Annotated in this window: 818 protein-coding genes, 7 tRNA genes, 11 pseudogenes and 4 riboswitches (1 of these 840 cut by a window edge); of the genes and pseudogenes, 331 read left to right on the forward strand and 505 right to left on the reverse strand. The window is 71.5% G+C overall.

Features of this window, described 5'->3' with window-relative positions:
* Nucleotides 1-501, forward strand: the 3' portion of a protein-coding gene (locus tag OG276_RS10475; RefSeq protein ID WP_266904209.1) for an NADP-dependent oxidoreductase. It extends 423 nt beyond the left edge of the window; the window shows 501 of its 924 coding nt (coding positions 424-924); the start codon falls outside the window, past its left edge; it ends in the stop codon at nucleotides 499-501.
* A 13-nt stretch (nucleotides 502-514) separates the two neighbouring features.
* Here the strand turns inward: OG276_RS10475 and mnmA are convergent, their stop codons facing one another.
* On the reverse strand, nucleotides 515-1,666 hold the full coding sequence (gene mnmA, locus OG276_RS10480) for a tRNA 2-thiouridine(34) synthase MnmA (RefSeq protein WP_266904211.1): 1,152 nt from the start codon (nucleotides 1,664-1,666) through the stop codon (nucleotides 515-517).
* Between the two features lie 70 nt (nucleotides 1,667-1,736).
* On the opposite strand from mnmA, the gene OG276_RS10485 reads away from it, so the two are divergent.
* Nucleotides 1,737-2,414 (forward strand): N-acetylmuramoyl-L-alanine amidase, encoded by a 678-nt coding sequence (locus tag OG276_RS10485; RefSeq protein ID WP_266904213.1) that lies wholly within the window; start codon nucleotides 1,737-1,739, stop codon nucleotides 2,412-2,414.
* 23 nt (nucleotides 2,415-2,437) lie between these two features.
* Here the strand turns inward: OG276_RS10485 and OG276_RS10490 are convergent, their stop codons facing one another.
* From OG276_RS10490 to OG276_RS10540, 11 genes are all read right to left on the reverse strand, one after another.
* Nucleotides 2,438-3,601, reverse strand: a complete 1,164-nt coding sequence (locus tag OG276_RS10490) for a cysteine desulfurase family protein (protein WP_266904215.1) — start codon at nucleotides 3,599-3,601, stop codon at nucleotides 2,438-2,440.
* Nucleotides 3,602-3,961: 360 nt separating this feature from the next.
* Nucleotides 3,962-4,828, reverse strand: a complete 867-nt coding sequence (locus OG276_RS10495) for a thioesterase family protein (protein WP_266904217.1) — start codon at nucleotides 4,826-4,828, stop codon at nucleotides 3,962-3,964.
* A 77-nt stretch (nucleotides 4,829-4,905) separates the two neighbouring features.
* A complete protein-coding gene (locus OG276_RS10500) occupies nucleotides 4,906-5,562 on the reverse strand; it encodes a trimeric intracellular cation channel family protein (RefSeq protein WP_266904219.1) in 657 nt (218 codons plus the stop codon).
* 314 nt (nucleotides 5,563-5,876) lie between these two features.
* On the reverse strand, nucleotides 5,877-6,986 hold the full coding sequence (locus tag OG276_RS10505; protein WP_266904221.1) for an ABC transporter ATP-binding protein: 1,110 nt from the start codon (nucleotides 6,984-6,986) through the stop codon (nucleotides 5,877-5,879).
* A 5-nt stretch (nucleotides 6,987-6,991) separates the two neighbouring features.
* Nucleotides 6,992-8,113 carry an ABC transporter ATP-binding protein gene (locus OG276_RS10510; RefSeq protein WP_266904223.1) on the reverse strand — a complete coding sequence of 374 codons (1,122 nt, stop codon included), beginning with the start codon at nucleotides 8,111-8,113 and terminating at the stop codon, nucleotides 6,992-6,994.
* Nucleotides 8,110-9,108: an ABC transporter permease gene (locus tag OG276_RS10515; RefSeq protein WP_266904225.1), complete on the reverse strand. Its 999-nt coding sequence runs from the start codon at nucleotides 9,106-9,108 to the stop codon at nucleotides 8,110-8,112. The genes OG276_RS10510 and OG276_RS10515 overlap by 4 nt, the downstream gene beginning before the upstream one ends.
* Nucleotides 9,109-9,234: 126 nt before the next feature.
* The gene (locus OG276_RS10520) at nucleotides 9,235-10,998 is read right to left on the reverse strand and encodes an ABC transporter substrate-binding protein (protein WP_266912678.1); all 1,764 of its coding nucleotides are present in this window, start codon (nucleotides 10,996-10,998) and stop codon (nucleotides 9,235-9,237) included.
* 117 nt (nucleotides 10,999-11,115) lie between these two features.
* Nucleotides 11,116-12,111 carry an ABC transporter permease gene (locus OG276_RS10525; protein WP_266904227.1) on the reverse strand — a complete coding sequence of 332 codons (996 nt, stop codon included), beginning with the start codon at nucleotides 12,109-12,111 and terminating at the stop codon, nucleotides 11,116-11,118.
* A gap of 462 nt (nucleotides 12,112-12,573) precedes the next feature.
* Entirely contained in the window at nucleotides 12,574-13,314 is a 741-nt protein-coding gene (locus OG276_RS10530) for an enhanced serine sensitivity protein SseB C-terminal domain-containing protein (RefSeq protein WP_266904229.1), read from the reverse strand.
* A gap of 67 nt (nucleotides 13,315-13,381) precedes the next feature.
* Entirely contained in the window at nucleotides 13,382-14,092 is a 711-nt protein-coding gene (locus tag OG276_RS10535; RefSeq protein WP_266904231.1) for an enhanced serine sensitivity protein SseB, read from the reverse strand.
* Between the two features lie 144 nt (nucleotides 14,093-14,236).
* Nucleotides 14,237-14,923: an AAA family ATPase gene (locus OG276_RS10540; RefSeq protein ID WP_266904233.1), complete on the reverse strand. Its 687-nt coding sequence runs from the start codon at nucleotides 14,921-14,923 to the stop codon at nucleotides 14,237-14,239.
* Nucleotides 14,924-15,125: 202 nt separating this feature from the next.
* A riboswitch (glycine riboswitch) is annotated at nucleotides 15,126-15,229 on the forward strand.
* 184 nt (nucleotides 15,230-15,413) lie between these two features.
* Between OG276_RS10540 and gcvT the strand changes: the two genes are divergently transcribed.
* The 8 genes from gcvT to OG276_RS10580 all read left to right on the forward strand — a co-directional run bounded on the left by gcvT (nucleotide 15,414) and on the right by OG276_RS10580 (nucleotide 23,522).
* Nucleotides 15,414-16,529, forward strand: a complete 1,116-nt coding sequence (gcvT, locus tag OG276_RS10545) for a glycine cleavage system aminomethyltransferase GcvT (RefSeq protein WP_266904235.1) — start codon at nucleotides 15,414-15,416, stop codon at nucleotides 16,527-16,529.
* Between the two features lie 104 nt (nucleotides 16,530-16,633).
* A complete protein-coding gene (gcvH, locus tag OG276_RS10550; protein ID WP_266904237.1) occupies nucleotides 16,634-17,014 on the forward strand; it encodes a glycine cleavage system protein GcvH in 381 nt (126 codons plus the stop codon).
* Nucleotides 17,015-17,028: 14 nt separating this feature from the next.
* Nucleotides 17,029-18,285, forward strand: a complete 1,257-nt coding sequence (gene glyA, locus OG276_RS10555; RefSeq protein ID WP_250746311.1) for a serine hydroxymethyltransferase — start codon at nucleotides 17,029-17,031, stop codon at nucleotides 18,283-18,285.
* A gap of 167 nt (nucleotides 18,286-18,452) precedes the next feature.
* Nucleotides 18,453-20,102 (forward strand): APC family permease, encoded by a 1,650-nt coding sequence (locus OG276_RS10560; RefSeq protein ID WP_266904242.1) that lies wholly within the window; start codon nucleotides 18,453-18,455, stop codon nucleotides 20,100-20,102.
* 154 nt (nucleotides 20,103-20,256) lie between these two features.
* Nucleotides 20,257-21,639: an L-serine ammonia-lyase gene (locus tag OG276_RS10565; RefSeq protein ID WP_266904244.1), complete on the forward strand. Its 1,383-nt coding sequence runs from the start codon at nucleotides 20,257-20,259 to the stop codon at nucleotides 21,637-21,639.
* A 282-nt stretch (nucleotides 21,640-21,921) separates the two neighbouring features.
* Complete coding sequence (locus OG276_RS10570; protein ID WP_266904246.1) at nucleotides 21,922-22,236, forward strand: hypothetical protein; 315 nt, start codon at nucleotides 21,922-21,924, stop codon at nucleotides 22,234-22,236.
* Between the two features lie 227 nt (nucleotides 22,237-22,463).
* A complete protein-coding gene (locus OG276_RS10575; protein WP_266904248.1) occupies nucleotides 22,464-22,871 on the forward strand; it encodes an SsgA family sporulation/cell division regulator in 408 nt (135 codons plus the stop codon).
* A 126-nt stretch (nucleotides 22,872-22,997) separates the two neighbouring features.
* The gene (locus OG276_RS10580) at nucleotides 22,998-23,522 is read left to right on the forward strand and encodes a hypothetical protein (protein ID WP_266904250.1); all 525 of its coding nucleotides are present in this window, start codon (nucleotides 22,998-23,000) and stop codon (nucleotides 23,520-23,522) included.
* A gap of 31 nt (nucleotides 23,523-23,553) precedes the next feature.
* Here the strand turns inward: OG276_RS10580 and OG276_RS10585 are convergent.
* A pseudogene (locus OG276_RS10585) lies at nucleotides 23,554-23,664 on the reverse strand (flavodoxin family protein); the annotation flags it as partial.
* Between the two features lie 71 nt (nucleotides 23,665-23,735).
* Between OG276_RS10585 and OG276_RS10590 the strand changes: the two are divergent.
* A complete protein-coding gene (locus OG276_RS10590; protein ID WP_266904252.1) occupies nucleotides 23,736-24,017 on the forward strand; it encodes a hypothetical protein in 282 nt (93 codons plus the stop codon).
* Between the two features lie 225 nt (nucleotides 24,018-24,242).
* Here the strand turns inward: OG276_RS10590 and OG276_RS10595 are convergent, their stop codons facing one another.
* A complete protein-coding gene (locus tag OG276_RS10595) occupies nucleotides 24,243-25,124 on the reverse strand; it encodes a winged helix-turn-helix transcriptional regulator (RefSeq protein WP_266904254.1) in 882 nt (293 codons plus the stop codon).
* A gap of 138 nt (nucleotides 25,125-25,262) precedes the next feature.
* Between OG276_RS10595 and OG276_RS10600 the strand changes: the two genes are divergently transcribed.
* Complete coding sequence (locus tag OG276_RS10600) at nucleotides 25,263-26,519, forward strand: MFS transporter (protein WP_266904256.1); 1,257 nt, start codon at nucleotides 25,263-25,265, stop codon at nucleotides 26,517-26,519.
* A 31-nt stretch (nucleotides 26,520-26,550) separates the two neighbouring features.
* On the opposite strand, the gene OG276_RS10605 is transcribed toward OG276_RS10600, so the two are convergent.
* The gene (locus tag OG276_RS10605; RefSeq protein ID WP_266904258.1) at nucleotides 26,551-27,267 is read right to left on the reverse strand and encodes a flavodoxin family protein; all 717 of its coding nucleotides are present in this window, start codon (nucleotides 27,265-27,267) and stop codon (nucleotides 26,551-26,553) included.
* Between the two features lie 281 nt (nucleotides 27,268-27,548).
* Nucleotides 27,549-27,743, forward strand: a riboswitch (cobalamin riboswitch).
* A gap of 28 nt (nucleotides 27,744-27,771) precedes the next feature.
* Between OG276_RS10605 and OG276_RS10610 the strand changes: the two genes are divergently transcribed.
* Genes OG276_RS10610 through OG276_RS10635 form a run of 6 tightly spaced genes read left to right on the forward strand, consistent with a single transcriptional unit; the run spans nucleotide 27,772 to nucleotide 31,996 of the window.
* Entirely contained in the window at nucleotides 27,772-28,467 is a 696-nt protein-coding gene (locus OG276_RS10610) for an energy-coupling factor ABC transporter permease (protein ID WP_266904260.1), read from the forward strand.
* Nucleotides 28,468-28,475: 8 nt separating this feature from the next.
* Nucleotides 28,476-28,805, forward strand: a complete 330-nt coding sequence (locus OG276_RS10615; RefSeq protein ID WP_266912680.1) for an energy-coupling factor ABC transporter substrate-binding protein — start codon at nucleotides 28,476-28,478, stop codon at nucleotides 28,803-28,805.
* 3 nt (nucleotides 28,806-28,808) lie between these two features.
* Nucleotides 28,809-29,558, forward strand: coding sequence for a cobalt ECF transporter T component CbiQ (gene cbiQ / locus OG276_RS10620; RefSeq protein WP_266904262.1), 750 nt, complete (start codon nucleotides 28,809-28,811; stop codon nucleotides 29,556-29,558).
* Nucleotides 29,555-30,412, forward strand: a complete 858-nt coding sequence (locus tag OG276_RS10625; RefSeq protein ID WP_266904264.1) for an energy-coupling factor ABC transporter ATP-binding protein — start codon at nucleotides 29,555-29,557, stop codon at nucleotides 30,410-30,412. Before cbiQ ends, OG276_RS10625 begins: the two co-directional genes overlap by 4 nt.
* A gap of 15 nt (nucleotides 30,413-30,427) precedes the next feature.
* Nucleotides 30,428-31,432: a hypothetical protein gene (locus OG276_RS10630; RefSeq protein WP_266904266.1), complete on the forward strand. Its 1,005-nt coding sequence runs from the start codon at nucleotides 30,428-30,430 to the stop codon at nucleotides 31,430-31,432.
* 9 nt (nucleotides 31,433-31,441) lie between these two features.
* The gene (locus OG276_RS10635) at nucleotides 31,442-31,996 is read left to right on the forward strand and encodes a PadR family transcriptional regulator (protein ID WP_266904268.1); all 555 of its coding nucleotides are present in this window, start codon (nucleotides 31,442-31,444) and stop codon (nucleotides 31,994-31,996) included.
* Between the two features lie 45 nt (nucleotides 31,997-32,041).
* Here the strand turns inward: OG276_RS10635 and OG276_RS10640 are convergent, their stop codons facing one another.
* On the reverse strand, nucleotides 32,042-32,254 hold the full coding sequence (locus OG276_RS10640) for an EF-hand domain-containing protein (protein ID WP_266904270.1): 213 nt from the start codon (nucleotides 32,252-32,254) through the stop codon (nucleotides 32,042-32,044).
* Nucleotides 32,255-32,508: 254 nt separating this feature from the next.
* Here OG276_RS10640 and OG276_RS10645 point away from each other — a divergent pair, with 254 nt between their 5' ends.
* Both OG276_RS10645 and OG276_RS10650 read left to right on the forward strand, forming a co-directional pair.
* Nucleotides 32,509-33,303 carry a tRNA-dependent cyclodipeptide synthase gene (locus OG276_RS10645; protein WP_266904272.1) on the forward strand — a complete coding sequence of 265 codons (795 nt, stop codon included), beginning with the start codon at nucleotides 32,509-32,511 and terminating at the stop codon, nucleotides 33,301-33,303.
* Nucleotides 33,284-34,522, forward strand: coding sequence for a cytochrome P450 (locus OG276_RS10650; RefSeq protein ID WP_266904274.1), 1,239 nt, complete (start codon nucleotides 33,284-33,286; stop codon nucleotides 34,520-34,522). Before OG276_RS10645 ends, OG276_RS10650 begins: the two co-directional genes overlap by 20 nt.
* Before the next feature lie 89 nt (nucleotides 34,523-34,611).
* Here the strand turns inward: OG276_RS10650 and OG276_RS10655 are convergent, their stop codons facing one another.
* From OG276_RS10655 to OG276_RS10690, 8 genes are all read right to left on the reverse strand, one after another.
* Nucleotides 34,612-35,799, reverse strand: a complete 1,188-nt coding sequence (locus OG276_RS10655) for a YncE family protein (RefSeq protein WP_266904276.1) — start codon at nucleotides 35,797-35,799, stop codon at nucleotides 34,612-34,614.
* Nucleotides 35,796-36,662: a polysaccharide deacetylase family protein gene (locus OG276_RS10660; RefSeq protein ID WP_266904278.1), complete on the reverse strand. Its 867-nt coding sequence runs from the start codon at nucleotides 36,660-36,662 to the stop codon at nucleotides 35,796-35,798. Before OG276_RS10660 ends, OG276_RS10655 begins: the two co-directional genes overlap by 4 nt.
* Before the next feature lie 378 nt (nucleotides 36,663-37,040).
* On the reverse strand, nucleotides 37,041-37,544 hold the full coding sequence (locus tag OG276_RS10665; RefSeq protein WP_266904280.1) for an anti-sigma regulatory factor: 504 nt from the start codon (nucleotides 37,542-37,544) through the stop codon (nucleotides 37,041-37,043).
* Nucleotides 37,545-37,817: 273 nt separating this feature from the next.
* Nucleotides 37,818-38,585: an enoyl-CoA hydratase/isomerase family protein gene (locus OG276_RS10670; protein ID WP_266904282.1), complete on the reverse strand. Its 768-nt coding sequence runs from the start codon at nucleotides 38,583-38,585 to the stop codon at nucleotides 37,818-37,820.
* A gap of 101 nt (nucleotides 38,586-38,686) precedes the next feature.
* Entirely contained in the window at nucleotides 38,687-39,907 is a 1,221-nt protein-coding gene (locus OG276_RS10675) for an Ig-like domain-containing protein (protein ID WP_266912682.1), read from the reverse strand.
* A gap of 133 nt (nucleotides 39,908-40,040) precedes the next feature.
* The gene (locus tag OG276_RS10680; RefSeq protein WP_266912684.1) at nucleotides 40,041-40,757 is read right to left on the reverse strand and encodes a L,D-transpeptidase family protein; all 717 of its coding nucleotides are present in this window, start codon (nucleotides 40,755-40,757) and stop codon (nucleotides 40,041-40,043) included.
* Nucleotides 40,758-40,929: 172 nt separating this feature from the next.
* Entirely contained in the window at nucleotides 40,930-43,119 is a 2,190-nt protein-coding gene (locus OG276_RS10685; RefSeq protein ID WP_266904284.1) for a choice-of-anchor A family protein, read from the reverse strand.
* A gap of 204 nt (nucleotides 43,120-43,323) precedes the next feature.
* Nucleotides 43,324-44,544, reverse strand: a complete 1,221-nt coding sequence (locus OG276_RS10690) for an Ig-like domain-containing protein (RefSeq protein WP_266912686.1) — start codon at nucleotides 44,542-44,544, stop codon at nucleotides 43,324-43,326.
* A 405-nt stretch (nucleotides 44,545-44,949) separates the two neighbouring features.
* Here OG276_RS10690 and glgX point away from each other — a divergent pair, with 405 nt between their 5' ends.
* Nucleotides 44,950-47,163: a glycogen debranching protein GlgX gene (gene glgX, locus OG276_RS10695; RefSeq protein ID WP_266904286.1), complete on the forward strand. Its 2,214-nt coding sequence runs from the start codon at nucleotides 44,950-44,952 to the stop codon at nucleotides 47,161-47,163.
* 204 nt (nucleotides 47,164-47,367) lie between these two features.
* On the forward strand, nucleotides 47,368-48,111 hold the full coding sequence (locus OG276_RS10700) for a CDP-alcohol phosphatidyltransferase family protein (RefSeq protein WP_266904288.1): 744 nt from the start codon (nucleotides 47,368-47,370) through the stop codon (nucleotides 48,109-48,111).
* Nucleotides 48,112-48,139: 28 nt separating this feature from the next.
* Here OG276_RS10700 and OG276_RS10705 read toward each other — a convergent pair whose 3' ends face one another.
* Nucleotides 48,140-48,613 carry an adenylyltransferase/cytidyltransferase family protein gene (locus OG276_RS10705; RefSeq protein WP_266904290.1) on the reverse strand — a complete coding sequence of 158 codons (474 nt, stop codon included), beginning with the start codon at nucleotides 48,611-48,613 and terminating at the stop codon, nucleotides 48,140-48,142.
* Between the two features lie 172 nt (nucleotides 48,614-48,785).
* Here OG276_RS10705 and OG276_RS10710 point away from each other — a divergent pair, with 172 nt between their 5' ends.
* From OG276_RS10710 to OG276_RS10720, 3 genes are read left to right on the forward strand one after another with little or no spacing between them, the layout of a single operon-like run.
* Nucleotides 48,786-49,991, forward strand: coding sequence for a glycosyltransferase (locus OG276_RS10710; RefSeq protein WP_266912688.1), 1,206 nt, complete (start codon nucleotides 48,786-48,788; stop codon nucleotides 49,989-49,991).
* Complete coding sequence (locus OG276_RS10715) at nucleotides 49,988-51,757, forward strand: lipopolysaccharide biosynthesis protein (protein WP_266904292.1); 1,770 nt, start codon at nucleotides 49,988-49,990, stop codon at nucleotides 51,755-51,757. The genes OG276_RS10710 and OG276_RS10715 overlap by 4 nt, the downstream gene beginning before the upstream one ends.
* Nucleotides 51,754-52,998 (forward strand): hypothetical protein, encoded by a 1,245-nt coding sequence (locus OG276_RS10720; RefSeq protein ID WP_266904294.1) that lies wholly within the window; start codon nucleotides 51,754-51,756, stop codon nucleotides 52,996-52,998. Before OG276_RS10715 ends, OG276_RS10720 begins: the two co-directional genes overlap by 4 nt.
* Before the next feature lie 59 nt (nucleotides 52,999-53,057).
* On the opposite strand, the gene OG276_RS10725 is transcribed toward OG276_RS10720, so the two are convergent.
* Both OG276_RS10725 and OG276_RS10730 read right to left on the reverse strand, forming a co-directional pair.
* Entirely contained in the window at nucleotides 53,058-53,639 is a 582-nt protein-coding gene (locus tag OG276_RS10725; protein WP_266904296.1) for a TetR/AcrR family transcriptional regulator, read from the reverse strand.
* A 78-nt stretch (nucleotides 53,640-53,717) separates the two neighbouring features.
* Nucleotides 53,718-55,208: a hypothetical protein gene (locus OG276_RS10730; RefSeq protein WP_266904298.1), complete on the reverse strand. Its 1,491-nt coding sequence runs from the start codon at nucleotides 55,206-55,208 to the stop codon at nucleotides 53,718-53,720.
* Between the two features lie 393 nt (nucleotides 55,209-55,601).
* Here OG276_RS10730 and OG276_RS10735 point away from each other — a divergent pair, with 393 nt between their 5' ends.
* From OG276_RS10735 to OG276_RS10750, 4 genes are all read left to right on the forward strand, one after another.
* On the forward strand, nucleotides 55,602-57,518 hold the full coding sequence (locus OG276_RS10735; protein WP_266912690.1) for a zinc ribbon domain-containing protein: 1,917 nt from the start codon (nucleotides 55,602-55,604) through the stop codon (nucleotides 57,516-57,518).
* Nucleotides 57,519-57,606: 88 nt separating this feature from the next.
* Nucleotides 57,607-58,146, forward strand: coding sequence for a WcaF family extracellular polysaccharide biosynthesis acetyltransferase (locus OG276_RS10740; RefSeq protein ID WP_266904300.1), 540 nt, complete (start codon nucleotides 57,607-57,609; stop codon nucleotides 58,144-58,146).
* Entirely contained in the window at nucleotides 58,143-59,261 is a 1,119-nt protein-coding gene (locus OG276_RS10745) for a glycosyltransferase (protein WP_266904302.1), read from the forward strand. The genes OG276_RS10740 and OG276_RS10745 overlap by 4 nt, the downstream gene beginning before the upstream one ends.
* Before the next feature lie 97 nt (nucleotides 59,262-59,358).
* A complete protein-coding gene (locus tag OG276_RS10750) occupies nucleotides 59,359-59,763 on the forward strand; it encodes a hypothetical protein (protein ID WP_266904304.1) in 405 nt (134 codons plus the stop codon).
* 14 nt (nucleotides 59,764-59,777) lie between these two features.
* Here the strand turns inward: OG276_RS10750 and OG276_RS10755 are convergent, their stop codons facing one another.
* The 4 genes from OG276_RS10755 to gmd form a co-directional block, all read right to left on the reverse strand.
* Nucleotides 59,778-59,990 carry a hypothetical protein gene (locus OG276_RS10755; protein WP_250744801.1) on the reverse strand — a complete coding sequence of 71 codons (213 nt, stop codon included), beginning with the start codon at nucleotides 59,988-59,990 and terminating at the stop codon, nucleotides 59,778-59,780.
* 132 nt (nucleotides 59,991-60,122) lie between these two features.
* On the reverse strand, nucleotides 60,123-60,806 hold the full coding sequence (locus OG276_RS10760; protein ID WP_266904307.1) for a hypothetical protein: 684 nt from the start codon (nucleotides 60,804-60,806) through the stop codon (nucleotides 60,123-60,125).
* Between the two features lie 79 nt (nucleotides 60,807-60,885).
* On the reverse strand, nucleotides 60,886-63,663 hold the full coding sequence (locus OG276_RS10765) for a LamG-like jellyroll fold domain-containing protein (protein ID WP_266904309.1): 2,778 nt from the start codon (nucleotides 63,661-63,663) through the stop codon (nucleotides 60,886-60,888).
* A gap of 251 nt (nucleotides 63,664-63,914) precedes the next feature.
* Nucleotides 63,915-64,928 (reverse strand): GDP-mannose 4,6-dehydratase, encoded by a 1,014-nt coding sequence (gmd, locus tag OG276_RS10770; RefSeq protein WP_266904311.1) that lies wholly within the window; start codon nucleotides 64,926-64,928, stop codon nucleotides 63,915-63,917.
* Between the two features lie 451 nt (nucleotides 64,929-65,379).
* On the opposite strand from gmd, the gene OG276_RS10775 reads away from it, so the two are divergent.
* Complete coding sequence (locus OG276_RS10775) at nucleotides 65,380-66,357, forward strand: GDP-L-fucose synthase (protein WP_266904313.1); 978 nt, start codon at nucleotides 65,380-65,382, stop codon at nucleotides 66,355-66,357.
* A 25-nt stretch (nucleotides 66,358-66,382) separates the two neighbouring features.
* Here OG276_RS10775 and OG276_RS10780 read toward each other — a convergent pair whose 3' ends face one another.
* Nucleotides 66,383-67,858, reverse strand: coding sequence for a sugar transferase (locus OG276_RS10780; RefSeq protein WP_266904315.1), 1,476 nt, complete (start codon nucleotides 67,856-67,858; stop codon nucleotides 66,383-66,385).
* A 380-nt stretch (nucleotides 67,859-68,238) separates the two neighbouring features.
* On the opposite strand from OG276_RS10780, the gene OG276_RS10785 reads away from it, so the two are divergent.
* Nucleotides 68,239-70,503: a M4 family metallopeptidase gene (locus OG276_RS10785; RefSeq protein WP_266904317.1), complete on the forward strand. Its 2,265-nt coding sequence runs from the start codon at nucleotides 68,239-68,241 to the stop codon at nucleotides 70,501-70,503.
* A 223-nt stretch (nucleotides 70,504-70,726) separates the two neighbouring features.
* The gene (locus OG276_RS10790) at nucleotides 70,727-72,187 is read left to right on the forward strand and encodes a nitronate monooxygenase (protein ID WP_266904319.1); all 1,461 of its coding nucleotides are present in this window, start codon (nucleotides 70,727-70,729) and stop codon (nucleotides 72,185-72,187) included.
* Nucleotides 72,188-72,335: 148 nt separating this feature from the next.
* Here OG276_RS10790 and OG276_RS10795 read toward each other — a convergent pair whose 3' ends face one another.
* Together OG276_RS10795 and OG276_RS10800 are read right to left on the reverse strand one after the other, a co-directional pair.
* The gene (locus OG276_RS10795) at nucleotides 72,336-72,845 is read right to left on the reverse strand and encodes a hypothetical protein (RefSeq protein WP_266904321.1); all 510 of its coding nucleotides are present in this window, start codon (nucleotides 72,843-72,845) and stop codon (nucleotides 72,336-72,338) included.
* A 199-nt stretch (nucleotides 72,846-73,044) separates the two neighbouring features.
* Entirely contained in the window at nucleotides 73,045-74,598 is a 1,554-nt protein-coding gene (locus OG276_RS10800) for an MFS transporter (protein WP_266904323.1), read from the reverse strand.
* 179 nt (nucleotides 74,599-74,777) lie between these two features.
* On the opposite strand from OG276_RS10800, the gene OG276_RS10805 reads away from it, so the two are divergent.
* Nucleotides 74,778-75,788 carry an Lrp/AsnC family transcriptional regulator gene (locus OG276_RS10805; protein ID WP_266912692.1) on the forward strand — a complete coding sequence of 337 codons (1,011 nt, stop codon included), beginning with the start codon at nucleotides 74,778-74,780 and terminating at the stop codon, nucleotides 75,786-75,788.
* Nucleotides 75,789-75,814: 26 nt separating this feature from the next.
* Here OG276_RS10805 and glgP read toward each other — a convergent pair whose 3' ends face one another.
* Both glgP and OG276_RS10815 read right to left on the reverse strand, forming a co-directional pair.
* Nucleotides 75,815-78,466 carry an alpha-glucan family phosphorylase gene (gene glgP, locus OG276_RS10810; protein ID WP_266904325.1) on the reverse strand — a complete coding sequence of 884 codons (2,652 nt, stop codon included), beginning with the start codon at nucleotides 78,464-78,466 and terminating at the stop codon, nucleotides 75,815-75,817.
* Between the two features lie 165 nt (nucleotides 78,467-78,631).
* Nucleotides 78,632-79,138 carry a hypothetical protein gene (locus tag OG276_RS10815; protein WP_266904327.1) on the reverse strand — a complete coding sequence of 169 codons (507 nt, stop codon included), beginning with the start codon at nucleotides 79,136-79,138 and terminating at the stop codon, nucleotides 78,632-78,634.
* A 324-nt stretch (nucleotides 79,139-79,462) separates the two neighbouring features.
* On the opposite strand from OG276_RS10815, the gene OG276_RS10820 reads away from it, so the two are divergent.
* The 5 genes from OG276_RS10820 (at nucleotide 79,463) to OG276_RS10840 (ending at nucleotide 88,116) form a co-directional block, all read left to right on the forward strand.
* Nucleotides 79,463-81,457 carry an alpha-1,4-glucan--maltose-1-phosphate maltosyltransferase gene (locus OG276_RS10820; protein WP_266904329.1) on the forward strand — a complete coding sequence of 665 codons (1,995 nt, stop codon included), beginning with the start codon at nucleotides 79,463-79,465 and terminating at the stop codon, nucleotides 81,455-81,457.
* Nucleotides 81,454-83,148: a maltose alpha-D-glucosyltransferase gene (treS, locus tag OG276_RS10825; RefSeq protein WP_266904332.1), complete on the forward strand. Its 1,695-nt coding sequence runs from the start codon at nucleotides 81,454-81,456 to the stop codon at nucleotides 83,146-83,148. Before OG276_RS10820 ends, treS begins: the two co-directional genes overlap by 4 nt.
* Before the next feature lie 171 nt (nucleotides 83,149-83,319).
* Complete coding sequence (locus OG276_RS10830) at nucleotides 83,320-84,774, forward strand: phosphotransferase (RefSeq protein WP_266904334.1); 1,455 nt, start codon at nucleotides 83,320-83,322, stop codon at nucleotides 84,772-84,774.
* Nucleotides 84,771-87,095, forward strand: coding sequence for a 1,4-alpha-glucan branching enzyme (gene glgB, locus OG276_RS10835; RefSeq protein ID WP_323182326.1), 2,325 nt, complete (start codon nucleotides 84,771-84,773; stop codon nucleotides 87,093-87,095). The genes OG276_RS10830 and glgB overlap by 4 nt, the downstream gene beginning before the upstream one ends.
* 397 nt (nucleotides 87,096-87,492) lie before the next feature.
* The gene (locus OG276_RS10840) at nucleotides 87,493-88,116 is read left to right on the forward strand and encodes a helix-turn-helix domain-containing protein (protein ID WP_266904336.1); all 624 of its coding nucleotides are present in this window, start codon (nucleotides 87,493-87,495) and stop codon (nucleotides 88,114-88,116) included.
* A gap of 185 nt (nucleotides 88,117-88,301) precedes the next feature.
* Here OG276_RS10840 and OG276_RS10845 read toward each other — a convergent pair whose 3' ends face one another.
* Nucleotides 88,302-89,327, reverse strand: a complete 1,026-nt coding sequence (locus OG276_RS10845; protein WP_266904338.1) for an ATP-dependent 6-phosphofructokinase — start codon at nucleotides 89,325-89,327, stop codon at nucleotides 88,302-88,304.
* A 298-nt stretch (nucleotides 89,328-89,625) separates the two neighbouring features.
* Between OG276_RS10845 and pta the strand changes: the two genes are divergently transcribed.
* From pta to pyk, 3 genes are all read left to right on the forward strand, one after another.
* Nucleotides 89,626-91,707 carry a phosphate acetyltransferase gene (gene pta / locus OG276_RS10850; RefSeq protein ID WP_266904340.1) on the forward strand — a complete coding sequence of 694 codons (2,082 nt, stop codon included), beginning with the start codon at nucleotides 89,626-89,628 and terminating at the stop codon, nucleotides 91,705-91,707.
* A gap of 75 nt (nucleotides 91,708-91,782) precedes the next feature.
* Nucleotides 91,783-92,997 (forward strand): acetate/propionate family kinase, encoded by a 1,215-nt coding sequence (locus OG276_RS10855; RefSeq protein ID WP_266904342.1) that lies wholly within the window; start codon nucleotides 91,783-91,785, stop codon nucleotides 92,995-92,997.
* A gap of 63 nt (nucleotides 92,998-93,060) precedes the next feature.
* On the forward strand, nucleotides 93,061-94,491 hold the full coding sequence (gene pyk / locus OG276_RS10860) for a pyruvate kinase (protein ID WP_266904344.1): 1,431 nt from the start codon (nucleotides 93,061-93,063) through the stop codon (nucleotides 94,489-94,491).
* A 124-nt stretch (nucleotides 94,492-94,615) separates the two neighbouring features.
* Here pyk and OG276_RS10865 read toward each other — a convergent pair whose 3' ends face one another.
* The 4 genes from OG276_RS10865 to OG276_RS10880 form a co-directional block, all read right to left on the reverse strand.
* Nucleotides 94,616-95,851, reverse strand: a complete 1,236-nt coding sequence (locus OG276_RS10865; protein WP_266904346.1) for a hypothetical protein — start codon at nucleotides 95,849-95,851, stop codon at nucleotides 94,616-94,618.
* Complete coding sequence (locus OG276_RS10870) at nucleotides 95,841-96,425, reverse strand: DUF6114 domain-containing protein (protein ID WP_266904348.1); 585 nt, start codon at nucleotides 96,423-96,425, stop codon at nucleotides 95,841-95,843. Before OG276_RS10870 ends, OG276_RS10865 begins: the two co-directional genes overlap by 11 nt.
* A gap of 126 nt (nucleotides 96,426-96,551) precedes the next feature.
* Entirely contained in the window at nucleotides 96,552-97,181 is a 630-nt protein-coding gene (locus tag OG276_RS10875) for a DUF6230 family protein (protein ID WP_266904350.1), read from the reverse strand.
* A gap of 589 nt (nucleotides 97,182-97,770) precedes the next feature.
* On the reverse strand, nucleotides 97,771-98,775 hold the full coding sequence (locus OG276_RS10880) for a tetratricopeptide repeat protein (RefSeq protein WP_266904352.1): 1,005 nt from the start codon (nucleotides 98,773-98,775) through the stop codon (nucleotides 97,771-97,773).
* 238 nt (nucleotides 98,776-99,013) lie between these two features.
* On the opposite strand from OG276_RS10880, the gene OG276_RS10885 reads away from it, so the two are divergent.
* A complete protein-coding gene (locus OG276_RS10885; protein ID WP_266904354.1) occupies nucleotides 99,014-99,676 on the forward strand; it encodes a TetR/AcrR family transcriptional regulator in 663 nt (220 codons plus the stop codon).
* Here the strand turns inward: OG276_RS10885 and OG276_RS10890 are convergent.
* The 5 genes from OG276_RS10890 to OG276_RS10910 form a co-directional block, all read right to left on the reverse strand.
* Complete coding sequence (locus OG276_RS10890; RefSeq protein WP_266904356.1) at nucleotides 99,618-100,169, reverse strand: hypothetical protein; 552 nt, start codon at nucleotides 100,167-100,169, stop codon at nucleotides 99,618-99,620. The two genes, OG276_RS10885 and OG276_RS10890, sit on opposite strands and share 59 nt — an antisense overlap.
* A 53-nt stretch (nucleotides 100,170-100,222) precedes the next feature.
* Nucleotides 100,223-101,923 (reverse strand): methylmalonyl-CoA mutase, encoded by a 1,701-nt coding sequence (locus OG276_RS10895; RefSeq protein WP_266904358.1) that lies wholly within the window; start codon nucleotides 101,921-101,923, stop codon nucleotides 100,223-100,225.
* 98 nt (nucleotides 101,924-102,021) lie between these two features.
* Nucleotides 102,022-102,351 carry a DUF3817 domain-containing protein gene (locus OG276_RS10900; RefSeq protein ID WP_266904360.1) on the reverse strand — a complete coding sequence of 110 codons (330 nt, stop codon included), beginning with the start codon at nucleotides 102,349-102,351 and terminating at the stop codon, nucleotides 102,022-102,024.
* 112 nt (nucleotides 102,352-102,463) lie between these two features.
* Nucleotides 102,464-102,973: a MarR family winged helix-turn-helix transcriptional regulator gene (locus tag OG276_RS10905; RefSeq protein ID WP_266904362.1), complete on the reverse strand. Its 510-nt coding sequence runs from the start codon at nucleotides 102,971-102,973 to the stop codon at nucleotides 102,464-102,466.
* Between the two features lie 21 nt (nucleotides 102,974-102,994).
* A complete protein-coding gene (locus OG276_RS10910; RefSeq protein WP_266904364.1) occupies nucleotides 102,995-104,290 on the reverse strand; it encodes an MFS transporter in 1,296 nt (431 codons plus the stop codon).
* A gap of 153 nt (nucleotides 104,291-104,443) precedes the next feature.
* Between OG276_RS10910 and OG276_RS10915 the strand changes: the two genes are divergently transcribed.
* From OG276_RS10915 to OG276_RS10925, 3 genes are all read left to right on the forward strand, one after another.
* Nucleotides 104,444-105,430: a DUF5937 family protein gene (locus OG276_RS10915; RefSeq protein WP_266904366.1), complete on the forward strand. Its 987-nt coding sequence runs from the start codon at nucleotides 104,444-104,446 to the stop codon at nucleotides 105,428-105,430.
* A 202-nt stretch (nucleotides 105,431-105,632) separates the two neighbouring features.
* Nucleotides 105,633-106,667, forward strand: a complete 1,035-nt coding sequence (locus OG276_RS10920; protein ID WP_266904368.1) for a glycoside hydrolase family 6 protein — start codon at nucleotides 105,633-105,635, stop codon at nucleotides 106,665-106,667.
* Nucleotides 106,668-106,703: 36 nt separating this feature from the next.
* A complete protein-coding gene (locus tag OG276_RS10925) occupies nucleotides 106,704-107,057 on the forward strand; it encodes a DUF6232 family protein (protein ID WP_266904370.1) in 354 nt (117 codons plus the stop codon).
* Here the strand turns inward: OG276_RS10925 and OG276_RS10930 are convergent.
* The 7 genes and pseudogenes from OG276_RS10930 to OG276_RS10960 all read right to left on the reverse strand — a co-directional run bounded on the left by OG276_RS10930 (nucleotide 107,054) and on the right by OG276_RS10960 (nucleotide 113,568).
* Complete coding sequence (locus OG276_RS10930) at nucleotides 107,054-109,066, reverse strand: kelch motif-containing protein (RefSeq protein WP_266904372.1); 2,013 nt, start codon at nucleotides 109,064-109,066, stop codon at nucleotides 107,054-107,056. The two genes, OG276_RS10925 and OG276_RS10930, sit on opposite strands and share 4 nt — an antisense overlap.
* A gap of 3 nt (nucleotides 109,067-109,069) precedes the next feature.
* Nucleotides 109,070-110,833 (reverse strand): cellulose synthase catalytic subunit, encoded by a 1,764-nt coding sequence (locus OG276_RS10935; RefSeq protein WP_266904374.1) that lies wholly within the window; start codon nucleotides 110,831-110,833, stop codon nucleotides 109,070-109,072.
* Between the two features lie 159 nt (nucleotides 110,834-110,992).
* Nucleotides 110,993-111,619, reverse strand: a complete 627-nt coding sequence (locus OG276_RS10940) for a C39 family peptidase (RefSeq protein WP_266904376.1) — start codon at nucleotides 111,617-111,619, stop codon at nucleotides 110,993-110,995.
* Nucleotides 111,620-111,679: 60 nt separating this feature from the next.
* Nucleotides 111,680-112,435, reverse strand: a complete 756-nt coding sequence (locus tag OG276_RS10945; RefSeq protein ID WP_266904378.1) for an excalibur calcium-binding domain-containing protein — start codon at nucleotides 112,433-112,435, stop codon at nucleotides 111,680-111,682.
* 319 nt (nucleotides 112,436-112,754) lie between these two features.
* Nucleotides 112,755-112,902: pseudogene (locus OG276_RS10950) on the reverse strand (thiamine-binding protein); the annotation flags it as partial.
* Between the two features lie 28 nt (nucleotides 112,903-112,930).
* Complete coding sequence (locus OG276_RS10955) at nucleotides 112,931-113,227, reverse strand: MTH1187 family thiamine-binding protein (protein ID WP_266904380.1); 297 nt, start codon at nucleotides 113,225-113,227, stop codon at nucleotides 112,931-112,933.
* Nucleotides 113,224-113,568 (reverse strand): DUF3817 domain-containing protein, encoded by a 345-nt coding sequence (locus OG276_RS10960; RefSeq protein ID WP_266904382.1) that lies wholly within the window; start codon nucleotides 113,566-113,568, stop codon nucleotides 113,224-113,226. The genes OG276_RS10955 and OG276_RS10960 overlap by 4 nt, the downstream gene beginning before the upstream one ends.
* 194 nt (nucleotides 113,569-113,762) lie before the next feature.
* Here OG276_RS10960 and OG276_RS10965 point away from each other — a divergent pair, with 194 nt between their 5' ends.
* The 5 genes from OG276_RS10965 to OG276_RS10985 all read left to right on the forward strand — a co-directional run bounded on the left by OG276_RS10965 (nucleotide 113,763) and on the right by OG276_RS10985 (nucleotide 117,080).
* A complete protein-coding gene (locus OG276_RS10965; RefSeq protein ID WP_266904384.1) occupies nucleotides 113,763-114,401 on the forward strand; it encodes an AIM24 family protein in 639 nt (212 codons plus the stop codon).
* A complete protein-coding gene (locus OG276_RS10970) occupies nucleotides 114,401-115,051 on the forward strand; it encodes an AIM24 family protein (RefSeq protein ID WP_266904386.1) in 651 nt (216 codons plus the stop codon). Before OG276_RS10965 ends, OG276_RS10970 begins: the two co-directional genes overlap by 1 nt.
* A gap of 11 nt (nucleotides 115,052-115,062) precedes the next feature.
* The gene (locus OG276_RS10975) at nucleotides 115,063-115,860 is read left to right on the forward strand and encodes an AIM24 family protein (protein WP_266912696.1); all 798 of its coding nucleotides are present in this window, start codon (nucleotides 115,063-115,065) and stop codon (nucleotides 115,858-115,860) included.
* Between the two features lie 69 nt (nucleotides 115,861-115,929).
* Nucleotides 115,930-116,406, forward strand: coding sequence for a MarR family winged helix-turn-helix transcriptional regulator (locus OG276_RS10980; protein WP_266912698.1), 477 nt, complete (start codon nucleotides 115,930-115,932; stop codon nucleotides 116,404-116,406).
* Nucleotides 116,407-116,522: 116 nt separating this feature from the next.
* Nucleotides 116,523-117,080 carry a PepSY domain-containing protein gene (locus OG276_RS10985; RefSeq protein ID WP_266904388.1) on the forward strand — a complete coding sequence of 186 codons (558 nt, stop codon included), beginning with the start codon at nucleotides 116,523-116,525 and terminating at the stop codon, nucleotides 117,078-117,080.
* A 190-nt stretch (nucleotides 117,081-117,270) separates the two neighbouring features.
* Here the strand turns inward: OG276_RS10985 and meaB are convergent, their stop codons facing one another.
* Entirely contained in the window at nucleotides 117,271-118,275 is a 1,005-nt protein-coding gene (gene meaB / locus OG276_RS10990) for a methylmalonyl Co-A mutase-associated GTPase MeaB (RefSeq protein ID WP_266904390.1), read from the reverse strand.
* Nucleotides 118,276-118,333: 58 nt separating this feature from the next.
* Nucleotides 118,334-119,530 carry an acetyl-CoA C-acetyltransferase gene (locus OG276_RS10995; protein ID WP_266904392.1) on the reverse strand — a complete coding sequence of 399 codons (1,197 nt, stop codon included), beginning with the start codon at nucleotides 119,528-119,530 and terminating at the stop codon, nucleotides 118,334-118,336.
* Nucleotides 119,531-119,667: 137 nt separating this feature from the next.
* Between OG276_RS10995 and mce the strand changes: the two genes are divergently transcribed.
* From mce to OG276_RS11030, 7 genes are all read left to right on the forward strand, one after another.
* Nucleotides 119,668-120,096, forward strand: a complete 429-nt coding sequence (mce, locus tag OG276_RS11000; RefSeq protein WP_266904394.1) for a methylmalonyl-CoA epimerase — start codon at nucleotides 119,668-119,670, stop codon at nucleotides 120,094-120,096.
* A gap of 181 nt (nucleotides 120,097-120,277) precedes the next feature.
* A complete protein-coding gene (gene scy, locus OG276_RS11005; protein ID WP_266904396.1) occupies nucleotides 120,278-124,867 on the forward strand; it encodes a polarized growth protein Scy in 4,590 nt (1,529 codons plus the stop codon).
* Between the two features lie 202 nt (nucleotides 124,868-125,069).
* Nucleotides 125,070-126,008, forward strand: coding sequence for a cellulose-binding protein (locus OG276_RS11010; RefSeq protein ID WP_243336252.1), 939 nt, complete (start codon nucleotides 125,070-125,072; stop codon nucleotides 126,006-126,008).
* A 113-nt stretch (nucleotides 126,009-126,121) separates the two neighbouring features.
* Nucleotides 126,122-127,144 (forward strand): ATP-binding cassette domain-containing protein, encoded by a 1,023-nt coding sequence (locus OG276_RS11015; protein WP_266904398.1) that lies wholly within the window; start codon nucleotides 126,122-126,124, stop codon nucleotides 127,142-127,144.
* Nucleotides 127,145-127,146: 2 nt separating this feature from the next.
* Nucleotides 127,147-127,926 (forward strand): ABC transporter permease, encoded by a 780-nt coding sequence (locus OG276_RS11020; RefSeq protein ID WP_266904400.1) that lies wholly within the window; start codon nucleotides 127,147-127,149, stop codon nucleotides 127,924-127,926.
* A gap of 155 nt (nucleotides 127,927-128,081) precedes the next feature.
* Complete coding sequence (locus tag OG276_RS11025) at nucleotides 128,082-129,269, forward strand: ABC transporter ATP-binding protein (RefSeq protein ID WP_266904402.1); 1,188 nt, start codon at nucleotides 128,082-128,084, stop codon at nucleotides 129,267-129,269.
* Nucleotides 129,266-130,132, forward strand: coding sequence for an ABC transporter permease (locus OG276_RS11030; RefSeq protein WP_266904404.1), 867 nt, complete (start codon nucleotides 129,266-129,268; stop codon nucleotides 130,130-130,132). Before OG276_RS11025 ends, OG276_RS11030 begins: the two co-directional genes overlap by 4 nt.
* A 12-nt stretch (nucleotides 130,133-130,144) precedes the next feature.
* Here the strand turns inward: OG276_RS11030 and OG276_RS11035 are convergent, their stop codons facing one another.
* Nucleotides 130,145-130,486 carry an ATP/GTP-binding protein gene (locus OG276_RS11035; protein WP_254384262.1) on the reverse strand — a complete coding sequence of 114 codons (342 nt, stop codon included), beginning with the start codon at nucleotides 130,484-130,486 and terminating at the stop codon, nucleotides 130,145-130,147.
* 242 nt (nucleotides 130,487-130,728) lie between these two features.
* On the opposite strand from OG276_RS11035, the gene OG276_RS11040 reads away from it, so the two are divergent.
* Nucleotides 130,729-131,760: an LLM class flavin-dependent oxidoreductase gene (locus tag OG276_RS11040; RefSeq protein WP_266904406.1), complete on the forward strand. Its 1,032-nt coding sequence runs from the start codon at nucleotides 130,729-130,731 to the stop codon at nucleotides 131,758-131,760.
* Nucleotides 131,761-131,897: 137 nt separating this feature from the next.
* On the opposite strand, the gene OG276_RS11045 is transcribed toward OG276_RS11040, so the two are convergent.
* Nucleotides 131,898-132,290: an SCO5389 family protein gene (locus OG276_RS11045; RefSeq protein ID WP_243336246.1), complete on the reverse strand. Its 393-nt coding sequence runs from the start codon at nucleotides 132,288-132,290 to the stop codon at nucleotides 131,898-131,900.
* Nucleotides 132,291-132,510: 220 nt separating this feature from the next.
* On the opposite strand from OG276_RS11045, the gene nucS reads away from it, so the two are divergent.
* The gene (gene nucS, locus OG276_RS11050; RefSeq protein WP_266881159.1) at nucleotides 132,511-133,182 is read left to right on the forward strand and encodes an endonuclease NucS; all 672 of its coding nucleotides are present in this window, start codon (nucleotides 132,511-132,513) and stop codon (nucleotides 133,180-133,182) included.
* Between the two features lie 156 nt (nucleotides 133,183-133,338).
* Here the strand turns inward: nucS and OG276_RS11055 are convergent, their stop codons facing one another.
* From OG276_RS11055 to OG276_RS11065, 3 genes are all read right to left on the reverse strand, one after another.
* Nucleotides 133,339-136,323: an ATP-binding protein gene (locus OG276_RS11055; RefSeq protein WP_266904409.1), complete on the reverse strand. Its 2,985-nt coding sequence runs from the start codon at nucleotides 136,321-136,323 to the stop codon at nucleotides 133,339-133,341.
* Nucleotides 136,324-136,545: 222 nt separating this feature from the next.
* Nucleotides 136,546-136,869, reverse strand: a complete 324-nt coding sequence (locus OG276_RS11060) for an STAS domain-containing protein (protein WP_243336243.1) — start codon at nucleotides 136,867-136,869, stop codon at nucleotides 136,546-136,548.
* A gap of 159 nt (nucleotides 136,870-137,028) precedes the next feature.
* On the reverse strand, nucleotides 137,029-137,877 hold the full coding sequence (locus OG276_RS11065) for a 3-hydroxyacyl-CoA dehydrogenase family protein (protein WP_250744745.1): 849 nt from the start codon (nucleotides 137,875-137,877) through the stop codon (nucleotides 137,029-137,031).
* 198 nt (nucleotides 137,878-138,075) lie between these two features.
* Here OG276_RS11065 and OG276_RS11070 point away from each other — a divergent pair, with 198 nt between their 5' ends.
* Entirely contained in the window at nucleotides 138,076-138,648 is a 573-nt protein-coding gene (locus OG276_RS11070; protein ID WP_266904412.1) for a cob(I)yrinic acid a,c-diamide adenosyltransferase, read from the forward strand.
* A gap of 16 nt (nucleotides 138,649-138,664) precedes the next feature.
* Here OG276_RS11070 and OG276_RS11075 read toward each other — a convergent pair whose 3' ends face one another.
* Nucleotides 138,665-139,225: a hypothetical protein gene (locus OG276_RS11075; RefSeq protein WP_266904414.1), complete on the reverse strand. Its 561-nt coding sequence runs from the start codon at nucleotides 139,223-139,225 to the stop codon at nucleotides 138,665-138,667.
* Between the two features lie 157 nt (nucleotides 139,226-139,382).
* On the opposite strand from OG276_RS11075, the gene OG276_RS11080 reads away from it, so the two are divergent.
* From OG276_RS11080 to OG276_RS11090, 3 genes are all read left to right on the forward strand, one after another.
* Complete coding sequence (locus OG276_RS11080; protein WP_266904416.1) at nucleotides 139,383-140,636, forward strand: sensor histidine kinase; 1,254 nt, start codon at nucleotides 139,383-139,385, stop codon at nucleotides 140,634-140,636.
* Nucleotides 140,633-141,274 carry a response regulator transcription factor gene (locus tag OG276_RS11085; protein WP_266904418.1) on the forward strand — a complete coding sequence of 214 codons (642 nt, stop codon included), beginning with the start codon at nucleotides 140,633-140,635 and terminating at the stop codon, nucleotides 141,272-141,274. The genes OG276_RS11080 and OG276_RS11085 overlap by 4 nt, the downstream gene beginning before the upstream one ends.
* 287 nt (nucleotides 141,275-141,561) lie before the next feature.
* Nucleotides 141,562-143,325: a glycoside hydrolase family 18 chitinase gene (locus tag OG276_RS11090; RefSeq protein WP_266912700.1), complete on the forward strand. Its 1,764-nt coding sequence runs from the start codon at nucleotides 141,562-141,564 to the stop codon at nucleotides 143,323-143,325.
* Between the two features lie 160 nt (nucleotides 143,326-143,485).
* Here the strand turns inward: OG276_RS11090 and OG276_RS11095 are convergent, their stop codons facing one another.
* The 25 genes from OG276_RS11095 to OG276_RS11215 all read right to left on the reverse strand — a co-directional run bounded on the left by OG276_RS11095 (nucleotide 143,486) and on the right by OG276_RS11215 (nucleotide 169,972).
* Entirely contained in the window at nucleotides 143,486-143,932 is a 447-nt protein-coding gene (locus OG276_RS11095) for a DUF2550 domain-containing protein (protein ID WP_266904420.1), read from the reverse strand.
* A gap of 154 nt (nucleotides 143,933-144,086) precedes the next feature.
* Nucleotides 144,087-144,461: a F0F1 ATP synthase subunit epsilon gene (locus OG276_RS11100; RefSeq protein WP_243336233.1), complete on the reverse strand. Its 375-nt coding sequence runs from the start codon at nucleotides 144,459-144,461 to the stop codon at nucleotides 144,087-144,089.
* 129 nt (nucleotides 144,462-144,590) lie between these two features.
* Nucleotides 144,591-146,030 carry a F0F1 ATP synthase subunit beta gene (atpD, locus tag OG276_RS11105; protein WP_266881151.1) on the reverse strand — a complete coding sequence of 480 codons (1,440 nt, stop codon included), beginning with the start codon at nucleotides 146,028-146,030 and terminating at the stop codon, nucleotides 144,591-144,593.
* A complete protein-coding gene (locus tag OG276_RS11110; protein ID WP_266904423.1) occupies nucleotides 146,030-146,947 on the reverse strand; it encodes a F0F1 ATP synthase subunit gamma in 918 nt (305 codons plus the stop codon). Before OG276_RS11110 ends, atpD begins: the two co-directional genes overlap by 1 nt.
* Nucleotides 146,948-146,967: 20 nt before the next feature.
* A complete protein-coding gene (gene atpA, locus OG276_RS11115; RefSeq protein ID WP_266904425.1) occupies nucleotides 146,968-148,563 on the reverse strand; it encodes a F0F1 ATP synthase subunit alpha in 1,596 nt (531 codons plus the stop codon).
* A gap of 130 nt (nucleotides 148,564-148,693) precedes the next feature.
* The gene (locus OG276_RS11120; protein WP_266904427.1) at nucleotides 148,694-149,509 is read right to left on the reverse strand and encodes a F0F1 ATP synthase subunit delta; all 816 of its coding nucleotides are present in this window, start codon (nucleotides 149,507-149,509) and stop codon (nucleotides 148,694-148,696) included.
* Entirely contained in the window at nucleotides 149,506-150,048 is a 543-nt protein-coding gene (locus OG276_RS11125) for a F0F1 ATP synthase subunit B (protein ID WP_266904429.1), read from the reverse strand. The genes OG276_RS11120 and OG276_RS11125 overlap by 4 nt, the downstream gene beginning before the upstream one ends.
* 41 nt (nucleotides 150,049-150,089) lie before the next feature.
* Nucleotides 150,090-150,326 (reverse strand): ATP synthase subunit C, encoded by a 237-nt coding sequence (locus tag OG276_RS11130; protein ID WP_030153776.1) that lies wholly within the window; start codon nucleotides 150,324-150,326, stop codon nucleotides 150,090-150,092.
* Between the two features lie 81 nt (nucleotides 150,327-150,407).
* The gene (gene atpB, locus OG276_RS11135) at nucleotides 150,408-151,217 is read right to left on the reverse strand and encodes a F0F1 ATP synthase subunit A (RefSeq protein WP_266912703.1); all 810 of its coding nucleotides are present in this window, start codon (nucleotides 151,215-151,217) and stop codon (nucleotides 150,408-150,410) included.
* Between the two features lie 241 nt (nucleotides 151,218-151,458).
* Nucleotides 151,459-151,896, reverse strand: coding sequence for a hypothetical protein (locus tag OG276_RS11140; protein WP_266904431.1), 438 nt, complete (start codon nucleotides 151,894-151,896; stop codon nucleotides 151,459-151,461).
* A 275-nt stretch (nucleotides 151,897-152,171) separates the two neighbouring features.
* Complete coding sequence (locus tag OG276_RS11145; protein ID WP_266912705.1) at nucleotides 152,172-153,506, reverse strand: MraY family glycosyltransferase; 1,335 nt, start codon at nucleotides 153,504-153,506, stop codon at nucleotides 152,172-152,174.
* A 104-nt stretch (nucleotides 153,507-153,610) separates the two neighbouring features.
* Nucleotides 153,611-154,840 (reverse strand): serine hydroxymethyltransferase, encoded by a 1,230-nt coding sequence (gene glyA / locus OG276_RS11150; protein WP_266904433.1) that lies wholly within the window; start codon nucleotides 154,838-154,840, stop codon nucleotides 153,611-153,613.
* Nucleotides 154,841-155,049: 209 nt separating this feature from the next.
* Complete coding sequence (locus OG276_RS11155) at nucleotides 155,050-155,682, reverse strand: protein-tyrosine-phosphatase (protein ID WP_266904435.1); 633 nt, start codon at nucleotides 155,680-155,682, stop codon at nucleotides 155,050-155,052.
* Entirely contained in the window at nucleotides 155,679-156,326 is a 648-nt protein-coding gene (locus tag OG276_RS11160; RefSeq protein ID WP_134071127.1) for an L-threonylcarbamoyladenylate synthase, read from the reverse strand. The genes OG276_RS11155 and OG276_RS11160 overlap by 4 nt, the downstream gene beginning before the upstream one ends.
* A gap of 73 nt (nucleotides 156,327-156,399) precedes the next feature.
* Nucleotides 156,400-157,245, reverse strand: coding sequence for a peptide chain release factor N(5)-glutamine methyltransferase (gene prmC, locus OG276_RS11165; RefSeq protein WP_266904439.1), 846 nt, complete (start codon nucleotides 157,243-157,245; stop codon nucleotides 156,400-156,402).
* A 73-nt stretch (nucleotides 157,246-157,318) separates the two neighbouring features.
* On the reverse strand, nucleotides 157,319-158,398 hold the full coding sequence (gene prfA / locus OG276_RS11170) for a peptide chain release factor 1 (protein ID WP_266881142.1): 1,080 nt from the start codon (nucleotides 158,396-158,398) through the stop codon (nucleotides 157,319-157,321).
* Between the two features lie 114 nt (nucleotides 158,399-158,512).
* On the reverse strand, nucleotides 158,513-158,728 hold the full coding sequence (rpmE, locus tag OG276_RS11175) for a 50S ribosomal protein L31 (RefSeq protein WP_243336220.1): 216 nt from the start codon (nucleotides 158,726-158,728) through the stop codon (nucleotides 158,513-158,515).
* A gap of 187 nt (nucleotides 158,729-158,915) precedes the next feature.
* Nucleotides 158,916-160,019, reverse strand: a complete 1,104-nt coding sequence (locus tag OG276_RS11180) for an LCP family protein (RefSeq protein ID WP_266904442.1) — start codon at nucleotides 160,017-160,019, stop codon at nucleotides 158,916-158,918.
* A 376-nt stretch (nucleotides 160,020-160,395) separates the two neighbouring features.
* Nucleotides 160,396-162,537, reverse strand: a complete 2,142-nt coding sequence (gene rho, locus OG276_RS11185; protein WP_266904444.1) for a transcription termination factor Rho — start codon at nucleotides 162,535-162,537, stop codon at nucleotides 160,396-160,398.
* 464 nt (nucleotides 162,538-163,001) lie between these two features.
* A complete protein-coding gene (thrB, locus tag OG276_RS11190) occupies nucleotides 163,002-163,928 on the reverse strand; it encodes a homoserine kinase (RefSeq protein ID WP_243336217.1) in 927 nt (308 codons plus the stop codon).
* Nucleotides 163,929-164,319: 391 nt separating this feature from the next.
* Nucleotides 164,320-165,390, reverse strand: coding sequence for a threonine synthase (gene thrC, locus OG276_RS11195; protein WP_266904447.1), 1,071 nt, complete (start codon nucleotides 165,388-165,390; stop codon nucleotides 164,320-164,322).
* Nucleotides 165,391-165,396: 6 nt separating this feature from the next.
* Nucleotides 165,397-166,686: a homoserine dehydrogenase gene (locus tag OG276_RS11200; RefSeq protein WP_266912707.1), complete on the reverse strand. Its 1,290-nt coding sequence runs from the start codon at nucleotides 166,684-166,686 to the stop codon at nucleotides 165,397-165,399.
* A gap of 161 nt (nucleotides 166,687-166,847) precedes the next feature.
* Nucleotides 166,848-168,239, reverse strand: a complete 1,392-nt coding sequence (lysA, locus tag OG276_RS11205) for a diaminopimelate decarboxylase (protein ID WP_266904449.1) — start codon at nucleotides 168,237-168,239, stop codon at nucleotides 166,848-166,850.
* Between the two features lie 91 nt (nucleotides 168,240-168,330).
* Nucleotides 168,331-169,398, reverse strand: a complete 1,068-nt coding sequence (gene nrtL, locus OG276_RS11210; protein ID WP_266904450.1) for an ArgS-related anticodon-binding protein NrtL — start codon at nucleotides 169,396-169,398, stop codon at nucleotides 168,331-168,333.
* Nucleotides 169,399-169,501: 103 nt separating this feature from the next.
* Nucleotides 169,502-169,972, reverse strand: a complete 471-nt coding sequence (locus tag OG276_RS11215) for a response regulator (protein WP_266904452.1) — start codon at nucleotides 169,970-169,972, stop codon at nucleotides 169,502-169,504.
* A 106-nt stretch (nucleotides 169,973-170,078) separates the two neighbouring features.
* Between OG276_RS11215 and OG276_RS11220 the strand changes: the two genes are divergently transcribed.
* From OG276_RS11220 to OG276_RS11230, 3 genes and pseudogenes are all read left to right on the forward strand, one after another.
* Nucleotides 170,079-170,150 (forward strand) — tRNA-Arg (locus OG276_RS11220).
* Between the two features lie 160 nt (nucleotides 170,151-170,310).
* Nucleotides 170,311-170,647 (forward strand): annotated as a pseudogene (locus tag OG276_RS11225) (UTRA domain-containing protein); the annotation flags it as partial.
* Nucleotides 170,644-171,327, forward strand: coding sequence for a YdcF family protein (locus tag OG276_RS11230; RefSeq protein ID WP_266904454.1), 684 nt, complete (start codon nucleotides 170,644-170,646; stop codon nucleotides 171,325-171,327). The pseudogene OG276_RS11225 and the gene OG276_RS11230, both read left to right, overlap by 4 nt.
* Here the strand turns inward: OG276_RS11230 and OG276_RS40800 are convergent.
* Both OG276_RS40800 and OG276_RS11240 read right to left on the reverse strand, forming a co-directional pair.
* Nucleotides 171,300-171,866, reverse strand: coding sequence for a nuclease-related domain-containing protein (locus OG276_RS40800; RefSeq protein WP_323182327.1), 567 nt, complete (start codon nucleotides 171,864-171,866; stop codon nucleotides 171,300-171,302). The two genes, OG276_RS11230 and OG276_RS40800, sit on opposite strands and share 28 nt — an antisense overlap.
* A 770-nt stretch (nucleotides 171,867-172,636) precedes the next feature.
* Nucleotides 172,637-172,762, reverse strand: coding sequence for a hypothetical protein (locus tag OG276_RS11240; RefSeq protein ID WP_266904458.1), 126 nt, complete (start codon nucleotides 172,760-172,762; stop codon nucleotides 172,637-172,639).
* 279 nt (nucleotides 172,763-173,041) lie between these two features.
* On the opposite strand from OG276_RS11240, the gene OG276_RS11245 reads away from it, so the two are divergent.
* The gene (locus OG276_RS11245) at nucleotides 173,042-173,917 is read left to right on the forward strand and encodes an HNH endonuclease signature motif containing protein (protein ID WP_266904460.1); all 876 of its coding nucleotides are present in this window, start codon (nucleotides 173,042-173,044) and stop codon (nucleotides 173,915-173,917) included.
* Between the two features lie 1,496 nt (nucleotides 173,918-175,413).
* A complete protein-coding gene (locus OG276_RS11250) occupies nucleotides 175,414-175,590 on the forward strand; it encodes a hypothetical protein (RefSeq protein ID WP_266904462.1) in 177 nt (58 codons plus the stop codon).
* Between the two features lie 480 nt (nucleotides 175,591-176,070).
* Here OG276_RS11250 and OG276_RS11255 read toward each other — a convergent pair whose 3' ends face one another.
* From OG276_RS11255 to OG276_RS11295, 9 genes are all read right to left on the reverse strand, one after another.
* On the reverse strand, nucleotides 176,071-176,910 hold the full coding sequence (locus OG276_RS11255) for a M23 family metallopeptidase (RefSeq protein WP_266904464.1): 840 nt from the start codon (nucleotides 176,908-176,910) through the stop codon (nucleotides 176,071-176,073).
* On the reverse strand, nucleotides 176,907-178,370 hold the full coding sequence (locus tag OG276_RS11260; RefSeq protein WP_266904466.1) for an NAD(P)/FAD-dependent oxidoreductase: 1,464 nt from the start codon (nucleotides 178,368-178,370) through the stop codon (nucleotides 176,907-176,909). The genes OG276_RS11255 and OG276_RS11260 overlap by 4 nt, the downstream gene beginning before the upstream one ends.
* A complete protein-coding gene (locus tag OG276_RS11265; RefSeq protein ID WP_266904468.1) occupies nucleotides 178,367-180,163 on the reverse strand; it encodes an ABC transporter ATP-binding protein in 1,797 nt (598 codons plus the stop codon). Before OG276_RS11265 ends, OG276_RS11260 begins: the two co-directional genes overlap by 4 nt.
* Nucleotides 180,160-180,336, reverse strand: a complete 177-nt coding sequence (locus tag OG276_RS11270; RefSeq protein WP_266904470.1) for a hypothetical protein — start codon at nucleotides 180,334-180,336, stop codon at nucleotides 180,160-180,162. The genes OG276_RS11265 and OG276_RS11270 overlap by 4 nt, the downstream gene beginning before the upstream one ends.
* Before the next feature lies 1 nt (nucleotide 180,337).
* Nucleotides 180,338-181,117 carry a class I SAM-dependent methyltransferase gene (locus OG276_RS11275; RefSeq protein WP_266904472.1) on the reverse strand — a complete coding sequence of 260 codons (780 nt, stop codon included), beginning with the start codon at nucleotides 181,115-181,117 and terminating at the stop codon, nucleotides 180,338-180,340.
* 50 nt (nucleotides 181,118-181,167) lie between these two features.
* Nucleotides 181,168-181,755, reverse strand: coding sequence for a hypothetical protein (locus OG276_RS11280; RefSeq protein WP_266904474.1), 588 nt, complete (start codon nucleotides 181,753-181,755; stop codon nucleotides 181,168-181,170).
* Complete coding sequence (locus OG276_RS11285) at nucleotides 181,752-183,539, reverse strand: alpha/beta fold hydrolase (RefSeq protein WP_266904476.1); 1,788 nt, start codon at nucleotides 183,537-183,539, stop codon at nucleotides 181,752-181,754. The genes OG276_RS11280 and OG276_RS11285 overlap by 4 nt, the downstream gene beginning before the upstream one ends.
* Nucleotides 183,540-183,860: 321 nt before the next feature.
* A complete protein-coding gene (locus tag OG276_RS11290) occupies nucleotides 183,861-184,061 on the reverse strand; it encodes a hypothetical protein (RefSeq protein ID WP_266904478.1) in 201 nt (66 codons plus the stop codon).
* Nucleotides 184,062-184,115: 54 nt separating this feature from the next.
* On the reverse strand, nucleotides 184,116-184,310 hold the full coding sequence (locus OG276_RS11295) for a hypothetical protein (RefSeq protein ID WP_266904480.1): 195 nt from the start codon (nucleotides 184,308-184,310) through the stop codon (nucleotides 184,116-184,118).
* Nucleotides 184,311-184,515: 205 nt separating this feature from the next.
* Between OG276_RS11295 and OG276_RS11300 the strand changes: the two genes are divergently transcribed.
* From OG276_RS11300 to OG276_RS11335, 8 genes are all read left to right on the forward strand, one after another.
* Nucleotides 184,516-185,001 (forward strand): helix-turn-helix domain-containing protein, encoded by a 486-nt coding sequence (locus OG276_RS11300; protein WP_266904482.1) that lies wholly within the window; start codon nucleotides 184,516-184,518, stop codon nucleotides 184,999-185,001.
* A 189-nt stretch (nucleotides 185,002-185,190) separates the two neighbouring features.
* Nucleotides 185,191-185,757 (forward strand): hypothetical protein, encoded by a 567-nt coding sequence (locus OG276_RS11305; RefSeq protein ID WP_266904484.1) that lies wholly within the window; start codon nucleotides 185,191-185,193, stop codon nucleotides 185,755-185,757.
* Nucleotides 185,758-185,769: 12 nt separating this feature from the next.
* Complete coding sequence (locus tag OG276_RS11310; RefSeq protein ID WP_266904486.1) at nucleotides 185,770-186,975, forward strand: MAB_1171c family putative transporter; 1,206 nt, start codon at nucleotides 185,770-185,772, stop codon at nucleotides 186,973-186,975.
* Between the two features lie 452 nt (nucleotides 186,976-187,427).
* Entirely contained in the window at nucleotides 187,428-188,021 is a 594-nt protein-coding gene (locus OG276_RS11315; RefSeq protein ID WP_266904488.1) for a VWA domain-containing protein, read from the forward strand.
* Nucleotides 188,018-188,497, forward strand: a complete 480-nt coding sequence (locus tag OG276_RS11320) for a hypothetical protein (protein WP_266904490.1) — start codon at nucleotides 188,018-188,020, stop codon at nucleotides 188,495-188,497. Before OG276_RS11315 ends, OG276_RS11320 begins: the two co-directional genes overlap by 4 nt.
* A gap of 37 nt (nucleotides 188,498-188,534) precedes the next feature.
* Nucleotides 188,535-189,665: a Ran-binding zinc finger domain-containing protein gene (locus tag OG276_RS11325; RefSeq protein WP_266904492.1), complete on the forward strand. Its 1,131-nt coding sequence runs from the start codon at nucleotides 188,535-188,537 to the stop codon at nucleotides 189,663-189,665.
* A 173-nt stretch (nucleotides 189,666-189,838) separates the two neighbouring features.
* Nucleotides 189,839-190,822 (forward strand): XdhC family protein, encoded by a 984-nt coding sequence (locus OG276_RS11330; protein ID WP_266904494.1) that lies wholly within the window; start codon nucleotides 189,839-189,841, stop codon nucleotides 190,820-190,822.
* Nucleotides 190,823-190,881: 59 nt separating this feature from the next.
* Entirely contained in the window at nucleotides 190,882-191,286 is a 405-nt protein-coding gene (locus OG276_RS11335) for a DUF6479 family protein (protein WP_266904495.1), read from the forward strand.
* Between the two features lie 79 nt (nucleotides 191,287-191,365).
* Here the strand turns inward: OG276_RS11335 and OG276_RS11340 are convergent, their stop codons facing one another.
* Together OG276_RS11340 and ligD are read right to left on the reverse strand one after the other, a co-directional pair.
* On the reverse strand, nucleotides 191,366-192,292 hold the full coding sequence (locus OG276_RS11340; RefSeq protein WP_266912709.1) for an ATP-dependent DNA ligase: 927 nt from the start codon (nucleotides 192,290-192,292) through the stop codon (nucleotides 191,366-191,368).
* Nucleotides 192,292-193,176, reverse strand: a complete 885-nt coding sequence (gene ligD, locus OG276_RS11345; RefSeq protein ID WP_266904497.1) for a non-homologous end-joining DNA ligase — start codon at nucleotides 193,174-193,176, stop codon at nucleotides 192,292-192,294. Before ligD ends, OG276_RS11340 begins: the two co-directional genes overlap by 1 nt.
* Before the next feature lie 31 nt (nucleotides 193,177-193,207).
* Here ligD and OG276_RS11350 point away from each other — a divergent pair, with 31 nt between their 5' ends.
* Nucleotides 193,208-194,317 (forward strand): Ku protein, encoded by a 1,110-nt coding sequence (locus OG276_RS11350; RefSeq protein WP_266904499.1) that lies wholly within the window; start codon nucleotides 193,208-193,210, stop codon nucleotides 194,315-194,317.
* 204 nt (nucleotides 194,318-194,521) lie between these two features.
* Here the strand turns inward: OG276_RS11350 and OG276_RS11355 are convergent, their stop codons facing one another.
* Nucleotides 194,522-195,313 (reverse strand): nuclease-related domain-containing protein, encoded by a 792-nt coding sequence (locus tag OG276_RS11355; RefSeq protein ID WP_266904501.1) that lies wholly within the window; start codon nucleotides 195,311-195,313, stop codon nucleotides 194,522-194,524.
* Between the two features lie 221 nt (nucleotides 195,314-195,534).
* On the opposite strand from OG276_RS11355, the gene OG276_RS11360 reads away from it, so the two are divergent.
* From OG276_RS11360 to OG276_RS11370, 3 genes are all read left to right on the forward strand, one after another.
* Nucleotides 195,535-196,179, forward strand: a complete 645-nt coding sequence (locus OG276_RS11360; RefSeq protein WP_266904503.1) for a hypothetical protein — start codon at nucleotides 195,535-195,537, stop codon at nucleotides 196,177-196,179.
* A 129-nt stretch (nucleotides 196,180-196,308) separates the two neighbouring features.
* On the forward strand, nucleotides 196,309-197,094 hold the full coding sequence (locus OG276_RS11365; RefSeq protein ID WP_266904505.1) for a hypothetical protein: 786 nt from the start codon (nucleotides 196,309-196,311) through the stop codon (nucleotides 197,092-197,094).
* Nucleotides 197,091-198,344 carry a HAMP domain-containing sensor histidine kinase gene (locus OG276_RS11370; RefSeq protein WP_266904507.1) on the forward strand — a complete coding sequence of 418 codons (1,254 nt, stop codon included), beginning with the start codon at nucleotides 197,091-197,093 and terminating at the stop codon, nucleotides 198,342-198,344. Before OG276_RS11365 ends, OG276_RS11370 begins: the two co-directional genes overlap by 4 nt.
* 97 nt (nucleotides 198,345-198,441) lie before the next feature.
* Here the strand turns inward: OG276_RS11370 and OG276_RS11375 are convergent, their stop codons facing one another.
* From OG276_RS11375 to OG276_RS11385, 3 genes are all read right to left on the reverse strand, one after another.
* Nucleotides 198,442-198,717, reverse strand: coding sequence for a hypothetical protein (locus tag OG276_RS11375; RefSeq protein ID WP_266904509.1), 276 nt, complete (start codon nucleotides 198,715-198,717; stop codon nucleotides 198,442-198,444).
* A 77-nt stretch (nucleotides 198,718-198,794) separates the two neighbouring features.
* A complete protein-coding gene (locus OG276_RS11380) occupies nucleotides 198,795-199,511 on the reverse strand; it encodes a TetR/AcrR family transcriptional regulator (protein WP_266904511.1) in 717 nt (238 codons plus the stop codon).
* Between the two features lie 36 nt (nucleotides 199,512-199,547).
* Nucleotides 199,548-200,477 carry a diiron oxygenase gene (locus OG276_RS11385; RefSeq protein ID WP_266904513.1) on the reverse strand — a complete coding sequence of 310 codons (930 nt, stop codon included), beginning with the start codon at nucleotides 200,475-200,477 and terminating at the stop codon, nucleotides 199,548-199,550.
* A gap of 196 nt (nucleotides 200,478-200,673) precedes the next feature.
* On the opposite strand from OG276_RS11385, the gene OG276_RS11390 reads away from it, so the two are divergent.
* Nucleotides 200,674-201,780 carry a ferritin-like domain-containing protein gene (locus OG276_RS11390; protein WP_266904515.1) on the forward strand — a complete coding sequence of 369 codons (1,107 nt, stop codon included), beginning with the start codon at nucleotides 200,674-200,676 and terminating at the stop codon, nucleotides 201,778-201,780.
* 113 nt (nucleotides 201,781-201,893) lie between these two features.
* Here OG276_RS11390 and OG276_RS11395 read toward each other — a convergent pair whose 3' ends face one another.
* From OG276_RS11395 to OG276_RS11405, 3 genes are all read right to left on the reverse strand, one after another.
* Complete coding sequence (locus OG276_RS11395) at nucleotides 201,894-203,327, reverse strand: hypothetical protein (protein WP_266904517.1); 1,434 nt, start codon at nucleotides 203,325-203,327, stop codon at nucleotides 201,894-201,896.
* Between the two features lie 93 nt (nucleotides 203,328-203,420).
* Entirely contained in the window at nucleotides 203,421-204,881 is a 1,461-nt protein-coding gene (locus OG276_RS11400) for a penicillin-binding transpeptidase domain-containing protein (protein WP_266904519.1), read from the reverse strand.
* Complete coding sequence (locus tag OG276_RS11405; protein ID WP_266904521.1) at nucleotides 204,878-206,248, reverse strand: FtsW/RodA/SpoVE family cell cycle protein; 1,371 nt, start codon at nucleotides 206,246-206,248, stop codon at nucleotides 204,878-204,880. Before OG276_RS11405 ends, OG276_RS11400 begins: the two co-directional genes overlap by 4 nt.
* 109 nt (nucleotides 206,249-206,357) lie before the next feature.
* Between OG276_RS11405 and OG276_RS11410 the strand changes: the two genes are divergently transcribed.
* The 3 genes from OG276_RS11410 to OG276_RS11420 all read left to right on the forward strand — a co-directional run bounded on the left by OG276_RS11410 (nucleotide 206,358) and on the right by OG276_RS11420 (nucleotide 208,686).
* On the forward strand, nucleotides 206,358-206,747 hold the full coding sequence (locus tag OG276_RS11410) for a DUF6325 family protein (protein WP_266904523.1): 390 nt from the start codon (nucleotides 206,358-206,360) through the stop codon (nucleotides 206,745-206,747).
* Nucleotides 206,747-207,190, forward strand: coding sequence for an SHOCT domain-containing protein (locus OG276_RS11415; protein ID WP_266904525.1), 444 nt, complete (start codon nucleotides 206,747-206,749; stop codon nucleotides 207,188-207,190). Before OG276_RS11410 ends, OG276_RS11415 begins: the two co-directional genes overlap by 1 nt.
* Nucleotides 207,191-207,393: 203 nt before the next feature.
* Nucleotides 207,394-208,686 (forward strand): C40 family peptidase, encoded by a 1,293-nt coding sequence (locus tag OG276_RS11420; protein ID WP_266904527.1) that lies wholly within the window; start codon nucleotides 207,394-207,396, stop codon nucleotides 208,684-208,686.
* On the opposite strand, the gene OG276_RS11425 is transcribed toward OG276_RS11420, so the two are convergent.
* The 5 genes from OG276_RS11425 to OG276_RS11445 are packed head-to-tail and all read right to left on the reverse strand — an operon-like array spanning nucleotide 208,611 to nucleotide 214,512.
* Entirely contained in the window at nucleotides 208,611-209,897 is a 1,287-nt protein-coding gene (locus OG276_RS11425; protein WP_266904529.1) for a styrene monooxygenase/indole monooxygenase family protein, read from the reverse strand. The two genes, OG276_RS11420 and OG276_RS11425, sit on opposite strands and share 76 nt — an antisense overlap.
* A gap of 11 nt (nucleotides 209,898-209,908) precedes the next feature.
* Nucleotides 209,909-210,571 carry an ATP/GTP-binding protein gene (locus OG276_RS11430; protein WP_266904531.1) on the reverse strand — a complete coding sequence of 221 codons (663 nt, stop codon included), beginning with the start codon at nucleotides 210,569-210,571 and terminating at the stop codon, nucleotides 209,909-209,911.
* On the reverse strand, nucleotides 210,552-210,941 hold the full coding sequence (locus OG276_RS11435; protein ID WP_266904533.1) for a DUF742 domain-containing protein: 390 nt from the start codon (nucleotides 210,939-210,941) through the stop codon (nucleotides 210,552-210,554). Before OG276_RS11435 ends, OG276_RS11430 begins: the two co-directional genes overlap by 20 nt.
* Nucleotides 210,938-211,438, reverse strand: a complete 501-nt coding sequence (locus OG276_RS11440; protein WP_266904535.1) for a roadblock/LC7 domain-containing protein — start codon at nucleotides 211,436-211,438, stop codon at nucleotides 210,938-210,940. Before OG276_RS11440 ends, OG276_RS11435 begins: the two co-directional genes overlap by 4 nt.
* A complete protein-coding gene (locus OG276_RS11445) occupies nucleotides 211,435-214,512 on the reverse strand; it encodes a nitrate- and nitrite sensing domain-containing protein (protein ID WP_266904537.1) in 3,078 nt (1,025 codons plus the stop codon). The genes OG276_RS11440 and OG276_RS11445 overlap by 4 nt, the downstream gene beginning before the upstream one ends.
* Before the next feature lie 416 nt (nucleotides 214,513-214,928).
* Here OG276_RS11445 and OG276_RS11450 point away from each other — a divergent pair, with 416 nt between their 5' ends.
* Nucleotides 214,929-215,702, forward strand: a complete 774-nt coding sequence (locus OG276_RS11450; protein WP_266904539.1) for a protein phosphatase 2C domain-containing protein — start codon at nucleotides 214,929-214,931, stop codon at nucleotides 215,700-215,702.
* Nucleotides 215,703-215,741: 39 nt separating this feature from the next.
* On the opposite strand, the gene OG276_RS11455 is transcribed toward OG276_RS11450, so the two are convergent.
* From OG276_RS11455 to OG276_RS11505, 11 genes are all read right to left on the reverse strand, one after another.
* Nucleotides 215,742-216,182: a MarR family winged helix-turn-helix transcriptional regulator gene (locus OG276_RS11455; protein WP_243336175.1), complete on the reverse strand. Its 441-nt coding sequence runs from the start codon at nucleotides 216,180-216,182 to the stop codon at nucleotides 215,742-215,744.
* Between the two features lie 111 nt (nucleotides 216,183-216,293).
* On the reverse strand, nucleotides 216,294-218,690 hold the full coding sequence (lon, locus tag OG276_RS11460) for an endopeptidase La (RefSeq protein ID WP_266904541.1): 2,397 nt from the start codon (nucleotides 218,688-218,690) through the stop codon (nucleotides 216,294-216,296).
* A 101-nt stretch (nucleotides 218,691-218,791) separates the two neighbouring features.
* Nucleotides 218,792-220,000: an ABC transporter permease gene (locus OG276_RS11465; RefSeq protein WP_266912713.1), complete on the reverse strand. Its 1,209-nt coding sequence runs from the start codon at nucleotides 219,998-220,000 to the stop codon at nucleotides 218,792-218,794.
* A 62-nt stretch (nucleotides 220,001-220,062) separates the two neighbouring features.
* The gene (locus OG276_RS11470) at nucleotides 220,063-220,827 is read right to left on the reverse strand and encodes an ABC transporter ATP-binding protein (RefSeq protein WP_266904543.1); all 765 of its coding nucleotides are present in this window, start codon (nucleotides 220,825-220,827) and stop codon (nucleotides 220,063-220,065) included.
* Entirely contained in the window at nucleotides 220,824-222,368 is a 1,545-nt protein-coding gene (locus OG276_RS11475; protein WP_266904545.1) for a peptidoglycan-binding domain-containing protein, read from the reverse strand. The genes OG276_RS11470 and OG276_RS11475 overlap by 4 nt, the downstream gene beginning before the upstream one ends.
* Nucleotides 222,365-222,826 carry a hypothetical protein gene (locus tag OG276_RS11480; RefSeq protein WP_266904547.1) on the reverse strand — a complete coding sequence of 154 codons (462 nt, stop codon included), beginning with the start codon at nucleotides 222,824-222,826 and terminating at the stop codon, nucleotides 222,365-222,367. Before OG276_RS11480 ends, OG276_RS11475 begins: the two co-directional genes overlap by 4 nt.
* A complete protein-coding gene (locus OG276_RS11485) occupies nucleotides 222,826-223,731 on the reverse strand; it encodes a hypothetical protein (RefSeq protein WP_266904549.1) in 906 nt (301 codons plus the stop codon). Before OG276_RS11485 ends, OG276_RS11480 begins: the two co-directional genes overlap by 1 nt.
* 144 nt (nucleotides 223,732-223,875) lie before the next feature.
* Entirely contained in the window at nucleotides 223,876-224,250 is a 375-nt protein-coding gene (locus OG276_RS11490) for a hypothetical protein (protein ID WP_266904551.1), read from the reverse strand.
* Between the two features lie 427 nt (nucleotides 224,251-224,677).
* A complete protein-coding gene (locus OG276_RS11495) occupies nucleotides 224,678-225,475 on the reverse strand; it encodes a DUF4097 family beta strand repeat-containing protein (RefSeq protein WP_266904553.1) in 798 nt (265 codons plus the stop codon).
* A gap of 353 nt (nucleotides 225,476-225,828) precedes the next feature.
* Nucleotides 225,829-226,692, reverse strand: a complete 864-nt coding sequence (locus OG276_RS11500) for a sulfurtransferase (RefSeq protein ID WP_266904555.1) — start codon at nucleotides 226,690-226,692, stop codon at nucleotides 225,829-225,831.
* A gap of 562 nt (nucleotides 226,693-227,254) precedes the next feature.
* Nucleotides 227,255-228,622: a hypothetical protein gene (locus OG276_RS11505; protein ID WP_266904557.1), complete on the reverse strand. Its 1,368-nt coding sequence runs from the start codon at nucleotides 228,620-228,622 to the stop codon at nucleotides 227,255-227,257.
* A 185-nt stretch (nucleotides 228,623-228,807) separates the two neighbouring features.
* On the opposite strand from OG276_RS11505, the gene OG276_RS11510 reads away from it, so the two are divergent.
* Nucleotides 228,808-229,443: a hypothetical protein gene (locus OG276_RS11510; RefSeq protein ID WP_266904559.1), complete on the forward strand. Its 636-nt coding sequence runs from the start codon at nucleotides 228,808-228,810 to the stop codon at nucleotides 229,441-229,443.
* A 124-nt stretch (nucleotides 229,444-229,567) separates the two neighbouring features.
* On the opposite strand, the gene OG276_RS11515 is transcribed toward OG276_RS11510, so the two are convergent.
* Entirely contained in the window at nucleotides 229,568-230,224 is a 657-nt protein-coding gene (locus OG276_RS11515; protein ID WP_266904561.1) for a TetR/AcrR family transcriptional regulator, read from the reverse strand.
* A gap of 148 nt (nucleotides 230,225-230,372) precedes the next feature.
* On the opposite strand from OG276_RS11515, the gene OG276_RS11520 reads away from it, so the two are divergent.
* The 5 genes from OG276_RS11520 to OG276_RS11540 all read left to right on the forward strand — a co-directional run bounded on the left by OG276_RS11520 (nucleotide 230,373) and on the right by OG276_RS11540 (nucleotide 240,001).
* The gene (locus tag OG276_RS11520; protein WP_266904563.1) at nucleotides 230,373-231,764 is read left to right on the forward strand and encodes an MFS transporter; all 1,392 of its coding nucleotides are present in this window, start codon (nucleotides 230,373-230,375) and stop codon (nucleotides 231,762-231,764) included.
* A gap of 158 nt (nucleotides 231,765-231,922) precedes the next feature.
* Nucleotides 231,923-233,725, forward strand: coding sequence for a glycoside hydrolase family 3 protein (locus OG276_RS11525; RefSeq protein ID WP_266904565.1), 1,803 nt, complete (start codon nucleotides 231,923-231,925; stop codon nucleotides 233,723-233,725).
* A 257-nt stretch (nucleotides 233,726-233,982) separates the two neighbouring features.
* Complete coding sequence (locus OG276_RS11530) at nucleotides 233,983-234,726, forward strand: response regulator transcription factor (protein ID WP_266904567.1); 744 nt, start codon at nucleotides 233,983-233,985, stop codon at nucleotides 234,724-234,726.
* 35 nt (nucleotides 234,727-234,761) lie between these two features.
* Entirely contained in the window at nucleotides 234,762-235,817 is a 1,056-nt protein-coding gene (locus tag OG276_RS11535) for an ATP-binding protein (protein ID WP_266912715.1), read from the forward strand.
* 257 nt (nucleotides 235,818-236,074) lie between these two features.
* Nucleotides 236,075-240,001, forward strand: a complete 3,927-nt coding sequence (locus OG276_RS11540) for a multifunctional oxoglutarate decarboxylase/oxoglutarate dehydrogenase thiamine pyrophosphate-binding subunit/dihydrolipoyllysine-residue succinyltransferase subunit (RefSeq protein ID WP_266904569.1) — start codon at nucleotides 236,075-236,077, stop codon at nucleotides 239,999-240,001.
* A gap of 192 nt (nucleotides 240,002-240,193) precedes the next feature.
* On the opposite strand, the gene OG276_RS11545 is transcribed toward OG276_RS11540, so the two are convergent.
* Nucleotides 240,194-241,420 (reverse strand): HEXXH motif-containing putative peptide modification protein, encoded by a 1,227-nt coding sequence (locus OG276_RS11545; RefSeq protein ID WP_266904571.1) that lies wholly within the window; start codon nucleotides 241,418-241,420, stop codon nucleotides 240,194-240,196.
* 145 nt (nucleotides 241,421-241,565) lie between these two features.
* Between OG276_RS11545 and OG276_RS11550 the strand changes: the two genes are divergently transcribed.
* Complete coding sequence (locus OG276_RS11550; RefSeq protein ID WP_124439251.1) at nucleotides 241,566-241,751, forward strand: DUF6104 family protein; 186 nt, start codon at nucleotides 241,566-241,568, stop codon at nucleotides 241,749-241,751.
* A 117-nt stretch (nucleotides 241,752-241,868) separates the two neighbouring features.
* On the opposite strand, the gene sodN is transcribed toward OG276_RS11550, so the two are convergent.
* Nucleotides 241,869-242,264 (reverse strand): superoxide dismutase, Ni, encoded by a 396-nt coding sequence (gene sodN / locus OG276_RS11555; RefSeq protein ID WP_030709803.1) that lies wholly within the window; start codon nucleotides 242,262-242,264, stop codon nucleotides 241,869-241,871.
* Nucleotides 242,265-242,457: 193 nt separating this feature from the next.
* Here sodN and sodX point away from each other — a divergent pair, with 193 nt between their 5' ends.
* Nucleotides 242,458-242,925 carry a nickel-type superoxide dismutase maturation protease gene (gene sodX, locus OG276_RS11560; RefSeq protein WP_266904588.1) on the forward strand — a complete coding sequence of 156 codons (468 nt, stop codon included), beginning with the start codon at nucleotides 242,458-242,460 and terminating at the stop codon, nucleotides 242,923-242,925.
* On the opposite strand, the gene OG276_RS11565 is transcribed toward sodX, so the two are convergent.
* Nucleotides 242,829-243,458 carry a CGNR zinc finger domain-containing protein gene (locus tag OG276_RS11565; RefSeq protein ID WP_266904590.1) on the reverse strand — a complete coding sequence of 210 codons (630 nt, stop codon included), beginning with the start codon at nucleotides 243,456-243,458 and terminating at the stop codon, nucleotides 242,829-242,831. The two genes, sodX and OG276_RS11565, sit on opposite strands and share 97 nt — an antisense overlap.
* A 226-nt stretch (nucleotides 243,459-243,684) precedes the next feature.
* On the opposite strand from OG276_RS11565, the gene OG276_RS11570 reads away from it, so the two are divergent.
* Nucleotides 243,685-244,374, forward strand: coding sequence for a trans-aconitate 2-methyltransferase (locus tag OG276_RS11570; RefSeq protein WP_266912716.1), 690 nt, complete (start codon nucleotides 243,685-243,687; stop codon nucleotides 244,372-244,374).
* An 84-nt stretch (nucleotides 244,375-244,458) separates the two neighbouring features.
* Here OG276_RS11570 and OG276_RS11575 read toward each other — a convergent pair whose 3' ends face one another.
* The 3 genes from OG276_RS11575 to OG276_RS11585 all read right to left on the reverse strand — a co-directional run bounded on the left by OG276_RS11575 (nucleotide 244,459) and on the right by OG276_RS11585 (nucleotide 247,190).
* A complete protein-coding gene (locus OG276_RS11575; RefSeq protein WP_266912717.1) occupies nucleotides 244,459-245,211 on the reverse strand; it encodes an amino acid ABC transporter ATP-binding protein in 753 nt (250 codons plus the stop codon).
* 11 nt (nucleotides 245,212-245,222) lie between these two features.
* Nucleotides 245,223-246,173: an amino acid ABC transporter permease gene (locus tag OG276_RS11580; RefSeq protein ID WP_266904592.1), complete on the reverse strand. Its 951-nt coding sequence runs from the start codon at nucleotides 246,171-246,173 to the stop codon at nucleotides 245,223-245,225.
* A 69-nt stretch (nucleotides 246,174-246,242) separates the two neighbouring features.
* On the reverse strand, nucleotides 246,243-247,190 hold the full coding sequence (locus tag OG276_RS11585) for an ABC transporter substrate-binding protein (protein ID WP_266904594.1): 948 nt from the start codon (nucleotides 247,188-247,190) through the stop codon (nucleotides 246,243-246,245).
* Nucleotides 247,191-247,714: 524 nt separating this feature from the next.
* Here OG276_RS11585 and OG276_RS11590 point away from each other — a divergent pair.
* The 5 genes from OG276_RS11590 to OG276_RS11610 all read left to right on the forward strand — a co-directional run bounded on the left by OG276_RS11590 (nucleotide 247,715) and on the right by OG276_RS11610 (nucleotide 252,273).
* The gene (locus tag OG276_RS11590) at nucleotides 247,715-248,917 is read left to right on the forward strand and encodes an NADP-dependent malic enzyme (RefSeq protein WP_266904596.1); all 1,203 of its coding nucleotides are present in this window, start codon (nucleotides 247,715-247,717) and stop codon (nucleotides 248,915-248,917) included.
* A gap of 318 nt (nucleotides 248,918-249,235) precedes the next feature.
* Nucleotides 249,236-250,198, forward strand: coding sequence for a zinc-binding dehydrogenase (locus tag OG276_RS11595; protein ID WP_266904598.1), 963 nt, complete (start codon nucleotides 249,236-249,238; stop codon nucleotides 250,196-250,198).
* Between the two features lie 100 nt (nucleotides 250,199-250,298).
* Nucleotides 250,299-250,508 (forward strand): helix-turn-helix domain-containing protein, encoded by a 210-nt coding sequence (locus tag OG276_RS11600; protein ID WP_243336126.1) that lies wholly within the window; start codon nucleotides 250,299-250,301, stop codon nucleotides 250,506-250,508.
* On the forward strand, nucleotides 250,508-251,023 hold the full coding sequence (locus OG276_RS11605) for a Clp protease N-terminal domain-containing protein (RefSeq protein WP_266904600.1): 516 nt from the start codon (nucleotides 250,508-250,510) through the stop codon (nucleotides 251,021-251,023). The genes OG276_RS11600 and OG276_RS11605 overlap by 1 nt, the downstream gene beginning before the upstream one ends.
* Before the next feature lie 101 nt (nucleotides 251,024-251,124).
* On the forward strand, nucleotides 251,125-252,273 hold the full coding sequence (locus OG276_RS11610) for an ALF repeat-containing protein (protein WP_266904602.1): 1,149 nt from the start codon (nucleotides 251,125-251,127) through the stop codon (nucleotides 252,271-252,273).
* Nucleotides 252,274-252,300: 27 nt separating this feature from the next.
* On the opposite strand, the gene OG276_RS11615 is transcribed toward OG276_RS11610, so the two are convergent.
* A complete protein-coding gene (locus OG276_RS11615) occupies nucleotides 252,301-253,218 on the reverse strand; it encodes a PadR family transcriptional regulator (RefSeq protein WP_266904604.1) in 918 nt (305 codons plus the stop codon).
* A gap of 1 nt (nucleotide 253,219) precedes the next feature.
* A complete protein-coding gene (locus OG276_RS11620) occupies nucleotides 253,220-254,182 on the reverse strand; it encodes a DUF4097 family beta strand repeat-containing protein (RefSeq protein ID WP_266904606.1) in 963 nt (320 codons plus the stop codon).
* 146 nt (nucleotides 254,183-254,328) lie between these two features.
* Between OG276_RS11620 and OG276_RS11625 the strand changes: the two genes are divergently transcribed.
* A complete protein-coding gene (locus OG276_RS11625) occupies nucleotides 254,329-255,147 on the forward strand; it encodes a hypothetical protein (RefSeq protein WP_266912718.1) in 819 nt (272 codons plus the stop codon).
* 139 nt (nucleotides 255,148-255,286) lie between these two features.
* On the opposite strand, the pseudogene OG276_RS11630 reads toward OG276_RS11625, so the two are convergent.
* Nucleotides 255,287-255,421 (reverse strand): annotated as a pseudogene (locus OG276_RS11630) (winged helix-turn-helix transcriptional regulator); the annotation flags it as partial.
* Between the two features lie 93 nt (nucleotides 255,422-255,514).
* On the opposite strand from OG276_RS11630, the gene OG276_RS11635 reads away from it, so the two are divergent.
* On the forward strand, nucleotides 255,515-256,159 hold the full coding sequence (locus OG276_RS11635) for an NADPH-dependent F420 reductase (RefSeq protein WP_266904608.1): 645 nt from the start codon (nucleotides 255,515-255,517) through the stop codon (nucleotides 256,157-256,159).
* 30 nt (nucleotides 256,160-256,189) lie between these two features.
* Here OG276_RS11635 and OG276_RS11640 read toward each other — a convergent pair whose 3' ends face one another.
* Nucleotides 256,190-257,134: a LysR family transcriptional regulator gene (locus OG276_RS11640; protein ID WP_266904610.1), complete on the reverse strand. Its 945-nt coding sequence runs from the start codon at nucleotides 257,132-257,134 to the stop codon at nucleotides 256,190-256,192.
* A gap of 206 nt (nucleotides 257,135-257,340) precedes the next feature.
* Here OG276_RS11640 and snpA point away from each other — a divergent pair, with 206 nt between their 5' ends.
* Nucleotides 257,341-258,000 carry a snapalysin gene (gene snpA, locus OG276_RS11645; protein WP_266904612.1) on the forward strand — a complete coding sequence of 220 codons (660 nt, stop codon included), beginning with the start codon at nucleotides 257,341-257,343 and terminating at the stop codon, nucleotides 257,998-258,000.
* Here snpA and OG276_RS11650 read toward each other — a convergent pair.
* From OG276_RS11650 to OG276_RS11670, 5 genes are all read right to left on the reverse strand, one after another.
* A complete protein-coding gene (locus OG276_RS11650) occupies nucleotides 257,997-258,281 on the reverse strand; it encodes a hypothetical protein (RefSeq protein ID WP_266904614.1) in 285 nt (94 codons plus the stop codon). The genes snpA and OG276_RS11650 overlap by 4 nt on opposite strands.
* Nucleotides 258,282-258,342: 61 nt before the next feature.
* Nucleotides 258,343-258,927: a dihydrofolate reductase family protein gene (locus OG276_RS11655; protein ID WP_266904616.1), complete on the reverse strand. Its 585-nt coding sequence runs from the start codon at nucleotides 258,925-258,927 to the stop codon at nucleotides 258,343-258,345.
* A 101-nt stretch (nucleotides 258,928-259,028) separates the two neighbouring features.
* On the reverse strand, nucleotides 259,029-259,628 hold the full coding sequence (locus OG276_RS11660) for a GNAT family N-acetyltransferase (protein WP_266904618.1): 600 nt from the start codon (nucleotides 259,626-259,628) through the stop codon (nucleotides 259,029-259,031).
* Nucleotides 259,629-259,766: 138 nt separating this feature from the next.
* Nucleotides 259,767-260,813, reverse strand: coding sequence for a family 2 encapsulin nanocompartment cargo protein polyprenyl transferase (locus tag OG276_RS11665; RefSeq protein WP_266904620.1), 1,047 nt, complete (start codon nucleotides 260,811-260,813; stop codon nucleotides 259,767-259,769).
* Nucleotides 260,814-260,891: 78 nt separating this feature from the next.
* Nucleotides 260,892-262,298, reverse strand: coding sequence for a family 2B encapsulin nanocompartment shell protein (locus tag OG276_RS11670; protein ID WP_266904622.1), 1,407 nt, complete (start codon nucleotides 262,296-262,298; stop codon nucleotides 260,892-260,894).
* A 225-nt stretch (nucleotides 262,299-262,523) separates the two neighbouring features.
* Here OG276_RS11670 and OG276_RS11675 point away from each other — a divergent pair, with 225 nt between their 5' ends.
* The 4 genes from OG276_RS11675 (at nucleotide 262,524) to OG276_RS11690 (ending at nucleotide 266,126) form a co-directional block, all read left to right on the forward strand.
* Nucleotides 262,524-262,976: an Rrf2 family transcriptional regulator gene (locus OG276_RS11675; protein ID WP_266904624.1), complete on the forward strand. Its 453-nt coding sequence runs from the start codon at nucleotides 262,524-262,526 to the stop codon at nucleotides 262,974-262,976.
* Between the two features lie 168 nt (nucleotides 262,977-263,144).
* The gene (locus OG276_RS11680) at nucleotides 263,145-264,341 is read left to right on the forward strand and encodes a globin domain-containing protein (RefSeq protein WP_266904626.1); all 1,197 of its coding nucleotides are present in this window, start codon (nucleotides 263,145-263,147) and stop codon (nucleotides 264,339-264,341) included.
* A gap of 93 nt (nucleotides 264,342-264,434) precedes the next feature.
* Nucleotides 264,435-265,025 (forward strand): N-acetylmuramoyl-L-alanine amidase, encoded by a 591-nt coding sequence (locus tag OG276_RS11685; RefSeq protein WP_266904628.1) that lies wholly within the window; start codon nucleotides 264,435-264,437, stop codon nucleotides 265,023-265,025.
* A 180-nt stretch (nucleotides 265,026-265,205) separates the two neighbouring features.
* Nucleotides 265,206-266,126, forward strand: coding sequence for a 1-aminocyclopropane-1-carboxylate deaminase/D-cysteine desulfhydrase (locus OG276_RS11690; RefSeq protein WP_266904630.1), 921 nt, complete (start codon nucleotides 265,206-265,208; stop codon nucleotides 266,124-266,126).
* A gap of 43 nt (nucleotides 266,127-266,169) precedes the next feature.
* On the opposite strand, the gene OG276_RS11695 is transcribed toward OG276_RS11690, so the two are convergent.
* Nucleotides 266,170-267,747 carry a Na+/H+ antiporter gene (locus OG276_RS11695; protein ID WP_266904632.1) on the reverse strand — a complete coding sequence of 526 codons (1,578 nt, stop codon included), beginning with the start codon at nucleotides 267,745-267,747 and terminating at the stop codon, nucleotides 266,170-266,172.
* Nucleotides 267,748-267,810: 63 nt separating this feature from the next.
* On the opposite strand from OG276_RS11695, the gene OG276_RS11700 reads away from it, so the two are divergent.
* From OG276_RS11700 to OG276_RS11710, 3 genes are all read left to right on the forward strand, one after another.
* Nucleotides 267,811-268,071: a UBP-type zinc finger domain-containing protein gene (locus OG276_RS11700; protein ID WP_250750367.1), complete on the forward strand. Its 261-nt coding sequence runs from the start codon at nucleotides 267,811-267,813 to the stop codon at nucleotides 268,069-268,071.
* Nucleotides 268,072-268,307: 236 nt separating this feature from the next.
* The gene (locus OG276_RS11705; protein ID WP_214949331.1) at nucleotides 268,308-268,721 is read left to right on the forward strand and encodes an anti-sigma regulatory factor; all 414 of its coding nucleotides are present in this window, start codon (nucleotides 268,308-268,310) and stop codon (nucleotides 268,719-268,721) included.
* On the forward strand, nucleotides 268,718-269,803 hold the full coding sequence (locus OG276_RS11710; RefSeq protein WP_266904637.1) for an RNA polymerase sigma factor SigF: 1,086 nt from the start codon (nucleotides 268,718-268,720) through the stop codon (nucleotides 269,801-269,803). The genes OG276_RS11705 and OG276_RS11710 overlap by 4 nt, the downstream gene beginning before the upstream one ends.
* A gap of 55 nt (nucleotides 269,804-269,858) precedes the next feature.
* Here the strand turns inward: OG276_RS11710 and OG276_RS11715 are convergent, their stop codons facing one another.
* Nucleotides 269,859-270,293, reverse strand: a complete 435-nt coding sequence (locus OG276_RS11715) for a hypothetical protein (RefSeq protein ID WP_266904639.1) — start codon at nucleotides 270,291-270,293, stop codon at nucleotides 269,859-269,861.
* An 85-nt stretch (nucleotides 270,294-270,378) separates the two neighbouring features.
* Between OG276_RS11715 and OG276_RS11720 the strand changes: the two genes are divergently transcribed.
* On the forward strand, nucleotides 270,379-271,344 hold the full coding sequence (locus OG276_RS11720; RefSeq protein ID WP_266904641.1) for a diacylglycerol kinase family protein: 966 nt from the start codon (nucleotides 270,379-270,381) through the stop codon (nucleotides 271,342-271,344).
* 332 nt (nucleotides 271,345-271,676) lie between these two features.
* Complete coding sequence (locus OG276_RS11725) at nucleotides 271,677-271,934, forward strand: WhiB family transcriptional regulator (protein ID WP_004937597.1); 258 nt, start codon at nucleotides 271,677-271,679, stop codon at nucleotides 271,932-271,934.
* A 159-nt stretch (nucleotides 271,935-272,093) separates the two neighbouring features.
* On the opposite strand, the gene OG276_RS11730 is transcribed toward OG276_RS11725, so the two are convergent.
* Nucleotides 272,094-273,563 (reverse strand): sensor histidine kinase, encoded by a 1,470-nt coding sequence (locus OG276_RS11730; protein ID WP_266912719.1) that lies wholly within the window; start codon nucleotides 273,561-273,563, stop codon nucleotides 272,094-272,096.
* 773 nt (nucleotides 273,564-274,336) lie between these two features.
* On the opposite strand from OG276_RS11730, the gene nagB reads away from it, so the two are divergent.
* A complete protein-coding gene (gene nagB, locus OG276_RS11735) occupies nucleotides 274,337-275,122 on the forward strand; it encodes a glucosamine-6-phosphate deaminase (RefSeq protein ID WP_266904643.1) in 786 nt (261 codons plus the stop codon).
* A gap of 161 nt (nucleotides 275,123-275,283) precedes the next feature.
* On the opposite strand, the gene OG276_RS11740 is transcribed toward nagB, so the two are convergent.
* From OG276_RS11740 to OG276_RS11755, 4 genes are all read right to left on the reverse strand, one after another.
* Nucleotides 275,284-276,774: a glycoside hydrolase family 3 protein gene (locus tag OG276_RS11740; RefSeq protein WP_266904645.1), complete on the reverse strand. Its 1,491-nt coding sequence runs from the start codon at nucleotides 276,772-276,774 to the stop codon at nucleotides 275,284-275,286.
* Between the two features lie 6 nt (nucleotides 276,775-276,780).
* Nucleotides 276,781-277,617: a carbohydrate ABC transporter permease gene (locus OG276_RS11745; protein ID WP_266912720.1), complete on the reverse strand. Its 837-nt coding sequence runs from the start codon at nucleotides 277,615-277,617 to the stop codon at nucleotides 276,781-276,783.
* A 65-nt stretch (nucleotides 277,618-277,682) separates the two neighbouring features.
* Complete coding sequence (locus OG276_RS11750) at nucleotides 277,683-278,705, reverse strand: carbohydrate ABC transporter permease (protein ID WP_266904647.1); 1,023 nt, start codon at nucleotides 278,703-278,705, stop codon at nucleotides 277,683-277,685.
* Nucleotides 278,706-278,886: 181 nt separating this feature from the next.
* Nucleotides 278,887-280,164 carry an extracellular solute-binding protein gene (locus tag OG276_RS11755; protein WP_266904649.1) on the reverse strand — a complete coding sequence of 426 codons (1,278 nt, stop codon included), beginning with the start codon at nucleotides 280,162-280,164 and terminating at the stop codon, nucleotides 278,887-278,889.
* A 296-nt stretch (nucleotides 280,165-280,460) separates the two neighbouring features.
* Between OG276_RS11755 and OG276_RS11760 the strand changes: the two genes are divergently transcribed.
* The 8 genes from OG276_RS11760 to OG276_RS11795 all read left to right on the forward strand — a co-directional run bounded on the left by OG276_RS11760 (nucleotide 280,461) and on the right by OG276_RS11795 (nucleotide 289,647).
* Nucleotides 280,461-281,225 (forward strand): GntR family transcriptional regulator, encoded by a 765-nt coding sequence (locus OG276_RS11760; protein ID WP_243336098.1) that lies wholly within the window; start codon nucleotides 280,461-280,463, stop codon nucleotides 281,223-281,225.
* Nucleotides 281,226-281,443: 218 nt separating this feature from the next.
* Nucleotides 281,444-283,606 (forward strand): carbon starvation CstA family protein, encoded by a 2,163-nt coding sequence (locus OG276_RS11765; RefSeq protein ID WP_266904651.1) that lies wholly within the window; start codon nucleotides 281,444-281,446, stop codon nucleotides 283,604-283,606.
* Nucleotides 283,603-283,800: a YbdD/YjiX family protein gene (locus OG276_RS11770; protein WP_266904653.1), complete on the forward strand. Its 198-nt coding sequence runs from the start codon at nucleotides 283,603-283,605 to the stop codon at nucleotides 283,798-283,800. Before OG276_RS11765 ends, OG276_RS11770 begins: the two co-directional genes overlap by 4 nt.
* Before the next feature lie 86 nt (nucleotides 283,801-283,886).
* Nucleotides 283,887-284,384, forward strand: coding sequence for a GNAT family N-acetyltransferase (locus OG276_RS11775; protein ID WP_266904655.1), 498 nt, complete (start codon nucleotides 283,887-283,889; stop codon nucleotides 284,382-284,384).
* A gap of 91 nt (nucleotides 284,385-284,475) precedes the next feature.
* Nucleotides 284,476-284,558: riboswitch (cobalamin riboswitch) on the forward strand.
* 181 nt (nucleotides 284,559-284,739) lie between these two features.
* On the forward strand, nucleotides 284,740-287,124 hold the full coding sequence (locus OG276_RS11780; RefSeq protein WP_266904657.1) for a ribonucleoside-diphosphate reductase subunit alpha: 2,385 nt from the start codon (nucleotides 284,740-284,742) through the stop codon (nucleotides 287,122-287,124).
* Nucleotides 287,124-288,137 (forward strand): ribonucleotide-diphosphate reductase subunit beta, encoded by a 1,014-nt coding sequence (locus tag OG276_RS11785; RefSeq protein ID WP_266904659.1) that lies wholly within the window; start codon nucleotides 287,124-287,126, stop codon nucleotides 288,135-288,137. The genes OG276_RS11780 and OG276_RS11785 overlap by 1 nt, the downstream gene beginning before the upstream one ends.
* A gap of 120 nt (nucleotides 288,138-288,257) precedes the next feature.
* A complete protein-coding gene (locus OG276_RS11790) occupies nucleotides 288,258-288,428 on the forward strand; it encodes a hypothetical protein (protein ID WP_266913446.1) in 171 nt (56 codons plus the stop codon).
* Nucleotides 288,429-288,663: 235 nt separating this feature from the next.
* Nucleotides 288,664-289,647, forward strand: coding sequence for a helix-turn-helix domain-containing protein (locus OG276_RS11795; protein WP_266904661.1), 984 nt, complete (start codon nucleotides 288,664-288,666; stop codon nucleotides 289,645-289,647).
* 213 nt (nucleotides 289,648-289,860) lie between these two features.
* On the opposite strand, the gene def is transcribed toward OG276_RS11795, so the two are convergent.
* The 8 genes from def to OG276_RS11835 form a co-directional block, all read right to left on the reverse strand.
* On the reverse strand, nucleotides 289,861-290,511 hold the full coding sequence (def, locus tag OG276_RS11800; RefSeq protein WP_266904664.1) for a peptide deformylase: 651 nt from the start codon (nucleotides 290,509-290,511) through the stop codon (nucleotides 289,861-289,863).
* A 65-nt stretch (nucleotides 290,512-290,576) separates the two neighbouring features.
* Nucleotides 290,577-291,584 carry a hypothetical protein gene (locus tag OG276_RS11805; protein ID WP_266904666.1) on the reverse strand — a complete coding sequence of 336 codons (1,008 nt, stop codon included), beginning with the start codon at nucleotides 291,582-291,584 and terminating at the stop codon, nucleotides 290,577-290,579.
* A 117-nt stretch (nucleotides 291,585-291,701) separates the two neighbouring features.
* Complete coding sequence (locus tag OG276_RS11810; protein ID WP_266904668.1) at nucleotides 291,702-292,961, reverse strand: HD-GYP domain-containing protein; 1,260 nt, start codon at nucleotides 292,959-292,961, stop codon at nucleotides 291,702-291,704.
* Nucleotides 292,958-294,607 carry an HD-GYP domain-containing protein gene (locus tag OG276_RS11815; RefSeq protein WP_266904670.1) on the reverse strand — a complete coding sequence of 550 codons (1,650 nt, stop codon included), beginning with the start codon at nucleotides 294,605-294,607 and terminating at the stop codon, nucleotides 292,958-292,960. The genes OG276_RS11810 and OG276_RS11815 overlap by 4 nt, the downstream gene beginning before the upstream one ends.
* Before the next feature lie 238 nt (nucleotides 294,608-294,845).
* Nucleotides 294,846-295,184 (reverse strand): mycothiol system anti-sigma-R factor, encoded by a 339-nt coding sequence (rsrA, locus tag OG276_RS11820; protein ID WP_266904672.1) that lies wholly within the window; start codon nucleotides 295,182-295,184, stop codon nucleotides 294,846-294,848.
* A complete protein-coding gene (locus tag OG276_RS11825; RefSeq protein ID WP_008741505.1) occupies nucleotides 295,181-295,825 on the reverse strand; it encodes a sigma-70 family RNA polymerase sigma factor in 645 nt (214 codons plus the stop codon). The genes rsrA and OG276_RS11825 overlap by 4 nt, the downstream gene beginning before the upstream one ends.
* A 268-nt stretch (nucleotides 295,826-296,093) precedes the next feature.
* Entirely contained in the window at nucleotides 296,094-296,774 is a 681-nt protein-coding gene (locus OG276_RS11830; protein WP_266904674.1) for an alpha/beta family hydrolase, read from the reverse strand.
* 102 nt (nucleotides 296,775-296,876) lie between these two features.
* Nucleotides 296,877-297,692, reverse strand: coding sequence for an SOS response-associated peptidase (locus OG276_RS11835; protein ID WP_266904676.1), 816 nt, complete (start codon nucleotides 297,690-297,692; stop codon nucleotides 296,877-296,879).
* A 53-nt stretch (nucleotides 297,693-297,745) separates the two neighbouring features.
* On the opposite strand from OG276_RS11835, the gene OG276_RS11840 reads away from it, so the two are divergent.
* From OG276_RS11840 to OG276_RS11855, 4 genes are all read left to right on the forward strand, one after another.
* On the forward strand, nucleotides 297,746-298,459 hold the full coding sequence (locus OG276_RS11840) for a M50 family metallopeptidase (protein ID WP_266904678.1): 714 nt from the start codon (nucleotides 297,746-297,748) through the stop codon (nucleotides 298,457-298,459).
* A 211-nt stretch (nucleotides 298,460-298,670) separates the two neighbouring features.
* Nucleotides 298,671-300,032 (forward strand): 3-phosphoshikimate 1-carboxyvinyltransferase, encoded by a 1,362-nt coding sequence (gene aroA / locus OG276_RS11845; protein ID WP_266904680.1) that lies wholly within the window; start codon nucleotides 298,671-298,673, stop codon nucleotides 300,030-300,032.
* Nucleotides 300,033-300,040: 8 nt separating this feature from the next.
* Nucleotides 300,041-301,051 (forward strand): ribosome small subunit-dependent GTPase A, encoded by a 1,011-nt coding sequence (gene rsgA / locus OG276_RS11850; protein ID WP_266904682.1) that lies wholly within the window; start codon nucleotides 300,041-300,043, stop codon nucleotides 301,049-301,051.
* Nucleotides 301,052-301,198: 147 nt separating this feature from the next.
* A complete protein-coding gene (locus tag OG276_RS11855; protein WP_112447780.1) occupies nucleotides 301,199-301,522 on the forward strand; it encodes a multidrug efflux SMR transporter in 324 nt (107 codons plus the stop codon).
* Here the strand turns inward: OG276_RS11855 and OG276_RS11860 are convergent.
* Nucleotides 301,488-302,057 (reverse strand): TetR/AcrR family transcriptional regulator, encoded by a 570-nt coding sequence (locus tag OG276_RS11860; protein ID WP_266904684.1) that lies wholly within the window; start codon nucleotides 302,055-302,057, stop codon nucleotides 301,488-301,490. The two genes, OG276_RS11855 and OG276_RS11860, sit on opposite strands and share 35 nt — an antisense overlap.
* A 133-nt stretch (nucleotides 302,058-302,190) precedes the next feature.
* Between OG276_RS11860 and hisN the strand changes: the two genes are divergently transcribed.
* Both hisN and OG276_RS11870 read left to right on the forward strand, forming a co-directional pair.
* A complete protein-coding gene (gene hisN, locus OG276_RS11865) occupies nucleotides 302,191-302,994 on the forward strand; it encodes a histidinol-phosphatase (RefSeq protein ID WP_266904686.1) in 804 nt (267 codons plus the stop codon).
* 208 nt (nucleotides 302,995-303,202) lie between these two features.
* A complete protein-coding gene (locus tag OG276_RS11870; RefSeq protein WP_266904689.1) occupies nucleotides 303,203-303,610 on the forward strand; it encodes a cyclic nucleotide-binding/CBS domain-containing protein in 408 nt (135 codons plus the stop codon).
* Between the two features lie 69 nt (nucleotides 303,611-303,679).
* Here OG276_RS11870 and OG276_RS11875 read toward each other — a convergent pair whose 3' ends face one another.
* Nucleotides 303,680-305,131 carry a catalase gene (locus tag OG276_RS11875; RefSeq protein ID WP_266904691.1) on the reverse strand — a complete coding sequence of 484 codons (1,452 nt, stop codon included), beginning with the start codon at nucleotides 305,129-305,131 and terminating at the stop codon, nucleotides 303,680-303,682.
* 149 nt (nucleotides 305,132-305,280) lie between these two features.
* On the opposite strand from OG276_RS11875, the gene OG276_RS11880 reads away from it, so the two are divergent.
* Nucleotides 305,281-305,697, forward strand: coding sequence for a Fur family transcriptional regulator (locus OG276_RS11880; RefSeq protein ID WP_266904693.1), 417 nt, complete (start codon nucleotides 305,281-305,283; stop codon nucleotides 305,695-305,697).
* 128 nt (nucleotides 305,698-305,825) lie between these two features.
* Here OG276_RS11880 and OG276_RS11885 read toward each other — a convergent pair.
* The 4 genes from OG276_RS11885 to OG276_RS11900 form a co-directional block, all read right to left on the reverse strand.
* Nucleotides 305,826-305,899 (reverse strand) — tRNA-Met (locus OG276_RS11885).
* Nucleotides 305,900-305,958: 59 nt separating this feature from the next.
* Nucleotides 305,959-307,878 (reverse strand): tetratricopeptide repeat protein, encoded by a 1,920-nt coding sequence (locus OG276_RS11890; RefSeq protein WP_266904695.1) that lies wholly within the window; start codon nucleotides 307,876-307,878, stop codon nucleotides 305,959-305,961.
* A 202-nt stretch (nucleotides 307,879-308,080) separates the two neighbouring features.
* A tRNA-Met gene (locus OG276_RS11895) sits at nucleotides 308,081-308,154 on the reverse strand.
* Nucleotides 308,155-308,198: 44 nt separating this feature from the next.
* The gene (locus OG276_RS11900) at nucleotides 308,199-311,108 is read right to left on the reverse strand and encodes a UPF0182 family protein (protein ID WP_266904697.1); all 2,910 of its coding nucleotides are present in this window, start codon (nucleotides 311,106-311,108) and stop codon (nucleotides 308,199-308,201) included.
* A gap of 126 nt (nucleotides 311,109-311,234) precedes the next feature.
* Here OG276_RS11900 and OG276_RS11905 point away from each other — a divergent pair, with 126 nt between their 5' ends.
* A complete protein-coding gene (locus tag OG276_RS11905; RefSeq protein WP_266904699.1) occupies nucleotides 311,235-311,807 on the forward strand; it encodes a PPA1309 family protein in 573 nt (190 codons plus the stop codon).
* Nucleotides 311,808-311,837: 30 nt separating this feature from the next.
* Here OG276_RS11905 and OG276_RS11910 read toward each other — a convergent pair whose 3' ends face one another.
* The 5 genes and pseudogenes from OG276_RS11910 to OG276_RS11930 all read right to left on the reverse strand — a co-directional run bounded on the left by OG276_RS11910 (nucleotide 311,838) and on the right by OG276_RS11930 (nucleotide 315,302).
* Nucleotides 311,838-312,929, reverse strand: coding sequence for a PDZ domain-containing protein (locus OG276_RS11910; RefSeq protein WP_266904701.1), 1,092 nt, complete (start codon nucleotides 312,927-312,929; stop codon nucleotides 311,838-311,840).
* 70 nt (nucleotides 312,930-312,999) lie between these two features.
* Nucleotides 313,000-313,206 (reverse strand): hypothetical protein, encoded by a 207-nt coding sequence (locus OG276_RS11915; RefSeq protein WP_266904703.1) that lies wholly within the window; start codon nucleotides 313,204-313,206, stop codon nucleotides 313,000-313,002.
* Between the two features lie 106 nt (nucleotides 313,207-313,312).
* Nucleotides 313,313-313,387 (reverse strand): annotated as a pseudogene (locus tag OG276_RS11920) (molybdenum cofactor biosynthesis protein MoaE); the annotation flags it as partial.
* A 114-nt stretch (nucleotides 313,388-313,501) separates the two neighbouring features.
* Nucleotides 313,502-313,963 (reverse strand): molybdenum cofactor biosynthesis protein MoaE, encoded by a 462-nt coding sequence (locus OG276_RS11925; protein ID WP_266904705.1) that lies wholly within the window; start codon nucleotides 313,961-313,963, stop codon nucleotides 313,502-313,504.
* A 175-nt stretch (nucleotides 313,964-314,138) separates the two neighbouring features.
* Nucleotides 314,139-315,302 carry an SDR family oxidoreductase gene (locus OG276_RS11930; protein ID WP_323182328.1) on the reverse strand — a complete coding sequence of 388 codons (1,164 nt, stop codon included), beginning with the start codon at nucleotides 315,300-315,302 and terminating at the stop codon, nucleotides 314,139-314,141.
* Between the two features lie 192 nt (nucleotides 315,303-315,494).
* On the opposite strand from OG276_RS11930, the gene OG276_RS11935 reads away from it, so the two are divergent.
* Nucleotides 315,495-316,898: a zinc-dependent metalloprotease gene (locus OG276_RS11935; RefSeq protein WP_266904709.1), complete on the forward strand. Its 1,404-nt coding sequence runs from the start codon at nucleotides 315,495-315,497 to the stop codon at nucleotides 316,896-316,898.
* On the forward strand, nucleotides 316,895-317,419 hold the full coding sequence (locus OG276_RS11940; protein ID WP_266904711.1) for an NUDIX hydrolase: 525 nt from the start codon (nucleotides 316,895-316,897) through the stop codon (nucleotides 317,417-317,419). Before OG276_RS11935 ends, OG276_RS11940 begins: the two co-directional genes overlap by 4 nt.
* Before the next feature lie 120 nt (nucleotides 317,420-317,539).
* On the opposite strand, the gene OG276_RS11945 is transcribed toward OG276_RS11940, so the two are convergent.
* The 4 genes from OG276_RS11945 to OG276_RS11960 all read right to left on the reverse strand — a co-directional run bounded on the left by OG276_RS11945 (nucleotide 317,540) and on the right by OG276_RS11960 (nucleotide 321,360).
* Nucleotides 317,540-318,295 (reverse strand): AIM24 family protein, encoded by a 756-nt coding sequence (locus tag OG276_RS11945; RefSeq protein ID WP_266904713.1) that lies wholly within the window; start codon nucleotides 318,293-318,295, stop codon nucleotides 317,540-317,542.
* A gap of 17 nt (nucleotides 318,296-318,312) precedes the next feature.
* Entirely contained in the window at nucleotides 318,313-318,993 is a 681-nt protein-coding gene (locus OG276_RS11950; protein WP_266912721.1) for an AIM24 family protein, read from the reverse strand.
* A gap of 29 nt (nucleotides 318,994-319,022) precedes the next feature.
* Nucleotides 319,023-320,657, reverse strand: a complete 1,635-nt coding sequence (locus OG276_RS11955; protein ID WP_266904715.1) for a TerD family protein — start codon at nucleotides 320,655-320,657, stop codon at nucleotides 319,023-319,025.
* 139 nt (nucleotides 320,658-320,796) lie between these two features.
* The gene (locus tag OG276_RS11960; RefSeq protein ID WP_266912722.1) at nucleotides 320,797-321,360 is read right to left on the reverse strand and encodes a M48 family metallopeptidase; all 564 of its coding nucleotides are present in this window, start codon (nucleotides 321,358-321,360) and stop codon (nucleotides 320,797-320,799) included.
* Between the two features lie 248 nt (nucleotides 321,361-321,608).
* Here OG276_RS11960 and OG276_RS11965 point away from each other — a divergent pair, with 248 nt between their 5' ends.
* The gene (locus OG276_RS11965; protein ID WP_266904717.1) at nucleotides 321,609-322,715 is read left to right on the forward strand and encodes a TOMM precursor leader peptide-binding protein; all 1,107 of its coding nucleotides are present in this window, start codon (nucleotides 321,609-321,611) and stop codon (nucleotides 322,713-322,715) included.
* A 363-nt stretch (nucleotides 322,716-323,078) separates the two neighbouring features.
* The gene (locus OG276_RS11970; protein ID WP_266904719.1) at nucleotides 323,079-324,410 is read left to right on the forward strand and encodes an AarF/ABC1/UbiB kinase family protein; all 1,332 of its coding nucleotides are present in this window, start codon (nucleotides 323,079-323,081) and stop codon (nucleotides 324,408-324,410) included.
* 27 nt (nucleotides 324,411-324,437) lie between these two features.
* Here the strand turns inward: OG276_RS11970 and OG276_RS11975 are convergent, their stop codons facing one another.
* The 5 genes from OG276_RS11975 to OG276_RS11995 all read right to left on the reverse strand — a co-directional run bounded on the left by OG276_RS11975 (nucleotide 324,438) and on the right by OG276_RS11995 (nucleotide 328,329).
* Nucleotides 324,438-324,644: a hypothetical protein gene (locus OG276_RS11975; RefSeq protein ID WP_243336061.1), complete on the reverse strand. Its 207-nt coding sequence runs from the start codon at nucleotides 324,642-324,644 to the stop codon at nucleotides 324,438-324,440.
* 113 nt (nucleotides 324,645-324,757) lie between these two features.
* Entirely contained in the window at nucleotides 324,758-325,090 is a 333-nt protein-coding gene (locus OG276_RS11980) for a hypothetical protein (protein ID WP_254384046.1), read from the reverse strand.
* Nucleotides 325,087-325,461 (reverse strand): WhiB family transcriptional regulator, encoded by a 375-nt coding sequence (locus tag OG276_RS11985; RefSeq protein WP_266881030.1) that lies wholly within the window; start codon nucleotides 325,459-325,461, stop codon nucleotides 325,087-325,089. The genes OG276_RS11980 and OG276_RS11985 overlap by 4 nt, the downstream gene beginning before the upstream one ends.
* Before the next feature lie 168 nt (nucleotides 325,462-325,629).
* Nucleotides 325,630-325,995 (reverse strand): hypothetical protein, encoded by a 366-nt coding sequence (locus OG276_RS11990; RefSeq protein ID WP_266904724.1) that lies wholly within the window; start codon nucleotides 325,993-325,995, stop codon nucleotides 325,630-325,632.
* A gap of 168 nt (nucleotides 325,996-326,163) precedes the next feature.
* Nucleotides 326,164-328,329 carry an ATP-dependent DNA helicase UvrD2 gene (locus OG276_RS11995; protein ID WP_266904726.1) on the reverse strand — a complete coding sequence of 722 codons (2,166 nt, stop codon included), beginning with the start codon at nucleotides 328,327-328,329 and terminating at the stop codon, nucleotides 326,164-326,166.
* Between the two features lie 229 nt (nucleotides 328,330-328,558).
* On the opposite strand from OG276_RS11995, the gene OG276_RS12000 reads away from it, so the two are divergent.
* Both OG276_RS12000 and OG276_RS12005 read left to right on the forward strand, forming a co-directional pair.
* Nucleotides 328,559-328,819, forward strand: coding sequence for a mycoredoxin (locus tag OG276_RS12000; protein WP_266904728.1), 261 nt, complete (start codon nucleotides 328,559-328,561; stop codon nucleotides 328,817-328,819).
* 115 nt (nucleotides 328,820-328,934) lie between these two features.
* Nucleotides 328,935-329,804, forward strand: a complete 870-nt coding sequence (locus OG276_RS12005) for an aldo/keto reductase (RefSeq protein WP_266904730.1) — start codon at nucleotides 328,935-328,937, stop codon at nucleotides 329,802-329,804.
* 61 nt (nucleotides 329,805-329,865) lie between these two features.
* Here OG276_RS12005 and nudC read toward each other — a convergent pair whose 3' ends face one another.
* From nudC to OG276_RS12030, 5 genes are all read right to left on the reverse strand, one after another.
* Nucleotides 329,866-330,810 carry an NAD(+) diphosphatase gene (nudC, locus tag OG276_RS12010; protein ID WP_266904732.1) on the reverse strand — a complete coding sequence of 315 codons (945 nt, stop codon included), beginning with the start codon at nucleotides 330,808-330,810 and terminating at the stop codon, nucleotides 329,866-329,868.
* 106 nt (nucleotides 330,811-330,916) lie between these two features.
* On the reverse strand, nucleotides 330,917-332,326 hold the full coding sequence (locus tag OG276_RS12015) for a dipeptidase (RefSeq protein ID WP_266904735.1): 1,410 nt from the start codon (nucleotides 332,324-332,326) through the stop codon (nucleotides 330,917-330,919).
* Between the two features lie 10 nt (nucleotides 332,327-332,336).
* Complete coding sequence (locus OG276_RS12020; protein WP_266912724.1) at nucleotides 332,337-336,539, reverse strand: UvrD-helicase domain-containing protein; 4,203 nt, start codon at nucleotides 336,537-336,539, stop codon at nucleotides 332,337-332,339.
* A gap of 182 nt (nucleotides 336,540-336,721) precedes the next feature.
* Entirely contained in the window at nucleotides 336,722-340,735 is a 4,014-nt protein-coding gene (locus tag OG276_RS12025) for a UvrD-helicase domain-containing protein (RefSeq protein WP_266904737.1), read from the reverse strand.
* Between the two features lie 291 nt (nucleotides 340,736-341,026).
* The gene (locus tag OG276_RS12030; protein WP_284716292.1) at nucleotides 341,027-341,383 is read right to left on the reverse strand and encodes an MGMT family protein; all 357 of its coding nucleotides are present in this window, start codon (nucleotides 341,381-341,383) and stop codon (nucleotides 341,027-341,029) included.
* Nucleotides 341,384-341,627: 244 nt separating this feature from the next.
* Between OG276_RS12030 and OG276_RS12035 the strand changes: the two genes are divergently transcribed.
* Both OG276_RS12035 and OG276_RS12040 read left to right on the forward strand, forming a co-directional pair.
* On the forward strand, nucleotides 341,628-344,375 hold the full coding sequence (locus OG276_RS12035; protein WP_266912726.1) for a lysylphosphatidylglycerol synthase transmembrane domain-containing protein: 2,748 nt from the start codon (nucleotides 341,628-341,630) through the stop codon (nucleotides 344,373-344,375).
* 247 nt (nucleotides 344,376-344,622) lie between these two features.
* On the forward strand, nucleotides 344,623-345,855 hold the full coding sequence (locus tag OG276_RS12040; protein ID WP_266904740.1) for an acyltransferase: 1,233 nt from the start codon (nucleotides 344,623-344,625) through the stop codon (nucleotides 345,853-345,855).
* A gap of 46 nt (nucleotides 345,856-345,901) precedes the next feature.
* On the opposite strand, the gene OG276_RS12045 is transcribed toward OG276_RS12040, so the two are convergent.
* Complete coding sequence (locus OG276_RS12045; protein ID WP_266904742.1) at nucleotides 345,902-346,642, reverse strand: YwiC-like family protein; 741 nt, start codon at nucleotides 346,640-346,642, stop codon at nucleotides 345,902-345,904.
* Nucleotides 346,643-346,871: 229 nt separating this feature from the next.
* Here OG276_RS12045 and OG276_RS12050 point away from each other — a divergent pair, with 229 nt between their 5' ends.
* From OG276_RS12050 to OG276_RS12100, 11 genes are all read left to right on the forward strand, one after another.
* Complete coding sequence (locus OG276_RS12050) at nucleotides 346,872-350,585, forward strand: nitrate reductase subunit alpha (RefSeq protein WP_266904744.1); 3,714 nt, start codon at nucleotides 346,872-346,874, stop codon at nucleotides 350,583-350,585.
* 35 nt (nucleotides 350,586-350,620) lie between these two features.
* Nucleotides 350,621-352,141 carry a nitrate reductase subunit beta gene (gene narH / locus OG276_RS12055; RefSeq protein ID WP_266904746.1) on the forward strand — a complete coding sequence of 507 codons (1,521 nt, stop codon included), beginning with the start codon at nucleotides 350,621-350,623 and terminating at the stop codon, nucleotides 352,139-352,141.
* 11 nt (nucleotides 352,142-352,152) lie between these two features.
* Nucleotides 352,153-352,857, forward strand: coding sequence for a nitrate reductase molybdenum cofactor assembly chaperone (narJ, locus tag OG276_RS12060; protein ID WP_266904748.1), 705 nt, complete (start codon nucleotides 352,153-352,155; stop codon nucleotides 352,855-352,857).
* Nucleotides 352,857-353,582, forward strand: a complete 726-nt coding sequence (narI, locus tag OG276_RS12065) for a respiratory nitrate reductase subunit gamma (RefSeq protein ID WP_266904750.1) — start codon at nucleotides 352,857-352,859, stop codon at nucleotides 353,580-353,582. The genes narJ and narI overlap by 1 nt, the downstream gene beginning before the upstream one ends.
* A complete protein-coding gene (locus OG276_RS12070; RefSeq protein ID WP_266904752.1) occupies nucleotides 353,579-354,796 on the forward strand; it encodes a TIGR04053 family radical SAM/SPASM domain-containing protein in 1,218 nt (405 codons plus the stop codon). The genes narI and OG276_RS12070 overlap by 4 nt, the downstream gene beginning before the upstream one ends.
* A 69-nt stretch (nucleotides 354,797-354,865) precedes the next feature.
* Nucleotides 354,866-356,245, forward strand: a complete 1,380-nt coding sequence (hemG, locus tag OG276_RS12075) for a protoporphyrinogen oxidase (protein WP_266904754.1) — start codon at nucleotides 354,866-354,868, stop codon at nucleotides 356,243-356,245.
* Nucleotides 356,246-356,422: 177 nt separating this feature from the next.
* On the forward strand, nucleotides 356,423-357,166 hold the full coding sequence (cseB, locus tag OG276_RS12080; protein ID WP_266904756.1) for a two-component system response regulator CseB: 744 nt from the start codon (nucleotides 356,423-356,425) through the stop codon (nucleotides 357,164-357,166).
* 5 nt (nucleotides 357,167-357,171) lie between these two features.
* Nucleotides 357,172-358,419, forward strand: coding sequence for a HAMP domain-containing sensor histidine kinase (locus OG276_RS12085; protein WP_266904758.1), 1,248 nt, complete (start codon nucleotides 357,172-357,174; stop codon nucleotides 358,417-358,419).
* Nucleotides 358,420-358,543: 124 nt separating this feature from the next.
* Nucleotides 358,544-359,326: an ABC transporter ATP-binding protein gene (locus OG276_RS12090; RefSeq protein WP_266904759.1), complete on the forward strand. Its 783-nt coding sequence runs from the start codon at nucleotides 358,544-358,546 to the stop codon at nucleotides 359,324-359,326.
* A 74-nt stretch (nucleotides 359,327-359,400) separates the two neighbouring features.
* Nucleotides 359,401-361,932, forward strand: a complete 2,532-nt coding sequence (locus OG276_RS12095) for an ABC transporter permease (protein WP_266904761.1) — start codon at nucleotides 359,401-359,403, stop codon at nucleotides 361,930-361,932.
* An 80-nt stretch (nucleotides 361,933-362,012) separates the two neighbouring features.
* Nucleotides 362,013-363,590 carry an alpha/beta hydrolase gene (locus tag OG276_RS12100; RefSeq protein ID WP_266904763.1) on the forward strand — a complete coding sequence of 526 codons (1,578 nt, stop codon included), beginning with the start codon at nucleotides 362,013-362,015 and terminating at the stop codon, nucleotides 363,588-363,590.
* 91 nt (nucleotides 363,591-363,681) lie between these two features.
* On the opposite strand, the gene moeZ is transcribed toward OG276_RS12100, so the two are convergent.
* From moeZ to OG276_RS12155, 12 genes are all read right to left on the reverse strand, one after another.
* Nucleotides 363,682-364,860: an adenylyltransferase/sulfurtransferase MoeZ gene (gene moeZ / locus OG276_RS12105; protein ID WP_266904765.1), complete on the reverse strand. Its 1,179-nt coding sequence runs from the start codon at nucleotides 364,858-364,860 to the stop codon at nucleotides 363,682-363,684.
* Nucleotides 364,861-364,923: 63 nt separating this feature from the next.
* The gene (locus OG276_RS12110) at nucleotides 364,924-365,676 is read right to left on the reverse strand and encodes a spherulation-specific family 4 protein (RefSeq protein ID WP_266904767.1); all 753 of its coding nucleotides are present in this window, start codon (nucleotides 365,674-365,676) and stop codon (nucleotides 364,924-364,926) included.
* On the reverse strand, nucleotides 365,664-366,689 hold the full coding sequence (locus tag OG276_RS12115) for an NAD-dependent epimerase/dehydratase (RefSeq protein WP_243335987.1): 1,026 nt from the start codon (nucleotides 366,687-366,689) through the stop codon (nucleotides 365,664-365,666). Before OG276_RS12115 ends, OG276_RS12110 begins: the two co-directional genes overlap by 13 nt.
* Before the next feature lie 108 nt (nucleotides 366,690-366,797).
* The gene (locus OG276_RS12120; protein ID WP_266904769.1) at nucleotides 366,798-367,715 is read right to left on the reverse strand and encodes a hypothetical protein; all 918 of its coding nucleotides are present in this window, start codon (nucleotides 367,713-367,715) and stop codon (nucleotides 366,798-366,800) included.
* Nucleotides 367,712-369,553, reverse strand: coding sequence for a GT4 family glycosyltransferase PelF (gene pelF / locus OG276_RS12125; RefSeq protein ID WP_266904771.1), 1,842 nt, complete (start codon nucleotides 369,551-369,553; stop codon nucleotides 367,712-367,714). Before pelF ends, OG276_RS12120 begins: the two co-directional genes overlap by 4 nt.
* 187 nt (nucleotides 369,554-369,740) lie before the next feature.
* Entirely contained in the window at nucleotides 369,741-371,495 is a 1,755-nt protein-coding gene (locus tag OG276_RS12130) for an ABC transporter ATP-binding protein (RefSeq protein WP_266904773.1), read from the reverse strand.
* A complete protein-coding gene (locus OG276_RS12135; RefSeq protein WP_266904775.1) occupies nucleotides 371,492-372,484 on the reverse strand; it encodes an ABC transporter permease in 993 nt (330 codons plus the stop codon). Before OG276_RS12135 ends, OG276_RS12130 begins: the two co-directional genes overlap by 4 nt.
* Nucleotides 372,481-373,464 (reverse strand): ABC transporter permease, encoded by a 984-nt coding sequence (locus OG276_RS12140; RefSeq protein WP_266904777.1) that lies wholly within the window; start codon nucleotides 373,462-373,464, stop codon nucleotides 372,481-372,483. Before OG276_RS12140 ends, OG276_RS12135 begins: the two co-directional genes overlap by 4 nt.
* Nucleotides 373,461-375,200 (reverse strand): ABC transporter substrate-binding protein, encoded by a 1,740-nt coding sequence (locus OG276_RS12145; RefSeq protein WP_266904779.1) that lies wholly within the window; start codon nucleotides 375,198-375,200, stop codon nucleotides 373,461-373,463. Before OG276_RS12145 ends, OG276_RS12140 begins: the two co-directional genes overlap by 4 nt.
* Nucleotides 375,201-375,392: 192 nt before the next feature.
* A complete protein-coding gene (locus OG276_RS40805) occupies nucleotides 375,393-375,488 on the reverse strand; it encodes an Ms4533A family Cys-rich leader peptide (protein ID WP_323182329.1) in 96 nt (31 codons plus the stop codon).
* A 46-nt stretch (nucleotides 375,489-375,534) separates the two neighbouring features.
* Nucleotides 375,535-377,181: a DUF3152 domain-containing protein gene (locus tag OG276_RS12150; RefSeq protein WP_266904781.1), complete on the reverse strand. Its 1,647-nt coding sequence runs from the start codon at nucleotides 377,179-377,181 to the stop codon at nucleotides 375,535-375,537.
* A gap of 3 nt (nucleotides 377,182-377,184) precedes the next feature.
* Nucleotides 377,185-378,201 (reverse strand): alpha/beta fold hydrolase, encoded by a 1,017-nt coding sequence (locus OG276_RS12155; RefSeq protein ID WP_266904783.1) that lies wholly within the window; start codon nucleotides 378,199-378,201, stop codon nucleotides 377,185-377,187.
* 126 nt (nucleotides 378,202-378,327) lie between these two features.
* On the opposite strand from OG276_RS12155, the gene OG276_RS12160 reads away from it, so the two are divergent.
* The 4 genes from OG276_RS12160 (at nucleotide 378,328) to OG276_RS12175 (ending at nucleotide 380,281) form a co-directional block, all read left to right on the forward strand.
* Nucleotides 378,328-378,552: a hypothetical protein gene (locus tag OG276_RS12160; protein ID WP_266904785.1), complete on the forward strand. Its 225-nt coding sequence runs from the start codon at nucleotides 378,328-378,330 to the stop codon at nucleotides 378,550-378,552.
* Between the two features lie 146 nt (nucleotides 378,553-378,698).
* Complete coding sequence (locus OG276_RS12165; protein WP_266904787.1) at nucleotides 378,699-379,337, forward strand: TetR/AcrR family transcriptional regulator; 639 nt, start codon at nucleotides 378,699-378,701, stop codon at nucleotides 379,335-379,337.
* Between the two features lie 238 nt (nucleotides 379,338-379,575).
* A complete protein-coding gene (locus tag OG276_RS12170; RefSeq protein WP_250741766.1) occupies nucleotides 379,576-379,803 on the forward strand; it encodes a DUF3107 domain-containing protein in 228 nt (75 codons plus the stop codon).
* 175 nt (nucleotides 379,804-379,978) lie between these two features.
* Nucleotides 379,979-380,281, forward strand: a complete 303-nt coding sequence (locus tag OG276_RS12175) for a hypothetical protein (protein WP_266904788.1) — start codon at nucleotides 379,979-379,981, stop codon at nucleotides 380,279-380,281.
* An 83-nt stretch (nucleotides 380,282-380,364) separates the two neighbouring features.
* Here the strand turns inward: OG276_RS12175 and OG276_RS12180 are convergent, their stop codons facing one another.
* Nucleotides 380,365-381,123 carry a ferritin-like fold-containing protein gene (locus tag OG276_RS12180; RefSeq protein ID WP_243335974.1) on the reverse strand — a complete coding sequence of 253 codons (759 nt, stop codon included), beginning with the start codon at nucleotides 381,121-381,123 and terminating at the stop codon, nucleotides 380,365-380,367.
* Between the two features lie 465 nt (nucleotides 381,124-381,588).
* On the opposite strand from OG276_RS12180, the gene OG276_RS12185 reads away from it, so the two are divergent.
* From OG276_RS12185 to OG276_RS12195, 3 genes are all read left to right on the forward strand, one after another.
* Complete coding sequence (locus OG276_RS12185) at nucleotides 381,589-383,703, forward strand: DEAD/DEAH box helicase (protein ID WP_266904789.1); 2,115 nt, start codon at nucleotides 381,589-381,591, stop codon at nucleotides 383,701-383,703.
* Nucleotides 383,704-383,809: 106 nt separating this feature from the next.
* Nucleotides 383,810-384,715, forward strand: a complete 906-nt coding sequence (locus OG276_RS12190) for an alpha/beta fold hydrolase (protein ID WP_266904790.1) — start codon at nucleotides 383,810-383,812, stop codon at nucleotides 384,713-384,715.
* 100 nt (nucleotides 384,716-384,815) lie between these two features.
* Nucleotides 384,816-384,968 carry a hypothetical protein gene (locus tag OG276_RS12195; RefSeq protein ID WP_243335969.1) on the forward strand — a complete coding sequence of 51 codons (153 nt, stop codon included), beginning with the start codon at nucleotides 384,816-384,818 and terminating at the stop codon, nucleotides 384,966-384,968.
* Nucleotides 384,969-385,042: 74 nt separating this feature from the next.
* Here the strand turns inward: OG276_RS12195 and OG276_RS12200 are convergent, their stop codons facing one another.
* The 4 genes from OG276_RS12200 to OG276_RS12215 all read right to left on the reverse strand — a co-directional run bounded on the left by OG276_RS12200 (nucleotide 385,043) and on the right by OG276_RS12215 (nucleotide 388,107).
* Nucleotides 385,043-385,648 carry a MarC family protein gene (locus tag OG276_RS12200; RefSeq protein ID WP_266912728.1) on the reverse strand — a complete coding sequence of 202 codons (606 nt, stop codon included), beginning with the start codon at nucleotides 385,646-385,648 and terminating at the stop codon, nucleotides 385,043-385,045.
* Between the two features lie 67 nt (nucleotides 385,649-385,715).
* Entirely contained in the window at nucleotides 385,716-386,582 is an 867-nt protein-coding gene (locus tag OG276_RS12205) for a PHP domain-containing protein (RefSeq protein WP_266904791.1), read from the reverse strand.
* A gap of 219 nt (nucleotides 386,583-386,801) precedes the next feature.
* A complete protein-coding gene (locus OG276_RS12210) occupies nucleotides 386,802-387,443 on the reverse strand; it encodes a DUF6758 family protein (RefSeq protein WP_266904792.1) in 642 nt (213 codons plus the stop codon).
* Nucleotides 387,444-387,522: 79 nt separating this feature from the next.
* Nucleotides 387,523-388,107: a suppressor of fused domain protein gene (locus tag OG276_RS12215; protein ID WP_266904793.1), complete on the reverse strand. Its 585-nt coding sequence runs from the start codon at nucleotides 388,105-388,107 to the stop codon at nucleotides 387,523-387,525.
* 421 nt (nucleotides 388,108-388,528) lie between these two features.
* Here OG276_RS12215 and OG276_RS12220 point away from each other — a divergent pair, with 421 nt between their 5' ends.
* Both OG276_RS12220 and OG276_RS12225 read left to right on the forward strand, forming a co-directional pair.
* Nucleotides 388,529-389,653, forward strand: a complete 1,125-nt coding sequence (locus OG276_RS12220; protein ID WP_266904794.1) for a magnesium and cobalt transport protein CorA — start codon at nucleotides 388,529-388,531, stop codon at nucleotides 389,651-389,653.
* A gap of 46 nt (nucleotides 389,654-389,699) precedes the next feature.
* Nucleotides 389,700-390,218, forward strand: a complete 519-nt coding sequence (locus OG276_RS12225) for a hypothetical protein (protein ID WP_266904795.1) — start codon at nucleotides 389,700-389,702, stop codon at nucleotides 390,216-390,218.
* An 11-nt stretch (nucleotides 390,219-390,229) separates the two neighbouring features.
* Here the strand turns inward: OG276_RS12225 and OG276_RS12230 are convergent, their stop codons facing one another.
* Complete coding sequence (locus OG276_RS12230; RefSeq protein ID WP_266904796.1) at nucleotides 390,230-391,009, reverse strand: hypothetical protein; 780 nt, start codon at nucleotides 391,007-391,009, stop codon at nucleotides 390,230-390,232.
* 244 nt (nucleotides 391,010-391,253) lie between these two features.
* Here OG276_RS12230 and OG276_RS12235 point away from each other — a divergent pair, with 244 nt between their 5' ends.
* The 3 genes from OG276_RS12235 to OG276_RS12245 all read left to right on the forward strand — a co-directional run bounded on the left by OG276_RS12235 (nucleotide 391,254) and on the right by OG276_RS12245 (nucleotide 394,470).
* Nucleotides 391,254-392,561 (forward strand): CBS domain-containing protein, encoded by a 1,308-nt coding sequence (locus tag OG276_RS12235; RefSeq protein ID WP_266904797.1) that lies wholly within the window; start codon nucleotides 391,254-391,256, stop codon nucleotides 392,559-392,561.
* 190 nt (nucleotides 392,562-392,751) lie between these two features.
* A complete protein-coding gene (locus OG276_RS12240; RefSeq protein WP_250741830.1) occupies nucleotides 392,752-393,258 on the forward strand; it encodes a DUF1003 domain-containing protein in 507 nt (168 codons plus the stop codon).
* Between the two features lie 42 nt (nucleotides 393,259-393,300).
* The gene (locus OG276_RS12245; protein ID WP_266904798.1) at nucleotides 393,301-394,470 is read left to right on the forward strand and encodes an Mrp/NBP35 family ATP-binding protein; all 1,170 of its coding nucleotides are present in this window, start codon (nucleotides 393,301-393,303) and stop codon (nucleotides 394,468-394,470) included.
* A gap of 85 nt (nucleotides 394,471-394,555) precedes the next feature.
* On the opposite strand, the gene OG276_RS12250 is transcribed toward OG276_RS12245, so the two are convergent.
* The 5 genes and pseudogenes from OG276_RS12250 to sigE all read right to left on the reverse strand — a co-directional run bounded on the left by OG276_RS12250 (nucleotide 394,556) and on the right by sigE (nucleotide 399,110).
* Entirely contained in the window at nucleotides 394,556-395,269 is a 714-nt protein-coding gene (locus tag OG276_RS12250; RefSeq protein ID WP_266904799.1) for a hypothetical protein, read from the reverse strand.
* 133 nt (nucleotides 395,270-395,402) lie between these two features.
* Nucleotides 395,403-395,852 (reverse strand): sec-independent translocase, encoded by a 450-nt coding sequence (locus OG276_RS12255; protein ID WP_266912730.1) that lies wholly within the window; start codon nucleotides 395,850-395,852, stop codon nucleotides 395,403-395,405.
* 118 nt (nucleotides 395,853-395,970) lie between these two features.
* Nucleotides 395,971-397,395, reverse strand: coding sequence for a trypsin-like peptidase domain-containing protein (locus OG276_RS12260; RefSeq protein WP_323182330.1), 1,425 nt, complete (start codon nucleotides 397,393-397,395; stop codon nucleotides 395,971-395,973).
* Between the two features lie 471 nt (nucleotides 397,396-397,866).
* Nucleotides 397,867-398,334: pseudogene (locus tag OG276_RS12265) on the reverse strand (anti-sigma factor); the annotation flags it as partial.
* A complete protein-coding gene (gene sigE / locus OG276_RS12270; RefSeq protein WP_243335949.1) occupies nucleotides 398,331-399,110 on the reverse strand; it encodes an RNA polymerase sigma factor SigE in 780 nt (259 codons plus the stop codon). The pseudogene OG276_RS12265 and the gene sigE, both read right to left, overlap by 4 nt.
* Before the next feature lie 143 nt (nucleotides 399,111-399,253).
* Here sigE and OG276_RS12275 point away from each other — a divergent pair, with 143 nt between their 5' ends.
* The gene (locus OG276_RS12275; protein ID WP_243335946.1) at nucleotides 399,254-399,916 is read left to right on the forward strand and encodes an O-methyltransferase; all 663 of its coding nucleotides are present in this window, start codon (nucleotides 399,254-399,256) and stop codon (nucleotides 399,914-399,916) included.
* Nucleotides 399,917-400,132: 216 nt separating this feature from the next.
* On the opposite strand, the gene OG276_RS12280 is transcribed toward OG276_RS12275, so the two are convergent.
* Complete coding sequence (locus OG276_RS12280) at nucleotides 400,133-400,300, reverse strand: DUF3117 domain-containing protein (RefSeq protein ID WP_003966491.1); 168 nt, start codon at nucleotides 400,298-400,300, stop codon at nucleotides 400,133-400,135.
* 331 nt (nucleotides 400,301-400,631) lie between these two features.
* Here OG276_RS12280 and OG276_RS12285 point away from each other — a divergent pair, with 331 nt between their 5' ends.
* Nucleotides 400,632-401,435, forward strand: coding sequence for an enoyl-CoA hydratase/isomerase family protein (locus OG276_RS12285; protein ID WP_266904800.1), 804 nt, complete (start codon nucleotides 400,632-400,634; stop codon nucleotides 401,433-401,435).
* A gap of 457 nt (nucleotides 401,436-401,892) precedes the next feature.
* Here the strand turns inward: OG276_RS12285 and OG276_RS12290 are convergent, their stop codons facing one another.
* A complete protein-coding gene (locus tag OG276_RS12290) occupies nucleotides 401,893-402,468 on the reverse strand; it encodes a DNA-3-methyladenine glycosylase I (protein ID WP_323182331.1) in 576 nt (191 codons plus the stop codon).
* Nucleotides 402,465-402,830 (reverse strand): DivIVA domain-containing protein, encoded by a 366-nt coding sequence (locus OG276_RS12295; RefSeq protein WP_266904802.1) that lies wholly within the window; start codon nucleotides 402,828-402,830, stop codon nucleotides 402,465-402,467. Before OG276_RS12295 ends, OG276_RS12290 begins: the two co-directional genes overlap by 4 nt.
* 76 nt (nucleotides 402,831-402,906) lie before the next feature.
* On the opposite strand from OG276_RS12295, the gene folP reads away from it, so the two are divergent.
* On the forward strand, nucleotides 402,907-403,767 hold the full coding sequence (gene folP, locus OG276_RS12300; RefSeq protein ID WP_266904803.1) for a dihydropteroate synthase: 861 nt from the start codon (nucleotides 402,907-402,909) through the stop codon (nucleotides 403,765-403,767).
* Nucleotides 403,768-403,782: 15 nt separating this feature from the next.
* Here folP and OG276_RS12305 read toward each other — a convergent pair whose 3' ends face one another.
* Both OG276_RS12305 and dapE read right to left on the reverse strand, forming a co-directional pair.
* Nucleotides 403,783-404,541, reverse strand: coding sequence for a TIGR00730 family Rossman fold protein (locus tag OG276_RS12305; RefSeq protein WP_266904805.1), 759 nt, complete (start codon nucleotides 404,539-404,541; stop codon nucleotides 403,783-403,785).
* Between the two features lie 64 nt (nucleotides 404,542-404,605).
* A complete protein-coding gene (gene dapE, locus OG276_RS12310) occupies nucleotides 404,606-405,685 on the reverse strand; it encodes a succinyl-diaminopimelate desuccinylase (protein ID WP_266904807.1) in 1,080 nt (359 codons plus the stop codon).
* 87 nt (nucleotides 405,686-405,772) lie between these two features.
* On the opposite strand from dapE, the gene OG276_RS12315 reads away from it, so the two are divergent.
* The gene (locus tag OG276_RS12315; RefSeq protein ID WP_266904809.1) at nucleotides 405,773-406,777 is read left to right on the forward strand and encodes a hypothetical protein; all 1,005 of its coding nucleotides are present in this window, start codon (nucleotides 405,773-405,775) and stop codon (nucleotides 406,775-406,777) included.
* A 228-nt stretch (nucleotides 406,778-407,005) separates the two neighbouring features.
* On the forward strand, nucleotides 407,006-407,353 hold the full coding sequence (locus OG276_RS12320; protein ID WP_266904811.1) for an ATP-binding protein: 348 nt from the start codon (nucleotides 407,006-407,008) through the stop codon (nucleotides 407,351-407,353).
* A 95-nt stretch (nucleotides 407,354-407,448) separates the two neighbouring features.
* Here OG276_RS12320 and dapC read toward each other — a convergent pair whose 3' ends face one another.
* Together dapC and fdxA are read right to left on the reverse strand one after the other, a co-directional pair.
* Nucleotides 407,449-408,549: a succinyldiaminopimelate transaminase gene (dapC, locus tag OG276_RS12325; RefSeq protein WP_266904813.1), complete on the reverse strand. Its 1,101-nt coding sequence runs from the start codon at nucleotides 408,547-408,549 to the stop codon at nucleotides 407,449-407,451.
* Between the two features lie 130 nt (nucleotides 408,550-408,679).
* Nucleotides 408,680-409,009 carry a ferredoxin gene (gene fdxA, locus OG276_RS12330; RefSeq protein WP_030868357.1) on the reverse strand — a complete coding sequence of 110 codons (330 nt, stop codon included), beginning with the start codon at nucleotides 409,007-409,009 and terminating at the stop codon, nucleotides 408,680-408,682.
* Between the two features lie 117 nt (nucleotides 409,010-409,126).
* On the opposite strand from fdxA, the gene OG276_RS12335 reads away from it, so the two are divergent.
* Together OG276_RS12335 and OG276_RS12340 are read left to right on the forward strand one after the other, a co-directional pair.
* On the forward strand, nucleotides 409,127-410,119 hold the full coding sequence (locus OG276_RS12335; RefSeq protein ID WP_266904817.1) for a GNAT family N-acetyltransferase: 993 nt from the start codon (nucleotides 409,127-409,129) through the stop codon (nucleotides 410,117-410,119).
* Nucleotides 410,116-410,907: a transglutaminase-like domain-containing protein gene (locus OG276_RS12340; RefSeq protein WP_266904819.1), complete on the forward strand. Its 792-nt coding sequence runs from the start codon at nucleotides 410,116-410,118 to the stop codon at nucleotides 410,905-410,907. Before OG276_RS12335 ends, OG276_RS12340 begins: the two co-directional genes overlap by 4 nt.
* A gap of 231 nt (nucleotides 410,908-411,138) precedes the next feature.
* On the opposite strand, the gene OG276_RS12345 is transcribed toward OG276_RS12340, so the two are convergent.
* The 17 genes from OG276_RS12345 to OG276_RS12425 all read right to left on the reverse strand — a co-directional run bounded on the left by OG276_RS12345 (nucleotide 411,139) and on the right by OG276_RS12425 (nucleotide 433,148).
* A complete protein-coding gene (locus OG276_RS12345; protein ID WP_323182332.1) occupies nucleotides 411,139-413,151 on the reverse strand; it encodes a hypothetical protein in 2,013 nt (670 codons plus the stop codon).
* A 391-nt stretch (nucleotides 413,152-413,542) separates the two neighbouring features.
* Nucleotides 413,543-413,935 (reverse strand): DUF6113 family protein, encoded by a 393-nt coding sequence (locus OG276_RS12350; protein WP_266904823.1) that lies wholly within the window; start codon nucleotides 413,933-413,935, stop codon nucleotides 413,543-413,545.
* Nucleotides 413,932-414,840, reverse strand: coding sequence for an N-acetyl-1-D-myo-inositol-2-amino-2-deoxy-alpha-D-glucopyranoside deacetylase (gene mshB / locus OG276_RS12355; RefSeq protein WP_266904825.1), 909 nt, complete (start codon nucleotides 414,838-414,840; stop codon nucleotides 413,932-413,934). The genes OG276_RS12350 and mshB overlap by 4 nt, the downstream gene beginning before the upstream one ends.
* A 50-nt stretch (nucleotides 414,841-414,890) precedes the next feature.
* Complete coding sequence (locus OG276_RS12360; protein WP_266904827.1) at nucleotides 414,891-415,085, reverse strand: hypothetical protein; 195 nt, start codon at nucleotides 415,083-415,085, stop codon at nucleotides 414,891-414,893.
* A 360-nt stretch (nucleotides 415,086-415,445) separates the two neighbouring features.
* On the reverse strand, nucleotides 415,446-416,531 hold the full coding sequence (locus OG276_RS12365) for an ABC transporter ATP-binding protein (protein WP_266904829.1): 1,086 nt from the start codon (nucleotides 416,529-416,531) through the stop codon (nucleotides 415,446-415,448).
* Nucleotides 416,524-417,498 (reverse strand): ABC transporter ATP-binding protein, encoded by a 975-nt coding sequence (locus OG276_RS12370; RefSeq protein WP_266904831.1) that lies wholly within the window; start codon nucleotides 417,496-417,498, stop codon nucleotides 416,524-416,526. Before OG276_RS12370 ends, OG276_RS12365 begins: the two co-directional genes overlap by 8 nt.
* A gap of 12 nt (nucleotides 417,499-417,510) precedes the next feature.
* The gene (locus OG276_RS12375; protein WP_266912734.1) at nucleotides 417,511-418,437 is read right to left on the reverse strand and encodes an ABC transporter permease; all 927 of its coding nucleotides are present in this window, start codon (nucleotides 418,435-418,437) and stop codon (nucleotides 417,511-417,513) included.
* Between the two features lie 82 nt (nucleotides 418,438-418,519).
* Nucleotides 418,520-419,443 carry an ABC transporter permease gene (locus OG276_RS12380; protein ID WP_266904833.1) on the reverse strand — a complete coding sequence of 308 codons (924 nt, stop codon included), beginning with the start codon at nucleotides 419,441-419,443 and terminating at the stop codon, nucleotides 418,520-418,522.
* 30 nt (nucleotides 419,444-419,473) lie between these two features.
* A complete protein-coding gene (locus tag OG276_RS12385) occupies nucleotides 419,474-421,102 on the reverse strand; it encodes an ABC transporter substrate-binding protein (protein WP_266904835.1) in 1,629 nt (542 codons plus the stop codon).
* A gap of 108 nt (nucleotides 421,103-421,210) precedes the next feature.
* The gene (locus OG276_RS12390) at nucleotides 421,211-422,152 is read right to left on the reverse strand and encodes an N-acetyltransferase (protein WP_266904836.1); all 942 of its coding nucleotides are present in this window, start codon (nucleotides 422,150-422,152) and stop codon (nucleotides 421,211-421,213) included.
* Nucleotides 422,153-422,328: 176 nt separating this feature from the next.
* Nucleotides 422,329-423,378: an ABC transporter ATP-binding protein gene (locus OG276_RS12395; RefSeq protein ID WP_266904838.1), complete on the reverse strand. Its 1,050-nt coding sequence runs from the start codon at nucleotides 423,376-423,378 to the stop codon at nucleotides 422,329-422,331.
* Nucleotides 423,371-424,426 carry an ABC transporter ATP-binding protein gene (locus OG276_RS12400; RefSeq protein WP_266904840.1) on the reverse strand — a complete coding sequence of 352 codons (1,056 nt, stop codon included), beginning with the start codon at nucleotides 424,424-424,426 and terminating at the stop codon, nucleotides 423,371-423,373. The genes OG276_RS12395 and OG276_RS12400 overlap by 8 nt, the downstream gene beginning before the upstream one ends.
* A gap of 11 nt (nucleotides 424,427-424,437) precedes the next feature.
* A complete protein-coding gene (locus OG276_RS12405) occupies nucleotides 424,438-425,385 on the reverse strand; it encodes an ABC transporter permease (RefSeq protein ID WP_266904842.1) in 948 nt (315 codons plus the stop codon).
* Nucleotides 425,378-426,310, reverse strand: coding sequence for an ABC transporter permease (locus tag OG276_RS12410; RefSeq protein ID WP_266912736.1), 933 nt, complete (start codon nucleotides 426,308-426,310; stop codon nucleotides 425,378-425,380). The genes OG276_RS12405 and OG276_RS12410 overlap by 8 nt, the downstream gene beginning before the upstream one ends.
* 174 nt (nucleotides 426,311-426,484) lie before the next feature.
* Nucleotides 426,485-428,122, reverse strand: a complete 1,638-nt coding sequence (locus OG276_RS12415; RefSeq protein WP_266904844.1) for an ABC transporter substrate-binding protein — start codon at nucleotides 428,120-428,122, stop codon at nucleotides 426,485-426,487.
* A gap of 439 nt (nucleotides 428,123-428,561) precedes the next feature.
* The gene (gene typA, locus OG276_RS12420; RefSeq protein WP_266904846.1) at nucleotides 428,562-430,466 is read right to left on the reverse strand and encodes a translational GTPase TypA; all 1,905 of its coding nucleotides are present in this window, start codon (nucleotides 430,464-430,466) and stop codon (nucleotides 428,562-428,564) included.
* 318 nt (nucleotides 430,467-430,784) lie between these two features.
* Nucleotides 430,785-433,148 carry an ABC transporter family substrate-binding protein gene (locus OG276_RS12425; protein WP_266904848.1) on the reverse strand — a complete coding sequence of 788 codons (2,364 nt, stop codon included), beginning with the start codon at nucleotides 433,146-433,148 and terminating at the stop codon, nucleotides 430,785-430,787.
* 361 nt (nucleotides 433,149-433,509) lie between these two features.
* Between OG276_RS12425 and OG276_RS12430 the strand changes: the two genes are divergently transcribed.
* The 7 genes from OG276_RS12430 (at nucleotide 433,510) to OG276_RS12460 (ending at nucleotide 443,868) form a co-directional block, all read left to right on the forward strand.
* Nucleotides 433,510-433,731 carry a hypothetical protein gene (locus OG276_RS12430; protein ID WP_266904850.1) on the forward strand — a complete coding sequence of 74 codons (222 nt, stop codon included), beginning with the start codon at nucleotides 433,510-433,512 and terminating at the stop codon, nucleotides 433,729-433,731.
* Nucleotides 433,732-433,835: 104 nt separating this feature from the next.
* Entirely contained in the window at nucleotides 433,836-434,660 is an 825-nt protein-coding gene (locus OG276_RS12435; RefSeq protein ID WP_266904852.1) for a hypothetical protein, read from the forward strand.
* Nucleotides 434,660-436,573, forward strand: coding sequence for a fumarate reductase/succinate dehydrogenase flavoprotein subunit (locus OG276_RS12440; RefSeq protein WP_266904854.1), 1,914 nt, complete (start codon nucleotides 434,660-434,662; stop codon nucleotides 436,571-436,573). The genes OG276_RS12435 and OG276_RS12440 overlap by 1 nt, the downstream gene beginning before the upstream one ends.
* Nucleotides 436,570-437,343, forward strand: coding sequence for a succinate dehydrogenase/fumarate reductase iron-sulfur subunit (locus OG276_RS12445; protein ID WP_266904856.1), 774 nt, complete (start codon nucleotides 436,570-436,572; stop codon nucleotides 437,341-437,343). Before OG276_RS12440 ends, OG276_RS12445 begins: the two co-directional genes overlap by 4 nt.
* Before the next feature lie 84 nt (nucleotides 437,344-437,427).
* The gene (locus OG276_RS12450; protein ID WP_266904858.1) at nucleotides 437,428-440,859 is read left to right on the forward strand and encodes a protein kinase; all 3,432 of its coding nucleotides are present in this window, start codon (nucleotides 437,428-437,430) and stop codon (nucleotides 440,857-440,859) included.
* A 168-nt stretch (nucleotides 440,860-441,027) separates the two neighbouring features.
* On the forward strand, nucleotides 441,028-443,088 hold the full coding sequence (locus tag OG276_RS12455) for a YgcG family protein (RefSeq protein ID WP_266912738.1): 2,061 nt from the start codon (nucleotides 441,028-441,030) through the stop codon (nucleotides 443,086-443,088).
* Nucleotides 443,089-443,139: 51 nt separating this feature from the next.
* A complete protein-coding gene (locus OG276_RS12460; protein ID WP_266904860.1) occupies nucleotides 443,140-443,868 on the forward strand; it encodes a PspA/IM30 family protein in 729 nt (242 codons plus the stop codon).
* A 60-nt stretch (nucleotides 443,869-443,928) separates the two neighbouring features.
* Here the strand turns inward: OG276_RS12460 and OG276_RS12465 are convergent, their stop codons facing one another.
* From OG276_RS12465 to OG276_RS12505, 9 genes and pseudogenes are all read right to left on the reverse strand, one after another.
* Complete coding sequence (locus OG276_RS12465) at nucleotides 443,929-446,529, reverse strand: SpoIIE family protein phosphatase (RefSeq protein WP_266912740.1); 2,601 nt, start codon at nucleotides 446,527-446,529, stop codon at nucleotides 443,929-443,931.
* A 185-nt stretch (nucleotides 446,530-446,714) separates the two neighbouring features.
* Nucleotides 446,715-447,143, reverse strand: a complete 429-nt coding sequence (locus OG276_RS12470) for an ATP-binding protein (protein WP_266904862.1) — start codon at nucleotides 447,141-447,143, stop codon at nucleotides 446,715-446,717.
* Nucleotides 447,144-447,310: 167 nt separating this feature from the next.
* Nucleotides 447,311-447,781, reverse strand: coding sequence for a (deoxy)nucleoside triphosphate pyrophosphohydrolase (locus tag OG276_RS12475; protein ID WP_266904864.1), 471 nt, complete (start codon nucleotides 447,779-447,781; stop codon nucleotides 447,311-447,313).
* Between the two features lie 41 nt (nucleotides 447,782-447,822).
* Nucleotides 447,823-448,035, reverse strand: coding sequence for an SPOR domain-containing protein (locus OG276_RS12480; RefSeq protein ID WP_266904866.1), 213 nt, complete (start codon nucleotides 448,033-448,035; stop codon nucleotides 447,823-447,825).
* A gap of 160 nt (nucleotides 448,036-448,195) precedes the next feature.
* Nucleotides 448,196-448,687, reverse strand: a pseudogene (locus OG276_RS12485) (hypothetical protein); the annotation flags it as partial.
* A gap of 33 nt (nucleotides 448,688-448,720) precedes the next feature.
* Nucleotides 448,721-449,944, reverse strand: a complete 1,224-nt coding sequence (locus OG276_RS12490; RefSeq protein ID WP_266912742.1) for a transposase — start codon at nucleotides 449,942-449,944, stop codon at nucleotides 448,721-448,723.
* 91 nt (nucleotides 449,945-450,035) lie between these two features.
* Nucleotides 450,036-450,788, reverse strand: coding sequence for a GntR family transcriptional regulator (locus OG276_RS12495; protein WP_266904868.1), 753 nt, complete (start codon nucleotides 450,786-450,788; stop codon nucleotides 450,036-450,038).
* A 126-nt stretch (nucleotides 450,789-450,914) separates the two neighbouring features.
* Entirely contained in the window at nucleotides 450,915-452,132 is a 1,218-nt protein-coding gene (locus tag OG276_RS12500) for a DUF4190 domain-containing protein (RefSeq protein ID WP_266904870.1), read from the reverse strand.
* 106 nt (nucleotides 452,133-452,238) lie between these two features.
* The gene (locus tag OG276_RS12505; RefSeq protein WP_266904872.1) at nucleotides 452,239-453,813 is read right to left on the reverse strand and encodes a S8 family peptidase; all 1,575 of its coding nucleotides are present in this window, start codon (nucleotides 453,811-453,813) and stop codon (nucleotides 452,239-452,241) included.
* 220 nt (nucleotides 453,814-454,033) lie between these two features.
* Between OG276_RS12505 and OG276_RS12510 the strand changes: the two genes are divergently transcribed.
* Nucleotides 454,034-455,155: a pyridoxal-phosphate dependent enzyme gene (locus OG276_RS12510; RefSeq protein ID WP_266904874.1), complete on the forward strand. Its 1,122-nt coding sequence runs from the start codon at nucleotides 454,034-454,036 to the stop codon at nucleotides 455,153-455,155.
* Between the two features lie 124 nt (nucleotides 455,156-455,279).
* On the forward strand, nucleotides 455,280-456,170 hold the full coding sequence (locus OG276_RS12515; RefSeq protein WP_266904876.1) for an EamA family transporter: 891 nt from the start codon (nucleotides 455,280-455,282) through the stop codon (nucleotides 456,168-456,170).
* Between the two features lie 39 nt (nucleotides 456,171-456,209).
* On the opposite strand, the gene OG276_RS12520 is transcribed toward OG276_RS12515, so the two are convergent.
* From OG276_RS12520 to OG276_RS12535, 4 genes are all read right to left on the reverse strand, one after another.
* Complete coding sequence (locus OG276_RS12520) at nucleotides 456,210-457,019, reverse strand: serine protease (protein ID WP_266904878.1); 810 nt, start codon at nucleotides 457,017-457,019, stop codon at nucleotides 456,210-456,212.
* Nucleotides 457,016-458,251, reverse strand: a complete 1,236-nt coding sequence (locus OG276_RS12525; protein WP_266904880.1) for an alpha/beta hydrolase-fold protein — start codon at nucleotides 458,249-458,251, stop codon at nucleotides 457,016-457,018. The genes OG276_RS12520 and OG276_RS12525 overlap by 4 nt, the downstream gene beginning before the upstream one ends.
* Before the next feature lie 187 nt (nucleotides 458,252-458,438).
* Entirely contained in the window at nucleotides 458,439-459,761 is a 1,323-nt protein-coding gene (locus tag OG276_RS12530; RefSeq protein ID WP_323182333.1) for an alpha/beta hydrolase-fold protein, read from the reverse strand.
* A gap of 131 nt (nucleotides 459,762-459,892) precedes the next feature.
* On the reverse strand, nucleotides 459,893-460,330 hold the full coding sequence (locus OG276_RS12535) for a MarR family winged helix-turn-helix transcriptional regulator (RefSeq protein WP_266904882.1): 438 nt from the start codon (nucleotides 460,328-460,330) through the stop codon (nucleotides 459,893-459,895).
* A gap of 77 nt (nucleotides 460,331-460,407) precedes the next feature.
* Here OG276_RS12535 and OG276_RS12540 point away from each other — a divergent pair, with 77 nt between their 5' ends.
* Nucleotides 460,408-461,412: an SMP-30/gluconolactonase/LRE family protein gene (locus OG276_RS12540; protein WP_266904884.1), complete on the forward strand. Its 1,005-nt coding sequence runs from the start codon at nucleotides 460,408-460,410 to the stop codon at nucleotides 461,410-461,412.
* Nucleotides 461,413-461,447: 35 nt separating this feature from the next.
* On the opposite strand, the gene OG276_RS12545 is transcribed toward OG276_RS12540, so the two are convergent.
* Both OG276_RS12545 and OG276_RS12550 read right to left on the reverse strand, forming a co-directional pair.
* A complete protein-coding gene (locus tag OG276_RS12545) occupies nucleotides 461,448-462,137 on the reverse strand; it encodes a response regulator transcription factor (protein ID WP_266904886.1) in 690 nt (229 codons plus the stop codon).
* The gene (locus tag OG276_RS12550) at nucleotides 462,134-463,456 is read right to left on the reverse strand and encodes a sensor histidine kinase (RefSeq protein WP_266904888.1); all 1,323 of its coding nucleotides are present in this window, start codon (nucleotides 463,454-463,456) and stop codon (nucleotides 462,134-462,136) included. The genes OG276_RS12545 and OG276_RS12550 overlap by 4 nt, the downstream gene beginning before the upstream one ends.
* 109 nt (nucleotides 463,457-463,565) lie before the next feature.
* On the opposite strand from OG276_RS12550, the gene OG276_RS12555 reads away from it, so the two are divergent.
* A complete protein-coding gene (locus tag OG276_RS12555; protein ID WP_266904890.1) occupies nucleotides 463,566-465,485 on the forward strand; it encodes an FtsX-like permease family protein in 1,920 nt (639 codons plus the stop codon).
* Between the two features lie 19 nt (nucleotides 465,486-465,504).
* On the opposite strand, the gene OG276_RS12560 is transcribed toward OG276_RS12555, so the two are convergent.
* From OG276_RS12560 to OG276_RS12590, 7 genes are all read right to left on the reverse strand, one after another.
* Complete coding sequence (locus OG276_RS12560) at nucleotides 465,505-466,542, reverse strand: AfsR/SARP family transcriptional regulator (RefSeq protein ID WP_266904892.1); 1,038 nt, start codon at nucleotides 466,540-466,542, stop codon at nucleotides 465,505-465,507.
* 399 nt (nucleotides 466,543-466,941) lie between these two features.
* Nucleotides 466,942-467,940, reverse strand: coding sequence for a class I SAM-dependent methyltransferase (locus OG276_RS12565; protein WP_266904894.1), 999 nt, complete (start codon nucleotides 467,938-467,940; stop codon nucleotides 466,942-466,944).
* A complete protein-coding gene (locus OG276_RS12570; protein WP_266912746.1) occupies nucleotides 467,937-469,067 on the reverse strand; it encodes a type III polyketide synthase in 1,131 nt (376 codons plus the stop codon). Before OG276_RS12570 ends, OG276_RS12565 begins: the two co-directional genes overlap by 4 nt.
* 285 nt (nucleotides 469,068-469,352) lie before the next feature.
* Entirely contained in the window at nucleotides 469,353-470,849 is a 1,497-nt protein-coding gene (locus tag OG276_RS12575) for an adenylosuccinate lyase family protein (RefSeq protein ID WP_266904896.1), read from the reverse strand.
* A complete protein-coding gene (locus tag OG276_RS12580) occupies nucleotides 470,846-472,834 on the reverse strand; it encodes an FAD/NAD(P)-binding domain-containing protein (RefSeq protein ID WP_266904898.1) in 1,989 nt (662 codons plus the stop codon). Before OG276_RS12580 ends, OG276_RS12575 begins: the two co-directional genes overlap by 4 nt.
* 126 nt (nucleotides 472,835-472,960) lie before the next feature.
* Nucleotides 472,961-474,097 carry a DegT/DnrJ/EryC1/StrS aminotransferase family protein gene (locus OG276_RS12585; protein WP_266904900.1) on the reverse strand — a complete coding sequence of 379 codons (1,137 nt, stop codon included), beginning with the start codon at nucleotides 474,095-474,097 and terminating at the stop codon, nucleotides 472,961-472,963.
* 15 nt (nucleotides 474,098-474,112) lie between these two features.
* Nucleotides 474,113-474,670: a cupin domain-containing protein gene (locus OG276_RS12590; protein ID WP_266904902.1), complete on the reverse strand. Its 558-nt coding sequence runs from the start codon at nucleotides 474,668-474,670 to the stop codon at nucleotides 474,113-474,115.
* A gap of 820 nt (nucleotides 474,671-475,490) precedes the next feature.
* Between OG276_RS12590 and OG276_RS12595 the strand changes: the two genes are divergently transcribed.
* Nucleotides 475,491-476,594, forward strand: coding sequence for a polyprenyl synthetase family protein (locus tag OG276_RS12595; protein WP_266904904.1), 1,104 nt, complete (start codon nucleotides 475,491-475,493; stop codon nucleotides 476,592-476,594).
* A gap of 148 nt (nucleotides 476,595-476,742) precedes the next feature.
* Here the strand turns inward: OG276_RS12595 and OG276_RS12600 are convergent, their stop codons facing one another.
* From OG276_RS12600 to ychF, 7 genes are all read right to left on the reverse strand, one after another.
* Nucleotides 476,743-478,851, reverse strand: coding sequence for an MMPL family transporter (locus tag OG276_RS12600; protein ID WP_266904906.1), 2,109 nt, complete (start codon nucleotides 478,849-478,851; stop codon nucleotides 476,743-476,745).
* Nucleotides 478,852-479,056: 205 nt separating this feature from the next.
* Nucleotides 479,057-480,694, reverse strand: coding sequence for a prenyltransferase/squalene oxidase repeat-containing protein (locus OG276_RS12605; RefSeq protein ID WP_266904908.1), 1,638 nt, complete (start codon nucleotides 480,692-480,694; stop codon nucleotides 479,057-479,059).
* 138 nt (nucleotides 480,695-480,832) lie between these two features.
* Nucleotides 480,833-482,377, reverse strand: a complete 1,545-nt coding sequence (locus tag OG276_RS12610) for an FAD-binding oxidoreductase (RefSeq protein WP_266904910.1) — start codon at nucleotides 482,375-482,377, stop codon at nucleotides 480,833-480,835.
* Nucleotides 482,378-482,567: 190 nt separating this feature from the next.
* Entirely contained in the window at nucleotides 482,568-484,334 is a 1,767-nt protein-coding gene (locus OG276_RS12615) for an FAD-dependent monooxygenase (RefSeq protein WP_266904912.1), read from the reverse strand.
* Between the two features lie 96 nt (nucleotides 484,335-484,430).
* Nucleotides 484,431-485,363: an aromatic prenyltransferase gene (locus tag OG276_RS12620; RefSeq protein WP_266904914.1), complete on the reverse strand. Its 933-nt coding sequence runs from the start codon at nucleotides 485,361-485,363 to the stop codon at nucleotides 484,431-484,433.
* A gap of 228 nt (nucleotides 485,364-485,591) precedes the next feature.
* Nucleotides 485,592-487,163, reverse strand: coding sequence for an AMP-binding protein (locus OG276_RS12625; RefSeq protein ID WP_266904916.1), 1,572 nt, complete (start codon nucleotides 487,161-487,163; stop codon nucleotides 485,592-485,594).
* Nucleotides 487,164-487,458: 295 nt separating this feature from the next.
* The gene (ychF, locus tag OG276_RS12630) at nucleotides 487,459-488,547 is read right to left on the reverse strand and encodes a redox-regulated ATPase YchF (RefSeq protein ID WP_266904918.1); all 1,089 of its coding nucleotides are present in this window, start codon (nucleotides 488,545-488,547) and stop codon (nucleotides 487,459-487,461) included.
* 236 nt (nucleotides 488,548-488,783) lie between these two features.
* On the opposite strand from ychF, the gene OG276_RS12635 reads away from it, so the two are divergent.
* The gene (locus OG276_RS12635) at nucleotides 488,784-489,173 is read left to right on the forward strand and encodes a DUF6542 domain-containing protein (protein WP_266912748.1); all 390 of its coding nucleotides are present in this window, start codon (nucleotides 488,784-488,786) and stop codon (nucleotides 489,171-489,173) included.
* Between the two features lie 27 nt (nucleotides 489,174-489,200).
* Here the strand turns inward: OG276_RS12635 and ppgK are convergent, their stop codons facing one another.
* Nucleotides 489,201-489,950 (reverse strand): polyphosphate--glucose phosphotransferase, encoded by a 750-nt coding sequence (ppgK, locus tag OG276_RS12640; protein WP_266904920.1) that lies wholly within the window; start codon nucleotides 489,948-489,950, stop codon nucleotides 489,201-489,203.
* A gap of 49 nt (nucleotides 489,951-489,999) precedes the next feature.
* Nucleotides 490,000-491,049 carry a 4-hydroxy-3-methylbut-2-enyl diphosphate reductase gene (locus OG276_RS12645; protein WP_266904922.1) on the reverse strand — a complete coding sequence of 350 codons (1,050 nt, stop codon included), beginning with the start codon at nucleotides 491,047-491,049 and terminating at the stop codon, nucleotides 490,000-490,002.
* A gap of 87 nt (nucleotides 491,050-491,136) precedes the next feature.
* Here OG276_RS12645 and OG276_RS12650 point away from each other — a divergent pair, with 87 nt between their 5' ends.
* The 4 genes from OG276_RS12650 to OG276_RS12665 all read left to right on the forward strand — a co-directional run bounded on the left by OG276_RS12650 (nucleotide 491,137) and on the right by OG276_RS12665 (nucleotide 494,822).
* Nucleotides 491,137-492,588, forward strand: coding sequence for an APC family permease (locus OG276_RS12650; RefSeq protein ID WP_266904924.1), 1,452 nt, complete (start codon nucleotides 491,137-491,139; stop codon nucleotides 492,586-492,588).
* Between the two features lie 9 nt (nucleotides 492,589-492,597).
* On the forward strand, nucleotides 492,598-493,815 hold the full coding sequence (xseA, locus tag OG276_RS12655) for an exodeoxyribonuclease VII large subunit (RefSeq protein WP_266904926.1): 1,218 nt from the start codon (nucleotides 492,598-492,600) through the stop codon (nucleotides 493,813-493,815).
* 89 nt (nucleotides 493,816-493,904) lie between these two features.
* Complete coding sequence (locus tag OG276_RS12660) at nucleotides 493,905-494,132, forward strand: exodeoxyribonuclease VII small subunit (protein ID WP_266904928.1); 228 nt, start codon at nucleotides 493,905-493,907, stop codon at nucleotides 494,130-494,132.
* Nucleotides 494,133-494,231: 99 nt separating this feature from the next.
* Nucleotides 494,232-494,822 carry a malonic semialdehyde reductase gene (locus OG276_RS12665; protein ID WP_250742765.1) on the forward strand — a complete coding sequence of 197 codons (591 nt, stop codon included), beginning with the start codon at nucleotides 494,232-494,234 and terminating at the stop codon, nucleotides 494,820-494,822.
* Between the two features lie 78 nt (nucleotides 494,823-494,900).
* Here the strand turns inward: OG276_RS12665 and OG276_RS12670 are convergent, their stop codons facing one another.
* Complete coding sequence (locus tag OG276_RS12670) at nucleotides 494,901-495,419, reverse strand: DUF4245 domain-containing protein (protein ID WP_266912750.1); 519 nt, start codon at nucleotides 495,417-495,419, stop codon at nucleotides 494,901-494,903.
* A gap of 211 nt (nucleotides 495,420-495,630) precedes the next feature.
* Between OG276_RS12670 and glpX the strand changes: the two genes are divergently transcribed.
* The gene (gene glpX, locus OG276_RS12675) at nucleotides 495,631-496,662 is read left to right on the forward strand and encodes a class II fructose-bisphosphatase (RefSeq protein ID WP_243335787.1); all 1,032 of its coding nucleotides are present in this window, start codon (nucleotides 495,631-495,633) and stop codon (nucleotides 496,660-496,662) included.
* An 89-nt stretch (nucleotides 496,663-496,751) separates the two neighbouring features.
* Here glpX and OG276_RS12680 read toward each other — a convergent pair whose 3' ends face one another.
* The 3 genes from OG276_RS12680 to OG276_RS12690 all read right to left on the reverse strand — a co-directional run bounded on the left by OG276_RS12680 (nucleotide 496,752) and on the right by OG276_RS12690 (nucleotide 498,689).
* Entirely contained in the window at nucleotides 496,752-497,054 is a 303-nt protein-coding gene (locus OG276_RS12680) for a WhiB family transcriptional regulator (RefSeq protein WP_254382915.1), read from the reverse strand.
* A 243-nt stretch (nucleotides 497,055-497,297) separates the two neighbouring features.
* Nucleotides 497,298-497,897: a TIGR03086 family metal-binding protein gene (locus tag OG276_RS12685; protein WP_266904932.1), complete on the reverse strand. Its 600-nt coding sequence runs from the start codon at nucleotides 497,895-497,897 to the stop codon at nucleotides 497,298-497,300.
* Between the two features lie 120 nt (nucleotides 497,898-498,017).
* Entirely contained in the window at nucleotides 498,018-498,689 is a 672-nt protein-coding gene (locus OG276_RS12690) for a DUF1707 domain-containing protein (protein WP_266904934.1), read from the reverse strand.
* Nucleotides 498,690-498,839: 150 nt separating this feature from the next.
* Between OG276_RS12690 and OG276_RS12695 the strand changes: the two genes are divergently transcribed.
* Entirely contained in the window at nucleotides 498,840-500,507 is a 1,668-nt protein-coding gene (locus OG276_RS12695) for a fumarate hydratase (protein ID WP_266904936.1), read from the forward strand.
* A 137-nt stretch (nucleotides 500,508-500,644) separates the two neighbouring features.
* A complete protein-coding gene (locus OG276_RS12700; RefSeq protein WP_266904938.1) occupies nucleotides 500,645-501,607 on the forward strand; it encodes a hypothetical protein in 963 nt (320 codons plus the stop codon).
* Here OG276_RS12700 and OG276_RS12705 read toward each other — a convergent pair.
* Nucleotides 501,585-502,001, reverse strand: coding sequence for a hypothetical protein (locus tag OG276_RS12705; RefSeq protein ID WP_266904940.1), 417 nt, complete (start codon nucleotides 501,999-502,001; stop codon nucleotides 501,585-501,587). The genes OG276_RS12700 and OG276_RS12705 overlap by 23 nt on opposite strands.
* Before the next feature lie 146 nt (nucleotides 502,002-502,147).
* On the opposite strand from OG276_RS12705, the gene OG276_RS12710 reads away from it, so the two are divergent.
* Complete coding sequence (locus OG276_RS12710) at nucleotides 502,148-502,873, forward strand: glycerophosphodiester phosphodiesterase family protein (RefSeq protein WP_323182408.1); 726 nt, start codon at nucleotides 502,148-502,150, stop codon at nucleotides 502,871-502,873.
* A gap of 93 nt (nucleotides 502,874-502,966) precedes the next feature.
* On the opposite strand, the gene OG276_RS12715 is transcribed toward OG276_RS12710, so the two are convergent.
* On the reverse strand, nucleotides 502,967-504,514 hold the full coding sequence (locus tag OG276_RS12715) for a ricin-type beta-trefoil lectin domain protein (protein ID WP_266904942.1): 1,548 nt from the start codon (nucleotides 504,512-504,514) through the stop codon (nucleotides 502,967-502,969).
* Between the two features lie 107 nt (nucleotides 504,515-504,621).
* On the opposite strand from OG276_RS12715, the gene OG276_RS12720 reads away from it, so the two are divergent.
* The 3 genes from OG276_RS12720 to OG276_RS12730 all read left to right on the forward strand — a co-directional run bounded on the left by OG276_RS12720 (nucleotide 504,622) and on the right by OG276_RS12730 (nucleotide 509,328).
* Nucleotides 504,622-506,037 (forward strand): aspartate ammonia-lyase, encoded by a 1,416-nt coding sequence (locus tag OG276_RS12720; RefSeq protein ID WP_266904944.1) that lies wholly within the window; start codon nucleotides 504,622-504,624, stop codon nucleotides 506,035-506,037.
* A 112-nt stretch (nucleotides 506,038-506,149) separates the two neighbouring features.
* The gene (locus OG276_RS12725) at nucleotides 506,150-506,905 is read left to right on the forward strand and encodes a DUF402 domain-containing protein (protein ID WP_266904946.1); all 756 of its coding nucleotides are present in this window, start codon (nucleotides 506,150-506,152) and stop codon (nucleotides 506,903-506,905) included.
* Between the two features lie 230 nt (nucleotides 506,906-507,135).
* Entirely contained in the window at nucleotides 507,136-509,328 is a 2,193-nt protein-coding gene (locus OG276_RS12730) for an ATP-binding SpoIIE family protein phosphatase (protein ID WP_266904948.1), read from the forward strand.
* A 91-nt stretch (nucleotides 509,329-509,419) separates the two neighbouring features.
* On the opposite strand, the gene OG276_RS12735 is transcribed toward OG276_RS12730, so the two are convergent.
* Complete coding sequence (locus OG276_RS12735; RefSeq protein WP_266904950.1) at nucleotides 509,420-511,669, reverse strand: transglycosylase domain-containing protein; 2,250 nt, start codon at nucleotides 511,667-511,669, stop codon at nucleotides 509,420-509,422.
* A gap of 343 nt (nucleotides 511,670-512,012) precedes the next feature.
* Between OG276_RS12735 and OG276_RS12740 the strand changes: the two genes are divergently transcribed.
* The 5 genes from OG276_RS12740 to OG276_RS12760 all read left to right on the forward strand — a co-directional run bounded on the left by OG276_RS12740 (nucleotide 512,013) and on the right by OG276_RS12760 (nucleotide 517,037).
* Nucleotides 512,013-512,924: an SPFH domain-containing protein gene (locus OG276_RS12740; protein ID WP_266904952.1), complete on the forward strand. Its 912-nt coding sequence runs from the start codon at nucleotides 512,013-512,015 to the stop codon at nucleotides 512,922-512,924.
* Nucleotides 512,921-513,217: a hypothetical protein gene (locus OG276_RS12745; protein WP_266904954.1), complete on the forward strand. Its 297-nt coding sequence runs from the start codon at nucleotides 512,921-512,923 to the stop codon at nucleotides 513,215-513,217. The genes OG276_RS12740 and OG276_RS12745 overlap by 4 nt, the downstream gene beginning before the upstream one ends.
* Before the next feature lie 183 nt (nucleotides 513,218-513,400).
* Nucleotides 513,401-513,925, forward strand: a complete 525-nt coding sequence (locus OG276_RS12750) for a PadR family transcriptional regulator (protein ID WP_254382732.1) — start codon at nucleotides 513,401-513,403, stop codon at nucleotides 513,923-513,925.
* Nucleotides 513,922-514,608, forward strand: coding sequence for an ABC transporter ATP-binding protein (locus OG276_RS12755; RefSeq protein ID WP_266904959.1), 687 nt, complete (start codon nucleotides 513,922-513,924; stop codon nucleotides 514,606-514,608). Before OG276_RS12750 ends, OG276_RS12755 begins: the two co-directional genes overlap by 4 nt.
* A complete protein-coding gene (locus OG276_RS12760) occupies nucleotides 514,605-517,037 on the forward strand; it encodes an FtsX-like permease family protein (RefSeq protein ID WP_266904961.1) in 2,433 nt (810 codons plus the stop codon). Before OG276_RS12755 ends, OG276_RS12760 begins: the two co-directional genes overlap by 4 nt.
* Before the next feature lie 47 nt (nucleotides 517,038-517,084).
* On the opposite strand, the gene OG276_RS12765 is transcribed toward OG276_RS12760, so the two are convergent.
* Complete coding sequence (locus OG276_RS12765; protein ID WP_266904963.1) at nucleotides 517,085-518,032, reverse strand: hydrogen peroxide-inducible genes activator; 948 nt, start codon at nucleotides 518,030-518,032, stop codon at nucleotides 517,085-517,087.
* 134 nt (nucleotides 518,033-518,166) lie between these two features.
* Here OG276_RS12765 and OG276_RS12770 point away from each other — a divergent pair, with 134 nt between their 5' ends.
* Nucleotides 518,167-518,721, forward strand: a complete 555-nt coding sequence (locus tag OG276_RS12770; protein WP_266904965.1) for a peroxiredoxin — start codon at nucleotides 518,167-518,169, stop codon at nucleotides 518,719-518,721.
* 3 nt (nucleotides 518,722-518,724) lie between these two features.
* A complete protein-coding gene (locus OG276_RS12775) occupies nucleotides 518,725-519,264 on the forward strand; it encodes an alkyl hydroperoxide reductase (RefSeq protein WP_266904967.1) in 540 nt (179 codons plus the stop codon).
* Between the two features lie 94 nt (nucleotides 519,265-519,358).
* Here the strand turns inward: OG276_RS12775 and OG276_RS12780 are convergent, their stop codons facing one another.
* The 6 genes from OG276_RS12780 to OG276_RS12805 form a co-directional block, all read right to left on the reverse strand.
* Entirely contained in the window at nucleotides 519,359-520,072 is a 714-nt protein-coding gene (locus tag OG276_RS12780; protein ID WP_266904969.1) for a hypothetical protein, read from the reverse strand.
* 51 nt (nucleotides 520,073-520,123) lie between these two features.
* Nucleotides 520,124-520,894: a hypothetical protein gene (locus OG276_RS12785; RefSeq protein ID WP_266904971.1), complete on the reverse strand. Its 771-nt coding sequence runs from the start codon at nucleotides 520,892-520,894 to the stop codon at nucleotides 520,124-520,126.
* A complete protein-coding gene (locus OG276_RS12790; RefSeq protein WP_266904973.1) occupies nucleotides 520,878-522,245 on the reverse strand; it encodes an AI-2E family transporter in 1,368 nt (455 codons plus the stop codon). Before OG276_RS12790 ends, OG276_RS12785 begins: the two co-directional genes overlap by 17 nt.
* A gap of 147 nt (nucleotides 522,246-522,392) precedes the next feature.
* Nucleotides 522,393-523,091: a transglycosylase SLT domain-containing protein gene (locus OG276_RS12795; protein WP_266904975.1), complete on the reverse strand. Its 699-nt coding sequence runs from the start codon at nucleotides 523,089-523,091 to the stop codon at nucleotides 522,393-522,395.
* Between the two features lie 436 nt (nucleotides 523,092-523,527).
* Complete coding sequence (locus OG276_RS12800) at nucleotides 523,528-524,844, reverse strand: PhoH family protein (RefSeq protein WP_266904977.1); 1,317 nt, start codon at nucleotides 524,842-524,844, stop codon at nucleotides 523,528-523,530.
* Nucleotides 524,845-525,270: 426 nt separating this feature from the next.
* Nucleotides 525,271-526,044 (reverse strand): isoprenyl transferase, encoded by a 774-nt coding sequence (locus tag OG276_RS12805; protein ID WP_266904979.1) that lies wholly within the window; start codon nucleotides 526,042-526,044, stop codon nucleotides 525,271-525,273.
* A gap of 140 nt (nucleotides 526,045-526,184) precedes the next feature.
* On the opposite strand from OG276_RS12805, the gene mgrA reads away from it, so the two are divergent.
* The 4 genes from mgrA (at nucleotide 526,185) to OG276_RS12825 (ending at nucleotide 530,303) form a co-directional block, all read left to right on the forward strand.
* Nucleotides 526,185-527,222 carry an L-glyceraldehyde 3-phosphate reductase gene (gene mgrA / locus OG276_RS12810; RefSeq protein WP_266904981.1) on the forward strand — a complete coding sequence of 346 codons (1,038 nt, stop codon included), beginning with the start codon at nucleotides 526,185-526,187 and terminating at the stop codon, nucleotides 527,220-527,222.
* Nucleotides 527,223-527,549: 327 nt separating this feature from the next.
* The gene (locus OG276_RS12815) at nucleotides 527,550-527,999 is read left to right on the forward strand and encodes a DUF192 domain-containing protein (protein ID WP_266904983.1); all 450 of its coding nucleotides are present in this window, start codon (nucleotides 527,550-527,552) and stop codon (nucleotides 527,997-527,999) included.
* Between the two features lie 61 nt (nucleotides 528,000-528,060).
* The gene (locus OG276_RS12820; RefSeq protein ID WP_266904985.1) at nucleotides 528,061-528,678 is read left to right on the forward strand and encodes an SMI1/KNR4 family protein; all 618 of its coding nucleotides are present in this window, start codon (nucleotides 528,061-528,063) and stop codon (nucleotides 528,676-528,678) included.
* Nucleotides 528,679-528,989: 311 nt separating this feature from the next.
* Nucleotides 528,990-530,303 carry an extracellular solute-binding protein gene (locus OG276_RS12825; protein ID WP_266904987.1) on the forward strand — a complete coding sequence of 438 codons (1,314 nt, stop codon included), beginning with the start codon at nucleotides 528,990-528,992 and terminating at the stop codon, nucleotides 530,301-530,303.
* Nucleotides 530,304-530,523: 220 nt separating this feature from the next.
* Here OG276_RS12825 and OG276_RS12830 read toward each other — a convergent pair whose 3' ends face one another.
* Nucleotides 530,524-531,153 carry a hypothetical protein gene (locus OG276_RS12830; RefSeq protein ID WP_266904989.1) on the reverse strand — a complete coding sequence of 210 codons (630 nt, stop codon included), beginning with the start codon at nucleotides 531,151-531,153 and terminating at the stop codon, nucleotides 530,524-530,526.
* A gap of 151 nt (nucleotides 531,154-531,304) precedes the next feature.
* Nucleotides 531,305-532,138, reverse strand: a complete 834-nt coding sequence (locus OG276_RS12835) for a polysaccharide deacetylase family protein (RefSeq protein ID WP_266904990.1) — start codon at nucleotides 532,136-532,138, stop codon at nucleotides 531,305-531,307.
* A gap of 238 nt (nucleotides 532,139-532,376) precedes the next feature.
* On the opposite strand from OG276_RS12835, the gene OG276_RS12840 reads away from it, so the two are divergent.
* Complete coding sequence (locus OG276_RS12840) at nucleotides 532,377-533,570, forward strand: Ig-like domain-containing protein (RefSeq protein ID WP_266904992.1); 1,194 nt, start codon at nucleotides 532,377-532,379, stop codon at nucleotides 533,568-533,570.
* A gap of 292 nt (nucleotides 533,571-533,862) precedes the next feature.
* Here OG276_RS12840 and OG276_RS12845 read toward each other — a convergent pair whose 3' ends face one another.
* On the reverse strand, nucleotides 533,863-535,470 hold the full coding sequence (locus tag OG276_RS12845; RefSeq protein ID WP_266904994.1) for an MDR family MFS transporter: 1,608 nt from the start codon (nucleotides 535,468-535,470) through the stop codon (nucleotides 533,863-533,865).
* Between the two features lie 124 nt (nucleotides 535,471-535,594).
* Between OG276_RS12845 and OG276_RS12850 the strand changes: the two genes are divergently transcribed.
* The 3 genes from OG276_RS12850 to OG276_RS12860 all read left to right on the forward strand — a co-directional run bounded on the left by OG276_RS12850 (nucleotide 535,595) and on the right by OG276_RS12860 (nucleotide 538,230).
* The gene (locus OG276_RS12850; RefSeq protein ID WP_266904996.1) at nucleotides 535,595-536,179 is read left to right on the forward strand and encodes a TetR/AcrR family transcriptional regulator; all 585 of its coding nucleotides are present in this window, start codon (nucleotides 535,595-535,597) and stop codon (nucleotides 536,177-536,179) included.
* A gap of 131 nt (nucleotides 536,180-536,310) precedes the next feature.
* Nucleotides 536,311-537,051 carry a class I SAM-dependent methyltransferase gene (locus tag OG276_RS12855; protein WP_266904998.1) on the forward strand — a complete coding sequence of 247 codons (741 nt, stop codon included), beginning with the start codon at nucleotides 536,311-536,313 and terminating at the stop codon, nucleotides 537,049-537,051.
* A gap of 168 nt (nucleotides 537,052-537,219) precedes the next feature.
* Nucleotides 537,220-538,230, forward strand: coding sequence for an SGNH/GDSL hydrolase family protein (locus OG276_RS12860; RefSeq protein ID WP_266905000.1), 1,011 nt, complete (start codon nucleotides 537,220-537,222; stop codon nucleotides 538,228-538,230).
* Between the two features lie 8 nt (nucleotides 538,231-538,238).
* On the opposite strand, the gene OG276_RS12865 is transcribed toward OG276_RS12860, so the two are convergent.
* The 4 genes from OG276_RS12865 to OG276_RS12880 form a co-directional block, all read right to left on the reverse strand.
* The gene (locus tag OG276_RS12865; RefSeq protein WP_266905002.1) at nucleotides 538,239-538,700 is read right to left on the reverse strand and encodes a hypothetical protein; all 462 of its coding nucleotides are present in this window, start codon (nucleotides 538,698-538,700) and stop codon (nucleotides 538,239-538,241) included.
* A gap of 141 nt (nucleotides 538,701-538,841) precedes the next feature.
* Entirely contained in the window at nucleotides 538,842-539,057 is a 216-nt protein-coding gene (locus tag OG276_RS12870; RefSeq protein ID WP_266905004.1) for a DUF6243 family protein, read from the reverse strand.
* Nucleotides 539,058-539,246: 189 nt separating this feature from the next.
* Nucleotides 539,247-539,651, reverse strand: coding sequence for a DUF1992 domain-containing protein (locus OG276_RS12875; protein ID WP_266905006.1), 405 nt, complete (start codon nucleotides 539,649-539,651; stop codon nucleotides 539,247-539,249).
* Between the two features lie 81 nt (nucleotides 539,652-539,732).
* Nucleotides 539,733-540,164: a nuclear transport factor 2 family protein gene (locus tag OG276_RS12880; RefSeq protein ID WP_266905008.1), complete on the reverse strand. Its 432-nt coding sequence runs from the start codon at nucleotides 540,162-540,164 to the stop codon at nucleotides 539,733-539,735.
* A 131-nt stretch (nucleotides 540,165-540,295) separates the two neighbouring features.
* On the opposite strand from OG276_RS12880, the gene OG276_RS12885 reads away from it, so the two are divergent.
* From OG276_RS12885 to OG276_RS12930, 10 genes are all read left to right on the forward strand, one after another.
* A complete protein-coding gene (locus OG276_RS12885; RefSeq protein ID WP_266912755.1) occupies nucleotides 540,296-540,904 on the forward strand; it encodes a TetR/AcrR family transcriptional regulator in 609 nt (202 codons plus the stop codon).
* A gap of 131 nt (nucleotides 540,905-541,035) precedes the next feature.
* On the forward strand, nucleotides 541,036-542,607 hold the full coding sequence (locus OG276_RS12890) for an SH3 domain-containing protein (RefSeq protein ID WP_266905010.1): 1,572 nt from the start codon (nucleotides 541,036-541,038) through the stop codon (nucleotides 542,605-542,607).
* Nucleotides 542,608-542,865: 258 nt separating this feature from the next.
* A complete protein-coding gene (locus OG276_RS12895; protein ID WP_266905012.1) occupies nucleotides 542,866-544,359 on the forward strand; it encodes an APC family permease in 1,494 nt (497 codons plus the stop codon).
* 44 nt (nucleotides 544,360-544,403) lie between these two features.
* Entirely contained in the window at nucleotides 544,404-545,384 is a 981-nt protein-coding gene (locus OG276_RS12900; protein ID WP_266905014.1) for a hypothetical protein, read from the forward strand.
* Between the two features lie 113 nt (nucleotides 545,385-545,497).
* Nucleotides 545,498-545,926 (forward strand): hypothetical protein, encoded by a 429-nt coding sequence (locus OG276_RS12905; RefSeq protein ID WP_266905016.1) that lies wholly within the window; start codon nucleotides 545,498-545,500, stop codon nucleotides 545,924-545,926.
* A 181-nt stretch (nucleotides 545,927-546,107) separates the two neighbouring features.
* Complete coding sequence (locus tag OG276_RS12910; protein ID WP_266905018.1) at nucleotides 546,108-546,521, forward strand: YciI family protein; 414 nt, start codon at nucleotides 546,108-546,110, stop codon at nucleotides 546,519-546,521.
* A gap of 1 nt (nucleotide 546,522) precedes the next feature.
* Entirely contained in the window at nucleotides 546,523-547,671 is a 1,149-nt protein-coding gene (locus OG276_RS12915; protein WP_266905020.1) for an RNA polymerase sigma factor, read from the forward strand.
* A gap of 157 nt (nucleotides 547,672-547,828) precedes the next feature.
* Nucleotides 547,829-548,473, forward strand: a complete 645-nt coding sequence (locus tag OG276_RS12920; RefSeq protein ID WP_266912757.1) for a DUF6232 family protein — start codon at nucleotides 547,829-547,831, stop codon at nucleotides 548,471-548,473.
* Nucleotides 548,470-548,814, forward strand: coding sequence for a hypothetical protein (locus OG276_RS12925; protein WP_266905022.1), 345 nt, complete (start codon nucleotides 548,470-548,472; stop codon nucleotides 548,812-548,814). Before OG276_RS12920 ends, OG276_RS12925 begins: the two co-directional genes overlap by 4 nt.
* Before the next feature lie 303 nt (nucleotides 548,815-549,117).
* Nucleotides 549,118-550,554 carry a hypothetical protein gene (locus tag OG276_RS12930; RefSeq protein WP_266905024.1) on the forward strand — a complete coding sequence of 479 codons (1,437 nt, stop codon included), beginning with the start codon at nucleotides 549,118-549,120 and terminating at the stop codon, nucleotides 550,552-550,554.
* Here the strand turns inward: OG276_RS12930 and OG276_RS12935 are convergent.
* Nucleotides 550,534-551,052: an ATP-binding protein gene (locus tag OG276_RS12935; protein WP_266905026.1), complete on the reverse strand. Its 519-nt coding sequence runs from the start codon at nucleotides 551,050-551,052 to the stop codon at nucleotides 550,534-550,536. The genes OG276_RS12930 and OG276_RS12935 overlap by 21 nt on opposite strands.
* A gap of 219 nt (nucleotides 551,053-551,271) precedes the next feature.
* On the opposite strand from OG276_RS12935, the gene OG276_RS12940 reads away from it, so the two are divergent.
* Together OG276_RS12940 and OG276_RS12945 are read left to right on the forward strand one after the other, a co-directional pair.
* Nucleotides 551,272-552,123: a helix-turn-helix transcriptional regulator gene (locus tag OG276_RS12940; protein WP_266905028.1), complete on the forward strand. Its 852-nt coding sequence runs from the start codon at nucleotides 551,272-551,274 to the stop codon at nucleotides 552,121-552,123.
* A gap of 8 nt (nucleotides 552,124-552,131) precedes the next feature.
* Nucleotides 552,132-552,329, forward strand: coding sequence for a hypothetical protein (locus OG276_RS12945; RefSeq protein ID WP_266905030.1), 198 nt, complete (start codon nucleotides 552,132-552,134; stop codon nucleotides 552,327-552,329).
* A gap of 38 nt (nucleotides 552,330-552,367) precedes the next feature.
* Here OG276_RS12945 and OG276_RS12950 read toward each other — a convergent pair whose 3' ends face one another.
* From OG276_RS12950 to OG276_RS13015, 14 genes are all read right to left on the reverse strand, one after another.
* Nucleotides 552,368-553,003: an OmpA family protein gene (locus OG276_RS12950; protein WP_266905032.1), complete on the reverse strand. Its 636-nt coding sequence runs from the start codon at nucleotides 553,001-553,003 to the stop codon at nucleotides 552,368-552,370.
* 4 nt (nucleotides 553,004-553,007) lie between these two features.
* Nucleotides 553,008-553,364, reverse strand: coding sequence for a hypothetical protein (locus tag OG276_RS12955; protein WP_266905034.1), 357 nt, complete (start codon nucleotides 553,362-553,364; stop codon nucleotides 553,008-553,010).
* 265 nt (nucleotides 553,365-553,629) lie between these two features.
* On the reverse strand, nucleotides 553,630-554,244 hold the full coding sequence (locus tag OG276_RS12960) for a pilus assembly protein TadG-related protein (RefSeq protein WP_266905036.1): 615 nt from the start codon (nucleotides 554,242-554,244) through the stop codon (nucleotides 553,630-553,632).
* A complete protein-coding gene (locus tag OG276_RS12965; protein ID WP_266905038.1) occupies nucleotides 554,244-554,444 on the reverse strand; it encodes a hypothetical protein in 201 nt (66 codons plus the stop codon). Before OG276_RS12965 ends, OG276_RS12960 begins: the two co-directional genes overlap by 1 nt.
* Before the next feature lie 110 nt (nucleotides 554,445-554,554).
* Nucleotides 554,555-555,241: a response regulator transcription factor gene (locus tag OG276_RS12970; RefSeq protein ID WP_266912759.1), complete on the reverse strand. Its 687-nt coding sequence runs from the start codon at nucleotides 555,239-555,241 to the stop codon at nucleotides 554,555-554,557.
* Nucleotides 555,241-556,482 carry a sensor histidine kinase gene (locus OG276_RS12975; protein WP_266905040.1) on the reverse strand — a complete coding sequence of 414 codons (1,242 nt, stop codon included), beginning with the start codon at nucleotides 556,480-556,482 and terminating at the stop codon, nucleotides 555,241-555,243. The genes OG276_RS12970 and OG276_RS12975 overlap by 1 nt, the downstream gene beginning before the upstream one ends.
* A gap of 3 nt (nucleotides 556,483-556,485) precedes the next feature.
* Entirely contained in the window at nucleotides 556,486-557,376 is an 891-nt protein-coding gene (locus OG276_RS12980; RefSeq protein WP_266912761.1) for a DUF5936 domain-containing protein, read from the reverse strand.
* Nucleotides 557,377-557,389: 13 nt separating this feature from the next.
* A complete protein-coding gene (locus OG276_RS12985) occupies nucleotides 557,390-558,328 on the reverse strand; it encodes a type II secretion system F family protein (protein WP_266905042.1) in 939 nt (312 codons plus the stop codon).
* On the reverse strand, nucleotides 558,325-559,698 hold the full coding sequence (locus tag OG276_RS12990) for a CpaF family protein (protein WP_266905044.1): 1,374 nt from the start codon (nucleotides 559,696-559,698) through the stop codon (nucleotides 558,325-558,327). The genes OG276_RS12985 and OG276_RS12990 overlap by 4 nt, the downstream gene beginning before the upstream one ends.
* A gap of 7 nt (nucleotides 559,699-559,705) precedes the next feature.
* Nucleotides 559,706-560,080 (reverse strand): TadE/TadG family type IV pilus assembly protein, encoded by a 375-nt coding sequence (locus OG276_RS12995; RefSeq protein ID WP_266905046.1) that lies wholly within the window; start codon nucleotides 560,078-560,080, stop codon nucleotides 559,706-559,708.
* Nucleotide 560,081: 1 nt separating this feature from the next.
* Complete coding sequence (locus OG276_RS13000; protein WP_266905048.1) at nucleotides 560,082-560,414, reverse strand: TadE/TadG family type IV pilus assembly protein; 333 nt, start codon at nucleotides 560,412-560,414, stop codon at nucleotides 560,082-560,084.
* A 66-nt stretch (nucleotides 560,415-560,480) separates the two neighbouring features.
* Nucleotides 560,481-561,791: an AAA family ATPase gene (locus OG276_RS13005; protein WP_266905050.1), complete on the reverse strand. Its 1,311-nt coding sequence runs from the start codon at nucleotides 561,789-561,791 to the stop codon at nucleotides 560,481-560,483.
* A 7-nt stretch (nucleotides 561,792-561,798) separates the two neighbouring features.
* Nucleotides 561,799-562,500 (reverse strand): Flp pilus assembly protein CpaB, encoded by a 702-nt coding sequence (gene cpaB / locus OG276_RS13010; protein ID WP_266905052.1) that lies wholly within the window; start codon nucleotides 562,498-562,500, stop codon nucleotides 561,799-561,801.
* Between the two features lie 39 nt (nucleotides 562,501-562,539).
* Complete coding sequence (locus tag OG276_RS13015; RefSeq protein ID WP_353963459.1) at nucleotides 562,540-563,478, reverse strand: hypothetical protein; 939 nt, start codon at nucleotides 563,476-563,478, stop codon at nucleotides 562,540-562,542.
* 394 nt (nucleotides 563,479-563,872) lie between these two features.
* Between OG276_RS13015 and OG276_RS13020 the strand changes: the two genes are divergently transcribed.
* From OG276_RS13020 to OG276_RS13030, 3 genes are all read left to right on the forward strand, one after another.
* Nucleotides 563,873-565,534, forward strand: a complete 1,662-nt coding sequence (locus OG276_RS13020; RefSeq protein ID WP_266912763.1) for a chitinase — start codon at nucleotides 563,873-563,875, stop codon at nucleotides 565,532-565,534.
* A 110-nt stretch (nucleotides 565,535-565,644) separates the two neighbouring features.
* Nucleotides 565,645-566,982 (forward strand): M14 family metallopeptidase, encoded by a 1,338-nt coding sequence (locus OG276_RS13025; protein ID WP_266905056.1) that lies wholly within the window; start codon nucleotides 565,645-565,647, stop codon nucleotides 566,980-566,982.
* 134 nt (nucleotides 566,983-567,116) lie between these two features.
* On the forward strand, nucleotides 567,117-568,679 hold the full coding sequence (locus OG276_RS13030) for a serine/threonine-protein kinase (protein WP_266905058.1): 1,563 nt from the start codon (nucleotides 567,117-567,119) through the stop codon (nucleotides 568,677-568,679).
* 31 nt (nucleotides 568,680-568,710) lie between these two features.
* On the opposite strand, the gene OG276_RS13035 is transcribed toward OG276_RS13030, so the two are convergent.
* From OG276_RS13035 to OG276_RS13050, 4 genes are all read right to left on the reverse strand, one after another.
* Nucleotides 568,711-570,624 (reverse strand): serine/threonine-protein kinase, encoded by a 1,914-nt coding sequence (locus OG276_RS13035; RefSeq protein ID WP_266905060.1) that lies wholly within the window; start codon nucleotides 570,622-570,624, stop codon nucleotides 568,711-568,713.
* Between the two features lie 136 nt (nucleotides 570,625-570,760).
* Nucleotides 570,761-571,255 carry a lamin tail domain-containing protein gene (locus OG276_RS13040; protein ID WP_266905062.1) on the reverse strand — a complete coding sequence of 165 codons (495 nt, stop codon included), beginning with the start codon at nucleotides 571,253-571,255 and terminating at the stop codon, nucleotides 570,761-570,763.
* A gap of 195 nt (nucleotides 571,256-571,450) precedes the next feature.
* Nucleotides 571,451-571,864, reverse strand: a complete 414-nt coding sequence (locus OG276_RS13045) for a RidA family protein (protein ID WP_266905064.1) — start codon at nucleotides 571,862-571,864, stop codon at nucleotides 571,451-571,453.
* Nucleotides 571,861-572,628, reverse strand: coding sequence for an IclR family transcriptional regulator (locus OG276_RS13050; RefSeq protein WP_266905066.1), 768 nt, complete (start codon nucleotides 572,626-572,628; stop codon nucleotides 571,861-571,863). Before OG276_RS13050 ends, OG276_RS13045 begins: the two co-directional genes overlap by 4 nt.
* Nucleotides 572,629-572,774: 146 nt before the next feature.
* On the opposite strand from OG276_RS13050, the gene OG276_RS13055 reads away from it, so the two are divergent.
* The 5 genes from OG276_RS13055 (at nucleotide 572,775) to OG276_RS13075 (ending at nucleotide 578,352) form a co-directional block, all read left to right on the forward strand.
* Nucleotides 572,775-574,052 (forward strand): amino acid deaminase, encoded by a 1,278-nt coding sequence (locus OG276_RS13055; RefSeq protein WP_266905068.1) that lies wholly within the window; start codon nucleotides 572,775-572,777, stop codon nucleotides 574,050-574,052.
* A 4-nt stretch (nucleotides 574,053-574,056) separates the two neighbouring features.
* Nucleotides 574,057-575,643, forward strand: coding sequence for an amidohydrolase family protein (locus OG276_RS13060; RefSeq protein WP_266905070.1), 1,587 nt, complete (start codon nucleotides 574,057-574,059; stop codon nucleotides 575,641-575,643).
* Between the two features lie 31 nt (nucleotides 575,644-575,674).
* The gene (locus OG276_RS13065; protein WP_266905072.1) at nucleotides 575,675-576,685 is read left to right on the forward strand and encodes a YdcF family protein; all 1,011 of its coding nucleotides are present in this window, start codon (nucleotides 575,675-575,677) and stop codon (nucleotides 576,683-576,685) included.
* 113 nt (nucleotides 576,686-576,798) lie between these two features.
* Complete coding sequence (locus tag OG276_RS13070; RefSeq protein ID WP_250742843.1) at nucleotides 576,799-576,984, forward strand: hypothetical protein; 186 nt, start codon at nucleotides 576,799-576,801, stop codon at nucleotides 576,982-576,984.
* A 96-nt stretch (nucleotides 576,985-577,080) separates the two neighbouring features.
* Nucleotides 577,081-578,352 (forward strand): MFS transporter, encoded by a 1,272-nt coding sequence (locus tag OG276_RS13075; RefSeq protein WP_266905078.1) that lies wholly within the window; start codon nucleotides 577,081-577,083, stop codon nucleotides 578,350-578,352.
* Between the two features lies 1 nt (nucleotide 578,353).
* On the opposite strand, the gene OG276_RS13080 is transcribed toward OG276_RS13075, so the two are convergent.
* Complete coding sequence (locus OG276_RS13080; protein WP_266905080.1) at nucleotides 578,354-579,100, reverse strand: TetR/AcrR family transcriptional regulator C-terminal domain-containing protein; 747 nt, start codon at nucleotides 579,098-579,100, stop codon at nucleotides 578,354-578,356.
* Between the two features lie 120 nt (nucleotides 579,101-579,220).
* Between OG276_RS13080 and OG276_RS13085 the strand changes: the two genes are divergently transcribed.
* A complete protein-coding gene (locus OG276_RS13085) occupies nucleotides 579,221-579,928 on the forward strand; it encodes a DUF4386 domain-containing protein (protein WP_266905082.1) in 708 nt (235 codons plus the stop codon).
* 165 nt (nucleotides 579,929-580,093) lie between these two features.
* Here the strand turns inward: OG276_RS13085 and OG276_RS13090 are convergent.
* Nucleotides 580,094-580,569, reverse strand: a pseudogene (locus OG276_RS13090) (macro domain-containing protein).
* A 261-nt stretch (nucleotides 580,570-580,830) separates the two neighbouring features.
* On the opposite strand from OG276_RS13090, the gene OG276_RS13095 reads away from it, so the two are divergent.
* Both OG276_RS13095 and OG276_RS13100 read left to right on the forward strand, forming a co-directional pair.
* Nucleotides 580,831-582,093 carry a PTS transporter subunit EIIC gene (locus tag OG276_RS13095; RefSeq protein ID WP_266905084.1) on the forward strand — a complete coding sequence of 421 codons (1,263 nt, stop codon included), beginning with the start codon at nucleotides 580,831-580,833 and terminating at the stop codon, nucleotides 582,091-582,093.
* Between the two features lie 2 nt (nucleotides 582,094-582,095).
* Nucleotides 582,096-582,374 carry a DeoR family transcriptional regulator gene (locus OG276_RS13100; protein ID WP_266905085.1) on the forward strand — a complete coding sequence of 93 codons (279 nt, stop codon included), beginning with the start codon at nucleotides 582,096-582,098 and terminating at the stop codon, nucleotides 582,372-582,374.
* A 70-nt stretch (nucleotides 582,375-582,444) separates the two neighbouring features.
* Here OG276_RS13100 and OG276_RS13105 read toward each other — a convergent pair whose 3' ends face one another.
* Nucleotides 582,445-582,852, reverse strand: a complete 408-nt coding sequence (locus OG276_RS13105; RefSeq protein ID WP_266905087.1) for a hypothetical protein — start codon at nucleotides 582,850-582,852, stop codon at nucleotides 582,445-582,447.
* A gap of 269 nt (nucleotides 582,853-583,121) precedes the next feature.
* On the opposite strand from OG276_RS13105, the gene OG276_RS13110 reads away from it, so the two are divergent.
* Nucleotides 583,122-584,333, forward strand: a complete 1,212-nt coding sequence (locus tag OG276_RS13110; RefSeq protein WP_266905089.1) for a pyridoxal phosphate-dependent aminotransferase — start codon at nucleotides 583,122-583,124, stop codon at nucleotides 584,331-584,333.
* 79 nt (nucleotides 584,334-584,412) lie between these two features.
* Here OG276_RS13110 and OG276_RS13115 read toward each other — a convergent pair whose 3' ends face one another.
* Complete coding sequence (locus OG276_RS13115; RefSeq protein ID WP_266905091.1) at nucleotides 584,413-585,054, reverse strand: biliverdin-producing heme oxygenase; 642 nt, start codon at nucleotides 585,052-585,054, stop codon at nucleotides 584,413-584,415.
* Complete coding sequence (locus OG276_RS13120) at nucleotides 585,051-586,163, reverse strand: polyprenyl synthetase family protein (protein WP_266905093.1); 1,113 nt, start codon at nucleotides 586,161-586,163, stop codon at nucleotides 585,051-585,053. Before OG276_RS13120 ends, OG276_RS13115 begins: the two co-directional genes overlap by 4 nt.
* 301 nt (nucleotides 586,164-586,464) lie before the next feature.
* On the opposite strand from OG276_RS13120, the gene OG276_RS13125 reads away from it, so the two are divergent.
* The gene (locus OG276_RS13125; protein ID WP_266905095.1) at nucleotides 586,465-586,863 is read left to right on the forward strand and encodes a hypothetical protein; all 399 of its coding nucleotides are present in this window, start codon (nucleotides 586,465-586,467) and stop codon (nucleotides 586,861-586,863) included.
* 208 nt (nucleotides 586,864-587,071) lie between these two features.
* Here the strand turns inward: OG276_RS13125 and OG276_RS13130 are convergent, their stop codons facing one another.
* Nucleotides 587,072-587,605, reverse strand: coding sequence for a hypothetical protein (locus tag OG276_RS13130; RefSeq protein WP_266905097.1), 534 nt, complete (start codon nucleotides 587,603-587,605; stop codon nucleotides 587,072-587,074).
* Nucleotides 587,606-587,748: 143 nt separating this feature from the next.
* Between OG276_RS13130 and OG276_RS13135 the strand changes: the two genes are divergently transcribed.
* Genes OG276_RS13135 through OG276_RS13150 form a run of 4 tightly spaced genes read left to right on the forward strand, consistent with a single transcriptional unit; the run spans nucleotide 587,749 to nucleotide 592,245 of the window.
* Nucleotides 587,749-588,828 (forward strand): substrate-binding domain-containing protein, encoded by a 1,080-nt coding sequence (locus OG276_RS13135; RefSeq protein ID WP_266905099.1) that lies wholly within the window; start codon nucleotides 587,749-587,751, stop codon nucleotides 588,826-588,828.
* 15 nt (nucleotides 588,829-588,843) lie between these two features.
* On the forward strand, nucleotides 588,844-590,028 hold the full coding sequence (locus tag OG276_RS13140; protein WP_266905101.1) for a toxic anion resistance protein: 1,185 nt from the start codon (nucleotides 588,844-588,846) through the stop codon (nucleotides 590,026-590,028).
* Between the two features lie 5 nt (nucleotides 590,029-590,033).
* Nucleotides 590,034-591,653 (forward strand): substrate-binding and VWA domain-containing protein, encoded by a 1,620-nt coding sequence (locus OG276_RS13145; protein ID WP_266905103.1) that lies wholly within the window; start codon nucleotides 590,034-590,036, stop codon nucleotides 591,651-591,653.
* Entirely contained in the window at nucleotides 591,640-592,245 is a 606-nt protein-coding gene (locus OG276_RS13150) for a hypothetical protein (RefSeq protein ID WP_266905105.1), read from the forward strand. Before OG276_RS13145 ends, OG276_RS13150 begins: the two co-directional genes overlap by 14 nt.
* A gap of 66 nt (nucleotides 592,246-592,311) precedes the next feature.
* Here OG276_RS13150 and OG276_RS13155 read toward each other — a convergent pair whose 3' ends face one another.
* Entirely contained in the window at nucleotides 592,312-594,153 is a 1,842-nt protein-coding gene (locus OG276_RS13155) for a phosphoenolpyruvate carboxykinase (GTP) (protein WP_266905107.1), read from the reverse strand.
* A 219-nt stretch (nucleotides 594,154-594,372) separates the two neighbouring features.
* Here OG276_RS13155 and OG276_RS13160 point away from each other — a divergent pair, with 219 nt between their 5' ends.
* Nucleotides 594,373-595,059, forward strand: coding sequence for a hemolysin III family protein (locus tag OG276_RS13160; protein WP_266905109.1), 687 nt, complete (start codon nucleotides 594,373-594,375; stop codon nucleotides 595,057-595,059).
* 58 nt (nucleotides 595,060-595,117) lie between these two features.
* Here the strand turns inward: OG276_RS13160 and OG276_RS13165 are convergent, their stop codons facing one another.
* From OG276_RS13165 to OG276_RS13200, 8 genes are all read right to left on the reverse strand, one after another.
* Nucleotides 595,118-596,209: a hypothetical protein gene (locus OG276_RS13165; protein ID WP_266905111.1), complete on the reverse strand. Its 1,092-nt coding sequence runs from the start codon at nucleotides 596,207-596,209 to the stop codon at nucleotides 595,118-595,120.
* Between the two features lie 83 nt (nucleotides 596,210-596,292).
* Nucleotides 596,293-598,710: a galactose oxidase-like domain-containing protein gene (locus OG276_RS13170; protein ID WP_266905113.1), complete on the reverse strand. Its 2,418-nt coding sequence runs from the start codon at nucleotides 598,708-598,710 to the stop codon at nucleotides 596,293-596,295.
* 22 nt (nucleotides 598,711-598,732) lie between these two features.
* Nucleotides 598,733-599,908 carry a glycosyltransferase family 2 protein gene (locus OG276_RS13175; protein WP_266905115.1) on the reverse strand — a complete coding sequence of 392 codons (1,176 nt, stop codon included), beginning with the start codon at nucleotides 599,906-599,908 and terminating at the stop codon, nucleotides 598,733-598,735.
* Between the two features lie 6 nt (nucleotides 599,909-599,914).
* Nucleotides 599,915-601,492, reverse strand: a complete 1,578-nt coding sequence (locus OG276_RS13180; protein WP_266912765.1) for a phospholipid carrier-dependent glycosyltransferase — start codon at nucleotides 601,490-601,492, stop codon at nucleotides 599,915-599,917.
* Nucleotides 601,493-601,668: 176 nt separating this feature from the next.
* Entirely contained in the window at nucleotides 601,669-603,039 is a 1,371-nt protein-coding gene (locus tag OG276_RS13185; RefSeq protein ID WP_266905117.1) for a glycosyltransferase, read from the reverse strand.
* Nucleotides 603,040-603,328: 289 nt separating this feature from the next.
* A complete protein-coding gene (locus tag OG276_RS13190) occupies nucleotides 603,329-605,383 on the reverse strand; it encodes a thioredoxin domain-containing protein (RefSeq protein WP_266905119.1) in 2,055 nt (684 codons plus the stop codon).
* Nucleotides 605,384-605,503: 120 nt separating this feature from the next.
* Nucleotides 605,504-606,751 carry an RNA-guided endonuclease TnpB family protein gene (locus tag OG276_RS13195; protein ID WP_266905121.1) on the reverse strand — a complete coding sequence of 416 codons (1,248 nt, stop codon included), beginning with the start codon at nucleotides 606,749-606,751 and terminating at the stop codon, nucleotides 605,504-605,506.
* Between the two features lie 87 nt (nucleotides 606,752-606,838).
* Nucleotides 606,839-607,588, reverse strand: a complete 750-nt coding sequence (locus tag OG276_RS13200) for a DUF4344 domain-containing metallopeptidase (RefSeq protein ID WP_266905123.1) — start codon at nucleotides 607,586-607,588, stop codon at nucleotides 606,839-606,841.
* Nucleotides 607,589-607,712: 124 nt separating this feature from the next.
* On the opposite strand from OG276_RS13200, the gene OG276_RS13205 reads away from it, so the two are divergent.
* Nucleotides 607,713-611,027, forward strand: a complete 3,315-nt coding sequence (locus OG276_RS13205; protein ID WP_266905125.1) for a tetratricopeptide repeat protein — start codon at nucleotides 607,713-607,715, stop codon at nucleotides 611,025-611,027.
* Here OG276_RS13205 and OG276_RS13210 read toward each other — a convergent pair.
* The 4 genes from OG276_RS13210 to OG276_RS13225 all read right to left on the reverse strand — a co-directional run bounded on the left by OG276_RS13210 (nucleotide 611,024) and on the right by OG276_RS13225 (nucleotide 614,166).
* On the reverse strand, nucleotides 611,024-611,689 hold the full coding sequence (locus OG276_RS13210) for a hypothetical protein (RefSeq protein ID WP_266905127.1): 666 nt from the start codon (nucleotides 611,687-611,689) through the stop codon (nucleotides 611,024-611,026). The two genes, OG276_RS13205 and OG276_RS13210, sit on opposite strands and share 4 nt — an antisense overlap.
* 91 nt (nucleotides 611,690-611,780) lie before the next feature.
* Nucleotides 611,781-611,999 carry a hypothetical protein gene (locus tag OG276_RS13215; protein WP_266905129.1) on the reverse strand — a complete coding sequence of 73 codons (219 nt, stop codon included), beginning with the start codon at nucleotides 611,997-611,999 and terminating at the stop codon, nucleotides 611,781-611,783.
* A 2-nt stretch (nucleotides 612,000-612,001) separates the two neighbouring features.
* Nucleotides 612,002-612,883: a mycothiol conjugate amidase Mca gene (mca, locus tag OG276_RS13220; RefSeq protein ID WP_266905131.1), complete on the reverse strand. Its 882-nt coding sequence runs from the start codon at nucleotides 612,881-612,883 to the stop codon at nucleotides 612,002-612,004.
* On the reverse strand, nucleotides 612,880-614,166 hold the full coding sequence (locus OG276_RS13225; RefSeq protein ID WP_266905133.1) for a transposase: 1,287 nt from the start codon (nucleotides 614,164-614,166) through the stop codon (nucleotides 612,880-612,882). Before OG276_RS13225 ends, mca begins: the two co-directional genes overlap by 4 nt.
* Before the next feature lie 152 nt (nucleotides 614,167-614,318).
* Here OG276_RS13225 and OG276_RS13230 point away from each other — a divergent pair, with 152 nt between their 5' ends.
* Together OG276_RS13230 and greA are read left to right on the forward strand one after the other, a co-directional pair.
* Entirely contained in the window at nucleotides 614,319-614,732 is a 414-nt protein-coding gene (locus tag OG276_RS13230; RefSeq protein WP_266905135.1) for a DUF4307 domain-containing protein, read from the forward strand.
* Between the two features lie 196 nt (nucleotides 614,733-614,928).
* A complete protein-coding gene (gene greA / locus OG276_RS13235) occupies nucleotides 614,929-615,426 on the forward strand; it encodes a transcription elongation factor GreA (protein WP_266905137.1) in 498 nt (165 codons plus the stop codon).
* A gap of 81 nt (nucleotides 615,427-615,507) precedes the next feature.
* Here the strand turns inward: greA and OG276_RS13240 are convergent, their stop codons facing one another.
* The 3 genes from OG276_RS13240 to ilvA all read right to left on the reverse strand — a co-directional run bounded on the left by OG276_RS13240 (nucleotide 615,508) and on the right by ilvA (nucleotide 618,795).
* Nucleotides 615,508-616,359, reverse strand: coding sequence for an ABC transporter permease (locus tag OG276_RS13240; protein WP_266905139.1), 852 nt, complete (start codon nucleotides 616,357-616,359; stop codon nucleotides 615,508-615,510).
* Nucleotides 616,356-617,396, reverse strand: a complete 1,041-nt coding sequence (locus tag OG276_RS13245; protein WP_266905141.1) for an ATP-binding cassette domain-containing protein — start codon at nucleotides 617,394-617,396, stop codon at nucleotides 616,356-616,358. The genes OG276_RS13240 and OG276_RS13245 overlap by 4 nt, the downstream gene beginning before the upstream one ends.
* Before the next feature lie 166 nt (nucleotides 617,397-617,562).
* Complete coding sequence (gene ilvA, locus OG276_RS13250) at nucleotides 617,563-618,795, reverse strand: threonine ammonia-lyase (protein WP_266905143.1); 1,233 nt, start codon at nucleotides 618,793-618,795, stop codon at nucleotides 617,563-617,565.
* Nucleotides 618,796-619,126: 331 nt separating this feature from the next.
* Between ilvA and OG276_RS13255 the strand changes: the two genes are divergently transcribed.
* From OG276_RS13255 to OG276_RS13265, 3 genes are read left to right on the forward strand one after another with little or no spacing between them, the layout of a single operon-like run.
* Nucleotides 619,127-619,660, forward strand: coding sequence for a MarR family winged helix-turn-helix transcriptional regulator (locus tag OG276_RS13255; protein ID WP_266912767.1), 534 nt, complete (start codon nucleotides 619,127-619,129; stop codon nucleotides 619,658-619,660).
* A gap of 58 nt (nucleotides 619,661-619,718) precedes the next feature.
* Complete coding sequence (locus tag OG276_RS13260) at nucleotides 619,719-620,291, forward strand: sigma factor-like helix-turn-helix DNA-binding protein (protein ID WP_266905145.1); 573 nt, start codon at nucleotides 619,719-619,721, stop codon at nucleotides 620,289-620,291.
* Nucleotides 620,288-620,530, forward strand: a complete 243-nt coding sequence (locus OG276_RS13265; RefSeq protein WP_266905147.1) for a hypothetical protein — start codon at nucleotides 620,288-620,290, stop codon at nucleotides 620,528-620,530. The genes OG276_RS13260 and OG276_RS13265 overlap by 4 nt, the downstream gene beginning before the upstream one ends.
* A 36-nt stretch (nucleotides 620,531-620,566) precedes the next feature.
* Here the strand turns inward: OG276_RS13265 and OG276_RS13270 are convergent, their stop codons facing one another.
* Entirely contained in the window at nucleotides 620,567-621,724 is a 1,158-nt protein-coding gene (locus OG276_RS13270) for a cystathionine gamma-synthase (RefSeq protein ID WP_266905149.1), read from the reverse strand.
* Between the two features lie 187 nt (nucleotides 621,725-621,911).
* On the opposite strand from OG276_RS13270, the gene OG276_RS13275 reads away from it, so the two are divergent.
* From OG276_RS13275 to OG276_RS13285, 3 genes are all read left to right on the forward strand, one after another.
* A complete protein-coding gene (locus tag OG276_RS13275; protein WP_266905151.1) occupies nucleotides 621,912-623,018 on the forward strand; it encodes a hypothetical protein in 1,107 nt (368 codons plus the stop codon).
* A gap of 172 nt (nucleotides 623,019-623,190) precedes the next feature.
* Nucleotides 623,191-623,859: a peptide-methionine (S)-S-oxide reductase MsrA gene (gene msrA, locus OG276_RS13280; protein WP_266905153.1), complete on the forward strand. Its 669-nt coding sequence runs from the start codon at nucleotides 623,191-623,193 to the stop codon at nucleotides 623,857-623,859.
* Entirely contained in the window at nucleotides 623,856-624,461 is a 606-nt protein-coding gene (locus OG276_RS13285) for a hypothetical protein (protein WP_266905155.1), read from the forward strand. The genes msrA and OG276_RS13285 overlap by 4 nt, the downstream gene beginning before the upstream one ends.
* A gap of 9 nt (nucleotides 624,462-624,470) precedes the next feature.
* Here OG276_RS13285 and OG276_RS13290 read toward each other — a convergent pair whose 3' ends face one another.
* The 3 genes from OG276_RS13290 to OG276_RS13300 form a co-directional block, all read right to left on the reverse strand.
* Nucleotides 624,471-625,955: a recombinase family protein gene (locus OG276_RS13290; protein WP_266905157.1), complete on the reverse strand. Its 1,485-nt coding sequence runs from the start codon at nucleotides 625,953-625,955 to the stop codon at nucleotides 624,471-624,473.
* Nucleotides 625,956-626,122: 167 nt separating this feature from the next.
* Complete coding sequence (locus OG276_RS13295; protein WP_266905159.1) at nucleotides 626,123-628,303, reverse strand: sulfatase-like hydrolase/transferase; 2,181 nt, start codon at nucleotides 628,301-628,303, stop codon at nucleotides 626,123-626,125.
* 198 nt (nucleotides 628,304-628,501) lie between these two features.
* Nucleotides 628,502-629,548 (reverse strand): NAD(P)-dependent alcohol dehydrogenase, encoded by a 1,047-nt coding sequence (locus tag OG276_RS13300; RefSeq protein ID WP_266905161.1) that lies wholly within the window; start codon nucleotides 629,546-629,548, stop codon nucleotides 628,502-628,504.
* Nucleotides 629,549-629,714: 166 nt separating this feature from the next.
* Here OG276_RS13300 and OG276_RS13305 point away from each other — a divergent pair, with 166 nt between their 5' ends.
* Nucleotides 629,715-630,641, forward strand: a complete 927-nt coding sequence (locus OG276_RS13305) for a helix-turn-helix transcriptional regulator (protein ID WP_266905163.1) — start codon at nucleotides 629,715-629,717, stop codon at nucleotides 630,639-630,641.
* A 70-nt stretch (nucleotides 630,642-630,711) separates the two neighbouring features.
* On the opposite strand, the gene OG276_RS13310 is transcribed toward OG276_RS13305, so the two are convergent.
* The 5 genes and pseudogenes from OG276_RS13310 to OG276_RS13330 form a co-directional block, all read right to left on the reverse strand.
* Nucleotides 630,712-631,710: a GNAT family N-acetyltransferase gene (locus tag OG276_RS13310; protein WP_266905165.1), complete on the reverse strand. Its 999-nt coding sequence runs from the start codon at nucleotides 631,708-631,710 to the stop codon at nucleotides 630,712-630,714.
* Nucleotides 631,711-631,774: 64 nt separating this feature from the next.
* Nucleotides 631,775-632,490 (reverse strand): annotated as a pseudogene (locus OG276_RS13315) (ABC transporter ATP-binding protein).
* Between the two features lie 147 nt (nucleotides 632,491-632,637).
* A complete protein-coding gene (locus tag OG276_RS13320; RefSeq protein ID WP_266905167.1) occupies nucleotides 632,638-633,840 on the reverse strand; it encodes a transposase in 1,203 nt (400 codons plus the stop codon).
* Between the two features lie 269 nt (nucleotides 633,841-634,109).
* Complete coding sequence (locus tag OG276_RS13325; protein ID WP_266905169.1) at nucleotides 634,110-635,390, reverse strand: Ig-like domain-containing protein; 1,281 nt, start codon at nucleotides 635,388-635,390, stop codon at nucleotides 634,110-634,112.
* Between the two features lie 116 nt (nucleotides 635,391-635,506).
* Nucleotides 635,507-635,791: a hypothetical protein gene (locus OG276_RS13330; protein ID WP_266905171.1), complete on the reverse strand. Its 285-nt coding sequence runs from the start codon at nucleotides 635,789-635,791 to the stop codon at nucleotides 635,507-635,509.
* A gap of 164 nt (nucleotides 635,792-635,955) precedes the next feature.
* On the opposite strand from OG276_RS13330, the gene OG276_RS13335 reads away from it, so the two are divergent.
* The gene (locus tag OG276_RS13335) at nucleotides 635,956-636,243 is read left to right on the forward strand and encodes a hypothetical protein (RefSeq protein WP_266905173.1); all 288 of its coding nucleotides are present in this window, start codon (nucleotides 635,956-635,958) and stop codon (nucleotides 636,241-636,243) included.
* A gap of 82 nt (nucleotides 636,244-636,325) precedes the next feature.
* Here OG276_RS13335 and hutH read toward each other — a convergent pair whose 3' ends face one another.
* The 5 genes from hutH to OG276_RS13360 form a co-directional block, all read right to left on the reverse strand.
* On the reverse strand, nucleotides 636,326-637,867 hold the full coding sequence (hutH, locus tag OG276_RS13340) for a histidine ammonia-lyase (protein ID WP_266912769.1): 1,542 nt from the start codon (nucleotides 637,865-637,867) through the stop codon (nucleotides 636,326-636,328).
* Between the two features lie 269 nt (nucleotides 637,868-638,136).
* Nucleotides 638,137-639,255, reverse strand: coding sequence for a sensor domain-containing diguanylate cyclase (locus OG276_RS13345; protein ID WP_266905175.1), 1,119 nt, complete (start codon nucleotides 639,253-639,255; stop codon nucleotides 638,137-638,139).
* Nucleotides 639,256-639,342: 87 nt separating this feature from the next.
* Entirely contained in the window at nucleotides 639,343-640,125 is a 783-nt protein-coding gene (locus OG276_RS13350) for an enoyl-CoA hydratase/isomerase family protein (RefSeq protein ID WP_266905177.1), read from the reverse strand.
* A gap of 26 nt (nucleotides 640,126-640,151) precedes the next feature.
* Nucleotides 640,152-641,243, reverse strand: a complete 1,092-nt coding sequence (locus OG276_RS13355; protein WP_266912771.1) for an adenylate/guanylate cyclase domain-containing protein — start codon at nucleotides 641,241-641,243, stop codon at nucleotides 640,152-640,154.
* A gap of 250 nt (nucleotides 641,244-641,493) precedes the next feature.
* Nucleotides 641,494-642,354, reverse strand: coding sequence for a biotin--[acetyl-CoA-carboxylase] ligase (locus tag OG276_RS13360; protein ID WP_266905179.1), 861 nt, complete (start codon nucleotides 642,352-642,354; stop codon nucleotides 641,494-641,496).
* 88 nt (nucleotides 642,355-642,442) lie between these two features.
* On the opposite strand from OG276_RS13360, the gene OG276_RS13365 reads away from it, so the two are divergent.
* The 5 genes from OG276_RS13365 (at nucleotide 642,443) to OG276_RS13385 (ending at nucleotide 646,536) form a co-directional block, all read left to right on the forward strand.
* Entirely contained in the window at nucleotides 642,443-643,744 is a 1,302-nt protein-coding gene (locus OG276_RS13365; RefSeq protein WP_266912773.1) for an RNA-guided endonuclease TnpB family protein, read from the forward strand.
* A gap of 55 nt (nucleotides 643,745-643,799) precedes the next feature.
* Entirely contained in the window at nucleotides 643,800-645,395 is a 1,596-nt protein-coding gene (locus OG276_RS13370) for an acyl-CoA carboxylase subunit beta (protein ID WP_266905181.1), read from the forward strand.
* Nucleotides 645,396-645,414: 19 nt separating this feature from the next.
* Nucleotides 645,415-645,624, forward strand: a complete 210-nt coding sequence (locus OG276_RS13375; RefSeq protein ID WP_266905183.1) for an acyl-CoA carboxylase subunit epsilon — start codon at nucleotides 645,415-645,417, stop codon at nucleotides 645,622-645,624.
* Between the two features lie 111 nt (nucleotides 645,625-645,735).
* Nucleotides 645,736-645,870, forward strand: coding sequence for a morphogenic membrane protein MmpB (gene mmpB, locus OG276_RS13380; RefSeq protein ID WP_266880764.1), 135 nt, complete (start codon nucleotides 645,736-645,738; stop codon nucleotides 645,868-645,870).
* 57 nt (nucleotides 645,871-645,927) lie between these two features.
* Nucleotides 645,928-646,536, forward strand: coding sequence for a nucleoside triphosphate pyrophosphatase (locus OG276_RS13385; RefSeq protein ID WP_266905185.1), 609 nt, complete (start codon nucleotides 645,928-645,930; stop codon nucleotides 646,534-646,536).
* Here the strand turns inward: OG276_RS13385 and OG276_RS13390 are convergent.
* Entirely contained in the window at nucleotides 646,517-647,077 is a 561-nt protein-coding gene (locus OG276_RS13390; protein ID WP_266905187.1) for a hypothetical protein, read from the reverse strand. The genes OG276_RS13385 and OG276_RS13390 overlap by 20 nt on opposite strands.
* A gap of 441 nt (nucleotides 647,078-647,518) precedes the next feature.
* Here OG276_RS13390 and OG276_RS13395 point away from each other — a divergent pair, with 441 nt between their 5' ends.
* Nucleotides 647,519-649,273: a biotin carboxylase N-terminal domain-containing protein gene (locus OG276_RS13395; RefSeq protein ID WP_266905189.1), complete on the forward strand. Its 1,755-nt coding sequence runs from the start codon at nucleotides 647,519-647,521 to the stop codon at nucleotides 649,271-649,273.
* Between the two features lie 121 nt (nucleotides 649,274-649,394).
* On the opposite strand, the gene OG276_RS13400 is transcribed toward OG276_RS13395, so the two are convergent.
* Nucleotides 649,395-650,342 (reverse strand): DeoR/GlpR family DNA-binding transcription regulator, encoded by a 948-nt coding sequence (locus OG276_RS13400; RefSeq protein ID WP_266905191.1) that lies wholly within the window; start codon nucleotides 650,340-650,342, stop codon nucleotides 649,395-649,397.
* 175 nt (nucleotides 650,343-650,517) lie between these two features.
* Entirely contained in the window at nucleotides 650,518-651,957 is a 1,440-nt protein-coding gene (locus OG276_RS13405; protein ID WP_266905193.1) for an NAD(P)H-quinone dehydrogenase, read from the reverse strand.
* A gap of 198 nt (nucleotides 651,958-652,155) precedes the next feature.
* Between OG276_RS13405 and OG276_RS13410 the strand changes: the two genes are divergently transcribed.
* From OG276_RS13410 to OG276_RS13420, 3 genes are all read left to right on the forward strand, one after another.
* On the forward strand, nucleotides 652,156-652,593 hold the full coding sequence (locus tag OG276_RS13410; protein ID WP_112449900.1) for a gamma-glutamylcyclotransferase: 438 nt from the start codon (nucleotides 652,156-652,158) through the stop codon (nucleotides 652,591-652,593).
* Nucleotides 652,594-652,826: 233 nt separating this feature from the next.
* Nucleotides 652,827-653,633 (forward strand): purine-nucleoside phosphorylase, encoded by an 807-nt coding sequence (locus OG276_RS13415; RefSeq protein ID WP_266905195.1) that lies wholly within the window; start codon nucleotides 652,827-652,829, stop codon nucleotides 653,631-653,633.
* Nucleotides 653,634-653,703: 70 nt separating this feature from the next.
* Nucleotides 653,704-655,353 (forward strand): phospho-sugar mutase, encoded by a 1,650-nt coding sequence (locus tag OG276_RS13420; RefSeq protein ID WP_266912775.1) that lies wholly within the window; start codon nucleotides 653,704-653,706, stop codon nucleotides 655,351-655,353.
* Between the two features lie 58 nt (nucleotides 655,354-655,411).
* Here the strand turns inward: OG276_RS13420 and OG276_RS13425 are convergent, their stop codons facing one another.
* Genes OG276_RS13425 through afsQ1 form a run of 3 tightly spaced genes read right to left on the reverse strand, consistent with a single transcriptional unit; the run spans nucleotide 655,412 to nucleotide 658,285 of the window.
* Nucleotides 655,412-656,137, reverse strand: a complete 726-nt coding sequence (locus OG276_RS13425) for a hypothetical protein (RefSeq protein ID WP_323182409.1) — start codon at nucleotides 656,135-656,137, stop codon at nucleotides 655,412-655,414.
* Nucleotides 656,121-657,611, reverse strand: coding sequence for a HAMP domain-containing sensor histidine kinase (locus OG276_RS13430; protein WP_266905199.1), 1,491 nt, complete (start codon nucleotides 657,609-657,611; stop codon nucleotides 656,121-656,123). Before OG276_RS13430 ends, OG276_RS13425 begins: the two co-directional genes overlap by 17 nt.
* Nucleotides 657,608-658,285, reverse strand: coding sequence for a two-component system response regulator AfsQ1 (afsQ1, locus tag OG276_RS13435; RefSeq protein ID WP_254382550.1), 678 nt, complete (start codon nucleotides 658,283-658,285; stop codon nucleotides 657,608-657,610). Before afsQ1 ends, OG276_RS13430 begins: the two co-directional genes overlap by 4 nt.
* 177 nt (nucleotides 658,286-658,462) lie before the next feature.
* On the opposite strand from afsQ1, the gene OG276_RS13440 reads away from it, so the two are divergent.
* The gene (locus OG276_RS13440) at nucleotides 658,463-659,182 is read left to right on the forward strand and encodes a SigE family RNA polymerase sigma factor (protein WP_266905201.1); all 720 of its coding nucleotides are present in this window, start codon (nucleotides 658,463-658,465) and stop codon (nucleotides 659,180-659,182) included.
* A 120-nt stretch (nucleotides 659,183-659,302) separates the two neighbouring features.
* On the opposite strand, the gene OG276_RS13445 is transcribed toward OG276_RS13440, so the two are convergent.
* A complete protein-coding gene (locus OG276_RS13445) occupies nucleotides 659,303-660,001 on the reverse strand; it encodes a uridine kinase (protein ID WP_266912776.1) in 699 nt (232 codons plus the stop codon).
* A gap of 65 nt (nucleotides 660,002-660,066) precedes the next feature.
* On the opposite strand from OG276_RS13445, the gene OG276_RS13450 reads away from it, so the two are divergent.
* On the forward strand, nucleotides 660,067-660,423 hold the full coding sequence (locus OG276_RS13450) for a hypothetical protein (RefSeq protein WP_266905203.1): 357 nt from the start codon (nucleotides 660,067-660,069) through the stop codon (nucleotides 660,421-660,423).
* A gap of 72 nt (nucleotides 660,424-660,495) precedes the next feature.
* On the opposite strand, the gene OG276_RS13455 is transcribed toward OG276_RS13450, so the two are convergent.
* The 3 genes from OG276_RS13455 to deoC are packed head-to-tail and all read right to left on the reverse strand — an operon-like array spanning nucleotide 660,496 to nucleotide 663,795.
* Nucleotides 660,496-661,398, reverse strand: coding sequence for an aldehyde dehydrogenase family protein (locus OG276_RS13455; protein WP_266905205.1), 903 nt, complete (start codon nucleotides 661,396-661,398; stop codon nucleotides 660,496-660,498).
* The gene (locus OG276_RS13460; RefSeq protein ID WP_266905207.1) at nucleotides 661,391-662,827 is read right to left on the reverse strand and encodes an aldehyde dehydrogenase family protein; all 1,437 of its coding nucleotides are present in this window, start codon (nucleotides 662,825-662,827) and stop codon (nucleotides 661,391-661,393) included. The genes OG276_RS13455 and OG276_RS13460 overlap by 8 nt, the downstream gene beginning before the upstream one ends.
* A gap of 5 nt (nucleotides 662,828-662,832) precedes the next feature.
* Nucleotides 662,833-663,795: a deoxyribose-phosphate aldolase gene (gene deoC, locus OG276_RS13465; protein ID WP_266912778.1), complete on the reverse strand. Its 963-nt coding sequence runs from the start codon at nucleotides 663,793-663,795 to the stop codon at nucleotides 662,833-662,835.
* A gap of 160 nt (nucleotides 663,796-663,955) precedes the next feature.
* On the opposite strand from deoC, the gene OG276_RS13470 reads away from it, so the two are divergent.
* The 3 genes from OG276_RS13470 (at nucleotide 663,956) to OG276_RS13480 (ending at nucleotide 665,459) form a co-directional block, all read left to right on the forward strand.
* Nucleotides 663,956-664,573, forward strand: coding sequence for a PH domain-containing protein (locus OG276_RS13470; protein WP_266905209.1), 618 nt, complete (start codon nucleotides 663,956-663,958; stop codon nucleotides 664,571-664,573).
* A gap of 107 nt (nucleotides 664,574-664,680) precedes the next feature.
* Entirely contained in the window at nucleotides 664,681-665,196 is a 516-nt protein-coding gene (locus OG276_RS13475) for a VanZ family protein (protein WP_266912780.1), read from the forward strand.
* Between the two features lie 50 nt (nucleotides 665,197-665,246).
* Nucleotides 665,247-665,459 (forward strand): PspC domain-containing protein, encoded by a 213-nt coding sequence (locus OG276_RS13480; RefSeq protein WP_266905211.1) that lies wholly within the window; start codon nucleotides 665,247-665,249, stop codon nucleotides 665,457-665,459.
* A gap of 17 nt (nucleotides 665,460-665,476) precedes the next feature.
* Here the strand turns inward: OG276_RS13480 and OG276_RS13485 are convergent, their stop codons facing one another.
* From OG276_RS13485 to OG276_RS13495, 3 genes are all read right to left on the reverse strand, one after another.
* Nucleotides 665,477-666,292, reverse strand: coding sequence for a hypothetical protein (locus OG276_RS13485; RefSeq protein WP_266905212.1), 816 nt, complete (start codon nucleotides 666,290-666,292; stop codon nucleotides 665,477-665,479).
* 166 nt (nucleotides 666,293-666,458) lie between these two features.
* On the reverse strand, nucleotides 666,459-666,728 hold the full coding sequence (locus OG276_RS13490; protein WP_266905214.1) for a hypothetical protein: 270 nt from the start codon (nucleotides 666,726-666,728) through the stop codon (nucleotides 666,459-666,461).
* Between the two features lie 139 nt (nucleotides 666,729-666,867).
* Nucleotides 666,868-668,016 carry an adenosine deaminase gene (locus OG276_RS13495; RefSeq protein WP_266905216.1) on the reverse strand — a complete coding sequence of 383 codons (1,149 nt, stop codon included), beginning with the start codon at nucleotides 668,014-668,016 and terminating at the stop codon, nucleotides 666,868-666,870.
* A 114-nt stretch (nucleotides 668,017-668,130) separates the two neighbouring features.
* Between OG276_RS13495 and OG276_RS13500 the strand changes: the two genes are divergently transcribed.
* Together OG276_RS13500 and OG276_RS13505 are read left to right on the forward strand one after the other, a co-directional pair.
* On the forward strand, nucleotides 668,131-668,850 hold the full coding sequence (locus OG276_RS13500; RefSeq protein ID WP_266905218.1) for an alpha/beta hydrolase: 720 nt from the start codon (nucleotides 668,131-668,133) through the stop codon (nucleotides 668,848-668,850).
* A 436-nt stretch (nucleotides 668,851-669,286) separates the two neighbouring features.
* Nucleotides 669,287-670,369 carry a helix-turn-helix transcriptional regulator gene (locus OG276_RS13505; protein ID WP_266905220.1) on the forward strand — a complete coding sequence of 361 codons (1,083 nt, stop codon included), beginning with the start codon at nucleotides 669,287-669,289 and terminating at the stop codon, nucleotides 670,367-670,369.
* On the opposite strand, the gene OG276_RS13510 is transcribed toward OG276_RS13505, so the two are convergent.
* Nucleotides 670,305-671,246, reverse strand: coding sequence for a LysR family transcriptional regulator (locus tag OG276_RS13510; RefSeq protein ID WP_266905222.1), 942 nt, complete (start codon nucleotides 671,244-671,246; stop codon nucleotides 670,305-670,307). The genes OG276_RS13505 and OG276_RS13510 overlap by 65 nt on opposite strands.
* Before the next feature lie 99 nt (nucleotides 671,247-671,345).
* Between OG276_RS13510 and OG276_RS13515 the strand changes: the two genes are divergently transcribed.
* From OG276_RS13515 to OG276_RS13535, 5 genes are all read left to right on the forward strand, one after another.
* Nucleotides 671,346-672,647: an MFS transporter gene (locus OG276_RS13515; protein ID WP_266905224.1), complete on the forward strand. Its 1,302-nt coding sequence runs from the start codon at nucleotides 671,346-671,348 to the stop codon at nucleotides 672,645-672,647.
* Between the two features lie 48 nt (nucleotides 672,648-672,695).
* Nucleotides 672,696-674,129 carry a DUF402 domain-containing protein gene (locus tag OG276_RS13520; RefSeq protein WP_266905226.1) on the forward strand — a complete coding sequence of 478 codons (1,434 nt, stop codon included), beginning with the start codon at nucleotides 672,696-672,698 and terminating at the stop codon, nucleotides 674,127-674,129.
* Between the two features lies 1 nt (nucleotide 674,130).
* Nucleotides 674,131-674,424 carry a hypothetical protein gene (locus OG276_RS13525; RefSeq protein ID WP_266905228.1) on the forward strand — a complete coding sequence of 98 codons (294 nt, stop codon included), beginning with the start codon at nucleotides 674,131-674,133 and terminating at the stop codon, nucleotides 674,422-674,424.
* Nucleotides 674,425-674,498: 74 nt separating this feature from the next.
* Nucleotides 674,499-674,690 carry a hypothetical protein gene (locus OG276_RS13530; protein WP_266905230.1) on the forward strand — a complete coding sequence of 64 codons (192 nt, stop codon included), beginning with the start codon at nucleotides 674,499-674,501 and terminating at the stop codon, nucleotides 674,688-674,690.
* 104 nt (nucleotides 674,691-674,794) lie between these two features.
* Nucleotides 674,795-675,805, forward strand: coding sequence for a sigma-70 family RNA polymerase sigma factor (locus OG276_RS13535; protein ID WP_266905232.1), 1,011 nt, complete (start codon nucleotides 674,795-674,797; stop codon nucleotides 675,803-675,805).
* Here the strand turns inward: OG276_RS13535 and OG276_RS13540 are convergent.
* Complete coding sequence (locus OG276_RS13540; RefSeq protein ID WP_266912782.1) at nucleotides 675,692-676,021, reverse strand: STAS domain-containing protein; 330 nt, start codon at nucleotides 676,019-676,021, stop codon at nucleotides 675,692-675,694. The two genes, OG276_RS13535 and OG276_RS13540, sit on opposite strands and share 114 nt — an antisense overlap.
* 62 nt (nucleotides 676,022-676,083) lie before the next feature.
* On the opposite strand from OG276_RS13540, the gene OG276_RS13545 reads away from it, so the two are divergent.
* Entirely contained in the window at nucleotides 676,084-676,686 is a 603-nt protein-coding gene (locus tag OG276_RS13545) for a ferredoxin (protein WP_266905234.1), read from the forward strand.
* Nucleotides 676,687-676,759: 73 nt separating this feature from the next.
* Here the strand turns inward: OG276_RS13545 and OG276_RS13550 are convergent, their stop codons facing one another.
* The 11 genes and pseudogenes from OG276_RS13550 to OG276_RS13600 form a co-directional block, all read right to left on the reverse strand.
* Nucleotides 676,760-678,037, reverse strand: coding sequence for a thymidine phosphorylase (locus tag OG276_RS13550; protein WP_266905236.1), 1,278 nt, complete (start codon nucleotides 678,035-678,037; stop codon nucleotides 676,760-676,762).
* A 101-nt stretch (nucleotides 678,038-678,138) separates the two neighbouring features.
* Complete coding sequence (locus OG276_RS13555; RefSeq protein WP_243333749.1) at nucleotides 678,139-678,531, reverse strand: cytidine deaminase; 393 nt, start codon at nucleotides 678,529-678,531, stop codon at nucleotides 678,139-678,141.
* Entirely contained in the window at nucleotides 678,528-679,793 is a 1,266-nt protein-coding gene (locus tag OG276_RS13560; protein WP_266905241.1) for an ABC transporter permease, read from the reverse strand. The genes OG276_RS13555 and OG276_RS13560 overlap by 4 nt, the downstream gene beginning before the upstream one ends.
* Nucleotides 679,790-680,905 (reverse strand): ABC transporter permease, encoded by a 1,116-nt coding sequence (locus OG276_RS13565; RefSeq protein WP_266905243.1) that lies wholly within the window; start codon nucleotides 680,903-680,905, stop codon nucleotides 679,790-679,792. The genes OG276_RS13560 and OG276_RS13565 overlap by 4 nt, the downstream gene beginning before the upstream one ends.
* Nucleotides 680,902-682,566 carry an ABC transporter ATP-binding protein gene (locus OG276_RS13570; RefSeq protein ID WP_266912784.1) on the reverse strand — a complete coding sequence of 555 codons (1,665 nt, stop codon included), beginning with the start codon at nucleotides 682,564-682,566 and terminating at the stop codon, nucleotides 680,902-680,904. The genes OG276_RS13565 and OG276_RS13570 overlap by 4 nt, the downstream gene beginning before the upstream one ends.
* A gap of 263 nt (nucleotides 682,567-682,829) precedes the next feature.
* On the reverse strand, nucleotides 682,830-683,885 hold the full coding sequence (locus tag OG276_RS13575) for a BMP family protein (RefSeq protein ID WP_266905245.1): 1,056 nt from the start codon (nucleotides 683,883-683,885) through the stop codon (nucleotides 682,830-682,832).
* Nucleotides 683,886-684,116: 231 nt separating this feature from the next.
* Nucleotides 684,117-685,391, reverse strand: coding sequence for an amidohydrolase (locus tag OG276_RS13580; protein WP_266912786.1), 1,275 nt, complete (start codon nucleotides 685,389-685,391; stop codon nucleotides 684,117-684,119).
* A 149-nt stretch (nucleotides 685,392-685,540) separates the two neighbouring features.
* Entirely contained in the window at nucleotides 685,541-686,689 is a 1,149-nt protein-coding gene (locus OG276_RS13585; RefSeq protein WP_266905247.1) for a hypothetical protein, read from the reverse strand.
* A 127-nt stretch (nucleotides 686,690-686,816) separates the two neighbouring features.
* Entirely contained in the window at nucleotides 686,817-687,725 is a 909-nt protein-coding gene (locus OG276_RS13590) for an N-acetylneuraminate synthase family protein (RefSeq protein ID WP_266912788.1), read from the reverse strand.
* A 420-nt stretch (nucleotides 687,726-688,145) separates the two neighbouring features.
* Nucleotides 688,146-688,661, reverse strand: a pseudogene (locus OG276_RS13595) (hypothetical protein); the annotation flags it as partial.
* A complete protein-coding gene (locus tag OG276_RS13600; RefSeq protein ID WP_266905249.1) occupies nucleotides 688,658-690,067 on the reverse strand; it encodes a DUF6716 putative glycosyltransferase in 1,410 nt (469 codons plus the stop codon). The gene OG276_RS13600 and the pseudogene OG276_RS13595, both read right to left, overlap by 4 nt.
* Before the next feature lie 176 nt (nucleotides 690,068-690,243).
* Here OG276_RS13600 and OG276_RS13605 point away from each other — a divergent pair, with 176 nt between their 5' ends.
* From OG276_RS13605 to OG276_RS13615, 3 genes are read left to right on the forward strand one after another with little or no spacing between them, the layout of a single operon-like run.
* The gene (locus OG276_RS13605) at nucleotides 690,244-691,218 is read left to right on the forward strand and encodes a glycosyltransferase family 2 protein (protein ID WP_266905250.1); all 975 of its coding nucleotides are present in this window, start codon (nucleotides 690,244-690,246) and stop codon (nucleotides 691,216-691,218) included.
* Nucleotides 691,215-692,609 carry a polysialyltransferase family glycosyltransferase gene (locus OG276_RS13610; protein ID WP_266905252.1) on the forward strand — a complete coding sequence of 465 codons (1,395 nt, stop codon included), beginning with the start codon at nucleotides 691,215-691,217 and terminating at the stop codon, nucleotides 692,607-692,609. The genes OG276_RS13605 and OG276_RS13610 overlap by 4 nt, the downstream gene beginning before the upstream one ends.
* A complete protein-coding gene (locus OG276_RS13615; RefSeq protein WP_266905254.1) occupies nucleotides 692,606-693,697 on the forward strand; it encodes an acyltransferase in 1,092 nt (363 codons plus the stop codon). Before OG276_RS13610 ends, OG276_RS13615 begins: the two co-directional genes overlap by 4 nt.
* Here OG276_RS13615 and leuE read toward each other — a convergent pair.
* Nucleotides 693,690-694,370, reverse strand: coding sequence for a leucine efflux protein LeuE (gene leuE, locus OG276_RS13620; RefSeq protein WP_266905256.1), 681 nt, complete (start codon nucleotides 694,368-694,370; stop codon nucleotides 693,690-693,692). The genes OG276_RS13615 and leuE overlap by 8 nt on opposite strands.
* Before the next feature lie 92 nt (nucleotides 694,371-694,462).
* The gene (locus tag OG276_RS13625; protein WP_266905258.1) at nucleotides 694,463-696,046 is read right to left on the reverse strand and encodes a methylmalonyl-CoA mutase; all 1,584 of its coding nucleotides are present in this window, start codon (nucleotides 696,044-696,046) and stop codon (nucleotides 694,463-694,465) included.
* 167 nt (nucleotides 696,047-696,213) lie between these two features.
* On the opposite strand from OG276_RS13625, the gene OG276_RS13630 reads away from it, so the two are divergent.
* The gene (locus OG276_RS13630; RefSeq protein WP_266905260.1) at nucleotides 696,214-697,098 is read left to right on the forward strand and encodes a L,D-transpeptidase family protein; all 885 of its coding nucleotides are present in this window, start codon (nucleotides 696,214-696,216) and stop codon (nucleotides 697,096-697,098) included.
* 243 nt (nucleotides 697,099-697,341) lie between these two features.
* On the opposite strand, the gene OG276_RS13635 is transcribed toward OG276_RS13630, so the two are convergent.
* On the reverse strand, nucleotides 697,342-698,406 hold the full coding sequence (locus tag OG276_RS13635; protein WP_266905261.1) for a hypothetical protein: 1,065 nt from the start codon (nucleotides 698,404-698,406) through the stop codon (nucleotides 697,342-697,344).
* Nucleotides 698,406-699,209: an RNA polymerase sigma factor gene (locus tag OG276_RS13640; RefSeq protein ID WP_266912790.1), complete on the reverse strand. Its 804-nt coding sequence runs from the start codon at nucleotides 699,207-699,209 to the stop codon at nucleotides 698,406-698,408. The genes OG276_RS13635 and OG276_RS13640 overlap by 1 nt, the downstream gene beginning before the upstream one ends.
* Before the next feature lie 385 nt (nucleotides 699,210-699,594).
* On the opposite strand from OG276_RS13640, the gene OG276_RS13645 reads away from it, so the two are divergent.
* The 6 genes from OG276_RS13645 (at nucleotide 699,595) to OG276_RS13670 (ending at nucleotide 704,611) form a co-directional block, all read left to right on the forward strand.
* Nucleotides 699,595-700,230 (forward strand): 2-oxo-4-hydroxy-4-carboxy-5-ureidoimidazoline decarboxylase, encoded by a 636-nt coding sequence (locus tag OG276_RS13645; protein ID WP_266905263.1) that lies wholly within the window; start codon nucleotides 699,595-699,597, stop codon nucleotides 700,228-700,230.
* A 152-nt stretch (nucleotides 700,231-700,382) separates the two neighbouring features.
* On the forward strand, nucleotides 700,383-700,763 hold the full coding sequence (gene sdhC / locus OG276_RS13650) for a succinate dehydrogenase, cytochrome b556 subunit (RefSeq protein WP_266880720.1): 381 nt from the start codon (nucleotides 700,383-700,385) through the stop codon (nucleotides 700,761-700,763).
* 5 nt (nucleotides 700,764-700,768) lie between these two features.
* Nucleotides 700,769-701,251 (forward strand): succinate dehydrogenase hydrophobic membrane anchor subunit, encoded by a 483-nt coding sequence (locus OG276_RS13655; protein ID WP_250744034.1) that lies wholly within the window; start codon nucleotides 700,769-700,771, stop codon nucleotides 701,249-701,251.
* 23 nt (nucleotides 701,252-701,274) lie between these two features.
* Complete coding sequence (gene sdhA, locus OG276_RS13660; RefSeq protein WP_266905266.1) at nucleotides 701,275-703,029, forward strand: succinate dehydrogenase flavoprotein subunit; 1,755 nt, start codon at nucleotides 701,275-701,277, stop codon at nucleotides 703,027-703,029.
* Nucleotides 703,029-703,796 carry a succinate dehydrogenase iron-sulfur subunit gene (locus OG276_RS13665; protein ID WP_266905268.1) on the forward strand — a complete coding sequence of 256 codons (768 nt, stop codon included), beginning with the start codon at nucleotides 703,029-703,031 and terminating at the stop codon, nucleotides 703,794-703,796. Before sdhA ends, OG276_RS13665 begins: the two co-directional genes overlap by 1 nt.
* 203 nt (nucleotides 703,797-703,999) lie before the next feature.
* Nucleotides 704,000-704,611 carry a hypothetical protein gene (locus tag OG276_RS13670; protein ID WP_266905270.1) on the forward strand — a complete coding sequence of 204 codons (612 nt, stop codon included), beginning with the start codon at nucleotides 704,000-704,002 and terminating at the stop codon, nucleotides 704,609-704,611.
* Here the strand turns inward: OG276_RS13670 and OG276_RS13675 are convergent.
* Nucleotides 704,587-705,453 carry a hypothetical protein gene (locus tag OG276_RS13675; RefSeq protein WP_266905272.1) on the reverse strand — a complete coding sequence of 289 codons (867 nt, stop codon included), beginning with the start codon at nucleotides 705,451-705,453 and terminating at the stop codon, nucleotides 704,587-704,589. The genes OG276_RS13670 and OG276_RS13675 overlap by 25 nt on opposite strands.
* Before the next feature lie 82 nt (nucleotides 705,454-705,535).
* Between OG276_RS13675 and OG276_RS13680 the strand changes: the two genes are divergently transcribed.
* The 4 genes from OG276_RS13680 (at nucleotide 705,536) to OG276_RS13695 (ending at nucleotide 707,987) form a co-directional block, all read left to right on the forward strand.
* Nucleotides 705,536-706,309, forward strand: a complete 774-nt coding sequence (locus OG276_RS13680; RefSeq protein ID WP_266905274.1) for an alpha/beta fold hydrolase — start codon at nucleotides 705,536-705,538, stop codon at nucleotides 706,307-706,309.
* 94 nt (nucleotides 706,310-706,403) lie between these two features.
* The gene (locus tag OG276_RS13685) at nucleotides 706,404-706,826 is read left to right on the forward strand and encodes a hypothetical protein (RefSeq protein WP_266905276.1); all 423 of its coding nucleotides are present in this window, start codon (nucleotides 706,404-706,406) and stop codon (nucleotides 706,824-706,826) included.
* 5 nt (nucleotides 706,827-706,831) lie between these two features.
* Nucleotides 706,832-707,251 carry a thiol-disulfide oxidoreductase DCC family protein gene (locus OG276_RS13690; RefSeq protein WP_266905278.1) on the forward strand — a complete coding sequence of 140 codons (420 nt, stop codon included), beginning with the start codon at nucleotides 706,832-706,834 and terminating at the stop codon, nucleotides 707,249-707,251.
* A 10-nt stretch (nucleotides 707,252-707,261) separates the two neighbouring features.
* Entirely contained in the window at nucleotides 707,262-707,987 is a 726-nt protein-coding gene (locus OG276_RS13695; protein WP_266905280.1) for a TetR family transcriptional regulator, read from the forward strand.
* A 22-nt stretch (nucleotides 707,988-708,009) separates the two neighbouring features.
* Here the strand turns inward: OG276_RS13695 and OG276_RS13700 are convergent, their stop codons facing one another.
* The 3 genes from OG276_RS13700 to OG276_RS13710 all read right to left on the reverse strand — a co-directional run bounded on the left by OG276_RS13700 (nucleotide 708,010) and on the right by OG276_RS13710 (nucleotide 711,423).
* On the reverse strand, nucleotides 708,010-709,566 hold the full coding sequence (locus OG276_RS13700; RefSeq protein WP_266912792.1) for an ABC transporter substrate-binding protein: 1,557 nt from the start codon (nucleotides 709,564-709,566) through the stop codon (nucleotides 708,010-708,012).
* A 133-nt stretch (nucleotides 709,567-709,699) separates the two neighbouring features.
* A complete protein-coding gene (locus OG276_RS13705) occupies nucleotides 709,700-711,166 on the reverse strand; it encodes a metallophosphoesterase (protein ID WP_266905282.1) in 1,467 nt (488 codons plus the stop codon).
* Nucleotides 711,163-711,423 (reverse strand): SCO4848 family membrane protein, encoded by a 261-nt coding sequence (locus tag OG276_RS13710; protein ID WP_266880710.1) that lies wholly within the window; start codon nucleotides 711,421-711,423, stop codon nucleotides 711,163-711,165. The genes OG276_RS13705 and OG276_RS13710 overlap by 4 nt, the downstream gene beginning before the upstream one ends.
* A gap of 121 nt (nucleotides 711,424-711,544) precedes the next feature.
* On the opposite strand from OG276_RS13710, the gene OG276_RS13715 reads away from it, so the two are divergent.
* Nucleotides 711,545-712,795 (forward strand): D-alanyl-D-alanine carboxypeptidase family protein, encoded by a 1,251-nt coding sequence (locus OG276_RS13715; RefSeq protein WP_266905284.1) that lies wholly within the window; start codon nucleotides 711,545-711,547, stop codon nucleotides 712,793-712,795.
* On the opposite strand, the gene OG276_RS13720 is transcribed toward OG276_RS13715, so the two are convergent.
* From OG276_RS13720 to glyA (OG276_RS13735), 4 genes are all read right to left on the reverse strand, one after another.
* Nucleotides 712,743-713,777 (reverse strand): YhjD/YihY/BrkB family envelope integrity protein, encoded by a 1,035-nt coding sequence (locus OG276_RS13720; protein ID WP_266905286.1) that lies wholly within the window; start codon nucleotides 713,775-713,777, stop codon nucleotides 712,743-712,745. The genes OG276_RS13715 and OG276_RS13720 overlap by 53 nt on opposite strands.
* A 145-nt stretch (nucleotides 713,778-713,922) precedes the next feature.
* Nucleotides 713,923-714,546 (reverse strand): 2'-5' RNA ligase family protein, encoded by a 624-nt coding sequence (locus tag OG276_RS13725; RefSeq protein ID WP_266905288.1) that lies wholly within the window; start codon nucleotides 714,544-714,546, stop codon nucleotides 713,923-713,925.
* 128 nt (nucleotides 714,547-714,674) lie between these two features.
* Entirely contained in the window at nucleotides 714,675-715,688 is a 1,014-nt protein-coding gene (gene trpS, locus OG276_RS13730; RefSeq protein WP_266905290.1) for a tryptophan--tRNA ligase, read from the reverse strand.
* Between the two features lie 402 nt (nucleotides 715,689-716,090).
* Nucleotides 716,091-717,374 carry a serine hydroxymethyltransferase gene (glyA, locus tag OG276_RS13735; RefSeq protein WP_266905292.1) on the reverse strand — a complete coding sequence of 428 codons (1,284 nt, stop codon included), beginning with the start codon at nucleotides 717,372-717,374 and terminating at the stop codon, nucleotides 716,091-716,093.
* Between the two features lie 35 nt (nucleotides 717,375-717,409).
* Nucleotides 717,410-717,500: riboswitch (ZMP/ZTP riboswitch) on the reverse strand.
* Between the two features lie 108 nt (nucleotides 717,501-717,608).
* Here glyA (OG276_RS13735) and rocD point away from each other — a divergent pair.
* Entirely contained in the window at nucleotides 717,609-718,814 is a 1,206-nt protein-coding gene (gene rocD / locus OG276_RS13740; RefSeq protein WP_266905294.1) for an ornithine--oxo-acid transaminase, read from the forward strand.
* Nucleotides 718,815-718,823: 9 nt separating this feature from the next.
* Here rocD and OG276_RS13745 read toward each other — a convergent pair whose 3' ends face one another.
* A complete protein-coding gene (locus tag OG276_RS13745) occupies nucleotides 718,824-720,014 on the reverse strand; it encodes a glutathionylspermidine synthase family protein (protein ID WP_266905296.1) in 1,191 nt (396 codons plus the stop codon).
* 6 nt (nucleotides 720,015-720,020) lie between these two features.
* Nucleotides 720,021-720,332: a hypothetical protein gene (locus OG276_RS13750; RefSeq protein ID WP_266905298.1), complete on the reverse strand. Its 312-nt coding sequence runs from the start codon at nucleotides 720,330-720,332 to the stop codon at nucleotides 720,021-720,023.
* Nucleotides 720,333-720,447: 115 nt separating this feature from the next.
* Here OG276_RS13750 and OG276_RS13755 point away from each other — a divergent pair, with 115 nt between their 5' ends.
* On the forward strand, nucleotides 720,448-721,293 hold the full coding sequence (locus tag OG276_RS13755) for a hypothetical protein (protein WP_266912794.1): 846 nt from the start codon (nucleotides 720,448-720,450) through the stop codon (nucleotides 721,291-721,293).
* 252 nt (nucleotides 721,294-721,545) lie between these two features.
* On the opposite strand, the gene OG276_RS13760 is transcribed toward OG276_RS13755, so the two are convergent.
* The gene (locus tag OG276_RS13760; RefSeq protein ID WP_266905300.1) at nucleotides 721,546-722,970 is read right to left on the reverse strand and encodes a PLP-dependent aminotransferase family protein; all 1,425 of its coding nucleotides are present in this window, start codon (nucleotides 722,968-722,970) and stop codon (nucleotides 721,546-721,548) included.
* A 46-nt stretch (nucleotides 722,971-723,016) separates the two neighbouring features.
* On the opposite strand from OG276_RS13760, the gene OG276_RS13765 reads away from it, so the two are divergent.
* Nucleotides 723,017-723,505 (forward strand): carboxymuconolactone decarboxylase family protein, encoded by a 489-nt coding sequence (locus OG276_RS13765; protein WP_266905302.1) that lies wholly within the window; start codon nucleotides 723,017-723,019, stop codon nucleotides 723,503-723,505.
* Between the two features lie 13 nt (nucleotides 723,506-723,518).
* Here OG276_RS13765 and OG276_RS13770 read toward each other — a convergent pair whose 3' ends face one another.
* The 6 genes from OG276_RS13770 to OG276_RS13795 form a co-directional block, all read right to left on the reverse strand.
* Nucleotides 723,519-724,169: a hypothetical protein gene (locus OG276_RS13770; protein ID WP_266905304.1), complete on the reverse strand. Its 651-nt coding sequence runs from the start codon at nucleotides 724,167-724,169 to the stop codon at nucleotides 723,519-723,521.
* A gap of 668 nt (nucleotides 724,170-724,837) precedes the next feature.
* Nucleotides 724,838-725,257 carry a hypothetical protein gene (locus OG276_RS13775; RefSeq protein WP_266905306.1) on the reverse strand — a complete coding sequence of 140 codons (420 nt, stop codon included), beginning with the start codon at nucleotides 725,255-725,257 and terminating at the stop codon, nucleotides 724,838-724,840.
* Complete coding sequence (locus OG276_RS13780) at nucleotides 725,247-726,950, reverse strand: hypothetical protein (RefSeq protein WP_266905308.1); 1,704 nt, start codon at nucleotides 726,948-726,950, stop codon at nucleotides 725,247-725,249. The genes OG276_RS13775 and OG276_RS13780 overlap by 11 nt, the downstream gene beginning before the upstream one ends.
* A gap of 135 nt (nucleotides 726,951-727,085) precedes the next feature.
* Complete coding sequence (locus OG276_RS13785) at nucleotides 727,086-728,075, reverse strand: malate dehydrogenase (RefSeq protein WP_266905310.1); 990 nt, start codon at nucleotides 728,073-728,075, stop codon at nucleotides 727,086-727,088.
* A gap of 201 nt (nucleotides 728,076-728,276) precedes the next feature.
* Entirely contained in the window at nucleotides 728,277-728,819 is a 543-nt protein-coding gene (locus OG276_RS13790; RefSeq protein WP_266905312.1) for a DUF3017 domain-containing protein, read from the reverse strand.
* Nucleotides 728,809-729,672: a bifunctional methylenetetrahydrofolate dehydrogenase/methenyltetrahydrofolate cyclohydrolase gene (locus OG276_RS13795; protein WP_254382492.1), complete on the reverse strand. Its 864-nt coding sequence runs from the start codon at nucleotides 729,670-729,672 to the stop codon at nucleotides 728,809-728,811. Before OG276_RS13795 ends, OG276_RS13790 begins: the two co-directional genes overlap by 11 nt.
* Before the next feature lie 388 nt (nucleotides 729,673-730,060).
* Here OG276_RS13795 and OG276_RS13800 point away from each other — a divergent pair, with 388 nt between their 5' ends.
* Entirely contained in the window at nucleotides 730,061-730,699 is a 639-nt protein-coding gene (locus tag OG276_RS13800; RefSeq protein ID WP_266905314.1) for a hypothetical protein, read from the forward strand.
* Nucleotides 730,700-730,815: 116 nt separating this feature from the next.
* On the opposite strand, the gene purH is transcribed toward OG276_RS13800, so the two are convergent.
* Nucleotides 730,816-732,396 carry a bifunctional phosphoribosylaminoimidazolecarboxamide formyltransferase/IMP cyclohydrolase gene (gene purH / locus OG276_RS13805; protein ID WP_266905316.1) on the reverse strand — a complete coding sequence of 527 codons (1,581 nt, stop codon included), beginning with the start codon at nucleotides 732,394-732,396 and terminating at the stop codon, nucleotides 730,816-730,818.
* A gap of 32 nt (nucleotides 732,397-732,428) precedes the next feature.
* Complete coding sequence (purN, locus tag OG276_RS13810; RefSeq protein WP_266905318.1) at nucleotides 732,429-733,052, reverse strand: phosphoribosylglycinamide formyltransferase; 624 nt, start codon at nucleotides 733,050-733,052, stop codon at nucleotides 732,429-732,431.
* 262 nt (nucleotides 733,053-733,314) lie between these two features.
* Between purN and OG276_RS13815 the strand changes: the two genes are divergently transcribed.
* On the forward strand, nucleotides 733,315-734,010 hold the full coding sequence (locus tag OG276_RS13815) for a hypothetical protein (protein WP_266905320.1): 696 nt from the start codon (nucleotides 733,315-733,317) through the stop codon (nucleotides 734,008-734,010).
* 26 nt (nucleotides 734,011-734,036) lie between these two features.
* Here OG276_RS13815 and OG276_RS13820 read toward each other — a convergent pair whose 3' ends face one another.
* Nucleotides 734,037-735,806 carry a DUF6350 family protein gene (locus OG276_RS13820; protein WP_266905322.1) on the reverse strand — a complete coding sequence of 590 codons (1,770 nt, stop codon included), beginning with the start codon at nucleotides 735,804-735,806 and terminating at the stop codon, nucleotides 734,037-734,039.
* Between the two features lie 119 nt (nucleotides 735,807-735,925).
* On the opposite strand from OG276_RS13820, the gene OG276_RS40810 reads away from it, so the two are divergent.
* A complete protein-coding gene (locus OG276_RS40810; protein WP_323182334.1) occupies nucleotides 735,926-737,929 on the forward strand; it encodes a helix-turn-helix domain-containing protein in 2,004 nt (667 codons plus the stop codon).
* A gap of 144 nt (nucleotides 737,930-738,073) precedes the next feature.
* Here OG276_RS40810 and sucD read toward each other — a convergent pair whose 3' ends face one another.
* The 5 genes from sucD to OG276_RS13850 all read right to left on the reverse strand — a co-directional run bounded on the left by sucD (nucleotide 738,074) and on the right by OG276_RS13850 (nucleotide 745,533).
* Nucleotides 738,074-738,964 carry a succinate--CoA ligase subunit alpha gene (sucD, locus tag OG276_RS13830; protein WP_250744076.1) on the reverse strand — a complete coding sequence of 297 codons (891 nt, stop codon included), beginning with the start codon at nucleotides 738,962-738,964 and terminating at the stop codon, nucleotides 738,074-738,076.
* Nucleotides 738,965-738,985: 21 nt separating this feature from the next.
* Nucleotides 738,986-740,164 (reverse strand): ADP-forming succinate--CoA ligase subunit beta, encoded by a 1,179-nt coding sequence (gene sucC / locus OG276_RS13835; RefSeq protein ID WP_266905324.1) that lies wholly within the window; start codon nucleotides 740,162-740,164, stop codon nucleotides 738,986-738,988.
* Nucleotides 740,165-740,471: 307 nt separating this feature from the next.
* Nucleotides 740,472-741,581, reverse strand: a complete 1,110-nt coding sequence (locus tag OG276_RS13840; RefSeq protein WP_266912796.1) for a VWA domain-containing protein — start codon at nucleotides 741,579-741,581, stop codon at nucleotides 740,472-740,474.
* A 536-nt stretch (nucleotides 741,582-742,117) separates the two neighbouring features.
* Nucleotides 742,118-744,430: a DUF5682 family protein gene (locus tag OG276_RS13845; RefSeq protein ID WP_266905326.1), complete on the reverse strand. Its 2,313-nt coding sequence runs from the start codon at nucleotides 744,428-744,430 to the stop codon at nucleotides 742,118-742,120.
* Nucleotides 744,427-745,533, reverse strand: a complete 1,107-nt coding sequence (locus OG276_RS13850; protein ID WP_266905328.1) for an AAA family ATPase — start codon at nucleotides 745,531-745,533, stop codon at nucleotides 744,427-744,429. The genes OG276_RS13845 and OG276_RS13850 overlap by 4 nt, the downstream gene beginning before the upstream one ends.
* A 135-nt stretch (nucleotides 745,534-745,668) precedes the next feature.
* Between OG276_RS13850 and OG276_RS13855 the strand changes: the two genes are divergently transcribed.
* Entirely contained in the window at nucleotides 745,669-747,069 is a 1,401-nt protein-coding gene (locus tag OG276_RS13855) for an SWIM zinc finger family protein (protein WP_266905330.1), read from the forward strand.
* A 298-nt stretch (nucleotides 747,070-747,367) separates the two neighbouring features.
* The gene (locus OG276_RS13860; protein ID WP_266912798.1) at nucleotides 747,368-748,879 is read left to right on the forward strand and encodes a DUF5691 domain-containing protein; all 1,512 of its coding nucleotides are present in this window, start codon (nucleotides 747,368-747,370) and stop codon (nucleotides 748,877-748,879) included.
* Nucleotides 748,880-749,351: 472 nt separating this feature from the next.
* Here OG276_RS13860 and OG276_RS13865 read toward each other — a convergent pair whose 3' ends face one another.
* A complete protein-coding gene (locus tag OG276_RS13865) occupies nucleotides 749,352-749,759 on the reverse strand; it encodes a cobalamin B12-binding domain-containing protein (RefSeq protein WP_266905332.1) in 408 nt (135 codons plus the stop codon).
* Nucleotides 749,760-749,932: 173 nt separating this feature from the next.
* Between OG276_RS13865 and OG276_RS13870 the strand changes: the two genes are divergently transcribed.
* Both OG276_RS13870 and OG276_RS13875 read left to right on the forward strand, forming a co-directional pair.
* Entirely contained in the window at nucleotides 749,933-750,694 is a 762-nt protein-coding gene (locus OG276_RS13870; protein WP_266905334.1) for a triacylglycerol lipase, read from the forward strand.
* Nucleotides 750,695-750,829: 135 nt separating this feature from the next.
* A complete protein-coding gene (locus OG276_RS13875; protein ID WP_266905336.1) occupies nucleotides 750,830-752,506 on the forward strand; it encodes a M23 family metallopeptidase in 1,677 nt (558 codons plus the stop codon).
* Nucleotides 752,507-752,599: 93 nt separating this feature from the next.
* On the opposite strand, the gene pcrA is transcribed toward OG276_RS13875, so the two are convergent.
* Nucleotides 752,600-755,122: a DNA helicase PcrA gene (gene pcrA, locus OG276_RS13880; RefSeq protein ID WP_266905338.1), complete on the reverse strand. Its 2,523-nt coding sequence runs from the start codon at nucleotides 755,120-755,122 to the stop codon at nucleotides 752,600-752,602.
* A gap of 169 nt (nucleotides 755,123-755,291) precedes the next feature.
* On the opposite strand from pcrA, the gene OG276_RS13885 reads away from it, so the two are divergent.
* The 4 genes from OG276_RS13885 to OG276_RS13900 all read left to right on the forward strand — a co-directional run bounded on the left by OG276_RS13885 (nucleotide 755,292) and on the right by OG276_RS13900 (nucleotide 759,181).
* Nucleotides 755,292-756,356: an NlpC/P60 family protein gene (locus OG276_RS13885; protein WP_266905340.1), complete on the forward strand. Its 1,065-nt coding sequence runs from the start codon at nucleotides 755,292-755,294 to the stop codon at nucleotides 756,354-756,356.
* A 336-nt stretch (nucleotides 756,357-756,692) separates the two neighbouring features.
* A complete protein-coding gene (locus OG276_RS13890; RefSeq protein WP_266905342.1) occupies nucleotides 756,693-757,217 on the forward strand; it encodes a hypothetical protein in 525 nt (174 codons plus the stop codon).
* A gap of 113 nt (nucleotides 757,218-757,330) precedes the next feature.
* Nucleotides 757,331-757,990 carry a class F sortase gene (locus OG276_RS13895; protein ID WP_266905344.1) on the forward strand — a complete coding sequence of 220 codons (660 nt, stop codon included), beginning with the start codon at nucleotides 757,331-757,333 and terminating at the stop codon, nucleotides 757,988-757,990.
* 138 nt (nucleotides 757,991-758,128) lie between these two features.
* Nucleotides 758,129-759,181, forward strand: coding sequence for an NlpC/P60 family protein (locus OG276_RS13900; RefSeq protein WP_266905346.1), 1,053 nt, complete (start codon nucleotides 758,129-758,131; stop codon nucleotides 759,179-759,181).
* 22 nt (nucleotides 759,182-759,203) lie between these two features.
* Here OG276_RS13900 and OG276_RS13905 read toward each other — a convergent pair whose 3' ends face one another.
* Together OG276_RS13905 and OG276_RS13910 are read right to left on the reverse strand one after the other, a co-directional pair.
* Nucleotides 759,204-759,899, reverse strand: coding sequence for a response regulator transcription factor (locus tag OG276_RS13905; RefSeq protein WP_243333471.1), 696 nt, complete (start codon nucleotides 759,897-759,899; stop codon nucleotides 759,204-759,206).
* Nucleotides 759,896-761,191, reverse strand: coding sequence for an ATP-binding protein (locus tag OG276_RS13910; RefSeq protein ID WP_266905348.1), 1,296 nt, complete (start codon nucleotides 761,189-761,191; stop codon nucleotides 759,896-759,898). Before OG276_RS13910 ends, OG276_RS13905 begins: the two co-directional genes overlap by 4 nt.
* 131 nt (nucleotides 761,192-761,322) lie before the next feature.
* Here OG276_RS13910 and OG276_RS13915 point away from each other — a divergent pair, with 131 nt between their 5' ends.
* Complete coding sequence (locus tag OG276_RS13915; protein WP_266905350.1) at nucleotides 761,323-762,732, forward strand: PspC domain-containing protein; 1,410 nt, start codon at nucleotides 761,323-761,325, stop codon at nucleotides 762,730-762,732.
* Nucleotides 762,719-762,943, forward strand: a complete 225-nt coding sequence (locus tag OG276_RS13920; RefSeq protein WP_266905352.1) for a hypothetical protein — start codon at nucleotides 762,719-762,721, stop codon at nucleotides 762,941-762,943. Before OG276_RS13915 ends, OG276_RS13920 begins: the two co-directional genes overlap by 14 nt.
* Here the strand turns inward: OG276_RS13920 and OG276_RS13925 are convergent.
* From OG276_RS13925 to guaA, 4 genes are all read right to left on the reverse strand, one after another.
* Nucleotides 762,889-763,362, reverse strand: coding sequence for a DoxX family protein (locus tag OG276_RS13925; RefSeq protein WP_266912800.1), 474 nt, complete (start codon nucleotides 763,360-763,362; stop codon nucleotides 762,889-762,891). The genes OG276_RS13920 and OG276_RS13925 overlap by 55 nt on opposite strands.
* Before the next feature lie 75 nt (nucleotides 763,363-763,437).
* Nucleotides 763,438-764,694 carry a hypothetical protein gene (locus OG276_RS13930; RefSeq protein ID WP_266905354.1) on the reverse strand — a complete coding sequence of 419 codons (1,257 nt, stop codon included), beginning with the start codon at nucleotides 764,692-764,694 and terminating at the stop codon, nucleotides 763,438-763,440.
* A 102-nt stretch (nucleotides 764,695-764,796) separates the two neighbouring features.
* Nucleotides 764,797-765,579: a class II aldolase/adducin family protein gene (locus OG276_RS13935; RefSeq protein ID WP_266905356.1), complete on the reverse strand. Its 783-nt coding sequence runs from the start codon at nucleotides 765,577-765,579 to the stop codon at nucleotides 764,797-764,799.
* A gap of 124 nt (nucleotides 765,580-765,703) precedes the next feature.
* Nucleotides 765,704-767,290, reverse strand: a complete 1,587-nt coding sequence (gene guaA / locus OG276_RS13940; protein WP_266905358.1) for a glutamine-hydrolyzing GMP synthase — start codon at nucleotides 767,288-767,290, stop codon at nucleotides 765,704-765,706.
* Between the two features lie 295 nt (nucleotides 767,291-767,585).
* On the opposite strand from guaA, the gene OG276_RS13945 reads away from it, so the two are divergent.
* Nucleotides 767,586-767,897 carry a chorismate mutase gene (locus OG276_RS13945; RefSeq protein ID WP_266905360.1) on the forward strand — a complete coding sequence of 104 codons (312 nt, stop codon included), beginning with the start codon at nucleotides 767,586-767,588 and terminating at the stop codon, nucleotides 767,895-767,897.
* 322 nt (nucleotides 767,898-768,219) lie between these two features.
* On the opposite strand, the gene OG276_RS13950 is transcribed toward OG276_RS13945, so the two are convergent.
* The 7 genes from OG276_RS13950 to OG276_RS13980 all read right to left on the reverse strand — a co-directional run bounded on the left by OG276_RS13950 (nucleotide 768,220) and on the right by OG276_RS13980 (nucleotide 783,549).
* On the reverse strand, nucleotides 768,220-769,881 hold the full coding sequence (locus tag OG276_RS13950) for an LPXTG cell wall anchor domain-containing protein (protein ID WP_266905362.1): 1,662 nt from the start codon (nucleotides 769,879-769,881) through the stop codon (nucleotides 768,220-768,222).
* Between the two features lie 228 nt (nucleotides 769,882-770,109).
* The gene (locus tag OG276_RS13955) at nucleotides 770,110-771,942 is read right to left on the reverse strand and encodes a GMC oxidoreductase (RefSeq protein WP_266905364.1); all 1,833 of its coding nucleotides are present in this window, start codon (nucleotides 771,940-771,942) and stop codon (nucleotides 770,110-770,112) included.
* 100 nt (nucleotides 771,943-772,042) lie between these two features.
* Nucleotides 772,043-773,671 (reverse strand): succinic semialdehyde dehydrogenase, encoded by a 1,629-nt coding sequence (locus tag OG276_RS13960; RefSeq protein WP_266905366.1) that lies wholly within the window; start codon nucleotides 773,669-773,671, stop codon nucleotides 772,043-772,045.
* 195 nt (nucleotides 773,672-773,866) lie between these two features.
* On the reverse strand, nucleotides 773,867-775,573 hold the full coding sequence (locus OG276_RS13965) for a serine/threonine-protein kinase (protein WP_266905368.1): 1,707 nt from the start codon (nucleotides 775,571-775,573) through the stop codon (nucleotides 773,867-773,869).
* Between the two features lie 117 nt (nucleotides 775,574-775,690).
* Nucleotides 775,691-779,026: a protein kinase gene (locus tag OG276_RS13970; protein ID WP_266905370.1), complete on the reverse strand. Its 3,336-nt coding sequence runs from the start codon at nucleotides 779,024-779,026 to the stop codon at nucleotides 775,691-775,693.
* Nucleotides 779,027-779,143: 117 nt separating this feature from the next.
* Nucleotides 779,144-781,681 carry a protein kinase gene (locus OG276_RS13975; RefSeq protein WP_266905372.1) on the reverse strand — a complete coding sequence of 846 codons (2,538 nt, stop codon included), beginning with the start codon at nucleotides 781,679-781,681 and terminating at the stop codon, nucleotides 779,144-779,146.
* Nucleotides 781,682-781,830: 149 nt separating this feature from the next.
* Nucleotides 781,831-783,549 (reverse strand): glycerol-3-phosphate dehydrogenase/oxidase, encoded by a 1,719-nt coding sequence (locus tag OG276_RS13980; protein ID WP_266905374.1) that lies wholly within the window; start codon nucleotides 783,547-783,549, stop codon nucleotides 781,831-781,833.
* Between the two features lie 400 nt (nucleotides 783,550-783,949).
* Between OG276_RS13980 and OG276_RS13985 the strand changes: the two genes are divergently transcribed.
* The 4 genes from OG276_RS13985 (at nucleotide 783,950) to OG276_RS14000 (ending at nucleotide 788,746) form a co-directional block, all read left to right on the forward strand.
* Entirely contained in the window at nucleotides 783,950-785,179 is a 1,230-nt protein-coding gene (locus OG276_RS13985; protein WP_266905375.1) for a nucleotide sugar dehydrogenase, read from the forward strand.
* A gap of 138 nt (nucleotides 785,180-785,317) precedes the next feature.
* Entirely contained in the window at nucleotides 785,318-785,851 is a 534-nt protein-coding gene (locus tag OG276_RS13990; RefSeq protein ID WP_266905377.1) for a hypothetical protein, read from the forward strand.
* 244 nt (nucleotides 785,852-786,095) lie between these two features.
* Nucleotides 786,096-787,061 carry a hypothetical protein gene (locus OG276_RS13995; protein WP_266905379.1) on the forward strand — a complete coding sequence of 322 codons (966 nt, stop codon included), beginning with the start codon at nucleotides 786,096-786,098 and terminating at the stop codon, nucleotides 787,059-787,061.
* 8 nt (nucleotides 787,062-787,069) lie between these two features.
* Entirely contained in the window at nucleotides 787,070-788,746 is a 1,677-nt protein-coding gene (locus OG276_RS14000) for a pitrilysin family protein (RefSeq protein WP_266905381.1), read from the forward strand.
* Nucleotides 788,747-788,833: 87 nt separating this feature from the next.
* Here OG276_RS14000 and OG276_RS14005 read toward each other — a convergent pair whose 3' ends face one another.
* From OG276_RS14005 to OG276_RS14020, 4 genes are all read right to left on the reverse strand, one after another.
* The gene (locus OG276_RS14005; RefSeq protein WP_266905383.1) at nucleotides 788,834-789,958 is read right to left on the reverse strand and encodes a GuaB3 family IMP dehydrogenase-related protein; all 1,125 of its coding nucleotides are present in this window, start codon (nucleotides 789,956-789,958) and stop codon (nucleotides 788,834-788,836) included.
* A gap of 167 nt (nucleotides 789,959-790,125) precedes the next feature.
* Nucleotides 790,126-791,640 carry an IMP dehydrogenase gene (guaB, locus tag OG276_RS14010; protein ID WP_266905385.1) on the reverse strand — a complete coding sequence of 505 codons (1,515 nt, stop codon included), beginning with the start codon at nucleotides 791,638-791,640 and terminating at the stop codon, nucleotides 790,126-790,128.
* Nucleotides 791,641-791,765: 125 nt separating this feature from the next.
* On the reverse strand, nucleotides 791,766-792,395 hold the full coding sequence (locus OG276_RS14015; RefSeq protein ID WP_266880655.1) for a sigma-70 family RNA polymerase sigma factor: 630 nt from the start codon (nucleotides 792,393-792,395) through the stop codon (nucleotides 791,766-791,768).
* A gap of 370 nt (nucleotides 792,396-792,765) precedes the next feature.
* Complete coding sequence (locus OG276_RS14020; RefSeq protein ID WP_003948568.1) at nucleotides 792,766-793,377, reverse strand: response regulator transcription factor; 612 nt, start codon at nucleotides 793,375-793,377, stop codon at nucleotides 792,766-792,768.
* Nucleotides 793,378-793,756: 379 nt separating this feature from the next.
* On the opposite strand from OG276_RS14020, the gene OG276_RS14025 reads away from it, so the two are divergent.
* A complete protein-coding gene (locus OG276_RS14025; RefSeq protein ID WP_266905387.1) occupies nucleotides 793,757-794,092 on the forward strand; it encodes a WhiB family transcriptional regulator in 336 nt (111 codons plus the stop codon).
* A gap of 274 nt (nucleotides 794,093-794,366) precedes the next feature.
* Here OG276_RS14025 and OG276_RS14030 read toward each other — a convergent pair whose 3' ends face one another.
* Nucleotides 794,367-795,266 (reverse strand): LysR family transcriptional regulator, encoded by a 900-nt coding sequence (locus OG276_RS14030; protein ID WP_266905389.1) that lies wholly within the window; start codon nucleotides 795,264-795,266, stop codon nucleotides 794,367-794,369.
* A 79-nt stretch (nucleotides 795,267-795,345) separates the two neighbouring features.
* Here OG276_RS14030 and OG276_RS14035 point away from each other — a divergent pair, with 79 nt between their 5' ends.
* The 3 genes from OG276_RS14035 to OG276_RS14045 all read left to right on the forward strand — a co-directional run bounded on the left by OG276_RS14035 (nucleotide 795,346) and on the right by OG276_RS14045 (nucleotide 797,595).
* Nucleotides 795,346-796,023 carry an MOSC domain-containing protein gene (locus OG276_RS14035; RefSeq protein WP_266905391.1) on the forward strand — a complete coding sequence of 226 codons (678 nt, stop codon included), beginning with the start codon at nucleotides 795,346-795,348 and terminating at the stop codon, nucleotides 796,021-796,023.
* Nucleotides 796,024-796,032: 9 nt separating this feature from the next.
* A complete protein-coding gene (locus tag OG276_RS14040; protein ID WP_266905393.1) occupies nucleotides 796,033-796,806 on the forward strand; it encodes an SDR family oxidoreductase in 774 nt (257 codons plus the stop codon).
* Nucleotides 796,807-796,896: 90 nt separating this feature from the next.
* Entirely contained in the window at nucleotides 796,897-797,595 is a 699-nt protein-coding gene (locus OG276_RS14045) for an ester cyclase (protein ID WP_266905395.1), read from the forward strand.
* A 92-nt stretch (nucleotides 797,596-797,687) separates the two neighbouring features.
* On the opposite strand, the gene groL is transcribed toward OG276_RS14045, so the two are convergent.
* Together groL and groES are read right to left on the reverse strand one after the other, a co-directional pair.
* A complete protein-coding gene (gene groL, locus OG276_RS14050) occupies nucleotides 797,688-799,319 on the reverse strand; it encodes a chaperonin GroEL (RefSeq protein ID WP_266905397.1) in 1,632 nt (543 codons plus the stop codon).
* A 136-nt stretch (nucleotides 799,320-799,455) separates the two neighbouring features.
* On the reverse strand, nucleotides 799,456-799,764 hold the full coding sequence (gene groES / locus OG276_RS14055) for a co-chaperone GroES (RefSeq protein WP_008739621.1): 309 nt from the start codon (nucleotides 799,762-799,764) through the stop codon (nucleotides 799,456-799,458).
* A gap of 888 nt (nucleotides 799,765-800,652) precedes the next feature.
* On the opposite strand from groES, the gene OG276_RS14060 reads away from it, so the two are divergent.
* From OG276_RS14060 to OG276_RS14075, 4 genes are all read left to right on the forward strand, one after another.
* Entirely contained in the window at nucleotides 800,653-801,342 is a 690-nt protein-coding gene (locus OG276_RS14060) for a response regulator transcription factor (protein WP_266905399.1), read from the forward strand.
* Entirely contained in the window at nucleotides 801,335-802,735 is a 1,401-nt protein-coding gene (locus tag OG276_RS14065; RefSeq protein WP_266905401.1) for a HAMP domain-containing sensor histidine kinase, read from the forward strand. The genes OG276_RS14060 and OG276_RS14065 overlap by 8 nt, the downstream gene beginning before the upstream one ends.
* A gap of 153 nt (nucleotides 802,736-802,888) precedes the next feature.
* Nucleotides 802,889-804,118, forward strand: coding sequence for an LCP family protein (locus OG276_RS14070; protein WP_266905403.1), 1,230 nt, complete (start codon nucleotides 802,889-802,891; stop codon nucleotides 804,116-804,118).
* A complete protein-coding gene (locus OG276_RS14075) occupies nucleotides 804,106-805,521 on the forward strand; it encodes an FtsW/RodA/SpoVE family cell cycle protein (protein ID WP_266905405.1) in 1,416 nt (471 codons plus the stop codon). The genes OG276_RS14070 and OG276_RS14075 overlap by 13 nt, the downstream gene beginning before the upstream one ends.
* A 10-nt stretch (nucleotides 805,522-805,531) precedes the next feature.
* Here OG276_RS14075 and OG276_RS14080 read toward each other — a convergent pair whose 3' ends face one another.
* Both OG276_RS14080 and OG276_RS14085 read right to left on the reverse strand, forming a co-directional pair.
* Nucleotides 805,532-806,416, reverse strand: a complete 885-nt coding sequence (locus OG276_RS14080) for a polysaccharide deacetylase family protein (protein WP_266905407.1) — start codon at nucleotides 806,414-806,416, stop codon at nucleotides 805,532-805,534.
* The gene (locus OG276_RS14085; protein WP_266905409.1) at nucleotides 806,413-807,291 is read right to left on the reverse strand and encodes a polysaccharide deacetylase family protein; all 879 of its coding nucleotides are present in this window, start codon (nucleotides 807,289-807,291) and stop codon (nucleotides 806,413-806,415) included. The genes OG276_RS14080 and OG276_RS14085 overlap by 4 nt, the downstream gene beginning before the upstream one ends.
* Before the next feature lie 169 nt (nucleotides 807,292-807,460).
* Between OG276_RS14085 and OG276_RS14090 the strand changes: the two genes are divergently transcribed.
* Nucleotides 807,461-808,657, forward strand: a complete 1,197-nt coding sequence (locus OG276_RS14090; protein ID WP_323182335.1) for a methyltransferase domain-containing protein — start codon at nucleotides 807,461-807,463, stop codon at nucleotides 808,655-808,657.
* Nucleotides 808,658-808,891: 234 nt separating this feature from the next.
* On the opposite strand, the gene OG276_RS14095 is transcribed toward OG276_RS14090, so the two are convergent.
* Genes OG276_RS14095 through tsaB form a run of 4 tightly spaced genes read right to left on the reverse strand, consistent with a single transcriptional unit; the run spans nucleotide 808,892 to nucleotide 811,563 of the window.
* A complete protein-coding gene (locus tag OG276_RS14095; protein ID WP_266905413.1) occupies nucleotides 808,892-809,173 on the reverse strand; it encodes a hypothetical protein in 282 nt (93 codons plus the stop codon).
* Complete coding sequence (gene tsaD / locus OG276_RS14100) at nucleotides 809,170-810,327, reverse strand: tRNA (adenosine(37)-N6)-threonylcarbamoyltransferase complex transferase subunit TsaD (protein WP_266905415.1); 1,158 nt, start codon at nucleotides 810,325-810,327, stop codon at nucleotides 809,170-809,172. Before tsaD ends, OG276_RS14095 begins: the two co-directional genes overlap by 4 nt.
* Nucleotides 810,320-810,871 carry a ribosomal protein S18-alanine N-acetyltransferase gene (rimI, locus tag OG276_RS14105; protein WP_266912802.1) on the reverse strand — a complete coding sequence of 184 codons (552 nt, stop codon included), beginning with the start codon at nucleotides 810,869-810,871 and terminating at the stop codon, nucleotides 810,320-810,322. Before rimI ends, tsaD begins: the two co-directional genes overlap by 8 nt.
* 29 nt (nucleotides 810,872-810,900) lie before the next feature.
* The gene (tsaB, locus tag OG276_RS14110) at nucleotides 810,901-811,563 is read right to left on the reverse strand and encodes a tRNA (adenosine(37)-N6)-threonylcarbamoyltransferase complex dimerization subunit type 1 TsaB (protein WP_266905417.1); all 663 of its coding nucleotides are present in this window, start codon (nucleotides 811,561-811,563) and stop codon (nucleotides 810,901-810,903) included.
* A 146-nt stretch (nucleotides 811,564-811,709) separates the two neighbouring features.
* Between tsaB and OG276_RS14115 the strand changes: the two genes are divergently transcribed.
* On the forward strand, nucleotides 811,710-812,267 hold the full coding sequence (locus tag OG276_RS14115) for a hypothetical protein (RefSeq protein WP_266905419.1): 558 nt from the start codon (nucleotides 811,710-811,712) through the stop codon (nucleotides 812,265-812,267).
* Between the two features lie 132 nt (nucleotides 812,268-812,399).
* On the opposite strand, the gene OG276_RS14120 is transcribed toward OG276_RS14115, so the two are convergent.
* From OG276_RS14120 to OG276_RS14155, 8 genes are all read right to left on the reverse strand, one after another.
* A complete protein-coding gene (locus tag OG276_RS14120; RefSeq protein WP_266905421.1) occupies nucleotides 812,400-812,606 on the reverse strand; it encodes a hypothetical protein in 207 nt (68 codons plus the stop codon).
* Nucleotides 812,607-812,778: 172 nt separating this feature from the next.
* Entirely contained in the window at nucleotides 812,779-813,300 is a 522-nt protein-coding gene (gene tsaE / locus OG276_RS14125) for a tRNA (adenosine(37)-N6)-threonylcarbamoyltransferase complex ATPase subunit type 1 TsaE (RefSeq protein WP_266905423.1), read from the reverse strand.
* On the reverse strand, nucleotides 813,284-814,429 hold the full coding sequence (locus tag OG276_RS14130; RefSeq protein WP_266905425.1) for an alpha/beta fold hydrolase: 1,146 nt from the start codon (nucleotides 814,427-814,429) through the stop codon (nucleotides 813,284-813,286). Before OG276_RS14130 ends, tsaE begins: the two co-directional genes overlap by 17 nt.
* Nucleotides 814,430-814,443: 14 nt before the next feature.
* Nucleotides 814,444-815,580 carry an alanine racemase gene (gene alr / locus OG276_RS14135; protein WP_266905427.1) on the reverse strand — a complete coding sequence of 379 codons (1,137 nt, stop codon included), beginning with the start codon at nucleotides 815,578-815,580 and terminating at the stop codon, nucleotides 814,444-814,446.
* 222 nt (nucleotides 815,581-815,802) lie between these two features.
* Nucleotides 815,803-817,224: an NAD(P)H-hydrate dehydratase gene (locus OG276_RS14140; protein WP_266905429.1), complete on the reverse strand. Its 1,422-nt coding sequence runs from the start codon at nucleotides 817,222-817,224 to the stop codon at nucleotides 815,803-815,805.
* 26 nt (nucleotides 817,225-817,250) lie between these two features.
* On the reverse strand, nucleotides 817,251-817,619 hold the full coding sequence (locus OG276_RS14145) for a holo-ACP synthase (RefSeq protein ID WP_266905431.1): 369 nt from the start codon (nucleotides 817,617-817,619) through the stop codon (nucleotides 817,251-817,253).
* A 78-nt stretch (nucleotides 817,620-817,697) separates the two neighbouring features.
* Nucleotides 817,698-819,548 (reverse strand): glutamine--fructose-6-phosphate transaminase (isomerizing), encoded by a 1,851-nt coding sequence (gene glmS, locus OG276_RS14150; RefSeq protein WP_266905433.1) that lies wholly within the window; start codon nucleotides 819,546-819,548, stop codon nucleotides 817,698-817,700.
* Nucleotides 819,549-819,657: 109 nt separating this feature from the next.
* Nucleotides 819,658-820,416, reverse strand: a complete 759-nt coding sequence (locus OG276_RS14155) for a hypothetical protein (protein ID WP_266905435.1) — start codon at nucleotides 820,414-820,416, stop codon at nucleotides 819,658-819,660.
* 284 nt (nucleotides 820,417-820,700) lie between these two features.
* On the opposite strand from OG276_RS14155, the gene coaA reads away from it, so the two are divergent.
* Nucleotides 820,701-821,798: a type I pantothenate kinase gene (coaA, locus tag OG276_RS14160; protein ID WP_266905437.1), complete on the forward strand. Its 1,098-nt coding sequence runs from the start codon at nucleotides 820,701-820,703 to the stop codon at nucleotides 821,796-821,798.
* A gap of 43 nt (nucleotides 821,799-821,841) precedes the next feature.
* Nucleotides 821,842-822,792, forward strand: coding sequence for a DUF389 domain-containing protein (locus OG276_RS14165; protein ID WP_266905439.1), 951 nt, complete (start codon nucleotides 821,842-821,844; stop codon nucleotides 822,790-822,792).
* 81 nt (nucleotides 822,793-822,873) lie between these two features.
* On the opposite strand, the gene glmM is transcribed toward OG276_RS14165, so the two are convergent.
* The 38 genes from glmM to rfbD form a co-directional block, all read right to left on the reverse strand.
* Nucleotides 822,874-824,232: a phosphoglucosamine mutase gene (gene glmM, locus OG276_RS14170; protein WP_266905441.1), complete on the reverse strand. Its 1,359-nt coding sequence runs from the start codon at nucleotides 824,230-824,232 to the stop codon at nucleotides 822,874-822,876.
* 132 nt (nucleotides 824,233-824,364) lie between these two features.
* Complete coding sequence (gene rpsI, locus OG276_RS14175; protein WP_266905443.1) at nucleotides 824,365-824,886, reverse strand: 30S ribosomal protein S9; 522 nt, start codon at nucleotides 824,884-824,886, stop codon at nucleotides 824,365-824,367.
* 46 nt (nucleotides 824,887-824,932) lie between these two features.
* Nucleotides 824,933-825,376: a 50S ribosomal protein L13 gene (rplM, locus tag OG276_RS14180; RefSeq protein WP_112447734.1), complete on the reverse strand. Its 444-nt coding sequence runs from the start codon at nucleotides 825,374-825,376 to the stop codon at nucleotides 824,933-824,935.
* Between the two features lie 234 nt (nucleotides 825,377-825,610).
* Complete coding sequence (locus OG276_RS14185) at nucleotides 825,611-826,870, reverse strand: glycosyltransferase family 87 protein (RefSeq protein WP_266905445.1); 1,260 nt, start codon at nucleotides 826,868-826,870, stop codon at nucleotides 825,611-825,613.
* A 65-nt stretch (nucleotides 826,871-826,935) separates the two neighbouring features.
* Nucleotides 826,936-828,564: an ABC-F family ATP-binding cassette domain-containing protein gene (locus OG276_RS14190; protein WP_266905447.1), complete on the reverse strand. Its 1,629-nt coding sequence runs from the start codon at nucleotides 828,562-828,564 to the stop codon at nucleotides 826,936-826,938.
* A gap of 50 nt (nucleotides 828,565-828,614) precedes the next feature.
* Nucleotides 828,615-829,466, reverse strand: coding sequence for a tRNA pseudouridine(38-40) synthase TruA (gene truA, locus OG276_RS14195; RefSeq protein ID WP_266905449.1), 852 nt, complete (start codon nucleotides 829,464-829,466; stop codon nucleotides 828,615-828,617).
* A 104-nt stretch (nucleotides 829,467-829,570) separates the two neighbouring features.
* Complete coding sequence (gene rplQ, locus OG276_RS14200; RefSeq protein ID WP_215023458.1) at nucleotides 829,571-830,035, reverse strand: 50S ribosomal protein L17; 465 nt, start codon at nucleotides 830,033-830,035, stop codon at nucleotides 829,571-829,573.
* A 92-nt stretch (nucleotides 830,036-830,127) separates the two neighbouring features.
* Nucleotides 830,128-831,150, reverse strand: a complete 1,023-nt coding sequence (locus OG276_RS14205) for a DNA-directed RNA polymerase subunit alpha (protein ID WP_008739666.1) — start codon at nucleotides 831,148-831,150, stop codon at nucleotides 830,128-830,130.
* A gap of 173 nt (nucleotides 831,151-831,323) precedes the next feature.
* Nucleotides 831,324-831,728: a 30S ribosomal protein S11 gene (gene rpsK / locus OG276_RS14210; protein ID WP_006376016.1), complete on the reverse strand. Its 405-nt coding sequence runs from the start codon at nucleotides 831,726-831,728 to the stop codon at nucleotides 831,324-831,326.
* A 54-nt stretch (nucleotides 831,729-831,782) separates the two neighbouring features.
* Nucleotides 831,783-832,163 carry a 30S ribosomal protein S13 gene (rpsM, locus tag OG276_RS14215; protein ID WP_053682609.1) on the reverse strand — a complete coding sequence of 127 codons (381 nt, stop codon included), beginning with the start codon at nucleotides 832,161-832,163 and terminating at the stop codon, nucleotides 831,783-831,785.
* A 200-nt stretch (nucleotides 832,164-832,363) separates the two neighbouring features.
* Complete coding sequence (rpmJ, locus tag OG276_RS14220; RefSeq protein ID WP_003956441.1) at nucleotides 832,364-832,477, reverse strand: 50S ribosomal protein L36; 114 nt, start codon at nucleotides 832,475-832,477, stop codon at nucleotides 832,364-832,366.
* A 74-nt stretch (nucleotides 832,478-832,551) separates the two neighbouring features.
* Nucleotides 832,552-832,773 carry a translation initiation factor IF-1 gene (gene infA, locus OG276_RS14225; RefSeq protein ID WP_003956442.1) on the reverse strand — a complete coding sequence of 74 codons (222 nt, stop codon included), beginning with the start codon at nucleotides 832,771-832,773 and terminating at the stop codon, nucleotides 832,552-832,554.
* Nucleotides 832,774-832,953: 180 nt separating this feature from the next.
* On the reverse strand, nucleotides 832,954-833,805 hold the full coding sequence (gene map / locus OG276_RS14230) for a type I methionyl aminopeptidase (protein ID WP_266912804.1): 852 nt from the start codon (nucleotides 833,803-833,805) through the stop codon (nucleotides 832,954-832,956).
* A gap of 107 nt (nucleotides 833,806-833,912) precedes the next feature.
* Nucleotides 833,913-834,560: an adenylate kinase gene (locus tag OG276_RS14235; RefSeq protein ID WP_266905452.1), complete on the reverse strand. Its 648-nt coding sequence runs from the start codon at nucleotides 834,558-834,560 to the stop codon at nucleotides 833,913-833,915.
* A complete protein-coding gene (secY, locus tag OG276_RS14240; protein ID WP_243333373.1) occupies nucleotides 834,560-835,876 on the reverse strand; it encodes a preprotein translocase subunit SecY in 1,317 nt (438 codons plus the stop codon). Before secY ends, OG276_RS14235 begins: the two co-directional genes overlap by 1 nt.
* A gap of 186 nt (nucleotides 835,877-836,062) precedes the next feature.
* On the reverse strand, nucleotides 836,063-836,518 hold the full coding sequence (rplO, locus tag OG276_RS14245; RefSeq protein WP_243333371.1) for a 50S ribosomal protein L15: 456 nt from the start codon (nucleotides 836,516-836,518) through the stop codon (nucleotides 836,063-836,065).
* A gap of 1 nt (nucleotide 836,519) precedes the next feature.
* Nucleotides 836,520-836,702 carry a 50S ribosomal protein L30 gene (rpmD, locus tag OG276_RS14250; protein ID WP_112447741.1) on the reverse strand — a complete coding sequence of 61 codons (183 nt, stop codon included), beginning with the start codon at nucleotides 836,700-836,702 and terminating at the stop codon, nucleotides 836,520-836,522.
* Nucleotides 836,702-837,304, reverse strand: a complete 603-nt coding sequence (gene rpsE, locus OG276_RS14255) for a 30S ribosomal protein S5 (protein ID WP_008739695.1) — start codon at nucleotides 837,302-837,304, stop codon at nucleotides 836,702-836,704. The genes rpmD and rpsE overlap by 1 nt, the downstream gene beginning before the upstream one ends.
* Before the next feature lie 46 nt (nucleotides 837,305-837,350).
* A complete protein-coding gene (gene rplR, locus OG276_RS14260) occupies nucleotides 837,351-837,734 on the reverse strand; it encodes a 50S ribosomal protein L18 (protein ID WP_030008471.1) in 384 nt (127 codons plus the stop codon).
* Nucleotides 837,735-837,736: 2 nt separating this feature from the next.
* The gene (gene rplF, locus OG276_RS14265; RefSeq protein WP_243333369.1) at nucleotides 837,737-838,276 is read right to left on the reverse strand and encodes a 50S ribosomal protein L6; all 540 of its coding nucleotides are present in this window, start codon (nucleotides 838,274-838,276) and stop codon (nucleotides 837,737-837,739) included.
* Between the two features lie 20 nt (nucleotides 838,277-838,296).
* Nucleotides 838,297-838,695: a 30S ribosomal protein S8 gene (gene rpsH / locus OG276_RS14270; protein ID WP_008739698.1), complete on the reverse strand. Its 399-nt coding sequence runs from the start codon at nucleotides 838,693-838,695 to the stop codon at nucleotides 838,297-838,299.
* A 223-nt stretch (nucleotides 838,696-838,918) separates the two neighbouring features.
* Nucleotides 838,919-839,104: a type Z 30S ribosomal protein S14 gene (locus OG276_RS14275; RefSeq protein WP_003956452.1), complete on the reverse strand. Its 186-nt coding sequence runs from the start codon at nucleotides 839,102-839,104 to the stop codon at nucleotides 838,919-838,921.
* Between the two features lie 5 nt (nucleotides 839,105-839,109).
* Nucleotides 839,110-839,661 (reverse strand): 50S ribosomal protein L5, encoded by a 552-nt coding sequence (rplE, locus tag OG276_RS14280; protein WP_030388859.1) that lies wholly within the window; start codon nucleotides 839,659-839,661, stop codon nucleotides 839,110-839,112.
* Nucleotides 839,661-839,984: a 50S ribosomal protein L24 gene (gene rplX, locus OG276_RS14285; RefSeq protein ID WP_215023444.1), complete on the reverse strand. Its 324-nt coding sequence runs from the start codon at nucleotides 839,982-839,984 to the stop codon at nucleotides 839,661-839,663. Before rplX ends, rplE begins: the two co-directional genes overlap by 1 nt.
* Before the next feature lie 2 nt (nucleotides 839,985-839,986).
* Nucleotides 839,987-840,355 carry a 50S ribosomal protein L14 gene (gene rplN / locus OG276_RS14290; RefSeq protein ID WP_003956455.1) on the reverse strand — a complete coding sequence of 123 codons (369 nt, stop codon included), beginning with the start codon at nucleotides 840,353-840,355 and terminating at the stop codon, nucleotides 839,987-839,989.
* A gap of 124 nt (nucleotides 840,356-840,479) precedes the next feature.
* Nucleotides 840,480-840,761, reverse strand: coding sequence for a 30S ribosomal protein S17 (rpsQ, locus tag OG276_RS14295; RefSeq protein WP_243333368.1), 282 nt, complete (start codon nucleotides 840,759-840,761; stop codon nucleotides 840,480-840,482).
* Entirely contained in the window at nucleotides 840,761-840,985 is a 225-nt protein-coding gene (gene rpmC, locus OG276_RS14300) for a 50S ribosomal protein L29 (RefSeq protein WP_008739703.1), read from the reverse strand. The genes rpsQ and rpmC overlap by 1 nt, the downstream gene beginning before the upstream one ends.
* Nucleotides 840,985-841,404, reverse strand: a complete 420-nt coding sequence (gene rplP / locus OG276_RS14305; protein ID WP_030026326.1) for a 50S ribosomal protein L16 — start codon at nucleotides 841,402-841,404, stop codon at nucleotides 840,985-840,987. The genes rpmC and rplP overlap by 1 nt, the downstream gene beginning before the upstream one ends.
* Before the next feature lie 5 nt (nucleotides 841,405-841,409).
* The gene (gene rpsC / locus OG276_RS14310; RefSeq protein WP_112447746.1) at nucleotides 841,410-842,252 is read right to left on the reverse strand and encodes a 30S ribosomal protein S3; all 843 of its coding nucleotides are present in this window, start codon (nucleotides 842,250-842,252) and stop codon (nucleotides 841,410-841,412) included.
* Nucleotides 842,252-842,599 (reverse strand): 50S ribosomal protein L22, encoded by a 348-nt coding sequence (gene rplV, locus OG276_RS14315; protein WP_007265904.1) that lies wholly within the window; start codon nucleotides 842,597-842,599, stop codon nucleotides 842,252-842,254. Before rplV ends, rpsC begins: the two co-directional genes overlap by 1 nt.
* A gap of 43 nt (nucleotides 842,600-842,642) precedes the next feature.
* Nucleotides 842,643-842,924: a 30S ribosomal protein S19 gene (gene rpsS, locus OG276_RS14320; protein WP_023539342.1), complete on the reverse strand. Its 282-nt coding sequence runs from the start codon at nucleotides 842,922-842,924 to the stop codon at nucleotides 842,643-842,645.
* A 12-nt stretch (nucleotides 842,925-842,936) separates the two neighbouring features.
* Nucleotides 842,937-843,773, reverse strand: coding sequence for a 50S ribosomal protein L2 (gene rplB / locus OG276_RS14325; protein ID WP_112447748.1), 837 nt, complete (start codon nucleotides 843,771-843,773; stop codon nucleotides 842,937-842,939).
* A gap of 39 nt (nucleotides 843,774-843,812) precedes the next feature.
* Nucleotides 843,813-844,136: a 50S ribosomal protein L23 gene (gene rplW / locus OG276_RS14330; protein WP_030154694.1), complete on the reverse strand. Its 324-nt coding sequence runs from the start codon at nucleotides 844,134-844,136 to the stop codon at nucleotides 843,813-843,815.
* Nucleotides 844,136-844,786, reverse strand: coding sequence for a 50S ribosomal protein L4 (rplD, locus tag OG276_RS14335; RefSeq protein WP_266905461.1), 651 nt, complete (start codon nucleotides 844,784-844,786; stop codon nucleotides 844,136-844,138). Before rplD ends, rplW begins: the two co-directional genes overlap by 1 nt.
* 4 nt (nucleotides 844,787-844,790) lie before the next feature.
* A complete protein-coding gene (gene rplC / locus OG276_RS14340; protein WP_266880616.1) occupies nucleotides 844,791-845,435 on the reverse strand; it encodes a 50S ribosomal protein L3 in 645 nt (214 codons plus the stop codon).
* Between the two features lie 14 nt (nucleotides 845,436-845,449).
* A complete protein-coding gene (gene rpsJ, locus OG276_RS14345; RefSeq protein WP_003948644.1) occupies nucleotides 845,450-845,758 on the reverse strand; it encodes a 30S ribosomal protein S10 in 309 nt (102 codons plus the stop codon).
* 466 nt (nucleotides 845,759-846,224) lie between these two features.
* Complete coding sequence (locus tag OG276_RS14350) at nucleotides 846,225-847,430, reverse strand: hypothetical protein (protein ID WP_266905463.1); 1,206 nt, start codon at nucleotides 847,428-847,430, stop codon at nucleotides 846,225-846,227.
* Nucleotides 847,431-847,914: 484 nt separating this feature from the next.
* Nucleotides 847,915-848,835: a dTDP-4-dehydrorhamnose reductase gene (gene rfbD, locus OG276_RS14355; protein ID WP_266905465.1), complete on the reverse strand. Its 921-nt coding sequence runs from the start codon at nucleotides 848,833-848,835 to the stop codon at nucleotides 847,915-847,917.
* Between the two features lie 216 nt (nucleotides 848,836-849,051).
* Between rfbD and rfbA the strand changes: the two genes are divergently transcribed.
* Nucleotides 849,052-849,927: a glucose-1-phosphate thymidylyltransferase RfbA gene (rfbA, locus tag OG276_RS14360; protein ID WP_266905467.1), complete on the forward strand. Its 876-nt coding sequence runs from the start codon at nucleotides 849,052-849,054 to the stop codon at nucleotides 849,925-849,927.
* On the forward strand, nucleotides 849,924-850,523 hold the full coding sequence (rfbC, locus tag OG276_RS14365) for a dTDP-4-dehydrorhamnose 3,5-epimerase (protein ID WP_266905469.1): 600 nt from the start codon (nucleotides 849,924-849,926) through the stop codon (nucleotides 850,521-850,523). Before rfbA ends, rfbC begins: the two co-directional genes overlap by 4 nt.
* Nucleotides 850,524-850,671: 148 nt before the next feature.
* Here the strand turns inward: rfbC and tuf are convergent, their stop codons facing one another.
* From tuf to rpsL, 4 genes are all read right to left on the reverse strand, one after another.
* On the reverse strand, nucleotides 850,672-851,865 hold the full coding sequence (gene tuf / locus OG276_RS14370) for an elongation factor Tu (protein ID WP_266912806.1): 1,194 nt from the start codon (nucleotides 851,863-851,865) through the stop codon (nucleotides 850,672-850,674).
* A gap of 148 nt (nucleotides 851,866-852,013) precedes the next feature.
* Complete coding sequence (gene fusA / locus OG276_RS14375) at nucleotides 852,014-854,143, reverse strand: elongation factor G (RefSeq protein ID WP_266905471.1); 2,130 nt, start codon at nucleotides 854,141-854,143, stop codon at nucleotides 852,014-852,016.
* Between the two features lie 39 nt (nucleotides 854,144-854,182).
* Nucleotides 854,183-854,653 (reverse strand): 30S ribosomal protein S7, encoded by a 471-nt coding sequence (rpsG, locus tag OG276_RS14380; RefSeq protein WP_215023410.1) that lies wholly within the window; start codon nucleotides 854,651-854,653, stop codon nucleotides 854,183-854,185.
* Nucleotides 854,654-854,656: 3 nt separating this feature from the next.
* Nucleotides 854,657-855,028 carry a 30S ribosomal protein S12 gene (rpsL, locus tag OG276_RS14385; RefSeq protein WP_007265893.1) on the reverse strand — a complete coding sequence of 124 codons (372 nt, stop codon included), beginning with the start codon at nucleotides 855,026-855,028 and terminating at the stop codon, nucleotides 854,657-854,659.
* Nucleotides 855,029-855,785: 757 nt separating this feature from the next.
* Between rpsL and OG276_RS14390 the strand changes: the two genes are divergently transcribed.
* Nucleotides 855,786-858,257 carry a YfhO family protein gene (locus OG276_RS14390; RefSeq protein WP_266905473.1) on the forward strand — a complete coding sequence of 824 codons (2,472 nt, stop codon included), beginning with the start codon at nucleotides 855,786-855,788 and terminating at the stop codon, nucleotides 858,255-858,257.
* A gap of 107 nt (nucleotides 858,258-858,364) precedes the next feature.
* On the opposite strand, the gene OG276_RS14395 is transcribed toward OG276_RS14390, so the two are convergent.
* From OG276_RS14395 to OG276_RS14445, 11 genes are all read right to left on the reverse strand, one after another.
* Nucleotides 858,365-862,264 (reverse strand): DNA-directed RNA polymerase subunit beta', encoded by a 3,900-nt coding sequence (locus OG276_RS14395; RefSeq protein ID WP_243333344.1) that lies wholly within the window; start codon nucleotides 862,262-862,264, stop codon nucleotides 858,365-858,367.
* A 97-nt stretch (nucleotides 862,265-862,361) separates the two neighbouring features.
* On the reverse strand, nucleotides 862,362-865,844 hold the full coding sequence (rpoB, locus tag OG276_RS14400; protein ID WP_243333342.1) for a DNA-directed RNA polymerase subunit beta: 3,483 nt from the start codon (nucleotides 865,842-865,844) through the stop codon (nucleotides 862,362-862,364).
* A gap of 588 nt (nucleotides 865,845-866,432) precedes the next feature.
* The gene (rplL, locus tag OG276_RS14405; protein ID WP_266905476.1) at nucleotides 866,433-866,813 is read right to left on the reverse strand and encodes a 50S ribosomal protein L7/L12; all 381 of its coding nucleotides are present in this window, start codon (nucleotides 866,811-866,813) and stop codon (nucleotides 866,433-866,435) included.
* Between the two features lie 110 nt (nucleotides 866,814-866,923).
* Nucleotides 866,924-867,454 carry a 50S ribosomal protein L10 gene (gene rplJ, locus OG276_RS14410; RefSeq protein WP_215023401.1) on the reverse strand — a complete coding sequence of 177 codons (531 nt, stop codon included), beginning with the start codon at nucleotides 867,452-867,454 and terminating at the stop codon, nucleotides 866,924-866,926.
* 289 nt (nucleotides 867,455-867,743) lie between these two features.
* Complete coding sequence (locus OG276_RS14415) at nucleotides 867,744-868,577, reverse strand: hypothetical protein (RefSeq protein WP_266905478.1); 834 nt, start codon at nucleotides 868,575-868,577, stop codon at nucleotides 867,744-867,746.
* A gap of 40 nt (nucleotides 868,578-868,617) precedes the next feature.
* On the reverse strand, nucleotides 868,618-869,490 hold the full coding sequence (locus tag OG276_RS14420) for an LppX_LprAFG lipoprotein (RefSeq protein WP_266905480.1): 873 nt from the start codon (nucleotides 869,488-869,490) through the stop codon (nucleotides 868,618-868,620).
* A gap of 167 nt (nucleotides 869,491-869,657) precedes the next feature.
* Nucleotides 869,658-870,386, reverse strand: coding sequence for a 50S ribosomal protein L1 (gene rplA, locus OG276_RS14425; RefSeq protein ID WP_266905482.1), 729 nt, complete (start codon nucleotides 870,384-870,386; stop codon nucleotides 869,658-869,660).
* An 86-nt stretch (nucleotides 870,387-870,472) separates the two neighbouring features.
* Nucleotides 870,473-870,907, reverse strand: coding sequence for a 50S ribosomal protein L11 (gene rplK / locus OG276_RS14430; protein WP_266905484.1), 435 nt, complete (start codon nucleotides 870,905-870,907; stop codon nucleotides 870,473-870,475).
* Nucleotides 870,908-871,077: 170 nt separating this feature from the next.
* Entirely contained in the window at nucleotides 871,078-872,019 is a 942-nt protein-coding gene (gene nusG, locus OG276_RS14435) for a transcription termination/antitermination protein NusG (RefSeq protein ID WP_266905486.1), read from the reverse strand.
* 84 nt (nucleotides 872,020-872,103) lie between these two features.
* A complete protein-coding gene (gene secE, locus OG276_RS14440) occupies nucleotides 872,104-872,385 on the reverse strand; it encodes a preprotein translocase subunit SecE (RefSeq protein ID WP_243333337.1) in 282 nt (93 codons plus the stop codon).
* A 107-nt stretch (nucleotides 872,386-872,492) separates the two neighbouring features.
* A tRNA-Trp gene (locus OG276_RS14445) sits at nucleotides 872,493-872,565 on the reverse strand.
* A 191-nt stretch (nucleotides 872,566-872,756) separates the two neighbouring features.
* Between OG276_RS14445 and OG276_RS14450 the strand changes: the two genes are divergently transcribed.
* Together OG276_RS14450 and OG276_RS14455 are read left to right on the forward strand one after the other, a co-directional pair.
* A complete protein-coding gene (locus OG276_RS14450) occupies nucleotides 872,757-873,983 on the forward strand; it encodes a pyridoxal phosphate-dependent aminotransferase (protein WP_266905489.1) in 1,227 nt (408 codons plus the stop codon).
* Between the two features lie 231 nt (nucleotides 873,984-874,214).
* Nucleotides 874,215-875,234, forward strand: coding sequence for an adenosine deaminase (locus tag OG276_RS14455; RefSeq protein WP_266905491.1), 1,020 nt, complete (start codon nucleotides 874,215-874,217; stop codon nucleotides 875,232-875,234).
* A gap of 12 nt (nucleotides 875,235-875,246) precedes the next feature.
* Here OG276_RS14455 and OG276_RS14460 read toward each other — a convergent pair whose 3' ends face one another.
* From OG276_RS14460 to OG276_RS14505, 10 genes are all read right to left on the reverse strand, one after another.
* Nucleotides 875,247-875,663: a hypothetical protein gene (locus OG276_RS14460; RefSeq protein WP_266905493.1), complete on the reverse strand. Its 417-nt coding sequence runs from the start codon at nucleotides 875,661-875,663 to the stop codon at nucleotides 875,247-875,249.
* Between the two features lie 17 nt (nucleotides 875,664-875,680).
* Nucleotides 875,681-876,736 (reverse strand): UDP-N-acetylmuramate dehydrogenase, encoded by a 1,056-nt coding sequence (locus tag OG276_RS14465; protein WP_266905495.1) that lies wholly within the window; start codon nucleotides 876,734-876,736, stop codon nucleotides 875,681-875,683.
* A gap of 130 nt (nucleotides 876,737-876,866) precedes the next feature.
* Nucleotides 876,867-877,265 (reverse strand): DUF3291 domain-containing protein, encoded by a 399-nt coding sequence (locus OG276_RS14470; RefSeq protein WP_266905497.1) that lies wholly within the window; start codon nucleotides 877,263-877,265, stop codon nucleotides 876,867-876,869.
* 108 nt (nucleotides 877,266-877,373) lie between these two features.
* A complete protein-coding gene (locus tag OG276_RS14475; RefSeq protein ID WP_266905499.1) occupies nucleotides 877,374-878,861 on the reverse strand; it encodes a DHA2 family efflux MFS transporter permease subunit in 1,488 nt (495 codons plus the stop codon).
* 151 nt (nucleotides 878,862-879,012) lie between these two features.
* Nucleotides 879,013-879,567 carry a TetR/AcrR family transcriptional regulator gene (locus tag OG276_RS14480; RefSeq protein ID WP_266905501.1) on the reverse strand — a complete coding sequence of 185 codons (555 nt, stop codon included), beginning with the start codon at nucleotides 879,565-879,567 and terminating at the stop codon, nucleotides 879,013-879,015.
* A gap of 205 nt (nucleotides 879,568-879,772) precedes the next feature.
* On the reverse strand, nucleotides 879,773-880,201 hold the full coding sequence (locus OG276_RS14485) for a MaoC family dehydratase (protein ID WP_266905503.1): 429 nt from the start codon (nucleotides 880,199-880,201) through the stop codon (nucleotides 879,773-879,775).
* A gap of 1 nt (nucleotide 880,202) precedes the next feature.
* A complete protein-coding gene (locus OG276_RS14490) occupies nucleotides 880,203-880,694 on the reverse strand; it encodes a MaoC family dehydratase N-terminal domain-containing protein (RefSeq protein ID WP_266905505.1) in 492 nt (163 codons plus the stop codon).
* 109 nt (nucleotides 880,695-880,803) lie between these two features.
* Nucleotides 880,804-880,968: a 50S ribosomal protein L33 gene (rpmG, locus tag OG276_RS14495; RefSeq protein ID WP_003956487.1), complete on the reverse strand. Its 165-nt coding sequence runs from the start codon at nucleotides 880,966-880,968 to the stop codon at nucleotides 880,804-880,806.
* Between the two features lie 89 nt (nucleotides 880,969-881,057).
* Nucleotides 881,058-881,130 (reverse strand) — tRNA-Met (locus OG276_RS14500).
* A gap of 48 nt (nucleotides 881,131-881,178) precedes the next feature.
* Nucleotides 881,179-881,251: transfer RNA gene (locus tag OG276_RS14505), tRNA-Thr, on the reverse strand.
* A gap of 607 nt (nucleotides 881,252-881,858) precedes the next feature.
* On the opposite strand from OG276_RS14505, the gene OG276_RS14510 reads away from it, so the two are divergent.
* Nucleotides 881,859-883,193 carry an amidohydrolase family protein gene (locus OG276_RS14510; protein ID WP_266905507.1) on the forward strand — a complete coding sequence of 445 codons (1,335 nt, stop codon included), beginning with the start codon at nucleotides 881,859-881,861 and terminating at the stop codon, nucleotides 883,191-883,193.
* Between the two features lie 54 nt (nucleotides 883,194-883,247).
* Nucleotides 883,248-883,904, forward strand: coding sequence for an SDR family oxidoreductase (locus tag OG276_RS14515; protein ID WP_266905509.1), 657 nt, complete (start codon nucleotides 883,248-883,250; stop codon nucleotides 883,902-883,904).
* Between the two features lie 118 nt (nucleotides 883,905-884,022).
* Here OG276_RS14515 and OG276_RS14520 read toward each other — a convergent pair whose 3' ends face one another.
* The 3 genes from OG276_RS14520 to OG276_RS14530 form a co-directional block, all read right to left on the reverse strand.
* The gene (locus tag OG276_RS14520; RefSeq protein WP_266905511.1) at nucleotides 884,023-884,460 is read right to left on the reverse strand and encodes a DUF3574 domain-containing protein; all 438 of its coding nucleotides are present in this window, start codon (nucleotides 884,458-884,460) and stop codon (nucleotides 884,023-884,025) included.
* An 81-nt stretch (nucleotides 884,461-884,541) separates the two neighbouring features.
* On the reverse strand, nucleotides 884,542-884,871 hold the full coding sequence (locus OG276_RS14525; protein ID WP_266905513.1) for a hypothetical protein: 330 nt from the start codon (nucleotides 884,869-884,871) through the stop codon (nucleotides 884,542-884,544).
* 253 nt (nucleotides 884,872-885,124) lie between these two features.
* A tRNA-Tyr gene (locus OG276_RS14530) sits at nucleotides 885,125-885,206 on the reverse strand.
* A 198-nt stretch (nucleotides 885,207-885,404) separates the two neighbouring features.
* Here OG276_RS14530 and OG276_RS14535 point away from each other — a divergent pair.
* The 3 genes from OG276_RS14535 to OG276_RS14545 all read left to right on the forward strand — a co-directional run bounded on the left by OG276_RS14535 (nucleotide 885,405) and on the right by OG276_RS14545 (nucleotide 888,918).
* The gene (locus OG276_RS14535) at nucleotides 885,405-885,893 is read left to right on the forward strand and encodes a YajQ family cyclic di-GMP-binding protein (RefSeq protein WP_266905515.1); all 489 of its coding nucleotides are present in this window, start codon (nucleotides 885,405-885,407) and stop codon (nucleotides 885,891-885,893) included.
* Between the two features lie 319 nt (nucleotides 885,894-886,212).
* On the forward strand, nucleotides 886,213-887,640 hold the full coding sequence (locus tag OG276_RS14540) for a SulP family inorganic anion transporter (protein WP_266905517.1): 1,428 nt from the start codon (nucleotides 886,213-886,215) through the stop codon (nucleotides 887,638-887,640).
* A 27-nt stretch (nucleotides 887,641-887,667) separates the two neighbouring features.
* Nucleotides 887,668-888,918 (forward strand): APC family permease, encoded by a 1,251-nt coding sequence (locus OG276_RS14545; RefSeq protein WP_266912808.1) that lies wholly within the window; start codon nucleotides 887,668-887,670, stop codon nucleotides 888,916-888,918.
* Here the strand turns inward: OG276_RS14545 and OG276_RS14550 are convergent.
* The 15 genes and pseudogenes from OG276_RS14550 to OG276_RS14620 all read right to left on the reverse strand — a co-directional run bounded on the left by OG276_RS14550 (nucleotide 888,902) and on the right by OG276_RS14620 (nucleotide 902,881).
* Nucleotides 888,902-889,153 (reverse strand): hypothetical protein, encoded by a 252-nt coding sequence (locus tag OG276_RS14550; protein ID WP_266905519.1) that lies wholly within the window; start codon nucleotides 889,151-889,153, stop codon nucleotides 888,902-888,904. The genes OG276_RS14545 and OG276_RS14550 overlap by 17 nt on opposite strands.
* The gene (locus tag OG276_RS14555; protein ID WP_266905521.1) at nucleotides 889,141-889,446 is read right to left on the reverse strand and encodes a hypothetical protein; all 306 of its coding nucleotides are present in this window, start codon (nucleotides 889,444-889,446) and stop codon (nucleotides 889,141-889,143) included. Before OG276_RS14555 ends, OG276_RS14550 begins: the two co-directional genes overlap by 13 nt.
* A gap of 79 nt (nucleotides 889,447-889,525) precedes the next feature.
* Nucleotides 889,526-890,476, reverse strand: a pseudogene (locus OG276_RS14560) (glycosyltransferase family 2 protein); the annotation flags it as partial.
* A 198-nt stretch (nucleotides 890,477-890,674) separates the two neighbouring features.
* The gene (locus tag OG276_RS14565) at nucleotides 890,675-891,067 is read right to left on the reverse strand and encodes a YccF domain-containing protein (protein WP_266905523.1); all 393 of its coding nucleotides are present in this window, start codon (nucleotides 891,065-891,067) and stop codon (nucleotides 890,675-890,677) included.
* Nucleotides 891,064-891,927 carry a zinc metalloprotease HtpX gene (htpX, locus tag OG276_RS14570; protein ID WP_266905525.1) on the reverse strand — a complete coding sequence of 288 codons (864 nt, stop codon included), beginning with the start codon at nucleotides 891,925-891,927 and terminating at the stop codon, nucleotides 891,064-891,066. Before htpX ends, OG276_RS14565 begins: the two co-directional genes overlap by 4 nt.
* Before the next feature lie 303 nt (nucleotides 891,928-892,230).
* Nucleotides 892,231-893,814 carry an NADH-quinone oxidoreductase subunit N gene (locus OG276_RS14575; RefSeq protein ID WP_266905527.1) on the reverse strand — a complete coding sequence of 528 codons (1,584 nt, stop codon included), beginning with the start codon at nucleotides 893,812-893,814 and terminating at the stop codon, nucleotides 892,231-892,233.
* Nucleotides 893,811-895,379, reverse strand: coding sequence for a NuoM family protein (locus tag OG276_RS14580; RefSeq protein ID WP_266912810.1), 1,569 nt, complete (start codon nucleotides 895,377-895,379; stop codon nucleotides 893,811-893,813). Before OG276_RS14580 ends, OG276_RS14575 begins: the two co-directional genes overlap by 4 nt.
* Nucleotides 895,380-895,417: 38 nt before the next feature.
* The gene (locus OG276_RS14585) at nucleotides 895,418-897,475 is read right to left on the reverse strand and encodes an NADH-quinone oxidoreductase subunit L (protein WP_266905529.1); all 2,058 of its coding nucleotides are present in this window, start codon (nucleotides 897,473-897,475) and stop codon (nucleotides 895,418-895,420) included.
* The gene (gene nuoK, locus OG276_RS14590; protein WP_266905531.1) at nucleotides 897,472-897,852 is read right to left on the reverse strand and encodes an NADH-quinone oxidoreductase subunit NuoK; all 381 of its coding nucleotides are present in this window, start codon (nucleotides 897,850-897,852) and stop codon (nucleotides 897,472-897,474) included. Before nuoK ends, OG276_RS14585 begins: the two co-directional genes overlap by 4 nt.
* Nucleotides 897,852-898,457 (reverse strand): NADH-quinone oxidoreductase subunit J, encoded by a 606-nt coding sequence (locus OG276_RS14595; RefSeq protein WP_266905533.1) that lies wholly within the window; start codon nucleotides 898,455-898,457, stop codon nucleotides 897,852-897,854. Before OG276_RS14595 ends, nuoK begins: the two co-directional genes overlap by 1 nt.
* The gene (locus tag OG276_RS14600; RefSeq protein ID WP_266905534.1) at nucleotides 898,454-899,083 is read right to left on the reverse strand and encodes an NADH-quinone oxidoreductase subunit I; all 630 of its coding nucleotides are present in this window, start codon (nucleotides 899,081-899,083) and stop codon (nucleotides 898,454-898,456) included. The genes OG276_RS14595 and OG276_RS14600 overlap by 4 nt, the downstream gene beginning before the upstream one ends.
* Nucleotides 899,084-900,052 (reverse strand): complex I subunit 1 family protein, encoded by a 969-nt coding sequence (locus OG276_RS14605; protein WP_266905536.1) that lies wholly within the window; start codon nucleotides 900,050-900,052, stop codon nucleotides 899,084-899,086.
* Complete coding sequence (locus OG276_RS14610; protein WP_266905538.1) at nucleotides 900,049-901,869, reverse strand: NADH-quinone oxidoreductase subunit C; 1,821 nt, start codon at nucleotides 901,867-901,869, stop codon at nucleotides 900,049-900,051. The genes OG276_RS14605 and OG276_RS14610 overlap by 4 nt, the downstream gene beginning before the upstream one ends.
* On the reverse strand, nucleotides 901,866-902,483 hold the full coding sequence (locus tag OG276_RS14615) for an NADH-quinone oxidoreductase subunit B (protein ID WP_266905539.1): 618 nt from the start codon (nucleotides 902,481-902,483) through the stop codon (nucleotides 901,866-901,868). Before OG276_RS14615 ends, OG276_RS14610 begins: the two co-directional genes overlap by 4 nt.
* Nucleotides 902,474-902,881, reverse strand: a complete 408-nt coding sequence (locus OG276_RS14620; protein WP_266905541.1) for an NADH-quinone oxidoreductase subunit A — start codon at nucleotides 902,879-902,881, stop codon at nucleotides 902,474-902,476. The genes OG276_RS14615 and OG276_RS14620 overlap by 10 nt, the downstream gene beginning before the upstream one ends.
* 155 nt (nucleotides 902,882-903,036) lie before the next feature.
* On the opposite strand from OG276_RS14620, the gene OG276_RS14625 reads away from it, so the two are divergent.
* The 5 genes from OG276_RS14625 to OG276_RS14645 all read left to right on the forward strand — a co-directional run bounded on the left by OG276_RS14625 (nucleotide 903,037) and on the right by OG276_RS14645 (nucleotide 910,526).
* Nucleotides 903,037-904,230, forward strand: coding sequence for a sensor histidine kinase (locus OG276_RS14625; RefSeq protein ID WP_266905543.1), 1,194 nt, complete (start codon nucleotides 903,037-903,039; stop codon nucleotides 904,228-904,230).
* A gap of 841 nt (nucleotides 904,231-905,071) precedes the next feature.
* Nucleotides 905,072-906,370, forward strand: coding sequence for a sensor histidine kinase (locus OG276_RS14630; RefSeq protein ID WP_266905545.1), 1,299 nt, complete (start codon nucleotides 905,072-905,074; stop codon nucleotides 906,368-906,370).
* A 289-nt stretch (nucleotides 906,371-906,659) separates the two neighbouring features.
* On the forward strand, nucleotides 906,660-907,319 hold the full coding sequence (locus tag OG276_RS14635; protein WP_308313410.1) for a response regulator transcription factor: 660 nt from the start codon (nucleotides 906,660-906,662) through the stop codon (nucleotides 907,317-907,319).
* A 143-nt stretch (nucleotides 907,320-907,462) separates the two neighbouring features.
* Complete coding sequence (locus tag OG276_RS14640; protein WP_266905548.1) at nucleotides 907,463-909,466, forward strand: 2-oxoacid:acceptor oxidoreductase subunit alpha; 2,004 nt, start codon at nucleotides 907,463-907,465, stop codon at nucleotides 909,464-909,466.
* Nucleotides 909,459-910,526, forward strand: a complete 1,068-nt coding sequence (locus OG276_RS14645) for a 2-oxoacid:ferredoxin oxidoreductase subunit beta (protein WP_266905550.1) — start codon at nucleotides 909,459-909,461, stop codon at nucleotides 910,524-910,526. Before OG276_RS14640 ends, OG276_RS14645 begins: the two co-directional genes overlap by 8 nt.
* Nucleotides 910,527-910,564 lie beyond the last annotated feature (38 nt).

A 910,564-nucleotide genomic window follows, 5' to 3' on the forward strand; every position in this document is an offset into this window, starting at 1 on the left:
CGGCCGGGCCAGCGGGTCCTGGTGCACGCGGCGGCGGGCGGCGTGGGGCACTTCGCCGTCCAGATCGCCAAGGCGCTCGGCGCGTACGTGATCGGCACCGCCAGCGCCGCCAAGCACGAGGCGCTCCGCTCGCTCGGGGCCGACGAGCTGGTCGACTACCGGACCACCGCTTTCGAAGACGTGGTCTCGGACGTGGACGTGGTGATCGACGCCATCGGCGGCGACTACGGGGCGCGCTCCCTGAAGGTGCTGCGCCCGGGCGGGCACCTGATCACCCTGAACGGCCCGGACGACGTACCGGCCGACGCCGAGGGCTTCCGGACCGGCTGGACCCTCGTCGAGCCGGACCTGGCGGGCCTGAAGGCCATCGCCGCGCTCGTGGCGCAGGGCGAGCTCCGCCCGCTCATCGACACCGTCCTGCCCCTGTCGGAGGCCGCGAAGGCGCACGAGATCGGCGAGCGGGGCCGGACCACCGGCAAGATCGTCCTGACGGTGGTCTGACCGGGCGGCCCGACTAGGCCGTCGCGGTCGCGGTCGCGGACGCCGTGGCCCGGGTGGTCGCGGAGATCGTGGCGGAGCCGACCACGCGGGTGCCGTCGTAGAGGACGATCGCCTGGCCCGGGGCCACGCCGCGGACGGGCTCGGAGAAGCGGACGCGCAGTTCGCCCTCCACCAGCTCGGCGAAGACCTCGGTCTCGCCGCCGTGGGCGCGCAGCTGCGCGGTGTACGTGCCCGGGGCCGCCGCGGTGGAGCCGCACCAGCGGGGGCGGATCGCGGTGAGGGCGGTGACGTCGAGGGCCTCGACGGGGCCGACGGTGACGGTGTTGTTCACCGGGGAGATGTCGAGGACGTAGCGCGGCTTGCCGTCGGGGGCCGGGTGGCCGATCCGCAGGCCCTTGCGCTGGCCGATGGTGAACCCGAAGGCGCCCTCGTGGGTGCCGACCTTCTCACCGGTGGCCTCGTCGACGATGTCGCCCTCGGCCTTGCCGAGGCGGCCGGCGAGGAAGCCCTGGGTGTCGCCGTCGGCGATGAAGCAGATGTCGTGACTGTCGGGCTTCTTCGCGACGGCCAGCCCCCGCTCCTCGGCCTCGGCGCGGATCTCTTCCTTGGTGGTGAGGGTGTCGCCGAGGGGGAAGAGGGCGTGGGCGAGCTGCTTCTCGTCGAGCACGCCGAGGACGTAGGACTGGTCCTTGGCCATGTCGGAGGCGCGGTGCAGCTCGCGCGTGCCGTCCTCGTTCAGGACGACGGTGGCGTAGTGGCCGGTGCAGACGGCGTCGAAGCCGAGGGCGAGGGCCTTGTCGAGCAGCGCGGCGAACTTGATCTTCTCGTTGCAGCGCAGGCAGGGGTTCGGGGTGCGCCCGGCCTCGTACTCGGCGATGAAGTCCTCGACGACGTCCTCGCGGAACCGCTCGGCGAGGTCCCAGACGTAGAACGGGATGCCGATCACGTCGGCGGCGCGGCGGGCGTCGCGGGAGTCCTCGATCGTGCAGCAGCCGCGGGCTCCGGTCCGGAAGGACTGCGGGTTCGCGGACAGGGCGAGGTGGACGCCGGTCACGTCGTGCCCGGCTTCGACCGCGCGGGCGGCGGCGACGGCGGAGTCCACACCGCCGGACATGGCGGCCAGGACGCGGAGGGGGCGGGGGACGCTCGGCAGGTTCTCAGTCATAGCACCGTCCAGGGTACGGGGGAACCGAGCGGGGTCACAGCGCGTTCTCGGTGACAGGGGGTGGATCACCATGGGGAGCAAGAGCGACAAGGGCGGTACGGGCAACAAGGGACGGCCCGGGCGGACCCGCAGGGCGGTGCTGTTCGGCGGGCTCGGGGTGCTGACGGCCGCGGCGGTCGCCGGGCGCGATGAGATCGGGCGGGCCTGGTGGCTGGTGCCGGGGGTCTCCAAGCCGAGGAAGGAGGGCGAGCTGGACCACGCGGGGGCTTCCTGGACGGCGGCCTCTCCGGCGAACTGGCGGCTGGCGGACCGGCCCGCGGACTACCGGGTGGACCGGATCGTGGTCCATGTCACGCAGGGCGGCTTCAAGTCCTCGGTGGACGCCTTCAGGAATCCCTTCCACCGGGCGTCGGCGCACTACATAGTCGGCCAGGACGGCCACATCGAGCAGATGGTGCGCGAGCTCGACGTCGCCTTCCACTCGGGCAACCGCTCCATGAACGAGCGCAGCATCGGCATCGAGCACGTCGGGTTCGTGGACCGGCGAGAGGACTTCACGGACGCGATGTACGGGGCCTCGGCGAGGCTCGCCGCCGACGTCTGCAAGCGGTACGGGATACCCGCCGACCGCAAACACTTCCTCGGCCACTCCGAGGTGCCGGGAGCCGACCACACGGACCCCGGCCGCCACTGGGACTGGGGCCGCTACCTCCGCATGGTCAACGAGGCCGGCGCGGCGGCGGCGTAGGCCCTTCCTTCCCGGTCACGGCACTAGCTGAGCCCCGCCGTGCGGGCGCGGGACACGGCCGGGCCGATGGCCGCGGCGACCGCGTCCACGTCGGCTTGCGTGGAGGTGTGGCCGAGGGAGAAGCGCAGGGTCCCCCGGGCCAGGCGCGGGTCGGTGCCGGTGGCCAGCAGCACGTGGCTGGGCTGGGCCACGCCGGCCGTGCAGGCGGAACCGGTGGAGCACTCGATGCCCTGGGCGTCGAGCAGGAGCAGCAGGGAGTCCCCCTCGCAGCCGGGGAAGCTGAAGTGGGCGTTGGCGGGGAGCCGGCCGTCGGGGTCTCCGCCCAGGACCGCGTCGGGGACCTCGCGGAGCACGGCGGCGACGAGCCGGTCGCGCAGGGCGCCGATCTCGGTGGCGAACTGTTCGCGCCGCTCGGCGGCGAGGACCGCGGCCACCGCGAAGGCGGCGATGGCCGGGACGTCGAGGGTGCCGGAGCGGACGTGCCGCTCCTGGCCCCCGCCGTGCAGGACGGGTACGGGGCTCTGGTCGCGGCCGAGCAGCAGCGCGCCGATCCCGTACGGTCCGCCGACCTTGTGGCCGCTCACGGTCATGGCGGCGAGTCCGCTGTCGCCGAAGCGGACGTCGAGCTGGCCGAAGGCCTGGACGGCGTCGGAGTGCAGCGGGACGCCGAACTCGCGCGCGATGGCGGCCAGTTCGGCGATCGGCATCACGGTGCCGATCTCGTTGTTGGCCCACATGACGGTGGCGAGGGCGAGGTCCTCGGGGTTGCGCTCGATCGCCTCGCGGAAGGCGTCGGGGTGCACGCGCCCGTAGCGGTCCACGGGCAGGTACTCGACCTGCGCCCCCTCGTGCTCGGCGAGCCAGTGCACGGCGTCGAGGACGGCGTGGTGCTCGACGGGGCTGGCGAGGACGCGGGTCCGGGCGGGGTCGGCGTCGCGGCGGGCCCAGTAGAGCCCCTTGACGGCGAGGTTGTCGGCCTCCGTGCCGCCGGCGGTGAAGACCACCTCGCTCGGACGGGCCCCGAGGGCGTCGGCGAGGGCCTCGCGGGCCTCCTCGACGGTGCGGCGGGCGCGGCGGCCGGCGGCGTGCAGGGAGGACGCGTTGCCCGTGACGGCGAACTGCGCGGTCATCGCCGCAGCGGCCTCCGGCAGCATCGGGGTGGTGGCGGCGTGGTCGAGGTAGGCCATGATCCCCCGATTCTACGAGTCCCCCGCACCCGGGTTCCCCAGCCGGTCCCTTCCACCCCCCTGACGGACCCCCGGCCTCCGCGGCGACCCGTCGCTCGGGGCGGGCGAAGTCCCCTACCCGCCCTTCCACCGTTCCCAGGGCTCCGCCCTGACCCGTCGGGCCCCGGGCTGCGCCCGAGCCCCTGGGGCTCCGCCCCGGACCCCGCGCCTCAAACGCCGGCGAGGCTGGATCTTCCAGCCCGTCCGGCGCTTGAGGACCGGGTCCGGGCAGCGCCCGGGGAACGGGCGAAGGGCGGGTAGGGGAACTCCGCCCCCGCAGAGCCGAACCACCCGCACCCGCGTGGCGGTGCGCGCTCCGCGTCAGGAAGGGGCGACCACGCGGGGAGCGCTCGCCAGCTGACGGGACTGGGCCACCAGTCGGTCCTCCGAGTCCCAGACCTCCGCGTCCTCCTCCAGGAAGCCACCCGCGAGGTTCCGCGTGGTGATCGACACCCGGAGCGGACCGGGCGCGGGCCGGTGGCGGATGTGGGTGGTGAGTTCCACCGTCGGGGTCCAGCCGAGCAGGCCGAGGTCGAAGGAGGTCGGCGGGAGCGCGTCCACCGCGAGCAGCAGGGAGAACGGGTCCGCTTCGCGGCCGTCCGCGAGCTCGAACCAGGCGCGCATCTCGCCCTTGCCCGAGGGCTGTCCGATGGCCCAGCCGGCGGTCGCCGGGTCCAGGCGCAGCCGGAGCCGGTCCACGATCGCCGAGCTGCCGGGGATGGGGGCCGGGCCGGCCTCGGGGCCGAGGCAGTCCTCGTAGGCCGGGATGACGGGCGGCAGGGCCGTGGTGTGGACGGAGTCCGGGAGCGCCGCGAGGTCCCCGTAGGAGGCCAGGACGCGGATCCGCTCGATCTCGGCGCCGCTCTCGTCGAACTGGAACAGGGAGGCCTGCCCGGTGGAGAGCGTGCGGCCGACCCGTACGACCTCGGTGCGGATCACGGCGGGGCCGGGGACCGACGAGGTCAGGTAGTGCGCGGAGACCGTGAAGGGGTCCGGGTGCGGCAGGGCCGCCGACAGGGCGCGGCCGACGAGGGCCAGGAGGTAGCCGCCGTTGACGGCGGTGATGATCGTCCACCCGGCGGAGAGGTCCGCGTCGTACACCCCGGGCTCGCCCGCGCGGGCGGTGACGGTGGTGTCGCGGTCGAACTCGCTGTCGCCGATGGACGCCTTGGCAGCTGCGTGTGACATGGAACGACCGTACACCCGAGCCCTACTAAGCGGTAGCTTTCCTTGGTGTGGCGGCCGCTACGGCGCACCGGTCGGGGCTACGGCTCCTCCGACACCGACGAGCGGCGGTTCCACGCGAGGGGCGCGCGCCAGTGGTAGCGGATGGCCAGCAGCCGCAGCACGAAGGTGGTGACGATCGCCAGGCCCGTGGTGATGGCGTTCAGGTTGTCGAAGCTGATGAAGAGCGCCACCATCGAGGCGCCGATGACGGCCGGCACGGCGTACATCTCGCGGTCGCGCAGCAGCGAGGGCACCTCGTTGACGAGGACGTCGCGCAGCACGCCCCCGCCGACGGCGGTCGCCAGGCCCAGCGCGGCGGACGCGGTGAGGCCCAGGCCGTACTCGTACGCCTTGGTCGTACCCGTCACGCAGAACAGCCCGAGGCCGGCCGCGTCGAAGACGTTGATAGCGCGGTTGATGCGCTGGACCTCGGGGTGCAGGAAGAAGACGAGCGCGGCGGCGACCAGCGGTGTGACGAAGAACCCGAGGTCGCCGAAGGCCGCGGCGGGGGTGGCGCCGATGACGATGTCGCGGAACAGGCCGCCGCCGAGGGCGGTGACGAGCGCGAGGACGACGATGCCGAAGACGTCGAAGTTCTTGCGTACGGCGAGCAGGGCGCCGGCCGTGGCGAAGACGAAGATGCCCATGAGGTCCAAGGTGTGCTGGACTCCGGGCGGGAAGAGATCGTGGATCACGGGAACATTCTGCCGGTCGCCCGGCGGCGGGCCGGAACGGGTGGGGCGCGGCCCCGGTTCCCCGAGGGGGCGGGCCCCACCAGGTCGGGACCGCACCCCGTGCGGCTGCGGGCCGTGGGCCTGGTGCGGCGCCGCCGTCAGGGGCTCCGCCCCCGAACCCCCGCGCCTCAAACGCCGGCGGGGCTGATTTTGCGGGGCGGCGCCGTGAACAGTCGGCCCGCACGGGCCTCATGAGCCCCGCGGCGCCGTGCGCGGGCGGGGCTGATTTTGCCCGGCGGTGCCGGCGGGGCTGGTTCTGCCCCGCCGGCGTTCCGTCAGTCCGTCGGCTTCGCCACCGCGTCCGCCGCGCCCGGCAGGGCCGGGTCGCCCGGGGCCTGGTCGGGGGCGTTCTCCGGGTGGTGGCAGGCCACCTGGTGGCCGGTCTTCAGCGCGATGAGCGGGGGCTCCTGCGTCGTGCAGACCTGGGTCGCCTTCCAGCACCGGGTGTGGAAGCGGCAGCCGGAGGGAGGGGAGATCGGCGAGGGGACGTCGCCCTTGAGCAGGATGCGGCCGCTCTTGGCTCCGCGCCGGCGCGGGTCCGGCACCGGGACGGCCGACATCAGGGCCGTGGTGTACGGGTGCATGGGCGCCGTGTAGAGGGACTTGTTGTCCGCGAGCTCGACGATCTTGCCGAGGTACATGACCGCGATCCGGTCCGAGACGTGCCGGATGACCGACAGGTCGTGCGCGATGATCACGTACGTGAGGCCGAGCTCCTGCTGGAGGTCGTCCAGCAGGTTGACCACCTGGGCCTGGATGGAGACGTCCAGGGCGGAGACCGGCTCGTCGGCCACCACCAGCTTCGGCTTCAGGGCCAGTGCGCGGGCGATGCCGATGCGCTGGCGCTGGCCGCCGGAGAACTCGTGCGGGTAGCGGTTGTAGTGCTCCGGGTTGAGGCCCACCAGGGAAAGGAGGCGCTGGACCTCCGCCTTGAGGCCGCCCTCGGGCTCGACGCCCTGGAGCTTGAACGGGGCGCTGACGATGGTGCCCACCGTGTGCCGCGGGTTCAGCGAGCCGTAGGGGTCCTGGAAGATCATCTGCACGTCGCGGCGCATCGGGCGCATGCCGGACACGCTCAGGTGCGTGATGTCCTTGCCCTCGAACTCGACCTTTCCGCCGGTCGGTTCGAGCAGCCGGGTGATCAGTCGGCCCATGGTCGACTTGCCGCAGCCGGACTCGCCGACGATGCCGAGGGTCTCACCGGGGTAGACCTCGAAGTCGATCCCGTCGACGGCCTTCACGGCCCCGACCTGGCGGCGCAGCAGTCCCTTGGAGATGGGGAAGTGCTTGACCAGGCCGGTCACCCTGAGCAGCGGCTCCGGGGAGGCCACCGCCTGGGCCGGGACGACGGCCGTCTCGTTCTTGCTGTTGTCGGGCGCAGTCATGTCGGTCACAGCTTCGGCGCAATCTCTTCGGTCCAGATCCGGTCCCGCTGCTCCGGGGAGAGGTGACAGGCGGCCCAGTGTCGGCCGGCGCCCTCCGCGGAGGTGTCGACCAGGGACAGCTCGGGCCGTACGGTCCGCGTGACGTCGTCCTTGGGCAGGTCGGCGTACGGGCACCGGGGGTTGAAGGCGCAGCCGCTCGGGATGTTGATCAGGCTGGGCGGCGAGCCCTTGACCGGGATGAGGCGCTCGGTCTGCTCGCGGTCGATGCGGGGCATCGAGCCGAGCAGGCCCCAGGTGTACGGGTGCCGGGGTTCGTAGAACACCTTCTCCGCGCTGCCCCGCTCCACGCACCGGCCGCCGTACATCACGAGGAGGTCGTCGGCCATCTCGGCGACCACGCCGAGGTCGTGCGTGATCATGATGACCGCGGAGCCGAACTCCTTCTGCAGGTCCCGGATCAGGTCGAGGATCTGCGCCTGGACGGTGACGTCCAGGGCGGTGGTGGGCTCGTCGGCGATGAGCAGTTCGGGGTTGTTGACCAGCGCCATCGCGATCATCGCGCGCTGGCGCATGCCGCCGGAGAACTCGTGCGGGTAGCTGTCGACCCGCTTGTGCGGCTCGGGGATGCCCACGCGGTCCAGGAGCTCGACGGCCCGCTTGCGGGCGGTCTTCTTGTCCGCCTTGTTGTGGACCCGGTAGGCCTCGGCGATCTGCTTGCCCACGGTGAAGTAGGGGTGCATCGCCGACAGCGGGTCCTGGAAGATCATCGCGATCTCCCGGCCGCGCAGCTTGCGGACCTCTTCCTCGGGGCTGGACAGCAGTTCCTTGCCGTCGAGCCAGATCTCCCCGGAGATCCGGGCCCGCTGGCGGCCGTACTGGCCGACCCGGTGCAGGCCCATGATGCCCAGCGAGGTCACCGACTTGCCGGAGCCGGACTCGCCGACGATGCCGAGGGTCTTGCCCTTCTCCAGCGTGAAGGAGAGCCCGTCCACGGACTTGACCAGGCCGTCTTCCGTGGGGAAGTGGACCTTGAGGTCGCGTACGTCGAGGAACGCGGTGCCGGGCGCGCCGGAGGCGACGGGCTCGTTCAGTGCGCCCGTCACGGCGGGCGTCGTCGAATCGGTCATGACAGCCTCACTCGGGGGTCGATCACCGCGTACAAGAGGTCGACGACGAGGTTGGCCGCGACGACGAAGAAGGCGGAGATCAGGGTGATGCCGAGAATGACCGGCAGGTCGTGCTCGCTGATGGCGCGGACGGCGCTGTAGCCGAGGCCGTGCAGCGAGAAGGTGTACTCGGTGAGGACCGCGCCGCCCATCAGCGCGCCGAGGTCGAGACCCAGGACGGTCAGGATCGGCGTCATGGTCGAGCGCATCGCGTGCTTGCCGATGACGACGGGTTCCGTCAGCCCCTTGGCGCGCGCGGTGCGGATGTAGTCCTCGTTGAGCACTTCGAGCATGGTCGCGCGGGTGAGTCGCGCGTACATCGCCGCGTAGAGGAAGGCGAGCGAGATCCACGGCAGGACCATGCCGTTGAACCAGGTGCCCGGATCCTCGGCGAAGGTCTTCTCCGGCCGTCCGAACCAGCCGAGCTGGTCGGAGAAGAAGGCGATGGCGAGCATGCCGGTGAAGTAGATCGGGAGGGAGACGCCGGCGAGGGCGAGGCCCATCGCCGAACGGTCCAGGACCGTACCGCGCTTGAGGGCGGAGATGACGCCGGCGGCGACACCGCCGATCACCCAGAGCACGACGGCACCGGCGGCGAGCGAGAGGGTGACGGGCAGCCAGTCGGTCAGCAGCGGCCAGACCTCCTGCTCGCTCTTGAAGGAGTAGCCGAAGCAGGGCGCGGCGCAGTGCGTGACGTCGTTGCCGTTGGCGTACGTGCGACCCGCCACCAGCCCGACGACGAACTTGCCGAACTGGACGAGGATCGGGTCGTCGAGACCCATCTTCTGCCGGATGCCCTCGATGGCGGCGGGGTCGGACTGCTTGCCGACGAAGTACAGGGCCGGGTCCGTCCCGATCATCTTCGGGAAGAGGAAGAAGATTCCGAAGGTCACCAGCGAGATGACCAACAGCATGACGATGACGGCGAAGATCCGCCGGATGAGATATGCAAGCACTGCGCTCGGCCTGGCCGCGGCCCGGGGACGCCCTCTTCTGGAGAGCGCCCCCGAGCCGCCGCCGCGGCCATCACCTGCCCTTCGTGCCTAGCGGGTGTGGCACTGGAACTGAATCGGACGGTTTGTTTACTGGACGCCGAGCGAGGCGTAGTCGTACCGGCCGTTGTACGCGTCCGACGTGTAGACGTTCGTCAGACGGCTGCTGCGCCACGAGATCGTCTTGTCGTAGACGAAGGGCAGGTAGACCGCGGCCTCGGAGACCTTCTGGTTCATCTGCTTGTAGATGTCGCCGGCCTTGACCGGGTCGGTCTCGGCGATGGCCTGGTCGAACAGCCCGTTGATCGCCGGGTCGTTCAGCTCGGAGAAGTTGTTGTTGCCGCTCTGCAGGATGAAGCGACCGTCGACCAGCGGCTGGGAGAAGCCCTGACCGGTCGGGAAGTCGGCGCCCCAGCCCATGATGATGATGCCGTAGCCCTTCTCCTTGACCACCTTCGGCGAACCGATGATGCCGGAGGTCTGGGCGCCGTCGAACTGGTCGATCTGGGCCTCGATGCCGACCTGCTTCAGGGCGTTCTGCAGGGAGACGGCCGTGGCGACCTCGACCGGCTTGTTGTTGCGGACCGCGATGGTGGTCTTGAAGCCGGTCTCCTTGCCACAGGCCTTCAGAGCGGCCTTGGCCTTGTCGACGTTCGGCTTGCCGTCGTTCTTCAGGACCTCGTACGGGTCGTACTTGCCGTCAGCGCCCTTGATGCCCAGCGGCAGCATGTTGGGGGCGATGTCGCCACCGGCCTGCGGGCCGCCGCGGGCGGTCTGCAGGGACTTCTTGTCGGCCGCGTAGATGACGGCCTTGCGGCACTCGATGTTGTCGAACGGCGCGACGGTCTGGGGCATCACGGCGTACCGGATGAAGCCGGTCTGGCCGTTGTCCAGGTTGTCCTTGTGCTCCTTCAGCGCGGTGGCGCGGGCCGCCTGGCCGATGCCGGTCGCGTTGATGTCCAGGTCGAACTCGCCGTTCATCAGGCGCTTGTCCATGTCGTCCGCGTTCGCCATGAACGTGACGGAGATGGAGTCCGGGAGCGCCTTGCGGATGGTGTCCGACTCGGGCTTCCAGTTGGTGTTGCGCGAGAGCTTCATGCTCTTGTTGGGCTCGTACGAGTCGATCTTGTACGGGCCGTTGGAGAAGGGCTTGAGGCCGTACTTGGCCGCGGTGTCCTTCTCCTGCTTGACCGGGCTGGCGGCCGGCATGGCCAGCATCTGCTCGAAGTCACCGTTGGGCGCGGGGAGCTTGAAGATGATGGTCTTCGCGTCCGGGGTCTCGATCGCCTTCAGGCCGAGCTTGTCCGCGCTGGGGTCCTTGTACGGGCCCGGGTACTCGAGCTTCGGGTCGAGGACCTGCTGCAGGTAGACCGGGCCGCCGGAGATGACGTCCTGGGCCCAGGTGCGCTCGATGCCGTACTTGATGTCCTGGGCGGTGACGGGGGTGCCGTCCTCCCAGGTCACGTTGTCCTTGAGGGTGTACTTGTAGGTCTTGCCGCCGTCGCCGATCTCCGCGTTCGCGGTGGCCAGGTCGGGGACGAGCTCGGTGCTCTTGGAGCCCGGCTCCGCCTTGAAGCTGACGAGCTGGCGGGTGTAGTAGCGGGAGAAGTCCCACATGAAGCCGTAGTAGCCGCGCTGCGGGTCCCACGAGTCGGCTTCCTGCGTACCGACGAACTTCAGCTCGCCGCCCGCCTTGGTGGAAGCGTTGGCGACCTTGCCGATGGCGGCGTTGAAGCCGCCCGACGCTGCCGGCTTGTCTTCCTTCCCCTTGCCGTCGTCGCCGCCACAGGCGGTCGCGGACAGCATCGTCGCGAGCACGACGGCCGTGCCGGCGACGAGCCTGCGCTTGGACATGCGATGGGTAGTCACGATGCTCGCAACCCTCCGTTGTGATTCCGGTACGAAGCCGGGTTCCGGTGTGCCCTGCGGTTCTGACCTACGGGTGCCCTGCGGGATGACCTGCGGGGACGGCTAACGGGAGCCCTTCGGGTCGAGGGCGTCGCGGACGCCGTCGCCGAAGAGGTTGAAGGCCAGCACGGTGATGAAGATCGCCATGCCGGGGAAGATCATGAAGAGCGGGTCGTCCTCATAGGTCCGCACGGCCGTCGAGAGGGTCTCGCCCCAGGAAGGCGTGGGCGGCTTGACGCCGACACCCAGGAAGCTGAGCGCGGCCTCGGTCAGCACGTTGGTGGGGATCATGAGCGTCGCGTAGACGGTGATCGGCGCGACCAGGTTCGGGAGCAGCTCGCGGAAGAGGATGTACATCCGGCCCGCGCCCAGGCTCCGCGCCGCTTCGACGTACTCCCGTTCGCGCAGCGACAGGGTCTGTCCGCGGACGATGCGGCCGATGTAGGGCCAGCCGAAGAAGCCGATCACCAGGACCAGTACGGCGATCCGCAGGCCCGATCCTTCGAAGCCCCAGAGCTTGGCCGGGACGACCGAGACCAGCGCGATGATGAAGAGCAGCTGCGGGAAGGCGAGCAGCAGGTCCATGACCCGGCTGATGGCCGCGTCGACCCAGCCGCCGAAGTAGCCGGCGACGATGCCGAAGAAGGTGCCCAGCGAGACCGCCACGAAGGCGGACAGGAAGGCGACCAGCAGCGAGATGCGGGCGCCGTAGACGATGCGGCTGAACACGTCGCGGCCGTTGACCGGTTCGATGCCCAGCAGGAAGTCGCCGCTTATGCCGCCGTAGTCGCCGGCCGGCAGGCCCAGCAGCGGGTCCAGCAGGTCTTCGTGCAATTCCTCCGGGGGGTGGCCGAACGCGCTGACGATCAGCGGCGCGAACAGTGCGACGAGGATCAGCAGGAGCACGACGAAACCGCCGGCCAGCGCGACCTTGTCGCGCTTGAGCCGCATCCAGGCGATGCGGCCGGGCGAGCGGCCTTCGATGGCCTTGGCGGGGACGTCGGCTACGGACACGGGTGCGGGTGTCTCCGCGCTCATGTCGTGCAGTGGTGCCGTCATCGTGGTGGGGACCCCTCTCGGCCGACGGGTGGGCCGGCCCATGCCCGCCGCTGTGGCGGCGTTGGTGCGGAGTGGCGCTCGGAGTGCGAGGTACGGACAAGCGAATTTCCTGAGGCGGGGCAAACCCAGGCAACCGCCGGAGGACTGACCCGCTCTTGGGTGGGGAGTCTTCATCGGGCGCTCGATCAGCCGCCAGACCCGCAGGTGAATGGATGCGCAACCGTGATCTGAGGGTCGAGTTCCCGTTATCCGGACTTCACTGTCGTCTCAGCGGAGCAAGACACCCCGTTCGGTAGGGAATCGGACATGGCGCCCAACTCGGCCTACGAGCATGCCTATTGGGCGTACATCAACGTCGAAATCAGGACAACGCAAAGGCCGCACGGAACGACTGTTCCGTGCGGCCTTGGACCCTATGTCTCAACGATCGGGACGCCCCGGCGGGATGTCCCGCCGAGCGCCTCAGTAGGCGGGCGCCTGTCCCTCGCGGTCGTAGAAGGGGCGGGTCTGCGCCCGCAGCCACATCGCCACCGGATCGTGTTCGTCCGCCAGCGCGACCGTGCAGACGGGCACTCCCTCGGGGACCGCTCCGACCGACTGGCGCATCATCTCCCGTACGGATTCCAGCGCGTGCGCGGAGGCGTCGTACAGGTCGAGCCCGACGGCGAGGTACGGGGACCCCAGCGCGGGCTGCACCCAGGCGCGGCGCAGCGAACGGACGGCGGGCGTGCGGTGCGCGTGCTGCGTGAGCAGCCCGTAGAACTGCGGCAGCTCGATGGCGGGCTCGGACAGCCGCAGCGGGCCGGCCGGCATCCGGTCGAGCCCGGTGGCGATCCGGCGCAGGTCGGCCCAGGGAATGCCGACGCCGCCGCCCTGGGCGTGCGGATTGAGCCACAGCCCCCAGCGGTCGGGGTAGAGGGCGCGGGCGATGTCCCGGCCGGTGACCACCTCGTACCCGCGGTTCCAGCCGCTGACGGCCAGCTCCTGCGGGGAGGTCACGCAGGGCGCGTACCCGATGCCCTCGACCTCCATGCCGCCGTACTGGGCCTCCGGGGAGCCGGGCTGCCCCTGCCAGAGGAGCATCCACAGCCGCCCCTCGGCCAGGGCGTGCAGGAGGGACTCGTAGCTCTCGTAGCGCCCGGGAGTCACCTGGCGCAGCATGTGCTCGACCTGCCCGACCGCGGCCGTGCCTGACGCACTCACCCGGTACCCCTCTTCGTCTGTTCGTCCGCCCGTCGTCCACGCGTGTCGGCCACCAGCTTAAGCGTCACTACGGCAGGTAGAAGGGGCGTACGCGCGTGGTGATGAAGTCGACGACCGGGTCTTCGGCGGCGTCGAGCAGAATCAACTGCACAGGCCAGGGCGGCGGTACGCGGGTCAGGGCGCGGCCCAGCGCCTCCATCGGGGCGTTTCGCATGTCGGGCTCCCATCCCACCAGGTGGACTCCGACGTAGAGCTCCGGCGAGCCGCCCTCGACGCTGGCGAGGCAGCGGTGCGCGGAGGCGACGACTCCGGTGGCCCGGAACTCCTCGGCGGCCGCGGTCAGGAACTCGACCGGGTCCTCCTGCCAGTCGGGCTCGAAGAGCCGGACCCGGCCGCCGGTGGCGGTGCCGTCGAGCGGGCCGCGGCCGGTGCGGCAGAGCTCCGCGACGGCCGGAGGGGGCAGGGGCACGCCGACCGAGCCCTCGGGGTTGACCGCGATGCCGAGCTGCGGGGGCAGGCCCCGGGCGAAGTCCACGGCGGGGGCCACGGCGAAGTCCATGGCGGGTCCGACGCAGGCGCGGAACTGCTCCTCGGAGCTGTAGACGGGCACGTAGGCGGCGCCGTCGATCTCCATGGTGGGCAGGCTCAGGCTGTTCACGCCTCCGGGCAGCGGGATCCACAGGTGGCTCCGCCCGAGGACCTCCACGATCCGCCCCCCGGCGTCCGCCTGTCCGAGCGCCGCCCCGAGCACCTGCTCCAGCTCGTTACCCGGCCACATGTACGTCTCCGCTCGCTTGCGCTTGGTCTCGCCCCGAGATTAACGGGCGCCTCGGACACCCCGACCGGGGGCCGCCCGCACCGGGGTCCCGCCCGTGCCGGGGCCGCCCGTGCCGGGGCCGCCCGTGCCGGGGCCCACTGCCGCTTAGCGGAAGCCGATCGACGTCAGCCGGGACGCCGCCGGGCGGTCCAGCAGGGTCACCGAGGCGCAGCCGGCCGGCGGGCGGCCCGCCTCGGCCTCGCGCAGCAGCCGGGTCACCGCGCCCCGGTGCCGGGCGAAGGCGTACGCCGATACGCCCCGGCCCCGCGCCGCCTGCCCGGCCCTGGCTTCCTCGGGGGTGGTGTCCAGCAGCACCAGGTGCAGCGCGCGGCCGCGCCGCCGGGCCGCCGAGGCCAGCAGCGCCCGTACCCAGCTCTGCGTACCGCAGTCGTGGACGACGGCCGGGGCCCCGGAGCGGAGCACCCGCCACAGGCCCCAGTAGTGCGCGATCCGGACCGCCGGCCGGTACACCGCGTAGGGCAGGGCGGCCGGCATCCGGCGCTCCCAGCGCTCGCGGGCGTCCTGGGAGTCGATGCCGCCGCCCTCCGCGGCGCGCTTGATCAGGGTGCTCTTGCCGCCGCCGGGCAGTCCGGAGACCACCACCACGTCCCCCTGGGCGAAGCGCAGCCGCCGCGGGCCCTCGGCCCCGCGCAGGTCCCGTACCGCTCCGGGCTCCCCCGCCGCTCCGGCCGCCGCGGGATCGCGTACGAGGCCGCGCTGCGTCGGCACCCCGGTCACCGCGCCCTCGACGGTGCCGGTGCTCGTCGCCGCCAGTACTCCGAATCTCCGCACAGTGCTCGCCTCCCCCGCGACGGGTCGCCTGGACCCGGTCCCCCTGAGTGTAAAGAGACGGTAATCCGGTGTCTCCGGTTCCGCTCCGGCTTCGCTCCGGACCCGCTCCGGGCCCGCTCCGCTTGCGGACCCCCTCCCCCATTCGGCCCCACGTCGTGCAATGATGTGCGCCATCTGGACACCTAACTGCATACCGGCCGCTTGAATCCGCGCGGGAGAGTCCCGGCACGCCGCAAGGCGGTGCCCGGGCGCCGAAGGAGCAAGTACCTCCCTTGAATCTCTCAGGCCCCGTACCGCGTGGATGAGGCAGATCTGAAAAGCGAGCCGCGCCACCGCCCGTAAGGGTCCCGGCGACGGCTCCACCCAAGGTGCAAGTCGATGGCCTTCCCCTGGAAGCGGGGAACTCTCGGCGAACCTCTCAGGTTCCGATGACAGATGGGGAGGAACTCCTCCTCGTCATGTCATGCCCTGGGACCCGGGAGCCACACCCATGAGCACTGCCCCCCGCCTGACCGCCCTCGATGCGCTGCACCGTTCCCTCGGTGCGACCATGACCGATTTCGCGGGCTGGGACATGCCCCTGCGGTACGCCAGCGAGCGCGACGAGCACAACGCCGTCCGCACCAAGGCCGGTCTGTTCGACCTCTCCCACATGGGCGAGATCACCCTGACCGGCCCCGAGGCCGTCAAGGTCCTGGACTACGCACTGGTGGGCAACATCTCCACCGTCGGCGTCGGCCGCGCCCGCTACACGCACATCTGCCAGGAAGACGGCGGCATCGTCGACGACCTGATCGTCTACCGCCTGGGCGAGACCGAGTACATGGTCGTCGCGAACGCCTCCAACGCCCAGGTCGTCCTGGACGCGATCACCGAGCGCGCCGCCGGCTTCGACGCCGAGGTCCGCGACGACCGCGACGCGTACGCGCTGCTCGCGGTGCAGGGTCCGGAGTCCCCGGGCATCCTCGCCTCGCTCACCGACGCCGACCTGGACGGGCTGAAGTACTACGCCGGCCTGCCCGGCACGGTCGCCGGGGTGCCCGCGCTGATCGCGCGCACCGGCTACACCGGCGAGGACGGCTTCGAGCTGTTCGTCGCCCCCGAGCACGCCGTGGAGCTGTGGCAGGCGCTGACCAAGGCGGGCGAGGGCGTCGGCCTGGTCCCGGCCGGCCTGTCCTGCCGCGACACCCTGCGCCTGGAAGCGGGCATGCCGCTGTACGGGCACGAGCTGACCACCTCCCTCACCCCGTTCGACGCGGGTCTGGGCCGGGTCGTGAAGTTCGAGAAGGAGGGCGACTTCGTCGGCCGCGCCGCCCTGGAGGCCGCCGCCGAGCGCGCCGCCTCGAACCCGCCGCGCAAGCTGGTCGGCCTGATCGCCGAGGGCCGCCGCGTTCCGCGCGCCGGCTTCTCCGTGACCTTCGACGGGCAGGTCGTCGGCGAGGTCACCTCGGGCGCCCCGTCCCCGACGCTGGGCAAGCCGATCGCGATGGCCTATGTGGACGCGGCGCACGCCGCGCCCGGCACCTCCGGCGTCGGCGTGGACATTCGCGGTACGCATGAGGCGTACGAGGTCGTGGCCCTGCCGTTCTACAAGCGGCAGAAGTAGCCCCGTACCGCACCGCACCGCGCGTCACCGCTGGTCGGCGCTTCGCGCCGGTCCCGCACGACCACCGTTCGTATCCACTCCCCCGCATCCAGGAGAATCAGGTCATGAGCAACCCCCAGCAGCTGCGTTACAGCAAGGAGCACGAGTGGCTGTCGGTCGCCGAGGACGGCGTCTCGACGGTCGGCATCACGGAGTTCGCGGCCAACGCGCTCGGTGATGTCGTCTACGCCCAGCTTCCCGAGGTGGGTGACACGGTGACCGCGGGCGAGACCTGCGGCGAGCTGGAGTCGACCAAGTCGGTCAGCGACCTGTACTCCCCCGTCACCGGCGAGATCGTCGAGTCCAACCAGGACGTCATCGACGACCCTGCCCTGGTGAACTCGGCCCCGTTCGAGGGTGGCTGGCTCTTCAAGGTGCGCGTCACGGAGGAGCCGGCCGACCTGCTCTCCGTCGACGAGTACGCCAAGCTCACCTCCGGCAACTGACCCAGGGAACCCTGATGTCTGTACTGAACACGCCCCTCCACGAGCTCGACCCGGACGTCGCCGCCGCCGTCGACGCCGAACTCGTGCGCCAGCAGTCCACCCTGGAAATGATCGCGTCGGAGAACTTCGCTCCGGTCGCCGTCATGGAGGCCCAGGGCTCGGTCCTGACCAACAAGTACGCCGAGGGCTACCCCGGCCGCCGCTACTACGGCGGCTGTGAGCACGTCGACGTGGTCGAGCAGATCGCGATCGACCGCATCAAGGCGCTCTTCGGCGCCGAGGCCGCGAACGTGCAGCCCCACTCGGGCGCGCAGGCCAACGCGGCCGCGATGTTCGCCCTGATCAAGCCGGGCGACACGATCATGGGCCTGAACCTGGCCCACGGCGGTCACCTGACCCACGGCATGAAGATCAACTTCTCCGGCAAGCTCTACAACGTGGTCCCGTACCACGTCGACGAGACCGGCGAGGTCGACATGGCCGAGGTCGAGCGCCTCGCCAAGGAGTCCAAGCCGCAGCTGATCGTCGCGGGCTGGTCCGCCTACCCGCGCCAGCTGGACTTCGCCGCCTTCCGCCGCATCGCGGACGAGGTCGGCGCGTACCTGATGGTCGACATGGCGCACTTCGCCGGCCTGGTCGCCGCGGGTCTGCACCCGAACCCGGTCCCGCACGCCCACGTCGTCACCACCACCACGCACAAGACCCTCGGCGGTCCGCGCGGCGGTGTCATCCTGTCGACGCAGGAGCTGGCCAAGAAGATCAACTCCGCGGTCTTCCCGGGTCAGCAGGGCGGCCCGCTGGAGCACGTGATCGCGGCCAAGGCCGTCTCCTTCCTGGTCGCGGCCTCGCCCGAGTTCAAGGAGCGCCAGGAGCGCACCCTGGAGGGCGCGAAGATCCTCGCCGCCCGCCTGGTCCAGGACGACGTCAAGGCCGTGGGCGTGGACGTCCTCACCGGCGGCACCGACGTGCACCTGGTCCTGGTCGACCTGCGCAACTCCGAGCTGGACGGCCAGCAGGCCGAGGACCGCCTCCACGAGGTCGGCATCACGGTCAACCGCAACGCCATCCCGAACGACCCGCGGCCGCCGATGGTCACCTCGGGTCTGCGGATCGGTACGCCGGCGCTGGCCACCCGCGGTTTCGACGCCGAGGCCTTCACCGAGGTCGCCGAGATCATCGCGCAGGCGCTGAAGCCCGCCTACGACGCCGAGGACCTGAAGGCGCGCGTCTCGGCGCTCGCCGCGAAGTTCCCGCTGTACCCGACGCTCTAGGCACCGGGTTGAGAGGGCCCGGCCTTGTTGTGCACAGGGCCGGGCCCCTTTCATGACCAAAGCCCCAGGCGGATGCGACCTATTGCCGCTGATTCTTCCAATAAATGGCAAATAGGCTCCAAATAAAGGATCGACCGCACCCCCTGGCAGGACGGACAGCACACCCCATGGACATGAGCGCAGCGAACAAGAAGGGACTCAGTCTCTTCGCCCTGATCATGATCGGCCTCGGCTCGATCTTCGGATCGGGGTGGCTCTTCGGGGCGGGCCAGGCGGCCGCGGTCGCGGGGCCCGCGGCGATCATCGCCTGGGTCATCGGTGCCGTCTTCATCGGCATGATCGCCATGTCCTACGCGGAAGTGGGCGCGGCCTACCCGCTGCCCGGCTCGATGGCCCGCTTCGGCACCATCTCGCACGGGCCGGTGCTGGGCTTCATCACCGGCTGGGCGGTCTGGATCGCCATCGCCGCGCTGATCCCGATCGAGTCCATCGCCGGTACGCAGTACATGTCCTCCTGGAACTTCGGCTGGGCCAAGGGCCTGGTCGAGAACGGCGGCCTGACCACCTCCGGCATGGCGATGGCGCTGTTCCTGACGGTCGCGCTGTGGCTGGCCTGCTACTGGTCGGTCGCGCTGCTCGCCAAGGCGAACAACCTCCTCACCCTGGTCAAGTTCGCCATCCCGGTGCTCGCCGTGATCGCCCTGATCGCCTCCGGCTTCCACACCGGCAACTTCACCGACCACGGCGGCTTCGCGCCCAACGGCTGGTCCGCGGTCATGACCGCCGTCACCACCTCCGGCGTGGTCTTCGCCTTCAACGGCTTCCAGGCCGTCGTCAACCTCGGCGGCGCCGCCAAGAACCCGGGCCGCGCCATTCCGCTGGCCCTGGTCGGCGCGCTCTCGCTCGGCCTGGTCATCTACCTGGCCCTGCAGATCGCCTTCATCGGCGGTGTGCCGCCGGAGAAGCTGGCCGAGGCCGGCGGCTGGAGCGGCATCAACTTCTCCTCGCCGTTCGCCGACCTCGCCAAGATGCTGATGCTGCACTGGGTCGTCACGATGCTCCAGTTCGGTGCCTTCATCTCCCCGTCCGGCGCCAACATCGGCAACGTCGCCTCCGCCTCGTACATGGCGCAGAACCTCGCGGACACCGGCTTCTTCCCGAAGAAGATCCGCGAGGTCCACCCGAAGTACGGCACCGCGCGTCCCGCGATGTGGCTGAACCTCGGCTTCTCGGTCCTGCTGCTGGTCACCGTCGGTCACAGCTGGGAGGCCCTGGCCAGCGTGGTCTCCGCCGCGATGGTGGTCTCGTACCTGATCGGCCCGATCGCGGTCGGCGTCTTCCGCAAGACCAAGCCCGAGCTGCCGCGCCCCTTCCGCCTGCCGGCGGCGAGCATCCTCTGCCCGATCACCTTCGCCTTCGCCGCCTGCGCCCTGTACTGGTCCAAGTGGCCGGACACCGGCAAGGTGGTGCTGCTCACCCTGGTCGCCGCCCCCATCGCGGCCGTCGTGCTCAAGCGCAAGGGCGAGAAGAACCTGGCCGGGCAGTTCGCCCCGGCCTGGTGGATGATCGCCTTCCTCCTGTGGCTGGGCACCCTGTCGGCGCTCGGCAGCAGCGAGTTCGGCGGCAGCGGGTTCATCCCCGGCGGCGTGGACATCGCGATCGTGGCCGTCTCCGCCCTGGGCTTCTACTTCTGGGCCGTACGGTCCGGGGTCAAGGCCCACTACGCGGGCCTGCCGGGCCCGGACCCGGTCCTGGACGCCCCCGCCGGGGAGGCCGACGCGGCCGACGCACCGGAGCGCGAGCTGAGCCACGCCTGAGCATCCCCCTCCCGACCCGTCCGGCGGCCGAGCTGTTCACCTCACCGCGTTAAGCTCGGCTGCCGGACAAAATCCGCAGATCGTCCCCGATCAACCCGATCAGCCCCTCCTGCCCACGCTTCCCACCCACGAGCAGACATAGGAGTCCGCAACCGTGGCCATCTCCGTCTTCGATCTCTTCTCGATCGGCATCGGTCCCTCTTCCTCCCACACCGTCGGACCGATGCGCGCCGCGCGCATGTTCGTGACCAGGCTCAAGAAGGACGGCGTCCTCGCCCAGACCGCCTCGGTCCGCGCCGAGCTCTTCGGCTCGCTCGGTGCCACCGGGCACGGCCACGGCACCCCCAAGGCGGTCCTGCTGGGCCTGGAGGGCCACTCCCCCCGCACCGTGAACGTGGAGACCGCCGACGCCGAGGTCGAGCGCATCCGCCAGACGGGCCGCCTGCGCCTGCTGGGCACGGAAATAGGTGACGGCCACGAGATCGACTTCGACGAGCCGAACCAGCTGATCCTGCACCGCCGGCGCTCGCTCCCGTACCACGCGAACGGCATGACGCTCTTCGCGTACGACGAGGCGGGCACCCCGCTGCTGGAGAAGACCTACTACTCGGTCGGCGGCGGGTTCGTCGTGGACGAGGACGCGGTCGGCGAGGACCGGATCAAGCTCGACGACACCCCGCTGAAGTACCCCTTCCGCAGCGGTGACGAGATGCTCCGTCTCGCGAACGAGACCGGCCTGTCGATCTCCTCGATGATGCTGGAGAACGAGAAGGCCTGGCGCACCGAGGACGAGATCCGCGAGGGCCTGCTGGAGATCTGGCGCGTCATGCAGTCCTGCGTCGCGCGCGGCATGTCCCGCGAGGGCATCCTCCCCGGCGGCCTGCGGGTCAAGCGCCGGGCCGCCTCCACGGCGCGCCAGCTGCGCACCGAGGGCGACCCGATGATGCACCGCAGCGAGTGGGCGACCATCTACGCGATGGCGGTCAACGAGGAGAACGCGGCCGGCGGCCGGGTCGTCACCGCTCCGACGAACGGCGCTGCGGGCGTCCTGCCGGCGGTCCTGCACTACTACATGAACTTCGTGCCGGGCGCCGACGAGGACGGCGTGGTCCGCTTCCTCCTCGCCGCGGGCGCGATCGGCATGCTCTTCAAGGAGAACGCCTCGATCTCCGGCGCCGAGGTCGGCTGCCAGGGCGAGGTCGGCTCGGCCTGCTCGATGGCGGCCGGAGCACTGGCCGAGGTCCTGGGCGGCACCCCGGAGCAGGTCGAGAACGCGGCCGAGATCGGCATGGAGCACAACCTCGGCCTCACCTGCGACCCGGTCGGCGGCCTCGTCCAGATCCCCTGCATCGAGCGCAACGGCATGGCGGCGGTCAAGGCCGTCACCGCGGCCAAGATGGCGATGCGCGGCGACGGCTCCCACAAGGTCTCCCTCGACAAGGTCATCAAGACCATGAAGGAGACGGGCGCCGACATGAAGGTCAAATACAAGGAGACCGCCCGCGGCGGCCTCGCGGTCAACGTCATCGAATGCTGACCGGCACCAGCTGAACGATTCGGGCCCCGACGCTTGGCGTCGGGGCCTTCGTCGTTTCCCCTGCCGGACAGGCGGGTTACGCCAGTAACTTCGTTCGAGATTGGGTGGGATGTGAGGTTTGGCGGTGAGTTGATCACGCTTGAGGGGGAACAAGGCAGTCTGGGCTGGTTTCTTGATGATCAAGTGCGCCAGGGTGGGCACACGACGTCGCGTCCACACCCCCGGCGGTTCGGCCAACCGTCTTGGACCACAGCCGTTTTGCTTAACTGGAGGACTTGAAACATGGCAAGCACCCGCAGCATCCGCGTGATGGCGGCCGCCGCATCGCTCCCCCTCGCCTTCGCGCTCCTCTCGGGCGTCGCCCAGGCCGACAACGGGGCCGGTGCGGCCGGGACCGCGTCGAACGCGGCCCTCGCCGGCGTCCTCGGCAGCGGGGTGGGCGGCAGCAACCTCGGCAACTCCTCCACCGCCCAGCAGGTCGCCTCGGGCTTCGGCGCCTCGAACCAGAACAACGGTGCCCAGGCCAACGGTTCGGGCTTCACCGCGATCGGCCAGTCCAACGCGCACGAGTCCTTCATCTACAACCCGCTCCCGTAGTTCCGCTGGTTCCGCCCGGGGCCCCCGCCCCGGTCACGCACGTCCGCCGAGCCCCGCCCTCCCCCCGGAGGGCGGGGCTCGGCGCGTCGGGCGAAGTCGGGCCGAGGGGCCCGGCCGGACGGGACCTTTGGCCGCGGAAGGGGGGCCCGGGGGTGGGCTAGCTTGCCCGAGTGGGCATGTCGCGACGCGTGCGCCGGCGAGACCCACCCCGAGAGAGAGGCGCCCGCATGACCGGCTCCGAACACCGCGTCCTCCCGCTGCGGCTGGAGGCCGCGCCCGCGCCCGTCCCGGTGCGGGGCGTCTTCGCGTACCGCACCGAGCGGCCGTACGAGATCTCCCTCGACTTCGAGGGTGCCGGGATGCACCTCGCGCACTGGGTCTTCTCCCGGGAACTGCTGCTCGACGGCCAGATCTGCGCCACCGGCGAGGGCGACATCCAGGTGTGGCCGCGCTGGGAGGGCACCGAGCCTCGGGTCTTCCTCGCCTTCAGCAACGGCGAGCAGTCGTGCGTGGTGTCCGCCCGGGCCAAGGACGTACAGGCGCTGTGCCGCCGGATGACCGAGCTGGTGCCGCGCGGCCAGGAACAGCGGCACTACGACCTCGACGCCGAGCTGAACGCCCTCCTGCCCAGCTGACCGGGGCGAATCCGGCGGCACGCTGCGGGACCCGGCACACCGGGTGATCCTGGTGCAACCACGACCGCAGCGGACGCGTCTTCACGGGTGACACCGTTCCCCGTCTCTCGGAATCGAGGGGACGCAATGAACCGTCCACGCCGCCGGCAGGCCACCGCACTGGGGTTGGGCGCACTGCTCACCGCCATGCTCGCCTTCGCCGCACCGGCTTCCGCCGCAGCCACCACGGCCGCATCCACCACCACAGCCACCCAGACTCCGCTCGTCGTCAATGCCCGCTGGGGCGGTCACTGCACGTACGACCGGGTGGTCATCGACCTTCAGGGCTACATACCCGAGGTCACCGTCACCCCCGTCCCGAAGCTGGTCTACGACGGGTCCGGCAAGCCCGTCCCGCTGGCCGGGCGGTACTTCCTGGAGATCCGCCTGCACCCCGCCGCCGGACACGACGACGCGGGCAACAACGTCTACCGCGGGCCCAAGCTCCTCAAGATCTACCTGCCCAAGCTAAAGGGCCTCGCCCTGACCGGCGACTACGAGGGGTACGTCACCTTCGGCGCCGCCTTCGACACCAAGCCCGCCTACACCTCGTCCAAGCTGCACTCCCCGGAGCGCTTCGTCCTGGACATCGCGCACCCGAACGTCTGCTGAGCACCCGCCGGCGGGAGGCCGGGCCGGGGGCCTACCGGTGCTCGGGATTCGGGAAGCCGAAGCGGCAGCCCGCATCCCACAAGGAGCGCCGGTTGCCGTCCGCCGGCATCCCGCCGGACCGCTTGAGCAGGGCGGCCAGATGCGTCCGCACGAAGGCTCACTGACCGAACGGCCCTTGGATGGTTGGGTGTTGGTAGTAGATTGACTGTCCCGTTGAGCCTGTATGACCTGGAGGTCTGTATAGCCGATCAGCCCGTCAAGGCGCACTTCACCGAAGACGTCACGCTTCCCGACGGCCGAAGGATTCGCGTCAGCGCCTACCCCGACGGAAGCATCCGGTTCCGTGTGGATGGCCTGCCGTACGTCCTGACCGAGGCGTACCTGACCGGGAACCCGGAGAAGAACCAGGCGATCATGAAAATCTCGCCGGGGAAGCAGGGCAGCAATGCCTCGCACAACTATGTGGAGTGGCTGGAGTCCAAGAAGCAGAGCTAGACCGTTTCGGCGGAGGACGATCGATACGGCGGCGAGATTCGGCTCTGGCGTCTGGGGCGAGCCGGCCCGGTGAGGACAAGCCCGGCACCCGCTGACCCACTGGTGGCCGGTCCGGCCCTGGTAGAGGATCGCGTTGACGATCTCCCACATCGGGCAGGCGCCCTGATGGCCGCTGACAGCGAGGGCTGACGCTCGCCCGTGACAGAACCCCACGGCGACGCGATGTCAGTCCTCCACGGCCAGGCGCCGCACCTCGGCCAGCGCCTCGTTCACCGCTGCCGGGATGTCCGTCACCGGAAAGCGCGCGTGCCGCACCGTGCCGTCGCGGTCGATGACCAGCACGATCCGCTTCAGCCGCAGCAGTTGTCCGGCACGAAAGGTGGGCAGGCGCAGGGCGGCGGCGAGGCGGAGGTCGACGTCGGAGAGGAGGGTGAAGGGGATGCCCTCCTGGTTCGCGAACACGCGCTGTTCATCGGGGCGTTGGGTGCTGACGCCGCGCACCTCCGCGCCCGCGGCGCGGAAGTCCTCGTAGGCGTCCCGGAAGAGCCGGTTCTCCAGTGTGCAGCCGACGGTGCCGGGGATGCGCGACCAGCCCTCCGGTAGGGGGCTGGGGCTCCCGGTCGCCGGATAGCAGAACAGGACGGTGGCCACGGCGTCGGCCACCGGGTCAACCGGCGCGCCGTCCCGGTGACCGGGCAGCCGCAGGCGCGGCAGCCGCAGGCCCGTCAGGTCCGCGACGCGCCGCGCCGACGCGCTCGTCTCGCCGGCGGTGCCGCTGAGAGAGCCGTCGCCGAGGAGCCAGCGGTCGGCCCAGTCCTGCATCGACAGCAGGACCGGCAGCAGGCCCCGGCCGCTCTCGGTCAGCCGGTACTCGTGCCGCGTCGGCCGCTCCTGGTACGGGACCTTCTCCAGCACCCCCGTCTCCACCAGGTGCGCCAGGCGCTCGGCGAGCACCTTCCGGGAGATGCCCAGCTCCTCCTGGAGCGCGTCGAACCTGTGGTGCCCTCGGGCGGTCTCCCGGATCAGGAGCAGGCTCCACCAGTCGCCGACCACCGCCGCGGCTTGCGCGATCGCGCAGGCGGCGTCCCGCTCGGGGATCGACCTCATCACCACGTCTCCCCTCCTGCGCGCACGGCGGCCGTTCGTCGGGACCATCTTGCGCCATGAGGTCAGTTCCGGATAGAAACTCACCTGGAGCGAGTGAGTTCCCAAAAGAGACTAACAAGACCCGGGGGTGGGCTCCGCATGAGCGGAACACAAGTGATCCACGAGCACGACCGACGCGACGACGAACGGGAGACCTCGTCGCCGGGCGTCTTCTGGCGCTACTGGGCCGCCGCCACGGTCAGCGGCGCGGGCACCGCCGTCACCGTCCTCGCCCTGCCGCTCGTCGCCCTCACCGTTCTGGACGCCACCGCTTTCCAGGTCGCCCTGCTCGCCGCCGCCGGGCAGGTCTCCTGGCTGCTGCTCAGCCTTCCGGCGGGCGTCCTCGCGCAGCGCGTGCCGCTGCGCCGACTCCAGGTCACGCTCGACCTCGTACGGTTCGCGGCGCTCGGATCACTGCCGCTCGCCTGGTGGATCGGCACACTCACGTATCCGCACCTGGTGTTCGCGGCGCTCGTCACCGGCTCGGCGACCGTGCTGTTCGACATCGGCAACTCGACCTTCCTGCCCGCCGTCGTCCCGGCCCGGCAGCTGGCCGCCCGCAACAGCGTCATGTCGGGCACGCACGCCGTCACCGACACCGGCGGCCCCTCCCTCGGCGGCGTCCTGATCGGTGCGACGGGCCCGGTCGGCGCGATCGTCGTGGACGCCGCCAGCTACCTGGCCTCCGCCGTGCTCTTGCGCACCCTCCCCGAGAGCCGCCCCGTGCCCCGCACCAGCGAGAGCGCGCTGCGGCTGATGCGCGCGGGATGGCGGTACGTCACCAAGCACCCGGTCATGCGCCCCTGCATGATCTGGGCGACCGCCGCCAACTTCCTCAACGCGGCCCTCGTCACCCTCACCCCCCTCTACCTGGTCCGCGGAGCCGGCCTCGACTCCATGCAGCTCGGTCTCGTCCTCGCCATGGACGGAGTCGGCGCGCTCGCCGGCGCCGCCGTCGCGGTCCGCGTGACCACGCGCCTCGGCACCGCGCGGGGCATCATCCTGGCCGACCTGGCCGGCGGCGCGCTGCTCCTGCTCGCCCCGCTGACCACGTCGGCGGGGGACGCGTTCTGGTTCGCCCTGGGCAACGCCGGCTTCGCCTTCGGCACCGTCATCGGCTCGATCACCACCCGCACCTACCGGCAGACGCAGTCGCCCCCGGAACTGCTGTCCCGCGTGATGGCCACGGTCCGCTTCGTCTCCTGGGGCGCGCTGCCGCTCGGCGCGCTCACCGCCGGCCTCCTCGCCACCCAGTTCGGCGCCCGTACCGCGCTCTGGACCGTCTGCGCCGCCGCCCTCCTGCCCCCGCTCTACCTCTTCTCCACCCAGGTGGGCCGCCACCGCGACCTCATCTGACGCCCTGGACCGCGTCCCTTGCGGCCCGAGCTCAACGGTGCTCGGGGTTCTCGAAGTCGAACCGGCAGCCGGCGTCCCACTCGGAGCGCTGGTTTCCGTGGGCGGGGATGCCACCGGTGTCCTTGAGCATCCTCGCCAGGTGGAGCTGGTTCCAGGTCATGAAGGTCGTGTTGCGGTTCGTGAAGTCGTTGTCCGGCCCGCCGGAGCCGGGGTCGAGGTACGACGGGCCCGGGCCGGCCTCACCGACCCAGCCCGCGTCCGCCTGCGGCGGAATGACGTATCCGAGGTGCTGGAGGCTGTACAGGACGTTCATCGCGCAGTGCTTGGCGCCGTCCTCGTTGCCGGTGATCAGGCACCCGCCCACCCGACCGTAGTAGGCGTACTGGCCGAGCTCGTTGAGGATCGACGAGCAGGCGTACAGGCGCTCGATCACCTTCTTCATGACCGAGGAGTTGTCACCCAGCCATACGGGCCCAGCCAGCGTGAGGATGTCTGCGGCCATGACTTTCGAGTAGATGACCGGCCACTCATCGGTCTCCCAGCCGTGCTCCGTCATGTCCGGCCAGACGCCGGTCGCGATGTCGAGGTCCACTGCCCTGAGCACCTCGACCTGGACACCCTGGCGCTTCATGATGCCGGTGCTGATGTCGATCAGGCCCTGCGTGTGGCTCTGTTCCGGCGACCGCTTGAGGGTGCAGTTGATCACCACGGCACGCAGGTCGTCGTGAGACATGGCGTTGTAAGTCATCGTCGCGCTCCTCCGGTAGCCACCCGTCCAGCCTCACCGGCGCCCGGCAGGCCCGCCACCCGGCCGCACCCGTCCGGGTCGTCCGGGTGGAACACGCGGCCGGAATAGTGCGGCGACGCGCGGCAGCCCGTCCTCGGCGGTCACGGGCCTACGGAACTCCCTTTTCAGCCCGGGGCATTGAGTCGGACGGCGACGACGCCGACACATGGTGTGACGCACAAGCGGAATCCGGCCGCCGCCCGGCGCGATTGGGGCGGGTTGTTACCGGTCCGCGCGGCCGACTAGGGTCAGCGGGCCTTGGTGTTCGGGAAACCGGTGGGAAACCGGTGCGGCCCTCGCCACTGTGATCGGGAAGTCCGGCTCCACTCCTGCGGGAAAGCCACTGGGCTGCGCGGGAGGTTCCGCGCTGCCCGGGAAGGCGGAGCATGGACGTCAACCCGTGAGCCAGGAGACCGGCCGGGGCGCGTTGTCCATCCACGAGGTGCTGGAGAGGTCTCCCTACTCATGCATATAGCCGAGGGGTTCCTGCCCCCTTTGCACGCGGTCGCCTGGGGCGCCGCGTCCGCCCCCTTCGTCGTCCACGGCGTCCGCGCGCTCACCCGCGAGGTGAAGGCCAACCCGGAGAGCACGCTGCTGCTCGGCGCCTCCGGAGCCTTCACCTTCGTACTGTCCGCCCTGAAGATCCCATCCGTGACGGGCAGTTGCTCGCACCCCACGGGCACCGGGCTCGGGGCGATCCTGTTCCGGCCGCCGATCATGGCGGTGCTCGGCACGATCACCCTGCTCTTCCAGGCGCTGCTGCTGGCACACGGCGGGCTCACCACCCTCGGCGCCAACGTCTTCTCCATGGCCATCGCCGGGCCCTGGGCGGGCTACGCCGTCTACCGGCTGCTGCGGAAGTCCGGTCTCCCGCTGATGGTGACCGTGTTCTTCGGCGCCTTCTTCGCCGACCTGGTCACCTACTGCGTCACCAGCGTGCAGCTCGCCCTGGCCTTCCCCGACCCGGCCTCCGGATTCCCGGGCTCGCTCGCGAAGTTCGGGGGGATCTTCGCGGTCACGCAGATACCGCTGGCGGTGAGCGAGGGGCTGCTGACCGTCCTGGTGATGCGGCTGCTGATGGCGTCGAGCAAGTCGGACCTGGTCCGGCTGGGCGTCGCGAAGCTGACCTCCGCCCGTACCGAAGAGAAGGCGGCGGCCTGATGAGCGGGATGTCCAAGAACGCGAAGATCAACAGCCTGCTGCTGCTCCTGGTGGCGGCGCTGGCCGTGCTGCCGATCGCCCTGGGGCTGGGCGAGGGCAAGGAGGAGCCCTTCGCGGGCGCCGACGCTCAGGCGGAGACGGCGATCACCGAGCTGAAGCCGGATTACGAGCCCTGGTTCTCCCCTCTGTACGAGCCCCCCTCGGCCGAGATCGAGTCCGCGCTGTTCGCCTTGCAGGCGGCGCTGGGCGCGGGCGTGCTCGCGTACTACTTCGGCGTCCGCAAGGGCCGCCGCCAGGGAGCGGCCGCCGCCGCAGCCGCCACCGCCCCGGAGGCCTAGGCGGTGCTGCCGATCGACGTGGCCGCGCACGGCAGTCGCTGGCGCGGCCGGCACCCGCTGGAGAAGGCACTGCTCGGGATCGGGCTGACCGTCACCGCCGTGTGCCTGCCGCCCTGGCCGGGCGGGCCGCTGGTGGCCGCCGCCACCCTCGTCGTGCTGCTCGGCCCGGCCGGGGTGGCCGGCCGGCAGCTCTGGCGGGCCTTCCGGATCCCGCTCGGCTTCTGCTTCACCGGGGCGCTGCCGCTGCTGTTCGCGGTCGGCGGCCCGGCGGGGCCGGTGTCCCTGGCCCCCGACGGCCCGCGGCTCGCCGCCGAACTGCTGCTGCGCACCTCGGCGGCCTCGCTCGGGCTGCTGCTGTTCGCCTTCACCACCCCGGTCTCCGACGTACTGCCCCGACTGGTCCGGGCCGGGGTGCCGGCCCCGGTGGTGGACGTGGCCCTGGTCATGTACCGGATCGGCTTCCTGCTGCTCGACTCCATGGCCCAGGTCCGCCGGGCCCAGGCGGCCCGGCTCGGTCACACCGGCCGGGCGGCGGTGTGGCGCTCCCTGGCGGGGCTCGCCGCCACCTCCTTCGTACGGGCCTTCGACCGCGCGGCCAAGCTCCAGGCGGGGCTGGCCGGACGCGGCTACGACGGCGCGCTGCGGGTCCTCGTACCGGAGGCGGCCCTGTCGTGGCGCTTCCTGGCGGCCACCGCAGGGCTGCTGGCGGCCCTGATCACCCTGACCCTCACCCTGAAGGGGCTCTCCCTGTGAACGCGTCGCCGAACCCGTCGCCGGACCCGTCACCGAACGCGGTGGTGGAGCTGTCCGGCGCGGGCTACGCCTACGAGGACGGCCCGGCGGTGCTGACCGGCGTCGACTTCGCCATCGCGCCGGGCCGGGCGCTAGCCCTGCTGGGCCGCAACGGCAGCGGCAAGACCACGCTGATGCGGCTGCTGAGCGGCGGCCTGCGGCCCGGCGCGGGATCGCTGCGGCTGGACGGCACGGAGGTCTCGTACGGCCGGGCCGGACTGACCCGGCTGCGCACGTCCGTCCAGCTGGTGGTGCAGGACCCCGACGACCAGCTGTTCGCGGCCTCGGTGGAACAGGACGTGTCCTTCGGCCCGATGAACCTGGGACTCCCCGCTCCGGAGGTCCGTGCCCGCGTGGACTCGGCCCTCGCCGCACTCGACATCACGCACGTCCGGGACCGCCCCACGCACCTGCTCTCCTACGGCCAGCGCAAGCGCGCGGCGATCGCGGGGGCGGTGGCGATGGCTCCGCGCGTACTGATCCTGGACGAGCCGACGGCCGGCCTGGACCCGGACGGCCAGGAGCGGCTCCTCGACGTCCTCGCGGGCCTGCGCGCCGCCGGCACGACGGTGGTGATGGCCACCCACGACGTGGACCTGGCGGTCCGCTGGGCCGACGACGCGGCGGTCCTGACCCCGTCCGGCATCCGCTTCGGCCCGGCCGAGGCGCTCCTGTCCGACCCGGACCTGCTCACCTCGGCGGGGCTGCGCCCGGCCTGGTCCCCGGCGGTCACGGCCGTCCTGCGGGCCCACGGCCTGCTCGCTCCGGACTCCCCCGGCCCCCGAAACCCGGAGGCGCTGGCCGCCTGGCGGTAGGTAGGTTGCGCGTCCATGAAGACGCTGAAGGCAACCTCGGAGCCGAAGTCCCTCTTCTGGGAGGGCGAGGACCTGGTCGACCCGATCGGGGGCTTGCGCCGCTGGGCGCCGGACGGGCGCGAACACGACTTCCGCCCCGTGCTCTCCTACCGGTTCGACCGCGCGGTGCGCTCGCCCTCGGGGCGCTGGACGGTGGTCTACGAGGAGCGCGGCACCAAGGCCCTCCTCCTCGAAGGGGCGGAGATCGTCCGCGAGTTGGACCGGAGCTTCTACCACGCCGAGGAGTACGACTACCCGGTCGCGCTCGGCGCACTGCCGGACGGCCGTGAGGTGCTGGTGCACTGCCCGGACCAGTTCGACATCCTCGTGACCGAGGACGCGGCCACGGGCGAACGGCTGACCCCCGCCGCCCGGTACACACAGGACGTCTTCCACTCCCGGCTCGCGGTGAGCCCGGACGGGCGGCGGCTGCTGTCCGCGGGGTGGGAGTGGTATCCGTTCGGCGCGGTTCGGGTCTTCGACCTGGCCGCGGCGGTGGCCGGCGCCGCCGAACTCGACTGCTGGGGACGGGTGTCCCGGCCCCAGGGGGTGGACGGCGAGGTCGTCGCCGCCTGCTGGCTGGACGGTGGCCGAGTCGCCGTCGCCTCCGGCGAGGAGGTGCTCGGTGACGAGCGCCGCGAGGACGACGAGGAACCGGTGGCCCTGGGCCCGCGCGAGATCGGCGTGTGGTCCGCCGCCGAAGTGCGGTGGCTGCACCGGAGCCGGCTCGGGTTCACGGCGGGGACCCTGCTCGCCTGCGGCGGCGACCGGGTGGTCAGCCTCTGCGGGCACCCCCGCCTCGTGGATGCCAGTACGGGCGCCGTCCTGGCCGAGTGGCCCGAGGTCCCGGTGTCGCGCCGGGAGGGGTCCTACGGGGTCCCGCACGTCCCGACCCCGGTCGCGGCCCTGCACCCCGACGGGATCCGGCTGGCCGTCGCCGTGGAGAACGGGATCGCGGTCCTCGACCTGCCGCAAACCTAGGATGGCCGCATGTCGCTCCCGCACGCCATCCTCACCGCCCTGCTCGAAAAGCCCTCGTCGGGGCTGGAGCTGACCCGGCGGTTCGACAAGTCGATCGGGTACTTCTGGTCCGCGACGCACCAGCAGATCTACCGCGAACTCGGCCGGCTGGAGGAGTCCGGGCTGATCCGGGCGCTGCCCAGCGAGGGGCCCGTACGGGGGCAGAAGAAGGAGTACGAGGTGCTGCCCGCCGGGAGCGGGGAGCTGGCGCGGTGGGTCGGGGAGCGTCAGGATCCCAAGCCCGTGCGCGATCCCCTGCTGCTGCGGATCCGGGCGGCGGCGGTGGTCGGGCCGCAGGGGCTGGCCGCGGAGCTGCGGCGGCATCTGGAGCTGCACCGGGCCCAGTTGGCCGTGTACGAGGGCATCGAGGAGAAGGATTTCCCGGCCGGGCGGGACTCCGAGGAGGACCGGCTGCGGCGGGTCGTGCTGCACGCGGGAACCGGGCTGGAGACCTTCTGGCTGCGCTGGCTGGAGGAGGCCCTCGCCGAGGTGGAGGGCATGGCGGCCGGGCCGCGGCAGGCCTGACGCGCGCACCCCGGCCCGGCAGGGGCCAGGGGGCGGCGCGGGGGCTTACTTGTTCAGGGAGGCCCAGAACTCGTCGAAGCTGAGCAGGCCGTCGTCGTTCGAGTCCTTGGCGGCGATCACGGCCTCCGCGACCGGGCCGGTGACGTACGGGTCACCCATCGCCGCCATCGCCGAACGGAACTCGTCGGCCGTCACGAAGCCGTCACCGTTCACGTCGAACTTGCCGAACGTCGTCCGTGCGCTCTCGATGTCCGCCACTGGGTCCACCCCTTCTTGGTGCTTGTTGACCGGCTCAGGGTAGCGGCACGCCCGACCCCCTCACGCCCCGGGTCCCGTTCGAGCGGCAGATAGATATTCAATTACTCTTCCGTAGTGCGGAAGCGATAATTCCAGCCAACAATTCAAGCCTCCACTTGTCACGCTCCGGGGCCACGGCATAACGTAGCGACATTGCCGCCACACCGGGAGCGCAGGGCTCCCAGGGACAAGCGGCAACAAGGGCGATCACACAGGTGACGATCACAGCTGACGCATCATTCGAAGTTCTGCCCTTCACCCGCACTTGCCACCACATCTGGGAAGACGGCGACCATGTGCTCATCGGAGTGAGTCCTGGAAACAGCTACTTCAGCTCCGAGCGCATATCCGACCTCGCCCGATGGGCCACGACCCGCTTCGCACAGGTCGACTTCGTGTACGCAGACCTCCACGTGGACCGGATGTTCGCAGCCTTCGGCTACACCCCGGAACACGCCGAGAAGCGTGCGACGAAGGAAATCAAGGCAGTGCGGCGAAGGATTCTCAAGGGCGTGGAGGAATCAGGACCTCCGCACGCAGAGATCCGAGTGAGGGCACTTTCGGAGTTCCAGACGAACCCCGTCTACCAACTTCTGCACCGACGCGTACTCCATTTCCTGGAGACCGACGAAGAATTCCGCAAGGGCTGCGAGGAAATGGCTCTGCACTTCGTCGGATCCAAGTTGCCGGAAGGTGAATCAATCACCGACGCACAGTTGCAGGTGTGTTTCGATTACATGGCGGCCGAGCTGCCGTTCTTCATCGACACCCCGAGCATTCTCGACGTGCCGTCCTCCGTGGCGGCCTACCACGTCAAGATGCCGATGACCGACCTCCTCTTCTCGCGCGGTGGGGGCCTGCGCGCGACGAGGAACCAGGCATACGCCGTGGTACGGCCCGAAGCGGCAGAAAGCGCGCAGAGCAACCCGAACGACCCGAACGCAACCACGAACACGCACGCGCACACCGCACCAACCGAAGGGACCGTCGATGAGCGTCGAGCAGCTTGAGGGCACCGGACTGACCGCCGAGCCCCTCATCGACTTCCCTCTCTCGCGGCGCGGTGACGTGCTCCCCGAGGAGTGCACCTGGCTGCGCGAGAAGGCGCCGGTCGCGAAGGTCCGTACCCTCACCGGGGACCCGGCCTGGCTGGTGAGCAGCTACGCGCTGGCCAAGCAGGTGCTGGAGGACGAGCGTTTCAGCCTCAAGGACACGGCCAATGCCGGCGTCCCGCGCCAGTACGCGCTGACGATCCCGCCCGAGGTCGTCAACAACATGGGCAACATCAACAGCGCCGGACTGCGCAACGCGGTCATGAAGGCGCTCAACCCGCGCCAGAAGGGCCTGCAGGACTGGCTGCGCGCGAAGGCCGGCGAGCTCATCGACGAGCTCGTCGCCGAAGGGGGGCCCGCCGACCTGCGGGCCGCTTTCGCCGATCCCTTCTCCGCGGCCATGCACTGCCAGGTGCTGGGGGTGCCGTTCGAGGACTGGCGGCGGCTGATGTCGGGGCTGGACGTCGCGTTCATGACCGCTCGCGAACCGTTCGCCGACTCGGCGCTCAACTGGTACAAGGACGTCGGCTACTTCGAGGACCAACTGAAGGCGCAGCTGGCGCTGCCTGCCGAGGAGCGTACGGGGCTCCTCGGCAAGTTCGCCGAGCTGAAGGAGGCGGACCCGGAGTCGGCGCACCTGACCGACGACATGTTCGCCACCGTCGCCGTCTCGCTCTTCGGGGCCGGCGCGGTCTCCACCTCCGCATTCCTGACCCTGGCGGTCCTGGCGCTGCTGCAGAAGCCCGAGCTCATCGGGTACCTGCGCAAGCACCCGGAGCGCATGGGCAAGGCCGTGGACGAGCTGCTGCGCTGGAACCTGTCCGTGGGCGACGGCCTGCCGCGCATCGCGATGGCGGACATCCAGGTCGGGGACGTGCTGGTCAAGGAGGGGGAGCTGGTCCTCGTCCTGTTGGAGGGGGCCAACTTCGACCCGGAGGCCTTCGAGAACCCCGACGAGCTGGACCTGGAGCGCGAGAGCTCCAACGCCAACCTCGCCTTCGGCGCCGGCCGGCACTTCTGCCCGGCCTCCGCGCTGGGCCGGGCGCACGCCGAGATCGCGCTGGAGGTGCTGGTCGAGCGGCTGCCCGAGCTGCGTCTCGCGGTGCCGGCGGAGAACCTCGTGTGGCGGACCGGCTTCATCAAGCGCCTTCCCGAGCGGCTCCCCGTCGCCTGGTGAGGAGACGGCGGTGAGCGGTCCAGAGTGCCCCGGGAGCTGTGCGAGCTCCCGGGGCACGGCCGTTTCCCGCGCGCTCGACCGTTCGCGGCCTACCGGAAGATGCCGGTGTGGCCGAGGGAGTAGCGGCCGGGCTGCGGGTAGACGGCGAGGCCGTGCGGTCCGCCGCCCACCGGGATCTTGGCGAGCTGCTTGCCGGTGGTGGTGTCGATGGCGTAGACCTCGGAGTTGTAGCGGCCCGAGAGCCACAGCACCTTGCCGTCGGCGGAGACCCCGCCCATGTCGGGGCTGCCGCCGTCGGGCAGCTCCCACTTCTTGGTCAGCTTGTTCTGCGTGAAGTCGAAGACGGAGACCGACCCTTCGCCGCGGTTGGAGACGTACATCTCCTTGGAGTCGCGGCTGACGTAGAGGCCGTGGCAGCCCTTTCCGGTGGGCAGCAGCTTGGGGGTCTCGAACTTGTCGCCGCCGAGCACCCACATGCCGTGCGCCATCATGTCCGCGACGTAGAAGGTCTTCCCGTCCGGGGAGACCTTGACGTCTTGCGGCATCGCGCCCTCGAAGGGCAGTTTCTGCTGGCCGACGACTTCCATCTTCTCGGTGTCGACCTTGAGCAGTTCGCCGGAGAACTCGCAGCTCACGATGAAGTAGCGGCCGTCCGCCGAGAAGTCCGCGTGGTTGACGCCGAAGCAGGTCACGGGGACGGTCTTCACGCGGTCCATCGTGTGCGGATCGCGGAAGACCAGTTCCTTGTCCATCGAGGCCATGACGATCGCGTACTTGCCGTTGGGCGTGAAGTACAGGTTGTACGGGTCGTGCACCTCGACGGGCTTGCCGGCCTCGCCGGTGGCCGGGTTGATCGGGGTGAGCGTGTGGCCCCGGTTGTTGTTGACCCAGAGGGTCTTCATGTCCCAGGAGGGGACCACGTGCTGGGGCTGGATGCCGACGGGGATGGTGTCGATGACCTTGTACGTGACCGGGTCGATGACGGACACCGTGTTGGAGCTGGTGTTCGGCACGTACACGCGGGACGGGAAGTCCTTGACCACCGGGGAGAGCTTGTTCGGGCGGTCGGCCGCGTACACGTCGTTCGGATCGAGGAGCGGCGGCATTCCGGCCAGGCCCGGGGGCACGGCCGGTACGGCCTTGACGGGCGCGGCGGGCCCCTTCGTGCCGAGGGCCTCGGCGGGTCCCTTGTCGGCCGCTCCGCAGCCGGTCAGGGCGGCGAGGACCAGACCGGCCAGCAACGCGGTGGCCTTCCGGGGAAGGCGGGTGGTCGTCATGGGGTCAGCAGCTCCGTGGTGGTCACCGCGCGCAGTTTGCGGCGTGCGAGTTCTTCGAGGAGGGGTGGCATCGCGTCGACCGTGTCCGCGTAGCCGAAGTGCAGGCTCACCACCGATCCGCCTTGGATCGGGCCGATGACGGTGCGGATGACGGCCGCGGCACCGGGCGAGGTGAAGTCGAGGGAGTCCACGTCGTACGACAGGACGTGCGGGTAGCCCGCCCGCTGGGCCAGTTTTCGCACCAGGGGGGTGGCGTACTGGGTCTGGGACGGGCGGAACCAGGTGCCGATGGATCCGGTCAGCCGTTTGAGCCGGTCGGCGCAGCCGGTGATCTCGGCGTACGCCTGCTCCTCGGGCATGGTGTTGATCGCGAGGTGGCGCTGAGTGTGGTTGCCGAGCTCGTGGCCGCCGTCCAGGATCCGGCGGGCCATCTCCGGGTGGGCGTCGAGCCAGGCGCCGATGGCCAGTACGGTGACCCGCGCGCCCGCCCGTTCCGCCTCGGCGAGCACTGCCTTGGCGATGGCGGGTTCGCCGTTGCCGTGGAAGGTGAGCGCGACGCCGGGACGGCCGCGGGGGCCGTGTCCGATCTCCACGGGCTGACCCGCGAACCGGCGCGGGGCGGCGGCCGCCTTGGCCCGGGCCGGCGCCTTGTCCGGGGCGGCCTTCGCCGGGGCCGCGGGGCCTGCGGGGGCCGTCCCGGAAGCGGACGGCCCGGGGGCGGCGGGGGCGTCCGTGCCACAGGCGGAGGCGAGGAGGCCGGCGGCGACCGCCGCGCCGGCACGGAGAGCGGATCGGCGGTCCGGGTAGCAGAGCACCCGCCCATTTAAGGGGTGGATGCCCGTGTAGGCATTGATTGACCCCATTCGGGACCTTCGACCGAACCGGGGCGCCCCGCTCACTGTCCGCTATGTGATCAACGATTCACACAGAGCAGCCGATCTTTACTCGTTGATTACGAGGTCAGTGGCCCACCTCACCTAAGATTTAGGTAGAAAGTCTTAGGATATGCACACTTATGTCCAACTTGGGACTTTTGGCATTTGGTCCCTCGTCTGCCATAGTCGGAATCACGGCTTCCCGTTGACCCGAGCGAAGTCCTTGCCGAGGATCACACCCCCTTCGATCCTCGGCACACCCATGAAACCCCCGCAGCGCCCCACAACGGCGACAGGGGGTTTCTGGCGTTCGGGGTCGGTGCGCGGCGGTCGGGCAGCGGCCGGGGGCGGCAGCCGGGGCCGGACTCAGCGGTCGGCGACCCGCATCTCGAACCAGGTGATCTTTCCGCGCGGCAGCAGGTCCGCGCCCCAGCGGTCCGAGAGCTTGTCGACGAGGAACAGCCCCCGGCCGGTGGTGTCCATCTCGTGGACCGGCATGAGACAGGGCAGCCCGCGCGAGGGGTCGCGCACCTCCACGCGGATCCAGCCGCGCCGCCTGACCATCCGTAAACCGAAGGACCGGGCCCCCGTGTGGCGGACGGCGTTGCCCACGAGTTCCGAGACGAGCAGGACCGTGTGCTCGGCGATCTGCGGCGAGAGCCCCCACAGGCGGACGACCACGCACTGCGTGAGCCTGCGGGCGGTGCTCGCCGACTCGGGCATCGACGGCAGCGTCACTTCCGCCTCGGCCGGATTCCCGTACAACTCCAGCGCCTTGAGCCCGAGTTCGTCCTCCAGGGCCGCCGTGAGCCGTACCGCGGAAGCGCTACTGCGCTGCCGCGGCTGTTCCACACCCTCCAGACCCGCCATGCACCCATCATGGAGGGCCGGTCAGGCCGTTCGGGCCGTTCCGCAGGAAAAGACCCCCCGGGATCTTTGATTCCGAGGGGTCCTCCTGGCATATGCAATCGGCAACCCGGAGCCCATCACGCCCCGCTGACCTGCGGTGACGCACCGCGAAAGGACGATCACCGAGAGTGGATCACCGGCTTGGCTTAAGGCTGCCTTAAGGCCTGGCTAATCCACCCACAGGAATGACGCCGGCAAGGCCGATCCGGGGCGGGGTTCCCGACAGGGCCGCGCCTAAAGGAACTTGGCCTTCCCCGGACCCTCCTCGACGAAGCTGCGCATCCCGCGCTCGCGGTCCTCGGTGGCGAACAGGCCCGCGAACCAGCCCCGTTCGATGGTCAGCCCGGTGTCGATGTCGGTCTCCAGCCCCGCGTCCACGCACTCCTTGGCGGCGCGCAGCGCGAGGGCCGGGCCCTGCGCCAGCTTCGCGGCCCACGCGTACGCCTGCTCGTAGACCTCGGCGGCCGGTACGACGCGGTCCACGAGGCCGAGGGTCAGCGCCTCGTCCGCCTTGACCATGCGGCCGGTGAAGATGAGGTCCTTGGCCTTGGAGGGGCCGATCAGCCGGGACAGCCGCTGAGTACCGCCCGCGCCGGGGATCAGGCCGAGCAGGATCTCGGGCTGGCCGAGCTTCGCGTTGTCGGCGGCGATCCGGTAGTCCGCGCACAGGGCCAGCTCGCAGCCGCCGCCCAGGGCGTAACCGGTGACGGCCGCGACCACGGGCTTGGGGATCCGGGCCACGGCCGTGAAGGCGTCCTGCAGTCCGCGGGACCGGGCGACCATGGCCGCGTGGTCCATCGTCTGCATCTCCTTGATGTCCGCGCCGGCCGCGAACACCTTCTCGCCGCCGTAGATGACGACCGTACGGACGTCGGCCCGGTCGGTCGCCTCGACGGCGAGCTCGCGCAGCCGGTCCTGGGTGGCGATGTCCAGGGCGTTCATGGGCGGCCGGTCCAGCCGGATGACGCCGACGCCTTCGGAGACTTCGAGAGAGATGGTCATACGGGAAGGTTAGCCCCCGTTAACCGCGACCGGCCCGGTGCTGTGGGTCACAGCACCGGGCCACCCGACACCGGGCCCTCCGAACTACGTACCGACCGGAATTACTTGATCCACTCCGCCCAGTCCATGTTCCAGCCGTTGAGGCCGTTGTCGGGGGCGACGATCTTGTCCTTGGAGTTCTTCACGATGACCACGTCGCCGATCAGCGACTCGTTGAAGAACCAGGCGGCGGGCTGGCCGCCGTCACCGGCGCCGCGGACGTCCTTCAGGCCCACGCAGCCGTGGCTGACGTTCTCGGAGCCGAACGTGCCGGACGAGGCCCAGTAGTTGCCGTGGACGAAGGTGCCGGAGGTGGTCAGCCGCATCGCGTGCGGGACGTCGGAGATGTCGTACTCCCCGCCGAAGCCGACGGTGGCGCCGTTCATCCGGGTCACCTTGTACTTCTCGCTGATGACCATCTGACCGTTGTACGTGGTCGTCGACGGGGCGCCCGCGGTGATCGGAACGTTCTTGAGCACCTGGCCGTCACGGACGACCTGCATCTGCTTGCTGCCGGCGTCGACCGTGGTGACCTGGGAGCGGCCGATCTTGAAGCTGACCGTACGGGTCTGCTTGCCGTAGACCCCCGGCCGGCCCTCGACCCCGTCGAGTTCGAGCTTCAGGGTGACCTTGGTGCCCGCGGCCCAGTAGTTCTCGGGGCGGAAGTCCAGTCGGTCGTTGCCGAACCAGTGGCCCTCGATCGGGACGGACGGCTCGGCCGTCACCGTGATGGCCTTCTCCACGGCTTCGGGGTTGGTGATGCCGCGGGAGAAGTTGATCGAGACCGGCATGCCCACGCCGACCGTCGATCCGTCTTCGGGGGTGTACTGGCCGATGAAGGTGTTGGCGGGCGTGAGGGTCGTGAAGGTGGTGTCCTTCGCGGACTCGCGGCCGGCCTCGTCCTTGGCCACCGCGTGCACCTTGTACTCGGTGGCGGAGGCGAGGTTGCGGGCGGGCTCCCAGCTCGCGCCGTCCGCGGCGAGCTTGCCCTCCACCGCGTTGCCCTTGGTGTCGGCGACCGTCACCGTGGTGAGCTTGCCGCCGGTGCTGGTTATCTTCAGGACGCCGCTGGTCGCGACCTCCTTGGCCCCGTCGTCCGGCTTGACGCTCACGACGGCCTTCGACGCCTCGGTACCGGTCGTGCCGGTACCCCCGTCCGCTCCACCGCTCCCGCCGGCGGCGCCGGCGTTTCCGCCACCGCTGCACGCGCTGGTGAACAGCAGGGCCGCGCCCAGCAGGAGGGCCGGCAGGCCGGTGCGGGCGCGCCCGCGTATCGGCTGCAGGTTCACGATCGTTCTCCCCATGTCCCCCGCGCACGGACAGTCGCGCGCTTATCGCCAGGAAATCACATGGGGGATCACGAGACAGTACGGTCGTGTCACCGTTCCGTCCCAAGAGTGGTCCGTGCGCCGGGAGTCAGCCCTCCGTGCCGGGCTTGGTGCCCCAGACGTAGACGGCGTCGCCCTCGGTGAGCAGGTCCCACAGCCGCCGGGCGTCGGGGACGGTGAGGTTGACGCAGCCGGCCGAGCCGCCGTGGGCGTACAGGTTGCCCTTGCGGCCGTGCAGGGCCTGGCCCTCGTCGAAGAACTGGGCGTAGGGCATCGGAGAGTTGGCGTAGAGCGTGGATTCGTGGTGCTCGCTGCGCCAGTAGATCTCGTGCCAGCCGGGACGGGTCTCCTCGTCGTCCCGTCCGGTGCGGATGGGGACGGGTGCGAAGACCACCGTGCGGCCGCGCTGCACCCACAGGAGCTGGCGCTCCATGTCCACGCAGGTCACCCGGTGCGTACGGACCGGGCAGTCGCCGGCGGCGTTGGGGTTCGCACGGGCGGCGACCGCGACCATGGTCCGGAAGGTGACCAGTCCGGCATAGCCGTCGGCGGGCCGGATGCCGTTGCCCCGCTGGAAGGTGCGGATCGCCTCGCAGTCCCCGGCGTCCTGCGTCCCGTCGGCCGTCCGGCGCAGGTGCTCCTCCAGCTCTCGCTGGTAGGGCCCGGTCCCGGCGGTGCACGCCTCCGCGGCCGGGGACACGGCCGGGGCCGACGGGGCCGGGGACGGATCCGCTGCGGCTGCGGGCGCCGTCGGGGCGAGGGCGGCCGCCGCGAGGATCACGGCCGTGACCGCCGCCCTGCCCATCGTGCCGAGCGCGCCTATCGCGTCTGCCGCGCCTCCCGCGCCCGCCGCGTGCCCTGTGCTCATACGGACCTCCTCGCGCCCGCCGGCCGGGCCGTCGGCTCCGAGCCAACCGGATCGGCCGGGCACCGGCGCGCCGGGTGGGCCGGCAGGGTCACCGGCCCACCCGGGCGGCCTATGCGGCCCGGCCCGGCTTCGGGGGCTTGGTGCCCTTGCCGTGGTCGTCGCGCTTGTTCTCCAGGGTGACCACCAGGCGGTGGTCCGGGGTGGTCCCGTCCAGGTGGAGCGGACCCGTGACCCGGTTGCGCGGGAGGACGTAGCCCTCCGGCACGGCCGTTTCGACCACGTAGTACCAGCCCTCGTCGAGGCCCGGGAAGGAGCACGCCCCGGCCCGGTCGGTCGCGCAGCCCGCCGTCACCTTGCGGTCCGGGTTGATGCCGCGCGTCTGGAGGCCGCTGGTGCTGTTGGTCTCCTTCCACACCTCGAAGACCGCCCCGCGCAGCGGTCGCTTGGTCTTCGCGTCCTTCTTCAGGACCTCGATCGATCCCTCGTACTCGGGCTCCCCGGTCCGCTCGTCCGTGACGCTCACGACGAGGCCGGTGGTCACGTGTCCCGCGGTGAGGTCGAACGGCGTGACCGGGTCCGCCGGCAGGTCGTAGCCGGCCGGTGCCTGCGTCTCCCGCCAGTAGTACCGCTCACCGACCGGGAGCTGGACCGTGCAGCTTCCCTGCGCGTCGGTGGTGCAGGACCCGGCGAGCTGCTCGTCGGGGCCCGTTCCGGTGGTCTGCAGGCCCGTACGGTCGTTGGCCTCGCGCCACAGCTCGAAGCGGGCGCCCGGCAGCAGCGCCCCGCCGTCCGCGTCGGACTTGCGCAGCACCACCTCGGCGCTGCCCGGGAGCTTGGTGTTGCTCATGGTGGCGCTCACGCCCTCGGCCGCGTTCTGCGCGGTCAGCGTCAGCTCCACGACGGGGTTCGCGGCGAGCTCGTAGCCGGCCGGGGCCTGGGTCTCGCGCCAGTAGTACGTGCCGGGCGCCACGGTGCCGGAGCAGATGCCGTTCGCCGGGGTGACGCAGTCGGTGACCTTGGTGTCCCCGCCGGGGCTCGTGAACTGGGCTCCGGGGGTGCCGTTGGTCTCCCGCCACAACTCGTACGTGGCTCCGGCCAGCGGCAGGCCGCCGGTGTCCTGCTTGAGGACCGAGACCTTGCCCGTGACCGGGACGGTGTTCCCGCAGTCGGGCAGGTCCCCGTTGAACGGGTACGCGTGGAACTCCTGGCCACCGCCCCCGGTGCTGGTGTGGACGAGACCGCCGGTGGTGAAGAAGCGGCCGTTGGTCCCGGGCAGGGTGACGGTGGTGGTCGAGGCCTGCTCGCCGACGAGCACGCTGCCCTGGAACTGTCCGGTGCCGACCAGCTGGACGGTGGTGGCGTCGGGGAAGTTCCACAGGAGCCGGGTGCGGTAGCCGTTCCAGGGGTCCGCTCCGGCACCGGTGTCGTTGATGCTGCCGGCGTAGGTGTTGATCGTGCGGCTGGTGCCCAGGACGTTGACCAGGACGGTGGCGGTGGCCGGGATCCGGTCGAAGCGGAAGCCGATGGCGCCGTTGCTCGCGCTGACCAGGTCGAAGTCCACGTTGAAGACCTGGAGCGGGGAGGTGTTGTCCCCGGTGAAGACGGTGGTGCCGTCCTGGTTGACGGCGGTGCCCGTGGCCGGGCGCGGGCTGCCGTCGACCCGGGCGTAGCACCGGCTGGCCGCGGTGAGCTGGTCGCGCAGGCCGGCGTAGGGGGTGATGGCGGCGGGGTCGTGCACCAGCGGGTCGATGCCACGGCTCTCGACGGTGCCTGCGCCGGGGGCGGTGCCCGCGTAGCGGACGACGCCCGGGGCGACGATCAGCCGCTGGTCGACGGCGATGTTGACGTTGCCGCCCGTGGTGAGGAAGTCCGAGAAGTCCGGCGGGGGCACCAGCGAGCCCGCGCCGACGACGCCGAGGTTGTAGGCCCCGCCCGCTGCCGCCAGGTTCTTGTTCTGGTCGAAGTTGCCGAGGACGACGACCTTGCCCTCGGCCTCGGCGGCGCGCTCGCGGACGAGGAAGTCGGCTCCGACGAAGATGTTGATGCCCTCGTCGTAGCCGTTGGGTTCGGTGCCGACCTCGATCTGCGGGAACGGGTCGGGGCACCGGGCTCCCAGGCAGGGACCGAGTCCGCCCGGCAGCGGGGCCCGCAGGGCCCCGGCGGCCTGACGGGCCGGAGCCGGCTGCTGTCCCCCGGGGCCCGGTGCGGCCGGCGCCGCCAGGGCCGCCGGGGCGCCTGCGGCCAGTACGGCCCCGAGGGCGAGCCCCAGGGGGCCGAGGGTCCACTTCCTTGCTGACATGACGCTCCGTCCGTTGCCTGCCGCCGCGTGCGGGTGGGCCCGTACAGGCTGGCGGCGGGCTCCGGCGAGCCGGGCGGACCGACACTCCCCCACTACGGCATTCCGGTACGACAATCACTCGACTGGGGTGTCGGGTGAGGGAGTGTCGGGTGAGGGAGTGTCGGGTGAGGGCGGCGGGTGAGGTGAGCGGCGGGTGACGCCGGGTCAGCCGAGCGCGGAGCCCGCGACCCAGGCCGGCCAGGACATGTTCCAGCCGCCCAGCCCGTTGTCCGGGGCGACCGTCTTGTCCTGCGAGTTCACGACCTCCACCACGTCCCCGACCATGCTCCGGTCGAAGAACCAGCCGGCCGGGGTGTCCGAGCCGCCGCCCTTGTCGTCGCGCAGGCCGATGCAGCCGTGGCTGACGTTGGTGGAGCCGAAGGTGTCGGGGCTGGCCCAGTAGTTGCCGTGCAGGAAGGTCCCGGAGCGGGTGAGGCGCATGGCGTGCGGGACGTCGGGGATGTCGTACTCGCCGCCGAAGCCGACGGTCTGCCCGTTCATGCGGGTGACGTCGAAGAGCTCCATCACCACCATCTTGCCGTTGTAGGTCATGTTCTTCGGCGCCCCGGCGGTGATCGGCACGGTGGACAGCAGCTCGCCGTCGCGCCGGACCTCCATGGTGTGCGCGGCCGCGTCGACGGTGGAGATCTGGGAGCGGCCGACGGTGAAGCGCAGGGTCTTGTCCTGGATGCCGTAGGAGCCGGCGGCGCCCTCGACGTCCCGCAGGTTCAGCTTGACCGTGACCTCGGTGCCGGGCTTCCAGTAGGTCTTGGGCCGGAAGTCGAGGCGCTCGTCGCCGAACCAGTGGCCCACCACGTCCACGGCCGGGTCGGAGGTGATCGTGATGGCCCGCTCCACGTCGGCGCGGCGTTCGATGGACCGGCTGAACCCGAAGGAGATGATCATGCCGGTGCCGACGGTCGACCGGTTCTCGGGCTTGAAGTAGCCGATGAACCTCTCCTCGGGAACGTAGGTGGTGAAGGTGGTGTGCCGGGCCTGGCGGCGGTTGTGCCCGTCGAGCGCGACCGCGTCCACGGTGTACTTGGCCGCGAGCGCGAGCCGGCCCGACGCCGGGTCGGGGCTCCAGCTGAGCCCGTCGACGGCGATGGCCCCGGGCACCTGCTCCTGCTGGGCGTCCTCCACCTTGGTGACCACGACCCGCTCCAGCCGGCCCTCGGGCACGGTGATCCTCAGCGGCCCCTCCGCCGGCACCCCCTTGGCGTTGTCGTCGGGGGTGATCCTGATCGCCTCGTCCGGTGACCGGGGTTTGCCGGGCAGCTGGATCTCGATCGGGGAGCCGCCGTTCTCGGTGCATCCGGCCAGGCCTCCGAGGAGGCCCGCCCATACCGCCACGGCGGCGAAGCCCGCCCCTGCCCGCCTCGTCAGAAGAGTCACGTTCCTCCAACGACCGGGCCCCTCCGGGGGAAACGTGGGCGCGGCCCACGTTCCAGGCAGGGCAGTCCGGGCAGAACAGTGGGAAGGACCGGACGGGGGCGGGCCGCGGCAGGGACGCCGGGGCCGCAGTTCCCCCACCCCCGCAGGTACCGAGAGCCGTGGAGGCGGGCAGTGTCGAGCGCAGCCGAGCAAGAGGCGGAGCCCCTGGCCGGGGTTGAGACCGGATCCGGGGCCGGGACCGAGCCCAGGGCCGAAGCCGGACCCGGGACCCGGGACGGCGTTCAGGGCGGGACCGGGGCCATGGCCGGCCACGGGACGGTGAACGGAAACGGAAACGGGAACGGGCCGGGCGCCGGCAACGGGAGCGGACATCCGGCCGGCCAGCCGCTGGGGCTGATGGAACCGCAGGTCAGGGGTCACGCCGCGGTGAGCCGGGGGGTGCCCGGGCCGCCCGTGTGGCCCGGCTCCTCGCATCCACTGGGAGCCCGGTTCCACCAGGGACCGGACGGGACGGCCGGAACCAACTTCGCGCTGTGGGCGCAGGGCGCGGAGGCGGTGGAGGTCTGCCTCTTCGCGGAGGACGGGTCCGAGAGCCGGTGCACGCTGACGGAGCTGACCCACGAGATCTGGCACGGCTTCCTGCCCGGCGTGCGCCCCGGGCAGCGGTACGGATTTCGGGTGCACGGGCGCTGGGACCCGTGGACGGGGGCCCGGCACAATCCGGCCAAGCTGCTCCTGGACCCGTACGCGCGGGCCGTGGACGGGGACTTCCTGCTGCCGCCGGAGGTGTACGGACACGTCCGCGACTGGCCGCAGCAGTACATCGCGGACACCGTGCGCGACGACCGCGACTCGGCCCCGCACGTCCCGAAGGGGGTCGTGGTCCACGATGACGACGACTGGGCGGACGACGTCCGGCCGAAGACCCCGTGGGCCGATTCGGTCATCTACGAACTGCACGTGCGCGGCTTCACGATGCGCCACCCGGGCATCCCCGAGCACCTGCGCGGCACGTACGCGGGCCTCGCGCACCCGGCGGCGATCGAGCACCTGACCGGGCTCGGGGTGACGGCGGTGGAGCTGCTGCCGGTCCATCAGTTCGCGCACGAGGACCACCTGCTGCGCCGGGGTCTGCGCAACTACTGGGGCTACAACTCGGTCGGCTACTTCGCCCCGCACGCGGCGTACTCCTCCAGCGGTACGGCCGGCCAGCAGGTCGGCGAGTTCAAGCGGATGGTCAAGGCGCTGCACGCCGCCGGGATCGAGGTCATCCTCGACGTGGTCTACAACCACACGGCGGAGGCCGGCGAGCTGGGCCCGACGCTGTCGCTGCGCGGGATCGACAACCGGGCGTACTACCGGCTCCAGTCGGACCAGCGCCGGTACGCGGACTACACGGGCTGCGGGAACACCCTGCACGCCGGGCGGCCGCACGTGCTGCGCCTGATCACCGACTCGCTGCGGTACTGGGTGACGGAGATGGGCGTGGACGGCTTCCGCTTCGACCTGGCGGCGGCGCTGGCCCGCTCGATGCACGACGTGGACATGCTCTCGCCGTTCCTCGCGGTGATCGCCCAGGATCCGGTGCTGCGGCGGGTGAAGCTGATCGCCGAGCCGTGGGACGTGGGCTCGGGCGGGTACCAGGTGGGGGCGTTCCCGCCCCTGTGGACCGAGTGGAACGACCGCTACCGGGACGCCGTACGGGACTTCTGGCGCGGCGCGCTGCCCGACGTACGGGACCTCGGCTACCGGCTGTCGGGGTCGAGCGACCTGTACGCGTGGGGCGGGCGGCGGCCGTACGCCTCGGTCAACTTCATCACCGCGCACGACGGTTTCACCCTGCGCGACCTGGTCTCGTACGAGTCCAAGCACAACGAGGAGAACGGCGAGGCGGGCCGGGACGGGACCAATGACAACCGGTCCTGGAACTGCGGGGTGGAGGGCGAGCCCGAGGGCGGTACGGAGCCGCGGATCGCGGCGCTGCGCCGGCGGCAGCTGCGCAACCTCCTGACCACGCTGCTGCTGTCGACCGGGGTGCCGATGCTGGTGGCGGGCGACGAGTTCGGCCGCACGCAGGGCGGCAACAACAACGCGTACTGCCAGGACAACGAGACGAGCTGGGTGGACTGGTCGCTGCTGGAGGACCCGTCCTGGCAGGCGCTGCTGGCACTGACCCGGCGGCTGCTGGCGCTGCGCCGGGCCCATCCGGTGCTGCGGCGCCGGGCGTTCTTCTCGGGGCGCTCGCAGGGTGCGGACGGGCTGCGGGACCTGGCCTGGTTCACCCCGGCGGGGGTGGAGATGACCGAGCGGGACTGGTACGCCCCGGCCGGGTCGGTGGGCCTGTACCTGTCGGGGCAGGACATCCCGGGCCGTGACGAGCGCGGCCGGCAGGTCACCGACGACAGCTTCCTGGCGCTGCTGCACGCCGGGGACATGCCGGTGACGTGGGTGCTGCCGGGGGCGCCCTGGGCCCGGGCGTACGAACTGGTCCTGGACACCTCCCGGGAGGACCAGGCTGCGGCGCCCGCCACCGTGCACCGCGGGGGCGAGAGCGTGAGCGTCCCGGCCCGCGCGGTGCTGCTGCTGAAGGTGGTGGGCGGGAAGGCGTAGAAGCCGGGGCCCTGAAGGCCGGGGCTGCTGAAGGCCTGGGCTCCGGAGGCCGGGGCTCTGAAGGCCGGGGCCGCAAAGGCCGGGGCTCCCGGTGTCCGCATCCGGCCGACCCGGGGCGGGAGCCCTCGGGCGTCCTGCGATGATGTGCCCTTCGTACGGATCGTACGCACGCACGCATATACGGATGTTCGAGGGGTTGTGTCGATGGCGAGTGTCGGGACCGCGTTGCGGGAGCTGCGCGGGGCGCAGAAGTCGGCGAAGGGGGTGTCGCTCTACTCCCGGTTCGTCAACCGGCCCGTGGGGCGGTACCTGGCCGCCGGGTCGTACGCGCTCGGGCTCACCCCGAACCAGGTGACGCTGGTCAGCGCCGCCCTGAGCTTCGCGGGAGCGGCCGTCGTCGCCCTGGTCTCGCCCTCGTGGGGGCTGGGCGCCCTGGTGTGGGCCCTGCTCGCCGTCGGCTTCGCCTTCGACTCCGCCGACGGGCAGCTCGCCCGGCTGCGCGGGGGCGGCAGCGCGGCGGGCGAGTGGCTGGACCACGTCGTGGACTGCGCGAAGCTGACCTCGCTGCACACCTGCGTACTGATCGCCTTCTACCGCTTCCCCGAGGCCTACGGGATCGGCGGGGGCGCGGACGGCGGCGCCGCGGCCGGCTGGCTGCTGCTGCCCCTGGGCTTCCAGCTCGCCGCGGTCGTGACCTTCTTCGGGGGGCTGCTGACGGAGAAGCTCAAGCCGAAGCCCGCGCCGGGGAGTGCGGCCGCCGCGCCGTCGACCCTGCGCGCGGTGGCGCTGCTGCCCGTGGACTACGGGGTGTTCTGCCTGGTGTTCCTGTTCCTCGGCGGCAGCGGGCTGTTCCGCTGGGTGTACGCCGCGGCGGGCGTGATGGCCGCGCTGTTCCTGGTGGCGTTCCTCGCGAAGTGGTTCCGGGAGCTCAGCGCCGTACCCAGGTGACCGGGGCCGGCGCCCGCGGGCGTGCCGCTCAGCCCCGCTGCTCCGTGGCGAGCGGCTCCGACAGCACGTCCAGGGCCCGGCGCAGCTGGGTGCTGGAGGTGTGGACCGTGTACGGGAAGTAGACGACCTCGACCCCGTGCACGGCGAAGTCCTTTTCCAGCTGGTCGCCCTTGGGGGTGCCGCGCCAGTCGTCGCCCTTGAATATGACGTCGAAACGGACTTGTTTCCACGTTTCGACCTTGTCCGGGACGGTCTCGACAAAAGCGGCATCCACGTACTGGACGCTGCGGACGATCTCCAGCCGCTCGACGAGCGGTATCACCGGGCGGCGCCCCTTGGCGAGTTCCGCCATTTCGTCGGATACGACCCCGGCGACCAGGTAGTCGCACTGACTCCGGGCGTGCCGAAGGATGTTGAGGTGTCCGATGTGGAAGAGGTCATAGGCACCCGGCGCGTAGCCGACGCGATGAGGTCTCCGCCCAGGCGTCTCAAATTCGGACATATCCCGCTCCGTCACGTGTTATCCCCCAGAAGCCGCACACCCCGGTGTGGCGGATTAGCAGACAATAGCGTGCACGTTCCCCCTGGTGCCGGTGAACGAATAGGGTGACGTGCGCATCATCCAGGTGAGAGGGGGACGTCGAGTGTCGAAATCCGGTCAGCGACGCCTACTGCTGGTTTCCACTAATTACGCCCCCGAGCACACGGGCATCGGCCCGTACGCCACCCAGATCGCGGAGCACTGGGCGGGTCTCGGTCACGACACCCATGTCCTGGCGGGCATGCCCCACTACCCGGCCTGGTCCGTCGAGCCGGAGTACAAGGGGGCGCTACGGCGCACGGAACAGCGCGCGGGCGTGACCGTGCACCGGCGTGCGCACACCGTGCCTCCGCGCCAGACCGCCCTGCGTCGCGCACTTTTCGAAGGATCGATTCTGCTGCACGGTTCCGTGGCCCCGCCCCGGATGCCGAAGCCGGACGCGGTCCTCGCCCAGATGCCGAGCCTGGCCGGCGGCCTGCTGGCCGCGCGCCTCGCGGCGCGCTGGAAGGTCCCCTTCGTCCCGGTCGTCCAAGACCTGATGGGCGCCGCCGCCGCGCAGAGCGGGATCAGCGGCGGCGACAAGGCCGCCGCCTTCGCCGGGCGGGCCGAGGCCCACGCCCTCAAGCGCGCCGCCCTCGTCGGCGTCATCCACGAGACCTTCGTCGACCGGGTCGTCGGCATGGGCGTGGACCCCAAGCGGATCCGGCTCGTCCCCAACTGGTCCCACGTGGCGCTGCCCACCAAGCCGCGCGGCCGGACCCGCCACCACCTCGGGTGGGCTCCCGGCCAGACCGTCGTCCTGCACTCCGGGAACATGGGGCTCAAGCAGGGCCTGGAGGTCCTCGTCGGCGCCGCCCGGCTGGACCCGAGCGTCCGCTTCGTCCTGATGGGCGACGGCAGCCAGCGCTCCGCCCTCGCCGACCTGGCGGCCGATGTTCCCAATCTCGACATCATCCCCCCTGCCGCCGACGGCGAGTTCCCCGATATCCTCGCCGCGGCGGACGTGCTCGCGGTCACGCAGCACGCCGCCGTGATGGACATGAGCGTGCCGTCCAAGCTGACCTCCTACTTCCAGGCCGGCCGCCCCGTCGTCGCCTCCGTCGCCGCACTGGGCGGGACCGCCCAGGAAGTGGAACGGTCGGGCGCCGGGGTGCTCGTACCGCCGGAGAACCCGGAGGCCCTGCTCAAGGCCGTACGGGCACTGGCCGAGGACCCCGCGGGCGCGGACGCGCTGGGGGCGGCCGGGCCGCGCCACGTGGCGGCGCACCTGAGCCGTGAGGCGGGCCTGGCCCGCATCGACGCACTGATGGACGAAGCACTTGGGGGTCCCCGGCCGTGATCGAGACCAACCGCCCTGCAGCGGCTCCGGCCGAGGACGAACCGGACCTGCTCCGGGACCAGTTCCGCCAGCTCCTGCGCTACCGCCGGCTCATCGGCGCGGGCGTGGGCATCGGCCTGCTCGGCGGGGTCTACCTCGGCGTCTCCACGGCGGACACCTACGTGGCCACCGCCGACATCGTGCTGCGCGCACCCACCGACGACCCCTTCAACCCGAGCCTCGCCCCCGACAAGGCGATCAACATCGGCTCGGAGCGCCAGGTCGCGCTCTCCAGCTCCATAGCCAACGAGGCCGCGAAGAAGCTCGGGGTCTCGGCCACCGACTTCTCGGCCCTGCGCGCCGGTCTGCAGGTGACCAACCCCCCGCAGACGATGGTGCTGCGCTTCACCTACACCGCCGGCTCGCCCACCGAGGCCGCCAAGCGCGCCAACGCGATGACCGAGGCCTACCTGCTCAAGCGGCAGGAGGCCCTCGACGCCACCCGCGACAAGATGGTCAAGGGCTACCAGGAGCAGCGCGATCCGGTCGCCAAGCAGCTCGAAGAGCTGTCCAAGCAGATCACCGGCATGCCGGCCGGTCCGGCGCGCGACGCCGCGTACTCCGCCAAGACCGACCAGCAGAGCAAGATCAACACCCTCAACGGCAACATCGCCAAGCTCCAGGCCCTGGACATGACCCCGGGCCGGGTCACCAGCTCCGCCGTCCCGCCGCACGGGGCCGACGGCCCCGGACTGCCCATGTCGCTCGCGCTGGGCGCGGCCGTGGGTCTGGCCCTCGGCCTGCTCGGCGCCTGGGTGCGCCTCGTCTTCGACCCGGCTCCGCGCTCCGAGGGCGATGTCGCCCGGGCCCTGCGCGCGCCCGTACTGGGCTCCCTGCCGCGGGGCAAGGCCGACGGCGGGCCGCTGCTCGCGGCGGGCGAGGAGGACCCCCGGCTGGCCGAGGAGTTCCGCTCGGTGGCCTTCCGCCTCGCCTACGACGCCCGCTTCGCGGACCGGCGCCGCCTCCTCGTGGTCGCCCCGCGCGGCAGCAGCGAGATCGCCGCCGCCGTGGCGGTGAACCTGGCCGCCTCCTTCGCGGAGACCGGCAAGGACGTGCTCCTCATCGAGGCCGACCTGCGCACCCCGGTGCTGGCCAGCCAGCTGCCCACCGACGCGGCCGGCCGGCCGCGCTGGAGCAAGTCCCAGGGCGGCGCGGGCGCGCAGCACGCCGAGACCGAGTGGCCCGACGGCCGCCAGCTCCTCGTGGACGCCGGCGAGTCGGGCAGCTTCGACCTGATCCCGGGCGAGCGGGTGCGCAACGTGCCCCGCGCGCTGACCTCGCAGCGGGCCACCCGGCTGATCTCCGAGGCCGACTCCCCCAACTCCACCGTCGTGGTGCTCGCCCCGCCCGTGCTCTCGTACGCCGACGCCCTCGCGCTCGTCGACCGCGTCGACGGCGTCCTGGTGGTCTGCAACCCCGGTGCGGTGCGCCGCACCGACCTCTCCCGCATCCGCGAGCTGATCAGCGGGGCCGGCGGCACCGTACTGGGCGCCGTACTGCACGCGCCGCTGCCGGGCGAGAAGAAGCGCGGCCTCGGCAGGAGCCCCAAGGGCGGCGGCCCCGCCGCCGAGGAGCCCCGGCCGGCCCCCGGCCCGCCCTCCGCGCCGCGCCGGGGCGAGCCGCAGCCGATCCCCTACGAGGTGGCGGCCGCCGACCCCGCGCAGCACATCCCGGGCGACGGGAGTGACACGGTCGCCCTGCGTACGGTCCGCACGGGCCGGCGGTGAGCCGGCGCGGCCTCGCGGCGGTCGCCTCGGTACTGGACCAGGCCGCGTCCAGCGCCACGAACATCCTCGTCCTGGTGCTGGCCGCCCGGCTCTCCTCGGCGGCCGGCTTCGCCGACTTCTCGATGGTCTACGTGACCTTCACCGTGCTGCTCGGCCTGAACATGGCCTACGTCGGCCAGACCCTGGTGCTGGAGAAGGACGAACCCGGCACCGCCCGGCTCGCCACGGCCTGCCGCTCGGGCCTCGCCTTCACCGGCGCCGCCTCCGCGGCGGTGGGAGCCGTACTGGCCCTCCTGGGCCTGCTGCTGCCCGGGGCGGCCGGGCGGGCGTTCCTCGCGCTGGGACTCGTACTGCCCCTGGTGCTGCTGCAGGACGGGCTGCGCTACTGCTTCTCCGCCCTGCGGGCGCCCCAGCGGGCGCTGGCGGCCGACGCGCTGCGCCTCGCCTGCGTGGTGACCGCGCTGCTCCTGCAGCCCGAGGGCGCCCCGGCCTGGCGGCTGGTGCTCGTGTGGGGAGTCTCCGCGCTGCCCGCGCTGGCGCTCGGCCTGTGGCTGCTGCGGCCCTCGGTGCGGGGCGGCTCCTCGGACCTCGGACCGTACCTGCGGCGCGGGTACCTGGGGCAGCGGTTCGCGGTGGAGTTCGCCGTGGGCAACGGCTCCAGCCAGCTCGCCGTCCTCGGGCTCGGCGTCTTCGCGAGCCCACTGGCCGTCGGCGCGCTGCGCGGCGCCACCACCCTCTTCGGGCCGCTGAACGTGCTCTTCAACTCCGCGAACTCCTTCGGCCCGCCGGTCGTCGGCCGGGCCTCCGGGAAGCGGGGCGTGGTCCGGCTGACCGCCCTGATGGGCGGCGCGCTCGCGGTGACCGGCGCCGCGTGGGGAGCCGTGCTGTACGCGCTGCCCGAGCGGGCCGGCCGCGAACTGCTCGGCGACACCTGGCAGGCGGCGGCGGCCCTGCTGCCCGCGACGGGCGCGCAGTACGCCGTCATGGGGCTCGGCACCTGCGCGCTGCTGACCCTGCGGGTGCTGAACCCCAAGGCCACCCTCTCGCTCCAGGTGGTCTTCTCGCTGCTGTCGGTCGGGCTGCTGCTGGGCGGGTACGCCGTCTGGGGCGTGGCCGGGGCCGCGTGGGGCCTCGCCCTCGGCTCCGCCTCGAAGGCCGCGGCGGGCTGGCTGCGCGTGGCCCGGCTGCCGGCTGCCGCACCGGCTGCCGCCACCTCCGCGGATCAGGTCCGGGCGGCCTGAGGCACCGGGTCCGGGCGGGGGCCGGGTCCGCTTCCCGGCCCGCTTCCCGGCCCGCCGGGTCAGGCCGGGGCGTCCCCGAAGCCCGCTTCGATCAGGTCGAACAGGTCCCGCATGGCCTGCCGCTGGTCCTCTTGGCCGCGGATCAGGCTCGCGGTGTCCATCACGAACCGGGCCAGTGCGGCGGACCGGAGATCGCCTTCGGGGGCGCCGGTCTCGGCCGCGATGGCGGCGGCGAGGGCGAACTCGTGGCGCCGCCACATCCGGTCCCAGTACTCCACCAGTTCCGGTGTCTCCCGGACCAGGGTGATGTGGGCGATCACCGCCGGATCGTCGATCCGGCGGGACGCCCGGGTCTCCACGAAGTGCTCGCGCAGGGAGTGCAGGACGGACTGGCCGGGCGCGCGGTCCCGTACCGCCGAGACGAGCGCGGCCTCGATGTCCTCGTCCTCGTCGAAGACCAGGGCTTCCTTGCTCGGGAAGTGCTTGAAGAGCGTGGTCACCGAGACGTCGGCCGCCTCCGCCACGTCACGGACGCCGACCTTGTCGTACCCGTGCTCCAGGAACAGGCGCAGTGCGGCATCGGCCAGGGCCTTGCGGGTCATGGCCTTCTTGCGCTCGCGGCGCCCCACCGGTTCGGTCATGACTCCACTGTACCGGCGCCGCGTATTCGATGCACAAGTTGAGCGGTTGCACTTGTGGAGCGGTTGCGCACTTGGCCGTCAGCGCAGGGCGGTGGCCTTGTCCTGCCGGTACGTGGCCACGAGCGCGAGGCAGATCCCCGCGATGGCGATCCGGCCCGAGGCCTGGAGCAGCGGCCCGCGCAGCAGGATGAAGGAGTACCCCGCGACCAGCGGGACCACCGTGGAGATCAGACTGCCCGGCGGCGAGCTGCGCCGGGCGCGCTTCGCGTACCGCCGGTCGACGCGGGCGGAGGCGTACCCCATCCCCAGGAGCCCGGCGCCCATGCCCAGCGGCCCGAAGTCGATCCACAGCTCGGCCCAGATCGGGGAGGAGAGGTTGGTGTTGACCGTGCCCATCCACTGGCCGACCATCACGCCGGTGTCGCGCGGCTTGCCCGACCACACCGAGCGCGGCACCGCGAAGAAGACGGATCCCGCGAGCTGGCGCCCGTAGGAATGCCCGGGGCCGGACTCCGAGAAGGTGATGGTGTTCGCGAACATGCCGATCTGGTCGTAGTCCTTGAGGGCCATCGGCTCCAGGAAGGAGGTCGTCTCGACCGGCTTGTAGTTCTTCTCGTCATAGCGGAAGCGGTCCGCGAAGGGGAAGACGAGGAGGGCGATCACCACGGCCATGGACAGCGCCACCCGGTACATCGCGGCGCTCACCGGAAAGACGGTGAAGAGCAGCGCGAACATGACCGTGAGGAACCAGTAGCGCGGGTTGGAGATCGGGTTGTTGACGATCAGGTTGAGGACCGCGAGCGCCGACCAGGTGACGATGATCGACACCTTGCGGCGGGCGAACTTCGAGGTGATCAGCCAGCGCGTGTACAGCAGCAGGGCCAGCAGCGCGGGGACCGTGCCGAAGCCGCGCAGCAGCGCCTGGCCGGCCTGGCCGTCCTGGGAGACGCCCGCCTCCTCGATGCCCGCGATGATCTCCTGGCGGCTGGAGAAGAACACCGCCGGGCCGCCGAGCTTCACGATCAGGGCCGCGCTGCCCAGGAACGCCAGGGCGGTCAGCAGGTGCAGCCGCCGCCGGTGCGCCATGACCGGGCGCGGCTCCTTCAGCGAACCTCCCACGCGGCCGGCCGGCCGGTGCCGGGCCAGCAGCACGCCCACGTCGAAGGCGGCGCAGCCGAGCAGGACGAGGGCGATGGCGGCGGTGAGGTCGGAGCGCGGGCCGACGACGGGGGTCGGGACCTGCCCGAGGACGGCCTGGGCGAGGGGGGCCACGCCCATGGCCATGTAGACGAAGAGCCAGAAGGAGCCCTGGAGCAGCTTGCGACGGCTGGTGAGGACCATCGCGGAGAGCCGGGCGCCCGCGTACATGGTGAGCAGCAGCTGGAGCCAGAAGGCGGCGTCGTGCTGCCCCGCGCCGGGCTGGACGGCGACGAACAGGGGCAGGAAGACGGTGAATCCCAGGGCCAGCGGGACGGAGAGCGCCCGGGAGAGCAGCGTCCGCGGCGTGGTGACCTTGCCCCAGCTCTTGTCGTCGCCGGGCCGCGGCGGCGCCGACCTGGCGGCGGTCACGCGTATATCGGTCGCCACGCTTGCCCCCACCCCCTGTGCCTGATCCGGGCGCAGTCTAAGACGTGTTCCGCATTTGCGCGTACTCGATCTTGAGCTCGTGCAGGAACCGACTCCTTGTGGCGCCGCGTGTCCTTGACGGGGTTCGGCTCGTTTCGTATGCGGGTCCGATGATCGGACTGTAGATGGCGTGTGGGGCGGGGGGAGTGGGTGTGGCGCCGGAAGGTCGTATCGGGCAAGGGGGAGACCGGTCGGGTCGCCCGCGCGTCCGCGACCGTGTACCGGGCTCCGGATAGCGTCAGTGGTGAGCCCCTGAACGCTCCTCGGACGCGGAGGTTTCGGGGCAAGAACAAGGCCCAGAAGTGGACCAAGCCCAACAACGGGACCGTGTCGGTAATGGTGCTGCCGCTGGCCGTCACCGACCCTGGCGACCTGGCCCGGCTGGAGAACTTGTTCGGGGCGATGTGGTCGGTCAAACGGGCCCTCCAACGCGACGCCCGCGCCAAGGTCGATTCCTACTGGGCCGCTTTCCACGAGCGCGAGGAGCGCGGGGCGAAGGCCGCACGGCAGCGCCTCGGCCTGTCCCGTGAAGCATTGGAGCGGTGCGCGTACAAGCACCTCGAAGACTCTGGGCACTTGAAGCACCACGTATCCAAGGCTCTCGCGATGCACATGGCGGATGAGGTGTGGAACGGCGTCTCGCGGCACCTGTTCCCGGACGCCACCGGACAGCGGTTCGGCCGCCCGAAGGTGGGCCGCCGGCACGACTTCACCCGGATTCCGGGCCGTGCCCGTTCCCACACGAGCGAGAACAAGTGGGAGACGTTCCGCCTGGTCGGCACCCTCCTCGGTCATGCCTCGGCCTACGCCGCCGCCGGCCGGCACGCGCTGACGCAGCCGCGCCGGATGCCGAAGCCCACGGTGCCGGACATCCGCGTGCCCACGGGCATCGTCACCGCCTCGGGCAAGCCCGCCACCCGTAAGACGACGTGGTGGGACCACAGTGGCCCCCTCGCCGTCGTCTTCGCCGGAGGACCCGGAAGCGCCCGTGGTGACCTCGTACTTCCCGTGCGCATCCCGCAGCAGCCCGGCCAGTGGACTCGGGTGCAGCACTTCCTCTCCAGCCCCGGCCGCTGGCACAAGGTGGACCTCGTACGCCGCCGGAAGGCGTCCGCGCCGGGCGGCTGGGTCTACGAGGCGCACCTGATGGTTCTGGGCCCTGGATACACCGCACCCAGCGTGCGGACCATGCGTGACCGCGCCGCCCGGCTCGACCGAGTCGGCGGAGTGGACGGCAACGTCTCCAACCTCTCGGTCGTCTCCTTCCCCGCCGATCTCACCGGAGGCAGACCCTTCTCCACCGAGATCACGCTCACCGAATCCGAGCGGGTCCTGTTGGAAAGGCAGGCGAAGAAGCGGCGGGACCGAGCGCGGGCGCTGGAGCGCTCCCGTCGTGCGACGAACATCGCGCAGTACGGGCTGTCCAAGAAGCAGGCCAAGCAGGCCGCCCGGCGCGCCGAAAAGGCTCTGCGACCCAAGGCCGTGACCGTGCCCGGCGGTGCCCGCGCCGCCCGGTCCGACGGGGTCCCGAAGCAGGCGTTCCGCCGTGACCGACTCTCCGGCAACTACCGCAAGCAGCGTGCCCGCCAGGCCGAACACGCCGCCGGCGTCGCCGAGCACCGCCGCCACCGCGCCCGTCTGGTGGCCCGCGAGATCATCGCCGCCCACGGCCCCGCACTCGTCGTCGAAGACTGCGACATCCGCACCTGGTACCGACTCTGGGGCAAACGCCTCTCCCAGACCACACCCGGCATGCTCATCTCTGCCCTCAAGGCCGAGTGCGAGGCCGCCGGCGGTCGCCTGGTCCGGGCCTCCACCTGGTCGACGGCCCTGTCGCAGCACTGCCTGTGCGGCGCACGCGTCACCAAGAACCTGCGGGACCGCGAGCACAAGTGCACGGCGTGCGGCCTCACCGGCAAACGGGATCTGGTCTCCGCCGCGCTGGCCGCGTTCGTCCGCTTCACTGACATTGCCGACCCCAAGACCGCTTACCTGGACACCGCCGTGTCCCAGCACGTTCAGATCACCTATGCGCAAGCGCTGGAAGAAGCGCTGCGGGAGTCAACCACACCGAGCCCGAAACCGCTCCGGCGGCCGGGTCGCGTGGCAGTCCCACGGCTAGGCCGTGAGACCTCTGCTCCCCGAACCGCCGGCCAGCGGAACCAAGCGACCCCGGATGAGCCACGCTTGCGCGGCCACGCCGGAAAGCCCGGTCCCCGCCCCGCGTGCAGTCCGCAGCTCACCCTTTGGTGAACTGCGGATCAAGTCTTAGTCTGAGCGCTCGGCGCCCGGGGAGGCGCCTTCGAAGGCGCCGTCGGGGGCCGGAGTACGAGGGGTGCCTGTGCGTGATCTTCCTGCCTTCACGCTGGCCGGATACGACAAGGGGCGCGGGCGGCTGACGCAGGCGCTCTGGTTCGCCGTGATGAACACGCTCTTCATGAGCTGGCTGTGCCCGGCCCGGCTGCGGGTCGCGCTGCTGCGTGCCTTCGGGGCGCAGATAGGCGACGGCGTGCTGATACGCCACCGGGTGCGGGTGCTGTGGCCCTGGAAGCTGACCGTGGGCGACCACGCGTGGATCGGCGAGGGTGCCTGGGTGCTGAACCTGGAGCCGGTGACGATCGGCGCGCACGCCTGCGTTTCGCAGGAGGCGCTGCTGTGCACCGGCTCGCACGACCACCGGGCCGCCGACTTCCGTTACCGCAACGCCCCGATCACCGTCGAGGAGGGCGCGTGGGTGGCCGTACGGGCCACCGTGCTGGCCGGTGTGACCATCGGCCGGTGCGCGGTGGCGGGCGCCGGGTCCGTGGTCCACAAGGACCTCCCCGCGCTGACCCTGCAGACCCAGGACGGGCACCGCCGCCCGGTGGAGGAGCCCGTATGAGAGTCCTGCACGCCGTCACCCTGCACTCCCCCACGCACGCCTTCGGCGGACCCGTGCGGGTCGCGCTGAACCTGGCCAAGGGGCTGCGGGCCCGTGGGCACGAGGCGAACCTGCTGGCGCTGGGCGAGGGCTTCCCGGACCCCTGGCCGACCTCGGTGGAAGGGGTCCCGGCCAAGCTCTTCCCCGCCCGGCGCCTGCTCCCCCTCGGCTTCAGCGGGATGACCTCGCCGGCCCTGCTCGCCTCCGCGGGCCGTCTGGTGCGGGGCGCGGACCTGGTCCACGTCCACCTGGCCCGGGACCTGGTCACCCTGCCCGTCGCCCTGGCGGCGCTGCGGGCCGGCAAGCCGCTGGTCCTGCAGACCCACGGCATGGTCGACCCGAGCGGGAAACTGCTGGCCAAGGTGCTGGACGCGCTGGCGGTGCGCCGCCTGCTGCGCGGCGCCGACGCACTGCTCCACCTCACCCCGCACGAGCGCGAGGGCCTCGACGCGGTGGTCGGGGCGCCGCTCCCGAACACCGTCCGCCTCGTCAACGGCACCCCGGCCCAGGATGAGCGCCCCACCCTGTCCGGGCCCCCGCGCATCCTCTACTCGGCCCGCCTGCAGGCCCGCAAGCGCCCGGTGGACTTCGTGGACGCCGCCCCGGCCGTCCTGGCGGCGCACCCGGACGCGCAGTTCGTGGTGGCGGGCCCGGACGAGGGCGAACTCGCGGCGGTCCGCGCCCGGATCACCGCCCTGGGCCTCTCCTCCCGCTTCACGGTCCCGGGCGCCCTGACCGGCACGGAGGTCCTGACGGAGCTGCGCCGCGCGCACGTCTACGTACTGCCCTCGGTGGACGAACCGTTCCCGATGTCGGTCCTGGAAGCCCTGTCGGTGGGCGTCCCGTCGGTGGTCACGCACTCCAACGGCCTGGCCCGCGACATCGCCCGCGCGGGCGCCGGCGCCGCGGTCGAACCCGGCCCGGCGGGGGTCGCGGAAGCGATCCTGTCCCTCCTGGACCCGGCCGGGAACGCCACGGCCTCGAAGGCCGCCCGCGAACTGGCCTCGTCCGCCTTCTCGATGGACGCGGTCCTGGACACCCTGCTGCCGGTGTACGAGGGCGCCCTGCGCCGATGACACGCCCGCGGCCCTGCGGAAAGCTCCGCCAGGAGCCGCCGGTCCCCGGGACCACCCCACGGTGTGGTCCCGGGGTCCTCTCCGCGATGGTCGTCCCATGACGTGGTACGAGCAGGCCCTGGCAGCGGAGCGGCGCGGGGACTGGGACGCGGCGATCGGGATGGTCCCCGTTCACGCCGAGTGCTACTCCACCGATTCCTCCGCGCACGCCCACCACTTGTGGCACATGGATCTGCTCGTCCGCGCGGGGCGGTTCACCGAGCTCGCGGACCTCGCACTCACCGATGTGCACGCACGCCGAAGGCTGAACAAGTCGCTTCGCGACAGAAGGATGGCCGAGGCGCTGTCGGAGCGTGCCGGAGGTGGCGACCGTGGCGCCCTGTACCACCTCGTGGAGCTCTTGTGCGAGACGGGGCGAGCCCCTGAAGCCTCCCGGGCGGTCAGGGACTTCGCCCCGGAGGACGCCTACGCACAGGAGCTGCTGGCGCCCTACCGGGCCTAGGAGGTGCCTGCGCCTCAGAGCCCGCGGCGGGTCTCGTCGACCACCGGGAGGGCGCCGACGCGGCGGCGCTTGAGGACGCTCGCGTAGACCGCGAGGCCGATCGCGCCCGCGACCATCATGATGACTCCGACCAGGTCGAGGTTCACGCTCTGCAGCTGCCAGTCGCTCGCGAAGGTGAGGATGGCCCCCACCACGATCAAACCTATGCAACCGCTGATGCCCCTCATCGCATTCGCCTCCACCGTCGTGGACGGGGTGCAGCCCCGTCGTGTGGAGGGTCGGATGCCCCCGATGCGGGAACGAAAACGCCCCCGCCGCCCGGGAGTCGGGCAGCGGGGGCGTTCTCGTGGTGCGGGCGCTTACGCCGGGATCCAGGCGTAGCAGCCGTTGGAGACGAACTGGGCCGTGCCCGCCGGGATCTTGGCGGTGATCTTGTCGCCCGGCTTCAGGGGGGCCTGCGGGCCCGAGGCCAGGGCGGCGCCGTCCTTGGACTTGGCCTCCCAGGAGCAGGTCGTGCTCTGGGTCAGCGCGCGGTAGGTGCCCGCCGCCGGGGAAGCCTTCGTACCGTCCGGGAAGCCCTTCGACGCCGCGTCGAGCACCGGCTTCTGCTCCGGGCAGAGGAAGGTGATCGCGTCCTTCGCGCCCGGGATCTCCCCGGCCACGAGGGCGCCGACCGCCGCGTCCTTGTCCCGCTTCGCCGTGCGCTCCACCCGCTGGCAGGCCTCCTGGCCGCCCTGCAGGACGGCCGCCGGGTCCATCTTCTCCGGGACCCTGCCGCTCAGGTACTGCTTCTCGGGTGCGGTGAAGCTGCCCGTCTTCGGGACGAGCTTGGTGTCCGGCAGGACGGGACCCGTCGGCTTCGCGTCCGGCGAGAGCGGCGCCGGGGTGTCCGTGGCGTCGGCCGGGTCGGGGGCCGACGAGGCGGCCGGCGGCTTGGGCGAGGCGGCCGAGGCTTCGGCCTTGCCGTCGCCGCCCGAACTGCAGGCCGTCAGCGTCAGGGCGGCGGCCAGCAGGACAGCGGCCGCCGCGGAGCGTCGGTACATCAGGTGGCTCCCGTACGTATGAGATGTGCGTGCGGGGCCCGGCCGTCGAAACGGCCGGGCCCCGCACTCCGTCGAGCGGTTACTTCGCGCCGAAGGTGAGGGTCAGCTGCGGCTTGGCGTCCACGGCCGTGGACTCAGAGGACCAGAGCCACAGGGCGTCGCCGCCCGTGCTCGTCAGGCCCAGGCTGTAGCTGGATCCCAGCACCGCGGAGAGCGCGGTGGTGTTCAGCGGGACGCTCTGCACCGCCGTCCCCTCGGGCACGCCCGCGAAGGAGCCGAGCGGGGTGGTGCCCAGGGTGGGCTTGGTGTTGAAGGTCGTGCCCGCACCGCTCCAGGTACCGGTGACCGGAACCACGGAGACGGTGTCGATGGTGCCGGCACTCGTCGAGGTGGTGGTCTTGATCTGGAGGGACGCGGACTTCAGCACCGTACCGGCCGGGGCGGCCGGGATGTCGAAGCGCAGGTACGTCTCGTAGGCCGCGGTGCCGCGGACGGCCAGCGAGGTGGACGCGCCGTAGGCGGTGCTGGGGGCGCCCTGGTTGATGTAGGTGTCCTCGGTCGCGGTGACCTTGGAGACGGTGTCGGTGGCGGCCTTCGCCAGGTTGTAGTGGTTCTTGACCTGGGCCTCGGTCAGCACCTTCGGGTAGACGGCCGTCTCGTCGATCTGGCCGGCGAAGAAGTTGCTGGTCGGCCGGGAGGCCCAGCCGGCGAGGTTGTCGCCGCCGACGTGCCAGTAGCCCTCGATCTGCTGGGAGCCGGTGACGTTGAGGGTGCCCTTGGACTGGCCGTCCACGTACAGCGCCATGCCGGCGGGGCCCTGGGTGGCGACGACGTGGTGCCACTTGTTGTCGTTGAACGTGTCGAACAGACCGGTGGAGACGGTCTTCGCCGAGCCCGGGTTGACCCCGAAGAAGATCCGCCCGGTGTTGGTCATGTAGATGTTCTTGTCGTAATTGTTGCTGTTGCGGTCCTGGTTGTTGCCGAACCCGATCAGCTTGCCGCCGCGCGTGGTGTTCGTCTTGAACCAGGTCTCCAGCGTGTAGCTGCTGCCGACCGTCTGGCGGTGGTCGCTGTACACCTGCTGGCTGGTGCCGTTGAAGCCCATGGCCGTGCTGGCGCCGGTGAGCGCTCCGGGGGTCTGGCGCAGCGCCGGGGCGTTGAGCTGGATGCCACTGGTGTTGCCGGAGACCGAGGAGTCGGCCACGTACGGGCTGACCACGTCGTCGTAGCGCCAGTACAGGTTGGCGCCGTCCTCGCGGACCTGGTGGGGGTACGCGGTGACCGAGGTCGGGACCGCGACCGAGACGGTGGCCGACAGGGCGCTGGTGTTGCCCGCCGCGTCGGTGGCCGTGACCCGGTAGCTGTAGGAGGCGCCGGCCTTGACCGTGGCGTCCGTCCAGGAGGCCTGCTGGCGCAGCCACTCCAGGGAGTTCGCGCTGACGGTGGCGATCGGGGTCGCGGAGCCGTTGCGGTAGATGCGGTAGGTCAGCTTGTTGTCGTCCGCGTCGTAGCTGGCGCGCCAGCGGACCTGGACCTCGCCGGGCTTGACGCTGGAGACGCTGGCGACCGGGGTGGTCGGGGCGCCGACGTCGCCGGTGGAGGCGAAGCGGGTCAGTGCCTGCTGGGCCTTGCCGTTGATGAGGGTGAACTCACCGCCGACCCACATGTACTTGGTGGTGTTCTTCTCCGCGACGGCCATCACGCGCGGGCCGATGCCCTCGCCGAGGCCGTCGTTGGCGGTGGGGTGCCAGCCGAGCTTCGCCGGGCTGCGCACGAAGCCGTTCACGGCCGCGGGGGCGTCGAGGCCGCCGTTGCCCCAGTCGGTCAGCTGCGCCAGCAGGAAGTGGCGCTTGCCGTCGGGGAACTGGCCCTCGGAGGTGCAGTTGTGCGCGTGCGAGGAGCTGTAGAGGACTCCGTCGTACGGCAGCACCCACTGGGTCGCGCCCAGGCACTGGTCGCGCCACTTCTCGCTGAAGTCGGGGGCGAGGGCGACGCGGCCGTCGAAGCCGCCCGTGCCCTCGGCGCCGGTGTAGTAGCCCGTGGCGTCGGCCGCGATGGACTTGATGACCGACATCGAGGGGATGGTGCCGTACGTCTTGGCGACGGCGCCGGTGGTGGCGTTGACGACGGCGAGCGCGTGGCTCTGGGAGCCGTTGACGGTGAAGAAGTCACCGCCGAGCAGGATGTTCTTGCCGTCGTTGCTGAGCTGGAGCGCACGGCCGGGCTCGTCGGCGTTGGCGACGAAGGGCTTGACCGCACCGGAGGTGGCGTCGACCGCGGCGAACCGCTCGCGGGGCGCATCCTCGACGGTGCTGAAGTCTCCCGCCGCGTACAGGGTGTCGTCGGAGACGGCGAGCGCGCGCACGGTGGCCGGGAACTTCGGGTCGAAGGAGGCCTTGGGGGCGCAGGTCGCGATGTCGATGGCGGCGACGCTGGAGACCGGGGTTCCGTTGACGGCACCGAAGTAGCCGCCCGCGTAGAGGGTCTTCTTGTCCTTCGAGACGGTGAGCGCGCGCACGGTCGCGCTGCCCTCTCCGACGGTGAAGGAGAGCTTGCAGGAGGTGGGGGCGCCGGTCGCCGCGTCGAGCGCGACGAAGTTGACCGCTTCCTGTTCCGTACCGGCGGCGCCGGCGGGCGGGCGGACGGCGGAGAAGGTGCCGCCCGCGAAGACGGTGCCGTTGGCCTCGGCCATCGCCCAGACGATGCCGTTGGGCTGCCACGTCGGCAGGTCGTCGGCGGTGAAGGCCACCGGCTGCGTGATGGCCGACGCCTCGGGTATCAGCACCAGGCCTATCGCGGTGCCGGCACCGGCCAGTGACAGGGCGAGGGCAGCAGTCAGCCCTCTGGATCTACGCATGAGCCCCCCAGGGCAATCGCCCGGCTTGAATGGCTGGTTCGACAAGTATCAGATCAGCCATATGTACTGGCGCAGACTAGGGCTCACGCGAGGGCCTGGTCACCACGCTCGACCCATTGCTACCAACTTGGAACCAACGGGTCCGGCACGGATGGAGCACTACGGACATACGGCAGTTATGCCCCGGTCACACCCGCCGACAACTGCGCGAACGACCGGGACAGGGCAAATCGTAGGCGAAATATATGGCCTCAGCGGTCGATGCGGACGCTGGCGCCCGCCAGTTGGTCCTCGACCTGCCGGATATCGGAATCCACCATGATCCTGGCCAGTTCGGCCACCAGGACCGTCGGCTTCCAGCCGAGCAGGTCATGGGCCTTGGAGGCGTCGCCGATCAGGGCGTCGACCTCGCTGGGGCGCTCGTACTTGGGGTCGTAGCGCACGTGCTCGTTCCAGTCGAGACCGGCGTGGGTGAAGGAGGCCTCGACGAACTCGCGGACGGTGGCGGCGACGCCGGTGGCCACGACGTAGTCGGTGGGCTCGTCCTGCTGGAGCATCCGCCACATGGCGTCCACGTACTCCGGGGCGTAGCCCCAGTCGCGGACGGCGTCGAGGTTGCCGAGGTAGAGCTTCTCCTGGAGGCCCGCCTTGATCCGGGCGACCGCGCGGGTGATCTTGCGCGTCACGAAGGTCTCGCCGCGGCGCGGGGACTCGTGGTTGAAGAGGATGCCGTTGACGGCGAACATCCCGTACGCCTCGCGGTAGTTCACCGTGGTCCAGTACGCGAACACCTTCGCGGCGCCGTACGGGCTGCGCGGGTGGAACGGGGTGGCCTCGTTCTGCGGGGGCGGGGTGGCGCCGAACATCTCCGAGGAGGAGGCCTGGTAGATGCGGGTGTCCACGCCGCTGGCCCGGATCGCCTCCAGCAGGCGCAGGGCGCCGAGGCCGGTCACGTCGCCGGTGTAGAGCGGGGCGTCGAAGGAGACGCGGACGTGCGACTGGGCGCCGAGGTTGTAGACCTCGTCGGGGCGTATCTCGCGGAGCAGGTTCACCAGGGCCACGCCGTCGGAGAGGTCGGCGTGATGCAGCACGAAGGAACGGTTCGCCGTCTGCGGGTCCTGGTAGATGTGGTCGATCCGCTCCGTGTTGAAGCTGGAGGACCGCCGCACGAGACCGTGCACCGTGTAGCCCTTGGAGAGCAGGAGCTCTGCGAGGTACGAGCCGTCCTGCCCGGTGACGCCGGTGATCAGCGCGGTCTTGCCCATGGGGTCCCCCTGGGGATCGTTGCGGTGCGGTCGTGGCTGCGCCCCGGAGTGCGGGGGCTGCGGTTCGGGGCGGGGCCCCGGGTGTGGCTCGGGGCGCGGCCCCGGATGTGGCCCGGGGTCACGCCTCGTCGTACGGGTCTGCGCGGGCGCGCCCCCAGGGGGCTGGGGACGGGTACCGGATGGGTACCGTACACGTTCCGTCCGGAGCCCCTCCCGCCGGATCGGGCCCCCTCGCCCCCTTGCAGGTCGGTATGTACCGGACTGGCCGGTGCCACCCGAAATCCGCCTGCCCACCGGGACCTCCCGGCGCAGCCGATCCAGCCGTCCGGCGCTTGAGGACCGGGGGCCGGAGCGGGGCGGGGACCGGGCCGGGGCCCGGGGTGTTCAGCACCGGATCGGGGCCGGGGCTCCCCCGTAAAGCCGCGGACAGCGGACTGGCATCATCGGCGGTATGACAAGTTCGCCGTTCCTGCCTCCGAACGCCCGCGTCTTCGTCGCCGGCCACCGCGGCCTCGTGGGGTCCGCGGTCGTCCGCCGGCTCACCGCCGACGGGTACGAGGTGCTCACCCGCGGCCGCGCCGACCTCGATCTGCGCGATGCCGCCGCGACCGCGGCGTACCTGCGGGACGTCCGGCCCGACGCCGTGGTCCTTGCCGCCGCCAAGGTCGGCGGGATCATGGCCAACAGCACGTTCCCGGTGCAGTTCCTGGAGGACAACCTCAAGATCCAGCTGAGCGTCGTCGCCGGGGCGCACGCCGCGGAGGTCGGCCGGCTGCTGTTCCTCGGCTCCTCCTGCATCTACCCCAAGCTGGCCCCGCAGCCCATCAGCGAGGACGCCCTGCTGACCGGCCCGCTGGAGCCGACGAACGAGGCGTACGCCCTGGCGAAGATCGCCGGCATCGTCCAGGTCCAGTCGTACCGCAAGCAGTACGGGGCCTCGTACATCTCCGCCATGCCCACGAACCTCTACGGTCCGGGCGACAACTTCGACCTGGAGTCCTCGCACGTCCTGCCCGCCCTCATCCGCCGCTTCCACGAGGCGACGGCCGAGGGGCGCGAGGAGGTCACGCTGTGGGGATCGGGCACGCCCCGCCGGGAGTTCCTGCACGTGGACGACCTGGCCGCGGCCTGTGCCGTGCTGCTGCGCGAGTACGACGGCGCCGAGCCGGTGAACATCGGCTGCGGCGAGGACCTGACCATCAAGGCCCTCGCGGAGACCGTCGCCGAGGTGACCGGCTTCCGCGGCCGGCTCGCCTGGGACACCTCCAAGCCCGACGGCACGCCCCGCAAGCTGCTGGACGTGACCCGGCTGACCGGGCTCGGCTGGAAGCCCGCGGTCCCGCTGCGCGAGGGCATCGCCTCCACGTACGCCTGGTGGCGCGAGCAGAGCGGTGCGCAGGGCGGCGAGCAGACCCGCGGGCAGAGCTGATCCCAAAGCGAGGTTCCCCGGTGCCTCAGTACGCTCCGCGACCGTCGACCACGGCGCGGAGCGTGCGGCCCATGACGTCGACGTCACTGGTGAACGACCAGTTGTCCACGTACTGCAGGTCGAGCTGGATGGTTTCGTCCCACGAGAGGTCGGAGCGCCCGCTGATCTGCCACAGCCCGGTCATCCCGGGCCGCACCGCGAGCCGGCGCAGTTCGACCTCGTCATACTCGGCCACTTCCTCCGGCAGCGGGGGGCGCGGGCCGACCAGTGACATGTTGCCCGCCACCACGTTGATCAGCTGCGGCAGTTCGTCCATGGACGTGCGGCGCAGCAGCCGGCCCACCCGGGTCACCCGGGGGTCGCGGCGCATCTTGAACATCAGGCCGTCGTTCTCGTTGGCCCCCGACAGCTCGGCCTTGCGCGCGTCGGCGTCCACGACCATCGTGCGGAACTTCCACATGACGAACGGGACCCCGTCGCGGCCTATGCGCCGCTGCCGGTAGAAGGCCGGACCGCGCGAGCCGAAGCGGATCGCCAGGACCATCGCGAGGAAGGCCGGCGACAGCAGGACCAGTCCGATCGCCGCGCCGGCCCGGTCCAGTACCGACTTCAGCATGGGCTGTACGCCCCGGCTCACCGGCGGCGCCACCCGCAGTATGGCCAGGCCGCCCGCGGACAGGGTCTCCAACCGCTTGACGGAGACCTCCACGAGGCCGGGGAAGACGGCCAGGTCGAGCCCGGCGTCGTGCAGGGCCCAGGAGATCCGGCGCAGCCGTTCCCCGGCGAGCCGGGCCCCCGGTGCGACGAGCACCAGGTCGGCGCGGTGGGCGGCGACGGCGCCGAGCACGGCGGTGGAGTCCCCGTTCGGCGTCTGGGCCGTCGTGGAGCCGAGCCGCGCGGCCACGGGCACCCCGTTGTCCATCGAGCCGGGGCCCACCGGGACCACGCCGACCACCACGTACGGGTGGTCGGTGCGCGCGGCGAGGTGCCCGATGACGGACTCCGCGGCATCGGGCTCGCCGACGACCAGCACCCGGCTCACCGCCTGTGCCTCGCGGCGGGCGGCGGAGAGGTGGCGGTACGTCAGCTTGTGGCAGGCGACGGTGACGAGCAGGGCGGGCACGAGCGCGCCCAGGGCGGACAGCCGGGGGGTGTTCTCACCGGTGATCACACGGGCCACGGCGAGTACGCCGATCAGAATCAGCCAGTCGTGTACGACCGGCAGGACTCCCCGGGATTCGCCGAGCGCGCGGCCCGCGTAGCGCCGTCGCATCAGCTGCACGCCGGTCCAGGCCAGGGCCGCGCCGAGGGCGCAGAACAGGGGCCGTGCCTGCTGAGCGGCCTCGAAGACCAGGCCGACGGGGACTCCCGCGCCGATCAGGTCCGCGGCGACCGCTGCGGGCAGGTACCAACGGGCCTTGTCGCCGAGGCCCCGGGCCGGCATCGCCGCTGCCCGGGCCGCTCCGGCCACTCTTTGCACAGGTATATGGACATGCCTCATGGGCCCCCCTGGCACGTGGTCTATGACGGTGGCGCCGGTCCCCGGCTTCCCCAGGCAGTGGACATCAGACGCACCGGGAAACAGTACGACAAACACCCGTACGGTAAATGCCGTTTCCACGAACCGGGCGTCTTGTTGCCCAAGCGTTAGACGCCGGTGGCCCGGATTCCGGCCCTGGGACCCCTCTTTCTCATTCCAAAGTGAATGTTCCGCATACCGGATACGTCTCTTCGGACAACGAACGATTTCCGGCCAACCTTTTGACGCGGCCCTGACATCACGTCGCTCAAGTGGCACTCTTCGACCGTTCTTCGCACCAGCCCGATCTGCCCGGAGGCCCACCCAGCCATCCGGAACCCCCCTTGCAGAAGGAGTCTGCGTTGAGTCCCACCCCCCAGCGGCGTGCCACCACGGCCGGCGCGCTTGTTGCCGCGGCCGCTCTCCTCGCCGTAGGCATCCAGACCGGATCCGCCAACGCCGACGCCACCGCGTCGCAGGTCGGATCGGTCGCCCAGGCCAACCCGGGCGCGGCCAATCTCAAACTCAGCGCTTCGGAGCGTGCGACGCTCCTGGCCGAGGCCAACTCCACCACCGCGCAGGCCGCCAAGGCGCTCAGCCTCGGCAGCGGCGAGAAGCTCGTCGTCCGCGACGTGGTCAAGGACGTGGACGGCACCACCCACACCACCTACGAGCGCACCTACAACGGCATACCGGTGCTCGGCGGTGACCTGACCATCCACGCAAAGGGCGGCGTCACCAAGAGCGTCACCAAGGCCACCAACCACGACCTGAAGGTGGACACCACCGCCACGGTCGCGGTCTCCGCCGCGGAGGGCCAGGCGCTCTCCGCCGCCAAGGCCGAGGGTGCCAAGGACGCCAAGGCCACCAAGGGCGCCCGCAAGGTGATCTGGGCGGCCGAGGGCGCTCCGGTCCTCGCCTTCGAGACCGTCGTCGGCGGCCTGCAGCACGACGGCACGCCCAGCGAGCTGCACGTGGTGACCAACGCCAAGACCGGCGCGAAGATCACCGAGTGGCAGGGCATCGAGACCGGCACCGGCAACACCATGTACAGCGGCCAGGTGACCATCGGGACCGCGCAGTCGGGCAGCAACTACACGCTGACCGACGCCTCGCGCGGCGGCCACAAGACCAACAACCTGAACCGGGCCACCTCCGGCACCGGCACCCTGTTCTCCGGGACGGACGACGTCTGGGGCAACAACCTGCCGGCCAACCTGGAGACGGCCGCCGCCGACGCCCACTACGGCGCGCAGGTGACGTGGGACTACTACAAGAACGTCCACGGCCGCAACGGCCTGCGCAACGACGGGGTCTCCCCGTACAGCCGGGTCCACTACGGCAACAACTACGTGAACGCCTTCTGGGACGACTCCTGCTTCTGCATGACGTACGGCGACGGTGACGGCAATGCCAAGCCGCTCACCTCCACCGACGTGGCAGCGCACGAGATGACGCACGGCCTGACCTCGGTCACCGGCAACATGACGTACAGCGGTGAGCCGGGCGGTCTGAACGAGGCCACCTCCGACATCTTCGCGGCGGCGGTCGAGTTCTACGCCAACAACCCGCAGGACGTCGGCGACTACCTCGTCGGCGAGAAGATCGACATCCGCGGCAACGGCACCCCGCTGCGCTACATGGACAAGCCGAGCAAGGACGGCTCGTCGAAGGACGCGTGGTACTCGGGCATCGGCTCGATCGACGTCCACTACTCCTCGGGCCCGGCCAACCACTGGTACTACCTGGCCTCCGAGGGCTCGGGCGCCAAGGTCGTCAACGGCGTGAGCTACGACTCGCCGACCTCCGACGGCCTGCCGGTCACCGCGATCGGCCGTGACGCCGCGTCCAAGATCTGGTTCCGCGCCCTGACCACCGGTCTGTTCAGGTCGAACACCAACTACGCGGCCGCCCGTACCGCCACCCTGCAGGCCGCTGCCGACCTGTACGGCGCCGGTTCGGCGACGTACACCAACGCCGCTCACGCCTGGGCCGCCATCAACGTCGGCGCCCGCCCCCAGAACGGCGTCTCGGTCACCAGCCCGGGCAACCAGAACACCGTCACGGGCAGCGCCGTCAGCCTGCAGATCCAGGCCACCAGCACCAACCCCGGTGCGCTGACCTACACGGCGACCGGCCTGCCGGCCGGTCTGTCGATCAACTCCTCCAACGGCCTGATCTCCGGTACGGCCTCCACCGCCGGCACGTCCAACGTGACCGTCACGGTGAAGGACTCGGCGAACCAGACCGGGACGGCGGCGTTCACCTGGACGGTCGGCACCACACAGCCGAACGTCTTCGAGAACACCACCGACTACGCGATCGCCGACAACGCGACGGTCGACTCCCCGATCACCGTGAACCGCACGGGCAACGCTCCGACCACCCTCAAGGTGGACCTCAACATCCTCCACACCTACATCGGTGACCTGAAGGTCGACCTCGTCGCCCCCGACGGCACCCTGTACAACCTGCACAACCGCAGTGGCGGCAGTGCGGACAACATCATCAAGGCCGTCACGGTCAACGCCTCCTCCGAGGTGGCCCAGGGCGTCTGGAAGCTGCGTGTCAACGACAACGCGAACCTCGACACCGGCAAGATCGACAGCTGGAAGCTCACCTTCTGACCCCCACCGGGGCCGTGCGTGAACCAGAGCTGAACCGCTAGACCACGGGGCCGCCCGGGAGAAGACCTCCCCGGGCGGCCCTGTTCCATTGGCCCCGGCCACCGGGGTCCACGTACCCCCAGGGCCAGGACCTTCGGCGCCCGCCGGCCGGCCGGGCCGGCGTCATAGTGGAAATCAGCGAACCTACGGAACCGTAGGTTCGGGTGATCCGAGGACGTGACCCATGCCGCAGACCCCCACGACAGCCCCCGCCGCGCAGCACCCCTGGCTGATCCAGGGCGGCATGGGCGTCGGCGTCTCCGGCTGGCGGCTGGCCAAGGCCGTCTCCGGCGAGGGCCAGCTGGGCGTGGTCTCCGGGACGGCCCTGGACGTCGTACTGGCCCGCGTGCTGCAGACCGGCGACCCCGGCGGCCACGCCCGCCGGGCCCTGGCGGCCTTCCCGCTGCCGGAACTGGCCCAGTCCGCCCTCGACCTCTACTTCCGCGAGGAAGGCCTCGCGGACGGCGTGGCGATGCGCACCACCCCGCGACTGCGGGCCACGGGCGGGTCGCAGGCCGAGATCCTCACCGTCCTCGGCAACTTCGTCGAGGTCTGGCTCGCCAAGGAGGGACATGACGGTGTCATCGGCATCAACTACCTGGAGAAGATCCAGCTCGCCACGGCCCCCGCAATGTTCGGCGCGATCCTGGCAGGCGTCGACTACGTGCTCGTGGGCGCGGGAGTCCCCGGTCAGATCCCTGCCCTCGCCTCAAGGCTGGCGCGCTACGAACGCTGCGTGAGCAAGATCCATGTGGAGGGCGACGAGGAGCCCCTGGAGCACCTCTTCGACCCCGCGGCCCTGCTCGCCGGCCACCTGCCCGGCCCGCTGCGCCGCCCCCGCGTGCTGGCCATCGTCTCGCTCCCGGTCCTGGCCACCTACCTGGCCCGGGACGAGATCACCCGCCCCGACGGCTTCGTGATCGAGACCAGCCAGGCCGGCGGCCACAGCGCCCCGCCGCGCGGGCCGATGAAGCTCGACGAGGACGGCGAGCCGGTCTACGGCCCGCGCGACAGCCCCGACCTCGCCAAGATGGCGGCGCTCGGGCTGCCGTTCTGGCTCGCCGGCGGCCAGGCCAGCCCCGAGGCCGTGGCCGGGGCGCTCGCCGAGGGCGCGGCCGGGGTCCAGATCGGCAGCGCGTTCGCCCTGTGCGAGGAGTCGGGGATGGCCCGTCACCTGCGCGAGGAGCTGCTGGGCCGGGCCCACACCGGCACCCTTTCGGTGCGCAACGACCCCGAGGCCTCGCCGACGTCCTTCCCGTTCAAGGTGGCGGACCTGCCGGGGACGGTCTCCGAGCCGGAGGTGTCCGAAGCCCGGCGCCGGGTCTGCGACCTCGGGTTCCTGCGCACCCCCGTACGGGGTCCGCGCGGTCTGGTCTACCGGTGCGCGGCCGAGCCGGTGGCCGCGTACGTCCGCAAGGGCGGCGATGCCGCCGACACCAAGGGCCGCCAGTGCCTGTGCAACGGCCTGCTGGCGACGATCGGACTGGCCCAGCGGCGGCCGCACGGCCGGGTGGAGCCCCCGCTGGTGACGATCGGCAAGGACCTGTCCTTCCTCCCGAAGCTCGCCCCGAACGCCGAGCCCTACACGGCCGCGGACGTGGTGCACTGGCTCGCGGCGGGCGCGGACCGGCCTACGGCCGGCTGAGGAAGCCTGGGAACACGGCGCGAGAAGGGCCCGGCACCCCCGAGCGGGGTGCCGGGCCCTTCCGGCTCGGCGGCCGCGGCGCAGCCGGCGCGGCGGATCAGCTGTCGCCGTGGATCAGCTGTCGCCGTGGATCAGCTGTTGCCATGGATCAGCCGATGGAGCGGAAGACCCGGTCGAGGATGTCCGGCGTGGAGACGTCCGCTCCGGCGGCGCGCCCGCCGATGCTGCGGTCCTCGTCGCCGTCCCAGTCGTCGCGTCCGTCGTGCCGTCCATCGTGGCGGCCGTGGTGGTCCTCTTCGTCGGTCGGCTTGAAGAAGACCGAGCGGACCTCCAGGTCGTCGGCCCGCTCGCCCGGCTCCAGCGTCTCCACGGCGCGGCCGCCGCAGGAGCGGTCCTCGAACAGCACCGCCAGCGAGTCCGTGTCGTTGCGCACCCAGAAGGCCGGGTGGTTCCGGGAGGCGTTCGTCAGCTGGTAGCAGGTGTCGTTGTCGGCGGGCTCGATGCGGCCGTGCCGCGTGTCACCGTCGTCGCTGTACCGGTAGTGCAGCGTGCCGAGGTACTCGCGGTCGTCGTGGTCGTTCGCGTACGACAGCCCGGCGGTCGGCAGGACCAGCGCGAGAGCGCCTACGAGTGCGGTGGCGGTGGTGCGAAGACGCATTGGGGAGTCCGTTCCTCGGGTTCCTCGGGTTCCTCGAATGCCTGGTGCGGTGGGCATCCGCGGGCAGCGTAGGAGCACACGCGCACGCAGAAACGATTCGGCATGGCAGTACGTTCGAAGGTTCACCCTCACGGTCCCCTGGCCGGCGGGGCGGGTGTACGGGCCTTCGCGCGCAGCCCCGTACGCCCGCCCGGGCGGCTCAGACCGCGGCCCGCTCCGCCGGATCGGAGGCCTGACCGGGCACCGGGACCGGGGCCGGCACCGGCACCGGGGCCGCGGCGGCAGGGGCAGTGGTGCCGGCAGCCGGCCGGCGGACCAGCACCACCAGGATCAGCGCCCCCGCGAGGCCCATCGCCCCCGAGGCCCAGAAGGTGTCGCGCAGCCCGTTCGCGAAGGCCGCCTCGACCCACGGCCCGGCCCCCGGGACCGTGTCCAGCAGCCGCGCCGCCCCGCCCCCGGCCAGCGCCGCGGCCGTGCCGTGCGGCTGCCCGGAGCCGGCGAGGCCGTCGGCCAGCCCGGCGTGGAAGACCGCGCCGAGCACCGCGATGCCCAGGGCCATGCCCAGCTGTCGCGCGGTGTTCAGCGCCCCGCCCGCCATGCCCGCCCGGGCCGGGGGCACCGCCCCCATCGCGGCGGCGGCCAGCGCCGGGGAGATCAGTCCGACGCCCAGGCCGGTGACGGCCAGGCCCGGGACCAGCGCCGTCCAGCCGTCGCCCGCGTCCAGCATCCAGCCCTGGAGCAGCGCCCCGGCCGCGATGAGGAACAGCCCGCCGCCGATGGTGATCCGGGGAGAGGCCCCGTGCAGGAGCTTGCCGGAGGCCGCGGAGACGGGGAAGGCGGCCAGGCTCATCGGCAGCAGGGCCAGTCCCGCGCCGACCGGGCCCATGCCCTCGGCGCTCTGGAGCCACAGGGAGACGTACATCAGGTACCCGAAGGCGGCGCCGGACATCAGCAGCGAGGCGGTCATCACGGCGGCGAAGACCGGGCTGCGGAAGAGCGAGAGGTCCAGCATCGGCCGGGAGCCGCGCAGTTCGACGAGGACGAAGGCGGCGAAGGAGGCCGCACCCAGGGCGAACAGGCCGAGGGTGCCGGCGGAGGTCCAGCCGCTCTCGCCGCCGCGGATCAGGGCGTAGGTGACGGCCGCGGCGCCGGCGGTGAAGGTGGCCATCCCGGGCAGGTCCAGGCCCTTGGCGTGCGGATCGCGGGATTCGGTGACGGCCTTGAGGGTGACGTACACGGCGAGGGCGCAGACCGGGAGGTTGACGAAGAAGATCCAGCGCCAGCCGAACTGCTCGGTGAGCAGCCCGCCGAGGATCGGACCGGCCGCGGCGGCCGCTCCGTTGACGGCGCCCCAGACGCCGAAGGCGACGCCCCGGTCGCGGCCCTGGTAGGCGGAGGAGAGCAGGGCCATGGTGGTGGCGAACATCGCGGCGCCGCCGATGCCCTGGACGGCGCGGAAGGCGATGAGCGCGGCCGGGCCCTGGGCCAGTCCGCAGGCGAGGGAGGCGACGGCGAAGAGCGCGAGCCCCCCGAGGTAGACGCGGCGCCGGCCGATCCGGTCGGCGAGCGATCCGGCGCCGAGCAGCAGGGCGGCCAGGGCGAGGGCGTAGACGTCCATGACCCACTGGAGGCCGGAGAAGCCCGTGCTCATGTCGGCGGCCATGTCGGGCAGGGCGACGGTCACGATCGTGACGTCGACCAGGAGCATGAAGGCTCCGAGACACACCGCCGTCAACGGCAGCCATTTGCGCATGGGGGTACTCCTGGGATGTCCGAAGGCAGGGGTGGTGCGGAACCGGGCGGGGGGACCGGGGGCCGCCGGGGTCCGGCGGGGCGCGGCTTCCGCCTCCCACAAGGTTCCAGCCCACCGCGGCCCACCCCCACCCAGCACCCCCTTGCCGGCGGATTTCACCCACAGCCGGGTCTGTGATGATGGAAACCGTGAACGAATCGGAGCTGGATCCGCTCGACCGGTCCCTGGTCCAGGCCCTCACCATCGACGGCCGGGCCCCCTTCAGCCGGCTGGCCGAGGTGCTGGAGGTCTCCGACCAGACCGTCGTACGGCGCTACCGGCGGCTGCGGACCTCCGGGCTGATCCGGGTCGTCGGGCTGCCGCTGGGCAGCCGGGTCGGGCTGTTCGAGTCCTGGCTCCGGGTGCAGTGCGCCCCCGACGCCGCGCTCCCGGTGGCCGAGGCGCTCGCCCGCCGCCCGGACATCGCGTGGGTGACCCTGGGCTCGGGCGGTACCGAGATCCATTGCATGACCCGGGCCCGCACCCGCCAGGACCGGGACGCCCTGCTGCTGGAGAAGCTGCCGCGGACCCGCAGGGTGACCGCGGTGAGCGCCCACACCATCCTGCGGAAGTTCTTCGGCGGGCCCGACGCCTGGGTGGGCCTGGACGTACTGCGCCCCGACCAGACCGCGGCCCTGGAACGGCCCGCCGTGGAACCGGGTCCGCAGCGGTACGCGCTCGACGAGGCGGAGCTGGCCCTGCTCGCGGTGCTGGGCCGGGACGGCCGCGCCGGGTACCCGGAACTGGCGCGTGCCGGCGGTCTGTCGGAGTCCACCGCGCGGCGCAGGCTGGAGCGGCTCCGCGAGGTGGGGGCGGTCTTCTTCGACGTGGAGTTCGTCCCGGCGCTCTTCGGCTACGAGGCGGAGGCGACGATCGTGCTGACCGTTCCGCCCGCCCGGCTGGCGCAGGTGGGGGCGGCGCTGGCGGGCCACCGCGAGGTGGCCTTCGCGGCGGCGGTGACCGGGGCCGCCTCGCTGATGGCGGTGGTGGTGTGCCGGGACACGGACGCGCTGTACACGTACCTGACCGAGCGGATCGGCGCGGTGGACGGGGTGGGGCAGGTGGAGGTGATCCCGGCCCTGCGCAGCATCAAGCGGGCCGGGATGCTGGTGGAGGACGGGCGGCTGGTGGACCCGCCGCCCGCCCCCTGAGCTCTGGCCCCGAACGGCCGGGGCCGTCAGCGCAGCACGACGCCGCTTCCCGCGTCCGGGTCCGTGCCGGTGCCCGTGGCGGGGCCCGCGACCAGGCCCAGTTCGGCCGGGGTCGCCAGCAGCGGGTGCGCCGGCATGATCCGTACGGTGTAGCCGAAGGGTCCCGTACGGTCGAGGGCGAGCGGGCCCTCGTACAGCCAGCGGCCCTCCAGGTCGGGTCCGCCGGCGGGCTTGAGCGGGAAGGCCCGCCCGCCCTGGATCACGTCCTGCGCGTCGACCCGGCCCGCGACGGCCTGTACCTCCACGTCCTCGGGGGCCAGGGCGTCGAGGGAGACCTGCACGCGCAGGGTGAGGGTGGCCCCGAGTTCGGCGGTGCCGCCGACCGGGCCCGCGGTCAGGGCCTCCACGTGCTCGACGGTGACCTGCGGCCAGGCCGCGCGGACCCGCCCCTTCCACCAGGCGAGGTCCCGCGCCGGGTCCGCGGTCAGGGCGCGGTGGGAGAGCGCGGCCGGTGCGTAGAGCCGCTCCACGTACTCCCGCACCATGCGCCCCGCGAGCACCTTGGGCCCCAGGGAGACGAGGGTGCGACGGACCATCTCGATCCACCGCACCGGGAGTCCGGCCTGTCCGGCCCGGTCGTAGAACCGGGGTGCGACCCGGCCCTCGATCAGGTCGTAGAGGGCGTTCGCCTCCAGGTCGTCGCGGCGGTCCTCGTCCGCGCCGAGTCCGTCGGCGGTCGGGATGGCCCAGCCGAAGTCCGGCTCGAACCATTCGTCCCACCAGCCGTCCAGGACGGACAGGTTGAGGCAGCCGTTGAGCGCCGCCTTCATCCCGCTGGTGCCGCAGGCCTCCAGCGGGCGCAGCGGGTTGTTCAGCCAGACGTCGCAGCCCGGGTAGAGCTTCTGGGCCATGGCCATGCCGTAGTCGGGCAGGAACACGATCCGGTGGCGCACGCGGGGGTCGTCCGCGAACCTCACCAGTTCCTGGACGAGCCGCTTCCCGCCGTCGTCGGCCGGGTGCGCCTTGCCCGCGACCACGATCTGCACGGGCCGGTCGGGGTCCAGCAGCAGGCGGCGCAGCCGGTCGGGGTCGCGCAGCATCAGCGTGAGCCGCTTGTAGGACGGCACCCGGCGGGCGAACCCGATGGTCAGCACGTCGGGGTCGAGTACGGAGTCCACCCAGCCGAGCTCGGCGGCGGCGGCCCCGCGCTGGCGCCAGGAGGCGCGCAGGCGGTCCCGTACCTCTTGGACGAGCTGTTCCCGGAGCACCCGGCGCAGGTCCCAGACGTCCTGGTCGGGGATGTCGGCGACGGCGTCCCAGCGCTGCGAGCCGCCGACGGAGAGCGCGTCCTCGGTGCGGCCGGCGCCGATCTGCTTGGCGCCGAGCTTGACGACCTCGGGCGCCACCCAGGTCGGGGCGTGCACGCCGTTGGTCACCGAGGTGATGGGCACGTCGGCGGGGTCGAAGCCCGGCCACAGCCCGGCGAACATCTCGCGGCTGACGGCGCCGTGCAGGGTGGAGACCCCGTTGGCCCGCTGGGCGAGGCGCAGGCCCATCACCGCCATGTTGAACACCCCCGGGTCGCCGCCGGGGTAGGTCTCGGCGCCGAGGGCCAGGATCCGGTCGACGGGTACGCCGGCCAGTTCGCCGCCCTCGCCGAAGTGGCGGGCGACCAGGGCCCGGTCGAAGCGGTCGATGCCGGCGGGGACGGGGGTGTGCGTGGTGAACACGGTGCCGGCCCGGACGGCTTCGACGGCGGCGTCGAAGCCGAGTCCCTGCGCTCCCTCCAGTTCCCTTATGCGCTCCAGTCCCAGGAACCCGGCGTGGCCCTCGTTGGTGTGGAAGACCTCGGGGTCGGGATGGCCGGTGATCCGGCAGTAGGCGCGCACCGCCCGGACCCCGCCGATGCCGAGGAGCATCTCCTGGAGCAGCCGGTGGTCGCTGCCGCCGCCGTAGAGCCGGTCGGTCACCTCGCGGGCCACGGCGTCGTTCTCCTCGACGTCGGAGTCGAGGAGCAGCAGCGGCACCCGGCCGACGCGGGCCTGCCAGACGTGTGCGTGCAGGGCCCGGCCGCCGGGGAGGCTCAGGGACACCCGGGCGGGGGTCCCGTCCTCCTCGCGCACCAGCGCGAGGGGCAGTTCGTTGGGGTCGAGCACCGGGTAGTGCTCCTGCTGCCAGCCGTCCCGGGAGAGGGACTGGCGGAAGTAGCCGTGCCGGTAGAGGAGTCCGACGCCGATGAGGGGGACGCCGAGGTCGCTGGCGGCCTTGAGGTGGTCCCCGGCGAGGATGCCGAGCCCGCCGGAGTACTGGGGCAGGGCGGCGGTGATCCCGAACTCGGGCGAGAAGTAGGCGATGCCGGCGGGCAGGTCTGCGGCGGCCTCGTGGCTCTGGTACCACCTCCCGCCGTGGACGTAGTCATCGAGGTCGGCGGCGGCGACGGCGAGCCGCCTCAGGAACCGCCGGTCCCCGGCGAGCTCGGCGATCCGCGCGGCGGACACGGCGCCGAGCAGCCGGACGGGATCCCCGCCGGCGGCTTGCCAGCCCTCGGGATCGACGGATTGGAAGAGTTCACGGGTCTCGGCGTGCCAGGACCAGCGCAGGTTGCGCGCGAGGTCGGCGAGCGGCGAGAGGGTCTCGGGGAGGACGGGGCGCACGGTGAATCGACGGATAGCCTTCACGCGTTCCACCTTCGCAGGGGATTACGGATCGGAGCGGCCGCACCACGCTGTGCACCGCGAGCGTCACCCTCGGAAGGCTAGCGCCCTCCCCTTCCCCCGACCATGGCGCCTCCAGCGGGCCTCCACCGACTGCGCGCACCTCCGGAGCCGTTGGCACCCCCGGGGTCACGCGGAGCCCGGCCCCGCGTCCACGTTCCATTGCGGCGGGAGTTCGCCGTCGCAGAAGACGCACACGAACCAGTCGTCGCGGACCACGTTGCACGCGCCGCAGGAGGTGCACCGGCGGAAGACCACGGCGTGGGTGAAGGCCGCCGGGTGGCGGATGCCCGCCCGGTCCAGGGCCGCGGCGACGGCCGGCCAGGCCGTCAGGTCGGGGCAGTAGCCGGTGGACAGGTTGCTCACCTCCACGGCGCTCCAGCCGGTCGCCGGATCCCGCGCGAAGCTGATCTCGCCCGCCGCCCGGACGGGGGCGCCGCCCGCGCACGCGACGTGCTCGCTGCGGCGCGGGGCGATCCGCAGCAGGCCCGGGGCGTCCACCACGTAGGTGTGCGGCTCGCCCGGGTCGCCCTCCAGGTCCGCCGCCGTGCGGACGGCCCGCCCGCGCGCTTCGGGCCGTACGGTCTCGGCCAGTTCGGGCGGGCCCGTGTAGCGGAAGAGCGGAGAGGTTGACATCCGTTAGTCCTATCCGAGTTGACGGAGCATCGGCAGGTGTCGGGCCGCGGCGGCCGGGCAGGCGTTCCACTACATACGAGTAGTTAACCGAACACCCGGGTTGGGCCGGGCAGGAGTGGGAAGGGCTCCTCGGGTACAGCGCACGGCGCACCCCGGAACCGCCTCCCCGCCACCCGAGTGAACGCGGACAGGAGCGGCCATGCCCGCAGCCCAGCCGTCTTCCGAGCGGCTAGAAACAGAGCGAACAGAGCGTGCACTACCAGCTGCCTTGCCGGCTGGCCTGTTGTCACCGAGCCCTGCGAACTGCCCCCAGGTGATCCCATCATGATCGGTCGCATTCCCGTGCTGGACGTCCGCCCCGCCGTCGACTGCGGCGTCAGACCCGCCAAGGCGGTCGTGGACGAGGTCTTCGAGATTTCCGCCACCGTGTTCCGCGAGGGGCACGACGCCGTGGCGGCCCATGTCGTGCTCCGAGATCCGAGCGGGCGGCTGCGGCCCCCCGTGCCCCTGTCCGAGCTCGCTCCCGGCACCGACCGGTGGGGGGCGCGGGTGTCCGCCGAGGTCGAGGGGAAGTGGACCTACACCGTCGAGGCGTGGAGCGACCCGGTGGGCACCTGGCGGGCCCACGCGGCGGTGAAGATCCCGGCCGGGATCGACACCGGGCTCACCCTCCTGGAGGGCGCCGAGCTCTACGAGCGGGCCGCCGCCAAGATCCCCAAGCGGGACGGCCGCGAGCACGTGCTGGCCGCCGCCGACGTGATGCGCGACGAGGACCGGCCCGTCGCCGAGCGGTACGCCGCCGCCCTCGGCCCGCGGATCGACGCGCTGCTCGCGAAGCGCCCGCTCCGGGAGCTGGTGACGGCCTCCAAGCCGCTGCCGCTGCTGATCGAGCGCAAGCGGGCCCTCTTCGGGTCCTGGTACGAGATGTTCCCCCGGTCGGAGGGGGCGGTGCTGGAGCCCGGCGGGGCTCCCGTCAGCGGAACCTTCCGCACCGCCGCGGAGCGGCTGCCGGCGGTCGCCGCGATGGGCTTCGACGTGGTGTACCTGCCGCCCATCCACCCGATCGGGAGCACCTACCGCAAGGGCCCGAACAACACGCTGTCCGCCGGGAGTTGGGATCCGGGCGTGCCCTGGGCCATCGGCTCCACCGAGGGCGGCCACGACGCGGTCCACCCGGAGCTCGGCACCCTGGAGGACTTCGACGCCTTCGTCGCCAAGGCCCGCGAGCTGCGCATCGAGGTGGCGCTCGACTTCGCCCTGCAGTGCTCCCCGGACCACCCGTGGGTGGAGAAGCACCCGGAGTGGTTCCGCCACCGCGCCGACGGGACGATCGCGTACGCGGAGAACCCGCCGAAGAAGTACCAGGACATCGTCCCCATCCACTTCGACTCCGACATGGCCGGCATCGTCGAGGAGACGGTGCGGATCCTGCGGCACTGGATGGAGCACGGCGTCCGGATCTTCCGGGTCGACAACCCGCACACCAAGCCGGTGGTCTTCTGGCAGAAGGTGATCGCGGATATCAACAAGTCCGACCCCGACGTGATCTTCCTCGCCGAGGCCTTCACCCGCCCGGCGATGATGCGGGCGCTGGCCGCCGTCGGCTTCCAGCAGTCCTACACGTACTTCACCTGGCGCAACACCAAGGCCGAGCTGACCGAGTACGTGACCGAGCTCGCGGACACCGCCTCCGCCTCCGTCATGCGGCCGAATTTCTTCGTCAACACCCCCGACATCCTGCACGCATACCTTCAGCACGGCGGCCGCCCCGCCTTCGAGATCCGCGCCGTCCTCGCCGCCACGCTCTCCCCCACCTGGGGGGTCTACGCCGGCTACGAGCTCTGCGAGAACACCCCGGTCAAGGAGGGCAGCGAGGAGTACCTGAACTCCGAGAAGTACGAGCTGCGCCCGCGCGACTGGGCCGCCGCCGACCGCGAGGGCCGCTCCATCGCCCCGCTGATCACCTCCCTGAACCGGCTGCGCCGCCGCAACCCGGCGCTCCAGCAGCTGCGCGACATCCATTTCCACCCGACCGACAACGAACAGGTGATCGCCTATTCGAAGCACGCGGGGAGCAATTCCGTACTGGTGGTCGTCAACCTCGATCCGCACCACACCCAGGAGGCGACGGTCTCGTTGGACATGCCGGTACTCGGCCTCGACTGGCACGGGTCCCTCGCGGTGCGCGACGAGCTCACCGGCGAGACCTATCACTGGGGCAGGGCCAACTACGTGCGCCTGGAACCGGGCCGCACGCCCGCGCACGTTCTGGCGGCTCTGCGACCGTCCCCGCCCACCGGAGGGTCACCCATCTCATGATGATCAACGATCCCGTCCCCGACACCTTCGAGGACACCCCCGCCAAGGACCGCGATCCCGACTGGTTCAAGCGGGCGGTCTTCTACGAGGTCCTCGTACGGTCCTTCCACGACAGCAACGGCGACGGCGTGGGTGACCTCAAGGGGCTCACCGCCAAACTGGACTACCTCCAGTGGCTCGGCGTCGACTGCCTGTGGCTCCCGCCGTTCTTCGCCTCCCCCCTGCGCGACGGGGGCTACGACGTCGCCGACTACACCTCAGTGCTGCCCGAATTCGGCGACCTCGCCGACTTCGTGGAGTTCGTGGACGCGGCGCACACCCGCGGCATGCGGGTGATCATCGACTTCGTGATGAACCACACGAGCGATCAGCACGAGTGGTTCCAGCAGTCCCGCAAGGACCCGGACGGGCCCTACGGCGACTACTACATGTGGGCCGACAACGACAAGCAGTTCCAGGACGCCCGCATCATCTTCGTCGACACCGAGACGTCGAACTGGACGTACGACCCGGTCCGCAAGCAGTACTACTGGCACCGGTTCTTCTCCCACCAGCCGGACCTCAACTACGAGAACCCGGCCGTGGTCGAGGAGATCGTCTCCGCGCTGCGCTTCTGGCTCGACCTCGGCATCGACGGCTTCCGCCTCGACGCCGTGCCCTACCTGTACGCCGAGGAGGGCACCAACTGCGAGAACCTGCCGCGCACGCACACCCTCCTCAAGGCGGTCCGCGCCGAGATCGACGCGCACTACCCGGACACGGTGCTGCTCGCCGAGGCCAACCAGTGGCCCGAGGACGTCGTCGACTACTTCGGGGACTTCCAGAAGGGCGGGGACGAGTGCCACATGGCCTTCCACTTCCCCGTCATGCCGCGCATCTTCATGGCGGTGCGAAGAGAGTCCCGCTACCCCGTCTCCGAAATCCTGGCGAAGACCCCGGCGATCCCGGACCGCTGCCAGTGGGGCATCTTCCTGCGCAACCACGACGAGCTCACGCTCGAAATGGTCACGGACGAAGAGCGCGACTACATGTACGCCGAGTACGCCAAGGACCCGCGGATGCGGGCCAACATCGGCATCCGGCGCCGGCTCGCCCCCCTGCTGGACAACGACCGCAACCAGATGGAGCTGTTCACCGCCCTGCTGCTGTCGCTGCCCGGTTCGCCGGTGCTGTACTACGGCGACGAGATCGGCATGGGCGACAACATCTGGCTCGGCGACCGCGACGGCGTGCGCACGCCGATGCAGTGGACCCCGGACCGCAACGCCGGTTTCTCCTCGTGCGATCCGGGCAGGCTGAACCTGCCGGTCATCATGGACCCGGTCCACGGGTACCAGGTGACCAATGTCGAAGCGGCGATGGCATCACCGTCTTCGCTGCTGCACTGGACCCGCCGGATGATCGAGGTCCGCAAGGCCAACCCGGCCTTCGGACTCGGCTCGTACACCGAACTGCCGTCGACCAACCCGGCGGTGCTGGCCTTCCTCCGTGAGTACGGGGACGACCTGGTGCTGTGCGTGCACAACTTCTCGCGCTTCGCGCAGCCCACCGAGCTGGACCTGCGGTCGTTCAACGGGCGGGTCCCGGTGGAACTCACCGGCGACGTCCGCTTCCCGCCGATCGGCGAATGGCCGTACCTGCTGACCCTGGCGGGCCACGGCTTCTACTGGTTCCGCCTGCGCTCGGAGTGAAGACCCGCTCGCGGTGACGACGCACGAGGTGCACGAGGGCGGGCGAATGGGTCAATCGCCCGCCCCTGTACGGACCTTTCTGACCCGACACTCGCTCACACCGGAGAAGCAATCAGCACGATCCGGGACACTCTGCGCATTCTTGACGGCCCGGGGAAAGGACGCGACGCCATGTCGGAGGCTGCATCCGCCCGGGATCGGCTCACCGCCGACCGGGCAACCGGGCTCGGGCTCGGGCTCGGCCCACTGGAGCCGATGCTGCGGGCCTGGCTGCCCGCGCAGCGCTGGTTCGCGGGCAAGGGCCGTGCCATCGGGCGGCTCAGGACCATCTCGGCGGCCGAACTGCTCCCGCCCGGGGCCGCCCCCGGACTGCTGCACCTGCTGCTCGACGTCGACGGGGACTGCTACCAGCTCCTGCTCGGCGTCCGCCCGAGCCCACTGCCGCCGGCCCTGGCGCCCGCGCTGATCGGCCGCGCCGAGCAGGGCCCGTACGCCGGCCAGTCGGTCTACGAAGGGCTGGGCGATCCGCGGCTCGCCTCGCTGCTGCTGGAGCGGCTGCGCTCCCCCGGCACCCTGGGCCCGCTGCGCTTCGACCGGGATCCGGCCGCCGTGATCCCCGAGGCACCCACACCCCGGCCGCTGTCCGGGGAACAGACCAACTCCTCGCTGATCTACGGGGATTCGTACATCCTGAAGATCTTCAGACGGGTCGGCCCCGGGGTGAACCCCGACCTGGAGCTGCCCCGGGCCCTGGCCGCGGCCGGCTGCACCCGGGTGCCCGCGCCGGTCGCCTGGTACGAGGCCGAGCTGCCCGGCTCCGAACCGCTGACCCTGGGCGTGCTCCAGCCGTACCTGCGCGGCTCCGACGACGGCTGGCAGCTCGCGCTGCACCGGCTGCGCACCGGAGCCGACTTCACCGCCGAGGCGCACGCGCTGGGCCGGGCCACCGCCGAGGTGCACAGCGCGCTGGCCGGGGCCCTGCCCACCGTCGCGCTGGGCCCGGAGCAGACGGCCCGCCTCGCCGCCGGGATGACGGCCCGGCTCGCCGCCACCGCCCGCGAGGTACCGGCCCTGCGTCCCTACGAGGCGGGGCTGCGCGGGGCCTTCGACGCGCTGGCCGCCTCCCGCGGGGCCGGGGTGTCCGCCCAGCGGATCCACGGGGACCTGCACCTGGGCCAGACCCTGCGCACCCTGGACGGCAGCTGGGCGCTGATCGACTTCGAGGGCGAGCCGGCCCGGCCGCTGGCCGACCGGCGCCGTCCCGAACCGGCGGTCCGGGACATCGCCGGAATACTGCGCTCCTTCGACTACGCGGCCCGCTCGCACCGGCCGTTCGCCCCCGCCTGGGCGGACGACTGCCGGGCCGCCTTCTGCGAGGGCTACGCCCGCACGACCGGCCGGGACCCGCGCGAGGACCCCGTCCTGCTGCGCGCCTACGAGACCGACAAGGCGGTGTACGAGGCCCGCTACGAGTCCCGGCACCGGCCCGACTGGCTGCACGTGCCGATGGCGGCGATCCGGCGGCTGTCGGAGCCACAGCGTCCCCCCTCCCACCGCACGCATCCCCCCGTCCCCGGATCCACCACCCCCCACCACCCGAAGCCCCCGAGGAGGCCGCTCGCGTGAGCGCCGCACGACAGCCGTCACCGCCCGTCCGCGACGAAGCCCAGACCGCCGTTTCCGGCGCCGCCGGCGCCTCCACCGAAACGGGCGTGAAGAAGCCCCGGGCCCCCAGGGCCCGGAAGGCGGCCCCGCCGCGCGGGGTCCGGCCGGTGCCGGCGCTGGGCGCGCAGGAGCGGGCCCGGCTGCTGGAGGGCCGCCACCACGATCCGCACGCGGTGCTCGGGGCCCGCACCCAGCGGGGCGGGGTGTCCTTCCGGGTGCTGCGTCCGTACGCGAAGGCGGTGACCATCGTCGCCAAGGGGCTGCGGGCCGAGCTCCTGGAAGAGGGCGACGGGCTGTTCGCCGGGCTGCTGCCGCTGACCGGGGTGCCGGACTACCGGCTGCTGGTGACGTACGACAGCGACGAGGTGGAGGTCCACGACCCCTACCGGTTCCTGCCCGCGCTCGGCGAGCTCGACCTGCACCTGATCGGCGAGGGCCGGCACGAGGAGCTGTGGACGGCGCTCGGCTCGGAGCCGATGGAGCACCAGGGCGTGGCGGGCACCCGGTTCACGGTGTGGGCGCCGAACGCGCAGGGGGTCCGGGTCAGCGGGGACTTCTCGTACTGGGACTCGGTCGCCTACCCGATGCGCTCGCTCGGGGCGACCGGCGTGTGGGAGCTGTTCCTGCCCGGCGTCGGCGAGGGCGCCCTGTACAAGTACGACATCACCCGCCCGGACGGCTCGCACACCCTGCGCGCCGACCCGATGGCCAAGCACGCCGAGGTCCCGCCGGCGAACGCCTCGGTGGTGACGGCCTCCTCCTACGTCTGGCAGGACGCCGACTGGATGGCCTCGCGCGGGGAGCGCCCGCCCCACCAGGCCCCCTTCTCGGTGTACGAGCTGCACCTGGCGTCCTGGCGGCCCGGCCTCTCCTACCGCCAGCTGGCCGAGCAGCTCCCGGCGTACGTGACGGAGCTCGGCTTCACGCACGTGGAGCTGATGCCGGTCGCCGAGCACCCCTTCGGCGGCTCCTGGGGCTACCAGGTCACCGGCTTCTTCGCGCCGACCTCGCGGATGGGCACCCCGGACGACTTCCGCTTCCTGGTGGACGCGCTGCACCGGGCCGGGATCGGGGTGATCGTCGACTGGGTGCCGGCGCACTTCCCGCGCGACGACTGGGCGCTCGCCGAGTTCGACGGCCGGCCGCTGTACGAGCACCACGACCCGCAGCGGGCCGCGCACCCGGACTGGGGGACGCTGGAGTTCGACTACGGGCGCCGGGAGGTCCGCAACTTCCTCGTGGCCAACGCCGTGTACTGGTGCCAGGAGTTCCACGTGGACGGGCTGCGCGTGGACGCGGTGGCCTCGATGCTCTACCTCGACTACTCGCGCAAGGACGGCGAGTGGACGCCCAACGAGCACGGCGGGCGGGAGAACCTGGACGCGATGGCCTTCCTCCAGGAGATGAACGCCACCGTCTACCGGCGCTGCCCGGGCGTGGTGACGATCGCCGAGGAGTCCACGGCGTGGCCGGGCGTCACCCAGCCCACCGACGCGGGCGGGCTCGGCTTCGGCCTGAAGTGGAACATGGGCTGGATGCACGACACCCTGCGCTACGCGTCGAAGGAGTCGGTGCACCGCAAGTACCACCACCACGACATGACCTTCGGGATGGTCTACGCGTTCAGCGAGAACTACGTGCTGCCGATCTCCCACGACGAGGTGGTGCACGGCAAGGGCTCGCTGGTGTCGAAGATGCCCGGAGACTGGTGGCAGCAGCGGGCGGCGCACCGGGCGTACCTGGGCTTCATGTGGGCCCACCCGGGCAAGCAGCTGCTCTTCATGGGGCAGGAGTTCGCGCAGGGTTCGGAGTGGTCCGAGACGTACGGCCCCGACTGGTGGCTGCTGGACTCCTCGTACGCGGCGGCCGGTGACCACCGGGGCGTACGCAGCCTCGTGGGCGACCTGAACCGCACCTACCGGGCGGCTCCGGCCCTGTGGGAGCGGGACACGGTGCCGGAGGGGTTCGCGTGGGTGGAGGCGGACGCGGCGGAGGACAACGTCTTCGCCTTCCTCCGCTTCGCGCAGGACGGCTCGCAGCTGCTGTGCGTCTCGAACTTCTCGCCGGTGGTCCGGCACGGGTACCGGATCGGCGTCCCGGAGGAGGTCCCGCTGTGGCGGGAGGTCCTCAACACCGACCAGCAGCTCTACGGCGGCAGCGGCGTCCACCACACCCAGCCCCTGCGCCCCGAACCGGTCCCCGCCCAGGGCCGCGCGGCGAGCCTGCGCCTGACCCTCCCGCCCCTGGCGACGGTCTGGCTCGGTCCGATGCCGCGGCGGTAGCCGCCGGGATTCTTCCGGCCCCCGGAGAGGGGGTCGCGGAGGCCCTCGCCACCCCCGTGAGCGAGGGCCTCCGCCTCATGGAGCACGGAGCGGTCCGGTGGCCGGTTCGGGTCCTTCCGCTCCTGTGAGAGGGATCACGCACAGGGCTATCGCCGGGGGCGGCCGGAACCGTACGCTGGGAAGTGGATCACCTGCGCGTGACAGATCGATCCGATTACCGGACAGTCGCAGGGAAAACCGTCCAAACTCCTTTACTCCGTAGGACGTTCCTACGAGTTATGGGCTTGTTTGATTGGTCTGTAGTCGCCGAGCCTCGGCCACTCCTACGGTGTGCCATGTGCACTCCAGCCCCCCTTTCAATGCCCCCGCCGCGCGTCGTCTCCGCGCTGCCCTGGGCATGGCTCCCGGTCATGTCGCCTATGGCCTGCGCGCCCAGTACGGACTGCTCGTCACTCCCGAGACCGTGATGGCGTGGGAGCGTGGCGAGATTTCGCCCACCTCCCCCGAGGTCACCGCTCTGGCCGGCGTGCTCTGGTGTTCCCCCGGCGAGCTGCTCGCGGAGCCCGTCACCCTGCGGGAGCACCGCATCGCCCGGGGCCTGGCCGCCGATGACCTGGCCCGCCGGGTCGGGGTGGAGGCGGGTGCGTACCAGAAGATGGAGGACACCGGCCGCTGGAAGGGCAACGAGCGGCAGTCCGCCGCGCTGGCGACGGCCCTGGGGCTGACGCTGGCCCAGTTCGTGACGGCGACCGGCAAGCACGAGGAGCTGGCCGAGCTGCTGCGCAGCGCGGTGACCACGCGCTGGCAGGCGTACGCGAAGCCGCTGTCCAAGCTGCTTCCGGTGCCCAAGGCGCACCTGGAGCGGGTGCTGGAGCAGCTGCACGCCGAGTACCAGTCGCGGATGGTGGCGACCCTGAGCTGGGGCACGGGTCAGGGCGAGGCCGGCAGCGGCGACTCGGGACGTGAGTACCTCAGCGACATCGTGGAGCGGTTCTGGTACCTCGCGGGGGGTGCGTCGTAGGACACATTCCGCCCGCGGGCTCCCTACGGGAAAGGCCCCGACCGCCGTCCGGACGAGGACGCGGTCGGGGCCTTTCGGCGCTCGAAGTCGGGGCGGGGGTCCCGCCCCCGGGGCCGGTCGGCGGCGATGCCGGCCGGGCCTTTCGGCGGCCGGACCGGTGACGGAAGTCCCGGCCGCCGGGACGGTCAGAAGACGGACTCGGCCTCGTACATGCGCTCCTCGGGGACGGTCTTCAGCTCGGTGACGGCGTCGGCCAGCGGGGCCATGACGATGTCGGTGCCGCGCAGGGCGGTCATGTTGCCGAAGTCGCCGCGGTGGACGCCCTCGACCGCGTGCCAGCCGAAGCGGGTCGCGAGGACGCGGTCGTAGGCGGTGGGGGTGCCGCCGCGCTGGACGTGACCGAGGATGACCGGGCGGGCTTCCTTGCCCAGGCGCCGCTCCAGCTCGACGGCGAGGCGGTTGCCGATGCCGGCGAAGCGCTCGTGGCCGTACTGGTCGATCGCGCCCTTCTCGTACGGCATGGAGCCCTCGCCGGGGTGCGCGCCCTCGGCCACGCAGATGACGGCGAACTTCTTGCCGCGGGCGAACCGTTCCTCCACCATCTTGACCAGGGCGTCCACCTCGAAGGGGCGCTCCGGCAGGCAGATGCCGTGGGCGCCGCCGGCCATGCCCGATTCCAGGGCGATCCAGCCCGCGTGCCGGCCCATGACCTCGACGACCATGACGCGCTGGTGCGATTCGGCGGTGGTCTTGAGGCGGTCGATGGCCTCCGTGGCGACCATGACGGCGGTGTCGAAGCCGAAGGTGCGGTCGGTGGAGGAGATGTCGTTGTCGATGGTCTTCGGGACGCCGACGACCGGCATGCCGGCGTCCGACAGCATCCGGGCGGCCGTCAGGGTGCCCTCGCCGCCGATCGGGATCAGGGCGTCGATGCCGTAGCGCTTGGCCAGTTCGGCGGCGTTCTCGGCCGCTTCGTGGAGGCGTGCGCGCTCCATGCGGGCCGATCCGAGGATCGTGCCGCCGCGGGCGAGGATGCCGCTGACGGCGTTGATGTCGAGGGGGCGGTAGTTGCCGTCGAGGAGGCCCTTGAAGCCGTCCTCGAAGCCGATGACCTCGTCCCCGTGCCCGACCACGGCGCGGTGTACGACCGACCGGATGACAGCGTTGAGGCCCGGGCAGTCGCCGCCTGCGGTGAGAACTCCGATACGCATCGTGCTGTGTCTCCTGCTCCTGGTCGTACCTGGCCGTTCGCGTGCGGGCGTCCAGCCGACGACGTACATATGAGGTGCCTTATGAAGGGCGTATTGGTGAAGCCTGTCCGATTGTTCCATGGGCCCCGGGTGGAGCGCGCTCCGTGGCACTGCGCCCGCGGGGTGCCCCCAGGGCCTTTCGACCCCCTCGGACAGGCCCTTCTCCCGGCGGGCGACCTACGGAATCACAGGGGTATTGTCAAGAGGTCAACCCCATATTTACTGGGACAACCGAGTCGAATTGGGACGGAGAGCACGCGTGACGCGCAGCGTGTACGTGACGGGTATCGAGCGGGGGGACGGCCGCCAGGTCGTCGAGCTGGGCATCATGGAGCTCCTGACCCGCCAGACCGGCCGGGTCGGCGTGTACCGCCCCCTGCTGCACGACGGGCCCGACCGGCTCTTCGACCTGCTCAAGGGCCGGTACCGGATCGAGCAGGACGCCTCGACGGCCTACGGCATGGAGTACCACGAGGCCTCCGCCATCCTGGCCGAGAAGGGCACCGACGAACTGGTCTCCCAGCTCGTGGGCCGCTATCACAAGGTGGCCCGCGACTACGAGGTCATGCTGGTCCTCGGCACCGACTACGCCGACACCAACCTCCCGGACGAGTTGGCGCTCAACGCCCGCCTCGCCAACGAGCTGGGCGCACTGGTCATCCCCGTCGTGGGCGGCACCAAGCACCCCGCCGAGGCCGTGCGCGCCGAGACCCGCAACGCCTACCGCGCGTACGAGAGCCTGGGCTGCCACGTGGGCGCGATGGTCGTCAACCGGGTGGCCCCCGAGGACCGCGACGCGATAGCCGAGCGCCTGGCCGCCAGACTCCCCGTGCCCTGCTACGTCCTGCCGGACGACAAGCACCTGTCCGCCCCGACGGTCGCCCAGATCACCCGGGCGCTCGGCGGCGAGGTCCTCCTCGGCGACGAGGCCGGACTGGCCCGCGACGCCCTGGACTTCGTCTTCGGCGGGGCCATGCTGCCCAACTTCCTCAACGCCCTGACCCCCGGCTGCCTGGTCGTCACCCCCGGGGACCGCTCCGACCTGGTCATCGGCGCGCTCGCCGCGCACACCTCCGGCACCCCGCCGATCGCCGGCGTGCTGCTGACGCTGAACGAGCGCCCGGGCAAGGACATCCTGACGCTGGCCTCCAAGCTGGCGCCGGGCACCCCGGTGGTCTCGGTGGCGGGCAACAGCTTCCCGACGGCCGCCGAACTCTTCGCGCTGCAGAGCCGGCTGAACTCCGCGACCCCGCGCAAGCTGGAGACCGCGCTCGGCCTGTTCGAGCGCCACGTGAACACCGCCGAGCTGCGCGAGGTGCTCTCGGTGGCCCGCTCCGAGCGGGTCACCCCGATGATGTTCGAGAACCAGCTGCTGGAGCAGGCCCGGGCCGAGCGCCGCCGCGTGGTCCTCCCCGAGGGCACCGAGGAGCGCGTGCTGCGCGCCGCGGACGTGGTGCTGCGCCGCGGGGTCTGCGACCTCACCCTGCTGGGCGAGGAGCAGGCGATCCTGAAGAAGGCCGCCGACCTGGGCATCGACATCTCGGCCGCCCAGCTCATCGACCCGGCCACCTCCCCGCTGCGGGAACGGTTCGCCGAGTACTACGCCAAGGCCCGCGCCCACAAGGGCATGACGGTCGAGCTGGCCCACGACGTGGTCACCGACGTCAACTACTTCGGCACCCTGATGGTCCAGGAGGGCCTCGCCGACGGCATGGTCTCCGGTTCGGTGCACTCCACCGCCGCCACCATCCGCCCGGCCTTCGAGATCATCAAGACCAAGCCCGACGCGTCCATCGTCTCCTCGGTCTTCTTCATGTGCCTGGCCGACAGGGTCCTCGCGTACGGCGACTGCGCCGTGAACCCGGACCCCAACGCCGAGCAGCTCGCCGACATCGCCGTCCAGTCGGCCACCACCGCCGCCGCGTTCGGCCTGGAGCCGCGGATCGCGATGCTCTCGTACTCCACCGGCACCTCCGGCACGGGCGCGGACGTGGACAAGGTCCGCAAGGCCACCGAGATCGTCCGCGCGCTCCGTCCCGACCTGCTGATCGAGGGGCCGATCCAGTACGACGCCGCCGTGGAGCCCTCGGTCGCCGCGACCAAGCTGCCCGAGTCCGAGGTGGCCGGCCGCGCGACGGTGCTGATCTTCCCGGACCTCAACACCGGCAACAACACGTACAAGGCCGTGCAGCGCTCGGCCGGCGCCGTGGCGGTCGGCCCGGTGCTGCAGGGTCTGCGCAAGCCCGTCAACGACCTCTCGCGCGGCGCCCTGGTCCAGGACATCGTCACCACCGTGGCCATCACCGCGATCCAGGCGCAGTCCCAGCCCGTGGCCGGCTGAGCCCGTGGCCGCTGAGCCCGTGGCCGGCTGAGCCCTCCCCCACCGAGACCCCACCGCAAAGGAAAGACCCTCACCGTGACCGCATCGCGCGTACTCGTCCTCAACTCCGGCTCCTCGTCGGTGAAGTACCAGCTGCTCGACATGGCGGACTCCTCCCGCCTGGCGGTCGGCCTGGTGGAGCGCATCGGCGAGGAGACCTCCCGGCTCAGTCACGAGCCGCTGACCGGGCCGGGGGCCGCGGGCGGCAAGCGCGTGACGAACGGTCCGATCGCCGACCACGGGGCGGCGCTGCGGGCCGTCGCGGCGGAGCTCGCCGCCGACGGGCTGGGCCTGGACTCGCCCGAGCTGGCGGCCGTGGGCCACCGGGTGGTGCACGGCGGGACGAAGTTCACGCACCCGACGCTGATCGACGACGCGGTCCTGGCCGAGATCCGCGCCCTGATCCCGCTCGCCCCGCTGCACAACCCGGCGAACGTGACCGGCATCGAGGTGGCGCGGGAGCTGCGCCCCGACCTGCCGCAGGTCGCCGTCTTCGACACGGCCTTCCACTCGACCATGCCGGAGCACGTGGCGCGGTACGCGATCGACGCCGCGACGGCCGACAAGTACTCCATCCGGCGGTACGGGTTCCACGGCACCTCGCACGCCTACGTCGCCCGGGCCACGGCCCGCCTCCTCGGCAAGGCCGAGGAGGACGTGAACGTGATCGTGCTCCACCTGGGCAACGGCGCCTCGGCCTCGGCCGTGCACGGCGGGGTGTGCGTGGAGACCTCCATGGGGCTGACCCCGCTGGAGGGCCTGGTCATGGGCACCCGCTCGGGCGATCTGGACCCGGCCGTCGTCTTCCACCTGGCCCGGGTCGGGGGCATGTCCATCGACGAGATCGACTCGCTGCTCAACAAGAAGAGCGGTCTGCTGGGTCTGTGCGGCGACAACGACATGCGCGAGGTCCAGCGGCGGGCGGCGGAGGGCGACGCCTCCGCCCGGCTGGCGCTGGCCTCGTACATCCACCGTCTGAAGAAGTACATCGGCGCCTACTCGGCGGTACTCGGCCGGGTGGACGCGGTGGCCTTCACCGCGGGCGTGGGCGAGAACTCCTCCGACATCCGGGAGATGGCCCTGGCCGGTCTGGCCGAACTGGGCCTGGCGCTCGACCTGGAGGCGAACTCGGTACGGTCCTCCGAGCCGCGCCTGGTGTCCGCGGAATACGCCCGGGTGGCCGTGGCCGTGGTCCCGACGGACGAGGAACTGGAGATCGCCAGCCAGACGTACGCGCTGGTTACCCGGTAGTCACTTTGGACTTTCCGCCAGACGGAATATTCCGCTACGAAACAAACCGATAGGATCCGCTCCATGCGCCGTTCCAAAATCGTCTGCACGCTGGGCCCCGCCGTCGACTCTTACGAGCAGCTGAAAGCTCTCGTAGAGGCCGGTATGAACGTGGCCCGATTCAACTTCAGCCACGGCTCCCAGGCAGAACACCAGGAGCGGTACGACCGCGTCCGGAAGGTCTCCGAGGACACCGGGCGTGCCGTCGGCGTCCTCGCCGACCTCCAGGGCCCGAAGATCCGCCTGGAGACCTTCGCCGAGGGTCCCGTCGAGCTCGTCCGCGGTGACGAGTTCACCATCACCACCGAAGACGTCCCGGGTGACAAGTCGATCTGCGGCACGACCTACAAGGGTCTGCCGGGCGACGTCTCCAAGGGCGACCAGGTCCTGATCAACGACGGCAACGTCGAGCTCCGGGTGACCGAGGTCGAGGGCCCCCGGGTCAAGACCATCGTCATCGAGGGCGGTGTCATCTCGGACCACAAGGGCATCAACCTGCCGGGTGCCGCCGTCAACGTCCCCGCCCTGTCGGAAAAGGACATCGACGACCTGCGCTTCGCGCTGCGGATGGGCTGCGACATGGTCGCCCTCTCCTTCGTGCGTGACGCCAACGACGTCAAGGACGTCCACAAGGTCATGGACGAGGAGGGCCGCCGGGTCCCCGTCATCGCCAAGGTCGAGAAGCCGCAGGCCGTCGCCAACATGGAGGGCGTCGTCGCGGCCTTCGACGCGGTCATGGTCGCCCGTGGCGACCTCGCCGTCGAGTACCCGCTCGAAAAGGTCCCGATGGTGCAGAAGCGCCTCGTGGAGATGTGCCGCCGCAACGCCAAGCCGGTGATCGTCGCGACCCAGATGATGGAGTCGATGATCACCAACTCGCGCCCGACGCGCGCGGAGGCCTCCGACGTCGCCAACGCGATCCTCGACGGTGCGGACGCGGTCATGCTGTCCGCCGAGTCCTCGGTCGGCGCCTACCCGATCGAGACCGTCAAGACGATGTCGAGGATCGTCGAGGCGGCCGAGGAGGAGCTCCTGTCCAAGGGCCTGCAGCCGCTGGTCCCGGGCAAGAAGCCCCGTACCCAGGGCGGCTCCGTCGCCCGCGCGGCCTGCGAGATCGCGGACTTCCTGGACGGCAAGGCCCTGGTCGCCTTCACCCACTCCGGTGACACCGCCCGCCGCCTGTCGCGTTACCGCACGAACCAGCCGATCCTGGCCTTCACCACCGACGAGGGCACCCGCAACCAGCTCACGCTGAGCTGGGGCGTCGAGTCCTACGTCGTCCCGCACGTGGACAACACTGACTCCATGGTCGACCTGGTGGACGTGGAGATGCTCAAGCTCAAGCGGTACAACAAGGGCGACACCATGATCATCACCGCCGGCTCGCCCCCCGGCGTCCCGGGCACGACCAACATGGTCCGGGTCCACCACCTGGGCAGCGGCGCCCGCGACTGATCTCGCACCGCCGCACCGCTCCACACGTAAGACTCTGCCGCACAGAGACCGAGGGCGGCACCCCGATCCGATGAGGATCCGGGTGCCGCCCTCGGTGCGTGCGGCCGCGCGAGGCCGTACGCGTCTACTCCGCCGGGCCGATGTAGTTCTTGAGGCCCGGGACGGTCAGGGTGCCGCCGAACTGGCCGGCCTGGACGACCGTGACGTTCGTGAAGAACGCGAACGGGACGTTCAGGGGCGGCGGGCTCTTCGGCGTGAACTCGATCGGGATCAGCCCGAAGAGGTTGCCCTTGAGGCTCTCGGTGTACATCGTCACCTTGGCCCCGCGGATCTTCGAGGTGGAGCCCGGACGGGACTTCAGGTGGGCGACCTGCGCGCCCTTGCCCACCGTCTGGTAGAGGTCCTTGATGTCCAGCGAGTCCGCCGTGAACTTCAGGACGGTCTTGGTCTTGCCGCCCGCCGTCTTCACCTCGACGATGCCCTCGTAGTCGAGGCCGTAGAGGGTCAGCAGCGAGCTGTCCAGGTACCAGGGCTCGTCCGGGAGCAGCGGGATGCCCTGCTCCAGTTCGGCGGCGGCCAGGGCCTTGGCGTCGTAGGTCGGGCAGGGGAAGGGTTCCTTCCCGTTCTTGCCCTTGCCGCTCTTGCCGCCCTCCGTGGCCGTTTCCGGCTTCGGCTTCGCCTTGCCCGTCTCGTCCTTGGGGGTGGTCGCGGTGCCCTTGACCTCCTCGGAGAGCTCCGAGACCGTGACGCCTGCCGTCTTGGCGGCATCGCGGATCGCGGCCGCCGCCGGGTCCGGCGCGGTGGTCGCGGTGGCGGTCGGGGTCGGGGTCGGCGCCGCCGTGGCACCCCTGAGGGGCTTGCCGAGCTCGTCGACCAGACCCTTGATCGCCTCGCCGACACCGAGCGGGTCCAGCGGGTTCGTCGTCTTGGCCGGAGGGACCGCCGCCGGCATGACGCCGGGCTTCGCGGCGGACTGCGACGCCGACGGGCTCGCGCTCGGCGAAGGCACCGCCGTAGGCGACTTGCCCGGTGCGGGCGTCGTCTGCGGAGCCGTGGACGGGGTGGTCTTCGCAGGCTTCTTCGACGGCGACGGGGAAGCCGACTCCGCGGGCTCGTCGGACCGCGTCACGCACGGACCGGGCGCGAAGGGGATGTCCTTGTCGTCGGCCACGGCCAGCTTCGGCGCCATGCTCATGCCGACGAAGACCGCGGTCGGCATGGCGGCCAGCGCCATCGTCTTGCCGACGGGTATCTGGATCTTGGTCAGCAGCGACTTCCTGGGCGCCGCGTGGCGCGGGCCCTTCCTCTCACGGGACTCCGCACCCGGAGCCTCGCCCCGTTGCGTTTGTTCACCCCGCACTGTTCCTCCCGCCATCGGCGTGGGCAGTCGTCTCGCTCGCGTATGCCGTCGTTTCCGTTTCGCGCTGTCCCGGGACCCCGTGGGGGCCCGCCATCGCCTCGGCCTTGCCCAGGTTCACGGTGTGTGCCGGGTCTCTGGTGTCCCTCAGGTCGGTCTCGTCCGCCGGCTTGCCCGGCACCCACGACAGCGCGAGGCCTCCGCCGGTCAGGGCGAGGATGATGCCCAGACCGAATCCGCCGAGGTTCGACACCGGGATGGACACCAGTCCGAGCAGGATCGAGGCGACGCCCGCGAAGATCCGTACGCCCTGCTGGAACCAGAGCGTCAGCCCCAGCGTGACCAGGAGGACACCGATGATCAGCGAACCGGCGCCGGTCGTCGTCGCCATGGCGAGGGTGACGTTGCCGAGACGGACGTCCCCGTACGGGAAGTAGAGGATCGGAGCACCGCTGAGGAGCGTGAACAGACCTGCCCAGAAGGGGCGGTGACCGCTCCACGCGTGGAAGCGGTAGTACACCGCGGTAAGCCAGGCGTCGTCTTCGGCGCGCACGTAAACCGGGGCCTGGGGGTTCATGGACAACAGCTCCCTGGAAACGGGTGGTACTGAGAACTATGTGGAGCCCGGACGGGCGGGCGACGGCGACGGCTGCCGACACCGCCCGCCCGTCCGGTTATGCACCGGGAACGACTACTTCTCGTCCTAGTAGCAGGGCTGGTCGCCACCGAGGAGGCGCAGCTTGAGGTCGGGCAGCTTGAAGGTGCCCGCCGTCGTCGCCCACGCCTTCTGGCGCACGTTGGACAGCACCGCGCGGTCCGCACGCTGCGAGAACGCGTACTTGTTGGCGACCGTGCCGGCCTGCGGCTTGGTCTTGTGGGACGCGTCGCCGACCGCGACACCGATGTCCAGGTTGGTGAACTCGGCGTCGGTGTCGAGCTCCGCAACATCCAGGTAGATGTTGTCGGCCACCGCGGGCTTGCCCGCCTTGGTGCCCGTCGTCAGCTTCAGCGTGATGTTGCCGAGCGGCGTCGGGGTGACCAGCGACTGGCACATGTTGGTGATCTCGGCGTGGCTGAACCCGGAGATGGTGACCGGGTGGTGCGCCGCCGTGCCGTCGAGGTTGTGGCCCTCGGCGACGCCGCCGTACTGGATCAGGTCCTTGCCGTCGAGCTTGTCGGCAGAAACCTTGAAGTCCTGGCCCGAGACGCTGAAGGACGCCGCGAGGGCACCCTGCGCCAGACCCACTCCGACCGCCGCCGTGGCAGCGATGCTCGGCACCATGACGAGCGCGAAGCGCTTCCATCTGGTCCCGCCACGAATCTGGGAAATCATGTTCGTTCCTCCTTCTCGGACGTACATCTCCGGTCCGGGCGGTGCCCGTCCTGGGATGGGAGAAGTGCTACGTCCTCGGGAAGGAGCGCGAGCGGCCGAGCCGCGGCAATGCCGCGTCCGTACACCGGCGTTCACCCCCGAGCGACAACCACTTGGCCACGCGTTCGCGCAACCTGGAGGACAGGCCCCGCCATGTGACGGAGACCCCCCTGTCCCACGGCCGGTGCCACTGCCACCGGCCGGCCCGGTGGGGACCCTCCACCGCGGCTCCGGATGAGCGGCTCTGCGGGAAGGACCGAGCGTCGCCGATCGTGGTCCATTCACGGCCGGGGCACAAGGGGGTTCGTTACTGGCGGGTAACGGCCAGATAACCTGAGGGAGTCCCCCTCCTGTCGGGCGGCAACACAGGGTGTCACCCAGGGCCACGACAGACCGGGGGAAGAGTGAACACACCGGACAGTTCACGGGGTTCGATTTACTGCGAGTAACAGCGGCCGCGATTGCCAAGTTTTGGCAAAGCGCGGCCGCTGTTTATCTCCGTGTCAACAAATTCCGGCGTGTGCCGGTGGTGTGTCGGTCCTGTGGCGGTCTAGAACAGCACCCGGGCGAGCGCAGTGCGCGCCGAGGTGACAAGCGGGCTGTCCGGACCGACCACTTCGAACATCTCCAGCAGCCGCACGCGCACCGCGTCCCGGTCGTCACCGAACGTCACCTTCACGGTGTCCACCAGCCGCCCGAAGGCGTCCGCCACGTGACCGCCGGCCAGATCCAGGTCCGCCGCGGCGATCTGCGCCGCCGGGTCCTTCGGGTTCTCGGCCGCCGCGGCGCGCACCGCCTGCGGGTTCATGTCCTTGACCCGGACGAACAGCTCGGCCTGGGCGAGGCCCAGCTTGGCGTCGGTGTTGGAGGGGTCGGCCGCCAGTACGTTCTTGTAGGCGCGCACCGCCCCGTCCAGGTCGTCGGCGTCCAGCGCCTCGATCGCCTCGTCGAGCAGCGCGTCGTACGGACCGGCCGGCTCTTCCGCCTCCGCCGCGCCCGGTCCCGGGGCGGCGCCCTCCGCGCCGGGGTCCACCGCGACGCCGATGACCCCGAAGCGCTCCTCGGCGATCTGGACCAGCTGGGCCAGGACCCCGCGGACCTCGCCCTCGGACGCGAAGTCCTGGAACAGAGGCATCGCCTGGCCGGCGACCACGGCGAACACCGCCGGGAGGGCCTGGATGCGGAACTCGCGGATCAGGTTCTGGTTGGCCGCCACATCGAGCGCGGCCAGCGCGAGGCGGCCGTTCGCCTCGATGGTGAGCCGCTCCAGCAGCAGGCTCAGCTCCTGCCCCTGCTCGAAGCCCTCGGCGCGGAAGTCGAGGATGACCGGAACCTCGCCCGAGAGCGGGACCACGTGGCTCTCGAAGCGGGTCTCGTCGGTGTCGAAGACGAGCGCGGACGGCGGAACGGCCCCGGCGGGCTCGGGCGCACCGCCCTGAGCGGCCTTCCGGGCCGCGTCGGCGCGGGCCTGCTCGGCCTTGGCCTTGGCCTCACCGGCCGCCTTCACCGCGGCGAGGTCGACGACGCCGCTCATGGACATGTTTCTGGGCTGCATGCGTACATCCTCCCCCGAGTGCGCGCGCCGACGAAAAAGATCGGCCGAAACGAACCGATCGCATTACTTGTCGTGCTGTGGCGCCGGGTCCCCACCTGGCGCCGGTAGCTCTTCGCGTGGTTGTCGCTCTTACGCTACGAGTCGTAGCGTAACTCCCCCGGCCCGCCCGCGCTCCGTGATCTGAAGCACACGCCCGGGGGGCCGGTCGCCTCTGCTACCGGCGGGTATGGTCTCGGCCATGCGCAACCCCAGCTCGGACACCTCCTGCCCGCCCGGCCGCACCGGCCGCCCGCGCAGCGCCGCGGCGGACGCCGCGATCCTTGCCGCGACCCGGGACGCACTGGTGGAGCTGGGCTGGTCGAAGCTGACGATGGGGGACGTCTCGGTGCGGGCCGGGGTCGCGAAGACCACCCTCTACCGGCGCTGGTCGGGCAAGAGCGAGCTGGTCGTGGACGCCGTCGCGGAGCTCTTCGACTCCCTCGAACTCCCCGACCGGGGCTCGCTCGAAGCCGACATCGAGTACGTGGTGCTCCAGTTCGCGGCGCTGCTGCGGCGCCCGGAGGCCCGTACCGCCCTGATGGCGGTCGTCTCCGAGTCCACCCGGGACGAGGCCCTGCGGGACCGGATCCGGTCGGCGATCGTGGACCGGCAGAAACGTCTCGTCGTACTGGGGCGCGAACGGGCGCAGGCCCGGGGAGAACTCCCCTACGAGGAGGACGAGTCCCTCGCCGCCCACACCACGGACCTGATCTTCGACGTGATCGCGGGCACGGTGGTCCACCGCGCGCTGGTCAGCTCCGAGCCGGTGGACGAGCTGTGGGTGGCCACCTTCACGGCGCTGCTCATGTACGGCCTCCAGGGTTCCGCCGCCGGCCCTTCCGGCCCCGCACCGGCGGAGTGACCACGGCGGGCCTGCCGCCGTCCGACAGGGGCAGGAAGTCCTCGCACCAGGCCGGCGCCGAAGCGATCAGCGCCTCCGAGCGCGGGTTGTGGCCCGGCCAGGGCCTCGGGCGTCCCGGCCAGTCGGCCCAGCGCAGGCTGTCGGCCTCCTGCGGCGGCAGCAGCCCGGAGGCCACCAGGGCCGCCCGGCCCGCTTCGAGCCCGGCGAGCCGGTAGCCGTACTCCGAGGAGTCCACCTCGTGGACGTGGGCGTCGGTGAGCAGCACCGAGGCCGCCACCCCGTCGAGCCCGCGCACGATGCCCGCCCGCACGCAGGCCGCGTACACCTCGGGCAGCCGGCGGTGCTCCGGCACGGCGTTCAGGACCTCCGTCAGCCCGTCCCGGCCGGGCGGCTCGAAGTCGGCGGCGATGTACGCGTACGGCCCGCAGTTGGTCTGCATGAGCACGCGGACGCTCACCCCGTACACGGGAACGGGAAGGTGGCGGCCAGTCATGGCCGCCACCTTAGGGCGTGTCCTTCGGGCCGGGGCGGGCCCGCGACGGGGCGTCAGAAGCCCGGCGGTTCCGTGTACGTGCCCCACTCGTCCCGCAGCAGGTCGCAGATCTCGCCCATCGTGGCTTCGGCGCGCACCGCGTCCAGCATCGCGGGGATCATGTTCGACCCGTCGCGGGCGGCGGCCAGCATGGCGTCCAGCGCCTGCGTCACCTTCGCGTCGTCGCGGCCGGCCTTGCGCTCGGCGAGCTCGCGGACCTGCACCTTCTCCACCTCGTGGCTGACCCGCAGGATCTCCAGGTCCCCGGTGACCGAGCCGTGGTGGCAGTTGACGCCCACGACGCGCTTGTCGCCCTTCTCCACGGAGCGCTGGTACTGGAAGGCCGACTCGGCGATCTCCCCGGTGAACCAGCCGTCCTCGATGCCCCGCAGGATGCCCGAGGTAATCGGGCCGATCGGGTGCTGCCCGTTCGGGTGGGCGCGCAGCCCGCGCTCCTTGATCTGCTCGAAGATCTTCTCGGCGTCGGCCTCGATGCGGTCGGTGAGCTGCTCGACGTACCAGGAGCCGCCCAGCGGGTCGGCCACGTTCGCCACGCCCGTCTCCTCCATCAGCACCTGCTGCGTGCGCAGGGCGATCTCGGCGGCCTGCTCGCTCGGCAGCGCGAGGGTCTCGTCGAGGGCGTTGGTGTGCAGCGAGTTGGTGCCGCCGAGGACGGCCGCGAGGGCTTCCACGGCGGTGCGCACGACGTTGTTGTAGGGCTGCTGGGCGGTGAGGGAGACCCCGGCCGTCTGGGTGTGGAAGCGCAGCCACATCGTCTTCTCGGACTTCGCCCCGTACACCTCCTTCATCCAGCGGGCCCAGATCCGGCGGGCGGCGCGGAACTTGGCGATCTCCTCGAAGAAGTCGAGGTGCGCGTCGAAGAAGAAGGAGAGCCCGGACGCGAAGTGGTCCACGTCCAGCCCGCGCGAGAGGCCGAGCTCCACGTACCCGAACCCGTCGGCGAGGGTGTACGCGAGCTCCTGCGCGGCCGTGGCCCCGGCCTCGCGGATGTGGTAGCCGGAGACGGAGAGCGGCTTGTAGGCGGGGATGCCGTTCGCGCAGTACTCCATGAGGTCGCCGATGAGGCGCAGGTGCGGCTCGGGTTCGAAGAGCCACTCCTTCTGGGCGATGTACTCCTTGAAGATGTCGGTCTGGAGCGTCCCGTTCAGGACGGCCGGGTCGACGCCCTGGCGTTCGGCGGCCACCAGGTACATGCAGAAGGCGGGGACGGCGGGGCCGCTGATCGTCATGGAGGTGGTGACGTCGCCGAGCGGGATGTCCTTGAAGAGGATCTCCATGTCGGCGGCGGAGTCGATGGCCACCCCGCAGTGGCCGACCTCGCCGAGCGCGCGGGGGTCGTCGGAGTCGCGCCCCATCAGGGTCGGCATGTCGAAGGCGACGGAGAGCCCGCCGCCGCCGGCGGCCAGGATCATCTTGTAGCGCTCGTTGGTCTGCTCGGCATTGCCGAAGCCGGCGAACTGCCGGATGGTCCAGGTCCGCCCCCGGTAGCCGGTGGCGTGCAGGCCCCGGGTGTACGGGTACTCCCCCGGCCACCCGATGCGCTCGAAGCCCTCGTACGAGTCGCCGGGCCGGGGTCCGTAGACGGGATCGACGGGGTCGCCGGAGAGCGTGGTGAAATCGGCCTCGCGCTTGCGGGCCTTGTCGTACCGGGCCTGCCAGCGACGGCGGCCTTCCTCAATGGCGTCAGCGTCCATACCGATGAATTTACTAGGACGTCCTAGTAAATGTCGATGGCCAACCCCCGGGGAGTCGTCCCGGGGGTGGATGGATCAGCTGAGGTCAGGCGCCGGGGTCAGGCGCGGGCGGCGGCCCGATCGCCCACGATGAGGGGCTCGACCTCGGCGCGGATCTTGCGCTCGACGAAGAACGCGGCGAGCGGGATCGTGCCGGAGAGCAGGACCCACAGGAGCTTGCCGAACGGCCACTTGGCCTTGGAGCCCAGGTCGAAGGCGAACACCAAGTAGACCATGAACAGCACACCGTGCGCCTGCGAGACCGCGAAGGTCAGGTCGGCGCCGGTGTCGAAGCCGTACTTCGCCACCATGCAGGCACAGAGGATCAGGAGCATGACCGCGGTCACGTAGGCCATGACGCGGTAGCGGGTCAGCACGCTTCGTTTCATGCCGTCGAGCCTAACCGTCCGGTTTGCACGATCTTGACGCGGGCGGTTCCGCCCGCGTCCGGTGCCGTGGCCGGTACGGTTTGAACCTTTCCGGTCACAGGACCAGCGGCGGTCAGTTCTCCTCGAAGTCGGCCGCGGCCACCCGGAGCGGGCGCAGGAGCGCGAAGATCTCCGCGCATTCCTCGGCGTCGTAGGCGCCCAGCCCGAAGTCGATCTCCATCAGCGCCTTCGTGGCCGCCTCGACCACCTCGCGGCCCTTGTCCGTGATCGACGCGAGGGTGCCGCGCCCGTCGTTCGGGTTCGGGCGCCGGGCGACGAGGCCGGACTTCACCAGCCGGTCCACCGTGTTCGTCACCGACGTCGGGTGCACCATCAGCCGCTCGCCGATCTTCGACATCGGCAGTTCCCCGGCCTTGGAGAAGGTCAGCAGCACCAGCGCCTCGTAGCGCGCGAAGGTCAGACCGTACGGCTTGACGATCGCGTCGACCTCGCCGAGCAGGATCTGGTGCGCCCTCATGATCGAGGTGATCGCGGCCATCGACGGGACCGGCCCCCAGCGTTGCTGCCAGAGTTCGTCGGCGCGGGCGATCGGGTCGAAGGGAAGGCTGAGCGGCTTGGGCACGCATCAGACCCTACCGGGCGGTCATTTGGCAGCGGGATCCGTCTCACGCCTCGGCCCGTCCGTCCGGCGCACCTCGGCGAGCAGCAGCAGGACGACCCCGGTTCCCAGGACCGCGGCCGACGCCACCACCACGTGGACGGGCAGGAATTCCGCCGCGAGGCCCGCGAGCGCCATGCCCACGCCCTGAAGGGTCATCAGACCGGTGCTGAGCAGGGTCATCGCCCGGCCGCGCAGCTTCTCGGGCACGGCCTCGACGTACCACTGGTCGAGCCCGAGGGTGTACGCGTGGGCCAGCCCGGCCAGGACGAGCACGGCCAGCAGGAGCGGCAGGCCGGGCCGGACGGCGTACGCGAGCAGCGGGAGCAGCGAGAGCGCCGCGAGCGGGGCCGTGATCCGCGAACGCGTTCGGGCGGTGAGCGCGGAGCCCGCCCAGACCTCCCCGGCGATGGCTCCGGCCGGCATCGCGCACATCAGCAGCCCCAGACCGGCGGTGGAGATGCCGAGGCCCGTGGCGTACGGGGTCAGCAGTGCCTCGGGCACGACCACGAACAGCGGCGGCAGCCAGGACAGCAGGGTCAGGGCCCGCAGCCGGCGGTGGCCCAGCACGGCACGCAGCCCGGCGAGCGGGGAGACCCGTCCTGCGGAGCCCGCGCTGCGGGCGGGCCGGGCCCGGGTGCCCAGGCGCAGCAGGAGGGCGGAGCCGAGGAAACCGGCGGCCGTGAGGAGGATGGCCCCGCGCGGGGCCAGCACGGTGAGCAGCAGCCCGCCGAGCCCGAAGCCGATGAGCTGGGCGCTCTGGGCCACCATGCGCAGCAGCGAGCGGCCCAGGACGTACGCGTCGCCGGCGCCGAGGACGTCGGCGAGGGAGGCGCTGCGGGTGCCCTGGAACAGCGGCGCGACGAAGGCCATCGCGCAGCGCAGTACGAGGAGCAGCGCGACCGGGGTGCCCGGCGCGGCCATGGCCGCCGCGCACGCCGCGCAGACGAGGTCGCAGCCGACGAGCACCCGGCGCGCGGGGAGCCGGTCGGCGAGCGGCGCGAGCAGGGTGCCGCCGAGGGCGTAGGGGAGGAAGCCGAGGGCGAAGGTGAGCGCGCTCATCAGGGGGGAGCCGGTGGCGCGGTAGACGAGGACGGTGAGGGAGATCTCGGCGATGACGACGCCGAGCACGGACAGCAGGTGCGCGGCGAAGACCGGCCGGAACTCCCCGACCCGGAAGACGGCCCGGTATCCGACGGGTTCCGGTGCGGGGGTCCGCTCGGGCGCCCCCGGGACGGGATGCGGCTCGGCGGCGGGTGCGCCCTGGTTGGCGGTGGTCATACGGTGCACCCTGGCGGCGCCTAGGCTGGGGGACCAGAGATTCGTCCCCACTCGAATCACCTGCTCCGGGCCCGGCACCCCACCGCCCCGCCCCGCCCGTCCGCCCGCCGGCCGGTCCGCCCGTCCCGTCTCGCCCCCGGAGGGACCCGTACCGTGCCCTTCCACTTCCGCTTCGGCCCCGCCGACCTGATGCGCTGCCGGTTCTCGATCTCGCCCCGCTGGGAGACCCAGGAGGCGGTACGGGTCCTGCTGGACCGGCGGCGCCACGCCTACCACCTGCCCTGGCTCCGCGGGATCCGCACGGCGGCAGCCGGGCTGGACCTGCGGCCGCTGTGGCTGCTGATGCCGCGCGCGGGACACAATCCGGACTTCCTCAGCCCGCCCCCGACGGGCCCGTCGGTCACCTTCGAGGAGGAGCTCGCCCGGGTCCGGGCCGCCGATCCGCAGGCGGCGCGGGAGGACCTGCGGCGCTCCCTGGTCTGCACCCCGGGCGCCCTGGAGAGCGCGGCCGGGCAGCGGATGCTGGCCGACCCGGAGCGGGCGGTCCGGGAGCTGGCCGACCTCTACGAGCAGGCATGGCGGGTGCTGGTCGCCCCGCACTGGCCCCGGCTGCGCGCCCTGCTGGAGGCGGACGTCCTGTTCCACTCGCGGCGGCTGGCCGCGGGCGGGCTGGAGGCCCTCTTCGACGGCCTCCACCCGGATCTGCGCTGGTCGGGGAACACCCTCAGCATCGCCCGCCGGGGCCACCACGACCGCTCCCTCGACGGCCAGGGGCTCCTCCTCATGCCGAGCGCCTTCGTCTGGCCGGAGGTGGTGGGCGGCTACGACCCGCCGTGGCAGCCGACCCTGGTGTACCCGGCCCGCGGCATCGGCGCCCTGTGGACGGCCCCGGCCGGCCCGGCCCCCCAGGCCCTGGCCCGCCTCCTGGGCCGCGCCCGCGCCGACGTCCTGTGCGCTCTGACCGAGCCCGCCTCGACCACCGCCCTGGCCCACCGCCTGTCCCTGGCCCCCTCCACCGTCTCCGCCCACCTCAAAATCCTCCAGGAGGCCGGCCTCCTCATCCCCTCCCGCCACGGCCACCAGATCCTGTACGAACGCACCCCCCTGGCCATCGCCCTGACCAATCCGGCCCAGCCGTAAACCCGGCCCGGGGCATATCCAGCCCCGCCGGCGTTTGAGGCGGTCCGGGCGCAGCCCGGAGAACGGGGGAAGGGCGGGTGGGGGACCGAGCTCCCCCAGCAGCACCCGTACGCACGCGGCGCTGTCGCACCCCACCCCACCTGCCCCCATGTCACGATGACCCGGCCCGCAGCCGCCCGCCCCTTCGCCCCGAGGAAGCCGGATGCCAGCCCCCCGCAGCCGCCCCGCCACCCTCCTCACCGCAGCCCTCTCCCTGGCCCTGGCCGCCACCACGGCCTGCTCCCCCACCCCCACCGCGCAGCCGGAATCCGCCCCGCCCCACCCCCCGGCACACCCCGCAGGGGTCGGCCTCGTCGACGAGTCCCCGTTCTGGGTGGACCCGCAGAGCGACGCCGCCCGCCAGGTCGCCGCCTGGGAGGCGCAGGGCCGCAACAGCGACGCCCAGGTGCTGCGCCGCATCGCCGACCGGCCGATGGCCCTGTGGGGTCCGGCCGGCGACCCCGGCCCCGAGATCCGCCGGGCCAGGGCGAGCGCCCGTACGGCAGGCCGCACCCTGGTCCTCGTCGCGTACAACATCCCGTACCGGGACTGCGGGCAGCACTCGGCGGGCGGCGCCCGGGACGCCACCGCGTACCGGAGCTGGATCGGCGCCTTCGCCGACAACATCGCCGACACCAAGGCGCTGGTCGTCCTGGAGCCGGACGCGATCCCGCACCTCGTGGACGGCTGCACACAGGCCGACCACCGCGACGAGCGGCTGCGCCTGCTCTCCGAGGCCGTCGACCGGCTCAAGCGCAACAAGAACACCAAGGTCTACCTGGACGCCGGCAACCCGGCCTGGATCCCGGACCCGGGGAAACTGGTCGATCCCCTCTACAAGGCGGGACTCGACCGCGCCGACGGCTTCGCCCTCAACGTCTCCAACTTCCAGCCCAGCGCGGCCGGCCGGGAGTACGGCGCCACCCTCTCCAAGGCCACCAAGGGCAAGCACTTCGTCATCGACACCAGCCGCAACGGCGACGGCCCCCTCCAGGGCGACCGCGCCCAGGCCTGGTGCAACCCGCCGGGCCGCGCACTGGGCACGCCCCCCACCGCCGGGACGGGCGACCCGCTCGTGGACGCGTACCTCTGGGTCAAGCGCCCCGGCGAATCGGACGGCACCTGCCGCGGCGGCCCCCCGGCGGGCACCTGGTGGCCGGACTACGCCCTGGGCCTGGCCCGCCGCTCCGCGGACTAGATTGACCGAATTCCCCTTGTCCTGCGCGGAGTTGCGATGGATTCTGTGCGCTACGAACACGGCACCGGGGGGTCCGTCATATCCGAGCACGAGGTCATCGAGGTCCGCGTCGCACGGCGGGTGCTCTGGGTCGGCGCCGACGCGTTCCCCGTCGCCAACATCACCCGGGTCACGACGAGCATGGTCCCCGCCCGTGCTGCCGCCGTCTCGGCCTTCGTGAGGTTCATGATCCTCCTGGCGCTCGTCACCGCCGGGGGCGTCACCGCGTTCCGGGACGCGGACCGTCCTGCGGATCGCCACCGCCGTCGGCGAGGCGGGGCTGCCCGTCATCACCGCGATCACCCAGTGCCGCGCCCTGTCCGCCTGACCCGGGCCCGAGCGGGGCCCTAGCTCAGCCACCCGTCCCGCGAGGCCGCCGACGGCGGCTCCGGCGGCTCGGGAGCCGGCCGTACCCGGATCCACTTCGCCACCGACGGGGTGCCGTCCGCGTCCGTCACGAACAGCATGTACCAGCCGGGCGGCACCAGCGTCGGGTCCGCGGGCACGGTGACCGTCACCGTGCCGGCGGTCTTCCTCAGCCCGAGTTCGACCGAGCGCTGCTCCACGTCGGTGGTGTGCGTGACCGCGCTCGGCCGCATCAGCCGGGCCCGCTGGATCCGCTCGGCCCGCGGTGCCTCGAAGGTGGCGGAGCCGCCGAGTTCTGCCTCCTCGGGCCCCTCCCCCAGGACCGGCCGCAGCTCCGGGTCCCGGTGCACGTACGGCGGGCTGTACACCTCCAGGCGGTGTTCGAACCGGCCCAGCCTGGTGTTGTCCTTGTCCGCGAAGAGCGGGTCGGAGCCGAAGGTCGCCACCCGCCCGTCGGGCAGCAGCAGCGCCTCGGAGTGGTAGTTGCGCCCGACCGTCGGGGAGGCGGCGGCCACGAAGGTGTCGGTGCGCGGGTAGTAGAACTGCGCCTTGCGGATGTCGCTGGCGCCCCGGCCCCGGTAGTCGGCGGAGCCGCCCGTGGTGAAGAGGGAGTCGTCGGGCAGCAGCACGCTGCTGAGGTAGCGCACGCGCTGCGGCAGCCGGGCCGTCGGCCGGAAGGCCGGCACCTCCGCCTTGAGGTCCACGACGGCGGTGCGGTCCGTGGACAGCCTGGACTCGCCGACTCCGCCGCCGCCGAGCACCATCACCTTCTGGTCCTGGGCCGGGGGGAGCAGTACGGAGGAGGAGGTCTCCAGCTGGTCGGGGTCGGCCAGTCCGCCGACCTTCCGGAACTGGTTCGTCGCCAGGTCCCACACGCCCGGCTCGCGCCCCTTCTCCTTGGGCCCGTAGCCCGCGTTCGAGCCGGTGTAGAGCAGTTTGCCGCCCTGGGTGAGGAAGAGGGCGGGGTAGGTCGGGAAGTAGCGGAAGGGGCCCTTGGACCACTTCTTGGTCTTCGGGTCGTAGTACTCGTTGTCGCCGGGGACGACGTCGCCCACGTCGTTGAGCCCGGACACGGCGAGGACCCGCCCGTCCTGGAGCCCCACCAGGGTCGGGTACCAGCGGGCGTCCCTCATCGGGTCGACCGGTACGTACTTCTCCGCCAGGGGGTCGAACTCGTAGGCGGACTTGATGCCCTGGAAGTCCTGCTTGCCAGCGCTGAGCCGCTCCGCGAGCCCGTAGACGTTGGCGGCGTCCTTGCCCTTGAGCCCGGCCACCGCGTACTGGGCGGCCTGGGTCGTCAGCCCCGCGGCGCCCTCCCGGACCGCCTCCACGAAGACCCGCGCCTCGGCCGCGACCACCTTGGTCTTCCACGGCATCATCTGCCCGCCGCGCCCGTGCGCGATCTCGAACTTGCGGGTGGCCTTGGGGACGGTGACGGCGAACTTCGACACGTACTCGACGCCCGAGGGGGACCGGAAGACGGTGCCCTTCGCCAGGGTGACCGCCTTGTCGGGGCTCTCGTTCTTGACCCGCATGCCGCCGCCGGCCCGGGTGACCTTGCCGCCGAGCACCTCGTAGCGCGCGGTCCCGCCGGCCACCAGGAGCTGTCCGTCGGGGAGCTGGCTGTGGCCCGAGCAGAAGAAGTCCTCCGGGGTCGGGATCTTCTTGAAGCTGTCGTCCTTCGGGTCCCACAGGACGGTGGAGAAGCTGCCCTTGTCGAAGTTGCGCTGGTCGTTGCCGGAGCCGGCGATCAGCAGCACCTTGCCGGTGCGCAGCAGCGCCGCGTGCATGGCGTTGATCCGGTACTCCTCGGGGAGGCCGATCAGATCCCACGAGCCGTACTGGGCGCGGTAGCCGGCCCGCCCGATCTTGTACGAGTGGTAGCGGTCCCCGGCGAAGGAGAGCGCGGCGGGCGCGTTGAGCGCGATCAGCAGGGCGACGGCTCCGGCGCCCAGGGCCGTCTTCTTGAACTGCTTCGAAGGGCGGTACTCCATGGCTCAGTTCCCTCCCGCCGTCGTCGCGAGGGCCTGCTCCGGCTCCTCACCCGGACCGGGCCCCCCGCCGGACGCGGCCCGGGCCGTACGGGCGCGCAGCTCGGTCACGGCCCAGACCACCGGCGGGGCCAGGGTGACGGCCAGGGCGAGCACCGCCCAGACGCGCATGGCCGCGTGGGTGTGCTCGTAGCGCACGGAGGCGGCGAGGGAGACGAGGAGGACGGCGGCCCAGAAGAGGTGGACGCGGAAGGTCGCGAGCCGGTCGGGGCTGGCGACGCCGCCCTTGGGGGTGACGATGAAACCGCCCCGGGTGCGCAGCACCGCCGAGCCGAGCGACATCAGGTAGACGGGCGCGCAGACGGCCGACATCGCCATGCCGGCGAGCCCGCCGGAGCCCTCCGGCTCGTGGGGGGAGACGTTGTGGCGGCGGTTCCACAGGTACAGGCCGACCTGGAGGGCGGCGGCGTCGGTGTAGAGCATCAGCCAGACCTCGGAGGAGACCTGGGTGCCGGAGGCGCCGAACCACAGGAACAGCACGCAGCTGAGGACGCCGAGGAGCCAGTTGACGGCCGTCATGGGGTAGTAGACGAGCATCAGGGTGTAGTTGAGCCAGCGGCCGGGGGGCATCCGGAAGCAGCCCCGCCAGTACTGCCGCAGGAGGGTCTCGTACGTCCCTCTGGACCAGCGCAGCTGCTGCGTGAAGAGGTCGGTCCAGGTGCTGGGCCCCTCCCCCACGGCGAGCACGTCGGGGGTGTAGACGGAGCGCCAGAACCGCCCGGTCGCGGGGTTCCTGCTCCGGTGCAGCTCGAAGCCGGTGGCCATGTCCTCGGTGAGGGAGTCGTAGAGCCCGCCGACCTGGCGCAGCGCGCTGATCCGGACGGCGTTGTTGGTGCCGACGAACATGGGGGCGCCGTAGCGGTTGCCCGCGCGCTGGATCAGGGCGTGGAAGAGGTACTGCTGGGACTCGGCGGCCTTGGTGACCGAGGCGGTGTAGTTGCCGTAGACCTGCGGGCCGACGACGAAGGCGATGTCGGGGTCGCGGAAGAAGCCGAGCATCCGCTCCAGGTACTGCGGGAGCGGCACGTGGTCGGTGTCGACGGAGGCGAAGTAGTCGTAGTCCGCGCCGTGCCGGGCGAGCCAGGCGTTGTAGTTGCCGTGCTTGGTCCGCGCCCGGTGGGACCCCTCGGGGGTGTTCCACTCGGCGACGCCCTTGCGGGTGAAGTGGCGCACGCCGAGCGCGGTGCACAGCTCCTTGGCCCCGGGGTCGTCGCCCTCGTCGAGGAGCCAGACGTCGAGCGGCCCGTCGTGGCGGACGGCGACCGCCCCGCGCAGGGTGGCGGCCGCCATGGAGAGGGGTTCCTTGCCGGGGACGTAGGTGGTGAGGAAGGCGACGCGGGTGCCGGGTTCGGCGGGGACCGGGACGGGGTCCCGGGCGACCATCGTGGCGTGGGCGATCGAGACCACGTTGACCACCATGAAGAACATGATCAGGGCGACGGATCCGAGCATCACGGCGTCGAGCCGCACCAGCCAGGCCTCGCCGCCCTCCCGGACCGTCCGGTGCGTGGGCCAGACGAGGTAGAGCAGCAGCCCGGTGGCGGCGACGGGGGCGAGCGTCATGAGCGCGACGGCCCGTATTCGGGTCCGGAGGTCCTCGCGCGCGAGCAGGGAGCGGTACCTCACCCGGTAGGCGACGGCGGGATCCGGCTCCTCACAGGGGCCGGCCAGCCGGCTGTGGGTCTCGTAGTCGAAGGCTTCCTGCCGCACGGTTCCTCCAGCGCTCGAAACCGGGGTACGTATCCCAACGAAAGGGGAGATACCTCTGGCTGTCGAACGGGATGCACCCGACCGGGCGGTTCCGTTCCGTGTCCTGGCGGCCAGGGCCGAACGGGTCACCGCACCGGGCGCCGCGCGCCGGCCGCGCCCTCAGCCGGCCCGGCCGCCGATCAGGATGCCGCGTCCGGCGTAGAAGCGGTCCAGTTCGGCCCAGGGAACGGGCGCGTACTGCTGCGAAGCACCGGGGAAGCCGGAGGGATTGTGCACCAGGACGGCGTCGTCGGTGGCCCCGACGGCGAGCACCAGGTGACCGCCCCGGGCCTCCCCGGCCGGGACGAGGGTCCGGATCGACCAATGGACCGACAGCATGGCCAGCCCGCCCCCGGCGAGCGCGTCCCGGACGGCCTGGTGGTCCAGTACGGGTACGGAGCGGGCGTCCAGGTCCCAGCGGGCGTTCACGTACTCGGCGAACGGTTGGTAGATCAGCCCCTGCACGGCATCCCCGTCCCGCACGTACGCCCCGGCCCCGCAGAGCTCCTTCACCAGCTCCACCGAGGGCGGCACCGGGAGCCCCAGACGCCCCAGCACCATCCGCAGGCAGGCCACGCCGCACATGCGGGGCGCCCAGAAGGCGTACTCCTCGGGGGAACCGGCACCCGACCCGGCCCACAGGGGATCCCGGGCCGAGTCGGCCCCCGCGACGAACTCGGGCACCAGCCCGGCGGACTCCCACTGGGAGTAGTAGGGGACGGCGCGCTTGATCGTGGAGGCGTTCATGCCTGCGAAGTCTGCTCTACGGGAGGCCCCCGGCCTGGGGTGCCCCCGGCTCAAGCCCCGCTACTCGCAGGCCACGCCGTCGCCGTCCCTGTCCAGATGGCGGCCGTAACCGGGGTCGCCCCGACGGATCGGGTCGGCTCCCGCGGCGCGAACGGCGGCGCAGTTCTTGTAGGAGACGCTGCCGCTACCGCCGGTCGATGATCCGCCCGAGGAGGAGCCTCCCGAGGAAGAGCCGCCCGAGTCGTCCCCGTCCCCCGGCACCACGGGGGCGGGGTCGGGATCAGGATGCAGCCTGGCGCCTGCCTCCGCCGGGCAGGCCGTGCCGGGTGCCACGACCTTGAGGTGGGCGCTCACGGTCTTCGGGGCCTGGATCTCCTTGCCCTCGGCCGGGTCCTGGAAGCAGACCTTCCAGCCGTCCACGGTCGCGGGCAGCGTGACGTCGGCGTACGCGCTCTCCGGCTCGACCGACTTGAGCCCGATCGGCTTGAGGATCTCGGCCGCCCGGGCAAAGGGGAGGCCCATGACCACCGGCATCTTCGGGGCAGCCGGGGCCGCGGTCGCCGAGGGCGTGGTTACCGATGTGGTTTCGGGGGCTGCGGTCGCCGAGGGCGCGGGTATTGCGGCGGCCTCCTGGGTGACCGTGGCCTTCGGCTTCGCGTCGGTCCCGGTCTTCTCCGGCGGGTCGCCCAGGAACGGGGTGAAGAACCAGAGGCCGGCGAGGACGGTGGCGGTGATCTTCTTTCCCTTGCTCCAGCCGCTGGTCCACGCGAGGGCGATGCCCCCGGGCGGAAAGACGACGAGCAGGGTGATGATCACTGCCGGATGGTGCCACCACCGCCGCGAGGACGCATACGGGTGGGGGTACGGCGGCGGGTAGGTCACGGGGCGTCCTTCTGCTGATGCGTGCCGGGCCCGGCGAGCGTACATAAATGCGAAAGTTGTACCGATCAGTACGAACTATTGGCCCCGGACACGACGAAGCCCCCCGAATCCACCGGACCGATCTCCGGAGAACCGAGGGGCTGCGCGGGAGCTTTCGAGGGGCTCGTGGGTGGCTCAGCCCTCCCCGGCGAGGTGGCATTCCACCGTCTGCACCATGGACGCTGCATCATGGACGCCATGCCACCCCGGCGCCCCGTTCCTCCACGGCGGCCACCGCGCTTCACCACGTCCATCACCTCGTCCCCATCGATCTCGATGGTGGTGAACATGGCGTCCGTGCGGTTCGGCAGCCCCGACGCACGCACTATGCGGACGGCGTCGGCCACGCGCGGGGACCGCACGGGAGCTTCCGAGGGGCTCGTGTGTGGCTCAGCCCCCGGCGAGGTGGCGTTCCACCGTTTCCATCTTGGACGTCATGCCGTCCGTGACGCCGGGGCGGATGTCGGCCTTGAGGATGAAGGAGACCCGGGGGGCCCGTTCCTCCACGGCGGCCACCGCGCGCTTGACCACGTCCATCACCTCGTCCCACTCACCTTCGATGGTGGTGAACATGGCATCCGTGTGGTTCGGCAGCCCCGACGCCCGGACGACGCGGACCGCGTCGGCCACGTACTCGCCGACCTCCTCGCCGACGCCCAGCGGGGTCACCGAGAACGCGATCATCATGCGCGGGCCGCCTCACGGGCGCGGGCGGCGAGCACGCCGGCCGACTCGTCGCGCTTGAGGAGGCGGTCGCCGTAGAGCCCGCCGAAGGGGACCAGCGCCAGCAGGAAGAACAGCACGACCTTCTTCAGGGGCCACTTCGCCTTGAACCAGACGTCCAGCAGGAAGACGCCGTAGATGACGAACAGGAACCCGTGGATGACGCCGAGCGGCATCATCAAGTAGTCGATGTCCGAGATCCGGCTCAGCACCGAGCCGAAGATCAGCAGCGCCGGGAACGAGAGCGCCTCCGGTACGGAGATGAGGCGCAGCCGGTGCAGGGCGGAAGCGGTCTTGATGTCCACGTGGAACCTTCGGGGTGGATGCCGGGGGTCCGTCCCAGTGTCTCAGCCGCCCCGGACGATCTTGGCGCGGGGCCCGGGGTCCCGGCGGGCCGGGCCGTGACCCCGACCGGACCGGGCCGGACCGTGCCGGACCGTGACGTATATCGGCCAACGGGCCCCTGTTCGGTGCCGCCCGCTGCGGATACCGTCTTCCCGTGGCTCAGTTCCGACTCCAAGGCAGCAAGGTGCTCGCCGTCGACCTGACCGGGGACGCCGTGAAAGCGAAAAACGGCGCCATGGTCGCGTACGACGGCCAGATGGCCTTCAAGAAGATGACCGGCGGCGGCGAAGGCCTCCGCGGAATGGTGACCCGGCGGCTCACCGGCGAGCAGATGACCGTGATGGAAGTGCAGGGTCACGGCACCTGCTTCTTCGCCGACCGGGCGAGCGAGATCAATCTGGTCAACCTGCGCGGCGAGAAGCTGTACGTCGAGTCCAGCAACCTGCTGTGCACCGATGCCGGCCTGCGCACCGGCACGACCTTCACCGGCCTGCGGGGTGCGACCACGGGCAACGGCCTGTTCACCACCACCGTCGAGGGCAGCGGGCAGGCGGCGATCATGTCCGACGGCCCGGCCGTGGTGCTGCGCGTCAGCGCCCAGTACCCGCTGTCCGTCGACCCGGGGGCGTACATCGCGCACACCGGGAACCTCCAGCAGTCCTTCCAGTCCGGTGTGAACTTCCGCACGCTGATCGGCGAGGGCTCCGGCGAGTCCTTCCAGATCCGCTTCGAGGGCGAGGGCCTGGTGTACGTGCAGCCCAGCGAGCGCAACACCATCGGGGGCGACGTCTGATGCCGTTCCGCGAGATCAACTCGAAGATGGTCGAGGCCCAGGTCGTACCGGGGCAGAAGATGTACAGCCAGCGCGGCGCGATGCTCGCCTACCGCGGCGAGGTCTCCTTCACCCCGAGCCTGACCGGCGGCCAGGGCGGCGTGATGGGCATGATCGGGCGCCGCGTGGCGAACGAGCAGACGCCGCTGATGGAGGTCGAGGGCAGCGGCACCGTGATGTTCGGCCACGGCGGCCACCACATCCAGGTCATCAGCCTCACCGGCGAGACGCTCTACGTGGAGGCCGACCGGCTGCTCGCCTTCGACGGCAGCCTGCAGCAGGGCACGATGTTCATGGGCGCGCAGGGCGGGGTCATGGGCATGGTCCGCGGCCAGGTGAGCGGCCAGGGCCTGTTCACCACGACCCTCAAGGGCCACGGCTCGGTGGCCGTGATGGCCCACGGCGGGGTCATCGAGCTGCCGATCCACCCGAACCGCCCGATCCACGTGGACCCGCAGGCCTACGTCGCCCACCACGGCGAGGTCCGCAACAAGCTGTCCACGGCGCTGGGCTGGCGGGACATGGTCGGCCGCGGCTCGGGCGAGGCGTTCCAGCTGGAACTGTCCGGCCAGGGCGCGGTGTACGTACAGGCTTCGGAGGAAAAGCTGTGAACTTTGGTCCCGTGACCGGTGGGCCGGGAGGTCCGACCGTCTTCGACCCGTACACCCTGCCGTCCGACGACAACGTCAACGCCTACACCTTCTGCGTGGAGCTCAAGGGGAGCCAGTGGTTCCTGCAGAAGGGCAAGATGATCGCCTACTACGGGCGCATCGAGTTCAACGGCATCGGCCACGGCCGGTTCGACCGGCTGCTGCGCACCAGCTTCCACTCGCCGCTGCACGCGAGCGACTGGGTGGTGGCCGAGGGCCAGGGCAAGATGCTGCTCGCCGACCGGGCCTTCGACGTGAACTCGTACGACCTGGACAACGGCAACCTGACCATCCGGTCGGGCAACCTGCTCGCCTACCAGCCCACGCTGGCGCTCAAGCAGTCGATCGTGCCGGGGTTCCTCACCCTGATCGGAACCGGCAAGTTCGTGGCGGCCTCCAACGGGCCGGTGGTGTTCATGGAGCCGCCGCTGCGCGTGGACCCGCAGGCGCTGGTGGGGTGGGCGGACTGCCCCTCGCCCTGCCACCATTACGACCACAAGTACATGTCGGGCGTGATCGGCGGCCTGCGCTCGCTGACGGGCATCGGGGGCTCCTCGGGCGAGGAGCACCAGTTCGAGTTCGTCGGTGCGGGTACGGTGCTGCTCCAGTCCTCGGAGATGCTGATGGCGGAGCAGGCGGTCGGGACCGTGGGCCCCGGCGCGGCCGCCGGCAACGCCCAGGGCGTCCCCGGACAGGGTCCGCTGGGCCAGATGGGCGTACCGCGGATGCCGGGGCAGCTCGGCGATCTCCAGAGGCGCTTCGGGCTGTAGGAAACCTCTCATCCCGCCGCATTTTTGTACGCAATTCAACTTCTTAGGTAGAGTTCTTTCATGGAGACCATCGAGACCGAGACGGCCACCCCCTGGCTGAACGACGCCGAGCAGTGCGCCTGGCGCACCCACCTGGACGTCAGCCGGCTGCTGAGTCACCAGCTGGAAAAGGACCTCCAGCCGTTCGGGCTCACCAACAACGACTATGAGATCCTCGTGAACCTCTCCGAATCCGAGGAACACCGGATGCGGATGAGCGATCTCGCGACGTCGACGCTGCAGTCCAAGAGCCGGCTCTCCCACCAGATCACGCGGATGGAAGCGGCGGGCCTGGTCCGCCGCGTGAACTGCGAGTCCGACCGCCGCGGGCTCTACGCCGTCCTCACGCCCGAGGGCATGGAGACCATGCGCGAGGTCGCCCCGCACCACGTGGCGTCCGTCCGCCGGCACTTCATCGACCTCCTCACCCCGGACGCCATCGCCGCCCTGCGCGCCGCGCTCGGACCGGTCGCCGAGCACCTGCGCGCGGGCCGCGGCAAGGCCTGAGCCCGGGCCTCGGCGCGCCCATCCGGGCGGATCACCGGACAATGGGGACTACGCACTCGCAGCCGGCCCGGCCGAGCGACCGTAGGCGCACGTGGTCGGCCTGAGGAGGTCAAGCCATGCAGCGCAACACGTACGTTTCGGCGGCCGCGGCCGTGGTTCTCGCACTGGGAGGCCCGGTGGCGGCCGCGGCGACGGCGGCCGCCGCCACCCCGACGGCCCTGCCCGCGGCCACCGCCGCACGCGCCGACGTGACCGCGGAGGCAGCGGCCGCGGCGGCCCTGAAGGCCTATCCCGGCGTCATCGAGTCCCTGGACCGCGACGGCGCGGTCTGGCACGTGGACGTCGTCAGCAAGGACGGCACCCACTCGGAGCTGGAGGTGGACGCCGCGAGCGGCAGCGTCACCAAGGAGAACGCGGACGACGATCAGAACGCGGACGAGTACGCCGCGCTGCTCGCGGCGAAGGTGACCGCCGAGCAGGCCATGAAGACGGCCGTGGCCGCCCACCCCGGCAAGGTCTGGTCGGTGGAGTGGGATGACGACGACGACAACGGCCGCGCCGCCACCTGGAACGTCGAGGTCAAGACGACCGACGGAAAGACCCAGAACGTCCACGTGGACACCGCGACGGCCAAGGTGGTCTCCTCCGAGTCCGACAACGACGGAAACGACTGAGCCCCGCACACCACACGCACGGAAGCCGCACCCCGTGGACCGGGTGCGGCTTCCGTGTGTGGTCAGTCCTCACGGTCAGGCGTTGGGACGCTTTCCGTGGTTGGCCTTCTTCTTCTTGCGGGCTCGCTTCTTGTTGCCGCGCTTCGCCATGAAACCTCCCTGCGTTGGGGCATTCCGGGCGTTCGCCAGTCTATGACCGGCCCGCGGGCTCCGCATCCGGTTCCGCCGGTTCCGCCGGTTCCGTCAGCGTCGCGAGGAGCGCGTCCGAAGCCGCGTACGGATCCAGCTCGCCCGCCGCCACCCGCCCGGCCAGTGCCTCCAGGTGGGTGTCGCCGTGCACGTCGGCCAGCCGGGCCCGCAGCGCGGTGATCGCGATCGTTTCCACCTCGCGCGCGGCCCTGGCCGTACGCCGCTGCGCCAGCACCCCGTGCTCGTCCATCCACGCCCGGTGCTTCTCCAGCGCCTCGACCAGCTCGTCGATGCCCGTACCGCGCGCCGCGACCGTCTTGACGATCGGCGGCCGCCAGTCGCCCTTGCCCCGGCTCTCCCCCAGGCTCAGCATGTGGTTCAGCTCGCGGGCGGTGGCGTCCGCGCCGTCCCGGTCGGCCTTGTTCACCACGTAGACGTCGCCGATCTCCAGGATGCCCGCCTTCGCGGCCTGGATCCCGTCGCCCATCCCGGGGGCCAGCAGCACCACCGAGGTGTCGGCCTGGGCCGCGATCTCCACCTCCGACTGCCCGACCCCGACGGTCTCGACCAGGATCACCTCGCAGCCCGCCGCGTCCAGTACCCGGATCGCCTGCGGGGCCGACCAGGCCAGTCCGCCCAGGTGGCCGCGGGTGGCCATGGAGCGGATGTACACCCCCGGGTCGGAGGCGTGGTCCGACATCCGCACCCGGTCGCCGAGCAGCGCGCCCCCGCTGAACGGCGAGGACGGGTCGACGGCCAGGACGCCGACCCGCTTGCCGGCCTGCCGGTACGCGGAGACCAGCGCCGAGGTGGTCGTGGACTTGCCGACGCCCGGGGAGCCGGTGAGGCCCACCACGTACGCGTTGCCCGTGAGCGGCGCCAGCGCCGCCATCACCTCGCGCAGCTGCGGGGACGCCCCCTCGACCAGCGAGATCAGCCGGGCGACCGCTCGCGGCCTGCCCTCACGGGCCTGGGCCACCAGCTGGGGGACGTCCACCGCCGTCATACGTGCTGCGCTCCTCGGATCTCTTACGGGTACGGGTGCGGGTGCGGACTGCGGGCCGCTACGGGACGCGGACGATCAGGGCGTCGCCCTGGCCGCCGCCACCGCACAGGGCGGCCGCGCCGACCCCGCCGCCGCGGCGCTTGAGCTCCAGCGCCAGGTGCAGCACCACACGGGCGCCGGACATGCCGATCGGGTGACCCAGGGCGATGGCGCCGCCGTTGACGTTCACCTTTTCCGGGGTCACTCCGAGGTCCTTCATCGACTGCACGGCGACCGCCGCGAAGGCCTCGTTGATCTCGATGAGGTCGAGGTCCTCGACGCCGAGGCCCTCCTTCTTCAGGGCGTGCAGGATCGCGTTGGAGGGCTGCGACTGGAGCGAGTTGTCCGGACCCGCCACATTGCCGTGGGCGCCGATCTCGGCGAGCCACTCCAGGCCCAGCTCCTCGGCCTTGGCCTTGCTCATCACGACCACGGCGGCCGCACCGTCGCTGATCTGCGAGGAGGTGCCGGCGGTGATGGTGCCGTCCTTCGCGAAGGCCGGACGCAGCTTGCCCAGGGACTCGACGGTGGTCTCGGCGCGGATGCCCTCGTCCTGCGAGAAGATCACCGGCTCGCCCTTGCGCTGCGGGATCTCGACCGGGGTGATCTCGGCCTCGAAGACGCCGTTCTTCTGCGCGGCGGCGGCGCGCTGGTGGGAGGTGGCCGCGAACGCGTCCTGCGGGGCCCGCTCGATGCCGAGGCGGCCGTTGTGCGTCTCGGTGGACAGGCCCATCGGAATGTTCTCGAAGGCGTCGGTGAGACCGTCGTAGGCCATCGCGTCGAGCATCTCGATGGCGCCGTACTTGAAGCCCTCACGGGACTTCGGCAGCAGGTGCGGGGCGTTGGTCATGGACTCCTGACCGCCCGCGACCACGATGTCGAACTCCCCGGCGCGGATCAGCTGGTCGGCCAGGGCGATGGCGTCCAGGCCCGACAGGCACACCTTGTTGATGGTGAGCGCCGGGACGTTCATGGGGATCCCGGCCTTGACGGCGGCCTGGCGGGCCGGAATCTGGCCCGCACCGGCCTGGAGCACCTGGCCCATGATCACGTACTGGACCTGGTCACCGGAGATCCCGGCCCGCTCCAGCGCGGACTTGATGGCGAAGCCGCCGAGGTCGGCACCCGAGAAGGACTTCAGCGAGCCGAGCAGTCGCCCCATGGGCGTGCGGGCCCCGGCGACGATCACTGACGTGGTGTTGTTCGTTCCGGACATGGAGCACAGCCCCTTGAGGATGAGGAGTGAACGAGGGTTTACCCGAATGTACTGAGCGGTACCCGTGCCGTCACCGGCCCGCCAGTGTGATCGCGCGCACGTTGCGTAACCGCCTCCGGTAGCGCTGCACTGTGTCCATGCTGACAAGAATCGACCACATCGGGATTGCCTGCTTCGACCTGGACAAGACGGTTGAGTTCTACCGTGCCACGTACGGCTTCGAGGTGTTCCACTCCGAGGTCAACGAGGAGCAGGGCGTCCGCGAGGCCATGCTCAAGATCAACGAGACCTCCGACGGCGGTGCCTCCTACCTCCAGCTCCTGGAACCCACCCGCGAGGACTCCGCGGTCGGCAAGTGGCTGGCCAAGAACGGCGAGGGCGTCCACCACATCGCCTTCGGCACCGAGGACGTCCAGGGCGACTCGGAGGCCATCCGCGGCAAGGGCGTCCGCGTCCTCTACGACCAGCCCCGCACCGGCTCGATGGGCTCCTCCATCACCTTCCTGCACCCCAAGGACTGCCACGGCGTCCTCACCGAACTGGTCACGAGCCACCCCGACCACTGATGTCCCGTTTCCCCGGCCGGTAGAGTGGCTTTGGCTCGGCCGGGGTTCGGCGCGGAGACGGGGTCGGGGCCTGTATCGACCGACCCGGTATCTGACACCATTCCCCGGGGGCGTCGTTCAGCGGGCGGACGGCGCTCGTTTGGGATCGGGCTTGCGACCAGGGGACGGATGGGACCGCGCTGTGCGGGGCTACGAAAGCCAGGAGAGCCATCAGGCCGAGGCCGACCATCTCTCGCGCTTCGAAGCCGAGATGGAGCGGCTGAAGAAGGAACGCGGGAAGGCCGTCCAGCACGCCGATGACCTGGGGTACCAGGTCGAGGTGCTGCGCGCCAAGCTCCACGAGGTACGCCGCAATCTGGCGTCCCGCCCCGCCTACGACGGCGCGGACATGGGCTACCAGGCGGAGCAGCTGCTCCGCAATGCCCAGATCCAGGCCGACCAGATGCGTTCCGACGCCGAGCGCGAACTGCGCGACGTACGGGCGCAGACCCAGCGCATCCTCCAGGAGCACGCCGAGCACCAGGCGCGCCTGCAGGCCGAACTGCACGCCGAGGCCGTCAACCGCCGCCAGCGCCTGGACCAGGAGCTGAGCGAGCGCCGCCAGACGGTGGAAGCCCACGTCAACGAGAACGTGGCCTGGGCCGAGCAGTTGCGCGCCCGTACCGAATCGCAGGCCCGCCGGCTCATGGACGAGTCCCGCGTCGAGGCCGAGCAGACCCTGAACACCGCCCGCGCCGAAGCCGCCCGGGTCGCCTCCGAGGCCACCCGCCGGCTCGCCTCCGAGAACGAATCCGCCCGCGCCGAAGCCGAGTCGACGCTGCTGCGCGCCCGCAAGGAGGCCGAGCGGCTGCTGACCGCCGCCTCCGCGCAGGCCCAGGAGGCCACCGAGCACGCGGAGCGGCTGCGCTCCACCACCTCCGCCGAGGCCGAGCAGACCCGCCAGCAGACGATGGACCTGGGCCGGGTCGCCGAGCAGCGCGCCCAGGAGGCCGACGGCGCCCTACGGGAGGCGCGCGCGGCCGCGGAGAAGCTGCTCGCGGAGGCCAAGGAGAGCGCCGCACGGCAGCTCGCCTCGGCGGAATCCGTCAACGAGCAGCGCACCCGTACGGCCAAGGAGCAGGTGGCCCGCCTGGTCGGCGAGGCCAACAAGGAGGCCGAGGCCCTCAAGGCCGAGGCCGAGCAGGCGCTCGCCGATGCCCGGGCGCAGACCGAGCGGCTGCGCGCGGAGGCCGGCGAGCAGGCCCGTACCGCGGCGGCCGAGGACACGGCGGCCCAGCTGGCGAAGGCGGCCCGCACCGCCGAGGAGGTCCTGAACAAGGCCTCGGAGGATGCCCGCGCCACCACCCGGGCGGCGTCCGAGGAGGCCGAGCGGATCCGCGGCGAGGCCGAGGCGGAGGCCGAGCGGCTGCGCGCCCAGGCCGCGGCCACGGCCGATGAGCTCAAGGGCGCCGCGAAGGACGACACGGAGGAGTACCGGGCCCGTACGGTCGAGCTCCAGGAGGAGGCCCGCCGGCTGCGCGGCGAGGCCGAGCAGTTGCGCGCGGAGGCCGTCGCCGAGGGCGAGCGGATCCGCGGCGAGGCCCGCCGCGAGGCGGTCCAGCAGATCGAGGAGGCGGCCCGCACCGCCGAGGAGCTGCTGGGCAAGTCCCGGGCCGACGCCGACGAGGTGCGCTCCGGGGCGAACGCCGAGAGCGAGCGGGTCCGCGGCGAGGCCGTCGAGCGGGCCACCACCCTGCGCAAGCAGGCCGAGGAGACCCTGGAGCGGACCCGCGCCGAGGCGACACGGCTGCGCGCGGAGGCCGAGGAGGAGGCGGAGTCCGTACGGGCCGAGGCGGACGCCGCGGCCGCCGTGCGGCGCGAGGAGACCGAGCGGGCGCTGGCGGCGAAGCGGGCGGAGGCCGACGAGGAGCTCGTCCGGCTGCACACCGACGCCGAGGGCCGCCTGACGACCGCCGAGCAGACGCTGCGCGACGCCCGCGCGGCCGCCGAGAACATCCGCAAGGAGACCACCGAGGAGAGCGACCGGCTCCGCGCGGAGTCCGCGGAGCGGATCCGCACGCTGCAGGCGCAGTCGGAGGCGGAGGCCGCCCAGCTGCGGACCGACGCCGCCGAGGACGCCGGCCGGGCCCGCGCGGAGGCCGAGCAGGCCGCGGTGCGGCTGACCGGCGAGGCCGAGGCGGAGGCGGAGCGGCTGCGCTCCGAGGCGCAGGAGACCGCGGACCGGCTGCGCGCGGAGGCCAAGGCCGCCGCCGAGCGGGTCGCGCAGGAGGCGGCCGAGGCGCTGTCCGCCGCCCAGGAGGAGGCCGCCCGGCGCCGCCGGGAGTCCGAGGAGACGCTGGCTTCGGCGCGTACCGACGCGGAGAGCGAGCGGGCGCAGGCCAGGGAGGAGAGCGAGGAGCTCCTCGCCCAGGCCCGCAAGCGGTCCGAGGAGGCCACCGCCGAGGCGGTCTGGCTCACCGAGGAGGCCGAGCGGCGCGCGTCCGAGGTGGTCGCGGCGGCCGAGGCCACCGCCCAGCAGGTGCGCGATGCCGTGGCCGGGCTGCACGAGCAGGCCGAGGAAGAGGTCGCGGGGCTGCGCAGCGCGGCCGAACACGCGGCGGAGCGTACGAAGACGGAGGCCGAGGAGGAGTCCGGCCGGGTCCGCGCCGACGCGTACGCGGAGCGGGAGCGGGCCACCGAGGACGCCAACCGGATCCGCAGCGAGGCGCGCACCGAGACGGACGCGGCGAAGGCGCTGGCCGAGCGGACGGTCGGGGACGCGATCGCCGAGGCCGAGCAACTGCGCACGGAGACGGCGGAGTACGCGCAGCGGGTCCGCACGGAGGCCACCGACGCGCTGGCCGCCTCCGAGCGCGACGCGGCCCGTACGAAGGCCGATGCCCGCGACGATGCCAACCGGATCCGCGGCGAGGCCGCGGAGTCCCTGGAGGCCGCGCGCACCGAGGGCGGCCGGATCGTCGCGGAGGCCACGGCCGAGGCCGAGCGGCTCACCGAGGAGACCCGCGCGGCCAACGAGGCCACGGTCGGCGAGGCCCTGGCGGAGGCGGCGCGGCTCACGGCCGAGGCCGAGGCCGCCGCGGAGGCGACCCGCACCGAGGCCGCGGGCACGCTGGACGAGGCCCGTTCCGAGGCGAACCGGCTGCGCACGGAGGCGGCCGAGCAGGCGGACCGCCTGATCACCGAGGCCACCACGGAGGCGGAGCGGCTCACCGAGGAGACCCGCGCGGCCAATGCGCTGACGGTCGGTGAGGCCGAGGCCGCGGCCGAGGCGCTGCGCGCCGAGGCGGCCGCCGCCCTGGACGCGGCGAACGCGAAGGCCGGGCAGCTCACGGCGCAGGCCGCGCAGACGCTGGCCGGGGCCGAGCGCGACGCGACGGGGATCCTCGTCGACGCGCGCACCGAGGGCGACCGGCTCGTCGAGGAGACGCGCACGGCCAACGAGGCCACCGTCGGCGAGGCCGCGGCGGAGGCCGACCGGCTGCGCGCCGAGGCGGCACGCACCCTGGACGACGCCCGCGCGGAGGGCGGCCGGATCATCGGCGAGGCCACCGCGGAGGCCGACCGGGTCACGGTCGCGGCGAACGAGACCCTGGCGGGCGCCGAGCGGGAGTCCGAGCGGACCCTGGACGAGGCGCGCGCCGAGGCGGGCCGGATCCGTACCGAGGCCGCCGAGCAGGCGGACCACTTGGTCGGCGAGGCCGTCGCCGAAGCGGACCGGCTCACCGAGCAGACCCGCAAGGACACCGAGCGCACGGTCGGCGAGGCGGCGAACGAGGCCGAGCGGCTGCGGGCCGAGGCCTCCGAGGCGCTGTCCTCGGCGCAGGAGCACGCGACCCGTACCCGGTCCGAGGCCGAGCGGGTCAAGGCCGAGGCCGCCACCGAGGCGGAGCGGATCCGGGGCGAGGCGCGCACCGCGTCGGAGCGGGTGCTGGACGAGGCCCGCGAAGAGGCCAACAAGCGCCGCAGCGAGGCCGCGACCCAGGTCGACCGGCTCATCACGGAGGCCTCCTCGGAGGCCGAGAAGCTCACCGGGGACGCGCAGAAGCAGGCACTGGCCGCCACGACGGCGGCCGAGGAGCAGGCGGACGCGATGGTCGACGCGGCGCGCAAGGAAGCCGCGCGGATCTCCTCCGAGGCGACCGTGGAGGGCAACTCCCTGGTGGAGAAGGCCCGTACGGACGCCAACGAGCTGCTGGTCGGGGCGCGCACCGACGCGTCGGCCATAAGGGATCGGGCGGAGGAGCTGCGCGGCCGCGTCGAGGCGGAGGTCGAGGAGCTGCACGAGCGGGCCCGCCGCGAGTCGGCCGAGCAGATGAAGTCGGCCGGCGAGCGCGTGGACAAGCTGGTGCGGGCGGCGACCGAGCAGAGCGTCGAGGCCGACGCGAAGGCCAAGGCGCTGGTGTCGGACGCGAGCAGCGAGGCGAGCAAGGTCCGCATCGCCGCCGTGCGCAAGGCGGAGGCGCTGCTCAAGGAGGCCGAGCAGAAGAAGGCCGAGCTGGTCCGGGCCGCCGAGGGCGCTCTCGCGGAGGCGAAGACGGAGGCCGAGCGGCTCGTCGAGGAGGGCCGGCGCGAGCTGGAGGTGCTCGTGCGCAGGCGCGAGGACATTCAGGCGGAGATCTCCCGTGTCCAGGACGTTCTTGAGGCGTTGGAATCATTCGAGGCGCCTTCGGGTGGCGGAAAGCCCGGGGTCGGCGGCCAGGGCGCGGGGGGCGTGAAGGCCGGTGCGACAGCGGGTTCCACTCGTTCGGGTGGCAAGACGTCAGAGGGCTAGTCAGCACGCTCAAGTCTGTGCCCCTGATGGAGGTTCAGGCGAACGAGTGACAAGCATTCTGTCGCCTTGCCACTCAAAAGGGGTGTCATTGTCCAGATCAAACGCGGATTGACTCGATGACACGCCGTCTTGGCGCCTAGGATTCCCCTTAACACCTAACACCCCGCGTAGCACCTCATCGGTCTCATTCGACAGGAACCCCATGAGCGACACATCCTCCCCCTTCGGCTTCGAGCTCGTGCGGCGTGGTTACGACCGCGGTCAGGTGGACGACCGCATCACCAAGCTGGTCTCCGACCGTGACAGCGCCCTCGGACGTATCAACTCTCTGGAAAAGCGGATCGAGGAGTTGCACCTCGAAACGCAGAACGCCCAGGCTCAGGTGAACGACGCCGAGCCGTCGTACGCCGGTCTCGGCGCCCGGGTCGAGAAGATCCTGCGCCTGGCCGAGGAGGAGGCGAAGGACCTCCGTGAGGAGGCCCGTCGCGCGGCCGAGCAGCACCGCGAGCTCGCCGAGTCGGCCGCCCAGCAGGTGCGCAACGACGCCGAGTCGTTCGCCGCCGACCGGAAGTCGACCGCCGAGGACGAGGGCGTCCGGATCGTCGAGAAGGCCAAGGGCGACGCCGCTTCCCTGCGCACCGAGGCCCAGAAGGACGCCGCCTCCAAGCGCGAGGAGGCCGACGCGCTCTTCGAGGAGACCCGCGCCAAGGCCGCCCAGGCCGCCGCGGACTTCGAGACCAACCTGGCCAAGCGCCGCGAGCAGTCCGAGCGCGACCTGGCCGGCCGTCAGGCCAAGGCCGAGAAGCGTCTCGCGGAGATCGAGCACCGCGCGGAGCAGCTGCGCCTGGAGGCCGAGAAGCTCCGTACGGACGCCGAGCGTCGCGCCCGCCAGACCGTGGAGACCGCGCAGCGCCAGGCCGAGGACATCGTGGCCGACGCGAACGCCAAGGCCGACCGGATCCGCAGCGAGTCCGAGCGCGAGCTGGCGGCGCTCACCAACCGCCGCGACTCGATCAACGCGCAGCTCACCAACGTCCGCGAGATGCTGGCGACGCTGACCGGTGCGGCGGTGGCCGCCGCCTCCGCGCCGATCGACGACGAGCCGGTCACCCGCGGCGTTCCGGCGCAGCAGAGCCGCTGACCTTCGCGTCGCGGTTACCGGGCGGTACCGTTCGCCCGTTTCACGACCTAAGTAGGGCCGTGCGTCACCTTTAGAAGGTGGCGTTCGGCCCTTCGGCGTTCTAGCGTGGCGTAATGATCGAGCTTGAGGGCCTTACGAAACGATTCGGCGCGAAGACCGCCGTGGACAACCTCAGCTTCCAGGTCAGACCGGGGGTGGTCACCGGCTTCCTCGGCCCCAACGGGGCGGGCAAGTCCACGACCATGCGCATGATGCTCGACCTCGACAATCCGACCAGCGGTACGGTCCGGATCGACGGGAAGCACTACCGGGACCTGCCGGAGCCGCTGAAGTACATCGGGGCACTGCTGGACGCGAAGGCGATGAACGGCGGCCGCAGCGCGTACAACAACCTGCTCTGCCTCGCCCAGTCGAACCGGATCCCGACCAGCCGGGTCTCCGAGGTCCTGGACCTGGTCGGCCTGACGGCCGTGGCGAAGAAGAAGTCGAAAGGATTTTCCCTGGGTATGGGCCAGCGGCTCGGCATCGCCTCCGCGCTGCTCGGCGACCCGGAGATCCTGATGTTCGACGAACCCGTCAATGGTCTGGACCCGGAGGGAATTCTCTGGATCCGCAATCTGATGAAGGGGCTCGCGGCGGAGGGAAGAACGATCTTCGTTTCTTCCCATCTGATGAGCGAAATGGCCCTGACCGCGGAGCATTTGGTCGTCATCGGACAGGGAAAACTGCTGGCCGACCTGTCCATGGCCGATTTCATCCAGCAGAACTCCCGCAGTTACGTGCGCGTCCGCACGCCGCAGCAGGAACGGCTGAAGGACGTCCTGCACGAAGCCGGGATCGACGCGATCAGCGTCCCGGCCACCGGCGCGCTGGAGATCGACGGCGTGGAGTCGGAACGGCTCGGCGAGCTGGCCGCCCAGCACCAGATCGTGCTGCACGAACTCAGCCCGCAGCGGGCTTCACTGGAGGAAGCGTTCATGCGCATGACGGCCGACTCCGTCGAGTACCACGCCCACGCACCGGGGGCGGCCGGGTTCCCGGCAGGACCCGGCATGGCGGCGGACAACCCGGCCCGGCCGGCCGACGTACCCGCCTGGGGCGCCGGCTTCGAAGCTCAGCGCAAGGGCGGTAAGTGATCATGTCCGCCTTCTCCGCCGTCCTGCAGTCCGAGTGGACCAAGATCCGCTCGGTCGCCTCGACCGTCTGGACCCTGGCCTCGGCAGCCATCGTCACGGTCGGCATCAGCTCACTGCTCTGCGCGTTCATCAACTCCTCCTTCAAGGACATGCCCGCGCAGGAGCAGGCCACCTTCGACCCGACGCTCGCCAGTTTCGCCGGCATGTCCCTCGGCCAGCTCGCGATGATCGTCTTCGGCGTGCTGGTCGTGGGCACCGAGTACAGCTCGGGCATGATCCGCACCTCGCTCGCGGCCGTGCCCCGGCGCGGCAGCTTCCTGGCCGGCAAGCTCCTCGTCGCCACCGGGCTCGCGCTGATCGTGGGCCTGATCACCAGCTTCGCGTCCTTCTTCATCGGACAGGCGATCCTGGGCGACCGCAGCATCGGCATCGACGAGCCGAACGTGCTGCGCGCCGTCTTCGGGGCCGGGCTGTACATGGCGATGCTCGCGCTGTTCTCCATGGGCGTGGCCACCATGCTGCGCAGCTCGATGCTCTCGCTCGGCATCCTGATGCCGTTCTTCCTCCTGATCTCGACCATCCTCGGGGCGGTCCCGGCGACCCGGAAGGTCGCCCAGTACTTCCCCGACCAGGCCGGATCCAAGATCATGCAGGTGATCCCGGGGGCGATGGGCAGCGAGAAGGTCCCCTACGGCCCCTGGGGCGGATTCGGGATCATGGCCCTGTGGGTGCTGGCGGCCGTGCTCGGCGGCTACCTCGTCCTCAAGAAGAGGGACGCCTGAAGTACTACGAGGATCCCCCGGGTCGTACGGGGGATCCCCGGGTCGGTTCTCAGGGGTAGCTCAGGGTCCGGGACGACGTGGAACCGCAAGGGACTGGATATCCTCTTAACCCTTACGCGGGCGAAAGTCGTCCCGGCCTGGCAAGGGGCAGCAAGATGATCGAGGCAGTCGGCCTGACCAAGCGCTTCGGCGCGAAGACCGCTGTCGACGACCTTTCCTTCCAGGTCAAGCCAGGTCATGTGACGGGATTCCTGGGGCCCAACGGCTCCGGGAAGTCCACCACGATGCGCATGATCGTCGGCCTGGACCGGCCCACCGCCGGCCGGGTCACGATCAACGGCCTGCCCTTCCGCGAGCTCCCGAACGCCCAGCGGCACGTCGGGGCCCTGCTCGACGCCAAGGCCGTCCACGGCGGCCGCCGGGCCCGCACCCACCTGCTGTCGATCGCCCAGCTCTCCGGGATCCCCGAGAAGCGGGTGGACGAGGTGCTGGGCGTCGTGGGGCTGCAGGACGTGGCCCGGCAGCGCGCCAAGGGCTTCTCGCTCGGCATGGGCCAGCGGCTCGGCATCGCGACCGCCCTGCTCGGCGACCCCCAGGTGCTGCTCTTCGACGAGCCGGTCAACGGCCTCGACCCCGAAGGCATCCTCTGGGTCCGCAATCTGATGCGCCGCCTCGCCTCCGAGGGCCGCACCGTCTTCGTCTCCTCGCACCTCATGAGCGAGATGGCGCTGACCGCCGACCACCTCATCGTGATCGGCCGGGGCCGGCTGCTCGCCGACATGGGCACCCAGGACTTCATCACCCACAACTCGGCTGGATTCGCCCGGGTCCGCACGGCCGACACCGACCCCGGTGGCTGGGACACCCTCGGCTCCGTCCTCACCAAAGCGGGCGGCCGGGTCCTGCGGGAGCCCGACGGGGCGCTGCGGGTGACCGGGCTGGAGCTGCCGCAGATCTCCGACCTCGCGCACGCGGCCGGCGTACGGCTGTGGGAGCTGTCGCCGCACCGGGCCTCGCTGGAGGAGGCGTACATGCGGATGACCCAGTCCTCCGTCGAGTACACCTCCACCGAGGACCCGCGCGCCGAGCTCTGGGAGCCCGAACCGCTGAGCGTGCCGAAGTGGGAGGAAGAGGAAGCGGCCGAGGCCCTCCAGGTCCCGCAGGCCGGCTTCTTCGCGCCCCCGCCGCCCGGGACCGGCGCCCGGCCGTTCCTGATGCCGACCAGCCCCGGTGAGCTCGCGGGCCCCGGGGCCGCGTCCCCCGGGGCCGAGCCCTCCCCCGGCACCACGCACTCCACCGACCCCGTGCGCACGCCCGCGCAGAAGCCCGAGGACACCCGATGACCGCCCCGCCGACCGCGACGACCGCCGGGGACCAGGGCCCGGTGGGCTACACCTCGCCCCTGCCGACGCCCCGGCCGCACCTGGGGCACGCGCTGGCCTCGGAGTGGACGAAGCTGACCTCGGTGCGCTCCACGATGTGGACGCTCGGCGCCCTGGTGCTGCTCGTCGTCGGCATCGGCGGCACGGTCATCGTGCAGACCCGGGACGTGGACTACGAGCAGATGCCGTTCATCGCCCCCGCCCTCTTCGGACTGCTGGTCGGGCAGCTCGCGGTGATGGTGCTCGGAGTGCTGACGATCACCTCCGAGTGGGGCACCGGCCTGGTCCGCACCACCTTCACGGCGGCCCCCGACCGGTACCGGGTGCTCACCGCGAAGTACCTCGTCTTCGGCCTCACCGCGTTCCTCACCACGGCCGGCTCGGTCTGCCTGGTGGGACTGACCGCCTCGATCCTGCGCGACGGTCCCGACGCCGGGCCGCACCCGCCTTCCGAGTGGGCCTCCGGGCTCGTGGGCAGCCTGTACGTCACCCTGCTCGGCGTCCTGGCCCTGGCGATCGGGGCGCTGGTGCGGCATTCGGCGGGGGCGATCGCCGTGATGCTCGGCGTCGTCACGCTGCCGCCGGTGATAGGGGCCGTGCTCAGCATCTGGGAGGCCGTCGCCCCGGTCGGGAGGAGCCTGCTCAAGTACAACGTGCCGGTGGCGATGATGGAGCTGTTCGGCATGCCGACCAACGCTTCCGACCCGTCGTCGGGCGCCAGCATGGCGCTCCCGGGCGGCCTGAACCACATGGTGCTGATCCTGCTGGTCACGGGCGCCGCGGTCGCCGCCTCGTACGTGGTGGTCGGCCGCAGGGACGTCTAGGACCCGGGACGTCTAGTACTTGGGAGCGTTGCGGGACCGCTGCACCTTGGAGGTGCGGCGGTCCTTCGCGTTCCAGCAGGCCTTGTGCCAGTGCCGGCGGTCGTCGACCCCGCCGTACTCGGGCCAGGCCACCAGGTGCGGGGTGCCGGAGGGGATCTCCTGGTCGCAGCCGGGGCAGCGGTAGCGCTTGCCCGCGGCGCTCGCGCCCGCGACGTGCCGGACCTTCCAGTCCTCGCCCTGGTACTCCTCCGTGCGCTCCAGGCCGTACCGGTCCAGACTGCCCGGGCCCGAGCCCTGGTCCGAACGATCGGCTGGATTCTCGCCGCCCCTGGGGCGGTTGTGGCGCGGTGACACGTATACCTCACGGATGGGCGGACGGCAGTGACTTTCTCCCAGACTACGCGCAGCGAGGCGGGGTACCCGCAGGGTGGCCGAAGGACGACGGTAGTACGGATCAATCGGTTTGCGTGACTGACCCGACAATCCCAATAACTTTCCGTTCAGGCCGTGCCTTTGGCACGTGTCAGACGTTGTTGCCGGAGAAGCAACCGGTCCGCCTGGGGGAGGCCGCGTCAGCCGCGAGGAGGCTAAAGGCGATGCGCGTAGGAGCATTTGTACTGGCGGCCCAGTTCCCGGGACAGGGACAGGGCGAGGCACTGCACCGGGCGGTACGGACCGCCGAGGTGGCCGAGGAGGCCGGGCTCGACTCGGTCTGGCTCGCCGAGCACCACTTCGTCCCGTACGGGGTCTGCCCGTCGGCGGTGACCCTGGCGGCCCTGATGCTGGGCCGCACCCGGCGGCTGCGCGTGGGCACGGCGGTGAGCGTCCTGCCGAGCACCCACCCGGTGGCCCTGGGCGAGCAGGCGGCCCTGCTGCACCTGACCTCGGAGGGGCGGTTCACCCTGGGGGTGGGCCGGGGCGGTCCCTGGGTGGACCTGGAGGTCTTCGGCGGCGGGCTCGACGCGTACGAGAACCGCTTCCCGGAGGACCTGGACCTGTTGCGGCGCTGGCTGGCCGAGCCGCGCGTGGGGGCACCCGGGGCCGAGGCCGGCGGCCGGTACGGCTTCCGCGAAGTGGCCGTCGTACCGCGCGCGTCGGAGGCGCTGCACGGCGACGGGACGGGGCCGGAACTGATCGTCGCCTGCACCTCCCCGGGCTCCGTACGGATGGCCGCGGAGCGCGGACTGCCGATGCTGCTGGGCATGCACTGCGGGGACGAGGACAAGGCCGCCATGGTCGAGCTGTGGCGGCGTACGGCACGGGCCGCGGGGCATTCGCCCGAGGCCGGCCACGTGTCGGCCGGGGTCTGCCAGCTGGCGGACCGGACGGCGGACGCCCGCGAAACGCTGCTGAAGGCGATGCCGGGCTGGCTCAAGCAGGGTCTGGACGCACACGTCACGGTGGACGGACGGCAGCGGGCGATGCGGGACCCGGTCGCGTACACCGAGCTGCTGTGCGATCTCCACCCCGTGGGCACGCCGGAGCTGGCGGCCGACCGGCTCGCGGCCACGTCGGAACGTACGGGGATCACGCGGTTCGCCCTGCTGACGGAAGGGTCGGGTGACCTCGCCGCGACCGAGGAGAACCTCCGGCGCCTCGGCGCCGAGGTGCTTCCCCGGCTCGGCTGAGACCAGGGCTGCCGCTCCGTTGGCACCGGAGCGGCAGCGAGGTACCGGTCGTGCGGAGGTGCGGTCGTACGGAGGTGCGGAGTGCGGTCGTACGGAGTGCGGTCGTGCTGGTCCTGCTGTCGGTGCGGTCTTCCTTGCTAGCAGTCGCGCATCTCGGGCGACTGGTTGAGCAGCTGGCCTCGGATCGAAGTGAACTTGGCCAGCCGGTCGTCCACCGAGGAGTCCAGCGGGAACACCGCTACCCGGTGGCAGTTCTGGAATGCCAGGCGCACTCCGAAGTGGCGCTGCAGCGCACCCCGTATCGCGTCACTCGCGAGAGCGCGCAGCAGCTGGCCACGCGCCTGCTCGTCCGGCGGGGGCGTCTGGTTGTCGGCGAACTGTCCGCCGTCCACCTTGAGCTGGGCCACCAGCGAGCTGATCATCTCCCATGCGTAGGGCAGGGAGGTCCGGACGCAGTCGACGAAAGCGGCTTCGTCGACCTCGCCTCGCTCGGCCTGTTCGAGTAGGGCCGGTGAGACGTCGAGCGACATGGGTTCTCCTCTCGCGACTCCGGCCGATTGGGTTGCCGGAGCCTTACGGGCAGGGAGGGAGATCGCGACGCAGCGTGCACGAGTCGCAACCTCCCGCTCACCACGGTAGGCGCCCATTGGGTACCGCACCAGGAGAATGCGCATACAACGCGCCATCCTCGAACGGGGCTTTCGGGGGCGAATCGCGTGCAGGCCTTCTCGTCGAGTAGCGTTGCCGACCATGCGTCTCGTCATTGCCCGCTGCTCCGTCGATTACGCGGGCCGGCTCACCGCCCATCTGCCCTCGGCACCCCGTCTGATCCTCGTGAAGGCCGACGGCAGTGTCTCGATCCACGCGGACGACCGAGCGTACAAACCGCTCAACTGGATGTCGCCGCCGTGCACCCTCAAGGAGGGGAGCGGCGACGATGCCGGCGTCTGGACCGTCGTCAACAAGGCTGGCGAGAAGCTCATCATCACCATGGAGGAAGTCCTCCACGACTCCTCGCACGAGCTGGGCATCGACCCGGGTCTGATCAAGGACGGGGTCGAGGCCCACCTGCAGGAGCTCCTGGCCGACCGGATCGAGACCCTCGGAGAGGGCTACACGCTGATCCGCCGCGAGTACATGACCGCGATCGGACCGGTCGACATCCTGTGCCGGGACGCCTCCGGCGCGACGGTGGCGGTGGAGATCAAGCGCCGCGGCGAGATCGACGGCGTCGAACAGCTCACGCGCTACCTGGAGCTCCTGAACCGGGACCCGCACCTGGCACCCGTCAAGGGCGTCTTCGCGGCCCAGGAGATCAAGCCCCAGGCCCGCGTCCTGGCGAACGACCGCGGCATGGACTGCGTCGTCCTCGACTACAACGCGATGCGCGGCATCGAGGACGACAAGCTCCGCCTGTTCTAGGGCCCGTCGGCACTTTTCCCCCGCCGCCCGAAGGGCGGCCCCCCGGCGTCCGGTGCGCGTTCTCGGCGCGCCGGGCGCAAGCCCGCGTACCGGACGTACGCGGGCTTTGCAGCACCCCCTGGCCCCCGTCGGCGCGGACGGGGGCGCGGCGGGCCGTCAGGGCGTCGCGGTCTCCGTCTCGGTCGTGGGGGGCTTCGGCTCTTCCGTCGGCACGGTGTTCGTGGGGCTCGGGCTCGCGGACGCGGACGCGGACGGGCTCGGGGAAGCCGGCGGGGTGCTCACCGGCGGGGCCGAGCTCGTCGCCGGCGGCGGAGGCTGGCTCACCGGGCTCGACGACGACACGGTCGGCGTCGGCTTCGGCGAGGTGGACTTGCGCGGCGTCGGAGTGGTACCCGGTGCCTGCGAGGTGGAGGACGAGGCCTCCGGCTCCGGCAAGGGAGCGTCCCCACTCGCATCCGGCGTACTCGGCTGCGGCTGCACCTCGTCCGAGCTCGGGGCCGTGGAGACCGCCGGCGCCTGCGCGGGCGGCGTCTCGTCCTCGGTGGTCATCGCGAGGGCCACCACCGTGCCCAGCACCACGACGGTCACCGCCCCGGCCGCGGCCAGCAGCATCGGCTTGCGGCCGGACCTCGGCTTCGCCTTGGGCTCGGGCGTCTTGGGCCCCGGATCCGGCTCGGGGGTGAGCGGGAAGGCGTCCTCGAACACCTCGGCCAGGGTCGCGGGCGCGACGGAGCCCGGCGGCGCCACCGCGGGCACCACCGTCGTGACGGCGTCCGTGGCCCGCGTCCCGGCGCGCTCGGGCGCGGGGACGGCCCCGGCACCCGCTCCGGGCAGGGCGGCGAGGGCCTTCGACAGGGTCGCCGGAGTCACGGGAGCCGAGGGGGCCACGGGAGCGGACGGCGTCCCGCCGACACCGGCAGCACCGGGAGCCGACGGAGTCCCGGCGGCGCCGGGAACACCGGCACCACCGGGAACGCCCGGTGTCTGGCGGACCGTGGGAAACGGCGCAGTTCCCGCAGCACCCGCAGCACCCGCAGCACCCGCAGCACCCGCAGCACCCGCAGCACCCGCAGCACCCGCAGCACCCGCAGCACCCGCAGCACCCGCAGCACCCGCAGCACCCGCAGCACCCGCAGCCAACGAAGTCACTGCGGCACCGGGAACGCCCGGTGTCTGGCGAACCTTGGGAAACGGCGTGGTTCCCGCGCCCGCGGCAACAGCGGGAGCACCGGGGGCTCCCGGAGCAAGCGGAGCCCCGGCAGCCCCCGGAAGCCCGGGAGACCCCGGAAGAGCAGCAAGCCCGGCAAGCCCGGGAACCGGCGCGGCACCGGCAGCCCCGGGAAGCAGCGGAGCCCCCGCCCCCGGCGGCAGCCCCGGCAGACCCCGAACCGGCAGCACACCCGGATCACCCGGTGCCCCCGGCTGACCCGGCCCGGCCGGCTTCACCGCTCCCCCGGTCCCGCCCCCGCCCCCGGCCGCAGACGCCTCCGGCGGAGCCAGTCGCAGCGGCGGCGACACCTGGACCTCCGCCGCCTCGCGGTCGGTGACCAGGGCCAGCGCGCGCCGTCCCGCGACGGTGCCCCGCTTGTCGGCCAGCGCGCCGCGCAGCCCGATCGAGGCCTCCAGTTCGGCCCGCGCCCGGTCGAGCCGGCCCTCGCACAGGGCCAGTACGCCCAGCTCGTGGTGGAAGTACGCCTGCTCCGCGACCTCGCCGGCCTTCCGCGCGGCCTCCGCGCCCGCGCGCAGCACCCGCTCCCAGGCCTCCCAGTGCAGCGAGGCCGCGAACGCCGGCGCCGCCGTCCGCGCGAGCAGCACCGCGGCCACCACATCGGCCCCGGCCAGCGCCGCGAGCACCGCGTCGGCCTCCGCCGCGACCCGCGCGGGGCTGACCGAGGCGTGCCCGGTCCACCAGGCGTAGTGGCGGGCGGCCGTACGGGCTTCCTCGGCCGCGGTGTCCCCGTAGCCGATCTCCTCCAGCTGTCGCGCGACCCCCGCGGCCAGCCGGTGGCGCGTCCCGACGGGGCTCAGCAGCCCGCAGTCGAGCAGTTCGGCGACGGCCGTGTCGGCGTGCGTGTCGCCGACCAGCGCGGGCAGGTGCGTGTGGTGCGGCAGCTCCCCGCCGAGCGCGCAGGCGATCCGCAGCGCGGCCCGCGCGGACTCGCTGACCCGCGAGGCGAGCAGCTCCGCCGGAGCGGCGCCCTCGGCCAGCGTCGGCAGCGGCACGAAGACGGTGTCGCGCGGCTTCTCCTCGAAGACGCCGGGTTCCTCGTCATCGTCGTACTCGTCGAAGGTGCCGGTCCGGTTGAGCTCGTCGCGCTGGCGCAGGAGCGCGGCCGCCTGTACGAAGCGCAGCGGCTGCCCTTCGGAGGCGAAGCTCAGGTCCCCGGCCCAGGCCGTTTCCTCGTCCGTCAGCGCCCGTCCGGTGCCCGCTTCGAGCAGGGCCACGCAGTCGGCGCGGGCCAGCCCGCCGAGGAAGACCTCTTCGAGGTGCGAGTCGTCGGAGGGGGCCCGGGTGTCGGGGGTGGCGGTCAGCAGGTACGCGCACTCCGGCGTGGCCCGCAGCAGTTCGTCGAGGGCGGTGCCGCCCATCTCGAGGTCGTCGACGAGGACGACGGCGCCTATCTCCGCCACGCGGGCGAGGAGTCCGGCCCGGTCGGGGCGTTCGGCCGGAGCCTCGTACACGGTGGCGTACAGCGCCTGGAGCAGCTCGCCGGGCTGCTGGTGTCCGTGCCCGCAGAGCCGTACGACCCCGTCGGGGGCGAGGTCGGCGCAGGCGTCGGCGACCGCGTCGAGCAGCGCCGTGCGCCCGGATCCGGGCGGCCCGGTCAGCCGTACGGAGCGGCCGCGCGTGAGCAGGCGTACGAGGCGTTCGCGTTCCTCCTCGCGGCCCAGCAGGCGCCGCGCGCCGGCCGGGGCGCCCGGCGGCACGGGGGGCCGTGCGGCGGCCGCCGCGGAGGCGCGGGCGGCGGGGGTGCGCTTGACCGGGGCGGGGGCGACCTCGCCGCCGGGGCGGTGCGTGCGGACGATCTCGCTGCCGTCGACGGGGTTCACGGTGAGGGTGAGGTCGCCGGACGTCAGCGTCACCACCCGCGCCGGCTGCTCCGCCGGATCGGCCTGCCCCTGTGTGCTGCTCCGGTCCATGACCAAGTCCCCCGATCGCGCCGTGCGCCGTGCGCCGTCGTCCCGCCCGGCCTTCGCTCACGCCGCTGTCGCTACTGGTCCGGTTTCCGCCCGAACCCTAGACCGTGCCCGCCGGGGCGGGAACCGCAGGGGTGCCTTCACCACCGGACCGTTACGTTTGCGCAGACCTCGTAAAGCAGGCTCCGCAGGGCAGGCCGCGCGCACGTGGACCGCGCAAGGGCGTCACGCGCGCGGCAGCGACTCCGCTTCGAGCCCGCCCTCGATCGCGAGGATCCGGTGCAGCCGGGTGGCCACGAGCAGCCGCTGCATCTGTGGCGGGACCCCGCGCAGGACGAGCCGGCGGCCGGTCCGGCCGGCCCGGCGGTGGGCGCCCATGATCACGCCGAGGCCCGTCGCGTCCCAGGAGTCGAGCCCGGTGAGGTCCAGCACGAGGTCGCCGTGACCGTCGTCCAGCGCGGTGTGCAGGACCGTACGGGCGTCCGCCGCGCTGCGCACGTCGAGGCGACCCCCGACAGCGAGTTCGGCGTGGTCGCCCCTGATGTGCATGTGTACTCCCGGCAGCGCGGTACTGATTGCGTATGGTCCGACTGGTCCGTGGTCGGCAACTCTCACTGCAACTGACTGCCTCAGGGGCAGGGAAGTTGCCGACCGTGAGCGAACCGATACCTAATTCACCCTGTGGGGTGCAGGCATTCGAACTGGTGCTCAGTGCTTGTAGAAGCCCTGACCGCTCTTGCGGCCGATGTCGCCCGCGTCCACCATGCGGCGCATCAGCTCCGGCGGCGCGAACTTCTCGTCCTGGGACTCCGTGTAGATGTTGCTGGTGGCGTGCAGCAGGATGTCGACGCCGGTGAGGTCCGCGGTGGCCAGCGGGCCCATCGCGTGCCCGAAGCCGAGCTTGCAGGCGATGTCGATGTCCTCGGCCGAGGCGACGCCCGATTCGTACAGTTTCGCCGCTTCGACGACCAGTGCCGAAATGAGACGGGTCGTCACGAATCCGGCGACGTCGCGGTTGACGACGATGCAGGTCTTGCCGACCGACTCGGCGAACGCCCGGGTGGTGGCGAGGGTTTCGTCGCTCGTCTTGTAGCCGCGCACGAGCTCGCACAGCTGCATCATCGGGACCGGCGAGAAGAAGTGCGCGCCGACGACCCGCTCCGGACGCTCCGTCACGGCCGCGATCTTGGTGATCGGGATGGCGGAGGTGTTGGAGGCCAGGATCGCGTCCTCGCGCACCAGCTTGTCGAGCGCGCGGAAGATCTCGTGCTTGACCTCCAGCTTCTCGAAGACGGCCTCGACGACGATGTCGGCGTCGGCGACCGCTTCGAGCTCGGTGGTCGTGGTGATGCGGGCCAGGGCCGCCTCGGCGTCCTCGGCCGTCAGCTTGCCCTTGGAGACGAACCTGTCGTACGAGGCCTTGATCCCGTCGGTACCGCGCGTCAGGGCGGCATCGGTCACATCGCGCAGCACGACGTCCCAACCCGCCTGAGCGGAGACCTGCGCGATTCCGGAGCCCATCAGTCCGGCGCCGATCACGGCGAGCTTCCCAGCCACTGCACACCCCAAGTTCTTTGAATAGGACACGGCCTCGGATACGGCACAGCCTCGTTCGTTCTCCGGCGGAGACTAGCGTCCGCGAGGGGCCCAGTGACCGCGAAGTAACACGCGTCACGTCTCAGATGACGGACATCACACCGGGACGGCCCAGCAGTGCGACAGGGGGCCCCAGTTGGTCCGCACTAGGGTGGCGGCATGGTGAACCTCACGCGCATCTACACCCGCACCGGCGACAAGGGCACGACCGCACTGGGCGACATGAGCCGCACGGCCAAGACCGATCTGCGCATCTCGGCGTACGCCGACGCCAACGAGGCCAACGCGGCCATCGGGACGGCCATCGCGCTCGGCTCGCTGCCCGCCGATGTCGTGAAGGTCCTGGTCCGTGTGCAGAACGACCTGTTCGACGTGGGCGCCGACCTCTGCACCCCGGTCGTCCCGAACCCCGAGTACCCGCCGCTGCGCGTCGAGCAGTTCTACGTGGACAAGCTGGAGGCCGACTGCGACCTCTTCAACGGCGAGCTGGAGAAGCTCCGCAGCTTCATCCTCCCCGGCGGCACCCCCGGCGCGGCCCTCCTGCACCAGGCCTGCACGGTGGTCCGGCGCGCCGAGCGCTCCACGTGGGCGGCCCTGGAGGCACACGGCGAGGTCATGAACCCGCTGACGGCCACCTACCTCAACCGCCTCTCCGACCTCCTGTTCATCCTGGCCCGCACGGCCAACAAGGAGGTCGGCGACGTCCTGTGGGTCCCGGGCGGCGACCGGTAGGTCGTGGACGGCTCGCCTAGGAACGGTCCGCCGTGGAGAGCGCCTTCGCGGGAGCCCGCTTCGGCCACACCGTGTAGGTGACGGCGATCAGGGCGTGGATGCCCACCACCCGCAGGGCCGTGAGCTGCCATCCGTGCAGCACCGTGGTGTCGCCCGAACCGCCGACGTACCAGATCGCGGCCTGGAGCAGTCCGGCCGCGACGGCCGCCGCGAGGACGGTCCGCGCGAACAGCTTCCACTCGTGGACGGCCCGCGCCGCGCCGTAGCCGGCGCCGGCCGGCTTCGGGCCCCCGGCCAGCCGGTGCGCGGCGTGGCCGTCGAGCCAGCGCACGGTGTAGTGCCCGTAGGCGACGGTGTAGCCGAGGTACAGCGCGGCGAGTCCGTGCTTCCAGTCCGGCTCGGCGCCGCCGCGCAGGTCCACCGCGGTGGCGACCAGCAGCACCAGCTCCAGGAGCGGCTCGCACAGCAGGACGGCCGCGCCGGCCTTCGGCATCTTCGCGAGGTAGCGCAGGGCCAGGCCGCCGGTCAGCAGGACCCAGAAGCCGACTTCACAGGCGATGATCAGGGTGACGAGCACGGGACTCTCCGTTCCTGTGGTGGGGGATGCCTCCAGCTTCCCGCCCGGTTCGCACCGTTTCCTCGTCGCCGATGACGAATGCCACGGGGGCCGACCTGCATCCTTCGATGTACGCGGGCTCGGCCGTGATGGCGACGCCCGCCCCCGCCGCACCCTGTTGGATGGGTCCGTGACCCTCAAGATCCCGCCGCCGCACCGAGACGACGTCCTGCTCGCCGCGTTCAGCGTGGCCGCCGGCCTGCTCCTGTGGTCGCTCGGGGTGCACAGCTCCCCCACCCGGGACCTGCTCCCGGCCTGGGCGGCCCTGGTCCCGCTCCTCACCCTCGGCGCGATGGAGCTGCTGCGCCGGAGCATGCCCCGGGTGACCCTGGCGGTCGGCACCGCGGGGCTGGTCGCCGACCAGTTCACCGTGGGGAACCTGGCCACCGTCCTGATCTTCACCGACCTGATGTACGCGGCCGTCGTCTACGGCAAACCGGCCATGGCCCGCCGCCTCCCGGTGACGACCGGCCTGATCACCGTCGCCGTCTCCATCGCCGCCGTGGCCTGGCTGCGCACCCCGCAAGCGCTGCTGATCGGCGTGGTCACCGGCATCGTGAGCTTCGGCCCGGCGCTGACCGGAGCCACCCTGCGCAACCACCGCGAGGCCGCCGTGGCCGCCCGGCTGCGCGCCGAGCAGACCGCGCTGCTGGCCGAGATGGACCGGGCGCAGGCGGTCGTCGCCGAGCGGGCCCGGATGGCCCGCGAACTGCACGACATGGTGGCCAACCACCTCTCCGCCATCGCCATCCACTCCACCGCCGCGCTGTCCATCGACTCCCCCGCCACCAGCCGCGAGGCGCTCGGGGTGATCCGGGAGAACAGCGTCCAGGGACTGGCCGAGATGCGCCGCCTGATCGGACTGCTGCGGGACGTCGGCGCCGGCCAGGAGGCCGTCGCCACGCCCTCGCTGGACGGGCTGGACGCCCTGCTGGAGCAGGCCCGTACGAACGGGGCCGCGAGCGGGCTGGACTTCGTGCTCCTCGACGACCGGCCCGGGGAGGCGGCGCCCACCGGGGGCGCCCGCGAACCGCTGCCCGCCCCGGTGGAACTGGCGGCGTACCGGATCGTCCAGGAGTCGCTGACCAACGCCCTCAAGCACGCCGCCCCGGGCACCGTCACCGTCCGGCTGGCCCGCGACCGCCCCGCGGGCGCGGGGGCCGGCCGGGGCGGGGGCGGCGCGCTGCACGTCGCCGTCGACTCCCCCTACGGGGAACGCCCCGGCCCCCGCGCGCCCGGCTCCGGAGCCGGCCTGATCGGCATGCGCGAGCGGACGGAACTGCTCGGCGGGGCATTCGAAGCGGGCCGCGCGGACGCGGTCTGGCGGGTCCGGGCGACGCTGCCCGTGGAAGAAGAGGCGGTACGGACGTGACGATCAGGGTCGTGGTGGCGGAGGACCAGAGCGCGGTACGGGCCGGGCTGGTCCTGATCCTGCGCAGCGCCGGCGACATCGAGGTGGTGGGCGAGGCCGCGGACGGGGAGGAGGCCGTGCGCCTGGCCCGCGAGCTGCGGCCCGACCTGGTGCTCATGGACGTGCAGATGCCGCGCCTGGACGGGGTGTCGGCGACCCGTCTGGTGGTCGCGGAGGCTCTGGCCGACGTCCTCGTGCTCACCACCTTCGACCTGGACGAGTACGTCTTCGGCGCGCTGCGCGCGGGCGCCTCGGGCTTCCTGCTGAAGGACGCGGACGCGGCGGAGCTGATCACGGCGGTACGGACCGTCGCGCGCGGGGAGGGCCTGATCGCCCCGGCGGTGACCCGGCGGCTGATCGCCGAGTTCGCGGATCCGCGGCCCGTACGCGTCCCCGTGCCGGCGACGGTGGAATCGCTGACCCCGCGCGAGCGGGAGGTCCTGGGGTGCCTGGGCGAGGGGCTGTCGAACGCGGAGATCGCCGTGCGCCTGGAGATGGCGGACGCGACGGCGAAGACCCACGTCAGCCGGGTGCTGGCCAAGCTGGAGCTGCGCAGCCGGGTCCAAGCGGCAGTGCTGGCACAGGAGTTGGGGCTCTAGCCGGATCCGGCCGGAAATCCCTCCGGGGGCGCTACGGGAGGTCTGGACCTCTTGACGGTTGGTCCAGACCTTTCTACTCTCACGCACAACTGTGGTGAGCGTGCCATGACAAGACGTCATACGGGCACGCTCACGGGCGGCGCAGGTCCCACCCCCATGCAGCGGCCGTCCCCACGGCCGCTGCGGACCTCGGAGGAGCACCCTTGAGCACAGCACCCCCACGACGCGCACCGCTGTTTCGAAGAGTCGCGGCCGCACTGGCCGTACTCACCCTGCCCCTCGCCGGACTGGTGGCCATCGCCGGCCCCGCCGAGGCGGCCGCCTCGGCCACCGCGACGTACACCAAGGTCTCCGACTGGGGCTCCGGCTTCGAGGGCAAGTGGACGGTGAAGAACACCGGCACGACCACCCTCAGCAGCTGGACCGTGGAGTGGGACTACCCGGCCGGCACCGCCGTCACCTCGGCCTGGGACGCCACCGTCACCAGCTCCGGCACCCACTGGACCGGCAAGAACGTCGGCTGGAACGGCACCCTCTCCCCGGGCGCCACCGTCAGCTTCGGCTTCAACGGCACGGGCTCCGGCGCCCCCAGCGGCTGCAAGATCAACGGCGGCAGCTGCGACGGCGGCACCAACCCCACCGACAACCCGCCCAGCGCCCCCGGCACCCCCACGGCCAGCGGCGTCACCGACACCGGGCTGACCCTCGGCTGGGCCGCGGCCACCGACGACAAGGGCGTCAAGAACTACGACGTCTTCCGCGGCGGCGCCAAGATCGCCACCGTCACCACCCCCTCGTACACCGACTCGGGCCTGACCAAGGGCACCACCTACAGCTACACGGTCACCGCCCGCGACACCATCGACCAGACCGGCCCCTCCTCCGGCGCCCTCTCGGTGACCACCACCGGCGGAGTCGTCGATCCCCCGCCGGTGGGCGGCCCCGTCAAGCTCGGCTACTTCACGAACTGGGGCGTCTACCAGCGCAACTACCACGTGAAGAACCTGGTCACCTCCGGCAGCGCCGCGAAGATCACGCACATCAACTACGCCTTCGGCAACGTCCAGGGCGGCAAGTGCACGATCGGTGACGCCTACGCCGACTACCAGAAGACCTACGACGCCTCCTCCAGCGTCTCGGGCGTCGCCGACACCTGGGACCAGCCCGTGGCCGGCAACTTCAACCAGCTGCGCCAGCTGAAGAAGAAGTACCCGAACATCAAGGTCCTCTACTCCTTCGGCGGCTGGACCTGGTCCGGCGGCTTCGGCCAGGCCGCGGCCAACCCGGCCGCCTTCGCCCAGTCCTGCTACGACCTGGTCGAGGACCCGCGCTGGGCCGACGTCTTCGACGGCATCGACATCGACTGGGAGTACCCGAACGCCTGCGGCCTGTCCTGCGACACCAGCGGGGCCGCCTCCCTGAAGAACGTCCTCTCCGCACTGCGCACGAAGTTCGGCACCACCAACCTGGTCACCGCCGCCATCTCCGCCGACGGCTCCAACGGCGGCAAGCTCGACCTCGCCGACTACGCGGGCGCCGCCCAGTACGTCGACTTCTACAACGTCATGACGTACGACTTCTTCGGCGCGTGGGCGGCCCAGGGCCCGACGGCCCCGCACTCCCCGCTCACCTCGTACACCGGCATCCCGATCGCCGGCTTCAACTCCGAGGCGGCCATCACCAAGCTCAAGGGCAAGGGCATCGCCGGCTCCAAGCTCAACCTCGGCATCGGCTTCTACGGCCGCGGCTGGACCGGCGTGACCCAGGCCACGCCCGGCGGCACCGCGACCGGCCCGGCCCCGGGCACCTACGAGCAGGGCATCGAGGACTACAAGGTCCTCAAGGGCTCCTGCCCCTCGACCGGCACCATCGCCGGCACGGCCTACGCCAAGTGCGGCAGCAACTGGTGGAGCTACGACACCCCCGCCACCATCGCCTCGAAGATGGCCTGGACGAAGCAGCAGGGCCTCAAGGGAGCCTTCTACTGGGAGTTCAGCGGCGACACCGCCAACGGCGAACTGGCCAGCGCGGTCCACGCCGGCCTCTCGTAACCCCTGACAGCTCGGCCCGGTGAAAGACGAAGCCGGGGAGACGGGTCCGCCCCCGTCTCCCCGGCTTCTCCATCTTCACGCGCCGCTCGCGCGGCTCGGCCCTGGCGGGCCTCCCCGGCTTCGCGGCGCTGCGCCGGACTCCGTCCGGCGGCACCGGCCCTCAGGCGACGTTCACCCGTTGCCCGGGCGGAGCCGCCTCCAGCCAGGCGAGGAAACCGGTCAGCGCGTCATCGCTCATCGCCAGTTCCAGGCGGGTGCCGCGGTGCGCGCAGCACAGTACGACGGCGTCGGAGAGAAGGGCCAGCTCCTCCTCGCCCTCCGGCGCACGGCGGGCGATGACCTCGATGGAGGACCGCTCCAGCAGCCGGCGCGGCCGCGGGGAGTAGCTGAAGACACGGAACCAGTCGATGCGGTCACCGCTGTAGCGCGCGACCCCGTACACCCAGCCCTTGCCGGAGACGTCGGGTTCCTCGGACACGCCCCAGCGCATGCTGCAGTCGAAGGTGCCGCCGGAGCGCTGGATCAGCCTGCGGCGCAGTCCGAACACAAACAGCCCGATCACCACCAGGGCTACGACCAGGCCGCTCACAAGCAGAGCGAGGAGCATCTTTCACCGACCTCCTCGCTCATCGAATAACCCGCACGACAGCGTTCCTACCAGACGGAGTCTGGGGGACCTGCATTGCCTCAGCCGCGACCCGGTCCGGAAAATTCCGGAGCAGGCCGCGGCTGAGGTTCGAAACTCTTACCAGTACCGGGACTCAGCGCCCCGAAACCGCGCGCAGCCGGACATCGGCGCGACGCTCGGAGACCGAATCGGTCTCCGCCTTCGCGCGCTCCAGTGCCCGCTCCGCCCGCTCGACGTCGATCTCGTCGGCAAGCTCGGCGATCTCGGCCAGCAGCGACAACTTGTTGTCCGCGAACGAGATGAATCCGCCGTGCACCGCGGCGACAACAGTGTTGCCCCCGACGGTACGGATGGTCACCGGGCCCGATTCCAGCACACCGAGAAGCGGCTGGTGACCGGGCATGACGCCGATGTCGCCGGACGTGGTGCGGGCGACAACCAGGGTGGCCTCGCCGGACCAGACATTCCGGTCCGCCGCGACCAGCTCGACGTGCAGCTCAGCAGCCATGGTGGCTCCTCGGGTCACCACCCGGCGGGATGGCCGGGTGTTGGGTCAAATTCTAATGGGCGTGAGGAGAGGGACGGGACACACCCGCCCCTCTCCGTCAATCAGCTGTGCTCACGGATGAGCGCGGCCTCAGGAGACGCCCAGCTCCTTGGCGTTGGCCTTGAGGTCCTCGATGCCACCGCACAGGAAGAACGCCTGCTCGGGGAAGTGGTCGTAGTCTCCGTCGCAGATCGCGTTGAAGGCCACGATCGACTCGTCGAGCGGAACGTCCGAACCGTCGACGCCGGTGAACTGCTTGGCGACGTGCGTGTTCTGCGACAGGAAGCGCTCGACGCGACGGGCACGGTGGACAACGAGCTTGTCCTCCTCGCCCAGCTCGTCGATACCGAGGATCGCGATGATGTCCTGGAGGTCCTTGTACTTCTGCAGGATCCCCTTGACGCGCATCGCCGTGGCGTAGTGGTCCGCCGCGATGTACCGCGGGTCGAGGATGCGGGACGTCGAGTCCAGCGGGTCCACGGCCGGGTAGATGCCCTTCTCGGAGATCGGACGGGAAAGAACCGTCGTCGCGTCGAGGTGGGCGAAGGTGGTGGCCGGCGCCGGGTCGGTCAGGTCGTCCGCGGGGACGTAGATCGCCTGCATCGAGGTGATCGAGTGACCGCGGGTCGAGGTGATGCGCTCCTGCAGCAGACCCATCTCGTCAGCCAGGTTCGGCTGGTAACCCACGGCGGACGGCATGCGGCCCAGAAGGGTCGACACCTCCGAACCGGCCTGGGTGTAACGGAAGATGTTGTCGATGAAGAAGAGCACGTCCTGCTTCTGCACATCGCGGAAGTACTCCGCCATGGTCAGACCGGCAAGCGCGACGCGAAGACGGGTGCCCGGGGGCTCGTCCATCTGACCGAAGACAAGCGCCGTCTTGTCGATGACGCCGGACTCGGCCATTTCCTCGATGAGGTCGTTGCCCTCACGGGTACGCTCACCGACGCCCGCGAAGACCGACACACCATCGTGGTTGTTGGCCACGCGGTAGATCATTTCCTGGATCAGAACGGTCTTGCCGACACCGGCACCACCGAACAGACCGATCTTTCCACCCTTGACGTACGGGGTGAGAAGGTCGATGACCTTGACGCCGGTCTCGAACATCTCGGTCTTCGACTCGAGCTCGTCGAAGCGGGGCGCCTTGCGGTGGATCGGCCAGCGCTCGGTGACGTTGGCGTTCTCCTCCGGGTAGTTCAGCACCTCACCCAGGGTGTTGAAGACCTTGCCCTTGGTGAAGTCACCGACGGGGACGGTGATGCCCTCGCCCGTGTTGACCACCGTGGCCTGGCGAACCAGACCGTCGGTCGGCTGCATCGAGATGGTACGGACGAGGCCGTCACCCAGGTGCTGCGCGACCTCGAGGGTCAGCGTCTTGAGCTTGCCGTCCTCGGCCGGGTCTGCGACCTCGACCTTGAGGGCGTTGTAGATCTCGGGCATGGCGTCGACGGGGAACTCCACGTCGACGACCGGGCCGATGACCCGGGCAACGCGGCCCGTGGCGGCGGCCGTCTCAATGGTCGTCATTACTTGTCACTCCCCGCGGTCGCGTCTGCCATGGCGCTGGCGCCACCGACGATCTCGCTGATTTCCTGGGTGATTTCGGCCTGGCGGGCCGCGTTGGCAAGCCGGGAAAGGCTCTTGATGAGATCCCCGGCGTTGTCGGTAGCCGACTTCATCGCGCGGCGGCGGGCGGCGTGCTCGGAAGCGGCCGACTGCAGCAGTGCGTTGTAGATGCGGCTCTCGACGTAGCGCGGCAGAAGGGCGTCGAGGACGTCCTCCGCCGACGGCTCGAAGTCGAACAGCGGAAGGATCTCGCCCTTCGCGCCGGTCTCCTCTTCGACCTTGTCGAGGCTGAGCGGCAGCATCCGGCCGTCCACCGCGTTCTGCGTCATCATCGACACGAATTCCGTGTAGACGATGTGCAGCTCGTCGACGCCACCCTCGGCCGTAACCGTCTGGATGGCCTCGATCAGCGGCGCCGCGACGCGCTTGGCGTCGGCGTAGGCCGGGCTGTCGGTGAAGCCGGTCCACGACTCCGCGACCTTGCGCTCGCGGAAGCCGTAGTAGGCGACACCCTTACGGCCGACGATGTACGTGTCGACCTCCTTGCCCTCGCCGCGCAGCCGCTCGGTGAGCCGCTCCGCCTGCTTGATGGCGTTCGAGGAGTAGCCGCCGGCCAGACCGCGGTCGCTCGTGATGAGCAGGACCGCGGCACGCACCGGTGCCTCGACCTCGGTCGTCAGGGCGTGCTTGGTGTTCGAACCGGTCGCCACCGCGGTCACCGCACGGGTGAGCTCGGTCGCGTACGGCATCGATGCCGCCACCTTGCGCTGCGCCTTGACGATGCGCGAGGCGGCGATCATTTCCATCGCCTTGGTGATCTTCTTGGTCGCCGTGACGGCACGGATACGACGCTTGTAGACCCGGAGCTGCGCTCCCATGAGTCAGCTTCCTTCCGTCGTCACTTGGAGACGTTGACGGCCGGCGCGTCCTCGCCCAGGAGCTTGCCGTCCGAGGTCTCGAACCCGCGCTTGAAGTCAGCGATGGCGTCAGCGATGGAGCCGAGGGTGTCGTCCGACATCTTGCCGCCGTCCGCGATGGAGGTGAGGAGGTCCTTGCGCGAGACGCGCAGGTGCTCCAGCAGCTCCGACTCGAAGCGACGGATGTCGTTGACCGGGACCTCGTCCATCTTGCCGGTGGTGCCGGCCCAGACGGAGATGACCTGCTCCTCGACGGGCATCGGCTGGTACTGGCCCTGCTTCAGCAGCTCCACCAGACGCTTGCCGCGCTCCAGCGAGGCCTTCGAAGCGGCGTCCAGGTCGGAACCGAAGGCGGCGAACGCCTCCAGCTCGCGGTACTGGGCGAGGTCCAGGCGCAGACGGCCGGAAACCTGCTTCATGGCCTTGTGCTGGGCCGAGCCACCGACGCGGGAGACCGAGATACCGACGTTCAGCGCCGGGCGCTGGCCCGCGTTGAACAGGTCGGACTCAAGGAAGCACTGGCCGTCGGTGATGGAGATGACGTTGGTCGGGATGAACGCCGACACGTCGTTCGCCTTGGTCTCGACGATCGGCAGACCGGTCATCGAACCGGCACCCATGTCGTCGGAGAGCTTCGCGCAGCGCTCCAGCAGACGGGAGTGCAAGTAGAAGACGTCGCCCGGGTAGGCCTCGCGGCCCGGCGGACGGCGCAGCAGCAGCGACACGGCGCGGTAGGCGTCGGCCTGCTTCGACAGGTCGTCGAAGATGATCAGGACGTGCTTGCCGGCGTACATCCAGTGCTGGCCGATGGCCGAACCGGTGTACGGCGCCAGGTACTTGAAGCCGGCCGGGTCGGACGCCGGGGCGGCGACGATCGTCGTGTACTCGAGCGCACCGGCGTCTTCCAGGGCGCCGCGAACGGACGCGATGGTCGAGCCCTTCTGGCCGATGGCGACGTAGATGCAGCGAACCTGCTTGTTCACGTCGCCAGAGCGCCAGTTGTCGCGCTGGTTGATGATCGTGTCGACGGCAAGAGCGGTCTTGCCGGTCTGACGGTCACCGATGATCAGCTGACGCTGACCACGGCCGACCGGCACCATGGCGTCGATGGCCTTGTAGCCGGTCTGCATCGGCTCGTGGACCGACTTGCGGACCATGACGCCGGGGGCCTGCAGCTCGAGGGCGCGGCGGCCTTCGGTCGCGATCTCGCCGAGGCCGTCGATCGGGTTGCCGAGCGGGTCGACAACGCGGCCGAGGTAACCCTCGCCGACGCCGACGGAGAGCACCTCACCGGTGCGCTGCACCGGCTGGCCCTCCTCGATACCGCTGAACTCGCCGAGGACGACCGCACCGATCTCGCGCTCGTCGAGGTTCAGGGCGAGACCGAGGGTTCCGTCCTCGAACTTCAGCAGTTCGTTCGCCATGGCGGAGGGCAGGCCCTCCACCTTCGCGATGCCGTCGCCGGCAACGCTGACCGTTCCGACCTCCTCGCGCGAGGCCGCGTCCGGCTGGTACGACTGGACAAAGTTCTCCAGTGCGTCCCGGATCTCCTCCGGCCGGATCGTGAGCTCCGCCATCTGGGTTCCCTGCTCTCCTTGTTGGGCCTGAAGCTTCTTTGGGGTCTGGGGGCGACCCCCAGGAATCTTCTGCAAGTTCTGCACGGCCCAACCGGGCCGCTAGGAATGCTTCGTACTAATTTGTGGCTGGTCAGCCGGCCATGCGGCGCGACGCCTCGGCGATGCGGTCCGCGATGGTGCCGTCGATGACCTCGTCGCCGACCCGCACCGAGATCCCGCCGAGGACCGTCGGGTCCACGTCGAGGTTCAGGTGCATCGGGCGGCCGTACAGCTTGGCCAGCACCGCGCCGAGACGCTGCTTCTGGACGTCGCTGAGCGGAACCGCGGTGGTCACGGTGGCGACCATGCGGCCACGACGCTCGGCGGCGACCTTCGAAAGGGACTCGAGGCCCGCTTCCAGGCTACGTCCACGCGGGTGCGTGACGAGACGCGTGACCAGCCGCTCGGTGACGGCGTTCGCCTTGCCGCCGAGCAGGCTGCGCAGCAGCTGGCTCTTGGCGGCGGCGGTGGCCGACCGGTCGGTCAGTGCTGCGCGCAGCTCGGTGTTCGAGGTGACGATCCGGCCGAACCGGAACAGCTCGTCCTCGACGTCGTCGAGGCCTCCGCTGCGCTGGGCCGCCGTGAGGTCGGCGGTGGCCGCCAGGACCTCGAGCGAGTCCACCAGGTCGCGGGACTGCGACCAGCGGGACCGGACCATGCCGGACACCAGGTCGAGGGTTTCCCCGCCCACCTGGCCGCCGAGCAGACGGCCGGCCAGCTCGGCCTTGGCCTCGCCGGACTGCGCCGGGTCCGTGATGACCCGACGCAGCGAGACCTCACGGTCGAGCAGCGCGGTGACGGCCGCCAGCTCGCCGGCGAGCTTCGCCGCGTCGACGGACGTGTTGTCCGTCAGCGCGTCGAGACGCTCGCGGGCGGTGGCCAGCGCGTCGCGGCTCGCTCCGTTCATCGGGCGGCCTCGGCCTTCTCCTCAAGCTCGCTGAGGAAACGGTCGATCGTGCGGCTCTGCCGGGCGTGGTCCTCGAGGGACTCGCCGACAAGCTTTCCGGCCAGGTCGGTCGCCAGCTTGCCGACGTCCTGACGGAGGGCGGAAGAGGCGGCCTTGCGGTCAGCCGCGATCTGGGCGTGACCGGCAGCGATGATCTCCTCACGCTGCCGCTGGCCCTCTGCGCGAAGTTCTTCCTTCAGCGCAGTGCCCTGCTCCAGAGCATCCTGGCGCAGTCGAGCGGCCTCGTGCCGGGCTTCGGCGAGCTGGGCCTTGTACTGCTCCAGAACGCTCTGAGCCTCGGTCTGAGCGGCCTCAGCCTTTTCGATACCGCCTTCGATGGCCTCGCGGCGCTCGTCCAGAACCTTGTTGATGTTCGGGAGGAGCTTCTTCGCGAGGAAACCGAGGACGATGACGAAGGCGATCAGACCGATGACGAGCTCGGGGATCGGCGGAACGAGGGGGCTGTTCGGCTCCTCGGACGCGAGAACCAGGAGGTTCACATCAGTGCCTTTCGTCTAATCGGACTAGTGGATGCGGTTCGTCAGCTGTAGACGAACGGCATGACCAGACCGATGAGGGCGAGCGCCTCACAGAAGGCGAAGCCGAGGATCTGGTTGGCGCGGATCAGACCGGCAGCCTCGGGCTGACGGGCGAGAGCCTGCGTGCCGTTACCGAAGATGATGCCGACGCCGACGCCGGGGCCGATGGCGGCGAGGCCGTAGCCGACAGAGCTGAGGGAGCCGGTGACGCCGTCGGCGGCAGCGAGGATCTGGGACATGCCAGTTCTTCCTTCTCTTTCATGGACCGGTGGGGGTTGGCCACCGGACGATTCGGGGGGATTGCAGGAGCGGGCTGTGGCTCAGTGGTGTTCGGCGAGCGCGCCCTGCAGGAAGCTGCAGGCCAGGAGGACGAAGACGTACGCCTGGACAGCCTGGATGAAGAGTTCGAATGCGGTCATCACGATGACCATGACGAACGAGACGCCCGCGTAAGCGATGCCGATCCCGTTCAGCAGGTACCAGCTGGCGATGGTGAACAGCAGCAGCAGGGTGTGACCCGCGAACATGTTCGCGAAGAGTCGGACCGCGTGCGTGAACGGGCGGACCAGGACGTTCGAGAAGAACTCGATCACCATGACCAGCGGCAGAACCGGGCCGAGCGACTTGTCGTAGCCGGTCAGGTTCTTGAAGCCGCCCACGAAACCGTGGCGCTTGAAGGTCACCGACATCCACATCACGTAAATGATGAGGGCGAGGCCGGCCGGGTACGCGATGACGGCGGTCACCGGGAACTGGGCGAGCGGCACGATCGACCACAGGTTCATGATCCAGACGAAGAAGAACGTCGCGACCATGAAGGGGACGTACTTCTCGCCTTCCTTCTTACCGAGCGTCTCGTAGACGATGCCGCGGCGTACGAAGTCGTAGCCCGCTTCGGCGACCATCTGCAGCTTGCCCGGGACGACCTTCGGCTTCCGGAACGCGGCCCAGAAGAAGCCGACGATGATGACCGAGCCCAGCAGGGCGAGCAGCATCGTCTTGTTGAAGTACAGGTTGCTGTCGCCGTCACCGAAGATCGGCTCGAACAGGAACGAGTACAGGGTCGGGCCCGGGAAGCCGCAGCCAGTGCCGTCTTCGAAATGACAGTTCAATTCGAAGGCGAGCGTCATGTCAGCAGCACTCACCGCAGGGCTCCTTCAGCGTGGCGCATAGGTACGGCAACCTCGTTGTGTCGGCGCGGCGTGCAGCCGCGGTTCGGCACTGGACAGGTATTACGGATGGTGGGGCGACAGTCAGGCATCGAGCCTCGCGATGGAACAGGCGTCAGCTCAGATGCCCGCGCCCGCAATGCCGCAGTTGAAACCGGACGATAGCAGCATCCCGAACGCGCACTTATTCCGCCCCTACCCCTCACGACTTCTGGCCCGAATTTCCGGGCTTGTCGCCCTTCATCGAGTCAGGTTCGACGTAGAGGATCTTGGCCTTCATATGAGCACGCGCCTGTGCGGCGATCCACACCAGGGTGGCGACGACGAGCGTGATGGCGAAGGCCTTGGGGTGGAACAGTGTCGTGTTCTTGAACACGGCGAGAAAGACGAAGAGCAGCAGGATCTGGGCCGTGTAGAGCATGAGCCCCATGGCCTGGAACAGGTGCGGCAGTGATTTCGCCGTGCGCTGCAGTACGAGGAATCCGATGCCCATGAACAGCATCACCACGGCCGTCGCAACGACGGCGCCCACGGCCCCCTTGCCACCGGCGACGATCCCACTGATGACGGCGGCGAGAGCGCCGGCGACAGCCGTGGGAACGGCGGATTGCAGGAGGGATCGGACGTCATCTGACCGCATGGCGGTTTGCTCCGCGTGGTGGTGGGGGCACAGGGACTCGTACTGGACGAGCGTAAGCCCGGTCCGAGAGGGAACCTCGGGCCAATGGACCGTCGCACTACGGTCCTTCGGCTCTGTCGCCGGGTTTAGTGAACGGTATCACAAAGTATTTGATGAGAGCTTTACTCGGAGGGTGTGCGGACTGTCACACATGAGAGTGACCCTGCGCGTGTGTGCGCGACAGCCAAGTGTCTTGTCTGGTAAAGGGCGTTCATGTCCGACATGCGTCCGGGACGTCAGCGCGAGGATCCGGCCTTACGCCGGTCGGGGAAGCGCGAACGGGGGCCGATGGCGGTCGCCCCGTTGACGCCGGACACACCTGCCGCAATCGGGCGGGCCGGCTCCGGCTCTGCCGCGGGGGCGTCCTGGAGGGCTGCCTCGGCGGCCCGTTCCGCGTGCCGGTAGCGCGGCGGGACCAGTCGCTCCGCCCACTGCGGGGCCCGCGGGGTGAAGCGGGGCAGCAGGAGCAGGAGCAGGCCCACGGCGCTCAGCACGGAGATCGCCAGCACGATCCACATCGAGGCGGAATGCACCGAATACGCCACGGTGCCGAAGGCGATCAACCCTGACCAGAAGTACATGATGAGCACGGCCCGGCTGTGTGAATGCCCGAGTTCCAGCAGCCGGTGGTGGAGGTGTCCGCGGTCCGCGGCGAAGGGCGACTGGCCCTTCCAGGTGCGCCGCACGATGGCGAGGACCAGGTCCGTCATCGGGATCGCGATGATCGTGAGCGGCAGGATCAGCGGGATGAAGACCGGCAGCATCGCGTGGGTCGCGTTGCGCTCGCCGTCCAGCCACAGGGCCATCGCGTCCGGGTCCACCTGTCCGGTGATGGAGATGGCGGCGGCGGCCAGCACCAGGCCGATGAGCATCGAGCCGGAGTCGCCCATGAAGATCCGGGCGGGGTGCATGTTGTGCGGCAGGAAGCCGAGGCACATGCCCATCAGGATGGCGGCGAAGAGGGTCGCGGGTGCGGCCGCCTCGATCCCGTAGCCGAACCAGATCCGGTATCCGTAGAGGAAGAACGCGCAGGTCGCGATGCAGACCATGCCGGCGGCCAGGCCGTCGAGGCCGTCCACGAAGTTCACCGCGTTGATGGTGATCACGACGAGGGCCACGGTGAGCAGGTTGCCCTGCCAGGGAGTGAGCGAGACCGAGCCGATCCCCGGGACCGGGATCCACAGGATGGTCAGGCCCTGCATGCACATCACACCGGCGGAGATCATCTGTGCGCCGAGCTTGATCAGGGCGTCGAGCTCGAACTTGTCGTCGAGCACACCGACCAGCCAGATCAGGGCCGCCCCGGAGAGCAGGGCCCGCGGCTCGTTCGACAGCTCGAAGACCCCGTTGAGGTTCTTCAGGTGGTCCGCGACGAGCAGGCCGGCGCACAGTCCGCCGAACATCGCGATGCCGCCGAGCCGCGGAGTGGGCTCCCGGTGCACGTCGCGCGCGCGGATCTCGGGCATCGCGCCCACGGCGATCGCGAACTTCCGCACGGGCCCGGTGAGTAGATAAGTCACCGCGACCGTGACGCAAAGCGTCAGCAGATATTCACGCACGGGCTGCCCCAGATGTATCGCCGGCCATCTCAGCCCCACACACTAGCTGCGAAGTACTCACTGTCGTGGACGCGCAGGGGCGGTATCCCGGTTGCGGTACGTCGTCCTTGCCCCGCTTAAACCCCATACGGCGGAAAACTGATCACCAATTCGTTGACGTCCCTACGGACCTTCGTCTCCCCGCCGTCCAGCGCGGCCGTGAACAGCGCGGCGATCCGGCCCATCTCCTCCTCCCCCATGCCCTGCGTGGTCACCGCCGCGGTGCCGAGGCGGATCCCGCGCTGGTCACCGTAGGGAAGGGCGCAGGTGTCCAGCACGATCCCGGCGGCGGCCAGCCGGCCCCGGGCGCCCGCGCCGTCGAGGCCCAGCGGTGCGGGGTCGGCGGTGATCAGGTGGGTGTCGGTCCCCCCGGTCGTGATCGCGAACCCGCGGGCGGCGAGCGCGTCGGCGAGAGCGCGGCCGTTGGCGACCACCCGGTGCGCGTACGAGGTGAAGGCGGGCCCGGCGGCCTCGCCGAAGGCCACGGCCTTGGCGGCGATGGTGTGCATCTGCGGGCCGCCCTGGGTGAAGGGGAACACCGCCCGGTCGATCCGCTCCGCGAACTCGGCCCCGCACAGGATCATCCCGCCGCGCGGACCCCGGAGCACCTTGTGGGTGGTGGCCACGACGATGTCGGCGTAGGGCACGGGGCTGGGCGCGGCCCCGCCGGCCACGAGTCCGATGGGGTGGGCGGCATCCGCGATCAGGAAGGCCCCGACCTCGTCGGCGATCTCCCGGAACACGGAGTACTCGGGGTGCCTCGGGTAGGAGATGGACCCGCACACGATGGCCTTGGGCCGGTGCTCGTGCGCGAGACGCTGCACCTGGGCGTAGTCGATGAGCCCGGTCTCGGCGTCCACTCCGTACCCGACGAAGTCGAACCAGCGCCCGGAGAAGTTGGCGGGCGACCCGTGGGTGAGGTGCCCCCCGGAGGTGAGCGCCATGGCCAGCACGGTGTCCCCGGGCCGCAGCAGCGCGGCGTACGCGGCGAGCACGGCGGCGGATCCGGAGTGCGGCTGCACGTTCGCGTGCTCGGTGCCGAAGAGGGCGCGGGCCCGCTCGACGGCGATCTGCTCGGCAAGGTCGGCGTACTCGCAGCCGCCGTGGTGGCGGGCGCCGGGGTACCCCTCGGCGTACTTGTTGGCGAGCGCCGATCCCAGTGCGGTGAGCACGGCGGCGGAGGTGAAGTTCTCGGCGGCGATCAGCTGCAGCCCGGTCGCCTGGCGCCGGTGTTCCCCGTCGAGGACGTCGGCCATCTGCGGATCCTGCTGCCGCAGCAGGTCCAGGGGCTGGGTGATGACGCTCATGGCGCGACTCCAGGGGGGTACCGCATACCGGGTACCAGCCACTGTAGGCCGCCCTTGCGGATCCCGCCCTGCGGCGCCGGTCCAGCCTCGCCGGCGTGTGAGGCGCGGGCTCCGGGGCGGAGCCCCGGGGGGTCCGGGCGCAGCCCGGGGAACGGAGGAAGGGCGGGTAGGGGACGGCCCCGCGGGGGTCGCCCGGTCGACCCGGCGGGTCAGCGGGAAGCCGTGACGCCCGTCAGTGCCGTGACCACGGGGTCCAGCGCCTGGTTGATCTCGTCGCCGATCGAGCGGAAGAAGGTGATCGGCGCCCCGTACGGGTCGTACACCTCATCGGCGTCGGGGGACGGCGCGAGCAGCCACCCGCGTAGAGCGGCGGCGGCGCGGACCAGCGCGCGGGCCCGCTCCACCATCCCGTCCTCCAGCGGCGGCAGCGTCGCCGGGTCTATCGCCCGCACCAGCCGGGTGAACTCCTTCAGGGTGAAGGTGCGCAGCCCCGCCGAGTGCCCCATCGAGATCACCTGGGCGCGGTGGTCGCGGGTGGCGGTCAGGACCAGGTCGGCGCGTATGACGTGCTCGTCCAGGAGTTCCCGGCCGGTGAAGCCGGTGGCGTCCGCCCCGAAGTCGGCCAGCACGGCGGCCGCGTTGGCCTCCATGGGCGCGCCCTCGTGGCCCCAGGTGCCCGCGCTCTCCACGATCAGGTCGCCGGTGACGGGGCCGCCGAGCCGGTGGGACAGCGCGTGCCGCGTCAGCCGCTCGGTGATGGGCGAGCGGCACACGTTGCCGGTGCTGACGTGGAGTATGCGGAAGGTGTTGTCCCCGGCTATGCCACGCCCCTCAGGGCTCACGGAGCCACCTCGAGGTCGGGCACGACCTCCCGCAGCTGCTCGGCGGTCAGTGCCCCCTCGCGCAGCAGGACGGGAACCTTCCCGGTGACGTCGACGATCGACGAGGGCAGGGTGCTCGGGGTCGGCCCGCCGTCCAGGTACACGGACACGGAGTCGCCGAGCATCTCGCGCGCCGCGTCGCAGTCCTCGGGCGCCGGGTGTCCGGTCAGGTTCGCCGAGGACACCGCCATCGGGCCGACCTCGGTCAGCAGCTCGATCGCGACGGGGTGCAGGGGCATGCGCACGGCCACGGTGCCGCCGGTCTCGCCCAGGTCCCACGCCAGCGAGGGCTGGTGCTTGGCGACGAGCGTCAGACCGCCCGGCCAGAAGGCGTCGACGAGCTCCCAGGCCTGCTCGGAGAAGTCGGTGACCAGGCCGTGCAGGGTGTTCGGGGAGCCGATGAGGACGGGGGTGGGCATGTTGCGGCCGCGCCCCTTGGCGGCGAGCAGGTCGCCGACGGCCTCCGCGCTGAAGGCGTCCGCGCCGATCCCGTAGAGGGTGTCGGTGGGCAGCACGACGAGCTCGCCGCGGCGTACGGCGGAGGCGGCTTCACGCAGGCCCGTCTTGCGGTCCGTCGCGTCGTTGCAGTCGTATCGCCGGGCCATCAGCGGGCCTCCTCGTGCAGCAGGGGGGTGGCGGGAATGCGCGCGGTGACTGCGCCGCTCGAGGCAGGGCCGGTCACGGCAGAGCCTTGCGGGCGGTCGCGAAGCGCGGGCGGTTGTTGAGGTCGGGGTGGTCGGCGGCGTCGGCCCAGCCCCGCTCCTCGGCGAAGATCCACGGGACCTGTCCGCCCTGGGTGTCGGCGTGCTCGATGACGACGATGCCGCCGGGCCGCAGCAGCCGGTGGGCGGTGCGCTCGATGCCGCGGATGGTGTCCAGGCCGTCCTCGCCGGAGAACAGCGCCATCTCGGGGTCGTGGTCGCGGGCCTCGGGCGCCACGTACTCCCACTCGGTGAGCGGGATGTACGGCGGGTTGGAGATGACCAGGTCGACCTGTCCGTCCAGCTCGGGCAGCGCGCTCAGCGCGTTGCCCTGGTGGACGGTGACCCGGGAGCCCTCGGCGTTCTTACGGGTCCACTGCAGGGCGTCCTCGGACAGCTCGACGGCGTGCACGCGCGAGCGCGGCACCTCCTGCGCCATGGCCAGCGCGATGGCGCCGGAGCCGGTGCAGAGGTCCACGATCAGCGGTTCGACGACGTCCATCGCCCGGACGGCCTGTATGGCCCAGTCCACGACCGACTCGGTCTCGGGCCGGGGCACGAAGACCCCGGGCCCGACCTGGAGCTCCAGGTAGCGGAAGAAGGCGCGGCCGGTGATGTGCTGGAGCGGCTCGCGCGCCTCGCGGCGGGCGACGGCCTCCCAGTAGCGGGCGTCGAAGTCCGCGTCCTTGACGTGGTGGAGTTCCCCCCGCTTGACGCCGTGCACGAAGGCCGCGAGCTCCTCCGCGTCGAAACGCGGTGAGGGCACGCCGGCGGCGGCCAGCCGCTGGGTGGCCTGGGCCACCTCGGCAAGCAGCAAGTTCACGCTGGTCCTCCGGGCTGCTGTCGTACGGGGGGTGGTGCGGGGTCCTGCGGGTGGTGCGGTCCTGCGGGGGGACTCAGTGCGCGGACGCGAGCTTGGCGGCGGAGTCCGTGTCGACACAGGCCTGGATGACCGGGTCGAGGTCTCCGTCGAGGACCTGGTCCAAGTTGTACGCCTTGAAGCCCGTCCGGTGGTCCGAGATCCGGTTTTCCGGGTAGTTGTACGTACGGATCTTCTCGGAGCGGTCCACCGAGCGCACCTGGCTGCGGCGCACGTCGGAGGCCTCCTGCTCGGCGGCTTCCTGGGCGGCGGCCAGCAGGCGCGAGCGCAGGATGCGCATCGCCTGCTCCTTGTTCTGGAGCTGGCTCTTCTCGTTCTGGCAGGAGGCGACCACACCGGTCGGGATGTGCGTGATGCGCACGGCCGAGTCGGTGGTGTTGACGGACTGGCCGCCGGGGCCCGAGGAGCGGTACACGTCGATGCGGAGGTCGTTCATGTTGACCTCGACCTCCACCTCCTCGGCTTCCGGGGTGACGAGCACGCCGGCGGCGGAGGTGTGGATGCGGCCCTGGGACTCGGTGGCCGGCACGCGCTGGACGCGGTGCACGCCGCCCTCGTACTTCAGGCGGGCCCAGACGCCCTGGCCGGGCTCGGTGGCGCCGTTGCCGCCCTTGGTGCGGACGGAGACCTGGACGTCCTTGTAGCCGCCGAGCTCGGACTCGGTGGCGTCGATGATCTCGGTCTTCCAGCCCACGCGCTCGGCGTAGCGCAGGTACATGCGCAGCAGGTCGCCGGCGAACAGGGCCGACTCGTCACCGCCCGCACCCGCCTTGACCTCCAGGAGCACGTCCTTGTCGTCGCTGGGGTCGCGCGGAACGAGCAGCAGGCGGAGCTTCTCGGTGAGCTCTTCGCGCTGTGCGGTCAGTTCCTTGACCTCTGCCACGAAGTCCGGGTCGTCGGCCGCGAACTCCTTCGCCGTCTCGATGTCCTCGGCGGACTGCTTCCAGGCACGGAAGGTCGCGACGATCGGGGTCAGCTCCGCGTAGCGCTTGTTCAGCTTGCGCGCGTTGGCCTGATCCGAGTGGACCGAAGGGTCGGCGAGCTTCTTCTCAAGATCGGCGTGCTCGCCGATCAGTTCCTCGACCGCCTCGAACATCGGGGGCTCCTGAAGATGGTGAATGTGAAGAAAAGGGCTGCGGGACGAGAAAGGCGCCGGTCCGGCTGCCCCCGTGCGAACAGGGTGCAGCCGGTACCCGGCGCCTGAGGCTCGCTACTTCTGTGCAGCCTTGCCGAAGCGGGCCTCGAAGCGGGCCACGCGGCCACCGGTGTCGAGGATCTTCTGCTTGCCCGTGTAGAACGGGTGGCACTCGGAGCAGACCTCGGCTCGGATGGAGCCCTCGGTCAGGGTGCTGCGGGTGGTGAACGACGCGCCACAGGTACAGCTGACCTGGGTCTCGACGTACGTGGGGTGGGTATCGCGCTTCAAGGTGTCTCCTAGATTCGGGAGGGCGCCGGGTCGCAGGAGCCGAATTGCGCGCTGCGTGAACCGGGGCCGACAGACCAGTCTGCCAGGACCGGGCTGCCTGTCAAAATTCTGAGGACGCCTCCCTCAACGGCAGGGGTCCGGCATCTATTCCACGGCCCGGTGGAACCCGTCCCACCAGGCGGTTCGGCTACCGGACGACCGTACCGGCCGTGCCCTTGTCTCCGGCCGAGTTCGTGGTGGCCGCTTCCGGGACCTGCTGGTCGGCCAGCAGGGCGTCCCAGACCATCGTGGACTCCTTGGTGAGCGGGACGACCCGGTTGGGGTCACGGGTGTCTCCGGTCACCGGGAGGGTGATCATCTGCATGTTCTCGGGGCCGATGCCCTCCAGGCCCTGGGCGAAGCCCATGAGGGACTTCACGTCGCCGAGCGCCTTGTCCGTGGTGATGGCCTTGGTGGCGGTGTCGGCGAGGTCGAGCAGCTTCTTCGGGTTGTCGAAGACACCGATGGTCTTGACCTGCTTGATCAGCGCCTTGATGAAGGCCTGCTGGAGCTGTATTCGGCCCAGGTCGCCGCCGTCGCCGACGCCGTGGCGGGTACGGACGAGGCCGAGGGCCTGCTCGCCGTTCAGCCGGTTCGTCCCGGCGGGCAGGTCGAGGTGGCTGTAGTCGTCCTTGATCGGCTTGGTGGTCGTCACCTCGACGCCGCCGAGCTTGTCGATGATCTCCTTGAAGCCCGTGAAGTCGACTTCGAGGTAGTGGTCCATGCGGATCCCCGACATCTTCTCCACGGTCGCGACCGCGCAGGCGGCCCCGCCGACGGTGAACGACTCGTTGAACATCTTGCGCGGGCCGCCCAGGTCGCTCTTGCCGTTCGGGAGCTTGCAGGTGGGCCGGGTCACGAGGGTGTCGCGGGGTATCGATACGACGGTGGCCTTGGTGTGGCCCTCGTTGAGGTGGACGATCATCGCCGTGTCGGAGCGTGCGGAGCCGCCGTCGTCCTGGCCGTACTCCCCGTTGTCGCCGCCGCGGGAGTCGGAGCCGAGGACGAGGATGTCCATCGAGCCGTTGTCCACGTTCTCCGGGCGGTTCGTGCCGAGGGCGGCGTCGATGTCGACGGTCTTGAGGTTGCCGTTGAACTTGAAGTAGAAGTAGCCGAGCCCCGCCCCGCCCAGGAGGACCACGCCCGCGGCGGTCCACGCGGCGATGACGACGGCCCTGCGGCGCACGGCCGGCTTCCGTCGGCGTCTGCCCGCGCCGGCCCTGCGGCCGTGGCCCCTGTTGTCCTGGCTCATGCTCTGCTCTGCCGCCTGTCTGTGTTCGGTTCGGCTCCCCGCTCTCTGTGACAAGGACGGACTGAAGCCATCCAGGGTTCCACGGTCCCGGGCTCGCGGAAACCGCCCCGCCCCGTCGGGCCGGGCCGGACGGGCACCGTGCGGTACGCCGCCCACCTGCGGATTCCCCCCGGGACTCGGGGTGACCGCGAGGGGCGGCGGGCGTACGGAGTGTGGCAAAGGTCGCATCCGTGCGCGAAGCACCGTAGACCACACAAGGCCGCACAGACCCCGCAGGCCACATGGGCCCCCTAGGCCCCGGGTATGACGCGACCGCCCCCGTCGCGGGTGCGGCGGGGGCGGTCGGCGGTCACGCAGGTGGTGCTACGGGGAGACGTCAGTCGTCGTTCTTGCCCGACGGGGTCGTCTTCGCGATCTGCATGAGGAACTCGGCGTTCGACTTCGTCTGCTTCATCTTGTCGAGGAGCAGCTCGATGGCCTGCTGCGAGTCGAGCGCGTGCAGCACCCGGCGCAGCTTCCAGACGATGGCGAGCTCCTCGCTGTTGAGGAGGATCTCCTCCTTGCGGGTGCCCGAGGGGTCCACGTCAACGGCCGGGAAGATGCGCTTGTCGGCGAGCTTCCGGTCGAGCTTGAGCTCCATGTTGCCGGTGCCCTTGAACTCCTCGAAGATCACCTCGTCCATGCGCGAGCCGGTGTCGACCAGCGCGGTGGCCAGGATGGTCAGCGAGCCGCCGTCCTCGATGTTGCGCGCGGCACCGAAGAAGCGCTTCGGCGGGTAGAGCGCGGTCGAGTCGACACCACCGGACAGGATGCGGCCGGAGGCGGGGGCGGCGAGGTTGTACGCGCGTCCCAGGCGGGTGATGGAGTCCAGCAGGACGACCACGTCGTGGCCGAGCTCGACGAGACGCTTGGCGCGCTCGATGGCCAGCTCGGCGACGGTGGTGTGGTCCTCGGCCGGGCGGTCGAAGGTCGAGGAGATGACCTCGCCCTTCACCGACCGCTGCATGTCGGTGACCTCTTCCGGACGCTCGTCGACCAAGACGACCATCAGGTGGCACTCGGGGTTGTTGACCGTGATCGCGTTGGCGATCGCCTGCATGATCATGGTCTTACCGGTCTTCGGCGGGGCCACGATCAGACCGCGCTGGCCCTTACCGATCGGCGACACGAGGTCGATGATGCGGGTGGTCAGCACGCCCGGGTCGGTCTCCAGGCGGAGCCGGTCCTGCGGGTACAGCGGGGTCAGCTTCTGGAACTCCGGGCGGCCGCGGCCGGATTCGGGCGCCATGCCGTTGACCGAGTCCAGGCGCACGAGCGCGTTGAACTTCTCGCGGCGCTCGCCGTCCTTGGGCTGACGGACGGCGCCGGTGGTGTGGTCGCCCTTGCGCAGACCGGCCTTGCGGACCTGGGCGAGGGAGACGTACACGTCGTTCGGGCCGGGCAGGTAGCCCGAGGTCCGGATGAACGCGTAGTTGTCGAGGATGTCGAGGATGCCCGCCACGGGGATCAGGACGTCGTCGTCGGCGACCGGAGTCTCGGCCGGCGCGAACTCGTCGCGGCCACGACGGCCACGGCGGTCGCGGTAGCGGCCACGACGGCCGCGACGGCCGTCCTCGTCGAAGTCGTCCTGCGGGCCGTTGTCCTGACGGTCCCGGTCCTGGCGACCGCCCTGCTGGCCCTGACCCTGGCCCTGACCCTGGCCGCGGCCGCCCTGCTGGCGGTCCTGACGGTCGGTCCGGTCCTGACGGCCGCCCTGCTGGCCCTGACCCTGGCCCTGGTTCTGACCCTGGCTCTGGCCCTGACCGGCCTGGCCCTGACCCTGAGCGCCCTGGCCCTGGTCGTCGGCCTTGGCACCGCGGTCACGGCGCTCGCGGCGGCCGTCGGCGCGGTCGTTGCCCCGCTCGCGGCGGTCGCGACGGCCGCGGCCCTCGCCTTCCTGGCCCTGGGCCTGGCCGGCCGGGGCGGTGGCGGCCTCGGCCTTCGCTTCGGCCTGTGCGGCCGGAGCGACGGTCTCGGACTTCGGCTCCACCTGTACGGCGGCGGCGGGGGCCGAACCCTCGGGGCTGCCGGACGGGGCGGTGGCACGCCGGCGACGGCGCTCGCCGACCGGGGCGTCCTCGCTCGCGGGCTGGCCCGGGATGTCGATCTGGGCCTGCGTGGCGGCCTTCTCGGCGGGCGCCTCGGCGGCGGCCTCGCCCGTACGGGCCTTGCTGGTGGCGCGGCGCTTCGGCTTGGTCTCGCCGCTTTCGGCGGGCGCGGCGGCCGGCGCGGAGGCCGCGGCCTTGGGGGCGCTGCTTCCCGCCTGCGCCTCCTTGATGACCTCGATCAGCTGGCCCTTGCGCATCCGCGCGGTGCCCCTGATGCCGAGGCCCGACGCGACCTGCTGGAGCTCGGCCAGGACCATGCCGTCAAGGCCGGTGCCGGAGCGGCGGCGCTTGGTCGGCGCGGCGCCCTCGGCGGGGGCACTGGTGTCGACGTTGGTGTCGGCAGCGCCCATCAGATCGGTGGTGTCGCTCACGAAGGGTCCTTCCCTGGAGCGGACGTCGGCCTGTCTGGCTCGGCGACCGGTTGTGCTGTCCGACGGCAGTCCGTGATGAGGCGCGGACTGCTGCCGGGGCGGTGGTCCGCCGATAGAGATACGGCGGAGAGAAACGTGCATGTGCGTGGGTGGTTCCGGCGAGAAGCCCCCGAGTGGAAGCGTGGGAATATCACGCCGATTCCGGAGCGTGCTCGAAACTGCTGGCAGCGATCAAAGCAGTCGGGGAGGCTCCCGGAAGAAAGGTGGTCCCTGATAGGGACACTGAGCACCAAGCCATGGCGGCTTCGGATGCGCACTTGAGACTAACACTACCGGATCCAACAGACATTCCCCCTCTCCATCACCGGCTTTCGAGCCCTTCCGCGCGGGTTTCGCGCGGGCTCCGCGCGGGCGGCCTGCCCTGGCCGCCCGCCCCTGGCCGGCTGTGTCCTTTACTGCGCGGATCAGCCGCCCTGGGTTCCCAGCGGAAGTACGCTCGCGCCCGCGGCGTCGAGTGCGAGCCGGTTGGCCGCCCACCCCTCGCCCGCGAGCCGTGCGACCTTGTCGGCCGCACCGTTGTCGACCAGCGCGAGGACCGTGGGGCCCGCGCCGGAGATCACCGCGGGGATGCCGTCCGCCCGCAGTCGCGCCACGAGCGCCACGCTCTCGGGCATCGCCGGGGACCGGTACTCCTGGTGGAGACGGTCCTCGGTGGCCGGCAGCAGGAACTCGGGACGCCTGGTCAGGGCCTCTACGAGCAGACCCGCGCGGCCCGCGTTGACGGCCGCGTCCACGTGCGGGACGGTGCGCGGCAGCAGGCCGCGCGCCGTCTCCGTCAGGACGGGCTTGGAGGGGACGAAGACCACCGGAACGATGGAATCGGCGGGCTCCATGCGGATCGCCTTGGCGCTGCCGCCGTCCATCCACGCGAGGGTGAAACCGCCGAGGAGACAGGCGGCGACGTTGTCGGGGTGGCCCTCGATCTCGGTGGCGAGCTCCAGCAGCGCCGTGTCGTCGAGCTTGGCCTCTCCGCCTATGGTCACGGCGCGGGCGGCGACGATGCCCGCGCAGATGGCGGCGGAGGAGGAGCCGAGACCGCGGCCGTGCGGGATGCGGTTGGCGCAGACGACTTCGAGGCCGCGCGGCTGGCCGCCCAGCAGGTCGAACGCGGTGCGCATGGAACGTACGAGGAGGTGGCTCTCGTCCCGCGGCAGGGTGTCGGCACCTTCGCCCGCGATATCGATGTTCAGGCCTGAATCGGCCACGCGTACGACGACGTCGTCGTAGAGCCCCAAGGCCAGCCCGAAGGCGTCGAAGCCCGGGCCGAGGTTGGCACTGCTGGCGGGAACGCGCACCCGTACGGCGGCGGCGCGGAAGGCGGGACCGGCCATCTTCCGATGACACTCCTTGTGACTGTGCGAGACGGTATCTTCGCTGGCTCGCTGTGAATGTACTGGAGAACGTACGACACCCGAAGGCCCTGTGGGCAGCACCGCGGTCATATGCGCGGCGGCGGATGTAAGTACAGCCTATCGAAGGAAGGTTCTTCTCCGACATAGGGCGCACAGCAGGCGCACGATGCGTGTCGCCGGCTCCTGCCGGTCCGGTCGGGTTTCCGCCGCGATATCTGGCGGGTTTCCATCGGTTTTCGTGCCGTACGGCCCGAGTTGCCGGATTCATCAGCCTTCGAAAGACTTCCGGAATCCGGCAACTCGGTTACTGCGGTACTTCTGGTCGCGGCGGCCGACCGCGCTTACGGGACGGCCGGCCCGCGGCTCGCGGTCAGACGAGACCGAGGCGGATGGCGGCGGCCTCGGCGTCGACCGGAATGGTGACCGGCTGCGGAGCGCCGGCGACCGCCCAGTCGGGGTCCTTCAGGCCGTTGCCGGTGACGGTGCAGACGATCTTCTGGCCGGGGTCGACCAGACCGAGCTCGACGGCCTTGAGCAGACCGGCCACCGACGCGGCCGAGGCGGGCTCGACGAAGACGCCCTCCTGAGCGGCCAACAGGCGGTAGGCGGACAGGATCTGGCGGTCCGTCACCTCGTCGATGAAGCCGCCCGACTCGTCCCGGGCCTGCAGGGCGTAGTCCCACGAGGCCGGGTTGCCGATACGGATCGCCGTGGCGATGGTGTGCGGCTCCTTGACGATCTCCCCGCGCACGATGGGCGCGGAGCCGGAGGCCTGGAAACCCCACACGCGGGGCGTACGGGAGGCCAGGCCATCGGCCTTGTACTCCTTGAAGCCCTTCCAGTACGCGGTGATGTTGCCGGCGTTGCCGACGGGCAGCACGTGGATGTCGGGGGCGTCGCCGAGCGCGTCCACGATCTCGAAGGCCGCCGTCTTCTGGCCCTCGATGCGTACCGGGTTGACGGAATTGACCAGCGCCACCGGGTAGTTGTCGGACAGCGCCCGGGCGAGGTCGAGGCAGTCGTCGAAGTTGCCGTCGACCTGGAGGATCTTCGCGCCGTGGATCAGGGCCTGGCCCATCTTGCCCAGCGCGATCTTGCCGCGGGGCACGAGGACGGCGGAGACCATCCCGGCGCGCACCGCGTAGGCGGCGGCGGAGGCCGAGGTGTTGCCCGTGGAGGCGCAGATGACGGCCTTGGCGCCGTCCTCCTTGGCCTTGGTGATCGCCATGGTCATGCCGCGGTCCTTGAAGGACCCGGTGGGGTTGGCCCCCTCGACCTTGAGGTGTACCTCGCAGCCGGTGCGCTCGGAGAGCACCTGGGCGGGGACGAGGGGAGTGCCGCCCTCGCGGAGCGTGACCACCGGAGTCGTGGCCGTGACCGGCAGGCGGTCCCGGTACTCCTCGATGATGCCGCGCCACTGGTGGGTGCGATTGCTGCTCATGGGTCCTTACTCCCCTTCAACACGCATGATGCTGGCGACACCGCGGACGGTGTCCAGCTTCCGCAGCGCCTCGACGGTCCCGGAGAGGGCGGCGTCGGGCGCACGGTGAGTGACGACGACGAGGGAGGCCTCGCCGTCCTTTCCCTGCTGTCGGACGGTGTCGATGGACACTCCGTGCTCCGCGAAGGTGGTCGCCACCTGGGCGAGGACGCCCGGCTTGTCCGCCACATCGAGGCTGATGTGGTAGCGGGTGACGACATCCCCCATGGGGCTGACCGGCAGCTGGGTGTAAGCCGACTCGCCCGGCCCCTTTGCCTCGGCGAGCTTGTTGCGGCAGACGGCGACGAGGTCGCCGAGGACCGCGGACGCGGTCGGCGCGCCGCCCGCGCCCGGACCGTAGAACATGAGCCGCCCGGCGGCCTCCGCCTCGACGAACACCGCGTTGTACGCCTCGCGGACGGAGGCGAGCGGGTGGGTCAGCGGGATCATCGCCGGGTGGACGCGGGCGGTGACGGACTCGCCGTCGGCGGCGCGCTCCAGGATGGCGAGGAGCTTGATGGTGCAGCCCATGCGCTTGGCGGACGCGAAGTCGGCGGCGCTGACCTCGGTCATGCCCTCGCGGTAGACGTCGTCGAGGCGGACCCGGGTGTGGAAGGCGATGCCGGCCAGGATCGCGGCCTTGGCGGCGGCGTCGTAGCCCTCCACGTCGGCGGTGGGGTCGGCCTCGGCGTACCCGAGGGCGGTGGCCTCGTCGAGGGCCTCCTGGTACCCGGCGCCGGTGGAGTCCATCTTGTCGAGGATGAAGTTCGTCGTGCCGTTGACGATGCCCATCACCCGGTTGATCTTGTCGCCCGCGAGGGACTCGCGCATGGGGCGGACCAGCGGGATGGCGCCGGCGACGGCGGCCTCGTAGTACAGGTCCAGCCCGGCGGCCTCGGCGGCGGCGTGCAGCGCGGCGCCGTCCTGGGCGAGCAGCGCCTTGTTCGCCGAGACGACGGAGATGCCGTGCTCGAAGGCGGTGGTGATCAGGGTGCGGGCCGGCTCGATGCCGCCGATGACCTCGATCGCGACGTCGATGTCGCCGCGTTTGAGCAGCGCGGTCGCATCGGTGGTGACCAGGGCCGGGTCGATGCCCTCGCGCACCTTGGAGGGGCGGCGCACGGCCACGCCGGCGAGCTCGACGGGCGCGCCGATCCTGGCCGTCAGATCGTCGGCGTGCGTCGTCATGATGCGGGCAACTTCCGAGCCGACCACTCCACAGCCCAGCAGCGCCACCTTCAGCGGACGCGTACGCATCATTCGACCTACGCCTTTCGATCTTCACATCAGTACCTGTTGCGCGGTTTGCACCCCAGGTGTGAACCAGTCTCACTCAATGGACAACAGTTTCCACCCTCGGTCCATTGAGTGAGACACCTATTCCGGGGCCTGGGGGGCCTCCCCCAGAAGAATGCGTATCAGCCGACGTCGAGACGCAGGAGATCCTCCTCCGTCTCCCGGCGGACGATGACACGCGCCTGACCGTCACGCACGGCGACGACGGGCGGGCGGAGCACGTGGTTGTAGTTGCTCGCCATCGAACGGCAGTACGCGCCGGTCGCCGGGACCGCGAGGAGGTCGCCGGGGGCGATGTCGGCGGGCAGGAACGCGTCCTTGACCACGATGTCGCCGCTCTCGCAGTGCTTGCCCACGACGCGCACGAGCATGGGCTCGGCGTCGGAGGTCCGGGAGACGAGGCTGACCGAGTACTCGGCGTCGTAGAGGGCCGTCCGGATGTTGTCGGACATCCCGCCGTCGACGGAGACGTACGTCCGCAGTCCCTCCAGCGGCTTGACCGTCCCCACCTCGTAAAGGGTGAAGGCCGTCGGGCCCACGATCGCCCGTCCGGGTTCCACCGAGATCCGCGGGGCGCGCAGGCCGGCCGCCTCGCACTCGCGGGCGACGATCTCGTGCAGGGCCTTGGCGATCTCGTGCGGCTCGCGCGGGTCGTCGGCGGAGGTGTAGGCGATGCCCAGCCCGCCGCCGAGGTCGATCTCGGGCAGCTCCACCCCGTGCTCGTCGCGCACGGCGGCGAGCAGGCGTACGACGCGCTTGGCGGAGACCTCGAAGCCGGCCATGTCGAAGATCTGCGAGCCGATGTGGGAGTGGACGCCGAGCAGCTCCAGGCTGTCGTGGCCCAGCGCACGCCGTACGGCCTCGGCGGCCGACCCGTCGGCGACGGCGATCCCGAACTTCTGGTCCTCGTGCGCGGTGGCGATGAACTCGTGGGTGTGCGCCTCCACGCCCACGGTGACGCGGATCTGCACGGGCTGGCGTACGCCGAGCTCGCGGGCGATGTGCGCGACGCGGGCGATCTCCTGGAAGGAGTCGAGCACGATCCGGCCGACGCCGGCCTCGATGGCGCGGGTGATCTCGCTCGTGGACTTGTTGTTGCCGTGGAAGGCGATGCGCCCGGCGGGCATCCCGGCGGCGAGCGCGGTGGCCAGCTCCCCTCCCGAGCACACGTCGAGGTTGAGCCCCTCCTCCTTGAGCCACTTCACGACGGCCTTGGAGAGGAACGCCTTGCCGGCGTAGAAGACGTCGGCGTCCGGCCCGAAGGCGTGCGCCCAGGCGCGGCAGCGCGCCCGGAAGTCCTCCTCGTCGAGGAAGTAGGCGGGCGTCCCGAACTCCTCGGCGAGACGGGTCACTTCGATCCCGCCGACGGTGACGACTCCGTCGCCGTTACGGCCGACCGTGCGCGCCCAGACCTTCTCGTCGAGCGCGTTGAGGTCGGCGGGCGGCGGGGCGTAGTGGCCCTCGGGCATGACGTCGGCGTGGCGGGGCCCGGCGGGGTGTGCGGAACGGCTCATCTCGGAATTCTCTCTTCGCAAATCATCCGGAACGCGGGCGAATCACATCGGACCACAACGAGTCACATCGGATCACATACGGTTCGCGGCATCACAGGTGGTGGTGATGGTGAAGGTGGTGGTGGTCGGGCACGTCGATGCCGAGCAGGGCCAGGCCGCCGGCCAGCACCGTCCCGGCGGCTTCGGCAAGGGCCAGCCGGGCGCGGTGGGCGGCCGAGGGTTTCTCGTCGCCCTTGGGCAGGACGTGGTACTGGAAGTCGAGCAGGGCGTCGGCGATGACGACGAGCTGCCGGACGAGCCGCTCGGGCGCGCGGTGGTGCGCGGCGGCTTCGAGCACGAGCGGGTGGTCGCGGAGCGCACCGAGCAGGACGCCGACGCCGTGCACGTCTCCCGGCTCACCCGGCTCACCCGGCTCACCCAGCTCGCCGGGCTCGCCCTGGAACCCCAGCTGCGCGGCGTTACGGGTCAGCGCGCGCGCCCGGTCGCAGGCGTACCGCACCCGGAACAACTCACTGGACTCGTCCTGGACGAGCAGCGACGCGGAGAACACGGGGGTCTCGGCGGCGGGAACACCGAGCATCGCCCAGACGGCGGCGCCGGCCCCGTACACGGCGACCACATCCCCGTCCCGCTTGGCGACGGGGGCGATGCGGGCGCTGCGGACGGCGGGGGCGCGCTCTCCCCCCGCCCCTTCCACCCGCTCCACCCCCTGACCGCTCACGATCCGCTGCACGGCCGCGTGCACGACGCGCTCGCGCAGGGCCCCTGCGGGGGCGTCGACGGTCTCGGGGATCGCGCACCCCTCGGGGGCGAGGCCGTACGACGCCGCTCCACCGGCACGAATGCCCCGTACCAGCTCTCCGACGGAACTCTCGGCGAGTACGAAGTTCAGGAACCCGGCGCCGGTGATCTCCACCCGCTCGACCCCGGCCAGACCCGCCAGCCGCGGGGCCAGCACCTCGGCCACTCCACGGGGCGCGACTCCGGCACCCTTCGCCACCCCGAACGCGACGGGCGAGGCGTAGTCCCCCACTCCCCCGGGCCGCGTCCGCTCGACGACGACCCGCTCGGGCACGACCACACCGGCGGGCAGCTCCCCGTCCTCGACGGCGCGGCGCAGGGCGCGCACGACGGAACGGGAGAGGTCGACGGGGGTCACGTGACCAGCCTAGGGGAGAAGCCCCCACGTCACGCGAAGGGTTTCGCCATGTGAACAGCGGGCCCAAGCGAAGGGGCGTACGCGAAGTGGCGTACGGGAAGGGTCAGCCCCTCCCTCTCCCTGCGGGAGCGCCCTTCCTCTCTCTCCTGTCGCGGCGCTCGATGAGCCGGTGCACGACGCGCACCAGCTCCGCGGGCTCGAAGGGCTTGGCGAGGAAGGCGTCCACACCGGCGGCGATCCCGGCCTCGACCTCGTTCTGCGTACAGGCGCTCACGATCGCCACGGGCAGATGCCGCGTCCTCGGGTCGGCCCGCAACTGCGCGGCGGCACCGAACCCGTCCAGGCGAGGCATGACCACATCAAGAGTGATCACATCGGGGAGCACGTGGTGCACCACGTCCAGGCATTCGGCACCATCGTTCGCGGTCACGACCTCGAAGCCCTCCAGCTCGAGATTGACCTTGATCAGCTGCCGGATGACCTTGTTGTCGTCGACAACAAGCACCCGGCCCGAGGCGCCTGACACAACTCGAGAGTAGGTCCGCCCCGGCCCCCGCGTCCGGCTTTTCGCCACTTCCACCCCGTCCGAGCGACCCCCGCCCCCCTCCCCCGGAATCCGTTCCTGATCACCGTCCGGAAGCTGGTAGTGTTCAACCCGTCGCCGCAACACCAGCGACCGCGCCCCCGTAGCTCAGGGGATAGAGCAACGGCCTCCGGAGCCGTGTGCGCAGGTTCGAATCCTGCCGGGGGCACTTCGTAAGGAGTGCCCAAAGACCCCGCCATCAGCGAGTTTGCTGAGACGGGGTCTTCGCGTATGTGCAGCCAACTGCGGCCCTGTGCACCCGTATGTCAGACCCTGTGGACTATTCGTGGACAGGATCTTGGTCCATCGGCGCAGGTCAGCGGTAGAACTACCGGCCTGAGCACGTCGAAGGCACTCGCCTGGTCGATCCCACGCCCGGCCCGGCAGGCCGCGGCGGTGGATTCTGCGTGCTGTACGACGCCGGCTACGAGATCGACCACATGAAGGAGCGGATCTTCGCCCGCCCGCCGCCCGCCGACGGCCGACGAAATGAGCCTCTTGCAACTTCCGCCGGGCAAACCGGTTGTCGAGCTGCACCGGACGACCTACACAGCCGACGGCACCGTCGTCGAATTCGCCCTCGGTGTACACGCCGCTTCCCCCTTTGCCTGGGAATACGACTTCCAGGTACCGGACTCGGCGAACGACAGGGAAGGCCAGGAGTGATCTCGACCCAGGACTGGGCAGACACCCGACTCATCTGGGACTACCACCAGATGGGGCACGCCCCGCAGCCGTGCTCGGTAGCGATCGGGCTCGGCAGCCACGACCTGGGCGTGGCGGATGCCGCCGTCGACCTGTACCGCCGAGGCATGGCCCCCTTGCTCGTGTTCACCGGCGCCACCAGCCCGACAACGCGCGAACGGATGCCCCGCGGCGAGGCCGTTCACTACCGCGAGCGCGCGTTGGAGCTTGGGGTCCCCAGCTCCGCCGTGCTCGTGGAGCCGCGAGCACGGAACACAGGCGAGAACATCAGCTTCTGTCGCACGCTGCTGCGAGAGGCCGGCGTCGACGTGCCCTCCGTCCTGCTCATCAGCAAGCCGTACGAGGAGCGACGTGCGTACGCCACGGCGCGGAAGCTCTGGCCCGAAGTGGAGATCGTCAGCGCTTCCAGCCCGATGACGCTCGACGAGTACATCGACACCATCGGCGACGCCCGACTGGTCATCGACATGCTGGTCGGTGCGTTGCAGCGGCTGTTGGTCTATCCCGAGCAGGGCTTCATGATCAGCCAGCAGGTCCCGGACGACGTGACCGAGGCTAACGACCGACTCTGCCGGCAGGGCTTCACGAGTCGCCTCTTGCGAGACACGACCGATCAGGCGCGGAGCCAGACACGTCGGTGACGGGCGACGCCGTACACGTGCTCCACCTGCTCGGGCGTGAGCTTCCCGGCGAGCGGCCCCAAGGCCGACACCTCCCGTTCCTGGTAGACGTGGACGGCGAACTGCGTGGCCGCCCGGTCCAGTGACGAGATGCCGACGAAGACCAGAACCGGCTCGACAGGCACATCGAAGGCGCAGTACCGCCCCAGAACCTTCCGGACGAAATCGGCCTCGGCCTGGCTTGCCGCAGCGTAGGGACGCGGCTTTCCGCCGTTGATCTTGGCCATGGAGTCGCCGACCCATACCGAGGCGCCTCGGTGGTTCTTGGTGTTGATGCTGAACACGCCGCCAGGGCCGATCAGTACGTGGTCGATGTCGCCGCCGTTGCCCTTCTCGATGCCGTGAAGCACTCGCCAGCCGAGTGGGGTTAGGCGCTCCAGCTCACGACCTACCCGACGCTCACCTTCCAGGCCCGCGTACCAGCTGTCCCACTCCGAGGGCTGCCGCAATAACTTCGCGGTCAGCCGCTGCACCTTCGACGGGCCTCGTTCGGCGATCATCCCGACGACTCGGGAGCCGGGACGGTTCCTCGCCAGGTCCTCACTGGGGCTGAGGGGTGGGAGAGGCGCCGACCGTTCGCATCGGGGTTTCGGGGCCGCGTGAATGGGGTGCGTTGGCTGCTGAGCGGGAGCCACGGGACGAGGTGGGCGCGCCGGCGGAGGAGGGGCGCTGACGACAAGCCCGTCCCCAAGGTGACGTCGAAGCAGAGCCAGGGACTCCGCCTCGTACTGCCGAAGCTTGATCGTCACGGCCTTGGTCGCTCGATCCGCCCAGGCAACTGCCGTTCCGTCCGGCAGGTTCACATAGAGCCGATCCTTTCCATGCCGCTTCCACGAGTGCACCGTCAGATCGCTCATCAGCAGCCCCCATGCATGCCGTCCCCATGCTTATGCCAGCAGCTAGCGGCCAGGCCGGCAAGACCGCCGGGGACAGAGCGAGCTGTTACAGGTTTCTCTACCTCATCAAGGCACCCGGCTCCGCTCGGGGCGGCACTCCTGCCTGCGGCCCGCTCCGCCCCCGCTGCGCCGACGCCCGCCCCTGTAGGCGGGTAGGCCCAAGGGCATGGGTCGAGCCCTACGGGCCGGCAGTGCCATCACTCACCGACATGCCTCCGGCGGGGGCGCTCCGACTCCGGGATGCGGGGGCCAGTCGTGCGGCCGCGGGTGCGTTGTGGTTCGGGGTGGAGGCGAGTGACGTGGCTGAGGCGGTCGCCTCCGTGTGCGAACACCAGTCGGGGACACCGCCAGAGCCACTTCGTCAGCCTCGCGGACTACTCCTGCGGGCGCTGCTCCTCCCCGTCTCCCAGGGAGTCGAGCTCCTGCTCGACGAACGCCCGCGTGACTCCCGCGATCACGGCGCCGATGACGAGCTTGAGAAGCGGAACGATCTTCCCCATTTGCTACCTCCACAACTTGGCAGGGAGCCACCTTGGCCCACCCACCAATCTCAGGCCCCCTGAAGGTGACGTGACGTAAGTAGGCCAATATTGACCAAACTTGACCCAAGTTGATTTCTGAAACTTGACCCCAGGTGACAGGCTAGAAGCGCCTTGACAGATCATCAGTGGCCGCAGATGCTTGGCGTAAGCAGCAGATCCACGGCGGAGTGAGAGTCGATAGTGATTCAAATCCCAGACGAGAGCACCCTCCCTGGTGGTTCGCACAGGAATCTTCTCGTGGCCCTCCATCTCCTTTACAGAAGGGCTGGATTTCCCGGAATTAAATCCATCAGTGACGCTTCGGTGCATCTGGGCGATAATTGCGATGTGATCTCCCATCAAGGGGTTTCGAATATCCTTGCGGGTAAATCGACCCCGAGGTGGAGCAAGCTCGAAGCCCTGGTGCTCGTACTCGCGAGCCGCGACGTAACCCGGCCGGAGCCAAGGGTCATTGCTCGGGAGTTTCATGGCCTCTGGCTTCAAGTGGCGAGCGAGCCCACGCTTCAGTCGATCCGTGTGGATGACGCCGGCAAGCCACCCCCGGAGGAGCTGCCGACCGACCCGTCTGGCTCACTCGCCCCTCCGGTGCGGCCAGTGGCTGGAGTCGTGCGTGGTCGGCGCAGCCTTTCAACTCGACGCAAGCGGGATCTGTTGCTGGAAGTCGGTGGGCGTTGCCCCGTCCCGCGATGCGCTAGCTCCTCGATGGAGGTTGCGCATATCACGCCCTTGGCGATGGGGGGGACTAACGATTTCGGTAACCTGATATATCTGTGCGCCAACCATCATAGGCAGTACGATGGCGGGGAGTTCACAGAGCAGGATTTGCGCCTAATTAAGGCCCGCCTCGCCTGGAGTGCCGATCGATATACGAATGCCGAATATCTCTGGCTGGGGGTTTTCTCGAAAAATAGGGGAACTCATTTCCTTCACCCGGTTGAGGAGCGCAATTGCCTTCGCTTCCTCGAAGCCGATGGATATATCCAAAGAGTTGATACCCCGGGTGCAGCGAAGCCGGACATGGATACCTGGCGTCTGGCTGAGATCGGTGTACGTCTCGCAGGGGTATGGGCAGATTCTGGCGCTCCTGCGATCAACATCGCTACCGGTCCATAGCGTCCCCCGTGCCTGCGAGGCTGAGGGGGGAAACGCCCTCCCCTTGCTGTACAGCAGCGTCGTGCCACAACCACAGCATCCGCCCCCGCCCGGTAGCGTCCCTCTGAGGCCTTGAAGTGCCCGGGATGGCTATCACTGACCGATCTGGCCAGAGCTACGGATCAGAAGGTTAAAAATTCGAGCCCTGCCAAGTGCACGGCCGGAGAGGCCCCGGACGAAAGTCCGGGGCCTCTCGCGCTCTGGCTCCCAGCGGGGAGCAGTAGCTGCGGTGGATCCAACCCAAAGCTCCTCTATGACCTCGGATAGCCTCTGCCCACCCGGGATTCGGGCCACATGAAACGAAGGCCGGCTGTGTCGGTGCGTGAGAACTTCGCCAGGTCTTTAAACGAACGGCCGAGGCTTCTGACGGTGAGTCGTTCGCCGTGGAGCGGCCTTGCGGGTGCTCACCAAAGTGGCCCGGCCTGGAGTCAACAGCGAACGGACACATGCTTCCGGCTCAACCTTCGGGCCACTACAGCGTTCTGACGAACCCTGAAATCGGTCCGTTCATCGCGCGGTGCACAGGATGTCGGGCACGCTATCCGCACCCTGGGTGGTACCGCAGGACGCGTCAATGCCCTTCGACTGGGCTCGCGACTGAGTAGGTTCCGGCCCGCCCGTGGGCCTTGGAAGGGCAGCAGACGGAGGCCACACGTGACAGCAGGCGACCGCTCCACCAACCAGGGCAAGGAGCCAGGTCGGCAGGAGTTGCGCACGGCCGGCGCAAGCAGGTCACTCTTGGCCATCGGCGGAGCCTGACCGTCGGATAGGTCCCGGGCTTGCCCCGGGTCGCCCCCGGACAAAGCCAGGGATGCAGCTGCACTACAGAGCTGGACACCTCGGAAGCCGACCGCGCGCAGCCGGACTCTCATGGGCGGCACTGACAAAGCTCCCCGGGCTGAGTATCCAAGTGCCCGACAAGCGCTCCGCGCGCCTCCGAACATGGGCAGTCATCGGAGGTCAATGAGCATCCAGGGCCAGGTGGGCATGCCCTCGGAGCGGCTTCGGGACGCAGCAGTCGACGGGAAATACCTTGAATTCAGATCCGTCATGGCCATACGTTCGCATCGTCCCGACAACCGGCGCCCGGGGGCGCCCCAGGCGAAAACCAAACTGGTGGGAGTAAGAGGCGGCTCACGGGGTGGCCGTACGGCGTGGCGTGCGATCGGCGTCCTGGATAGTCCCCACCAGACCCCGGCTGTACCGTGCCAGGTAGGGCAGGGAGCAGCGGTAAACAGCGGGTGACAGGGTCGGCCCGCGGGTTCTCCCTCGCACCCATTTGCACAGGTCAGGGGCGGGATCGCGCAGGCAAGATCGGTGATTCCCAAGCTCATGGTGTCCCGTCTTGCGGGCGGGCGTGCGCCCCTGAGCTTCGATCGACCCTCTGTGCGCTCTCTCCATGTCCCACTGCCTGCGCCATCGTCGTGGTGCTGGCGAGGGCCGATGGAGGGGGCGAGATGACGCAGCCGCTGTGCGGTTCGGCGACGCAGGATGGTCGCCGTTGTCGGAACAAGGCGATCATCGGAAGCGGGCAGTGCTCGAAGCACCAGGGGGCTTGGACCTCTTACGGTGTCGCGCAGCGCAAGAAGAAGGAAGCTGAAGCGAAGATGCGGAAGCTGCGGAGGAAGAAGTGAGCCTGCGCGGCCTATTCGTGGACCGCTGGGACTCTGCAGGACCTCGATAGGCTTCTGACCTGCTGGAACGTGTGAGACGCACGGGGCCTCCGGAGCCGTGTGCGCAGGTTCGAATCCTGCCGGGGGCACTTCGTAAGGAGTGCCCAAAGACCCCGCCATCAGCGAGTTTGCTGAGACGGGGTCTTCGCGTTTGTGCAGCCGACTGCGGCTCTGTGCGGCTGCGGAAGCGGCGCCCGACGCGCCTGCTTGTTTGCGTCATTGGCAACCGTGGGCTCTGCCACCGCACGGCGGGCAGCGGGGGTTCCGGGAACTCGCCTAGATCCGCGGCGTGGTGCATGGCGTTGGCGAGGGTCCGCCGCTTTCGGTGAGCCGCCGTCTCCGCTGCGGCGGCAGCCCTTTCCGCAGGCCTTGCCGGGCTCGTGCAACGCGTTGGCCGGCTTGTCCGGGAGGTCGCGGTCATCGGTCCGGGCAGGGCGAATGTCACCCCGTGAAGAGGGTGGTGTTGGAGGGGATGCCGGTTCGGGGGGGTTCGGTGACCGGGTGGTAGTGCCAAGTGAAGGGGATGCCTTGGGCGGTGGTGGGGTCGGGGGTGGTCATGAGCTGGAAGTGGAGGTGGGGTTCGGAGGAGTTTCCGGAGTTGCCGCAGTCCGCCAGGTGCTGGCCGGCTCGGACGTGGTCTCCGGGGCGTACGCGCAGGGAGCCGCGGCGGAGGTGGGCGAAGCCGGCGACGACGTTGTCGCCGGTGTCCAGAAGGATGTAGTTGCCCCAGAGGTGGCAGGGCCAGCCGAGGCTGCGGACGAAGCCTTCGAGGTAGAGGTACGCGAAGGACGGGAGCGAGGAGCGGGTCCAGTGGTCGCGCATGCGGTGCGCGGTGGCGACGACCACCCCGTCGGCGGGGGCCAGGACCGGCCGGCCGAAGGTCGGGTAGTGCTCGGGGCGGCGGGCCAGCGGCCAGAGGTTGGTGAACGGGGGCGCCTCGGGGCCCCCGGCGGGGTGGTGGATCAGGTCGATGGCGTAGGTCTGGGCGTGGCTGTGGGTGTGGCTGGGGACCTTGTCGGCGGGGCTGTTGTGTGCGGTCCAGGGGCCTTCGACGGGGATGCGCATCGGGACCGGGGGGTGGTCGCCGGTCGGGCGCTGGCGGCGGGTCAGGGTCCAGCGCATGGTGCCGCCGACGGCGAGGAGGAACAGGCCGGTGAACCACAGGGGGCTCAGGCCGTCGGTGTTGGCGAGGACGCAGAGCGTGCCGGCGGCGAAGAGGAGGCCGTGGCGCTTCCAGAGGGTCGTACGGAGGGTCGTATGGAAGGTGGGGCTAAGGGTCATGGGGTGGGCCTCTGGGGGGAGAGGGGCGGGGCGGTGCGCAGGCCGTGGTGGCGGCGGAGGGCTGTCCGGGCGGCGAGGTGGCCGCACATGCCGTGCACCGAGGGGCCGGGCGGGGTGGCCGCCGAGCAGAGGTAGACCCCGGGGAGCGGGGTGCGGTAGGGGTCGGCCTGGAGGGTGGGGCGGGCCAGGGACTGTTTGAGGGTGAGGGCCCCGGCGGCGATGTCGCCGCCCACGTAGTTCGGGTTGTACGCCTCCCAGTCCGCGGCGGCCCGGCCGCGGGACGCCAGGACGGTGTCGGTGAAGCCCGGGGCGTACTCCTCGATGCGGCGGCGGATCAGGTCGACCGGGTCGCGGGTGTCGCCGTTGGGTACGTGGGCGTACGCCCAGACCGGGCGGCGGTCGCCGCGGGCGCGTCCCGGATCGGTGACCGCGGGGTCCACGACGAGGGTGAAGGGGGCGGAGCCGGGCCGGCCGGCCGCCACCTCCCGTTCCTGGCGGGTGACGGCCTCGGCGCTGCCGCCCAGGTGTACGGTGCCGGCCCGGCCGGTCAGGGGGTCCGCCCAGGGGATGGGGCCGGACACCAGGAAGTCGGCCTTCGCGGCGCCCGGCCCGTACCGGTAGCGGGTGAGGGCGCGCCGGTAGCGGGCGGGGAGCCGGTCGCCGGCCAGGCGGAGGAACTCGGTGGGGCCCACGTCCAGGAGGACCAGCGGGATGCCGGTCAGTTCGGCGAGGTCGCGGACGCGGTGGCCGGTGACGAACTCGCCGCCGTGCGCGGTGATGTCCTCCGCGAGGGCGTGGGCGATGCGGTCGCTGCCGCCTTCGGGGAGGGGCCAGCCGGTGCTGTGCGCGGTGTGGCCGAGCAGCATGGCGACGGCGGCGGAGGCGAGTGAGGGCAGCGGTCCGACGGCGTGCGCGGCCACGCCGGCGAGGAGGGCGCGGGCCTCCGGGGTGGTGAAGGGGCTGCGCGGGAGGGCGTGGGTGAGGACCCGGGTGGCCAGGCGGACCGCCGCCACGGGGTCGCGGGGCGGATGGCGGAGATCGGAGAGGAGGAGTTCGACGACCGCGGCGGAGCGTTCCACCAAGGGGCCCATCAGCCGGGCCCAGCGGGGGCCGTCCGGGCCGAGCTGTTCGGCGGTCCGGGTGATGCTCCGCCAGGCGGCGACGGAGCGGCCGCCGGCCAGCGGGTGGGCGTACGGGATCTCGGGCTGGAGCAGCCGGACGCCTCTGGAGGGGAGGTCGAAGGCGGTGAAGAAGGGGGAGGCGGCGGCCATCGGGTGGACGGCTGAGCAGGTGTCGTGGCGGATGTCGCTGTCGAACAGGGACCGGGTCCGCAGGCCGCCGCCGATGGTGTCGGCCTGTTCGTACAGGACCACGCGCAGGCCGGCGCGGGCCAGGGTGACGGCGGCCGCCAGGCCGTTGGGGCCGGTGCCGACGACGGCCGCGTCGGGGTGGCGGCTCAACGGGCCGGCCCTTCGGCTGCGGGGGCCAGTTGGCGGGTGGTGAGGCGGCGGTAGGTGGGATCCCGGTCCATCAGATCGGTGTGTGAGCCGCGGGCGCGGAGGCGGCCGTCCTCGACCACCAGGATGCGGTCCGCGTCGATGGTGGCGGAGAGCCGGTGCGCGATGGTGAGGACGTGGCAGCGGGTGCCGACCTCGGCGATGGTCTGCCGGAGGGCGGCTTCGGCGTCGGCGTCCAGGTGGGCGGTGGCCTCGTCGAGGAGGAGCAGGTCGGGGCGGGTGAGCAGGGCGCGGGCGATCGCCAGGCGCTGGCGCTGGCCGCCGGACAGTCCGGTGCCGCCTTCGCCGAGGGGGGTGTCCAGGCCCTGCGGGAGGGCTTCGACGACCTGGTCGAGGTGGGCGGCGCGTATCGCCTCGGCCATCTCGGCCTCGGTGGCATCGGGGCGGGCGTAGGTGAGGTTCTCCCGTACGGTGCCGCGCATCAGCGGGGACTCCTGTTCCACCAGGCCGATCCTGGCGCGGAGTTCGTCCAGGGGGAGGGCCGCGGTGTCGGTGCCGCCGAGGTGGATGCTGCCCCGGTCGGGGGCGTGGAAGCGTTCGATCAGCTGGAAGAGGGTGGTCTTGCCGGCTCCGGAGGGGCCGACGACCGCGGTGACGCCGGTCGGGGGGAGGGTGAAGGAGATGCCGTCGAGGGTGGGGGCGGCCGCCCCGTGGTGCCGGAACGACACCTCCCTGAATTCGATGGCTCCGGCCGCTTCCGGGCGCTGTCCCGGCTCCGGTCCCGGCTGGGACCCCGGCACCGATCCCCGTTCCTGTGCCGAGACCTGTCCCCGTGCCGAGGCCTGCTCCTGCGCCGAGGCCTGCTCCTGCTCTATGGCAGCCAGTTCCCGGACGCGGTCCACCGCGGCGCGGCCCTGCTGGAGTTCGCCCAGCGACATGAAGAGCATGACCAGCGGGCTGACCAGGTAGAACAGGTACATGATGAAGGCCGTGAGGTCTTCGATGGGGAGTTCTCCGGTGGCGGTGCGGGCCATGCCCCAGGCGATGACCACGGCCAGGGAGACCTGGGTGCCCACGTTCATCGAGGGCATCAGCAGGGCCGTCAGCCGGGTCACCCGGATGCCGCTGCGGCGGGCGGCGTCGGCCAGTTCGCCGATGTGTTCGGCTTCGCGGGCTTCGGCGCGGGATGCCTTCACCGTGGTCAGGGCGCCCAGGACGCGCAGCAGACCGGAGCCGAAGTCGCTGGTGTCCTCCCGGTTGGTGACGGCGGCGGCCCGGACCGCGCGGGCCAGGCCGAGGGCGACGGCGGAGGCGACGCCGAGGCAGCCGGCGGTGACCAGGAGCATCTGCCAGTCGATCCAGGCCATCACCGCGATGCAGCCGATGGTGGTGAGGGCCGAGGTGATGATCTGGGACAGCGAGGAGGACAGCGCGATCCGGGCCACCGAGGTGTCGGCGACGGTACGGGTGAACACGTCGCCGTGTTCGAGCCGGTGGAAGGCTCCCAGCCGGGAGTGCAGCAGCCGGCCGGTGAGGGTGGTCCGCATGTCGAGAACCATGTTCTCGCCGGCCCGCCCGATCAGGTAGAAGTGCCCGGCGGCCAGGGCCGCGTCGGCCACGAACAGGCTCGCGATGAGGACGATCGGCCAGACCGGCGAGCGATCCAGGGCGACGGCCTCGATCAGGTCGCCGATGAGCAGGGGCTGGAGCAGGGTGGCGGCCGTGCCGGCCACGCCCAGCAGGATGCCGGTGCCCAGGAGCGTACGGTGCCGGGCCGCGATCGCCGCGGTGTTCACTGCCGGGCCCGGCCCGCGGCGATGGCGGCGACGATCGCGACGGCGGTGCCGAAGATCAGCCCCTTGGTCCAGGACTGGCTGGTGAAACGGCCGTCCTCGCGGAACATCACGGCCATGACGGGTACCGCCACGGCGAGGGCGGTGACGAACCAGACGGCCCGCTGGGTGCTCATCTCAGGCCCCTTTCAGATAGGTGGTGAGGAAGAGCGGGAACCGCTCGTCGTACGGGGACAGGTCCCAGCCGCTGTAGCGGCCCTCCGGGACCAGTCCGACGGCCAGAGCCTGGGCGTCCGCTTCATCGGGGGTGATCGGCCGGGACAGTTCGGTGCCGACCCGGGTGCTTCCGTCGGATTCGTACCAGATGTGGGAGCACTGCCAGAGGTCGGATCCGGGGGGCAGGGTGGAGTGGGTCTGCAGTCCGGTACCCGGCTCGGAGTACGGGGTGAAGAGGGTGATGCGTGACCGGCCCTCGTGGAGGGCTTCCACGGCCGGCCGGTTGCCCGTCTCGACGACCAGCCGGCCGCCGGGGGTGAGCAGGTCGGCCGCCCGGCGGAACATGGCCTGCTGGTCCTGGGGGGTCAGCAGCATCGACAGGACTCCGCACACGGCGTAGACGAGGCCGTACCGGCGGTCGTCGGTGTAGGTGCGGATGTCTCCGTGGATTCCGGTGACTTCGGCACGGTTGCTGCCGGGGCCGGGGCCGGGGGTCCGGGCCAGCAGGTCGAGCATCTCCGGGGAGGAGTCCACCCCGGTGACCGGGCCGGTGCGCTCGGCCAGCGGGAGGGCGATCCGGCCGGTGCCCACGCCGAGTTCGAGGGTGCCGGACCCGGGGTCGGGGTGGAGGGCGGCGAGGGTGTCGGCGACGGCTGCCACGCTCGCGTCCGTGGGGAATATGCGGTGGTACCAGGACGCGAACTGCGTTCCGTAGCCGATGTCCTCGACTGCGCCGGCCATGGGTGGGCACCTCTCTGTCGGTGGGTCGGACGGTGGGGTCGGACGGGGGGTCAGACCGCGGTCGGGTGGCCGGCCTTCGCCGGCCGGTCCAGGGGGGTGTACGGGGAGAGGAACAGGGGTTCCGGATCCTCGGTGGTGTCGTGGCCGGAGGCGCGGACCACGGAGAACTGGAAGCCCTGGACGGTGCCTTCGGGGTGCCGTTCACGGATGGTGTGCCGGATGAAGCCGAGCAGCACCTGGTACGCCGAGTTGGTCTGGGCGGCGCCGGCGCCGCCCTTGGCGGCGAGCTGGAGCACGGCGGTGCAGATGTCGAAGACGGCCTTTTCGGGGCGGCGCGAGGCGAACCAGAACGCCTGGTGCAGCCGGCGCGGTTCGATCATCTCGATCTCCTGCCAGTCGCCGGTCACACCAGCCGGGTCGAGGGTCCGGTACACGTAGTGGAAGTCGTGGACCGCCGGGTTCGGGGCGAAGAACTTCCAGTTGGGGACGAGCGAGTACACGTCCCTGGTGCGGGGCCGGTCGAAGGCCGGGTGCGGGTGCTGTGCGGCGACGGTGGCCACCAGCATTCCGGCGCCGAGCACCCGGGCCCAGGCGCCCTCGCCGGTGAAGGCCGACTTCAGCAGGGTGCCGGGGTTCATCGGGCGGTTCCTTCCGTACGGGCCGCGTCCTGCGGCTGGTCCTGCGGCTCGCCCTTCCCGGCGTCGGCCGGGACACGGGCGGCCGGGACCTCGGCGAGGAAGGCGGCGATCAGGTCGGCGGCGCGGTGGGCGTGGGCGGCGTTGGTGAGCAGGGAGTCGTGGTCGGAGCCCTCGACCACCTCGATGCCGCCGGTCTCGCCGTGGCCGGGGTGGGCGTAGGACAGCTCGTTGTAGAGGAGCAGCTGCTCGGGGTCTTGGTCGACGGTCTGCTGCGCCGCGATGATCAGGCCGGGGACGGGCAGCGGCGCGATGGTGCCGTCGAAGGCGCGGAAGTCCTTCTCGACGGCTTCCCATTCGCGTTTGCCGGCGGTCCACAGCCGGGCGTCGGTGTACTGGGCGAACACCCGCTGCCGGTATTCCTTGGGCAGCCGGTCCAGCCATTCGGGTCGGCTCATCAGGATTCCGCTACCCAGGCGGAGGTATCGGGATGCCTGCGCGATGGTCTCGCTGAGGGCCTTGGAGCCCTCGCTCTGCCGTTGCGAGCGCTGGAGTTCGGCGGGGTGGGCGGGGTCCAGGTAGACCAGGCCGGCCAGCCGGTCCGACAGCCGGTCGGCGGCCCGGCGGATGATCTCGCCGCCGAGGGAGTGGCCGACCAGGACCACCTTGCGACCGGCCGGCAGGACCCCGCGGACCAGGTCCTCCAGGTCGTCCACGGACTCGGCCAGTTCGTACGGGGCGGTGGTGCGGCGGAGGCTGCCGCCGTAGCCGGCCCGCGCGTAGGAGACCACCGGGTGGTCGGTCTCGTTGACGAAGCGCTCGGTGATCCAGGCGAAGTGCTCGGAGGTGGAGGCCAGTCCGGCGGCGAAGACGAGGACGGGCTCGTCGCTGTGGCCGGGGCCGAAGGCGTCGCCGGTGCCGAAGGTGTCGCCGGTGTCGCCGCCGGTCTCGTAGAGCAGTTCGTTGCCGTGGCGGGTGACGAACCTGCGGGAGGTGGGCCAGCCCTCCAGGACGGTGGAGCGGCGCTGCGCGGCCAGCGCCGCGCTCGCCGCGACCCCGGCGGCCAGCAGCAGTCCGGCGGCCTTCACGGCCCGGTCGTCGCGGCCGGCAACGGCGGGGTGGGAGGCGGGGGTGGTGGTGTAGGCGACCATCGGGTGCATGGAGGGGAAGGCCGTCATGAAGCGGCCGAGGCCCATGATGAACCCGTTGGCGACGTGGAAGCTCGCGGCGGAGGCCAGGACGGGCCGGGTGAGCCGGCCGCCCGCGAGGTGGACCAGGGGGAAGAGGCATTCCAGGGCGAGCACGCCGTGCTGGACGTACTTGGAGGTCTTCGGGTGGCGCTGGGTCAGCTCGTAGATCTTCTCGGAGCCGTAGGTCCGGGTCCGCATGACTCCGGGGAGCGCGGAGGCGTCGCGCCAGCGTTCGCCGAGGAGCTTGACCCAGCCGGAGGCCGCGTACGAGAGGTTGGCCTGCAGGGCCACGTACCAGAGGAGGGCGTCCTGGGTCTGGGTGTTGCGGGAGAGCCGGGCGAGGCCGGTGGCGCCCTGGACGAGGGTGGCGACCTGGTCGGAGCCGTCGGTGCCGTAACGGTGGCGGGCGGCCAGCAGGCAGGTGGTGCCGCCGAGGAAGAGGCTGCCGGCGCCGCGCCAACGACTGTTGCCCGGCAGCAGCATGCCGACACCGACGGCCGCGCGGGCGGCGTGCAGTGCGAGGGTGACCTCGTGGTGCGCGACGGCATTGCTGATTTTCCGGATGACCGGGTTGGTGGACTCCGGGGACTTCTTCATGATGTCCCAGTCATTGAGCCCGCCGGGCTCCAGGTGTTTCCGCTGGTTCAGGTATTCCAGGGAGGAGGAGAGCGTGGTGAGGGCGGACAGCCGCTCCGAAATCCCCAGGGCCCGGTCCCGGGAAACCGGAACGGGCGAGAAAACCGCCGAGGCTAGTTTCCTTATGTACCGCAAAACGCGCCTACCTCTCGGCTCGGCAAATGGCTTCGATTGGCGTTCGGTTAGCATGGACGGGCTGTCCGGCCGCGATTCCAGCGCGGCCGGACAGCCCTTGTTCCCGCTTGTGGAGCGATGGCGAATACTCCGCCGATCCGGCGGGGATCAGCCCTTGGCGGCGACCCGGCCGGCCTCGTAGGCGCCGACCGCCGCGGCACCGGCCGCCAGCCCGCCCGCGGCGTACGGCGTGGCGACCAGGACGGCCGGGGTGAAGGCCACCGGCATCATTCTGGTGGTCCGCTCGCCCGAGTCCTGCGACAGCGTCGCGCCCGCGATGACGCGGACGCTCTCGGTGATGCTGTTCATCTGTACCCCTCCCTGTTTTCTGGTGTCATCCGGCGCGACGGCCGGAATCCGGAATCAGTTGACGACGCGGCCGGTGACGTACGCACCGACCGGAATGGTGAAGGCGACGATTCCGGCCGTGATCTTCACGGAGGCCGGAACGGCGATGACGGCCGGGGTGGCCATGACGGGCGTGCCGTCGACGGAGAGCTTGCTCTCCGCGATGGGGCCCATGTCCTGCTGGTTCATAAAGGCCGCGATCTTGGCCATGACATTCCCTTTCGGTGGGGGTGGGTGAGAACGACCCACATCGGTGTCAACTGAGGTTCGATCCTTATCGGTTTCATCGAAACACCAGTCGATGGCGCGACTCTAGGCGCGACTTGATCAAGCCGTCAACTGGTATTGATTGCGAGATTGTGAATCTCACACACCAGTGTGGTGATAGGGTGCGCGCCGGAGAGGGAGGTACGTCATGGCCGATCAGGCAGATCAGGCGGACCGGTCGGGTCAGGCGGACCCGACGGGGCCGTCGGCAACCCCGAAGTCACTGGCCGAGAAGCTGGAACACCTCTTCGCCCACACGGCCCCCGCCGGCCGGGGCCCGTACAGCGTCGAGGAAGTGGCGCGGGCCATCACGGCGGAGCGGATCCCGATCTCGGGCAGCTACATCTGGCTGCTGCGCAAGGGGCAGCGCGACAATCCGACTTTGCGCCATCTGGAAGGGCTGGCCCAGTTCTTCGGGGTGCCGCCCGCCTACTTCTTCGACGACCGGGTCACCGACGCCGTCGACGCGGAACTGGGCCTGCTCGCCGCACTGCGCGACGCGAAGGTGCAGCACGTGGCGCTGCGGACGGCCGGGCTGTCCGAGAAGAGCCTGAAGTCGATCACCGAGATGATCGAGCGGGTCCGCGAGCTGGAAGGCCTCGGCGACGCCGACAGCGGGCCGAGAGTGTCCTGAAATCTCCTATACGTCTATCGGGTCGCCATGCTGCGATGGAACGTATGGCAAGCAACGGGGCTGATCCATCCATCACGAACAACGGCCAGGTGACCACTGCCGATGTTCTCTAAGCCGCACGTCAAGCCGGAATTCCGAGCCGCCGCAACGGAGTCGGACCGAAGAGCACGGCGCCTCAGCCGCCGCTTCGTGAAGGAGCTCGACCTTCCACCGGCCGCCGATGTCCGGGAACTGATCCCGGCCATCCAGAGAATTTCCGGCCATCCCATCCGTCTGGCGCCCGCGCCCGCCGACAGCTTCCAGGGCATCTGCGGCATGTGGATCCGCACAGCGGCCGGCATCGACTACATCTTCGTGCACGAGAACACCAGCCGGGTGCACCAGGACCACATCATCGCCCACGAGATCGCGCACATCATCCGAGGCCACGGCCTCACCCGCGGCCTCGCCACGGACCCGGGCGCGGGCGCTGGTACGGGCGCCGGTACGGGCACGGGTACGGGCACGGGTACGGGCACGGGCGCCGGTGCCGCGCAGCAACAACAGTCGACGGCCGACCCGCTGGACCGGCTCGTCCCGCACCTGGACCCGGCGAAGGTCCGGGTGATGCTCGGCCGCACCGACTACGTGCACGAGGAGGAGCGGGAGGCCGAACTGATCGGCACCCACCTCCAGTACCTGCTGCACCGGCCGGCGCGACGGCGGACCGCCCGCCAGGACCGGGCTGCCCGGACGCTGCTCCGCGGGTGGCGGTGACCGGCCCGCACCATGCAGCAGCTACTCCATCCCCTCTGTCTGACGCTGGCCGTGGCGGGGTTCCTTCTCCTGCTGCGGCCGGCCCGCAGGCACCGCCGTGACACCGCGCTGACCGCGCTCGCCGGGGTGTACGGCTTCTGCGCGCTGTCCTTCCTGGTGTCCCTGGAACCCACCTGGATCCATCTCGGCGAGGTGACGGACAGTCATTCCATCGCCCTCCTCGCCTCGTTCGTCTGCGTGATCGCCCAGATTTCCCTTCAGCCGGTCGTGCTCGCCTGCTGGATCCTGGCGCCGGACGCGGCCCGCCGGGCGGCCCGGACCTCCCTGCTGGCGGGCGCGGCCGTGATCGCGGGCCTGGTGCTGCTCTTCGCACTCCTCCCGGCGACGGGGCCGACCACCCCCCAGACGTTCACGGCCCGCCATCTCGGCGTCGGCGTCTACCAGGCATATCTGGGGCTGTACATCTCGGCGTACGGCGCCGGCCAGGCGCTCCTCGCCGTCGGCTGCCTGCGGGCCGCCCGCCGCACCGACGAGGTGTGGGTGGCGCGCGGCCTGCGGATCGCCGGAGCCGGCGCCCTGCTCACCCTCGGCTACTGCGCGATCCGGCTGACCGCGCTGCTGGCCGCCGTGCGCGGCGACGCCCGCATCCCGCCGGCCGTGGAACATCTCGCCTGGGCCTGCGCCGACGGCGGCACCCTCCTGGTCCTCACCGGATTCCTGGTCCCCGCGCTCGGCGTGCATCTGGTTCCGGGCGTACGGCGCTGGCTGCGCGCACAGCAGCAGTACCGGACGCTGGGGCCGCTGTGGGAGGTGATGCACCGCTCCATGCCCGCGATCGCCCTCCAGCCGGGCCGCCGCCCCACCCGCGTCAACCTGCCTGTCTGGGACGTCAGCTGGCAGCTGTACCGGCGCTGCGTGGAGATCCGGGACGGCCAGTGGGCGCTGGCCGTCCATCTGGAACCCGCCGTCCGCGAGGCTTCCGGCACCCGGCACCGCGGCCTCGGCCTGCGCGACGGCGAACTGGCCGCCGCGATCACCGCCGACCAGCTGCACGCCGCCCTCGCCGCACGCCACGGCGGACGGCGGCCGGCCGTCCCCGCCGCATACGCCGACTCCGTCCGGCACCCGGATCTCAGGACCCCGCAGGACGAGGCCCGGGAACTGCTCCGGATCGCCGCCCACTTCACCGCCGCGGCGGAGCCGTCCCGGCGTCCCTGAGCGACCTGGCGCCGACCCGGTGGTGGACGCCGCGCGCATCCCCGGCCTACCGCCGGGCGCGGACGAGGTCTTGCGGATGTCCCGTACCGGGGCGTCGTACTCACGTCGGCCGAACGGCTGCGCCGCTGCCGGGCCGATGGGCGGGGAGGCGGGTGTGGGCCCTGTCATGTTCGCGTTCGGAGCGGTCATACGTTTCACGCCCATTTTTTCATGGGCGGAGGAGGCGTGTCGGGCGGTCTGAGCCTTGCGTGCAGCCCTTGGTGCGCTTTCGGCGCGGGCCGGGTTTCGGCCATCCTTTCAAGGAGGGGGTTCAGGAACTTCCGCTGCTCTTAATGTTGTTGCCCGCCCGTGTGACCGGTCAGAGGACACCCGGCACACGCGTAGGACCGGGGGAAGACGTGGATCCGATCACAGCCGTTGCCGCAGCCGGCGTCGCTCTTTAGTCGAGCGCCTTGCAGTTCCACGACCGGCTGGACGAGGTGATGGGCAAGAAGGGCAAGGCGATCAGCCAGCTCCGGCTCAAGGTCATCGCCTTCCGTGACTTCGGGGACGATCCGTCCGATGCCATTGAGCAGACCCCGTTCCTCCGCCTGCCCGACCAGGCCCGGGAGTTCGAGAAGTTCGTGCAGTCGATCGACGCCACCGGCGGCGGAGACATCCCCGAGTCGGGCCTGGAAGCCCTGGCCCTGGCCATCAACTCCCCCTGGGAGACGGGCCTGGACCGTCGCCGCCACGTGGTGGTCATGTTCACGGACGCCCCGGCCCACCCGCTCGGCACCGTCGGTGTGACCGCTGCGACGTACCCGGCGGTGATCCCCCGGTCGCTGGACGACCTGTTCGAGCAGTGGGGGTACGCCCGCAGCCAGACGTCCGTGATGGAGCAGTCGGCCAAGCGACTCGTGCTCTTCGCTCCCGATCAGGCTCCGTGGTCGGACCCGATCGCGGAGGAGTGGGACCTGACACTGCATTTCGCGTCGAAGGCCGGCGACGGGCTGGAGGAGTTCGAGATGGACGAGATCATCGAGACGATCGCGAACAGCCTGTGACACGGCTGCTGTGCTGGCCCCACTTCTATCTCGACGAGACGCCGAAGGACTCCTCTGACGAGCCGGCATCGCTCACCTTCGGGTGGACCTGGGGCACGTTCAGGGCGTTCGCGAGGAACTGCGAGTCCGTCAGCCTGCGCGATCAGGACGGCACGCATCAGCTGATCCTGCGCTTCCGCCAGCAGGACGGGGAAGGCGACGGGCTGATCATCATCCGTCTGGCCGTTCCCGCTGAACGCCGCATCGAGGCGCAGGAGTTCGCGGAACTGCTGCGCCGCACTCACTCCATCCCCGAGACCGCTCCGCCTGAACCCGGCCCCGGGGCCGGGGCCGGGGCCGGGCACGACCATGACGACGCAGCCCTCGTACGGATCGCGCCCGACGACCCGGAGTGGCTCGTCTCACCCGCCTCCGGCATCAGCGAGACGCTGTACGCGGAGGTCCTCGACCGGATGGCAGCCGGGTCGGCGGTGTGAGTGCCGGTCCGCACGTGGGACGTGAAAGGAACCCCGAGTGACCGAGGCGAACTGGCGGTGCCGCGACTGCGACGCGTTCAACGGGCCGGAGAAGAAGAGCTGCACCATCTGCGGAACCCGTCGTAGCGGCGCGGCCCCCGGGCGGTGGACGTGTGCCGAGTGCAGCACGGGCAACGACCCCACCGATCTCGCGTGCATCGCCTGCGGTACCGGCTGGAAGGCTTCGGCGAAGAAGGCCTCGGCGAAGAAGGCGGCGCCGAAGAGGACCGACACCAAGAGGACGGAAGCCGAGAGCAGCGCGCCGAAGGCCACGGCGAAGAAGGCCGCACCGAAGGTGCCCGGCGCCCGCCCGGCCACCGGTACGAGTGCCCGTACTCCCCCGTCGGCGGGGTCGGCGGGGTCGGCGGGGTCGGCCCGGTCGGCGGGAGCTTCCGGACGCCCCGGCCCCCGTACCGGCACGGGGGCGAAGAGCACGGCCGGAGGTCGTAGCACCGCAGCCGGCTCCCGCCCCGGCTCCACCCGCGCCCGGCCGTCCACGGCGCACCCGACCCCGCCGCGCGGCGAGGCGTTCTTCCCGCCGCCGAGCACCGTCGGCTACGTCCCGTCCGGGGCACACCCCTCGGCGCCGCCCCCGCCCTACGTTCCGCCCGCACCCCCCGCGCCGGACCCCGGGCCCTGGATGCCTCCCGCCGGATGGGTCGCGCCCGCCGGGAAGAGCGGCGGTGGCGGCAAGGGCTGCCTCGCGCTGATCGTCGTCCCGATCGCCCTGTACGCCCTCAGCCAGGGCTGCTCGACCCTGCTCGGCTTCGAAGGCGGCGACGGAGCCGCACCCTCCTCCGACACCCCCACGAGCAGTGCCGGTACCTGCCCGAGCCGGATCGCCAAGTCCATCCCCGACGGCGCAGGGGCGACCTTGGACGGCGCGTTCCGCACGAAGAACAAGCAGATCACCCTGTGCCGGACCACGGGCGGAAAGCTCTACTACTTCGGTGAGTTCAGCGACCAGCGCGAGCCGGGGATCGCCATGCGCGCCGAGAAGACCGCCGCCGGCTACACGGCGCGCAACGACCCCTACCGCTACGAGATCCACGACGGGGTCGTCACCGTCTACCGGTCCGGGAGCCGGATCGGTGAGGAGTCGCTGACCCCGGAGCCCTCGCCCAGCTGACCGGTCGAACGCCGAGCGTTCCGGTGGTCCGTACGAAGGATGTGGGGGTGGGTCTGTGGGTTTTGGGGGGTGGGGGGTGGGGGTGGGCGTGCGTAGGTTGGTGGGGAGGCCACTTGGGTTGCTGGTCCGGGGCTTTGTGGCGTGCTCTGACGGTGAGGATGGGGCGGCGCGAGATGCGTGACTTGGTGGAGACGGCGCGGCAGTGGGTGGCCGAGGGGCGGGTCGGGTTTTTGGCACGGCCCGTGACCGAGCAGGGGTTCGGTCCGCGGGATCCGGCCGGGGCCGTGCTCGTGGATGCGCGCGGGGAGTGCGTCGGGGCCCTGTACCGGGGGGTGTTCGATGCCGAGCTGGTGGCGGAGGCCGCCTCCATGGGGGGCGGGGAGACCGCGCGGGTGTGTGAGGTTTCCGTGGGCGCCGGGGAGGCTGTTGAGGCCAAGCTGACGTGTGGTGGGCAGGCCGAGGTGCTGTTGCAGCCGCTCCGTGCGATTCCCGGTGAGTGGTGGGAGCTGCTCGGGCAGGGGGTCGGGGTCGCGCTCGTGACCCAGTTGAACGAGCGGGCGGATCAGGCCGTCAGTGTCGTGGTGCGGGGGGCCGATCAGCCGTCCGGGGACGCCGAGCGGCGGGCCGGGGAGTTGCTGAGGACCAGGCGGCCGGGGCGGGACGCGCTGTACGCGGGGTCCGGGCTGGTGCTCGTGGAGGCCTATCCGTCGGCTCCGTACGTGGTGATCGGCGGGGGCGGGGAGCTGGCCGAGGTCATCGAGGCTCAGGCCCGGCTGCTCGGGTGGGACGTGAGTGTCGTCGGGTCTGTGGCCGAGGCCGAGAAGGTGCTCGACGTGCGGCGGGACGCCGCCTGTCTGGCGATGCTGAGCCATGATCCGGACTTCGACGTGCCGACGCTGCGCACCGCGCTCGCGCTCGGGATTCCGTACGTCGGCGCGCTCGGCTCCCGCAAGACCACCGCGCGGCGCCGCGAGGGGCTGCTCGCGGCCGGGGTGAGCGAGGAGCGGCTGCGGACGGTGCACGGGCCGATCGGCCTGGACCTGGGCGGGCAGACTCCGGCGGAGACGGCGCTGGCCATCTGCGCGGAGATCCTGGCGGTGCTCGGGGGCAGGGAAGTGCGTGGGGTGCGGGACGCGGACGGGCCGCTCAAGGGGTGAGAAGGCGGGTCGGGGGCGCGATCGGGTGAAATGGTCGCCGATGCGGGAAAATGGGTTGTATGGACACGACTCTGATCTTCCTCGCGGTGGACAGAACTCTGACCAACATCGCGTGGTTCCTCGTCGTCGGGCTCCTCGTGGTCGGCTTCCTGCTCGGCGGTTTCATGCTGGGCAAGCGGGTCCGGGCACAGGAACCCGCACCCCCCACTCCCGAGAGCCAGCCGCACCTGCCCGACGGCGGCGCGGTGCACGAGGTCTCCGAGGAGCGGGAGTACGTCGAATTCCCCGAGAGCGGACTGCGCCCGCACGAGATGCAGGGGTACGGGAACTTCGGCTCCCGGACCCACAGCCATCAGGACGATGCGCGGGCCGAACGGGAATCCGGGTACGAGCACCCCAACCCGCGGCCGGCACGGAAGCAGCCGCCGACCCTGCCGCCCCTGGGCGGCGCCAAGCCCGCCTGAGGGGCGGAACGAACCGCCTGAGACCGTCCGACCGTCCGAACCGACCCGTTGACCGTGGCCCGCGGCCCTTCGCCGCGGGTCACAGGTCTGTGCGCAGGCGCAGGACCTCCGGTGGCGGGTGGCGGGTCGAGGTGTGGCGGACCTCGGCCGTCAGGGGCGGGTCCAGGGAGTGGAAGGGGACCTCGCCGAGGCCGATCGCCGTGATGGTGGCGGTGGCGGTGGCGCCCTGCGAGGTGCGTGAGCTGTGCGGGGTGCGCGAGGCGTGACCGGCCAGCGCCGCCGCCACCTCGGTGCGCAGCGCCGCCGTCAGGGGGCTCGACACCAGCGGGGTCTCGTCGCCGACCGGCAGGACCAGGACGAGGGCGAGCGGGCGGCGGGCGGTGCCCGTGTAGCCGACCACGGCCGCGTCGCGGACGTTGGTGTGGCGGAGCTTTTGCCAGCCGCGCCGGCCGGCCGGGTAGGACTGGTCCATCCGTTTGACGACCAGGCCCTCGATACCGCTGGCGGGCAGGGTTTCGTACCAGGTCTCCGCCAGCTCCGGGTCCGTGGTCATGGGGACCGGCTGGAGCGGCGGGCCCAGGGGCAGAAGCAGGTCCACGAGGAGGGCGCGCCGGCGCTCGTACGGACGGGCGCGCAGGTCCAGCCCGGCGAGTTCCAGTACGTCGAAGGCCGCGTACGAGGCCGGCAGCGTCTGGGCCAGCACGGCGGCCCGCGCGGCCGAGGCGGCGGCCGCGCGGCGCTGTACGAGCGCGAACTCGGTGCGGCCGGCGTGCCAGATCACCACCTCCCCGTCGAGCACCGTCCCGGCGGGCAGGTGGTGCGCGGCGGCGGCCAGGTCGGGGAAGGCGGCGGTGACGATGCGGCCGGAGCGGGCCTGGAGGACGACCCCGTCGACAGCGCGGTCGGTGCGGATGACGACGAGGCGGTGGCCGTCGAACTTGGGCTCGTACGCGAGACCCGGCGCGCGCGGCAGTGAGCGTACGGCCACGGCGAGCGCGACGGTGATCACGGGAGCCGTCCCGCTTGGGCGGGGTCGAGGAGCGGGGCGAAGAGATCGCCTTCGCGGGCCAGCCGGGGGGCGATGTCGTCGGCGAGGAAGACCAGGTCGGAGGGGGTGCGGCAGGACTCGACCTCCGCCCAGGAGACGGGGGCGGAGACGGTGGGCAGGGCGCGGGCGCGCAGGGTGTAGGGGGCCGCCGTGGTCTTGGCGGCGGCGTTCTGGCTGTGGTCGACGAAGACCTTCCCGGGGCGCAGCGCCTTGGTCATCCGGTGCACGACGAGGTGGGGGAGCTCGCGCTCGGCCTCCTGGGCGAGGGCCTTGGCGTACGCCGACACGTGCTCGGAGGGGGTCGGTTCGAGGGGCACCGCCAGATGGAGGCCCTTGGAGCCGGAGGTTTTGGCGTAGGCGTGGAGGCCGTCGGCGGTGAGGCGCTCCCGGAGCCAGAGGGCGGCGGCGGAGCATTCGACGACGGTGGCGGGGGGACCGGGGTCGAGGTCGAGGATCAGGCGGTCGGCGAGGGCGGGGGCGCCGGCCGGCCACTGGGGGGTGTGGAACTCGACGACGAGGTTGGCGGCCCACATCAGGGTGGGCAGGTCGGCGACGACCACCTGTTCGGCCCGGAGCTCCTCCGAGCGGGGCACCGGAGTGGTCTTCACCCAGGCGGGGGTACCGGGTGGCGGGTTCTTCGTGAAGAACAGCTGTCCGTCCGGGCCGTCGGGATAGCGCAGGAAGGACACCGGGCGGTCGTGGATGTGGGCGAGCAGGGGGCCCGCGACCGTGGCGTAGTAGTGGAGGACCTCGCCCTTGGTGAAACCGGTCTCCGGGTAGAGGACCTTGTCGAGGTTGCTGAGCGAAATGCGACGGCCCTCCACCAGGGTGATCGGCGTCATACGATGAGACTGCCACGAATCAGGAGGAACCGTGCGATCCATATGGAACGGGGCGATCTCCTTCGGCTTGGTCAGCATTCCGATCAAGCTCGTGAACGCCACGGAGAGCCACTCGATCTCCTTCCGCCAGATCCATGTCAGCGATGGAGGGCGGGTCCGCTACCGCAAGGTCTGCGAGCTGGACGGTGAGGAGGTGTCGACCGCCGAGATCGGCAAGGGGTACGAGGAGGCGGACGGGTCGATCATTCCGATCACGGACGAGGATCTGGCGCAGCTGCCGATCGCCACCGCGAAGACCATTGAGATCGTTTCGTTTGTGCCCGCTGATCAGATCGATCCGTTGCAGATGGACGCGGCTTACTATCTCGCGGCGAGCGGGGCTACGGCGGCCAAGCCGTACACGCTGCTGCGGGAGGCGCTGAAGCGGAGCCGGAAGGTCGCGATCGCGAAGTACGCGCTGCGGGGGCGGGAGCGGCTGGGCATGCTGCGGGTCGTCGACGACGTGATCGCGATGCACGGGCTGCTGTGGCCGGACGAGATCCGGGTTCCGGAAGGGGTGGCGCCCGAGGGGACGGTGTCCGTGCGGGAGGCCGAGCTGGACCTGGCGGACGCGCTGATGGCGACGTTGGGGGAGGTGGAGATGGACTCGCTGCGCGACGACTACCGCGAGGCGGTGGAGGCGATGGTCGCAGCGAAGGCGGGTGGCGGTGAACCGGTGGTGGCGGCGGGGCCGCCGGTGGAGGGGGCGGGTGGGCAGGTCATCGATCTGATGGCCGCGTTGGAGAACAGTGTTCGGGTGGCGAAGGCGTCTCGGGCGGGGGCGGCGGGTCCGGCTGCGGCGGAGGGCGAGGGGGCTGGGGCGGAGGTCACGCCGATTCGGCGGAAGAAGGCCGCGGCGGGGGCGGCTGCGCCGAAGGCGGTGGGTGGCAAGAAGTCGACTGCGTCGGCGGCGGGTGGTGCTGCCGGTGCCGGTACCGGTACCGGCAGTGCGAAGAAGTCGACGGCCGGCGCTGCCGCGAAGAAGAAGGCCGCTGCGGCGGGTGCGAAGAAGACGGCCTCGGCCAAGGCCGCGGAGGCCAAGCCGGCTCGGGCCGCCGCCGCGAAGAAGGCGGTGACGCCGCGCAAGCGGAGCTCCGCTTGAGGGGCCGTGGGCCCTGCGGGGCGGAGTCCCCCACCCGCCGGGCGCTGCCCGGACCCCGGTCCTCGGGCGTCGGACGGGCTGGAGGGGGTGCCGGGCTGCGCCCGGACCCCTCTGGGGCTCCGCCCCAGACCCCGGTCCTCAAACGCCGGACGGCTGGATCGGCTGCGCCCCCGGGTCTTGGATGCGGATGGCTGGGGAGGGTGGCTAGTGCCAGGTTCTGCGGTCTCTGGCCTTGGTGAAGAGGGCTTCTACGTCCGGGGGTTTGAGGGTGGTGGGGGTGTTCGTCAGGAACGTTGAGGTGGTGGCCGGGGTGAGGATGCGGACGTCTCTGAGGGTGGGGGCGATCTCCAGCCGGGTCGCGTCGACCACCGCCAGGACCGGGGTCACCGGGGTGGAGAGGGCGCGGGTCGCGTACGCCGCCGCGCGGCGGGCTTCGCGGGGGTCCGGGGTGGGGTCGGCGCGGCCCACCGTGAGGAGGAGGTCGCCGATCACCGCGCGCTGGCGGCGGCCCTGGACCGTGCGGATGCAGAAGACGCCGGGCGGGCCGATGAGCAGGTGGTCCGCGATGGCGTGGATCGAGTGCAGGACCCGCCAGTCCTCCGACTCCGCCAGGGTGTCCAGTACGTCGCCCATCCGCTGCCTCACCGTGAGCTCTTGCCGGAGCCGGTGCCGGGCGCGGGTGCCCGCGGTGCCGTACGTGAGGGCGCCGAGGTGTGCCTCCCCCGGGCGGTTCGGGGCCAGGTCCTCGTCGGGCGGGAGGGACAGGCGCAGCAGGTCCTCGGCCGTGGGGACGGGTGGCGGGCCGATGGCGACGGTTCCGGTGAGGTAGGGGCGTAAGGCCGTGAGGATCTCCTCGCGGCGCTCGTCCGCCAGCACGCTGATCCGGTTGGCCCGCCGGTCGTACCAGGCCACCGCCCGGCCGTCGGGCAGGTTCACGTACAGCCGGCCGCGGCCCGGCCGGCCGCTCGGCAGTACCTTCAGTCCCCTCGAAGACATGGTCCTCACCCCCGGCGTCCATGGGAGCAGCCCCGGCGGCCCGCGGCAATCCCCCGGTGGGGTCGGTCCGCGGCGCGTGCCGTGCGGCCCTTGGCGTGTAACGACTCCGCCGGGTCGCTGAGGCATGGCTGTTACAGAAGCAACGGGTTACCGCAACGGCCGGTGCATACGTTTATCCCACCTGGACAGCCCAGGGCCTGACCTGCACCGAAGGACCTCCCGTGAACACCGTGAGCCACAGCCGCCGCACGCTCGTACGCGCCGCCGCCGTGGCCGTGGGTGCCGGCACCCTGCTGGCGTTCCCCGCGGCGGCCGCGCTCGCCGACGGGATTCCGCCGGCTTCCTCCGTGCAGGGCGTGAGCGTCCAGCGGACCCTGGTCAAGACCCTGTCCCTCGCGGACGGCGTCTCCACCGCGAAGGTGTACCGCGTGGCCAAGGGCGCCTACCAGGCCGAGGTCCTCAATCCCGACGGCTCCACGGCGGCCACCTTGACCAGCCGCGACGGCGGCACCGGCTTCGGCGACGCCGGGACGATGCACCTCGCGCTGCGGTCCGACGGCCGGCTCAGTTCCTGGGCCGGGAGCGTGGCCGAGGACGGGGCCGGGGCCGAGGGCCTCGGCGATGCGGGGAACGCCGGCCGCGGCACGGCCGGGCACAAGACCGCGAGCCGGGACGGCCGGGTCGTCCCCGCCGTCGCCCCCTCGCGCTCGGGTGCGGCGGGGACCGTCGAGGCGCTGGGCCTGCACACGCTGGCCGACGGCCCGGGCGACGGCATGCTGCTGCTCGCCGCGGGCGGCGGGATCGCGGCGATCGGCGCCGCCGGGCTGGGCTTCGCGATGGTGCGCCGCGGGCGTACGGACGCGTAGGCGCACCGCTTCCCACCCCGTCGGCAAGGTGGCCCTCCGGCCCTGGACAGGCCCCGGCAGGCGGGCAGAAACGATGCGGCTCTGCCTACTGTGGACGGGCACACGCTCATGGGAGAGGAGGGTCGGCGGTTGATCGGATCCGGATCCGTTCCCTCCCCGCACGGTCCCCGACGCCGGCGCCGGCCTGTCCGTGGCGGTCTGCGGGCCGCCCTGGCGGCCGCGCTGCTGCTGCCGCTGGCGAGCGCCTGCGGTGACACCGGCGGGCTGGTCGGCGCCGGGGCGACCCCGACCGCGAGCGGGCCCGTACATCTGTGGCCGGGGCGCGCGGGGGCCGTCGTACCGCCCGCCGATCCGGGGGGCGCGCCGCCCGAGTACGTACCCGGGATCGCGCCCGTCCAGGACCAGAACGTGCACGGGATCGACCCGGCGGCCCTGGTGCAGGCCGAGCTGCGGGCCCACCCGAACGTCCAGACCGGTCCCGACGGGATGCCTCCGGAGACCATCGCCGCGATCGAGGCGTGCGGGGCGGACGGGGCCGATCCGAAGAAGTGCCCGGTGCTGACGCCGTACTACCGGGACCTCACCGGCAACGGCAAGGAGGAGCTGATCGTCGGCATCGAGTACCCCGACCAGCAGATGTCCGTGCGCGTGTACACGGCGGACACCCAGGGCCGGCTCAACCGGATCATGGCCACCACCGACACCGTCATCAGCGTCGAGCTCGCCGGACGGGACGTGATCCTGCGGGTCCCGAGCGGCAACGCGGGCTACGAGGTGAACACCACCTGGTCCTGGGACCCGACGCAGCGCTCGATGCTGCCGACGTGGGAGCAGATCGTCCGCGTGCCCGGCACCGGCCCGAGCCGCGCCCCGGGACCGTCCCCGGGCCCCGGCTCGGCGGGGGCGTCGCCGTGAGGCTCCGGCCGCCCTCGTGGACGGCCACGCTGACCTGGAAGTCGGCGTGCTTCATCGTGCTGATGTGCTGCTCCCTCGCGGCGGTGCTGGGTGTGCTCGTGCACGTGGAGGTGACCGGGCAGACCGTCGCGACGGCCCGCGAGAAGGCCCTCGCCAAACTGACCGACGCCTCGCGCGCCTACGAGGCCGGCGAGATGCTGCCGCCGGGGTCCGGGCTGGATCCGGCCGGACTGCCGGACGGGCTGCGCACGCTGGCCATCGCCGGACAGCGCGGGACGCTCGTGGCGGAGCACGAGGGCCGGCAGCTGATGTGGGCGGCGGCCCCGGCCGACGGGAAGGCACTGGCCGCGGCCGTCGACTACGGGCAGAGCGCGCGGACGATCAGCGGGCTGGACAACGCGATCATCGGATCGTCGGTCCTGGCCATCGGAGGGACGCTGCTGGTGGGGGCCTTCGCCGTGACCCGGGTGACGCGGCGGCTGCACCAGACGGCGACGGTGGCCCGCCGGATCACCCAGGGCGACCTGGACGCACGGGTCCGGGACCCCCGGACGAAGGACCCCTCGCGGCACCAGGACGAGGTGGCGACGGTGGCGGCGGCCCTGGACACGATGGCGGGCAGCCTGCAGACGAAGCTCCAGCGGGAGCAGCGGTTCACGGCGGACGTCGCGCACGAGCTGCGCACCCCGCTGACCGGTCTGCAGGCGGCGTCGGAACTGCTGCCGGAGGGGCGGGCGACGGAGCTCGTGCAGGAGCGGGTGCGCACGATGCGGCAGCTGACGGAGGACCTGCTGGAGATCTCCCGGCTCGACTCGGGCAGCGAGGTGGTGGAGACGGACCTGCACCAGCTCGGGCGTCTCGCGCGGCGGGTGGTGCGGGCGTCGGGGACGGACACGGAGGTCGTCGTGGTGCGGGACGCGCACGTGGAGACGGACCGGCGGCGCCTGGAGCGGGTCCTGGGGAACCTGGTCGCCAACGCCCACAAGCACGGGCGGGCGCCGGTGGTCGTGACGGTAGACGGGCCGGTGGTGACGGTACGGGACCACGGCGACGGCTATCCCGAGTACCTCGTGTCCCACGGGCCCCAGCGATTCCGCACCGGGGGCGGGAGCAAGGGACACGGGCTGGGGCTGACGATCGCGGTGGGACAGGCGGAGGTCATCGGGGCCGGGCTGGTGTTCCGGCAGGCGGCGGACGGTGGGGGCGGAGCGGAGGCCGTACTGACCCTGGTCGAGGCCCGGCTGCCGTGAGGTGACGCCCGGCTGGCGTGGTGTGACGCCCGGCTGGCGTGGTGTGACGCCCCCGGGTCACTCCCCCGGCGCGGCCGGGCCGGGCGGGACCCGGCCCTCACGCCGCCGGCGGGGTCGGCTTGGTCCAGGGCCAGCGGAGCTTCGGCTTCTGGCCGCCCGGGGCGTAGACGTACTTCCAGCCCTTCTGGAGACCGAGGCGCTTGGAGTACCCCGCGGGGACCCGCTCGTAGAGCAGCACCGTGGGGGCGCCGCCGTCCGGGGCCGGGACCGGGATCTCGTACCACTTGGACGGGTGGCCGGTCGGGCCGAGGAGGATCGGGAGGGTCCGGCCGTCCATCGGGCCGCCCTCGAAGGGGGTGGGTTGGCTTCTCACCGTTCCAGTCTCACAGCTTCTCGGACGTCACATCTCCTCGGAGCTCACAGCTTCTCGGAGCTCACGGCTTTCAGGGGTCACAGCAGGTGGGCCGCCTCGGAGACCACCGGGATCACCCGGCGGGCCAGTACCCCCACCGGACCGTCCGCTGATTCGAGCGCGAGCGCGGCACGGGCCGCGGCGGCCGTTTCCGGGTCGGTGGCGGCCGTGGCCGCGAGCAGGGCGATGAACTGGTCGACCAGCCAGTCCCGGAGCGAGTCGATCTCCGGCTGTTTGCCCTCGTCGATCCAGATCAGCGAGGCGGCCTCGACCGCCGTGATCCACGTGCGCACCATCATGCTCAGGCGCGGGCCGGGGGCCGGTACGCCGAGGTGGAAGAGGATCGCCTCGGCGGCGGCCCGGCGGATGCCGTCGACGGTGGCGGTGGTGCGGGAGGTTTCGACCACGCTGCCGCCCTGGAGGAGGGCGGAGAAGCCTGCGTCGTGTTCGTCGACGAAGGCCAGGTACCGGTCCAGGACCCGGGAGAGCCGCTGGGTCAGGGGGCCGGCCTGGGGTTCGGCGAAGCAGAGCCGCAGCACGTCGGCCGCCGAGCGCAGGGCGGCCTCGTAGAGCTGCTGTTTGCCGCCCGGGAAGTAGCGGTAGACGAGGGGGCGCGAGACGCCGGCGGCCTCGGCCACGTCGTCCAGCGAGACCTCCTCCGGCGCCCGGTGCGCGAACAACGTCAGGGCCGCGTCGAGGAGCTGGGCCCGCCGCTCCTCGACGCTCAACCTGCGGTACGCCCGTACGGCTGTCATGTCCGCAGGGTAGCCGCACCCCGAGGTGAGGGGTGTTCAGGCGAGGAGGCCCGAGCTCTTCCAGAGCTTGCGGCCGACCCCTTGCATCACGCCGATGTCGTCCAGGAAGTCGGTGAGCCGCTTGGCTCCGGTCTGCATGACCTCCCGGCGGTGGCCGCTCGCCTTGACCTGGGCGAGCGCTTCGTGCCGGTCGAGGCCGATGTTGTCGTAGACCTGGGGGTTCACGAAGGCCTGCGAGAAGACGCGGGCGGCCTGGCCGCAGCTGACGCGGGTGAGTTCCTGCTCCCAGCGCGGGGCGGTGAGCATCTGGCGGCGCAGCTCCTCGCGGGCGTAGCGGACGTGGCGCGCCTCTTCGATGACGTGGATGCGGGTGACTCCGCGCACGAGGGGCTGGATGCGCTCGTCCGGGAAGGTCAGGCGCTGCATCCAGTCGAGGATCTCCTCGCCGAGGAGGGTGCAGGCGAAGGAGCCGGGGGTGGTGGAGATGGTCTTCAGGATGCGGGCGAGGTTGTGGTTGGTGCGGGAGACCGGGTATTCGGGTGCTCCGCCCGTCTTGATCATGCGGGCGAACATCATCGAGTGGCGGCACTCGTCGGCTATCTCGGTGAGCGCGTACCGGACGTGATTGCTGGTCAGGGACTTGTCGTAGACGTGCCGGACCAGGAGCTGCATGAGGATGATCTCGAACCAGATGCCGAGCGAGCCGAGGGCGGCCGCCTCGTGGCGGGAGAGTTCGATGCGCTGCTCCTCGCCCATCTTCTTCCACAGCGGGGTGTCGAAGAGGGAGAGCAGCTCGGGCGGCCAGTAGTACTTGCCGTCGATGGGCGGGGCGTCCCAGTCGAGTTCCTTGTCGGGGTCGAAGGAGTGCTTCGCCGAGGATTCGAGCAGCCGCTCGGCGATCTGCTCGCGGTCCTTGAGCAGGCCGAGGGCGTCGCGGAGCTCGGCTCGTTCGGTCACGGTGGTCATGGCTTCGGACACCTCGTCGTCGAGTTACCGGCGGTCACCTCTTATGAGACTGCTTGTCAGCAAGGCCGTCAATCCCCCGCACCCGACTTGTTGACCGCGCGTCTACCAACGTGTGACGCTGCCAACTGTCCGGTCCCGTACGGAAGTACACGCAAGTACACGCAAGTACGCGGTTACGTGAGACGAGGGGGCGTCAGTGTCGACGCACGAGCTCTACACCAACGATCCGGGTGAGACCGTCTGGCCGGTCCCCGCCTCCGGCAACGCCCGTTTCAGCTGGGAGTACGACGGCGGCCGCGAGCGGCTGCTGGCCCTGTACCAGAAGGGCAAGGACAAGCAGTGGGACGGCGCCAAGCGCATCGACTGGGACATCGAGGTGGATCCGTACGATCCCCTGGGCACCCCGGACGAGGCGCTTCCGCTGCACGGCACCCTGCACTGGGCCAAGCTCACGGAACGGGACCGCGGCGAGCTGCGCCGGCACTACAGCGCATGGAACTTCAGCCAGTTCCTGCACGGCGAGCAGGGCGCGATGGTGTGCGCGGCGCGCATCGTCGAGTCGGTGCCGGACCTGGACGCGAAGTTCTACTCCGCCACCCAGACCATGGACGAGGCCCGCCACGCGGAGATATTCGGACGGTTCCTGCACGAGAAGATCGGGATGCTCTACCCGATCAACGACAGCCTCCAGGGCCTGCTCGGCGACACCTTGCGCGATTCCCGCTGGGACATGCCGTACCTGGGCATGCAGGTGCTCATCGAGGGGCTGGCGCTGGCCGCCTTCGGGATGATCCGCGACACCACGAACAAGCCGCTGCCCAAGCAGATCCTGGCCTACGTGATGCAGGACGAGGCACGGCACGTGGCGTTCGGGCGGATGGCCCTGCGCGACTACTACAAGCAGTTGTCGGACGCCGAGCTGCGCGAGCGCGAGGAGTTCGTGATCGAGGGCTGCTACCTGATGCGGGACCGGCTGCGCGGGGTGGAGGTGCTGGAGAACTTCGGCATCTCGCGCGCCGAGGCGGAGGAGTTCAGCGAGCGCTCCGAGTTCCTGGCGCTCTTCCGCAAGCTGCTGTTCAGCCGGATCGTGCCGTGCGTGAAGGACATCGGGCTGTGGGGCGAGCGGCTCCAGAAGGCGTACCTGGACATGGGCGTCTTCGAGATGGGCAACTCCAACCTGGACCTGCTGATGAGCCAGGACGAGGAGATCGCCGAGGCCCTCGACCGGGAGCGCTTCGCGGCGGAGGAGGAGCAGCGGGTGGCGGAGGTGACGGAGACCATCGCGGAGGGCGCGGGCGGGTAGGGCGGGGGCGGACAGGGCGCGCCCCGGCCGGGCCCGGACCGGAGACCGTTCCGGGCCGGAACCGGCGGGCAGGCGGGCAAGCGGGCAGGCGGGCGGTCGGGTCGTGCGGCCGGTCAGGCAGGCCCCAGTTCCGGGTCGCGGGTTTCGTGGACCTCCCAGCGGCCGGCCCGGGCCGCGAGCTCGTCGTCGCGCCTCGTCATCACCAGGGGTGCGGCCACGGCCAGGGCGGTGGAGAGCGCTGTCACCCCCAGCGACGCGACCCAGGGCATCGGGACGGTCAGCACCAGGACGACCAGCCCGTAGGACAGTGACAAGCCGCCGAACGAGGGCCACACGGCTCCGGGCAGCAGGGCGGAGAGCGCGGGCGAGAGCACCGTACGGCGCTCCGGGTCGGGTTGCACGGGAGCGGCGGGCGCGATGACCCGCTCGAAGTCCTCGCGGTCCATCCGCAGCCACGCCCCCTCGCCCTCGTCGGTGACGAAGACGACCGGCTGCCGGTTCCTGATCAGGCGCCAGTTCCGGGCGCCGATCAGCCAGCCCGGCCGGTCCCCCGCGCGCGCCGCGAAGAGGCCGATCTTGCGGTTCGTTCCGGCGTCGATCAGCACCTCGGAACCGTCCTCCAGCGCGAAGAGCAGCCCGCGGCCCGATGTCACGCGGACCGTGCCGTCCTCGTCTCCGAGCGAGGTGTGGTCGTCCCGCCGGGCCGCGGTGATCCGGGCCCGCACGGCGGGCAGCGCCGCCCCGCCGCTCGCGTCCTCCCGGAGCGTGGCGGCGGCCGCGTTGACCCGTCGGCGCGGAAGGAGGGCCAGTCCCCAGAGGAGCAGCGCGCCCCCACCACAGGCCAGGACGATCTTGCCGCCCGTGTTGGGCGGGACGAGCGCGAACACGGAGCCCGTCTCCAGGTACCGGCCGAGGTCGTCGCGCTTGTTCACGTAGCCGCCGAGTTCGGGCGCGGTCGGGGCGTACAGCACCGGGACGGCCGCGGCGGACGCCCCGGGATCACCGAGAGGCCTGCCGAACCGTTCCGCCGCGACCAGGTCCGCCTGCCGCCCGAGGAACCCGTCCACCACCTCGACCCGCCCCTTGCCCACGATGCCGCCGCCCGGGGAGCGGAGGGGCACTTCGACCGTCACGTCACCGTCCACGACCGGAATCCTGCTGTCGAGGGCCTCCAGCCGGTGGACCTCGACGATCCGGCCCTGGGCCACCTCTGCACCGGCCTCCTGGATCGCCGCGATCCGTCGCAGGTCGCCCCCTTCCGTCCGGGCCGCCAGCGTGCCGACGGCGGCAGCGGCCGGGAAGATCAGCACCGCGACCTTCAGCCACCAGAAGAAGCGGGATTCCGGCTTCCCGGGCAGCCGCGCGGGCGGCGCCGGCACCGGGCCCGCCTCCCGGGGCGGCACGATCGGGACCGGCCGGGATTGCGACCACGCCCACCCGGCGGTCAGCGCCAGGGCCACCGCCCCCAGGGCAATCACCTCCGGCCGGTACACCGACACGCCCGCACCCAGCACCAGCCACCACAGCGCCAGCACCGTGCACGTCACGGCGGCCCCACCCAAGTACCTGGTTATCCAGGCGTTTCTCCCCATGACCGCGGAGATTGGCAACCCCTGCGAGGGCCCCTCCGCGCGGCCGATTCACCGGGCGGACAGGGCCGCCTCCATCACCGCGCGGGCGATCGGCGCGGCCGCGAGGTTGCCGCTGATGTCGCCGCGGACGGCGGAGGCGTCCTCGACGACCACCGCGACCGCCACGGACGGCGGCCTGCCGCCCCGGGGTCCGGCCCAGGAGATGAACCAGGCGTACGGGGTGCCCGCGTTGCCGACGCCGTGCTGGGCCGTGCCGGTCTTGCCGCCGACCACGGCGCCGGGGATCGCCGCGTTGCGGCCGGTGCCGCTCTCGACCACCTTCACCATGAGCTCCTGCATCCGCATCGCGGTCAGCGGGGTCATGGCCCGGCCGAGGCTGCGCTGGTCGGCACGGCGGACCGGGTCGCCGTCGTCCTGTGTCGTGCGGTCCACCAGGTAGGGGGCCTTGAGCTCCCCGCCGTTGGCGACGGCCGCCGCCACCATCGCCATCTGCAGCGGGGTGGCCTTGGTGTTGAACTGCCCGATCGAGGACAGGGCCAGCTGGTCGGGGCTCATGTCCGTGTCGAAGTTCGACCGCGACACCCAGGCCGGCACGCGCAGCCCCGCGTCGTTGAAGCCGAACCGGCGCGCCGCTTCCGTCATCCCGCGCAGCCCGACCTGGACGCCGATCTTCGCCATCACCGTGTTGCACGACCACTGGATGGCGTCCGCCATCGAGGCGTCGGCGCAGCCCGTGCCCGCGTTCGGCAGCAGGGTGCTGGTGTTCGGCAGCGGGTACGGGTCCGGGGTCTCGGTCGGCGCGTCCACGTCGGCGACCACGCCCGCGTCGAGGGCGGCGGCGGCCGTCACGATCTTGAAGGTGGAGCCGGGCGGGTACGTCTCGCGCAGCGCCCGGTTGAGCATCGGCTTGGCGGGGTCCGCGTTGAGCTTCTCCCAGGCCTCCTTGACCTTCGGCCCCGTGCCGGAGAGCACGGCGGGGTCGTAGGAGGGGCTGCTGACCAGCGCGAGGATCTTGCCCGTGGACGGCTCCACGGCGGCGACCGCGCCCCGCTTGCCCGCGAGCCCGGCGTACGCGGCCAGCTGCATGTTCGCCCGGATGGTGGTGGCGGCGTCGCCGCCGCCGGGGCGGCCGCGCGAGAGCTCGTACCAGAGCGGGAAGGCCGACAGCCCGGGGTCGGTGCCGGAGAGGACCGGGTCCTCGGCGCGCTCCAGGAAGCTGGTCCCGTAGGTCTGGGAGGCGAAACCGGTGACGGGCGCGTAGAGCGGGCCGTTCTTGTACGTGCGCTCGTAGCGCAGCAGTTGGCGGCTGTCCCGGGAGCCGGTGACGGGACGGCCGTCGACGGTGATGTCCCCGCGCGGCTCGGCGTACCGCTCGATGGCGGGGCGCTTGTTGGCCGGGTTGGCGCCGTAGCCCGCGGCCTCCCAGACCTGCACGCGGCCGACGTTGACCAGCAGGGCGACGAGCAGCAGGGCGCAGAAGTACGCGCACCAGCGGATGTAGCGGATCACGCTTCGGCCTCCTCGGCCGGTCCGGGCCTGCGGGCGCTGTCGCTGAGCCGGACCAGGAGGGCGACGATGATCCAGTTGGTGACCACGGAGGAGCCTCCCTGGGCGAGGAAGGGCATGGCCATGCCGGTCAGCGGGATCAGGCCGGTGACTCCGCCGGCGATGACGAACACCTGGAGCGCGACGATCGAGGCGAGTCCGGTGGCGAGGAGCCGGCCGAAGGGGTCGCGCAGCGCCAGCCCGGCGCGGAATCCGCGGGCGACGAGGAGCCCGTAGAGGAGCAGGATCGCGGTGAGGCCGACGAGGCCGAGCTCCTCCCCGGCGGTGGCCAGGATGAAGTCCGATTTGGCGGCGAACCCGATGAGGAAGGACTGGCCGTGGCCGAGCCCGGAGCCGAGCAGTCCACCGGCTCCGAAGGCGAAAAGCGACTGGGCGAGCTGGCCGGGGCCTTCGCCGCGCTCGATGGAGGCGAAAGGATTCAGCCAGTCGTCCACGCGGCTGTTCACGTGCGGTTCGAACGTCCCGACGGCGTACGCGCCCACGGCCGCGAGCAGCAGCCCGATGGCGATCCAGCCGATCCGGCCGGTGGCCGTGAACAGCATGATCACGAAGAGGCCGAAGAAGAGCAGCGAGGTTCCCAGGTCCCGCTCCAGGACGAGCACGCCGACGGAGAGCAGCCAGATGGCGAGGATCGGGCCGAGCACCCGGCCGGGCAGCAGCCTCAGCTTCCAGAAGAGGGTGCGGCCGGTGAGGGCCAGGGCGGTGCGGTTCGCCGCGAGGTAGGAGGCGAAGAAGACGGCGAGCAGGATCTTGGCGAACTCCCCCGGCTGGAAGGAGAGCCCGGCGAACCGGATCCAGATGTGCGCGCCGTTGACGGCCGGGAAGAAGACGGGCACCAGCATCAGCGCGAGCGCCACGGCGACGGAGAGGTACGCGTACTTCTGCAGCACCCGGTGGTCGCGCAGCAGCGCCACCACGAGCACGAAGAGCACCATCCCGAGCGCGGACCAGCGCAGTTGCTCGCCGGCGGTGGCGTTCGTGGGGGTGGTGGCGTCGAGGCGCTGGATGAGGACGAGGCCGAGGCCGTTGAGCAGGACGGCGATCGGGAGCAGCAGCGGATCGGCGTACGGGGCGAACAGGCGGACGGCCAGGTGGGCGACGAGCGCTGCCACGGCGAGGCCGGCGGCGTAGTGGGCGGCGGGCGCGGGGATGTGGCCGGTGGTGGCGAGTCCCACGTAGAGGTGGCCGAGGACGGCGATCAGGACGGCGCCGAAGAGCAGCGACAGCTCGACTCCGCGACGCTTGGGCGCACGGGCGCCGGGTGGCGGTGGCGGGGCGGGTTCCGTCACCTTCGCCGTCAGAGCGGTCATACGGGGAAACGTAGCAAGGAGCCGGGCCGTATGTCCGCTTATGTCATAGTGTGCCGAAGAGTCGTCAGAACTGGTCGGAAGTGAAGTAGCGGATCAGGAGTCACCTCTCATGGGACCTGCGGAGTTCATCGTCCTGGCCTTTCCGGAAGAACAGCTGCGGGTCGCGGCGGTCGAGGCGGTGATGGGGCTGCGCAAGGCCGGGGTCGTGCGGCTGATCGACGGGCTGGTGGCCACCAAGACGGCGTCCGGCGACGTGCTGTCGGCGGAGTTCGACGAGTTCGTCGAACTCCGGGGGCTGCTCGCCCACCGGGAGGCGGCCCCGCTGATCGGCCCCGAGGACGTCAGGGAATCGGCCGAACTGATGGACCGCGGCAGCTGCGCGCTCCTCCTGGTCGTCGAGCACGTCTGGGCCGAGGACGCCGCCGTCGCCGTCCGCGCGGCGGGCGGCCGGATCGCCGGAGCGGTCCGCCTCCCGGCCGACCGGCTGGGGGTGGCCTGATGTTCATCCGCCCCATCGGCTCCGTGGTGAACCCCTCCCAGCGCCCCTCGGGCCATCCCCTGCTGCGCGGAATCCTGGCGCGCGGGGCCTACGTCTGGGAGGCGGCCCAGCGCGGGGCGGCGACGCCGGCGCAGCCGCAGGGCGGCATGGCCGCGGCCTCGACCCCGGCCCCCGGCGCGGACTCGGTACCGAGCCCGGCCGGCTCGGTACCGAGCCCGGCCCCCTCGCCCCCGAAGCCCCCGAAGCTCCCGGCGGCCCCCTCCGACCGCCGGGAGCCCGCGGGCGGCCGCCCGGCTCCGCACCCCGGACCGGGTGCTCCCGGACCGGTCTCCCCCGGGGCCGACCTGACCGACCGGCTGACCCAACTGGCGGCGCTGGCCCGCGAAGGCCTGCTCACCCCGGAGGAGTTCTCGGCGGCCAAGGCCCGCCTGCTGGCCGGCTGATCCGGCCGTTCACCGCGCCGGCCCGCCGAGGGAGACGGTCGACCCGGCCCCCTCACCCCGTACTTGGCCGAAGGCGCCTCGGGCGTTTCATCGGGTCCGGCCGGCGGCCGTACGCCGACCGGGTGAGCGGAGCGGCCCGGCCGCCCCGGTTGGGCGATTTGTCATACCGGGCATGGCAGCATCGGCCGCCTGGAGGTGACCCCATGTCACGTCGACGCACCCGTCGGCTGCTTCGCGCCGCGTGCCTAGCCGCCGCCCTCGTCACGGCCGGCCCGCTCCCCGTCGCCCACGCCGAGCCCGCCGCCCCCACCGCCCCGGGAACACCGGAGACGCCGGGGGCGCCCGAGGCACCGGCAGCACCCGAGGTGCCCGCGGCGCCCGAAGCCCCGGCCGCCGCACCCGCCGAACCCGTCGGCGTCCTCCTCACCCGCCTGCAAGGCCTCTACCAGCGTGCCGAGCAGGCCACCGAGGCCTACAACGCCGCCGAGGCCGCCCTCACCGCCCGGCAGCGTGAGGAGAGCCGGCTCAGCACCGAGCTCGGCAAGGCCCGTAGCGCCGTCACCGACGCCCAGGCCACCACGGGCCGGCTGGCGCGCGAGCAGTACAAGGGGGCCCGCGGGTTCTCCCCGTACGCCCGGATGCTGTTCGCCGGGGACCCGCAGGGGGCCCTGGAGCAGCGCCGGGTCGCGGAGCGCGAGGGGGCCCGTCGGGCCGCCGCGCTGGAGCGGCTCACCCGGGGCGAGAAGCAGGCCGACACCCTGGCCACCGCCGCCCGCAAGGCCCTGGACTCCGAGCAGAAGCTGGCCGCCGAGACCAAGCAGCGCAAGGAGGAGGCCGCCGCGCAACTGGGGGAGGTCGAGCGGATGCTGGCCTCGCTCAGCCCCGCCCAGCTCACCGAGCTCGACGCGCGGGAAGCCGAGGACACCGCCGGCGCGCAGCGGGAGCTGATCGGTTCGGGGAAGCTGGGCAGCGGCGGCGCGCCCCGGCTGCGCACCCCCACGGCGGCCGGCGGCACGGCCCTCACGTACGCGGCCGCCCAGATCGGGAAGCCGTACGTGTGGGGCGCGGAGGGGCCGGCCTCCTTCGACTGTTCCGGGCTGACCTCGCAGGCCTGGGCGCACGCGGGCCGCGAGATCCCCCGGACCAGTCAGGAGCAGTGGGCCCGGCTGCCCAGGGTGCCGCTCGACGAACTGCGCCCCGGCGACCTGGTGGTGTACTTCCCGACCGCCACCCACGTGGCCCTGTACGTCGGCGACGGCAAGGTCATCCAGGCGCCCCGGCCGGGCGCGAAGGTGAAGGTCTCGCCGATCGCCGCGAACCCGCTGCTCGGCGCGGTACGGCCGGACCCCGACGGGGCGCCGCTGGCCGCCTTCAGCCCGCCGCCGCTGCCCGAGGGCGCGACGGCGGGGGACGACACGGGTTACGCGGAGGCCGGGGCGCCCGCGGCGTCCGGGGCGCCCGCGGCGTCCGGGGCGCCCGCCACCTCGGCCAGGTAGTCCGCCGCGTCCTCGGGGTCGTAGAAGTACGCGTCGAAGTCGGCCGGGTTGTCGAAGCCGTTGGCGAAACGGTCCGCCACCGGCTGGAGCTGGCCGGCCGCACCGATCAGGTTCAGCACGTGCTCCGGCGGGACGCCGAGCATGGCGTTCGTCCACTGGGTGGTGGGCTTGCCGCTGGTGAACCAGTACTTGTCGAAGGTCGCCTTCATCCACGCCTCGTCGAACGGGTTGTCCCCGTGCATGAGGATCGAGGAGAGGTACGAGGCCGCGCACTTGGCGGCCGAGTTCGAACCCTGGCCGGTGATCGGGTCGTTCGCGACGACCACGTCCGCCACGCCCAGCACCAGCCCGCCGCCGGGCAGCCGGCCGATGGGGTTGCGGACGACGGGGGCGTACCGCCCGGCGAGCGTGGCGCCCGCGTCCGTCAGCTCCACCTTCGTCGCCCGCGCGTACTCCCAGGGCGTGAACTTCTCCATCAGGTCCAGCGTCAGCGCGAGGTGGTCCGCCGGGTCCTTCACCCCGCCGAAGACATCGACCGGCCCGCCCGGGATGCCCTCCCAGAACAGGATGTCGGCCCGCCCGGAGGTGGTCAGCGTCGGGATCACGAACAGCTCGCCGACGCCCGGGACCAGGTTGCAGCGCACGGCGTCCGTCTCCGGGTGCTCGGGGCGCGGAGCCAGCCCGTGCACGTACGAGACGGCGAGCGCGCGCTGCGGGGCGTCGTACGGCGAGCGGGCCGCGTCCCGGCCGAACAGCGAGACCAGCTCGCCCTTGCCGGCCGCGACCAGCACGAGGTCGTACGTACGGGAGAAGAAGTCCAGGTCGGAGACGGACGCCCCGTGGATGACCAGCTGGCCGCCGCGCTGCGCGAAGGTGTCGAGCCAGCCGGCCATCTTCACGCGCTGGTCGACGGACTGGGCGAAGCCCTTCAGCTTGCCGAGCCAGTCGACGGCGCGGCTGCTGTCGGGGGCGGAGACCGAGACGCCCAGTCCCTCGATCTTCGGCGCCTGCTGCTCCCAGAAGTCGAGCTTCAGGTCCCGCTCGTGCTGGAGCGCCGTGTCGAACATGCACTGGGTGGACATGACCCGGCCGGTGCGGATCTCGTCCGCCGTCCGGTTGGACATGAGGGTGACCTCGTACCCCTTCGCCTGGAGTCCGAGGGCGAGCTGGAGACCGGACTGGCCGGCGCCGACGACGAGTATCTTGCGCATCTGCACGTTCTCTATTCGGGGGTCGAGTCGAGGGCGTGGCCCACGAGGGTCATCAGGGATTCCAGTACCGTGACCCGGCGCCGCGCGTCCATGATCACGACGGGTACGCGCGCCGGTATGGTCAGCGCCTCCCGCACGTCCTCCGGTTCGTACGAAGGCGTGCCCTCGAAGTGGTTGACGGCCACGGCGTACGGCAGTCCGCAGCTTTCGAAGTAGTCGAGCGCCGGGAAGCAGTCGCGCAGCCGCCGCGTGTCCGCGAGGACGATCCCGCCGACGGCGCCGCGCACCAGGTCGTCCCACATGAACCAGAAGCGCTCCTGGCCCGGGGTCCCGTAGACGTACAGGACGAGGTCGTCGTCGAGCGTGACGCGGCCGAAGTCCATGGCGACGGTGGTGGTGTGCTTGTCCGGGGTACCGGACAGGTCGTCGGTCGGAGCGGCGGCCTCGGTCATCACCGCCTCGGTGCGCAGCGGCCGGATCTCGGAGACGGAACCGACGAAGGTGGTCTTGCCCACCCCGAAACCGCCCGCCACCAGCACCTTCACGGCCACGGGCGCGCGCGAGCGGTCGTACTGCCAGGGCTGTACGGACTCGTCCGGGTCCGGGGCCGCCGCCGGCGCGTGCGGGTCCGTGTTCGGGGAGAAGAGGCCGGTTTCAGAGACGGCGGAGCCCACTGAGCACCCTTTCGAGCAGAGCGCGGTCGGGACGGCCGCTGCCGTGCCCGGTCCCGTAGACGCGGATCCGGCCCTGGTCGGCGAGGTCGCTGACCAGGACGCGGACCACGCCGAGCGGCAGCTTCAGCAGCGCGGCGATCTCGGCGATCGTGCGCATGCGGCGGCAGACCTCGACGATCGCCGGCATCTCCGGCATCCGGTCGGCCTTCTGCGGCTCGGACACCTTGGTGTCGAGGGCCGCGACGAAGGTCTCGACGTGCAGGATCTGCGTGAAGCGGGTCCGGCCGCCGGTAAGCGAGTACGGGCGGACGCGGGCGGGACGGCGGTCGGCGCCGCGTATCGGCAGCCGGTCGGAGGCCGGGCTCCTCACGAGGTGTTCTCCATCGACTGGCGCAGCTCACTGCGGACTTCGGGGGTCAGGACGTGGCCGGCGCGGCCCACGAACAAGGCCATGTGGTACGCGACGACGCTCATGTCGCAGTCGGGCGTGGCGTGTACGCCGAGGAGCGAGCCGTCGCTGATGGACATGATGAACACGGAACCGTGCTCCATGGCCACCATCGTCTGCTTGACCGAGCCGCCGTCCATCAGGGCGGCGGCGCCCGTGGTGAGCGAGCCGAGGCCGGAGACGATGGTCGCCAGATCGGCGGAGGCGCCGCGGGGGCCGCTGGGGCGGGAGGGTTCGGGGGGTCCGGAGGGTGCGTCCGGCGTATCGGGTGCCACCGGATCGGAGGACAGCAGGAGGAGCCCGTCCGAGGACACGACGGCCACCGAGTTGACCCCGGGGACCTCCTCGACGAGGTCGGTCAGCAGCCACTGAAGGTTGCGTGCCTGGGTGCTCAGTCCGTACGTACTGGACGCGTTCATGTGCGTGCCTCCTGTGCGGTGTCCCCCCGGTCGGTCTGCCCCTGGTCCTGCGGCGGGCCCTGTCGGGGGTCCTGCGGCGCGTCCTGCCCGGGGGCCTGCCCGAGCTCGGCCTCCACCACGCGGCGCCCGTCCTGGGCACCCCGGTAGAACCCGCCGAGGCGGCGGCGCAGCTCGTCGGCGTCCACCCGGCCCGGCGCCGGGCGCACCTCTTCACCGCGTCCGGCGGCCACCACGCGCGGGCTCCGCTTGGGCAGCCCCTTGTCGGTGAGGACCTCATCCGGTCCGGTCCCGTCCGGGGCCCGGTCCCCGGCGGGCGCCTCAGCCTGCGGCGGTACGCGGAACACCTGCTCGGCGGGTACGTCCGCGGGCGCCCCGGCGGCTGCGGCCGGGGCCTGGGCCTGGGCCTGGGCCTGGGCCTGCGGCGTCACGCGGAACACCTGCTCGGCGGGCACCTCGGCCGGTGCCGGGACCCGGAACACCTGCTCCGTGGGCGGCAGCTGCCCGGCCGGAGGCGCGAACGCCGCCGGAGCGGGCTCCGGGGCCACCCGGGCGGGCGGCTCCGCGGCGGCGCCCCGCGCGGTCTCGTGCGCGGGCTCCGGCTCGGGGAAGGCGGCGGGGGCCGGGGCGACGGCCGGCTCCGCGGCGGCGGCTTCGGGTGCGGCCGGGGCCGGCTCCGCCGGGAACTCCGCCTCCAGGTACGGCTCCGGGGACGGCTCCGCCGAGAACTCCGGCTCCGGGTACGGCTCCGGGGACGGCTCCGCCGGGAACTCCGCCTCCAGGTACGGCTCCGCCGAAAGCTCCGGCTCCAGGTAAGGCTCCGGGGCCCCCTCAAAGGCGGGCTCCGGCAGGGCCGGCGCCGCCGGGGTCCCGGGCATGGCGGCGCCAGGGCCCCGTACCCGCGAGGGAAGGGTGTTCTCGTTGGCCTCCGCGATCACCCCGGGCAGGTGCAGCGCGGGTGCGCCCGGTGCGCCCAGGGTGTGGACCGGCGAGGCCGGCGGGGTGGCGGGCAGCAGCGCGGCCGGTACGACGACCAGGGCCTCCGTACCGCCGTGCCGCTGGGTGCGCAGCTCGGCGCTGACCCCGTGCCGGGCCGCGAGCCGCCCGGCCACGTACAGGCCGAGGCCCAGGCCGTGTTCGGACTCGGGCTCCTCGTCGTACGCGTCCGGCGTGGCCAGCCGCTCGTTGAGCGTGGCCAGCCGGTCCCCGGTGATCCCGATGCCCTCGTCGATGACGGACAGCACCACGTCGCCGGATTCCAGCAGCCATCCGGACACCTTCACCTTGGCGTCCGGCGGCGAGAAGGTCGTCGCGTTCTCCAGCAGCTCGGCCAGGACGTGCGAGATGTCGTCGGCGGCGTGCCCGGCGACCTGCGTGTACGAGGGCAGCACCCCGAGGTCGACGCGCTCGTAGCGCTCGATCTCGCTGACCGCCGCCCGCATGACGTCGACCAGCGGCACCGGCAGGCCCTGGCCGTGGCCGTGTTCCTGGCCGGCGAGGACGAGCAGGTTCTCGTTGTGGCGGCGCATCACGGTCGCCAGGTGGTCGAGCTTGAAGAGGGTGGAGAGGCGGTCCGGGTCCGGCTCCTCGGACTCCAGCTCCTCGATGACGGCGAGCTGGCGCTCGACGAGACCCAGGGTCCGCAGGGACAGCGAGACGGAGGTGGTCGACATGATGCGGCGGTGCTCTTCCAGCCCCGCCCGCAGCTGCGCGAGCTCTGCCTCCAGCGTCTCCCGGCCGGCCGAGAGCGCCTCGTTGCGGCCGATGAGGCGGCGCCGGTCGGCGTCGAGTCCGGCGATGCGGGTGTGCAGGGAGACCGTCTGGTCGCGCACCGCGTTGAGGTGGCGCACCACCTCGGCGAACTCGTCGTTGCGGCCCGTGAACCGGACCGGTTCCACCGAGCCCTCGGGCGTCGCCAGCCGCGCCGCGCCGCGCCGCAGGACCGACAGCGGGCGGGTCAGGGAGCGTGCGATGGCGGTGGAGATGCCGAGGGTGAGGAGGAACAGCACGCCGAGGAAGGCGAGCTTGACCTCCAGCGCGGTCACGTCGTCGTCGCGCAGCGCGGCGAGCGCGGTGGCGCGCTGGCCGGCGAGGGTGGCCTCGACCGAGCGCATCCGGTCGACGCGGGCGGTGAGGGCCGGTCCGACGGTGGCGGGTTCGAGCTTGCGGTCGGCGGAGGAGAGGGTCGGCCGGTCGGTGAGCCGCGTGAGGTAGTCGTCGGCCGTCTTGACCTCGGGTCCGGTGACGGTGGCGGCGAGGCTCTGGCGTACGTCGGGGCGGGCTGCCCGCGCGAAATCGTCGAGCGCGCCCTGCTCCCGTACGCGCGCCCGCTGGGCGGCGGCGGCGAGTTCGTCGACCTCGGCGGCGCCCGGCTGTCGGCCGCCACCGGGCACGGACAGTGCGGCGAGCAGCAGTCCGCGGGTGGCGGAGGCCTGCTCCACTGCCTGGCCGAGGGGGCCCAGCGGGCGGGTGGTGACGAGGGCGTCCGCGGCGCGCGGCGGGGTCAGCTCGGCGAGCCGGCCGCTCGGCGCGAGGACTTCGGCGATGACGCGGGAGTAGGCCTGATGGGCGGTGAGGGCGCTGTCCTTGCCCTCGATGGACTCGGTGCGGACGGCGCCGACCCGGCCGAGTGCCTGGGCGAGCTCCTCGTCGGCTTCGGCCCGGACCTCGGCGAGCTGGCGGTCGGTGCCCGCGGCGCGCTCCTGGACCGCGGCGGCCTGCGTGCCCTTGGCGCCGCCGGGGCGGCCCTCGGCCACGTACGCGGTGACGGCGTCGCGCTCGTCTCCGAGCAGGTGGGCGAGGGTGAGGGTCTGCCGGCTCCGGTCGGCGAGGGTGACCAGTTCCTGGGAGTCCTTCAGGTCCGCGGAGGCGGACAGGACGGCGGGCGCTCCCGCCGCGAGGACGGCGAGCCCGGCCACGGCGACCCCGATGACCAGCCTTCGGCGCACACGGACGCGGCGCCCTGCGGGAGCGGTCGCGGCGACCGGGCCCTCGGGGGCTCGTCGGTCGGGTGCGGTGCCGTCGGGTGCGGTGCCGTTCGCGACGGTGCCGTTCTTCCGAGGCCGCTTCTTCTGCACCGGTGCTCGCAATCCTGTTTACGTGTGCTGCTCGTGCTCGTTGCCTGTTGGGGCCGGGGTGACGGCCGGTCACCGCAGACGGTTGCCCGCCTCCGTTGTACCGCCGCGCCGTACCGCCGCACTGCTTCAGACCCTCGCAGCGAGTTGGGATGAGGGCCGCACATCGCCCGCCCGGCCACACGAAGGAGTGAACAGTACGGAGGAGTTGGCGACCAACTCGGCGATCGGCTGTCAGAGCCCGGCCGTGGACGGGTGGTTGAAAGATCGATGCGGCTTTTGGCAGGATGCCCGCCCACAGGGCGAGGGTCACCCCGCCGACCCCGGGAGTCCCTTCACGCCCCACCCGCCCCACTTTGGTCCGGACCTTCCCCGGCTTCTCCCTCCCCTACGGAGCCCCGCGCGGGCAGAATGTCCGTATGCGCATCGACCTCTCCTCCGCCCCCGGCAATCCGGAACGCCCCAACGAGGACTGGGTGTCGGCCGCGATCCCCGCCTCGGGCGGCGGCGTTCTGGTCGCCCTCGACGGGGTCACCCCGCCTCCGGGCGAGGTCGGATGCGCGCACGGAGTGCCGTGGTTCGCGGCCCGGCTGGGCGGCCGATTGACCGAACTGTCCGGATCGCGCCGGGACATGCCCCTCGACCGGGTCCTTTCGGAGGCCATCCGCGACACCGCGGACGCCCACCGCGACACGTGTGACCTTTCTCACGTCCGGACGCCGCAGGCGACGGTGGTCGTGGTCCGCTGGGACGAGACCTGGGTCGAGCACCTGGTGCTGTCGGACTCCGTGCTCCTCCTCCAGGCGCCCGGCGGCGAGGTGCGCGCCGTGCTCGACGACCGGCTGGACCGGATCCCGCGCGAGCTGCTGCGCACGGAGGCCTCCGCCGACAGGCTGCGCAACGCGGAGGGCGGCTTCTTCACCGCCGCCGCGGATCCGGAGGTGGCGGCCCGGGCGGTGACGGGGCGGACGCCGCGCGCGGGGGTGCGGGCGGTGGCGGCGCTCACGGACGGGGCCGGCCGGTGGACGGACACGTTCGCCGAGGGCGACTGGGCCGCATGCCTGGCCGTGCTGCGCAAGGAGGGCGCGCAGTCCCTGATCGACCGGGTGCGCACGCTGGAATCGGACCCGGGCCGGGCACACCGCCGCGGCAAGCGCCACGACGACGCGTCGGCGGCGTACGCGGAGCTGTAGGGGCGTCCGGCTACGCGCCCCGCCCCGCCCCGGGTGCTGCTACTCGCCGCCCGCGTTCAACTGGTTCAGGAGCCGGGCCAGTTCCGCCACTTCCCCGCGGTCCCAGTCCGCGAGCTTGCGCATGTACTGCTCGCGCCGGGCGCCCCGGACCCGCAGGAAGCGTTCCCGGCCCTCCTCGGTGAGCCCGACCAGGAAGGCCCGCCCGTCCGCCGGGTCCGGCTCGCGGGCCAGCAGGCCCAGTACCTCCAGGGCCCGCAGCTGGCGGCTCATCGTGGCCTTGCCGACCCCGAAGTACGCGGCGAGCTCGGTCGCCCGCTGCCGCCCGGCGGCCTCCAGCCGTACGAGGAGCCCGTACGCCGCCGGTTCCAGCTCCGGGTGCAGCTCGCGCGCCATCTCCCCGGAGGAGGCGCGGGCCCGTCGGAGGAAGACGGACAGCTCCCGCTCCAGGGCAAGGAACTCCTGGTCTTCGGTCCCGTGCAAGGCCCGCTCCTTCGCTGGTGTGTGGCCCACCAGTATTTCGCAGCGGGTGCGCCGGGGACCCGGGGCCCCGCCGGAGCGGGGAGCCCGGGCCCCCGGTGCGCGCCTTTCGGATCAGGCCACGGCGGCCACCGGGACGCTGTCCGCGGCCAGGGCCAGCTCCAGGACCTGGCGTACGTCCGTCACCGGGTGCACCGACAGCCCCGCCAGCACCTCGGCCGGTACGTCGTCCAGGTCGGCCTCGTTGCGCTTCGGGATGATGACGGTGGTCAGCCCGGCCCGGTGCGCGGCCAGCAGCTTCTGCTTGACCCCGCCGATCGGCAGCACCCGCCCGGTCAGCGAGACCTCGCCGGTCATGGCCACGTCCGTGCGGACCTGCCGCCCGGACAGCAGCGAGGCCAGCGCCGTCGTCATCGTGATGCCCGCGCTCGGACCGTCCTTGGGCACCGCGCCCGCCGGGAAGTGGATGTGCACGCCCCGGTCCTTCAGGTCGGCGACCGGGAGTTCCAGCTCGGCGCCGTGCGAGCGCAGGAAGCTGAGCGCGATCTGCGCCGACTCCTTCATCACGTCTCCGAGCTGGCCCGTCAGGGTGAGCCCGGCCGCGCCCGTCTCGGGATCGGCCAGCGAGGCCTCGACGAACAGGACGTCACCGCCCGCCCCGGTCACGGCGAGGCCGGTGGCCACGCCCGGTACCGCGGTGCGCCGCTCGGCCGGGTCCTGCGCGGACTCCGGCACGTGGTGCGGGCGCCCGATGAGCTCCCGCAGGTCGCCGGCGCCGATCCGCAGCGGCAGCTCCCGCTCCCCCAGCTCGTGCTGGGAGGCCACCTTGCGCAACAGCCGGGCGAGGGAACGCTCCAGGGTGCGCACGCCCGCCTCGCGGGTGTACTCCCCCGCCAGCTTGCGCAGCGCGTCCTCCTCCAGGACCACTTCCTCCGCGGCCAGGCCGGCGCGCTCCAGCTGCCGGGGCAGCAGGTGGTCGCGGGCGATGACGACCTTCTCGTCCTCGGTGTAGCCGTCGAGGCAGACCAGTTCCATCCGGTCGGCGAGGGCCTCGGGGATGGCTTCCAGCACGTTCGCGGTGGCGAGGAACACCACGTCGCTCAGGTCCAGTTCCACCTCCAGGTAGTGGTCCCGGAAGGTGTGGTTCTGGGCCGGGTCGAGGACTTCGAGCAGCGCGGCCGCCGGGTCTCCCCGGAAGTCGGAGCCGACCTTGTCGATCTCGTCGAGCAGCACGACCGGGTTCATGGAGCCGGCTTCCTTGATCGCCCGTACGATCCGGCCGGGCAGCGCGCCCACGTACGTACGCCGGTGCCCGCGGATCTCGGCCTCGTCGCGGACCCCGCCGAGGGCCACGCGGACGAACTTGCGCCCCATGGCGTGGGCCACGGACTCCCCGAGGGAGGTCTTTCCGACGCCCGGAGGGCCTACGAGCGCCAGCACGGCCCCGCCCCTGCGGCCGCCGACGACGCCCATCCCGCGCTCGGAGCGGCGCTTGCGCACCGCCAGGTACTCGGTGATCCGGTCCTTCACGTCGCTCAGCCCGGCGTGCTCCGCGTCCAGGACGGCGCGGGCCCCCCGGATGTCGTACTCGTCCTCGGTCCGCTCGTTCCAGGGCAGTTCGAGCACGGTGTCCAGCCAGGTGCGGATCCAGGATCCCTCCGGGGACTGGTCGCTGGAGCGCTCCAGCTTGTCGACCTCCTTGAGGGCGGCCTCCCGTACCTTCTCGGGCAGGTCGGCGGCCTCGACGCGAGCCCGGTAGTCGTCGGACTCCTCGCCCTCCTTCTCCCCGCTGAGCTCGCGCAGTTCCTTGCGCACGGCGTCGAGCTGCCGCTTGAGCAGGAACTCGCGCTGGACCTTGTCGACGCCGTCCTGGACGTCCTTGGCGATGGACTCGGCGACGTCCTGCTCGGCGAGGTGGTCGCTGAGCGCCTTGACGGCGAGCTTCAGCCGGGCGACGGGGTCGGCCGTCTCCAGCAGTTCCACCTTCTGCTCGATGCTCAGGAACGGGGAGTAGCCGGAGTTGTCCGCGAGGGCCCCGACCCCCTCGATCTGCTGCACGCGGTCCACGACCTGCCAGGCCCCGCGCTTCTTGAGCCAGCTCGTGGCGAGCGCCTTGTACTCCTTGACGAGCTCGGCGACGGCCCCGGGCAGCGGATCGGGGACGGCCTCGTCCACCGTCTCGCCCTCGACCCAGAGCGCGGCCCCGGGCCCGGTCGTCCCGGCCCCGATACGGACCCGGCCGCGCCCCCTGATCAGCGCCCCGGGATCCCCGTCGGACAGCCGTCCCACCTGCTCGACGGTCCCGAGCACGCCGGTGGCGGCGTACTTCCCGTCGACCCGGGGCACGAGCAGCACCTTCGGCTTGTCCCCCGCGGCGGCGGCCTGAGCGGCCTCGACGGCACCCCGCACCTCGGCGTCGGACAGGTCCAGCGGAACGACCATCCCGGGCAGCACGACCTCGTCGTCGAGCGGCAGCACGGGCAGGGTGAGCGTTACGGACGTCGAAGCCATGATGTTCCCTCCGGCAGTGAAGTTGAGCTATGCCGACTCAATGCACGCGCGCCCCCCAATGTTCCCCAACACCCGTTCGCCGGGGGCGAACAGGGCTCGGATCACTGCCGCAAGGCCTCCACCGGCTCGATGCGGGCCGCCCTGCGGGCCGGGTAGAGACCCGCGAGCACGCCGGTCAGCAGGCCGATCAGGGGGGCCGACGCGGCGACCGCCGGGTGGACGACCGGGGACCATTCCTTGGCGATGGAGACGGTCACGACCACCAGCACGCCCACGCTCGTCCCCACGAGCCCGCCGAGCGCACCGAGGGCTCCGGACTCGGTGAGGAACTGGAAGGTGACGTGGTGCCGTCTGGCGCCCAGCGCTCGCCGGAGCCCTATCTCGCCCGTCCGCTCCAGTACGGCGACCAGGGTGGTGTTCGCGATGCCGACCGCGCCGATCACCAGGCAGATTCCGGCCAGGGCGAGGAAGAGCTGGGAGAGGTCGTCCCCGACCGACGAGCGCAGGGTCCGGGGATCGGGGGGTGCGAGGGCGCGTACGTACTCGGGGTGGTCGGCCCGCACGGCCACGGGGGCTTCGCGCGCGACCTGCGGGGCGGCGCCGAGCTCCGTGGCGACGAGCATGGCGGCCGTCCCGGCGGCCGGCGACCCCCACAGGGTCTCGGCCGTCGTGCGCGGCACCATCACGGCGAGCAGGAGTTCCGGCCGCCGCTCGGCGTCGGAGACGATGCCCATCACGGTGAACGCCTGGTCCCCGATGAAGACGGCGGGATCGGTGCCGAGGCTGGTGATGCCGAGCCGCTCCGCGACGGTCTGGCCGATGACCACGACGGGCTCACGGCGCTCGCTCAGCCGGCGATCGTAGAGCCGGCCCTGCGCGAGGGTGAGCTGTGCGGCGTCCAGCGCCTCGGGGGACGCGGCGAAGACGGAGGTGTCGGCATGGACCCCGTCGACCAGCGGGGAGCCGGTGACCTGTTGCCCCTTCGGGAGCTTGACCTGCCAGAGCACGCCGCCCGCCCGCACCCCGTTGACCCGCTTGACCAGCTCTTCGGCATCGGGCCCGAACGCCTGCGCGATCGCGGGGTCGTGCTCGGCCGCCGCGTCCTCCAGGGTCACCTCGGTGGCCGTCAGGGCGTTGAAGCGGTCGTCGATCTGGGCCGATGCCGTGGCGGTCAGGCCGAGGACCGACACGAAGGCCCCCACGCCGAGGACGGTGCCGAGCGAGGTCAGAGCGGACCGGGCAGGACGTTGCAGCACCCCGGAGAGCGCCTCGGCGAACAGGTCCCGCCACGCCAGGCGGGAGGTCGGCAGCCCGGCGGTGTCGTCCGGAGCGCTGGAGGTCGTACGGGGTGTACGGGGCGCGCGGCGAAGTCTCACGCGGGCCTCCCGTCCGGCAGGTCCAGGACTCCGCTCCCGGCGCCGCTCCGGGCCGGCCGCGCCTCGTCGGCGGCGGCCGGAGCGAGCACTCCGTCCCGTACGGTGACCGTCCGCGCGCCCTGGGCCGCGACCTCCCTGTCATGGGTGATCACCAGCACCGTCATGCCGTCCTCGTGCAGGGTGGCGAGGAGGTCGAGAACGCGCCGGGAGTTCATCGAGTCGAGATTGCCCGTCGGCTCGTCGCACAGCAGCAGCGACGGGCCGTGCGCGAGGGCCCGCGCGACGGCGACGCGCTGCCTCTCCCCGCCGGACATGCGGGTGGGCAGGGAGTCCAGCCGGTGCCCGAGTCCGACCCTGAGCAACGCCTCACGGGCTCGCTCCCGCCTGTCGCCCCGGGGGACGGCGGTGTTGTAGACCATGCCGAGCATCACGTTCTCCAGGGCCGTGCGGTGGGGCAGGAGGTGGAAGGCCTGGAAGACGAAGCCGATGCGGTGGCCGCGCAGCGCCGTCCGCCGCGCGTCGCCCAGTCCGCCGGTGTCGAGGCCGTCCAGGAAGTAGCTGCCGGTCGTCGGCCGGTCCAGCAGCCCGATCACGTTGAGCAGGGTCGACTTGCCGGACCCGGAGGGGCCGACCACCGTGACGAACTCCCCCCGGCGCACGGTGAGATCGCTCGGATGCAGCGCGGTGACCGGCGGCCGGCCCGGATAGGTCAGCCCGGCCTGCCGGAACTCGATGACGGGGGGTGCGGCACTGTCGGTCACGACGAGGTCGCCTCTCCGTCCCGCTCCGCCGCGCCGCTCGGTGCGGAACGCTCGGTGGTGACCCCCGTGACGACCTGGTCCCCGGGGCGCAGCGCGTCGGCCTGGACCGGGTCGACGGCGACGTATCCGCCGCCGCTCGTCAGTTCGCGTACCTCGACCCGGCGTTGCTCGTTGCCCGCCGTCACCACGGTGACGTGCAGTGTTCCCTGGCGTCCGGCCGTCACCGCGGTCACCGGGACGATCAGCTGCTCGGCTCCGGTGGACGCGGCCTGGACGGTGACCCGTACGTCCTGACCGGACAGGTTCGCCGCGAGCGCGCTGTCGGGGCGCAGGACGATCAGGTACCCCTCGCCGCCGGCCGCCGGTTGCTGCTCGTCGTCCTCGTCGCGCCGGGCCGTGCTGGGGGTGGTGGCCACGGACACGAGGCGGGCCGGCGTCTTCTTCCGGTCGAGTTCGGCGTAGACCTCGGCGGGCTGACCGTCCTTCAGGAGTTCCACCTGGAGGGCGTTGACGTACGCGTGGACGACGAGTTCCCCGGCGGACACCGTCATCACCGACTCGCCCGCGGGGCTGCCGGCGCGCGCGCCGACCGTGTCCACGCGGGCCGGGAATCCGTTCAGGAACACGACCTCGGAGGCCGGGAGTTCCGGTCCGTCCGATGCCTGGGCGTCGGCCAGCTCGCTCTGCGCGATCCGCCGGTCCTCGATGGCCCGGTCCAGCGCACGGCGGGCGGCCTTCACCGCGTTCGCCGCCTGCGTACGGTCCTCGCCGGCGGGAACCTTGCCGAGGGCGTAGTAGGCGTCGCTGAGGGCGGTCTGCGCGTCCTCGACGGCCCGGGCCGCCGCGCGGGTCGCCGCGACCGCGGCCTTGACGTCCGCGCCGGCGTCGTCGGTCGCCGAAGGCGGTTCGTACCCGATGGAGGCGTAGAAGTCCCTCAGCGCCTTCTTCGTACCGGGTCCGAACGCGCCGCGCTCGTCCGACCCCGCCGGGAATCCGAGTTTCCCGAGGGCCTCCTGGAGTTGGCGGACGTCCTGGCCGCGGGCTCCCGGCTTCAGGTCGCGGTAGGCGGGCACCTTGCCCTCCAGGGCGAAGACCGGGCGCCCGGATATCTCCACCAGTACCTGCCCGGGCCGTATCGAGTCGCCCGCCTTCATGGGAACCCGGCTGACCACCGGGGCGCCGCCCTCGCCGCCGGCGCCCGCCTGCGGAGCGATCGTGACCGTCTGCCCCGCCACCACTTTGCCGCGCGTGACCACGTCGGTCGTGAGCACGCGCTTCTCCACGGGCCGGGTGAGCAGGGACTGCCGGGGCGCACCCGCCTCGGCGGCCCGCTGGGCGGGCGACTTGATCCACATGCCCGCCCCCACGCCGGCGGCGGAGAAGAGCGTCGCGGTGGCAACGACACCCATCAGGGCGCGACGGCCCCGGAACGGGGAGCCGCTGCCGTGCCGGCCCTTGTGGGGGAGCTCGCCGATGTCCACGTCGTCGAGGGGGCCGGCCTCCAACGGACCTTCGTCCGGGGCCGGGTGCTCCCTCTTCACTTCCCTGCCCGCTGCTCTGCGGCCGCGAGGCAGGCGAGCTCGGCTTCCTTGTCGATCTCGGAGTCCTTCGGCATCGCGTACGTCCCGGTCCGGGGATCGGGGTCGCCGTACTCCTTGTGCCCCTTCCCCCGCATACAGGTGACGAATTCGGTGAGGAGGGACAGCTCCCACTGCGTGACCGGGACCTGTACGTCCGCCGGGGCGACCGCGCGGCAGGCCCGGTAGGCCTTGCCCAGCCTCGCGGCATCCACACCGTCGTCGGTGCGCGCCTTGCCGTCGATAACCTTGACGCCCTGCCCGTCCATGCAGGTCGTGTACGCCTCGACGCTGCGGGAACCGACCTCGGCGGCGCCGGTCTCGTCCCCCCCGGGCGTGCCCGGGTCGGAGCAGGCGGTCAGCGTCATACCGCCGAGGAGGAGAGCCACCGCAAGGGCGCGCGTTCCCGTCACAGCCTTCATTACGTCCCCTGCATGATGCGTGCGGAACTCTCGACCAATGCCTTCTTGTTGGCGAGAATCTCGGAAAAGTGCTCGGCCTTCTTGTCGACATAGGCCTTCTGGTGGGCCTCCATGGCCGCGTACCAGATGCCCACGGTGTTGTTCTGCTGCTTGCAGGCGACATCGGCGGTGGCCACGGCGATCGCGGCCCGCGTCGCCGCCCCGGACTTCCATTCGGTGTCGTTCGCCGCATCGAGGGGGGTCCGGTAGGAGAAGCCCTTCTCCTTCATGCAGGCGGACCACTTCGTGAACGCCTCGGCCACCCGGCTGTCCTGCTGGACCTTCGCGTAGAGGCTGTAGAACTCGTTGCCGACGGTGAGGGGGTTGACGCCGTGCACGCCGCCCTTCTTCATCTCCTCGTCGACCTCCGCCGCACAGCCGCCTTCGCGCAGCGGCTTGCCGGCCGTGTCCGTGACGCCCTTCGCGGACCCGTTGTACACGGCCCGTTCCGCCGCGGTGGGCTCGTATCCGGGAGTGGTGCCCTTGTCCTTCGCGTCCTTGGCGGAGGGGTCCGCGTACCCGTGGAGCTGCGCCGCTTCGGTGTCGATGATGGTGAAGTACCGTGCGGGATCCGCACCGAGGTTGGGCAGGTCGGCCGTCGTCTGGGCATCGGTCAGCCAGGACATGCCGAATCGCTCCATGCAGCGCCGGGAGAGCACCGCCTGTGCCTGGGTGTAGGCGCGCATCTCCTTCTCGCCGAGGACGTACTGGTTCATGGGCAGAGCGGGGACGTCGGCCGGACGCATCACCTTCGGGACCTGGCCGAGCGGCGGTTCCTCGTCCCCTCCGCCGCTGCCCGAGCATCCGGCGAGAGCGAAAGCACCCGCCATCGCCGTGATGATCACTGTCCCAGTTCGAGTTCTCACCGCACCTCCTTCATGCTGTCCATGTCTGTGACACGGCGGTGAAGCCGGTCGGTTCCGGCTTCACCGCCGTGTCGTTCAGATTCAGACACGGCTACCGGCCGGTGTGCCGCCGGCCGGTCGCCGCTGTCCTGTCGAGCGTGGTGATCACGAGTACAGGGCGGAGGTGACCTCGTCGTTGAGGACCCCGTAGCCGGACAGGTTGACGTAGAAGCCGCTGGAAGCGCCGCCCTGACCCGCGTTCTCGTACACCTTGATGGCGCAGTTGGCGAAGCCCTTGTGCGAGGACGCCTCGTCGTTCCAGCTGCTGCTGAAGCCGGACGTGAAGTCCCAGTCGCCCGTGGTGCCGGTGCAAGAGGTGGTGCCGCCGGCGGTGACCGTGTAGGTGGAGCCGCCGTAGTTGCTGTTCCAGTAGAAGATGCCGATGACGGTCGCGGCGTTGGCGGGTGCTGCCGTCGCCACGGTGCCGCCGACCAGGGCGGCCGTACCGACCACCGCGGCGGCAAGCTTGCGCTTGAACATGAGTTCGAACCTTCCGTTGAGGTACCCCCACGCGAGACGTGCGGGGCTGTGCAGGAAGGGGAGAGGAGCGTCTGGATTCGGCCGGAGTCCCCTCTCCGCCGGGAACAGCTGCCCTCGTGTCGCCTGAGGTGCGCTGGACAGGTGGTACCTAACCAAAGGCGCTCTGCGGTGTCGATGACTTCACGGGACAGCCGACCGGAATCAGTTCATCTAATTACCGAGATACATATTTTCTGCGTTTCGGAATCCGCCCTCCCGGGGCAGTGACGTGGGACCTTCCGCCGCTTCGCACGGCGAAGGCCACCACGGCCGCTCCTCCGAGGAGAGCGTGTCTTTCCGGCCAGATCCACCGGGGCCGCGTCCGGCATTCGGTACCCCGGCCCCGGGTGGCCGGGGCGGCCGGGCGACCGGGTGGCCGGGGCGCGGCTCAGGCCGCCGAGATGGCGATGTCGCCCGACGAGGTCCGTACGGCGAGCCGGGCGGTCGCGGACGGGTCCGCGGGGACGGTGATCTCGCGCTCGCCGGAGGTGGTGGAGATGTCGAGGGCGTACGGGGCCGCGGGAACCTTCACCTTGGCGTCGCCCGAGCTGGTCTTGACGGCGACCGAGGACGGCGTCTTCGCGAAGGCCAGGCGGACGTCGCCGGAGTCGGAACGGGCGTCCGCGTCCGGGCCGGCGAGCTCCTCGGCGGCGATCGAACCCGAGGACGTAGTGACCTTCAGCGGGCCCGCGATCCGGTCCGCCCGAACCGATCCGGAGGAGGTCCTGACGGTGGCGGCGGCCACCCCCGCCACCGTGACGCGACCACTGCTGCTCCCGGCCGTGACCGTGGCGGAGGCCGGCACCTCCAGCCGGTAGTCGACGGAACAGCGGCCGGAGCAATTGCCGTTGGTCAGGGTCAGTACGCCGTCGGAGAGCCGCTGGGCGGGCTCGGGCACGGTGTCGCCGCGGTAATGGACGGTACGGCGGACGGTGACGCCCGGGCCTGAACCGGCGACCACCTCGATGGATCCGCTGCCGGCGTCCGACACGTCGACCGCGGTGACGGCCCCGGCCACCGTGGCATCGGCGCTCGCCGTCTTCTCCGGGCCCCCGCGGGAGACGAGCGTGCCCACGGAGCAGCCCGTCAGCAGGAGTCCCGCGGCGAGGGCCGCGGCGCCGTACCCGGCGGCGGTCGTGAAGGTGACGGTGGCCCTGGTACCGCGCGTACGCGTCTTCGTGGTCATACCGTCGATCGTGCCCGCGCGGTGGCCGCGGGGGCATGGTGCACGTGCCCGGATCCTGGGTGGGGTTAACCCCCCGACGAGCGGGGCGGCCTGGGGGGCGTCCGCACAGTAGCGCCGTGCGCGTCGCGAGGCGGGCGGGACTTTGCGGACACGCCCTGGGTGTCTTGCCGATCAGCCCGGATCAGGGAGCGGTGTCTGACGCGCGCGATCGCAAGGCGGACGAGGGAGTCGACGCGACTGGAGCCCCCCCTGCTCGAACGAAGCCGAGAGCGTGGGGAAGTCGGCGAGTGACGACAACACGGCGAGCCTACGCGGCAGGCGCCGCGAGCCCGGCCTGATCGGCAAGACGCCCCCTAGCTCCCCCGCACGACCGGCCTGTCCGGGGACGGCATGCCCCACTCACTCCAAGAGCCGTCGTACACCGCGAGGTTCTCGTACCCGGCGAGGTCCGCGCCGAGCGCGAGCACGCAGGCCGTGACCCCGGAGCCGCAGCTGAAGTACAGCCGCTCCCGCTCCCCCGCTGCCGCCCCGAAGGCCGCGCGGAGTTCGGCGGCGGGGCGCATCAGCCCATCGGGGCGCTGCAGTTCCCCGAAGGGGAGGCTGACCGCGCCCGGCATGTGGCCCCCGCGCAGGCCCGGGCGGGGTTCGGGGGCGGTTCCGGCGAAGCGTTCGCGGGTCCGGGCGTCGAGCACCGCGGCGGCCGGATCGGACAAGGCCGCCGACACGGTGGCCGCGTCGACCACCAGCCCGGCGCGGGGCCGGGCCGCGAAGGAGCCGCGCGGGCCCTCGTACCCCGGCGGGCGCTCCTCCACCGGCCGGCCCGCGGCGACCCAGGCGGGCAGCCCGCCGTCGAGGACGGCGACCCGGTCGAAGCCCATGGCGCGCAGCATCCACCAGGCGCGGGCGCTGGAGTAGATCCCGGCGCCGTCGTACGCGACGACCGTGCCGCCGTCGTCGACACCGAGGGCGCGCATCGCCTCGGCGAAGGCGGCGGGTCCGGGCATGGTGTGCGGGGCGGCGGCGGTGTGGTCGGACAGCGCGCCGTCGAGGTCGAAGGGACGGGCCCCCGGAATCCGCCGGTCCGCGTCGCGGTGCGCCCCGACGGAGGCGTCGAAGACGACGAGCCCGGGTATACCGAGGCGCTCCGCGAGCCAGTCGCCATCAACGAGGGGACCGGGCGGCACGAGGGAGCGGGATCGGGAACGGGCTGTGTCCATACGGCACCTCCGGCAGAAGTCGGCGGGTCACCCGGGCAAGATCGACGACCCGCCGCCCATCCTCCCCTCCCCCACCCCACTTCCTGCGAACGCATCCGCTTCGGGCACGCATTACCCGCCACGGGCCTGCCAGATCCAGCCCCGCCGACGTTCAATGCACCCGCCTTGGGGCGCGTTGCCCGCGGCGGACCTGCCCCATCCAGCCCCGCCGGCCCTTGACGCGCGAGGTCCGGGGCGAAGCCCCGGGTCCTACGAGGCCGACGAACCGCCGCCCATCCCCCGTGCACGTGACCGGCGGGGCTCGGCAAATCCAGCCTCGCCGGCGTTTGAGGCGCGGGGTCCGGGGCGGAGCCTCGGGTCTTTCGGGTCCGGGGCAACCCGGGGAACGGTGGAAGGGCGGGTAGGGGACCCCGCGCAGCGGCTCCGGGGCGCGCCCGCGCCGCCCGGGAAGAACCGGCGCGGCGGTACCGGGAGCCGCGCCGGACGGCCCGGGCTCCGGGCCGGGGGCGTGCGCGACCGGTAGGCGCAGGTCCCGCGGAGCACAGACGCGGCCCGCCGGGAGCTAAGGGCAGCCGCCCGGCCGGGCGAAGAGGGCCACGCGGGCACCACGCACACCCGTCACGGAGCACAGGTCGAAGGAGGAGACGAGCATCTGACGTTTCACCGCCTCCGCCGGGTAGCCGTCCACCGGCTGCCCCACCGGGTCGAGCAGCGCGACCACCCGCTCGACGGCCGGATCCAGCAGGGCCGCCTGGATCTCCTCCGGAGTCCGCTCCACGCCCTGCAGGCTCCGCGAAGCTGCCGGGGTCCGGGACAGCGCGAGGTCGCGGAGGGGTCCGTAGGTCTCCGGCGAGGACAACAGCCATTCGCGCCGCCGCGAGGGCATGAACAGCACCGCGTCGCCCGGGCGTGCGAGTTCCCCGACGGCCGCCGCCACGGCCCGCGCGTCGTCCTTGCGGCTCTCGGGGGTACGCAGCCACGCGGACCAGAACCCGACCGGGACCAGCAGGACCCCGACCAGCGGCCACACCCACCACCCCCGCGCCGTGGCGAGCCGCGCCCCCACGAGCAGGGCGAGGCCGGCGAGGGCGTAGAGGACGTACCGGTCCACGTACCAGGGGTGCACCAGCGAGACCGCGAGCAGCAGCCCGGGCGGCAGCAGCGCCAGCGGCAGGGCGACCCGTACGAGTTCCCGCGCGGCTCCCCGCGCCAGGAGCAGCGAGGCGGCCGCGAGGACCCCGTACGCCGCCCAGTCCTGCCAGCTCGGCCGCCCGAGCCAGCCCAGCTGCTGCTGCGCCTGCCGCGCGCTGACCAGGGCGAGCGGCAACAGGGCGGCCACCACGGCCCCGGCGGCGAGCCGCCAGCCGCGCGAGCGCCACGCGGCGAACGCGTGCGCGGGCAGCGCCAGTACGGCGAACTCGTGCAGCCAGCACCCCAGCACCAGCACCACGGCGTAGGCGACCCAGCACTCGCGCAGCATCAGGTACGTGGCCCAGACGACGGCCGCGGCGACGAACGCGTACGAGCGCCCCTCCTGGGCGTACATCTGCACGGGCGGCAACAGGGCGTACGCGACCCCGGCCAGCAGCGCGACCCGGCCGGACCGGCCCGCCCGGTCGGGGCCGCCGGACTGTCCGGATCCCCCGGGTACGCCCGGCCCGCGCCCCCCGCCACCGTCCGCACCGCGCACCGCACCCGTCAGGTGGTGGGCCACCGCGGCCACGCCGGATGCGGCGAGGGCGGTGGCGGCCACCGAGGGGAGGCGCAGGGACCAGAGGCCGGGGCCGGGGGTGTCGCCCGTCGCCGCGAAGACCGCGTGCATCAGCAGGTAGTAGAGGCCGTGCACGGCGTCGACCTGGCCGAGCAGTTCCCAGAGCTGCCCGAGCGGCCGGTGCGCGACCTGCCACGTGACGGACTCGTCGCGCCACATCGAGCCGCCCCGCGAGAGGCCCCAGAGGCCGAGTGCGAGAGCGGTGAGCGGCGGCAGCCAGCGCCAAGGGGCGAAGCGGCGGATGTCGGCCTCCGGGTGCTATCCGTGCGGGTGGTGCTGACTCCATACTCGGGGTTCGAGCCGGATACCTGCGGGGGTGGGGCGTGCGAGCACGTGGTGGGCGAGTGGGCTGGGCGACGGCGGCCGTGGCGCTGGCGGTGGTGGCGGCCCTGGGCGGGTGCTCCTCCGGAGGGTCGAAGGACGGGGCCTCACCGGCACCGAACACGAGCACGGGCCAGGGCTCCGGCCCCGCCACGAGCACCCCGTCCGGTACGGCGACGGACGCCCCGGGGACGCCGTCTCCCGGTCAGAGCGCCGGCCAGAGCCCGGACCCGGGCACCGGCACGACCGCTCCCGCCCCGCGGCCCGCGCCGAGCACCTCCGCGCCCGCGCCCGCCCCCAGCGTCTCGCCGCCCGGCGCCGGCGAGACGCTCGTCGCGGTCACCCGTAGCGGGGGCATCGCCGGTAAGAACAGCACCTTGATCATCAAGGGTGACGGATCGTTCCTCCGGCTCAACGCGAAGGCCGAGACGGTCGACCGCGACAAGCTCTCGGCGTCCGCCCTCGCGAAGCTGCGCACCGCACTCCAGAAGGCGGACTTTCCCCGCCTGCCGCGGATCTCGATGCCCGAACAGCCGGTCTTCGACTCGTTCACGTACGCCTTCCGGCACGGTGGCTACGAGGTCGCCGCCGACCAGAGCACGCTGCCGCGACCCCTGCAGGGGGTCCTGAGCGCCCTGCCGCCCTTCGAGCCGCGCTGAAAGCACGTCGAACACACCGCATGCAGTGCACGCACCGCACGCACCGCATGCACCGACCGGGCCTGCCGAGCCGATCCGATCCGATCCGATCCGTCCCCCTACCGCCCCGTCCCTTACCGCCCCGTCACAGCCCCGTCCCCGCCGCCGTGATCTCCCGCAGCCGCCGGTCCAGGTACCCGCGCAGCAGGACCGCCATGTCCACGCCCCCGGGGTCCAGCACCCACTGGATCTGGAACCCGTCCATCACCGCGATGATTTCGCGGCCGACGGCCTCGCAGTCCGTGTCCGCCCGTACCTCGCCGCGCTCCACGCCCGCCCGGATCAGGTCGACGCTGTAGCCGAGGACCCGGTCGTAGCGCTGCCGGAAGTAGGCGTGCGCGGGGTGGCCCGGGTTCCCGGACTCGCCGACCAGCGTGTTGTACATCCGTACGAGACCGGGCCGGCGGGCGTTGTCCTCGGCGAGGGCGACCACCGCGGCGAAGTGCGCGGCGACCGAGGGGACCTCCTCGGCGGGCCCGCTGAAGAGCCGCTCGACATCGTGCTGCTCGCTCTGCGCCAGGACGGACAGCAGCAGGTCCTCCTTGCCGCGGAAGTGGTGCAGCAGGCCGCCCTGGGTGATCCCGCAGTCGTTGGCGATCCGGGCGAGCGAGGAGGCGTGGAAGCCCCACTGCGCGAAGTGCTCGACGGCGGTGTCGAGGATCTTCTGCCGACGGGCGTCGCCCACCGCATACCCGCCCCGCGCGGCTGCCTTGGGGGCCGTTCGACCCTTGTCCTGTGCCATGCGGCCCACCCTAAACCCGGCCGTTTCCGGCCATCCTGACGGAGTGATCCAGCTCACCATATGAAAACCTAGTGAGTGCACGGTTTTCGCGCCTACGGTGAAACCGCCCGGTCGGCGACGAGGCCGACGCGGAGACGTTGGAGCCCCCATGCCGCTCACGCAGGACCCCGGACGCGCACTCGACGCCACCGACCGACCCGATCCGGCCACGCCGGCCAACTCCCCGACCAACACCCCGGTCAACGCCCTGGTCAACGCCCCGGCCGCCTTCCCAGCGGATGCACCCACCGGCGCACCGGCGACCCCCGCAGACACCCCGGCGAACGCCCCCGCCAAGCTGATCTTCGGCCTGGTCGCCGCCCAGCTCGGCGTCTGCATCGCCGTCTTCACCCCGATCGTGGTGACCCTCGCCCTGCGCGTGGCCCAGATCGTCCCGGAGGCGGAGCGCGGGGCCGCCCTCGGCAAGGTGCTCTCCGTCGGAGCGCTCCTCGCCCTCGTCGGCAACCCGCTCTTCGGCGCCCTGTCCGACCGCACGACCAGCCGGTTCGGCCGCCGCCGCCCCTGGCTCGTGGGCGGCATGGCGGTCGCCGCCGTCGGGCTGACCGTCGTCGGCCTCGGCTCCAGCGTCACCGCGCTGCTCATCGGCTGGGCCATCGCGCAGCTCGGCTGCAACGCCGCCCTGTGCATGGTCACCGCCTGCATCCCGGACCTGATCCCGGACCACCAGCGCGGCCGCGTCTCCGGCATGGTCGGCATGATGCTGTCCGTCTCGATGGTGGCGGGCAGCTTCCTCGCGCACCTCTTCACGGACAACATGGCGCTGGCCTTCATCGTCCCGGCCGTCGTCGGCGTCCTCGGGGTGTGCGTGCTGGCCGCCGTGATGCCCGACCGGCCGGCCCGCGCCGAGTCCGTGGCCCCGTACGGCTTCAGGGAGTTCCTGCACAGCTTCTGGGTGAATCCGCGCAAGAACCCCGACTACTCGTGGAACTTCGCGAGCAGGTTCCTGGTCTTCATCGGCATCGCTTGCGTGACCAGCTACCAGGTCTACTTCCTGATGGACCGCCTCGGGGTCGCCGAGGGCGAGGTCGCCTCGAAGATGTTCACCACCACCCTGGTCACCGTCGGCGGCGTGGTGGCCGGCTCCCTCGCCGGCGGCTGGCTGTCCGACGCCACCGGCCGCCGCAAGCCCTTCGTGCTCGCCTCCGCCTTCGTCATCGGCATCGGGCTGCTGCTGATCGCCACCGCGGGCACCTTCGGGATGTTCCTCTTCGCCGTGGCCGTCTTCGGCTTCGGCGAGGGCCTCTACCTCGCGGTCGACGTGGCGCTCGCCGCCGCCGTCCTGCCCGACCCGGAGACGGCTGCCAAGGACATGGGCGTGCTGAACATCGCCAACGCCCTCCCGCAGTCACTGGTCCCGATGCTCGCGCCGTTCGTCCTCGCCATCGGCGGAGGGGGCAACTACGGCGCCCTCTTCCTCGTCGGCGGCATCGCGGCGGCCGTCGGCGCCGCCCTCGTCCAGCTGATCCGCTCCGTCAAATGACGGCCCGGCACCCGACCGGACCCGCCGCCGCCCACGCACCCGGCCCCGCGCCCTCTCCCTCGTGCTCGCACTCGCACTCGCCCGCGCCCTCTCCCTCGCCCGATCAGTCGTCCACCCCCGCGACCTCCCGCACGACCGACCTCCTCAGGAGTCCTGCCATGAACGCCACCCCGACGCCCCCGACCACCCCCGCCCACGCCGACCCCGCAGCCCCGCTCCCCTACCGGGACGCCACCCTCCCCGTCGACGACCGCGTCGAGGACCTGCTCTCCCGCATGACCCTGGAGGAGAAGGCCGGCCAGCTCTTCCACTCGATGCTGATGATGAACCCGGACGGAACCCCGGTCACCGAGACCGACGGCTCGATCCTCCCGTTCACCACCCCCGAGCTGATCGAGGGCCGCCACCTCACCCACTTCAACCTCCTCGGCAGCTACGGCGCCCGCGAGATGGCGACGTGGCAGAACGCCGTCCAGGAGATGGCCGCCGGCACCCGCCTCGGCATCCCGGTGACCCTGTCGACCGACCCCCGGCACTCCTTCACCGACAACGTCGGCGCCTCCTTCAACGCCGGCGCCTTCTCCGCCTGGCCCGAGGCCATCGGACTGGCCGCGATAGGCGACCCGGAGCTGGTCTTCGAGTTCGCCGACATCATGCGGCGCGAGTACCTCTCCGTCGGCTTCCGCGTCGCCCTGCACCCGCAGATCGACCTGGCCACGGAGCCGCGCTGGGCCCGCCAGTCGGGCACCTTCGGCTCGGACGCGAAGCTGACGGGCGAGCTCGTCCAGGCCTACGTACGGGGCCTGCAGGGCGAGACGCTCGGCGCGGCCTCGGTCTCCGCGATGGTCAAGCACTTCCCCGGCGGCGGCCCGCAGAAGGACGGCGAGGACCCGCACTTCGCGCACGGCAAGGAGCAGATCTACCCGGGCGGGATGCGCGAGCACCACCTGGAGCCCTTCAAGGCGGCCATCGCGGCCGGCTGCTCGCAGATGATGCCGTACTACGGCCAGCCCATCGGCACCGACTGGGAAGAGGTCGGCTTCGGCTTCAACAAGGGCGTCGTGACCGGCCTGCTCCGCGAGGAGCTCGGCTTCCAGGGCATCGTGTGCACCGACTGGGGCCTGCTCACCGAGTCGACGATCTTCGGCGAGCCGCACCCGGCCCGCGCCTGGGGCCTGGAGCACCTGAGCGTGTCCGAGCGGGCGGCCCGCGCGCTGGAGGCGGGCTCGGACCAGTTCGGCGGCGAGCAGTGCCCCGCGGTCATCGTGGAGATGGTCCGCTCGGGCCGGGTCACCGAGGCCCGGATCGACGCGTCCGTACGCCGGCTGCTGCGCGAGAAGTTCGTCCTCGGCCTCTTCGAGAACCCGTACGTGGACCCGGACGTGGCGGCCGAGACGGTCGGCCGCGCCGACTTCACGGCGGCCGGCGCGGCGGCCCAGCGGCGCTCCCTGACGGTGCTCGCCAACACCGGGAAGACCCTGCCGGTCTCCGGCCGGCCGAAGCTGTACGTCAAGGACGTGGACGCGGAGGTCGCGGCGGCGTACGGGGACGTCGTGTCCGACCCGGCCGAGGCGGACCTGGCGGTGCTGCGGCTGCGCACCCCGCACGAGCCCCGCACCAACATCTTCGAGTCGTTCTTCCACTCGGGTTCGCTGGCCTTCCCCGAGCCGGAGCTCACCGAGATCCTGTCCCTCCTGGACACCGTCCCGACCCTGGTCTGCATCAACCTGGAGCGGGCCGCGGTGATCCCCGAGATCGCGGAGCGGGCGGCGGCGCTGATCGCGGACTACGGGGCTTCGGACGCCGCGCTCCTGGACGTGGCCTTCGGCAGGGCGGCCGCCGGGGGGCGGCTGCCCTTCGAGCTCCCGCGCTCCATGGAGGCGGTGGCGGCCTCCCGCCCGGACGTCCCGAACGACACCGAGAACCCGGTGTTCCCGTACGGCCACGGCCTGACCCTGTAGCCCTGCGGGGCCGTCCCCTACCCGCCCTTCCACCGTTCCCCGGGCCGCCCCGGACCAGTGAAGACCCCGGGGCTCCGCCCCGGACCCCGCGCCTCAAACGCCGTCGAGGCTGGATTTCCCAGCCCGTCGGCGTTTGAATCGCAGGCCCGGGGGCAAGGGCTCGGGCAACGAACCCCGCGCAGCGAACCCGTCATAGCCGGAGCTCGACCGCTCCTCTACGCTGCACCCCTACCACGCGGGATCTTCAGGGGCGGGACATGGAACAGACGCACACCACCACCCACAACGGCGCCGCGGCCACCCCCGGCGCGCAGCGCCGGGTGCTCGTCGTCGAGGACGACCACACCATCGCGGAGGCCATCGCGGCGCGGCTCCGCGCCGAGGGCTTCCAGGTCCAGACGGCGGCGGACGGGCCGGCGGCCGTCGCCGCGGCCGAGAGCTGGCTGCCGGAGCTGCTGGTCCTGGACGTCATGCTGCCGGGCTTCGACGGCCTGGAGGTCTGCCGCCGGGTCCAGGCGCAGCGGCCCGTTCCGGTGCTCATGCTCACGGCCCGGGACGACGAGACCGACATGCTCGTCGGCCTCGGGGTCGGCGCCGACGACTACATGACCAAGCCCTTCTCGATGCGCGAGCTGGCCGCGCGGGTCCACGTACTGCTGCGGCGGGTGGAGCGGGCCACGCTGGCCGCGCACGCCCCGCGCGGGGCCACCCTGCGCCTCGGCGATCTGGAGATCGACCACGCGCAGCGCCGGGTCCGGGTGCACACCGAGGACGTGCACCTGACGCCGACGGAGTTCGACCTGCTGGTGTGCCTGGCCGGGACCCCGCGGGCGGTGCTCTCGCGGGAGCAGCTGCTCGCCGAGGTGTGGGACTGGGCCGACGCGTCCGGGACCCGTACGGTCGACAGCCACATCAAGGCGCTGCGCCGGAAGATCGGCGCCGAGCGGATCCGTACGGTCCACGGCGTCGGGTACGCCCTGGAGACCCCGGCTCAGTCGTGAGCGGCCACCGGCCGCAGGGACAGCGGCCGCCCGGGGTGCTGCGGCCCTTCTCCCCGTTCTCGATCAAGACCAAGCTGGGCACGCTCGTGGTGGTGTCGGTCTTCATCACCACGGGCCTGCTGATGGTGGCGCTGCGCACGGCCACCGAAGTGCGCTTCATCACGGTGTTCTCGGTGATCGCCTCGATGCTGATCACCCAGTTCGTGGCGCACAGCCTGACGGCGCCGCTGGACGACATGACCACCGTGGCCCGGGCGATATCCCACGGGGACTACACCCGCCGGGTGCGCGGGGCGGGCCGCCGCGACGAGTTGGGCGACCTGGCCGCCACCATCAATCTGATGGCGGACGACCTGGAGGCGGTGGACCGGCACCGCAAGGAGCTCGTCGCCAACGTCTCGCACGAGCTGCGCACCCCGATCGCGGCCCTGCGGGCGGTACTGGAGAACGTGGTGGACGGGGTCTCCGCCGCCGACCCGGAGACCATGCGCACGGCCCTGAAGCAGACCGAGCGGCTCGGCCGGCTGGTGGAGACCCTGCTGGACCTCTCCCGCGTGGACAACGGGGTGGTGCCGCTGCGGGCCCGCCGCTTCGAGGTGTGGCCGTACCTGTCGGGGGTGCTGAAGGAGTCGGGCCTGGCGGCCGCCGGCCGGCCGGGGCTGTCCTCCGGCTCGGGCGGGCACACCCGCAACGACGTCCACCTCCACCTGGACGTCTCCCCGCCGGACCTGACGGCGTACGCGGACGCCGAGCGGCTGCACCAGGTGGTGGCGAACCTGATCGACAACGCGGTCAAGCACAGCCCCCCGCACGGCCGGGTCACGGTCCACGCCCGGGCGGGCGACGCGCCCGGGGGCCTGGTGCTCGAAGTGCGGGACGAAGGTCCCGGAATTCCGGAGGCCGAGCGCCACCGGGTCTTCGAGCGGTTCAACCGGGGCAGCGCGAGGGGCGGCGACGGCGGCACGGGCCTGGGCCTGGCCATCGCCCGCTGGGCGGTCGGCCTGCACGGGGGCCACATCGGAGTGGCCGAATCCTCACGGGGCTGCCGGATCCTTGTCACACTTCCGGGCAGCTCGCAGGCGTCCAGTTGACGTAGGGTTCGAGTGGGAAGGACATGATCTCGGCCACACGCGCCGGGGTCCGTCAGGGGTGCGAAGCCAGGGGGCCGCAACCGCGGTGCCTCCTGCCCGAACCACGCTTGTTTCCCGCCATTCCTGGTGGTGAAACCCGCCGTTCGATGTGACCTACGCGACGTAAGTCCCGCCCGGTCTGCATCTCACGGCCCGGGAGGCGTAGCCTTTATTCCCGCTGTCCATACCTTGTGAAGCGGAAGAGGGCGGTTGCCGCCGTGTCGCCACAGTCCCCCAGTAACTCGAGCACCACGACCGAAGCAGCAGGAGACGGGAAGAACCCCGCCCCGGGCTTCGGCGCGAATGAGTGGCTCGTCGACGAGATCTATCAGCAGTACCTCCAGGACCCGAACTCGGTCGACCGGGCCTGGTGGGACTTCTTCGCCGACTACAAGCCGGGTGGCGCTGTCGCTCCGGTGAAGGCGGATAAGCCCACGGACCGGCCCGCTCCCCCCGCCGCGACGACGACGGACGGCGCCTCCGCACAGGCCGCCGCCCCCGTCACCGCCACGGCACCGCAGGCTTCCGACGCCGCCGCATCGGGGGCGGCCACGCAGGCCACCTCCGGCGCCGCGCCCACGACGCCCGTGTCAGCACCTGCCCCTGTACCTGCCACCCCCTCTGGTGCCCCTGCTGTGACTGTCACCTCCCAGGCCCCGGCCGCCGCCGCACCGGCAGCCCCCGCCTCCCAGGCCGCTCCGGCCACCACCCCCTCCGTAGCCCCGCAGAAGGCCGCGCCCGCCACCGAGGCCCCTGCCGGCCCCGAACTGGTGACGCTCCGCGGCCCGGCGGCTGCCGTGGTCAAGAACATGAACGCCTCGCTGGAAGTGCCGACGGCCACGTCCGTCCGCGCCGTCCCGGTGAAGCTGCTGTTCGACAACCGCATCGTCATCAACAACCACCTCAAGCGCGCCCGGGGCGGGAAGATCTCCTTCACCCACCTCATCGGCTTCGCGATGGTGCAGGCCATCAAGGCCATGCCGTCCATGAACTACTCCTTCGCGGAGAAGGACGGCAAGCCGACCCTGGTCAAGCCGGAGCACATCAACTTCGGCCTCGCGATCGACCTGGTGAAGCCCAACGGCGACCGCCAGCTCGTCGTCGCCGGCATCAAGAAGGCCGAGACCCTCAACTTCTTCGAGTTCTGGCAGGCCTACGAGGACATCGTCCGCCGGGCCCGCATCGGCAAGCTGACGATGGACGACTTCACCGGGGTGACGGTCTCCCTGACCAACCCCGGCGGCCTGGGCACCGTCCACTCCGTGCCCCGCCTGATGCCCGGACAGTCGGTCATCATGGGCGTCGGCTCCATGGACTACCCCGCCGAGTTCCAGGGCACCTCGCAGGACACCCTGAACAAGCTGGGCATCTCCAAGGTCATGACCCTGACCTCGACCTACGACCACCGGGTCATCCAGGGCGCGGCCTCCGGCGAGTTCCTGCGGATCGTCGCGAACATGCTGCTCGGCGAGAGCGGCTTCTACGACGACGTCTTCGAGGCGCTGCGCATCCCGTACGAGCCGGTCCGCTGGCTCCGGGACATCGACGCCTCGCACGACGACGACGTCACGAAGGCCGCCCGCGTCTTCGAGCTGATCCACTCCTACCGGGTCCGCGGCCACGTCATGGCCGACACCGACCCGCTGGAGTACAAGCAGCGCAAGCACCCCGACCTCGACATCACCGAGCACGGCCTCACCCTGTGGGACCTGGAGCGCGAGTTCGCGGTCGGCGGCTTCTCCGGCAAGTCGATGATGAAGCTGCGCGACATCCTCGGCGTGCTGCGCGACTCGTACTGCCGCACCACCGGCGTCGAGTTCATGCACATCCAGGACCCCAAGCAGCGCCGCTGGATCCAGGACCGCATCGAGCGCCCGCACTCCAAGCCGGAGCGCGAGGAGCAGCTGCGCATCCTGCGCCGCCTGAACGCGGCGGAGGCCTTCGAGACCTTCCTGCAGACGAAGTACGTCGGCCAGAAGCGCTTCTCCCTGGAGGGCGGCGAGTCCGTCATCCCGCTGCTCGACGCCGTCATCGACTCGGCCGCCGAGGCCCGCCTCGAAGAGGTCGCGATCGGCATGGCCCACCGCGGCCGCCTGAACGTGCTCGCGAACATCGTCGGCAAGTCGTACGCGCAGATCTTCCGCGAGTTCGAGGGCAACCTCGACCCGAAGTCCATGCACGGCTCCGGCGACGTCAAGTACCACCTGGGCGCCAACGGCACCTTCACGGGCCTGGACGGGGAGCAGATCAAGGTCTCGCTCGTCGCCAACCCCTCGCACCTGGAGGCGGTGGACCCGGTCCTGGAGGGCGTCGTCCGCGCCAAGCAGGACATCATCAACAAGGGCGGCACGGACTTCACGGTCCTGCCCGTCGCCCTGCACGGCGACGCGGCCTTCGCGGGCCAGGGCGTCGTCGCCGAGACGCTGAACATGTCGCAGCTGCGCGGCTACCGCACCGGCGGCACCGTGCACGTGGTCATCAACAACCAGGTCGGCTTCACCGCCGCCCCGGAGTCCTCGCGTTCCTCGATGTACGCGACCGACGTCGCCCGCATGATCGAGGCGCCGATCTTCCACGTGAACGGCGACGACCCGGAAGCGGTCGTCCGCATTGCCCGCCTGGCCTTCGAGTTCCGCCAGGCGTTCAACAAGGACGTGGTCATCGACCTCATCTGCTACCGCCGCCGCGGTCACAACGAGTCGGACAACCCGGCGTTCACCCAGCCGCTGATGTACGACCTGATCGACAAGAAGCGCTCGGTGCGCAAGCTGTACACCGAGTCCCTCATCGGTCGCGGCGACATCACCCTGGAAGAGGCGGAGCAGGCGCTCCAGGACTTCCAGGGCCAGCTGGAGAAGGTCTTCGCGGAGGTCCGCGAGGCCGCCACGCAGCCCGCGGCCGCCCTGGTGGCGCCCGCCCAGGTCGCGCAGGAGTTCCCGGTCGCCGTGAACACCGCGATCTCCCAGGAGGTCGTCAAGCGGATCGCCGAGGCCCAGGTCAACATCCCGGACACGGTCACCGTCCACCCGCGTCTGCTGCCGCAGCTGCAGCGCCGCGCGGCGATGATCGACGACGGCACCATCGACTGGGGCATGGGCGAGACCCTGGCCTTCGGTTCGCTGCTGATGGAGGGCACCCCGGTCCGGCTGTCCGGCCAGGACTCCCGCCGCGGCACCTTCGGCCAGCGCCACGCGGTCCTCATCGACCGGGAGACCGGCGAGGACTACACCCCGCTGCTCTACCTCGCGGACGACCAGGCCCGCTACAACGTCTACGACTCGCTGCTCTCCGAGTACGCGGCCATGGGCTTCGAGTACGGCTACTCGCTGGCCCGCCCGGACGCGCTGGTCCTCTGGGAGGCCCAGTTCGGCGACTTCGTCAACGGCGCGCAGACCGTCGTCGACGAGTTCATCTCCTCGGCCGAGCAGAAGTGGGGCCAGACGTCCGGCGTCACGCTCCTCCTCCCGCACGGGTACGAGGGCCAGGGCCCGGACCACTCCTCCGCCCGCCCGGAGCGCTTCCTGCAGATGTGCGCGCAGGACAACATGACGGTCGCGATGCCGACCCTTCCGTCGAACTACTTCCACCTCCTGCGGTGGCAGGTCCACAACCCGCACCACAAGCCGCTCATCGTCTTCACCCCGAAGTCGATGCTGCGTCTGAAGGCGGCGGCGTCGAAGGCGGAGGAGTTCACGACCGGTTCGTTCCGTCCGGTCATCGGCGACACGCGGGTCTCCTCCGGAGCCGGTGACCCGAACGACATCCGCAAGGTCGTCTTCTGCGCGGGCAAGGTCTACTACGACCTCGAGGCCGAGCGGGAGAAGCGCGGCATCACGGACACCGCGATCATCCGCATCGAGCGCCTGTACCCCCTCCCGGGTGCGGAGCTCCAGGCGGAGATCGCCAAGTTCCCGAACGCGGCGAAGTACATCTGGGCCCAGGAGGAGCCGGCGAACCAGGGCGCGTGGCCCTTCATCGCGCTCAACCTGATCGACCACCTCGACCTGGCGGTCGGCGCGGACATCCCGGCCGGCGAGCGCCTGCGCCGCATCTCCCGCCCGCACGGCTCGTCCCCGGCGGTCGGCTCGGCCAAGCGCCACCAGGCGGAGCAGCAGCTCCTCCTGAACGAGGTCTTCGAGGCCTGAGCACTGCGCTTGCTCGAACCCGGAAGGCCCGGCCCCCCTCGGGGGGCCGGGCCTTCCGGCGATCCGGTCCGCTTACGCCGGCGAGGCTGGTTTTCCAGCCCGTCCGGCGTTTGAGGACCGGGGTCCGGGGCGGAGCCCCGGGGAACGGTGGAAGGGCGGGCAGGGGGCGGCCCCGCGCAGCGGCCCACCCCGTCAGCCGGACGCGTACGGAGCCAGGTTCGGGTGCGCCGCACACCAGGCCAGCCGGTCCCGCTCGACCACCCCGCGGGCCACCGCATACCGAGACCCCGGCGCCGGCACCCCGTCCATGCCCCGCTCCGCCGCAACCATCGCCCCGACGAACACCCGCCCACCGCCGGTGAGTTCCGGGCACGCGTCCAGGACGGGCAGCACCGCCGCCACCTGAGCCCGCACCCGCGCGTGCTGCGCCCAAGCCCCCCTGGCCCCGTAGAGCGCCGCGCGCTGCCAGTAGCCCGCCAGCCCGAGGTGCGCGTACGCGCCCCGCAGGAGCCCCTCCAGCGGCCGTGGATCGGCCCGCCAGGGTGCCCAGTACCGCGCGGAGCCGTCGGCGGTGTGCAGCGGGAGCGCCTCCGCCAGGGCCGCCAGCTTGCCGTGCTGCACCTCGAACACGAGGGTCGCGGCCAGCGCGGGCGGCGGCTGCGCCCGCGCCAGGACGGAGCCCGCCGCCGCGGGCAGGGTTCCGCCGTAGGACCGGGAGCTGCCGGACAGCGGGACCACGCAGCGCAGCAGCAGCCCGGCCTCCTCCGCGCGGGCGGTGTTGTAGCGCCTCAGCAGGGTGAGGGCTCCGGACCACTGGGTGTCCCAGCGCTTGTGCCCCCTGGGGGTGAGCCGGCGCGCGGCGGGCACCGTACCCGAGGCGCGGTACGGGTCCAAGTCGTCCAGGGCGGTCCGCCCGTCGGGCAGTGCGTGCAGGGCCAGCGCCTCCGGGCTCCCGGGGTCCCAGGAGCCCTCGCTCAGGGCGAGCGGGCCCGGCCGGTCGGGGCGCAGCACTCCGAGGGTGGGCAGCGCGAGGCGTCCGTGCGCGGGCCGCAGCGTGATCTTGAAGCCGATCCCGGCGCGCAGCGCCGCGGCGGCGGCGAGCGCCCCGAGGTGTCCGAGGTCGGCGGGCGGCCCGTGCCGCGTGCGCAGCCGGCGCAGCGTCTCCTCGGCCCACACCCCGGTGGCCGGATAGTGCACCACGTCGGCCACCGCAGCGGGGTCCCGGCGCCCGGCCTCCTCCAGCAGGGCCCAGTGCTCGGCCGCCTCCCCGGTACGGGCGGCGGGCAGCGCCCCGAGCTCCCGCAGCAGCCACAGCCGCCGGGCCCGCCGTACGCCGCGCACGAGCGCGGTCCCTTCGGCGGACGGCTCGGTGGAACCGAGTGCCCGCAGCACGCCGTCGCTCGGCTCGGGGTGATCCATGCATACCTCCCGCCGCGGACCCTCCATCCCTGCCCGGGAGAGGGGCTCCGCGAACGGCGGAAAGCGGTCAGGTCCGGCCGCGGCGGGGCGGCGGATTATCCTGGCGTGACACACCCGAACACCCGACCACCGCACGGAGCCCGACTTGTACTTCACCGATCGCGGCATCGAGGAGCTGGAGAAGCGGCGCGGCGAGGAGGAGGTCACCTTCGAGTGGCTCGCCGAGCAGCTGCGCGCCTTCGTCGACCTGAACCCGGACTTCGAGGTCCCGGTGGAACGCCTCGCCACCTGGCTGGCCCGCCTGGACGACGAGGACGAGGACGACGAGTAGGACGAGGACGACGAGGACGCGCAGGACGCGCGGCACGACGAAGGGGCCCGACCGCAGTGCGGTCGGGCCCCTTCGTCATCGTCCCGCGGGACAAGGCCGATCAGGCGAGGAGCCTGATCAGGCGGCCTTGGTCTCCCAGAAGATGCGGTCGATCTCGGCGATGAGCTCCAGCGCCTTGGCGCCGGTCGCCGGGTCGTTCGACGCCTTGGCGGCCGAGAGGGCCTTCAGGGTGTCGTTGACCAGGGTGTGCAGCTGCGGGTACTTCTCGAAGTGCGGCGGCTTGAAGTAGTCGCTCCACAGCACGGAAACGTGGTGCTTCGCGAGCTCGGCGCGCTGCTCCTTGATGGTGATGGCGCGCGCGCGGAAGTCGGCGTCGTCGTTGGCCTGGTACTTCTCCTGCACGGCCTTGACGGACTCGGCCTCGATGCGGGCCTGGGCAGGGTCGTACACGCCGCACGGAAGATCGCAGTGGGCGGAGACCTTCGCCTTGGGGGCGAAGAGGCGGGAAAGCATGGAGTTTGTCCTCCTCGTGATCGTCTTCTCAAGGGGGAGATTACTCCGTGAGAAAGACGATTTCGCGGGCGCCCCCGTGCGGTTGGGACAAAAGTCCAGGGGTGTGCCCGGGCCGGTGACCGAATGTACGGAAGAGTGCGGCAGCATGCGGGGTGGCACGAAGAGTGGTCGGGCGCGGTCAAGGAGGTCTCGGATGGCGGGGAGCACGCGCTCGCGCGGCCGGACGCGGGAGTGGGAATCGCCGTTGAAGCAGATCGGCACCGTGGAGGTGAGCGGCCCCTCGATGGCGCCGACCCTGGAGAGCGGGGACCAGGTTCTGGTCCGCTACGGGGCACCCGTGCGGCCGGGCCACGTGGTGGTGCTGCGCCACCCCTTCCAGCAGGACCTGCTGGTCGTCAAGCGGGCGGTGGAGCGGCGCCCGGGCGGCTGGTGGGTGCTGGGCGACAACCCGTACAACGAGACGGGCGACAGCACGGACTACGGGGCGGTCCCCGACGAGCTCGTGCTGGCGACCGCGGTGGCCCGCTTCCGGCCGCGCCCCCGGCCGGAGCACGCGGCGCAGGATCAGCGCTCGGTGAGGGCGTGGCTCTCCTGGGCTTCCTCGGCGCTGCGCCCGCTGCGGGCGGACCCCTCGGCCTCCAGGCGCTTGCGGGCGCGGTAGGCGGCGACGTTGGCGCGCGTGGCGCACCGGTCGGAGCAGTAGCGCCGGGAGCGGTTGGTGGAGGTGTCGAGGTAGGCGTTGCGGCAGGGCGGGGCCTGGCAGAGGCCGAGCCGGTCGGGGCCGTGCTCGGTGAGGTGGAAGGCCAGCCCGAAGCACGCGATCGCGGCGTAGCCCGCGGAGGCGTTGGAGGGGTGGTCGGCCAGGTGGATGTGCCAGTGCGGGCCGCCGTGCTCACCGACCGTCTCGTGGCCGGAAACCTGGGGGCTGACCGGGAACTCCATGAGCAGGGAGTTCAGCAGGTCGACGGCGAGGACGTGGTCGCCGCCGTCGGCGGCCTCGAAGACGGTGCGCAGCCGGCCGCGGACGTTGCGGAAGCGGGTGACGTCACCGTCCGTGACCCGGCGGGCCATCTGCACGCTGGCGCCGAAGAGGGCGCGGACGGCGTCCACTGAGGTCAGCGAGTCCTTGTTGCGGGCCGGCTCCTCGGTGTTGACCAGGCGCACGGCATAGTCCGAGTAATGGGCCAGTTCCACTTGTAGTCCTTACGGCTGCGGATTAGTGTCTCCGGTAACGGCTGAGACATGTTCGAGGGTATTACGCGTGGAGGATTTCGTGGCGGATACGGCAAGCTCTGATACGGCACGCCCCGAGACCGCATCGTCCGGTACGGCATCGCCCGACGGCTCCGGTACGGCATCGCCCGACCGCGGGAACTGGCAGGCCTGGCAGGACAGCTGGGACCGCCAGCAGGAGTGGTACATGCCGGACCGCGAGGAGCGGTTCCGCGTGATGCTGGACATGGTGGAGGCGCTGGTCGGCTCCGCCCCCCGGGTGCTCGATCTCGCGTGCGGTACGGGAAGCATCACGGACCGCGTCCTGAAGCGGTTCCCGCAATCCACCAGTACGGGAGTCGATCTGGACCCCGCGCTGTTGACGATCGCCCGGGGCCACTTCGCGGGCGACCCCCGCGTCACCTTCGTGACCGCCGACCTCAAGGACCCGGACTGGCGCTCGGCCCTCCCCCACGACTCTTACGACGCCGTCCTGACGGCCACCGCCCTGCACTGGCTGCCGAGCAAGGACCTCGCCGTCCTCTACGGGCAGCTCCCGTCCCTGCTGCGCGTCGGCGGGGTGTTCATGAACGCCGACCACATGCCCGACCCCACCACCCCTCGGATCAACGCCGCCGAGCGCGCCCACCGGCACGGCGGCATGGACCGGGCGAAGGCGGCCGGGGCGCTGGACTGGCGCGAGTGGTGGGAGCTCGCGGCCGGCGACCCGGAGCTCGCCGAGCCGACGAAGGCCCGCTTCGAGATCTACGGGGATCACGCCGACGGCGACACCCCTCCGGAGTCCTGGCACGCGGCCACGCTGCGCGACGCCGGCTTCGCGGAGGCCCGTACGGTCTGGCGCTCGCCCTCCGACGGGCTGGTGCTGGCGCTGAAGTAGGCCGGGGCCCGCAGCGCGGGCCGGTCATGCGCGAGGGGCGGTACGGATGTCCGTACCGCCCCTCACGCGTGGAACGCCGCCGTCCTAGAGGACCTTCGAGAGGAAGGCCTTCGTGCGGTCGTGCTGCGGGTTGCCCAGGACCTCGCGGGGGTGGCCGGATTCGACCACGACGCCGCCGTCCATGAAGACGAGGTTGTCGCCGACCTCGCGGGCGAAGCCCATCTCGTGGGTCACCACGATCATGGTCATGCCCGACTCGGCCAGGTCCCGCATGACGTCGAGGACGTCACCGACGAGCTCCGGGTCGAGCGCCGAGGTGGGCTCGTCGAAGAGCATCAGCTTCGGCTCCATGGCCAGCGCGCGGGCGATGGCCACGCGCTGCTGCTGGCCGCCGGAGAGCTGGGTGGGGTAGTTCCCGCCCTTGTCGCCGAGGCCGACCCGGTCCAGGAGCTTGACGGCGCGCGCCCGCGCGACCGCCTTGCTCTCGCCCTTGACCATGACCGGGGCTTCCATGACGTTCTCGATGGCCGTCATGTGCGGGAAGAGGTTGAAGCGCTGGAAGACCATGCCGATGTCCCGGCGCTGGGCCGCGACCTCGCTGTCCTTGAGCTCGTAGAGCTTTCCGGCCTTCTCCTTGTAGCCGACCAGCCGGCCGTCCACCGAGAGCCGCCCGGCGTTGATGCGCTCCAGGTGGTTGATGCAGCGCAGGAAGGTGGACTTGCCGGAGCCGGACGGGCCGACCAGGCAGAACACCTCGCGCGGGGCGACTTCGAGGTCGATGCCCCGGAGGATGTGCGCGGGGCCGTACGACTTGTGGACGGCCTCGGCCTTGACCATCGGCTGGGCGGTCACTTCGCCACCTCCGTACGGCGGAACATGTTCAGGTTGGCGCGCAGCCGCTGGAGCGGCGTGGGCGGCAGGGAGCGCAGCGAACCGCGTGCGTAGCGGCGCTCCAGGTAGTACTGGCCGACGCTGAACACGCTGGTCAGGGCCAGGTACCAGATGGAGGCGACGAACAGCATCTCCATGATGGCGCCGGCCGTGGACCCGATGTTCGACGAGGCCCGCAGGAGCTCCGTGTACTGGACCGCGGACACCAGGGACGAGGTCTTCAGCATGTTGATGAACTCGTTGCCCGACGGCGGGATGATCACGCGCATCGCCTGCGGGAGCACCACGCGGCGCATCGTCTGCGTCTGGGTCATGCCCAGCGCGTGCGAGGCCTCGCTCTGGCCCTCGTCGACGGACTGGATGCCCGCACGGACGATCTCCGCCATGTACGCGCCCTCGTTCAGGCCGAGGCCCAGGAGCGCGACCATGAACGGGGTCATCAGTTCGACGGTCTCTTGCTTGTAGATCGGTCCGAGGTTCACGTACTGGAAGATCAGCGACAGGTTGAACCACACCAGCAGCTGTACGTAGACCGGGGTACCGCGGAAGAACCAGATGTAGAGCCACGCGACGGTGTTCGTCACCGGGTTCTTCGAGAGACGCATGACCGCGAAGAGGATGCCGAGCACCAGGCCCAGCGCCATCGCGGACACACTGATGATCACCGTGTTGCCCAGGCCGGCGATGATCGAGGGATCGAAGAGCTTGTCTCCGACCGTCTTCCAGATCACGTTGCCCTGCGAGAAGGCGTAAACCAGCCAGCCCAGCAGTACGACGACCACCGCACCGCTGATCCAGCGGCCGTAGTGCCGCACGGGAATTGCCTTGATGGCCTCGTACGGGGTACCCGAGGCGCCGGGTCCGGCCGGCGGGGTTGCGGCCGGACCCTTGTCGATCTTGTCAGTCACAATGACTGCCCTTCAGTGGAGCTCAGGAACCAGGGACCGGGGGCACGTGCGCCCGCCGGTCCGCACGGGTCACTTGCCTGCGTTGACCGTCGCCGACTGCACGGCGCTGTCCTTGACGTTCCACTTCTCCAGGACCTTGGCGTAGGAGCCGTCCTTGATGATCGCGTCGAGGGCCTGCTTCAGGGCGTCGCGCAGCTGGGTGTTCTCCTTGCTGACGCCGATGCCGAAGAGGCCGACGTCGGACTGCGCGCCGCCGACCTCGAAGTCGTTGCCGCCGCCCGAGGTCTTCGCGATGTACGCGGCGACCGGGAAGTCGTTCAGGTCGGCCACGGCGCCGCCGGCCTTGACGCGGGTCTGGGCCTCGGCGTCGGTGTCGAAGGACTCGATGGTGAGCTTCTTGTCACCGCACTTCGTGGCCTGGGCCTTGAAGGTGTCTTCGTAGATCGTGCCGCGCTGGACGGCGACGGTCTTGCCGCAGAGGTCGTCGAGGGACTTGATGCCCTGCGGGTTGCCCTTCTTGACGAGGAGCGAGACGCCGGAGGAGAAGTAGTCGACGAAGTCGATCCCCTTGCCGATCTGCTTGCCCTCGTCGTCGAGGCCCTTCTGGCGCTTCTCGTTGTCCGTGACCGAGGACATGATCGCGTCCTGGCGGCCGGAGTAGATCGAGGTGATCAGACCGTCGAAGCTGCCCGAGGTGAACTCGAACTTCACACCGAGCTGCTTGCCCAGGGCCTCGGCGATGTCGGGGTCGACACCGACGATCTTGCCGCCCTCGGTGAACTCCATCGGCGCGTACGCCGCGTCCGTGCCGACCTTGATGACACCCGCGTCCTGGATCTTCTTCGGCAGAGCCGAGAAGAGGGGGGCGGCGTTGGACTTCGTGGCGTCGCCGGACCCCTTCTTCTCCGTCTGGTCTCCACAGCCGGTGAGGATCAGGGCGCCGGCGACCGCGATCGCGCCGACCGCGGCGATCCGGGACCGGGCGGCGGTCGTACGACGGGTGGTGCTTGCGGTCATGAGCTGGTTCCTCCGGCAGGTGGAAAGCATCGATATGCGGTCGGGCACGCCCCATCGAGTGTCGCGACCTTGTGTGATTAGGGGCATCTTGCCATTCGGACTGAGTCATTCAGGCAGCCCGTCAGGTCAAAATCGGATAACGGCAGCCGCTTCGTACCCAACAGGACTGCGGACAAGGCCCCTCAGAGCCGCACGAACGGCCGTGACCTGGGCCTTTTGCCGCACTATTTACGGCGCGTCTCGCCCATCGGACAGAGAGGTTTGGACTTTTCGCCAAAACCGGGACAAGGAGCTTATGGTCGAGCGGGAATCGACTCGTCTGGGTGAGTGTTCTTCGGGTAGAACAGATCCTTACACCCCTCATCCGGGGCTCAGGGCGCGCGTGCGGCGCGCCCGCGCGTACGAACCTCCCCTTCACGGAGACGGGCCTACAACCGTCGTCGTGAAGACGGACGCGGTGCCCGCCCACCCCTTAACCAGGAGTGGCCACCCTCAACGATTCAAAGACTTAAGGGGTTAAGACAGTGGCAGCGGAGATCGTCAATCCTCGCAGCGACAGCGTGACGGACAACAACCCGGATGCGGTGTTCGCGCTGCACCGGGGCGGCAAGATGGCCATCGTGGCCACCGTGCCGGTCCACAACAAGGACGACCTGTCCCTGGCGTACACGCCCGGCGTTGCGAAGGTCTGCAGCGCCATTGCCGAGCAGCCCGAGCTCGTGAACGAGTACACCTGGAAGTCCAACGTGGTCGCCGTCGTCACCGACGGTACGGCCGTGCTCGGACTCGGTGACATCGGGCCGGAAGCCTCCCTCCCCGTGATGGAGGGCAAGGCCATTCTCTTCAAGCAGTTCGGTGGCGTCGACGCGGTTCCGATCGCGCTCGCCACCAAGGACACGGACGAGATCATCGAGACCGTGATCCGCCTCGCGCCGTCCTTCGGCGGGGTGAACCTGGAGGACATCTCGGCGCCCCGCTGCTTCGAGATCGAGCGCCGCCTCCAGGAGGCGCTGGACATCCCGATCTTCCACGACGACCAGCACGGCACGGCCATCGTGACGCTGGCCGCCATGCGCAACGCCGCGAAGCTCACGGGTCGGACCCTCGCCGACCTGCGCGCCGTGATCTCGGGCGCCGGCGCCGCCGGCATCGCGATCGCCAAGATCCTCGTGGACGCGGGCATCGGCGACGTCTGCGTCACCGACCGCAAGGGCGTCGTCTCCGCCGACCGCTCCGACCTGACGGACGTCAAGGCGGAGATCGCGGGCCTGACGAACAAGACCGGCCAGAGCGGTTCCCTGGAGAGCGCCCTCGCGGGCGCGGACGTCTTCATCGGCGTCTCCGGCGGTACGGTCCCCGAGGCCGCGGTGGCGACGATGGCGAAGGACTGCTTCGTCTTCGCCATGGCCAACCCGAACCCGGAGGTCCACCCCGACGTCGCGCACAAGTACGCGGCGGTCGTGGCCACGGGCCGCTCGGACTTCCCGAACCAGATCAACAACGTGCTGGCGTTCCCCGGCATCTTCGCGGGCGCGCTGAAGGTCCGCGCGACCCGGATCACCGAGGGCATGAAGATCGCCGCCGCCGACGCCATCGCCGGCGTCGTGGGTGACGAGCTCGCCGCCGACTACGTGATCCCCTCGCCGTTCGACACCCGCGTCGCCGAGGCCGTCACGGCCGCGGTCGCCGCGGCGGCGAAGGCCGACGGCGTGGCCCGCCTGGCGTAGTCGCTGCACTGACTGAACGAGGAGGGGCCCGGCCGCACCATTCGGCCGGGCCCCTTTCCGTTCCCCGCGCCGGCGGGGCTGGATGTATCCAGCCCCGCCGGCGTTTGAGGCGCGGGTCTGGGCGGAGCCCAGGGAACGGTGGAAGGGCGGGTAGGGGACAGCCCCGCAGGGCCCCGCCCCCACAGCCGGGCAGGAGGCGGCTCAGCCGCAGGGCATGGCCGCAGGCCGTGGCCACACCGCCGCCCGGCCCCCGAACAGCCGCCCGCCGGGCCGGACCAGGCCTGGATCCCAGGCCTACCGACCGGTAGCCTCGCGGCCATGTTCGCTGCCTACGCCGCCCGAATCGACCGTGACCAGCCCCTGAACGGCCTCGTGCTGGGCGAACGCCCAGCCCCGCAGGCCCGCCCCGGCTGGGTGACCGTGAACGTCAAGGCCGCCTCCCTCAACCACCACGACCTGTGGTCACTGCGCGGAGTCGGCCTCGGCGAGGACAAGCTCCCCATGATCCTCGGCTGCGACGCCGCCGGGATCGACCAAGACGGCAACGAGGTCGTCCTGCACTCCGTGATCGGCCAGACCGGCCACGGGGTCGACCCCGACGAGCCCCGCTCCATCCTGACCGAGCGCTACCAGGGCACCTTCGCCGAGCAGGTCACCGTCCCCGCGTGGAACGTCCTGCGCAAGCCCGCCGAGCTCTCCTTCGAGCAGGCCGCCTGCCTGCCCACCGCCTGGCTCACCGCGTACCGAATGCTCTTCACCAACGCCGGCGTCCGCCCCGGGGACTCCGTCCTGGTCCAGGGCGCGGGCGGCGGCGTCGCCACCGCCGCCATCGTCCTCGGCAAGGCCGCCGGCCTGCGGGTCTTCGCGACCAGCCGGGACGAGGCCAAGCGCAAGCGCGCCGTCGAACTGGGCGCCGTGGAGGCCTACGAGCCCGGCGCGCGGCTCCCCCAGAGGGTCGACGCCGTCATCGAGACGGTCGGCGCCGCCACCTGGTCGCACTCGGTCAAGTCCCTGCGCCCCGGCGGCACCCTGGTCATCTCCGGCGCCACCAGCGGGGACCGCCCGGCCCACGCCGAGCTGACCCGGATCTTCTTCCTGGAACTCAAGGTGGTCGGCTCCACGATGGGCTCGAAGGACGAGCTGGAGGACCTGCTGTCCTTCTGCGCGACGACCGGGGTCCGCCCCGTGATCGACGAGACCCTGCCGCTGGACCGGGCCCGCGAGGGCTTCGCGAAGCTGGAGTCCGGCGACCTCTTCGGCAAGATCGTCCTCACCGTCTAGAAGCCAGGGCCGCCGTAGCCCGCACCACCACCACCGCCACCGCCGCGCCGATGTCAATGTGGGTTGACACCCTCCCGTATGTCAACCTACATTGACACCCATGACGGAAGCTACCGATCTGGCCGAGCGCGCCGGTGACCGTGACCCGCGCGTCGGCCTGCGTGCCGTGGCCGCCCTCCGGCGACTGCTGGAGCAACTGGAAGCCGTACAGGTACGCGGGGCCCGCGCGCAGGGCTGGTCCTGGCAGGAGATCGCGGCCGAGCTGGGCGTCAGCCGGCAGGCCGTACACAAGAAGCACGGGAGGCTCTGATGTTCGAACGCTTCACCCAGGACGCCCGCTCCACCGTGACGGGCGCGATCGTCGAGGCCGAGCGGACCGGGGCGCAGCGGGTCGGCGAGGAGCACCTGCTCCTCTCCCTGCTCTCACTGGGCGCGCTCGACCCCTTGGGCGTCGACCGGGCCGCGGTCTCCGCCGACCTGGCGGCCGCCCGCCGCCGGGGCGGGATGTCCAAGGCCGACGAGGAGGCCCTCGCGGGCCTCGGCATCGACCTCACGGAGATCGTCACCCGCATCGAGGAGACCCACGGCGAGGGCGCCCTGTCGGGCCCCGCCCCGCGCAGCCGCTCCGGCCGCACCCGCTTCACCCCGGGCGCCAAGAAGATCCTGGAGCAGTCCCTGCGCATCGCCCTGGGCCGCAAGGAGCGCCACATCTCCACCCTCCACCTGCTCCTCGCCCTCCTCTCCCGCCCCGGCACACCCGCAGAGGTCCTCACGGACCACGGAGTCACCTACGCGGGAGCCGAGGCGGCCCTGACCGGCCGATAGGCGGACACACCCCTTCCGATCATTTCGCTGCCGCGTACAACCATCGGCCCGGCCGGTGAGTCTTGTACGGCGAAAAGAACGTTTCTCCAGGGGGTTGTCCCGTGAAGTTGTCCCGTCTCGCCGCAGCGATCACCACCGCCGCCCTGGCTCCGGCCGTCCTGCTCGCGTCCCCGGCCTTTGCCACCGGGCAGGGGTCCGCAGCGCCCGCCGATACGACGGCTCCGACCGCAGCCGACAAGGCCGGCGAGGACCAGGCCGAGCAGGACCGCAAGACCATCCTCGCGATCATCGCCGACCCGATGGCCAGCGCGTACATGAAGGAAGCGGGCCACAAGGCCATCGCCGACGGTCCGGCGGCCATGCGCAAGTTCATCGAGAAGGACCAGCACACGATCCGCCGCGACGACTACCGGGTCCTCATCGCCCGACTGGCGAACGACGCCGGTCCCGGCCTGAAGGAGGGGATCAGGAACATCTTCGAGATCGACGCGACCCTGGAGCAGCTGATCCACTTCTACGAGGTCACCCAGCACGAGCTGCGCGACGACGACAACAAGGTCGAGATCTCCAGGCTGGTCGGCACCGGTGGCCCCGTGGTGAGGGAAGAGGGCAAGAAGGCCCTGAAGGGCACTCCCGCCGACCGCATCGCCTTCCTGAAGACGGGGCGGTACCTCGCGCAGGCCGAAGACGATCGGGTCGAGCTCGCCCGCATCGACGAGGGCTGGGACGGACCCATCCTGAGCGAGGCGATCGGCAAGCTCCTCAACGGTTCCCCCACCCCGGCCGAGCTGCGCCACTTCCTCGAAGTGACCCAGTACGAACTGCGCGACCAGGACAACCGTGTCGCGATCGCGAAGATCATCGACGGCGGGGGCCCGGAAGTGGCCAAGGCCGGCCGCGCCGCGCTGGCGGGTACGGCCGCCGACCGCACCGAGTTCCTGAAGACGGGCCAGCACGAGGCGCGCGCCAAGGACAAGAAGGCCCAGGAGGACAAGGACAAGGAGGAGGGGGAGGCCAAGCCCACGCCCACTCCCACGCCCGCTCCCTCCCCCGGCTCTTCCGGCACCGACACCGACACCGAGACCGGCCCCGGGAACACCGCTGTCACCCCCCAGGGCGGCAGCGGCCCCCTCGCCACGACCGGCGCCGGTGACACCGGCTGGATCGTGGGCGGTGCGGGCACCGCGCTCGTCGCCGGCGCGGGCCTCCTGCTCGCAGCCCGGATGCGCCGGGCCGGCTCCACGAGCTGAGCCCGGCCGCGTCCGAGCCGTATCGCCTCAGCCCTGAGGGCCGAGGGCCGAGGCGATACGGGCGGCCGCGTCCGCCAGGTGGCTACGGGCCTGCGCCAGCTGGTCGTCGCCGATCCCCCGGTCGCGGGCCGCGTCGCGGATGTCGTCGCGGAAGCGGTCCAGCAGCCGGTCCAGGTCACGGGCCGGGTCACCCGTCGTCGGTACGTCCCGAGCCCAGTCCGTGTCGGGCGCGGCCGACGGGGCGGCGGCCGACGGAGCGGTGGGGGCCGTGGGGGCCGTGGGGTTCGTCGTAGCGCCGGAGCCGCCGAGCCAGGCTCCCGCCAGGCTGCCCAGGACTCCGCCCGACTTCGCGAACTGCTCCTGCAGCTGGCCGGCGATCCGCTGGACCTCCTCGCGGGCCCGCTCCTGCGCCTCCTTGGCCTGACGGCGTGCCTGCTGGGCCTCCTCACGAGCCCGGCGGCTCTCGTCCTTCGCCCGGCGCGCCTGTTCCTTCCACTCGGCCTTGGCCTTGCGGAGCTCCTCCTTGGCGGCCTTCCAGGATTCGTCCTCCACCTGCGTGGCCGACGCGCTGGCCGCGGCCCGCAGTTCGCGCCGCAGGTCGCCCGCCGCGCCGCTCACGTCGGCGCGGATCTCGGCGGCCAGTTCGGAGACCGAGTCGCGGATCTCCAGTTCCAGATCGGCCAGTTCGCCGCCGCGGTCGGCCAGTTCGGCACGGCCCGCGTCGGTGATCGAATACACCTTGCGCCCGCCTTCGCTCGCGTGCGTGACCAGGCCCTCGGTCTCCAGCTTGGCCAGCCGCGGGTACACCGTGCCGGCGGAGGGTGCGTACAGCCCCTGGAAGCGCTCCTCCAGCAGCCGGATCACCTCGTACCCGTGGCGCGGGGCCTCGTCGAGCAGCTTGAGGAGGTAGAGGCGGAGGCGGCCGTGGGCGAAGACGGGCGGCATGTCAGAGCACCTTCTTGTCGAGCGCGAGCGGGGCGGCCGGGGCGCCGGACGGGTCCGCCGCCGGGCGGCGCAGCAGCGCGATGGAGCCGGAAACGGTGGTGGCGCGCAGGGTGCCGGTGCCGGCGCCCAGGGTGCCGGTGATCCGCTTGGCGCCCATCTGGCCCGAGACCCGCAGGTCTTCGAAGGCGTTGGAGACGCCGCCGGTGGCGGTGTTGGCCTCGACCCGGGCGTCGGCCGGGTGCGGGAGGCGGATGGCGACCTGCCCGGAAACGGAGTTGAGGGAGATGTCGACCGGCCGGGGCGCGGGCCGGTCGTCGAGGGCGAGGTCGATGAGCATGTCGCCGCTGACCGAGTCGGCCCGGACGTTGCCCACCGCGCCGTCGACGACCGTCAGGCCGCCGGACACGGAGTGGAATCCGAGCTCGCCGGTCACGGACTGGGCCTCGACCCCGCCGGAGACGGTGTGCGCCTTGACCCGGCCGGACAGGCCGACGAGCGTGGTGTCTCCGGAGACCCCGTGGATGTCGGTGCCGCCGTCGATGCCGGAGACGAAGACGGTGGCGCTGACGGTGGCCAGCTGCACGCGGGTGGCGGCCGGGACCGTGAGGGTCACGGTCGCGCTGCGCTCCCATGCCTTGCGCCCGGAGGCGGAGGTGGACCAGGCCTTCCAGGGCTTGCTCTCGAACCACTGCTTGAGTCCCTGGGAGCCGTTCCAGGGGAGGTCCTCGTAGGAGACGGTGAGGGTCCCGCCCTCCTGCACCACGTGCAGGGGCGGCCCGTCCACCTCGGAGACCTCGAGGCGGGCCGGGCCCTCATCGGCGGCGACCACATTGACCGTGCCGCCGGCCATCCGGACGCGGACCTCGGTCACCGGCTCCTCGAAGGCGAGCTTCTGCGGTCCGGCGACCGACCATGTTTCCTGCGGAGTCTGCGGACTCTGCGGATCCCGCGCTGCCTCTGCCATGGTGCTGACCCTCCTCGGCGTACATGCACGCAACATATCGCGTCTTCTGACCAACACGATATATCGCGGTTGAGGGAAGTCAAGCGCGTCAGGATGATCCAAAATCATCAGTTTGGGGCGTTTTGGCTTAGCGTGTGGGCATGTCGATCTCCCACACCACGGCGGGCGGACTCCTGCTCTGCCGCGCCGAACCCCTCGCCGCCCGACCCGCCGCGCACATCCTGCGCGAACGCCTGCTGCTGGCCCCCGCCGGCGAATGGAGCGTGCTGGTGCCCGAGGCCAAGCCCTGGATCGGCGGCGCGGAATCCGTGGCCGAAGTCCTGGCCGGCTGGGGTGCGGCGGTCGCGCTGAGCTCCAACTGGCCGGTGCTGAGCCTGTGGTGGGAAGAGGGCCGGACCGGCTTCGTGCTGTCCTCCGGATTCCGCCGGTCCGCGGCCTACGAGTGGGACGCGGCGGGCCGTCCGCACGGCGAGCGGGACGCCCCGGACGCAGACGCCATGCGGGTGCTGGCGGCGCGGCTCGGACTGGACCCGGTGCTGGACCTGGAGGAACTGGAGCGCCTCACCCGCCCCGACGCGGCGGCGGACGGCGAGTCCCGGCTGCTCGGCGTCATCGCGCTGCTGTCCCGCGCGGGGCTGGCGCTGCCGGCGGGCCTGAACCCGGGCGAACCGGCCGACCGGCTGCGGGAGGCGGCCCGCGTCGCCCCGGCGGCGGAGCGGGTGGAGTGGGCGGGCTGGCGCGACACGGTCCGGGCGGAGCTCGCGGTGGTGGAGGACAGCCCGCTGGGCCCGTGGCTGCGGGGCCCCAAGGCCCGCCTGGCGGGCACGGCCCAACTGGCCGTCGGAGCGCCCCTGATGATGTGGGCGGCCCGCCGCCGCAGCCCGGGCTGGCTGGCCGCGGGCACCGTCCTGGTGACCCACGGCGCGGCCGCCCTGGCCTACGACCGGGCCCGCCGCCGGGCCTAGAGCCGGTCGGCGCCGGCGCGCTCCCGGTCCGCCCGCTCCTGGGCCGCCAGGACCGCGTCGGCGTGGCGCGACGCCCAGGCGCCCAGGCGCCCATCGCGCGGATCGGGACCAGCAAGGCCTCGCCCGGCTCCGTCAGGGAGTAGTCCACCCTCGGCGGGGCCTGCGCATAAGCGCGGCGCTCCACCAGGCCGTTGGACTCCAGCCGGCGCAGCGCCTCGTTCAGGACCTTCGGGCCGATCCCGCCGATCCGGTCCATCCCGGTCCATGGCTCCATCCTGCCTTCCCGATGCACACCGGACGGTGTGCATCGACCCGCCTGGCTTCGTCCCGAGCCCCCCTTCCACCCACTCGGACTCGGAGACACGGCATGCGCATGGGAATCCTCGGTACCGGAGCAATGGCCACCACCCTCGGCGGCGCCTGGGTGCGCGCCGGGCACGACGTGTACATCGGCGGTCGCGACGCCACCGCCGCCGCCCGCACCGCGCGGCGGACCGGCGCCGGCGGGTACGGGACCCTCGCACAGGCCGCGGCCCACGGCGAAGCCGTGCTCCTGGCCCTGCCCGCCGAGGTGGCGGCCGAGGTGGCCGCGCCGCTCGGGCCCGTCCTGGCCGGGCGGGTCCTGCTCGACTGCACGGTCCCCATGGCGCCGGGCGAGGGCGGCCCGACGCTGACCGGGGACGGCGCCTCCCGACTGGCCGGAGCCGTCCCCGGGGCGCACGTCGTCAAGGTGTTCGGGCTGGTGCACGAGAGCATCTGGACACTGGACGACCCCTCCTTCGAGGGCGCCCCGCTCTCCGTGCCCTTCTGCACCGACTCCCCCGAGGCGCTGCGGATCACCAGCGCGCTCGTCACCTCCATGGGCTGCACCCCGCTGCCCTGCGGGGGCCTCGACCGGGCCCGGCTGCTCGAAGCCACGGCGGTCTTCGCGATCGGCGCGTGGTGGCAGGGCGCCGAGGCCCGCTTCGCCTTCCCCTCACCCGCCCTCGCCCCCGGGGCCACCGACGACTAGGCGTCTCGGCAGGGGCGCCCGGACCCCGCCCTACGCCGCCAGCAGCGGGCTCGCGTTGCGCGCCAGCCAGGCGCGGTAGGGGGGAGTGCCCAGGGCCGCTTCGCGGTAGGCCGCGCGGAGGTCCTCGTACACCCCCTCGGACACCTGCGCGTGCACCCCGGGGCGGGTCGCGAGGAGGAGGCGTACGGCGAGCGGGTCGCCCGAGAGCGGCCGGATCGCCATGTCCTCGCGCGGTCCTGAGGTGGGTTGGCAGGGGGCGACGGCCTCGCCGGAGACGATCAGCGAGGCGGCCGTGTGGTAATCGGCGTGCAGCAGCTGCGGGTCGAGGCCGGCGCCCGCGAGGACCCGGCGCAGGCCGTCCCACTCCCCGTCCACCGACGGGTCCACGGTCCACCGGTCGGCGGCGAGGTCGCGCAGCTCCACCACCGAGCGGGCCGCCGCAGGATGGTCCCGGGACATCGACACGAACTGCGGCTCGCGCTCCATCAGGACCCGTAACTCCAGTCCGGGAGGCACCCGCAGCGGGCTGCCCTCCACCTCGTGCACGAAGGCCACGTCGAGCCGGCCCGCGGCCGTCATCCGCAGCAGCGCGTTGGCGGACACGTCGACCATCAGGTCGGTCTCCGTGTCGGGCAGCCGCCGGTGCAGCCGCCGCAGCCAGCCGGGCAGGGCGCGGCTGGCCGTCGAGCCGATCCGCAGCCGGGGCCCCTGGGACAGCGCCCGGGCCTCCGCGACGAGGGCGGCCATCTCGGCCAGGAGCGGCCGCGCCCGCCCGAGTATGGTGCGCCCGAAGGGAGTCGGCCGGCATCCGGTGCGCTCACGCAGGAACAGTTCCCCGTCCAGGGCGCGTTCGATGCGCCGCAGCTGGGTCGTCAGGGAGGGCTGGCTCACGCCGAGCTGCCGGGCGGCCTTGTGCAGGCTGCCGGCGTCGGCGATGGCGCACAGGGCGCGCAGGTGCCTGACCTCAAGCTCCATGCCCCGAGAGTAGGCCGGTGCGAGCCGACCGCACCAGTAACCGGTATCCCCTCGAATCCCGCCATTCTCACGGTAGTTGGGCTTCCGAAATCCCCCCGATAGCCCGGCGTTATCGGGGTCTGACATCATCCGCCGCCCCCTCCCGCTCCCGCAGACTCCGGTACCGAACGACCCCCCACAGCACCGGATGAGCAGGAGTCCCCCACATGCGCCACTCCCGCAAGACCACTCTGTCCGCCGTCGGCCTCGGCATCGCCGCCGTCCTCGGCGCCGTAGTCCCGGGCACGACCGCCACCGCCTCCGCCGGCGCCGGCAGCCCGAGCACGTACGCCGCGTACGAGCAGTCGAAGGAGAACCAGGCCGCCAACCGCGCCTTCTTCGAGGCCGTGCAGCGCTCGGTGGCCCAGCAGCGCGCCGCGACCCCGGGCCTGGCGGCCGTGACCGTCACCTACAACACCCGCAACGCGCCGAGCTTCCGCACCCAGATAGCGCGCTCCACGCAGATCTGGAACAGCTCGGTGACCAACGTCAAACTGCAGGAGGTGTCCTCGGGCGGGAACTTCGCGTACTACGAGGGCAACGACTCGCGCGGTTCGTACGCGAGCACGAACGGCCACGGCCAGGGCTACATCTTCCTGGACTACCGGCAGAACCAGCAGTACAACTCCACCCGCGTGACCTCGCACGAGACCGGCCACGTGCTCGGTCTGCCGGACCACTACTCGGGCCCGTGCAGCGAGCTGATGTCCGGCGGCGGCCCCGGCACCTCCTGCCAGAACGCCAACCCGAACTCCGCCGAGCGCTCGCGCGTCAACCAGCTGTGGGCGAACGGCCTCGTCGCGTCCGGCCTGGACGCGAAGGGCTAGGCCCCCTCGGCCCGGGACCCTTCGATCGGGGACCCTTCGATCGGGGACCCCTCGGCCCGGGGCTCCTCGGCCCGGGGCTCCTCGTACCCGGGCTCGTACGCCGTGCACTCCCGGTTCCGGCAGGGACCGGGGGTCCACGCCGGGACGAAGATCCCCAGGGACTTGCGCCGTCCCACCATCGTGTCGACGGGGCTCCCGCAAGCCGGGCACGACTGCTGGTCGTGCCCGGCCCGCGGGGCGACCGTCCCGTGCGCCTGCTGCTCCCGCTGTTCACCGGCCATACCTCCACGGTAGGCCGGTTTCGCCGCTTCGGCGGGCCGGCAGCCGGACGCCGCAGAAGGGTCAGCGCTTGACCGCGTACGAGGTGACGACCTGGCCGCCGCCGAGGGCCTTGAACCCGGTCAGCTCCAGGGGGCGCGCCCCGAACCCGGCGCGCGACATCGGCATGCCGGTGCCGACGAAGACCGGGTAGGTCTTGACGACGAACGCGTCGATCTCGTCGATCAGCTGCCCCGCGAGGTCCGCTCCGCCGCACAGCCAGATGCCGAGCCCGTCCCGGGCCTTCAGCTCCCGGACCGCTCCCACCAGGTCGCCCTCGATCAGCCGGACCGCCGGGTCCGGCGCGGTGGTGAGCGAGCGCGAGACCACGTACTGCTCGCGCATGTGCCCGTACGGGCTGGTCAGGCCCAGCTTGAGGCCGGGCTCGTACGTGCCGCGCCCCATGAGCACCGTGTCGAAGTGCTTGGGCTCGGCGTCCGCGATCCCGAGCTGGGCGCGCCCCGGGGCGGAGATGGTCTCCGGGTACTCGGCCTTGAGGTGATCGATGAACTCGCCGTCGAGGTGGCTGTAGATGAAGTCGGCGTCGCCGTCCGGGGCCCCGATGAAGCCGTCGACCGAGGTGGCGACGAAGTACGTGAGCTTGCGCAAGCGATTCTCTTCCGTTCGACAGTGCACCCCCATTGAGGCACGTCGATCAAAGTACTTCAGGTGAAGTGGTCTGGCAAGGGATCATCCGCCGGCGATCGGGATCACTGCGGCTTGCGCCACATCGGCCACATCAGCGGCCCGTCCGGCAGCCGCACCGCCTCGCCCGTGAACTGCCAGCCCAGCCGCTCGTACAGCCCCTTGCTGCGCTCGCTGCTCGCCTCCAGGTACGCCGGCACGCCCTCGCGGTCGCAGCGCTCCAGCACCGGCCGGATCAGCTCCGTGCCCAGCCCCTCGCCCTGCCGCCCCGGGGCGACCGCGATCATCAGCAGGTACTCGTGTTCCTCCGCCATCGGGTGCACGGCGCCCGTGAGCCTGCCCACCAGCTCGCACCGCTCGTTGTCCGGGTCGGCCACGGCCCGCATCTTCGCCGGGACCTCGTCCTCGACGTGTTCGGCGTCCGGATCGCCCGCCGGGATCCGCAGCCACAGCGCCGCCGCCGAACCGTCCGCCGCGTAGTCGATCCGGCCCTCGGCCAGCGCCACGTCCACGAAGACGCCCAGGAACTTCCCGTGCACCGCGGCCCGGTGCTCCGGGTCCGGGAACACCCAGCTGCTCACCGGATCGCTGCGGAAGGCCTCGTCGAGCAGCCGCGCCACGGCATCCCGGTCCGACTGACCGGCTTGACGTATCTCCAGCACCATGGGTCACACCCTTCACTTCACTCACGCGTCAACAACCGTGAGCGATCCTAGAGTTGACCCACCGACGCAGAAAGGCCCGTTCCGGCACCGTGCGGTGCCGGAACAGGCCTCCGGGGCTTCCCCCTCGCCCCTACATGGCTACTTCGTACGCCGCGTCACGAACTCCGCCAGCGCCAGCAGTCCGCCCGCCGCCCCGAGGTCCGGGACGGCCCGCGACAGCTGCTGCACCGCCCGCCCCATCCGGTCGGCGGCATGGGCCTGCGCCCAGTCCCGCCCGCCGGCCCGCTCCACCGCCGCGGCCGCCCTGCCCACGTCGTCCCCGGTCATGGGGCCCGCGTACAGCGCGGCCAGCTCCTCCCCCGCCGCGGTGCCCGAGGTGAGGGCGGCCACGACCGGGAGGGACTTCTTGCGGGCCAGCAGATCGGCCCCGGCGGGTTTGCCGGTGTGGCCGGGGTCCCCCCAGATGCCGATCAGGTCGTCGATGAGCTGAAACGCCAGCCCGGCCTCCCGGCCGAAGGCGTCCATGGCGTCGACCTCGTCCGGGCCGGCCCCCGCGTACAGCGCGCCGAGCGCGCACGCGCAGCCCAGCAGGGCCCCCGTCTTGGCCGTCGCCATGGTCAGGCACTCGTCGAGCGAGACGCTGTGGCGCTGCTCGAAGGCGCAGTCCGCCTGCTGGCCCGCGCACAGTTCGACGATGCAGGCGGCGAGCCTCGCCGAGGCGGCCGCCGAGGCCGGGTGCGGGTCCTCGGCGAGCAGCCGCAGCGCGAGCGCCATCATGGCGTCGCCCGTGATGATCGCGTCCGACGTGCCGAAGACCGTCCAGGCCGTCGGCCGGCCGCGCCTGCGCACGTCCTTGTCGATGACGTCGTCGTGCAGCAGCGTGAAGTTGTGCGCCAGCTCCACGGCCACGGCCGGCCGTACGGCCTCCGCGGCGAACCCGTCCCCGCGCAGGGCCTGCGCGGCGGCGAGCACCAGGGCGGGGCGGATGGCCTTGCCGGCGCTGCCCGCCGCCGGGGTGCCGTCCTCCCGCTCCCAGCCGAAGTGGTACATCGCCACGTGCCGCATCGAGCCCGGCAGGCTCTCCACGGTCCGGCGCAGTTCCGGGTTGACCGTTTCCCTCGTCCGCTCCAGCAGGACGGCGGCTTCCTGCCCCTCGCTGGTGGTGATCGCCTCAGTGGTCGACATGGCGTGTGCGCTCCGTCCCGTCCTGTCCCGTCCTGCCTCGTGCCCATCGCCCCGGCGTCGGCGCCGGAGCCGGCCGGGTCAGCTCCAGCGGGCGATCTCGACGTTCTCCAGGACGCCGAGCGCGTCCGGCACCAGCACCGCGGCGGAGAAGTAGGTGGTGACCAGGTAGGAGATGATCGCCTGCTCGCTGATCCCCATGAACCGCACCGAGGTGCTCGGCTCGATCTCGTCCGGGATCCCGGGCTGGTGCAGGCCGATCACGCCCGACTCGTCCTCGCCGGTGCGCATGCAGAGGATGGAGGTCGTACGGGCGTCGCTGATCGGGATCTTGTTGGACGGGAACATCGGGACCCCGCGCCAGGACGGCACCCGGTGCCCGCCGATCTCGACCGACTCCGGGTACAGCCCGCGCTTGTTGCACTCGCGCCCGAAGGCGGCGATGGCCTTGGGGTGCGCCAGGAAGAACTTGGAGCCGCGCCGCATGCTGAGCAGCTGGTCCATGTCGTCGGGGCTGGGCGCGCCGTCGTGGGACTGGATGCGCTGGTCGTAGTCGGCGTTGTGCAGGAGGCCGAAGTCGCGGTTGTTGAGCATCTCGTGCTCCTGGCGCTCGCGCAGCGCCTCGACCGTGAGCCTGAGCTGCTGCTCGGTCTGGTTCATCGGCTGGTTGTACAGGTCGGCGACTCGGGTGTGGACGCGCAGAACCGTTTGCGCGATGGAGAGTTCGTACTCGCGCGGCCGGGCCTCGTAGTCCACGAAGGTGCCCGGCAGCACGGCCTCGCCCTGGTGGCCGGCGGAGAGGTCGATCGCGGCCTCGCCGTACTTGTTGGTGCGCTGCTCCGGCAGGGCCCGTACGGAATCCAGGTGCGCCCGCAGCGAGTCGACGCGGTCGGCGAGGATCTGGAAGTCCTGGCGGGAGAGGACGAGCACGGTGCCGGCGGTGGCGGCGCGGGCGGTGTACTCCCAGATGGCCTCCTCGTCGACGAGGGAGCCCTCGCCGAAGAAGGCCCCGTCGGCGACGGTCTGCAGGACGGCGTCATCGCCGTAGGGACCGGGGCCGATCTGGTCGATGCGCCCGTGGGCGAGCAGGAACACCTTGTCGGCGGGGCTGCCGAAGGAGGTGAGCTCCTGGCCCGGCTCGAAGTCGATCTGGTGGCAGCGCGCGGCGAGTTCGGCCAGCGCGTCGGGGTCGTCGTAGTCGCGCAGAACCGGGAGCTCCCCCAGCTCCGCCGGAATCACCTGGACCTGCGTGCCGGTCTTGATGAACTCCACGATGCCGTTGCCGACGGAGTAGCTCAGCCGCCGGTTGACGCGGTACGTGCCGCCCTGGACGGACACCCAGGGGAGCATCTTCAGGAGCCACCGCGAGGTGATCTCCTGCATCTGCGGCGCGGACTTGGTCGTGGTTGCCAAGTTCCGCGCGGCCGATGTCCCCAGACTGCGCTGCGGTGCCTGGGTCTCGGATTCGGAACCTGCCTGGACCGACATGAATTTTCCCTTCGATCACTCCATGAATCTGCGGAAGGAGCCTTTCAGCACGGACCGTGGTCGGACCATTACACAAAAGGGTGGGATTACTCCGTCCGTGGCTGGGCACTCTCTTGAGCTCAACTCCCGCCCCACGGGACACTTGGACCCCACTCGTTTCAGCCATCCGCACGGCGGCCGCCGTTTAAATTTGCACGGTGGATGCAAGTTTTCTACGCTGGACCCATGCGGCTGACCCGATTCACCGACCTCGCCCTGCGCGTCCTGATGCGTCTGGCCGTCGCGGAGGCGGACCTCCCGACCACCCGCGACGTGGCGGCGACCATGGAGGTCCCGTACACCCACACCGCGAAAGTGGTCGCCAAGCTGCAGCATCTCGGTCTGGTCGAAGCCCGCCGCGGACGCGGCGGCGGCCTCACCCTGACCCCCGCCGGGCGCGCCGCCTCGGTGGGCGGGGTGGTCCGCGAGCTGGAGGGCGCCGGCGACGTCGTGGACTGCGACGGCGCCGTCGCATGCCCACTGCGGAGCGCGTGCATCCTGCGCGGGGCGCTCCGCCGGGCCCAGGAGGCCTTCTTCGCCTCCCTGGACCCGCTGACGGTGAACGACCTGGTCGCAGCCCCGACCGGGCCGCTCCTGCTGGGCATTTCGGGCGGATCGACCGGGGCCGGAAGACCCTGACGACGCAGGCCGGATGGCCGGTTCGCACCGGCACCGGGCCCGCATAGCCTGACGTCCATAGACACTTCGAACAGAGATCCGTATCACTGCAGACGCCCGCAACCCTGCCCATAAATACGCATCTCACATTCCAGTTCTGCGACCCATCCCGACCCGAGGAGTCACCCGATGCTTTCCGAGAAGTCGACCGCGACCGTACGAGCCACCCTGCCCGCCGTGGGCGCGGCCATCGGCGACATCACGGAGCTCTTCTACGGGAAGCTCTTCGCGGCCCACCCCGAACTGATCCGCGACCTCTTCAACCGCGGCAACCAGAACGCCGGCCTGCAGAAGCAGGCCCTCGCCGGCTCCATCGCCGCCTTCGCCACTCACCTCGTGGACCACCCGGACGCCCGCCCCGACGTCATGCTGGGCCGGATAGCCCACAAGCACGCCTCGCTCGGCGTCACCCGCGAGCAGTACCCGATCGTCCACAAGCACCTCTTCGAGGCCATCGTGGAGATCCTCGGCGAAGCCGTCACCCCCGAGGTCGCCGAAGCCTGGGACGAGGTCTACTGGCTCATGGCGAACGCCCTCATCACCATCGAGGAACGCCTCTACGCCGAGCAGCAGGTCCTCGCCGGCGACGTCTGGCGCACCTGGACGGTCGCCGCCCGCGTCGAGGAGACCGCGGACTGCACCACCTTCCACCTCACCCCCGCCGACAACGCCCCGGCGCCGTCGTTCAAGCCGGGCCAGTACGTCTCCGTCCAGGTCGAACTGGCCGACGGCGCACGCCAGATCCGCCAGTACAGCCTCTCCAGCGCCCCCGGCTCCCCCACCCGCTCCATCACCGTCAAGCGGGTCCACGGCCCCGCCGCCACCGGCCCCGACGGCGAGGTCTCCAACCACCTCCACGCCCACATCCGCACCGGCGACACCCTGCGCGTCTCCATCCCCTACGGCGACCTGGTCCTCCAGGACACCACCGCGCCCGTCATCCTCGCCTCGGCGGGCATCGGCTGCACCCCGATGCTCTCCATGCTGGAACACCTCGCCGACACCGCCCACACCGCCCCGGTCACCGTCCTGCACGCCGACCGCTCCCCCGCCGACCACGCCCTGCGCACCGGCCACCGCGACCTCACCGCCAAACTCCCCGACGCCGCCGCCCACTTCTGGTACGAAGCCGACGCCGAGCCCGGCGACCACGAAGGCCGCCTCGACCTCGCCGCCATCCCCGTCGCCCCCGGCACCAAGGCCTACCTCTGCGGCCCCCTCCCCTTCATGCGGGCGGCCCGCGAACAGCTCATCACCAAGGGCGTCGCCCCCGCCGACATCCACTACGAGGTCTTCGGCCCCGACCTCTGGCTCGCCTCGGCGTGAACCGTGCGCCGGGTGCGCGCCCTTGCGACGGAATGACCGCTTCCATTAAGCGTTGAGTAACCGAGTGACTACTCACAGCAAAAGGAGGCGGTCATGTCCGTACCCCTGTCCGCGGACCGGTTCATCGGCGCCCTGAAGGCCGAGGGCCTGACGGTCGTCGAAGTCGGCGGCTGGCGCACCCGCAACCGCAACCACAAGGGCCCCTGGGGCCCGGTGCACGGGGTGATGCTCCACCACACCGTCACGCACGGGACCGCGTACACCGTCAGGCTCTGCCGCGACGGTGACGCGGCCCTCCCCGGCCCGCTCTGCCACGGCGTGATCACCAAGGACGGCCGGGTCCACCTGGTCGGCCACGGCCGCACCAACCACGCCGGCGCGGGCGACTCCGACGTCCTGGCGGCGGTGATCGCCGAGAAGCGCCTCCCGCCCGACCAGCACGCGAACACCGACGGCAACCGCCACTTCTACGGCTTCGAATGCGAAAACCTCGGCGACGGCGAGGACCCCTGGCCGGCCCCCCAACTCGACGCCATGGCCCGCGCGTCCGCCGCCCTGTGCCGCGCCCACGGCTGGACCGCCCGCTCGGTCATCGGCCACCTCGAATGGCGCCCGGGCAAGATCGACCCGAAGGGCTTCACGATGGCCTCGATGCGCACCCGCGTCGAGGAGCGCCTGAAGTAGCCCCCGGCCGACGGCCCGGCCGACCGCCCGGCCGGCCGCCGTACAGCAGGGAGACCATGGCGTGGTGGACCGAGGGCGGTGACCGGGAACCCTCTTCGAGGGTCTGGAGCCGACACCCGCCGGCACTGACTCCCCGCCCTCCCTGCGCGGGCGCGGAACACAGCGGCACACAATGGGCGGGTGGAACATCCAGTCGACCCCGGCACCGGCACACGCCCCGACGCCGGCCCCGAGCTGATCCTGCGCCCCCGCCCGGCCTCGCCGTTGCGGGAGGTCCGCGACGAGCGGTTCGAGGCGCACGGGGTCCGGCTGCTGCTCAAGCGGGACGATCTGGTGCATCCGGAGCTGCCCGGCAACAAGTGGCGCAAGCTCGCGCCGAATCTGCGGGCCGCCCTCGCGGGCGGACACCCGGAGCTCGTGACCTTCGGCGGGGCCTACTCCAACCACCTCCGGGCCACCGCCGCGGCCGGCCGGCTGCTGGGGCTGGCGACCGTGGGGATCGTACGGGGGGACGAGCTCGCGGGGCGGCCGCTGAACGACTCGCTGGCCCGGTGCGCGGCGGACGGCATGCGGCTGCACTTCGTGACCCGGTCGGCCTACCGGGACAAGGCCGGGCTCCCCGCACTGGCGGGCGCGGAGGGGGCCTACGTGATCCCCGAGGGCGGCAGCAACGCGCTCGCGCTGCACGGCTGCGCCGAGCTGGGCCGCGAGCTGAGCGGTGCCTGCGACGTGGCCGCGGTGGCCTGCGGCACCGGGGGCACCCTGGCCGGGCTGGCGGCGGGGCTCGGCGCGGGCGGGCGGGCGCTGGGAGTTCCGGTGGTCGGGGGCGGCTTCCTGGAGGCGGAGATACGTTCCCTCCAGGCGGCCGCGTTCGGCGGTCCGGCGGGCGACTGGTCGCTGGCCGAGGGCTACGCCCACGGCGGCTACGGCCGCGTCCCCGCCGGGCTGGCGGAGTTCGCGGCGGACTTCGAGTCCCGCCACGGCCTGCCGGTGGAGCGGATCTACGTGGCGAAGCTCCTCTGGGCCCTGCTCGACCTGACCCGCGCGGGCGCCTTCCCCCGCGGCACCGCCCTGGCGGCGGTCGTCACGGGCCGCCCGTAAGCCCCACCCCCGGCCCCGCCCCCGGCTGCCCTCCGGCCCGGCCTCAGCCCGCTTCCTCCCGGTACGCCGCCGCCTCCTCCAGGTCCAGGCGGCGCAGCAGGGCCCGCAGCATCTCGTCGTCGATGCGGCGGGCGTCGCGCAGGGAGACGAAGACCTCGCGTTCCGCCGCGATCATCTCCCCCGCCAGGCGGCGGTAGACGTCGTCCGCGGACTCCCCCGTCACCGCGTTGACCTCGCCCAGCCGCTCCCACACGGCGTTGCGCCGCCGCTCCAGCACCGTGCGCAGCCGGTCCGCCAGTGGGGGCGGCAGTGCGTTCGAGGGGGAGGCCAGGAGTTCCGTCAGGCGGTCCTCCGCCGCCCGCGAGGCCTCGCTCTGGGCCTGGGCCTCCGCCAGGGTCTCGGCGTGGGTGTCCTTGGCCGGCAGCCGCAGCAGCCGGATCAGCGGCGGCAGGGTCAGGCCCTGGACCACCAGGGTGCCGATCACGGTGGTGAAGGTCAGGAAGAGGATCAGGTTCCGGTGCGGCACGCCGACCGGCACGGAGAAGGCGATCGCCAGCGAGACCACGCCCCGCATGCCGGCCCAGCCCACGATGACCGGCGCCTTCCAGCTCGTCTCCGGCTCGCGCGCGCGGATCCGGGGCGAGAGCCTCGGCAGGAACGTCGCCGGGAAGACCCAGGCGAAGCGGGCCGCCACCACGACGAGGAACACGACCACCGCGTAGCCCGCCGCGGCCGCGCCCTCGTACTCCCCCAGCCCCTGCAGCACCACCGGCAACTGGAGCCCGATCAGCGCGAAGACCACCGATTCGAGGATGAAGGCGACCACCTTCCAGACCGCCTCCTCCTGGAGCCGGGTCGCGAAGTCGACCTGCCAGTTGCGGTGCCCGAGGTACAGCGCGACCACCACGACCGCCAGTACTCCGGACGCGTGCACCCGCTCCGCGGCCGCGTAGGCCACGAAGGGGATCAGCAGCGACAGGGTGTTCTGCAGGAGCGGTTCGCGCAGCTTCGTGCGCAGGACGTGGATCGGGACCATGAGCAGCAGGCCGACCGCGACACCGCCGACCGAGGCCAGCAGGAACTCCCGGATCCCGTCCGTCCAGCCGGCGCTCGCCCCGACCGCCGCCGCCAGCGCGACCTTGAAGGCGGTGATCGCGGTGGCGTCGTTGACCAGGGACTCACCCTGGAGGATGGTCGTGATCCGGTTCGGCAGTCCGAGCTTGCGGGCGATGGCCGTCGCCGCGACCGCGTCGGGCGGGGCGATGACCGCCCCCAGCACCAGTGCCACCGGCAGCGAGAGCCCCGGCACCAGCAGGTACGCCGCGTACCCGACGGCGACGGTCGCGAAGAGCACGTACCCCACGGAGAGCAGCGCCACGGGCCGGATGTTCGCCCGCAGGTCCAGGTACGAGCTGTCCACCGCGGCCGTGTAGAGCAGCGGCGGGAGCAGCAGGGGCAGCACGATGTGCGGGTCCAGGCCGTACTCGGGCACGCCCGGCACGTAGGCCGCGGCCAGTCCGGCGGCGACCAGCAGAAGCGGCGCGGGCACCGGGGTGCGGCGGGCCAGGCCCGCGACGACCGCACAGCCGGCGACCAGCGCCACCAGCGGCAATACCTCCATCGAAGATCATCCTCGCTTGAGTCATGTCATCCCGTGCGCCCGCACCTCAGTACGCTGGCCATCATGAGCGAGTGCACCCACGTTCCCGAACTGCCGCGCCCCGAGCCGGTCCCGCTTGCCCAGACCTGCCCCGAATGTCTGGCACTCGGCAGCCATCCGGTCCAGCTCCGCTTGTGCCTGGGGTGCGGGCACGTCGGCTGCTGCGACTCCTCGCCCCACCGGCACGCCACGGCGCACCACCGGGAGACCGGACATCCGGTGATGCGCAGCTTCGAACCGGGTGAGACCTGGCGATGGTGTTTTGTCGACGGTTCGATCGTCTGAAGTGGGGTAGATCAACCCTCCGCCGGTTCCCCTGATTTGGGCCCGCAGACCCCTAGCCACTGTGCGTCCCCATGGGCTTACCATCAGTCACTGGTCGCAGGTACGGCCTCGCGGCCAGCTCTGTGCAGCTAAGTTCAAAGGGGTTCTGCACCCTCCGACAGGGGTGCCGCGACACGATCGCCCGGATCGCGATAGCGTCACCGGCGAACAGAGCTCGTACCACCTTGGAGGTGAGGGTGTCCCAGATCGCAGGCGAGCCCGGGACCCAGGACTTCGTGGAAGTCCGGCTGCCCGCTGCGGGTGCCTACCTGTCTGTGCTGCGGACGGCCACGGCCGGCCTCGCGGCACGTTTGGACTTCACCCTCGACGAGATCGAGGACCTCCGCATCGCGGTGGACGAGGCCTGCGCGATCCTGCTCCAGCAGGCCGTGCCCGGCTCCGTCCTCAGCTGCGTCTTCCGGTTGGTCGACGACTCGCTGGAGGTGACCGTCTCCGCCCCGACCACCGACGGCCGGGCACCGGAGCGCGACACGTTCGCGTGGACGGTCCTCTCGGCACTCGCCGGGAAGGTCGAGGCCACGGTCGAGGAGAACAAGACGGTGAGCATCAGCCTCTACAAACAGCGCGGCGCGGGACCAGGCCCGGCGTGAGCGGCGGGGAGGTCCCGGTGCGGGGCGGGGATCGGCCCCGGGTAGGACACGAGGTCGACGGCGGCATTCCGGAGCAGCAGCACGCCCGGCCGCACCCGGCTGACACGGATGCGGAAAACGGCTTTTTGGACTCGGCGGAGCGACGGGCGGGCCCTGTGAGCGAGAACCAGCACGACCAAACACTGCCGGTCCAGCCACCGGGGGCCGCTGCCACGGCCCCGCCGGTGACCCCGGCCTCGGACACACCGTCCACGGACGCATCTGCCGCGGACACCCCCGGAGCCTTCGCGGCCCCGGTGTTCACCGCGCCGTTGCCACTCCCGGATCCGCGCGACCGCAGCGGCGCGCGGGCCCTGTTCATCGAGCTCCGGGCGCTGCCCGACGGCTCGACGGAGAAGGCGGAGCTGCGCAACCGGCTCGTACGGATGCACCTGCCGCTGGTCGAGCACCTGGCCCGGCGCTTCCGCAACCGCGGCGAGCCGCTGGACGACCTGACCCAGGTCGCCACCATCGGTCTGATCAAGTCGGTGGACCGCTTCGACCCGGACCGCGGGGTCGAGTTCTCCACGTACGCCACGCCCACGGTGGTCGGCGAGATCAAGCGCCACTTCCGCGACAAGGGCTGGGCCGTACGGGTCCCCCGGCGCCTGCAGGAGCTGCGGCTCTCGCTGACCACGGCGACGGCGGAACTGTCCCAGCAGCACGGCCGCTCCCCCACGGTGCACGAACTGGCCGAACGGCTGGGGATCTCCGAGGAGGAGGTGCTGGAGGGCCTGGAATCGGCCAACGCCTACAGCACGCTCTCGCTGGACGTCCCGGACACCGACGACGAGTCGCCGGCGGTCGCGGACACCCTGGGCTCGGAGGACGAGGCACTGGAAGGCGTCGAGTACCGCGAGTCCCTCAAGCCGCTGCTCGAAGGACTGCCTCCGCGCGAGAAGCGGATCCTGTTGCTGCGGTTCTTCGGCAACATGACCCAGTCGCAGATCGCCCAGGAGGTCGGCATCTCCCAGATGCACGTCTCCCGGCTGCTGGCCCGCACCCTGGCCCAGCTCCGCGAAAAGCTCCTGGTCGAGGAGTAGGCCGAGCAGTAGGCCGAGGAGTGGAAGGCCTCGTGGAAAAAGCCGGTCGTACGGGCTATCGGGCCTGCTCCGCGGGTCCGATGCCCAGCGCTTCGGTCGCCTTGGGGTTCACCAGGAGGGCCGTGACGGCCACCGCGGTCAGGGCCAGCGCCACGGCGGCCGCCTTCATCGCCCCTTCCGCGCCCCACAGCATCCAGGCGACCGGCAGCGACATCAGCTGGGTTATCAGCGCCGGGCCGCGGCTCCAGCGGCGGCGCAGGAGCAGTCCGCGCGCCGCGACCAGCGGCAGCGCGGCCAGGACCAGCAGGGTGACCCCGCCGGTGAGGGCCTGCACGGGGTCGGCGCCCCCGGCGACCCCCGTGTACAGATCGGCGACGCCGGGCCCGGCCAGGGCCAGCCCCTCCAGCGCGGTGAGCGCGGCGGCCGCGGTCAGCCTGCGGGGCAGCGCGGCGGGGACGGCGGACTCGGTGGGGGTGGGCTTCGTACTCACCCCAGCAGGGTAGCCGCGCCCCTCCCGCACCCGGAGGGGACGGCCAGTATGGGCGGCGCCGGAAGGGGTCGGTAGGCTGACGCCCATGCGTGCACTCCTCGTGGCCAACCCAGCAGCGACGACGACCAGTGCGCGCACGCGCGACGTCCTGACCCACGCCCTCGCCAGCGAGATGAAGCTGGAAGCGGTCACCACCGAATACCGCGGCCACGCCCGGGACCTGGGCCGCAGGGCGGCCGAGACCGGCATGGACCTGGTGGTGGCCCTCGGCGGCGACGGCACCGTCAACGAAGTGGTCAACGGACTGCTGCACGAGGGACCCGATCCGGACCGGCTGCCCGGGCTCGCGGTGGTCCCCGGCGGCTCCACCAATGTCTTCGCCCGCGCGCTCGGCCTGCCCAACGACGCGGTCGAGGCGACCGGCGCCCTGCTGGACGCACTGCGCGAGCGGCGCGAGCGGACGGTCGGCCTGGGACTCGCGGCCGGCACCCCGGGCACGGAGGACGAGTCGGTTCCGGCGCGCTGGTTCACCTTCTGCGCGGGCTTCGGCTTCGACGCGGGCGTGGTGGGCCGCGTCGAACAGCAGCGGGAACGGGGCAAGCGTTCGACCCATGCCCTGTACGTGCGACAGCTGATGCGCCAGTTCTGGGAAGAGCCCAACCGCCGGCACGGCATGGTGACGCTGGAGCGGCCCGGCGCGGATCCGGTGACGGATCTGGTGCTGTCGATAGTGTGCAACACGTCACCCTGGACATACCTGGGCAACCGGCCGCTTTACGCCTCCCCGGAGGCGTCGTTCGATACTGCGCTTGACGTATTGGCACTGGACCGTTTGTCAACTCCGGCGGTCGCTCGCTACGCGACACAGCTCCTGACCTCGACTCCTGAGCGTGGTCCGCACGGCAAGCATGCGGTGTCTCTGCACGATCTGACGGACTTCACCTTGCATTCCAAGGTGCCGCTTCCGTTCCAGATGGACGGAGACCACCTCGGGCTGCGCACCAGCGTTCGGTTCACAGGCGTACGCCGTGCACTGCGTGTGATTGTGTGAGCGGAAGGGCCGAAAGGCCTTTCACTCGAACGTTTACACGCCGGTCCACCCCTAGGAAGTAGGGCTGTGACCTAGTAGACACCGACGAATCAAAAAAAACTTTCCGGAAGGGGTTGTATCCCCGTCCGAGGTTTGCGAATCTCTACATGGCGATCGGGACAGCCCGCAGAACCCGGCACCCACACAGACCGCCAGAACCCCTCCACGAATCTCCGGCCTCCCAGGGCGACTTTTTGACCAAACTGGGTGGTCTCCCTTCCCTCACGAAGGGATTCGTGAAAGCGTTCACATTCACAAGCAACCTGCCCGCAATACAAGGAGATGGAGCAGCCATGGACTGGCGTCACAACGCCGTTTGCCGCGAGGAAGACCCGGAACTCTTCTTCCCCATCGGCAACACCGGTCCTGCGCTGCTGCAGATCGAGGAAGCCAAGGCCGTCTGCCGCCGTTGCCCCGTCATGGAGCAGTGCCTGCAGTGGGCGCTCGAGTCCGGTCAGGACTCCGGTGTCTGGGGCGGTCTCAGCGAGGACGAGCGCCGCGCAATGAAGCGCCGCGCCGCTCGCAATCGGGCGCGCAACGCAACCGCCTGACATCGACTTTCGAGCCTCGAGCCGCAGCGCGTAGTACCCATATAAGCGCTCAGCAACGTGCTCTCGAACCCCGTACCGAAAACCATTCGGTACGGGGTTCAGTGCTGTCCGGACCCCGGCCGGAGCCCTGGGCGTCACCCTGAGTGACCGGACGGTGCGCTACTTCTGCGGGCTGGCCGGTATGTCGAGGACGACCTTGGTGCCGCGCGGCTCGGACGCCACCATGTCGAAGGTCCCTCCGAGTTCGCCCTCGACCAGGGTCCGCACGATCTGCAGCCCGAGGTTGCCGGCCCGCTGCGGGTCGAACCCCTCGGGCAGACCGCAGCCGTCGTCGACCACCGAGATCAGCAGCCGGGCGTCGTCGCGGCCGGTGCCCGAGCGGGCCGCGGACACCTCCACGGTGCCGCCCTCGCCCTGTGTGAAGGCGTGCTCCAGGGCGTTCTGGAGGATCTCCGTCAGCACCATCGACAGCGGGGTGGCGACCTCCGCGTCCAGGATTCCGAAGCGGCCGGTGCGGCGGCAGTCGACCTTGCCCGGGGAGATCTCGGAGACCATCGCGATCACGCGGTCGGCGATCTCGTCGAACTCGACCCGCTCGTCCAGGTTCTGAGAAAGCGTCTCGTGCACGATCGCGATCGAACCGACGCGGCGGACGGCTTCGTTCAGCGCCTCGCGCCCCTGCGGCGAATCCATGCGGCGGGCCTGCAGGCGCAAGAGCGCGGCCACGGTCTGGAGGTTGTTCTTGACCCGGTGGTGGATCTCCCGGATGGTCGCGTCCTTGGTGATCAATTCACGTTCGCGACGGCGCAGTTCCGTGACGTCGCGGCACAGGACGAGCGAGCCGATCCGGGTGCCCTTGGGCTTGAGCGGGATGGCCCGCAGCTGGATGACCCCGCCGCTGCCCTCGGCCTCGGTCTCGCGCGGGGCCCAGCCGCTGGCGAGTTTGACCAGGGCCTCGTCCACCGGGCCGCGGGAGGGCGCGAGTTCGGAGGTGATGGTGCCCAGGTGCTGGCCGACCAGGTCGGAGGCGAGGCCGAGCCGGTGGTAGGCGGAGAGCGCGTTCGGGGACGCGTACGTCACCACGCCCTCGGCGTCGAGCCTGATCAGGCCGTCGCCCACGCGCGGGGAGGCGTCCATGTCGACCTGCTGCCCGGGGAACGGGAAGGAGCCCGCCGCGATCATCTGGGCCAGGTCGGAGGCGGACTGGAGGTAGGTGAGCTCCAGCCGGCTGGGTGTACGCACAGTGAGCAGGTTGGTATTGCGCGCGATCACTCCGAGGACCCTGCCCTCGCGGCGCACGGGGATCGACTCGACGCGGACCGGCACCTCCTCGCGCCACTCCGGGTCTCCCTCGCGCACGATGCGGCCCTCGTCGAGCGCGGCGTCGAGCAGCGGGCGGCGGCCGCGCGGGACCAGATGGCCGACCATGTCGTCCTGGTACGAGGTGGGGCCGGTGTTCGGGCGCATCTGCGCGACCGAGACGTACCGGCTGCCGTCGAGGGTGGGAACCCACAGCACGAGGTCGGCGAAGGAGAGGTCGGAGAGCAGCTGCCACTCCGAGACCAGCAGGTGGAGCCACTCCAGGTCGGTTTCACTGAGAGCGGTGTGCTGGCGTACGAGGTCGTTCATGGAGGGCACGTGGCGAGCGTACCCCGGGTACGGGCCATGACTTTCCTCAGCGCAATCCTTCGGAGTATCCAGGAGACCCCCCTTCCGCGTAGGCTTGGAGGAAGTGACGGGAACACGGGTCTCGTCATTGGATGGACAGAACAGATTGGTCTAGTCCACAATTGCATCAAAGCTTCCGCCCTCCCCGCACAGGAGGACGGATCGAGGTAAGCCGCGCGCTCTGCCCTGACCGCGCGTCACCTCCCACCGGCCGTCGGGCACCGCACACCCGTCGACCGTAAGTACTCCGGGCTACGGTGCCGGGCGGGCTGAGGGTCCCGTTCGGCACCGTGGCCCAGAGGAACGTGCGCATCCAGCGGGCCGTGCGCCCTCGGAGGGCGGCCCCACTGCGGCCAGGCCCCCGTCGCCGGCTCCGCCACCGCTTCCAGTTCCTCCCCCGCCCCGCGCCGTCGCGCGCCCGCCGGGACGTCCCCCCGCAGCCCCGCTCCGGCGCCCACGCGCGCCCGTACCGCCCCACGCGTCCGCATCCCGCGAAAGGGGGTGGGCCTCGGCATCAAGGGGGCACAGGGGGCCCTCTGGGCGGCGTACGCGGGCCACCCACCGGACACCGGGGGGATCGGCGTACCGGAGCACGCGGGCGGGGCCGCCTTCACGGGAGGCCGGAGCGGCGGATCCGGACCACCATGGAGTGTGCGAAGACCCCGGCAACGGGGCCCCGCCTCTGCTAGATTGGTCTATACCACATCGTCACACTCCAGATCGGCAGGCCCCGCGTGGAAGTTGTCATCGTCCCGGACGCCAAGGCAGGCGGCGAGCTCATCGCGGAGGCCATGGCCGCCCTGGTCCGCCGCAAGCCCGACGCCCTGCTCGGCGTGGCGACCGGCTCTACCCCGCTGCCCATCTACGAGGCGCTCGCCGCCAAGGTCAAGGCCGGACAGGTCGACGCCTCCAAGGCCCGGGTCTGCCAGCTCGACGAGTACGTCGGCCTGCCGGCCGGGCACCCGGAGTCCTACCGCGCGGTCGTCCTGCGCGAGGTCGTGGAGCCGCTGGGCCTGTCCGAGGCCTCCTTCATGGGCCCCGACGGCTCGGCCGAGGACATCGTCGGCGCCTGCGACGCCTACGACCGCGCCCTCGCCGCGGCCGGCGGCGTGGACCTCCAGCTCCTGGGCATCGGCACGGACGGGCACATCGGCTTCAACGAGCCCTGCTCCTCCCTCGCCTCCCGCACCCGCATCAAGACGCTGACGGAGCAGACCCGCGTGGACAACGCGCGCTTCTTCGACAACGACATCGAGCAGGTGCCCCACCACGTCATCACCCAGGGCATCGGCACCATCCTCGATGCCCGCCACCTGGTCCTGCTGGCCACCGGCGAGGGCAAGGCCGAGGCCGTCGCGCAGACCGTCGAGGGCCCGCTGTCCGCCCTCGTACCGGCCTCCGCGCTCCAGCTGCACCGCCACGCCACGGTGATCGTGGACGAGGCCGCCGCGTCGAAGCTGAAGCTGGCGGACTACTTCCGCCACACCTACGCCAACAAGCCGGCCTGGCAGGGTCTGTAGACACGTAGAGCGGTGATACGGCGAAGGCCGGGCCTCCTCTGGGAGGCCCGGCCTTCGCCGTATGGCCGTGTCGCCGTTTCGCCCGCCGGAAGCGGCGGAGCCGGGCACCCCCGTGACGGGTGCCCGGCTCCGGTCCGTGCGGCCGGCGGTCGCCTCTCGCGCTAGACCCCCGCGATGATCTCGGCGGCAGCCCTTCCGCACACCCGGGCGGCCCCGTGCGTCGCGATGTGCAGCGCACCCCGCGGCTCGGCCCGCGGCAGGCCCATCTCGACCACGATCGTCTTCGGCCGCGCCGCGACGAGCGCGTCCAGCGCCTCGGTCATCCAGGGGTGCCGGTGCGCGTCGCGGACCACCGCGACGACGGTGCGGTTCCCCGCGGCGGCCAGGACGTCGGCGGCGGTCGAACCCTGCGGGAACACGCCCGACTCGGTGCCCGGGATCAGCGCGGACACTTCCCCGGCCACCCCCCACGGGGTCTCGTCGCCGACCGCGATGTTCGCGACGGGGGTGAGCGTGGCGATGTACGGGGCGTTCACCGGGGCGGCCGCCTTGGGCGAGCCCGTCACGACCACCGCGCGGCGGGCCGCCGCCAGTCCGATGCCGGGCGCGCTGCTCCCCTCCGGCCGCGCGCCCTGACGGACCTGACGGGTCCACTCGGCCAGCGAACGGACGCGGGCGGCGGCCTCGGCGAGCCGCTCCTCGGGGAGCGCACCCTCGCGGACGGCCGCGACCAGCGCGTCGCGCAGCCTCAGCACGGTGCCCTCGTCGGCGAGCCCGCCGCCGACGCAGATGGCGTCGGCGCCGGCCGCGATGGCCAGCACCGAGCCGCGCTCGATGCCGTACGTCCCGGCGATGGCGTTCATCTCCATGCCGTCGGTGACGATCAGGCCCTCGTAGCCGAGCTCCTTGCGCAGCAGACCGGTCAGGATCTGCGGGCTGAGGGTGGCCGGGCGGGTCGGGTCCAGGGCGGGCACCAGGATGTGGGCGCTCATGACGGCCTTGGTGCCGGCCTCGATGGCGGCCCGGAACGGTACGAGTTCCCGCGCGGCCAGGGTTTCGAGGTCCACGTCGATGCGCGGCAGCGCGTGGTGCGAGTCGACGTTGGTGTCGCCGTGGCCCGGGAAGTGCTTGGTGCAGGCGGCGACGCCGGCGGCCTGGAGGCCCTCGACGTACGCGGCGGTGTGCCGGGCGGCGAGGTGGGTGTCGGCGCCGAAGGACCGTACGCCGATGACCGGGTTGTCCGGGTTGGAGTTCACGTCCGCGGACGGGGCCCAGTTGAGGTTGACCCCGCACTCGGCGAGCCGGCGGCCCAGCTCGCGGGCCACGTCGCGGGTCAGGTCCACGTCGTCCACGGCGCCGAGGGCCAGGTTGCCGGGGAAGGAGGAGCCGCCCCGGACCTCCAGACGGGTGACGTCGCCGCCCTCCTCGTCGATGGCGACGAGCACGTCGTCGCGCTCCCTGCGCAGCTGCGCGGTCAGCGCGGCGAGCTGCTCGGGCGAGGTGATGTTGCGGCCGAAGAGGCCGACGGCGGTGAGGCCTTCGGCGACCTGGCGGAGCAGCCAGGCGGGGGCGGTGGTGCCCTCGAAGCCGGGCTGGAGGACCGCCAGGGCGTCCCGGGTCAGGGTGTCTGTGCGGTGCGCAAGGACAGTCATGGGCCGTTATCCCTTCACGGCGCCGGCGGTCATGCCGCCGACGGCCTTGCGCTGGAGGAAGACGAAGATGAGCAGCACCGGGACCGCGAAGAGCGAGGAAGCGGCCATGGTGGCGCCCCAGTCGTTGCCGAAGGCCGTCTGGAACTGGGTCAGCCACAGCGGCAGGGTCTGCGCGGTCTTCTCCTTGTGCAGGATCAGGACCATCGCGAACTCGTTCCAGGCCGTGATGAAGCCGAAGAGCGAGGTGGACATCAGGCCGGGGGCCAGCAGCGGGAAGATCACCTTGCGGAAGGCCTGGCCGCGGGTGCAGCCGTCGATCTGGGCGGCTTCCTCCAGGGTCACCGGGACCGCGGCGATGAAGCCGCGCAGGGTCCAGATGGTGAAGGGCAGGACCATCACGAAGTAGATCGCGGTCAGCACGCCGAGGTTGTTCAGCATCTCGGCGTCGCGGACGATCATGTACATCGCGATGACCATGACCTCCCAGGGCGCCATCTGAGCCAGCATCACGGCGAGTACGAGGCCCTTGCGGCCCTTGAACTTCATCCGGGCGATGGCGAAGCTCGCGGCGAGGGCGACGAGCAGGGCCAGCGCGACGGCTCCGACGGTGACGATCAGGCTGTTCGTGACGTAGGTCCAGAACAGGTCGACGCCGGTGGCCTTGGTGAAGTTGTCCAGCGTCGGGGTGAAGACGAAGACGGGGTCCTTGGAGAGGATCTCGCTGGACGGCTTGAGCGCCGAGGAGAACATCCAGTAGACGGGGAAGATGAAGAGGAGGGCCAGGAGCAGGGCGCCGATGTTCTTGGCGACGGCACCGGGGCGGATCGGCCGGCGGTTGCGCACCTGTGCGGGCTTCACGGACGGCGCGGGGTTCGCGGACGGCGCGGGCTTCGGGGCGGTGGTGGTGGTCACTGCTCCTCCTCCTGCTTCAGGATCAGACGGAAGTAGAAGGACATGACGATCACGAGCATCAGGATCGTCAGGACGGAGATCGCCGCGGCCAGACCGTAGTGGAACTGGCTCTGGCCCTCGACGTAGGCGAAGACGGGCAGGATCTCGGAGCCCCGGTCGGGACCGCCGGCCTTCATCGCGTACACCTGGGTGAAGGCCTTGAAGACCCAGATCACCTCGAGGAACGTGGTGACGAGGAAGAACGACTTGAGGTTCGGGAAGACGACCTTCCAGAAGGTCTGCCAGCCGTTGGCGCCGTCCATCCGGGCCGCCTCGTACAGCTCGCCGCTGACGGTGGTCAGTCCGGCGTACATGTTGAGGGCGACGAAGGGGATCGAGCCCCAGACCACCAGGACCGTCACGATCACGAGGGTGGCGAAGCCGGTCTCGAACCAGTTGTGCTGGTCGTAGCCGGAGAAGCCGAGCGTGCGCATCAGCCAGTTCATGACGCCGAACTGCTCGTCGAACAGCCACTGGAAGACGGTCACGGAGGCGACGATCGGCATGGCCCAGGCCATCACCAGCGCCATCGACAGGACCAGGCGCATCCACTTGCCGAGCTTGTTCAGCAGGATGCCGATGAGGCTGCCGAGGATCATGATCAGCGCGACGTTGGCCGCGGTGAAGGCGAAGCTTCGGGCGACGACGGTCCAGAACTGCGAGTCGCCCAGCAGCTGGGTGTAGTTGTCCAGACCGGTGAACGGCGACTTCCGCTGGATGAACTCGATCTTGTCGACCTTCTGGAACGACAGGATGATGTTCTTGATCAGCGGATACAGCAGCAGGCCCGCCATGCTGAGCACGGCCGGCCCGACGAGGAGGTAGGGCCACCACCCTGCCGGGAGCGACTTTCTGCCCCCGCGAGGAGACGTGGACGCTGCCCCGGCTCCGGCGGGCGGCGGCGTCTTGGCCACCCCGACGGACTTCTGTGGTGCGTCCTGTGGAGCGGAGGTCGCCGCTCCCTGGGAGTGCACGGTCATGTCTGGCTTCCTCGCGGTTGACTGTGGCGACCCGCACCCGCTTCCCCGCTCGGAGCAGGCGGCGCTTACTTCTGTCAATGCGCGACCGGGGGCGCGGCGGGCGCTCAGGGCGCCCGCCGCACCCCCCGGTGCGATCACTACTGGTACTGCGGTACCGCGGTACCGCAAGTGGTGCCGGGTGTTACTTGTTGATGCGGTTCGCGATCTCGGCGTCCGCGTCCGCGCCGGCCTTCGCCGGGTCGGTGCCGTTCAGGACCTTGGTCATGAAGTCCTTGATCGGGTTCGGCTCGGTCTCGACGTTCGCCCAGCCCGCGGTCACCGGGGTGATCTTGCCGTTGGCGCCGGCCTTGGCCATGGCCTCGGCGAAGGAGCCCGCCGGCGGGGCGAAGTTCGCGCCCACCTGGTTCGGGAGCAGCGCGCCCTTGGTCTCGGCGGCGTACTTGGTCATCTGGTCCTTGCCTGCGGCGAGGGCCAGCCACTCCTTGGCGAGGTCCTTGTTCTTGGAGCGCTCGGCGATCGCCAGGTTCGAGCCACCGAGGAAGACGGTGCCCGGCTTGTCGGCGGTCTTGCCCGGGATCGGGAAGTAACCGAAGTCGGCTTCCTTGCCCGCGTCCTTCAGCGCCTTCTCCGCGCCGCCGGCCTCCCAGCCGAGACCGATCCAGGACGAGACGCCGCCCTTGGGAACGATGTCGACGGACTGCTGCGGGGTCGCCTCGTCCTTGTCCTTCGGGGCGGTGGAGAAGGACTGGAGCTTCTTGTAGAAGTCCATCGCGGAAGCGGCCTGGGGGGTGGCGAGGCCACCCTTCCACTTGGCGCCGTCCTTGGTGGCGAGGTCGCCGCCCTCGTCCCAGACGAAGCCCGCGAGGACGTACCAGCTCTGGCCGGGCAGGTAGATCGGCTGCGACTTCGGGTCGGCCGCCTTCAGCTTCTCCAGACCGGCGACCCACTCGTCGCGGGTGGTCGGCGGGGTGACGCCGGCCTTCGCGTAGGCCTTCTTGTCGTAGATGACGACGCGGTTGGCCGCGTACCACGGAGCCGAGTAGAGCTTGCCGTCGATCTCGGCCGAGGCCAGCATGCCCTTCGCCCAGGCGTCCGCTCCGAGCTTCGCCTTGTCCTTGGTCAGCTCGGCGAGGCCGCCCGTGACCGCGTAACCGGCGGTCTGGGTGTTGCCGAGCTCCAGGACGTCCGGCGGGGTGTCCTCGGAGAGGGCCGTCGTGACCTTCTCCTGGATGCCCTTCCACTGCTGCGTCTCGACCTTGACCGTGACACCGGGGTGCTTGGCCGAGAACTCGGCGTTGACCGCATCGATCCAGGCCTTCGGCGCGGAGCCGTCCATCACCCAGACGGTGATCTCCTTGGGGCCGTCGGCCTTGGCCTTACCGTCGCCGCCGTTGCCGCACGCCGCGACTCCGGCCATCATGCCAACGACACTGACCGCCACGATGAGCTTGCGCTTCACGCCACCCTCCTCAGGGATGCTGCCTGCAACTTCCCTTGCCCGCCGCGGTGACTCAAAAAGCACCAAGTACTGCCCGTGGGGCCGGGATCTGATCCATATTGGTGTAGACCAGTAGCTGGAGCTTGGCCTAGACCTTTAGGGGTGTCAAGGGTCTAATGAGCGGGTGCTCGGTCCGTTATCGGACCGACACCTGGGGGAGGGAGGAGGCCTGCCCTCCCTCCCGTGTCACGATGTGACCGCACATATCGGAGGAGCCGGTGACGGCAACGAAACTGGAGTCGGGAAGGCGGGCGGCGATGGCCACCGAAGGGGCGATCACGGAGCCGGACAGCGGGGCGGCCACCCGCACGGCACGCGTGCCCAAGTACTACCGGCTCAAGCGCCACTTGCTCGATATGACCGAAACCCTTCCACCGGGCACACCGGTGCCGCCCGAGCGCACGCTGGCGGCCGAGTTCGACACCTCCCGCACCACGGTGCGACAGGCTCTCCAGGAGCTCGTCGTCGAGGGACGGCTGGAGCGGATCCAGGGCAAGGGCACCTTCGTCGCCAAGCCGAAGGTCTCCCAGCCGCTCCAACTCTCCTCGTACACCGAGGACATGAGGGCCCAGGGCCTGGAACCCACCTCCCAGCTCCTGGACATCGGCTACGTGACGGCCGACGACACCCTCGCCGGCCTCCTCAAGATCGCCACCGGCGGCCGGGTCCTGCGCATCGAACGCCTCCGCCTGGCCAGCGGAGAGCCGATGGCCATCGAGACCACGCACCTGTCCGCCAAGCGCTTCCCCGCGCTGCGCCGTTCGCTGGTCAAGTACACCTCCCTCTACACCGCCCTCGCCGAGGTGTACGACGTGCGCCTCGCCGAAGCGGAGGAGACCATCGAGACCTCGCTGGCCACCCCGCGCGAGGCCGGACTGCTCGGCACCGACGTCGGACTGCCGATGCTGCTGCTTTCCCGCCATTCGCTGGACACCGACGGGGAGCCCGTCGAGTGGGTGCGTTCCGTATACCGCGGCGATCGTTACAAGTTCGTCGCCCGACTCCAGCGCCCCGCCGTCTGAATCTTGTAGTTGACTCTCGTTCCGCTATACGGACGGGGGGTTACGTCCAGCGGGCGGTCCCCCGTAGATTCCCTGCGCCATTACGCAGATGATCAACGAGGGGACGACGGATCATGACGGAACCAGGACCGGAAGCAACACCGGCCGAAGCAACACGGGCCGTACGGGACGCGGCGAGTCCGGGCATCACGCCGGGCTCGCCTTCTCCATCAGGGGGCATGTCCCCCAAAGCCGTGGCCGCGTGGGTGCTCGTCGGCCTCGTGGGGGCCATCGGCTGGGGCGTGCTGGCGCTCTCGCGCGGCGAGGAGATCTCGGCCGCCTGGCTGCTCGCCGCCGCACTGGGTTCGTACGCGATCGGCTACCGCTTCTACGCGCGCTTCATCGCGAACCGCGTCCTGAAGGTGGACAAGACCCGCGCCACCCCGGCCGAACGCCTTGACAACGGTGTCGACTTCCACCCGACCGACCGACGCGTGCTTTTCGGCCATCACTTCGCCGCCATCGCCGGCGCCGGACCGCTCGTGGGTCCCGTACTCGCCTCGCAGATGGGCTACCTGCCCGGCACCATCTGGATCGTCGTCGGCGTGATCTTCGCGGGCGCCGTCCAGGACATGGTCACGCTCTTCTTCTCCACCCGGCGCAACGGCCGTTCGCTCGGCCAGATGGCCCGGGACGAGATCGGCCCGGTCGGCGGCGCCGCCGCGCTGGTCGGCGTCTTCGCCATCATGATCATCCTGCTGGCCGTACTGGCCCTGGTCATCGTCAACGCGCTGGCGCACTCCCCGTGGGGCGTCTTCTCCATCGGCATGACCATCCCGATCGCCCTCTTCATGGGCTTCTACCTGCGCGTCCTGCGCCCGGGCAAGGTCACCGAGGTCTCCGTCGTCGGTGTCGCGCTGCTGCTGCTCGCCATCGTCGCGGGCGGCTGGGTCGCCGAGTCCTCGCTGGCGGACACCTTCACCCTGGAGAAGGAGACGCTGGTCATCTGGATGGTCGCCTACGGCTTCGTGGCGTCCGTCCTGCCGGTGTGGATGCTGCTCGCCCCGCGCGACTACCTCTCCACCTTCATGAAGGTGGGCACCATCGGGCTGCTCGCCGTGGGCGTGGTCATCGCCATGCCGACGCTGAAGATGCCCGCGGTCACCGACTTCGCCTCGCGCGGCGACGGCCCCGTCTTCGCCGGGTCGATGTTCCCGTTCGTCTTCATCACCATCGCCTGCGGAGCCCTGTCCGGCTTCCACTCCCTGGTCTCCTCGGGCACCACCCCGAAGATGATCCAGAAGGAGACCCAGGTCAGGGTCATCGGCTACGGCGCGATGCTGACCGAGTCCTTCGTCGCCATCATGGCGATCATCGCGGCCTGCATCATCGACCCGGGCCTGTACTTCGCCATCAACTCCCCCGGCGGCGTCGTCGGCGCCACCGTCGAGACGGCCTCGCAGGCCGTGACGAACTTCGGCTTCGCCATCTCCCCCGAGGCCCTCACCCAGGCCGCGAAGGACGTGGAGGAAACCAGCCTGCTGTCCCGTACGGGCGGCGCGCCGACCTTCGCCCTCGGCATGTCGGAGATCTTCTCCGCCGTGATCGGCGGCACCGCGATGAAGGCCTTCTGGTACCACTTCGCGATCATGTTCGAGGCCCTGTTCATCCTGACCACGGTCGACGCGGGCACCCGCGTGGGCCGGTTCATGCTCCAGGACACCCTCGGCAACGTGCACAAGTCCTTCAAGGACGTCAGCTGGAAGCCGGGCGTCTGGTTCGCCAGCGCGATCGTCGTCGGCGGCTGGGGCTACTTCCTGTGGGTCGGCGTCAAGGACCCGCTGGGCGGCATCAACCAGCTCTTCCCGCTGTTCGGCATCGCGAACCAGCTCCTCGCGGCGGTCGCCCTGGCCGTCTGCACCACCCTGCTGATCAAGTCGGGCCGGCTCAAGTGGGCCTGGGTGACGGGCGTTCCGCTGGCCTGGGACCTGGCCGTCACGCTCACCGCCAGCTACCAGAAGATCTTCTCCGACAACCCGAAGATCGGCTTCTTCGCGCAGCGGGACGTCTACCAGGACGGCATCGACGCGGGCAAGGTCCTCAAGCCCGCCAAGAACATGGACGAGATGCACACCGTGGTCACCAACGCCACGGTGGACGGCGTCCTGTCGGTGTTCTTCGCCCTGCTGATCATCATCGTGCTCGTGGACGCGGCCCGGACCTGCTTCAAGGCCATCCGCAAGCCCGAGTCCGTCACCCTGGTCGAGGTCCCGTGGACCGAGTCCAAGCTCGTCGCCCCGGCCGGGCTCATCCCGACCGCCGAGGAGCGCGCGGAGCTCGCCGCTGCCGGCCTCGACTCGGGCGGCGGCCGGGTGGAGGAGTCCGTGCGGGAACCCGCGTGACGCGCCTGCGCCACGTGCTGGGCCGGGCCCGGTACTTCGTACGGGAGTTCTCGGGCGAGGCGGCCTACGACCGCTACGTCGCCCATGCCCGTACGCACGACCCCGACGCCGAGGTCCAGTCGCGCCGGGACTTCGAGCGGGCCCGTACGGACGCCCGCGAGGGCGATCCGCGCGAAGGGTTCCGCTGCTGCTGAACCGGTCGGCTCCGAGGGCCGCCGCTTTCCGTCCACCCGACGGAACGCGGCGGCCCCTCGTCTTGCCCTGGCGCACACTCGGAGCCATGGACATCATCATCAGGACGGCGGCGCCCGCCGAATACGAAGAGCTCGGCGAGATCACCGCCCGGGCCTACCTCGACGACGGACTGCTGCACTTCTCCGAGGACGACCCCTACCTGAGCCGGCTGCGCGATGTCGCCGGCCGGGCCCCCGACGGCGAGGTGCTCGTCGCGGAGTACGAGGGCACGCTGCTCGGCGGTGTGACCTTCGCCCCTCCCGGCAGCCCGCTGTGCGATATCGCCGGCCCCGGCGAGGCGGAGTTCCGGATGCTGGCCGTCTCCCCGGCGGCGCGCGGACGCGGCGCGGGCGAGGCCCTCGTACGGGCCTGCGTGAGCCGCGCCCGGGAGCTGGAGGGCGTGGGCCACCTGGTGCTGTCGACCACGGAGAAGATGCTCGGGGCGCACCGGATCTACGACCGGCTGGGCTTCGTACGGACGCCGGAGCGGGACTGGTACCCGGTTCCGGGCCTCCCCCTGCTCACCTACCGACTGGAGCTCTAGGGCCTACCCCCGACGAGGGAGCGACACAACATGTGGGGGCTACCGCAAGCACCGGCCCCCACATGTATGCTCATGCTCGCTGTCGTCGCAGGGGAATCCGGTGAGAATCCGGAACTGTCCCGCAACGGTATGAAATGCACCGATCCGCTCGGCGCATCCGCAAGTCCGAGGACCTGTCGACAGTGCGCCCGGCTCGACCGAACCGGGTGCAGACACGTCCGGGCCTCGCGGTTGGGCCGGTGGACGCCACGTGGCACACGCGCACGGCCCTGCCAGGCACGCGCTCCCCCACGTGCGCCCCCTCGCGCCCCGCACCAACGGTGTTCCCGGAGCCGAGCGAGGGAGAGCTCCCCCCGTGACCATCGCGCCTTCCGCACCGCGCGCCGAGTCCGACCCGTCCGCCTATGAGGGTCCGGGGGCCGCGCTCCTGCGCACGCTCACCGAGCTGACCGCAGACCTGCCCGACACCGACCCCGGCCGGGTCGCCGCCACCGCGCTGCGCGGCCGCAGCGCCGCCGCCGACGAGGCGGAGCTGCGTACGCTCGCCACCGAGGCCGCCGCCGGGCTGATCTCCGAGGACCCGGCCTACTCCCGCCTCGCCGCCCGCCTGTTGACGCTGGCCGTGCGCGACGAGGCCGCCGGCCAGGGCTCCACCTCCTTCTCCGGCTCCGTCGAGGTCGGCCACCGCGAGGGGCTGATCGCCGACCGCACCGCGGACTTCGTACGCCTGCACGCGAAGCGGCTCGACGCCCTGGTCGGGCACGCGCTCGCCGAGGGCGCCGACGACCGCTTCGGCTTCTTCGGCCTGCGCACCCTGCACAGCCGCTACCTGCTGCGCCACCCGATCACCCGCCAGGTCATCGAGACCCCGCAGTACTTCATGCTGCGCGTGGCCTGCGGCCTCGCGGAGGACGAGTCGGTCCAGGCCGTCGAGGAAGTGGCCTCGCTCTACCGGCTGATGAGCCGCCTCGACTACCTGCCCTCCTCCCCCACCCTCTTCAACTCCGGCACCCGGCACCCGCAGATGTCCTCCTGCTACCTGCTGGACTCCCCGCTGGACGAGCTCGACTCGATCTACGACCGCTACCACCAGGTCGCGCGCCTGTCCAAGCACGCCGGCGGCATCGGCCTCTCGTACTCCCGCATCCGCGCCCGCGGTTCGCTGATCCGCGGTACCAACGGCCACTCCAACGGCATCGTGCCGTTCCTGAAGACCCTCGACGCCTCCGTCGCCGCCGTGAACCAGGGCGGCCGCCGCAAGGGCGCCGCCGCCGTCTACCTGGAGACCTGGCACGCGGACATCGAGGAGTTCCTGGAGCTCCGCGACAACACCGGCGAGGACCAGCGCCGTACGCACAACCTGAACCTGGCCCACTGGGTGCCGGACGAGTTCATGCGCCGCGTGAACGCCGACGCCGACTGGTCGCTGTTCTCCCCGGCCGACGTCCCCGAGCTGGTCGACCTGTGGGGCGACGAGTTCGACGCCGCCTACCGCAAGGCCGAGGCCTCGGGCCTGGCCCGCAAGACCATGCCCGCCCGCGACCTGTACGGCCGGATGATGCGCACCCTCGCGCAGACCGGCCAGGGCTGGATGACCTTCAAGGACGCCTCCAACCGCACGGCGAACCAGACCGCCGAGCCGGGCACCGTCGTCCACTCCTCGAACCTCTGCACCGAGATCATCGAGGTCACCAACGACGGCGAGACGGCCGTCTGCAACCTCGGCTCGGTCAACCTGGGCGCCTTCGTCGTGGACGGGGAGATCGACTGGGAGCGCCTGGACGAGACCGTCCGCACCGCGGTCACCTTCCTCGACCGCGTCGTGGACATCAACTTCTACCCGACCGAGCAGGCGGGCCGCTCCAACGCCCGCTGGCGTCCGGTGGGCCTGGGCGCGATGGGCCTCCAGGACGTCTTCTTCCAGCTGAAGCTGCCCTTCGACTCCCCCGAGGCGAAGGCCCTGTCCACCAAGCTCTCCGAGCGCATCATGCTCGCGGCGTACGAGGCCTCGTGCGACCTGGCCGAGCGCAGCGGCCCGCTCCCCGCCTGGGAGCAGACCCGCACCGCCCGCGGCGTCCTGCACCCCGACCACTACGCGGTCGAGCTGAACTGGCCGGAGCGCTGGGACGCGCTGCGCGCCCGGGTCGCGAAGACCGGCATGCGCAACTCGCTGCTCCTCGCGATCGCCCCGACGGCGACCATCGCCTCCATCGCGGGCGTCTACGAGTGCATCGAGCCGCAGGTCTCCAACCTCTTCAAGCGCGAGACCCTGAGCGGGGAGTTCCTCCAGGTCAACGGCTACCTGGTGCAGGAGCTCAAGCGGCTCGGCGTCTGGGACGCCCAGACCCGCGAGGCGCTGCGCGAGTCCTCCGGCTCGGTCCAGGGCTTCGGCTGGATCCCGGCGGAGGTGCGCGACCTGTACCGCACGGCGTGGGAGATCCCGCAGCGCGCACTGATCGACATGGCGGCGGCCCGTACGCCCTTCCTCGACCAGTCGCAGTCGCTGAACCTGTTCCTGGAGACGCCCACCATCGGCAAGCTCAGCTCGATGTACGCGTACGCCTGGAAGCAGGGCCTGAAGACCACGTACTACCTGCGCTCCCGCCCCGCGACGAAGATCGCCCGCGCCGCCTCCGGCAGCACGGTCCCGGCGGCCGCCACCCCGCTCCCGCAGGCCGTCGACGCCGACGCGCTGGCCTGCTCCCTTGAAAACCCCGAGTCCTGCGAGGCCTGCCAGTAATGAGCTCCACCAACAAGAACCTGCTCGACCCGGGCTTCGAACTGACCCTCCGCCCCATGCGCTACCCGGACTTCTACGAGCGCTACCGGGACGCGATCAAGAACACCTGGACCGTCGAGGAGGTCGACCTCCACTCGGACGTCGCGGACCTCGCGAAGCTGACCCCGTCCGAGCAGCACATGATCGGCCGGCTGGTCGCGTTCTTCGCGACGGGCGACTCGATCGTCTCGAACAACCTGGTCCTCACCCTCTACAAGCACATCAACTCCCCGGAGGCGCGCCTGTACCTGTCGCGCCAGCTCTTCGAGGAGGCCGTGCACGTCCAGTTCTATCTGACGCTGCTCGACACCTACCTGCCCGACCCGGACGACCGCGCGGCCGCCTTCGACGCGGTCGAGGAGATCCCCTCGATCCGCGAGAAGGCGCAGTTCTGCTTCCGCTGGATGGACTCGGTCGAGAAGATCGACCGCCTGGAGACGGCCGCCGACCGCCGCCGCTTCCTGCTGAACCTGATCTGCTTCGCCGCGTGCATCGAGGGCCTGTTCTTCTACGGCGCCTTCGCGTACGTGTACTGGTTCCGCTCGCGCGGCCTGCTGCACGGCCTGGCGACAGGGACGAACTGGGTCTTCCGGGACGAAACCATGCACATGAACTTCGCGTTCGAGGTCGTGGACACCGTCCGCAAGGAGGAGCCGGAGCTCTTCGACGACGCTCTCCAGCAGCAGGTCGTCGACATGCTGAAGGAGGCCGTGGAGGCGGAGCTGCAGTTCGGCCGCGACCTGTGCGGCGACGGCCTGCCGGGCATGAACACCGAGTCGATGCGCGAGTACCTGGAGTGCGTCGCGGACCAGCGCCTGGTGCGCCTGGGCTTCCCGCCCATCTACGGCTCGCAGAACCCGTTCTCCTTCATGGAGCTCCAGGGCGTCCAGGAGCTGACGAACTTCTTCGAGCGCCGCCCGTCGGCCTACCAGGTCGCGGTCGAGGGCACGGTCGACCTGGACGAGGACTTCTAGGGCTTCGTACTGCCTTGCCAGCGTCCCCGCCCATGGGGAGATCAACCTGGGTGACCAGGATTCGGGCGGGGGCGCTCTGCTGTTCGCGGCGGCGGTCCGTTCCTCGCCTACGCGCTGCTCGTGCCGGTGACACTGGCCGTCACCTCCGCGCTGCTGTCCTGGGTCCTGTGCCTGCTCGCGGCAGCCGTACTGGCCGCGTCCGTACGGCTGCTGATCCGCCGGAAGGAGGACCGGGCCCATCAGCACCCCGGCTGGAGCGTGACGGCGACACGGGATCCGGAACTCGGCTGACCGCAGCCCGGCCGGCCCTGCGCCCGGCGGCCGCTCGGATCTGGCGGTCGATGCGGCGCTCGCGCAGGGCTCCGTAGAGGGCCGGGGCCAGGAGGAGGGCGGCGAGGGCGAGGACGGCGAGGTAGTCGAGGAATGTGTTCATGACTCCACTCTCGCCAGGACGGCCGAAACCCGACAGTGGCAGGACTGTCATGGAAGAGCGAATTACTGCCACACTTGCTGGCACACTGGACGCATGCTGAAGCCTTCCTCCCTCAACAACGTGGCCGTGGCCGTGGTGAACGGGGTCACCCCCTTCGAGATGGGCATCTTCTGCGAGGTCTTCGGGATCGACCGCAGCGCCATGGGCCTGCCGACCTACGATTTCGCCGTCTGCGCGATGGAGGGCAATCCCGTCACCGTGGGCGACGGCCACTACAGCCTCACCCTCCCGTACGGACCCGACCGGCTGGAGGAGGCGGACCTGATCTGCCTCCCCGCCGACCGCCAGGCCCCCACCCGCGCGTACCCGGAGCCGCTGCTGGAGTCCCTGCGGCGGGCCGTGGACCGCGGGGCGCGCGTACTGAGCGTGTGCAGCGGGGCCTTCATGCTAGGCGCGGCCGGGCTGCTGGACGACCGGCGCTGCACCACGCACTGGATGCACGCCCCGGCCCTGGCGCGCCGCTTCCCGCGGGCCAGGGTCGACCCGGACGTGCTCTACGTGGACGAGGGCCCGGTGATCACCTCGGCCGGCACCGCCTCCGGGATCGACGCCTGCCTGCACCTCGTGCGGCAGGAGCAGGGCGCCGAGGTGGCCAACACCATCGCCCGGCGGATGGTCGTACCGCCGCACCGGGACGGCGGGCAGGCCCAGTACATCCAGCGCCCGCTGCCGCGCACCTCCTGCGACACGGTGGGCGAGGTGATCGGCTGGATGGGCCGCCACCTGGAGGAGGAGATCACGGTCGAGCAGCTGGCGGAGCGGGCCCACATGTCCGCGCGGACCTTCGCCCGCCGCTTCCTGCAGGAGACCGGCACCACCCCGTACCAGTGGGTACTGCGCCAGCGGGTCCTGCTGGCGCAGGAGCTGCTGGAGTCCACCGACGAGACGGTGGACGCCATCGCGGGCCGCTGCGGCTTCGGCACCGCCGCGGCCCTGCGCCACCACTTCCTGCGGACGCTGAACACCACCCCGAACGCCTTCCGGCGCACCTTCCGGGGCCCGGCAGCGGCGGCCTGACGGGCTACCGGCCGCCCACCCGGTGGAGAACTCCCCGACCTTGATCATTCTCGATAAGGTCTGGAGGTTCTGACTACACAGGGGGCTCTCATGACGCGCCGCGGCGACATCGGCTGGGACTAGGCCGTCTCCTTCGGACCTTGCCCGCCACTCACACGAAAGGCGCCCCGCTCCTGACCGGAGCGGGGCGCCTTTCGCCTGCGCGAGCGGGGGCTACGCGTTCGGAACGGTCTCGTACCGGGCGGTGCCCTCTTCCATCTGGCGCAGCGCGTCCTTGCGGTCCCGCTTCGAGAGCCGGTCGATGTACAGGTAGCCGTACAGGTGGTCGGTCTCGTGCTGCAGGCAGCGCGCGAAGTAGCCGGTGCCCCGCACCTTGATCGGGTTGCCCTGCGCGTCCTGGCCGGTCACCTCGGCGTAGTCCGGGCGGGCCAGCGAGGCGTAGGCGGTCGGGACCGACAGGCAGCCCTCGTTCGAGTCGTCCAGGATCCGGGCGCCGGCCGGCAGCTCGACGAGCTTCGGGTTGATCACCACGCCCGTGTGACGGTTGCCGTCGTCGTCCGGGCAGTCGTAGACGAAGACCTTGGCGTCGACGCCGATCTGGTTCGCGGCGAGGCCCACGCCCTCGGCGGCCTTCTGGCTGGCGAACATGTCGTCGATCAGCTGCGCCAGCTCGTCGCCGAACTCGGTGACGTCCTTGCACTCCCGGTGCAGGACCGGGTTGCCGACCACCGTGATGGGGCGGGCCGTGCCGCGCTCGCGGTGGGCGAGCTCGCGCGCCTCACAGTCCTCGGTGTCCACGACGTACCCGTCGTTCACCTCGCCGGCCACACCGACCTCGACAACGTCGTTCTCCTGCTGCGCCATGTCCGCCGTACGCCTTCCGTAAGTCCACCAGTCACCGATGTGCCGGTACAGACTACGGCCCCGGCTCAGCAGACCTCTTCGAGATCCCGCCACTCCCGGGTGTCCGGACTGTCCGCGACCCAGCCGTCGAGCAGCCCGCGCACCAGGCCGGCCGGCGCCGCGATCCCGCACTCCCGCTCGGGCACCCACAGGGATCCGGACCCGGTCGTACGGTGCCCCAGCGGGCCGGGGTGGCCCGGTTCGCTGTGGTCGTGCGGGTCCAGCTGGTCGCCGTCCCCCTCGCCGCTCGGCATCGCGCTCTCCGAGCAGGTCCGGCACAGCAGCCGCACCGAAGAGGACCAGTCCTCGGCGGCGAAGCCGGCGTCGGAGGCCAGCTGCTCCAGGGCGTTGCGGTCGGCCTCGGTGGCCGCTTCCAGGAGCACCACCCAGGTCGGCACCGGGGAGGGCGCCCACAGCTCGATCTCGTCGAACACCGGGTACGAGGGCCCGGCCGCGGTGACGCGCTCGCCGTGCGGGACCCCGTCGTGCAGGACCACCTCGCCCCAGCGGCGCCCCGAGGAGGGCAGCGGGATCGACAGGACCTCCATGCGGGCCGGGTCCAGCCGGCGGCCCCAGACCACCTCGGCCTCGCCCTCGGGCGACAGCCGTACGGCCGCGCTGCCGAGCTCCATGCCGACCGGTTCGCCGTTGGCGTGCGGGCCGCCGCCCGCGCCGTGGGGGTCTCCGGGCACCTTCAGCCCGTACGCCTGCCACGCGCGGCGGGCCAGCGGCCAGTCCTGCAGCGCCGTCGCGGCGATGCCCACGTTCCACCAGTCCGGGGCGCCGGTCTCCCGGTCGAGCAGGGCCACGGCACGCAGCCCGGCGGCCCGCGCCTGCTCCCAGTCGTGGCGGAACTTGTGGAGCAGCGCCAGGTTGAACCAGGACTCGGACAGCCAGGGTTCCAGGTCCGCCGCTCTGGTCAGCAGCGCGCCCGCGTCCTCGTACCGACCGTCGCCGATCAGGGTGAACGCGCGGTCGGTGGCCTGCCGCCACGAAGCGGAGGGCCGATGCCGTACCTTCCCGAAGATCCTCACGATTCCCGCCTGCCGGACACTCTTGCTCGGGACACTCCTGCTGCGAACGCTCCTGCTGGAAACACTCTCACTGGCATCCAACCATGCCCACTCGGACGGCCGCTCATTACCCATGGGTTACCCAGGTGGGACGGGTCCGACTCTGGCACGTCCGCCCCGGGCGAGCACCCTGGCGAGACATTCGACGACTTCCGGCTGATAGTCGTGCCCGGTCCCCAGGCGCAGCCGCTCCAGGGCCTCCAATGAGCCGCCCGGGTGACGGGCGCCTCCGGCGAGGTCGTCGTACGCGTTGACCGCGCGCACGATCCGGGCGGCGATCGGCTGGTCGCGGTACGGGTCCGCCTGCAGCTCCACCACCACCGCGACCTCGGCGGGGACCCCGGTCTGGCGGGCCACCTCCCCGCCGAGTCCGGCGATCCGGCGGGCCTCGGCCTCGGGCAGCTCGGCGGTGGCCCCGGCCGGGACCGGGTCGACGAGGGAGAGCTGTCCGATGTCGTGCATGAGGGCGGCGTACTCCAGCACCCTGAGCTCCCGCTCCGAGAGGCCCAGCTCCCGCCCCACGGCGCAGCTGAGGGCGGCGACCCGGCGGGAGTGGCCGGGCCGGGTGTAGCCGGCGATCTCGGTGGCGCGGGCGAGGGAGGTGATGGTCTGGCGGTAGGTGGTGCGGATGGCGGTGATCCGGTGGAAGGACATCTGGGTCAGGAGCAGCGGCACGCTGAAGGCGGGCACCGCCCACAGGCCGGCGACGGCGACGCCGAGGGCCATGACCACGCCCGTGGCGCAGATCGCGGAGCCGATGCCCAGCTGGGCGCGGAGCTCGTCGCGCAGCAGCGGGGCGAAGGGCCAGCCGGTGCGGGCCCCGGAGAGGGCGGCGCCGAGGACGGCGTCGCACAGGGCCGTGAGCCCGAGGACGAGGACCAGGAAGAGCACGAGGTACGGGCCCTGGCCGACCCATTGCTCCAGTCGACCGGAGTTGTAGAGCGGCTGGAAGCAGACGGCGGCGAAGGTGACGGTGAGGACGCGGCGGGCCAGGTGGTCCAGGGCGGGTCCGCGGCCCCGGGCGATGTGCGGGACGATCCCGAGGAGCGCGGCCGTGACGACCACGGCGACGATCTGCAGGACCCCGTGGTGGGTGGAGGTTCCGGCGTTCTGCCCGAGCAGGGCGTACGCGAGCGCCCCCGCGGAGCCGAGCGGCGCGGGCTGCTGGCGGGCGGCGTCGCCGATGTCCCGGCGGGCGAGCTCGCCGATGGTGATCAGGGCGCCGAAGGCGAGGGCGATGCCCGGCTCGGTCAGGCCGTTCCACACGGTGTGCCCGACCGCGGCCGCGGTCAGCACCGCGGCGGCCCCGCGCACGACGGCGACGGCCCAGCCCCTCACGCCTTGGCTCCCGCCGCGGGGGCGGACGGGGAGCCGGGGGCTCCCGGCGCCTCCTCGACGGCCGCTCCGGGCTCGGGGGCGGGCCCCGGCATGCAGTGGCAGTGGTCCCCGGCCCCGGCGGCCTGCGGCGGGCTCCCGGCCGCGCGGGCCTGCGACGCGGCTCCGGCCGGGGCGGCCTGGGCGGGCAGTCCGGTCAGCGCCGCTCCGGCGGGCACGGCATCCCGTACGGCCCCCTCGGCGTCGGCGGCGGGGATCCCGGCTCCGGCCGCGGGAGCCTCGGCGCCGCCGGCCGCGATCACCTGGAGGTCGTCGTCCGAGGTCACCTTCGGATGCCAGCCCTGCCGGCCGATCGAGTCGACCAGCGCCTGCACCATCTCCGGGTCGAACTGGGCCCCCGCGCACCGTTCCAGCTCGGCCAGGGCCACCGGCACCGGCCGGGCCCTGCTGTACGACCGGGTCGAGGTCATCGCGTCGAAGGCGTCGGCGACGGCCACGACCCGGGCCAGCACCGGGATCTGTTCCCCGGTCAGCCCGTAGGGGTAGCCGGAGCCGTCCACCCGCTCGTGGTGGTGCAGGATCGCCGCCCGGGCCTCTCCCAGGAAGCCGATGCCGCGCACCATCTCGTGTCCGTATTCGGGGTGGAGTTCGATGATCCTGCGCTCTTCGGGGGTCAGCGGTCCGTCCTTGCGCAGCAGGCGGGTCGGGACGCCGAGCTTGCCCACGTCGTGCAGGATCCCGGCGATGCGGACGACTTCGAGGCGTTCCTCGCCCATGCCGAGCTCGCGGGCGATCATCGCCGAGGCCTGCCCGACCCGCTCGCTGTGGCCGCGGGTGTAGCGGTCCTTGATGTCGACGGCCTGGACCAGCGCCCGGATGGTGGCCTGGTGGGCGGCGCGCTCGCGGTGGTACTGGGCGAAGACCCAGCAGGAGATGTACATCGGCAGCATGACGAGCAGCGCGGCCGGGAGTCCGTACGGGCTGCGCCACATGACGGCCATCATCAGTCCGGCGAGGCCGTGCACGCAGTGCGGGGCGAGGGACCGGGTCGCGAGGCCCCGCCAGGCGGTGGCTGCGGGGCGGCGTTCGGCGGCGGCCAGGATGCCGCCGTCCAGGGCGGTCAGCACCAGGCAGAAGGCGACGGCCGCGGCGGCGGCGGGGAACATCACGTACGGGAAGTCGGCGACCCAGGCGGCCGGGCCGGCGGATCCGTCCGGGCCCGATGGCCCGGTCCCGCCGAAGGAGCCGCCGCCCAGTGCCCCGGGCCCGCCCAGCAGCCGGTAGAGCTGCCCGGCGGTCCAGGCGGCTATGGACTGCTGCGCCCCGTGCCAGACGCGCCGCACCCAGGCGGGCCGCGCCGTCACGGTCCCGGCGAGTCCGCCGGGCAGTGCGACGAGGGCGGCGGCGGCCGGCGGCAGGAGGAACACGGCGGCCAGCACCACCGGGAAGAAGGAGCCGAGGCCCTCGGGCACCCGGTGGCCCATGAGCGGGCAGACCTTGACGAGTTCGCAGCCGAGGTAGAGCACGGAGAGCAGGCCGACGCAGGGCCACGGGGTGGCGGCGCCGGTGACGGCGGGAGCGACGCACGCGCAGGCGGCGATGACGGCGCACAGGACGTAGGCGCGCGCCAACGGCGGAAGTACCCGCATGGCGCTCTCCTCCCCCTGAGCCGTGCAAGTCAGGTACGAATCAAACCAGTACCCGAATGGGGAGAATAAGTGGGCCCGGGAGCGAGGTGGGCCACATTTTTGCATTGCGCCATGCGGACGCCCCCGGATTACCACCTTCGAGTGAAGGAAGTGCCCTTCCGGGGGCGGCTGTTCGGGATTGTTCAATCGGGTACTACTTCATCGGCGCGCCTGGCCGGTTTTTCGGCGTTTCGACTTTTCAGCCCGCCGCGGATCCCGGCATCGGCTCGGCGACGGCCGGCTCGGGCGGTGCGGCCGTAATGTCATGATCCGGCACCGCCTGCCCCGAACGGATGAGCTCGATCCGGCCCATCACCTTCGAGCGCAGGTCGGTCGGCACGTCGTCCGATCCGCAGCAGCGCTTGACCAGCTTCTTCACGGCCTGTTCCAGGCCGTACTTCTCCAGACAGGGATTGCACTCGCCGAAGTGCGCCTCGAACTTCGTGCAGTCGCTGTCGGGCATCTCCTGGTCCAGGAACTCATAAAGGTGGTCCAGGACCTCGGAGCACTCCGTCTCGTGTGCGTCTCCGCAGCTCATGAGCCCGAGCCTTTCAAGTCGTTCGACTCTCCCGCGCCGGCCGGGACGAGCCCGCGCTCACGGGCGTAGTCCTCAAGCATTCCACGGAGTTGACGGCGGCCACGGTGCAGTCGCGACATGACCGTACCGATGGGTGTGCCCATGATGTCCGCGATCTCCTTGTACGCAAAGCCCTCTACGTCGGCAAGATAGACCGCGATGCGGAACTCCTCCGGAATGGCCTGGAGCGCTTCCTTCACGTCGGAATCGGGCAAGTGATCGAGAGCCTGCGACTCGGCGGAACGCAAGCCCGTCGACATGTGCGACTCGGCGCGCGCAAGCTGCCAGTCCTCGATCTCCTCGGCCGCACTGCGCTGGGGTTCGCGCTGCTTCTTGCGGTACGAGTTGATGAAGGTGTTGGTCAGAATGCGGTACAGCCACGCCTTCAGGTTGGTGCCCTCGCGGAACTGGTGGAAGGACGCGTATGCCTTCGCGTACGTCTCCTGGACCAGGTCCTCGGCGTCGGCCGGATTGCGCGTCATGCGCAGGGCGGCCGAGTACATCTGGTCGAGGTAGCCGAGGGCGTCCCTCTCGAAGCGCGCATTGCGCTCCGGGGTCGTCTCTTCCGCGTGGCCTTCGTCGGTCCCGGCGACAGGACCCACCTCCTCCGACTGCGTGGCGACTCCGAAAGCGGACCCGCTCGAATCGGAGAATAGTCGACCATCCCGGTCGCCCGCCGCCCGAACCGTGCCGCGCTTGGGCGCAGGCAGCACTGTCCAGTCCAGGTCAGCGGCCTGCGGACGGTTCTGGCTGATGACCTGGGTCATGCGTTGCCTCTCCTCCGACGTGTTCCCGTACGTACCGACATCCGGGACAACAGAAGGCCGCTGCGGCACATTCCCATGGGGCCCGCGGGTTTCGGGACCAACGTCACACCGGCAGCCGCCCGAGCCACCCGGCCACCGCCCCGGTGATCACCGCCAGGGCCTCCTCCTGGGTGGGCCCGGTCCTCTTCGGCACGGCGAAACCGTGGTCCCCGCCCTCCACTTCCACCAGCTCGTACGAGGCTCCGCGCGCTCCCCGCGCCGGAAACTCCTCCGGCCGCCCGAAGGCGTCGCGGCCGCCCTGGACCACCAGCACCGGCCGCCCGGCGCCCAGCAGCTCCTCGGCCCGGGACTTCTCCGGCCGGCCCGGCGGGTGCAGCGGGAAGGCCAGCGCGAGCACCCCGGCCGCGCCCAGCTCCGCTGCGGTCCGGCAGGCCACCCTGGCCCCGGCGCTGCGGCCGCCCGCGACGACGGGCAGCCCGGGCTCCGCGAAGGCGGGCCACAGGGCGTTCCAGCCCGCGTCCAGCACCTTGGGCGCGGCGGCCACCTTCTTCCCGGCGACCCGCCAGGGCTGCTCGGCCAGCGCCACGGTGATCCCCAGGGCGGGCAGGGCGGCGGCCAGGGCCTGGAGGTCCCGGGCCTCGATCCCGCCGCCGGCTCCGTGGCCCAGGGCGAGCACCAGGCGGGCCTTGCCCGCCGGGGCCGGGTGCCAGGTGACGCGGGCCTCGCCCGCCGGGGTGGCAATGCTCTCGGTGAGCCGGGTGTGCTCGGCGCGCGTGCTGCTCATGCCCCGATCATGCCGGTCGGCGGCGCCCGTCGGGGTGACGCCGGGGCGGTCGGGAGCGCCGGAAGCGCCGTCGTGCGGGAGGGAGGGCGGGCTCCGGCCCGGTCAGAAGAGCGTGCCCTCCTCGGGCCCTTCCAGTTCCGCCAGCAGCTCGGGCCCGTTGTTTCGGACGTTGCTCGCGGCCGTGGACACCGGGTAGGCGCGCATCAGCCCGCCGGGCGGCGGGGCCAGCAGGGCCTGGAGCTCGTCGGGGTCGGTCCGCGCCGGATCCAGCCAGGCGTCCCACCGGTCCGGGGTGAGCATGAGCGGCATCCGGGGGTGGATGTCGGCGAGCGAGCGCGGCCCCTCGGCGGGGGTGACGCCGAGCGGGCCGGCCTCGGCCTCGGTGGTGATCACCGAGCAGGTCGCCCACCAGGCGAGCGGGTGCTCGTCGGGCAGGGTCCGGTCGCGCCAGAACTCGTATATCCCGGCCATGGCGAAGACGGAGCCGTCGCAGGGGAGGACGAAGTAGGGCTGCTTGCGCGTCCGCTTCTTCTTGCCCTCGACCTCCAGCTGCCGCTCGTCGTGGGCGGTGACCCACTCGTAGTAGCCGTCCGCCGGGATGATGCAGCGGCGCTGCGCGAAGGGGCGGCGGAAGGACGGCTTCTCGGCGACGGTCTCGGACCGGGCGTTGATCATCCGGGCGGCGCCCTCGGGATTCTGCGCCCAGGACGGGACGAGCCCCCATTTCAGGACCCTCAGCTGGCGAACCGGACGCGGGTTCGGAGCGTCTTTCAGTGGACGGTCGAGGACGACGTGGACCTCTTTCGTCGGAGCCACGTTCCAGTCGGGGGCCAGCACCTCCTCCGGCTCCCACCGCTCCACCCCGAAGACCTCGGCCAGCTCCTCCGGCCCACGACTCGCTGCATACCTTCCGCACATGGCTGCCACACTGCCATGTCACCCGAACGCCACGACAAGGAGTCCGCCACCCCATGAACACCAGCACCACGGCCGGCCTGTGGGACCGGCTCACCGGCATACAGGCGGCGCCCGACCAGTGGCTGGTGATCGCGACGGGGCTGGTTGCGCTCGTCGCCGTGGGCCCCCGGCCGGTGTGGCGCCTGTCGCGCAACGCGATCACCATCGCGCACGAGGGCGGCCACGGACTGCTGGCGCTGCTGACGGGCCGCAGCCTGGACGGGATCCGGCTGCACTCGGACACCAGCGGGGTCACCGTCAGCCGCGGCAAGCCCACGGGCCTCGGCATGGTCCTCACCGCCGCCGCCGGGTACACGGCGCCCTCCCTGCTCGGCCTCGGCGGGGCGGCCCTGCTCTCGGCCCACCGGATCACCCTGCTGCTGTGGGCGGCGACCGCCCTGCTGCTGGCGGTGCTGGTGATGATCCGCAACGCGTACGGGCTGCTGACGGTGCTGGTCACGGGCGCCACCTTCGTACTGGTCTCCTGGCTGGCCCCGGCGGACGTGCAGGCGGTCTTCGCGTACGCCGTGGTGTGGTTCCTGCTCCTCGGCGGCGTCCGGCCGGTCTTCGAGCTGGGGGCGAAGCGCCGGGGCGGCGGGGCGCCCGACTCCGACGCGGACCAGCTCGGACGGCTCACCCACGTGCACCCGGTGGTGTGGCTGCTGCTCTTCCACGTGGTGGCGCTGTCCTCGCTCATCGGCGGCGGCCGCTGGCTGCTGGCCCTCTGACCGGCAGCAGGCTGCTGGCCCTCTGACCGGCCACTGTCCGGCCGCCGACCGGCAGCCGACCGGCCGCTGACCAGCCCCCGCCCGACCGCCGCTCACCACCCGGCCGGCCGCCGCCCCACCGCGATCCGGCCCGGCCCGGCGCTTGTCCGCCCGCCGAGACTCCCCCGGCGATCAAGATCTGCGGCCATGGGAAGCCACTAAAGTGGTGGCCATGACCGAGACCCCCGCGCTCCAAGCCCTCTGGCCCGCCCCGCTCGCCGACACTGCCGTCCAGGCCACCGTCACCGTGCCCGGGTCCAAATCGGTCACCAACCGCGCCCTCGTGCTCGCCTCGCTCGCCTCCGAGCCGGGCTGGGTGCGCCGCCCGCTGCGTTCGCGCGACTCCCAGCTGATGTCCGACGCGCTGCGCGCGCTGGGCGTCGGCATCGAGGAGACCGTCTCCTCCAGCTCCGCCGGCGAGGGCCAGGCCGGCGAGGCCTGGCGGGTCATCCCGGCGGCGCTGCACGGCCCGGCCACGGTCGACGTCGGCAACGCGGGCACGGTCATGCGCTTCCTGCCGCCCGTCGCCACCCTCGCCTCCGGCGACATCCGCTTCGACGGCGACCCGCGCTCCTACGAGCGCCCCCTGGGCCAGGTCATCACGGCGCTGCGCACGCTCGGCGCCCGCATCGACGACGACGGCCGCGGGGCGCTGCCGCTGACCGTCCAGGGCGGCGGGGCCCTGGAGGGCGGGACCGTGGAGATCGACGCGAGCAACTCCTCGCAGTTCGTCTCCGCGCTGCTGCTCTCCGCCCCGCGCTTCAACCAGGGCGTCGAGGTCCGGCACGTGGGCACCAACCTGCCGTCCATGCCGCACATCCGGATGACGGTGGAGATGCTGCGCGCGGCGGGCGCGCAGGTCGACACCCCCGAGTCCGGCGGCGAGAAGAACGTCTGGCGGGTCGCCCCCGGCGCCCTGCTCGGCCGCGACCTGGTCGTGGAGCCGGACCTCTCCAACGCGCAGCCCTTCCTGGCGGCGGCCCTGATCACCGGCGGCACGGTCACCATCCCGGACTGGCCGCGCCGCACCACGCAGCCCGGCGACGCGCTGCGCCGGATCTTCACGGAGATGGGCGGCTCCTGCGAGCTGACCGACGCCGGCCTGGTCTTCACCGGCACCGGCAAGATCCACGGCATCGACGTGGACCTGGGCGAGGTCGGGGAGCTCACCCCGGGCATCGCGGCGGTCGCGGCGCTGGCCGACTCGGAGTCCGTGCTGCGCGGGGTCGCGCACCTGCGGCTGCACGAGACGGACCGGCTGGCGGCGCTCACCAAGGAGATCAACGGGCTGGGCGGCGATGTCACGGAGACCGCGGACGGTCTGCGGATCCGGCCGCGCACGCTGCACGGCGGCACGTTCCACACGTACGACGACCACCGGATGGCCACGGCCGGCGCGGTGATCGGCCTGGCGGTCCAGGGCGTGCTCGTGGAGAACGTGGCGACGACCGCGAAGACCCTGCCGGACTTCCCGCAGATGTGGGCGGACATGCTCGCCCGGGCCGAAACGGCTCCGGCAGGCGTGGGAGCGTAGGGCTCGTCATGCGCAGGTACGGGAAGCACACCGACGAAGACGACATCCGCCAGCGGCCCAACCCCAAGGGCAACCGGCCGCGTACGACCATCCGCCCCAAGCACGAGGACGCGGCCGAGGGCTTCGTCCTGACCGTGGACCGCGGCCGGCTCACCTGCCTGGTCGATGACCGTCCGGTGCACGCGATGAAGGCCCGCGAGCTGGGCCGCAAGGCGGCGGTGGTCGGGGACCGGGTCTGGATCGTCGGTGACCTGTCCGGCAAGAAGGACACCCTCGCCCGCATCGTGCGGATCGAGGCGCGCAAGTCCGTCCTGCGGCGCACGGCCGACGACGACGATCCCTACGAGCGCATCGTCGTCGCCAACGCCGACCAGCTGGCCATCGTGACGGCGCTGGCCGATCCCGAGCCGCGCCCCCGCATGATCGACCGCTGCCTGGTGGCCGCGTACGACGCCGGGCTGGAACCGCTGCTGGTGCTCACGAAGTCCGACCTGACCTCCGCGGACAAGATCCTGGAGATCTACTCGACCTTCGGCCTGAACTACGTGGTCACCAACCGCGAGGAGCTGGCGACGGGCGATGCGGCCGAGCGGGTGCGCGAGCGCCTGAACGGCCGGATCACCGCCTTCGTCGGCCACTCGGGCGTCGGCAAGACCACCCTGGTGAACTCGCTGGTCGCCGAGGGCCGCCAGCGCGCGACCGGAGTGGTCAACGCGGTGACCGGCCGGGGCCGGCACACCACCACCTCGGCGCTCGCGCTGCCGCTGCCGGGCGGGGACGGCTGGGTCATCGACACCCCGGGCGTACGGTCCTTCGGCCTGCACCACGTGGACCCGTCCCGGGTCATCCTGGCCTTCCCGGAGCTGGTGCCGGGGACCGAGGGCTGCCCGCGCGCGTGCAGCCACGACGAGCCGGACTGCGCGCTCGACAAGTGGGTGGAGGACGGCCACGCGGATCCGGCGCGGCTGTACTCGCTGCGCCGGCTGCTGCAGACGCGGGAGCGCCGCGAGGGCGACTGATGGGGCCGCTCGGGCGGGGCGACTGGATCAATGGGCGATCGACCGGCGGGGTTTGCCGTACCCGATGTCTGGTAAATGCATAATCGCACCAAGTGACGCTCGGGCCCGGCCCGTGAGCGCGTCACATGACGCGGGGAGGCATACGCCATGGCGTGGCTGCTGGTCGTGGTCGCCGGGATCCTGGAAACGGGGTTCGCGGTCTGCCTCAAGCTCTCGCACGGCTTCACCCGACTGTGGCCGACCATCGCCTTCGCGTGCTTCGCGCTCGGCAGCTTCGGTCTGCTAACGCTGGCCCTGAAGAAGCTGGACGTGGGACCGGCCTACGCGGTGTGGACCGGCATCGGGGCGGCCGGTACCGCGATCTACGGGATGGTCTTCCTCGGGGATCTGGTCTCCACCCTCAAGCTGGTCTCGATCTCGCTGGTGATCCTCGGCGTCATCGGGCTCCAGCTCTCGGGCTCGTCCCACTGAGCAGCCGGTGCAGCACGGCGTGCCCCGCCCCCGGCGGGTCGCCGGGAGCGATCAGGTAGGACAGCGCGAGCCGCACGGCGAGCTCGCACCGCTGCGCCCCCTCCTGCTCGCCGAACGCCGCGTCGGCCCGCTCCCGGACACCGCGGATCAGCTCGGCGGGTCCCAGGGCGGGCAGTCCCGGCCGGACTCCGCGCCCGGCCGGGACGGGTAAGTTCCCGTTCCAGGCCCCCGTCAGCAGGGCCCGCGCGAGGGGGCGCTGCCGGCCCGCGCGCACGGTCCACTCCGCGACCGCCGCCAGCCGTTCGGCGGACACGCCCGAGGAGGCCAGGGCCCGGTCCACCCCGTCGAGGTACCAGGCCGCGTCGCGCCGGACCAGTGCGTGGCCCAGGCCCGTCTTGCCCGCGAACTCGTTGTAGAGGGTCTGCCGCGAGACCCCGGCGGCGGCGGCCACGTCGATCATCCGCACGGCCGGCCATGGGCGCGCCACGAGCGCCGCTCCCGCCGCTTCGAGCAAGGACTCCCGGGCCGTCGGCACCGTCGCCTCCCCTTCGACGCCTCCGGCCGGCGTCTCCGTCAGAGTTGACGGACCGACAGATCCTGTCAAGGGTTCCCGTGCCGCACCGTGGACGCCTTCCGCACCGCCACGGCCGCCTCGGTAGGGTTCTGGCATGCCCGAGTATGACGATGACCTGCGCCTTGCCCTCGAACTCGCCGACGCGGCGGACGCCGCCACGATGGAGCGGTTCCGCGCCCTCGACCTGAAGGTCGAGACCAAGCCCGACATGACCCCGGTGAGCGAGGCCGACACCGCCACCGAGGAGCTCATCCGGGCCGGGATCGCCGCCGCGCGGCCCGCCGACGCCATCCTGGGCGAGGAGTACGGCCTCAAGGGCGACGGCCCGCGCCGCTGGGTCGTGGACCCGATCGACGGTACGAAGAACTACGTGCGCGGCGTGCCGGTGTGGGCGACGCTGATCTCCCTCATGGAGGAGCAGGCCGACGGCGCCTTCCGCCCGGTCGTCGGCGTGGTGTCCGCGCCGGCCCTGGGCCGCCGCTGGTGGGCGGCGCGCGGCCGGGGCGCCTTCACGGGCGGCGCCCTCGGCGGGACCACCGCCCTCGGCGTCTCCAAGGTCGCCACGCTGGGCGACGCCTCCTTCGCCTATTCCTCGCTGAGCGGCTGGGAGGAGCAGGGGCGGCTGCCCGGCTTCCTGGACCTGACCCGCGCGTGCTGGCGTACGCGGGGCTACGGCGATTTCTGGCCGTACATGATGGTCGCCGAGGGCTCCCTCGACCTGTGCGCCGAGCCGGAGCTGAGCCTGTGGGACATGGCGGCCCTGGCCGTGGTGGTGGAGGAGGCCGGCGGCCGCTTCACCGCTCTGGACGGGGTGGACGGCGTGCACGGCGGCAACGCGGCGGCCTCCAACGGGCTGTTGCACGCGGAGATGCTGGACCTGCTGCGCCCGCGCGGCTGACGCGTACGGGCCGGGCGCGCGCCGCCGCGGCGGTGGCCTGCGCCCGCGGGGTGCCGAAAGCGCCCCTTACGCGCCTCCTTGCTGGCTTTCCGTGTGCGTGGGAATCTGAGACTCCTCCGCTTGTGCGCTTGTGAAGGGCTTCTCTAAGTGCGGCCCTTCGCGCGCACCCCACCCAAGCGGGGGGACTCACCAGGAGGTGGCTCTCTTCATGCTCGTCCGCGACGCCATGAGCACCGTGATCCTCACCCTCGGACCCACTCACACCCTGCGGCAGGCGGCCTGCCTGATGTCCGGCCGGCGCGTCGGCGCCGCCGTCGTCCTCGATCCCGAACACAGCGGCATCGGCATCCTGACCGAGCGCGACATCCTCAACTCGATCGGCGCGGGCCACGATCCCGACCGGGAGTCCGTGGGCGCGCACACCACCAACAACGTGGTCTTCTGCACCCCGGACGCCACCGTGCAGGAAGCCGCCGAGGCGATGGCCCACGGCGGCTTCCGTCATCTGATCGTCCTGGAGCACGGCGGCCCGGTGGGCATCGTGTCCGTACGGGACGTCATCCGCTGCTGGGCCCCGGCGCGGCGCGCCGCCGTACCGGCTTCCGTACCCGCGTAGGAACGGCCGACGGGCCGGCGCCCCCTTGCGGGAGTACCGGCCCGTCGGCCTGCTACGACAAGGCGTCCATCAGCCGCGGAGGGCCTGGACCGCGGCCTCCAGACGCTTGCCGAAGTCACCGTCCGCCTGGCGGAAGTTGTTGATCGCACGCTCGACGATGTCGTCGCGGGAGACCTTGGCGATGAAGCCGGAGAGGTTCTCGATCAGACGGGTCTTCTCGTCCTCCGAGTACAGGCGGTAGAGGTTGCCCGCCTGGACGAAGTCGTTGTCCTCGGAGTGCGAGGGGGCGGCGTGGTTGCCCGTGCCACCGGTGACGGCCGAGGAGACCCACAGCGGACGGTCCGTCTGGTGCGGGCCGCCGAAGCTGTTCGGCTCGTAGTTCTTGGCGCCCGCGTGGCGGCCGTCGTACAGGTAGCCGTCGCGGGAGTTGGTGCGCGCCTCGGTGGCGTGCGGGCGGTTCACCGGCAGGTGGTCGGCGTTGATGCCGACGCGGTAGCGGTGGGCGTCGCCGTAGCCGAAGAGACGGCCCTGGAGCATCTTGTCCGGGGACGGACCGATGCCGGGAACGAAGTGCGCCGGGGAGAAGATCGACTGCTCGACCTCGGCGAAGACGTTCTCCGGGTTGCGGTTGAGCTCCAGCTTGCCGATCTCGATGAGCGGGTAGTCCGCGTGCGGCCACACCTTGGTGAGGTCGAACGGGTTGAAGCGGTACTCGGCCGCCTCGGCCGCCGGCATGATCTGGACCTGCACGGTCCAGGACGGGAAGTCGCCGCGCTCGATGGACTCGCGCAGGTCGCGCTGGTGCGAGTCGGGGTCCTCACCGGCGAGCTGGTTGGCCTCGGCCTGGGTGAGGTTCTTGATGCCCTGGTCGGTCTTGAAGTGGTACTTGACCCAGAAGACCTCGCCGGCCTCGTTGTTCCACTGGAACGTGTGCGAGCCGAAGCCGTTCATGTGGCGGTAGGACGCCGGGATGCCGCGGTCACCGAACAGCCAGGTCACCTGGTGGGTGGACTCGGGCGACAGACCCCAGAAGTCCCAGACGTTGTCCGCCTCCTGCGAGCCCGTGTACGGGTCGCGCTTCTGGGTGTGGATGAAGTCGGGGAACTTGATGGCGTCCTTGATGAAGAACACCGGGGTGTTGTTGCCGACGAGGTCGTAGTTGCCCTCTTCGGTGTAGAACTTCAGCGCCCAGCCGCGGGGGTCACGGACCGCGTCGGCGCTGCCGAGGTTGCCCGCGACGGTGGAGAAGCGCAGGAAGGTCTCGGTCTCCTTGCCGACCTCGGACAGGAACTTCGCACGGGTCCACTGCGAGACGTCACGGGTCAGCGTGAACGTGCCGTACGCACCGGCGCCACGGGCGTGCACCACGCGCTCCGGGATGCGCTCGCGGTTGAAGTGCGCGAGCTTCTCCAGCAGCAGCTGGTCCTGGACCAGAACGGGTCCGCCGATGCCGGCGGTCTCGCTGTTCTGGTTGTCCGCGACCGGAGCTCCGGCCTCCGTGGTGAGCGGTCCCTGCGTCACGTTGCGCCTCCTGCGTAAATTTGCTGCAAACCTATCCTGCGCCCTAACGTAACCGATCCTACGATGGACTTTGTCTAAGTCAAGTAAGCATCCAAGTCGACACAGATTCGGGAGTTACACCGAATCCCCTCGCTGTTAGGCTGGCGTGTATGAGTGACCTGCTGGAACGACTTCGCGGACGCGGATGGCGCATGACCGCACAGCGGCGCGTCGTGGCCGAGGTGCTCGACGGTGACCACGTTCACCTGACGGCCGACGAGGTGCACGCGCGCGCCGTGAACAGGCTGCCGGAGATCTCCCGCGCGACCGTCTACAACACCCTGGGCGAGCTCGTCACCCTCGGCGAGGTCCTGGAGGTGTCCACGGACCGGCGCGCCAAGCGGTACGACCCGAACGCCCACCGCCCCCACCAGCACCTGGTGTGCGCGCAGTGCGGGGCGATCCGCGACGTCCACCCCTCGGGCAACCCGCTGGCCGACCTGCCGGACACGGAGCGTTTCGGCTTCGTGGTGTCGGCGGTCGAGGTCACCTACCGCGGGGTGTGCCCGAACTGCGCCGGAGCCTGACGGACGAAGACGTGAGAGGAGGCCGGGAGCTCATCGAGCTCCCGGCCTCCTTCGTTCCCGCGTTCCCGTTCGCCTTCAAGAACGACCGAAGGCCCGGATCCAGGGGATCCGGGCCTTCGGTTCTTCAGTAGCGGGGACAGGATTTGAACCTGCGACCTCTGGGTTATGAGCCCAGCGAGCTACCGAGCTGCTCCACCCCGCGTCGGTAAACCTGACTGTACGCGAGCGTGGCGAGCAGATGCAAATCGGTTAACCGGGGGTCTACGCGGATAGCTCCTCCGCCAGCGCGTCGCGCAGCCGGGCCGCCCGCTCGGAGACCTCGGCCGGGCCCAGTTCCATGGCGCGCACGCACCACTTCTGCCCCTCCGTCAGGTCCCCCTGCCGGGCGGCGAGCAGTCCCAGGCGCAGCGCCGCCCGCCCGTGTCCGGCCACCGCCGCCCGGGTCCACCACAGCGCCGCCTCGGGCTCGTTGCCCTCGCGCGCCAGCAGCAGCCCCAGGTTGAAGGCCCCGTTGCGGGAGCCGGCCTCCGCCGCCTCCCGGTACCACCGCGCGGCGGCCGCCAGCTCGCCCCGCGCGGCGGCCAGCATGCCGACCCGGACCTGGGCACGCCGGTGCCCCAGCTCCGCGGCACGCTCGTACCACTCCTCGCCCTCGGTGCGCGCGACCCCGCCCAGCGGTTCGCCCAGGGCCACCGGCTCCGGCGGCGGCGCCAGCGACTCCAGCAGCGCGGCCAGCCGGAAGGCGGCCTCCGCGCTGCCGCCGCCGGCCGCGCACCGCAGGTGGCGCTCCGCCGCCCGCTCCTCGCCGTCGCGGACCAGCGCGATGCCGACCTGGAGCGCCGCGTCGGTGTGTCCCGCCGAGGCCGCACGCTCGTACCACTTCAGGGCCGTCCGGTCCTCGTCCCGGCTGGCGAACAGGATCCCGAGGTTGAAGGCGGCGTCCACGCTGCCCGCCTCCGCCGCCTTGGAGAACCACGGCTCCGCGCCCTCCGCGTCACCGCCCTGCAGCAGCAGGATGGCCAGCGCGTTGGCCGCCTCGCGGTGTCCCGCGTACGCGGCGCGCCGGTACCACTGCTCGGCCGGCCCGGTGCGCTCCTGGGCGGCGCAGAGCAGCGCGAGGTTGTACGCCCCGTTCTGGTCGCCCGCGTCCATCGCGGCCCGGTACCACTTCTCCGCCGTCTGCGTCTCGCCGCGCGCGGCGTGCAGTGCGCCCAGCGCGTTCGCCGCGTTGCCGTCGCCATCCTGCGCGGCCCGCAGCCACCAGGTGGCCGCGTTCTCCTCGTCGCCGGCGTCGCGCAGCAGGAAGCCGAGCGCGCACGCCGCCCGCGGCTCGCCCTGCTTGGCGGAGGTCAGGTACCAGCGGCCGGCCTCCTTCAGCTCCCCGCGCGCTTCCAGCAGCGCGCCCAGGTGCAGCCCGGCGCGCCGGTGCCCGCGCGCGGCGGCCTGCCGGTACCACTGCTCGGCCTCGGCCGGGTCGCCCTTCCTCAGGTGCCGGGCCAGCCGGTACGCGGCCTCGCGGTGCCCCTGCTCCGCGGCGGCCCGGAACCAGCGCTCGACGCCCTTGTCCCCGCGGTGCTCCAGCAGGTCGGCGAGGCCGTAGGCCCCCAGGGCATGGCCGGATTCCGCCGCCTGGCGCATCCAGTACTCGGCGGCGGGCTCGTCGCCCCGCTCGCGGTAGTAGCGGCCCAGGGCGTGCGCGGCGGGAGCGGATCCGGCCACGGCGGCCACGCGCCACCAGCCGGCGGCCTCCTCGGGGTAGCCCCGCTGGTGCAGCAGTACGCCGAGGTTGTTGGCGGCCGCGCGGTCGCCCGCCCCGGTCGCCCCGCGCAGGTACGGCTCGGCTCCCGCGAGGTCGCCGCGGCGCAGCAGGAGGGCCCCGAGTACGCTCATCGCGCCCGGGTCACCCTTGTCGGCGGCGACCCGGTGCGGGGCCTCCAGCGCGGCGTCGCCGGCCGAGTCGGTCAGCGCGAAGACCGCGTCGTCGAACAGCGCATCGACTGACACGTCTGACACGTCCGGCGTGGTCGGCGCCGTGGCCGTGGTCCGTACGGCCCGCGTGGTCATCGCGGTACGCACCTCAACGGCCTGAGCCGCCCCATCGGCCTCCGCATCCGATTCGGAGTCCGCCCTCACAAACCGCCCTGTCTCCAGCAGAGTTGACCTGTCCCCCATAAATCCCATCGTCGCATCACCTGCTACCCGCGTACACCTGGTATGTCGCAGTCAGTGAGGTCACTACAGCGTTTTGTCGACATGCCCACAGAGAGACAAGTCAAACACGCTCACACCCCAACTCACCCACCCCAGTGACGCCGCGTCGGCGAAAAACTCGATTGGGCATGACGAAGGCCCGGATCCATCGGATCCGGGCCTTCGTCTTCAGTAGCGGGGACAGGATTTGAACCTGCGACCTCTGGGTTATGAGCCCAGCGAGCTACCGAGCTGCTCCACCCCGCGTCGGTAAACCAACAGTAGCACGACGCGGGGTGGAACCATTACCGCTATCCGGTGGGCGCGGGCGCCGTCACCTTCGCCTCTGCCTCGATCGCCCGCTTCAGGGCGGCCTGCAGATCGCTCTGGGCCTTTCCGTACGCCGCCCAGTCGCCGGCCTTGAGCGCCTTGTCGGCGTCGTCGACCGCCTTCTGCGCGTCCGCGAGGGCCGCCTTGACCGTCGGGTCCTGGCTGGCCGGCGGCGGGGTGGTGGTCCCGTCGCCCGGCGGGGTCGTGGTCCCGTCGCCCGGCGGCGTGGTCGCCGACTCGGCCCCGAACACCACGTTCAGCGCCTTCTCCAGCGTGTCCTCGAAGGCCGTCTGGTCCCCGTAGGTCACCAGGACCTTCTTCAGCAGCGGGTACTTGAGGCCGCCACCGCGCACGTACACCGGCTCGACGTAGAGCATTCCCTTGTCGAGCGGGACCGTGAGCAGGTTGCCGTACTCCACCTGGGAATCGCCGCGGCTCAGGATGTTGATCTCCTGGGCGATCTCCGGCTTGGAGTTGAATCTCGCCTGGACGAGCTTCGGACCGTCCACCGGGTTCTGCGTGGGCAGCTTCAGCAGCTGGATCTTGCCGTAGTCCGCGGTGGTGGGATCGGCGTTGACCGCCATGAAGGCGCTCAGGTTGTCCCTGCCGTTCGGCGTGAGCGTCGTGGTGAGGGAGAAGGCCTGGTCGGGATCCTTCTGGCCCGGCATCTTCATGGAGAGGTAGTACGGCGGAACGGCCGTCCCCGCCTTGGTGGTCGGGTCGTCCGGCACCGCCCAGACCTCGCTGCCGCTGAGGAAGGTCTGCGGGTCCGTGACGTGGTAGCGGGTCAGCAGCTCACGCTGGACCTTGAAGAGGTCCTGCGGGTAGCGCAGGTGCTCCATCAGGGTCGGCGAGATCGACTTCTTGTCCTTCACCGTGCCGGGGAAGGCCTTCATCCACGTCTTGAGGACCGGGTCCTTGGTGTCCCACTGGTACAGCTTCACCGTGCCGTCGTAGGCGTCGACGGTGGCCTTCACCGAGTTCCGGATGTAGTTGACCTGGTTCTCCTGCGCGACCACTGCGCGCTGGGAGTTGGTCAGCGAGTCCGCCGTGGTGTCCCCGAGCTGCGTGCGGGACGCGTACGGGTAGCCGTTGGTGGTGGTGTAGGCGTCCACGATCCACTGGACCCGGCCGTCGATCACCGCCGGGTACACGGCTCCGTCGATCGTCAGCCACGGGGCGACCGCCTCGACCCGCGCCTTGGGCGTGCGGTTGTAGAGGATCTTCGACTTGTCGTCGATGGCCCCGGAGTAGAGGATCTGCGGCTCGCTGAAGGCCAGGGCGTACGCGGCGCGGTTGACCGGGTTGCCCAGGCTCACCCCGCTGTCGCCCTGGTACGTGGTCTCCTTCTCGCCCGCGTCGTTGGCGTAGTCGAGCTCCTTCTGCGGTCCGCCGACGATCGAGTACTGCTTCGTCTGCTCGCCGTAGTAGATCCGCTGCTCGTACGTCCCGAGGTTGCCCTGAGCGGGCAGGCCCGACTCGGTGAACAGCGGCTCGCCGTTCGCGGTCACCTCGGTGCCCTTGGCCGCGACCACGCCGTATCCGTGGGTGTAACGGAAGTGGTCGTTGATCCAGTTGTTCTTCGGGATGCCCGCGAGGTTGATCTCACGGAGCCCGATGACCGTGTCCTGGCCCTTGTACCGGTCGACCGCCAGCGTGGCCGGGAAACCGTAGTAGCCCTTGTTCTGCTGGAGCTGCTGGAAGGCCGGGGACACGATGTTCGGGTCGAGCAGGCGGATGCTCGCCGTGGTGTTCGCGTCCTGGCGGAGCTTCTTCTTGTCCGCCTTGGGGTCCGGCAGGCCCGGGTAGTCCGTGACCGAGGCGTCGGCGACTCCGTAGGCGTCGCGCGTCGCCTTGATGTTCTTCTGGACGTACGGGGATTCCTTGGCCTGCTCGTTCGGCTGGACCTGGAACTTCTGCACGATCGCCGGGTACAGCCCGCCGATCAGGATCGCCGAGAGCACCATCAGGCCGAAGCCGATGACCGGGAGCTGCCAGGTGCGGCGCCACAGCGTCGCGAAGAACAGCACGGCGCAGATCGCGGCGATGGCGACGAGGATCGTCTTGGCGGGCAGGTAGGCGTTGGCGTCGACGTACCGCAGGCCGGTCCAGTTGTCCGCGGCCTTGAAGTCGCTGGACTTCACGGCGAGGCCGTACCGGTCGAGCCAGTACGCGACCGCCTTGAGCGTGACGAAGAGGCCGAGCAGCACCGACAGGTGGCCGGTCGCCGCGGCGGTGGCCCGCGCACCCGGGCTGGTGACGCGCAGTCCCCCGTAGAGGTAGTGCACGACGGCGGCGGCGATCACCGAGAGCACGACGGCGGCGAAGCCGAAGCCGAGCAGGAAGCGGTACCAGGGCAGGTCGAAGGTGTAGAACGACACGTCCAGGTTGAACTGGGGGTCCTTCGTGCCGAAGGGCACCCCGTTCACGTACATCAGCCAGGTCTTCCACTGGCCCGCCGCCGAGGCGCCCGCGATCAGGCCGACCAGTGCGGAGATGCCGAGCAGCAGCCATTTGCGGTACGGCGCGACCGTCATCCGGTAGCGGTCGAGGCTCTGCTGCTCCATCGACATCGCGCTGAGCGGCGGCCGCAGCCGGTGGGCCAGCCAGATGTTCAGCCCGACCGCACCGGCCATGAGGAGGCCGAAGACGGCGAAGAGGCCGACCTTGGTCCACAGGGTCTTGGTGAAGACGGTGGAGTAGTTGACGGAGCGGAACCAGAGCCAGTCCGTCCAGAAGCCGGCGAACATGATGAACGCCATGGCCAGGACGGCCAGCACGCCCAAGGTCATCAGAAGAGTCCGGGCGCGCCGGGACGGGCGGCCGACTCTCATCCGTGGCCCGGAGGGGCCTCCGCCGCGGTCCGGCATCTGGAAAGCCAAGGTGCGCACCTCGAAAGTCGCTGTGTGTAAGTGATGCGATGAGTTTTCAAAGCATGGGCCCCCGATCGTAGAACCCACTCATGCAACTTACTGAGGCTTTAGTCAGTTCCCGGTATCCGGTGGAAAGGAGGCAGGATGTTGCCCATGTCCAACCTTTCGCCGTCCCCCGGCACCCCTATGGCGGCAAGCCCGCTGACCCGTGCCGTCCTCGAAATCGACGAGTACGCCTCCACCCTCGGCTGGGACAAGCCCGCCCGGCTCTTCGCCCTGGTCGACACGGCCAAGCTGCGCAAGGAGGCGCCGGGCGTCGCCCGCCAGCTCGGCCTCGACCAGGACGACACGGGCAAGAACCAGCTCACCCCGATCGAGCAGGACGAGGTGCCGGCCGGAACCCCGCTGGACAAGTTCCTGGGAACGATCGCATGGCCCGCCTCGATCCTCGGCTGCGCGCTGACCGTGGAGCGGTTGATGCTGCCGCCGTCCGCCGAGTCCTCCGTACCGGAGGGGCTCACCGACAAGCAGCTCACCAAGTGGGTCGCCACCCACCCGGAGCGCCAGGAGGTGCGTCTGACCGTGGGCGTCCTGCGCGACGGCTCGCGGGAGTCGGCCGTACGGCTGCGGGACAAGGACTCGGCGAACGAGGTGCTGACCGGCGCGACGCTGGTGCCTGGGCTGGCCGAGGCGCTGGCCGCGACCTTCCTCGACTAGGCCGTCTCCGGGCCGGCGACGGGGAAACGGTCAGGGCTTGGCGCTGCACTGCGTCAGCCCGGCCGTGTCCCCCTTGCTGATCTTCTCCAGCGCCTTCACGGCGTCGTCGATGGTGGAGACCTTGACCAGGGTCAGCCCGTCGGGCACGTCGGCCGCGGCGGAGGCGCAGTTCTCGGCGGGCGTCAGGAAGTACTGGGCGCCGGCCTGGCGGGCGCCGATGGTCTTCATCTGGATGCCGCCGATCGGGCCGACCTTGCCCGCGTCGTCGATGGTGCCGGTGCCGGCGATGAACTTGCCGCCGGTCAGGTTCTCCGGGGTCAGCTTGTCGACGATGCCGAGCGCGAACATCAGACCGGCACTGGGACCCCCGACGTCGGCGAGCTTGATGTCGATGGTGAACGGGAAGGTGTGGTCGGTGCCGGCCCGGATGCCGACGATCGCGTGACCGTCGTCCTCCGCCTTGCCCGCGATGATCGTGACCTTCGTCGTGCCGGTGGGCTCGCGGTGCGCCTTCTCGGCCTCGGCGGCCTCGGGGGCGGGCACGATGGTGAACTCGACCGGCTCGCCGGGCTTGTGCTTGGTGACCAGCTTGGCCACGTCCTCGGGAGCCTTGACGGGGGTGCCGTCCACGGCCTTGATGACGTCCCCGGCGTGCAGCTTGCCCTCGGAGGGGCTGTCCTTGACCACGGAGGCGACGATCACGCGGGCGGAGACCGGGATGCCGAGCTGCTTGAGGGCGGCCACCTTGGCGCTCTCCTGCGACTGGCTGAACTCCTCGGCGTTCTCCTGCGTGGACTCCTGCTCCGTCTTGCCGTCCGGATACAGGTTCTCGTGCGGCACCACGATGTTGTCCCCCGCGGCCCAGCCGTACACGGCCTCCAGCAGGTTCATGTCGTAGTCCGCGCCGGTGACGCGGACCGTCGTCATGTTCAGGTGCCCGTCGGTCGGGTACGTCTTGCGCCCCGAGATGTTCAGGACGGCCTCGCCGTGCGAGTCCCCGAGCGTGTTCACGGTCGGGCCCGGGCTCATCTCGGAGTACGGGGCCTTCATGAACACTCCCGCGCAGAGCAGCGCGAACAGCATGAGGGTGGAGGCGAGCATCGTCGCAGTGCGGCGTGGCATGGATCGACAGTACGTGACGGCCCTGAAGCGCGGCCCCCGGGGCCGGTCCGTACGGGGGCCCGCAGCCGCGTCAGACGGAGTCGACCGTGTCCTTCTTGCGCTCCGCGTCCGCCTTCGGCGCGCCCGGTTCGTTCTGGCCCATGGCCTCGCGGAACCGCGCGTAGCCCGCGAGCTCGGATATGTCACCGGATGTGCGGTCGCGTGCCGCCCAGCTGCCCCATATTGCCGCTCCGATCGCGGCGAACAGCGGAATCAGCAACCACGCCAAAGACGCCATGGGCGTGTCTCCCTACCCCGAAGTACGTGTTGTTGGTGGCTTCAACGCTGCTGCCCGGGAGGGGGTTACGCAAATCGAGGGCGTGTTGCGCGTCCGAACGGGGCAATCAGCAGGCGCCGACCCACTCCTCCGTACCGTCCGCAAAGGTCTGGTGCTTCCAGATCGGGACCTCGTGCTTGAGGACCCATCCTGCACGGCCCCCTCGCACTGCTCGGCGCCGGGGGCGCCTCACAGGCTTCGGCGGGCCGCGCCGGACTCCGTCCGTCGGCCGGCGGGCCCACCCGCCGGCCCCGCTTCAGCAGGCGCCGACCCACTCCTCCGTACCGTCCGCGAAAGTCTGGTGCTTCCAGATCGGGACCTCGTGCTTGAGGTCGTCGATCAGCATCCGGGCGGCTTCGAAGGCTTCGCCGCGGTGCGGGCAGGACACGGCGACGACCACCGCGAGGTCGCCGACGGCCAGGTCACCGATGCGGTGGACGGCGGCGAGGGCGCGGACCGGGTACTTCTCCACGACGCGCTCGGCGACGCGGCGCATCTCCGCCTCGGCCGACGGGTGGCAGGAGTAGCCGAGCGCGTCGACGTCCGCCCCGCTGTCGTGGTCGCGCACCGTGCCGACGAAGAGCGTCGTGCCGCCCGCCGCGTCGTCGCCGACGGCCTGGAAGACCTCGTCGATCGAAAGCGGGGTCTCACGGATTTCGAGCAGCCGGATCGGGTCCGGAGCGGCGTGCTCGCCGGGGTGATCGAAGTGCGGTGCCATACCTTCCATCGTGCCCTAGCCGCCGACCCGGCGGAATAGCAGTTTCACCAGGTCCCCACCGGCCCTCTTGGGAGCCTCCTACAGGAACCCCCTGGTCACGGCGCAGGCCAAACCGGCCGGACCCGGCCCCGCCGACCAGATCCAGCCCCGCCGGCAAAAACCGGCCCCGCCGGGGTCAGATGCCCCGGCGCCGGCGGGCGGCGCGGATCGCGGCGGCGGCGCCCAGCAGCGCGACCGTCGCCCCCGCGGCGCCGGCGGCCGTGGCGTCCTTGCGTCCCAGCCTGCGCCCCGCGACGGTGTGCCGCCCGGCGACCTCTTGGAGGAGCTCCGCCAGCACCTCCTCGTTGGTCCAGCGCGGCCGCCACCCCGCCGCGTGCAGCCTGCTGACGCTGACCACCCACGGGTGCATCGTGTACGCGAGGTCCCCGGCCGGGGACGGGGTGAGGCCGATCCGGTGCAGCCGGGCCGCCGCGCCCAGGGCCACGGCCGACGGGAGCTCCATGCGGCGGATCCCGCTCAGCTCCTCGACCTCCTCCTGCTCCAGCCAGCCCTCGCAGCCGACCGCCAGCTCTCCCTCGACCTTCTCCAGGGCCGCGTACTCCAGCGCGCTGACCAGGTCCTCGACGTGGCAGAACTGCCAGGTCGGGCGGGAGCCGGCCACCACCAGCAGGCGCGGGGACTCGAAGTAGCGGGTCAGCGCGGTGTCCGTACCGCCGACCAGTACCGCCGGGCGGACGACGGTGACGTTCAGGCCGGGGTGCGCGCGCGGCGCCCGGCGCCCCAGCCGCTCGATCTCCAGCAGGTCGCCGACGCCGGTCGCCTCGGCGGTGGCGCGCAGCTCGGCGTCCTCCGAGAGCGGGATGTCGTTGTCCGGCAGGGCCCCGTAGACCATCGCGGACGTGCAGAGCACGACCCGGTGCACTCCGGCCGCCGCGGCGGCGGTGAGCACGGTCTGGGTCCCCCGCACGTTGTACGCCGTACGGGCTGCCGGGTCCGTCTCCAGATCGAGGTCGAGGGCGAGGTGCACCACGACGTCCGCGCCGCGCAGTTTCTCCGCGATCGCGGGGTCCCGTACGTCCAGGAGGTGCCACACCGCGTCGGTGCTGTCCCCGCGCCGCTCGTCGATCGCGACGACCTGCTTGACCTCGTCGGACGCGGCCAGCCTGGTCACCAGGGCCGCTCCGACCCCCGAGGCGGCGCCGGTCACGGCGATCACGGGGCCTCGGCGCGCGGAGCCGCCCGGGTTTCGCGTCCGGCGAACGCCGTGGGCGTCCCCGCCGTGCTCAGGGCGGTCTTCCGGGCCCTGTTCGTCCAAAGCGTGCGGATCTGGGGAACTCACCAGGCGTCTCCAGCGGTTGTCTTCAGTAGGGACGCGCCGTGACGCGGACCCACCAGTTGATGTCCATCCTGCCGCAGCCCAGGAGTCAGCGGAGCACCGAGCCCGGAAGCGGGTCTGGTGTCTACGCTGGGTGGTGTTGTCGACCCATTGTCCGCCGGCCCCCGCCGGCGGCCCTACGAGCCGAGGAAACCCGTGAGCGACACCCCATTCGGATTCGGCCTTCCGCCCGAGGAGCCGGACAACGGCGACGAGGGCAAGAAGAAGGGCAACCAGGGCGGTCAGAGCGGCCCGAATCCGTTCGGGTTCGGCACGGGCCTGCCCGGCGGCTCCGGCGCCCCGGGGGACGCCGACAACCCCTTCGCCGCGATGTTCGGTTCCATGAACCCGAACGACCTCGGCGCCGCCTTCCAGCAGCTCGGCCAGATGCTGAGCTACGAGGGCGGCCCGGTCAACTGGGACATGGCCAAGGACATCGCCCGCCAGACCGTGGCCCAGGGCACCGCGGACGGGGTCAAGGACGCCAGCGTCGGCCTCGCCGAGAAGTCGGCGGTCGAGGAGGCCGTGCGCCTCGCCGACCACTGGCTCGACGACGTCACCTCGCTGCCGTCGGGCGCCGCCACCGCCGTGGCGTGGAGCCGCGCCGAATGGGTCGAGGCGACCCTGCCGGTGTGGAAGGAGCTCGTGGACCCGGTCGCCGAGCGCGTCGGCGCGGCCATGGGCGGCGTCCTGCCCGAGGAGATGCAGGCCATGGCGGGCCCGCTGCTCGGCATGATGCGCTCCATGGGCGGGGCCATGTTCGGCCAGCAGATCGGCCAGGCCGTGGGCACCCTCGCGGGCGAGGTCGTGGGCTCGACCGACGTCGGGCTCCCGCTGGGCCCGGCCGGCAAGGCCGCCCTGCTGCCGCTGAACATCGAGAGCTTCGGCAAGGACCTGGGCGTCTCCTCCGACGAGGTGCGGCTGTACCTGGCGCTGCGCGAGGCCGCGCACGCGCGGCTCTTCGCGCACGTGCCGTGGCTGCGCTCGCATCTCTTCGGCGCGGTCGAGGGGTACGCGCGGGGCATCAAGGTGGACACCTCGAAGCTGGAGGACGTGGTCGGCCAGCTCGACCCGTCGAACCCGGAGCAGCTTCAGGAAGCCCTTCAGGGCGGCATGTTCCAGCCGCAGGACACCCCCGAGCAGAAGGCTGCCCTGGCCCGTCTGGAGACGGCGCTCGCGCTGGTCGAGGGCTGGGTGGACGCGGTCGTGCACGAGGCCGCCAAGCCCCGGCTGACCTCGGCGGACGCCATGCGCGAGACCATGCGCAGGCGGCGCGCCTCGGGCGGCCCGGCGGAGCAGACCTTCGCCACGCTGATCGGGCTGGAGCTGCGGCCGCGCCGGCTGCGCGACGCCTCGCGGCTGTGGGCCTCGCTCACCGACGCGCGCGGGGTGGACGGGCGCGACGGGCTGTGGGAGCACCCGGACATGCTGCCGACCGCTTCCGACCTGGACGACCCGGACGGGTTCGTGCACCGCGAGCAGCTGGACTTCTCCGAGATCGACAAGATGCTGGGCGAGGCCGCCCAGAAGCGCGAGCAGGACGGCGACGACAAGAAGTGACCCTGTACGAAGACACGGTGCTGGTCCTGAAGTCCTACGAGGACCAGCCCGAGCTGCGCGACCTGTACCTGGAGCACTTGGCCGCCCACCCGGACGGGGTCTACAAGCCCTGCCAGGCGGGGCACGTCACGGGCAGCGCCCTGGTGATCGACCCGGTGCGGGACCGCGTGCTGCTGACCCTGCACAAGAAGCTCGGCATGTGGCTCCAGATGGGCGGCCACTGCGAGCCCGGTGACACGACCATCGCCGGGGCCGCGATGCGCGAGGCCGTGGAGGAGTCGGGCATCGCCGAGGGGCTGACCCTGGTGCCCGGCGGCCCGGTGCGCCTGGACCGGCATCCGATCCCGGCTCCGTGCAACTGGCACCTGGACGTGCAGTACGCGGTGCTGGCGCCCGCCGGTGCCCTCGAAGCGATCAGCGACGAGTCGCTGGACCTGCGCTGGTTCCCGTACGCCCAGGTGGCGGAGGTGGCCGACACCTCGGTGGTGCGGCTGCTGGAGGCGGCCCTGGCGCGGCTCTGAGCCGGCAGGAACAGGAGGAAGGGGCGGCCCCCGCCGATGCGGGGGCCGCCCCTTCCGTCCGTCCGTGCCCGGATCCGTGCGTACCGGGATCCGTGCGTACCGGGATCGTCCGTACCCGGATCAGTTCCAGGCGTTGTTCTGGTTCTGCGCGTGGGCGCCGTGCTGGCCCAGGCCGAACTGCGCGGCCGCACCCTGCCCGATCTGGGCGTTCTGCGGCGGGAGCGCCTCGCTGGGCTGGACCAGGGCGAAGCCGGTGCCGAGGAAGCTCAGCTCCCAGCCCTCGCCGGTGTTGCCGCGCCGCCGCCAGACGCCGGTGGAGTGCGTCTGGGCCTGCATCTGCACGCGCAGCGAGGTGGACCAGGCGACGATGGCGTCCGCGTCGGCGTTGACGTACTTGTCGGGCGTGACCTGCAGCATCAGCGGCTGGCCGGAGGTCATCAGCGCGACCTTGCCGCGGCCGGTGATGTTGAGCTGGTACTTGCCGGAGCCGGAGATCCCGTACTGGCTGTCCACCGCGATGGCCTCGGTGTGCAGGGTGGAGTCCAGGGCCAGCACGTAGCTGCTGTCGACCGTGAGGCCTTCCTGGTCCACGTCCACGACGTGGACGTACTGCGCCAGGTTGGCGAGGTAGACCGTGCCCTGACCGGAGCAGCGCATCAGGTCGAGGCCCTCGCCGGTGCGGGCGCGGGCGTTGCGCTGGGTGGTGCTCTGGTACTCGCCGTCGAAGTCGATGATCCCCTGGTAGGCGACCATCGCGCCCTTGCGGGCCAGGACGTCGTCGGAGCCGCTCAGGGAGACCCGCAGCAGCTGCGGGTTCTGGACGGCGTACCGCTCCTGGGACTGCGCCTCTGCGTGGGCGAAAAGTGAGCTCTGCATGGTGTGTCTTCTCCCCCTCAGCCCCGGGCCCGGAGCCGGTCGGTGCTGTCCTCGCTGGGCTGTACGACGACGATGCCCTGGCCGGAGAAGGCCATCTGGTAGGCCTCCCCGCTGCCCCGGCCCAGCATCGACGAGGCCTTGAAGCTGCGCTTGCCCTTGACCTTGAGGTTCGGGGACCAGGCGACGAGCGCGTCCGGGTCGACGTACGTCTCGTCGTCGCCGCGGCCGCAGTCGACCACGATCGGCGTGCCGCGCGAGGTGATCGCGACCCAGCCGGTGCCGGCGACCGACACGTTGAACAGGCCCTGGCCGGCGAACTTGGCCATGCCCTTGACCCGCTCCACGCCCCACTGGAGGTGGGCGTCGAAGGCGAGCAGGTTGGTGCCGTTGACGGAGAGCGAGTCGTTGTTGAGGTTGATCACGACGACGTCCGCGCCGTAGTCGGCGAGGTAGAGCAGGCCGTCGCCCGTGCACTTCATGAGCGGGGCGCCCTCACCGGTGAGCCACTGCGAGGCCATCTGGCGGACGGCCGGCGGGTTCGGCTCGTACTGGACGAAGCCCTCGTAGGCGACCATGGATCCGGTGCGCGCGAAGAGGTCCTGGCCGCTCTGCATGGCGACCTTGAGCATCGCGCGGCCGTGGTTCTCCATGCGGGCCGTGACGGGGGTCGGGGCGTAGCCCGCGAGCTGCTGGTTCATTGCGTTCATGGCATTCATGTGGGGCTCCCTCAGACCTCGTACGGCTGGACGACGATGAAGTTGCCGGGAGCGCCGCGGAACTGGAGGTTCACGGTCTCCCCGCTGTGGCCGGGGTAGGCGTTGCGGCGCAGCCGGACCTGGCTGGAGATGATCACCTGGGAGGCGGCCGACCACGCGACTATGGCGTTGCTGTCCGCGAAGGTGGTCGGGGTGACGGGCAGGACGACGGGCACGCCGTGCGTCTTGACGATCACCGTGCCGGTGCCCTGGAACTGCATGGTGAACAGGGCGCCGCCCGGGATGCCGTGGCCCTCGATGCGGCGGACCTCGTGCTGGAGCGACTCGTCGAAGGCGAGGACGTTCTCGGCGGAGACGCAGATGGCGTCGCCCTGGAGCTCGATGGCGTGCAGGTGCGCGCCTTCCTCCGCGAGGAAGACCTGGCCGCGGCCGGCGCAGCGCATCAGCTGCATCTCCTGGCCGGTGGCGTTGCCGACGACGCGGCCGGCGAAGCCCGCGCCCTTGTAGCTGAAGTCGACCTTGCCCTGGTAGAGGACCATGCTGCCCTGGCGGGCGAGGACGGCCTGGCCGCCCATGGCGAGATCGACGCGCATGAGCTGCTGGTTCTGCGGGGTCCAGCGGGCGCCGGTGGGCGCTTCCTTGTACGGCTGGAGGGCGGCGGCGAGTCCGGCGCCGGCGGCGGGCACCGCCTGCGGGGGCTGGCCGTAGCCCTGGGGCTGCTGGCCGAAGCCGGGCTGCTGGCCGTACGGGGGCTGCTGCTGGCCGGGGACCTGGCCGTACGAGGGCTGCGGCTGCTGCCCGTACGGCGCGGGGGCCGGGGCGGGCGGCGGAACCTGCCCGTAGGGCGCGGGGGCGGGCGGGGCCAGGGGGGCGCCCATCGGTGCGGCCATGGTGGGGGCCGCGTGGACGGGCTGCTGGTACGGCGCGGGGGCCGGGACCTGCGCCGGGGCGGGGGCCTGGGGCGGCGCCTGGGCCGGCGCACCGAAGGAGGGCGCCGGGGCCGGGGGCTGCGTCTGGGCGGGAGCGCCGAAGGAGGGCGCCGGGGCGGCGGCCTGCGGGGGCGGGGCGAAACCGGGCGCCGCGGCCGGGGCCTGCGCCTGCGCCGCGGGCTGCTCCTCCTCGGCGACCTCGCCGCCGAAGTTCTGGAGCAGCGCGGCGAGACCGCCGTCGAAGCCCTGACCGACGGCGGCGAAGCGCCATACGTCCTTGAGGTAGAAGTCGCCGATCATCAGCGCGCGCTCGGTGCTGAACTCCGAGCCCGAGAAGGAGTACCGGACGACCTCCTCGCCTCCCGCGACGATGCGGATGTAGCCGGGGCCGATCTGCGACATCTGCCCGGCGCCGTCGATGGAGGCGGCGAAGGAGAGCTTGTGGATGTTGGCAGGAATGCGGTCCAGGGTCACCCGGAAGGATTCCGTGTCGCCGGCCTGCGTGCCGAGCTGCTGGATGGACTCCTCCGGCGACTTCGGCTGGTTGAAGAAGACGAAGTAGCGGTCGTCCGAAAGCTGTTCGTTGACGTCCAGGCCGAAGCAGCTGATGTCGATGGCGAGTCCCGGCCCGGCGATCTGGACACCCACATAGAGGTCTGTGCCCGCTGTCAGATCACTGATTTTGGCCTTGTGACCGCGTTGGAATTCCCTGGCCATACGTAAGACCGTCCCCCATCCCGACTGTGAATGCGTGCCGCTCAGGCTAACGGCATCCCCGGACATCCGGCCAAGTCGGTACCGACCCGGTACATATCACGAGGCGTGACATGACGGGTATATAGCGGACAAATGCTGATCATTCCTCGCGGGCGGCGGGGACTTTCGGAAGGCGTTCGGCGGCGACGACACCTTCGAGGTACCCGCGTGCCCGCTCGGTGCGCGGGTACGCCTCCAGGAGTTCCCAGAAGCTGGGGCCGTGGCCGGGCACGAGGAGGTGCGCCAGCTCGTGCAGCAGCACGTAGTCGACGACGTACTCCGGCATCCCCTGGATGCGGTGGGAGAGCCGGATGCTGCCTTCGGCCGGGGTGCAGGAGCCCCAGCGGGTGTTCTGATTGGTGACCCAGCGGACCGTACGGGGGCGGGCGCGGCCGCCGAAGTACTGCTCGGACAAACGCTCGGCGCGCTCGGCGAGTTCCGCGTCCCCGAGGGTGCGCTTGCTCTCCTGCGCCGCCAGCTTGTCGAGCATGACGCCCACCCAGCGCTGCTCTTCGGCCTCGGACATCCGGGCAGGGATGAGGACGACCGTACGATCGCCCTCGCGATAGGCGGATACGGTCCTTCGGCGGCGCGCGCTCCGGCGGACTTCGACGGCGCGCTGCGGTGGATCGGCTGACACGCCACGACGGTACCCGCTCGCCACGGCGGAAGTCCCGCCCCGCTCGGGGTCGAACACGAACCGATGCGCAGTCGGCGGCACGGGCGCCCCAAAGAGCCCCGATCATTCATTTCATATACCTAATACCCCTCACCTGTGGACAAACTTGCGCAGGTCTTTCGCCGGCCGGGCAATCTTGCGGAAAGCGACGCGGACCCGAGGGACTGACCGGACCCGGCGGACCCAGGGGAATGCGGCGCGCGAATCGAAGCGCGAATCGAGGGAGAACCGCGATGTATCCGAAGGTGAAGCCGGCACTGGCCCGGGCCTGGCGCGATCTGCAGACGGTGCAATTCGGCGTGACGCCCGCCCACGCGGTGGTGCTCGGCCCGGTGGACACGGCGACGGGCGCGCTCCTGGAGCTGATCGACGGGACGCGGGGCATGGAATTGCTCCGGTCGGAGGGCAAGGGGATGGGGCTCCCGGACGGCCGGGTCGACGAGGTGGTGCGCAGGCTGGCGGCGGCCGGGCTGCTCGACGACGCCACGGCGGGCGGCCCCCGCGCCCAGGCGGTGCGGGACCGCCCGGAGGCCCTTGAGCGGCTCGGCCCGGACCTGGGGTCGCTGTCCTTGGTCCGCCCCCGGCCGGGTGGGGACTTACAGGGGGTCGCCGCCCGCCGGGTGATACGGGTTCAAGTGCGCGGGAGCGGCCGCGTGGGCGCGGTGATCGCCTCGGTCCTGGCGGGAGCGGGCATCGGCCGGGTCGAGGTGCTCGACGGGGGCCGCGCGCAGCCGGCGGACGTGGCGCCGGGCGGCCTGGGCCCCGGCAGCGTCGGGCGGCTGCGCGCCGAAGCCGCGCGGGCCGCGGTCCGCGACGCCGCCCCCGGGCGCGGGCCGCGGACCGGGGAGAGCGAGGGACCGGAGCCGGGGCTGGCCCTGGTGGTGGTCGCGCCCCGGGACGGGCTGCAGTCCTGGGCCCCCGATCCGGAGACGGCGGCCGACTGGGTCAGCACCGGCACCCCGCACCTGTACGCGGGGGTGCTGGAGGGGACCGGCCTGGTGGGACCGCTGGTCCTCCCCGGAGCCACGGCGTGCGCCGGCTGTATGGAGCGCGACCGGATCGAGCGGGACCCGGCCTGGCCGCGCATGCTGGTCCAGTGGCGCTCGGCCCACCGCCGCCGGGCCGCCGCCGCCTGCGACCTGGGCCTCTCCACCGCCGTGGCCGGTCTGGCCGCCGCCCACGCCCTGTCGTTCCTCGACGGCGAACTCCCCGCCTCCACCGCCACCCGCTGGGAGGCCTCCCTCCCGACCCTCGACTGGCAGTCCACTCCGGTCCATCCGCACCCCGACTGCCCGTGCGCGGCGGCCGGGGTCCCGGCGGAGCAGGAGGTGGGGGCGTGAGGGGGGTGTTGGGGAGGCACGGCGGTCCCCTCCTCGACGACCTCGCCGAACCGCGCGAGGTGGTGCCCGGCCCGCTGCCATCGCGGTTCCCGCCTCGAAGCGACCCGCCCCGCCATCCCCCGGGCCGTCCCCCGGGCCGTCCCCCGCCCCTTCCACCGGGATTGCGCGGACCGCTCCACCGCCGTGCCGTCCCCTGGGTGCGGACGTCGTCTGCCCGCGGTGGATTCCCGCCGGGTTCCGGGCGGGAGACTCGGACGGGGTGGGCGCGGGGGGTCATGACAGGATGCCTTTGGCCGGGAAGGACTTCGGGGGACTCCCCCGAACGCCGCTCGCGGCTCAGCTGTCTGGGAATTGGAGGGGCTCATGTCTGATCTTCCCCGGAAGGCGGTCACCCGTACCGTCAAGCTGGCCGCGCTGCCGCTCGGCATAGCGGGCCGGGCCACCTGGGGGCTCGGCAAGCGGATCGGCGGCAAGTCGGCGGAGATAGTGGCGCGTGAGCTCCAGCAGCGGACCGCCGAGCAGCTGTTCCGGGTACTGGGAGAGCTGAAGGGGGGCGCCATGAAGTTCGGTCAGGCGCTCTCGGTCTTCGAGTCGGCACTGCCCGAGGAAGTCGCCGGGCCCTACCGGGCGGCGCTGACGAAGCTGCAGGAGGCTGCCCCGCCGCTGCCCGCGGCCACCGTGCACCAGGTGTTGTCGGAGCGGCTCGGCGCGGACTGGCGGGAGCTGTTCGAGGAGTTCGAGGACAAGCCCGCCGCGGCCGCCTCGATCGGGCAGGTGCACCGGGCTGTCTGGCACGACGGCCGCCAGGTGGCGGTCAAGGTCCAGTACCCGGGGGCCGGCGAGGCCCTGCTGTCGGACCTGAAGCAGCTGAGCCGGTTCGCGGGGCTGCTGGGGCCGCTGATCCCGGGCATGGACATCAAGCCCTTGATCAAGGAGCTGCGCGACCGGGTCTCGGAGGAGCTGGACTACGAGCTGGAGGCCGAGGCGCAGCGGACGCACGCGGACGCCTTCGACGGCGACGAGGACGTGCTCGTGCCGGACGTGGTGCACCAGGGCGACCAGGTGCTGGTGACCGAGTGGATCGAGGGGACCCCGCTGTCGGAGGTGATAGCCGACGGCACCCCCGAGGAGCGCGACCGCGCCGGACAGCTGCTGGCCCGGTTCCTCTTCTCCGGCCCCGCGCGCACCGGGCTGCTGCACGCCGATCCGCACCCCGGCAACTTCAGGCTGGTCTCCGGGGCGGACGGCCGGACGCGGCTGGGCGTACTGGACTTCGGGACGGTCGACCGGCTGCCCGGCGGCTGGCCCAAGCCCATCGGCCGGTCGCTGCGGATGGCGCTGGACGACGATGCCGAGGGGGTCTACGGGCACCTGCGCGCGGAGGGCTTCGTGCGCGAGTCCATCGAGCTGGAGGCCGACGCGTTGCTCGACTATCTGAGGCCGATGCTCGAACCGGCCGAGGCCGAGGACTTCACCTTCACGCGGACCTGGCTGCGCGGGCAGGCCGCGCGGATCGCCGACCCCCGCTCCCCCGCGCACCAGTTGGGCCGGCAGATCAATCTGCCGCCCTCCTACCTGCTGATCCACCGGGTGACGCTGAGCACCATCGGGGTGCTGTGCCAGCTCGGTGCCACGGTCAGGCTGCGCGAGGAACTCGACTCCTGGCTGCCGGGGTTCCTGCCCGACGAGGGCTGAGCCGGGCGGGCGGTCCCGGGCGGGCGCTCACCACCAGGCGGAGTCGAGGCGGCCTTCGATGGCGCGGAGGTTCGCACGCGCGCAGTCGACGCAGAAGTACTGTCTGGTCCCGTTCTCGACGGAGCAGGTCCAGGTGGGCGGGGCGCCGGCCGGGGACTGGGCGCCGCAGCGCGCGCAGACGACGGGCGGGGCCTCGGTTCCCGGCGGTGCCGGGTGGGGAGTCGGCTGGTCCACCTCCAGACGATATCCCCGCGGGAGCCGGCGGGCGGTCCGCAACGCACCGGGGGGACCGGCCCGTTCGGGCCGGTCCCCCCGGTGGTTTCCTCAGAGCCTTCTCCGGCTCTGTCTTAGTGCATGACGGCCATGGCCAGCGCGCGCCGGGCGCGCAGCGAGACGCGCTCGGCTCGGCGCTGCATGCGCCGCGCGGCGACCAGGCGCACGGCGCGACGCTCGGCGTCGACCTCACGCATGCGGTCGTCCATATGGGCACGAGCCATGGCTTCTGGGATGAGTTGCATTTCGCGGGTCCTGTTCTGACGCGAGGTGATCGCGCCGGCGGTGATGAAGTCTGCGGTGGCGGAGCCGTGCGGCTGCTCGCTCGTGGTGGCGTGGGGGGACATGAGGGCCTGCTTCAGGGGGTCGTGCGTCAGGGGGCGGTCGATGGTTCCGTTGGCGGTCATGCCGCGACAACCGGGTTCTTGCGCGGACGGCCACGGGGACGCTTCCGGGCGACGACGACACCCTGGACGAAGAGCTCGCCTCCCCAGACACCCCAGGGCTCGCGGCGCTCCAGCGCACCGGCGAGGCAGGCCTCGACCAGCGGGCAGGTGCCGCAGAGGGACTTCGCGTACTCGACGTCGGCCGGGGACTCGGCGAAGAAGACCTCGGGGTCGTAGGTGCGACAGGCGACGGGCACGCCGAGGTTCTCGATGGCGTCGTCGAGCGCGGTGAGCGCGGTGAGGGGAGTCAAGGTGGAGTCCTCCGGGACTACTGCGGGCGGGGAGAGGGTCTGGGTCTTCGGTACGGACGGGGCGTGCGCTTCGAGTTGCACGGTGGTTTCTTCCTCGTCTTGTTCGTCTAGTCGTTCCGGCCGGTCGGCCGGGGGCGGCTGGGGTACCTCGCCCCTTCGGTCCGTCGTCCCCTGTTCGGGGACAAACAGAAGGGCCGCGGATCCCGGGTGGGGTTCCGCGGCCCTGAAGGCGCCGGTCTGATCGTCAGATCAGACTGGATCACTCCAGGGTTCGAGCCCGCGGTAGGCCCACATCAGGTGGTGCTGCTTCTTCGTCTGCTTCGTCTGCTGCGTCTTGAATCCGGCACTGGCGGCACCGGCTGCGGCCGCAAAGGCATAGGCGCCATGCGCCTGGGCTTCTGCTGCCAGTACTGCCACCGGTGCCTTGGTCCGTCGCTCATTGCGCTCACTGACCGGCAGTGCGGCGGGCAGGACGGGGCTGTCAGCGCAAATGGCGGACAGACCGGTACCCGGCAGAGCGGTACCCGTGAGGGCGAGGAGCGTGGAGGAGCCGAGCGTGCAGGAAGCGGCAACCGAGCGATCGGTCATTTTGGTGGTGGTGATGAAGCTGGTCACTGGTCTCGCCTCCTCTCGGCGTCTCGGGGACTCGGCCCGGAGGCCTGGTCCCATGCGTATTCGGATAAGTACAGCACGAATCGGGGGCTTCGGAGAAGCCACCGTTTCCGTTGCTAAGAACCTATGGGGCTTCGCTGGGCATGTGCAAACTATTTTTCCGACGAGTTTCTACGCGTCGTCAGGATCTTCCGTCCCGGGCTCCCCACCTGCACAGATGGCCAGCACATCGGCTCCGTACCGTTCCAGCTTCCGGGCGCCCACGCCGGAGATCATCGAGAGCTCTCCCTCCTGCGAGGGTGCGGCCTCCGCGATGGCCATCAGCGTCTTGTCGGTGAAGACGCAGTAGCCGGGCATGCCCTGCTCCTTCGCCTGGACGGCGCGCCAGTCGCGCAGCCGCTCGTAGAGCCCTTCGTCCATGTCCGAGGGGCAGTCCTCGCAGCGCATCAGTTTCAGCTCGCCGGCGTCGGTCAGGGTCTTGCGGCAGACCCGGCACACGGCCGGGCCGCGGCGGCCCCGCTTGCGGGCCCCGGGCTCGACCGGACCGCCCGGCCTGCTTCCCGGCGCCAGGGAGCCCGGCCTCAGGCCGTTCAGGAAGCGGCTGGGGCGTCGGGACCCGCGGCCGCCCGGAGTCCGGGAGAGGGCCCAGGAGAGCGTCAGGTGGTGCCGGGCCCGGGTGACGCCGACGTAGAGCAGTCGGCGCTCCTCCTCGACCTGCTCGTCCGTCTTCGCATAGGTGATCGGCATCATGCCGTCGGTCAGGCCCACGAGGAACACGGCGTCCCACTCCAGGCCCTTCGCCGCGTGCAGGGAGGCGAGGGTGACGCCCTGGACGGTCGGGGCGTGCTGGGCGGCCTTGCGCTCGTCCAGCTCGACCGTGAGGTCGGCGAGGGTCGCGGTCGGCCGGCTGCGGGCGAAGTCCTCGGCGAGCCGGACCAGCGCGGCCAGCGATTCCCACTGGTCTCGGACGGCGCCGGAGCCGGCGGGCGGAGCGCTGGTCCAGCCGGTGGAGCTGAGCACGGCCCGGACCTGGGAGCCGAGCTCCACGACGTCGTCGAGCAGCCGGTCGTTGCCGCCGGAGCGGGCGGCTCCGCGCAGGGCGAGGATCGCCTTCTGCACCTCGGCGCGCTCGAAGAAGCGCTCGGCCCCGCGCAGCTGGTAGGGGACTCCGGCGTCGGCCAGGGCCTGCTCGTAGACCTCGGACTGGGCGTTGATGCGGTAGAGCACGGCGATCTCGCCCGCCGGAACGCCGGCCGCGACGAGGTCCCGGATCCGGTGGGCGATGCCCTCGGCCTCGGCGGGCTCGTCGGGGTACTCGGCGTAGACCGGGTCGGGTCCGGTCTCGCGCTGGGAGACCAGCTCCAGGCGGTGCTCGGCGGCGCGGCCCTTGGCCTGGGCGAGGAGACCGTTGGCGAGGTGGACCACCTGGGGGGTGGAGCGGTAGTCGCGGACCAGCTTGACCACGGTGGCCTGCGGGTACTTGGTGCGGAAGTTCAGCAGGTGGTCGGGGGTGGCGCCGGTGAAGGAGTAGATCGTCTGGCTGGCGTCGCCGACCACGCAGAGGGTGTCGCGCTCGCCGAGCCAGAGGTCCAGCAGCCGCTGCTGGAGCGGGCTGACGTCCTGGTACTCGTCGACGACGAAGTGCTGGTACTGGGTGCGGATCTGCTCGGCGATGTCGTGGCGGTCCTGCAGGATGCCGACGGTGAGGAGCAGCACGTCCTCGAAGTCGATCATGCCGCGGTCGCGCTTGAGCTGCTCGTACGTCCCGTAGATCTGGGCGATCTCGGCCAGGTCCCGGGGGGCCTCGCGGCCGGACTTGCGGGCGGCCGCCGGGTAGTCGGCGGGCACCGTCTGGGTGACCTTCGCCCACTCGATCTCGCCGGTGACATCGCGCAGCTCGCCCCGGTCGAGGCGGATGCGGCAGCGGGCGCCCGCCTCGGCGACGAACTGGATCTTGCGCTCCAGCAGCCGGGGCACGTCGCCGCCGACCGCCTTGGGCCAGAAGTACTGGAGCTGGCGCAGGGCGGCGGAGTGGAAGGTCCGCGCCTGCACCCCGCCCGCGCCCAGCTCGCGCAGGCGGCCGCGCATCTCGCCGGCGGCCCGGTTGGTGAACGTGACGGCCAGCACGCTCGCCGGCATCAGCTGGCCGGAACGGACCCCGTAGGCGATGCGGTGGGTGATCGCCCGGGTCTTGCCCGTACCGGCGCCCGCGAGCACGCACACCGGCCCGCGCAGGGTCGTCGCGACCTCGCGCTGCTCCGGGTCCAGGCCCAGGAGCACCGCGTCGGCCGAGTCGGCGCCGGGCGTGAAGGATGAGGAGTGCGTTGCTGATGTCACCCCGCCATGCTGCCAGGTCTCGTGGGGAGGCCGGGAAATCCGTCCACAGGCCGCCCGGGCTCGTCCGACAGGATCATGGTCGTACCGGAGCGGGGCGGAGCGGAGCGAGGGCGGAGCGGGGCGAAGGCCCGAGCGGGGCGGGCGCCCGCCGGGAATGGGTGCGCGGTCCCGTACGTTCAACCACTCGGGCCGATCGGGCCAACGAGCACCCACGAATGGAGAGCGCAGCATGCAGGACGCGGGAACGGTCACGATGTACAGCACGACCTGGTGCGGCTACTGCCGTCGGCTGAAGAGCCAGATGGACCGGGAAGGCATCGCTTACACCGAGATCAACATCGAGCTCGACCCCGAGTCCGCCGCGTTCGTGGAGAAGGCGAACGGCGGCAACCAGACGGTTCCCACCGTCCTCGTCACCTCCGCCGCGGGCAGCGAGTCGGTCATGACGAACCCGAGCCTGGCCCAGGTCAAGCAGGCCCTCGCCGTCTGATGTGCTGAGCACCACGCACGGAAAGCCCCCGCCGAGGCGGGGGCTTCTGCGTTCCCGGGGGCGGGTCAACCGGCCTGTTAGCGTTCCCCTTTGACCATGGGGGAGGGAGCAACACGTGACCGCGACCGTGTTTCGCATCGGTGGGGATCTGGAGGTGCGCAGGCTCGGTTTCGGGGCCATGCGCTTGGCCACGGATCCGGGTCCGGGCCGCGAGGGTTCGCTCGCGGTGGCCCGGCGGGCCGTCGAGCTGGGCGTCACGCTGATCGACACCGCCTACATGTACGGCTGGGGCGCCAACGAGGAGCTGCTGGCCGAGGCCCTGCACCCCTGTCCGGACGAGGTTCTCGTCACCACCAAGGTCGGCATCGCCCGGTCCGTCCCGTCGGGCGAGTGGACGCAGGACGCGCGGCCAGCCGCGCTGCGCGAGCAGGTCGAGCAGGCGCTGCGCCGGCTGCGCGTCGAGCGGATCGAGCTGCTCCAGCTGCACCGCATCGATCCGCGGACGCCCCTCGCCGACCAGATCGGCACGCTGCGGGACCTGCGGACCGAGGGCAAGATCGGCCGGATCGGGCTGTCGGAGGTCAGCGTCGGCGAACTCGCCGCGGCCCGGGAGATCACCGGCATCGCGAGCGTGCAGAACCGGTACAACCTGCTCGACCGCCGGCACGAGCCCGTGCTCGCGGCCTGCGAGGCGGCGGGCATCGCGTTCCTGCCCTGGGCCACCGTCGCCTGGGGGCAGTCCGGGGCGACGGCCGAGATCGCCGCCGTCGCGGCCGAGGCCGGAGCCACTCCCACGCAGGTCGCGCTCGCCTGGCTGCTCGGGCACTCGCCGGTCGTCCTCCCGATCCCGGGCACGTCCCGGATCGCCCACCTGGAGGAGAACCTCGCCGCGGAAGACCTCCGGCTGACCGAAGCCCAGCGGGCCCGCCTCGACCGGCTGTCCGACCGGCTGTCCGACGGGTCCGGCCAGGGCGGGCAGGCGTAGACCGGCGAAGGCCCCCGCCGGAGCGGGGGCCTTCGTACGTGTGCGGGGGTGGCGGCGCGGGTCAGGCGCTCGCGGCGACCGGCTTCGGGAGCGGCTTGCCGTACCAGAGCTCGACCAGGCGGGCCGCGATGGAGATGCCCGCCGGCGGGAGGACCTCGCCGGACTCGATCGCCGTGCGCAGGTCGTCGCGGGAGAACCAGCGGGCCTCCTGGATCTCGTCCCCGTCGACCTCGATGTCGAAGGTGACGGCGCGCGCCGTGAAGCCCAGCATCAAGCTGTACGGGAACGGCCAGGGCTGGCTGGCGATGTAGTCGACCTCGCCGACCTTGACGCCCGCTTCCTCCCACACCTCGCGGATGACCGACTGCTCGATCGACTCGCCCGGCTCCACGAACCCCGCGAGGGTGGAGAAGCGGCCCTCGGGCCAGTGCACCTGGCGGCCCAGCAGCGCGCGGTCCTGGTCGTCCGTGACCAGCATGATCACGGCCGGGTCGGTGCGCGGGTAGTGCTCGGCCCCGCAGCCCGGGCAGCGGCGGATGTGCCCGGCCGCGGCGACCACCGTGCGCTCGCCGCAGCGGGAGCAGAAGCGGTGCATGCGCTGCCAGTTCTCCAGCGCCACCGCGTGCACCATCAGCCCGGCGTCCCGCGCGGAGAGCAGCATTCCGGCCTCGCGCAGGCCGGCCGGGCGGGCCGACTGGTCCATCCGGCCGGGCAGCGAGTCCTTCTGCAGCGCGAAGTACCGTACGCCGTCCTCGTCGGTCCCCAGGAAGTACCGGTGGGTCTCGGTGACCGGGGCCTCGAAGGCCGGGGTCATCACGATCGCGGTGCCGCCGTCGGGGGTGTCGTCGATCAGGACCTGGCCGCCCGAGACCACGAAGACGCGGGTGCTGGGGTGGCTCCACGCCGCGGCGAGCCACGCCTCGTCGAGGCGGTGGTGCGCGGCGCGGTCGATTCCACTGGGCGCGGCCAGCGAGATCGGACGCTCGGACTCGGTATGGGTGCTCACAGGTACTTCCAACTCCCCCGGTGGTGGGACACAGGCAGGCTCAGCAGGACGGACGGGTGTGCGGTGACGCGTGGGGCTTATGTGGCGCGTGTGGCGCGTGGCGTCGTCAAGCGGACGCCGGCTTCCAGTGGGCGGCCAGGTCGCCCCAGAGGTAGGCGGCCGTCTCGACGCCCTTGGTGAGCAGGGCGAGCTCGACCTTCTCGTTCGGCGAGTGCCAGCCGTCGGAGGGTACGGAGATCCCGAGGAAGAGGACGGGGGCGTTCAGCACGTCCTGGAGGTCGGCCGCCGGCCCCGAGCCGCCTTCGCGGGTGAAGCGGACCTTCTGGCCGAAGGCCCTGCTCATGGCCCGAACGACCGACTGCAGCGCCGGGTGGTCCAGCGGGGTCAGGCACGGCCGGGTCGGGGCGCCGAAGGTGATGGCGTGCCGGATTCCGGCCGGGACGCGCTCCGCGACCCAGGCCGTGACGGCCGTCTCGACCTCGTACGGATCCTGCCCGGAGACCAGGCGGAATGACAGCTTCAGGTGCGCGGAGGCGGGCACGATGGTCTTGCCGCCGGGTCCCTGGTAGCCGCCGCCGATGCCGTTGACCTCGGCGGTCGGGCGGGCCCAGACGCGCTCCAGCGTGGAGTAGCCGGCCTCGCCCGAGGCCGCGTACGACTTGGCCGTACGGAGCCACTCGCTCTCGTCGAAGGGGAGCTCGGCGATCAGCGCCCGCTCCGCGTCCGTGAGCTCGGCGATGTTGTCGTAGAAGCCGGGGATCGTGACCCGCTCGTCCTCGTCGTGCAGGGCCGCGACGAGGCGGGCGGCGACGGTGGCCGGATTCGGCACGGCGCCGCCGAAGGCACCCGAGTGGATGTCCTGGTCGGGGCCGAACAGGTCGATCTCGCAGTCGGCGACACCGCGCATGCCGGTGCAGACGGTGGGCGTGGTCTCGGACCACATGCCGGTGTCGGAGACGATCACGACGTCGGCGGCGAGGCGGGCCGCCTCGCGCTCCACGAGGGCGCGGAAGTGCGGGGAACCCGACTCCTCCTCGCCCTCGATGATCAGCTTGAGGTTCACGGCGGGGGCGGACGCGCCGGTCGCGGCGAGGTGGGCCCGGACGCCGAGGGTGTGGAAGAAGACCTGGCCCTTGTCGTCGGCGGCGCCGCGACCGTACATCCGGCCGTCCTTGATCACCGGCTCGAACGGGTCGGTGTGCCAGCCGTCCGCGAGGGCGGCGGGCTGCACGTCGTGGTGCCCGTAGACGAGGACGGTGGGGGCGGCGGGGTCCTCGCTCGGCCATTCGGCGAAGACGGCGGGGGCGCCTTCCGTCTGCCAGACCTCGGTGACCGGGAAACCGGTCTCCTTGAGCTTCGCGGCCAGCCAGTCCGCGCTGCGCCGTACGTCATCCGCGTGCTCGGGCTGGGCCGAGACCGAGGGGATGCGCAGCCAGTCGGCGAGGTCGTCGAGGAAGGCCGCGCGGTGGGTGTCGATGTACGTGCGGACGACGCTGTCCGCCGGGGTGTCGCTCATGCCCCCGAGCCTAGCCTTCCGTTCGATGGTCACTTTCCGTGTCCGTTTTGCCTTGGAGGATCTGCTCAAGACGCGCGCGGCCGGGGAGGTTCCGGGGGCGGATCACGCGGCCGCTGCGGACGTGCAGGAACACTGCCGCGACCTCGGCGAGGGGGGTGTTCGTGGCCTCCGCCCAGGCCAGGCGGTAGACGGCCAGCTGGAGGGGGTCGGCCTCGGTGGTGCGGCCGGTCTTCCAGTCGACGATCTCGTAGCCGCCGTCTTCCTCGTTGCGGTACACGGCGTCGATCCGGCCCCGGATCACCCGGCCGGCGAGGGTGATCTGGACCGGGACCTCCATGCGGTACGGGGTCCGGTCGGCGTACGCGCTCCGCTCGAAGGCCGCCTTGAGGGAGTCGAGGTCCGCCTCGTCGGCGATGTCCTGGTCGGAACCGTCCCCTCCTGGGGGCTGGGCTCCGGGGAGGTCCGTGAGGGGGTCGAGGACGTCGAGGTGGGGCAGCGGGAGCTCCTCGAAGCGGGACTCCACCCAGGCGTGGAACCGGGTGCCCTGGCGGGCGGCGGGCTGCGGGGGCTTGGGCATGGGGCGGGCAAGGTCGCGTACGAAGCCCTGCTCGTCGGAGGCGAGGCGGAGCAGTTGGCTGGCGGAGAGCGCGGAGGGGAGCTCCACGTCGCGGACGGCCTCGCGGGCGCGGCGGAGTTCGCCCTCCAGGGCGTCGAGGTCGCGGTCCCAGGAGGCGATGGCCCTCGCGTCCTCGGGGGTGAGGGGGCCGGGGCCGGCCGCTTGCCACGAGTCGTCACCGGAGCCGGGTGTCGCGGGGCGGGGCCTGGCCTGGGCCCGGTCACCGGCCCTGGGCTCGGCCTCGTCCTGCGGCCACAGGTCGTCGGCCTCCGGCCACAGGTCGTCGTCGCCGGGCGCGGACGGGCGCGGGCGCGGGCGGGTGTGGGCCAGGTCGTCGGCCTCCGGCCACAGGTCGTCGTCGCCGGGCGCGGACGGGCGCGGGCGCGGCCGGGTGTGGGCCACGTCGTCGGCCTCCGGCCACAGGTCGTCGTCGCCGGGCGCGGACGGGCGCGGGCGCGGCCGGGTGTGGGCCACGTCGTCGGCCTCCGGCCACAGGTCATCGTCGCCGGGTGCGGACGGGCGCGGGCGCGGCCGGGCTCCGGTCAGGTCCTCGGCCTCCGGCCACAGGTCGTCGGCATCGGGCGCGGCCGGGTGCGGGTGGGGTACGGGCGCGTCGGTGTGCGGCGGCCACGGGGCGTCGGGGGTCGGGGGGGCTTCTTCTTCCCCCACCCCGCCCCTTCCCGAAACCGGGGCTGTGCCCCGGACCCCCTGCGGGGTTCCGCCTGCGGCGGCGGGCACGGCCGTGCCCCGGCCTGCCCCGGCCTGCGGCCGGCCCGCGTCCGCTGCGGTCGGTTCGTCAGCCGGGTGCGGCTGCGGGCCGTCCGCCGCTGTGGCTCCGCCGGACGGGGCCTGCCACGGGAGGGCCGTGCCCTCGGACTCGTCGACCGGGTCCGGCCTCGGGACGGCCGTGGCCTCAGGCTCGCCGGTCCGGTCCCGCCGCCGGGCGTCCGCCGCTGCGGCTCCGTGGACCGGGTCCGGCCAGGGGACGGTCGTGGTCTCGGGGGTGTCGGACGGGTCCGGCCACGGGGGCTCCTCGTCGTAGGCGGGGTCTTCGCAGTGCGGGGGCCAGAGGTAGGGGTCCTCCGGGGAGGTTGGGAGGGGCTGGGGGGAGCGGTCCTCCGGGTTGTTCGCGGCGGCATGGCGCGTCGGGTGGAGGTAGGACTCGACCAGGGCGGCTGCTTCGCGGCGCAGGGTGAGGGAGGCGGGGTCCAGGGGGAGGGGCCAGGAGTGGTCCGGGGTGGAGTCCGTGGACAGGGACGGGTTTTCCGCGTCCGGGGCGGGGGCGTCGGCCCAGGCTTCGATCTCGCCGTGGCCCGCGGCGCAGTGTTCGTACAGGGCGGTGAGGAAGGAGGACGGGCCGCGGGGCTTCTTCTGGGTCGGGCCCCACCAGTGGCCCGAGGCCAGGAGGAGCGAGCGCGGGCGGGTGAAGGTGACGTAGCCGAGGCGGAGTTCCTCGACGGCCTTGTGGGACTTGAGGGCCGACTTGAAGGCGCGCAGGCCCGGCGAGGTCCATTCCGGGGTGGGCGGGAGGGTCGGCGCGTCCCCGCGCAGGGCGTACGGGAGGACCTTCGCGTACGAGGTCCAGGCCTCCGGGGCCTTCTCCTTCGGGAACGAGCCCGCGGAGAGGTCGGGGACCACCACCACGTCCCATTCCAGGCCCTTGGACTTGTGGGCCGTCAGGACCTTGACCGTGTTCTCGCCGCCCGGGAGGGCGTGGTCCAGGCCCTTCTCGTACTGGGCCGCCGTGCGCAGGAAGGCCAGGAAGGCCAGGAGGGAGGCTTCGCCGTCCAGGGAGGCGAAGCCGGCCGCCACGTCCATGAAGCTCGACAGGGTCTCCCGGCGGCGGGCCGCCAGCGCGTGCGGGGACGAGGCCAGCTCCACGTCGAGGCCGGTCGCCGACAGGACCCGGTGCAGGACGTCCATCAGCGGGTCCGCGAGGGAACGCCGCAGGTCGCGGAGTTCCTGGGCGAGGTGCGCGAAGCGGACCCGGGCTGCGGCGGAGAAGGGCAGCTGGTCGGGGGCGGACTGGCCCGCGCCGTCCAGGAAGGTTTCCAGGGCGTCGGCCAGCGACACGATCTCCGCCGGGTCCACGCCCTCCACCGCCGCCGCGAGGCGGTCGTCGTCGGAGGAAGAGGAGGAGCGTGAGATCAGGGTGCGGGCGCGGCGGCCCAGCAGGGCCAGGTCGCGGGCGCCGATCCGCCAGCGCGGCCCGATGAGCAGCCGGACGAGCGCGGCGTTGGCTCCCGGGTCCTGGAGGACCTCGCAGACGGCGACGAGGTCGGCGACCTCCGGGAGGTGGAGCAGGCCGGACAGGCCGACCACTTCCACCGGGACGTCCCGCTCGACGAGGACCGCCTGGATCCGCGCGAAGTCCCCGCCCGAGCGGCACAGTACGGCGATCTCGCGCGGTTCCGTGCCCGTACGGACCAGGTGCGCGATGGAGTCCCCGATCCAGTCGAGCTCCTGGGCGTGGGTCTCCAGCAGGGCGCACCGGACGGAGCCGTCGCGCTCCGCGCCCGGTGCGGGGCGCAGGGCCTCGACCCCCTCGTGCATGGCGCGCAGCGGGGTGGCGAGGTCGTTGGCCAGGTCCAGGAGGCGGCCGCCGCTGCGCCGGTTCTCGCTGAGGGAGAAGCGGGTGGCGGGGCTGCCGTCGGCGTACGGGAAGTGCTCGGGGAAGTCGTCGAGGTTGGCCACGGAGGCGCCGCGCCAGCCGTAGATGGCCTGGCAGGGGTCGCCGACGGCGGTCACCGCGTGCCCGGTGCCGCCGCCGAACAGCCCGGACAGCAGCAGCCGCTGCGCGACCGAGGTGTCCTGGTACTCGTCGAGCAGGACGACGCGGAACTCCTCGCGCAGCAGGACCCCGACCTCGGGCCGGGTGGTGGCGAGCTGCGCGGAGAGGGCTATCTGATCGCCGAAGTCCAGGAGGTCGCGGGAGTGTTTGGCGGCGCGGTAGCGGGAGACGAGCTCCAGGAGCTCCAGGCGGCCTCGGATCGCCTCGGGAACCTTGCGCAGGTCCTCGTTGCTGAGCTTGACGTCCGCGAGGGCGGAGAGCAGCTCCGTGTCGTACGCACGCAGCCGCTCCGGCGTTACGAGGTGTTCGGAGAGCTCCCCGTCGAGCGCGAGCAGGTCGCTGACCAGGTCGGGAACGGATTTGGTGAGGGCCGGGTAGGGCCCGGGGGCCTCGCGCAGGACGCGGGCGGCGAGCTGGAAGCGGGTGGCGTCGGCGAGCAGCCGGGCGCTGGGCTCCAGCCCGATGCGCAGGCCGTGGTCCTTGAGGAGCTGTCCGGCGAAGGCGTGGTACGTGGAGATGCGCGGCTCGCCGCCCGCGGTGTCGGCCTCGGCCGGGGAGGGGTCCGGATCGGTGATCCCGGCCCGCGCGAGGGCGGTCCGTACCCGCTCGGCGAGCTCGCCGGCGGCCTTGTTGGTGAAGGTCAGCCCGAGGACCTGCTCGGGTGCGACGGCGCCGGTGCCGACCAGCCAGACCACGCGGGCGGCCATGACGGTGGTCTTGCCGGAGCCGGCTCCGGCCACGATGACCTGCGGGGCGGGCGGGGCGGTGACGCAGGCCATCTGTTCGGGCGTGAAGGGGATCCCCAGGAGCTCCTTGAGCTGCTCGGGATCGGTGAGGGCCGCTGCCCGCGGCGCTGTGGCGGGCGGGGCAGGCTGCGGGGACGGCGGGACGGACGGACGCGCGGACACGTAAAAAGGCTAGCCGCACGCACCGACAGTCCCCGCCGCGCCGGCCGTGGCACCGGTCGGCCCCGTGGCCGCCGCGCGGCCTACTCCACCGTCTGGCGGCCCTCCGGGCGGGCGCTGCACGAGGCGCGGAAGGAGCAGTGGTCGCAGTGCTTGCCCAGGACGGGCGCGAAGCGCTCGTCGAGGACCCGGCCGGCCGCGGTGGCGAGCAGGTCGCCGACCCATTCGCCGGGGGCGCCGCCCTCCAGGGCCTGCTGCGCCTGGATCTTGGGCACCGTGTCCCCGCCGTCGCGCTGGGCCGCGCCCTGGCGCAGCTGCACGAGTTCGGCGCCGCCCGGTGCGGGGCGCAGTCCGTCGAAGACCTCGTCGACGGCGCCCTCGCGCACCGCGAGCTGGTACACGGCGAGCTGCGGGTGGCGTTCGACCTCCTTGGCGGTGGGCGCGGACTTGCCGGTCTTGAAGTCGACGACGTACGCGCGGCCCTGGGCGTCCGCCTCGACGCGGTCCATGGATCCGCGCACCCGGACGGCGTACTCCCCCGCTTCCAGGGTGACGTCGAAGTCGTGCTCGGTGGCCACGGCCGCTCGGCCCCCGCGGTCGGTGGTGTGCCAGCGCAGGAAGCGCTCCAGGGCGGCGCGGGCGTTGTCCTTCTCCTGGCGGGACTTCCAGGGGGCGTCGAAGGCGAGCGAGTCCCAGACGGAGTCGAGGCGTTCCATGAGGACGGCGAGGTCGGCGGGGGTGCGGCCGGAGGCGACCTCGTCGGCGAGGACGTGGACGACGTTGCCGAAGCCCTGGGCGGCGGTGGAGGGGGCGTCGGCCTTGACCTCGCGGCCCAGGAACCACTGGAGGGAGCAGGTGTTGGCGAGCTGCTCCAGCGCGGAGCCGGACAGGGCCACGGGGTGGTCCCGGTCGCGCAGCGGGACGCTGCTGCGGGTGGGCTCGTACAGCCCCCACCAGCGCTGCGGGTGCGCGGCGGGGACGAGCGGGCGGTCCTCGTCGTCGGTGAGCACGGCAAGCCGGGCGAGCCGGCGGGCGGCGGCGTCGCGCAGGGCGGGCGAGGCGTCGGGGTCGACGGTCGTGGAGCGGAGTTCCGCGACGAGCGCGGGGACGGCGAGGGGGCGGCGGGGGCGGCCGGTGACGTCCTTGACGGGTACGCCGAGCTCGGCGAGGAGGCGGGAGGGCTGGTCGCCGTCCTCGGCGGGGGCCTTGACGGCGGTGACGACGAGGCGGTCGCGGGCGCGGGTCGCGGCGACGTAGAAGAGGCGGCGCTCCTCGGCGAGGAGCGCGCCGGGGGTGAGGGGTTCGGCGAGGCCGTCCCGGCCGATGCGGTCGGCTTCGAGGAGGGAGCCGCGGCGGCGCAGGTCCGGCCAGAGGCCCTCCTGCACGCCCGCGACGACGACGAGTCCCCACTCCAGGCCCTTGGAGCGGTGCGCGGTCATGAGGCGGACGGCTTCGCGGCGGGTGGCGCGGGGGGTGAGGGTGTCTCCGGCGATGTCCTCGGCTTCGAGCTGTTCGAGGAAGTTGAGGGCGCCGCGGCCGCCGGTACGTTCCTCCGCGCGGGCGGCCGTGTCGAAGAGCGCGCAGACGGCGTCGAGGTCGCGGTCGGCGTTGCGGCCGGCGGGGCCGCCGCGGCGGGCGCTGCGTTCGAGGCGCTGCGGCCAGGGGGTGCCGTCCCAGAGGGTCCACAGCACCTCTTCGGCGGTGCCGCCGCCGGCGAGGAGCTCGCGGGCCTTGCGCAGCAGCAGGCCGAGGCGTTGCGCTCCGCGGGCGTAGGCGGGGTCGTGGGCGACGAGCCGCTCGGGCTCCGCGAGGGCTCGGGCGAGGAGTACGTCGGAGGGCGCGGGTGTGCGGGCTCCGGCGGCCCGCTCCTCGTCGCGCAGGGCGCGGCCGAGTCGGCGCAGGTCGGCGGCGTCCATCCCGCCGAGCGGCGAGGACAGCAGCACGAGCGCGGCCTCGACCCCGATCCACCCTTCGCCTGCGGCGGCTCCGCCGACCCCATCGGCCTGCGCACCATCCACTGCGTCGGGCTCGGCCGCGGGGCCGGCCAGGCCGGCGCCGGCTTCGGCGGCGGCAGGCCGGCCGGTGCCGGCTTCGTCGGCGGGGGAGGTCTCCCGCCCGCCCGCCCCGAAGTTGCGAGCAAGCTCGCCCACACCGGCGCCTGCGGCCCCGGAAGCTGCCTCGACTCCGTCGGAGGGCACTCCCGCCCCGGCCGGGGCACCGGCGGAGCCGGGAACAGCCGGGCCGGAAGGCTCGGTGCCACCTTCGGCGGCGGGGGAAGTTGCCCGCCCGCCGACCCCCGAGTCGCGAGCAAGGTCGCTCACAGCGGCGCCCGCGGCCCCGGAAGCGGCCTCGACTCCGTCGGGCAGCTCGCTCTCAGCCCCGGCCCGGGCACCGGCGAAGCCGGGCACAGCCGGGCCCGAAGGCTCGGCGGCGGCGGTGGGCTGCAAGCCGGGCAAGGCGGTGTCGGCTTCGCCGGCGGCAGTGGGCCGCAAGCCCGGCAGGCCGGTGTCGGCTCCGTCGGCGGCAGTGGGCCGCAAACCCGGCAGGCCGGTGTCGGCTCCGTCGGCGGCAGTGGGCCCCAAGCCCGGCAGGCCGGTGCCGGCTCCGTCGGCGGCAGTGGGCCCCAAGCCCGGCAGGCCGGTGCCGGCTCCGTCGGCGGCAGTGGGCCCCAAGCCCGGCAGGCCGGTGCCGGCTCCGTCGGCGGCAGTGGGCCGCAAGCCCGGCAGGGCGGATGGGGGCGGCGGGGGTGTGGATTGCGCGAGGGTGCGTAGGGCCGTGAGGAGGGGGGCTATCGCCGGTTCGTGGCGGAGGGGGGCGTCCGTGCCGTCCGTTTCGGCCGGGACTCCCGCCGCGATCAGGGCGCGGCGCATCTGCGGCAGGGTGCGGCCGCCCGCGCGGACCAGGACGGCCATGTCCTGCCACGGCACGCCCTCCTCCAGGTGGGCCCGGCGCAGGATGTCGGCGATGTTGTCCAGTTCCGCGCCGGCCGTGGGGTAGGTGAACACCTCGACCCGGCCGCCCTCGCGGGTCGACGCGAGCGCGCGGTGGGCCCGTACCGCCGCCGAGGGCAGGCGCGGCACCTGCATGCGGGTGGTCAGGTGGCGGGTGGCGGTCAGGAGGACCGCGGACGAGCGGCGGGAGGTGGTGAGGGCATGGACCTGCGCTCCCGGGAAGGAGGTCTCGAAGTCCAGGATGTTGTTGATGTCCGCGCCGCGGAAGGCGTAGATCGACTGGTCGGGGTCGCCGAAGGCGGTCAGCCGGCCGGAGGGGCCGGCCAGTGCGCGCAGCAGGCGCAGCTGCGAGGCGTCCGTGTCCTGGTACTCGTCCACGTAGATCACGTCGTACAGGGAAGAGAGCGACGGGGTGCGCTCCGCCAGGAGGACCGCGCGGTGGAGGAGTTCCGCGTAGTCCAGGGTGCCCTGGAGGTCCAGGACGTCCAGGTACTCGGAGAGGAAGGCCGCCGCCGCCTTCCAGTCCGGGCGGCCGAGGCGGGTCGCGAAGTCGGAGAGGGCCGCCGGGCCCAGGCCCAGCTCGCGGGCGCGGGCGAGCACCGCACGGACCTCGTCCGCGAAGCCGCGCGTGGTCAGTGCGGCCCGCAGGTCGTCCGGCCAGCGGATCGAGCGGATCCGGCGCTGGCCTTCGAGCAGGGTGCGGACCATGACGTCCTGCTCCGGGCCGGAGAGGAGGCGCAGCGGGTCCGCGAACAGTTCGGCGTCCTGGTGGGAGCGGACCAGTCCGTAACAGAAGGAGTGGAAGGTGGTGGCCTGCGGGGCGCGCGCCCCGCCGAGCCGCAGGGCGGTCCGGTCGCGCAGTTCCACCGCGGCCTTGCGGCTGAAGGTGAGGATCAGGACGCGGGCCGGGTCGGCTCCGGCTTCGACGCGGGCAGCGACCGCTTCCACCAGCGTGGTCGTCTTTCCGGTGCCCGGTCCGGCCAGGACCAGCAGCGGTCCGCCGGTGTGCTCAACCACCGCCCGCTGCGCTGCGTCCAGCACAGGGGGATCCACCCGTTCCGCGCCGGTACGCACCAGGCGGTACGCGTCCGGGGTCCGCGTACGCCGCCGCTCGGAGCGGTGGCCGTCGGAGGAAGAGGAGTTCACGTGGGGTGCCGGTCCTGGTGGGTCTGCCGTTGCGGCGGTCGCTGCCGCAGCGGTTGCTGCCGTGGTGATGGTGGCGGCCCGGGCGGTGGCCGAAGCCTTGGCCGAAGCCGAAGGTGCAACGCTACGGCAAGGCGCGCGCCGGGCGCAGTTTCCCCGGGGCTCCCGTCCTCGCACCGGCCCTCGCTCCGGCCCCCGCTCCCGCCCTCACTGCCATCCGGTCCCACGCGTCCCCCGTACGGGGCTTCGCACGTCCCTTCGACCACCCCTCCGGGCCGCACATGGCCGAAGCTGTCACATGTGACCTTCGTCCCGCGCCGTGTCCCCGCCGTCCCCGTCCCAGCGGGCCCGCCGCATGTCGAGCCGCGGTTCGCCGTCGCCGGTGAGCCGCAGCGGGGTGGCCTCGGCCCGGTAGTTCTCCAGCGCCCGCCGCTCGCTGCCGGGCAGCGGACGGCCGTCCGCCCGCACCACGCGCCACCAGGGCACGGCTCCGCCGTACAGCGCCATGACGCGGCCCACTTGACGGGGCCCGCCCTCGCCGAGCCACTCCGCGATGTCCCCGTACGTCATCACCCGGCCGGGCGGAATCCGCTCCGCCGCCTCCAGCACCCGCTCCGCGTACGCCGGCAGCTCTTCGCTCATTCGGCCCATGGTGCCGCACCGGACCGACAAGGGAGCGGCAAGCGCGTGGAAGCCGGTGTTCCGGACCGGCTCGCACCCTGCTGCCCCCCGCGGCCGTCGGTCCGTGCCACCATCTTCCGGGCGGTGACGCGTGATACGTGATCAAGAAGAGACGGAAGTGACGGGAAAGGAGCAGGGTGTGAGTCCTCCGGACGGCGCGACGGCGAACGACGGCGCGCGCCCAGACGAAGGCCCGCCACAGGGCCCCGAGGACATGCACGCGGACCTGCCGCCGGCTCCGCCTCAGGCCAACGCCAACACCAAGGCCCAGGCCAACGCCAAGGCCCAGGCCCCGGCCGACGCCCTGGTCCCCGCCCCGGCCCCCGAGGACGACGAGACCCCGCACGGCCACACCCCGACGGCCGCCGACCAGGTCGAGGTCGACGAGCCGCTGCTCGCCGCCCGCGTGCACCGCCCCTCCGACCTGGTGCGCCTCCTCGTCGGGATCCTCGGCATCGCCGTCGTCCTCGCCATCGCCGCCTTCGCCCACGGCACCACCGCGGGTCTGGAAGCCGACATCAGCAACGGCACGGGCCAGGCGCCCGACGTGCTGATCAAGGTCGCCGGGCTGGTGTCCAGCATCGCCGTGCTCCTCGTCCCGGTGGCCTTCGCCATCGAGCGGCTGATCAAGCGCGACGGACTGCGCATCGCCGACGGCGTGCTCGCCGCCGTCCTCGCGCACGGGGTCACCCTCGCCACCGACCTCTGGGTCTCCCAGGCCGCGCCCGCGACCATCCAGGAGGCCCTCACCCGTCCCACCATGGCCGACGGGGCCCTCACCGATCCGGTGCACGGCTACCTCGCGCCCGTGATCGCGTACATGACCGCCGTCGGGATGACCCGGCGCCCGCGCTGGCGGGTCGCCCTGTGGGTGGTCCTGCTGCTGGACGCCTTCGCGATGCTGGTCGGCGGCTACACCACCCCCTTCTCGATCATCCTGACCGTGCTGATCGGCTGGAGCGTCGCGTACGGAACCCTGTACGCGGTCGGCTCGCCGAACGTCCGCCCCACCGGGCAGAACCTGCTCGCGGGACTGCGCCGGGTCGGCTTCCAGCCGGTCAGCGCGATGCGCGCCGAGTCCCCGGAGGGTCCCGACAGCACCGAGGTCAGCGACCGCGGGCGGCGCTACCACGTCACCCTGGAGGACGGCCCGCCCCTCGACGTCACCGTCGTGGACCGGGAGCAGCAGGCCCAGGGCTTCTACTACCGGGTCTGGCGCCGCCTCACGCTGCGCGGGATCACCACCCGGCGCAGTCTGCAGTCCCTGCGCCAGGCGCTGGAGCAGGAGGCGCTGCTCGCGTACGCGGCCATCGCCGCCGGAGCCAACGCGCCCAAGCTCATCGCCACCTCCGAGCTGGGTCCGGACGCCGTGATGCTCGTCTACGAGCACCTGGGCGGCCGGAGCCTGGACTCGCTGGCCGACGAGGAGATCACCGACGAGCTGACCCGCAACGCCTGGCAGCAGGTACGGGCCCTGCAGTCCCGGCGGATCGCGCACCGGCGGCTGACCGGGGACGCCCTCGTGGTGGATCGTTCCGGCAGCGGCAGCGGCGACGACCCCGCCGGGGCCACCATCACCCTGACCGACCTGCGCGGCGGCGAGATCGCGGCCGGCGACCTCGTGCTGCGCATGGACATCGCGCAGCTGCTCACCACCCTCGGCCTGCGCGTCGGCGCCGAGCGCTCGGTCGCCTCGGCGGTGTCGGTGCTCGGCCCGGACGCGGTGGCGGACTGTCTGCCGCTGCTCCAGCCGATCGCGCTGAGCCGCTCCACGCGGGCGACGCTGCGCAAGCTGGCGCGGGAGCGGGCGGACCGCGAGCGGGAAGCCGTACTGGAGTCCTCGCGGGCGGCGAAGGCGGCGCGGGAAGCCGCCTCCGGGCCGGCCGGCGCGCGCTCCACCGCCGAGAAGAAGGCCGAGAAGAGGGCCCTGGACGACGCGCTCGACGGGGCCCGCGAGGAGGATCTGCTGAGCCAGATCCGCCAGCAGGTGCTGCTGATCCGTCCGCAGGCACCGGTGGAGCCGGCCCGGCTGGAGCGGATCCGGCCGCGCACGCTGGTGTCCTTCATCGCGGGAGCGATCGGCGCGTACTTCCTGCTGACCCAGATCACGCACGTCAATTTCGGGGACCTCATCGGCAAGGCGCAGTGGGGCTGGGTCGGGGTGGCGCTCGCCTTCTCCGCGCTCAGCTACTTCGCGGCGGCGATGAGCCTGCTGGGCTTCGTACCCGAGCGGGTGCCGTTCCTGCGGACCGTACTGGCCCAGGTCGCCGGATCCTTCGTGAAGCTGGTGGCTCCGGCCGCGGTCGGCGGGGTCGCGCTGAACACCCGGTTCCTCCAGCGGGCGGGCATCCGGCCCGGACTCGCGGTGGCCAGCGTGGGCGCCTCGCAGCTCTTCGGGCTGGCGAGCCACATCCTGCTGCTGCTGTCCTTCGGCTATCTGACGGGGACCGAGAAGACCCCCGAGATGACCCCGTCGAGGACGGTCATCGCCGGTCTGCTGACGGTGGCCGTGCTGGTGCTCGTGGTCACGGCCGTGCCCTTCCTGCGCAAGTTCGTGGCGACCCGGGTGCGGGCCCTGTTCGCGGGAGTGGTCCCGCGCATGCTGGACGTGCTCCAGCGGCCGCAGAAGCTGCTGACCGGCATCGGCGGGATGCTGCTGCTGACGGGCTGCTTCGTGATGTGCCTGGACGCCTCGATCCGCGCCTTCGGCGGCGGCGAGGCCATCAGCTACGCGAGCATCGCCGTGGTCTTCCTGGCCGGCAACGCCCTGGGCTCGGCCGCCCCCACGCCGGGCGGCATCGGAGCGGTGGAGGCCACGCTGACGCTGGGCCTGATCGCGGCGGGACTTGACGGGCAGGTGGCGGGCGCCGCGGTGCTGATGTTCCGTCTGATGACGTTCTGGCTGCCGGTGCTGCCGGGATGGATCTCCTTCAACTTCCTGACGCGCAAGGAAGCGATCTGAGAAGGCCCGGTATGGTCGGAAATTCCCACCTTTAGCGGACGCTTTCCGTACGGCGGCGAAACTCGTCGCCCCGCGCAAGGCCCCTTCCCACGGGGAGCCGCGCCGCGGAGCCCCCATCCGGGGCCGTGGCCGGAGCCGGAAACCGACCGGTTATTCTCGGCTGTCAACCATCGTGGTCGAGCGCCGGTCATCCTTTCGGCCGATGATCCGATCCCGATCACGGGGCAGTCGAGGGAAGAACCACATGATGTCCTCCACAAGAGGCATGCGGGGCATCCGCAGGCCCGCCGAGGGGCGCGCCCGTCCCAGGCTGTACATCCTGGACGGTCTGCGACTGGTCGCCGCTCTGATGGTGGTCCTGTACCACTACACCGTGCTCTGGGGCGGGTGGGGGCACGACCCCCGGACGATCTTCCCGACCCTGCACGACATCAGCCAGTACGGCTGGCTCGGCGTCGAGGTCTTCTTCCTGATCAGCGGTTTCGTCATCTGCATGAGCACGTGGGGCCGGCACCTCGGTGACTTCGCGGTGTCCCGAATATCGCGGCTCTTCCCCGCCTACTGGGCCGCGATCATCCTCACGACCCTCGTGGTCAACCACTGGCCGGAGGTCCGCGGTGACCGGACCCTGGACGAGGTGCTGACGAACCTGACGATGCTCCAGAAGGGTCTCGGCGTGAGGCACGTCGACGACGTCTACTGGACCCTGTTCATCGAGCTCAAGTTCTACCTGCTGTTCGCGCTCGTGGTGGCGGGCGGCGTCACGTACCGCAAGTGCGTCCTGTTCTGCGCTCTGTGGACGGTCGCGGGAGTCGCCTCCGTCGCGGCCGCCGGCAACAAGGTCCCCGCCTCGGCCTTCGGCCAGCTGCTCGACATGTGGGCGATGCCGCTGTACTCGCCCTACTTCGTGGCGGGCATCGCCTTCTACCTGATGCACCGCTTCAAGCCCACCGCGGCGCTCTGGGGCATCGTCGGCGTCTCGTTCCTGCTGGCCCAGCACTCGCTGGTCCTGCGGCTGCCCGATGCCGTGTCCGGCGACAGCGGCCCTCCGGCCTGGCCGGGCCGACTGATCATCGGGGTCGCCTTCGTCCTGATGGCCCTGATCGCGCTCGGGGCGTTCAACTGGATGCAGTGGCGCTGGCTGACCACGGCGGGCGCGCTGACCTACCCGCTCTACCTCGTCCACGAGAACATCGGCTTCGTCATCATCCACGAGTTCAGGGGCCGGATCCCGGCGCTCGTCCTGGTGGCCCTGACGGCGGTCGCGATGATGCTGCTGGCCTACGCCATCCACCGGGTCGTCGAGCGGCCACTGGGCAAGGTGCTCGCCAAGAAGCTGCGCGGCGCGGTGGAGGAGCTCCGGCTGAACACCCCGCTCCCGGGCCGGCGGCCCGTACCCCCCGCCGCTGTGGTCCGGCCCGAACCGCAGCCGCAGCCGCAGCACGAACCGAAACTGATGCCGGAGCAGGAGCGCGTCTGACGCGCGCAGGCCGGCCGTCCGACAGCCGGGCGGCCGGACGCCCGGCCTAGAAGAGCAGCAGGAGCGACACCAGGAGGGCCGCCGAGCAGACGAGCTCGACGGCTCCGACCAGCGGCACCCTGAGCCCCCGCCCGGGGAGGGCGATCGCGCGGGCCAGGTAGGCCGCGAAGGGCAGGGCCAGCCAGGGGGAGAGGCAGGCCGCCAGGGCGGTGGCCGCCGCGTGGTAGGTCACCGAACCGCGGTAGTACGTACGGGAGCTCCGCTCCCTGATCATCGTCTTGACGTACGGGACCGTGCCCGCGAAGTACAGCAGGCAGGCGGCGGCCGGCGCCCAGGGCGTCCCTCCCCCGCCCAGCCGCACCGCCACCAGCAGCATCCCGCACGCCGGGACCACCGCGACCAGGCCGTTGGCCAGGGCCCGCTCGCGGTTGTGCAGCGCGAACCGGCAGTTCACGGCCACGAAGGGCGCCGCCGCCGCGCCCGCGAGCAGCAGCCAGGGGTGGAGCACCGCGAGTGGGATCCCCGCCAGGGCGGTCGCCGCACCGAGGACGAGTGCCGGGCGGACGTGCCGCCGCGCCACCTGCGGGCGCCGGGCCGCGACCCTGCGCAGGCGCAGCCACTGCTGGGCGTGGAAGACCGCCGCGTAGCCGAGGAGCCAGGCCGCCAGGAGCAGGGCGTGCTGCCATCCGGGCCGCGGCGAGAGGAACGTGCCCGCGAGGAAGGGCACCGTGAGCATCGCCCACGCCCCGTGCTGGTCCGGGATCCAGGAGGCCTTCTTCGGCGGCACGCTCCCCAGCCTTCCGCTAATTGGTATTCGGGCGCGTAATTTTCCGGCCGCGCACCGGAGTTGGACCTTTCCAGCGTGGCATCCACTCGGCCTGTGAAATACCGGAATTAGGTCACGCCCGTACGGGACCTTTGTCATCGGATTCGCCTCCGCGCCGGGCGTAGCGTCGTGTCTGGGTCATCTTGCCCGGACCCCACGCACGCCTTTTATTCCGGCCTGGAGGGTCGCCTTGCACGAGCGCCACGTACGCGACGGACGCGGACACCAGGACGCCGCCGAATCTCTGATCAAGGCCGGCAGCTTCTTCAGGACCGCCGAGGTCTCCGACGACCTGCGGACCGTCCACCACACCGGCGGCCGCGCCGCGGAGGCCTTCTACCGCGACCGGTGGAGCCACGACAAGGTCGTCTACTCCACCCACGGCGTGAACTGCACGGGCTCCTGCCGGTGGAAGGTCTACGTCAAGGACGGGATCATCACCTGGGAGACCCAGTCCACCGACTACCCCTCCGTGGGGCCGGACAGCCCCGAGTACGAGCCCCGCGGCTGCCCGCGCGGCGCCTCGTTCTCCTGGTACTCCTACTCCCCCACCCGGGTGCGCTACCCATACGTGCGCGGCGCCCTGCTGGAGATGTACCGCGAGGCCAAGGCGCGCCTCGGCGACCCGGTCGAGGCCTGGGCCGACATCCAGGCCGACCCGGTGCGCCGGCGTACGTACCAGCAGGCGCGCGGCAAGGGCGGGCTGGTCCGGGCGACGTGGGAGGAGGCGACGGAGATCGTCGCCGCCGCGCACGTGCACACGATCAAGGAGCACGGTCCGGACCGGGTCGCGGGCTTCTCGCCGATCCCGGCGATGTCGATGGCCTCGCACGCGGCCGGCGCCCGCTTCCACTCGCTCATCGGTGCGCCGATGCTGTCCTTCTACGACTGGTACGCCGACCTCCCGGTCGCCTCCCCGCAGGTGTTCGGGGACCAGACGGACGTCCCGGAGTCGGGCGACTGGTGGGACGCCGCGTACCTGATGATGTGGGGCTCGAACGTCCCCGTCACCCGTACCCCGGACGCCCACTGGATGGCCGAGGCCCGCTATCGCGGCCAGAAGGTCGTCACCGTTTCCCCGGATTACGCGGACAACACCAAATTCGCCGACGAATGGATGCACCCGCACCCCGGTACGGACGGCGCGCTGGCCCTCGCGATGGGCCATGTCATCCTCAAGGAATTCTTCGTCGACAAGCAGACCCCCTTCTTCACGGATTACGTCCGCCAGTACACGGACCTGCCCTTCCTGGTCTCCCTCACCGAAACCGAACAGGGCCTGGTTCCGGGCAAATTCGTCACCGCCGCCGATCTCGGCCACGACACCGAGAACGCGCAGTGGAAGACGGTCCTGATCGACGACGTCACCGGCGAGCCCGTCGTCCCGAACGGCACCCTCGGTCACCGCTGGGGCAAGAACGAGAAGCCCGAGTGGAATCTCGAACTCGGCGACACCGTCCCGCGCCTGACCCTCCACGACGCCGCCGGCGAGAGCGCGGAGATCACCCTCCCCCGCTTCGAGGACGACGAGCAGGGCGTGGACCAGGACGGGAAGCCGCGCGGCACGATCCGCCGCGGCGTGCCCGTACGGCGCCTGGCGACCGCCGGCGGGGAGCGGCTGGTCACCACCGTCTTCGACCTGATGCTCGCCCAGTACGGGGTCGGCCGCGAGGGCCTGCCCGGCGTGTGGCCCACCGGCTACGAGGACGCGAGCGCCCCGGGCACCCCCGGCTGGCAGGAGTCGCTGACTTCGGTCCCGGCGGCCCAGGCGGCGCGCGTGGCACGGGAGTTCGCGCAGACGGCGGAGGACTCCAAGGGCCGCTGCATGATCCTGATGGGCGCGGGCACCAACCACTGGTTCCACTCCGAGACCATCTACCGTTCCTTCCTCGCGCTGCTCACCCTCACCGGCTGCCAGGGCCGCAACGGCGGCGGCTGGGGCCACTACGTCGGCCAGGAGAAGTGCCGCCCGGTCACCGGCTGGGCCACGCTGGCCGCCGCCTCCGACTGGTCGCGCCCGCCGCGCCAGATGATCGGCGCGGCCTGGTTCTACCTGCACACCGACCAGTGGCGCTACGACACCCTGCCGGCCCAGGCGCTCGCCTCCCCGCTCGCTTCCGGTGCCTTCGAGGGCATGACGGGCTCGGACTGCCTGGCGGCGAGCACCCGGATGGGCTGGATGCCCTCGTACCCGACCTTCGACCGCAACTCGCTGGAGCTGGGCGAGGCCGAAGACCCGATCGCGGAGACGGTTCGCCAGCTCAAGAGCGGCGAGCTCGGCTTCGCCGGCGAGGACCCGGACGCCCCGGGGAACTGGCCGCGCGTGCTCAACGTGTGGCGGGCCAACCTGCTGGGCTCCAGCTCCAAGGGCAACGAGTACTTCCTCAAGCACCTCCTGGGCACCCACTCCAACCTGCCCGAGGACGGGCCGCGCTGCACGCCGAAGGACGTCACGTACCGGGAGGAGGACGTGGAGGGCAAGCTCGACCTGCTCATGTCCATGGACTTCCGGATGACGTCCACGACGCTGCTCTCCGACGTGGTGTTCCCGGCGGCCACCTGGTACGAGAAGCACGACCTGTCCTCCACGGACATGCACCCCTTCCTGCACGCCTTCACCCCGGCCGTGGACCCGCCCTGGCAGGCCAGGTCGGACTACGACGCCTTCAAGGGCCTGGCCGAGCGCTTCGGCGAGCTCGCCAAGACCCACCTGGGCGTGCGCAAGGACCTGGTCGCCACCGCCCTGCAGCACGACACCCCGGGCGGCGAGATGGCCCAGCCGGGCGGGGTCGCGCTGGACTGGTCGAAGGGCGAGTGCGAGCCCGTACCGGGCCGGACCATGTACAACCTGGCGGTCGTGGAGCGGGACTACGGGGCGGTCGGCGAGAAGTTCGCCGCACTCGGCCCGCTCGTCGACAAGCTGGGCGTGACCACCAAGGCGGTCACCTTCGACGTGGCCGAGGAGATCGCCTACCTCGGCGCGAAGAACGGCACGGTCCGCGGCGGCGTCGCCGACGGCCGCCCGCGCCTGGAGACCGCCCAGCAGGCCTGCGAGGCGATCCTCTCCCTGTCCGGCACCAGCAACGGCCGCCTCGCCACGCAGGGGTTCGAGACCCTGGAGAAGAAGGTCGGCACCCCGATGGCCCACCTGGCCTCCGAGGCCGAGGGCAAGCGGATCACCTTCGCCGACACGCAGGCCCGCCCGGTCCCGGTGATCACCTCGCCGGAGTGGTCGGGCTCCGAGTCCGGCGGGCGCCGGTACACGGCCTTCACGATCAACACCGAGCACCTCAAGCCCTGGCACACCCTCACCGGCCGCCAGCACTTCTTCATCGACCACGACTGGCTGCACGAGGTCGGGGAGTCCCTCCCCGTCTACAAGCCGCCGCTGAACATGCACACCCTGTACGGGGAGCCCGAGCTCGGCACGGTCGACGAGAAGGCCAAGTCGGTGGCCGTCCGGTACCTGACCCCGCACAACAAGTGGGCGATCCACAGCCAGTACCAGGACAACCTCTACATGATGACCCTGGGCCGCGGCGGCCAGACGGTGTGGATGTCCCCGCAGGACGCCGACGCGATCGGGGTCGCGGACAACGACTGGATCGAGGCGGTCAACCGCAACGGCGTGATCACCGCCCGCGCGATCGTCTCCCACAAGATGCCGCCCGGCACGGTCTACATGAACCACGCGCAGGAGCGCACGGTCGGCGTCCCCAAGACGGAGAAGACCGGCCGCCGCGGCGGCATCCACAACTCGCTGACCCGGGTGATGCTCAAGCCCACCCACCTCATCGGCGGTTACGCCCAGCTGACCTGGGCCTTCAACTACCTCGGCCCGACCGGCAACCAGCGCGACGAGGTGACGGTCATCCGCCGCCGCGACCAGAAGGTGGAGTTCTAATGGTGCCCCGTCGCGAAGCGACTATCGGACGCGTCATGGCCCAAGTAGCCATGGTCATGAACCTCGACAAGTGCATCGGCTGCCACACCTGCTCGGTCACCTGCAAGCAGGCGTGGACCAACCGGCAGGGCACCGAGTACGTCTGGTTCAACAACGTCGAAACCCTCCCCGGCCAGGGTTACCCGCGCCGCTGGGAGGACCAGGAGAAGTGGAAGGGCGGCTGGGAGCGCACCCGCTCCGGCAAGCTCCGCCTCAAGGCGGGCGGCCGCCTCGCCAAGCTGGGCAAGATCTTCGCGAATCCGGACCTGCCGGAGATCGACGACTACTACCAGCCCTGGACCTACGAGTACAAGAACCTCACCGAGGCCCCGGCGGGCGACGACATGCCCACCGCCCGGCCCGTCTCCCAGCTCACCGGCGAGCCCATCGACAAGATCGAGTGGGGTCCGAACTGGGACGACAACCTCGGCGGCGCGCCCACGCACGCCCCGCAGGACCCGATCATCGAGAAGATCCGCGACGAGGTCGGCGAGAAGATCCGCTTCGAGTTCGAGCAGAGCTTCATGTTCTACCTCCCGCGGATCTGCGAGCACTGCCTCAACCCCGCGTGCGTCTCCTCGTGCCCCTCCGGCGCGATGTACAAGCGCGAGGAGGACGGCATCGTCCTGGTCGACCAGGACCAGTGCCGCGGCTGGCGGATGTGCGTGACCGGATGCCCGTACAAGAAGGTGTACTTCAACCACCAGACCGGCAAGGCCGAGAAGTGCACCTTCTGCTTCCCGCGCATCGAGGTCGGCATGCCGACCGTGTGCTCGGAGACCTGCGTCGGCCGGATGCGCTACCTCGGCGTGATGCTCTACGACGCCGACAAGGTGACCGAGGCGGCCGCGGTCGAGGACGAGCACGATCTGTACCCCTCCCAGGTGGAGTGCTTCCTGGACCCCGCGGACCCCGCCGTGATCGCCGCCGCCCGCGCGGCCGGCATCACCGACGAGTGGCTCGACGCGGCCCGCAACTCCCCGGTCTACGACCTGATCGCCACCTACCAGGTCGCCCTCCCGCTCCACCCGGAGTACCGGACGATGCCGATGGTCTGGTACGTGCCGCCGCTCTCCCCCGTCGTCGAGGCGGTCGCCGCCACCGGCAGCGACGGCGAGGACGCCGGCAACCTCTTCGGCGCCATCGAGTCCCTGCGCATCCCCGTCGAGTACCTCGCGGAGGTCCTCACCGCCGGCGACACCGTGCCGGTGGAGGCGGTGCTGCGCCGGATGGCGGCGATGCGCGCCTACATGCGCCGGGTCAACCTGGGCGAGGAGCGGGACGAGTCGATCGCGCGGGCCGTCGGGCTGTCCGGGCAGGAGATGGAGGACATGTTCCGCCTCCTCGCCATCGCCAAGATCGAGGACCGCTTCGTGATCCCCAGCGCCGCGCGGGCCGAGGCCGAAGCGCTCGCCGACTCCCACCCGCTGAACGACACGGATCAGGGCTGTCCCGTGAGCGCCCTGCCCGAACCCCGGGTGATGCTCAACCTCGGTGATACCAGGAGGCGTTCGTGATCCGGCAACCGATGAGTGGCGATGCACTGGTACGACTGGTCGCGGGCTGCGTACTGCAGTACCCCGGCGACCACTTCCACGACGAACTCCCGCGGCTCCGTGCGGCCCTCGCCGGGGCGCCCGCCGAACCGGCCGCGCTGCTCGGCGCGTTCCTCGACGAGGCCGAGCGGCAGACCCCGATCGAGCTGTGCTCCCAGTACACCTCGACCTTCGACACCCGCAACCGGCGCTGCCTCTACCTCACCTGGTGGGTCGACGGCGACACCCGCCGGCGCGGGCTGTCCCTGGTCCGGCTGAAGCGGATCTACCGGGACTTCGGGCTGGAGTTCGCGGGCGAGGAACTGCCCGACTTCCTGCCGGTGGCCCTGGAGTTCGCCGCCCGCGAGGAGGAGGCCGGCACCGAGCTGCTCCAGGAGCACCGGGCCGGGCTGGAACTGCTGCGCCTGGCGCTCACCGAGTCCGGGTCCCCGTACGCCCGGATCCTGGAGGCCGTCTGCGCGACGCTGCCCGGACCCTCCCCCGAGACCAAGGCGGAGGCGAAGGCCCTCGCATCGAGCGGGCCGCCGCAGGAGCTCGTGGGCGCGGGCTCGGCGCTGGAGCCCTTCGGGCCGGGCCTGGACATGCCGGCCGACCTGCCCCTCGGAGCCCCGACCGACCTCCCCTGGCCCACGTCGGCTTCCGCCGCTTCCCTAGCCTCCGAAAGGATGCCCGCCTGATGGACCTCCTCCTGTGGGGCGTACTGCCGTACGTCTCGATCGCGCTGCTCATCGCGGGCACGGTCTGGCGGGCCCGCTTCGACAAGTTCGGCTGGACCACCCACTCCTCGCAGCTGCACGAGTCGCGGCTGCTGCGCATCGGCTCGCCGCTCTTCCACTTCGGCATGCTCTTCGTGGTCGTGGGCCACGTGGTCGGCCTGCTCATCCCCAAGAGCTGGACCGACGCGGTGGGCCTGAGCGACCACGCGTACCACCTGATGGCGCTCTCCACCGGCACCATCGCGGGCGTCGCGGCCGCCGTGGGCATCGGGATCCTGGTCTACCGGCGCTTCAAGGTGCCGGCCGTGCGCCGGGCGACCCTGCGCAGCGACCACCTGATGTACTCGTTCCTGCTCGGCGCGATGATCCTCGGGCTGACGGCGACCCTGCTGAACTCGGCCGGGATGACGGACGGTTACAACTACCGCGACGGCATCTCCGTCTGGTTCCGCAGCCTGTTCACCTTCACCCCGGACTACCACCTGATGGCGGGAGCCCCGCTCGCCTTCAAGATCCACATCCTGTTCGGCTTCACGCTGTTCGCGCTGATCCCGTACTCGCGCCTGGTGCACATGTTCTCGGTGCCGCTGAAGTACCTGTTCCGGCCGTACGTGGTCTACCGCAAGCGGGACCCGAAGCAGCTCGCCAACCGCCCGACCAAGCGCGGCTGGGAGCGGGTCTCTTGAATCCTCGCCCCACGCACACCGCCCGGCCCGCCCACACCGTCGTACGGCAGCCCCGCCACGCGGTCTCCGACCGGCCCTTCATCGTCATCTGGGAGGCCACCCGCGCCTGCCCGCTGGCCTGTCTGCACTGCCGGGCCGAGGCGCAGACCCTGCGCCACCCCGAGGAGCTCGACGGGGCGGACGCCCGGCGCGTGATGGACCAGATCGCCGCCTTCGGCAAGCCCAGCCCGCTCTTCGTGATCACCGGCGGGGACCCCTTCCAGCGCGCCGACCTCACCGACCTGATCGCGTACGGGACCTCGCTCGGCCTGCGCGTCGCGGTGTCCCCGTCCGGTACGCCGACGCTGACCCGGGAGAACCTCGTAGCGGTCCGGGAAGCGGGGGCCATCGCGCTCTCGCTCTCCCTGGACGGCTCCACGGCCGGGCGCCACGACGCCTTCCGGGGCGTGTCCGGGGTCTACGACTGGACGCTGGAGGGCTGGCGGGCCGCCCGGGAGCTCGGGCTCAAGGTGCAGATCAACACCACCGTCACCCGCGACAGCCTGGAGGACCTGGCCGACATCGCGGCGCTGGTCAAGCGCGAGGGCGCGATGCTGTGGTCGGGCTTCGTCCTGGTCCCGACCGGGCGCGGGGAACAGCTGGACTCCCTGACCGCCGCCGAGATCGAGGACGTCCTGCACTTCCTGTACGACTGCGGGGCGGTGATGGCCACCAAGACCACGGAGGGCCACCACTTCCGGCGGGTCGTACTGCAGCGCACCGTCCTGGACGCGCGGGGCGAGCGACCCGTCCTGGGCGCGCTGTACGAGCGCCTGACGGCCCGCGCCCGCGAGCTGGGGGTCTTCGACGGGGAGCGGCGTGCCGTGCGCCGGCCACCCATGGACGTCTCCTCGGGCCGCGGCTTCGTCTTCATCTCGCACACGGGCGAGGTGCACCCCAGCGGCTTCCTGCCCCTCTCGGCGGGCAACGTGAAGAACCACCCGCTGACCGAGATCTACCGGGGCTCGGCGCTCTTCACCAAGCTCCGCGACCCCTCGCTGCTGCGCGGCAAGTGCGGGGCGTGCGAGTTCAAGACGGTGTGCGGGGGATCGCGCTCCCGGGCGTACGGATTCACGCGCGACGTGCTCGAAGCGGACCCGTACTGCGCGTACGAGCCCGGCAGCTTCCCCTACCAGGAGGACCTCAGGGCTCTGACCGAAAGCATGAGGCGCTGACCCACCCCGCTCCCCTACGTTGAATACGGGAACATATCGACCACGGCCTGGGGGCCACGGGAGAACACAATGCGTTCATTGATCGTCATCGGTGGCGGGATCAGCGGTCTGGCCGCCGCGTGGCAGTTGCGCGGCCAGGCCGATGTGACCGTCCTGGAGAGCCACGCCAAGGTCGGCGGGAAGCTCCGGACCGGCACCATCGCCGGCATCACCGTCGACGAGGGCGCGGAGTCCCTCATGGCCCTGCGTCCGGAGGCCGTGGAACTGGCCGCCGCCGTCGGACTCGGCGAGGCCCTCTGCGATCCCGCGAAGGCCCCCACCACCATCTGGACCAACGGCGCCCTGCGCCCGCTGCCCGCCGGACACGTGATGGGCGTCCCCACCGACCCCGCGGCGCTGGTCGGTACCGGACTGCTCTCCCCCGAGGGCGTCCGGCGCGTCGCCGCCGAGGAGACCCTCCCCGCGACCCCGCTCACCGAGGACTGCTCGGTCACCGAGTACCTGGGCGGCCGCTTCGGCCAGGAAGCCGTGGACCGGCTCATCGAACCCATGCTGGGCGGCGTCTACGCCGGCCTCGCCGACCGGCTCTCGCTGCGCGCGGCCATGCCCCGGATCGCTGCCCTCGCCGAACAGGGCACCCCGCTGCTCCCGGCCCTGCGCCGGATGCGCGCGGCCGGCGCCCCCCGCTCGGGGGCCGTGGCCGTGCAGGGCGTCGTCGGCGGCACCGGGCGCTTCCCGGCGGCCGTCGCGGAAGCCTGCGGAGCCCGCATCCTCACCGGAACGACGGCCCGCTCGCTCCAGCGGGTCGCGGGCGACCGCTGGCGCGTCCAGGCCATGACCGGCGACGGCGCGCTGACGATGGAGGCCGACGCGGTCATCCTCGCCCTGCCCGCCTTCGCGGCGGCGGAGCTGCTGCGCCCGCACTCCCCGATCGCCGAGGCCGAGCTCTCCTCGATCCCGCACGCCTCGACGGCCGTCATCACCATGGCCTTCTCCCGCGCCCAGGCCCACTTCCTCCCCGAAGGCAACGGCTTCCTGGTCCCGCCGGTCGACGGCCACACCCTGAAGGCCGCCTCCTTCCTCTCCAACAAGTGGTCCTGGCTGCACGATTCGGCCCCCGAGACCTTCGTACTCCGCGCCTCCATCGGCCGCATCGGCGAGGACGAGCTGCTCGGCCGCCCCGACCGCCACCTGGTCCGCTCGGCCATCGCCGAGCTCCACCACGCGGTGGGCCCCATGGGCGAACCCCTGGCCACCCGCGTCACCCGCTGGGACCGGGGCCTGCCCCAGTACGGCGTCGGGCACCGCGAGCGCGTGGCCCGCATCCGCGAGGCCGCCGGCAAGCTCCCGGGCATCGCCCTGTGCGGGGCGGCGTACGAGGGCGTGGGCGTGGCCGCGTGCGTCGCCACGGGGCGCGCGGCGGCGAAGCAGGTCCTGGCGCAGCCGTAGCGGGCGCCCGCCTTGGTATCGGCCCTCTGTATCCGGCCCTTTTGTATCCGGCGGGTATCGGGCAGCGCTTGGTTCTTCATCTGATCGGTCCGCAGGGCCGTGGCGGGGGTGTCCGCCACGGCCGCTGCCATATCGTTCCTTTCAGGTCATCGCCCACCGAACAGGAGCCAGCCGCCCGTGTCCTCCCCCACCCAGGCTCCCGCCGCCCCGCGACCGGTTCGCGTGCTGCTGGTGGAGGACGACGAGCTGATGCGCCGCTCGTTCACCGTCTCCCTGGAGCGCTACGGGTACACGGTGCGGGCCGCCGCCGACGGACTCACCGGCCTCGAATCCTTCCGCGACGAGGACTTCGACCTGCTGATCCTCGACGTGATGCTGCCCGGCCTCGACGGGATCGGCCTGTGCCGCAAGGTCCGGGAGACCAGCCTGGTCCCCGTCCTGATGATGTCGGCGCGCGGCGACGGGCTGGACATCGTGTCGGGCCTGGAGGCCGGGGCCGACGACTACGTCGTCAAGCCCGTGGACACCAACGTGCTCGTGGCCCGCATCCGCTCGCTCCTGCGGCGCGCCACCTACGCCCCCGCCCCGGCGGCGGCCGGACAGCCCGCGGCCGACCCGGCGGGACCGGCCGAGGGTGAACTGCTGGCCTTCGGGGACCTCACCATCCACACCGGCGGCCTGGACGTGGCCGTCGGCGGAACCCCGGTGGCGCTCACCCCGACCGAGCTGAAGCTGCTGCTGGAGTTCGCCGCCCACCCGGGCATCGTGCTGGAGCGGCACACCCTGCTGCGCAACGTCTGGGACTACGGCTGGGACGGCGACAGCCGGGTCGTGGACCTGTGCGTGCAGCGGCTGCGCGGCAAGCTCGGCCGGGACCGGATCGAAACGGTCCGCGGTTTCGGCTACAAGCTCAGGCGCTGAGAGCGGTGCGTCCGTTTCACCACGCCGGGCCGCGCCGCATTCCCCTGCGCTGGAAGATCGCCGCGCTGGCCGCGGCCACCGGATGCCTGGTCGCCGCCTCGGTCGGCGTGCTCGTGCACGTGTGGACAGCGCGGGACATTCGGGAACAGGCGGAGATGCACGCCTCCAACAACATCTACTCGGCCATGGAGACGTACCGGCGCACCGGAACGCTCTCGGACGGCGCCGAGCTCGATCCCCCCGAACTGCCCGCCTCGCTGCGGAACCTCTCCGACGACTCCCGGCACACGGCCTACTACGGCAGCCGCGACGGAACGATCCCCCCGGGCATCTGGGGCGCCCAGCGGACCGGTGGCCCGGGCAGCCCGGTGCTCGCCCTGCGGGTCAGCATGAACGCGGGGCTCTATGGGCTGCGCCAGCTCGACGTGACCATGGCGGTCGCCTCGCTGGTCGTCCTCGCGGGGGCCACTCCCCTGGCGGCCTACGGAGCCGGGCTGCTCGCCCGCAGACTGCGGCTGGTCTCCGAGACCGCGGGCCGCATCTCCGCCGGAGACCTCGACGCCCGGAGCGGGATCACCGGGAACCGCGACGAGCTGGACGACATCGCCACCACCGTCGACCGCATGGCCGACACCCTCAGCCGCCGCCTGCGCGACGAGCGCCGGTTCACCGCCGACGTGGCCCACGAACTGCGCACGCCCGTCGGCGGCCTGCTCGTCACCGCCGACCTGCTCCCCGACGGGGAGACCGAGGACCTGCTCCGGGCCCGGGTGCGCGATCTGCGCGGGCTGGTCGAGGACCTGCTGGAGGTGTCCCGGCTCGACGCCGGGGCCGAACGGGCGGTCCGTGCCCGGGTCCCGCTCGGCGCGGTCGTCGCCGAGGCGGTGACGCGCACCGGCCTTGGCACCGAGGTCGACGTCACCGGGCAGGGCGAACACGTGGAGACCGACCCGCGCCGCCTCGAACGGATCGTCGGCAACCTCGTCGTCAACGCCCACCGGCACGGGAAGGGTCCGGTGCGGGTCACCGTGGAGGACCGTACGGTCGTCGTACGCGACCACGGCCCCGGCTTCCCCGCCGAGCTGCTGAGCAACGGCCCGCGCCGCTTCCAGACGGGTGCGACCGAGCGCGGTACGGGCCACGGCCTCGGCCTGACGATCGCCGTGGGTCAGGCCCAAGTGCTCGGCGCCGAACTCCGCTTCGCCAACGCCCCGGACGGCGGCGCCGTCGCCACGCTGCGTCTGCCGCACTGAAGGCTCGTCAGCTACAAGATCGATACACACCGGAGCAACCCCCGATACCCGTCGCCCCGGGCCCCCGATACGTCCCCCGGACACCCTTCGAAGTGCAGCTTCCCGCACCCGAAGAGGAGTCCCCGTGACCGCCGCCCCCCTTGCCCCGCACCCGCACTCCGCGCCGACCGGCATCGCGGCGGCCGCCACCGGCCTCTCGAAGGTCTACGGCAGCGGTGACACCCGGGTCGTCGCGCTGGACGGGGTCGACATCTCCTTCCGCGAGGGCGAGTTCACCGCGATCATGGGCCCCTCCGGCTGTGGCAAGTCCACCCTGATGCACTGCGCCGCCGGGCTCGACTCCTTCTCCTCCGGCTCCGTCCGCATCGGCACCACCGAGCTGGGCTCCCTGAACGACGAGCAGCTGACCCGGCTGCGCCGCGACCGGATCGGGTTCATCTTCCAGGCGTTCAACCTGCTGCCGACGCTGACCGCGCTGGAGAACATCACGCTGCCGCTGACCATCGCCGGCCGCAAGCCCGACCAGCAGTGGCTGGACCACGTGGTGGCGATGACCGGACTCGCCGACCGCCTCGGCCACCGTCCCGGGCAGCTCTCCGGCGGGCAGCAGCAGCGCGTGGCGGTGGCCCGGGCCCTGGTCTCGCGCCCCGCGATCATCTTCGGCGACGAGCCCACCGGAAACCTCGACTCCCGTGCCGGGGCCGAGGTCCTGGGCTTCCTGCGCGGCTCGGTGCGCGAGCTGGGCCAGACCGTGGTCATGGTCACCCACGACCCCGTCGCCGCCGCCTACGCCGACCGCGTGGTCTTCCTCTCCGACGGCCGCCTCGTCGACGAGATGCAGCAGCCCACCGCGGACCGGGTCCTGGACCGGATGAAGGCGTTCGACGCCCGCTTCCGCACGAGCTGACCCCCGCCGCGCTCCCGCACCGCACCAGCCGCCCGCCCGCTCCCCCGGGCCCGCCTCCCAGGATCCGCATCCCCATGTTCCGTACCGCCCTGCGCAACGTGCTCGCGCACAAGGCCCGCCTGCTGATGACCGTGTTCGCGGTCATGCTCGGCGTCACCTTCGTCACCGGCAGCCTCGTCTACGGCGACAGCCAGAAGCAGGCCTCCGTCGACCGGGCGAGCGCCGGCTACGACCGCATCTCCCTCAACGTCTCGCCCAACGCCGTGCCCGGCGGCCCGCCCGGCGCCCTCGACGCCCGCACCGCGGCCTCCCTGGCCGAGGTTCCCGGTGTGGCCGCCGCCGCGGGCCGGGTCAACGGCTTCGCCGCCGTCGCCGACCCCGAGGGCCGGCTGCTGGGCAGCGCCGAGTTCCGCAAGGGCGGCAACTTCGCCCCGGCCAAGGACGGCACGGACCCGGCCTACGCGTTCGAGGAGGGATCCGGCCCGGTCGGCGGCAAGGCCGTCGCCCTCGACGAGGCCTCCGCCGCCAAGGGCGGCTACCGCGTCGGCGACACCGTGCGCGTCGGCACGAGCACCGGCGCCGAGTCCTACCGGCTCAGCGGCGTCTTCCGCACCGACGCCTCGAAGCTCACCCCCGGCGGCAGCCTCGTGCTGTTCGCCGACGCCACCGCCCAGAAGCTGTTCCTCCAGCCCGGCCGCTACACCGACATCGAGATCACGGCCACACCCGACACCGATCCTGCGCAGCTCCTCAGCCGGGTCCAAGCGGTGATCCCGAAGGACTCCACCGCGGTCAGCGGTGCCCAGCTCGCCCGGATCCAGGCCAACCTCGCCTCCACCGGCAGCGACACCATGAGCCAGATCATGGTGGGCTTCGCCGCGGTCGCCCTGTTCGTGGCCACCTTCCTGATCTCCAACACCTTCACCATGCTGGTCTCCCGCCGCACCCGGGAGCTGGCCCTGATGCGGGCCGTCGGCGCCACCCGCAAGCAGGTCCGCCGGATCCTGCTCACCGAGTCCGTGCTCGTCGGCCTGATCGCCTCCGTGGCCGGCATCGTGGCCGGCACCGGAGTCGCCGCCCTGCTCCAGGCCGTCTTCTCCTCCGCCGAGAGCCCGGACGCCCCGCTGACCCTGCTGCCCTCCACAGTGATCATCGCGCTGCTGGTCGGCACCGCCCTGCCCGTGCTCGCCGCCTGGGTGCCGGTGCGCCGGGCCATGACCATCCCGCCCGTCGCCGCACTCGGCGCCGCCGAGCCCGCCGCCCCCGCACGGGCCGGCTCCCTGCGCACCGGGATCGGCGCCGCCCTGCTGGTCACCGGAGCGGCCGCGACCCTGTACGGGAGCCTCGGTGCCGGTACCGACGACGCCCGGGCCGTCATCGGCCTCGGCGCGGCCCTCGCCCTGACCGGCGCCCTCGCCCTCATCCCGCTGCTGTCCCGGCCGTTCACCGCCCTGCTCCGGCCGCTGCTGCTCCGCTGCAGCCCGGTGCACGGCGACCTCGCCGCCCGCAACACCGTGCGCGACCCGCGGCGTACCGGCGCCACCGCCTCGGCGCTCGCCATCGCCCTCGCGCTGGCCTCGGGCCTGTCGGTCCTCGGCGCTTCCGCCACCCAATACCTCGACGGCGCGACCACCCGCGACATCACCGCCGACTACCTCGTGCAGGCCCCCTCGGGCGGGCAGCGGATGACCCCCGCCACCGCCGAGCCCCTCAAGAAGCTGTCCGGCGCCACCTTCAGCCCCCTCAACCAGTCCACCGAGTACGAGATCGGCGGCGTCCGCTCCGTCCTGACCGGCGTCGACCCCGCCGCCATCGGCCGCCTGCTGCGCTACGAGGTGACCTCGGGCTCCCTCGACAGCCTCGGCCAGGGCAAGGTCGCCGTCGCCGACTACAAGGCCCGGGCCAACGGCTGGAAGGTCGGCCAGAGCCTTCCCGTGAAGCGGCTGGACCAGCAGGGCGAGGTCACCATCGGCGCGATCTACCGCGCGGACGAGCAGAGCAAGGTGCTGCCCAGCATCACCGCACCCGACTCCCTGGTCGCCCGCTTCGACTCCACCCCGCACACCGACTCGATCGTCGTGGCCACCGCGGGCGGCCCCGGCCGGGCCCAGCTCGCGAGCGTCGTCAAGGCGCTCGGCGACAACCCCGCCCTGTCCGTCCTCGACAAGGAGTCCATCCGGGCAGAGGACACCAGCGGCATCGGCGACCAGCTGGGCATCTTCTACGCGATGCTCAGCATGGCCCTGGTGATCGCCGCCCTGGGCATCGCCAACACCCTCGCGATGTCCGTGCTCGAACGCCGCAAGGAGATCGGCACGCTCCGCGCCCTCGGCCTGGACCGTGCCGGAGTGACCCGGATGATCCGCATCGAGGCCCTGCTCGTCGGCGCCCTCGGCGCGGCCGTCGGCACCGTGATGGGCATCTTCATGGGCTGGGCCCTCGGCAACACCCTCCAGGAGAGCGTCGCCGGATACGCCCTGGTCATCCCCTGGGGACGGCTCGCCCTCGGGGTGCTGCTCGCCCTCGCCGGAGCCCTCCTCGCCTCCCTCTTGCCGGCCCGCCGGGCCGCCCGCGTGGACATCCCGGCGGCGACCGCGGCGCACTGAACACTGCCACCGCCGCCCCCGCTTGACCCGGATGGGTCAGCGCGGGGGCGGGGCGCGCGTGGCGCGCACAGGATGAAGACATGCCCACACACGTCCTCCGGGTGGCCGCTGCCGCCGCCGCTGCCGCCGCACTCCTCGCCACCAGTGCCTGTTCCGACGGCGGGGGCGAGAAGAAGAGGGGCAAGGACGGCGCCGCGCAGGACATCAAGAAACCCGAGTGGGGCGAGTGCGAGGCCCCCACCCCCGCCGAGGGCGTCGGGCAGGTCCCCGGCAAGGACTGGCAGTGCGCCGTCATCGACGTGCCCCTCGATTACGCCGAGCCGGAGGGCGAGACGATCCCGCTGGCGCTGATCCGGGCGAAGGCCCGTGACAAGGACAAGCGGATCGGCTCGCTCGTCTTCAACTTCGGCGGCCCCGGCGGCTCCGGCATCAGCACCCTGCCGGGCGCGGCGAAGGATTACGGGGCCCTGCGCGAGCGGTACGACCTGGTCAGCTTCGACCCGCGCGGGGTGGGCCGGAGCGCGCCCGTGCTGTGCGAGGACGACAAGCAGCTGGACGCGTACTACGCCGCCGACTCCAGCCCCTCGACGCCGGAGGAGGAGAAGCAGTTCCTCGCCACCTCCAAGAAGTACAAGGAGGCCTGCGAGGCGAAGTCCGGCAAGGTGCTGCCCCACGTCGGCACCGAGAACGCGGCCCGCGACCTGGACCGGATCCGCCAGGCCCTCGGCGACGAGAAGCTGCACTACTTCGGCATCTCCTACGGCACCGAACTCGGCGGGGTCTACGCCCACCTCTTCCCCAAGAACGTCGGCCGGGCCGTCTTCGACGCCGTGGTCGACCCGACCAAGAACTCCGAGCAGGGCGCCCTCGGCCAGGCCAAGGGATTCCAGCTCGCGCTCGGCAACTTCGCCCAGGACTGCGTGAACCGCGGCGACTCCTGCCAGCTGCAGGGCAGTACCGCCAAGGAGATCGAGGCGAACATCATCAAGCTCCAGAAGCAGCTGGCGGCCAAGCCCATCCCCGGCTCCGGCGACCGGCTGCTCACCGATGACGCCGCGACCAACGGCATCGCCTTCGCCCTGTACTCCAAGGAGGCCTGGCCGCTGCTGGAACAGGGCCTGGACGAGGCCGAGGGCGGCCAGGGACAGCTGCTGCTCGCCATGTCGGACGCCCTCAACGGCCGCGACCCCAAGGGCACTTACAGCAACATCGGATCGGCCAACACCGCGATCAGCTGCGCCGACTCCAAGGACCGCTACACCCTGGCGCAGACCAAGGCGAAGCTGCCCGAGTTCCGCGCCGCCTCACCCGTCTTCGGGGACTTCCTCGGCTGGGCCATGATGAGCTGCACCGACTGGCCCGTCGCCGGCGCCTGGAACACCCCGGACGTCTCCGCGCCCGGCTCGGCGCCCATCCTGGTGATCGGCAACACCGGTGACCCGGCGACCCCGTACGAGGGCGCTCGCAAGATGGTGGAGCGGCTCGGCCCCGGCGTCGGCGTGGAGCTCACCTTCAAGGGCGAGGGGCACGGCGCCTACAACAGCGGCGACCCCTGCGTGCAGCAGGCGGTCAACTCCTACCTGCTCGACGGGAAGGTGCCCGGCGGCGGCACCGTCTGCACGGCGTCGAAGTCCCCGGCGCCGACCTCGCCCGTCTAGACGCCCCGAGAACGCCGGAGGGGCCGTACCTCGCGCGAGCGAAGTACGGCCCCTCCGGGTGACTGCCAGTGGACGGGCTGCCAACGGGCTACTAGTAGACCGGCTTCTCGGGCTCGATCTGGTGGACCCAGCCGATGACGCCGCCGCCGACGTGGACCGCGTCCGCGAAGCCCGCGGACTTCAGGACCGCGAGGACCTCCGCACTGCGGACACCCGTCTTGCAGTGCAAGACAATGCGCTTGTCCTGCGGCAGGTCCGCGAGGGCGGTGCCCATCAGGAACTCGCCCTTGGGGATCAGCTTCGCGCCGGGGATCGAGACGATCTCGTACTCGTTGATCTCGCGGACGTCGATGATCTCGATCGGCTCGTCGTTGTCGATCCACTCCTTGAGCTGCTTGGGAGTGATCGTCGAGCCGAGCGCGGCCTCCTGGGCCTCCTCCGACACGACGCCGCAGAAGGCCTCGTAGTCGATGAGCTCGGTGACGGTCGCGTTCGGACCGCAGACCGCGCAGTCGGGGTCCTTGCGGACCTTGACCTGGCGGTACTGCATCTCCAGGGCGTCGTAGATCATCAGGCGGCCGACCAGCGACTCGCCGACGCCGGTGAGGACCTTGATGGCCTCGGTGACCTGGATGGACCCGATGGACGCGCAGAGCACGCCCAGCACGCCGCCCTCGGCGCAGCTCGGGACCATGCCCGGCGGGGGCGGCTCCGGGTAGAGGCAGCGGTAGCACGGACCGTGCTCGGACCAGAAGACCGAGGCCTGGCCGTCGAAGCGGTAGATCGAGCCCCACACGTACGGCTTGTTCAGCAGCACGCAGGCGTCGTTCACGAGGTAGCGCGTGGCGAAGTTGTCCGTGCCGTCGACGATGAGGTCGTACTGGCTGAAGATCTCCATCACGTTCTCGGCTTCGAGCCGCTCTTCGTGAAGGACCACGTTGACGTACGGGTTGATGCCCAGCACGCTGTCGCGGGCCGACTCGGCCTTGGAACGGCCGATGTCCGCCTGACTGTGGATGATCTGGCGCTGGAGGTTCGACTCGTCGACCTCGTCGAACTCCACGATGCCCAGCGTGCCGACGCCGGCCGCGGCCAGGTACATGAGGGCGGGCGAGCCGAGGCCGCCCGCGCCCACGGCCAGCACCTTGGCGTTCTTCAGGCGCTTCTGGCCGTCCATCCCCACGTCGGGGATGATCAGGTGGCGGGAGTACCGACGGACCTCGTCAACGGTGAGCTCAGCAGCTGGCTCTACCAGGGGTGGCAGCGACACGGGGACTCCGTAGATGATTAAGTCTTAACGGTGGTTCTTCCCGTAACACTGCCACGCCCTCCTTCATTCCGAGACACCCGGTCCGATCCGCGAGACGATTTCGTCCCAGTACCCGGGCATCGACGCCCAGGGGTCCCGGTCCGCGGCCCCGCGCCGGTCGGTGAACCAGATGGTCCCCGCGCCCTGCCAGCGGGCGATCCGGAGCGCTTCCTCCAGGTGCGTCCGCGGTACTCCGTGCACGAGGTGGCAGAACGTCTCCGGCGGATGGTCCGCCGTCCACTCCGCCACCTGCGACCAGCGGTAGTCGGCCCAGGTCCCGGAGAAGGTGACCAGCTGGTCCGCGGTTTCCGCGTACCCCTCACAGGGATGGGTGCCGTGTCCGAGGACGATCCGCAGGCCCTCCCCGAGTCCCCGCAGGGTGTCCACGACCCGGCGCACGGAGGCCAGTTCCGCCTTCCCGGCGGGGGCCTGCGCGAGGTAGAAGCCGTCGACTCCGTACCAGTCGCGGAAGCGGTGGGCGTCGGAGACCAGCTCCCCGAACGACCGCTCCCCGTCCCGCATCGCGAGATGCCCGAGGACCGACCCGCCCGCGCCACGGAGCTTCGCGGCCGCCTCCGTGCAGTGCGGGTCGGGCCGGCCGCCCGGGCCGTCCGTGACGTTGAGGACGGCCCAGTGCAGCGGCGTGCCGGGCCGGGTCAGCTCGGCCCACTCCACCGGGGCCAGCAGCGGGTGCGCGTACCCGGGGACCCCCAATCCCAGACGGCCCACCTCGGTGGCGGCCTGGCCGGCGGCCGGCGGGGTGGTCAGATGCGGCACGCCGCCTCCATCCAGATGTCCGCGAGGGACTCCTCCAGGTTGATCCGCGGCCGCCAGCCGAGCCGGTCGCGGGCGGTACGGACATCCGCCTGCTGCCAGGCTCCGCACCCGTCCGGGTAGGGGTACGGCGGCTGAGCGGTCGCGGCGGCGAGCTGCTCGGCCGTGGCCTCGGAGCGCGGGGAGCCGATGGCGGCGAGCCCGGCGGGCCGCCCGGGGTGACCGTGCGCCTGCGGGTGCTGGGCGTGCTGTCCGTGCTGCGGTACGTCGATCTCGTGCAGCGAGCCTCCGTACCCGGCGACCCGCGCCAGCACCGCGGCCGCGTCGCGCAGCCGGACGGCCCGGCCGGTGCCGATGTTGACGACGCCCTGGGCCGCCGACAGCGAGGCGGCGTGCACCGCCCGCGCCACGTCCCGTACGTCGACGAAGTCGCGCTGGACGCCGAGGCCGCTGAGCTTGAGCTCGCCGTCCCCGGACTGCATCGCGCGCCGCATGGCCTCGGCGAGCCGGCCGAGGGGGGATCCGGCGGGGGTGCCGGGGCCGACGGGCGAGAAGACCCGCAGCACGACGGCGTCCAGCCCGGAGCCGAGCACGAGCTCGGTGGCGGCCAGTTTGCTGACTCCGTACGGCCCTCCAGGTCTGGGCACGGCGTCCTCGGCCGTGGACGAACCGGGCTGGCTGGGCCCGTACTCGGCGGCACAGCCGAGCTGGACGAGCCGGGCGCCGCAGCCGCTGCGGCGCAGCGATTCGCAGATGGTGGCGACGGCGACGGTGTTGTGCCGGGTCAGCTCGCGGGCGCCGCCCCGGGTGGCTCCCGCGCAGTTGATGACGACGCCCGGGTGGACGGCGTCGAGGAACCGGGTGAGCGCGCCGGGGCTGCCGGTGGCGAGGTCGAAGCGGACGTCGGCGTCGTCTCCGCGGCCGAGCGCGGTGAGCTGGACCGCGGGGTCGGCGAGCAGCCGGTCCGCGACGTAGCGCCCGAGGTATCCGTTGGCTCCGATCAGCAACACCCTCATCGCGCGTCCCCTTGGTTGGTCGGCTGGCCGGTCATGTCCTGTTTCTCCTTGGTGGATGGGTGGATCGGGGTAGGGGGTACGGCGCTTCGGTGTCTGCTTCCGAAGGTCTCAGGGCCGCTGCGCGTGCGCGGAGGCCCGCGACAGCGCGAGGACGGCGGGTACGAGCACTCCCACCGCGGCGGCGAACGGCGCCGCCGGGACCGGGAGCAGGGCGAGTACGAGGGCCAGGGCCGCCGCGAGGGCTCCGCGGGGGGCTCCGTGGCCGAGCAGCAGCCGGGTCAGGAAGAGCAGCACCGCGAGCGGCACCGCCACCGCCAAGGGGGTCCCGGCCAGTGCGGCCGCCCCCGCCGCGGCCGCGGCGTACAGCGCGAGCGTCCCGAGGAGCAGCGGTCTCACCCCGTCGGCGAAGTCCTCCAGGGCCCGGCTCCCGGCGAGGCGGCGCCGGGCGCGGGCCGCGAAGACGGCGCCGGCCAGGTGCCCGGGGGCGACGGCCACGGCCAGGGCGATCCCGAGCGGGGTGCCGTGGCGGTGGACGGCCCAGCCGAGGGCGGCGGCGGCCAGCAGGTACGCGGCGGCGGGGAAGCGGCCCCCGGCGGCCCGGCCCGGCCATCCGAGGCCGGCGACGGTGACCAGCACCGCGAAGGCTCCCGCCCAGGACCACCCGGCGGCGGCCGCGCCGAGGGCGAGGGCCCCGGGCAGCAGCGCGTAGCCGAAGCCCCGTACGGCCTTGGCGTGGACCGGGATCCCGGCCGGCGGGGCGGGCGCGGTGCCGTCGCGGGGGGTCCGGGCGTAGAGCTCCTCCGCGAGGGAGAAGACGTCCCGGTGGCGGAAGCGGGCGGCGGTGCGGTCGGTGATGCCGTGCGCCTCCAGCCCGGCGGCGATCTCCAGCGGGTCCACGGCGTGCTCGCAGAGCTCCCGGTGGCGGTGGAGCAGCGCCTTCACGGGATCCCCGGCGGAGCGTGCCCTGCGGGGCGGGGGCGGGGGCGGGTCCAGAGGGGGGATGGCTTCGTCCAGGGGCACGGTCATGAGGAGGCCTCCGAATTCGCCGCGGGCACCATGACGCGGTCCCCGCCCGGCCCGGAGCCGTCGGCGGGACCGGGCACACCGGGCACACCGGGGCCGGCCGGGTCGGCGTCCGGGACGGGGGCGTCGGAGGCGTCTGCCGAGGCGCCTTCCGGGGTGCCGGAGGGCCGGGCCTCGCCCGGGGCCGGGAGGCCGGCCGGGTCGGGGGCCGCTCCCCCGGAGGCGGCGGACGGGGTGGGTTCGGGGTGGGGGGCGGCCCAGGTGGGGGTGGCCCAGTGGCCCGGGACCCGGGCCTCGGGCGGCTGCTCGAAGGGCACGCCGGTGCCGTCGGGGCGGGCCGGGCCGCGGGCGAGGAGCCGCAGGTAGGACTCCTGGAAGGCGGCGACGTTCTGCTCGACGGTGAAGAGTTCGAGGGCCCGCGCCCGGGCGGCCGAGCCGAGCCGCTGGGCCCGCTCGGGGTCCCGCAGCAGCGAGACGCAGGCCTCGGCGAGCGCGCGCGGGTTGCGCGGCGGCACCACGAGCCCGGTTCCGCCGATCACCTCGACGACGGCGCCGACGTCGGTGGACACGGTGGCCCGGCCGCAGAACATGGCCTCGGCCAGGGTGATGGGGAAGCCCTCGATGACGGAGGAGAGCACCACCACCCGCCCGGAGCCGTACGCGTGGGCCGGGGACGGCGCGTCGGGTCCGCCGATCTCCTCGAAGGTGACCGGGTTCTCGCCGACCGCGTGCGCGTCGGCGGCCTCGTCGGGGAAGAGCTGCGCGGCGAGCGAGCGGCAGTCGGCCAGGTAGCCGTGCCCGACCTCGTGGTGCCCCGGACCGGCGGCCGTCGCGAAGATCCGCAGCCGTGCGCGCGGTTCGGCCCGGCGCACCTCGGCGAAGGCGTGCAGCAGGGCGATCAGGTCCTTGGCGGGGTCGACGCGGCCGACCCAGACGAGGGTGTGCGGGTCCCCGCACGCCGGGTCCTCGCCCACGGCGGCGAATCGGTCCGCCTCCATCCCGGGGTAGACCGTGCGCAGCCGGTCGCGGGAGGCCCCGCATCGTTCCTGCCAGCGCCGGGCGTGCGCGTTGCCGGGGGTGAGCAGGTCGGCCTGGGAGTAGATCTCGCCGGCCAGCCGGGTGTGGAAGGCCGCGAGCAGGGCCCGTACGGCCGGCCGCTCGTCCCGCGCGGAGTGCGCGGAGTGCTCGAGGTAGTGGGCCCGCAGCTGGACCCCGTACTCGGTGACCAGGAGCGGCACTCCGAAGAAGCGTTTGGCCAGGAGCCCGGGGAGCGCCGCCACGCCGCCCGCGGCCGCGTGGCAGACGTCGACCTCGCTCAGGTCCTCGTACCAGTCCAGGGACAACGGGCGCAGCATCCGCTCCAGTTCGTCCACGAACTCCAGCAGGTCCGCGACCTGCGCCCGCTGTACTTCCCTGCTCGCCTCCGGGGCGCGGCAGGCGGACTCCACCGCCCGTACGGCCGTCTCGGAGCGCAGCGCCGCGTACAGCCCGCCCTGTTCCGAGGCGAGGGCGGCCAGCCCGTACAGCCCGTCCGCGAACCGCGCGGGGTCGGCTCCGCAGATCCCGCGGACCAGTTCGGTGAAGGCGGCGGCGAAGCGGCGGCGCTCGCGGCGCCGGTAGCTGCGCCCGTCGTCGGCCGGCGCCCACAGGGGGGCGGTCGTCACGCGGGTGACGTGGGAGGGCAGCGGCACCCGGCCGCGCTCCTCCTGCTCGGCGCTGCGGCTCAGGGCGTAGAGCTCGAACTCGTGCTGGGGAAGCCCGCGCACGAGCCGGTCGCACCACAGCCTCGCTTCCCCCGTCGCATACGGATAACCACCTTCCGTGAGCAGTCCGATCCGCACGAGTGGCACCCCCGATCTCCCGTTTCAGGCGGTCTCCGTCGGTCCGGCGACCCGCCGGATACGAACTCAAGCGGATATGCCGAAGGCGCGACGGACGGTTGTCCGTCGCGCCACCGGAAGGGGTGAAGAGTCGTAACTTTCCCGTACGGTTCGCGTTCGAGCACGCTAAGAACTAGTGAGGACCGGTCTACGAGGCCCCTGCGAGCACTCCCCCGGACCGGCGCCGGCCGAGCCGGCGGTCGGCGGCCAGGGCGGGGTCGAGGGACGGAACGGCGGCCAGCAGCTCCCGGGTGTAGGCGTGCGCGGGCCGGTCGTAGACCTCGTCGACGGGGCCCTCCTCCACGATCACCCCGCCCCGCATGACGGCGACCCGGTCGCTGACCTGACGCACCACCGCGAGGTCGTGCGCGATGAAGACCAGCGCGATCCCCAGCTCCTGCTGCAGCTCGGCCAGCAGGGCGGTGACCTGCGCCTGCGTGGTCACATCGAGGGCCGAGACGGGCTCGTCGCAGACGATCAGCCGGGGCCGGGGCGCGAGGGCCCGGGCGATGCCGACGCGCTGGCGCTGGCCGCCGCTGAACTCGTGCGGGTACCGGTCGTAGTGGGCCTCCTCCAGCCCCACCCGGAGCAGCAGTTCACCGACCCTGGCGCGGATCGCCCGCTGGTCCTTCTCCCCCGCCGCACGCAGCGGATCCGCGATGGACTCCCCGATCGAACGGCGCGGGTTGAGCGAGGACACCGGGTCCTGGAACACCATCTGCACCCCGGGCACGAGGCCGGCGCTCTCCACCCCGTCCCGCCGCACCTGCCCGGAACTGGGCTCCAGCAGTCCGACGAGCATCCGCCCGAGGGTGCTCTTGCCGCTCCCGCTCTCCCCGACGATCCCGAGCGTCTCCCCAGCCCGCACAACCACCGACACCCCACCCACGGCCTCCACCCGCCGCTTCCCCCGCCCGAACTCCTTCCGCAACGAAAACGCCTCGACGACGGGCAAGGAATCCATCGACGCCGACTCCAGCTCCGCCAAATCCAGCCCCGCCGACGACAACTCCAGCCTCGCCGGGGGCAATTCCAGCCCCGCCGGCGTTTGAGGCGCGGGTACGGGCAGCGCCCGTACAGCCCCCGGCCGGGCCACCCGCACCGCGTCGAGCCGCGGCACCGCCGCCAGCAGCGCCGCGGTGTACGGATCGGCCGGAGCCGACAGCACGGACCCGACCGAGCCCCGCTCGACCACCGCCCCGTCCCGCATCACCAGCACCGAGTCCACGTTCTCCGCCGCCACCCCCACGTCATGCGTGACCAGCAGCAGCCCGAGCCCCCGCTCCTCCCGCAGCCCGTGCAGCAGGTCGAGGATCTGCGCCTGGACGGTGACGTCCAGCGCCGTGGTCGGCTCGTCCGCGATCAGCAGCTTCGGCTCGCACGCCAGCGCCATCGCGATCAGCGCCCGCTGCCGCATGCCCCCGCTGAACTCGTGCGGCCGCGCCCGGGAGCGGCGCACCGCGTCGGGTATGCCCACCCGGTCGAGCACCTCCACCGCCCGCGCCCGGGCCGCACGCCGCGTCACGGGGGCATGCACCCGGTACACCTCGGCGATCTGGTCGCCGATGGCGTAGTACGGGTCCAGGGAGCTCAGCGGGTCCTGGAAGACCATCGCGGCGACACCCCCGCGCAGCTCCCGCAGCCGGGCCGCCGAGGCGGCGCCCACGTCGGTGCCGCCGACCCGGACGGTACCGCCGAGCCGCGCTCCGGTACCGCGATGCAGCCCCAACAGGGCCGCCGCAACAGTCGACTTGCCGCTTCCGGACTCCCCCACGATGCCCAGCGCGCGGCCGGGCTCCAGGGTGAAGGACACCCCGTCCACGGCCCGTACGTACTCCCCCGGCCGGCCGGCCGGAAACTCGACGGTGAGGCCGGTGACGTCCACCAGCGATTCCCGCGTCATGCCAGAACCACCCTTCGGTCCGCGACGGCGTACAGCACGTCGGCGACGACGCCCGCGAGCACGACGGCCGTGCCGATGACGAGCATCACGCCCACCACCACGGGCAGGTCCACCACCCGTACGCCGTCGATGAGGGTCTTGCCGAGCCCGGGGATCCCGAACAGCGACTCGGTCAGCACGGCGCCGCCGAGCATCGTGCCGAAGTCCACGGCGCTGAGCGCGATCACCGGGGCCACCGCGCCCCGCACGGCGTGCCGGGTCACGATGGCCCGCTCCCCCACCCCGTAGGCGCGGAAGGTGCGGATGTGGTCCTCGGCGAGCGTCTCCAGCGTGGAACTACGACTCAGCCGGGCGTACTTGGCGCTCTCGAAGAAGCCGAGGGTCACCCAGGGCAGCAGCATGTTCCACGCCCACTGCTCGGGATCGTCGCCGAGCGGTACGTAGGTCGGGAAGGGCAGCCACTGGAGGTAGGCGCAGACGGCCATGAGCAGCAGCAGCCCGAGGATGAAAACGGGGGTGCCGGTGGCGGCGAGGGTGACCACGGTCAGCGCCCGCTCGATGAACCCGCCCCGGCGCAGCGCGGACAGCAGTCCGGTGCCGACGCCGATCACGAGCCAGATCACCAGCGCGCCCAGCGCCAGCGACAGGGTCGCGGGGAGCCGTTCGAGCAGCAGCTCGGTGACCTGCTGGTCGTTCTGGTACGAGAATCCCAGGCAGGGCGCGTCGCAGTGCAGGACGATCCCGGCGCCGCCGGAGGAGTCCCGGCCCACGAGCACTCCCTGGAGGAAGTGCAGGTACTGCGCGACCACCGACTCGTTCAGCCCGAGCTGCTCGCGCACCTGGGCGATCTGCGCCGGGTTGCAGCGCTCTCCGCAGGCGAGGCGGGCGGGGTCGCCGGGGACGAGGTAGAAGAGGGCGTAGATCACGACGGACAGCGTGAGCAGGACGAGCAGTGCGCCGCCGGTCCGTTTGAGCACGAAGCGGGTCACGCCTTGCGCTCCTTTCTGGTGCCGACCCTCAGCCGCGAGTCCTCGCGCGGGTCGAGGGCCGTACGGACGGCGTCGCCGAGCACCGTGAAGGCGAGCACGGTGACGAAGAGCAGCCCGGCGGGGAGCAGGACGTAGGTGGGGTCCGCGCGGAACCAGGTCTGGGCGCTGGACAGCATCTGCCCCCACGAGGGGGTGGGCGGTTTCACGCCGACCCCGATGAAGGACAGCGAGGCCTCGACCACCATGGCGGTGGGCACCTTGATGGCGGCGAGGGTGATGACGGGGGCGGCCAGCGAGGGCAGCAGCTCCCGGCGGGCGATCCGCAGCGTGCCGTTGCCCGAGAGCCGGGCGGCGTCCACGAAGTCCAGCTCCTTCAGCGACAGGGTCTGGGCGCGCACCATCCGGGCGACGCCGCCCCAGTCGAGCAGCCCGATGACCAGGATCAGCAGCAGCGGCCGCGGGAACTCGGGCGGGACGACGGCGGTGAGGGCAATGGCGATCACCAGCAGGGGCAGGGAGATCATCACGTCGGTGAAACGGCTGACGACCTGGCCCGCGAACCGGCCGCCGAGCGCGGCGGCGAGCCCGACGCCCACGCCGACGAGGACCTGGACGGCGGTGGCGCCGACCGCGACGAGCAGGGAGATCCGGGCTCCGTAGAGCAGCCGGGTGAACAGGTCGCGGCCGGTGCCCGGTTCGACGCCGAGCCAGTGCTCGCCGGAGATCCCGCCGAAGGAGCCGAGCGGGACGCCCCCTCGCGCGGAGTCGACGAGCTCGTCGTGGTAGGCGTTCGGGTCCTGGCCGGTGAGGTGGGCGAACAGCGGCGCGGCGAGGGCGAGCAGGACGAGCAGCGCGAGGACGGCGGCCGCGGCCACGGCCGAGGGCCGGGCCCGCAGCCGCCGCCAGGCCTGCCGCCCGGCGGCCGGGCCCGGGGTGGTGACCTCGGGCCCGGCCGCCGACTGCTGGGCGAGGAGCGTCACTTGACCGAAACCTGCGAGACGTCGAGGACGCCGGTCCAGTCGCTGATGACCACGTTCTTGACGTCCTTGCCGACGAGCCGCTTGTAGACCGGGTGGAAGAGCGGGACGTCGAGGGCCTGCTCACCGATCTTCTTGTCGAGGGCGCCCCAGCGCTTGCCGGCCGCCACGAGGTCGGTCAGCTTGGCGATCTCGTCGATCTCGGTGTTGACGGCCGGGTCGTTGAGCTGCGCGTGGTTGTAGTTGGTGCCGTTGGTGACGATCTGACGGCCGTCGAAGATCGGGGCGAGGAAGGGGGCACCGGACGGCCAGTCGGCGCCCCAGCGGGAGAGGAAGAAGCCGGGGGTGTTCTTGACGTCCCAGCGCTTCTCGTTGAAGGCGTTGTTCTCCAGCCCCTCCAGCTTGACGGTGATCCCGGCGGCGGCGAGCGCCTGCTGCACGGCGGTGGCCACCTCGGGGCTGGTCTGCCGGTTCTGGGCGTTGGAGTGGGTGAGCGTGATGGTCAGCCCGTCCTTGAAGCCAGCCTCGGCCAGCAGTGCCTTGGCCTTGGCCGGGTCTCCGGTCTTGCCGGCCGGGAAGTGGTCGTACGCGGTGAAGCCGAAGGCCTCCTGCTCGGGCAGGAAGGTGGTGGCGGGCTCGGCGAGTGCGGAGCCGCCGGCCGCGTTGATCACGCTGGTGCGGTTGATCGCGTAGGAGATGGCCTGGCGGACCTTCGGGTTGTCGAAGGGGGCGATCTTCGGGTTGAAGGCCAGGTAGTTGACGTAGCCGAAGTGCCCGGTGCCGATCCGCCCCTCCAGCTCCTTGTCGGCGCCGATCTGCGCGAGTTCGGCCGGGCCCAGGTTCGTGTCGGTCGTGATGGCGGCCGCGTCGGCGCCGGAGCTGGTGGACAGGCGCTGGTTGATGACCGCCGCGTCGAGCCCGGAGCGGACGTCGATCTTGTCCGGGTAGGCCTTGCGCTCCTCGTCGGTCTTCTCGTCCCAGTTCTCGTTGCGCTCCAGGGTGAGGTGCTCGCCGTCGTTGTCGTTCTTGACGACCTTGTACGGGCCGGAGGAGACCGGGTGCTCCTCGTACTTGACCCCGGTGTCCTTGGCCTTGGGCACGGGCGCGAACTGCGTCTGCGTGGCGAGGAAGGGGAACTCCCCCTCGGGCTTGCGGAGCTTGAAGACGATCGTCTTCGCGTCGGGCACGACGATCGAGTCGAGCCCCTTGCCGCCGTCCTTGTACGGGCCCTCGTACGTCTCCCCGCCGACCAGCCAGTCGCGCAGGTACGGGGCTCCGCCCGACAGCTCGGCGGCGAAGGACCGCTCGATGCCGTACTTGATGTCGGCGGTGGTGATCGGCGAGCCGTCCTCGTACTTCAGCCCGTCCTTGAGGGTGTACGTCCACTCGGTGGCGTCGGCGTTGGGCTTGCCGAGGTCGGTGGCCAGGTCGGGCACCACCTTGGCGCCGGCCGGGCCCGCCTCCCGGTTGCGGGTGGTCAGCGTGCGGAAGACGAGCGAGGGGACGTTGCCGCCGCCGGAGGTGTACAGGCGGGCCGGGTCGAAGTCGCTCTGCGGCTCGGCGTTGAGGACGGTCAGGGTGCCGCCCTTCTGCGGGGCGGCGCCGGTGGCGCCCGGCTTGTCGCCGGCGGAGGCCTTGTCCGTACCGTCCTTGGGCCCGCAGGCGGCGGCGCCCCCGGCCAGAACGAAGCTGACGGCGACCGCGGCCACGCGGCGCGATATGAGGGACTGACGGGCCATGGGAAAAGGGACCTCTCGGCGTGAAGGGAGATGAGGAAAAGGCCACGCGAGGGGCAGCGGTCCACGTCGGCGCGGTCGGCGGCATGCCGACGGCGGGGACGGAAAACGTCAGGAAGCCGCACCTGCGGGCTGGTGAGCCCCGGGCGCGGCGGAACGACGGAGAAAGGAGGAAGTCGCGCGCTCAGGGAGGCGTCAGCGACAGAGGATGTCGGCCACGCTGTGCGCGGTCACACCAAGCAGCGCCAGCTCAATGGCGGCGCTCGCGGTGGTGGTGTGAAGGTGCGACATGCGGAGAACAATGACCGACCATCGGACGGCTTGTCAACGCGGTAGATCAACTCCCGGGATACACCCAGGGGTTGGGCTTGCACTTGATGTTGTTGACGTCCAGGGACTTCGTCTGCTGCTGCATGATCGGGGCGAGCGCGCCCGGTGTCTGGCAGCTCACGTGGCCGTGGCCGAGCCGGTGGCCGACCTCGTGGTTGATCAGCATCTGGCGGTAGGCGAACATCTGGTCCGCGCCGTACGTCGCCGAACCCTGCGACCAGCGGTACGCGTTGATCATCACGCGGTCGGTCGACGCGGAGTCGCACGAGACGTTGTCGACGGTGGTGTCGAGCCCGGACTTCTTGCACCAGACGCCGGTGGTCCCGGGGCTGGCGAGCGTGATCACGAAATCGGCCTCGCCGCCCGGCACCCGCTCGAAGGTCTTCGTACCGCCGTGGCCCCAGCTCCGGTCGTCGTTCAGCGTGCGGTGCACGGCCTCGGCGAACAGCTGAGCATCCAGGCCGAGTCCCTGCTCCACGTCGACGCGGTAGCGGACCACCTTCCCCTTGCCGGGCGCCTTGGCCACGCCGGGCACGGTGTCGAAGACGCCGGAGCCCTTCAGCTTCTCGTCGATGGGGAACTGCTGCGCCATCTTCTGGTCGTACGTGAGCTCCGGCGCGGCCTTGAGCGCCGCGGAGGCGTCCGGGGTGGGCCGGTCGTCGGAGCGGGAGGCGGCGGAGTTGCCCTGGGCGGTGTGGCTGTTGCCCTCGTCGGCGGCGCGCACGGTGTTCTTGGCGCTGTCGTTCTCGGAGGCCGCCTGGCCCGCGACGACGACGGCGAGCGCGACGGTGACGGCCGCCGCCGCCATCCCGGCGTACGTACGGCCCTTGCCGCCGCGCCCGGCCGCGGGCGGCGCCTGCTCCGGCTCTTCGGCGGGTGTGACGACCGGCGTGCGCGGCGCGGGGATCCGGCGGCGCGATCCGGTGGCGGTGAAGGCGTCCCCGGCGAAGGCGTTCTCGGTGAAGGCGTTCTCCGCGAAGGGGGCCTCGGCGAAGGGGGTCTCGACGGCGGGGACCGAGCGGTAGGAGCCGGTCGTGGTGAAAACGTCCTCGTGGACCGGGATCCGGCGGTGGGAGCCCGTCGTGGTGAAGGCGTCCTCGGGGGCCGGGACGGTGCGGTAGGAGCCCGTCGTGGTGAAGACGTCCTCGGGGGCCTGGATCCGGCGGTGCGAGCCCGTCGCGGTCATCGGCGGGTCGAGGGTGACCTGTGGGAAGCCGACCGCGGGGGTACCGAAGCCCTGTGCGTCGTAGACGGGGGCGTCGTAGGCGGGGGTTCCGTGGGCCGGCGTGACGTAGACGGGGGTGCCGTGCGCCGGCGTGCCGTAGACCGGCGTGCCGTGCACCGGGGCAGGTGCCCCCGCGCCGCCCGCCGGTCGGGTGCGCGGGGCCCCGCGCCAGTCGCCGTAGGTCGCTCCGGTACCCGCGGCGGCGCCCCAGGCTCCGCCGGGCTCGTGCTGTTCGGGATGTCCGCCGCGCGCGCCGGGCGCCGGCTCGTGGCGCGGCGGGGCCGCGTACCCGCGCGGGGCTGCGGCCGGCTCGGCCCACCCGGCCGGGGCCGGGGCGGCGGCCCGCAGGCCGGCCCGGTCGGCCGGCTGCGGATGGTCTGAGCCGGGGCCCGGAGCTTTGGCGGGCTCCTTGCGACTATGTCGTCCCACGTCTCAGCCCTTGCCGTCCTCGTCGGTATTCATGGTGTGCACGGTGCCCCCGTCGCCGGTGGCGTCCAGCAGCTCCCGGAAGGCGGCCGCGACCACCTCCGGGTACTCCATCATCGCCACGTGCCCCGCCTCCGGCAGGGACAGCAGCCGCGAACCCCGGAAGGCCGCGGCGGCCTTGTGCGCCATACGGTACGAGACGAGTTGGTCCCGGCCACCGTAGACCAGCAGGGTCGGCGCGAGCACCCGCTGTGCCTGGCGCCACAGTCCGTGCTGGCCACCGAGGGTGTACGCGTCGACGATGCCGCGCGAGGAGCGTGTCATCGCCTCCCAGAAGTACGGGAGTGCGAGCCGCCGTTCCATTTCCTCGACGGCCGCCTCGAACGCCTCGGGCGTCACCCGCGAGGGGTCTCCGTAACAGAGGTCCGTCACCCCCCGGGTGCGCTGTTCGGCGCTCAGACCGCGGGTGAGCCGGTCCAGGACCCCGGCCATGCCGGGTACGGCGAGCAGCGCGGTCGGCACGGCCGACTTCTGTACGCGCAGTTCGGGCAGCGCCGGGGAGACCAGCGTCAGCGTGCGCACCAGGTCGGGCCGGACGGCCGCGACCCGGGTGGAGACGGCGCCGCCGAGGGAGTTCCCGAACAGGTGCACCGGTCCGCGCCCGGCGGCGTCGAGGTGGCGGATGACGACGCGGGCGAGCCCGGTCACCGAGTAGTCCCGGTCGGCGGGCGGCGGGGACCAGCCGAAACCGGGCAGGTCCACTGCCTCGCCCTCGACGGAATCGGCCAGCCGCGCCATCAGCGCGGACCAGTTCTGCGAGGATCCGCCGAGCCCGTGGACGAACAGCGCGGGCGGCAAACCGGCCCGGACCGCCGGGCGCAGCCGTACGTTCATTTCCAGCCCGGGCAGCCGGTCGGTGCGCAGCTGCTCCCCTTCGGCCACTCGCACGGCTCCCACCTGGGAAGACTGTCCGGAAGACGAGGGGTCGGCGGACCGTACACCCGGCAGCTCGGTCGAAGACATGGGGCAATGTTACGAGACGATCACGCCCCGCCCCTTGTGTTCGCCGTCACAGATGCTTGCGGAGCCACCTAGCGGGGTATGCGCGATCCTCCTAGGCTCGTAGGTGGAAGTGGAAAGGGGTGCTCCATGACTGTCGACCCTGCGGAACCGGACACCTTCCAGTCAGAGCTGCGGAAAGCCGCCGACGGGCTCGACGTGGAAGCCCCCGAGGCGGACGCGGCGGAGCAGAACGCGGAGTTGAATCCGGTCGAGGACGATCCGCTGACCCCCGTGGGCCAGCGCGAAGCCTCCGACGGGGACACCGCCGAGCAGACCCGGGTGGTGCCCCTGGACGAGGACGACTACCGCTGAGCAAGCGCTGACCAGCATCTCCGGCGGGTAACCGGCGGTCCGTACCGCGAGAAAACTCGGCTTGAACCCTCCAGATTCGGTTACCGAAAAGTACGATGGCCGCGCGACGCAAGGCGCATTGTGTTCTAGAGAAAGTGGGAGGCGGCGTGACAGCCATCGAGCAGACCGAGGCAGCGCGTCCGCGGGGCACGCGACTTCCGCGCCGGGCCCGGCGCAACCAACTTCTGGGCGCCGCCCAGGAGGTCTTCGTCGCGCAGGGTTACCACGCAGCGGCCATGGACGACATCGCGGAGCGTGCCGGAGTCAGCAAGCCGGTGCTCTACCAGCACTTCCCCGGCAAGCTCGACCTCTACCTGGCGCTCCTGGACCAGCACTGCGAGGCCCTGCTGCTCGCCGTGCGCACCGCGCTCGCGTCGACGAGCGACAACAAGATGCGTGTCGCCGCGACGATGGACGCCTACTTCGCGTACGTCGAGGACGAGGGCGGCGCCTTCCGGCTGGTCTTCGAGTCGGACCTGACGAACGAGCCGGCGGTGCGCGAGCGCGTCGACCGCGTCTCGCTGCAGTGCGCCGAGGCCATCTCGGACGTCATCGCCGAGGACACCGGCCTGTCGAAGGACGAGTCGATGCTGCTGGCCGTGGGGCTGGGCGGGGTCTCGCAGGTCGTGGCGCGGTACTGGCTGTCGAGCGAGAGCCCGGTAGCCCGTGACACCGCGGTGGGCCTGCTGACCTCCCTCGCCTGGCGCGGAATCGCCGGTTTCCCGCTGCACCCGACGGACGTCTGACCGAGCCCGACCGGCGTCCGGCGGGCGCCTGACGGGCCTCCGACCTGGCTCTGAGCGGCGTCCGCCCGGGGCCGGCCCGGCTTTCCGGGCCGGCCCCGGCGGTCTCCGCCGGTCTGACCGGCGGCTGTTCGCTGCGAGCGTTTTCGCCGCGCGGCGGACACGTCCCCTCTCCGGGCTAATGTGGACCGGGTAACGGCGCGGCTGATCGCGCGAACCGGACCGTCGGAGGGACAAGGCCGTGGAGGTCAAGATCGGCGTGCAGCACGCACCCCGGGAGATCGTGCTCGAGAGCGACCTGAGTGCCGAGGAGCTGGAGAGCATCGTCACCGCCGCCCTGTCCGGCTCGGCGCCGCTGCTGAGCCTCACGGACATCAAGGGCCGCAAGGTCCTGGTGCCGTCCGAGCGCCTGTCGTACGTCGACCTGGGCGAGCCCAGCGTGCGCAAGGTCGGCTTCGGCGCTCTCTGAGCCGAAGCGCTCTGCGAAGCACCCTGAGGTACCCAGCAGGACCCAGAAGTACCGAGAACGGCCCGGTGGAGGACTCCGCCGGGCCGTTTCCGTTTCCTCCGCTTCGGGTAGGACGCCAGTAAGGAACACGCTCCCGTTACGCCCCGGTACGTCCGCCGTTCGAGAGGAACCCCACATGCTGCTGATCGAGGCGCTCGGCTCCGCTCTCCTGGGCCTCGCCCTGGCCGGGGCGGCCGTCCGTGCGCTCGGCCCGCGGCTGCCCTCTCCGCGGGCGGTGCTGGTGAGCGGAGTGACGGGCGCCCTCTTCGGGGCCTATCTGACGCACACCGCGCTGGGCCCCGGGCACAACACCCTGTTCGCGACCCTCATCGGCGGCGCGCTGGTCGCGGCGGTGGTCCTGTCCCTGCTGCTGCGGCCCGCCGGCCGGACTGCGAGGCCGTCCCGCCGGACTCCGTTTTCGGTTCCGACGCGGGGCTAGACGACCCCACTGACCCATGACGACGGCCCCCGCGCTGAGCTTCCGCGCGGGGGCCGTCGTACGTCTACGGGACGGGACCGGGGCTACGCCGCCAGGCCCAGGGCCGCCATGCGCTTGGTGTGCGCCTTGGTGATCCGGGTGAACATCTCGCCGACGGCCGCCAGGTCGAAGCCGGCCGCCATCCCGTCCACTCCGCCGACCAGCATGGTGGAGAGCGCGTCGCGCTCGGCGACCACGCGCTGCGCCTGCGAGAGGGCCTCGCCCATCAGCCGGCGGGCCCACAGCGCGAGCCGGCCGCCGCAGCGCGGGTCGGCCTCGATCGCGGCGCGCACCTTCTCGACGGCGAAACCGCCGTGGCCGGTGTCGTCGAGCACGCTCACGACGAGCCCGCGGGTGTCCGTGTCGAGGTGGGTGGCCACCTCGCGGTAGAAGTCGCTGGCGATGGAGTCGCCGACGTAGGCCTTGACCAGGCCCTCCAGCCAGTCCGACGGGGCGGTCTGGCGGTGGAAGTCGTCGACGCCCTTCGCGAAGGGCTCCATCGCGGCGGTGGCGTCCTCGTCGATCGCGGTGAGCCGGTCGCGCAGGCGCTCGAAGTGGTGGAACTCGGCGGAGGCCATCTTCGCGAGCTCGGCCTTGTCCCCGAGGGTGGGCGCGAGCTTCGCGTCCTCCGCGAGGCGTTCGAAGGCCGCGAGTTCGCCGTACGCGAGCGCCCCGAGCAGATCCACCACGGCGGCCCGGTACTGCGGCGAGGCGGAGGCCGTGGCCCAGTCCTGGGCGGCGATGCCGGCTGCCTCGGAGGGGGCGCTTTCGTCGGCGGGCGATGCGTTTTCAACGGTCGACATGCTCCGCACAATAGCTCGCCGAAAGGCACCATGAACCACCTGCTCAGTCCACGTAAACGCGCCTACCTGGTGAATTCACCCGACACAGCTGCGAGATTCCGGGGTACAGTGGTAATGCGCCTGCCGAACACTCGGCGGGCCATCCGAATGAGGATGCCCGGTCGGTGGCCCGATCGGCTCCACCCGACCGCCCTCGGCGTGATGCGTACGTTCATACGTACCGCCTCCCACGAGGGGCCCCCTCAGCGGCATAAAGCGCCTGAGCGATGGCTCGTGGTCCCGCGCAGCTTCGTACGTACGTAGTAGTACTGCAAGCCCGGCACGGTACGACCCCCTTCGCCGCCTCGCGCCGCGTCTCACAGAAGAGGCAGCACCCTGACTACGTTCCGAGACCTCGGGATCTTTCCCGAGACGGCCGAAGCCCTTGAGGCCGTCGGCATTGTGTCCCCCTTCCCGATCCAGGAGATGACCCTCCCCGTCGCCATGTCCGGCACGGACGTCATCGGCCAGGCCAAGACCGGTACCGGCAAGACGCTCGGTTTCGGCCTCCCCCTGCTGGAGCGCGTCGTCGTCCCCGCGGACGTCGAGGCCGGCCGTTCCACGCCGGATCAGCTCACCGACGCCCCGCAGGCCCTCGTGGTGGTTCCGACCCGCGAGCTCTGCACCCAGGTCACCAACGACCTCCTCACCGCGGGCAAGGTCCGCAACGTCCGCGTCCTCGCCATATACGGCGGCCGCGCGTACGAGCCGCAGGTCGAGGCGCTCAAGAAGGGCGTCGACGTCATCGTCGGCACCCCGGGCCGCCTGCTCGACCTGGCCGGGCAGAAGAAGCTCGACCTCTCCAAGGTCAAGGCCCTCGTCCTCGACGAGGCCGACGAAATGCTCGACCTGGGCTTCCTGCCCGACGTCGAGAGGATCATGAGCTACCTCCCGGCCAAGCGTCAGACGATGCTGTTCTCGGCGACCATGCCGGGTGCGGTCATCGGGCTGGCCCGCCGGTACATGACCCAGCCGACGCACATCCGCGCCGTCTCCGAGGACGGTGAGGGCGCGACCGTCGCCAACACCACGCAGCACGTCTTCCGTGCGCACAACATGGACAAGCCGGAGCTCGTCTCCCGCATCCTGCAGGCCGAAGGCCGCGGGCTCGCCATGATCTTCTGCCGCACCAAGCGCACGGCGGCCGACATCGCCGAGCAGCTGGAGAAGCGCGGCTTCGCCTCGGGCGCCGTCCACGGCGACCTGGGCCAGGGCGCCCGCGAGCAGGCGCTGCGCGCCTTCCGCAACGGCAAGGTCGACGTGCTGGTCTGCACCGACGTCGCCGCGCGCGGTATCGATGTCGAGGGTGTCACCCACGTCATCAACTACCAGACGCCCGAGGACGAGAAGACCTTCCTGCACCGCGTGGGCCGCACCGGCCGCGCGGGCAAGAAGGGCATCGCCGTCACCCTGGTCGACTGGGACGACATCCCGCGCTGGCAGCTGATCAACAAGGCGCTGGAGCTGGACTTCCACGACCCGGTGGAGACGTACTCCACGTCCCCGCACCTGTACGAGCAGATGAACATCCCGGCCGGTACCAAGGGCGTCCTGCCGCGCGCCGAGCGCACGCGGGCCGGCCTGAAGGCCGAGAACCTGGAAGACCTGGGCGAGACCGGCGGCCGCGGTGGCCGTGGCGGCCGCGACGGTGGCCGTGACAGCGGTCGCGACGGCGGTCGTGACCGCGGGCGCGATGCCGGTCGTGACGGTGGCCGTGATGCCGGTCGTGATGGTGGACGTGACGGTGGCCGCAGTGCCGCCGCCCCGGTCACCGAGGAGCGTCCCGCCCGTGCCCCGCGCCAGCGCCGCCGCACCCGTGGCGGCTCGGACCAGGGCGCCGAGCTCCTGACCCCGGTCACCACCGAGGCCACCCCGGTCGCCGCGGCCGCTCCGGCGGTCCAGGCTCCGGCGATCCAGGCTCCGGAGGCTCCGGCCGCCGACGAGGCGCGCAAGCCGCGTCGTCGCCGGACCCGGTCGGCCGCTCCGGCCGCCACCTTCGTCGCCCCCTCGACGACGCTGGAGCCCCTGGCCCCGTTCGTCGTGGAGCCCGAGGTCGACTTCCAGATGGCCCCGCTCGTGGAGCCGGTCCGGGAGCGCCGTACCAGCGCCCCCCGGAGCAGTGCCCCGCGCAGCAGCGCCCCGCGTGCCCGTGCTCCCCGCAAGGCCGCGGCCGCTCCGGTGGCCGAGGTCGTCGCCCCGGTGGCCGAGGTCGTCGCCCAGGCCGCCGTGGTCGAGGCTCCGGCCGCTCCGGCCGTCGCGCCGGTTGCTGTCGCCGTCGCCGAGGAGGCCCCGGTCAAGCCGAAGCGCACCCGCACCCGCAAGGTCGCAGCTGCCGCCCCGGCCGCCGAGGTCGTCGCCGAAGCCGCCGCCCCGGTGGCGGAGGAGGCTCCGGTCAAGCCGAAGCGCACCCGCACCCGCAAGGTCGCGGCTGCCGCCCCGGAGGCTCCGGCCGCCGAGGCCGCTGCCGAGGAGGCTCCGGTCAAGCCGAAGCGCACGCGGACCCGCAAGGCCGTCGCCGCGGTGGAGACCCCGGAGGCGTAACGCCCTGCCGATGGCCCCGGTCCCCCTTCGAGGGGGCCGGGGCCATCGGCGTACCCGGGCCCGGGCGGAGCTCCCGTACGGGCGTACGGGCCGGTAACCTCGGGCCATGAGCAAGCCGCCGTCCCTCACGCTCCCGCCCGCAGCCCGCGCGTACCGGCTGGTCACGGCCCGCGGCGAGTTCGCCGCGCACGAGGCCCTGCCCGCCGGGCCGGCCCGCGGCACCGCCCTGCTGGTGCCCGGCTACACCGGCAGCAAAGAGGACTTCATCGGTCTTCTCGGGCCGCTGGCCGACGCCGGGTACCGCGTCGTCGCCGTCGACGGCCGCGGCCAGCACGAGAGCGGCGGCCCGCGCACGCAGGCCCCGTACGCCCTCGCGGAGCTGGCGCGGGACGTCCTCGCGCAGACCGCCGCCCTGGACGCGGCCGGTCCCGTGCACCTGCTCGGGCATTCGCTGGGCGGGCTGATCGTCCGGGCGGCCGTGGTCCTCGACCCGGCCCCGTACGCCAGCCTCACGCTGCTGAGCAGCGGCCCGGGCGCGGTCTGCGCGGACCAGCAGGGCCGTACGAAGCTGCTGGTCTCGGCGCTGGAGGCGATGGGCGACGACATGCCGGGCATCTGGGCGGCCATGCGCGCCATGGATCCGCGCGACGCGCCCGCCGAGGACCCGGCCCTCGCGGCCTTCCTGCGCGCCCGCTGGCTGGGGACCGTCCCCGAGCAGCTGATGGTCACCGGCCGGGCGCTGATCGAGGAGCCGGACCGGATCGACGAGCTGGTCGCCGCGGCGCCCGGGCTCGCGAAGCTGGTGCTGTCCGGGGAGACGGACCCGGTGTGGCCGGTGTCGGAGATGGACGGGATGGCGCGCCGGCTGGGCGCGGCGCGGGTGGTGGTCCCGGGGACGGAACACTCTCCGAACGCCGAGGATCCGGCGGCCACGGCGGCGGCGCTGAAGGCGTTCTGGGAGGCGTGCGAGGGGGCCTCCGGGGAGGCCTCTGACGTCTCCGGTACCCGTTAGTAGTTAGACAAGGAAAAAATTTCCTTAGCGTAGGGAATGTTTGCGGCTTACACTTCGTTAACCCTGTACAAGGAGAAACACTGACGAAGGGAGAAGCCCCATGCGCTTCGAGATTCTGCGCCTGGACGACGTCGACGGATCTGCCGTGGACAGCACCGTCGTGGACGCGGCCTCCGTCAACCGGATCGTGCAGCAGGCCGCGGCCGTAGGCCAGCGCATCCTGATCCGACCGGCTGAGACCGTGTCCAACTGACCGCGTCCACCTATTCGCCGAACGCCCCCGCACCGATCCCGGTGCGGGGGCGTTCGCATGCGCGGCGGGTGACGCTACGCGGCTTCGATCACCTGGAGCACGCCGTTGATGATCTGCTGGACGGCGATCGCGGACAGCATCATGCCCGCCAGGCGCGTCACGAGGACCACGCCGCCGTCCTTGATCACGCGGATGATGACGAGCGAATAGCGCATCACCACCCACAGCACGATGTGCATCGCGACGATCGCGGCCCACACGGAGAACTGACCGGTGAGTCCGTCGGCCTTCTGCACGGCCAGGATCACCGAGACGATCGCGCCGGGCCCGGCGAGCAGCGGCATGCCGAGCGGGACGAGCGCGACGTTCACGTCCTTGGTCTGCTTCGGCTCGTCGGTCTTGCCGGTGAGCAGGTCGAGCGCGATGAGCAGGAGCAGCAGCCCGCCCGCGATCATCAGGGCGGGCACGGAGACGTGCAGGTAGTCGAGGATCTGCTGGCCGCAGATGCCGAAGACGGCGATGACGCCGAAGGCGACGCAGACGGCCTGCCAGGCCATGCGGCGCTGCACCTTGGCGGGGCGGCCGGAGGTCAGCGCGAGGAAGATGGGCGTGATCCCAGGGGGGTCCATAATCACAAAAAGCGTGAGAAAGAGGGATCCGAAGACGGCGAAATCGAGCACAGTGATGCCTTGCAGAAGAGGGGTGTCACGAAAAAGGGGAAGGTGCAGCGGGGAGCGGCGGCAGAGGTCAGCCGCGTACGCGTCCACCGGCGCCGGGGACCGGGAACGCCCCGGTGGCACGGCGGGTGATCTCGCCGTAGATCTCGGGGTCGGTCGTGTACTCCCCGAGGCGGCAGGTCTTGCGGCTGCCGTGGTAATCGCTGGACCCGGTGGTCAGCAGACCGAGGTCGCCGGCCAGGCCGCGCAGGCGCGCGCGGGTCGCTTCGTCGTGGTCCATGTGGTCGACCTCGATGCCGTCGAGGCCGGCCGAGGCGAGGGCGGCTATCGCGCTCTCGGGCACGCAGGTGCCGCGCTTGACGGCGGCGGGATGGGCGAAGACGGTGACCCCGCCGGCCGCCTTGACCAGGCGGATCGCGTCGAAGGGGTCGAGCTCGTGCTTCTCGGCGTACGCGCGGCCGCCGTCGGCGAGCCAGTGCGCGGTGAAGGCGTCGGACACGGTGGGCACGACGCCCAGCTCGACGAGCGCGGCGGCGATGTGCGGGCGCCCCACGGAGCCGTCACCGGCGATCCGGGCCACCCGCTCCCAGGTGATGTCCACCCCGAGGCCCTGCAGCTTGCCGATCATGGCCTGCGCGCGCGGGGTGCGGTCGTCGCGCACCAGCTCGCGCTCGCGGAAGAGCTCGGGCTCCTCCGGGTCGAAGAGGTACGCCAGCATGTGCATGCCGATGCCGTCGAGACGGCAGCTCAGCTCGGCGCCGGTGACCAGGGTCAGCCCCTGGGGCAGCGCGGCGATGGCCTCGCGGTATCCGGCGACGGTGTCGTGGTCGGTCAGCGCCACCACGTCGAGCCCCGCACCGGCGGCATTGCGCACCAGCTCGGCGGGGGTGTCCGTACCGTCCGAGGCCGTGGAGTGGGCGTGCAGATCGATGCGCACAGCCGAACTCCAGGGTTCACACGCGGACGGGGGACACTCCAGGATAGCGTCCGCTTTTCCCGGTACGGGACCCACCGGCCGGGCCGCGCCGGATGCCGCCGGACCGCCCGCATGGCGCCTCAGCGCCGGACCGGCCCGTCTGGTCCGCCGGACGGAGTCCGGCGCAGCGCCGCGAAGCCGGGGAGGCGCCCCCCGGCGCCGAGCCGCGCGAGCGGCGCGTCAGGAGGACAGAATCCGGGGGCTCAGGGCGCCGCAGGGCAGCAGTTCCACCTCGGCCCCCGCGTCGCGCAGGTCGGTCAGGACCAGCTCGTCGTACATCAGCAGGCCCGACTGCTCCGGCCAGACGATCGCCCACAGCCACAGCCCGCGCGCCTCGCCCGCGAAGACGGCCCGGTCCTCGGGTACGCCGGTGACGTGCCAGAGCGGCGTCGGGCGCCCGGCGGCGACCACCTTGGCGTGCGGCGGGGCGGAGACGTTCATGTAGCGGCCCGGGTCGGGGGCGTCGAGACCGGCGAACCGCGCGCCCAGGCCGACGCCCAGCTCCTCGGCGATCAGCAGCAGCTCGCCGATGCCGCCCAGCGGGCCGGGACCCGAGCAGGCGACGGCGGTGGCCCGGCCGCCGCTGCGGTCGTCACCGGCGGAGGCGACCCCGGTGAACAGCCAGCCGACGGGCAGCGGCCAGGGCATCCAGACCGGTACCTGCGCCCGGTTCACCACCACGCCCAGACCTTCGACGCTCGGCGGGATCACGGGCTGCAGGGGATGGACGGTGCCGTGCACAGCGCACTGCCAGGAGTCGGCGAAAAGACCGGGCGCCCTGACCCGGCCACCACACTTCGGGCAACTCGGTTCGCCCCTCATAAGAAGCCACGCTCCTCCCCGCCGCGCGCCCCGTCAAGACGCGCTCACCCGTCCGGGCGGCCGGGCGGCGGCCGGATGCTCAGTCCAGTGCGACTGCCGTACGCAGAGGGTCCCGCAGATCCGTGCCGCGCGCGAGCCAGCGTTCCTGCAGGGCGGCGGCGCCGTGGACCCTCTTCCACGCCGCCTCGTTCGCCGTCATCGGCAGGAGGGGGAAGAAGGAGACGGGATCCATGGGGTCGTCCAGGACGACGTCCTCGACCAGCCCGCCGGGCTCCGCGACGAGCACGGAGGTGAACGGCGCCCCGTCCCAGAGGGGTTCGCCCACGTCCAGTGAGGCGCCGGGCGTCACGACGAGTCCTTCCACCTGGGGCGAGGCCGCCAGCACGGCGAGCGGCCTCAGCAGCTTGTCGGTGGGCGCGAGGCCGCCCCGTACGGTCAGGACGAGTTCCGCGCGCGGGCCGCGGACCGGGTCGGAGACCACCGCCGTCGGGTCGGTCATCGGCTGGGCGGACATGCCGAGGGTCGCGTACCGCACGAGGTCGCCCTCGGTGAAGCGGAGGACTTCGAAACGGTCGGTGCCCAGGAAGGTGACGGCGGCGCGGGCGTCGGGTTCGCCGAGGGCGGCGCGCAGCCGGGCTTCCACAAGGGCCAGAATTTCTGCCATGGAGCGAGCATAGAACTCGTATCAGCCGGGTAAAGAGCGGCTCTTGACCATCCGTCGGCTGATATCGTTGACCGCTGGTCGGGGACGCTCTCAGAAGAGAAGTTTCAGTGCCCCGGCGACAGGACGTCCCTTACGGGGGACCGGCCGGAGGAGGTGGGGCTGCGGTGCATCGAAGTCGATCGCACAGTACGTGCGGTACCTCTCGCTCTTCCACTTCGCCGACGGGCGCGCCGCGCCCCCTTTGATCCGCGGGTCTTGGATCCACACGTCGGATCGGTCGAAGAGCGACGGAAGAACTGTGTCCTCCCGTCCTGCCTGATCCTTCCGCCTGCCCGCCCGGACTGCCGACCGCGGTGAGCGTGTCATCCGGAAGGACCTCCCACCCGTACGGTCCGCAGCCGTGCGCGCGAAGGAGCCTGCCATGTCGATGCTGCCCTACCTCCGTGCCGCCGTCCGCCCCGCGCTGCGCAGGTCCACCCCGGCACAGCCCGGCTACGACACCACCCGCGACCCGTCCGCGAACAGCGCGGTGGTCGACTGCGCCGTCTACCGCGACGGGCGGCGCGACGTGCGCGCGCAGGGAGCCTCCTGCCTGACGCCCCGTGAGGCGCTGCGCGAGGTCCGCGAGGACGGCGGATTCGCGTGGATCGGCCTGCACGAGCCGACGGAGGCCGAGTTCGCGGGGATCGCCGCCGTGTTCGGGCTGCACCCGCTCGCCGTGGAGGACGCGGTGCACGCGCACCAGCGGCCGAAGCTGGAGCGCTACGACGACACCCTCTTCACCGTCTTCAAGACGATCCACTACGTCGAGCACGCCGAACTCACCGCCACCAGCGAGGTGGTGGAGACCGGCGAGGTGATGTGCTTCACCGGCCCCGACTTCGTCATCACCGTCCGGCACGGCGGCCACGGCTCCCTCAAGGGCCTGCGCCACCGCCTCCAGGACGACCCGGCGCTGCTCGCCAAGGGCCCGTCCGCCGTCCTGCACTCCCTCGCCGACCACGTGGTCGACGGGTACATCGCCGTCGCCGCGGCCGTACAGGACGACATCGACGAGGTGGAGAGCGAGGTCTTCGCCGCCCCCGCCAAAGGCGCCGCGCGCGGCGGCGACGCGGGCCGCATCTACCAGCTCAAGCGCGAGGTGCTGGAGTTCAAGCGGGCCGTCTCCCCGCTGCTGCGCCCCATGGAGCTGCTCAGCGAGCGCCCGATGCGGCTGGTGGAGCCCGACATCCAGAAGTACTTCCGCGACGTCGCCGACCACCTGGCCCGGGTGCACGAGCAGGTCGTCGGCTTCGACGAGCTGCTGAACTCAATCCTCCAGGCCAATCTGGCGCAGGCGACCGTCGCGCAGAACGAGGACATGCGCAAGATCACCTCTTGGGCGGCGATCATCGCCGTGCCCACGATGATCTGCGGGGTGTACGGGATGAACTTCGAGCACATGCCGGAGCTCCAGTGGCGCTACGGCTATCCGATGGTGATGGCCACCATCGCCGGAACCTGCTTCACCATCCACCGGGCCCTGCGCCGGCACGGCTGGCTGTGAGCCCACTGGCTGTGAGCGTGCGGGGGGCGCTGGCTACCCTGTGCGCATGACTCTCAGCGCGCTCGATCTGGCCCTCGTCGAGGAGGCCACCAAGAAGTCCGGCCTCATCTGGGTCCGCGGCTCCGGGGCCGACCGCGGGCTGTGGCACGCCTGGGTGGACGGCGCGGCGCACGTGCTCGGCGACGGGCCCGGGGAGCAGCCGTTCCCGGGGCTCGCGGACGGGGCGGCGGCCGAGGTGACCGTGCGCAGCAAGGACAAGGGCGGCCGGCTCGTCGCGTGGACGGCGACCGTACGCGAGCTCGTGCCCGGCAGCGAGCCGTGGGAGGCCGCGGTGGCCGAGCTCAAGGGCAAGCGGCTCAACGCGCCCGACTCCGCCGAGATGACCGAGCGCTGGGCGCGGGAGTGCCGGCTGCTCCGCCTGGAGCCGGAGTCGGTCCGGGCCGACCTCCCCGAGGGTTCGCTGGCGGCGGCTCCGCTGGGCTCCCCGGCGACGACCCGGCAGCCCATCCCGGCGGGGCTGCCGAAGCTGCTGCTGAAGCGGAAGAAGAAGGCGGCCCGGCCCTAGGGACAGGCGCGCTAGCCCTGCGGGTTGGTGCCCTGGCCGGAGGCCTTGGGGGCGCCCTCCTGCTCCTTGGTCGTGGGCAGCTCGGAGCCGTAGTCCACGGTCTGGTCCGGCTCGGGCGCGGTCAGCTCGACCGGCTTGCCCCATTCCGCGAGGGTCACCCGGCCGGCGCCGCCCGCGCGTTCCATCAGGAGCGGGTAGGGGGTGCCCTCCAGGGAGACCGAGAGTTTGCCGCCCTTGCCCTTGTCCGCCGAGACCTGGACGGCCCGGGTGAGCCCGACCTTGGTGTAGTCCTCGCTCTTGGTGAGCTTCCCGTCGAGCCCGAGCAGCCCGTCGAGCATGACCTGCATGTCGGTGAACCCGCGGAACTGCTTGTACGAGGGGTCGCCCTCGGGCACCTTGACGAACTTGTCGCCGAGCTTGCCGGCCGCCTCGGACTGCCCCCAGAACGCGGCGCCCGCCTTGAGGTAGAGCTGCTCCCCGACCCGCAGCAGCTGGAAGGTGGTGTCGTCCTGGGACTTCACCTCGCCGGAGCCGCCGTCCGCCCCGAGCCGCATGTCCAGGGTGAAGGATTTGCCGCCGCTGACGAGCGTGCCGGAGAGGTGGACCGACTGCGCCCCGGTGACGGCCGTCTTCGCCTTGTCCTCGATCTGGTCGGCGGACAGTTTGCCGACCCCGTTCGTCCCCTCGTCGGGATCCGCCCCGCACCCCGTTCCGACGACGGCCAGGCCCGCGCAGAGGGCACCGACGAAGGCGGCCCGGCGCAGCCGCGGGGCGGGGAAATAGGCGGTCACGGGCAGGTGCCCCTCTCGTTGCGTCGGCGAGCAGCTGGCAGCGTACCCGCCCGTACGCGGGCCTCCGCGCGGCGCCCGTGCGCAGCCCGTGGGGACGCGCGTACGGAGGTCCCGGGGGCGCCGCGCCGGCGCCGGGGGATGCCCGGGCGGACGGCCCCACCAGGAGGTTGTGTGCGGTACGGGCTAACCTGGGGGCGGCAGTACCGGTGATCGACGGATGACGCAGCTCGTAGGAGGCGCTCGGATGGCGGCAGGCGCCCCACGGATCTTCGTCTCTCATCTGTCGGGTGTGCCCGTCTTCGACCCCAACGGCGACCAGGTGGGCCGGGTGCGCGACCTCGTCGCGATGCTCCGCGTGGGCGGTCGGCCGCCCCGGCTGCTCGGTCTGGTGGTGGAGGTCGTCAGCCGGCGGCGGATCTTCCTGCCCATGACCCGGGTGACGGGCGTCGAGTCCGGCCAGGTGATCACCACCGGCGTGGTCAACATGCGGCGCTTCGAGCAGCGCCCCACCGAGCGGCTGATCCTCGGCGAACTGCTGGACCGGCGGGTGCGCCTGGTCGCGGACGACGAGGAGGTCACCGTCCTGGACGTGGCCATCCAGCAGCTGCCGGCCCGCCGTGACTGGGAGATCGACCGGATCTTCGTACGGAAGGGCAAGTCGGGCGCGCTGCGGCGGCGCGGCGAGACCCTGACCGTGGAGTGGTCGGCGGTGACGGGCTTCTCGCTGGAGGAGCACGGGCAGGGCGCCGAGAACCTGGTCGCCACCTTCGAGCAGATGCGCCCCGCGGACGTGGCGAACGTCCTGCACCACCTGACGCCCAAGCGGCGTGCCGAGGTGGCGAGCGCGCTGGACGACGACCGGCTCGCGGACGTCATGGAGGAGCTGCCCGAGGACGAGCAGGTGGAGATCCTCGGGAAGCTGAAGGAGGAGCGCGCGGCCGACGTCCTGGAGGCGATGGACCCGGACGACGCGGCCGACCTGCTCTCGGAGCTGCCGGAGGACGACAAGGAACGGCTGCTGACGCTGATGCGGCCGGACGACGCGGCCGACGTGCGGCGCCTGCTGTCGTACGAGGAGAACACCGCGGGCGGTCTGATGACCACGGAGCCGATCGTGCTGCGGCCCGACGCGACGGTCGCCGACGCGCTGGCCCGCGTACGGCAGTCGGACCTGTCGCCGGCGCTGGCGGCGCAGGTGTACGTGTGCCGGCCGCCGGACGAGACGCCGACGGGCAAGTACCTGGGCACGGTGCACTTCCAGCGGCTGCTGCGCGATCCGCCGTTCACCCTGGTCAGCTCGATCGTGGACACCGGGCTGGCGCCGCTGCGGCCGGACGCCTCGCTGCCGGTGGTGACCAGCTACCTGGCCGCGTACAACATGGTCGCTGTCCCGGTCGTCGACGAGAGCGGCTCGCTGCTGGGCGCGGTCACCGTGGACGACGTACTGGACCACCTGCTGCCGGACGACTGGCGGGAGACGGACTTCCATTCGGAGGGCCCCGGGGGTCCCCAGGATTCCGAGCGTGCGGAAGGGGCCCTCCGTGGGGACTGAGCGGGGGCGCGGCGAGCAGCCGCGCGAGCGGCGCAAGGAGCAGGCCCGGGAACGGCGCGAGCAGGCACGCGCCGCAGGGCGCGAGTACGGGCTGTCGGAGGCGGCCGCCGAGCGGGCGGAACGTTCCTCTTTCGAGCGCGGCGAGCGGGCGAAGGCGGGCCAGTCGGGCCAGTCGTCGGGGGCGAGCGCGCTGTCGCGCTCGCGGACCCGGCTCGACCTGCCGCGCCCGGCGCGCCGGCGGCTGCTGCCCGAGTACGACCCGGAGGCCTTCGGGCGGCTCTCGGAGCGGGTCGCGCGGTTCCTCGGCACGGGCCGGTTCATCGTATGGATGACGGTCGTCATCATCATCTGGGTGCTCTGGAACATCTTTGCGCCCGAGAGCGTGCGCTTCGACCAGTACCCCTTCATCTTCCTGACCCTGATGCTGTCGCTCCAGGCCTCCTACGCGGCCCCGCTGATCCTGCTGGCACAGAACCGCCAGGACGACAGGGACCGGGTCAACCTGGAGCAGGACCGCAAGCAGAACGAGCGCTCGCTGGCCGACACCGAGTACCTGACCCGGGAGATCGCGGCGCTGCGGATGGGTCTGGGAGAGGTCGCCACGCGCGACTGGATCCGGTCCGAGTTCCAGGATCTGATCAAGGAGATGGACGAGCGGCGGCTATTCCCCGCCGAGAGTGACGAAGGCGACCGCTAGCGGGCTTCCCTGAGGCCCGCCACCGCGCCGTACCATCGGGGCATGGCTACCGACACAAGCTCCGCCTCCGCCGCTGCCGTGCCCGAACAGGACGCGATCCTGGACGCGCTGGCGACGGTGAACGACCCCGAGATCCACCGGCCCATCACCGAGCTGGGCATGGTCAAATCGGTGGAGATCGGCGACGGCGGCGAGGTCGCCGTCACCGTGTTCCTGACCGTGTCGGGCTGCCCCATGCGCGAGACCATCACCAACCTGGTCACCGAGGCCGTGCAGCGGGTCCCCGGCGTCACCTCGGTCGCCGTCACGCTGGACGTGATGAGCGACGAGCAGCGCAAGGACCTCGCGGCGACCCTGCGCGGCGGCACCGCCGAGCGCGAGGTCCCCTTCGCCCAGCCCGGCTCGCTGACCCGCGTCTACGCGGTCGCCTCCGGCAAGGGCGGCGTCGGCAAGTCCTCGGTCACCGTGAACCTGGCGGCGGCGATGGCGGCCGACGGCCTCAAGGTCGGCGTGGTCGACGCCGACATCTACGGCCACAGCGTGCCGCGCATGCTCGGGGTCGAGGGCCGCCCCACCCAGGTCGAGAACATGATCATGCCGCCGTCCTCGCACGGCGTGAAGGTCATCTCCATCGGCATGTTCACCCCGGGCAACGCGCCCGTGGTGTGGCGCGGTCCGATGCTGCACCGGGCCCTCCAGCAGTTCCTGGCCGACGTGTACTGGGGCGACCTGGACGTCCTGCTGCTCGACCTGCCGCCGGGCACGGGCGACATCGCGATCTCCGTGGCCCAGCTCGTGCCGAACGCCGAGATCCTCGTCGTGACCACCCCGCAGCAGGCCGCGGCCGAGGTCGCGGAGCGGGCCGGCTCGATCGCCGTGCAGACCCACCAGAAGATCGTCGGCGTCGTCGAGAACATGTCCGGACTGCCCTGCCCGCACTGCGACGAGATGGTCGACGTGTTCGGCTCGGGCGGTGGCCAGAAGGTCGCCGACGGCCTGACCAAGACGGTCGGCGCGGCGGTACCGGTGCTGGGCTCGATCCCGATCGACGTCCGCCTGCGCGAGGGCGGCGACGACGGCACCCCGGTCGTCCTGTCGGACCCCGACTCCCCCGCCGGCGCGGCCCTGCGCGCCATCGCGGGCAAGCTCGGCGGCCGCGCCCGCGGCCTGGCGGGCATGTCCCTGGGGATCACCCCGCGCAACAAGTTCTGACACCCTGACACGCTGAAAAAGGGGGGCTCAGCGATGGAATTCCATCGCTGAGCCCCCCTTTTTCTTGTTCCTGTTTTTCTTGTTCCTACTCGTACGCCGCCAGGTCGCCGATCACCGAGAAGCCGAGCCCGTACGCGCTCATCCCGCGCCCGTACGCACCCAAGTGCACCCCGCTGCCGGTCGATCCGGCCAGGACCCACCCGAACTCCGACTCGCGGTAGTGGAACGGCGTCGGCTCCCCGTCCACCGGCAGCGACAGCGTCGACCAGTCCGGCCCCGCGAGGTCGTCCGCGAGCTCCCACGCGGCCTCGGTCTGCTGGTCGAGCCAGTCGTTGCGCAGGCTGTGGTCCATCTGCCCCGGCCAGCTGTAGGCCAGCAGCCCCGAGCCGGCCAGCCAGGCCGCCGAGGAGACCGAGGTGGCCTCCAGGACGCCGGTGCCGTCGGCGGTGCGGCGCAGCGGGTTGCTGGCCACGGTGACGACCACCGCGAAGCGCTCCTTCTCCCCGGTGGCGATCTCGCCGCGGGCGGAGGGCTCGTCACCGTGACCGGTCGAGCCGTGTTCCACGCTTCCGTCGGCGCCCGCGGCGACCTGCATCAGCCAGCGGGGGCCGCTGAAGGCCCCGTCCAGCCCGTACCAGGGGAAGTCGGCCCGCAGGTACCCCTCGGCCGCCCGGCGGGCGGCAGGGACGGGCGGGGCGCCCGCGTCCGGGGACTGCGGAGGGTCTGCTGCCAGTGCGGGGGCTGGCGTCTGTGCCTCGGCGGGCTGCGTGCCTACCCGGCTACTGCTCGTCGTCTCCATCTGAGCGGCCTCTCGTTCCGTGGGATCCGGAACGGCCCACCCCCCTCGGGCGTCCTGGGTCCGGACTCAAGGAGGATAGCCATCCGACCGCGGTTCGCCGGGCAAGCGGGCGTGCGCGTGGTCCCCGGTGGCGTCAGGTCGCGTCGGCGTCGTAGCGCGTGCGCTGGTCCTGCGCCGGGGTCGCGGGCTTCTTGACCATGTCCGGTCCGGCGCCCGGCGCGGCGGCGGGGAGGGCGCCGTCGGCGGCCGCGGCCGGCTCGGACTCCTTGCCGTTGACCGCGTCGGTGACGTCGTTGAGTTCCTTGCGGAGATCGAAGCTGCTCCGGATCTCCTTGAGGTCCTCGTTCTCGGTCAGCTGCTTGCGGATGAAGTTCTTCGGGTTCAGGTCCTCGAACTCGAAGTCCTTGAATTCCGGACCGAGCTCGGAGCGGATGTCCTGCTTCGCGCTGTCGGAGAAAGCGCGGATCTTCCGGATGACGCCCGTGACGTCCTGGATGACCTTGGGCAGCTTGTCCGGGCCGAAGATGAGAATGGCGAGCACCACGATCGTGACCAGCTCGAGTGCGCCTATGTCGTTGAACACCTTGCCCCGCTCCTCGGCTCTCTTCACGTCAGGCCTGTCACACGGTACCCGGCCCGGTCCGCAGGCCAATACACCAGGACCGGCTGATTACCGGACCGCTTCGGCATTCACCCGCCCGTCATGATCCGTTCGCGGATCCGAGGACCACTTCCAGCGTGCGCTCCCGGCCCTCGCGCAGCACGGTGAGGGTGAGCCGGTCGCCCGGCCGGTGGGCGCGGACCTTGATCACCAGCTCGTCGCCGCCGTGCACCCGTACCCCGTCGACCTCGGTGATCACGTCGCCCGGCCTGATGCCCGCGCGGGCTCCGGGCCCGCCCGCGGTGACGGCGGGCTTGCCGTCCTCGCCCTTCTCCCCCACCCGGGCGCCGTCGCCGGAGTAGTCCATGTCCAGGGTGACGCCGATGACGGGGTGGGTGGCGCGGCCGGTGCGGATCAGCTCCTCGGCCACGCGCTTGCCCTGGTTCACCGGGATGGCGAAGCCTAGGCCGATGCTGCCGCGCTGCTGTCCGGAGCTGTCCTTGCCGTCGCCTCCCCGGATGGCGCTGTTGATGCCGATCACCTGGGCCTTGGCGTCGAGGAGCGGTCCGCCGGAGTTGCCGGGGTTGATGGGGGCGTCGGTCTGGAGGGCGTCGACGTAGCTGACGTCGCTGCCGTCGCCCTTGTCGCCGCCGGCGGTGATGGGACGGCCGGTGGCGCTGATGATGCCCGCGGTGACGGTGTTGGACAGGTCGTAGGGGGCTCCGATGGCCACGACGGGGTCGCCGACCTCGACGTTCTCGGAGTTGCCGAGCGCCAGCGGCCGCAGGCCCCGTACCCCGTCGACCTTGACGACGGCCAGGTCGTATCCGGTGTCGCCGCCGACCAGTTCGGCGGGGACGCTCTCGCCGGTGCTGAAGGTGACCGTTATGGTCCGGGCCCCGTTGACCACGTGGTTGTTGGTGAGGATGTGGCCCTGCCCGTCGAGGACGAAGCCGGTGCCGGTCGAGCTGCTCTGCGCGCCGTTGACGTGCAGGGTGACCACACCGGGGAGCGCGGTGGCGGCGATCCCGGCGACGCTGTCGGGAGCGCGGCCGCGGTCGGCGCGGGCCGCCTGCGGAAGTTCGAGGCGGGTGCCGGCCTGCCGCTCGGCGAGGACCCCCGCGTAGCCGCCGATGCCACCGGCCAGGAGGGCGATCCCGACGCCGAGGAGGATGCCCTGGCGCAGCCGAACCCGGCGGGATCCCGCCCGGCCGTGGTCCACCGCCTGGAGCGGCCGCGCACCCCACGGGTCGTACCGCGGCTCCGTGTCCGTGCCCGCGTCCGCGTCCGGCACCGCCCTCGGCGGCGGTACGGATCCCTCGTGCGCGGCGACCGGCTCCGCGGGGCGACTCCACCACTGGGGGACCGGGGCGGGGGCCGGATCCCCGGCTGCGGGGGACTCGGCCCGCGGGGCCGGTACGGACACCTCGTCGGCGCCGACGGGATCCGCGGGGCGGCTCCACCAGCGGGGCAGGAGGGCGGGTACCGGATCCGCCGCCGGATCGGTCTGCTGACTGTCGGACATGGGCGCTCCCCGCCTACCTGTCGGTCTCCGCCGGCCGCCCGGGGCGGGGCATCTGGCGGAGATTCAACCAGGTCGCCCCCGCCACCCGCCCCGGCGGGCCGGACGGGCGGGGACGGGGAACGGGTGAACGGCGCCCGGAGTACTCGGCTTCCGCCCGGTGCGGCGAGAGCGCCTGCCGGGCGTCGCGAGGCAGACGGGAGTGTGACGAGGTGCCGTGCCGGGCGTCGCGCCCCGGTGAACCTTCCGGCCGCAGCACTAGCGGTACAGGGACACCGGGCGGGCGGAAGTGGTCGGGCGGGCGGGCGTCGGGGAGGCCGCGAGGGGGGTGACCGAGCGGAGCGTCGGGACGGTGCCCGGCTTCGGCAGCCGGTTCTCCCGGACCACCGCGTCGACCACCGGGACCACGGGACCCGTGCGCGCGGCCGGGGCCTCGCCGCGGGCATTGGGCTCGACCGCTTCCATCGGCAGCGAACCGCCCAGCGCGATCGCGGCGAGCGACACCGCTCCTGCGGCCACGAACGCGAAGCGGCGCCGCTGCCGGCCCACCTCGTGTATCCGGAAGCCCTGCTGCTGCGGCGCGGCCGCGGCCGCAGGCGGCGCGTAGCCGAAGGGCGCGAAGGGGTCGGCTCCCGCGGACGGCCCGAAGGGGCCGGAGGGGCCTGAGGGGCCCTCGGAGCCGCCTCCCGGCAGCCCCTGCAACCGCGCCAGCAGCCCGGCCGACAGCGGAGGCGGAGCGCTCTCCACGAACATGGTCTTCAGGCGCCGCTGCGCATCGGCCTCGGCCTTGCACTTGGGGCACGTCGCCAGGTGCGCCAGTACCCGCTCGCGCGCGTCGTGGTCCAACTCCCCGTCCACGAGGGCGGCGAGCCGGTCGCCCAGATGCCGTTCGGCGGAGGAGGCCTGTTCGGCGGGCGACGGGGACGGACTGATCCCGCTCACTCGGCTCCGCCCTCTCCCCCTGCGCCGGGCGCGCCCACGGCCACACCGGCCAGCGCGCGCTGCTCGGCACGGGCCTCGGGAGAACGGTGCTTGAGCGCCTTGCGCAGGTGCGAACGGCCCCGGTGGATACGGCTGCGCACGGTGCCGAGCTTCACGCCGAGCGTGGCGGCGATCTCCTCGTAGGACAGGCCTTCGATGTCGCAGAGCACCACGGCCGCGCGGAACTCGGGCGCGAGGGTGTCCAGCGCCTGCTGGACGTCCGCGTCGAAGTGGGTGTCGTGCAGCACCTGCTGCGGGGACGGCTCACGGCTCGGCAGCCGCTCGGCGGCGTCGTCGGCGAGGGCGTCGAAGCGGATGCGCTGCTTGCGGCGGACCATGTCGAGGAAGAGGTTCGTGGTGATCCGGTGCAGCCAGCCCTCGAAGGTGCCGGGCGTGTACGTGGACAGCGAGCGGAAGACGCGGACGAAGACTTCCTGCGTCAGGTCCTCGGCGTCGTGCTGGTTGCCCGTCAGCCTGTAGGCGAGACGGTAGACCCGCGCACTGTGCGTGCTGACGATCTCCTCCCACGAGGGAGGGGTCCACGCCTGGGAGCCCGCATCGGCGGCGAACGTCGCGGTGGTTGCGGTGTCTACGGTGCGGAAACGGTCAGCAATGTTGGTCACGGATTTCGGCTCACCGGCCGACCAGAAGAGGCGTCGGAGGACACCCCCACGATCCACAGGCGCAGCCGCACCTCCCCTGTCGGCTCTGGTGGTGTCCAGCGGAATCCCTACCATAGCCACCCCTCCCGTCAGCTCTGGATAAGCTTTTTTGCAGTAACTTTGCACGGGCTTCAGGCCCCAGGCCGTTCTTGCGTCTCTACTGCTCTCAACGCCCGGTCCCATCTGCGGGTTCCCGACTCCAGCGGATACAGTCACCGTTGCGCCAACTATGGGGACAGGAGAGGGTCATTACCGGCAACCGGCAGACGAGCTGGGCGTTCGCCGACGCGTTTGTCGCCGAAGACGACGCTCTGCGATGGGCCCGCGACCGGTCCAGGGAAGCGGGACTGCGTTCCGTCTCCCCCGGCACCGGGGCCGCGCTGCGCCTGCTCGCCGCCACCGCGGACGCCAAGGCGGTCGCCGAGATCGGCACCGGAACCGGCGTGTCCGGCATCCACCTCCTGCACGGCATGCGCGCCGACGGGGTCCTGACCACCGTGGATCCCGAAGCGGACCGGCAGGCCTTCGCCCGCCAGGCCTTCCGCGCCGCCGGCTTCGCGGGCAACCGCGCCCGCTTCATCCCGGGCCGCGCCCTGGACGTACTGCCCCGGCTGGCCGACGGCGGATACGACCTCGTCTTCTGCGACGGGGACCCGTCCGAGTCCCTCGACTACCTCGCTGAATCGTTGCGCCTGCTCCGCCCCGGCGGCCTGGTCTGCTTCGAGGGAGTCTTCTCCGACGGCCGTACGGTCGACTCCGCGGCCCAGCCGGTGGAGGTGCTCCGCGTCCGCGAGCTGCTGCGCAGCGTCCGCGAGAGCCCGGCCCTGGAGGCCGCCCTGCTCCCGGTCGGCGACGGGCTGCTGTGCGCGGTCCGGCGCTGAGCCCGCGCTGCGGTCGCGGGTCGGCGCGGTAGCGCGAAGGTCTGCGCGGCCGTACCGCCCGGCACGGTTCCGGCGAGGAGCCGCGCCCCGGTGTGGTTCTCGGTCCTAGGCCCTCGGTCCTTGCGGACACAACACTGCCCCGACCGCAGATCGCGGCCGGGGCAGTGCAGAGAATGCAGCGAAAGTACTGTCAGTCATCCCTGGTGGACCTGGGGATCAGCCGACGACCTTCTTCAGGGCGTCACCCAGGGCGTCCGCCTCGTCCGGAGTCAGCTCGACGACGAGCCGACCGCCGCCCTCGAGCGGTACGCGCATGACGATGCCCCGCCCCTCCTTGGTGACCTCGAGCGGGCCGTCGCCCGTCCGCGGCTTCATGGCCGCCATGCTCGTTCCCCTTCCTGAAACCAGTTCATCGTCAGCCGACGGCTCCATTCAGGCGCCTAGTACCCGGCATCGAACACATTGCTTCCAGGCCATTATCCCGCATGTCAGGACCCGATGACCAACATCGGCCGGGAACACTTGTGCAACGCGCTTGACCAAAACCACTCATTTCGGGGACACGCCTGCGATACTTCGCCGCCGCGGCACGAGTCTGCCCTTCCGTTTATTTGACGCACATCACATGTCCGACCCCCGTCCGGTCCGCCATGCTGACCTTTGCACCGGCCGGTACCGGCCGGTAGCCAGCCCGCGACGAAGGGGGACCCCCGCCATGGCCGACAGCGTGCTCTACGAAGTGACCGACGGACTCGCGACCATCACGATCAACCGTCCCGAGGCCATGAACGCCATGAACACCGAGGCCAAGGTCGCCCTGCGCGACGCGGCCCGGGCGGCGGCCGGGGATCCGGCGGTACGGGCGGTCCTGCTCACCGCGGCCGGCAACCGGGCGTTCTGCGTGGGCCAGGACCTCAAGGAACACGTCGGGTTCCTGGCGGCCGACCGCGAGCACGGCTCCTCACTGACCATGAACACCGTCGCGGAGCACTACAACCCGATCGTCCGGGCGCTGACGGAGATGCCGAAGCCGGTGGTCGCGGGCGTCAACGGCGTCGCGGCGGGCGCGGGCTTCGGATTCGCCCTGGCGGCGGACTTCCGCGTGGTCGCGGACACCGCCTCGTTCAACACGTCCTTCGCGGGTGTCGCCCTGACGGCCGACTCGGGCGTCTCCTGGACGCTGCCCCGCCTGATCGGCGGCTCGCGCGCCTCCGACCTGTTGCTGTTCCCGCGGTCCGTGAAGGCCCAGGAAGCCCTGGAACTCGGCATCGCGAACCGCGTGGTCCCCTCGGAGGAGCTGGCGGCCGAGGCGCTGGCCGTGGCGCGGCGGCTCGCGCAGGGCCCGACGGTCGCCTACGCGGCGCTGAAGGAGTCCCTGGCGTACGGGGCCTCCCGGTCGCTCTCCGACGCGCTGGACCACGAGGACGTGCTCCAGGCCCGTGCGGGGGCCTCTGAGGACCACGGCATCGCCGTCGCGGCCTTCCTCGCGAAGGAGGCTCCGCGCTACCTGGGTCGCTGAGCCGCGGCCCCGCCGGGCGTACGGGGGCCCCTGCGCGGGCGGGGTCCCCGCATCGCCTCTTGCCGCTGCGCGGGGCGAAGTCCCCGCAGCGCCCCTTGCCGCTGCGCGGGGCAAAGTCCCCGACCCGCCCTTCCACCGTTCCCAGGGCCTGCCCTGACCCGGTCCTCAAACGCCGGACGGGCTGGAGGGTCCCGGGCTGCGCCCGGACCCCCTGGGGCTCCGCCCCAGACCCCGGTCCTCAAACGCCGGACGGCTGAAAGACGGCGGCGAGGCTGGAAGTGCCCTGCGGGCGATCCAGCCCCTCCGGCGTTTGAGGAGCGGGGGTCCGGGGGCTGGCCCCCCGGCAGCGGCGCCGGAGGTGGCCAAGGGTCCGGGCGGAGCCCGGGGAACGGGGGAAGGGCGGGTCGGGGACTCTTGCCCCGCAGGGCCGGACAGGGCGTGCTCGGCGCGGGCTCGGTCAGGGCAGGTCGCGGGAGACGCAGCGGGCCAGGTGGTCGTTGACCAGGCCGCAGGCCTGCATCAGGGCGTAGGCCGTCGTGGGGCCCACGAAGCGGATGCCCGCCTTCTTCAGGGCCTTGGCCAGCGCCGTGGACTCCGGAGTCACCGCCGGGATCTCGGTGGTGCTCTTCGGGGCCCGCCCCGGCGCCGGCGCGTGGGACCAGATCAGCGCGTCCAGTTCGCCCTCGCCCCACCCGGCCAGGGTCTTGGCGTTGGCGAGGGTCGCCTCGACCTTGGCCCGGTTCCGGATGATCCCCTCGTCCGCGAGGAGCCGTTCCACGTCGGCCGCCCCGAAATCCGCCACCGCGGCGATCTCGAAGCCCGCGAAGGCCTTCCGGAACCCCTCGCGCCGGCGCAGGATCGTCAGCCAGGACAGCCCCGACTGGAAGGCTTCCAGGCACAGTCGCTCGTACAGCGCGTCGTCGCCGTGGACCGTACGGCCCCACTCCGTGTCGTGGTACGCGATGTACTCCTCGGTGGCCAGCCCCCAGGGGCACCGCAGGCCCCCGTCGGGTCCGGCGAGCACTCCGCTCACTGCTCGGCCGCCTTGGTCAGGTCCACCGAGCCTTCAGCCGAAGCAGAGGCAGAGACAGAGACAGAAGCCGGCGCCGCCGCTGCCGTGAGCTCCGCGATCCGCGCATCACGCTCCGCCAGCTCCGCCGCCAGCCGCTCCAGTACGTCGTCCACGTCGGACATCCGGTAGCCGCGCGGGGCCACGGGCAGACGCAGCTCGTCGATGTCCGCCCGTACGACGGGACGGTTCTCCGGCAGCGCGTCGGACAGCCGGTCGGGCTCGGCCTCCGGCAGCACGGCCTCGGACCCTCCGCCGGCCACCGCGAGGGTGACTCCGGCGACGACCACGACCAGCGCGATGAGCAAGAACGCGAACACGATCAACTCCCCTGAGAGACTCCGGCCACCAGGTTAAGGTCGCTGGCGAGGCGCAAGGGTCGCCGAAGGAGGAAAGAGCAGGATGCTGCGACTGGGCAGGCGCGAGTTCGACGACCACGAGACGGTGATCATGGCCATCGTGAACCGGACCCCTGACTCCTTCTACGACCAGGGAGCGACCTTCCGCGACGAGCCGGCCCTGGACCGGGTCGAGCAGGCGGTGGCCGAGGGCGCCGCGATCATCGACATCGGCGGGGTGAAGGCGGGTCCCGGCGAGCACGTGGACGCGGTGGAGGAGGCCCGGCGCACGGTGGGCTTCGTCGCCGAGGTCCGCCGCCGCCACCCCGACGTGGTGATCAGCGTCGACACCTGGCGCCACGAGGTCGGCGAGGCCGTCTGCGAGGCCGGTGCCGATCTCCTCAACGACGCGTGGGGCGGGGTGGACCCGAAGCTCGCGGAGGTCGCTGCGCGGTACGGCGCGGGCATCGTCTGCACCCACGCGGGCGGGGTCGAGCCGCGGACCCGGCCGCACCGGACCGAGTACGAGGACGTGATGGCCGACATCCTGCGCGTCACGGTCGGCCTGGCCGAACGCGCCGCGGCCCTGGGCGTCCCCCGCGAGTCGATCATGATCGACCCGGGCCACGACTTCGGGAAGAACACCCGCCACTCCCTGGAGGCCACCCGCCGCCTCTCGGAGATGGCGGAGACGGGCTGGCCGGTCCTGGTCTCCCTCTCCAACAAGGACTTCGTCGGCGAGACCCTCGACAAGCCCGTGAAGGAACGCCTCCTGGGCACCCTGGCCACGACGGCCGTCTCGGCCTGGCTGGGCGCCCAGGTCTACCGCGTCCACGAGGTCGCGGAAACCAAGCAGGTCCTGGACATGGTCCGCTCCATCCAGGGCCACCGGCCCCCGGCGGTCGCCCGCCGGGGGCTGGCGTAGCGGTCGGAGGCGGTCCTACAGACCGACTTCCTTCGTCACGAGCGCGATCGCCTCGTCCACGTCGTCGGTGACGTGGAAGAGGTAGAGGTCCTTCTCCGAGGCCTTGCCCTGGGCGATGACCGTGTTCTTCAGCCAGTCGATGAGCCCGCTCCAGTACGCCGTGCCGAACAGCACGATCGGGAAGCGGGTGATCTTCTGCGTCTGGACCAGGGTCAGGGCCTCGAACATCTCGTCGAGGGTGCCGAGACCGCCCGGCAGGACCACGAAGCCCTGGCTGTACTTCACGAACATCGTCTTGCGGACGAAGAAGTAGCGGAAGTTCAGCCCGAGGTCGACGTGCTCGTTGAGGCCCTGCTCGAAGGGGAGCTCGATGCCCAGGCCGACCGAGAGGCCGCCCGCTTCCCGCGCGCCCTTGTTGGCCGCCTCCATGGCGCCGGGACCGCCGCCCGTGATCACCGCGAACCCGGCGTCCACGAGCGCGCCGCCGATCCGCACGCCCGCCTCGTACTCCGGCGAGCCCGCCGGCGTCCGGGCGGAGCCGAACACGCTGATCGCCGGCGGCAGCTCCGCCAGGGTGCCGAAGCCCTCGATGAACTCCGACTGGATGCGCAGGACCCGCCACGGATCGGTGTGCACCCACTCGGAGGGCCCGGCCGAATCCAGCAGCCGCTGGTCCGTCGTACTGCCGGCCTGCACCTGGCCCCGCCTCCTCAGCACCGGCCCGAGCTGCTGCTCCTCGGGCCGACGACGAGCGGACCCTTCAGGGTTGCCCATGATGTGCTCCCTCCTGCTGATCGTTGGATCAGGTTAGGCGCACAAAGGTGACGAGAAGCGGAATTCAGGCGGTCAGCCAGGCGCGGAGTCGTTCCTCGCAGTGGAGGATCGCCTTCGTTTCGACGCGCTCGTCGGCCTTGTGGGCCAGCAGGGCGTCGCCCGGGCCGTAGTTGACCGCCGGGACGCCCAGCGCGCTGAAGCGGGAGACGTCCGTCCAGCCGAACTTCGGCATGGCGTGTCCTCCGACGGCCTCCATGAAGGCCGCGGCGGCCGGGTGGGAGAGGCCGGGCAGGGCGCCGGGCGAGAAGTCGTCGACGACGAACTCGTCGACGCCGCAGTCCGCGAACACCTCGCGGACGTGGGCGATCGCCTCGTCCACGCTCCGGTCGGGGGCGAAGCGGAAGTTGACCGTGACGGTGCACTCGTGCGGGATGACGTTGTTGGCGACGCCGCCCTCGATGCGGACCGCGTTGAGGCCCTCGTGGTACTCCAGGCCGTCGATCACGGGCTTGCGGGGCTCGTACGCCGCCAGCGTCGCCAGGATCGGGCTCGCCGCGTGGATGGCGTTGGAGCCCATCCAGCTGCGCGCGGAGTGGGCGCGCTCGCCGGTCGTGTGGAGCAGGACGCGCAGGGTGCCCTGGCAGCCGCCCTCGACCTCGGCGTTGGAGGGTTCGAGGAGGACGGCGAAGTCGCCGGTCAGCCAGTCGGGGTGGGCTTCGGCGACCTTGCCGAGGCCGTTGAGGTCGGCGGCGACCTCTTCCTGGTCGTAGAAGACGAAGGTGAGGTCCCGGTTGGGCTCGGGGACCGTGGCCGCGATGCGCAGTTGTACGGCGACGCCCGACTTCATGTCGGTGGTGCCGCATCCCCACAGGACGTCGTTCTCGTCGAGGCGGGAGGGCACGTTGTCGGCGATCGGCACGGTGTCGAGGTGCCCGGCGAGTACGACGCGTTCGGCGCGGCCCAGGTGCGTGCGCGCGACCACGTTGTTGCCGAAGCGGTCCACGGTCAGGTGCGGCAGGCCGCGCAAGGCGTGTTCCACGAGGTCGGCGAGTACCTTCTCGTCACCGCTCACGGAGGGAATGTCGACGAGCCGGGCGGTCAGCTCGGCGGCGTCCAGGGTGAGGTCCAGCTCGGATTCGGACATGGACCTGACCCTAACCCCCCGGGCTGCGGCGAAGCCTTGTCCGTCCGGCCGATGGACGCGTCATGTGGCTCAAGTACGGTGGGCGGCGTGTCGCAGACCGATCTCCCCCGCCCTCGCCGCCGCCGTCGCCCGCTCCGCTGGGCCGCGGGCTTCCTGGTGCTGGTGGCGGTCGTCGGGTACTTCGTCGTGCAGCGCGCGTCGAACGACAACGGCGGCGTGCCCTACTGCACGGCTTCGGTCGACGGGAAGGGCGGTACGAAGGCCTCCGGCCAGTTCGAGGAGATGTCCCCCGACCAGGCGGTGAACGCGGCGACGATAGCCGCGGTCGGCGTGTCCAAGGGGATGCCCGACCGGGCCGTGACCATCGCGCTGGCGACCGCCATGCAGGAGTCGGCCCTGCGCAACCTCGATCACGGCGACCGCGATTCGCTGGGCCTGTTCCAGCAGCGGCCCTCGCAGGGCTGGGGCACGCCCGACCAGATCATGGACCCCGTGTACTCGGCGGGGATCTTCTACGACCGGCTGGCCGAGATCAAGGGGTACTCGCGGCTCCCGCTGACGGTGGCGGCGCAGAAGGTGCAGCTGAGCGGTTTCCCGCAGGCCTACGCGAAGCACGAGCCGGATGCCACCGTGCTGACCTCGGCCTTCACCGGCGGCGGCCACCTGACCTGTACCGGGCCCGCGCCCACCGGGTCCGGCGATCCGGCGAAGGTCCGGGCGGAGCTGACCCGGCTGCTCGGCAAGAACCCCCTCTACACGCTGCCCGCGGGTGCGGGTGCGGGTGCGGGCGATCCGGCGTCCGGGAAGGCCTCCGGGAAGGGCGCCGGGGCCGCCGCCGAGTCCGAGGTGACCCTGGTGGCGAAGCCCGGCGGCGGGGACCGGGCGGCGCGGACCGGGCAGGTGCTCGCGCAGTGGGCGGTGGCCGGCTCCCGCGAGCTGGGGATCACGCGGGTCTCGTACGGCGACAAGTCCTGGGTCGCCGGCAAGGACGGCGACCGGTGGCGGGCGCCGGGCGCGGCGGGCGCCGGGAACGGCGCCGGGAATCCCTCCGTCGCGGCTCCGGGCCAGGTACGGATCTTCCTGCGCGGCTGATCTCCCGCTGGACGGGTGTACGACCCGTCCCCCGTAAGGGGGTGACCCGTACGGCGGACACGGCGCTCCCCGCGGGCACACAACCGCAGGTCGGCGCGTGTTCCGAGCGGTCGGCCCGGAAGCCGATTAAACGATCCGTTACTGATCCTTTACCCACCGGCTCCGCAACTCGCGCCCCCCTCCGAGCGGTTGTCACGGCGTACTCAGCCGCTACCGCTTAGGAGCAACATGTCCCTCCCCCTGACCCGCCGGATCGCCCGTGCCGCGCTGCTCCTCGCAGCCGGGGCAGCGCCCGTGGTCGGTGCGGCCGGCGCGGCCAGCGCCGCGGGCCTGGAGTCCGTGCCGCAGCTGGGCGCGCTCACCGCGCCGGACGCGACGGTCGCCGCCGCGGGCGACACCGCCACCGATGCCGTGCCCGCCTCGACCCTGCCGGCGCCCGCGCCCGCCGACGAGGTGACCGGCGCCGCGGGCAGCCTGTTGGCCGGGCTGCCGCTCGCCGGCGGCGGGCTTCCGGGTGGCGGCCTGCCGGGCGGACTGCCCGGCGGTCTCCCGGGCGGCCTGCCCGGCCTCGGCTAGCAGTCGCGGCCACGGAAACGCCGAGGGGCCCGGGAGCACGAACTCCCGGGCCCCTCGGGCTGTCCGCGCATCCGTCGCGAGCACGGGCGGATCGGCTACGGCGCCAGCCGCTTGGCCGCCGCCCCGACGCGTTCGTCCGTGGCCGTGAAGGCGACGCGGACGAAGTGCGCGCCCGCCTCGCCGTAGAAGTCGCCGGGTGCGACCAGGATGCCGAGCCCGGCCAGGTGGGCGACCGTGTCCCAGCAGGGCTCGTCCCGGGTCACCCACAGGTACAGGCTGGCCTCGCTGTGCTCGACGCGGAAGCCGTGCGCCTCCAGGGCCGTGCGCAGCGTCGCGCGGCGGGCCGCGTAGCGCACCCGCTGCTCCTCGACGTGTACGTCGTCGCCCAGGGCCGCCACCGTGGCCGCCTGCACGGGGGCGGGGGTCATCATGCCGCCGTGCTTGCGGATCTGGAGCAGCTCGCCCAGGACCTCGGCGTCACCGGCGATGAAGGCCGCCCGGTAGCCGGCCAGGTTGGACCGCTTGGAGAGCGAGTGGACGGCGACGATGCCCTCGTACGAGCCCCCGCAGACCTCGTCGTGCAGGACGGAGACGGGCTCGGCCTCCCAGCCCAGCTCCAGGTAGCACTCGTCGCTGAAGATCAGGATCCCGTGCTCGCGCGCCCAGGCCACGATGCGTACGAGCTCCTCCTTGGGGAGGACCTTGCCGGTGGGGTTGGACGGGGAGTTGAGCCACAGCAGCTTCACGCGGGCCGGGTCGAGATCGGTGGTGGGATCGTCGTAGACCACCGGCTCGGCGCCGCACAGCCGCGCGCCGACCTCGTACGTCGGGTAGGCGAGGCGGGGGTACGCCACCTGGTCGCCGGCGCCCAGGCCCAGCTGGGTGGGCAGCCAGGCCACCAGTTCCTTGGAGCCGACGACCGGCAGGACGTTGCGGTGTCCGGCGGCGCTCGCGCCGAGGCGGGTGCGCACCCAGCCGGAGATGGCGTCGCGCAGGGCGGGGGTGCCCCACACCGTGGGGTAGCCCGGGGAGTCCGCGGCCTCGATCAGGGCGCGCTGGATCAGCTCCGGCACCGGGTCGACGGGGGTGCCGACGGAGAGGTCGACGATTCCGTCCGGGTGGGCCGACGCCGTTGCCTTGTACGGCTCCAGCTTGTCCCAGGGGAAGACGGGGAGACGGGCTGAGACTGCGGCCACGTTGCGCGCTCGCTTTCCGGGTGTTCCGTGCTTTCCAGAATTTCGTACAGGTGACGGTCAAAACACCTCGGTCCCGTGCGGCTGCGAGCCGTACGGGACCGAGGGACGCGCGTGGGGCGTTGCCCGACCGTCAGTGGCTCGGGTTGATGTCCGCCGGAAGCGCAGCGATGAAGGGGTGGTCGCGCTCGATCAGGCCGAGCTTGGAGGCACCACCGGGCGAACCGAGCTCGTCGAAGAACTCGACGTTCGCCTTGTAGTAGTCCTTCCACTCCTCCGGAGTGTCGTCCTCGTAGAAGATGGCCTCGACCGGGCAGACCGGCTCACAGGCACCACAGTCGACGCACTCGTCCGGGTGGATGTACAAGGACCGCTGGCCCTCGTAGATGCAGTCGACGGGGCACTCTTCGATGCATGCCTTGTCCTTGACGTCGACACAAGGCTCCGCGATGACGTAGGTCACGCTCTCGTTCCTCCTCATAAGGGCTTTCCATATCGCGCGGGAGCGCGGCGTCGTCGATGCCCGCCTCTAGTATCTCCGTTCCCGGGCACGATCCGAACAGGAGGGGCGGACAGAGCTGTGGAAATCACTGCCGGTGGACGGCTGGAGATCCGGATTACACCCGCTGACGTGGGTAAACGTGTCTCTGTGCGACGGGTGGAGCACGGCTCGACCGGAGCCCCCTGTTTCACGGACACCGTAGGGGTTCTCACATCCTGGAACTCGGGTGTGGTGACGATCACACGAAAGACCGGCGAGTCCGTCCGCATCGCGGAATCCGCGCTGGTGGCGGGCAAGGTCGTACCGGCCGCGCCGGCCCGGCGCAGGGGTCCCGCGGCCTCCTTCGAGGAGCTCGCGCGGGTCTGTGCGCGGGCCTGGGTGCCGCTGGAGAGCGAGCCGCTGGGCGAGTGGACGCTGCGCGCGGCCGGCGGATTCACCCGCCGGGCCAACTCCGTACTGCCGCTCGGCGATCCCGGGACCCCGCTGGACGATGCACTCGCGCGAGTGACCTCCTGGTACGCGCAGCGTGGTCTTCCGGCCTACGTACAGACCGCCACGGGGGCGGCGGGCACGCAGGAGCTGCTGTGCGCGGAGCTGGAGGACCGGGGCTGGGTCCGCGAGGTGTCGGCGGAGGTGCAGGTCGGCGGGCTGGCGGCGGTCGGGGACCTGGACGTGGACGATGCCGTGGTCGCGGGCGTACGCCTCACCCGTGCTCCGGACGAGGAGTGGCTCTCCCGCTACGGGCGGGTGAAGGACCCCGAGACCGCCCGCCGGGTGCTGACGGCGGGGCCCTCGGTGTGGTTCGCGACGGTGCCGGGCCGGGCCATCGGGCGGCTCGTGGTGGACGGCCGGTGGGCCGGGTTCGCGGCCGTCGAGGTCGGCCCGGAGCACCGGCGCCGGGGCCTCGCCTCGGCCGTGATGGCGGCGCTGGCGCGGCGCGCCCTTCAGGAGGGCGCCTCGGCGGCCTGGCTCCAGGTGGAGAACGACAACACCGGGGCGCGGGCGCTGTACGAGGGAATGGGCTTCGGGACGCACCACTCCTACCACCACTACCGCCGGGCGGCGCAGTGACCTCGCCCTGGCGCGAGCGGTTCGCCGCCGAGGCGCGGGCGGAGCGGCCCGACCTGGCCGCGCTGTGCCTGCTGCTGGCCGCGGAGGGGGACCCCGAGCTCGACGAACGGGCGATGGACTGGGCACAGATCGAGCTGGACCGGCTGGCGGGGATGCTGCCGTACGGGCTGCGGGGCGCACGTGCGTGGGCTTCGGCGGTGAGTGAACTGCTGGGCGTGCGGATGGGGTTCCACGGGACGCCGGCCGACTACGACCGGCTCTCGTCCTCGCTGCTGCACGAGGTGCTGCGGCGGCGCCGGGGGCTGCCGATCCTGTTGTCCGTGGTGTGGCTGGAGGTGGCCCGGCGGGCCGGGGCTCCGGTGTACGGGCTGGCCCTGCCGGGGCACTTCGTGGTGGGCTTCGGGGATCCCGAGGAGGGCGTGGTCGTCGACCCCTTCGCGGGGGGCGCCTCGCTGGGCGCGGGTCCGGCGGAGCTGGCGGCGGGGCCGCGGACCGCGGCGCGCACGATGGACATCGTGCTGCGGATCCTGAACAACATCCGGGCGTGGGCCTCGTCGCGGCCCGAGCATTCCGGAGTGGCGCTGTGGGCGCTGGAGCTGGCGCTGCTGCTGCCCTCGCATCCTGCGGCGTTGCGGTACGAGCGGGCGAAGCTGCTGGTGGAGCGGGGGGAGTTCGCGGCGGGGGCGGCGGAGATGGAGTCCTACGCGGTGGTCGTGGACGTGATCGATCCGCCGTCGGCGGTGCGGATTCGTGCCGAGGCGATGGCGGCGCGGGCCCTGCTGAACTAGGCCGTCGGCCTTCTTGCCGCTGCGCGGGGCGGAGTCCCCGCTGCGGCCCTTGCCGCTGCGCGGGGCGGAGTCCCCGCTGCGGCCCTTCCACCGTTCCCCGGGCGCTGCCCGGACCCGGTCCTCACACGCCGGACGGGCTGAAAGATCGCCTCAAACGCCGGCGGGGCTGGATTTTGGATGCGCCGGAGCCCCTCCCCCGTGTTCGGGGAGGGGCTCCGGGGGTTCGCTCGGTCAGCTCGGGTTGGTGGGGATGACCGCGGTGCGTTCGGCGGTGGTCTTGCCGCGCAGGGCCTTGCCGAGGACTCCGGCGACGTCCTGCGGGGTGACGGCGGTCTTCTCGCCGGTGCCGCGCATGATGAGGACTCCGTCGAAGGTGTTCCCGTAGGCCGTCTTGAGGGCCTCCAGGTCGTACTTCTCCACGAGGTGGCCGTCCACGGCCTGCATGCTCAGGATCTTCGGCAGGGACTTGGGGCCGAGGGGGATGGACTTGGTGCCCGCCTTGACGAGGACCGGAGCGGACATCGCGGGCGTGGCGAACTCCTTCATCGCCCGGTCCAGTTCGGCCTGGCCGATGACCGGGTCCTTGGTGGCGACCGGGAGTGGGACCGGGGAGGCCTGGGCGCCCTCGACCATGTCGTGGAACGCCTTGGTGACCAGGCCGACGGAGGCGTCCACATCGAGCGTGGAGCCGGGCTTGCCGGGGACGGCGATGGCCTTGCCGGTGTCGAAGGTGATGGTGCCCTCGGTGACGGAGCCGGAGGTGCCGGCGAGCTCCTGGAGGGCGACCCGCAGCTTCTCCTCGTCGATGGGCAGGACGGCCTCGGCCTTGCGCTCGCTGCCGAACAGCGAGCCGATGACCGTGACGGGGTTGTAGTCGCTGCCCGCCGCGTTGCGGACGGTGGTCTGGCTGTCCAGGCTCAGGCCGGCCTTCTCGGGCTTCAGCTCGACCGGCTTGTCGCCGACGGTGAGCTGGAGCGGGGTGGTGGCGCGGTTGCCGAAGGACCTCTGGAGCTTGGCGACGGCCTCGTCGCGGCTGCCGCTGATGTCGACGCCCATGACGGTGGTGCCCTTGGGGACGTCGGAGTGGTTGAGGAGCAGACCGGCTCCGTAGGCCACGCCGAACAGCGTGAAGAGGGCACCGCCGAGCAGGACCACCTTGCTGCGGCCCTTCTTGGCGGGCCGCGCCGGGGCCGGCGCGGAGGCCTTGGCCTTCTTCGCGGGCGCCGCGGCGGGTGCCGGCTGGGGGTGTCCGGCGGAGCCCATCTCCGGACCGGGCCAGCTCGGCTCCGGTCCGCCGACCGGTACGGAGCCCAGCGCGGGCCCGCCGGTCGGCCCGTCCGGACCGCGGCCGGTGCCGGTGCCGGGCCAGGCCGGAGCGGGCGGGACCGGGGTTCCCAGGGCCTGGGCCACGGGGCCCGAACCGGGGCCGTACGCGGCTCCGGGGCCGGGCTGCGGCGCGGGGGGCCCTGCGGGGCCGGGACCCTGCGCGAAGCCCGCGGGGGCACCCGTACGGGGACCGCCGGGTCCGGCGGGCGGTGCGGGATAGCCGGCACCCTGCCCGCCACCGGGGCCGGGGCCGCCAGGGCCGGGGCCGCCGGCACCGGGACCGCCGGGGCCCATCGGCGCACCGGGGCGCTGCCCGGCGGGGCCCTGGGCGAGGCCCTGCTGCGGAGGCCCGTCGAAGCGGGGGCCGCCGGCCTGAGCCGGGGCGGGGCCCGGACCGCCGGGGCGGGAGCCCATCGGGGCACCGGGACCGGGGCCCATCGGGGCGCCTTGGCCGGGGCCCATCGGGGCACCGGGGCCGGGACCCATCGGCGCACCCGGACCGGGTCCGGGGCCCATCGGCGCACCCGGGCGCGGCCCGGCCGGGCCCGGGGCGAAGCCCTGCTGCGCGGGCCCGTCGAAGCGCGGGCCGCCGGCCTGAGCCGGGGCGGGGCCGCGCGGCGGGGCCTGCGCGGGGGTGGGAGTCGGGGCGGGCATCGGGGCGGGCGCGGTGCCCGCCCTGCGCGGGGCGAACCAGTTGCTGGTCGGGTCCTCACCCGGAGCCGGCTCGGGCTCGGGCACGGGGGCGGCTGCGGGCTCGGGCGCCTGCCCGGCCTCGGCTTCGGGCATGGCCTGGCGTACGACCACGGGCGGAATCGGCCGCGAACCCGGGATGTTGATCCGGATCCGGGTCGTCAGCTGGGTCTCCGTCTTGGGCCCGTCGGAATCGGGTGTGGACGGCTTCGCGGGCGGTGCGGTCACTGAACTCTCCTCCGGGGTGGTCGCCGCGCCCGGACCGGGGGGCACTGTCGTGGACGGATACTGGCCTGATCCATACGGCGGCGTACCCGGGGGGTAGGCGGCTCCGCCGCGCCCGTTGGGCCCGGAGGACGGACTGTCAGTTTCACGGCTCAAGGCAGGTTCTCCCGATCGGCTCCGCCGCCCGTCATAGCGTGCGCGGGCAGCTCGGCGGCCGGTCCACCATACTGGCCGCCGCCCGCGCACACCCGGCCGCCGGGAACGAAGGGTTCCCCCTCGGCCTCCCGCGCGCCCTTCGCGCGCACCCCCCGAGCGTCTGCCGCCCGGCCGCCGGGGGTCCGCGCACGCACTGGCCGAGCCGCTCGTCACGGCGTCGCGAGCGGCCGACGCCTCGTCACTTGGCGTTCCCGGCGGCCGAAAGCGGCCGGTCCTTCGCGATTCTCATCGTGGCGCACATCACAGCGAGCACCACTCCACCCAAAAGGTAGGCGTACATGCCGATTCCGGACGAACCGAGCAGGAAGTCCCCCTCCGGCCGGGGCACACCGAGGATCACGTAGGCGAGGAACCAGCCGCCGGTGGCCGCTCCCACCCCGATGCCGGTGCCCAGTGCGATCCGGGCGCCGAGGAACAGGCCGAAGAGCGCGAGGAGGGCGAGGAGCAGTCCGCCCGGGAACCACAGGTCGACGACGAGCCAGCCGGCGACTCCGGTCAGCGCCCCCGCCGCCAACAGGCCGAGCAGGACGGCGATCCGCCCCGCGTTCCCGATGGCCGCCGGCCCGGTCATGCCCGCACCCCCGCGAAGAGGTCGTGCTCGCGCTCGCCCGCCGCGGCGCCGGGCAGGCCCGCGGCCAACTCGTAGTACTCGTGGGTGAACAGCGGCTGGGCCAGGTCGTTGGAGAGCGCGAAGAAGGGCCCGTCCACCGCGATCTGGGTGGCATGGGCGCGCATCGCGGCGGTCTTGGCGGCCACGAACGCCTGCTCCGCCGCCTCGTCCCCGCCGATCTCGGCGGTGATCCGCTCGTCGGCCACCACGCCCGGCACGTCGTCCACCGCGGCCGGCGCCGGGAAGGGCACCTCGCTCCCGGCCTCGCGCAGCCGGGAGAAGCCCTCTTCGACGACCGTGCGCGGGACGCGGTTCCAGTAGAACTTCTGGATGGTGTGCGGCGCCCCGAGGTCACGGCGGTACGTGGGCTCCGCGGCCAGTTCGGCGGCGCGGGTGGCGACGCGGTGGGCCTGGATGTGGTCGGGGTGGCCGTAGCCGCCGTTCGGGTCGTAGGTGACGAGGACCTGGGGGCGCAGTTCGCGGATCACCTCTACGAGGTACCCCGCGGCCTCGTCCACGTCGGCGGACCAAAAGGCGCCGGGCCGGCGGTTCTGCTCGGCGCCCATCATTCCGGAGTCGCGGAAGCGGCCGGGGCCGCCGAGGAAGCGGTGGTCGGCGACGCCCAGTTCGCGCATGGCCTCGGCGAGCTCGCCGACGCGGTGGGCGCCAAGGGTGTCGTCGCGGTCGGCCGTCAGGTGGGCGAGTTCGGGCGGGATGACCTCACCCTCCTCGCCGAGCGTGCAGGTCACCAACGCGACATGGACGCCCTCGGCCGCGTACTTGGCCATGGTGACGCCGTTGTTGATGGACTCGTCGTCCGGGTGCGCGTGCACGAGCAGGAGCCGACGGGCGGGAAGACCGTTCATGGGGTCACCCTACGAGAAACGGCGGCCCCGCCCCCGGAACCGGAACGCCGCTAGAACTTGAGGCCGCTGATCATGCTCGCCACATTGGAGGTCAGCTGGCTGAGCGTCGGAGCCACGGTCGAGCTCGCCAGATAGAAGCCGAGCAGTACACAGACCACTGCGTGACCCGCCTTCAGGCCCGAACGCCGGACCAGCAGGAAGACGACGACTGCCAGCAGCACCACGGCCGAGATCGATAGTGCCACGGCTGTTTCACCTCCACGTCGAGCGGACATCGGGTTCGCGTACTCGCAACTCGGTGCTCGGCAGAGTCATACCCACCGTGCGCTACGGATCATAACTATCCGTACCGCCACATCGATCGATTCCGGCAGCACGAGGGGCGCACGGCGCGCACGTCCGGGGTCACAGGAGTACCGGCCGGGGAGGCTGTACGCCTCCCCGGCCGGCCGTCGGCACCCGCACGGCCGCACTGGATCCAGGCTGCCCGGCCCAGATCTCGGGACAGAAACGGTCAAGTTGCCTACGTGTAAACCGAGTTGCTCCGAGCCCGCGGTGCCGTTCACAGCTGTGGCGAGAAATGAGCGGTACCGGGGGCCCGCAGCTCACTCCTTGGTCAGCGACCCCGGCGGTGGTCCCGGCGGCGTCGCGGGCGGCCCCGCGGGCGGCGGTCCCGGCACGACGGCGGCCCGCTCGGATGCGAAGTGGCAGGCCGAGGGGTGGGCCGTCGGGCCGCCCGGGAGGAACGCCGGGATCTCCAGGAGCGGGACCTCCGAGGCGCAGCGCGCCTCGGCCTTCCAGCAGCGGGTGCGGAAGCGGCAGCCCGAGGGCGGGTTCGCCGGGGAGGGCACGTCGCCGGAGAGGATGATCCGGTCGCGGCCCGCGCGGGCCTGCGGGTCGGGGACCGGGACGGCGGAGAGCAGCGCCTGGGTGTAGGGGTGGGTGGGGTGGTCGTAGATCTGGGTGTCGGTGCCGATCTCGACGATCCGGCCCAGGTACATGACGCCGACCCGGTCGGAGATGTGCCGGACGATCGAGAGGTCGTGCGCGATGAACACGTAGGAGAGGTTGAACTCGTCCTGGAGCCGCTCCAGGAGGTTGACCACCTGGGCCTGTACGGAGACGTCGAGGGCGGAGACGGGCTCGTCGGCGACGATGATCTCGGGCTGGAGGGCGAGGCCGCGGGCGATGCCGATGCGCTGGCGCTGGCCGCCCGAGAACTGGTGCGGGTACCGGTTGATGTACTCCGGGTTGAGGCCGACGACGTCCAGGAGCTCCTGCACCTTGCGGCGCCGGTCGCCCTTCGGAGCGACCTCGGGGTGGATCTCGTAGGGCTCGCCGATGATGTCGCCGACGGTCATGCGCGGGTTAAGGGAGGTGTACGGGTCCTGGAACACCATCTGGATGTTGCGGCGCACGGCCTTCAGGGCGCGGCCGGACAGTTTGGCGAGGTCCTCGCCCTTGTACCTGATCGCGCCCGCCGTCGGGCGTTCGAGGTTGACCAGCATCTTGGCGACGGTGGACTTGCCGCAGCCGGACTCCCCGACGATGCCGAGGGTTTCACCGGCCCGCAGGTCGAAGGAGACCCCGTCGACGGCCTTGACGGCGCCGACCTGCTTCTTGAAGAGGATGCCCTGGGTCAGCGGGTAGTGCTTGACCAGGTCCTCCACCACGAGGATGGACTCAGCCACCGAGGCACTCCTTCCAGAAGAAGCACGCACTGGCGCGGTCCGGTCCGACCTCGGCCAGCGGCGGTACGTCGGTGCGGCAGACGGCCCGGGCCATCGGGCAGCGCGGGTTGAAGGCGCAGCCGGGCGGGATGGCGAGCAGGTTGGGCGGCAGCCCCTTGATGGCGTACAGCTCCTGGCCCTTCTGGTCCAGGCGCGGGATGGAGTCCAGCAGGCCGCGGGTGTACGGGTGCGCGGGGTTCTTGTAGATCTCGTGGACGGGGGCCGCCTCGACGATCCGGCCGGCGTACATGACGGCGATCTTGTCGGCCACGTCGGCGACCACGCCGAGGTCGTGGGTGATCAGGATCAGGCCCATGTTGAGCTCGCGCTGGAGCTCCGCGAGGAGGTCCATGACCTGGGCCTGGACGGTGACGTCCAGGGCCGTGGTCGGCTCGTCTGCGATGATGAGCGAGGGTTCCAGGGCCATCGCCATGGCAATCATGATGCGCTGGCGCATGCCGCCGGAGAACTGGTGCGGGTAGTCCCCCACCCGCTCGCGCGCCGCCGGGATCTTCACCCGGTCCATCAGCTCGACGGCCTTGTTCCGCGCGTCCTTGCGGGACATCCCGCGGTGGACCTCGTACATCTCGCCGAGCTGCGCGCCGACGCTCAGGACCGGATTGAGGGAGGACAGGGCGTCCTGGAAGATCATGGCCATCTCGGCGCCGCGGACCTTCCTGCGCTCCTCCTCCTTCATCTTCAGCAGGTCTCTGCCCTTGAAGAGGATCTCGCCGCCCGCGATGCGGCCCGGCGGCATGTCCAGGATGCCCATGACGGCCTGGGCGGTGACCGACTTGCCGGAGCCGGACTCGCCGAGCACGGCGAGGGTCTCGCCCTCGGCCACGGAGTAGTTGACCCCGTTGACGGCCTTGGCGACTCCGTCCCGGGTCTTGAATTCCACGTGCAGATCGCGCACTTCGAGCAGCATGTGCGGGGCTCCTCAGCGCAGCTTGGGGTCGAGGGCGTCGCGCACCGCGTCGCCGAGCATGATGAACGCGAGCACGGTGATGCTGAGCGCGCCCGCCGGGTAGAGCAGCATGTGCGGGGCGTTGCGGATCTGCGAGGCGGCGTTGGAGATGTCGATGCCCCAGGAGACCGTCGGCGGGCGCAGGCCCACGCCGAGGAAGGACAGGGTGGCTTCCAGGGCGATGTAGGTGCCGAGCGCGATGGTGGCGACGACGATGACGGGCGCGATGGCGTTGGGTGCCACGTGCCGCAGCAGCATCCGGCCGTTGCCGGCGCCGAGCGCCCGCGCGGCCTGGACGTAGTCGTTCTGTTTGGCGGTGATGACCGAGCCGCGGGCGATGCGGGCCAGTTGGGGCCAGCCGAGCAGCACGATGAAGCCGACGACGGGCCAGACGGTGGTGCTGGTGACCACGGACAGGAAGACCAGGCCGCCGAGGACCACGGGGATGCCGAAGAAGATGTCGGCGACCCGGGAGAGCAGTGAGTCGCCCCAGCCGCCGAAGAACCCGGCGAGCCCGCCGAGCGCGGAGCCGAGGAGGGCCGCGCCGAGGGTGGCGCAGATGCCGACGGTGATGGAGGCGCGGGCCCCGTAGACGGTGCGGGTGTACACGTCGCAGCCCTGGGTGTCGTAGCCGAAGGGGTGGCCCGGGGAGGAGCCCTGCTGCGATTTGGACAGGTCGCACTGGAGCGGGTCGCCGCTCGCGATGAGCTGGGGCCAGATGGAGATGACCACGAGGAAGAGGATCAGCAGCGTGGAGACGAGGAAGACGGGGTTGCGGCGCAGCTGGTGCCAGGCGTCGGACCACAGGGAGCGGGCCTTCTCCTGGGGCCCCGCGGGGCCCGCCGGGCCTCCCCCGAGCTCCTTCTCCAGCGACTCCCCCTCCTCCAGGGCGAGATCCATGGCCCCGCCCTGGCCGGTGGGGGCGATGGACTCGTGGGGGCCGGGTCCCAGCGGATCGTAGGCGGCGCGCTCGGGATCGGGCTCAGGCATAACGGATCCTCGGGTCCAGGACCGCGTAGAGCAGGTCGACGAGCAGGTTCGCCAGCAGGAAGACGATCACGAGGATGGTCACGAAGCCGACCACCGTCGGGGAGTTGTTGCGCAGGATGCCCTGGTAGAGCTGGTAGCCGACGCCGTGGATGTTGAAGATCCGCTCGGTGACGATGGCTCCGCCCATCAGGGCGCCGATGTCGGTGCCGATGAAGGTGACCACGGGGATCAGCGAGTTGCGCAGCAGGTGGCGGGTGATGACCCGGCGCCGGGGCAGGCCCTTGGCCACGGCGGTGCGGACGTAGTCGGCCTTGACGTTCTCGGCGATGGAGGTCCGGGTGAGCCGGGTGACGTAGGCGAGGGAGACCAGCGCGAGCACGATGCCGGGCAGGATCAGCTCGTTGAAGGGGGCGTCCGGGGAGACGGTGGGCCGGACCCAGCCCCATTTGACGCCGAAGACGTACTGGAGCAGGTAGCCCGTCACGAAGGTGGGCACCGAGATGACGACGAGGGTGAGCACCAGCACGCCGCTGTCGATGGACTTGCCGCGCTTGAGGCCGCTGATCACACCGAGGGTGATGCCGACGACGATCTCGATGGCGATGGCGACGATGGTCAGGCGCAGGGTCACCGGGAAGGCCGAGGCCATGAGTTCGGTGACCTTCTGGCCGTTGAAGGCGGTGCCGAAGTCGCCCTGGAAGATCTGGCCCATGTAGTGCAGGTACTGCTTCCACAGGGGCTGGTCGAGGTAGAGGTCCTTGCGGATGCGTGCGGCGGTGGCGGGGTCGGGTGCCTTGTCGCCGAAGAGGGCGGCGACCGGGTCACCGAGCGCGTACACCATGAAGAAGATCAGGAACGTGCTGCCGATGAACACGGGGATCATCTGGAGCAGTCGCCGGATCACATAACGTCCCATGGACTGCTCCAGGTTCGATCCGTTGGCGGGTCAGCTGACCTTGATCTGGTCGTACACCGGGACGCTGAACTGGTTGAGCTTCACGTCCGAGACGCGCTCCCCGTAGCCCGCGCTGCCGTTCTGGTACCAGAGCGGGATGGACGGCATCTGCTCGGCGAGGATCTTCTCGGCGTCCTTGAAGGTGGCGGTCGCCTTGGTGGCGTCGGCCTCGCGGTTCGCCGCGTCGATGAGCTTGTCGAACTCCGGGTTGCTGAACTTGCCGTAGTTAGAGGACGCGCCGGTGTAGTAGAGCGGCTCCAGGAAGTTCTGGATCAGCGGGTAGTCGGCCTGCCAGCCGGAGCGGAAGGGGCCGGTCAGCTTGAAGCTGCTCTGCTGGTTGCGGAAGTCGGCGAAGGTGCCGATCGGGTTGACCGTGCAGACCGGGCCCTCGCCGAGCGCGTTGTTGATGCTGTTGCAGACGGCGTCCATCCACTCGCGGTGCGAGCCGGTGTCCACGTTGGAGGTCAGCGTGACCTTGCCGCCGGGCAGGCCGCCGCCCTCCTGAATGAGCTTCTTGGCCTCGGTGGGGTTGAAGGAGCAGGCCTCGCCGCAGGCGGTGGCGGAGAATCCGCCCTTGTCGCCGAGGGCCGGGGAGGTCCAGTCCTTGGCCGGGGTGCGGGTCTCGCGGAAGATCTGCTTGGTGATCTCGTCGCGGTTGATCGCCATCGAGATGCCGCGGCGGACCTTGTCCGTGCCCTCCTTGCTCCACTGCGGGTCGTACAGCGGGAAGGTGAGGGTCTGGATGATGAGGGCCGGCTGGTTGATGTAGCGGTCGCCGAGGTCGTTCGCGACGTTCTTCAGCTGCTGCGCCGGGACGTCGTCGACCAGGTCGAGGTTGCCGGAGATCAGGTCGGTGTAGGCGGTGTTGTTGTCGGTGTAGACCTTCAGGTCCACGCCGCCGTTCACGGCCTTGTCCTCGCCCGTGTAGGCGTCCCACTTGCGCAGCTTCATGCCGGTGCCCTTGGTGTACGAGTCCACCGTGTACGGGCCGTTGCCGACGGGCTTCTTCAGCCAGGCGTCGTGGTCGGTGAAGAAGGCCTTGGGCAGGGGGGAGAACGCCTGGTAGCCGAGGGTCTCGGGCCAGGTGGAGAACTTCTCCTTGAGGGCGACCGTGAAGGTCTTGGGGTCCTTGACGACCAGGCCGGACATGGTCTTCGACTTGGGGTCGCCCTTTTCGGGGTGGACGTCCGCGTAGCCGACGATGTCGGAGAAGAAGGGCGAGTTGTTCTGCTTCTTGGTGACGTCCGCGCCGTAGTTCCAGGCGTCCACGAAGGACTGCGCGGTGACCGGCTCGTCGTTGCTGAACTTCCAGCCGTCCTTCAGCGTGATCGTGAAGTTCTGGCTGTCGGTGGTCTCGATCTTCTCGGCGAGGAAGTTCTTCGCCTCACCGGTCTCGGGGTCGTACCGCTTGAGCCCCCGGAAGATCATGTCGAGGACCTTGCCGCCCTGGACCTCGTTGGTGTTGGCGGGCTCCAGCGGGTTCTGCGGGTCGCCCCACGAGGAGCTGACGATCCCGTCCGCGCCGCCTCCGCCGCTGTCGCTTCCGCCGCCGCAGGCGGTCGCCGCGAGGGCGACGGCCGCCGCACATGCGGCCCACTTGGCGTGGGTGGCTCCGCGCATGGAGTGCCTCCTACTGGATCCCAAGACTCACTTAGGGCCCAATGTCACCCTATGTGGGGTCTCGCACACTCCTCGTTGGACCGATTGCACCCCCGCGTCGCGCGCCTGTCACCCCTCCGAGTGCAAAGCGGTCCGTCCCAGCGTCAGCTCCCAGGTGTCCACCGCGTGGTGGGTGGTCATGCCGTGCGCCTCGTACAGCGCGAGCGCTCCGGTCGTGTTGCCCGTGTCCACGCCGAGGCCCAGGGTGGCGCGGCCGCGGGCGGCGTAGGCGGCGAAGCCGTGGCGCAGCAGGAAGGCGCCGACGCCCCGGCCGCGGGCTTGCGCGCGCACGCCGAGGTGGCTGAGCCAGCCCATGCTGGTGCGGTCGTCGCGGGTGAGCAGGATGCCTACGTCGCCCAGCGCGGGCAGGCTCGCGATCCATACGAGCGACCAGTCCAGGCCGCGGCCGTCGATGTGGTCGAGCCAGGGCTCGTACGCCCGCTCCACGTGCCCGAAGTGGTCCGCGAAGGTCTCCTCGACCAGGGCGTGGGCGCGCCGGCGCTCGCTCTCGCCGCCGTCGCAGGGGCGCAGGGTGAGCCCGGCGGGCGGGGTCGGGGGCAGGTCGGCCGGGCCCAGTGCGCGGGTGAGTACCCGGTAGCGGCGCACCGTGCGGTAGCCGCGGCCGGGCAGCAGGCCGGGGTCGAGGGTGCGGCCGCCGCTCGGCGCGAGCCACAGGAAGGCGTGCGGGGCTCCGGCGGCCAGCTCGCGGGCCCTGGCCTCCACCAGGTCGAGCAGCCGGGCGGCGGCCGTACGGCGCCCCGGCAGGACCCGGAAGTGGCAGTCGACGCGGCCGGGGCCCGAGTCGGCCCACACCAGGGCGTAGCCGAGGAGCCGGCCGCTCTCGAAGGCCAGGAAGGAGTCGGCTTCCAAGTCGACGTCGGGGTGGTGCAGATCGGCCTCGACGGCGCCGAGGTCGGTCTCCGGGCGGCCGATCTCGATGCGGTCGATGGCGTTGAGGAGCCCGCAGATGTCCCCGGCGTCGGAGGGCCCGGCGGGCCGTACGGTGAGCATGCGGGCCATCAGACCACGGCGGCCGTCGGGGCGGCGTCAGGCGGCGGGCGGCGGGCATCAGGCAGCGGGCCGGCGGACGGCGGACAAGCCGGCCGGCCAGCCGGACCGCGGAACGACAAAGCGCCCGCCGCCGGAGAGATCCGGTGACGGGCGCCCTGTGGTGTCGCTGCGGGAGGTCAGACGGCCAGGACGGCCTTCTCCTCCGCGAAGTGACAGGCCGACTCGTGCGCGGCCAGCGACTTGACGCCCTTGAACCGCTCCGGGATGGCGAGCAGCGGCTCCTCCACGGAGCACTTCTCCTCGGCCTTCCAGCAGCGGGTGCGGAAGCGGCAGCCCGACGGCGGGTTGGCCGGCGAGGGGACGTCACCGGTGAGGATGATCCGCTCGCGGCCCTCGCGGGCGGCCGGGTCCGGCACCGGCACCGCGGAGAGCAGCGCCTGGGTGTACGGGTGGGTCGGGTGCTCGTAGATCTGCTCGTCGGTGCCGATCTCGGCCATCTTGCCGAGGTACATGACACCGACGCGGTCCGAGATGTGCCGGACGATCGACAGGTCGTGCGCGATGAAGATGTAGGAGAGGTTGAACTCCTCCTGCAGCTTCTCCATCAGGTTGATGACCTGGGCCTGCACCGATACGTCGAGCGCGGAGACCGGCTCGTCGCAGATGATGATCTCCGGGTTGAGCGCGAGGCCGCGGGCGATGCCGATGCGCTGGCGCTGGCCGCCGGAGAACTGGTGCGGGTACCGGTTGATGTACTCCGGGTTGAGGCCGACGACGTCCAGGAGCTCCTGCACCTTGCGGCGCCGGTCGCCCTTGGGGGCCACCTCGGGGTGGATGTCGTAGGTCTCGCCGATGATGTCGCCGACCGTCATGCGCGGGTTCAGCGAGGTGTACGGGTCCTGGAACACCATCTGGATGTTGCGGCGGACGGCCTTCAGGGCGCGGCCGGACAGCTTGGTGATGTCCTGGCCCTTGTAGAAGACCTCGCCGGCGGTGGCGCGTTCCAGGTTCATCAGCAGCTTGGCGACGGTGGACTTGCCACAGCCGGACTCGCCGACGATGCCCAGGGTCTCGCCCTGGTACAGGTCGAAGGAGATCCCGTCGACGGCCTTGACGGCGCCGACCTGCTTCTTGAACAGGATTCCCTGGGTCAGCGGGAAGTGCTTGACCAGGTTGCGGACCTGGAGGATCGGCTCCCGCGCGGGGGCGTTGGTGAGCTCAGCCATGGAGCTGCTCCTTCCAGAAGTGGCACGCGCTGTGACGGCCGGCCAGTTCGGTGCCGTCCTGCTCGCTGACGACCTGGAGGGCGGGGATCTCCGACCGGCAGACGTCCTGCGCGGCGACGCAGCGCGGGCTGAACGAGCAGCCGGAGGGCAGGCGCAGCAGGTTCGGCGGCAGGCCCTTGATCGCGAAGAGCTCCTGGCCCTTCTGGTCCAGGCGCGGGATCGAGTCCAGCAGGCCGCGGGTGTACGGGTGCGCCGGGCGCTTGTAGATCTCGTGGACCGGAGCGGTCTCGACGATCCGGCCGGCGTACATGACGGCGATCTTGTCCGCGACGTCGGCGACCACGCCGAGGTCGTGGGTGATCAGGATCAGGCCCATGTTGAGCTCGCGCTGGAGCTCCGCGAGGAGGTCCATGACCTGGGCCTGGACGGTGACGTCCAGGGCCGTGGTCGGCTCGTCCGCGATGATCAGGTCGGGCTCCAGCGCGATCGCCATGGCGATCATGATGCGCTGGCGCATACCGCCGGAGAAGTGGTGCGGGTAGTCGTCGACCCGCTGCTTCGCCGCCGGGATCTTGACCTTCTCCATCAGCTCGATGGCCTTGAGCCGGGCGTCCTTCTTCGACATGCCCTCGTGGACGCGGAACATCTCGCCCAGCTGGTAGCCGACGGTGAGCACCGGGTTCAGGGAGGACAGGGCGTCCTGGAAGATCATGGCGATCTTCCGGCCGCGCAGCTTGCGCCGCTCCTCGAAGCTCATCTTGAGCATGTCCTGGCCACGGAAGAGGATCTCGCCCTGCGGGATCTTGCCGGGGGGCATGTCCAGGATGCCCATGATGGCCTGGGCCGTCACGGACTTGCCGGAGCCGGACTCGCCGAGCACGGCGAGGGTCTCGCCGGCGCTCACGGAGTAGTTGACGCCGTTGACTGCCTTGGCGACACCGTCGCGGGTATGGAACTCGACGTGCAGGTCGCGCACTTCGAGGAGCGGCGTCTGCGGGTCCCCGTCACGCGGGGAGGGAAGGCTGGAGGTGTTGTCCATGGTGATCACTTACGCCCTCCTCAGCGCAGCTTGGGGTCGAGGGCGTTGCGGACCGCTTCGCCGAGCATGATGAAGGCGAGGACGGTGATGCTGAGGATGATCGAGGGGTACAGCAGGATGTACTGCGCCACTCGGATCTGCGAAGCACCGGCGGAGATGTCCACGCCCCACGAGATGTTCGGGGCCGCGAGACCCAGACCCAGGTAGGACAGGGTCGCCTCGGCCGCGATGTAGCCGCCGAGCGCGATCGTGGAGACCACGATCACCGGGGCCATGGCGTTCGGCAGGATGTGCCGGATCAGGATCCGCGTGGTGCCGGCGCCCAGCGCCTTGGCGGCGTGCACGTAGTCGGCCTGCTTCACGGTGATGACCGCACCGCGCATGACGCGGTTGATCTGCGTCCAGCCGAGGAAGGCCAGGGCGAAGACCACCGTCGACACCGTGCGCTCGGTGAAGGCCTGCAGGACGACCATCGCGCCGAGCAGGAACGGGATGCCGAAGAAGACGTCGGTGATGCGCGACATGATCGCGTCCGTCAAGCCGCCGAAGTAACCGGCGATCATGCCCGTGATGCCGCCGACGATGGTGACGATCGCGGTCACCGCGACGGCCACGATGATCGAGGCCCTGGTGCCGTAGATGAGGCGGGCGTAGACGCTGCGTCCCTGACCGTCGTAGCCGAGCCAGTCCGGCGAACCGACCTTGGACAGCTCGGGGTGCTGGAGGAAGTGGTGGACCAGGTCGCCCTTGGTGGGGTCGGCACTGGTGAACCAGCTCGGGAAGGCCGCGATCGTCAGCAGGATGAAGATCAGCACCGAGGAGACGATGAAGTACGGGTTGCGCCGCAGGTCGGCCCAGGCGTCGCCCCAGAGGCTGCGTGCCTTCTCGGCCTTCACCGGGTCCACCGGGGCGACGGGCGCCGAGGTGTCCTCGGGCGTCGTGGCTTCGGTCTTGGTCATGTCAGGCATACCGGATCCTCGGGTCCATGACCGCGTAGAGGAGGTCGACGAGCAGGCTGGCTATCAGGTAGACGACGACGAGGACGGTGACGACACCGACCACGGTCAGGCCTTCACGGCGCAGGACCGAGTCGTAGATCAGACCACCGACACCCTTGACGTTGAAGATGCCTTCGGTGACGACCGCTCCACCCATGAGGGCGCCGATGTCGGTACCCAGGAAGGTCACCACGGGGATCATCGAGTTGCGCATCAGGTGGACACCGATGACGCGGCGCTTGGGAAGACCCTTGGCCACGGCGGTGCGCACGTAGTCGGCGCGCAGGTTCTCGGCCATCGAGGTGCGGGTCAGGCGGGCCACGTAGGCGAGCGAGAGCGATCCCAGCACGATGGCCGGTGCGACCAGCTCGCCCCAGGTCTCCTCGTTGCTGACCGTGGGCGTGATCCAGCCGAGCTGGAAGGCGAACACGGCCTTGATGATGAAGCCGAGGACGAAGACCGGCATCGAGATGATCAGCAGGGTGAGGATCAGGATGACGTTGTCCGCCAGCTTGCCGGCCTTGAGGCCGGCGACGATCCCGAGGGCCAGACCGAGAACGATCTCGATGGCGAACGCCAGGAAGGCCAGCCGGAGCGTGACCGGGAAGGCGGCACCGATGACTTCGGTGACCTCACGGCCACTGCGGATCTGCGTTCCGAAGTCGAAGTGGAACAGGATCCCGGTGATGTAGTCGAAGTACTGCTTGCCGATCCACTGGTCCAAGCCGTGCTCGTGCCTCAGTGCGGCCAGTGTGGCGGGGTCAGTGCCCTTGTCTCCGAAGAGTCCGGCCACGGGATCGCCGGGCAGGCTGTAGACCATCAAAAAGATGAGCAGGGTCGTCCCGAAGAAGACCGGGATCATCTGGAGCAGTCGTCGTGCGACATAGCGCCCCATCATGCCTCCGTAGAAGATGCGGCAGGCGCAGCCGGACGGGCCCTTTCGCCACGCACGCGCGTGACGGGATCGTCACTGCGTCGCGAAAGGGCCCCCCGGGCGCTGCATGTAGGCCCGGATGTGGGCCGGCTCCCCGCCGGCCCACATCCGTCGAAAGGAATTACGCGGTAGGACTTACTTCTTGACCTCGACCTGGTCGAGGATCGGGTCGCCGTCCTGGGCGTACTTCACGTTCTGGACCTTCTCGGAGTAGCCCGCGTTGACCTTGTAGTACCAGAGCGGGATGGAAGGCATGTAGTTGACGAGGTCCTTCTCGATGGCCTGGTAGGCCTTCACGGACTCGTCGAGGGTCGCGGCGCTGTCGGCCGCGGCGATCTTGGCGTCGAGCTCGGGGTTGGTGAAGCCACCCTGGTTGCCGCCGGCGCCCGTACGGAACAGGTCGCTGATGAAGTTGGCGTTCACCGGGTAGTCGAGGACCCAGCCGGAGCGGTAGATCGACTTGACCTGCTTGGACTTGCGGGCCTGGAGGTCGGCCTGGAAGTCCGGCTTGGCGTCACCGGTGCACTTGACGCCGGTGGCCTGGGTGATGCTGCCGCAGACGGCCTCGACCCATTCCTTGTGACCGCCATCCGAGTTGAACTGGATGAAGATCTCGTTGTTCGGGACGCCGCCGCCCTCGGCGATGAGGGCCTTGGCCTTCGCCGGGTCGAACTTGGTGACGTCACCGGAGCCGGTCGGCGTGTAGCCGAGGACGCCCTTGGCGACCCAGCCGGTCGCCGGCTCACGGGTGCCCTGGAGCACCGTCTTGGTGATGGTGTCGCGGTCGATCGCCATCGACAGGCCCTGGATGACCTTGGGGTCGACCTTCTTCGGGGTCTTCCACTGGTCGGCGTAGTACGCGATGGCCAGCGTCTGGATGGCCGAGTAGGCCTGGTCCACGGCGCGGTCGCCGAGGTCGGCACGGTAGACCGGGAGGTCCTTCGGGCCGATCTGACGCAGGACGTCGACGTTGCCGGCCTTCAGGTCCTCGTACGCGGCCTCGACGCCGGTGTAGTTCTTGAGAATCACACCGCCGTTCTTCGCCTTGTCCGCACCCTTGTAGTCGTCGAAGCGCGTGAGCTCGATCTGCTTCTTGTGCTCCCACGACTTGAACTTGTACGGGCCGTTGCCGACCGGCTTCTCACCGGCGGCCGCGGGGTCCGCGTAGAACGAGGCGGCGAGCGGGGAGAAGACCTCGTAGCCGAGCTTGTACGCGAAGTACGGAACCGCGCTGTTGAGCTCGATGGTGAAGGTGTTCTCGTCGACGATCTTCAGGCCTTCGAGCGCCTCGGCGGTGGGCTTGGCGCCCTCGGCCTCGGGGTGAAGAGCCTCGAAGCCCTTGATGTCGGCGAACCAGGACGCGTTGCCCTGCTTGTTGTTGATGTTCGCGGCCCAGTTCCACGCCTTGACGTAGGACTCGGCGGTCACCTTGGTGCCGTCGTGGAAGGTCCAGCCCGGCTTGAGCTTGACGGTCCAGAGCTTGCTGTCCGTGGTCGTGACCGACTCGGCGTTGACGTTGACGATCTTGCCGTCGGCGTCGTAGTCGACGAGCTGGGAGAACAGACCGGACATCGCGATCGAGCCGTTGGACTCCATCGTGTCGGCCGGGTGCAGGAGCTTCTCCGGCTCACCGACCTCGATCGAGTAGATGCCGTTCGGGTCAACCTCACCCTTGGCGCCGGCGTTCTTGCCACCACCGCCGCCACAGGCAGTCGCTGCCAGGGCGACGACAATCGCGCCCGTTACCCACTTGGCGCTCTTGGCACCGCGCATGGGTTTCCTCCTCATGAGTCCACTGTCTGATGTGAAGGACACAGGTGTGCTTCGCCGACACCCCTGACGGCGATAGGACCGGTGTCCCGAGTGTGCTCGTGAGTCGACGCTCCCCACAGCGTGTGACCCATTGACCCGAGCTCAATGGAGCCATCCTCAGGGACTGCCTGACCGTAAACCACACTTAAGTGGTCTCGTTTTCACAACATCGCACTACGGCTAAAACCCGAAATCCGGACAAACGGATAGGAGACAGACATGAACGAAACGGACTGTTAGCTCTTCTTCCGGAGTGTCACGGTCGGTATGCGGACACCGGACCGAAACAATCCGCTTGACAAAAGCGAACAGCCCCCTTCGTCACGGTGTACGTGACGAAGGGGGCTGTTCACAAAAGCCGGTACCGGCAGGACCCAGGTGTGACCTAGGTCCTACGCGACTACTTGCCGGACTTGGCGCGCGAAGCGGTGCGCGAGCGGTCCTTCTGGTCCAGGACGACCTTGCGGATGCGGACGGCCTCCGGGGTCACCTCGACGCATTCGTCGTCGCGGCAGAACTCCAGGGACTGCTCCAGGGAGAGCCTGCGCGGGGGCACCACGTTCTCGGTGTTGTCCGCGGAAGCCGCACGCATGTTGGTGAGCTTCTTCTCCTTGGTGATGTTCACGTCCATGTCGTCGGCGCGCGAGTTCTCGCCGACGATCATGCCCTCGTACACCTCGGTGCCGGGCTCGGTGAACAGGACACCGCGCTCCTGCAGGTTGATCATCGCGAACGGCGTGACCGAACCGGAGCGGTCGGCGACCAGCGAACCGTTGTTACGGGTCACCAGCGGGCCGAACCACGGCTCCAGGCCCTCGTGGATCGAGTGGGCGATGCCCGTGCCGCGCGTACCGGTCAGGAACTCGGTACGGAAGCCGATGAGGCCGCGGGACGGGACGACGAACTCCATGCGGACCCAGCCGGAGCCGTGGTTCGACATGTTGTCCATGCGGCCCTTGCGGACGCCCATGAGCTGCGTGACCGCGCCCATGTGCTCCTCGGGGACGTCGACCGTCATGCGCTCGACCGGCTCGTGCACCTTGCCGTCGATCACCTGGGTGACCACCTGCGGCTTGCCGATGGTCAGCTCGAAGCCCTCGCGGCGCATCTGCTCGACCAGGATGGCGAGCGCGAGCTCACCACGGCCCTGGACCTCCCAGGCGTCGGGACGCTCGGTGTCCAGGACGCGGAGCGAGACGTTACCGACCAGCTCGCGGTCCAGACGGTCCTTGACCTGGCGGGCGGTGACCTTGCGGTCCTTGACCGCGGACTTGGCGTCCGCGCCCTTGCCGCTGCCGCCTCGGCCGACCATCGGGGAGGTGTTCGTACCGATGGTCATCGAGATCGCCGGCTCGTCGACCGAGATCAGCGGAAGCGCGATCGGGTTCTCCGGGTCGGCCAGGGTCTCGCCGATCATGATGTCGGGGAAACCGGCCACCGCGCAGATGTCACCCGGGCCCGCCACCTCGGCCGGCTTGCGGGTGAGCGCCTCGGTCATCATCAGCTCGGTGATGCGGACGTTGGAGATGGTGCCGTCACGCTTGATCCACGCGACGGTCTGGCCCTTGCGGAGCTCGCCCTGCTCGACGCGCACCAGCGCGATGCGGCCGAGGAAGTTGTCCGCGTCCAGGTTGGTGACGTGGGCCTGGAGAGGGGCCTCCTCGTCGTACACCGGGGCCGGGACGTGGGCCAGGATGGTGGAGAAGAAGGGCTCCAGGCTGTCGCTGTCCGCGGGGACGGTGCCGTCCTCGGGCTTGGTCAGCGAGGCCACGCCGTCACGGCCACAGGCGTAGACGATCGGGAACTCGATCTGGTCCTCGTCGGCGTCCAGGTCGAGGAAGAGGTCGTACGTCTCGTTGACGACCTCGTCGATCCGGGAGTCCGGACGGTCCGTCTTGTTGATGCAGAGGATGACCGGCATCTTCGCCTGCAGGGCCTTGCGCAGGACGAAGCGGGTCTGGGGCAGGGGACCCTCGGAGGCGTCCACCAGCAGGACGACGGCGTCCACCATCGACAGACCGCGCTCGACCTCACCACCGAAGTCGGCGTGGCCGGGGGTGTCGATGATGTTGATCGTGATCGGGGCCGACCCGTCCTTCGGGTGGTACTTCACCGCCGTGTTCTTGGCGAGGATCGTGATGCCCTTCTCACGCTCCAGGTCGTTCGAGTCCATCATGCGGTCGTCGAGGTGCTGGTGGGCGGCGAAGGCACCGGCCTGCTTGAGCATGGCATCGACGATGGTCGTCTTGCCATGGTCGACGTGGGCGACGATGGCGACGTTACGGATGTCGTGGCGCGTGGGCACTTCGGCGCTTCTCCCGGGATCGTGGATGGCGACGCGTACGGTCCGGCACGCGCGCCTCGACCGGGCGGAAAACCTGCCACGGCCTTACCCCATCGTACGTCGGCTGGCGGGAACTGCCTGCCGGGGGGTCTGTCAAGAGGCCGGACGACTGAGCGGGGCCGGGTCCTGGGTGGGGGGACCCGGCCTGGGGTGGAACCGGTAAACATGCGGGTCAACGGGTACGCACGACCTTGCCCGCCGGGTATCCGGCGGGCAAGGGACTTGAGTCACATCTGAGGTTGAGGCCTTCGAATCAACCCCCGATGCACCCCTTCGTCATCACTTCTTCTCGTTCTTGTTCTTGGCCGCGGCCGCCTTCTTCCAGCCGATGTCCTGGTAGCGCGGGGCTCCGAGGCCGAAGGCGCCCGCGTTGGCGAGGCCGGGCTTCACGGCCACCAGCTCGGGACGCTGGTAGAGCGGGATGGAACCGGCCGTCGCCCAGATCCGGGCGTCCGCCTTGCGCATCAGGTCGCGGGAGGCCGCCTCGTCCAGCTCGCCGAGCGCCTGGTCGAAGAGCTGGTCGATGTGGTCGGTGCCGACCCGGGTGTAGTTCTGTTCGACCAGCAGCGAGCCGTCGGCGGCCGGCTCCGGCTTGGCGAAGATGGGCCGGGCGTCGGTGGCCGGGTAGGCGGTCGCGGGCCACGAGTAGAGCGCCAGGTCGTACTGGCCCGAGGCGATGTGGTCCTTGAAGAAGCTCTCGTCGGCCACCTTGGTCAGCTCGGTCTGCACGCCGACCTTCTGGAGCATCTGCGAGATCCGCTCGCCGACCGTGCGCAGCGCCTCCGCACCGGGGCCGGCCGGCAGGACGAAGCGCAGGGCGAGCGGCTTGCCGTCCTTGGCGAGGACGTTGCCGGAGGTGCGCACGGCCTGCTTCGCGGGGGCCGGGGCGGGGCTCGCCCCGTCCTGGGCCGCCGGTTCGGCCGCGGCTTCGGCGTCCAGGGCCGGGCTGCGCTTGCCGTCGTCGGCGGAGCCGTCGGCGGAGCCGTCCACGGCGTCGGCCTGGGCCTCGGCCTGGGTGCGCAGGTGCTGCTCCTGGAGGGCCGCGAACGGGGCCGGGGCGAGCACCGGGGAGGGGTCGCTGCGGCGGCCCTGGCCGTCCTCCGCGAAGGCGTCGGCGTCGACGATCTCCCCGTCCTGGCCGGGCTGCCCGTCGCCGCCCAGCCCGTCGTCCTGGCCGACGATGTAGAGGCCGTCGTTCCCGGTGCCCGGGCCCGAGGCCGGCGCCGCCGCGGCCGCCGGGGTCTTGGAGTCGTCCGTCTCCTTGGCGGCCTCCGAGCCCGCCTTGGCGCCCGCCGGCGCGGTGATCTTGCCGCCGCGGCGCCAGCCGGCGTCCGCGAGCAGGGCCTGCGAGGCCTGGGTGTCCTGGCCGCCGAGGGCGTCGCTGTTGTCGGCGTACGCCTGCTGCCCGGCCAGCGCGAGGTGGCTGCCCACCGGCTTCGCGGGCAGGCCCAGGGGCTTGAGGACGATGTCGGCGAGCGCCTGGCGGTCCAGGGCGCGGGCCACGGCGCGGCGCACCCGCTCGTCGGCGAGCGGGCCGCTCGCGCCGTTCATCGCGAGCTGGGTGTAGGCGGGCTCCAGGGACTTGCGGACGGTGAAGCCGCGCAGGGCGCCCTGCTCCTCGGCGTACCGCTTCACCGACTCCGTGTGCTTCTGGCGGACGGCCTGCGCTTCCTTGGCCTTGTCCTCGTCCAGTCCGAAGGCGAGCGCCCACGACAGGGTGGCCTGCGCGGCCGTCACCGAGGCGGCCGGGCCGTGGGACCCGTCCGCCTTGGCGGCCGCGCGGCGGGCCAGGGCGATCCGGTCGGCCCCGGTGCGGTCGATCTCCGCCAGGTCGAGCTTGCCGGCGGCCAGCGCGGCCGGGCGTTCGGAGCGGGGCACCGCGGTCAGGACCAGGGTGTCGAGCTTGGCGGGGCTGCCCCACCAGCGCGGGTTGCGGGTCAGGGAGGCCGTACCGGTCTTCTTGTCGATGGCGCCGAGCCCGAAGGGGCCCGCGGTGACCTTCAGGGCGCCCCGGGCCCCCTCGTTGAAAGCCTCGGGGGTGCCGGTGACCTGCTTGGGGTAAAGGGGGCTGAAGAGGGAGCGCCAGTCGGCGTACGGCCTGACGAAGGTGACCTTGACCTCCAGGTCCGTCTTGCCGCGCTCGATCTTCTCGATCCGGTCGTAGCCGGCGTTGCGCGCCGTCCAGTACGCCGAGTCCTTGCCGTTCAGGGCCCGCCACTGGGCGACGAAGTCGGCGGCGCCGATCTCGCGGCCGTCGCTCCAGACCGCCTGCTGGTTGAGCTTGTACAGGACGACCTGCTTGGGCTCCCGCTCGACGACCTCGGCCTTCTCCAGGTAGTCGGGATTGGCCACCGGCCGCCCCTTGCCGTCCAGCACGAACAGCTGGGGCAGTACCGCCCCGGCGATCCGGTTGGTGGTGGCGTCCGCATCGGCCTGGAAGGCGTTGAGGGTGCCCGGCATGGAGTCCACGGCCCACCGCAGCACCCCGCCGTCGGCGACCTTGTCGCGGGTGGCGGCCGCGATGTCCTGCCCGGCGGCCGCCGGGCCGCCCTCGTCTTCACCCGCGCCGCAGCCCGCGAGCAGCGGCAGTGCAAGAACTCCCGAGGTCAGGAGCGCCAAGGACCTGCGCCTTCTCTGGGACATGGGTGGTACCTCCGGGACGGGGCGTGGGGGGCCGTGAAAGCGGATGTTTCGATCACGTTCGGCGGTATATGGAGCTGATCACACTGGGTGCCGAAACCCACTGAAATCGACGCCCCGCCACAGCCGTCGCAGCCGACCCTCGCCACGCCGCGAACCCCACCCGTGCGGACCAATCCGGCTTGCTTTCCGGACGGGCGTTCCCCCGTAAGAGGGATGAAAATGGGGGCAGGGAGGGGCGCACAGTTCGCGCCTGCGCGCCCGCAATCGCTGCACGTCCCTTCACAACCGGGGACGGGAGGCGCGACACTCGCAGGCGCACATGAGCGTTGCCACCGCACCCAAGGTGAAGTGAGGGCAAATCATGTCCCTGCAAGACGATTTGACCGCCGTACGGCGCAACCTGAACGAGCTGGTCCGCTCCGTGGAGCAGCTGGAGAAGGATGTCGCGCGGCAGGCGCCGGCCGCCTCCCGGCCCCCCGGCGCGGGCGCGATGGTCAGCGTCCCGGACACCCCGTACGACAGCGCGCTGTGGACGGATGCCGACGACGAAGGTCTCGGCGCCCGCGACCGCCGCGCTCCCTGACCCACCCCCTCCCGTACACCCCACCGCTCCACCGGACCCGGTCACCCGCAGCGACGGCGGCCGGGTCCCCGGGGCACCCCTCATCACTCCACTCGGAGTCCCTCTTGGCCACAGGCACCCAACCACCGGCACAGCGGCCCGGCGGCGTCCACGACGCCTCGCGGGCCGCGATCGCAGCCCGGCACCTGCGCACCGACCGGTGGTGGCTCTCCCCCGCCGGCACCGCGGCCGGGCTGCTCGCCTTCATCGTCTACTCGACCTGGCGGGCCTTCGCCAACGCCGACTACTACGCGGCGCCGTACGTCTCGCCCTTCTACTCCCCCTGCCTGGCGGAGAACTGCCAGGAGATGCGCGGCGGCCCGAACCTCGACCTCTTCGGCAGCTGGTGGGGCCTGTCCCCCGCGCTGCTGATCCTGGTCTTCCCGCTCGGCTTCCGGCTGACCTGCTACTACTACCGCAAGGCCTACTACCGGGGCTTCTGGGCCTCGCCGCCCGCCTGCGCGGTCGCCGAGCCGCACGCCTCGTACAGCGGTGAGACCCGCTTCCCGCTGATCTTCCAGAACATGCACCGGTACTTCTTCTACGCGGCGCTGCCGGTGGCGGGCATCCTCACCTACGACACCGTGCTGACCTTCCGCGACGAGCACTACGAGTGGGGCCACATGGGCCTCGGCACCGTGCTGTTCGTCGTCAACATCGCGCTGATCTGGGCCTACACCCTGTCCTGCCACTCCTGCCGGCACATCATGGGCGGCCGCCTCAAGCACTTCTCCAAGCACCCGGTGCGCTACCGCCTGTGGGGCTGGATCAGCCGTCTCAACACCCGTCACATGCAGCTCGCGTGGGCCTCCCTGATCAGCGTCGCCGCGTGCGACTTCTACGTCTACCTGGTGGCCAGCGGCGCCTTCTCCGACCCGAGGATCTTCTAGTGACCCAAGTGGAACGGCAGCAGTGGGACGTGGTCGTGGTCGGCGCGGGCGGCGCCGGGCTGCGGGCCGCGATCGAGGCGCGCGAGCGGGGCGCCCGTACGGCCGTGATCTGCAAATCCCTCTTCGGCAAGGCCCACACCGTGATGGCGGAGGGCGGCATCGCCGCCTCCATGGGCAACGTCAACGAGGGCGACAACTGGCAGGTGCACTTCCGCGACACCATGCGCGGCGGCAAGTTCCTGAACCAGTGGCGGATGGCGGAGCTGCACGCCAAGGAGGCCCCGGACCGGGTCTGGGAGCTGGAGACCTGGGGCGCGCTCTTCGACCGCACGCCCGACGGGAAGATCTCCCAGCGCAACTTCGGCGGGCACGAGTACCCGCGGCTCGCGCACGTCGGCGACCGGACCGGGCTGGAGCTGATCCGCACGCTCCAGCAGAAGATCGTCCAGCTCCAGCAGGAGGACTTCAAGGAGTACGGGGACTACGAGGCCCGGCTCAAGGTCTTCCAGGAGTGCACGGTCACGCGGATCCTGAAGGACGGCGAGCGGGTCTCCGGGACCTTCTGCTACGAGCGCGAGACCGGGCGGTTCTTCGTCCTGGAGGCTCCGGCGGTGGTGCTGGCCACGGGCGGGATCGGGAAGTCCTTCAAGACCACCTCCAACTCCTGGGAGTACACCGGCGACGGCCACGCGCTCGCGCTGCTCGCCGGGGCCCCGCTGCTGAACATGGAGTTCGTGCAGTTCCACCCGACCGGCATGGTCTGGCCGCCCTCGGTGAAGGGGATCCTCGTCACCGAGTCGGTGCGCGGCGACGGCGGGGTGCTGCGCAACAGCGAGGGCAAGCGGTTCATGTTCGATTACATCCCGGACGTGTTCAAGGAGAAGTACGCGCAGTCCGAGGAGGAGGGCGACCGCTGGTACGAGGACCCGGACCACAACCGGCGCCCGCCCGAGCTGCTCCCCCGCGACGAGGTGGCCCGCGCCATCAACTCCGAGGTCAAGGCCGGGCGCGGCTCCCCGCACGGCGGGGTGTTCCTCGACGTGTCCACCCGGATGCCGGCCGAGAAGATCAAGCGGCGGCTCCCGTCGATGTACCACCAGTTCAAGGAGCTGGCGGACGTGGACATCACCGCCGAGGCGATGGAGGTCGGCCCGACCTGCCACTACGTGATGGGCGGCATCGCGGTCGAGTCCGATACGGCCGCCACCCTCGGGGTGCCGGGCCTGTTCGCCGCCGGTGAGGTCGCGGGCGGGATGCACGGCTCGAACCGGCTCGGCGGGAACTCCCTCTCCGACCTGCTGGTCTTCGGCCGGCGGGCCGGGCTGCACGCCGCCGAGTACGCGGCACGGGACGCCCCGGCCGTCGGCGGGCGGCCCGAGGTGTCCCAGGCGCAGATCGACGCGGCGGCGGAGGAGGCGCTGGCCCCCTTCCATGCCGCCGAGGGCGCGGAGAACCCGTACACCCTCCACCAGGAGCTCCAGACGGCCATGAACGACCTCGTCGGGATCATCCGCCGCGAGGGCGAGATGGCCCAGGCCCTGGAGAAGCTCGCGACCCTGCGCGTACGGGCCTCCCGGGCCGGGGTCGAGGGGCACCGGCAGTTCAACCCGGGCTGGCACCTGGCGCTGGACCTGCGCAACATGCTGCTCGTCAGCGAATGCGTGGCCCGCGCGGCCCTGGAGCGCACCGAGAGCCGGGGCGGGCACACCCGCGAGGACTGCCCGGCGATGGAGCGTTCCTGGCGGCCGGTGAACCTCTTGTGCCGGCCCGTCGCCCCGGCCCCGTCGGACCCCGCGGCGGACCGGATCGAGCTGACCCGGGTGCGCACCGACCCCATCCGATCCGACCTGCTCGCGCTCTTCGAGAAGGAAGAGCTGGTCAAGTACCTCGCCGAAGAGGAGCTGTACGAGTGAGTACCTACGATGCCGCGTTCCGGATCTGGCGGGGCGACGCGGAGGGTGGCGAGCTGCGCGACTTCACCGTGGAGGTGCACGACGGGGAGGTGATCCTGGACATCGTCCACCGGCTCCAGGCCACGCAGGCCTCCGACCTCGCGGTGCGGTGGAACTGCAAGGCGGGCAAGTGCGGTTCGTGCAGCGCGGAGGTCAACGGGCGGCCGCGGCTGATGTGCATGACGCGCATGTCGACCTTCTCCCGCGAGGAGACGATCACGGTGACCCCGCTGCGGGCCTTCCCGGTCGTCCGCGACCTGGTGACGGACGTGTCCTTCAACTACCAGAAGGCGCGCGAGGTGCCCGCCTTCGTGCCGCCCGCCGGGGTGGCGCCGGGCGAGTACCGGATGCAGCAGATCGACGTGGAGCGCTCGCAGGAGTTCAGGAAGTGCATCGAGTGCTTCCTGTGCCAGGACACCTGTCACGTGGTGCGTGACCACGAGGAGAACAAGAGCGCCTTCGCCGGTCCGCGCTTCCTGATGCGGGTGGCGGAGCTGGACATGCACCCGCTGGACGCGGCGGCCGAGGCGGGCCTGGACCGCAAGCGCACGGCGCAGGAGGACCACGGGCTCGGCCTCTGCAACATCACCAAGTGCTGCACGGAGGTCTGCCCCGAGGGGATCAAGATCACCGACAACGCCCTGATCCCGCTGAAGGAGCGGGCCGTGGACCGCAAGTACGACCCACTGGTATGGCTGGGGAGCAAGATCGGGCGCCGTTCCGGCTCGTAGCCGCCCCCGGCTGTTCACTTCGCACGACAGAATGCCCCCTGAGCAACGTCGTTGACGTCATGTCAGGGGGCTTTCTCGGTGCGGGTGGGGGATCAGCTGGCGGGCCGGTACCGCCTCGAACAGCGGCTCGGCCAGGGCGGCATGGGCGAGGTGTGGCGGGCGCGGGACACGGCGCTGGAGCGGGCCGTGGCGGTGAAGGTACTGCTGGAGGCGGCCACGAACGACGAACTGGTCGCCCGCTTCCGGCGCGAGGCCACGATCGGGGCGCGGCTCCAGCACCCCGGCATCACCGTGGTGCACGACGTGGGCCAGGAGGACGGGCGGCTCTTCATCGTCATGGAGCTGCTCGCCGGCGAGGATCTGCGCACGGCGCTGATCCGGGCCCCGGGCGGGATGCCGGTGGCGGTCGCGCTGGACCTCGCCGCGCAGACCGCCGAGGCGCTGGCCGCAGCGCACGAACTCAAGGTGATCCACCGGGACTTGAAGCCCGCCAACCTCTTCCTGCTGCCCGGGGGCCGGCTGAAGATCTGCGACTTCGGCATCGCGCACTCCTCGGACGCCACGGCCGGCTGGACGGTGACCGGCCGGATCTTCGGCAGCCCGCCGTACATGGCCCCCGAACAGTGGCGGGGCGAGCGGGTGGACGCCCGGTGCGATCTGTACGCGCTGGGGGGCGTGCTGTACGCGCTGCTGAGCGGGGAGCCGCCCTTCGGGGAGGCCGAGAGCCCGTACGTCCTGATGCGCCGGCACATCGAGGATCCGCCGCTCCCGCTGCGCGTGGCCGGCGCCCAGGTCGCGCCGGAGGTGGAGCGGCTGGTGCTGCGGCTGCTGGAGAAGGCCCCGGCGGACCGGCCGGAGTCGGCGGAGGTGGTGGCCGGGGAGCTGCGGGCGCTGCTGCGGGCGGGGGCGGGGTCGGGGTCTCCGGTGGGCTCGGAGGCGCCCGTGGGGCGTGCGGCCGTGACGGCTCCGGGCGGTACGGCGGCCTCGGGGGGCCCGGGTTCGCCGGGGTCGCCTGCGTCGCAGGCGTCGCCGGAGCCCGTGCCGTACCGGGCGGAACCGGTCGGGGTTCCCGGGGGCTCCTTCGGGCCGGTCTCCGTGCCCGCGCCGGACACCGGGGGCGGGATCGGGCCGGTCTCCGTGCCGGACACCGGGGGCAGTTTCGGGCCGATCCCCGCTCCGGACACCGCAGGTGTCTTCGGGCCCGCCGCGCCGGATGCCGGGGGCTCTTTCGGGCCCGCCGCCGTGCCGGACACCGGGCCCGTTCCCGCTCCCGTACGGGAGTTCGTACGGGAACTGCTGCTGGAGGCCGAGGAGTCGCTGCGCGCGCTGCCCGCCGGCGCCGAGGCGCGGATCGAGGTGCTGGCCGTCGCCGCCGATGCCGCGGCACGCTTCGACGGCGGGCTCGCCGGGCGGCTGCTGGCCGAAGCCGAGGCGGCGGCGTGGGAGGGCGGCGGGGGCGACGGCGCGCGGTCGGCCCGGTTGCTGACCGAGCTGGCCAAGGACACCTCCACCCACGCCCCGGCGCGGGCCCGGCGACTGCTGACCGACGCGCAGCAGGCGCTGTTCACCGTGTTCGGATCCAACCGGTCGGGCCCGCTGCGCGCGGTGGCGGAAGAGCTGGCCAGGGTCGCGCCGGAGCGGGCCGCGCAGATCGCGGCGGACCACTTCGCGGACGGTCCGGCCGAGAAGCGGCTCGCCGCCCGCATCGCCACGGCCGTCGCGGCGGCCGATCCCGCCGAGGCCGAACTGGGCCTCGCGCTGATCCGGGACGCCGGGCTGCGCGGGGCCGCCACCTACGACATGGTGCTGGCCGTCGCCCCCAACGACCTGGCGGCGGCCCTGCGCCTGAGCGAGCGCATCGGCTCCGCCGGGGGCCGGCTGCTGGCGCTGTGCCAGGTGGCGCGCGACCGTGCCGGTGCCGGGGACCCGGCGGGCGGGGCCCGGGCGCTGGCGCAGGCCGAGGAGGAGCTGCCCCGGTTCCTGGAGGAGCGGGCGGCCTGGCTGCGCGAGGAGGCCGCGCACCACGCCGAGCGGGGGCAGCTCGTACAGGCGGAGCGGCTGCGCAACCAAGCCGCCGGGCTGCTGCGCCGCCACCCGCAGGAGGCCGAGGACGAGAAGGCCGACCACGCCCTGGCCTCGCTGGCCCGGGCCCGGGCCGGCGTCGAGCGGGAGGCGCGGCCGCCGCTGGACCCGGCGGCGGCGCGGGAGCGCGCCGGCCGGGCCCGCAACCTGCCGAACGCGGAACAGCGGGCGCGCGCGCTGGCCCGGATCGCCCGGGAGTGCGTGGCGGCGGGCGGGACGCCCTGGCTGGCGGAGGCCGCCGCCGACCCCGGGAGCCCTCCACCGCCGGGGGCCACGGTCCTGAGCGGCCCGGCCGCCACCGGGAAGGCCGGCGGGGGGAGGGCGCCGGCAGGGGTGCGCGCCTGGCACACCAGTGCCCGGCCGGACGCCCTGTACGCGGCCGGCGCCCATGTGGTGTGGCGGTCGGGGCCCGAGGTGGGCTGCGTACGGGCCGACGTGGGCGCGACCCGCTGGACGGCCCACGGCGACGAGGGCGCGGCCGCGCCGCCCCTGCCCGGAGCCGGGCCGGTCCTGGTGTCCTGCACGGCGGACGCCGGCACGGTCTACGTCGAAGTGCGGCGGCGGGGCACGCCGGAGGTACGGCTGCTGGCGCGCGAGCCGCGGGACGGCCGGGTGCGCTGGTGGCGGGACCTGCCCGGCACGCAGCCGGTGCCCGGCACCGCGGGCGCGGGCCTTGCCGGGCCGACCCTGCGCAGCGCCGGGCCGGTGCTGGTGCACGGGGCGCCGGGGGACCTGACCGCACTGCGGGCGGCGACGGGCGAGATCCTGTGGCAGCGGCCCGTTCCCGACCCGGCGACGCGCTCCCCCGCCGCAGTGGGCGACTGCCTGGTCCTCGCGGACGATCTGCGGCTGCGGGCGCTGCACCTGCCGACCGGCCGCCCGGTGTGGTCCTTCCAGCGGTCCCGCCCCACGGCGCGCACGCTGCACGACCCGCGGCTCGCCGGGAGCGGCCTGGTCCACCTCCTGGACGGGGGCGCGCTGCTGGCCCTGGACCAGGGCTCCGGCCGGGAGGTGTGGCGCTGCGCGCCGGGCGCCCTGGCGCAGGGCCTGCTCCGGGAGAGCCGCACGGTGTACGCGGCCTCGCACGCGGCGGAGGGCCGGGACGGCCGGGACGGCTCGGACACGGTCCTCGCGCTCGACGCGGCGACGGGCGCGCTGCGCTGGCAGCGCCAGGTGGCCCGGTGCGCCGGGGCGGGGTGCGGGCTCGAACTGCTGGGGCTGCGCCCCGGCGGCCTGTACGTCAAGGTCCCCCAGGGCGGGCGGCGCGGTCTCCTCGGCCGCTCCTCGGATCCGTACGTGGCGGTCCTGGACCCCTCCTCGGGCAGGCCGCGCCGGCACTGGGACCACCCGCCGCCGGCCACGTCCGAGGCCCTGCTGATCGGGGACCACCTGGTGCTCTCCCGCCCGGAACTGGCGGCGTACGGCCTGCCGTAGCCGCCCCGGCTCCCTGCCCGGTTTCCCGCTCCCGCACCCGTAGGTCTCCGGATGCGGGGGTGGGAAACCGCCCATACCCTCCCAAATGTGACTCCGCCGAGAAGCAGCACGAAGAGACGCACCACCGCCGCGATACCCGTCCGGACCGGCCTCGCCCTCGCCGCCGCGCTGCTCGCGCTCACCGGCTGGACGACGGCCGCCGCCCCGGCCGCCCGGGCCGACGATCCCGTCACCCTGTCCCAGCAGGGGCAGATCACCGACCGCGTGGGCGCCCTGGGCGACCGGGGGCCCGAGGTCACCGCCGCGCTGGACAAGCTGTACGCCGACCGGAGGGTCCAGCTGTTCGTCGCGTACGTGCGCGACTTCTCCGGCCGGTCCGCGCAGAGCTGGGCCGATGCCACCGCCCAGAAGAACGGCCTCGGCCAGAACGACGTCCTGCTGGCCGTCGCCACCGGGGCCAGGCAGTACGCCTATTCGGCCGATGTCGACTCAGGATTCACCGAGGAGCAGCTCGCGGCGGTCGCGCAGACCGCCATCGAGCCGGCCCTCAAGCAGAACGACTGGGCGGGCGCCGCGATCGGGGCCGCGCGCGGCTACGACGCCGTCCTGGGCGGACAGCCGGTACCGGTGCCGGCCGTCGTCCCCGGCGAGGCCGACCCGGGAGGCGCCGCGGCGAGCGGCGAGAGCGGCGCCGGGGACTTCGTCCTCCCGGTGGTCGCGGTCGGCGCGGCCGGCGCCCTCGGGGCGTACGCGTACACCCGCCGCAAGCGCAAGCAGGCGGGCGGCGGCAGCGGCGGCTCGAAGACCACCGGCTGGTCGGGGCCGGGCCCCGCCCCGCTCGCCCTGCCGGAGCTGGACGCCAAGGCCAAGGCCCTGCTGGTGGAGACCGACGACGCGATCCGCACCAGCACCGAGGAACTCGGCTTCGCCACCGCCCAGTTCGGCGAGGAGGCGGTGGCGACCTTCACGCAGGCGGTGGAGTTCGGGAAGGGCGAGCTGACGGCCGCCTTCCGGCTGCGCCAGCAGCTCGACGACGCGTACCCGGAGGACGACGCCACCCGCCGCCGGATGCTCGACGAGATCGTGGCCCGCTGTACGGAGGCGAGCCGGCGGCTCGACGCCGAGTCGGCGGACTTCGACCGGCTGCGGGACCTGGAGAAGAACGCCCCTCAGGCGCTCGCGACCGTCGAGGCGCATTTCCGCGCCCTGACGGGCCGTACGACCACGGCGGAGGCCACCCTCACGGCGCTCGGCCGCCAGTACGCGGACTCCGCGGCGGCGCCGGTGGCCTCCAACCCCGAACAGGCCAAGGACCGGCTGCTGTTCGCGACGACCAGCCTCGGCGAGGCCCGCGCCGCGATCGACACCGGCGACAACGGCAAGGCCGCCGTGCACGTCCGGGCGGCCGAGGGCGCCGTGGACCAGGCGGCGACCCTGGTCGACGCGGTGGAGCGGCGCGCGCAGGAGCTGGCGGAGGCGGCCGGGAAACTGACGGGCGCGCTCAACGAGACGGACACCGACCTCGCCGACGCGAGCGGGCTGCTGACCGGCACCACCGAGGGCACCTCGACGGCCGATCTGCGCGGCCGGATCAGCCGGGCGCAGGCCGTACTGGCCGACGTGCGCCAGGAGCAGGGCGCCGGCCGGTACGACCCGCTGGACGCGCTGCGCCGCGTGGAGGAGGCCGACGCGGCCCTCGACGAGGCGCTGGCCGGGGCCCGCGAGCGGGAGTCGGGCCGGCAGCGGGCCGCGGCCCTGCTCGACCAGGCCCTGCTGACGGCCCGCAGCGCGATCGGCGCGGCCACGGACTACATCACCACCAGCCGGGGCGCGATCGGCAGCCAGGCCCGCACCCGGCTGGCGGAGGCCCAGCGCCACCTGGAGCGGTCCACGTCCCTGGCGGGCTCGGACCCGGCGGGCGCGCTCGCCGAGGCCCAGCAGGCGGACTCGCTCGCGCGCCAGGCGCAGCAGCTGGCCGAACAGGACGTACGGGGCTACCAGAACCCGTACGGCGGTGGCGGCCGGCAGCAGGGCGGCGGCATGGGCGGCGCGGTGCTCGGCGGCATCATCCTCGGCGAGATCCTGGGCGGCGGCCGCGGCGGAGGCGGCTTCGGGGGCGGGGGCGGGGGCGGCTTCGGCGGCGGCTTCGGCGGGGGCGGCGGACGCGGCCCCGGCTCCTTCGGCGGCGGGGGCACCCGCGGCCGCATGGGCGGCGGCGGCCGCTTCTGACGCACTCTCCCAACCTCCCTTTCCCCCTTCGTTCCCAAGGAGACACCGCACATGAGCAAGCAGAGCATCCTCGGCCGCGTCACCCAGCTCGCCAAGGCCAACATCAACTCCCTGCTGGACCAGGCGGAGGACCCGCAGAAGATGCTGGACCAGCTGATCCGCGACTACACGAACAACATCTCCGAGGCGGAGCAGGCCGTCGCCACCACCATCGGCAACCTGCGGATGCTGGAGGCGGACCACAAGGAGGACGTGGACGCGGCCGCGGAGTGGGGCGGCAAGGCCCTGGCGGCGAGCAAGAAGGCCGACGAGCTGCGGACGTCCGGGTCGGCCGCCGACGCCGACAAGTTCGACAACCTGGCGAAGGTCGCCCTCGGCCGCCAGATGCAGTCGGAGAAGGAGGCGAAGACGGCCGCGCCGACGATCGCCTCCCAGACCGAGGTGGTCGACAAGCTGAAGTCGGGCCTGGACTCGATGAAGATCAAGCTGACGGAGCTGACGGCGAAGCGCGACGAGCTGGTCTCGCGGGCCAAGACCGCTCAGGCGCAGAACACGATGATGGACGCGGTCAAGAACATCGACGTGATGGACCCGACCAGCGACATCGGCCGCTTCGAGGAGAAGGTCCGCCGCGAGGAGGCCATGGCCCTGGGCAAGCAGGAGCTGGCCGCCTCCTCCCTGGACGCCCAGTTCGAGTCCCTGGACGACCTCGGCAAGACCTCGGAGATCGAGGCCCGCCTGGCCGCCCTGAAGACCGGCAGCCTGAGCAAGCCCTATTAGAGCCTCCCCCGGACCTCCCGGGACCTCCCCGGGCCTGGCCGCGGCCGGCCCGGGGGCGCACTACCCGTACATGCTCAGCAGCTGCTCCGCCGACAGTTCCGTCACCGATTCCGCCACCGCGCCCGGAAGCGGGAGTTCGAACCAGACCGTCTTGCCCCGGTGGGTGCGGCGGGTGCCCCAGCCGGCGGAGAGCAGGCCGACCAGCTGGAGGCCGCGGCCGCCCTCGTCGGTGTCCCGCGCCCGGCGGCGGCGGGGCTGGACAAGGTTGGCGTCCCAGACCTCGCAGACCAGGGTCCGGTCCAGCAGCAGGCGCAGCCGGATCTCGCCCTCGCCGTAGCGCAGGGCGTTCGTGACGAGCTCGCTCACCAGCAGCTCCGTGGTGTCGAGCAGTCCCTCCAGACCCCACGCGGGCAGCTTCGCCCGGGCCAGCTCGCGGGCCCGGCCCACCGAGCGGGCCTCGCGCGGGAGCTGCCAGTCGCCGACCGCGTCCACCGGAAGGCCCTGGACCCGGGCCATCAGCAGCGCGATGTCGTCTTCGCCGTGCCGGGTGTCCAGGGTGTTCAGGACGTGGTCGCAGACCTCCTCCAGGGGGCGCGCGGGGTCGGCCAGCGCGTCCCGCAGGCCCCGTAGGCCTTCCTCCAGCGGGTGGGTCCGGGATTCGACGAGGCCGTCGGTGTAGAGCGCGAGCAGCGCCCCCTCGGGGAGTTCGACCTCGACCTCCTCGAAGGGTTCCCCGCCGACGCCCAGCGGCATCCCCGTCGGTATCTCCAGCAGCAGTCCGGGGCGGGGCGTACCGCCCTCCTCCACGGGCTCCACCAGCACCGGCGGCATGTGGCCGGCGTTGGCGATGGTGCAGCGCCGGGTGACCGGGTCGTAGACGGCGTAGACGCACGTCGCGAGGTACACCTCGGAGCGGTCGGCGTCCCGGGAGTGCAGGGCGGCCCGGGAGGCCTGCTGGGAGCCGCCGGGCGCGCCGAGGCCCCGGGCGATCTCGTCCAGCGCGGTCAGCACCTCCGCCGGTTCCAGGTCCAGCAGCGCGAGGGTCCGTACGGCCGTGCGCAGTTCGCCCATGGCCACGGCGGCCCGCAGTCCGCGGCCCATGACGTCGCCGACGACCAGCGCCGTGCGGTGCCCGGGCAGCTCGATGACGTCGAACCAGTCGCCGCCGACCTCGGTGGCGGCGTTGCCCGGCAGGTAGCGGCAGGCGATGTCGAGTCCGGCGGCCTCCGGGTCGCCGGGGGGCAGCAGGCTGCGCTGGAGAATCAGCGCGCGCTCGTGTTCGCGCCGGTAGAGCCGGGCGTTGTCGATGCAGACGGCGGCCCGTGCGGCGAGCTCGACCGCGACCGCCCGGTCGCGTTCGCCGAAGGGCTCGCTGCCCTTGGTGCGGGAGAACTGCGCGAGTCCGACCACCGTGTCGTGGGCGACCAGCGGGACCACGAGCGTGGACTGCACGAGGTCCCCGGACTCGGGTCCGCCGCCCTCCACCAGCCGCGGCCGCGCCGTGCGCAGGGCGAAGGCCCCCGGCGATCCGGCCGGGTACCGGTGCACCTCCCCTACGGAGACCAGCGCGCCCGGACCGGACAGCGGCGCGTCCGACACGGCCGAGGAGAAGGCCACCCGCCGCAGCGGCGCCGAGGGCGCCCGGCCGGGGCCCTGGCCGGGCAGGCTGGGCACGCCGGGGCCCTGCGGGCGGGCGGGGCGGTCGTCGTCGCCGAGCAGCAGCCCCTGGTAGAGGTCGACGGCGGCCAGGTCGCAGAAGCCGGGGACGGTGACGTCGAGGAGTTCGCGGGCGGTGGTCTCCAGGTCGAGGGAGTTGCCGATGCGGTGTCCGGCCTCGTTCAGCAGGGCCAGGTTGCGCCGGACCCCGGCGGCCTCGCGGGCGGCGAGGTGGCGGCGGGTCACGTCGATGCCGATGCCGGCGACCCCGATGGGGCGGCCGGTGCCGCCGTGGACCCGGTAGAGGTTGATGGACCAGTGGCGGTTGTCCCGGCTGCCGGGGGCGGCGCCGGTGATCTGGAGGTCGTTGACCGAGTCCCCGGTCTCCAGGACCCTGCGCAGCGCTTCGGCCATCCGGTCGGCCTCGTGCGCGGGCAGGTAGTCGTGGACGGTGCGGCCGCGGTGTTCCTCGGCGGCGCCGCCGAAGACGGTGGCGAAGCGGCGGTTGGCGCGCTGCACGGTGAGGTCCGTGCCGAAGAGCAGGAATCCGAAGGGAGATTGACCGAAAATCGCCTGCGAGGCGGCCAGATCGGATTCGATCCGGCGCAGCGCGCGGACGTCGACCACGACGCAGAGCGCGGCCCGCTCGGCGGTTTCGGTCTGGGTGGGCATCACATAGATCTCGGCCACCCCGTGCGCACCGTCGCCACCGGGGATCCGGAAGGGGATCAGGCCGGTCCATTCCTTGCCGTCGAGAATCTCGGCCACCCTGCGGTGGGCGCCGGCGCGCAGCTCCGGGGGCATGAAGGCGTCGACGGGGTCCCGGCCGACGGCCTCGGCCGCGGTCAGCCCGAAGAGTTCCTCGGCGCGCAGGCTCCACTGGTCGATCAGCCCGTCGGGTCCGATCGAGAAGGAAGCGACCTTTATGTAGTCATATATCGAGCCAGGCGGGCTGCTGTGCCACAGGGAGTCGCGCCAGGTCTCCCCGGACGCTTCCCCGGGCACACGGGCCTGATGTGCCTGTACAGGTATCTCGCTCACGCGACCGTCCCCTCCAGCTCACCGCAACCGGACCGGCCATGACCGAAGTATTCAGCACCACGGCGCTCTACGACACGGCCTTCGCGATCACAAAAAGATCCCGTTGTTTTCCAGCCAAGCTGTGTGATCGTCGACTGCCCCTCACCTTGTTACTCACCAGGAAGAGCCAATTCGAACCACACGGTCTTGCCCGACTTCCCGTGGCGGGTCCCCCAGCGCTGTGCGGAGACCGCCACGAGGTGGAGTCCGCGGCCCCCTTCGTCGTCGGCCGCGGCGACGCGTTCGCGGGGTGGATCCGGAAGCGGATCCGAAACCTCCACGAGAAGCGCCCGACCCGAGGGGGCGTCGGCGACGGCTGGATTGCGCCGTACGAGACGGACTCCGATCGGGCCGGAGGCGTACCGCAGGGAGTTGGTGACCAGCTCGCTGACCAGCAGGACGGTGACGTCTCCGACGGAGTCGAGCCCCCAGTCGCGAAGGGCGCCGCGCACCGCGTGGCGGGCGGTGCGGACGGCACCCGGTTCGGCAGGAAAGGCCCATTCGGCGCATTCACCGTCTGTGTCGATCACGCCGATCACTTCCCGGGCCGGCTGGCGACCCCAGTCCGGTTCGACAGGGGGAACAGAACCTCGTGGACGAGTACGAGATGGGGATTAATAGCGACATACCCGATATTCGGGGCGTCGTACCACTCGACCACCCACGGACCGGCGCACTGTGGCGCAGACGGCCCAGCGCGTGCGCGTCACGCGCCCCCGCGCACCCCGTCGCGGCCATCCGGGCCGGCGCCCGCAGCGGCGCCCGCACCGGCGACGGCATCGGCATCGGCGCTCAGCCGGCGGCCCGCCTCGGCGACGGCCGGGCGGTCCTGGTCGAGCCAGTCCACCGAGTCCAGCTCCCCGGGGCCGAGCCAGCGCAGCTCGTCGTGGTCCTCCAGCGGGAGCGGATCGCCCGAGAGCAGCCGGGCCGTCCACACGTGCAGGACGAGGCCGGGCTTCAGCGGCCACTCCCCCGGGATCCGCTCCAGCGCCTCGGTCTCCACGCCGAGCTCCTCGCGCAGTTCCCGTACGAGCGCCTCGGGTACGGATTCGCCCGGCTCGGCCTTGCCGCCCGGGAGCTCCCAGCGGCCGGCGAGCTCCGGGGGCGCGCTCCGGCGGGCGGCCAGCAGGCGCCCCTCATGACAAAGGGCTCCGCCCACGACCACTCGTACAGTCATGGGCGGAGCCTATGGCAGCGGCGACGGGTGAGCCGCACGGCTCAGTTCCTCGTGCCGGTCCGGCCGGCGGTGCTGTCCTGGCCGAGCTGACCGAGCCGCTCGATCCAGTAGAGCTGCTTGTGCCCTCTGCTTTCGAGGCTGTCGGCGACCTTCTGGGCCTCGGCCCGGGTGGAGTACCGGCCCACCCGGTAGCGGTTGCCGTTGTCGTCCTCACGTATGACCAGCCACGGGAGCAGGGCACCGCTGTCGTTCATCGCGTTTCACCCTCCGCCGACGTACCTGCCCGGGAAACCGCATTGCGCATATGCCCGAGCCTACGCCCGACCTTTACTCAGCGGATACGGTTTTTCACGAAGAGGTACCTCGCAGGCGTACGCATCCGGCCATGCGTACGAGTGGGCCGTGCGCGCCGGTTCAGACCCCGCGCACGGTCGGCAGCGGCAGGATCACGGCGCCGCCCGCGTTCTCCTTCCTGCAGACGTCCCCGCAGGTCGCGTCGAGGGAACAACAGAGCGAGCAGATCGGGCCGGACTGGACGGGGCAGTCGGCGATGTCGGGGAGCTCGTACGCGGACTCGCAGACGGCGCAGAGGTGCGTGGCGGTGACGTCCTCCACGACGACGTCCGGGCCGTTGACCGTGTTCGGCCTGGCCAGGTAGTACTTCCCCTTCGTCGCCCAGGCGATCAACGGGCAGAGGACGAGCGCGAGTCCGGCCGCGATGAAGGTGGAGAAGGCTTCGGCGTATGTCCCGAAAAGGCCGAAGAAAGCGAGGATCGAGACGGTGGAAGCGATGACCATCGAGCCGAAACCGGCCGGATTGACCGAGTAGAGGTAGGCCCGCTTGAACTCGATGTACGGCGGGCTGAGCCCGAGCCGCTTGTTGATCACGAGGTCGGCGGCGATGGAGCGCGAAGAAGATGAAGTTGAATCCTCCCCTCCCTAAAGGGTGGGGATTCCTGGCTCACGTGGGCTGTGGACCTCCGGTCCGCCAGCTCTTACACGATCGGCACCAGCCGGGTTGAGACCAGCCCGGACCAGCATGACGCGGGCGGAGTTCTTGTCCCTGGGGGACACGGCTCCGCAGGCGGTGCAAGTGTAGGTACGTTCCGAGAGAGGTAGTGCGTGCTTGGTTCTCGCTCCGCACTGCGCGCAGTCCATGGTGGTGTGCGCGGGATGGACAAGGTGCACGATGCGCCCGTGCTTGCGGGCCATGGCGATCAGTTCACGCTTGGTCGCGCCGATCGCGGCGTCGGCTGCCTTGCGAGCCATGGTGGACTTGGCCAGGAACTTCGGGCGGAAGTCCTCCACGGCGAGGGCGTCGTGGTCGCGGACGACGGTCTTGGCCCACTTGCGGCCGATGTCCTGGCGCTGCCGGGCCACCTTCTTGTGGAGCCTCGCAGCCAGCCTTCGAGCCGTCCGGTAGCCCTTCGAACCAGGCTTGCCCTTCGCTGGCTTCCGTCGGGCCATCATCCGCTGATAGCGGGCGAGCCCGGTAGCCGCCTTCCGCCCGTGCTCGGCGTGCGGGAGGTCATGTGCGTCGCTGGTGGTGGTCGCCGTCTCCTTCACACCCCAGTCGATGCCGATCACCGCGCCCGTCTCCGAGAGCGGCTGGGCCTCGGCGGGGACGACGAAGGAGGCGTACCAGTGCCCGAGGCTATCGCGGTAGATCCGTACCGATGACGGGTCCGACGGAAGGGCGCGCGACCACACCACGGTCAGGACGATGCCCCCCGCGAGATGCAGGCGGCCATCCTTGATCCGGAAGCCCCGACGGGTGTAATTGAGCGTCGGATAGGCTGCGTGCTTCTTCCTGTACTTCGGCATCCCGGCCCGCTGCCGCATCGGCAACCGGGCCTTGATGTCCTTCAAGGCCTTGGCACGGGACTTCCCGAAGTCCCGAATCAGCTGCTGCTGCGGAACGCTGCTGCCATCACGCAACCAGGTGTTGTGGTTGCGTGCTTCGGTCAGCATCTTGTCCAACCGGGCCGGCCCACACTTCTCGTCCTCATCGTGAGCCTTCTTCGACCGAGCGGCGCATTCGTTCCACACCCACCGGCACCGGTCCCACTCACCCAACAGCTTGGCGAGCGCGGTGGACGACAGACGAAGACGGAAAGCGAACCGGGCATGCCCGGCACCGTCCGCCACAGCAGCCGTCGTCATCATGCGCCGACCGTAGCGACACGCCCTTCGCAACCCTGTCCGGATTCTCCGGCGATCCCACGAACGAGTGAACGGAGCCCCCGGGCGACGGCTACCTCACCGGTAGGTGGTACGCGAGGCGGTAGCGGTCGGCCGGGACGATGACGTCGGCGGTTTCCACGGCGCGGCCGGACGCGAAGTAGGTGCGCCCGATCACCAGGACCACGTGCCCCGGCACCCCGCCGAGCTGCATGCTCTCCTCCGCCAGGCCCGGCCGCGCGCCGACCTCCTCCACCACGTTGTCGACGACCACGTCGATCGCCGCCATCCGGTCGACGACTCCCGCGCCCCCGAGCGGCCCCTCCTCCGGCAGCATCACCGGCGTCCGCCCGGTCACCGTCAGCGGCTCCCACGAGGTCGACAGCATCATCGCCTCGCCCGCGTCCCGGTAGACGTACCGCGTGCGCATCACCCGCTCGCCCGGTTCGATGCCGAGCCGTTTCGCGATGTCCTCCGGGGCCGGGGCCTGTTCGCTGTTGGAATCCCAGGTGCCGCGCGCCCCCGCCTCCGCCTGCTCCTGCCGGAAGGGGGTCGAGACCCCGCCCGTGCGGTAGCCGGAGCGGGCGACGCGCCGCGGGACCGGTTGTTCGCGTACGTACGTGCCGGATCCGGACCGGCCCTCGACCAGTCCCTCCGCCATGAGGACCTTGCGCGCCTCCAGGGCCACCGTGTCGGAGACCCCGTACTCCTCACGGATCCGGGCCTGGGAAGGGAGCCGGGCGTGCGGAGGCAGGGACCCATCGACGATCTTCCGTCGCAGATCCCCGGCGACGCGCAGATAGGCCGGCTGCTCGCCGAAAGTCACAGGCCACTCCCATCAGGTTGACAGACAGCTACACCCTGGCAACCGACGGTTGTCCATCGCAAGCAAGGGCCAGAGTTTCACCCGAAGTGATGAAGCCAGGTCACCCAAACCCACGCGTCCCACCCGTTACACGGACTCCCTGGAAGGGCTCCGCCCGGGACCGGGCGAGGTGCCCGGCGGACCCGACCCGTCCCCCTCGTTCCCCTCGTTCCCCTCGTTCCACTCGTTCCCCTCGGACTCCGCCAGCCACTCGGGAACCGTCGTCGCGAGCCCGTACGCCCCGCGCAGCGCCTTCTCCAGCTCGACCGGCAGCGCGGCGACCGCCCGGTCCCACGAGTCCAGGAACGCGTCCTCGGTCGTCGCCCGCGCGGCCTGCTGCCACGCGAGCCGCGCGACCTCCAGCCGCTCCCGCTGCACCCCGGCCGGACCGGCCAGCTCGGGCCGCCCCTTCATCACGTCCAGGAGCCCCGCCTCGGCGCCCAGCGCCTGGTCCATCTTCCTCGCCCAGGACTGGTGGGACGGCAGGTCCTCGCCCACTTCCTCGTCCGGTTCCGCCGCCAGCGCCTCGTCCACCCCCCTCATGACCCGCAGGAAGGCCACCTGCTCGGGCGTCAGCATGCCGGCGTCGTTGCGCAGGCTGCCGCGCTGCTGCCCGCGCTCCGTGCCGATCACGCACACGATCCGCCGGTCCCCGTCGCGCCAGCTCCCGGGCGAGGGCGCGAAGTAGTACATCCCCGCGTACGAGGGCAGGGCCCACGTGTCCATCGCGTACGCGTCCTGCGCGCTCCAGCAGTCCCGTACCGCGGTGGCCCGCACCTGCCCCGCGCCCGGGAACCGCTCCTCGGTCATCGAGGTCGCGGAGGTGACCTCCGCGTCGTGGACCTCGGCGCAGTCGATCCGGTAGACGGGGGCCTCCTCGGCCAGCAGGCCCCCGTCCGGGACGTTGAAGCAGTGCCCGACGCGCAGTTCGGACGCGTCCACGAGGGTGCCCTCCACCTCCTCGTAGGCCCCCGCCCCGCCCCGGTAGCGGCTCCGTTCGTCGAGCGCGTCCGCGGCCCGTACGGCCACGGGAACCGCGAGGACGGCGGCGATGCTGATCACCAGCGACACCACCAGCCCCCAGACGGCGAGCGCCGCGCCCCGCTCGCCCTTCTTCTTGATCTGCACGAGGGCCACGATCGCGAAGACGATGCCCAGCGGCGGGAAGCAGAGCAGCCCGACGAGCAGGGAGGCGAGCGCGAACCCGTTGAGCGGGGGCGGGGACGGGGGCGGCCCGTACGGGTACCCGTGCGGGTACCCGTGCGGGGGCGGGGCGGGCCAGAGGTGCGGGGGCTGGGTGCTCACGGGGCTCCAGGAAGCGGGGCGAACGAATGCGCGAATGGTACGCAGCGGGGGCGACCGTCGAAACGGTCGCCCCCGCCGGGTTCATCACGTCACCGACCGCACCGGGTCAGAACTGGAGGGCCCAGGAGTCGATCTTTCCGGTGTCGATGTTCGCGTTGTCGTTGACCCGGAGCTTCCACACGCCGTTGGCGACCTCGGAGGAGGCGTTGACCGTCACGGACTTGACGATGTTGTCCGCGCTGCCGCCACTGCGGTTGTGCAGGTTGTACAGGGTGCCGTCGGGGGCGACGAGGTCGACCTTCAGGTCACCGATGTACGTGTGGAGGATGTTCAGGTCCACCTTGAGCGTGCTCGGGGCGTTGCCGGAGATCCCGCTGACGGTGATCGGCGAATCGACGGTGGAGTTGTCGGCGATCGCGTAGTCCGCGGTGTTCTCGAAGCGGGTGCCCGGGTTCGGCGGGGTCGTGGTGCCCCCGACGTAGAGCAGGCGGTTCGGGGAACCGGTGCCGGGGCTGGTCACGACGTTCGGCGTGGCCGCGTTCACCAGGGCCGTGGAGACCTGGGCCGGGGTGGACGCCGGGTTGGACGCGAGGTAGAGGGCGGCGGCGCCGACCACGTGCGGGGTCGCCATCGAGGTGCCCGAGATGGTGTTCGTCGCGGTGTCGCCGGTGCCCCACGAGGAGGTGATGGAGGAACCGGGGGCGAACAGGTCCAGGATCGTGCCGTAGTTGGAGTAGCTCGCCTTGGCGTCGGTGTTGGTCGTGGCGCCGACGGTGATCGCCTCGGCCACGCGGGCCGGGGACTTGGTGTTGGCGTTGGTGGACTCGTTGCCCGCCGCGACCCCGTACGTGATGCCGCTGGCTATGGAGTTGCGCACGGCGGTGTCCAGCGCGGAGTCCGCGCCGCCGCCCAGCGACATGTTCGCCACGGCCGGCTTGACGGCGTTCCGCGTCACCCAGTCGATGCCGGCGACGACCTGGGCGGTCGTACCGGAGCCGTTGTTGTCGAGCACGCGGACGCCGACGATCTTCGCCTTCTTGGCCACGCCGTACGAGGTGCCCGCGACGGTGCCGGCGACGTGCGTGCCGTGGCCGTGGCCGTCCTGGGCGGTGTTGTCGTTGTCGATGGCGTCGAAGCCGTCGGAGGCGCGGCCGCCGAAGTCCTGGTGTGTCTTACGGACGCCCGTGTCGATGATGTACGCCGTCACACCCTCGCCGGCCTTGTCCGGGTAGGTGTAGCTCTGGTTCAGCGGGAGGGCCGTCTGGTCGATCCGGTCCAGGCCCCAGGAAGGCGGGTTGGGCTGGGTGGCGTCGACGGTGAACACCCGGTTCTGCACGACGGACTTGACCGCGGGGTCGGCGGCGAGCTTCTTGGCCTGCGCCTCGGAGACTTCTACGGAGTAGCCGTTGAGGGCCGCGCTGTAGGTCCGGTCGATCCGCGCGCCGTACCGCTTGGCCACGGCCTTGCCGCTGGCGGCGGTGGAGCGGGCGGCGGAGTCGTTCAGGGTCACGATGTAGCTGCCGGAGACGGTGCCTTCGGCGCCGGCGTTCTCGATGACGCCCTGCGGGGCGAGCGGGGACGCGGAAGCGGGTAAGGCGAGTGCGGCTCCGAGGGCGAGGGCCAGTGTGGCGGTCGCTCCGATGCCGGTGATCCTCCGGCGGGTGTGACGCGTCGCAGACATCTGAGGGGTCCTCCTCATAGGTGGTGCGTTGCGGGGGGTGCGCGGCCGTCGGGCCTGTCGCCAGGGCATGGCTTTTAGTCATGCCCATGACAATCAATTCGGCCCAACGATGCGCCGCTGACGAAAGGTTGACCCACGGAGTCGCTCCACCACAAGAGGACAACGAACGCGTAACATCCGTGCCATACCTCAGCCATGAACGAGCAAAGGCTCACCGCACATGACGCACGCACTACCCGGCTACGTCTGTGCCGAAGACGGCACCCGCGCCGACGCGCGGACGGCCCCCTGGTGCTGCCCGGTGTGCGGTGGCCCCTGGGACCTGGACTTCACCCCCGACCCGGCCGCCGTGCTGGATCCCGCGGCCGGCCCGCACTCGCTCTGGCGCTACGGCTGCGCACTGCCGCTCACCGGGGCCTTCGCCGTCACGCTGGCGGAGGGGAACACCCCGCTCGTGCCGCTCGCGGAGCGGGTGCACGCCAAGCTCGACTTCCTGATGCCCACGCTGTCCTTCAAGGACCGCGGCGCGGTGATGCTCGCGGAACTGGCGCGCCGGCTGGGCCCGGAGCGGGTGGTGGCGGACAGCAGCGGCAACGCCGGGACGGCCTTCGCGGCCTACTGCGCGCGGGCCGGACTGGACTGCGAGGTCTTCGTGCCGGAGGGCACCTCGGCGAAGAAGACGGAGCAGATGCGCGCGCACGGCGCGACGGTGACGGTGGTGCCGGGCGGCCGCGAGGCCGCGGCGGTGGCGGCCCGCGAAGCGGCGGACCTGCCGGGGGTGTTCTACGCCAGTCACGTCTTCAACCCGTACTTCCTGCACGGCACCAAGACCTACGTCTACGAGATCTGGGAGGCGATGGGCGGCCACCTGCCCGAGGTGATCGTCGTCCCGGTCGGCAACGGCACCCTGCTGCTGGGGGCCGCGCTGGCGGTGGAGGAGCTGGCCCTGCGCGGGGTCCGCCCGCCGACGCTGATCGCCGTCCAGTCGGCGGCCGTCGCCCCGCTGGCCTCCGCCTTCCGCGCGGGCGCCGAGAACGCCGATCCCGTACCCCAACTCCCCACCCTGGCCGAGGGGATCGCCATCCCGGCGCCGCCGCGGGCCCGGCAGATCCTGGCGGCCGTCCGCAAGTCCGGCGGGACCTTCCTCACCGTCACCGACGACAGCGTCCGCGCGGCCCAGCTCGACCTGGCCCGGCGCGGCCTCTTCGTGGAACCCACCGCCGCGGCCTGCTGGGCCGCGGTCGGCCCCACGGCCCCCGACGACCCCCTCCAGGGCCGCACCGCTGTCGTCCCGCTGTGCGGCGCGGGCGCCAAGACGGGACTGGCGGCGCCGGCGGTCTGACCGGGGCTGCCGGGGGGCGACGGGGACGGCGCCGACGGGGACCCGGCGCGGCCGGCCCGACCGGAGCGGCCCGGTCCGGGGACCCCCCGATTGGTGTAGACGCCAAGGACATAGGCTCCGCGTCATGCGCACCCCAACGGCCCGTGTCTGGATCGCCCTCTCCCTCGTCTACGTCGTCTGGGGTTCGACCTACCTCGGCATCCGGATCGTCGTCGAGACCATGCCCCCGTTCCTCTCCGCCGGGGCCCGCTTCATCACCGCCGGCCTCCTCCTGGCCGGCCTCGTCGCCTGGCGCGACGGCCCGGCCGCCCTCAAGGCCACCGGCGCCCAGGTGCGCTCCGCCGTCCTGGTCGGGCTGCTGCTGGTGCTCGGCGGCAACGGCCTCGTCGTCCTCGCCGAGACCTCGATCCCCTCCGGGCTCGCCGCCCTCCTGGTGGCCGCCGTGCCGATGTGGCTGGTCGTCCTGCGCGCCGGCTCCGGCGACCGCCCCTCCCGTCGCACCGTGTCCGGGGTCCTGCTGGGACTCGGCGGACTCGCCGTCCTGACCAGCCCGGGGCTCGGCGGGGAGATCGCGCTCGGCGGGGTGCTCCTGGTGCTGGCCGGCTCGGTGTGCTGGTCGCTCGGCTCCTTCTCGGCGTCGAAGCTGACCCTGCCCGCGAACCCCTTCACCGGCAGCGCGTACCAGATGCTCGCGGGCGGGGCCGGCGGGATCCTCGTCGGCCTGTGCCGCGGCGAGCAGCACGGACTGGACCTGACCTCGTACTCCACCGCCTCCTGGCTGGCCCTCGGCTACCTCGTGCTGTTCGGCTCGCTCGTCGGTTTCACCGCGTACGTGTGGCTGCTGCGCGCGGCTCCGCTCTCGCTGGTGGCCACGTACGCCTACGTGAATCCGGTCGTGGCCGTCGCCCTGGGATGGCTCGTCCTCGACGAGGCCCTGACCTGGCCGATCCTGCTCGGTGGTGCGATCGTCGTGGCGGCGGTGTGCGTGATCGTGAGCACGGAGCGCCGCAGCTGAGGGGCGCGGGGCCTCGGTCCGCGACCGCGGTCCGCGGCCTCAGTCCGCGGCCTTCGCCGCCCGTTCGTACAGGGCCTTCGCCCGGTCGTCGAACAGCGCGGCCGTGGAGTCCACGTCCGTGTCCCCGCCGCTCAGCACCCCGATGAGCTGCCCCGGCCGCCCCGGCCCGCCCCGGTCGGCGATCCACGGGCTGCCGCTCGTCCCCGTCCAGAAGCCGGAGCAGTTGATGTAGAGCATGGCGGGGTCGTCCTCGTCGTGCCGGCTCTGCGTCGTACAGGCGACGGGCTTGTTCTCGGGGTTGTGCTCGGACTCCGGATAGCCGACGACGGTCACCTCCCGCTCGTAGCCGGAGGTCCAGACGGGCTTCGGTGCCTCCCGGCGGCCGACGACCTCCTGCAGGCTGCGCCCCTCCGCGTCCGGTTCGACGCTGAGGAAGGCGAAGTCGGCGGTGTCCTCGCCCCACTTGGTCCAGCGGTCGTCGACCTGGACGGAGCGCACCTTCCACAGCCCGAGGGGCTGCTGCCCCGAGCCCTCGCCCGAGAAGGCGGGGGCGAAGGAGAGCTCGCCGATGGCCAGGCCGTCGTGCGCAGCCTCGCCCGGCACGCCGTCCTCTCCGGCGGGGGCCACGCAGTGCGCGGCGGTGGCGACGACATTGCCCTGCGGGCTGTCGACGACGCTGGCCGTGCACCAGTGCTCGCCGTTCGCCATGAGGACGCCGACGGTGGGAAAGGGGAGCACCGCGCGGTCCTCGTAGCCGCCGGAGTCCTTGACGAAGACCACGGCGAGCAGCGCGGCGACGCCCGCGAGGGCGGCCGAGCCGATCCAGATCCCCTTGATGCCGGGGCTCACTGCGGGGCGGCGCTGCTCGCGCCGCCGCTCGGGGCCCCGCCGCTCGGGGCCGGCCGGGGCTTCGGGGTGGGGGCGGACATCACCTTGCTGATCCACTCCAGTGAGCCCTCCCTCATCCCGCGTACGTACGACTTTCCGTTGTGCTGACCATCCTGGATCACCTGCAGCCTGGTGTGCACGGCACCCTTGCCGTAGTCCCTCATGAACCCCTCGGCCGCCTCCCGGCCGGATTCGGCGGTGCCGATCTGGAAGTTCACGTAGACGTCCGGGCCGCCCGCCGCGATCAGCTTCGCGGCGAGCTTCCGGGGGTTGTTCTCGTCCATGGCCTGCGTGTTCCCCTTCCACAGCGGGGAGTCGGGGACGACGTCCACCCCGCTCGCGATGACCGCCTTGAAGCGTTCGGGGTACTTCAGGACGTGCTTGAGGGCTCCGAATCCGCCCGACGAGGAGCCCATGAAGGCCCATCCGTCGCGGGAGGTGAAGGTGCGGAAATTGGCCTTCGCGAAATCCGGGACGTCCTCGGCCATCCAGGTGCCCATCTTGGGCTGGCCGGGGATGTCGGAGCCGTCGAAGTGGTGCTTGGTGTCGGCGTTGATCACCGGCATGACCAGGATGAAGGGCAGGTTCTTTCCGGACTTCGCCCCGTCGCTGACGGCCTGCTGGAGGCCGAGGCCGGGGCCCGTCCCCCAGTAGTTCGTGGGGTAGCCGCGGCCGCCGGGCAGGGAGATCAGGACCGGGAAGGCGCTGTCTGCGTACGCCGGGTCGTCGTACTGCTTCGGCACCCACACCCACACGTCGCCCTTGAACCCGGACTTCTTGCCCGTCAGGGTGGTCTTGCCGATCTGGGTGCCGTCCGGCAGCCGGGAGGTCCGGACGAAGGAGGCCTTCGGCCCGGTCGGCATGAGCACGCCGGGCGCGGCGTCGGGGGCGGTGGAGGCCGCCGCCCGCGGCTCCCCGAAGGAGACGGGATCGCCTATGTCCGTGAAGACGCGGTAGTGGTACGCGGCCGCCCCGCCGCCCGCCAGGAGGGTGAGGCCGAGACCGCCGCCGATCAGGATCCGGCGCAGTCGGCGCTTGGGGCGGCGGCCCCCGGTCCCGGCGCGGTCCCCGGTCCCGGTGTCGCGGTCCGCGGTCTCGGCGGCGCGGTCCGCGGTCTCGGCGGCGCGGTCCCCGGTGGCCGCGCCGGCGTCCTGGGCCGTGGCGACGGCGTCACCCTGCAGGTCTTGGTGCACGGATCGTTCCCGTTCCTTGTCCGGCGCCCTCTGGGAGCGTGGGGTGGACCGTTTGGTCCCCCTTACATCCATAACAGAGGTATGAACGACCGGATGGGTTGCCTGGGACGGGTGGACGTGGCGAGGGCCACGCGGGGGACGCCGGCCTACGACGGCCGCTCCCCCGCGCGGGTGCGTCCGATCGCGGTCAGCCCGCTTCGGGCTTCGGCCCCTTGAGCACCTTGCTGACCCACTCCAGCGAGCCTTCCTTCATGCCGCGCACGTAGTGCCAGCCGTTGTGCTCGCCGTTCTGGATGTCCCGGATGGTCATCTTGACCGGGCCCTTGGCGTACTTCTGCCGGAACTGCGTCATGCGCTCCTTGCCGCTCTCCTTGGTCCCGATCTGGAAGTTGATGTAGACGTCGGGGCCGCCCGTGTCGATCAGCTTCTGGGCGAGCTTCTCGGGGTTGTTCGCGTCCATCTCCGCCTGGTGGCCCTTCCAGAACGGGGAGTCGGGGACGATCTCGCCGCCGCTGGCGATCACGGCCTTGAACTTGTCCGGGTGCTGGAGGACCTGCTTCATGCCGACGAAGGCGCCGGAGGAGGAGCCCATGAAGGCCCAGCCGTCGCGGGACTTGTACGTACGGAAGTTGGCGCGGGTGAAGTCCGGGACGTCCTCGGCGATCCAGGTGCCCATCTTGGGCTTGCCGGGGATGTCGGAGCCGTCGTAGTAGTACTTCGGGTCCGGGTTGAGCACCGGCATGATCACGATGAACGGCAGGCTGGTACCGGCCTTGACGCCCTCGCTGATGGCCTTCTGGAGGCCGAGGCTGCGGTCGGCCCAGTAGTTGTTCGGGAAGCCGTTGCCGCCGGGGAGCGCGATGAGCACCGGGAAACCGCTCTTGGCGTACTTCGGGTCGCCGTACTCCTTCGGCGTCCACACCCAGACGTCGCCCTCGAAGCCGGACTTGGCGCCCTTGAGGCGGGTCTTGGCGATGATCGTGCCGTCGTCGAGCTTGGTGGTCTGCTTGAACGCGGAGGCCGGGCCGGTCGCGAACTGCACGTCCGGGTCGCCGCTCGGCGCGGGCGGGCTCGCGGGGACCTCGCCCGGGCTGCCCTGCGCCGCCCCGGGGTCGGCGGAGGGCGGGGTCTTGCCGAAGCTCACCGTGGAGCCGTTGCCGGAGAACCAGTCCAGCTTCCAGGCGGCGAAGCCACCGCCGCCGAGGAGGAGCACGAAGGCCATGGCCGCACCGGTCCACAGCACGCGGCGGGAACGGGAGCGGCGCGGGGGCTCGGGTATGTGCGGGGGCTCGGGTATGTGCGGGGGGACGTACGCCTCGTTGCCGTACGCCTCGTTGCCGTAGGCCTGGTTGCCGTACGCCTCGTTGCCGTACGCCTGGTGGCCATCGGGTCGGTACGGCTGGCCCTGCCGCTCCTGTTGGTACGACTGGTCCTGCCGGTACGGCGGGTACGGCGGGTGGGACTGGTACGGCTGGTCATCGGGCCGCGGGCGCTGCGGGTCCTGGTGCACGAACTTCGCTCCGAACGGTCATGACTGCCCCCCGGCGGGACAGAAGGGACTGGGCTCCCCCTAGTCCTGATGTGTGAATCCCCCGGAAAGTTCCAAATCAGCGCAAAATCATGATCCGAATCCCGGGCGCCTCACTTCAGTGCGTCGAGGACCCCCGCGCACCGCCCGAGCAGTGCGATCAGCAGCTCCCGCTCCTCGCCGCTGAACTCGGCGGCGAGCGCCCGCTCCACCGCCACCGCCCCCGCGTCGGCCAGCTCCATCACGGAGCGCCCCTCCTCGGTGAGCCGGGTCTCCAGGACGTTGCGGTGCAGCTCGTGCGGGGTCCGCTCGATGAGGCCGCGCTCCGAGAGGTTCTTCAGCACGGTGTTCATGGTCGGCGGCGTCACCCCGCACAGGCGGGCGAGCGAGGCGGCGGAGATCCCGGGCTTCTCGGCGAGCCAGAGCAGGGCGGCGTACTGCGGAACCGTTACTGCGGCCGGCTTCACCGCCGTGTTCTTGGCCCCGAGGAGCGCCTGCTCGGCGCGCTTGATGTGGGAGCCGATGCGCTCCTCGGCGGGCATGGAAGTCATCCCCGCATCATAAAGCCCTTGCATGCATTAGAGCTCTAACTTAGATTCGTGCACATCCAGAGAGAAGAGGACGTCCGATGGCGAAGAAGTTCCTGCCCGCCACCCTGCTCACCCTGACCGCCGCCCTCACCCTCGGCGCGGCCCCCGCCGCCACGGCCTCGGGCGGCGGAGCCCCGGACGGCGCGGGCTCGCGTACCCGGATCGACACGGCCTTCACCCTGCCCGGCGAGCAGGTCTTCCCGGAGGGCATAGCCGCCGACCCCCGCACCGGCACGGTCTACGTCGGCTCCTACAAGGACGGCACCGTCTACCGGGCCCGCTCCGGCGGACGCGCGGCGGAGGTCTTCCTGCCGCCGGGCACCGACGGGCGCCACACCGCGAACGGACTGCGGGTCGACGGGCACGGCCGGCTCTGGGTGACCGACTCCACCTCGGGCGTCTGCGTCTACGACACCCGCTCGGGGGCCCGTACGGCCCGCTTCGAGATACCCGGGAGCGGGCCGCGCTTCCTCAACGACCTGGCCGTGACCCCGGACGGCACCGCTTACCTCACCGACAGCGTCCGCGCGGTGGTCTACCGGGTCACCCCGGAGCAACTGGCCTCAGGATCCGGCCCCTTGCAGGTGGCGTACGACCTGAGCGGGCGGCTCACCCCCTCCCCGGCGGGCAGCTTCAGCCTCAACGGCATCACCGCGGACCCGGCCGGGCGGTTCCTGCTCACCGTCGACATGACGGCCGGGGACCTGTACCGCATCGACCCGGCCTCCGGCGCGGTCTCCCGCGTGACGCTGACCGGCGGCGATCTGAAGACCGCCGACGGGCTCGACCTCGCACCCGGCGGGGTGCTGCGCGCGGCCCAGAACACGCGGAACGCCCTGAGCCGCTGGCAGGTGTCGGCCGACGGCACCCGGGCCCGCCTGGTCCGCACCGTCACGGATCCCTCGCTCCAGATCCCGACCACGCTGGTCCGGGTGCCGGGGCGGACCCTGGTGGTGCGGTCCCAGTTCGACAAGGACGGCGGGGTGCTGCCCTCCACGGGCGCGCCGACCGGGTTCACGGTCGCCTCGGTCCGCGGGTTCTGACCCGCGGGTCCGGCGGGTCCCGCCGGCGGGATCCGTCAGCCCCGCAGGTAGGCCAGGACGGCGAGGACCCGGCGGTGGGACTCCTGCGCGGGGGGCAGGTCGAGCTTCATCAGGATGTTCCCGATGTGCTTGCCGACCGCCGCCTCGGAGACGGTGAGCCGGCGGGACACCTCGGCGTTGGAATGCCCCTCGGCCACCAGGGCGAGGACCTCCCGCTCGCGGGCCGTCAGCCGCTCCAGGGGGTCGCGCCGGCGGCTGATGAGCCGGCGCACCACCTCGGGATCGACCACGGTCCCGCCGGCCGCCACCCGCGCGACCGCGTCGAGGAACTCCTCCACCTGCCCGACGCGGTCCTTGAGCAGGTACCCGACGGCCGTCCCGTCGCCGGAGTCGAGCAACTCGGTTGCGTACGAGCGCTGCACGTACTGGGAGAGGACCAGGACGGGCAGGTCCGGGCGGGTCTCGCGCAGCCGCACGGCCGCCCGGAGCCCCTCGTCGGTGTGGTCCGGGGGCATCCGCACGTCGGTGACGACGATGTCCGGCCGGTGCTCGGCGACGGCCGCTTCGAGCGCGGCGGCGTCGCCCACGGCCGCCACCGTGCGGTGCCCGAAGCGGGCGAGCAGCCCGACGAGGCCCTCGCGCAGCAGCACGGAGTCCTCGGCGAGGACCACGCGCAGGGGCGGCCGGGAGGCTCCGGCGGGGGTGGCCTCCCTCGCCGGGTTCACGCCGCCCCCTGGGTATTCGGCGTCTTCGCCGTCTTCGGTGCCTTCGGTGCCTTCGGAACGCAAGGGATCTCCACACGCAGCAGGGTCGGACCTCCGGGAGGACTGGTCAGGGTCAGTCTGCCGTCCACGACGGACACCCGGTCGGCGAGCCCCGTGAGCCCGCTCCCCCGTCCGGCGTCCGCGCCGCCCCGGCCGTCGTCGGCCACCTCCAGCGCGAGGCGGGTTCCGTCGTGTCGGCCGGTGACGGTGATCCGGCCCGCCCCGCTGTGCTTGGCCGCGTTGGCCAGGGCCTCGCTGACGAAGAAGTACCCGGCGGACTCGGCCTGTTCGGGCAGCCGGCCGGGGAGGTCGACGTCGGTGTCGACGGGGATCGGCGAGCGGTCGGCGAGGTCGGCGACGGCGTCGGGCAGGCCCCGGTCGGTGAGCACCTGAGGGTGGATGCCGTGGACGAGCTCGCGCAGCGAGGTCAGCGCCTGCCCCGCCTCGGCGTGCGCGGCGGCCAGTTGCCCGGCGAGCGCACTGCCCGGCGGGGCGTCCAGCCGGGCCAGGCCCAGGGTCATGGACAGGGCGACGAGCCGCTGCTGCGCGCCGTCGTGCAGGTCCCGTTCGATACGCCGCCGCTCGGCGTCGAAGGCGGCCGCCAGCCGGGCCCGGGAGCTGGTCAACTCCGTTACCTGAACGGCCAGATCGCCCTGTGCCGGGCCGAGCATCAGCCGGGCCAGGGCCGCGCGGGCCGCTGCCGCCGCGCCGAGCCCGTAGAGGAGGAGCGGGAGGAGCAGCAGGCCGGCGGCGGCGCACAGCAGGGCCTGGGGGTAGCCGGTGATGCCGTGGATCTTGAGCGGGTTGACCCGTTCCCCGTCGAGGGCGAGCAGGACGGGGGTCGCGAGGAGGTCGACCGGCAGCAGGAGCGCACCGACGGCCAGCAGTTCCAGCGGCCACAGCAGGGTGGCGGCGAGCACCGCGTAGCCGAGCTCCCGCCAGGTCGCCTGCTCGCGGAAGCGGGTGCGGGCCCACGCCGCGAGCCCCGTACGGTCCGGATCGCGGTGCGGGTCGGGCAGCGGCGCGGAGCCGGGGTCGAGCAGCCGCAGCCGGCGGCGCTCGACGGCCGCGAAGGGTACGCCGGCCAGCGCGAGGGCGCCGAGCAGCGGAAGCCCCACCAGGACGACGGCGAGCGCCGTCCCGCAGACGGCGAGCAGCGTCAGCAGGGTCAGCGCGAGGGCTCCGGTGACGGCGCCGCCGAGCAGATAGCCGACGGCGCGCCAGGGCCGGGCGGAGCGCAGGTAGCGGCCCGGGAACGGGACGGGGAAGTTGGGCGGCATGGGTTCACGGTAGGCGGCGAGCGCGGGCGGCGCGGTAGGGCTGGCCATACCTTCGGGACTCGCCCCTGCCCCGCTGACCGGGGGCCGTGCGGCCGGTTGGCTGGGGACCATGCTGAAGATCGCGTTGAAGTCGCTGCGGCGGCGCTGGACGACACAGGTGGGAACCTTCGTGGCGGTGGCCCTGGGGGTCGCGCTGATGACGGTCATGGGACTGGGGCTCGCCGCGTCGGCGGCGCTGCCGGCGGGGGCCGAGGTGGTGGGCCTCAACTCGATGCTGGGCACCGCCGGCGGGGTGAGCTCCTTCGTGGCGGCCTTCGTGGTGGCGTCGACCTTCTCGTACGCCGTGGCCGCGCGGCGCCGCGAGCTGGGGCTGCTGCGGCTGAGCGGGTCGACGCCGGGGCAGCTGCGGCGCCTGGTGATGACGGAGGCGGCGGCCGTCGGGCTGGCCGGATCCGCGGCCGGGCTCGCCCTGGGCCGGGAGGGTGCCCCGCTGATGGCCCGCTGGACGGTGGCGCAGGGGCTGGCGCCCGCCGGGTACGCGATCGGGGATCAGACCTGGCCGCTGCACGCGGCGTTCTGGACGGGACTGCTGGTCGCGCTGTCGGGTGCGTACGCCGCTTCCCGGCGGGCGGGCCGGGTCGGTCCGCTGGAGGCGCTGCGCGAGGCCGTGACCGACGAGCGGCCCATGACCCCGGGCCGCTGGGTGGCCGGGGGCGGGCTGCTGCTGTGCGCGGTCGCCTTCGTGGGGTGGCGGCTCGGGTCGGACCCGGGCGCGCTGCTCAAGCGCAAGACGTACACCGTGCAGCCGATGCTGCTGATCTCCGCGTGCGGGCTCCTGGCGCCCGTGCTCGTACGGCCCGTCGTACGGCTGCTGATGTGGCTTCCGGCCCGGCTGACCTCCTACGCGGGCCGGCTGGTGCGGGCGAACGCGTCCGCCGGGATCCGCCGGACGGCCGCGGTGGCGGCCCCGGTGCTGGTGATGGTCGCGCTGACCGGATCGCTGCTGGGCTCGGCCTGGACCCTGAAGGAGGCCAAGGCCGCTGAGGCCGGTGCCCGGACCGGCGCGGACTACGTACTGACCGGAGGGCGGCTGCCGGACTCGGCGGGATTCTCCGGAGTCCCGGGGGCGAGCGCCCTCGCGGTGGCCGATACCCGGCTGACGGTGCTGGAGGAGGGGTTCGTGAAGGTGCCGACGGAGGCCTTCGCGGTCGATCCGGCGGCGCTGGCGGAGGTCTCCCGGCTGCCGGTGGTGGCGGGCTCGGTCGCGGACCTGGACGACGGCGGCATCATCGTCACGCAGGAGTGGTGGCAGCACCGGGTCGGGGACTTCGTACCGCTGTGGCTGGCGGACGGCACCGCGGTCCGGCTGCGGATCGTGGCCGTGATGCGGACGGGCACCGGCGACAACGGGGCCTACGTGACCCCGCGCAACGCGCCCGGCGCCGAGGTCTCGCGCATCGAGGTCAAGGTCCCCGCGTCCGCGTCCGCGTCCGCGGCCGCGTCGGTCCGCGGGGCGGCGGCCCGGTACGGGGCCACGGCCCACACCAAGGAGGAGTGGCTGGCGGCGACGCACCCGCGCATCAACCGCTTCACGGTGCTCGGCTACGTCCTGGTCCTGGGCATCGCCCTGCTCTACACGGCGATCGCGCTGGCCAACACCCTGCTGATGGCCACCTCCGACCGGGGCGGCGACCTGCGCCTGCTCCGGCTGGCCGGGGCCACCCGCGGCCAGGTGCTCGCCGTGACGACGGCCGAATCCCTGCTGGCCGCCGGGGTCGGCGCCCTCCTGGGGACGGCGGTGACCGCGGTCAACCTGGCGGGCATGCGCGCCGCCCTCGCGGTCCTCGGGGTCGACTCGCCGGTGGTCGTGCCCTGGCTGGCGATGGGCGCGGTCGCCGGTGTCTGCGCCGCGCTCTCGGTCTTGTGCACGCTGCTGCCGGCGGCCCGCGCCCTGCGCCGCCGGGCGGGGCGGCGCAGGGTGCGGGCGGGTGAAGTGCCCGCCATCGCGGCCGGGTTGACCTCGGGCTGAGGTACCGGAGATACCCGGATCAGTCCAGGGTCGGGGCCTGGCGCAGGATCTCGACCTCGAGGCGCTGGAGCGCGGGGCTCGACGAGATGCCCAGGTCCTCGGCCATGCGCCGCTGGTGCATCCGCAGCACCGAGAGCGCATCGGCCTGCCGCCCGGCCCGGTACAGGGCCAGGCTGAAGAGTTCGCAGCCGTATTCGCGGAGCGGATGGGCCTGGGTGAAGCCCGCCAGTTCCGAGACGGCCACTTCGTGGGCGCCCACGGCGATCAGGGCCGCGCAGCGACCCTCGACCACCGAGAGCCGCAGCTCTTCCAGGCGTACGACCTCGGGCGACACGTGGGTGGCGTCGGAGACTTCCGCGTACGCCTCCCCCCGCCACAGGGCCAGCCCGGCCTCGAACTCTTCGAGGGCCCGCTGCGGGTCGCACCGGTCCAGTGCCTGCCAGCCGGCGGTCGCGCATGTGCCGAACCGGTGGGCGTCTACGTCGACGGCACTGCTGTCGAGTAAGTAGCCGCGCCCCCGGGTGCGCAGTACCTTCGCGGGCTTGCGCGGCGCGCGGTCGGGCTCCAGCACCCGACGGAGGTTGGCGATGTAGGCGTGCAGCGAGGAGATCGCCGACTGGGGCGGCTGTCCGTCCCACAGCGCTTCCACCAGCACGTCGACCGACACGGGCTGGCCCACCTGGCTGACCAGCAAGGTGAGCGCCGCGCGCTGCTTGGTCGCCCCGAGGTCGACGTACCGGCCTCCGATGGTGGCCTCGATCGGACCCAGCACCCGGAACTCCACCTTGGTCGGGGTTGCGTCCCTGGTCTCCTCGGGGTCCTCCTGCGCCCACCGGACCCCGCCGTGCGGCCGTGGTGCGGGCGACCGGGGCGCGACGGCGTGCGCACCGGTCCGCTCGCGCGCCATCTCGAAGACGGCGGCCGGGGGCGGGGACTGGAGATCGAGCTCCAGTGCCATCGTGAAGTACATCTTCAGGGTCTCGTTGGCCTGCCGGAGTTCGCGTACTTCCCGCTCCAGCTCGGCGACGCTCCGGGTGCTCCTGCTACTGCCTCCCAAACGCTGTCCGACGACAATGTCCGTACCGCGTCTACCGCCGCCCCTGAGGTCTGCGGTCAACACACCGAAATCAATTTCTTCGTTCACTGCCTCTGTACTCATCAAGCTCCCCCGAAAGATGCGTACGTCCCGGCCTGAGCCGGATGACGAGTGTCGTCACCTCTGCACGAGGAAGGATCCAGCATCCCGATCAAGAATGACAACCCCCGTTGAAAATCTCGTGAGTTGAACATTGGCCAGCCGGATCCCGTATGCCCGGGGAAGTAGATCCGGGCAGCGTTCGCAATCCACCGGGCCCTCGTGCGGTGGCGTTCCGCCCGTCAGTGATCATGCCGGGAGCGCCGGGGTGGGGCCCAATCCGCTTCCCCTCCGTCCGGCGCTCCGCAAAAGAGCCGTCGACTACCGCGCGAAGATCAAAGTGGTCGGCGAAGGCGTGCTCTGGAAGGTGATTTCCCCGAAGCCGGCCTTGGTGAGCCAGTCGTGGTAATCGGCTCGGCGCCAGGTGCCCCCGTGCCTGCTCTTGAGCAGCATTTCCGAGGCGAAGGTCAGCGCGAAGGGAGGGCCGCTGCGGTCGTCCTCGACGATGTAGTCGGAGATGATCAGCGTGCCGCCGGGCTTCAGGGCACTGCGGGCTTTGGCGAAGATCGCGATGTTGTCCTCCGGCCCCTCCTGATGGGCGATGTTGGAGTACATCACGATGTCGTGCGCCGAGTCTCCGAAGCCGGTGGTGTGGAAGTCCCCGTCGATGTAACTGACGCGGTCGCCCACGCCCCGTTCGGCGAGCAGGCGGCGGGCGATCGAGTTGATCGGCTCCCAGTCGAGCTGGGTCGAGCGCGCCTCGGGGTTCAATTCCAGCCAGATGCCCGAGCAGATGCCCGATCCGCCGCCGATGTCGAGGATCGAGATCTCCCCGGCCTCCGACAGCCGCAGCGTCTCTGCGGCGATCTTCGCGACCGGAACGGACTGCGCGGCGATGGCCTGGACGAGGTTCTCCCAGTGCGGGTTGTCGGCCACCTCCACGACCGCGTCCGCCAGCGGGCCGCCGGCGCGGACCACCTCGGGCAGCACCGCAAGGCTGCCCATGTGGGCCATCTTCAGCTTGGCGAACCCGCTCAGCGATTCGGCCCGTCCCTCCACCAGGAAGGCGGACGCCTCGATGGTGTTGCGGTAGCCGTTCCCGTCCACCTCGACCAGGCCGATGCTGACCAGACCGTCGAGGAGGGCCTGCGCGCCGCGCTCGGATATCCCGGCCCGTTCGGCCAGTCGGGCGGCGGAGCCGGCGCCGTCCTCCAGGTGCGTGAACAGGGAGTGGTGCGCCGCCGTACCGAGGATGCCGGTCGCCCAGTACCCCGTGATGAGCCGCATGATCCGATCCGACGTCGGCTTGCTGTCCGTCATGCCGTCCCCACCATGCTTCCCGAGAGCTGACGCGGCACCGACAGGGCGGCCGGCTTCGCTTCCGTGTGCTGCGGGGCAGCCGGAACCCAGCTCCCCAGGACCATTTCGGCGGTGATTCCGGGCCCGAATCCGGCGATCACACCGGTGGATCCCGTCGTCAGGCGCTCGGCTTCCTCGAACTGCCGGCGAAGGGCGTCGAAGACGACCGCGCTGGCGATGTTCCCGTATTCGGTCAGCGTGGACCAGCTGTGACGGAAGACCGTCCGGTCCACGCCCAGGAACTTGGCGAGGTCGTCCAGAATGCGGGGGCCGCCGGCGTGGATGATGTAGAAATCCAGATCGCCGATGTCCCAGCCGTGGAGCGTGGCCAGATCGCCCAGCACCGGAGCGATCGGTTCCATCGTCCCGGGAACTCGGCGGTCGAGCTGGAAGTGGAATCCGGTGTCGCGGACGGAGTACGAGATCCAGTCCTCGGTGTTCGGAATGAGGTAGGAGGCGTTGCGCTCCAGCAGAACGCCGGCGCCGCCGCTGCCCCGCACCACCGCGGCCGCGACCGCGTCGCCGAACAGCCCGTCCGACAGGAGTGAGCCGACGTCGTCGGCATCGGGCTGGTAGCACAGCGAGCACAGCTCACAGGAGACGATCAGGACGTTGCTCTCGGGGTGTGCCACGCAGAAGTCGTGGGCGCGGTTGATGGCCGCGCCGCCCGCCGCGCAGCCGAGCTGCGCGATGGGGAGCTGCCGGGTGTCGTAGCGGAATCCCATCTCGTTGATCAGCCATGCCGTGAGCGAGGGCATCATGAACCCGGTGCACGAGACGTAGATGATCGCGTCGATGTCCGTCGCCATCAGACCCGCGTTCTCCAGGGCCTTCTCTATGACTTCCGGGCACCGCTTCTTCGATTCCAGCTCGTAGATGCGGTTGCGTTCCTGGAATCCTGGGTGGCGCAGCGTCTTTTCGATCGGCTGGACCAGGTGCCGCTTTCGCACCCCCGTGTTCTCTATCAGTCGAAGGGCCAGCGGAAGCTGCGGCTTGCCCGCGTGCGCTTCCCTGGCGAATGCCAGAGTGTCTTCCATCGTGATGATGTGTTCCGGCACGCTCACCGAAGGCTTACATAGAATTGGCATACCTGGCATCTATCTCTCTGACGTAGAGAATTTCTGCTGCCCTCACAGCGTGTACGTTCCCCAACATCGCGTATGGCGCTTGCTGCTGGCTTGGCGGCGACTTGCCGTTCACCGGGGCCTTTCGGCGTGCGGATTGAGGCGGATCGGCCCGTAAGCACTTTGGCCGAAACCCGTCGCCCCGACCCCGGAAACGACGGAGCCCCGGCCGGGGACGGCGACCCCTGAGGTCGTCCGCCCCCGGCCGGGGCTTCCTCGCGCCGCCGGGTGGACCCGGCGGCGCCCCGCCTACCGCGCCCGCGCGTGCGGGGTTCCGTCCGGGCCGGCCAACTCCTGGTCCACCAGGGCCGGTGCGGCGCCGGTGTAGCCCTCCGGGTCCAGCAGCCGGCCGATCTGGGCATCCGTCAGGTGCCGCTTCACCTTGGGCAGGGCGCCCAGGATGTCGGCCAGTGAGCCTCCGGTGCGGTCCGCCTCGGCGGATGCCCGGGTCAGCAGTTCCTTGGCCTCGGCCTTGCCGAGCCGGGGTGCCAGCACGGCGGACATCCGCTCCGAGACCACTTGGCTTCCCGTCAGCATCAGGTTCTCCCGCATCCGTTCGGGCCGTACGACCAGCCCCTCGGTCAGTTCCACGGCGGTGTGCGCGGCGCCGCCGGCCAGCCGCAGGCACTCGCGCAGCAGCTGCCACTCGGCGTGCCACACGCCGGCCGAGCGCTCGTCCTCACAGACCAGACACTGCGTCACCCCGGCCGCCAGCAGGGGCACTTGGAGTGCGGCACTGCGGATGAGGGTGGCCAGTACGGGATTGCGCTTGTGCGGCATCGCCGAGGACGCGCCGCGCCCTTCCACCGCGGGCTCGGAGACCTCTCCGACCTCGGTCCGGGTCAGCGACTGCACGTCCACGGCGATCTTGCCCAGGGCTCCCGTGACGAAGGCCAGGGCGCCGGCGAGGTCGGCCATCGGGGTGCGCAGCGCGTGCCACGGCAGCGGCGGGCGGGCCAGGCCGGTCTCGGTGGCGTAGGCGTCCAGGAGGCGATCCACGTAATCGTGCCCCGCTCCGGGCTCGGTGGACTCCTGCGGGGCGGACTCCTGTAGGGCGGACTCCTGCGGGGCGAACTCCAGGTATCCGGCGAGGGTGCCGGCGGCCCCGCCCAGCGATACCGGCAGGCCTCCGTCGAGTACGGCTGCCACCCGGTCCCGGGCGTCCAGCAGGAGCCTGCGCCAGCCGGCCGCCTTCAGGCCGAAGGTGGTGGGTACGGCGTGCAGGGCGAGGGTGCGGCCGGCCATGGCGGTGTCGCGGTGCCGGGCCGCGAGGGCCGCGAGGGCTTCGGCGGACCGCTCCAGGTCCGCGCGGATCAGCCGCAGCGTGCGGTCGGCGACCAGCATGGCGCCGGTGTCGAAGACGTCCTGGCTGGTGGAGCCGTGGTGGACGAACTCGGCGGCTCGCGGGGACTCGGCGGCGACCAGCCGGGTGAGTTCCCGGACCAGTCCCACCACCGGGTTCGCGGTCTCGCGCGCGACCAGCGCGAGTGCGCGCACGTCCAGCAGTTCGGCCCGCGCCACGCGGGTGATGACCGCGGCCGCCTCGGCGGGCACGCTGCCGGTCTTGGCCTGGGCGCGGGCGAGGGCCGCCTCCGCGTCGAGCATGGCCTGCAGCCAGGCCAGGTCGGAGGTGACGGCCTCGGCGGGCGTACCGGCCCTGACTGGGGAGAGCAGCCCGGCGTCGGGTCCGTACCCGGCCGGGTCCCGCGCCGTGCCCGGCGCGCTCGCGGTGGGGTCTGCGCTCATGCGTTCACCTCGATGTGGTCGGTGGGCGAGTGCCGGTACCGTCCGGGCGGACCGGCTGTCCGAGGGGCGACGGGCAGGGCGAGCACGGCGCAGGCGATGGCGTCCGCGTCGCCGAGCGTCATGGAGTTGACCCCGGGGCGGCTCCCGGCGGCGGTCACCCAGTGCACCGCCTCGGTGGGCACCCCGTAGGCGAACCGGCGCGGGTGGGCCCGGCCGCCGGCGTCGACGAGCCGGTAGGGGCGCTCGGTCACGGCCAGGCCCTTGGTCTCGTACGCGATCCCGCAGGCGCCCTCGATGCGGTGGCGGGCGGCCTGCCCGCTCTCCAGCAGGTCCCGCAGCAGCGGTTCCGCCGTGCGCGGCAGGTCGGGCTCCGGGAGCCGGGCCTCGACGAGGGCCGTGGCCGCCACCGGGGCGCCGGGAACCACGTCGGAGGTGACCGTGAAGACGGCCTCGCGGTCGTCCGCGGCCGGGGCGTGCAGCCGTACGCCGGGTCCGAGGACCTCCACGACTCCCGCCTCGATCAGCGCGATCAGTTCCTCGATGCGCGAGGCGGGCGGCCCGATGGAGAGGAACGCGTTGAGCGGGGTGTACCAGCTCTGGAGGTCGTCCCGGTAGGAGGCGCCCTCCAGCTTTCCGTGATCGACGGCCAGGCGTATCTCGTTGCGCAGGTCGCGCAGCACGTCCAGGGCGGACTTCAGCGGGCCGTGGACGTTTCCGGCCCTGGCCTGGCGCACGTCCTCGGCCAGGTGCGCGAGGAGCCAGGCCCGGTGGTCGGCGCGGCCTCGCAGGACGTGGTCGCGGTAGGGCCGGGCGAGCCTCTCCCAGTCCCAGCGGTCGTGCGGGGCGATGCCGGCGGAGTCCAGCAGCCGGCCCTCGGACGCGGGGTCCGGCGCGGCCAGGTAGTGCTCGACGAAGGATGCGCGCTGCCGCTCCCGCCCCCGGGCCGCGAGCAGGGCGCCGTAGTAGACGCCCTCGACCTCCTTGGCGATCAGCGGCCACAGGTCGGTGAGGAAGTGCAGCCGCTCGCCGTCCTGCGCTCGCCGGTGCAGCCGGTCGATGGCCCGGGGCGTGAGCAGCCGTGGCTCGTGGCGCTCGTACGGGCCCTTCTGGTTCTCGCCGCGCGCGTGGTACGGGACGCCGCGCCGGGAGCCGGCGACGATGTTCGGCTCCCGGCCCGAGGGCAGGTAGCGCAGGGCGCCGCCCTCGCGGGCGAAGGTGCCGCCGCGGCCCTCGGTGAGCAGCGCGAGCACGTCGAAGCAGTTCAGTCCGAGGCCGCGGACGAAGACCGTCTCGCCGGGCGCCACCACGGAGAAGTCCACGTCGGCCGGGTTCGAGGGACCGATGTACGTCAGCCCGTGCGCGGCGGCGGCCCGCGCGAGCGCGCTCTCGCCGCGGGTGGGCCGGGCGGGCACGTGGCCCAGGGAGAGGACCACGGCGTCCAGGCCGGTGAGCCGTGTGCCGTCCGCCAGCTCCAGGGTCTGCGGGCCGCCGTGACCGGCCTCGTCGGTCAGGGCCACGGCGCGGGTGCGGTGCTCGACGATGGTGACGTGCCCGGGCGCGGCCTCGGTCACCGCGCGGAAGGCGTCCTCCAGGTAGGCGCCGTAGAAGGCGCGGGTGGGGTAGTCGTCGGGGCCCAGCCGGCGGGCCTCGGCCAGCGCCTCGGCGGGCAACCGGTCGCGTACCGCGGGCTCTTCGGCGTCGCGGGCGAGGGCGGCCGCCCACTCGTACAGGCTGGGGCCCTCCTCGACGGGGCCGTCCATCAGCACGCTGTGGTCGGTGTAGACGGTGACCTGCGAGGCCACGGTGTTCATCAGCAGCTGGCGCGGCTGCTCGGTGCGCCACACCCTGCCGGGGCCCGGTGCGTGCGGCTCGACGACGTGCACGGTCACCGCTCGGTGGGACGGGGATTTGCGCTCGTTGGCACAGAGCCGCTCCAGGACCGCGAATCCGCGCGGCCCCGCGCCGACAAGGGAGACCGTAAGCACCAACACTCCTCACACACAGGTTCCGGCTCGGTCAGGGACGTACGGGGGCGGGCGCGGGCGTGGAAGTGGGGACGCGCTTCGCGGGACGGCGCGGCAGCAGCCGAGTCCTGCTGCCGCGCCGGGGGTTCAGCGGCCGCGCGCGTGGGTGCGCAGCTCGGTCCGCAGGACGCTGACGACCCGCTCGACCTGCGCCTCGGTCAGCTCGGCGTGCATCGGGATGGCCAGGTTGCGCTGGAAGAGGTCGGCCGAGACCGGGCAGCGGCGCTTGGACTGGTACACCGGCTGCACGTGGGTCGCCCACGTGCCGTGTCCGCAGCCGATGTCCTGGGCGCGCAGTGCGGCGGCGAGGCCGGCGCGGTCCACGCGCGGGTCCAGGGTCACCATGTAGGACTGCCAGGCGTGGGTGCGGTCCTCGGGGACGTGGGGCAGCGTCAGGAGCTCTTCCTGAGCGAGGAGTTCGCCGTACCGGGCGGCGACGGCGCTCCGGCGGACCAGCAGTTCGTCGATGCGGCCCATCTGCACCCGCAGGATCGCGGCGGCGATGTCCGACATCTTGTAGTTGTAGCCGATGTCGGTGAACTCGGGGATCGGCAGGCCGACGACCTGCGACTGGTCGAAGATGCTGCCGATGCCGAAGGAGGACCGCAGTCGCGCGTCCTGCCCGATCACGGGATCGGCGGAGAGCAGCGCGCCGCCCTCGCCGCTGGTGGCTCCCTTGCGTCCGTGGAAGGACAGGCAGGCCACCGGTGCCAGGGTGCCGGCCTGGCGCCCCTGGTAGGTGGCGCCGACCGAGCAGGCGGCGTCCTCGACCACGAACAGTCCGTGGCGGTCGGCGATCGCGTTCAGCTCGGCGTAGTCGGCGGGCAGGCCGACCGTGTCCACCGCGATGATGCCGACGGTCCGCGGCCCGATCAGGCTCTCCACCGCCTGCGGGTCCACGGTGCCGGTGTCGGCGCGCACGTCGGCGAAGACGGGGACGGCGTCGACGTAGCGCACCGCGTGGGCGGGGGCCGGGAAGGTGTAGTCGGCGACGATCACCTCGTCGCCGGGTTCGACGCCGAGGGCGAGCATCGCCAGGTGGAGGGCCGCGCCGCAGTTGCTGAGCGAGACGGCGTCGCCCACCCCGTAGCGCTCGACGAGCTGGGCCTCCAGCGCCTTGCCCTGCGGGCCCTGGCCGGCCGGCCAGCCCGAGGAGAACACCTCGGCCACGGCGGCCAGTTCCTTCTCTCCCAGACTCGCGTGAACGAGGGGAATCCTGTCCATGGTGGTCACCTCTCGTTACGCCGTGCGGTCGGTCGCGGACCGAAGATTCGCAAGGGCGGGCGGTTCGAAACGCAGGGGCGTGATCTGGTTGACGTCATAGCGTTCGCGCATCAGCCGGACGGCCTCGGCGTCCACCGAGGGGCCGGCGGAGAAGATCTCGACGATCTCGTCGAAATAGTGCTCGTGATCGGGTGAGGGATAGCTCTGGAAGAGCATCCGCGCCGGTTCGTCCGAGGCATTGCGAAAGGCGTGCGGGGTGCCCGGGGGGACGAACATGCAGCTGCCGGCGGTCGCGCGGACGGCCTTGTCCCCGGCGGTGGATTCCCAGGTGCGCCACGTGTCCGTCGTGCGTTCGGCGGGCTCGAACGCCAGAAGTTCCAACTCCCCTTCCAGGACGTAGAAGAACTCCTGCGACTTGGTGTGGGTGTGCGCGCCGACGTCGAATCCCGGCGGCACGATCACTTCGAAGACCGAGAAGGAAGAGCCGTCCGCCGCGGTGACCTTGAAGGTCACGTCCTGTGCCTTCGTGACCAGCTTTCGCCCCTGGCCGGGTGGAACAATTAGCCCGCTCATGTGATTGGTTTCCTCGTAGTCGCTGCGAATTCCCGCTCGAACGCGAGCGGCCCGACGGCCTCTGGCGCGGGCCGGCCGGGTACGCCGAGGCCCGCCCGCTTCAAGCCGGTTGACTGGAGGGGGCAGAGGTTCCTCCCCCGTCCCCCGCGAGGGCCGCGCCGCGCGCCGGACGGACGGAATTGCGTGCGGTGCGGTGCGAAGACATTCAGGAGGAACGGCCCGACCCGTCTGACGGCTTTGAGCCGCCCCCTCTGTTTACTGACCTCGGAACTCCTGCTTCCGGAGCTCCGATCAATGGGTTGCACGAAGAGGATCACCGAGTCGGGAGGGATTAGTCAAGGACTTCCTTCCGCCCGCCTAGAATTCCCCAAGTCGAATGAACACACGGCAACTCGCCTGCCGAATTAGATCCCCCGCAGTGAGCGTCGGCGGCTTTCGGTCAGGCCGTCCGAACAAGTCCTGCCGAGCAGCCGACCGGCCCGGCACGGCCCGGCACGGCCAAGTCCGGGAGCCCACCACGCATTACAGCCGATGGCCCGCGCCCGCGCCAACCTTCGACTTGGCCGCGACTATTTTGCGGATTGGTATCGGCTTGCCTCCAAGCCAATACCAATCCGCCCCTCAGTCCCCGGCAAGCCATTTGACCGAAGATGACCGTCGCAGCTCGGAAAGCCCGAAATCCTGCGGCCTGAATTCATTGGTTCCCGGTGGCCGGATCGGCGGCCTGCTCCGCGCCGGGCCCCGGGGCGTCCCTTTCGGACCGTGCCGGGTCCGCGCGCGCCGGCGCAACCACACCGAAGTGACTGCCAAGGAGAACGTCGTGATCAAACTTCCCGCGGAACCCGACCGGCCGACGCCGCAGGCCCCCACCGGGAGCGCGGACGTGGACCGTGACGCCTGCGACAAGCTGCTGGCCCGGGTCGGCGCCCTGATCGATGACCTCCTGAGGGCCGAGACCGAGCGCTGGGGGGCCGTCGACGCCCGTGTGGCGGTGCCGGTCGAGGCGGTCGCGGACATCGTCGGGGCGGGCGGGAAGCGGCTGCGCCCCGCCTTCTGCGTGAGCGGCTACCTGGCGGCCGGCGGTACGGCAGACGCCGAAGCCACGGAGACGGTCGTCGCGGCGGCGGCCGCGCTGGAACTCCTGCACGTGTTCGCCCTGATCCACGACGACATCATGGACAACTCCGACACCCGGCGCGGGACCCCCACCGTGCACGCCAAGCACGCCGCCCTCCACGCGGAGCACGGCTGGGCCGGCGAGCACCGCCGGTTCGGAGAGGGCATCGGCATCCTCGCGGGCGACCTGGCGCTCAGCTACGCCAACCGGCTCGCCAGCGGGCTCACCGGCCCGGCCCTGGAGGTCTGGAACGACCTGGTCACCGAGGTGATCATCGGCCAGCAGCTGGACATCGCGCTCGCCGCCGAGCTGACGGCCGATCCGGCACTGTCCCGCTGGGTCGCCGTCTGCAAGTCCGGCCGCTACACCATCCACCGGCCCCTCGCCCTCGGGGCGGCCATCGCCGGACGGCCCGAACTCCAGGCGCCGTTCGAGGAGTACGGGGTCGCGGCCGGTGAGGCCTTCCAGCTGCGCGACGACCTGCTCGACGCCTTCGGCGACGGGGTGGCGACCGGCAAGCCCGCCGGGCTGGACCTCGTGGAGCACAAGATGACCCTGCTGCTGGCCCTGGCGGCCACCAAGGACGAGCGGGTGGCCCGCCTGGTGGAGGACGGCAGGAACGGCGGCTGGGACCCGGCCGAGCTGCGCGAGGCGCTGCTCGCCTCCGGCGTCCGCCGAGAGGTCGAGGAACAGATCGACCGGCTCGTCGCGACCGCCTGCGCCGCGCTCGACGACGCGCCGCTGGCGGACGACTGGCACAAGCGCCTGGTCAAGATGGCCGAGCAGGTGGCCTACCGCGACCGCTGAGCCGGCGAAGCACCGGGGCCGGTCCGGAACTCACCCCCGAAGAGGGGGAGTTCCGGGCCGGCCCCGGTCCACGTGCACCCGTACCCGCCCCACGCGCGCAGGGCCTCCCGACCGAAGCCGGAAGGCCCTGTGCGGTACGTACGAGGTCTCACTTGCCGCCGACGGGCTCCAGGTCGGGAGTCCGCACCAGGGGCTCGGCGTCGTCCTCGCGCAGGAACAGCTTGCTCGGCCACCACATCCACCGGCCGACGTCCAGAGTCAGCGCCGTGACCAGGACGGAACGGACGATCATGGTGTCCAGCAGGACGCCGAACGCGACCGCGAAGCCCAGCTCGGCCGCGAACACCAGCGGCAGCGAGGCCATCGCCCCGAAGGTGCCGGCCAGCACCAGACCCGCCGAGGTGATCACGCCACCGGTGGTGGACAGGCCCAGCAGCGCGCCGCGCCGGGTGCCCTGCTCCATCGACACCTCGCGCACCCGGGTGACCAGGAAGATGTTGTAGTCGATGCCCAGTGCGACCAGGAAGACGAAGGTCAGCAGGGGGAAGGAGGCCTCCGCACCCGCGAAGCCGAAGACGTGGTTGAAGACCAGGCTGCTCACACCGATGGCCGCGCCGAAGGACAGCACCACCGTGCCCATGAGCAGCACCGGTGCGACGACCGATCGCAGCAGCAGCATGAGGATCAGCAGCACCACGACCAGGACGATCGGGATGATCACCTTGGAGTCGCGGGCGGCGGCCGTCTGCGTGTCGAGCATGACCGCCGAGCTGCCGCCGACCTGGGCATCGGCGCCGTCGATCGCGTGGACCGCGGTCCTGGCCTTCTCGACGGTGTTCATCGCGGTCGTGCTGCTGGGGTCGTCCTTGAGCTCCCCGAGCATGACGGCCTCGCCGTCCTTGACCGTCGGGGGCGAGACGGCCGCGATTCCGGGTACGGCGAGCAGCGCGGTCCGCACCTGCTCCGCCGAGGCGCCCTTGCTCACGACGAAGATGGGGTCGCCGGAGCCGGCCGGGAAGTGCTCCGACTGGATCTGCTCGCCGACGGCCATCTGCGGGGTGTTGGTGAACTGGTCCTTGTTGGCGAGCCCGTCGGCCTTGAGGCCGAGTACGCCCAGCGCCATGACGGCCAGCGCGAGCGCGGTGCCGATCCAGACCAGCCGCGGCCGGCCGGAGACCGCGGTGCCGACCCGGGCCCAGATGCCGTTCTCGGCGGTGGCGGGCGCTCCGTAGGTGGGCTTGACCGGCCAGAAGATCCAGCGGCCGCAGGCCACGAGCAGGGCCGGCATCAGGGTGATCATCGCGAGCAGGCCGACGAGGACGCCGACCGCGCAGGCCGGGCCGAGGCCCTGGGTGGAGTTGAGGGTGGCGAGCATCAGCAGCATCAGGCTGACCGCGACGGTCGCGGCGCTGGCGATGATCGCGGGGCTGGAGCGGTACAGGGCCTCCGCCATCGCGTCGTGGCGGTCCTCGTGCCGCAACAGCTCTTCGCGGTAACGGGAGATGAGCAGGAGCGCGTAGTCGGTGGCGGCGCCGAACACCAACACGGTCAGGATGAAGCTGGTCTGCTTGTTGACGACCAGGCCGGCGTTCTTCGCCAGTACGTAGATCACCGCCTCCGAGGTGACCAGGGCGACGCCCACGGTCAGCAGCGGCAGCAGTGGCAACAGCGGGCTCCGGTACGTCAGCAGCAGGATCGCGACCACCACGAGCGCGGTGATCGTCGTCAGGGCCCCGCCCCCGCTGAACGCCTTGATCGAGTCGGCGGCGTAACCACCCGGGCCGGCGACGTGGAAGCCGAGCCCGTCGGCGTTCTTCTTGCCGACCTCGGTCATCGCGTCGACGACCGTGCCGATCCCCTCCCAGCCCGACTGGTCCTTCTTGACCTGGACCACCGTCTGGATGGCCTTGCCGTCATCGGACTTCACCGGGCCCTGGGCCTGCCCGACGACGTTCGTGATGCCCTTGAAGGCTTCGACGTCGGCCGTGGCCTTGGCCATGTCGGCGTCGGTGACCCCTGCGGACCGGTCGTAGATCACGACGGCGGGCAGGGTGTCGGCGGGCATGAACTTCTCGGCCCGCTCCACGACCGCGGTCGACTCCGCATTGCCCGGCAGCCAGGCCGAGTTGTCGTTCTCTTCGACGTCGCCGAGCTTTCCGGCCAGCATGAGGGCCGGCACGAGCAGGGCCGCCCAGAGTGCGATGACGACCCATTTGCCCAGCCTTCCACTGGGCAGGGCCGCTATCTTGCGCATCATGTCAATTCCTCGGTCTTCCGTCGAAGGGTAAAGAACGTCGCGATGGAGCTTCTGAGTCGTTAACGGTCAAGAGGCTAGGGCACGTTGACCCCGCACGAAGGGAGGAGGAGGTCCAAGACCTCCTCCTCCCTCCGTGCGCTGGCAGCCGTGGTGACATGGAGTGGGCGATTCCTCGAACACGGCGCGAAAGGTCCGTGCCCTGGCCTCAGTTCGCCCCCTGGAGCACGGCCGCCGTGTCCCGGATCCGGGCGCGGACGTGACCGAAGGCGAGGAGCACGGGAGCGTCGGTCAGGATGGGGAAGCTGTACGGGAACGGGCGCGGGCCGACCATGTCGGGCGGGCCGCCGTAGCCTCCGTCCGCGTTCTGGTGCGCGAGCAGCCAGGACAGCGCGCGCCCGATGGGCCGGTGATCGGTGCCGTAGCAGAGGGTGATCAGCCCGTAGGCGGTGCTGATGTCGTCGCTGGGGTCGCCCGGCTGCATTCCCCAGCCGCCGTCCTCGTTCTGCGTCTCCAGCACCGTGCGCTCGATGCGCTCGGCCATGCGGGCCACGGCGTGGTCCTGCGGGCCCGCGGTGCACGCGGCGAGGCGCGCGCGGAAGATCGTGTGCAGCCGGCTGCGGCTCCAGCCCGGCTCGAAACCGCCGTCTTCCAGCTGGCTCGCGACGAGGAAGGCCAGGGCGCGTTCCCGGGCGGGCAGGGTGCCGGGGTGCGGCGCGAGTCCGCAGACGGCCGCGGCCGTCATGCACGGTTCGGAGGAGGCCCCGGCAACGTACGTGGGGAACCCGCCGTCGGCGCCCTGGACCGCCAGCAGTCCCTCGACCCCGCGCCGCACGGAGTCCCCGTAGGCGATCGGGTCGATGGCCTGGAGGAACTCCAGCGCGCACGAGGTGTCGTCCACGTCGTTCTGCGCCACGATCTCCGACATCGACCAGCCGTCGGTGAGCGTCGCGCCGCGGGAGAGCGAGCGGGTCGGGGCGCCGCCCTGGTGGTCGACGAGCATCCCCGCCATCCGGCGCAGCAGCTCCGTCGGGGCGCCCGCAGCGGCGAGCGCCGTTCCGGCGGTCGAGGTGCACCAGTTGTGCATCTCCAGGACGAACGGGAAGCCGCCGTCGGCGCGCTGGTGGCCCAGCAGGGTCTGCAGCCCGCTGCGCACGGTCTCCTCGTTCCCGGGGAAACCGGCGAGCCCGTGCAGCACCAGCAGGTGCATCAGGGCGTAGCCCTCCCACACCGTCGTCGCGGGGTTCGTGGCGGCCAGGGTCTCCAGCGCGGCGTCGGTGACCTTGTTCTCCACCCCCGCGGCGGCGGCGAGGATCAGGGTCACGGAGGCCTGCTGCACGGCGGCCCAGGAGTGCAGGGGGTCGGAGGGCACCTCGTCGGCGACCGCGGTCAGCACCTCGGGCGGCAGCGGGCAGCCGAGCACCGACAGCACGGCGCACACCATCATGCGGCGGCGGGCGGAGATGAAGCCCGGCGCGTCGCCGAGCACGCCCTCCGTCAGCTTGGCGACGAGGCCGGCGTCACCGGCGGAGGTCCGGCCGGTGGCCCGCGCGACGGCGAGCGCGGCGAGGACGCGCTCCAGCTTGTCCGGGGTGTCCCGGTGCGCGCGCAGGAAGTCGAGCAGGCGCTCCCGGGCCGGCGCATCCGTACCGGTGCGCGTCATCAGCGAGAGTGCGAGCGCCGATTCCAGCACCCGGCTCTGGCACTCCTCGCGCAGCGCGCCGTCGGCATCGACCCTGCCGGCGACGTGTGCGATCAGCCGGTCCGTGGCCCGGGCCACGTGATCGGGGTCGACTTCGGCGGGCCACGGCATCGGGGCCGCGTACGCCAGATCCGCTGTGTACACGGAATGCTCCTATCTGAACGGCTGGGGAGCGGGATCGAGTTCGGGAACGGCACCGGATGCCGGGGCGCCACCGGGCGGCCCGGCCGGCCGTGCGCCCCAGGACACGGCCGGCCGGACCGGGATCAACTGCTCAGCTGATCAGCGGACGCCCTGCGCGAACCGGAAGAACTTGTACGGGTCGTACTTGGCCTTGACCGTGCGCAGCCGCTGGTAGTTCTCGGCGTAGTACGAGCGCTCCCAGTCGGGCAGCCGCGCGTCGATGAAGTTCTGGTAGGTCTCGCCGTTGGAGTAGGGGTCGATGGCGGCGAAGCCCGCGTCGACCCACCGGTTCGCGGAGGCCTTGGCCTCGTCGGCGACGGGCGCGACGGCGTTCGCGGTGAGGAAGCTGACCGAGAAGAGGGTGTCGCGGTGCACGTACGCGGTGGCGGTGCGCGCCACCTTGTTGGCCTCTCCGCCGAGGGCGGAGATCTGCAGCTGGCGCATCTGGCCGGGCATCCGGTCGCTCTCGAAGACCTCCAGGGCCTTGGCCCAGCCCTCGCGCGGCATCGTCTGCTTGAACAGACGGCTGCGCCAGGCGCCGAACGCGGCGCGCGGGACCTTGCCGCCCGGACTGGTGTCGTCGCGGTGGCACTCGTCGACGGTGAGCTCGGCGCAGCGGTAGAGCTGCATCATCACGTTCTTGTACGGGGCGGTGAACTTCTGCTTGTACACCGGGGGCGCACCGACGATCGAGAGGAGACGGGCGATCTCCTCGTCGAAGGCGGGACCGGTGTCCACGGAGCCGAGGAAGATCGACGCGGTCGGGACGGTGCCGGGGGCGGCGTCCGTGAGCGTGACGTTCATGCCGCTGCCGATCGAGTGCGGCGCGTCGACCAGCCACTTCGCCCAGCCGTCGAGCATCTCCAGCGCCTGCGCGTAGGGCCAGACGATATTGATGGCCGACACGTTGGTGAGGGGCGAGGGGGTGACGTCGTAGGAGGTCACGATGCCGAAGTTGCCGCCGCCGCCGCCGCGCAGGGCCCAGAAGAGGTCGCGGTGCTGGTCCGCCGAGGCGGTCACGATGCGGCCGTCGGCGAGGACCACCTTCGCAGCGGTCACCTTGTCGGAGGCCATGCCGATGTACCGGGTGAACAGGCCCATGCCGCCGCCCTGGAAGAACCCGCCCGCCGCGACGGTCGGGCAGTAGCCGCCGGATATGCCCAGCCCGGCCGGCGCGAGGGTGTTCGCGATGTCGACCAGCTGTGCGCCGGTGCCGATCCGCGCGGTGCCGTTGCCGGCGCCCAGGGTGACCTCGTTCAGCCCGGACACGTCGATGACGAGACCCTGGGTCGTCGAGTAGCCGGCGGCGCTGTGGCCACCGCTGCGCGCGGCGACCTCGATGCCGTGGTTCTGGGCGAAGGTCAGACACTTCGCCACGTCGGTCGGGGTCTTGCAGTAGGCGACCGCGCGGGGGTTCGCGGCGTCGAACTGGACCTGGTAGAGCTGCTTGGCCCGCTGGTAGTCCGCGTCGGACGGCAGGACCAGGTGTCCGGCGAGCCGCTCGTCCAGCCGGCCCCAGCGGATGCCGGACCGGGTCCGGGCGCTCACGGAGGCGGAGGCGGAAGCGGGGAAGGCGGCGGCCGCCCCGGTCGCGGCGAGAGCGGCTCCACCGGCGCCGACAAGGAACTTTCTGCGATCGATCATGTGCTGTGCTGCCTCTTCTGCCCAGGAATGCTTGCGTGCCGGATGGATGAGTGCCGGGGCACTCGGTGGAGGGCGCTGCCCGAGCCGCGCCCTCCCTGTGTGCGGAGCCCTGCTACGGGTCCCTGCTACAGGGCCCTGTTACGGGGCCCTGCTGCCGAGCCGTACTGACGAGCCGTACTGCCGGCCCCCGTTACGGGGCCTTCTGCTCCAGGACCTGCGCGAGCGCGGCGGCCAGCGCCGCGGCCGGGTCCTCCTCGCCGCCCGTGCTGCGCCAGGCGATGTGGTTGTCGGGCCGGACCAGGACGGCGCCGTCGGCGGCCGTCTGGCGGACCGCCTCCCACGCACCGTCGACGTCGGCGTACTCCGCGCCCTCGCCGATGCGCACCGCGAGGACCGGGACCGAGAACGTCTCCGCGGCCTGCGCGGCCGCCCCGGTCCACGCCGTCCCCTCCGGGCCGGTGATCAGTACGAAGCCGGTGGCGACTCCGGTCAGGTCGTGCGTGGACAGGCGGCGCCCGTCCTGCTCGATCCAGGCGTGGGGCAGGCGGTGTCCCGGGCGGGTGGTGGGCTCGTACACGTCGCCCAGAGCCGCGCGGACCGGAGGCCGGCTGCCGTCGGGGACGACGGCGCCCGCCTCGTAGGCGAAGCCGATCTCCACGTCGTGGGCCTGGCACTCGCCGCGGTGGGTCGCGAAGATCTCCGCGGCCCGCTGACGCTGGGCGGCGCCGACCGGGGTCGGGGCGAAGTAGCCGAAGAACACCGGCGTACGGCGCTCCGCCGGGATGTGCTGGCCGAGGCCGACGGCCCCGTCGATGACGACCTGGTGGTGGGAGGCCGCGGACATGGCCCAGCCCAGGTTGAACTGGCCGACCGGCTTGCGCTCCGCCTCGTAGGTGTCGAGCAGGCTGTCGGGAGCCTTGCCGGAGACGACCGCCGCCAGCTTCCAGGCGAGGTTGTGGGCGTCCTGGATGCCGGTGTTCAGGCCGAGGCCGACGGCGGGCGGCTGGCGGTGCGCGGCGTCACCGGCGAGGAAGACCCGGCCGTGGCGGTAGTGCTCGGCGAGCACCGCCTCCACGGTCCAGCTCGTCACGTCGTGCAGGGTCACCTCCAGCTCGGGCAGCCCGAGGACCTCGCGGATCCGGGCGGTCACCGCCTGCGGGTCGGTGCGGTCGACGCCGAGGAGGGAGAGGTGCAGTCCCCACTCCTCGCAGTTCTTGCCCCAGGTCGGGCCCATCTCTATGAGGGCGCTGGAGAGGTCCTGGCGGTAGGGGTTGAGGAACCAGGTGATGAGCGAGCCCTCGTTCCACACCTGCGACAGGTCGGCGGAGAAGTAGACCGTCGTGGCGTCGAACAGGGAGGGCAGGCCCTGCATGTTCACGCCGAGGGCCGCGCCGACCGTACGGCCGCCGTCGGCCGCGATGGCGTACTGCGCCACGATCGTGGTGCTCTCGCCGGTCTCGACGTCTCGGATCTCGGCGGTGACGCGGTCGCCCTCCTCGGAGATCGAGGTCAGCTCGTGGCCGAACAGGACGCGGCCGGGATTGCGGCGCTCGGCGTGCTCGCGCAGGATCGGCTCCAGCCGCACCTGCGGCAGCTTCGCCGACAGGGCGGGGCCGGCCGCCGCGTACTTCTCGCTGAGCTCGCCGCCGCCGAACCCGTCCATCTCGTGGATCAGCCGCTGGTCCAGCGGACCCGCGCCGGTCAGCGTGGTCTGGTAGCGGACCTTGCCGAACTTCTCCAGGGGCGCGCCCTGTTCGAGCACCTCCGCGTCCAGACCGTGCTGGCGGAAGACCTCCATCGTGCGCTGGTTGATGTAGTGCGCCTTCGGCAGCCGCGAGGTGTCCGCGCGGCGCTCCACCAGCACGTGGCCGACCCCGTGGTCGGACAGGAAGGCGGAGGCCGACAGGCCGGTGCCGCCCCCGCCCACGATCAGGACCGGAACTTCGATGGTTCCCATGTTCGTCTTCGTCCTTCCAGAAAATGACAGCCGAAATGAGCAATGCGCGGGTGAGGGAGGGTCGTTGAACGGGACCGGCGTTAAACGGGAGGGGCGCTAAACGGGGTTCTCCAGAGCCCCGTCTTCCAATTGCATGATGTCGAGCACTCCGGGCTGCCACCGGTAATAGGACTGGAGCTTGTAGTACTCGCCGTCGGGCTGGGAGGCGACGGCGTAGACGAACTTGGTGTCGGGATCCGCTGCCAGCACGTGCTTCACGAACCGCTCGACCTTCGGGTCGAGCGGGACGGAGAGCGAGGTCGGGTCCCCGGTCGCCACGGCGAAGCAGATCCGCTCGACCTTCGGGGAATCCCAGTTCAGGGTCACGTAGATGCCGAAGGCCTGCTGCCCGAGTTCGAGCATCTGCCCGCTCGGCTCCGCCTGGTCGACCTCGCGGAGCATCGAGCGCACGGCATCCGGTGCGAAGCCGCCCGTGGGGGGCTCGCCGAAGTACACGTTGACGGTCTTGTTCCGGTAGTCGATGCCGAGCAGGCCGACCGTGTCGCCCATGCCGTACCGGTCGAAGAATTCGATGCTCTCGCCGAGGCTGGGCGGCATCGACGGAATTCCGGCGAGCTTCGAAATGGCCTGCAGGTCGTTCCGGGGAAAGACCAGCCAGATCTTCTTGAAACCGCGGACGACTCCGAAGTCGATTCCGTAGCTGTCGACCGGGCAGTTGTCCCGGATGTCCGAGAGCAGCGCGCCGACGGGGTGATCGGTCCGCGGGGTCAGGCCGTGCTCCACGGCGAGCGCGTACGGGTCCACGTCCAGCGGGGTCGTGAACCGGCAGTCGAGCTCGCCCTCGTGCTTGTGGCCGGTCCCGAGCCGGAACGCGACCACGGCCTGCGCGAGGGCGTCGCCGTACATGTCCAGGATGGGCAGGACCTTGTCCCGCGCGCACTCCACGTCCAGCAGGCCGGCCGATTCCTCGATGGCCGCGTAGAGGACTTGCACCGGGCTTTCTTCGGTGCCCCCGGCCGCCTCACTCATGGCTGTCATCATCTTGACGCTTCATGTGGGCAAGACTCGGACACCGATCTTGCCGTCCACTGTTCCGCGACTTGACGCCGACTTGGCGGGGATCCCGCGGGCTCGGCCCACCCGCGTGCGGGCACGCCGAGCTCCCGGCGGACCGGGGCCCCTCGTTCGGGACCCGTCCGCCGGGAGCGTGGGGTGCGGGCCACGGCCGCGGCCCGGGGCCTGCGGGCCGCGGCCGGCTCAGCCCTGCTTGAGGAGCTTCTCCTCCAGGCGGCGCGACAGCTCGACCCGGCGCGTCTTCATCGTGGCCGTACGGGGCAGTTCGGCCAGCGGGATCTGGATCGGGTCGGCCAGCTGGGGATAGGCGGCGACGGCCCTGCGCCAGCGGTCCTGGTCGAGCGGCTTGTCGTCGTGGGTGCAGACGATCGGGACGCCCCGGGAATCCGGGCCCAGCACGACGACGAGCTCGACCAGTTCCTCCAGCTCGTCCAGCACGAGGTCCTCGATCTCCAGGCTGCTGCCCACCCCGGGGATCATGTCGATCTCCCGGTCGAGCATGTGCAGGCAGCCGAACTTGCTGCGGTAACCGACGTCCCCGGTGCGCCACCAGCCGTCGTGCACGTTGGCGTCGTAGCGCTCCTGCTCACCGTGGTACGTCTTGGCTATGCCGTCCCAACGGGCGTCGATGAGCCCGGGGTTCTGCGCGGAGGGCCGCTTGCCGTTCTGGCTCACCAGCCGCACCCGCGCGCTGCCCGGCAGCGGGTAGCCCACGCAGCGCCCGTCCATCCGGTGCGCGGACCAGCGGTAGTACGGCCGGCCCACGGCCGGGCCGACCTCGCTCTGCCCGTAGATCTGGAAGAACTGCGCCCTGCGCGAGGAGGCCCCGAGGAGCCGGCGGACCGTCCTCGGGTGGATCGCGTCGAAGGTGCTGCTGAAGTACTTCACCGAGGCGAAGGGCTTTCGCGGATCGTCGGCCAGGTTCTCCCACGCCAGGAAGGAGTTGGGGAGCGCCTCGATCAGTCCGGGCCGGTGCTTCAGGAAGAACTCGGCGACGTCCGCGGGGGCGCCGCGGTTGACCAGCAGCACCGGCATGCCCTTGGTGAGGCACAGGGCCATCGCCGCGAACATCCGGGAGTGGCCGAAGGCGATGTGGATCGCCACCGTCTCGCGTCCCCGCATGAACGCCAGCAGGACCAGCTGCGGCCGCAGCCGGGCGCGCATCGTCCGCGGGGTGTGCACCACCAGCTTGGGGATCCCGGTGGTGCCGGACGTGTGCGTGATCATCGCCGGCTCGTCCAGGCCCTGGAGCACGGGCCGTACCGGCGGGGAGCCGGCGAGCTCGGCGAGCGAGGCCACCCCGGGGGCGGCGGCGCCCACGCTGATCACGCCCCGCGTGAGCTCGGCGAGCGGCAGCCCGGCCAGCGCCTCCAGCTTGGGGCCGTCGGTGAGCAGGTGCGGCCGGTCGAGCCGCTCCATGAGGGCGGCCATGGTCGGGGCGTCCAGCGTGTGCGACAGCATCACCGGGACCGCGCCCGTACGGGCCACCGCGGTGGCCAGCAGCCAGACGTCGAAGTTCGCCGCCTTGTGGACCACCACGTGCTGGCCGGCCTTCACCCCGGCGGCCGATATCCGGCCCGCGAGGTCCTCCACGTGCTCGGCGAGATCGGCCACCGTCAGGCGCCGGCCCGCCTCGGGCAGCACGTCGAGGTCGTGGTCGAGGGTCAGCGGCGTCGAGCCGTTCCCGGCCGCCGCCGCCCTCTCCGGCACGGACCCGAGATAGAGCCCCTGCTTGTGTATGGAATTCCGCCTCATGAGACCTCCGTCCAGACCCGCGTCGCTCCGGTGTTCTCTGGACAACGGCGGTCTGTATCACGACACTTCGGAGCCCCAGCATCCGCGAGGGGACTTGGGCGGAACTGACCCGCGAGTTGGCCGCCACTTGGCCTCGGCGACGCTCGCCGACGCTCGCCGAGGCGGATGCGGGGCAGCCGCACCGAAGCAGCTGAAAAGTCGGCACAGGGATGCAGAAGGGGTCGGACTCACCCGAGTCCGACCCCTTCTGACCTGCACGTTTGACGAAGCTAGCCAACTTGCGGCAACGAGGTGATTACACGTTGAAGCGGAACTCCACCACGTCGCCGTCCTGCATGATGTAATCCTTGCCCTCCATGCGGGCCTTGCCCTTGGAGCGGGCCTCGGCGACCGAGCCGCAGGCGACCAGGTCCTCGAAGGAGATGATCTCCGCCTTGATGAAGCCGCGCTGGAAGTCGGTGTGGATCACGCCGGCGGCCTCGGGGGCGGTGGCGCCCTTCTTGATGGTCCAGGCGCGGGTTTCCTTCGGGCCGGCCGTCAGGTAGGTCTGCAGGCCCAGGGTGGCGAAGCCGACGCGGCCGAGGGTGGCCATGCCGGGCTCCTCCTGGCCGACCGACTGGAGGAGCTCCAGGGCTTCGTCGTCTTCGAGCTCGATGAGCTCCGCTTCCAGCTTGGCGTTGAGGAAGATCGCCTCGGCCGGGGCCACCAGCGCGCTCTGCTCGGCCTTGAAGGCGTCGTCCGTCAGCTCGTCCTCGTCGACGTTGAAGACGTAGAGGAACGGCTTGACCGTGAGAAGGTGCAGCTCGTGGAGGAGGTCGCCCTGCTCCGTGCCCTTCGTGATGCCGTGCGAGAAGAGGGTGTCGCCCGCTTCGAGGATCTTCGTGGCCTTCTCGACGGCCGCCAGGACCGCGACCTTCTCCTTCTGGAGGCGGGACTCCTTCGTCAGGCGCGGCACCGCCTTCTCGATGGACTGGAGGTCCGCGAGGATCAGCTCGGTGTTGATGGTCTCGATGTCGTCCTTCGGCGAGACCTTGCCGTCGACGTGGACGACGTTCTCGTCCTTGAAGGCGCGGATGACCTGGCAGATCGCGTCCGACTCGCGGATGTTCGCGAGGAACTTGTTGCCGAGGCCCTCGCCCTCCGACGCACCGCGCACGATGCCCGCGATGTCGACGAAGTCGACCGTCGCCGGGAGGAGCTTGGCGGAACCGAAGATGCCGGCCAGGACGCCGAGGCGGGCGTCCGGAACGCCGACGACGCCGACGTTCGGCTCGATCGTGGCGAACGGGTAGTTGGCCGCCAGCACGTCGTTCTTGGTCAGGGCGTTGAACAGGGTCGACTTGCCGACATTCGGCAGGCCGACGATTCCGATCGTGAGCGACACGTTGGCGACTTCCCGTAGCTGGAGGGGGCGGCGGCCCGGAGTGGGCCAAGGAGCAGTTTACTTTCCGATGAGGGGGCACGGATGTACGCGTGTCCGGGCACGCGATCGGAGGCCTCCCCGCCTAGTTTTGGGGGGTGGAGCGATACAAGGCGCGTACGGAACGTCACCCAGCGGAGCGGTCTGCCGAGCGGTCTGCCGAGCGGTCCCCCCAGCGAGCGCCCGCAACGGTACGCAGACTGCCGCGGCCCCGGCTGACCGGGATCGGCGGCGGGCTCTTCGCCTGCGCCGCGATGTTCCTGATCGGCGGCCTCGACTGGCTGCTGTTCGACGCCTCGCTGTTCCTCTACGGCCTGTTCTTCCTGCCCGTCGCGGCCGCCACCGCCCTGTGGGTGCGCCCCGCCGACCTCATCACCGCGCCGATCACCGCCCCGATCGCCTTCGCCGCCGGAGTGTGGCCCGTGTCGGGCGGCTCCGGCGGCTTCGCCGGCGAGGTGATGGGGCTGGTGTCCGCGCTGTCCCTGCACGCCGGCTGGCTGTACGCCGGCACGCTCGTGGCCGCGCTGATCGCGGTGGTGCGCAAGGCCGTCCTCATCGGCCGCCGCCGGATGCCCCGCCGCGTCGCCTGAGCGGGGAGGGAAGGGAGGGGAAGGCAGCTACTTCGGCGACGCCGAGCGCGCCGCCATCGCCGCGCCCACGATGCCCGCGTTGTTCTGCAGCTCCGCCGGCACGATCCGTGCCCGGACGCCCTCGATCAGCGGCAGGAACTTCTCCGGCTTGCGGCTCACGCCGCCGCCGATGATGAAGAGGTCCGGGGAGAACAGCATCTCCACGTGTGCCAGGTACTTCCCCACCCGGTGCGCCCAGCGCTCCCAGGTCAGGTCCCCGTCGTCCTTCGCCTTCACCGAGGCCCGCGTCTCCGCGTCGTGGCCCTTCAGCTCCAGGTGGCCCAGCTCGCTGTTGGGCACCAGGTGCCCGCCCGTGAAGAGCGCGCTGCCGATCCCGGTGCCCAGCGTGAGCAGGATGACCGTGCCGTCGACCCCGCGCCCCGCCCCGTAGGCCATCTCCGCGACCCCGGCCGCGTCCGCGTCGTTCAGGACCGTCACCGCACGGCCGTCGAGGCGCGCGGAGAGCAGCGCCGCCGTGTCCACACCGACCCAGGCCTTGTCCATGTTGGCCGCCGACCGGGTCACCCCGCCCGTGACCACCCCGGGGAAGGTGACCCCCACCGGGCCGTCCCAGTCGAAGTGGCGCACCACCTCGACGACGCAGCCGGCCACCCCGTCGGGGGTGGCCGGCTGCGGTGTCAGTACCTTGTGGCGCTCCTGCGCCAGGTCGCCACGGTTCAGGTCCACGGGAGCGCCCTTGATCCCGGAACCGCCGATGTCCACGCCGAAGATCTCCATGGACTCACCGTACGAAAAGACCCGCCGGAGCGCCCTGCCGGGGAGATGCCTACTTCTGTACGCCCGAAGCGCCCGAAGCCGCATCCGAAGCCGCATCCGGAACCGCCACGAGCTCCGCCGCCTCCGCGCGCAGGTCCCGGCGCAGTTCCTTGGGCAGGGAGAAGACGATGGACTCCTCGGCCGTCTTGACGATCTCCACGTCCGCGTACCCGCGCACGGCCAGCCACTCCAGCACCTCTTCGACCAGCACCTCCGGCACCGAGGCGCCCGAGGTCAGACCGACGGTGGTGACGCCCTGGAGCCAGGCCTCGTCGATCTCGCTCGCGAAGTCCACGAGGTACGAGGCCTTCGCGCCCGCGTCGAGGGCGACCTCGACGAGGCGGATGGAGTTCGAGGAGTTCTTGGAGCCGACGACGATGACCAGGTCGCAGTCCTTGCCCATCACCTTCACCGCCTCCTGGCGGTTCGAGGTGGCGTAGCAGATGTCGTCGCTGGGCGGCGAGACGAGCAGCGGGAACTTGGTCTTCAGGGCGTCGACCGTCTCCATCGTCTCGTCGACGGAGAGGGTGGTCTGCGACAGCCACACGACCTTCGACTCGTCGCGGACGGTGACCTTCTCCACGTCGTGCGGGCCGTCCACGATGGTGATGTGGTCCGGGGCCTCGCCGGAGGTGCCGACGACCTCCTCGTGGCCCTCGTGGCCGATGAGGAGGATGTCGAAGTCCTCGTTCGCGTAGCGGATCGCTTCCTTGTGGACCTTGGTGACCAGCGGGCAGGTCGCGTCGATCGTCGCGAGCTTGCCGCGCGCCGCCTCCTCGTGCACCACGGGGGCCACGCCGTGCGCGGAGAACATCACGATGGAGCCCTCGGGGACCTCCTCCGTCTTCTCGACGAAGATGGCTCCCTTCCGCTCCAGGGTCTGCACGACGTACTTGTTGTGGACGATCTCGTGCCGCACGTAGACGGGCGCGCCGTACTGTTCGAGAGCCTTCTCGACGGCGATCACGGCTCGGTCCACGCCCGCGCAGTAGCCGCGCGGGGCGGCGAGGAGAACGCGGCGGGATGCGGGAGCGGGGGCGTCAGCAGTCATGGGCTCCATCGTACGGGGGTGTCCAGGAGGCCGGGGGTCGCCCGTTCGGCACAAACTGGGTCGAACATCCGCACCTGCCTTACCTCCGGAGGAAAGATGGCGTCCGCGACGGATCCCAGTACGCCGCCCGGCCCGCCCGGCTCGTCCGGCGGCCCGTCCGGCGGACCCTCCGCCGCGCCCGGCACCTCGCTGCGCCGCAGTCTCGGATTCCGGGACCTGGTGGTCTACGGGCTGCTCTTCATCGCCCCCATGGCCCCGGTCGGCGTCTTCGGCACCCTCGACGCCAAATCACACGGCGCCGTCGCCCTCGTCTACCTCGTCGCGACGGTGGCCATGGCCTTCACGGCCTTCTCCTACGCGCAGATGGTGCGCGTGGCCCCGCAGGCCGGCTCCGTGTTCACGTACGCCCGCAAGGGCCTCGGCGAGGGTCCCGGGCTGATCGCCGGCTGGATGGCGATGCTGGACTACCTGCTGATCCCGGCGGTCGCCTACCTCTTCTCCGGCATCGCCATGAACGCCCTGGTCCCGGAGGTCTCCCGGTGGGTGTGGACGGCCCTGGCGGTGGTCGTGACCACCGCGCTCAACCTGTGGGGCGTACGGACCGCCGCGCGCGTGGGCTTCGCCGTGCTGGCCATGGAGATCGCGGTCCTGCTGGTGTTCCTGGTCTCGGCGGTGACCGTACTGGTCCGGGGCGCGGCGCACCGGGATTGGCTCTCCCCCTTCACCGGGGACGGCTCGCTCGGCGGGTTCTCCACGGCCGCCGTGCTGGGTGCGGTCTCGGTGGCGGTCCTGTCCTACCTGGGCTTCGACGCCATCGCCTCCTTCGCCGAGGAGGTCACCGGCGGCAGCGCGAAGGTGGCGCGGGCGGTGCTGTTCTGCCTGGCGCTCACCGGCGTGCTGTTCGTCGCCCAGACCTACCTGGCGGCCCTCCTCAGCCCCCTGTCGGCGGCGGAGCTGGCGGCCGACCCGGGGAAGCAGGGCGCGGCCTTCTACACGACCGTCGAGGCCTCCGTGGGGATGTGGCTGCACGACCTGGTCGCGATCAGCAAGGCCATCGGGGCCGCCTTCGCCGCGCTGGCCGGGCAGGCCGCGGCGGGCCGGCTGCTCTTCGCGATGGCCCGCGAGCGGCGGCTGCCGCGGTTCCTCGCCCGCACCTCGCACGGGACCCCGCGGTCGGCCCTGCTGCTGGCGGCGACGGTCACCATGATCGCGGCCGTGTGGGCGGCCCGGCGCGACGACGGGCTGGACCACCTGGTCTCGGTGGTCGACATCGGGGCGCTGGTGGCCTTCACCCTGCTGCACGCCTCGGTGGTGGGCTGGTTCGTGGTCAAGCGCCGCGAGGGGGCTCCGAACTGGTTCAAGCACCTGGTGATCCCGGTCATCGGCGCCGCCGTGACCATCGCGGTGATCGTCGAGGCCTCCTGGACGGCGCAACTCGTGGGGGCGGTGTGGCTGCTGGTGGGCCTGGGCGTCCTGGTGGCCCAGCGGGGGCGACGCGGGCACGGCGAGGGCTCCCGGCCCGACGCCGGTGTCGGTGCGGGCGGTTAGCCTGCGTGCATGGGTCTGAATTCGTCGGCTGACGCGCCGCTGCCGGTCGGTCAGGTGTCCCGGCTCATCGGGGGCTGGATCGACAAGCTCGGTCAGGTATGGGTGGAAGGGCAGATCACGCAGCTCTCGCGGCGGCCGGGAGCGGGGGTGGTCTTCCTGACGCTGCGCGATCCCTCGCACGACATCTCCCTGAGCGTGACCTGCTACCGGCAGGTCTTCGACGAGGTCGCGGACTCCGTGACGGAGGGCGCGCGCGTCGTCGTGCTCGCCAAGCCCGAGTGGTACGCCCCGCGCGGGCAGCTGTCCCTGCGGGCCACCGAGATACGGCCCGTGGGCATCGGCGAGCTGCTCGCCCGGCTGGAGCGGCTCAAGCGCTCCCTCGCCTCCGAGGGGCTCTTCGCGCTGGACCGCAAGAAGCCGCTGCCGTTCCTGCCGCAGCTGATCGGGCTGGTGGTGGGGCGGGCCTCGGCGGCCGAGCGCGACGTCCTGGAGAACGCCCGGCGCAGGTGGCCGGCGGTCCGCTTCGAGGTCCGCAACGTGGCCGTCCAGGGGGTGCACGCGGTGCCCCAGGTGATCCAGGCGGTCAAGGAGCTGGACTCCATGCCAGAGGTGGACGTGATCATCGTGGCGCGCGGCGGCGGCAGCGTGGAGGACCTGCTGCCCTTCTCCGACGAGGAGGTCGTACGGACCGTCGCGGCGGCCCGTACGCCCGTGGTCTCGGCGATCGGGCACGAGCCGGACTCCCCGCTGCTGGACCTGGTCGCGGACCTGCGGGCGTCCACGCCCACGGACGCGGCGAAGAAGGTGGTCCCGGACGTGGGCGAGGAGCTGGAGCGGGTGCGCCAGCTGCAGGGCCGGGGGCTGCGCGCGGTGCGCGGGCTGCTCGACCGGGAGGAGCGCGGCCTCGCGCACGCGCTCGCGCGGCCGGTCTTCGTCCACCCCCAGCGGATGGTGGAGACCCGGGAGGCGGAGGTGGACGCGCTGCTGGCGCGCGGCCGCCGGACCCTGGGGCACTTGCTGGACCGGGCCGATTCGGAGCTGGCGCACACCCTCGCCCGCGTGGTGGCGCTGTCCCCGGCCGCCACGCTGGAGCGCGGGTACGCGGTGCTGCAGCGGGCCGACGGGCACGTGGTGCGCTCGCCCGAGGACGTGTCGGCGGGCGACGTGCTGCGGGCGCGGGTGGCGGAGGGCGCGTTCTCGGTGGAGGTCGCGGAGGACTCCGCATAGGGCCCGCATAGGGCCCCGCGCAGGGGGCCCGAAACGCGACACACTGTCGCAACAATTTGTTGATCTTCGGAGTTAAGGTGGGAGCGGGAATGGCCGAGACCGATACGGCGCTGGGGTACGAGCAGGCCCGGGACGAGCTGATCGAGGTCGTCCGCAAGCTGGAGGCCGGCGGCACCTCGCTGGAGGACTCCCTCGCGCTCTGGGAGCGCGGCGAGGAGCTCGCGAAGGTGTGCCGCCACTGGCTGGAGGGGGCCCGCGCCCGGCTGGACTCGGCGCTGGCGGCGCGCGAGGCGGCGGAGGGGGCCGACGGGGAGTGATCCCGCTCACCTGCCGAGATATTTAGTTGAATTTTCATCTACTTGCGTCGTAGTCTCAGGACATCGCTTCAGCAGTCCCGCACAGAAGAAGGCTTTCCGATGTCTCTCGTTCTCGACGCCGCCGCTCAGGACCTCCTCTTCCGCGAGGCCCGCACCGCCAACACGTTCTCCGACGAGCCGGTGACCGAGGAGCAGGTCCAGGCGATCTACGACCTGGTGAAGTTCGGCCCGACCGCCTTCAACCAGACGCCGCTGCGCATCACCCTGGTCCGCTCCCCCGAGGCCCGCGAGCGCCTCGTGAAGCACATGGCCGAGGGCAACCAGGCCAAGACCGCCGCCGCCCCGCTGGTCGCGATCCTGTCCGCGGACAACGAGTTCCACGAGGAGCTCCCGCAGCTGCTCCCCCACTTCCCGCAGGCCAAGGACGCCTTCTTCTCCGAGCGCCCGGTCCGCGAGCAGTCCGCGCTGGTCAACTCCGCCCTGCAGGCCGCGTACTTCATCATCGGCGTCCGCGCCGCCGGCCTGGCCGCCGGCCCGATGACCGGCCTGGACTTCGCCGGCATCCAGAAGGAGTTCCTGGACGGCGACCACACCCCGCTGATGGTCATCAACATCGGCAAGCCGGGCGAGGACGCCTGGTTCCCGCGCTCCCCGCGCCTGGAGTTCGACCAGGTCATCACGACCGTCTGAGCCCAGCCCCGCAGGCAGTGAACGCAAAAGGCCGCGCTCCCCGGAATCCCGGGGAGCGCGGCCTTTTCGCGTCCTGCTTCACGAACCCTGCTTGAACTCCAGCGCCGCGGCCATCGCGCCCAGCTGATCGAAGGAGGCCGTCCCGGTCACCACCGTGACGTAGCCCTGCTCCTTGCGCACGAGGGCGTCGTACTTCTCGCCGTCCCAGCGCTCCCAGACCTGGTCGCCGACCTGCTGGGTCTCCCCGGTGGCCGTCGCCTTCCGGGTGACCTTGCCGATGTACCTGTCCGAGGCGTCCGCGGACTGCTCCACCGCCACGTACTGCTGCGCCGGGTCCAGGAAGCCCAGGTGCCAGGCGCTGGCGTCCTTGCGCGCGTACCCGACCGAGGTCGCCCGCCACTCGGGCGGCAGCCCGACGGGCACCGCCACGGGGTACGGGGCCGCGCGCCGGGCCGTGAGGCTTTCGACGCGGTAGTCGACCACCTTCGTCGGATCGGCCTTCTCGTCATGTGGGATGACCAAATAGATCCCCCCGACCACGAGCCCGATCACCGCCAGCGACCGGATCATGTCCACGACCGTCTGCTTGCCCTTCATACCTGCCACGACACCATCGTCCCGCATGGCCCGGGGCGATCACCGCCGGGGTCGCCATGGCGCGCCCCCGGCGGCGCAAGATGTCCGCTCAGGACAATCGGCTGACCGATATGGCGCTCATACGTGACCCGGTCTGCTCAATATGTCGACGTACCGATAGAGTCCAGGGACCCTCACTCCCGGCCGTCGCCGTACAGAAAGGTGCGCTCCGATGACCGAGCACAACCTGCCGCCCCAGCTCGAAGTCTCTCCGGAGGCACCCGACCGCAACCTCGCCCTGGAACTCGTACGGGTCACCGAGGCCGCCGCCATGGCCGCGGGCCGCTGGGTCGGGCGCGGTGACAAGCTCGGCGCCGACGGTGCCGCCGTCAACGCGATGCGCACCCTGATCTCCACCGTTTCGATGAACGGCGTCGTCGTCATCGGCGAGGGCGAGAAGGACGAAGCCCCGATGCTCTTCAACGGCGAGCGGGTCGGCGACGGCACCGGTGCCGAGGTCGACATCGCCGTGGACCCCATCGACGGCACCACCCTGAACGCCAAGGGCATGCCGAACGCCATCGCCGTTCTGGCGGCCGCCGACCGCGGCACCATGTTCGACCCGTCCGCGGTGTTCTACATGGAGAAGCTGGTCACCGGTCCCGAGGCCGCCGACTTCGTCGACATCAACGCCCCGGTCTCCGTCAACATCCGCCGCGTCGCCAAGGCCAAGAACATGGCCGTGGAGGACGTCACGGTGATCATCCTCGACCGCCCCCGCCACGAGGGCATCGTCAAGGAGATCCGCGAGACCGGCGCGCGCATCAAGTTCATCTCCGACGGAGACGTCGCCGGCTCGGTCCTGGCCGTCACGGAGGACAGCGGCATCGACCTGCTGCTCGGCATCGGCGGCACCCCCGAGGGCATCATCTCGGCCTGCGCCATCAAGTGCATGGGCGGCACCATCCAGGGCAAGCTGTGGCCCAAGGACGAGGCCGAGCGCCAGAAGGCGATCGACGCGGGCCACGACCTGGACCGCGTCCTGTTCACGGACGACCTGGTCTCCGGCGACAACGTGTTCTTCGTCGCCACCGGCATCACCGACGGCGAGCTGCTGCGCGGCGTCCACTACCGCTCGGAGACCGCGACGACCTCCTCGCTGGTCATGCGCTCGAAGTCGGGCACGATCCGGCAGATCGACTCGACCCACCGCCTCTCGAAGCTCCGCGCGTACAGCGCGATCGACTTCGACCGCGCCAAGTAGGCCGCGGACGACGGCACGGCATCACGGAAGGGGCGCTCCCGCGTGCGGCGGGGGCGCCCCTTCCGTATGCCTGCGCCGCCGTCGGCGGCCTACGAGGCTTCGCGCAGCTCCCCCGCCCGGCGCCGCCGGCGGGCCAGCACCACCCGGCGCTCGGCGGCCGTCAGCCCGCCCCAGACTCCGTAGGGCTCGGGCTGGATCAGCGCGTGCTCCCGGCAGGCGACCATGACGGGGCAGCGGGCACAGACCCGCTTGGCGGCGTCCTCACGGGAGAGCCGGGCGGCGGTCGGCTCCTTGGAGGGGGCGAAGAAGAGCCCGGCCTCGTCGCGCCGGCACACCGCGTCCGCGTGCCATGGACCGTCCTCTTCCCTGGCCGGCACCCGAGGCTTCGGCACGACCGCCGCCGGGCGCCCCTGAAGACTCTGGACGGCGGCTACCTGCAGGGACTGGCGCGGCGGATGCGGCACGGTCTACTCCTGACGACGTATACGCGAGCGAGAGGCGACGCACCTGTCCCTACCCGCTGCGCGCGCCCCTATGCACCGTGTGCCGCCGATCCGGCCGGTTCGACCGAAAGGTGCTCCCGCCCGGCCCGGCCCGGAGCGCCCCCGCCCGGCCGCGCTCCCGTCACCCGGACGTCACGCGCGCGACGGCGTCCAGTCGGGGCGCCGGCCGAGGTAGGCGAGCAGCGCACCGGCCGGATCGGCGTCCGGATCGGGTGCGGGGGTGAGCGCCGGGCCGTACGCGAACCCGCGCAGCGGCTCGGCGAGCACCCGGGCGGCCGGGCTCAGGGCCGCCGCGAGGGCGGGGGTCAGCGGGGAAGCCTGGCCGGTGGCGACCGCGAGGTCCCAGGCGTGCACGGCCGCGTCGAGGGCGGCAGCGGCGACCGCGGTCTCGGCGTCGAGGGTGAACGGGGGCAGCGGGACGGCCACCTCGGCGGTGCCCGGCTCGACCCCAGCGAAGGCCTCGGCGGCCGCGTCGAGGGCGGGCGCCAGCAGTTCGGCGGGGCTGCCGGTCAGGGTGCCCGTGGGTGCGAAGGGGTCCTCGGCCGGTCCCGGGCCGCCGGTGAGGCGGCCCGCGTAGGCGAGCTGGTCGCCCGCCGCGTGCTGGAGCACTTGGCTGACATTCCACTGATCGCACGGCGTCGGCGCGTTCAGGGCATCGGCCGGTACGGCGACGGCGACGGAGCGCAGGGCGTCGTACGCCTGGTCGAGCAGGTCCCACTTGGATGCGGTCATGGGCCGACCCTACGAGCAACTACCGGCCAAGGGGGCTGGTTCCAGAGCAAGTTGCCAGCGTGTCGGCCTTCCGTCCCGATCAGCGGACCCGCCCCGGGGCACGTACGCCCGCGGCTCGCCCTACCGGCCTTCCCAGCTCTTGCGGAGCCTGTTCGCCAGGTCCACGAGGCGGGCGCCGAGCTTGGGGCGGGCCTCGATGTTGCCCAGCAGCGCGAAGCCGCGGACGATCACGACCGGGGCCTGCGGGTCGGTCTCGCCGTGCCCGTCGCCGCGCACCTCGAAGTTGCCGAGGACCCCGCTGCCGTAGCCGCGCAGGGTGACGTTCTCCGGGACCAGGATCTCGACGTTGCCGAGGATGCTGGTCACGTTGATCTCGGTGACCTGCTGCTCGAAGACCGCCTGGGTCAGGTCGATGCTGATGTCGCCCATGACGGAGACCGCGCGGGTGTGCGCGCCCGGCCGCCAGCGCCCCTTGCGGGAGGAGCTGCTGCACACGGCCACGATCGTCTCGACCGGGGCGCCGGCGGGGGCGCCCACGGCATAGGGCGCCGCCTCCTGCCGGGTCCCGGCGCCGGGAGCGGGCAGGTCCCGTACGAGCACGTCCAGCTCGGCGACCGTCTTCAGCACGTACAGCGAGTCGAGTCGCTCCGAGTGCTCCTCGGGGGTCAGCCGGCCCTCGGCGACGGCGTCGGCGAGGATCTGCGCGATCCGGTCCCGGTCCGCGTCGGAGGCGCGCAGCGCGGGGGCCGGCGCGGGGGCCGGTACGGAGGGGGGCTGCTTTTCCAGGTCCACGCGCCCCAGCATAGCGAGACACGATAGATCGCGATACTGACCAGTGAGCCTTACCTCACAACAAAAGCCGCCGGAAGAGGTCCTACGCTGGATACCGCGCTGCCAAACGGTCGTCAGCGCCGTCTGCCGAGTGAGGGAATGACTGCCGTCATGCCAGAGTTTGCGTACACCGACCTGCTGCCCCTGGGCGAGGACTCCACCCCGTACCGCCTGGTGACCTCCGAAGGCGTCTCGACCTTCGAGGCCGACGGCCGCACGTTCCTCAAGGTCGAGCCGGAGGCGCTGCGCAAGCTCGCCGAAGAGGCCATCCACGACATCCAGCACTTCCTGCGCCCCGCGCACCTCGCGCAGCTGCGCCGGATCATCGACGACCCCGAGGCCAGCGCGAACGACAAGTTCGTCGCCCTCGACCTGCTGAAGAACGCGAACATCGCGGCGGCCGGCGTCCTGCCGATGTGCCAGGACACGGGCACGGCGATCGTGATGGGCAAGCGCGGCCAGAACGTCCTCACCGAGGGCGGCGACGAGGCGGCCCTGTCCCGCGGCATCTTCGACGCGTACACCCGCCTGAACCTGCGCTACTCGCAGATGGCCCCGGTGACCATGTGGGAGGAGAAGAACACCGGCTCGAACCTGCCCGCGCAGATCGAGCTGTACGCGACCGACGGCGGCGCGTACAAGTTCCTCTTCATGGCCAAGGGCGGCGGCTCCGCCAACAAGTCCTTCCTCTACCAGGAGACCAAGGCGGTCCTCAACGAGGCCTCCATGATGAAGTTCCTGGAAGAGAAGATCCGCTCGCTCGGCACGGCCGCCTGCCCGCCGTACCACCTGGCGATCGTGGTCGGCGGCACCTCGGCGGAGCACGCGCTCAAGACCGCGAAGTACGCCTCCGCCCACTACCTGGACGAGCTCCCCACCGAGGGCTCCCCCCTGGGCCACGGCTTCCGCGACGAGGCCCTGGAGCAGCAGGTCTTCGAGCTGACCCAGCGGATCGGCATCGGCGCGCAGTTCGGCGGCAAGTACTTCTGCCACGACGTCCGCGTCGTGCGCCTCCCCCGCCACGGCGCGTCCCTGCCGATCGCGATCGCCGTCTCCTGCTCCGCGGACCGCCAGGCCACCGCGAAGATCACCGCCGAGGGCGTCTTCCTGGAGCAGCTGGAGCGGGACCCGGCGCGCTTCCTCCCGGAAACGACGGACGAGCACCTGAACGACTCCGCGGACGTGGTCTCCATCGACCTCAACCAGCCGATGGACGACATCCTCGCCACCCTCACCAAGCACCCGGTCAAGACCCGCCTCTCCCTGACCGGCCCGCTGGTCGTGGCCCGCGACATCGCGCACGCCAAGATCAAGGAACTCCTCGACTCCGGTGCGGAGATGCCGCAGTACCTGAAGGACCACCCGGTCTACTACGCGGGCCCCGCGAAGACCCCCGAGGGCTACGCGTCCGGCTCCTTCGGCCCGACCACGGCCGGCCGCATGGACTCCTACGTCGAGCAGTTCCAGGCCGCGGGCGGCTCCAAGGTCATGCTGGCCAAGGGCAACCGCTCCCAGCAGGTCACCGACGCGTGCGGCGCGCACGGCGGCTTCTACCTCGGCTCCATCGGCGGCCCCGCGGCGCGCCTGGCCCAGGACTGCATCAAGAAGGTCGAGGTCCTGGAGTACGAGGAGCTCGGCATGGAGGCCGTCTGGAAGATCGAGGTCGAGGACTTCCCGGCCTTCATCGTGGTCGACGACAAGGGCAACGACTTCTTCCAGAACCCCGCCCCGGAGCCCACCTTCACCCACATCCCGGTCCGCGGCCCGGGCCTGGCGTAGCGGTTCACCCATCCGGGGCGGGCGGATGCCCCGCCCGCCCCGGATGGTGTGACGCATCGTCAATTCGCTGTTCTGTATGCGAGTTGACCGAGCGAGACCCTTGACGCACTCCAGGGATCACGCAAGGGTGGCTCTCCATGATCACGACTCGTTCCGCTCCCCGGCTGGCCGCGGCCCTTCTCGCGGTCCTCACCGCCACCGCCTGCAGCTCCGGCGGCGAGAAGGCCGGGAGCGACCGGGCGACGCAGCCCGCCGGGGAGCAGAGCGGGGTTCCCGAGGACGGCAAGGTCGAGGCGAGGGACGCCACGATCGGCCTGGTCCTTCCGATCGACGCCTACGATGTGTCCGACGACCAGATCGTACGGACCGGGCAGGCCCTCAACCTGCTGAACAAGCGGTGCCTCTCCCGCTTCGGCCTGCAGCAGAAGCAACTGCCCGCCTCGACGGTCGTCCAGGGCTCCGCGCACATCCGCCGCTACGGCACCCCCGCCTCGCTCGACATCGCCCAGAAGTACGGCTTCCACATGCCCCAGGGTGACCCCCGCGCCTTCACCAGCGACCAGATGGTGCGCCAGCCGACCGCTGTCGTGGAGGTGTTGCGCGGCATGAAGGAGGGCAGCGGCGAGCCCCTGACCACGTACAACGGGATGAAGGTGCCCGAGGGCGGCTGCGCCAAGGAGTCCCAGCGCAACCTCGCGAACGGCGGCGAGGCCCGCGCCGGACACGCCGAGACCGCCGCGGCGATCAAGGCGCGCTCTTTCGAGACCGCCAAGAAGGATCCGCGGGTGACCGCCGCCGAGAAGCAGTGGGCCGGCTGCATGGCCGCCAAGGGCTACAGCGCCTACAAGGGTCCGTTCGACGCGATCGGCGACCCGAAGTGGAGCGCCCCGAAGGCCACTCCGGACGAGATCGAGACGGCGGTGGCCTCCTGGACCTGCGGCAAGGAGTCCAACATCGTCGGCACCTGGGTGACGGTGGAGACCGCGTACCAGCAGACCCAGATCGCGCAGAACACCGAGAAGCTCAAGGAGGAGCAGAAGACCCTGGAGAGCGAAGCCAAGCGCCTCGACGACATCATCACAGCGGCGGAGGCGCAGTAACACCCGGCCCACCGAGGCCGCCGGACTCCTGGAGGAGGGCCATCAGGTGGCGGGCCTCCACAGGGGTGGCGCGGTAGCCGTCGCGGACGGCGGCCAGGAGCTCCTGCATCGTCAGGCCGAGCTCGTCGCGGAAGGCCTTCAGGGCCGCGCTGCGGGCGCCGCCCACCTGGAGCAGGACCGTGCCCTCGGCCTCCACCACGGCCGCGCGGACATGCTCCGGTGGCCTGCCCGGCCCTTCGTCGAGGTTGCACGTGTCCGGGGCTCCGAAGCCGCAGGTGTCGCACTCCCACTCGGACCTCCACAGCAGCCGGCCCCGCTCGATCAGCTGCCACGCGTGGAAGACACAGCGCGGGCAGGGCTCGCAGTACGTGAATCCCGCCATCGGCTCCGGCATGGCGACACCCTGCCCTGCCCGGTAGGGCCACCGCATCCGGTTAACGTCGGGGACACGACCCCGCACCAGCGCGTTCACCCCGGTTTGCAAGGATTTCCGTATGGCAGCGACGACCCACCTCCCCCCCGGCCCGCGCCACGCGGGTCATCGCTCATCGCGGAGCCTCCCACGAGCATGCCGAGCACACCATCGAGGCCTACCGGCAGGCCATCGCCGACGGGGCCGACGCGCTCGAATGCGACGTACGGCTGACCGCCGACCACCGGCTGGTCTGTGTGCACGACCGGCGGGTCGAGCGGACCTCCGACGGGCGAGGGGTCGTCTCCGAGATGACGTACGAGGAGCTGCGCGCCCTCGACTTCGGGGCGTGGAAGGGGTCCGGGCACGCCGGGGCCCGGGTGCTGCTCTTCGAGGACCTGGTCAAGGAGGCGCTGGCCGCGCCGTATCCCGTCGGGCTGGCCGTCGAGACCAAGCACCCCACCCGCGCGGGCGGCCGGCTGGAGGCCGAGCTCGTGCGACTGCTCGGGGAGTACGGGCTCGCCGACGGCTCCACGGGCCGCGTCGAGGTGATGAGCTTCTCCCGGACCGCGCTGACCCGGATGCACCGCCTCGCGCCGGGGCTGCCCGCCGTGTACCTGATCGAGCACAGGGTCCGGCCGGTCCGGCCCCCGTACGCCACCCACGCGGGCCCGGGCATCGAGCTCGTACGGCGGGATCCGGGGCTGGTGGCCCGGCTGAAGGCGAAGGGGCTCCGGGTGCGCGTGTGGACCGTGGACGAGCCCGAGGACGTGGAGCTGTGCATCCGCCTGGGCGTGGACACGCTCATCACCAACCGGCCCCGGGACGTGCGCAAGCTGCTGCTCGACATGTGAGCCCATGAGGACCCGGCCGGGGTGCGCCGGCCGGGCGTGGGGGTCGTCCGGATCATCGGACCCACGGGGGTACGGGTCCGAGTCCGCAGGGGGCTACGCGAAGCGCTGGTTGGCCGAGCCGTTGCAGGTCTGCAGGCGCAGCGGCTCGTGGGCCGCGGCCACCGTCAGGCACATGCCCGGGGCGGCGGCGGGCCGGAAGGTGGCTCCGTCGCGGACGAACTGCTGGTTGGCGCCGCCGTGGCAGTTCCAGATGATCAGCGCGGTGCCGCCGCCGTAGGTGGCGCCCGGTGCGTCCAGGCAGCGGTCGTGGGTGAGCTCGATGTGCAGGGACTTCTTCGCGGAGTCGTACCACCAGCCCTGGTTGCGGCCGCCGTGGCAGTCCCAGCCCAGGATCTTGGTGTTGTTGGCGCTGGCGCCGCCGTTGGAGTCGACGCAGTTGCCCGTCGCCTCGTTCTTCAGCGGCTTGTACAGGTCGTCCCAGGCCCCGGCCTGCAGGACGGGGGTGCCGGTGCTCGCCGGGTCGGCGCAGGAAGCCTCGCGCAGGCCGGAGGAGTAGAACTGGGTCAGACAGGACGCGAAGGCGCCGTGGCCGCGGTAGTTGGGGTGGAAGGACTGGCGGGCGGTGTTCTCGTCCCACGGGAAGTGGTCCCCGAGGTCGAGGTAGAGGCCGCGGGCCCAGCTGTCCTCCATGCAGACCTCGTGGCCCTGGAAGAGCCGCGAGTTGTCGAGGTAGGTGGCGCCCGCGGCGAGGGCGGCCGCGCGCATCCCCTTCTCGAAGGTGGGCACCGCGTAGTTGCGGCCCCAGGCCGCGTCGGAGTCGTAGCCGGCGCAGCCGCCCGGGAGCTTGCCGGGGAAGTCGGGGTTGTCGTAGAAGTCGGGGCCGATCGGGCTGGGGTAGCCCATCACGACCAGCTTGTAGTCGGAGTCGGCGTAGCCGGCGTCGCGCATGACAGACTTCAGGTCGCCGATCGTCGACTGCACCTTGGGCTTCAGCCCGTCGACGCGTGCCTGCCATCCCGGACCGTACTTCGGCTCGCAGGTGCCCTGGCTGAGCACCCAGCGGGTGACGCAGTCGGTCATGACCGGACCGAACTGCAGGTCGTCGTTGGCCCCGGCGACGAGCAGCACCATCTTGATCTTGGTGTTGCGGGCCTTGATGGCCAGGCTGTCGCTCTGCACCAGCTCGTCGGCGTACTGCTTGCTGCCGCCGATCTTGATGTTGCCCGTGTAGCCGCCGGAGCAGGCCGCGTTGAAGGTGTAGTCGGCCGCGATGCCGGTGCGGTGGATCGCCGCGTCGGGCGAGCGGTGGCACTGGTTGGACGGGGTGTTGGTGGCGGGGTCGTAGTTGCCGACGCCCTCGCCCGAGATCTCGCTGTCGCCGAGCGAGATCAGGCCGGTCTTGCGGTCCGCGAGCGGGCGGATCGCGGAGTCGCCGTAGATCTTGACGGCCTCGGCGGCCCGGATGGCCTCCAGTTCGGGCGTGAGGGATGTGGCCGCGGCAGCCGCGGAGGGCCCCGCGCCGGTCGACGCGTGGGCCATGGGGGTGATGGCGGTGACGCCCCCGAGGGCGGCCGCCGCCGCCGCGACGGCGGCGAAGGTAGATCTGAGTCTGATCCTTGATTGTGTACGGGCACGTGCCATGAACGCCTCCCCGATCTCGGTGTTACCCCCGGTATTTACTGGCCGGTAGGCGAGTTGGGAACAGTCCGAACAAGACAATTGCTCAACTTTTTGAGGAGGCACCACAGATGACCGAAGATCAGCAGCCCGGCGACGCCCCCGAGGCGTTCCGGATCGAGCACGACTCCATGGGCGACGTACGCGTCCCCGCACACGCCAAATGGCGAGCTCAGACCCAGCGCGCGGTCGAGAACTTCCCCGTCTCCGGACTGCGCCTGGAGCGCGCCCACATCGAGGCGCTGGCCCGGATCAAGGCCGCGGCCGCCGCCGTCAACGCCCGGCTCGGCGTGGTCGACGAGGACATCGCCGCCGCGATCGTCTCGGCGGCCGGCGAGGTCGCCGAGGGCCGCTGGGACGATCAGTTCCCCGTCGACGTGTTTCAGACGGGTTCCGGCACCTCGTCCAACATGAACGCCAACGAGGTGATCGCCACCCTGGCCACCGAGCGGCTCGGCCGCGCCGTGCACCCCAACGACCACGTCAACGCCTCCCAGAGCTCCAACGACGTCTTCCCGTCCTCCATCCACATCGCCGCCACGGCCGCCGTCACCGGCGAGCTCATCCCCGCCCTGGAGCACCTGGCCGGCGCGATGGAGCGCAAGTCCGCCGAGTTCTCCCAGGTGGTCAAGGCCGGCCGGACGCACCTGATGGACGCCACCCCGGTCACCCTGGGCCAGGAGTTCGGCGGGTACGCGGTCCAGCTCCGCTACGGCGTCGAGCGGCTGCGCGCGGCCCTGCCCCGGCTGGCCGAACTGCCGCTGGGCGGGACCGCCGTGGGCACCGGGATCAACACCCCGCCCGGGTTCTCCGCGGCCGTGATCACCGAGGTGGCCGCGGCGACGGGACTGCCGCTGACCGAGGCCCGGGACCACTTCGAGGCCCAGGGAGCCCGGGACGCACTCGTAGAGACGTCCGGAATGCTCCGTACGGTCGCCGTATCACTCACCAAGATCTGCAACGACCTGCGCTGGATGGCCTCGGGCCCGCGCACGGGATTGGCCGAAATCAATCTCCCGGATCTCCAGCCGGGGTCCTCGATCATGCCCGGAAAGGTCAATCCGGTCGTCCCGGAGGCCGCGCTGATGGTCGCCGCCCAGGTGATGGGGAACGACGCGGCGGTCGCCGTGGCGGGCGCCGCGGGCAACTTCGAGCTCAACGTGATGCTCCCCGTGATGGCCCGCAACCTGCTGGAGTCCATCCGGCTGCTGGGCTCCGTGAGCCGCCTGCTGGCCGACCGCACCGTGGACGGAATCACCGCCAATACGGCCCGGGCCAGGGAGTACGCCGAGTCCTCGCCCTCCGTGGTGACCCCGCTGAACCGGTACATCGGCTACGAGGAGGCCGCCAAGGTCGCCAAGAAGTCCCTCGCCGAGCGCAAGACGATCCGGGAGGTCGTCCTGGAGTCGGGCTACGTGGAGCGCGGCGACCTCACCCTGGAGCAGCTCGACGAAGCACTGGACGTGCTGCGGATGACCCACCCCTGACCCCGGCCGGGCCGCCCCGTCCCGGGGTCCGGATCCGGTCGTTTCCCGCCCCCGGGCACCTCGGTGACCTGCAGCGCGGCGATCCCCGGGACCCCCGCCCTAAGATCTGCCCATGACAGGTACCGGAGGCCGCGGGGGCGGCAGTGCGCGGAGCTCGGCACGCGGCTCGGCACGCAGTGCGCCGCGGGGTGCGGAGCGGGGCGCCGCCGAGGGCGTCCGCTGGGCGCCCGGGGAGCAGATCCTCTGGCGCTACCGCGATCACGCGCCCGGCACGAAGGGCGCCGTCCACATCTGCCGGCCCGTGACCGTGGTCAGGGACACCGACGAGCTGCTCGCGGTGTGGATGGCCCCCGGGACCGAGTGCGTCAAGCCGGTGCTAGCCGACGGGACCCCGGTCCACGAGGAGCCGCTCGCCACCCGGTACACCGCGCCGCGGACCACCGTACGGTCGCGCTGGTTCGGGGCGGGCGTGCTGAAGCTGGCACGGCCCGGGGACCCCTGGTCGGTGTGGCTGTTCTGGGGGCCGGGCTGGCGGCTCAAGAACTGGTACGTGAATCTGGAGGAGCCCCTGTCGCGGTGGGCCGGCGGGGTGGACTCCGTGGACCACTTCCTCGACATCGCCGTCTACCCGGACCGCACCTGGAAGTGGCTGGACGAGGACGAGTTCGCGCAGGCCCAGCGGTCCGGCCTGATGGACCCGGAACAGGCCGGGCGCGTACGGGAAGCCGGGCGCGCGGCGGTGGACGTGATCCGGGCCTGGGGTCCGCCGTTCTGCGAAGGCTGGCAGGATTGGCGACCGGACCCGGCCTGGGGCGTACCGTCCCTGCCGGAGGACTGGGACCGCACCCCGGCGCATATGACCTCATGAGACCCTTGATGCGCCCCCGGGGTGCAATCGTAGGATCGTCCTCCGCCGGGGTGTCGGCGGTCAAATGTCGCCAGCAGAACAGCATTTGACCTAGGCCGACGCGATAACGAGAGGTAACGAGCGGGACGCGGAAACGCGGGGTGATGGTGTCCCCGCCGCTGAGCGGGTATACCGCGACTGACCGAGTTGAGTGCAGCGCACATCGAGCGCAAACGGACGGAATGCCACGCGTGACGGAGTACCCCACCTCTCAGGAGGGCCCCCAGCCGGTTGCCTCCGGCGGTCGGACGGACGAGCCCGGCCACGGCACGGAGGAACTGGGCCACGGCAAGGCCCCGCTCCCGGCGGCCGAGGCCGTGCGCACGCATGCGCAGCCCCAGGCCGCGGACCTGCCCCGACCCCGCGGCACGGCGGAGGCACCGTCCGCCTCCGACGGTGCCGCGGAGCCCGGCGATGCCGCTGCCGCGCCCGGCCAGGGCGCGGCCCGGGTCCGGGCCGGCCGTGACGAGGCCGCGGCCACCGCGGCCGGCGGAGCGCGCAGCCGCGACGGCGAAGCCGCCCGAGAGGCGACGGCCCGGGCCGGCGGCGCGTCTGGACAGGGCGCCGGCGGGTCCGGCTCCGCGTCCGGGCCCGTCAGCGGCATCGGGGTCGACGCGACCATCGCGCGGCGGGAAGGCGACCGGCTGCGGTTCGTCGGAGCCGCCACCCGGCGGATCGCGCGCGGGATCGACCTCGACGAGATCGTGCTCGGCCTGTGCCGGGCCACCGTGCCCACCTTCTCCGACGCGATCCTCGTCTACCTGCGCGATCCCCTCCCCGTCGGCGACGAGCGGCCCGTCGGACCGGTCGTTTTAAGGCTCCGCCGAACCGACCGGCTCCGGCCGATCGACGAGTTCACGGGAGCCGCGGCCGGCATCGCCGGGGCGATGACGCCCGACGGCGAGCTCGACTTCAGCCAGCTCGCCCTGGTCGGCCCGCAGGGTGACCTGCCCGCGGCCGAGCTGTGCGAGATCCGCCCCGGCGGGGCGCTGGCCGAGGTGCTGCGCGGCGTACGGCCCGTCTTCGGGTCCTCCGCCGCCGCCCGCGCCGCCCTGCCGGAGCTGCTGGGCGCCGACCACCCGGTCCCGCGCGGCCAGCGGGCCATCCTGGCCCCGCTGCGGGGCCGCCGCCGCGTCATCGGCGCGGCGGTGTTCCTGCGCACCCCGGAGCGGCCCGCCTTCGAGACGAACGACCTGCTGGTCGCGGCCCAGCTGGCCACCCACACCGCGCTGGGCATCGACAAGGCCGTGCTCTACGGCCGCGAGGCCTACATCGCCGACGAGCTCCAGCGCACGATGCTGCCCGACAGCCTCCCCCAGCCCACCGGGGTCCGGCTCGCCAGCCGCTACCTGCCCGCCGCCGAGACGGCCCGGGTCGGCGGCGACTGGTACGACGCCATACCCCTGCCCGGCAGCCGGGTCGCGCTCGTCGTCGGCGACGTCATGGGCCACTCCATGACCTCCGCCGCGATCATGGGACAGCTCCGCACGACCGCCCAGACGCTGGCGCAGCTCGACCTGCCGCCCGCCGAGGTCCTGCACCACCTGGACGAGCAGGCGCAGCGCCTGGGCTCCGACCGGATGGCCACCTGTCTCTACGCCGTCTACGACCCGGTCTCGCACCGGATCACCATCGCCAACGCCGGCCACCCACCGCCGGTCCTGCTGCACCTGGGCGGCCGCGCCGAGGTGCTGCGCGTGCCCCCGGGCGCCCCCATCGGCGTCGGCGGCGTGGACTTCGAGGCCGTGGAGCTGGACGCCCCGGCCGGGGCCACCCTCGTGCTGTACACCGACGGCCTCGTCGAGTCCCGGCTGCGCGACGTCTGGACCGGCATCGAGCAGCTCCGCGAACGCCTCGCCACCACCGCGCAGCTGACGGGCCTGGATCACCCGCCGCCGCTGGAGGCGCTGTGCGACGACATCCTGGACATGCTCGGCCCCGGTGACCGGGACGACGACATCGCGCTGCTCGCGGCCCGGTTCGACGGGATCGCGCCCAGCGACGTGGCGTACTGGTTCCTGGACCCGGAGGAGACCGCTCCGGGCCGGGCCCGCCGGTTCGCCCGCCGCGCGCTGGCGCGCTGGGGGCTGGAGGAGCTGGAGGACTCGCTGGAGCTGCTGGTCAGCGAGGTCGTCACGAATGCCGTGCGGTACGCCGAGCGGCCCGTGACCCTGCGCCTCCTGCGGACGGACGTACTGCGCTGCGAGGTCGGCGACGACTCCCCGCAGCTGCCGCGCCAGCGCCGGGCGCGGGACGACGACGAGGGCGGCCGCGGCCTGTTCCTGGTGAACCGGATGGCCCGCCGCTGGGGTGCCACCCGGCTCAGCAGCGGCAAGGTCGTCTGGTTCGAGCTGGCGCTGCCGGGCACGGCCGAGAAGCGCTGACCGCCCTGCCGTCCGGGCCGCCACCCGGACGCACCACCGCCCCGCGGCTTCGTGCCCGCGGGGCGGTGGTGCGTCCGGGTGGCTCCGCCGCCTACGGCTTCGGCAGCTGGGGGTCCGGTGGTGCCGGGGTCGACTTCGACGCGGTGGGCGTCGGCTTCGACGGCGTCGGGGTGGGGGTCGGCTTCGACGGCGTGGGGGTCGGAGTCGGCTTCGACGGCGTCGGGGTCGGGGTGGACGGCGTCCGGCTCGGGGGCGTCGGGGTGCTGCTCGCGGACGTGCTCGGCGTGCTCGACGGGGAGCTGCTGGAGCTCGGCGTCTGGACCTTGCCCATGTCCGCCTCCTCCAGGTCGAAGGAGTCCGTGTCCCCGCCCTTGAGCGCGTCGAGGGTGTACTGCTTCCAGATCGCGGCCGGGAAGCTGGAGCCGCCCGCACGTCCGCCGCCGGCGGTGCCGGTCAGGCTGGTCTGGGTGTGGGTGCCGGGCTCGTCTCCGAACATCGCGACGACGGTGACCAGTTCGGGGGTGAACCCGGTGAACCAGGCGGCCACGTTCTTCTCGGTGGTGCCGGTCTTGCCCGCGGCCTCGTAGGCCGAGCTCTTCACGGCCTGGCCGGAGCCGTCCTCGACGACGCCGGTGAGCACCTTGGTGACGGTGTCGGCGGTCTTGCGGCTGATCGCCTGGGAGCCGACGGCGCGGACCGGCTTGTACTCGCGGGTCGCGTGCTTGGCGGACTTGACGATGCTCGGCGTGACCTTCTTGCCGTGGTTGTCGAAGGTGGCGTAGACGCCGGCCATCTCCAGGGTGTCGGCGCTCATGGTGCCGAGCGACATGGCGGGCCGGTCCTCGGGCCAGCCCTCGCGGTCCTGCATGCCGAGTTCCAGGGCGGTCTGCTTCGCCTCCTTCGGCCCGACGTCCACGATCATCTGGGCGTACACGGAGTTCACCGAGGCGTTGGTGGCGGCCTGCACCGTCATCATCGGGTTGCCGTAGTCGCGGTCGTCCTGGTTCTGCGGGTTGAACGGGGTGTCGCTGCCGACCACGGGGCGCTTGCTGGTGCCGTCGTAGAGGGTGTTGGGCGTGATCGGCTTCCCGTCCTGCGTGCTCGCCTTGGTCTCCAGGGCGGAGGCGAGCACGACCGGCTTGAAGGTCGAGCCCGGCTGGAAGTCCTTGCGCAGGGCGTTGCTGGCCCACTGCTCGCTCTGCCCGGTGCCGCCGTACATCGCGACGATCATGCCGGTCTTCGGGTCCACGGAGGTGGCGCCCGCCTGCACGGCGGCGTCGACGGGGCGGCCCTTGCGGTCGAGCTTGGATTCCAGCTCGTCCTGGACGGCCTTCTCCAGCGCGGCCTGCTTCTTCGGGTCGATGGAGAGGGTGATCTCCCAGCCGCCGGCCTTGAGCTGGGCCTCCGTCATGCCGGTCTGCCGCTTGAGCTCCTCGTCGGCGGCCTGGATCAGGTAGCCCTTCTGGCCCTCCGATCCGGCGGCGGCCTTGGGCTTGATCGGCTCCTGGAACTTCATCTCCCGGCGCTTGGCCTGGTCCAGCTCGCCCATCTCGACCATGTTGTCGAGGACGCCGTTGAAGCGGATCATGACCAGATTCTTGCCGTTCGGGCCGGCGGTCGCCCAGTCGTACTGGCTGGGGGCCTGCAGGACGGCGGCGAGGTACGCGCCCTGCTCCAGGGTCAGCTTCTCGGCGTCGACCCCGTAGTAGGCCTGGGCCGCGGCCTGGATGCCGTAGGCGTTGCGGCCGTAGAAGTTGGTGTTCAGGTAACCCGCGAGGATCTGGGGCTTCTCCATCTCCTGGTCGACCTTGAGGGAGATGATCAGCTCCTTCAGCTTGCGGGTCGCCGTCTGGTCCTGCGTCAGGTAGAAGTTCTTGACGTACTGCTGGGTGATCGTCGAACCACCGGCCTTGCCCTTGCCGGTGACGGTGTTGAACAGGCCGCGGCCGATGCCCTTGAGGTCGATGCCCCGGTCGGTGTAGAAGGACTTGTTCTCGATCGCGATGAAGGCCGTCTGCACGTTCTTCGGGATCTTGTCGATCGACACGATCTGACGGTTCTTGGCGCCGACCCGGGCCATGACGCTGCCGTCGGAGAGCTTGTAGACGTTGTTCTGCGTCAGCGCCTCGGCGTTGGGGTCCGGCGGTTCCACGTAGAAGTAGAGGCCGACCAGGGCCGCCATGCCGAGCAGCATCGTCCCGAAGAAGGTGCCGAGCACCTTCTTCCAGGTGAAGAAGCGGCGTATGCCGGTCGGCTTCCCGCCCTTGCCCTTGCCGCGCCCGCGCGGCGCTCGTCGCGCACCGCGCTGCTGCTGCGCCCGTCGCGCTTCTGCTCGGCCCATCGCTCCCGCTCCGCTCGATAACCCCCCGACGTCAGCTCAGAAAGCTAACACCGGAGTCTGTGACAAAAACCGGCCAACCGATAGACAATTCAGGCAATTCGGACGTGACAATGAGCACCTGGCCCACCGGAACCGACGCAGCCGGAGCCCTTGAGGTTGCCGGACTCCGCACCACTTTCGCGCCACCCGCCGCGCGCCCGCCACCCACCCCCCTCCCGGCGCCCCCTCAGCACCCTCCCCCAACTCCCTTACGACTCCCACCCGACTCCCGCCGGGCCCAAAAAAGTGATATCACTTTGATAAGCGGCTCGACCGGCCGCGACCGAAGGGAACGGGGCAGACGATGACGAACACCACGGGCGGTACCGAGGCCGGCGTACGGGAGTTCCCCGCGCGGAGCGTGGGCGGCGGGCTCGCGCTGCTGCTCGGCCTTGCGGGTGTGGCGGCCGGGGCGGGCCTGGTCGCGCTCGGCGCGGTGTCCGGGAGCGACGGGGCCAAGGCGGGCCTGATCGCGGCGGGCGTCCTGCTGACCATCGCCGCCATCATCGCCATGAGCGGCCTGAACACGGTCGCGCCGGGCGAGGCCCGCGTGGTCCAGCTGTTCGGCCGCTACCGCGGCACCGTGCGCACCGACGGACTGCGCTGGGTCAACCCGCTGACCTCCCGCCGGCCCCTGTCCACCCGGGTCCGCAACCACGAGACGGCCGTCATGAAGGTCAACGACGCCTACGGCAACCCGATCGAGCTGGCGGCCGTGGTGGTGTGGCGGGTCGAGGACACCGCACGGGCCGTCTTCGAGGTCGAGGACTTCACCGAGTTCGTCGAGACCCAGACCGAGGCGGCCGTCCGGCACATCGCGATCGAGTACCCCTACGACGCCCACGAGGACGGCGGCCTGTCGCTGCGCGGCAATGCCGAGGAGATCACCGAGAAGCTCGCCGCCGAACTGTCCACCCGCGTCGAGGCGGCCGGCGTCCACATCATCGAGTCCCGCTTCACCCACCTCGCGTACGCCCCGGAGATCGCCTCCGCGATGCTCCAGCGGCAGCAGGCGGGGGCGATCGTCGCGGCGCGCAAGCAGATCGTCGAGGGCGCGGTCGGTATGGTCGAGCTCGCCCTGACCCGCCTCGCGGAGCAGGAGATCGTGGACCTCGACCCGGAACGGAAGGCGGCGATGGTGTCCAACCTGATGGTGGTCCTGTGCGGCGACCGCGCGGCCCAGCCGGTCATCAACACGGGCACCCTCTACCAGTGATCCCCGACGACGGCACGGACTCCCCCGCCGGCCGGGCCTCCGCCGGCCCGGCCGGCGGGGAACCCTCGGCGCCCCCCAAGGCGGCCGGGCGGCAGGCCCGCAAGCAAGTGCTGCTGCGGCTCGACCCGCAGGTGCACGACGCGCTCGCGCGGTGGGCGGGGGAGGAACTGCGCAGCGCCAACGCCCAGATCGAGTTCCTGCTCCGCCGCGCCCTGGCCGAAGCCGGCCGGCTCCCCGGCGGGGCGGGCCCGATCCCGCCCCGGGGCCGCCCCCGCACCTCTCCGGATTCCTGAGCCGAGCGTCCGCCGCCGGCACCGAAACGGCCACCGCCCCTCGCGGTGGCCGTTTCGCGTTCCCGCCCGGAGCCGCGCCCCATGCACCCTCACCCCCCTTCCGAATCAACGCAAAGCACCCCAAGATCACCTCTGCACTGTGTGTATACATCGAGCGTATACACCGCGTGTATAGTCCTCGGCATGTCCATCAGTCACGCACTCCTCGGCCTCCTGGAGGCCGGTCCCCGGCACGGTTACGACCTCAAGCGGACCTTCGACGAGAGATTCGGCCACGACCGTCCCCTCGCCTACGGGCAGGTCTACTCGACCATGTCCCGGCTGCTGAAGAACGGTCTGGTCGAGGTCGACGGGGTGGAGAGCGGCGGCGGCCCCGAGCGCAAGCGGTACGCGATCACCGATGCCGGCATCACCGACGTCGAGGGCTGGCTCGCCCAGCCGGAGAAGCCCGAGCCGTACCTCCAGTCGACCCTCTACACCAAGGTCGTCCTCGCCCTCCTCACCGGCCGCAGCGCCCAGGAGCTGCTGGACACCCAGCGCGCCGAGCACCTGCGCCTGATGCGCATCCTCACCCAGCGCAAGCGCAAGGGGGACCTCGCCGACCAGCTGGTCTGCGACCACGCCCTGTTCCACCTCGAAGCCGACCTGCGGTGGCTCGAACTCACCGCCGCCCGCCTCGACCAGCTCGCCCAGGAGATACGACGATGACCCCGGCCGGCACGCTGCTCAGCGCCACGGACCTCCGCAAGACCTACGGCACCACCCACGCCCTGGACGGCGCCGGGTTCTCCATCCACGCCGGCGAGGTCGTCGCCATCATGGGCCCCTCCGGGTCCGGCAAGTCGACCCTGCTGCACTGCCTCGCGGGGATCGTCACCCCCGACTCCGGGACCATCACCTACGCCGGACGCGAGCTCTCCGCGATGAACGACGCAGAGCGCAGCGCCCTGCGCCGCGGCGAGTTCGGCTTCGTCTTCCAGTTCGGCCAGCTCGTCCCCGAGCTCACCTGCGTCGAGAACGTCGCCCTGCCGCTCCGCCTCACCGGCGTCAAGCGCAAGCAGGCCGAGCGGACCGCCCTGGAATGGATGGAGCGGCTCCAGGTCGACGACCTCGGCCGCAAGCGCCCCGGCGAGGTCTCCGGCGGCCAGGGCCAGCGCGTCGCCGTCGCCCGCGCCCTCGTCACCAACCCCCGGCTGATCTTCGCCGACGAGCCCACCGGCGCCCTCGACTCCCTCAACGGCGAGCTCGTCATGCAGCTGCTCACCGAGGCCGCCCGCTCCACGAACGCCGCCGTCGTCCTCGTCACGCACGAGACCCGCGTGGCCGCGTACTCCGACCGCGAGATCGTCGTGCGCGACGGCAAGTCCCGCGACATGGAGCGCGCGGTATGAGTCACGGGACCCACACCAAGCACACCGAGCACAGCAGGCAGGGCGGGCACGCCGGCCCCGGCAGCCCGGTCGGCCCGGGCGAGCAGAGCGCGCTCGCCGTCTGGCTGCAAGACCTCGCCCTCGGCGCCCGCTTCGCCTTCGGCGGCGGCCGCGAGGGCTGGACCCGCACCCTCCTGACCGGCGTCGGCGTCGGCCTCGGCGTGGCCCTGCTGCTCGTCACCAGCGCGATCCCCAGCGCCCTGGCGGCCCGCGACGCGCGCGGCGAAGCACGCCAGACGTCCGGCGCACCCCAGATCCGGGAGGCCGGCCGCGACACCCTGCTGATCGTGGACGCGGACCAGTCGTACCACGGTTACGGGGTCGACGGGCGGCTCGTACAGCCCGAGGGGCCGGACGCCCCGCTGCCGCCCGGCCTGAAGAAGTTCCCCGGCCCCGGCGAACTGGCCGTCTCCCCCGCCCTCGACAAGCTGATGAAGACCGGCGAGGGCGAACTGCTGCGCGACCGCCTCGACGGGAAGATCGTCGCGACCATCGGCGACGCGGGCCTGGTGGGCCCCGGCGACCTCTACTTCTACGCGGGCAGCGACAAGCTCGCCGAACTCCAGAAGGCCGCGCCCAGCTCCGTCAAGCGGGTCACCGCCTTCGAGATCGCCGTCCAGGAGGAGGCGCTGGACCCCGTCCTCACCCTCCTCGTGGTGCTGACGTTCGTCGCCCTGCTGATGCCCGTCGGCGTGTTCATCGCCGCCGCGGTGCGCTTCGGCGGCGACCGGCGCGACCGCCGGCTCGCGGCGCTGCGCCTGGTGGGCGCCGACGGCCGGATGGTCCGCCGGATCGCCGCGGGCGAGGCCATGGGCGGCTCGCTGATCGGCCTGGTGCTGGGCACCGGCTTCTTCCTGGCCGCCCGGCAGCTCGCCCCGGCCATGAACCTCCAGCAGCGCAGCGTCTTCGCCGCCGACCTCAACCCGACCCCCTGGCTGGCCGCGCTCGTCGCGATCGCGGTACCCGGCGCGGCCGTCGTCGTGACCTTGTTCGCCCTGCGCGGCGTGGTCATCGAGCCGCTCGGCGTGGTCCGTACGACGACCCCGCGGCGGCGCCGCGTCTGGTGGCGGCTGCTGCTCCCGCTCGCCGGAATCGGCCTGCTGGCCCCGATGATGGGCCGCGGCAACGACGGCGGACAGTTCAACCAGTGGCAGGTCTCCGGTGGCGTGGTCCTGCTCCTCGCCGGCATCACCGTGCTGCTCCCCTGGGTGCTGGAACGGGTCGTCGGCGGCATCGGCGGCGCGGGCCCGGTCTCCTGGCAGCTCGCCTCCCGCCGGCTCCAGCTCACCAGCGGCAGCGCCGCCCGGCTGGTCAACGGCATCGCGGTGGCGGTCGCCGGAGCCATCGCCCTGCAGATGCTCTTCGCCGGCACCGAGGCCTCGTACACCCGGGAGACCGGCCAGGACCCGACCCGGGCCTCGCTCTCCATCCTCATGCGCTCCTCCGAGGGCGTGGAGGCCGTCGGCCGAAAGCTGGCCGGGGCCGAGGGCGTCACCCAGGCCGTCGCCCTGACCTCGACCCAGGCCGCGCGCACCGCGGGCATGTCCTACGAGGACAAGTCCATCTCCCTGACGATCGGCACCTGCGCCGCCCTCAGGGAAGTGGGCAACCTGCCCTCCTGCAAGGACGGCGACGCCTTCGTCCTCACCGGCGGCGCCGACTCCGGCGGCATGGACGGCGACACCGCCCGGCCGGGCGAGAAGCTGTTCGCGGGAAACGTCTACGACGGCGAGGGCGCCCCGCCCACCCCCTGGACGGTGCCCGCCGACGCGAAGACCGCACCGGCCCGCAAGGACCCGAACGGCACGCTGCGCAACGGCCTGCTCGTCACCCCGGCCGCGGCCCCGAAGGCGCTCGGTGACTTCCACACCTCGCAGGTGTACGTGAAGCTGGACCCGAAGCAGCCCGACGCCCTGGAGCTGGCCCGCACGGCGGCCTTCAAGGCCGATCCGCTGGCCGTCGCCATGACCATGCAGGCCGTCGAGACCGCGAAGCGGTACTCCTCCATCCGCACGGGCCTCTTCGTCGGCTCCACCTGCGTCCTGATGCTGATCGGCGCCAGCCTGCTGGTCTCCCAGCTGGAGCAGCTGCGCGAGCGCAAGAAGCTGCTGTCGGCGCTGGTCGCCTTCGGTACGAAGCGCTCCACGCTGAGCATGTCGGTGTTCTGGCAGACCGCCCTGCCGATCGGCCTGGGCCTGGCCCTGGCCACGGTGGTCGGAGTCGCCCTCGGCGTGGTGCTGATGCAGATGGCGGCCGTCACCCTCCGGATCGACTGGACCTCGATCCTGTCGATGATCGGCATCGGCGGCGGCGTGTCCGTCCTGGTGACCCTGCTCAGCCTGCCGCCGCTGCTGCGCCTGATGCGCCCGGACGGGCTGCGCACGGAGTAACCCGGGCCGCGCACGCAGCCCCGTACGCCCGCTCCTTCCGTCTCGGCCTAGTCGGTCAGCCAGACGGGGAGCGGGCGTACGGCTTCGCGCAGGGCGTCGGCGACGGCGCGGAACTCCTCTTCGCGGGCCGTTCCCGTCCGCATGGCCAGCGCGATCCGCCGGGAGGGCGCCGGTTCGGCGAAGTACCCGGTGGCCAGGAGCTCGTTGCGGGCGGTCTCCAGGCGCAGCGCGGTGCGCGGCAGCAGCGTGACGCCGAGCCCCCCGGCGACCAGTTGTACGAGGGTGGACAGCCCGGCGGCGGTCGTGGTGACGTCCGCGCCGGCGACGCGTCCCGCGTCGTGGCAGATGTCGAGGGCCTGGTCGCGCAGGCAGTGCCCTTCGTCGAGGAGGAGCAGCCGCAGGCCGCGCAGTTCCTCGCGCGGGATGTCCTTGCGGCCGGCGAGCGGGTGATCGCGCGGCGCGAGCAGGACGAAGTCCTCGTCGAAGAGCGGCAGTTCGGTGACGCCGGGCACCCCGAGCGGTACGGCGAGCAGCAGCAAGTCGAGCCGCCCGCCGGCCAGCCCCTCCAGCAGCGAGGCCGTCTGCTCCTCGTGCACCTGGAGGTCGAGCCGCGGGTAGCGCCGGTGGAAGAGCCCGAGCACCGTCGGCAGCAGGTACGGGGCCACGGTGGGGATCACCCCGAACCGCAGGGCCCCCGTGAAGGGGGCCCGTACCGCCTCGGCCTCCTCCAGCAGCCCGCCCATCGCGTCGAGCACGGCCCGCGCCCGGACCGCGATCCGCTCCCCGGCGGGCGTGAGCAGCACCTTGCGCGTGGTCCGCTCCAGCAGCCGCACCCCGAGCGCCTCCTCCAGCGCGGACACGGCCCCGGAGAGCGCGGGCTGGCTCATCCCGATCGCGGCGGCCGCGTCCCGGAAGTGCAACTGCTCGGCGACGACGGCGAAGACCCGCAGCTGGGCGAGCGTCGCCTGTTTCGGTCCTCTATGACCCACAGCCATTGATAGGCACCTCCGATCACTGGGCACCAGGCTAGCTATTTCCGCAATCAATGCGGCTGTGTCAGCATGTGAGATACGTCCAACCCCCCGGAAAGCCCCCAAAAGGGTCACTTTCCTTTGCGCAAGGAGAGCACGTGCTCACTGTCGGCGACCAGTTCCCCACCTACGACCTGACCGCTTGCGTCTCGCTGGAGGCCGGAGCCGAGTTCGCGCAGATCGACCACAAGACCTACGAGGGCAAGTGGAAGATCATGTTCTCCTGGCCGCTCGACTTCACCTTCGTGTGCCCGACGGAGATCGCCGCCTTCGGCAAGCTGAACGACGAGTTCGCCGACCGTGACGCCCAGATCCTCGGCTTCTCGCTCGACTCCGAGTACGTGCACCACGCCTGGCGCAAGGACCACGCCGACCTGCGCGACCTGCCCTTCCCGATGATGTCCGACATCAAGCGCGAGCTCTGCGCCGACCTCGGCATCCTCGGCCAGGACGGTCTCCCGATGCGCGCCGTCTTCATCGTGGACCCGAACAACGAGATCCAGTTCTCCATGGTGACCGCCGGTTCCGTCGGCCGGAACCCCAAGGAGGTCCTGCGGGTCCTCGACGCCCTGCAGACCGACGAGCTGTGCCCCTGCAACTGGAACAAGGGCGAGAGCACCATCGACGCCGGCGCGCTGCTGGCCGGTGAGTGAGCGATGTCCCTCGACTCCCTCAAGTCCGCCCTGCCGGACTTCGCCAAGGACCTGAAGCTGAACCTCGGTTCGGTCATCGGCAATCAGGACTCCCTGACGCAGCAGCAGCTGTGGGGCACCGTCCTGTCCTGCGCCATCGCCGCGCGCTCCCCGCGCGTCCTGCGTGAGCTGGAGCCGGAGGCCAAGGCAGCCCTGTCGCCGGAGGCCTACACCGCCGCCAAGGCGGCCGCCGCGATCATGGCGATGAACAACGTCTTCTACCGCACCCGCCACCTGCTCTCCGACCCGGAGTACGGCACCCTGCGCGCGGGCCTGCGGATGAACGTCATCGGCAACCCCGGCGTGGACAAGGTCGACTTCGAGCTGTGGTCGCTCGCCGTCTCCGCCGTCAACGGCTGCGGCCAGTGCCTGGACTCGCACGAGCAGGTCCTGCGCAAGGCCGGCGTGGACCGCGAGACGGTCCAGGAGGCCTTCAAGATCGCCTCGGTGATCCAGGCCGTCGCCGTCACCCTCGACGCCGAGGCCGCCCTCGCCGGCGAGTGACACCCCGCCCGCAGCAAAGGGCCCCCGCAGCCGCTCCCGGCCGCGGGGGCCCTTTCGCACTCCGTGGGGACCGTGCGGCGATGGCGGGCGGGACCTACCGGCGCAGCTTCGCCATCAGCGCCCGCACGTCCTCGATCATCGCCCCGTCGATCGCGTCCTCGTCCACGGACTCCTGCTCCCCCGCGGAGGTCGCGAACCACTCCACGGTCAGCGTGAAGACGGCCCCGCCGTCCAGCACCGTCAGCCGGTCCCCGCCGCTCCCGTAATACCGGTCGAGCATCGCCCGGTCGCCCAGACCCGGCACCTCGCGGCGCTGCTCGGGGTCGATCCGCAACCCGGTGATTCCCAGCGGCCCGGTGCCGAACTCCGGTCCCGGATCGGTCTTCTTGTGCAGCTCGACCAGGACTTGGGCCTGGTACGAGAGGCGCTCCTGCGCGTTCTTCAGGCGGACGGCGCAGTGCGCCCAGTCCTGCGCGCCGCTGCGGCCCTCGCTCGCGTCGCTGCTGTCGGCGTCTTTGGGCGTCCGGTCGATGGTCTTGCCCAGCACCTGGAGCGAGACCTCCCGGCACAGGTTCTCGGCGTGCCGGTAGTCGATGCGCGGGGTATCGGCGAAACGGTCCTGCGCGGCCAGGGTGCCCGCCCACACCGCCGAGGCGGCCACCACTCCACCCAGCGCCCACAGCCACGGAGTCCGCGGACCCCGTCCATGCCCGCGTTCGGGTTCGCGTTCGCGCGGAAGGTGCTCCGCAGCCCCCTCCGCCCCGCTCGCCGTGTCCCAGTCCCCGTCGGTCTCAGGCTCGCCGATCATCCCCGTGTCCCCCCGTCCCCCGCACCCCTGCGGCTGCGGCGCGCACCGCGCCTACCTGCGCAACGCCTTCATCAGGCCGTGCATGTCGTCGATCATCGCAGCCTGGACCGCGTCGGAATCGGGCTTCGGCGGATCTTTCGGGGGCCCGGAGCCGGCGATCGGATTGCCGTCGCCGTCGACCTCGTCCCCGCCGAACGCCCACACCGTCACGTTCATGGTGAACACCGCGCCCCCGTCGAGGACGGTCAGCCGCCACGACTGCTCGTACCCCATCTCCCAGATGAGCGCCCGCTCCCCGAGCCCCGGCACCGAGTGCGGGTCCGAGCGGCTCATGCCGATCCAGCCCGCGGGCTCGGGATCCGCGCCGAACTCCGGCGCGGGGTCGGTCCGTTTGTGCAGGGTCATCGAGGTCTGGACCTCGTACGACAGCTGCAGCCCGGGGCTCTCCGAGGGGTCGTTCGAGGTGCTCAGCTGGCAGTACGCCTGGTCCACGGCCGGATGCTCGAACCGTCTCGGGGTGGACTGCCACCGGACCTCGCTCAGCCGGGCCAGCGCGGGCAGCTTCGCCTCGTCGCACAGGCTCGCGGGCAGCCCGTACCGCAGCGGCGGGCGGTCGTCGTGCGGGGTCGCGCCCCACCAGGCGCCCGCCCACAGCGTGGAGGCGATCAGGGCTCCGCCCAGCGCCCACCGCCAGGGGCGGCGGCGGCCGGGAGGCGGGGACCCCTCGTAGCGCTCCGGTCCCTGCGGCCCTTCCGGCTCTTGCGGGCCGTACGGCCCCGGTATGCCGGATGAGCCGCCGTCGAACTCAGGCTCCGTTATCACCCGTACGGGCCTCCTCCGCCTCGGCTGCCGTCTGGCCCAGGGCCGTCGCACCGTGCGGCCCGGGGCCGACCGGGGAGAGCCCGTGGTGAAGCTGTTCGCGGGAGTAGGCCCGCAGGTACCCGACCACGGTGTTGGTGACGGCGACCAGCGGCACGGCGACGACCGCTCCACCGATGCCGGCGACCAGGCCGCCGGCCGCCACCGAGAGCACCACCGCGAGCGGGTGGACCCGTACCGCCCGGCCCAGGATGAAGGGCTGGAGCACGTGGCCCTCGATCTGCTGCACGGCCAGGACCACCAGCAGCACCATCGCCGCGGTGAACGGCCCCTGGGTCACCAGGGCCACGACCACGGCGAGGGCGCCGGAGATCACGGCGCCGACGAGCGGGATGAAGGCGAACAGGAAGATGAAGACGGCGAGCGGCACGGCCATCGTCACGTCGAGGAAGTACAGCCCGAGGCCGATGAACACGGCGTCGATGAGGGCCACGAGCACCGTGCCGCGCACATACGCGGTCAGCGTGCGCCAGGCGCGCGGACCGGCGCCGGCTACGCCCGGGCGGGCCGCGGCGGGGAGCAGGTTCGTGCTCCAGACCCAGATGCGCTTGCCGTCGTAGAGCAGGAAGAGCGTGGAGAACATCGCGAGCAGCATGCCCGTCAGCACTTCGACGAGGACCGTGACGCCTTGCAGGCCGGCGGAGGTGATCTGCTCGGTGTTGGTGCCGATGGTCTCGCTGAGGTTCTTGGCGATGTCGTTGATCTGCTTCTCGGTCACGTGGAACGGACTGTCCAGTGCCCAGAGTTTGAGTTCGTTGATGCCCTCGCGCAGCCGCTCGGAGAGCTGGTCGAGGTTGTCCATGACCTGCCAGACCACGAACCAGCCGACCAGCCCGATGACCACGAACCCGAGGACCGCGGTGACGGCCGTGGCCAGTCCCCGGGGCATGCCGAGCCGGCGCAGCCGGACCACGAAGGGCTGGAGCAGCGCGGTCACCAGGAGGGCGGCGGCGAAGGCCAGCACGACCAGGCGGACTTCGCTGATCACCTTCATCAGGACCCAGAGCATCCCGGCGAGCAGCAGCAGCCGCCAGCTCGCCTCGGCGGCGACGCGCATGCCCCACGGGATGACGGACACGGGGTCGGGGCGCACGGGGGTGGCGTAGCCGCCGTGTCCGGCACCGGAGTACACCGACGGCGGGGAGGGCGGGGAGACGGGGGCGGTGGAGGCCTGGACCGCGGACGGCCCGTCGTCGGAGGTTTCGGCCTCGACCTCGGCGCGCCGCTCCGCGAGCCGGGCCTCGACACGGCTCAGCCTCTTGCCGAGCACGCCGAGCCAGCCTGTCTTCGCCATGTCGTTCCCTTCCCCCGCCTGGATCCGCGTGCCGGGGCACACCTCGAAAGACCGTACACGCGAGGAGCCCCGCACCGTAGGACGATGCGGGGCTCTTCGGGGTTGAGGCGCGCGGGCGCGCTCTCGTCCCGGGGTCTGCCGGTGTGACTAGTACCAGTGGTTGGCCTGGTGGAAGCTCCAGGCTCCGCACGGGCTGCCGTAGCGGGAGTTCATGTAGTTCAGACCCCACTCGATCTGCGTGGCGGGGTTGGTGCGCCAGTCGGCGCCCGCCGAGGCCATCTTCGAGCCGGGCAGGGCCTGGACGAGGCCGTAGGCGCCCGAGGACTTGTTCACGGCCAGGTAGTTCCAGGTGGATTCCCGGTTGATGATGTTGGAGAAGCACTGGAACTGCCCCGCCGGGACCATCTGCTGGGCGATCGCCTTGACCTGGGCGACCGTGTACGAGGCCTGGGGTGCGAACGAGGATCCGTCGCGGGAGGCGGAACGGCTGGCAGCCTGCTCCTTCTCCTCACGCTCCTTCTTCGCCTTGGCGTCCGCGGCCTTCTGCGCCTCGGCCTTCTTCGCCTTGGCGTCCTGGGCGGCCTGGATGCGGGCCGCTTCCTCCACCGAGCGCTTGGCGTCGGAGTCGGCGGCGTGGGCGATGGAGTCGGCCTGCTGCGTCAGGGACGCGTTCTGGACCTGTGCCTGCTCGCCGAGCGGGATGTCCGTGAGGAGGGTCACCCCGGACGCGGTCGTCTCGAGATCGTTCGCGACGGGGTCGCCGGTGGCAACACCCACGACTGCGCCGACGGTGGTGACGGCGGTGGCCGAAGCCACGGCGAATCCCCGAACCGAGATCCGGCTCACACGGTTTCCTTCCAGCAGCGTCCGCAGTGACCGAGCGGGCGCAATAGTGCCCTCGACACTGGCCTCCGTGGTGGTTCGGTCACTGGAGGCGCGGGCCCGTGGGCAACTCCCTTGCGGGAGTGCCGCGTGATGCTCCGGGCGGCATACGGCGATCGATTGTGGAGTTAGCGGTACTGCGCGCATCTCACGGGAGATACAGGTGTGCCGTATGCGGGGCCTGACGGAAAACAGACTCTGCCGGACCTCGACGCCACAGGGCAATTCTCCGTTGCGTGGGAAAGGTCACACCTGGCATGTCGCCCCTGGTTTCGACAAACCCCTGTGCGTGAAGGCGCCGCCCGGCTAGGCTCTCTGGCCTTTGCCGGGCGGCGCCAACTCACCTTCCCGCTATGGGCGTTTTACCTGCTTTGCGGCCCGTGCGGGCCGGCCGGGGGCCCTACAGGTTCTCCAGCATTTCGGTGACCAGCGCGGCGATCGGGGAACGCTCCGAACGGGTCAGCGTGACGTGCGCGAAGAGCGGATGCCCCTTCAGTTTCTCGACCACGGCGACGACTCCGTCGTACCGGCCGACCCTCAGGTTGTCCCGCTGGGCCACGTCATGGGTGAGGACCACCCGCGAATTGGCCCCGATACGGGACAGAACGGTCAGCAGGACATTGCGCTCCAGCGACTGCGCCTCGTCCACGATCACGAACGCGTCGTGCAGCGAGCGGCCGCGGATGTGCGTGAGCGGCAGGACCTCCAGCATCCCGCGGTTGAGCACCTCCTCGATGACCGCGCGCCCGGCGACCGCCGAGAGGGTGTCGAACACCGCCTGGGCCCACGGGCTCATCTTCTCGTTGGCGTCGCCGGGGAGGTAGCCGAGGTCCTGGCCGCCGACCGCGTACAGCGGCCGGAAGACCATCACCTTCTGGTGCTGCCTGCGCTCCAGTACGGCCTCCAGCCCCGCGCACAGCGCCAGGGCCGACTTTCCGGTGCCGGCCCGGCCGCCCATCGAGATGATCCCGATCTCGGGGTCGAGCAGGAGGTCGAGCGCGATCCGCTGCTCGGCGCTGCGGCCGTGCAGCCCGAAGGCCTCGCGGTCGCCCCGCACGAGCTTCACGTTGCCGTCGGCCGTGACCCGGCCGAGGGCCTTGCCGCGCTCGGACTGGAGGACCAGCCCGGTGTGCACGGGAAGTTCCGCGGCCTCCGGTACGTAGAGCCGCTCCTCGGAGAAGAGGAGGTCCACCTGCTCCCCGGAGAGTGCCAGCTCGCTCATGCCGGTCCAGCCGGCATCGGTGATCGCGAGCTCCGCGCGGTACTCCTCGGCGATCAGCCCCACGGAGGAGGCCTTGATGCGCAGGGGGAGATCCTTCGAGACGACCGTGACGTCGTAGCCCTCGGCCTGGAGGTTGCGTGCGACCGCGAGGATCCGCGAATCGTTGTCCCCCAGCCTGAAACCGGCGGGCAGGACGCTCTGATCGGAGTGGTTGAGCTCGACGCGCAGGGTGCCGCCCAGATCGCCCAGCGGGATGGGTGCGTCGAGGCGTCCGTAGCGAACCCGGAAGTCGTCGAGCAGGCGCAGGGCCTGGCGGGCGAAGTAGCCGAGTTCGGGATGGTGCCTCTTTGCCTCCAGCTCGGTGATCACCACGATCGGGAGCACTACCTCGTGCTCGTCGAACCGGGAGATCGCGTTGGGGTCTGCCAGCAGGACGCTGGTGTCGAGGACGTAGGTCCGCCTGTCGGGCAGGCGGCTCTTTGTGCTGGTCACCACGGAAGGACGTACCCCCTCGGAAGAGGTCGGGCCATGAAGACCGGACCGGTCATCGGCACCCCTGCGCGGGCCGACTTCCGGCCCTCCACTCCGTCCGTGCGAACCGCACGTGCGTCCTGGTGCAAAGGGCCTCCCGGGCGGACGACCCCATGCCGTCCGCTGAGACTCGACACCCGTGGATCGGGCGTCGACCTGCAAGGGATATTCCCCGAATGGGTCCAGCCATGCCATGGCATATGACGGACGCTCGGTGAATCCCTGGTGAAGGCCTCGCGCGGAGGGTTCCCGGGGGCGGGAAGGGCGTACGGGAACACGGGTACGGCGCGCCACGGAGGAGTCCGGGCGCGCCGTGAGGTGGCTGTGAGATGCCGGGGGCACATTAGAGACCCGCAGGTCAGGTGCCGTACGGACACCCTGCCGGGCGGATCAGGTGCCGTAGCGCCGGTGGCGGGCGGCGTAGTCGCGCAGGGCGCGCAGGAAGTCGACCTTGCGGAAAGCCGGCCAGAAGACTTCGCAGAAGTAGTACTCGGAGTGCGCGCTCTGCCACAGCATGAATCCGGACAGCCGCTGCTCTCCGCTGGTGCGGATCACCAGGTCCGGGTCGGGCTGGCCGCGCGTGTAGAGGTGCTCCGCGATGTGCTCGATGTCGAGGATCTCGGCGAGCTCCTCGAAGGAGGTGCCCTTCGAGGCGTGCTCCAGCAGGAGCGAGCGGACCGCGTCGGCGATCTCCTGGCGGCCGCCGTAGCCGACCGCGACGTTGACGAGTATCCCGTCGACGTTGCGGGTGGCCTCCATGGCCTCCTTCAGGACGCTCTGGGTCCCGGCGGGCAGGATGTCGAGGTTGCCGACGTGGTGGACGCGCCAGCGGCCGTCGGCGGCGAGGCCCCGGACGGTGTTCTCGATGATGTTGAGCAGCGGGCGGAGCTCGACCTCGGGCCGGTCCAGGTTGTCCGTGGAGAGCATCCACAGGGTGACGACCTCGACGTCCGTCTCGGTGCACCAGCCCAGCATCTCGGAGATCTTGTCGGCGCCGGCCTGGTGGCCCTGCACCGTCGTGCCTCCGGACGCCTTCGCCCAGCGCCGGTTCCCGTCCAGGATCACGCCGATGTGCTTGGGCGTCTCGTCATGGTCGATGCGGCCTTCCACCCGGCGTGCGTAGAGCCTGTACACAGGACGGCGTACCAGGTCGCGCAGCTTCACGATCTTCCAGCCCCTCCGAGCGATACCCCCGTGCGGAATGCGATGGTCCCCCCAAGTCCGCCACAGACCGCCACATTACTGCGGAGAGGGATCCGGCACCCAACTCGGTCCTGTCACAAGTCCGTGATAGGGAGGACAACGTGACTGAAAACAATCCCTATCGGGCAGAGCCCTCGCGCTACGACTCCATGGAGTACCGGCGCACCGGCCGCAGCGGCCTCAAGCTCCCCGCGATCTCCCTCGGCCTCTGGCACAACTTCGGCGACGACGCGTCCCTGGTGTCCCAGCGGGCGATCCTGCGCCGGGCCTTCGACCTCGGCGTCACCCACTTCGACCTGGCGAACAACTACGGCCCGCCCCCCGGCTCGGCCGAGCTCAACTTCGGCAAGATCTTCGCGCAGGACTTCGCGTCCCACCGCGAGGAGCTGGTCCTCTCCACCAAGGCCGGCTACCTCATGCACGAGGGCCCGTACGGCGAATGGGGCAGCCGCAAGTACCTGCTCGGCTCGCTGGACGCCTCGCTGAAGCGGATGGGCGTCGACTACGTCGACATCTTCTACTCGCACCGCTTCGACCCGGAGACCCCGCTGGAGGAGACCATGGGCGCACTGGCGTCCGCGGTCCAGCAGGGCAAGGCGCTCTACGTGGGCGTGTCCTCGTACACCGCGGAGCAGACGGCGGAGGCGGCGCGGCTGCTGAAGGAGATGGGGATCCGTCCCCTCATCCACCAGCCCTCGTACTCCATGATCAACCGCTGGACGGAGGACGACGGCCTGCTGGACACCCTGGAGGAGGCCGGCATGGGCTGCATCTCCTTCGTGCCGCTCGCGCAGGGGCTGCTTACGGGCAAGTACCTCAAGGGCATTCCTGAGGGCTCGCGGGCCACCCAGGGCAAGTCCCTCAACCCGGACCTGCTGTCGGACGAGGTCGTGCGCCGGCTGAACGGGCTGAACGAGATCGCGGCGCGGCGCGGGCAGACGCTGGCTCAGCTCGCGCTGAACTGGGTGCTGCGGGACGAGCGGATGACCTCGGCGCTGATCGGCGCGTCGAGCGTCAAGCAGCTCGAAGAAAACGTGGCTTCCCTGTCCGGCGCACCGCTCTCGGAGCAGGAGTTGAAGGAGATCGATTCCTTCGCGGTCTCCACCCCCGGCGCCAACATTTGGGCCCAGCGGGGCTGACCTGCGCCTTTGCCCGGCGCTGCTCCGGCAGTGCACGGAGACAAAAAACGGGCCGGTCCGTGGGGGGGGATACGGACCGGCCCGAGGGGGGGTTCCACCATAACCCTTCGTAAAGCCTGCTGCGTGCATCACCGCGACACGATTACGCTCCGGAGCCGTCCGGGAGCACTCCGCAGAGCCGGAACACCCCCACAACCCTTGCGGCGCCCGGCCTGAGCCCGTACGGACCAACCCGCGGGCTTCCCTCCCCAGGGGGACCCCGTCGGGTGCGCCGCCTTGACGCCGAAGCCCGGGTCGGGAAGCGGATCCGGCCCTAGGGTGGCCCCCATGGGGAAGAGGGAGCGGTGGCGTGACGGCGGGGGCACGCTCTACGTCGACCGGGGGGCGGCGCCGGGAATGCCCGCGGGGCACGCGGAGCCGCCGGAGGGGCCACCGGAGCCCCTGGAGGGGCTCCTGGGGGTGCCCGTGGAGGTGCCCGTGGAGGTGGCCGCCTCCTACCGGGCCCGCACGCGCGGCCTGCTCGGGCGGGACGGCATCGAGGGCGCGATGCTCCTGACCCCCGCGTCGAGCGTGCACACCTTCCGGATGCGCTTCCCCATCGACGTGGCCCACCTCGACCGCAGGCTCACGGTCATCGCGCTGACCACCATGGCCCCCGGCCGGCTCGGCCTCCCCCGGCTGCGCGCCCGTCACGTCCTGGAGGCCGAGGCCGGCGCCATGGCCGCCTGGGGCCTGCGCGTCGGCTCCCCGCTCCGGGTCCGTCTCACCACGCGCTAGGCGCGCACCCACACCGGCGGTAGGTTGGGGCGGTTGAGCTGGGGTGTGGCAGGGGAGCGGCATGACCGAGAACGCGCGCGTCAAAGCGCTGGAGCAGATCATGCCGGCGACCCACGGAGCCGACGAGGACATCGACTGGCAGGCGGCCGAGGCCACCTGGGGCAGCCGGTTCCCCGCCGATTTCATCGCCTTCATGGGCCGCTTCGGCGCGGGCTCGATCAACGGCGAGGCGAGCGTGCTGCTTCCGCTGCCCAAGCCCGGACTCCAGTGGGACCCGGCGCAGATGGCGGAGGAGACGGCCAACGCCCGCCAGGTCTGGGAGGCGGAGGGCGGCCGGGCCGCCTTCGACGTGGACCCGGAGTCGATCCTCGCCTGGGGCGTCACCGGCGGCTCCGACATCCTGTGCTGGCTGACGACCGACCCCGACCCGGACCGCTGGCCCGTCCTGGTGGTCGGCCGGCACACCGCCGACTCCTTCGCGGTGTACCCGTACGGCATGGCCGAGTTCCTCTACCTGCTGTGCTCCGACGAGTTCGACGTGAGCCCGGTCAGCATCACCTTCTGGGACGGCGGCCACCTCAGCTTCGTGCACTGGCGCAAGGCCCAGCGCCGCTGGCAGGAGGGGCGCAACCCCGAAACGGGCGAGCCCGATCCGTACGCGGGCGACTTCGCGGACTGAGACACCGCCCGCTCCCCCTCCCCACCGTTCCCTCCCGCCCGTTTCCCGCCACTCCCGCCCGTTTCGTCGCGCCCCGTGGCCGGAAACGGGCTTTTTGGCATGTCTACGCGCGTCCGGATTGTTGATCACATATCGGAAAACACCATTCGGAATTGCCACACTTGGAGCATTGAACACAAGTACCGACCCAATGGAACCAACCACCCTCCCTCAGGAGAGAATTCCGGCCAACGGGCCACTGAGGGACAGCACAGCCCGGAGTAACTCATAAGTAATAACGCGACTCAAAAGAAAACCAGGGGAACCCACCCGTGCGACGAAGAATCTTCGGCGCGGCCGCCACCACGGTCGTGCTCGGTCTGCTGATACCGCTGGCCGGCTGCGGCAGCTCCGGCGGAAGCGCTGATGACAGCGGTACGCTCCGCCTCGTCGCCGCCGAATACGGCGACGCCTCGGCCAACAGCAGTTCCAAGGCTTTCTGGGACAAGGTGACGGCTGATTTCACCGCCTCGAACCCCGGCATCAAGGTCCAGGTGGAGCTCCTGCCATGGGCCGACATCGACCGGGAAGTCTCCCGCATGGTCAAGGCCGGCAACGCCCCGGACATGGCCCTCATGGGCGGCTACTCGGACTTCGCGGCGCAGGGCAAGCTCTATTCCGCGCCCGAACTCCTCTCGGTTTCCGCCGAGGCGAACTTCCTGCAGCCCCTCTCCGACGCCGGCTCCGTCCGCAACACCCTCTACGGCCTGCCCTTCGTGGCGAGCAGCCGTCTCCTCTTCTACAACGAGAAGCTGCTCACCGACGCCGGGGTCATCCCGAAGGACTCCAAGAACGGCTGGCAGCCCAAGACCTGGCTGGACCTGAAGGCCGCCGCCACGGCGCTCAAGGCCGAGGGCGTCAAGACCCCGTTCGCCATGCCCCTGGGCCCGGAGGAGGCCCACGCCGAGGCGATGATCTGGGAGCTCACCAACGGCGGCGGCTACGCCGACAGCAGCGGCAACTACAGCCTGGCCTCCGAGCAGAACATCCTGACCTTCAAGTGGATCAAGGAGAACCTGGTCACCCCCGGGCTGCTCGGTCCCGTTCCGCCGTCCAAGCTCAACCGGGCCGACGCCTTCGCCGCCTTCACGCGCGGCGAGGTCGGCATGCTGAACGGCTACCCCCAGCTCGCCCACGAGGCGCGCGCCAAGGGGATCACCGTCGGCGCCGTCGCGATGCCCGCCTCGGACATGCTGAACACCGGGGAGGTCCCGCCGAACGTGGGCGTGGCCGACTGGATGATGGCCTTCAAGCAGAACGGCCACCGCGAGGAGATCGGCAAGTTCCTGGAGTTCGTCTACCGGGACAAGAACCTGTCGGACTTCGCCGGCCGCTACCACCTGCTGCCGTCCACGGTCTCGGCTTCCCGCACGATGGCCGGGAGCTCGGGCATGGACAAGAACGACCAGCAGTTCCTGAACGCCCTGCGCGGTGCGCAGCTCTACCCGGTCAACAACCCGTCCTGGGTGGTCATCAGTGACACCATCAAGCGCAACATCGGCCGCGCCGTGGACCCCGGCGGCGACCCGAAGACCGTCCTGGAGGAGATCGCCTCCAAGGCGAACGAGGTCGAGAAGGCCCGCTGACGCGCCGACGCGCGGCCGCGCCGACGTGGAAATACCCCCGAACGCCCCTGCCGAAAGGGACCTTCGCCCCCTGCCGCGCCCCACCCCGCGCGGCATCATGGCTGGTACGGCCTTGATCCAAGGCCCAGGCCCAGTCGCCCGCGAGCGCCCACAAGGCGCGCGGGGCGGCCGGCCCACCTCCTGCACCCGCCCCTCCGACCGTGCGGCTCGGCTGGATCGCCTAGCTCGCGCCCTGGTTCTTCGGGGTGAAGGCCGTGCGGTACTGCTCGCAGCTGGAGTCCCACGGCAGGGACCCGGTGAGGGTGCCGTAGCCGGTGCGGGTCACCGACCATTCCACCGTGTACTTCCCGGTGTCACACGTGATGCGCTTGCCGCCCGCGATCTTCGTACGGCCCGTCGCGGGCCGGTCCTTGAGCTCCTGGTGCACCCGCGCCACCTCCGCGCTCCGGGCGTTGCGCAGGACGGCGTGCAGGACGAACACCTGCTTGCCGTCCTTCGTCGTCAGCAGCTTCTTGACCCCCTGCGAATCCGACACCGACCACGCGAACTCGTACCCGGGCTCCCAGGCCAGGGTGCTCGGGTCGCCGACCTTGCGCTCGTACTCCTCGGCGCCCTTGGGGCCGGGGCGGGTGACGGTCTTGTACTGGATGCCGGGGTGGAAGCGGAACTGCGCCTCGACCTTGTGCATGTCGTCCTTGGTCCACATCGACTTCATCTTCCCCTCCCCTCCGCTCGGGTCCTGGAGGTAGGACGCGCCGCCCGCGGCGGTGGCCGCGCCGCCCGAAAGGGCCGGGGCGAGGGCCGCCGCGGCGGCGGCGAGGACGAGGGCGGCGGTGCGGGTGCGGTTCATGCCCGGACCAACGGGCCCCTCCGGCGGGCCGGAACGACGCCGGGCGCCCTTTCACCCGTACGGGATCCGGCCGGGCGGGGGTGGACGCGCGCTACGCCCGGGCGGTCTCGAAGCGGCTGATCCGGACGGCGCGTCAGGCGCCGGCTCCGGGTCAGGCGCTGGGGCCGGTGACCACGGGGAAGCCGGTGGGGCGGCCCTGCTCCTTCAGCCAGGCCAGGACCTGGTCGAGGGCCTCGACGCTCTGGGTGCGGTCGCCGCCGCCGTCGTGGAAGAGGACGGTCGGGCCGTTGCCGATCTCGGCCTTGACGGTGCCGACGATCGCGGCCACGCCCGGCTTGCTGAAGTCCTTGGTGTCGACGTTCCAGCCGAGCGGGCGCATGCCGTTGGCCGCTGCCAGGGCCCGGCTCTCGGGGGTGAACGCGCCGCCGGGGGCCCGGTAGTACTCCACCTTGGCCCCGCCGCCCGCGGCGTCCTCGATCTGCTTCTTCGCGTCGAGGATCTGCTGCTGCTGGTAGGCGAGGGGCTTCTTGTCCATCCCGGTGTTGTGGTCCATGGTGTGGTCGCAGAGCCGGTGGCCGCCCGCGACGACCTTCTTGACCAGGTCGGGGTGCTCCTTGGCCTGCGGTCCGATCATGCAGAAGACCGCCTTCACGTCGTACTTCTTCAGTACGTCCAGCACCTTCGGGGTCCACTTGGGGTCGGGCCCGTCGTCGATGGTGATGTTGACCGCGTCGCCGCCGCTCTCCGACGCGTGGGCTATGCCCTCCGGAACCTGCCCGCCCGGCTTCCCGGGCGCCTGCGGCTCGGCGTCGCCGCCGCCCTTCGCGGGGTCGTCGGCCTGCCTCTGCCGGGAGACGTTCTGGTGGTTGGTGTCGTGGCCCGGGTCGACGAGCGCCGTCACCCCCCACGCGGTCGCGGCCACCGCCGCCACCGCTCCGGCGACGGCGATCCGTGCCTTCGTGCTCCGCATCCGCGTGTGCGTCATGAACCCCATGTGCTGTCTCAACTCCCCATATCGACGTCCACCGTGTGAGCTCGCACTGGTCAGGACGTCGGTCGTGGATGCGGGGTTCCAGTCGAATGACCCATAAATTCCGGGTTGCATGACTTTGGTCCTTGATCGTCCCGAATTCCGTCCCGACTGAAACCGAGGACGATCGGACCGCCTCATACCGGACATCCCGGCCCCAATGCCCGGGCTCTAGCCGGAGGTTCCCCTACCCATGCGCAAGGCAGCAATCACTCCCGTCTTCACTCTGCTCACGCTGCTCGCCCTGTCCGTGACGGCGTGCGGGGGCGGCGGGGGCGGGGACTCGGAGCAGGCCTCGCGGCCGCCGGCCGAGCTGAGCCTCGTACCGGCTGACGGGGCGAAGGACGTCAAGCCGGACCAGCCGCTGACGGCGCGCGTGAACAACGGCGCGCTGAAGGCGCTGACCGTGACCGGACCCGACGGGAAGCCGGTGGAGGGCACGTTCGAGGACGGAGCCGGCGGAGCCGACGGAGCTGACGGGGCGTTCACGCCGAAGGACGGCCTGGCGGTGGACACCGAGTACAAGGTGAGCGCGACGACCGCCTCACCGGACGGCAAGGAGACCACGTCCGCATCCTCCTTCCGCACCCTCGCTCCCTCCGAGGGCCAGACGGAAACGGTGACCGTACTCCCCTCGGCCAAGACGACGGTGGGCGTGGGCCAGCCGCTCTCCCTCACCTTCGACCACAAGATAAAGAACAAGGCCGGAATCGAGCGGCGGCTGAAGGTGACCACGAACAACGGCACCGAGGGCTCGTGGGGCTGGCTGACGGAGACCCTCACCGGCAAGGACCGCGTGGACTGGCGCCCGAAGGAGTACTGGAAGCCGGGCACCCAGGTGACCCTGGAAGCCCCCCTGTCGGGGGTGGACACGGGGTCCGGCCGCTACCTGACGAGGTCGTACTCGACCTCCGCCACCATCGGCAGGAGCCAGATCGCCAAGGTGGACATCACCGCCCACGAACTGACCCTGGAGCGCGACGGCCGGGTGGTGAAGTCCCTCCCGATCACGGCGGGCGACCCGGCGAAGACCCCGACGTGGAGCGGAAAGATGCTCCTCATGGCCAAGGAGGGAAGGATCAAGATGACGGCCGGCTCGGTCGGCCTGACCGGCTACGACCAGTGGGTCGACAAATCGATGCGCATGACGGTCTCGGGCACGTTCGCGCACCAGGCGGAATGGGCGGAGAGCTACATCGGCTCGGCGAACAGGAGCCACGGCTGCATCGGCATGAAAACCGCGGACGCCACGTGGTTCTACGCCCAAGCCCAGATCGGCGACGTCTTCGACGTAACGGGCGGCAAGGAAACGGTCTCCGCCGCCAACGGCTTCGGCGAGTGGAACCTCTCCTGGGAACAATGGCAAAAGCACTCGGCCCTGAAGTAGCCCACCGATCTCCCTCCAGCCCCGCCGGCCCTCTCCAGCCCCGCCGGCGTTTGAGGCGCGGGGTCCGGGGCGGAGCCCCGCGTCCTCCAGCCCCGCCGGCGTTTGAGGCGCGGGTCCGGGCGGAGCCCGGTTTCGGGAAGGGGCGGGGTGGGGGAAGGCCCCGCGCAGCGGCCCACCCACCCAGGGCCGACAGCCGACGCCCCACCCCACCCGGGGTACGCCGATGGGCCCGGCCCGGAGGATCCGTAGATCCACCGCGCCGGGCCCACCCACCAACCCACGCGAGAGCAACTCAGTGCACGACAGCCGCCTCCGGCGCGACCTCACCCTTGGCCGAGCCACCAGCCGGCCCCGCCGGCCCAGCCGGCCCCGCCGGCCCCGCGCCCCGCAGCGGCACCTCCTTGACGAACCACGCAGCGGCGAAGCCCAGTACCGCAATCCCGGCCCCCAGCAGGAACGCCGAGTGCGTACCGGCAGCCACCGCGTGCTGATAGGCCTCCCGCACGACATCCGGCAGCTTCGCCAGACTCGCCGCGTCCAGCTGCGCGGAGCCCGCCGCGGTCGCGGCCTCGGGGCCGAGCCGGTCGGTCATCGTGCTGGTGACCTGACTGGTGAACAGGGAGCCCATCAGCGCCACGCCGAAGGAGCCGCCGAGCGTACGGAACAGGGTCGCCGAGGAGGACGCGACGCCCATGTCCTTCATGTCGACGCTGTTCTGCGCGACCAGCATCGTGATCTGCATCAGGAAGCCGAGGCCGGCGCCGAGGACGGCCATGTACACGCCGGACATCAGACGGCTCGTCCCGGTGTCCATGGTGGCGAGCAGGAAGAGCCCGGCGACCATGAGCCCGCCGCCGATGATCGGGAAGATCTTGTACTTGCCGCTGTTGGTGGTGATCCGGCCCGCGATCAGCGAGACGACCATCATCGAGAGCAGCATCGGCAGGAGCAGCAGGCCGGAGTTGGTGGCCGAGGCGCCCTGGACCGACTGCTGGAAGAGCGGCAGGTACAGCACGCCGCCGAACATCGCGAAGCCGACCAGGAAGCCGATCACGGACATCAGGGTGAAGTTGCGGCTGCGGAAGATGTGCAGCGGCATGACCGGGTCGGCGGCCTTGGTCTCGGCGTAGAGGAAGCCGGCGATGGACAGGACACCGACGACGATCAGGCCGATGATCTCGGTGGAGCCCCACGCGTACTCGGTGCCGCCCCAGGTGGTGACGAGGACCGTGGAGGTGATGCCGACGGTCAGCAGGGCCGCGCCGAGGTAGTCGATCTTGGGGCGCTCCGCCCCGTGCGTCTTCTTCGGGAGGTGCAGCACCGCCGTGACCATGGCCAGGGCGACGACACCGAGCGGAAGGTTGATGTAGAAGGACCAGCGCCAGCCCCAGTGGTCCGTGATGGTGCCGCCGACCAGCGGTCCGCCGATCATGGCGAGGGCCATCACGCCGGCCATCATGCCCTGGTACTTGCCGCGCTCGCGGGGCGGGATCAGGTCGCCGATGATCGCCATGACGCCGACCATCAGACCGCCGGCACCGAGGCCCTGGATCGCGCGGAAGCCGATGAGCTGCCCCATGTCCTGGGCCATGCCGCTGAGCGCGGAGCCGATCAGGAAGATGACGATCGAGGTGAGGAAGGAGCCCTTCCGCCCGTACATGTCGCCGATCTTGCCCCAGATGGGAGTGGAGGCGGCGGTGGCCAGGGTGTAGGCGGTGACGACCCAGGAGAGGTGCTCCAGGCCGCCGAGCTCGCCGACGATCGTGGGCATGGCCGTGCCGATGATCATGTTGTCGAGCATGGCCAGCAGCATCGCGATCATGAGTGCCATCAGGACGACCCGCACGCTGCGCGGCTTCACCTCCTCCGAGGCGTCCGCGTTCTTCTTGATCTCCACCATGATCCACTCCCCTGGCGCATGCGAACCGGCCCTGGGACTTACTTGCCGACCGGCTAGTTGACTACACTGGGGAAGGTAGACCCGTAACTAGCCGGGCGTCAAGTAAGTAAGTCAGGGGAGAGTCATGTCCAGCAGCAGTCCGCAGCAGCGCCGCGGCGACACGCGGCAGCGCATCCAGGACATCGCACTGGAACTCTTCGCCGAGCAGGGGTACGAGAAGACCTCGCTCCGCGAGATCGCGGAGCGGCTGGGGGTCACGAAGGCGGCGCTGTACTACCACTTCAAGACCAAGGAAGACATCATCATCAGCCTGTTCGAAGACCTGACCCGGCCGATCGACGAGCTGATCCAGTGGGCGGAGGAGCAGCCGCGCACGCTGGAGATGAAGCGGGAGGTCCTGCGCCGCTACAGCGAGGCGATGGCGGGCGGCGCCTCCCTGTACCGCTTCATGCAGGAGAACCAGGCTTCGCTGCGGGAGCTGAGCATCGGCGAGACGGTGAAGAAGCGCCTCTTCGCCCTGGTGGACCTGCTCCGGACCGGCCAGGAGGACGCCCCGCTGACCGACCAAGTGCGGTGCGTGAGCGCCCTGTTCACCCTGCACGCGGGGATGATGTTCCTCCAGCACGTGGAGGGGGACCCCGAGGAGACCCGTCAGGCCGCCCTGGAGGTCGCGACGGACCTGATCACCCAGGCCCACCAGCAGGCCTAGCCCGCCCCTTTCGGATCGTGCCGGTCAGCCCCGCGGGCTCGCCCGGCGGATCACGGGCCGGACCGGGGCGAGGGCCGGCCAGCGCCCTCATCATGTTGACCGCCACCGGCAGACGGTGCTGGAGTCGGCACGTGGACAGCATCCCCGCCAACCGGCGGCTCTGGAACCGGATCAGCAGCGCCTACCAGCACGAGCACGACCCCCAAATCGGCGCCACGCCCCGGCTGTGGGGCATGTACTCGATCCCCGACGCGCGCCTGCACGCCCTGGGCGACGTCACGGGCAAGCGCGTCCTCGAACTCGGCTGCGGCGCCGGCCAGTGGTCCAGGGCTCTCGCCGCCGAGGGCGCCACCGTCGTCGGGCTCGACCTGTCCGAAGCCCAACTCGCCGCAGCGGCCGGTGCGATGGGAGCGGCCCGCTACCCACTGGTGCAAGGCGCCGCCGAACGGCTCCCCTTCGCCGCCGACAGCTTCGACCTGGTGTTCTGCGACTTCGGCGGGCTCAGCTGGGCACCCCCGCACCTGGCCGTCCCGCAGGCCGCACGCGTCCTGCGCCGCGGTGGGCGCCTGGTGTTCAACGTCGCCAGTCCGTGGTTCGAAGCCTGCTACGACGAAGCCGCCGGCCGCGTGACCACGACGCTGCAGAAGGACTACTTCGGGCTGAACGCCATCGCGGAAGAAGACGGCGCGGTCAGCTATCAGCTCACCTACGGCGACTGGGTCAGGGTCCTGCGCGGCGCGGGTCTCGTCATCGACGACCTCACCGAGCCGCGGCCCGCCCCCGGAACACCGAACGGCTACAACGAAACCGATCCGCCCGACTGGGGACACCGCTGGCCGGCGGAACTGCTCTGGGTAACCCACAAACCGTAAGTTCCGTTCGATCCCTCGATTCCCTCGATTCCCTCGATTCCCTCGATTCGCCGGCTTCACTCGATCGAACGAACAAAGCCCCGGATGATTACTCTCCGTAGTCGAAGCGGCTACTTTGGGCAATGTGCGCCGCGGATGGCCGCGGCGCCCGACCCAGGGGGCACCGCCATGACACGACCCACTCTCACCCTCGCGCTCGCCACCGCCGCCACGGCGGCCGTCTTCGCCACCGCGCTCGTCCCGCAGGCGCGGACATCCGCCGCCACGCCCCTCTCCTACGTCGCCCTCGGGGACTCGTACAGCGCCGCCTCCTTCGTGCGCCCCTGGAACACCGACGGATGCGGCCGCTCCGAGCAGGACTATCCGCACCAGGCGGCGCGGCGGCTGAAGTTGAAGCTCACCGATGTCACCTGTTCCGCCGCGGAGGTCAGAGCGGGGCTGCTGGGTCCGCAGTCCGAGCTGAAGGGGCCACCATCCGTGCCCCCACCGGGCGGATGGACCGCAAAGCCGGCGCAGATCAGGGCCGTCACGGCAGCCGCCGATCTCGTCACGGTCGGCGCCGGCGGCAACTCCGTGGGCTTCTCCGAGATCGTCGAGACCTGCGTGAAGCGGGGCCTGGCCTCTTTCGGTACGGGCACCCCGTGCACCGATCACTACGCGCGGGGCGGGGGCGCCGCGGGGCTCGACGCCCGGTTCACGGCGCTGGAGGCCGATTTCGCGGCCCTGCTGAAGGAGATCCGCACGCGCGCCCCGCGCGCCGGGGTGGCGGTCGTCGGATACCCGGCCGTCGTGGACCGGTCCGCGGGCTGCGGCTGGGGTTCCTGGCACCAGCTCGGAACCGTCGCCAAGGGCGATATGCCCTGGCTCGACAGCCTGGAGCGCCGGCTCAACACCCTCCTGCGGGAGCAGGCCCGGCGGAGCGGCGCGGCCTATGTGGACACGTACGCCTCCAGCACCGGGCACGGAGTGTGCGCGAGCGGCGAGCAGCGCTGGATGTACGGGATCAAGGACAGCTTGACCGGACCGGGCGAGCAGAGCGACCCGCCCTCCGAGCTCTGCCGCTCCATCCCGGCCCGGGGCGAGGCCTGCACCGTCCTCCACCCGAACCTCCGCGGCGCCACCCACCAGGCGGACCGCGTCACCGAGGCCCTGACAGCGCTGGGGGCCGCCAGAAGCTGACGTCCGGGTCAGTTGTAGTAGGTGTCGAACGAGGCGATCCAGAGCGCCGACAACGGCAGGACGGACAGCTGGACGGCCGCCACGGTCCAGCAGCGACCGAGGACCGCGGCGGAGGCGCTCCACAGCGCCGTCGTGCGCAGCAGGTCCACTGCCCCTGCCTGGTAGTCCTGCCCGCCGGGATCCATCATGCCGGGGTACCCCAGCCAGTCCTCGGTGAAGATGCCTTCGGTGCCGATCACGACGACCGCCGACACCAGCCACAGGTCGGCCAGGAGGACCGCCACGGCGAGCGTCCTGTCGAAGCGGAGGTACGCGGGGGCCGGGAGCAGCAGCCGGACGAACGGCTGCCCCTCCCCCCGTACCCACTGCTTGCCCCGGCTTCGCCACAGCGCCGAGGCGGCGTATCCGAGCCCGGCCAGGGCCATGGCCCAGCCGACCACGAAGAACAGTCCGAAGATCAAGACACCCATGCCCCACCAGATGCCCCCGCCCCCGGAGCGGTTCCCTCCGGCCGCGGCGGGGGCCCTGGGTGGACATACGGCAGCAGGGCCCGGCCGCGTGGTGCGGTCCGGACCCTGCCTCGTACGGGGTCGCCCCGTGACGGTGGTGCGTCAGCTCTGCGCGGGGGCTTCGTCCGCCTGGTCGGCGCCCTCGGCCGCGGCCGCCTTCTCGCGCATCTTGCGCAGCAGCTCCGCCCTCTGGTCGGCCGCGCCCTGGCGGTCGAGGTTGCGGTGCGGGCCGTTGTTCGCCCGCTCGGCGCGGGACTGCCGCTTGCGCTGGCCGCCGCCCTGGCCCACGGGGTTGTTGATGTTCTTGCTAACGGTCACGGGTTCTCCCGGTGATGAGTACGGAGTGATCTACGGATGCGTCGGTGGGGAACGGTCGGCGGCGTCGTCGTCGAAGGACGTCAGCCGGGGCCCATCACGCGCTCACTCGTAAATCGGCCTCTGGAAGAACATGACAAAGACGTTACCCGCTTCCGTCGACCCCTGACACCAACCGTTGCGGGGCGGCCCTCAGCGGGCTTGCCGGGACTCGCGCCAGTGGGTGAGTTCGGCTTCTACGTCGAATTCCCTGAGGTGCAGCGGGGGGCCGGGCGGGGGCCTGCGCAGGGCCGTGCGGATCTTGTCGTTGATCTCCGTGAGGAGGTCGCGGACCTGGCGTTCGGTGCGGGCGGCCTTGATCGCCTCGCGGGCGTCTTCCGCCTCCTTGCGCAGTGCGAGCGCCGGCGGGAGGACCGCGAAGCCCTCGCGGTGCAGTTTGCCCTTGATCCACCACAGCTCGTCGTACGGGGCGTCGAGCGAGGCCAGCGGCTTGCCGAAGCCGGGCAGGTTCTCGATCTCGCCGCTCGCCTCGGCCTGTCTGATCTGGCGGTCCACGAAGGATTCGAAGCTGACACCAGGCGGTTTGCGCTCGGTCACATTGCCTCCCAAGGGTCCCTGTCAGCATAACTCCGAGGGATGGGGAGGGGGTTGCGGAGCGTGACCGCCCCGCCTTCGGGCTCAGAGGCGGCGGTCCGACTCCTCGATCGGAATGTCGTTGATGCTGGCCTCGCGGCGGCGCATCAGGCCCGCGGCGTCGAACTCCCACTGCTCGTTGCCGTGGCTGCGCCACCACTGGCCGCTCGTGTCGTGCCACTCGTATGTGAAGCGCACCGAGATGCGGTTGTCGGTGTACGCCCACAGCTCCTTGCGCAGCCGGTACTCCAGCTCGCGCTCCCACTTGTCGGCCAGGAAGGCGCGGATCTCGGCGCGGCCAGTCAGGAAGCGGTCGCGGTTCCGCCAGGCGGAGTCCTCGGTGTAGGCGAGGGAGACGCGTTCGGGGTCGCGGCTGTTCCAGGCGTCCTCGGCGGCCTGCACCTTGGCGCGGGCGGACTCCTCGGTGAAGGGCGGCAGCGGCGGCCGTACGGGGGAAGGGGTAGCGGGAGGGGTCACGGTGGGACACCTTTCGGCATCGGCGGGGCCGGGGGGAGAACGGTCGTTCTCCTCGTGCGTACGAGCCTAGAGAACGGTCGTTCTCCGCGCAAGCGATTCTGGTTTACGCTGCTTTCATGCCCGCAGCCCCGATGAACGACGAAGACGCCCGCACCCGCCTGCTGGACGCCGCGGAGGCGCTGTTCTACGCCGAGGGCGTCCAGGCCGTGGGCATGGACCGGATCCGCGCCGAGTCGGGCATCCCGCTCAAGCGGCTCTACCGCCTCTACCCGGCCAAGGAATCCCTGGTCACCGCCTATCTGGAGCGCCGCGACCAGCGCTGGATGGCGAGCTTGCGCGCAGCGGTCGCGGGGCAGGCCGATCCGGTCGGGGCGGTCTTCGAGTGGCTCGCGCGGTGGTTCTCGGAGCCGGGCTTCCGCGGGTGCGCGTTCCTGAACGCGTACGGGGAGCTGGGCTCGGGGCCTGCCGGAGTGCTGGACGTCGTACGCCGCCACAAGGCGGAGCTACGGGCGTTGCTGGCCGGCGTCGCGGGGCCGGGCCGGGAGGGGCTGGCGGAGCAGTTGCTGCTGCTGGTCGAGGGGGCGACGGTGGTCGCGGCCCTGGAACCGGGCCCGGGGGCGGCGGCGCGGGCGCGCGAGGCGGCGTACGTCCTGGTCCGGGACAGCGGATGCGCAGGGGCAGGCACCGGGGCAGGGGCAGGCGTAGGCCCAGGCGGGGGGATTCACGCGGCTGCCGAGTGATCGGTTACGCGTCGTACACAACCGGGTCGCATTGTCAGCTTTTAACTGGTGTTGGGACTTTTGTCCACCGGAAGACCGCATTCGGCGGTCGCCCTCCGGTTCCGTCGCTTTTCCTCGCGGAGGAAACACCCTTGTCTGCTTCCCGCTGCACGTCGGCCGCCCTGGTCGTCGCGGCCGTCACCGCGACCTGCCTGCTGCCGGCCGGGCCGGCTTTCGCCGCCGGCTCGCCGCACATCCGGTTCTCCCAGCCGTACGTCCCCTCGATCGCCGCCGGAAAGACCGGCCGCGTGGTGATCGTGGCGGAGACCGGCGGCGATCCGGCGCTCAGCAGCAGCTTCCGGATCACCGCGCCGGAGCGGACGACCTTCCCCGAGGCCCGTTTCTACTGGAACGGCGACCGCGCGGGCGCGCCCTGCACCCTCTCCGGCAACGCCCGCCAGCTGACCTGTGACGCCGGGACGCGTGCGGGCTTCGCCTTCCCGGCGGACAGCGGCACCCGGCTGGGCGTACTCGTACGGGTGGACGCGGACGCTCCCGAGGGCACGACGCTCGACGGCGGCGAGTGGGCGGCGGCGGGCGCCTCGCCCGGTCTGTACGCGGTGTCCACCCCGGTGACGGGGCCGAAGGGCGACGACGGGCAGGACGGGCACGACGGGCAGGACGGGCACGACGGGAAGCCGGGCCACGAGGGGAAGCCCGGTCAGCACGGGAAGCCGGGCCGCCCCGGCCCCAAGGGCGACAAGGGCGACCAGGGCGAGCGGGGCGAGAAGGGCGAGCGCGGGGACCGCGGCGACCGCGGTGAGAAGGGCGACCGCGGCGAGAAGGGCGACCACGGGCCGAAGGGTCCGCAGGGCCCCAAGGGGCACAAGGGACCGAAGGGCGACGCCGGACCGCAGGGCCCGAAGGGCGACCAGGGACCGGCCGGAGGCCCCCAGGGTCCGAAGGGCGACACCGGCGCACCCGGCCCGAAGGGCGACACGGGTCCGGCGGGCGGTCCGAAGGGCGACACCGGCCCCGCGGGCCCGCAGGGCGAACAGGGCAACGAGGGCCCGACGGGACCGGCCGGCGTACCCGGACCGGGCGGAGCCCCGGGCCCCAAGGGCGACACCGGCCCGGCCGGCGGACCCAAGGGCGACCAGGGCGACAAGGGTGACAAGGGTGACCGCGGCGACCGCGGGAACACCGGCCCGGCCGGACCCACGGGAGCGCGCGGCCCGGGCGGAGCCAAGGGCGAGCAGGGCCCGAAGGGCGACCGCGGCCCCGGCGGACCGAAGGGCGAGAAGGGCGAGAAGGGCAACCGCGGTCCGGGCGGACCGAAGGGCGACCAGGGTCCGAGGGGTCCGCAGGGCCCGAAGGGCGACAAGGGCGACCAGGGCAAGCCCGGAAACTGCAAGTGCGGCAAGGACCACGGCGGTAAGGACCACGGCGGTAAGGACAACGGGGGCAAGGACCACGGCGGCAAGGGCGACAAGCCCGCCAAGCCCGCGGCCCGCATCGTCAGCGACAAGCTGCACGTCCGCACCGGCCCCGGCACCCACTACAAGAAGACCGGCGTGATCAAGTACGGCGCCGAGGTCCAGGTGCAGTGCAAGACCAACGGCACCTCGGTCGACGGCAACACCATCTGGTACAAGCTCACCGACGGCCGCGGCTGGATCTCCGCCCGCTACGCCGCGAACCTGAACCGCATCCCCACCTGCTGACCCAGCCCCACCCAGCCCCACCCACTCTTCGGTGCGCATCGAGGCCCCCGGGCCCCGGTGCGCACCGAAGGTGTTTTCCGCCCCGTGGAAGGCATCTCCCCAGACAACGAAATCCGCAGCACCCACCCACCTGGAGCGCTAATCCCCGCCTTCAATAGGTAGTTGAACCAAAGAAACCGAAGAGTAGCCCTTGTGCCCCCACCGACCCCGCGGGCAAGATCTAGCCCTTGTACGCGGCTCAGAAGGGCACAACCAGTGGTGAGCAAAAGGGCCGGCAACGACGGGGGCGGCCTGCGAGCCGGCGCCCTGGGGACGTTCGACTCCATCGTCATGGCGGTCGCGGGCTGCGGGCCGGCGTACACCGTCGCCGCGACGATCCCCACGCTCATCGCCACCGTCGGGGTCGCGAGCCCCGCCGTGCTCCTGTACTGCGCGATACCGATGATCGGCATCGCGCTGGCCTTCCGTCATCTGGGGCGTCTCGACGTCAACGCCGGGGCGAGCTACGCCTGGGTGGCGCGCACGCTGCACCCCTTCCTCGGCTTCCTCAGCGGCTGGGCCCTGGTCGTCGCCGCGACGGCCTTCCTCGTGTCGGCCACCCTCCCGGCCGGCAGTGCCACGCTCGCCCTCGTCAGCCCCGAGCTGGCCGCGAACACCGGTCTGGCCACGGCCGTCGGCGCCGGCTGGTTCCTGCTCATGGCGGGCGTGGTGGCGCTGGGGGCGCGGATCAGCCCGTACACCCGCCGGATCCTGACCGTCGTCCAGCTCGTGCTGCTCCTGGCCATCGCCGTCGCCGCCCTGGCCAAGGACGGGAACGCGGCGGAGTTCTCGCTCTCCTGGTTCGGCTTCGGCCACTTCGACGCCTCGCACAGCTTCGTCGCCGGTGCGCTGATCGCGGGCGTCAGCTACTGGGGCTGGGACGTCTCCAGCAACCTCAACGAGGAGACCCGCACCAGCCGCCGTTCCTTCGGCCTCGGCGGACTGATCGGAGTCGCGCTCTCGTTCGCGGTCTTCGTCGTCTTCACCCTCGCCACCAACATCCTCATCGGCGCGGACGCGGTGCGCAGCAACCCCGACGGCTTCCTCTCCGTGCTCGGCGACGCCGTCTGGCCGGGCTGGGGCGGCCGGCTGCTCGTCCTCGCCGTCGTGCTGTCCACGGTCGCCACCCTGGAGACGAGCCTCCTCCAGGCGACCCGCACGCTCTTCGCCATGGGCCGCGACCGCACCGTGCCCGCCGCGTTCGGCCGCATCCACCGCGACTGGCAGACGCCCTCCGTGGCCACGGCCACCGTGGCGGCCGTGGCGCTCCTGCTCGTCGCCGTCTCCACCACGGCCGGCTCGGGCACGCAGTTCGTACGGGACGCCGTCAGCGGCATCGGCCTGCACATCGCCTTCTACTACTCCCTCGCCGGCCTGGCGGCCGTGGTCGCCTACCGCAAGGTGCTGTTCAGGTCGGTCGGCACCTTCGTCTTCGTCGGGCTGTGGCCGCTCGGCGGGGCCCTGTTCATGATCTGGATCTTCGCCGTGTCGGTTCCGGAACTGACGGGCAGCGCCCTCGCCATCGGACTCGGGGCGCTCGCGCTGGGGTTGATCCCGATGACCTTCTCCCGGCTGCGGGGGGCCTCCTACTTCAGGCCCAGGCCGCTGGATCCCGAACAGGACGCCTTCTACGGGGAACAGGGCTCGGGGCCGGTCCACGGACCGGGCCTCGCGGCGGACGAACGGCGGGACGACGTACTCACCGACTTCTGACGACACGCAGCACACCGACGCCCCCACCGATCCGAGGACAGTCCATGGCACCCTGGCCGCGCCGCCGCCGTTCCGGAGCACCGGTCTACGACCAGGCGTTCGGCGACCGAAGTCTGGAGCAGTGCCGCCAGGACATGGTGATGGGCCGCTGGGAAGGGGCCCGCGACCTCCTGGCCGAGCACCCCCCGGGCGACTGGGACCGGCGCGCGCACCGCATCCGGCTGCTCGCGGACGCGGCGGCGAGCCGGCGCACCGTGGACGTCTGGTACGCCGCCGACCCCACCAGCCCGGACGCGGCCGTGCTGCGCGCGGAGACCGAGGTGATGCGGACCTTCGCCGCGGCGCGCAGCGGGGCGATGCCCGCCAACGACAGCCTGGACCAGGTCGCCGGTCTCTGTCTGCGGGCCGGCGAGCTGGCGCCCGAGGACCCGTACCCGTACGTCTCCCTCGTGACGCTCGCCCGGCTGTACGAGCGCGGCGACCCGAACATGGGCCACTGGTGGAAGGAGCTCCGGGCCCGCGACCCCCACCACCGCGAAGCCCACCACCAGGCCCTGCGCTACCTCTCCCCGCGCTGGCACGGATCGAACGGCGAGGCCAACAACTTCGCCTGGGACGTGGCCGTCTACGCCCCGGTCGGCTCACCGCTCGTGGTGCTGCCGCAGGTGGCGCGGGCGGAGCAGTACCGGCACCAGACGGAGGCGGAGGGGCGCACGGCGATCGGCCTGGCCTACCACTGGAGCGGGGACCGGGCGCGCTGGGACCTGCGCAACGCGCTGGACCACTGGATCGCCCACCGCACGGTCTCGTACGCCCAGGACGTCGCCGACCTGAACTACCTGGCCCACGGCCTGGTCCACGCGGGCATGGAGGGGCAGGCGGCGGCCGTCTTCGCCCTGCTGGACAACCGGGCCACGCGGGTCCCGTGGTCGTACAGCGGCGACCCGGAGAGCCTCTTCGTCCGCTGGCGGGACAAGGCGGCGGAGGCCGGTCCGCCTGTCAAGCCCCGAACATCAGGGGCATGACGCCGTGCGCAGGGCCGGGCTTAAGTGAGGAGGGGGATCACGTAGAGCAGGTGACCCACCCGCAGCATCAGCACGTGTCCCTGTCCCTGTCTGCTCGCCGGAGGTGAATTCTCATGACCGCCATGACCCGGGAACCCCACAGACCCCATAGACCCCACATACCCCGCACGCGCCGGATCGCCGTTCTCACGGCTTCGGCCGCCCTCGTCGCAGCAGGCGCGCTGCTTCCCTCCAGCGCCTTCGCCGCGACTGCGGCGGCGCCACGGGCCGACACCGCCACCGTCGCGGTGACGGCACCCGGCCGCGGCGTTCAGGGCGATCACGACCGGGACGGCTACCGCATCCGCTACTGCCATTGGAACCACCACGGCCGCCATCACAGCTGGGGCGGGTGGCACTGCCACACCTACTGGTACGGATACGGCGACAACCACGGGAAGGACCGCGGTAAGGACCACTGGAACAACAAGAAGGACCACGGGAACAACAAGTGGAACGGCTACGACTACGGCCGGCTCTTCGCCCGGGTGCACGGCATCTGAGCCGGACCCGAGCCGGCCCCGAGCCGGAAGGCCCCCTCCACACCCCGGACCGGGCGGCCCGTCCGCCCGGTCCGGGATCCCGCGGAAAAGAATTCCGCCGGCGATGTCGAGAACCCGTGCCCCGCTCCGTCTCCTCAGTGGAAGCGGCCAGAATGGGCCGCACAGCACGGAGGAGACCATCATGGCCAAGTACCTGCTTCTCAAGCACTACCGCGGCGCCCCGGCCCCCGCCAACGACGTCCCGATGAGCGAGTGGACGCCGGAGGAGATCACGGCCCACATCCAGTACATGCGCGACTTCGCGGACCGGCTGGAGGGCACCGGCGAGTTCGTCGACGGTCAGGCGCTCGCCCCCGAGGGCACCTGGGTCCGCTACGACGGCGAGGGCCGCCCGCCGGTCACCGACGGCCCCTTCGCCGAGACGAAGGACCTGATCGCCGGCTGGATGGTGATCGACGTGGACAGCCACGAGCGAGCCGTCGAGCTCGCCGGGGAACTGTCGGCGGCCCCCGGTGCGGGCGGCAAGCCGATCCACGAGTGGCTGGAGCTGCGCCCGTTCCTGGCCGCGCCGCCGACCGTCCCCGAGTGCCACTGACGTGGACGAGGCCCTGCTCCGGAGCCTCACCCCGCAGGTCCTCGGAATCCTCGTCCGCCGCGGCGCAGACTTCGCGGCGGCCGAGGACGCCGTCCAGGAGGCCCTGCTCGAAGCGGTGCGCGTCTGGCCCGAGGATCCTCCCCGGGATCCGAAGGCCTGGCTGGTCACCGTGGCCTGGCGCCGGTTCCTCGACGCGACGCGGGCGGACACCGCCCGCCGCCGGCGCGAGGACCGGGTGGAGGAGGAGCCGGCGCCGGGCCCCGCGCCCGCGGTGGACGACACGCTCCAGCTGTACTTCCTGTGCGCCCATCCCTCCCTCACCCCCTCCTCCGCCGTCGCGCTCACCCTGCGCGCGGTCGGCGGACTCACGACGCGCCAGATCGCCGCGGCCTACCTCGTCCCCGAGGCGACCATGGCGCAGCGCATCAGCCGGGCCAAGCGGACGGTCTCCGAGGTCCGCTTGGACCGCCCCGGCGATGTCGGCACCGTCCTGCGCGTCCTCTACCTGGTCTTCAACGAGGGCTACTCCGGCGACGTGGACCTCGCCGCCGAGGCCATCCGCCTCACCCGCGGCCTGGCGGCCTCGATCGACCACCCCGAGGTGTCGGGGCTCCTCGCCCTGATGCTGATCCACCATGCCCGGCGGGCCACGCGCACCACCCCCGACGGCACGCTGATCCCGCTCGCCGAGCAGGACCGCGGCCGCTGGGACACGCAGCTGATCGCCGAGGGCATCGGCATCCTGCATCCCGCCCTCGCCCGGGACCGGCTGGGCGAGTTCCAGGCGCAGGCCGCCATCGCAGCCCTCCATGCCGACGCGCAGAGCACCGAGGAGACCGACTGGGTGCAGATCGTGGAGTGGTACGACGAGCTGGTCCGCCTGACCGGCAGCCCGATCGCCCGCCTCAACCGCGCGGTGGCGGTCGGCGAGGCCGACGGCCCCCGCGCCGGCCTGGCGGCGCTGGCCGAATTGGATGCCACGCTCCCCCGCCACTCCGCGGTCGCCGCCTACCTCCACGAACGCGACGGCGACCCGGCCACGGCGGCCCGCCTCTACGCCGAGGCGGCCCACCAGGCCCCCAACCTCGCGGAACGCGACCACCTGACGCGCCAGGCGGCCCGCCTGAACGCGATCCGCCCGCGCACCTGACAGCCGTCGGCCGTCAGCCGTCGGCCGTTGCCCCGGGGACGGTCGGGGCGCGAAATGGCTGCATCGGGTCTGCCCCTCGACGCTCCGCTGGCGCTTAATGGTGCTTCAGCCATGTTCCTTTGAACCAGGCCGAGTTACGGGGGAGCGCATGACCACCATGGGGAGCAACGGACCGCCGACATCACCGCCACCGCCGACACCTCCGGGGACACCACCACCGCCCCCACCGCCCGTACCGCCGTCCGAACCCGCTCCGCAGCCGTTCGAACCGTCCCAGAGGCCGGAGGCGTCGCGCAGGGGGCGCAAGCTCGTCCTCAAGGTCAGCGGCCGCATGCTGTGGGTGGGCTCGATGGCCGTCCCCCTGCACAACATCTCCTGGGTGGACGCCTTCAAACTCAAGCCCAACTGGGGCGAGGCCTTCGGAAGCGTCCTGAAGTGGCTCTTCTTCGCGGCCCTGGCCCTCGTCGCGTTCGGCTATTTCGGCGGGGACCGTGGGCGTCTCGTGGAGAGCGGCGGCAACGGGACGACGATCGTGCTGCTGGCCGTCGTCGCGTTCGTCCTCATAGCGGCGTTGGGGACGGCCAAGCCGGTTCTGGCGGTCGAAACGGCCGGCGGCTCCGTCGTGGTGGTGACCCTGCCGAACATGGAGGAGCTGCGGCGGATAGCCGAGCACATCGTCTACGCGATCAACCACCCGGACACCGAGTTCGCGGTGACCGTGTACCAGTACAACACCACGAACAACAACGGCCCCGTCGCCATCCTGAACGGTGGCCGGGGGAACACGGGGTTCAATCGATGAGCGATACGACCAACAACTTCGGGCCCGTCGTCACCCTCAACGGTGGTCAGGGCAACATCGGCATCAACTACGGCACCGCGGGAGGGGCGGCCGGCCAGGACGCCGAATTCCGCGTCGCCGTAGAGGACCTCATCAGCCTCCTCGGGGAGCTGCGCGGGCACCTCACCCCGGACCAGGACCGGACCGTCGAGGAGGTGCTGCCCCAACTCGCCCCTGACCGCGAGGCCTTGAGCGAACGCGGCCTCGTCCTGGCCCGCGTGGCACAGATCGCCGCTGCCGCCGGCCAGGTCGGGCAGCCCGTGGCGGAGGCGGTGGGCCGGCTGCTCGCCCTCATCGGCTAGGGCGTGTCCGCAAAGTAGCGCCGTGCACCCGGAGTCGCGAGGCAGTTGCTTGCGGCTCCGGCCGGGCTCGAAACCGCCCGGAGTGGACGGCAGGCTCTACGTCACCCACCTGTACGCACGGTTCGGAGACGTCTCCTCCATCGATGCGGAATCCGGCCGGCAAAAGTGGACCGCCCGACCCAGCTCCACGGTGGGCTGCCCGGGCGGCTCACCTGTGGCCCCGGTGTCCGGAACACACCCCTCCATCCATGGCCCGTTGTTAGCCTCGCCCCGCATTGATCATCAACGGGGGAAGCAGGAAACATGCGAGCGGCGAGAGCAATCGCAGGCGTCGTACTGTCGGTCACCTTTGCGGCCGGTTGCAGCAGCGCGGACGGTACGGACGGCAAGAACAAGCCCGGCGGCCCCTTCGGCGAAGGCGTCGCGGCCAAGCCGCTGGCCGAGCTGAGCGTGCCCGCGCAGTACGACGGCTCCAAGGGCTGGGACGAGACCCTCGGCTGGGTGCCCGACTCGGTCAGCACCCTGCCGTTCACGGACGTGCCCCGCGCCGACCTGGTCGCGATGCTCTACGGGACCCCCGACGGCTACACCGTGCAGGCCAAGGCCGCCTCCGACGGGAAGGTCGGCTGGAGCTCCGCCCCGTGGAAGATCCCGACGCCCATCGGAGCCGGCGGGGGCGAAGTCTCGTCCGACGAGGAGGTGGAGATCCCCGATCTGCTGGGCTTCGAGCAGGACGGCAAGGGCTATGTCATCGCGTGGGCCCACGGGATGAGCGGCAAGGACGCCCTGCACGAGGGCACCGAGGTGGTGCGGCTGGCGGTGTTCCCCGCCGACGCCAAGGGCTCCGGGGTCAAGCCCATGCGGGAGATGGACGTCCCCGTGTCGGCGAAGCCCCACGAGGTCCGGGTCAGCGCGGAAGGCGGGCGGGTGCTCGTCGCGTACGGGGAGCGCGGGCCGTACCCGCGCTCGGCGATCTCGGTGGACGTGCTCAGAGTTTCCGTCAGCCCGTACAAGGAGCCGGACAAGCTCCTGCCCCAGTGCGCTCAGGTCACCATGTGCAACGGCAGCCGGGTGATGGCGATCAGCCCTGACGGGCCATTGGTCTCGATGGGCCGCCTCGGGCAGGGCTTCGGCATGCCGGGGCGCTGGTTCAGCGACACGGTCCGCCCCGACGGAGCACAGTCGAAGTCCGGCTTCTTCGGAGAGTGGAACGGCAGGGTCTACGGAGTGGCGGCCGGCCGCCTCCTCGCCTCGTGGGACATGGAGGGGAAGAACGGGGCCAGCCGCCCGGACAGCTGGTCGGTGCACGACGTCCGGACCGGCGCCGTCCTGGCCCGCATGGAGTGTGCTTACAGCGACTCCGCCACCATCACCGACCGATCCCCCGACCAACCGACCATCGCCTCCCCCTCGGGTCGCTACCTCGCCGCCGGCCCGGTCGCCTTCGACCTGGAGCGGAAGCAGGGCATCTGCCTGGAGGGCGACGGCAACCGCAAGACGATCAACCTCGCCTCGATCCGCGACGACGGGACGGCCTTCGGAGTCGTCGCCAACGACGATGCCCCCTCCGCCAAGGCGGTGTATGCCCAGGTCGACCTCAACTCCGCCTCCGGAGACGCGAAGGTACTGGACGCGGGCGTCGACATCCCGGTCCTGACCAACGTGGGCGGCGGCAGCGGTCTCTTCCTCGCCCGCGACGACAACATGCACCTGCGGGTCTCACTGCGTCGAGGCCACTGACCCGCCCAGGTACCCGGCGGCCCCGGCGACCGGCAGACTCGCCCAGGTCCGCGTCCCGCCGCCGGGCTCCCGGGACTCCCCGAACCCCCAGGCCCCGCCGCAGTCCCTGATGACGGCGGCCATCACCCGCAGGGCCGCCCGGCGGCGGGCCTCGCAGTGGGCGGCGAGGCGGGGGTGGGAGTGGGCCGCGTGCCCGTCGTAAACGGTGAGCCGCAATGCTCCCTCGCGGTGGCGGAGGGCGAGGTACAGGCTCCGACCGGGGTCCAAGTACCAGGCGGCGGCGACGAGTTCGCCGACCACCTGCACGGCGGCGGGCACGACCCGGTCGAGGTGATGCGCGTGCAGGACGGACCGTACGGTGCTGCGCGCGATCTGCGCGCTGTACGGCGCCCCGGGCACGGTCAGGCTGCACGACAGCCCGTCGGGAGACGGCGGCTCATCGCTCGGCGGGCAAGCGTCGAAGCAGCCGGGACTGGCCTGCATGAAGGGACTGAGCATGACGGACTCCCTGTCGTGAGTTCGGTTGCTCTCGCGTTGTGTGGGCGCAGTGGCTCGTCGCCGAAGCCGAGGCCTAGGCATGCTGCGGCGATGCACTTCCAACTCCCTTGCGTGAGCGGTGCACTACCCAAGGTAGCGAAGTAGGTGGTCAATTCACCACCGAAGCCCGGAAGTTTGCCCACTGTGGATCCGCGAGCCTCGGCACGGCAGACTGCAGCCATGCCTCCAAGGACCTCGCCGACCGAACGACAGAAGCGACTGGGTGCCGAGCTACGCAGGTTGAGGCTGGCAGCAGACGTCTCCGCCGAGTCCGCCGCGGGGCTCCTCGGTATCGACCGCTCCAAGATCTCCGCCATCGAGCAGGGAATCCGCACCATCAGCGAGGAGCGCCTCCGCTCGCTGGCCTGTCACTGCGACTGCGCCGACGAGCGGTACATCGCCGCACTCGTAGCCATGGCTCAGCCGCAAAAGCGAGGTTGGTGGGAGCGCTACCGAGGCAAGCTGTCGTCGGCAATACTCGACATCGCGGAGCTCGAATCGCATGCGAGCCGGATCCGGTGCGCGCATTCGGTGCACATCCCGGGGCTGCTGCAAACCAGCGATCACGCACTCGCCATCTTCCGGTTTGCGGTACCGGCTCTCCCGGAACCAGAAGCCGCGCTCCGGCTGGCACACCGGCTGGAACGACAGCAGGTACTGGAAGGCGAATCGGCACCCGAGTACGTCGCCGTCCTGCACGAAGCCGCCTTGCGGATGCAGTTCGGCGGTCGCCAAGTCGCGCGGGCTCAGCTGGAGCACCTGCTCCAGCTTTCCGAGCGGGACAACGTCGTCGTCCGCGTCCTCCCCTTCGCGGCCGGAGGGTTCCCCGGTTCCGGCCAGACGGTCAACTACCTAGAGGGACCGGTTCCGCAGCTCGACACCGTGCAGAGCGACAACACGCACGGGCCCGACTTTCTACACACCGAGGTCCAACTATCCAAGTACCGCGCCCAACTGGACTGGACAGAGCGGCTCAGCCTTCCGCCTGGAGAGTCCCGTGACTTCATCCACGATCTGGCGCGCCAACTGTGAGGGGAACGATGGCCGACATCACCTGGGAAGACCCCTACTGCGCTGAGGCCAGCGCTTGTTACCGGATCGGGGTGGACGGGGACGGCAACAGCTACATAGCCCTCTCCGGCCAGGAGGACACCTACCTCACGGACACCCGCGAGGCACTGCAACAGATGATCCGGGACATCAAGGCCGGCAAGGCCGATCACCTACTGGCGAACTGACTCCGCCCCCGCCGGAGCGGGGGCGGAACGGTTCGGCTCTACTTGACGCTGCGCGGGAAGGTGATCTCCACGCGGCGGTTCTTCTTGCGGCCTTCCTCGGTGCCGTTGTCGGCGATCGGGTAGTCCTCGCTGTAGCCGCGTACGTCGAAGGTGACGCTTGGGTTCGTCACCGTCCTCGCCAGCTCGGCCTGGACCGCGTCGGCGCGCTTCTTGGAGAGTTCCTTGCCGTGTTCGTAGCTGCCCTGGTCGTCAGTGAAGCCGAAGACCCGGACGGTGGTGGCCTTCTGGGTGTTGATCTCCTGCGCGATGGCCTGGATACGGGCGGCGGCCTGAGCGTTGAAGATGGCACTGTCCTCGGGGAACATCACCTCGGATTGCAGCGCCATCATGACGGTCTGGTTCGTCTCCTGGCGCCGTTCCTCGCCGCCAAGGTCTTCGACTACCTCGACCATGTCCAGCACCTTGGAGGGTGCGAGCACGCCGCCCTGTGGGAGCTTCAGCCCCGGAGAGTCGGGCCTGATGGGCGGGGGCGCAGAGGTCGAGGGTTCAGTGCCCGGGGGAACGGACGGCGTGACGTCGTCCGCGTAGGCACTGGTCGCGCCGACGAAATGGGCCCCGGCGATGACGAGGCTGGCGACGGCTGTGGCAGCTGTGGTGCGATGGCGTTTGGTCATGGGGTCACCCGGAGATTTTGATGGTGGCCGCGGCAAAGGTCGGCAGACCAAACACGACCTCGGTTGTGGTGGCCGGTGGCGAGGGGAACTGCGCGAAGAAGGCGATGCTCTCATTGCCCGAGATGGACGCGAGACCGGTAGTGCATGCACACCGCCCCTCTGTGTCACGCAGCACGAGGTAGCGCTTCTTACCAACAGCGTCGACCAAGCTTGCGCCAGCGACGGATCCAGGACTGGCCGTCCTCTCTTCACCGCGCAGAGCCCCGAGCCTGGTGAACACCTCGGAACCTGTGTTCTTGATCTGACCGCTGACGGTGACATACCCGTCTTGGTCACGAACAGCCGAATTGATCTCCAGCACGAGACTGGAAGGACCTTGCGCCGTAGCAACTACTTCGAGAGGACCCGAGTCCTTGCTCGCGGTGGGCGCGGGCTGCCGAGGACTACTACTCCCCTGGCTCTGGGGAGCCTCGGACTTCGCCGGCTCCTTCGCCTTGCCGCTATCTCCGCCGCACCCGGCCAACGCGAGGGCCAAGACCGCCGCAACCGCAACGGCCGCTCCCCCGCGGACCTTCACCTTCTGCCGAATGCCCATGTGCTCCGCTTCCTTGTCCTTCGGGTCGTTGTCAGTTGATCAGTCGCACATTGAAGAGCTGCCTCGCCAGCTTGGTCAATGGACCTGGCGTTGAAGGGTTCACCTTGACCTCACCACTGCCCCTGCAATCGATGACAACCGGACCGGGTGACGCGCTGGGCGACGGTGTCGCGGTGGGGGTCGGCCCCGGCTGTAGTGCGCACCTAGGCTCGATCACGGCAGTCGCTGAGGCATGGCCCTTCCTGTCCTCAGTCCCGGGGATGACCGTGTCCCCGATCGACTTGTCAGTCTCCGTGGCGACGGTGAACCTCAATACCCCAGCGCTGCATTCCGCAGTGGCACCATTCGAGGCGGCAAAGTCGTGCGCCTTCGCGCAAGCCCCGTTCGGGTTGAGCCGATCACCGTCAAGGATGTCTTTCCAGTCAGCGGGTGTGAGCGTGAGGAGATCCATGCCCACGAACAGGTTGTCCCGGGTCTCGCGGGCAGCGGCGAGTGCCGCCGCATCGGCGGCACCCTGAGCATCGCTGCGCGTGGCCCCCGCCATACCGACGACAACGAAGGCCAACGCGGCGAAGAGCAGGCAGGCCATCATCGCGACATAGAAAGGGAGAACCTGGCCCCGGTCACGCGAGCCGGGGCCGGTCATCAACCCGTGATCTTCTTCAAGGCCGCATCGATGGCACCCACGATGTCGCCTGCCAGCCCAGACGCAATGATCGCCGTGATGATCAACGCGATGATCACGATGATCCCCAGATACTCGAAGACCGTCTGCCCCTCGTCCCCACCCCGCCGCACGCTGTTCTTCCGCTCGACGATCGCCTTGAGCAGTCTGAGGTTCTGCATGGGAGTCCTCTCCAGAGCCGGCGCCGTTATCGGTTCGCGGACGGTACGCCGACGCACCAGCAGTTGCAAAGGGTCCCGGGACCCAATTACGGACCCACTGCGCACTCCGTCTACCCATGGCCAGTCACCCCCGGACGGGCGGTTCCCAGCCAACGGGCTATCGCCTCGCTGCGGGTGGCGGTCTGGAGCTTCGCGAAGATCCGGTTGATGTGGTTCTTGACCGTCTTCTCACTGATAAAGCAACTGGCTGCGATCTGCTGGTTACTCATGCCGGAAGCGATGAGACCCATGACCTCCTCCTCACGTGAACTCAGCCCGAACACAGCATGGTTGGGAAGGCGCTCCGACGACTGTCCCACAGTTCGTTGCGGATGCGAAGAGGTCCGGAGTTCCGCGAGGACCGCACTCGCCGCCGTCGGGCTGAAATGCGCCCGCCCCGCGCGGACGTCGCGGACGGCTTCGACGAGGTGATCCGGCGTGAATTCGCCGTGCACCAAGTAGCCGCCCGCACCCAGCAGCAGCGCCTCGCGGACGATCTCCGACTCCTGGCTGTACGTCAGCATCAGCACCGATGCGAGCTGCACGAGGTGCGGCAGGGCCGAGATGCCGTCCACGCCCGGCATCCGGACGTCCAGGAGGACCACATCCGGGGAGTGGAGCCGCGTCAGGCGGAGCGCCTCGCGGCCGTCCGCCGCCTCCGCCGCCACCTGTATGTCCTCGGCGGTATCCAGGAGAGCCGCCAGGCCGGCCCGTACGACCGGGTTGTCGTCGGCGATGAGCACGCGCAGCGGCGCCATCACACACCCCTCCCCACGGCGAGGGCCGACAGCGGAAGGGCCAGGCGGACCTGTGTCCCCGGCTGCCCGCCCGGGCGGGAACCGATGTGGAGGCGGGCACCGATCGCGGCCGCTCGTTCCGCCATGCCCACCAAGCCGAAGCGGCCCGCGCCGGACAGCGACGCGAGGTCGACATCGTCCGGGAGCCCGCGTCCGTCGTCTTCGATCACCAGGAGGAGATCAGGGGCGTCGACGGCCGCCTCTACCGTGATCCGTGCGGCCCCCGCATGGCGCCGGGCGTTCTCCACGGCCTCCCCCGCCACCGCCAGCAAGTGCCGGGCCACGGGGGACGGCACCACCGGGAGGGTGCCGGTCACGCGCAGCTCGGCGACGTCGGGGTCGGGGCCGATCCGGGCCTGGAGTTCCGAGGCCAGGGACACCCCCGGCGCGTCCAAGTCCCTTCGCAGGTCGTCCAGTACCTCCCGGGACTCCGTCGCCGCGCGGCGGGCCGCGCCGGACACCAGGGCGGCCTGGCGGCGGAGGGTCGCAGGGTCGGTGGTGCGACTCAGGGAGTCGGCGGCCAGGGCCAGGCCGTGCAGGGTCTTCGCGAGGGAGTCGTGCAACTCGCGGGCCAGGTGTTCCCGTTCGGCTTGCACCGCCTCCGCCACCGCCCGGCGGGCACGGGTCTCCAGCAGGGCCTGGCCGGCCGTGCCGAAGCGGAGGAGCAGGCTGCGCAGGGAGGCCCCGGCCGCACCCGCCAGGACGCAGAGCACGGCCAGCGTCAGGGCCTCGGCGACGAGCGCCACCACGGCCGCCTGGACGATCGCGTAGACCGCCGCGCCGGGGCGACCGTAGACGATCCCGGCGAGGAGCGGGGTGCACACCGCGATGAGGAGGAGCGGGGAGCCGGGGGTGGCCGTCAGGAACAGGAGTCCGCCGAAGAAAGCCCAGTCGACCACCAGCGGCCAGCGGTGGCGCAGGAGCAGCGGTCCGAAGCGCTCCCATTCGCGGAACAGGACGTAGGACAGCAGGAAGGTCAGCAGGACCGCTCCGCCCGCCAGGTGCGTCGGTGCCCCGGGCGCCGTGCGGCTCAGCACCACCGGCGTCGCGAGGGCGATCATCACGAGGCGGAAGGCGAAGACCTGGCGGCACAGCGCCTGCAGGGCGTTGGCCTGGAGGGCGATCGGCAGCTGCACCGCGGGGCGGGCGGACGGCCGGTCGCGTGCGGCGGCGGACGCCATGGCATCCAGCGAGGCGGTCATGGCTCAGCCGCCCCCGAACATGGCGCCGAAGTCCACGTCGGCTCCGTACACGAACCCGCCGATCAGAAGGATCATGGTCCCGGGGAGCATGAACATCGTGACGACGAAGGTGGCCTTCGGGACGGCCTTGGCGGCCCGGCGGCGGGCGTTCTGGGCGTCCGTACGCCGCATGTCCTCGGCGATGGCGATCAGGGTGTCGACGATCGGGGAGCCGAGCTCCTCGCCCTGCTGGAGGGCGGTGACGAACTGCGCGACCTGCTCGGAGTCGTTGCGGCGGCGCAGCTCGTCGAAGGCCTGGCGGCGGCTGACGCCCATGGTCATCTGCTGGAGGGTGATCCGGATCTCGTCGGACCACGGGCCCTCGTACTTGTCCGCGACCCGCTCCAGCGCGGGCCGGAAGCCGAGCCCGGCGCTGACGACCACGGCGAGGACGTCCAGGAAGTCCGGCAGGGTCCGGTCGATGTGGTCGCGACGGATCCGGATCGCCGACCAGAGGCCGGCCTCGATCCAGAAAAGGCCGAAGGCGACCATCAGCAGGGCCAGGATCAGCTGGCCGTTGATCAGCATGGCGAAGGCGCCGACCGCGCCGAGGAAGGCGTACACGGCGCGGCGGGCGGCGTAGCGGTCGATGGTCAGGCCGGACGGGTTGCCCGCCGTGTCGATCTGGCGGCGCTTGCGCGCCACCCGGTCGGGGCCCATCAGGCGCAGTATCAGCGGCGCGTAGCGGATGCCGATGCGGTCGATGAGGGAGCCGACGGCCGTCGTGCGGGTGGCGCCGACCTCCAGGGCCAGCATCAGGTCGGACGGGAGTTTGGTGTCGGCGCGGTAGAGCCGGACGCCGTGGAACACGCCGAAGACCGACAGGCCCACGGCCAGGGCCAGGAGCAGCGCGATCATGCGGACCTCCTCATACGTCGATCTTGGACAGGCGGCGGATGGCCAGGAATCCGAGCGCGAAGAGCCCCAGGGCGATCAGTACGGCGATCTGCCCGATGCCCGCTCCGGTCATCCGGTCCAGGGCGCCGGGCATCATCGCGTCCACGAGGAGCAGCGAGCCGACGCCCATCACCGGGACGAGGTACGCGGTGGCCGTGACCTGGGACAGCTGGGTACGGACCTCCCGACGGGTCTCCTTGCGCTGCTCCAGCGTCACCGTGAGGTTGCGCAGGCTGCCGACGATCGCCCCGCCCGCGCGGGCGGACAGGACGAGGGTGGAGACGAGTACGACCAACTCGCGGGAGGGCAGTCGTTCTTCGATCTCCCCCAGAGCCTCCTCGATGGAGTGCCCGACCGCGAGCCGGTTGGCGACCCGGGCCAGTTCCTCGCCGGCCGGTGCCTCCAGTTCCTCGGCCGCCATGCCGATGGCGGTACGCAGGGCCAGGCCGGCCTGGGTGGCGTTGGCGAGGATCCGGGCCAGGTCGGGGAGCTGGTTGATGAACCGCTCGGTGCGGCGCGACCGCTGCCAGTTGAGGAAGGCGTTGGCGCCCCAGAGGGCGATCAGGCCGGCCACCGGGCCGAAGAAGGGGGCCAGGAAGGAGGCCGAGACCAGCCAGATCCCGGCGACCGTGGCCAGCATGTAGACGAAGTACTCGCCGACGGTGAGGTCCAGGCCGGTCACCGCGAGCTTGCGCTCGATGCCGCGCCCCAGCTGGGTCTTGCGCAGGCGCCGGTCCACGCCCTGGAAGCGGCGCGTACGGCCGAGGGGCGCGGGCATGCCGGTCGCCGAGAGGCGCTCGATGAGCGCGGCGCGCTGGGCGCGGCCGGCGGCGTAGACGTGGAGGCCGACGACCACGAGGACGCAGGCCAGCAGCGTGGCGCCGAGGGTGAGGAGGACGAGTGGGTTCACAAGGCGGTCCGGGTGATGCGGGCGGGCAGGGGGCCGGTGAGGGGGTCCGTGAGCGGGTCGGCCGGCACCGACTCGACCCCGAAGGCCTGCGGGATCGGCTGGTTGTTCATGTAGAGGCGGTCGGCGAGCCAGCGCGGCAGCGGGTAGTACTCGAAGCGGCCGTGGACGCGGCCGTCGGGGCCCATGGGCATCGCCGCGAAGCGGCAGACCGTCGTGATGCGGAAGGGCTCGCGGCCGTGCGAGTCGAGGAGGGAGATCTCGGTGATGCGGCGCGTGCCGTCGCCGAAGCGGGTGAGCTGGACGATGACGTGGACGGCGCTGTTGATCTGGTCCTGGAGCGCCTCGAAGGGGATCTCCACCTCGGACATCGAGGCGAGGGTCTGCAGGCGCATCAGGGCGTCGACGGAACTGTTCGCGTGCACGGTGGCCAGCGAGCCGTCGTGACCGGTGGACATCGCCTGGAGCATGTCGAGCGTCTCGCCGCCGCGGACCTCGCCGACGATGATGCGGTCGGGGCGCATGCGCAGGGAGTTGCGGACCAGGTCGCGGATGGTGATCTCTCCCTTGCCCTCCACGTTGGCCGGGCGGGATTCGAGCCGGATGACGTGCGCCTGCTGGAGCTGGAGCTCGGCGGAGTCCTCGATCGTGATGATGCGCTCGCCCTCCGGGATCAGGCCGGAGAGGGCGTTGAGGAGGGTGGTCTTGCCGGTGCCGGTGGCGCCGGAGACGATCACGTTCAGCTTGGCCGCGACCAGACCCGACAGCAGGAGGACCATCTGCTCGTCCAGGGAGCCGACGCCGATCATCTCGTGGAGAGTGAAGGCGCGGGGGAAGCGGCGGATCGTGAGGGTGGCGCCGGTCAGGGAGAGCGGCGGGATGATCACGTTGACGCGCTCGCCGCTGGGCAGACGGGCGTCGACCATCGGGTTCGCCTCGTCCACACGGCGGTTGACCGTGGAGACGATGCGCTCGATGGTCTGCATCAGCTGCTCGTGCGAGGCGAAGCGGAGCGGGAGCTGCTCCACGCGGCCGGAACGCTCCACGAAGATCTGGTCGGGGCCGTTGACCATGATCTCGGAGATGGTCGGGTCTTCGAGGAGCGGTTCGAGCACGCCGAGGCCGAGGGCCTCGTCCACGACGCGGCGGATGAGCTGGGACCGCTCGGCGGTGGAGAGGACCGGGCCCTCGCGGCTGATGATGTGGCCGAGGACGCGCTCCAGGCGCGCGCGGCGCTCTGCCGGCGCGAGCGCGGACATCTCGGCGAGGTCGATCTCCTCCAGCAGCTTCGCGCGGTACGAGGAGACCAGGCGGCCGTCCTCGCGCGGGTTGTGGCGGTCGTCGGGGGTGTTCACCCTGGAACGCAGGCTCATGGTCCGGTCACTTCCAGTCTTCGGGCATGGCGGCGGTCCGGGTGACGGTGCGGTCGGCCACCCCGGGCACGATCGAGTCGATGGTGATGGTCACCCTCATCGTGATCGCGTCCCCAGTCCTACCCGGGCTGATGTCCGCTCGCCGCGCGAGGCTCGGCCTGATCGCTGCCAGTCCTGCTTGCACCCCCGTGCCCCGCTCGCGCGCTTCCACGCGCGCCGCCGTACGAGCCGCCGTCTCGGCCTGCTGGACCACGTAGGCGGACCAGCCGAGCTGGATCCCGCCAAGCCCGACCAGGAGCAGGAAGGGCAGGAAACCGATGTACTCCAGGGCGACTTGACCCCGGTCGCGATCGCCGCCGCGGATGCTGCGGAGCCGGTTCATCTCAGTCCTCCTGCTCGTTCGGGGAGCCGCCGTGGCCTTCGATGGGGATGCCGATGTCGAAGCCCGGGAACAGGATGGGAAGGTTGAGCCTGACCTTGGCCGTGTAGAGGTTCCCCGAGGCCCCGCACTGCGCGGGCGGCATTTTCCAGCCCGCCGAGATGTGCTCCCGCGCGGCTGTCTGGCAGGCACCCTCTCCGTGCACCGCGCCCACCCGTGCCGCCTCGTCCGCCGCGTTCCCGGCCAGGGAGTACGCGTACCCGATCAGCACGCACTCCCACACCGCCACCACGATGAGCAGGATGAACGGGAGCATGCCGACGAACTCGAACGCCACCTGCCCCCGATCCCCACGGCCCCGTATCCGGCTCAGTACCCCGGCCCGTCTCCGCCCGGACACCCCTCAGCCCTCCCGCCCGCGCCGCAGCCACGGTCCGAGGGCGCCGCGGTCGCCGCCGCGCAGCCGGGCCACCGGCCCGGAGCCCCGTACCGCCAGGGCCGCGCCGGGCTCCGCAGAGGGGACGGCGGCGGGGTCCGCGTCGGGGGCGGTCAGCAGGCCCAGTTCGCCCGCCACCGCCCACAGGGCCTGCTTGACCGTCGAGCGGTTGTCCAGGTCCTGCACCCGGCCCGCGTCGACGACGGCCTGGAGTTCCTTGAAGGCCGCCGGCACGGGGGTGCGTACCGCCCGGGTCTTGGTGATCTTCTCTATCAGGGCGGGCTGGATCTCGGTCTGCTTGGACCAGCGGTTGACGACCATGGTCGTTTCCTCCGCCTTCCTGACCTGGAGGCGTTCCCACATCCGGACCATCCGCTTGGCGGCCCGTACGGCTATCACGTCGGGGGTGGTGACCAGGACGGCCACGTCCGCGAGTTCCACGGCGGCCGCGTTGGCGCCGGTCACCTGGGTTCCGCAGTCGATGACGACCAGCTCGTAGCGGGCGCGCAGGGCGGCGATCACGTGACGGGCGGCGCGGTCGTCGACCTCCTCGCCGCGTTCGCCGTCGGCCGGCGCCAGGAGCAGCGCGAGCCCGGTGCGGTCGTCGTAGACGGCGTCCGACAGGACGCGCGGGGAGATGTCCTGGATGCCGGCGAGGTCGGCGATGGAGCGGCGGAACTGCACGTCGAGGTACGAGCCGATGTCGCCGGCCTGGAGGTCCAGGTCGACCAGGGCGGTGCGCCGGCCCGCGGCCACCGCGGCCAGTGCGAACTGCACGGCCGCGAAGGTGGCGCCGACCCCGCCCTTGGCCCCGGTGACCGTGACGACCTTGCCGCCCGGGCCGCTGGGCAGCTCCGGGCCGCGGCCCAGGTGGCGGCGTACGCCCACGGACCACTGGGCGGCGGCCTGGACGCGGGCGGCGAGCTCCTCGTAGGCCAGGGGCAGGCCGATCAGGCCGCGGGCGCCGGAGTCCATGGCGGCGGAGAAGAGGGCGGGGCTCGTGTCGGAGGTGACGAGGACGACGCCGACGGCGGGGAAGCGCAGGGCGACCTCGCGGATGAGGTCCAGGACGGGGAGCGGACCGATCCGCTCGTGTACGAGGACCACCTCGGGCAGTTCGTCGATCGACTCGGCGGCGAGCCGGGCGAGCGTGTCGAGGAGGAAGGTGGAGTCGGGGACGGGGGCGGCCGGCTCGGCGCCCGGGAGCTGGCTGAGCAGGGTGGCGATGATGCGCGCGGATTCCGGGTCGCCGACCGCGGGGAGGATGCGAGTGGTCATCGGCGCCTCACTTGTCCCCTTCGAGGGTGTAGTAGCGGTCGCCCGGGTTGGGCGCCGAGTCGGTGCCGGGTGCCACCAGGGCCAGGCGTACGTGCACCGCGAAGGACTCGGCGTAGGCGACGCGCTGGGTGTCCTCGGTGGACAGGGCGAAGGTGATCGGGACGGCGTCGGTGGCCTTCTTGTCGCTGTCCTTGGGGTCGAGGGGGGTGAGCTTGCCGACGTTGATGACGCGGGCGTTGGCCACCATGACCACCGACGTGTCGGGGCCGTCGGCCTTCTTGCTCTTGAAGGTGCCGATGATGTTGACCTTGGAGCCGGGGGTGACTTTGCCCGCCACGCCCGTCGAGGCGTCGATCATGATGGCCATCTCCTGCTCCCCGGCCTGGAGCTTCGGCTTGTCGACGAACATGTCGCTCTGGAGCAGCGAGCCCTTCTTCAGGGCGGTGAGCGCCAGCTTGTCCCTGAGTGCGCCGAGGTCCGTGACGGCGGTCGCGGACAGCCACCGCTTCGGGAGCGTGACCTGCTCGAACTGGCCGGCCGTCAGGGGGGTGTACGGGGCTATGTCGCCCTTGACCCGGTAGGCGACGACCTCGTTGCCGACCTTGGAGTTGACGTCTCCCATCACCACGAGGACTCCGCCGAAGGCGGCGAGGGCGCACAGGACCGACAGGATCAGCAGGATGACGCCGCGGCGCTGGCGTGAGTTCATGGCCGTCTTACCTCGCCGTTCTTCATTCGTTCGGGCCGGTCAGTGTCTGGATCTGGATCTGGGGCGGAGCCGGGCCGCGGAGGCGGAGGCGGATCCCGACGCGGATCCGGCTGCCGTCGGCGGGGGCGGCTGCGGTGCGAGGAGCGGGGCGGCGCAGAAGCCGCAGCGGTCGCCGATGAGCTCGAACCCGCACCAGCGGCACTCCTCGCGGCGGACCGAGGCGACGAGCTGGTAGAGCACCGAGGGGTCCGGGATGGCGGCCGCGAACTCCACGAGCTTCGGCGTGGCCCACCAGGCGGGCGAGTCGGCGGGCAGCTGGCTCTCCATGACGCCCTGGACCCGCCAGGCGGGGGCCAGCTCGGAGGCCACCCAGTCGGTGGTGAGCTGGCCGCGGGCGAAGGTGAGGTGGGTGGCGAACTCGGGTCCCGGGGGGAGCGCGGGGCCGCCGCCGTGGGCCGCGCCGGAGCCCGAGCCCAGTTTGACCAGGTGGGGGGTCGGGTTGGCCAGTACGGCGAACTGGGCGTTCGGGGACCAGGACTTCGCGTGCGCCTTGAGCCCGACCGGGATGCGGTCCAGCTTGGCGACCGAGCCGAGCAGGGCGCCCGCGTAGATGTAGTGCGTGAGGAGCCGGGCGGCGGAGGCGAGGACTCCGGGGCTGAAGTCGCTGACCGTGAGCTGGCGCAGCTGACGCACCAGCAGGGCGGTTCCCAGCGGCGGGAGATCGACGTCGACCAGAGCGATCCGGTCGGTTTCCAGGATGGCCCGGACGGTGTGCAGGCGGCGGAGGGCGGAGACCCGCAGCCAGGACGGCACGAGGACCACCAGGTGGCCGTGGCGCTCCAGCAGGCCGGCCGTCTGGGCGAGCGCGCCGTCCAGGTCGAGCTCCTCGGGCGGAGGCAGTACGGCGGCGGCCGGGGTGTGCCGGTCCGGGGCCGGCAGCACCAGATCGGCGCTGGTGACAGCAATGGCGATCGGCACGCGCATCCCCCCGTTCACCCCGTCATCCACGGGCGTTCCCCTGACCGCCGTGCGGGCGCGCGTGCTGCGCGACCGCAAACGATCAACACCCTTCCCCCTTGCTCCAGCACCATATCCACGTCCTTCCTGACAGGGCAGGGCCTTGCGGATTCCCGTGCCACCGGCACGTGTCACAGAGGGCGGGAAAATCCGGACAACAAGGATCGGAAGACGACGGTCGGGTCGATCAGTTCAAGCCATATTGCAAACACTCTTGACATGGACATTGGACTAGACCAACTTGGCCGCAGGGCACCCCACTTGCCTCGAACACGCTTTTGACGCGCCCTCACTTCCCCACTCCCCCCACGGAGCCCACGTGAACCGCATCCGCTCCCTCGCCATCCCGCTCGCCGTGACCCTCGCCGCCGCCGGGCTCACCACCCTGGCCACCGGCACCGCCCAGGCCGCCGACGTCAACGTCGTCCGCAACGGCGGCTTCGAGTCCGGCCTCGCCAACTGGACGTGCACCTCCGGCAGCGGCGCCGTCGTCTCCTCCCCCGTCTTCGCGGGGGCCGGCGCCCTCAAGGCCACCCCGGCGGGCCAGGACAACGCCCGGTGCAGCCAGGTCGTCACCGTCAAGCCGGGTTCCACGTACACGCTGAGCCAGCAGGTCAACGGCTCGTACGTGTACCTCGGCGCGACCGGGACCGGCACCCAGGACGTCTCCACCTGGACCCCCGGCACCGGCGGCGGCTTCCAGAAGCTGTCCACCACCTTCACCACCGGCCCGAGCACCACCCAGGTCACCGTCTACACCCACGGCTGGTACGGCCAGCCGGGCTTCGTCGTGGACGAGTTCAGCGTCTTCGGCCCCGACGGCGGAGGCGGCACCGACCCGTCGCCGACCATCCCCGGCGCCCCGGCCGGCAGCGCCGTTTCCGGCCAGAGCTCCAGCGGGCTCACCCTTTCGTGGAACACGGTCACCGGGGCCGCCGGGTATTACGTGTATCAGGACGGCGTCCGCGTCCAGACCGTGACCTCGGGCACCTCGGCGCAGATCACCGGGCTCGCCGCGTCGACCACGTACTCCTTCCAGGTGAGCGCGTACAACGCGGCCGGCGAGGGCGCGAAGGGCGCGGCCGTGCCCGGCACCACCACGAGCGGCGGGGGCGGCAACCCGAACCCGTCGGTGCCCAAGCACGCGCTGACGGGCTACTGGCAGAACTTCAACAACGGCGCGACCGTCCAGAAGATCTCCGACGTCTCGGCGCAGTACGACATCATCGCCGTCTCCTTCGCCGACGCCACGACCACGCCCGGCGGCATCACCTTCAACCTCGACTCGGCCGGGCTCGGCGGCTACACGGTCCCCCAGTTCAAGGCGGACATCGCCGCGAAGAAGGCGGCCGGCAAGTCCGTCATCCTCTCCATCGGCGGCGAGAAGGGCACCATCTCGGTCAACGACTCGGCGTCCGCGACCAACCTCGCGAACTCCGCGTACGCGCTGATGCAGGAGTACGGCTTCACCGGGATCGACATCGACCTGGAGAACGGCCTGAACCCGACCTACATGACCCAGGCGCTGCGCGCGCTGGCGGCGAAGGCCGGCCCCTCGCTCGTCCTGACCATGGCCCCGCAGACCATCGACATGCAGTCCACGCAGGGCGGCTACTTCAAGACGGCTCTCGCGGTGAAGGACATCCTGACCGTCGTCAACATGCAGTACTACAACAGCGGCTCGATGAACGGCTGCGACGGCAACGTCTACCACCAGGGCTCGGTGGACTTCCTCACCGCGCTGGCCTGCATCCAGCTGGAGGGCGGGCTCGACCCCTCGCAGGTGGGCATCGGGGTCCCGGCCTCCCCCAGCGGCGCGGGCAGCGGCTACGTCTCCCCGGCCATCGTGAACAACGCGCTGGACTGCCTGACCCGCGGCACGAGCTGCGGGAGCTTCAAGCCGTCGAAGACCTACCCGGGACTGCGCGGCGCGATGACCTGGTCGACCAACTGGGACGCCAAGGCGGGTAGTGCTTGGTCCAATGCGGTGGGTCCCAAGGTCCACTCGCTGCCGTAGCAGGTAGGTGTGTGGGGTTGGCCGATTTCGGGTTCTTGACCCGGACATGCCACGAGAGCACGCTGTGCGCGTCCGCACGGCTACCCCCACACTCCCACCCAGGAGAACGCATGCGGCTCCACCACCGCCGAAGGGCCGCCATCACGGCGGCCCTTCTCGCGCTCGCGCTCGGCGCACCCGCCTACGGCATGAGCGCGACGGCCGCCCCGCCGCCCACCCCGTCGACCGCCACCCAGGACGAGTCGATCGTCCAGTACGAGATCCAGGGCCCGTCCACCGCGACGGAACGCACCGCCCTGCTCCGTACCGGCGTCTCCATCGACGAGGTGGACGCCCGTTCGGTCGTCGTCAGCGCCGACCCGATGCAGGCCAAGAAGCTGCGCGCACTCGGCTACGAGCTGACCGCGCTGCCCGGACCGCCGGACCGCTCCGACGGGCGCGACATCGCCGCCGGGATCAACGACTTCCCGTCGAAGGACGCGCTCTACCACAACTACGCCGAGGCGAGCGCGGAGATCGACCAGCGCATCGCCCAGTACCCCTCGATCATCAGCAAGCGGGTCATCGGGAAGTCCTACCAGGGCCGGGACCTCGTCGCGATCAAGATCAGCGACAACGTCGCGACCGACGAGGCCGAGCCCGAGGTGCTCTTCACCGCGCACCAGCACGCCCGTGAGCACCTGACCGTCGAGATGGCCCTCTACCTGATCAAGGAGTTCGGCTCGAAGTACGGGACGGACTCGCGCGTCACCAACGCGGTCAACGGCCGCGAGATCTGGATCATCCCCGACCTCAACCCCGACGGCGGCGAGTACGACATCGCCTCCGGCTCGTACCGCTCCTGGCGCAAGAACCGGCAGCCCAACGCCGGCTCCTCCTACGTCGGCACGGACGAGAACCGCAACTGGAACTACAAGTTCGGCTGCTGCGGCGGCTCCAGCAGCAGCAAGAGCTCCGAGACCTACCGGGGCCCGGCCGCCGAGTCGGCGCCCGAGGTGAAGGTGGTCTCCGACTTCGTGCGCAGCCGCGTGATCGGCGGCAAGCAGCAGATCACGGCCGCCATCGACTTCCACACGTACAGCGAGCTCGTGCTGTGGCCGTTCGGGTGGACGTACAACGACACGGCGCCCGGCCTGACCGCCGACGACCTGGCCGTGTTCAAGAAGATCGGCACCAGCATGGCGGCCAGCAACGGCTACACGCCGGAGCAGTCGAGCGACCTGTACATCACCGACGGGACGATCGACGACTGGCTGTGGGGCGACCAGAAGATCTTCGGCTACACCTTCGAGATGTACCCGACCGGCTCGGGCGGCGGGGGCTTCTACCCGCCGGACGAGGTCATCGCGAACGAGACGGCGCGCAACAAGGACGCGGTGCTGCAGCTCCTGGAGAACGCGGACTGCATGTACCGGTCGATCGGCAAGCAGGCGCAGTACTGCCCGTAGTCCGTCCGGCGATCCAAGCGGCCGGGCGCCCCACCGCCAGGGGGGCGCCCGGCCTTCCCGTGCCTGCGCGCCGGACGTCTCCCATGTCGAACGGCACGGCCCGTACACACGGCCGACGATCTACAGTGCCGTTCATGGGGGTGCCGATGGAAGGCATGGTGTTGGCGGGCCGGTACGAGCTGGCCGAGCTGATAGGCGCGGGCGGCATGGGCGAGGTGTGGCGCGGCCGCGACCTCTCGCTGGACCGGGACGTGGCCGTGAAGGTCATCGCCCGGCCGGGGGACGACAAACTCGCACTGCGGTTACGGTCGGAGGCGCGCGCGGCCGCCAGGCTGTCCGACCCGCACGTGGTCGCGGTGCACGACGTCGGGGAAGGTCACGTCGGCGGACGGACGATCGTCTTCCTGGTGATGGAGCTCGTCGACGGGCTCCCGCTGGAGGCGGAGCGCGGACCGTCGGCCGTCGAGGACGTGGTGCGGTGGGGCGTGCAGATCTGTGAGGGACTCCAGGCGGCGCACACGGCGGGGATCGTCCACCGGGACATCAAGCCGGCCAACATCATGCTGACCGCCAAGGGCCGGATCAAGATCTGCGACTTCGGGATCGCCCGGGAGAGCGGGGCGCGCGGGCTGACGACGACCGGGGCCGTGATCGGGTCGCCCGCGTACATGGCACCCGAGCAGGCCCGCGGAGAGCACGACGCGCGCACCGACCTCTACGCGCTGGGGTGCGTGCTGTACGAACTGCTCACCGGGGAACCGCCGTTCACGGGATCGGGCTGGGACGTGCTCGCCCAGCACGCGAGCAGGATGCCGGAGCCGGTACGGACGCACCGCCCCGAAGTCACCGGCGAGCTCGACCGGCTGGTGCTGCGGCTGCTCAGCAAGGACCCGGCGGACCGCCCGCCGAGCGCGGCCGCGACCGGGGAGCTGCTGAGCCTGGCCGGCAGCCAGCAGGGCCACCGGCCGACCGAGTTGTGGGAGCCGTCGGGACCGCCCGCGGCACCGCGGGACCTCGCCGCACGCCCGACCGAGACCTCCGCGGTCCGGCCGGCCGCCGTGCGGCCGCCCGCCGTGCAGCCGCCCGTGCCGGCACCCACCGGATGGGTGCCGTCGGGCGAACCCCGGGAGACGTCCGCCGCTCAGGAGCCGGTGAAGCCCGGACCGGTGGCGCTGTCGACGGGCGCCGCCTGGATCTCCTTCCTGGCGCCCGCGGTGGCGGTCGGGGGCCAGCTGTTCGCGTTCCAGGTCCTGTCCGGGACGTGGTCGCTCGTCGTGGGCATCGTGATCGGCATCGTCTTCCGGGCCGACCAGCCGCTCTCGGAGGAACCCGACGAGGACTACGGCACATCCCTGGCAGTCACGCTGCTCGCCCTGCTCGCGGCCCTGATCGCGGCCGTCTTCCTGCTGTGGGCGCCCGGTGTCCCGTGGTGGGTGGGGATCCTGGCCCTCGTGGTGACGGCGCCGGTGCTCTTCGTCGTGGCCATGGTCCTGGCGCAGTTGTTCAACGCCGTGACACGCGCGGAGAGGGCCGTGTTCGTGGCCAACGCGTCGGGCATGGCCGCCGGGCTGACGACGACCCCGCTGCTGCTTGCCCGTACGGACCTCGGGGCCGCGCCCGCGGTGCTCGTCGGCCTGCTGACCTGGGCCGTCGCGGGCGTGGCAGTGGGTCTCCTCCTGCCACCGCGCCGCGACTGAGCCCCGGGCCCGGCGCCCGGGGCCGGGGCGGCTAGTCCCTCTTCGCTTCCTCGGCGTTGCGCCAGATCGTGAGGTCGACGGTCATGTAGCGGCTCGGCTCCTTCGCGGCCGACTTGCCGCGGAAGGTCACCACCGCGATGTGCCCCGCATCGCTCAGGAGGCAGACCTGCGATCCGTTCGTGAGCTGGTTGAAGTCGATCTCCTCGGTGAAGCGGGTCACGCTGCGGCAGGTCTCCAGCGAGCCCTTCTCCGCGTTGTTCAGCAGGACCATCTTCCCGTTGTCCGTACCGAACTTGTCCTCGCTGAGGGCCCCTCGGTAGTAATAGATGTCCCCGTGGCCGTACGTCACCGAGCCGCTCGTCGGCTCGGCCGGGCGCGGCGGGTTGTCGGCCAGCAGCAGCTGGTGGTCCTCGGGCACGTCGATGTCCTGGTACGAGACCGGCTTGGGGTCGACGGGCTTGTCGGCCGCCTTGCCCGGGGAGGCGCTCGTACCGGGCGAAGCGCTCGCGCTCGCACCGCTGCCCCCGCCGCTGCCGCCGCCGGGCGACCCGGCCGCGCCGTTCTTCTTGGAGCCGTCCGGCAGCAGGGAGCCGAGGACCGCGAGCCCGATCACCGCGCCCACGACGGACAGGGTGACGATCAGCCCGGTGCGCTTGGGGCGCTTCGGGGCGGGCGGGTACGTCTGCTGCCCCCACCCGGGCTGCGCGTAGCCGGGCTGGGGCTGGGGCTGGGCGTACGTGGGCTGCGCGTACGCGGGCTGCTGGCGCGGAGGCTGAGCGTACGAAGGCTGCTGCTGCGGGGGCTGCGCGTACCCGGGCTGACCGTACGGCTGCGGCGTCCCGTAGCCGGTCGGCACCGTCCCCTGCCCGGACTGCGCCGAAGGCTGCGGGGAGCGCTCCGTCGGGATCGGGATCGGGATCGGGGCCGGGGTCGGGGCCTGGGTCGGCGCCTGGACCGGAGCCGGAGGCTGAGCCGGAGCCGCCGTCGGCGGCTGCGGGGCGGAGGCCTGGACGGGGGCGGGGGTGTGCGCCGGGGCGGGCAGCAGGTGCACCCGCTCGGTGATGGCACCGACGATGGCCCGCGGCAGCCAGTCCTCCCCCTGGCGCAGCGGAGCGGCCGCGGCCGCGTGGCACAGCGCGATGACCTCGGTCAGGTCCGGGCGCTCGGCCGGGTCGCGGCTGAGGCAGCGGGTGACCAGGGGCCGCAGTTCCTCGGGCAGCCCGCTGAGGTCGGGGTCCTCGTGCACGATCCGGTAGAGCACCGCGTGCGAGGGCCCGTCCCCGTAGACGGAGGAGCCGATCGCCGCGAAGGCGGCCATCTGGCCGAGGGCGAAGACGTCGGTGGCCGGGGTGATCGTGCCGGCCGAGGCCTGCTCGGGCGCCATGAACGCCGGGGTGCCGACGCTGACGCCCGTGCTGGTCAAGGCGGTGGTGTCGGCCGCGCGGGCGATGCCGAAGTCGATGACGCGCGGGCCGTCGGAGGCGAGGAGGACGTTGGCGGGCTTCAGGTCGCGGTGGACGATGCCCGCGCCGTGGATGACCGTCAGGGCCTCGGCGACCCCGACGGCCAGCAGCAGCACGCTGCGCGTCGGCAGCGCGCCGTGGAGGGCCACGGCGTGCGCGAGGGAGGGGCCGGGCACGTAGGCCGTGGCCAGCCAGGGCTGTGCGCCCTCGGTGTCCGAGTCGATGACCGGAGCGGTGTAGAGCCCCTGGACCCGCTCCGCGGACCGCACCTCCTGCTGGAAGCGCCGCCGGAACTCGGGGTCCTCGCCGAACTCGGACCGGATCACCTTGATGGCGATGGGCCGGCCGCCGGGCGTGTACGAGAGGTACACCTTGCCCATGCCGCCGGCGCCGAGCACCGCCGCGAGCCGGTAGCCGCCCACGATCTCAGGGTCGTCCGCCTTGAGCGGTTGGAAGATGCCTGCCGAAGGTGCGCTGCTCATGAGGACCCATCCCTGCTAGCGGCGTTCCGGCCCCCGCCGGCGCCCCGAAGTCATCCGTGAGGGTACCCAACGCCCGGACGCCCACCGGCCCCGGACCGCCCTATCGGCGCGTGGAGTTGCGGCGCCTGTCGCTCGGTCAGCCGTGGAAGGTGACGTACCCGTTGCCGTCGGCGTCGGATCCGCTCTTGGTGTAGGCGTGCGAATCCGAGGCCTTGCCGGACGGGGTGTAGAGGTAGATCGTGTCGCGGTCGTTGTTCCAGATGAAGTTGCAGCTGCCGCGGTAGGCCACGTCGTTGCCGTCCGACTCGGTGCCGTAGCCGCCGCGCAGCTTCACCAGGTCGCCGGGCTGGAGGTAGTGGTTGATGGCGAAGGTGAAGCGGTTGCCGACGGCGTCCTTGACGACGTAACCCTTGAGGTTGATGGTCGCCGAGGAGGAGTAGTTCTTGATCGTCACGTACTCCGCGGCGGTGTTGCCGGTGGAGCAGCTGTTGGAGTCGCGGCCGGGAGCGTCGTACTGGACTCCGCGGATCTTCAGGGCCGAGCTGTACTCGGTGGCCTGGGCCGGGGTGACGGCGAGGACGGCCAGCGTGCCCGTGGCGACGGCCGCGGCTATGACAGAGCGCTTGCGCAAGTGAGTTCCCCACATTGTGTGTATAAAGCGCGCTCAAGATACACAAAATGTTGAGGGTGATCACCGGTCCGTACACACTCTGAGACGCAGGCCGAAAGCCCCCCGCCGGATCCACCCCCGGCCGTCAACTCCCGTGGACCGCAAGGCCCGAGCTCGGGCCCGGCATCAGGCCCGGGATCAGACCCCGGGTCATGCTCAGGCGTCGAGCACCGCGAGGGCGTCGATCTCGATCAGCAGGCCGCCGGGGAGACCCACGTACACGGTGGTGCGGGCGGAGGGGGCCGCCTTCAGGTTCTGCTCCTCGAAGTAGGCGTTGTAGATCGCGTTCATCTCTGCGAAGTGCGTGGTGTCGGTGAGGTAGACGCGCAGCATCATCACGTCGTCCCAGCCGGCGCCGCCCGCTTCCAGGACGGAGCGGACGTTCTCCAGCGTCTGGAGGGTCTGCTCGCGCAGGGTGGGGCCGGCCGGCGTGGGCTCCTGCCCGTCCACGTGCGGCAGGAAGCCGACCTGGCCGGCGACCTGGAGGATGTTGCCCTTGCGGACGCCGTGCGAGAACTTCGCGGGCGGGTCGGTGTGGGTGGCGGGGGTGATCGCGATCTTGTCGGTCATGGCTGCCTGTCTTCCTGTACGGGGCCCGAGCCTGAGTACTCGCGGCCGATGGCGTCGGCGGTCTGCCGTACGAGCGGGAGGAGTTCGAGCAGCCCCGCGACGGAGAGGACCACGCCGGGGGCGGAGACGGACATCGCGGCGACCACGCGGCCGTCGGGTCCGCGGACGGGTGCGGCCAGGCAGTTCAGGGACTCCTCGTGGCCGCCGAGGTCCGTGGCCCACCCCTGCTCGCGCACGAGGTCCAGCTCGCGCAGGTACGCGGCGGCGTCGGGGGTGGAGCGGGAGGTGTAGGCCGGGTACTCGATGCGCGCGGCCAGGGCCCGGCGCTCGGCGTCCGGCAGGTCGGCGATGAGCAGCTTCGCGACGGCGGCGACGGTGAGGGGGACGGGCCGGCCGATGCGCGAGTACATCCGCACGGCATAGCGGCTGTCCACCTTGTCGACGTAGACGACCTCGTCGTCCTGGTGGAGGGCGAGGTGCACGGTGTGGCCGGTGGTCCGGTTCAGTTCCAGCAGGTGGGGGTGCGCGATCTCGCGCACGTCGAGGTTCTCGATGGACTCGGCGGCCAGCGCGAAGAGGGAGGCGCCGAGCCGGTAGCGCCCGTCGGCCTGCCGGTAGGCGAAGCCGTGTTCCTGGAGGGTCCGCAGCAGCCGCAGGGCCGTGCTCTTGTGCACGTCGAGCACCTCGGCGACCTCGCCGAGCCCGGCCGGGCCCTTGGCCAGGGCAGGCAGGATCCGGAGCGCCCGCTCCACCGACTGGCTCACTCAGCGTGCCTCCGTACCCTCCGCACAGAACCGGACCCGGCCCCGTTGACCCGTCGTCATCCGGGATGTTAGACAGCATGCAGCGGCACACGCAACGACTGTTGCACTGTACGCAACAACCGCAATACTCCGGGAGGCCCACACCCATGCCCAGCGACCCCGTCCAGGCCCTCGCCCAGGAGCCGGTGGACCACCGGTTCAAGGGACTTCCCCCGGACGCCGGACAGGCGGGCCTCACCGTCGGGGAGCTGACCGCCCAGCGGCGGAGCCTCTACACCGGCGGGTTCACCACGCCCGTGCTGACCCTCGACGCCGAGGCGCTGAGCCACAACCTCGCCGCCCTCGGCACCTACGCCGAGCGCCACGGCCTGGCCTTCGCCCCGCACGGCAAGACCTGCATGGCCCCGCAGCTGTTCCAGCGCCAGCTGGAGCACGGCGCCTGGGGCATCACCGCCGCCGTGCCCCACCAGGCCCGCGTCTACCGGGCGTTCGGCATCCAGCGGATCTTCCTCGCCAACGAGCTCGTCGACGCCGCCGCCCTGCGCTGGGTGGCCGCCGAGCTCGCCGCGGACCCCGCCTTCCGCTTCGTCTGCTACGTGGACTCCGTGCGCGGGGTCCAGCTCATGGACCGGGCCCTCCAGGGCCGGCCCCAGCAGGTCGACGTGGTCGTGGAGCTCGGCGCCGGGGAGGGCGCCCGCACGGGGGCCCGTACCGACGAGGACTGCCGGGCCGTCGCCGACGCGGTGGCGGGTACGGACACCCTGCGCCTGGTCGGCATCGCCGGGTACGAGGCGGAGGTGCCCGGCGCCGACCCGGACTCCGTGCACGCCTACCTGCGCCGACTCACGTCCCTGGCGGCCGAGTTCGACAAGGCGGGCCGGTTCGACGGGGTCGAGGAGATCGTCGTCAGCGCGGGCGGCTCCGCCTGGTTCGACGCCGTCGCCGACGTGTTCGCCGAGCTGCCGGAGCTCTCGCGGCCGGTCCTGAAGCTGCTGCGCTCCGGCGCGTACGTCTCCCACGACCACGGCTGGTACACCCGCCTGACCCCCTTCAACCGGGTCCCCGAGGAGGGCGGCCTGCGCCCCGCCTTCCGGCTCTGGGCGCAGGTGGTCTCGCGCCCCTCCCCCACCCAGGCGTATCTCAACGCCGGCAAGCGGGACATCGCCTACGACCTGGGGCTGCCCGAGGTGGAGCTGGTCCGCGATCCGCTCACCGGCGCCGAGCGCCCGGCCACCGGGGTCCGCGTCCTCAAGCTCTCCGACCAGCACGCCTGGCTGGAAACGGACTCCGCCGGGGACGTGGAGGTCGGCGACTGGGTGGCGCTGGGGATGTCCCACCCGTGCACGATCTTCGAGAAGTGGCCGCTGATCCCGGTGGTGGAGGCCGACGGCACGGTCACGGAGTACGTCCGGACCTTCTTCTAAGCCCATGGACCTGGTCATCCGCGGGGCCCGCGTCGTCGACGGCACGGGCGGGCCCTCCCACACCGCCGACGTCGGGATCCACGAAGGCCGCATCGCCGAGATCGGCGGCCGGATCGCGGGCGGCGGGCGACACTCGCTCGACGCCCGCGGCCTCGCCCTGGCCCCCGGTTTCATCGACATGCACGCCCACAGCGACCTGGCCCTGCTGCGCGATCCGGACCACAGCGCGAAGGCCGCCCAGGGCGTGACCCTCGAAGTCCTCGGCCAGGACGGCCTGTCGTACGCCCCCGTCGACGAGCGCACGCTGGCCGAGGTGCGGGCCGCCATCGCCGGCTGGAACGGCACGGGCGAGGACATCGACTTCGACTGGCGCACGGTCGGCGGGTACCTGGACCGGCTGGACCGGGCCCACGGCGGGCAGGGCATCGCCGTCAACGCCGCCTACCTCGTCCCCCAGGGCACCGTCCGCGCGCACGTCGTCGGCTGGGGCGACCGTCCCGCGACCCCCTCCGAGCTCGACCGGATGCGGACCCTGGTCGCCGAGGGGCTCGCGCAGGGCGCCGTAGGGATGTCCTCGGGGCTCACCTACACCCCGGGCATGTACGCCTCCGGCTCCGAACTGACCGAGCTGTGCCGGGTGGTGGCGCGCCACGGCGGCTACTACTGCCCGCACCACCGCTCGTACGGCCGCGGCGCCCTGGCCGCCTACGCCGAGATGGTCGAGCTGACCCGCGAGGCCGGCTGCGCACTGCACCTGGCGCACGCCACGATGAACTTCGGGGAGAACCGGGGCCGCGCGGGCGAGCTGCTCGCCCTGCTCGACGGGGCGCTGGCCGGCGGCGCCGACATCACCCTCGACAGCTACCCGTACACCCCCGGCTGCACCACCCTGGTGGCCCTGCTGCCCAGTTGGGCGAACGAGGGCGGACCCGGGGCGGTCCTCGCCCGGCTGCGCGACGACGCGGAGGCCGAGCGGATCCGGTACGCGCTGGAGGTGGAGGGCGCCGACGGCTGCCACGGGGTCCCCGTCGACTGGTCGACGATCGAGATCGCCGGCACCACGGACCCGGCCTACGGGGCGTACGTGGGTACGCGCGTCCCCGACTGGGAGACGGCGCGGGCGCTGCTGCTGGGCGACCGGCTCGGGCCGAGCATCCTCCAGCACGTCGGGCACGAGGAGAACGTACGGGCGATCATGCGTCACCCGGTCCACACGGGCGGCTCGGACGGCATCCTGCAGGGCGCGAAACCGCATCCGCGGGCCTACGGCACCTTCCCGCACTACCTCGGGCACTACGTGCGCGAGTTGGGCGTCCTCTCCCTGGAGGAGTGCGTCGCCCACCTCTCCGGCCGTCCCGCCTCGCGGCTGCGCCTGCCGGACCGCGGGCTGGTGCGCGTCGGGCACCGGGCCGACCTCGTCCTCTTCGATCCGCTGACGGTCGCGGCCGGATCGACGTACGAGCGCCCGCGCGCGCTGCCGGCCGGGATCCCGCACGTCCTGATCGACGGGCAGTTCGTGGTCCGGGACGGGCGCCGGACGGACGTCCTGGCGGGGCGGGCCGTGCGCCGCACGCCATACGGCGGCCTCTGAACATTCATACTTCCCACCTACGATGAGCGGCATGTTCGCTTTTGTCCCTGCCGCTCTCTTCCTCGCCCTCTTCGGCGTGAGCGTCCGGGCCGACCGCCGCCGTTTCCGCAACGCGGTCTACCTGGGCCTCACCTTCATATTCACCTCGGTCGGCCTGCTGACCCTGGTCCCGGATCTGCCCCACGGCCTCGCCGGGATCATCGTCGCGCTGGTCTTCCTGGTCCCCGCGCTCGGCACGATCGCGCTCGGGATCTTCCTGATCGGCAACGGACTGACGGTGATCCGCAAGGAGGGCCGCCGCCCGGCCAACCTGCTCGCCTTCATGGCGGGGGTGGGGATCTTCGCCCTGATCGCGTTCGTCCTGACCGCGGGCACCCGGCGCTCCCAGATGTGGGACGCGGTGACGGGGGGCGTGGTCTTCCTCGCCGGATACGTCTCCTTCCTCTTCCTGTGCTTCCTCGCCTACGCCTACCTCTACGGCCGGATCAAGGTGCGCGGGGACGTCGACTACGTGGTGATGCTCGGCTCCGGCCTCATCGGCGGCGACCGGGTCCCGCCGCTGCTGGCCTCGCGGCTGCGCAAGGGCCGGGAGATCCACGACGCGCAGATCGCCCGGGGCGGACGGGTGCCGCTGCTGCTGACCTCGGGCGGCAAGGGGACGGACGAAAGCCTCGCGGAGGCGCGGGCGATGGCCGACTGGCTGATCGCCGAGGGCGTGCCGCAGGAACACGTACGGCTTGAGGACCGGTCCCGCACGACGGAGGAGAACCTCCGGTTCAGCCGGACGATCATGGAGACGGCCGACCCGGCCTACCGCTGCGTGGTGGTCACCAACAACTTCCACGCCTTCCGGGCCGCGATGATGGCCCGCAAGGCCGGGGTGAACGGCCAGGTGCTGGGCTCGCCGACGGCGAAGTACTTCTGGCCGAGCGCGACGATCCGCGAGTTCGTGGCGGTGTTCTGGGAGCACAAGATCGTGAACCTCGGCATCTGCGGGGCGGTCGTCGCGCTGACCACGGTGCTGGCGATCAACAGCTCCTGAGGGCGGCCCGGGGCGCGGTCCGAGGCACGGCCCGGGGCGCGTTTGCGCCCGAGGTGCGTTCATGGGGGCGCGGCCGGAGGATGGGGGCCAGGGGGACACCGCAGGAGGTAGCCATGGACAGTGAATCGGACCAGCAGCCCAAGCGCCCCGCCCACCTCTACACGGGGTCGGAGCACCCGTTCGACCCTGAGGACCTCGTCATGGCACGCGGCCAGGACCCGACGCCGGAACGGGTCGAGAAGGCACGCAAGCTGATCGAGAAGGAGGGCGCGAGGGCGCTCGAACGCTACCTCCCTTAGGCCTCGCCCAGGCGGGCCCGGAGCGGGGCGGACCGGAACCCCCGGTCCGCCCCGAGGTGCGCCGGGGCGGTGTGATCGACTCTCCGGATGCTCCGGATGATCACACGTACCCACGAGGGCCACAGCGGCACCGCACGTCTGTGGACGGCGAGCGCGCTGTCCTCGGGGTCGACCTGGGTCATGCAGATCAGCCTGTTCATCCAGGTGCTGCAGGACTCTTCACCCGCCGCGCTGGCGGCCGTGGAACTCATCGGGACCGTGCCCGCGCTGGCGTTCATGATGGTGGCCGGCACCCTCGCGGACCGGTTCGACGTGCGGCGCCTGGCCGTCGGCTCGATGGTCGCGCAGGCGCTCTGCGTCCTCGGCATGGCGCTCTTCCTCGACCACGGCATCTGGATCACCGCCGCGTTCTACGGGCTCCAGGGCCTCGGCAACACCCTCTGGCCGCCGGCCCGCCAGCAGTGGCTGTACGGGGTGGTGGCGCCGTCGGCCCGGCCCGCCGCCAACGCCCGGCTGGGCTCCGTCTCGGGAACCATGACCGTCGTCGGCGCCTCCCTCGGGGGCGCGCTGGCCGGCTGGAGTCCCGCCGGAGCGATGGCCGTCGCGTGCGTGCTGCAGGTGCTGGCCGTCGTACCGCTGCTGGCGCAGGCCCGGCGGCCGATGCCGTACGCGGAGCCCGCGGCGGCGGGGGCTCCGGGGGCGTCCGCAGCGCCGGCCCGTGCACCGATGCGCAAGGAGCTGACCGCGGGCCTGCGGGTGCTGCGCGATCTGCCGCTGGCGCGCTCCGTCGTGTGGATCGGCATCGCCTGGGGCTGCATCGGCGGGGCGTACGACATCCTGCTCGCCGCCTACGCCACGGGCCGGCTCGGCGGTGGCGGCGAGGTGCTGGGCGCGCTGTACGTGGCCGACGGGGTCGCCGTCATCCTCGGCACGGTGCTGGCCGCCCGGATCGCGGTCCGCCGGCACCTGGCCGCGTACACCGCCGCCTACGTGCTCCAGGGCCTGGCCTGGGCGGCCTTCTTCCTCGCCGGACATCCGGTCGCGGCCGTGGCGCTGCTGGCCGTCATGCGCCTGGCCGGCGGCGTCATCATCGCCCTGGACACCACGGTCCTGCTGGCCACCGTCCCCGCGGCCGTGCGCGGGCGTGTCTCCAGCCTCCACATGACCACGTACGGCGCGATGGCCCGCGTCTCGCTGGCACTCTTCGGCGTGCTCCTCACCGTCTGCGACATCCGTACCGTCGGAGTCTGCACCGGCGCCGCCTCCGTGGCCCTCGGCGCCCTCTGGTGGCTCCGCCGGGACCGCGAGGCCCAGCGCGCCTACCCGACGGCGGTCACCGGGCCCGAACCGGCGATCGCCGGCGCCTGACCTACCGCGCGGAGGTCCAGCCGCGGCGGCGGAGGCCTTCGAAGCCGTCGAGGAGGAGGTCCAGGGCGAATTCGAACTCGAACTGGTCGTCGCAGCCGCCGCCGACCGTGGAGCCGTCGTCGTGGGCGGCCGTCGCGGCCAGTTCCGCGATGTGCGGGAAGTGCGCCGCCAGTGCGGGGTCCGGCGGGCCGGAGGTGCCGGAGGCGCCCGAGGTGTCGAACAGCTCCTGGCTGAAGCCGAGCAGGCGGCTGCCCATCGCATGCATGACGTGGTGCGTGAGGTCGGCGGAGAGGCCGCCGCCGCGGAAGCACCCCGCCATCGAGTCCAGGTAGGCCAGCACGGCCGGGGTGGGGCCGGTCCGCGACTCGATGACCCGGGCCGCCCAGGGGTGGCGGAGCAGGACCTGCCGGGCCGAGAGGATCCGCCCGCGGACCACGGACTGCCAGTCGGGGCCGGTGGCCGGCGGGTCGATCTCGCCGACGACGGCGTCGGTCATGCCGTCGAGCAGCTCCTCCTTGTTGGCCACGTGCTTGTAGAGGGCCATCGGCACGACGCCGAGCTCCTGCGCGAGCCTGCGCATGCTGAGCGCGTCGATGCCGGTGGCGTCGGCCAGTGCGACGGCGGCGCGCAGGACGCGGTCCCGGTTCAGGGGGATGCGCTGCTTGTCCGCGGTCTTGTCCGCGGCCTTCTCCGTGGCCTTGGCCGTGGTCTTGTGCGTGCTCTCGGCCATGGCTTCCTGCCGGGTCATTTCGGCTCGGCCCCTTCCCTCTCCGCTGCGGCGCCCTCTTCTTGACGAGTGTACGCCGTACACCTATGGTCGCCTCAAGGTGTACGGCGTACACCTCCATCGAGTGAGAGGTGCCGAGAGATGAGTCCGGACCGGAGAACCGCGGTGGCCGCCGGGTCGCTGCTCCTGCTGACCGAGGTCTCCGCGATAGCCGGGGCGGTGCTGTACCGCCCACTGCTGGGCGCGGCGGACGGCCGGCTCGCGCAGGGCGCCGATACGCAGGCGCTACTCGGGGCGCTCTGCGAGGTGGTGCTCGTGGTGGCGGTGGCCGGGACGGGGGCGGCGCTGTTCCCCGTCCTGCGGCGCCACGGCGAGGGACTCGCGCTCGGGTACGCCTTCGGGCGGCTGCTGGAGGCGGTCGTCATCGCCGTCGGGATCGTCGGGGTCCTGGCGCTCGTCACCCTGCGGCGGGGCCCGGGGGCGGTGGGCGGCGCCGATGCCGCGCTGGTGGCCTTCCACGACTGGACGTTCCTGCTCGGGCCCAACATCGCCCTCGGCCTGAACACCGTCCTGCTCGCGTACCTGGCGTACCGCGCACGGCTCGTACCGCGCTTCATATCCGTGCTCGGACTGGTCGGCGGGCCGCTGATCTGCGGCTCGGCGGTCGCCGTGATGTTCGGCGCCTACGATCAGCTGTCCCCGGCGGGGGCGGCGGCCGCGCTGCCGGTGTTCGCGTGGGAGCTGGCGCTGGCCGGGTGGCTGATCGTCAGGGGCTTCGGGCCTGGTGCGGGCGGCGCCGCGTCCCGTGCGGGCGGATCGGCGGTGGCCCCGGCAGCCGTCCTGCGGTGACGCCGCCGCGGGTGGCTCGGCCCTGCGGGGCAAAGTCCCCTACCCGCCCTCCCTCCGTTCCCAGGGCTCTGCCCTGACCCGGTCCTCAAGCGCCGGACGGGCTGAAGTGCTCCTGGGGCTCCGCCCCAGACCCCGCGCCTCAAACGCCGGCGGGGCTGGATTGGCCTAGTCGAAGTCGTACACCGTGACCGGTATGCCTTTCGCGCAGAGGCCGTCGCGGATCAGTGGCTCGATGCGGGACCACTTGCCGCCCGCGAGGCCGCAGCCGATGCGGGGCATGTGGACGGAGGCCCCCAGTTCCGTGGCGTGGGCCGCCAGGAGTGCGAGGCAGTGCTCGATGGCCTCGTAGCGGATGGGCGGGCCGCCGCTGCCGGTGCGCGTGCCGCGCTGGCCGACCATGTTCGCGACCCAGGTGTCCGGGCGGACCTGGACGAGCTGCACCGCGCCCAGCGCGAAGTCGTTCCCGCTGCGGCCCCGGTGCCAGGCCCGGTACGCGGCCTCCGGCTCGCTCCAGCGCTTCGAGAGCGCGAGGACGAAGCCCTTCCCCAGCCCCCGAGGTCGTTGCAGACGTGCGCGATGATCTTCGGCCCCTTGGCCTGCGGACTGCTCGCGTCCCCCCGGATGACGGTCGGCTGCTGCATGCGGATCCCCCCTCTGCGCCCCTGCCCGAAAGGTACCCGGCCCCTCTGACACCGCCGGAAGACACGGGTCTCGGGGGGCTTGCGACCCCAGCCTTCGGGTCGTAGGTCCACAGTCTGTCCGACCGTGGGTTTATGCGGTTTTAACCGTGTTACAACTGGAACATCGCGCTGCAAATAGCGCATTTTCCTTCGCTGTTGCCCAGCCCACACAAGCGCTGCCTGCCTTGGCAACACACCCCGTTTCCTCTGGAGGAAGCAACCGTGAGTACAGCCGAGCAGACGGCCACGTCTGCCAAGAAGAACTCCGCCGCCATGGCGGTCATGCAGCGCCTCGGCCGCAGCCTCATGCTGCCGATCGCCGTGCTGCCGGCCGCCGCGCTGCTGATGCGCTTCGGCAACGACGACATGCTGGGCAGCGCGTCGATGCCGAACTGGGTCAACGAGATAGCCAAGTACATGGCCGCCGGCGGCAACGCCGTCTTCGGCAACCTGGCGCTGCTGTTCGCCGTCGGTATCGCGGTGGGCTTCGCGAAGAAGTCCGACGGTTCCACCGGCCTCGCGGCCGTCGCCGGTTACGTGGTCTTCGCCAGCGTGCTCGGCAAGTTCAGCGACGGCAACGTGCCGCAGATCGAGGCGGTCGTCGACCACAAGTTCGCCATGATCGACGCTCCGGTCAACGCCGGCGTCCTCGGCGGTGTCGTCATGGGCATCGTCACCGCCCTGCTGTACCAGAAGTTCTACCGGACCAAGCTGCCGGACTGGGCGGGCTTCTTCGGCGGCCGCCGCCTCGTCCCGATCCTGTCCTCCTTCGCGGGCCTGGTCATCGGCATCGTCTTCGGCCTCATCTGGCCGGTGCTCGGCAAGGGCATCCACGGTCTCGGCGAATGGCTGGTCAACTCCGGCTCCGTCGGCGCGGGCATCTTCGGCGTCGTCAACCGCGCGCTGATCCCGGTCGGCATGCACCACCTGGTGAACTCCTTCCCGTGGTACCAGGCCGGCGAGTACAACGGCGCCCACGGCGACATCGCCCGCTTCCTCGCCGGTGACCCGACCGCCGGACAGTTCATGACCGGCTTCTTCCCGATCATGATGTTCGCCCTCCCGGCCGCCTGCCTCGCGATCGTGCACTGCGCCCGCCCCGAGCGCCGCAAGGTCGTCGGCGGCATGATGTTCTCCCTCGCGCTCACCGCCTTCGTCACGGGCATCACCGAGCCGATCGAGTTCACCTTCATGTTCATCGCCCCGGTGCTGTACGCGATCCACGCGGTCCTGACCGGTGTCTCCCTGGCGCTGACCTGGGCGCTCGGAATGAAGGACGGCTTCGGCTTCTCGGCCGGCGCGATCGACTTCGTCCTCAACCTCGGCATCGCGTCCAACCCGTGGGGCCTGGCCGGCATCGGCCTCTGCTTCGCGGCGATCTACTACTTCGTCTTCCGCTTCGCCATCACCAAGTGGAACCTGCCGACGCCGGGCCGCGAGTCCGACGAGGAGCTCGCCGAGATCCTCAAGGCCGAGGCGAAGTAACCGTGCCCCGGGCGCAGCGCACCCCCGGACGGGGACTGCCTTGCGAGGAGCGGCGCGAGCTGATCGCCGGCACGGTACGGACCAAGGGCCGCGTACGGGTCGCGGACCTCGTACGGGAACTGGGCGTCAGCCGGATGACGATCCACCGGGACCTCCAACACCTGGACGCCCGGGGGCTGGTCCGCCGGATCCGCTCCGGAGCGGATTCCGTGGATCCCGTAGGGCCCCCGGATCCCGTAGGACCCGTGGATCCGACGGCCTCGACGGCCCCGGCCGCCTGAGATCCGCCCCGAGAACGGGGGCGGGGCACCACCGACCGACCGGTGGTGCCCCGCCCCTTTTTCGCGTTCCTCAGGCCCGCGCAGTCGCCGGCAGCAGCCCGCGCCACCGGGCCCGCTCCGCGACCAGGCAGGCTCCCGCCAGGGCCGTCACCGGTACCGCCGCCCACGCGGGCCAGGCGGACCAGGACGCCGCCACGGCCACGACGAGCTGGAGCAGCACCAGCGCGATGGTCACCCCGCCCGGCACCGCGACGATCACCTGGGCCTTGTCGCCCGGGGTCGAGAACACCGTGGGCAGCCCGATCAGCAGGACCACGCTCGCCACCGCCGCCGTCACCGACCAGCCGGCCAGCGCCCACGGGGCCGCCACCCAGGCGCACAGCTCCGTCGCGAAGCGCAGCACCGAGGGGAGGCCCGCCTTCGGCCCCGCCTTCGGTCCGCCCGCGCAACCCGCGCCGCCCGCTGTCGCATCGCCCATCTCCCGCATTCCCCGCTCTCCTTGATCACTGCCGCGCGCCGCGGACACCATAGGAGCCGACAGGGTGACGAGCGCAACACCGTTCCGGCCCCCTCGGCCGGACCCACCCATTCCGCAGGCCGGAGCCGGGCGGCGGCCCCGGTTTCCAAGGGCTCTCGCGGCCCACACCCAAGCTTTGCGCGAAAGGGGACATAACGGTCCACCGGCCGACCCTCCGCTCCCGGTCACAAAGCGGAGCGCACCCGCATCCGGACCCGTAAGCTCCCGTCATGCAGGTGATCCAGTCAACGAAACTCGCCAATGTCTGCTACGAGATCCGCGGCCCCGTGCTCGAAGAGGCGATGCGGCTCGAAGCAGCAGGTCATCGCATCCTCAAGCTCAACACCGGCAACCCCGCGGCCTTCGGCTTCGAGTGCCCGCCGGAGATCCTTGAGGACATGCTCCGCAACCTGGGCACCGCCCACGGCTACGGAGACGCGAAGGGGCTGCTCTCCGCGCGCCGCGCGGTCATGCAGCACTACCAGACCAAGGGCATCGACCTGGACGTCGAGGACATCTACATCGGCAACGGGGTCTCCGAGCTGATCCAGATGTCCATGCAGGCGCTGCTCGACGACGGCGACGAGGTGCTCGTCCCGGCGCCGGACTACCCGCTGTGGACCGCCTCCGTCAGCCTGGCCGGCGGCACCGCCGTGCACTACCGCTGCGACGAGCAGTCCGACTGGATGCCGGACCTCGCCGACATCGAGCGCAAGGTCACCGACCGCACCCGCGCGATCGTGATCATCAACCCGAACAACCCGACCGGCGCCGTCTACGACGACGAGATGCTGCGCGGGCTCACGGACATCGCGCGCCGCCACAACCTGATCGTCTGCTCGGACGAGATCTACGACCGGATCCTCTACGACGGCGCCACGCACACCAACACGGCCGCCATCGCGCCGGACCTGCTGACGCTCACCTTCAACGGGCTCTCCAAGAACTACCGCGTCGCCGGCTACCGGTCCGGATGGATGGCGGTGTGCGGGCCCAAGAAGCACGCCTCGTCCTACATCGAGGGCCTGACGATCCTGGCGAACATGCGGCTCTGCGCCAACATGCCCTCCCAGCACGCCATCGCCACGGCGCTCGGCGGCCGGCAGTCGATCAACGACCTGGTGCTGCCCGGCGGGCGGATCCTGGAGCAGCGCGACACGGCGTACGACCTGCTGACGCAGATCCCCGGCATCACCTGCGTGAAGCCCAAGGGCGCGCTGTACCTGTTCCCGAAGCTGGACCCGTCCGTCTACAAGATCAAGGACGACCGGCAGATGGTCCTCGACCTGCTGCGCGAGGAAAAGATCATGGTCGTGCACGGTACGGGCTTCAACTGGCCCGAGCCCGATCACTTCCGCATCGTGACCCTGCCCAACGCGAAGGACCTCGCCGACGCGGTCACCCGGATCGGCAACTTCCTCGACGGGTACAGCCAGCCGTAGTAGCCCCCGGGGCACCTGTGGACGGCCCCCGTGCGCGAGCCCCGTAGGTACGGGGCCGCGCACGGGGGCCGCGCCCGTTCTACGGGGCGGCCACCAGTCCGGTGGACAGGGCCCCGGTGATCGCGGCGACGTGGTGGTAGGCGCGCCCGACGGCGGCGATCACCTCGTCCTGCTCCCCCGGCCCGGGGAGCGCCTCGTCCAGGCGCGCCGTGAAGCGGGCCCAGCGCTCGCGGTCGCCGCTCGCGTAGTAGGCCACGCCGTCCGTACCGCTCAGCCCGTAGGCCTCGGCGACGTACCGGCACAGGAACATGCCGCCCATCGTGGAGCCCTCCAGCACGTAGAGGAACCCGAGCAGCAGCAGGGGGTCCGAGGCCGCGGCGGCGCGGACCTCCCGCGCGAAGGCCTCCGCCTGCGGGGCCGCGACGGGCACCGGGAACACGCCGTCCTCGGCGAAGAACATCAGGTCGCGGTCTATGAGGGGCAGTTTGACCAGGTCCGCCGACCACACCGAGGTGACGCACGGGCCCGTGGCGCGGGAGAGCTCCTCCTCCAGCACCTTCAGCACCACGCGGTAGGCGGCGAGCTGGCCGACGTACCGGTCGAGCGGAAGCGTCCCGGCGAGCATCGCGGTGGAGAAGGCCGTGCCCTCCAGGTCCGCGTGCCGGGTACGGGTGCTCGCCCGGATCCGCTCGACCAGCGTGTGGCAGCCCGTGGGACTCATGCGCCCTCCCCCTTCAGGAGCGTCGCGTACAGCCGGTCGATGAGGTGGCCCTTGCGTTCGATCGTCACGTCGAAGTACCGCGCGCTCTGCTCGCTGCGGCACACGCCGCGCACCGCCTCCATCGCCGTGCGCTTGCGCTCCACGGCCTCGGCCGCGAGGGCGAGCAGCGTCTCCCGCAGGTCCGGATGGCCGAGGACGAACTCCTTCAGCCGCGCCCCGACGAGCTCGCCCGAGGCGCGCAGGTCCGCGGGCGCGGAGTCGAGCAGTCCGAGGAAGACCCGGTTGCTCAGCTGGCCGAAGTCCTCGTGGGTGCCCCGGCCGCCGAACCCCGGCACGAAGTCGGTCAGGTCGTTGAACAGCTGGCTGGCCAGTCCGAGGCTCCGCATCGCCTCGTCCAGGACCCGCCGCTCGTCCTCCACCACACCCAGGGCCGCCACCGCCGCGTCCAGCGGCATCCAGAACAGCGTGCCCGTCTTGAGCGCGGCCATCGACTCCCAGAAGGCCACCCGCTCGGCGAGCGGCGCTGCCGTCAGCTCGGCGCGCGTGAGCGCGGTGCGCGTGGCGACGTCGACGGCCTGGCCGGTGAGGCCCCGGCGGACCGACTGCAGCAGGCTCCGCACGACGGCCGGCTCGGCCGCGTGCTCCAGGGCCGCGGTGATCAGCAGGGAACCCGTGTTGAGGGCCAGCGGGACGCCGTGCGCGACGTGGAGGGCGGGCTCGCCGTAGCGGAGGCCGCTGCGGTCCTGGATGTCGTCGAGGGCGACCGCGGCCTTCAGCAGCACGCGTACCGCCACGGCGGCGCGGCGGACCGCGGCCAGGTCCGCCGGGGAGGCCTCCTCGCCCGCCCGGCCGGGGAAGCCCCGGTAGTTGCGGTAGGCCCAGAACACCATCGAGGGCCGCAGCGGGGCCCGGCCCGCGGGGGCGCCCGCGCTGGGCGCCAGGGCCGCTTGGCCCACCTTCGAGCCGACGGCGTCGGCGACCGGCGCGTAGAGGGAACGCGCCAGCACCGCCTCGTACACCGATTCCGGCGCGGACGCCTCCGCCCTCGTCAGGGAGGCCAGGAAGGCCGCCAGGTCGTCCTCCAGGAGCGCCGCATCGCTCCGTACCACTGTCTCTACCGCGGATATACCGGATGCGTCCCGCGCATCCGGCAGGTCTCTCGTCCCAGCCATTACCGCCCACCCCGAACTTCATGAAACATCGGCCCGCAAGGACTACCCGCACGCGGGCACCGAAAGCAGAAGAGTGGGGCCGTTCCCCGACCGCCACAAGAGGCATTCAAGCCGACAGACGTGATCGAAATATCGACACACGACGGGTGACGCCAAAGGCGACACAAGGGACAAGATTCAACTCAACTTTAGAACCAATCCAATGTAGGATGGTCTCCTGACCACGCAGGAGGCATCCGTGTACGAGCCGATTCGCACCAAGGCGGTCGACCCCCGCATGGGCGCCCACCGCAGCGACTACCCCCGCAGCAGCCGCGCCGAAGCCCTGGACATCCAGCTCGCCGGGCACCTCGCCGCGCTGCTCGCCGTGACCGACGAGCTCGGCCTCGACGAGGCCGCCGCCGCCGTCGCCGCCCAGGTGACCCGCCTGCGCGGGGCCCAGCCCGCCCGCGCGCCCCAGCGGCCCGGCCGGGAGCCCGACGCCGAAGCCGTCGCCTCGCTGCACCAGCGCGCCCACGACCTCGCCGCCCGCGCCCTGCTCGTCGCCGCGTCCCGCGCCGACACCACGGTCGCGATCCTCGCCGCCGAGCGGATGGACGCGCACGCCGCCGCGCTCGATCTCGTCGGCGCCCACTGACGGCCCCGGTCCGGGGCCGCGGAGGCTCCGGACCGGGCGCCATGCCCTGCGGGGCTTGAACGTGCCACCCTCCTCGCCGCTGCCCGGCGTCTGCCTGAGCCCCTACGGGCCTGCGGCCGGGCCGCCCGGCGTGCCGGGACCGGCCCTGCGGGGCGAGGTCCCCTACCCGCCCTTCGCCCGTTCCCCGGGCTCCGCCCGGACCCGGTCCTCAACCGCCGGACGGGCTGGAAGATCCAGCCTCGCCGGCGTTTGAGGCGTGGGGTCCGGGGCCAAGCCCCAGGGAACGGGCGAAGGGCGGGTCCGGGGCGAACTCGGCCGCCGCGATGCCGCACCAGGGGATCGTGGCGGGAGGCCAGACCGGCCCCAAGGCCTCCGCGTGCTCCACCGCGGCCGGGCGAACACCCGGGACCCTCACCAGCGCCTGCGGGCCCCGCGCGGCCGGGGCACCTGACCGGGGCGGGGCTCCGGGGCGAGTCGGCGCCGACGGCTCGCGGAACTCCACGGTGACGACGTAAGCCCCCCGCTCCGGGTAGCCGTTGACCGCCTCGACGGAGGCCACCACGCGCCGGCTCGCCGGATCGATCCGGCACCCGGTGATCCGTACGTCACCCCGCGCCGCCCCCGCCGGCCGCGCGGCGGGAGCGCCGCCGGCCCACACGTACAGCCCCAGCGGGGCGAAGACCAGCAGTCCCGCCACGAACACCAGGGCGACCAGCCAGCCCTGCCACTTCAACGCGCTCACGCCCATGACACGATCCTCCCGGCAGCCCGCCCCGGTCACCAGCACCCACGGGCCCACACAGCATTTCGAAGTGGGACCGCCTCGTCACCTCGCGTTCACCCAACTCAGCGCGGAATGTGGGTTTCCGCGAGCACTCTGCACCCGTGAGACGCATCCTAGGAATCGCCCTGGCGGTCCTCCTGGTCGGCGGCGTGATAGCCGTCATCGCCATCGGAGGAAAGAAGCCGGAGGGCACGGCAACGAAGACCGTGCGTGGCGTCATCGGTTCGGAGAAGTCCGAGTTCTTCCGCGACCCCGACGTCGTCAAGGCCCTTGCAGACAAGGGCTACACCGTGAAGGCCGAAACCTCGGGCTCCTGGGCGATGGACCAACTCGCCCTGAAGGAATTCGACTTCGCCTTCCCCAGCAGTAGTGAACCGGCCACGGAGATCGAGGCGGCGGCCGGAGTGAAGGGCGCCCAGAACACCAAGCCCTTCTTCTCCCCGCTCGTCGTCATCGCCCGCGCCAACGCCGCCAAGGTCCTCGCCGACCACGGCCTCGCGAAGACGACCGGCAAGAACTCCGGCACCCTCCTCCTCGGCCCCTTCCTGAAGGCCGCCGCCGAGGACAAGAAGTGGCAGGAGCTCCAGGGCGGGACCAGCGCCTACCCCGAGCTGACCGGCACGGTGTTCATCAAGACCACCGACCCCACCACCTCCAACTCGGGCGCCCTCTTCCTCGCCACCGCCTCGAACGTCGCCAACGGCACGACCGTCGTAGCCAACGACGCCGGGATCGACCGGACCGCACCCCTGATGAAGAAGCTGATCTCCGTCCAGGGCGCCATGGAGCAGAGCACCGACGGCCCCTTCCGCGCCTTCATCAGCGGCAGCGGCGAACCGCTCATCCTCGCCTACGAGTCCCAAGTGGCCAGCCTGCTCCAGCAGAAGCAGGATCCGGGCGACATGGTCGTCCTGTACCCCGACACCACCGTCAACTCCCCGCACACCTTCGTGCCGATCAGCGAGAAGGCCAAGGAGCTCGGCTCCCTGCTGGCCACCGACCCGAGGCTGCGCTCGCTCGTGGTCCGCCACGGCTTCCGGCCGACGGAGGGGGTCGCCGAGTTCAACGCGGCCACCGCGCCGTACACCGCGTACCTCAACTCGGGGCTGACCGGCCTGCGCCAGGTCAGCGCACCGACCGTCAAGGTCCTGATGGCGATGGCCGCGCGGGCCAAGGGATAGGGGGAGCAGAACACCATGACGTTGACACCACCCGAAGACGGCCCGCTCGTCCTCACCGCTCCCGAGCCCGTGGCCCCCGTCCGGCGCGAGCAGGCCTCCGGCCTGGTGCCGCTCCAGGACGGGGTGCGCGAGGAGATGGCCCGCCGGGCCGGGGAGTACGTCGACTCGCTGGCCGGCATCGACAGCCGCTCCCCCGAGTTCGCCGGCCGCATCGGGGAGATCGCCGGCCTCGGCTCCGCCGACATCCGCGGCGCCGCCCAGCAGTCCAACCGCATGCTGGAGCGGGCCGTACGCTCCCTCGGCACGGACGGCGGCGGCGACGCCCAGGCCCGTGTCGCGGGCTCCCTGGTCGAACTGCGGCGCACCGTGGAGGACCTGGACCCGAGCGACAGCTCCACCAAGGGCGTGCGCAAGCTCCTCTCCAAGCTGCCCGGCGGCAACAAGTTCCGCGACCACGTGGCCAAGTACGCCTCCTCACAGGCCACCCTCAACCGGATCGTCGGCGCGCTGCGCGGCGGACAGGACGAGCTGCGGCGCGACAACGCCGCCCTGCACACCGAGCGCGCCCGCCTGTGGGAAACCATGGGCAAGCTCCAGGAGTACGCCGTGCTCACCGAGGCCCTGGACGCGGCCGTCGAACAGCGGATCGCCGGCCAGAGCGACCCGCAACAGGCCGACGCGCTGCGCGTGGACGTGCTGTTCCCCGTACGGCAGAAGCACCAGGACCTGCTGACCCAGCTGGCCGTCTGCGCGCAGGGCTACCTGGCGATGGACGTGGTCCGGCGCAACAACGAAGAGCTGATCAAGGGCGTCGACCGGGCCGCGACCACGACGGTGTCCGCGCTGCGGATCGCCGTGATGCTGGCGCAGGCACTGAACACCCAGGGCGAGGTGATCAAGCAGATCAACACCCTGCGCGACACCACCGAGGGCCTGATCCGCGGCAACGCGGAGATGCTTTCGACGCAGAGCGGGGAGATCCAGCGGATCGCCGCCGACCCGGCCGTCGGCGCCCAGACGCTGCGGACGGCCTTCGCCCAGATCTACAAGACGCTCGACACCATCGACACCTTCAAGGTGCAGGCCACCGAGAACATGGCCGCCACCGTGGAGTCCCTGACCGGCGAACTCCGACACGCCTCCGCGTACCTGGCGCGCACCCGCACGGCGAGCGCCCTGGAAGGCGGCGAGGCCCGATGAACGGCATGAGCATCCGCAGTGCTGTGATGCGCCGACGGCTCGCCGCGGCGGTGGCGCTCGCCGCCACCCTGCTCGGGGCGAGCGCGTGCACGGAGCAGTCCGACGGCAGGAAGCCGGAGCAGACCGCCTACCAGGAGGGCAAGCTGCGCGTGCTGGCCTCCAGCGAGCTGTCCGACATGGACGAGGTGCTGAAGGCCGCGAAGGCCTCCACCGGGGTCGCCGTGGAGCTGACCATGTCGGGCACCCTGGACGCGGTCGAGCAGATCGCCTCCGGCAAGGCGGACGGCAAGTACGACGCCGTCTGGCTCTCCTCCAACGACTACCTGAGGCTGCGGCCGGAAGCCGTGGGCAAGCTGTCGAGCGAGACCCCGGTGATGTCCTCGCCCGTCGCCCTCGGCGTGAAGCCCGAGGCGCTGGCCCGGCTGGGCTGGAAGCCCGGGTCGGTGACCTGGTCGGCGGTCCACGAGGCCGTGGCCGGCGGGAAGCTGACGTACGGGATGACCGACCCGGTGCGCTCCAACTCCGGTTTCTCCGCACTGATTTCGGTGGCCTCCGGGCTCTCGGGCGCACAGGCGGCACTGACCGGAGCGGACGTCGCGAAGGCGCAGCCGAAGCTGAAGGAGTTCTTCACCGGGCAGAAGCTGACCTCGGGCTCCTCGGGCTGGCTGGCCACCGCGTACACCCAGCGCGGGAACGTGGACGCGCTGGTGAACTACGAGTCGGTGCTGCTGTCCATGAACCGGGACGCCAAGACGGACCTGACGGTGATCCGGCCGCTGGACGGCGTGGTCACGGCCCACTACCCGCTGACCCTGCTGACCTCGGCCCCGGCCGGGGCGCGCGAGTCGGGGCGGGTGCTGACCGAGTACCTGCGGGGCGCCGAGGCGCAGAAGGCGATCACCGAGAAGACCTTCCGGCGGCCCGTCGCGGCCGGGGTGACCCCGGCGGCCGGACTGAACCCGGACAAGCGGCGGGAGCTGCCCTTCCCGGGCACCCGCTCGGTGGCGGACGGCCTGCTGGCCAGCTACGAGAACGAACTGCGCCGGCCCTCGCGCACGGTGTACGTGCTGGACACCTCGGGGTCGATGGCCGACGAGGACCGGATCGGCCGGCTGAAGTCGGCTCTCACCGACCTGACGGGGACCGGGAGTTCGGGTACCGGGGAGCGGTTCCGCGACCGCGAGGAAGTCACCCTGCTGCCCTTCGGCGACAAGGTGAAGAAGGTCCTGACGCACACGGTCGAGCCGGGCAACCCCGGCCCCGCCCTCGACGCGATCCGGGGGGACGTGAAGGCGCTGAAGCCGGACGGGGGCACGGCGATCTACAGCAGCCTGGAGGCGGCGTACCAGCAGCTCGGCAAGGGCAACGCCGAAGCCTTCACCTCGATCGTGCTGATGACGGACGGCGAGAACACCGCGGGCGCCGGCGCCAAGCACTTCGACGCCTTCTACGCGGAGCTGCCCGAGGCGCAGAAGCACACCCCGGTCTTCGCGGTGCTGTTCGGCGACTCGGACCGCAAGGAACTCGCCCACATCACCGAACTGACCGGCGGGCGGCTCTTCGACGCCACCGACGGCAACGGTTCGCTGGACGGAGCCTTCGAGGAGATCCGTGGCTACCAGTAGGGCGCTCGCCTACCTCGAATCGAAGAAGAACCTGGCCGGCAGCGCCTGCGGGCTCGTCGGGGTGGGCCTGACCCTCACCGGGGTGGCCGGCACGTACTGGCCGGTGGTGGTCGCCGGGCTGTACGGGGCGGGCGCGCTCATCGCCCCGCCGGACCTGGCGGCGCCACCGGTACCGCCGGAGCCCGCCGAGCAACTGGGCTTTGTACGGGAGGACTTCGTGCGCCTCCAGGAGTACGTCGGCGAGGTGGACCTGCCGTCGGAGCCCTCCGAGGTGCTGACCGCGCTGCTGGAGCTGTACGCGGCGATGCTGGAGCCGGGCTGGGTGGCAGGGGTGCTGGCCGCCGACCCGGAGGCGGTGCACGCGCTGACCCGGGCGATCCGCACGGACGTGCCGGAGTGCGTGGACACCTACAACAGGACCCGCTGGTGGACCCGGCTCACGGCGGGCGGCGAATCGCCCGAGCGCCACCTGGAGCGGCAGCTGACGCTGCTGCGGGAGGAAGCGGAACGCATGACGGCGGACCTCCGTGAAACGGAGGCCCGCCGTCCGCAGACGCACACGACCTATTTGGAAGGTCGCAGGGAATCCTAGGTCGGGGAATCCCGCGTCAGCCCGTGGCCGGGGACAGCCGGCCGCAGGGGTTCGGTGGGGGCTCGATCAGCCCAGGCGCTCGACGAGCGCTTCGTACTGGTCCCACAGCTCCTTCGGCGTGTGGTCGCCGTAGGTGTTCAGGTGGGCGGGGACCAGCGAGGCCTCGTCGCGCCAGACCTCCTTGTCGACCGTGAGCAGGAACTCCAGGTCGGCGGCGGGCAGGTCCAGGCCGTCGGTGTCCAGGGAGGCGACGGTCGGCAGGATGCCGATCGGGGTCTCGACGCCCTCGGCGGTGCCGTCGAGGCGCTCGACGATCCACTTCAGGACGCGGCTGTTCTCGCCGAAGCCGGGCCACACGAACTTGCCCGCGTCGTTCTTGCGGAACCAGTTCACGTAGTAGATCTTCGGGAGCTTGGCCTGGTCCTTGTCCTTGGCGACGTCGACCCAGTGACCCATGTAGTCGCCCATGTTGTAGCCGCAGAACGGCAGCATGGCGAAGGGGTCGCGGCGCAGCTCGCCGACCTTGCCCTCGGCGGCGGCGGTCTTCTCGGAGGCGATGTTCGAGCCGATGAAGACGCCGTGGTTCCAGTCGAAGGACTCGGTGACCAGCGGCACGGCGGAGGCGCGGCGGCCGCCGAAGAGGATCGCGGAGATCGGGACGCCCTTGGGGTCCTCCCACTCGGCGGCGATCGTCGGGCACTGGGAGGCGGGGACGGCGAAGCGGGCGTTCGGGTGGGCCGCCGGAGTGTCGGACTCCGGGGTCCAGGCGTTGCCCTTCCAGTCGATCAGGTGGGCGGGCGCCTCTTCGGTCATGCCCTCCCACCAGACGTCGGAGCCGTCGGGGGTGAGCGCGACGTTGGTGAAGACGGTGTTCGCGTACATGGTCTTCATGGCGTTGGCGTTGGTGTGCTCGCCGGTGCCGGGGGCGACGCCGAAGAAGCCGGCCTCGGGGTTGATCGCGTAGAGGCGGCCGTCCTCGCCGAAGCGCATCCAGGCGATGTCGTCACCGACGGTCTCGACGGTCCAGCCGGGGATGGTCGGCTCCAGCATGGCGAGGTTGGTCTTGCCACAGGCGGAGGGGAAGGCGGCGGCGATGTACTTCGCCTCGCCGGCCGGCGGGGTGAGCTTGAGGATCAGCATGTGCTCGGCGAGCCAGCCCTCGTCGCGGGCCATGACGGACGCGATGCGCAGGGCGTAGCACTTCTTGCCGAGCAGGGCGTTGCCGCCGTAGCCCGATCCGTAGGACCAGATCTCGCGGGTCTCGGGGAAGTGCGAGATGTACTTGGTGGTGTTGCAGGGCCACGGCACGTCGTCCTGGCCCTCGGCGAGCGGAGCGCCGAGGGTGTGGACGGCCTTGACGAAGAACCCGTCGGTGCCGAGCTCGTCGAGGACGGCCTGGCCCATGCGGGTCATGGTGCGCATGGCGACCGCGACGTAGGCGGAGTCGGTGATCTCGACGCCGATCGCGGAGAGCTCGGAGCCGAGGGGGCCCATGCAGAAGGGGACGACGTACATCGTGCGGCCCTTCATGGAGCCGCGGAAGATGCCGCCCTCCTCGCCCTTCCCTGCGAAGAGCTCCTTCATCTCGGAAGGGGCCTTCCAGTGGTTGGTCGGGCCCGCGTCCTCCTCCTTCTCGGAGCAGATGAAGGTCCGGTCCTCGACGCGCGCGACGTCGGAGGGGTCGGAGGCGGCGTAGTACGAGTTCGGGCGCTTGGCCGGGTCCAGCTTCTTGAAGGTGCCCTTGGAGACGAGCTCCTCGCAGAGGGCCTCGTACTCGGCCTCGGAGCCGTCGCACCACACGATGCGGTCCGGCTGGGTCAGGGCAGCGATGTCCCCGACCCAGGACACGAGCTCCTGGTGCTTGGTGGGGACTTCGGAAGTGGTGCCAGCCGCGATGTCGCGCGCCACGATCGCTCCTTGTTGAGGGGTTTGATTTGTGTTGCCCCGTGGGGGCCGCGACCCGGACGCTTCGCGCTCCGCTCATCCGGTGTCGACCGCACTCATCTGATCATCCGGTGCGTGTGCGCATATGTCCAGAGGGCCTCTCACGTGAGCATCGCCACTCCGGTCAATCTTCCGTAAAGCGCACTAACGGAAACCTACGCACCCGTAGGTAGCATGGCGGCCATGACTTCTGATGCCGCTGCCGTGGCCGCTCCGGTGGTCGAACCCGCCGATCAGGAGGCCAAGCCGCTCATGCGCGGCTGGCTGCACACCGGCATGTTCCCCGCCGTGGTGATCGCCGGCCTCGTCCTGATGGCCTTCACCGACTCCACCCGGGCCCGGGTGGCCTGCGGGGTGTACATCCTCACCGCGTGCCTGCTCTTCGGAGTCAGCGCCGTCTACCACCGCGGTACGTGGGGCCCGCGCGGCGAGGCCGTCCTGCGGCGGCTCGACCACGCCAACATCTTCCTGATCATCGCGGGCACGTACACCCCGCTGACCGTGCTGCTCCTGCCGGACTCCACCGGCCGGACCCTCCTGTGGGCGGTCTGGATCGCGGCCGCGGCCGGCATCGCGTTCCGCGTCTTCTGGGTCGGCGCCCCCCGCTGGCTCTACACCCCCTGCTACATCGCCATGGGCTGGGCGGCGGTCTTCTTCCTCCCCGACTTCCTGCGCACCGGCGGCATCGCCGTCCTGGTCCTGGTCATCGTCGGCGGCCTGCTCTACAGCGTCGGCGGCGTCATCTACGGCATGAAGCGCCCGAACCCCTCCCCCCGCTTCTTCGGCTTCCACGAGGTCTTCCACTCCCTGACCCTGGCCGCCTTCGTCGCCCACTACGTGGGCATCTCGATCGCCGCGTACACGCACTGAGCCGTCTCCTCCGGACCGTGCGGGCCGTCCTGCTCCCGCACGGTCCGAAAGGGAGGACTCAGGGCTTGCCGTGGCCGTGGCCGCCGACCGTCACGCGTCCCACCCTGTTTCCGACCAGCTCCGTGAACCACATGTTCCCGTCGGGACCCTTGGCGATGTGGAACGGCGTGTTGTCCAGGTTGGGGGTGGGCAGCGGGAACTCGGTGAGCTCGCCGCGCGGGGTGATGCGGCCGATCCGGTTGCGGTTGGACTCGGTGAACCAGAGGTTCCCGTCCGGGCCCGCCGCGATGCCGATCGGGCCGCTGTTGACGTCCGGCAGCGGGAAGCGCCGTACGTCGCCGCGCGGAGTGATCCGGCCGACCTCGCTGGCGGGGGCGCCGCCGTCGGTGAACCAGAGGTTCCCGTCCGGGCCGGCGGCGATGTTGAACGGGGCGCCGTCGGGATTCGGCAGGGCGAACTCCTTCACCTCGCCGCGCGGCGTCATCCGCCCGATCTTGTTGGTGAAGGGCGAGGTGAACCACAGGTTCCCGTCCGGGCCGGTGGTGATCCGGTACGGCTGGCTGTCGGGCGGGAGCGGGAACTGCGTGATCTTGCCGCGGGGCGTGATGCGGCCGATCTTGTTGGCCGCGTTCTCGGTGAACCACACGTTCCCGTCCGGCCCCCTGGTGATGCCGTAGGGGAAGCTGTCCGCCTGCGGCAGCGGGAACTCGGTGACCTTGCCCTGCGGGGTGATCCGCGCGATGTGGTTGTGGAAGGGCTCGGTGAACCACAGGTTGCCGTCGGCGCCGGAGGTGATGTCGTCCGGGAACCGCTCGGGGTGGGGCAGGGGGAATTCCTTGATCTTGCCGTGCGGCGTGATCCGGCCGATCTTGTTGACCGACGCCGTCTGGATCGTGAACCACACGTTCCCGTCGGGGCCGCCGGTGACGCCCACCGGGCTTCCGCCCTCGGTCGGCACGGCGAACTCGACGATCGTTCCGACGGGGTTCCCATCGGATCCATCGGCTCCACCGGTCCCGCCGGTCCCGTGCTGCCCGGCGAAGGCCGGGCCGGGCACGCTGAGCAAGGTGCAGGCGAACAGGACGGCCAGGCGCCGCCACCGGGCCGGAGCTCGGTGGCGGCGCGGGCTGAGCAGGGGGGTCTCGGGCATGGGCCCAAGGTAGAAGGAACGTCCTATTCCGGATGGCTTTGACGGGCTGTCAAACGGGTGCTCCTACCCCCCTGCACGGGTGCTCAGCAGGTGTATCCGTCACCGTCCGGGTCGAGGCGGAGCGGGTCGCTGCCGTTGACCTTCAGGCGGGCCGGGTACTTGTGGGCGGCCAGCCAGTCGCAGCGGGCCTTCGTGGTCGCCTTCACCTCCGCCGGGAACCGCGTGGGCACGCACACGTTGGCCGTGCCGTAGTGCCGGTCGCAGCCGGCCACGCTCGGGGCCACCGGAGCCGAGTCCCGCTTCGCGGGGTTCTTCTTCGGAGCGCCCAGTTCGTTCGCGAAGGTGTGCTCGTGCGCGGTCGGGGGCTCGGCGGTGGCCGCCAAGGCGGAGGGGCCGCCCAGGTGCACCCACTGCGCGATCGACGGGACGCCGTTCGCGTCGACCGCGAAGAGCATGTACCAGCCGGGCGGCGCCAGGTTCGGGTTGCTGGTGACGTTCAGGTCGATGGTGGTGCCGTTGACGACCGTCAGCGGCAGGTCCACGAACCGCTGGTTCGGGTCCGAGGAGTGGGTGACCGCCGCCGGACGGATCAACTCCGCCTTGGCCACCGCCCGGTTGACGGTGATCCGCTGCGTGTCCCCGTACACCCACTGGTTGTCGATCACCGAAGTGATCTGCGGGCGCGCGCCCTTGAAGAGGTACGGCGGGCTGTAGATCGACACGTTGTTGTTGTACGTGCCGTTGCCCGGGTTGTCCCCGACCGACATGACGCGGCCGTCCGGCATCAGGAACGACGCCGAGTGGTACCCCCGCGGGATCGGGTCGGCGGCCAGTCCCGGCTGGTAGGTGTTGGTCACCGGGTCGAAGAACGAGGCCTCGTACACCGGGTCGGCCCGGTCGTGCAGGGCGCCGCCGGTCTCCAGCACCTTGCCGTCCGGCAGCAGCACGGCGGACACGTACATCTTGCCCTCGGCCCCGGTCTGCGGGCGCTTGCCGGCGCCCTGGTCGACCAGGCCCTGCGGCAGGTCCGGGCCGGCCGTGTAGGCCGGGCTCGGCTGCTTCAGGTCGATGATGTCGGTGATCCGGTTCGCGGCCGGGTTGGTCTCGTTGTTGCCGCCGCCGATGGTCAGGACCCGCTGGTCCTGCGCCGGGGGCAGCAGCACGCTCGCCGACTCGTCGCGCTGGTCCTTGTTCCGCAGGCCCGGCACGTCCGTGATGGTGTTGGCGGCGTAGTCGTAGACGGAGGCACCGGTGCCCTGGGTGCCGTTGCCGAAGGTGTGGCTGCCCGAGTAGAAGAGCCGCCCGTCCTGCATCAGGATCATCGACGGGTACAGGCCCCAGTACGACCAGGTCTGGTTGACCTCGTTCATCGGCAGCCACTTGTTCTGCGCCGCCGAGAACTTCTCCGCGGTCACGTTGCCCGTGGAGTCCTCCTTCAGTCCGCCGAAGGAGATCACGTCACCGTTGCCGAGGATCGTCGCCGACGGGTACCAGTGCCCGCCGTTCATGTCGTTGGTCTTCGTGTACTTCTCGGTCGCCGGATCGAAGGTGTACGAGTCCTTCAGCCCCTGGTAACCGATCGTGCCGTCGGCCGACGGATAGCCCTTGTTGCCGCTCATCACCAGCACCCGGCCGTCGGACAGCTGCACGTGACCGGAGCAGAACATGTCCACGGGCGTCGGGATCGTCTTGAACGAACCGTTCGCCGGGTCGTAGACGGCGGAGGTGAAGGTGCCCGCGTTGAACTGGGCGATGTCGTTGCCCGAGCCCGCGATCAGCAGCACCTTGCCGTTCTTCAGCACGACGGCGTGCATGGAGCGCACCGGGTTCTTGGCGGCGATCACCTCCCACTTGCCCTTCGCGCACTCCGTGGCCGTGCCCGTGCAGGTGGCCGGCGGCGGAGGTACGGCCACCTCCTCCAGCGCGTAGTCGTCCGTGGTGAGCGTGCCCACCCCGTAGACGGACAGACCCCACACGATCTTGTCGGTGCCCGGAGGGACCGCCGGCGTACGGACCGACGTGCGCGCCCACGCCGCACTGACGGGGGGATTCTGCAGATCGGTCCAGTACTGCCAGCCGGCCGTCGTGTCGTGGCGGAACACCGTCACCGACACGTCCGGGGTGTTCGACTTGTACCAGGCCGACAGGTCGTACTGGCGGCCCGGTACGACCGTCGGGGCGCAGGTGCCGTTCTCGGTCACCAGGGCCTTGCGGTCGCCGTCCACCCGGCGGGTGAGCGAGACCCTCATCGCCTTGGTGCCGGAGTGCGCGCTGGCGACGGTGGTGAAGCTGAAGTCGTTGTCGCCCCAGCCGGATTTCGACCAGCAGGAGGGCATGTCCGAGCCGGCCGGGCCGGCCGTCTCGAAACCGGGGTTGGTCAGCAGGTTGGGCGGTCCGGCCGTGGCCTGCTGCGGCGCGGTCAGCAGCAGGCCCGCGGTCATCGCCCCGACGGCCAGCAGAGCGGCCCGCCACCTTGCCCTGCGCCGGATCTTCCACTCCATGGGGAGCATCCCTTCGTGCGGCTCAACTCGTGCGGGCGGAGCCCGCCTTGCGCGGGAGGTAGACGAGGGCCTCCGTCGCCGCGAAACGCAGGACGAAGGTGACGACCAGCGCGAGCGCGGTCGCGGACAGGACGCCGAAGCCCCAGGTGCCGACGAACACCGCGATCAGCGGGATCCGCAGCAGCAGATCGGCATTGGCCAGCAGGGTGAAGCGCCCGAACCGGTCGGCCCAGTGCCGGTGGCGGCGCCGGTCGCGGAACAGCAGGGTCTCGATGAGGAGGAAGTTCCACAGCACCCCGGCCTGGTTCGCCACCACCTCGGCGAGCAGGTAGTTCATCCCGGTGTGCGTGAGCATCCACAGCGCGGCCAGGTTCGGGACGAAGCCGGAGAGCCCGACCAGCCCGAAGCCGATCATGCGGGCCAGCGGGGTCGCGGACCGCAGCGAGGCGAGATGGGTCAGGAAGCGCAGGCCCTCACGGGCGGTGGACTTCGACTCCCCCGAAAATCGGTCCTGGAAGACGAAGGGCACCTCGGCCACCCGAGCCGGCCGGCAGCGCACGGCCAGCTCCAGCAGGATCTTGTAGCCCAGCGGCTTCAGCGCCTCCTGGGTGACGGCCGAGCGGCGCATCGCGAAGAACCCGCTCATCGGATCGCTGATCCCGCGCAGGGCCCGCGGGAAGAGCCCCTTGGTCAGCCAGGTCGCTCCGCGCGAGACGGCGATCCGGTAACTCCCGGCGAGCCCGGCCCGGCTGCCCCCGGCGATGTACCGGGAGGCCACGACCAGGTCGGCGCCGGTGCGCTCCCCCTCCCCGACGAGCTCGGGGACCAGGTGGGGCGGATGCTGGAGGTCGGCGTCCATGACGACGATCCAGTCCGTGTCCGCCCGCGCGATCCCCGCCACGACCGCCCCGCCGAGCCCGCCGTCCAGGCTCTCGCGGTGCAGGACCGCCACCGGGAAGGCGCACTCCAGGGCGGCCTTCTCGATGACGGCCGGGGTGTCGTCCGTGGAGTCGTCGACGAACAGCACCGAGCAGGGCAGGTGCGCGGGCAGCGCGGCGGCCAGCCTGCGCAGCAACTCCGCCACGTTTCCGGCCTCGTTGAAGGTCGGGACGATGAGGGTGACACTGCCGGGGGCGGGCGCCTCGACGGCGGCCTCCGGTAGGGGCGGGGCATGCGGGGACCACAGGTCTTCGCTCATGCCGGATCAACTCCCGTTGACGGTGGGGTCCGTGGGGCCGGTACGGTCCGCGGTGTCCGTGGTGCCCGTGGTGCCCGTGGTGTCCGTGCGCCGGATCTCGATGCGGTCCTCACCCGTACCGAAGACGGCGACCGCCGTCGAATGCTCCAACGCCGCCTTCACGTTCGGCAGTTGCGCCGCGTCGCGCCGGACGGTGGGCGAGGAGACCACGTAGTCGATGTCCCGCCAGCCGCCCGGCAGGGTCTTGGTGACCGCCGGGTCCAGGTCGGCCTTGTAGAACCAGATGGCCCCGAGCCCCGGGTCGAACCCGTGGTGCACGGCGTCCAGCCACAGCGCGTCGTCGACCAGCACCCGGGTCGTGGCCGGCTCGCTCACCTCGCGCCCGAGCCAGGCCGCGGCCTGCCGGTACGGGGCGTTCGCGTCGACCGTCAGCGCCGTCCGGTTGCCGTCGTACCAGCGCGGGACGAGGTACACGAGGGCCGAGGCGGCCAGGACGCCGATCAGCGCCCACCGCCCGTAGGCCAGGGCCCGCCGCTCCCCCGGCGCGCGGCGGCGGCGCAGCACGGCGTGGGTGACGCTGGCCGCGCCCCCGGCGAGGACCAGCGCCAGGAACGGCAGCGCCTGGATCACGTACATCGCCGGGAGGTAGCCGGAGGGCCGCAGGGCGACGAGGGCGAGGATGACCACGGCCAGCGCCGGGCCCGCGAGCGCCCGCGCCGTGACCGACCAGCGGATGGTGACGAGGAGCAGGACCGCGCCGGCCAGACCGCCGAGCGGCAGCACCGTGTCGTAGTACAGCCAGGACTCGAAGACCCCGTGCGAGCCGGAGCCGGGGTCCAGGATGAAGCCGGAACCGGCCCGGCCCATCTGGTAGACGATCCCGCCGATGAGCGAGACGTGGCCGGAGCCGGGCAGCAGCTCCGCGTTGAGCAGCGCGTACAGGGGATACGTCACCCCGATGAGCACACAGGCGGTGACCGCGCCGGTGACGGCGAACTTGCGGGTGTCCCGGTGGCTGTGGCGCCACATGGTCACCAGCAGCGCCGGGAGCACCACCAGCATCGTCTCCTTGGTCAGCACGGCGGTGGCGGCCGCCAGTCCGGAGGCGAAGTGGTGCCACAGGTGACGGCTGGGGGACGCGGCGAGGCAGAAGGCCAGCAGCATCCACATCACGGCGATGTTGTCGAGGAAGATCTCCCGCTGCAGCACCACCGAGAGCGGGGAGAGCCCGAACAGGCCCATGGCCAGACCCGCCGCCCAGCGCGGCAGCCAGAGCCGGCGCGCGAGCACGTACAGCAGGACCGCGCTGGCGGCGGAGACCGCGAGCATCGAGAACCGCATCGGTGCGACGGTCATCGAGTCGGGCACGAACAGCGACGGCAGGTAGGTCAGGCCCGCTATCTGGATCCAGCCGAGCGGGGGGTGGTCGTACCAATAGGTGTAGTGGGCCAGCCCCTTGCCCTGCTGGACGGCCCAGGCCTGCGCGAGGTAGGTGCCCTCGTCGTCGCTGAGGGTCGGGAAGTTGGTGATGTTCCAGCCCTGGACCAGCAGGATCGCGAGCAGCAGCGCCCCGCACAGCAGCAGATCGGGGCGCGAGGAACGGAACCGGACGAGCGGCCGGGCGGGCGCGGGCGGGCGGACCCCGAGCCCGCCGCTGCGCTGGCGCGGGATGCGGGCGGCCCCGGTGGAGGCGTCGACAGCGGCGTCGGTGGTGGTGGCGGCACCGGGCTGGGGATCAGTGGCCGTGGGCAGAGTGGTGGTCACCGGGGGCTGTCCTCTCGGGTGAGGGTGCTCGGGGCGCCGGCACTGCTACGGATGCCGGGCGTGCTCGGGGCTCCGGACGCGCTCGCGGACGCGGACGCGGACGCGGTCACCGAAGCGGACGCGGACGCCGAGGCGAGGTGGGCTCCGGTGTGGCTGGTGAGCTCCCACTCGTTGCGTCCGCGCTGCTCGCGCCAGACCGCGCGGATCGCGGCGCCGGCCAGCATCACCTGGTAGAACGGGCCGCCGACCACGAGCTTGACGTAGTGCGTGAAGCGCACCCGCAGCCCGTACTGGCGGCCGAAGTCGTGCAGGCCGACCACTTCGAAGACGAAGGTCACCATCGCGGTGATCATCGGCAGGAAGGTGACGATCGCGACGCCGACGGGCACGTCGAGGAAGACGGCCACGGCGAAGTTCACCGGGATCACGACCCCGGAGGTGGCCTGCATGAACGGGGTCATCAGCGTGTAGCGGGCCAGCCAGCGCTGGCCGCGGCCGGGCAGCTGCTGCCAGTCCTTCTTGCGGTACACCTGGAGGAAGCCCTGGTTCCAGCGGGTGCGCTGCTTGAGCAGACTGACCAGGGAACCCGGGGTCTCCTCGCGGGTCACCATGTCGGAGTCGTAGGCGACGACCACCTTCTTGCCGACGGAGGACAGCCGTACGCCCAGGTCACAGTCCTCGGCGAGGCAGTTCGGATCCCAGCCGCCGGCCTCGCGCAGCACCTCGGTGCGCACGAAGACGGTGTTGCCGCCGAGCGGGATGAAGCCCTTCTCGGCGTGCAGGTGCAGCCGGGAGCGGAACCAGAAGAAGTACTCCAGGCAGTTGCGCAGGCTGTACCAGCTGGAGTGGAAGTTGATGAGCTGGACCCCGCCCTGGACCACATCGGCCTCGGTGGCGCGGAAGGCGTGGTCCACGTGGGACAGCAGCTCGGGATGGACCTGGTCCTCGGCGTCGAAGACCCCGACGATGTCGCCCCGGCAGTGCGGGAGGGCGGTGTTGAGGGCCTTCGGCTTGTTCTTGACCTCGTGGTGGTCGGTGATGACGCGTACGAGACCGGGCGCGCGGGCGGCCGCACGTTCGGCCACCTCCGCGGTCCCGGGGTCGTCGTGGCCGACGATCACGATGATCTCGTAGTCGCGGTGGCTCGACTCCAGGAGCCGCTCGATGGTGTGCTCCAGGACCGCCTGCTCGTGGCGGGCGGGCAGCAGCAGCGAGAAGGCCAGCCGGCCGCCGCCGTCGGGGCGGTCGAAACGGGTCGAGGCGAGCGTCTCGGGCGTCCGCCAGGCGTGCATCTGCCACCAGAGCGTGAACGCCGCCATCCAGAAGAGCGCGAGCGAAACGACACAAATGAACACGGATATGAACAAAGCGTCCCCCACAGACATGCCGCAACCCCAAGCGGCGATTCCCCAACCCCCCGAGGGCGGACGCGCGGCAGGCTCCCCAGCCCGCCGCCCTCGCCCCGCCCCCGATTCCCCCCGCGTGCGCAACCCCCGGTGCGCGCTCCCCGGCGCCCGAGGGCGCTGTCAGTGACTGATCGGTGACTCCGAAGTCACGAGACTAGGCAGCGCAGATGACGCGTAGGCGCTATCCAGATAAAAATCACGTTGCCGAAGTGACCTTCAGGCAACCGGAATTGACGCTACTCCACTACTTTCAGGGACGAACCGTCCCCAACTGCTCCGCCAGCTCGACCGGATCGGTCGTAGGCCGCGCGCAGACGAAATGTCGACACACATACGCCGTGGGGAGCTCGTGCATGAGCGCGCGCTCGGCCAGAAGGGGGAACTCCCCGCCACTGCCGTCCGCCGCCCCCGGCAGACCCGTCGCCACGACCGCACCGGGAGCCGTCCCCAGCAACGCGACCCGGTGCAGCTCGGCCCGCGCCGGATCCTCCGGATGCCCAACCACCGCGACCTCCCGCGGCCCGTCGACCAGCGCCTCGGCGACCGCCAGCCCGTGCCCGATGAAACGCGGAGCGCGCGGCCCGAGCGCGTGCACCACGGCGAGCGCCCGCTCGGCCGCCGTACGGTGCGCCTGCGAACCGGTGTGCGCGGCGTACGAGAGCAGCGCGCCGGCGGCGGCGGTCCAGCCGGAGGGAGCCGCGGTGTCGGTCGGGTCCTGCGGCCGCCTGATCAGCTGCTCCGCGTCATGCGCGGTGTCGTACAGCGAGCCGTCCTCGGCGGTGAACCGGGCCAGCACCAGGTCCACGAGGAACCCGGCGAACTCCAGCCAGACCCCTTCCCCGGTGACGGCCCCCAGCGCCAGGAACCCCTCGGCGACGTCCCCGTAGTCCTCCAGCACCCCGGCGTTGACCCCGACGCGCCCGTCCTTGCTGGTCCGCGCGAGCCGCGCCATCCCGTCCATGTGCACCCGCACGAGGAGGTCGGCGGCCTCCGTGGCCCGCTCGACCAGATCGGGCCGGTCGAAGAAGGCCCCGCACTCGGCGAGGGCCGCGATGGCCAGCCCGTTCCACGCGGCGACGATCTTGTCGTCCCGGCCGGGCGCGGGCCGCGCCTGCCGCGCGGCGAGCAGCCGCTCCTTGAAACCGGCGATCCGGTCGTCACCGATGTCCGGCCCCTGCGCCGGCAGTTGGAGCACGGACATCCCGTGCTCGAAGGTCCCCTCCTCGGTCACCCCGAAACAGGCGGCGGCCAGCTCCCCGTCCTCCTCCCCCAGCACCTCGCGCAACTGGGCGGGAGTCCAGGCGTAGTAGACCCCCTCCACGTGCTTCCCGGTCTCCGGGTCCTCGCTGTCGGCGTCCAGCGCGGAGGCGAAGCCGCCCTCATGGGTGCGCAGTTCGCGGACCATGAAATCGGCGGTCTCCAGCGCGACCCGGCGTGCGAGCTCGTCGCCGGTGGTGCGCCACAGGTGGGCGTAGACCCGGCAGAGCAGCGCATTGTCGTAGAGCATCTTCTCGAAGTGCGGCACGACCCACTCCCGGTCCACGGAGTACCGCGCGAACCCGCCCCCGAGCTGGTCGTAGATCCCGCCGCGCGCCATGGCCTCACACGTATCGGCCGCCATCTCCAGCGCCCCCTCGGACCCGGTCCGGGCGTGGTGGCGCAGCAGGAACTCCAACACCATGGACGGCGGGAACTTCGGCGCCCCGCCGAAGCCGCCGCGCGCAGCGTCGTACTCCCGCACCAGCCCGAGCAGCGCCTGCGCGAGCTCCTCGGGCCCGGGGGTGCCCGCCTTCCCGTAGTCGAGCTGCCGCCCCGCGAGGTCCCGTACGATCCGCTGCGCGACCTCCGCCACCTCCTCGGGCCGCCCCACCCACGCGGTGCGCACGCCTTCGAGCACCTGCATGAAGGAGGGCATCCCGTGCCGGGGCTCGGGCGGGAAGTAGGTCCCGAAGTAGAAGGGCTCGGCGTCGGGGGTGAGGAACACGGTCATGGGCCAGCCGCCCTGCCCGGTGGCGGCCTGCACGGCTTCCATGTAGACGGCGTCGATGTCGGGACGCTCTTCGCGGTCGACCTTGACGTTGACGAAGTGCTCGTTGAGATAGACGGCCGTCAGCTCGTCCTCGAAGGATTCGTTGGCCATGACATGACACCAATGGCAGCTCGAATATCCGACGCTGAGCATCACCGGCACCCCGCGCTCCCGCGCCTCCGCGAAGGCCTCCGGGGACCAGGGCCACCAGTCGACGGGGTTGTCGGCGTGTTGGAGCAGGTACGGGGAGGTCTCGTTCGCGAGGCGGTTCGACATGGGGCCAAATCTATGCGCAGCAAGTCCACCCATGCGACCTGCCACGTCGCTCGCGCAGTTCGGCCGCCCCAGCCCACAACCGCCGCGACCGGTACGGCCCCGTCATCACGAAGTGCTCGTTCATTTGACGTGCACCTTGGCCCGCGGGCCAAGGACTCCTGCCACGGCCACAGGACCGTCTCGGAGGCTTCCTGCTTCATCGCGCTGCGCCGGGCCTCTCGATCCGGTCTTACCTGCGCTCCACGAGGCGTTTAGCCTGTCCGCCCGTCCGGCGGCCAGGGTATTGATTGCTGCGTTCTCGTCCCGGTCATGCACAGCCCCGCACTCTTCGCAGGTCCATTTCCTGACGTTCAGAGGTTTGGGGCCTTCTCTGTGTCCGCATAGGGAGCAGACTTGGGTGGTCGGCTCGAAGCGTCCTATCTTCCCGAAGTACCTGCCATGCTTGGCAGCCTTATACTCCAGCATGCTCACGAACCTCGACCATCCTGCGTCGTGAACCGACTTGGCGAGCCGGGTGCGCAGAAGTCCGGACACAGCGAGGTCTTCCACGTACACCGCTTGATTGTCGCGGATGATTCGTGTCGACACCTTGTGATGCCAGTCCCTACGCTGGTCAGCCACCCGGGCATACTGCCTGGCGACCTTGGTCCGTGCCTTCCCGCGATTCCTTGACCCTCTCGTCTTGCGCGACAGGTCCTGGTGCAGCCTCTTGAGCTTCTTCTCAGCACGTCGCAGGAACTTGGGGGCCACGATCTTCGTGCCGTCAGAGAGCACCGCGAACGTCGCCAGACCCAGATCGATACCAACCTCACTATCCGTCTCCGGCAGAGGGTCGGCATCCACCTTGACGACGAAACTCGCAAAGTGCCGACCTGCCGAATCCTTGACAATCGTCAGGGACGTTGGAGATACGGGCAGGTCCCGCGACCAAGCGACCTTGAGGTCACCCACCCTTGCCACATACAGCAGCCCGTTGCTCTTCAGCCGGAAGGCGCCGGACGTGAACCGAATGGACTGCCGCGTGTCCTTCTTCGACTTGAACCGCGGCGGGCCGACCTTCTTCCCCTTGCGCTTGCCCGCAATCGAATCGAAGAAGGATTTGAACGCAGCATCCAGATCCCGAAGCGACTGCTGCAGCACGACGGCAGAAACCTCACCTAGCCAGGACCTCTCCGCGGTGCGCTTCGCCTGGGTTATGTGGAGTTTGGACATCGCAGCCGAGGCCGGATAGGGCAGCCCCTCCATGTGTGCTTCTTTACGAACACGCAAGCAGTCGTTCCACACCACACGAGCACAGCCGAATGCCCGCGCCAGCGCACCCTGCTGGAAAGCATCCGGATATATCCGGTAGTTATATCGGAGCTGCACAGGAACGACGATAGCCCTGGAATGCGACCCAATGAACGAGACCACCACAAACGTACGAAATTGATCCCTCTGGATCATCGATGACCGCTACTGCCCCACTAGCAACGGCACAAGAGCCTCCAGCCAGGCGTCGCGGGTGCGGGTCCAGGTGGCGGCGCAATCGGCGCGGGCCGGGGTCGCCAGGGATTTGTGGCGGGTCGGGAAGGCGCCCTGGACCGCGCAGCGGTGGGATTCGGCGCGGGTGGCGTCCGGGGCGTGTTCGTCCGTGGGGTCGGGCGTGGGGTCGGCGGCGGCCGACAGGTCGTAGGCGCGGGCCGCCATCAGGAGGGTGTCGTCGCCTTCGGGGTCGCGGGTCAAGAGGGCCACCTGCGCGAAGCGGTCGGCGGCGTCCTCCTCGGCGCGGGCTCCCTCGTCCGGGAGGTCCAGGGCGTCGATGAGGGCGTGGCCCGCCTCGTGGTAGATCGTCTCCCGGACGAGTTCCGAGAGGTCCTCGTCGTCGAAGTGTTCGCGCTGCTCCGCCAGGTCGTCGTAGCAGAGCTCGATGGTGCGGGTGTCCGGGTCGTAGCCGGTGCCTTCGCCGTGGCAGGACTTGGCGCGGACGGTGACCAGGTGGGGGAGGTCGACGTAGTCGTTGAGGTCGGCGAGGGTGAACTCGGCGAGCTGCCAGTTGCGGAGGAACCGGGCGTCGGCCTCGTCGGCCGGCGCGGCCTTCTCGTAGCGGAGCCAGAAGCCGCTGGTGGGCACCGGTTCCGGCGGCAAGAGCCCGCAGGCGGCGGTCGCCAGGAGCAGCGCGATTGCCGTGGCGACCGGTCCCCGAGTTCCCCAACGTCTGGTCATCGATACACCCTATGTGACCGGTTGCGCTCCAACTCCCTCTGAACTAGCTCAGATTCCCTCGCGCTCGCGACCGTACCGAAGGACACTTGTGGCACGTTGCCGGAGCTCTCTGAGGGGGATGCCGATGCGGGACAGTCATCGCGGTGAGGCCGAGCGGCTGCTGGGGCGGGCCGTGGAGGAGGAGTCCCGGCGGGCGGGCGGGGCGGCGGGCACTCCGGAGGCCAAGGCGGCGCTGCTGGCGCGCGGCAGGCAGGCGCTGGACTCGCTCGCGGCGAGCGCGGCCACCGAGTACGAGGCGTACACGCGCGCGCTGGACGAGGCGGCCGCCGGTGACGAGTCGCTCGGCGAGGCCTTCCGGCGGGCCAACATCTCGACCGCGTTGCTGGTCACGGGGGTCGCGGCCGCCGCCGCGATCGTGGCCGACCTGGCCTTCAGCGTGGCGGTCGGTACGGCACTGACCACCGGCGCCGTGGTGGGCGTGGCCGGGGCGACGGCGACCGTGGTCAAGGTGACCGCCCTGCACCTGCCCGCGGCGAACCGGCGGGCCGGGGAGGCGGGCCGGCCGGGTGGCGCGGAGCAGCTCAAGCTGCAGTGGCTGTCGGCGCTGGAGATGCGCGGGATACGCCCCTTCCTGGAGCAGCAGCGCAAGGTGGCGGCGGCGCTGCACGCCCCGCACAAGGTGAACGGGGCGGGCAACGGCGGCTCCGCCCTTCCGTTGCGCGGCGCCAATCGCAGTGCCGAGGCCCGCAGGCGGGCCATATTGGAGCAGTCTTTCGGCCAACTCCCTGCTCTGGAGGGTGCGTTCGTGGGGCGTCGGGCCGAGCTGGCCCGGATCGCGCAGTGGGTGCACAGTGCCCGGGCGAGCACCGAGACGCGGCCGGTGGTCGTGGTGCTGCACGGGGAGCCCGGGGTGGGCCGCACCACGCTCGCGCTGCACGCGGCGCAGGCGCTGCGGGACCAGTTCAGGGGTGCCTGCGTGGTGAACCTGCGCGGCGGGGGCGCCTCCGGGCCCTCGGCGATTCCGCTGCCGACGCGCGAGGCGCTGCTGCACCTGATGAACCGGCTCGGTGCGCCGCGCGAGCAGTTGCTGTTCCGCGAGGGCTCGTCGGCGGAGCAGCAGGTGCGCCGGCTGGGCGAGTTGTACCACCAGCACGTGCAGGGGACCCCGGTGGCGGTGGTCCTGGACGATGCCGTGGACGCCGCGCAGGTACGGATGCTCGTGCCCGAGCGTTCCGAGAGCCTGGTCCTGGTCACGGCCCGGGAGCCGCTGGAGCTGCCTGCCGAGCTGGCGGCCTGGGTGTACCAGTTGCCGGTGACCCGGCTGGCGGAGGAGGCCGGGGCGGAGCTGGTCCGGGCAGCGGGCGCGGGGGCCGAGGGGACGGGTGCCGCGAGGGCGAGCGTCCCGGGGGCGGAGCCGGCCGGCGCAGCCACCGGCGCGGGCGTGGTCGCGCCCGTGGCCCCGTACCCGGAGGAGACCGTACGCGCGCTGCTCGCGCTGGGCGCCGGCCTGCCGCTGGCGTTGCGCGTGCTGGCCCCGTTGGGGGGTGTCGGCGGGGAGTCCGCGGAGCCCGGTGGCTCCCTGGAGGCCGCCCTGGACCTGGCCTACGCGGCCCTGCCCGAGGAGCGGCGCCGGCTGCTGCGCCTTCTGACGCTGGCGGGCCGGGCCTCGCTGGGGGCGGCGGCCGCGGCGGCGCTGATCGACGCGGATCAGGTGGAGGCCGGGCGGCTGCTGCGCGAGCTGGCGCGGGCGGGGCTGCTGGACCACGTGCGCGGGGACCGGTTCCGGATGCACGACGCGGTGCGTGCGTACGCGGCTGCGCGCCTGGCCCAGGACGAGGACCGGGCGGGCGCGGCGGCGGCGCACGAGCGGCTGATCCGTACGTACGCGCAGCTCGCGGACTCGGTGATCCGGATGGTCGACGGGAAGATGTCCACGCGGGCGAACGCCCTGTCCAAGGCGAGCACGGTCGGCGGGCACGGGTTCGCCTCCCTGGACGCGGCCCTGCGCTGGCTGGACGACGAGTCGAGCTTCATCACGGCGGCGCTGCGGCATTCGGAGGGCGTGGACCAGCAGGCCGTACTGGATCTGCTGGGCGCGCTCTGCGACTTCTGCCTGCTGCGCGGTGACCTGTACCGGCTCGGGGAGATCAACGAGCTCACGCAGGCCGTCGACCAGGGTCTGCTGGTCCGCTCGGTGCAGTGGCGTACGGGTATCGCGGCCCGCCAGCTCGGTGAGCTGGACAAGTCGCGGACCACCCTGACGTCTCTGGTCGACCAGTACAAGGAGGCCCGGCAGGAGGCGGGCGCGGGCATGGCCCTGGTCTCGCTCGGGATCACCCTGCACCACCAGGGCAACCTCCCCGAGGCCTCGGCGCGCATCCGCGAGGCGCTGGTGCTGCAGGCCTCGGACGAGCTGGCGGGCGACCGGGCGTGGGGCCTGCACGCGCTCGGCGCGGTGGAGCGCGACCGCGCGCACCTCGCGGAGGCGCTGCGGCTGCTGCGCGAGTCGCTGGGGCTGCACCGGGAGAGCGAGAGCGTGCACGGCGAGGCCTGGGCGCACCTGCAGCTGGGCCAGGTGTACCTGCGTCTGGGCGAGGTGCCGCGTGCGGAGGCGGAGCTGCGGCTGGCGCTGGAGCTGTACGGGCGCACGCGCGACGACCGCGGGCAGGCGTGGGCGCTGACCCAGCTGGGCCGGGCCCGGGTGGTGGACGGGGATCCGGGGCCGGCGCTGGACCGGCTGCGGGACGCGCTGGCCCGGCACCGGGAGGCGGAGGACGCGCGTGGTGAGGCGTGGACGCTGTACTACCTGGGTCAGGCGCTGGAGGAGGCCGGGGAGCGGGACCGGGCGGTGCGGGAGCTGGAGCGGGCCCGCACGATGTTCTCCCGGATGCGGGACGTGTACGGGCTGGCGCACGCCCGCCACCACTCGGGCCGGGTCACGCGCGACCAGCGGGCGGCGCAGACGGGGAACCTGAAGAACTCCGGCTTCGCCCGGCAGCTGCTGGTGGACGCGCGGGCGGACTTCCGGCGGATCGGGCTGGCCCACGGGGAGGCCTGGACCTGTCTGGAGCTGGCGGTGGTGGACGCGGGCAACGGGCGGACCGCGCAGGCGCTGGACCTGTGCGAGGAGGCGGTGCGGCTGTTCATCTCCTACGGGGACCGGCGCGGGGAGGACTGGGCGCGGTTCCTGCGCTGCACGCTCCTGCCGTACGCGCTCCCGGCGGCCCCGGACGAGGCGCGGACGGAGCTGGCGCGGCTGGCGGCGGCCCCGCATCCGATGCGGGACGGTCGGCTGGAGGACTGCCTGGAGTCCTACACGGTGATCCTGGGGCGCGGGGTGGACCCGGCGGAGGGCTGGCAGGCGTGGCGGCTGTCGCTCGTGCCGAACCTGCACTCGCGGGAGATCATGGGCGTCCCGGTGGCCCTGCCGCCGCACTAGCCCGGTGCCGCCTCACCGGCCGGCGCGACCCCACCGGCCGGTGCCACCGCGCCGGCCGGTGCGGCCGTATCGGCCGGTGCCTGCGGGTGCCAGGCGTGCTCCGTGTACGGCCCGTGGCCGGGCCGGTCGCGGTGGTGGGCCAGCCACTGCTCGTAGGCGCCGGCGCCCTGGAGGCGGATCCCCCAGTAGTACATGGGGTCGAGGAAGAGCCGTCCGCCGTACTGGAAGGAGAGCTCGGCGCAGCGGAAGGCGCCGGGCAGGCGGGCGCCGGCGCCGTCGAGGACGTACCGGACGCGGGTGACGGCATGGATGTCGCTGTCGTCGCCGAGGAAGTGCGGGCCGTAGGGGACGACGGCGAACTCGTCGTCGTCCTCGTGCTCCGGCGGGCACCGCGGGGCGTCGGTCCGGCTCAGGGTGAGCTGTCCTTCGCCGCGGACGGCGTCGAGCCGGATGTGGCCGCCGTCGGCCAGGGCCAGGTAGACGGTGGAGCCCAGCGGCCGCACGAGCGGCAGCGGCCCGTCGCGGTCGATGAAGCCGGGCAGCAGGACGTCCCGGACCCCGGCGTCGCGCAGGGGTCCGAAGACGGCCTCGCCGTCGAAGTCCGCGGGGCCGGTGACGGCCGCGGAGCCGGTGACGGCCGGTGGGCCGGCGGAGGTGTTCATCCGGCGATCATGCCCGTGCGAAGGTCCGCCGCCCCACCGGATTCACGGCGCGGCGGCGGTCGCAGGAGGTCCCGTACCGGTGTCGCGGCCCCTACGGGGCGCGCGTGCCCTCCGTCGGGGCGGGCTCGGGGGCTTCCTTGAAGTCGACGCGGCCCATGTGGCGGCTCATCGACTTCATCAGGCCCCACACCCCGAGGGCGAGGGCCGCGAACACGATGAAGCCGAGGAGGCCCGGGGTCACCTTGTTCTTGTCGAAGGTGTCGCCGGCCAGCGGGAGGAGCTGGACGATTGCTGCTTGCGTAGCGCTCATAGCTACGCATTCTCCCGGATGCCCGCGAAGAGGTCGGACTCGGGGAGGGAAGTGTCCACGAGGGACTTCGCGAGCTCGTACTCCTCCGTCGGCCAGACCTCCTTCTGGATCTCCATCGGGACGCGGAACCAGCCGCCGTCGGGGTCGATCTGCGTGGCGTGGGCGATGAGCGCCTTGTCACGGATCTCGAAGAAGTCGGCGCAGGGCACGTGGGTGGTCAGGGTCCGCTCCTTGCGCTCGAACTCCTTCCACCGCTCCAGCCACTCGCCGTACGGGGATTCCAGGCCGCGGGCGAGCAGTGCCTCGTGCAGGGCGATGGTGCGCGGCTTGTTGAAGCCCTGGTTGTAGTAGAGCTTCTGCGGCTGGTACGCCGGGCCGAACTCGGCCTCGGGGTACTTCTCGGTGTCGGCCGCGTGATCGAAGGCCACCATCGTGATCTTGTGGGTCATGATGTGGTCGGGGTGCGGGTAGCCCCCGTTCTCGTCGTACGTGGTGACGGCCTGCGGCCGGAAGGCGCGGATCTTCTTCACCAGGCGGCCGGCCGCCTCGTCGACGTCGGCCAGCGCGAAGCAGCCGTCGGGCAGCGGCGGCAGCGGGTCGCCCTCGGGCAGCCCGGAGTCGACGTATCCCAGCCACTCCTGGTCGACGCCGAGGATCTCGCGCGCCTCGTCCATCTCCTTGGCGCGCACCTCGTGGATGTGCTCCTCGATGTACTTGTCGCCCTGGAGCTTGGGATTGAGGACGGAGCCGCGCTCACCACCCGTGCAGGTCACGACCAGCACGGACACCCCCTCGGACACGTACTTGGCCATGGTGGCCGCGCCCTTGCTCGACTCGTCGTCGGGGTGGGCGTGGACGGCCATCAGTCGAAGCTGCTCGGTCAAGACAGGATCCTCTTTGAGTCGTTCAGGCGGGCGCCTCCTATATTGAATCCTCCCCGATCCTGAGGGTCGGGGATTCCTGGCTCACGTTGGCTGTGGGCCTGCGGCCCCTCAGCTCTTACACGATCAGCACCAGCCGGGTTGAGACCAGCCCGGACCAGCATCACACGGGCGGAATTCTTGTCCCTGGGGGACACAGCTCCACACACGGTGCAGGTGTAGGTACGTTCCGAGAGAGGCAGTGCGTGCTTGGTTCTCGCTCCGCACTGCGCGCAGTCCATCGTGGTGTGCGCGGGATGGACCAGGTGCACGATACGCCCATGCTTGCGAGCCATGTTGATCAGCTCACGCTTGGTGGTGGAGATCGCAGCGTCGGCCGCTTTACCTGCCATGGCGGACTTGGCAAGGAACTTCGGGCGGAAGTCCTCCACAGCAAGGGCGTCGTGATCGCGGACGACCGTCTTGGCCCACTTTCGGGCGCCGTCCTGGCGTTGCCGGGCCACCTGCTTGTAGAGCTTCGCCGTCAATTTCCTCGCCGCCCGACAGCCCCTCGACCCGCGCCTGCCCTTCGCCGGTTTCCGGCGGGCCATCATCCGCTGATAGCGCGCGAGCCTGGCAGCGGCCTTCCTGCCGTGCTCGGCGTGCGGGAGGTCATGGGAGTCGCTCGTGGTGGTCGCGGTCTCCTTCACGCCCCAGTCGATCCCGATCACCGCGCCCGTTCCCGGGAGCGGCTCGGCTTCGGCGGGGACTACGAAGGACGCGTACCAGTGCCCGAGGGTGTCGCGGTAGATCCGCACGCTCGACGGGGCCGCCGGAAGTGCGCGGGACCACACCACGGTGAGGCTGATGCCGCCCGCAAGGTGCAGGCGGCCGTCCTTGATCCGGAAACCGCGCCGGGTGTAGTTCAGGCTCGGATCGGCCTTGGCCTTCTTCTTATACGTGGGCATTCCCGCCCGCTGCCGAATCGGCAATCGGGCCTTCGTGTCTTTCAAGGCCTTGGTGCGGGACTTCCCGAAGTCCCGCACCGACTGCTGCTGCGGAACGCTGCTGCCGTCACCCAACCAGGTGTTGCGGTTGCGGGCTTCAGTCAGCATCTTGTCCAGCCGAGCCGGACCGCACTCCTCATTCTCAGCCCGGGCCTTCCGCGACCGGGCACAGCATTCGTTCCAGACCCACCGGCACCGCGCCCACTCCCCCGACAACCCGGCGAGCGCGGTGGAAGACACGCGGAGCCGGTAGGTGAACCGAGCAAGCCCGGTCTCCTCCTTCTCCTGTCGTGCCGTCATGCGATCAACCTAACCGAGCCCACTGACAATGCCGGAAAGCGCAGATCACGGCAGGCGCGAAAGGAACCGGGGTACTCCGCGTCTACGATGGCGGGACCGCCCTCCCCCGGGCTGGGATTTCCGGTGTTCGCCCCCCTCGAAGGGAACGATCGATGAGCGCGGTACGCGAAGAGCTGCCCCAGGACCGCTACGGCCGGTCGGCGGACCAGCGTGCGGACCGCAAGCTCAAGATCATCGGTTCGGTTCTCGGAGCCGGGCTGCTGGGCATGGTCGGCTGGATCGGCTGGGACTACGTGGCCGGGCAGAGCGTGAGCGCCGAGGTCATCAAGTTCAAGGTCGTCTCCGACTCCGCGGTCGAGGTGCACCTGGAGGTCCGCAAGGGGGCCTCGGAGACCGGGGTGTGCACGCTGAGCTCGCAGGACGAGGGGCACGGCGAGGTGGGCCGCGCCGATTTCACCTTCGCGCAGAAGAGCGGGCGCGTGGACGAGATGGTCACGCTGAAGACCACCGGCAGGGCGACGATGATCGACCTGATCGGCTGTCGCGTGGCGGGTTCCGCGGGCTGACGCCGAGGCGTGCCCCGGCGGGCACGCGAGGAGCGCCCCGGCGGGCACGCGAGGGGTGCCCCGACGGGTGACTCCACGGGTGACCGGACGCAGTTCACACACTTGGCGTCCTCCCCCTTTTCTTCCCGAATTGTTAGGCTCGTGGTTTCGTCCGCCGCTGGCGGCTTTGTTGTCCCTGTACCGACGAGGAGCACCCGTGACCCAGACGAGCGAGAGCGTCACCTGGCTGACCCAGGCGGCGTACGACCAGCTGAAGGCCGAGCTGGAGTACCTCTCTGGTCCCGCACGGTCGGAGATCACGATCAAGATCGCGGCCGCCCGCGAGGAGGGCGACCTCCGTGAGAACGGCGGTTACCACGCGGCCAAGGAGGAGCAGGGCAAGCAGGAGCTCCGCATCCGCCAGCTCACGCAGCTGCTGGAGAAGGCCAAGGTCGGTACGGCTCCCGCCTCCGACGGCGAGGTGGCCCCCGGCACCCTGGTCAAGATCGCCTTCGACGGCGACGAGGACGACACCATGGAGTTCCTGCTGGCCTCGCGCGAGTACGCCTCCTCGGACTTCGAGACCTACTCCCCGCAGTCCCCGCTGGGCTCCGGTGTGATGGGCAAGAAGATCGGCGAGGACGCCCAGTACGAGCTGCCGAACGGCAAGCAGGCCTCGGTCAAGATCCTCGACGTCAAGCCCTTCACCGGCTGATCACCCCCTTTCTTTTCGCACGTCGCCCCGCCGAGCTGCTGCTCGGCGGGGCGAGGTGTTTTCCGGAGGGGGGACGGCTGCCTACGCCGTCGCCGAGCGGTACTTGCGTACGGCGAGGGTGCGGAACACCACGATGATCACAACGGACCAGAGCAGTGAGGCCCACACCGGGTGCTGCATCGGCCAGGCGTCCGACGGCGACACACCCGGGTTGCCGAAGAGTTCTCGGCAGGCCTGCACGGTCGCGCTGAAGGGGTTCCACTCCGCGATGGGCTGGAGCCAGCCCGCCATGTTCTCCGTGGGCACGAAGGCGTTGGAGATGAAGGTGACCGGGAACAGCCAGATCAGCCCGCCCGAGGTGGCCGCCTCCGGGGTCCGCACCGACAGGCCGATCAAGGCGCCGATCCAGGAGAAGGCGTAGCCCAGGAGCAGGAGCAGGAGGAAGCCCGCGAGCGCCTTCGGTACGCCCTCGTGGATGCGCCAGCCCACGAGGAGCGCCACGATCGCCAGGACGACCATGGTCAGGGCGGTCTGCACGAGGTCGGCGAGGGTGCGGCCGGTGAGGACCGCGCCGCGGGCCATCGGCAGCGACCGGAAGCGGTCGATCAGGCCCTTGTGCATGTCGTCGGCGATGCCCGCGCCGGCTCCGGCGGTGGCGAAGGTGACGGTCTGCGCGAAGATGCCGGCCATCAGGAAGTTGCGGTAGTCGCTGGCGCTGGTGGAGCCGCCGATCATCATCGAGCCGCCGAAGACGTAGCTGAACAGCACGACGAACATGATCGGCTGGATCAGCCCGAAGATGACCATCTCGGGGATGCGGGACATGCGGATCAGGTTCCGCTTGGCCATCACCAGGGAGTCGTTGACCCCCTGGACGATGCCGCCGCGCGGGCGGGGAGCCGCCGACTCCGGGGTCGTGGAGGTGAGGGTCACTTCGCCACCTCCTTACGGTCCTTGCGGCTGCCCGCCGACTTCGCGGCCTTCGCGGCCTTCGCGTCGGCGGGGGCCTCTCCGTTCTCCTCGGCGGCCAGTTCCGCCGCGTGGCCGGTCAGGGAGATGAACACGTCGTCCAGGGTGGGACGGCGCAGGCCGATGTCGTCGATCTCGATGCCGCGTCCGTCGAGTTCACGGATGACCTCGGCGAGCAGCTTGGCGCCGCCGGAGACCGGCACGGTCAGCTTGCGGGTGTGCTCCTCGACGGTGGTCTCGCCCTTGCCGAAGCCGGCGAGGACCTCGCGCGCGGTGGCTATGTGCTCGCGCTCGTGCACGACGACCTCGACGCGCTCGCCACCCGTCCGGGCCTTGAGCTCGTCGGAGGTGCCGCGCGCGATGACCCGGCCGTGGTCGACCACGGCGATGTCGTGCGCGAGGTGGTCGGCCTCCTCCAGGTACTGGGTGGTGAGGAGGAGGGTGGTGCCGCCGGCGACGAGTTCCTGGATGATCCCCCACAGCTGCTGACGGTTGCGCGGGTCGAGGCCGGTGGTGGGCTCGTCCATGAACATCACGGGCGGGCTGACCACGAGGGCCGCCGCGAGGTCGAGGCGCCTGCGCATGCCGCCGGAGTACGTCTTGGCGGTGCGGTCGGCGGCGTCGCCGAGGTTGAAGCGCTCCAGCAGTTCGTCGGCCCGGGCCTTCGCCGCCTTGGCGCCCATCTGGTAGAGCCGGCCGACCATTTGGAGGTTTTCCCGGCCGGTGAGGTATTCGTCGACGGCGGCGAACTGGCCGGAGAGGCCGATCGAACGCCGGACTTCGTTGGGGTGCTTGAGGACGTCGATCCCGGCCACCACCGCCTTGCCGCTGTCGGGCTGGAGGAGGGTGGTCAGGACGCGTACGGTCGTGGTCTTGCCCGCGCCGTTGGGGCCGAGCAGACCGAGGACCGTGCCTTCGGGTACATCGAGGTCAACGCCGTCCAGAGCCCGTACGTCGCCGAAGGTCTTGACCAGACCTTCGGCGTAGATGGCGCCTGGCATATGGGTACTCCCAGTGCGAATCGAACCGGTTGAATCGTGACATTCCTACGCGAATCCTATGGGCGCCGAGCCGACCTCGCTCGGCCGAACGGGCGACACCGTATCGCGTCATATCGCGTCTCGCCACCGGTTCGGGGCGGGGACCCTCGCGTCAGCTCATGACCTGCTAGCCCATGACCTTGTACCCCGCGCCGTGCAGCGCCCGCGCTACTTCCGCGCAGTGCTTCGGCCCCTTCGTCTCCAGGTGCAGCTCCACCTCCACCTCGGTGAGCCCCAGCCGCGGGTCCGTCCGCACATGGCTCACGTCCAACACGTTCGCATCCACCACTGACAACTCCCCCAGCAGACCGGCCAGTGCCCCCGGCCGGTCGGTCACCCGCAGCCGCAGCGACAGGTAGCGGCCGGCCGCCGCCATGCCGTGGCGCAGGATCCGCTGCAGCAGCAGCGGGTCGACGTTGCCGCCGGACAGCACGGCCACCACCGGGCCGTCGCCGTACAGTTCGGGCTCGCTCAGCAGCGCGGCCACCGGGCTGCACCCGGCCGGCTCGACCACCATCTTCGCCCGCTCCAGGCAGAGCAACAGCGCGCTGGAGAGCGCGTCTTCGGACACCGTACGGACGCCGTCGAGCAGCTCGCCAATGATTTTGAAGGGGATGTCGCCGGGCCGGCCCACCTTGATGCCGTCCGCCATCGTGTTCGGGTTGTCGATGGACACCGGGTGCCCGACCTTCAGCGAGGGCGGGTACGCGGCCGCGCCCGCCGCCTGCACTCCGATCACCCGGACGTCCGGGCGCAGCGCCTTCACCGCGACCGCCACCCCGGCGGCGAGCCCGCCGCCGCCGATGCCGACCAGGATCGTGCGCACCTCGGGGCACTGCTCCAGGATCTCCAGACCGACCGTGCCCTGGCCCGCGATGATGTCGCGGTGGTCGAAGGGGTGGATGAACACGGCGCCCGTGCGGTCCGCGTACTCCTGTGCCGCGGCCAGCGTCTCGTCCACGACCTGCCCGTGCATCCGCACCTCGGCGCCGTAGTCCTGGGTCGCGGCCACCTTCGGCAGGGGCGCCCCGACCGGCATGAACACGGTCGAGCGGACCCCGAGGAGGGAGGAGGCCAGTGCCACGCCCTGGGCGTGGTTGCCGGCGCTGGCGGCGACGACCCCGGCGGCCCGCTGCTCGGGGCGCAGGCCCGCGATGCGCACGTACGCCCCGCGCAGCTTGAAGGAGCCGGTGCGCTGGAGGTTCTCGCACTTGAAGTGGACCGGGGAGCCGGTCAGCGAGGAGAGGTACCGGCTGCCCTCCATCGCGGTCACCCGGGAAACGCCGGAGAGCATCTTCTGGGCCCCCCGGACGTCGTCGAGGATGACCTGCGGGACGGGCTGCGGCACTCGGTAGTTCATGCGGCCAGTCTCGCAGCCGGTCCGCCGCGCACTCCGCTGAGCTGGGCGGGACGGGTGAGCGGCGGGGCCGCGGGGGCGCTCGCGGCAGGGGCGCGGGAGCCGGGAGGGGCTGGAGGGGGCGGTGTGGGAGCCGGGAGGAAGGACGGGATGGAGGCGGGATGGAGCCCGGAGGAAGGCGGGCCCGAGCGGCGGAATCTCGCCATGCGGGACGGCTCGTAGTCGCCGTTTCAGCGCTGTCGTATCAGTTCTCGTACGAGGAGTACGAGCCGTCGCACGGCCGCGTACTCTGTCCCCCATCCTTGTCGGCCCCATGCGAAGAGAGCCCACGGCCATGCCCTCCACCCCGGCCAGTTCCGACCTGCCCGCGCCGGCCGGCGCGCCCGCCGAAGCCGGTCTCCTCGACGCGCTCCAGCACCAGGTGGCGGTCTTCGCCCGGCGCGCCGAGCAGACCCGCCTGGGCGGGGTGGGCCAGGCCCGCAACTCCATGGACCGGGCCGCGTACCTGCTGCTGAACCGGCTCGACCTGGAAGGCCCGATGGGCGTCAAGGCGCTCGCCGGCGGGATGGGCATCGACTCCTCCACCGTCACCCGCCAGGTCGCCCCGCTCGTCGACAGCGGCCTGGTCAAGCGGACCTCGCACCCCGAGGACGGGCGGGCCGTCGTGCTCGCGCTGTCCCCGCGCGGGCTGGCGCGGCTGGAGGAGGTCCGCTCCTCGCGGCGCGAGCTGATGGCCCGGGTGACGGACGGCTGGGACGAGCAGGAGCGCGAGGCGTTCACCGGTCTGCTGACCCGTTTCAACGTCTCGCTGTCCGAGCTGATGTCGGCCGGCTCCGAGCCCGGTTCCGAGGCCGGCCCCGCCTCCTAGGGCCGTCCCTGGCGCCCGACCCCTTCCGAGGCGGTCCCTCCGGCAGCAGTATGTGGTTGTGGACCACGGACCGGGCCCCTACGCGGAGTTCGAAGCCTTCGTCGCGGGTGCGGCGGGGCGGCTCCTGCGCGTCGCGATCCTGCTGACGGCGGAGCCCGCGACGAGCACGGCCGACGCACGGTCGGACACCCGGTCCGGCGATCCGGCAGGCGATCCGGCCGGCGATCAGGCCGGCGCCCCGGCTCCCTCCGACACCATCGCCGCGGCCGAAGCCCCCGCCGCGCGCGGGCTGCTCGGCGGCGCACTGGCCCGTACGTACGCGAACTGGCGCAGGCTGCGCGGGGACGACCCGTACGACCACACCCGCCAGGAGCTGTGCGCCGCCTTCGCCCGCACCGGCCGCCGCCACCACGGGGGCAGCGGGGTGCTCGGGCGGCTGTCCCCGCTGGAGCGGCTCGTCGTGGTGCTGCGGCTCTACGAAGGGGTCGCGGAGGAAGTCACGGCCGCGCAGCTGGGGCTGGCGCCCGAGCGGGTGCGGGCCCTGTGCGACCGGGCCGTCGCCCAGCTGCGCGTACGCCCCTCGGCCGCCCCCGGTCCCCGGCCGGACGCCCGCCGCAAGGAGGCGGCATGAGTCGCCCCGATCCCAGGGAAGACCAGGTCAAGCGACTGCTGGAGGGCCCGTACCCGGTGGTGCCGCCCGATCTGGCGGCGGGCGCGGCCGCGCGCGGCGACCGGCTGCTGCGCCGCCGCAGGGCCGTGCAGCGGGCCGGCTGGGCCCTGCTGTGGGCGGTGGTGGTGGCCTTCGTGGTGTGGGCCTCGCTGACCGGCGCCTGGTCGACGCCTTCGAGCGAGGTCTCCCCGCCCTGGTAGGACGGGGAGACCCGGTGCGTGCGGCGTACGGGCCGGCTAGCCCAGCGCCTGCGCGAGGTCGGCCAGCAGGTCGTCGGCGTTCTCGATGCCGACCGACAGGCGGACCAGGTCGCCCGGGACCTCCAGGGCCGAGCCGGCCACCGAGGCGTGGGTCATGCGGCCCGGGTGCTCGATGAGGGACTCGACGCCGCCGAGGGACTCGCCGAGGGTGAAGATCTTGGTCCGGTCGCAGAGCGCGACGGCCTCCTCCTCGCCGCCGGTGACGCGGAAGGAGATCATGCCGCCGAAGTTGCGCATCTGCTTGGCGGCGATCTCGTGGCCCGGGTGCTCGGGCAGGCCCGGGTAGAGGACCGTGTGGACCTTCGGGTGGCGCACCAGCATCTCGGCGATCTTGCCCGCGTTCTCCGCGTGCCGGTCCATGCGGACGGCCAGCGTCTTGATGCCGCGCAGCACCAGCCAGGAGTCGAAGGGACCGGCCACCGCGCCCATGGCGTTCTGGTGGTAGGCCAGTTCCTCGCCCAGCGCCGCGTCCGCGGCGACGAGCGCGCCGCCGACGACGTCGGAGTGGCCGCCCATGTACTTGGTCAGCGAGTGCACGACCACGTCCGCGCCGAGCGCGAGGGGCTGCTGCAGGTAGGGGGACGCGAAGGTGTTGTCCACGACCAGCTTGGCGCCGGCCGTCCGCGCGATGTCGGCGACGACGGCGATGTCCGTGATGCCGAGCAGCGGGTTGGAGGGGGTCTCGACCCAGATGACCTTGGTCTTCGGGGTGATCGCCGCGCGCACCGACGCCGGGTCGGAGGTGTCGGCGACCGACCACTCGACGCCCCAGCGGGAGACGACCTTGGCGAAGAGGCGGAAGGTGCCGCCGTACGCGTCGTTCGGGATGACCACGTGGTCGCCCGGGGAGAGCAGCGTACGCAGCAGGCAGTCCTCGGCGGCGAGCCCGGACGCGAAGGCGAGGCCGCGCCGGCCGCCCTCCAGCGCCGCGAGGTTCTCCTCCAGCGCGGTACGGGTCGGGTTGCCGCTGCGGCTGTACTCGTAGCCGCCGCGCAGTCCGCCGACGCCGTCCTGCTTGTACGTGGACACCTGGTAGATCGGGGGTACGACCGCGCCGGTCAGCGGGTCCGCCGTATTGCCCGCGTGGATGGCGCGGGTCTCGAAGCTCTGGTGCTCGTGGCTGTCGTCGCTCATGAACCCGATGCTATGCCCCGTCCGGCCCCCGCGCGGCCCCGCCTCCGGGGTGCGAACAGGGGTCCGCGAAGGGGGCCGGGGAGGGGCCCGGGGAGGGGTCTGCGGAGGGGCCCGGGCGGAAGACCGATTCGCGTCCTCCTTTGCCTCCTATTGGCCATTCCCGGGGTGGGTCTGGTTCGCTGGGGGGATGGAGATTCTGTGGTTCCTGCTCGCTATGGCGCTGCTCTTGGCCGCCGTCGGACCGATCCTGCGGCGCAGGCGCGGCGGACTGCGCTTGGTCGCGCCCGAGAGCCCGGACGCCGCCGACCCGGCGGACTACGGATTCGCCCTCCAGGAAGAGCTCGACATCAGGGTCCCCGGCCCCGACCAGGACCTCATGGACGCCCTCGATCACGTGCGGCGGACCGGGCAGTGGCAGGCCGCCTCCCAGCTGCTGGCCGGCACCTCCCGGGACGGCGAGGTGCGCTGGCAGCGCGTCCAGGCCTTCGCCGGCTCGGCGGCGCTGGAGCTCTCCCAGGAGCCCGGGGCCGGGGCGCGGTGGCTGAAGGCGTGGCGGCTGGAGGCCCCGAAGGACGCGGGCGGCGCGCAGGTGCACGCCGAGCTGCTGGCGCAGCAGATGTGGCGGCGCCCGGAGGGCATGAGCGAGGCCGACGTACGGATCATCGCGGAGGAGGCCCGGGAGTCCTGCCAGAGGGCCGCGCTGCTCGCCCCGGGCGACCCGGTCCCGTACATCGTCGAGCTGTCCGTGGCCCGCATGCTGCACTACTCGGAGCCCGAGTACGACGCCCTGTGGGCGAAGATCATCGACCGGGCGCCGCAGCACATGGGCGCGCACCTGGCGGCGCTGAACTACTGGTGCGAGAAGTGGCACGGCTCCCGGGAGAAGGCCGACGCCTTCACCCACCACGCGGCGGCCCGCGCCCCGCAGGGCTCCCTGCTGGCGGCGCTGCCGCTGTTCGCGCTCTACGAGCACGTCCCGGACGTCGTCCTGATCCGCAGCTTCCACCAGAGCGCGTCCGTGACCCGGGCGGTGGAGGGCGCGCTGTACGCGGTCCACAGCACGCGTCCCGACGACCCGATGCTGGCGCACGTACGCCACCTGCTCATCCTCTTCCTGGTCGGCGGCGAGCGCTGGGCGGAGGCGATGGACCAGATCCGCCACGTCGACGGCTACGTGGGCGCCCTCCCCTGGTCCGCCGACCCGGACCCGGCGGCCTCGTACGCCGTCTACCGCGCCCTGGCGGTGGCCGGCTACGAAGCCAACGGCGGCTCCCCGGCGACGCTGCCGCACTGACTCCTTCTCGACGCGTCCCTCGCACCGCTGCGCGGGCTTCGGGCCGCTGCGCCGGACTCCGTCCGGCGGGGGGCGCCCCACGGCGCCGCGACCCGGCGGCGACGCGGCGACGCGGCGACGGGAATCCGGACCCGCCGTCCGCCGTTACCGGTAGACCACTAGGAGGGAATCCATGTTCTCGTACCGCCGCACGCCCGAGCTCCCCACCCGCGAGGAAGCCCTGACCGGCCGCGCGGAGCCGCTCTTCGCACTGCCCGCCGTACACACCGTGCTCGGCAACCCCCTCGCGGGCCCGTACCCCGCCCACCTCCAGGTCGCGGACTTCGGCCTCGGCTGTTTCTGGGGCGCCGAGCGCAAGTTCTGGCAGACCCCGGGGGTGTGGACCACCCTGGCCGGCTACCAGGGCGGCTTCACCGAGAACCCGACCTACGAAGAGGTCTGCTCGGGCGGCACCGGCCACACCGAGGTGGTCCGGGTCGTCTTCGACCCCTCCCTGGTCTCCTACGAGGTCCTGCTCAAGCTGTTCTGGGAGTCCCACGACCCCACCCAGGGCTTCCGCCAGGGCGGCGACGTCGGCACCCAGTACCGCTCGGCGGTCTACACCCACTCCCCCGCCGCCCAGGCCACCGCCGAAGCCTCCCGCGAGGCCTACCAGCGCGTCCTGACCGCCTCCGGCCACGGCACCATCACCACGGCCGTCCTCCCGGCGTCGGAACGCCCCTTCTGGCCCGCGGAGGGCTATCACCAGCAATATCTGGACCGCAACCCCGGCGGCTACTGCGGCATCGGCGGCACGGGCGTGAGCTGCCCCATCGGCGTCGCCGGGGCCCCCGGGGAGTGAGCGACACCCCGCTCCCCGACCCCGCGCACGAGCGGCTGACCCGGCTCTGGCAGGCCCACAGGCCTGCCGGGCCGGTGCTGCCGTGGGAACTGAAGACGGTGTACAGGGACCGTTGGGTGCGCTTCCACAGCCTGCCGGAGTCCAAGCGCTACGCGGAGGACGAGGCCGAGTACGCGGTCCTCCTCAACCGGTACAACGCAGTCCTCGACGAACTCTTCGCGGGCTGCGAGGCATACGTGGTGACCACCGACTGGGCCGACCCGTCCGAGCCGACGGCCTACTCGGCGCACCGCACCGCCCTCCATCCGGAGGGCACCATGTGGACCACCCTGGACGACACCGACGACCCGGACCCGGACTTCCACACCCGCTGGTACTACTACGCCGACCGCCGCCCCTGGCGGCGCGGCTGCCTCGACCCGCTGCTCCGCGCCGTCGCCGACGACACGCTGCCGGGCATCTTCGTGACGGACACCGAGTTCACCCGTATCCACCACCCGTACGACGGCGGTGCGGACGTCGTCCTCGCCACCTCCGAGGAACGGGACCGGATGCGCGACCGACACTCCTCCTGGCTGTCCACACACCCCTCGGGGTACTGATCTCCCCCGTCAGTCCCGCCACTTCGGAACCAGCAGATCAGGGTTGAACGGGCGTCGGCCTCCGCCTCCCACTGGCAACACGAGCACCGCGTGCAGTACTTCCCTGATCAGGACGCGCTTCTGCCCGAGTTCGAGCCTGCCCGAGGTCCAGCGCTCACGTACATCGCCCGTCACCTCGGCGGCCCGCTGCCTGCGCAGAACGTGACACGTCCTGTCCGCACGGAGTTCCTTGACACGCGCCTCCATCTTCTGGTTCTCGGGGAAGAACAGTTCATCCGAGACCTGGTCTTCCTGCCATGCCTGGAGAAGATTGCGCTGCTTGGCCATCAGACGGGCCAGCTCTTCCTCCCCTCCCCACCGTTCGTCGGCGCGCGTCGCCCTGGCTGCCCTCTCTTCCAACTTTGCGAGTACGGCCTCCGTAATGAATTCATCAATCTTGGCGCCGTTCCTTCCGGTGCCCCCACATCCGCCCATTTCCTTACTGGGACATTGGTAGAGGTAACCCCCGGAGAGGTCCGCTCGTACGGTCGCCCGAAGGGGCGAATTACAGATCTGCCCGTCCTCGCGAGGCTTTCCGCATCGGAGGATTCCCGTCATCAGGTACGAGGGGGTCCGGTAGTCCGTGACCGACCCGTCAACTTTCATGTTGGGGCCGACGCGGGCCGAGAAGACGGCGTCGATGGCCGCCCACTCCTTGGGGGTGATGACGGCCTCCCAGAGACCCACGACGGGAACGCCGTTGGCATGACGCACCAGCTCACCGTTGTGCTTCCGCCACCCGCACAACCTCGGGTTCCACAACGCGAGTTTGAGGGAACGGCTCGCCCATTCCTTGCCGTTGATCGTGCGGACGCCGGCCTCACGCCACTCGCGGAGGATCGAGTGCAGGGACTTGCCCGCGATCACCTCACGGGCGCCCTTCGCCAGCCACGCCGCTTCCTCGGGCTCCAGCGTCAGCTTGTCGTTCTGCCACCCGAAGGGGCGCTTCCCGCCCACCGGGATACCCAGCTCCGCGCGAGCGCGGTGTGAACGGCGCGCCCGCCGCTGCATCTTGCGCACCTCCATCTTGGAGATGACGACACCGAAGAGCCCCATGGACTCCACGTCCTCGCTATAGAGGTTCTTCGACCCCTTGGCGTCCGCGTAGAGCCGTCCCTCCTCGTACGTGAGCGCATCCACGAACCGCTCGTAGTCGCCTGCGCGGCGCGCTAAGCGGTCGTCCGCGACGACGATGACGCCGCGTACGGGCTGCCCGTCCGGCAAGTGGCCCGACTTGAGCGCCTTCATCATGGCCTCGAAGTCCGGACGCACCACCCCCGCCTTTGCCGCCGACAGGTCGCTGTCGGAGTAACGGTGCACGATCGTCCAGCCGAGACGCGCTGCCGTCTCGCCATTCACCTTGTGCTGGTCCTCGACGCCGTGACCGTCCCCGGCCGTGTCGGCGGAGATACGCGCGTACGACACGACCGGGCTTACCGGTGCCGCTTCGCTCACTTCCCACCCTCCATAACTAAGGGTTACCGAGCATACGCAAAGAGGAGTGGTGCTAACGGCAGTACTTGGACAAGAATCCCGGCGGCGACTGCGGCATCGGCAGCACGGGAGCCCCGGACCCCCGCTGCGTGCGGGGGTCCGGGGCTCCATGTGTTTCAGGGCCGCCGTCAGACCACCGTCACCCGCGCCGACGCCCACGAGGTGTGGTCGAAGGCGGAGTTGGCGTTGGCGTCCTCCACCACCAGGTGGAGGAGGCGGATGCCGCGTACGTCCACGTCGAGCGCCGTCGGGCCCGAGGCGCCGGTCAGGGTGCCCGTCGTGGCGAGGACGCGCCCGTCGCCGCGCACGGTCGCGCGGGTGGCTCCGGACGCCGACTGCTTCTTCGAGAAGTCGTCGATGCCGACCAGGGCCGTGAAGCGGTTCCCGCGGCCGCCCAGGTGGTAGACGATCTCCGACGGGGCGTGCACGCCGAGGCCCTTCGCGTACGTGACCCCGCCGAAGGCGATCGGGGTGCCGTCGCCCGCCGCCTGCTTGCCGTTGGAGCGGTCGATCTCGACCGGGCCCCAGCCGTTGGCCGCCGAGACCCAGGGAAGGTCGCTGAGGTAGCTGTCCTGCGTGGGCGGGGCCGGCAGGGGCGTGTATCGGGTGGGTGCCGTGAAGCCGAGGGAGGACGAGGTGGTGGCCCGCGGAACGAGGAGCACGGGTGCGGGCACCGCCGGGGGCGGGGTCAGCCGCCACGTCGTGGTCAGGGACTCGCCCGGGCCGAGGGAGAGCGCGGTCGTCGCCGTCGTCGCGGTGGCCGTCCAGCCCGCCGGGAGCGGGAGGGTGACGCGGACGTCCGGCCAGGGGCGGGTCGTACCGTTCGCGACGGTCGTGGTGAGCGTCGAGGCGACGGCGTCGACGACCGCCGTCAGGCCCCACGGGCGGCGCACGTACGTATCCGCCCAGGAGGAGCGCAGGAGGGCCGTCAACGCCGAGACCACCGACGGGTTCTTCGCCGCCACGTCGTTCTTCTCGCCGAGGTCCGCCGACAGGTCGTAGAGCTCGAAGTCCCACTTCGAATCCGCCACCGTCCGGTCCCGCGCCGGGGCGAACCGTACGGCCTTCCACCGGTCCTTGCGGATGGCCTCCGCGACCTGCTTCGCCCGGCCGCCGTCCTGGGTGTTGGCCCGGCTGGTGACGCCCTGCTCGTCCCGGTACCAGTACAGGTGGTTGTGGAGGGGAGCCAGGGCGGGGGCGCCGTTCAGGACGGGGGCCGCCGAGAGCCCGTCGATGTCCGAGGGGGCCGGGGCGCCGCCCGCCAGGTCGGCGAGGGTGGGCAGGAGGTCGTAGAGCGGGGTGGGGCGGGCGCTGGTGGTGCCGGGGGCGATCCGGCCCGGGGACCAGGCGACGAGGGGGACGCGGACGCCGCCCTCGTACAGGTTGCGCTTGTAGCCGCGCAGCGGACCGTTGGCGTCGAAGAGGTCCGGGTTCACCCCGCCCTCCTCGTGCGGGCCGTTGTCGGAGGCCACCAGGACGACCGTGCGCTCCGCGATGCCCCGCGCCTTCAGCCGGTCGACGACGGCGCCGACCTGCGCGTCGAGGAGGCTGATCTGCGCCGCGTGCGACTTGTTCGCCTGCGTCCAGGACCGGTCCGCGTAGGCGCTCGCGTCGGGGATCTCGCTCGGGGCATGCGGCAGGTTCGGGGTGAGGAAAAGCAGGAAGGGGGCGGCGCCGGCGGCGTGGGCGTCGATGAAGCCGAGGGCGCGCGCGGCGATCGCGTCGGGGGCGAAGGTGCCCGTCGGGACGGTCTCCTTGGCGTTGCCGTTCCAGAGGTACGCCGGGTAGTACTGGTGGGCGTGGCTGTGGTCGATGTACCCGTAGAACTCCTCGAAGCCCCGCGCGCCCGGGTGGCTCGGCTGGTCCCCGGCCTCCGGTCCGAAGCCCCACTTGCCGAAGAGGCCCGTACGGTAGCCGCGCGCCCGGAGCACCTCCGCGAAGGTGGTGTCGCCGGTGCCGAGGCTGCCCTGGCCGCCGCTGGAGGGGTTGGCCCGGACGGCCGCGTGCCCGGTGTGCAGGCCGGTCAGCAGCGCGGCGCGGGAGGGCGCGCAGACGGCGGCCGCGGAGTAGGCGTCGGTGAACCGGAGCCCTTCGGAGGCGAGCTGGTCGATGCGCGGGGTGCTGATCAGCTTCTGGCCGTACGCGCCCAGGTCGCCGTAGCCCAGATCGTCGGCCAGGATCACCACGAGGTTCGGCGGACCCTCCGCCCCGGCGGCGGCCGCCTGAGCGGGCCGGACGGCCTGCGGGAGGGCCGCGAGGCCGACGGCGGCGGCCGCGGAACCCGCGAGGAAATGGCGGCGGCTGGACATCTCGAACTCCCCTGTGGCTGAAGGCTGCTGGGAAGATCGTCCGCGTGGACGGCCGCCGGGACCATGCACGGAGCATGAAAAGCGTGTGACGGCGGCCCCCGGGGCGATGTGCACCCCGGGGGCCGCGTCAGGCATCGGTGTCAGGCGCCGGCGTCAGACGCCGGTCCGGTCAGGCGACGGTTTCGGACTCCGGTCCGGTCAGATGGTCGAGGTGTCGATGACGAAGCGGTAGCGGACGTCGCCCGACTGGACGCGCTCGTAAGCCTCGTTGACCTCATCGGCACGGATCAGCTCGATGTCCGCACCGAGCCCGTGCTCCGCGCAGAAGTCGAGCATCTCCTGCGTCTCGGCGATCCCGCCGATCATCGAGCCGGCCAGGGTCTTGCGGCCGCCGATGACGGAGAACAGGTTCAGCGAGACCGGCTCCTCCGGGGCGCCGACGTTCACCAGGGCCCCGTCCACCTTGAGCAGGCCCAGGTAGGCGTCGAGGGCGAGTGGCGCGGAGACGGTCGACACGATCAGGTCGAAGCGGCCGGCCAGCTCCTTGAAGGTGGCCTCGTCGCTCGTCGCGTAGAAGTGGTCGGCGCCCAGCTTGAGGCCGTCCTCCTGCTTGCGCAGGGTCTGCGAGAGGACGGTGACCTCGGCGCCGAGCGCGTGGGCGATCTTGACGCCCATGTGGCCGAGGCCGCCGAGACCGACGACCGCGACCTGCTTGCCGGGGCCGGCCTTCCAGTGCTTGAGCGGGGAGTACAGGGTGATGCCGGCGCAGAGCAGCGGGGCGGCGATGTCGAGGGCGAGGCCGTCGGGGATGCGGACGGTGTAGTTCTCGTCGACGACCACGTGCGTGGAGTAACCGCCGTACGTGGGCTCGCCGTTCTTGTCGAGGGAGTTGTACGTGCCGGTCATGCCCTTGGCACAGAACTGCTCCTGCCCGGCGAGGCACTGCTCGCACTCGCGGCAGGAGTCGACGAAGCAGCCGACGCCCACGCGGTCACCGACGGCGAACTTGGTCACTCCGGAGCCGACTTCGGTGACGACACCGGCGATCTCGTGGCCCGGGACCATGGGGTAGATGCCCTCGCCCCAGCCGTCGGTGACCTGGTGGATGTCGGAGTGGCAGATGCCGGCGAACTTGATGTCGATGAGGACGTCGTGCGCGCCGACCGGACGGCGCGGGACGGTGATGCGCTCCAGCGGGGCCTTGGGCGCGGGAGCGGCGTAGGCGGCGACCTGGGTGACGGACACGGTGGGGCTCCTCGGAAACTTCTGTGCGGGACTGCCTGTGTCCACAGCCTGCACTCTCCCGCCCGGGACACCCATCCCCCTGCCCTGCCTAGGTCTGCCAGACCTACCCTTGGCGGGGTCAGGATGAGGCCCCCGGCCTGCGCCCCCGCGCGGGGATACTGGGGTAATGGACCAGCTTGATCAGCGAGCCGAGCTCGGCGAGTTCCTGCGTTCCCGGCGGGCCCGCCTGCGCCCCGAGGACGTGGGCCTGCCCGACTACGGGCGCCACCGCCGCGTCCCCGGCCTGCGCCGCGAGGAGCTGGCGCAGCTGGCCGGGGTGTCGGTGGCGTACTACACCCGGCTGGAGCAGGGCCACGGCCAGAACGTGTCGGCGGAGATCCTCGACGCCATCGCGCGGGCCCTGCGCCTGGACGGTACGGAGCGCGCGCACCTGAGCCACCTGGCCGGCCCCAAGCCGCGCAAGCGCCGCCAGGCCCCGCGCCCCCAGCAGGTCCGGCCGGAGCTGCGGACGCTGCTGGACGCGATGGACGGCGTACCCGCGTACCTGGTCGGGCGGCGCCAGGACGTCATCGGCTGGAACAGGCTGGCCGCGGCGGTCTTCGGCGACTTCGGGAAGCTCCCGGCGCAGGAGCGCAACCTCGTGCGGCTGGTGTTCCTGGACCCGGCGACGGCGGAGCTGTACGCGGACTGGGAATGCCGGGCGTGCGAGGTGGTGAGCAATCTGCGCGTGTACGCCGGGCAGTTCCCCGACGACGAACGGCTGTCCGCGCTGGTCGGTGAACTGTCCGTCAAGAACGAGGAGTTCCGCCGGTTGTGGGCCGCCCACACGGTGGCCGACAACAAGATCCACGGCGTCAAGCGACTGCGCCACCCGCTGGTCGGCGACATCCAGCTCTCCTTCGAGACCCTGGCCCTCCCGGACGACCCGGCGCAGTTCCTCGTCACCTACCACGCGGCCCCGGGCTCCCCCTCGGCCGACGCCCTCAGCCTCCTCGCCTCCTGGTCCGCGTCCCCCGCCACCCCCACCCCCGACCGGGAGTCCGACCGGGACCGGGATCACGCCCCGGGCCCCGTCGGGGAATCCGCTCCGTAGGACACCCGGCACCCCCGGCGCACCGAGCACACCGGGCACACCGGGCACCCCCCGGCCGCCCTCGCCCGGCCTAGAGGTGCAACTGGAAGTACCCGACCGCGCGTTCGCGCCGGTAGCCCAGCGCCGCGTTGACCGCGAGCATCGGGGTGTTGTCGTCCGCCACCGAGGTGGCGATGGTGCGCAGGTCCGGGTGGCGGGTCGCCGCCTCCGCGAGCATGCGGAGCTTGACCGCGCGGCCGAGGCCGTGGCCCCGGTGGGCGGGGACCACCACGGTGTCGTACTGGAGCGCGCGCGGGCCGGCCGGATCGGGGAGGACCAGTTCCGTGTAGGCCGCGACCTCGCCGTCCGGGGTGACGGCGGCGACCGTGGTCAGTTCGCCTCCCCGGTCCAGGATCTTGCGGTGGGCCGCGTGCAGGCGCTCCGCCGTCCAGGTCTGGATCTGCTGGTCCAGCTCCCCCATCGGCGCGTCCTCCATCGCCCCGTGGGCCACGGCCACGGCCTGCGCCCGGTCGTCGGGCACCAGCCCGGGCCAGCAGTGCAGCTCGTAGCCGGGCGGGGTGGACGCGGACCCCGCCCGGGCGGACTGGGCGGCCTCCGCGGCCTTCGTCTCCTGCACCCACCGCGCCTCCCGTACGTCCTGGACGTACCAGGCCATCGACAGGACGTTCTCGAAGCCCACGGACTCGGCGAACGCCTGCCCCGGACCCCCCAGGTCCACCTCCGTCGCCACCGAGGTCCGGCCGTCCGCGAGCAGTTCCTCGCGGGCCCGCTCCCACAGGGCCGATCCCACACCGCGGCGCCGCGCGTCGGGCCGTACGGTCAGCTCGTCCAGGAACGCCGTGTGGTCGTTGGCGCCGTCGGTGAACAGGACCAGGGAGGCGACGGCGTCGTCCGTCGCCCAGTACAGCGAGCGCCCCCGCACCGAGGGCACCCGCAGCGCTCCGGCCACCTCCGTCCGGGAGGGCGGCGGAGTCCCCGGCAGGTCCGCCGTCCGGGCCGCGGCCAGGACGGCCCACCAGTGGTCGACCTCGGTGTCGGTCGGGGGTACGGAGAGCGGGGTGATCGTCATGATCCGGACCCTAAACCGGAGCGCGGCGGGGCGCGGTGGAGCGCCGCGGGCCGCGGTGGAGCGCTCAGACGTTTTCGGTGACGGTCACCTTCCCCCGGCGGATCGTCGCCACCCGCGGGGCCCGCTTCGCGAGCGCGCCGTCGTGGGTGACCATGACGAGGTCAGTCCGTGCTCCTTCCACAGTCCTTCGAGCAGTTCCATGACCTCGTCGCGCATGGACTCGTCGAGGTTGCCGGTCGGTTCGTCGGCCAGCAGCACCTTCGGCCGCTTCACCAGCGCCCGTGCGATGGCCACGCGCTGCTGCTGGCCGCCGGACATCTCCCCGGGCAGGTGGCCCATGCGCTCGCCGAGGCCCACGGAGTCCAGCGCCTCGGCGGCCCGGTCGCGCCGCTCGCGGGCCTTGAGGCCGAGCGGGACGAGGGCCGTCTCGACGTTCTCCTGGGCGGTGAGCGTCGGGATCAGGTTGAAGGACTGGAAGACGAAGCCGATGCTCTCCGCGCGGACCCGGGTGAGGCGGGATTCGGAGACGGTGGCGAGGTCGAGTCCGTCGAGGACGATCTGCCCCGCCGTCGGGCGGTCCAGGGCGCCGAGCATCTGCAGCAGGGAGGACTTGCCGCCGCCGGTGGGTCCCTGGATGACGAGCCGGCCGCCGTCCTCGATGGTCAGGTCGACGCCGGCGAGCGCGTCGATGGATTCCTTGCCGCGCCGGTAGCGCTTGGTGACACCGGTCCGTACCGAGGCCGTAGAGCGACTGGACGACCCGGCCCGTGGGTGCGCCATACCCGCCGAGACGGAGGTGACGACGATGACGAGGGCGATGTCCAAGGTGAGTCCGGAGGCAACGACGAGCGCCGCCCTCCTGTGGCAGCGCAACTCGCGCCGGAGGTAGTTGAATCCTCCCTTCCCTGAGGGGAGGGGATTCCTGCCTCACGCTGCCTGCCAGCCCGACGGACTGACAGGTCTTCCACGATCGACGGCAGCCGGGTTGAGACCAGCCCGGACCAGCATGACGTGGGCGGAGTTCCTGTCCCTGGGGGATACGGCTCCGCACACGTTGCAGGTGTAGGTACGTTCTGAGAGAGGTAGTGCGTGCTTGGTTCTCGCTCCGCACTGCGCGCAATCCATGCTGGTGTGCGCGGGATGAACAAGACGCACGACGCGCCCGTGCTTGCGCGCCATGGCGATCAGCTCACGCTTGGTCGCGCCGATCGCCGCGTCGGCCGCCTTGCGGGCCATAGTCGACTTAGAGAGGAACTTCGGCCGAAAGTCCTCCACCGCCAGGGCGTCATGGTCACGGACCACGGTCTTGGCCCACTTCCGGCCGGTGTCCTGCCGCTGCCGGGCCACCTTCTTGTGGAGTTTCGCCGTCAGCTTCTTCGCCACCCGGTAGCCCCTCGAACCGGGCCTGCCCTTCGCCGGTTTACGGCGGGCCATCATCCGCTGATAACGGGCGAGCCTGACGGCCGCCTTCTTACCGTGCCCGGTGTGCGGGAGATCGTGGGCGTCGCTGGTGGTGGTCGCGATCTCCTTCACACCCCAGTCGATCCCGATCACCAGGCCCGTCTCCGAGAGCGGCTGCACTTCGGCGGGAACGACAAAGGACGCGTACCAATGGCCGAGGCTGTCACGGTAGATCCGCACCGACGACGGGTCCGCCGGGAGATCCCGGGACCACACCACCCTCAGGTTGATGCCGCCTGCAAGGTGCAGGCGGCCACCCTTGATCCGGAATCCGCGACAGGTGTAGTTCAGGCTCGGATCGGCATGGGCCTTCTTCTTGTACCTGGGCATCCCCGCCCGCTGCCGCATCGGCAACCGGGCTTTGACGTCCTTCAAAGCCTTGGCACGGGACTTCCCGAAGTCCCGAATCAGCTGCTGCTGCGGAACGCTGCTGCCCTCACCCAACCAGGTATTGCGGCTACGGGCTTCGGTCAGCATCGTGTCCAGCCGGGCCGGCCCGCACTTCTCATTCTCGGCATGGGCCTTCTTCGACCGGGCACAGCATTCGTTCCAGATCCACCGGCACCGGCCCCACTCACCCAACAACTTGGCGAGCGCGGTCGACGACACACGAAGCCGGTAGGTGAACCGGGCATAACCGGCACCATCCGCAGCGGCCGTTGTCGTCATGAAGCGACCGTAGCGCCGCACCCTTTGCGTCCATGCTCAAGTTCTCCGACGATCCCACGAACGAGTGACCGATCGCGCACGTACCGACCGGCAGCCCTCAACTCCGAGATCCCACACTCGCTGGAGTCCGCCTCCTGATCGCCGGATAGCCGAAGGATAAGAGTCGGATGGCGATCGGGAGCGGGAACGCGGACGGCGGGGAGCCCCCTGGCCGGGGCTCCCCGCCGTCCGTCTGTGCTTCGTCGGGGTGCAGCTGTGGTGCCGGGGGATCAGGCGGCCGAGCCGGCCTTCCACTCCGCCCAGCCCATGTTCCAGCCGTTGAGGCCGTTGTCCGGCTTGATGGTCTTGTCCGGGGAGTTGACGACCGTGACGACGTCTCCGATGAGGGAGTTGTCGTAGAACCAGGCCGCGGGCTGGTTCGGGTCGTTGGCGCCCTTGGCGTCGTTCAGGCCGACACAGCCGTGGCTGGTGTTGGCGCTGCCGAAGACCGAGTCCGGTCCCCAGTAGTTGCCGTGGACGAAGGTGCCGGAGGTCGACAGGCGCATCGCGTGCGGCACGTCCTTGATGTCGTACTCGCCCTTGCCGTCGTCGTCCGTGAAGCCGACGGTGGCGCCGTTCATCCGGGTCTCCTTGAACTTCTCGGAGATCACCATCTGACCGTTGTAGGTCGGGTTCTCCGGGGAGCCCGCCGAGATCGGGATGGTCTTCAGGACCGCGCCGTCCCGGGTGACCGTCATCTTCTTCGTCTTCGCGTCGACCGTGGAGACCTGGCTCCGGCCGATCTTGAAGGTGACGGTCTTGCTCTGCACGCCCTGGATGCCCGGGCCGCCCTGGACCCCGTCCAGCGCCAGCTTCAGGGTGACGGTGGAACCGGCCTGCCAGTACTTCTCCGGGCGGAAGTCCAGCCGCTGCGTGCTGAACCAGTGGCCCACGACCTCCTGGCCGCTGCTGGAGGTGACGGTGATGCCCGCCTGGACGGCCTTCTTGTCCTTGATCGACTTGTCGAAGGTGATGGAGACCGGCATGCCCACGCCGACGGTCTGGCCCGCGTCCGGGATGAAGGAGCCCACGAAGCTGTTCTGCGGGGAGACGGTGGTGAAGGAGGCGTTCTCGTGCGCCTCGCGGCCCGCCTCGTCCTTCGCGGTCGCCGACAGCGCGTACTTCGTCGAGCGCTTCAGCGCTCCGTCCGGCTTCCAGCTCTTGCCGTCGGCGGCTATCTTGCCCGGCACCGCCGTGCCCTCGGAGCTCTTCAGCTCGACCTCGGTGAGCGTGCCTTCACTGACGGCCACGTTGGCCGAGTCGTTCAGGCCGATGTTGGTGGCGCCGTCCTTGGGCGTGATGGCTATCTTGGCCTTGGAGGCGTCCTTGGCCGCAGCCGCGTCCACGTCCGCCTGGGACTTGGCCGATGCCTCCCCGCTGGCCTGCGGCTTCTTCGCGTCACCGTCGTCGCCGCCGCATCCCGCGAGCACCAGTACGCCGCCGAGTACGGCGGATATGGCCACCAGGGACCTTCTCCGCCGCTTGCTGTCCGTCCTCACACGCCACTCCATCGTTGCCGGAACCCCGAATTCCCCGGGCAGGGGGCATGACCCCCCTGCCTCGTCCTGACAACGCATTACACCCCGAGGTGTTGCCACATTCCGTTCGAATGTGGTCAACCCCACCGTCAGGCGTTGTCAGTCTCTTCTTCGAGCTCCCCATCTTCCTCGTCGAGGTCCCACTCCATGGACTCGGGGTCGTATTCCACGGGCTCGCTGCTCCAGGAGGCCTGCGCGAGCTCCACGCCGGGGATGCCCGCGACCAGGTCAGTGGGGTCCACCAGGTAGGCCAGAGCCTCCGACTCGTCCTCCCGGACGGCCGCCTCGGCGTGGCCGCGCTCCTCGTCCGGCATGAACTCGTCGGCCTTGATGTGCGCGAGGGCGGCTCCGGTGAGCGCGTCGACGTCCGGCACTTCAAGTACCAAATCCACCCGAAGGCGTACGTATCGTGAGGTCTCAGAAGGGTTCATACGACGGAGAGTAATCCCGTGGCAGCCCCGGCTTTCCCACGACCCGCCCCTTTCCGTAGCATCACCGCACGGGGCCAATTCGCTGCTGCCACAAGGGGGATCGCACCGTGTCCGCACGCCGATCAACACTCACCGCTCTCGGAGCGACCACCCTCCTCGCCGCCCTGTGGTTCGTCCCCTCGGCGGGCGCCGCACCCGAGCACGCGAAGGGCGCCTCCGGCGCGCCCACCGCCGCGAACACCCGGGTCCAGGCCGCCTCGGCGCCCGCGCCCGCCCTCGCGCTCGCCGACACCGGCGGCGTGGACACCACGCCCTACCTGCTCGGCGGCACGCTCTTCCTGGGCGCCGGGGCCGGCTTCGTGGCCTTCTCCGTACGCCGCTCGCGCACGGTGTAAGGACCGCAGGACACACGAAAGGGGTGCGGCCCCGGGGATGTCCCCGGGGCCGCACCCCTTCCGCACGCTCGAACCACTTCCCTCAGGCGAGGGGGCCGGTGACGGCCTCGACGGCGTCCACGAGTGCACCCGAACGGACGAAGGCGTCCGCGGCGGCCAGGTCGGGCGCGAGGAAGCGGTCCGGCCCGGGACCCTCCACGCCCGCCGCACGCACCGCCGCGATGGCGGCCCGGCTGGCCGGCGCCGGGGTGAGCCCGTGGCGCAGCTCGATGGCGCGGGTGGCCGCGTACAGCTCGATCGCGACGATCCGGGTGAGGTTGTCGACGGCGGTACGGAGCTTGCGCGCGGCCGACCAGCCCATCGAGACGTGGTCCTCCTGCATGGCGGAGGAGGGGATCGAGTCGGCGGAGGCGGGAACCGCGAGCCGCTTCATCTCACTCACGAGTGCGGCCTGCGTGTACTGGGCGATCATGAGCCCGGAGTCCACGCCTGCGTCGTCCGCGAGGAACGGCGGCAGGCCGTGGCTGCGGTTCTTGTCGAGCAGCCGGTCGGTGCGCCGCTCGGCGATGGACCCGAGGTCGGCGGCCGCGATGGCGAGGAAGTCCAGGACGTACGCGACCGGGGCGCCGTGGAAGTTCCCGTTGGACTCCACGCGCCCGTCAGGCAGCACGACCGGGTTGTCGACGGCGGAGGCCAGCTCGCGGGAGGCGACGAGGGCGGCGTGCGCCATGGTGTCGCGGCCCGCGCCGGCGACCTGCGGGGCGCAGCGCACGGAGTAGGCGTCCTGGACGCGCGGGGCGGACTCCTCCTGGAAGTGCCCGGTGAGCCCGGAGCCCTTCAGGACGGCGGCCATGTTCGCGGCGGAGGCACCCTGGCCGGGGTGCGGGCGGATGGCGTGCAGCTCGGGCTGGAGCACCTTCTCGGTGCCGAGCAGCGCCTCCAGCGTCAGCGCGGCGGTGATGTCGGCGGAGGTGTACAGCTTGCCGAGGTCGGCGAGGGCCATGACCAGCATGCCGAGCATGCCGTCGGTGCCGTTGAGGAGGGCGAGGCCCTCCTTCTCGCGGAGCTCGACGGGGGCGATCCCGGCCTCGGCGAGCAGCTCCCCGGCGGGCCGCACGGTCCCGTCGGGACCCTCCGCGTCCCCCTCGCCCATCAGCGCGAGCGCGCAGTGCGAGAGCGGGGCGAGGTCTCCCGAGCAGCCCAGCGAGCCGTACTCGTGCACGACGGGGGTGATCCCGGCGTTGAGCACGTCGGCCATCGTCTGCGCGACGGACGGCCGGACGCCGGTGTGCCCGGAGGCGACGGTCTTCAGCCGCAGGAACATCAGCGCACGCACGACCTCGCGCTCGACGCGCGGGCCCATGCCGGCGGCGTGCGAGCGGACGATGTTGCGCTGGAGCTGCGCGCGCAGCTCGGGGCTGATGTGCCGGGAGGCGAGCGCCCCGAACCCGGTGGACACCCCGTAGACGGGCTCGGGCTTCGCGGCGAGCGCTTCCACGATCTCCCGGGCCCGCCCGAGCGCGGCGACGGCCTCGCCGGAAAGCTCGACGCGGGCGTTGCCGCGGGCGACCGCGATCACGTCTTCGGCGGTGGTCCCGGACGTTCCCACCACGACAGTGTGCATATCCATATTCAGCACCCTACGGACTGAATCCCTTCATGTCACTCCTTCTTGACGCGGAGCTCTTCGCCCCGCGCAGCGGCAAGGGTCGCTGCGCGGACTCCGCCCCGCGCAGCGGCCCGCCTGCGGCCAGGGGGGCACGCACAAAGGCCGGGCCGAGGGGCACGCACCGCACCCGCCACCGGAGCAGGGCAGGGCAGGGCAGGCGGGGCCGGGCATCGACCACCCGGCAGGGCAGGAGCAGAGGCGTCGGCCGGCCGCCCAGGCCGGGCCTAGGCCCGCCCCCGGAAGCGCCGCCGCTCCCCCGGCCCCCCGGGCTCCGCGTCGGCGAGCCGGACCACCGCGGTGTCCCGCCCCGCCACCACCGGCTTCGCCGACCGCGCCGCCTTCGCCTTGTACTGCGCCGCGTCCGCCAGCCGGAACAACCGCCGGGAGGATTTCACCGGCCCGATCGGGTCCCCCGTGGAGGCGACCCCGCAGGCGACCCCCTCCCCCAGCTCCAGCTCGGCGGCCCGCAGGCACACCTCCTCGGTGACCCGTACCACCTCGTCCGCCGAAGGCCCCACGCTGACCAGGCAGAACTCGTCCCCACCCAGCCGCGCGACCAGCGCGCCCGGCAGCATCGCCCCGCACAGACTGAGCACGGAGCCGAACCGTTCCAGCAGCCGGTCGCCCATCGCGTGGCCCAGGGTGTCGTTGACCTTCTTCAGGCCGTTCAGGTCGCAGACGACCAGACTCACCACCACATCGGCCCCACCCCTGCGGTGCTCCTCCAGGGCCTCGTCGAGCCGCATGTCCACGGCCCGCCGGTTGGCCAGCCCGGTCAGGGGGTCGGTGAAGGCGAGCCGCCGGGCCTCCTCCAGCCGGTCGCTCTGCGCCAGCCCGGCCGCGATCACCGCCGCGAGCACTTCTCCGAACTCCGCGTCGTCCTCGTCGAAGTCCGCCATGCCCTCGTCGCGGGCCACGTACAGCTCGCCCCAGGCCCGCCCGCTCAGCACGATCGGGGCGACCACGCACGTGCCGCGCCCGCGCCGCCGCAGCGCCTCGCCGCGGCGTCCCGGCCGGTCCCCGACCGCGCTGTCCACCCAGGCGTGGGGGCCTCCCCCACCGACCCAGCGCTCGTGCAGGAACTCCGTGATCTCGGGGAAATCGTGCACGGGGTACGACTCGTCCTCGGGGAACTCCTCCTCCCCGTCCCGGCGCTCCCCCTCGTTCACGAGCACCCGCAGGCGCCCCCGCTCCCGCTCCCACGCGGAGATCGCGGCGAACGATCCGTCCATCGCCAGCCTCGCCCCGCGCGCGGCGGCCCGCACACTGTCCCGCGGCGCGCACGCGGCCGCCATGGCCTGCGCGAGGCCCACAACGGCTCGAAGCCGCCCGTCAACACCCATCACCCCAGGTTAGGGAGTTTTGTCCGATTTAGTGACAATTGGCGCGACATTCGGTGGTACCAAGATCACGCCGGGTCACGATCGGCCTCACACCCCGGGCCACTCCGGCTTCCGCTTCTCGTTGAACGCCGCCACGCCCTCCGCCCGGTCGCCCGAGAAGGCCACCGTCCGCCACGCCGCGTCCTCGATCTCCAGCCCGGCCGTCAGGTCCATGCCGTGCCCGAGCCGCAGCGCCCGCTTCGCGGCCCGCAGCCCGACCGGGGAGTTCGCCGCCATCGCCGCCGCCATCGCCAGGGCGGCCTCGCGGTCCGACCCCGCCGGCACCACCGAGTCCACCAGGCCCAGATCCAGCGCCTCCGCCGCCTCCACCCGCCGCGCGGTGAAGATCAGCTCCGCGGCCCGCGCCGCACCCACCCGCCTCGGCAGCAGCTGCGTACCGCCGCCGCCCGGGATCACCCCCACGGACACCTCGGGCAGCCCGACGACGGCCGTCTCGTCGGCCACGATGACATCGCAGGCGAGGGCCAGCTCGAAGCCGCCGCCCAGTGCGAACCCGTGCACCGCCGCGATCACCGGCATCGGAAGCTCCAGCACGCCCCCGTAGGCACCCCGCGTGGTCGGCCGCTGCCGCAGCAGCTCGGCGTCCGAGAAGGAGTTCCGCTCCTTGAGGTCCGCACCCACGCAGAACGCCCTCTCGGCGGTCGAGGAGAGCACGACGACCCGTACCGAAGCATCCGCGGCCAGCTCCGCACACGCGGCGCCGATCCCCCGCGCCATCTCGGTCGACACGGCATTCATCGCCTTGGGCCGATCCAGAACCAGCTCGGCGACGCCACCCTCATGTCGGTGCACAACCACGAATTCGGACACAGGGCGACCCTCCCGGTTAACGAACGTTATCCCGGGATCTTAGGGCTCCGCCGCGTCAGCGACCAGGGCTCCACCACACCGAGGCCGCGCACCGGGCGCTGGAACATCGGCTGGAGTGCGAAGCGGTAGGCGCCGCCGCCCTCCTCGTTCTCCGCTTCCTTCTCCGAGACCGGCGCCGCGCCCGTGCGGCCCAGTTCCTCGGCCATCGCGCCGTCCACCAGGACCGCGTCCTTCGGCGCTATCGACGTCAGCCGCGAGGCCAGGTTCACCGTGGTCCCGAAGACGTCGCCCATCCGGGTGGTCACCGTCCCGAAGGCGATGCCCACGCGCAGCTCCGGCATCTGCGGATCCGCTTCCATCGTCTCGATCAGCCGCAGCGCGATCTCCGCCGCCGTCGCCGCGTCGTCGGCGCAGTACAGCACCTCGTCGCCCAGCGTCTTGATCAGCCGGCCGCCGTGCGCCGCCACCAGGTCCGCCGAGGTCGTCTCGAAGGACTCGACCAGCTCGCCGAGCTCCTCCTCCTCCAGCCGCCGGGTCAGGCGCGTGAAGCCCACCAGGTCGGCGAAGCCCACCGCGAGGCGCCGGTCGACCATCTCCTCGTCGTCCGCCACCTGCACGACCCGCCCGGTCGCGGCCGCGAGCTGGCGCCGCCACACGTAGACGAGGAACTCCTCCAGCTCCGGCAGCAGCAGCTCGACCAGCGGGTACGTGACCTCCGTACGGGTCATCCCCGGCTCCGGCGGCTCCGTCAGGCCCTCCAGGAAGGAGTCGATCTGCCACTCCGCGAGGCGGGCCGTGGTCTGCCCGGTGGACCGCGCCACCTGGACCGCCATCGGCTCGCTCAGCAGCCCCGCCTCGACGAGGCCGGCGAGCCGGCGCAGCGCCAGTACGTCGGCCTCCGTCAGGGCCTTGGCCTGGCCGATGTCCGCGAAGCCCATGGCCCGCCAGAAGCGGGAGGCGAGCTCCATCGAGACCCCGGCGCTACGGGCCGCCTGGAAGGGGGTGTACCGGCGCTCGGCGCCCAGGATCAGCTGTTCCAGGCGGATGGCGAGCGGGTCGGCCGTCGGCTGCGCCGTGTGGTCGACCTCGTGGTGGGGAGTGTGCTGCTCGCGCCCGATCGGGGTGGCGTGGACCCCGGAACCGCCCGAGCCTGCCGAGCCGCCGGAGCCGCCCGCACCGCCCGTCGCCGTTCCAGGGGCGGGCGCGCTGGACTGAGGGTCGTCGACGGTCAAGGGCCGCCTCCTGTCCATTGCCGTGCGCACTGCCGAACCGGGTGATCACCGGGAGGACCGGGATCGCCTAAACCATACGGCAGGTGTGCCGTAGCTCACTCCCCTACTCCGTGACCCGGGGCGGTCCCCGCGCGGGCTACCGCACGGACCGCAGATGGACGACGTCCCCTGCCCCCACGGCCTCGTGCTTGTCCTCGGCCGTCCGTACGACGAGCCGTCCGTCGGTGTCCACCGCTTCGGCCGTCCCGGTGAGGGTGCGCCCGCCCGGCAGCTCGGCCCGCACGTGCTTGCCGAGGGTCGCGCACCCCGCCGCGTACGTCTCCTGCAGACCGCTGGCCGCCGGGTCGCCGCCGGCCGCGCGCCAGTTCCCGTACCACTGCTCCAGGGAGCGCAGTACGGCCCTGAGCAGCGGGTCCCTGTCGGTGACGGTGGCCTTGGCCAGGAACAGCGACCCGGCGGTGTCCACCGGCAGCTCGGCGTCGGTCAGCGTCACGTTGAGCCCGATCCCGACGACGACCCCGTCGCCCACGCGCTCGGCCAGGATCCCGCCGGTCTTGCGCTCCTCCCCGTCCACGGTGACCAGCAGGTCGTTGGGCCACTTGAGGGCGGTGTCCACGCCGGCGGCGCGCGAGAGCCCGGTGGCGGCGGCCACCCCGGCCAGCAGCGTCAGCCAGCCCCACCGCTCCTGCGGCACCGAGGGCCCGGGCTTCAGGAGTACGGAGAAGAACAGTCCTGACCGCGCGGGCGCGACCCAGCTCCGGTCGAGCCTGCCCCGCCCGGCGGTCTGCTCCTCGGCGACGAGCACGGCCCCCTCGGGCAGCTTCGCGGCCCGCGCGGCGAGATCGCTGTTGGTGGACCCGGTGGACCCCACCACCTCCAGCGAGCTCCACAGCCCCTCGCCGGTCACGAGGGCCCGCTGCAGCGCGGCAACGTTCAAGGGCGGCCGGTCCAGACTCGACCAACGGCCCGCCGCACCTGCTGAAGCATCTGATGACATGATCGGATCCTTATGTCGCTATGTCGCTGTATGTGACCCTCTGACCCGAGATTGCATACGGATCGTGATCGACCCTAGCGTCCGGGCTGTGGGGGATTCTCCGGTAAAGAGGGCGTTCAGGTTTCGTTTCTACCCTGATGACGCGCAGGCGACAGAGCTGTCAAAGACATTCGGGTGCACGCGGAAGGTGTACAACCTCGCACTGGCCGCCCGTAACGACGCCTGGGCCCGCCGGGAACGCATGAACTACGGCCAGACCTCGGCCCTGCTCACCGCCTGGAAGCAGTCCGATGAACTCTTCTACCTGACCGAGGTCTCCTGCGTACCGCTTCAACAAGCGCTGCGGCACCTACAGAGCGCCTTCACCGCGTTCTGGGGACGCCGGTCCGGATACCCACGCTTCAAAGCCAAACGAAGGCACCGGGCAAGCGCCGAGTACACCCGCTCCGCGTTCCGCTACCGGAACGGGGAGCTCACCCTCGCCAAGATGTCGAGCCCCCTGCCCATCGTCTGGTCGCGCCGCCTTCCGGAAGGCACGGAGCCGACCACGGTGACCGTGTCCCGGGACTCGGCCGGCCGCTGGTTCGCCTCCCTGCTCTGCGAGGACATCCCGGCCCCCATGCCCGCCACCACCGCCGCGGTCGGGATCGATGCCGGCCTGACGGCCCTGGTCGCGCTCTCCACCGGCGAGAAGCTCTCCAACCCAAGGCACGAGCGCGGCGACCGGGAGCGGCTAGCCCGCGCACAACGGGCACTGTCGCGAAAGGAGAAGGGCAGCAGCAATCGGGCCAAGGCCCGCATCCGCGTAGCCCGCATCCACGCCCGGATCGCGGACCGCCGCAAGGATCACCTGCACAAACTGACGACTCGACTCGTGCGCGAAAACCAAACGCTCGTAATCGAGGATCTCGCCGTCCGCAACATGCTCAAGAACAACAAGCTCGCCCGCGTCATCTCGGACGCGGCCTGGCGCGAGCTGCGGAGGATGCTGGAGTACAAAGCGGCCTGGTACGGACGCGAGCTGGTCGTCGTGGATCGGTGGTTCCCCAGCTCGAAGCTGTGCTCAGCCTGCGGCGTCATCGCTACCGCGATGCCGTTGAACGTCCGCACGTGGACCTGTGAGGGTTGCGGTGTCGTTCACGACAGGGACGGCAACGCAGCCGCCAATCTCCTGGCCGCCGGGTCGGCGGTGTCTGCCTGTCGAGCGGACGGAAGACCTCCCCGGGGACCCTCCCGGCAGGCGGTCCGCAGTGAAGCAGGAATCCCGCCCGCGAGGGTCGGGACGAGGCCCCCTAAGGGGGACGGCGAGGCCAAGCAACCCAGATTAGGTGTGTCAAACGCCGCACCGCCGAGCGCCATGCCCGCCGATACGCTACGCACCGGTAGCTAGTAAAAACCAAGTACGTCACCAGGCAGTTGACACCACGCAGGGAGCCGCGACCCCGATGTCACAACCGTCAGAGCCGATCGACATGCACACCACCGCGGGGAAGATCGCGGATCTGCAGCGCCGCATCGAGGAAGCCACGCACGCCGGGTCCGGGCGGGCGGTGGAGAAGCAGCACGCCAAGGGCAAGCTGACGGCGCGTGAGCGAGTGGCCCTGCTGCTGGACGAGGGGTCCTTCGTCGAGCTGGACGAGTTCGCCCGGCACCGTTCGACGAACTTCGGGCTGGAGAAGACCCGGCCGTACGGCGACGGCGTCGTCACCGGCTACGGCACCGTCGACGGGCGGCCCGTCGCCCTGTTCTCGCAGGACTTCACCGTCTTCGGCGGGGCGCTGGGCGAGGTCTACGGCCAGAAGATCATGAAGGTGATGGACTTCGCGCTGAAGACCGGCTGCCCGCTGATCGGGATCAACGACTCCGGTGGCGCCCGCATCCAGGAGGGCGTCAGCGCCCTCGGCATGTACGGCGAGATCTTCCGCCGCAACGTCCACGCCTCCGGGGTGATCCCGCAGATCAGCCTGGTCGTCGGCCCGTGTGCCGGCGGGGCCGTGTACTCCCCGGCCATCACCGACTTCACGGTCATGGTCGACCAGACCTCGCACATGTTCATCACCGGCCCGGACGTCATCAAGACCGTCACCGGCGAGGACGTCGGCTTCGAGGAGCTGGGCGGGGCGCGTACGCACAACAGCACGTCCGGCGTCGCGCACCACATGGCGGGTGACGAGAAGGACGCCATCGAGTACGTCAAGTCGCTGCTCTCCTACCTCCCGTCGAACAACCTCTCGGAGCCCCCGGCCTTCCCCGAGGAAGCCGACACCGAGGTCACCGAGACCGACCGCGAGCTCGACGTGCTGATCCCGGACAGCGCGAACCAGCCGTACGACATGCACAAGGTGATCGAGCACGTGCTCGACGACGCGGAGTTCCTGGAGACCCAGTCGCTCTTCGCGCCGAACATCCTCACCGGCTTCGGCCGCGTCGAGGGGCACCCGGTCGGGGTCGTCGCCAACCAGCCGATGCAGTTCGCCGGCTGCCTGGACATCGACGCCTCCGAGAAGGCGGCCCGCTTCGTCCGGACCTGCGACGCGTTCAACATCCCGGTGCTGACCTTCGTCGACGTGCCGGGCTTCCTGCCGGGCACCGACCAGGAGTACAACGGAATCATCAGGCGCGGCGCCAAGCTGATCTACGCCTACGCCGAGGCGACCGTCCCCCTGATCACCGTCATCACCCGCAAGGCCTTCGGCGGCGCCTACGACGTGATGGGCTCCAAGCACCTGGGCGCCGACCTCAACCTCGCCTGGCCGACCGCGCAGATCGCCGTCATGGGCGCGCAGGGAGCGGTCAACATCCTGCACCGCCGGGCCATCGCCGAGGCCGAGGAGGCCGGCACCGCCGAGGAGACCAGGGCGCGGCTCATCACCGAGTACGAGGACGCGCTGCTGAACCCGTACACGGCCGCCGAGCGCGGGTACATCGACGCGGTGACCATGCCGTCCGAGACCCGGGCGCACGTGGTGAAGGGACTGCGGCAGCTGCGCACCAAGCGGGAGTCCCTGCCCCCGAAGAAGCACGGCAACATCCCGCTCTAGCAGGCACGAGGAGCTCATAGTGGTGATCAAGGTCGTCAAGGGGAACCCGACCCCCGAGGAGCTGGCCGCCGCACTGGCGGTGGTCCGAGCGCGCGCGGCGGCCCTCGCGTCGGAGCCGTCGGGCGCGGAGCGGGTGAGCGACGCGTGGTCGGCGCCGGGCCGGGTGGCCCGCCGCACCCTGCCGCACCCCGGGCCGGGCGCGTGGGGCCGTACGTACTGGCCCTCTTAGCCGGGCACGTTCCCGCGCAGCCGGGCACAAGTGAAGATGGCGTGAACTGCCCGTGGCGCCTGAGTACCCGTACTCAGGCGCCACGGGCGTGCTCCGGGACAGGATCGGGGCATGCTCTGGTCAGACCCGAAGAACGAGCCGCCCAAAGACATGCGCGACGCCGAGGCGATGGTCCGGCGGATGACGGTGATCGTCGTCATCGCGATGGTCGTCGTGGTGTACGTGCTGGGCGTGGGCGGTTTCTGAAGCCTGCCCTCGAAGCACCGCGGCCCGTACCCCCGGGCCGCCCCTACGATGGCGGGCATGACTGCTGCCCCCCGCCACGCCCTCGTCCTCGCCTCCGCTTCGCCCGCCCGGCTGAACCTGCTGCGGCAGGCCGGGCTCGCCCCGCACGTGATCGTGAGCGGCTTCGACGAGGACGCCCTGACCGCCGACTCCCCCGCCGAGCTGGCGCTCGCGCTGGCCGAGGCGAAGGCCGCCGTCGTGGCGGCCCTGGACGAGGCCGCGGGGGCCCTGGTGATCGGCTGCGACTCCGTGCTGGAGCTGGACGGCGAGGCGCTGGGCAAGCCGGCGGACGCCGAGGAGGCCACGGCCCGCTGGAAGTCGATGCGCGGGCGCGCCGGGGTGCTGCGCACCGGGCACTGCGTGATCGACACGGCGAGCGGCGCGAAGGTTTCGGCCACGGCGTCGACGACGGTCCGCTTCGGCGAGCCGACGGACGCCGAGGTGGCGGCGTACGTGGCGAGCGGGGAACCGCTGCACGTGGCGGGGGCGTTCACCCTGGACGGGCTGTCGGCCCCGTTCATCGAGGGAATCGACGGGGATCACGGCAATGTGATCGGGATCTCCATGCCGCTGCTGCGCTCGCTGCTGGCCGAACTGGGCTTTTCGATCACGGACTTGTGGGCCTGACGTCCCCGGGCTTGCCGAAGTCGCCGAAGTCGGCGAGCGGGTGGCCCGGCGGCGCGTCCCGGATCTCGGGCCGCTCGTCCGGGGCGTCCGGGCCCGCGAAGCCGTCCAGGGGGCCGCTGGAGCCCTCCGCGGGGCCGCCCGCGCCGTCTGCGGCCCCGCCCGCGCCCTTGGCCGCGTAGAGCGTCAGGCTCAGCACCAGCAGGCAGAGGATCAGCATCATCACCGCGAAGGCGCCCCAGCCCACCAGGCCGACGACGAGGGCGCCGAGCAGTCCGTGGGTGACGGCGGCGCTGACGAGCAGCACGCGCGCGAAGCCGCTCAGGGCCCGGTCGCGGACCGCGGCGATGACGAGGAACACCGCGCAGGCCAGCAGGAACACGGCCATGCCGGCACCGAGCGCATAAGTTGCCTTGGACATGACATCCGGATCGCCGCCCGCGATGGACATGGACTGGTTCTCGGTGGTCCGTCCCAGGACGAGGTGGACGAAGCCGAGCACCGCCGCCTCCACGACGAGAACGACCGCGGTCGCTCCGGCCACGGATCTCCGCAGCACCACTCCACCCACACCGCTCACACCAGCCACGACGCCCCCACCCCGCATACACAAGCCCGTTCGACGCCTGGAGGCTACTAACGGGTAAACCTTCGGACAAGGGGCCCGGACCGCTTCGTTACGGTCGGGCTGCCGTACGGCGTCGGCCCGGTGCCGACGCCGCGCCCGCGCAAGGAATGCATGGGCCGTTCGTAGGGATTCGACAAAGAATCACCCCGGGCGGCTGACCCGGCGAACAGAGACCCCGGACACACGGCAGGGTTACTGTGCAGTCGGGGATCCCCCTGACATGGGGCGCCACAAGGCTTTTATCGACCCGGGGTCGACTCGGATAACAGTCCGTGTGGGCAAGGTCACCACCGGGGAAGGGTCGAAAGGCCGTGTGGGCTGTCCCTAAACTCAGCTTGTTTCAAGGAGGGAGCCATCGTGCGCAAGGTGCTCATCGCCAACCGTGGCGAAATCGCAGTCCGCGTTGCTCGGGCCTGCCGGGATGCCGGGATCGCGAGCGTAGCCGTCTACGCCGACCCGGACCGGGACGCTCTGCACGTCCGCGCGGCCGACGAAGCTTTCGCGTTGGGCGGTGACACCCCGGCCGCCAGCTACTTGGACATCTCCAAGATCCTGCAGGCCGCAGCCGACTCCGGTGCGGACGCCATCCATCCCGGATACGGCTTCCTTTCCGAGAACGCCGAATTCGCGCAGGCCGTCATCGACGCGGGCCTGATCTGGATCGGCCCGCCGCCGCAGGCGATCCGCGACCTCGGTGACAAGGTCGCCGCCCGCCACATCGCGCTGCGCGCCGGCGCCCCGCTGGTGGCCGGCACCCCGGACCCGGTCTCCGGGTCGGACGAGGTCGTCGCGTTCGCCAAGGAGCACGGCCTGCCGATCGCGATCAAGGCCGCCTTCGGCGGTGGCGGTCGCGGTCTGAAGGTCGCCCGGAACATCGAGGAGATCCCGGAGCTCTACGACTCCGCCGTGCGCGAGGCCGTCGCCGCCTTCGGCCGCGGCGAGTGCTTCGTCGAGCAGTACCTCGACAAGCCCCGCCACGTGGAGACCCAGTGCCTGGCCGACTCCCACGGCAACGTGGTCGTCGTCTCGACCCGTGACTGCTCGCTGCAGCGCCGCCACCAGAAGCTGGTGGAGGAGGCCCCGGCGCCGTTCCTGACCGAGGCCCAGAACGCCGAGCTGTACGCGGCGTCGAAGGCGATCCTGAAGGAAGCCGGCTACGTCGGCGCCGGCACCGTCGAGTTCCTCGTCTCCGCCGACGGCCTGATCTCCTTCCTGGAGGTCAACACCCGCCTGCAGGTCGAGCACCCGGTCACCGAAGAGGTCACCGGCATCGACCTGGTGCGCGAGATGTTCCGCATCGCCGACGGCGAAGAGCTCGGCTACGGCGACCCCGTCCTGCGCGGTCACTCCTTCGAGTTCCGCATCAACGGCGAAGACCCGGGCCGCGGCTTCCTCCCGGCACCGGGCACCGTCACCAAGTTCGCCCCGCCGACCGGTCCGGGCGTCCGCCTGGACGCGGGCGTCGAGTCCGGCTCGGTCATCGGCCCCGCCTGGGACTCCCTGCTCGCCAAGCTCATCGTCACGGGCGCCACCCGCGAGCAGGCCCTGCAGCGGGCGGCCCGCGCGCTGGCCGAGTTCGAGGTGGAGGGCATGGCCACGGCCATCCCGTTCCACCGTGCGGTCGTCGTCGACCCCGCCTTCACCGCGGACCCGTTCACGATCCACACCCGCTGGATCGAGACCGAGTTCGTCAACGAGATCCCCGCGTTCGTGGTCCCCGCCGCGGACGACACCGAGGACGAGCCCGGCCGCGAGACGGTGGTCGTCGAGGTCGGCGGCAAGCGCCTGGAGGTCTCCCTCCCGTCCTCGCTGGGCATGACCCTGGCCCGTACGGCCGCTGCGGGCGGCGCGAAGCCGAAGCGCCGCGCGGCCAAGAAGTCCGGCCCGGCCGCCTCCGGCGACACCCTGGCCTCGCCCATGCAGGGCACGATCGTGAAGGTCGCGGTCGAGGAGGGCCAGCAGGTCAACGAGGGCGACCTGATCGTCGTCCTCGAAGCAATGAAGATGGAACAGCCGCTGAACGCCCACCGCTCGGGCACGATCGTGGGCCTCGCGGCAGAGGTCGGCGCGTCGCTCACCTCCGGCGCGGCCATCTGCGAGATCAAGGACTGACGTCCTGGACGGGGCGTCCGGGGCTCGCGCCCCGGACCCCGCGCCTCAAACGCCGGCGGGGCTGGACGCATCCAGCCCCGCCGGCGTTTGAGGCGATCTTTTCAAGGGCGCCGCAGGCGGCCTACCGGCGCCGCATGTCCGCGACCCGCGCCCGCTCCGCCTGCTGCTCGTGCAACGGCGCCCCCGCGCTGCGGAGCTGGGCCGTCGGCCCACCGCGACGCTGGACGGGGAGCGGAGACTCCCGGCGCGGACGCCGCCCGGCCATCGACTCCCCACCGCCGGAGGCACTGGCCCCGGCCACGGTGATCTGCACGCCCTGGTCCGCCAGCGCCTGCAGCTCCGTACCGGCCCGGTCGTCGTGCGGCGGCGGCTCGTCCGTCACCAGACGGGTGATCACATCGGTCGGCACGGTCTGGAACATGGTGTCCGTCCCGAGCTTCGTGTGGTCGGCCAGGACCACCACCTCCGCCGCGGCCTGCACCAGCGCCCGGTCCACGCTCGCGGAGAGCATGTTGGAGGTGGACAGCCCGCGCTCGGCGGTCAGACCGCTGCCGGACAGGAAGGCCCGCGAGACCCGCAGCCCCTGGAGGGACTGCTCGGCGCCGCTGCCGACCAGCGCGTAGTTGGAACCGCGCAGGGTTCCGCCCGTCATCACCACTTCCACCCGGTTCGCATGGGCCAGCGCCTGTGCGACGAGCAGGGAGTTGGTGACGACGGTGAGTCCGGGCACCCTGGCGAGCCGGCGGGCCAGCTCCTGGGTGGTGGTGCCCGCGCCGACGACCACGGCCTCGCCTTCTTCGACGAGTCCGGCCGCGACATCGGCGATGGCGGTCTTCTCCGCCGTCGCGAGATGGGATTTTTGCGGAAAGCCGGATTCTCGCGTGAAACCGCCCGGCAGTACCGCACCGCCGTGCCGGCGGTCGAGGAGTCCTTCTGCCTCCAGTGCCCGCACGTCCCGCCGTACGGTCACTTCGGAGGTCTGGACGACGCGGGCGAGCTCCCGGAGCGATACCGCTCCGTTGGCCCGCACCATTTCGAGGATCAATTGGCGACGTTCTGCAGCGAACACGAAACTGACAGTAACCCGGGTGACCGTCTGCTTTCAGCTCCTTGCGCCGGAATTCCGAAGTTGTCCATACCGTGGGGCAGTTAGTGGTATACGGGGTCGGCCCGCCGCGCACTTGCTCCGCGACGGGCCGACCATTCACTCCAAAGCCCTTGCTCACAAGGGCCGTTATCGGTACTTACGCCTCGTCGGAGGACTTCCGCGTGTGCAGCTGGCGGGCGACCTCGGCGATCGAACCGGACAGCGAGGGGTACACGGTGAACGCGTTTGCGATCTGCTCGACCGTCAGGTTGTTGTCGACGGCGATCGAGATCGGGTGGATGAGCTCGCTCGCGCGCGGCGAGACGACCACGCCGCCCACGACGATCCCGGTGCCGGGCCGGCAGAACATCTTCACGAAGCCGTCCCGGATGCCCTGCATCTTGGCGCGCGGGTTGCGCAGCAGCGGGAGCTTCACGACACGGGCATCGATCTTGCCCGAGTCCACGTCGGCCTGGGTGTAACCGACGGTGGCGATCTCGGGGTCGGTGAAGACGTTCGAGGAGACCGTCTTCAGGTTCAGCGGGGCCACCGCGTCGCCGAGGAAGTGGTACATCGCGATGCGCCCCTGCATGGCGGCAACCGAAGCCAGCGCGAAGACCCCGGTCACGTCGCCGGCCGCGTACACGCCGGGCGAAGAGGTACGGGAGACCTTGTCGGTCCAGATGTGCCCGGACTCCTTGAGCTTGACCCCGGACTCCTCCAGGTTCATGTTGCCCGTGTTCGGGATCGCGCCGACCGCCATCAGGCAGTGCGTGCCGGAGAGGACCCGGCCGTCGGAGAGGGTGACCTCGACCCGGTCGCCCACCCGCTTCGCGGACTCCGCGCGGGAGCGGCCGATGACGTTCATGCCGCGGCGCCGGAAGACGTCCTCCAGCACGGCGGCGGCGTCCGGGTCCTCGCCGGGGAGCACCCGGTCGCGGGAGGACACGAGGGTCACCCGGGAGCCGAGGGCCTGGTACGCGCCGGCGAACTCGGCGCCGGTCACGCCGGAGCCGACCACGATGAGCTCCTCGGGGAGCTCCTCCAGGTCGTAGACCTGGGTCCAGTTCAGGATCCGCTCGCCGTCGGGCATCGCGTCCGGGATCTCGCGGGGGTGCCCGCCGGTCGCGATGAGCACCGCGTCGGCGGTCAGGATCGTCTCGGATCCGTCGGCCGCCGTGACGATGACGTCCCGCGTCCCGTCGATGCCCTGCGGGCCGCCGAGCTTGGCGCGGCCCCGCACGACGCGGGCGCCGGCCCGGGTGACGGACGCGGTGATGTCGTGGGACTGGGCGAGCGCCAGGCGCTTGACGCGCCGGTTCACCTTGCCGAGGTCCACGCCGACGACGCGCGCGGCCTGCTCGATGTGCGGGGTGTCGTCCGCGACGACGATGCCCAGTTCCTCGTACGACGAGTCGAAGGTCGTCATGACCTCGGCGGTCGCGATGAGAGTCTTGGAGGGCACGCAGTCGGTGAGCACCGACGCGCCGCCCAGACCGTCGCAGTCCACGACGGTCACCTCCGCGCCGAGCTGGGCCCCTACGAGGGCCGCCTCATACCCGCCGGGTCCGCCGCCGATGATCACGATCCGGGTCACGAAAACTCCGCCTCACGTCTACCCGGCCGGCTGCCGCCCCGGCCGGGGCTTCCGGGGGGTCTCCCCGGGGGATGCATTCCGTACGTCATTGTCCCGCACGCATCAAGGTGCTTCACGCCCGGTCCCACCATCCGGGACGCGGGCCCCGTACGCGGCCGGGAGCGCAGCGGGGGCCGCCCCTCCCGTACCCTCGACCTCATGTCGCTCTACGCCGCGTACGCCGGCAACCTCGACCCGCGGCTGATGACGCGCCGCGCTCCGCATTCGCCGCTGCGCGGAACGGGCTGGATCAACGACTGGCGGCTGACCTTCGGCGGCGAGCAGATGGGCTGGGAGGGCGCGCTGGCGACGATCGTCGAGGCTCCGCGCCACCAGGTCTTCGTCGCGCTGTACGACGTGGCCCCGCTCGACGAGGACTCGATGGACCGGTGGGAGGGCGTCGGGCTCGACATCTACCGCCGCATGCGGGTGCGCGTGCACACGCTGGACGGCGAGGAAGCGGCCTGGGTGTACGTCCTCAACGGCTACGAGGGCGGCCTGCCCTCGGCCCGCTACCTGGGCGAACTCGCCGACGCGGCCGAATCCGCGGGCGCCCCGCACGACTACGTGATGGAACTGCGCAAGCGACCCTGCTGAATCCGGCCCCACTGGCCATATACGACCCCACAGGCCACATCCGGCCCCGCAGGCCAAATCCAGCCCCGCCGGCGTTTGAGGCGCGGGGTCCGGGGCAGAGCCCCGGCAACGGCGCCGCACGGCCCCCACGCACCCCGCCCGGGACAATTGGTCGGAAACGACAAGGCAACGATCCGAATACCGTGAGCTGCGCCATCTACGCGCGTAGGAGAAGAGCGGCTACGCTCTTCCGCGTGAACGCATCTGTTACCGACCCCTTCGCCGCCGCCGACGCCGCCGCCGCCCGCCTGCGCGAGCTGACCGGCGCCGAGACCCACGATGTCGCCCTCGTGATGGGCTCCGGCTGGGCCCCCGCCGCGGAGGCGCTCGGCGCGCCCGAGGCCGAGTTCCCGGTCACCGAGCTGCCCGGCTTCCCGCCCCCCGCCGTCGAGGGCCACGGCGGCAAGATCCGCTCGTACAAGATCGGCGAGAAGCGCGCCCTGCTCTTCCTCGGCCGGACCCACTACTACGAGGGCCGCGGCGTCGCCGCCGTCGCCCACGGCGTGCGCACGGCCGTCGCCGCCGGCTGCAAGACCATCGTCCTGACCAACGGCTGCGGTGGCCTGCGCGAGGGCATGAAGCCCGGCCAGCCGGTCCTGATCAGCGACCACCTCAACCTCACGGCCACCTCGCCGATCGTCGGCGCGAACTTCGTGGACCTGACCGACCTGTACTCGCCGCGCCTGCGCGCGATGTGCAAGGAGATCGACGAGACCCTCGAAGAGGGCGTCTACGTGCAGTTCCCCGGCCCGCACTACGAGACCCCGGCCGAGATCAACATGATCCGCGTCATGGGCGCCGACCTGGTCGGCATGTCCACCGTGCTGGAGGCCATCGCCGCCCGTGAGGCCGGCGCCGAGGTGCTCGGCATCTCGCTGGTCACCAACCTGGCGGCGGGCCTGTCCGGCGAGCCGCTGAACCACGAAGAGGTGCTCCAGGCCGGCCGCGACTCGGCCGCGCGCATGGGCAAGCTGCTGACCCAGGTCCTCGCCCGGATCTGAACGACGCACCGGACGACGGACGACGGACCGTACGAGAGGTAAGGCGGAAGTAGTGCAGGACGTGCAGGACGTGCAGGACGATCTGATCGCACGGGCCCGGGCCTGGATGGCCGAGGACCCGGACCCGGAGACGGCCGACGAGCTCGCCAAGCTCATCGAGGCCGGTGACACGACCGAGCTCGCGGACCGCTTCTCCGGCATGCTGCAGTTCGGCACCGCCGGACTCCGCGGCGAGCTGGGCGCGGGCCCGATGCGGATGAACCGCAATGTGGTCATCCGGGCCGCGGCCGGCCTCGCGGCCTACCTCAAGGCCCAGGGCCACGACGGCGGCCTGGTCGTCGTCGGCTACGACGCCCGCTACAAGTCGGCCGACTTCGCCCGCGACACCGCCGCGGTGATGATCGGCGCCGGGCTGCGCGCCGCCGTCCTGCCCCGGCCGCTGCCGACGCCCGTCCTCGCGTACGCCATAAGGCACCTGGGCGCCGTCGCCGGCGTCGAGGTGACCGCGAGCCACAACCCGCCCCGGGACAACGGCTACAAGGTCTACCTCGGCGACGGTTCGCAGATCGTCTCCCCGGCCGACGCGGAGATCGCCGCGCAGATCGACGCGATCGCCGCACTGGCCGACGTACCGCGGGCCGAGGACGGCTGGCAGGACCTCGGCGACGAGGTCCTGGAGGCCTACCTGGCACGCACGGACGCCGTCCTGACCCCCGGGTCACCGCGCGGCGTGCGGACCGTCTACACGGCCATGCACGGCGTCGGCAAGGACGTGGTCCTGGCCGCCTTCGCCCGCGCCGGCTTCCCCGCCCCGGTCCTCGTGGCCGAGCAGGCGGAGCCCGACCCGGCCTTCCCGACGGTGGCCTTCCCCAACCCGGAGGAGCCGGGCGCGATGGACCTGTCCTTCGCCACGGCCGCCCGGGTGAACCCGGACATCGTCATCGCCAACGACCCCGACGCCGACCGCTGCGCGGTGGCCGTCCCGGACGCCGCCTCGGCCTCCGGCTGGCGGATGCTGCGCGGCGACGAGGTCGGCGCGCTGCTCGCCGCCCACCTGGTGCACAAGGGCGCCACGGGCGTCTTCGCCGAGTCGATCGTCTCCTCCTCCCTCCTCGGACGGATCGCGGAGGCCGCGGGCGTGGGCTACGAGGAGACCCTCACGGGCTTCAAGTGGATCTCCCGCGTCGAGGGCCTGCGCTACGGGTACGAAGAGGCGCTCGGCTACTGCGTGGACCCCGAGGGCGTCCGCGACAAGGACGGCGTCACGGCCGCCCTGCTCGTCGCGGAGCTGGCCTCGGAGCTCAAGGAGCAGGGCCGCACCCTGACCGACCTGCTGGACGACCTGGCGATGGAGCACGGTCTGCACGCCACCGACCAGCTGTCGGTCCGCGTGGAGGACCTGTCGGTCATCGCCTCGGCGATGGCGGCGCTGCGCGCGGAGCCCCCGGCCTCGCTGGCGGGCCTGCGGGTCACCTCGGCGGAGGACCTGAACGAGGGCACGGCGACGCTCCCGCCCACGGACGGTCTGCGCTACTACCTGGAGGGCGACTACAAGGCCCGGGTGATCGTCCGCCCGTCCGGCACGGAGCCCAAGCTGAAGTGCTACCTGGAGGTCGTGGTCCCGGTGGCGGACGCCTCCGACCTGCTCCCGGCCCGCGCCCGCGGCCAGGAAGTCCTCGACGCGATCAAGAAGGACCTCGCGGCGGCGGCCGGCATTTAGCCGCTCGTTGCGAGGGCCCCCCGAGCCTCCGGCTCGGGGGGCCCTCGCCGTATCCGGGTCAGGAAGGCGAGGGAGCGGGCGCCGGGCTCGCCGACGGCCGGACCACGTCGCCGAGCGTCGGGACCGCCTCCGGACGGGAGCGGACGGCGTCCGTGCACTCCCAGGCCCTCGGCGGATCCGCGTCGGGACCGCCCAGGACCACCGGGCCCGGCCCCGGCGACACCGCGTCGCTCTCCGCGAGCGTGCACACCAGCTGCGACAGCGCCACCGGGGGCAGGTCCTCGGGCTTGCGGCTCAGCCGTACGGTGCCCTGCGGATCTCCCGGCCGCGGCGCCGAGGCCGCCAGCAGGGCCGGCACCTCGCTGGTGAAGCCGGCCTCCCGCTCCTCCGCCGACGGCTCCCGCTGGAGCACCTCCAGCAGGGCCTGGGTGACGAGCACCGCCACGTCCGGCGCGGGCCGCTTCTCCGGCACCGGCACCACCCGCTGGACGCCCACCAGCTGCGCCCCGCAGACCAGTTCCACCGTGGCCCGGATGCCCTGCATCCCGCCGGTTCCGGCGGGCGTGCTCGGCGGCGTCGATGGTTTCTTGCAGGAGACCCGCGAGGGCGCCGGGCCCACGTCCACCGGCACGGTGGTCGCGCGGATCCCGCACCCCGACAGGAGTCCCAGGGACAGCAGGCTCAGGACCGTCACCGCGGCCGTCGCGCCACGCCCCGCCGTCCTGCGCTCCGCCGTTCCGCGACCCGTCGAACCGGGCTTCGCCGTCCTACGCCTCGTCGTCATCGTCACCGGCGATCACCTTCCCCACGTCCACCGGCAGCCGCAGCGTGAACAGCGCACCGCCCTGCGCCCCGTTCTCCGCGGTGATGTCGCCGCCGTGGATGTGCGCGTTCTCCATCGCGATGGACAGCCCGAGCCCGCTGCCGTCGGACTTCGGCCGCGACGCGCTCGCCTTGTAGAACCGGTCGAAGACGTGCGGCAGTACGGCCTCGGGGATGCCCGGCCCGTTGTCCCGTACGGCGATGACCAGCCAGTCCCCCTCCACCCGGATGGAGACCCGGACCGGCGATCCGCCGTGCTTGAGCGCGTTGCCGATCAGGTTGGCCAGGATCACGTCGAGCCGCCGCGGGTCGAGCCGCGCCACGATGCCGCGCTCCGCGTCGAGTTCGACCGCGTCCAGCCACGCCCGCGTGTCGATGCACGCCGTCACCTGGTCGGCGACGTCCACGTCGTCCAGCACCAGCCGCGCCGTTCCCGCGTCGAAGCGGGTGACCTCCATGAGGTTCTCCACCAGGTCGTTCAGCCGCCTGGTCTCGCTCACGACCAGCCCCACCGCCGGTGCGATCATCGGATCGAGATCGTCGACCTCGTCCTCCAGCACCTCGGCGACCGCCGTCAACGCCGTCAGCGGCGTGCGCAGTTCGTGGGACATGTCCGCGACGAACCGCCGGCTGGACTCCTCCCGCGCGCTCATGTCGGCGACCTTCTTCTCCAGCGCCTCCGCCGTCTTGTTGAAGGTGTGGGCCAGGTCGGCGAGTTCGTCCGTCCCCGACACCTCCAGCCGGTGGTCCAGCTCCCCCTCGCCGAGCCGGCGCGCCGCGTCGCCGAGCCGCTGCACGGGTCGCAGGACCGTACGGGCCGCGGCCTGCGCGAGCAGCGCGGACCCGAGCAGCGCGAGACCGGTGGCGATGGTCAGCGACCAGGCCAGGGCGTTGAGGTCGTCGCGCTCCTGGGCGAGGGACTTGTACATGTAGCCGGTCGGGCCGCCGCCCACGATCCGGGTGCCGCCGACCAGGTAGGGGTTCCCGTCCGGCTTCGTCCGCTGCCAGTACACGTGGTACTCGGCGTCGTTGGCCGAGGTGGTCTTCTGCCGGTCGTCGACGGCGTGCTGGAGCGACTTCGGTACGTCGGCCAGCGAGAAGGCGTCGAGACCGCCGCTACCGGCCACCTTGCGGCCGTCCTTCTCGTCCACCAGCAGCACGCTGTAGCCGGGGCTGCTGCCCGCCATCATCTCGGCGGTGTGCTGCAGCTCCTCCTGCGTCGGGTCGGCGGGCAGCGCCGCGGCCCGGTCCTGCATCTCCTGCCGGAAGTCGCCGAGGGCGGCGTCCTGGGTCCGGGTCAGGACGGCCTCGCGGTTGAGCCAGTACGCGATCCCGGACGCGGAGACGGCGGCCGTCAGGGCGACCAGCGCGAACACGACGAGGAGCCGCAGCCGCAGGCTGGTCCAGCGCCGGCCCGCGAACAGGGCTCGGATCACTGCGGGGAATCCAGTCGGTAACCGACGCCCCGCACGGTACGGATCAAGGTGGGCGACGAGGGCACTTCCTCGACCTTGGCGCGCAGCCGCTGCACGCAGGCGTCGACGAGCCGCGAGTCACCGAGGTAGTCGTGCTCCCACACCAGCCGCAGCAGCTGCTGGCGGGAGAGTGCCTGACCGGGGCGGCGGCTGAGCTCCAGGAGCAGCCGCAGCTCGGTCGGGGTGAGCTGGAGGTCCTCGCCGTTCTTGGTCACCGTCATGGCGGAGCGGTCGATGACCAGCGGGCCGAAGACCGCGGTGTCGGTGGACTCGCGCTCGCCGCGGCGCAGCACCGCCCGGATGCGGGCGTCGAGCACCCGGCCCTGCACGGGCTTGACGACGTAGTCGTCGGCTCCCGACTCCAGGCCGACGACCACGTCGATGTCGTCGTTGCGCGCGGTGAGCAGGATGATCGGCAGCTGGTCGGTGCGGCGGATGCGCCGGCACACCTCGAAGCCGTCGATGCCGGGCAGCATGACGTCGAGCACGATCAGGTCGGGCCGCTGCTCACGCAGCAGTTTGAGGCCGTCCTCGCCCGTCGCCGCGGTGGCCACACGGTGGCCCTGGCGTGACAGCGAGAGTTCGAGGGCCGTGCGGATGGCGTCGTCGTCCTCGATGAGCAACAGGAATGGCACGGGCTCATTCTGTCCCATCGCCCCTCGGGACTTCGACCGCGCGGCGGCTCCAATCCGGGCACGAATTCCCCCGGGCCCCTGTGACAGGCCTGTGACAGTCGAAGGACACCCCGGTTATCTCGGGCGGGCAGTCTTCTTGGCAACGGACCAGACAGACTCCACGACGGGGGGCGCGAGATGAACACGCTGCACAGCACCAGCACCGGCGCGATTGTCACGCGGCTGCACGATGTGAACCGCCGCACGGCAATCCGTACGGCGACGGCCCCTTCCCGGCGGCCGGCGCACGTGGTGGCCATCGACGCGAAGACCTACGAGCGCCCCTCCGTCCCCGCCCAGCGCACGGCGGGCTCCCCGGACGTCCCGGACTCCTCGAACGAAGCCGAGTTCACGGCGTACGTCCAGGAGCGGCGCGCCGCTCTGTACGCGACGGCCTTCCACCTGACCGGCGACCGCTACGAGGCCGAGGACCTGCTGCAGACCGCGCTGTTCTCCACGTACCGCGCCTGGGACCGCATCAGCGACAAGGCCGCCGTCGGCGGGTACCTGCGCCGCACGATGACGAACCTGCACATCAGCGCCTGGCGCCGGCGCAAGCTCAACGAGTACCCGACGGAGGAGCTGCCGGAGACGGCCTCGGACACGGACGCCATGGGCGGTACGGAGCTGCGCGCCGTGCTGTGGCAGGCACTGACCCGCATTCCGGAGCCGCAGCGCACGATGCTGGTGCTCCGGTACTACGAGGGCCGCACGGACCCGGAGATCGCGGAGATCCTGGGCATCAGCGTCGGCACGGTGAAGTCGAGCATCTGGCGTTCGCTGCGGCGGATGCGCGAGGACGAGGCGCTGAGCTTCGGCCGCGACGAGTCGGAGTCCTTCGAAGACCTGGTCGCGTAGGCGCGGCCACACGGACCATCGGGCCAGGGGGCCCGTCCTGCGGGGGTGGGGCGGGGGCCACGGGGGAAAAAGGCGGGATCATGCGGCCGGGGGTCCGCAGGGTCCCGCCTTTTCACGTTCCTAGACCGCGGCGGCAGCCCGGTGCCGCCCCGCCGCTGCTGCGGCAAGCCGCCCGAGGGCCTCGTCGCGGCCGCAGGCGTGCGCGCCCAGCGCGGTGTGCCGGGCCACGATGCCCCGCTCGGCCCGCATGAGCCGCCACCCGCGCCGCAGGAGCATCGGCACCGATTTGCGGCCCTCGCGCAGGTCACGGGCCAGGCGGCGGCGGAAGGTGGTGCTGGGCCGCCCGCGCAGGCAGAGCGCGTCCGCCAGCAGTCCGAGCTCCTGGCAGCGCGCCACGACGTCCGCCGCGAAGATCCCCTCCGCGATGAACAGCGGGGTCCGGCCGATGTCCAGCGTCTCGGTGCCGGTGCGGGAGCTGGTCGCGATGTCGTACACCGGGACCTCGGTGCGGCCGGTGCGGCACAGCTCCGCGACGGCGGCGACGGCGACCTCGGCGTCCCACGACAGCGGGGAGTCCCAGTCGATGTCGGAGCTGCCCTCGACCAGCGGCAGGGTCGGGTCGTCGCCCTCCTTGTAGAAGTCGTCCAGGCGCAGGACGGGCAGGCCCGAACGGGCGGCCAGCGAGGACTTGCCGGAGCCCGAGGGCCCGGTCAGCAGCACGACGCGCGTAGGCAAAGGAGAAGAACAGCTCACGGAACAACAGTGTGAACTATTACCTCGCGCAGGGGACCTACCCAAAGACCCGTTGGTATCCAGGATCACACCTCCACTACGCTGCGTGCGCGCACGACTACGTCCCCACACGAGCCCACAGGCGGGAATCCATGGCACGTCACGCAGCCCCCAAAGCCCCCCTCCCCAAGGCGCTGCGCACCGCAGGCCTGACCTTCTCGATGGCCGGTGCGGCCCTCGCGATGGCTGCCGGCGGCGCCCAGGCGGGCGAGCTCGATGTTCCGGCGGCCCTCGCAGGGGTCTCCGACCCGATCTCTAACCTCAAGGTGAATCCGCTGGCCCACACCGGCGTGGACCCCCTCGACAACGGCGTGGCCACCAAGGTCGCGGATTTCCCGTCCGTCGGCACGGGCATGGTCACGGGCATCCTGACCCAGGGGCCGTCGGTCGGCGAGCTGCCCACCGCCGCGGTCTCCTCGCTGCTCGGACCGGTCCTCCCCAAGCAGTAAGCACGAAGAGGCCCCGGCAGCGCGGGGGACGCCGCCGGGGCCCGTCTTCGGGGGGGTGGGGCCTCTGGGCCCCTAGTAAGAAGATCCGCCCGCGCCCAGCGACCCGGTCGGGTGCCAGACGGTCTTGGTCTCCAGGAACGCCGTCATGCGCGCCGTGCCCGGGTCCGCGCTCCAGTCGTCCACAGGCTGTGGACGCAGGACGCGCTTGAGGTTGTCCGCGGCCGCGATCTCCAGCTCCTTGGCCAGCGCCTCGCCGGCGCCCGCCAGGTCGATCGCGTTGACGTCCTGGTGGGACGCCAGGTGCGGGCCCATCTCGGCGGCCTTGCCGGACAGGATGTTGACCACGCCGCCGGGCAGGTCGGAGGTGGCCAGGACCTCGCCGAGGGAGAGCGCCGGGAGCGGCGCCTTCTCGGAGGCGATGACGACGACCGTGTTGCCGGTGGCGATCACCGGGGCGATCACCGAGACCAGTCCGAGGAAGGACGAGTCCTGCGGGGCCACGACCGTGACCACGCCGGTCGGCTCGGGGGTGGAGAGGTTGAAGAACGGGCCCGCGACCGGGTTGGCCCCGCCCACGATCTGGCCGATCTTGTCGGTCCAGCCCGCGTACCAGACCCAGCGGTCGATGGCCGCGTCCACGACGGCCGCGGCCTTGGTCTTGGACAGGCCCTCGGCCTCGCCGACCTCGCGGACGAACTGCTCGCGGCGGCCCTCCAGCATCTCGGCGACGCGGTAGAGGATCTGGCCGCGGTTGTACGCGGTCGCGCCCGACCAGCCGCCGAAGGCCTTGCGGGCCGCGACGACCGCGTCACGGGCGTCCTTGCGGGAGGACAGGGGTGCGTTGGCCAGCCACTTGCCCTTGGAGTCGGACACCTCGTACACCCGGCCGCTCTCGGAGCGGGGGAACTTGCCCCCGACGTACAGCTTGTAGGTCTTGAAGACGCTCAGACGCGTCTGCGCCGAAGAATCAGACATCGAGGTAGCCCTCCAGGCCGTGACGGCCGCCTTCGCGCCCGAAGCCCGACTCCTTGTAGCCGCCGAAGGGCGAGGTCGGGTCGAACTTGTTGAACGTGTTGGCCCACACCACACCCGCACGGAGCTTGTTGGCGACCGCGAGGATGCGGCTGCCCTTCTCCGTCCAGATGCCGGCGGACAGGCCGTACTGGCTGTTGTTGGCCTTGGCGACGGCCTCGTCGGGCGTGCGGAAGGTCAGCACGGACAGCACCGGGCCGAAGATCTCGTCGCGGGCGACGGTGTGCGACTGGGAGACGTTCGTGAAGAGCGTCGGGGCGAACCAGTAGCCGGCGTTCGGCAGTTCGCACGGCGCCGACCAGCGCTCGGCGCCCTCCGCCTCGCCGGTGTCCGCGAGGGCGGTGATCCGGGCGAGCTGCTCGGCGGAGTTGATCGCGCCGATGTCGGTGTTCTTGTCGAGCGGGTCGCCCAGGCGCAGCGTGGTCAGCCGGCGCTTGAGCGAGTCGATCAGCTCGTCGTGGATCGACTCCTGGACCAGGAGGCGCGAGCCCGCGCAGCAGACCTGGCCCTGGTTGAAGAAGATGCCGCTGACGATGCCCTCGACGGCCTGGTCGATGGGGGCGTCGTCGAAGACGATGTTGGCACCCTTGCCGCCCAGCTCCAGGGTGAGCCTCTTGGAGGTGCCGGCGACCTGGCGCGCGATGGCCTTGCCGACGGCGGTGGAGCCGGTGAAGGCGACCTTGTTCACGTCCGGGTGCTCGACGAGGGCCGCGCCCGCGTCCCCGTACCCGGGGAGGATGTTGACGACACCCTTGGGCAGGCCCGCCTGGCGGCAGATGTCCGCGAAGAAGAGCGCGGACAGCGGGGTCGTCTGGGCCGGCTTGAGCACGACCGTGTTGCCCGTGGCGAGCGCCGGGGCGATCTTCCAGGCGAGCATCATCAGCGGGAAGTTCCACGGGATGACCTGGCCGGCCACGCCGAGGGGGCGGGGGTTCGCGCCGTAGCCCGCGTGGTCGAGTTTGTCGGCCCAGCCCGCGTAGTAGAAGAAGTGCGCGGCGACGAGCGGGAGGTCCGCGTCGCGGGTCTCCCGGATCGGCTTGCCGTTGTCGAGGGTCTCCAGGACGGCCAGCTCGCGGCTGCGCTCCTGGATGATCCGGGCGATGCGGAAGAGGTACTTGGCGCGCTCGGAGCCGGGCAGCGCGGACCACTTCTCGAAGGCCTTGCGGGCGGCCTTCACGGCACGGTCCACGTCGGCGGCGCCGGCCTGCGCGATCTCGGAGAGGACCTCTTCGGAGGCCGGGGAGACGGTCTTGAAGACCTTGCCGTCCGCCGCGTCGGTGAACTCGCCGTCGATGAAAAGCCCGTAGGAGGGCGCGATGTCGACGACGGACCGGGACTCGGGGGCGGGTGCGTACTCGAATGCGGATGCCATGATGATCAGTCCACCGTCACGTAGTCGGGACCGGAGTAACGGCCGGTGCTCAGCTTCTGGCGCTGCATCAACAGGTCGTTGAGCAGGCTGGAGGCTCCGAAGCGGAACCAGTGGTTGGACAGCCAGTCCTCGCCCACGGTCTCGTTGACCAGGACCAGGAACTTGATCGCGTCCTTGGTGGTCCGGATGCCGCCGGCCGGCTTCACGCCGATCTGGATTCCAGTCTGCGCCTTGAAGTCGCGGACGGCTTCGAGCATGAGCAGCGTGTTCGCGGGCGTCGCGTTGACCCCGACCTTGCCGGTGGACGTCTTGATGAAGTCGGCCCCGGCCATCATGCCGATCCAGGAGGCGCGGCGGATGTTGTCGTACGTGGACAGCTCGCCGGTCTCGAAGATCACCTTGAGCCGGGCCGCGCTGCCGTCGGGACGGACGCAGGCCGCCTTGACGGAGCGGATCAGCTCGTAGGTGTCGAGGTAGTGGCCGGCGAGGAAGGCGCCACGGTCGATGACCATGTCGATCTCGTCGGCGCCGGCGGCCACGGCGTCGGCCGTGTCGGCGAGCTTGACGGGCAGGGCCGCGCGGCCGGCCGGGAAGGCCGTGGCGACGGAGGCGACCTTGACGTCGGCGCCGTTCAGGGCGGCCTTGGCGGTGGCCACCATGTCGGGGTACACGCAGACGGCGGCCGTCATGGGCGTGGTGCGGTCGGTCGGATCGGGGTTGGCTGCCTTGGCGGAGAGCGCCCGGACCTTGCCCGGGGTATCCGCGCCTTCCAGCGTCGTCAGGTCGATCATCGAGATGGCGAGGTCGATGGCGTACGCCTTGGCCGTCGTCTTGATCGAGCGGGTGCCGAGGGAGGCCGCGCGGGCCTCCAGGCCGACAGCGTCGACGCCGGGCAGCCCGTGCAGGAAGCGGCGCAGCGCACTGTCGGACGTCGTCACGTCAGCGAATGCGGTGAGGGTGGTGGGCATGGTCACCACATGAGCATATCTACGCGCGTAGCGGCCTGTCACCCCCTCCCCCCGATTCATTCGGAATCGGACACCCCGCTTGCTCCCGGCAGCCGTCCCGGCCCGCCCCTCCCGTACGCCGATCTCGTGGGCTGAGACGGCTTGAGGCAGAATCTGCCGCATGAGCAGCGAGCAGCCCACCGAAGAGCCGGCGTACGACGACCGGGTCTACCGTTCCCCGATGGCCACCGTCACCGGGGTGGTACTGCTCGCGCTGCTCGCGTGGCTCTGCGGGGACGCCGTGGTGCGGGGCTCCGGGAACGTCCCGTGGATCGCCCTCGCCACCGTTCTGTGCCTGGCCCCGGTCATCGTCGCGTTCACGGTCCGTCCGGCCGTCTTCGCCAACGACGACCGGCTGCGCGTGCGCAACCCCTTCCGGGTCATCGAGCTGCCCTGGGCGGCCGTCGACACCGTGCGGGCCCGGTTCTCCGCCGAGGTGCTGGCGGAGGGGGCGACGTACCAGATGTGGTCCATCGCGGTCTCCCTGCGGGAGCGCAAGAAGGCCAACCGCCGCCAGGCCGGCCGGCTCGGTCTGGGCAACGGACAGGCCAAGACCCCGGACGAGGACGTCCGCCGGGCCTCCGCCGACCGGATCGTCGACGAGCTCCGGGAACTGCACGAGCGCTGCGCCTCGCGGGCCGGCGCGCAGGGCTCGGTGAAGGTCTCCTGGTCGTACGAGATCATCGCGCCCGCCGTGATCGGCGCGCTCATCCTGATTGTGCTGCTCGCCACCGGCTGACCGGGGGTTTCCCCGGAACCGCGAGCACCGGAACCCGCGTCTCCACTGGCGTGCACCGTCTCGAGGGCAACCGTGTCAAGGGCAGCGGCAGCGCCGTCGCCGTACAGCTGTGGATCCGGCTTCTCACCGGGGTCCTGCTGGCCGCCCACCTCCTGCTCGTCGGCTGGCTGATGCTGCGCCCGCTGGACGTGCCCTGGGCGGCGGCGGCCAATCTGACCCCGCTGGAGGGGATCAGGGCCGACCTCTCCTACGGGCCCCTGGAGGCCGCCCGCCGGATCGGCGGCGGGCTGGCGCTGCTGGCCCCGCTCGGGGTGCTGCTGCCGCTGATCAGCGGCCGGGTGGAGCTTTCGCCGCTGGCCACGTGGTCCTCGCTGGCCCGGACGGCCGCCGCGGGCGCGCTGTTCTCGGTCGGCATCGAGATGTTCCAGATGGCGGTCCCGGGGCAGGTCGTCGATGTGGATTCGGTGCTGCTGAACACCCTCGGCGTGGTGCTCGCGCACCTGGCCGTCATCCCGGCCCTGCGGTCCCGGCTGCGGCGCTCTCAGGGCCGGACCCCGAGAATTACCAGGGTCGGGCTCGGCCCTTGGACCGACGTTCTGTCCTCTGTTCAGCGGGAGTATTGAGGCATCGCGGGAAAACATCCCGCGGACCGCACAACGACCGAGGAGAGACCATGAGCGCCCTTGCCCGCCCCCGTGACGGACGATGGATCGGCGGAGTCTGTGCCGGTCTGGCGCGCCGGTTCGGAATATCCGCGAACACGATGCGGATCATCTTCGTCGTCTCGTGCCTGCTGCCCGGCCCGCAGTTCCTCCTTTACCTGGCGCTGTGGGTGCTCCTGCCGAACGAGAAGTCGGGCACCCCTTCCGCCGCCACCGGCTGGTAGCCGGACGGACCGGGAATTCAGCGCGCGGCGCGGACCTTCTGCAGCTGCTTGTCCGCGACCTCGTGCGGAACCTGGGGGGTCTGGCGGCCGCCCGCGACGTTGAGAGCCATGAGACGCACGACGGTGTCGCCCTGGCGTACGACGACCAGGTGCACCTGGGCGGTGACGCCCTCGGCGGCCGCGGTCGTGGTCCAGCTGACGCTCTCGTCGCCGCCCGTCTTGTAGTCGGCCGCCTTCACCTCGCGGTACGCGCCGCTCTGCTTCTCGACGGTGGCGGTGAAGCCGGTGGCGCAGGCCGCCACGGCGTCCTTCAGCCGGGCGATCAGCGCCTTGGCGTCGGACTCGGCGTAGGAGCTGACGGAGGCGGAGACGGCCAGGCCCATCTGCTTCTGGGAGCCGATGCCCCGGTTCACGGTCTCGCGCGCCGCCGGGTCGGGCTTGTCGCCCATGATGTCGGCGAGCGGCTGGCAGGCCTTGCGGTCCGCCTGCGGCTGGCCGTCGGGGGCGTTCGGGTTCTTGCCGTTCGCGGAGATCTGGTAGCCGGTCAGGTCGCCCTGCTCCAGGGCGGAGCGCTCCAGCCGGCTGCCGCCCTGCTTGGGAGCGTTCGTACCGCCCGCACCGCCCGCACCGCCCGCAGCGCCGGCTGTGCCGCTGCCCGCGGAGCCGGGGGCACCCGTGCCGGCCGAGCCCGCCGACGCGGACTGCCCGGGCGCGCTCGCGGAGCCCTTCGGGTCCGGGCCCTTGCCGGAGGCCGGGGTGTTCGTACTGCCGCAGCCCACCATCGCGGACAGCAGGGCGGGGAGCAGTACGGCCGTGGCCGTTCGTGCCTTCATTCGCATGATCGAAACCTCATACCCATGGGGTCGGCGGGCAGTTGGCGGTGATCCTGGCACATGCCGCGACGCGGCACACACCCGTTCGAAGAGGTGTGCGCCGCGTGGGCGTGCGTGCGAATCGCGTACGGGTCGCGTACGAATCCGACAGGGGATCCTGAGTGGATCAGGCGCCGAGGCCGCTGGTCGGCAGACCGCCGAGCAGGCCGGTCACCGGGCCGAGCACGGCGGCCGGGTCGCTCGCGTCGGAGGCCTGCTGGCCCTCTTCGGCGGCCACGTGCTGCTGGCTGGTCGCGCCCTGGACCGCGCCCGTGACGGTGCCCAGCGCGTCACTGAGACCGACGGCGGGGACGGCCGAGGCGCTACCGGCGGCGACGGCGGCGAAGGCGGCACCGAGAGCGGCAACACCGAGGGTCTTGGCAGCTGTGTGCTTCATGAAGAATCGTCCTTGCGACGGGGAAATGAGCGGCTCCGCAAACTAGTCACTTCAAACCCCCTCTCGCAAACATCATTAAATACGAGAAAGCGCCCGGGAATTGCTCCTCCCGGGCGCTTTCAGTTCGTCATGCCTTGGCCTAGGCCGAGACGGAACCGCTGGTGGAAGCGGTCTGACGGAACAGCCATTCCGACTTCAGCTCCGCATAACCGGGCTTGATCACGTCGTTGATCATGGCCAGTCGTTCATCGAAAGGAATGAACGCGGACTTCATCGCATTGACCGTGAACCACTGCATGTCGTCGAGCGAGTAGCCGAAGGTGTCGACCAGGTGCTCGAACTCGCGGCTCATGCTGGTGCCGCTCATCAGCCGGTTGTCGGTGTTGACCGTCAGCCTGAAGTGCAGTTTCCGCAGCAGGCCGATCGGGTGCTCGGCATAGGAGAGCGCCGCACCCGTCTGCAGGTTCGACGTCGGGCACATCTCCAGCGGGATCCGCTTGTCCCGGACGTACGAGGCCAGGCGGCCCAGCGTCACGGAACCGTCGGCGGCGACCTCGATGTCATCGATGATCTTCACACCGTGGCCGAGCCGGTCGGCGCCGCACCACTGCAGGGCCTGCCAGATCGACGGCAGGCCGAAGGCCTCGCCCGCGTGGATGGTGAAGTGGTTGTTCTCGCGCTTGAGGTACTCGAAGGCGTCGAGGTGGCGGGTGGGAGGGAACCCGGCCTCGGCGCCGGCGATGTCGAAGCCGACGACGCCGTTGTCGCGGTAGCGGTTGGCCAGCTCCGCGATCTCCAGCGCGCGGGCCGCGTGCCGCATCGCGGTCAGCAGCGCGCCGACGCGGATCCGGTGACCGTTGGCCTTCGCGCGGCGCTCGCCCTCGCGGAAGCCCTCGTTGACCGTCTCGACGACCTCTTCGAGGGTCAGGCCGGCTTCCAGGTGCTGCTCGGGCGCGTAACGGATCTCCGCGTAGACGACGCCGTCCTCGGCGAGGTCCTCGGCGCACTCGGCGGCCACCCGGAAGAGGGCCGCCTTCGTCTGCATGACCGCGCAGGTGTGGGCGAAGGTCTCCAGGTAGCGCGGCAGGGAACCGGAGTCGGCGGCCTCCCGGAACCAGATGCCGAGCTTGTCGGCGTCGGTCTCGGGAAGGTTCTCGTAGCCGACCTCGCGGGCCAGCTCGATGATGGTCCCGGGGCGCAGTCCACCGTCGAGGTGGTCGTGCAGGAGCACCTTCGGGGAGCGGCTGATCTGATCCGGGGTGGGCAGGTTGGGGGTCTCGCTCGTCATCTGGGCACTCTAGCTCCTACGCGCGTAGAGCGGTGAGACGGAGTCCGCCCCCGATATGTAACAGTGACCGCGCGGACGGGTGGCGTACACCTCGGCGTCTGAGACTGTTCCGTCATGGCACAGCATGCGCCGCCGGCGCGCGGGGCCCGCCTGGGGCGGGCGGCCGGCGCGAACGGCTCGGTCTCAACGGTCAGTGGTGTGGTGCTCCTTCTCCCCGGAGCGTCCAGATTGTCCCCCGGTCCGGTACGTCCGCTGGCTCGGGCCCTGGCCCGTGCGGGCGCGGCGGACGGGCTGGTCACGCACCAGGTCATCCACGGTGCGGGCACCCGGGAAGGGGACGCCCAGTGGGCCGCGGACGAGGTGGTCCGCCGGTACGGGGACGTCCCGGTGTGCCTGGCCGGCTACGACGCGGGCGGCCGGGCGGCGCTCGCCGCGGCCGGCCACGAAGCCGTCAACTCCGTTCTGGCACTCGCCCCTTCGTTCCCGCGGCAGTCCGACACCGACTCCCCCGAACCGGTGAAGCAGCTCTCGGGCCGCCGGGTCCTGATCGTGCACGGCACCAACGACGCCCGCAGCGACCCGGAGTTGTCGTACCGGCTGGCGACCCGGGCGAAGAAGGCGAACCGCACGACGTGCCGCTTCGAGGTGCACTCCGACGGGCACGGGCTGCGCGAGCACCAGGACGAAGTCGTGGCCCTGTCCGTGGACTTCGTACTGGGCTCCGTGTTCTCGGGGCCCTACTCGCGACCGGTCACCGACGCGCTGGCGGCTCCCCCGCCGCTGGGCCTGCGGATGCCGCTGGCCTCCGGCTACAAGCGGTCCCTGCGCGGCTGACACCCCACGCCTACGACGGAGGGCGGCGGGGCGGAGGGCCCCGAAGGGCAGCGACTGCCCGGAAGGGCAAGGAAGGCCCCCGAAGGGCAGCCGCGCGCTGCGGGCCGAAGCGCCCGGATTCGGTGTGGTCACGCCGGGCCGTCCGTGCCGGCCGCGCCGTCCCCTCCCGGTCGGATGACACGGGCGGGCCCGGCGCGACCACCTTGAGGCACACGCCCGCGCGAGGGCGCGATGCCAGGCCGGCGAAGCGCGGACTTGAAAATGCCCGCGCCCTCCCCCGAGAACGCCGTGGTACCACTGTGCCGGTTAGGCCTATCCTCACGAAGATCGGAGGGCATCGTCTTGGTGCCTTGCGGGAACACGAGGGGTTTACGAATCGGCACAGGCCGGGACGAATATGTATATGCCATCGGATGAAACGGACCAACTGAGCTCCGTGGCCCGGCGTCTTTACGGGTACGCGGCCGAGCGGCACACGTTTTCCGAGACGGAAGCCGGCGAGGCGCTCGGCGAGTCGGTCGGCGACGCCCTCGCCGAACTCGCGGCGGCCCACCTGATCCAGCCCCGCTCCCACCCGGCCTCCGCCGCGGACGGCGTCCGCCCCGACGAGCCCGCGCGGGTGTGCTGGAGCGCCGTGTCCCCGCGGGCCGCGGTGGCCCGGACGCTGGCCCCGCTGGCCCTGCGGGTGCGCGAGACCCACGACGAGATGGACCGGCTGCGCGACCGGCTGGAGAACCTGCTCCCCGCGTACGAGGCGGGCGCCGACCTGCGCGACCGGGGCGGGGCGAACGCCCTGGAGCTGGTCACCGACCCGGACGCGCTGCAGGACCTGATCGGGGAGCTCATCGCCTCGGCCGAGTCCGAGGTGCTGACCTGCCACCCGGGCGGCGGCCGCAGCACGGCGACCCTGGAGGGGGCGGTGGTCCGGGACGAGGCGATGCTGGCCCGGGGCGTGCGGATGCGCACCCTCTACCAGCACACCGCCCGCTACTCCCGCCCGACGGCCGCCTACGTGGAGCGGGTGACCGCGCTCGGCTCGCAGGTCCGTACCGTCGGCGACGGGCTGATGCGGATGATCCTCGTCGACCGGCACACCGGGCTGATGGAGGTACAGGACGACATCAAGGCGGCGCTGGTGGTGCGCGAGCCCAACGTCGTCCACTTCATGGCGCAGACCTTCGAGCGCTGCTGGGCGGAGGCCGAGCCCTTCAGCACCACCGTCGGGCCGGACCAGGCCCGTTCGATCTCCGACGAGCTGCGCCAGAACATCGTGCGGCTCCTGGCGGAGGGGCTGGAGGACAAGGTCATCGCCCGGCGCCTCGGCATGTCGGAGCGGACCTGCCAGCGCCACATCGCCGAGATCATGCGGGCGGTGGGGGCCAAGTCCCGTTTCCAGGCGGGGTTCCTGCTGTCGGCGACGGCCGCGGCCGCCGCCTCCGCCACCCGCACCCCGCTCACTCACCCCCCGGCTGAAGCTCCGGAATCAGCCGCCCCCGACGGGACAGCAGAAACTTCTTGAACTCCGCCACCGGAGGCGTGTCCGGGTGCCCGTCGAGCCACGCCACCCCGATCTCGCGGACCGCGCGCGGGGCGGTGACCGTCAGCTCGACGACCCCGGGCCGGGCCACCGCCGGCGGCGGCAGCAGCGCCACACCGAGACCGGCGGCGACGAGCCCGCGCAGGGTCTCGGCCTCCTCGCCCTCGAAGGCGACCCGGGGCGTGAACCCGGCCTCCGCGCACAGGTCGTCGGTGATGCGGCGCAGCCCGTAGCCCGGCTCCAGGGTGACGAAGGTTTCCTCGGCGGCTTCCGCGAGGCGGATCCGCTTGCGCGTGGCGAGCCGGTGGTCGTCGGGGACCACCAGGCGCAGCCGCTGCTCGTCGAGCCGCCGGGCCACCAGGTCCGGGGCGTCGGGCAGCGGCGAGGTCAGGCAGAGGTCGAGCTCGCCGGCGCGCAGCCGCTCCAGCATGGCCTCGCCGTAGTTCTGGACCAGGGAGAACCGCACGCCGGGGTGGTCGGCCCGGAAGGCCCGGATCAGGCCGGGTACGGTCTCGGGGCCCAGGGTGTGCAGGAAGCCGAAGGCGACCTTGCCGAAGGACGGGTCGGCGTCCTGCTGTACGGAGCCGGCGGCGCGGGCGATCTCGGCCAGCGAGCGCTCCGCCGAGGCGAGGAAGGTGCGGCCCGCGACGGTGAGGGCGACCGTACGGCCCTTGCGGGCGAACAGGGTGACGCCCAGGTCCTGTTCGAGGCGGACCATGGCCCGCGACAGGGTGGACTGGGGAACGCCCAGCTCGTGCGCGGCGCGGGTGACGTGCTCGTGCCGGGCGACGGCGACGAAGTAGGCGAGGCGCGGGGCCAGCGCATGTGTCACGGCCATGTCTTCTTCGTAACGACTCATCGATAGACACCCATCTGACCTGCGCTGATGCATGGATGGATTGATTATCGCGAATCCGTGCATTGGACGCATGAAAAGGACGGGCCTACCGTCGTAGGCATGCCTCCCGCTCATACCGGGGCACCCGTCATCCCGGGTGCCTCCACCCCGTCGTTCCCGGCCTCCGCACCCGAGGCCCCCGCCTCCGCACCCGAGGCGCACGAGCCCGGCCGTCCCGGCTACCGCCGCCTCAGCCTGGCGCTCTTCGCCGCCGGTCTGGCCACCTTCGCCCTCCTCTACTCCACCCAGGCGCTGCTGCCCGCGATCTCCGACGGCTTCGGCGTGACGGCGGGTCAGGCCAGCTGGACGGTCTCCGCGGCCACCGGTGCGCTCGCGCTGTTCGTCCTGCCGCTCAGCGCGCTCTCGGAGCGTTTCGGGCGGACCCGGATGATGACCTGCTCGATGGTGATCGCGGTCGGCGTCGGCCTCCTCGTGCCCTTCGCACCGAACCTGGAGTGGCTGATCGCGCTGCGCGCCGTTCAGGGCGCGGCGATCGCCGGCATCCCGGCCTCCGCGATGGCGTACCTGGCGGAAGAGGTGAAGCCGAAGGCGCTGGTCGCCGCGATCGGCCTGTTCGTGGCGGGCAACTCCATCGGCGGCATGAGCGGCCGCCTCGTCACGGGCTGGGCGGCCCAGGTCTGGGGCTGGCGCGGCGGGCTGCTGGCCGTCGGCCTGATGTCGCTGGCCTGCGCGGCGGCGTTCCTGGTCCTCCTGCCCCGGGCCCGGTTCTTCCGGCCGGCCTCGCTGAACCCGCGTGAGGTGGGACGTACCGTCTCCGGGCACCTGCGCGATCCGCTGCTGCTGCGGCTGTACGGGATCGGCGCGCTGTTCATGACCGTGTTCGGGGCGGTGTACACGGTCATCGGCTACCGCCTGGTGGACGAGCCGTTCTCGCTCGGGCAGGGCCTCATCGGCTCGATCTTCCTGATCTACCTGGTCGGTACGGTCTCCTCGGCGGCGGCCGGGCAGCTGGTGGCCCGGCTGGGCCGGCGCGGCGCGCTGTACCTGGCGGTGACCACGACGGCGGCGGGCCTGTTCCTCTCCCTCGCGGAGTCCCTCACCGCGATCCTGCTCGGCCTGATCCTCATCACGGCGGGCTTCTTCGCGGGCCACGCGGTGGCCTCCGCGGCGGTGAGCCGTACGGCGAAGACGGGCCGCGCGCAGGCCTCGGCGCTCTACCAGTCGGCGTACTACGTCGGCTCCAGCGCCGGCGGCACGCTGGGCGCCCTCGCCTACCACTCGGCGGGCTGGGCGGCCACGGTCACCCTCGCGCTGCTCGCGGTCGCCGGGGTCGTCACGATCACCCTGTACGGGTCGCACGCGGCCCGTACGGCCCGGATCGCGGCGCTCGCGGCGCGCTGAGGGCCGCCCCACCGGGGCCGTCAGTCCCGGATGGCATGATCGCCGATCATGTCCATAGTCAACGTTCACCTCATACTCGGCAGCACGGTCAGCATGATCTGCCCGGCCCGCGTGGTGGAGTCCGGCGCCGACGGCCTGCTGCTGTGGGTCGCCCCGGGCACCCCGCTCTGGCGCGCCACCATCCCGGCCGGCACCCACCTTCGGGACCTGCCGCCGGAGGGCTCGTACCCACTGCGGGCGGACCGGTGGCGCCACGGCGGCGCGCTGATCCTGCAGCCGGCCGGGGCGGGGCACGCGGTGTGGTGGAGCTTCACGCTGGAGCAGGAGTTCCGCAGCTGGTACGTGAACCTGGAATCCCGCGTCCGCACCGGGGACGGCGCGGACGTGCACGTGACCGACCAGGAACTCGACATCACGGTGACCCCGGACCGCGCGTGGGAGTGGAAGGACGAGGAGTCCTTCGCCGCGAAGACGGGCCACCCGGTGTACTGGACGCGGGACGAGGCCGCCTCCATCCGCGCGGAGGGCGTCCGCGTCACGCGGCTCATCGACTCGGCCGCCTATCCCTTCGACGGCACGTGGTGCGACTTCAGCCCGCCGGCGTCCTGGCCCCTCCCGGACCGCCCGCCCCTGCCCCTGGCCGCGGTCACGGCCCCGTCGGGGGTGCTCGTCCTGGGCAAGGCCGGCTGGATCGACCACCGCCCGGACGACACCCCGCCCCTCTCCGACCGCGCCCTGGCCATGGCGGCGACGGGCGGCGGCCACCTCCACGACGGCGGGGCGGCCGGGCCCGAGCCGTGGGGCTTCGAGGCCGTGGCCGTCCCCGCCGCCACCGACCGCCCCCTGCCGGTACGGGCCTGGACCTCGCCTTCCCCCTTCGACGGCGAACCGGTGATCTCCGCCCTGGAGATATCCCTCGGCCTCCCCTGGACCCACGGCCCGGACCCGGTCCCCCTCGGCGACCTCCCGGTCGACCGCTGCGGCATGGTCCTGGGCGACGCCCGCGCCCTGGACGCCTTCGAAGGGCTGAACGGCGAAGCCGTGAACGGCCTGGCGGACGTCACGTACCGGGGCCGGTACGAGGACGAGGCCCAGGCGGTGTTCGGCGGCGGGCCGACCGCCGGAGCATCCGGCCCCCTAGGCTTCCTCGACCTCCCGCTGGGCGAGGCCGCGGCTCTGGCGGAGCGGATCAGGGACTGGGTCAGGGCGGGGCCGGGCAACGGCCTGCGCGTGTCCGTGGAGCCCCACACCGACTACCACCGCGCCCGGCGCGCCGGCTGGGGCCACCCGCTGCTGGCCGGGGCCATCGAGCTGGGCGGCTGCCGGGTGCTCGGGCTCGGCTGGGACCCCGGGGACCACTCCGAGCGGCACCAGGGCGAGCGGGAGGAGGGCCGGGTGTACCCGGTCACCCTGGAGGAGCGCGATGGCGAGGCCGTCCTACGCTGGACCATCCCGCCGTACGAAGGGGAAGGGGAGGCCTGAGATGTCGCTGCCCCATGTGTACCGGGTGACCAAGTACGACCCCGCCGACCGGGCCCCGAACGGGACCTACCAGGGGACGCAGGACTCCGACAGCGACCGCGGGCCGGTCGAGGCCGCGTATCTGGCGGCCGTCGGGGCCTTCGCCGAGGAGAGCGGGGCCGGGCTGCTCACCGTGCGGGATCCGCAGACCTGGTCGAGGAGAGCCCCGCCGCGAACGCCTCCCGCTGGTACCCCATCGGTGACGGGAGCCGGCTCGACGCCGTCCGGGCCGGGCTCGCGCCGCGCGCCCTGCTGAACGTCTGGCCGGGGCTGTCCGCCGACACCGACGGGCTGCTGGCCGGGCTGCCCGAGGAGTTCACGGTCGAATGCGTGTGGGAGGACGCGGACGGCCGGATCTCCAGCGGTGTCGTCGACGAGGAGGAGCGTGCGGAGCTGGCGCGGGTGCTCGCCGGCGCCCGGGCCGCCGCCCTGCTGTCGATCTACGCCGACGAGCGGAAGTCCCTGTTCACCGGTGTGCTGCCGGACGCGGACGGGGTGGTGCGGGCCCGGTGGCAGTTGTAGGGAAACGATCCGCCGCCGCGTGCCGGGCCGCGTGCCGGGCTGCGGTTGTCAGAGCCCTCGGGTAGTTTCCGAAGTACCGGGAACTAGCAGGGGGATCAAGGGACATGACCGAAGCCACCGACCTCGCACCCGAGCTCGACACCGCGCTCGACCGCTACCGCGTGGAGCTCACCGGCTACTGCTACCGCATGCTCGGCTCGGCCTTCGACGCCGAGGACGCGGTACAGGACACCTACATCCGTGCCTGGCGGAGCTTCGAGAAGTTCGAGGGCCGGTCCTCCCTGCGGTCCTGGCTGTACCGGATCGCCACCAACGTCTGCCTGGACCTGCTGAACGCGGGGAACAAGCGGGCCCGGCCCATGGACCTGAGCGCCCCGCAGCACCAGGCCTCCGCCGTGCTCAACGAGCGGCCCGAGGTGACCTGGCTGGAGCCGGTGCCCGACGGGCGGGTGCTGCCGCAGACCGCCGATCCGGCGGAGATGGCGCTGGCCAAGGAGTCCGTACGGCTCGCGTTCGTCGCCGCGCTCCAGCACCTGCCGGCCAAGCAGCGGGCCGTACTGATCCTGCGCGAGGTGCTGGCCTGGAAGGCCGACGAGGTCGCCACCCTGCTGGACACCACCGTCGCGTCGGTGAACAGCGCCCTGCAGCGGGCCCGCGCGACCCTCGCCGCCACCCGGATCCGGGAGAGCGAGTCCGCGGACCCGCTGGACACCGACCAGGTCAAGCTGCTGGAGCAGTACCTCGCCGCCTTCGAGGCGTACGACATCTCCCGGCTCACCGCCCTGCTCCACGAGGACGCGGTGCTGTCGATGCCGCCGTTCGACCTTTGGCTCCAGGGCCACGAGGACATCGCGGCCTGGCACCTGAACCAGGGCATCGGCTGCAAGGGCTCGCGGCTGCTCCCGACCACGGCGAACGGCATGCCCGCCTTCGGCCAGTACCGGCTGCGGGAGGACGGTCAGCCGGGCTGGACCCCGTGGGCGCTCCAGGTGCTGGAGGTGTCAGGGGGGAAGGTCACCGGCCTGAACGCCTTCCTGGACACCGCCCGGTGGTTCCCGCTCTTCGGGCTCCCCGAGCAGCTCGACGAGTCCTACGAGGCCGAGGAGCGCGCGTAAGGCGGGCCCGGCCCCGGTGACCCTGAAGGGCCGGTCCCCGGCGGTGAGCCGCAGCCGGGCCAGCACCTCGACGGTGCGCAGGCCCGGCGCGGTGACGGCGGCGGCGTCGCACACCACCGCGGTCGCCCCGTCCCCGTAGAGCCTCGCCAGCCGAGCGCACAGCTGCGCCACGTCCGGTGCGGCCGGTCCGGGTCCGGGCAGTACGAGTCGAGTCATCTCCACGAGGGGATGACTCCTCTGTTTGCCGGAACTCATCGGCCGCTCAGCACAATGGCGCGATGAAGCCTTCGTACTGGAACCCGCTGCCCACGGCCCGGCGGCTGACCGAGACCGAGTCGCACTTGGACGCGGCGATGTTCACCGGGAAGTGGGAGGAGCGCAACTGGCGCAACGTGCCGGGCCCCTTCTACGCCGGCGAGACCGACAGCCTGGCCATCGGCCGCCTGGACGCTCCCCACCACATCTCGTACGACGACGACCACGGCGGCGGGTTCGGAGGCGAGTTCGTCTTCCGCCAGCCGGTGGACGAGGGCGAGGTCTTCGACATGCTGTGCGGCGCGTCACTGGAGCTCTGTCAGGGCTACAACTGGGACGGCGACGACCACTGGACCGTGGAGGCCGTCCGCGACTGGTGGCGGGACCGCGGGCGGGTCCGTGAATGGGCCGTGGACATAGCCGCCGACTGGGGCGCCGACACCCACCCCCACTGGGGATACAACGCCGACCCGCGGTACCTGGGTCACTACCACGACGCCGCGCAGGGCCACCGGGACTTCGCCGCCTACATCGACGACGGCCTGGAGGCGTACCTGCGCGGCTACCTGTTCTGGCTGGAGCACCGGCGCGAGCCGAAGCCCGGGCAGGCCCTGCCGGACCTGTGAGCCGACGGGCCCGCGAAAAGGCGCCGGCGCGGCTCCGGACGGGGAGCCGCGCCGACGGGATCGTGGGCCGGGACTACGCGATGCGGTCCAGGACGATCGGGGTCGCCGAGAAGGACGTGCCGGCTGCCGCGATGTCGAAGGTGCCGTCCAGTGCGGAGAGGGCGTAGTCGAACTTCTCCGGGGTGTCCGTGTGCAGGGTCATCAGGGGCTGGCCCGCGACCACCGTGTCGCCGGGCTTCGCGTGCAGCTCGATGCCCGCGCCCGCCTGGACCGGGTCCTCCTTGCGCGCGCGGCCGGCGCCCAGGCGCCAGGCACCCACGCCGACGCCGTACGCGTCCAGACGCGTCAGCACGCCCGAGGACGGGGCCGTGACCACGTGCTGCTCGCGCGCGACGGGCAGCGCCGCGTCCGGGTCGCCGCCCTGGGCCGCGATCATCCGGCGCCACACGTCCATCGCGCGGCCGTCGGCCAGGGCCTTCGCCGGGTCGGCGTCCTTGATGCCGGCGGCGTCCAGCATTTCCCGGGCCAGGGCCAGGGTCAGCTCGACGACGTCCGAGGGGCCGCCGCCCGCCAGGACCTCGACGGACTCGCGGATCTCCAGGGCGTTGCCGGCGGTGAGGCCGAGCGGGGTGGACATGTCGGTGAGCAGGGCGACCGTCTTGACCCCGCTGTCCGTGCCCAGGCCGACCATCGTGCGGGCCAGCTCGCGCGCGTCCTCGATGTTCTTCATGAAGGCGCCGGTACCGACCTTCACGTCCAGGACCAGGGAGCCGGTGCCCTCGGCGATCTTCTTCGACATGATCGAGGAGGCGATCAGCGGGATCGCCTCGACGGTGCCGGTCACGTCGCGCAGCGCGTAGAGCTTCTTGTCGGCCGGGGCCAGGCCGTCGCCGGCGGCGCAGATGACGGCGCCGGTGGTGTCCAGGACGTGCAGCATCTCCTCGTTGGAGAGCAGGGCGCGCCAGCCGGGGATGGATTCCAGCTTGTCCAGGGTGCCGCCGGTGTGGCCGAGGCCGCGGCCGGAGAGCTGCGGTACGGCCGCGCCGCAGGCGGCGACGAGCGGGGCCAGCGGCAGGGTGATCTTGTCGCCGACGCCGCCGGTGGAGTGCTTGTCCGCGGTCGGGCGGGACAGGGAGTCGAAGTTCATCCGCTCGCCGCTGGCGATCATCGCGGCGGTCCAGCGGGCGATCTCGGTGCGGTTCATGCCGTTGAGCAGGATGGCCATCGCCAGCGCCGACATCTGCTCGTCGGCGACCACGCCGCGCGTGTACGCGTCGATGACCCAGTCGATCTGCTCGGGGCTCAGTTCACCGCGGTCGCGCTTGGTGCGGATGACGGAGATGACGTCCATGGAAGTGCTTCCTTCTACGCGCATAGAGAGAGGAGAGGGGTACGTGCCGGGGAAAGGACGGCGGCCCCCCGCCCGGTGGGGGCGGAGGGCCGTCGCCGCGGCTATCTCAGGTGGTCCGGCCCGAAGGCCTGCGGCAGCATCGCGGAGAGCGGCAGGACGCCTTCCGGCGTCTCCACCTGGAGCTCCGCGCCGCCGAACTCGAAGAGGAGCTGGCGGCAGCGACCGCAGGGGACGAGGATCTCGCCCTTGCCGTCCACGCACGTGAAGTGCGTGAGGCGGCCCCCGCCGGTGGCCTGGAGGGAGGAGACCAGCCCGCATTCGGCGCACAGGCCGAGCCCGTAGCTGGCGTTCTCGACGTTGCAGCCGACGACGGTGCGGCCGTCGTCGACCAGTGCCGCGACGCCCACCGGGAAGCCCGAGTACGGGGCGTACGCCCGGGACATCGCCTCCCGGGCGGCCTCGCGCAGGGCCTCCCAGTCGGGAGCGGCCGTCACTTGCCCTGGCCCTTGCGGTACGGCATGCCGTCCGCCTTGGGCATCCGCAGGCGCTGCGCGGACAGCGCGAGCACCAGCAGCGTGGTCAGGTACGGGGCGGCGTCCACGAACTGGCTGGGCACCTGGTCCGTGAGCGCGTACCAGAGGAACAGCAGCACGGCGAAGACCGCCGAGATGCCGGCCGGGACGTAGCGCTTCTTGTAGAGCTGCCAGGCGACGACCAGGACGAGCAGGATCGCGATGAGCAGCAGCATCGCGTGGACGTTCTCGGCACCGCCGCGCAGCTTGAGGCTGTCGGTGAAGCCGAACAGGCCGGCGCCCAGCGCCATGCCGCCCGGCATCCAGTTGCCGAAGATCATCGCGGCGAGGCCGATGTAGCCGCGGCCGCCGGTCTGGCCCTCCTGGTAGATCGGGCTGGCCACGATCGACAGGAACGCGCCGCCCAGGCCCGCGAGGGCGCCCGAGACGATCACCGCGATGTACTTGTACTTGTAGACGTTGACGCCGAGCGATTCGGCGGCGATGGGGTTCTCGCCGCAGGAGCGCAGCCGCAGGCCGAAGGTGGTGCGCCACAGCACCCACCAGGTGCCGGGGATCAGCAGCAGTGCGACGACGGTCAGCAGCGACAGGCCGGTGACCAGGCCGCCGATCACGCCCGCGATGTCGGAGACGAAGAACCAGTGCTTGCCCTGGAGGGTGGCCATCCAGTCCGACAACCCCGGCACGGTGATCTCGTAGATCGGTTCGACGCGCGGGGACTGCTTGGAGGAGCCGCCGGGCGCCTCGGCGAACGTGAAGTTCGACAGGTACTGGGTGAAGCCCAGGGCCAGGATGTTGATGGCCACACCGGAGACGATGTGGTTCACGTTGAAGGTGACCGTGATGATCGCGTGCAGCAGGCCGCCGATGGCGCCGCCGATCAGGCCGGCGATGACGCCGGTCCACGGGCCCCACTGGTAGCCGGCCCAGGCACCGAACCAGGTGCCGAGGATCATCATGCCTTCGAGGCCGATGTTGACGACGCCCGCGCGCTCGGCCCACAGGCCGCCGAGTCCGGCGAGGCCGATCGGCACGGCGAGGGAGAGCGCTCCGGAGACCTGGCCGATGGAGGTCAGGTCGTCCGCGCCGCTGATCACGCGGACCAGCGAGATGAGCGCGAGGCCGCCCGCGATGATCAGCATGATCCACGGGAGGGTGAGCTTGGTGCGGCCGCCCTGCTTCTTGGGCGCGGCGCTGGTCGCGGAAACGGTGCTGGTGCTCACGCCGAGACCTCCTTCTCGGTCGTGATGGCGTGGCCTGCGGCCAGCTCCTCGCCGACCTTCTGCTGCTGGCGTCGGATCCCGTAACGGCGGACGAGCTCGTAGGAGACGACGACCGCGATCACGATCAGGCCCTTCATGATCGTGCCGATCTCCTTCGCGTACCCGGCCGTGTCGAGCGAGGCCGAGGCCTTGTCGATGAAGGCCATCAGGAACGCGGCGAAGAAGATGCCGACCGGGTGGTTGCGGCCGAGCAGCGCGATGGTGATGCCGGTGAAGCCGACACCGACCGGGAAGGACAGGCTGTACGTGTGGCTCTCGCCCAGCAGCACCGGCATGCCGGCGAGGCCGGCGACGGCGCCGGAGATGAGCATCGAGGTGATGATCATCTTCTTGGCGTCCACACCGGAGGCCTGCGCGGCGGACTCGCTGGCGCCGGTGGCGCGCAGGTCGAAGCCGAAGCGGGTGCGGCCCAGCACGAACCAGTAGACGATGCCCAGTGCGAAGGCGAGGAAGGTGAAGCCGTAGATCTCCAGGCCGTCACCGAGGGAGATCGCCGGGAACCAGCCCGACTTGGCGATCTCGCCGGTGGTCAGGTCGTTGGAGCCCTTCGGCTGGACGCCGAGGTTCTTCGGCAGGATCAGCCAGGCGATCAGACTGGTGGCGATCGCGTTCAGCATGATCGTGGAGACGACCTCGCTGACTCCGCGCTTGGCCTTCAGGACGCCCGCGATGCCGGCCCAGAAGGCGCCGACCAGCATGGCGACGATGACGATCAGCAGGATGTGGAGCGGGCCGGGCAGCGTGACCGCCGCGCCGACGACCGCCGACACCATCGCCGCGAGCCGGTACTGGCCGTCGACGCCGATGTTGAAGAGGTTCATCCGGAAGCCGATGGCCACGGCCAGAGCCGCCAGGTAGTACGTACCGGCCTGGTTGACGATGAGGACCTGGACGTCCTCGTAGCCCGCGTTCTCCACCATGAGCCGCAGCGGTTCGATCGGGTCCACACCCGTCGCCGCCAGCACGATCATGGTCAGCAGGAAGGCGGTGACCAGCGCGAGCGCGGGCCCGGCGAAGCCGAGGATCAGCCGGTCCTTGTCGAGTTTCTTCATCGGGCCTCGTCCTCCGGGAAGTCGGTACGGGCATCCGTGCCGGCGTCGGAGCGGTTGTCGGTGGCTTCGGTGGCTTCGGTGTCGCCGACCGGGACTTCGAGGTGCCCGGAAGCGGCGCCCGTCATGGCGGTGCCCAGCTTCTGGGGGGTCACGGTCGCGGGGTCGGCCTCGGCGACCAGGCGGCCGCGGTAGATGACCCGCAGGGTGTCGGACAGGCCGATGAGCTCGTCCAGGTCCGCGGAGATCAGCAGGACCGCCAGGCCTTCGCGGCGGGCCTCGCGGATCGCGTCCCAGATCTGCGCCTGCGCGCCGACGTCCACACCGCGGGTGGGGTGGGCGGCGATCAGGAACTTCGGGTTGTGGCTCATCTCGCGGCCGACGATCAGCTTCTGCTGGTTGCCGCCGGAGAGCGAGGCCGCGGTGACCTCGATGCCGGGCGTGCGGACGTCGTACTCGCGCACGATCCGCTCGGTGTCCTTGCGGGCGGCCTTCGGGTCGAGGATGCCGCGCTTGGAGTTGGGGGCTTCGGTGACGTGGCCGAGGATGCGGTTCTCCCAGAGGGAGGACTCCAGCAGCAGGCCGTGCCGGTGGCGGTCCTCGGGGATGTAGCCGATGCCGCCCTCGCGGCGCTTGCGCACCGGGGACTTGGTGATGTCCTTGCCGTCGAGGGTGATGACGCCCGCGTCGGGGGTCAGCATGCCCATGAGGGCCTCGATCAGCTCGGTCTGGCCGTTGCCCTCGACGCCCGCGATGCCGAGGATCTCGCCCTTGTGGATCGTGAAGCTGATCCCGTCGAGCAGCAGGCGTCCGGCGACCGGGGTCTCGCGCAGGTTGGCGTCCGGCAGGCCCGGCGTGCGCGCGGTGTCCTCCGTGACGACGGGCGCGCCGCCCGCGGCGACGGTCAGGGCCTCGACCCGGAGCATCGGGACGGTGGTCACCGTGGACTCGCGGGTCTCCGGCGACGGCAGCTCGGAGCCGACCATCAGCTCGGCGAGCTGCTTGGTCGTGGTGGTGCGCGGGTCGGCGGTGCCGACCGTGGTGCCGCGCCGGATGACGGTGATGTCGTCGGCGACCTTCAGGACCTCGCCCAGCTTGTGCGAGATGAAGATGACGGTCAGGCCCTCGGACTTGAGCTCGCGCAGGTTGTCGAACAGCGCGTCGACCTCCTGCGGCACGAGCACGGCCGTCGGCTCGTCGAGGATGAGGATCTTCGCGCCGCGGTAGAGGACCTTGAGGATCTCCACGCGCTGGCGGTCGGCGACACCGAGGTCCTCGACGAGGGTGTCGGGACGCACGCCGAGGCCGTACGCGTCCGAGATCTCCCTGATCTTCTTACGGGCCTTCGCGCCGATGCCGTAGAGCTTCTCGCCGCCGAGAACCACGTTCTCCAGGACGGTGAGGTTGTCGGCGAGCATGAAGTGCTGGTGCACCATGCCGATGCCGCGGGCGATGGCATCGCCGGGGCTGGTGAAGGAGACCTGCTCCCCGTCGATGGCGATGGTGCCCTCGTCCGGCTTCTGCATGCCGTAGAGGATCTTCATCAGCGTCGACTTGCCGGCGCCGTTCTCGCCGACGAGGGCGTGGACCGTGCCCTTGCGGACGGTGATCGCGATGTCCTTGTTGGCGACGACGCCGGGGAAGCGCTTGGTGATGCCGTGCAGTTCTACGGCGGGGGGCGGGCTGGACGCGTTGATGACGCACTCTCCTTGGCGCGGAAGGAGCTGAAGGCAGGGAGGGGACAGGGCGGGGGGAGAAAGTATCGCGTCCACGATGCTTCTACGCGCGTAGCACTGTCGAAAGTGAAAACTTGCGGCCAACCGGCCACAAGATCACATGAAACCACGTGACACGGGCCGGGGCCCGGGAGCGATGAGACCGCTTCCCGGACCCCGGGTATCACGTGTGCAGCAGGTCGGACCAGGCCTTACGGCGCGGTCTTGACCTCGATCTTCTTGGCGATGATGTCGGCCTTGGCCTTCTCGACCGCGGCGACGACGTCAGTCATCTCCTTGTACTTCGGGTTGGAGTCGGCCAGGCCGACGCCGTCCTTGTCCAGGCCGTAGCGGACCTCGCCGGACTCGGGCTTGCCGTCCTGGACCGACTTGATCAGGTTGTAGACGGAGTCGGCGACATCCTTGGTGACCGAGGTCAGGATGAAGTCCTTGTACTTCGCCAGACCGGCCTGGTTGTACTGGTCCGAGTCGACGCCGATGGACCACTTGCCCTTGGCGGAGGCGGCCTCGATGGCACCCGAACCGGCCAGACCGGCGGCCGAGTAGATCACGTCGGCGCCCTTGTCGAGCTGGCCCTCGGCCGCGGCCTTGCCCAGGTCGGGCTTGGCGAAGCCGTCGAAGTTCGGCGGCTGGGTCAGGTACTGGGTGAGCACCTTGGCGTTCGGGTTGGTGTCCTTGACGCCCTGGGCGAAGCCCGCCTCGAACTTCTTGATCAGCGGAACCTCGACACCGCCGATGAAGCCGACCGTGCCGGTCTTGGACGCCTTGGCGGCGGCGACGCCGGCCAGGTAGGAGCCCTGCTCCTCGTTGAAGACGAGGTTGGCGATGTTCTTCGCGGTCACCGAGGTGTCGTCGATGATGCCGAACGTGGTGTCCGGGAACTTCTCGGCGACCTTCTTGATGGCCGGCGCGTAGGCGAAGCCGACGCCGATGACCGGGTTGTTGCCCTTGCGGGCCAGCTCGGTGAGGCGCTGGACCTTGTCGGCCTCGCCCTCTCCATCGGTGGGCTCCGCCTCGGCGCCCTTGATCTTGAGGTCCTTCTCGGCCTTCGAGAGGCCCGCGTAGGCGGCGTCGTTGAACGACTGGTCGCCGCGGCCACCGATGTCGTACGCGATGGCGGCGGACTTCTCCGGGGAGGAGGACGAGGAAGACGAGTCCGAGGACTTCTTACCGCCACAGGCGGTGGCCGAGAGGGCCAGCGCCGCGGACGCGATGCCCACGGTGGCGATCCTGGTGATCCGGCGCAAGGGGAGGCTCCTTCAAAACCTGACCGAAGCGCCACGACCGGCGCTGGTTTCGCCGCGATCGTAACGCGCGTAGATGTCAGTTAAAGGCCCGTTCATGAGTCGTTACCGGATCGTCGTGAACCAGACAGTGACCGATCAGTAACTGCCGACGCGTCCGACCCATGTGTACCAAGGGCTGGACGCGTCCGCCGGATCAACCGCCGATTGTGTAAGAACTTCCGCCCCAGTCGGCTACACGGACCCCGCGAGCCTGGCGCGTCGCCCTTCGAGCCCCTCGAGGGACGCGCCGTCGAGCAGCGCCGCGGCCGTGAAGAACTCCACGCCGACCCCGATCGCGGCCTCGTCCACGTCGAAGTCGCCCCGGTGCAGATCCCGCTTCGCCGTGTCCCCCGGCGCGCGGACGCCCAGGCGCGCCATGGCTCCGGGGACGTGCTCCAGGTACCAGGAGAAGTCCTCGCCGCCCAGGCTCTGCTCGGTGTCCTCGACCGAGTCGGCCCCGCGCCGGGCGCTCATCGCCTCGCGCAGCAGGTCGGTGACCACCGGGTCGTTGACGACCGGGGGCACTCCGCGCACGTAGGTGATCTCCGACTTGGCCCGGTGCATCGAGGCGATCTCGTCGATGACCGCGTGGATCTGGTCGGGGGCCTCGTGCCAGGAGGCCAGGTCCAGGCAGCGAACGGTTCCGGACAGTTCCGCGTGCATCGGGATGACGTTGCAGGCGTGCCCGGCCTCGATCCGGCCCCAGGTGACGGACATGCCCGAGCGGGCGTCCATCCGCTTGGCCAGCACGGCCGGCAGGTCGAGGGCGAGCCGGGCGGCGGCCGTCACCAGGTCGGTGGTCAGGTGCGGACGGGCGGTGTGCCCGCCGGGACCGTCGAGGGTGACCTCCAGCCGGTCGCAGGCCGAGGTGATGGCCCCGGCGCGCAGGCCGATCCGGCCGGCGTCGACGCGGGGGTCGCAGTGCACCGCGATGATCTTGCCAACGCCGTCCAGCACCCCGGAGTCGATGGCCTCGGTGGCGCCGCCGGGCAGCACCTCCTCGGCGGGCTGGAAGAGCAGCCGTACCGGACGGGGCAGCTCGCCGCGGCGGTCGAGCTCGGCCAGGACGAGGCCGGCGCCGAGCACCACGGCGGTGTGCACGTCGTGGCCGCAGGCGTGGGCGCGGTCCGGGACGGTCGAGCGGTACGAGACGTGCGTCTTGGCATCCGGGATGGGCAGGGCGTCGATGTCCGCGCGCAGGGCCAGCATCGGCCGTACGCCGTCCCACGTGCCCACGTCACAGATGAGCCCGGTGCCCGACTTCAGCACGCGCGGGCGCAGGCCCGCCTTCTCCAGCCGGGCCTTGATCGCCGCCGTGGTGCGGAACTCCTGGTGTCCTAGCTCGGGATGCATGTGCAAGTCCCGGCGGAAGGCGATCAGTTCGGCACGCAGGTGGTCCGGAAGCTTGCCGGGCAGCTCGGGCCGGTCGGGCTTGCCGGGCAGGGCGGTCTGGGACTCGCGGGACATCAACTGGTTCACCCGTTTAAGGGTAGGCCCACCCATGGGTCAACTGGCTGGAGATCACAAAAAGTTCATGCCGTTAGGGGAAAGAAACCCGGCCTCTGGACGCATGACCGGATGGAGGCGCGGGTAAACTCGCGCGCTCACTCATCCGCTCATCCGGCCGCCTGAGCCGTCTGAGCAGGAAGTCTGTGCACATCACGGGCGGTGTCGGTGACCCCGGCGAGGAAACCGCGGGCCCGTTGCGAGGCCGACTCGGTCAGCCAGCTCGGATCCACATCGCATACGGCCACCGTCACACCGGTGCCGATCAGCGCGTAGGGCAGGGTGTGGACCACCGTGGAAGGAAAGCTGACGATCGTACGGCCGACCGGGCCCCGCCTGGCGATCAGCTCCAGCGGCAGGTCGGGACGTACGATCTCCAGCCCGGTCGCCTCGCTCAGGTTGCGCAGCTTCTCCGGGGATTCCCGGCGGTGGGCGAAGTAGCGGGTGGCCCCGTGTTCCAGGGTCAGGGCGCGCACCGCCTCCAGGTACCGGTCCGGGTCGACCACGCCGGTCTCCACCAGCGAGGTCCCGACCAGGTCGGTGCCCTTGGTCAGGCGGGGCGGGCCGAAGCGGGCCCGGGTCCACGCGAAGTCGTTGAGCCGTACGGTCATCCCGCCGTGCGCGGTGACCGGCATCGAGGTGAACACCTCGACGCGGCGGGGGCCGTCCGCACCCGGGGTGAACCGGCGCCGGGCCTTCGCCGAGACCGGCGCGTACGCCAGCTCGCGCAGCCGGCCCGGGAGCCCGCCGCCGCCGACCCGGTGCCAGCGCACGAGGCGCTCGCCGCGGGCCGTCTGGGCGATGAACTCCATGGTCGCGGTGCCGTCGTCGACCACGACGAGCTCCTCGGCCCGGACGAGGGTGAGCAGGAGCTGTACGTAGCGGGAGAACGGGTCCCCCAGCACCACCCGCTCGGCCGCCCGCACCTCCCGCGCGAGCGCGGCGAAGGCCTTGAACGGCGCCAGCCGTCCGCCGCGCGCCTCCTGCCACCGCACCTCGTGCCCCTCGTCCCGGGCCAGCCCCGCCATCCGGCGGAGCTGGCCCCGGGACATGGGGTCGGTGGGCGGGAGCACCACGATCCGCAGCCCCGGGACTTCCCCGGCCGGTCCGGGCCCGGTCCCGCCGCCGCGGGCCGGCTGGCGCGGGACGACTCCGAGGAGCCGTCCGGCGCCTCTGGCGTGCGCCCACTCCAGGACGTTGAGGAGCTGGACCGGGCTTTCGACGAAGGCCAGGGTCGGGGCGGGGGCTGAGGGGGTCACCGTGTACTCCTCGTCAGAGGGTGGATGGGAACGGTGCGGCCGGCGGACCGCCGGACGGGGTCCGGCGCTGCGCGCCGAAGCCCGGGAGGCCCGCCAGGGCCGAACGGTGCGAGGGGTACGGGAAGGCTCAGACCGCGGCGAGGTCCCCCTGGACGCGGCGGAGCTTCTTCATCGGGCCGAGCTCGGAGGCGTAGACCTGCTTGATGCCGTCGCCCAGCGCGGTCTCGATGGTGCGGATGTCGCGGACCAGGCGGGTCAGGCCGCCGGGCTCGACGGAGGCGGCCTGGTCGGAGCCCCACATCGCGCGGTCGAGGGTGATGTGGCGCTCGACGAAGGCGGCGCCGAGGGCGACGGCGGCCAGGGTGGTCTGCAGGCCCGTCTCGTGGCCGGAGTAGCCGATCGGGACGTTCGGGTACTCCTCCCGGAGGGTGTTGATGACCCGCAGGTTGAGCTCCTCGGCCTTGGCCGGGTACGTCGAAGTGGCGTGGCAGAGCAGGATGTTGTCGCTGCCGAGCACCTCCACCGCGTGCCGGATCTGCTTCGGGGTGGACATGCCGGTGGAGAGGACGACGGTGCGGCCGGTGGCGCGCAGGGCGCGCAGCAGCTCGTCGTCGGTGAGCGAGGCGGAGGCGACCTTGTGGGCGGGGACGTCGAACTTCTCCAGGAAGGCGACGGCCTCGGTGTCCCACGGGGAGGCGAACCAGTCGATGCCGCGCTTGGCGCAGTGCTCGTCGATGGCGCGGTACTCGCTCTCGCCGAACTCCACGCGGTGGCGGTAGTCGATGTAGGTCATCCGGCCCCAGGGGGTGTCGCGCTCGATGTCCCACTGGTCGCGGGGGGTGCAGATCTCGGGGGTGCGCTTCTGGAACTTCACGGCGTCGCAGCCGGCTTCGGCGGCGGCGTCGATGAGGGCGAGGGCGTTGCCGAGGTCGCCGTTGTGGTTGATGCCGATCTCGCCGACGACGTAGACGGGCCGGCCGGGGCCGGCGGTGCGGGAGCCGAAGGTCCGGAGGCGGGAGGCGGAGGTGACCGTCATGGCAGGGCTGTCCTTCGGGGTGCGGGGTGTACGAGGAGGTGTGGGTACTGGGGTGTGGATCGGGGTGTGGACCGAGGTGGAGAGGGGAGCGGCGGCCGGGGTGGCCGCGGGGGTGAGTACGGGTACGAGGGCGCGGGCGCGGGCCAGGTCGTGGGGATCGTCGATCTCCAGCACCCGTGCGGGGTCGGTGGCGACCGGGACGGTCCGCCCGAAGAAGCGGTGGCGGGCGGTCCGGAAGCCGGCGGCGTCCATGGCGTAGGCGGCGCCGGTCTCCAGGAGGTCCTGGGGGCAGTCCTGGCGGCGGGGGCGGTACGAGGTGTCGTGGTTGACCCCGGTGCCGGAGCCGTCGGGGGCCGCCCGCCAGAGGAAGCCGTGGAAGGGGGCCGCGGTGAGCGCGGAGTCGGCGGCGCCGGACGCGACGGCGGCGGCGACGGACTCCACGTCGGAGGCGGTGACGAAGGGGCTGGTGCACTGGACGAGCAGGACCACGTCGACCGTGACGGAGTGCAGCTCCTCGAAGGAGTCGAGCGCGTGCAGCACGGCGGCCTCGCTGGTGGCGGTGTCCCCGGAGATCCCGGCGGGCCGCCGCAGCACCACGGCCCCGGCTCCGCGGGCGGCGTCGCCGATGGCCTCGGAGTCGGTGGACACCAGGACGTCGGTGACGGTCGCGGCCCCCAGGCAGGCCCGGACGGCGCGGACCACGAGCGGCATCCCGCCGACGTCGGCCAGGTTCTTCCCGGGCACTCCCTTGGACCCTCCGCGTGCGGGGATCACGGCGAGCACTCTGGGCACGGCGCGGGCCTCTCGGAGGGATCCCGCGGTGGCGGGGGCGGGAACGGCGGCGGTAGCGGGGACGGCGGCGGTGTCGACGGCGGCAGCGGTGGCGGTGCCGGCAGCGGCAGCGGCCGTACGGGCTCCGGCCGGGCGGGGGCTCACAGCTCCCCCAGGCGGCGGATCACCGGAGCGACGCGCTGGACGCCGTGGCGGTAGGCGCCGCGGGCGGCTTCGCGCAGGTGGGCCCGGAGCCGGCGGCGCAGCCGGGATCCTCCGGCGTCCTTCCGGGGCGCACCGGGCAACGGGTGCCCGTCGGGGCCGAGATGGTGTCTGGCCAGGATCCCGGGCAGGTATCCCGGTGCGGTGTCCTGCGTGTAGTAGGGCGTCACGGCCGGGAGCGGGCCGCCGCCCAGCAGCTCCGTGAGGCGTGCCCGCGCGGCGGTGTGGGGATCGCGCGCCTCGGCCGGTCGGGCCGCTCCGGCCGCCGGGATGCCCACGCCCTGGGCCGCCAGCCAGTCCGGATCCGCCTTCGGGAGCAGGCCGGCGTCGAGCTGGGTCCAGGAGGCCATGCAGCCGGAGCCCAGGAAGTGGTGGTTGCCGAGGGTCTCGCGGACGCCGAGGTCGGTCAGGACGGCCGTCGGGATTCCCCGGTGGAGGGATTCCAGGGCCGCCGTGGAGGAGACGGTGACCAGCAGGTCCGTGGTGTCCAGGACCTCGCCCATGTTCCCGTAGACCAGACGGCAGTTGGAGGGGAGTCCGCCGGGGAGCTGCTCCGCGAGGCGCTGGTACGGGAGCTCCTCCAGGTGCGTGGTGTGCTCCCCCGGCCGGCTGCGCAGTTTGATCAGCACCTCGCGCCCGGGGTGCAGCCGGGCGTGTTCCGCGGCGCGGCGCAGCAGGTAGGCGCGGTCCGCGCGGGTGGCGGGCACGGACGGCTGGACCGCGAAGACCACCCGGTGGGCCGTGGCGGGAGCCTCGACGGGGTCGTACGGCTTCCCGTCGGTCGAGCCGAGGAAGGGCAGGGCGGTCTCCACGACGGCTCCGGCGTCCGCGCCGACCCCCTCGTAGACCGCGCGGAACCGTCCGGCGTCGTGGGGGGAGTTGGCGAGGACCAGGTCGGCCCCGTGGCGCAGCAGCAGGCCGTCGGCGAGCTTCTCGTAGACGACCCCGACGTACCCGGTGACGAACACCGGCCGCGCGGCCGGCTCGGGCCACAGGGCCCGGGCTCCGTGCAGGACCGCCTGGACGGCGCCGCCGACCAGGGCGAGGAGGACGATGTCGTACGGGGCGCGGGACTCCCGCTCCGGCGCGCGGAGTTCGGCGAGGAACTGCGCGCAGGTGACCTCGGTGAGCCGGTCCGCCGTGACCCCGACCTCGCCGAGCTGGCGCGTGGTGGGCGTGGCCCGGCCGCGGAGCAGGTATCCGGTCAGGTGGACGGAGTCCGGCTCCGGGGCGAGACGGCGCGCGGTGAGCGCTCCCCATTTCCATCGCGTGTCCGAATCCGCGAGGACGGCGATGCGAAGGGAGGTTCGAGGGGAGGTACGCGAAGCTGATCGATTGCTGACTGGCACGTGGCAGAAGCTATTCCGCAAATTCGCTGATCGGCCCAACGGTTGCACAACAGCCGGTTAACAGCCCGTCTACGAAATGCGAATCCGCGCTGGTTAACTCGCCCGCCCCGCTTCGTTCACATGGAATACGCACTCGGGCCATGGTGAATGCCGGACAACGCCTTAACGTCTCGCAGGTGCTCAAGCTCTCTGTTGTCGTGCCGTTCTACAACGTGCAGACATATGCGCCGGATGCCCTGAAAAGTCTCGAACTCAACGCTCGGGACGACTTCGAGTTCCTGCTCGTCGACGACCGCTCGACGGACGGGACTCCCGACCTGCTGGAACGGGCGGCGCGGGACCTGCCCGGCGCGGTGGTCCTGCGCCACGAGCAAAACGGCGGCCTGGCCACCGCGCGCAATACCGGTCTGGACGCGGCCCGGGGCGAGTACATCGCCTTCATGGACGGCGACGACTGGCTGGCACCCGGCCATCTGGCGCGGATGGTGGCCGCCATCGAGGCCCTGAGCTGCGATTTCGTCCGCAACGACCATGTCAAGGTCACGGGCAGGGCCCGCTCCGTGCAGCGCGTCCCCTTCGGTGCGCACGGGGTCGTCCGCGATCCGCGCTCCGGAATCCTGCCCGCCGACCGGGGCACCTCGGTGGACTACCCGTACGCCTGGGCCGGCATGTACCACCGGCGGCTGCTGGACCGCGGGCTGCTGCACTTCACCGACGGGCTGCGGACCGCGGAGGACCGGCCCTGGATCTGGCGGCTGCACCGCGAGGCGGAATCCTTCGCGGCGGTCGGTTTGCCCGGAATCTTCTACCGCCGCGGGGTTTCCACCTCATTGACGCAGATCGGCGACGAGCGCCAACTCGATTTCATGCGCGCTTTTGACCAGGTGCTTCTAGAAACAGCGGCGGACCGGGAATCCGATCTCCTGCTCCCGAAAGCCGTCCGAACATATTGTGCAATCATCGCGCACCACAACGGGTCCCTTGAAAGGTTCGAACCGGCCGTGGCCAAGAAACTCCGTTCCCTGAGCGCGGCCGCGCTCGGGCGCATGCCGCAGGATGTACTGGACCAGGCCCTTTCCTCGATGGACGCCGACCGCTCCGCCCTGCTGCGCAGGCTTCGCCGCCGCACCCCGTCGGGAGCGGCAGCGTGAGTCTCACCCAGATCTTCGTCGCCTCCACCCTCTACGGGACGGCCACGCTCGCCGCGGCCGTCGACGCCGGCAGCTTCCCGCCGGCCGGCCGCCGGATCCTGCTGACCAGCAATCACTCCCTCGCCGCCGAGATCAACCCCCGGCTCGCCGACCTGCCCGGCTTCGCCACGCTGGGCACCCGCTTCGACGAGGTGCTCGACTGGAACACCGTCATCGAGCCGCAGCACCCCAACGCGTGGTCGCCGCGCGCCGACGACGTACCCCTGTGGGAGCGGTACCTGCGGACCCTGTGGGGTCTCGGCGAGGACCGGGTCGAGCTGATCGTGGAGTCCCTCCAGGTGCCGCCCGCGCAAGCCCTGTGCCAGCTCTTCCCGGGCGCCGCCGTCGACGTCTACGCCGACGGACTGATGAGCTACGGGCCCACGCGCGTCCGGCTCGACCCGCAGATCGGGATGCGGGTGCGGCGGGTGCTGCACCTGGACCTCGTACCGGGTCTGGAGCCGCTGCTCCTCACGGAGTTCGGGGTGCCGGCGGAGCTGGTGGCGACCGACGCGTTCCTCAAGGTGCTGGCCGAACTGGCGGCGTCGGCCCATGACGGCGGGCAGCTCCCCGGAGCCCGGGCCGCGGGCGCGGCGGAGGCCGAGGCAGAGGCCGAGGCCCCGGCGCTGCTCCTGGGCCAGTACCTCTCGGCGCTCGACCTCATCTCCGCGCAGCAGGAGGAGGACCTGCACGCCGAGATGGTGCGCGGCGCGTACGCCCTGGGCCACCGGGAGCTGATCTTCAAACCGCACCCCAGCGCCCCGGCCGTCTACTCCCGCCGCGCGGAGGCGGAGGCCGAGCGGCTCGGCGCCCGCCTGACCGTCATGGACACGCCCGTGCTGGCCGAGATCCTGTACCAGCAGCTGCGCCCGGCGCTGGTCGTCGGCTGCTTCTCCACCGGGCTGCTGACGGCGGCCACGCTGTTCGGGCTGCCCGTCGCGCGGACCGGGACGGGGACCGTACTGGCCCGCCTCACCCCGTACCAGAACAGCAACCGGGTCCCCCTGACGGTCGTGGACGCGCTGCTGCCCGACCTGGCGGACACCGTGGCCGTGCGCGGGTGGACCGCCCCCGGGCCCGACGAGGTCCGCTCCCGGCTGGCCGGCCTGCTGGCCGCGGTCGGCTTCGTGATGCAGCCGCGGATCCTCGCGGGGCACCGCGCGGCGGCCGAGGAGTACCTGAACCGGCACCTGGACGCCCGTACCTGGCGCTACTTCACCCGGCGCCGCCTGGCGAGCCAGGGCCTGCCGGGCGGCATCCCCGCCCAGCTGGCGTTCCTGACCCGCAGCCCGGCCCTGCGCGGCGCCGTGCGCCGGGCCCGCCGGGTCCGCCGTCTGCGGGGCAAGCGATGACGGCCACCGCGGTACCGGCCGCGCGCACCGGTGCGAAGCCCGGGCCGAAGCCGGGCTCCGACCGCCTCAGGGCCCTGGACGGGCTGCGGCTCCTGGCCGCCCTCATGGTCTGCGGGTACCACTACGGCGGCCGCGGCGGGGAGGTGGCCGCGTCCTGGGGCGCCTCGCCGAACAAGCTGTTCCCCAGCGCCTCGACCTGGCTGGCGTACGGCCCGCTCGGCGTGCAGATCTTCTTCGTCATCAGCGGCTTCGTGATCTGCATGAGCGCCCAGGGGCGCACGGTCCGCGAGTTCGCCGCCTCCCGCGCGGCCCGCCTCTACCCGGCGTACTGGGCGGCGCTCGTGCTGGTCACGGTGGCGGTCGAACGGGTCTCGCCGTCGGACCTCCTGCTCAACCTGACCATGCTCCAGCAGCCCCTGGGCGCCGACCGGGTGCTCGGCGTCTGCTGGACGCTCTGGGCCGAGCTGCGCTTCTACGTCCTCTTCGCGCTCTGTGTGATCCTGCCGGGCGGAGGCCGCCGGCGGACGCTGCTCTTCTGCGGCGCCTGGACGATCGCGGCGGTCCTCGCGGACGCCGCCGACCCCACCGGCAAGGGGTTCCTCAGCCAGGCCCTGATGCCGCAGTACGCGCCCTTCTTCATCGGCGGCATCGGCCTGTACCTGGTGCACCGCGACCACCGTGACACGTTCGCCTGGGCCGTGGCCCTGACCGGCTGGCTGATCGGGCAGCACTACGCGGTGGCGGGGTTGTGGCACGCGCCGAACCCGAAGTTCTTCTCGTACCGCAGCTCGGTGGTGATCATCGCGATCGTGACGGCCGGCTTCGCGGCGGTCGCCCTGGTCGCGCTCGGCAAGCTCGGCTGGGCCCGCTGGAAGTGGCTGACGGTGGCCGGGGCGCTGACGTACCCGTTCTACCTGATCCACGAGCATCTGGGCTGGGTGGTCATCAAGGCCCTGCACCGGACGGCCGGCATCCCGGCCCCGGCCACCTTCGCGCTGACGGTGGTGCTGATGCTGGGCCTGGCCTGGGCGATCCACCGCCTGGTGGAACGCCCCTTCGGCCCGAAGCTGCGCAGGGCCCTCAGCTGACGGCGAGCTTCGCGGCGAAGCCCAGGAAGAGCACGCCCGCCGCCGAGCTGGCCCCGGCGGCGAGCCGCTTGCGGCGCCGGAAGGTGGCCGCCAGGCGGTTCCCGCCGAAGATCAGCGTGGTCAGGTAGAGGAAGCTGGCGATCTGCATCAGGCCGCCCAGCAGCAGGAAGGACAGCGCCGGGTAGGCGTAGGCGGAGTCCACGAACTGCACGAAGAAGGACATCAGGAAGAGGATGGCCTTCGGGTTGAACACGCTGATCAGCAGGGCCCGCCGGTAGGGCCGCTCCGTGTCGCCGGCCGGCACCTCGGCGGCCGCCGCGGCCGCCGGGACGCCCTCGCCGAGCCCGTCGGCAGCGGCGCGCTCGCGGCGGGCGCGCCACATGGTCCACGCGCCCCGCAGCATGCCGATGGCGAGCCAGGTCAGGTATCCGGCGCCGAGCAGTTTGACGACCCCGAACACGATCGGGCTGGTCTGCAGCAGCGCCCCGGCGCCGACCGCGGCCAGGGTCATCAGCAGGGCGTCCCCGGTGAAGACGCCGGCGGCGGCCCGGTACCCCCGGCGGACCCCGCCGCGCGCGGCGACGGAGAGCACGTAGAGCGAGTTCGGGCCCGGCAGCAAAATGATCAGCACCAGGCCGGCGAGATACGTCGGAAGATCTGTGACACCCAGCATGTGCAGGAGTGTCCCATGAGGACACACCTGTCGCGCCACTGCGCGCCTTGATCAGCCTGCACGGATCGGGACCAAACCGGAATCAGCCAAGGTCACCAGCCTGAATCAGCCGCCACGTACGTCCCCCACACCTCCCGCAGCGCCCCGCACACCTCCCCCACGGTGGCCCTGGCCCGCAGCGCCTCCCGCATCGGATGGAGCACGTTCTCCGTGCCCTGCGCCGCCTCCCGCAGCGCCGCCAGCGCCTCCTCCACGGCGGCTCCGTCCCGCCCCGCCCGCAGCGCGGCCAGGGACGCCCGCTGCCGGTCCTCGATCGCCGGATCCACCCGCAGCGGCTCGTACGGCTCCTCCTCGTCCAGCGCGAAGCGGTTGACCCCGACCACCACGCGCTCGCCGCTCTCGGTCTCCCGGGCGATCCGGTACGCGTTCCGCTCGATCTCCGCCTTCTGGAAGCCCGCCTCGATCGCGGCCACCGCCCCGCCCATCGCCTCGACCCGCGCCATCAGGCCCAGCGCCGCCGCCTCCACCTCATCCGTCATCCGCTCCACCGCGTAGGACCCGGCGAAGGGGTCGACGGTGTGCGGCACGTCGGTCTCGTACGCCAGTACCTGCTGGGTCCGCAGCGCGAGGCGGGCCGACTTCTCGGTGGGCAGGGCGATCGCCTCGTCGAAGGAGTTGGTGTGCAGCGACTGGGTGCCGCCCAGCACGGCCGCCAGCCCCTGCACGGCGACGCGCACCAGGTTCAGCTCCGGCTGCTGCGCCGTCAGCTGCACCCCGGCGGTCTGGGTGTGGAAGCGCAGCATCAGCGACCTGGGGTCCCGGGCCCCGAACTCCTCGCGCATGACGCGGGCCCAGATCCGCCGGGCCGCGCGGAACTTCGCGACCTCCTCCAGGAGGGTGGTGCGGGCGACGAAGAAGAACGACAGCCGGGGCGCGAAGGCGTCGACCTCCATCCCGGCGGCCAGCGCGGTCCGTACGTAAGCGATCGCGTCGGCCAGCGTGAAGGCGATCTCCTGCGCGGGCGAGGCCCCGGCCTCGGCCATGTGGTAGCCGGAGATGGAGATGGTGTTCCACTGGGGCAGCTCGGCCCGGCAGTAGCGGAATACGTCGGCCGTCAACCTGAGGGAGGGTCCGGGCGGGAAGATGTAGGTCCCCCGTGCGATGTACTCCTTCAGCACGTCGTTCTGGACCGTGCCGGTCAGCAGAGCGGCCTCGATGCCCTGCTCCTCGGCCACCAGTTGGTAGAGCAGGAGCAGCGGCGCGGCCGGTGCGTTGATCGTCATCGAGGTGGACACCCGGTCGAGCGGGATCCCGTCGAACAGCACGCGCATGTCCTCGACCGAGTCGATCGCGACGCCCACCTTGCCGACCTCGCCGTGCGCGAGCGGGGCGTCGGAGTCGTGCCCCATCTGGGTGGGCAGGTCGAAGGCCACGGACAGCCCGGCCGCGCCGCCCGCGATGAGCTGCCGGAAGCGGGCGTTGGTCTCCGCGGCCGTACCGAAGCCGGCGTACTGGCGCATGGTCCAGGGCCGTCCGGTGTACATCGTCGGGTGGACGCCCCGGGTGTACGGGTACTCCCCCGGCTCCCCCAGCTCGGTCCCGGGGTCCCAGCCGGCGAGGTCGTCGGGGCGGTAGACGGGCGCGATCGGGATCCCGCTCTCGGTGTGCCGCTCCATGTGACGCGCTCCTTCGTGGATCCGAGGGGCTCGGGGCTGATAAAACGTCCCCGCGGCGGCCGCGCGGCGGCCTCTGGTCACAATGGCGCAACATCGCGGCCGTCCCCGCAACTGTCCACGCCCACGTGGCATCACCTAGATACACACGTAGAAATCGGGGGACCGCAATGCACCGCAAGAAAGCAATAGTTCGCGCACTTGGCCTGGCCACCGCCGTCGCGCTTGCCGCGACCGCCTGCGGGCCGCAGGAGCCGGGGGCCGCGGGCTCCGGTTCTTCCGCGCCCGCATCGCCCACGGCGGTCGCCTCTCCCGACGCCTCGCCGTCCACGGACGGGAAGCCCGGCGACGCCTCGCCGTCGGCGTCCCCGTCCGCGTCCGCGTCGCCGTCGCCTTCGGTTTCCGCCTCGCCCTCGCCGACCGTGAAGCAGGTCATGGCGAACGGCGACGACAGCGAGCTGGTCCGCGAACTGCAGGCCCGGCTGCGCCAGCTCAAGCTGATGACGGTGGCTCCGACCGGTTTCTACGGTTCCAAGACGACCGCGGCGGTCAAGTCCTTCCAGTCGAAGAACGGCCTGCCCGCCACCGGCGGCGTGGACGAGCCCACCTGGAAGAAGATCCAGAACGCCACCAAGAAGCCGACCGCTGCCGAGCTGCGCCCGCCGACCGTCAACGAGCCGGACGCACCCGACGCGCGCTGCATGACGGGCCGGGTCATGTGCATCAGCAAGGAGAGCCGCACCCTCGCCTGGATGATCGACGGGAAGGTCGTCTCCACGCTGGACGTGCGCTTCGGCTCGGAGAAGACCCCGACCCGCGAGGGCGAGTTCAAGGTGGAGTGGAAGGCCAAGGACTGGACGTCGACGATCTACCACACGCCGATGCCGTACTCGATGTTCTTCAACGGGGGCCAGGCCGTGCACTACTCGGCCGACTTCGCCGCCCGCGGCTACGCCGGCGCCTCGCACGGCTGCGTGAACGTCCGGGACAAGGCCAGGCTGGCGACGCTGTTCGACGCGGTGAAGGTCGGCGACAAGGTCGTCGTCTACTGGTGACCCGCCGGCGGCCGGCAGTGGGGACGTCCGGGCCGGGCGTCCACGGTCGCAAGTTGAGGGCGCGGGCGGGATCGGGGGAACGAATCCCGCCCGCGCCGGTTGCGCAGAGCCCAGGGGTACGGGGGGAACCCCGGCTCATGCGCGGCCGATGACCAGTCGGCTCATTACGTACTGCGTCACCGGTTCGAAAAGTGTTACAGCGGGGGCGGGAGACGTTTCAAGCCAGTGTCCGGTACCCGGTCCTCAGCGCCGCTGACCCGCGTCCGGGGTCTTCGGCGGAGCCGTCCCGGCCGGTGTCAGCTGCAGTGAACGCGACGGGGATTGCGGTCCCGCGGGCGAGCCCGGCGTGTCTCCGCCCGATCCGCCCGATCCCCCGCCGGTGGCCGTGTCGAGGACCAGCTGGCAGTAGCGCGGCACCCGCAACAGCCCCTTGGCGAGGCGCACGAGCTTCTCGCGGCGGGCCTCGTCGATGCGCCCCGACCGGAAGTCCCGGCACAGCTCCACCGCTCCGGTGCGGCTCTCCCGGTCCCGCTCCCGGTCCCGGTCCCGCTCGCGGTCACCGGGGTCGGTGCCCGCGCCGTCGGTGCCGCCCTGGAGGGACCGGTCGCCGCCTTCCTTGCTGCCGGTCGAGCCGCTCGCGAACGGTTCCCTGGCAGTGCCGCCGACCTCCCCGGAGACGCCGTCGGGTCCCGTCGGCGTATGTCCCTCCGCGCCCGGGGTGTTGCCCGGGCTCGGGCTGCCGCTCCCGCCCTCGGGCGGCACGGCGCTGCGCAGCGGCGCGAAGGGGATCTCGGACCCGCCGTCCGGCGAGCCCTCGGAGGAGGAGCCGACCGACACCGAGACGGCCGGCACCCGGCCGGCGGTGTTCCGGTCGTCCCGGTCCAGCAGTCCGGTGCCCGCGGCCGCCGCGAGGCCGCCCACGGCGACGCTCGCCAGCGCGGCCGCGAGGGCGAAGCGGACCGGCCGGCCGCGCCGGGAGGGGGGTCCGGCCGGGCCGGCCGGCGGGCCGAGCTCGACCACGGTGTCCGCGGAGCCGAAGAGTGCCGCGTCCGGAGCCCGCGTCTGGAGTTCCGCCTGGAGCACGGAGCCGCGTGCGCGGAACGCGGCCACCGCGGCGGCCTCTCCGCGCAGTTCCCCGGGCAGCCCGCCGGGGGCCGCGGGCGGCGGCTCCGCGAGTGCGTCGAGGGCGGCGCGCAGCCGCTCGGACCGGGCCCGGGCAGGGTGCTCGGCGCCAGGTGCGACCGGTTCTCCGCGCAGCAGTCTGTCCGCCGCGGCTTTGCCCAGCCACCTGTCGCGCTCGTCGGCCATCACATGTCCTTCTGCGTCCGCCAACGTGAATGCGTCACACCGGTTTGTTCTACGAAGCCCGCGGCGCGGGCCCGCTGCGCCGGTACGGCGTCGAGGTCCCGCCCGCCCCCGGCGCCCCGTGCGCGACTCCCGTCATTATCGCCGAGGCCGCGCGGACGTCCGGAGCCGACGCCCACGGCGGAGCCGACGGCGGAGCCGGAATCGGAATCCGGGTCGGAATCCGGGTCGGAATCCGGGTCGAAGTCACCCTCGACGGCCTCGCCGAGCAGCTCGGCCAGCTTCTTCAGACCCCGGTGCGCGGCGGTGCGTACGGCGCCGGGACGCTTGCCCAGGGTCTCGGCGGCGCTCTTGGCGTCCAGGCCGACGACCACCCGCAGGACGACGGCCTCGGCCTGGTCCCGCGGGAGCTGGGCTATGAGTTCCATGGTGCGGCAGGTGGAGAGGGACTCCATGGCCTCGCCGGCGGTGTCGGACTCGGCGGCGTGCCCCGTCAGCTCGGTCTCGTCCCCGCCGACGGCGGGCCGGCGCCCGCGCATCCGGATGTGGTCGAGGGCGCGGTTGCGGGCGATGCGGGCCGCCCAGCCGCGGAAGCGGTCGGCGTCGCCGGTGAAGGAGTCGAGGTCGCGGGCGATCTGCAGCCAGGCCTCGGAGGTGACGTCCTCCGCGTCGCCGTCTCCGACGAGCGTCCGGACGTATCCGAGCAGGCGCGGGTGCACGGAGCGGTACACAGAACGGAACGCGAGCTCGTCGCCGTCTTGTGCCGCGAGCACCGCGGTGGTCAGCTCCGCGTCGTCCCCCAGCAAAATCCCCAACCCGTTCACAGTCCCGTATGTGTGGCGCAAATCAGCACGTTACGGCGTTCAAGCACCTTCGTCCACGAGTTGTACAACGTGCAACCATCCCTGCGCGGAGCGGGGTGTGACACAAAACGCACCGAAGACGCTGACAGGGGTGCGGGCTTGTCGCACGAGTCCGCGACGGATGGCGGCCGGGGCCTCTCCTGTGGGGGGTGGCGGCCTCGGTCGCCCTCCCCCTTCTCCGCCGTCCCCTCGGCCATCATGCCCCGGCCCGCGCGGGGTCCCCAAGCGGCCCCGCGCCCGGTCCGACATGCGCTCTCGTCATCCTTTCGGCTCACTTCCGAGTGAAATCCCCCCATGGGTACGACACACCCGGCCCCACGTCGATAGCGTGGCGGGACACCCGCGCCACGCCACGAGGAGCCCCCCGCTGTCCAGCCACCTTCCGGCACAGGCCCGCGGAAGCTCCGACCCTTCCCACGGTTCCCTCGACGGCGCCGGCCCTTTCGGCGACTCGGGGCTCGAACGGTTCAACGCCCTGTCCCCCGAAGCCGCCCACTCCGCCCTGCTGCACTGCTGCGGCAGCCGGCGCTGGGCCCACCGGGTTGCCGCCCACCGCCCTTACCCCGACTTCGGCGCTCTACTCGCCGCCGCGGACGAAGCTTCGTACGACCTTTCCCAAGCGGACCTCTCCGAGGCGCTGGCCTGCGAGTTCCCGCCGGAGCTGGAGCACGGGGCCTCGTACGCCGCGCTCCTCGCGCTCGACGCCGCGCACGCGGAGTACGAGCGGACGTATCGCCACGCCTTCGTGATCTGCCTCCACGGGACCACCCCGGAGGAGCAGGCGGACCAGCTGCTGGCCGCGATCCGGCGGCGGATGGAACTGGACGTGGACGAGGAGCGCGCGATCTCCGCGGACGAGCTCCGTCGCGTCGCGCAGGTCCGGCTCGCCGACCTGACACACTGGCTGACCTCGGCGGATGGGGTATCTGCGGCCGAATTCGGTCTATTCGCCCCTGTGGGATAGTCCGTCCGTGCCTGTTTGATCACACCGATGGCCCCCGCGCGAGGGAACCGACAAAGCGTCGCTACGATGTCCGGGGCCGGAGGACCGTACCCGGCCGGGCCCGACCGACAAAGAAGCCGGCTGGCCCCCGCCCCGCTTCCGGAGGGTTTTCCGTGCCGGCTGGAACGTTGTACCGCGGCCGGGAAGGAATGTGGTCCTGGGTGGCTCATCGAGTCACCGGCGTCCTCATCTTCTTCTTCCTGTTCGTACACGTCCTCGACACCGCTCTCGTCCGCGTCTCCCCCGAGGCGTACGACGATGTCGTGGCTACCTACAAGACTCCGATCGTCGCGCTGCTGGAGTACGGCCTCGTGGCCGCAATCCTCTTCCATGCGCTCAACGGTCTCCGTGTCATCGCCGTGGACTTCTGGTCCAAGGGCCCCCGCTACCAGAAGCAGATGCTCTGGACCGTGGTGGGCATCTGGGTCGTGCTGATGGTCGGGGCCCTGTACCCCGTCCTCGGACACGCTTACCTCGAACTCTTCGGGAAGTGACACGCATGTCTTCTGACACTTCTTTCGAAAAGGGCATCGGTGACGTGGAGGGCGTGTCCCTCTACGACGTCGACAACCCGGCGCCGTACATCGAGGCCCCGCGCAAGCGCACCAGCAAGACCCCGCGCTCGACGCGCGGCAACTTCGAGATGGTCGCGTGGCTCTTCATGCGCCTCTCGGGCATCGTGCTGGTCGTCCTGGTCCTCGGCCACCTGCTGATCCAGCTCGTCCTCGACGGCGGCGTCTCCAAGATCGGCTTCGCCTTCGTGGCCGGCCGCTGGGCCTCCCCGTTCTGGCAGGGCTGGGACCTGCTGATGCTGTGGCTCGCGATGCTGCACGGCGCGAACGGTCTGCGTACCGTCATCAACGACTACGCGGAGCGCGCCAACACGCGTCTGTGGCTCAAGGGCCTGCTCTACACCGCCACGGTGTTCACCATTCTTCTGGGCACGCTGGTGATCTTCACCTTCGACCCGAACATCCGCTAGGCAACGGGGCTGAGGCGAAACCAATGAAGATCCACAAGTACGACACCGTCATCGTCGGGGCGGGCGGCGCAGGCATGCGCGCCGCCATCGAATCGACGAAGCGCAGCCGCACCGCCGTGCTGACCAAGCTCTACCCCACCCGCTCCCACACGGGCGCGGCGCAGGGCGGCATGGCCGCCGCGCTCGCCAACGTGGAGGACGACAACTGGGAGTGGCACACCTTCGACACGGTCAAGGGCGGTGACTACCTGGTCGACCAGGACGCCGCCGAGATCCTGGCGAAGGAGGCCATCGACGCGGTCCTCGACCTCGAGAAGATGGGCCTGCCGTTCAACCGCACCCCGGACGGCACCATCGACCAGCGCCGCTTCGGCGGGCACTCCCGCAACCACGGCGAGGCGCCGGTCCGCCGGTCCTGCTACGCCGCGGACCGCACCGGCCACATGATCCTCCAGACGCTGTACCAGAACTGCGTCAAGGAGGGCGTGGAGTTCTTCAACGAGTTCTACGTCCTGGACCAGCTCCTGGTCGAGGAGGACGGCGTCAAGAAGTCGGCCGGCGTGGTCGCGTACGAGCTCGCCACCGGCGAGATCCACGTGTTCCAGGCGAAGTCCGTCATCTACGCCTCCGGCGGCACCGGCAAGTTCTTCAAGGTGACCTCCAACGCGCACACCCTCACGGGTGACGGCCAGGCGGCCTGCTACCGCCGCGGCCTGCCGCTGGAGGACATGGAGTTCTTCCAGTTCCACCCGACGGGCATCTGGCGCATGGGCATCCTGCTGACGGAGGGCGCCCGCGGTGAGGGCGGCATCCTCCGCAACAAGGACGGCGAGCGCTTCATGGAGAAGTACGCGCCGGTCATGAAGGACCTCGCGTCCCGTGACGTCGTCTCGCGCTCCATCTACACCGAGATCCGTGAGGGCCGCGGCTGCGGTCCCGCCGGTGACCACGTGTACCTGGACCTGACGCACCTGCCGCCGGAGCAGCTCGACGCGAAGCTCCCGGACATCACCGAGTTCGCGCGCACGTACCTGGGCATCGAGCCGTACACGGACCCGATCCCGATCCAGCCCACCGCGCACTACGCCATGGGCGGCATCCCGACGAACGTCGAGGGTGAGGTCCTCTCGGACAACACCACCGTCGTCCCGGGCCTGTACGCGGCCGGCGAGGTCGCGTGCGTATCGGTGCACGGCGCGAACCGCCTGGGCACCAACTCGCTGCTGGACATCAACGTCTTCGGCAAGCGCTCGGGCATCGCGGCCGCCGCGTACGCCCACGCCCACGACTACGTCGAGCTGCCCGAGAACCCGGCGCAGCAGGTCATCGACCAGGTCGAGCACCTGCGCAACTCCACGGGCAACGAGCGGGTCGCGGAGCTGCGCCTGGAGCTCCAGGAGACGATGGACGCCTGCGTGATGGTGTTCCGCACCGAGCAGACGATCAAGACCGCGGTCGAGAAGATCGCGGAGCTGCGCGCGCGCTACAAGAACGTGTCCGTCCAGGACAAGGGCAAGCGCTTCAACACGGACCTGCTGGAAGCCATCGAGCTGGGCAACCTGCTCGACCTGGCCGAGGTCATGGCCGTGTCCGCGCTGGCGCGCAAGGAGTCCCGCGGCGGTCACTACCGCGAGGACTACCCGAACCGCGACGACGTCAACTTCATGCGCCACACCATGGCGTACCGCGAGGTGGACGACAACGGCCAGGACTCGGTCCGCCTGGACTACAAGCCGGTCGTCGTCACCCGCTACCAGCCGATGGAGCGTAAGTACTGATGGCCACCCCGACCCTCAGCAAGACGGACCAGATGGAGGCGGCGGCCGCCGCCTCGCCCTTCATCACGGTCACGTTCCGGATCCGCCGGTTCAACCCGGAGATCTCGGAAGAGTCGACCTGGCAGGACTTCCAGATCGAGATCGACCCGAAGGAGCGCGTGCTCGACGGTCTCCACAAGATCAAGTGGGACCTCGACGGCACGCTGACCTTCCGTCGCTCGTGCGCGCACGGCATCTGCGGCTCCGACGCGATGCGGATCAACGGCAAGAACAGGCTCGCCTGCAAGACGCTGATCAAGGACATCAACCCGGAGAAGCCGATCACGGTCGAGGCCATCAAGGGCCTGACGGTGATGAAGGACCTCGTCGTCGACATGGAGCCCTTCTTCCAGGCGTACCGGGACGTCATGCCGTTCCTGGTCACCAAGGGCAACGAGCCGACGCGCGAGCGCCTGCAGTCCGCCGAGGACCGCGAGCGCTTCGACGACACCACCAAGTGCATCCTGTGCGCCGCGTGCACGTCCTCGTGCCCGGTGTTCTGGAACGACGGCCAGTACTTCGGCCCGGCGGCGATCGTCAACGCGCACCGCTTCATCTTCGACTCGCGTGACGAGGCGGGCGAGCAGCGCCTGGAGATCCTGAACGACAAGGACGGCGTGTGGCGTTGCCGCACGACCTTCAACTGCACCGACGCGTGCCCGCGTGGCATCGAGGTCACGAAGGCGATCCAGGAAGTGAAGCGTGCGCTGATCACGCGCCGCTTCTGATTCTTCGACGCGCTCCGTCCGCCGGTCTCGCTTGAGGCCGGCGGGCACCGGGGCCCCGCCCCCTCCGGATCCGTTCCGTGAGGGGGGGGGGCCTTCGCCGTGGGGTCTGCGGGTCAACTTGCCTGGTGCGAACCCCTCTTCGGTCGACGCGGGACCGGCAACCGCCCTACGGGCCGCCGCGCGACTGTGGAATTATCGGCCGCATGAGCGAGCAGCAGCCCAACCCGTACACGAGCGGTCCCGGCGCGGGTGGCCAGGGGGACTACAACACCACTCCGGGACAGCCGAATTACGGCTACCCGCCGCAGCCCGGCTACGGCTACCCGCCCCCGGGCCCGGCCCAGCCGGGCTACGGCTACCCGCAGCCCCCCGCCTACCAGCCGACCATCGCCGGCGAGGGCATCCCCTCCCCGGCCGGCCCCATGACGCCCCCCATGGGGATCCCGGGTCCGCCTCCGATGGGCTACCCCGGAGCCGCCGGGCTCTCGCTCGGCGACATCACCATCGCCGGGGACCAGATCATCACCCCGTCGGGCCCGATGCCGCTCAAGGGCGCGGTCTGGAACGCCACCGACTTCTCGCGGACGGAGGAGAAGATCCCGGCGCACGCGATCGTGCTGGCCGTCATCTTCTTCCTGTTCTGTCTGCTCGGCCTGTTCTTCCTCCTGATGAAGGAGCGCCGCACCACGGGCTACATCCAGATCACGGTCAACAGCGCCGGCCGCCACCACTCCACGATGATCCCGGCGGTCGACCCGGGCACCTACATGTGGGTCATGAGCCAGCTCAATCAGGCGCGCGCACTCAGCATGTGACGCAGCGCCTGAGGCAGTAGCCGCCCGGCTCCGGCCAGTCGCCCGAGCACCGACTCCCCGGCCGGCTCCGGCGGCAGCCGCACGAGCATCCAGGCGAGCCCCCGCAGCGCGTCGATGTTGTACGGGTCCCAGTCCGCGCCCGCCTCCCCCGTGACGGGGAGGCTGCGCGGCCGTCCGACCAGCCCGAGCCATCCCACGATCGCCGCGCGCGCCTCGCCCTCCCCCTGCCCGGCGACGAGATCCCGCGCGGTGCGCGTCCACGCACCGACGGGCCGGGAGGCCTTCACGGTCCGCGCGTGGACCAGGAGTCCGTGCCACCGCGGGTCGGCCAGGGCCGAATCGGCCCACGGCTCTCCCACGTTGAGCACGGGCTCGGTGAGCAGCGCCAGGGTCCGCCGCAGGCCCTCCGAGGGTGCGCAGGCCAGGGCGGTCCGCCTGAAAGCGGCGATCACGGCCGGACCCGGCATCCGCCCGGCGGCCAGCTCCGCCGCGATGAGCACCTCGGGGTGGCCGTAGTGGTGCTGGTAGCGCCACATGCCCGCCGTCCGGTCAAGCAGCGCCCGGCGCTCGGCGGCGAGGGCATCGTCCACGAGCCCGCGACCGGCCACGGCCGCGAGGTGCAGCACGGTCTCCCGGACGGCCTCGGTGTCGACCCCGCGTGCGAGCCGGTCGGCCCAGGCCCGGACGAGTTCCGCCCGCTCCCGGTCGGCCCGTCCAGCCGCCTCCTCCAGCCCCGCCACGACCGCCGGGCTCCGCAGGCTTCCCGTACGGGCGGCGCGCACGAGCCGGTCGGCGCGCTCCGCGAAGTCCGCCGTCCCGGCGCCGCTCTTGATGTCGTCCATGGCCGCCACGGTAGGGGTGCCCACCGACAGTCCCGGGGGAAACCCTGTGGTCTGCAGGGCGTGGGTCCAGGAGGATCACCGGATGATCATTTCTCATGATGTGGACGGGCCCGCAGATGCGCCGGCCGTCGTACTGCTCCATTCCTCCGTGTGCGACCGGCGGATGTGGGAGCCGCAGTGGCGGCCCCTGCTCGACGCCGGGTTCCGGGTGGTCCGGGCGGACTTCCGGACCTGCGGAGACTCCCCCGCCGCCGAGGCTCCGTACAGCGACCACGGGGACGTACGGGAGCTGCTGGACCACCTCGGGATCCGGCGGGCCGCGTTCGTCGGCAGCTCCTACGGCGGGCGGGTCGCGCTGACGCTGGCCGCGCTGCGGCCGGAGCTGGTGAGCGCGCTGGCGCTGCTCTGCCCCGCCCGGCCCGCGCAGCGGCGCGGCCCCGCGCTGCTCGCCTTCAACGCCGCCGAGGCCGCCCTGCTGGACGCCGGCGACCTGGAGGGCGCGGCGGGGCTGAACGCCCGCCAGTGGCTCGGCCCGGACGCCGACGGGGCCGCGCACGCCCTCGTACGGGCCATGCAGCTCGGGAACCTGCGGGGCGCCCTGGCCGCCGACGGGGACCACGAGCTGCCCGAGCCCGTCTTCGAGCCGGCCGCCGTCACCGCCCCCGTCCTCGCCGTCGGCGGCGCGCACGACATCCCCGACTTCCGGGAGGTCCCCGCCGAGCTCGCTTCCCTGCTCCCCGGCGCCGTCCACGTCGAGCTGCCCTGGGCCGGCCACCTCCCCTCCCTCGAACGCCCCGAGGAGATCACCGGGTTGCTGCTGCCCTTCCTCTTCGAGGCGGTCCTTCCGGGACGCTGAGCCAGCCGGGCGCGCCATTCGCTTGAACCTGTTCAAAAAGAGGTCTACAGTCAACGACGTCAGCAGTTGAACACGTTCAAGGGGGCTGAGGGCAATGGACCTCACCGTGGTCGCGTACGTCATCTACCTGCTCATCAGCATCGGCCTCACCGTCTGGGTGGCCCGCACGCTCAGCCGCAACGGCCGGGTCTTCATCGGCGACGTCCTCCAGGGGAACGAGAAGCTCGCCGACGCCGTCAACCAGCTCCTGGTGGTCGGCTTCTACCTCGTCAACATCGGTTTCGTGACCCTCTACCTGCGGTCGGCCGAGGAGATCGTCGCGGCCCGCGGGCTCTTCGAGGCCCTGTCGGTCAAGCTCGGAGTCGTGCTCCTGGTCCTCGGCTTCATGCACCTCGGGAACGTCTGGGTGCTGAACAAGATGCGCCGCCGGGGAATCATGGAGCGCCAGCAGACCCCGCCGGTCGCCCCCCAGGGGTGGACCGCGCCCCAGGGGTGGACCGCTCCCACCGGGGCCTGATCCCCGTGGCCACCGCAGTGACCCGGCACCTGACGGTGCTCTACGACGCGAACTGCCCGCTCTGCGTACACATCCGGCACTGGCTGCTCGGCCAGCGCCGGCTGGTACCGCTCCGGCTCATCCCGGCGGCCTCCGCCGAGGCACGGCGGCGGTACCCGCAGCTCGACCACGCCTCGACGCTGAAGGAGATCACCGTCATCGGCGACTCCGGACAGGTGTGGACCGGGACGGACGCCTTCATCGTCTGCCTGTGGGCGCTGGCCGAGCACCGGCCGAAGGCGAACTGGCTGGCCACCCCGGCCGGCCGGCCCTTCGCCAGGGCCGCCATGTACACCGCCTCCACCTGGCGCGAGGCCGTACGGGACGACTCCGCCGCCCACGACGGGGAACCGGCCTGTGACGACCAGTGTTCCGCACCCCGATAGGCTCGGGACCGTGACTGATCAGAAGGCTCCCAAGAGCGAGCAGACCCGCACGCTCATCCTCGAAACCGCGCTCCGCCTCTTCCAGGAGCGCGGCTTCGACAAGACGACGATGCGCGGTATCGCCAAGGAGGCCGGAGTATCGGTCGGCAACGCCTACTACTACTTCGAGTCCAAGGAACACCTGGTACAGGGCTTCTACGACCGGATCGGCGCCGCCCACCTGGCGGCGGTCCGGCCGATCCTGGACAACGAGACCGATCTGCAGAAGCGGCTCGCGGGCGTACTGACCAGCTGGCTGGACATCGCCGCGCCGTACCACGAGTTCGCCTCGCAGTTCTTCAAGAACGCCGCGGACCCCGAGAGCCCGCTCAGTCCGTTCTCCCCGGAGTCGGAGGCGGCCCGCAAGCAGGCGATCGACATGCACCGCGAGGTGCTGGCGGGGGCCAAGACCAAGGTGCCCGAGGAACTGGCCGACGTACTGCCGGAGCTGATGTGGCTCTCGCAGATGGGCCTGGTCCTCTACTGGGTCTTCGACCGCTCCCCGGACAGCGAGAAGACCCGGCGCCTCGCACAGCGCGGCGCGCAGCTCACGACCCGGGGCATCATCCTGGCCCGGTTCCGGGTGCTGCGGCCGCTGGTGCGCGAAGTGCACGAGCTGTTCACGGACTTCCTGCCGGGCATGGCCCAGTCGGCCGTGTCCCGGCCGGGCCGCAAGCGGGCCTCCGACCCGGAGTAGGGCCCGGCCGCGGGCCGCGGTCCTACAACCAGTTGAGCTCCCACAGCCGCCACACGCCGGTGCCGTCCGAGAGGTACTGGGCGCCCGCGACGGCCTCGCGGGACATCACGTAGTCCTTCTTCTGCCAGATCGGCAGCATCGGGACCTGCTGCGCGACCAGCTTCTGCAGGTCGTGGAAGTCGTTGGCTGCGGCGCCGCGGTCCGAGAAGGACTGGGTACGGGCGATGAGGGCGTCGACGGCCTTGTCGGAGTAGCCGCTGTTCATCGAGTTGTCGGCGCCGACGAGCGGGGCGAGGAAGTTGTCCGCGTCCGGGAAGTCGGCGATCCAGCCGATGGTGTAGGCGTCGAACTCGCCCGCCGCGTAGGCCTTCTGGAAGTCGCTCCACTTCTCGACCGGCTTGACGGTCACCTTGAAGAGGCCGGTGGACTCCAGTTGCGCCTTCAGTGCCTCGGCCTCGGGTACGCTCGCGCCGCGCTCGTTGACCCCGAGGGTGATCGCGACCGGGGCGGTGATCCCGGCGTCCTTGAGCAGCTTCTTGGCGGTGAGCCCGCTCGGCGAGGGCCAGGCGTCGAAGAACGGCGTGCTGTGGGCGGCGATGCCCGCCGGGACGAGGGAGTAGAGCGGGGTGACCGTGCCCTTGTAGACCTCGGTCGCCAGCGTGGCCCGGTCCACGACCGCGGCGACGGCCTGGCGGACGGCGGGCTGGGCCACCGAGGAGCCGGGGCGGAGGTTGAAGACCATGCTGCGGATCTCCGTACCGCCCGAGGTCTCGTACCGGGTGTCCTCCAGGCCCGGATTCAGGGCGGCCAGGACCGCCGGGGGCATGTCGCGGTGGGCGACCTCGATCCCGTGGTCGGTCCAGGCCTGCTCCAGCTGCGCGGAGTCCTTGAAGTACCGCACGGTGACCGCGCTCTTGGAGACCTTGCCCTGACCCTTGTACGAGCCGTTGGGCTTGAGCTCGGCGCTCGCGCCGGCCGTGTAGCCGGCGAGGGTGAAGGGGCCGGAACCGTCGACCTTCTCCTCTTCGCGCAGGGCCTTGGCCGGGTACTTGTCCTTGTCCACGATCGAGGCGGCGCCCGTCGCGATCTTGAACGGGAAGGTGGCGTCCCCGGCGGAGAGGCTGAAGGTGACGGTGCGGCCCTCGGCCTGGACCGACTCCAGGGTGTTGAACAGCGGCGCCGGACCCTGGTCGGAGTTGATCGCCTTGATCCGGTCGAAGGAGAACTTCACGTCCTCGGCGGTGATCGCCCGGCCGGAGGAGAACTTCACGTCCGGGCGCAGCTCGCACTGGTACGTGGTGAGCTCGTTGCCGATGAAGCTGCAGGCGGAGGCGGCGTCGGGCACCGGAGTGTCCGAGCCGGTCTTGATGGTCAGCAGCGACTGGTAGACGTTGCTGAACAGGGCCCAGGAGCCCGCGTCGTACGCCCCCGCGGGGTCGAGGGAGGAGACCACGTCGCTCGTGCCGACGCGGATCGCCTTGCCGCCGCCGGCCGTCTCGGGCAGCAACTGCCAGACGGCGACGGTGCCGACGCCGAGAACCAGCCCGGCCGCGATGGCTTTCGAGCGGACAGACCGCAGCATCCTTGACTCCACCCCACGTGGGCGCACACCGAAGTCTGCGACCCGTTATCCGATTATCGGTCACATCCCATCATGGAAATTCGGCCTCGGGAAGGCCGTTTTGTCGCGTGGCGTTGGAGGTTCGGGCGGTTCAGGCCTGATATGAGGCGAGTTCCACGACTGTGATGTCCGACGGCGCGCCCACCCGGACCGGCGGCCCCCAGGCACCCGCGCCGCGCGAGACGTACAGCTGGGTGTCGCCGTAGCGCTCCAGCCCGGCGACGGTGGGGTTGGCGAGCTCGGCGACGTACTCGCCGGGCCAGAGCTGGCCCCCGTGGGTGTGGCCGGAGAGCTGGAGGTCGGCCCCGTAGCGGACCGCCTCGTCGATGACCACGGGCTGGTGGGCGAGGAGTACGGCGCTGCGTGCGCGGTCCCGGTCGCCCAGCGCCGCCTGGAAGTCCGGACCGTGGCCCTCGCTCTCGCCCGCGATGTCGTTGACCCCGGCGAGGTCGAAGTGCGGGAGCTCGCGGCGGGCGTTTTCCAGAGGGGTGAGGCCGAGCTCGCGGACGTGGTCGACCCACTGCTGGGCGCCGGAGAAGTACTCGTGGTTGCCGGTGACGAAGTACGAGCCGTGGCGCGCGCGCAGGCCCCGGAGCGGTTCGGCGGCGGGGGCGAGGTCGTGGACGCTGCCGTCGACGAGGTCGCCGACGATGGCGATGAGGTCGGGCTGCGTGCGGTTGATCGTGTCGACGATCCGGGTGGTGTGGGCGCGGCCCAGGATCGGGCCGAGGTGGATGTCGCTGACCACGGCGATGCGGAAGCCGTGGGCCGCGCGGGGGAGCTTCGCCAGGGGGACCTGGACCCGCTTGACGCGGGGGCCGCGCAGGACGCCGTACGTGCCGTAACCGACGGTGCCGGCTGTCGTGGCGGCGGCCGTGGCGGCGACGATGCGTGCGAAGCGGCGGCGGCTGAGGGTGGACGGGCCGGCCGCCGCCGGGGCGGGCTGCCCGGGGTCGGCCTCCGCCGGGGTGGCCTCCGCCGGGTCGTGCTGCCCGGTCGGGGCTGCGGGCTCGGGGGTGGCTTCGAGGGTGGCCTGCGGCGCTGATCCCCTCCCCGCCCCTTCCCGAGACTGGGGCTCCGCCCCGGACCCCGTCGCGTCCGCGCCTGCGGCGGCGGGGACGCTCTGGTGCTGCGCCCCCGGACCCGCGGTGTCCGCGCCTGCGCGGCGGGGCTCCGAGGCGGAGCCCGGAGCGGTCGCGCCTTCGGCGGCCGGGGGGCCGTCGGGCTGGGAGCCGGGCCTGTTCTGGCGGCGGAGCCACAGGGTGCGGACCGGCTCGGCCAACAGCATGGCCAGGGAGAGGTAGAGGAGGACGGCCAGCCAGAGGTAGCCCGGCCAGGCGACCGTGCGTTCCAGCCAGAAGGGGGCTCCCGCGCGGCCCGCCACGAGGGCGGCCAGGGACAGGAGCGGGAGCGCGAAGGCCAGGGCGGTGCCCGTGCGGCGGATGCCGCTGCCGGGGGTGGTGGTGTCGCGGACCAGGCGGATCCAGAGCCAGCGGTGCACCAGGACCAGGAGGGTCAGGACCAGCAGGGCCACGACCGCGAAGAGGACGATCGTCACGCGCCCGCCTCCGTACGTGATTCGCGCCGCAGCGCCCGTACCCCGCGCAACCCGATCACTCCGACGGCCGTCCCCAGGAGAAAGGACGCCACAGCCAGGAGAAGGTGGACCCAGAAGTACCCGGTCGGGTCCCCCGCGTCGTCGAAGGCCAGACCGCTGCCGTCCTTCCACAGGTTCCGGACGAAAGACACCCAGATGAACCAGCTCCACACTCCGAAGGCGAGCAGGAACCAGGAAGCGGCGCGGCTGAGTCTCATGAGCCCAGTATCGGTTTCGTCCCCAGGACGGACGCGCCGGGGTGGGCTGTCCCGGCGGTGGTTGCGGCGGGTTGGCCGGTCCGTGACGCTAAGCACAGCATCGGGATGTACTTTCACCTGCGTGTCTGCCAAGAAGACCGCGTTGACGGTCCTATCCGCCGCACTTCCCGTCCTGCTGGTCCCGACGCTGCTGGCCTCGCCCGCGTACGCCGCGCCGACACCGACGCCACCGGTGGACGGGAAGGGTCAGCCCCGCAAGGCGCCCGCGCCGCCCGCCTCGATGTCCACGGTCGGCGGCCAGTCGCTCGGGCAGCCCGGTACGCAGGTCAACCTGCTGCCCGGCGCGCCCGCGCTGCCGACGAGCGTGACGGGGCGTTCGTGGATCGTGGCCGACGCCGAGACCGGCGAGGTCCTCGCCGCGCACAACGCGCACTGGCGGCTCCCCCCGGCCTCGACCATGAAGATGCTCTTCGCCGACACCGTGCTGCCGGGTCTGCCCAAGGACCAGATCCACAAGGTCACCGACCAGGAGCTGGACGGGGTCGGCTCCGGCTCCAGTCTGGTGGGCATCAAGGAGGACGCCGAGTACAGCGTCCACGACCTGTGGCTCGGGGTGTTCCTGCGCTCCGGGAACGACGCCGTGCACGTACTTTCGGCCATGAACGGCGGCGTCGAAAAGACCGTCAGGGACATGCAGGCGCACGCCGAGGAGCTCCAGGCCCTGGACACGCACGTGGTGTCCCCCGACGGCTACGACGCTCCGGGCCAGGTCTCCAGCGCCTACGACCTCACCCTCATCGCCCGCTCGGGCCTGCAGAAGCAGGACTTCCGGGAGTACTGCGGCACGGCCAGCGCGAAGTTCCCCGGCCGGCAGGAGCCGGGCAAGCCCCGCGAGACCTTCGAGATCCAGAACACCAACCGGCTGATGACCGGCGCGGGCGGCCTGCCTCCGTACAAGGGGATCGCCGGGGTGAAGAACGGCAACACCACCATGGCCGGCTCCACCTTCACCGGCGCCGCCCAGCGCGGTGACAAGAAGCTGCTGGTCACGGTGATGAACCCGGAGAGCCCGGGCGCCAACCCCGTGTACGAGCAGACCGCCGACCTGCTCGACTGGGGCTTCGCCGCGAGCGGGAAGGTCAAGCCGGTGGGCGAGCTGGTGCCGCCGAAGAGCGCGGACACCACCTCCCACGGCTCCCCGGCCCAGTCCCACGAGAACAACCCGTCGGCGTCCGGTGCGGGCTCCGGCGGCGGGGTCGGTACCGCCCTCGGCGTGGCGGGCGGGGTGCTGGCCGTGGTGGCCGGCGGGGCCTACGCCGTCAACCGGCGCTGGCCGCGGGGGCGCGGCCGCCGGGCTCGCGGCCAGGTGTAGCCGAGCCGGCGGGCTCGCGGCCCGGTCCCGGTTCCGGGGCGGCTTCGCGGCCCGGCTCCGGGGCGGGCTCGCTGTCGGGTTCCGGCGCGGGCTCGCCGCCCGGTTCCGGGTCCTCCACGCCGTCCCCGTCGGCATCGTCGCGGCTCGCGGTCCACGCCGCGCAGAACAGCAGTAGCTTCGCCGTGAGGTTGATCCAGATCAGCAGCGCGATGGGCACGCCGAAGGCCCCGTACATGCTCTTCGTGGCGACCTCCCGCATGTAGCCGCTGAGCAGCAGCTTCAGCAGCTCGAAGCCGGCCGCGCCGAGGAGGGCCGCCTCGATGAGGCGGCGGCGGGGCGGTTCGACGCCCGGGAGCAGGGTCAGGACGTAGAGCAGGAGCAGGAAGGCGGCCAGTACTCCGACGAGGAAGGCGCCGCCCCGCAGCAGGCCGCCGCCCGCGCCGTCGCGCGGTACGCCCAGCCAGTCGCCGGCCTTGCCGACCGCGCTGGAGCCGAAGATCGAGGCGGCGGCCGAGGCCAGGCCGACGCCGCCGAGGCCGACGAGGACGAGCGCGTCCTTGCCCTTGCGGACGAAGGGGTTGCCCTCGTCCTCGTCGTCCTTCTCCCACACCGCCCGCAGGCAGTCCCGCATCGAGGTGATCCAGCCGATGCCGGTGAAGAGCAGGACGGCGGCGGCGATCAGGCCGACCGTGCTCGCGTTCGCGACGAGGGCGTTGATGTCGAGCTGGTCGGAGATGCCGGGGACCTGCTCGGCGAGGTTCTTCTGGAGCCGGTCGAGCTGGTCCTGGGTGAGCAGTCCGGCGCCGATCGCGGCGGCCACCGTGATCAGCGGGAAGAGGGCCAGGAAGCTGATGAAGGTGATGGCGGCGGCGAGCCGGCTCCAGTGCACGCGGTCGAGCCGCTGGTACGAACGCCACAGGTGGGTCCGCATCACGGCGGACACCAGGGGCCCGATCAGCGGGAGTTTCGTCAGCCAGTCCATACGGTCACCGTAAATGAGCTGTCGTAAATAGCCGGGATTGCCGCTTTTGGGTACTACGGTCGTCGATTGTGACTTTTCGCCCGACGGCTCGGCCGTTCCACGTCCTGATCCTGCGAAGGATCGGTTTCCGGTTGCGGTTCCTGCGTCAGGAACGGCGTGCGGTCGCCTCGCCCGCGGCCGCCGCCGCACTGCTGTCCGTCGCCGAGCCGAGCTGCGCCGGAACGCCGCTCGCCCCACCGCTTGCCCCGTTGCCGAACGGATATTCCCGCAGCTTGCGCCAGACTCCGTCCGAGCCCTGCTCGTAGAGGGCGAAGCCGGTGCAGAGCCACTGCGCCGCGTAGTCGGCGAGGGTGTCGAACGCCAGGTCCATCGCCTCCTCGGAGATCCCGTGGGCGACCGTGACGTGCGGGTGGTACGGGAACGAGAGCTCCCGGCTGAGCGGCCCGTCGGGGTCGCGGACCTGGCCCTGGAGCCGGGTGCAGCCGGAGCCGCCCTCCACGACCTGGACGAAGACCACCGGCGAGAGGGGACGGAAGGTGCCCGTGCCGGCCAGCCGCATCGCGAAGGGGCTGCCGGCGGCCGCGACCGCGGCCAGGTGGGCGCGGATCTCGGGCAGCCGGTCCGCGGCCACCTCCGTCGGCGGTACGAGGGTGACGTGCGTGGGAATGCCGTGCGCGGCGGCGTCCCCGAAGCCGGCGCGCAGCTCCTGAAGGCTGCTGCCGTACGGCTCCGGGACCGCGATCGAAACGCCGAGCGTTACGGTCCCCACGTAGCTCTCCTCCGCCTGTAGTCCTGTGCGTGGTCTGTGCTCCGCATGTGCGTCGCACGAGTGCTGCCGCCCCAGTGTGGCGGCAGCACCCCCCAGATCGCCAGGGCCCTCTTTCTCTTCCGTGCCCGTCAGTGCTTCGCGGGGAGGAAACCGAGGTGGTCGTAGGCCTGCGCCAGGGTCTCGGCGGCGACCGCCCTGGCCTTCTCCGCGCCCTTGGCCAGCAAGGAATCCAGGGTCTCCGGGTCGTCCAGGTACTCCTGGGTGCGCTGCTTGAACGGTGTGACGAAATCGACCATCACGCCGGCCAGATCGGTCTTGAGCGCGCCGTAGCCCTTGCCCTCGTACGCGGCCTCCAGCGCGGGGATCGACTCGCCCGTGAGAGTGGAGTAGATCGTGAGCAGATTGCTGACGCCGGGCTTCTCCACCGGGTCGAAGCGGACCACGGCCTCGGTGTCGGTGACCGCGCTCTTGATCTTCTTCTCGGTGGCCTTGGGCTCGTCGAGGAGGTTGATCAGGCCCTTGGGCGAAGAAGCCGACTTCGACATCTTGATCGCCGGGTCCTGGAGGTCGTAGATCTTCGCGACCTCCTTGACGATGTGCGCGGCGGGGAGGGTGAAGGTCTGCCCGAAGCGCTGGTTGAAGCGCTCGGCCAGGTCCCGGGTCAGCTCGATGTGCTGACGCTGGTCCTCGCCGACGGGGACCGAGTTCGCCTGGTAGAGCAGGATGTCGGCGACCTGGAGGATCGGGTACGTGAACAGGCCGACGGTGGCGTTGTTGGCGCCGTTCTTGGCGGACTTGTCCTTGAACTGGGTCATCCGGCTGGCCTCGCCGAAACCGGTGATGCAGTTCATGACCCAGCCGAGCTGCGCGTGCTCGGGCACGTGGCTCTGGATGAAGAGCGTGCAGCGCTCGGGGTCGAGACCGGCGGCGAGGAGCTGCGCGGCGGACAGTCGGGTATTGGCGCGCAGGTCCTTCGGATCCTGCGGCATGGTGATCGCGTGCAGGTCGACGACCATGTAGAAGGCGTCGTGCGTCTCCTGCAGGGCGACGTACTGCCGGATGGCTCCGAGGTAGTTCCCGAGGTGGAACGAACCGGAGGTGGGCTGGATGCCGGAGAGCGCGCGAGGACGATCAGAAGCCATGGCCCCATTCTCTCAGGTGCGATGGCGGGCTCGGGCCCGCCACTGGCCGGAACCGGGCGGGTCGCCGGGCCCCCGCCCCTCCCCCGTACGAGTACCGGGCGGTAGCGCCCCGTCCGGATCTTGCCTCGGCCGAGCGACCGCTTTCCGCGGCGGGGCCGGACGTGCCGGCCGTGGGCGTGCCCGCGCGGCGCCGCTCCCGGGGACCAGCCCCCGGACCCCCGCTCCTCAAACGCCGGCGGGGCTGGATTTTCGCCGGCGTTTGAGGAGCGGGTCTGTCTTTCAGCCGTCCGGCGTTTGAGGACCGGGTCAGGGCAGAGCCCTGGGAACGGTGGAAGGGCGGGTCGGGGACTTTGCCCCGCGCAGCGGCAAAGGCCGCAGGGGGGCGGACCCCGCCCCGGGGGGTCAGGCGACCGGGAGGCCAGGGGCCGGGAAGGCGGCCATCAGATCGGCCACCGCGGAGCGGATCCCGCCGAGGGCCGCCTCGTCACCCTTGGCCGCCGCGGAGACCGCGTCGGAGATCCAGTCGGCCACCACCGGCATGTGCTCGACGCCGAGCCCCCGCGACGTGAGCGACGGCGTACCGATCCGGATCCCCGACGGGTCGAACGGCTTGCGCGGGTCGAACGGCACCGTGTTGTAGTTGACGACGATGCCGGCCCGGTCCAGCGCCTTCGCCGCGATCTTGCCGGACACCGACTTCCCCGTCAGGTCGATCAGGATCAGGTGGTTGTCCGTACCGCCCGAGACCAGGTCGAACCCCCGCTCCAGCAGAGCGGCGGCCAGCGCCTTCGCGTTGGCCACGACCGCGTGCGCGTACGACACGAACGAGGGCTGCGCCGCCTCGTGCAGCGCCACCGCGATGCCCGCCGTCGTCTGGTTGTGCGGGCCGCCCTGGAGGCCGGGGAAGACCGCCTTGTCGATGGCCTTGGCGTGCTCCTCGCGGCACATCAGCATCGCGCCGCGCGGACCGCGCAGGGTCTTGTGGGTGGTCGTCGAGATCACGTCCACGTGACCGGCCGGGGACGGGTGCGCCCCGCCCGCGATCAGGCCGGCGATGTGCGCCACGTCGGCGACGAGCACCGAGCCCGCCTCCTTCGCGATCGACTCGAACGCCTCGAAGTCGATCGTGCGCGGGAGCGCCGTACCGCCGCAGAAGATCAGCTTGGGCCGCTCCGCCAGCGCGAGTTCTCGTACGGCGTCGTAGTCGATGAGACCGGTCTCCGCCTGGACCCCGTACTGCACGCCGCGGAACCAGGAGCCCGTCGCCGAGACGCCCCAGCCGTGCGTCAGGTGCCCGCCCATCGGCAGCGCCATGCCCATGACCGTGTCGCCGGGCTTGGCGAAGGCAAGGTAGACCGCGAGGTTGGCGGGCGAGCCGGAGTACGGCTGCACGTTGGCGTGGTCGACTCCGAAGAGGCCCTTCGCCCGCTCCACTGCCAGCGCTTCGATGCGGTCGATGTTCTGCTGGCCCTCGTAGTAGCGGCGGCCCGGGTAGCCCTCGCTGTACTTGTTCTGCAGCACGGTGCCGGAGGCCTCCAGCACGGCCGAGGAGACGTAGTTCTCACTCGGGATGAGGCGGAGGGTCTCCGCCTGGAGGGTTTCCTCGGCGGCGACGAAGGACGCCAGCTCGGGGTCGGTCGCGAGCAGGGCGGGGTGGCGGTACGGGTGGTGGTGGTTCGCGCTCATGGCGGTTCCTCCGGGGTCGATGTCGGATCTCGTCCCCGCGAGGCCCAGGCGAGCGGCCCTGTATGCGGTCGTGCGCGCACGGCTCCCCCGGAGTTGGTTCTCCGTGCGCCAGTCGCCGTGCGTGTCCGACACCTTAGCGGGCACGCCCCGAGAAAGGTTTCTCCGTCCGCGATGCGAGCGAGGATGGAGGTGACGCCACCCTCGTCACCGGCTTGACGGACGATCGGAGACCCCGTGTCGACAACTGCTGATGCCATCCGCTCCGCCGACGCGCACAGCGCGCACAACTACCATCCCCTGCCCGTCGTCGTCGCCACCGCGGAGGGCGCGTGGATGACCGACGTGGAGGGCCGCCGCTACCTCGACATGCTCGCGGGCTACTCCGCCCTGAACTTCGGCCACGGCAACCGCCGGCTGCTCGACGCCGCCCGCGCCCAGCTGGAGCGGGTCACCCTGACCTCCCGCGCCTTCCACCACGACCGCTTCGCGGACTTCTGTACGGAGCTCGCGGCGCTGTGCGGCAAGGAGGCCGTCCTGCCCATGAACACGGGCGCGGAGGCCGTGGAGACGGCGGTGAAAACCGCCCGCAAGTGGGGCTACGAGGTCAAGGGCGTACCGGACGGCCACGCCAAGATCGTGGTGGCGGCCGACAACTTCCACGGCCGGACCACGACCATCGTGTCGTTCTCCACGGACCACGAGGCCCGCGACCACTTCGGCCCGTACACCCCCGGCTTCGAGATCGTCCCGTACGGGGACCTCACCGCGCTCGCCGCCGCCGTCACCTCCAACACCGTCGCCGTGCTCCTGGAGCCGATCCAGGGCGAGGCCGGCGTGCTCGTGCCGCCGGCCGGGTACCTGCGGGGCGTACGGGAACTGACGCGCGAGCGGAACGTCCTGTTCATGGCCGACGAGATCCAGTCGGGTCTGGGCCGCACCGGCAAGACCTTCGCGTGCGAGCACGAGGACGTGGTCCCGGACGTGTACATCCTCGGCAAGGCGCTGGGCGGCGGGGTCGTGCCCGTATCGGCGGTGGTGGCCGACCGCGACGTGCTCGGCGTGTTCAAGCCGGGCGAGCACGGCTCCACCTTCGGCGGCAACCCGCTGGCCTGCGCCGTCGCGCTGGAGGTCGTCGCGATGCTCCGCACCGGCGAGTACCAGCAGCGCGCCACCGAGCTCGGCGACCACCTGCACCGGGAGCTGAACCTGCTGGTCGGCGGTGGCGCGGTGACCGCCGTACGGGGCCGCGGGCTGTGGGCGGGCGTGGACATCGACCCGGCGCGCGGCACCGGCAGGGAGATCTCCGAGAAGCTGATGGGGCTCGGGGTGCTCGTCAAGGACACCCACGGATCGACCATCCGGATCGCGCCGCCGCTGGTGATCTCCAAGGAGGACCTGGACTGGGGGCTGGACCAGCTCAGGTCGGTCCTCGGCGCCTGACCGGACGCCTCAGAGAATCACGTGGGGCAGGAAGCGGGCGTACTCGTCCGTGACCGGCCCCGCCGATTCGCGGATGCCGAGGCCCGCCGACTCGTCTTCGACGACCCACGCACCGAGCACCACCCGGTTGCCGTCGAAGTCGGGCAGCGGGGCGAGGCCCTGGAAGACGTACGTCTCGTCCTCCTCCGGTGCGAACGGCTCGCCGCCGACCGGATGCAGGGTGACGCCCGCGCCCTCGCGGCCCAGCAGCGGCTTCGCCGCGTAGCCGGTGGTCGTGGCGAGTTCGCGCGGGCCGTCCAGGTAGGCGGGCAGCAGGTTCGGGTGCTCCGGGAAGAGCTCCCACAGGACCGCCAGCAGCGCCTTGTTGGAGAGCAGCATCTTCCACAGCGGCTCGATCCAGGCGGTGGTGCCGGAGCCGCCGCCGTGGTCGTACGTGCCGAGGACCTGCGGGGCGAACTCGTCGGTGGCCAGCCACTCCCACGGGTAGAGCTTGAAGATCGCGCGGATGAAGCCGAGCTTCTCGTCCACGAACCGGCCGGAGAGGCTGTCCCAGCCGATCGCCTCCACCGACAGCTCGCGGGTCTCGATGCCGGCCTGCTCGGCGGTCTCCTGGAGGTAGGCGACCGTCATCAGGTCCTCGCCGAGCTCGTCGGTCTCGGAGTGCGCGAAGTGCACCGGGCCGGGCGGCAGCAGCTCCGCCTGGCGCCGCCACGCCTCGACGAGCCGCTCGTGGAGGGAGTTCCACTGGTCGGCGCCGGGGAAGCGTTCCTCCATCCAGAACCACTGCGGGCTGGCCGCCTCCACGAGGGAGGTGGGGGTGTCGGCGTTGTACTCCAGCATCTTGGCGGGGCTGCCGGTGCCGTCGTAGCGCAGGTCGAAGCGGCCGTAGAGCGAGGGCTGTTCGGCGCGGCGCCGCCAGGACTCGGTGATCAGCGCGGCGAGCTTCGGGTCGGTGATGCCGAGGTCGGCGAAGCGGTCGTGGTCGACGATGTGCTGGGCCGCCGCCAGGCACATGGCGTGCAGCTCCTCGACGACGTTCTCCAGCGCCTCGACCTCGGGGAGAGTGAAGGAGTAGTACGCGCTCTCGTCCCAGTAGGGGCGCAGGGAGTCGTCGGGGTAGCGGGTCAGGGGGTAGATCAACCCCTGTTCCTCGACGGTCTTCTGCCAGTCGGGGCGGGGCTCGATGGTGTGGCGCTTCACGCTGGATCAGCCGCCCGAGGAGCTCTTGTGGCTGCCGCCGATGCCGCCGCGGGTGACGGCGGACTTGTCGAAGCTGCCTCCGCTGACCTTGTTCTTCGCGACGGTGCCGCCGTAGTAGTAGGCGCCGCGGCCGCCGCTCTTGCACTCCTTGGTGTTCAGCTTCTCCAGGGTGGCGCGGTCCGCGCAGCGCTTGTCGGGCTCGTTGCTGCTGCCGCAGGCCACGAGGGCCGCGGCGAGCAGGCCCATGCCTCCGAGGGCAACGGTGCCTGAGCGCATGCGGCGCTTGGTACGCGTGGTGTCGGTGCTGCTGCTGTCCATGGACTGTTCGCTCCCCCTGGGTGGCCGGCTGCGCACAGACTAGAACGGCCGCCCCGGCCGACGGAATCCGGCCGACGCGGGATCCGTGACCTAGAGTCGGTTCGTGCTCATTGGGATGATTTGCGCGCTCGGTGCGGCGGTCTGCTTCGGCACGGCGTCGGTCCTGCAAGCGGTGGCGGCGCGGGCGGCGGAGCCGGGAACGGGCTCCGGGGTCGACACCGCCCTCCTCCTGCGGGCGCTGCGCCAGTGGCGCTATCTCGCCGGGCTCGGGCTGGACGGGGTCGGCTTCGTCCTCCAGATCATCGCCCTGCGGCACATCCCGATCTACGCGGTGGGCGCGGCCCTCGCCGCCAGCCTCGCGGTGACCGCGGTGGTCGCGGCGCGGCTGCTGCGGGTGCGGCTGAGCGGGACGGAGTGGGGCGCGGTCGGCGTGGTGTGCGCGGGGCTGCTGATGCTCGGGCTGGCGTCCGGGGAGGAGGGCTCGGGGAAGGGCACGCTCGCGCTGAAGCTGGGGCTGCTGGCGGTGGCCGGGCTGGTGCTGGTGGTCGGGGCCGTGGCGGGCGGGCTGCCGGACCGCAGCCGGGCGCTGACGCTGGGTCTGGCCGCCGGGACGGGCTTCGGGGTGGTGGAGGTGGCGGTCCGGCTCATCGAAGACATCTCGCTCTCCGCCCTGTCCAACCCCGCGTTCTACGCCCTGCTGCTCGGCGGCGGCTCCGCGTTCCTGCTGCTCACCTCGGCGCTCCAGCGGGGCTCGGTGACGGCGGCGACGGCCGGCATGGTGCTGGGCGAGACGATCGGCCCGGCGGCCGTGGGCGTGGCCTGGCTGGGCGACCGCACCCGCGAGGGCCTGACCTGGCTGGCGGTAGCGGGCTTCGTGGTGGCCGTAGCCGGAGCCCTGGCCCTGGCCCGCTTCGGCGAACCCCCGGCGGAGCCGGGCCACATCCAGCCGTCCGGCGCTTGAGGACGGGGCCCGGGCGCGGCCGGGTGCTCCTGGGGCTCCGCCCCGGACCCCGCTCCTCAAACGCCGGAGAGGCTGGATTTTCCAGACCACCGGCGGTCACGTGCGGGGTGACGCCAGCCAGATCCAGCCCGTCCGGCGTTTGAGGACCGGGTCCGGGCGGAGCCCGGGGAACGGGCGAAGGGCGGGTAGGGGACAGCCCCGCAGGGTCGCCTCCCCGCAGGCATCGCACAGCGGACCCGCGCCCGGGCGCCGTCACGGCAAGGCTGCGACCAAGGCGGCCAGCGTCGGGGCCCACGCGCTCTGGGACGGAGTCCCGAAGCCGACGACCAGGGCCTCGCGCGGGGGCATCGTCGCCTGCGGATGCCGGAAGAAGGACAGCGGCAGCAGGCCGAGGTCCTGCCAGGCGGCCGCCCGCAGGGCCGCCCGTTCCCCGCCCGGCGGCAGGTCCAGCACCGCGTGCAGGCCCGCGGCGATGCCGGAGACCACCGCCCGGTCCCCGACGGCCGCCACCAGCTCGTCGCGCCGGCGCCGGTACCGCAGCCGCATCTCCCGCACGTGCCGGTCGTACGCCCCCGACCGGATGAACTCCGCGAGCGTCAGCTGGTCCAGCGCGCTGGAGCTCCAGTCGGTCCGGCCCTTCACCGCCAGCACCTCCTCCAGCAGCGGTCCGGGCACCACCATCCAGCCCATGCGCAGCCCAGGCGCCAGGGACTTGCTCGCCGTGCCCAGGTACACCACCCGGTCCGGGTCCAGCCCCTGGAGCGCGCCGACCGGCTGGCGGTCGTAGCGGAACTCGCCGTCGTAGTCGTCCTCCAGGATCAGCCCGCCCGTGGACCGGGCCCAGTCCACCGCCGCCGCCCGCCGCCCGGGCGTCAGCGCGGCGCCCGTCGGGAACTGGTGGGCCGGGGTCAGCAGCACCGCTCCCGCGCCCGAACCGGCCAGCTCCGTGGTGCGGGCCCCCGACCCGTCCACGGCCAGCGGCCGCGTCCGCAGCCCGGCGGCCGTCAGCAGCTCCCGGTGCACGTCCAGCCCGTACCCCTCCACCGCGATCTCGCGGACCCGGCGCGCCCGCAGCATCCTCGCGAGCAGCATGAGGCCCTGCCCGAAGCCCGCGCACAGCACGATGCGTTCGGGGTCGGCGTACACCCCGCGGGACCGCGCCAGGTACCCGGCGAGGGCCTCGCGCAGCTCCACCCGGCCGCGCGGATCCGCGTACCCGAAGGCCTCGTTCGGGGCCTCGGTCAGCGCCCGCCGGGCCGCCGCCAGCCAGGCGGCGCGCGGGAAACCGCCCAGGTCCGGGGAACCGGGCTTCAGGCTGTACGAGGTCTGCGCGCGCACGGGGCGCCGTACGGCCACGGCCGCCGCGGGACGCCGCGCCCCGACCCCGACCCGGGCCCGCTCGCCGACCCGGGCCCGCTCCGCGACCCGGGTCCCGGAGCCCCGGCGGGCCGTCAGCCAGCCTTCGGCGACGAGCTCGGCGTAGGCCTCGGCGACGGTGTTGCGGGCGATCCCGAGGTCCGCGGCGAGCGACCGCGAGGACGGCAGCCGGGTCCCCGGGGCCAGCCGTCCGCTGCGCGCGGCCTCGCGCAGCGCCTCGGTGAGGCCGGCCCGGACACCGCGCCCGGGGACCGGTTCCAGATGCAGGTCGGCACCGAAAGTGGCCCGTGATTCCGTCATGGAAATGGACCATATCGGCGGGCCGCCCGGCTCGTAGGTTGGTTCCATGACCCACACCGAGAAGGCACCCGAGCACACCCCCCGCATGCAGCTGGCGAAGCTCGCCCCGGAGTTCTACAAGGCCGCCGTGGCCCTGGACGCGGCCGCCGCCAAGGGGCTGGACCCGGCCCTCGTCGAGCTCGTCAAACTGCGCGCCTCGCAGATCAACCACTGCGCCTTCTGCATCGACATGCACTCCAAGGACGCCCTCGCGGCGGGCGAGGACGTGGAGCGGCTGCTGCTGCTCGGCGCCTGGGAGGAGTCGCGGCACTTCTACACGGAGAAGGAGCTCGCCGCGATCGAGCTGACGGAGGCCGTGACCGTCCTGACCGACGGATTCGTTCCCGACGAGGTCTACGAGCGGGCCGCGAAGCACTTCGAGGAGAAGGAGCTGGCCCAGGTGATCGCCCTGATCGCCGCGATCAACGTCTGGAACCGCATCGGCGTCACCACCCGCCTCACCCCGGGGCACTACACCCCGGGGATGTACAAGTAACCCTGCGCGCGGCTCAGCCGCCCGTGGGCCGGAAGGCGGTCAGCGCGGCCTCGTGGTGCTCCTGCGTGAGCGTCCACTCGGCCGCCGGACCGGCCGTCAGGACGGCCCACTTCTTGCCGTCCCCGGCGACGAAGACCCGCTCCACGCCGCGGCGGCGGCCGTGTGACTCCGCGCTGTCGTACTCGTAGACCAGCTCCCCGCCCTCGGGGGCGCCCACGGCTGGGCCCACGCGGATCTCCTCGTAGCCCGTGGTCTGGGCCCGCAGGTAGGTGGAGGCGCCCTGGACGGCCGCGAGCGGGGTCAGTTCGGGCTCGCTCACCTGGAAGATCTGGACCAGTGCGGTGCGGTCGGGAGAGCGGTAGAAGACCCCCGCGGCGGCTTCCTCCCGGAGCCACCCGGCGGGGACGGCGACGGTGAACCCCTTCGCGTCGCGCACGGTCTCGTGGGCGGAGTCGCTACCGCTCGGGCTGGGGGTGGGGCTGCCGCTGCCGCTGCCGCTGCCCGTCGGCGACGGGGTGCGGGCCTCCGTGACCGAGGGGGCCGGGGAGGAGTCCTCCCCGCTCGGCGGGGCACTGGCGGTCGTCGGGCCCGCCTGCGCGGGCTGCTCGCCGGAGTCCCGCGCCACGAACCACACGGCCGCCGCACCGATCGCCAGCGCGGCCACCGCTACGGCCGCCGTGGTCGGCGTCGGCCACCGCCTCCCGCTCCGCGGGGGCCGGGGCGGCGCGGGGTACACCGGCTGTCCGGGCTGCGGGTGCGGATACGACGGGTAGGGGTACAGGTACGGGTCCTGCGACGCCCCCGGGCCGTACCCGGCCGCTCCGGCCCCCGAAGCAGGGGCCGGGCCCGGGGCCGGGGCCGGGTGGTGGCCCGGAGCGGGCTCCGGGCCTGGAGCCACGCCCGGAGCCGGGTCGTAACCCGGGGCAGGGGCCGCAGCCGGTGCGGAGCCGGATGCCGGTCCGGGAGCGTGTCCCGGCGCCGGAGCGTGGCCCGGCGCCGGAGCCTGTCCCGAGGCCGGAGCGTGACCCGGCGCCGGAGCCTGTCCCGAGGCCGGAGCGTGACCCGGCGCCGGAGCGTGGCCCGGCGCCTGGCCCGGCTCCGGAGGCGGCGCGGGCGCGGGCCCCGGTCCGGAAGCGGGCGCCGGAGGCGGCGCGGGGATCGGGTCGTAGCCCGGAGCCGGAGGCGGCGCGGAGTGGCCCGGGGGTGGGGTCGGCGCGGAGTGGCCCGGGGGTGGGGTCGGCGCGGAGTGGCCCGGGGGTGGGGTCGGCTGGGGGTCGGTCACCCAGCGTTGGGTCGCGGGGTCCCAGCGGGGGCCGTCCTGCGGGGCCACGGTCAGCCTCCCAGCGTGGTCAGGAGCCCGGCCAGGGCAGTCGCGGCGCTGACCGAGTCCACCAGCGGAGCCCACCGCTCCAGGGCCCCGCGGAGCCGCGGCACCAGGCCGGGCCGGATCTCCTCGGCCCCTTCCAGCCCCTCCGCGACCCCGTCCAGCTCGGCGTCGAGCGCCGCCCTGTCCTCGCCCCGCGGCAGTCGTACGAGGGCCGCGCGCAGGTCCAGTACGGCGTCGAGGAGGGCCTGCGGCCCGACGGTGTCCGCCCCGGCTCCCCCGTGGTGCACGGTGTTGGTGTTGTTGCTGCCGCCGATGCTGAACGCGCTGCCCGTGACCTCGCCGATGCGGACCGCGGGCTCCTGCCCGGCCGCGCCGGCAGCACCCGTACCCGTACCCGTATCCGTACCGCCGTTCTCAGTTGCCACCGGTGTTCCCCTTGCCCTTCGTGCTGTTGGTGTTGTTGCTGCCGCCGACGCTGAAGGCGCTGTGGTTCACCGACTGGATGAACACCCCGCCCTCGGCGACGTTGACCGCGCGCTGCGCGAACTCCTCCGTGTGCCAGCCCGCTTCGTGCAGCGCGAGGACGACGCCCCCGACGACCCGGTCCTGGATGGTCTTCAGGAAGCGGTCGAGGTCCATCAGGTGGAAGAGCGAGCCGTTGTCCTCGGAGGCCAGGTCGCGCACCGACACCCGCGGCCCCTCGGGCCGGGCCCCGCCGTGCCCGCCGGTGACGATCCGCCACCAGCTCGCCAGGCCGCGGCCCAGCGTGGTCACGGAGGCCGCGAGGGAGCCGGGGGTGTTGCGCAGGGCCCAGACGGCCTTGCCGAGCGCGTTGTTGTTGCGGTAGCGCTGGGCGTCCGCGTCGGCGTTGTGGAAGTCGGTCCGCACCGGCAGCAGCACGTGCGGGGCGACTTCCAGCATCATCATCCCGCCCTGCGTGTGGACCCGTACGAAGACGGTGACGACGAGGTTCTCGTCCCAGCCGCCCACCCGCACGCGCAGGAAGTGCCGGCGGCGCTCGCCGCCCTCCTCGATGGCGGCGGCGCGCTGCTCGCCGAACTGCCCGTGCACGACCTGTGCGGTGTCCCGGTGCGGCAGCCCGCCCGCGGGCAGGAACACGCACTCGTCCAGGACCAGTTCGCGCATCCGGTCGCCCACCGCGGCGGACTGCTCCGGGGAACCGTGCGGGGAGGGCACCCGCAGGCGTTCCAGCAGCGGCACGATCCGCGCCAGGATGTGGGCGTTGGTGACCGCGACGGGCTTGCGGTCGGGGCCGAGGTCCTCGCGCGCGCGCAGTTCCACGGACAGGTGCCAGGGCCGGAAGGGTTCACCCGCCCCGCAGAACGGGTCGTTGACGTCGTACATGATCATCGGCGTGTGCTGCTCGGCCCGGATGCGCTGGCGGACCCGCTGGAAGCGGGCCCCTTCGCCGGCTTCGGCCGGGTCGTTCGCGAGGTCGGCGTAGCGGCGCTCGGCGAGGTCGGTGGCGATGGTGCGGTAGACGTGTCCGCGCTGGAGCCCCACGACGGTGACCACACCGGCGAAGACGACCGGCAGCCACCACAGGACGGCGGTGGCCGCGACCTCCCCGCCCGTCGGGGCGAACGGCAGGCCGCCGGCTCCCGTCTCGTCCAGGAGGCTGAACAGCGCGAACCCGCCGATGCCGAGGGCGAACAGGACGAAGAGCAGTGCCCACCAGGCGTAGATCCGCAGGATCACGGAGAGCACCCGCAGCACCGGGACGTTCCGGGCGCGCAGCCAGTCGGCCAGGCTCAGCAGCAGGAAGGGCGGGACCAGCGCGAGGAGGAAGCCGCCCGTGAGCAGGGCGCCCACGAACCAGGCCCCGAGGACGCCGGCAGCCCAGCCGAGTTCGGCGCGGCGGGCGCGCAGCGCGTGGGCGAGGACCCGGGAGGCGTCGTAGCCGTAGGAAGGGGCGACGATCCGTTCCTCGTGGACGTACAGCTCGTCGATGACCCGGTCGCGGTACCCAGCGTCGAGGTACGTACCCGCACACAGGAAGCGGCCGGCCTCGCTGAGGGAGGGGTGGACCGGGGGCCGGCCCGCGGAGGTACCGGCCCAACTGCCGCCGGGCTGATGGGGAATCGGGTTCTCGGTCACCGACCGACCCTAGGGTTCCCCTCCATGCCGCGACAGAAAGATTCACGCCAAACGCCCCGGCCAGGTTTGGCCGGGGCGCATGGGTGTTCGTACCGCTCGTACGGGGGCCTGCGCGGCCGGGCCGTACGAGAACGATCAGATCAGGCCGAGCTCGCGCACCGCGTCGCGCTCCTCGACGAGCTCCGCCACGGACGCGTCGATGCGCGCACGGGAGAACTCGTTGATGTCCAGGCCCTGGACGATCTCGTAGCGGCCGTCCTTGGTGGTGACCGGGAAGGAGGAGATGATGCCCTCCGGGACGCCGTAGGAGCCGTCCGACGGGATGCCCATGGAGGTCCAGTCGCCCGCCGCGGTGCCGTTGACCCACGTGTGCACGTGGTCGATGGCGGCGTTGGCGGCCGAGGCGGCCGAGGACGCGCCGCGGGCCTCGATGATCGCCGCGCCGCGCTTGGCGACGGTCGGGATGAACGTGTCGGACAGCCAGGCCTGGTCGTTGACCAGCTCGGCGGCGTTCTTGCCGGCGATCTCCGCGTGGAAGATGTCCGGGTACTGGGTCGCCGAGTGGTTGCCCCAGATGGTCAGGCGCTTGATGTCGGAGACGGCGGCGCCGGTCTTGGCGGCCAGCTGCGAGATCGCGCGGTTGTGGTCCAGGCGGGTCATCGCGGTGAAGCGCTCGGCCGGTACGTCCGGGGCGGCGGCCTGCGCGATGAGCGCGTTGGTGTTGGCCGGGTTGCCCACGACCAGGACCTTGATGTCGTCCGCGGCGTTCGCGTTGATCGCGGCGCCCTGCGGCTTGAAGATGCCGCCGTTGGCGGAGAGCAGGTCACCGCGCTCCATGCCCTTGGTGCGCGGGCGGGCGCCGACCAGCAGCGCGACGTTGGCACCCTCGAAGCCCTTGTTCGGGTCGTCGAAGATGTCGATGCCGGCGAGCAGCGGGAAGGCGCAGTCGTCGAGCTCCATGGCGGTGCCCTCGGCGGCCTTCATGCCCTGAGGGATCTCCAGAAGTCGGAGCTTGACCGGCACGTCCGCGCCGAGCAGGTGGCCGGAGGCGATGCGGAAGAGCAGCGCGTAGCCGATCTGGCCGGCGGCGCCGGTGACGGTGACATTCACGGGAGTGCGGGTCATGGCCTTCTCCGTTAGACAGCTGGCGGTGGGGCGTCCCTGCCCCATGTGCTGGGAGGACGCCGCTCCGTGGCCCAGTAAATCTTGACGTGAAGAGACATCCGCCGTCAGGCTATCCGACCCTGGAGCACCCCAATCCCCCGCCCCGTGTGGCGCAGGGCACACGGGGCCTCCCCCGGGGGCGTCCCGGGGGCGCCGGAAGGCTCAGCGGACGGTGAAACGGACCGCGGTCTCCAGGAAGGGGACGTTCAGCCACGGCTTGGGCTCGATGACCAGTGCGAGCAGCGTGATCGCCACGCCCAGCAGGCCGTACGTGACCATGTCCGTGAAGCGGGAGCGCACCGCGAGCATGCCCACGGAGGGCAGCAGTCGGCGCATCACCGAGCCCGCGAGCATCGCGATGCCGATCAGCAGGCAGCCGGCGCGCGGATGGTCCATCGCGGTGAGCAGCAGTCCGCCGGCCGTGGCGGTGAGGACGGCGAGCATCGGCCACTGCCGGGCCGGAGCCGGAGCGTCGCCGGGCGCGGCCCGGCCACCGCCCTCGGGACGCGCGGTGTCCCGGGTGACGGAGGGGAAGCGGCGGGACTTGGCCCCCTCGGGCTCCTGGGCGGCCGCGGGCCGTGGGGTCCGCCCGCCGCCGCCCGTGCCCTTCGCGGCCCAGCTCGGAACCGGGCGCGGGGCCGCGGCGGCCGGGGCGGGAGCGGGCTCGGGGGCCGCGGCGGGGTCCGGCTCGCGCTCAGCCGGCACGGGGAACCGCCCGCTCGGCGGCTTCGACCACGTTGACGAGCAGCTGCGCGCGGGTCATCGGGCCGACGCCGCCCGGGTTCGGGGAGATCCAGCCGGCCACGTCCGCGACTCCGGGGTGCACGTCCCCGACGATCTTGCCGTTCTCGTCGCGGCTGACGCCGACGTCGAGCACGGCGGCGCCCGGCTTCACGTCCTCCGGCTTGACCAGGTGCGGCACGCCGGCGGCCGCGACGACGATGTCCGCCTGGCGCAGCAGTCCGGACAGGTCGCGCGTACCGGTGTGGCACAGGGTGACGGTCGCGTTCTCGGACTTGCGGGTGAGCAGCAGGCCGATGGACCGGCCGACGGTGATCCCGCGGCCGAGGACGACCACGTGCGCGCCGTTGATCTCCACGCCGTGGTGGCGCAGCAGCTGGACGATGCCGTACGGGGTGCACGGCAGCGGGCCCGGCTCGTTCAGGACCAGCCTGCCGAGCGACATCGGGTGCAGGCCGTCGGCGTCCTTCGCCGGGTCCATGAGCTCCAGGACGCGGTTGGTGTCGATGCCCTTGGGGAGCGGGAGCTGCACGATGTAGCCGGTGCACTCCGGGTTGGCGTTCAGCTCCCGCACGACCTCCTCGATGTCCTCCTGGGAGGCCGTCGCGGGCAGTTCGCGCTGCAGGGAGGCGATGCCGACCTCGGCGCAGTCCTTGTGCTTGCCGTTGACGTACCAGCGGCTGCCCGGGTCGTCGCCGACCAGCAGGGTGCCGAGGCCGGGGGTGATGCCCCGGGCCTTGAGCGCCGCCACGCGGGCGGTCAGTTCGGACTTGATCGCGGCTGCGGTGGCCTTGCCGTCGAGAATCTGGGCGGTCATGGCCCCATCCTCCCGGATGGAGCGGTCAAGGATCCAGTCGCGGATCCGGCCGCAGTCCCGCACGGCCTGCCCGGGTCCGCTCGGGGGCCGCTCGAGGTGCGCCCGGGGTGCGCTCGGGGATGGTTCCGGGTGTGTTCCGGGTTCGCCCAGGTTCGTTCCGGGTTCGTTCCGGGTTCGCTCGGATTCGTTCCGGGTTCGCTGTGGGTTCGTTGCACTTGCACAACAAGTACCGGGCGAGCGACGTCGCGGCTGGACAAGCCCGGTCCTGCGGGACGACCATGCGGGGAACGTAGTGCCGCGAGCAGTGCCGGGGGGCGGGCCGCACGACTTGCAGTGAATCCTCCGCGCGTGCCGTGCGTCCCCGCACTTCCACGGAGGAACACCCCAGATGAGCTTCGGCGACCCGAACAACCCGTACGCGCAGCAGCCGCAGGGCGGCCAGCCCGCCTACGGCTACCCCCCGCAGGCCCCCCAGGGCGTCCCTGCCCAGGGCGGCTACGGCTACCCGCAGCAGGCTTACCCGGGCGTCCCCGGCTACCCGGGCTCGCCGATGCCCATGCCCGGCGGGGTGAAGGGGGCGCGGGTCATCCTCTTCATCCTCGGTGGACTCCAGGCCCTGCTCGGCCTGCTCATCGCCGTCGGCGGCGCACTCTTCGCCACCGCGCTGTCCGAGTCGTCCAGCTCCAGCGCGAGCGACGTGGGGGCCGTCGCCGGCGGCGCGTTCGTCATCGGCGGCATCTTCGTCGTCGGCCTGGCCCTGTGGCCGATCCTGACCGCCGCCAAGCTGAGCAAGGGCCGCGGCGGCGTACGGGTCTCCGGGATCATCTTCGGCTCGCTCCAGACCCTCTTCGCCGTCGGCAGCCTGGTCATCAACATCGTGACGCTCAACGGCCTCCACGAGTCCGGCGGCGCCCCGCTCCTGATCTCGACGATCCCCGCCCTGATCTCGCTCGGCCTGGGCCTGTGGATCCTCATCGGCCTGGCCAACTCGGCCGCGGGCGAATACTTCCGCCGCCCCCAGTACTAGGACGCGGCACTCGTACGCAGGACCAGGCCCCAGGTCCCGGACGCATGACACGGCGAAGGCCGCCCACCGCACTGCTGCGGTGGGCGGCCTTCGCCGTCTGCGGGTGAGCGCCGGACTCAGTGGAAGAAGTGACGGGTCCCCGTGAGGTACATCGTCACGCCCGCCGCCTTCGCGGCCTCGATCACCAGCTCGTCGCGCATCGAACCGCCCGGCTGGACCACGGCCTTGATGCCGGCGGCCGTCAGGATCTCCAGCCCGTCCGCGAAGGGGAAGAAGGCGTCGGAGGCGGCGTACGAGCCCTGCGCGCGCTCGGCGCCCGCCCGCTCGACGGCCAGCTTCGCGGAGTCGACGCGGTTGACCTGGCCCATGCCGACGCCGACCGAGGCGCCGTCCTTGGCGAGCAGGATGGCGTTGGACTTCACGGCGCGGCAGGCCTTCCACGCGAAGGCGAGGTCGGCGAGCTCGTCGGCGGAGAGGGCCTCGCCGGTGGCCAGCGTCCAGTTCGCCGGGTCGTCGCCCTCGGCCTGGACGAGGTCGCTCTGCTGGAGCAGCACGCCGCCGGAGACGGGCTTGAGCTCGGCCGGCTGGTGCGGGGTGCCCTCGACCTTCAGGACGCGGATGTTCTTCTTCTTCGCCAGGACCTCGACGGCGCCCGGCTCGAAGTCGGGGGCGACGATGACCTCGGTGAAGATCTCCGCGACCTGCTCGGCGAGCTCGACGCTCACCGGGCGGTTGACGGCGATGACCCCGCCGAAGGCGGAGACCGGGTCGCAGGCGTGCGCCTTGCGGTGGGCCTCGGCGACGTCCTTGCCCACCGCGATGCCGCACGGGTTGGCGTGCTTGATGATCGCGACGCAGGGCTCTTCGTGGTCGTAGGCGGCGCGGCGGGCCGCGTCGGTGTCCACGTAGTTGTTGTAGGACATCTCCTTGCCGTGCAGCTGCTCGGCGTTGGCGAGCCCGCCCGGCTGCCCGTCCGTGTACAGCGCGGCGGCCTGGTGCGGGTTCTCGCCGTAGCGCAGGGTGGACTTGCGCTCCCAGGCGCCGGCCAGGAACTCGGGCAGTACGGCTTCCGGCTCGGGCGCGTACGCGTTCGTGAACCAGGAGGCCACGGCCACGTCGTACGCGGCGGTGTGCTGGAAGGCCTCGGCCGCGAGCCGCTTGCGGGCGGGGAGGTCGAAACCGCCGCCCTGGGCGGCCGCGAGCACGGCGTCGTAGCGCGCCGGGCTGGTGACCACGGCCACCGAGGGGTGGTTCTTGGCGGCGGCGCGGACCATCGAGGGGCCGCCGATGTCGATCTGCTCCACGCACTCGTCCGGGGTCGCGCCCGACTGGACGGTCGCGAGGAAGGGGTAGAGGTTGACGATCACCAGGTCGAAGGGCTCGACGCCCAGCTCCGCGAGCTGGTTGCGGTGGTCCTCCAGGCGCAGGTCGGCGAGGATGCCGGCGTGCACGCGCGGGTGCAGGGTCTTGACCCGGCCGTCCAGGCACTCCGGGAAGCCGGTCAAGTCCTCGACCTTGGTGACGGGCACCCCGGCGGCGGCGATCTTCGACGCGGTGGAGCCGGTCGAGACGAGCGCGACACCCGCCTCGTGCAGACCGCGGGCCAGCTCTTCCAGTCCCGTCTTGTCGTAGACGCTGATGAGCGCGCGCCGGATCGGGCGCTTCGACGCGGCGAGGTCCTCGCCCTCTGCGGTCACGGTCTCTACGGTCCCTGCGGCCTCTGCGGCGGTCACTGGATTGTTACCTTTCGTCCCTCGATGCGGTAGCCGTGCCGGGCCAGGCGCCCCACGACGTCGACGAGCAGCTCGCGCTCGACTTCCTTGATCCGCTCATGGAGAGCGGCTTCGTCCTCTTCGTCCCTGACCTCGACCACACCCTGGGCGATGATCGGACCGGTGTCCACGCCCGCGTCCACGAAGTGGACGGTGCAGCCGGTGACCTTCGCGCCGTAGGCGAGGGCGTCCCGTACGCCGTGGGCGCCGGGGAACGCCGGGAGGAGGGCGGGGTGCGTGTTGACGAACCGGCCGCCGAAGCGGCCGATGAACTCGGGCCCGACGATCTTCATGAACCCCGCCGAGACCACCAGGTCCGGCGCGTGCGCGTCGGTGGCCGCGGTCAGGGCGGCGTCCCACTCCGCACGGCTCGCGTACGCCTTGACCGGGCACACGAAGGTGGGGATCCCGGCCTTCTCCGCGCGCTCCAAGCCGGCGATGTTCTCGCGGTCGGCTCCCACGGCGACGACTTCGGCGCCGAAGCCCTCGGGTCCGCCGGGGTGGGCGTCGATGGCGTCGAGCAGGGCCTGGAGGTTGGTGCCGGATCCGGAGACCAGCACGACCAGGCGGGAGGCGGCCATGGGAGGCCCTTTCTCGTCGAGCGGGGGCGCCTCCCGGCGTGAACCGGGGGCGCGTCGTTCGTCTTGTGCGATCGCATGAAACTTCGGGCCCCGGGGATACGGGGGACCATACGAAGCCACCGACCGCCTGCAACGATACCGGCACACCGGACGGCCCCCGAGGGACGGGGGGACGGGTGGGCGGTAGCGTCTGGCGTACACGCCGTAAACAGGCCTCGGACGTCCCAGCGGCGTCCACGACACAGGGGATGAAACACACCCGATGCCGGACCGCCCCCAGCCCGACCGCTCGACCGACGACAACCCCTTCGCGGCGCCCCCGGAAGGCCGGCCCGACCAGCTCTGGGAGCCGCGCGCCGGTGACGGCGGCGACAAGCAGAACCCCGGGTCGGGACCGGGCGCGGATCCCGGATCGGGACCGGCGCGCTGGGACCCCACGGACCCGATCCAGCGGCGGGCCCGGTACGCGCTGCTGGCCGGTATGTGGGGCTTCTTCTTCGGAGTCTTCGGCATCCCCTCGATGGGGCTGCTGCTGGGCGCGCTCGCCCTCTACTGGGGGATCAGCGCCCTGCGCGGGGTCCCGGTGAAGCCGTCCGGGGACGGGGCGCAGGCCTCGTCGGGCGGCTCGCGCGGCACGGGCGCCACGGCGGCGGACGTGGGTACGGGAACGGGCAGGGGCGCCGGTACGGATACGGGCGCCGGCGCGGCTCCCGGTGCGGCCCGGGGCGGACTGGCGGCGCTGGGTGCCGCCGCCCGGCCCCAGCGGACGGCGGCGGCGAGCGGGCTGGTGACGGCTTCGCTGGCGATCCTGCTGGCGCTGTCCTCGTACGCGGTGCAGCTCACGTACAAGGACTTCTACGTCTGCAAGCAGGACGCCCTCACCAAGCCGGCCGAGCTGCAGTGCAACGACCTGCTGCCGGACAACTTCATCGGCAAGATGCTCGAGGTCCAGCGGTAACCGGTCGATTGCCTGTCGCCGGCTAGTCAATCGATCCGGGCGGCCTCCGGTTCGGGCCGTTCGGCCTGCCCCGGGCCCTTCTCCGGTTCGGGTTCCCGTTCCGGTTCCGCTGCCGGCTTCCGGCGGGTCAGTACGCGGACCCCGGTCGCCGGCGGGACGAGCGGGGGCGGGGGCAAGGGCGCCGGAAGAGACGATCCTGCCGGTACGAGGGCCCCGGGCTGTGGCTCGGATGCGGGCGCGGGCATGGGCGCGGACATGGGCGTCGGCACGGGCGTGGGCGCCCCCGCGATCGCCGGTGGCGGCTCCGCCGGCAGCGCGGGGAGCGGGATCGGGGTCAGGTCCAGCTTGAGGCCGGGCATGACCAGCACCGGACGCTTCGGTGGTGCGGACACCGGCCGGGGCGCTTCCTCCGGAGCCCGGGCCGGGGGCGGCCCGTCACCCTCGGCCGGGGTGCTGGAGAAGTCCGGGATCAGCGTGCCCGCCGCACGGCGCAGGGCCGCCCAGCGCACCTCGCGCACGCCGCTGTCGTGCCAGCCGTCCTCGGAGCCGGCGCCGGCCAGGCCCTTCGCGGGCCGGTTCCGCCAGGCGTGCACGGTGACGGCCAGCGGGACCGCGAGGAGCAGGGTCCAGCCCAGGGCCGCCCCGCCCGCCTGCCACCACACGGGGCCGAAGGCGGCCAGCTCCCGGGAGCCGAGCGGCCCCGCCGAAGCCGCGGCGAGGGCCGCCGTCACCAGGGCGCACACCAGGGCGCCCAGCGCCGCCGTGAGCGCGGTCTCCCCGTACGAGACGTCGCGTGCCCGGCGTACCGCGAACCAGCCCACCGCCAGCCCGGCCACCACCGGCACCGCGCCGACGGCCCAGGTCAGCGGCGTGCCGGAGCCCTGCGAAGGCAGCGCCGCGAGCAGCGGGAAACCCGGCAGCGCGGGCGAGCCGCCGAAGCCGAGCGGGGTCGCGGCGGCTCCGGTGCCCAGCGCGAAACCGGGACCAAGGGCGTAGGCGGCGCCCCAGACGACGGCGTTCGGGATCAGCACGAGGGCGAGCAGCAGCACCGCGAAGCGGCCAGACCAGTCCCCGGTCAGCGCCGCGAAGGAGCCCTGCACCTCCGCCCCGTGCCAGGCCAGCGAGGCCCCGACCAGCAGGGCTCCGCCGCCGAGGAGCACCAGTGCCCCACCGGCGCCGGCCCGCAGCGCGAGGGCGTAGCGGGGCCGGGTGAGCCGGCCGGGCACCTGCCCGAGCGGCCTGCCCCGGGCCTCCCAGACCCCGCCGGCGGCGGCGAGGGCGGCGACGACCGGGAGGTGCCGGGCCGCGCTGAGCGGGTCCGCGGGCATCGGCCCGGCGGCGGCGTACACGACGGCCAGGGCGCCGACCCCGAGGTAGCCGCAGAGCACGGCGGCGAACACCACGCCCGCGGGCAGCGGCTCCGCGCCCCGGTCCTCCTGCGCGGCGCTGCCGATCCGGGCGGCGCGCCGGATGAGCAGAGCGGGCAGGGCCACGAGGAGCAAGGGGGTCAGGCCGACGGGGGCGGGCACGCCGGAGAGGGTCTCGTAGCGGACGAGGTCGGTCCCGTGGGCGAGCAGCCAGAGGCCCGCCGCGAGGTGCAGGGCACCGCCGGGGCCGCTGTCGGGGTAGGGGGAGCTGATCCACAGCACGATGACGAGCACGGCGAGGAAGCCGAGCCCCAGCACTGCGGCGACGGCGCCACCCACGACACACGCGGCGGCCGCCGGTGAACGGCGCCGTGCGGGGGCCCCGGGGGGCATGGGCAACGAGGTCCCGCGTTCGGTCACTTGGGTCACCCCGCCATGGTGCCAACGACACGCGCTATGGGCGGGTAACAGGCGAATGACCGTGGTGTCGCTCAATATACGTTTATGTACTTTTTCGCTCAGGGCGTCCGGGTCGCGGGGAGTGTGGCATGACACAAAGCGTCACGGAGCTGGGCCTCCCCACCCCGAAGGAACGCCGACGCCTGCGCGAAGCGGCCGACCTGACGCACGAAGAGGTCGCGGCGGCAGTGGGTGTCACCCCGAACACGGTCCGGTCCTGGGAGACCGGCCGCACCCACCCCCGGGGCCGCAAGCTGGAGGCCTACTCCAAGCTCCTGACCCGCCTGTCCGCGGACGAATCCGCCGAGTCCGCCGACTCCGCCCCCTCGGGCCCCACCGCGCGGACCGACGGCTCGGCCTCCCCGGACTGCCCGGCCGCGGGGTCCGCCGCAGCGCGCCGGGACCGGGCGGACGGGCCCGACGGCGGCTCTTCCACCGGCTCCGCGCGGGACCGGGGCGCGTCGGCCGGGGCGGCGGCGGCCGCCTCCGCCGGCACGCCCACCCGGCCCGCCCGGGCCAACGACGCCGCGACACCGCGGGCGGACGCACCGGAGGCCGGCGCATCGCGTGCCAGCACACCGCAGGCCGGCGCGGCCGCCTTCGGCGCGGCCGCCGCAACCGGCCCCGCCCGGGCGGACACGGACGCGGCGTCAGCCCAGGAGACCGCGCCCTGGAGCCCGCTCGACAGCGACACGGAGCACGCCGGGGCGGCAACCGGCGCCGCTGCCGCGGACGCAGACGGGGCGTCAGCCTCCGAAGCCCCAGAGGCCCCCGAGAGCCGCTTCGGGCTGCGCATGATGCGCGGACTCACCCGGCCCGCCGGGACGCAGACCCGGCCCAAGGCCGCCGTCAAGCGCGCCGCGAAGCCCCCCGCCGGGACGCCCCGGCACGAGCCCAAGCCCACGGTCAGGGCCGCAGCCGCCCTGGGCGGCGGCCACGGCGGAGGCGGCTCCGCAGCCCTCCGTCCCGGCAGCCCCCTCCACCCGGGCGCCGGTACGGGAACGGCCCCTGACACCGGCTCAGGCGCCGGAGCGGACTCCGGGCCGGGCTCCGGGAAGGCCGCCGGGGCGGGCACGGGGAACCCCGCCGGACCGGACGCCGAAGCCGCCACCCGGACGAACACCACCGGGGCGGACCCCGCTCCCGACTCCGCGCCGGCCGGCGCGGACACCGGGCGGCCGGCGAACCCCGAGGGAGACACCGCGCGGGCGGGCGGCCCGGCCGTGGAGGCCCGTACCGCCCCCGAGGACACCGCCGAGGGCGCCCCCGGCGAGGACGCCCCGACGCCAACCTCCGCCTTCGACGCCCTCTACGAGCGCACCGCCCCCGCCCTGACCCGCCAGGCCTACCTCCTCACCGGCCGCCACGCCCTCGCTTGTGAGGCCGTGGAGCGCGCCTTCCAGCAGGCGTGGGAGCGCTGGCCCGAGGTCGCCACCGATCCCGATCCGGTCGGGTGGGTGCGCGCGGCGACGTACGAGTACGCGCTCTCCCCCTGGCACCAGTTCCGGCGTTCCCACCGGGACCCCGACGAGCCCCCGGCCGACCCCGCGGACCGCGTCCTGCTGGACGCGATGCTCGGGCTGCCCCCGGCCCACCGCCGCACCGTGCTGCTCTACGACGGCGTCGGGCTGGACCTCCCCGACACCGCCGCCGAGACCGAGGCGTCCACGCCGACCGCCGGCAGCCGCCTGGTCAACGCGCACGCTGACCTCGCCGACCAGCTCCCCGAACTGGACGGCGTGGCGCCCGCCAAGCAGTCCGCGGTACTGCGCGAGCGGCTCGGCACGCTGAGGCCGCCCCTCCCGCTGGAGCCGCGCGCGGCAGCCGTCGTACGGGTGGCCGGCGAGCACCGCACCCGGCTGTGGACGCGGGCGGTGATCGGGGTGACGGCGGTCATCACCGCGGCGACGGCCTACACCTGGGTGACCGCCCCGACCGAGTACGAGCCTCCGCGCGCCCCCGGCGCGAGCGTGTCGGGCGTACCCCCGCACAGCGGCCCGCAGCAGCTCACGGACGAGGGCCGGCAGCTCCACGACAAGCTGCGGTCCGATCCGGCAGCCGGCCCGTCCCGGATCGCGCCGAGCCTCGAATAGCCGTACGGCCGGCGTTCGTCGCGTACGGAAACGGGCGTGGCGCGGAAACGGGCACGGCGCGGAAACGGGCGTGGCCCGCACCCCTCACAGGGTGCGGGCCACGCCCGTCTGCACGTACAGCCGAAACCGGCTGAAGGCGGCTGCTTACTGAGCGGCGTTCAGGATCTCGCGCGCCAGCTTCGCGGTCTCGGTCGGCGTCTTGCCGACCTTGACGCCCGCGGCCTCCAGGGCTTCCTTCTTGGCCTGTGCGGTGCCGGAAGAGCCGGAGACGATCGCGCCGGCGTGACCCATGGTCTTGCCCTCGGGGGCGGTGAAGCCCGCGACGTAGCCGACGACCGGCTTGGTGACGTTCTTCGCGATGAAGTCCGCCGCACGCTCCTCGGCGTCGCCGCCGATCTCGCCGATCATGACGATCAGGTCGGTGTCGGGGTCCGCCTCGAACGCCTCCAGGGCGTCGATGTGCGTGGTGCCGATGACCGGGTCGCCACCGATGCCGACGGCGGAGGAGAAGCCGATGTCACGGAGCTCGTACATCATCTGGTAGGTCAGCGTGCCCGACTTGGACACGAGACCGATGCGGCCGGGCTTGGTGATGTCGCCCGGGATGATGCCGGCGTTGGACTGGCCGGGGGTGATCAGACCCGGGCAGTTCGGGCCGATGATCCGCGTCTTGTTGCCCTTGCTGGAGGCGTACGACCAGAAGGCGGCGGAGTCGTGCACCGCGATGCCCTCGGTGATGACGACGGCCAGCGGGATCTCGGCGTCGATCGCCTCGACGACCGCGGACTTCGCGAACGCCGGCGGGACGAAGAGGACGGAGACGTTGGCGCCCGTCTTCTCCATCGCCTCGGCGACGGAGCCGAAGACCGGGACCTCCGTGCCGTCGAAGTCGACGGTGGTGCCGGCCTTGCGCGGGTTCACGCCGCCGACGATGTTGGTGCCGTCAGCCAGCATCAGCTTGGTGTGCTTCATGCCCGTGGCACCGGTCATGCCCTGGACGATGACCTTGCTGTCCTTGTTGAGGAAGATAGCCATGTGAGTCTGTGACCTCTGCCCTTACTTCGCAGCCGCGAGCTCGGCGGCCTTGTCGGCCGCGCCGTCCATGGTGTCCACGCGCTGAACCAGCGGGTGGTTGGCGTCCGAGAGGATCTTGCGACCCAGCTCGGCGTTGTTGCCGTCGAGACGGACGACCAGCGGCTTGGTGACCGCCTCGCCCTTGTCCTCGAGCAGCTGCAGCGCCTGGACGATGCCGTTGGCGACCTCGTCACACGCGGTGATGCCACCGAAGACGTTGACGAAGACGGACTTGACGTCCGGGTCGCCGAGGATGATCTCGAGACCGTTGGCCATGACGGCGGCGGAGGCGCCACCGCCGATGTCCAGGAAGTTGGCGGGCTTGACGCCGCCGTGGTTCTCGCCGGCGTACGCGACGACGTCGAGGGTGCTCATGACGAGACCCGCGCCGTTGCCGATGATGCCGACCTCGCCGTCGAGCTTCACGTAGTTGAGGTTCTTCGCCTTGGCGGCGGCCTCGAGCGGGTTCGCGGCAGCGTGGTCCACGAACTCCTCGTGGCCCGGCTGGCGGAACTCGGCGTTCTCGTCGAGCGAGACCTTGCCGTCGAGCGCGATGACGTCGCCGTTGGCGACCTTCGCGAGCGGGTTGACCTCGACGAGGAGCGCGTCCTCGGCGATGAAGGTCGCCCACAGGGTCACGAGGACCTCGGCGACCTTCTCGGCGACCTCGGCCGGGAACTGCGCCAGCGCGACGATCTCGCGGGCCTTCTCGATGGTCACGCCCTCGTTGGCGTTCACCGGGACCTTGGCGAGCTTCTCCGGGGTCTCCTCGGCGACCTGCTCGATGTCCATGCCGCCCGCGACCGAGGCCATGGCCAGGAAGGTGCGGTTGGTGCGGTCGAGGAGGTACGAGACGTAGTACTCCTCCAGGATCTCCGGAGCCGTCTCGGCGATCATCACCTTGTGGACCGTGTGGCCCTTGATGTCCATCCCGAGGATGTCCGTCGCCCGGGCGACGGCCTCGTCCGGGGTGGCGGCGAGCTTGACGCCGCCTGCCTTGCCTCGGCCGCCGACCTTCACCTGCGCCTTGACGACCGACTTGCCGCCCAGCCGCTCGGTGGCCGCTCGCGCTGCCTCAGGCGTGTCGATCACTTCACCGGCCAGCACCGGTACACCGTGCTTGGCGAAGAGGTCCCTCGCCTGGTACTCGAACAGGTCCACGCGCGTCCGTCCCTTGTCTTCAAAGATTCGCAGTGATTCGCGGTTGTCTGCTATCTGCGTGGGCGTGCCGCGGAGGGCAACGTGACGGCGCTGTCACAAGGAAGGCGCACACGGTGACCGTGGACGCGGCATGTCCGTCCCGCAGGTTATCCCCGTGGGACGTAGGTCCCTAAATCGCAGATCACACCTGAGCGGTGATACCTGTCACAGATCGCCTCACGGTTGAACTGCATCTTCGTGTGATCTGCCGATGCCCGCCCGCCGCGAGGGCTCCCCTACGGGTCCCCGCGCGGCGGTGCCGGACGGCTCACGGGACGGGCAGGGGCCGCTTCTCCAGCGCCGCGGCCATCACCTCCGGGAACAGGTCGGGGGTGCAGGCGAAGGCCGGGGCGCCGAGTGCGGCGAGGGCGGCGGCGTGGTCCCGGTCGTAGGCGGGCGCGCCCTCGTCGGACAGCGCGAGCAGCGTCACGAACTCCACCCCCGACGCCTTCATCGCCGCGACCCGCTTCAGCATCTCGTCGCGTATGCCGCCCTCATAGAGATCGCTGATGAGGACGACGACGGTGTCGGCGGGGCGGGTGATCTTCGACTGGCAGTAGGCGAGCGCGCGGTTGATGTCGGTGCCCCCGCCGAGCTGGGTCCCGAAGAGCACGTCGACGGGATCGTCGAGCTGGTCGGTCAGGTCCACGACGGCGGTGTCGAAGACGACCAGCCGGGTCGCGATCGAACGCATCGAGGCCAGCACCGCCCCGAAGACGGAGGCGTACACGACGGAGGCCGCCATCGAACCGGACTGGTCGATGCACAGCACGACCTCCTTCTTCACCGCCCGCGCGGCCCGGCCGTACCCGATCAGCCGCTCGGGAACGACGGTCCGGTACTCGGGCAGATAGTTCTTCAGGTTCGCCCGGATGGTCCGGTCCCAGTCGATGTCCGCGTGCCGCGGCCGGCTGATCCGCGCGGACCGGTCGAGCGCGCCCGTCAGCGTGGCCCGCGTCCGGCTCGCGAGCCGCTTCTCCAGATCCTGGACCACCTTGCGGACGACGGCGCGCGCGGTCTCCCGGGTGGTCTCGGGCATGGCCTTGTTGAGCGAGAGCAGGGTGCCGACGAGGTGCACGTCCGGCTCCACCGCCTCCAGCATCTCGGGCTCCAGCAGCAGGGCGGACAGCCCGAGCCGCTGGATCGCGTCCCGCTGCATGACCTGCACCACGGAGGTGGGGAAGTACGTCCGGATGTCCCCGAGCCAGCGCGCCACGTTGGGCGCGGACCCCCCGAGCCCGGCCGACCGCTCGCCGGCCCGCTTGCGTCCCCCGCTGCCGTCACTCCCGTACAGGGCCCCCAACGCGGCATCCATCCCCGCGTCCGCCCCGCTCAGCGCCACCCCGGTCCCCTCCCCCTCTCCCCCACCGAGCACCATCCGCCACCGCCGCAACCGCTCCCCACCACTCACGTCCACACCGGCCACCTGTCCCACCCCTCACTCCCGAAGCCATCCGAAGCACCACCGACCACCACCACCCGCCCCGCCCGACCGGCGCCGCTCCCCGGCACGAAGTCCCCGCTGCGACCCCTACCGCCACGCGGGGGAAGCCCCGCTGCGCCCGTTGCCGCTGCGCGGGGCAAAGTCCCCTACCCGCCCTTCCACCGTTCCCCGGGCGCTGCCCGGAGCCGGAAAGACCCTGGGGCTCCGCCCCAGGCCCCGGTCCTCAAACGCCGGACGGCTGAGATGACCGACGCCGGCCCAAATCCAGCCCCTCCGGCGTTTGAGGAGCGGGGGTCCGGGGGCTGGCCCCCGGCAACGGCGCCGCACGCGGCAACGGGTCCGGGCGGAGCCCGGGGAACGGTGGAAGGGCGGGTCGGGGACTCCGCCCCGCGCAGCGGCCACCGCAACCCGCCCGCGCCGGGCCCGCGCCGGCCCCGGCCACCGCACCCCCGGCCCCGCCAGGGGCCCCCTCACCCCCGCGCCCCGGCCAGCAGCAGCTGGACCAGCTCCACCACCGCGTCGGCCCGGACAGGGTCCAGCTCCGGACCGAAGCCGGCCGGCGCCGCCCCGGATCCCCGCACGGAGCCGCCCGCCCCGCCCGGCCCCCGCCGCACCAACTCCCCCAGACTCCGCCGAACCCCCGACTCGTACCCGCCGAAGGTCCTCCGCAGCAGCGGCAGTACATCCACGAACGCCCGCTCCGGCACCGACACCAGCCAGCCGTCGATCAGCGCCAGCAGCCGCTCGTCGTGCACCAGCAGCGTCCCGCCGCCGGAGCCCCCGCCCGCGAACCCCTCGATCCAGCCCGCCGCGTCGGCCGGCGCGCACGCCGGGGACAGCGAGAGCCCCATCAGCCGCGCGGTCTCCTCGGGGGACAGCCGCCCGTCGTCGAGCAGCAGCCGCGCCGCCCGCCCGCGTATCAGCCCGGGGACGGTGTCCCGCCCGGCCAGCGTCCGCAGCACCGCCGCCCAGCGCTCCCGCAGGCCGTCCGTGTCCAGCGCCTCCAGCAGCCCGATCGCACCGTGTACGCCGTCCACGTGCCCCCGCAGCTCCTGGGCCGCGTCGGCGTCCAGCCCGGCCGCACAGGCGGGCGGCAGCGCCACGCATATCCGCTCCGCGAGCCCGGCCGCCACCGTCCCCAGTGCCGTCGCGTCGGTGCCGCGTACGTCCCCGTACCGCAGCGAACGGGCCAGCGCGGGCAGCGCCTTGGCCAGGCCCGCCACATCGGTGTCCAGCGCGGCCCGGTCGGCGAGGGCCCGCAGTACGGCGGGCAGTGCCCCGGAGAGCCCGGCCAGCAGGCACCGCTCCGCCAGGGCGGTGACCTCGCCCAGCTCCCCGGCGCCCGCCGCGTCGGCCTCGGCCCTGGCGGTGGCCGCCCCCAGGACGGTGGTCCCCCAGATGCCGGCTTCGGCCACCCGCACCGCGAGCTCCGGCTCCCAGCGCAGGCGCCAGGTCTCGCGGAAGGTGCCCGTGCTCCCGCGGGAGGCCGACGGAACACCCCAGTCGATGCCGAGCAGCCGCAGCCGGTGCAGCAGCAGGGACTTGGCCGCGTCGGTGTCCTTGCGCAGGTCGAGCTCCAGCTCCCGGTCCTGCGCCTCGGGCTTGAGCCGCAGCGAGCGCTGCTGCCGGGTGAGGTCGCGCTGGAGCGGTACGACGGGCGCCGCGTCGGGGACTTCACCGAGCACGTCCCCGACGACGAGCCGGTCCTCGATCAGCGCGAGCGGTATGTCGGAGCCGTCGCACATCACCGCCCGGACCGCTTCCAGGGTCTCGGTCAGCCCCGGCACCGGCCGGCCCCGCATCGCGGCCAGGGTGTCGGCGAGCCGGACGGCCTCGATGACGTGGGCCGGGGACACCTGCCGGTCCTCCTCGCGCAGCAGGCCCGCGACCTTGGTCAGCCAGCGCTCGACGGGCCGGTCCCGGGCCGCGAAGAGGTGCGCGTACCAGCCGGGCGAGGTGATGCCCGCGCCGTACCCTCCGGCCCGGGCGAGGCGCCGGTGGGTCCAGGGCACCCAGGTGGTCTCCACCTTGACCTTGGGCAGCCCGGCCAGGAGCGCCTTGTCCGCGGCCGCGGTGGTCTTCGCCCGCAGGGCCGGGACGTGCCAGGCCCCGCAGACGACGGCGTAGTCGTCTGCGAACTCCCGGCGCGCCGCCCGCATCCGCTGCCGCATGTACGCCTCGCGCACCAGGTCCCGGTGGTGGCCGCCCGCCCCGTACTCCTCGCGCAGGGCGCCCATGGCCTCCCCGAGCGCCTCGAACACGCCCAGCGGGTCGGCGGCCGGTCCGGCCCCGCCGCGGTGCTCGACCACGTCCTCCCACCACCGCTCGGGGTCCTCGTACCCGGCGGTCTCGGCCAGCACGGCCAGCGGGTCCAGCCGTACGGATCCGGGCGCCGCTCCGTCCGCCTCGCCCTCCTGGTCCCCCGCCCCCTCCCCCACGGCCAGCGAGTGCGCGGCCGGCAGGTCGATGAACCGGACCGGCACCTCCCGCTCCTGCGCCCACCGGATGGCGGCCCATTCCGGGGAGAAGCCGGCCAGCGGCCAGAACGCGGCCCGCCCCGGATCGTCGGCCGCGTGGGCGAGCAGGGCGACGGGCGGCCGCATCCCGGGGTCCGCGGCGAGCGGGAGCAGGGCGTCCCCCTCCGGCGGCCCCTCGATCAGCACCGCCGCCGGCCGCGCCGCGTCCAGGGCCGCGCGCACCGCACGGGCCGAGCCGGGACCGTGGTGCCGTACGCCGAGCAGCAGCGGGCCGGTGGCGCCCTTGCCGGCCGTCCCCGGGCTCATGCCGTCACCTCCCGGCAGGCCCGGTAGAAGTCCTTCCAGCCGTCGCGCTCGCGGACCACGGCCTCCAGGTACTCCTGCCAGACGACCTGGTCGGCTGCCGGGTCCCGGACGACGGCCCCGAGGATCCCCGCGGCCACGTCGGAGGGGCGCAGGACGCCGTCCCCGAAGTGCGCGGCAAGGGCGAGGCCACCCGTGACCACCGAGATGGCCTCGGCGGTGGACAGGGTGCCGCTGGGCGACTTGATCTTCGTACGCCCGTCGTCGGTGACTCCGCCGCGCAGCTCGCGGAAGACGGTGACGACGCGGCGGATCTCCTCCAGGCCCTCCGGGGCGGCGGGCAGGTCCAGGGCGCGGCCCATCTGGTCGACGCGGCGGGCGACGATGTCGACCTCGGCGTCGGCGGTGGCGGGCAGCGGCAGGACGACGGTGTTGAAGCGCCTGCGCAGCGCGCTGGAGAGCTCGTTGACCCCGCGGTCGCGGTCGTTGGCGGTGGCGATGAGGTTGAAGCCGCGCACGGCCTGCACCTCCTGGCCGAGCTCCGGTATCGGGAGCGTCTTCTCGGACAGGACGGTGATGAGGGTGTCCTGGACGTCGGCGGGGATCCGGGTGAGCTCCTCGACGCGGGCGGTCATGCCCTCGGCCATGGCCCGCATGACCGGGCTCGGTACGAGCGCTTCGCGGCTCGGGCCGTCGGCGAGGAGGCGGGCGTAGTTCCAGCCGTAGCGGATGGCCTCCTCCGGGGTGCCGGCGGTGCCCTGGACGAGGAGGGTGGAGTCTCCGCTGACGGCGGCGGCGAGGTGCTCGGACACCCAGGTCTTGGCGGTGCCGGGCACGCCGAGGAGCAGCAGCGCGCGGTCGGTGGCGAGGGTGGTGACGGCGACTTCGACGATCCGGCGCGGGCCGACGTACTTGGGTGTGATGACGGTGCCGTCATCGAGCGTGCCGCCCTGCAGGTACGTCGCCACGGCCCACGGGGAGAGTTTCCAGCGGGCCGGGCGGGGCCTGTCGTCGGCGGCCGCCAGGGCTTTCAGTTCGTGTGCGAAGGCGTCTTCGGCGTGCGGTCGCAGCGCCTCTGCGGTGGTCTCGTTCCCGGTCGTGGCCATGGTCCCCCTCCAATGCTCCGCAGCCGCTCGACGACTGCTGGAACCACGATGCACCCGACCACTGACAACGACCCCCGGGAGATGCGTCGTTGCAGGTCAGGGCGATTGTCAGTGGGGGTCTCTACGGTGGAACACATGACTGAGCAGGGGGTCCGCTGGACAGCGGAACAGGTACTGGCTCTGGCTCCTGACGATGCCTCACGCAAGGCGGGGGCCAGACTCGGCGGGGCGGGGCCGTGGTCACAGACCGGAGGTTCCGCTTCCGGTGCGGTGTGGGGGTTGTGCAAGGGCAGCGGCAGCAAGCCGTACCGGACGGTCGTCGACCTGTCCGGGCCGGCGTACAAGTGCTCTTGCCCGAGCCGGAAGTTCCCGTGCAAGCACGCGCTGGGCCTGCTGCTGCTCTGGGCCGCGGAGGGGCTCGACGCCCCGGCCGGCACCTCGGCCGCGGCTCCGGACTGGGCGGGCGAGTGGCTCGCGGAGCGGGCGGCGAAGGCCGCGCGCCCCGCCGCCGAGCGCTCCGGCCGGGCAGTGCCGGCCGACGCCGAAGGGGCGCGCAAGCGGGCCGAGCGGCGGGCGGCCCGGATCGGCACGGGCGTCACCGAGCTGGAACAGCGGCTCGCGGACCTGGTGCGCGGCGGCCTCGCCGGTCAGGAACAGGCGGGCTATGCGGCCTGGGAGGAGACCGCCGCCCGGATGGTCGACGCCCAGGCACCAGGACTGGCGGCGCGGGTGCGGGAGTTGGGGACGATACCCAGTTGCGGCACCGGCTGGCCCGCCCGGATGCTGGAGGAGGCCGCGCTGCTGCACCTGCTGGACCGGGCCTGGCTCGGCGTTTCCGCACTGCCGGATCCGCTGGCCGCGACGGTCCGCAGCCGTCTGGGACTGCAGCCCCAGACGGACGGCGAGGCCGTACGGGACCACTGGCTCGTGCTGGCCCAGTACGACACGGCGTCACCGGACGGCCGTCTCACCACCCGCCGGATATGGCTGCGCGGGCTGGCGAGCGGGCGGCCGGCCCTGGTCCTGGACTTCGGCCCGCCCGGGCGACCGCCGGGGCTGGCCTTGCCCGTCGGGCTGGTGCTGGAGGCGGAAGCCCGCTTCCGGCCCGGCTCCGCGGGGCTGCGCGCGGATCTCGGGGAGAGCTTCGCGCCGGCCGCGCCGTGCCGGACCGTACCGACCGGCGTGAGCACGGGCGCGGCACTGGAGGCGTACGGCGCGGCACTGCGCGAGGACCCCTGGCTGGAGTCCTGGCCGGTGGTGCTCGGGCCGGTGGTTCCGATACCGGGGGGACAACAGGGAGGACGACAGGGAGAGCAACAGGGCGCGACGGCATGGCAATTGGCGGACGCGGAGGGGACGTCCGCCCTGCCCGTGCCCCTGACCGGGGCCGGGAGCCGGCCCGCGGCCGGGCTGTGGCAGCTGGCCGCACTTTCGGGGGGCGGCCCGCTGACGGTGTTCGGCGAATGCGGACACCGCGGATTCACCCCGCTGACGGCCTGGCAGCCGGACTCCTCGGAGCCGGTGGCGCTGGGCTGAGCGGGCGCAGGGGGAAAGCGGCGGCGCGGGGGCGCCGACGTATTCGAAACGAGTGAGCCGGGGGGCTTTCGTGGACGACAACCACGCCAGTTGAGGCCGTAGGTACGGCCGTGTGCGGCACAGGGAAACACACCGAGCTGCTCCGGTCCCGCGGAGGGGGCGGGACCGGAGCACGACACCCGCACACGGCACACGAGGGAAAGAGGGAGGGCAACCGGTGACCACGACCAGAACGACGGCCGGCACGACGGCCGCGGCGACGGACACGGCCTACGAGGACGAGACCTGGGACGAGCTGGTGGGAGCCGCACTGCTGGGCACCGAGCGTCGCCGGGGCAGTCCCGAGGCCCTGCTCGGGGCCGCGGCCGTGCAGACGGTACGGCGCCGGGCCGGGCTGAGACCCGCCGAGGCGGGTCCGCGGCCCGAGCCCGCTCCGCGCGACCCGCGTCCGGAACCACCGGAGCCGGCCCGGCGGCGGCTCGCGCAGCTCCTGGCGGGCCGTGCCGGTGCGGGCAGCGGCAGCGGGCGGCGGGGGGCCGCCCCGGACCTGACGGAGCTGCTGCCGCAGTGGCTGGCCGCCGCCGGGCAGCACGGGTACCGGGCGCCGGCCTCGCTCGTGCCCGCACTGCTGGACGTCGCGCGGGCCCGCAGCGACCTCCGGCCGCAGGCGCTGGCCCTGGCCGGGACGCGCGGCCTGTGGCTCGCCCGGCTCAATCCGGACTGGAGGTTCGCACTGCGCGGGGGATCCGGAGGCGCCGGCGAACTGCCCGACCCCCACGACGCGGTGGGGGTGGAACGGCTGTGGCAGGAAGGACTGTTCGCGGAGCGGGTCGCGCTGCTCGGCCTCGTACGGGCCCACGAGGCGGCCGCCGGGCCGCGGCTGCTGGAGACCACGTGGAACACCGAGCGGGCCGAGGACCGGTTGATGTTCCTCGACTCCTTGCGGGTGGGGCTGTCGGCGGATGACGAGCCGTTCCTGGAGGCGGCACTGGGCGACCGCAGCCGCAACGTCCGGGCTACCGCCGCCGAGCTGCTGTCCGCACTGCCGACCTCGGCGCTGGCCGGGCGGATGGCGCAGCGGGCACTGGCCTGCGTCGGCCCGGAAGGGGTGACGCCACCGACCGACTGCGATGCGGGGATGCTGCGCGACGGCGTGGTCAAGCGGCCGCCGGCCGGGCGCGGGGAGCGGGCCTGGTGGCTGGGGCAGTTGGTGGAGTCCGCGCCGCTGTCGTGCTGGCGGGACCGGTTCGGGGGCCTCGGCCCGGCGGAAATCGTGGCGCTGCCGGTGGCCGAGGGCTGGGCGGAGGAACTGCACGCCGCCTGGTGCCGGGCCGCGGTGCGGCAGGGCGACGCCGCGTGGTCCCATGCCCTGCTCGGCTCGGCGTCCGCACCACCCGCGGCGGGCCCGGCGACGGCGTCGCTGGCGGAGCGGGCGAAGCTCCTGTCGACCCTCGGGGAAGAAGAACGGGCGGCGTGGGTAGCCGAGTTCATACGAGCACACGGCCTATCGGAGGCGTTCCAACTGCTCGGGGTGTGCGTGGTGCCGTGGGCGGGGGCGCTGGGGCGGGCTGTGATCGAGGCACTGGACTCCGCGCGGGAGGCGGGCGGCTACCCGTGGAGCTTCAGCGGGGTGATGGGACTGGCGGAGCGGTGCCTTGATCCTGCGGAGGCGGGGCGGCTCGATGCGTTGGCGGCGGAGCCGGTGGAGGAGGGGGGCGCGGCGGCGTACTGGTCGGAAGCCTTCCAACGCCTGGTCGCCACCCTGCGACTGCGCTCGGCCCTCCACACGGAACTAACCCCACCAACCTAACCGCCGCCCCATCCCGGGCGCCTGCCCCGTCCCGGGTGGGTGCCCTGCGGGGCGAAGTCCCCTACCCGCCCTTCCACCGTTCCCAGGGCCGGCCCTGACCCGGTCCTCAAACGCCGGACGGGCTGAAAGAAAAGGGCCCCGGGCTGCGCCCGGCCCCCTGGGGCTCCGCCCCAGACCCCGCGCCTCAAACGCCGGCGAGGCTGAATTCGGCGGCCCGGGTCGGGGACGGGGGCGGGGTGGGGTGTCGGCCTGGACGTAGAGCGTGATTTGTGGCGCAGGTAGAGCCCGCACCCTGTCGGAGTAGAGCAGGGGGCGCCTAAATCATGCAGTCCAGGCCGACACCCCACCCCGCCCCCGGCACCGGCCCCCATCCGCAGCCGGGCCGGACCCAGGCAAACCCCAGCCCCGCCGGCGCTTGAGGCGCAGGGGCCCGGGGACCGGTCCCCGGCAACGGCGCCGCACGGCAGCAGCGCTACACCGGCTGGCGAACGTGCGCGCGGACCCAGTCCACGATCGCCGTGGTAGTCGCGCCCGGAGTAAAGATCTCGGCCACACCCTTCTCCTTCAGCGGAGCAATGTCCGCCTCCGGGATGATGCCGCCACCGAACACCTTGATGTCCTCCGCATCGCGCTCCGCGAGGAGCTCCAGCACGCGCGCGAACAGCGTGTTGTGCGCGCCCGACAGGATCGACAGACCGATCGCGTCGGCGTCCTCCTGGATCGCCGTGTCGACGATCTGTTCGGGGGTCTGGTGGAGGCCCGTGTAGATGACCTCCATGCCCGCGTCCCGCAGGGCCCGCGCGATCACCTTGGCGCCTCGGTCGTGGCCGTCGAGGCCCGGCTTGGCCACCACCACACGGATCGGACCGGTCACACCCATCGCACTGCCTCCCGAGTGAACGAACGTTAAGTACAGCATCGCGCACACCCCCGTTTCGCGGTCAACCACGAGGGGGAAATCACACGTGGGATGGCGTACCACCGCTCCGCGCCGACAGCCGCACGGCACGGGGCGGTCGGACGCCCCGGTCCCAAGACGCTAGGGGGGCCGTCATGGGGCTGACCATGTCCGGGGCCGCGCTGCGGGCGGGCGTACTGGAAGTCATCGTGCTCGGCGGGCACATCCTGCTGTATCCCACCGGGGTACTGCCGGACCGACCCGCCGCCGCCACCCACGAGCGCCCGCCGGTGCTACTGCTCCACGGGTTCACCGACAACCGTTCCGTCTTCGTCCTGCTGCGCCGCGCCCTCGGGGCCGGCGGCCGACGGCAGGTGGAGGCGTACAACTACTCCCCCTTCACCCGCGACCTGCGCTCCACCGCCCGGCATCTCGCCCGGCGCGTCGAGGAGCTGTGCGAGCGCACGGGGCAGGACCGGGTGGACCTGGTGGGGCACAGCCTCGGCGGGCTGGTCGGGCGGTACTACGTCCAGCGCCTCGGCGGCGACGCCCGCGTCCGCACGCTCGTCACGCTCGGCACCCCGCATTCCGGCACCCGCGTGGCGCCCTTCATGGACGCGCACCCCTTGGTCCGGCAGATGCGCCCGGGTTCCGAGGTGCTCGCCGAACTGCGCGCGCCCGCGCCCGGCTGCCGCACCCGATGCGTTGCGTTCTGGAGCGAGTTCGACGAGCTGATGGACCCGACCGAGACGGCCCGCATCGAGCACCCGGACCTGCTCGTGGAAAACGTGCAGGTCACCGGTATCGGGCATCTCGCCCTGCCCGCGCACCCCACCGTCATCGCGGCGGTCCGGCGCTCGCTCGACGGCCCTAGGCCGATAGCCCTCCGGCACCCCGGCGCCGCATCCGTAGCCTGACCACCCACCCCACTCCGGCCTCGGCTCCGACCTCGACTCCCGCTTCGACCATGGGAGCGAAATCCGACCCCCCACTCGAACACGTTTCGAACTCAAGGCCAAGGGTCGGTCTTCGGGCGACCGAAAGGAAGCCGAATGCCCGGTTCCGCCGAGCACAAAAGCCTCCGAAGATTGTCGTTGCGTGTAACCGCCGGGTACAGTCACGCCACTGCTCTCCTCCGAGGACCCCACATTCCTCGGCCACCCAGGCCCCCCGCTGCCGAGGCGAAAGAGAAGTTGGTGAACGACCGCCCCTTGTCGGGCCAGTACCCCGATTTCGGGTATGACGGCCTTTCCACCACCACTTTCGCTGGCGATTCGGCCTATGCGCCCTATGAATCGCAGGGTCAGGGCTACAACTACGGCGCCACCTACGGTTCTTACGACACCGGTTCGTACGACACCACGGCTTGGGCCGCCCCCCAGAACGGCTACGCGCAGCCGTCCGTCGACGGATACACCCACTACGACGGCTACCTCTCGACCGTGCCCACCCAGGCCGGCGTCTCCCTGGACTACCAGTCCGCCCCCTTCGGCTACGAGACCCCCGCCGAACAGACCGGCCACTGGTCGGTCCCGGGCTACGGGACCGAGACCGGCGCCTACGACGCCACCGCCTGGAACACGGCCTCCGAGCAGACCTACGGGTACGGCGGTTACGACCAGCAGCAGCAACAAGTCCCGGAGCCGGCGCACGAGCAGGCCCAGGTTCACGAGCAGCAGTACGCCTACGACTACGGCTACGAGGTCTACGCCGCCTCCTCACCCGAGGCCGAAGCCCCCGTCGCCGTCGCGGCCGACGTGACCTACACCGACACCGCCGTCTTCGATTTCATCCCCACCGATGCCGCGGACCTGGATGCGGACGCGGCAGACGGCGCGCTCGCCGCAGTGCACGACCTGCCCACCCAGGCCATGCCCGTCACCCCGGCCGCGCCCGCCGAGCCGCGCCCCTCGCGCCGCGCCGGCTCCAAGCCCGCCTCGAAGCCCGTCGCCAAGGCGAGCACAGCCAAGGCCGGCGGCAGCGGCAACAACCGCCGCCGTACTCCGGCCAAGCGTTCCGCGCTGCTGACCGTGGCCGTTCCCTCGGCCTGCGTGATGGGCGTCGCGGGTGTCGCCGCCGCCTCCGTGGGCGGTCTCACCGGTACGGAGAAGCCGTCCGAGGAGACCACCACGATGGCCGCGCCCGACCCGGCCTCCATCAAGCCGGTCGCGGCGAACAGCAAGCTCGACACGCAGCTCACCGCCCTCAGCGCCGACGCCGGCGACTTCGCGGACCGCGCGAGCCGCACCCAGGAACGCATCGACCTGCGCCTGCGCCAGGACGAGGAGAAGAAGCAGAAGGCGGAGGAGGCGGCGGCCAAGGAAGCGGCCCGCCCCAAGTTCGCGCTCCCCGTCGCACGGCACGGCCTCAGCGCCGGCTTCGGCCAGGCGGGCGTCAACTGGATGTCCGTGCACACAGGCATCGACTTCCCGGTGGGCTACGGGACTTCGGTCATGGCCGCCACCGACGGAACCGTGCGCAGCCAGTTCAACAGCGCCTACGGCAACATGGTGATACTGACCGCGCCCGACGGTACCGAGACCTGGTACTGCCACCTCAGCAGCGCCAAGATCCGGTCCGGCAAGGTCAAGGCCGGCGACGTGATCGCGTACTCCGGTGACACCGGCAACTCCACCGGCCCGCACCTGCACTTCGAAGTGCGGCCGGGCGGCGGTTCTCCGGTCGACCCCCAGGCCTGGCTGCGCGCCAAGGGCCTGAACCCGAACTAGGACCGGGCCCCGGCCGGGGCCCGACGCGGAACGGCCCGCCCCCGAGGGGGCGGGCCGTTCCGCGTCCCGCAGGACCGCTTCGCGTTACGCGCGTCAGAGCTTCTGCACCGGCGCGTACCGCAGCAGGAGCCGCTTCGGCTTCTCGTCCCCGAAGTCGATGGTGGCCTGCGCGTCCGCGCCCGCTCCCCTGACCTCCATGACCGTGCCCAGCCCGAACTGGTCGTGCGTGACCCGGTCCCCGACCACCAGCGCGATGACCGGCTTGTCGGAGGCCCGCCGCGTGGCGAACCCCGACGGGCCCGACTTCGTACGCGACGAGGACAGGAAGGCCTCCGGCGAGGTGCCGAAGGAGGCCTTCGACCCGCCCGAGCCCGAAGCCCCGTACCCGGAGGTCCGCATCGGGCCCGCCGGCTTCTGCGCCGCGCCCGTCCGCTTCCACTGCAGGTACTCGGCCGGGATCTCTTCCAGGAACCGCGACGGCGGGTTGTAGGAGGGGGTGCCCCATGCGCTGCGCATGCTCGACCGGGTCAGGTACAGCCGCTCGCGCGCCCGCGTGATGCCCACGTAGGCGAGGCGGCGCTCCTCCTCCAGCTCCTTGGTCTGGCCCAGCGCGCGCATGTGCGGGAAGACCCCGTCCTCCATGCCGGTCAGGAAGACCACCGGGAACTCGAGGCCCTTGGCGGTGTGCAGGGTCATCAGGGTGATGACCCCGTTGCCGTCGGTGTCCTCGTCCGGGATCTGGTCGGAGTCGGCGACCAGCGCGACCTGCTCCAGGAACTCCGCGAGCGTGCCGGGGCCCACGGGCGGGGCGCCGTTCTCCGCGGCCTCGGCGGCCGCCGCTTCCCTGGCCTGCTCGAATTCGAGTGCCACGGCGGCGAGTTCCTGGAGGTTCTCGATGCGCGTCTCGTCCTGCGGGTCGGTCGAGGCCTGGAGTTCGGCGAGGTAGCCCGTACGCTCCAGGACCGCCTCCAGGACCACCGCAGGGCCGGCGCCCGAGTCGACGATCGTACGGAGCTCCTCCATCAGCACGTTGAAGCGCTTGACGGCGTTGGTCGAGCGGGCGGCCATGCCGAAGGCTTCGTCGACCCGGCGCAGCGCCTGCGGGAAGGTGATCTTCTCGCGCATGGAGAGCGCGTCGATCATCGCCTCGGCGCGCTCGCCGATCCCGCGCTTGGGCACGTTCAGGATCCGGCGGAGCGGGACGTTGTCCTCGGGATTCGACAGGACGCGCAGGTACGCGAGGACGTCGCGGACCTCCTTGCGCTCGTAGAACCGGACGCCGCCGACGACCTTGTAGGGCAGTCCGACGCGGATGAAGATCTCCTCGAACACGCGGGACTGCGCGTTGGTCCGGTAGAAGATCGCGACGTCGCCGGCCTTCGCGTCGCCCGCGTCCGTCAGCCGGTCGATCTCGTCGGCGATGAACTGCGCCTCGTCGTGCTCGGTGTCCGCGACGTAGCCGGTGATGACGGCGCCGTTGCCCGCCTCGGTCCACAGGTTCTTCGCGCGACGGTTCTCGTTGCGCTCGATGACCGCGTTGGCGGCGGACAGGATCGTCTGCGTGGAGCGGTAGTTCTGCTCCAGCAGGATCGTGGTCGCGTCCGCGTAGTCCTCTTCGAACTGGAGGATGTTGCGGATGGTCGCGCCGCGGAAGGCGTAGATCGACTGGTCGGCATCGCCCACGACGCACAGCTCGGCGGGCGGCAGGTCCGGGTAGCCGGTGCCGACCAGCTCGCGCACGAGCGTGTACTGGGCGTGGTTGGTGTCCTGGTACTCGTCGACCAGCACGTGCCGGAAGCGGCGCCGGTAGTGCTCCGCGACGTCCGGGAAGGCCTGGAGCAGGTGGACCGTGGTCATGATGATGTCGTCGAAGTCGAGCGCGTTGGCCTCGCCGAGCCGCCCCTGGTACATCGCGTACGCCTGGGCGAGGGTCTTCTCGAACCCGTCGGCGGCCTGCCCGGCGAAGGCGTCCGCGTCGATGAGCTCGTTCTTCAGGTTCGAGATCTTGGCGCTGAAGGCCTTCGGCGGGAACTTCTTCGGGTCCAGGTCCAGATCGCGGCAGACGAGCGCCATCAGGCGCTTCGAGTCGGACGCGTCGTAGATCGAGAAGGACGAGGTGAAACCGAGCCGCTTGGACTCGCGGCGCAGGATGCGCACGCACGCGCTGTGGAAGGTGGAGACCCACATGGCGTTCGCGCGCGGGCCGACCAGGCCCTCGACGCGCTCCTTCATCTCACCGGCGGCCTTGTTGGTGAAGGTGATCGCCAGGATCTGGCCCGGGTGGACCCCGCGCGCGCCCAGCAGGTGGCCGATGCGGTGCGTCAGCACGCGCGTCTTGCCGGAGCCGGCACCGGCCACGATGAGCAGCGGGGAGCCCGCGTGCACCACGGCGGCGCGCTGCTCCGTGTTCAACCCCTCCAGGAGCGCCGCCGGGTCGATGACGGGCCTGGGGGCTCCGTCCCGGTAGTACGCGTCCCCGCTGATGGGCGCGTCGAACCGGCCCCCGAAGAGATCGTCCGCGCCCGTCTCCGGGGCGGCGTGGTCTTCGGGCGGCGGGGGGACCTCTTCGGAGGGGGAGAGGTCGGCCAGGAAGCTGTCGTCAAAGAGGCTGCTCATCGCCTTCCGAGTTTAGAGGGCGGGACCGACAGCCGGTCCCGCCCCCGGAAAATCGCGGTCCCGCCCCCGAAGAATGCGGCGGCATATGCCCTGCGGACCCCTCCCGCCCCCTTCCGGGGCGCCCCCTCCGCCGCTAGCGTGCTCCGCCAACCGGAAGGAGGTGCCGGCCGTGAACGAGTACGGATTCCCCTCGTCCCACCCTTCCCCCCACCACCGCAAGCCGCGCACCCGAAGACATCCGCACGCCCCCGCCGCGGTCGTCACGACCGCGGCCCTGTCCTCCTTGGGCCTGCTCCTGCCCCACCAGGCCGCGGCGGCTCCGGCGCCCCGCCCCTCGGTGGAGGAGGTACGGACCCGCGTGGACGAGCTGCACCGGCAGGCGGGCACGGCCACCCAGGCCTACGACGCGGCGGCCGGGCGGACCGAGGCGCAGCGGGCCCTGCTGTCGGCGCTCATGGACCAGATCGCCGGCACCACGCAGAAGCTGAACGAGGCCCGGCGGCTGCTCGGCAGCTACGCCGCCGACCGGTACCGCGGCGCCGGCGGCCTCGGCGGGACCGCGACCCTGCTGCTCAGCGACGATCCGCAGGCCTTCTTCACGCAGACGCACCTGCTGAACCGGCTCGGCGGCCGCGAGGACGCGCTGCTCAACCGGTACATCCGGGCCAGGGCGGAGACGGCCGGCCAACGCCGGGAGGCGGCCGTGGTGGTCGGGGAACTGGAGCGGGCGCAGGAGGAGCTGCGCGGGCGCAAGCAGGAGGTGCAGGCCCGGCTCGCGGAGGCGAACACCCTGCTGGCGCGGCTCACCGCGCCGGAGCGGGCCCGGGCCCTGGCCCCCCGGGCCCCGGCCGCCTCGGGACCGCTGCCCTCGGACGCCGCGGCGTCGGCGTCGGGTGCCAGGGCGGTCGCCTTCGCCCGGGCCCAGCTGGGGAAACCGTACGTCTGGGGCGCGACCGGCCCGCGGTCGTACGACTGCTCCGGCCTGACCCAGGCCGCCTGGCGGGCCGCGGGGATCACGCTGCCGCGGACCACTTGGGACCAGGTGAAGGCGGCCCCGCGGATCGCGACCAAGGATCTGCGCCCGGGGGACCTGGTCTTCTTCTACTCGGACATCAGCCACGTCGGGATCTACATCGGCGGCGGCCGCATGATCCACGCCCCGCGGCCGGGGACGTCCGTCCGCGAGGACTCGGTCTACTACCAGCCGATCTACGGGAGCGTCCGGCCGGGGTGAACGCGCCTGCGGCCGCGCAGGCTCCGACCCGTCGGCGGCCACGGATCCGTCCGCCGGCGTCCGCCGGCGTCCGCCGGCCTTCATTGGCACGCCGCCCCCTCGGCGTGTCCGTCACTCAGCGCCACCATGCGGCGGGCCGTCCGGCGTGCCGCTCACCGTCCGTATCAGAGGAGTTGGCGGAGCGCCCGCCAACTCACTCTCTCCGTTGGTCCGTTCGTGCTGTTCGATTCGCAGGTTCCACCAACCGGGCCTAGCGTCTAGCACATCGAGGAGCATTTCCTGCCTTTTGCGGACAAATTGTTCGCGGCTGCGCCTCGGGGACCCGGAGGATTCACCATGCGCTCCATACGTGTCGCGTCCGTAGCCCTGCTGTCCACCGCGGCCTTCGCGATCGCCGCGCCGATCGCCTCGGCCAACGACGGCGGGACCACGCCCAACGTCACGTCGTTCGGATTCACCGTCTCCCCTTCCACCGTCGCCCCGGGCGGCACCGTCACGCTGAACGCCACCGGGTGCCAGGAACCGCTGGTGAAGGTCTCCTCCGGCATCTTCGACGCGGTCGAGCTCAACGAGGGCAAGCCCGCCACCGCCAAGGTGGACCCGGACGCCAAGCCGGGTGCCCAGTACGAGGTCACCTTCGACTGCAAGGGCGAGAAGGGCACGACCACCCTCACGGTCGCGGGCCACTCGACCGGTACCGGCACCGGTACGACCACTCCTTCCAAGGGCGTCAAGGCCGGCCTCGGCGGCGGCGCCGCCGGGCTGAACGGCACCGAGATCGCGGCCGGTTCCGCGCTGCTGGCCGGTGCGCTCGGCGGTGGCGTGTTCCTGATGCGCCGCCGGGCGGGCGACAACGCCTGACCGCCCTCCCCCTGACCGCCGGGCCCGTCCGACCCGCCCCTGGCGACCGGACGGGCCCGGTCCAGTACCGGCGGCCCCACGAGAACCCCAAGACCACGGAAGGAGCGCGCATCATGCCCCGCCCCCAGGAGCGTACGAAGCCTCGCGGCGGCTGGGGCGTCGTTGCCGTGGTCGCCCTCAGCGGCGCGTTTCTCCTCACCAACGGACTCGAACTGAACGGCGGTCCGCCGCAGCCCGCGCAGGCCGCCACGCTGGTCAGCGACCCGGCCCACGACGAGGCCGCCCGCCGCCTCCCGCCGGCCCCGCGGCCGCTGAAGCCCTCCCCGCCGACCCGGATCCGGATTCCGGCCGTACAGGTCGACGCCCCCGTCACCCGGGTCGGACTCGACCCCGAGGGATGGGTCGACGCCCCGCCGCCGGAGGACCGGAACCTGGCCGGCTGGTACGAGGGCTCCCCCGCCCCGGGCACGCAGGGCACGACGGTGATCGACGGCCATGTGGACAACAAGCAGGGTCCGGCCGTCTTCTACACGCTCGGCTCGCTGGGGCGGGGGCAGCACATCGAGGTGGACCGACAGGACGGCCGTACCGCCGTGTTCACGGTGTACGGCAACGAGGTCGTCGGCAAGAACGCCTTCCCGGCGGCGCGGGTCTACGGCCCCAAGGGCGCCCCTGAACTCCGTGTGATCACCTGCGGCGGGGGCTTCTCGAAGAAGGGGGGCTACGACGGCAACGTGGTCGTCTTCGCCCGCCTGACGGAGATCCGCGGATAACGGAAGGTCATCGGCAGACCCCCGACCAGACAGGTCCGGTCGCGTCCGGCCACTTTCGATCATCTCGTCATCTTCCCGTTACCTTCGGGTCTAGCGTCCCTCCTCCAAGCACCGATGGAGGAAGGACGTGAGGCCCTCGTGGCCAGTCATCGAAAGCCCAGGCAGCGCCCGCTCACCGGCGGCACGGCACGGAGCTCCGTACGCACCACCGCCGCCACCCTCGCCCTCGCGGGCGCTGCCACCGCCACCGCGTTCGAAGGCACGTCCCACGCCGATCCGCAGCCGACGCCCTCGCAGGTCAAGGCGGAGATGGACCGGCTCTACGAGGAGGCCGAGGCCGCGTCGGACCGGTACAACGGGGCGAAGGAGAAGGCCGACGAGGCGCAGCGCGCGCTCGACGGTCTGCGGGACGAGACCGCACGCAAGACCGACCGGCTCAACACGGCCCGCAGCGCGCTCGGTTCGCTGGCCGCGACGCAGTACCGCAGCGGCACGCTGGGCACCGCCGTACGGCTGGCGATGTCCGACGATCCGCAGGAGTACCTGGACCGGGCCGCCCTCATCACCCGCGCCGGGAACCGCAACGCGGCCGACATCTCCGCCGTGCGGCGGGGGCTCGACGAGGTCGGCAAGCTCAGGGACCGGGCCACCGGGCGCCTCGCCGACCTGCGGGTCCGCCAGCGCGAACTCGCCGCCCACAAGGCCGAGATCGAGGAGAAGCTGACCGCGGCGCAGCGGCTGCTGGCCAAGCTGACGGCCGAGGAGCGGGCGGCCTACGAGGCCCGCTCGGCCGGCCCCGCCCCGAGCGGCCCCGCCACCCGGACTCCGCCGCCCTCCGACGGCTCCCGCGCGGCCCGCGCGGTGGCGTTCGCGTACGGGGCGATCGGCAAGCCGTACGTGTGGGGAGCGACGGGACCGGGCTCGTACGACTGCTCCGGCCTGACCCAGGCGGCCTGGCGGGCGGCCGGGGTGTCGCTGCCGCGCACCACCTACACGCAGATCAACGCGGGACAGCGGGTCTCCCGCGATGCGCTGGCCCCCGGCGACCTGGTGTTCTTCTACTCCGGCGTCACGCACGTCGGCATGTACATCGGCAACGGCCAGATGATCCACGCCCCGCGCCCCGGCTCCACGGTCCGCCTCGCGCCGATCGATTCGATGCCCTGGGCCGGAGCCTCCCGGCCCGCCTGAGGGGGGCCGGGACGGCCGGGGCTCAGATAAGCCGGCGGGCCGTCGCCCAGCGGGTCAGCTCGTGGCGGTTGGAGAGCTGGAGCTTGCGCAGCACCGCCGAGACGTGGGATTCCACCGTCTTGACCGAGATGAACAGCTGCTTGGCGATCTCCTTGTACGCGTACCCGCGCGCGATCAGCCGCAGCACCTCGCGCTCGCGCTGGGTGAGGCGGTCCAGGTCCTCGTCGACCGGCGGGGCGTCCGTCGAGGCGAAGGCGTCGAGCACGAAGCCCGCGAGGCGCGGCGAGAACACCGCGTCCCCGTCCTGGACGCGGAAGACCGAGTCCACCAGGTCGGTGCCGGTGATCGTCTTGGTGACATAGCCGCGGGCACCGCCCCGGATGACCCCGATGACGTCCTCGGCGGCGTCCGACACCGACAGGGCCAGGAACCGCACGGGGTCCTCGACGGCGCCCATCAGCGGGGCGCAGCGGCGCAGTACCTCGACGCCGCCGCCACCGGGCAGGTGCACGTCGAGGAGCACCACTTCGGGTCGGGTGGCGGTGATGACGGTGACGGCCTGGTCCACGTCGGCGGCTTCGCCGACGACCTCGACCCCGGTCCGCTCGGTCTCGCCGATCTCGGCCTGTACCCCGGTGCGGAACATCCGGTGGTCGTCGACGAGCACCACCCGGACCCTCCTGGTCACGCCGCCGGTGCTCGCGCTGTCCTCGGTCATGCTGCCTTCGCCGCCCTCTCCATCTCCAGCTCGACTTCCGTGCCGCCGTCGGGCGCGGACCGCAGTCGGGCGGTCCCGCCGTTGCGCTGCATCCGGCCGATGATCGATTCTCGTACGCCCATCCGGTCGTCCGGTACCGCGTCGATGTCGAAGCCGGGTCCGCGGTCGCGTACGGACACGAACACCGTCTGGCCCTCCACCTCGGCGTACACCTGGACGGGGCCGCCGTCGCCACCGTACTTGGCGGCATTGACCATCGCCTCGCGCGCGGCCTGCATCTGTGCGGCCAGCTTCTCGTCGAGGGGGCAGTCGCCGACGACGACCACCTCGATCTGGACCCCGTGGTGGTCCTCGACCTCGGCGGCGGTCTTCTTCACGGCGTCGGCCAGTGTCGTGGGTTCCTGGCCCTCGTCCTTGCCGGTGCCCTCGGGCTTGTACAGCCAGTTGCGCAGCTCCCGCTCCTGGGCGCGGGCGAGGCGGCGCACCTCGCCGACGTCCTCGGCGTTGCGCTGGATCAGGGTGAGGGTGTGCAGCACGGAGTCGTGGACGTGGGCGGCCACCTCGGCGCGCTCCTGGGCGCGGATGCGCATCAGGCGCTCCTCGGAGAGGTCCTGGGTCATCCGGATCAGCCAGGGGCCGGCGAGGAGGGCTACGCCGACGAGGACGGCGAGGGTGGCGGTCAGTACGTTGCCCAGCTGGGCGGCGGAGCCGCGGACCACGATGAAGACGGTCAGGCCCACGCCGACCAGGGCCACGCCCGCGAGGGCGCGGGCGGCCTGCAGCAGCCGGGCGTACCGGCCGGCGGCGGCGTTCCAGTGGGCGCGGCGGGCGTTGTCGGCCTGGCGCCAGACCAGGACCACGCCGGCGCCGACGAGCAGGGTCGGCCACACGTACCGTCCGGAGCTGCCGCCGACCTGGACCTGGGAGATGAAGATGCCCGCGCCGACGCACAGCGCGATCAGCGCGATGATCTGGCCCCGCTCGGGCTTGCGCAGCCGCCGGGTGCCGTCGGGGAGGATGTCGAAGTAGGAGCGGTGGCCGCTGCGGCCGCCGACGCCGAGCGGTACGAAGACCCAGAACGCGGCATAGAGCAGCACGCCGAGGCCGTCGCCCCACATGAACAGGCCGAGGAAGGTGAGCCGGACCCAGACGACGGGCAGGCCCAGGTGCCCGGCGAGGCCGCGCGCGACTCCGCCGAGCATCCGGCCGTCGGCGCTGCGGTAGAGCTTGCGCTGCGGCGTTTCGTCGGAGTCCGGTGCGTACGGCGGGCGTGGGGCGGCTGCTACGGGCATGTCACCGATGGTCACACGCTCCCGGCGGCCGTGGCATCAGGGCAGCCCCCCAGTTCTCTCGGGGGGATATCAGGGTTGCGCCAGGGTAGATCCGGATGCCCACGACGGCGGCGGACCGTCACCATGTACGCATGACCGAAGTACACGATTCCCCGCCGCCGGACGCAGGAGCCGGCAGGAGTGCGGCCGGCGCGAGTGCGGCCGGCGCGAGTGCCGGCTCCGCTTCGCCGCTCGCCGAGCGCCCTCCCCTGCGCCGCGGCAAGCGCGACAAGGTGCTCGCGGGCGTGTGCGGCGGCCTGGGCCGGTACTTCGGCCTCGACCCGGTGATATTCCGGATCGTGCTCGGCGTCCTCGCCGTCACCGGCGGCGTCGGTCTGATCTTCTACGGCTTCGCGTGGCTGCTCCTGCCCCAGGAGGGCGAGGAGGACAGCGAGGCGAAGAAGCTGCTGACCGGCCGGGTCGAGGGCTCGACGCTGGCAGCGGTCTTCGCCGCGCTGGTGGGCTGCGCCCTGTTCCTGTCGATGCTGGACAACGGCGGGCTGGCGGTCTTCTCCGTCCTGGCCGTCCTGGCGCTCGGCGCAGCGGCGTACTGGTCGCAGCGGCGGCGGAGCGGTCCCGGCGCGGCGCCCGAGGAGAAGGCCGCGCCGGGCGCCGAGTTCGTGTACCCGGCGGCCACCCGCACCGGGCACCGCACCGCGCACAGTCCGGCGCCGCCCGAGACCCAGGCGCCGCCCGTGCCCGGCGGCCCGTCCTGGTGGCGGGATCCGCTGGTCAAGGACGGCACCACGGGACCGGTCGGCTCCACGGGCTACCTGTGGGGTCCCGAGGACTCGGTCCCCGCCGGCCCCGGCGGCGATCCGGCCGCGCCCGCGGCCCCGGAGTACGCGCGGCAGGTCCGCAGGGAGCCGCGGGGCGGCATCGGCGGCCGGGTGTTCGTACTGGCCGCGCTGGCCGGGAGCGCCGCCACGGCCGCGGTCTGGGAAGGCAGCACCCTGAGCCACGCCCTGCAGGTCGGCTCCGCCTCCGCCCTCGCCGTCTTCGGCCTCGGGCTGGCGGTGAGCTCGGTCAAGGGCCGCACCGGCTTCGGCACCATCCTGCTCTCGGTGATCACCGCCGGGCTGCTGGCCGGGGCGGTGGCACTGCCCAAGGAGATCGGCACCGAGTGGAAGGACGTCGTCTGGCGGCCGGCCGCGGTGGCCGACGTGGCGCCGTCCTACGCGGCGGGCACCGGGCTCGCCACCTTGGACCTCAGCCGCCTGGACGTGCCCAAGGGCGCGACCGTGGTCGTCCGTGCCTCCATGGACGCGGGCCGGCTGCGGGTGATCCTCCCGAGGGAGGTCACCGCGGAGACGGAGGCGCTCATCAAGCTGGGCGACATCCAGATGCCCGGCGAAACGAGCGAACACATACGCATCCAGGGCCGCGACGCCTTCCGGCGGGTGACCCTGCAGCCCTCCCCCGGCACCGAGGCGGGCGGCACGATCGATCTGCACCTCATCGCGGGTGTGGGACAGGTGGAGGTGGCCCGTGCGGCGTCATGAGTTCCAGCCGGGACGGCTGATCGCGGGACTGGTCCTGATGGCGGCCGGGGTGCTCTATCTCCTCGGCGCGGCCGGAGAGGCCGACCCGCCCTGGTTCTTCGTCCTGATGATGACCGCGGGCGGTCTCGCCTTCGCCGCCGTCGCCGGGCTGGTGACCTATGCCGTGCGCCGCGACCGGCGCGAGCGGATCAGCGAGTCCAGCGAGAGGTAGGGCGCCCCGGCGAGGACCAGTGGGGTCCAGGCCATCAGGTAGATCAGGTCGTTGCCGTAGTAGTAGGGGGTCACCGCCCAGGACACGGTGAGCCACAGGCTCAGCGAGATCAGGGCTCCGCCGACGGCCGCGATCCGGGTCAGCAGTCCGGCCAGGACCCCGAGGCCCACCAGGAGTTCCCCGATGGCCAGGGCCACGGCGAAGCCGACGGGCGCCTTCAGGGCCAGGTCCACCATGGCCGGGATCGCCGAGGTGTCGCGCACCCCGCTCATCAGTTCGCCGATGGAGCCGCTGCCGGTGGCGGAGAGGAAGACCGAGTCGGTCAGCTTGTCCAGGCCGGCGTAGACGAAGGTCACGCCGAGGAAGATCCGCAGGGGCAGGAGCGCGTGGCGGGCGGCGAGCTCGCGCAGACCGCGCAAGCCGCTCGAACCGGTGGGAGCGTCAGGGGCGCCGGAGGGGACGTCAGTTCGGGTCACGCGCTATGTGTACCCGCTTCACTCCGCCACGTCGATGGTGCACCGGTTTGATTCCACCCCCGCGGCGGTGACGACCTGGATCTCGATCCGCCCCGGTTCCACTTCCGCCGGGACCGGCACGGTCAGCACGGCGTCGGACGGGTTGGTGAAGCCGCCCGCCACCGGGACCAGCGGTACGTGCACATGGACCGCACCCACCCGGACCACCAGCCGGGCCAGCATTTCCGGCGTCTGCGCCCCCGGCGGGACGAAGCCCACTCCCCGGATCTCGATGTCGTCCCCGGGGCGGATCGCCGCGTCCAAGTCCCCGGGCTCGCGTCTGCGCACCACCGACAGGACCAGCGGGCGGCTGCCCTCGGCGTACTTCGCCGCCAGGTACACGGCCGCCGACAGGGCCACCAGCAGCGCCAGTGCCCACGGCAGCGCCGGCAGCCGGTCCGGGAACCGGGCCAGCGAGACCGCCGCGAAGGCCAGTACCACCGTGGAGACCAGGACGTACTGGGCGTCCGGGAAGGAGCCCCGGCCCGCGTCGTCCGTCAGCAGGTCCGCCCCGGTCGGGCGGTCCGCCGGCAGCTTCTGCAGCCGCTGCCCCATGATCCGTACGGAGACCACCCGGCGCACCAGCACCGCGACCCCCGAGGTCAGCCCGAGCACCGCCAGCAGCGGCAGCGCCCGGTCGAGCGCGAGCCCCGCGTACAGCGCCTGGCGCTCGGGTCCCGGAGAGGAGGCCGCGAGCCGCAGCGCCGGCAGCAGCGTCGCGAAGGCGGTGAGCACCAGCCAGGCGCTCGGCACCGTCTTCGAGGTGGACAGCCGGTTGTCCTCGCCGACCAGCGGGGCCAGCAGACCGCCCCGGATCGTCTGCGCGCGGGCCGCCACCGTCAGCAGGGCGGCCAGCACGAGCGCGGCCAGCAGCCCGGCGGTGCGCGTCGTGGACCAGCCGGTGCCGAGCGCGGTGCCGACCTGGACCAGGAGCAGCACCCCGGCGGCGATCCACACGGCGAGGACGGCCCGCCGGGAGAACAGGTAGAGCCAGGAGCTGCCCGCCTCCCGGCCCCGGTCGGCGACCGTCCGGGCCGACAGGGTCAGCTCGTCGGAGACCCACTGGCGGGAGGCTCCGAGGGAGTGGGCCACGGCGGCCGGCACCCCCTGCCCCGAGGCGAACTCGTCGCGCTTCTCCAGGAACGCTGCGACCGCGCGGCGGTGCCCCTCTCGTGTGCAGTCCTCGCAGGCACAGGCCGCGGTATGGGTGCTTCTGGACATCTCTTGGACAGCCACGAACGTGCCGCCTCTCTGAACTACGGTGCAGTGCCAGCGAATTGTGCACCACTGCGGCAGTGCTCCGGATTGCGCACGATGTCAGAGCAGGTGATTAACCGTTCATGATGTTGACGGACCCGCTCCGGGGGCCTCCAGAAGCGGCTGGCAGTTGGCCCAGGCAGCCAGATCGGACCCGAACCGCTCCCGGGTCGCGAGCGCGCTGTGGTGGCTGATGAGCACCGCCTTCCCGGCCGCCCGCGCGATCAGCTGCACCTGCGCGGCCCGCTCGGCCGCGATGAACCACCAGGCGGCCGCCTCCACCGAGTCGCCGACCGTCAGCAGCCCGAGGTTGCGCAGGACCAGCGCCTTGTAGGGGCCGAGCGCGCCCGCGATCCGCTCGGGGTCCCCGTCGCCCGAAAACTCGTCGAGCAGCGCATGGTCCTCGTAGAAGGAACAGGCCTCCTGGGTGACGGGGGCGAGCAGTTCGCCGAGCGCGGCGAGCGCCCTGCCGTACGGGGCCTGCGTGCGGACGACGGCCACCACGGCGGGCCGGGCCCGGTGGACGGCCGCGTGTACGGCGAAGGCCAACTGGTTGACCCTGCGCTCCCCCTGGCGGACCCGCCCCTCCCCGTCGACCAGCAGCAGGTCGTCGGGGCCGAGTGCGCCGAAGGCCCGGCCGAAGGGGTTCACCCAGTAGCAGTCCTCGAACTCCGGGTCCCGAGCGCTGACGTGCCCACCCACCCCGTCCTCGTACCCGAGCCCGCCCAGCAGCCGCAGCACCCCGGCGAGCCGCTCCTTGCGGTGGGCGCGCTCCTCCCCGGGGGTGGCGAACACCGGCGGCATCTCGAAGCCGAGCCGCTCGGCGGGCACGGGTGCGGGCGCGGCTGCGGGTCGCTCGGTCATGGCCCCTCCTTCAAGGTCGCGGCGCAAAGTACCGGCGACCGGCCGAAGAGGCCATACACGCGGCGAGGCCGCCGCTCCCTGGGCGGGAGCGGCGGCCTCGTCACGTACGGCTGAGCAGGTGGGACTACTCCCACTCGATGGTGCCCGGCGGCTTGCTCGTGCAGTCCAGGACCACGCGGTTCACGTCCGGCACCTCGTTGGTGATGCGGGTGGAGATCCGCGCGAGCACCTCGTACGGCATGCGCGTCCAGTCCGCGGTCATCGCGTCCTCGGAGGAGACGGGGCGCAGCACGATCGGGTGGCCGTACGTACGACCGTCACCCTGGACGCCGACGCTGCGGACATCGGCCAGCAGGACGACCGGGCACTGCCAGATCTCGCGGTCCAGGCCGGCCGCCGTGAGCTCGTGGCGGGCGATGGCGTCGGCCTCGCGGAGCAGGTCCAGGCGCTCCTTGGTGACCTCGCCGACGATGCGGATGCCGAGGCCGGGGCCGGGGAACGGCTGGCGCTGGACGATCTCGGCGGGCAGGCCGAGCTCCTGGCCGACCATCCGGACCTCGTCCTTGAACAGCTGGCGCAGCGGCTCGACGAGCTCGAACTCGATGTCGTCGGGGAGCCCGCCCACGTTGTGGTGGGACTTGATGTTGGCGGTGCCGGTGCCGCCGCCGGACTCGACGACGTCCGGGTACAGGGTGCCCTGGACCAGGAAGGCCACCGCCGGGCCGTCCTCCTGGAGGATCTCCAGCTGGGCAGCCTCGAACACGCGGATGAACTCGCGGCCGATGATCTTGCGCTTGGTCTCCGGGTCGGAGACCCCGGCCAGCGCGTTCAGGAAGCGCTCCTGGGCGTCGACGACCTTCAGCTGCACGCCGGTGGCGGCGACGAAGTCCTTCTCGACCTGCTCGGTCTCGCCCTTGCGCATCAGACCGTGGTCCACGTAGACGCAGGTGAGCTGCGAGCCGATGGCCTTCTGCACGAGGGCCGCGGCGACCGCGGAGTCCACGCCGCCGGACAGGCCGCAGATGGCGCGCTTGTCGCCGACCTGCTCGCGGATGAGGGCGACCTGCTCCTCGACGATGTTGCCGGGCGTCCAGGTGGGCTGCAGGCCCGCACCGCGGTAGAGGAAGTGCTCCAGGATCTGCTGGCCGTGCGTGGAGTGCATCACCTCGGGGTGGTACTGCACGCCGTAGAGCTTCTTCTCGTCGTTCTCGAAGGCCGCGACCGGTACGACGTCGGTCGACGCGGTGACGGTGAAGCCCTCGGGAGCGGCGGAGCAGGCGTCGCCGTGGGACATCCACACCGACTGGTTCTCGGGGGTGCCCTCGAAGAGGGTGGATCCGGCCTTGGAGACGGCCAGCGGGGTACGGCCGTACTCGCGCGAGCCGGTGTTGTCGACGGTGCCGCCGAGGGTGACCGCCATGAGCTGGAAGCCGTAGCACATGCCGAAGACGGGGACGCCGGCCTCGAAGATCGCGCCGTCGAGCTGGGGGGCGCCCTCCTCGTACACGGAGGACGGGCCACCGGACAGGATGATCGCCTTCGGGTTCTTGGCGAGCATCTCGGCCACGGGCATCGTGCTGGGCACGACCTCGGAGTAGACCCGTGCCTCGCGGACGCGGCGGGCGATCAGCTGCGCGTACTGGGCGCCGAAGTCGACGACGAGAACCGTGTCCGGGGCGCTGTCGTGGGTGGCGAAGGTGGCTTCTGGCACGGGGCAGGCCTTCCGGCGGAAGAGGGGGTTGTTTTGTCGATTCTAACGGGGGACGGATACCCCTCTTCGTCTCAGTGTCCGAACCGGCTTGGCACGGAGCGGGACAGAGGGTAATAATCCCTCCATGCGCAAGCAGCTGAGCTTCCTCTTTACCTATGGCACCGGCCGGTCCGGTCGCCATGGGTCATCGTGATGCTCGCTTGAGCCACTGACTTCCCAGAGCGCCCCGGTCCGACAGGACCGGGGCGCTCTGGCGTTCCCGCTCCGGTCGGACCCCACCGACAGGAGACCGACCATGAGCACGACCACGATCACCCCCGCGACCGCCACCGCCACCTCGTCCGCCACCGCCACCGCGATCACCCCCGAGCAGCTGATCGCCGGATCCCGCGAGCGGATCGACGCCATCGACGACCGGATCATCGGCCTGATCCAGGAACGGATGGCCGTCTCGACCGTCATCCAGGACGCCCGGATCACCTCGGGCGGGCGCCGGGTGCACCTGTCCCGCGAGATGGAGGTCCTGGGGCACTGGAGCGACGCCCTCGGCAAGCCCGGCACCACGCTGGCGATGACCCTGCTGGAGCTGTGCCGGGGCCGGGTCTGAGGCCGGCGCCGGTCACCGCGGCCTCGGCCTCGGCCGTACCCGTAACGCCTGTTCGTCACCCGTCCGGACCGTGACCGCCCCCACGGCCCTTCGTTGATGCGGATGACCGTGCCAGCCAGGTGCGGGACCGCAGCACCACGCGTGGCTCGCTGGAGCGATGAGACGCACCCCCTGCGGGGCGTGCGTCGTGGGACCTCGCTCCTTCATGTGACCGGACGGCAGGGGACAGCAGCCCGGTCACCACACGAGGACGGCCGGCCCGGGGGACGCCCCGGACCGGCCGTTCTTCTGTTTCCCCCGTCGGGCTCCCAGGCCCACGCCGTTACGCGCGGCCGGTGACCCTCCGGCGGAACACCAGGAACACCGCGGCACCGGCGGCCACGAGCACCGCACCGGCGAGCAGGACCGGCCCGGCGGTGGAGCCGGTGTCGGCGAGACCGCCGTTCGGAGACTTGCCGCCGGGGGTACTGGCGCCCGGGCTCGGGGTGGTGCTCGTACCCGGCGTGGCCGACGGGCTCGTGGAAGCCGTCGGCTTCGGGCCGGGGGTGGTCGGGGCCGTGGTCGGCGTGGGGACGACGTCCTTGCCGTTGATCACGAAGGCGGCCTTGTTGTTGGCGTGGTTCGGGTCCCAGCCCTGCGGGGTGGTGCCCTTGGCGGACCACTGGCCGACCGAGACGGAGCCGGTGGCGGCCGTCACGACCTTCTCGATCTTCAGCTCGAACGGGAAGTCGAACCTCTGCTTCTCCCCGATGATGTGCGACGTCGTGCAGAAGTAGCGGGGGGCGCCCAGCTGCTCTTCGCGGTACTCGCCCCCCGCCGTTGTGGCAGTGCACTGCTCCGGAACCTTGGTGACCTTGGCTCCGGCCGGGATCACGATGTCCGCGAGAGCCACGTCCTCACCCGCGCGGAAGTAGGCGACCCACGCCGGACCCTCGTTGCGGAAGCCGAGCTCGGCCTTGACCGTCTCGCCCGCCTTGCCCTTCAGGGAGGTGGAGGTGGCCACCAGGTCGGCGGTGTTCTTCACCGAGAAGTCGAACTCCTGCCGGTTGTTCCACGGGTCCAGATCGGCGGAGCTCGGCGCGGCCTTGGCCGAGCGCGCCTTGATGCCCAGCTTCTTGCCCGTGCGGGGCGTGCTGAGCTTCCGCGTGGACTTCGGCTCGGAACCGGCCTGGTGGACCCCGTAGATCAGGCCCTCCTGGAAGGCGTGCGGAGCGGCCTTCAGGGTGAGCGCGCCGGCGATCTCGTAGACCTCGCCGGGCTTGACCTCGTTGTCGAAGGTGCAGAGCGTCGTGGACCAGCCCTTGTTCCAGGGCTTGTCGGTGGTGTCGTCCTCGCTGTGGGCGCAGTTGTCGTATTCCTCGACCAGGCCCATGCCGTGCGTGGTCCTCAGCTCCAGCGCCACGCCCTTGACGGACTCGGTGCCCGTGTTGCCGAAGACGATCGGGAGCGGCTGCGCCTCCCCCGGGTTCAGCTTCGCCTTGAGGGCCGCCTCCTCCATCACCAGATCGGGGCCGCCGATCCGGACCTTGGTGGTGGTGGGCTTGAAGGTGGCGCCCTTCGCCGCGCCGGTCATCGTCAGGTCGACGACCGCGCCGGCCTTGCTGCCCTTGGCGGCGGCGAGGTCCAGGGACCCCACCCAGTCCTCGCCGGGGGAGATCCCCCAGCGGCCGTCGCAGGTGACCGCAGCCGCGGTAAGGGTGCAGCGGCTGGACCCGTCGCCGAGCGTGACGTCCGCGATGCCCTTGAGCGGGCTCAGGTCGACCGTGTAGGTGGTCGGAGCCTGGAACTCGCCCCCGGTCGGGTTCTCCACACGGAAGTCGACCGAGGTCTTCTGCGGCTCGCCGCTCTGGCCGGGGTGCGGGCGCAGGCCGATCTCCGCCGGGCTGATCAGCGTGAACACCGGATCGGCGGCGTTCGCGGGGGCGGCGGCCAGACCGACGGCCACCAGGCCGGCTGCCGCCAGCAGGGAGATGTGCTTTCTCATGCCGATCTTGACACTCGAGGGCCGCCTTCGGTTGCCCTCTTGACCATGTGACGCACGACACACATCCATCGCCGGTTTCCGCTACAACCATCCGGGCCGGGCAGCTGTCTTGCATGTAGTTCGGCGGGTACCGCGCTCGGAGGGGGAGTGCGGTGCCCGCCGAAGTCGTTCAACGGCTCATCGGTCTCGGCGGCTGTTCAACGGCTCACCGGTCTCGGCGGGCGGAGGCTATTCGGCGGCCGTCGGCTGTCCGGCCGTCGGCTGTCCGGCCGTCGGCGGCTGTCCGGCGGGGGCCGCCGTGCGCGGCGGAACCTCCGGTACCGCCAGGAACGGCAGCCGGAGCGCCCCGAAAGCCTCCTTCGGCACCGCCGGGCGGACCGGTTCCACGGCCTCCAGGCGGGCGTAGGCCGCCCCCTGCTCCGGGCGCGGGTCGTGCTCGCCGTTGTTCGGCCAGTAGGACATCGCCCGTTCCGCCTGCGCGGTGATCGTCAGCGACGGGTTGACCCCGAGGTTCGCGGAGACCGCCGAGCCGTCCACCACCGAGATGCCCGGGTGTCCGTAGAGCCGGTGGTACGGGTCGACCACGCCCTCCTCGGGCGAGGCGCCGATCGGGCAGCCGCCGAGGAAGTGCGCCGTCAGCGGGGTGCCCATCAGCTCGCCGACGTTGCTGCCCGGGAACCCGTTGATCTCCTCGGCCAGCAGGGTCGCCGCCCGCGTGGCCTCGGCGATCTGTACGGGGTTGGGCGCGCCGTGGCCCTGGCGGGCGGTGAGCAGGCCCTTGCCTATGCCGCCGGGCTTGCGGTAGGTGGTCAGGGAGTTGTCGAGGGACTGCATGACCAGGCCGATGATGGTCCGCTCCGACCAGCGCCGGTTGGAGAGGGACCGCAGCAGCTGGACGGGGTGCCGGACGGTGCGCCCGAGCCAGGCGCGGACCCGGTGGGGGGAGTAGGGCACCTGGAGGATGGTCATGAACCCCATCGCGTTGGAGCCCTTGCCGTAGCGCACCGGCTCGATGTGGGTGTCGGCGTTGGGGTGCACCGAGGAGGTGATGGCCACGCCCCGCGTGAAGTCCGCACGCTTGTCCTTGCCGTGCCGCTTGCGGTAGCGGCGGTCGTCGGTCTGCGCGCCTACGAGGCCTTCGGAGTTGGTCCGGGTCAGATCGCCGAGCCGGTCCGAGAGGCGGGGCAGCTCGCCGAGGTCCTTCATCGTGTGCAGGAGGGTCTGGGTGCCGTAGGTGCCCGCCGCGACGACCACGTGCCGGGCGCGCAGCACCTTGGGCTCGGCGCGGCGGCGGCCATCGGTGGCGACGGTGCGGACGCGGTAGCCCCCGTCGGGGTGCTCGGAGAGCGCGGTGACCGTGGTCATGGGGTGGATGACGGCACCGGCCCGCTCGGCGAGGTGCAGGTAGTTCTCGTTGAGGGTGTTCTTCGCCCCGTGCCGGCAGCCGGTCATGCACTCGCCGCACTCGGTGCAGGCCTTGCGGGAGGGGCCGGCGCCGCCGAAGTACGGGTCGGCGACCTCGTCACCGGGGCGCACCTTGCCCTGCCCCTCGGCATCGTCTCCGTCGCCGAAGAAGACGCCGACCGGGGCCATGTGGAAGGAGTCGGCGACGCCCATCTTGGCGGCGGCCGCCTTGAGGTGGACGTCGGAGGGGGTCGTCGTCGGGTTGAGCCGGACCCCCAGCATCCGCTTGGCCTGGTCGTAGTAGGGGGCCAGCTCGTCCTGCCAGTCCGTGATGGACGCCCACTGCCGGTCCTCGAAGAAGGCGGTGGGGGGCACGTAGAGGGTGTTGGCGTAGTTGAGGGAGCCGCCGCCGACCCCGGCGCCCGCGAGGACCATCACGTTGCCGAGGAGGTGGATGCGCTGGATCCCGTACAGGCCGAGGGCCGGGGCCCACAGGTAGTTGCGCAGGTCCCAGCTGTTCTTCGGCAGGCTCTCGCGGGTGAAGCGGCGCCCTGCCTCCAGAACGCCGACCCGGTACCCCTTCTCGGTGAGCCGCAGCGCCGAGACCGACCCTCCGAAACCCGAGCCGATGACGATGACGTCGTAGTCGTACGACACTGCGGTGCCTCCCAAACGGACCCAACGGAACGGACCTGCGGAACGGACCTGCGGAACGGACCTGCGGACTGGCTGGCCTACCGACTGGCTGACCCGCGGACTAGCGGAGCCGGAAGGCCTTCATGACCTTGAGGCTGCGCGTCATGAACGCCGCGTACTTCTCGTCGTCCATCCCGAGCGACGGAGCCATCGGCAGCAGCCGCTGGTGGGCGACGGTCTGGGCCTCGGTGTACTTGAGGATGCCCTCGGAGCCGTGGCGGCGGCCGAGGCCGGATTCCTTCATGCCGCCCATGGGCGCCTGGGCGCTGCCGTAGGCCGGGGCGTACCCCTCGTTGATGTTGACGGTGCCGGTGCGCAGGCGGGCCGAGACGGCGTGGCCGCGGCGGGCGTCCTTCGTCCACACGCTGGAGTTCAGGCCGTAGGAGGTGCCGTTGGCCTCCTCGATGACCTCGTCCTCGTCGGTGAAGCGGTAGATGGAGACGACCGGGCCGAAGGTCTCCTCCCCGCACACCGCCATCGCGGTCTCGACGCCGTCGAGGATGGTCGGCTCGTAGAAGAGCGGGCCGATGTCGGGGCGGGCGACGCCGCCGGTGACGAGGGTGGCGCCCTTGGCCACGGCGTCGTCCACGTGCCGCTGTACGGCCGCCAGCTGGCGTTCGCCGGCCAGGGAGCCCATGTCCGCGCCGTAGGCGAGGGAGGAACCGAGGCGCATGGCCTTGGTCCGGGCGGCGAACCGGGCGACGAACTCGTCGGCGATCGAGGCGTGGACGTACAGCCGCTCGATGGAGATGCAGAGCTGGCCGGCGGAGGAGAAGCAGGCGCGGACGGCGCCGGCGGCGGCCTTCTCCACGTCGGCGTCGCGCAGGACGAGCATGGCGTTCTTGCCGCCGAGTTCGAGGGAGACCCCGACCAGGCGGGCGGCCGCGCCCTGGGCCACCTCGCGGCCGGTACGCGTGGAGCCGGTGAACGAAACGTAGTCGGCGTGCCGGACCAGCTCGGGGCCGACGACCGGGCCCTCGCCGAGGACGATCTGGAACACCTCGGCCGGCAGGCCCGCCTCGATCATCAGGTCACGGGCCCACAGGGCGGTCAGCGCGGTCTCGGTGTCGGGCTTCATCACGACGGCGTTGCCCGCGACGAAGGCGGGCAGGGCGTCGCCGATCGACAGTTCGAGGGGGTAGTTCCAGGGGGCGATCTGGCCGATGACCCCGCGCGGCTGGCGCAGCTCGGTGACCTTGGTGAGGGTAGGCATCGCGCCCGTGTGGCCCTTGGGGCGCAGGTACGAGGGCGCCTTGCGGCCGTAGTGCCGGGCGGCGATCGAGACGGCCTGCACCTCCTCGTGGGCGTGCAGGCGGGCCTTGCCGGTCTCCAGCTGGATCAGGTCGAGCACCTCGGCCTGCCGGGACAGGACCAGGTCGTGGAAGCGCAGCAGTACGGCGGCCCGGGCGCGGACGGGCAGGGCCGCCCAGGCGGGCTGAGCGGCGCGGGCCGCGGCGAAGGCCGCCGCCACATCCTCGGGGGTGGCTTCGGGGAGCTCCGCCAGCCGGTCCCCGGTGAAGGGGCTGTGGTTGGCGGTGCGGCCGGAGCCGGCCACTCCGCGGGTCAGCCGGGCGACCAGTTCGGGGGTCACCACGTCGGCGGCGCTCCGGGCGCCCGCCGGGGCGGGGGCGACCGGATTGGTGGGCTGCGGGGCGCTGCGGAGGGGGGCCGGGGCCTGCGTGTCCGTCATGGGCGTGAGCGTATTGCGCCCGGGGGTGCTTTGGGTACCCGCCGGTAACCGGATTTTGCCATTTCTGCCAGTGATCGCTGGCAGGATGGCGGAATCCGGGCACCGGGGCCCGCCGGGGAACGGTCTCGGCAGGCCGGTCTCAGCGGGCCGGTCTCAGCGAGCCGGTCTCGGCGGGCCCGCCCCAAGGGGCACGTCTCAGTGGGCCGGGGCCGGCTTCCAGCCGCTGAGCACGACGTCGAACTGCGACCGGGTCGTGTCCCAGTCCGAGACCGGACCCGACATGTACACCGCGTACTCGGTGCCGTCCGGCGCGTAGTACATCTGCTCGATGGCCTGCCGGGGCCCGGTGAACGCCCCGGTCCGCTCCGTCCAGCCGAACTCCCACAGGGCGGCCTTGACCTGCCCCCGGAAGGTGTTCGGGTGCAGGGTCTGGCGCACGTAGTCGGAACGCTTCTGGACCTGCTTCTCCAGGTCCAGCAGGTGCGCGTACGGGTCCCTGAAGGGCGGCTTGCGGTCCATCGCGATCCGGATGAAGTGCTTGCCGCCGTCCCCGGTGTAGTCGATCTGCGTCCCGTCCTCCCGGCGCTTCCAGCCGTCCGGGACGAAGAGGGAGAAGCCCTGCTTGTCGACCACCTTCCGCCAGCCCGCCGGCGGGGTCTCCTCCGCCTGCCCCTTGGCGTTCCCGTCGCCGGACGACTCCGGCGCCCCGGCCGTCCGGCCCGGGATCGCGCCGCCCGTCTCCGAGTCGCTGGTGTACTTCAGGATCCCGAACACCCCGGCGCCACCGAGCAGCGCCGCCACCACGGCGACGACGGCCGCGCGGCCGATCCGGCCCGGGGATCCGGCACCGCGGCGGGACGGGCCGCCAGGTCCGCCCGGTCCGGCCTCGGAGCGGGCTGCGAATGCCGGTTCCGGCTGCGGCTGCGGCTGCGGGGCCCGGCCCTGGTCCGCTCCCCGATCACCGGCCCCGTCCCCCGGCAGCTCGGCCGTGTCCGCCGGCTCGTTCCGGGCGGCGCCCAGCTCCTCGGAGCCCATCGCGCGCGTGGGTACGTACGCCTGCGCCGACTTCGGCTCGCGGCCCTCCATCGCCTGCAGCAGCATCTGCTCGGCCTCGTCGGCCGAAGGCCGCTGCGCCGGGTCCTTGCGCAGCAGCGCCGTGATGACCGGGGCGAGCGCGCCCGCGTGGGTCGGGGCGGCCGGCTCCTCGTTCACCACGGCCTGGAGGCTGGAGATGGGCGAGGTGCGGCGGAACGGCGAGCGCGCCTCCACGGCCGTGTACAGCGTCGCGCCGAGCGACCACAGGTCGGAGGACGGATCGGGGGACCCGCCGGTGACCCGTTCGGGAGCCAGGTAGTCGATGGAGCCGATGAGTTCGCCGGTGCGCGTGATGGAGGAGTCGCCCTCGATCGCGGCGATGCCGAAGTCGGCGAGCATCACCCGCCCGTCCTTGGCGAGCATCACGTTGCCCGGCTTCACGTCACGGTGCAGTACGCCGACCGCGTGCGCGGCGCGCAGCGCGCCGAGCACGTGCAGCCCGATCCTGGCCGCCTCACGGGGTTCGATCCGGCCGGCCGTCTTCGCCGCGTCCGCGAGGGAGGGGCCGTCGATGTACTCCATGACGATCCACGGCCGGTCGTCGTGTTCCAGCACGTCGTGCACGGTGACGACCGCCGGATGCTGGATCCGGGCCGCGGCCCGGGCCTCCTTCTGCGTGCGTTGGTGCAGGACGTCCCGGTCCGCCTGGGCGACGTACAGGCCCGCCGTCAGTTCCTTGACGGCGACCGTCCTGTGCAGCAGCTCGTCGTGGGCGCGCCACACCTTGCCCATGCCGCCCCTGCCGATGGGCTCCACGAGCCGGTACCGGCCCGCGAGCACCGCACCCGCACCTGTCTGCTGTTCCACGAATCCCCGCCGCCGCTCTGTGCACTTCCGGTCAGACTACGGAGATCGCGGGCGGCGGCGGAACCACTCGGAGGCGGTTGGGCCGCACTGTGACGCAATCGCCGTACTGATACCTCGTCAGCCGCCGCTCCGGTAGCTGGCCGTCGCCTGCTCGAAGATCTCGGTGACCTTGCCCTCCTGGTCCTGCGGGCCCGTGACCATGACCACGTGGTAGGAACCTCCGAGCGCGACGACGAAGTTGCGGGCCACCACGGAGCGGCCGTTGCCGTCGATCCAGGTGTACCGGCCGGTGACGCGGAGCTGGCTGCCGACCTTGGTGGACTTGATGTCGCTGACGCTGGACCAGGTGGAGGAGCGGTACGGGGCCAGTTCGGGCTCCTTGTCCTTCTGGTAGGTGGCCGGGTCGGGGTTGCCCTGGACCTTGTCCCGGCCGGGGACGACGGTCAGGACGAAATCCCCCTCCGTGTAGCGGACCTGACCGGACTCGTTCATTCCGCGGCGCTCCCAGCCGTTCGGGACGTTGATCGAGAAGTGCTCGGCGTCCTGCTGCGCCGTGTACCCGGAGGGAGCGGGGGCATTGGTCTGCGGGGCCGGCTTGGACTCGGGCGGGTTCGCGGAAGGGCTCGGAACCTGGCCGGACCCGCTCGGCTTCGGGCTCGGGCTCTGGCCGGGGCCGCGGCCCGGGCTCTGCGACTGGGTCGCGGCGGGCGGCCTCATCCCGGCGGCCTTCTGCCCGCCCTGCGGATCGGCGGAGCGGGGCATGAAGAACAGGGCGTAGGCCACCGCTCCCGAGAGCAGGACGAGGACCCCGAGCAACAGGGAACGCCCCAGCGAACGCGGCTTGCGGGGGTGTTCGGCGCTGCGGTGCCGGCCGTGCAGGTCGGCCCGCCGCCGTACGACGGGCAGCCTCGCCGGGTCCTCCACCACCGGCGGCAGCATGGCGAAGCCGCCGTCGGGCTCCGGGGCGGACCGCACGAGGGAACGCAGCCAGCCGCGGAGCTCCTCGAAGTCGGGCCGCTCGGTCGGGTCCTGGCGCAGCAGGGACTCCACGACCGGGCGCAGCGGGCCGCACTCCTCGGCGAAGGCGGGGGGCTCGGCGCAGACCATCTCCACGAGCTCGGCGACGCTGTCCTCGGGGTACGGGGCATGGCCCTGTACGGCCCGGTACAGCAGCGCGCCGAGCCCCCACAGGTCGGTGGCCGGCCCGACCGGCGCGGCCAGCTGCCACGGCCCGTGCACGGCCTGCGCCTGCTCGGGAGCCCACCGCTCGGTAACGGCCCCGACCACGGCCATCCGCGTCTGCCGCGCCCGCTCCGCATCGAGCCCGCTCCGCGGCCCGCTCCCCCACCCGCCGGCACCACCACCGGGGCGGGACGCCCCGTAACCGCCGCCCGCGGGAACCACCGGGTACCCGGCACCACCTTGCGGACCGGCCTGGCCGTAGCCTTCGACCCCGGCAACCACGGCGTGCCCGGGGGCACCCTGCGGACGGCCGTGGCCGTAACCGTCGGCCCCGGGAGCCCCCGCGTATCCGGCGCCGCCCTGCGGGCCGCCCTGGCCGTACCCACCGGCCCCGGGAGCCGTCACGTGCCCGGCGCCGCCCTGCCGATCTGCCTGCGGGCCGGTCTGCCCGGGACCCCGGGCCCCGGAAGCCGCCGCGTACCCGGCACCGCCCTGCGGACCGGCCTGGCCGTGGCCCGCCTGGTCCGGGCTGCCCGGCCCCAGCTGGGGCCGGCGGCCGTAGTCGGCGCCGTCCCGCGCGACCGGCTGACCCGTGCTCGCCGGAGCCGGGTGGCCTTGGTGGCCCGCGTGGCCCGCGTGGCCCGGTCCCGGTGAGGGCTGCCCGTGGACGGGCTCGTGCCCCGGCCCGGGGACCGCCCGGCGCTCCGCGCCGTTTTGGGGCTGCGCCCGGCCGCCCGGTGCCGTCGGCTGCCCGGGGTTCTGGCCGTCGCCGGAGGCCCGGGGTGCGCCGCCGCCCTGGGTGTCCGCCTGCTGGTAGCCCTGCGGAAGGGCGAGTTGCGCCGGCAGCGCGGCCCGGGCCGGCGGCTCCGGTTCGGCCGGGGGCAGGGCCTGGCGGCGCGGGGTGGCGCCGTGCCAGGTCGCGCCGGTGTCCGGGCCGCCGTACGGGTACGAGTACCCCTGCGGCAGCTTCGACCCCTCCGGCCTCGGCTCCGCCTCCGGCTCCGCTCCGGCCGCCTTGCGCTGCTCGGTGATCCGCGCCGCGGCCTGGGCCCCGGCCCGGTACGCGGCGACGGCCCCGGCCCGCGCGGCTGCCTTCAGATCGGGCCGGTCCCCGGGGGTGCCGGGGGTGGCAGCGGCCCCGGTGGCCCTGGGGACACCGTGCCCGTTGGAGGCCCCGGAGGCCCCGGAGGCAGTCGCAGCGCCGGGAGTCCCGGACTCACCGGCACCGAAAGCATCGGGCCCGCTCGCGGAGTCGGGGCTTATGTGGTCCCGGTAGCGCGGCCCGGTGTCGTACCCCGGAGCCACGAGCGGCGCGTACTCCGGCGCACTCCCGCCCCCCTGCGCGGCTGTTGCCGCACCGGCCGCCGCATCCCATCCCGCCACATCCGCGGAGCCGCCCCCGTACTCGGCGCCGTACCCGCCGTCCGCACCAACCCCGGGTCCGGGCCCCTGCCCGTATCCGGCGTCCACACCAGGCCCCGGAACCGGGCCCGGAACCGGACCGCCCGAGGCACGACTGCCGTACCCGGTCCCGCCGCCCCCCGCGCCGACGGCGCCCGCGCCGACGGCGCCGCCGTAACCGTCTCCGTACCCACCGCCGCTCACCGGCCCGCCCGCCGCGAACGCCGAGGCACCGCCCGGTTCACCGCCCGGCCAGGGCCCCGCCAAGTCGCCCGTACCGTCCCGCTGGGGGACCGGGTCGTACCCGCACAGGGCGTCCTCCGCCGCCCCCGCCGCGAGCCCCGTCAGGACGACCCGCCCGTCCTCGCAGATCAGTACCGTCCGCATGGTGATGTTCCGGTGCGTCCACCCGTGCGCGTGCAGCACCCGCAGAGCGGTCAGCACGTCCGCCGCCACCTCCGCCGCCCGGTACGGGCTCAGCGGTTCGTCGGCGATCAGCGCGGCCAGCGGTCGGGCCGGGACGAGTTCGCTCACGATCCACAGCGAACCGCCCTCCGCGAACACGTCGAAGACCTGGTCCAGCCGCGGATGGTCCGGCACGGACGCCGCCGCCTGCGCCGCCTCGATCGCCCTGCGCACGGCGGGCAGTTCAGCGTGCGGTACGCGCCGGCCCCCCGCGGCGGGGGGACCGCCCCGCGTGCCGTCCAGCAGCTCCGCGTCGACGACTTCCGGTAACGGGACCTGCCGCACGAGGACTTCCTGCCCGCTGCGCGTGTCGAAGGCCCGGGTCTCGATCAGTTCGTAAGCGTCCGACGGCGGCAACGGCAGACGGTAGCGCTCGGCCAGGATCCGGCCCGCGTAGTCCTCCACATCGCCTCCCCCGAGAGCTGCGGGCCCGTCCCCCAGGCCCCGCTGACACGATACGACGCCCGAGGCGCCCGCGTCCCGGCCCTGGCGAGGCTGACCCGAGCTCGCGGGGAACCCGTATCAGCCCAGCGGCTGGAAGGTGTCGAACGCCGTGGTGCGCAGCTGCGTGCACTCCGCCGCGTCCCACTGGTCGGCGAGGCAGGTGATCATGATGGCGTAGCCGTGCTTCGCGTCCATCCTGAACCCGCGGTCGAGCACCCGGACCCGCGAGCCCTTCTGGTCCCGCTCGAACTCCCAGTCCGCGACGGTCGGGTACCCGCGGTACGGGACCGCTTCGAGGCGCAGCAGCTTGTAGTTGCTGCTGCTGCTCGCCACGCTCGGGGCCAGCGCCAGCCAGGCGGCACGGGCGTCTTGCTTCGGCGACTTGTTGAAGTCGATCTGGATGCGCGGGAAACCGCCGTCGCGGCTGTAGATGACGCCGTCGTCGTCCCCTATCACCCCGGTCTGCTTGAAGTCCTCGGGCATGCCCATCGCGAAGTGGAACCCGGGGTCGTTGACCTGGGCGAACCCGGGCGGGAGCCCGGGCAGGGCGCCCCCGGGCGTGGTTCCCTGGCCGGGGTTGGTGCCGGAGCCCTGCGACTGGCCCGGATCCGGCGAAGCGGACCCGCCGCCGGAGGACTCGCCGGACTTCGGCGAGGGAGACGGGGAGGGCGAGGGCGAGGGCGACGGCGAGGAACCGGCCGCGGGGCTCGAAGCCGCCGCGGAACTGCCGCCCTTGCCGTCCTTCGGGGAACCGCCCTTCTCGTCGTCGTCGCCGACGATGGCGTACGCGATGACCGAGCCTATGACGGCGAGCGCCACGACCACGCCGGCGATCGCGAGCGCGATGGTGCGGCGCGGCACGACGTCGGTGAGCGGGGCCGCGACGGGCGCCGGACGCGGCGACGGGGACTCGGCCGCGGTCACGGCCGTGGCGGTGGCGGCGGCCGAGGCCGCGGCACTGGCGGCCGCCGCCTTGCGGGCCGACTTCAGCGCCGCGCGGGCGCGCTCGCGCTGCTCGCGCTCACGGCGCTCGCGTTCCTTCTTCTCCGCCTTCTCGGCGGCCTTGGCCGCCTTGTCGGCGGCCGCCTTCTCGGCGGCGTCGCGGGCCTCGGCGAGCGATATCTGCCGGGTCTCCTCGACCTCCGGGGCGAGTACGGGAGCCGGCGGCTCGGGCGCATCGATCACGGCGGTGAGCAGCGCCCGGGCGCGATCGTCGTCGAGCCGGTGGGCGGGGTCCTTGACGAGGAGGCCGTAGATGACCTCGGTCAGCGGGCCGGCGTTCTTGGGCGGTTCGACGGGCTCGGTCATCACGGCGGTGAGCGTCGCGAGCGCCGACCCCTTGTCGTACGGGGGAACCCCCTCGACGGCTGCGTACAGCAGGCCGCCGAGCGACCACATGTCCGCCGGCGGGCCGGGGCGCTGGCCGCGGGCCCGCTCGGGCGAGATGTACGAGGGCGCGCCGACGAGCATGCCGGTGGAGGTGACGGAGGGGTCGCCCTCGACCTGGGCGATGCCGAAGTCGGTGAGGATCACGCGGCCGTTGCCGTGGTCGGCGAGGAGCACGTTGGAGGGCTTCACGTCCCGGTGCAGGATGCCCTGGCGGTGGGCGGCACGGAGTACGTCGAGCACGGCGAGGCCGACTTCCGCGGCGCGGCGGGGGGTCAGCGGGCCGCTCTCGCGGATGAACTCCGCGAGCGAGGGGCCCTCGATGAGCTCCATGACGATCCACGGCCGGCCGTCCTCGTCGACGACGTCGTAGACGGTCACCGCGCCGCCGCTGCGGATCCGGGCGATGGCCTTCGCCTCGCGGAGGGTGCGGGTGATGAGTCGGCGCTTCTCGTCCTCGTCGACGCCGCTGCCGAAGCGGAGTTCCTTGACGGCGACGGTCCGGCCGAGGGTCTCGTCCTGGGCGCGCCAGACGGTGCCCATGCCGCCCTTGCCGAGGACGTCACTGAGCCGGTACCGGCCCGCGAGCAGCCTGCCCTCGTCCTGAGCGCCCTGTCCCGCCTTGGCCGCGGCGGCCTTGACGGCGGCGGCGACCTCGTCGGCCTTGCTCACCGCGACGGGCTTGCCGTCCTCGCCCACACCGTCCGCCCGCACGACGGGAGCCTTCCGCAACTCCGCCTTCGCACCCCCGGGCTTGGCATCCTCCGGCTCGACCTTCACCCGGGCAGGCTTCGCATCCTCCGGCTCCGCCTTCACCCCGGCAGGCTCCGCACCCTCAGACCCGGCGCCCACACCAGCAGGCTTCGCATCCTCGGGCTCGGCCTTCGCCGCAGCAGGCTTCGCATCCTCCGGCTCCGCCTTCACCCCGGCAGGCTTCCCACCCTCAGACCCGGCGCCCACACCAGCAGGCTTCGCATCCTCGGGCTCGACCTTCGCCCCAGCAGGTTTCGCATCCTCGGGCTCGGCCTTCGCCCCAGCAGGCTTCGCGTCCTCCGGCTCGGCCCCACCGGCAGCCTTCGCTGCAGCAGGCTTCCGCGCCTGCGGCTGCGCCGCGGAAGCCGCAGGCGTCTCGGCGGGAGACTTCGGGTCCGTCGGTGGTGTCGCCGGAGGCACCGGCGATCCCGTCCCGACAGACGGCTCCGGCGACTCGGTGTGCTCCGGCTTCGACATGCGTCCCCTCTGCGTTCGTGCCGCCTGCTCCGGTTGCCCTGGCAGCGGCCGGGGTGCCCGGTAACCCGCCCCGGCAGAACCCTCATTGTCCCTTACTCCGCAACGGACGGGACCCCCGGGTCCGCGGTTCCGCCCGCGACATCGCGGAGTTACAACGGGACGATGTCCGGCGCCCCCAGCCTCGCCGCGTCCGCCGTCTGATCATCCGGCTGGCGCTGCGATTCCCTTTCAGCCTGCACCCTTTTCTCGTAGTGCTCCACTTCCTTCTCGATCTGCTGCTCGTCCCAGCCCAGAACCGGAGCCATCAACTCCGCGCACTCGCGCGCCGATCGGGTCCCCCGGTCGAAGGTCTCGATCGAGATCCGCGTCCGCCTCGTCAGCACGTCGTCCAGGTGCCGCGCCCCCTCGTGCGAGGCCGCGTAGACCACCTCCGCACGGAGGTAGTCGTCGGCGCCCGTCAGCGGCTCTCCGAGGGAGGGGTCTTCCGCGATCAGTGCCAGCAGTTCCTCCGTCAGCGAGCCGTACCGGTTCAGGAGGTGCTCCACCCGGACCACATGGAGCCCGGTCCGCGCGGCGATCCGCGCCCGGCCGTTCCACAGGGCCCGGTACCCCTCGGCCCCGACCAGCGGCACGTCCTCCGTCACGCACGGCGCGACCCGCTGGTCCAGCCCGTGCACCGCCTCATCCACCGCGTCCTTGGCCATCACCCGGTAGGTCGTGTACTTGCCTCCGGCGACGACCACCAGCCCCGGGACCGGGTGCGCCACCGTGTGCTCGCGCGAGAGCTTGCTCGTCGCGTCCGACTCCCCGGCCAGCAGCGGCCGCAGGCCGGCGTAGACCCCCTGGACGTCGTCCCGGGTGAGCGGGACCGCCAGCACCGAGTTCACGTGCTCCAGCAGGTAGTCGATGTCCGCGCTCGACGCCGCCGGGTGCGCCTTGTCCAGGTCCCAGTCGGTGTCCGTGGTGCCCACGATCCAGTGCCGGCCCCACGGGATGACGAAGAGCACCGACTTCTCGGTCCGCAGGATCAGTCCGGTCGAGGAGTGGATCCGGTCCTTGGGAACGACGAGGTGGATGCCCTTCGAAGCCCGCACGTGGAACTGCCCGCGCTCCCCGATCAGCGCCTGGGTGTCGTCGGTCCACACCCCCGTGGCGTTGACGATCTGCTTCGCCCGGATCTCGTACTCCCCGCCGCCCTCCACGTCCTGCACCCGCGCGCCGACGACCCGCTCGCCCTCCCGCAGGAAGCCGATGACCCTCGCCCGGTTGGCGCACTGCGCCCCGTACGCGGCGGCCGTCCGGACCAAGGTCGCCACGTACCGCGCGTCGTCCATCTGGGCGTCGTAGTACTGCAGGGCGCCCACCAGCGCGTCCTTGCGCAGGGCCGGCGCGATCCGCAGGGCGCGCTTGCGGGAGAGGTGCCGGTGCGTCGGCAGCCCGCGCCCGTGGCCGCTGGAGAGCGACATGGCGTCGTACAGCGCGACGCCCGATCCGGCATAGAACCGCTCCCACCCCTTGTGCTGCAACGGATAGAGGAACGGCACCGGCTTCACCAGGTGCGGGGCGAGCCGCCCCAGCAGCAGGCCGCGCTCCTTGAGCGCCTCCCGCACGAGGGCGAAGTCGAGCATCTCCAGGTATCTGAGCCCGCCGTGGATGAGCTTGCTGGAACGGCTGGAGGTGCCCGAAGCCCAGTCCCTCGCCTCCACCAGCCCGGTCGCCAGGCCTCTGGTCACCGCGTCGAGGGCGGTACCGGCGCCCACCACTCCGGCCCCGACCACCAGCACGTCCAGCTCCCGCTCGGCCATACCGGCGAGCGCCTCGGCCCGCTGCACGGGCCCCAGCGAGGCCCGCCCACCGCCTCCTCCCATCCCCGCGCCCATCCCCATCCCCGCCCCGGACCCCGCCCCAGACCCCGACCCCGTCCCCTCGCCTGCCGCTGCGCCCGTCCCTGCCCCTGCCCCTGCCCCTGCCCCTGTCCCAGTCCTCACGGCTGCCTGCCTCCCGTTGACGCGGGTCGCCCCGTTCGCCCTGTGCGGTCGTCCCACCGGTTATGGGTGATCCCGCTCACATCGCCCGTTTCATGATTCTGACCGGCCCCATCCACATCAGCCACCGCCTGTGGATAACACGGAGGCGACCAAGACCCCTGAATACGACATATCTGTCATATATACGCCTAGTCTGACATTGCGCCAGCTTTCGTCCTCCACAGGAGTTGCGCGCTCCGCCCCCTCATGCATGTCAGGGAAGGGAAGGGACGGCACCCCCATGCCCGCAGATCTCGCCGTCATCGGACTCGGCCATCTCGGCCTCCCGCTCGCCCAGGCAGCCGTGGCCGCCGGGATCGAGACGGTCGGCTACGACAGCGGTCCGGCGACGGACTCCACCCTCACCGCCGCCGAGATCCGCCGCATGTCGGCGGCCGGCTTCCGGGTCACCACCAACCCCGCCGAACTGGGCCGGGTCCGCACGGCCGTCATCTGCGCCCCCACCCAGCTCGGCGCCGACCGCGCACTCGACCTGTCCGCGGTCGGCGAGGCGGGCCGCACGCTCGCCGCCCGGCTGCGCCCGCACACCACCGTCATCCTCGAATCGGCCGCCCACCCGGGCGTCACCGAGGATTACCTGCGCCCGATCCTCGAATCGGGCTCCCGCCTGCGCGCCGGCCGGGACTTCCACCTGGCCTACTCCCCCAGCCGCCTCGACCCCGGCAACCGCACGCACGGCATCTCCAACACCCCCAAGGTCATCGGCGGCCTCACCCCCGCCTGCACCGAGTCCGCGCACGCCTTCTACGCCCGCCTCACCGACAAGGTGGTCCGCGCCCGCGGCCTGCGCGAGGCCGAAACGGTCCAGCTCCTCGAAACGAACTACCGGCACGTCAACATCGCCCTCATGAACGAGATGGCCGTGCTCTGCCACGACCTGGGCGTGGACCTGTGGGACGTCATCCGCTGCGCCGAGACCAAGCCGTACGGGTTCCAGGCCTTCCGCCCCGGCCCCGGAGTCGGCGGCCACGGAGTCCCCCTCGACCCCAACTACCTCCCCCACACCACCCGCACCCCGGGCCACCCGTTGCGCATGGTCGGTCTGGCGCAGGAGATCAACGACCGGATGCCGCAGTACGTCATCCAGCGCAGCGCCACCCTGCTCAACGAGCACGGCAAGTCCGCGCGCGGCGCCCGCGTCCTCCTCCTGGGCGTCACCTACAAGCCGGACCTCGCCGACCAGGAGGGCTCCCCGGCCCGCGAGATCGCCAGCCGCCTCCTCGACCTCGGTGCGCTGATCAGCTACCACGACCCCTACATCGCCGGATGGCGCGTCAGGGACCAGCCCGTCCCCCGCGCCGAATCGCTGTACGAGGCCGCCGCCAACGCCGATCTGACGATCCTGCTCCAGCACCACCGCACCTACGACCTGCAAGGCCTCGCGGTGAAGGCCCAGTTGCTCCTGGACACCCGCGGCGCCAGCCCGGCGGGCGCCGCGCACCGCCTCTAGGGCCGCGCACCGCCCGCCCGAAACCCCTCCACGGATGTCGCAGGCTGCTGCTAGCCTGCGGCGACTTATCTCGCGCATACACCCCCCACGTCAGCCGTGCGGGCCCCGTGTGCCCAAATCCCTGGGGGGGATTTCTCCATGAGCCAGCAGTTCCCGTCGCCCACACCCGACTCCACGCCCGCCCCCGCGGGCCCGTCCGGAGCCGACTTCCTGAGCCCGGCCCCGGGCCCGTCCGGAGCGGACTTCCTCGCCCCGGCCCCGGTCCGCCCCAACAACCTGGCCCTCGGCATCGTCGCCGCGCTCGTCGCCACTCTGGCCGCCGCCGCGGCGTACGGCGGCATCATGAACGCCATCGAGCGCGAGATCGGCTACGCCGCGGTCGGCGTCGGCGCCCTCATCGGCTTCGCAGCGGGCAAGCTCGGCGGTCGCAACCCGGCCCTCCCGGTCATCGCCGCCGTCCTCTCGGCCGCCTCGGTCTTCCTCGGCCAGCTGTTCTACGACGCCCTCTACCTGAGCGGAGCCACCGGCGCCGGCGTCGGCGACGTGCTGAGCACGCTGGGCGTATCCGGCCTGGTCGACATCTGGAAGGAAAATGACGCCATCATGAGCTCCCTCTTCCTGGCCCTCGGCGCCTTCGCCGGCTTCAGCACCGCCAAGAAGATCGGCGCCTGAGGCAGGCAGCCCCTCAGTTCCGGAGCGCCCGGCGGGCACCTGCCCGCCGGGCGCTCCGGCCTGCCGCCGAACGGCAAGACCGGGGAACCGGAACCAGCTCCCGAGCACACCACATTTCGTCGGAGCAATTCAGGCCACTTCCCCCTGAATGCGCTCTGACCAGGCACAACACGATCCGATACCGCATCAATCGACAGCCCGAATTCCCTGTTGCAACGATGCGAAACGATCATATGATCCGCCCGTGTCTGCCATCTCCGTGCCGCCCGACCGGCCGCTCCTCGACCCCGTCCTCGCCATCCCGGCCCTCGCGCCGCTGCGCGCGGCCACGCTGGCCGGGGACTGGGACTCCCTGACCGCCGCCTTCGCCGCCGTCCGCGACGAGGACGACCGCACCCTGGCCTCCCGGGTCGTCGCCGAGACCCCCGGGAGCGAGGAGTTCCTGCGGCTCACCGCCGAGCGGCTGCCGCGCGACCCGCTGGCCGCGACCCTGTACGCCGACCGGCTGCTGACCATGGGATGGCAGATCCGTACGGGCGAGTTCGCGGCGTTCGTGACCGGCAGCCGCCTCCAGGAGTTCCGGGCCCACCTGCGGCAAGCGGAGGCCGTGCTCATCAGCGTCTGCGCCGAGCACCCCGAGTACGCCCTCGCCTGGTACCTCCGGGTGAACACCGCGCGCGGACTCCAGCTCGGCCCGAGCGAGGTCCGCCGCCGCTACGACCGGCTCGTCGAGCACCACCCCCACCACTTCGCCGGACAGCAGCAACTGCTCCAGCAGCTGTGCCCCAAGTGGGGCGGCAGCTGGGAGGAGGCCGAGGAGTTCGCCGGCGCCTGCGCCGAGAAGGCCCGGCCCGGTTCCCCCGCGGCCACCCTCCTCGCGATCGTCCAGCTGGAGCACTGGCTGCACCTGATCCACACGGAACACGACGACGCCGAGGAGTACGTCGAGGACCCCGCCCGGCACGCCCAGCTCACCCGCGCGGCGGCCGCCTCCGTGCTGCACCCGGACTTCGACTCCGAGCGCCACCACGCCGTCACCGCCCACGGCGTCTTCGCCGCCCTGCACAGCCTGGCGGGCCGCTGGAACGAGGCCGCCCCGCACTTCCGGGCCCTCGGCAACCGGCTGAGCGGCTTCCCGTGGGAGTACCTCGACAGCGACCCCGTCGCCGAGTTCGAACGGCACCGCAAGCTCGCCCTGGCGATGGGCTGAGGAGCGACATGATCACCCACACCTCCGTGGACGGCGTCCCCACGCTCCTCGCCCACCGCCCCGGCCCGGTCACCGCGGGCCTGTTCTTCCGCGTCGGCCGCGCCGACGAGACCCTCGCCACCAGCGGCATCACCCACCTCGTCGAGCACCTCGCCCTGTACCGCCACGGTCTGAGCGATCTGCACTACAACGGCGCCACCGCCGCCGCCTACACCCACTTCCACGTCACCGGCACCCCGGCGGACGTGGTCGAGTACCTGACCGGCGTCTGCACCGCGCTGGGCGACCTCCCCATGGACCGGCTGAGCACCGAGAAGGAGATCCTGCGCACCGAGGCCGTCGGCCACGGCCGCGGAGCGGGCCACCACTCGGCCATCTGGCGCTACGGCGCACAGTCGTACGGGCTGACGAGCTACCCGGAGGCCGGTCTGACCGGCCTGACCGAGGAGGACGTGCGCGGCTGGGCCGGGGAATGGTTCACCCGCGAGAACGCCGTCCTGTGGATCACCAGCGACACCGTCCCCGAAGGCCTGACCCTCGACCTCCCCGCGGGCACCCGCCGCCCGGCTCCCGCCGCCACCTCGGCGCTGCCGCGGACACCCGCGTACTTCCCCGGGGAGGACGGCACGGTCGTCCTGAGCGCCGTCGTACCGCGCTCCACCGAGGCCTCGCTCTTCGCCGACGTCCTGGGCAAGGAGCTCTTCCGCGCCCTGCGCCAGAAGGGCGGCTACTCCTACACGGCGGCCGCCGACTACACCCTGCGCGACGGGTCCTGCGCGACGCTGACGGCCTTCGCCGACTCCCTGCCGCAGAAGCAGGACGCGGTGGTCGGCGGTCTCGTCGACGTCTTCGCGGCCCTGCGGGCCGGCCGGATCGCACAGAGCGACCTGGACGCCGTACGGGCCACCCGGCTCGCCCGGTTCGACGTACCGCACACGGATGCGGCGCTGCTGCCCGCGGCCGCCCTGGACCTCCTCATGGGCCGCTCCGCCCCCACGGAGAAGGAACTGCGGGCCGAGATCGAGGCGGTGACCACCGAGGACCTGCGCCGCATCGCCGAGGAGGTGTGGGCGGGCGCCCTGATGCAGGCGCCCGGCAGGGACGTGGAGTGGGCGGGCCTCACCTGCGCGCCGCAGGACTCCGACGACCTCGTCGAGGGCCGCCGGTTCACGATGTACGGCGAGGAGCTCGTTTCCCTGATCGTGGCCGAGGAGGGCATCAGCCTGGTCTCCACGGACAGCCGGATCACGGTCCGCTACGAGGACTGCGCCCTGATGCGGATCTACCCGGACGGCGGGCGCAGCCTCGTCGGGACCGACGGCTTCACCCTCGCCGTCGAACCCACCCTGTTCAAGATCACCGAGGCGGATCTGGCCCCGCTGGACACCGGGGTCCCCGCGGCGGTCGTGGTGCGCATGCCGGCTCGCGACCCCGGGCAGATCCCGCGGACCGACCAGCGGGTCCAGCTCTCCTCGCTGGCCCCGCACATCGGCATCTGGGTGATGCTCTCCCTGCTGACCACCCTGCTGACGCTCGGCGCCCTCCAGGGGGAGCTCCAGTCCCACGGCCCCGACGGGGCCGACTGGACGCTCGTCGGCTGCTTCGGCGCGATCGCGGCCCTGTGCGGGATCCCGACGGTCCGCACCCTGCTCAACATGCGCGCCTTCAAACGCCAGGAGGGCTGACCCCCGGCCGGCACCGGACCGGACATGCCGGAGGGCCGGCGCCCCGCAAAGGGGCGCCGGCCCTCCGGCATGCGTGGGGAAGAGCCGTCAGCGGCTGTGCTGCGAGTCCGCGATGGTGACCTCGACCCGCTGGAACTCCTTGAGCTCGCTGTAGCCGGTGGTGGCCATCGAGCGGCGCAGCGCGCCGAAGATGTTCATCGAACCGTCCGGGGAGTGCGACGGGCCGGTGAGGATCTCCTCGGTGGTGCCCACCGTGCCGAGGTCGACCTTCTTGCCGCGCGGCACGTCCTCGTGGACGGCCTCCATGCCCCAGTGGTTGCCCTTGCCGGGCGCGTCCGTGGCACGGGCCAGCGGGGAGCCCATCATCACGGCGTCGGCGCCGCAGGCGACGGCCTTGGGGATGTCGCCGGACCAGCCCACGCCGCCGTCGGCGATGACGTGCACGTAGCGGCCGCCGGACTCGTCCATGTAGTCGCGGCGGGCCGCGGCCACGTCGGCGACGGCGGTGGCCATCGGGACCTGGATGCCCAGGACGTTGCGCGTGGTGTGCGCGGCGCCGCCGCCGAAGCCGACCAGGACACCGGCAGCGCCGGTGCGCATCAGGTGCAGGGCCGCGGTGTAGGTGGCGCAGCCGCCCACGATGACCGGGACGTCGAGCTCGTAGATGAACTGCTTGAGGTTCAGCGGCTCGGCGGCGCCGGAGACGTGCTCCGCCGACACGGTGGTGCCGCGGATCACGAAGATGTCCACGCCCGCGTCGACGACGGCCTTGGAGAACTCGGCCGTGCGCTGCGGGGAGAGCGCGGCGGCGGTGACGACGCCCGAGTCGCGCACCTCCTTGATCCGCTGACGGATCAGGTCCGCCTGGATCGGAGCGGAGTAGATCTCCTGGAGACGGCGGGTCGCGGTCGCCTCGTCCAGCTCCGCGATCTCGTCGAGCAGCGGCTGCGGGTCCTCGTACCGGGTCCACAGGCCTTCGAGGTTCAGCACGCCGAGGCCGCCGAGCTCGCCGATGCGGATGGCGGTCTGCGGGGAGACGACCGAGTCCATGGGAGCGGCCAGGAACGGGAGCTCGAAGCGGTAGGCGTCGATCTGCCAGGCGATCGAGACCTCCTTCGGGTCCCGGGTACGGCGGCTGGGGACGATGGCGATGTCATCGAACGCGTACGCCCGGCGGCCGCGCTTGCCGCGCCCGATCTCGATCTCAGTCACGTGTGGTGGCCTTTCCTGTGGGTCTGCCCGTCCAGTATCCCCGAACCCCGGCGCGCCGCGTTCCGGTGACCGCTGTACGGACGCACGCACCGGGCACGCCGGAGGGGCGGACCCGTGCGGGCCCGCCCCTCCGGTGCTGCTCAGGTGCTGCTCGAGCGCTGCTGCGATCAGCCCTTGCGGCTGTAGTTCGGAGCCTCGACGGTCATCTGGATGTCGTGCGGGTGGCTCTCCTTGAGCCCCGCCGAGGTGATCCGGACGAAGCGGCCCCGGTCCTGGAGCTCCGGCACCGTGCGGCCGCCGACGTAGAACATCGACTGGCGCAGACCGCCGACGAGCTGGTGCACCACCGCGGAGAGCGGGCCGCGGTACGGGACCTGACCCTCGATGCCCTCGGGGATGAGCTTGTCGTCGCCGCCCACGCCCTCCTGGAAGTAGCGGTCCTTGGAGAAGGACTTGCGGTCGCCGCGGGACTGCATCGCGCCGAGCGAGCCCATGCCGCGGTACGACTTGAACTGCTTGCCGTTGATGAAGAGCAGCTCGCCCGGGGACTCCTCGCAGCCCGCGAGCAGCGAGCCGAGCATCACGGTGTCGGCGCCGGCGACGAGCGCCTTCGCGATGTCGCCGGAGTACTGCAGGCCGCCGTCGCCGATGACCGGCACGCCGGCCGCCTTGGCGGCGAGCGCGGCCTCGTAGATCGCGGTGACCTGCGGAACGCCGATGCCGGCGACGACGCGGGTCGTGCAGATGGAGCCGGGGCCGACGCCGACCTTGATGCCGTCGCAGCCGGCGTCGATGAGGGCCTGGGCGCCGTCGCGGGTGGCGATGTTGCCGCCGATCACGTCGACCGTGGAGTTCGACTTGATCTTGGAGACCATGTCGCCGACGAGGCGGGAGTGGCCGTGGGCGGTGTCGACGACGATGAAGTCGGCGCCCGCCTCGATCAGGGCCTGGGCCCGCTCGTACGCGTCGCCCGCGACACCGACGGCCGCGCCGACGAGGAGCCGGCCGTCCTTGTCCTTGGCGGCGTTCGGGTACTTCTCGGCCTTGACGAAGTCCTTGACCGTGATGAGGCCCTTGAGGAGACCGGCCTCGTCGACGAGCGGCAGCTTCTCGATCTTGTGGCGTCGCAGCAGCTCCATGGCGTCCACGCCGGAGATGCCCACCTTGCCCGTGACCAGCGGCATCGGGGTCATGACCTCGCGCACCTGGCGGCTGCGGTCCGACTCGAAGGCCATGTCGCGGTTGGTGACGATGCCGAGCAGCTTGCCCGCCGGGTCGGTGACCGGGACGCCGGAGATGCGGAACTTCGCGCAGAGCTCGTCGGCCTCGCGCAGGGTCGCGTCGGGGTGCACCGTGATCGGGTCGGTGACCATGCCGGACTCGGAGCGCTTGACCAGGTCGACCTGGTTGGCCTGGTCGACGATGGAGAGGTTGCGGTGCAGCACGCCGACGCCGCCCTGGCGGGCCATCGCGATGGCCATCCGGGCCTCGGTGACCTTGTCCATGGCGGCGGAGAGCAGCGGGACGTTCACACGGACGTTGCGGGAGATGAGCGAGGAGGTGTCGATGGCGTCCGGGGACATGTCCGAGGACCCCGGAAGCAGCAGCACATCGTCATAGGTGAGGCCGAGCGTGGCGAATTTGTCGGGCATCCCAGTCGAGTCGCTGCCGTTCACAGTCATGACACCTTCCAAGATGGTCTTGCTCAGCGCGGATGTCCATGCTAACGGGATCCCGACGCCTCTCATTCCACGACGAAGATCGATGCCAAGGTTCGTATCTTCCTACGGGAAAAAACCCGTACGGCCTACTGCTCGGCGAGCGCACGGAGCCGGCTCAGCGCCCGGTGCTGGGCGACGCGCACCGCCCCGGGGGACATTCCGAGCATCTGCCCGGTCTCTTCGGCGGTCAGTCCGACGGCCACGCGCAGGACGAGGAGCTCGCGCTGGTTCTCCGGCAGGTTGGCGAGCAGCTTCTTGGCCCAGGCGGCGTCACTGCTCAGCAGGGCGCGCTCTTCGGGGCCGAGGGAGTCGTCGGGCCGTTCCGGCATCTCGTCGGAGGGCACGGCCGTACTGCCCGGATGGCGCATGGCGGCCCGCTGGAGATCGGCGACCTTGTGCGCGGCGATGGCGAAGACGAAGGCCTCGAAGGGGCGCCCGGTGTCGCGGTAGCGCGGCAGTGCCATCAGGACGGCGACGCAGACCTCCTGCGCCAGGTCCTCCACGAAGTGACGAGCGTCACCCGGAAGGCGGGACAGGCGGGAGCGGCAGTAGCGGATGGCGAGGGGGTGCACGAAGGCGAGCAGATCGTGCGTGGCCTGCTCGTCGCCTTCCACCGCACGGCGTACGAGCGCGCTGACGGTACCGTCGCCGCTGTTGCGGGAGGCGCCGCCGCCGCCTGTGGTCGCGGGTGACCCCGGGGCCTCGTCGTCGCGCATCAATCCATGGTGCCTTGGTGCCGGGGTATTCGCGGCACCGCGGCCCGTGTTGTACGTCGAAGCGTTATGCGTCGACGGGTTGTGCGGGGTGGGTGCACCGGAACTCATGCTCTGGCCCCTCCCCTCCCGCTCGGCCGAATCGTCCCCGCGGCGACATCTCCAGGATGCGCCACACCCTCAAGCATGCGGCATCGCGCCCGAAGCGACACGTCCCCCGGATTGTGCACCGTCAATCCCCGGTGCGCACCCGGGTGCGGCGGATCGGACGGCGGGAGATTCCGGAGGGCGGTCGGGACCGCGGGATCCGGGGAGCCGGGCGGGCCGACCCGCCCGAAGCACCGCCGGCCGGTGAGGGCCGGCGGCCCTGCGGTCAGCGGACCAGGCCCCAGCGGAACCCGAGCGCCACGGCGTGCGCACGGTCGGACGCGCCCAGCTTCTTGAACAGCCGGCGGGCGTGCGTCTTGACCGTGTCCTCGGAGAGGAAGAGCTCGCGCCCGATCTCCGCGTTGGACCGGCCGTGGCTCATGCCCTCCAGCACCTGGATCTCGCGCGCGGTGAGCGTGGGCGCGGCGCCCATCTCGGCCGAGCGGAGCCGGCGCGGGGCCAGCCTCCAGGTCGGGTCGGCGAGGGCCTGGGTGACCGTGGCCCGCAGTTCGGCGCGCGAGGCGTCCTTGTGCAGATAGCCCCGGGCGCCGGCGGCGACCGCGAGGGCCACGCCGTCCAGGTCCTCGGCGACCGTCAGCATGATGATGCGGGCGCCGGGATCGGCCGAGAGCAGCCGGCGAACCGTCTCCACACCGCCGAGCCCGGGCATCCGTACATCCATCAGAATCAGGTCGGAACGGTCGGCACCCCAGCGGCGGAGGACTTCCTCGCCGTTGGCAGCCGTCGTCACACGCTCGACGCCGGGCACGGTGGCAACCGCGCGACGGAGCGCCTCTCGGGCAAGCGGGGAGTCGTCGCAGACGAGGACGGATGTCATGACCGCCCTCCGCAGCTGCTGATGCGCGTCACCTTGAGCCTCCAGGCTGGTACGTATCGTCACCTGTGCGGTCGATGCCCCCGGACACCTGTCCGAGAACTTCTTGGTTCAACCGCCTTCGCACTCTCAACGATGGTCACTCGAAAGAGTTACGGGTCGGACGGACACCTTCGGCACTCTACGTGAGGAAGCGAACACAAGGCAGGTGCCACTCGCCGCGTGTCCTCCAGATGACGGTATGCCCTATTTGGCGGCTTTCCTTCCGTTTGGCGCATGTCTGAGGCTAGATTCCCAATGAGTCATATTTACATCTACTACGACAGTAGGTGTGGAGACATGGACCGTATCCGCCTCAGTACCGGCACCAAGAGGACTACCAATGGCAGATTTCTCCCGCCTCCCCGGACCGAACGCCGACCTCTGGGACTGGCAGCTGCTGGCTGCCTGCCGCGGGGTCGACAGCTCCCTCTTCTTCCACCCGGAAGGCGAGCGGGGCGCGGCCAGGAGCGCGCGCGAGACCTCGGCTAAAGAGGTCTGCATGCGATGCCCGGTGCGTTCTGAATGCGCCGCGCACGCACTCGCCGTCCGTGAGCCCTACGGGGTGTGGGGTGGCCTCACCGAGGATGAACGCGAAGAACTGATGGGCCGCGCACGCCATCGCCTGATCCCGGCGACGAGCGCGATCGGACCGAGCACGCCGATCGCTCCGCACTGAGCGGGCTTCACACGAAACGACCGAAGGAACGTTTCTTCGAATCATCGGAAGACGCAGCACCGGAAGACGCGGCACCGGCACGCACGGGCGCGTCCCGTACCGGACCGGGCTGCCACCCGACCGGCCGTACCGCCGTACGGTCCTTCGCGTGGCGGCCTCCGTCCGGCGCGGGTGGTCCGGGGCCGACGGTCCGCCGCTGACGGTCGGCCGCCGCCGACTGTCCGGCCATCCGGCCCATCGGCGGACGGTCGGCGCCGGCCCGGGCGCCGGGCCCTCAGCGCCGGGCGGCCCGCTCCAGCTGGTCCAGGGTCGCGGCCACCGCCGGGACCCTGGCCAGGTCGGGCAGGGTCAGCGCGACGACCTCCCGCTCGACGGCCGGTTCCACGACGAGCGTGCTCACGCCCTTGGCCCGTACGGACTCCACCGCGAGCTCCGGCAGCACCGCGACCCCGAGCCCGGCCCCGACCAGGCCGACCACGGCCGGGTAGTCGTCGGTGGCGAAGTCGATGCGCGGGGTGAAGCCGACGGCCTCGCACACCTCCACCAGATGGCGGCGGCAGCGCGGGCAGCCCGCGATCCAGGGCTCGTCGGCCAGCTCCGCCATGCCCACCCGCTCCGCACCCGCGAGCCGGTGCCCCTCGGGCACCAGTCCGACGAGCCGGTCGGTCAGCAGCGGCCGGACCACGAGGTCCTCCCACTCGGACGCCGATCCGGAGGCCCCGCCGTAGCGGAAGGCCAGCGCGAGGTCGCAGTCGCCCTCGCGCAGCATCTCCACCGAGCGCGGCGGTTCCGCCTCGACCAGCGAGATCCGGGTCCCCGGATGCTCGGCGCGCATCGCCGCGAGCGCGGTCGGCACCAGCGTGGAGCTTCCGCTGGGGAAGGAGACCAGCCGGACCCGGCCGGCGCGCAGCCCGGCGATGGCCGCGACCTCCTCCTCGGCGGCGGTCAGCCCGGCGAGGATCCCGGCGGCATGCCGGACCAGCGCCTCACCGGCCTGGGTGAGCCGCATTTCGCGCCCGGTGCGGATCAGCAGCGGGGTGCCGGCGGACTGCTCCAGCGCCTTCATCTGCTGGGAGACGGCCGGCTGGGTGCAGCCGAGCTCGCGGGCGGCGGCGGAGAAGGACCCGGTTCCGGCGACAGCGCGCAGAACTCGGAGATGGCGTGCCTCGATCACCCTCCGAGCATAAGGGGTGCTTTGATCTCGGTGCGAATAATGCCCGGCTGCTTTGGGGCGGTTCGGCTAGCGTGGCTCCATGCATCTGATCTCCGTGAACCTCGGCCGCGCGACGGCCGTCGACCACACCGACGCCCCGGACGGGCTCACCGGTCACGGCAAGGTTCCGGCGCCGGGCCCCGTACGCGTCTTCGCGCCCGGCCCCAAGGGTGTCGGCGCGAGCGGGGTGGAGGGGGACGACGTCTGCCATCTGCGCCATCACGGCGGCGACCACCAGGCCGTGTACGCGTACGCCCGCGAGGACCTGGAGTGGTGGGAGGCCGAGCTCGGCCGTGAACTGCCCGGCGGGATCTTCGGCGAGAACTTCACCACCTCCGGCCTCGACGTGAACGGCGCGCTGCTCGGCGAGCGCTGGCGGGTCGGCCCCGACCTGCTCCTGGAAGTGGCCTCGGCCCGCATCCCGTGCCGGACCTTCCAGGGGATGCTCGGCGAGAAGGCCTGGGTCAAGCGGTTCACGCAGGAGGCCCGGCCGGGCGCCTACCTGCGGGTCCTGCGGGAGGGCTCGGTCTCCCCCGGCGACACCATCGAGGTCGTGCACCGCCCTGACCACGAGGTGACGGTGGAGTTCTGGTTCCGCGCCTTCACCACCGAGCGGGAGCTGCTGCCGCGCACGCTGGCGGCGGGTGACGCGCTGGAGCCGGAGGCCCGGGACAAGGCGCTGGCCCACGTGGAGAAGTACGGGAAGCCGGGCGACTAGGTTGCGCCTATGACGACTGCGTTGATTACGGGATCCACGGCGGGCATCGGCGCCGCCTTCGCCCGGCGGCTCGCCGCCCAGGGGCACAACCTCGTCCTGGTGGCCCGGGACACGAAGCGGCTCGGCGAGCAGGCCACCGAGCTGCACGACCGGCACGGGATCGAAGCGGAGGTGCTGGCCGCCGACCTCTCCACCGAGGAGGGCATCGCGGCGGTCGAGGAGCGCCTCGCCGACCCCAAGCACCCGGTCGACCTGCTGGTGAACAACGCGGGCTTCGGCAACAAGGGCCGCTACCTGGAAGTCTCCATGGCCGACGAGCTGACCATGCTGAAGGTCCACATCGAGGCCGTGCTGCGGCTGACCTCGGCGGCCGTGGAGCCGATGCGCTCGCGCGGGCGCGGCGGCGTGATCAACGTGGCCTCGGTGGCCGCCTTCCTGCCGCGCGGCACCTACGGGGCGAGCAAGGCCTGGGTCGTGCAGTTCACCCAGGGCGCGGCCAAGGACCTGACCGGCTCGGGCGTACGGCTGATGGCGCTGTGCCCGGGCTTCGTACGGACCGAGTTCCACGAGCGGGCCGGCATGGGCACGGACAACATCCCGGGCTGGATGTGGCTCGACGCCGACAAGCTGGTGGCGGCGGCGCTGGCCGATCTGGCCCGGGGCAAGACGGTGTCGATCCCGGACCCGCGGTACAAGGCGCTGATGGGCGTGGTGAAGCTGACCCCTCGCGGGCTGCTGGGCGGGATGTCCTCGCGCACCGGGCGCAAGTACGGGCCGCAGTAGCCCCGCCCGTGGTGACCTGTGAGTAAACGCGGCATATGGGTGAAATCTCCCTAGACTGGATGTGTCCCATCCAGCGCGGGAGGCGACGCGATGACATTCGTACAAGTGATCGACTACGAGACCAAGCGCTTCGACGAGATGAACAGTCTCATCGACCGCTATGCCGAGCAGACCGCCGGCAAGCGCACGGTCACCCACACCCTCATCGGCAAGGACCGCGACTCCAAGACCCACTACGTGGACCTCGTCGAATTCCCCTCGTACGAAGAGGCCATGAGGAACTCTCAACTCCCGGAAACCGACCGGATGTTCCAGGAGATGGTGGCGCTCTGCGACGGAATGCCGAAGTTCATGAACCTCGACGTGGTCCGCGACGAGTACCTCAACAAGCTCGTCGTGAACCGCTTCCTCGAAGAGGTCGTGGGCAAGGGCAACTTCGACGCCATCGAAGAATGCATCGCGGCCGACTACGTCACTCACGACATCATGGAGAGCGCCGGAGAGGGCAACGGGCGCGAGGGCATCCGCAAGACCGTCGGCATGTGGCGGGGCGCCTTCGACATGACCTTCGACATGACGCGCCAGATCGCCGAAGGCGACTGCGTCACCACCCTGTGGGACTGGAAGGGCACCCACAAGGGCGAGTTCATGGGGGTCGCGCCGACGGGCAAGGAATTCACCATGTCGGGTTGTACGACCTGCCGGATCGAGAACGGCCAGATCGCCGAGGACTGGTGGTACTACGACGCACCGGGGCTGATGCGCCAGATGGGCATGATGCCCGGATAGCAGACGGAGAAGCAGACGGGAAAGCCCCGGTCACCACCGCTTGGCAGCGGTGACCGGGGCTTTGCCGTGTTTACCCGTGCTTACTGACGAGGTCAGTGGCTGTGGCCGTGGCCACCGTGGCCGTGACCGGCGTCGCCCTCGTCCTCGGCCGGCTTCTCGACGACCAGGGTCTCGGTCGTGAGCAGCAGCGACGCGATGGAAGCGGCGTTCTCCAGCGCGGAGCGGGTGACCTTGACCGGGTCGATGACGCCGGCCTTGACCAGGTCGCCGTACTCGCCGGTGGCGGCGTTGAAGCCCTGGCCCTTTTCGAGCTCGGCGACCTTCGCGGTGATGACGTAGCCCTCGAGGCCGGCGTTCTCCGCGATCCAGCGCAGCGGCTCGACGGCGGCGCGGCGCACGACCGCGACACCGGTGGCCTCGTCGCCCGACAGGCCGAGGTTGCCTTCCAGCACCTTCACGGCGTGGACGAGAGCGGAGCCACCGCCGGAGACGATGCCCTCCTCGACCGCGGCGCGGGTCGCCGAGATGGCGTCCTCGAGACGGTGCTTCTTCTCCTTGAGCTCCACCTCGGTGGCGGCGCCGACCTTGATGACGCAGACGCCGCCGGCGAGCTTCGCCAGGCGCTCCTGCAGCTTCTCGCGGTCCCAGTCCGAGTCGGTCGACTCGATCTCGGCCTTGATCTGGTTGACGCGGCCGAGGACCTCGTCGGAGGAGCCGCCACCGTCGACGATGGTGGTGTTGTCCTTGGAGATCGTGACGCGGCGGGCGGAGCCCAGTACGTCCAGACCGGCCTGGTCGAGCTTGAGGCCGACCTCCTCGGCGATGACGGTGGCACCGGTGAGGGTGGCCATGTCCTGCAGCATCGCCTTGCGGCGGTCACCGAAGCCGGGCGCCTTGACGGCGACGGCGTTGAAGGTGCCACGGATCTTGTTGACGACGAGGGTGGAGAGCGCCTCGCCCTCGACGTCCTCGGCGATGATCAGGAGCGGCTTGGAGGCGCCGGCCTGGATGACCTTCTCCAGCAGCGGCAGGAGGTCCTGGATCGAGGAGATCTTGCCCTGGTTGATCAGGATGTACGGGTCATCGAGGATGGCCTCCATACGCTCCTGGTCGGAGACCATGTACGGGGACAGGTAGCCCTTGTCGAAGGCCATGCCCTCGGTGAACTCCAGCTCCAGGCCGAAGGCGTTGGACTCCTCGACGGTGATGACACCGTCCTTGCCGACCTTGTCCATCGCCTCGGCGATGAGGTCACCGACCTGCTGGTCCTGCGCGGAGAGCGCGGCCACGGCAGCGATGTCGGACTTGTCCTCGATCGGACGGGCGGTCGCCAGGAGCTCGTCGGAGACGGCCTTGACCGCGGCGTCGATGCCCTTCTTCAGGGCGGCCGGGGAAGCACCCGCGGCGACGTTGCGCAGACCCTCGCGGACCAGCGCCTGCGCCAGGACGGTGGCGGTGGTGGTGCCGTCACCCGCGACGTCGTTGGTCTTGGTCGCGACCTCCTTGACGAGCTGCGCGCCAAGGTTCTCGTACGGGTCGTCGAGCTCGACCTCACGGGCGATGGTGACGCCGTCGTTCGTGATGGTCGGAGCGCCGAACTTCTTGTCGATGACGACGTTGCGGCCCTTGGGACCGATCGTCACCTTCACGGTGTCGGCAAGCTTGTTGACGCCACGCTCAAGGGCGCGACGGGCGTCCTCGTCAAACTTGAGAATCTTCGGCATGGGAGCGGTTCAGCCCTCTCGTTGCTATCCCCGGCCGCTCACCGCGACCGCCTGTCAGACACGAACTACGCCCCTCGCCGCCCGGCATCAGCAGGGGTGACCAGGGGCGTAGCTCAAAGCAAAACTGCAGAAGTGATTACTTCTCGACGATCGCGAGCACGTCGCGGGCCGAGAGGACGAGGTACTCCTCGCCGTTGTACTTCACTTCGGTGCCGCCGTACTTGGAGTACAGGACGACGTCGCCGACGGTGACGTCCAGCGGGAGACGCTGGCCGTCCTCGAAGCGACCCGGACCCACGGCGAGGACGACGCCCTCCTGGGGCTTCTCCTTCGCGGTGTCCGGGATGACCAGGCCAGAGGCCGTGGTCTGCTCGGCGTCGAGCGGCTGGACCACAATGCGGTCCTCGAGCGGCTTGATGGCAACCTTGGAGCTGGTGGTCGTCACGATCTGACCTTCCGCTTCGGAGATCCGGGGTTAATTGTCTGAGGTGGCGACCAGGTCGATCCGTCGTCGCGGGTGCCGGATCTGCCTGTCGCTGTGTTGGCACTCGCCAGGGGTGAGTGCCAGACGCGAGACTATTCCGGGGATTAGCACTCGGTCAAGCGGAGTGCCAATACGCGCCGCTGGTTTCGCAGCCGGGGCCGCCTGGATCCGCCCCTCGTGCGGCGCCGTTCCCGGGGACCAGTCCCCGGGCCCCTGCGCCTCAAACGCCGGCGGGGCTGGGGTGTGGTCGGCGTCTGCCTGGCTGCGCGGGGTGGGTCGGTGCCGGGGTCGGGGTGGGGTGTCGGCCTGGACTGCATGATTTAGGCGCCCCCTCCTCAACTCCGACAGGGCGCGACATGCACCAGCGCCACAAATCACGCTCTACGTCCAGGCCGACACCCCACCCCGCCCCCGTCCCCGACCCGGGCCGCCGAATTCAGCCTCGCCGGCGTTTGAGGCGCGGGGTCTGGGGCGGAGCCCCAGGGGGCTGGGCGCAGCTTGGGGACTCCTTCCGGACCGGGCTGCGCCAATTCAGCCGTCCGGCGTTTGAGGACCGGGGTCTGGGGCGGAGCCCCAGGGGTCCGGGCGCAGCCCGGGGCCCCGCTTGTAGCCCGTCCGGCGTTTGAGGACCGGGGCAGGGCCGGCCCTGGGAACGGTGGAAGGGCGGGTCGGGGACTTCGCCCCGCAGGGCCGACCCAGCCGCACCCGCCCACCGGGCCCCACGCCGGGCGGCGGCCAACACCGACGGGCCGCCTCCGGACGGAGGCGCGAAGCCGGTGAGGCCCGCCAGGAGCGCACCGCGCGAGCGGCGCGTCAAGGGAGGAAAGCCCGGTATGTGAGGCTTGGGGCATGCGGATCCTGGTCGTCGAAGACGAAGTCAGCCTCGCCGATTCACTGCGGCGCGGCCTCTCCGCCGACGGCCACTGGGTCGATCTGGCCCACGACGGCCACCACGGCCTGGACCTGGCCCTCACCGGAGGCCCGTACGACGTGGTCCTCCTCGACCTGATGCTCCCCGGCCTCTCGGGCTACGAGATCTGCACCCGGATGCGGTCCCACGGCGTCGCCACCCCGGTGCTGATGCTGACCGCCAAGGACGGCGAGTACGACGAGGCCGAGGGCCTGGACTCGGGTGCGGACGACTATCTGACGAAGCCGTTCTCCTTCGTCGTCCTCGCCGCCAGGCTCCGCGCCCTCACCCGCCGCGCCACCGCCGGCGACACCGCCCGGACCGGCGTCCTGCAGGCCGGCGACCTGGTCCTGGATCCCCGCGGCCGCCGCTGCCGCCGCGGCACGCACGAGATCGAGCTGACCGCCCGCGAGCTCGGCGTCCTGGGCTGCCTGATGGAGCAGCCCGGCCTGGCCGTCGCCAAGCAGGACATCCTCGACGAGGTCTGGGACACCCCGCACGGCATCGACCCGAACATCGTCGAGGTCTACGTCTCCTCGCTCCGCCGGAAGATCGACGCCCCCTTCGGCCGCCGCTCGATCCTCACCGTGCACGGCACCGGCTACCGGATGGCCCCGGACGGTGGCTGAGCCGCGGTCGAAGCCCCGGCCCCGCCGCCTCGGCAGCCTCCGCTCCCGCGCCGCCGCGGCCGCCGCCCTCGCGATGGCCGCCGTCCTGGCCGCCGGCGGGCTGTGGCTCTACGCCCTGCTGCGCGCCAACCTCATCGAGAACACCACCGGCCGCACCGAGCTCGCCGCCCGCAAGGTCGCCGCCCAGTACGACACCGGGAGCCTGCCGCCCGGGGGCCGGCTGCCCGCGCCCGAGGGCGGGGTCGACCTGGTCCTCGTGCGGAACGGGGCCGGCGCGGTCGTGGCCACCAGCGGGGACCTGAAGGACACCCCGGAGGTCACGGAGCTGAGCCCCGCCCCCGGCCAGGACGTGCGGTCGGCCGTCCTGCCGCCCGCGCGCCCCGGCGCACAGCGGCGCGTGGTGGTCGCCGTGAACGCACCCGGCCCGCCGGGGGCACACGACCCGCACACCGTCTACGCCGCGACCGTGCTCGGAGACGTGGACGACGCCAACCGGGCCGTCGCGCTCGGCCTGCTGGCCGGCGCGCCCCCGCTGATCGTCTTCGCGGCGGCCCTGGCCTGGTGGGTGACGGGCCACGCGCTGCGCCCGGTCACCGCGATCCGCACCGGGCTGGCGGCGGTCACCGGGAGCGAGCTGGACCGGCGGGTCCCCGACCCGGGCGGCGCCGACGAGATCGCGCAGCTGGCCCGGACGGTCAACGACACGCTCGACCGGCTGGAGCGCGGCGACGCCCGGCAGCGGCAGTTCACCGCCGACGCCTCGCACGAGCTGCGCAACCCCCTCGCGGCCGTCCGGTCCCGGCTGGAGGTGGCGTTGCGGGACCCCGACCGGGAGTCGGTGGCGGCCGCGCTGGCCGATACCGAGCGGCTGCAGGCGATCGCGGCCGATCTGCTCCTGCTGGCCCGCCTCGACGGCGGGCCCGCGCCGCGCACCGAGCCGGTGGACCTCGCGCTGCTGGCCGCCGAGGACGCGGCGCGGCGCCCCGGGACCCGGGTTCCGCTACGGCTGGACGCGCGGGCTCCCGTACCGACCGCCGGGGATCCGGCGCGGCTGGAGCGGGCGCTGGCCAACCTGGTGGACAACGCCCTGCGGTACGCCCGTACCGGGGTCGTGGTCCGGGCCTCGGCCGAGGACGGCTGGGCGCTGCTGGAGGTCACGGACGACGGACCGGGCATCCCGGAGGCCGACCGGGACCGGGTCTTCGAGCGGTTCGTACGGCTGGACGCGGACCGGGGCCGCGCCGGTGGCGGCACCGGCCTGGGGCTGGCCATCGCCCGGGAGATCGCGCGGGCGCACGGCGGTGAGGTCCGTGCGCTCCCGGCGCCCGCCGGAGGCGCCCGGCTGGTGCTGCGCGTGCCCGCCCCGGCCGAATTCGGCCCCGCCGGCGCTTGAGGCCCGGGGTCCCGGGTCCGGGGTCCGGGGGCAGCGGCGGCGGCCCGGCCCTGAAGGCATCCTCAGAACCCTCAGGTTTCCTTCAGCACCGCTCCCCCAGCATCGGGATGCATGAGCGCCCACCGCAGGAAGACCCGGGAACACAAGCCACCGATGCCCGCGTCCCGCCGCCGCAGGCTCACGCGCGCGCTGCTGGCGTCCGGCTGCGCCCTGGTGGTGCTCGCGGGGGCGACCGCCTGGTACCTGTACGACGACCTCGCCTCCAGCATCGCCAGCTCCAAGGCCCTGGAGGGCGCCGAGAAGTCGAAGTACGGCGATGTGAACATCCTGCTGATGGGCCTGGACAGCCGCCGGGACCAGAACGGCGAGGACCTTCCCCCGGCGGTCCTCGACAAGCTGCACGCGGGCGCGAGCTCCGACGTCGGCGGCTACAACACCAACACCCTGATCCTGTTGCACGTCCCCGGCGACGGGGGCCGGGCGAAGGCCTTCTCGGTGCCGCGCGACGACTTCGTCGAGCTGCACGGCGTGCCGGGCTTCACCGGCAAGGCCAAGATCAAGGAGGCCTACGGGCGGGCGAAGGCCAAGGTGGAGGAGCAGCTCGCGGCCAAGGGGGTCAAGGACCCTCGGCAGCTGGAGCGCGAGGGGCGCGAGGCGGGCCGCAAGGCGGAGCTGGAGACGGTGCGCACTTTCCTGGGCGTGCCGATCGACCACTTCGCCGAGCTGAACCTGGCCGGCTTCTATCACCTCGCGGACGCGCTGGACGGCGTACCGGTGTGCCTGAAGAAGCCGGTGAAGGACAGGTACTCGGGGGCCGACTTCCCGGCGGGACGCCAGACGCTCGACGGGCAGCAGTCGCTGGCCTTCGTACGGCAGCGGCACGGCCTGACCATGGGCGACCTGGACCGGACGAAGCGGCAGCAGGCGTTCCTGGCGGGGGCCACGTACAAGCTGAACCAGGCCGGGACCTTCACCGATCCGCTGAAGCTGATGAAGCTGATCGACTCGGCGAAGCAGGACGTCGTCACCGACGAGGGGTGGGACCTGCTGTCGTTCGTGAAGCAGGCGAAGAACCTGTCCGGGGGCAACGTGGAGTTTGTGACCCTTCCCATCGAGGACTTCGGCAGGAACCACGGCGCCGAGATAAACGTCGTAGATGATATGAAGATAAAGCGGTTCATAGCCGAGCGGATCGGGCCCGGGGCCACTGCGAGCCCGAGCGCGCCTGGCGCCGCTCCCTCCTCACCGGGCACACCGCCCGCCCCGCAGGGCTCCGCCCCGGGCTCCCCCCGCAGTTCCGCGCCGGCCCCCGCGCCCGCACCGTCCCGGAGCGGCAGCGAAACCTCCGCCATCGACGGCGGCGGCGTCCCGTGCGTGGACTGAAACCCCTGACCACAGCGGGCGCGCGCCGCCGCACGGAAGCACTGCTGCTCGTCCTCGTCCTCGCCGTGACCATTTCCGGCCACATCAGCGCGGGCCTCGCGATGAACGACGAGCTGCCGCCCGGTCTCACCGGCTTCGTGGTCAGCATGACGCTGCTCGCGCTGGTGGGTCACCTGGCCGTGCGCCGGTTCGCGGCGTACGCGGATCCGCTGATCTTCCCGCTGGCCCTGCTGCTGACCGGGCTGGGGCTGGTGCTGCTGCACCGCCTCGACCAGGGCTACCTCGACCGGTACAACTCTCCGGCGAACGCTCCGGGCCAGTTGATGTGGACGGTGGTCGGCGTCGCGGCCTGCATCGCGGTGCTGGCGCTCCTGCGCGACCACCGGCTGCTGCAGCGGTTCATCTACATCACGATGGTCGCGGCACTGGTGGCGCTGATCGCGCCGGCGTTCTTCGGCGCGGACAAGTACGGGGCGAAGCGCTGGATCTTCATCGGCGGGCTCTCGCTCCAGCCCGGCGAGTTCGTGAAGATCATGATCGCGGTCTTCTTCGCGGGCTACCTGGTGATCCACCGCGATGCGCTCGCCCTGTCGGGCCGCAAGTTCCTGGGCATGCGGCTGCCGCCGATGCGCCAGCTCGGCCCCCTCATCACGGTGTGGATCGTCTCGCTGCTCGTGCTGGTCTTCGAGCGCGACCTCGGCACCTCGCTGCTCTTCTTCGGCGTTTTCGTGGTCATGCTCTACGTGGCCACGGAGCGCACGAGCTGGATCGTCGTTGGCCTGGTGCTCGCCTCGGCGGGCGCCTTCGTGGTGGGCACGACGGAACCGCACGTCAAGGCCCGTGTGGCCGCCTGGCTGAACCCGCTGTCGTACTACTGGAAGGACCGGCCGCCGGGCGTCATCTCGGACCAGTCGGCGCAGGCCCTGTTCAGCTTCGGCACGGGCGGCGTCTCCGGCACGGGCCTCGGCATGGGCCATCCCGAACTGATCGGGTTCGCCGGCCGCAGCGACTTCATCCTGACGACGGTGGGCGAGGAGCTCGGCCTGGCCGGGATCATGGCCGTCCTGATCCTGTACGCGCTCCTCGTGCAGCGCGGGCTGCGGATGGCGCTGGGCGCGCGCGACCCGTTCGGCAAGCTGCTGGCGGTGGGCCTCTCGTCGGCCCTCGCGCTCCAGGTCTTCATCGTGGCGGGCGGGGTCACGGGGCTGATCCCGCTGACGGGCAAGGCCCTGCCCTTCCTTGCCGCGGGCGGCTCGTCCCTCCTGGCCAACTGGATCATGATCGCCCTGTTGCTGCGCATCTCCGACAGCACGGAAAGACAGCGCGAGGCGGACGCCCGGGGCCCGGCGGAAACGACGATCACCCCGCAGGTCGAGCCCGCAACCCAGCCCGCCCCGTCTTAGGGCACACGCCCTAGAGGTAGTCCTCCAGCCGGCCGATCCGGTAGCCCTGCTCCTGTATCCGCCGGAGCATCCGGGTCGTCATCTCGGTCTCCGTCGTGCCCTTCAGCTCGGAGGGGCCGCGGAAGTGGGCCAGGATGATGTCACCCGGTTTGAGGGCGGAGCCCTCGGCGTACTGGAAATTGTTGATCTGCATCGACACGCGCCACAGCAGAAGCTGGGATATCCCGCACTCGTGCGCGGCCCTGAGGGTGTCGTCGTTGTGGTTGCCGTACGGCGGGCGGAAGAGCGTCGGCCGCTTGCCGAAGCGCGTCTCCAGGCGGTCCTGCTGCCCGCATATCTCCCTCTTCTGCGCCTCGAAGGACAGGGTCCGCAGATTCGGGTGCGTCAGGGTGTGGTTGTTTATCGTGCTGTCGGAGCCGTTGTCGCGGAGCTTTTCGAAGTGGCCGTAGTCCGACGAGGCGATGTTGTCCGTCAGGAACATGCTGATCGGCAGTTTCAGATCCGCGGCCATCTTGAGGAACTCGGGGTTCTTCTCGGCGCCGTCGTCGAAGGTCAGGAAGACGACCTTGTCGTCCGCCGGGACGGGTATTCGGTCGACGACCTGGACCCGGCCCGCCTTGGCCGGCGCGATCCGGGGTTTGACGGCCGGCTTGGGCGCGTACTGGAGGGGGCCGCTGAGGCCCCACTTCTTGTACGCCTCGTCCGCCGCGGCCGCCGATCCCTTGGCCTGCGCGGAGGGGGAGGCCGCCCCCGAGGGCGACGGAGTCGCCCTGGCCTCCGTGGTCTTGCGCCCCAGTCTCTCGATGGGGTCCACGCTGTCCCCGCACCCCGTCAGGGACAGCGCGAGCGCGCCGGCCGTCAGCGTCCCGGCTACGAACCGGCGCGCGTGCTTCACAAGTAATCCTCCAGGCGAGCCACGGCGTACCCCTTGTCCGTGACGGTCTTCATGACGTGACGGATCATGTCAGTCATGCTTCCCTTCCAGTCTTCCTTGCCCCGGAAGTGCGTGAGGATGATGTCTCCGGGGTGCAGGTCCTTGTCCCACTCCCGCCAGTCCATCCGGTTGGGGAAGGCCTCCTCGTTCCACAGCGGAACGGCCTTGATCCCGCAGGACTTGGCCGCGCGCAGCGTGTCCTCGTTGTAGTTCCCGTACGGCGGCCGGAAGAGCGTCGGCCGCTTGCCGAACGTCTTCTCGATCGTGTCCTGCTGACCGCAGATCTCCTGGCGCTGCTTCTCGTACGAGAGCGCCGGCATGTAGCGGTGGTTGAGCGTGTGGTTGTTCAGCGAGACGCCCGCCGCCTGCATCTCCTTGAAGTACGGGTAGTTGTCCCGGACCAGGTAGTCGCTCAGGAAGGCGGTGTACGGGAGCTTCAGTTCCTGCATCATCTTCAGGAACTCGGGGTCCTTCTCGGCCCCGTCGTCGATCGTCAGGAAGACGACCTTCTCCTCCGTGGGGACGGTGGTGAAGACCGGGGGCAGCTCGTCCTGTCCCTCGACCTCGAAGCCGTCGCGGGTGCTGATCTCCGGCTTCTCCTTGGGCGCTTGCGGAGCGACGAGCGGCGGCTTGAGCAGCCCCCACTTCTTCGCGGCCACGATCCTCGCCTGTTGGAGGGCCTTCAGCTTCTCGGCGTAGGTGCCGAGCGCGCCGGCCGCTCCGGCCTGTTCGCCCGCGGCGCCCGCGGCGGCCTTCGCCTTGGCGGCCTTGTCCGGCGCCTCGGACCCGCCGGCTCCGCAACCCGTGCCGAGTGCGGCGAGGAGCAGTGCGGCCATCGCGGCCGCACCCAACCGGCCGCGCGCGACTGCCGCGACCCGGTGACCATGCTGCGTCTTATGTTCCGTTTGTCGGACTAGCTGCATAGTTGGGCATCTTTACACCAGCCATGCACGCACCCCGTCCGACACCGCGAGGAGAATCCGACCTTCCTCCGAGTGGCCCACCGTGGCCGACAATGGACCCGTGACCCCCGAAGACTTCGCCGCGCTCCTCGCCCCCGAGGGCCACGCCCTCCTCGACTCGCTCCGCGACTACGACCCCGCCCAGGAGCTCGCCGTCGCCACCCGGCTGCGCCGCGAACACCCCGCCGCACTGGTCTCCGCCGCCCTCGGGCAGGCCCGGCTGCGGCAGCGCGCGGTGGCGAAGTTCGGGGCCGAGGACGCCCACCGGATGTACTTCACCCCCGGCGGCGGGGAGATGGCCACCCGCGCCTCGGTGGCCTCCTACCGCGCCGAGCGGCTCGCCGCCCTCGGCGTACGGAGCCTCGCGGACCTCTGCTGCGGCATCGGCGGGGACGCCCTGGCCCTGGCCCGGCTCGGCATCCGCGTCCTGGCGGTGGACCACGATCCGCTGACCGTCGCCGTCGCGCGCGCGAACGCCGAGGCACTGGGGCTGGCGGACCTGATCGAGGTCCGGGAGGCCGATGTGACGGAGGTCGACACCGCGGGCTACGACGCCGTCTTCATCGACCCGGCCCGCCGGGGCGGGCGGGGCCGCATCTTCGACCCCGAGTCCTACTCGCCTCCGCTGTCCTGGGCGATCGCCACCGCCCGCGCCGCGAAGATCGCCGCCATCAAGATCGCCCCGGGGATCCCGCACGAGGCGGTGCCCGCCGAGGCGCAGGCCGAATGGATCTCCGACCAGGGGGACGTGAAGGAGGCCGTGCTGTGGTTCGGGACGGCCCCGGGCGAGATCCGCGCCACCCTGCTGCCCGGTCCGCGCGCGCTGGCGACCGCCGATCCGCTTCCCGATCCCGAGGCCGGTCCGGTCGGCCGCTACCTCTACGAGCCCGACGGGGCCGTGATCCGGGCCCACCTCGTCGCCGAGGTCGCCGAGCAGCTGGGCGGGCGGCTGATCGACCCGACGATCGCGTACATCACCGCCGACGAGCTGCACGAGACCCCGTACGCGACCTCGTACGAGATCACCGACGTGCTGCCGTTCGGGCTGAAGAAGCTCAAGGCGCTGATGCGCGAGCGCGGGGTCGGCATCCTCACGGTGAAGAAGCGCGGTTCCGCGATCGAGCCCGAGGAACTGCGCAAGAAGGTGAAGCCGCAGGGGCCGAACTCCGCCACGGTGTTCCTGACCCGGGTCGCCGGGGCCCCCTCGATGCTGATCGGCTCACCGACCGCCCGCCCCTGACGGCAGGCTCCGGCCCTCTCCCCCGAAGGCCCCCAGCGCCCACCGATGGCGCGCGCCCGCCTTGCCGAGTCCCAGCAAGGCTGCGCCGCCCGAGCTCCCCCAGGAAACGGGCGCGGTCGGCCCGTACGGCGTGCTCGTCGAACCAGGCGCGCAGGTGCGGCGGCAGGTCGCGGCGAGGCATGCGCATGACCAGATCCGCACGCCACGGGCCCGGACGGGCCTCCCGGAGGAGGCTCAGCTTCCGCCGGCCTCCCCCACCTCCACCGATTCGAAGCGCCAGCGATGGACCGCCCGCGTGATCAAATCAGCTGCGGGCTCCGGCAGTTCGGGCAGGTCCGCGCCGATCCCCTCGGGGGTCTCCCACCAGGTGATGACGAGCACCCGGTCCTGTGGGGCGCTGAACACCTCGCGCCGCACCGGGTCTTGGGCCAGGATCTGCGAACGGGCCCATTCCAGCAGCTCGTTGGCCCGGCCGGGCACCGACCGGGCCTCCCACATCAGCGCGATGGTGCTCACGAGTACAGGTTGTCCTTGCTCAGCTCGTGCACGTGGTCGTGGTCGTGCGCATGGCCGTGACCGTGACCGTGCCCTTCGCCGTGGCCGTCCCCGTCGGAATGGCCGTGGGAATGGCCGGGAACGTGCGGGTCGGTCACCGGAAGCGAAGAGTCCGCCGACAGGTCCCAGTCCGAGGCGGCCCTGTTCCGCTTGACCATCTCCGCGCCCAGCGCCGCCACCATCGCGCCGTTGTCCGTGCACAGCCCCGGCCGCGGCACCCGCAGGATGATCCCCGCGTCGTCGCACCGCTCCTGGGCCAGCGAGCGCAGCCGGGAGTTGGCCGCGACGCCGCCGCCGATCATCAGGTGGTCGACGCCCTCGTCCTTGCACGCGCGGATCGCCTTGCGCGTCAGTACGTCCACCACGGCTTCCTGGAAGGAGGCCGCCACATCGCGCACCGGCACCTCCTCGCCCGCCTTGCGCTTCGCCTCGATCCAGCGGGCGACCGAGGTCTTGAGCCCGGAGAAGGAGAAGTCGTACGGGGCGTCGCGCGGCCCCGTCAGCCCGCGCGGGAAGGCGATCGCCTTCGGGTCCCCCTCGCGTGCGAGCCGGTCGATGACCGGACCGCCGGGGAAGCCCAGCTGCAGGACGCGCGCGATCTTGTCGAAGGCCTCGCCCGCCGCGTCGTCGATGGTCGCGCCGAGCGGCCGTACGTCGGAGGTGATGTCGGGGGCCAGCAGCAGCGAGGAGTGCCCGCCGGAGACCAGCAGCGCCATCGTCGGCTCGGGCAGCGGCCCGTGCTCCAGCTGGTCGACGCAGATGTGCGAGGCCAGGTGGTTCACCCCGTACAGCGGCTTGCCCAGCGCGTACGCGTAGGCCTTCGCGGCGGAGACGCCCACCAGCAGCGCCCCGGCGAGGCCGGGGCCGGCGGTGACGGCGATGCCGTCGAGGTCGCGGGCGCTGACCCCGGCCTCCTTCAGGGCGCGCTCGATGGTGGGGACCATCGCCTCCAGGTGCGCGCGGGAGGCCACCTCGGGCACGACCCCGCCGAAGCGGGCGTGCTCGTCGACGCTCGACGCGATGGCGTCCGCGAGCAGCGTGGTGCCGCGGACGACGCCGACGCCGGTCTCGTCGCAGGAGGTCTCGATGCCGAGGACGAGCGGTTCGTCAGCCATGGGTCGTCTCACCTTGCAGGGGTACGGGATATGCGGGGTCGGGATCTACGGTGTCGGCCGGATCTACGGTGTCGGCCGGATCTGCCGGGTCGGCCTGGTCTGCGGGGTCAAAGACGCGGCGCATCACGAGGGCGTCCACGTTGCCGGGCTGGTAGTAGCCGCGCCGGAAGCCGATCGGCTCGAAGCCGAAGCGGGCGTAGAGCTTCTGGGCCCGGACGTTGTCGACCCGCACCTCCAGCAGCACCTCGGCGCACTCGAAGGCGGTGGCGGCGCGCAGCAGCTCGGTCAGCAGCCGGGCGCCGAGCCCGGTGCCCCACTGGTCGCGGGCCGCGGCGATGGTCTGTACGTCGGCCAGGTCCCCGGCGGCGGCCAGCCCGGCGTAGCCGACCAGCCGGCCCGCCTCCTCCGCCACGACGTAGCGGCGCGTGGCGCCGGGGCCGCGGGCGTGGGCCAGCTCGGACCAGAACATCCCGGCGGACCAGGCGTCCTCGGGGAACAGCTCGTGCTCCAGCTCCAGCACGGGCCCGATGTCCCACCAGCGCATCTCGCGCAGGACGACGGCTGAGGTGGCTGTCACTGCGGGGTGACCACCTTGTAGTTCTTGGGCACCTCGGCGTCGGGCCGGCGCAGGTAGAGCGGGGTCGGGGGCAGGAAGGCCTCCCCCGCCGCCAGCTTTTCCGCGGCCAGCGCGGCCAGCGCGGCCGCGCTCTGGTGCTCGGGGGCCCGCGCGTCGGTGAAGACCTCCGGGTACAGCTGCGCGCCCTGTCCGACGGCGGGCAGTCCGGCGACGCGCTCGGCGATGTCGGCCGGCCGGTCCACCGCGGGCTCGCCGGCCCGGGTGCGGGGGTCCTCGTAGCGCGCCCAGTAGACCTCCTTGCGCCGGGCGTCGGTGGCCACGACGAAGGGGCCCTCGATCCCGGCCGCGCCGGCCGCGTGGGCCAGGCCGTCGAGGGTGCACAGCCCGTGGACGGGCACGCCGAGGACGGAGGCGAAGGTGGACGCGGTCACGAGGCCGACGCGCAGCCCCGTGTAGGGGCCGGGGCCGACGCCGACGACGATGCCGGTGACGGCTTCGAGCGTGACCCCCGCCTCGGCGAGGACCTTGTCGACGGAGGGCAGCAGGAGCTCCCCGTGGCGGCGGGCATCGACCTGGTTCGACTCGGCGAGGACGGACTCGCCGTCGTGCAGGGCGACGGTGACGGCGGGCGTGGCGGTATCTACAGCGAGCAAGAGCACGCGAACAGCCTACGACTCCGGGGCCCCCGGCCCTTGCGGCCGGTCTGCGGGCACCCCTGCTGCTACCTTCGGACCAGGTGTCGGGGTGTGATCGTCCGCCTGACATCCGACTGGCATCGACTGACCATGCGGAGAGGTGGAGCAAGGTGGCACGCAGCAGCTCGGGAATCGTGGCCGGGCTCACCGTCACGGCGCTCGCCGTCGTCGGTTTCCTCGGCTACCAGGCCTCCGCCTCCGCTCCCGCGCTCCCGCCGAAGGCCGCCGCGCAGAGCCCGGTTCCCGCTCCGAGCGACTCCGGTCCCGCCAAGACGGACCCGGCGAAGCCGGTGGCCCTCCCGGCCGGCTCCGGCACCGGGGTGCGCGTCGTGTACTCGCTGAGCGCCAAGCGCGTGTGGCTGGTGGGAGCCACCGGAGAGCCGAAGTCCTTCGCGGTGGTGCCGAGCACGGTGCACCCGGCGCCCGGCAATTACACCGTGGGCGGCCGTACGGGCGCGGTGACCGGCTCGGACGGGGTGCCGATCGAGCACGTCGTCCGGTTCGCGAGCCCCCGCGGGATCACGGTCGGCTTCAGCGCCCGCGTGGACAACACCCTGCCGGCGCCCGATCCGGCCAAGAAGACCGGCGGTGTCCGCATGCTGCGCGCGGACGGGGACGCGATGTGGGCGTTCGCGACGATCGGCTCGAAGGTCATCGTCGTTCCCTGACCCGGCCCGACCCTGACTGCCCCGGACTGACCCGGACCGACTCCAGCCGACCGCGCGGCCCGACCGGCCGGCCCGGTGGCGACACGCCAAGTTCACTCGTACGGGGACTGCGCCGTCAGGCGCTCCCCCGTTTCAGGCCGCTTCGGACTCCGGGGCGGCCTCTTCGCCGTCCTCCGCGTCCTCCGCTCCCTCCACCCCGTCCCGTACGGGATCGGGGTCCGGGGCGTGCTCGCGCGCGGGCGGTGTCGACACGGCGCTGGCGGCGGCGCCCGCGGCGAGCAGTGCCCCCATGGATACGGCGGACGGGCGGGGGACGCGCGCTGCTCCTGTTGCCGACATGGCTGCCTCCTGGCCGGGGCCAGCCCGTACTTAGGTACGCCTAACCAGCCCTCCGTACCATGTGACCACGCGCGCCGCCGCCCGCGCAACATTTTCCCGACGACTTGTCGGAACGTTTCTCACCGCGCCCTGGCCGCGAAGGCCCCGCACGGGCGCCGCGAACGCGTGGGGCCTACTCCGACAGGACCCCCGCGAGGCTCTCCAGACCCGCCCCGGCCGACCAGCGGGTGCCGATCCCGCGGACCGTCACCTCGCGCACGTCGTCAAGGACCTCCTCGTGGCCGACCGCCCGGCTGATCAGCACGTGCAGCCGGTCGTCGGACAGCTCCTCGACCTTGCCGTCGCCCCACTCCACGACGACGACGGACTCGGGCAGCGAGACGTCGAGGTCCAGGTCCTCCATCTCGTCCAGCCCGCCGCCCAGCCGGTACGCGTCCACGTGCACCAGCGCCGGACCGCCGGTCAGCGAGGGGTGGACCCGGGCGATCACGAAGGTCGGCGAGGTCACGGCCCCGCGCACGCCCAGGCCCTCGCCGAGGCCGCGGGTCAGGGTGGTCTTCCCGGCGCCGAGCTCCCCGGTCAGCAGGACGAGGTCGCCGGGGCGCAGCAGCCCGGCGATCCGGCGCCCGAGGTCCTGCATGGCGTCGGGCGAGCCGACCGTGACGTGCGTTTCCGTGTCAGGTACTTCTTCCATGCCGGCCAACGTTAGCCGCTGCGGGCACCGTCCCGGTGCGCACGAGGAGCTCGGTGAGCAGCCGGGTCACGGTGTCCGGGTGCTCCAGCATCATCAGGTGCCCGGCGGTCTCCAGGACGACCAGCTCGGCGGAGGGCAGCGCTTCCTTGATGGCCAGGCTGTGGTCGGGCGGGGTGACCATGTCGCGGTCCCCGGCGATGACGGTGACGGGGACGTCCGCGAACCGCTGGAGGGCGGCCGTCTTGTCGTGCGCCTGGAAGGCCGGGTAGAACTCGGCGACCACGTCGATGGGCGTGGCCTCGATGAGCCGCTCGGCGAAGCGGGCGACGCCCGGATCGACGTCGCGCGAGGCGAAGGAGTACATCTTGACCATCCCGGCGAACAGGTCGGCGGTGGCCCGGCGGCCCTTCTCCACCAGTTCCACCTGGGAGCCGAGCGCCTTGAGCACCCCGGGCAGCAGGCGCCGTACGGTGCTGAAGCCCAGGGAGGGCAGCCCGTACGTGACCTCGCCCAGCCGGCCGCTGGAGGTGCCGACCAGGGCCACACCGGCCACCCGGTCCCGGACGAGGCCGGGGAACTCCTGGGCCAGTCCCATGATGGTCATCCCGCCCATCGAGTGACCGACCAGGATCAGCGGACCCTCGGGGGCGGCCGCGTCGATGACGGCCTTCAGGTCGCGGCCGAGCTGTTCGAAGGTGACCGGCTCGCCGTCGGCCTGGGCCAGGCCGCGCGCGCTGCGGCCGTGGCTGCGCTGGTCCCAGTACACGGCGCGGACCACGCCGCGCAGGGCCGCGCGCTGGAAGTGCCAGGAGTCCTGGGCGAGGCAGTAGCCGTGGCAGAACACCACGGTCGGCCGGACCGGGGCCTTGCGGCGCAGCCGGCGCCGCTTGCCCTCCTCGGGCAGCTCGTCGACCTCGTAGTAGAGCGCCGTGCCGTCCTCGGCCCGCGCGGTGCCGGGGGCTCCGCGCAGGGATCCGTAGTCCCCGGTCGCATCGAGGGCGAGGCGCGCCTTCATGCGCATGCCCCGGCCGACGGTGATCCGTTCGACCGCGACCCCGGCCGCCGCTCCGGCGGCTATCACGCCGATGGCGGCGCCGGCCCAGCCCGCCTTGCGCCAGTTCTCGCTCACGCCGCCGTCCTCACTCAGCCGCCCACGTACACGCGGGGGACCCGGGCCCCGATGCGGGTGACGATCTCATAGGCGATGGTGTGCGCCGCTTGAGCCCAGTCCTCGGCGGTGGGTTCACCGCGTTCCGCGTCCCCGAAGATGACGGCCTCGTCGCCGGCGCGTGCGTGGCCCCCCTCCAGGTCGACCACGAACTGGTCCATGGCCACGCGCCCGGCGACGGTCCGGATGCGGCCGCCGACGAGCACCGGGCCGCGCCCGGACGCCTGCCGCGGGACGCCGTCGGCGTAGCCCGCGGGGATCAGCGCGAGGCTGGTCTCCTGCTCGGTGACGTAGTGGTGGCCGTAGCTGACGCCGTGCCCGGCGGGCACGGTCTTGACCAGCGCGACGGTGGCCTTGAGGGCCATCGCGGGCCGCAGGCCGAGCTGGGCGGGGGTGCCGAGCTCGGGCGCGGGCGAGACCCCGTAGAGGGCCAGGCCGCAGCGGACCAGGTCGAAGTGGGACTCGGGGAGGGTGAGCGTGGCCGGCGAGTTGGCGATGTGCCGGACCTCGGGCTCGACGCCCTCCTTCTCCGCGTACGCGAGCATGTCGCGGAAGGCGGTCAGCTGGAGCTGGATGGAGGGGTGCCCGGGCTCGTCGGCGCAGGCGAAGTGCGACCAGACGCCGGTGACGCGGACGGTCCCCTCGGACTGGGCGGCGACGGCCGCGGTCACCAGGGCCTCCCAGTCGGCGGGCTGGCAGCCGTTGCGGCCCAGGCCGGTGTCGGCCTTCAGCTGGATCCTGGCCGTCAGCCCGGTGGCGCGGGCGGCCTCCCGTACCTCGTCGAGGGCCCACAGCGCGCTGACGGACACGTCGATACCGGCCTCGACGGCCTCCCGCCAGGGCCCGCCGGGGGTCCACAGCCAGCACAGGACGGGCCCTTCGAGCCCGGCGGCGCGCAGCGCGAGGGCCTCCTCGGGCGTGGCGGTCCCGAGCCAGCTCGCACCGGCCTCCTGGGCGGCCCTGGCGCAGGCCACCGCCCCGTGCCCGTAGGCGTCCGCCTTCACGACGGCCATCAGGGCGGAGCGGGGCGCCCGCTCGCGCAGGGCCCGTGCGTTCGCCCGGACGGCGTCAAGATCGATCTCGGCGTACACGCGCGCGGCTGTCTCGTTCATCCCCCACAGTCTCTCAGAGCCCCACCCGACGAACCGAACAGGCGGGGCCCGCCGCCCGCACGGCCCGCCCGCCGGCCAGGCCCAGCCCCGCCGTCGTTCGAGGCGATCCTTCACGCCCACCGCCCGCACAGGCGGGCCGACCCCGGCCAAGCCCAGCCCCGCCGGCGTTCGAGGCGCGGGGGTCCGGGGGCGGCGCCCCCCGGCCGCGGCGCCGCACACCCCCTAGCGGCGAGCGACCTCGCGCCAGGCCCGCGGCAGGGCTTCGGCCACCTGGTGGGCCAGCAGGGGGCCACCCGTGAGGCGGGCGGCCAGGCCGTGCAGGTACGCGGCCGCCGACCCGGCGTCCACGGCCGGCAGGCCGGCCGCCAGCAGGGACCCGGCCAGCCCGGACAGCACGTCCCCGCTCCCGGCGGTGGCCAGCCACGGGGTCCCGGTCGGGTTCACCCGGACGGGGCCGGGCCCGGCCGGGGCGATCAGGGTCGTCGACCCCTTCAGCAGCGCCACCGCCCCGTACCGCTCCGCGAGCCCCCGCACGGCCTCCAGCCGCCCCGCCTCGACCGTCTCCCGGGAGACCCCCAGCAGCGCCGCCGCCTCCCCCGCGTGCGGGGTCAGCAGGGTCGGGGCCGCCCGGGCCCGCAGCTGACCGGGGTCCAGCCCGCGCAGCCCGTCCGCGTCCACCAGCACCGGTACCGGCTGCGCCAGAGCCTCCCGCACCTCGGGGCCGCCCTCGTCGCCCAGCCCGGGCCCGACCACCCAGGCCTGGACCCGGCCGGGCCCGATCAGCGTCTCCGGGTAGCGGGCCAGCACGGCTTCGGCCACCGCGGGCGGCCCCACGTAGCGCACCGCGCCCGCGCCGCCGCGCAGCGCCCCGGCCACCGCGAGCACCGCCGCGCCCGGGTAGCGCGCGGACCCGGCGACGATGCCGACCACGCCGCGCCGGTACTTGTCGCTCGACGCCGTCGGCTCCGGCAGCAGCCCCGCCACGTCGGCGTGCTGCAGGGCCTCCATTCCGGGGGGCCCGAAGGAGGGCCCGAAGGAGGACCCGAGGGCCAACCCGATGTCCACCCGGTGCAGCGCCCCCGCCCGCGAGGCCCCCGGGTCGATCAGCAGCCCCGGCTTGTACGCCCCGAAGGTCACCGTCACGTCCGCCGACACGGCCGCGCCCGCCACCTCCCCGGTGTCCGCGTCCACCCCGCTCGGCAGGTCCACCGCGACCACCACCGCCCCCGCCGGGATCCGCTCCACCAGCGCGGCCGCGGCCGGCCGCAGCGCTCCCCGGCCGCCGATGCCGACCAGCCCGTCGAGCACCAGGTCGGCCCGCTCGGGCACGGCCCCGTCGAGGCGCCCGCCGGCGGCCCGCAGCGCCGCCAGTCCGCCCGCGTGCACCCGGGCCGGGTCCATCGCGACGGCCGTCACCCCGGCCCCGCGCCGGGCCAGCTTCGCGCCCGCGTAGAGGGTGTCTCCGCCGTTGTCCCCCGGGCCGACCAGCAGCACCACGCGGGCCCCGTACACGCGGGGCAGCAACCGCACGCAGACGGCGGCCAGTCCGGCCGCCGCCCGCCGCATCAGGGTGCCTTCGGGCAGCCGGGCCATCAGCTCGCGCTCGGCGGCCCGTACGGTCTCCACGCTGTAAGCAGTACGCATGCCAACAGCCTGCCCGAAGAAGGCGCCTACCCCTCGGCGATCACCACGGCGGAGGCGACGCCCGCGTCGTGGCTGAGGGAGATGTGCCAGGACTGCACGCCCAGGGCCAGCGCCCGCGCCTCCACCGTGCCCGACACCCGCAGGCGCGGCTGCCCGGTCTCCTCCACGTACACCTCGGCGTCGGTCCACAGCAGCCCGCCGGGCGCACCGAGCGCCTTGGCGAGCGCCTCCTTGGCGGCGAACCGGGCGGCGAGCGAGGCGGTTCCGCGCCGCTCGCCGCTCGGCAGGGTCAGCTCGGAGTCGAGGAACAGCCGCCCCGCCAGGCTCGGCGTGCGCTCCAGCGCCGCACCGAACCGCTCGATCTCCGCCACGTCGATTCCGACGCCGATAATCACAACAACAGCTCCAACTGGGCCACTACTCCACGGTCACCACGGTGCTCAATTGTCGGCGACCCGCTCCGTTCGCCGCGCTCACTCCACGGTCACCGACTTGGCGAGGTTACGCGGCTGGTCCACCTCGTTGCCGCGCGCCGTCGCCAGCTCGCACGCGAACACCTGCAGCGGCACGGTGGCCACGAGCGGCTGGAGCAGCGTCGGGGTGGCCGGGATGCGGATCAGGTGGTCGGCGTACGGGACCACCGCCTCGTCCCCCTCCTCGGCGATCACGATGGTCCGCGCCCCGCGCGCCCGGATCTCCTGGATGTTGGACACGATCTTGTCGTGCAGCACCGAGCGCCCGCGCGGCGACGGTACGACGACCACGACCGGCAGGTCCTTCTCGATGAGCGCGATCGGCCCGTGCTTGAGCTCGCCCGCCGCGAAGCCCTCGGCGTGCATGTACGCCAGCTCCTTGAGCTTGAGCGCACCCTCCAGCGCCACCGGGTAGCCGACGTGCCGCCCCAGGAACAGCACGGTGTTCTTGTCCGCGAGCGACCGGGCCAGTTCCCGTACCGGTTCCATGGTCTCCAGTACGGTGTCCACCGCCGCGGCGATGTCCGACAGCTCCCGGATCACCGACCGGATCTCGTCGCCCCACTTCGTGCCCCGGACCTGCCCGAGGTAGAGGGCGACCAGGTAGCAGGCCACGAGCTGCGTCAGGAACGCCTTGGTCGAGGCGACGGCCACCTCGGGTCCGGCGTGCGTGTACAGCACGGCGTCCGACTCGCGCGGGATCGTCGAGCCGTTCGTATTGCAGATGGCCAGCACCTTGGCGCCCTGCTCGCGCGCGTGGCGCAGCGCCATCAGGGTGTCCATCGTCTCGCCGGACTGCGAGATGGCGATCACCAGCGTCCGCTGGTCCAGGATCGGGTCGCGGTAGCGGAACTCGCTGGCCAGCTCCGTCTCGCACGGGATGCGCGTCCAGTGCTCGATGGCCAGCTTCGCGATCATGCCCGCGTGGTACGCCGTACCGCACGCCACGATCACGACCTTGTCGACCTCGCGCAGCACCGAGTCGGGGATGCGCACCTCGTCGAGGGTCAGCAGGCCGTTCGCGTCGATCCGGCCCAGGAGGGTGTCGGCGACCGCCTTCGGCTGCTCGGCGATCTCCTTGAGCATGAAGTAGTCGTAGCCCCCCTTCTCGGCCGCGGAGGCGTCCCAGTCCACGTGGTACGCCCGCACGTCCGCGGCCGTACCGTCGAAGTTGGTCACCGTGACCCCGTCGCGGCGCAGCTCCACGACCTGGTCCTGGCCCAGCTCGATCGCGGAGCGGGTGTGCGCGATGAAGGCGGCCACGTCCGAGGCGAGGAAGTTCTCGCCCTCTCCGACGCCGACCACGAGGGGCGAGTTCCGGCGTGCGCCGACCACCACGTCCGGCGCGTCGGCGTGCACGGCGACCAGGGTGAAGGCGCCGTCGAGGAGCCGGCAGACCTGCCGCATCGCCTCCGCCAGGTCCCCGCCCGCGCCCTCGAACCGCTCGGCCAGCAGGTGCGCCACGACCTCGGTGTCGGTCTCGGACTCCAGCCGGTGCCCGCGCTCGGCGAGCTCGGCCCGCAGCGCGGCGAAGTTCTCGATGATCCCGTTGTGCACGACCGCCACGCGCCCCGAGTTGTCGAGGTGCGGGTGGGCGTTGACGTCGGTGGGACCCCCATGGGTGGCCCACCGGGTGTGTCCGAGTCCCGTGGAACCGGCCGGCAGCGGGTGCCCGACCAGCTCCTTCTCCAGATTGACCAGCTTGCCGGCCTTCTTGACGGCGGCGAGTTCCCCGTCGGCGAGCACGGCGACACCCGCCGAGTCGTAGCCGCGGTACTCCAGCCGCTTGAGTCCGGCAATGACCACATCGAGCGCCGACTGCGCTCCCACGTAACCCACGATTCCGCACATAAGCCGCAGGGTACGCCGTAGTTGGCTCCGCGCCCGGTACCTGAACCGGACGAAAAAACCGCCCCGGCGAATGCGCCGGGGCGGGATGGACTCAGCGATGGACGAACCGTCAGCCGAGCTTCTTCAGCTGCGCCGCGACGACGGTGACCGGCTGGTCGGCGGTGCCGGTGAAGCTGACGCCGTTGAAGACGGCGAGGGTGTTGCCCTTGCGCACGACCACGAGCTCCGTCTTGAGCTGCTCGCCGTCCGCCGCCATCTCGATGGTGTAGGCGACGGACTCGTCCCCACCGGTGACGGGAGCGCCGGGGCCGACCTTGCTGATCTTGACGGTCTCGCCGTCCTGGGTGCCCGTGTAGCCGGCGGCGCAGGCCGAACCTCCCGACTTGATCTTGCCGAAGGCCTCCTGCGCGCCCTTGCCCTCGTACGAGTGCAGGCTGACGGCGGTGGCGGTCTCGCCGAAGGCGTCCAGGCCGGCCTTCAGCTTCTCCTCGGCGGTCGCGTTCGCGGCCGCCTCCTTGCCCTTGGCCGCGGCGACGACCCGCGCGTTGCCGGTGGCGGCGCCGGGCCCGGTCAGGGACTGCGCCTGGAACAGCGGAAGGCACTCGGGCTTGTCGGTGGTGCTGCCGACCGTCTTCTTGACGTCCTCGTCCGACATGGCCTCGATGACGTGGGTGGTCAGGTCCGTCTGGGCCAGCACCAGCCCGGCCAGCTCGGCGTCCGTCTTCCCCTTGACGACCGGGGCCGCCGACGCCGCCGCGGCGGACGGCTTCGCGTCCGCCTTGCCCTCGCCGCCGCACGCGGTGGCGAGCAGGGCCAGCGACACGGCCGCGGCGGACAGGACGGTACGACGGACGAATGCGGTGCGCATGATGGCGGTTCCCCCCACGGGAAAGGTCTACGGAAAAGGGCAGCACGCCGCGCCACCCCGGACCGGGGCGGCGTCATGAGCTGCGGTGAACCACACCGTACGGGACCGGATGACCCGCGTCCGCGTGAATGTGCGCGCACCGCGCATCGTGATGCCGTCGAGACCGCAGGTGCCTGAAATCGATACCGCTCCCCGTACAACCCACCCACCCCGGACCATAAGACCCGGGCCCACGTGACCGACCACACCACCCACGACGGCCCGCCACCCCCGACAATGGCCGTGTGATCTCTTCGCCGCCACGAAGCACGCCGGACCGCGCAACGGAGCGCCCCGACGGATCGGAGCCCCCTACGCAGGCCCAGCAGGCCCCGCAGACCGAGCCCCGGCACCCCGAGCACGCGGCGCACCCCACGCGCCGCCGGGGCCACGAGGCCTCCCCCTACGTCGACCTCACCCGTGCCGAGTGGAGCGCCCTGCGCGAGCGCACCCCGCTCCCGCTGACGGCCGACGAGGTCGAGCGGCTGCGCGGACTGGGCGATGTCATCGACCTCGACGAGGTCCGTGACGTCTACCTGCCGCTCTCCCGCCTGCTGAACCTGTACGTCGGCGCCACCAGCAACCTGCGCGGCACCCTCAACACCTTCCTCGGCGACGCCGGCAACGGCCACGGCGCCCAGCAGGGCACGCCCTTCGTCATAGGGGTCGCCGGCTCGGTCGCCGTGGGCAAGTCCACCGTGGCCCGTCTCCTCCAGGCGCTGCTGGCCCGCTGGCCGGAGCACCCGCGCGTGGAGCTGGTCACCACCGACGGCTTCCTGTACCCGATGAAGGAGCTGGAGCGGCGCGGGCTGACCGCCCGCAAGGGCTTCCCGGAGTCCTACGACCGCCGGGCGCTCACCCGCTTCGTCGCCGACATCAAGGCGGGCAAGGACGAGGTCAAGGCCCCCGTCTACTCCCACCTGATCTACGACATCGTCCCCGGCGAGGAGCTCGTCGTACGCCGTCCCGACATCCTGATCGTCGAGGGGCTCAACGTCCTGCAGCCCGCCATGCCCGGCAAGGACGGCCGCACCCGGGTCGGCCTCGCCGACTACTTCGACTTCAGCGTGTACGTGGACGCCCGCCCCGAGGACATCGAGCGCTGGTACCTCAACCGGTTCCGCAAGCTGCGCGAGACGGCGTTCCAGAACCCCTTCTCCTACTTCCGCAAGTACACCCAGGTCTCCGAGGAGGAGGCGCTGGAGTACGCGCAGACGATGTGGCGGACCATCAACAAGCCCAACCTGCTGGAGAACGTGGCCCCGACCCGCGGCCGCGCCACCCTCGTCGTCCGCAAGGGACCGGACCACAAGGTGCAGAAGCTGAGTCTGCGCAAGCTCTGAGCGCCACCCGAAACCAGGGACCGCCGGAAGCTAGGGTGCGGCCATGCTGCATCTACGGATGATCATTCCGTCGGACCGGACCGATGACGTGGTCAGGATCGTCGAGGGGACGGTCGGCACCACCCATCTGGCCGTGCTGCCCGGCGCCGCCCGCATCCCGCCGGGCGACATCGTGCTGTGCGACGTCGCGCGGGAGGCGGGCGACGAGCTCCTGAACGAGCTCCGGGAGCTCGGCATCGACAAGGACGGGTCGATCGCGGTCGAGAACATCGACCTGTCCCTCTCGGACCGCGCCGACCGCGCCGAGGAGGAGGCCCCGGGCGAGGCCGCCGACGCCGTCCTGTGGGAGCAGTTGAGCGAGGCGACCCACGAGGAGTCCACCCTCACCATCACCTACAGCGCCTTCATGATCGTCGCCACGATGATCGCGGCCTGCGGTGTGGTCCTCGACAACGCCATCCTCATCGTGGGCGCGATGGCGGTCGGCCCGGAGTTCGGACCGCTCGCCGGTGTCTGCACCGCCTTGGTGCAGCGCGCCCCCAAACTGGCCGCCCGCTCGCTGACGGCCCTGCTGGTGGGCTTCGCCACCGCGATGGTCGCGACCACCGTCTTCACCCTGGCCATGGACGCGCTCGGCCTGTTCCACCACGACATGCTGGACAAGCCCCGCCCCAACACCAGCTTCATCTGGCAGCCGGACCTGTTCTCGTTCGTCGTGGCGCTGCTCGCCGGCGTGGCCGGGGTGCTCTCCCTGACCTCGGCGAAGTCCGGCGCGCTGGTCGGCGTCGCGATCTCGGTGACCACGGTCCCGGCGGCCGCCAACGCGGCCGTGGCCCTCGGCTACGGCGAGTTCGGCCAGATGTGGGGCTCGATGGAGCAGCTGCTGCTGAACCTCTTCGGCATCATGCTGGCCGGCGTCCTGACCCTGCTCGGCCAAAAACTCCTGTGGCGCACCCAGCGGGGCCACTGGAGGCGCACGGCGCCCAAGGCCTGAGCCCCGCAACCGCTCATGACAGCGGCCCCGCGCTACGAAGCTTCGTAGCGCGGGGCCGCTGTCATGACGCAAGGGCGGGCTCTAGCCGAGCGCCGACTTCACGACGTCCGCGAGGCGCCCCGCGACCGAGCGGGCCTGCTCGATGTCGGCGGCCTCCACCATCACCCGCACGAGGGGCTCCGTGCCCGACGGACGCAGCAGTACGCGCCCGGTCGTGCCCAGCTCCCGCTCGGCCTCGGCGACGGCCGCGGCCAGCTCGCCCGAGGTGGTGACCCGGGACTTGTCCACGTCGGGGACGTTGACCAGGACCTGCGGCAGCCGCCGCATGACCCCGGTCAGCTCGGCCATCGTCTTGCCGGTGGCCGCGATCCGGGCCGCGAGCATCAGGCCGGTCAGGGTGCCGTCGCCGGTGGTGGCGTGGTCGAGGATGATCACGTGGCCGGACTGCTCGCCGCCCAGCGCGTACCCGTGCTCCCGCATCGACTCCAGGACGTACCGGTCGCCGACGCCGGTCTGCACGACGTTGATGCCCTCGGACTCCATGGCCAGCTTGAAGCCCAGGTTCGACATCACGGTGGCGACGACGGTGTCCTCGCGCAGGTGCCCGGCCTCGCGCATCGCCAGCGCCAGCACCGCGAGGATCTGGTCCCCGTCGACCTCCTCGCCGTTCGCGTCCACGGCGAGGCAGCGGTCGGCGTCCCCGTCGTGCGCGATGCCGAGGTCGGCGCCGTGCTCGACGACGGCCTGCTTCAGCAGACCGAGGTGGGTGGAACCGCAGCCGTCGTTGATGTTCAGGCCGTCGGGCTCGGCACCGATGGTGACGATCTCCGCGCCGGCCCGCGTGAAGGCCTCCGGCGAGACGTAGGCGGCCGCGCCGTGCGCCTCGTCCAGGACCACCTTGAGGCCGTCGAGACGGTTCGGCAGCACACCCATGAGGTGGGCGACGTACTTGTCGAAGCCCTCGGTGTAGTCGGAGACGCGGCCGACGCCGCCGCCCGTCGGGCGGTCCCAGGGAGCACCCGTGCGGTGGTCCTCGTAGACCGCCTCGATCCGGTCCTCCAGCTCGTCGGCGAGCTTGTGACCGCCGCGCGCGAAGAACTTGATGCCGTTGTCGGGCATGGCGTTGTGGCTGGCCGAGAGCATGACGCCGAGGTCGGCGCCCAGCGCACCGGTGAGATACGCCACCGCCGGGGTGGGCAGCACACCGACGCGCAGGACGTCCACGCCCGCGCTCGCGAGGCCCGCGACGACTGCGGCCTCCAGGAACTCGCCCGAGGCCCGGGGGTCCCGGCCGACCACCGCGGTGGCCCTGTGGCCGGCGAAGGTGCCCGCCTCGGCCAGTACGTGCGCGGCCGCCACGGAGAGGCCGAGCGCGAGCTCGGCCGTCAGATCCGCGTTGGCAACGCCTCGTACACCGTCCGTCCCGAAGAGTCGTCCCACTGTTGTCCTCCCGAGTTCACACTTCGCTATGAGCAGTTGTGCCAATTATTTGCCGCTTTTGGCGGTAAACGAACCGCCCCGGCAGCACACAGAGTGCTGCCGGGGCGGATTCGTGCTGAACAGCAGGCGAGATTAACGCTTGCTGTACTGCGGAGCCTTACGGGCCTTCTTGAGACCGGCCTTCTTGCGCTCGACCGCACGGTCGTCGCGGGAGAGGAAGCCGGCCTTCTTCAGCGCCGCGCGGTTGTTGTCCACGTCCGCCTCGTTCAGCGCACGGGCAACGCCGAGGCGCAGGGCGCCGGCCTGACCGGAAACGCCGCCACCCGAGATGCGGGCGATGACGTCGTAGCGGTTGTCCAGCTCAAGGAGCTTGAACGGCTCGTTGACTTCCTGCTGGTGCACCTTGTTGGGGAAGTAGTCCTCAAGGGTGCGACCGTTGATCTTCCACTTGCCGGTGCCCGGAACGATCCGGACACGGGCGATGGCGTTCTTGCGACGGCCCAGGCCGGCGGCCGGCTGGGGGTCACCGAAGCGACCGGCAAGGGACTCGGAGGTGTAGTCGCCCTCAACGGCTTCCACAGACTCGGTGGTGTACTCCTCGACGTTGCCCTCGAACTCTTCGACGGGGGTCGTCTCGGCGGTGGTCTCGGCCACGATGCTCCTCAGAAGTTTCTTGTCTTAGGGGGTGTGGTGGCCGGAACTACTGCGCGACCTGGGTGATCTCGAACGGCACCGGCTGCTGAGCAGCGTGGGGGTGCACATCGCCCGAGTAGACCTTCAGCTTCGAGAGCATCTGACGGCCCAGGGTGTTCTTGGGGATCATGCCCTTGATGGCCTTCTCGACGGCCTTCTCCGGGTTGTTCGCCAGGAGGTCGTCGTAGCGGACCGAACGCAGACCACCCGGGAAGCCGGAGTGGCGGTACGCCATCTTCTGGGTCGCCTTGTTGCCGGACAGGTGAACCTTGTCGGCGTTGATGATGATGACGAAGTCGCCCATGTCCATGTGGGGGGCGTAAGTCGGCTTGTGCTTACCCCGCAGGAGGGTAGCGGCCTGGGTCGCCAGACGGCCGAGGACAACATCCTGGGCGTCGATGACGTGCCACTGGCGCGAGATGTCGCCGGGCTTGGGGCTGAACGTACGCACGCGTATGCCTTCGCTTCTTCAGTGGTGGGTCATCCCCGGGGGGTGAGCCCGAGGGACGGGTCCTGACATGGGTCACCACGGACGATCACGACAGCCCTGGTTCACATCGGAGACGCAACCCGTGTGTACCGCTGGTCATCGGCCCGGTGGACCGGCGTAAGGCAGATTCACGTGAGAATGAGAAAGCCAATACGCATAACGAACCAGCAGGGTACCCCTGAAGACCTGGAAGGGTCAAAACGCGGTCCGCGAACCCGTTTCGACGGGGGTCGCGGCGCACTCCGGTTCGGTCCTGGGTGGGGACCCCGTAGTTCGTACAGGTTCCAGAGTAACCCGGATCGGACGCAGTGCTCGACGCGCCAGCAGACCGGCGAGCGCGCACAGGGTCACCATGTCCCTAAATGCCCGCCTCTTGGCCTCGAACTCCGAGGGCCACGGAATGCCCGCGGTCTGGGGCACCAGGGCCACCCAGAACCAGGGCGAGCGCGGCATCGACCCCGCCCGCACCCCCGATGCCAGCAGCAGCGGGAGCACCACGATCAGGTAGTGGTCGAAGGAGGGCCGCGACACCAGGAATGCGGCCAGCATCACCATGCAGGCCGTCTCCACCAGCCTCAGCTCGCCCGCGTCCCCGTCCGCCTCGACCGGCCTGCGCCACCGCCGCCAGGTCGCCCACAGCCCGCACCCGGCCCCCGCGAAGGCCAGCGCCACCGCCAGCGGCGCGGGCACCCCCAGCCGCGGGAGCGCGGCGATCGGCGAGGCGTCCCAGGGCAGCGCGTAGGAATCCTGGCCCTGCAGCAGGAACGGCAGGGTCTTGGTGAAGAACAGCATCGGGTGCGGCATCATCAGGGCCCCCGCCAGCGACAGCCCCACCGGCACCCCCGCCGCCAGGGCCAGTCCCCGCCACTGCCGGGCCAGCAGGAAGAGCAGCCCGACCGGCACCAGCATCGGCTTGCACGCGATGGCGAGGCCCACCACCAGCCCGGCCGCCGCCCAGTGCTTGCGGTGCGCCAGCAGCAGCGCCACCGGCAGGGCGGCGGCGGAGATGGCCGTCCAGTTCGCGATCAGCACGAGGTTGATGTACGGCTTGTAGGCCAGCGCGAACAGGGCGAAACCGCCGACCGCGAACCGCGAGCGCACCGGTACGGAGAACAGCCGCAGCGAGGCCCACCAGCCGAGCCCGACGAGCCCGGTCATCCCCAGCGGCAGCACGCAGCGCAGCAGTGGCGCCGGCAGCAGGGCCTCGGGAATCGCCATGATCACGGCGCTGGGCAGGTAGAGGAACCGCTTGTCCTCGTACGGGGACACCCCGGCGAGCAGGGCGTCGGCCGCCTTGACCACGAAGGCGTTGTCCGAGCCCCAGTTCTCCCGCAGGCTCGCCGCGACCGCCACCGACAGCAGGATCACCAGGCCCACGAACCGCCAGGACCGGGGGGCGGGGCGCAGCAGCCAGGCCACCCCCCGGTCCCAGGAGGACGGGCTGTCCCATTTCATGACCCAGACACTCGGCCGCAGCCCCACAACGAAGTCCCCTCGACCCAAGCCGGGGGGGTCTCCCCCTAGCGCTTCCGCTCGACCCTACGTTCGTCCCAGACGGGCTCCGTAGTCTCTCGCACAACACCGTCCGAACCGAAGACCAGATAGCGGTCAAATGTGCGGGCGAACCACCGGTCGTGCGTGACGCACAGCACAGTGCCGTCGTACGCCTCCAGCCCGTCCTGCAGCGCCTCCGCCGATTCCAGGTCGAGGTTGTCCGTGGGTTCGTCGAGCAGCAGCGCCGTCGTTCCCGCCAGCTCCAGCAGCAGGATCTGGAAGCGCGCCTGCTGGCCGCCCGAGAGACGCTCGAAGGGCTGATCGCCCTGGCGCTCCAGCTCGTAGCGGCGCAGTGCGCCCATCGCCTGGCCGAGCGGCTTCGCCGCCTCCGTCCACAGGATGTCCACGAGCGTACGGCCGAACAGCTCGGGGTGGGCGTGGGTCTGCGCGAAGTGGCCGGGGACCACGCGGGCGCCGAGCTTCCACGTACCCGTGTGCTTGACGTCCTCCCCCGCCATCAGACGCAGGAAGTGGGACTTCCCGGAGCCGTTCGAGCCCAGGACCGCGACCCGCTCCCCGTAGAAGACCTCCAGGGAGAAGGGCTTCATCAGCCCGGTGAGCTCCAGGTTCTCCACCGTGAGCGCGCGCACGCCCGTACGGCCGCCCTTGAGCCGCATCTTGATGTCCTGCTCGCGCGGCGGCTCGGGCGGCGGGCCGGCGTCCTCGAACCGCTTGAAGCGGGTCTGCATCGCGTGGTAGCGCGAGGCCATGTCCGGGCTGCTCGCGGCCTGGCCGCGCAGTCGCAGCACCAGGGCCTTCAGCCGGGCGTGCTCCTCGTCCCAGCGCCGCTTGAGCTCCTCGAAGCGCGCGAAGCGCTCCTTGCGGGCGGCGTGGAACGTGCCGAAGCCCTCGCCGTGCACCCAGACGTCGGAGCCGTTCGGGCTCGCCTCCAGGCTGATGATCTTCTCGGCGGCCTGGGTCAGCAGCTCCCGGTCGTGGCTGACGAAGAGCACCGTCTTGCGGGTGGCCCCCAGCTGCTCCTCCAGCCACCGCTTGCCCGGGACGTCCAGGTAGTTGTCCGGCTCGTCGAGCAGCAGCACCTCGTCCGGCCCGCGCAGCAGCGCCTCCAGCACGAGCCGCTTCTGCTCACCGCCCGAGAGCGTGCGCACCTCGCGGAACTGCGCCGAGTCGTAGGGGATCGCCAGCGCGGCCATCGTGCAGACGTCCCACAGCGTCTCCGCCTCGTACCCCTGCACGTCGGCCCAGTCGCTCAGCGCCTGCGCGTAGGCCATCTGCGCGGCCTCGTCGTCCACCGTCAGGATCAGCTGCTCGGCCCGGTCCACCGCCTTGGCGGCTTCCCGGATCCGCGGCTGGGACACCGAGACCAGCAGGTCCCGTACGGTCGTCTCGTCGCGGACCGAGCCCACGAACTGCGACATCACGCCCAGCCCGCCGCTCACGGTGACCGAACCGCCGTGCGGCTGGAGCTCACCGGAGATCATCTTCAGCAGAGTGGTCTTGCCGGCCCCGTTCGCCCCGACCAGGGCGACGACCGACCCCTCCCCCACCCGGAAGGAGACGTCGGGGAGCAGTACCCGCCCGTCGGGAAGGTAGTACTCCAGGTGGCTGGCTTCGAGATGTCCCATGCGGGGCATTGTCCAGGTCCGGCGCCGATCCGCCCAAACGAGTTAGCCGCACAGCCGCACTAGCAGCAGCCGGCCCCCGGCAGCGTCCGCAGGTTGCGCGCTTCCTTGCTCCGCGCGGCCAGCAGCTCGTCGGCCGGGTAGCCGACCTCCTCCAGCGTCAGCCCGTGCGGCTTGACCACGTGCACCGAGGAGTCCCGTACGGCCGCGGCCAGCACCTTCCCGGGCCAGTCGGTCGTGCGGTGGCCGTCGCCGACGTGCAGCAGGGCACCTACCAGCGAGCGCACCATGTTGTGGCAGAAGGCATCGGCGCGGACGGTCGCGGTGATGATCCCCTCCGCGTCCCGCTCCCAGTTGAGCTGCTGGAGGGTGCGGATCGTCGTGGCGCCCTCGCGCTTCTTGCAGTACGCGGCGAAGTCGTGCTCCCCGACCAGCGCGGCGGCAGCCTCGTTCATGGCGTCCACGTCGAGCGGCCACTGGTACCAGAGCACGTGCCCGCGGCGCAGCGGGTCCACCCCGGCCTGGTGGTCGCCCACGCGGTAGGCGTAGCGCCGCCAGATCGCCGAGAACCGCGCGTTGAAGCCGGCGGGGGCCTCCGCGGCCTTCCACACCCGCACGTCGTGCGGCAGCCGCCCCGCGAGGCGGCGCAGCAGCTTGTCCTGGTGCTCGGCCCACACCTCGTCCCGTACGTCGAACTGCGCGACCTGTCCGCGCGCGTGCACGCCCGCGTCCGTACGGCCCGCCACGGTCAGCTCGACCGGGTCCGGGAGCCGCATCACGGTCTGCAGGGCCGACTCCAGCTCTCCCTGGACGGTCCGCAGCACGCGCTGCTTCGCCCAGCCGGAGAAGTCCTTGCCGTCGTAACTCAGGTCCAGCCTGACCCGGACGTGTCCGGGCTCCACCTCGTCACTCACGTGACAGATCCTCTCAGCTGCGTCTTTCGCCCCCATGCAGAACGGGCCCGCCCCGGTGAGGGGGCGGGCCCGTTCAGAGCCATTCAGCGTGATCCCGGAAGGGATCAGGCCTCCTTGGTCTCCTCGGCGGCGGGAGCCTCAGCGGCCTCCGCCTCCTTCACGGCGCGCTTGGTGGCGGCCTCGGCCTCACCAGTGGCCTGCTGGGCGACCGTAAGGGCCTCGACCAGCTCGATCACGGCCATCGGGGCGTTGTCGCCACGACGGTTGCCGATCTTGGTGATGCGCGTGTAACCACCGGGGCGGTTCTCGTAGCGCGGGGCGATCTCGGTGAACAGCGTGTGCACGATGCTCTTGTCCGTGATCGTCTGCAGCACCAGGCGACGGTTGTGGATGTCGCCCTTCTTGGCCTTGGTCACCAGACGCTCGGCGTAGGGACGCAGGCGACGGGCCTTGGCCTCGGTGGTGGTGATGCGGCCGTGCTCGAAGAGCGCCTTCGCGAGGTTCGCGAGGAGGTGCTTCTCGTGCGCGGCGCTGCCGCCCAGACGGGCACCCTTTGCGGGACGCGGCATGGTCATACTCCTTCATATCTGCACCGGCCGTGTCAGGTACCGGTGTCAGTTCCCCCGCGGCGGCTGCCGTGGGAAAGATCTACGGGTGGTGCTTAGTACTGCTCGGTCTCGACGAAACCGGCGTCCGCGTCGTCGTCGGCGCCGAAGGCGTCGGCGGCGGCGGTCGGGTCGAATCCGGGCGGGCTGTCCTTGAGGGCCAGGCCCATGCCGGCCAGCTTCGCCTTGACCTCGTCGATCGACTTCGCACCGAAGTTGCGGATGTCGAGCAGGTCCGCCTCGGAGCGGGCGACGAGCTCACCCACGGAGTGGATGCCCTCGCGCTTGAGGCAGTTGTACGACCGAACGGTGAGCTCGAGCTCCTCGATCGGCAGGGCGAGATCGGCGGCCAGGGCCGCGTCCGTCGGCGAGGGGCCCATGTCGATGCCCTCGGCGTCGATGTTGAGCTCGCGGGCCAGACCGAACAGCTCGACCAGGGTCTTGCCGGCGGACGCCATGGCGTCGCGCGGGCGCATGGCCTGCTTGGTCTCGACGTCGACGATGAGCTTGTCGAAGTCGGTGCGCTGCTCGACTCGGGTCGCCTCGACCTTGTAGGTGACCTTGAGGACCGGGCTGTAGATGGAGTCGATCGGGATGCGACCGATCTCCTGGCCCAGCTGCTTGTTCTGGACGGCGGAGACGTAGCCGCGACCGCGCTCGACGGTCAGCTCCATCTCCAGCTTGCCCTTGCCGTTGAGCGTGGCGAGGACCAGGTCCGGGTTGTGCACCTCGACACCGGCCGGGGGCGCGATGTCGGCAGCGGTGACCAGGCCGGGACCCTGCTTGCGCAGGTACATCACGACCGGCTCGTCGTGCTCCGAGGAGACGACCAGCTGCTTGATGTTGAGGATGATGTCGGTGACGTCTTCCTTGACACCGGGCACGGTGGTGAACTCGTGCAGGACGCCGTCCACGCGGATGCTGGTGACAGCGGCACCCGGGATCGAGGACAGGAGCGTGCGGCGGAGCGAGTTGCCGAGGGTGTAGCCGAAGCCCGGCTCCAGCGGCTCGATCACGAACCGCGAGCGGTACTCGTCTACGACCTCTTCGGTCAGCGAGGGGCGCTGAGCGATAAGCATGTGGATTCCTTCATTCGTGGACGCCCACTATTTGACGCCCGACGGAGTGCAGCACGGGGCTGCTCACACGTGACACTACGAACTACAAGGGTACGGGCGGTACGTCCCCCGCGAGGGGTTCGTACCGCCCGGACACTCAAAGACGCACAGGCGCGAAGCCCGGCGTCGCCGAATCAGACGCGGCGACGCTTGGGCGGACGGCAGCCGTTGTGCGGGGTGGGGGTGACGTCCTGGATCGAGCCGACCTCGAGGCCAGTGGCCTGGAGGGAGCGGATCGCGGTCTCACGGCCGGAGCCGGGACCCTTGACGAAGACGTCGACCTTGCGCATGCCGTGCTCCTGCGCGCGACGGGCGGCCGACTCGGCGGCCATCTGCGCGGCGAAGGGGGTGGACTTGCGCGAGCCCTTGAAGCCGACGTGGCCGGCGGAGGCCCAGGAGATCACGTTGCCCGCGGGGTCCGTGATCGAAACGATGGTGTTGTTGAACGTGCTCTTGATGTGGGCGTGCCCATGAGCGACGTTCTTCTTTTCCTTGCGGCGCACCTTCTTGGCAGCGCCCTGACGACCCTTGGGGGGCATCTAAATCTCCTACGGGAGGTGGTCGGTCCTACAGCGCAAGACCGCTGAACAGGACTACTTCTTGCCCGGCTTCTTCTTACCGGCGATCGCGCGACGCGGACCCTTGCGGGTACGAGCGTTCGTGCTGGTGCGCTGACCGTGCACGGGCAGGCCACGACGGTGGCGAACACCCTGGTAGCACTGGATCTCGACCTTGCGACGGATGTCGGCCTGGATCTCGCGGCGGAGGTCACCCTCGGTGCGGAGGTTGGCGTCCACGTACTCGCGGATCTTGACCAGGTCCTCTTCGGCCAGGTCACGAACGCGGGTGTCGGGGTTCACACCGGTGGCCGCAAGGATTTCCTTGGACCGGGTGCGACCGACACCGAAGACGTAGGTAAGTGCGATCTCCACACGCTTTTCGCGCGGGATGTCAACACCGGAAACGCGTGCCATTCAATGGCTCCTGTGTGTTCGGGGGTCTTCCGCAGAACCGAACCCCGACCGCCGACCACACCTGCTGGGTGGTGGTACGCCCGGGTCCCCGGCCCCCGCCGGAGGTGCCGCCGGTCCTGGTCAGGACTGGGCGGGTTCTGCGTATGTACGTTTTCTTACGTCGCGCGAAGAACTGCGTAGTGCAGGTCGGTCGGCGTGCGTCAGCCCTGGCGCTGCTTGTGGCGCAGGTTGTCGCAGATGACCATGACCCGACCGTGACGGCGGATCACCTTGCACTTGTCGCAGATCTTCTTGACGCTCGGCTTGACCTTCATGTTGGTGAGGTTCTCCGGGTCAGTGCCACCACCCACGCCGGGACAAGACGTCCGGACAGGAGTGAAAGCAAGATCTACTTGTATCGGTAGACGATCCGGCCACGCGTCAGGTCGTACGGAGAGAGCTCCACGACAACCCGGTCATCAGGAAGGATGCGGATGTAGTGCATGCGCATCTTGCCGCTGATGTGCGCGAGGACCTTGTGACCGTTCTGGAGTTCCACCTTGAACATCGCGTTCGGGAGGGACTCGATCACGGTGCCCTCGATTTCGATGGCACCTTGCTTCTTGGCCACGCTTCGCCTTTCGAATCGGCTACCTTGATCAGCTCCCCGCCTTCGCATGAGGACATGCGGGTGCAAAGGAGCCGACGAGTCAGTCTACGTCAGGGCCTTCCGAAAGACGAATCCGGAAAGTGTGCCCTACAGGATAGATCATCAATCCTGCCCATACCGGTCGGCCCACCGGCTTGTGCGTCAGCCCAACGGGTCCGGCGCCGTGCTCACGCCGTACTCCGCCAGCTTCGCCTTGCCGCAGTCCGGGGAGGTGAGGACGATCGGCCCCTCCTCGGTCAGGGCGATGGAGTGCTCCCAGTGCGAGGACCAGGTGCCGTCCGTGGTGATGACCGTCCAGTCGTCCGCCAGGACCTCCGTCTGGGCGGTGCCCAGGGAGACCATCGGCTCGATCGCCAGGCACAGGCCCGGCACGAGCTTGATGCCCTTGCCCCGCTTGCGCGAGACGTAGTTCAGCAGGTGCGGGTCCATGTGCATCTCGGAACCGATGCCGTGGCCGCCGTAGTCCTCGATGATCCCGAACTTGCCGAGGCTGTGCTCACCCGTGGTCGGGCGCGGCTGCCGCTTGATGTAGGTCTCGATCGCCTTCGAGATGTCCACGAGGCGGTTGCCGAGCTTCATGGCGGCGATACCGGCCCACATGGACTCCTCGGTCACCCGGGAGAGCTCCACGAGCTCAGGGGCGTGCCCAGAGCCCACGAAGGCGGTGTACGCGGCATCGCCGTGCCAGCCGTCCACGATCGCGCCGGCGTCGATCGAGATGATGTCGCCGTCCTTGAGGACCGTCTTGTCGTCGGGGATGCCGTGGACCACGACCTCGTTGACCGAGGTGCAGATGGTCGCGGGGAACCCGCCGTACCCGAGGAAGTTCGACTTGGCACCGGCGTCCGCGATCACCTTGCGGGCCACCATGTCCAGATCCCGCGTCGTGGCGCCCGGCACGGCCGCCTCACGGGTCGCCGCGTGGATCGCCGCGACGACCAGCCCCGCCTCGCGCATCTTCGCGATCTGCTCGGGGGTCTTGATCTGCACCATGGACGGGCCTTCCACCTTCGGATTCGGGGTCATGTCAACAGTAAGGCCGCGGCGTCCCGAGGACACCGCGGCCTTGTCTGCACTACGTACTGCGCACTGCGCGGGGACTACTTCTTCAGGGCGTCCATCGCGCGCTGCGTGACGTCCTTGACCTCACCGAGGGCCGGGATCGTCGACACGAGGCCCTGGGCCTTGTAGTAGTCGATGATCGGCTCGGTCTGGGTGTGGTAGACGTCCAGGCGGTTGCGGACCGCGTCCTCGGACTGGTCCTCGCGCACGTACAGCTCGCCGCCGCAGATGTCGCAGACACCCTCGACCTTGGGCGGCTGGTACGCGATGTGGAAGACGTGCCCGCCGTCGTTGCGGCAGGTGCGCCGGCCGGCGAGGCGCTTGACGACCTCGTCCTCCTCGACCTCCAGGTCCAGGACGGCGTCGAGGTTCATGCCCTCGGCCTTCAGCATCACGTCGAGGGCTTCCGCCTGGGACACGTTGCGCGGGAACCCGTCGAGCAGGAAACCGCCGGCGGCGTCCTCCTGCTCCATGCGGTCCTTCGCCATGCCGATGGTGATCTCGTCCGGGACGAGGTCACCCGCGTCCATGAACGCCTTCGCGCGACGGCCGAGCTCGGTGCCCTGGCTGATGTTGGCCCGGAACAGGTCGCCCGTGGAGATGTGCGGGATCGACAAGGTCTTGGCAAGCACAGTCGCCTGCGTTCCCTTGCCCGCGCCCGGCGGGCCGACGAGGACGATTCGCATCAGCGGAGGAACCCTTCGTAATTACGCTGCTGGAGCTGGCTCTCGATCTGCTTCACGGTTTCCAGACCCACACCCACGATGATCAGGATGCTCGTCCCGCCGAACGGGAAGTTCTGGTTCGCTCCGAAGCCGGCCAACGCCATCGTCGGCACAAGAGCGATCAACCCCAGGTACAGCGACCCAGGCCACGTGATCCGGTTGAGTACGTAGCTCAGGTACTCGGCGGTGGGCCGGCCGGCGCGGATGCCCGGAATGAACCCACCATACTTCTTCATGTTGTCTGCAACTTCCTCGGGGTTGAACGAGATCGCCACGTAGAAGAACGCGAAGAAGACGATCAGGAGGAAGTAGGTCGCGATGTAGTACGGGTGGTCACCCTTGACGAAGTGCTTCTGGATCCAGGTGGCCCAGCCGGCGGTGGAACCGCTGAACTGCACGACCAGTGCCGGGATGTAGAGCAGCGACGAGGCGAAGATGACGGGGATGATGCCCGCCTGGTTCACCTTGAGCGGGATGTAGGTCGAGGTACCGCCGTACGCACGGCGGCCGATCATGCGCTTCGCGTACTGGACCGGGATCCGGCGCTGCGCCTGCTCGACGAAGACCACCAGGCCCACCATCGCGAGGCCGACCAGCATGACCACGCCGAACTCGACCCAGCCGTCCGCGATCTTGCCCTGCTCCTTGATGGCCCACAGGGATCCGATGAAGCCCGCGGCGATCGAGATGAACATCAGGATCGACATGCCGTTGCCGATGCCCCGGTCGGTGATGAGCTCACCGAGCCACATGACGACACAGGTGCCGGCGGTCATGGTGAGCACCATGACGACGGTGGTGAAGATCGACCGGTCCGGCACGATCTGACTCGCGACCGAGCAGTTCTGGAAGAGGGCGCCGCTGCGGGCGGTGGCGACGAGGCCGGTGCCCTGCAGGATCGCCAGCGCGACCGTCAGATAGCGCGTGTACTGCGTGATCTTCGACGTGCCGGCCTGGCCCTCTTTCTTGAGGGTCTCCAGCTTCGGAATGACCACGGTCAGCAGCTGCAAGATGATGCTCGCCGTGATGTACGGCATGATGCCGAGCGCGAAGATCGTGATCTGCAGCAGCGCACCGCCACTGAACATGTTGACCAGACCGAAGAGCCCGCCGTTCTGGCCGGACGCCTGATCAACACAGATCTGGACGTTCGTATAGCTCACGCCGGGTACGGGAACGTGGGACCCGAGCCGGAACAGCACGATGATGCCGAGCGTGAAGAGCAGTTTCTTGCGCAGGTCGGGCGTCTTGAACGCCCGGGCGAACGCGGTTAGCACGGTGCCTCCTGCGACCCCCGCGCTACTGCGTCAGAGGTGACGGTCTGAGGGATCGACGAATGTGTACAAGCAAAGGTGCAGGCCACCTTACCGGCGTCTGCACCTTCCATGGAACGACCAACCGGGGATGCCCCATATGTGAGGCACCCCCGGTCGGGTTTCTAGCTATTTGTCACTGAGTTCGTCTTAGACGAGCTCGGTCACAGAGCCACCAGCGGCGGCAATCTTCTCCTTGGCGGAGCCGGAAACGGCGTCAACCGAAACCTGCAGCGCCACGGAGATCTCGCCCTGGCCCAGGACCTTGACGAGGCTGTTCTTGCGAACCGCGCCCTTGGCGACCAGGTCGGCCACCGTGACTTCTCCACCCTCGGGGTAGAGAGCGCCGAGCTTGTCCAGGTTCACGACCTGGAACTCGGTGCGGAACGGGTTCTTGAAGCCCTTGAGCTTCGGCAGACGCATGTGGAGGGGCATCTGCCCACCCTCGAAGCGCTGCGGGATCTGGTAACGGGCCTTCTGGCCCTTCGTACCACGACCGGCCGTCTTACCCTTCGACGCCTCACCACGACCGACACGGGTCTTCGCGGTCTTGGCGCCGGGGGCGGGACGGAGGTTGTGGGCCTTCAGCGGGCTGCTCTCAGCCATGTTAGTCAACCTCCTCAACCGTCACGAGGTGGCGGACGGTGTGAACCATTCCGCGGAACTCGGGGCGGTCCTCCTTGACGACGACGTCGTTCAGGCGCTTGAGCCCGAGCGAACGCAGCGTGTCGCGGTGGTTCTGCTTGCTGCCGATGTACGACTTGATCTGCGTGACCTTGAGGCGAGCCATTACGCACCCGCCCCAGCACGTGCACGGAGCAGAGCCGCGGGAGCGACGTCCTCGAGGGGCAGACCACGGCGAGCCGCGATCTCCTCGGGACGCTGCAGGCCCTTGAGGGCCGCCACGGTCGCGTGCACGATGTTGATCGCGTTGGAAGAACCAAGCGACTTCGACAGGATGTCGTGAACGCCGGCGCACTCCAGAACGGCGCGCACCGGGCCACCGGCGATAACACCGGTACCGGGGGCGGCCGGCTTCAGCAGCACGACGCCCGCGGCACGCTCACCCGTGATCGGGTGAGGGATGGTGCCCTGGATGCGCGGAACCTTGAAGAAGGACTTCTTGGCTTCCTCGACACCCTTGGCAATGGCCGCGGGAACTTCCTTGGCCTTGCCGTAACCGACACCTACAGTGCCGTCACCGTCGCCCACCACGACCAGCGCGGTGAAGCTGAAGCGGCGACCACCCTTGACAACCTTGGCGACGCGGTTGATCGCGACAACGCGCTCAACGTAAGCGGTCTTCTCGGCGGCAGGGCCACCGTCGCGACCCTTCCGGTCCCGCCGCTCGCCGCCACCGGCACCGCTTCCGCGGCGCTGGGGTCCAGCCATTGGATTACCTCTCTCTGTTACGTCCGTGAGTCCCGGAAAACGGGGCTTAGAACTTCAGCCCGGCTTCGCGGGCGGCGTCAGCCAGAGCGGCAATGCGCCCGGCGTATCGGTTGCCACCGCGGTCGAACACGACGGTCTCGACACCCGCGGCCTTGGCACGCTCGGCGACGAGTGCGCCGACGGCCTGGGCCTGCGAGCTCTTGTCGCCTTCGCCACCACGGATCGAAGCGTCCAGGGTCGACGCCGACGCCAGGGTGTGACCCTGGAGGTCGTCGATGACCTGAGCAACGATGTTGCGGTTGGAACGCGTCACGACGAGGCGCGGACGCTCCGCCGTACCCGAGACGTTCTTGCGGATGCGGATGTGGCGGCGGGCCTTGGCGGCACGCTTGTACGCGTCGCCCTTGGCGATCTTTACACCGTATGCCATGGCTACTTACCAGCCTTTCCGACCTTGCGGCGGATGACTTCGCCGGCGTACTTGACACCCTTGGCCTTGTACGGGTCGGGCTTCCGCAGCTTGCGGATGTTGGCGGCGACCTCGCCGACCTTCTGCTTGTCGATGCCCTCGACCGAGAACTTGGTGGGCGACTCGACCTTGAAGGAGATGCCCTCGGGCGCCTCAATCAGGATCGGGTGGCTGTAGCCAAGCTGGAACTCCAGGTTGGAGCCCTTCGCGGCGACGCGGTAACCGACACCGCTGATCTCAAGAGCCTTGACGTAACCCGTGGTCACGCCGGTGATCATGTTCGCCACCAGCGTGCGGGACAGGCCGTGCAGGGCCTTGTTCTGACGCTCGTCGTTGGGGCGGGTGACGTTGAGAACGCCGTCCTCACCCTTGACGATCTCGATCGGCGCCTTGACGGTGAGCGCGAGGGAACCCTTGGGGCCCTTCACAGCCACTGCCTGGCCGTCGATGGTGACGTCCACACCGGCGGGAACCTGGATGGGGAGCTTGCCGATTCGCGACATTGCTTTTCCTCCGTTCCCGACTACCAGACGTAGGCGAGGACTTCCCCACCTACGCCCTTCTTGCCTGCCTGCTGGCCGGTGAGCAGACCGTGGGACGTGGAGATGATCGCCACGCCCAGGCCGCCGAGCACCTTCGGCAGGTTGGTGGACTTTGCGTACACACGCAGACCGGGCTTCGAGATCCGCTTGATGCCCGCAATGGAGCGCTCGCGGTTCGGGCCGAACTTCAGCTCGAGGACGAGGTTCTTGCCGACCTCGGCGTCCTCGACCTTCCAGCCGGTGATGAAACCCTCCTGCTTGAGGATTTCTGCGATGTGCGACTTGATCTTGCTGTGCGGCATCACGACGGAGTCGTGGTACGCCGAGTTAGCGTTACGCAGACGCGTGAGCATGTCTGCGATCGGGTCAGTCATGGTCATGAAGTGGCCTTCGGCCTCTCTCGCCGGGGTTTCCTGTATGCGCCATCCCTCTCCCCACTCAGTGGCGGGACGGGTGCGGTGCGGGGACCTACGGCGTAGTAAGTCGTTATGGGCGGCGGACGCCCAACCACACAAGCCTAAGGCATGCGCGGCCGGGCACCCGCCGACCAGATGCTTACCGAGAGTGCCTGGAAGTTCCCAAGTCCTTGCGGACGAGAGGGAATTACCAGGAGCTCTTGGTCACGCCCGGCAGCTCGCCACGGTGAGCCATCTCACGAAGGCAGACGCGGCACAGGCCGAACTTGCGGTACACGGAGTGGGGGCGACCGCAGCGCTGGCAGCGGGTGTACGCACGCACACCGAACTTGGGCTTGCGGGCAGCCTTCGCGATGAGAGCCTTCTTCGCCATCTCGCTTACGCCTCCTTGAAGGGGAAGCCGAGGTGACGAAGGAGGGCGCGGCCCTCGTCGTCGTTGGTCGCCGTGGTAACCACGGTGATGTCCATACCCCGGGTACGGTCGATCTTGTCCTGGTCGATCTCGTGGAACATGACCTGCTCCGTGAGACCGAAGGTGTAGTTGCCACGGCCGTCGAACTGCTTCGGCGACAGACCACGGAAGTCACGGATACGCGGCAGCGCGAGCGACAGCGTACGGTCCAGGAACTCCCACATGCGGTCACCACGGAGGGTGACGTGGCAGCCGATCGGCTGACCCTCGCGCAGCTTGAACTGCGCGATGGACTTGCGGGCCTTCGTGACGGCCGGCTTCTGACCGGTGATCGTCGTCAGGTCCTTGATGGCGCCGTCGATCAGCTTGGAGTCGCGGGCGGCGTCGCCCACACCCATGTTGACCACGATCTTCACGAGGCCGGGAATCTGCATGACGTTCTCGTAAGAGAACTCTTCACGCAGCTTGCCCGCGATGTCCTCGCGGTACTTCGTCTTGAGACGCGGAGTGGTAGCCATCAGATGTCCTCACCCGTCCGCTTGGCAACGCGGATCTTGTTGCCCTCGTCATCGAAGCGGAAACCGACGCGGGTAACGACCTTCTGGCCGTCCTTCTCCACAACCAGCTGAACGTTGCTGACGTGGATCGGCGCCTCGGTGATCACGATGCCACCGGTCTGCGAGCCACCAGCGGTCTGGCCGGCCTTGGTGTGCTTCTTGACCCGGTTGACACCCTCGACGAGGACGCGGTTCTCAGTAGGGATGGCCAGAATGACCTTGCCCTGCTTGCCCTTGTCCTTACCGGTGATGACCTGAACCAGGTCGCCCTTCTTGATCTTCATGCTTACAGCACCTCCGGCGCGAGCGAGATGATCTTCATGAACTTCTTCTCGCGCAGCTCACGGCCCACCGGGCCGAAGATACGGGTGCCGCGAGGGTCGCCGTCGTTCTTCAGAATGACGGCGGCGTTCTCGTCGAAGCGGATGTACGAGCCGTCCTGGCGGCGGCGTTCCTTCACGGTGCGAACGATGACCGCCTTGACGACGTCACCCTTCTTCACGTTGCCACCGGGGATCGCGTCCTTGACGGTGGCAACGATGACGTCACCGATGCCCGCGTAGCGGCGACCGGAACCACCGAGAACACGGATGCAAAGGATCTCCTTGGCACCAGTGTTGTCGGCGACACGCAGTCGCGACTCCTGCTGGATCACGTCTATCTCCTGTTTGTCTGCCGGTTCCCGGCGGGGGCATCACTCCGAAGAGCTACCGCCCCCACCGAGCCTGGCGGAACGAACCTGAGGGGCCCCTGGGCTTGATGCCCAGGGCCTCAGATAATTACTTGGCCTTCTCGAGGATCTCGACGATGCGCCAGCGCTTGCTCGCCGACAGCGGACGCGTCTCCATGATGAGGACGCGGTCGCCGACGCCGGCAGCGTTCTGCTCGTCGTGCGCCTTGAGCTTGTTCGTACGGCGGATGACCTTGCCGTACAGAGCGTGCTTCACGCGGTCCTCGACAGCGACGACGACGGTCTTGTCCATCTTGTCGCTGACGACAAGACCCTCACGGGTCTTGCGGAAGCCGCGGTCAGTCGTCTCAGTCACGTTCTTCTCGCTCATCAGGCGCTCTCCACCGTCTCGATACCGAGCTCACGCTCGTGCATCAGGGTGTAGATGCGAGCGATGTCCTTACGGACGGACTTGAGCCGGCCGTTGTTCTCCAGCTGACCCGTGGCCGCCTGGAAGCGCAGCTTGAACAGCTCTTCCTTGGCCTCGCGCAGCTTGCCAACGAGCTCCTCGTTACCGAGCTCACGCAGCTCGGACGCCTTGGTTCCCGTCGCCATCACGACTCACCTGCCTCGCGCCGAACAATCCGGCACTTCATCGGAAGCTTGTGAGCAGCGCGGGTGAGCGCCTCACGAGCAATCTTCTCGTTCGGGTAGGACAGCTCGAACATGACCCGGCCCGGGTGCACGTTCGCGATCCACCACTCGGGAGAACCCTTACCGGAACCCATGCGGGTCTCGGCAGGCTTCTTCGTCAGGGGACGGTCCGGGTAGATGTTGATCCAGACCTTGCCGCCACGCTTGATGTGGCGGGTCATCGCGATACGAGCCGCCTCGATCTGGCGGTTCGTCACGTAGGCGGGGGTAAGCGCCTGGATGCCGTACTCGCCGAACGAGACCTCAGTACCGCCCTTGGCCATACCGCGGCGCTTCGGGTGGTGCTGCTTGCGGTGCTTGACCCTACGAGGGATCAGCATGTCGGTCAGGCCTCCGTTCCGGTGCTCTCAGCCGGAGCGGCGGCGGGAGCGTCGGCCTTGGGGGCCTCGGCACCAGCAGCCTGCTGCGGCTTGCGGCCACCACGGCCGCCGCGCTCGCCACCACGGCCACCACGGCCGGCGGGACGGTCGCCAGCGCCGGCGGCACCACGGGCCGGGCGGTTACCCGCACGGGCCGCAGCGTTCTCGGCGCGAACCTCGGCGATGTTCTTGACGTCGCCCTTGTAGATCCAGACCTTCACACCGATACGGCCGAAGGTGGTCTTGGCCTCGAAGAAGCCGTAGTCCACGTTCGCGCGGAGGGTGTGCAGCGGCACACGGCCTTCGCGGTAGAACTCGGAGCGGGACATCTCGGCGCCGCCGAGGCGACCGCCACACTGGATCTTGATGCCCTTGGCGCCGGCCTTCATCGTGCCCTGCATGCTCTTACGCATGGCGCGACGGAAGGAGACGCGGGAGGAGAGCTGCTCGGCAACAGCCTGCGCGACCAGCTGAGCGTCGACCTCGGGGTTCTTGACCTCGAGGATGTTCAGCTGGACCTGCTTGCCCGTGAGCTTCTCGAGGTCACCGCGGATGCGGTCGGCCTCGGCGCCACGGCGACCGATGACGATGCCCGGACGAGCGGTGTGGATGTCCACACGCACGCGGTCACGGGTGCGCTCGATCTCAACCTTCGAGATGCCGGCGCGCTCCATGCCGGACGTCATCATCCTGCGGATGGCGACGTCTTCCTTGACGTAGTCCTTGTACAGCTTGTCGGCGTACCAACGCGACTTGAAGTCGGTGGTGATGCCGAGCCGGAACCCGTGCGGGTTTACCTTCTGGCCCATTACCGGGAACCTTCCTTGCTGCTGACGACCACGGTGATGTGGCTGGTCCGCTTGCGGATCCGGTAGGCACGGCCCTGGGCACGCGGACGGAACCGCTTCAGGGTCGGGCCCTCGTCCACGTACGCCTCGCTGATGACCAGCGTGGAGGCGTCCGGGTGGTTGTAGTTGTGTGCGGCGTTGGCGATGGCGCTGTCAAGCACCTTGCCAACCGGCACGCTCGCGGCCTGCGGGGCGAAACGCAGGACCGCCTGAGCCTCCGTGGCATCCATGCCACGGATAAGGTCCACCACTCGGCGGGCCTTCATGGGCGTGACGCGGATGTACCGCGCCTGGGCCCTGGCTTCCATGGTTGTCCCTTCGGTGTAAGTCATAGTCGTAACCACCCCGCCTTTAGCGGCGCTTCGACTTCCGGTCGTCCTTGACGTGGCCGCGGAAGGTGCGAGTCGGCGAGAACTCGCCGAGCTTGTGGCCGACCATCGACTCGGTGACGAACACCGGGACGTGGATCTTGCCGTTGTGCACCGCGATGGTGTGACCCAGCATGGCCGGGATGATCATCGAGCGACGGGACCAGGTCTTGATGACGTTCTTGGTACCGGCTTCGTTCTGTACGTCCACCTTCTTGATGAGGTGTCCGTCGACGAAGGGTCCCTTCTTGAGACTGCGCGGCATCTAAACCCGCTCCTAGCGCTTCTTGTTCGTCTTGCGGCGGCGGACGATGTACTTGCTCGAAGCCTTCTTCGGCGAGCGAGTACGACCCTCCTTCTGACCCCACGGGGAGACCGGGTGACGACCACCGGAGGTCTTACCCTCACCACCACCGTGCGGGTGGTCGACCGGGTTCATCGCGACACCGCGGACGGAGGGGCGAACGCCCTTCCAGCGCATGCGGCCGGCCTTGCCCCAGTTGATGTTCGACTGCTCGGCGTTGCCGACCTCACCGACGGTGGCGCGGCAGCGCGCGTCGACGAGACGGATCTCACCGGACGGCATACGAAGGTGGGCCATGGTGCCCTCCTTCGCCAGCAGCTGCACGGAGGCACCAGCGGAGCGGGCGAACTTGGCGCCGCCACCGGGACGGAGCTCGATCGCGTGGATCGTGGTACCGACCGGGATGTTGCGGAGAGCCAGGTTGTTGCCGGGCTTGATGTCGGCCGTGGGGCCGTTCTCAATCCGGTCGCCCTGCTTCAGGTTCTTCGGCGCAATGATGTAGCGCTTCTCGCCGTCTGCGTAGTGCAGAAGCGCGATGCGCGCAGTGCGGTTGGGGTCGTACTCGATGTGCGCGACCTTGGCCGGCACGCCGTCCTTGTCGTGACGACGGAAGTCGATCACACGGTAGGCGCGCTTGTGGCCGCCACCCTGGTGTCGAACCGTGATCCGACCGGTGTTGTTACGGCCGCCCTTGCTGTGCAGGGGGCGGACCAGCGACTTCTCCGGCGTGGACCGCGTGATCTCGACAAAGTCGGCGACGCTGGAGCCACGACGGCCCGGGGTCGTCGGCTTGTACTTGCGGATACCCATTTCTCAGTCCTCGTCCGATTCCGGACGACTAGACCTCCGTTAGGAGGCCTGGCCGCCGAAGATGTCGATTCGGTCGCCCTCAGCGAGGGTCACGATGGCGCGCTTGGTGTCAGCGCGCTTGCCGAAACCGGTCTTGGTGCGCTTGCGCTTACCCTGACGGTTGATCGTGTTGACCCCGGTGACCTTGACCCCGAAGACCGCCTCGACGGCCTGCTTGATCTGAGTCTTGTTGGAGCCGGGCGCGACGATGAACGTGTACTTGTTCTCGTCCAGCAGCGCGTAGCTCTTCTCCGAGACAACCGGCTTGATCAGCAGGTCGCGCGGGTCGGTGAAGGTCTTGCTGGTAACGGTCGCCTCAGACATCAGGCGTCGCTCCCTTCGGTCTCATCGGCCTTGGGGCCAGACACGAAGGACTCGAAAGCGGCCTGAGTGAAGACCACGTCGTCAGAGACGATCACGTCGTACGTGTTCAGCTGGCCCGGCTCCAGGATGTGCACCTGGGGCAGGTTGCGGGCGGACAGCCACGCAGCCTCGTCGGCGCGCTCGACGACCAGGAGCAGGTTCTTGCGCTCCGAGATCTTGCCGAACAGCGTCTTGGCGGCCTTCGTGGAGGCGGCACCCTCGACCACGCCGGTGACGACGTGGATGCGGGAGTGACGCGCACGGTCCGAGAGGGCACCGCGGAGGGCGGCGGCCTTCATCTTCTTCGGGGTCCGCTGCGAGTAGTCACGCGGCTGCGGGCCGTGGACGACGCCACCGCCGACGAACTGCGGAGCGCGGGTGGAACCCTGGCGAGCGCGGCCGGTGCCCTTCTGGCGGTACGGCTTGCGGCCACCACCACGGACTTCGCCACGACGCTTGGTCTTGTGCGTGCCCTGACGGGCAGCAGCCAGCTGAGCGACGACGACCTGGTGGATCAGCGGAATGCTGGTCTTCGCGTCGAAGATCTCCGCGGGGAGGTCGACGGTACCGGCCTTGTCGCCTGCCGGCGAAAGGATGTCAATGGTGCTCATTAACTCAAGCCCCCTTAACCGCGGTACGGACCAGGACGAGGCCGCCGTTCGGACCGGGGACTGCACCCTTGATGAGGAGCAGACCCTTCTCCGCGTCAACCGCGTGGATGGTCAGGTTCTGGGTGGTGACGCGCTCGTTGCCCATGCGACCGGCCATGCGCATGCCCTTGAAGACACGCCCAGGGGTGGCACAGCCACCGATCGAACCGGGGGAGCGGTGCTTGCGCTGGACGCCGTGGCCGGCGCCGAGGCCCTTGAAGTTGTGACGCTTCATGACACCGGCGAAGCCCTTGCCCTTGCTGTTGCCCGTGACGTCAACCTTGACGCCGGACTCGAACACGGCAGCCGTGATCTCCTGGCCGAGCGTGTACTCGCTGGCGTCGGAGGTACGGAGCTCCACCAGGTGGCGGCGGGGGGTGACGTCAGCCTTGGCGAAGTGACCCTTGAGGGGCTTGTTCACCTTGCGAGGGTCGATCTCGCCGAAGGCGATCTGGACCGACTCGTAGCCGTCGACGTCGTTCGTACGGACCTGGGTAACAACGCAGGGCCCGGCCTTGACCACGGTCACCGGGACGACACGGTTGTTCTCGTCCCAGACCTGGGTCATGCCGAGCTTCTCGCCCAGGACGCCCTTGATCTGCTTTGCCATCTTCTCCGTGCCTCTCAGAGCTTGATCTCGATGTCAACGCCGGCCGGAAGGTCCAGGCGCATCAGCGAGTCAACGGTCTTGGGCGTCGGGTCGAGGATGTCGATCAGGCGCTTGTGAGTGCGCATCTCGAAGTGCTCGCGCGAGTCCTTGTACTTGTGCGGCGACTTGATGACGCAGTACACGTTCTTCTCAGTGGGCAGCGGCACCGGGCCCGCGACCGACGCACCAGTGCGCGTCACCGTCTCGACGATCTTCTTCGCCGACGAATCGATGACCTCGTGGTCGTAGGCCTTGAGCCGGATGCGGATCTTCTGTCCCGCCATGGCTACTCCGTAGTCCTGTCTGTTGTGGAAACGCTCTGGTTCTCGGCCGGCTGCGGATCGCTCCGCCGCTCTCCTCCGACCCACGCGGTCGGGCGTGTCGCGCTCCCTCTACAGAAAATTCCCATACGGAAATTCCCTCGTCCAAGGGGGCGCGGTCCCAAGACCGCAGATCGGGGGCAAACACCCACCGAGTACCTGGCAGGCACCGTGCTGACGCTTCCCGAAAGATTCCCGTACGTCCGCCCCATTGCTGCCCCGAGAGGCAGGTAGAGCGACGAGTACTGTGGGACTTGCTTCCGGTCCTCCCGGCGGGAGGCGCGCAGCATCGGCACACGGCCGAGCAACTTGAGTAGTCTGCCATACGAGACACGTATGGCGCCAATCGGGCGGAAGAGAATACCCCGCCACGCTGAGTGGTCAAACTGCACCACGCGGCGGGGGGTCCCGTCCCTTGTCCCGCGCCTGCTCAGGAGCGCGACAGGATGCCGCAGTCCGCCCGCCGGTCGGTTTCCAGGCCCTTGCTGCGGTCGTACGGGTCCACGGGGGTGCCGGAGGGAGTGGGCCCGGTGGGCGCGTCATCGTCGAACTGCGGATGCAGGAAGCCGTCATCGGCGTCACAGGCGCTGTTGCCGATGTTGCGGTAGGTCGCCTCGATCCACAGCTTGCCGGCGGTGGAGTCCCACTTGCGGGGATCGACGATCGAGAAGGTGATCTCGCGCCGCATGACGGTCCGCTCGACCTGGTCGGCGCCCGCCTTCGCCTTCACGAACGGGTAGACGAAGGTGTAGTCGGTCTTCAGGTCGACCTGCCCCGCGCGGTCCCCGGGCTCCACCCAGATCCGGCCGCGGACCTTGACGACCTCGCCCACCAGGGTCAGCTCGGCCGGGTCGTACCGGCTGAAGAGGTCGAGCGGGTCGTTCTTCGCCGAAGGGTGCCTGAGGGCCTCCTCCACGTTCGTCTTGTACTCCCCCAGCTTCGGGTCGAGCAGGGCCAGCGCCGCCTCGGGCCGCTCACCGCGCAGGGTCGCCGGGTCCAGGTTGGCCGTGACCAGGAATTGCCGGACCTTCACCAGCGCGTCGGCGATCTTCTCCTTGCTCATGCCGCCGACGGCCTCTGCCTGCGGGATCTCGATCCCGGCCGCCCCGTCGGCCCACTGCGCGGCCGGGGAGCCCTTGAAGGGCTCCTTGAGCGTCGGCAGGTCGGGGTCCGCCATGGAGGGCGCGGCGCTCGGCCGCGCGGTCTCGGCGGCCAGCGGCTGCCCGGCCTTGGCGTCCTGCTCGGCCTGGCCCGTGACCTTGTCGATCACCAGCTCCGGCCGGATGGCGATCAGCGCGAGCGCGACGACGAAGGCGATGGCCAGCGCGGCCTTGATCCGGCGCTTGGCCTTGCCCCGGCCTTCCCTCTCCTGCCAGGCGGGACCCGTGCGCCACCCCGCGGGCTCGGTGGAGACCGGCTTGGCCCTGCCGAAACGCTTCTTCTGCTGCGCGGCGCGCTGCTCCTCCTCGTGCCGCAACCGCTCGGTCACCATGCGCGCCCGGGCGGAGGGCTCCTTGGGGGCCTCCCCCGCGCCCGCCTCGGCCTCCGCCAGGAACCGCGCCCAGTCCTCGTCCGAGACGGCCGGAACTTCCGGACCGTCCGGACCGGCCGCTCCGCCGTCGTGCTTCTTCCCCATGTCCCCCACCCCCGCCTGCGGACCCGTATCGCCTGGCCCAGCAGCCGGCGATGTCCGCGATCAGCCTTACCGTCGTCGACGCAGGAGTCGATCTTCCCATCGACCACACGTTCGGGATCACCCGGTCGGGTGGAGCGGTCAAGAGCCGCGGAACACCAGGTCAGCGCCACGGCCGACACCGGGGCACCGGGGTACCGGGCCGCCCGGGCGACGCCGCGGCGGGCGGAGCACCGCATACGCCGTGACGACGAAAAGCACCGAAAAGGCTATTCGCTTCCACCGGGCCCGGCTATGCGGAACAGCAGGATCCAGAAATACCTCATGGACTCCCACGTTTCCGAAGCGGAATTTCACAACAGATGTCGCCGCCATTGACCGGGGGCCAGCCGGCCTTACCCGCCCCGAGTATTCGGCGCGCAGGACGTCCGGCGATATCCCGGTGAACCGCAGGTCGGAGCCCGCGAGGAATGCGAAGGCGGGGCCCTCAGCCCACCCGGCCGTCCCGGGCCTGGCGGGCCAGAGCGGCGAAGCCAGGGGTCACGAGCGCGTCGGCCAGCTGCTCACGCCAGTCGCTCATCGGGGCCAGGCCCGCCTGGGCCCAGCGGTCGTGTGCGAGGACGCTGAAGGCGGGGCGGGCCGCGGGCCGGAGATAGGCATCCGACGTGGTCGGACGGATCCGCTCGGGGTCCAGGCCGGACAGCCGGTAGACCTCGCGGGCCAGCCCGAACCAGGTGGTGACCCCGCTCGCGGTGCCGTGGTAGATGCCCGCCGGGGCCTGGCCGGCCAGCGCGGCGCATCCGAGCTCGACGAGCCGCCGGGCGAGCGCCACGCACGAAGTGGGCTGGCCCCGTTGGTCGTTGACCACGTCCAGGGTGTCCCGCTGGACGGCCAGCTTGAGCATGGTGGCGACGAAGTTCGGACCGTACTCCCCGTACAGCCAGGCGGTGCGCACCACGTAGCCGTCCTTCGGCAGGAGTTCGGCCACGGCCTGCTCGCCGAGCAGCTTGGAGCGGCCGTACGCGTTCACCGGCCCGGTGGCCGCGTCCTCGGCGTAGGCCTGCGAACCGTCCCCGGGCAGCACGTAGTCGGTGGAAACCTGCAGCAGGCGCGCTCCGTTGGCGGCGCAGGCCTCGGCGAGGATCCGTGTGCCGGCGCCGTTGACGGCGGCGGCGGCCTCCTCGGCCGCTTCCGCGCCGTCCACGTCGGTCCAGCCGGCGCAGTTGACGACGAGGCTCACGCCCTTGAGGGCGGCCCGGACGGCGGCCGGGTCGGTGATGTCCAGTTCGCTGCGGCCGAGGCCCACGCTCTCGATCGCCCGGCGCCGCAGTTCGGCCAGGACCTCCTGGCCCAGCATCCCGGCCGCGCCCGTGACGAGCCAGCGGCCTTCCCCCCGGTCACCCGTCACCGCTGCGCTGCCGCCTTCGTCTCGGCCCCCGGGGCCCCTCCATATTCGGCGCCCGCGTTGTCGCACGCCGGAATGCCCTTCGCCGATATCCGGCCGTTCCATCCGGGCCGGAATCCGCCCCTCACGAGGATGCACATGAAGTAAACATTAGCCGCGCGCTCCGGCCGTTATCGACTGAACCGGAAACTGCCCCGCCCGCTCGCATAGTGTGGCGCCATGCGTGGAATTCTCTTGGCCGGCGGCACCGGATCCCGACTCTGGCCGCTGACGCGGGCAGTTTCGAAGCAGCTACTGCCCGTCTTCGACAAGCCGATGATCTACTACCCGCTCTCGACTCTGCTCATGGCCGGGATCAGCGAGATCCTCGTCATCACCACCCCGAACGACCGCGACCAGTTCGAACGCCTGCTCGGCGACGGCTCGCAGTTCGGCATCCGGCTGGAGTACGCCGTCCAGGAGCGCCCCGAAGGCATAGCCCAGGCCTTCGTGCTCGGCGCCGACTTCATAGGCGACGACTCCGTCGCCCTGATCCTCGGCGACAACATCTTCCACGGCAGCGGCCTCGGCACCCGCCTGGCGCAGCACACCGACTGCAAGGGCGGCCGGGTCTTCGCGTACCCGGTGGCGGACCCCAGCGCGTACGGCGTGGTCGAGTTCGACGAGGACGGCCAGGCCGTGTCCATCGAGGAGAAGCCGGCCAAGCCCAAGTCCCGCTACGCCGTGCCCGGTCTGTACTTCTACGACAACCAGGTCGTGGAGATAGCCGCCGGCCTGAAGCCCAGCGCCCGGGGGGAGCTGGAGATCACCGCCGTCAACGACGCGTACCTCCAGGCCGGCCGGCTGCAGGTCACCATCCTCGACCGCGGTACCGCCTGGCTGGACACCGGCACCTTCGTCTCGATGGTGCAGGCCTCGGAGTTCGTGCGGGTGATCGAGGAGCGTCAGGGCTTCAAGATCGGCTGCGTCGAGGAAGCCGCCTGGCGGGCGGGCCTGATCGACTCCGCGCAGCTGCGCGCGCTGGCCGGGCCGCTCACCAAGAGCGGATACGGGGACTACCTGATCGGGCTGCTCGAAGAGGAGGGCGCACGATGAAGTTCCGCGAGCTCTCCATCGAGGGCACCTTCGAGATCACGCCCCAGCAGCACGGCGACCCGCGCGGCATGTTCATGGAGTGGTACCGCTTCGACCGCCTCGCCGAGGTCGTCGGGCACCCGCTGAACCTGGCGCAGGCCAACCTCTCGGTGTCCCAGCGCGGTGTGGTCCGCGGCATCCACTTCGCCGACGTCCCGCGCGGCCAGGCCAAGTACGTCACCTGCGTGCGCGGCGCCGTGCTCGACATCATCGTGGACATCCGGGTCGGCTCCCCGACCTTCGGCCGCTGGGAAGGCATCCGCCTGGACGACCTGGACCGCCGCGCCGTCTACCTCCCCGAGGGCATGGGCCACGGCTTCTGCGCGCTGACGGACGACGCCACCCTGTCCTACGTCTGCTCGGAGACGTACAACCCGACGAGCGAGCACTCGGTCCACCCGCTCGACCCCGACCTGGGCATCGACTGGCCGGCGGACGTCCCGCTGCTGTCGGCCCGCGACGACGCGGCCCCCTCGCTGGCCGACGCCGCCGCCTCCGGCCTGCTGCCGGACTACGCCGCCTGCATCGAGTTCACGGAGTCCCTGCGGGTGAGGTAGCCGCCGCGCACGCAGCGGCGTACACGAGCCCCTCGGCAGGTGAGCCCGTACGACGAAGGGCCCCTCCCCCGTCGCGTGAACGACGGGGAAGGGGCCCTCCTGTCAAACATGGTGCCCGCGTCAGCGAGCTACCAGGTCAGAACACGAATTACTTCGTGATCTTGGTGACCTGGCCGGCGCCCACGGTACGACCACCCTCACGGATGGCGAACTTGAGGCCCTCCTCCATGGCGACCGGCTGGATCAGCGCGACCGTCATCTCGGTGTTGTCGCCCGGCATGACCATCTCCGTGCCGGCCGGCAGGGTGACAACACCCGTGACGTCGGTGGTACGGAAGTAGAACTGCGGACGGTAGTTGTTGAAGAAGGGGGTGTGACGGCCACCCTCGTCCTTCGACAGGATGTAGGCCTGGGCCTCGAACTCGGTGTGCGGGGTGACCGAACCGGGCTTGATGATGACCTGGCCGCGCTCGACGTCCTCGCGCTTGATGCCACGGAGGAGCAGACCGACGTTCTCGCCCGCCTGGCCCTCGTCGAGCAGCTTGCGGAACATCTCGATACCGGTGACCGTGGTGGTGGTCTTGGTCTCCTTGATACCGATGATGTCGACGGTCTCGTTGACCTTCAGGACACCACGCTCGATACGGCCGGTGACGACGGTACCGCGACCGGTGATCGTGAAGACGTCCTCGACGGGCATGAGGAACGGCAGCTCGGTGTCACGCGGCGGGGTCGGGATCGCCTCGTCGACGGCAGCCATGAGGCCGAGAAGCTTCTCGCCCCACTCCTTGTCGCCCTCGAGCGCCTTCAGCGCGGAGACGCGGACGACCGGAAGGTCGTCGCCCGGGAACTCGTAGTCGGAGAGGAGCTCACGAACCTCGAGCTCGACGAGCTCCAGGATCTCCTCGTCGTCCACCATGTCGGCCTTGTTCAGCGCGACGACGATGTACGGAACGCCGACCTGGCGGGCCAGGAGCACGTGCTCCTTGGTCTGCGGCATCGGGCCGTCGGTGGCGGCGACCACGAGGATCGCGCCGTCCATCTGCGCGGCACCGGTGATCATGTTCTTGATGTAGTCCGCGTGACCCGGGCAGTCGACGTGGGCGTAGTGACGCGCCTCGGTCTGGTACTCGACGTGCGCGATGGAGATGGTGATACCGCGCTGGCGCTCTTCGGGAGCCTTGTCGATCTGGTCGAAGGCCGAGGCCTCGTTCAGGTCCGGGTACGCGTCGTGCAGCACCTTGGTAATGGCGGCCGTGAGGGTCGTCTTACCGTGGTCAATGTGACCGATGGTGCCGATGTTGACGTGCGGCTTAGTCCGCTCGAACTTCGCCTTCGCCACGGGGTCCTCCTGGAGAGTGGTTCTGTACGCCTTGCTCATCGGCGCCAGGTGATCTTTGCTGGAAAGCCGGTTCCCCGGGGCAACGGGAGGGTTACTCCTGTTGCCCCAGAGGCTCCGGTGACAAGCCTAAAGCGTGTACTCGGAAGAGTTACTCGCCCTTGGCCTTCGCGATGATCTCCTCGGCGACGTTCCGGGGAACCTCGGCGTAGGAGTCGAACTGCATCGAGTAGCTGGCGCGACCCGAGGTCTTGCTGCGGAGGTCTCCGACGTAGCCGAACATCTCCGAGAGGGGCACGAGGCCCTTCACGAGGCGAGCACCGTGACGCTCCTCCATGGCCTGGATCTGGCCACGACGGGAGTTGATGTCACCGATGACGTCACCCATGGACTCCTCCGGCGTGGTGACCTCGACGGCCATCATCGGCTCGAGGAGCACGGGAGAAGCCTTGCGCGCGGCCTCCTTGAAGGCCTGCGAACCGGCGATCTTGAAGGCGAGCTCGGAGGAGTCGACCTCGTGGTAGCCACCGTCGAGAAGAATGACGCGGACGCCCGTCATCTCGTAGCCGGCGAGGATGCCGAACTTCATGGCTTCCTGCGCACCCGCGTCGACCGAGGGGATGTACTCCCTCGGGATGCGGCCACCGGTGACCTTGTTCACGAACTCGTACGCCGGACCGTCGGCCTCGAGGATCGGCTCGATCGCGATCTGCACCTTGGCGAACTGACCGGTACCACCGGTCTGCTTCTTGTGGGTGTAGTCGTGACGCTCCACCGTCTGGCGGATCGTCTCGCGGTAAGCGACCTGCGGCTTGCCGACGTTGGCCTCGACCTTGAACTCGCGCTTCATACGGTCGACCAGCACCTCGAGGTGCAGCTCGCCCATACCACCGAGGATGGTCTGGCCGGTCTCTTCGTCCGAGTGAACGTGGAAGGAGGGGTCCTCCTCCGCGAGAGACTGGATGGCTACACCCAGCTTCTCCTGGTCACCCTTGGACTTGGGCTCGATGGCGACCTGAATGACCGGGGCCGGGAAGTCCATGGACTCCAGGATGACCGGGTTCTTGTCGTCACACAGCGTCTCACCGGTGGTGGTCTGCTTCAGGCCCATGACGGCGACGATGTCACCGGCGCCCACCGCTTCGATCTCTTCACGCTTGTTCGCGTGCATGCGGTAGATCTTGCCGATGCGCTCCTTCTTGCCCTTGACGGAGTTCAGCACCGAGGTGCCGGCCTCCAGGCGGCCCGAGTAAACCCGGACGAAGGTGAGCTTACCGAGGTGCGGGTCACGCATGATCTTGAACGCGAGCGCCGCGAGGGGCTCGTCGTCCGAGGGCTTGCGCTTCACGACGACCTCGGCGTCCCGGACGTCGTGGCCTTCGATGGCCTCGATGTCCAGGGGCGACGGGAGGTAGCGGACGACGGCGTCGAGCAGGGGCTGAACGCCCTTGTTCTTGAACGCCGTGCCACAGAACACCGCGGTGACGGTGGCACCCTTGTCGCCCTTGGAGCCGATGATGATGCGACGCACAGCGTCGTGCAGCTGCTCGACGGTGGGCTCGACGCCCTCCAGGAACAGCTCCATGATCTGGTCGTCGTTCTCGGCAACGGTCTCGACGAGCTTCGCACGCCACTCTTCAGCGGCTTCGGTGTGCGTGGCCGGGATGTCGACGATGTCGTACATCTCGCCCTTGGTCGCCTCGGCGGACCAGACGAACGCCTTCATGGTGACCAGGTCGACAACGCCCTGGAAGTCCATCTCGGCACCGATGGGGAGCTGCATGACGATCGGAACCGCACCGAGGCGGTCCTTGATCATGTCGACACAGCGGTGGAACTCGGCGCCCGTGCGGTCCAGCTTGTTGACGAAGCAGATGCGCGGGACGCCGTAGCGGTCCGCCTGACGCCAAACGGTCTCGGACTGCGGCTCCACACCGGCGACACCGTCGAACACGGTGACGGCACCGTCGAGGACGCGGAGCGAACGCTCCACCTCGACCGTGAAGTCCACGTGACCCGGGGTGTCGATGATGTTGATGGTGTGGTCGACGTCTTCGAGCGGCCAGTGGCAGGTCGTCGCGGCAGACGTGATCGTGATGCCGCGCTCCTGCTCCTGCTCCATCCAGTCCATCGTGGCAGCGCCGTCGTGGACTTCACCGATCTTGTAAGACACACCGGTGTAGAACAGGATGCGCTCGGTGGTGGTCGTCTTGCCCGCGTCGATGTGAGCCATGATGCCGATGTTGCGCACCTTGGCCAGGTCAAGCGAAGTGGTAGCCATATCGGCTCAGTCTTCTCTCGGTCTCGATGTGGGTTGGGACTACCAGCGGTAGTGCGCGAAGGCCTTGTTGGACTCGGCCATCTTGTGCGTGTCCTCACGCTTCTTGACGGCAGCGCCAAGACCGTTCGACGCGTCGAGCAGCTCGTTCATGAGGCGCTCGGTCATCGTCTTCTCGCGGCGGGCGCGGGAGTAACCCACGAGCCAGCGCAGCGCGAGGGTCGACTGACGACCCGGCTTGACCTCGATCGGCACCTGGTAGGTGGCGCCACCGACACGGCGGGACTTGACCTCAAGCGACGGCTTGACGTTCTCCAGCGCGCGCTTCAGCGTGATGACCGGGTCGTTGCCGGTCTTCTCGCGGAGGCCTTCCATGGCGCCGTAAACGATGCGCTCGGCGGTGGAGCGCTTGCCGTTCAGGAGGATCTTGTTGATGAGCGACGTCACCAGAGGAGATGCGTAGACCGGGTCGATGATGACCGGGCGCTTCGGGGCGGGGCCCTTACGAGGCATTTTTTACTTCTCCTTCTTGGCGCCGTAGCGGCTGCGGGCCTGCTTGCGGTTCTTGACAGCCTGCGTGTCAAGCGCACCACGGATGATCTTGTAACGAACACCCGGCAGGTCCTTCACACGGCCACCACGCACGAGCACGATCGAGTGCTCCTGCAGGTTGTGTCCCTCACCCGGAATGTAGGCCGTGACCTCGATGCCAGAGGTCAGACGCACACGCGCGACCTTACGCAGCGCCGAGTTCGGCTTCTTCGGGGTGGTCGTGAACACACGCGTGCAGACGCCACGGCGCTGGGGCGAAGCCTCAAGCGCGGGGGTCTTGGTCTTCTCGACCTTGTCCTGCCGGCCCTTACGGACCAGCTGCTGGATCGTAGGCACTACTTCTCCGGTTTCTGTGTGCCGTGTAGTGAAGCTAACCTGGAACATTTGCCGACCCACGCGGTCGGGTGTGTCGGATCCGGCGGACCTCCACGCAAGCGTGGAAACGCACGAATCGCGGTGGCTGATACGGCTCAGGTGCGGTTGATGGACACGCACAGGAGCCCAGGCACACCCCAGGCACAAGGTCTGAGCGTACCTACCGCATCCACTCCGGTCAAAACAAAAGCCCCGGACCCCGCAGCCCGAAGGGCCCCCTGGCCAGTCGCCACAAGGCCGAAGCCCGGATGCGACCCCTGCGATGTGCGCCCGTGGTGCACATGTGCTAGGCGGAGCCCCCAGCCGCTCGCGGCCGCACGCACCGTACCGGGGCGGTGGCCGTGGGTTCAGGCGCGTCCCGAGGACGCGTGCTCCCCGGCCGGCAACCGCGGCCCGCGCGCTCCACCGAAAGGAGGAACCCCGTGTCCGGGGCCGCCTGGCACACCCTGCGCACACCCGTCCGGAGCGCCCCGGCGACGGCCGTCCCGCCACCCGCCCCGGTCCACGCGTCCGGCGGCCCCCGCCTGCCCCCGCCTGCCCCGGGCCGCCGCCGCCCGCACCGCCGCCGGGCCCCGCACCCGTAGGGCGGACGCCCGTGACGGACCCGCACCGGCCGGACCAGCCGTCCGTCGCCGTGGACCGGAGCCGCTGCGCGACACCATGGGCGCCGGATCCGACGTGCCACCAGTCGGACAGTCGACCAGCAGGGAGCAGACCCTTGGGGACCTTGGCCGTCGAGCCCGCGACGCAGAGCAGTCCACCTCCCGATCAGGACCGGCCCCGGCCCGCACCGCGCCGCGCCGCCCGCTTCCCCGGCCCGCTCCTCGCGTTCCTCACGGCCTCGGGCGCCTTCGTCGCGTCCTGGGCGGCCCGCGGCACCTTCCCCTTCGGCCACACCGGCCGGGCCGTCAACGACCAGGCCAACCAGTACGTCCCCTTCCACCGGGCGCTGTGGGACCTGGTGCACGGCCGGGCCGCCGGCGACCTCCTCTTCACCTGGCACGGCGGCTTCGGCCAGCAGTTCCTGTCCGACTACCACACCTACCTCGGCAACCCCTTCTCCTGGCTGGCCGTCCTCGTCCCCCGCGCCCACGTGGACCTCGCCGTCTTCGCGATCACCCCGGTCACGATGGGCACCGCCGCCGCCCTGATGGCCGTCTACCTCGGCAAGCTCCACCCCGGCCCGTGGTGGCAGCGGGGCGTGCTGGGCGCCGTCTACGGGCTGTGCGGCTGGGCTCTCAGCGACGCCTCGTACATCCCGATGTGGTTGTGGGGCCTGGTCGCGCTCCCGCTCCTGGGCATCGCCGTCGAGTGGTGCCTGGAGGACCGCCGCTGGCCGGGCGCGGCCCTGCTGGTCTCGCTCGCCTGGTTCGGGAACTTCTACACCGCGATGATGGCGACGATGGCCGCGTGCGTGCTCCTCGCCGTCCGCCTGATCGTCCTCGACCTCACCGGAGCCCAGCGGCTGCGCGCCGTGTGGCGGGCCGCGACGGCCGCCGCGACCGGCATCCTTCTCACGCTCCCCCTGCTCCTGCCCGCGTTCCTGTCCAGCGGGGCCGCCCAGCCCACCAGGGCGGCCGCCTTCGATCCGGTCCGGATCGAGGTCTTCCTGACGGGCATGCTCCCCGGCACCCACCTGTGGGGCGGCCGGCCCCGGCTGTACGTGGCCTCGCTCGGCCTGATCCTGGCCGGGTCCTTCCTCCTCAACACGGGGATCGCGCGCAGGACCCGCCTGGCATGGACGGGGGCGGCCCTGCTCGTCGCCGTCTCCTTCCAGTTCCCGCCCACCCAGTACGTGTGGCACGGGCTCGCGGTGCCGAACGGCAACCCGTACCGCGAGGCCTTCGTGTTCAGCGGCCTGGTGGTGGTCATCGCCTGGCTGTCGCTGGCCAACCGGCCGCGCCCGCTCCACCTGGCCCTGACGGCGGCCCTGCTGGTCGCCGCCACGTTCGCGCTGCGCCACACCAACGACTTCGGCGGCGCCACCTGGCCGGCCGTCCTGGGCGGCGGCGCGGTGTCGCTCCTCGCGCTGGTCCTCCTGGCCGTGGGCGAGAAGCACCGGGTACTGGTCCCCGTGGCCGCGGTCCTCATGGTCGGCGTCGTCTTCGCCGAATCCACCGCCGCCGCGGCGAGCGCGGACGCCCGCCGCGCCCGCGAACGCTGGGCGAAGCCGGTCGTCACCTCCAGCAGGTCGATCACGAACCACTTCGACGCCGTCCGCTCGGTCGACCGCTGGCCCGCGTACCGCACCGACCCGGGCGGCCCGCAGACCTCGTACAACGACGCGCTCGCGCTCCGGGCGCAGGGCCCGCAGTACTACAGCAGCTACCTCCCCGAGGCCACCTACGAGGCCCTCGAACCCCTCGGCTACGGCTACAAGAACGACGGCCGCACCTTCTTCGGCGCCGACAATCCCGTCCTGGACGCGATCTTCTCGATCGGCGCCCGCGCCGAACCGAGTCCGGAGAAGGACGGCTGGAGGGCCCGCACCTTCCCCACACCGCCGCTGGTCACCGTCCGCAGCGCCCCGTACACCTCCCCCAATCCCCCGGCCGCCGTCTACGCCCACCAGGAGCAGCTCCTCGGCGCCACCGTCTACCGGGTCCCGCCCGTCGCCCGCGGCGGCAGCGCCGCGAAACAGCGCTACACCGCCCGGTGCACCCCCGGCTCCGAAGCCTTCTGGTACTCGCCCCGGCTGTACGGCACCCTCGCCTACGCGGGCACCGAGAGGCCCCTGCGGGACAGGACGGCCGGGGTCCTGCGCCTGGGCGAGGTCCCCGCCTCCGGCCGGGTCGACGTCACCGTGCGGACCCGTACCCGGGGCGGCACCGCCGGCCCGCACCCCGTCGGCTGCCTGGACCGGGCCGCGCTCGCCACCACGGTCGGCCGCCTCACCGTCACGGGCGCCACCCACGTCAGCGCGGGAGGCCACACCATCGAGGCCACCCTCCCGAAGCACGCCTCCGGCACCGCCGTCTTCGCGATGACCGCCGTCCCCGGCTGGCAGTGCTCGGCCCCGGTGAAGAGCTTCCACGGCCTGGTCTCCCTGGACATCCCGCGGGGCGCCGACAAGGTCTCCTGCACCTTCCGCCCCAAGGGCCTCACCCCCGGCCTGGCCGGGGCCACCCTCGCCCTCCTGGCCCTGGCCTCGGTCACCGTGACGGGCCTGCGCCGCCGCACCGGGACCTGATCCACGCCGGGCCCGATCGACGACGGCGTCCACGACACGAAGAAGCCCCCCGCCTCTCCTCTCGGAGCGGCGGGGGGCTTCTTCGAACTGCCTACTGCTTAGCGACCTCAGCCGTTGTACGGGCCGTAGTCGTAGTCCTCCAGCGGGACAGCCTGGCCGGAGCCGGTGCCGAAGGGCGAGTAGTCGATGTCGTCGTAGCCGACGGCCGAGTACATCGCGGCCTTGGCTTCCTCGGTCGGCTCGACCCGGATGTTGCGGTAGCGGGCGAGGCCCGTACCGGCCGGGATGAGCTTACCGATGATGACGTTCTCCTTGAGGCCGATCAGGGAGTCGGACTTGGCGTTGATCGCCGCGTCCGTCAGAACCCTGGTCGTCTCCTGGAAGGACGCCGCCGACAGCCAGGACTCGGTCGCGAGCGAGGCCTTGGTGATACCCATCAGCTGCGGACGGCCGGAGGCGGGGTGACCGCCCTCGGTGACCACACGACGGTTCTCGGTCTCGAACTTCGACCGCTCGACCAGCTCGCCCGGCAGGAGCTCCGCGTCGCCGGACTCGATGATCGTCACGCGGCGCAGCATCTGCCGGATGATGATCTCGATGTGCTTGTCGTGGATCGACACGCCCTGCGAGTTGTAGACCTTCTGGACTTCGCCGACCAGGTGGACCTGGACCGCACGCTGGCCGAGGATGCGCAGCACGTCGTGCGGGTTGGTGGCACCCATGGTCAGCTTCTGGCCGACCTCGACGTGGTCGCCCTCGCCGACGATGACCTTGGCGCGCTTGGAGATCGGGAAGGCCGTCTCCTCGCTGCCGTCGTCGGGCGTGATGACGATCTTCTTCGTCTTCTCGGTCTCCTCGATCCGCACGCGGCCGGCGGCCTCGGAGATCGGGGCGACACCCTTCGGGGTACGGGCCTCGAAGAGCTCGACGACACGCGGCAGACCCTGCGTGATGTCGTCACCGGCCACACCACCGGTGTGGAAGGTACGCATCGTCAGCTGGGTACCGGGCTCACCGATGGACTGGGCGGCGATGATGCCGACCGCCTCACCGATGTCGACCAGCTTGCCGGTGGCGAGCGAGCGTCCGTAGCAGAAGGCACAGGTGCCGACCGCGGACTCACAGGTCAGGACCGAGCGGGTCTTGACCTCCTCGACGCCGTTGGCGACCAGGGCGTCGATGAGCACGTCACCGAGGTCGACGTTGGCCGGCGCGATGACCTTGCCGTCGATGACGACGTCCTCGGCCAGCATGCGGGCGTAGATCGAGGTCTCGACGTCGTCGGCCTTGCGCAGCACGCCGTCCTCGCCGCGAACGGCGATCTTCAGCTTCAGGCCGCGCTCGGTGCCGCAGTCTTCCTCGCGGATGATGACGTCCTGCGAGACGTCCACCAGACGACGGGTCAGGTAACCCGAGTCGGCGGTACGCAGGGCGGTGTCCGCCAGACCCTTACGGGCACCGTGCGTGGAGATGAAGTACTCCAGAACGGTGAGGCCCTCACGGAAGGACGCCTTGATCGGACGCGGGATGGTCTCGTTCTTCGCGTTCGACACCAGACCACGCATACCGGCGATCTGTCGCATCTGCATCATGTTTCCTCGGGCACCCGAGTCAACCATCATGAAGATGGGGTTCGTCTTGGGGAAGTTCGCGTTCATCGCCTCGGCAACCTCGTTGGTCGCCTTGGTCCAGATCGCGATGAGCTCCTGCGTGCGCTCGTCCTTGGTGATCAGACCGCGCTCGTACTGCTTCTGGACCTTCTCGTCCAGCTCCTCGTAGCCCTTGACGATGGCCTTCTTGGCCTCGGGCACGACGACGTCGGAGATGGCCACGGTGACGCCCGAACGGGTCGCCCAGTGGAAGCCGGCCGCCTTCAGGTTGTCGAGCGTCGCCGCCACGATGACCTTGGGGTAGCGCTCCGCCAGGTCGTTGACGATCTCGGAGAGCTGCTTCTTGCCCACCGAGTAGTCGACGAACGGGTAGTCCTCGGGAAGCAGCTCGTTGAAGAGCGCGCGACCCAGGGTCGTCTTCAGACGGAAGCTGTCGCCCGGCTGGAACTCCTGCTCGCCCTCTTCGGCGATCGGGGCCACCCAGCCGCGCGGCGGGATGGTGCCCACCGGGAAGCGGATGTCCACGGCCGACTGGAGAGCCAGCTCGCCGTTGTCGAACGCCATGGTCGCCTCGGCGGTCGAGCCGAACGCGCGGCCCTCGCCCTTGACGTCACGGAGCTCGCCGTCGGTGGTGAGGAAGAACAGACCCAGCACCATGTCCTGGGTCGGCATGGTGACGGGACGACCGTCTGCCGGCTTCAGGATGTTGTTCGAGGACAGCATCAGGATGCGGGCCTCGGCCTGCGCCTCTGCCGAAAGCGGCAGGTGCACGGCCATCTGGTCACCGTCGAAGTCCGCGTTGAACGCGGTGCAGACGAGCGGGTGGATCTGGATGGCCTTGCCTTCGACCAGCTGGGGCTCGAAGGCCTGGATGCCGAGGCGGTGCAGCGTGGGCGCACGGTTCAGCAGAACCGGGTGCTCGGCGATGACCTCTTCGAGCACGTCGTAGACGACCGTGCGGCCGCGCTCGACCATGCGCTTCGCCGACTTGATGTTCTGCGCGTGGTTCAGGTCGACCAGGCGCTTCATCACGAACGGCTTGAAGAGCTCCAGCGCCATGGCCTTGGGCAGACCACACTGGTGCAGCTTCAGCTGGGGACCGACGACGATCACGGAACGCGCGGAGTAGTCCACGCGCTTGCCGAGGAGGTTCTGACGGAATCGACCCTGCTTGCCCTTGAGCATGTCGCTCAGGGACTTCAGCGGGCGGTTACCGGGACCGGTGACCGGACGACCACGACGACCGTTGTCGAAGAGGGCGTCGACGGCCTCCTGAAGCATGCGCTTCTCGTTGTTCACGATGATCTCGGGGGCACCGAGGTCGAGGAGGCGCTTCAGACGGTTGTTGCGGTTGATCACGCGGCGGTACAGGTCGTTCAGGTCGGAGGTCGCGAAGCGGCCACCGTCCAGCTGCACCATCGGACGCAGGTCCGGCGGGATCACCGGCACGCAGTCCAGAACCATGCCCTTGGGCTTGTTGCTGGTCTGCAGGAACGCGGAGACGACCTTGAGGCGCTTGAGCGCACGGGTCTTCTTCTGGCCCTTGCCGGTACGGATGATCTCGCGGAGGCGCTCGGCCTCTTCGTCGAGGTCGAAGGACTCCAGACGCTTCTGGAGCGCCGCGGCGCCCATGCAGCCGTCGAAGTACGTACCGAAGCGGTCGCGCAGCTCGCGGTAGAGCAGCTCGTCGCCCTCGAGGTCCTGGACCTTGAGGTTCTTGAAGCGGGCCCACACCTCGTCGAGGCGGTCGATCTCGCGCTGGGCGCGGTCACGGAGCTGCTTCATCTCGCGCTCGGCACCTTCGCGCACCTTGCGGCGTACGTCGGCCTTGGCGCCCTCGGCCTCGAGCTCGGCCAGGTCGGTCTCGAGCTTCTTGGCACGGCCTTCGAGGTCCGAGTCGCGTCGGTTCTCGATCTGCTGGCGCTCGACGGAGACGTGCGCCTCCAGGGACGGGAGGTCGCGGGTGCGGCGCTCGTCGTCCACGAACGTGATCATGTACGCGGCGAAGTAGATGACCTTTTCGAGGTCCTTCGGCGCGAGGTCCAGCAGGTATCCGAGGCGCGACGGGACGCCCTTGAAGTACCAGATGTGGGTGACGGGAGCGGCAAGCTCGATGTGGCCCATCCGCTCGCGACGCACCTTGGCGCGCGTGACTTCGACGCCACAACGCTCACAGATGATGCCCTTGAAGCGGACACGCTTGTACTTACCGCAGTAGCACTCCCAGTCCCGGGTCGGACCGAAGATCTTCTCGCAGAAGAGTCCGTCCTTCTCGGGCTTGAGGGTGCGGTAGTTGATGGTCTCCGGCTTCTTGACCTCGCCGTGGGACCAGGTTCGGATGTCGTCCGCGGTGGCAAGGCCGATCCGCAGCTCGTCGAAGAAGTTGACGTCGAGCACTGTGCGTCAATCCCTCTTTCGGGGTCGAGTCTCAATCATGGTCTGAACGGTCCCGGGGATGACGGGGGGCTCTTGAGCGAGCCCCCCGTCAGGCCCGTCAGACCTCTTCGACGCTGCTCGGCTCACGCCGGGACAGGTCGATACCGAGCTCCTCCGCCGCGCGGAAGACGTCCTCGTCGGTGTCGCGCATCTCGATGGACATGCCGTCCGAGGACAGCACCTCCACGTTGAGGCAGAGCGACTGCATTTCCTTGATGAGCACCTTGAAGGACTCGGGAATGCCCGGCTCGGGGATGTTCTCGCCCTTGACGATGGCCTCGTAGACCTTCACGCGGCCGGTCACGTCATCGGACTTGATGGTCAGGAGCTCCTGGAGGGCGTAAGCGGCGCCATAAGCCTCAAGCGCCCACACCTCCATCTCACCGAAGCGCTGGCCACCGAACTGCGCCTTACCACCCAGCGGCTGCTGCGTGATCATCGAGTACGGACCGGTCGACCGAGCGTGGAGCTTGTCATCGACCAGGTGGTGGAGCTTCAGGATGTACATGTAGCCGACCGAGACCGGCTCCGGGAACGGCTCGCCGGAGCGGCCGTCGAACAGACGCGCCTTGCCGGACGGGAGGACCAGGCGGTCGCCGTCGCGGTTCGGGATGGTGTGCTCGAAGAGGCCGGAGATCTCGTCCTCGCGGGCACCGTCGAACACCGGGGTGGCGACGTTGGTACCGGGCTCGACGCGGTCGGCGCCGATGACCTTCAGTCGCTCGGCCCACTCCTCCGCGAGGCCGGAGACGTCCCAGCCGCGGCTGGCGAGCCAGCCGAGGTGGATCTCCAGGACCTGTCCCGGGTTCATTCGGGACGGGACACCCAGCGGGTTCAGGATGATGTCGACCGGCGTGCCGTCCTCAAGGAAGGGCATGTCCTCGATCGGAAGGATCTTGGAGATGACACCCTTGTTGCCGTGGCGGCCGGCGAGCTTGTCACCGTCGGTGATCTTGCGCTTCTGGGCGACGTAGACGCGGACCAGCTGGTTCACGCCCGGGGGAAGCTCGTCGCCCTCCTCGCGGTCGAAGACGCGGACACCGATGACCTTGCCGATCTCACCGTGAGGAACCTTGAGCGAGGTGTCACGCACCTCGCGGGCCTTCTCACCGAAGATCGCGCGGAGCAGGCGCTCTTCCGGGGTCAGCTCGGTCTCGCCCTTGGGCGTGACCTTTCCGACCAGGATGTCGCCGGCGACGACGTCCGCACCGATGCGGATGATGCCGCGCTCGTCGAGGTCCGCCAGGACCTCCTCGGAGACGTTCGGGATGTCCCGGGTGATCTCCTCGGGGCCCAGCTTGGTGTCACGGGCGTCGACCTCGTGCTCCTCGATGTGAATCGAGGAGAGGACGTCGTCCTGTACGAGGCGCTGCGACAGGATGATCGCGTCCTCGTAGTTGTGACCTTCCCAGGGCATGAACGCCACGAGCAGGTTCTTGCCGAGGGCCATTTCGCCCTCTTCGGTCGCAGGACCGTCGGCGAGGACCTGGGACTCGATGATCCGGTCACCCTCGTTGACGATGACCTTCTGGTTGACCGAGGTGCCCTGGTTCGAGCGGGAGAACTTGGCGACGCGGTACGTGGTGTACGTGCCGTCGTCGTTGGCGACGGTGATGTAGTCGGCCGAGACCTCCTGGACGACACCGTCCTTCTCCGCACGGATCGAGTCACCGGCGTCGACCGCACAGCGGTACTCCATGCCGGTGCCGACGAGCGGCGCTTCCGCCTTGATGAGCGGAACGGCCTGGCGCATCATGTTCGCGCCCATGAGGGCACGGTTGGCGTCGTCGTGCTCCAGGAAGGGGATCATCGCGGTCGCGACGGACACCATCTGGCGCGGGGAGACGTCCATGTAGTCGACGTCGTCGCCGGCGATGTAGTCGATCTCGCCGCCACGACGACGAACCAGCACGCGGTTCTCGGTGAAGCGCATGTCGTCGGACAGGCCGGCGTTGGCCTGGGCGATGACGAAGCGGTCTTCCTCGTCGGCCGTCAGGTAGTCGACCTCGTCGGTGACGACACCCTCGATGACCTTGCGGTACGGGGTCTCGACGAAGCCGAACGCGTTGACGCGGCCGTAGGACGCGAGCGAGCCGATCAGACCGATGTTCGGGCCTTCAGGGGTCTCGATCGGACACATGCGGCCGTAGTGCGACGGGTGAACGTCTCGGACCTCGAAGCCGGCCCGCTCACGGGACAGACCACCCGGGCCAAGCGCCGACAGACGGCGCTTGTGGGTGAGACCCGACAGCGGGTTGTTCTGGTCCATGAACTGCGACAGCTGGCTGGTGCCGAAGAACTCCTTGATGGAGGCGACGACCGGCCGGATGTTGATCAGGGTCTGCGGCGTGATCGCCTCGACGTCCTGGGTCGTCATCCGCTCGCGGACGACGCGCTCCATACGAGCCAGACCCGTACGGACCTGGTTCTGGATGAGCTCGCCGACGTTGCGCAGACGACGGTTGCCGAAGTGGTCGATGTCGTCGGTCTCGACGACGATCGAACGACCCGACTCACCGACGGTCTCGGTCTCACCGGCGTGCAGCTTGACCAGGTACTTGATGGTCGCGATGACGTCGTCGGTGGTGAGCACGCCGGCGTCCAGCGGCTCATCGGCGCCGAGCTTCTTGTTCACCTTGTAGCGGCCGACCTTCGCGAGGTCGTAGCGCTTCGGGTTGAAGTAGAGGTTCTCGAGCAGCGTCTGAGCGGCTTCGCGGGTCGGCGGTTCGCCGGGACGCAGCTTGCGGTAGATGTCGAGCAGCGCGTCGTCCTGGCCCTGGGTGTGGTCCTTCTCCAGGGTGGCGCGCATGGACTCGTACTCGCCGAACTCCTCGAGGATCTGCTCGGTGGTCCAGCCGAGAGCCTTCAGGAGGACGGTGACGGACTGCTTGCGCTTGCGGTCGATGCGAACACCGACCATGTCGCGCTTGTCGATCTCCATCTCGAGCCAGGCACCCCGGGAAGGGATGATCTTGGCGGCGAAGATGTCCTTGTCGGACGTCTTGTCGATGGAGGAGTCGAAGTAGACACCGGGGGAACGGACGAGCTGCGACACGACGACACGCTCGGTGCCGTTGATGACGAAGGTGCCCTTGTTGGTCATGAGCGGGAAATCGCCCATGAAGACCGTCTGAGACTTGATCTCTCCGGTCTCGTTGTTCGTGAACTCGGCAGTGACGAAAAGCGGCGCCGCGTACGTGAAGTCGCGGTCCTTGCACTCGTCGACCGAGTTCTTCGCCGGCTCGAAACGGTGGTCGCGGAACGTCAGCGACATCGACCCGGAGAAGTCCTCGATCGGCGAGATCTCCTCGAAGATCTCTTCCAGACCGGACTTGGTGGGAACGTCCTGTCCGCTCTCAAGCGCCGACTCGACGCGAGACTTCCAGGCGGCGTTGCCGAGCAGCCAGTCAAAGCTCTCGGTCTGCAGCGCCAGGAGGTTCGGAACCTCGAGGGGCTCCTTGATCTTTGCAAAGGAGATGCGCAGCGGGGCGGTGCTGGCACCGTTGTTCGTATTGGTCGAGGCGTTGCGCGAGGCGGCCAAGAGGGGGTCCTTCCGAGGGCTCGGACTCACTACGCGCGTACCGGTCCCAGCTGACACAGAAGACAAGCGCCCCCCATCTGGTCAAAAGGACCAGCTCAGGGCCGTTCAATCAAGTGTGCTCATGCGTGGGCATGCCCCTGGCGACGGGCAGGGGGCAGCTAACAGGCAGCGCAAAGGGTCAGTGTAGCCACTAGGCTCACTGATGTCCAGACCAGGTTTCCGGAAACCGGCAACAGGCCTTCCCCATGTCGTTTCAACTGCGTCCAACGGTTCGGCTCTCGCATACAGAGCGCGTAACAGTACTGCCCTCTTCGTAGTCGATCCATGCCCGATGCGGGCCCGATCCATGCCTCGGATCTCGGATCGAGTCTGCCGATCTCGCGACGGATCTGAGAATTGCGCGCCGCGTCCCGTTCGTCAAGGCCCCCTGCTCCGAGCGGATCATCGAAGGACCCTGCCGCAGAGCAACGAAGATCACCCTACTCCCCAACGAGACGGGGGCAAATCAGGCACTCCGGGTACGCCAAAGGGCGACCACCCTTACGGGTGATCGCCCTTGGATGAGGCCTCAGAGAGGCCTCAGAGGTGTTACTTGACCTCGACGGTGGCGCCGGCGGCCTTGAGGGTCTCGGCAGCCTTGTCAGCGGCCTCCTTGGCGACCTTCTCGAGGACGGGCTTCGGAGCGCCGTCGACGAGGTCCTTGGCCTCCTTCAGGCCGAGGGAGGTCAGCTCGCGCACGACCTTGATGACCTGGATCTTCTTGTCGCCGGCACCGGTGAGGATGACGTCGAACTCGTCCTGCTCCTCGACGGCCTCGGGGGCGGCAGCGCCACCGGCCGGGGCAGCGGCGACGGCCGCGGCGGCGGTGACGTCGAACTTCTCCTCGAACGCCTTCACGAACTCGGAGAGCTCGATGAGGGTGAGCTCCTCGAACTGAGCGAGCAGGTCTTCCTGGCTGAGCTTCGCCATGATGGGCGATCCTTCCACTAAATCGGCAGGTGCCGGATGTATATAGAGGCGGGCGTAACGGCCCGCTTTGACCCACGCACTAGGCGGCGTGGATCAGTGCGCGAGCCGAATTACTCGGCACCGCCCTGCTCGGCGAGCTTGACGCGAAGCGCTTCCGCAGTGCGGACGAACTTCGACGGCAGCGCCTGGAAGAGCGAGGCAGCCTGAGACTGCTTGCCCTTGAACGCGCCGGCCAGCTTGCTGAGCAGAACCTCGCGGGACTCGAGGTCCGCAAGCTTCTTGATCTCATCGGCGGTGAGCGCCTTACCATCAAGGACACCCGCCTTGATGATGAGGTTCGGGTTTTCCTTGGCGAAGTCACGCAGGCTCTTCGCCGACTCCACCGGGTCACCGGTGATGAAGGCGACCGCGGTGGGACCAGCGAAGTGCTCGTCCAGCGCGGTGATCCCGGCCTGGTTGGCCGCAATCTTGGTCAGCGTGTTCTTCACCACGGCGTACTGGGCGTTCTCACCGAGAGAGCGACGCAGCGTCTTGAGCTGCGCGACGGTGAGACCCCGGTACTCGGTCAGCACGGCGGCGTTCGAGTCGCGGAACTGGTCCGTGAGCTCGGCTACCGCGGCAGCCTTGTTGGGCGTCGGCATAGTGCGTCGGCCTCCTTCCGGGTGATGAGGACCGCTCAGAAGGGGCATAAATACGAAACGCCCCGGCGCAGGCGCCAGGGCGTAGCTCAACCGGAACGAGTCCGGGAACTTTCCTTGAACACCTGCGCAGGACGTCCGCAGTTAGCGGATCCTTCGGCCACCGCACCCTTGCAGGCACGGCAACGACCAGCGGTCTTTGGCTTCTCCGGAAGAGTACGGGAACCACCCGACACGGAGCAAATCCGTCCACCGGGCCCCTTGCGGGCGGTCCCGCAAGGGGCCCGGCGGCTCATCCGCCGATGACGTCGTCGAAGTCCACGGTGTCCTCGGCCGGCGGCGCGGCGACGGCGGGAGTCGTGCCGAAGGCGGAGAACTTCGCCTTCGTCTGGAGCGGGCCCTCCGGGGCTCCCGTCTCCGTGGAGTCGACGCGGACGGGGTATCCGTCCTTGCCGATCCACAGGTCGATCCGGAGCTCCTTGATGCCCTTGAGCGCCTCGTGGAGGTACTGGCGGTTCTTCTCCTCCATGACCTTCGTGGCGTCGTCCGCCTTCAGCAGCTCCGTGTCCGTGAGGATCGCCTTGTAGTGCTCGGCCTCGATCCCGTCGACCTGCTCCGCGCCCACGTACCGGACGGTGTCCTGTCCGAGGAGCATCGCGAGGTACTCGGCGGGGTCCTCGCCCCGCCGCACGCCCGGCTTTCCGTCCTTGGCCAGGCTCATCTTCATCCAGGACTTGCCCTTCACGGGCTTGTCCAGCTTGCTCCAGATGACGTCGCCGATCATGATCGAGCGCTTGTCGCGCCCGTCGCTCTTCAGCACGATGTCGTGGCTGGACGGGTACCAGCCCTTGGAGCCGGAGTGGGCCGAGGTCTTCTGGGCCGGGTCGGTGGTCGTCAGCTCGACCTTGGCGGACTTGGCCGCCACCGTCTTGAGGTAGGCCGCCTTCACCGCCTCCGCGGGCGCGGGGGCCTTGGCCGCCTCGCTCTTCGAGGCGGCGCCCCCGTCCTTGCCCGCGGCGGGCTCGTCCGCGCCGCAGGCCGTGAGGCCGCCCGCGAGCAGTGCGGCGCCCGCAAGGGCGGCACCGGTTCGCGTCCAGACAGCCTTGTTCATTACGTGCTCCCCCATGAAAGAAAACCTTGTTCGTCGTGCGTGCCGGACCCGGGGGTCAGCTTTCGCCCGCGCCCTTCATCATCTCGGCGAGGTCGACGACCTGGTCGGCGGGCGGCGCGGCCACCTCGACCGGCTGGTTGTAGTCCAGGAACTTGATGGTCGTGTCCACCGGGCCCTTGGCCGCTTCACCGCGGGTACGGACCTGCTTGGTGTGGTCCGACTCGTCGATCCACATGTCCAGGGTCAGGCTCTTCACGCCCTGCGCCTCCAGATCCGTGACGGACTTCTCCTGGCGCTTCTTGGCCTCGGGGGTCGAGGAGGCCAGCGCGGCCCGCAGTTCGTCGAGGCTGACCGTGCCGCTGAGGTGCTTGGTCTTCACCCCGTCGATGGTCTCTTCGCCGACGAGCTTGAGGTCCTTGGCCTTGAGGAGCTCACCCGCCCGGTCACCGGGGTTCTCGCCGGTCTTGTTCGCCGTGCCGCCGGCGCTGTTCAGCTTCTCCGCCATGGCCGGGTCCAGGCTCTTCATGTCGAACTTGATCCACTTGCCCTCGGAGCCGATGAACATCACCTGGTCGAGGAGGCGGATCTCGGCCCCCTGGCCGCCCTCGCCCGAGGTGGTCATCTTCATCGACATCGCCACCGACGGCTTGAGCCGCATGGCGACGTCGCCGGAGAACTGCTCGCCCTCCGCGGTGCCCGTCATCGAGTAGCGCAGGGAGGTGATCTCCTCCGACTTCGCCTTGACCTTCTCCAGGTAGGCGGCCGGGGTCACCTCCACAGCGCCCTTCGCGGAGCTCTGGGAGGCCGCAGCCTTCCCCGTGCCGTCCTTCTGCCCGCTCTCGCACGCCGTGGCTCCACCCACGAGCAGTACGGCGGCCAGCGCGGCCCCAGCGGTCTTCTTACGGTTGCCGTTGCGGTACGCGAACAAGAGTCCCCACCCCAGATGTGATCGTTTGCAGTAATCCGACCCTACTGGGTGGTACGCCGATCACTTCGCGATTTTCGGCGCGCAACGCAGAACGGGCCCTTCTCCCCCGGGAAAGGGGGAGAAGGGCCCGTTCGGGCAACTCAGGCGGGCCGTCAGGCCCGGCTCAGTCAGACCGCGGCCGGGTCTTCCTCGACGAGGAGGTTCCGGGTGCGGTTCTGGTCCAGCAGGATGCCGGGGCCCATGGTGGTGCTGAGGGCAGCCTTCTTGATGTAGCGGCCCTTCGCGGCGGACGGCTTCAGACGAAGGATCTCGTCCAGGGCCGCGCCGTAGTTCTCGACCAGCTGCTCATCGGAGAAGGAAACCTTGCCGATGATGAAGTGCAGGTTCGAGTGCTTGTCGACGCGGAACTCGATCTTGCCACCCTTGATCTCGGTGACAGCCTTCGCGACGTCCATCGTGACGGTGCCGGTCTTCGGGTTCGGCATCAGGCCACGGGGACCGAGCACGCGGCCGAGGCGGCCGACCTTGCCCATGAGGTCCGGCGTGGCGACAACGGCGTCGAACTCGTTGAGGCGGTTGCCCTTGGCGATCTCGTTGATGAGCTCGTCGTCGCCGACAATGTCGGCGCCGGCGGCTTCCGCGGCCGCAGCACGGTCACCGGTCGCGAAGACCAGGACCCGGGCGGTCTTGCCGGTGCCGTGCGGGAGGTTCACGGTGCCGCGGACCATCTGGTCGGCCTTGCGCGGGTCTACACCCAGGCGGAAGGCGACCTCGACGGTGCCGTCGAACTTCGTGGCGGAGGTCTCCTTGGCGAGACGGACGGCCTCGAGCGGGGCGTACAGCTTCTCCCGGTCGACCTTGGCGTCCGCAGCGCGGAGAGTCTTGCTGCGCTTCACTTCTGCTCCTGTGTTGTGATCAGGCATGGAGTCGTGGTGCGGACCAGCGCTTGGCCCTACCACTGTGGTGCTGGGGGGAGGCTGAATCAGCCTTCGACCGTGACGCCCATCGAACGCGCGGTGCCGGCGATGATCTTCATCGCGGCGTCGACGTCGTTGGCGTTCAGGTCGGGCATCTTCAGCTCGGCGATCTCGCGGACCTGGGCGCCGGAAAGCTTGGCGACCTTGGTCTTGTGCGGCTCGCCGGAGCCCTTCTCGATGCCTGCGGCCTTCAGGATGAGGCGCGCGGCCGGCGGCGTCTTGGTGATGAAGGTGAAGGAGCGGTCGTCGTAGACCGTGATCTCCACCGGCACGACCATGCCACGCTGCGACTCGGTCGCGGCGTTGTAGGCCTTGCAGAACTCCATGATGTTGACGCCGTGCTGACCGAGCGCGGGGCCGACCGGCGGAGCCGGGTTGGCCGCACCGGCCTTGATCTGGAGCTTGATAAGCCCCGTGATCTTCTTCTTCTTGGGAGGCATTGCTCTCTCCGGGTCCTAGTGAGAGTTTTCGCCGCCAATCCGGTCATCCGGATGGAGGCATACCGCACCACGATAACGGGTATCGGTGCGAGGCTGAAAACCGAGCAGGTCAGACCGCCCGCAAGGGGGCAATCTGACCTGTCCGGAAGCGTGTGCCAGAAGGCTGTGGATCAGTTCTTCTGGATCTGGTCGAAGCTGAGCTCGACCGGGGTCTCGCGGCCGAAGATCTCGACGAGACCCTTGACCTTCTTCGAGTCCGGGTTGATCTCGTTGATGGTCGCCTGCAGCGTCGCGAACGGGCCGTCGGTGACGGTGACCGAGTCGCCGACCTCGAAGTCCAGGACCTCGATGGCGCGCTTGACGGCGGGCGCCGGCAGACCGGCCTCTTCCGCTGCCAGCTTGGCGGCCTTCTCCTGCAGCTCCGGGGCGAGCATCTTGACGATCTCGTCCAGGGTCAGCGGGTACGGGTCGTACGCGTTGCCCACGAAGCCGGTGACACCAGGGGTGTTGCGGACGACGCCCCAGGACTCGTTCGTCAGATCCATGCGGACGAGAACGTAACCGGGCAGCTTGTTCTGCCGGACGTTCTTGCGCTCGCCGTTCTTGATCTGGACGATCTCTTCCTCGGGCACCTCGGCCTGGTAGATGAAGTCCTCGACGTTGAGCGAGACGGCGCGCTGCTCCAGGTTGGCCTTCACGCGCTTCTCGTAGCCGGCGTACGTGTGGATGACGTACCACTCGCCGGGCAGGAGGCGCAGTTCTTCGCGCAGGGCCTGGATGGGGTCGACGGGCTCGGCGGGCTCGACCTCGGCGGCCTCTTCGGCCTCCGCGTCGTCGGCCTCGGCCTCGACGGCGTCGTCCTCGTCGGCGTCCTCGGAGTCGTCGGCCTCTTCGGCGTCGTCCTCGTCGGAGTCGTCAGCGCCCTCGAAGTCAGCCTCGGCGTCGACCTCTTCCTCGACGTGCAGCGCGGCCTCTTCGGCGGCGACACCCGCCTCGGCGTCGGCGAGCTCGGCCTCGTCAGGGTCCACAGCGTCTGCAGCCTCGACGATGTCGAGCTCGTCCTCGACGGACTCGACGGAGTCGGGGCTCACGTTCAGGTTCGGGTCAGACACGGTGGCTGCTTCTTCCTGGATACAAAAGGTGGTCGAACATGCGAAAACGGGCGGCACCCATCAAGGCGCCGCCCTCCGCGGGGATCAGCCGAAGACGAACTTGATGGCTTCCTGGAACCCATAGTCAATCACGGTCACCAGACCGATCATGATGACGACGAAGACAATCACCACAGAGGTGTACGTCGTCAGCTGGTTGCGAGTGGGCCAAACAACCTTGCGGAGTTCCGCGACGATCTGGCGGTAGAACAGCGCGAGACGACCCAGAGGGCCCTTCTTGCCGCGCTTGCCGCCCTTGCGGGCCTTCTTCTCGCGAGTGTCATCCTCGGCGTCAGGCATGTCGATGGAGCCCAGGGCGTCCGTCACGTCTCTCACCTGAATCCGGGTCGTGGCCGTAGCCGCGCCCGGTTGCGCCGCACGGCACTGCATCTAAGTACGTACCTGCGCACACACTTCCGAGAAGGAGTGTGGAGCAGGGCCGGAGGGACTCGAACCCCCAACCGCTGGTTTTGGAGACCAGTGCTCTACCAATTGAGCTACGACCCTTTGCGTCCCTCAACCTACCGCATCCAGGCGAGTGCACGGTGTGCTCACGCTCTGCAGCAGTCGACGAGGGCCAACGACGGTTGAGTGTACGTGGTCCGGGCCCTGACGTCGAACAGCACCGTCCGGAGAGCGTCCGTCCGGTAACTGAAACGGAGTGCGGCGCTCGTTTCGCGTCTGGGACGATTGGCCGCATGACCTCTGAAACGCCTTCCGCCGAGCGCCGCGTATCCGCCCGTATCGGTGCCATCTCCGAGTCCGCCACCCTCGCCGTCGACGCCAAGGCCAAGGCCCTCAAGGCCGCCGGGCGTCCGGTGATCGGTTTCGGAGCGGGTGAGCCCGACTTCCCGACCCCGGACTACATCGTCGACGCCGCGGTCGAGGCCTGCCGCAACCCCAAGTACCACCGCTACACCCCGGCCGGCGGTCTGCCCGAGCTGAAGGCCGCCATCGCCGCCAAGACGCTGCGCGACTCCGGCTACGAGGTCGACGCCTCCCAGGTCCTGGTGACCAACGGCGGCAAGCAGGCGATCTACGAGGCGTTCGCGGCCATCCTGGACCCGGGTGACGAGGTCATCGTCCCGGCCCCGTACTGGACCACGTACCCGGAGTCGATCCGTCTCGCCGGCGGTGTCCCGGTCGAGGTCGTCGCCGACGAGACCACCGGTTACCGGGTCTCCGTCGAGCAGCTCGAAGCGGCGCGCACCGAGCGCACGAAGGTCGTCCTCTTCGTCTCCCCGTCGAACCCGACCGGCGCCGTCTACACCGAGGCCGACGCCGAGGCGATCGGCCGCTGGGCCGTCGAGAAGGGCCTGTGGGTCCTGACCGACGAGATCTACGAGCACCTGGTCTACGGCGACGCGAAGTTCGTCTCCCTCCCGGCGATCGTTCCCGAGCTGGCCGACAAGTGCATCATCGTCAACGGCGTCGCCAAGACGTACGCCATGACGGGCTGGCGCGTGGGCTGGGTCATCGGCCCGAAGGACGTGGTCAAGGCCGCGACCAACCTCCAGTCGCACGCCACCTCCAACGTCTCCAACGTGGCCCAGGTCGCGGCGCTGGCCGCCGTCTCCGGCAACCTGGACGCCGTCCACGAAATGCGGACGGCCTTCGACCGCCGCCGTCAGACGATGGTGCGGATGCTGAACGAGATCGACGGCGTCTTCTGCCCGACCCCCGAGGGTGCGTTCTACGTCTACCCCGCGGTCAAGGACGTCCTCGGCAAGGAGATCCGCGGCAAGCGCCCGCAGACCTCCGTCGAGCTCGCCGCGCTGATCCTGGACGAGGCCGAGGTCGCGGTCGTCCCGGGCGAGGCCTTCGGCACCCCCGGCTACCTCCGCCTCTCCTACGCCCTGGGCGACGAGGACCTGGTCGAGGGCGTCTCCCGCATCCAGAAGCTCCTCGCGGAGGCGAAGGCCTAGGCCTGGCGCGCCCCGCAGCCACGCCTGAGCGGCGGTTCCCTCTCCGGGGAGCCGCCGCTCAGGCGTTCCCGGGAGCGCTGCCGCTCCACCCCGGTCCGCTGCGCGGGGCCTTCCGGGCGGCGCCCGGAAGGCCCCGCGCAGCGGCCCCCGATCCCCGCTCATGCGTTCGCGCAAGCCCCCGATCGGTAAAACCCCCTCCCGCCGGGGGCGGCAGTGCGGCAGGATCAACAAATGGAGCACGCACGCGATCTCACGCTTCTGCCGAAGGCCCACCTCCACCTGCACTTCACCGGCTCGATGCGACCGTCGACCCTGCTGGAGCTCGCCGACAAGTACGGCGTCCGGCTCCCGGACGCCCTGACCTCCGCCGAGCCACCCAAGCTCCGCGCCACCGACGAACGCGGCTGGTTCCGCTTCCAGCGGCTCTACGACGCCGCCCGCTCCTGCCTGCGCGAGCCCGACGACATCCGCCGCCTGGTCCGCGAGGCCGCGGAGGAGGACGTACGGGACGGCAGCGGCTGGCTGGAGATCCAGGTGGATCCCACCTCCTACGCCCCCCTCCTCGGCGGGATGATCCCGGCCGTCGAGATCATCCTCGACGCCGTGGACGCCGCCTCCCGCGAGACCGGCCTCGGCATGCGCGTCGTCATCGCCGCCAACCGCATGAAGCACCCCCTCGACGCCCGCACCCTGGCCCGGCTCGCCGTCCGCTACGCCGACCGCGGCATCGTCGGGTTCGGGCTCTCCAACGACGAGCGCCGCGGCATGGCCCGCGACTTCGACCGGGCCTTCGCCATCGCCCGCGAGGGCGGACTGCTCGCGGCCCCGCACGGCGGCGAGCTCACCGGCCCGTCCTCCGTCCGCGACTGCCTCGACGATCTGCACGCCGCCCGCATCGGGCACGGCGTACGGGCCGCCGAGGATCCGCGCCTGCTCAAGCGGCTCGCCGACCGGCAGATCACCTGTGAGGTCTGTCCGGCGTCCAACGTCGCCCTCGGGGTGTACGAGCGCCACGAGGACGTCCCGCTGCGCACCCTCTTCGAGGCCGGGGTCCCGATGGCCCTGGGGGCGGACGATCCGCTGCTCTTCGGGTCCCGGCTCGCGGCCCAGTACGAGATCGCCCGCCAGTACCACGCCTTCACGGACACGGAGCTCGCCGAGCTGGCCCGCCAGTCGGTGCGCGGCAGCGCGGCGCCCGCCGGCGTACAGGAGAAGCTGCTGGCCGGGATCGACCACTGGATCACCTCGTAGGGGCGGCCCGCGTCAGCGCGTGAGCCGCAGGTCGCCCTCGTGGCAGTCGGCGCGCACCCGCGCGCCGTCCGGGAAGCCGATCTCCAGGTGGGTGCGCCCCTGTGCGGGCAGCGCGAACTCGGCGACCGATTCCACGGTCTCGCCGAGGTGGCGCAGGAAGGGGTGGTCTCCGAGGTCCTCGCCGACCTCGATGCGGCCCCACTCCCCCATGTCGTAGGGCTCGTGCGGGGCCTCGGATTCCACGATGAGGCAGGCGTCGGACCCGGTGGTGATCCGGGTGGACTCCCCGTCGCTGTCGAAGAGCCAGACGTCGAGGGGAGCCTCGGAGCGTTCGCCGTCGCTGATGTGCCAGGACGCGACGACCTTGTCGATCGTGCGTCCCACCAGCCGGGTGGGGTCCGTACCGGCCCCGTGCAGGGGACAGAGCATGGGCGGGCCGGGACTCCTCAGATGCTGACGCCGACCGTCACCGGCTCGTTGACCAGAGTGACGCCGAAGGCCGCGTGGACGCCCGCGACGACCTCGCGGGCCAGGTCGAGGAGGTCTTCGGTGGTGGCCTCGCCGCGGTTGGTGAGGGCGAGGGTGTGCTTGGTGGAGATGCGGGCGGGGCCCTCGCCGTAGCCCTTGGTGAAGCCGGCCTTGTCGATCAGCCAGGCCGCGCTGGTCTTCGTACGGCCCTCTCCGGCCGGGTACGCGGGCGGGGCGGTCTCGGGGCCGAGCCGCTCCTGGGCGCGGGCGAGGAAGGCGGCGTACGCCTCGTCGCCGAGGATCGGGTTGTGGAAGAAGGAGCCGGCCGACCAGGTGTCGTGGTCGGCGGGGTCGAGGACCATGCCCTTGCCGGCGCGCAGCCGCAGGACGGTCTCGCGCGCCTGCGCCGCGGGCACCCGGTCGCCGGCCTCGACGCCGAGGGCGCGGGCCGTCTCGGGGTACTTGACCGGCGCGGACAGGCCGCCCGCGTCCTCCAGTGCGAAGCGGACGCGCAGGACGACGTACCGGTCGGGCCGGTGCTTGAAGAGGCTGTCGCGGTACGAGAACGCGCAGTCGGCGGCCGAGAGCGTGACCGTTTCTCCGCGCGTGCGGTCGTAGGCGACGACCTCGGTGATCGTGTCGCAGACCTCCTGGCCGTACGCCCCGACGTTCTGGATCGGGGTGGCGCCGGCCGAGCCGGGGATCCCGGCGAGGCATTCGATGCCCGCGAGCCCGGCGTCGACGACGCGGGCGACGGCCTCGCTCCAGTTCTCGCCGGCGGCGAGCTCCAGCCGGGTCCCGTCGAGCGCGAACCCGGTGGTCGCGATCCGCAGGGCGGTGCCGTCGAAACCCTGGTCGCCGATGACCAGGTTGCTGCCGCCGCCGATGACCAGGAGCGGGGTGCCGCTCTCGTCCGCGGCGCGCACGGTGGCGACGACCTCGGCGTCGGTGGTCGCGGTGACCAGCCGGGCGGCGGGGCCGCCGAGCCGGAAGGTGGTCAGCGGGGCGAGGGGGGCGTCGTGGAGTTCCTGCACGTGGACAAGAGTACGGTCCGCGTCCCCCCGAGCGGGCGGGGCCACGGACCGTGCGCGTACCGCAGGGCCGTACGGGGGCCGGGCGGCCCGCCTCAGCCGCGCTCCGGCTCCTGCTCCGGCTCCTTCGTCTTCACTGCTTCCGTGCTTGCTCGGCGAGGCGGCGCTCCGCCTCGGCCCAGCCGATGGGGAGCTCGCCCGCCGGGACGGTCCAGAAGACGAACCCGGCCTCCTTCGTATAGGCGGCGGCCGCCCGGGAGCTGGACCGGTGCGGTTCGCTGCCCGCGAAGCGGTAGAGCGCGTCCCGGTCCTCCCAGGCGGACAGGGTCAGGAAGGTGCGGCGCAGGACCCGGGCCCGCAGGGCGACCCCGTGGGCTCCGGGGGCCTTGCGCATCTGGAGGACGATGCCGGGCGACTTGAGGAAGAACCTCAGTGCTCCGGTCAGGCTCGTCGTCTCGAAGCGGGAGGCCATGACGTAGACCTCGGCGCCGGCGGCGGGCCGGGTGGGCGTGGACCAGGGGATGTCGGGCATGACGGGCCCTTCCTCTCGCGGACGTGTCGTACGGACCTTCGTGCGCGTCGGCGGCTGCGGTCCCCCCGCCGGCCGCCGCGCGGGCACCGGCCGGCGAGCGGGACCCGCTCAGACGGCCACCTTCTCGGGAGCGCGCCCGCCGGCCGGGGCCGCACCCCGGTCGTCCGCCGGCAGGTCCTCAGTCGGCAGGTCCTCCATCGACAGGGCGGCCCGGGCCTTTTCCTCGGCCCGGCCGGGGAGCAGGAGCGCCAGGACGGCCGCCACGGCGACGGCCGCGCCGCCGATCCAGAGGGCGGGGACGGTGCCGTCGGTGAAGGACTGCCCGGACTGGTAGCCGCCCTGGGCGGAGAAGACGGAGGCGAGGACGGCGACGCCGAGGGCTCCGCCGACTTCGCGCAGGGCGCTGTTGGCGCCGGCGGCCTTGCCCTGGTCGGCTCGGGCGACGGTGGACATGAGGGCGTTGGAGGCGGGGGCGAAGAACAGGCCCATGCCGATGCCGCTGATGATCAGCGCCGGGAGCTGGGCGGCGTAGGAGACTTCGGTGCCCAGGATCACGGCGAACCAGCCGAGACCGATGGCCTGGAGCGCCAGCCCGGCGACCACGACGGGCCGGCTGCCGATGCGGTCGGAGAGGATCCCGGAGATCGGGGCGGCGATCATGGGCATGGCGGTCCAGGGGAGCATCCGCAGCCCGGCTTCGGTGGGCGAGTAGCCGAGGACGCCCTGGAGGAACTGGCTCAGCAGGAAGATCGAGCCGAACATCCCGACGAACATCAGCAGGCTCGCCATGTTGATGCCGAAGAAGCCCCGGTCGCGGAAGAGCCGCATGGGCAGCACCGGGTTGGCGCTGCGGAAGCCGTGGACGACGAACGCGCCCACGAGCGCGGCCCCCACCAGCAGCGGGGTGAGCACGGAGGGGCTGGTCCAGCCGTCCGCGTTGGCGTTGACCAGCCCGTAGACGATGCCGAAGAGCCCGCCGCTGATGAGCAGGGTGCCCGGGACGTCGAGTTTGGCCTGCGGGGCGGTGGACTCGCCGAGCCGCATCCGGGAGAGCGGAATGAGCGCCAGTCCGACCGGGACGTTCAGCCAGAAGATCCACTGCCAGGAGATGTGCTCGGTGAGGCTGCCGCCGATGAGCGGCCCGCTCGCCACGGCGAGGCCGGTGAGGGCGCCGTAGATGCCGAGGGCCATTCCGCGCCGGGCGGCGGGGACGGCGACGGTCAGCAGCGTGAGCGAGAGCGGCATCATGATCGCCGCGCCGACTCCCTGGACGGCCCGGGCGGCGATGAGCTCGTTGATACCGGGCGACAGGGCCGCGGCGGCGGACGCGGCGGTGAACACGGCCGTGCCGGCGATGAAGAGCCGCCGGCGGCCGAACCGGTCACCGAGGGCCGCGCCGAACATGAGCAGGACGGCGAAGGTGAGCGTGTACGCGTTCACCGTCCACTCCAGGTCCTCCAGCTTCCCGCCGAGGTCCTCGCGGATGGACGGGAGCGCGGTGGTGACGACGAGGTTGTCGAGCGCGGCCATGAAGCTGGCGGCCCCGGTGATGACGAGGGCCCAGACCGCGGGCGCACGAAGCTTGGTGTCTTGCACGTTTCCCCCAAAACTAGTTATTGATCACTAACTTCAACGGACAGAACCGAGCCCCGCGCGCGGCCGGCGAACAGACGGCGCCGAGGAGGAGCGAGGCGGACTGGGCAGAGGGGCCGCCGGAGAGGGCTGGACGGGAGGGACGTACTCGCCCCTACTCGGGCCGGACGCCCGGGTAACAGCCGTCCCAGACCCGGTGCCCGGGCGGGAACCCCATGGCGGACAGGGTGTTGATCAGCATTCCGTACGCGAGGAAGCTGGTCGTCTCCTTCACGTCCGCCCCCAGCGGCACGTGCAGGGTGTCCCACAACTCCATCCAGGCGGCCCGCACCATCTCGCCGAACTCGGGCTCCCCGGCAGCCTCGGCGGCGGCGACGGTCACGTACGTCTGGAGCTGCATCTGCAGCTTCTCGGGCTGCTCGGCGATCAGCTTCATGTAGGCCACGCTCATCGCCTCGACCGCATCCTCGCCGTGGAGACCCTTGGCGGCTTCCTCGAAGACGCGCCGGATGTCCTCCATGCAGCGGGCGGCGGCGGCCAGGAAGATGGCCTGCTTGTTCGGGAAGAGCCGGAACAGGTACGGCTGAGACACCCCGACGCGCTTGGCGATCGCCTCGGTGGAGGTCCCGTAGTACCCGCCCCGCGCGAACTCGCCCATCGCCGCCAGGATGACGCTCTCGCGTCGCTCTTCCGCACTCATCCTTGCCATGCTTCGAAGTTAGTGCTCAATCACTAACTTGGCAAGCCGTATCGGCGGGTGAGCACCAAAAAGGCCCTGACCTGCGAGTTCCCTCGCCGGCCAGAGCCTTGTCGGTAACACCTGAAGCAAATGGGGCCCGAGGGGCCTCCAGGAGGCCACCGGGAGGCGCACAGGGGTCCCAGGAGGCCCACAGGGGCAGGCCTCAGGGGGCTGCCTACGCGAGAGCAACCACCGCGCGCGACATCCCCAGCACCTTCTGCCCGGCGCTCATGGCCGTCAGGTCGACCCGCACCCGCTTGTCGTCCAGCTTCACCGCGACCTTGGCCGTGACCTCGATCAGCGCGCCCTGCCCGTCGTTCGGAACGACGACCGGCTTCGTGAACCGCACCCCGTACTCCACGACCGCACCCGGGTCGCCCACCCAGTCGGTCACGACGCGGATCGCCTCGGCCATGGTGAACATGCCGTGGGCGATCACGTCGGGCAGTCCGACCTCGGTGGCGAACTTCTCGTTCCAGTGGATCGGGTTGAAGTCACCCGACGCACCCGCGTACCGCACCAGCGTCGCCCGCGTGACGGGGAAGGACGCCGCCGGCAGCTCGGTGCCGACCTCGACGTCGTCGTACTGGATCTGGGCAGCCATCTCAGGCCTCCTCGGGAGCGGAACCGGCGGCGGCGGGAGCGGCGGCGGGCTCGGGCGCCCGGGAGACGAGCTTCGTCCAGGCCGTCACCACGTGCTCGCCGGACTCGTCGTGGACCTCACCGCGGATGTCGATGACGTCGTTGCCCGCGAGCGACTTGATGGCCTCGATGGTCGAGGTCACCGTCAGCCGGTCGCCCGCCCGCACGGGGCGGGTGTACGCGAACTTCTGGTCGCCGTGCACGACGCGGCTGTAGTCCAGGCCCAGCTGCGGGTCGTCGACGACCTGGCTGGCCGCGGCGAACGTGATGGCAAACACAAAGGTCGGCGGGGCGATCACGTCCTGGTGACCGAACGCCTTGGCTGCCTCGGGATCCGTGTACACCGGATTGGCGTCACCCACGGCGACCGCGAATTCGCGGATCTTCTCCCGGCCGACCTCGTACGGATCGGTGGGCGGGTAGCTCCGCCCCACGAAGGACTGGTCGAGCGCCATGACTCCCTACCTCCTTGTTGAAACGATCTGTCGAAACGACATAAGGCCGCCCCCCAAATGAAGGGGGCGACCTCATGACTGTGCCTGTTGAACGAGACTTCGCTAAGTGCTAGCGGGTCTCGCGGTGCGCGGTGTGCGAGTTGCAACGCGGGCAGTGCTTCTTCATCTCAAGACGGTCCGGGTTGTTACGCCGGTTCTTCTTGGTGATGTAGTTCCGCTCCTTGCACTCCACGCAGGCCAGCGTGATCTTCGGGCGGACGTCGGTGGCAGCCACGTGAGTGCTCCTTGACGGACATTAGGGACGGATGAACGCATAAAAGAGTAGCCGATCGGGAGACCGACCCCGCAATCGGCTACTGTGTGTAGCGGCGACCGGACTTGAACCGGTGACACAGCGATTATGAGCCGCTTGCTCTACCGACTGAGCTACGCCGCTTTGATGAGATCCGCTCCCCACCCGAGGGTGGGGAACCTCTCTCACCAGAGCCCCAATGCGGAATCGAACCGCAGACCTTCTCCTTACCATGGAGACGCTCTACCGACTGAGCTATTGGGGCGAGCGAGGAAGACATTACACGGTCGCCCGCCGATCGCCCAAATCCTTTGCGGGGCCTGGCCTCCGAGCCCCATCGCGGCCTTTCTTGATCCGCGCGAAACGCGTCTCCGGAGCCCCTCCGGGCGCCTTTCGCCCCGAAAGGTGTCGGGCATCACACCCGCGACCACCCGAGTTCCACTCTGAGTAACCAAGAACCCCGGCCGAATCCCCGCCGAACCCTCGGCGGAGCCCTCCGTCGCCGAAACCACCCCGAGCGCGCCTCTTCCCAGCACCTCCGAGCCGTCGCTACGGCGGCCCGGGGCGGACTGCGGACTGCGGACGCGGGGTCGGCCCGGATCCGAACAGGAACCGGGGCACGGAGGCGGCGGGCACCTGCGGACCGCACGGGGCTCGCGGGGCTGCGGGGCTGCGGGGCTGCGGGGCTCGCGGGGCTCCCGGGGGCGGGGGCGCCCTCGCCAGGGCGGTCCAGCCAGACGCACCGGTACGACTATTGCCCTCTTCCGCGAAGCGAGCACCCCTGCCCCCTAGGCTCTGAGCACGCTGCGTGATCTTGGGCCGCGGGCCGCGGCCACGGCCCCAGGAACCGCCCGAGCCACCGCAGGAGCGCGATGTCCGACAGCCCGCCGCAGCAGCCGTCCCACTCCCCGCGCAACCGCCCCGGCAGCGGCCAGGGGCAGGGCCAAGGCCAAGGTCAGGGGCAGGGCCCCGAAGGCACCCAGGGCAGCCAGGGCCCGGCGGCCCCCGAGTCCACCACCCTGCTCCTCACCGGCGCCCGCCTCACCGACGGCCGCACCGTCGACGTCCGCCTCGGCGGCGGCCGGATCCAGGCCGTCGGGACGGCCGGCAGCCTGCCCGCCGCCGCGGGCGCCCGCGTCGACCTCACCGGCTACCTGCTGCTCCCCGCGCCCGCCGAGCCCCATTCCCACGGGGACACCGCCCTGACCGCGGACAGCGAGGGGCCCGTCTCCTACTCCCCCGACGAGGTGCAGCGCCGCGCCACCGAGGCCGCCCTCCTCCAGCTCGGGCACGGCGCCACGGCCGTCCGGTCCCACGTGCGCATCGGCGACGTGCACGGCCTCGGCCCCCTGGAGGCCGTGCTCCAGGCCCGCCGCTCCCTGCGCGGGCTCACCGATCTCACCACCGTCGCCGTGCCCCGGCTGCTGACCGGGGTGGCCGGGGCCGACGGGCTCGCCATGCTGCGGGACGCCGTGAAGATGGGTGCCTCCGTCATCGGCGGCTGCCCCGACCTCGACCCCGACCCCACCGGCTTCCTCGAAGCCGTACTGGAACTCGCCTCCGAGCACGGCTGCCCCGTCGACCTGCACACCGACGGGGACGACCCGGCCCGCCTGTCCCGGCTCGCGGCCATGGCCGGCGGGCTGCGGCCGGGGGTCTCCATCGGGCCCTGCGGCGGTCTGTCCCGGCTCCCGCTGGACGTGGCGACCCGGGCCGCCGACCAACTGGCGGCCGCCGGCGTGGGAGTGACCTGCCTCCCCCAGGGCGACTGCGCGGCCCTGGAGCGGCGGGGACTGCGCACCGCCCCCGTACGGCTGCTGCGCGCCGCCGGGGTCCGTGTGGCGGCCGGGAGCGGTGCCCTGCGCGACGCGGGCAACCCGGTCGGGCGCGGGGACCCGCTCGAAGCCGCGTACCTCCTGGCCTCCCAGGGCGGGCTCCGCGCCACCGAGGCCTACCACTCGGTCGGCGGCGCCGCCCGCGAGGCGATGGGCCTGCCGGAGGTGCGGGTGGAGGCCGGCTTCCCGGCGGAGCTGCTCGCCGTGCGCGGGGACCGGATCGCGAGCGTGCTGTCCCTCGCGTACAGCCGGATCGTCATCCACCGCGGGCGGGTGGTAGCCCGGACGAGTGCCGTACGGGAGTACTGCGACTCCGCCGTCGCGGTGGCCCTGGACCTGCCCCGGCAGGGCCGTATGGAGCCCGGTCCCTGAGGGTTCACCGCATGTTCCCGGGCGCGGGCGCCCGGCTCGTCGTACGGTCGTGGCATGCGCATCGTCATCGCGGGTGGACACGGTCAGATCGCGCTGCGGCTGGAGCGCCTGCTCGCCGCGCGCGGGTACGAGGTCGCGGGCATCATCCGCGATCCGGCACAGGGCGACGACCTCAGGGAGGCGGGCGCCGAACCGGTGCTGTGCGATCTGGAATCGGCGTCGGTCGAGCACGTGGCGGGCATCCTGCAGGGCGCGGACGCCGCGGTGTTCGCGGCGGGCGCGGGGCCCGGCAGCGGGGCCGGTCGCAAGGACACGGTGGACCGGGGCGCGGCGGTGCTGTTCGCGGACGCCGCCGAACGGGCCCGGGTACGCCGCTTCCTGATGGTCTCTTCGATGGGCGCGGACACCCGCCGCGAAGGCGACGAGGTCTTCGACCACTACCTCCGCGCCAAGGGCGAGGCCGACGAGCACGTCCGCACCCGTCTGGGCCTGGAGTGGACGGTCCTGCGCCCGGGCTCGCTGATCGACGACGCGGGTACCGGCCTGGTCCGACTGGAGGCGCAGACGGGCCGCGGGCCGGTCACCCGCGACGACGTGGCGGCGGTGCTCGCCGAGCTGATCGAGACCCCCGCGACCGCGGGCCTGACCCTGGAACTCATCGCGGGGTCCACCCCGGTCCCGGTGGCGGTCAAGGACGTGGCGGGCAACTAGACCGCCCCCGCCCCGGCCGGCGGGAAGCCGCCCGGTCGGGGCACGGGACGGGACGGGGAACAGCAGCCCACGGACCACCGGCCGGCCGGTCAGAAGTCGGCGGTCAGAAGACGGGCGCTCAGAAGTCGGCGGTCAACCGGTCGTCGGACCGCCCGACGGAATCCTGCTCGAACCGCTTCTCGTACGCCTGCCGGATCCGCTCGATGCGCGCGCCGCGCTCGTCGGCCTCCGCCTCCGGGTACAGCAGCACCACCTCGTACGAGGTCTCACGGATGATCTTTCCGTCCCGCTGCCACTGGCCTCGCCCGCTCTGGAGGGTCAGCCCCTCGGGGAAGGCGGGGGTGATCTCCCGTTCGAGGAACCCCGTGAACTCCCGCTCCCCCACCGGTGGGCGGCCGTTCGGCCGCTCGGTGCCGAAGTAGAGCCGGGTCTCTTGGTAGGGGTGCCCCACATCGCTGTTCAGCGCCGCTCCGACCAGAGCCGGGATCCCCGCTCCGAGCAGGGCGAGGAGCACCCCGCCGCCGACCTTTCCGCGCGCGTCAGAAGTCCATTTCACGCCGGATGAACGACCGGGGCCCCGCATCGGCACGCCCGATCCGCCCGATGGGCTCACCCCGCGCCCGCTCCGGCCGGCCCCTCATGCCGTCTCCAGCCGGCGCCGCCACCACGGATCCCCTGGCGGGGCGTACGGGTCATTGAGCGTCCGGGCGAGGAACCGCGCGTCGAGCGGCGCGAGCACGGCCCGCAGCTCCCGCGCGGCGCGACGGGACAGGGAGAGGCAGAAGACCTCCAAGGCCTCCCGGTGATCGCCGCCCCAGACGGGTTGGCAGCAGGGGCAGTCGTCGTACCAACTCGGGTAGATGATCCACGACGGTCCGCGCCCGTACACCGTCGCGCGCCAGGCGGACAGCGCGCGATGGGCCGCGCCCGGCTCGTACCGGTGGCGTTCGACGTGGGCGATCTCCACGAGAGTGCGGGAGGAGACACCCGGAACGACGGCTCGGTCGCCCGCTCGGGACGTCCGGCGTGGCAGGTCCGACCGGACCTGCGAGGGCGCCTTACGCGCCATGGCCCTTTCGGCCGCTGATGCTGATCATGGGGACACCATGCACCCCGGACCGCTTCGCCGCCCAGCGGTTTTCCGCGGGGCTCTCCGATCCAGGTGTACGAGAAAACCCCCGCCCACTGCATTTCTGCAATGGACGAGGGTTTCACTCGCGTGGCGGCGCCAGGGTTCGAACCTGGGTAGGCTGAGCCGGCAGATTTACAGTCTGCTCCCTTTGGCCACTCGGGCACACCGCCATGATCGCTGCCGTCTTTCCGCCTTGCGGCGGCGCTCCGTGGCAACGACGTAAACGATACCCGATGACCGGGGGTGCTTCGCCACCGGATTGATCAGCACCGCACGTGGGCTCGGTGGCTAGGCTTTGCGGAGCGGTCCGGGGATGTCCGGCCGTGCCCTTCGGGGCCATCACTACCGACTTCAAGGAGCCACAGCACATGGCCGACTCCAGTTTCGACATCGTCTCGAAGGTCGAGCGGCAGGAGGTCGACAACGCCCTCAACCAGTCCGCCAAGGAGCTCTCGCAGCGCTACGACTTCAAGGGCACCGGCGCCACGATCGCCTGGTCCGGCGAGAAGATCCTGATGGAGGCGAACTCCGAGGAGCGCGTCAAGGCCGTCCTGGACGTCTTCGAGACCAAGCTGGTCAAGCGCGGGATCTCCCTCAAGGCGCTCGACGCCGGTGAGCCGCAGCTGTCCGGCAAGGAGTACAAGATCTTCGCCACGATCGAAGAAGGCATCTCCCAGGAGAACGCCAAGAAGGTCGCGAAGATCATCCGTGACGAGGGCCCCAAGGGCGTCAAGGCCCAGGTCCAGGGTGAGGAGCTGCGCGTCAGCTCCAAGAGCCGCGACGACCTCCAGGAAGTCCAGGCCCTCCTCAAGGGCAAGGACCTGGACTTCGCGATCCAGTACGTGAACTACCGCTGATCGCAGGCTCAGGCCTCGGTTCAGCCCGCACACCGGCCCGGCGGTCCTTCGAGGACCGCCGGGCCGCGGTCGTTGCGGCGGGGGCGGGGGGGCGGGTGCGGCAGGGGCTCGTGCGGTGGGGCGGGGCACCGCGGATGGGGCACCGCGGGCGGTGGAGCGGGCGGTGGAGCGGGCGGTGAGCGGGACCGGCGCTCAGTGGGTGTGTGCCGGGCGTGAGCGGCGTACGCGCCCGTGGCGTCCTCCGTGTGCACTTGGGCGGCGGGGAGTGCGCCCACCAGGGTGAGGGGTGTCCGTCACCGCCTCGACAGGGGGTTCCCGCATGCCTGGGGCCGGCACGTTACGTGAAGACTTCGGGGCGTCCGTCGTTGTCGCTCTGGTCGCGCTACCGCTCTGCGTCGGAGTGGCCGTCGCCTCCGGTGTGCCGGCCGAACTCGGGATCCTCACCGGGGTCGTGGGCGGGCTGGTCACCGGCTGGTTCCGGGGAAGTTCCCTCCAGGTGAGCGGCCCGGCCGCCGGGCTCACCGTGCTCGTCTACGAGGCCGTGCGGACCTACGGGCTGCCCGCGCTCGGCGTACTCGTCCTGGCCGCCGGCCTGGTGCAGCTGGGCATGGGCGTGCTGCGGCTCGGGCGGTGGTTCCGGGCGATCTCCGTGGCCGTCGTGCACGGGATGCTGGCCGGCATCGGGCTCGTGCTGATCGCCGGTCAGCTGTACGCCCTGGCCGATGTGCAGGCCCCGGCGCGGACCCTGGAGAAGCTGGCCGGGGCCCTGCAGCTCGGCGGGCGCGCCGACTGGACCGCCGTGGCGCTGGGGGCCGGGACCGTCGCGGTCCTGGTGGTGTGGCGGCGGATGCCCGACCGGTTGCGGCTCGTGCCGGGGGCGCTCGTCGGGGTCGCGGCCGCGACCGCCGCGGCCGTGGTGCTGCGACTGCCCGTCGAGCGGGTCCGGGTCACGGGCGTCCTGTCGGCTGTGACCCCGCCCGACTGGGGGGACTTCGGGGTGCTGGCCTCCGTGGGGGCCGTCGGGACCGTGGTCGCGCTGGCGCTGATCGCCTCCGCCGAGACGCTGTTCAGTGCCGCGGCCGTGGACCGCATGCACGACGGGGACCGGACCGACTACGACCGCGAACTGGTCGCCCAGGGCGTCGGGAACACCCTCTGCGGGCTCCTCGGGGCCCTGCCGATGACCGCCGTCATCGTCCGCAGCGCCGCCAACGTCGAGGCCGGCGCCCGCACTCGGGCCTCCCGGATCCTGCACGGCGGCTGGCTGCTGCTGTTCGCCGTGGCCGTCCCCGGACTGCTGGAGTCCGTCCCGCTCGCCGCGCTGGCCGGGGTGCTGCTGCACGCCGGCTGGAAGCTGCTGCCGGTCCGGGCGGTGGCCGCCCTGTGGCGCTCACACCGGGGCGAGGCGGTCGTCCTGGTGGCGACGGCCTCGGCGATCGTGGCCACGAACCTCTTCGAGGGGGTGCTCGCCGGACTGGGGCTCGCCGTCGCCAAGGCGGCCTGGGAGACCTCCCACGTCCACATCGAGCCGGTGTGGGAGGGCGACGAACTGCGCGTGCGGATCCTGGGGAACGCCAGCTTCCTGCGCCTGCCCAAACTGCTCGACGAGCTGGACGCACTCCCCCGCGGCGGCGCCGTCCGCCTCGACCTGAGCGGGCTGCGCCACCTCGACCACGCCTGCCTGACCGCACTGGACGGCTGGGAGCGCAGCCGCACGCCCGTCCCCGGCAAGGAAGGCGTCACCTAGCCCGGATACCCTCCGGCCGTGACCGCCATGAACGCCAACGCCATGCCCAACGAGATGAAGCGCACCCTGGGCGTCTTCGACGCGGTCGTCGTCGGGCTCGGAGCGATGATCGGCGCCGGGATCTTCGCCGCGCTGGCCCCGGCGGCGCGCGCGGCCGGCGGGGCGCTCCTCGCGGCGCTCGCGCTCGCGGCCCTGGTGGCCTACTGCAACGCGCACTCCTCGGCGCGGCTGGCCGCCCGGTATCCCTCCTCGGGCGGCACCTACGTGTACGGGCGCGAACGTCTCGGGCCCTTCTGGGGATATCTGGCCGGCTGGGGCTTCGTCGTCGGCAAGACGGCCTCCTGCGCGGCGATGGCCCTCACGGTCGGGGCCTACGCGTGGCCCGGGCAGCAGCACGCGGTGGCCGTGGCCGCGGTGGTGGCACTGACCGCGGCGAGCTACGGCGGGGTGCAGAAGTCCGCCCGGATCGCCCGGGTGATCGTGGCGGTGGTGCTGGCCGTCCTGGCCGGGGTCGTCGTGGCGTGCCTGTCCTCCGGCGCGGCCGACGCCGGCCGTCTCGGCGGCTCGGACTGGGCCGCCGCCGGGCTGCTCCAGGGCGCCGGGCTGCTGTTCTTCGCCTTCGCGGGCTACGCCCGGATCACCACCCTGGGCGAGGAGGTCCGCGACCCGGAGCGCACGATCCCGCGGGCGGTTCCGCTCGCCCTGGGGATCGCCCTGCTCGTCTACGCCGCGGTCTCGGTGGCGGCGCTCTCGGTGCTCGGCGCCGACGGGCTGGCGCGGTCGGCGGCTCCGCTGGCCGATGCCGTGCGCGCGGCCGGCTGGCCCGGACTGACTCCCGTCGTGCGGGTGGGGGCGGCCCTGGCGGCGCTGGGCTCGCTGCTGGCGCTCGTGCTCGGGGTGTCGCGGACCACCCTGGCGATGGCGCGGGACGGCCATCTGCCGCGCGCGCTGGCCGCCGTACATCCCCGGCATCAGGTGCCGCACCACGCCGAGCTGGCGGTGGGCGCCGTGGTGGCGGTGCTCGCGGCCACCACCGATCTGCGGGGCGCGATCGGTTTCTCCTCCTTCGGCGTGCTCGCCTATTACGCGATCGCGAACGCCTCCGCGTGGACTCTCGATTCAGGTGTCAAGGACCGGGCCGTGGCAGCGGTCGGGCTGTCCGGCTGTGTGGTGCTGGCCTGTGCGCTGCCCGCCGCGTCGACCGTCGCGGGGGCCTCGGTGCTTGCGCTGGGCGCGCTGGCCTACGGCGTGCGCCGGCGGCTCACACCCGGGGCCTGAAGCCCGCCCAGGGGGTCGGCTCCAGGTCCCGCTCCTCCCCCGCGCCCGCTTCCCCGCTGAACCGGTCGCTGCCCTCGAGCCGGCCGCGCAGCCAGTCGGCGAGGGTGGGCGATTCGAGGAACCAGACGGGGTCGGGATCGCCCGAGTTCGGTTCGAACAGCGGGACTTGGGCGGCTTCCGAGCGGCATTCCACGCAGGCGCGCAAGGCGCAGCCGAAGTCGGCTATGGGCAGCACGCCCTCGGGCCGGCGCGCGCACCGCGGTGTATTCGGCGGCGGCGCGCTCCAGGGACAGCAGGGGGCAGCAGGCCGCGCCCGGGGCCGAAGCCGCCGTCCGCGACCCGGGTGTGGAGGGCCGCGAGGAGGGGCGGCAGGGCGAAGCCGGAGGCGGCCTCGACCCGGTGCGGTTCCGCGCCGGGCAGGAGCGCCGGAAGGGGCATGGCAGGGATGCCGGTGGCCCCGTACCGCCCCTGGTGGGAGCGGTGCGCGCGACCGGCGACTTGCTTCAGCAACTGCTCGGTGTCGTTCATGCACACAGAGTGACATCCCCCACTGACAATCCCGCTGACCTGCGACTTCAGGGGATTTCAACCACTGCCTGCGGGGGTTTCAGTCCGGTTGGCGTTCCGGGTTCCGCGCCGGGGCCGCGTTCGAGTCGTACCCGACGAAGAAGGTGGGACGGCGCTGTACCGCCGTGTAGATGCGGCCGATGTACTCGCCGAGCAGGCCCACGCAGATCAGCTGCACCCCGCCGAGGAACAGCATCACGATGAACAGCGAGGTCCAGCCGGGGACGGTCTTGCCCTCCAGGTAGATCGCCAGGGTGGCGCCCACCATCAGCAGGCAGCCGAAGAAGCTGGCCACGCCCAGCCAGGTCGCCAGCCGCAGTGGAGCGGCGGAGAAGTTGATGACGCTGTCGACGCCGAGCCGGAGCATCTTGCTCAGCGGGTACTTGGTCTCGCCCGCCACCCGCTCCTCGCGCTGGTAGCTGACCTGGCCGCTGGGGAATCCGAGCCACGGCACGAGCAGCCGGTACACCTGGTGCTGGTCGGGCATGGCCTTGACCGCGTCGACCGCCGCGCGGCTCAGCAGCCGGAAGTCGCCCGCCTGCGCGGGCACCTGCTTGCCGACCAGGCGGCGCACCAGCCAGTAGTACGCACCGGCCGTGTGGCGTTTGAACCCGGTGTCGGTGCTCCGGTCTGCCCGGACCCCGTAGACGATGTCGAGGCCGTCCGCGCGGGCCAGGTCGAGCATCTCCGGGATCTTCTCCGGCGGGTCCTGGAGGTCCGCGTCGATGCTGGCCACGTACGCGCCCGAGGCGCTGTGCAGGCCCGCGGTCAGGGCGGCCTGGTGGCCGGAGTTCCCGCGCAGCCGCACGATCCGCAGCTCGGGCCATTTGGCCTGGAACTCGGTGAGCAGCTCCGCGGTGCGGTCCTTGCTGCCGTCGTCGACGGCGACGACCTCGTAGCGGACGGCCATGGAGTCGAGTGCCGGGCGCAGCCTGCCGACCAGGGCCGGCAGGGCGTCCTCCTCGTTGTACATCGGCACGACCACCGAGAGGGTCGTGGGGAGCTCGGAGTGCTCGGAGTGCCCTGAAGGCTCAGAGGGCTCAGAGGGCTCAGAGGGCTCAGAGGGCTCAGAGGGCTCAGTCGACATCGGTTCTTCCCTGCCCGTCGTGCGTGCCGCTCGTCCGCGTCACTCGTCCGCAACCCGGAACTTTAATACGAGTGGATGAGCCGGGTCCGGGCTCGGCGCTGCTCAGCGCGAGGCGAACGGAGCGTCCGTGGGGACGATCTCACGGCCGAGGGGGAGCAGGGAGAGCGGGACCATCTTGAAGTTGGCGATGCCGAACGGGATGCCGATGATCGTGAGGCACAGCGCGATGCCGGTGACGATGTGGCCGATGGCCAGCCACCAGCCCGCGAGGACCAGCCACAGCACGTTCCCGATGCAGGACGCGGCGCCCGCGTCACGCCGCTCGACGGCCGTGTACCCGAAGGGCCACAGCGCGTACACCGCGATGCGGAACGAGGCTATGCCGAAGGGGATTCCGATGATGGTGATGCAGAGGATCACACCCGCCAGGCAGTAGCCCAGGAAGAGCCAGACTCCGCTGAGGACGAGCCAAATGAGATTCAGGATGGTCTTCACTGACTGCGGCCTGCCATCTGTTCGAGCCGGGCGATGCGCTCGGCCATCGGAGGATGCGTGGAAAACATTCTGGACAATCCCTCGCCGGGACGGAAGGGATTGGCGATCATCATGTGGCTCGCGGTCTCCAGTCGCGGCTCGGCCGGCAGCGGGAGCTGTTTGGTACCGGCGTCCAGCTTGCGCAGGGCGCTGGCGAGGGCGAGCGGGTCCCCGGTGAGCTGGGCCCCGGAGGCGTCCGCCTCGTACTCGCGCGAGCGGCTGATGGCGAGCTGGATCACGGAGGCCGCCAGCGGGCCCAGGATCATGATCAGCAGCATGCCGAAGAGCCCGGGCCCCTCGTCGTCGTTGGAGCGGCCGATGGGGATCAGCCAGGCGAAGTTGACCAGGAACATGATCACCGAGGCGAGGGCGCCCGCGACGGACGAGATGAGGATGTCGCGGTTGTAGACGTGGCTGAGCTCGTGGCCGATGACCCCGCGCAGCTCGCGCTCGTCGAGTATGCGCAGGATGCCCTCGGTGCAGCAGACCGCGGCGTTGCGCGGGTTGCGGCCGGTGGCGAACGCGTTGGGGGCCTCGGTCGGGGAGATGTAGAGGCGGGGCATGGGCTGGCGTGCGGACGTGGAGAGCTCGCGCACCATGCGGTAGAGCTCGGGTGCCTCGAACTCGCTGACGGGGCGGGCCCGCATCGCGCGTAGAGCCAGCTTGTCGCTGTTCCAGTACGCGTACGCGTTGGTGCCCAGGGCCACGAAGACGGCGACGATCAGGCCGCCCCGGCCGAAGAAGCTGCCGATGAGGATGATGAGGGCCGACAGACCACCGAGGAGTACGGCGGTCTTCAGCCCGTTGTGCCGGCGGTGCACGGTGCGCCCTCCAAGTGGTGCGGCAGGGGGACCCGTCCAGGATCTGGGGATCGGAGGGCCTACGGTCCAGTGGACCCTCCCTTCCTGGTCAACGCGAGGTGAGCGCGGCAGGTTCCCCGGGCGCGCCCGGCCCCGCCGCCCCGGTGGGCCGGGGGGCGGGGGCGCGGCGGGCGCGGTGGAGGTTGGGCCGTACGGGTTACGGGCGCGGGGCAGGCCACGGCTCCGGCAGGCCTCCCGGGGCGCTCCGGCGCGGCTCTGCGGCCCTACAGCTCTACAGCCCTACAGCCCTACAGCTCTACAGCTCTACAGCGGGAAGAGGCTGCCCGAGGCGAAGCGCAGGACGAGCTGCGGGGCGCCCGAGAGGACCAGGGCGGTGGCGGCCGTGAGCACGATGGCCGCCGTGACCGGCCAGGGGGTCCTCGTACGGGGCTGCGCGCCCTGCTGGGTGCCCTCCTGGGCCGCGTCCGTGTCGGGGGCGCGGAAGAGCAGGGCGGTCCAGCGCAGGTAGTAGTACAGCGCGATGACGACGTTGACGGCCATGACCACGGCGAGCCAGCCCAGTCCCGCGTCGACCGCCGAGCGGAAGACGGTGACCTTGGCGAAGAGCCCGATGATGCCCGGCGGCAGACCGGCCAGGCAGAGCAGGAAGAAGGCCATCGCGAGGGCGGCGAGCGGGCTCTCGGCGTACAGGCCCCGGTAGTCGGAGAGCCGGTGCAGGGGCTTCGTACGGGCCACCAGGGCGGCCACGGCGAAGGCGCCGAGGTTCACGGCGGCGTACATGAGGGCGTAGGCGACGGTGGAGCCGATCTGGTCGCGCCCGGCGTAGGCGGCGGCCGCGATCGGGACCAGCAGGTAGCCGGCCTGGCCGACGGAGGACCAGGCGAGCAGCCGTACGGCGCCGCCCGGGCGGTCCGCGGACTGGCGCAGGGCGGCCGCGTTGCCGAGGGTCATGGTGAGCGCGGCCAGGACGGCGAGGGCCGGTCCCCAGACGTCGGAGTACGCCGGGAAGGCGATCACGGTGACGAGGATGAGGCCCGTGAAGCCGACGGCCTTGCCGATGACCGACAGGTATCCGGCGACGGGCAGCGGGGCGCCGACGTAGGTGTCCGGGACCCAGAAGTGGAAGGGGACGGCGGCCGTCTTGAAGGCGAAGCCGACCAGGGTGAGCGCGACTCCGGCCATGGCGAGGGTGTCGAGCTGCCCGGGGACGCTTTCGAGCCGGTCGGCGACCTGGGTGAGGTGCAGGGAGCCGGTGGCGGCGTAGACGAAGCTGACGCCCATCAGGGACACGGCGGTGGCGGTGACCGAGGACAGGAAGAACTTGAGGGCGGCCTCGGAGGAGAGCCGGTCGCCGCGCCGCATGCCGACGAGGGCGAAGGCGGGCAGCGAGGCGACTTCGAGGGCCACGATCAGGGTGGCGAGGTCGCGGGAGGCAGGCAGCAGGGCCGCGCCGGCTGCGGAGGAGAGCAGCAGGAACCAGTACTCGCCGGCGGGCATGCGCGCCTCGCGGACGGCCGTGACCGACAGCAGGGCGGTGATCAGGGCGCCGCCCAGGACGAGGAACTGGACGACGAGCGCGAAGTGGTCGGCGGCGTAGCTGCACGCGGCGGGGTCCGCCGTACCGGGTCCGGTGAGGCAGAAGGTGCTGCGGTCGCCGGCGCGCAGCGGCAGCAGGGTGGCGGTCGCGGCGGCCAGTCCGGCGACGGAGATCCAGCCGAGCAGCGGCTTGCGGCGCTCCGGCAGGAAGAGGTCGGCGACCAGGACGAGGAGGCCGACGGCTGCGGTGATGACGACCGGCGCGATGGCGAGCCAGTCGACGGACTGGACCATGCCGGGTCCGTCGGCGGCGGCGATGGCGGTGCTGATGGTGGGGCGAAGGACCGTCATGAGTTCCCTCCCGCGAGGAGCTTCTGGACGGCCGGGTCGGTGAGGCCGAGGAGGACCGCGGGCCACAGGCCGGCGAGGAGGGTGAGGGCGACGAGCGGGGTCCAGGCGGCGTACTCGTAGCGCTGGATGTCCGCGAGGACCACGGGGGCGGCGGCGCCTTCGCGCGCGGTCTTCGGGTCGCCCATGCACACCCGCCGTACGACGATCAGAAGATAGGCGGCGGTGAGCAGGGTGCCGAACGCTCCGACGGCCATGTAGGTGAGGAACGCGGGCCGCGACAGGCCCTCGGCGGGGTCGAACGCGCCGAAGAGCGCCAGCATCTCGCCCCAGAAGCCGGCCAGGCCGGGGAGTCCGAGCGAGGCGATGGCGGCGAAGGCGAGGAGGGCGCCGAAGCGGGGGGCGCGGCCGTAGAGGGCCGCTCCGGTGGCTCCGGCGAGGGTGTCGAGGTCGGCCGTGCCGTAACGGTCCTTGAGGGCGCCGACGAGGAAGAAGAGGAGGCCGGTGATCAGGCCGTGCGCGACGTTGGCGAACAGCGCGCCGTTGACGCCGGTGGGGGTCATGGACGCGATGCCCAGGAGGACGAAGCCCATGTGGCCGACGGAGGAGTACGCGATGAGGCGCTTGAGGTCGCCCTTGTTGCCCTTGCGGGCGAGGGCGAGGCAGGCCAGGGACCCATAGACGATGCCCACGGCGGCGAAGGCGCCCAGGTACGGGGCGAAGGTGGCCATGCCGTCGGGGGTGGCGGGCAGCAGGATCCGGACGAACCCGTAGGTGCCCATCTTCAGCAGGACGCCCGCGAGGAGGACGGAGCCGACGGTGGGGGCGGCGGTGTGGGCGTCCGGCAGCCAGCTGTGCAGCGGCCACATCGGGGTCTTCACGGCGAGGCCGATCCCGATGGCGAGAACGGCCAGGACCTGGGTGGTGTGGGACAGTTCGCGGCCGTTGTCAGAGGCGAGTGCCACCATGTCGAAAGTGCCGCTTTTCAGTCCGATCAGCAGCAGACCGAGCAGCATGACGACGGAGCCGAGGAGCGTGTAGAGGATGAACTTCCAGGCGGCGGCCTGCCGCTGAGCACCGCCCCAGCGGGCGATGAGGAAGTACATCGGGATGAGGACCATCTCGAAGGCGAGGAAGAACAGCAGCAGGTCGAGGACGGCGAAGGTGGCGAGGGTGCCGGACTCCAGGACCAGGAGCAGGGCGACGAAGGCCTTCGCGGAGGGGCCCGCGGGGAGCTTGAAGTAGCTGTAGAGCGCGCAGAGGAAGAACAGCAGCGCGGTCATCAGGAGGAGGGGGAGCGAGATGCCGTCGATGCCGAGGTGGATCCGGACGTTCAGCGCCTGGATCCAGCTGATGTCCGTCGTGGCCTGGAAGCGGGACGGGGCGTCGTGGTCGAAGCCCACGGCGAGGACGACCGCCGCGGCGAGGATCGCACCGGTCACGGTCACGCCGTGGCGCAGTACGGCCTGTTCGGGGCTCTTGCCCTTCAGTCCGGGCGGGGCCGGCAGGAGGGCGGCGACGGCGCCGACGAGCGGGCCGGCCACGACGAACGCCAGAAGGAACTGCATCACGGACGGGCTGATATCAATCACGGCTGACTCACGGCTCACGATCCGGCGTTGACGTTGGCGAGGACGGCGGTGGCGATCGCCAGGACCACGGCGCCGGCGAGCAGGGCACTCAGGTAGCTCTGCACGTTGCCGGTCTGGGCGCGGCGTACGAGGCCGCCGAGCAGCCGGGGGCCAAGACCCGCGCCACGGACGTACGAGTCCACGACCTCGCGGTCGAGGAAGCGTACGAGGGCTGCGGCGGCTCGGACGGGGCGGACGAACAGGCGGTCGTAGACGGCGTCGAGGTGGAAGCCGACGGCGGCGTGCCGGTGCAGCGGGCCGAGCAGCGCGCGGCCGGGGTCGGCGGCGGGGGCCGTGGAGACGACCGGGTGGTCGTGGGTGACCTGGCCGACTTCGGGGCTCTCCGCGGCGGACTCGGCGGCGGCGACGGCCGCGGACACCGCGGCGGAGGCGGACACCGTGGCGGTGGCGGGCGCTCCGGCGGTGGCGGGCGCTCCGGCGGGGCCGGCCGGGGCCAGGGCGGCCTGGGCCTTGGCGCGCTGCCACAGGGCGTAGGTGAGGACCGCGCCGACGGCGGCGGCGCCGGTGCCGAGGACCGAGGTGGTCAGCGACGGGGTGAGCTCGCGGCCGTCGAAGAAGTCGGAGAGGGGCCCGGCCAGCAGGCCGAAGCCCACGGACGGGACGGCGAGCAGCCACAGCACGCCGGTCATGGCGACGGGCTCCTTGCCGTGGTCGGGGGCGGCAGCGCCCCGGCCGCGGAAGGCCATCAGCCAGAGCCGGGTGGCGTAGGCGGCGGTGAGCAGGGCGGTCAGCACGCCGGCGACGAGGACCACCCAGCCGGCCGCGCTCGGGGCGAACTCCGAGTGGCCGCCGGCGGTGTGCTCGGCTGCGACGAGGACGGCTTCCTTGGAGAAGAAGCCGGCGAAGGGCGGGAAGGCGGCGAGCGCGAGCAGCGCGATCGTCATCGTCCAGAAGGCGTCGGGGATGCGCTTGGCCAGGCCGTCCATGCGGGACATGGCGGCCAGCGAGTTCGTCCCCGCGGCGTGGATGATCACGCCGGCGCCGAGGAACAGGAGCGCCTTGAAGGCGCCGTGGGACAGGAGGTGGAAGACGGCGGCCGCGCGGTCGCCGACGGCCAGGGCCCCGGTCATGTAGCCGAGCTGGCCGATCGTGGAGTAGGCGAGCACCCGCTTGATGTCGTCCTGGGCCAGGGCGGCGAGGGCGGAGCCGACCATCGTCACGGCCGCCATGACGGCCAGGACCACCAGCGCGGCCCGGGAGGCCGCGAAGACGGGGAGGAGGCGGGCCACGAAGTAGACACCGGCGGCGACCATCGTCGCGGCGTGGATCAGCGCGGAGACCGGGGTGGGGCCCGCCATGGCGTCCGGAAGCCAGGTGTGCAGCGGGAACTGCGCGGACTTGCCCGCGACTCCGGCCAGCAGGAGCAGGGCGATGAGCGTCGGGTGGTCGAGCCCGCCCGCGGCGACGGTGCCCAGGATCTTGGTGATCCGGAAGGACCCGGCGTCGGTGGCGAGCGCGAACAGGCCGATGAGGAAGGGGACGTCGCCCAGCTTGGTGACGAGGAAGGCCTTCAGGGAGGCGGAGCGGGCCGCCTCGGTCTCCCAGTAGTGGCCGACCAGGAAGTACGAGCAGATGCCCATGATCTCCCAGCCGACCAGCAGCACCATCAGGTCGCCGGAGTAGACGACGAGCAGCATGGCGGAGGTGAACAGTGAGACCAGGGCTGCGTAGGACGGGTAGCGCGGGTCCTCGCGCAGGTACGCCGTCGAGTAGATCTGCACGCAGGTGGCGACGACGCCCACGAGGACGGCCACCATGACGGCGAAGCCGTCCAGGTGGAGCGAGAGCTCGATGGGCACGGAGCCGGTCGGGGTCAGCTCGGTCGCCGTGTCGATCGCCTTGCCGCCGGCCTGGCGGAAGGCGACCAGGACCGCGAGGACGGCGGCGGCCAGCGTCGGCAGGACGGCGAGCGGCTTGACGAAGCCGGGGGCGGTGCGGCCGAGCAGCAGTCCCGCCAGCGCGCCCAGGAAGGGCAGGAGGGGGACCAGTACGGCGAGGGTCGGGGTGCTCACGCGGCGGCTCCGGTCGCAGGGTTCGCGCTGTCCGGGTTCACGCCGGCCGGGTTCGAGCCGGCCGGCTCGTGGCCCTCGGCGGTGTCGCGCAGTCGGTCCACGTCCGCGGTGCCCCGGTTGCGGTAGACCATCAGCACGATCGCGAGGCCGATGCCGATCTCGGCGGCGGCGATGGCGATGGTGAAGAGGGTGAGGGCCTGGCCGGCGTGCAGGCTGTCGCGCAGCCAGACGTCGAAGGCCACCAGGTTGAGGTTGACGGCGTTGAGCATCAGCTCGACGGACATCAGGACCAGGATGGCGTTGCGGCGGGCGAGGACTCCGTACAGGCCCGTGCAGAAGAGGAGCGCCGCCAGCACGGCGGGGTAGGCGAGGTGCATCAGCGCTGCCCCTTCTTGTCGGTGGCGGGAGCGGCGGGGGGCGCGGCGGCGGGGGGCGCGCTCTCGGGCGTGTCCTTGCGGGACAGCACGATGGCGCCGATCAGGGCCGCGAGGAGGAGGACGGAGAGCGCCTCGAAGGGCAGCACCCAGTGCCGGAAGAGGATCTCTCCCGAGACCTTGGTGGAGCCCTGGGCGGGGCCGTCGAGGTCGATCCAGGTGGTGCGGAAGGCGTCGACGACCACCCAGACGAGCGCGGCGGCCGCGACGAGGGCGACGCCGAGCGCGACCGGGCGGTTGCCCGAGTCGGCGTCCGGTGAGCGGCCGATGGGGGCCTTGGTGAGCATCAGCCCGAAGAGGAGGAGGACGACCACGGAACCGAGGTAGATCAGCACCTGGACCCAGGCGATGAACTCGGCGGTCAGGAGCAGGTACTCGACGGCGACCCCGCCGAGCGCGACGACCAGCCACAGGGCGGCGTGCACGAGCTGCTTGGTGGTGACCGTGACGGCGGCCGCGCCGAGGGTGGCGAGGCCGACGAGGACGAAGGCGATCTCGACGCCGGTCGGGGAGAGGAAGCCGTTGCCTTGGGCGGCTGCGGTGATCACGCGTCTCCTTCCGGGGCCGGGGCCGGGGCCGGGGCCTGGGCCTGGGCCTGGGCCGTGGTGTCGGGGTTCGCCTCGGCGGCTGCGGCAGCGGCGGCTGCCGCGGCGGCGGTCTCCGCCTTCTCCACGGCCTTGCGGGCTGCCGCGATCTCCTTGGGCTCCTCGGCGGCCGGGTCCAGGGCGGGCGGGGCCGGGACGGTCCACATCCACTCGCGCAGCTTGTCGCGCTCGTGGGTCAGTTCGTGGATGTCGGTCTCGGCGTACTCGAACTCCGGCGACCAGAACAGCGCGTCGAAGGGGCACACCTCGATGCAGATGCCGCAGTACATGCAGAGGGAGAAGTCGATGGCGAAGCGGTCGAGGACGTTGCGGCTGCGCTCACGGCCACCGGGGGCGGCGGCCGGCAGCGTCTCCTTGTGGGAGTCGATGTAGATGCACCAGTCGGGGCACTCGCGTGCGCACAGCATGCAGACCGTGCAGTTCTCCTCGAACAGGCCGATGACCCCGCGCGAGCGCGGGGGGAGTTCGGGCTGCACCTCGGGGTACTGGGCGGTGTGCGAGCGCTTCGTCATCGTGCGCAGCGTGACGGCCAGGCCCTTGGCGAGGCCGGAGCCGGGGATGGGAGGCATTTACTGGATCGCCACCTTCACGATGCCGGTGAGCGCGATCTGGGCGAGCGCGAGCGGGATGAGTACGGTCCAGGCGAGCTTCTGGAGCTGGTCCTCGCGCAGCCGGGGGTAGCTCACGCGGAGCCAGATCACCACGAAGGAGAGCGCGGCGATCTTGAGCAGGGTCCAGACCCAGCCGAAGTCGTCGCCGCCGAAGGGGCCGTGCCAGCCGCCCAGGAAGAGGACGGTGGTGAGGGCGCACAGGACGACGATGCCGGCGTACTCGGCGAGCAGGAACAGCGCGAAGCGCAGGCCGGTGTACTCGGTGTACGCGCCGAAGATGATCTCGGAGTCGGCGACGGGCATGTCGAAGGGGGGCCGCTGGAGTTCGGCGAGGCCGGCGGTGAAGAAGACGAGCCCGCCGACGATCTGCCAGGGCAGCCACCACCACTCGAAGGCGCCGACGATGCCGGGGAGCGACACCGTTCCGGCGGCCATGGCGACCGAGGCCGCCGCGAGCAGCATGGGGAGCTCGTAGGCGAGCAGCTGGGCGGCGGTGCGGAGGCCTCCGAGGAGGGAGAACTTGTTCGCGGAGGCCCAGCCGGCCATGAGCGAGCCGAGCACGCCGATGCCCATGACGGCGAGCGCGAAGAACAGCCCGGCGTCGATGACCTGGCCGACGGCGCCCTCGCCGGGGCCGATCGGGATGGCGAGGAGGACCAGGAGGTACGGGAGGAGCGCGACGGCGGGGGCGATCTGGAAGACGCGGCGGTCGGCGTTGGCCGGGACGATGTCTTCCTTCTGCGCGAACTTGACTCCGTCGGCGACGAGCTGGGCCCAGCCGTGGAAGCCGCCGGCGTACATGGGGCCGAGGCGGCCCTGCATGTGGGCCATCACCTTGTGCTCGGCCTGCCCGACGACGAGCGGGAGCACGAGGAAGACGGCGAAGACGACGATCAGCCGCAGGGCGACGTCGAGGACGTCGTTCACGCGGCGCCTCCGGTGGGGTCGTTGGGGGTGGGGTCCGCGGGGTCCGCCTTGGGGGCGGACTCGGACTCGGAATCGGGCTCCTGCCCGGCCCCGGCGGAGCCCGGCGGGGCGGCGGCCGGGGTGGCGGGAGCCGCAGGGGTGGCCGGAGTTGCTGGGCTAGTCGGGTCGGCCGGAGCCGCCGACGTGGCCGGAGCTTCCGGGGTGGCCGGAGCAGCCGGGGTCGACGGTTCGGCCGGGGCTGCCGGTTCGGCCGGGGTCGACGATTCGGCCGGGGTGGCCGGAGCCGCCGGGGTGGCCGGAGCCGCCGGGGTCGCTGGAGCCGCCGGGGTCGCCGGTTCGGCCGGGGTCGACGATTCGGCCGGAGCAGCCGGGGTGGCCGGAGCAGCCGGGGTGGCCGGTTCGGCCGGAGCAGCCGGGGTGGCCGGAGCAGCCGGGGTGGCCGGTTCGGCCGGAGCAGCCGGGGTGGCCGGAGCAGCCGGGGTGGCCGGTTCGGCCGGAGCAGCCGGGGTGGCCGGAGCGGCCTGGTCCGCCGGTTCGGCGGGGGTGGCCGGAGCGGCCGGAGTGGCCGTAGGGGTGTCGAAGGCGGGCTTCGGGTTGTGCCAGGGGGCGTCCGCGCTGCCGCGTACCGGGCGGGCGGGGGCCTGTGGTTCCGCCGTGGGCGCGGCCTCGGCTTCGGCCGGGGCTGCTGCCTGGCTCGCGGAGCCGTCCGCCACCGAGCGGGTACGGCGGACCGGACGGGCCGGGGCCGGGCTCGCTTCCGCCGGCGTTGCCGCGGCGTCGGCCGGCGTCGCCACCGGCCGGGCGGGGGTGGCTTCTGCCGAAGCCGGGGTCGATCCTGCGGCCAAGGCCTCCGACTGGCTCGCGGAGCCGTCCGCCACCGAGCGGGAGCGGCGCGCCGGGCGGGCCGGGGACGCTTCCGCCGAAGTTGCCGAGGCTTCGGGCAGGGCCGTCGGGGGCTCCGGCTGGGCGGGGGTGGTTGCCGCCGGGGGCGGGGTTGCTCCCGTGGACAGGGCCTCCGACTGGCTCGCCGAGCCGTCCGCTACCGAGCGGGTACGGCGGACCGGACGGGCCGGGGACGCATCGGACGGGGGTGCCGGGGCTTCGGACGCGGGCGGGGTGGCTTCGCGGGGGGTGCGGGCCGGGCGGTCGCCCGCTGCGCGCGGGGTGCGGGCCGGGCGGTCGCCGGGGGCGCCCGCCGCCGCGCGGGGGGTGCGGGCGGGGCGGGTGGGGGCCGGGGGGAGCTGGCCCTTCATCGGGCCCCAGTCGTTGGGGTCGGGTACGCCCGGCGGGAGCATCTGGCGGCGCTTCGGGGCGTCGGGGTCGTGTGCCTCGCCCGGCTCCTTCGCGCCCGGCCAGGCCTTGGCGACCCGCGCCGCGAGGACGAAGTCCTTGCGCAGCGGGTGGCCCTCGAAGTTCTCGGGGAGGAGGAGCGGGACGAGGTTCGGGTGGTCCGTGAACGCGACCCCGAACATCTCCCAGGTCTCGCGCTCATGCCATTCGGCGCCGGCGTAGACGGAGACGGCCGAGGGCAGGGAGGGCGCCGAGTGCGGGACGGTGGTCCGCAGCAGGAGGCGGCGTACGCGGTGGTTCTCCAGGGAGACCACGTGCGCGCAGATGCGGAAGCCCGTGCCCGGCTCGTCGACCGCGCTCAGCCAGTCGAAGTAGGTGCAGCCCAGCTTGTCGCGGGCGATCTCCAGGGCGGGGATCCAGCTCGCAGTGGGGACGTCGACCGTGAGGACGGAGTACGCGAAGGAGCCGACGGCTTCCTCGCCGAAGACCGTTCCCGCCGCGTCGGGGAGGGAGTCGTAGAGGTTCACGCGTCCGTCCCGGGAGCGGGGGGAGGAGTTACCAGGCCGCTCGTGAGCTGGGCCGGGGACGGCGCGGGGGTGTTCGCGTAGCGCTCCGCCAGCGATTCGCGGGCGATCTTCTCCTGGAGCTTGAGGATGCCCTGGAGCAGCGCCTCGGGGCGGGGCGGGCAGCCGGGGACGTAGACGTCGACCGGGATGATCTGGTCGACGCCCTTGGTCACCGAGTACGAGTCCCAGTACGGGCCGCCGCAGTTGGAGCAGGCGCCGAAGGAGATCACGTACTTGGGCTCGGGCATCTGCTCGTACAGCCGCTTGACGGCCGGGGCCATCTTGTCCGTCACCGTGCCGGAGACGATCATGAGGTCCGCCTGGCGCGGGCCGGGCGCGAAGGGGATGACGCCGAGCCGGATGAAGTCGTGCCGGGCCATCGACGCCGCGATGAACTCGATCGCGCAGCAGGCGAGGCCGAAGTTGAAGACCCACAGGCTGTAGCGGCGGCCCCAGTTGAGGACCACCTTCATGGGCTCGGGCGCGAGGCGGGACAGGACGCCCAGCCGCTTCGGCTCCGGGAGCAGCTGCGGCTCCGACGGCACGGCCGGGGTACCGGCCGGGGTCACAGCCATTCGAGGACGCCCTTCTTGTACGCGTAGAGCAGGCCGACGGCCAGGAAGCCGAGGAAGACGAACATCTCCACCAGCGTCGTGGCGCCGTAACCGGCGGCGGCGAACACCGTCGCCCAGGGGAAGAGGAAGATCGAGTCGACGGCGAAGATGACGTAGAGGAAGGCGTAGACGTAGTAGCGGACCTGGGTGTGCGCCCAGCCCTCGCCGACCGGGTCCACGCCGCACTCGTAGGTCAGCAGCTTCTCGCGGGTCGGGACGGACGGGCTCAGCAGACGGTTGGCGCCGAACGCCACCGCCACGAAGAGCACGCCGAGCGCGGCCAGGAGGCCGACGACCGAATACGTCCGGAAGTAGTCCGCGGCGAGCACGGATACGGTCGATACCGTTGGTTCGGGCACGTCCGTTCCTCGTTCCTCGGCCACTGTCGACGATCAGGTTGATCTGGTACGGACGGGAGTCTAGGGCCTGGGGTCCACGGGGTGGGGTTATCCCCCGTTTACCTCGGCCCGGCTACCCCATGGCATCGGACCTCCGCGCTTGGCAGGGTGGGCGCATGACCGCGAGCAAGCACACCCCCGACGACGGCGCTCCTCCTCCCGTCCGCGCACCCTTCGATGCCGTGACGTGGAAGGAAATCGCCTATCTGCTGAGCAATTTGCCCGCCGCCCTCATCGGTTTCGTCTTCACGGTGGTGATGGTGGCGACCGCGGGCGGTCTGTCGGTGACCGCGATCGGTCTTCCGCTGCTCGCATGTGGTCTGTTCTTGTCTCGCCAATTGGGACGCCTGGAACGGGCGCGGGCGCGCGACCTCTTGGGCGTACGGGTCGACGAGCCGACGCCGATGCCCGGGCCGGGCCGCTCCGGGGGGTTCTTCCCCTGGCTGTGGGCGAGCCTGAAGGACCCGGTGGCGTGGCGGACCGTGCTGTTCGAGCTGATCCGGCTGCCGTGGGCGATTGCCACCTTCACGGTGGCGCTGACCGGGCTGTTCGTGCTGTGGCCGGTGCTGCCGTGGGTGGTGCGCGGGCTCGCGAACGTGGACCGCGCGATGGTACGGGGCCTGCTGTCCCCCTCCGACGAGCTGGAGCGGCGCATCGCCGAGCTGGAATCCGACCGCGGTGTCGTGGTCGACACGGCGGCGGCGGACCTGCGGCGCATCGAGCGCGACCTGCACGACGGGGCGCAGGCCCGGCTGGTGGCACTGGCGATGGGGCTGGGCCTGGCGAAGGAGAAGCTGCTGGAGGACCCCGAGGGGGCGGCGGCGATGGTGGACGAGGCGCACGGGGAAGTGAAGATCGCCCTCCAGGAACTGCGGGACCTCGCGCGCGGGATCCATCCGGCGGTGCTGACCGACCGGGGGCTGGACGCGGCGCTGTCCTCGGTGGCCTCGCGGTGCCTGGTCCCCGTGAAGGTGGCGGTGGATCTGCCGGCGCGGCCGGCGGAGGCGATCGAGGGGATCGCGTACTTCGTGGTCTCGGAGCTGCTGCAGAACGTGAGCAAGCACGCGGGGCCGGGGGCGCGGTGCGCGGAGGTCGAGGTCTGGCGGACGGGTGGCTCCGCCGACGGGCGGCTGCTGATCCGGGTGTCGGACGACGGGCAGGGCGGCGCGAATGCCCTGGCCGGGTCGGGGCTGGCGGGGCTGGGTGAGCGGCTCGACGCGGTCGATGGCGTGCTGGTCGTCGAGTCGCCCGAGGGCGCGGGGACCGTGGTCACGGCGGAGCTGCCGTGGCGGGAGCGGGTGGCCCGGTAGGGCCTGGCGCCGGCCGGAGGCCCTGCCGCGGGTGGTGCGGCACCGCTCCGCCGTGACCCCGGTCCCCGCGCCTCAAACGCCGGCGGGGCTGATCTTGGCTGGGCCGGCTTGCCCCTAGGGCCGGACCCTGTGCCCGCCGTGGGTCGGTGCGGCGCCGTACCCGGGGACCAGCCCCCGGACCCCCGCGCCTCAAACGCCGGCGGGGCTGATTTTGGCTGAGTCGGCTTGCCCCTAGGGCCGGACCCTGTGCCCGCCGTGGGTCGGTGCGGCACCGTACCCGGGGACCAGCCCCCGGACCCCCGCGCCTCAAACGCCGGCGGGGCTGTTTTTGGCTGGGCTGGGCTGCACGTGCCGGTCGTTGGGGCTGGAAATTGGCTACGCCAGCCCGTAGGTGCTGGCCCTCGGGCCGGAACTTGGCTGCGCCGACCCGTACGGGGCGGCCCCTCGGGCCGGAACTTGGCTGCGCCGACCCACGCGTGCAGGCCCTTGGGCGAGAACTTGGCTGCGCCAACCCGTACGTGCCGGCCCTCGGGGCTGGATCGCCCTGCAGGGTGATCCAGCCCCGCCGGCGTTTGAGGCTCGGGTCTGGGCGGAGCCCAGGGAACGGGCGAAGGGCGGGGAGGGGACTTGGCCCCCGCGCAGCGGCCGCCGAGTGCCGAGGCCGGGCCGGGGCCGGGGCTGGGAAGGACAGGGCCCCGGAGCAGGGCCCGGGACAGGCCCCAGGGGCAGGACCCGGGGTGGGGTTAACCCCCCTCGGGAGAGGCCGACCTGCCGGATGGTTGGGGGTGGGGGGTTGGCGGGAGGGTGGGGGGACACAGTGGATGAAGGGCGGGTTGGCGATATGGGTAGCGGCGCAGGCAGCGGTATCGGCAGGGTGGTGCGGGCTCCCTTCGAGGGGCGGACCTGGCGGGAGTTCGGGTATCTGATGCTCGGGCTGCCGCTCAGCACCCTGTACTTCTCGCTCGCCATCACCGGCGTCAGCCTCGGCGCCGGACTGCTCGTCACCTTCCTCGGAGTCCCGGTGCTGGCGGGTGTACTGGCCATGTGCCGCGGGTTCGGGCGCGTGGAGCGGGCCCGGGTGCGCGGGATGCTCCGTCACGACATCGCCGAGCCCGCGCCGATCCGGGCGAAGAAGAGCGGGGCGATCGCCCGGATGGGGGCACTGCTCAAGAGCGGGAGCGCCTGGCGGCACGTGCTGTACTCGGTCGTCCACTTTCCGTGGGCGGTGTTCGCCTTCTGCGTGGCCCTGACGTTCTGGGTTTATGGGTGGGCCATGCTGCTCTACCCGCTCTGGTTCTGGGTGTTCCCCGCCTTTACCGACCAGCCGGGGCTGCAGGTCTTCCAGAACGACGACTACTCCCTCTACCTGGACTCCCCCCTCGCGATCGCGGCGACCTGCGCGACCGGGCTCGCCCTCACGCTCGCCACCCCCTGGGTGGTCCGCGCCCTGACCACCGTGGACCGGGTCCTCGTCTGCGGGCTGCTCGGGCCCTCGCGGCTCGACCACCGGGTCAGCGAACTGGAGTCCGACCGGGGTGTCGTGGTCGACACCGCCGCGGCCGATCTGCGGCGCATCGAGCGCGACCTGCACGACGGGGCGCAGGCCCGGCTGGTGGCGCTGGCCATGGATCTGGGCATGGCGAAGGAGAAGCTGACGCAGGACCCGCAGGCCGCCGCCCGCATGGTGGACGAGGCGCACGGGGAAGTGAAGATCGCCCTACAGGAGCTGCGGGACCTGGCCCGCGGGATCCACCCGGCCGTGCTGACCGACCGCGGGCTGGACGCGGCCCTGTCCTCGGTGGCCTCCCGGTGCGCGGTGCCGGTACGGGTGGCCGTGGAGCTGCCCTCGCGGCCGGCAGCGGCGATCGAGGGGATCGCGTACTTCACGGTGTCGGAGCTGCTGCAGAACGTGAGCAAGCACGCGAGGGCCCGTACGGCCGGGGTGGACGTGTGGAAGTCCGGCGAGCGGCTGCTGATCCAGGTCGCCGACGACGGTGTCGGCGGGGCCGGCGCCGTGGCCGGTTCGGGGCTGGCGGGGCTGGCCGAGCGGCTCGACGCCGTGGACGGGCTGCTCGTCGTGGACTCCCCCGCCGGCGGCGGCACGACCGTCACCGCCGAACTCCCCTGGCGGGCCGTCTGAGGCGACCCGAACGGCCCGTACGGGCGACATCGACGACCGCACGGATGCCCGCACCTGGTGTCCGTGCGGTCGTGTGTCGGTGCCGTTCGGCCCGCCCCGAGCGGGGGCCAAAGCCCTGACTTTCGGGGGCGGGTGGCTCAGAGGGGCTCCGAGGGCCGAAAACAGCCGCTCCCGGGGTACTCGTTGATCGCGCTCCGGCTGTATCCGGGCTCAAGACTGGGATGCTTGGCTGAGTCAGGGAACACGGGGCATGAGCGGACGCGGGAGCAGCGGAGTCGTGGAAGACAGGGTGCGGGTGGTCATCGCCGAGGATTCAGTGCTGCTGCGTGAGGGCCTGACCCGGTTGCTGACCGACCGGGGGCATGACGTCGTCGCAGGCGTCGGGGACGCGGAAGCCCTGATCAAGACGGTGGCGGAGCTGGCGGCCGAGAACGCGCTGCCGGACGTGGTGGTGGCCGATGTGCGGATGCCGCCGACGCACACCGACGAGGGTGTGCGGGCGGCCGTGCGGCTGCGGCGCGATCACCCCGGCATAGGTGTGCTGGTGCTGTCGCAGTACGTGGAGGAGCAGTACGCCACCGAGCTGCTGGCCGGGTCCAGTACCGGGGTGGGGTACCTGCTGAAGGACCGGGTGGCCGATGTGCGCGAGTTCCTCGACGCCGTCGTCCGCGTGGCCCGGGGCGGTACCGCCCTGGACCCGGAGGTCGTGGCGCAGCTGCTCGGCCGCAGCCGCAAGCAGGACGTGCTGGCGGGGCTGACCCCGCGCGAGCGCGAGGTGCTCGGGCTGATGGCCGAGGGGCGGACCAATTCCGCGGTGGCCAAGCAGCTGGTGGTGAGCGACGGCGCGGTGGAGAAGCACGTCAGCAACATCTTCATGAAGCTGGGCCTGTCACCCAGTGACGGGGATCACCGGCGCGTGCTGGCCGTTCTCACCTACCTAAGATCTTGATCAACTGACACTCTGTCAGGTAAGGCCGGATTCGGACAGACCGCCGAAGGGGCGGTCCAGAAAATGAGCACCCCGGGAAGGAATCCCTACGGACGTAGGGTTGACCGTGGGCAGTGCTCACGCCTCGAAGGAGGTCCAGTTCAGTGACCAGCCAGGTCAGTAGCCCAGCCGAACAGTCCGACGGGGCCGAAGGCGCAGTCGTCGGCGAGCAGCGGACGCCCCCGGGCCCGAGCGGTGAACCCGCAGATCACGCAGGCCCCGGCGGTCGCGATGGAGACGCCGGGGAATCCGTGACGAAGGAAGTACGCCGACTCGATCGGGTGATCATCCGCTTCGCGGGTGACTCCGGTGACGGCATGCAGCTCACCGGTGACCGCTTCACCTCGGAAACCGCCTCCTTCGGCAACGACCTCTCGACGCTGCCGAACTTCCCGGCCGAGATCAGGGCGCCCGCCGGCACCCTCCCCGGCGTCTCGTCCTTCCAGCTGCACTTCGCCGACCACGACATCCTGACGCCGGGCGACGCCCCGAACGTCCTGGTGGCGATGAACCCGGCGGCGCTGAAGGCGAACATCGCGGACGTACCGCGCGGCGCGGAGATCATCGTCAACACGGACGAGTTCACCAAGCGCCCGATGGCGAAGGTCGGCTACGAGACCTCCCCGCTGGAAGACGGCTCGCTGGACGCCTACAACGTCCACCCGGTGCCGCTGACCACCCTCACCGTCGAGGCGCTCAAGGACTTCGGGCTCTCCCGCAAGGAGGCCGAGCGCAGCAAGAACATGTTCGCGCTCGGGCTGCTGTCCTGGATGTACCACCGGCCCACCGAGGGCACCGAGACCTTCCTGCGGCAGAAGTTCGCGAAGAAGCCCCAGATCGCGGAGGCGAACGTCACCGCCTTCCGGGCGGGCTGGAACTTCGGCGAGACCACCGAGGACTTCGCCGTCTCCTACGAGGTGGCCCCGGCCACCCGCGCCTTCCCGGCCGGCACCTACCGCAACATCTCCGGGAACCTCGCCCTGTCCTACGGGCTGATCGCGGCGGGCCAGCAGGCCGATCTGCCGATCTACCTGGGCTCGTACCCGATCACCCCGGCCTCGGACATCCTGCACGAGCTGTCGAAGCACAAGAACTTCGGCGTACGCACCTTCCAGGCCGAGGACGAGATCGCCGGCATCGGCGCGGCGCTGGGCGCGGCCTTCGGCGGCGCGCTGGGCGTGACCACCACCTCCGGCCCGGGCGTGGCCCTGAAGTCCGAGACGATCGGCCTCGCGGTCTCCCTGGAGCTGCCGCTGCTGATCGTGGACATCCAGCGCGGCGGCCCCTCCACGGGTCTGCCGACCAAGACGGAGCAGGCCGACCTGCTGCAGGCCATGTACGGGCGCAACGGCGAGGCCCCGGTGCCGATCGTGGCCCCGCGCACCCCGGCGGACTGCTTCGACGCGGCGCTGGAAGCGGCCCGGATCGCGCTGACCTACCGGACCCCGGTGTTCCTGCTCTCCGACGGGTACCTCGCCAACGGCTCCGAGCCCTGGCGGATCCCGGACGTGGCGGACCTGCCGGACCTGAAGGTGCAGTTCGCCGCCGGCCCCAACCACGAGCTCGCGGACGGCACCGAGGTCTTCTGGCCGTACAAGCGCGATCCGCAGACCCTGGCCCGCCCCTGGGCGGTCCCGGGCACGCCGGGGCTGGAGCACCGGATCGGCGGCATCGAGAAGCAGGACGGCACGGGCAACATCTCGTACGACCCGGCCAACCACGAGTTGATGGTCCGCACCCGCCAGGCCAAGATCGACGGCATCACGGTCCCCGACCTGGAGGTCGACGACCCGGACGGCGCGCGGACCCTGGTCATCGGCTGGGGCTCGACGTACGGGCCGATCACGGCCGCCGTACGCCGGCTGCGGATCGCCGGGCTCCCCATCGCGCAGGCCCACCTGCGCCACCTCAACCCCTTCCCGAGGAATCTGGGCGAGGTCCTGAAGCGTTACGACAAGGTAGTGGTGCCGGAGATGAACCTCGGGCAGCTCGCGACCCTCCTGAGGGCGAAGTACCTGGTCGACGCACAGTCGTACAACCAGGTGAACGGCATGCCGTTCAAGGCCGAGCAGCTCGCCAACCATCTCAAGGAGGCCATCAATGACTGAGGTGACCGACAGCCCCGCCCTGCTCTCGCTGGTGCCCAAGGCGGCCGCCAAGCAGTCGATGAAGGACTTCAAGTCGGACCAGGAGGTCCGCTGGTGCCCCGGCTGCGGCGACTACGCGGTCCTCGCCGCCGTCCAGGGCTTCATGCCGGAGCTGGGGCTGGCGAAGGAGAACATCGTCTTCGTCTCGGGCATCGGCTGCTCCTCGCGCTTCCCGTACTACATGGACACGTACGGGATGCACTCGATCCACGGCCGCGCCCCGGCGATCGCCACGGGGCTCGCCACCTCGCGCCGCGACCTGTCGGTGTGGGTGGTCACCGGTGACGGGGACGCGCTCTCCATCGGCGGAAACCACCTGATCCACGCCCTGCGGCGCAACGTCAACCTCAAGATCCTGCTGTTCAACAACCGGATCTACGGGCTGACCAAGGGGCAGTACTCCCCCACCTCCGAGGTCGGCAAGATCACCAAGTCGACCCCGATGGGCTCGCTCGACGCGCCCTTCAACCCGGTCTCGCTGGCGATCGGCGCGGAGGCCTCCTTCGTGGCCCGTACGGTCGACTCCGACCGCAAGCACCTCACCGAGGTGCTGCGCGCGGCGGCCGCCCACGAGGGCACGGCGCTGGTGGAGATCTACCAGAACTGCAACATCTTCAACGACGGCGCCTTCGAGGTCCTCAAGGACCACGAGCAGGCCCAGGAGGCCGTGATCCGCCTCGAACAGGGGCAGCCGATCCGCTTCGGCGTGGACGGCGCCAAGGGCGTCGTGCGCAACGTGGCCACCGGCGACCTGGAGGTCGTGACCGTGACCCCCGAGAACGAGTCCCGGATCCTGGTCCACGACGCCTCCTCGGCCTCCCCGACCAACGCGTTCGCGCTGTCCCGGCTGGCCGACCCCGACACGCTGCACCAGACGCCCATCGGGGTGTTCCGCAACGTGCGGCGGCCCGTCTACGACACGCTCATGGCCGACCAGCTGGAGACGGCCGTGGACCGCAGCGGCAAGGGCGACCTGGGCGCGCTGCTGAGCGGGAACGACACCTGGACCGTCGTGGGCTGAGACATCGGCTGAGGCATCGGCCGAGACATCGGCTGAGG

The sequence above is a fragment of the Streptomyces sp. NBC_00086 genome, assembly GCF_026343255.1.
Taxonomy (GTDB): Bacteria; Actinomycetota; Actinomycetes; order Streptomycetales; family Streptomycetaceae; genus Streptomyces.

Excerpts from the sequence above, each read along its gene's own strand:
- mnmA (WP_266904211.1), bottom strand. The coding sequence starts at position 1,666 with ATGACTGAGAACCTGCCGAGCGTCCCCCGCCCCCTCCGCGTCCTGGCC.
- OG276_RS10485 (WP_266904213.1), top strand. The coding sequence starts at position 1,737 with ATGGGGAGCAAGAGCGACAAGGGCGGTACGGGCAACAAGGGACGGCCC.
- OG276_RS10490 (WP_266904215.1), bottom strand. The coding sequence starts at position 3,601 with ATGGCCTACCTCGACCACGCCGCCACCACCCCGATGCTGCCGGAGGCC.
- OG276_RS10495 (WP_266904217.1), bottom strand. The coding sequence starts at position 4,828 with ATGTCACACGCAGCTGCCAAGGCGTCCATCGGCGACAGCGAGTTCGAC.
- OG276_RS10505 (WP_266904221.1), bottom strand. The coding sequence starts at position 6,986 with ATGACTGCGCCCGACAACAGCAAGAACGAGACGGCCGTCGTCCCGGCC.
- OG276_RS10510 (WP_266904223.1), bottom strand. The coding sequence starts at position 8,113 with ATGACCGATTCGACGACGCCCGCCGTGACGGGCGCACTGAACGAGCCC.
- OG276_RS10520 (WP_266912678.1), bottom strand. The coding sequence starts at position 10,998 with ATGTCCAAGCGCAGGCTCGTCGCCGGCACGGCCGTCGTGCTCGCGACG.
- OG276_RS10525 (WP_266904227.1), bottom strand. The coding sequence starts at position 12,111 with ATGACGGCACCACTGCACGACATGAGCGCGGAGACACCCGCACCCGTG.
- OG276_RS10535 (WP_266904231.1), bottom strand. The coding sequence starts at position 14,092 with ATGTGGCCGGGTAACGAGCTGGAGCAGGTGCTCGGGGCGGCGCTCGGA.
- gcvT (WP_266904235.1), top strand. The coding sequence starts at position 15,414 with ATGAGCACTGCCCCCCGCCTGACCGCCCTCGATGCGCTGCACCGTTCC.
- gcvH (WP_266904237.1), top strand. The coding sequence starts at position 16,634 with ATGAGCAACCCCCAGCAGCTGCGTTACAGCAAGGAGCACGAGTGGCTG.
- glyA (WP_250746311.1), top strand. The coding sequence starts at position 17,029 with ATGTCTGTACTGAACACGCCCCTCCACGAGCTCGACCCGGACGTCGCC.
- OG276_RS10560 (WP_266904242.1), top strand. The coding sequence starts at position 18,453 with ATGGACATGAGCGCAGCGAACAAGAAGGGACTCAGTCTCTTCGCCCTG.
- OG276_RS10570 (WP_266904246.1), top strand. The coding sequence starts at position 21,922 with ATGGCAAGCACCCGCAGCATCCGCGTGATGGCGGCCGCCGCATCGCTC.
- OG276_RS10575 (WP_266904248.1), top strand. The coding sequence starts at position 22,464 with ATGACCGGCTCCGAACACCGCGTCCTCCCGCTGCGGCTGGAGGCCGCG.
- OG276_RS10580 (WP_266904250.1), top strand. The coding sequence starts at position 22,998 with ATGAACCGTCCACGCCGCCGGCAGGCCACCGCACTGGGGTTGGGCGCA.
- OG276_RS10595 (WP_266904254.1), bottom strand. The coding sequence starts at position 25,124 with ATGAGGTCGATCCCCGAGCGGGACGCCGCCTGCGCGATCGCGCAAGCC.
- OG276_RS10600 (WP_266904256.1), top strand. The coding sequence starts at position 25,263 with ATGAGCGGAACACAAGTGATCCACGAGCACGACCGACGCGACGACGAA.
- OG276_RS10605 (WP_266904258.1), bottom strand. The coding sequence starts at position 27,267 with ATGACTTACAACGCCATGTCTCACGACGACCTGCGTGCCGTGGTGATC.
- OG276_RS10610 (WP_266904260.1), top strand. The coding sequence starts at position 27,772 with ATGCATATAGCCGAGGGGTTCCTGCCCCCTTTGCACGCGGTCGCCTGG.
- OG276_RS10615 (WP_266912680.1), top strand. The coding sequence starts at position 28,476 with ATGTCCAAGAACGCGAAGATCAACAGCCTGCTGCTGCTCCTGGTGGCG.
- OG276_RS10630 (WP_266904266.1), top strand. The coding sequence starts at position 30,428 with ATGAAGACGCTGAAGGCAACCTCGGAGCCGAAGTCCCTCTTCTGGGAG.
- OG276_RS10635 (WP_266904268.1), top strand. The coding sequence starts at position 31,442 with ATGTCGCTCCCGCACGCCATCCTCACCGCCCTGCTCGAAAAGCCCTCG.
- OG276_RS10650 (WP_266904274.1), top strand. The coding sequence starts at position 33,284 with ATGAGCGTCGAGCAGCTTGAGGGCACCGGACTGACCGCCGAGCCCCTC.
- OG276_RS10655 (WP_266904276.1), bottom strand. The coding sequence starts at position 35,799 with ATGACGACCACCCGCCTTCCCCGGAAGGCCACCGCGTTGCTGGCCGGT.
- OG276_RS10660 (WP_266904278.1), bottom strand. The coding sequence starts at position 36,662 with ATGGGGTCAATCAATGCCTACACGGGCATCCACCCCTTAAATGGGCGG.
- OG276_RS10665 (WP_266904280.1), bottom strand. The coding sequence starts at position 37,544 with ATGGCGGGTCTGGAGGGTGTGGAACAGCCGCGGCAGCGCAGTAGCGCT.
- OG276_RS10670 (WP_266904282.1), bottom strand. The coding sequence starts at position 38,585 with ATGACCATCTCTCTCGAAGTCTCCGAAGGCGTCGGCGTCATCCGGCTG.
- OG276_RS10680 (WP_266912684.1), bottom strand. The coding sequence starts at position 40,757 with ATGGGCAGGGCGGCGGTCACGGCCGTGATCCTCGCGGCGGCCGCCCTC.
- OG276_RS10685 (WP_266904284.1), bottom strand. The coding sequence starts at position 43,119 with ATGTCAGCAAGGAAGTGGACCCTCGGCCCCCTGGGGCTCGCCCTCGGG.
- glgX (WP_266904286.1), top strand. The coding sequence starts at position 44,950 with ATGGAACCGCAGGTCAGGGGTCACGCCGCGGTGAGCCGGGGGGTGCCC.
- OG276_RS10700 (WP_266904288.1), top strand. The coding sequence starts at position 47,368 with ATGGCGAGTGTCGGGACCGCGTTGCGGGAGCTGCGCGGGGCGCAGAAG.
- OG276_RS10705 (WP_266904290.1), bottom strand. The coding sequence starts at position 48,613 with ATGTCCGAATTTGAGACGCCTGGGCGGAGACCTCATCGCGTCGGCTAC.
- OG276_RS10725 (WP_266904296.1), bottom strand. The coding sequence starts at position 53,639 with ATGACCGAACCGGTGGGGCGCCGCGAGCGCAAGAAGGCCATGACCCGC.
- OG276_RS10735 (WP_266912690.1), top strand. The coding sequence starts at position 55,602 with ATGGTGCTGCCGCTGGCCGTCACCGACCCTGGCGACCTGGCCCGGCTG.
- OG276_RS10745 (WP_266904302.1), top strand. The coding sequence starts at position 58,143 with ATGAGAGTCCTGCACGCCGTCACCCTGCACTCCCCCACGCACGCCTTC.
- OG276_RS10750 (WP_266904304.1), top strand. The coding sequence starts at position 59,359 with ATGACGTGGTACGAGCAGGCCCTGGCAGCGGAGCGGCGCGGGGACTGG.
- OG276_RS10755 (WP_250744801.1), bottom strand. The coding sequence starts at position 59,990 with ATGAGGGGCATCAGCGGTTGCATAGGTTTGATCGTGGTGGGGGCCATC.
- OG276_RS10760 (WP_266904307.1), bottom strand. The coding sequence starts at position 60,806 with ATGTACCGACGCTCCGCGGCGGCCGCTGTCCTGCTGGCCGCCGCCCTG.
- OG276_RS10765 (WP_266904309.1), bottom strand. The coding sequence starts at position 63,663 with ATGCGTAGATCCAGAGGGCTGACTGCTGCCCTCGCCCTGTCACTGGCC.
- gmd (WP_266904311.1), bottom strand. The coding sequence starts at position 64,928 with ATGGGCAAGACCGCGCTGATCACCGGCGTCACCGGGCAGGACGGCTCG.
- OG276_RS10775 (WP_266904313.1), top strand. The coding sequence starts at position 65,380 with ATGACAAGTTCGCCGTTCCTGCCTCCGAACGCCCGCGTCTTCGTCGCC.
- OG276_RS10780 (WP_266904315.1), bottom strand. The coding sequence starts at position 67,858 with ATGAGGCATGTCCATATACCTGTGCAAAGAGTGGCCGGAGCGGCCCGG.
- OG276_RS10790 (WP_266904319.1), top strand. The coding sequence starts at position 70,727 with ATGCCGCAGACCCCCACGACAGCCCCCGCCGCGCAGCACCCCTGGCTG.
- OG276_RS10795 (WP_266904321.1), bottom strand. The coding sequence starts at position 72,845 with ATGCGTCTTCGCACCACCGCCACCGCACTCGTAGGCGCTCTCGCGCTG.
- OG276_RS10800 (WP_266904323.1), bottom strand. The coding sequence starts at position 74,598 with ATGCGCAAATGGCTGCCGTTGACGGCGGTGTGTCTCGGAGCCTTCATG.
- OG276_RS10805 (WP_266912692.1), top strand. The coding sequence starts at position 74,778 with ATGGAAACCGTGAACGAATCGGAGCTGGATCCGCTCGACCGGTCCCTG.
- OG276_RS10815 (WP_266904327.1), bottom strand. The coding sequence starts at position 79,138 with ATGTCAACCTCTCCGCTCTTCCGCTACACGGGCCCGCCCGAACTGGCC.
- OG276_RS10820 (WP_266904329.1), top strand. The coding sequence starts at position 79,463 with ATGATCGGTCGCATTCCCGTGCTGGACGTCCGCCCCGCCGTCGACTGC.
- treS (WP_266904332.1), top strand. The coding sequence starts at position 81,454 with ATGATGATCAACGATCCCGTCCCCGACACCTTCGAGGACACCCCCGCC.
- OG276_RS10830 (WP_266904334.1), top strand. The coding sequence starts at position 83,320 with ATGTCGGAGGCTGCATCCGCCCGGGATCGGCTCACCGCCGACCGGGCA.
- OG276_RS10840 (WP_266904336.1), top strand. The coding sequence starts at position 87,493 with ATGGCTCCCGGTCATGTCGCCTATGGCCTGCGCGCCCAGTACGGACTG.
- OG276_RS10845 (WP_266904338.1), bottom strand. The coding sequence starts at position 89,327 with ATGCGTATCGGAGTTCTCACCGCAGGCGGCGACTGCCCGGGCCTCAAC.
- pyk (WP_266904344.1), top strand. The coding sequence starts at position 93,061 with ATGCGCCGTTCCAAAATCGTCTGCACGCTGGGCCCCGCCGTCGACTCT.
- OG276_RS10870 (WP_266904348.1), bottom strand. The coding sequence starts at position 96,425 with ATGAACCCCCAGGCCCCGGTTTACGTGCGCGCCGAAGACGACGCCTGG.
- OG276_RS10875 (WP_266904350.1), bottom strand. The coding sequence starts at position 97,181 with ATGATTTCCCAGATTCGTGGCGGGACCAGATGGAAGCGCTTCGCGCTC.
- OG276_RS10880 (WP_266904352.1), bottom strand. The coding sequence starts at position 98,775 with ATGCAGCCCAGAAACATGTCCATGAGCGGCGTCGTCGACCTCGCCGCG.
- OG276_RS10885 (WP_266904354.1), top strand. The coding sequence starts at position 99,014 with ATGCGCAACCCCAGCTCGGACACCTCCTGCCCGCCCGGCCGCACCGGC.
- OG276_RS10890 (WP_266904356.1), bottom strand. The coding sequence starts at position 100,169 with ATGACTGGCCGCCACCTTCCCGTTCCCGTGTACGGGGTGAGCGTCCGC.
- OG276_RS10895 (WP_266904358.1), bottom strand. The coding sequence starts at position 101,923 with ATGGACGCTGACGCCATTGAGGAAGGCCGCCGTCGCTGGCAGGCCCGG.
- OG276_RS10900 (WP_266904360.1), bottom strand. The coding sequence starts at position 102,351 with ATGAAACGAAGCGTGCTGACCCGCTACCGCGTCATGGCCTACGTGACC.
- OG276_RS10910 (WP_266904364.1), bottom strand. The coding sequence starts at position 104,290 with ATGACCACCGCCAACCAGGGCGCACCCGCCGCCGAGCCGCATCCCGTC.
- OG276_RS10920 (WP_266904368.1), top strand. The coding sequence starts at position 105,633 with ATGCCAGCCCCCCGCAGCCGCCCCGCCACCCTCCTCACCGCAGCCCTC.
- OG276_RS10925 (WP_266904370.1), top strand. The coding sequence starts at position 106,704 with ATGGATTCTGTGCGCTACGAACACGGCACCGGGGGGTCCGTCATATCC.
- OG276_RS10930 (WP_266904372.1), bottom strand. The coding sequence starts at position 109,066 with ATGGAGTACCGCCCTTCGAAGCAGTTCAAGAAGACGGCCCTGGGCGCC.
- OG276_RS10940 (WP_266904376.1), bottom strand. The coding sequence starts at position 111,619 with ATGAACGCCTCCACGATCAAGCGCGCCGTCCCCTACTACTCCCAGTGG.
- OG276_RS10955 (WP_266904380.1), bottom strand. The coding sequence starts at position 113,227 with ATGATGATCGCGTTCTCGGTGACCCCGCTGGGCGTCGGCGAGGAGGTC.
- OG276_RS10970 (WP_266904386.1), top strand. The coding sequence starts at position 114,401 with ATGCCGTTCCGCGAGATCAACTCGAAGATGGTCGAGGCCCAGGTCGTA.
- OG276_RS10985 (WP_266904388.1), top strand. The coding sequence starts at position 116,523 with ATGCAGCGCAACACGTACGTTTCGGCGGCCGCGGCCGTGGTTCTCGCA.
- meaB (WP_266904390.1), bottom strand. The coding sequence starts at position 118,275 with ATGACGGCGGTGGACGTCCCCCAGCTGGTGGCCCAGGCCCGTGAGGGC.
- OG276_RS10995 (WP_266904392.1), bottom strand. The coding sequence starts at position 119,530 with ATGTCCGGAACGAACAACACCACGTCAGTGATCGTCGCCGGGGCCCGC.
- mce (WP_266904394.1), top strand. The coding sequence starts at position 119,668 with ATGCTGACAAGAATCGACCACATCGGGATTGCCTGCTTCGACCTGGAC.
- OG276_RS11010 (WP_243336252.1), top strand. The coding sequence starts at position 125,070 with ATGAGCGACACATCCTCCCCCTTCGGCTTCGAGCTCGTGCGGCGTGGT.
- OG276_RS11015 (WP_266904398.1), top strand. The coding sequence starts at position 126,122 with ATGATCGAGCTTGAGGGCCTTACGAAACGATTCGGCGCGAAGACCGCC.
- OG276_RS11020 (WP_266904400.1), top strand. The coding sequence starts at position 127,147 with ATGTCCGCCTTCTCCGCCGTCCTGCAGTCCGAGTGGACCAAGATCCGC.
- OG276_RS11025 (WP_266904402.1), top strand. The coding sequence starts at position 128,082 with ATGATCGAGGCAGTCGGCCTGACCAAGCGCTTCGGCGCGAAGACCGCT.
- OG276_RS11030 (WP_266904404.1), top strand. The coding sequence starts at position 129,266 with ATGACCGCCCCGCCGACCGCGACGACCGCCGGGGACCAGGGCCCGGTG.
- OG276_RS11040 (WP_266904406.1), top strand. The coding sequence starts at position 130,729 with ATGCGCGTAGGAGCATTTGTACTGGCGGCCCAGTTCCCGGGACAGGGA.
- OG276_RS11045 (WP_243336246.1), bottom strand. The coding sequence starts at position 132,290 with ATGTCGCTCGACGTCTCACCGGCCCTACTCGAACAGGCCGAGCGAGGC.
- nucS (WP_266881159.1), top strand. The coding sequence starts at position 132,511 with ATGCGTCTCGTCATTGCCCGCTGCTCCGTCGATTACGCGGGCCGGCTC.
- OG276_RS11055 (WP_266904409.1), bottom strand. The coding sequence starts at position 136,323 with ATGGACCGGAGCAGCACACAGGGGCAGGCCGATCCGGCGGAGCAGCCG.
- OG276_RS11060 (WP_243336243.1), bottom strand. The coding sequence starts at position 136,869 with ATGCACATCAGGGGCGACCACGCCGAACTCGCTGTCGGGGGTCGCCTC.
- OG276_RS11070 (WP_266904412.1), top strand. The coding sequence starts at position 138,076 with ATGGTGAACCTCACGCGCATCTACACCCGCACCGGCGACAAGGGCACG.
- OG276_RS11095 (WP_266904420.1), bottom strand. The coding sequence starts at position 143,932 with ATGCTCCTCGCTCTGCTTGTGAGCGGCCTGGTCGTAGCCCTGGTGGTG.
- OG276_RS11100 (WP_243336233.1), bottom strand. The coding sequence starts at position 144,461 with ATGGCTGCTGAGCTGCACGTCGAGCTGGTCGCGGCGGACCGGAATGTC.
- atpD (WP_266881151.1), bottom strand. The coding sequence starts at position 146,030 with ATGACGACCATTGAGACGGCCGCCGCCACGGGCCGCGTTGCCCGGGTC.
- OG276_RS11110 (WP_266904423.1), bottom strand. The coding sequence starts at position 146,947 with ATGGGAGCGCAGCTCCGGGTCTACAAGCGTCGTATCCGTGCCGTCACG.
- atpA (WP_266904425.1), bottom strand. The coding sequence starts at position 148,563 with ATGGCGGAGCTCACGATCCGGCCGGAGGAGATCCGGGACGCACTGGAG.
- OG276_RS11120 (WP_266904427.1), bottom strand. The coding sequence starts at position 149,509 with ATGAACGGAGCGAGCCGCGACGCGCTGGCCACCGCCCGCGAGCGTCTC.
- OG276_RS11130 (WP_030153776.1), bottom strand. The coding sequence starts at position 150,326 with ATGTCCCAGATCCTCGCTGCCGCCGACGGCGTCACCGGCTCCCTCAGC.
- atpB (WP_266912703.1), bottom strand. The coding sequence starts at position 151,217 with ATGACGCTCGCCTTCGAATTGAACTGTCATTTCGAAGACGGCACTGGC.
- OG276_RS11140 (WP_266904431.1), bottom strand. The coding sequence starts at position 151,896 with ATGCGGTCAGATGACGTCCGATCCCTCCTGCAATCCGCCGTTCCCACG.
- glyA (WP_266904433.1), bottom strand. The coding sequence starts at position 154,840 with ATGAGCGTCATCACCCAGCCCCTGGACCTGCTGCGGCAGCAGGATCCG.
- OG276_RS11160 (WP_134071127.1), bottom strand. The coding sequence starts at position 156,326 with ATGGCCCGGCGATACGACTGCAACGACGCGACGGACCGCAAGACGGGC.
- prfA (WP_266881142.1), bottom strand. The coding sequence starts at position 158,398 with ATGTTCGAGGCGGTCGAGGAACTGATCGGCGAGCACGCCGATCTTGAG.
- OG276_RS11180 (WP_266904442.1), bottom strand. The coding sequence starts at position 160,019 with ATGAGCCAGGACAACAGGGGCCACGGCCGCAGGGCCGGCGCGGGCAGA.
- thrB (WP_243336217.1), bottom strand. The coding sequence starts at position 163,928 with ATGGCCGGTCCCGCCTTCCGCGCCGCCGCCGTACGGGTGCGCGTTCCC.
- thrC (WP_266904447.1), bottom strand. The coding sequence starts at position 165,390 with ATGAGCAGCAATCGCACCCACCAGTGGCGCGGCATCATCGAGGAGTAC.
- OG276_RS11200 (WP_266912707.1), bottom strand. The coding sequence starts at position 166,686 with ATGCGTACGCGTCCGCTGAAGGTGGCGCTGCTGGGCTGTGGAGTGGTC.
- lysA (WP_266904449.1), bottom strand. The coding sequence starts at position 168,239 with ATGAGCCGTTCCGCACACCCCGCCGGGCCCCGCCACGCCGACGTCATG.
- OG276_RS40800 (WP_323182327.1), bottom strand. The coding sequence starts at position 171,866 with ATGATCGCCGAACGAGGCCCGTCGAAGGTGCAGCGGCTGACCGCGAAG.
- OG276_RS11240 (WP_266904458.1), bottom strand. The coding sequence starts at position 172,762 with ATGGGGAAGATCGTTCCGCTTCTCAAGCTCGTCATCGGCGCCGTGATC.
- OG276_RS11250 (WP_266904462.1), top strand. The coding sequence starts at position 175,414 with ATGACGCAGCCGCTGTGCGGTTCGGCGACGCAGGATGGTCGCCGTTGT.
- OG276_RS11255 (WP_266904464.1), bottom strand. The coding sequence starts at position 176,910 with ATGACCCTTAGCCCCACCTTCCATACGACCCTCCGTACGACCCTCTGG.
- OG276_RS11270 (WP_266904470.1), bottom strand. The coding sequence starts at position 180,336 with ATGAGCACCCAGCGGGCCGTCTGGTTCGTCACCGCCCTCGCCGTGGCG.
- OG276_RS11275 (WP_266904472.1), bottom strand. The coding sequence starts at position 181,117 with ATGGCCGGCGCAGTCGAGGACATCGGCTACGGAACGCAGTTCGCGTCC.
- OG276_RS11280 (WP_266904474.1), bottom strand. The coding sequence starts at position 181,755 with ATGAACCCCGGCACCCTGCTGAAGTCGGCCTTCACCGGCGAGGGCGCC.
- OG276_RS11285 (WP_266904476.1), bottom strand. The coding sequence starts at position 183,539 with ATGAAGAAGTCCCCGGAGTCCACCAACCCGGTCATCCGGAAAATCAGC.
- OG276_RS11290 (WP_266904478.1), bottom strand. The coding sequence starts at position 184,061 with ATGAACAGCATCACCGAGAGCGTCCGCGTCATCGCGGGCGCGACGCTG.
- OG276_RS11295 (WP_266904480.1), bottom strand. The coding sequence starts at position 184,310 with ATGGCCAAGATCGCGGCCTTTATGAACCAGCAGGACATGGGCCCCATC.
- OG276_RS11300 (WP_266904482.1), top strand. The coding sequence starts at position 184,516 with ATGGCCGATCAGGCAGATCAGGCGGACCGGTCGGGTCAGGCGGACCCG.
- OG276_RS11310 (WP_266904486.1), top strand. The coding sequence starts at position 185,770 with ATGCAGCAGCTACTCCATCCCCTCTGTCTGACGCTGGCCGTGGCGGGG.
- OG276_RS11330 (WP_266904494.1), top strand. The coding sequence starts at position 189,839 with ATGCGTGACTTGGTGGAGACGGCGCGGCAGTGGGTGGCCGAGGGGCGG.
- OG276_RS11335 (WP_266904495.1), top strand. The coding sequence starts at position 190,882 with ATGGACACGACTCTGATCTTCCTCGCGGTGGACAGAACTCTGACCAAC.
- ligD (WP_266904497.1), bottom strand. The coding sequence starts at position 193,176 with ATGACGCCGATCACCCTGGTGGAGGGCCGTCGCATTTCGCTCAGCAAC.
- OG276_RS11355 (WP_266904501.1), bottom strand. The coding sequence starts at position 195,313 with ATGTCTTCGAGGGGACTGAAGGTACTGCCGAGCGGCCGGCCGGGCCGC.
- OG276_RS11380 (WP_266904511.1), bottom strand. The coding sequence starts at position 199,511 with ATGACAGCCGTACGGGCGTACCGCAGGTTGAGCGTCGAGGAGCGGCGG.
- OG276_RS11385 (WP_266904513.1), bottom strand. The coding sequence starts at position 200,477 with ATGACCACCGTGACCGAACGAGCCGAGCTCCGCGACGCCCTCGGCCTG.
- OG276_RS11405 (WP_266904521.1), bottom strand. The coding sequence starts at position 206,248 with ATGACCGCTCTGACGGCGAAGGTGACGGAACCCGCCCCGCCACCGCCA.
- OG276_RS11410 (WP_266904523.1), top strand. The coding sequence starts at position 206,358 with ATGGGACCTGCGGAGTTCATCGTCCTGGCCTTTCCGGAAGAACAGCTG.
- OG276_RS11415 (WP_266904525.1), top strand. The coding sequence starts at position 206,747 with ATGTTCATCCGCCCCATCGGCTCCGTGGTGAACCCCTCCCAGCGCCCC.
- OG276_RS11420 (WP_266904527.1), top strand. The coding sequence starts at position 207,394 with ATGTCACGTCGACGCACCCGTCGGCTGCTTCGCGCCGCGTGCCTAGCC.
- OG276_RS11425 (WP_266904529.1), bottom strand. The coding sequence starts at position 209,897 with ATGCGCAAGATACTCGTCGTCGGCGCCGGCCAGTCCGGTCTCCAGCTC.
- OG276_RS11440 (WP_266904535.1), bottom strand. The coding sequence starts at position 211,438 with ATGAACGCGTCCAGTACGTACGGACTGAGCACCCAGGCACGCAACCTT.
- OG276_RS11450 (WP_266904539.1), top strand. The coding sequence starts at position 214,929 with ATGCGCATCGACCTCTCCTCCGCCCCCGGCAATCCGGAACGCCCCAAC.
- lon (WP_266904541.1), bottom strand. The coding sequence starts at position 218,690 with ATGGCTTCGACGTCCGTAACGCTCACCCTGCCCGTGCTGCCGCTCGAC.
- OG276_RS11480 (WP_266904547.1), bottom strand. The coding sequence starts at position 222,826 with ATGAAGGCTGTGACGGGAACGCGCGCCCTTGCGGTGGCTCTCCTCCTC.
- OG276_RS11490 (WP_266904551.1), bottom strand. The coding sequence starts at position 224,250 with ATGTTCAAGCGCAAGCTTGCCGCCGCGGTGGTCGGTACGGCCGCCCTG.
- OG276_RS11495 (WP_266904553.1), bottom strand. The coding sequence starts at position 225,475 with ATGACCACGAAGACGCGTACGCGCGGTACCAGGGCCACCGTCACCTTC.
- OG276_RS11500 (WP_266904555.1), bottom strand. The coding sequence starts at position 226,692 with ATGGACACAGCCCGTTCCCGATCCCGCTCCCTCGTGCCGCCCGGTCCC.
- OG276_RS11505 (WP_266904557.1), bottom strand. The coding sequence starts at position 228,622 with ATGTGGCGCGACGAGTCCGTCACGTGGCAGGTCGCGCACCGGCCGCTC.
- OG276_RS11515 (WP_266904561.1), bottom strand. The coding sequence starts at position 230,224 with ATGGCACAGGACAAGGGTCGAACGGCCCCCAAGGCAGCCGCGCGGGGC.
- OG276_RS11520 (WP_266904563.1), top strand. The coding sequence starts at position 230,373 with ATGCCGCTCACGCAGGACCCCGGACGCGCACTCGACGCCACCGACCGA.
- OG276_RS11525 (WP_266904565.1), top strand. The coding sequence starts at position 231,923 with ATGAACGCCACCCCGACGCCCCCGACCACCCCCGCCCACGCCGACCCC.
- OG276_RS11530 (WP_266904567.1), top strand. The coding sequence starts at position 233,983 with ATGGAACAGACGCACACCACCACCCACAACGGCGCCGCGGCCACCCCC.
- OG276_RS11545 (WP_266904571.1), bottom strand. The coding sequence starts at position 241,420 with ATGGATCACCCCGAGCCGAGCGACGGCGTGCTGCGGGCACTCGGTTCC.
- sodN (WP_030709803.1), bottom strand. The coding sequence starts at position 242,264 with ATGCTTTCCCGCCTCTTCGCCCCCAAGGCGAAGGTCTCCGCCCACTGC.
- sodX (WP_266904588.1), top strand. The coding sequence starts at position 242,458 with ATGGCGGGGAGCACGCGCTCGCGCGGCCGGACGCGGGAGTGGGAATCG.
- OG276_RS11570 (WP_266912716.1), top strand. The coding sequence starts at position 243,685 with ATGCCGGACCGCGAGGAGCGGTTCCGCGTGATGCTGGACATGGTGGAG.
- OG276_RS11575 (WP_266912717.1), bottom strand. The coding sequence starts at position 245,211 with ATGGTCAAGGCCGAGGCCGTCCACAAGTCGTACGGCCCCGCGCACATC.
- OG276_RS11585 (WP_266904594.1), bottom strand. The coding sequence starts at position 247,190 with ATGACCGCAAGCACCACCCGTCGTACGACCGCCGCCCGGTCCCGGATC.
- OG276_RS11595 (WP_266904598.1), top strand. The coding sequence starts at position 249,236 with ATGTTCGCTGCCTACGCCGCCCGAATCGACCGTGACCAGCCCCTGAAC.
- OG276_RS11600 (WP_243336126.1), top strand. The coding sequence starts at position 250,299 with ATGACGGAAGCTACCGATCTGGCCGAGCGCGCCGGTGACCGTGACCCG.
- OG276_RS11605 (WP_266904600.1), top strand. The coding sequence starts at position 250,508 with ATGTTCGAACGCTTCACCCAGGACGCCCGCTCCACCGTGACGGGCGCG.
- OG276_RS11615 (WP_266904604.1), bottom strand. The coding sequence starts at position 253,218 with ATGCCGCCCGTCTTCGCCCACGGCCGCCTCCGCCTCTACCTCCTCAAG.
- OG276_RS11620 (WP_266904606.1), bottom strand. The coding sequence starts at position 254,182 with ATGGCAGAGGCAGCGCGGGATCCGCAGAGTCCGCAGACTCCGCAGGAA.
- OG276_RS11635 (WP_266904608.1), top strand. The coding sequence starts at position 255,515 with ATGCGCATGGGAATCCTCGGTACCGGAGCAATGGCCACCACCCTCGGC.
- OG276_RS11640 (WP_266904610.1), bottom strand. The coding sequence starts at position 257,134 with ATGGAGCTTGAGGTCAGGCACCTGCGCGCCCTGTGCGCCATCGCCGAC.
- snpA (WP_266904612.1), top strand. The coding sequence starts at position 257,341 with ATGCGCCACTCCCGCAAGACCACTCTGTCCGCCGTCGGCCTCGGCATC.
- OG276_RS11650 (WP_266904614.1), bottom strand. The coding sequence starts at position 258,281 with ATGGCCGGTGAACAGCGGGAGCAGCAGGCGCACGGGACGGTCGCCCCG.
- OG276_RS11660 (WP_266904618.1), bottom strand. The coding sequence starts at position 259,628 with ATGGTGCTGGAGATACGTCAAGCCGGTCAGTCGGACCGGGATGCCGTG.
- OG276_RS11665 (WP_266904620.1), bottom strand. The coding sequence starts at position 260,813 with ATGTCGACCACTGAGGCGATCACCACCAGCGAGGGGCAGGAAGCCGCC.
- OG276_RS11670 (WP_266904622.1), bottom strand. The coding sequence starts at position 262,298 with ATGTCGGTCCAGGCAGGTTCCGAATCCGAGACCCAGGCACCGCAGCGC.
- OG276_RS11675 (WP_266904624.1), top strand. The coding sequence starts at position 262,524 with ATGCGGCTGACCCGATTCACCGACCTCGCCCTGCGCGTCCTGATGCGT.
- OG276_RS11680 (WP_266904626.1), top strand. The coding sequence starts at position 263,145 with ATGCTTTCCGAGAAGTCGACCGCGACCGTACGAGCCACCCTGCCCGCC.
- OG276_RS11685 (WP_266904628.1), top strand. The coding sequence starts at position 264,435 with ATGTCCGTACCCCTGTCCGCGGACCGGTTCATCGGCGCCCTGAAGGCC.
- OG276_RS11695 (WP_266904632.1), bottom strand. The coding sequence starts at position 267,747 with ATGGAGGTATTGCCGCTGGTGGCGCTGGTCGCCGGCTGTGCGGTCGTC.
- OG276_RS11700 (WP_250750367.1), top strand. The coding sequence starts at position 267,811 with ATGAGCGAGTGCACCCACGTTCCCGAACTGCCGCGCCCCGAGCCGGTC.
- OG276_RS11720 (WP_266904641.1), top strand. The coding sequence starts at position 270,379 with ATGCGTGCACTCCTCGTGGCCAACCCAGCAGCGACGACGACCAGTGCG.
- OG276_RS11725 (WP_004937597.1), top strand. The coding sequence starts at position 271,677 with ATGGACTGGCGTCACAACGCCGTTTGCCGCGAGGAAGACCCGGAACTC.
- OG276_RS11730 (WP_266912719.1), bottom strand. The coding sequence starts at position 273,563 with ATGAACGACCTCGTACGCCAGCACACCGCTCTCAGTGAAACCGACCTG.
- OG276_RS11740 (WP_266904645.1), bottom strand. The coding sequence starts at position 276,774 with ATGACTGTCCTTGCGCACCGCACAGACACCCTGACCCGGGACGCCCTG.
- OG276_RS11750 (WP_266904647.1), bottom strand. The coding sequence starts at position 278,705 with ATGACCGTGCACTCCCAGGGAGCGGCGACCTCCGCTCCACAGGACGCA.
- OG276_RS11760 (WP_243336098.1), top strand. The coding sequence starts at position 280,461 with ATGGCCACCGAAGGGGCGATCACGGAGCCGGACAGCGGGGCGGCCACC.
- OG276_RS11765 (WP_266904651.1), top strand. The coding sequence starts at position 281,444 with ATGTCCCCCAAAGCCGTGGCCGCGTGGGTGCTCGTCGGCCTCGTGGGG.
- OG276_RS11775 (WP_266904655.1), top strand. The coding sequence starts at position 283,887 with ATGGACATCATCATCAGGACGGCGGCGCCCGCCGAATACGAAGAGCTC.
- OG276_RS11785 (WP_266904659.1), top strand. The coding sequence starts at position 287,124 with ATGAGCTCCACCAACAAGAACCTGCTCGACCCGGGCTTCGAACTGACC.
- OG276_RS11795 (WP_266904661.1), top strand. The coding sequence starts at position 288,664 with ATGCTGAAGCCTTCCTCCCTCAACAACGTGGCCGTGGCCGTGGTGAAC.
- def (WP_266904664.1), bottom strand. The coding sequence starts at position 290,511 with ATGGCGCAGCAGGAGAACGACGTTGTCGAGGTCGGTGTGGCCGGCGAG.
- OG276_RS11815 (WP_266904670.1), bottom strand. The coding sequence starts at position 294,607 with ATGCGGGTACTTCCGCCGTTGGCGCGCGCCTACGTCCTGTGCGCCGTC.
- rsrA (WP_266904672.1), bottom strand. The coding sequence starts at position 295,184 with ATGAGCTGCGGAGACGCACACGAGACGGAGTGCTCCGAGGTCCTGGAC.
- OG276_RS11830 (WP_266904674.1), bottom strand. The coding sequence starts at position 296,774 with ATGAGCAGCACGCGCGCCGAGCACACCCGGCTCACCGAGAGCATTGCC.
- OG276_RS11835 (WP_266904676.1), bottom strand. The coding sequence starts at position 297,692 with ATGTGCGGAAGGTATGCAGCGAGTCGTGGGCCGGAGGAGCTGGCCGAG.
- OG276_RS11840 (WP_266904678.1), top strand. The coding sequence starts at position 297,746 with ATGAACACCAGCACCACGGCCGGCCTGTGGGACCGGCTCACCGGCATA.
- aroA (WP_266904680.1), top strand. The coding sequence starts at position 298,671 with ATGACCGAGACCCCCGCGCTCCAAGCCCTCTGGCCCGCCCCGCTCGCC.
- rsgA (WP_266904682.1), top strand. The coding sequence starts at position 300,041 with ATGCGCAGGTACGGGAAGCACACCGACGAAGACGACATCCGCCAGCGG.
- OG276_RS11855 (WP_112447780.1), top strand. The coding sequence starts at position 301,199 with ATGGCGTGGCTGCTGGTCGTGGTCGCCGGGATCCTGGAAACGGGGTTC.
- hisN (WP_266904686.1), top strand. The coding sequence starts at position 302,191 with ATGCCCGAGTATGACGATGACCTGCGCCTTGCCCTCGAACTCGCCGAC.
- OG276_RS11870 (WP_266904689.1), top strand. The coding sequence starts at position 303,203 with ATGCTCGTCCGCGACGCCATGAGCACCGTGATCCTCACCCTCGGACCC.
- OG276_RS11880 (WP_266904693.1), top strand. The coding sequence starts at position 305,281 with ATGAGTGACCTGCTGGAACGACTTCGCGGACGCGGATGGCGCATGACC.
- OG276_RS11890 (WP_266904695.1), bottom strand. The coding sequence starts at position 307,878 with ATGGGATTTATGGGGGACAGGTCAACTCTGCTGGAGACAGGGCGGTTT.
- OG276_RS11905 (WP_266904699.1), top strand. The coding sequence starts at position 311,235 with ATGTTGCCCATGTCCAACCTTTCGCCGTCCCCCGGCACCCCTATGGCG.
- OG276_RS11910 (WP_266904701.1), bottom strand. The coding sequence starts at position 312,929 with ATGCCACGCCGCACTGCGACGATGCTCGCCTCCACCCTCATGCTGTTC.
- OG276_RS11915 (WP_266904703.1), bottom strand. The coding sequence starts at position 313,206 with ATGGCGTCTTTGGCGTGGTTGCTGATTCCGCTGTTCGCCGCGATCGGA.
- OG276_RS11925 (WP_266904705.1), bottom strand. The coding sequence starts at position 313,963 with ATGGCACCGCACTTCGATCACCCCGGCGAGCACGCCGCTCCGGACCCG.
- OG276_RS11945 (WP_266904713.1), bottom strand. The coding sequence starts at position 318,295 with ATGCAGAGCTCACTTTTCGCCCACGCAGAGGCGCAGTCCCAGGAGCGG.
- OG276_RS11950 (WP_266912721.1), bottom strand. The coding sequence starts at position 318,993 with ATGAACCAGCAGCTCGCGGGCTACGCCCCGACCCCCGTCACGGCCCGC.
- OG276_RS11955 (WP_266904715.1), bottom strand. The coding sequence starts at position 320,657 with ATGGCCAGGGAATTCCAACGCGGTCACAAGGCCAAAATCAGTGATCTG.
- OG276_RS11965 (WP_266904717.1), top strand. The coding sequence starts at position 321,609 with ATGTATCCGAAGGTGAAGCCGGCACTGGCCCGGGCCTGGCGCGATCTG.
- OG276_RS11970 (WP_266904719.1), top strand. The coding sequence starts at position 323,079 with ATGTCTGATCTTCCCCGGAAGGCGGTCACCCGTACCGTCAAGCTGGCC.
- OG276_RS11980 (WP_254384046.1), bottom strand. The coding sequence starts at position 325,090 with ATGACCGCCAACGGAACCATCGACCGCCCCCTGACGCACGACCCCCTG.
- OG276_RS12000 (WP_266904728.1), top strand. The coding sequence starts at position 328,559 with ATGCAGGACGCGGGAACGGTCACGATGTACAGCACGACCTGGTGCGGC.
- OG276_RS12015 (WP_266904735.1), bottom strand. The coding sequence starts at position 332,326 with ATGAGCGACACCCCGGCGGACAGCGTCGTCCGCACGTACATCGACACC.
- OG276_RS12030 (WP_284716292.1), bottom strand. The coding sequence starts at position 341,383 with ATGGGCCGAATGAGCGAAGAGCTGCCGGCGTACGCGGAGCGGGTGCTG.
- OG276_RS12035 (WP_266912726.1), top strand. The coding sequence starts at position 341,628 with ATGCACGCGGACCTGCCGCCGGCTCCGCCTCAGGCCAACGCCAACACC.
- OG276_RS12040 (WP_266904740.1), top strand. The coding sequence starts at position 344,623 with ATGTCCTCCACAAGAGGCATGCGGGGCATCCGCAGGCCCGCCGAGGGG.
- narH (WP_266904746.1), top strand. The coding sequence starts at position 350,621 with ATGGCCCAAGTAGCCATGGTCATGAACCTCGACAAGTGCATCGGCTGC.
- narJ (WP_266904748.1), top strand. The coding sequence starts at position 352,153 with ATGAGTGGCGATGCACTGGTACGACTGGTCGCGGGCTGCGTACTGCAG.
- narI (WP_266904750.1), top strand. The coding sequence starts at position 352,857 with ATGGACCTCCTCCTGTGGGGCGTACTGCCGTACGTCTCGATCGCGCTG.
- hemG (WP_266904754.1), top strand. The coding sequence starts at position 354,866 with ATGCGTTCATTGATCGTCATCGGTGGCGGGATCAGCGGTCTGGCCGCC.
- OG276_RS12095 (WP_266904761.1), top strand. The coding sequence starts at position 359,401 with ATGTTCCGTACCGCCCTGCGCAACGTGCTCGCGCACAAGGCCCGCCTG.
- OG276_RS12100 (WP_266904763.1), top strand. The coding sequence starts at position 362,013 with ATGCCCACACACGTCCTCCGGGTGGCCGCTGCCGCCGCCGCTGCCGCC.
- OG276_RS12115 (WP_243335987.1), bottom strand. The coding sequence starts at position 366,689 with ATGAGGGTGTTGCTGATCGGAGCCAACGGATACCTCGGGCGCTACGTC.
- OG276_RS12120 (WP_266904769.1), bottom strand. The coding sequence starts at position 367,715 with ATGACCGTGCCCCTGGACGAAGCCATCCCCCCTCTGGACCCGCCCCCG.
- OG276_RS12130 (WP_266904773.1), bottom strand. The coding sequence starts at position 371,495 with ATGACGCGGGAATCGCTGGTGGACGTCACCGGCCTCACCGTCGAGTTT.
- OG276_RS12145 (WP_266904779.1), bottom strand. The coding sequence starts at position 375,200 with ATGGCCCGTCAGTCCCTCATATCGCGCCGCGTGGCCGCGGTCGCCGTC.
- OG276_RS40805 (WP_323182329.1), bottom strand. The coding sequence starts at position 375,488 with ATGTCGCACCTTCACACCACCACCGCGAGCGCCGCCATTGAGCTGGCG.
- OG276_RS12155 (WP_266904783.1), bottom strand. The coding sequence starts at position 378,201 with ATGTCTTCGACCGAGCTGCCGGGTGTACGGTCCGCCGACCCCTCGTCT.
- OG276_RS12160 (WP_266904785.1), top strand. The coding sequence starts at position 378,328 with ATGACTGTCGACCCTGCGGAACCGGACACCTTCCAGTCAGAGCTGCGG.
- OG276_RS12175 (WP_266904788.1), top strand. The coding sequence starts at position 379,979 with ATGCTGCTGATCGAGGCGCTCGGCTCCGCTCTCCTGGGCCTCGCCCTG.
- OG276_RS12180 (WP_243335974.1), bottom strand. The coding sequence starts at position 381,123 with ATGTCGACCGTTGAAAACGCATCGCCCGCCGACGAAAGCGCCCCCTCC.
- OG276_RS12185 (WP_266904789.1), top strand. The coding sequence starts at position 381,589 with ATGACCCTCCCCGTCGCCATGTCCGGCACGGACGTCATCGGCCAGGCC.
- OG276_RS12190 (WP_266904790.1), top strand. The coding sequence starts at position 383,810 with ATGAGCAAGCCGCCGTCCCTCACGCTCCCGCCCGCAGCCCGCGCGTAC.
- OG276_RS12195 (WP_243335969.1), top strand. The coding sequence starts at position 384,816 with ATGCGCTTCGAGATTCTGCGCCTGGACGACGTCGACGGATCTGCCGTG.
- OG276_RS12210 (WP_266904792.1), bottom strand. The coding sequence starts at position 387,443 with ATGAGGGGCGAACCGAGTTGCCCGAAGTGTGGTGGCCGGGTCAGGGCG.
- OG276_RS12215 (WP_266904793.1), bottom strand. The coding sequence starts at position 388,107 with ATGGCAGAAATTCTGGCCCTTGTGGAAGCCCGGCTGCGCGCCGCCCTC.
- OG276_RS12220 (WP_266904794.1), top strand. The coding sequence starts at position 388,529 with ATGTCGATGCTGCCCTACCTCCGTGCCGCCGTCCGCCCCGCGCTGCGC.
- OG276_RS12225 (WP_266904795.1), top strand. The coding sequence starts at position 389,700 with ATGACTCTCAGCGCGCTCGATCTGGCCCTCGTCGAGGAGGCCACCAAG.
- OG276_RS12235 (WP_266904797.1), top strand. The coding sequence starts at position 391,254 with ATGGCGGCAGGCGCCCCACGGATCTTCGTCTCTCATCTGTCGGGTGTG.
- OG276_RS12245 (WP_266904798.1), top strand. The coding sequence starts at position 393,301 with ATGGCTACCGACACAAGCTCCGCCTCCGCCGCTGCCGTGCCCGAACAG.
- OG276_RS12250 (WP_266904799.1), bottom strand. The coding sequence starts at position 395,269 with ATGGAGACGACGAGCAGTAGCCGGGTAGGCACGCAGCCCGCCGAGGCA.
- OG276_RS12260 (WP_323182330.1), bottom strand. The coding sequence starts at position 397,395 with ATGTCCGACAGTCAGCAGACCGATCCGGCGGCGGATCCGGTACCCGCC.
- sigE (WP_243335949.1), bottom strand. The coding sequence starts at position 399,110 with ATGGTAGGGATTCCGCTGGACACCACCAGAGCCGACAGGGGAGGTGCG.
- OG276_RS12280 (WP_003966491.1), bottom strand. The coding sequence starts at position 400,300 with ATGGCGGCCATGAAGCCGCGGACGGGCGACGGCCCGCTCGAGGTCACC.
- OG276_RS12285 (WP_266904800.1), top strand. The coding sequence starts at position 400,632 with ATGGCCGACAGCGTGCTCTACGAAGTGACCGACGGACTCGCGACCATC.
- folP (WP_266904803.1), top strand. The coding sequence starts at position 402,907 with ATGCTGCGACTGGGCAGGCGCGAGTTCGACGACCACGAGACGGTGATC.
- OG276_RS12305 (WP_266904805.1), bottom strand. The coding sequence starts at position 404,541 with ATGGGCAACCCTGAAGGGTCCGCTCGTCGTCGGCCCGAGGAGCAGCAG.
- dapE (WP_266904807.1), bottom strand. The coding sequence starts at position 405,685 with ATGTCCGAATCCGAGCTGGACCTCACCCTGGACGCCGCCGAGCTGACC.
- OG276_RS12320 (WP_266904811.1), top strand. The coding sequence starts at position 407,006 with ATGTCCCTCCCCCTGACCCGCCGGATCGCCCGTGCCGCGCTGCTCCTC.
- OG276_RS12350 (WP_266904823.1), bottom strand. The coding sequence starts at position 413,935 with ATGACCGGGCCGGCGGCCATCGGGAACGCGGGGCGGATCGCCGTCCTG.
- mshB (WP_266904825.1), bottom strand. The coding sequence starts at position 414,840 with ATGAACGGTCTTCCCGCCCGTCGGCTCCTGCTCGTGCACGCGCACCCG.
- OG276_RS12370 (WP_266904831.1), bottom strand. The coding sequence starts at position 417,498 with ATGCTGCTCGAAGTGCGCGATCTGCACGTGGAATTCAAGACCCGGGAC.
- OG276_RS12375 (WP_266912734.1), bottom strand. The coding sequence starts at position 418,437 with ATGGATCTCGCCCTGGAGGAGGGGGAGTCGCTGGAGAAGGAGCTCGGG.
- OG276_RS12380 (WP_266904833.1), bottom strand. The coding sequence starts at position 419,443 with ATGGGACGTTATGTGATCCGGCGACTGCTCCAGATGATCCCCGTGTTC.
- OG276_RS12385 (WP_266904835.1), bottom strand. The coding sequence starts at position 421,102 with ATGCGCGGAGCCACCCACGCCAAGTGGGCCGCATGTGCGGCGGCCGTC.
- OG276_RS12390 (WP_266904836.1), bottom strand. The coding sequence starts at position 422,152 with ATGCTCACCGTACGGCCCGCCGGGCCCTCCGACGCCGGGGACATCTGC.
- OG276_RS12395 (WP_266904838.1), bottom strand. The coding sequence starts at position 423,378 with ATGGCTGAGCTCACCAACGCCCCCGCGCGGGAGCCGATCCTCCAGGTC.
- OG276_RS12405 (WP_266904842.1), bottom strand. The coding sequence starts at position 425,385 with ATGCCTGACATGACCAAGACCGAAGCCACGACGCCCGAGGACACCTCG.
- OG276_RS12410 (WP_266912736.1), bottom strand. The coding sequence starts at position 426,310 with ATGGGGCGCTATGTCGCACGACGACTGCTCCAGATGATCCCGGTCTTC.
- OG276_RS12415 (WP_266904844.1), bottom strand. The coding sequence starts at position 428,122 with ATGCGCGGTGCCAAGAGCGCCAAGTGGGTAACGGGCGCGATTGTCGTC.
- OG276_RS12425 (WP_266904848.1), bottom strand. The coding sequence starts at position 433,148 with ATGTCCCAGAGAAGGCGCAGGTCCTTGGCGCTCCTGACCTCGGGAGTT.
- OG276_RS12430 (WP_266904850.1), top strand. The coding sequence starts at position 433,510 with ATGTCCCTGCAAGACGATTTGACCGCCGTACGGCGCAACCTGAACGAG.
- OG276_RS12460 (WP_266904860.1), top strand. The coding sequence starts at position 443,140 with ATGAGCAAGCAGAGCATCCTCGGCCGCGTCACCCAGCTCGCCAAGGCC.
- OG276_RS12475 (WP_266904864.1), bottom strand. The coding sequence starts at position 447,781 with ATGACTGTACGAGTGGTCGTGGGCGGAGCCCTTTGTCATGAGGGGCGC.
- OG276_RS12480 (WP_266904866.1), bottom strand. The coding sequence starts at position 448,035 with ATGAACGACAGCGGTGCCCTGCTCCCGTGGCTGGTCATACGTGAGGAC.
- OG276_RS12490 (WP_266912742.1), bottom strand. The coding sequence starts at position 449,944 with ATGACGACGGCTGCTGTGGCGGACGGTGCCGGGCATGCCCGGTTCGCT.
- OG276_RS12505 (WP_266904872.1), bottom strand. The coding sequence starts at position 453,813 with ATGTCTGCGACGCGTCACACCCGCCGGAGGATCACCGGCATCGGAGCG.
- OG276_RS12510 (WP_266904874.1), top strand. The coding sequence starts at position 454,034 with ATGACGCACGCACTACCCGGCTACGTCTGTGCCGAAGACGGCACCCGC.
- OG276_RS12515 (WP_266904876.1), top strand. The coding sequence starts at position 455,280 with ATGCGCACCCCAACGGCCCGTGTCTGGATCGCCCTCTCCCTCGTCTAC.
- OG276_RS12535 (WP_266904882.1), bottom strand. The coding sequence starts at position 460,330 with ATGACTTCCATGCCCGCCGAGGAGCGCATCGGCTCCCACATCAAGCGC.
- OG276_RS12540 (WP_266904884.1), top strand. The coding sequence starts at position 460,408 with ATGGCGAAGAAGTTCCTGCCCGCCACCCTGCTCACCCTGACCGCCGCC.
- OG276_RS12550 (WP_266904888.1), bottom strand. The coding sequence starts at position 463,456 with ATGCCGCCCAACTTCCCCGTCCCGTTCCCGGGCCGCTACCTGCGCTCC.
- OG276_RS12555 (WP_266904890.1), top strand. The coding sequence starts at position 463,566 with ATGCTGAAGATCGCGTTGAAGTCGCTGCGGCGGCGCTGGACGACACAG.
- OG276_RS12565 (WP_266904894.1), bottom strand. The coding sequence starts at position 467,940 with ATGACGGACAGCAAGCCGACGTCGGATCGGATCATGCGGCTCATCACG.
- OG276_RS12570 (WP_266912746.1), bottom strand. The coding sequence starts at position 469,067 with ATGCCAATTCTATGTAAGCCTTCGGTGAGCGTGCCGGAACACATCATC.
- OG276_RS12575 (WP_266904896.1), bottom strand. The coding sequence starts at position 470,849 with ATGAGCGCAGACCCCACCGCGAGCGCGCCGGGCACGGCGCGGGACCCG.
- OG276_RS12585 (WP_266904900.1), bottom strand. The coding sequence starts at position 474,097 with ATGGACAGGATTCCCCTCGTTCACGCGAGTCTGGGAGAGAAGGAACTG.
- OG276_RS12590 (WP_266904902.1), bottom strand. The coding sequence starts at position 474,670 with ATGAGCGGGCTAATTGTTCCACCCGGCCAGGGGCGAAAGCTGGTCACG.
- OG276_RS12600 (WP_266904906.1), bottom strand. The coding sequence starts at position 478,851 with ATGATGCGCAAGATAGCGGCCCTGCCCAGTGGAAGGCTGGGCAAATGG.
- OG276_RS12610 (WP_266904910.1), bottom strand. The coding sequence starts at position 482,377 with ATGATCGATCGCAGAAAGTTCCTTGTCGGCGCCGGTGGAGCCGCTCTC.
- OG276_RS12615 (WP_266904912.1), bottom strand. The coding sequence starts at position 484,334 with ATGGGAACCATCGAAGTTCCGGTCCTGATCGTGGGCGGGGGCGGCACC.
- OG276_RS12620 (WP_266904914.1), bottom strand. The coding sequence starts at position 485,363 with ATGAGTGAGGCGGCCGGGGGCACCGAAGAAAGCCCGGTGCAAGTCCTC.
- OG276_RS12625 (WP_266904916.1), bottom strand. The coding sequence starts at position 487,163 with ATGAGGCGGAATTCCATACACAAGCAGGGGCTCTATCTCGGGTCCGTG.
- ppgK (WP_266904920.1), bottom strand. The coding sequence starts at position 489,950 with ATGGAGATCTTCGGCGTGGACATCGGCGGTTCCGGGATCAAGGGCGCT.
- OG276_RS12645 (WP_266904922.1), bottom strand. The coding sequence starts at position 491,049 with ATGGAGCCCATGACTGCTGACGCCCCCGCTCCCGCATCCCGCCGCGTT.
- OG276_RS12650 (WP_266904924.1), top strand. The coding sequence starts at position 491,137 with ATGGCGTCCGCGACGGATCCCAGTACGCCGCCCGGCCCGCCCGGCTCG.
- xseA (WP_266904926.1), top strand. The coding sequence starts at position 492,598 with ATGGGTCTGAATTCGTCGGCTGACGCGCCGCTGCCGGTCGGTCAGGTG.
- OG276_RS12660 (WP_266904928.1), top strand. The coding sequence starts at position 493,905 with ATGGCCGAGACCGATACGGCGCTGGGGTACGAGCAGGCCCGGGACGAG.
- OG276_RS12665 (WP_250742765.1), top strand. The coding sequence starts at position 494,232 with ATGTCTCTCGTTCTCGACGCCGCCGCTCAGGACCTCCTCTTCCGCGAG.
- OG276_RS12670 (WP_266912750.1), bottom strand. The coding sequence starts at position 495,419 with ATGAAGGGCAAGCAGACGGTCGTGGACATGATCCGGTCGCTGGCGGTG.
- glpX (WP_243335787.1), top strand. The coding sequence starts at position 495,631 with ATGACCGAGCACAACCTGCCGCCCCAGCTCGAAGTCTCTCCGGAGGCA.
- OG276_RS12685 (WP_266904932.1), bottom strand. The coding sequence starts at position 497,897 with ATGACCGCATCCAAGTGGGACCTGCTCGACCAGGCGTACGACGCCCTG.
- OG276_RS12695 (WP_266904936.1), top strand. The coding sequence starts at position 498,840 with ATGCCAGAGTTTGCGTACACCGACCTGCTGCCCCTGGGCGAGGACTCC.
- OG276_RS12700 (WP_266904938.1), top strand. The coding sequence starts at position 500,645 with ATGATCACGACTCGTTCCGCTCCCCGGCTGGCCGCGGCCCTTCTCGCG.
- OG276_RS12705 (WP_266904940.1), bottom strand. The coding sequence starts at position 502,001 with ATGCCGGAGCCGATGGCGGGATTCACGTACTGCGAGCCCTGCCCGCGC.
- OG276_RS12715 (WP_266904942.1), bottom strand. The coding sequence starts at position 504,514 with ATGGCACGTGCCCGTACACAATCAAGGATCAGACTCAGATCTACCTTC.
- OG276_RS12720 (WP_266904944.1), top strand. The coding sequence starts at position 504,622 with ATGACCGAAGATCAGCAGCCCGGCGACGCCCCCGAGGCGTTCCGGATC.
- OG276_RS12725 (WP_266904946.1), top strand. The coding sequence starts at position 506,150 with ATGACAGGTACCGGAGGCCGCGGGGGCGGCAGTGCGCGGAGCTCGGCA.
- OG276_RS12735 (WP_266904950.1), bottom strand. The coding sequence starts at position 511,669 with ATGGGCCGAGCAGAAGCGCGACGGGCGCAGCAGCAGCGCGGTGCGCGA.
- OG276_RS12740 (WP_266904952.1), top strand. The coding sequence starts at position 512,013 with ATGACGAACACCACGGGCGGTACCGAGGCCGGCGTACGGGAGTTCCCC.
- OG276_RS12750 (WP_254382732.1), top strand. The coding sequence starts at position 513,401 with ATGTCCATCAGTCACGCACTCCTCGGCCTCCTGGAGGCCGGTCCCCGG.
- OG276_RS12755 (WP_266904959.1), top strand. The coding sequence starts at position 513,922 with ATGACCCCGGCCGGCACGCTGCTCAGCGCCACGGACCTCCGCAAGACC.
- OG276_RS12760 (WP_266904961.1), top strand. The coding sequence starts at position 514,605 with ATGAGTCACGGGACCCACACCAAGCACACCGAGCACAGCAGGCAGGGC.
- OG276_RS12765 (WP_266904963.1), bottom strand. The coding sequence starts at position 518,032 with ATGGCTGTGGGTCATAGAGGACCGAAACAGGCGACGCTCGCCCAGCTG.
- OG276_RS12775 (WP_266904967.1), top strand. The coding sequence starts at position 518,725 with ATGTCCCTCGACTCCCTCAAGTCCGCCCTGCCGGACTTCGCCAAGGAC.
- OG276_RS12780 (WP_266904969.1), bottom strand. The coding sequence starts at position 520,072 with ATGATCGGCGAGCCTGAGACCGACGGGGACTGGGACACGGCGAGCGGG.
- OG276_RS12790 (WP_266904973.1), bottom strand. The coding sequence starts at position 522,245 with ATGGCGAAGACAGGCTGGCTCGGCGTGCTCGGCAAGAGGCTGAGCCGT.
- OG276_RS12815 (WP_266904983.1), top strand. The coding sequence starts at position 527,550 with ATGGGGAAGAGGGAGCGGTGGCGTGACGGCGGGGGCACGCTCTACGTC.
- OG276_RS12820 (WP_266904985.1), top strand. The coding sequence starts at position 528,061 with ATGACCGAGAACGCGCGCGTCAAAGCGCTGGAGCAGATCATGCCGGCG.
- OG276_RS12830 (WP_266904989.1), bottom strand. The coding sequence starts at position 531,153 with ATGAACCGCACCCGCACCGCCGCCCTCGTCCTCGCCGCCGCCGCGGCG.
- OG276_RS12835 (WP_266904990.1), bottom strand. The coding sequence starts at position 532,138 with ATGACGCACACGCGGATGCGGAGCACGAAGGCACGGATCGCCGTCGCC.
- OG276_RS12840 (WP_266904992.1), top strand. The coding sequence starts at position 532,377 with ATGCGCAAGGCAGCAATCACTCCCGTCTTCACTCTGCTCACGCTGCTC.
- OG276_RS12845 (WP_266904994.1), bottom strand. The coding sequence starts at position 535,470 with ATGGTGGAGATCAAGAAGAACGCGGACGCCTCGGAGGAGGTGAAGCCG.
- OG276_RS12850 (WP_266904996.1), top strand. The coding sequence starts at position 535,595 with ATGTCCAGCAGCAGTCCGCAGCAGCGCCGCGGCGACACGCGGCAGCGC.
- OG276_RS12860 (WP_266905000.1), top strand. The coding sequence starts at position 537,220 with ATGACACGACCCACTCTCACCCTCGCGCTCGCCACCGCCGCCACGGCG.
- OG276_RS12865 (WP_266905002.1), bottom strand. The coding sequence starts at position 538,700 with ATGGGTGTCTTGATCTTCGGACTGTTCTTCGTGGTCGGCTGGGCCATG.
- OG276_RS12885 (WP_266912755.1), top strand. The coding sequence starts at position 540,296 with ATGAACGACGAAGACGCCCGCACCCGCCTGCTGGACGCCGCGGAGGCG.
- OG276_RS12900 (WP_266905014.1), top strand. The coding sequence starts at position 544,404 with ATGGCACCCTGGCCGCGCCGCCGCCGTTCCGGAGCACCGGTCTACGAC.
- OG276_RS12905 (WP_266905016.1), top strand. The coding sequence starts at position 545,498 with ATGACCGCCATGACCCGGGAACCCCACAGACCCCATAGACCCCACATA.
- OG276_RS12910 (WP_266905018.1), top strand. The coding sequence starts at position 546,108 with ATGGCCAAGTACCTGCTTCTCAAGCACTACCGCGGCGCCCCGGCCCCC.
- OG276_RS12920 (WP_266912757.1), top strand. The coding sequence starts at position 547,829 with ATGGGGAGCAACGGACCGCCGACATCACCGCCACCGCCGACACCTCCG.
- OG276_RS12925 (WP_266905022.1), top strand. The coding sequence starts at position 548,470 with ATGAGCGATACGACCAACAACTTCGGGCCCGTCGTCACCCTCAACGGT.
- OG276_RS12930 (WP_266905024.1), top strand. The coding sequence starts at position 549,118 with ATGCGAGCGGCGAGAGCAATCGCAGGCGTCGTACTGTCGGTCACCTTT.
- OG276_RS12935 (WP_266905026.1), bottom strand. The coding sequence starts at position 551,052 with ATGCTCAGTCCCTTCATGCAGGCCAGTCCCGGCTGCTTCGACGCTTGC.
- OG276_RS12940 (WP_266905028.1), top strand. The coding sequence starts at position 551,272 with ATGCCTCCAAGGACCTCGCCGACCGAACGACAGAAGCGACTGGGTGCC.
- OG276_RS12945 (WP_266905030.1), top strand. The coding sequence starts at position 552,132 with ATGGCCGACATCACCTGGGAAGACCCCTACTGCGCTGAGGCCAGCGCT.
- OG276_RS12950 (WP_266905032.1), bottom strand. The coding sequence starts at position 553,003 with ATGACCAAACGCCATCGCACCACAGCTGCCACAGCCGTCGCCAGCCTC.
- OG276_RS12960 (WP_266905036.1), bottom strand. The coding sequence starts at position 554,244 with ATGACCGGCCCCGGCTCGCGTGACCGGGGCCAGGTTCTCCCTTTCTAT.
- OG276_RS12965 (WP_266905038.1), bottom strand. The coding sequence starts at position 554,444 with ATGCAGAACCTCAGACTGCTCAAGGCGATCGTCGAGCGGAAGAACAGC.
- OG276_RS12970 (WP_266912759.1), bottom strand. The coding sequence starts at position 555,241 with ATGGCGCCGCTGCGCGTGCTCATCGCCGACGACAACCCGGTCGTACGG.
- OG276_RS12975 (WP_266905040.1), bottom strand. The coding sequence starts at position 556,482 with ATGACCGCCTCGCTGGATGCCATGGCGTCCGCCGCCGCACGCGACCGG.
- OG276_RS12990 (WP_266905044.1), bottom strand. The coding sequence starts at position 559,698 with ATGAGCCTGCGTTCCAGGGTGAACACCCCCGACGACCGCCACAACCCG.
- OG276_RS12995 (WP_266905046.1), bottom strand. The coding sequence starts at position 560,080 with ATGAACCGGCTCCGCAGCATCCGCGGCGGCGATCGCGACCGGGGTCAA.
- OG276_RS13005 (WP_266905050.1), bottom strand. The coding sequence starts at position 561,791 with ATGACCACTCGCATCCTCCCCGCGGTCGGCGACCCGGAATCCGCGCGC.
- cpaB (WP_266905052.1), bottom strand. The coding sequence starts at position 562,500 with ATGAACTCACGCCAGCGCCGCGGCGTCATCCTGCTGATCCTGTCGGTC.
- OG276_RS13025 (WP_266905056.1), top strand. The coding sequence starts at position 565,645 with ATGCGGCTCCACCACCGCCGAAGGGCCGCCATCACGGCGGCCCTTCTC.
- OG276_RS13030 (WP_266905058.1), top strand. The coding sequence starts at position 567,117 with ATGGGGGTGCCGATGGAAGGCATGGTGTTGGCGGGCCGGTACGAGCTG.
- OG276_RS13035 (WP_266905060.1), bottom strand. The coding sequence starts at position 570,624 with ATGAGCAGCGCACCTTCGGCAGGCATCTTCCAACCGCTCAAGGCGGAC.
- OG276_RS13045 (WP_266905064.1), bottom strand. The coding sequence starts at position 571,864 with ATGACCGACAAGATCGCGATCACCCCCGCCACCCACACCGACCCGCCC.
- OG276_RS13055 (WP_266905068.1), top strand. The coding sequence starts at position 572,775 with ATGCCCAGCGACCCCGTCCAGGCCCTCGCCCAGGAGCCGGTGGACCAC.
- OG276_RS13060 (WP_266905070.1), top strand. The coding sequence starts at position 574,057 with ATGGACCTGGTCATCCGCGGGGCCCGCGTCGTCGACGGCACGGGCGGG.
- OG276_RS13065 (WP_266905072.1), top strand. The coding sequence starts at position 575,675 with ATGTTCGCTTTTGTCCCTGCCGCTCTCTTCCTCGCCCTCTTCGGCGTG.
- OG276_RS13070 (WP_250742843.1), top strand. The coding sequence starts at position 576,799 with ATGGACAGTGAATCGGACCAGCAGCCCAAGCGCCCCGCCCACCTCTAC.
- OG276_RS13075 (WP_266905078.1), top strand. The coding sequence starts at position 577,081 with ATGATCACACGTACCCACGAGGGCCACAGCGGCACCGCACGTCTGTGG.
- OG276_RS13080 (WP_266905080.1), bottom strand. The coding sequence starts at position 579,100 with ATGACCCGGCAGGAAGCCATGGCCGAGAGCACGCACAAGACCACGGCC.
- OG276_RS13085 (WP_266905082.1), top strand. The coding sequence starts at position 579,221 with ATGAGTCCGGACCGGAGAACCGCGGTGGCCGCCGGGTCGCTGCTCCTG.
- OG276_RS13105 (WP_266905087.1), bottom strand. The coding sequence starts at position 582,852 with ATGGGCGATGCGACAGCGGGCGGCGCGGGTTGCGCGGGCGGACCGAAG.
- OG276_RS13110 (WP_266905089.1), top strand. The coding sequence starts at position 583,122 with ATGCAGGTGATCCAGTCAACGAAACTCGCCAATGTCTGCTACGAGATC.
- OG276_RS13115 (WP_266905091.1), bottom strand. The coding sequence starts at position 585,054 with ATGAGTCCCACGGGCTGCCACACGCTGGTCGAGCGGATCCGGGCGAGC.
- OG276_RS13140 (WP_266905101.1), top strand. The coding sequence starts at position 588,844 with ATGACGTTGACACCACCCGAAGACGGCCCGCTCGTCCTCACCGCTCCC.
- OG276_RS13145 (WP_266905103.1), top strand. The coding sequence starts at position 590,034 with ATGAGCATCCGCAGTGCTGTGATGCGCCGACGGCTCGCCGCGGCGGTG.
- OG276_RS13160 (WP_266905109.1), top strand. The coding sequence starts at position 594,373 with ATGACTTCTGATGCCGCTGCCGTGGCCGCTCCGGTGGTCGAACCCGCC.
- OG276_RS13165 (WP_266905111.1), bottom strand. The coding sequence starts at position 596,209 with ATGCCCGAGACCCCCCTGCTCAGCCCGCGCCGCCACCGAGCTCCGGCC.
- OG276_RS13170 (WP_266905113.1), bottom strand. The coding sequence starts at position 598,710 with ATGGAGTGGAAGATCCGGCGCAGGGCAAGGTGGCGGGCCGCTCTGCTG.
- OG276_RS13175 (WP_266905115.1), bottom strand. The coding sequence starts at position 599,908 with ATGAGCGAAGACCTGTGGTCCCCGCATGCCCCGCCCCTACCGGAGGCC.
- OG276_RS13190 (WP_266905119.1), bottom strand. The coding sequence starts at position 605,383 with ATGTCGAACCGCCTCGCGAACGAGACCTCCCCGTACCTGCTCCAACAC.
- OG276_RS13200 (WP_266905123.1), bottom strand. The coding sequence starts at position 607,588 with ATGACCAGACGTTGGGGAACTCGGGGACCGGTCGCCACGGCAATCGCG.
- OG276_RS13205 (WP_266905125.1), top strand. The coding sequence starts at position 607,713 with ATGCGGGACAGTCATCGCGGTGAGGCCGAGCGGCTGCTGGGGCGGGCC.
- OG276_RS13210 (WP_266905127.1), bottom strand. The coding sequence starts at position 611,689 with ATGAACACCTCCGCCGGCCCACCGGCCGTCACCGGCTCCGCGGCCGTC.
- OG276_RS13215 (WP_266905129.1), bottom strand. The coding sequence starts at position 611,999 with ATGAGCGCTACGCAAGCAGCAATCGTCCAGCTCCTCCCGCTGGCCGGC.
- OG276_RS13225 (WP_266905133.1), bottom strand. The coding sequence starts at position 614,166 with ATGACGGCACGACAGGAGAAGGAGGAGACCGGGCTTGCTCGGTTCACC.
- OG276_RS13230 (WP_266905135.1), top strand. The coding sequence starts at position 614,319 with ATGAGCGCGGTACGCGAAGAGCTGCCCCAGGACCGCTACGGCCGGTCG.
- OG276_RS13245 (WP_266905141.1), bottom strand. The coding sequence starts at position 617,396 with ATGCCAGGCGCCATCTACGCCGAAGGTCTGGTCAAGACCTTCGGCGAC.
- ilvA (WP_266905143.1), bottom strand. The coding sequence starts at position 618,795 with ATGAACTACCGAGTGCCGCAGCCCGTCCCGCAGGTCATCCTCGACGAC.
- OG276_RS13255 (WP_266912767.1), top strand. The coding sequence starts at position 619,127 with ATGCCCTCCACCCCGGCCAGTTCCGACCTGCCCGCGCCGGCCGGCGCG.
- OG276_RS13265 (WP_266905147.1), top strand. The coding sequence starts at position 620,288 with ATGAGTCGCCCCGATCCCAGGGAAGACCAGGTCAAGCGACTGCTGGAG.
- OG276_RS13270 (WP_266905149.1), bottom strand. The coding sequence starts at position 621,724 with ATGAGCGACGACAGCCACGAGCACCAGAGCTTCGAGACCCGCGCCATC.
- OG276_RS13275 (WP_266905151.1), top strand. The coding sequence starts at position 621,912 with ATGGAGATTCTGTGGTTCCTGCTCGCTATGGCGCTGCTCTTGGCCGCC.
- msrA (WP_266905153.1), top strand. The coding sequence starts at position 623,191 with ATGTTCTCGTACCGCCGCACGCCCGAGCTCCCCACCCGCGAGGAAGCC.
- OG276_RS13295 (WP_266905159.1), bottom strand. The coding sequence starts at position 628,303 with ATGTCCAGCCGCCGCCATTTCCTCGCGGGTTCCGCGGCCGCCGCCGTC.
- OG276_RS13305 (WP_266905163.1), top strand. The coding sequence starts at position 629,715 with ATGGACCAGCTTGATCAGCGAGCCGAGCTCGGCGAGTTCCTGCGTTCC.
- OG276_RS13310 (WP_266905165.1), bottom strand. The coding sequence starts at position 631,710 with ATGACGATCACCCCGCTCTCCGTACCCCCGACCGACACCGAGGTCGAC.
- OG276_RS13320 (WP_266905167.1), bottom strand. The coding sequence starts at position 633,840 with ATGACGACAACGGCCGCTGCGGATGGTGCCGGTTATGCCCGGTTCACC.
- OG276_RS13325 (WP_266905169.1), bottom strand. The coding sequence starts at position 635,390 with ATGGAGTGGCGTGTGAGGACGGACAGCAAGCGGCGGAGAAGGTCCCTG.
- hutH (WP_266912769.1), bottom strand. The coding sequence starts at position 637,867 with ATGCACACTGTCGTGGTGGGAACGTCCGGGACCACCGCCGAAGACGTG.
- OG276_RS13345 (WP_266905175.1), bottom strand. The coding sequence starts at position 639,255 with ATGGGTGTTGACGGGCGGCTTCGAGCCGTTGTGGGCCTCGCGCAGGCC.
- OG276_RS13360 (WP_266905179.1), bottom strand. The coding sequence starts at position 642,354 with ATGTCATCAGATGCTTCAGCAGGTGCGGCGGGCCGTTGGTCGAGTCTG.
- OG276_RS13370 (WP_266905181.1), top strand. The coding sequence starts at position 643,800 with ATGTCACAACCGTCAGAGCCGATCGACATGCACACCACCGCGGGGAAG.
- mmpB (WP_266880764.1), top strand. The coding sequence starts at position 645,736 with ATGCTCTGGTCAGACCCGAAGAACGAGCCGCCCAAAGACATGCGCGAC.
- OG276_RS13385 (WP_266905185.1), top strand. The coding sequence starts at position 645,928 with ATGACTGCTGCCCCCCGCCACGCCCTCGTCCTCGCCTCCGCTTCGCCC.
- OG276_RS13410 (WP_112449900.1), top strand. The coding sequence starts at position 652,156 with ATGTCGCTCTACGCCGCGTACGCCGGCAACCTCGACCCGCGGCTGATG.
- OG276_RS13425 (WP_323182409.1), bottom strand. The coding sequence starts at position 656,137 with ATGACGACGAGGCGTAGGACGGCGAAGCCCGGTTCGACGGGTCGCGGA.
- OG276_RS13440 (WP_266905201.1), top strand. The coding sequence starts at position 658,463 with ATGAACACGCTGCACAGCACCAGCACCGGCGCGATTGTCACGCGGCTG.
- OG276_RS13450 (WP_266905203.1), top strand. The coding sequence starts at position 660,067 with ATGGCACGTCACGCAGCCCCCAAAGCCCCCCTCCCCAAGGCGCTGCGC.
- OG276_RS13455 (WP_266905205.1), bottom strand. The coding sequence starts at position 661,398 with ATGTCTGATTCTTCGGCGCAGACGCGTCTGAGCGTCTTCAAGACCTAC.
- OG276_RS13460 (WP_266905207.1), bottom strand. The coding sequence starts at position 662,827 with ATGGCATCCGCATTCGAGTACGCACCCGCCCCCGAGTCCCGGTCCGTC.
- deoC (WP_266912778.1), bottom strand. The coding sequence starts at position 663,795 with ATGCCCACCACCCTCACCGCATTCGCTGACGTGACGACGTCCGACAGT.
- OG276_RS13470 (WP_266905209.1), top strand. The coding sequence starts at position 663,956 with ATGAGCAGCGAGCAGCCCACCGAAGAGCCGGCGTACGACGACCGGGTC.
- OG276_RS13480 (WP_266905211.1), top strand. The coding sequence starts at position 665,247 with ATGAGCGCCCTTGCCCGCCCCCGTGACGGACGATGGATCGGCGGAGTC.
- OG276_RS13485 (WP_266905212.1), bottom strand. The coding sequence starts at position 666,292 with ATGAAGGCACGAACGGCCACGGCCGTACTGCTCCCCGCCCTGCTGTCC.
- OG276_RS13490 (WP_266905214.1), bottom strand. The coding sequence starts at position 666,728 with ATGAAGCACACAGCTGCCAAGACCCTCGGTGTTGCCGCTCTCGGTGCC.
- OG276_RS13495 (WP_266905216.1), bottom strand. The coding sequence starts at position 668,016 with ATGACGAGCGAGACCCCCAACCTGCCCACCCCGGATCAGATCAGCCGC.
- OG276_RS13500 (WP_266905218.1), top strand. The coding sequence starts at position 668,131 with ATGGCACAGCATGCGCCGCCGGCGCGCGGGGCCCGCCTGGGGCGGGCG.
- OG276_RS13510 (WP_266905222.1), bottom strand. The coding sequence starts at position 671,246 with ATGAGTCGTTACGAAGAAGACATGGCCGTGACACATGCGCTGGCCCCG.
- OG276_RS13515 (WP_266905224.1), top strand. The coding sequence starts at position 671,346 with ATGCCTCCCGCTCATACCGGGGCACCCGTCATCCCGGGTGCCTCCACC.
- OG276_RS13520 (WP_266905226.1), top strand. The coding sequence starts at position 672,696 with ATGTCCATAGTCAACGTTCACCTCATACTCGGCAGCACGGTCAGCATG.
- OG276_RS13525 (WP_266905228.1), top strand. The coding sequence starts at position 674,131 with ATGTCGCTGCCCCATGTGTACCGGGTGACCAAGTACGACCCCGCCGAC.
- OG276_RS13535 (WP_266905232.1), top strand. The coding sequence starts at position 674,795 with ATGACCGAAGCCACCGACCTCGCACCCGAGCTCGACACCGCGCTCGAC.
- OG276_RS13540 (WP_266912782.1), bottom strand. The coding sequence starts at position 676,021 with ATGACTCGACTCGTACTGCCCGGACCCGGACCGGCCGCACCGGACGTG.
- OG276_RS13545 (WP_266905234.1), top strand. The coding sequence starts at position 676,084 with ATGAAGCCTTCGTACTGGAACCCGCTGCCCACGGCCCGGCGGCTGACC.
- OG276_RS13550 (WP_266905236.1), bottom strand. The coding sequence starts at position 678,037 with ATGGACGTCATCTCCGTCATCCGCACCAAGCGCGACCGCGGTGAACTG.
- OG276_RS13565 (WP_266905243.1), bottom strand. The coding sequence starts at position 680,905 with ATGAAGAAACTCGACAAGGACCGGCTGATCCTCGGCTTCGCCGGGCCC.
- OG276_RS13580 (WP_266912786.1), bottom strand. The coding sequence starts at position 685,391 with ATGTCCCGCGAGTCCCAGACCGCCCTGCCCGGCAAGCCCGACCGGCCC.
- OG276_RS13590 (WP_266912788.1), bottom strand. The coding sequence starts at position 687,725 with ATGACGGTCACCTCCGCCTCCCGCCTCCGGACCTTCGGCTCCCGCACC.
- OG276_RS13615 (WP_266905254.1), top strand. The coding sequence starts at position 692,606 with ATGACGGCCACCGCGGTACCGGCCGCGCGCACCGGTGCGAAGCCCGGG.
- leuE (WP_266905256.1), bottom strand. The coding sequence starts at position 694,370 with ATGCTGGGTGTCACAGATCTTCCGACGTATCTCGCCGGCCTGGTGCTG.
- OG276_RS13625 (WP_266905258.1), bottom strand. The coding sequence starts at position 696,046 with ATGGAGCGGCACACCGAGAGCGGGATCCCGATCGCGCCCGTCTACCGC.
- OG276_RS13630 (WP_266905260.1), top strand. The coding sequence starts at position 696,214 with ATGCACCGCAAGAAAGCAATAGTTCGCGCACTTGGCCTGGCCACCGCC.
- OG276_RS13635 (WP_266905261.1), bottom strand. The coding sequence starts at position 698,406 with ATGGCCGACGAGCGCGACAGGTGGCTGGGCAAAGCCGCGGCGGACAGA.
- OG276_RS13655 (WP_250744034.1), top strand. The coding sequence starts at position 700,769 with ATGTCTTCTGACACTTCTTTCGAAAAGGGCATCGGTGACGTGGAGGGC.
- sdhA (WP_266905266.1), top strand. The coding sequence starts at position 701,275 with ATGAAGATCCACAAGTACGACACCGTCATCGTCGGGGCGGGCGGCGCA.
- OG276_RS13665 (WP_266905268.1), top strand. The coding sequence starts at position 703,029 with ATGGCCACCCCGACCCTCAGCAAGACGGACCAGATGGAGGCGGCGGCC.
- OG276_RS13670 (WP_266905270.1), top strand. The coding sequence starts at position 704,000 with ATGAGCGAGCAGCAGCCCAACCCGTACACGAGCGGTCCCGGCGCGGGT.
- OG276_RS13675 (WP_266905272.1), bottom strand. The coding sequence starts at position 705,453 with ATGGACGACATCAAGAGCGGCGCCGGGACGGCGGACTTCGCGGAGCGC.
- OG276_RS13680 (WP_266905274.1), top strand. The coding sequence starts at position 705,536 with ATGATCATTTCTCATGATGTGGACGGGCCCGCAGATGCGCCGGCCGTC.
- OG276_RS13685 (WP_266905276.1), top strand. The coding sequence starts at position 706,404 with ATGGACCTCACCGTGGTCGCGTACGTCATCTACCTGCTCATCAGCATC.
- OG276_RS13710 (WP_266880710.1), bottom strand. The coding sequence starts at position 711,423 with ATGAGACTCAGCCGCGCCGCTTCCTGGTTCCTGCTCGCCTTCGGAGTG.
- OG276_RS13720 (WP_266905286.1), bottom strand. The coding sequence starts at position 713,777 with ATGGACTGGCTGACGAAACTCCCGCTGATCGGGCCCCTGGTGTCCGCC.
- trpS (WP_266905290.1), bottom strand. The coding sequence starts at position 715,688 with ATGGCTTCTGATCGTCCTCGCGCGCTCTCCGGCATCCAGCCCACCTCC.
- glyA (WP_266905292.1), bottom strand. The coding sequence starts at position 717,374 with ATGAGCGCGAACCACCACCACCCGTACCGCCACCCCGCCCTGCTCGCG.
- OG276_RS13750 (WP_266905298.1), bottom strand. The coding sequence starts at position 720,332 with ATGGACAGCAGCAGCACCGACACCACGCGTACCAAGCGCCGCATGCGC.
- OG276_RS13755 (WP_266912794.1), top strand. The coding sequence starts at position 720,448 with ATGATTTGCGCGCTCGGTGCGGCGGTCTGCTTCGGCACGGCGTCGGTC.
- OG276_RS13760 (WP_266905300.1), bottom strand. The coding sequence starts at position 722,970 with ATGACGGAATCACGGGCCACTTTCGGTGCCGACCTGCATCTGGAACCG.
- OG276_RS13765 (WP_266905302.1), top strand. The coding sequence starts at position 723,017 with ATGACCCACACCGAGAAGGCACCCGAGCACACCCCCCGCATGCAGCTG.
- OG276_RS13785 (WP_266905310.1), bottom strand. The coding sequence starts at position 728,075 with ATGACCCGCACTCCCGTGAATGTCACCGTCACCGGCGCCGCCGGCCAG.
- OG276_RS13795 (WP_254382492.1), bottom strand. The coding sequence starts at position 729,672 with ATGACCGCCCAGATTCTCGACGGCAAGGCCACCGCAGCCGCGATCAAG.
- OG276_RS13800 (WP_266905314.1), top strand. The coding sequence starts at position 730,061 with ATGAGCTTCGGCGACCCGAACAACCCGTACGCGCAGCAGCCGCAGGGC.
- purN (WP_266905318.1), bottom strand. The coding sequence starts at position 733,052 with ATGGCCGCCTCCCGCCTGGTCGTGCTGGTCTCCGGATCCGGCACCAAC.
- OG276_RS13815 (WP_266905320.1), top strand. The coding sequence starts at position 733,315 with ATGCCGGACCGCCCCCAGCCCGACCGCTCGACCGACGACAACCCCTTC.
- OG276_RS40810 (WP_323182334.1), top strand. The coding sequence starts at position 735,926 with ATGACACAAAGCGTCACGGAGCTGGGCCTCCCCACCCCGAAGGAACGC.
- sucD (WP_250744076.1), bottom strand. The coding sequence starts at position 738,964 with ATGGCTATCTTCCTCAACAAGGACAGCAAGGTCATCGTCCAGGGCATG.
- OG276_RS13840 (WP_266912796.1), bottom strand. The coding sequence starts at position 741,581 with ATGGTGCTCGGTGGGGGAGAGGGGGAGGGGACCGGGGTGGCGCTGAGC.
- OG276_RS13845 (WP_266905326.1), bottom strand. The coding sequence starts at position 744,430 with ATGAGCCCGGGGACGGCCGGCAAGGGCGCCACCGGCCCGCTGCTGCTC.
- OG276_RS13850 (WP_266905328.1), bottom strand. The coding sequence starts at position 745,533 with ATGGCCACGACCGGGAACGAGACCACCGCAGAGGCGCTGCGACCGCAC.
- OG276_RS13855 (WP_266905330.1), top strand. The coding sequence starts at position 745,669 with ATGACTGAGCAGGGGGTCCGCTGGACAGCGGAACAGGTACTGGCTCTG.
- OG276_RS13865 (WP_266905332.1), bottom strand. The coding sequence starts at position 749,759 with ATGGGTGTGACCGGTCCGATCCGTGTGGTGGTGGCCAAGCCGGGCCTC.
- OG276_RS13870 (WP_266905334.1), top strand. The coding sequence starts at position 749,933 with ATGGGGCTGACCATGTCCGGGGCCGCGCTGCGGGCGGGCGTACTGGAA.
- OG276_RS13875 (WP_266905336.1), top strand. The coding sequence starts at position 750,830 with ATGCCCGGTTCCGCCGAGCACAAAAGCCTCCGAAGATTGTCGTTGCGT.
- pcrA (WP_266905338.1), bottom strand. The coding sequence starts at position 755,122 with ATGAGCAGCCTCTTTGACGACAGCTTCCTGGCCGACCTCTCCCCCTCC.
- OG276_RS13890 (WP_266905342.1), top strand. The coding sequence starts at position 756,693 with ATGCGCTCCATACGTGTCGCGTCCGTAGCCCTGCTGTCCACCGCGGCC.
- OG276_RS13895 (WP_266905344.1), top strand. The coding sequence starts at position 757,331 with ATGCCCCGCCCCCAGGAGCGTACGAAGCCTCGCGGCGGCTGGGGCGTC.
- OG276_RS13905 (WP_243333471.1), bottom strand. The coding sequence starts at position 759,899 with ATGACCGAGGACAGCGCGAGCACCGGCGGCGTGACCAGGAGGGTCCGG.
- OG276_RS13910 (WP_266905348.1), bottom strand. The coding sequence starts at position 761,191 with ATGCCCGTAGCAGCCGCCCCACGCCCGCCGTACGCACCGGACTCCGAC.
- OG276_RS13915 (WP_266905350.1), top strand. The coding sequence starts at position 761,323 with ATGACCGAAGTACACGATTCCCCGCCGCCGGACGCAGGAGCCGGCAGG.
- OG276_RS13935 (WP_266905356.1), bottom strand. The coding sequence starts at position 765,579 with ATGACCGAGCGACCCGCAGCCGCGCCCGCACCCGTGCCCGCCGAGCGG.
- OG276_RS13945 (WP_266905360.1), top strand. The coding sequence starts at position 767,586 with ATGAGCACGACCACGATCACCCCCGCGACCGCCACCGCCACCTCGTCC.
- OG276_RS13950 (WP_266905362.1), bottom strand. The coding sequence starts at position 769,881 with ATGAGAAAGCACATCTCCCTGCTGGCGGCAGCCGGCCTGGTGGCCGTC.
- OG276_RS13960 (WP_266905366.1), bottom strand. The coding sequence starts at position 773,671 with ATGACGGACACGCAGGCCCCGGCCCCCCTCCGCAGCGCCCCGCAGCCC.
- OG276_RS13975 (WP_266905372.1), bottom strand. The coding sequence starts at position 781,681 with ATGTCGAAGCCGGAGCACACCGAGTCGCCGGAGCCGTCTGTCGGGACG.
- OG276_RS13980 (WP_266905374.1), bottom strand. The coding sequence starts at position 783,549 with ATGGGAGGAGGCGGTGGGCGGGCCTCGCTGGGGCCCGTGCAGCGGGCC.
- OG276_RS13985 (WP_266905375.1), top strand. The coding sequence starts at position 783,950 with ATGCCCGCAGATCTCGCCGTCATCGGACTCGGCCATCTCGGCCTCCCG.
- OG276_RS13990 (WP_266905377.1), top strand. The coding sequence starts at position 785,318 with ATGAGCCAGCAGTTCCCGTCGCCCACACCCGACTCCACGCCCGCCCCC.
- OG276_RS14000 (WP_266905381.1), top strand. The coding sequence starts at position 787,070 with ATGATCACCCACACCTCCGTGGACGGCGTCCCCACGCTCCTCGCCCAC.
- guaB (WP_266905385.1), bottom strand. The coding sequence starts at position 791,640 with ATGACTGTGAACGGCAGCGACTCGACTGGGATGCCCGACAAATTCGCC.
- OG276_RS14015 (WP_266880655.1), bottom strand. The coding sequence starts at position 792,395 with ATGCGCGACGACGAGGCCCCGGGGTCACCCGCGACCACAGGCGGCGGC.
- OG276_RS14020 (WP_003948568.1), bottom strand. The coding sequence starts at position 793,377 with ATGACATCCGTCCTCGTCTGCGACGACTCCCCGCTTGCCCGAGAGGCG.
- OG276_RS14025 (WP_266905387.1), top strand. The coding sequence starts at position 793,757 with ATGGCAGATTTCTCCCGCCTCCCCGGACCGAACGCCGACCTCTGGGAC.
- OG276_RS14035 (WP_266905391.1), top strand. The coding sequence starts at position 795,346 with ATGCATCTGATCTCCGTGAACCTCGGCCGCGCGACGGCCGTCGACCAC.
- OG276_RS14040 (WP_266905393.1), top strand. The coding sequence starts at position 796,033 with ATGACGACTGCGTTGATTACGGGATCCACGGCGGGCATCGGCGCCGCC.
- OG276_RS14045 (WP_266905395.1), top strand. The coding sequence starts at position 796,897 with ATGACATTCGTACAAGTGATCGACTACGAGACCAAGCGCTTCGACGAG.
- groL (WP_266905397.1), bottom strand. The coding sequence starts at position 799,319 with ATGCCGAAGATTCTCAAGTTTGACGAGGACGCCCGTCGCGCCCTTGAG.
- OG276_RS14060 (WP_266905399.1), top strand. The coding sequence starts at position 800,653 with ATGCGGATCCTGGTCGTCGAAGACGAAGTCAGCCTCGCCGATTCACTG.
- OG276_RS14070 (WP_266905403.1), top strand. The coding sequence starts at position 802,889 with ATGCCCGCGTCCCGCCGCCGCAGGCTCACGCGCGCGCTGCTGGCGTCC.
- OG276_RS14085 (WP_266905409.1), bottom strand. The coding sequence starts at position 807,291 with ATGGCCGCACTGCTCCTCGCCGCACTCGGCACGGGTTGCGGAGCCGGC.
- tsaD (WP_266905415.1), bottom strand. The coding sequence starts at position 810,327 with ATGGCTGACGAACCGCTCGTCCTCGGCATCGAGACCTCCTGCGACGAG.
- rimI (WP_266912802.1), bottom strand. The coding sequence starts at position 810,871 with ATGCGCTGGTGGGACATCGGGCCCGTGCTGGAGCTGGAGCACGAGCTG.
- OG276_RS14120 (WP_266905421.1), bottom strand. The coding sequence starts at position 812,606 with ATGTCGGCAACAGGAGCAGCGCGCGTCCCCCGCCCGTCCGCCGTATCC.
- tsaE (WP_266905423.1), bottom strand. The coding sequence starts at position 813,300 with ATGGAAGAAGTACCTGACACGGAAACGCACGTCACGGTCGGCTCGCCC.
- alr (WP_266905427.1), bottom strand. The coding sequence starts at position 815,580 with ATGAACGAGACAGCCGCGCGCGTGTACGCCGAGATCGATCTTGACGCC.
- OG276_RS14140 (WP_266905429.1), bottom strand. The coding sequence starts at position 817,224 with ATGCGTACTGCTTACAGCGTGGAGACCGTACGGGCCGCCGAGCGCGAG.
- glmS (WP_266905433.1), bottom strand. The coding sequence starts at position 819,548 with ATGTGCGGAATCGTGGGTTACGTGGGAGCGCAGTCGGCGCTCGATGTG.
- OG276_RS14155 (WP_266905435.1), bottom strand. The coding sequence starts at position 820,416 with ATGCGCACCGCATTCGTCCGTCGTACCGTCCTGTCCGCCGCGGCCGTG.
- OG276_RS14165 (WP_266905439.1), top strand. The coding sequence starts at position 821,842 with ATGCTGCATCTACGGATGATCATTCCGTCGGACCGGACCGATGACGTG.
- OG276_RS14185 (WP_266905445.1), bottom strand. The coding sequence starts at position 826,870 with ATGAAATGGGACAGCCCGTCCTCCTGGGACCGGGGGGTGGCCTGGCTG.
- OG276_RS14190 (WP_266905447.1), bottom strand. The coding sequence starts at position 828,564 with ATGCCCCGCATGGGACATCTCGAAGCCAGCCACCTGGAGTACTACCTT.
- rplQ (WP_215023458.1), bottom strand. The coding sequence starts at position 830,035 with ATGCCGCGTCCCGCAAAGGGTGCCCGTCTGGGCGGCAGCGCCGCGCAC.
- OG276_RS14205 (WP_008739666.1), bottom strand. The coding sequence starts at position 831,150 with ATGCTTATCGCTCAGCGCCCCTCGCTGACCGAAGAGGTCGTAGACGAG.
- rpsK (WP_006376016.1), bottom strand. The coding sequence starts at position 831,728 with ATGCCCCCCAAGGGTCGTCAGGGCGCTGCCAAGAAGGTGCGCCGCAAG.
- rpsM (WP_053682609.1), bottom strand. The coding sequence starts at position 832,163 with ATGGCACGCGTTTCCGGTGTTGACATCCCGCGCGAAAAGCGTGTGGAG.
- rpmJ (WP_003956441.1), bottom strand. The coding sequence starts at position 832,477 with ATGAAGGTCAAGCCGAGCGTCAAGAAGATCTGCGACAAGTGCAAGGTG.
- map (WP_266912804.1), bottom strand. The coding sequence starts at position 833,805 with ATGGTGCAGATCAAGACCCCCGAGCAGATCGCGAAGATGCGCGAGGCG.
- OG276_RS14235 (WP_266905452.1), bottom strand. The coding sequence starts at position 834,560 with ATGCGAATCGTCCTCGTCGGCCCGCCGGGCGCGGGCAAGGGAACGCAG.
- rplO (WP_243333371.1), bottom strand. The coding sequence starts at position 836,518 with ATGGCTGAGAGCAGCCCGCTGAAGGCCCACAACCTCCGTCCCGCCCCC.
- rpmD (WP_112447741.1), bottom strand. The coding sequence starts at position 836,702 with ATGGCTCGCCTCAAGGTCACGCAGATCAAGTCGTACATCGGCAGCAAG.
- rpsE (WP_008739695.1), bottom strand. The coding sequence starts at position 837,304 with ATGGCTGGACCCCAGCGCCGCGGAAGCGGTGCCGGTGGCGGCGAGCGG.
- rplR (WP_030008471.1), bottom strand. The coding sequence starts at position 837,734 with ATGGCATACGGTGTAAAGATCGCCAAGGGCGACGCGTACAAGCGTGCC.
- rplF (WP_243333369.1), bottom strand. The coding sequence starts at position 838,276 with ATGTCGCGAATCGGCAAGCTCCCCATCCAGGTTCCCGCCGGTGTGGAC.
- rpsH (WP_008739698.1), bottom strand. The coding sequence starts at position 838,695 with ATGACCATGACTGACCCGATCGCAGACATGCTCACGCGTCTGCGTAAC.
- OG276_RS14275 (WP_003956452.1), bottom strand. The coding sequence starts at position 839,104 with ATGGCGAAGAAGGCTCTCATCGCGAAGGCTGCCCGCAAGCCCAAGTTC.
- rplE (WP_030388859.1), bottom strand. The coding sequence starts at position 839,661 with ATGGCTACCACTCCGCGTCTCAAGACGAAGTACCGCGAGGACATCGCG.
- rplX (WP_215023444.1), bottom strand. The coding sequence starts at position 839,984 with ATGAAGATCAAGAAGGGCGACCTGGTTCAGGTCATCACCGGTAAGGAC.
- rpsQ (WP_243333368.1), bottom strand. The coding sequence starts at position 840,761 with ATGAGCGAGAAGAACGTGACTGAGACGACTGACCGCGGCTTCCGCAAG.
- rpmC (WP_008739703.1), bottom strand. The coding sequence starts at position 840,985 with ATGGCGACGGGAACCAAGGCGTCCGAGCTGCGTGAGCTCGGTAACGAG.
- rplP (WP_030026326.1), bottom strand. The coding sequence starts at position 841,404 with ATGCTGATCCCTCGTAGGGTCAAGCACCGCAAGCAGCACCACCCGAAG.
- rpsC (WP_112447746.1), bottom strand. The coding sequence starts at position 842,252 with ATGGGCCAGAAGGTAAACCCGCACGGGTTCCGGCTCGGCATCACCACC.
- rplV (WP_007265904.1), bottom strand. The coding sequence starts at position 842,599 with ATGGAAGCCAGGGCCCAGGCGCGGTACATCCGCGTCACGCCCATGAAG.
- rpsS (WP_023539342.1), bottom strand. The coding sequence starts at position 842,924 with ATGCCGCGCAGTCTCAAGAAGGGACCCTTCGTCGACGGACACCTCATC.
- rplB (WP_112447748.1), bottom strand. The coding sequence starts at position 843,773 with ATGGGTATCCGCAAGTACAAGCCGACGACCCCGGGCCGTCGTGGCTCC.
- rplW (WP_030154694.1), bottom strand. The coding sequence starts at position 844,136 with ATGTCTGAGGCGACCGTTACCAGCAAGACCTTCACCGACCCGCGCGAC.
- rplD (WP_266905461.1), bottom strand. The coding sequence starts at position 844,786 with ATGAGCACCATTGACATCCTTTCGCCGGCAGGCGACAAGGCCGGTACC.
- rplC (WP_266880616.1), bottom strand. The coding sequence starts at position 845,435 with ATGGCAAAGCAGATCAAGGGCGTCCTGGGCGAGAAGCTCGGCATGACC.
- rpsJ (WP_003948644.1), bottom strand. The coding sequence starts at position 845,758 with ATGGCGGGACAGAAGATCCGCATCCGGCTCAAGGCCTACGACCACGAG.
- OG276_RS14350 (WP_266905463.1), bottom strand. The coding sequence starts at position 847,430 with ATGGGGAAGAAGCACGACGGCGGAGCGGCCGGTCCGGACGGTCCGGAA.
- rfbA (WP_266905467.1), top strand. The coding sequence starts at position 849,052 with ATGCGTGGAATTCTCTTGGCCGGCGGCACCGGATCCCGACTCTGGCCG.
- rfbC (WP_266905469.1), top strand. The coding sequence starts at position 849,924 with ATGAAGTTCCGCGAGCTCTCCATCGAGGGCACCTTCGAGATCACGCCC.
- fusA (WP_266905471.1), bottom strand. The coding sequence starts at position 854,143 with ATGGCTACCACTTCGCTTGACCTGGCCAAGGTGCGCAACATCGGCATC.
- rpsG (WP_215023410.1), bottom strand. The coding sequence starts at position 854,653 with ATGCCTCGTAAGGGCCCCGCCCCGAAGCGCCCGGTCATCATCGACCCG.
- rplL (WP_266905476.1), bottom strand. The coding sequence starts at position 866,813 with ATGGCGAAGCTCAGCCAGGAAGACCTGCTCGCTCAGTTCGAGGAGCTC.
- rplJ (WP_215023401.1), bottom strand. The coding sequence starts at position 867,454 with ATGCCGACGCCCAACAAGGCTGCCGCGGTAGCCGAGCTCACGGACCAG.
- OG276_RS14415 (WP_266905478.1), bottom strand. The coding sequence starts at position 868,577 with ATGGGGGAGCACGTAATGAACAAGGCTGTCTGGACGCGAACCGGTGCC.
- rplK (WP_266905484.1), bottom strand. The coding sequence starts at position 870,907 with ATGCCTCCCAAGAAGAAGAAGATCACGGGGCTTATCAAGCTCCAGATC.
- OG276_RS14450 (WP_266905489.1), top strand. The coding sequence starts at position 872,757 with ATGACCTCTGAAACGCCTTCCGCCGAGCGCCGCGTATCCGCCCGTATC.
- OG276_RS14455 (WP_266905491.1), top strand. The coding sequence starts at position 874,215 with ATGGAGCACGCACGCGATCTCACGCTTCTGCCGAAGGCCCACCTCCAC.
- OG276_RS14460 (WP_266905493.1), bottom strand. The coding sequence starts at position 875,663 with ATGCTCTGTCCCCTGCACGGGGCCGGTACGGACCCCACCCGGCTGGTG.
- OG276_RS14470 (WP_266905497.1), bottom strand. The coding sequence starts at position 877,265 with ATGCCCGACATCCCCTGGTCCACGCCCACCCGGCCCGCCGCCGGCGCC.
- OG276_RS14480 (WP_266905501.1), bottom strand. The coding sequence starts at position 879,567 with ATGGCAAGGATGAGTGCGGAAGAGCGACGCGAGAGCGTCATCCTGGCG.
- OG276_RS14485 (WP_266905503.1), bottom strand. The coding sequence starts at position 880,201 with ATGGCTGCCCAGATCCAGTACGACGACGTCGAGGTCGGCACCGAGCTG.
- OG276_RS14490 (WP_266905505.1), bottom strand. The coding sequence starts at position 880,694 with ATGGCGCTCGACCAGTCCTTCGTGGGGCGGAGCTACCCGCCCACCGAT.
- OG276_RS14510 (WP_266905507.1), top strand. The coding sequence starts at position 881,859 with ATGTCCGACAGCCCGCCGCAGCAGCCGTCCCACTCCCCGCGCAACCGC.
- OG276_RS14515 (WP_266905509.1), top strand. The coding sequence starts at position 883,248 with ATGCGCATCGTCATCGCGGGTGGACACGGTCAGATCGCGCTGCGGCTG.
- OG276_RS14535 (WP_266905515.1), top strand. The coding sequence starts at position 885,405 with ATGGCCGACTCCAGTTTCGACATCGTCTCGAAGGTCGAGCGGCAGGAG.
- OG276_RS14540 (WP_266905517.1), top strand. The coding sequence starts at position 886,213 with ATGCCTGGGGCCGGCACGTTACGTGAAGACTTCGGGGCGTCCGTCGTT.
- OG276_RS14545 (WP_266912808.1), top strand. The coding sequence starts at position 887,668 with ATGAACGCCAACGCCATGCCCAACGAGATGAAGCGCACCCTGGGCGTC.
- OG276_RS14555 (WP_266905521.1), bottom strand. The coding sequence starts at position 889,446 with ATGAACGACACCGAGCAGTTGCTGAAGCAAGTCGCCGGTCGCGCGCAC.
- OG276_RS14575 (WP_266905527.1), bottom strand. The coding sequence starts at position 893,814 with ATGACGGTCCTTCGCCCCACCATCAGCACCGCCATCGCCGCCGCCGAC.
- OG276_RS14580 (WP_266912810.1), bottom strand. The coding sequence starts at position 895,379 with ATGCAGTTCCTTCTGGCGTTCGTCGTGGCCGGCCCGCTCGTCGGCGCC.
- nuoK (WP_266905531.1), bottom strand. The coding sequence starts at position 897,852 with ATGCACCTCGCCTACCCCGCCGTGCTGGCGGCGCTCCTCTTCTGCACG.
- OG276_RS14600 (WP_266905534.1), bottom strand. The coding sequence starts at position 899,083 with ATGCCTCCCATCCCCGGCTCCGGCCTCGCCAAGGGCCTGGCCGTCACG.
- OG276_RS14615 (WP_266905539.1), bottom strand. The coding sequence starts at position 902,483 with ATGGCTGTGACCCCGGCCGGTACCCCGGCCGTGCCGTCGGAGCCGCAG.
- OG276_RS14625 (WP_266905543.1), top strand. The coding sequence starts at position 903,037 with ATGACCGCGAGCAAGCACACCCCCGACGACGGCGCTCCTCCTCCCGTC.
- OG276_RS14630 (WP_266905545.1), top strand. The coding sequence starts at position 905,072 with ATGGGTAGCGGCGCAGGCAGCGGTATCGGCAGGGTGGTGCGGGCTCCC.
- OG276_RS14645 (WP_266905550.1), top strand. The coding sequence starts at position 909,459 with ATGACTGAGGTGACCGACAGCCCCGCCCTGCTCTCGCTGGTGCCCAAG.